This window comes from Xanthomonas hyacinthi (genome assembly GCF_009769165.1).
Lineage (GTDB): Bacteria > Pseudomonadota > Gammaproteobacteria > Xanthomonadales > Xanthomonadaceae > Xanthomonas_A > Xanthomonas_A hyacinthi.
This window is the reverse complement of sequence record NZ_CP043476.1, coordinates 567475-1483103: the sequence shown is the minus strand read 5'-3', so window position 1 is coordinate 1483103 and position 915629 is coordinate 567475. Positions and strand designations below refer to the sequence as shown.

796 protein-coding genes, 8 tRNA genes, 25 pseudogenes, 1 CRISPR repeat array, 3 riboswitches and 1 other annotated feature (2 of these 834 only partly in view) are annotated in these 915629 nt (G+C 68.5%); of the genes and pseudogenes, 438 read left to right on the top strand and 391 right to left on the bottom strand.

Going from position 1 to position 915629, the window contains the following annotated elements:
• The 3 genes from queF to FZ025_RS06705 all read left to right on the top strand — a co-directional run.
• On the top strand, positions 1–53 hold the final stretch of the coding sequence (gene queF / locus FZ025_RS06715) for an NADPH-dependent 7-cyano-7-deazaguanine reductase QueF (protein ID WP_046981354.1). Its footprint begins 766 nt before the window's first position; 53 of the gene's 819 nt are visible here — the last part of the coding sequence; its start codon lies off the left edge, out of view; it ends in the stop codon at positions 51–53.
• A gap of 105 nt (positions 54–158) precedes the next feature.
• The gene (locus tag FZ025_RS06710) at positions 159–452 is read left to right on the top strand and encodes a LysM peptidoglycan-binding domain-containing protein (protein WP_046981353.1); all 294 of its coding nucleotides are present in this window, start codon (positions 159–161) and stop codon (positions 450–452) included.
• A gap of 58 nt (positions 453–510) precedes the next feature.
• Positions 511–1029, top strand: coding sequence for a hypothetical protein (locus FZ025_RS06705; protein ID WP_046981352.1), 519 nt, complete (start codon positions 511–513; stop codon positions 1027–1029).
• 256 nt (positions 1030–1285) lie between these two features.
• Positions 1286–3668: a CRISPR direct-repeat array (repeat unit 31 nt; unit sequence GTTTCAATCCACGCGCCCGTGAGGACGCGAC).
• Positions 3669–3858: 190 nt separating this feature from the next.
• Here FZ025_RS06705 and cas2 read toward each other — a convergent pair.
• From cas2 to FZ025_RS06670, 7 genes are all read right to left on the bottom strand, one after another.
• The gene (cas2, locus tag FZ025_RS06700) at positions 3859–4149 is read right to left on the bottom strand and encodes a CRISPR-associated endonuclease Cas2 (RefSeq protein ID WP_046977470.1); all 291 of its coding nucleotides are present in this window, start codon (positions 4147–4149) and stop codon (positions 3859–3861) included.
• Positions 4150–4164: 15 nt separating this feature from the next.
• Positions 4165–5199, bottom strand: a complete 1035-nt coding sequence (gene cas1c / locus FZ025_RS06695; protein ID WP_046977471.1) for a type I-C CRISPR-associated endonuclease Cas1c — start codon at positions 5197–5199, stop codon at positions 4165–4167.
• Positions 5200–5201: 2 nt separating this feature from the next.
• Complete coding sequence (cas4, locus tag FZ025_RS06690; protein ID WP_046977472.1) at positions 5202–5834, bottom strand: CRISPR-associated protein Cas4; 633 nt, start codon at positions 5832–5834, stop codon at positions 5202–5204.
• A gap of 21 nt (positions 5835–5855) precedes the next feature.
• On the bottom strand, positions 5856–6722 hold the full coding sequence (gene cas7c / locus FZ025_RS06685; RefSeq protein ID WP_046977473.1) for a type I-C CRISPR-associated protein Cas7/Csd2: 867 nt from the start codon (positions 6720–6722) through the stop codon (positions 5856–5858).
• Complete coding sequence (gene cas8c / locus FZ025_RS06680) at positions 6719–8551, bottom strand: type I-C CRISPR-associated protein Cas8c/Csd1 (RefSeq protein ID WP_046977474.1); 1833 nt, start codon at positions 8549–8551, stop codon at positions 6719–6721. Before cas8c ends, cas7c begins: the two co-directional genes overlap by 4 nt.
• Positions 8548–9222 (bottom strand): type I-C CRISPR-associated protein Cas5c, encoded by a 675-nt coding sequence (gene cas5c, locus FZ025_RS06675; RefSeq protein ID WP_046977475.1) that lies wholly within the window; start codon positions 9220–9222, stop codon positions 8548–8550. Before cas5c ends, cas8c begins: the two co-directional genes overlap by 4 nt.
• 372 nt (positions 9223–9594) lie before the next feature.
• A complete protein-coding gene (locus FZ025_RS06670) occupies positions 9595–11889 on the bottom strand; it encodes a CRISPR-associated helicase/endonuclease Cas3 (RefSeq protein ID WP_046977476.1) in 2295 nt (764 codons plus the stop codon).
• A 649-nt stretch (positions 11890–12538) separates the two neighbouring features.
• Here FZ025_RS06670 and FZ025_RS06665 point away from each other — a divergent pair.
• Entirely contained in the window at positions 12539–14773 is a 2235-nt protein-coding gene (locus tag FZ025_RS06665; protein WP_046977477.1) for an NADP-dependent isocitrate dehydrogenase, read from the top strand.
• Between the two features lie 234 nt (positions 14774–15007).
• On the opposite strand, the gene FZ025_RS06660 is transcribed toward FZ025_RS06665, so the two are convergent.
• Positions 15008–15220, bottom strand: coding sequence for a hypothetical protein (locus FZ025_RS06660; RefSeq protein WP_046977478.1), 213 nt, complete (start codon positions 15218–15220; stop codon positions 15008–15010).
• A gap of 95 nt (positions 15221–15315) precedes the next feature.
• Between FZ025_RS06660 and FZ025_RS06655 the strand changes: the two genes are divergently transcribed.
• The 3 genes from FZ025_RS06655 to FZ025_RS06645 all read left to right on the top strand — a co-directional run bounded on the left by FZ025_RS06655 (position 15316) and on the right by FZ025_RS06645 (position 18966).
• Positions 15316–16248: a LysR substrate-binding domain-containing protein gene (locus FZ025_RS06655; RefSeq protein WP_046977479.1), complete on the top strand. Its 933-nt coding sequence runs from the start codon at positions 15316–15318 to the stop codon at positions 16246–16248.
• 9 nt (positions 16249–16257) lie between these two features.
• Positions 16258–18000, top strand: a complete 1743-nt coding sequence (gene aceK / locus FZ025_RS06650; RefSeq protein ID WP_046977480.1) for a bifunctional isocitrate dehydrogenase kinase/phosphatase — start codon at positions 16258–16260, stop codon at positions 17998–18000.
• A gap of 72 nt (positions 18001–18072) precedes the next feature.
• On the top strand, positions 18073–18966 hold the full coding sequence (locus FZ025_RS06645; protein WP_046977481.1) for an energy transducer TonB: 894 nt from the start codon (positions 18073–18075) through the stop codon (positions 18964–18966).
• An 89-nt stretch (positions 18967–19055) separates the two neighbouring features.
• Here FZ025_RS06645 and rho read toward each other — a convergent pair whose 3' ends face one another.
• Together rho and trxA are read right to left on the bottom strand one after the other, a co-directional pair.
• Positions 19056–20870: a transcription termination factor Rho gene (gene rho, locus FZ025_RS06640; protein WP_046977482.1), complete on the bottom strand. Its 1815-nt coding sequence runs from the start codon at positions 20868–20870 to the stop codon at positions 19056–19058.
• Positions 20871–21110: 240 nt separating this feature from the next.
• Positions 21111–21452, bottom strand: a complete 342-nt coding sequence (trxA, locus tag FZ025_RS06635; protein ID WP_046977483.1) for a thioredoxin TrxA — start codon at positions 21450–21452, stop codon at positions 21111–21113.
• Between the two features lie 202 nt (positions 21453–21654).
• On the opposite strand from trxA, the gene rhlB reads away from it, so the two are divergent.
• From rhlB to rpoH, 6 genes are all read left to right on the top strand, one after another.
• Positions 21655–23430 carry an ATP-dependent RNA helicase RhlB gene (gene rhlB, locus FZ025_RS06630; protein ID WP_104558551.1) on the top strand — a complete coding sequence of 592 codons (1776 nt, stop codon included), beginning with the start codon at positions 21655–21657 and terminating at the stop codon, positions 23428–23430.
• A 70-nt stretch (positions 23431–23500) separates the two neighbouring features.
• Positions 23501–24187 (top strand): cell division ATP-binding protein FtsE, encoded by a 687-nt coding sequence (ftsE, locus tag FZ025_RS06625; RefSeq protein ID WP_046980543.1) that lies wholly within the window; start codon positions 23501–23503, stop codon positions 24185–24187.
• Entirely contained in the window at positions 24184–25131 is a 948-nt protein-coding gene (gene ftsX / locus FZ025_RS06620) for a permease-like cell division protein FtsX (protein WP_046980544.1), read from the top strand. Before ftsE ends, ftsX begins: the two co-directional genes overlap by 4 nt.
• 7 nt (positions 25132–25138) lie before the next feature.
• Positions 25139–25981, top strand: a complete 843-nt coding sequence (locus FZ025_RS06615; protein ID WP_046980545.1) for a response regulator — start codon at positions 25139–25141, stop codon at positions 25979–25981.
• 22 nt (positions 25982–26003) lie between these two features.
• Positions 26004–26732 (top strand): uracil-DNA glycosylase, encoded by a 729-nt coding sequence (ung, locus tag FZ025_RS06610; protein ID WP_046980546.1) that lies wholly within the window; start codon positions 26004–26006, stop codon positions 26730–26732.
• A 221-nt stretch (positions 26733–26953) separates the two neighbouring features.
• Positions 26954–27832 (top strand): RNA polymerase sigma factor RpoH, encoded by an 879-nt coding sequence (gene rpoH, locus FZ025_RS06605; protein ID WP_046980547.1) that lies wholly within the window; start codon positions 26954–26956, stop codon positions 27830–27832.
• A gap of 89 nt (positions 27833–27921) precedes the next feature.
• Here rpoH and FZ025_RS06600 read toward each other — a convergent pair whose 3' ends face one another.
• The gene (locus FZ025_RS06600; protein ID WP_046980548.1) at positions 27922–28380 is read right to left on the bottom strand and encodes a hypothetical protein; all 459 of its coding nucleotides are present in this window, start codon (positions 28378–28380) and stop codon (positions 27922–27924) included.
• 230 nt (positions 28381–28610) lie between these two features.
• On the opposite strand from FZ025_RS06600, the gene FZ025_RS06595 reads away from it, so the two are divergent.
• On the top strand, positions 28611–28823 hold the full coding sequence (locus FZ025_RS06595; RefSeq protein WP_046980549.1) for a hypothetical protein: 213 nt from the start codon (positions 28611–28613) through the stop codon (positions 28821–28823).
• Between the two features lie 22 nt (positions 28824–28845).
• Positions 28846–29451, top strand: a complete 606-nt coding sequence (locus FZ025_RS06590) for a helix-turn-helix domain-containing protein (protein ID WP_046980550.1) — start codon at positions 28846–28848, stop codon at positions 29449–29451.
• Positions 29452–29465: 14 nt separating this feature from the next.
• Here the strand turns inward: FZ025_RS06590 and FZ025_RS06585 are convergent, their stop codons facing one another.
• Positions 29466–30083, bottom strand: a complete 618-nt coding sequence (locus tag FZ025_RS06585) for a trimeric intracellular cation channel family protein (RefSeq protein ID WP_046980554.1) — start codon at positions 30081–30083, stop codon at positions 29466–29468.
• Positions 30084–30138: 55 nt separating this feature from the next.
• Positions 30139–31446: an NAD(P)/FAD-dependent oxidoreductase gene (locus tag FZ025_RS06580; RefSeq protein WP_046980551.1), complete on the bottom strand. Its 1308-nt coding sequence runs from the start codon at positions 31444–31446 to the stop codon at positions 30139–30141.
• Between the two features lie 254 nt (positions 31447–31700).
• On the opposite strand from FZ025_RS06580, the gene FZ025_RS06575 reads away from it, so the two are divergent.
• Positions 31701–32141, top strand: a complete 441-nt coding sequence (locus tag FZ025_RS06575; protein WP_104558539.1) for a hypothetical protein — start codon at positions 31701–31703, stop codon at positions 32139–32141.
• On the opposite strand, the gene FZ025_RS06570 is transcribed toward FZ025_RS06575, so the two are convergent.
• Positions 32075–34264 carry a primosomal protein N' gene (locus FZ025_RS06570; protein WP_104558540.1) on the bottom strand — a complete coding sequence of 730 codons (2190 nt, stop codon included), beginning with the start codon at positions 34262–34264 and terminating at the stop codon, positions 32075–32077. The genes FZ025_RS06575 and FZ025_RS06570 overlap by 67 nt on opposite strands.
• Before the next feature lie 463 nt (positions 34265–34727).
• Here FZ025_RS06570 and FZ025_RS06565 point away from each other — a divergent pair, with 463 nt between their 5' ends.
• The 3 genes from FZ025_RS06565 (at position 34728) to sppA (ending at position 39644) form a co-directional block, all read left to right on the top strand.
• Positions 34728–36155 carry a hypothetical protein gene (locus FZ025_RS06565; protein ID WP_244292470.1) on the top strand — a complete coding sequence of 476 codons (1428 nt, stop codon included), beginning with the start codon at positions 34728–34730 and terminating at the stop codon, positions 36153–36155.
• Positions 36156–36293: 138 nt separating this feature from the next.
• Positions 36294–37661 carry an MATE family efflux transporter gene (locus FZ025_RS06555; protein WP_046978255.1) on the top strand — a complete coding sequence of 456 codons (1368 nt, stop codon included), beginning with the start codon at positions 36294–36296 and terminating at the stop codon, positions 37659–37661.
• 84 nt (positions 37662–37745) lie between these two features.
• Positions 37746–39644 carry a signal peptide peptidase SppA gene (gene sppA, locus FZ025_RS06550; protein WP_046978256.1) on the top strand — a complete coding sequence of 633 codons (1899 nt, stop codon included), beginning with the start codon at positions 37746–37748 and terminating at the stop codon, positions 39642–39644.
• 76 nt (positions 39645–39720) lie between these two features.
• Here the strand turns inward: sppA and FZ025_RS06545 are convergent, their stop codons facing one another.
• The gene (locus FZ025_RS06545; protein WP_046978257.1) at positions 39721–39948 is read right to left on the bottom strand and encodes a hypothetical protein; all 228 of its coding nucleotides are present in this window, start codon (positions 39946–39948) and stop codon (positions 39721–39723) included.
• Between the two features lie 63 nt (positions 39949–40011).
• Between FZ025_RS06545 and FZ025_RS06540 the strand changes: the two genes are divergently transcribed.
• Positions 40012–40785, top strand: a complete 774-nt coding sequence (locus FZ025_RS06540) for an SDR family oxidoreductase (RefSeq protein ID WP_046978258.1) — start codon at positions 40012–40014, stop codon at positions 40783–40785.
• A gap of 76 nt (positions 40786–40861) precedes the next feature.
• Here FZ025_RS06540 and FZ025_RS06535 read toward each other — a convergent pair whose 3' ends face one another.
• The 9 genes from FZ025_RS06535 to FZ025_RS06495 form a co-directional block, all read right to left on the bottom strand.
• Positions 40862–41488: a hypothetical protein gene (locus FZ025_RS06535; protein WP_046978259.1), complete on the bottom strand. Its 627-nt coding sequence runs from the start codon at positions 41486–41488 to the stop codon at positions 40862–40864.
• Positions 41488–42213: a DUF4124 domain-containing protein gene (locus tag FZ025_RS06530; RefSeq protein ID WP_104558541.1), complete on the bottom strand. Its 726-nt coding sequence runs from the start codon at positions 42211–42213 to the stop codon at positions 41488–41490. The genes FZ025_RS06535 and FZ025_RS06530 overlap by 1 nt, the downstream gene beginning before the upstream one ends.
• 65 nt (positions 42214–42278) lie before the next feature.
• Positions 42279–42839, bottom strand: a complete 561-nt coding sequence (tsaC, locus tag FZ025_RS06525; protein WP_104558555.1) for an L-threonylcarbamoyladenylate synthase type 1 TsaC — start codon at positions 42837–42839, stop codon at positions 42279–42281.
• A gap of 90 nt (positions 42840–42929) precedes the next feature.
• Positions 42930–45416 (bottom strand): DNA topoisomerase I, encoded by a 2487-nt coding sequence (locus FZ025_RS06520; protein WP_104558542.1) that lies wholly within the window; start codon positions 45414–45416, stop codon positions 42930–42932.
• A 273-nt stretch (positions 45417–45689) separates the two neighbouring features.
• Positions 45690–46640 (bottom strand): RDD family protein, encoded by a 951-nt coding sequence (locus tag FZ025_RS06515; protein ID WP_104558543.1) that lies wholly within the window; start codon positions 46638–46640, stop codon positions 45690–45692.
• Positions 46641–46680: 40 nt separating this feature from the next.
• On the bottom strand, positions 46681–47373 hold the full coding sequence (locus FZ025_RS06510; protein ID WP_208803785.1) for a pilin: 693 nt from the start codon (positions 47371–47373) through the stop codon (positions 46681–46683).
• A 40-nt stretch (positions 47374–47413) separates the two neighbouring features.
• Positions 47414–47887, bottom strand: coding sequence for a DUF494 family protein (locus tag FZ025_RS06505; protein ID WP_003470396.1), 474 nt, complete (start codon positions 47885–47887; stop codon positions 47414–47416).
• A 42-nt stretch (positions 47888–47929) separates the two neighbouring features.
• Entirely contained in the window at positions 47930–49090 is a 1161-nt protein-coding gene (gene dprA / locus FZ025_RS06500) for a DNA-processing protein DprA (RefSeq protein WP_046979001.1), read from the bottom strand.
• Between the two features lie 111 nt (positions 49091–49201).
• Positions 49202–50338 carry a LysM peptidoglycan-binding domain-containing protein gene (locus FZ025_RS06495; protein WP_046979000.1) on the bottom strand — a complete coding sequence of 379 codons (1137 nt, stop codon included), beginning with the start codon at positions 50336–50338 and terminating at the stop codon, positions 49202–49204.
• 135 nt (positions 50339–50473) lie between these two features.
• On the opposite strand from FZ025_RS06495, the gene def reads away from it, so the two are divergent.
• The 8 genes from def (at position 50474) to FZ025_RS06455 (ending at position 59517) form a co-directional block, all read left to right on the top strand.
• The gene (gene def / locus FZ025_RS06490; protein WP_046978999.1) at positions 50474–50986 is read left to right on the top strand and encodes a peptide deformylase; all 513 of its coding nucleotides are present in this window, start codon (positions 50474–50476) and stop codon (positions 50984–50986) included.
• Between the two features lie 109 nt (positions 50987–51095).
• Positions 51096–52019: a methionyl-tRNA formyltransferase gene (gene fmt / locus FZ025_RS06485; protein ID WP_046978998.1), complete on the top strand. Its 924-nt coding sequence runs from the start codon at positions 51096–51098 to the stop codon at positions 52017–52019.
• Positions 52020–52056: 37 nt separating this feature from the next.
• Positions 52057–53367: a 16S rRNA (cytosine(967)-C(5))-methyltransferase RsmB gene (gene rsmB / locus FZ025_RS06480; RefSeq protein WP_046979006.1), complete on the top strand. Its 1311-nt coding sequence runs from the start codon at positions 52057–52059 to the stop codon at positions 53365–53367.
• Between the two features lie 25 nt (positions 53368–53392).
• Complete coding sequence (locus FZ025_RS06475) at positions 53393–55108, top strand: ArnT family glycosyltransferase (protein ID WP_046978997.1); 1716 nt, start codon at positions 53393–53395, stop codon at positions 55106–55108.
• A 58-nt stretch (positions 55109–55166) separates the two neighbouring features.
• On the top strand, positions 55167–56204 hold the full coding sequence (locus tag FZ025_RS06470; RefSeq protein ID WP_046978996.1) for a glycosyltransferase: 1038 nt from the start codon (positions 55167–55169) through the stop codon (positions 56202–56204).
• Positions 56205–56257: 53 nt separating this feature from the next.
• Positions 56258–57562: an O-antigen ligase family protein gene (locus tag FZ025_RS06465; protein WP_046978995.1), complete on the top strand. Its 1305-nt coding sequence runs from the start codon at positions 56258–56260 to the stop codon at positions 57560–57562.
• Between the two features lie 84 nt (positions 57563–57646).
• Positions 57647–58480, top strand: a complete 834-nt coding sequence (locus tag FZ025_RS06460; RefSeq protein WP_046978994.1) for a glycosyltransferase family 2 protein — start codon at positions 57647–57649, stop codon at positions 58478–58480.
• The gene (locus tag FZ025_RS06455; protein ID WP_046978993.1) at positions 58480–59517 is read left to right on the top strand and encodes a CDP-glycerol glycerophosphotransferase family protein; all 1038 of its coding nucleotides are present in this window, start codon (positions 58480–58482) and stop codon (positions 59515–59517) included. The genes FZ025_RS06460 and FZ025_RS06455 overlap by 1 nt, the downstream gene beginning before the upstream one ends.
• A 76-nt stretch (positions 59518–59593) precedes the next feature.
• Here FZ025_RS06455 and FZ025_RS06450 read toward each other — a convergent pair whose 3' ends face one another.
• The gene (locus FZ025_RS06450; RefSeq protein ID WP_046978992.1) at positions 59594–60232 is read right to left on the bottom strand and encodes a TetR/AcrR family transcriptional regulator; all 639 of its coding nucleotides are present in this window, start codon (positions 60230–60232) and stop codon (positions 59594–59596) included.
• Positions 60233–60417: 185 nt separating this feature from the next.
• On the opposite strand from FZ025_RS06450, the gene FZ025_RS06445 reads away from it, so the two are divergent.
• The 5 genes from FZ025_RS06445 (at position 60418) to FZ025_RS06425 (ending at position 66136) form a co-directional block, all read left to right on the top strand.
• Positions 60418–61272 carry an SDR family NAD(P)-dependent oxidoreductase gene (locus tag FZ025_RS06445; protein ID WP_208803749.1) on the top strand — a complete coding sequence of 285 codons (855 nt, stop codon included), beginning with the start codon at positions 60418–60420 and terminating at the stop codon, positions 61270–61272.
• 31 nt (positions 61273–61303) lie between these two features.
• Positions 61304–62434: a DUF5938 domain-containing protein gene (locus tag FZ025_RS06440; RefSeq protein ID WP_046978990.1), complete on the top strand. Its 1131-nt coding sequence runs from the start codon at positions 61304–61306 to the stop codon at positions 62432–62434.
• An 18-nt stretch (positions 62435–62452) separates the two neighbouring features.
• Complete coding sequence (locus FZ025_RS06435) at positions 62453–63994, top strand: AMP-binding protein (protein ID WP_046978989.1); 1542 nt, start codon at positions 62453–62455, stop codon at positions 63992–63994.
• 73 nt (positions 63995–64067) lie between these two features.
• A complete protein-coding gene (locus FZ025_RS06430; RefSeq protein WP_046978988.1) occupies positions 64068–64943 on the top strand; it encodes a transporter in 876 nt (291 codons plus the stop codon).
• 11 nt (positions 64944–64954) lie between these two features.
• Positions 64955–66136: a lipid-transfer protein gene (locus tag FZ025_RS06425; RefSeq protein ID WP_046978987.1), complete on the top strand. Its 1182-nt coding sequence runs from the start codon at positions 64955–64957 to the stop codon at positions 66134–66136.
• Between the two features lie 107 nt (positions 66137–66243).
• Here FZ025_RS06425 and FZ025_RS06420 read toward each other — a convergent pair whose 3' ends face one another.
• The 3 genes from FZ025_RS06420 to ribA all read right to left on the bottom strand — a co-directional run bounded on the left by FZ025_RS06420 (position 66244) and on the right by ribA (position 69648).
• Positions 66244–67794, bottom strand: a complete 1551-nt coding sequence (locus FZ025_RS06420; RefSeq protein WP_244292469.1) for a PH domain-containing protein — start codon at positions 67792–67794, stop codon at positions 66244–66246.
• Positions 67791–68339 carry a PH domain-containing protein gene (locus tag FZ025_RS06415; RefSeq protein WP_104558546.1) on the bottom strand — a complete coding sequence of 183 codons (549 nt, stop codon included), beginning with the start codon at positions 68337–68339 and terminating at the stop codon, positions 67791–67793. Before FZ025_RS06415 ends, FZ025_RS06420 begins: the two co-directional genes overlap by 4 nt.
• A 184-nt stretch (positions 68340–68523) precedes the next feature.
• Positions 68524–69648, bottom strand: coding sequence for a GTP cyclohydrolase II RibA (gene ribA, locus FZ025_RS06410; protein WP_046978986.1), 1125 nt, complete (start codon positions 69646–69648; stop codon positions 68524–68526).
• 313 nt (positions 69649–69961) lie between these two features.
• Between ribA and FZ025_RS06405 the strand changes: the two genes are divergently transcribed.
• Positions 69962–70483, top strand: a complete 522-nt coding sequence (locus FZ025_RS06405) for a GNAT family N-acetyltransferase (RefSeq protein ID WP_046978985.1) — start codon at positions 69962–69964, stop codon at positions 70481–70483.
• 14 nt (positions 70484–70497) lie between these two features.
• Here FZ025_RS06405 and FZ025_RS06400 read toward each other — a convergent pair whose 3' ends face one another.
• On the bottom strand, positions 70498–71424 hold the full coding sequence (locus tag FZ025_RS06400; RefSeq protein ID WP_046978984.1) for a lauroyl acyltransferase: 927 nt from the start codon (positions 71422–71424) through the stop codon (positions 70498–70500).
• A 207-nt stretch (positions 71425–71631) separates the two neighbouring features.
• Between FZ025_RS06400 and dtd the strand changes: the two genes are divergently transcribed.
• Together dtd and rpoD are read left to right on the top strand one after the other, a co-directional pair.
• The gene (dtd, locus tag FZ025_RS06395; RefSeq protein WP_046978983.1) at positions 71632–72072 is read left to right on the top strand and encodes a D-aminoacyl-tRNA deacylase; all 441 of its coding nucleotides are present in this window, start codon (positions 71632–71634) and stop codon (positions 72070–72072) included.
• Between the two features lie 111 nt (positions 72073–72183).
• Positions 72184–74040 carry an RNA polymerase sigma factor RpoD gene (gene rpoD / locus FZ025_RS06390; RefSeq protein WP_046978982.1) on the top strand — a complete coding sequence of 619 codons (1857 nt, stop codon included), beginning with the start codon at positions 72184–72186 and terminating at the stop codon, positions 74038–74040.
• A 215-nt stretch (positions 74041–74255) separates the two neighbouring features.
• Here rpoD and FZ025_RS06385 read toward each other — a convergent pair whose 3' ends face one another.
• From FZ025_RS06385 to FZ025_RS06375, 3 genes are all read right to left on the bottom strand, one after another.
• The gene (locus tag FZ025_RS06385) at positions 74256–75542 is read right to left on the bottom strand and encodes an AGE family epimerase/isomerase (RefSeq protein ID WP_046978981.1); all 1287 of its coding nucleotides are present in this window, start codon (positions 75540–75542) and stop codon (positions 74256–74258) included.
• Positions 75543–75632: 90 nt separating this feature from the next.
• Positions 75633–76937, bottom strand: coding sequence for a sugar MFS transporter (locus tag FZ025_RS06380; protein ID WP_046978980.1), 1305 nt, complete (start codon positions 76935–76937; stop codon positions 75633–75635).
• A complete protein-coding gene (locus FZ025_RS06375) occupies positions 76934–77983 on the bottom strand; it encodes a LacI family DNA-binding transcriptional regulator (protein WP_046978979.1) in 1050 nt (349 codons plus the stop codon). Before FZ025_RS06375 ends, FZ025_RS06380 begins: the two co-directional genes overlap by 4 nt.
• Before the next feature lie 131 nt (positions 77984–78114).
• Here FZ025_RS06375 and FZ025_RS06370 point away from each other — a divergent pair, with 131 nt between their 5' ends.
• The 5 genes from FZ025_RS06370 (at position 78115) to FZ025_RS06350 (ending at position 90143) form a co-directional block, all read left to right on the top strand.
• Positions 78115–80469, top strand: coding sequence for a GH92 family glycosyl hydrolase (locus FZ025_RS06370; protein ID WP_046978978.1), 2355 nt, complete (start codon positions 78115–78117; stop codon positions 80467–80469).
• 508 nt (positions 80470–80977) lie between these two features.
• A complete protein-coding gene (locus FZ025_RS06365; protein ID WP_046978977.1) occupies positions 80978–84112 on the top strand; it encodes an alpha-1,4-glucan--maltose-1-phosphate maltosyltransferase in 3135 nt (1044 codons plus the stop codon).
• Positions 84109–87468 carry a maltose alpha-D-glucosyltransferase gene (gene treS / locus FZ025_RS06360; protein ID WP_046978976.1) on the top strand — a complete coding sequence of 1120 codons (3360 nt, stop codon included), beginning with the start codon at positions 84109–84111 and terminating at the stop codon, positions 87466–87468. The genes FZ025_RS06365 and treS overlap by 4 nt, the downstream gene beginning before the upstream one ends.
• On the top strand, positions 87465–89651 hold the full coding sequence (gene glgB, locus FZ025_RS06355; protein ID WP_104558547.1) for a 1,4-alpha-glucan branching protein GlgB: 2187 nt from the start codon (positions 87465–87467) through the stop codon (positions 89649–89651). Before treS ends, glgB begins: the two co-directional genes overlap by 4 nt.
• Before the next feature lie 416 nt (positions 89652–90067).
• Positions 90068–90143, top strand: a tRNA-Ile gene (locus tag FZ025_RS06350).
• 501 nt (positions 90144–90644) lie between these two features.
• On the opposite strand, the gene FZ025_RS06345 is transcribed toward FZ025_RS06350, so the two are convergent.
• A complete protein-coding gene (locus tag FZ025_RS06345) occupies positions 90645–91661 on the bottom strand; it encodes an IS30 family transposase (RefSeq protein WP_158185509.1) in 1017 nt (338 codons plus the stop codon).
• 633 nt (positions 91662–92294) lie between these two features.
• On the opposite strand from FZ025_RS06345, the gene FZ025_RS06340 reads away from it, so the two are divergent.
• The 4 genes from FZ025_RS06340 to FZ025_RS06325 all read left to right on the top strand — a co-directional run bounded on the left by FZ025_RS06340 (position 92295) and on the right by FZ025_RS06325 (position 95316).
• The gene (locus FZ025_RS06340) at positions 92295–93113 is read left to right on the top strand and encodes a hypothetical protein (RefSeq protein ID WP_046979824.1); all 819 of its coding nucleotides are present in this window, start codon (positions 92295–92297) and stop codon (positions 93111–93113) included.
• The gene (locus tag FZ025_RS22855; protein ID WP_104559059.1) at positions 93110–93967 is read left to right on the top strand and encodes a Fic family protein; all 858 of its coding nucleotides are present in this window, start codon (positions 93110–93112) and stop codon (positions 93965–93967) included. Before FZ025_RS06340 ends, FZ025_RS22855 begins: the two co-directional genes overlap by 4 nt.
• A gap of 304 nt (positions 93968–94271) precedes the next feature.
• A tRNA-Ile gene (locus FZ025_RS06330) sits at positions 94272–94347 on the top strand.
• Between the two features lie 192 nt (positions 94348–94539).
• Complete coding sequence (locus FZ025_RS06325; RefSeq protein ID WP_046979826.1) at positions 94540–95316, top strand: hypothetical protein; 777 nt, start codon at positions 94540–94542, stop codon at positions 95314–95316.
• Positions 95317–95432: 116 nt separating this feature from the next.
• Here the strand turns inward: FZ025_RS06325 and FZ025_RS06320 are convergent.
• A protein-coding gene (locus FZ025_RS06320) for an IS5 family transposase (protein ID WP_386269948.1) occupies positions 95433–96466 on the bottom strand; the annotation gives its coding sequence in 2 pieces (ribosomal slippage) (positions 95433–95504 and positions 95507–96466; 1032 coding nt in all).
• A gap of 800 nt (positions 96467–97266) precedes the next feature.
• Between FZ025_RS06320 and FZ025_RS06315 the strand changes: the two genes are divergently transcribed.
• The 6 genes from FZ025_RS06315 (at position 97267) to FZ025_RS06290 (ending at position 113690) form a co-directional block, all read left to right on the top strand.
• Positions 97267–103887 (top strand): DUF3320 domain-containing protein, encoded by a 6621-nt coding sequence (locus FZ025_RS06315; RefSeq protein ID WP_104558625.1) that lies wholly within the window; start codon positions 97267–97269, stop codon positions 103885–103887.
• 47 nt (positions 103888–103934) lie between these two features.
• Entirely contained in the window at positions 103935–106220 is a 2286-nt protein-coding gene (locus tag FZ025_RS06310; protein WP_046978550.1) for an AAA family ATPase, read from the top strand.
• 66 nt (positions 106221–106286) lie between these two features.
• Positions 106287–107594 (top strand): condensin subunit F, encoded by a 1308-nt coding sequence (locus FZ025_RS06305; protein ID WP_046978549.1) that lies wholly within the window; start codon positions 106287–106289, stop codon positions 107592–107594.
• Positions 107591–108271, top strand: coding sequence for a chromosome partition protein MukE (locus FZ025_RS06300; protein ID WP_046978548.1), 681 nt, complete (start codon positions 107591–107593; stop codon positions 108269–108271). The genes FZ025_RS06305 and FZ025_RS06300 overlap by 4 nt, the downstream gene beginning before the upstream one ends.
• Positions 108268–112689 (top strand): chromosome partition protein MukB, encoded by a 4422-nt coding sequence (gene mukB / locus FZ025_RS06295; RefSeq protein ID WP_046978547.1) that lies wholly within the window; start codon positions 108268–108270, stop codon positions 112687–112689. The genes FZ025_RS06300 and mukB overlap by 4 nt, the downstream gene beginning before the upstream one ends.
• A complete protein-coding gene (locus tag FZ025_RS06290) occupies positions 112689–113690 on the top strand; it encodes a Wadjet anti-phage system protein JetD domain-containing protein (protein ID WP_046978546.1) in 1002 nt (333 codons plus the stop codon). The genes mukB and FZ025_RS06290 overlap by 1 nt, the downstream gene beginning before the upstream one ends.
• Before the next feature lie 681 nt (positions 113691–114371).
• Here FZ025_RS06290 and FZ025_RS06285 read toward each other — a convergent pair.
• Positions 114372–114542 (bottom strand): hypothetical protein, encoded by a 171-nt coding sequence (locus FZ025_RS06285; RefSeq protein WP_244292468.1) that lies wholly within the window; start codon positions 114540–114542, stop codon positions 114372–114374.
• A gap of 207 nt (positions 114543–114749) precedes the next feature.
• On the opposite strand from FZ025_RS06285, the gene FZ025_RS06280 reads away from it, so the two are divergent.
• Both FZ025_RS06280 and FZ025_RS06275 read left to right on the top strand, forming a co-directional pair.
• Positions 114750–115670 carry an oxygenase MpaB family protein gene (locus FZ025_RS06280; protein WP_046978545.1) on the top strand — a complete coding sequence of 307 codons (921 nt, stop codon included), beginning with the start codon at positions 114750–114752 and terminating at the stop codon, positions 115668–115670.
• Positions 115671–115817: 147 nt separating this feature from the next.
• On the top strand, positions 115818–118835 hold the full coding sequence (locus FZ025_RS06275; protein ID WP_046978544.1) for a bifunctional diguanylate cyclase/phosphodiesterase: 3018 nt from the start codon (positions 115818–115820) through the stop codon (positions 118833–118835).
• Here FZ025_RS06275 and FZ025_RS06270 read toward each other — a convergent pair.
• The 9 genes from FZ025_RS06270 to FZ025_RS06230 form a co-directional block, all read right to left on the bottom strand.
• Positions 118825–119838 carry a Rieske 2Fe-2S domain-containing protein gene (locus FZ025_RS06270; RefSeq protein ID WP_104558627.1) on the bottom strand — a complete coding sequence of 338 codons (1014 nt, stop codon included), beginning with the start codon at positions 119836–119838 and terminating at the stop codon, positions 118825–118827. The two genes, FZ025_RS06275 and FZ025_RS06270, sit on opposite strands and share 11 nt — an antisense overlap.
• A 212-nt stretch (positions 119839–120050) precedes the next feature.
• On the bottom strand, positions 120051–121160 hold the full coding sequence (locus FZ025_RS06265; protein ID WP_046978543.1) for a hypothetical protein: 1110 nt from the start codon (positions 121158–121160) through the stop codon (positions 120051–120053).
• Positions 121157–122338: an ATP-grasp domain-containing protein gene (locus FZ025_RS06260; RefSeq protein WP_046978542.1), complete on the bottom strand. Its 1182-nt coding sequence runs from the start codon at positions 122336–122338 to the stop codon at positions 121157–121159. The genes FZ025_RS06265 and FZ025_RS06260 overlap by 4 nt, the downstream gene beginning before the upstream one ends.
• On the bottom strand, positions 122331–123179 hold the full coding sequence (locus tag FZ025_RS06255) for an MBL fold metallo-hydrolase (protein WP_104558648.1): 849 nt from the start codon (positions 123177–123179) through the stop codon (positions 122331–122333). Before FZ025_RS06255 ends, FZ025_RS06260 begins: the two co-directional genes overlap by 8 nt.
• A gap of 64 nt (positions 123180–123243) precedes the next feature.
• Positions 123244–124221 carry an NAD-dependent epimerase/dehydratase family protein gene (locus tag FZ025_RS06250; protein WP_046978540.1) on the bottom strand — a complete coding sequence of 326 codons (978 nt, stop codon included), beginning with the start codon at positions 124219–124221 and terminating at the stop codon, positions 123244–123246.
• A gap of 1 nt (position 124222) precedes the next feature.
• Positions 124223–125239 carry a 3-oxoacyl-[acyl-carrier-protein] synthase III C-terminal domain-containing protein gene (locus FZ025_RS06245; protein ID WP_046978539.1) on the bottom strand — a complete coding sequence of 339 codons (1017 nt, stop codon included), beginning with the start codon at positions 125237–125239 and terminating at the stop codon, positions 124223–124225.
• Positions 125240–125300: 61 nt separating this feature from the next.
• On the bottom strand, positions 125301–126002 hold the full coding sequence (locus tag FZ025_RS06240; RefSeq protein WP_046978554.1) for a glycosyltransferase: 702 nt from the start codon (positions 126000–126002) through the stop codon (positions 125301–125303).
• Positions 126003–126080: 78 nt separating this feature from the next.
• Positions 126081–127076: an aldo/keto reductase gene (locus FZ025_RS06235; protein ID WP_046978538.1), complete on the bottom strand. Its 996-nt coding sequence runs from the start codon at positions 127074–127076 to the stop codon at positions 126081–126083.
• 245 nt (positions 127077–127321) lie between these two features.
• Positions 127322–128404, bottom strand: coding sequence for an aldo/keto reductase (locus tag FZ025_RS06230; protein WP_104558629.1), 1083 nt, complete (start codon positions 128402–128404; stop codon positions 127322–127324).
• Positions 128405–128513: 109 nt separating this feature from the next.
• On the opposite strand from FZ025_RS06230, the gene FZ025_RS06225 reads away from it, so the two are divergent.
• Both FZ025_RS06225 and FZ025_RS06220 read left to right on the top strand, forming a co-directional pair.
• The gene (locus tag FZ025_RS06225; RefSeq protein ID WP_046978537.1) at positions 128514–129413 is read left to right on the top strand and encodes a LysR family transcriptional regulator; all 900 of its coding nucleotides are present in this window, start codon (positions 128514–128516) and stop codon (positions 129411–129413) included.
• 38 nt (positions 129414–129451) lie between these two features.
• A complete protein-coding gene (locus tag FZ025_RS06220) occupies positions 129452–129787 on the top strand; it encodes a DUF2834 domain-containing protein (RefSeq protein ID WP_046978536.1) in 336 nt (111 codons plus the stop codon).
• Between the two features lie 103 nt (positions 129788–129890).
• Here the strand turns inward: FZ025_RS06220 and FZ025_RS06215 are convergent, their stop codons facing one another.
• Both FZ025_RS06215 and FZ025_RS06210 read right to left on the bottom strand, forming a co-directional pair.
• On the bottom strand, positions 129891–130460 hold the full coding sequence (locus FZ025_RS06215; RefSeq protein ID WP_046978535.1) for a flavodoxin family protein: 570 nt from the start codon (positions 130458–130460) through the stop codon (positions 129891–129893).
• 143 nt (positions 130461–130603) lie between these two features.
• Positions 130604–131509 (bottom strand): LysR family transcriptional regulator, encoded by a 906-nt coding sequence (locus tag FZ025_RS06210; RefSeq protein WP_046978534.1) that lies wholly within the window; start codon positions 131507–131509, stop codon positions 130604–130606.
• 150 nt (positions 131510–131659) lie between these two features.
• On the opposite strand from FZ025_RS06210, the gene FZ025_RS06205 reads away from it, so the two are divergent.
• From FZ025_RS06205 to FZ025_RS06195, 3 genes are all read left to right on the top strand, one after another.
• Positions 131660–132466 carry a DODA-type extradiol aromatic ring-opening family dioxygenase gene (locus tag FZ025_RS06205; protein ID WP_046978533.1) on the top strand — a complete coding sequence of 269 codons (807 nt, stop codon included), beginning with the start codon at positions 131660–131662 and terminating at the stop codon, positions 132464–132466.
• 108 nt (positions 132467–132574) lie between these two features.
• Positions 132575–133819 (top strand): putative DNA modification/repair radical SAM protein, encoded by a 1245-nt coding sequence (locus FZ025_RS06200; protein ID WP_104558630.1) that lies wholly within the window; start codon positions 132575–132577, stop codon positions 133817–133819.
• 488 nt (positions 133820–134307) lie between these two features.
• On the top strand, positions 134308–135753 hold the full coding sequence (locus FZ025_RS06195) for a UdgX family uracil-DNA binding protein (protein WP_104558631.1): 1446 nt from the start codon (positions 134308–134310) through the stop codon (positions 135751–135753).
• A gap of 39 nt (positions 135754–135792) precedes the next feature.
• Here the strand turns inward: FZ025_RS06195 and FZ025_RS06190 are convergent, their stop codons facing one another.
• The gene (locus tag FZ025_RS06190; RefSeq protein WP_046978318.1) at positions 135793–136461 is read right to left on the bottom strand and encodes a class I SAM-dependent methyltransferase; all 669 of its coding nucleotides are present in this window, start codon (positions 136459–136461) and stop codon (positions 135793–135795) included.
• A gap of 280 nt (positions 136462–136741) precedes the next feature.
• Between FZ025_RS06190 and FZ025_RS06185 the strand changes: the two genes are divergently transcribed.
• The 3 genes from FZ025_RS06185 to FZ025_RS06175 all read left to right on the top strand — a co-directional run bounded on the left by FZ025_RS06185 (position 136742) and on the right by FZ025_RS06175 (position 140365).
• Positions 136742–138379 (top strand): Na+/H+ antiporter, encoded by a 1638-nt coding sequence (locus FZ025_RS06185; RefSeq protein WP_046978319.1) that lies wholly within the window; start codon positions 136742–136744, stop codon positions 138377–138379.
• Positions 138380–138659: 280 nt separating this feature from the next.
• A complete protein-coding gene (locus FZ025_RS06180; protein WP_046978320.1) occupies positions 138660–139607 on the top strand; it encodes an ABC transporter ATP-binding protein in 948 nt (315 codons plus the stop codon).
• Positions 139604–140365: an ABC transporter permease gene (locus tag FZ025_RS06175; RefSeq protein ID WP_046978321.1), complete on the top strand. Its 762-nt coding sequence runs from the start codon at positions 139604–139606 to the stop codon at positions 140363–140365. The genes FZ025_RS06180 and FZ025_RS06175 overlap by 4 nt, the downstream gene beginning before the upstream one ends.
• A gap of 63 nt (positions 140366–140428) precedes the next feature.
• Here FZ025_RS06175 and FZ025_RS06170 read toward each other — a convergent pair whose 3' ends face one another.
• Positions 140429–140674 carry a DUF3297 family protein gene (locus FZ025_RS06170; protein ID WP_046978322.1) on the bottom strand — a complete coding sequence of 82 codons (246 nt, stop codon included), beginning with the start codon at positions 140672–140674 and terminating at the stop codon, positions 140429–140431.
• A gap of 145 nt (positions 140675–140819) precedes the next feature.
• Between FZ025_RS06170 and FZ025_RS06165 the strand changes: the two genes are divergently transcribed.
• Positions 140820–141365, top strand: a complete 546-nt coding sequence (locus FZ025_RS06165) for a DUF6630 family protein (RefSeq protein ID WP_046978323.1) — start codon at positions 140820–140822, stop codon at positions 141363–141365.
• Between the two features lie 57 nt (positions 141366–141422).
• Here the strand turns inward: FZ025_RS06165 and FZ025_RS06160 are convergent, their stop codons facing one another.
• Positions 141423–143513 (bottom strand): protease pro-enzyme activation domain-containing protein, encoded by a 2091-nt coding sequence (locus FZ025_RS06160; RefSeq protein ID WP_046978324.1) that lies wholly within the window; start codon positions 143511–143513, stop codon positions 141423–141425.
• A gap of 247 nt (positions 143514–143760) precedes the next feature.
• On the opposite strand from FZ025_RS06160, the pseudogene FZ025_RS06155 reads away from it, so the two are divergent.
• Positions 143761–143919: pseudogene (locus tag FZ025_RS06155) on the top strand (IS5/IS1182 family transposase); the annotation flags it as partial.
• A gap of 80 nt (positions 143920–143999) precedes the next feature.
• On the opposite strand, the gene FZ025_RS06150 reads toward FZ025_RS06155, so the two are convergent.
• From FZ025_RS06150 to msrB, 6 genes are all read right to left on the bottom strand, one after another.
• Entirely contained in the window at positions 144000–144401 is a 402-nt protein-coding gene (locus FZ025_RS06150; protein ID WP_104558632.1) for a hypothetical protein, read from the bottom strand.
• A 228-nt stretch (positions 144402–144629) separates the two neighbouring features.
• Positions 144630–144914: a DUF4031 domain-containing protein gene (locus FZ025_RS06145; protein WP_046978325.1), complete on the bottom strand. Its 285-nt coding sequence runs from the start codon at positions 144912–144914 to the stop codon at positions 144630–144632.
• Positions 144915–144923: 9 nt separating this feature from the next.
• Positions 144924–145457, bottom strand: coding sequence for a hypothetical protein (locus FZ025_RS06140; protein ID WP_046978367.1), 534 nt, complete (start codon positions 145455–145457; stop codon positions 144924–144926).
• A 220-nt stretch (positions 145458–145677) separates the two neighbouring features.
• On the bottom strand, positions 145678–146889 hold the full coding sequence (gene motB, locus FZ025_RS06135) for a flagellar motor protein MotB (RefSeq protein WP_046978326.1): 1212 nt from the start codon (positions 146887–146889) through the stop codon (positions 145678–145680).
• Between the two features lie 10 nt (positions 146890–146899).
• The gene (gene motA, locus FZ025_RS06130; RefSeq protein WP_046978327.1) at positions 146900–147754 is read right to left on the bottom strand and encodes a flagellar motor stator protein MotA; all 855 of its coding nucleotides are present in this window, start codon (positions 147752–147754) and stop codon (positions 146900–146902) included.
• A 314-nt stretch (positions 147755–148068) separates the two neighbouring features.
• Complete coding sequence (gene msrB / locus FZ025_RS06125) at positions 148069–148533, bottom strand: peptide-methionine (R)-S-oxide reductase MsrB (protein ID WP_046978328.1); 465 nt, start codon at positions 148531–148533, stop codon at positions 148069–148071.
• A gap of 154 nt (positions 148534–148687) precedes the next feature.
• On the opposite strand from msrB, the gene FZ025_RS06120 reads away from it, so the two are divergent.
• Both FZ025_RS06120 and FZ025_RS06115 read left to right on the top strand, forming a co-directional pair.
• Positions 148688–149071, top strand: coding sequence for a hypothetical protein (locus FZ025_RS06120; RefSeq protein WP_244292467.1), 384 nt, complete (start codon positions 148688–148690; stop codon positions 149069–149071).
• A gap of 198 nt (positions 149072–149269) precedes the next feature.
• Complete coding sequence (locus tag FZ025_RS06115; RefSeq protein WP_046978330.1) at positions 149270–149647, top strand: baeRF12 domain-containing protein; 378 nt, start codon at positions 149270–149272, stop codon at positions 149645–149647.
• 104 nt (positions 149648–149751) lie between these two features.
• Here FZ025_RS06115 and FZ025_RS06110 read toward each other — a convergent pair.
• Positions 149752–149921: pseudogene (locus tag FZ025_RS06110) on the bottom strand (Lrp/AsnC family transcriptional regulator); the annotation flags it as partial.
• 148 nt (positions 149922–150069) lie between these two features.
• Here FZ025_RS06110 and FZ025_RS06105 point away from each other — a divergent pair.
• Together FZ025_RS06105 and alr are read left to right on the top strand one after the other, a co-directional pair.
• Positions 150070–151377, top strand: coding sequence for a D-amino acid dehydrogenase (locus tag FZ025_RS06105; protein ID WP_046978331.1), 1308 nt, complete (start codon positions 150070–150072; stop codon positions 151375–151377).
• Positions 151356–152429: an alanine racemase gene (gene alr, locus FZ025_RS06100; RefSeq protein WP_104558635.1), complete on the top strand. Its 1074-nt coding sequence runs from the start codon at positions 151356–151358 to the stop codon at positions 152427–152429. The genes FZ025_RS06105 and alr overlap by 22 nt, the downstream gene beginning before the upstream one ends.
• A 354-nt stretch (positions 152430–152783) precedes the next feature.
• Here alr and FZ025_RS06095 read toward each other — a convergent pair whose 3' ends face one another.
• Together FZ025_RS06095 and FZ025_RS22850 are read right to left on the bottom strand one after the other, a co-directional pair.
• Complete coding sequence (locus tag FZ025_RS06095; RefSeq protein ID WP_046978332.1) at positions 152784–153353, bottom strand: DUF3016 domain-containing protein; 570 nt, start codon at positions 153351–153353, stop codon at positions 152784–152786.
• Between the two features lie 146 nt (positions 153354–153499).
• Positions 153500–153742 (bottom strand): hypothetical protein, encoded by a 243-nt coding sequence (locus FZ025_RS22850; protein ID WP_046978333.1) that lies wholly within the window; start codon positions 153740–153742, stop codon positions 153500–153502.
• A 291-nt stretch (positions 153743–154033) separates the two neighbouring features.
• On the opposite strand from FZ025_RS22850, the gene FZ025_RS06085 reads away from it, so the two are divergent.
• The 3 genes from FZ025_RS06085 to FZ025_RS06075 all read left to right on the top strand — a co-directional run bounded on the left by FZ025_RS06085 (position 154034) and on the right by FZ025_RS06075 (position 157835).
• Positions 154034–156037 carry a PAS domain-containing hybrid sensor histidine kinase/response regulator gene (locus tag FZ025_RS06085; protein ID WP_046978334.1) on the top strand — a complete coding sequence of 668 codons (2004 nt, stop codon included), beginning with the start codon at positions 154034–154036 and terminating at the stop codon, positions 156035–156037.
• Positions 156038–156103: 66 nt separating this feature from the next.
• Positions 156104–156394 (top strand): DUF3247 family protein, encoded by a 291-nt coding sequence (locus FZ025_RS06080; protein ID WP_046978335.1) that lies wholly within the window; start codon positions 156104–156106, stop codon positions 156392–156394.
• A gap of 106 nt (positions 156395–156500) precedes the next feature.
• Complete coding sequence (locus FZ025_RS06075) at positions 156501–157835, top strand: PQQ-dependent sugar dehydrogenase (protein WP_046978336.1); 1335 nt, start codon at positions 156501–156503, stop codon at positions 157833–157835.
• A 249-nt stretch (positions 157836–158084) separates the two neighbouring features.
• Here the strand turns inward: FZ025_RS06075 and FZ025_RS06070 are convergent, their stop codons facing one another.
• Positions 158085–158348: a hypothetical protein gene (locus tag FZ025_RS06070; protein WP_046978337.1), complete on the bottom strand. Its 264-nt coding sequence runs from the start codon at positions 158346–158348 to the stop codon at positions 158085–158087.
• Between the two features lie 143 nt (positions 158349–158491).
• On the opposite strand from FZ025_RS06070, the gene FZ025_RS06065 reads away from it, so the two are divergent.
• Both FZ025_RS06065 and FZ025_RS06060 read left to right on the top strand, forming a co-directional pair.
• Complete coding sequence (locus tag FZ025_RS06065) at positions 158492–159565, top strand: class I SAM-dependent methyltransferase (protein WP_046978338.1); 1074 nt, start codon at positions 158492–158494, stop codon at positions 159563–159565.
• On the top strand, positions 159562–160278 hold the full coding sequence (locus FZ025_RS06060; RefSeq protein WP_046978339.1) for a 16S rRNA pseudouridine(516) synthase: 717 nt from the start codon (positions 159562–159564) through the stop codon (positions 160276–160278). Before FZ025_RS06065 ends, FZ025_RS06060 begins: the two co-directional genes overlap by 4 nt.
• A 72-nt stretch (positions 160279–160350) precedes the next feature.
• On the opposite strand, the gene FZ025_RS06055 is transcribed toward FZ025_RS06060, so the two are convergent.
• The gene (locus FZ025_RS06055; protein ID WP_046978340.1) at positions 160351–160911 is read right to left on the bottom strand and encodes a DUF1415 domain-containing protein; all 561 of its coding nucleotides are present in this window, start codon (positions 160909–160911) and stop codon (positions 160351–160353) included.
• A 69-nt stretch (positions 160912–160980) separates the two neighbouring features.
• Complete coding sequence (locus tag FZ025_RS06050) at positions 160981–161463, bottom strand: YajQ family cyclic di-GMP-binding protein (protein ID WP_046978341.1); 483 nt, start codon at positions 161461–161463, stop codon at positions 160981–160983.
• Between the two features lie 107 nt (positions 161464–161570).
• Between FZ025_RS06050 and FZ025_RS06045 the strand changes: the two genes are divergently transcribed.
• From FZ025_RS06045 to FZ025_RS06025, 5 genes are all read left to right on the top strand, one after another.
• Complete coding sequence (locus tag FZ025_RS06045; RefSeq protein ID WP_046978342.1) at positions 161571–162467, top strand: DMT family transporter; 897 nt, start codon at positions 161571–161573, stop codon at positions 162465–162467.
• Between the two features lie 99 nt (positions 162468–162566).
• Complete coding sequence (locus FZ025_RS06040) at positions 162567–163574, top strand: methionine ABC transporter ATP-binding protein (RefSeq protein ID WP_046978343.1); 1008 nt, start codon at positions 162567–162569, stop codon at positions 163572–163574.
• The gene (locus FZ025_RS06035; RefSeq protein ID WP_046978344.1) at positions 163571–164266 is read left to right on the top strand and encodes a methionine ABC transporter permease; all 696 of its coding nucleotides are present in this window, start codon (positions 163571–163573) and stop codon (positions 164264–164266) included. Before FZ025_RS06040 ends, FZ025_RS06035 begins: the two co-directional genes overlap by 4 nt.
• 132 nt (positions 164267–164398) lie before the next feature.
• Complete coding sequence (locus tag FZ025_RS06030; RefSeq protein WP_046978345.1) at positions 164399–165205, top strand: MetQ/NlpA family ABC transporter substrate-binding protein; 807 nt, start codon at positions 164399–164401, stop codon at positions 165203–165205.
• A 13-nt stretch (positions 165206–165218) separates the two neighbouring features.
• Positions 165219–165782 carry a CcdC protein domain-containing protein gene (locus FZ025_RS06025; RefSeq protein WP_046978346.1) on the top strand — a complete coding sequence of 188 codons (564 nt, stop codon included), beginning with the start codon at positions 165219–165221 and terminating at the stop codon, positions 165780–165782.
• Positions 165783–165866: 84 nt separating this feature from the next.
• Here FZ025_RS06025 and FZ025_RS06020 read toward each other — a convergent pair whose 3' ends face one another.
• On the bottom strand, positions 165867–166499 hold the full coding sequence (locus FZ025_RS06020; protein WP_046978347.1) for an OmpW/AlkL family protein: 633 nt from the start codon (positions 166497–166499) through the stop codon (positions 165867–165869).
• 188 nt (positions 166500–166687) lie between these two features.
• Between FZ025_RS06020 and FZ025_RS06015 the strand changes: the two genes are divergently transcribed.
• On the top strand, positions 166688–167224 hold the full coding sequence (locus FZ025_RS06015) for a DNA-deoxyinosine glycosylase (RefSeq protein ID WP_046978368.1): 537 nt from the start codon (positions 166688–166690) through the stop codon (positions 167222–167224).
• 6 nt (positions 167225–167230) lie between these two features.
• Here the strand turns inward: FZ025_RS06015 and FZ025_RS06010 are convergent, their stop codons facing one another.
• A complete protein-coding gene (locus FZ025_RS06010; protein WP_046978348.1) occupies positions 167231–167989 on the bottom strand; it encodes a hypothetical protein in 759 nt (252 codons plus the stop codon).
• Between the two features lie 246 nt (positions 167990–168235).
• Between FZ025_RS06010 and aceF the strand changes: the two genes are divergently transcribed.
• Positions 168236–169993 (top strand): dihydrolipoyllysine-residue acetyltransferase, encoded by a 1758-nt coding sequence (gene aceF / locus FZ025_RS06005; RefSeq protein ID WP_046978349.1) that lies wholly within the window; start codon positions 168236–168238, stop codon positions 169991–169993.
• Between the two features lie 131 nt (positions 169994–170124).
• The gene (gene lpdA, locus FZ025_RS06000) at positions 170125–171945 is read left to right on the top strand and encodes a dihydrolipoyl dehydrogenase (protein ID WP_046978350.1); all 1821 of its coding nucleotides are present in this window, start codon (positions 170125–170127) and stop codon (positions 171943–171945) included.
• Positions 171946–172148: 203 nt separating this feature from the next.
• Here lpdA and FZ025_RS05995 read toward each other — a convergent pair whose 3' ends face one another.
• Complete coding sequence (locus FZ025_RS05995; protein ID WP_046978351.1) at positions 172149–172976, bottom strand: hypothetical protein; 828 nt, start codon at positions 172974–172976, stop codon at positions 172149–172151.
• A 454-nt stretch (positions 172977–173430) separates the two neighbouring features.
• On the opposite strand from FZ025_RS05995, the gene FZ025_RS05990 reads away from it, so the two are divergent.
• The 10 genes from FZ025_RS05990 (at position 173431) to FZ025_RS05945 (ending at position 181813) form a co-directional block, all read left to right on the top strand.
• The gene (locus FZ025_RS05990; protein WP_104558638.1) at positions 173431–173796 is read left to right on the top strand and encodes an ATP synthase subunit I; all 366 of its coding nucleotides are present in this window, start codon (positions 173431–173433) and stop codon (positions 173794–173796) included.
• 27 nt (positions 173797–173823) lie between these two features.
• Positions 173824–174618: a F0F1 ATP synthase subunit A gene (atpB, locus tag FZ025_RS05985; RefSeq protein WP_046978352.1), complete on the top strand. Its 795-nt coding sequence runs from the start codon at positions 173824–173826 to the stop codon at positions 174616–174618.
• A gap of 76 nt (positions 174619–174694) precedes the next feature.
• The gene (atpE, locus tag FZ025_RS05980; protein ID WP_046978353.1) at positions 174695–174994 is read left to right on the top strand and encodes a F0F1 ATP synthase subunit C; all 300 of its coding nucleotides are present in this window, start codon (positions 174695–174697) and stop codon (positions 174992–174994) included.
• A 117-nt stretch (positions 174995–175111) separates the two neighbouring features.
• The gene (locus tag FZ025_RS05975) at positions 175112–175582 is read left to right on the top strand and encodes a F0F1 ATP synthase subunit B (RefSeq protein WP_046978354.1); all 471 of its coding nucleotides are present in this window, start codon (positions 175112–175114) and stop codon (positions 175580–175582) included.
• A gap of 1 nt (position 175583) precedes the next feature.
• Entirely contained in the window at positions 175584–176111 is a 528-nt protein-coding gene (locus tag FZ025_RS05970; protein ID WP_046978355.1) for a F0F1 ATP synthase subunit delta, read from the top strand.
• A 147-nt stretch (positions 176112–176258) separates the two neighbouring features.
• On the top strand, positions 176259–177806 hold the full coding sequence (gene atpA, locus FZ025_RS05965) for a F0F1 ATP synthase subunit alpha (RefSeq protein WP_046978370.1): 1548 nt from the start codon (positions 176259–176261) through the stop codon (positions 177804–177806).
• 117 nt (positions 177807–177923) lie between these two features.
• Complete coding sequence (atpG, locus tag FZ025_RS05960) at positions 177924–178787, top strand: F0F1 ATP synthase subunit gamma (RefSeq protein WP_046978356.1); 864 nt, start codon at positions 177924–177926, stop codon at positions 178785–178787.
• 122 nt (positions 178788–178909) lie between these two features.
• Positions 178910–180316, top strand: coding sequence for a F0F1 ATP synthase subunit beta (gene atpD, locus FZ025_RS05955; protein ID WP_046978357.1), 1407 nt, complete (start codon positions 178910–178912; stop codon positions 180314–180316).
• A 174-nt stretch (positions 180317–180490) separates the two neighbouring features.
• Positions 180491–180913 carry a F0F1 ATP synthase subunit epsilon gene (locus FZ025_RS05950; RefSeq protein ID WP_046978358.1) on the top strand — a complete coding sequence of 141 codons (423 nt, stop codon included), beginning with the start codon at positions 180491–180493 and terminating at the stop codon, positions 180911–180913.
• Positions 180914–181240: 327 nt separating this feature from the next.
• Positions 181241–181813, top strand: coding sequence for a chorismate mutase (locus FZ025_RS05945; RefSeq protein WP_046978359.1), 573 nt, complete (start codon positions 181241–181243; stop codon positions 181811–181813).
• 202 nt (positions 181814–182015) lie between these two features.
• Here FZ025_RS05945 and FZ025_RS05940 read toward each other — a convergent pair whose 3' ends face one another.
• Entirely contained in the window at positions 182016–182399 is a 384-nt protein-coding gene (locus FZ025_RS05940; protein WP_046978360.1) for a GtrA family protein, read from the bottom strand.
• 142 nt (positions 182400–182541) lie between these two features.
• On the opposite strand from FZ025_RS05940, the gene glmU reads away from it, so the two are divergent.
• Both glmU and FZ025_RS05930 read left to right on the top strand, forming a co-directional pair.
• Entirely contained in the window at positions 182542–183906 is a 1365-nt protein-coding gene (gene glmU, locus FZ025_RS05935; RefSeq protein WP_046978361.1) for a bifunctional UDP-N-acetylglucosamine diphosphorylase/glucosamine-1-phosphate N-acetyltransferase GlmU, read from the top strand.
• Between the two features lie 119 nt (positions 183907–184025).
• The gene (locus tag FZ025_RS05930; protein WP_104558639.1) at positions 184026–184985 is read left to right on the top strand and encodes a right-handed parallel beta-helix repeat-containing protein; all 960 of its coding nucleotides are present in this window, start codon (positions 184026–184028) and stop codon (positions 184983–184985) included.
• Positions 184986–185142: 157 nt separating this feature from the next.
• On the opposite strand, the gene FZ025_RS05925 is transcribed toward FZ025_RS05930, so the two are convergent.
• The 9 genes from FZ025_RS05925 to FZ025_RS05885 form a co-directional block, all read right to left on the bottom strand.
• Positions 185143–186495: a sensor histidine kinase gene (locus tag FZ025_RS05925; protein WP_046978363.1), complete on the bottom strand. Its 1353-nt coding sequence runs from the start codon at positions 186493–186495 to the stop codon at positions 185143–185145.
• Positions 186492–187829: a sigma-54-dependent transcriptional regulator gene (locus FZ025_RS05920; RefSeq protein ID WP_046978371.1), complete on the bottom strand. Its 1338-nt coding sequence runs from the start codon at positions 187827–187829 to the stop codon at positions 186492–186494. The genes FZ025_RS05925 and FZ025_RS05920 overlap by 4 nt, the downstream gene beginning before the upstream one ends.
• 157 nt (positions 187830–187986) lie before the next feature.
• Positions 187987–189159, bottom strand: coding sequence for an ABC transporter permease (locus tag FZ025_RS05915; protein ID WP_046978364.1), 1173 nt, complete (start codon positions 189157–189159; stop codon positions 187987–187989).
• Between the two features lie 18 nt (positions 189160–189177).
• Positions 189178–190404, bottom strand: a complete 1227-nt coding sequence (locus FZ025_RS05910) for an ABC transporter permease (RefSeq protein WP_104558641.1) — start codon at positions 190402–190404, stop codon at positions 189178–189180.
• A 38-nt stretch (positions 190405–190442) separates the two neighbouring features.
• On the bottom strand, positions 190443–191750 hold the full coding sequence (locus FZ025_RS05905; RefSeq protein WP_046978681.1) for an ABC transporter permease: 1308 nt from the start codon (positions 191748–191750) through the stop codon (positions 190443–190445).
• A gap of 49 nt (positions 191751–191799) precedes the next feature.
• The gene (locus FZ025_RS05900; protein ID WP_046978682.1) at positions 191800–193026 is read right to left on the bottom strand and encodes an ABC transporter permease; all 1227 of its coding nucleotides are present in this window, start codon (positions 193024–193026) and stop codon (positions 191800–191802) included.
• 63 nt (positions 193027–193089) lie between these two features.
• A complete protein-coding gene (locus FZ025_RS05895) occupies positions 193090–194388 on the bottom strand; it encodes an ABC transporter permease (protein ID WP_046978683.1) in 1299 nt (432 codons plus the stop codon).
• Between the two features lie 83 nt (positions 194389–194471).
• A complete protein-coding gene (locus FZ025_RS05890; RefSeq protein WP_046978684.1) occupies positions 194472–195194 on the bottom strand; it encodes an ABC transporter ATP-binding protein in 723 nt (240 codons plus the stop codon).
• Between the two features lie 159 nt (positions 195195–195353).
• Positions 195354–196625, bottom strand: coding sequence for an efflux RND transporter periplasmic adaptor subunit (locus tag FZ025_RS05885; protein WP_046978685.1), 1272 nt, complete (start codon positions 196623–196625; stop codon positions 195354–195356).
• Between the two features lie 300 nt (positions 196626–196925).
• Between FZ025_RS05885 and glmS the strand changes: the two genes are divergently transcribed.
• The 6 genes from glmS (at position 196926) to FZ025_RS05855 (ending at position 205184) form a co-directional block, all read left to right on the top strand.
• Entirely contained in the window at positions 196926–198758 is a 1833-nt protein-coding gene (gene glmS, locus FZ025_RS05880) for a glutamine--fructose-6-phosphate transaminase (isomerizing) (RefSeq protein WP_046978686.1), read from the top strand.
• A 462-nt stretch (positions 198759–199220) separates the two neighbouring features.
• The gene (locus FZ025_RS05875; protein WP_046978687.1) at positions 199221–199652 is read left to right on the top strand and encodes a hypothetical protein; all 432 of its coding nucleotides are present in this window, start codon (positions 199221–199223) and stop codon (positions 199650–199652) included.
• A 4-nt stretch (positions 199653–199656) separates the two neighbouring features.
• Positions 199657–201612, top strand: coding sequence for a Z1 domain-containing protein (locus tag FZ025_RS05870; protein WP_046978688.1), 1956 nt, complete (start codon positions 199657–199659; stop codon positions 201610–201612).
• A 12-nt stretch (positions 201613–201624) separates the two neighbouring features.
• Positions 201625–203457, top strand: a complete 1833-nt coding sequence (locus tag FZ025_RS05865) for an ATP-binding protein (RefSeq protein WP_046978689.1) — start codon at positions 201625–201627, stop codon at positions 203455–203457.
• A gap of 59 nt (positions 203458–203516) precedes the next feature.
• Entirely contained in the window at positions 203517–204569 is a 1053-nt protein-coding gene (locus FZ025_RS05860; RefSeq protein WP_046978690.1) for a DNA cytosine methyltransferase, read from the top strand.
• Between the two features lie 141 nt (positions 204570–204710).
• A complete protein-coding gene (locus FZ025_RS05855) occupies positions 204711–205184 on the top strand; it encodes a hypothetical protein (RefSeq protein ID WP_046978691.1) in 474 nt (157 codons plus the stop codon).
• Positions 205185–205383: 199 nt separating this feature from the next.
• Here the strand turns inward: FZ025_RS05855 and FZ025_RS05850 are convergent, their stop codons facing one another.
• The 3 genes from FZ025_RS05850 to FZ025_RS05840 all read right to left on the bottom strand — a co-directional run bounded on the left by FZ025_RS05850 (position 205384) and on the right by FZ025_RS05840 (position 208782).
• On the bottom strand, positions 205384–206406 hold the full coding sequence (locus tag FZ025_RS05850; RefSeq protein ID WP_046978692.1) for a copper resistance protein B: 1023 nt from the start codon (positions 206404–206406) through the stop codon (positions 205384–205386).
• Positions 206403–208244: a copper resistance system multicopper oxidase gene (locus tag FZ025_RS05845; RefSeq protein WP_046978693.1), complete on the bottom strand. Its 1842-nt coding sequence runs from the start codon at positions 208242–208244 to the stop codon at positions 206403–206405. Before FZ025_RS05845 ends, FZ025_RS05850 begins: the two co-directional genes overlap by 4 nt.
• Positions 208245–208350: 106 nt before the next feature.
• A complete protein-coding gene (locus FZ025_RS05840; RefSeq protein ID WP_046978694.1) occupies positions 208351–208782 on the bottom strand; it encodes a CopL family metal-binding regulatory protein in 432 nt (143 codons plus the stop codon).
• Positions 208783–209027: 245 nt separating this feature from the next.
• On the opposite strand from FZ025_RS05840, the gene FZ025_RS05835 reads away from it, so the two are divergent.
• The 6 genes from FZ025_RS05835 to FZ025_RS05810 all read left to right on the top strand — a co-directional run bounded on the left by FZ025_RS05835 (position 209028) and on the right by FZ025_RS05810 (position 216572).
• Positions 209028–209471, top strand: a complete 444-nt coding sequence (locus FZ025_RS05835; RefSeq protein WP_046978695.1) for a heavy metal-responsive transcriptional regulator — start codon at positions 209028–209030, stop codon at positions 209469–209471.
• Positions 209468–211921 (top strand): heavy metal translocating P-type ATPase, encoded by a 2454-nt coding sequence (locus tag FZ025_RS05830; protein ID WP_386269643.1) that lies wholly within the window; start codon positions 209468–209470, stop codon positions 211919–211921. Before FZ025_RS05835 ends, FZ025_RS05830 begins: the two co-directional genes overlap by 4 nt.
• Before the next feature lie 41 nt (positions 211922–211962).
• Positions 211963–212175 carry a heavy-metal-associated domain-containing protein gene (locus FZ025_RS05825; RefSeq protein WP_046978696.1) on the top strand — a complete coding sequence of 71 codons (213 nt, stop codon included), beginning with the start codon at positions 211963–211965 and terminating at the stop codon, positions 212173–212175.
• A gap of 122 nt (positions 212176–212297) precedes the next feature.
• Complete coding sequence (locus FZ025_RS05820; RefSeq protein ID WP_046978711.1) at positions 212298–213401, top strand: PLP-dependent cysteine synthase family protein; 1104 nt, start codon at positions 212298–212300, stop codon at positions 213399–213401.
• A 61-nt stretch (positions 213402–213462) separates the two neighbouring features.
• Complete coding sequence (locus tag FZ025_RS05815; RefSeq protein ID WP_046978697.1) at positions 213463–215487, top strand: M3 family metallopeptidase; 2025 nt, start codon at positions 213463–213465, stop codon at positions 215485–215487.
• A 233-nt stretch (positions 215488–215720) separates the two neighbouring features.
• The gene (locus FZ025_RS05810; protein WP_244292466.1) at positions 215721–216572 is read left to right on the top strand and encodes an SH3 domain-containing protein; all 852 of its coding nucleotides are present in this window, start codon (positions 215721–215723) and stop codon (positions 216570–216572) included.
• A gap of 54 nt (positions 216573–216626) precedes the next feature.
• Here FZ025_RS05810 and fabB read toward each other — a convergent pair whose 3' ends face one another.
• Together fabB and fabA are read right to left on the bottom strand one after the other, a co-directional pair.
• Positions 216627–217835: a beta-ketoacyl-ACP synthase I gene (fabB, locus tag FZ025_RS05805; protein ID WP_046978699.1), complete on the bottom strand. Its 1209-nt coding sequence runs from the start codon at positions 217833–217835 to the stop codon at positions 216627–216629.
• Positions 217835–218350 (bottom strand): 3-hydroxyacyl-[acyl-carrier-protein] dehydratase FabA, encoded by a 516-nt coding sequence (gene fabA / locus FZ025_RS05800; RefSeq protein ID WP_003473191.1) that lies wholly within the window; start codon positions 218348–218350, stop codon positions 217835–217837. The genes fabB and fabA overlap by 1 nt, the downstream gene beginning before the upstream one ends.
• A gap of 207 nt (positions 218351–218557) precedes the next feature.
• Between fabA and dinB the strand changes: the two genes are divergently transcribed.
• Positions 218558–219619: a DNA polymerase IV gene (gene dinB / locus FZ025_RS05795; RefSeq protein WP_046978700.1), complete on the top strand. Its 1062-nt coding sequence runs from the start codon at positions 218558–218560 to the stop codon at positions 219617–219619.
• 52 nt (positions 219620–219671) lie between these two features.
• On the opposite strand, the gene FZ025_RS05790 is transcribed toward dinB, so the two are convergent.
• A complete protein-coding gene (locus FZ025_RS05790) occupies positions 219672–220616 on the bottom strand; it encodes an MBL fold metallo-hydrolase (RefSeq protein ID WP_046978701.1) in 945 nt (314 codons plus the stop codon).
• A gap of 145 nt (positions 220617–220761) precedes the next feature.
• On the bottom strand, positions 220762–221397 hold the full coding sequence (locus tag FZ025_RS05785) for an NAD(P)-dependent oxidoreductase (RefSeq protein WP_046978702.1): 636 nt from the start codon (positions 221395–221397) through the stop codon (positions 220762–220764).
• 103 nt (positions 221398–221500) lie between these two features.
• Between FZ025_RS05785 and FZ025_RS05780 the strand changes: the two genes are divergently transcribed.
• Positions 221501–222403 carry a LysR family transcriptional regulator gene (locus FZ025_RS05780; protein ID WP_046978703.1) on the top strand — a complete coding sequence of 301 codons (903 nt, stop codon included), beginning with the start codon at positions 221501–221503 and terminating at the stop codon, positions 222401–222403.
• 45 nt (positions 222404–222448) lie between these two features.
• Positions 222449–223102 (top strand): phosphoglycolate phosphatase, encoded by a 654-nt coding sequence (gene gph, locus FZ025_RS05775; protein ID WP_046978704.1) that lies wholly within the window; start codon positions 222449–222451, stop codon positions 223100–223102.
• Positions 223103–223252: 150 nt separating this feature from the next.
• Here the strand turns inward: gph and FZ025_RS05770 are convergent, their stop codons facing one another.
• From FZ025_RS05770 to FZ025_RS05760, 3 genes are read right to left on the bottom strand one after another with little or no spacing between them, the layout of a single operon-like run.
• Positions 223253–224092 (bottom strand): MBL fold metallo-hydrolase, encoded by an 840-nt coding sequence (locus FZ025_RS05770; protein ID WP_046978705.1) that lies wholly within the window; start codon positions 224090–224092, stop codon positions 223253–223255.
• Positions 224093–224113: 21 nt separating this feature from the next.
• Positions 224114–224440: a hypothetical protein gene (locus FZ025_RS05765; RefSeq protein ID WP_046978706.1), complete on the bottom strand. Its 327-nt coding sequence runs from the start codon at positions 224438–224440 to the stop codon at positions 224114–224116.
• Between the two features lie 8 nt (positions 224441–224448).
• Positions 224449–224994 (bottom strand): hypothetical protein, encoded by a 546-nt coding sequence (locus FZ025_RS05760; protein ID WP_046978707.1) that lies wholly within the window; start codon positions 224992–224994, stop codon positions 224449–224451.
• 140 nt (positions 224995–225134) lie between these two features.
• On the opposite strand from FZ025_RS05760, the gene FZ025_RS05755 reads away from it, so the two are divergent.
• Positions 225135–226034 carry a LysR substrate-binding domain-containing protein gene (locus tag FZ025_RS05755; RefSeq protein WP_046978708.1) on the top strand — a complete coding sequence of 300 codons (900 nt, stop codon included), beginning with the start codon at positions 225135–225137 and terminating at the stop codon, positions 226032–226034.
• 16 nt (positions 226035–226050) lie between these two features.
• Positions 226051–226185 (top strand): hypothetical protein, encoded by a 135-nt coding sequence (locus tag FZ025_RS22675; RefSeq protein WP_280117178.1) that lies wholly within the window; start codon positions 226051–226053, stop codon positions 226183–226185.
• A gap of 106 nt (positions 226186–226291) precedes the next feature.
• On the opposite strand, the gene btuB is transcribed toward FZ025_RS22675, so the two are convergent.
• From btuB to FZ025_RS05740, 3 genes are all read right to left on the bottom strand, one after another.
• Positions 226292–228163, bottom strand: a complete 1872-nt coding sequence (btuB, locus tag FZ025_RS05750; RefSeq protein ID WP_104558644.1) for a TonB-dependent vitamin B12 receptor — start codon at positions 228161–228163, stop codon at positions 226292–226294.
• A gap of 110 nt (positions 228164–228273) precedes the next feature.
• Positions 228274–228491, bottom strand: a riboswitch (cobalamin riboswitch).
• Between the two features lie 26 nt (positions 228492–228517).
• The gene (locus FZ025_RS05745) at positions 228518–228961 is read right to left on the bottom strand and encodes a TfoX/Sxy family protein (RefSeq protein ID WP_046981292.1); all 444 of its coding nucleotides are present in this window, start codon (positions 228959–228961) and stop codon (positions 228518–228520) included.
• Positions 228962–228968: 7 nt separating this feature from the next.
• Positions 228969–229451 carry a GAF domain-containing protein gene (locus FZ025_RS05740; protein ID WP_046981291.1) on the bottom strand — a complete coding sequence of 161 codons (483 nt, stop codon included), beginning with the start codon at positions 229449–229451 and terminating at the stop codon, positions 228969–228971.
• Positions 229452–229555: 104 nt separating this feature from the next.
• On the opposite strand from FZ025_RS05740, the gene bioD reads away from it, so the two are divergent.
• Entirely contained in the window at positions 229556–230242 is a 687-nt protein-coding gene (bioD, locus tag FZ025_RS05735; protein ID WP_104558645.1) for a dethiobiotin synthase, read from the top strand.
• Positions 230243–230490: 248 nt separating this feature from the next.
• Here the strand turns inward: bioD and FZ025_RS05730 are convergent, their stop codons facing one another.
• Genes FZ025_RS05730 through FZ025_RS22845 form a run of 3 tightly spaced genes read right to left on the bottom strand, consistent with a single transcriptional unit; the run spans position 230491 to position 234100 of the window.
• Positions 230491–231396, bottom strand: coding sequence for a LysR family transcriptional regulator (locus FZ025_RS05730; protein WP_046979413.1), 906 nt, complete (start codon positions 231394–231396; stop codon positions 230491–230493).
• Between the two features lie 56 nt (positions 231397–231452).
• Positions 231453–232034 (bottom strand): DUF924 family protein, encoded by a 582-nt coding sequence (locus FZ025_RS05725; RefSeq protein ID WP_208803748.1) that lies wholly within the window; start codon positions 232032–232034, stop codon positions 231453–231455.
• Entirely contained in the window at positions 231983–234100 is a 2118-nt protein-coding gene (locus FZ025_RS22845) for an SDR family oxidoreductase (RefSeq protein WP_425478436.1), read from the bottom strand. The genes FZ025_RS05725 and FZ025_RS22845 overlap by 52 nt, the downstream gene beginning before the upstream one ends.
• A 121-nt stretch (positions 234101–234221) precedes the next feature.
• On the opposite strand from FZ025_RS22845, the gene FZ025_RS05700 reads away from it, so the two are divergent.
• Both FZ025_RS05700 and FZ025_RS05695 read left to right on the top strand, forming a co-directional pair.
• Positions 234222–235184: an SDR family NAD(P)-dependent oxidoreductase gene (locus FZ025_RS05700; protein WP_046979417.1), complete on the top strand. Its 963-nt coding sequence runs from the start codon at positions 234222–234224 to the stop codon at positions 235182–235184.
• A 33-nt stretch (positions 235185–235217) separates the two neighbouring features.
• A complete protein-coding gene (locus FZ025_RS05695; protein WP_046979418.1) occupies positions 235218–235412 on the top strand; it encodes a DUF3363 domain-containing protein in 195 nt (64 codons plus the stop codon).
• Positions 235413–235471: 59 nt separating this feature from the next.
• Here the strand turns inward: FZ025_RS05695 and FZ025_RS05690 are convergent, their stop codons facing one another.
• Positions 235472–236347, bottom strand: coding sequence for a helix-turn-helix transcriptional regulator (locus FZ025_RS05690; protein ID WP_104558646.1), 876 nt, complete (start codon positions 236345–236347; stop codon positions 235472–235474).
• Between the two features lie 27 nt (positions 236348–236374).
• Between FZ025_RS05690 and FZ025_RS05685 the strand changes: the two genes are divergently transcribed.
• From FZ025_RS05685 to FZ025_RS05675, 3 genes and pseudogenes are all read left to right on the top strand, one after another.
• Positions 236375–237304, top strand: coding sequence for an SDR family NAD(P)-dependent oxidoreductase (locus FZ025_RS05685; protein WP_208803747.1), 930 nt, complete (start codon positions 236375–236377; stop codon positions 237302–237304).
• Positions 237305–237377: 73 nt separating this feature from the next.
• Positions 237378–238094, top strand: coding sequence for an SDR family oxidoreductase (locus FZ025_RS05680; RefSeq protein WP_046979420.1), 717 nt, complete (start codon positions 237378–237380; stop codon positions 238092–238094).
• Between the two features lie 144 nt (positions 238095–238238).
• Positions 238239–238395: pseudogene (locus FZ025_RS05675) on the top strand (IS30 family transposase); the annotation flags it as partial.
• Here the strand turns inward: FZ025_RS05675 and FZ025_RS05670 are convergent.
• Together FZ025_RS05670 and FZ025_RS05665 are read right to left on the bottom strand one after the other, a co-directional pair.
• Positions 238386–238877: an LLM class flavin-dependent oxidoreductase gene (locus FZ025_RS05670; RefSeq protein WP_208803746.1), complete on the bottom strand. Its 492-nt coding sequence runs from the start codon at positions 238875–238877 to the stop codon at positions 238386–238388. The pseudogene FZ025_RS05675 and the gene FZ025_RS05670 sit on opposite strands and share 10 nt — an antisense overlap.
• On the bottom strand, positions 238874–240022 hold the full coding sequence (locus tag FZ025_RS05665; protein ID WP_046979421.1) for an MFS transporter: 1149 nt from the start codon (positions 240020–240022) through the stop codon (positions 238874–238876). The genes FZ025_RS05670 and FZ025_RS05665 overlap by 4 nt, the downstream gene beginning before the upstream one ends.
• 143 nt (positions 240023–240165) lie before the next feature.
• On the opposite strand from FZ025_RS05665, the gene FZ025_RS05660 reads away from it, so the two are divergent.
• On the top strand, positions 240166–241098 hold the full coding sequence (locus FZ025_RS05660; protein WP_046979422.1) for a LysR family transcriptional regulator: 933 nt from the start codon (positions 240166–240168) through the stop codon (positions 241096–241098).
• A gap of 169 nt (positions 241099–241267) precedes the next feature.
• Here FZ025_RS05660 and FZ025_RS22670 read toward each other — a convergent pair.
• The 6 genes and pseudogenes from FZ025_RS22670 to FZ025_RS05630 form a co-directional block, all read right to left on the bottom strand.
• A pseudogene (locus FZ025_RS22670) lies at positions 241268–241671 on the bottom strand (LysR family transcriptional regulator); the annotation flags it as partial.
• Positions 241672–241783: 112 nt separating this feature from the next.
• Positions 241784–242968 carry an MFS transporter gene (locus FZ025_RS05650; protein ID WP_046979427.1) on the bottom strand — a complete coding sequence of 395 codons (1185 nt, stop codon included), beginning with the start codon at positions 242966–242968 and terminating at the stop codon, positions 241784–241786.
• 188 nt (positions 242969–243156) lie between these two features.
• Complete coding sequence (locus FZ025_RS05645; RefSeq protein ID WP_146093560.1) at positions 243157–243378, bottom strand: hypothetical protein; 222 nt, start codon at positions 243376–243378, stop codon at positions 243157–243159.
• Positions 243379–243948: 570 nt separating this feature from the next.
• Positions 243949–244782, bottom strand: a pseudogene (locus FZ025_RS05640) (LysR family transcriptional regulator); the annotation flags it as partial.
• A gap of 68 nt (positions 244783–244850) precedes the next feature.
• Positions 244851–245336 carry a DUF3363 domain-containing protein gene (locus FZ025_RS22840; protein WP_386269944.1) on the bottom strand — a complete coding sequence of 162 codons (486 nt, stop codon included), beginning with the start codon at positions 245334–245336 and terminating at the stop codon, positions 244851–244853.
• Positions 245337–245532: 196 nt separating this feature from the next.
• Positions 245533–246033 (bottom strand): annotated as a pseudogene (locus FZ025_RS05630) (DUF2285 domain-containing protein); the annotation flags it as partial.
• 43 nt (positions 246034–246076) lie between these two features.
• Here FZ025_RS05630 and FZ025_RS05625 point away from each other — a divergent pair.
• Positions 246077–247110 (top strand): IS5 family transposase gene (locus tag FZ025_RS05625; RefSeq protein ID WP_386269942.1). Its coding sequence is split into 2 segments (ribosomal slippage): positions 246077–247042 and positions 247045–247110, totalling 1032 coding nucleotides; the frame shifts between segments, so codons are not numbered across the junction.
• 266 nt (positions 247111–247376) lie between these two features.
• Here FZ025_RS05625 and FZ025_RS05620 read toward each other — a convergent pair.
• Both FZ025_RS05620 and queD read right to left on the bottom strand, forming a co-directional pair.
• The gene (locus tag FZ025_RS05620; RefSeq protein ID WP_046979294.1) at positions 247377–247748 is read right to left on the bottom strand and encodes a phasin family protein; all 372 of its coding nucleotides are present in this window, start codon (positions 247746–247748) and stop codon (positions 247377–247379) included.
• A 287-nt stretch (positions 247749–248035) separates the two neighbouring features.
• Positions 248036–248398, bottom strand: coding sequence for a 6-carboxytetrahydropterin synthase QueD (gene queD / locus FZ025_RS05615; RefSeq protein WP_046979296.1), 363 nt, complete (start codon positions 248396–248398; stop codon positions 248036–248038).
• 160 nt (positions 248399–248558) lie between these two features.
• Between queD and FZ025_RS05610 the strand changes: the two genes are divergently transcribed.
• Together FZ025_RS05610 and FZ025_RS05605 are read left to right on the top strand one after the other, a co-directional pair.
• Complete coding sequence (locus tag FZ025_RS05610; RefSeq protein ID WP_046979293.1) at positions 248559–251195, top strand: TonB-dependent receptor plug domain-containing protein; 2637 nt, start codon at positions 248559–248561, stop codon at positions 251193–251195.
• Positions 251196–251227: 32 nt separating this feature from the next.
• A complete protein-coding gene (locus tag FZ025_RS05605) occupies positions 251228–253501 on the top strand; it encodes a transferrin receptor-like dimerization domain-containing protein (RefSeq protein WP_046979292.1) in 2274 nt (757 codons plus the stop codon).
• 268 nt (positions 253502–253769) lie between these two features.
• Here FZ025_RS05605 and FZ025_RS05600 read toward each other — a convergent pair whose 3' ends face one another.
• Complete coding sequence (locus FZ025_RS05600; protein WP_046979291.1) at positions 253770–255137, bottom strand: DEAD/DEAH box helicase; 1368 nt, start codon at positions 255135–255137, stop codon at positions 253770–253772.
• Positions 255138–255514: 377 nt separating this feature from the next.
• On the opposite strand from FZ025_RS05600, the gene FZ025_RS05595 reads away from it, so the two are divergent.
• The gene (locus FZ025_RS05595; RefSeq protein WP_046979290.1) at positions 255515–256504 is read left to right on the top strand and encodes a fumarylacetoacetate hydrolase family protein; all 990 of its coding nucleotides are present in this window, start codon (positions 255515–255517) and stop codon (positions 256502–256504) included.
• 89 nt (positions 256505–256593) lie between these two features.
• The gene (gene maiA / locus FZ025_RS05590; RefSeq protein WP_046979289.1) at positions 256594–257253 is read left to right on the top strand and encodes a maleylacetoacetate isomerase; all 660 of its coding nucleotides are present in this window, start codon (positions 256594–256596) and stop codon (positions 257251–257253) included.
• Positions 257254–257397: 144 nt separating this feature from the next.
• Here maiA and FZ025_RS05585 read toward each other — a convergent pair whose 3' ends face one another.
• A complete protein-coding gene (locus FZ025_RS05585) occupies positions 257398–258543 on the bottom strand; it encodes a PilT/PilU family type 4a pilus ATPase (protein WP_046979288.1) in 1146 nt (381 codons plus the stop codon).
• Positions 258544–258642: 99 nt separating this feature from the next.
• Here FZ025_RS05585 and FZ025_RS05580 point away from each other — a divergent pair, with 99 nt between their 5' ends.
• The 13 genes from FZ025_RS05580 to FZ025_RS05520 all read left to right on the top strand — a co-directional run bounded on the left by FZ025_RS05580 (position 258643) and on the right by FZ025_RS05520 (position 274750).
• Complete coding sequence (locus FZ025_RS05580) at positions 258643–259035, top strand: DUF4398 domain-containing protein (RefSeq protein ID WP_046979287.1); 393 nt, start codon at positions 258643–258645, stop codon at positions 259033–259035.
• Positions 259032–259928, top strand: coding sequence for an OmpA family protein (locus tag FZ025_RS05575; RefSeq protein WP_046979286.1), 897 nt, complete (start codon positions 259032–259034; stop codon positions 259926–259928). Before FZ025_RS05580 ends, FZ025_RS05575 begins: the two co-directional genes overlap by 4 nt.
• A 337-nt stretch (positions 259929–260265) precedes the next feature.
• The gene (locus tag FZ025_RS05570; protein ID WP_046979285.1) at positions 260266–260490 is read left to right on the top strand and encodes an HP1242/YdcH family protein; all 225 of its coding nucleotides are present in this window, start codon (positions 260266–260268) and stop codon (positions 260488–260490) included.
• Positions 260491–260690: 200 nt separating this feature from the next.
• Positions 260691–262061 (top strand): pyridoxal-phosphate dependent enzyme, encoded by a 1371-nt coding sequence (locus FZ025_RS05565; RefSeq protein WP_046979295.1) that lies wholly within the window; start codon positions 260691–260693, stop codon positions 262059–262061.
• A gap of 81 nt (positions 262062–262142) precedes the next feature.
• Positions 262143–263342 carry a cystathionine gamma-synthase gene (locus FZ025_RS05560; protein WP_104557816.1) on the top strand — a complete coding sequence of 400 codons (1200 nt, stop codon included), beginning with the start codon at positions 262143–262145 and terminating at the stop codon, positions 263340–263342.
• Positions 263339–264712: a glycosyltransferase family 4 protein gene (locus FZ025_RS05555; protein ID WP_046981517.1), complete on the top strand. Its 1374-nt coding sequence runs from the start codon at positions 263339–263341 to the stop codon at positions 264710–264712. The genes FZ025_RS05560 and FZ025_RS05555 overlap by 4 nt, the downstream gene beginning before the upstream one ends.
• A 109-nt stretch (positions 264713–264821) precedes the next feature.
• Positions 264822–265607, top strand: coding sequence for an ABC transporter permease (locus FZ025_RS05550; RefSeq protein ID WP_046981518.1), 786 nt, complete (start codon positions 264822–264824; stop codon positions 265605–265607).
• Entirely contained in the window at positions 265604–266890 is a 1287-nt protein-coding gene (locus FZ025_RS05545; RefSeq protein ID WP_046981519.1) for an ABC transporter ATP-binding protein, read from the top strand. Before FZ025_RS05550 ends, FZ025_RS05545 begins: the two co-directional genes overlap by 4 nt.
• Positions 266891–266929: 39 nt before the next feature.
• Complete coding sequence (locus FZ025_RS05540; RefSeq protein WP_046981520.1) at positions 266930–269347, top strand: methyltransferase domain-containing protein; 2418 nt, start codon at positions 266930–266932, stop codon at positions 269345–269347.
• A gap of 48 nt (positions 269348–269395) precedes the next feature.
• The gene (locus tag FZ025_RS05535) at positions 269396–270463 is read left to right on the top strand and encodes a glycosyltransferase family 4 protein (protein ID WP_208803743.1); all 1068 of its coding nucleotides are present in this window, start codon (positions 269396–269398) and stop codon (positions 270461–270463) included.
• Between the two features lie 20 nt (positions 270464–270483).
• Positions 270484–272235, top strand: coding sequence for a glycosyltransferase family protein (locus FZ025_RS05530; RefSeq protein ID WP_104557812.1), 1752 nt, complete (start codon positions 270484–270486; stop codon positions 272233–272235).
• A gap of 552 nt (positions 272236–272787) precedes the next feature.
• Positions 272788–273822 carry a GDP-mannose 4,6-dehydratase gene (gmd, locus tag FZ025_RS05525; protein ID WP_046980124.1) on the top strand — a complete coding sequence of 345 codons (1035 nt, stop codon included), beginning with the start codon at positions 272788–272790 and terminating at the stop codon, positions 273820–273822.
• Complete coding sequence (locus FZ025_RS05520; RefSeq protein WP_046980123.1) at positions 273800–274750, top strand: NAD-dependent epimerase/dehydratase family protein; 951 nt, start codon at positions 273800–273802, stop codon at positions 274748–274750. Before gmd ends, FZ025_RS05520 begins: the two co-directional genes overlap by 23 nt.
• A gap of 157 nt (positions 274751–274907) precedes the next feature.
• Here FZ025_RS05520 and FZ025_RS05515 read toward each other — a convergent pair whose 3' ends face one another.
• The 7 genes from FZ025_RS05515 to FZ025_RS05485 form a co-directional block, all read right to left on the bottom strand.
• Complete coding sequence (locus FZ025_RS05515) at positions 274908–276935, bottom strand: hypothetical protein (protein ID WP_046980122.1); 2028 nt, start codon at positions 276933–276935, stop codon at positions 274908–274910.
• Positions 276936–278255, bottom strand: coding sequence for an NAD(P)/FAD-dependent oxidoreductase (locus tag FZ025_RS05510; RefSeq protein ID WP_046980121.1), 1320 nt, complete (start codon positions 278253–278255; stop codon positions 276936–276938).
• On the bottom strand, positions 278252–278674 hold the full coding sequence (locus FZ025_RS05505) for a GtrA family protein (RefSeq protein ID WP_046980120.1): 423 nt from the start codon (positions 278672–278674) through the stop codon (positions 278252–278254). The genes FZ025_RS05510 and FZ025_RS05505 overlap by 4 nt, the downstream gene beginning before the upstream one ends.
• Positions 278671–279648, bottom strand: coding sequence for a glycosyltransferase family 2 protein (locus FZ025_RS05500; protein ID WP_244292465.1), 978 nt, complete (start codon positions 279646–279648; stop codon positions 278671–278673). Before FZ025_RS05500 ends, FZ025_RS05505 begins: the two co-directional genes overlap by 4 nt.
• Positions 279626–280327 (bottom strand): NAD-dependent epimerase/dehydratase family protein, encoded by a 702-nt coding sequence (locus tag FZ025_RS05495; RefSeq protein WP_046980119.1) that lies wholly within the window; start codon positions 280325–280327, stop codon positions 279626–279628. Before FZ025_RS05495 ends, FZ025_RS05500 begins: the two co-directional genes overlap by 23 nt.
• Before the next feature lie 166 nt (positions 280328–280493).
• Positions 280494–281444: an electron transfer flavoprotein subunit alpha/FixB family protein gene (locus FZ025_RS05490; protein ID WP_046980118.1), complete on the bottom strand. Its 951-nt coding sequence runs from the start codon at positions 281442–281444 to the stop codon at positions 280494–280496.
• Between the two features lie 107 nt (positions 281445–281551).
• Positions 281552–282298, bottom strand: a complete 747-nt coding sequence (locus FZ025_RS05485) for an electron transfer flavoprotein subunit beta/FixA family protein (RefSeq protein ID WP_046980117.1) — start codon at positions 282296–282298, stop codon at positions 281552–281554.
• Between the two features lie 233 nt (positions 282299–282531).
• Between FZ025_RS05485 and rfbB the strand changes: the two genes are divergently transcribed.
• Genes rfbB through rfbD form a run of 4 tightly spaced genes read left to right on the top strand, consistent with a single transcriptional unit; the run spans position 282532 to position 285962 of the window.
• Complete coding sequence (rfbB, locus tag FZ025_RS05480) at positions 282532–283587, top strand: dTDP-glucose 4,6-dehydratase (protein ID WP_046980116.1); 1056 nt, start codon at positions 282532–282534, stop codon at positions 283585–283587.
• 16 nt (positions 283588–283603) lie between these two features.
• Positions 283604–284491, top strand: coding sequence for a glucose-1-phosphate thymidylyltransferase RfbA (rfbA, locus tag FZ025_RS05475; protein ID WP_046980115.1), 888 nt, complete (start codon positions 283604–283606; stop codon positions 284489–284491).
• On the top strand, positions 284488–285045 hold the full coding sequence (gene rfbC / locus FZ025_RS05470; protein ID WP_046980114.1) for a dTDP-4-dehydrorhamnose 3,5-epimerase: 558 nt from the start codon (positions 284488–284490) through the stop codon (positions 285043–285045). The genes rfbA and rfbC overlap by 4 nt, the downstream gene beginning before the upstream one ends.
• On the top strand, positions 285042–285962 hold the full coding sequence (gene rfbD, locus FZ025_RS05465; protein ID WP_046980113.1) for a dTDP-4-dehydrorhamnose reductase: 921 nt from the start codon (positions 285042–285044) through the stop codon (positions 285960–285962). The genes rfbC and rfbD overlap by 4 nt, the downstream gene beginning before the upstream one ends.
• 75 nt (positions 285963–286037) lie before the next feature.
• Here the strand turns inward: rfbD and FZ025_RS05460 are convergent, their stop codons facing one another.
• Both FZ025_RS05460 and FZ025_RS05455 read right to left on the bottom strand, forming a co-directional pair.
• On the bottom strand, positions 286038–287441 hold the full coding sequence (locus FZ025_RS05460) for a mannose-1-phosphate guanylyltransferase/mannose-6-phosphate isomerase (protein ID WP_046980112.1): 1404 nt from the start codon (positions 287439–287441) through the stop codon (positions 286038–286040).
• A gap of 55 nt (positions 287442–287496) precedes the next feature.
• Positions 287497–288843: a phosphohexomutase domain-containing protein gene (locus FZ025_RS05455; protein ID WP_104557810.1), complete on the bottom strand. Its 1347-nt coding sequence runs from the start codon at positions 288841–288843 to the stop codon at positions 287497–287499.
• Between the two features lie 138 nt (positions 288844–288981).
• Between FZ025_RS05455 and FZ025_RS05450 the strand changes: the two genes are divergently transcribed.
• The 3 genes from FZ025_RS05450 (at position 288982) to FZ025_RS05440 (ending at position 291020) form a co-directional block, all read left to right on the top strand.
• Positions 288982–289725 (top strand): CoA transferase subunit A, encoded by a 744-nt coding sequence (locus tag FZ025_RS05450; RefSeq protein ID WP_104557808.1) that lies wholly within the window; start codon positions 288982–288984, stop codon positions 289723–289725.
• Position 289726: 1 nt separating this feature from the next.
• Positions 289727–290380, top strand: a complete 654-nt coding sequence (locus FZ025_RS05445; protein WP_046979215.1) for a CoA transferase subunit B — start codon at positions 289727–289729, stop codon at positions 290378–290380.
• Positions 290381–290480: 100 nt separating this feature from the next.
• A complete protein-coding gene (locus tag FZ025_RS05440; RefSeq protein ID WP_146093498.1) occupies positions 290481–291020 on the top strand; it encodes a hypothetical protein in 540 nt (179 codons plus the stop codon).
• A 236-nt stretch (positions 291021–291256) separates the two neighbouring features.
• On the opposite strand, the gene FZ025_RS05435 is transcribed toward FZ025_RS05440, so the two are convergent.
• Both FZ025_RS05435 and FZ025_RS05430 read right to left on the bottom strand, forming a co-directional pair.
• A complete protein-coding gene (locus tag FZ025_RS05435; protein WP_046979213.1) occupies positions 291257–294088 on the bottom strand; it encodes a rhamnan synthesis F family protein in 2832 nt (943 codons plus the stop codon).
• A gap of 70 nt (positions 294089–294158) precedes the next feature.
• Positions 294159–295802 (bottom strand): electron transfer flavoprotein-ubiquinone oxidoreductase, encoded by a 1644-nt coding sequence (locus tag FZ025_RS05430; RefSeq protein WP_046979212.1) that lies wholly within the window; start codon positions 295800–295802, stop codon positions 294159–294161.
• Positions 295803–295915: 113 nt separating this feature from the next.
• Here FZ025_RS05430 and FZ025_RS05425 point away from each other — a divergent pair, with 113 nt between their 5' ends.
• Positions 295916–296497, top strand: a complete 582-nt coding sequence (locus tag FZ025_RS05425) for an alpha-ketoglutarate-dependent dioxygenase AlkB family protein (protein ID WP_046979211.1) — start codon at positions 295916–295918, stop codon at positions 296495–296497.
• A 307-nt stretch (positions 296498–296804) separates the two neighbouring features.
• Here FZ025_RS05425 and FZ025_RS05420 read toward each other — a convergent pair whose 3' ends face one another.
• The 4 genes from FZ025_RS05420 to FZ025_RS05405 all read right to left on the bottom strand — a co-directional run bounded on the left by FZ025_RS05420 (position 296805) and on the right by FZ025_RS05405 (position 300415).
• Positions 296805–297473 carry an ABC-type transport auxiliary lipoprotein family protein gene (locus tag FZ025_RS05420; RefSeq protein ID WP_046979210.1) on the bottom strand — a complete coding sequence of 223 codons (669 nt, stop codon included), beginning with the start codon at positions 297471–297473 and terminating at the stop codon, positions 296805–296807.
• Positions 297470–298396 (bottom strand): MlaD family protein, encoded by a 927-nt coding sequence (locus tag FZ025_RS05415; RefSeq protein ID WP_046979209.1) that lies wholly within the window; start codon positions 298394–298396, stop codon positions 297470–297472. Before FZ025_RS05415 ends, FZ025_RS05420 begins: the two co-directional genes overlap by 4 nt.
• Positions 298397–298399: 3 nt before the next feature.
• Positions 298400–299221, bottom strand: coding sequence for an ABC transporter ATP-binding protein (locus FZ025_RS05410; protein ID WP_046979208.1), 822 nt, complete (start codon positions 299219–299221; stop codon positions 298400–298402).
• 81 nt (positions 299222–299302) lie between these two features.
• Positions 299303–300415 carry an ABC transporter permease gene (locus tag FZ025_RS05405; RefSeq protein WP_046979217.1) on the bottom strand — a complete coding sequence of 371 codons (1113 nt, stop codon included), beginning with the start codon at positions 300413–300415 and terminating at the stop codon, positions 299303–299305.
• A gap of 99 nt (positions 300416–300514) precedes the next feature.
• Between FZ025_RS05405 and FZ025_RS05400 the strand changes: the two genes are divergently transcribed.
• Complete coding sequence (locus tag FZ025_RS05400) at positions 300515–301774, top strand: threonine/serine exporter family protein (RefSeq protein ID WP_104557806.1); 1260 nt, start codon at positions 300515–300517, stop codon at positions 301772–301774.
• Positions 301775–301861: 87 nt separating this feature from the next.
• On the opposite strand, the gene FZ025_RS05395 is transcribed toward FZ025_RS05400, so the two are convergent.
• From FZ025_RS05395 to FZ025_RS05385, 3 genes are all read right to left on the bottom strand, one after another.
• Positions 301862–302335 (bottom strand): H-NS histone family protein, encoded by a 474-nt coding sequence (locus FZ025_RS05395; protein WP_104557804.1) that lies wholly within the window; start codon positions 302333–302335, stop codon positions 301862–301864.
• Positions 302336–302615: 280 nt separating this feature from the next.
• Positions 302616–304310: a proline--tRNA ligase gene (locus FZ025_RS05390; protein WP_046981689.1), complete on the bottom strand. Its 1695-nt coding sequence runs from the start codon at positions 304308–304310 to the stop codon at positions 302616–302618.
• 100 nt (positions 304311–304410) lie between these two features.
• Complete coding sequence (locus tag FZ025_RS05385; protein WP_046981688.1) at positions 304411–304803, bottom strand: DUF4124 domain-containing protein; 393 nt, start codon at positions 304801–304803, stop codon at positions 304411–304413.
• 80 nt (positions 304804–304883) lie between these two features.
• On the opposite strand from FZ025_RS05385, the gene pssA reads away from it, so the two are divergent.
• The 4 genes from pssA (at position 304884) to FZ025_RS05365 (ending at position 308246) form a co-directional block, all read left to right on the top strand.
• Positions 304884–305660, top strand: a complete 777-nt coding sequence (gene pssA, locus FZ025_RS05380) for a CDP-diacylglycerol--serine O-phosphatidyltransferase (RefSeq protein WP_104557802.1) — start codon at positions 304884–304886, stop codon at positions 305658–305660.
• Between the two features lie 8 nt (positions 305661–305668).
• Entirely contained in the window at positions 305669–306178 is a 510-nt protein-coding gene (locus FZ025_RS05375; RefSeq protein WP_104557859.1) for a hypothetical protein, read from the top strand.
• Between the two features lie 74 nt (positions 306179–306252).
• Positions 306253–306666: a ribosomal protein S18-alanine N-acetyltransferase gene (gene rimI / locus FZ025_RS05370; protein WP_425509708.1), complete on the top strand. Its 414-nt coding sequence runs from the start codon at positions 306253–306255 to the stop codon at positions 306664–306666.
• 425 nt (positions 306667–307091) lie between these two features.
• Positions 307092–308246 carry a pectate lyase family protein gene (locus FZ025_RS05365; protein ID WP_046978128.1) on the top strand — a complete coding sequence of 385 codons (1155 nt, stop codon included), beginning with the start codon at positions 307092–307094 and terminating at the stop codon, positions 308244–308246.
• 199 nt (positions 308247–308445) lie between these two features.
• On the opposite strand, the gene FZ025_RS05360 is transcribed toward FZ025_RS05365, so the two are convergent.
• The 5 genes from FZ025_RS05360 to FZ025_RS05340 all read right to left on the bottom strand — a co-directional run bounded on the left by FZ025_RS05360 (position 308446) and on the right by FZ025_RS05340 (position 315426).
• Positions 308446–311442, bottom strand: a complete 2997-nt coding sequence (locus FZ025_RS05360) for a valine--tRNA ligase (protein ID WP_046978127.1) — start codon at positions 311440–311442, stop codon at positions 308446–308448.
• A gap of 67 nt (positions 311443–311509) precedes the next feature.
• On the bottom strand, positions 311510–312160 hold the full coding sequence (locus FZ025_RS05355; RefSeq protein WP_046978126.1) for a DUF4276 family protein: 651 nt from the start codon (positions 312158–312160) through the stop codon (positions 311510–311512).
• A 2-nt stretch (positions 312161–312162) separates the two neighbouring features.
• Positions 312163–313395 (bottom strand): AAA family ATPase, encoded by a 1233-nt coding sequence (locus tag FZ025_RS05350; protein ID WP_046978125.1) that lies wholly within the window; start codon positions 313393–313395, stop codon positions 312163–312165.
• Between the two features lie 9 nt (positions 313396–313404).
• A complete protein-coding gene (locus FZ025_RS05345) occupies positions 313405–313830 on the bottom strand; it encodes a DNA polymerase III subunit chi (RefSeq protein WP_046978124.1) in 426 nt (141 codons plus the stop codon).
• A 114-nt stretch (positions 313831–313944) separates the two neighbouring features.
• A complete protein-coding gene (locus FZ025_RS05340; protein WP_046978123.1) occupies positions 313945–315426 on the bottom strand; it encodes a leucyl aminopeptidase in 1482 nt (493 codons plus the stop codon).
• A gap of 108 nt (positions 315427–315534) precedes the next feature.
• Here FZ025_RS05340 and lptF point away from each other — a divergent pair, with 108 nt between their 5' ends.
• Both lptF and lptG read left to right on the top strand, forming a co-directional pair.
• Positions 315535–316620 (top strand): LPS export ABC transporter permease LptF, encoded by a 1086-nt coding sequence (lptF, locus tag FZ025_RS05335; RefSeq protein ID WP_046978122.1) that lies wholly within the window; start codon positions 315535–315537, stop codon positions 316618–316620.
• Positions 316617–317723 carry an LPS export ABC transporter permease LptG gene (lptG, locus tag FZ025_RS05330; protein WP_046978121.1) on the top strand — a complete coding sequence of 369 codons (1107 nt, stop codon included), beginning with the start codon at positions 316617–316619 and terminating at the stop codon, positions 317721–317723. Before lptF ends, lptG begins: the two co-directional genes overlap by 4 nt.
• A gap of 19 nt (positions 317724–317742) precedes the next feature.
• On the opposite strand, the gene FZ025_RS05325 is transcribed toward lptG, so the two are convergent.
• The gene (locus FZ025_RS05325) at positions 317743–318219 is read right to left on the bottom strand and encodes an RDD family protein (protein WP_046978120.1); all 477 of its coding nucleotides are present in this window, start codon (positions 318217–318219) and stop codon (positions 317743–317745) included.
• Between the two features lie 158 nt (positions 318220–318377).
• Between FZ025_RS05325 and xerD the strand changes: the two genes are divergently transcribed.
• From xerD to FZ025_RS05245, 17 genes and pseudogenes are all read left to right on the top strand, one after another.
• Positions 318378–319352 carry a site-specific tyrosine recombinase XerD gene (xerD, locus tag FZ025_RS05320; protein ID WP_046978119.1) on the top strand — a complete coding sequence of 325 codons (975 nt, stop codon included), beginning with the start codon at positions 318378–318380 and terminating at the stop codon, positions 319350–319352.
• Positions 319353–319461: 109 nt separating this feature from the next.
• Positions 319462–320268 carry a DsbC family protein gene (locus FZ025_RS05315; protein WP_104557800.1) on the top strand — a complete coding sequence of 269 codons (807 nt, stop codon included), beginning with the start codon at positions 319462–319464 and terminating at the stop codon, positions 320266–320268.
• 212 nt (positions 320269–320480) lie between these two features.
• Positions 320481–324533 (top strand): phosphoribosylformylglycinamidine synthase, encoded by a 4053-nt coding sequence (gene purL, locus FZ025_RS05310; RefSeq protein ID WP_046978117.1) that lies wholly within the window; start codon positions 320481–320483, stop codon positions 324531–324533.
• A gap of 448 nt (positions 324534–324981) precedes the next feature.
• A complete protein-coding gene (locus FZ025_RS22835) occupies positions 324982–325191 on the top strand; it encodes a hypothetical protein (RefSeq protein WP_425478384.1) in 210 nt (69 codons plus the stop codon).
• Between the two features lie 42 nt (positions 325192–325233).
• Positions 325234–326966: pseudogene (locus FZ025_RS05305) on the top strand (S8 family peptidase).
• A 356-nt stretch (positions 326967–327322) separates the two neighbouring features.
• On the top strand, positions 327323–329053 hold the full coding sequence (gene gspE / locus FZ025_RS05300; protein WP_046978115.1) for a type II secretion system ATPase GspE: 1731 nt from the start codon (positions 327323–327325) through the stop codon (positions 329051–329053).
• A gap of 115 nt (positions 329054–329168) precedes the next feature.
• Positions 329169–330383: a type II secretion system protein XpsF gene (xpsF, locus tag FZ025_RS05295; RefSeq protein ID WP_046978114.1), complete on the top strand. Its 1215-nt coding sequence runs from the start codon at positions 329169–329171 to the stop codon at positions 330381–330383.
• Between the two features lie 499 nt (positions 330384–330882).
• Positions 330883–331317, top strand: coding sequence for a type II secretion system major pseudopilin GspG (gene gspG, locus FZ025_RS05290; RefSeq protein WP_046978113.1), 435 nt, complete (start codon positions 330883–330885; stop codon positions 331315–331317).
• Between the two features lie 91 nt (positions 331318–331408).
• Entirely contained in the window at positions 331409–331858 is a 450-nt protein-coding gene (xpsH, locus tag FZ025_RS05285; protein WP_104557857.1) for a type II secretion system protein XpsH, read from the top strand.
• Positions 331855–332271, top strand: a complete 417-nt coding sequence (xpsI, locus tag FZ025_RS05280) for a type II secretion system protein XpsI (RefSeq protein ID WP_046978112.1) — start codon at positions 331855–331857, stop codon at positions 332269–332271. Before xpsH ends, xpsI begins: the two co-directional genes overlap by 4 nt.
• On the top strand, positions 332268–332918 hold the full coding sequence (locus FZ025_RS05275; RefSeq protein WP_046978111.1) for a type II secretion system protein J: 651 nt from the start codon (positions 332268–332270) through the stop codon (positions 332916–332918). Before xpsI ends, FZ025_RS05275 begins: the two co-directional genes overlap by 4 nt.
• Positions 332915–333775, top strand: a complete 861-nt coding sequence (locus FZ025_RS05270) for a type II secretion system minor pseudopilin (protein WP_046978110.1) — start codon at positions 332915–332917, stop codon at positions 333773–333775. Before FZ025_RS05275 ends, FZ025_RS05270 begins: the two co-directional genes overlap by 4 nt.
• Positions 333772–334896: a PilN domain-containing protein gene (locus FZ025_RS05265; RefSeq protein ID WP_046978109.1), complete on the top strand. Its 1125-nt coding sequence runs from the start codon at positions 333772–333774 to the stop codon at positions 334894–334896. Before FZ025_RS05270 ends, FZ025_RS05265 begins: the two co-directional genes overlap by 4 nt.
• A pseudogene (gene gspM, locus FZ025_RS05260) lies at positions 334877–335515 on the top strand (type II secretion system protein GspM); the annotation flags it as partial. The gene FZ025_RS05265 and the pseudogene gspM, both read left to right, overlap by 20 nt.
• 124 nt (positions 335516–335639) lie before the next feature.
• Positions 335640–336419: a type II secretion system protein XpsN gene (gene xpsN / locus FZ025_RS05255; RefSeq protein ID WP_046978107.1), complete on the top strand. Its 780-nt coding sequence runs from the start codon at positions 335640–335642 to the stop codon at positions 336417–336419.
• A gap of 11 nt (positions 336420–336430) precedes the next feature.
• Positions 336431–338719 (top strand): type II secretion system secretin GspD, encoded by a 2289-nt coding sequence (gspD, locus tag FZ025_RS05250; protein WP_104557798.1) that lies wholly within the window; start codon positions 336431–336433, stop codon positions 338717–338719.
• A gap of 6 nt (positions 338720–338725) precedes the next feature.
• Entirely contained in the window at positions 338726–339559 is an 834-nt protein-coding gene (locus FZ025_RS05245) for a glycosyltransferase (RefSeq protein WP_046978105.1), read from the top strand.
• Positions 339560–339807: 248 nt separating this feature from the next.
• On the opposite strand, the gene FZ025_RS05240 is transcribed toward FZ025_RS05245, so the two are convergent.
• The 6 genes from FZ025_RS05240 to FZ025_RS05215 form a co-directional block, all read right to left on the bottom strand.
• On the bottom strand, positions 339808–340545 hold the full coding sequence (locus FZ025_RS05240) for a UTRA domain-containing protein (protein ID WP_046978104.1): 738 nt from the start codon (positions 340543–340545) through the stop codon (positions 339808–339810).
• Between the two features lie 115 nt (positions 340546–340660).
• The gene (gene pnuC / locus FZ025_RS05235) at positions 340661–341236 is read right to left on the bottom strand and encodes a nicotinamide riboside transporter PnuC (protein WP_046978103.1); all 576 of its coding nucleotides are present in this window, start codon (positions 341234–341236) and stop codon (positions 340661–340663) included.
• A gap of 204 nt (positions 341237–341440) precedes the next feature.
• A complete protein-coding gene (locus FZ025_RS05230) occupies positions 341441–343606 on the bottom strand; it encodes a TonB-dependent siderophore receptor (protein ID WP_046978102.1) in 2166 nt (721 codons plus the stop codon).
• Positions 343607–343700: 94 nt separating this feature from the next.
• The gene (locus FZ025_RS05225) at positions 343701–344684 is read right to left on the bottom strand and encodes a sulfurtransferase (protein WP_104557796.1); all 984 of its coding nucleotides are present in this window, start codon (positions 344682–344684) and stop codon (positions 343701–343703) included.
• Positions 344681–345832: a phosphotransferase enzyme family protein gene (locus tag FZ025_RS05220; RefSeq protein WP_046978101.1), complete on the bottom strand. Its 1152-nt coding sequence runs from the start codon at positions 345830–345832 to the stop codon at positions 344681–344683. Before FZ025_RS05220 ends, FZ025_RS05225 begins: the two co-directional genes overlap by 4 nt.
• Positions 345829–346749, bottom strand: coding sequence for an ABC transporter substrate-binding protein (locus FZ025_RS05215; protein ID WP_046978100.1), 921 nt, complete (start codon positions 346747–346749; stop codon positions 345829–345831). The genes FZ025_RS05220 and FZ025_RS05215 overlap by 4 nt, the downstream gene beginning before the upstream one ends.
• A 379-nt stretch (positions 346750–347128) precedes the next feature.
• Between FZ025_RS05215 and FZ025_RS05210 the strand changes: the two genes are divergently transcribed.
• The 14 genes and pseudogenes from FZ025_RS05210 to FZ025_RS05145 all read left to right on the top strand — a co-directional run bounded on the left by FZ025_RS05210 (position 347129) and on the right by FZ025_RS05145 (position 368338).
• On the top strand, positions 347129–347974 hold the full coding sequence (locus tag FZ025_RS05210; RefSeq protein ID WP_046978099.1) for a glycosyltransferase family 2 protein: 846 nt from the start codon (positions 347129–347131) through the stop codon (positions 347972–347974).
• A 171-nt stretch (positions 347975–348145) separates the two neighbouring features.
• Positions 348146–349144: a hypothetical protein gene (locus FZ025_RS05205; RefSeq protein ID WP_046978098.1), complete on the top strand. Its 999-nt coding sequence runs from the start codon at positions 348146–348148 to the stop codon at positions 349142–349144.
• Positions 349145–349194: 50 nt separating this feature from the next.
• Positions 349195–351084: a glycosyltransferase family 2 protein gene (locus FZ025_RS05200; RefSeq protein WP_244292516.1), complete on the top strand. Its 1890-nt coding sequence runs from the start codon at positions 349195–349197 to the stop codon at positions 351082–351084.
• Positions 351032–352546 (top strand): hypothetical protein, encoded by a 1515-nt coding sequence (locus FZ025_RS05195; protein WP_104557794.1) that lies wholly within the window; start codon positions 351032–351034, stop codon positions 352544–352546. The genes FZ025_RS05200 and FZ025_RS05195 overlap by 53 nt, the downstream gene beginning before the upstream one ends.
• Entirely contained in the window at positions 352528–353517 is a 990-nt protein-coding gene (locus FZ025_RS05190; RefSeq protein ID WP_104557792.1) for a glycoside hydrolase family 113, read from the top strand. The genes FZ025_RS05195 and FZ025_RS05190 overlap by 19 nt, the downstream gene beginning before the upstream one ends.
• Before the next feature lie 137 nt (positions 353518–353654).
• On the top strand, positions 353655–354836 hold the full coding sequence (gene pncB / locus FZ025_RS05185) for a nicotinate phosphoribosyltransferase (protein WP_104557790.1): 1182 nt from the start codon (positions 353655–353657) through the stop codon (positions 354834–354836).
• Positions 354837–355057: 221 nt separating this feature from the next.
• Positions 355058–355516: a cellulose biosynthesis protein BcsD gene (gene bcsD, locus FZ025_RS05180; RefSeq protein ID WP_104557788.1), complete on the top strand. Its 459-nt coding sequence runs from the start codon at positions 355058–355060 to the stop codon at positions 355514–355516.
• A 49-nt stretch (positions 355517–355565) separates the two neighbouring features.
• Positions 355566–356018: a hypothetical protein gene (locus tag FZ025_RS05175; protein ID WP_104557786.1), complete on the top strand. Its 453-nt coding sequence runs from the start codon at positions 355566–355568 to the stop codon at positions 356016–356018.
• 97 nt (positions 356019–356115) lie between these two features.
• Complete coding sequence (gene bcsA / locus FZ025_RS05170) at positions 356116–358269, top strand: UDP-forming cellulose synthase catalytic subunit (protein WP_104557784.1); 2154 nt, start codon at positions 356116–356118, stop codon at positions 358267–358269.
• Between the two features lie 47 nt (positions 358270–358316).
• Positions 358317–360602 carry a cellulose biosynthesis cyclic di-GMP-binding regulatory protein BcsB gene (bcsB, locus tag FZ025_RS05165; protein WP_104557782.1) on the top strand — a complete coding sequence of 762 codons (2286 nt, stop codon included), beginning with the start codon at positions 358317–358319 and terminating at the stop codon, positions 360600–360602.
• Entirely contained in the window at positions 360599–361756 is a 1158-nt protein-coding gene (bcsZ, locus tag FZ025_RS05160) for a cellulose synthase complex periplasmic endoglucanase BcsZ (protein ID WP_104557780.1), read from the top strand. Before bcsB ends, bcsZ begins: the two co-directional genes overlap by 4 nt.
• The gene (locus tag FZ025_RS05155; RefSeq protein ID WP_104557778.1) at positions 361744–366285 is read left to right on the top strand and encodes a cellulose biosynthesis protein BcsC; all 4542 of its coding nucleotides are present in this window, start codon (positions 361744–361746) and stop codon (positions 366283–366285) included. Before bcsZ ends, FZ025_RS05155 begins: the two co-directional genes overlap by 13 nt.
• A gap of 175 nt (positions 366286–366460) precedes the next feature.
• Positions 366461–366976, top strand: a complete 516-nt coding sequence (locus FZ025_RS05150; protein WP_104557776.1) for a peptide deformylase — start codon at positions 366461–366463, stop codon at positions 366974–366976.
• 368 nt (positions 366977–367344) lie between these two features.
• Positions 367345–368338: pseudogene (locus FZ025_RS05145) on the top strand (metal-dependent hydrolase).
• Between the two features lie 230 nt (positions 368339–368568).
• Here the strand turns inward: FZ025_RS05145 and dusB are convergent.
• The 3 genes from dusB to FZ025_RS05130 form a co-directional block, all read right to left on the bottom strand.
• On the bottom strand, positions 368569–369567 hold the full coding sequence (dusB, locus tag FZ025_RS05140) for a tRNA dihydrouridine synthase DusB (protein WP_104557774.1): 999 nt from the start codon (positions 369565–369567) through the stop codon (positions 368569–368571).
• A 158-nt stretch (positions 369568–369725) separates the two neighbouring features.
• A complete protein-coding gene (locus tag FZ025_RS05135; protein ID WP_104557772.1) occupies positions 369726–370679 on the bottom strand; it encodes a ribokinase in 954 nt (317 codons plus the stop codon).
• A gap of 47 nt (positions 370680–370726) precedes the next feature.
• Complete coding sequence (locus FZ025_RS05130) at positions 370727–372025, bottom strand: NupC/NupG family nucleoside CNT transporter (protein WP_104557770.1); 1299 nt, start codon at positions 372023–372025, stop codon at positions 370727–370729.
• A gap of 201 nt (positions 372026–372226) precedes the next feature.
• On the opposite strand from FZ025_RS05130, the gene FZ025_RS05125 reads away from it, so the two are divergent.
• The 5 genes from FZ025_RS05125 (at position 372227) to FZ025_RS05105 (ending at position 377565) form a co-directional block, all read left to right on the top strand.
• A complete protein-coding gene (locus tag FZ025_RS05125; protein WP_104557768.1) occupies positions 372227–373198 on the top strand; it encodes an aldo/keto reductase in 972 nt (323 codons plus the stop codon).
• Positions 373199–373387: 189 nt separating this feature from the next.
• Complete coding sequence (gene hemP / locus FZ025_RS05120; protein WP_009577197.1) at positions 373388–373588, top strand: hemin uptake protein HemP; 201 nt, start codon at positions 373388–373390, stop codon at positions 373586–373588.
• Positions 373589–373760: 172 nt separating this feature from the next.
• Positions 373761–375986: a TonB-dependent hemoglobin/transferrin/lactoferrin family receptor gene (locus FZ025_RS05115; protein ID WP_104557766.1), complete on the top strand. Its 2226-nt coding sequence runs from the start codon at positions 373761–373763 to the stop codon at positions 375984–375986.
• Between the two features lie 6 nt (positions 375987–375992).
• Entirely contained in the window at positions 375993–376589 is a 597-nt protein-coding gene (locus tag FZ025_RS05110; protein ID WP_104557763.1) for a ChuX/HutX family heme-like substrate-binding protein, read from the top strand.
• Between the two features lie 46 nt (positions 376590–376635).
• Positions 376636–377565 carry a DUF6607 family protein gene (locus FZ025_RS05105; RefSeq protein ID WP_104557761.1) on the top strand — a complete coding sequence of 310 codons (930 nt, stop codon included), beginning with the start codon at positions 376636–376638 and terminating at the stop codon, positions 377563–377565.
• A 98-nt stretch (positions 377566–377663) separates the two neighbouring features.
• Here the strand turns inward: FZ025_RS05105 and FZ025_RS05100 are convergent, their stop codons facing one another.
• The 7 genes from FZ025_RS05100 to FZ025_RS05070 form a co-directional block, all read right to left on the bottom strand.
• Entirely contained in the window at positions 377664–378053 is a 390-nt protein-coding gene (locus FZ025_RS05100) for a GIY-YIG nuclease family protein (RefSeq protein ID WP_104557759.1), read from the bottom strand.
• A gap of 197 nt (positions 378054–378250) precedes the next feature.
• A complete protein-coding gene (locus tag FZ025_RS05095; protein WP_104557757.1) occupies positions 378251–379120 on the bottom strand; it encodes an ABC transporter permease in 870 nt (289 codons plus the stop codon).
• Positions 379117–379998 carry an ABC transporter ATP-binding protein gene (locus FZ025_RS05090; RefSeq protein WP_104557755.1) on the bottom strand — a complete coding sequence of 294 codons (882 nt, stop codon included), beginning with the start codon at positions 379996–379998 and terminating at the stop codon, positions 379117–379119. Before FZ025_RS05090 ends, FZ025_RS05095 begins: the two co-directional genes overlap by 4 nt.
• A 1-nt stretch (position 379999) precedes the next feature.
• Positions 380000–381007, bottom strand: coding sequence for an ABC transporter substrate-binding protein (locus FZ025_RS05085; RefSeq protein ID WP_167523893.1), 1008 nt, complete (start codon positions 381005–381007; stop codon positions 380000–380002).
• A 118-nt stretch (positions 381008–381125) separates the two neighbouring features.
• Entirely contained in the window at positions 381126–382022 is an 897-nt protein-coding gene (locus tag FZ025_RS05080; protein ID WP_104557750.1) for a TauD/TfdA dioxygenase family protein, read from the bottom strand.
• Positions 382023–382293: 271 nt separating this feature from the next.
• Positions 382294–384783 (bottom strand): ABC transporter permease, encoded by a 2490-nt coding sequence (locus FZ025_RS05075; RefSeq protein ID WP_104557747.1) that lies wholly within the window; start codon positions 384781–384783, stop codon positions 382294–382296.
• On the bottom strand, positions 384780–385382 hold the full coding sequence (locus tag FZ025_RS05070; RefSeq protein ID WP_104557744.1) for an ABC transporter ATP-binding protein: 603 nt from the start codon (positions 385380–385382) through the stop codon (positions 384780–384782). Before FZ025_RS05070 ends, FZ025_RS05075 begins: the two co-directional genes overlap by 4 nt.
• A 125-nt stretch (positions 385383–385507) precedes the next feature.
• Between FZ025_RS05070 and FZ025_RS05065 the strand changes: the two genes are divergently transcribed.
• From FZ025_RS05065 to FZ025_RS05055, 3 genes are all read left to right on the top strand, one after another.
• Positions 385508–386173, top strand: coding sequence for an arylesterase (locus FZ025_RS05065; protein ID WP_104557742.1), 666 nt, complete (start codon positions 385508–385510; stop codon positions 386171–386173).
• Positions 386174–386265: 92 nt separating this feature from the next.
• Entirely contained in the window at positions 386266–386979 is a 714-nt protein-coding gene (locus FZ025_RS05060; RefSeq protein ID WP_003481607.1) for a response regulator transcription factor, read from the top strand.
• A 111-nt stretch (positions 386980–387090) separates the two neighbouring features.
• On the top strand, positions 387091–388371 hold the full coding sequence (locus FZ025_RS05055) for a sensor histidine kinase (protein ID WP_104557740.1): 1281 nt from the start codon (positions 387091–387093) through the stop codon (positions 388369–388371).
• 45 nt (positions 388372–388416) lie between these two features.
• Here the strand turns inward: FZ025_RS05055 and FZ025_RS05050 are convergent, their stop codons facing one another.
• Positions 388417–389124 (bottom strand): SGNH/GDSL hydrolase family protein, encoded by a 708-nt coding sequence (locus FZ025_RS05050; RefSeq protein ID WP_104557738.1) that lies wholly within the window; start codon positions 389122–389124, stop codon positions 388417–388419.
• A 202-nt stretch (positions 389125–389326) separates the two neighbouring features.
• Between FZ025_RS05050 and FZ025_RS05045 the strand changes: the two genes are divergently transcribed.
• The 8 genes from FZ025_RS05045 to FZ025_RS05010 all read left to right on the top strand — a co-directional run bounded on the left by FZ025_RS05045 (position 389327) and on the right by FZ025_RS05010 (position 395249).
• Positions 389327–389707, top strand: a complete 381-nt coding sequence (locus FZ025_RS05045) for a diacylglycerol kinase (protein ID WP_104557735.1) — start codon at positions 389327–389329, stop codon at positions 389705–389707.
• Positions 389708–389747: 40 nt separating this feature from the next.
• The gene (locus FZ025_RS05040) at positions 389748–390497 is read left to right on the top strand and encodes a TerC family protein (protein WP_104557733.1); all 750 of its coding nucleotides are present in this window, start codon (positions 389748–389750) and stop codon (positions 390495–390497) included.
• 76 nt (positions 390498–390573) lie between these two features.
• Complete coding sequence (locus tag FZ025_RS05035; RefSeq protein WP_104557730.1) at positions 390574–391203, top strand: LemA family protein; 630 nt, start codon at positions 390574–390576, stop codon at positions 391201–391203.
• A gap of 95 nt (positions 391204–391298) precedes the next feature.
• The gene (locus tag FZ025_RS05030) at positions 391299–392240 is read left to right on the top strand and encodes a TPM domain-containing protein (RefSeq protein ID WP_104557728.1); all 942 of its coding nucleotides are present in this window, start codon (positions 391299–391301) and stop codon (positions 392238–392240) included.
• A complete protein-coding gene (locus tag FZ025_RS05025) occupies positions 392240–392731 on the top strand; it encodes a TPM domain-containing protein (RefSeq protein ID WP_104557725.1) in 492 nt (163 codons plus the stop codon). Before FZ025_RS05030 ends, FZ025_RS05025 begins: the two co-directional genes overlap by 1 nt.
• Before the next feature lie 246 nt (positions 392732–392977).
• Entirely contained in the window at positions 392978–393859 is an 882-nt protein-coding gene (gene lgt / locus FZ025_RS05020; RefSeq protein ID WP_046981097.1) for a prolipoprotein diacylglyceryl transferase, read from the top strand.
• Complete coding sequence (locus FZ025_RS05015) at positions 393856–394650, top strand: thymidylate synthase (protein ID WP_046981100.1); 795 nt, start codon at positions 393856–393858, stop codon at positions 394648–394650. The genes lgt and FZ025_RS05015 overlap by 4 nt, the downstream gene beginning before the upstream one ends.
• Positions 394651–394748: 98 nt before the next feature.
• Positions 394749–395249, top strand: coding sequence for a dihydrofolate reductase (locus FZ025_RS05010; protein WP_046981101.1), 501 nt, complete (start codon positions 394749–394751; stop codon positions 395247–395249).
• A gap of 159 nt (positions 395250–395408) precedes the next feature.
• Here the strand turns inward: FZ025_RS05010 and FZ025_RS05005 are convergent, their stop codons facing one another.
• The 9 genes from FZ025_RS05005 to FZ025_RS04965 all read right to left on the bottom strand — a co-directional run bounded on the left by FZ025_RS05005 (position 395409) and on the right by FZ025_RS04965 (position 404672).
• A complete protein-coding gene (locus tag FZ025_RS05005; RefSeq protein WP_046981098.1) occupies positions 395409–396335 on the bottom strand; it encodes a symmetrical bis(5'-nucleosyl)-tetraphosphatase in 927 nt (308 codons plus the stop codon).
• Positions 396336–396345: 10 nt separating this feature from the next.
• Positions 396346–396729: a Co2+/Mg2+ efflux protein ApaG gene (apaG, locus tag FZ025_RS05000; RefSeq protein WP_104557723.1), complete on the bottom strand. Its 384-nt coding sequence runs from the start codon at positions 396727–396729 to the stop codon at positions 396346–396348.
• Positions 396730–396921: 192 nt separating this feature from the next.
• Positions 396922–397716 carry a 16S rRNA (adenine(1518)-N(6)/adenine(1519)-N(6))-dimethyltransferase RsmA gene (gene rsmA, locus FZ025_RS04995; protein WP_104557721.1) on the bottom strand — a complete coding sequence of 265 codons (795 nt, stop codon included), beginning with the start codon at positions 397714–397716 and terminating at the stop codon, positions 396922–396924.
• A gap of 43 nt (positions 397717–397759) precedes the next feature.
• Positions 397760–398737: a 4-hydroxythreonine-4-phosphate dehydrogenase PdxA gene (gene pdxA, locus FZ025_RS04990; protein ID WP_046979916.1), complete on the bottom strand. Its 978-nt coding sequence runs from the start codon at positions 398735–398737 to the stop codon at positions 397760–397762.
• A gap of 4 nt (positions 398738–398741) precedes the next feature.
• Positions 398742–400121 carry a peptidylprolyl isomerase gene (locus FZ025_RS04985; protein ID WP_046979915.1) on the bottom strand — a complete coding sequence of 460 codons (1380 nt, stop codon included), beginning with the start codon at positions 400119–400121 and terminating at the stop codon, positions 398742–398744.
• Positions 400118–402463 (bottom strand): LPS-assembly protein LptD, encoded by a 2346-nt coding sequence (lptD, locus tag FZ025_RS04980; protein ID WP_104557719.1) that lies wholly within the window; start codon positions 402461–402463, stop codon positions 400118–400120. Before lptD ends, FZ025_RS04985 begins: the two co-directional genes overlap by 4 nt.
• A 109-nt stretch (positions 402464–402572) precedes the next feature.
• Positions 402573–403478 (bottom strand): histone deacetylase family protein, encoded by a 906-nt coding sequence (locus FZ025_RS04975; protein WP_046979913.1) that lies wholly within the window; start codon positions 403476–403478, stop codon positions 402573–402575.
• Between the two features lie 34 nt (positions 403479–403512).
• Positions 403513–404067, bottom strand: a complete 555-nt coding sequence (locus FZ025_RS04970) for a cob(I)yrinic acid a,c-diamide adenosyltransferase (protein ID WP_046979912.1) — start codon at positions 404065–404067, stop codon at positions 403513–403515.
• A 20-nt stretch (positions 404068–404087) separates the two neighbouring features.
• Complete coding sequence (locus FZ025_RS04965) at positions 404088–404672, bottom strand: hypothetical protein (RefSeq protein WP_046979911.1); 585 nt, start codon at positions 404670–404672, stop codon at positions 404088–404090.
• A gap of 164 nt (positions 404673–404836) precedes the next feature.
• On the opposite strand from FZ025_RS04965, the gene ubiH reads away from it, so the two are divergent.
• A complete protein-coding gene (gene ubiH / locus FZ025_RS04960; protein WP_046979910.1) occupies positions 404837–406051 on the top strand; it encodes a 2-octaprenyl-6-methoxyphenyl hydroxylase in 1215 nt (404 codons plus the stop codon).
• Entirely contained in the window at positions 406048–407226 is a 1179-nt protein-coding gene (locus tag FZ025_RS04955; protein ID WP_046979909.1) for a UbiH/UbiF family hydroxylase, read from the top strand. The genes ubiH and FZ025_RS04955 overlap by 4 nt, the downstream gene beginning before the upstream one ends.
• Before the next feature lie 97 nt (positions 407227–407323).
• On the opposite strand, the gene FZ025_RS04950 is transcribed toward FZ025_RS04955, so the two are convergent.
• From FZ025_RS04950 to FZ025_RS22225, 3 genes and pseudogenes are all read right to left on the bottom strand, one after another.
• On the bottom strand, positions 407324–407728 hold the full coding sequence (locus FZ025_RS04950; protein WP_046979908.1) for an EF-hand domain-containing protein: 405 nt from the start codon (positions 407726–407728) through the stop codon (positions 407324–407326).
• A gap of 48 nt (positions 407729–407776) precedes the next feature.
• Positions 407777–408499: a hypothetical protein gene (locus tag FZ025_RS04945; RefSeq protein ID WP_046979907.1), complete on the bottom strand. Its 723-nt coding sequence runs from the start codon at positions 408497–408499 to the stop codon at positions 407777–407779.
• Between the two features lie 99 nt (positions 408500–408598).
• Positions 408599–408706: pseudogene (locus FZ025_RS22225) on the bottom strand (SMP-30/gluconolactonase/LRE family protein); the annotation flags it as partial.
• A 357-nt stretch (positions 408707–409063) separates the two neighbouring features.
• On the opposite strand from FZ025_RS22225, the gene FZ025_RS04935 reads away from it, so the two are divergent.
• Positions 409064–410179, top strand: coding sequence for a Gfo/Idh/MocA family protein (locus tag FZ025_RS04935; RefSeq protein WP_046979906.1), 1116 nt, complete (start codon positions 409064–409066; stop codon positions 410177–410179).
• Positions 410180–410399: 220 nt separating this feature from the next.
• On the opposite strand, the gene rlmM is transcribed toward FZ025_RS04935, so the two are convergent.
• From rlmM to FZ025_RS04905, 6 genes are all read right to left on the bottom strand, one after another.
• A complete protein-coding gene (gene rlmM / locus FZ025_RS04930; protein WP_104557853.1) occupies positions 410400–411440 on the bottom strand; it encodes a 23S rRNA (cytidine(2498)-2'-O)-methyltransferase RlmM in 1041 nt (346 codons plus the stop codon).
• 34 nt (positions 411441–411474) lie between these two features.
• Positions 411475–412035 (bottom strand): nucleoside deaminase, encoded by a 561-nt coding sequence (locus FZ025_RS04925; protein ID WP_046979904.1) that lies wholly within the window; start codon positions 412033–412035, stop codon positions 411475–411477.
• Positions 412035–412406 (bottom strand): hypothetical protein, encoded by a 372-nt coding sequence (locus FZ025_RS04920; RefSeq protein ID WP_046979903.1) that lies wholly within the window; start codon positions 412404–412406, stop codon positions 412035–412037. Before FZ025_RS04920 ends, FZ025_RS04925 begins: the two co-directional genes overlap by 1 nt.
• A 267-nt stretch (positions 412407–412673) precedes the next feature.
• Positions 412674–413630 (bottom strand): DMT family transporter, encoded by a 957-nt coding sequence (locus FZ025_RS04915; RefSeq protein WP_046979902.1) that lies wholly within the window; start codon positions 413628–413630, stop codon positions 412674–412676.
• Between the two features lie 71 nt (positions 413631–413701).
• The gene (locus tag FZ025_RS04910; protein ID WP_046979901.1) at positions 413702–414442 is read right to left on the bottom strand and encodes a helix-turn-helix transcriptional regulator; all 741 of its coding nucleotides are present in this window, start codon (positions 414440–414442) and stop codon (positions 413702–413704) included.
• Between the two features lie 93 nt (positions 414443–414535).
• Entirely contained in the window at positions 414536–416290 is a 1755-nt protein-coding gene (locus FZ025_RS04905) for a glutamine--tRNA ligase/YqeY domain fusion protein (protein ID WP_046979900.1), read from the bottom strand.
• A 100-nt stretch (positions 416291–416390) separates the two neighbouring features.
• On the opposite strand from FZ025_RS04905, the pseudogene FZ025_RS04900 reads away from it, so the two are divergent.
• From FZ025_RS04900 to msrA, 3 genes and pseudogenes are all read left to right on the top strand, one after another.
• Positions 416391–416693: pseudogene (locus FZ025_RS04900) on the top strand (glutathione S-transferase); the annotation flags it as partial.
• An 18-nt stretch (positions 416694–416711) separates the two neighbouring features.
• Positions 416712–416939 carry a putative signal transducing protein gene (locus FZ025_RS04895; RefSeq protein WP_017915895.1) on the top strand — a complete coding sequence of 76 codons (228 nt, stop codon included), beginning with the start codon at positions 416712–416714 and terminating at the stop codon, positions 416937–416939.
• 188 nt (positions 416940–417127) lie between these two features.
• Entirely contained in the window at positions 417128–417778 is a 651-nt protein-coding gene (msrA, locus tag FZ025_RS04890; RefSeq protein ID WP_104557717.1) for a peptide-methionine (S)-S-oxide reductase MsrA, read from the top strand.
• Between the two features lie 37 nt (positions 417779–417815).
• Here the strand turns inward: msrA and FZ025_RS04885 are convergent.
• The 8 genes and pseudogenes from FZ025_RS04885 to ahpC form a co-directional block, all read right to left on the bottom strand.
• A pseudogene (locus FZ025_RS04885) lies at positions 417816–418044 on the bottom strand (type 1 glutamine amidotransferase family protein); the annotation flags it as partial.
• A gap of 73 nt (positions 418045–418117) precedes the next feature.
• Positions 418118–419302 (bottom strand): pyridoxal phosphate-dependent aminotransferase, encoded by a 1185-nt coding sequence (locus FZ025_RS04880; RefSeq protein WP_104557706.1) that lies wholly within the window; start codon positions 419300–419302, stop codon positions 418118–418120.
• Positions 419302–421974 (bottom strand): TonB-dependent receptor plug domain-containing protein, encoded by a 2673-nt coding sequence (locus tag FZ025_RS04875; RefSeq protein WP_046980253.1) that lies wholly within the window; start codon positions 421972–421974, stop codon positions 419302–419304. Before FZ025_RS04875 ends, FZ025_RS04880 begins: the two co-directional genes overlap by 1 nt.
• 1018 nt (positions 421975–422992) lie before the next feature.
• Positions 422993–423961 carry a transaldolase gene (locus FZ025_RS04865; protein ID WP_046980254.1) on the bottom strand — a complete coding sequence of 323 codons (969 nt, stop codon included), beginning with the start codon at positions 423959–423961 and terminating at the stop codon, positions 422993–422995.
• Positions 423962–424006: 45 nt separating this feature from the next.
• Positions 424007–424267 carry a GreA/GreB family elongation factor gene (locus tag FZ025_RS04860; protein WP_046980255.1) on the bottom strand — a complete coding sequence of 87 codons (261 nt, stop codon included), beginning with the start codon at positions 424265–424267 and terminating at the stop codon, positions 424007–424009.
• 131 nt (positions 424268–424398) lie between these two features.
• On the bottom strand, positions 424399–425355 hold the full coding sequence (locus FZ025_RS04855; protein ID WP_046980256.1) for a LysR substrate-binding domain-containing protein: 957 nt from the start codon (positions 425353–425355) through the stop codon (positions 424399–424401).
• 81 nt (positions 425356–425436) lie between these two features.
• Positions 425437–427026: an alkyl hydroperoxide reductase subunit F gene (ahpF, locus tag FZ025_RS04850; RefSeq protein WP_046980257.1), complete on the bottom strand. Its 1590-nt coding sequence runs from the start codon at positions 427024–427026 to the stop codon at positions 425437–425439.
• A gap of 199 nt (positions 427027–427225) precedes the next feature.
• Positions 427226–427789 (bottom strand): alkyl hydroperoxide reductase subunit C, encoded by a 564-nt coding sequence (gene ahpC, locus FZ025_RS04845; protein ID WP_046980258.1) that lies wholly within the window; start codon positions 427787–427789, stop codon positions 427226–427228.
• 216 nt (positions 427790–428005) lie between these two features.
• Here ahpC and prmC point away from each other — a divergent pair, with 216 nt between their 5' ends.
• Both prmC and pip read left to right on the top strand, forming a co-directional pair.
• Positions 428006–428839, top strand: coding sequence for a peptide chain release factor N(5)-glutamine methyltransferase (prmC, locus tag FZ025_RS04840; protein WP_046980259.1), 834 nt, complete (start codon positions 428006–428008; stop codon positions 428837–428839).
• Between the two features lie 109 nt (positions 428840–428948).
• Positions 428949–429890, top strand: a complete 942-nt coding sequence (pip, locus tag FZ025_RS04835) for a prolyl aminopeptidase (RefSeq protein ID WP_046980260.1) — start codon at positions 428949–428951, stop codon at positions 429888–429890.
• Positions 429891–430044: 154 nt separating this feature from the next.
• Here pip and FZ025_RS04830 read toward each other — a convergent pair whose 3' ends face one another.
• From FZ025_RS04830 to FZ025_RS04805, 6 genes are all read right to left on the bottom strand, one after another.
• A complete protein-coding gene (locus FZ025_RS04830) occupies positions 430045–430701 on the bottom strand; it encodes a hypothetical protein (RefSeq protein ID WP_046980261.1) in 657 nt (218 codons plus the stop codon).
• Between the two features lie 324 nt (positions 430702–431025).
• Entirely contained in the window at positions 431026–431919 is an 894-nt protein-coding gene (locus FZ025_RS04825; protein WP_046980262.1) for a transglutaminase-like domain-containing protein, read from the bottom strand.
• Positions 431920–431993: 74 nt separating this feature from the next.
• Complete coding sequence (locus FZ025_RS04820) at positions 431994–432794, bottom strand: N-formylglutamate amidohydrolase (protein ID WP_046980263.1); 801 nt, start codon at positions 432792–432794, stop codon at positions 431994–431996.
• Positions 432787–433338, bottom strand: coding sequence for an NUDIX hydrolase (locus tag FZ025_RS04815; RefSeq protein WP_046980264.1), 552 nt, complete (start codon positions 433336–433338; stop codon positions 432787–432789). The genes FZ025_RS04820 and FZ025_RS04815 overlap by 8 nt, the downstream gene beginning before the upstream one ends.
• Positions 433339–433465: 127 nt before the next feature.
• Positions 433466–434383 (bottom strand): 5'-3' exonuclease, encoded by a 918-nt coding sequence (locus tag FZ025_RS04810; protein WP_046980265.1) that lies wholly within the window; start codon positions 434381–434383, stop codon positions 433466–433468.
• A complete protein-coding gene (locus FZ025_RS04805; protein WP_046980266.1) occupies positions 434380–434955 on the bottom strand; it encodes a nitroreductase family protein in 576 nt (191 codons plus the stop codon). Before FZ025_RS04805 ends, FZ025_RS04810 begins: the two co-directional genes overlap by 4 nt.
• Before the next feature lie 155 nt (positions 434956–435110).
• On the opposite strand from FZ025_RS04805, the gene FZ025_RS04800 reads away from it, so the two are divergent.
• The 4 genes and pseudogenes from FZ025_RS04800 to FZ025_RS04785 form a co-directional block, all read left to right on the top strand.
• Entirely contained in the window at positions 435111–437351 is a 2241-nt protein-coding gene (locus FZ025_RS04800; protein ID WP_046980267.1) for a DUF1631 family protein, read from the top strand.
• Positions 437352–437576: 225 nt separating this feature from the next.
• Complete coding sequence (locus tag FZ025_RS04795) at positions 437577–439901, top strand: DUF1631 domain-containing protein (RefSeq protein ID WP_046980268.1); 2325 nt, start codon at positions 437577–437579, stop codon at positions 439899–439901.
• A gap of 208 nt (positions 439902–440109) precedes the next feature.
• Positions 440110–441189, top strand: coding sequence for an NAD(P) transhydrogenase subunit alpha (locus FZ025_RS04790; protein WP_046980269.1), 1080 nt, complete (start codon positions 440110–440112; stop codon positions 441187–441189).
• 63 nt (positions 441190–441252) lie between these two features.
• Positions 441253–441971 (top strand): annotated as a pseudogene (locus FZ025_RS04785) (transposase); the annotation flags it as partial.
• Positions 441972–442036: 65 nt separating this feature from the next.
• On the opposite strand, the gene azu reads toward FZ025_RS04785, so the two are convergent.
• From azu to FZ025_RS04745, 8 genes are all read right to left on the bottom strand, one after another.
• On the bottom strand, positions 442037–442483 hold the full coding sequence (gene azu / locus FZ025_RS04780) for an azurin (RefSeq protein ID WP_046980271.1): 447 nt from the start codon (positions 442481–442483) through the stop codon (positions 442037–442039).
• 76 nt (positions 442484–442559) lie between these two features.
• Positions 442560–443528 (bottom strand): SphA family protein, encoded by a 969-nt coding sequence (locus FZ025_RS04775; protein WP_046980272.1) that lies wholly within the window; start codon positions 443526–443528, stop codon positions 442560–442562.
• Between the two features lie 304 nt (positions 443529–443832).
• Entirely contained in the window at positions 443833–444681 is an 849-nt protein-coding gene (locus tag FZ025_RS04770) for an SDR family oxidoreductase (RefSeq protein ID WP_053057301.1), read from the bottom strand.
• A gap of 13 nt (positions 444682–444694) precedes the next feature.
• Positions 444695–446437, bottom strand: a complete 1743-nt coding sequence (locus FZ025_RS04765; protein ID WP_046980273.1) for a CocE/NonD family hydrolase — start codon at positions 446435–446437, stop codon at positions 444695–444697.
• Positions 446438–446642: 205 nt separating this feature from the next.
• Positions 446643–447932 (bottom strand): MFS transporter, encoded by a 1290-nt coding sequence (locus tag FZ025_RS04760; protein ID WP_104557700.1) that lies wholly within the window; start codon positions 447930–447932, stop codon positions 446643–446645.
• Between the two features lie 45 nt (positions 447933–447977).
• The gene (locus FZ025_RS04755) at positions 447978–448472 is read right to left on the bottom strand and encodes a c-type cytochrome (RefSeq protein WP_208803741.1); all 495 of its coding nucleotides are present in this window, start codon (positions 448470–448472) and stop codon (positions 447978–447980) included.
• The gene (locus FZ025_RS04750; RefSeq protein ID WP_046980275.1) at positions 448469–450085 is read right to left on the bottom strand and encodes an FAD-binding oxidoreductase; all 1617 of its coding nucleotides are present in this window, start codon (positions 450083–450085) and stop codon (positions 448469–448471) included. Before FZ025_RS04750 ends, FZ025_RS04755 begins: the two co-directional genes overlap by 4 nt.
• Positions 450082–450702, bottom strand: coding sequence for a hypothetical protein (locus FZ025_RS04745; RefSeq protein WP_104557698.1), 621 nt, complete (start codon positions 450700–450702; stop codon positions 450082–450084). The genes FZ025_RS04750 and FZ025_RS04745 overlap by 4 nt, the downstream gene beginning before the upstream one ends.
• A 313-nt stretch (positions 450703–451015) precedes the next feature.
• Here FZ025_RS04745 and FZ025_RS04740 point away from each other — a divergent pair, with 313 nt between their 5' ends.
• Both FZ025_RS04740 and FZ025_RS04735 read left to right on the top strand, forming a co-directional pair.
• Positions 451016–451672 (top strand): TetR/AcrR family transcriptional regulator, encoded by a 657-nt coding sequence (locus FZ025_RS04740; RefSeq protein ID WP_053057302.1) that lies wholly within the window; start codon positions 451016–451018, stop codon positions 451670–451672.
• Positions 451673–451680: 8 nt separating this feature from the next.
• Positions 451681–451848, top strand: a complete 168-nt coding sequence (locus FZ025_RS04735; protein ID WP_158185530.1) for a hypothetical protein — start codon at positions 451681–451683, stop codon at positions 451846–451848.
• A gap of 258 nt (positions 451849–452106) precedes the next feature.
• Here FZ025_RS04735 and FZ025_RS04730 read toward each other — a convergent pair whose 3' ends face one another.
• A complete protein-coding gene (locus FZ025_RS04730) occupies positions 452107–453087 on the bottom strand; it encodes a helix-turn-helix domain-containing protein (RefSeq protein WP_104557849.1) in 981 nt (326 codons plus the stop codon).
• A 102-nt stretch (positions 453088–453189) separates the two neighbouring features.
• On the opposite strand from FZ025_RS04730, the gene pobA reads away from it, so the two are divergent.
• The 11 genes from pobA (at position 453190) to FZ025_RS04675 (ending at position 465825) form a co-directional block, all read left to right on the top strand.
• The gene (gene pobA, locus FZ025_RS04725) at positions 453190–454416 is read left to right on the top strand and encodes a 4-hydroxybenzoate 3-monooxygenase (protein ID WP_046980277.1); all 1227 of its coding nucleotides are present in this window, start codon (positions 453190–453192) and stop codon (positions 454414–454416) included.
• Positions 454413–455084 (top strand): 3-oxoacid CoA-transferase subunit A, encoded by a 672-nt coding sequence (locus FZ025_RS04720; RefSeq protein ID WP_046980278.1) that lies wholly within the window; start codon positions 454413–454415, stop codon positions 455082–455084. Before pobA ends, FZ025_RS04720 begins: the two co-directional genes overlap by 4 nt.
• On the top strand, positions 455081–455728 hold the full coding sequence (locus FZ025_RS04715) for a 3-oxoacid CoA-transferase subunit B (RefSeq protein WP_046980279.1): 648 nt from the start codon (positions 455081–455083) through the stop codon (positions 455726–455728). Before FZ025_RS04720 ends, FZ025_RS04715 begins: the two co-directional genes overlap by 4 nt.
• The gene (gene pcaF, locus FZ025_RS04710) at positions 455725–456933 is read left to right on the top strand and encodes a 3-oxoadipyl-CoA thiolase (RefSeq protein WP_046980280.1); all 1209 of its coding nucleotides are present in this window, start codon (positions 455725–455727) and stop codon (positions 456931–456933) included. Before FZ025_RS04715 ends, pcaF begins: the two co-directional genes overlap by 4 nt.
• 133 nt (positions 456934–457066) lie before the next feature.
• Complete coding sequence (gene pcaH / locus FZ025_RS04705) at positions 457067–457783, top strand: protocatechuate 3,4-dioxygenase subunit beta (RefSeq protein ID WP_046980281.1); 717 nt, start codon at positions 457067–457069, stop codon at positions 457781–457783.
• Between the two features lie 4 nt (positions 457784–457787).
• Complete coding sequence (pcaG, locus tag FZ025_RS04700; RefSeq protein ID WP_046980282.1) at positions 457788–458351, top strand: protocatechuate 3,4-dioxygenase subunit alpha; 564 nt, start codon at positions 457788–457790, stop codon at positions 458349–458351.
• A 200-nt stretch (positions 458352–458551) separates the two neighbouring features.
• Complete coding sequence (locus tag FZ025_RS04695) at positions 458552–459895, top strand: 3-carboxy-cis,cis-muconate cycloisomerase (protein WP_046980283.1); 1344 nt, start codon at positions 458552–458554, stop codon at positions 459893–459895.
• Positions 459896–459925: 30 nt separating this feature from the next.
• Entirely contained in the window at positions 459926–460708 is a 783-nt protein-coding gene (pcaD, locus tag FZ025_RS04690) for a 3-oxoadipate enol-lactonase (protein WP_046980284.1), read from the top strand.
• Positions 460709–460799: 91 nt separating this feature from the next.
• On the top strand, positions 460800–461189 hold the full coding sequence (gene pcaC / locus FZ025_RS04685; RefSeq protein WP_046980285.1) for a 4-carboxymuconolactone decarboxylase: 390 nt from the start codon (positions 460800–460802) through the stop codon (positions 461187–461189).
• Positions 461190–461647: 458 nt separating this feature from the next.
• Positions 461648–463120 (top strand): sensor domain-containing diguanylate cyclase, encoded by a 1473-nt coding sequence (locus FZ025_RS04680; RefSeq protein ID WP_046980286.1) that lies wholly within the window; start codon positions 461648–461650, stop codon positions 463118–463120.
• Positions 463121–463737: 617 nt separating this feature from the next.
• Positions 463738–465825 carry a phosphocholine-specific phospholipase C gene (locus FZ025_RS04675; RefSeq protein WP_104557692.1) on the top strand — a complete coding sequence of 696 codons (2088 nt, stop codon included), beginning with the start codon at positions 463738–463740 and terminating at the stop codon, positions 465823–465825.
• A 219-nt stretch (positions 465826–466044) separates the two neighbouring features.
• Here the strand turns inward: FZ025_RS04675 and FZ025_RS04670 are convergent, their stop codons facing one another.
• Positions 466045–468342 (bottom strand): TonB-dependent receptor family protein, encoded by a 2298-nt coding sequence (locus tag FZ025_RS04670; protein WP_046978030.1) that lies wholly within the window; start codon positions 468340–468342, stop codon positions 466045–466047.
• A 285-nt stretch (positions 468343–468627) separates the two neighbouring features.
• Between FZ025_RS04670 and rimK the strand changes: the two genes are divergently transcribed.
• From rimK to FZ025_RS04650, 4 genes are all read left to right on the top strand, one after another.
• The gene (gene rimK / locus FZ025_RS04665; protein WP_046978031.1) at positions 468628–469521 is read left to right on the top strand and encodes a 30S ribosomal protein S6--L-glutamate ligase; all 894 of its coding nucleotides are present in this window, start codon (positions 468628–468630) and stop codon (positions 469519–469521) included.
• A gap of 273 nt (positions 469522–469794) precedes the next feature.
• The gene (locus FZ025_RS22220) at positions 469795–470244 is read left to right on the top strand and encodes a hypothetical protein (RefSeq protein WP_244292462.1); all 450 of its coding nucleotides are present in this window, start codon (positions 469795–469797) and stop codon (positions 470242–470244) included.
• Positions 470245–470258: 14 nt separating this feature from the next.
• Positions 470259–470936, top strand: a complete 678-nt coding sequence (locus FZ025_RS04655; RefSeq protein WP_046978044.1) for a response regulator transcription factor — start codon at positions 470259–470261, stop codon at positions 470934–470936.
• Complete coding sequence (locus FZ025_RS04650) at positions 470929–472269, top strand: sensor histidine kinase (protein ID WP_046978033.1); 1341 nt, start codon at positions 470929–470931, stop codon at positions 472267–472269. The genes FZ025_RS04655 and FZ025_RS04650 overlap by 8 nt, the downstream gene beginning before the upstream one ends.
• 270 nt (positions 472270–472539) lie before the next feature.
• Here FZ025_RS04650 and coaE read toward each other — a convergent pair whose 3' ends face one another.
• The 3 genes from coaE to FZ025_RS04635 are packed head-to-tail and all read right to left on the bottom strand — an operon-like array spanning position 472540 to position 475303.
• Positions 472540–473160, bottom strand: a complete 621-nt coding sequence (gene coaE / locus FZ025_RS04645) for a dephospho-CoA kinase (RefSeq protein ID WP_046978034.1) — start codon at positions 473158–473160, stop codon at positions 472540–472542.
• 13 nt (positions 473161–473173) lie between these two features.
• The gene (locus tag FZ025_RS04640) at positions 473174–474037 is read right to left on the bottom strand and encodes a prepilin peptidase (RefSeq protein WP_046978035.1); all 864 of its coding nucleotides are present in this window, start codon (positions 474035–474037) and stop codon (positions 473174–473176) included.
• A gap of 6 nt (positions 474038–474043) precedes the next feature.
• Positions 474044–475303, bottom strand: a complete 1260-nt coding sequence (locus FZ025_RS04635) for a type II secretion system F family protein (RefSeq protein ID WP_046978036.1) — start codon at positions 475301–475303, stop codon at positions 474044–474046.
• A gap of 386 nt (positions 475304–475689) precedes the next feature.
• On the opposite strand from FZ025_RS04635, the gene FZ025_RS04630 reads away from it, so the two are divergent.
• Positions 475690–476127: a pilin gene (locus tag FZ025_RS04630; protein WP_046978037.1), complete on the top strand. Its 438-nt coding sequence runs from the start codon at positions 475690–475692 to the stop codon at positions 476125–476127.
• A gap of 399 nt (positions 476128–476526) precedes the next feature.
• On the opposite strand, the gene FZ025_RS04625 is transcribed toward FZ025_RS04630, so the two are convergent.
• From FZ025_RS04625 to FZ025_RS04615, 3 genes are all read right to left on the bottom strand, one after another.
• Positions 476527–477222, bottom strand: a complete 696-nt coding sequence (locus FZ025_RS04625) for a transposase (protein ID WP_104557689.1) — start codon at positions 477220–477222, stop codon at positions 476527–476529.
• Between the two features lie 135 nt (positions 477223–477357).
• On the bottom strand, positions 477358–477729 hold the full coding sequence (locus tag FZ025_RS04620) for a HepT-like ribonuclease domain-containing protein (RefSeq protein WP_046978039.1): 372 nt from the start codon (positions 477727–477729) through the stop codon (positions 477358–477360).
• Positions 477726–478016 (bottom strand): nucleotidyltransferase family protein, encoded by a 291-nt coding sequence (locus FZ025_RS04615; RefSeq protein ID WP_046978040.1) that lies wholly within the window; start codon positions 478014–478016, stop codon positions 477726–477728. Before FZ025_RS04615 ends, FZ025_RS04620 begins: the two co-directional genes overlap by 4 nt.
• Before the next feature lie 207 nt (positions 478017–478223).
• On the opposite strand from FZ025_RS04615, the gene pilB reads away from it, so the two are divergent.
• A complete protein-coding gene (gene pilB, locus FZ025_RS04610) occupies positions 478224–479960 on the top strand; it encodes a type IV-A pilus assembly ATPase PilB (RefSeq protein ID WP_046978045.1) in 1737 nt (578 codons plus the stop codon).
• Between the two features lie 27 nt (positions 479961–479987).
• Here pilB and FZ025_RS04605 read toward each other — a convergent pair whose 3' ends face one another.
• The 4 genes from FZ025_RS04605 to FZ025_RS04590 form a co-directional block, all read right to left on the bottom strand.
• Positions 479988–480281 (bottom strand): addiction module antidote protein, encoded by a 294-nt coding sequence (locus tag FZ025_RS04605; protein ID WP_046978041.1) that lies wholly within the window; start codon positions 480279–480281, stop codon positions 479988–479990.
• Between the two features lie 2 nt (positions 480282–480283).
• Positions 480284–480580: a type II toxin-antitoxin system RelE/ParE family toxin gene (locus tag FZ025_RS04600; RefSeq protein ID WP_046978042.1), complete on the bottom strand. Its 297-nt coding sequence runs from the start codon at positions 480578–480580 to the stop codon at positions 480284–480286.
• Positions 480581–480752: 172 nt separating this feature from the next.
• Positions 480753–482141, bottom strand: a complete 1389-nt coding sequence (locus tag FZ025_RS04595) for a sigma-54-dependent transcriptional regulator (protein ID WP_104557687.1) — start codon at positions 482139–482141, stop codon at positions 480753–480755.
• Positions 482142–482216: 75 nt separating this feature from the next.
• On the bottom strand, positions 482217–483830 hold the full coding sequence (locus tag FZ025_RS04590) for a sensor histidine kinase (RefSeq protein ID WP_104557685.1): 1614 nt from the start codon (positions 483828–483830) through the stop codon (positions 482217–482219).
• Between the two features lie 243 nt (positions 483831–484073).
• On the opposite strand from FZ025_RS04590, the gene sucC reads away from it, so the two are divergent.
• The 4 genes from sucC to FZ025_RS04570 all read left to right on the top strand — a co-directional run bounded on the left by sucC (position 484074) and on the right by FZ025_RS04570 (position 490756).
• Complete coding sequence (sucC, locus tag FZ025_RS04585; RefSeq protein ID WP_046978047.1) at positions 484074–485237, top strand: ADP-forming succinate--CoA ligase subunit beta; 1164 nt, start codon at positions 484074–484076, stop codon at positions 485235–485237.
• Between the two features lie 173 nt (positions 485238–485410).
• Complete coding sequence (gene sucD / locus FZ025_RS04580; RefSeq protein ID WP_104557683.1) at positions 485411–486283, top strand: succinate--CoA ligase subunit alpha; 873 nt, start codon at positions 485411–485413, stop codon at positions 486281–486283.
• Positions 486284–486746: 463 nt separating this feature from the next.
• Positions 486747–488822, top strand: a complete 2076-nt coding sequence (locus FZ025_RS04575) for a pyrroloquinoline quinone-dependent dehydrogenase (protein WP_244292461.1) — start codon at positions 486747–486749, stop codon at positions 488820–488822.
• A 296-nt stretch (positions 488823–489118) separates the two neighbouring features.
• Entirely contained in the window at positions 489119–490756 is a 1638-nt protein-coding gene (locus tag FZ025_RS04570) for an NAD+ synthase (RefSeq protein WP_046978192.1), read from the top strand.
• 60 nt (positions 490757–490816) lie between these two features.
• On the opposite strand, the gene egtD is transcribed toward FZ025_RS04570, so the two are convergent.
• Together egtD and egtB are read right to left on the bottom strand one after the other, a co-directional pair.
• Positions 490817–491848, bottom strand: coding sequence for an L-histidine N(alpha)-methyltransferase (gene egtD / locus FZ025_RS04565; RefSeq protein WP_046978191.1), 1032 nt, complete (start codon positions 491846–491848; stop codon positions 490817–490819).
• Positions 491845–493134 carry an ergothioneine biosynthesis protein EgtB gene (egtB, locus tag FZ025_RS04560; RefSeq protein WP_046978190.1) on the bottom strand — a complete coding sequence of 430 codons (1290 nt, stop codon included), beginning with the start codon at positions 493132–493134 and terminating at the stop codon, positions 491845–491847. The genes egtD and egtB overlap by 4 nt, the downstream gene beginning before the upstream one ends.
• Before the next feature lie 253 nt (positions 493135–493387).
• Here egtB and FZ025_RS04555 point away from each other — a divergent pair, with 253 nt between their 5' ends.
• On the top strand, positions 493388–494512 hold the full coding sequence (locus tag FZ025_RS04555; protein ID WP_208803739.1) for an acyl-CoA dehydrogenase family protein: 1125 nt from the start codon (positions 493388–493390) through the stop codon (positions 494510–494512).
• A gap of 438 nt (positions 494513–494950) precedes the next feature.
• A complete protein-coding gene (locus FZ025_RS04550) occupies positions 494951–496114 on the top strand; it encodes an aminotransferase class V-fold PLP-dependent enzyme (RefSeq protein ID WP_104557679.1) in 1164 nt (387 codons plus the stop codon).
• A gap of 186 nt (positions 496115–496300) precedes the next feature.
• On the opposite strand, the gene FZ025_RS04545 is transcribed toward FZ025_RS04550, so the two are convergent.
• The 3 genes from FZ025_RS04545 to FZ025_RS04535 form a co-directional block, all read right to left on the bottom strand.
• On the bottom strand, positions 496301–497722 hold the full coding sequence (locus FZ025_RS04545; protein ID WP_046978196.1) for an ABC transporter permease/substrate-binding protein: 1422 nt from the start codon (positions 497720–497722) through the stop codon (positions 496301–496303).
• 74 nt (positions 497723–497796) lie between these two features.
• Complete coding sequence (locus tag FZ025_RS04540; protein ID WP_104557677.1) at positions 497797–498534, bottom strand: ATP-binding cassette domain-containing protein; 738 nt, start codon at positions 498532–498534, stop codon at positions 497797–497799.
• Between the two features lie 219 nt (positions 498535–498753).
• Positions 498754–499632, bottom strand: coding sequence for an outer membrane protein assembly factor BamD (locus FZ025_RS04535; RefSeq protein ID WP_046978186.1), 879 nt, complete (start codon positions 499630–499632; stop codon positions 498754–498756).
• Between the two features lie 115 nt (positions 499633–499747).
• On the opposite strand from FZ025_RS04535, the gene rluD reads away from it, so the two are divergent.
• A complete protein-coding gene (gene rluD, locus FZ025_RS04530; protein WP_167523869.1) occupies positions 499748–500755 on the top strand; it encodes a 23S rRNA pseudouridine(1911/1915/1917) synthase RluD in 1008 nt (335 codons plus the stop codon).
• 214 nt (positions 500756–500969) lie between these two features.
• A complete protein-coding gene (gene pgeF / locus FZ025_RS04525) occupies positions 500970–501743 on the top strand; it encodes a peptidoglycan editing factor PgeF (protein ID WP_046979339.1) in 774 nt (257 codons plus the stop codon).
• Here the strand turns inward: pgeF and FZ025_RS04520 are convergent.
• From FZ025_RS04520 to FZ025_RS04475, 10 genes and pseudogenes are all read right to left on the bottom strand, one after another.
• Positions 501686–502075, bottom strand: coding sequence for a hypothetical protein (locus tag FZ025_RS04520; RefSeq protein ID WP_046979336.1), 390 nt, complete (start codon positions 502073–502075; stop codon positions 501686–501688). The two genes, pgeF and FZ025_RS04520, sit on opposite strands and share 58 nt — an antisense overlap.
• A gap of 532 nt (positions 502076–502607) precedes the next feature.
• The gene (locus FZ025_RS04515) at positions 502608–504509 is read right to left on the bottom strand and encodes a methyl-accepting chemotaxis protein (protein WP_386269560.1); all 1902 of its coding nucleotides are present in this window, start codon (positions 504507–504509) and stop codon (positions 502608–502610) included.
• A 237-nt stretch (positions 504510–504746) separates the two neighbouring features.
• On the bottom strand, positions 504747–507176 hold the full coding sequence (locus tag FZ025_RS04510) for a membrane-bound PQQ-dependent dehydrogenase, glucose/quinate/shikimate family (RefSeq protein ID WP_208803782.1): 2430 nt from the start codon (positions 507174–507176) through the stop codon (positions 504747–504749).
• Between the two features lie 343 nt (positions 507177–507519).
• Complete coding sequence (otsA, locus tag FZ025_RS04505; protein ID WP_104557673.1) at positions 507520–508887, bottom strand: alpha,alpha-trehalose-phosphate synthase (UDP-forming); 1368 nt, start codon at positions 508885–508887, stop codon at positions 507520–507522.
• On the bottom strand, positions 508884–510665 hold the full coding sequence (locus FZ025_RS04500; protein ID WP_046979144.1) for a glycoside hydrolase family 15 protein: 1782 nt from the start codon (positions 510663–510665) through the stop codon (positions 508884–508886). Before FZ025_RS04500 ends, otsA begins: the two co-directional genes overlap by 4 nt.
• A gap of 67 nt (positions 510666–510732) precedes the next feature.
• Entirely contained in the window at positions 510733–511485 is a 753-nt protein-coding gene (gene otsB / locus FZ025_RS04495) for a trehalose-phosphatase (RefSeq protein ID WP_046979143.1), read from the bottom strand.
• Positions 511486–511665: 180 nt separating this feature from the next.
• Positions 511666–511910 (bottom strand): annotated as a pseudogene (locus FZ025_RS22830) (transposase); the annotation flags it as partial.
• Positions 511911–512049: 139 nt separating this feature from the next.
• Entirely contained in the window at positions 512050–512706 is a 657-nt protein-coding gene (locus FZ025_RS04485) for a hypothetical protein (protein ID WP_046979142.1), read from the bottom strand.
• A gap of 64 nt (positions 512707–512770) precedes the next feature.
• Complete coding sequence (locus FZ025_RS04480; protein WP_158185528.1) at positions 512771–512923, bottom strand: hypothetical protein; 153 nt, start codon at positions 512921–512923, stop codon at positions 512771–512773.
• 41 nt (positions 512924–512964) lie between these two features.
• Positions 512965–513273 carry a hypothetical protein gene (locus FZ025_RS04475; protein WP_244292459.1) on the bottom strand — a complete coding sequence of 103 codons (309 nt, stop codon included), beginning with the start codon at positions 513271–513273 and terminating at the stop codon, positions 512965–512967.
• Positions 513274–513500: 227 nt separating this feature from the next.
• On the opposite strand from FZ025_RS04475, the pseudogene FZ025_RS04470 reads away from it, so the two are divergent.
• The 3 genes and pseudogenes from FZ025_RS04470 to FZ025_RS04460 all read left to right on the top strand — a co-directional run.
• Positions 513501–513638 (top strand): annotated as a pseudogene (locus FZ025_RS04470) (alpha-ketoglutarate-dependent dioxygenase AlkB); the annotation flags it as partial.
• 66 nt (positions 513639–513704) lie between these two features.
• Positions 513705–514355: an HD domain-containing protein gene (locus FZ025_RS04465; protein ID WP_046979139.1), complete on the top strand. Its 651-nt coding sequence runs from the start codon at positions 513705–513707 to the stop codon at positions 514353–514355.
• 192 nt (positions 514356–514547) lie between these two features.
• Positions 514548–516239: an FAD-dependent oxidoreductase gene (locus FZ025_RS04460; RefSeq protein ID WP_104557843.1), complete on the top strand. Its 1692-nt coding sequence runs from the start codon at positions 514548–514550 to the stop codon at positions 516237–516239.
• Positions 516240–516335: 96 nt separating this feature from the next.
• Here the strand turns inward: FZ025_RS04460 and FZ025_RS04455 are convergent, their stop codons facing one another.
• Positions 516336–518618 (bottom strand): glycoside hydrolase family 3 N-terminal domain-containing protein, encoded by a 2283-nt coding sequence (locus tag FZ025_RS04455; RefSeq protein ID WP_104557841.1) that lies wholly within the window; start codon positions 518616–518618, stop codon positions 516336–516338.
• 233 nt (positions 518619–518851) lie between these two features.
• Here FZ025_RS04455 and FZ025_RS22210 point away from each other — a divergent pair.
• Positions 518852–519001 (top strand): annotated as a pseudogene (locus FZ025_RS22210) (DUF763 domain-containing protein); the annotation flags it as partial.
• A gap of 94 nt (positions 519002–519095) precedes the next feature.
• A complete protein-coding gene (locus FZ025_RS04450) occupies positions 519096–519605 on the top strand; it encodes a DUF6496 domain-containing protein (RefSeq protein WP_158185527.1) in 510 nt (169 codons plus the stop codon).
• Between the two features lie 92 nt (positions 519606–519697).
• On the opposite strand, the gene FZ025_RS04445 is transcribed toward FZ025_RS04450, so the two are convergent.
• The 6 genes from FZ025_RS04445 to FZ025_RS04420 all read right to left on the bottom strand — a co-directional run bounded on the left by FZ025_RS04445 (position 519698) and on the right by FZ025_RS04420 (position 527479).
• On the bottom strand, positions 519698–520048 hold the full coding sequence (locus FZ025_RS04445; protein WP_104557669.1) for a nucleotide pyrophosphohydrolase: 351 nt from the start codon (positions 520046–520048) through the stop codon (positions 519698–519700).
• A 248-nt stretch (positions 520049–520296) separates the two neighbouring features.
• Entirely contained in the window at positions 520297–521505 is a 1209-nt protein-coding gene (locus FZ025_RS04440; protein WP_104557667.1) for a GDSL-type esterase/lipase family protein, read from the bottom strand.
• A 23-nt stretch (positions 521506–521528) separates the two neighbouring features.
• Complete coding sequence (locus FZ025_RS04435) at positions 521529–522281, bottom strand: SDR family NAD(P)-dependent oxidoreductase (protein WP_046979550.1); 753 nt, start codon at positions 522279–522281, stop codon at positions 521529–521531.
• 40 nt (positions 522282–522321) lie between these two features.
• Positions 522322–523641 (bottom strand): MFS transporter, encoded by a 1320-nt coding sequence (locus FZ025_RS04430; RefSeq protein WP_046979549.1) that lies wholly within the window; start codon positions 523639–523641, stop codon positions 522322–522324.
• A complete protein-coding gene (locus FZ025_RS04425) occupies positions 523638–525878 on the bottom strand; it encodes an oligoalginate lyase (RefSeq protein WP_046979548.1) in 2241 nt (746 codons plus the stop codon). The genes FZ025_RS04430 and FZ025_RS04425 overlap by 4 nt, the downstream gene beginning before the upstream one ends.
• A complete protein-coding gene (locus FZ025_RS04420) occupies positions 525875–527479 on the bottom strand; it encodes a polysaccharide lyase 6 family protein (RefSeq protein WP_104557839.1) in 1605 nt (534 codons plus the stop codon). Before FZ025_RS04420 ends, FZ025_RS04425 begins: the two co-directional genes overlap by 4 nt.
• A 281-nt stretch (positions 527480–527760) precedes the next feature.
• On the opposite strand from FZ025_RS04420, the gene FZ025_RS04415 reads away from it, so the two are divergent.
• From FZ025_RS04415 to FZ025_RS04395, 5 genes are all read left to right on the top strand, one after another.
• On the top strand, positions 527761–530688 hold the full coding sequence (locus FZ025_RS04415) for a TonB-dependent receptor (RefSeq protein ID WP_104557665.1): 2928 nt from the start codon (positions 527761–527763) through the stop codon (positions 530686–530688).
• Between the two features lie 104 nt (positions 530689–530792).
• The gene (locus tag FZ025_RS04410) at positions 530793–531536 is read left to right on the top strand and encodes a FadR/GntR family transcriptional regulator (RefSeq protein WP_046979547.1); all 744 of its coding nucleotides are present in this window, start codon (positions 530793–530795) and stop codon (positions 531534–531536) included.
• Between the two features lie 448 nt (positions 531537–531984).
• Complete coding sequence (locus FZ025_RS04405) at positions 531985–540699, top strand: glycoside hydrolase family 94 protein (protein ID WP_244292458.1); 8715 nt, start codon at positions 531985–531987, stop codon at positions 540697–540699.
• Positions 540696–540920, top strand: a complete 225-nt coding sequence (locus FZ025_RS04400; protein ID WP_244292457.1) for a hypothetical protein — start codon at positions 540696–540698, stop codon at positions 540918–540920. Before FZ025_RS04405 ends, FZ025_RS04400 begins: the two co-directional genes overlap by 4 nt.
• A gap of 118 nt (positions 540921–541038) precedes the next feature.
• The gene (locus tag FZ025_RS04395; RefSeq protein WP_046980011.1) at positions 541039–542202 is read left to right on the top strand and encodes a zinc-dependent alcohol dehydrogenase; all 1164 of its coding nucleotides are present in this window, start codon (positions 541039–541041) and stop codon (positions 542200–542202) included.
• A 693-nt stretch (positions 542203–542895) separates the two neighbouring features.
• On the opposite strand, the gene FZ025_RS04390 is transcribed toward FZ025_RS04395, so the two are convergent.
• A complete protein-coding gene (locus tag FZ025_RS04390) occupies positions 542896–544998 on the bottom strand; it encodes a catalase (RefSeq protein ID WP_046980010.1) in 2103 nt (700 codons plus the stop codon).
• A gap of 482 nt (positions 544999–545480) precedes the next feature.
• On the opposite strand from FZ025_RS04390, the gene FZ025_RS22205 reads away from it, so the two are divergent.
• A complete protein-coding gene (locus FZ025_RS22205; RefSeq protein ID WP_104557663.1) occupies positions 545481–546956 on the top strand; it encodes a GGDEF domain-containing protein in 1476 nt (491 codons plus the stop codon).
• A 134-nt stretch (positions 546957–547090) separates the two neighbouring features.
• Here FZ025_RS22205 and gcvP read toward each other — a convergent pair whose 3' ends face one another.
• Positions 547091–549982, bottom strand: a complete 2892-nt coding sequence (gene gcvP, locus FZ025_RS04380; protein ID WP_046978637.1) for an aminomethyl-transferring glycine dehydrogenase — start codon at positions 549980–549982, stop codon at positions 547091–547093.
• Positions 549983–550083: 101 nt separating this feature from the next.
• Positions 550084–550191, bottom strand: a riboswitch (glycine riboswitch).
• A gap of 331 nt (positions 550192–550522) precedes the next feature.
• Between gcvP and FZ025_RS04375 the strand changes: the two genes are divergently transcribed.
• The 3 genes from FZ025_RS04375 to FZ025_RS04365 are packed head-to-tail and all read left to right on the top strand — an operon-like array spanning position 550523 to position 552774.
• Entirely contained in the window at positions 550523–551773 is a 1251-nt protein-coding gene (locus FZ025_RS04375; protein WP_046978636.1) for a multidrug effflux MFS transporter, read from the top strand.
• Between the two features lie 52 nt (positions 551774–551825).
• Positions 551826–552239, top strand: a complete 414-nt coding sequence (locus tag FZ025_RS04370) for a hypothetical protein (protein WP_046978635.1) — start codon at positions 551826–551828, stop codon at positions 552237–552239.
• Positions 552240–552243: 4 nt separating this feature from the next.
• Complete coding sequence (locus tag FZ025_RS04365; RefSeq protein ID WP_046978634.1) at positions 552244–552774, top strand: GNAT family N-acetyltransferase; 531 nt, start codon at positions 552244–552246, stop codon at positions 552772–552774.
• A 30-nt stretch (positions 552775–552804) separates the two neighbouring features.
• Here FZ025_RS04365 and FZ025_RS04360 read toward each other — a convergent pair whose 3' ends face one another.
• The 3 genes from FZ025_RS04360 to FZ025_RS04350 form a co-directional block, all read right to left on the bottom strand.
• Positions 552805–554808, bottom strand: a complete 2004-nt coding sequence (locus FZ025_RS04360; protein ID WP_046978633.1) for a M2 family metallopeptidase — start codon at positions 554806–554808, stop codon at positions 552805–552807.
• Positions 554809–554944: 136 nt separating this feature from the next.
• Positions 554945–556597 (bottom strand): phosphoethanolamine transferase, encoded by a 1653-nt coding sequence (locus tag FZ025_RS04355; RefSeq protein WP_046978632.1) that lies wholly within the window; start codon positions 556595–556597, stop codon positions 554945–554947.
• On the bottom strand, positions 556594–557370 hold the full coding sequence (locus FZ025_RS04350) for a phosphatase PAP2 family protein (RefSeq protein ID WP_104557835.1): 777 nt from the start codon (positions 557368–557370) through the stop codon (positions 556594–556596). Before FZ025_RS04350 ends, FZ025_RS04355 begins: the two co-directional genes overlap by 4 nt.
• 242 nt (positions 557371–557612) lie before the next feature.
• Between FZ025_RS04350 and FZ025_RS04345 the strand changes: the two genes are divergently transcribed.
• Entirely contained in the window at positions 557613–558314 is a 702-nt protein-coding gene (locus FZ025_RS04345) for a response regulator transcription factor (protein WP_104557661.1), read from the top strand.
• Positions 558304–559596 (top strand): sensor histidine kinase, encoded by a 1293-nt coding sequence (locus FZ025_RS04340; RefSeq protein WP_046980981.1) that lies wholly within the window; start codon positions 558304–558306, stop codon positions 559594–559596. The genes FZ025_RS04345 and FZ025_RS04340 overlap by 11 nt, the downstream gene beginning before the upstream one ends.
• Before the next feature lie 161 nt (positions 559597–559757).
• Here the strand turns inward: FZ025_RS04340 and FZ025_RS04335 are convergent, their stop codons facing one another.
• The 5 genes from FZ025_RS04335 to FZ025_RS04315 form a co-directional block, all read right to left on the bottom strand.
• Complete coding sequence (locus tag FZ025_RS04335; protein ID WP_046980982.1) at positions 559758–560249, bottom strand: hypothetical protein; 492 nt, start codon at positions 560247–560249, stop codon at positions 559758–559760.
• A gap of 256 nt (positions 560250–560505) precedes the next feature.
• Positions 560506–560763 (bottom strand): cell division topological specificity factor MinE, encoded by a 258-nt coding sequence (gene minE, locus FZ025_RS04330; protein ID WP_009608870.1) that lies wholly within the window; start codon positions 560761–560763, stop codon positions 560506–560508.
• Between the two features lie 2 nt (positions 560764–560765).
• Positions 560766–561575, bottom strand: a complete 810-nt coding sequence (gene minD / locus FZ025_RS04325) for a septum site-determining protein MinD (protein ID WP_046980983.1) — start codon at positions 561573–561575, stop codon at positions 560766–560768.
• A gap of 37 nt (positions 561576–561612) precedes the next feature.
• Positions 561613–562371 (bottom strand): septum site-determining protein MinC, encoded by a 759-nt coding sequence (minC, locus tag FZ025_RS04320; RefSeq protein ID WP_104557659.1) that lies wholly within the window; start codon positions 562369–562371, stop codon positions 561613–561615.
• A 2-nt stretch (positions 562372–562373) separates the two neighbouring features.
• The gene (locus tag FZ025_RS04315) at positions 562374–562967 is read right to left on the bottom strand and encodes a GNAT family N-acetyltransferase (protein ID WP_046980818.1); all 594 of its coding nucleotides are present in this window, start codon (positions 562965–562967) and stop codon (positions 562374–562376) included.
• A 139-nt stretch (positions 562968–563106) separates the two neighbouring features.
• On the opposite strand from FZ025_RS04315, the gene FZ025_RS04310 reads away from it, so the two are divergent.
• The 5 genes from FZ025_RS04310 (at position 563107) to FZ025_RS04290 (ending at position 567719) form a co-directional block, all read left to right on the top strand.
• Positions 563107–564297 carry a sensor histidine kinase gene (locus FZ025_RS04310; RefSeq protein ID WP_046980819.1) on the top strand — a complete coding sequence of 397 codons (1191 nt, stop codon included), beginning with the start codon at positions 563107–563109 and terminating at the stop codon, positions 564295–564297.
• Positions 564297–564938, top strand: coding sequence for a response regulator (locus FZ025_RS04305; RefSeq protein ID WP_003465620.1), 642 nt, complete (start codon positions 564297–564299; stop codon positions 564936–564938). The genes FZ025_RS04310 and FZ025_RS04305 overlap by 1 nt, the downstream gene beginning before the upstream one ends.
• Before the next feature lie 465 nt (positions 564939–565403).
• Positions 565404–566573 carry a polyketide cyclase gene (locus FZ025_RS04300; protein ID WP_046980820.1) on the top strand — a complete coding sequence of 390 codons (1170 nt, stop codon included), beginning with the start codon at positions 565404–565406 and terminating at the stop codon, positions 566571–566573.
• A 98-nt stretch (positions 566574–566671) separates the two neighbouring features.
• Positions 566672–567043 carry a DUF423 domain-containing protein gene (locus FZ025_RS04295; protein ID WP_046980821.1) on the top strand — a complete coding sequence of 124 codons (372 nt, stop codon included), beginning with the start codon at positions 566672–566674 and terminating at the stop codon, positions 567041–567043.
• Between the two features lies 1 nt (position 567044).
• Entirely contained in the window at positions 567045–567719 is a 675-nt protein-coding gene (locus FZ025_RS04290; RefSeq protein ID WP_046980822.1) for a DNA-3-methyladenine glycosylase family protein, read from the top strand.
• On the opposite strand, the gene FZ025_RS22200 is transcribed toward FZ025_RS04290, so the two are convergent.
• The 9 genes from FZ025_RS22200 to FZ025_RS04245 all read right to left on the bottom strand — a co-directional run bounded on the left by FZ025_RS22200 (position 567653) and on the right by FZ025_RS04245 (position 574150).
• Positions 567653–568198, bottom strand: a complete 546-nt coding sequence (locus FZ025_RS22200) for a hypothetical protein (protein ID WP_244292456.1) — start codon at positions 568196–568198, stop codon at positions 567653–567655. The genes FZ025_RS04290 and FZ025_RS22200 overlap by 67 nt on opposite strands.
• Positions 568195–569001 carry a M15 family metallopeptidase gene (locus FZ025_RS04280; protein WP_046980823.1) on the bottom strand — a complete coding sequence of 269 codons (807 nt, stop codon included), beginning with the start codon at positions 568999–569001 and terminating at the stop codon, positions 568195–568197. The genes FZ025_RS22200 and FZ025_RS04280 overlap by 4 nt, the downstream gene beginning before the upstream one ends.
• Positions 569002–569016: 15 nt before the next feature.
• Positions 569017–569574 carry a PH domain-containing protein gene (locus FZ025_RS04275; RefSeq protein WP_053057340.1) on the bottom strand — a complete coding sequence of 186 codons (558 nt, stop codon included), beginning with the start codon at positions 569572–569574 and terminating at the stop codon, positions 569017–569019.
• Between the two features lie 5 nt (positions 569575–569579).
• Entirely contained in the window at positions 569580–570881 is a 1302-nt protein-coding gene (locus tag FZ025_RS04270) for an alpha/beta hydrolase (RefSeq protein ID WP_046980825.1), read from the bottom strand.
• A gap of 1 nt (position 570882) precedes the next feature.
• Complete coding sequence (locus FZ025_RS04265) at positions 570883–571059, bottom strand: DUF4177 domain-containing protein (protein ID WP_146093497.1); 177 nt, start codon at positions 571057–571059, stop codon at positions 570883–570885.
• Complete coding sequence (locus FZ025_RS04260) at positions 571056–571235, bottom strand: type II toxin-antitoxin system antitoxin (protein WP_046980826.1); 180 nt, start codon at positions 571233–571235, stop codon at positions 571056–571058. The genes FZ025_RS04265 and FZ025_RS04260 overlap by 4 nt, the downstream gene beginning before the upstream one ends.
• 58 nt (positions 571236–571293) lie before the next feature.
• Positions 571294–572178: an SPFH domain-containing protein gene (locus FZ025_RS04255; protein WP_046980827.1), complete on the bottom strand. Its 885-nt coding sequence runs from the start codon at positions 572176–572178 to the stop codon at positions 571294–571296.
• A 204-nt stretch (positions 572179–572382) separates the two neighbouring features.
• Positions 572383–573009, bottom strand: a complete 627-nt coding sequence (locus FZ025_RS04250) for a DapH/DapD/GlmU-related protein (protein WP_046980828.1) — start codon at positions 573007–573009, stop codon at positions 572383–572385.
• Positions 572999–574150, bottom strand: coding sequence for an aromatic ring-hydroxylating oxygenase subunit alpha (locus FZ025_RS04245; RefSeq protein ID WP_046980829.1), 1152 nt, complete (start codon positions 574148–574150; stop codon positions 572999–573001). Before FZ025_RS04245 ends, FZ025_RS04250 begins: the two co-directional genes overlap by 11 nt.
• 196 nt (positions 574151–574346) lie before the next feature.
• Here FZ025_RS04245 and purT point away from each other — a divergent pair, with 196 nt between their 5' ends.
• The gene (gene purT, locus FZ025_RS04240) at positions 574347–575534 is read left to right on the top strand and encodes a formate-dependent phosphoribosylglycinamide formyltransferase (RefSeq protein ID WP_046980830.1); all 1188 of its coding nucleotides are present in this window, start codon (positions 574347–574349) and stop codon (positions 575532–575534) included.
• A 99-nt stretch (positions 575535–575633) separates the two neighbouring features.
• Here the strand turns inward: purT and FZ025_RS04235 are convergent.
• The 8 genes and pseudogenes from FZ025_RS04235 to FZ025_RS04200 all read right to left on the bottom strand — a co-directional run.
• A pseudogene (locus tag FZ025_RS04235) lies at positions 575634–575785 on the bottom strand (thioredoxin domain-containing protein); the annotation flags it as partial.
• Positions 575786–575863: 78 nt separating this feature from the next.
• A complete protein-coding gene (locus tag FZ025_RS04230; RefSeq protein ID WP_046980831.1) occupies positions 575864–576325 on the bottom strand; it encodes a cell wall hydrolase in 462 nt (153 codons plus the stop codon).
• A 762-nt stretch (positions 576326–577087) separates the two neighbouring features.
• Positions 577088–578428, bottom strand: coding sequence for an MFS transporter (locus FZ025_RS04225; RefSeq protein ID WP_046980842.1), 1341 nt, complete (start codon positions 578426–578428; stop codon positions 577088–577090).
• Between the two features lie 232 nt (positions 578429–578660).
• Entirely contained in the window at positions 578661–580706 is a 2046-nt protein-coding gene (locus FZ025_RS04220; RefSeq protein WP_046980843.1) for an NADPH-dependent 2,4-dienoyl-CoA reductase, read from the bottom strand.
• Between the two features lie 241 nt (positions 580707–580947).
• Positions 580948–581973: a zinc-binding alcohol dehydrogenase family protein gene (locus tag FZ025_RS04215; protein WP_046980833.1), complete on the bottom strand. Its 1026-nt coding sequence runs from the start codon at positions 581971–581973 to the stop codon at positions 580948–580950.
• Between the two features lie 49 nt (positions 581974–582022).
• Entirely contained in the window at positions 582023–583057 is a 1035-nt protein-coding gene (locus FZ025_RS04210; protein WP_046980834.1) for an aldo/keto reductase, read from the bottom strand.
• Positions 583058–583097: 40 nt separating this feature from the next.
• On the bottom strand, positions 583098–584372 hold the full coding sequence (locus tag FZ025_RS04205; RefSeq protein WP_053057341.1) for an SGNH/GDSL hydrolase family protein: 1275 nt from the start codon (positions 584370–584372) through the stop codon (positions 583098–583100).
• Positions 584369–585610, bottom strand: a complete 1242-nt coding sequence (locus tag FZ025_RS04200) for an MFS transporter (RefSeq protein WP_046980836.1) — start codon at positions 585608–585610, stop codon at positions 584369–584371. The genes FZ025_RS04205 and FZ025_RS04200 overlap by 4 nt, the downstream gene beginning before the upstream one ends.
• A 96-nt stretch (positions 585611–585706) precedes the next feature.
• Here FZ025_RS04200 and FZ025_RS04195 point away from each other — a divergent pair, with 96 nt between their 5' ends.
• From FZ025_RS04195 to FZ025_RS04180, 4 genes are all read left to right on the top strand, one after another.
• Positions 585707–586618, top strand: coding sequence for a LysR family transcriptional regulator (locus tag FZ025_RS04195; protein ID WP_046980837.1), 912 nt, complete (start codon positions 585707–585709; stop codon positions 586616–586618).
• Between the two features lie 264 nt (positions 586619–586882).
• The gene (locus FZ025_RS04190) at positions 586883–587989 is read left to right on the top strand and encodes an OmpA family protein (protein WP_046980838.1); all 1107 of its coding nucleotides are present in this window, start codon (positions 586883–586885) and stop codon (positions 587987–587989) included.
• 279 nt (positions 587990–588268) lie between these two features.
• A complete protein-coding gene (locus tag FZ025_RS04185; protein ID WP_046980839.1) occupies positions 588269–588772 on the top strand; it encodes a hypothetical protein in 504 nt (167 codons plus the stop codon).
• A 46-nt stretch (positions 588773–588818) separates the two neighbouring features.
• Complete coding sequence (locus FZ025_RS04180; RefSeq protein ID WP_104557657.1) at positions 588819–589652, top strand: pseudouridine synthase; 834 nt, start codon at positions 588819–588821, stop codon at positions 589650–589652.
• Between the two features lie 360 nt (positions 589653–590012).
• Here FZ025_RS04180 and kbl read toward each other — a convergent pair whose 3' ends face one another.
• Positions 590013–591212 carry a glycine C-acetyltransferase gene (kbl, locus tag FZ025_RS04175; RefSeq protein ID WP_104557655.1) on the bottom strand — a complete coding sequence of 400 codons (1200 nt, stop codon included), beginning with the start codon at positions 591210–591212 and terminating at the stop codon, positions 590013–590015.
• Positions 591213–591410: 198 nt separating this feature from the next.
• Here kbl and FZ025_RS04170 point away from each other — a divergent pair, with 198 nt between their 5' ends.
• From FZ025_RS04170 to FZ025_RS04150, 5 genes are all read left to right on the top strand, one after another.
• The gene (locus tag FZ025_RS04170; RefSeq protein ID WP_046981086.1) at positions 591411–592439 is read left to right on the top strand and encodes a sulfate ABC transporter substrate-binding protein; all 1029 of its coding nucleotides are present in this window, start codon (positions 591411–591413) and stop codon (positions 592437–592439) included.
• A 4-nt stretch (positions 592440–592443) separates the two neighbouring features.
• Positions 592444–593304, top strand: coding sequence for a sulfate ABC transporter permease subunit CysT (gene cysT, locus FZ025_RS04165; RefSeq protein ID WP_046981087.1), 861 nt, complete (start codon positions 592444–592446; stop codon positions 593302–593304).
• A gap of 1 nt (position 593305) precedes the next feature.
• The gene (gene cysW, locus FZ025_RS04160) at positions 593306–594268 is read left to right on the top strand and encodes a sulfate ABC transporter permease subunit CysW (protein WP_046981088.1); all 963 of its coding nucleotides are present in this window, start codon (positions 593306–593308) and stop codon (positions 594266–594268) included.
• Positions 594269–594275: 7 nt separating this feature from the next.
• Complete coding sequence (locus tag FZ025_RS04155; RefSeq protein WP_046981089.1) at positions 594276–595322, top strand: sulfate/molybdate ABC transporter ATP-binding protein; 1047 nt, start codon at positions 594276–594278, stop codon at positions 595320–595322.
• A 375-nt stretch (positions 595323–595697) separates the two neighbouring features.
• Entirely contained in the window at positions 595698–596405 is a 708-nt protein-coding gene (locus tag FZ025_RS04150) for a TorF family putative porin (RefSeq protein WP_046981090.1), read from the top strand.
• A 134-nt stretch (positions 596406–596539) separates the two neighbouring features.
• Here FZ025_RS04150 and tdh read toward each other — a convergent pair whose 3' ends face one another.
• Positions 596540–597571: an L-threonine 3-dehydrogenase gene (gene tdh / locus FZ025_RS04145; RefSeq protein WP_046981091.1), complete on the bottom strand. Its 1032-nt coding sequence runs from the start codon at positions 597569–597571 to the stop codon at positions 596540–596542.
• Positions 597572–597732: 161 nt separating this feature from the next.
• Between tdh and FZ025_RS04140 the strand changes: the two genes are divergently transcribed.
• The 8 genes from FZ025_RS04140 (at position 597733) to FZ025_RS04105 (ending at position 607316) form a co-directional block, all read left to right on the top strand.
• Positions 597733–599886, top strand: a complete 2154-nt coding sequence (locus tag FZ025_RS04140) for a S46 family peptidase (RefSeq protein ID WP_046981092.1) — start codon at positions 597733–597735, stop codon at positions 599884–599886.
• Between the two features lie 189 nt (positions 599887–600075).
• Positions 600076–600720: a histidine phosphatase family protein gene (locus FZ025_RS04135; RefSeq protein ID WP_046981093.1), complete on the top strand. Its 645-nt coding sequence runs from the start codon at positions 600076–600078 to the stop codon at positions 600718–600720.
• Positions 600721–601084: 364 nt separating this feature from the next.
• Positions 601085–602344, top strand: a complete 1260-nt coding sequence (folC, locus tag FZ025_RS04130; RefSeq protein ID WP_046981094.1) for a bifunctional tetrahydrofolate synthase/dihydrofolate synthase — start codon at positions 601085–601087, stop codon at positions 602342–602344.
• Positions 602345–602413: 69 nt separating this feature from the next.
• Positions 602414–603469 (top strand): SPOR domain-containing protein, encoded by a 1056-nt coding sequence (locus FZ025_RS04125; RefSeq protein ID WP_104557651.1) that lies wholly within the window; start codon positions 602414–602416, stop codon positions 603467–603469.
• A 94-nt stretch (positions 603470–603563) separates the two neighbouring features.
• A complete protein-coding gene (locus tag FZ025_RS04120; protein WP_046979370.1) occupies positions 603564–604316 on the top strand; it encodes a CvpA family protein in 753 nt (250 codons plus the stop codon).
• A gap of 28 nt (positions 604317–604344) precedes the next feature.
• Positions 604345–605811, top strand: a complete 1467-nt coding sequence (gene purF, locus FZ025_RS04115) for an amidophosphoribosyltransferase (protein ID WP_046979355.1) — start codon at positions 604345–604347, stop codon at positions 605809–605811.
• Between the two features lie 22 nt (positions 605812–605833).
• On the top strand, positions 605834–606655 hold the full coding sequence (locus FZ025_RS04110) for a ferritin-like domain-containing protein (RefSeq protein WP_046979356.1): 822 nt from the start codon (positions 605834–605836) through the stop codon (positions 606653–606655).
• 154 nt (positions 606656–606809) lie between these two features.
• Positions 606810–607316 (top strand): hypothetical protein, encoded by a 507-nt coding sequence (locus FZ025_RS04105; protein ID WP_053057239.1) that lies wholly within the window; start codon positions 606810–606812, stop codon positions 607314–607316.
• A gap of 40 nt (positions 607317–607356) precedes the next feature.
• Here FZ025_RS04105 and lpxH read toward each other — a convergent pair whose 3' ends face one another.
• From lpxH to FZ025_RS04065, 8 genes are all read right to left on the bottom strand, one after another.
• Positions 607357–608094 (bottom strand): UDP-2,3-diacylglucosamine diphosphatase, encoded by a 738-nt coding sequence (gene lpxH / locus FZ025_RS04100; RefSeq protein ID WP_046979357.1) that lies wholly within the window; start codon positions 608092–608094, stop codon positions 607357–607359.
• Between the two features lie 100 nt (positions 608095–608194).
• Positions 608195–608719: a phosphatase PAP2 family protein gene (locus tag FZ025_RS04095; protein WP_046979358.1), complete on the bottom strand. Its 525-nt coding sequence runs from the start codon at positions 608717–608719 to the stop codon at positions 608195–608197.
• Positions 608703–609836 carry a glycosyltransferase family 4 protein gene (locus FZ025_RS04090; RefSeq protein WP_046979359.1) on the bottom strand — a complete coding sequence of 378 codons (1134 nt, stop codon included), beginning with the start codon at positions 609834–609836 and terminating at the stop codon, positions 608703–608705. The genes FZ025_RS04095 and FZ025_RS04090 overlap by 17 nt, the downstream gene beginning before the upstream one ends.
• 194 nt (positions 609837–610030) lie before the next feature.
• Positions 610031–611554 carry an exopolyphosphatase gene (gene ppx / locus FZ025_RS04085; protein WP_046979372.1) on the bottom strand — a complete coding sequence of 508 codons (1524 nt, stop codon included), beginning with the start codon at positions 611552–611554 and terminating at the stop codon, positions 610031–610033.
• Positions 611555–611613: 59 nt separating this feature from the next.
• The gene (ppk1, locus tag FZ025_RS04080) at positions 611614–613710 is read right to left on the bottom strand and encodes a polyphosphate kinase 1 (protein WP_046979360.1); all 2097 of its coding nucleotides are present in this window, start codon (positions 613708–613710) and stop codon (positions 611614–611616) included.
• An 11-nt stretch (positions 613711–613721) separates the two neighbouring features.
• Positions 613722–615047, bottom strand: coding sequence for a phosphate regulon sensor histidine kinase PhoR (phoR, locus tag FZ025_RS04075; protein WP_046979361.1), 1326 nt, complete (start codon positions 615045–615047; stop codon positions 613722–613724).
• A gap of 65 nt (positions 615048–615112) precedes the next feature.
• The gene (phoB, locus tag FZ025_RS04070) at positions 615113–615802 is read right to left on the bottom strand and encodes a phosphate regulon transcriptional regulator PhoB (RefSeq protein ID WP_003468516.1); all 690 of its coding nucleotides are present in this window, start codon (positions 615800–615802) and stop codon (positions 615113–615115) included.
• Between the two features lie 83 nt (positions 615803–615885).
• Positions 615886–617535, bottom strand: a complete 1650-nt coding sequence (locus FZ025_RS04065) for a M48 family metalloprotease (RefSeq protein ID WP_046979362.1) — start codon at positions 617533–617535, stop codon at positions 615886–615888.
• Between the two features lie 152 nt (positions 617536–617687).
• Between FZ025_RS04065 and grxC the strand changes: the two genes are divergently transcribed.
• The 3 genes from grxC to FZ025_RS04050 all read left to right on the top strand — a co-directional run bounded on the left by grxC (position 617688) and on the right by FZ025_RS04050 (position 619586).
• Positions 617688–617999, top strand: coding sequence for a glutaredoxin 3 (gene grxC, locus FZ025_RS04060; protein WP_046979363.1), 312 nt, complete (start codon positions 617688–617690; stop codon positions 617997–617999).
• Positions 617996–618400, top strand: a complete 405-nt coding sequence (locus FZ025_RS04055) for a carboxymuconolactone decarboxylase family protein (RefSeq protein WP_046979364.1) — start codon at positions 617996–617998, stop codon at positions 618398–618400. Before grxC ends, FZ025_RS04055 begins: the two co-directional genes overlap by 4 nt.
• A 178-nt stretch (positions 618401–618578) precedes the next feature.
• Entirely contained in the window at positions 618579–619586 is a 1008-nt protein-coding gene (locus tag FZ025_RS04050; RefSeq protein ID WP_046979365.1) for an isocitrate dehydrogenase, read from the top strand.
• Positions 619587–619792: 206 nt separating this feature from the next.
• Here FZ025_RS04050 and ybaK read toward each other — a convergent pair whose 3' ends face one another.
• The 4 genes from ybaK to wrbA form a co-directional block, all read right to left on the bottom strand.
• Entirely contained in the window at positions 619793–620266 is a 474-nt protein-coding gene (ybaK, locus tag FZ025_RS04045) for a Cys-tRNA(Pro) deacylase (protein ID WP_046979366.1), read from the bottom strand.
• 6 nt (positions 620267–620272) lie between these two features.
• Positions 620273–620758 (bottom strand): asparaginase domain-containing protein, encoded by a 486-nt coding sequence (locus FZ025_RS04040; RefSeq protein WP_046979367.1) that lies wholly within the window; start codon positions 620756–620758, stop codon positions 620273–620275.
• A 79-nt stretch (positions 620759–620837) separates the two neighbouring features.
• Positions 620838–621206: a DUF2069 domain-containing protein gene (locus tag FZ025_RS04035; protein WP_046979368.1), complete on the bottom strand. Its 369-nt coding sequence runs from the start codon at positions 621204–621206 to the stop codon at positions 620838–620840.
• Positions 621203–621799 (bottom strand): NAD(P)H:quinone oxidoreductase, encoded by a 597-nt coding sequence (wrbA, locus tag FZ025_RS04030; RefSeq protein ID WP_046979373.1) that lies wholly within the window; start codon positions 621797–621799, stop codon positions 621203–621205. Before wrbA ends, FZ025_RS04035 begins: the two co-directional genes overlap by 4 nt.
• Before the next feature lie 80 nt (positions 621800–621879).
• Here wrbA and FZ025_RS04025 point away from each other — a divergent pair, with 80 nt between their 5' ends.
• The 3 genes from FZ025_RS04025 to FZ025_RS04015 are packed head-to-tail and all read left to right on the top strand — an operon-like array spanning position 621880 to position 624052.
• Entirely contained in the window at positions 621880–623154 is a 1275-nt protein-coding gene (locus FZ025_RS04025) for a YihY family inner membrane protein (protein WP_046979369.1), read from the top strand.
• The gene (locus tag FZ025_RS04020; protein ID WP_386269543.1) at positions 623151–623786 is read left to right on the top strand and encodes a TlpA family protein disulfide reductase; all 636 of its coding nucleotides are present in this window, start codon (positions 623151–623153) and stop codon (positions 623784–623786) included. Before FZ025_RS04025 ends, FZ025_RS04020 begins: the two co-directional genes overlap by 4 nt.
• Positions 623786–624052 (top strand): acylphosphatase, encoded by a 267-nt coding sequence (locus tag FZ025_RS04015; protein WP_046980477.1) that lies wholly within the window; start codon positions 623786–623788, stop codon positions 624050–624052. Before FZ025_RS04020 ends, FZ025_RS04015 begins: the two co-directional genes overlap by 1 nt.
• 240 nt (positions 624053–624292) lie before the next feature.
• Here FZ025_RS04015 and ppk2 read toward each other — a convergent pair whose 3' ends face one another.
• The 7 genes from ppk2 to hemA all read right to left on the bottom strand — a co-directional run bounded on the left by ppk2 (position 624293) and on the right by hemA (position 630960).
• The gene (ppk2, locus tag FZ025_RS04010; protein ID WP_046980478.1) at positions 624293–625069 is read right to left on the bottom strand and encodes a polyphosphate kinase 2; all 777 of its coding nucleotides are present in this window, start codon (positions 625067–625069) and stop codon (positions 624293–624295) included.
• Positions 625066–625404 carry a helix-turn-helix domain-containing protein gene (locus FZ025_RS04005; protein ID WP_046980479.1) on the bottom strand — a complete coding sequence of 113 codons (339 nt, stop codon included), beginning with the start codon at positions 625402–625404 and terminating at the stop codon, positions 625066–625068. Before FZ025_RS04005 ends, ppk2 begins: the two co-directional genes overlap by 4 nt.
• A 13-nt stretch (positions 625405–625417) precedes the next feature.
• Complete coding sequence (gene moaB, locus FZ025_RS04000) at positions 625418–625936, bottom strand: molybdenum cofactor biosynthesis protein B (protein ID WP_046980480.1); 519 nt, start codon at positions 625934–625936, stop codon at positions 625418–625420.
• Between the two features lie 164 nt (positions 625937–626100).
• Positions 626101–626727, bottom strand: coding sequence for an antibiotic biosynthesis monooxygenase (locus FZ025_RS03995; RefSeq protein ID WP_146093496.1), 627 nt, complete (start codon positions 626725–626727; stop codon positions 626101–626103).
• 121 nt (positions 626728–626848) lie between these two features.
• Complete coding sequence (locus tag FZ025_RS03990; protein WP_046980481.1) at positions 626849–628558, bottom strand: O-linked N-acetylglucosamine transferase, SPINDLY family protein; 1710 nt, start codon at positions 628556–628558, stop codon at positions 626849–626851.
• Positions 628559–628613: 55 nt separating this feature from the next.
• Positions 628614–629699 (bottom strand): peptide chain release factor 1, encoded by a 1086-nt coding sequence (gene prfA, locus FZ025_RS03985; protein ID WP_046980482.1) that lies wholly within the window; start codon positions 629697–629699, stop codon positions 628614–628616.
• On the bottom strand, positions 629677–630960 hold the full coding sequence (gene hemA, locus FZ025_RS03980; protein ID WP_046980483.1) for a glutamyl-tRNA reductase: 1284 nt from the start codon (positions 630958–630960) through the stop codon (positions 629677–629679). The genes prfA and hemA overlap by 23 nt, the downstream gene beginning before the upstream one ends.
• 66 nt (positions 630961–631026) lie before the next feature.
• On the opposite strand from hemA, the gene FZ025_RS03975 reads away from it, so the two are divergent.
• From FZ025_RS03975 to FZ025_RS03710, 53 genes are all read left to right on the top strand, one after another.
• The gene (locus FZ025_RS03975) at positions 631027–632724 is read left to right on the top strand and encodes a tetratricopeptide repeat protein (RefSeq protein ID WP_046980484.1); all 1698 of its coding nucleotides are present in this window, start codon (positions 631027–631029) and stop codon (positions 632722–632724) included.
• Positions 632721–633374 carry a lipoprotein insertase outer membrane protein LolB gene (lolB, locus tag FZ025_RS03970; protein ID WP_046980485.1) on the top strand — a complete coding sequence of 218 codons (654 nt, stop codon included), beginning with the start codon at positions 632721–632723 and terminating at the stop codon, positions 633372–633374. The genes FZ025_RS03975 and lolB overlap by 4 nt, the downstream gene beginning before the upstream one ends.
• Complete coding sequence (ispE, locus tag FZ025_RS03965) at positions 633371–634234, top strand: 4-(cytidine 5'-diphospho)-2-C-methyl-D-erythritol kinase (protein WP_104557649.1); 864 nt, start codon at positions 633371–633373, stop codon at positions 634232–634234. Before lolB ends, ispE begins: the two co-directional genes overlap by 4 nt.
• A gap of 14 nt (positions 634235–634248) precedes the next feature.
• Positions 634249–634325, top strand: a tRNA-Gln gene (locus FZ025_RS03960).
• A gap of 190 nt (positions 634326–634515) precedes the next feature.
• Complete coding sequence (locus FZ025_RS03955) at positions 634516–635475, top strand: ribose-phosphate diphosphokinase (protein WP_046980487.1); 960 nt, start codon at positions 634516–634518, stop codon at positions 635473–635475.
• Positions 635476–635645: 170 nt separating this feature from the next.
• Positions 635646–636293 carry a 50S ribosomal protein L25/general stress protein Ctc gene (locus FZ025_RS03950; RefSeq protein ID WP_046980488.1) on the top strand — a complete coding sequence of 216 codons (648 nt, stop codon included), beginning with the start codon at positions 635646–635648 and terminating at the stop codon, positions 636291–636293.
• A gap of 54 nt (positions 636294–636347) precedes the next feature.
• Entirely contained in the window at positions 636348–636929 is a 582-nt protein-coding gene (gene pth / locus FZ025_RS03945) for an aminoacyl-tRNA hydrolase (RefSeq protein WP_046980489.1), read from the top strand.
• Between the two features lie 80 nt (positions 636930–637009).
• Positions 637010–638101, top strand: coding sequence for a redox-regulated ATPase YchF (gene ychF / locus FZ025_RS03940; RefSeq protein ID WP_046980490.1), 1092 nt, complete (start codon positions 637010–637012; stop codon positions 638099–638101).
• A 168-nt stretch (positions 638102–638269) separates the two neighbouring features.
• A tRNA-Tyr gene (locus tag FZ025_RS03935) sits at positions 638270–638355 on the top strand.
• A 31-nt stretch (positions 638356–638386) separates the two neighbouring features.
• Positions 638387–638460 (top strand) — tRNA-Gly (locus FZ025_RS03930).
• 30 nt (positions 638461–638490) lie between these two features.
• Positions 638491–638566 (top strand) — tRNA-Thr (locus tag FZ025_RS03925).
• Between the two features lie 45 nt (positions 638567–638611).
• Positions 638612–639802, top strand: coding sequence for an elongation factor Tu (tuf, locus tag FZ025_RS03920; RefSeq protein ID WP_104557641.1), 1191 nt, complete (start codon positions 638612–638614; stop codon positions 639800–639802).
• Between the two features lie 134 nt (positions 639803–639936).
• Positions 639937–640012: transfer RNA gene (locus FZ025_RS03915), tRNA-Trp, on the top strand.
• 50 nt (positions 640013–640062) lie between these two features.
• Positions 640063–640476 carry a preprotein translocase subunit SecE gene (secE, locus tag FZ025_RS03910; protein WP_046979767.1) on the top strand — a complete coding sequence of 138 codons (414 nt, stop codon included), beginning with the start codon at positions 640063–640065 and terminating at the stop codon, positions 640474–640476.
• Between the two features lie 13 nt (positions 640477–640489).
• Positions 640490–641047: a transcription termination/antitermination protein NusG gene (gene nusG / locus FZ025_RS03905; RefSeq protein WP_046979766.1), complete on the top strand. Its 558-nt coding sequence runs from the start codon at positions 640490–640492 to the stop codon at positions 641045–641047.
• 200 nt (positions 641048–641247) lie between these two features.
• Positions 641248–641676: a 50S ribosomal protein L11 gene (gene rplK, locus FZ025_RS03900; RefSeq protein ID WP_046979765.1), complete on the top strand. Its 429-nt coding sequence runs from the start codon at positions 641248–641250 to the stop codon at positions 641674–641676.
• A 3-nt stretch (positions 641677–641679) separates the two neighbouring features.
• Positions 641680–642378, top strand: a complete 699-nt coding sequence (rplA, locus tag FZ025_RS03895; protein ID WP_046979764.1) for a 50S ribosomal protein L1 — start codon at positions 641680–641682, stop codon at positions 642376–642378.
• Between the two features lie 485 nt (positions 642379–642863).
• Positions 642864–643403, top strand: coding sequence for a 50S ribosomal protein L10 (gene rplJ / locus FZ025_RS03885; protein WP_046979763.1), 540 nt, complete (start codon positions 642864–642866; stop codon positions 643401–643403).
• Between the two features lie 63 nt (positions 643404–643466).
• Positions 643467–643838, top strand: coding sequence for a 50S ribosomal protein L7/L12 (gene rplL, locus FZ025_RS03880; protein ID WP_046979762.1), 372 nt, complete (start codon positions 643467–643469; stop codon positions 643836–643838).
• Between the two features lie 297 nt (positions 643839–644135).
• Positions 644136–648287 (top strand): DNA-directed RNA polymerase subunit beta, encoded by a 4152-nt coding sequence (gene rpoB / locus FZ025_RS03875; protein WP_104557647.1) that lies wholly within the window; start codon positions 644136–644138, stop codon positions 648285–648287.
• Positions 648288–648376: 89 nt separating this feature from the next.
• The gene (gene rpoC, locus FZ025_RS03870) at positions 648377–652594 is read left to right on the top strand and encodes a DNA-directed RNA polymerase subunit beta' (RefSeq protein ID WP_046979760.1); all 4218 of its coding nucleotides are present in this window, start codon (positions 648377–648379) and stop codon (positions 652592–652594) included.
• Between the two features lie 220 nt (positions 652595–652814).
• Positions 652815–653189 carry a 30S ribosomal protein S12 gene (rpsL, locus tag FZ025_RS03865; RefSeq protein ID WP_003469157.1) on the top strand — a complete coding sequence of 125 codons (375 nt, stop codon included), beginning with the start codon at positions 652815–652817 and terminating at the stop codon, positions 653187–653189.
• 11 nt (positions 653190–653200) lie between these two features.
• Entirely contained in the window at positions 653201–653668 is a 468-nt protein-coding gene (rpsG, locus tag FZ025_RS03860) for a 30S ribosomal protein S7 (protein WP_104557645.1), read from the top strand.
• Between the two features lie 140 nt (positions 653669–653808).
• The gene (gene fusA / locus FZ025_RS03855) at positions 653809–655899 is read left to right on the top strand and encodes an elongation factor G (protein ID WP_104557643.1); all 2091 of its coding nucleotides are present in this window, start codon (positions 653809–653811) and stop codon (positions 655897–655899) included.
• Positions 655900–655990: 91 nt separating this feature from the next.
• Complete coding sequence (tuf, locus tag FZ025_RS03850) at positions 655991–657181, top strand: elongation factor Tu (RefSeq protein ID WP_104557641.1); 1191 nt, start codon at positions 655991–655993, stop codon at positions 657179–657181.
• A 502-nt stretch (positions 657182–657683) separates the two neighbouring features.
• Positions 657684–658019, top strand: coding sequence for a 30S ribosomal protein S10 (gene rpsJ / locus FZ025_RS03845; RefSeq protein WP_003470680.1), 336 nt, complete (start codon positions 657684–657686; stop codon positions 658017–658019).
• An 11-nt stretch (positions 658020–658030) separates the two neighbouring features.
• The gene (rplC, locus tag FZ025_RS03840) at positions 658031–658681 is read left to right on the top strand and encodes a 50S ribosomal protein L3 (RefSeq protein WP_046979794.1); all 651 of its coding nucleotides are present in this window, start codon (positions 658031–658033) and stop codon (positions 658679–658681) included.
• A gap of 12 nt (positions 658682–658693) precedes the next feature.
• A complete protein-coding gene (rplD, locus tag FZ025_RS03835; RefSeq protein ID WP_046979793.1) occupies positions 658694–659299 on the top strand; it encodes a 50S ribosomal protein L4 in 606 nt (201 codons plus the stop codon).
• On the top strand, positions 659296–659595 hold the full coding sequence (gene rplW, locus FZ025_RS03830; RefSeq protein WP_046979792.1) for a 50S ribosomal protein L23: 300 nt from the start codon (positions 659296–659298) through the stop codon (positions 659593–659595). The genes rplD and rplW overlap by 4 nt, the downstream gene beginning before the upstream one ends.
• A gap of 10 nt (positions 659596–659605) precedes the next feature.
• Positions 659606–660433, top strand: coding sequence for a 50S ribosomal protein L2 (rplB, locus tag FZ025_RS03825; RefSeq protein WP_046979791.1), 828 nt, complete (start codon positions 659606–659608; stop codon positions 660431–660433).
• A 6-nt stretch (positions 660434–660439) separates the two neighbouring features.
• Complete coding sequence (gene rpsS, locus FZ025_RS03820; protein ID WP_003470666.1) at positions 660440–660709, top strand: 30S ribosomal protein S19; 270 nt, start codon at positions 660440–660442, stop codon at positions 660707–660709.
• Between the two features lie 12 nt (positions 660710–660721).
• Positions 660722–661057 carry a 50S ribosomal protein L22 gene (gene rplV, locus FZ025_RS03815; protein ID WP_003470663.1) on the top strand — a complete coding sequence of 112 codons (336 nt, stop codon included), beginning with the start codon at positions 660722–660724 and terminating at the stop codon, positions 661055–661057.
• Positions 661058–661074: 17 nt separating this feature from the next.
• Complete coding sequence (gene rpsC, locus FZ025_RS03810; protein WP_046979790.1) at positions 661075–661809, top strand: 30S ribosomal protein S3; 735 nt, start codon at positions 661075–661077, stop codon at positions 661807–661809.
• 5 nt (positions 661810–661814) lie between these two features.
• On the top strand, positions 661815–662228 hold the full coding sequence (rplP, locus tag FZ025_RS03805) for a 50S ribosomal protein L16 (protein WP_003470657.1): 414 nt from the start codon (positions 661815–661817) through the stop codon (positions 662226–662228).
• Positions 662228–662413 (top strand): 50S ribosomal protein L29, encoded by a 186-nt coding sequence (gene rpmC / locus FZ025_RS03800; protein WP_039007513.1) that lies wholly within the window; start codon positions 662228–662230, stop codon positions 662411–662413. The genes rplP and rpmC overlap by 1 nt, the downstream gene beginning before the upstream one ends.
• Before the next feature lie 11 nt (positions 662414–662424).
• Positions 662425–662694 (top strand): 30S ribosomal protein S17, encoded by a 270-nt coding sequence (gene rpsQ, locus FZ025_RS03795; protein WP_046979797.1) that lies wholly within the window; start codon positions 662425–662427, stop codon positions 662692–662694.
• Between the two features lie 14 nt (positions 662695–662708).
• Positions 662709–663077: a 50S ribosomal protein L14 gene (gene rplN, locus FZ025_RS03790; RefSeq protein ID WP_003486699.1), complete on the top strand. Its 369-nt coding sequence runs from the start codon at positions 662709–662711 to the stop codon at positions 663075–663077.
• Between the two features lie 15 nt (positions 663078–663092).
• Entirely contained in the window at positions 663093–663410 is a 318-nt protein-coding gene (rplX, locus tag FZ025_RS03785) for a 50S ribosomal protein L24 (RefSeq protein ID WP_009607346.1), read from the top strand.
• Between the two features lie 11 nt (positions 663411–663421).
• Positions 663422–663964 (top strand): 50S ribosomal protein L5, encoded by a 543-nt coding sequence (gene rplE / locus FZ025_RS03780; protein ID WP_046979789.1) that lies wholly within the window; start codon positions 663422–663424, stop codon positions 663962–663964.
• A gap of 10 nt (positions 663965–663974) precedes the next feature.
• Positions 663975–664280, top strand: coding sequence for a 30S ribosomal protein S14 (rpsN, locus tag FZ025_RS03775; protein ID WP_046979788.1), 306 nt, complete (start codon positions 663975–663977; stop codon positions 664278–664280).
• 266 nt (positions 664281–664546) lie between these two features.
• Positions 664547–664945, top strand: a complete 399-nt coding sequence (rpsH, locus tag FZ025_RS03770; RefSeq protein ID WP_003470646.1) for a 30S ribosomal protein S8 — start codon at positions 664547–664549, stop codon at positions 664943–664945.
• Positions 664946–664961: 16 nt separating this feature from the next.
• On the top strand, positions 664962–665489 hold the full coding sequence (gene rplF, locus FZ025_RS03765; RefSeq protein WP_046979787.1) for a 50S ribosomal protein L6: 528 nt from the start codon (positions 664962–664964) through the stop codon (positions 665487–665489).
• Between the two features lie 100 nt (positions 665490–665589).
• Positions 665590–665949 carry a 50S ribosomal protein L18 gene (gene rplR, locus FZ025_RS03760; RefSeq protein WP_046979786.1) on the top strand — a complete coding sequence of 120 codons (360 nt, stop codon included), beginning with the start codon at positions 665590–665592 and terminating at the stop codon, positions 665947–665949.
• Positions 665950–666106: 157 nt separating this feature from the next.
• Positions 666107–666652 (top strand): 30S ribosomal protein S5, encoded by a 546-nt coding sequence (rpsE, locus tag FZ025_RS03755; RefSeq protein ID WP_104557639.1) that lies wholly within the window; start codon positions 666107–666109, stop codon positions 666650–666652.
• Positions 666645–666836, top strand: coding sequence for a 50S ribosomal protein L30 (gene rpmD / locus FZ025_RS03750; RefSeq protein WP_046979785.1), 192 nt, complete (start codon positions 666645–666647; stop codon positions 666834–666836). Before rpsE ends, rpmD begins: the two co-directional genes overlap by 8 nt.
• Before the next feature lie 6 nt (positions 666837–666842).
• On the top strand, positions 666843–667286 hold the full coding sequence (rplO, locus tag FZ025_RS03745) for a 50S ribosomal protein L15 (protein ID WP_104557637.1): 444 nt from the start codon (positions 666843–666845) through the stop codon (positions 667284–667286).
• A gap of 7 nt (positions 667287–667293) precedes the next feature.
• On the top strand, positions 667294–668664 hold the full coding sequence (gene secY, locus FZ025_RS03740) for a preprotein translocase subunit SecY (protein WP_046979783.1): 1371 nt from the start codon (positions 667294–667296) through the stop codon (positions 668662–668664).
• A 340-nt stretch (positions 668665–669004) separates the two neighbouring features.
• Positions 669005–669361 (top strand): 30S ribosomal protein S13, encoded by a 357-nt coding sequence (gene rpsM, locus FZ025_RS03735; RefSeq protein ID WP_003470634.1) that lies wholly within the window; start codon positions 669005–669007, stop codon positions 669359–669361.
• Between the two features lie 9 nt (positions 669362–669370).
• Positions 669371–669763, top strand: a complete 393-nt coding sequence (gene rpsK / locus FZ025_RS03730; protein ID WP_046979782.1) for a 30S ribosomal protein S11 — start codon at positions 669371–669373, stop codon at positions 669761–669763.
• A 14-nt stretch (positions 669764–669777) separates the two neighbouring features.
• A complete protein-coding gene (gene rpsD / locus FZ025_RS03725) occupies positions 669778–670407 on the top strand; it encodes a 30S ribosomal protein S4 (RefSeq protein ID WP_010340454.1) in 630 nt (209 codons plus the stop codon).
• 50 nt (positions 670408–670457) lie between these two features.
• Positions 670458–671456 carry a DNA-directed RNA polymerase subunit alpha gene (locus tag FZ025_RS03720; protein ID WP_046979781.1) on the top strand — a complete coding sequence of 333 codons (999 nt, stop codon included), beginning with the start codon at positions 670458–670460 and terminating at the stop codon, positions 671454–671456.
• Between the two features lie 294 nt (positions 671457–671750).
• Positions 671751–672137: a 50S ribosomal protein L17 gene (rplQ, locus tag FZ025_RS03715; RefSeq protein WP_003470628.1), complete on the top strand. Its 387-nt coding sequence runs from the start codon at positions 671751–671753 to the stop codon at positions 672135–672137.
• A 181-nt stretch (positions 672138–672318) separates the two neighbouring features.
• Positions 672319–672831, top strand: coding sequence for a disulfide bond formation protein B (locus tag FZ025_RS03710; protein ID WP_046979780.1), 513 nt, complete (start codon positions 672319–672321; stop codon positions 672829–672831).
• Positions 672832–673202: 371 nt separating this feature from the next.
• Here FZ025_RS03710 and FZ025_RS03705 read toward each other — a convergent pair whose 3' ends face one another.
• Positions 673203–675323, bottom strand: a complete 2121-nt coding sequence (locus FZ025_RS03705) for a TonB-dependent receptor (protein WP_046979779.1) — start codon at positions 675321–675323, stop codon at positions 673203–673205.
• A gap of 227 nt (positions 675324–675550) precedes the next feature.
• On the opposite strand from FZ025_RS03705, the gene FZ025_RS03700 reads away from it, so the two are divergent.
• Together FZ025_RS03700 and FZ025_RS03695 are read left to right on the top strand one after the other, a co-directional pair.
• Positions 675551–676948: a class II 3-deoxy-7-phosphoheptulonate synthase gene (locus FZ025_RS03700; RefSeq protein WP_046979778.1), complete on the top strand. Its 1398-nt coding sequence runs from the start codon at positions 675551–675553 to the stop codon at positions 676946–676948.
• Between the two features lie 148 nt (positions 676949–677096).
• A complete protein-coding gene (locus FZ025_RS03695; protein WP_046979777.1) occupies positions 677097–678272 on the top strand; it encodes a mechanosensitive ion channel family protein in 1176 nt (391 codons plus the stop codon).
• A 141-nt stretch (positions 678273–678413) separates the two neighbouring features.
• Here the strand turns inward: FZ025_RS03695 and FZ025_RS03690 are convergent, their stop codons facing one another.
• From FZ025_RS03690 to typA, 3 genes are all read right to left on the bottom strand, one after another.
• Positions 678414–678659 carry an amidase family protein gene (locus FZ025_RS03690; RefSeq protein ID WP_208803738.1) on the bottom strand — a complete coding sequence of 82 codons (246 nt, stop codon included), beginning with the start codon at positions 678657–678659 and terminating at the stop codon, positions 678414–678416.
• A 300-nt stretch (positions 678660–678959) separates the two neighbouring features.
• Complete coding sequence (locus FZ025_RS03685) at positions 678960–679442, bottom strand: DUF2127 domain-containing protein (RefSeq protein ID WP_046979776.1); 483 nt, start codon at positions 679440–679442, stop codon at positions 678960–678962.
• A 13-nt stretch (positions 679443–679455) separates the two neighbouring features.
• Positions 679456–681285 (bottom strand): translational GTPase TypA, encoded by a 1830-nt coding sequence (gene typA, locus FZ025_RS03680; protein ID WP_046979775.1) that lies wholly within the window; start codon positions 681283–681285, stop codon positions 679456–679458.
• 199 nt (positions 681286–681484) lie between these two features.
• On the opposite strand from typA, the gene FZ025_RS03675 reads away from it, so the two are divergent.
• From FZ025_RS03675 to FZ025_RS03660, 4 genes are all read left to right on the top strand, one after another.
• On the top strand, positions 681485–681979 hold the full coding sequence (locus tag FZ025_RS03675; protein ID WP_046979774.1) for a peptidylprolyl isomerase: 495 nt from the start codon (positions 681485–681487) through the stop codon (positions 681977–681979).
• 90 nt (positions 681980–682069) lie between these two features.
• Entirely contained in the window at positions 682070–682444 is a 375-nt protein-coding gene (locus FZ025_RS03670; protein WP_046979773.1) for a glutaredoxin family protein, read from the top strand.
• 35 nt (positions 682445–682479) lie between these two features.
• Positions 682480–683466 (top strand): malate dehydrogenase, encoded by a 987-nt coding sequence (locus FZ025_RS03665; protein ID WP_046979772.1) that lies wholly within the window; start codon positions 682480–682482, stop codon positions 683464–683466.
• A gap of 331 nt (positions 683467–683797) precedes the next feature.
• On the top strand, positions 683798–686305 hold the full coding sequence (locus FZ025_RS03660; RefSeq protein WP_046979771.1) for a S9 family peptidase: 2508 nt from the start codon (positions 683798–683800) through the stop codon (positions 686303–686305).
• 338 nt (positions 686306–686643) lie between these two features.
• Here FZ025_RS03660 and FZ025_RS03655 read toward each other — a convergent pair whose 3' ends face one another.
• Positions 686644–687210 (bottom strand): Dps family protein, encoded by a 567-nt coding sequence (locus FZ025_RS03655; protein WP_046979770.1) that lies wholly within the window; start codon positions 687208–687210, stop codon positions 686644–686646.
• Between the two features lie 94 nt (positions 687211–687304).
• Here FZ025_RS03655 and hrpA point away from each other — a divergent pair, with 94 nt between their 5' ends.
• Positions 687305–691480: an ATP-dependent RNA helicase HrpA gene (hrpA, locus tag FZ025_RS03650; RefSeq protein ID WP_104557633.1), complete on the top strand. Its 4176-nt coding sequence runs from the start codon at positions 687305–687307 to the stop codon at positions 691478–691480.
• 208 nt (positions 691481–691688) lie between these two features.
• On the opposite strand, the pseudogene FZ025_RS22665 reads toward hrpA, so the two are convergent.
• Both FZ025_RS22665 and FZ025_RS03640 read right to left on the bottom strand, forming a co-directional pair.
• Positions 691689–693447 (bottom strand): annotated as a pseudogene (locus FZ025_RS22665) (chloride channel protein).
• 39 nt (positions 693448–693486) lie between these two features.
• Positions 693487–693999: a hypothetical protein gene (locus tag FZ025_RS03640; protein ID WP_046979270.1), complete on the bottom strand. Its 513-nt coding sequence runs from the start codon at positions 693997–693999 to the stop codon at positions 693487–693489.
• A gap of 279 nt (positions 694000–694278) precedes the next feature.
• Between FZ025_RS03640 and FZ025_RS03635 the strand changes: the two genes are divergently transcribed.
• From FZ025_RS03635 to FZ025_RS03625, 3 genes are all read left to right on the top strand, one after another.
• Entirely contained in the window at positions 694279–695334 is a 1056-nt protein-coding gene (locus FZ025_RS03635; RefSeq protein WP_046979269.1) for a sensor histidine kinase, read from the top strand.
• Positions 695331–696071, top strand: coding sequence for a LytR/AlgR family response regulator transcription factor (locus FZ025_RS03630; protein WP_046979268.1), 741 nt, complete (start codon positions 695331–695333; stop codon positions 696069–696071). The genes FZ025_RS03635 and FZ025_RS03630 overlap by 4 nt, the downstream gene beginning before the upstream one ends.
• 102 nt (positions 696072–696173) lie before the next feature.
• Complete coding sequence (locus tag FZ025_RS03625) at positions 696174–697307, top strand: acyltransferase family protein (RefSeq protein WP_046979267.1); 1134 nt, start codon at positions 696174–696176, stop codon at positions 697305–697307.
• A 192-nt stretch (positions 697308–697499) separates the two neighbouring features.
• Here FZ025_RS03625 and pqqE read toward each other — a convergent pair whose 3' ends face one another.
• The 6 genes from pqqE to xopV form a co-directional block, all read right to left on the bottom strand.
• Entirely contained in the window at positions 697500–698621 is a 1122-nt protein-coding gene (gene pqqE, locus FZ025_RS03620; protein ID WP_046979266.1) for a pyrroloquinoline quinone biosynthesis protein PqqE, read from the bottom strand.
• A complete protein-coding gene (gene pqqD / locus FZ025_RS03615; RefSeq protein WP_046979265.1) occupies positions 698618–698896 on the bottom strand; it encodes a pyrroloquinoline quinone biosynthesis peptide chaperone PqqD in 279 nt (92 codons plus the stop codon). The genes pqqE and pqqD overlap by 4 nt, the downstream gene beginning before the upstream one ends.
• Positions 698893–699639, bottom strand: coding sequence for a pyrroloquinoline-quinone synthase PqqC (gene pqqC, locus FZ025_RS03610; RefSeq protein WP_046979264.1), 747 nt, complete (start codon positions 699637–699639; stop codon positions 698893–698895). Before pqqC ends, pqqD begins: the two co-directional genes overlap by 4 nt.
• A 25-nt stretch (positions 699640–699664) precedes the next feature.
• The gene (gene pqqB / locus FZ025_RS03605; RefSeq protein WP_046979263.1) at positions 699665–700564 is read right to left on the bottom strand and encodes a pyrroloquinoline quinone biosynthesis protein PqqB; all 900 of its coding nucleotides are present in this window, start codon (positions 700562–700564) and stop codon (positions 699665–699667) included.
• 63 nt (positions 700565–700627) lie between these two features.
• On the bottom strand, positions 700628–700708 hold the full coding sequence (pqqA, locus tag FZ025_RS03600; protein ID WP_046979280.1) for a pyrroloquinoline quinone precursor peptide PqqA: 81 nt from the start codon (positions 700706–700708) through the stop codon (positions 700628–700630).
• Between the two features lie 293 nt (positions 700709–701001).
• Positions 701002–702042, bottom strand: coding sequence for a XopV/AopV family type III secretion system effector (gene xopV, locus FZ025_RS03595; protein ID WP_244292455.1), 1041 nt, complete (start codon positions 702040–702042; stop codon positions 701002–701004).
• Positions 702043–702285: 243 nt separating this feature from the next.
• On the opposite strand from xopV, the gene FZ025_RS03590 reads away from it, so the two are divergent.
• Positions 702286–704442, top strand: coding sequence for a RelA/SpoT family protein (locus tag FZ025_RS03590; protein WP_104557629.1), 2157 nt, complete (start codon positions 702286–702288; stop codon positions 704440–704442).
• 180 nt (positions 704443–704622) lie between these two features.
• Positions 704623–706035 carry a hypothetical protein gene (locus FZ025_RS03585; protein ID WP_104557827.1) on the top strand — a complete coding sequence of 471 codons (1413 nt, stop codon included), beginning with the start codon at positions 704623–704625 and terminating at the stop codon, positions 706033–706035.
• Between the two features lie 375 nt (positions 706036–706410).
• On the opposite strand, the gene FZ025_RS03580 is transcribed toward FZ025_RS03585, so the two are convergent.
• A complete protein-coding gene (locus FZ025_RS03580; protein ID WP_046977276.1) occupies positions 706411–708507 on the bottom strand; it encodes a glycosyltransferase in 2097 nt (698 codons plus the stop codon).
• A 93-nt stretch (positions 708508–708600) separates the two neighbouring features.
• Here FZ025_RS03580 and mrcB point away from each other — a divergent pair, with 93 nt between their 5' ends.
• Together mrcB and FZ025_RS03570 are read left to right on the top strand one after the other, a co-directional pair.
• Positions 708601–711039: a penicillin-binding protein 1B gene (gene mrcB / locus FZ025_RS03575; RefSeq protein ID WP_046977277.1), complete on the top strand. Its 2439-nt coding sequence runs from the start codon at positions 708601–708603 to the stop codon at positions 711037–711039.
• Between the two features lie 17 nt (positions 711040–711056).
• Positions 711057–711581 (top strand): tetratricopeptide repeat protein, encoded by a 525-nt coding sequence (locus FZ025_RS03570; RefSeq protein ID WP_046977278.1) that lies wholly within the window; start codon positions 711057–711059, stop codon positions 711579–711581.
• Between the two features lie 453 nt (positions 711582–712034).
• Here FZ025_RS03570 and FZ025_RS03565 read toward each other — a convergent pair whose 3' ends face one another.
• On the bottom strand, positions 712035–713423 hold the full coding sequence (locus FZ025_RS03565; RefSeq protein WP_046977279.1) for a serine hydrolase domain-containing protein: 1389 nt from the start codon (positions 713421–713423) through the stop codon (positions 712035–712037).
• A 79-nt stretch (positions 713424–713502) separates the two neighbouring features.
• Here FZ025_RS03565 and FZ025_RS03560 point away from each other — a divergent pair, with 79 nt between their 5' ends.
• Positions 713503–713682: a hypothetical protein gene (locus FZ025_RS03560; RefSeq protein WP_046977280.1), complete on the top strand. Its 180-nt coding sequence runs from the start codon at positions 713503–713505 to the stop codon at positions 713680–713682.
• Between the two features lie 189 nt (positions 713683–713871).
• Here the strand turns inward: FZ025_RS03560 and FZ025_RS03555 are convergent, their stop codons facing one another.
• A complete protein-coding gene (locus tag FZ025_RS03555) occupies positions 713872–715470 on the bottom strand; it encodes a GMC family oxidoreductase (protein WP_046977281.1) in 1599 nt (532 codons plus the stop codon).
• Between the two features lie 87 nt (positions 715471–715557).
• Between FZ025_RS03555 and FZ025_RS03550 the strand changes: the two genes are divergently transcribed.
• Together FZ025_RS03550 and FZ025_RS03545 are read left to right on the top strand one after the other, a co-directional pair.
• Positions 715558–716958 carry an NTP/NDP exchange transporter gene (locus tag FZ025_RS03550; protein WP_208803737.1) on the top strand — a complete coding sequence of 467 codons (1401 nt, stop codon included), beginning with the start codon at positions 715558–715560 and terminating at the stop codon, positions 716956–716958.
• 85 nt (positions 716959–717043) lie between these two features.
• Positions 717044–717397: a DUF1304 domain-containing protein gene (locus tag FZ025_RS03545; protein ID WP_046977294.1), complete on the top strand. Its 354-nt coding sequence runs from the start codon at positions 717044–717046 to the stop codon at positions 717395–717397.
• A gap of 328 nt (positions 717398–717725) precedes the next feature.
• Here the strand turns inward: FZ025_RS03545 and FZ025_RS03540 are convergent, their stop codons facing one another.
• Positions 717726–720206: an acyl-CoA dehydrogenase gene (locus tag FZ025_RS03540; protein ID WP_046977282.1), complete on the bottom strand. Its 2481-nt coding sequence runs from the start codon at positions 720204–720206 to the stop codon at positions 717726–717728.
• Complete coding sequence (locus FZ025_RS03535; protein WP_046977283.1) at positions 720203–721126, bottom strand: alpha/beta fold hydrolase; 924 nt, start codon at positions 721124–721126, stop codon at positions 720203–720205. Before FZ025_RS03535 ends, FZ025_RS03540 begins: the two co-directional genes overlap by 4 nt.
• A 139-nt stretch (positions 721127–721265) precedes the next feature.
• On the opposite strand from FZ025_RS03535, the gene FZ025_RS03530 reads away from it, so the two are divergent.
• A complete protein-coding gene (locus tag FZ025_RS03530) occupies positions 721266–721877 on the top strand; it encodes a TetR/AcrR family transcriptional regulator (protein WP_046977284.1) in 612 nt (203 codons plus the stop codon).
• Positions 721878–722039: 162 nt separating this feature from the next.
• Here FZ025_RS03530 and FZ025_RS03525 read toward each other — a convergent pair whose 3' ends face one another.
• The 4 genes from FZ025_RS03525 to hslO form a co-directional block, all read right to left on the bottom strand.
• Entirely contained in the window at positions 722040–722915 is an 876-nt protein-coding gene (locus FZ025_RS03525; protein ID WP_146093494.1) for a hypothetical protein, read from the bottom strand.
• A 253-nt stretch (positions 722916–723168) separates the two neighbouring features.
• Entirely contained in the window at positions 723169–726048 is a 2880-nt protein-coding gene (locus FZ025_RS03520; protein ID WP_046977285.1) for a TonB-dependent receptor plug domain-containing protein, read from the bottom strand.
• A gap of 239 nt (positions 726049–726287) precedes the next feature.
• Positions 726288–727148, bottom strand: coding sequence for an XOO1806 family protein (locus tag FZ025_RS03515; protein ID WP_046977286.1), 861 nt, complete (start codon positions 727146–727148; stop codon positions 726288–726290).
• Positions 727149–727265: 117 nt separating this feature from the next.
• The gene (gene hslO, locus FZ025_RS03510; protein WP_046977287.1) at positions 727266–728180 is read right to left on the bottom strand and encodes an Hsp33 family molecular chaperone HslO; all 915 of its coding nucleotides are present in this window, start codon (positions 728178–728180) and stop codon (positions 727266–727268) included.
• A 64-nt stretch (positions 728181–728244) separates the two neighbouring features.
• Between hslO and mtgA the strand changes: the two genes are divergently transcribed.
• The 3 genes from mtgA to FZ025_RS03495 are packed head-to-tail and all read left to right on the top strand — an operon-like array spanning position 728245 to position 730438.
• Complete coding sequence (gene mtgA, locus FZ025_RS03505) at positions 728245–728988, top strand: monofunctional biosynthetic peptidoglycan transglycosylase (RefSeq protein ID WP_046977288.1); 744 nt, start codon at positions 728245–728247, stop codon at positions 728986–728988.
• A gap of 39 nt (positions 728989–729027) precedes the next feature.
• On the top strand, positions 729028–730050 hold the full coding sequence (locus FZ025_RS03500; protein ID WP_104557626.1) for a glycosyltransferase family 2 protein: 1023 nt from the start codon (positions 729028–729030) through the stop codon (positions 730048–730050).
• Positions 730010–730438 (top strand): CBS domain-containing protein, encoded by a 429-nt coding sequence (locus FZ025_RS03495; protein WP_046977290.1) that lies wholly within the window; start codon positions 730010–730012, stop codon positions 730436–730438. Before FZ025_RS03500 ends, FZ025_RS03495 begins: the two co-directional genes overlap by 41 nt.
• A gap of 116 nt (positions 730439–730554) precedes the next feature.
• Here FZ025_RS03495 and FZ025_RS03490 read toward each other — a convergent pair whose 3' ends face one another.
• The 4 genes from FZ025_RS03490 to FZ025_RS03475 all read right to left on the bottom strand — a co-directional run bounded on the left by FZ025_RS03490 (position 730555) and on the right by FZ025_RS03475 (position 736038).
• On the bottom strand, positions 730555–732534 hold the full coding sequence (locus tag FZ025_RS03490; RefSeq protein ID WP_046977291.1) for an AsmA family protein: 1980 nt from the start codon (positions 732532–732534) through the stop codon (positions 730555–730557).
• Positions 732535–732596: 62 nt separating this feature from the next.
• A complete protein-coding gene (trhA, locus tag FZ025_RS03485) occupies positions 732597–733241 on the bottom strand; it encodes a PAQR family membrane homeostasis protein TrhA (RefSeq protein ID WP_046977292.1) in 645 nt (214 codons plus the stop codon).
• Between the two features lie 126 nt (positions 733242–733367).
• Complete coding sequence (locus FZ025_RS03480; RefSeq protein ID WP_046977295.1) at positions 733368–734972, bottom strand: peptide chain release factor 3; 1605 nt, start codon at positions 734970–734972, stop codon at positions 733368–733370.
• Between the two features lie 46 nt (positions 734973–735018).
• Positions 735019–736038 carry a peptidoglycan DD-metalloendopeptidase family protein gene (locus tag FZ025_RS03475; RefSeq protein ID WP_167523868.1) on the bottom strand — a complete coding sequence of 340 codons (1020 nt, stop codon included), beginning with the start codon at positions 736036–736038 and terminating at the stop codon, positions 735019–735021.
• A gap of 134 nt (positions 736039–736172) precedes the next feature.
• A riboswitch (SAM riboswitch) is annotated at positions 736173–736291 on the top strand.
• A 10-nt stretch (positions 736292–736301) separates the two neighbouring features.
• On the opposite strand from FZ025_RS03475, the gene metX reads away from it, so the two are divergent.
• From metX to FZ025_RS03460, 3 genes are read left to right on the top strand one after another with little or no spacing between them, the layout of a single operon-like run.
• Positions 736302–737411, top strand: a complete 1110-nt coding sequence (gene metX / locus FZ025_RS03470; protein ID WP_208803736.1) for a homoserine O-succinyltransferase MetX — start codon at positions 736302–736304, stop codon at positions 737409–737411.
• Positions 737408–738625 (top strand): O-succinylhomoserine (thiol)-lyase, encoded by a 1218-nt coding sequence (locus FZ025_RS03465; RefSeq protein ID WP_104557624.1) that lies wholly within the window; start codon positions 737408–737410, stop codon positions 738623–738625. The genes metX and FZ025_RS03465 overlap by 4 nt, the downstream gene beginning before the upstream one ends.
• Positions 738626–738645: 20 nt before the next feature.
• Complete coding sequence (locus FZ025_RS03460) at positions 738646–739710, top strand: homoserine dehydrogenase family protein (protein WP_104557820.1); 1065 nt, start codon at positions 738646–738648, stop codon at positions 739708–739710.
• Positions 739711–739740: 30 nt separating this feature from the next.
• Here FZ025_RS03460 and FZ025_RS03455 read toward each other — a convergent pair whose 3' ends face one another.
• The 3 genes from FZ025_RS03455 to FZ025_RS03445 all read right to left on the bottom strand — a co-directional run bounded on the left by FZ025_RS03455 (position 739741) and on the right by FZ025_RS03445 (position 745566).
• Positions 739741–740751 carry an alpha/beta fold hydrolase gene (locus tag FZ025_RS03455; protein ID WP_104557622.1) on the bottom strand — a complete coding sequence of 337 codons (1011 nt, stop codon included), beginning with the start codon at positions 740749–740751 and terminating at the stop codon, positions 739741–739743.
• Between the two features lie 69 nt (positions 740752–740820).
• Positions 740821–743814 (bottom strand): ligand-binding sensor domain-containing diguanylate cyclase, encoded by a 2994-nt coding sequence (locus FZ025_RS03450; RefSeq protein ID WP_244292453.1) that lies wholly within the window; start codon positions 743812–743814, stop codon positions 740821–740823.
• Between the two features lie 369 nt (positions 743815–744183).
• The gene (locus FZ025_RS03445; RefSeq protein ID WP_046977328.1) at positions 744184–745566 is read right to left on the bottom strand and encodes an L-serine ammonia-lyase; all 1383 of its coding nucleotides are present in this window, start codon (positions 745564–745566) and stop codon (positions 744184–744186) included.
• A 91-nt stretch (positions 745567–745657) separates the two neighbouring features.
• On the opposite strand from FZ025_RS03445, the gene FZ025_RS03440 reads away from it, so the two are divergent.
• Positions 745658–745888 (top strand): glutaredoxin family protein, encoded by a 231-nt coding sequence (locus FZ025_RS03440; protein WP_046977329.1) that lies wholly within the window; start codon positions 745658–745660, stop codon positions 745886–745888.
• Between the two features lie 99 nt (positions 745889–745987).
• Here FZ025_RS03440 and xopG read toward each other — a convergent pair whose 3' ends face one another.
• Entirely contained in the window at positions 745988–746449 is a 462-nt protein-coding gene (xopG, locus tag FZ025_RS21965) for a XopG/HopH/AvrPtoH family type III secretion system effector (RefSeq protein WP_280117177.1), read from the bottom strand.
• 55 nt (positions 746450–746504) lie between these two features.
• Between xopG and FZ025_RS22660 the strand changes: the two genes are divergently transcribed.
• On the top strand, positions 746505–746633 hold the full coding sequence (locus FZ025_RS22660; protein WP_280117176.1) for a hypothetical protein: 129 nt from the start codon (positions 746505–746507) through the stop codon (positions 746631–746633).
• Positions 746634–747098: 465 nt separating this feature from the next.
• Here the strand turns inward: FZ025_RS22660 and FZ025_RS03430 are convergent, their stop codons facing one another.
• Genes FZ025_RS03430 through FZ025_RS03420 form a run of 3 tightly spaced genes read right to left on the bottom strand, consistent with a single transcriptional unit; the run spans position 747099 to position 748914 of the window.
• Positions 747099–747665 carry a YceI family protein gene (locus FZ025_RS03430; protein WP_046977330.1) on the bottom strand — a complete coding sequence of 189 codons (567 nt, stop codon included), beginning with the start codon at positions 747663–747665 and terminating at the stop codon, positions 747099–747101.
• Between the two features lie 11 nt (positions 747666–747676).
• Positions 747677–748243 (bottom strand): cytochrome b, encoded by a 567-nt coding sequence (locus tag FZ025_RS03425; protein WP_046977331.1) that lies wholly within the window; start codon positions 748241–748243, stop codon positions 747677–747679.
• Positions 748240–748914, bottom strand: coding sequence for a YceI family protein (locus FZ025_RS03420; RefSeq protein WP_104557620.1), 675 nt, complete (start codon positions 748912–748914; stop codon positions 748240–748242). Before FZ025_RS03420 ends, FZ025_RS03425 begins: the two co-directional genes overlap by 4 nt.
• A 238-nt stretch (positions 748915–749152) precedes the next feature.
• On the opposite strand from FZ025_RS03420, the gene FZ025_RS03415 reads away from it, so the two are divergent.
• Together FZ025_RS03415 and FZ025_RS03410 are read left to right on the top strand one after the other, a co-directional pair.
• The gene (locus FZ025_RS03415) at positions 749153–752761 is read left to right on the top strand and encodes a hybrid sensor histidine kinase/response regulator (protein WP_104557618.1); all 3609 of its coding nucleotides are present in this window, start codon (positions 749153–749155) and stop codon (positions 752759–752761) included.
• A gap of 188 nt (positions 752762–752949) precedes the next feature.
• Positions 752950–756465 (top strand): hybrid sensor histidine kinase/response regulator, encoded by a 3516-nt coding sequence (locus FZ025_RS03410; protein ID WP_104557616.1) that lies wholly within the window; start codon positions 752950–752952, stop codon positions 756463–756465.
• A gap of 127 nt (positions 756466–756592) precedes the next feature.
• Here the strand turns inward: FZ025_RS03410 and mdtD are convergent, their stop codons facing one another.
• From mdtD to FZ025_RS03385, 5 genes are all read right to left on the bottom strand, one after another.
• Positions 756593–758023, bottom strand: coding sequence for a multidrug transporter subunit MdtD (gene mdtD, locus FZ025_RS03405; RefSeq protein ID WP_046980709.1), 1431 nt, complete (start codon positions 758021–758023; stop codon positions 756593–756595).
• A gap of 593 nt (positions 758024–758616) precedes the next feature.
• Positions 758617–759687 (bottom strand): uroporphyrinogen decarboxylase, encoded by a 1071-nt coding sequence (hemE, locus tag FZ025_RS03400; RefSeq protein ID WP_046980710.1) that lies wholly within the window; start codon positions 759685–759687, stop codon positions 758617–758619.
• A gap of 8 nt (positions 759688–759695) precedes the next feature.
• Positions 759696–759950: a WGR domain-containing protein gene (locus FZ025_RS03395; RefSeq protein ID WP_046980711.1), complete on the bottom strand. Its 255-nt coding sequence runs from the start codon at positions 759948–759950 to the stop codon at positions 759696–759698.
• 132 nt (positions 759951–760082) lie between these two features.
• Positions 760083–761210: a 3-dehydroquinate synthase gene (gene aroB / locus FZ025_RS03390; protein WP_046980712.1), complete on the bottom strand. Its 1128-nt coding sequence runs from the start codon at positions 761208–761210 to the stop codon at positions 760083–760085.
• Entirely contained in the window at positions 761207–761749 is a 543-nt protein-coding gene (locus FZ025_RS03385) for a shikimate kinase (RefSeq protein WP_046980713.1), read from the bottom strand. The genes aroB and FZ025_RS03385 overlap by 4 nt, the downstream gene beginning before the upstream one ends.
• Positions 761750–761885: 136 nt before the next feature.
• On the opposite strand from FZ025_RS03385, the gene pdxH reads away from it, so the two are divergent.
• The 10 genes from pdxH (at position 761886) to FZ025_RS03335 (ending at position 769123) form a co-directional block, all read left to right on the top strand.
• Positions 761886–762485: a pyridoxamine 5'-phosphate oxidase gene (gene pdxH, locus FZ025_RS03380; protein WP_046980714.1), complete on the top strand. Its 600-nt coding sequence runs from the start codon at positions 761886–761888 to the stop codon at positions 762483–762485.
• Positions 762482–762934 (top strand): aminoglycoside 6'-N-acetyltransferase, encoded by a 453-nt coding sequence (aac(6'), locus tag FZ025_RS03375; protein ID WP_046980715.1) that lies wholly within the window; start codon positions 762482–762484, stop codon positions 762932–762934. The genes pdxH and aac(6') overlap by 4 nt, the downstream gene beginning before the upstream one ends.
• A gap of 1 nt (position 762935) precedes the next feature.
• Positions 762936–763724, top strand: coding sequence for an ABC transporter substrate-binding protein (locus FZ025_RS03370; protein WP_046980716.1), 789 nt, complete (start codon positions 762936–762938; stop codon positions 763722–763724).
• Positions 763725–763888: 164 nt separating this feature from the next.
• The gene (locus FZ025_RS03365; RefSeq protein ID WP_046980717.1) at positions 763889–764305 is read left to right on the top strand and encodes a YjfI family protein; all 417 of its coding nucleotides are present in this window, start codon (positions 763889–763891) and stop codon (positions 764303–764305) included.
• 10 nt (positions 764306–764315) lie between these two features.
• Positions 764316–765107, top strand: a complete 792-nt coding sequence (locus FZ025_RS03360; protein ID WP_046980718.1) for a PspA/IM30 family protein — start codon at positions 764316–764318, stop codon at positions 765105–765107.
• 91 nt (positions 765108–765198) lie between these two features.
• A complete protein-coding gene (locus tag FZ025_RS03355) occupies positions 765199–766233 on the top strand; it encodes a potassium channel family protein (protein ID WP_244292452.1) in 1035 nt (344 codons plus the stop codon).
• Positions 766230–766901 carry a YjfK family protein gene (locus tag FZ025_RS03350; RefSeq protein ID WP_046980719.1) on the top strand — a complete coding sequence of 224 codons (672 nt, stop codon included), beginning with the start codon at positions 766230–766232 and terminating at the stop codon, positions 766899–766901. Before FZ025_RS03355 ends, FZ025_RS03350 begins: the two co-directional genes overlap by 4 nt.
• A 67-nt stretch (positions 766902–766968) precedes the next feature.
• Positions 766969–767373, top strand: a complete 405-nt coding sequence (locus tag FZ025_RS03345; RefSeq protein WP_046980720.1) for a DUF350 domain-containing protein — start codon at positions 766969–766971, stop codon at positions 767371–767373.
• A gap of 12 nt (positions 767374–767385) precedes the next feature.
• Positions 767386–767955 carry a DUF1190 domain-containing protein gene (locus FZ025_RS03340; protein ID WP_046980721.1) on the top strand — a complete coding sequence of 190 codons (570 nt, stop codon included), beginning with the start codon at positions 767386–767388 and terminating at the stop codon, positions 767953–767955.
• Between the two features lies 1 nt (position 767956).
• Positions 767957–769123, top strand: coding sequence for a glutathionylspermidine synthase family protein (locus FZ025_RS03335; protein ID WP_046980722.1), 1167 nt, complete (start codon positions 767957–767959; stop codon positions 769121–769123).
• A gap of 154 nt (positions 769124–769277) precedes the next feature.
• Here the strand turns inward: FZ025_RS03335 and FZ025_RS03330 are convergent, their stop codons facing one another.
• Positions 769278–770696 (bottom strand): MFS transporter, encoded by a 1419-nt coding sequence (locus FZ025_RS03330; RefSeq protein WP_425478380.1) that lies wholly within the window; start codon positions 770694–770696, stop codon positions 769278–769280.
• A 101-nt stretch (positions 770697–770797) separates the two neighbouring features.
• Here FZ025_RS03330 and soxR point away from each other — a divergent pair, with 101 nt between their 5' ends.
• Entirely contained in the window at positions 770798–771235 is a 438-nt protein-coding gene (gene soxR / locus FZ025_RS03325; protein ID WP_104557614.1) for a redox-sensitive transcriptional activator SoxR, read from the top strand.
• A 79-nt stretch (positions 771236–771314) separates the two neighbouring features.
• Here soxR and FZ025_RS03320 read toward each other — a convergent pair whose 3' ends face one another.
• From FZ025_RS03320 to FZ025_RS03310, 3 genes are read right to left on the bottom strand one after another with little or no spacing between them, the layout of a single operon-like run.
• A complete protein-coding gene (locus FZ025_RS03320) occupies positions 771315–771770 on the bottom strand; it encodes a DUF4426 domain-containing protein (protein ID WP_104557612.1) in 456 nt (151 codons plus the stop codon).
• Positions 771771–771783: 13 nt separating this feature from the next.
• Positions 771784–772635, bottom strand: a complete 852-nt coding sequence (gene proC / locus FZ025_RS03315; protein WP_104557610.1) for a pyrroline-5-carboxylate reductase — start codon at positions 772633–772635, stop codon at positions 771784–771786.
• Between the two features lie 51 nt (positions 772636–772686).
• Complete coding sequence (locus FZ025_RS03310; protein ID WP_104557608.1) at positions 772687–773385, bottom strand: YggS family pyridoxal phosphate-dependent enzyme; 699 nt, start codon at positions 773383–773385, stop codon at positions 772687–772689.
• A gap of 88 nt (positions 773386–773473) precedes the next feature.
• On the opposite strand from FZ025_RS03310, the gene FZ025_RS03305 reads away from it, so the two are divergent.
• The 5 genes and pseudogenes from FZ025_RS03305 to FZ025_RS03285 all read left to right on the top strand — a co-directional run.
• Positions 773474–774511, top strand: a complete 1038-nt coding sequence (locus tag FZ025_RS03305) for a type IV pilus twitching motility protein PilT (protein ID WP_104557606.1) — start codon at positions 773474–773476, stop codon at positions 774509–774511.
• A gap of 123 nt (positions 774512–774634) precedes the next feature.
• Entirely contained in the window at positions 774635–775765 is a 1131-nt protein-coding gene (locus tag FZ025_RS03300) for a PilT/PilU family type 4a pilus ATPase (RefSeq protein WP_104557604.1), read from the top strand.
• A gap of 63 nt (positions 775766–775828) precedes the next feature.
• Positions 775829–776638, top strand: coding sequence for an RHS repeat domain-containing protein (locus FZ025_RS03295; RefSeq protein ID WP_244292451.1), 810 nt, complete (start codon positions 775829–775831; stop codon positions 776636–776638).
• Between the two features lie 9 nt (positions 776639–776647).
• The gene (locus tag FZ025_RS03290) at positions 776648–776953 is read left to right on the top strand and encodes a hypothetical protein (RefSeq protein ID WP_158185526.1); all 306 of its coding nucleotides are present in this window, start codon (positions 776648–776650) and stop codon (positions 776951–776953) included.
• Positions 776954–777128: 175 nt separating this feature from the next.
• Positions 777129–777389 (top strand): annotated as a pseudogene (locus FZ025_RS03285) (type IV pili twitching motility protein PilT); the annotation flags it as partial.
• A 145-nt stretch (positions 777390–777534) separates the two neighbouring features.
• Here the strand turns inward: FZ025_RS03285 and FZ025_RS03280 are convergent.
• Positions 777535–778499 (bottom strand): annotated as a pseudogene (locus FZ025_RS03280) (IS1595 family transposase).
• A 1237-nt stretch (positions 778500–779736) separates the two neighbouring features.
• Here FZ025_RS03280 and FZ025_RS03270 point away from each other — a divergent pair.
• Both FZ025_RS03270 and FZ025_RS03265 read left to right on the top strand, forming a co-directional pair.
• Positions 779737–780663: an RHS repeat domain-containing protein gene (locus tag FZ025_RS03270; protein WP_104559070.1), complete on the top strand. Its 927-nt coding sequence runs from the start codon at positions 779737–779739 to the stop codon at positions 780661–780663.
• Entirely contained in the window at positions 780660–781169 is a 510-nt protein-coding gene (locus tag FZ025_RS03265; RefSeq protein ID WP_146093664.1) for a hypothetical protein, read from the top strand. The genes FZ025_RS03270 and FZ025_RS03265 overlap by 4 nt, the downstream gene beginning before the upstream one ends.
• A 368-nt stretch (positions 781170–781537) precedes the next feature.
• On the opposite strand, the gene FZ025_RS03260 is transcribed toward FZ025_RS03265, so the two are convergent.
• The 3 genes from FZ025_RS03260 to FZ025_RS03250 are packed head-to-tail and all read right to left on the bottom strand — an operon-like array spanning position 781538 to position 782492.
• On the bottom strand, positions 781538–781804 hold the full coding sequence (locus FZ025_RS03260; RefSeq protein ID WP_244292568.1) for a DUF6037 family protein: 267 nt from the start codon (positions 781802–781804) through the stop codon (positions 781538–781540).
• Positions 781765–782079, bottom strand: coding sequence for a hypothetical protein (locus FZ025_RS03255; protein ID WP_104559069.1), 315 nt, complete (start codon positions 782077–782079; stop codon positions 781765–781767). Before FZ025_RS03255 ends, FZ025_RS03260 begins: the two co-directional genes overlap by 40 nt.
• A gap of 50 nt (positions 782080–782129) precedes the next feature.
• Complete coding sequence (locus FZ025_RS03250) at positions 782130–782492, bottom strand: helix-turn-helix domain-containing protein (RefSeq protein WP_208803732.1); 363 nt, start codon at positions 782490–782492, stop codon at positions 782130–782132.
• Positions 782493–782647: 155 nt separating this feature from the next.
• Here FZ025_RS03250 and FZ025_RS03245 point away from each other — a divergent pair, with 155 nt between their 5' ends.
• Complete coding sequence (locus tag FZ025_RS03245) at positions 782648–782869, top strand: hypothetical protein (protein WP_158185524.1); 222 nt, start codon at positions 782648–782650, stop codon at positions 782867–782869.
• A 13-nt stretch (positions 782870–782882) separates the two neighbouring features.
• Positions 782883–783080: a type II toxin-antitoxin system RelE/ParE family toxin gene (locus FZ025_RS03240; RefSeq protein WP_158185523.1), complete on the top strand. Its 198-nt coding sequence runs from the start codon at positions 782883–782885 to the stop codon at positions 783078–783080.
• 406 nt (positions 783081–783486) lie between these two features.
• Here the strand turns inward: FZ025_RS03240 and FZ025_RS03235 are convergent, their stop codons facing one another.
• The 6 genes and pseudogenes from FZ025_RS03235 to FZ025_RS03210 form a co-directional block, all read right to left on the bottom strand.
• A complete protein-coding gene (locus tag FZ025_RS03235) occupies positions 783487–784449 on the bottom strand; it encodes an IS1595 family transposase (protein WP_158185522.1) in 963 nt (320 codons plus the stop codon).
• Between the two features lie 92 nt (positions 784450–784541).
• Positions 784542–785066, bottom strand: a pseudogene (locus FZ025_RS03230) (LysR family transcriptional regulator); the annotation flags it as partial.
• A 62-nt stretch (positions 785067–785128) separates the two neighbouring features.
• Entirely contained in the window at positions 785129–785854 is a 726-nt protein-coding gene (locus tag FZ025_RS03225) for a siderophore-interacting protein (protein WP_046980526.1), read from the bottom strand.
• Between the two features lie 11 nt (positions 785855–785865).
• On the bottom strand, positions 785866–787386 hold the full coding sequence (locus FZ025_RS03220; protein ID WP_046980527.1) for a DHA2 family efflux MFS transporter permease subunit: 1521 nt from the start codon (positions 787384–787386) through the stop codon (positions 785866–785868).
• A gap of 2 nt (positions 787387–787388) precedes the next feature.
• Complete coding sequence (locus FZ025_RS03215; protein ID WP_046980528.1) at positions 787389–788543, bottom strand: HlyD/EmrA/EmrK family protein; 1155 nt, start codon at positions 788541–788543, stop codon at positions 787389–787391.
• A 1-nt stretch (position 788544) separates the two neighbouring features.
• On the bottom strand, positions 788545–790023 hold the full coding sequence (locus tag FZ025_RS03210; RefSeq protein WP_046980529.1) for an efflux transporter outer membrane subunit: 1479 nt from the start codon (positions 790021–790023) through the stop codon (positions 788545–788547).
• Positions 790024–790135: 112 nt separating this feature from the next.
• Between FZ025_RS03210 and FZ025_RS03205 the strand changes: the two genes are divergently transcribed.
• Positions 790136–791032 carry a LysR family transcriptional regulator gene (locus FZ025_RS03205; RefSeq protein WP_046980530.1) on the top strand — a complete coding sequence of 299 codons (897 nt, stop codon included), beginning with the start codon at positions 790136–790138 and terminating at the stop codon, positions 791030–791032.
• A 9-nt stretch (positions 791033–791041) separates the two neighbouring features.
• On the opposite strand, the gene FZ025_RS03200 is transcribed toward FZ025_RS03205, so the two are convergent.
• The 8 genes and pseudogenes from FZ025_RS03200 to FZ025_RS03165 all read right to left on the bottom strand — a co-directional run bounded on the left by FZ025_RS03200 (position 791042) and on the right by FZ025_RS03165 (position 797697).
• Entirely contained in the window at positions 791042–793000 is a 1959-nt protein-coding gene (locus FZ025_RS03200; RefSeq protein ID WP_046980531.1) for a relaxase/mobilization nuclease and DUF3363 domain-containing protein, read from the bottom strand.
• A 436-nt stretch (positions 793001–793436) separates the two neighbouring features.
• Positions 793437–794024: a S26 family signal peptidase gene (locus FZ025_RS03195; protein ID WP_046980532.1), complete on the bottom strand. Its 588-nt coding sequence runs from the start codon at positions 794022–794024 to the stop codon at positions 793437–793439.
• Entirely contained in the window at positions 794021–794554 is a 534-nt protein-coding gene (locus FZ025_RS03190) for a DUF2840 domain-containing protein (protein WP_046980533.1), read from the bottom strand. The genes FZ025_RS03195 and FZ025_RS03190 overlap by 4 nt, the downstream gene beginning before the upstream one ends.
• Positions 794551–794802 (bottom strand): hypothetical protein, encoded by a 252-nt coding sequence (locus FZ025_RS03185; protein WP_046980536.1) that lies wholly within the window; start codon positions 794800–794802, stop codon positions 794551–794553. Before FZ025_RS03185 ends, FZ025_RS03190 begins: the two co-directional genes overlap by 4 nt.
• Positions 794799–795437, bottom strand: a complete 639-nt coding sequence (parA, locus tag FZ025_RS03180) for a ParA family partition ATPase (RefSeq protein ID WP_046980537.1) — start codon at positions 795435–795437, stop codon at positions 794799–794801. Before parA ends, FZ025_RS03185 begins: the two co-directional genes overlap by 4 nt.
• A 223-nt stretch (positions 795438–795660) precedes the next feature.
• Positions 795661–796527 (bottom strand): replication initiator protein A, encoded by an 867-nt coding sequence (locus FZ025_RS03175; RefSeq protein WP_046980534.1) that lies wholly within the window; start codon positions 796525–796527, stop codon positions 795661–795663.
• 14 nt (positions 796528–796541) lie between these two features.
• The gene (locus tag FZ025_RS03170; protein WP_208803730.1) at positions 796542–796823 is read right to left on the bottom strand and encodes a helix-turn-helix domain-containing protein; all 282 of its coding nucleotides are present in this window, start codon (positions 796821–796823) and stop codon (positions 796542–796544) included.
• A gap of 125 nt (positions 796824–796948) precedes the next feature.
• Positions 796949–797697: pseudogene (locus tag FZ025_RS03165) on the bottom strand (DUF7011 domain-containing protein).
• A gap of 483 nt (positions 797698–798180) precedes the next feature.
• Between FZ025_RS03165 and FZ025_RS03160 the strand changes: the two are divergent.
• Entirely contained in the window at positions 798181–798576 is a 396-nt protein-coding gene (locus tag FZ025_RS03160; protein WP_053057181.1) for a hypothetical protein, read from the top strand.
• A gap of 352 nt (positions 798577–798928) precedes the next feature.
• On the opposite strand, the gene FZ025_RS03155 is transcribed toward FZ025_RS03160, so the two are convergent.
• On the bottom strand, positions 798929–799468 hold the full coding sequence (locus FZ025_RS03155; RefSeq protein ID WP_046978414.1) for a DNA-3-methyladenine glycosylase I: 540 nt from the start codon (positions 799466–799468) through the stop codon (positions 798929–798931).
• A 15-nt stretch (positions 799469–799483) separates the two neighbouring features.
• Positions 799484–801289 (bottom strand): DUF4153 domain-containing protein, encoded by a 1806-nt coding sequence (locus tag FZ025_RS03150; RefSeq protein WP_046978415.1) that lies wholly within the window; start codon positions 801287–801289, stop codon positions 799484–799486.
• A gap of 106 nt (positions 801290–801395) precedes the next feature.
• Here FZ025_RS03150 and FZ025_RS03145 point away from each other — a divergent pair, with 106 nt between their 5' ends.
• From FZ025_RS03145 to FZ025_RS03130, 4 genes are all read left to right on the top strand, one after another.
• Positions 801396–801962, top strand: coding sequence for a YqgE/AlgH family protein (locus FZ025_RS03145; RefSeq protein ID WP_046978416.1), 567 nt, complete (start codon positions 801396–801398; stop codon positions 801960–801962).
• The gene (gene ruvX / locus FZ025_RS03140; protein ID WP_244292450.1) at positions 801955–802458 is read left to right on the top strand and encodes a Holliday junction resolvase RuvX; all 504 of its coding nucleotides are present in this window, start codon (positions 801955–801957) and stop codon (positions 802456–802458) included. The genes FZ025_RS03145 and ruvX overlap by 8 nt, the downstream gene beginning before the upstream one ends.
• A 19-nt stretch (positions 802459–802477) precedes the next feature.
• Entirely contained in the window at positions 802478–803425 is a 948-nt protein-coding gene (locus tag FZ025_RS03135) for an aspartate carbamoyltransferase catalytic subunit (protein WP_046978417.1), read from the top strand.
• Between the two features lie 132 nt (positions 803426–803557).
• Entirely contained in the window at positions 803558–803716 is a 159-nt protein-coding gene (locus FZ025_RS03130) for a hypothetical protein (protein WP_158185521.1), read from the top strand.
• A gap of 77 nt (positions 803717–803793) precedes the next feature.
• Here the strand turns inward: FZ025_RS03130 and FZ025_RS03125 are convergent, their stop codons facing one another.
• A complete protein-coding gene (locus tag FZ025_RS03125; RefSeq protein ID WP_146093639.1) occupies positions 803794–804579 on the bottom strand; it encodes a hypothetical protein in 786 nt (261 codons plus the stop codon).
• A gap of 32 nt (positions 804580–804611) precedes the next feature.
• On the opposite strand from FZ025_RS03125, the gene FZ025_RS03120 reads away from it, so the two are divergent.
• Positions 804612–805628: an IS30 family transposase gene (locus FZ025_RS03120; protein WP_158185520.1), complete on the top strand. Its 1017-nt coding sequence runs from the start codon at positions 804612–804614 to the stop codon at positions 805626–805628.
• Here FZ025_RS03120 and FZ025_RS03115 read toward each other — a convergent pair.
• From FZ025_RS03115 to FZ025_RS03095, 5 genes are all read right to left on the bottom strand, one after another.
• Entirely contained in the window at positions 805600–806751 is a 1152-nt protein-coding gene (locus tag FZ025_RS03115; protein ID WP_104559052.1) for a UvrD-helicase domain-containing protein, read from the bottom strand. The genes FZ025_RS03120 and FZ025_RS03115 overlap by 29 nt on opposite strands.
• Positions 806748–807302 (bottom strand): hypothetical protein, encoded by a 555-nt coding sequence (locus FZ025_RS03110; protein WP_146093655.1) that lies wholly within the window; start codon positions 807300–807302, stop codon positions 806748–806750. The genes FZ025_RS03115 and FZ025_RS03110 overlap by 4 nt, the downstream gene beginning before the upstream one ends.
• Positions 807303–807377: 75 nt before the next feature.
• Positions 807378–808591, bottom strand: a protein-coding gene (locus tag FZ025_RS03105) for an IS3 family transposase (protein ID WP_104559053.1) whose coding sequence is annotated in 2 segments (ribosomal slippage) — positions 807378–808306 and positions 808306–808591 — 1215 coding nt in all. Because the reading frame shifts where the segments join, the coding sequence is not laid out codon by codon here.
• Positions 808200–808316, bottom strand: a sequence feature (AL1L pseudoknot). Its footprint overlaps the gene before it by 117 nt.
• A 314-nt stretch (positions 808592–808905) precedes the next feature.
• Positions 808906–809994, bottom strand: a complete 1089-nt coding sequence (xopJ, locus tag FZ025_RS03100) for a YopJ family type III secretion system effector XopJ (RefSeq protein WP_104559054.1) — start codon at positions 809992–809994, stop codon at positions 808906–808908.
• A 236-nt stretch (positions 809995–810230) separates the two neighbouring features.
• Positions 810231–811378 (bottom strand): IS3 family transposase gene (locus FZ025_RS03095; RefSeq protein ID WP_208803729.1). Its coding sequence is split into 2 segments (ribosomal slippage): positions 810231–811102 and positions 811102–811378, totalling 1149 coding nucleotides; the frame shifts between segments, so codons are not numbered across the junction.
• A gap of 247 nt (positions 811379–811625) precedes the next feature.
• On the opposite strand from FZ025_RS03095, the gene FZ025_RS03090 reads away from it, so the two are divergent.
• The 4 genes from FZ025_RS03090 (at position 811626) to FZ025_RS03075 (ending at position 819697) form a co-directional block, all read left to right on the top strand.
• Entirely contained in the window at positions 811626–813635 is a 2010-nt protein-coding gene (locus FZ025_RS03090; RefSeq protein WP_046977439.1) for a M1 family metallopeptidase, read from the top strand.
• Positions 813636–814225: 590 nt separating this feature from the next.
• Complete coding sequence (locus FZ025_RS03085) at positions 814226–815290, top strand: pectate lyase family protein (RefSeq protein WP_046977440.1); 1065 nt, start codon at positions 814226–814228, stop codon at positions 815288–815290.
• Positions 815291–815791: 501 nt separating this feature from the next.
• Positions 815792–818029, top strand: a complete 2238-nt coding sequence (locus FZ025_RS03080) for a methyl-accepting chemotaxis protein (protein WP_046977442.1) — start codon at positions 815792–815794, stop codon at positions 818027–818029.
• 285 nt (positions 818030–818314) lie between these two features.
• Entirely contained in the window at positions 818315–819697 is a 1383-nt protein-coding gene (locus FZ025_RS03075) for an amino acid permease (RefSeq protein WP_046977443.1), read from the top strand.
• Between the two features lie 37 nt (positions 819698–819734).
• On the opposite strand, the gene FZ025_RS03070 is transcribed toward FZ025_RS03075, so the two are convergent.
• The 16 genes from FZ025_RS03070 to FZ025_RS02995 form a co-directional block, all read right to left on the bottom strand.
• The gene (locus tag FZ025_RS03070; RefSeq protein ID WP_046977444.1) at positions 819735–821003 is read right to left on the bottom strand and encodes an arsenic transporter; all 1269 of its coding nucleotides are present in this window, start codon (positions 821001–821003) and stop codon (positions 819735–819737) included.
• A gap of 699 nt (positions 821004–821702) precedes the next feature.
• A complete protein-coding gene (locus tag FZ025_RS03065) occupies positions 821703–822536 on the bottom strand; it encodes a carboxylesterase family protein (RefSeq protein ID WP_046977446.1) in 834 nt (277 codons plus the stop codon).
• A 246-nt stretch (positions 822537–822782) separates the two neighbouring features.
• On the bottom strand, positions 822783–824141 hold the full coding sequence (gene mgtE / locus FZ025_RS03060; protein WP_046977447.1) for a magnesium transporter: 1359 nt from the start codon (positions 824139–824141) through the stop codon (positions 822783–822785).
• A 312-nt stretch (positions 824142–824453) separates the two neighbouring features.
• Positions 824454–826163 carry a phosphoenolpyruvate--protein phosphotransferase gene (gene ptsP, locus FZ025_RS03055; RefSeq protein WP_046977468.1) on the bottom strand — a complete coding sequence of 570 codons (1710 nt, stop codon included), beginning with the start codon at positions 826161–826163 and terminating at the stop codon, positions 824454–824456.
• A 55-nt stretch (positions 826164–826218) separates the two neighbouring features.
• The gene (locus tag FZ025_RS03050; RefSeq protein ID WP_009591660.1) at positions 826219–826488 is read right to left on the bottom strand and encodes an HPr family phosphocarrier protein; all 270 of its coding nucleotides are present in this window, start codon (positions 826486–826488) and stop codon (positions 826219–826221) included.
• Entirely contained in the window at positions 826481–826873 is a 393-nt protein-coding gene (locus FZ025_RS03045; RefSeq protein WP_046977448.1) for a PTS sugar transporter subunit IIA, read from the bottom strand. Before FZ025_RS03045 ends, FZ025_RS03050 begins: the two co-directional genes overlap by 8 nt.
• 59 nt (positions 826874–826932) lie before the next feature.
• Entirely contained in the window at positions 826933–827781 is an 849-nt protein-coding gene (rapZ, locus tag FZ025_RS03040; protein ID WP_104558970.1) for an RNase adapter RapZ, read from the bottom strand.
• 26 nt (positions 827782–827807) lie between these two features.
• Complete coding sequence (gene hprK, locus FZ025_RS03035; RefSeq protein ID WP_046977450.1) at positions 827808–828758, bottom strand: HPr(Ser) kinase/phosphatase; 951 nt, start codon at positions 828756–828758, stop codon at positions 827808–827810.
• Complete coding sequence (locus tag FZ025_RS03030; RefSeq protein WP_046977451.1) at positions 828755–829210, bottom strand: PTS sugar transporter subunit IIA; 456 nt, start codon at positions 829208–829210, stop codon at positions 828755–828757. Before FZ025_RS03030 ends, hprK begins: the two co-directional genes overlap by 4 nt.
• 39 nt (positions 829211–829249) lie before the next feature.
• Positions 829250–829567: a ribosome hibernation-promoting factor, HPF/YfiA family gene (gene hpf / locus FZ025_RS03025; protein WP_046977452.1), complete on the bottom strand. Its 318-nt coding sequence runs from the start codon at positions 829565–829567 to the stop codon at positions 829250–829252.
• Positions 829568–829622: 55 nt separating this feature from the next.
• Complete coding sequence (locus tag FZ025_RS03020) at positions 829623–831071, bottom strand: RNA polymerase factor sigma-54 (protein ID WP_104558964.1); 1449 nt, start codon at positions 831069–831071, stop codon at positions 829623–829625.
• Positions 831072–831114: 43 nt separating this feature from the next.
• Entirely contained in the window at positions 831115–831834 is a 720-nt protein-coding gene (gene lptB, locus FZ025_RS03015; RefSeq protein WP_046977454.1) for an LPS export ABC transporter ATP-binding protein, read from the bottom strand.
• Positions 831834–832421, bottom strand: coding sequence for a lipopolysaccharide transport periplasmic protein LptA (gene lptA / locus FZ025_RS03010; RefSeq protein ID WP_046977455.1), 588 nt, complete (start codon positions 832419–832421; stop codon positions 831834–831836). The genes lptB and lptA overlap by 1 nt, the downstream gene beginning before the upstream one ends.
• Positions 832399–832965: an LPS export ABC transporter periplasmic protein LptC gene (lptC, locus tag FZ025_RS03005; protein ID WP_046977456.1), complete on the bottom strand. Its 567-nt coding sequence runs from the start codon at positions 832963–832965 to the stop codon at positions 832399–832401. Before lptC ends, lptA begins: the two co-directional genes overlap by 23 nt.
• Positions 832962–833510 carry a KdsC family phosphatase gene (locus tag FZ025_RS03000; protein WP_046977457.1) on the bottom strand — a complete coding sequence of 183 codons (549 nt, stop codon included), beginning with the start codon at positions 833508–833510 and terminating at the stop codon, positions 832962–832964. Before FZ025_RS03000 ends, lptC begins: the two co-directional genes overlap by 4 nt.
• 90 nt (positions 833511–833600) lie before the next feature.
• Positions 833601–834602 carry a KpsF/GutQ family sugar-phosphate isomerase gene (locus tag FZ025_RS02995; protein WP_046977458.1) on the bottom strand — a complete coding sequence of 334 codons (1002 nt, stop codon included), beginning with the start codon at positions 834600–834602 and terminating at the stop codon, positions 833601–833603.
• A 52-nt stretch (positions 834603–834654) separates the two neighbouring features.
• Here FZ025_RS02995 and FZ025_RS02990 point away from each other — a divergent pair, with 52 nt between their 5' ends.
• From FZ025_RS02990 to FZ025_RS02980, 3 genes are read left to right on the top strand one after another with little or no spacing between them, the layout of a single operon-like run.
• Positions 834655–834885: a BolA family protein gene (locus FZ025_RS02990; protein ID WP_046977459.1), complete on the top strand. Its 231-nt coding sequence runs from the start codon at positions 834655–834657 to the stop codon at positions 834883–834885.
• 46 nt (positions 834886–834931) lie between these two features.
• Positions 834932–836206 carry a UDP-N-acetylglucosamine 1-carboxyvinyltransferase gene (gene murA / locus FZ025_RS02985; RefSeq protein ID WP_046977460.1) on the top strand — a complete coding sequence of 425 codons (1275 nt, stop codon included), beginning with the start codon at positions 834932–834934 and terminating at the stop codon, positions 836204–836206.
• Positions 836203–836532: a hypothetical protein gene (locus FZ025_RS02980; RefSeq protein ID WP_046977461.1), complete on the top strand. Its 330-nt coding sequence runs from the start codon at positions 836203–836205 to the stop codon at positions 836530–836532. Before murA ends, FZ025_RS02980 begins: the two co-directional genes overlap by 4 nt.
• 142 nt (positions 836533–836674) lie before the next feature.
• Here FZ025_RS02980 and FZ025_RS02975 read toward each other — a convergent pair whose 3' ends face one another.
• From FZ025_RS02975 to purM, 6 genes are all read right to left on the bottom strand, one after another.
• Positions 836675–837358, bottom strand: a complete 684-nt coding sequence (locus FZ025_RS02975) for a DUF3108 domain-containing protein (RefSeq protein ID WP_046977462.1) — start codon at positions 837356–837358, stop codon at positions 836675–836677.
• A gap of 2 nt (positions 837359–837360) precedes the next feature.
• Positions 837361–838188, bottom strand: coding sequence for a DUF3108 domain-containing protein (locus tag FZ025_RS02970; protein WP_046977463.1), 828 nt, complete (start codon positions 838186–838188; stop codon positions 837361–837363).
• A gap of 67 nt (positions 838189–838255) precedes the next feature.
• Complete coding sequence (purN, locus tag FZ025_RS02965) at positions 838256–838909, bottom strand: phosphoribosylglycinamide formyltransferase (RefSeq protein ID WP_046977464.1); 654 nt, start codon at positions 838907–838909, stop codon at positions 838256–838258.
• Positions 838906–839211 carry a hypothetical protein gene (locus tag FZ025_RS02960; protein WP_046977465.1) on the bottom strand — a complete coding sequence of 102 codons (306 nt, stop codon included), beginning with the start codon at positions 839209–839211 and terminating at the stop codon, positions 838906–838908. The genes purN and FZ025_RS02960 overlap by 4 nt, the downstream gene beginning before the upstream one ends.
• Positions 839212–839221: 10 nt before the next feature.
• The gene (locus FZ025_RS02955) at positions 839222–839845 is read right to left on the bottom strand and encodes a DUF2238 domain-containing protein (protein ID WP_104558965.1); all 624 of its coding nucleotides are present in this window, start codon (positions 839843–839845) and stop codon (positions 839222–839224) included.
• Between the two features lie 5 nt (positions 839846–839850).
• Positions 839851–840876: a phosphoribosylformylglycinamidine cyclo-ligase gene (purM, locus tag FZ025_RS02950; protein ID WP_208803778.1), complete on the bottom strand. Its 1026-nt coding sequence runs from the start codon at positions 840874–840876 to the stop codon at positions 839851–839853.
• Positions 840877–841004: 128 nt separating this feature from the next.
• On the opposite strand from purM, the gene FZ025_RS02945 reads away from it, so the two are divergent.
• The 3 genes from FZ025_RS02945 to hda are packed head-to-tail and all read left to right on the top strand — an operon-like array spanning position 841005 to position 844017.
• Entirely contained in the window at positions 841005–842123 is a 1119-nt protein-coding gene (locus FZ025_RS02945) for a DUF2066 domain-containing protein (protein ID WP_167523866.1), read from the top strand.
• Entirely contained in the window at positions 842120–843289 is a 1170-nt protein-coding gene (locus FZ025_RS02940) for an AI-2E family transporter (protein WP_046981991.1), read from the top strand. Before FZ025_RS02945 ends, FZ025_RS02940 begins: the two co-directional genes overlap by 4 nt.
• Positions 843286–844017 (top strand): DnaA regulatory inactivator Hda, encoded by a 732-nt coding sequence (hda, locus tag FZ025_RS02935; protein ID WP_104558968.1) that lies wholly within the window; start codon positions 843286–843288, stop codon positions 844015–844017. Before FZ025_RS02940 ends, hda begins: the two co-directional genes overlap by 4 nt.
• A 94-nt stretch (positions 844018–844111) precedes the next feature.
• On the opposite strand, the gene murU is transcribed toward hda, so the two are convergent.
• The 4 genes from murU to FZ025_RS02915 form a co-directional block, all read right to left on the bottom strand.
• Positions 844112–844837 (bottom strand): N-acetylmuramate alpha-1-phosphate uridylyltransferase MurU, encoded by a 726-nt coding sequence (gene murU / locus FZ025_RS02930; RefSeq protein ID WP_046979271.1) that lies wholly within the window; start codon positions 844835–844837, stop codon positions 844112–844114.
• The gene (locus FZ025_RS02925) at positions 844834–845862 is read right to left on the bottom strand and encodes an aminoglycoside phosphotransferase family protein (RefSeq protein ID WP_046979272.1); all 1029 of its coding nucleotides are present in this window, start codon (positions 845860–845862) and stop codon (positions 844834–844836) included. Before FZ025_RS02925 ends, murU begins: the two co-directional genes overlap by 4 nt.
• A 72-nt stretch (positions 845863–845934) precedes the next feature.
• A complete protein-coding gene (locus FZ025_RS02920) occupies positions 845935–846204 on the bottom strand; it encodes a GlsB/YeaQ/YmgE family stress response membrane protein (protein ID WP_046979273.1) in 270 nt (89 codons plus the stop codon).
• 195 nt (positions 846205–846399) lie between these two features.
• Positions 846400–847890 (bottom strand): M20 family metallopeptidase, encoded by a 1491-nt coding sequence (locus FZ025_RS02915; RefSeq protein ID WP_046979274.1) that lies wholly within the window; start codon positions 847888–847890, stop codon positions 846400–846402.
• Between the two features lie 132 nt (positions 847891–848022).
• Between FZ025_RS02915 and FZ025_RS02910 the strand changes: the two genes are divergently transcribed.
• From FZ025_RS02910 to xopAW, 4 genes are all read left to right on the top strand, one after another.
• A complete protein-coding gene (locus FZ025_RS02910) occupies positions 848023–848430 on the top strand; it encodes a ComEA family DNA-binding protein (protein WP_208803728.1) in 408 nt (135 codons plus the stop codon).
• A gap of 443 nt (positions 848431–848873) precedes the next feature.
• Positions 848874–849470 (top strand): HutD/Ves family protein, encoded by a 597-nt coding sequence (locus FZ025_RS02905; protein WP_046979281.1) that lies wholly within the window; start codon positions 848874–848876, stop codon positions 849468–849470.
• Between the two features lie 79 nt (positions 849471–849549).
• Positions 849550–850302: a response regulator transcription factor gene (locus tag FZ025_RS02900; protein ID WP_244292448.1), complete on the top strand. Its 753-nt coding sequence runs from the start codon at positions 849550–849552 to the stop codon at positions 850300–850302.
• Between the two features lie 360 nt (positions 850303–850662).
• Complete coding sequence (xopAW, locus tag FZ025_RS02895; protein ID WP_046979276.1) at positions 850663–851349, top strand: EF-hand domain-containing protein; 687 nt, start codon at positions 850663–850665, stop codon at positions 851347–851349.
• Positions 851350–851556: 207 nt separating this feature from the next.
• Here xopAW and FZ025_RS02890 read toward each other — a convergent pair whose 3' ends face one another.
• Positions 851557–852306 (bottom strand): phosphotransferase, encoded by a 750-nt coding sequence (locus tag FZ025_RS02890; RefSeq protein ID WP_046979277.1) that lies wholly within the window; start codon positions 852304–852306, stop codon positions 851557–851559.
• The gene (locus tag FZ025_RS02885; RefSeq protein WP_046979278.1) at positions 852275–852646 is read right to left on the bottom strand and encodes a protein kinase family protein; all 372 of its coding nucleotides are present in this window, start codon (positions 852644–852646) and stop codon (positions 852275–852277) included. The genes FZ025_RS02890 and FZ025_RS02885 overlap by 32 nt, the downstream gene beginning before the upstream one ends.
• Before the next feature lie 415 nt (positions 852647–853061).
• On the opposite strand from FZ025_RS02885, the pseudogene FZ025_RS02880 reads away from it, so the two are divergent.
• A pseudogene (locus FZ025_RS02880) lies at positions 853062–853816 on the top strand (IS5 family transposase).
• Between the two features lie 43 nt (positions 853817–853859).
• Here the strand turns inward: FZ025_RS02880 and FZ025_RS02875 are convergent.
• The 14 genes from FZ025_RS02875 to FZ025_RS02810 form a co-directional block, all read right to left on the bottom strand.
• Positions 853860–855491 carry a sulfite reductase subunit alpha gene (locus FZ025_RS02875; RefSeq protein ID WP_046981000.1) on the bottom strand — a complete coding sequence of 544 codons (1632 nt, stop codon included), beginning with the start codon at positions 855489–855491 and terminating at the stop codon, positions 853860–853862.
• Positions 855488–856495 carry an FAD:protein FMN transferase gene (locus FZ025_RS02870; protein ID WP_208803727.1) on the bottom strand — a complete coding sequence of 336 codons (1008 nt, stop codon included), beginning with the start codon at positions 856493–856495 and terminating at the stop codon, positions 855488–855490. Before FZ025_RS02870 ends, FZ025_RS02875 begins: the two co-directional genes overlap by 4 nt.
• 43 nt (positions 856496–856538) lie before the next feature.
• Positions 856539–857345, bottom strand: coding sequence for a DUF4198 domain-containing protein (locus FZ025_RS02865; RefSeq protein ID WP_046980999.1), 807 nt, complete (start codon positions 857343–857345; stop codon positions 856539–856541).
• 44 nt (positions 857346–857389) lie between these two features.
• Positions 857390–857905 carry a DUF2271 domain-containing protein gene (locus FZ025_RS02860; RefSeq protein ID WP_046980998.1) on the bottom strand — a complete coding sequence of 172 codons (516 nt, stop codon included), beginning with the start codon at positions 857903–857905 and terminating at the stop codon, positions 857390–857392.
• A gap of 34 nt (positions 857906–857939) precedes the next feature.
• Entirely contained in the window at positions 857940–858581 is a 642-nt protein-coding gene (locus FZ025_RS02855) for a PepSY-associated TM helix domain-containing protein (RefSeq protein WP_046980997.1), read from the bottom strand.
• Positions 858582–858735: 154 nt separating this feature from the next.
• The gene (locus tag FZ025_RS02850; RefSeq protein WP_046980996.1) at positions 858736–859428 is read right to left on the bottom strand and encodes a Fe2+-dependent dioxygenase; all 693 of its coding nucleotides are present in this window, start codon (positions 859426–859428) and stop codon (positions 858736–858738) included.
• Positions 859429–859497: 69 nt separating this feature from the next.
• Positions 859498–861816, bottom strand: coding sequence for a catecholate siderophore receptor Fiu (locus FZ025_RS02845; protein ID WP_104558925.1), 2319 nt, complete (start codon positions 861814–861816; stop codon positions 859498–859500).
• Positions 861817–862091: 275 nt separating this feature from the next.
• The gene (locus FZ025_RS02840) at positions 862092–862448 is read right to left on the bottom strand and encodes a non-heme iron oxygenase ferredoxin subunit (RefSeq protein WP_046979085.1); all 357 of its coding nucleotides are present in this window, start codon (positions 862446–862448) and stop codon (positions 862092–862094) included.
• Positions 862445–862981 carry a GNAT family N-acetyltransferase gene (locus FZ025_RS02835; RefSeq protein WP_046979086.1) on the bottom strand — a complete coding sequence of 179 codons (537 nt, stop codon included), beginning with the start codon at positions 862979–862981 and terminating at the stop codon, positions 862445–862447. The genes FZ025_RS02840 and FZ025_RS02835 overlap by 4 nt, the downstream gene beginning before the upstream one ends.
• A gap of 169 nt (positions 862982–863150) precedes the next feature.
• Positions 863151–864407, bottom strand: coding sequence for a cysteine desulfurase (locus FZ025_RS02830; protein ID WP_046979087.1), 1257 nt, complete (start codon positions 864405–864407; stop codon positions 863151–863153).
• Complete coding sequence (sufD, locus tag FZ025_RS02825) at positions 864404–865666, bottom strand: Fe-S cluster assembly protein SufD (protein WP_046979088.1); 1263 nt, start codon at positions 865664–865666, stop codon at positions 864404–864406. Before sufD ends, FZ025_RS02830 begins: the two co-directional genes overlap by 4 nt.
• Positions 865663–866430 carry a Fe-S cluster assembly ATPase SufC gene (gene sufC / locus FZ025_RS02820; protein ID WP_104558924.1) on the bottom strand — a complete coding sequence of 256 codons (768 nt, stop codon included), beginning with the start codon at positions 866428–866430 and terminating at the stop codon, positions 865663–865665. The genes sufD and sufC overlap by 4 nt, the downstream gene beginning before the upstream one ends.
• 167 nt (positions 866431–866597) lie before the next feature.
• Positions 866598–868040, bottom strand: coding sequence for a Fe-S cluster assembly protein SufB (sufB, locus tag FZ025_RS02815; RefSeq protein ID WP_046979089.1), 1443 nt, complete (start codon positions 868038–868040; stop codon positions 866598–866600).
• Between the two features lie 15 nt (positions 868041–868055).
• On the bottom strand, positions 868056–868514 hold the full coding sequence (locus tag FZ025_RS02810) for an SUF system Fe-S cluster assembly regulator (RefSeq protein WP_046979090.1): 459 nt from the start codon (positions 868512–868514) through the stop codon (positions 868056–868058).
• Between the two features lie 181 nt (positions 868515–868695).
• Here FZ025_RS02810 and FZ025_RS02805 point away from each other — a divergent pair, with 181 nt between their 5' ends.
• The 3 genes from FZ025_RS02805 to FZ025_RS02795 all read left to right on the top strand — a co-directional run bounded on the left by FZ025_RS02805 (position 868696) and on the right by FZ025_RS02795 (position 870707).
• Positions 868696–869163, top strand: coding sequence for an SET domain-containing protein (locus FZ025_RS02805; RefSeq protein WP_046979091.1), 468 nt, complete (start codon positions 868696–868698; stop codon positions 869161–869163).
• A 546-nt stretch (positions 869164–869709) separates the two neighbouring features.
• Positions 869710–870423, top strand: coding sequence for a XopAF/AvrXv3 family type III secretion system effector (gene xopAF / locus FZ025_RS02800; RefSeq protein ID WP_244292447.1), 714 nt, complete (start codon positions 869710–869712; stop codon positions 870421–870423).
• A 35-nt stretch (positions 870424–870458) separates the two neighbouring features.
• On the top strand, positions 870459–870707 hold the full coding sequence (locus FZ025_RS02795) for a hypothetical protein (RefSeq protein ID WP_053057225.1): 249 nt from the start codon (positions 870459–870461) through the stop codon (positions 870705–870707).
• A gap of 114 nt (positions 870708–870821) precedes the next feature.
• Here the strand turns inward: FZ025_RS02795 and FZ025_RS02790 are convergent, their stop codons facing one another.
• From FZ025_RS02790 to FZ025_RS02775, 4 genes are all read right to left on the bottom strand, one after another.
• Complete coding sequence (locus FZ025_RS02790; RefSeq protein WP_046979092.1) at positions 870822–871418, bottom strand: DUF1439 domain-containing protein; 597 nt, start codon at positions 871416–871418, stop codon at positions 870822–870824.
• Between the two features lie 115 nt (positions 871419–871533).
• Positions 871534–871833: a DUF3861 family protein gene (locus FZ025_RS02785; protein WP_046979098.1), complete on the bottom strand. Its 300-nt coding sequence runs from the start codon at positions 871831–871833 to the stop codon at positions 871534–871536.
• 147 nt (positions 871834–871980) lie between these two features.
• Positions 871981–872676, bottom strand: a complete 696-nt coding sequence (locus tag FZ025_RS02780; RefSeq protein WP_046979093.1) for a tellurite resistance TerB family protein — start codon at positions 872674–872676, stop codon at positions 871981–871983.
• Between the two features lie 151 nt (positions 872677–872827).
• Complete coding sequence (locus FZ025_RS02775; protein ID WP_046979094.1) at positions 872828–873226, bottom strand: HU family DNA-binding protein; 399 nt, start codon at positions 873224–873226, stop codon at positions 872828–872830.
• Positions 873227–873583: 357 nt separating this feature from the next.
• Between FZ025_RS02775 and FZ025_RS02770 the strand changes: the two genes are divergently transcribed.
• Together FZ025_RS02770 and FZ025_RS02765 are read left to right on the top strand one after the other, a co-directional pair.
• Positions 873584–874015, top strand: a complete 432-nt coding sequence (locus FZ025_RS02770; protein ID WP_046979095.1) for an OsmC family protein — start codon at positions 873584–873586, stop codon at positions 874013–874015.
• Positions 874016–874254: 239 nt separating this feature from the next.
• Positions 874255–874872: a glycine zipper 2TM domain-containing protein gene (locus tag FZ025_RS02765; protein ID WP_104558923.1), complete on the top strand. Its 618-nt coding sequence runs from the start codon at positions 874255–874257 to the stop codon at positions 874870–874872.
• Positions 874873–874997: 125 nt separating this feature from the next.
• On the opposite strand, the gene FZ025_RS02760 is transcribed toward FZ025_RS02765, so the two are convergent.
• On the bottom strand, positions 874998–875876 hold the full coding sequence (locus FZ025_RS02760) for a PhzF family phenazine biosynthesis protein (protein ID WP_046979099.1): 879 nt from the start codon (positions 875874–875876) through the stop codon (positions 874998–875000).
• Between the two features lie 175 nt (positions 875877–876051).
• Between FZ025_RS02760 and FZ025_RS02755 the strand changes: the two genes are divergently transcribed.
• From FZ025_RS02755 to FZ025_RS02740, 4 genes are all read left to right on the top strand, one after another.
• On the top strand, positions 876052–878661 hold the full coding sequence (locus FZ025_RS02755) for a bifunctional aspartate kinase/diaminopimelate decarboxylase (protein ID WP_104558922.1): 2610 nt from the start codon (positions 876052–876054) through the stop codon (positions 878659–878661).
• A gap of 87 nt (positions 878662–878748) precedes the next feature.
• Positions 878749–880119: a UDP-N-acetyl-alpha-D-muramoyl-L-alanyl-L-glutamate epimerase gene (murL, locus tag FZ025_RS02750; RefSeq protein WP_104558921.1), complete on the top strand. Its 1371-nt coding sequence runs from the start codon at positions 878749–878751 to the stop codon at positions 880117–880119.
• Positions 880100–881533 (top strand): UDP-N-acetylmuramoyl-L-alanine--D-glutamate ligase, encoded by a 1434-nt coding sequence (gene murD, locus FZ025_RS02745; protein ID WP_104558920.1) that lies wholly within the window; start codon positions 880100–880102, stop codon positions 881531–881533. The genes murL and murD overlap by 20 nt, the downstream gene beginning before the upstream one ends.
• An 88-nt stretch (positions 881534–881621) precedes the next feature.
• The gene (locus FZ025_RS02740) at positions 881622–882419 is read left to right on the top strand and encodes a dienelactone hydrolase family protein (protein ID WP_046979153.1); all 798 of its coding nucleotides are present in this window, start codon (positions 881622–881624) and stop codon (positions 882417–882419) included.
• Between the two features lie 110 nt (positions 882420–882529).
• On the opposite strand, the gene FZ025_RS02735 is transcribed toward FZ025_RS02740, so the two are convergent.
• Positions 882530–883528: a polyprenyl synthetase family protein gene (locus FZ025_RS02735; RefSeq protein ID WP_046979154.1), complete on the bottom strand. Its 999-nt coding sequence runs from the start codon at positions 883526–883528 to the stop codon at positions 882530–882532.
• Positions 883529–883719: 191 nt separating this feature from the next.
• Here FZ025_RS02735 and FZ025_RS02730 point away from each other — a divergent pair, with 191 nt between their 5' ends.
• Both FZ025_RS02730 and FZ025_RS22655 read left to right on the top strand, forming a co-directional pair.
• Positions 883720–884235 (top strand): single-stranded DNA-binding protein, encoded by a 516-nt coding sequence (locus tag FZ025_RS02730; RefSeq protein ID WP_046979155.1) that lies wholly within the window; start codon positions 883720–883722, stop codon positions 884233–884235.
• A 320-nt stretch (positions 884236–884555) separates the two neighbouring features.
• Entirely contained in the window at positions 884556–884681 is a 126-nt protein-coding gene (locus FZ025_RS22655; RefSeq protein ID WP_280117175.1) for a hypothetical protein, read from the top strand.
• Between the two features lie 255 nt (positions 884682–884936).
• On the opposite strand, the gene FZ025_RS02725 is transcribed toward FZ025_RS22655, so the two are convergent.
• Together FZ025_RS02725 and FZ025_RS02720 are read right to left on the bottom strand one after the other, a co-directional pair.
• Complete coding sequence (locus FZ025_RS02725; RefSeq protein ID WP_046979156.1) at positions 884937–885605, bottom strand: TetR/AcrR family transcriptional regulator; 669 nt, start codon at positions 885603–885605, stop codon at positions 884937–884939.
• Between the two features lie 460 nt (positions 885606–886065).
• Positions 886066–886227, bottom strand: a pseudogene (locus tag FZ025_RS02720) (rhomboid family intramembrane serine protease); the annotation flags it as partial.
• A gap of 136 nt (positions 886228–886363) precedes the next feature.
• Between FZ025_RS02720 and greB the strand changes: the two are divergent.
• Together greB and FZ025_RS02710 are read left to right on the top strand one after the other, a co-directional pair.
• On the top strand, positions 886364–886870 hold the full coding sequence (gene greB / locus FZ025_RS02715; protein WP_046979158.1) for a transcription elongation factor GreB: 507 nt from the start codon (positions 886364–886366) through the stop codon (positions 886868–886870).
• Positions 886871–887047: 177 nt separating this feature from the next.
• Positions 887048–887191: pseudogene (locus FZ025_RS02710) on the top strand (GDP-mannose pyrophosphatase); the annotation flags it as partial.
• Between the two features lie 195 nt (positions 887192–887386).
• Here the strand turns inward: FZ025_RS02710 and FZ025_RS02705 are convergent.
• Positions 887387–888892 (bottom strand): helicase HerA-like domain-containing protein, encoded by a 1506-nt coding sequence (locus FZ025_RS02705; protein WP_046979159.1) that lies wholly within the window; start codon positions 888890–888892, stop codon positions 887387–887389.
• A gap of 197 nt (positions 888893–889089) precedes the next feature.
• Between FZ025_RS02705 and FZ025_RS02700 the strand changes: the two genes are divergently transcribed.
• Complete coding sequence (locus FZ025_RS02700) at positions 889090–890688, top strand: transglycosylase SLT domain-containing protein (protein WP_046979160.1); 1599 nt, start codon at positions 889090–889092, stop codon at positions 890686–890688.
• Positions 890689–890764: 76 nt separating this feature from the next.
• Here FZ025_RS02700 and xopAG read toward each other — a convergent pair whose 3' ends face one another.
• The 3 genes from xopAG to FZ025_RS02685 all read right to left on the bottom strand — a co-directional run bounded on the left by xopAG (position 890765) and on the right by FZ025_RS02685 (position 894105).
• The gene (xopAG, locus tag FZ025_RS22180) at positions 890765–892282 is read right to left on the bottom strand and encodes a XopAG/AvrGf1 family type III secretion system effector (protein WP_046979167.1); all 1518 of its coding nucleotides are present in this window, start codon (positions 892280–892282) and stop codon (positions 890765–890767) included.
• A 330-nt stretch (positions 892283–892612) separates the two neighbouring features.
• The gene (gene asd, locus FZ025_RS02690; RefSeq protein WP_046979161.1) at positions 892613–893461 is read right to left on the bottom strand and encodes an archaetidylserine decarboxylase; all 849 of its coding nucleotides are present in this window, start codon (positions 893459–893461) and stop codon (positions 892613–892615) included.
• On the bottom strand, positions 893458–894105 hold the full coding sequence (locus FZ025_RS02685) for an SCO family protein (RefSeq protein ID WP_046979162.1): 648 nt from the start codon (positions 894103–894105) through the stop codon (positions 893458–893460). Before FZ025_RS02685 ends, asd begins: the two co-directional genes overlap by 4 nt.
• Before the next feature lie 79 nt (positions 894106–894184).
• Here FZ025_RS02685 and prmB point away from each other — a divergent pair, with 79 nt between their 5' ends.
• From prmB to FZ025_RS02665, 4 genes are all read left to right on the top strand, one after another.
• Positions 894185–895111: a 50S ribosomal protein L3 N(5)-glutamine methyltransferase gene (gene prmB, locus FZ025_RS02680; protein ID WP_046979163.1), complete on the top strand. Its 927-nt coding sequence runs from the start codon at positions 894185–894187 to the stop codon at positions 895109–895111.
• Positions 895112–895121: 10 nt separating this feature from the next.
• Positions 895122–896225, top strand: a complete 1104-nt coding sequence (gene aroC, locus FZ025_RS02675) for a chorismate synthase (RefSeq protein ID WP_046979164.1) — start codon at positions 895122–895124, stop codon at positions 896223–896225.
• Positions 896218–897258 (top strand): 2-hydroxyacid dehydrogenase, encoded by a 1041-nt coding sequence (locus FZ025_RS02670; RefSeq protein WP_046979165.1) that lies wholly within the window; start codon positions 896218–896220, stop codon positions 897256–897258. The genes aroC and FZ025_RS02670 overlap by 8 nt, the downstream gene beginning before the upstream one ends.
• Positions 897259–897358: 100 nt before the next feature.
• Complete coding sequence (locus FZ025_RS02665; RefSeq protein WP_046979166.1) at positions 897359–898384, top strand: aspartate-semialdehyde dehydrogenase; 1026 nt, start codon at positions 897359–897361, stop codon at positions 898382–898384.
• 96 nt (positions 898385–898480) lie between these two features.
• Here the strand turns inward: FZ025_RS02665 and FZ025_RS02660 are convergent.
• Positions 898481–899622 (bottom strand): IS3 family transposase gene (locus tag FZ025_RS02660; protein ID WP_208803672.1). Its coding sequence is split into 2 segments (ribosomal slippage): positions 898481–899352 and positions 899352–899622, totalling 1143 coding nucleotides; the frame shifts between segments, so codons are not numbered across the junction.
• Positions 899623–899901: 279 nt separating this feature from the next.
• On the opposite strand from FZ025_RS02660, the gene FZ025_RS02655 reads away from it, so the two are divergent.
• From FZ025_RS02655 to FZ025_RS02640, 4 genes are all read left to right on the top strand, one after another.
• Positions 899902–901887, top strand: coding sequence for a type IV pilus assembly protein FimV (locus FZ025_RS02655; protein ID WP_104558673.1), 1986 nt, complete (start codon positions 899902–899904; stop codon positions 901885–901887).
• 62 nt (positions 901888–901949) lie between these two features.
• A complete protein-coding gene (locus tag FZ025_RS02650) occupies positions 901950–902180 on the top strand; it encodes a hypothetical protein (protein ID WP_046981608.1) in 231 nt (76 codons plus the stop codon).
• Between the two features lie 6 nt (positions 902181–902186).
• Complete coding sequence (truA, locus tag FZ025_RS02645; protein ID WP_046981607.1) at positions 902187–902960, top strand: tRNA pseudouridine(38-40) synthase TruA; 774 nt, start codon at positions 902187–902189, stop codon at positions 902958–902960.
• Positions 902957–903619 carry a phosphoribosylanthranilate isomerase gene (locus FZ025_RS02640; RefSeq protein WP_104558672.1) on the top strand — a complete coding sequence of 221 codons (663 nt, stop codon included), beginning with the start codon at positions 902957–902959 and terminating at the stop codon, positions 903617–903619. Before truA ends, FZ025_RS02640 begins: the two co-directional genes overlap by 4 nt.
• Positions 903620–904049: 430 nt before the next feature.
• Here FZ025_RS02640 and FZ025_RS02635 read toward each other — a convergent pair whose 3' ends face one another.
• Positions 904050–904940 carry a LysR family transcriptional regulator gene (locus FZ025_RS02635; RefSeq protein ID WP_046981605.1) on the bottom strand — a complete coding sequence of 297 codons (891 nt, stop codon included), beginning with the start codon at positions 904938–904940 and terminating at the stop codon, positions 904050–904052.
• Between the two features lie 95 nt (positions 904941–905035).
• Here FZ025_RS02635 and trpB point away from each other — a divergent pair, with 95 nt between their 5' ends.
• The 6 genes from trpB (at position 905036) to FZ025_RS02605 (ending at position 910846) form a co-directional block, all read left to right on the top strand.
• Positions 905036–906253 (top strand): tryptophan synthase subunit beta, encoded by a 1218-nt coding sequence (gene trpB / locus FZ025_RS02630; RefSeq protein WP_046981604.1) that lies wholly within the window; start codon positions 905036–905038, stop codon positions 906251–906253.
• On the top strand, positions 906250–906405 hold the full coding sequence (locus FZ025_RS02625) for a hypothetical protein (RefSeq protein WP_158185517.1): 156 nt from the start codon (positions 906250–906252) through the stop codon (positions 906403–906405). The genes trpB and FZ025_RS02625 overlap by 4 nt, the downstream gene beginning before the upstream one ends.
• Entirely contained in the window at positions 906402–907217 is an 816-nt protein-coding gene (gene trpA / locus FZ025_RS02620) for a tryptophan synthase subunit alpha (protein WP_046981603.1), read from the top strand. Before FZ025_RS02625 ends, trpA begins: the two co-directional genes overlap by 4 nt.
• 164 nt (positions 907218–907381) lie before the next feature.
• Complete coding sequence (accD, locus tag FZ025_RS02615; RefSeq protein ID WP_046981602.1) at positions 907382–908272, top strand: acetyl-CoA carboxylase, carboxyltransferase subunit beta; 891 nt, start codon at positions 907382–907384, stop codon at positions 908270–908272.
• 142 nt (positions 908273–908414) lie between these two features.
• Entirely contained in the window at positions 908415–909764 is a 1350-nt protein-coding gene (glmM, locus tag FZ025_RS02610) for a phosphoglucosamine mutase (RefSeq protein ID WP_046981601.1), read from the top strand.
• Between the two features lie 113 nt (positions 909765–909877).
• Entirely contained in the window at positions 909878–910846 is a 969-nt protein-coding gene (locus FZ025_RS02605) for an isopenicillin N synthase family dioxygenase (protein ID WP_046981600.1), read from the top strand.
• A gap of 116 nt (positions 910847–910962) precedes the next feature.
• Here FZ025_RS02605 and FZ025_RS02600 read toward each other — a convergent pair whose 3' ends face one another.
• Positions 910963–911763 carry an SDR family NAD(P)-dependent oxidoreductase gene (locus FZ025_RS02600; RefSeq protein WP_104558671.1) on the bottom strand — a complete coding sequence of 267 codons (801 nt, stop codon included), beginning with the start codon at positions 911761–911763 and terminating at the stop codon, positions 910963–910965.
• 182 nt (positions 911764–911945) lie between these two features.
• On the opposite strand from FZ025_RS02600, the gene tpiA reads away from it, so the two are divergent.
• The 7 genes from tpiA to FZ025_RS02565 form a co-directional block, all read left to right on the top strand.
• Entirely contained in the window at positions 911946–912698 is a 753-nt protein-coding gene (gene tpiA, locus FZ025_RS02595) for a triose-phosphate isomerase (protein ID WP_104558670.1), read from the top strand.
• Between the two features lie 65 nt (positions 912699–912763).
• On the top strand, positions 912764–913198 hold the full coding sequence (secG, locus tag FZ025_RS02590; RefSeq protein ID WP_046980148.1) for a preprotein translocase subunit SecG: 435 nt from the start codon (positions 912764–912766) through the stop codon (positions 913196–913198).
• A 48-nt stretch (positions 913199–913246) separates the two neighbouring features.
• Positions 913247–913331 (top strand) — tRNA-Leu (locus FZ025_RS02585).
• Between the two features lie 107 nt (positions 913332–913438).
• Positions 913439–913795 (top strand): NADH-quinone oxidoreductase subunit A, encoded by a 357-nt coding sequence (locus FZ025_RS02580; RefSeq protein ID WP_046980149.1) that lies wholly within the window; start codon positions 913439–913441, stop codon positions 913793–913795.
• On the top strand, positions 913786–914340 hold the full coding sequence (locus FZ025_RS02575; RefSeq protein ID WP_003467428.1) for a NuoB/complex I 20 kDa subunit family protein: 555 nt from the start codon (positions 913786–913788) through the stop codon (positions 914338–914340). The genes FZ025_RS02580 and FZ025_RS02575 overlap by 10 nt, the downstream gene beginning before the upstream one ends.
• 34 nt (positions 914341–914374) lie before the next feature.
• Positions 914375–915124, top strand: a complete 750-nt coding sequence (locus FZ025_RS02570) for an NADH-quinone oxidoreductase subunit C (protein WP_104558669.1) — start codon at positions 914375–914377, stop codon at positions 915122–915124.
• Positions 915121–915629 carry the beginning of an NADH-quinone oxidoreductase subunit D gene (locus FZ025_RS02565; protein WP_046980151.1) on the top strand. The gene runs 799 nt beyond the window's last position, so 509 of the gene's 1308 nt are visible here — the first part of the coding sequence; its start codon is at positions 915121–915123; its stop codon lies beyond the right edge, outside the window. Before FZ025_RS02570 ends, FZ025_RS02565 begins: the two co-directional genes overlap by 4 nt.

The following is a 915629-nucleotide window of genomic DNA, read 5'->3' as shown; positions in this document are numbered from 1 at the left end:
CCACGCCCGACGTGGCCGAGCCGATCGCCTTCCACCGCGATCCGCGTCAGTAGCGCGCCGGCTGAATCGGATCGGCGCCGTTCACGGCTGCGCGATCCGCTGTTAACACATCCTGTGCAACCGTGGCCGCATCCCATCCACGCACGGAGCCACATGCGATGAACAGCGACAAGCGCGCCGATTTCTCGGCAGTCACCGCCAAGGTGGACACCACGGCGGAGGTCGCACCGAAGGCGGACTTCTCCGCAGTGCAGGCGCACGTGGACAGCACCGCCGAACAGGTGGAGCAGGTCTACGTGGTCAAGCCGGGCGATTCGCTGTCCAAGATCGCCAAGCTGCACTACGGCGACGGCAACGCCTGGACCCGCATCTTCGAAGCCAACCGCGACGTGCTCGACGACCCGGACAAGATCTATCCGGGGCAGACGCTGAAACTGCCTGCCCGCGCCTGACGCGCGCCGCGCCGAAAGACGTGCGCGATCCATCATTCCATCCAAGGAGCACCATCTCATGAAGATCCATTCGAAGACATTGACCGCGCCGCTGCTGCTGGCCCTGGCCGGCACGCTGGCGCTGGCCGGTTGCAAGAAGCAGGAGCAGAACCAGAACGCCACCCCGGATCCGACCTCGTCGGCACCGACCGAAGCGCTGCCGGGACCGGCGGATGCCGCCCACACCGCGCCCGCCGCGGCCATTGCCGGCACGGTGACGGTCGCCTCGGTGACCGTGGGCAACACCGCCGGCGCGGACAAGACGGTGGCGCCGCTGACCACGCTGGCCAGCAAGGACAGCATCATCGTCTCGGTGAAGACCGAGGGTTCCTCCACCAACACCCGTGTCGGCGTCAAGCTGCTGTTCCAGGACGGCCAGACCGCTGGCGAGCAGAGTGCGACGCTGACCACCGCCGGTGCGGAAACCACCAACATTTCCTTCACCAACGCCAAGGGCTGGCCGGCCGGCAAGTACAAGGCCGAGGTCACCGTGAACGGCCAGCCGGCCGGAACGCCGCAGGAATTCGAGGTCAAGTGAGGCCTCTCGCGCATCGCTGAGCGATGCCGCAGACACGGATCGCGCCAGCCGTCTCTCTCCCGGCTGGCGCGGCACGCTGGGCGCAGCCGCGAGGCTGCGCTTTTTTTGTGGGCAAATACAATGTGTTTCAATCCCCGTGCTGTGGTGGGGCGGCGAGTTTGCCCGCGACGGGATCACCTGCCTGCAGATGTGTCTTCAATCCGCGGGTCCTTGAGGACGCGATGTCCGCCGCTGTGCTGCGCAACAAGGTCAACCCGTTTCAATCCACGCGCCCGTGAGGACGCGACTGAACGCTAATGCGCAGACTGTAACCGGCAGCATGTTTCAATCCACGCGCCCGTGAGGACGCGACTTGGGGAGGCTGGCAGAGAAAGCCTGCCTCCTTGTTTCAATCCACGCGCCCGTGAGGACGCGACCCGGCAGGCCACTTTCGACCAGCGCGACCAATACCAGTTTCAATCCACGCGCCCGTGAGGACGCGACAGTAACCCATAACCCCCTCCTGCACGCCGAAAAAGTTTCAATCCACGCGCCCGTGAGGACGCGACGAGACCGCGGCCGGGCCGATGGGCGGCATGCTGAAGTTTCAATCCACGCGCCCGTGAGGACGCGACCAGAGGTTTCCGAGAAGCGCTCTCCTGCAGGAGGTTTCAATCCACGCGCCCGTGAGGACGCGACGATCACGAGTACGACGCCGCAAGGATCAATTACCGGTTTCAATCCACGCGCCCGTGAGGACGCGACCAGCCAGTGCAGCAGCCGCTCACGAATCGTCAGGTTTCAATCCACGCGCCCGTGAGGACGCGACGCTCAGGGCGCACGGATCCTCAACATGTCCTTCGGGTTTCAATCCACGCGCCCGTGAGGACGCGACCCTGGTGCGCCGAGAGGATCGCGTCGCCATGGATGTTTCAATCCACGCGCCCGTGAGGACGCGACACCCATGGCTTGGCGGGGCATCGCTTGCGTACGACGTTTCAATCCACGCGCCCGTGAGGACGCGACGTCGGCCAGCTCGTTCAGCCCGTGCTCGATCCAGTTTCAATCCACGCGCCCGTGAGGACGCGACGCGGAATGCCGAATTGATCCCAGCATCCTCAAGCAGTTTCAATCCACGCGCCCGTGAGGACGCGACCTTGGGCGGCTGCTGCTGGGCGACGTTCTTGGCGCGTTTCAATCCACGCGCCCGTGAGGACGCGACCTGGCCGTGTGCCAGGCCTGAATCGCTGAAACCGTTTCAATCCACGCGCCCGTGAGGACGCGACGCGGCGGGACTACTGATTGGGGCCAGGGGCAGTTGTTTCAATCCACGCGCCCGTGAGGACGCGACCCCAGGGGCGGCGGAAAACTGGACGCGGGTCCATAGTTTCAATCCACGCGCCCGTGAGGACGCGACTCTTGGCGACGTGCTTGCGCTGGTGCATAGCCACCGTTTCAATCCACGCGCCCGTGAGGACGCGACCATCTTCGACGAGCCGGTGAACAGCCAGCTTGGGTTTCAATCCACGCGCCCGTGAGGACGCGACACACCTGGGCACCGAGACGGAACGCGCCGGTCAAGTTTCAATCCACGCGCCCGTGAGGACGCGACCCCGACAGCCATCACCCATGCGTTGTGGATCATCAGGTTTCAATCCACGCGCCCGTGAGGACGCGACGCTCGTAGGTGTCGCCGACTTTCAGGCCATCAACGTTTCAATCCACGCGCCCGTGAGGACGCGACACAGGCGTAGGAACCGTTCGATCAGACCCACGGGGTTTCAATCCACGCGCCCGTGAGGACGCGACGGGACCGCTGTCTTGTCGCAACACCGAGTGCCTTGTTTCAATCCACGCGCCCGTGAGGACGCGACCTGCTCGGTGGACAGGTGATTGTTCATCGCAAGTTGTTTCAATCCACGCGCCCGTGAGGACGCGACACTTCCCCAGGCAACTGGGCACTGCCGCTGCGTTGGTTTCAATCCACGCGCCCGTGAGGACGCGACCCACCAGGGCGATGCGAGAACCTACGACCTGCAGTTTCAATCCACGCGCCCGTGAGGACGCGACGAGGCGCTGCGCGCCTACGGCAAGCAATACAACGAGTTTCAATCCACGCGCCCGTGAGGACGCGACCACACGGCCGGCGACGCCGCCAAGTTCTTCCGCAAGTTTCAATCCACGCGCCCGTGAGGACGCGACGCTTGCCCGGCCGTCAGCGGGATAATGCAGCTTGCGTTTCAATCCACGCGCCCGTGAGGACGCGACCCTCAGCCAGCTCCGCAAACTCCGTGCTGGCCTCGTTTCAATCCACGCGCCCGTGAGGACGCGACTCACGCAAGCCGGATGACCCATCTTTCAGCAGCGGTTTCAATCCACGCGCCCGTGAGGACGCGACTCGGGTCGGTAGTGCCGTCGCTAAACGCGATGTTGTTTCAATCCACGCGCCCGTGAGGACGCGACGATTCCACTCAGGGTAGTCCGAGCAGTAGCTAACGTTTCAATCCACGCGCCCGTGAGGACGCGACAATCCAGACGCAGGCATCCATGGGCAACCACCCCGGTTTCAATCCACGCGCCCGTGAGGACGCGACCTTCAGCCTCTCGCCTGGCCGGATCTCGCGTTCATGTTTCAATCCACGCGCCCGTGAGGACGCGACCCCCCTGAGCATAAGCGCTGATGGGCATTGGGAAAAAGTCCGCACTTGTGCGGAACCTTAAGAGGCACAATCGAATTCAGTTGCCGCCTACTTGCAGTTAGCGGGTGCTCTGAAATATTTTTCTTTTTAATCAATGGTTTGTGGAATTCCGCGAACCTGCCGGGCTTTTCCCGGTCGCTTGCGGTTCGCGTCAGAAGATCAGCGGGCCTTTGAGATCCAGGCTGGGCTTGGCGCCGACGTGCTCTACACGGGCTTCCCATTTCGCACCGAGCTGATAGAAGCGAAGACTGTCGACGGCGGGATCGATCAGGTCGCATAGGCGCTGCCGCAATGCGGCCCATTGCGCAGGTTCGACTTCGATTTCGAAGACCGAGAATTGCACGCGTTGGCCGAGATCGCGGCAGGCTTTGGCAACTTTGCGCAGTCGCTTTTCACCGCCGGGGGAACTCGTGCTGACATCGTAGCTGACCAGAACCATCATGGCGCGGCGGCCTTTTCATTTCCAGAAAAAGGGGGGATAGCCATCCAGGTCGCTGCGCAGGTGGCGGGCCAGCAGCTGGGCCTGGACGAAGGGCAGCAAGCCGATATCCACCTTCTCGCCGAGGAAGGCGTGCTGGAGTTGTTCGCGCTTGCGTTCCTGGTAGGCCACCAGAACGATCTTGCGGGCATCGTCCTTCAGCAGGACGGCGCCGTTGTCGAAGATCTGGAAGTCGCGTTCGTTCAACTGGCGGCGATTGATCAGCGACAACGCCAGGCGCTCGCCGAGCAATGGCCTGAATTCCTCGGCCAAGTCCAGGGCGAGGCTTGGCCGTCCGGGACGGTCGCGGTGCAGGAAGCCGACTGCCGGGTCCAGGCCGACTGTTTCCAGGGCGGAACGGCAATCGTGGGTGAGCAGGGTATAGAGGAAGGAGAGCAGGGCATTGAACGCGTCGCGCGGGGGACGGCGGTTGCGGCCGCCGAAGCGCAGCACCGGTGCGTCGGCACGTACGAGTTGGTCGAACACGCCGAAATAGGATTGGGCGGCCTCGCCTTCCAGGCCGCGCAACACGTCCACGCTGGTCTCGCTGAGGATGCGTTGCGGGATGCGTTTGAGCCGCTTGAGCGCGTGCTGAAAGGCGGTAACGTCGGTGAGTCGGTCGCCGTGGTCGCGCCAGCCGCGGGCCAGTACCGCGCGCTGGTTGTGGATCTTTCCCGCCAGCAGGTTGCGGACGACGGCGGCGCAGCGCGCAGGGTCGTCGCTGCGGCGGTACTGTTCGCGCCGCAACATCACGTTACCGGAAACCGGGCCTTCGACGCGTGCGAGGAAGCGGCCCTGCGGCGTCAGGTAGCAGATGCTGATGCCTTGTTCGGAACAAAAGCCCAGCAGCTGCGGCGATACCGCGACCCGGCCGATGCAGACCAGGCTTTCCAGCATGTGCACGGGCAGCCGGGCGCGTTCCTGGCGCTCGACCTCCATCACGATGTTGGCCCCGTCCTTGCGCAGCCAGGCGCCGTCCGTGGTGGCGTAGAGGGTGTTGAGTTGACGCCGCATTGTCACTGCTCCTCGGTTTCGAGCTGCTGGCGCAGCCAACTTTCGACGCTGCCGCGGCCGAGCAGTCGCGGCTGGCATAGGTCGATCAGGGAACAGGCATCGCAGCGTCGCGCGTCGTAGCTCGCACTCGGCGTGGTGCCGGAAGACAGCATTGCGCGGGTTTCGGTAATGGTGCGCAGGGTCAGTTCGCGCAGCGCCTGGTCGAAGACGACATCCTTGCGCCGCCGCGTCTGCCCGTAGAAGAGGGCGCCGGCGGCGACGGGATGGCCCAGCATGTGCTCAAGGCACAAGGCCTGTGCGCACAGCTGCACCTCGTCGGCCCGGTGCGACTTCGGCCGGCCGCGTTTGTATTCCACCGGGTAGGCGAATTCGCTGGCGCCGTCGCGATGGAATTCGACCACATCGGCCTTGCCGGTGATACCCAGTTCCAGCGCCAGCAGCGGCATTGCCGTGACCGTGCGCGCACCGCGCCTGCGCTCGCTCTGCGGCGCATCGGCGCGCTGGTGCAATAGCCGGCCCTCGGCGGTCTGCCGGTTTTCCGCCCATTGCCGCTCCACATGGATCAGCGCGCACTGGCGCGGGCAATACAGGTAGTGTTGGAGGGCGGAGAGCGGGATCAGATCGTCGTCGTCCATGGTTCCCGCTCTCCGCGACGGTCAGAACAGTTCAGTGACGGTGACGCCGGTCGGCAGGTCGCGATCGATCAGAACCCGATAATCGGAGAAGCCGCGTGCCGGCCCGTTGTCGGCACTCTCGACGCGTTCGACCTTGACCTTGTCGAACAGCACATGTGCCGGTGCGTTGCCCATCGGGTGTTCGTGTTCGAACACGATCAGCTTGCGCGCGGCCATCTCGCCGCGCGCGGCGGAGCGGTCGTGCTCGAACAGGTTGGTCAGCGCGCGCCATAGCAGTTGCAGATCGTCCTCGGAGAAACCGGTGCGTTCCGCCAGTTTGGCCGAGACGAAGCCGTGGGCGCGATACAGGCCGTAAGGCAGGATGTGCTTGCGCCCCATGGTGCGCTCCTTCTCAAGATCCTTTTCGTTGGTCACCGCCACGCGGGTGATCGACACCTCCAGCGGCAGTACCGGCTCGACCGAACTGGCGAAGGCCAGCTGCACCGGGCCGCGCACCTGGCCGGTATTGACCTCGGTGGTCATGACCGCGCCGAAGGTGCGCACGTCGAAGAAGTTCTTGCACATCCAGGCGGTCAGTTCGCGCGCCTTGGCCTCGTCTTTGGGTAGTTTCTTGGCTTCGTGCTCGATGCCGAGCGCGGCGTAGGCCTGCTTGTGCTGGTTGTTCAGCACCGACTTCTCCTGCATGTAGATCGCGTAGCCCGGCGCGCTCTCCTTCTCCAGCGCGATGTAGTTGCGGATCTTGCGCTTGAGCGCCACGTCGGTGACCAGGCCGCGGTTGGTTTCCGGATCCAGGCGTGGCAGGTTGCCGGCGTCGGGGTCGCCGTTGGGGTTGCCGTTGGTCACGTCGAACAGGTAGACGAACTCGTAGCGGTGGGCGATGGCGCTCATGCGTTATCTCCTTCGGAAGCGGTGTCGGGGGCGTCCTTGCCGTCGTTGCGGACGAAGCGCGCCTGGGTCTGGTGGTAGTAGCCGATCGCGAAACGGCCTTGCTCTTCGATGGGTAAAGTGCGGGGGAAACTGTTGGGAAGCGCGTCGATGATCTGGCCGATCTCCTTTTCCAGGTTCACCGCCAGGCCGGCCTTGTCCTTGCGCAGCTTGCCGAAGTGGTTTTGCGCGCTGCGCAGCAGGACCGGGAAGATGCTGGCCGGGGTCGCCGAGGCGGCGCCGTAGTAGCGATCGCGGATGGTGGCGTTGACCTGGCCGCCGAGTGCGGCGCGTTGCAGGTTTTCCAGCGATGAGAACAGTCGGCCCAGCAGGTAGCCGGGGTCGGTATTGGCAGTATCGAGACTCACGGGGGGTTCTCCCAGGGTGGATGACAGTCCTTGTTGCGTATCCAAACGCGCCTCGCGCACCAGTACGGCCCGGCACAACGCCACACGCAGCGGGTTGACCTGCCCGTCGGCGCGGAAGCGCATGACGATGGCGCCCAACAGGCTGCGCGGATAGCGCGTGCCGGCGAGGATCGCCCGCGTCAGCTCACCGGCCAGCAGCGGCGAGACGTCCTCCGCCTTGGGCTTGCCGTGCTCTCCGTACACCGGGGCGGTCTGCAGGGCGAGGAACTGCGGCGTTGGCGGGCGCTTCCAGGCCGGTGGTTGCAGTGCGAGGTCGTGGTAGTGGTCGGCCAAGCGTCGAGCGAAGCCGGCCAGCGTCTGCGTTTCCCAGAAGCGGATCGACAGGCGCGAAGCGTTCGGAGCCAGGCCGAGCACGAAGATGCGCGCCTCGTCGGCATCCACTTCACGCAAGGGGCGAGCCTGTCGCACCTGCTCCAGTGCGAGCTGCAGGCGCTGGGTGGCCTGGCCGTCGGCGATCCGAGGATCTTCGGCTTCGCCGCCGTGCAGGAAATCGGCGATCAGGTCCTCGGCGCCCTCGGCCTGCGCGCTGGTCTTCGCCTGCGCCCAGAACACCACCGTGGAGTCGCCGATTTGCAGCCGCTGCCGATTGTGCGGATCGCGCCGCAGCAGGTGGTTGAGCGCGGTGGTGTAGGCGAAGGCGGCCTGCTCGGAGACCGGGGCGTTGGCGCCCTGGCTCTTGCCGTAGGAGGTGAACGCATCGAGATTGAACGAGACGATCGATGCGCCGGAACTCTGTGCGCCGTTCACGCCCTTGATCGCCGGGTGCAGCCGCGCCAGCGGCGCGCGCTCGCCGCTGACCAGGCAGGTGCCGGATACGCTGTCGGCCCCCTGGCCTTGTTGCCGCTCCCAGGCGGCGCGCGCGGCGGCGCGCTGGTGCAGATAGCCGGTGTCGCCATCCAGGCGGAACACCACGTTGGCATCCAACAGTGCCTCGCTGTGCCGGGCGAAGTGCGGGTGCTCTGCGAATTGCGCGGGCGACCAGCTGTCGAGGAATGCCAGCAGTGCGCGCAGACCAGGATCGTCGCTGCCGTCCAGCGCGTGCTGGTGCAGTACCTGGAACGCCGCATGCTCTTGCTCGCTGCGCTTGCTGCTGGCGCTGACCCCGAGCGCGTAGCTGGTCTTGTCCCACAGGAAGTTGGACGTGACCGCTACGGTGCGCTTTTCTGGCTGCGGTACGCTCAATGCCTTGGCGATCCGCTTCTTGCCGTCGTAGTGGTGTTCGTCCTCCACGGCCACGACGTTGCCGTCGGCGGCCAGCACGATTGCGTAGCCGATCTTCTCCTGGCTATAGCCGGGCGCGGCGATGCCCGATGCGGGATCGTCCAGCAGCCGCTGGTAGTAGTCGGCGAGGGCGGACAGGATCATGCGCGTACCTCGCCATCGCCCGGTGGCGGCACCTCGACCCGGCCATCGCGCATGCGCGCGCGGAAGAAGTGCGGTGTCATGCCGTCGGCGAAGTCGATGTCGTGCAGTATCCAGCCCAGGTCGCGTTCGCCGGCCAGCGCGGGGTCGGTGGCCGGCAAGGCAGCGTCGTCTTCGATCAGTGCAAAGCTGGCCGGGAACTCGCGCGTGCCCAGGCACGGCGCCTGGAAGCACTGCCCGCGCCGCGCGCGCCGGTTGAAGATGTCCAGGTGCTTGCCGACGTTGTCATCGGAGCCGGCCTTGTCGGTCAGCTCGAAGTGCGCGGTGATCACGTAACCCACCTCACGCAGGATGGTGGCAGCACGCTGTTGCCGGTCCTCTTCGACGTAGCTGACCAGCATATCGGTGCGCCCTGCCTTGATCGCCTTGCTCACGCTGGCCGCCGACAGTTTGCTGCCGACCTCGTTGCGGCGGATCGATTCGAAGCGGATCGGCTTGAGTACCTGGATCCCGTCCACCACCCAGCGGATTGCCGGCTTCCAGTGGATGGCTTCCAGGATGCCGCGCGCCGCCGATGGTGTGATGATGTCGTACGAGACCCGCTCTACTTTCATCTCCGGGCGCGTGAACAGTGCCCGCTCGCCCCAGACATGGAGCCTGACGCCGTAATTCATCCTTGTTCCCCCGGCCCGCAAGGGCGGGCTTTCACGGAATGCCCCTCTCCAACGGAGAGGGGGCGTTTTCACTCCAGTCGCACTACATTAGTTTCAATCCACGCTCTCAGAACATTTTTATCAATAGTTGTTCCTAGCCACGGTGATCCAGCTACCAGAGCAGTGAGAACGACAATTGCCCAAGGCCAGATCGCAGGTTTCTCGCTGCCTTTTATGTCTAATCTCAAGCTGACCGGGTAATTTGATTCGGCTTCTTCCTGTTGCGATCTAGACATGGTTGGCAGCATGCTCAGCGTGTTGGGCCAGTTCAGTTCAGCCTAATCTGGATTCTAATGAGTTGCAACTGGCGATTTTTTAACTTTTGGATGGCGCCTACCAGACGTTCTTTTCTGTATCGAGGAACTGAGGATTTTCCCAATGCAGCCCGAACCGCGCGTCGTACAGCCGCGGGTTGACCAACCGCATGAACTGCTCACCGTAGCGCGCCTGTGCGACCGCGGCGATGGCATGGGCCTGCCACAGTGCCTGGTAGGTCTGCTCGGGCACCTGCACCAGCCAAGGTTGCAGGCGGCGGGCGGCGCCGGCCACGCCCACCTGCTCGGCGTGTTCGAGTTGGCGCAGGATATCGGCAACCTCGGGCACCTCCTCGTCGCGACCCGGCGCGTAGGGCACGATCAGCGGCCGCATCGTGGTGTTGATCAGCTTGAACTTGCGCGCCAGCGTGTCCAGTGGCAGGGCGTCGATGCCGGCGTCGCGCAGCAGTCCGAGCAGGTCCTCGCGGTCGAGCCGGCCATCGCCCAGGCGGCGATAGAGTCCCGCGAAGTATTCGGCGACCGCATCCATTGCCAGCAGGTTCTCACGGTGGGCGCGCTCGACCCCACGGAAGACCTCGGCGAACAGTTCCAGTTCCTTCGGCGGCGCCCAATCCCGGTTTGCAGGCGCAAACACCAGCACTTCGCTGGCGTCCAGCTGCCGCCGGCCTTCGCGGTTGCAGCGCCCGGCCGCCTGGGCGATGGAATCCAGGCCGGCCTCGGCGCGCAGCACGGCAGGGAAGTCCACGTCCACCCCGGCCTCGATCAGGCTGGTGGCGACCAGCCGGCATGGCCGGCCCGCCTTCAGGTCTTCGCGCAGTTCGGCCAACACCGTGCTGCGGTGGCGTGCGTGCATCAGCGTGGTCAGGTGGCGCGCGCCGGGTTGATCGGCGATCGCGTCGAACAGGTGGCGGGCGTGGCGGCGGTTGTTGACGATGCACAGCACCTGCTCGCGCCGGTGCAGGTGGTCGGCCAGCGCGTCGTCGTCGAGCGTGCCGACGTGGCGCACGTGGACACGTTGCAGCCGTGCATACAGTGCCGGTGGATCGTCCACCAGTTCCTGCACGTGTTCCAGGCCGCCCTTGAAGCCCTGGTCCAGGCGCAGCGCCGGTTGGGTGGCGGTGCACAGCACCGGACTGACCCGGTAGTTGCGCGCCAGTTCGTCCAGCAGCGCCACGCAGGGGCGCAGCAGTGCATGCGGAAGCGTCTGCGCCTCGTCCAGGACCACCACGCTGCCGGCGATGTTGTGCAGCTTGCGGCAGCGCGCAGGTCGGTCGGCGAACAGGCTCTCGAAGAACTGCACCGCGGTGGTGACGACGATCGGCGCGTCCCAATTTTCCATCGCCAGCCTGCGTTTGGAGATCGCCTCCGGCGCGGACTGCGGATCGTCGAAGAAGGCGCTATGGTGCTCCAGTACCACGTCGTCGCGGTCCTGCACGCCCAGCGCATGCCGGAACACCTGCACGGTCTGTTCGACGATGCTGGTGAACGGAATTACGTAAATCACCCGGCGCAGTCCCTGGCGTTGGGCATGGGCGATGGCGTGGTCCAGCGCGAACGCCAGGGAGGCCAAGGTCTTGCCGCCGCCGGTGGGCACGGTGAGCGAGAACAGGCCGGGACGCATGCCGGCCTTCGCGCGGACCTGGTGCAGGATCTGCGCGCGCAGCGGGTTGATGCCGCCCTCGCGGGGAAAGCCGGCCAAGTGCGCGTCCAGGCGTTCGCGCAACTGTGCCAGCGTAGGCCGCGTGCCGGCTTCTTCCGCGCGCGATGGACGGCCTTCCACGCGTCGATAGAAGTCGTCGGTGTCGGTGAAATCCGCATCGACCAGGCACGAGAACACCATCCTGGCGAGCAGGGATAGCTGGAAGGGACGGCGTTCCAGCCGCGTATGGCCGATGAAACCATCCGGCAATGTCAGCTTGGCCGGCAGAGCCAGCTCGCGTTCCCAGTCCGGCAGCAGGGGCGGCAGTTCGCGCTCACGGTAGTCGTCGGACAAGCGCTCGTACAGCGAGGGGCGCGACTGCGCCTGGTGCCCGGGTCGTCCGTCGGCCAGCCCGGTGTGATGGCCGGCGATGCCGTAGGCGATCAGGGTACCGGCGTTGCCATAGCGCTCGCGGGCAATCCGTGCCCCCCAACTTGCGTGGTCCACGCGTGTCGGATCGCCGTCCAAACGCGCCTGGAACTTCTGCGTGTACTTGCCCAGGTCGTGCAGGCGGCCCGCCACCTGGGCCAAGCTCTGGCCGCCGAAGGGTGCTGCGTGCTCGGCGGCGCGCGCGCCGACCTGGACGAGGTGAGCGGCCAGCGGTTGCCAGTCGCCGCGGTCCCGTTGCTTGGCAGAGTGTGCGTAGAACTCCATCCTTGTCCCCTGTCCATCATCGTACCGGCACCGTGCCGGTGGCGCCGCAGGCAAGCATATACCTGGCTGTTCTGCCCGGGTTGGACCGTTGTGCCCGGGTTGGACCGTTGCATGGCGACCGCGCTGCCGCACCAAGGCAGCGCGCGTTGAGCAGCGCGAGGGTCGATCTGCCATCGCGGTTGATGGACCACCAATGATTCCGTTGTTTGCGCGTCGTGCATGGATCCTGCCGACGAAAACATACTCGGCCGTATTGGCGCGGTTGCGTCCGACCAGAAGCCATTCAGCACGGCATGCGTACCACTCTGTCGAGGTGATTCCATACGCATGCGCATGGAAGGTGCGCCGCCTTGCACCACAGGCGATGGCGGAATTTGTCCTGCGAGCCAACGCACGCCATCGCCGCCGCGCCGCGTGCGGTACAAGAAGCGCACGCGCTGCTCCGGCGTCGGTGGTCTCCACCGTTCCATGCAACCGCCTTTCTCCGGCGCGCAGAAAACGCGACAATCGGTGGCCGTCATGCCATCGCCGTCGCTGGGTTTTCCTTCGCCAAAAGCGCTGCCGTGCGCACACCGTCCGCGCCGTGCCATCGGCAGCCTTTCCCGCGGCAGCGCGTCCTTCCCGAATCGCAAGAGAGCCCACGTCACTCATGTCGAATACGCCCAAGATCCTGTACACGCTCACCGACGAAGCCCCGTACCTGGCGACGCAGTCGCTGTTGCCGATCGTCGCCGCCTTCGCCGGCACCGCCGGCATCGCGGTGGAAACCCGCGACATCTCGCTGGCCGGCCGCTTGATCTCGCAGTTCCCCGAATACCTGCGCGAGGATCAGCGCATCGCCGACGACCTGGCCGAGCTGGGCCAGCTGGCGACCACGCCGGAAGCCAACATCATCAAGCTGCCCAACATCAGCGCCTCGGTGCCGCAGCTCAAGGCCGCGATCAAGGAACTGCAGCAGCAGGGCTACGCACTGCCGGACTACCTGGACGAGCCGAAGGACGACACGCAGAAGGAGGCCAAGGCGCGCTACGACCGGGTCAAGGGCAGTGCGGTCAATCCGGTGCTGCGCGAGGGCAATTCCGATCGCCGCGCGCCGCTGTCGGTGAAGAACTACGCGCGCAAGCACCCGCACCGCATGGGCGCGTGGAGCGCCGACTCCACCTCGCACGTGGCGCATATGCAGGACGGCGATTTCTACGGCAGCGAGCGCTCGGTGCTGATCGCGCAGGCCGGCAGCGTCAGGATCGAACTGGTCGGCAAGGACGGCGCGGTCACCGTGCTGAAGGAAAAGACCGCGGTGCAGGCCGGCGAGATCATTGACGCGGCAGTGATGAGCAAGCGCGCGCTGGCCAGCTTCGTGCAGGCGCAGATCGCCGATGCCAAGCAGCAGGGCGTGCTGTTCTCGCTGCACCTGAAGGCGACGATGATGAAGGTCTCCGACCCGATCATGTTCGGCGTGGTGGTCGGCGCGTTCTACCAGGAGGTGCTGGACAAGCACGCCGAGGCGCTGAAGCAGGTTGGCTTCGATCCGAACAACGGCATCGGCGACCTGTACACGCGCATCGCCACGCTGCCGGACGCGCAGCGCGCGCAGATCCAGGCCGATCTGCAGGCGGTGTACGCGCAGCGCCCGGCGCTGGCGATGGTCAATTCCGACAAGGGCATCACCAACCTGCACGTGCCCAGCGACGTGATCGTCGATGCGTCGATGCCGGCGATGATCCGCGACTCGGGCAAGATGTGGAATGCCGACGGCACGCTGCAGGACACCAAGGCGCTGATCCCGGACCGCTGCTACGCCGGCCTGTACCAGGCGGTGATCGAGGACTGCAAGCGGCATGGCGCGTTCGATCCGGCGTCGATGGGCAGCGTGCCCAACGTCGGCCTGATGGCGCAGAAGGCCGAGGAATACGGCTCGCACGACAAGACCTTCCAGATCGCCGCCGACGGTGTGGTGCGGGTCAGCGACGCTGGCGGCACGCTGCTGCTCGAGCATGCGGTCGAAGCCGGCGACATCTGGCGCATGTGCCAGGTCAAGGACGCGCCGATCCAGGACTGGGTCAAGCTGGCGGTCAGCCGCGCGCGCCTGAGCGCCACCCCGGCGGTGTTCTGGCTGGATCCGCAGCGCGCACACGATGCGCTGATGATCCAGAAGGTGGAGCGCTACCTGCAGGACCACGACCTGAGCGGCCTGGACATCCGCATCCTGCCGCCGGTGGAGGCGACCGCGTTCTCGCTGCAGCGCATCCGCAAGGGCGAGGACACCATCTCGGTCACCGGCAACGTGCTGCGCGACTATCTCACCGACCTGTTCCCGATCATGGAGCTGGGCACCAGCGCCAAGATGCTGTCGGTGGTGCCGCTGATGGCCGGCGGCGGCCTGTTCGAGACCGGCGCCGGCGGTTCGGCGCCCAAGCACGTGCAGCAGTTCGTCGAGGAGAACTACCTGCGCTGGGATTCGCTGGGCGAGTTCCTGGCCCTGGCCGCCTCGCTGGAGCACCTGGGCCAGCGCCACCACAACGCAACGATCGGCGTGCTGGCGAAGACCCTGGACCAGGCCAACGGCCAGTTCCTGGACAACGACAAGTCGCCCTCGCGCAAGGTCGGCGAACTCGACAACCGCGGCAGCCATTTCTACCTGGCCCTGTACTGGGCGCAGGCGCTGGCCGCGCAGGACGAGGACGCGGCGCTGCAGGCGCGCTTCGCACCGCTGGCCAGGCAGTTGGCGCAGCACGAGGCCGCCATCGTCGCCGAACTCAATGGCGTGCAGGGCAAGCCGGTCGACATCCAGGGCTACTACCGCCCGAACCTGGCCCTGGTCGGCCAGGCGATGCGGCCGAGCGCCACGTTCAACGCCGCGCTGCAGACGCTGTCGGCGCAGTAGTTCACTGCCGCTGCTCTACGAACCCGGCCGACGCACGCGCGTCGGCCGGGTTTTTTTGCGGCTGTACCGCTACGCCTGCCGCGGCGAACGCGAGCGCTGGCCAGCGCCATTGCGATGGGGCGGCGTCGGCTGCGCGTTGCCGATCGGTAGCGGCGGCGCAGGTGCTGCGCCTTCGCAGCACAGCACACAGCGATCGCTGGGGTGCGTGGCCGTTGTCCCGATACCACCGGCGCGTCAGCGGAATGGCGACAGCGCGGTCATCCTGCGGCGCAGCAGCGCATACTCGCGATTCTTCTCTTCTGTCGCCTGCGCGTCGGCCGCCGCGACGCGCGTCGCGGTATCGGGCGCTGGGGGTGTCGGTGCCTTGGGCGTGGTGGCCAGCGCGCGCGCCAGCGCCAGGTCGGCGATATGCCCTTGGTGGAACAACAGATCGCTGTAGATGCCCATCGTCGTGCTCCTGACTTGAGTGGAATCGACGATAGGCGCAAGCTGAGGCCAGAAAAAGCGACCATTCTGCAAGACAGACTTGAAGAGGATTCAACATGGCGCGACCACCACTGCACGCGCTGCAAGGTTTCGTCAGCGTCGCCAGGCTCGGCAATCTGTCGCGCGCAGCGATCGCGATGCACCTCACCGTCAGCGCGCTGAGCCATCAGATGCGCACGCTGGAACAGCGCCTGGGCTACCGGCTGCTCGACCGGCACGCGCGCGGGGTGACGCTGACCGCGGACGGGCGGCGCCTGCTCGAGCGCATCGGCCCGCACCTGGATGCGATCGGCGAGGCGCTGCAGCCGTTCGCCGCGCGCCGCGACAACGTGCTGACGATCAGCCTGACCCCGTCGATGGCATCGGCCTGGCTGGTGCCGCGCCTGGGCGATTTCCTGGCGCGACATCCGCAGATCGAGATCAATCTGCTGTCCGACCAGCGCCTGGTCGATTTCGAGCGCCAGCCGCAGATCGATGCGGCGCTGCGGATCGGCAGCGGACAGTGGCCCGGGGTTGTCGCCGAGGCCTTGTTCGACGAATGGCTGGTGCCGATGGCCAGCCCGGCGCTGATCGCACGGATGGGCACGCGCAAGCGCACCGCGCTGGCGCAGTGGCCCTTGCTCGGCGATCCGGACGGCGAGTGGGAGCGCTGGTTCGCAGCTATCGGCGAAACCCCGCCAGCGCGCTATGTGGCGGTGTTCGACGACTCCGAATCGCACCATCGCGCGGCCCTGGACGGCGTCGGCGTGGCGCTGGGCCGCATCACCCGGGCGCGCCTGCTGATCGACTCCGGCCAGCTGGTGCCGCTGTCGCCGCATCTGCTGAAGACGGCGTGGTCGCATTACTTGGTGTATCCGCCGCGCTCGGCCGCGCATGGCGGCTTCCTGGCGTTCCGCGACTGGCTGCGCATGCAGGCCGCCGAGCACCTAAGGCGCATGCAGGAAATGGCCACCCAGGCCGCGCCCAAGCGCCGCCGCGCCCGCGGGTAGACTGCGGCCATGACCGACCCGCCCGCTCCGCCCGCATCCGCCGAACCCTGCGCCGACGCCGTGGCGCGCAGCATCCGCGATGCGTTCGAGGACTATCACGCGCGCTTCGCGCAGATCAGTCGCCGCGCCCGCCGCCGTTTCGAGACCCGCGACTGGAACGCCGCGCGCAACGACGCGGTCGAGCGCATCGCGCTGTACGACCAGTGCATCGGCGAGTGCATGCTGCGCCTGCGCACGCTGCTGCGTGGGCAGACCCACGACCGCACGCTGTGGGCGCAGGTGCGCGACAGCTTCGCCGCGCAACTGCACGGGCTGATCGACCAGGAGCTGTACAAGACCTTCTACAACACGCTGACCCGGCGCTTCTTCCGCACCCAGGGCGTGGATACGCGGATCGAGTTCGTGGCGCTGGACATCGAACCGACCGATGCGATCACCCATCCGGTGGCGCGGCACAACTATGCGGTCTCCGAGATGCGGCCGGTGGACGCCTTCGTACGCGTGCTCGGCGACTATCCATTCGAGGTGCCGTACGCGCACCGCACGCGCTGCGCCGCGGCCATCGCGGTGCGCCTGCAGGACGACCTGGCGCACTGGGGCGAGCAGCCGGTGCGCGGCATCGAGCTGCTGGAAACGGTGTTCTACCGCGAGCGCCGCGCCTACCTGGTCGGCCGCGTGTTCGGCGAACACCGCTTCTCGCCCTGCGTGATCGCGCTGGTCAACGATGCCGACGGCCTGCGCGCCGAGGCGGTGCTGACCCGGCGCAACGACGTGGCGCAGCTGTTTGGCATCTCGCGCAGCTATTTCCAGGCCGATCTGGCCACCGTCGGCGATGCGGTGGTATTCCTGCGCAGCCTGCTGTCGCACAAGCCGATCGACGAGCTGTACACGATGCTCGGCCGCGCCAAGCAGGGCAAGACCGAGCGCTTCCGCACCTTCTTCCGCCACTTTCAGGCGCAGCCCGACGAGCAGCTGGTGCACGCCGAGGGCACGCCGGGCATGGTCATGGCGGTGTTCACCCTGCCCGGCTATCCGCTGGTGTTCAAGCTGATCCGCGACCGCTTCGCCTATCCGAAGACGATGAGCCGCGAGCAGGTCGAGGACAAGTACGCGCTGGTGTTCAACCTGGACCGGGTCGGCCGCCTGCTCGACGCGCAGCCGTATCGTTCGCTGCGCTTTCCGCGCGCGCGCTTCGCTCCGGCGCTGCTCGCCGAACTGCTGCAAGGCTGCGCGCGCAGCCTGCGCGAGGACGGCGAGGACCTGATCTTCGAGCTGTGCTACGTGCAGCGGCGGCTGCGCCCGCTGAACCTGTACCTGCGCGAGCAGACCGCCGAGGCGGCGCGCGAGGCGGCGCTGGACTATGCGCAGGCGATCAAGGACATGGCGCGCAACAACATCTTCCCCGGCGACATGCTGCTGAAGAACTTCGGCGTGTCGCGGCAGGGGCGCGCGGTGTTCTACGACTACGACGAGCTGTGCCTGGTCACCGACTGCAGCTTCCGCGACTGGCCGCAGCCGCGCAACGACGAGGAAGCCATGTCCGCCGAACCCTGGTTCCATGTCGCCGCGCGCGACGTGTTCCCGGAGCGCTTCGCGCTGTTCATGGGCCTGCCCGCCGCCTCGCTGGAGGCGGTCAGGCGTGCCCATGGCGAACTGTTCGACCCGCAGTGGTGGCGCGAGCTGCAGGCGCGACTGCGCCAGGACGATTATCCGGACGCGCCGCCGTACCCGGAATCGCTGCGCCTGGCTTGACTTGCCGGCCTGACTTGCATGCGTAAGCCGGCTGCGCTGTAATCGGCGCTTCATCCATGCAAGGACAGCGCGATGCATCGCAAATCGGGATTATCGACGTGGCGTTGGGGCGGTCTGCTGCTGGCGCTGCTGGCGGCCACCGGATTCGCTGCCGGCACCGGGCCAGGCGCGGTGCGCAAGCAGGTCGAGAGCAGTCTGCTGGTGACCGGCAAGATCGACATCGAGGCCGACGGCGCGGTCTCGGCGCTGGCGATCGATCGGCAAGACAGGCTGCCCGAGGGCGTGATCGGCTTCGTGCGCGATTCGGTGAAACAGTGGACATTCGAGCCGGCGCTGCGCGACGGCAAGCCGGTGCCGGCGCGCGCGCCGATGACGCTGCGTATCGTGGCCAAGCGCCAGCAGGGCGACAGCTATCAGGTGGAGATCCGCCATGCCAGCTTCGCCGCCTACGACCCCAAGGATCCGCGCGCGGTGACCTCGCTGAAGATGGCGCCGCCGGCGTATCCGGAAGCGGTGTACCGCCTGGGCGCCTCCGGCTCGGCGTACCTGGTGCTCAAGGTGGCGCGCGACGGCAGCGTCGCCGATGCCGCGGTCGAGCAGGTCAACCTGCGCATCGTCGGCTCGGAGAGCGAGATGAAGAAGCTGCGCGAGATCTTCGCCAGGAGCGCGTTGGCGGCGGCGCGCAAGTGGACGTTCCGCCCGCCGACCGAAGGCAAGGACGTGTCGGCGCCGTACTGGGCGGTGCGCGTCCCGGTCGACTATTCGCTTCGCGACCAGCCCAACGAAGACATGGACAGCAGCTACGGGCACTGGATCAGCTACGTCCCCGGCCCGCGCGCGCGTGCGCCATGGGACACCGGCAAGGATGCGTCGGGTTTCTCGCCCGACACGCTGTCGGCCGGCGGCGTGTACATGGTCGACAACAACGGCCCGCGCCTGCTGACGCCGCTGCAGCAGGGCGGCTGAGCGCGGCCAGCGCGTTGCGATTTGCGCTGCAAACAAAAACGCCCCGCGGATGCGGGGCGTTTTCTTGTTCGGCTTGCCGCTGCGTCGACTCAGCGCTTCATCGAACCGAAGAACTCGTCGTTGGACTTGGTGTTCTTCATCTTGTCCAGCAGGAACTCCATCGCCGCGATCTCGTCCATCGGATGCAGCAGCTTGCGCAGGATCCAGATCTTCTGCAGCAGCTCCGGCTCGATCAGCAGGTCTTCGCGACGGGTGCCGGAGCGGTTGATGTCGATCGCCGGGTACACGCGCTTCTCGGCGATACGGCGGTTCAGGTGCACTTCGCTGTTGCCGGTGCCCTTGAACTCCTCGTAGATCACCTCGTCCATCTTGCTGCCGGTCTCGACCAGCGCGGTGGCGATGATGGTCAGCGAGCCGCCTTCTTCGACGTTGCGGGCCGCGCCGAAGAAACGCTTCGGGCGGTGCAGCGCGTTGGCATCGACACCGCCGCTGAGCACCTTGCCGGAGGACGGCACCACGTTGTTGTAGGCGCGGGCCAGGCGGGTGATCGAGTCGAGCAGGATCACCACGTCCTTCTTGTGTTCGACCAGGCGTTTGGCGCGCTCGATCACCATCTCGGCGACCTGCACGTGGCGCGCGGCCGGCTCGTCGAAGGTGGAGGAGATGACCTCGCCGCGCACGGTGCGCTGCATCTCGGTCACTTCTTCCGGCCGCTCGTCGATCAGCAGCACGATCATGTGCACGTCGGGATGGTTGGTGGTGATCGCCGTGGCCACCTGCTGCATCAGCATGGTCTTGCCGGCCTTGGGCGGGGACACGATCAGCGCGCGCTGGCCCTTGCCCTGCGGTGCCATCAGGTCGAGGATGCGCCCGGAGATGTCTTCCGAGGAGCCGTTGCCGCGTTCCAGGGTGAAGCGCCTGCGCGGGAACAGCGCGGTCAGGTTCTCGAACAGCACCTTGTTCTTGCTCGCTTCCAGCGGCTCGCCGTTGATCGTGTCGACGATCGACAGCGCGAAGTAGCGTTCGCCGTCCTTCGGGAAGCGGATGCGGCCGGACAGGTGGTCGCCGGTGCGCAGGTTGAAGCGGCGGATCTGGCTCGGCGAGATGTAGGTGTCGTCGGGGCCGGCCAGGTAGCTGGCCTCGGCCGCGCGCAGGAAGCCGAAGCCATCCGGCAGGATTTCCAGCACGCCGTCGGCGGCGACGCCTTCGCCATGGCGGGTCAGCACCTTCAGCAGCGCGAAGATCACGTCCTGCTTGCGCGCGCGGGCCACGCCGTCTTGAATGTTGAGTTGCTCGGCGATGTCCAGCAGCTTCTGCGCCGGCATCCGCTTCAGATCGCTCAGCGAGTAGATCGGGAAGCCTTCCGGCACGTTGGCGTGCGGGCGCGGCACGAACACTTCGTTGGCGCCGTTGTCGTTGGGCAGGCCGTTGTCCGGGAAGCGGCCGCCACCGCCACCGCTGCCGCCGCTGCCGCTGCCGCTGCCGCCGTTGCCGCGATCGCGGCGATTGCGGAAGCGGTCGCGGCGATTGCCCTGCTGGTTGTTCTGGTTCTGCGGATTCTGGTTGTTGAAGCGCGGGTTGCCGCCTTCGCGCGGCTCGCCGCCGTCGTTCTGGTTGCCGCCGCCCTGGCCCTGGGCATCGCCGCCGGAGGCGGGAGCGGACTGGGACTGGGGCGGCGGCTGCAACGGGGCCTGCGCGCGTTCCTGCCGTTCCTGCTGCGGCGCGGCGCGGGGCGCTTCGGCCTGGGCCGGCGCCGGGTTCAGCGGCAGGTTCGGCTGCGCCGGTGCGCCGTGCTCGGCGCCGCCTTCAGCGCCGGCAACGGGCTTGCTGACACGCGGCTTGCGCGCGCGCTTCTCGGCGGGGGCATCGACGCTCCCGGATTCGGTGATGGTGTGATCGGACAAGTGGTGATTCCTCGCTATGAGTGCGAGCGCCCAGCGTGGGGGCAAACGGGTTGGGAAGGGGTCTAGAAGAGAATCTTCCAGAGGGGGTGCGGTGCGCGAATGCCACCGGATGCGCCGACACTATCATCGCCGCGCAACCACGGCAAGCAGGCGTTACCGGGCGATTCAGCCGGCCGGCAGCGATGCCGCGGGCCGCTACCATACGGCCGCTCCGATCCGGAGCGGCCAGCGACAACGGACTCAGGCCGCCGCGCCGCCCAGGGTCTTGTCGATCATCTGGGTCAGCTGGCCCTTGCCGACCGCGCCGATCTGGGTGGCCTGGACCTGGCCGTCCTTGAACAGCAGCAGCATCGGGATCGAGCGCACGTGGTACTTGATCGCGGTGGCGCGGTTCTCGTCCACGTTGACCTTGGCCACCTTGAGTTTGCCGTCGTAGGTGTCGGCCAGATCATCCAGCACCGGAGCGATCATCTTGCACGGGCCGCACCATTCCGCCCAGAAGTCCACCAGGACCGGTTCGCCGGACTGCAGCACCGCGGTATCGAAATCGGCGTCGCCGACATGTAGGACCTTATCGTTCACTTGGGGTATCTCCTGGGCCAATGCGACCGGCCGGACCGGGTGGCCGCCGCATTGCGCTAAACTGGGGCATTGCGCGGCGAAATCAAGGGATTCCCCCTGTCGCGCGACCCGGTAATGGAAGTAGCCAGTGTGCGACGCTGCCGGGGCCGATGCAAGCCGCGACCTTACGCTTCGGGCGGGGTGGCCTGACGAAGATGGAATGATGAGCGACAAACCGCTGACCGATGTGACTTTTTCCGCGTTCGAGCTGCAACCGGCGCTGCTGGCCGGACTCGAAGGCGCCGGCTTCACCCGCTGCACGCCGATCCAGGCGCTGACCCTGCCGGTGGCCCTGCCGGGCCGCGACGTGGCCGGCCAGGCCCAGACCGGCACCGGCAAGACCCTGGCGTTCCTGGTGACGGTGATGAACCGTCTGCTCAGCCGCCCGGCGCTGGCCGACCGCAAGCCCGAGGATCCGCGCGCGCTGATCCTGGCCCCGACCCGCGAACTGGCGATCCAGATCCACAAGGACGCGGTCAAGTTCGGCGCCGACCTGGGCCTGCGCTTCGCGCTGGTCTACGGCGGCGTGGACTACGACAAGCAGCGCGAGCTGCTGCAGCAGGGTGTGGATGTGATCATCGCCACCCCGGGCCGGCTGATCGACTACGTCAAGCAGCACAAGGTGGTGTCGCTGCACGCCTGCGAGATCTGCGTACTCGACGAAGCCGACCGCATGTTCGACCTGGGCTTCATCAAGGACATCCGCTTCCTGCTGCGGCGCATGCCCGAGCGCGGCACCCGGCAGACCCTGCTGTTCTCGGCCACGCTCAGCCACCGCGTGCTGGAGCTGGCCTACGAGCACATGAACGAGCCGGAAAAGCTTGTGGTCGAGACCGAGACCATCACCGCCGCGCGCGTGCGCCAGCGCATCTACTTCCCCTCCGACGAGGAGAAGCTGACCCTGCTGCTGGGCCTGCTGTCGCGCAGCGAGGGCGCGCGCACCATGGTGTTCGTCAACACCAAGGCCTTCGTCGAGCGCGTGGCGCGTTCGCTGGAGCGCCACGGCTACCGGGTCGGCGTGCTGTCCGGCGACGTGCCGCAGAAGAAGCGCGAGACCCTGCTCAACCGCTTCCAGAAGGGCCAGCTGGAGATCCTGGTCGCCACCGACGTGGCCGCGCGCGGCCTGCACATCGACGGCGTCAAGTACGTCTACAACTACGACCTGCCGTTCGACGCCGAGGACTACGTGCACCGCATCGGCCGCACTGCGCGGCTGGGCGAGGAAGGCGACGCGATCAGCTTCGCCTGCGAGCGCTATGCGATGAGCCTGCCGGACATCGAGGCCTACATCGAACAGAAGATCCCGGTCGAGCCGGTCACCGCCGAACTGCTGGTGGCGCTGCCGCGCACCCCGCGCGCGGCGGTCGAGGGCGAGACCGCCGAGGTCGATGCGGATGCCGACGAAAGCATCGGCGACATCTTCCGCGAGGCGCGTGCGCAGCGCGAGGCCGACGAGCAGCGGCGCGGCGGCGGCAGCAGCCGCGGCAAGCCCGGCGCTGGCCGCAGCGGCCCTGCCGGTGCCGGCGGCCGCGGCGAAGCGCGCAGTGCCGACGGCAAGCCGCGGCGCCCGCGGACGCCGCGCCCGGCCGAGGCCGAGGCAGTGCCGGACGCCGTCGCGGAAGCGGCTGCCGTCGTCGCCACCGAAGCCGTGGCAGCGGTCGCGGCGGCCACGCCCAGGCCGGCCCGCGCGGCCGCCGAAGACGCGCCTGCGGTGGATGGCGCGCGCACGCCGCGCAAGCGCCGGCGTCGTCGCGGCGGCCGGCCGCTGGAAGGTGCCGAGGGTGCGGCCGCAGGCGCGACCAGCAACGCGCCGGCCAAGCCGGTGCAGGTCAGGGCTGCGCGCCAGGGCGAGCGTGCCGCGGCGCCGGCCGCCGCAGCGAACGATTCGTTCCTGACCCGCCTCGGCCGCAAGCTGCGTTCGCTGGTCTCCGGCTCCTGAACCGGCACTCCACCGTGCGCGGCGCGCGCACTGTGGACGAAAACCCGGGCCGCTCCGGCATAATCGCCGGATGAGCGTCCTGCGGTTCGACAATGTCAGCAAACAGTACACCGGTGGCCACGAGGCGCTGGTGGATGTCAGCTTCCAGGTGGAGGAGGGCGAGATGCTGTTCGTCACCGGCCATTCCGGGGCGGGCAAGAGCACCTTGCTCAAGTTGATCCACCTCAGCGAGCGTCCCTCGCGCGGTGCGGTGCTGTTCGGCGAGCGCAACCTGCTGAAGGTACGCGGACGCCGCGTGCCGCTGCACCGGCGCGAGGTCGGCGCCGTGTACCAGGACCACCGCCTGCTGATGGACCGCAGCATCGCCGAGAACGTGGCGCTGCCGCTGATCCTGCGCGGCACCCGCCGCGCCGAGATCGGCAAGCGCGTGCGTTCGGTGCTGGAGCGGATGGGCCTGGGCCATCGCGAGAAGGCGCTGCCGTCGCAGCTGTCGGCCGGCGAGCAGCAACGCGTCGGCATCGCCCGGGCGATGGTCGGCGAACCGCGCCTGCTGGTCGCCGACGAGCCGACCGGCAACCTCGATCCGACCCTGGCCGCCGAGATCATGCAACTGTTCGCCGAATTGCCGGCGCGCGGCACCAGCGTGCTGGTGGTCAGCCACGACCTGGCGCTGCTCAAGCAGATGCGCAAGCGCGTGCTGATCCTGGACCACGGCCGCCTGGCCGACGACATCTCCCCGCAGGACCTGGCCGAATGAGCGCACGCAATGCCGCCGGCAGCGCCGCGCCCTCGCGCCTGGGGGTGTGGTGGGACCACCACCTGCACAGCATCGTCTACAGCCTCGGCCGGGCCATGCGCAAGCCGTGGGCGACGCTGCTGACGATGGCGGTGATGGCCCTGGCCCTGGCGTTGCCGCTGGGGCTGTCGATCGCGCTGGACAACCTCAAGCATTTCGCCGGCAGCGTGCAGCAGTCGCGCGACATCAATGTGTTCCTGAAGACCGACATCGATGCCGCCGCGGCCAACGCGCTGGCGACGACCCTGCGCGGCCGTGCCGACGTCGCCGCGGTGGCGCTGCGCACGCCCGAGCAGGGCATGGCCGAGCTGCGCGACAGCGCCGGGCTCGGCGAGGCGCTGGACGCGCTCGACGACAATCCATTGCCGACGCTGCTGATCGTCACCCCGGCCGCGGCCGACGACGCGCAGCTGGCCGCCGCGCTGAGCGCGCTGCCGCAGGCCGACCTGGTCCAGCACGACGCGCTGTGGCGCAAGCGCCTGGACGGCTGGCTGCGCTTCGGCGAGCGCCTGGTGCAGGTGCTGTCGGTGCTGCTCGGGGCCGGTGCGGCGCTGGTGGTCGGCAATACGGTGCGCCTGGACATCCAGTCGCGGCGCGAGGAAATCGGCGTGCTGCAATTGCTCGGCGCCAGCGACGGCTTCATCCGCCGTCCGTTCCTGTACCTGGGCGCCTGGTACGGCTTCGGTGCCGGGGTGCTGGCGCTGGGCCTGATCGCCGCCTCCGGGCTGGCGCTGGGGCCGCCGCTGGCGGAACTGGCCGACAGCTACGGCAGCCGTTTCGCGCTGCACGGGCTGGACGCGCTGCACGCGGCGCTGGTGCTGCTCGGCACCCTGCTGCTGGGCTGGCTCGGCGCCTGGCTGGTGACCGGCCACTTCCTGCGCCAGACGCGTCCGACCGATACCTGAGGCGCGCATGTCCCGGCACGAGCTCAAGCACCTGATCAGCGACGCCCCGCGGGTGATGGTCGTGGATGGCTCCAAGCTGGTGCGCAAGCTGATCGCCGATGTGCTGCACCGCGAACTGCCGGACGTGGAGGTGGTCGGCTGTGCCAGCATCGCCGAGGCGCGCGCGGCGCTGGAGGCCGGTCCGGTGCACCTGGTCACCACCTCGCTGGCGCTGCCCGACGGCGATGGGCTGGCCCTGGCGCGCAGCGTGCGCGAGGCGGCCGGCCAAGCCTACGTGCCGGTGATCGTGGTCTCCGGCGACGCGCAGCAGCATCTGGTCGAACGCCGCTTCACCGAATACGTCACCGACTACTTCGACAAGGCGCTGGGCCACGCGGCGCTGGCGACCTTCATCCGCGGCTACGTGCAGCCGCAGCCGGTGGCCGGCGCCACCATCCTCTATGTCGAGGACAGCCGCGTGGTGGCCGAGGCGACCAAGCGCATGCTCGAGCGCCAGGAACTGCACGTGGTGCACGTGCTGACCGCCGAGGACGCGTTCGCGCTGCTCACCGCCGAATCGCTGGGCCGCACCACCCGCCGCATCGACCTGGTGCTGACCGACGTCACCCTGAAGGGCGAACTCAACGGACGCGACGTGGTGCAGCGCATCCGCATCGACTTCGCCTACGGCAAGCGGCGCATGCCGGTGCTGGTGATGACCGGCGACAGCAATCCGCACAACCAGTCCGAGCTGCTGCGCGCCGGCGCCAACGACCTGGTGCAAAAGCCGATCGAGGAGCGCCTGCTGGTCACCAAGGTGCTGTTCCAGCTGCGCCTGGCCAAGCTCAACGATACCGCCGTGACCTTCTGACCGACCGATCCGCCGAACCTGCATGAGCAACGAAGACGACACCCGGATACAGCTGGAACCCTCGTGGAAGGCGCAGGTCGGCGACTGGCTGCTGCGCCCGGAGATGCGCGAACTGGCTGCGTTCCTGCGCCAGCGCAAGGCCGCCGGCGCACGCATCTTCCCGCCCGGGCGGCAGATCTTCGCCGCGTTCGAGGCGACCCCGTTCGAGCAGGTCGAAGTGGTGATCCTCGGCCAGGATCCGTACCACGGCTACGGCCAGGCGCATGGGCTGTGCTTCTCGGTGCTGCCCGGGGTGCCGGTGCCGCCGTCGCTGCTGAACATCTACAAGGAGATCGAGGAGGACCTGGGCATCCGCCGTCCCGACCACGGCTGCCTGCTGCCGTGGGCGCAGCGTGGCGTGCTGCTGCTCAACGCGGTGCTGACGGTCGAGGAAGGCCGCGCCGGCGCGCACCAGGGCAAGGGCTGGGAGGGCTTCACCGACCATGTCGTGGAGACCCTCAACCGCGAGCGCGAAGGCCTGGTGTTCCTGCTGTGGGGCAGCTATGCCCAGGCCAAGGGCAAGGTCATCGACACCCGCCGCCACCGTGTGCTGAAGGCGCCGCATCCCTCGCCGCTGTCGGCGCACCGCGGCTTCCTGGGCTGCAAGCATTTCTCCGCGGCCAACGAGTACCTGCGTCGCCGCGGCGCCGCGCCGATCGACTGGAGCCTGCCGCCGCGCGCGGCGTTGGAAGCGGCGGCGGGCGGCGGCTGAACGGTGGTTCGACGGCAGCGCCCGGGGGGGGCGCCGCGTGTACGCAAATTTCGCGGCCCCGATGCTAGGTTTGGCCTTGGTAACCGGTTACGCCTGCCTTCCCCAGCGTTCCAGTGGCCTCCATCACAGTCCGTTTCCTGATTCGAATGGCCCATAAACGGAACGCAGGAACTTTTTACTGTACCCAGCAGTCTAGTTAGCTGACTGCTAAGATGAGTCCTATGAGCCAGACCATACCTGCCACCGCGCTGGTGGCCAACAACCTCCCGATCCCCAGTCCGCTCGGTTCGCTGGATGCCTATATCGGCGCCGTGCACCAGATCCCGGTGCTGACGTCCGAAGAGGAACACGCGCTGGCGGTGCGCTACCGCGACCAGGAAGACCTGGATGCGGCGCGCGAGCTGGTCCATTCGCATCTGCGCTTCGTGGTCCATGTGGCCCGCGGCTACAACGGCTACGGCCTGCCGCTGGGCGACCTGATCCAGGAAGGCAACATCGGCCTGATGAAGGCGGTCAAGCGCTTCGACCCGGAAATGGGCGTGCGCCTGGTCAGCTTCGCGGTGCACTGGATCCGTGCCGAGATGCACGAGTACATCCTGAAGAACTGGCGCATCGTCAAGGTCGCCACGACCAAGGCGCAGCGCAAGCTGTTCTTCAACCTGCGCAAGTCCAAGACCCGCCTGGGCTGGATGAACGCGGCGGAAGTGACCGCGGTCGCCAAGGACCTGAACGTGTCCGAGCGCGAGGTGCTGGAGATGGAGTCGCGCCTGTCCGGCCGCGACATCGGCTTCGATGCGCCGTCCGCCGACGACGACGATCACGCGCCGCCGTCGCCGGCCGCCTATCTGATGGCCGCCGAGGAAGATCCCTCGCAGGCCTACGAGCGCGCCGACAGCGAGGACAACCAGCTGCAGCTGCTGCGCGAGGGTCTGGCCGAGCTCGATGCGCGTTCGCGCGACATCATCAAGCGCCGCTGGCTGGATGCCGACAGCAAGATCACGCTGCAGGAGCTGGCCGACGAGTACGGCGTGTCCGCCGAGCGCATCCGCCAGATCGAGGCCAACGCGCTGAAGAAGATGAAGGCGTTGTTCGTGGCCTAATGCCGGTCCTCCGCCAGGTCCGTACGACCGGATCCGCGGAGACAAAAAAACGGCCCGAGAGGGCCGTTTTTGTTGTGGGCTACGCAGTCTCAGTGCATGCAGACCATCATCGGCATGTTGCCGCACATCATGGTCATCGGCATGCCGCAACCCATCATGCGGTCCATGCTCTCACAGCACATCTTGAGCATGTCCATGCTCATCATGCCGGTCGGCATCATCATGCAGACCATGCCCTGCGACTCCATCGTGCAGGTCATCTCCGGCATCATCGGCATGCCGCAGCAGGCCATCATCGGCATGTTGCCGCACATCATGCCGCACGGAGTGCCGCTGGCCATCATCGACATCATCATGTCGCAGCAGTCCTTCAGCATCTCCATCGAACAGCCTTCGGCGGGCTTCATCACGCACATCATCCCGTCGGCGGTCATGGAGCAATCCATGTGACACATCATCGGCATCATGGTCGCCATCGGCATGGCGGACATGCCCGGCATGGTCATGTTGTTCATCGGCATCGACATCATGTTCATTGCGGTGTTCATGGCAGGCTCCAGTCGGGATGAGGAAGGGGTTGATCGCAATTGGCAATGTCATCATGACAAGAAGTCATCAACATTTCAACAGTATGATTTTAAAAGGAAAATATTCGTTATCCTGAACGGATATCCGTTTTATTGGACGTGGTTATATGGCTATGTCGAGAGGTTGTTTCCCTGCCGGCGCGCGCGGCAGCAGATTGACGGCCACCTTCGGCTACACGTCTGTTACCCGCATGAGCACCCACACCACCGCGAACCTCTACGACGTTGGGGATTACCGCCGCCGCAAGGCGCTGCGCGATTGCGGGCAGGGCAGCCGGCGCCGCGAGTTCTTGTGGGTGCATCCGGCGAGCGGCGCGGCGCAGGTGGCGGTGTTCCGCCCGGCGCAGCCGACCGCTGCGGCAGTCCTGCTGCGCAGCGCGCGCACCGCGGGGCGCCACGGCTGACTGCGGAAATCGAGGGATTGCCATGGTGGCGGTCGATGACGGCAGTCCCGCCGACCCGGCCGACCTCGGCGCGCTGGTCGCCCAGCGCCTGGCGACATTGCGCCGGCAACGGCAGCTGTCGCTGGAGGTGCTGGCCAAGGCCTCCGGGGTCAGCCGCGCGATGCTCTGGCAGATCGAGCAGGGCCGCAGCGCCCCGACGCTGAAGCTGCTGGTGCGGATCGCCGCTTCGCTGGACGTGCCGCTCATCGAGCTGCTGCACGGCGCACGGGCGCAGCAGGCCACGGTGCTACGCGCCTGCGATGCCAAGCAACTGGTCTCGGCCGACGGCGGCTATGTATCGCGCGCGCTGTTCCCGTTCATCGGCGCGCATGCGGTGGAGTTCTACGAGATCCGCCTGCTGCCTGGCGCGATCGAGCGCGCCGGTGCGCATGCGGCCGGCACCGTGGAGAACCTGGTGGTCAACGCCGGCAGCGTGGAAATCGAGGTCGGCGAACAGACCCATGCGCTGGAGGTTGGCGACGCGATCCATTTCCGTGCCGATCAGGCCCACGCGTACCGCAATCCCGGCGACGCGCCGGCAGTGCTGTATCTGGTGATGAGCTATGCCGGCGAACTCAACTATGGTTGAAGCGCCGGACCGGGTCATGGCTCCGGCGGGCGCGCCACCGGCAGATGCCAGCCGTAGCGGATCGCCATGAAGCGCAGGCCGAAGCACAGCGTGGCGCCGATCGCCAGTCCCCACGCCTGCGGCAGGTGCAGCGCATGCGCCGCGGCGACCACGCCGCCGCCGAGCAAGGCCGCCACCGCGTACAGCTCGGCCTGCAGCACCACCGGCGTGCGCGCCACCAGCAGGTCGCGGACGATGCCGCCGCCGATGCCGCTGAGCATGCCGAGCAGGGTCGCGCTGAGCGGACCCAGGCCGAACGCCAGCGCCTTGCTGGTGCCGTACACCGCGAACAGCGCCAGGCCGAGCGCGTCGAAGATCTGCACCGGGTTGCGCAGGCGCTCCACCGTGTTGTGGCTGTAGAAGGTCAGCAGCCCGGCCAGGCAGGCGACGCCGAGATAGCGCGCATCGCCGAGCGCGGCCGGCGGGATGGCGCCGATCAGCACGTCGCGGGCGATGCCGCCGGACACCGCGGGCGTGCACGACAGCACCAGCACGCCGAACAGGTCCAGGCGGTGGCGCACGCCGACGGTGGTGCCGCTGATCGCGAACACGAAGGTGCCGAGCAGGTCGAGCAGGAACAGGAAGGTCGCCAAGACAGCGCTGCGCAGCGCCAAAGGGCGGCTAGGATCGCAGCCCGGTCGCGGGGTGTCACGCGGCCGGCGGCGGCTCCGGCGCGGCCGACTCGGGCGTCGCAGCGCGCGTGTCGTCGCCGAGGATGATCCGCGCCGCGCGCTGGTAGCTCCAGTACGCCCAGGCCCAGTTGAGCAGCACCACCAGGCGGTTGCGGAAGCCGATCAGGAAGAACACGTGCGCGGCCAGCCAGAACCACCAGGCCAGCAGCCCCGACAGCTGCAGGCGGCCCAGATGCACGATCGCGGCCATGCGCCCGATGGTCGCCAGGTTGCCGTAGTCGGCGTAGCGGAACGGCGCGTCGCCGCGTTCGCCGCGCAGCCGCTTCGCCAGATTCTCGGCGACGTGCCGGCCCATCTGCTTGGCCGCCGGCGCCACCCCGGGCACCGGCTTGCCGTCGGCCTGCTGCAGGGCGGCCAGGTCGCCGGCCACGAACACCTGCGGATGCCCGGGCACGCTCAGGTCCGGCTGTACCTGCACGCGTCCGCTGCGGTCCAGCGGCACGTCCAGGGTCCGCGCCAGCGGCGAGGCGGCCACGCCGGCGGCCCAGACCACGGTGCGCGCGGGCACGAAGGTGCTGCCCAGCCGATAGCCGCTGCCATCGATGGCGGCGACCGGCACCCCGGTCAGCACTTCCACGCCGAGCTTTTCCAGTTGTTTCTGCGCCTTGGCCGAGAGCCGTTCCGGGAACGAGGCCAGCACGCGCGGGCCGGCTTCGATCAGCCGCACCTTGGCCTGCGCCGGGTCGATGCGGCGGAATTCGTGCTTGAGCGTATGCCGCGCGATCTCGGCCAGGGTGCCGGCCAGTTCCACCCCGGTCGGGCCGCCGCCGACGATGGCGAAGCTGAGCCAGGCCGCGCGCGCGGCGGGGTCGCTCTCGGCTTCGGCGCGCTCGAACGCCAGCAGCAGGTGGCGGCGCAGGTGCAGCGCGTCGTCCAGGGTCTTCAGCCCGGGCGCGTGCCTGGCCCATTCGTCGTGGCCGAAATAGGCATGGGTGGCGCCGGTGGCGACCAGCAGGTAGTCGTAGTCCAGCGTCGCGCCGCCGGCCAACTGCACCTGCCGCGCCTGCTTGTCCACGCGCATCACGTCGCCCAGATGCACTTCCACGTTGTCCTGCTTGCGCAGGATCTGCCGCAGCGGCGCGGCGATGTCCGGCGACGACAGTCCGGCGGTGGCGACCTGGTACAGCAGCGGTTGGAACAGGTGATGGTTGCGACGGTCGATCAGGGTGATGCGCAGCGGCGCCTTGGCCAGCGCGCGCGTGGCCCACAGCCCGGCGAAACCGCCGCCGACCACGATCAGGTGCGGCACGGGCGCGCTAGCCATGCAGGACTCCAGGTGGATGCAAAGGCGAAATGGACGCCGCCGCCGCGACGATCGCGGCCGCGGCACGCAGGCCGCGATCAAGGTGCCGCGCGGGACCTGTGGGCTGGAACGGCATGCCGCTATATTAGGGCCTGTTACCGCTATCGGGCTAGGCCACGCCGCGCTTGGGCGCGCACGCGACGGCGGCATCGCGCGGTCGCTTATCGACATCGGCGCCCTCGCGCTTCCTTGCCCCGTACGCGCCCAAGCACGGCGTGGCGGCGTCGGCACTGGCGCGCAAGGGCGCGTTCGAACTGCGCGAGGCGCTGCATGGTTTGCCGGTGCAACTGCCGTTGCCGCCGGGCGCGCAGCAGACACCGCAGTTCTGGAGCGGCTTGGACGTGCGCCGGGTCGGGTCGATGGCCGCGGGCGTGCAGGCGGCCGCGGTGGTGGGGTTGCCGGCCTGGGTCGAGCCGCCACCGCGTGGCCTGCTGCTGGCCTTGGCGCTGGGCAGGCCGGCGATCGCCAGCGCCGCCTGCGGCCTTGGCCACGGCGACGGCGCGTGGCGCTGTGTGGATGCCGGCGACGCGGCTGCGTTGCGCTCAGCTGGTGGAAGCGCTGGCCACGCCGGGCTGAGAACGCACTCGGCTCAGTACAGATCCTGCGGATCCACATCCAGCGACCAGCGCACCCGCCGCGCCTGCGGCAGTGCATAGATCGCCGGCACCGCCGCGTCCAGCACCGCATGCAGCGCGCGCCGCGTCGGCGCCGACAACAGCAACTGGGTGCGCTGGAAACCGGCGCGGCGCGGCATCGGCGCCGGCATCGGCCCGAAGCGTTGCACCTCGGCCTGCTCCGGCAGCAGCACACGCACCGCGCTGAGGAAGGCATTGGCGTGTTCGACCTGCTTGGCTTCGGCGCGCAGCAGCGCCAGATACGCGAATGGCGGGAAGCCGGCCGCCTCGCGCTGCGCCAGTTCGGCGGCGGCGAAGGCGTGGTAGCCGCCATGCACCAGGGTCTCCAGCAGCGCATGGCCGGGATGGTGGGTCTGCAGCCAGACCTCGCCCGGACGCGCGGCGCGGCCGGCGCGCCCGGCGACCTGGATCAGCTGCTGCGCCAGTTTCTCGCTGGCGCGGAAGTCGGCCGAGAACAGGCCTTCGTCGATGCCGACCACCACCACCCGGGTCAGCTGCGGCAGGTCGTGGCCCTTGGCCAGGATCTGCGTGCCGACCAGGATCCCGGGCTGCGTGCCGAGCGTGGCCAGCTGCGTCTCCAGCGCGTCGCGGCGCTGGGTGGTGCCGCGGTCGATGCGCAGCACCGGCACCTCGGGGAAGGCCTGCAGCAGGCGCTCTTCCAGGCGCTCGGTGCCGATGCCCTGCGGCTGCAGCGCCAGGCTGCCGCAGTCCGGGCAGGCCAGCGGCGCCGGCTGGCGCGCGCCGCAATGGTGGCATTGCAGGCGCCTGCCGCCGGCATGCACGGTCATCGGCGTGGCGTGCAGCGGGGTGCTGCAGCGCTGGCACGGCGCGGTCCAGCCGCAGTCGTGGCACAGCAGCACCGGCGCGTAGCCGCGGCGGTTCTTGAACACCAGCACCTGGCCGCCGTCGGCCAGCGCGCTGCCGATGCCGGCCAGCACCTCCGGCGACAGGCCGTCCTGCAGCGGGCGCTTGCGCACGTCGAGCACGCGCACCGTGGGCGCGCGCGCGTCGCCGGCGCGGCGGGTCAGGCGCAGGTGCGCGTAGCGGCCGGCGGCGGCGTTGTGCAGGCTTTCCAGCGACGGCGTGGCGCTGCCCAGCAGCACCGGCACGTCCAGCGCCTTGCCGCGCACCAGGGCGAAATCGCGGGCGTGGTAGCGGATCCCGTCCTGCTGCTTGTAGCTGCCGTCGTGCTCTTCGTCGACCACGATCAGCCCGGCCTGCGGCAGCGGCACGAACACTGCCGAACGGGTGCCGACCAGCACCCGCGCCTCGCCGCGCCAGGCCGCGGCCCAGACCCACGCGCGTTCGTTGTCGGTGAGTCCGGAATGCAGCGCGTGCACCGGCACGCCCAGGCGCGCGCGGAACCGCGCCAGGGTCTGCGGGGTCAGGCCGATCTCCGGCACCAGCACCAGCGCCTGGCGGCCGCGCGCCAGGCACGCGGCGATGGCCTGCAGGTAGACCTCGGTCTTGCCGCTGCCGGTGACCCCGTCGAGCAGCAACGGGGCGAAGCCGGGCGCGGCGACGACCACGTCGATCGCGGCCTGCTGTTCGTCGTTCGGGGTGGGGCCGGGCTGTGGCTGCGGCGCGGCGCTGCCGACCGGGACCGCGATGCGTTCGGCGTAGTCGCGCTTGGCCAGGCTGCGCGCGGCGCTGCGCCAGTCGTCCATGGCCTGGTCGAGCCGGTCTTCGTCCACGGCGCCGTCCGCCAGCAGCGCGGCGAAGCGGTGCGGGCGGGTGCCGGGGCGGGCGCGGTGGCTGGCGCCGGCCTCGGTCAGGCGCCAGGCCCAGGCGTGGGTGTCGGGCAGCGCCTCGCCGCGGCGCAGGGTCACCGGCAGCGCGGTCGCCAGCACCTCGCCCAGCGGCGCATGGCTGTAGCGCGCCAGCCAGTGCAGCGAGTCGGCCAGCTCGCCATGCAGCAGCGGGACCGGGTCCAGCCACGCCAGCGCCGCGCGCAGACCCTCGCTGTCCTCGACCTGGCCGAGCGCGGCGACCACCCCGCTCAGTTCGCGGTTGCCGAACGGCACCCGCAGGCGGCGGCCGATGTCGCCGGCGACGGCGGCGTCGCCGGGTGGCGGCAGGTAGTCGAACAGCTGCGGCAGCGGCAGCGGCAGGGCGACGCGGAGGGTGGCGGCAAGGGGGGGCATCCGCATTAGTCTAGCGGTCGCCGCAACGGGTCCAGTGGCCGGCCGGTCGGCACTCGGCGGCTGCGCGAGTTGCGCGCGATAGCTGCTCCAAAACTGATAAACGCGTCGTAAATAGCTGCCCCGCTTGGAGAATCGAATTTATCCACACCTGCTGTGGATAAAGCTGTGCATGAAAGGCATGCTCCACGCCGTGAAGATGGATTCACAAGCTTCTGCCACAACTTGGACAAAAAAGCGCCACTCCAATAAATTCATTGAATAACAGTAACTTAGCCGTGAAACATGGCTGCAACATGATTTTGCGGGGCTTGACAGGAGGCATCGGCGGGGCCTTCCTCGGGTTGTGCACAACCCGCCGCCGCGATCCGCCCCGCTGGCGCCTGAAGCAGCCGATCGGCGCGTCGTTGTCAAGCGCGCGGCGCGGCGGCCGCCTCGCTATCATCGCGCCGATGATGGAGTTCCGATGACCGCCGCGCCCCCCTCCGACGGCGCGGTCGCAGCGCCCGCCCTGGCCGCCTTCCTGCGCGGCATCGAACGCCGTGCCGCGGTGCTGGCCGAGTTGCAGAGCGGCAGCGTCGAGCGCGGCGCGCCGGCGCTGGCCGCGGCGATGCGCGCGTTCCGCAGCCATGCCGCGACCCTGCCGATGGCCGACTGGCCGCTGCGCTTCTGGAAACTGCTCGGCGCGGTGCCGTCGCTGCGCCAGGTCGCGACCACGGCCGGCAGCGGCTGGCCCGCGCCGTTGGCGCACCTGGGCGAGGTGACGGCCGCCGACCGCCTGGCGCTGCTGCTGCGGATCGTGGCCGGGCTGGACGAGCCGACCGCGGCGCAGGTGTTGCACCAATCCACCCAGGACTACCAGCAGGCGCTGGCGCGGGCCTGCCCGCGCGATGCCGGCGGGCGTCCCGATGCGGCCGGCTGGCGCGCCCTGGCCGACGCCGCGCAGCAGCATCTGCGCGAGCTGCCGCCGGCGCGGCTGCAGGCGCTGGCGCAATTGCGCGATGCGGCGCTCGCCGGTGCGGCGCCTGCGCTCGCGCCGGCGGCGGTGCGTCCGCGCCGGCGCGGCGGCGGGCGCGGCCTGACCCGGCCACGGTTGTCGGCAGCGGTGGCGGTGCTGGTGGTGCTGGCCCTGCTCGGAACGCTGTGGTGGGGCAGGATGCCGTCGCGGCCGGCGACGGCGGGCGCTGGTTCGGGTCTGGCGCTGGGCGATACCGGGCCGGTGCAGGTGGAGGAACTGCCGGCCGAGGAGTCGGATGCGCCTACGGCGCCGCCGCTGCCGGCCGCCGCGCCGGCGCCGTTGCCGGAGCCGGCGGTCTACGACCTGGACTTCTTCGCGTGGTACGCGGCGGGCGCGCCGCCGGCACGGATCGAGCGCAGCGCCGCGAGCGCGGAGGAGGCCGCCGAAGCCGCGGCGGCGGCGCCGGCCGGCGGTGTCGCAACCGCGCCGGCAGCGTCCGCCACAGGCGACGCGCCGCCGGCGCTGACCCCGGCGCAGTTGCGCGAGCGCCAGTCCGCCTGGGATGCGCTGGACGCCGCGGTGCAGGCGCGCCTGCGCCAGGTGGCCAGCGCCTTCGCCGGCTTGCCGACGGAGCAGCAGCACACGCTGCGCGCGCAATTCGCCGCGCTGGATGCGCTGGAACGCCATGGCTGGTTGCTGGGTCCGGAACTGGGCAGCGAATACTGGGCGCTGCAGCCGCTGTTCGGCTACGTGCCCGACGCGCAGCGTGCGGCGCTGCTGGGCCTGCTGCGCACGCTGCCGGCCGAACAGCGCCAGCACCTGGCGTTGTTGTCGCAGCGCACCCCACCGCAGGAGCGCGCGGCGCTGCGCGGCGAGTTGCTGGCGCAGGGTGCGGACACGCGCGCGGCCTGGCTGCGCCAGCGCGCCACGCGCTGAGCGCCCAGCATCCGTCGCTTGCTCTCCGAGTCCCGAGTCCCGAAAAAGCCCCTGCACAGGGTAAACTGCCGCCCCTCCGCCACCCGGCGCCGGCGCCTCCCGCGCGGCCGCAGTCGGCGGGATCGCCAGAGTCTTGCAATGTCTTCGTCCTCCACCCCGGCCACGGTCCGGGGCTGCGAACTGCGCAGCACCGCGCAGCTCGCCCTGCCGCTGGTCCTGGGGCACATCTCTGCCGGCCTGATCAGCTTCGTCGACAACGTGATCGCCGGGCACCACGGCACCCGCACGCTGGCCTCGGTGACGGTCGGCACCGCGCTGCTGTGGCTGCCGATGATGATTCCGATCGGCACCCTGATCGCGTTGACCGCGTCGGTGTCGCAGCTCGACGGCGGCAAGCGCCATGCGCAGATCGGGCCGATGTTCCGCCAGGCGCTGTGGCTGTCGCTGGGCCTGGGCGCGCTGATGTTCGCGTTCCTGAGCGTGATGCCGATGGTGCTGCCGCAACTGGGCATCGCCGCAGAGATCGTGCCCGGCGCGCGCGATTTCCTGCATGCGATCCGCTGGGGCGTGCCGGCGATGGTGCTGTACTTCTGCATGCGCTATCTCAGCGAGGGCATGCACTGGACGCTGCCGACCATGCTGCTCGGCTTCGGCGGGCTGCTGGTGCTGGCGCCGCTGGGCTACGTGCTGACCTTCGGCCTGCTCGGGCTGCGCGCGCGCGGCGCCGGCGGGCTGGGCATGGCCTCGGCGATCATGATGTGGCTGCAGGCGCTGTGTTTCGCCATCTACCTGGCGCGCTCCAGGCGCTTCGCGCCGCTGCGCCTGTTCGCGACCTTCGAGGCGCCGGACCTGCGCGCGATCGGCGGGCTGCTGAAGACCGGGCTGCCGATCGGCATCACCATCCTGATGGAGGGCGGGCTGTTCATCGTCACCGCGCTGCTGATCGCGCGGCTGGGCGAAGTGCCGGCGGCCGCGCACCAGATCGCGATCAACGTGGCGCAGCTGTGCTTCATGGTGCCGATGGGCGTGGCCGAGGCGACCACGGTGCGGGTCGGGCGCGCCGCCGGCGCCGGCGATGCGGTCGGCGTGCGCGGCGCGGCCTGGGCCGGCTATACGATCGTGCTCGGCACCCAGGCGCTGTCGGCGCTGGTGCTGCTGTTCGGCCACGACGCCATCGTCGGCGTCTATACCCGCGACATCGCGGTGGCCGGGCTGGCCTCCACGCTGCTGCTGTACGCGGCCGCGTTCCAGTTCCCGGACGGGGTGCAGGTGCTGTCGGCCGGCGCGCTGCGCGGGCTCAAGGACACCCGCGTGCCGATGCTGCTCGCCCTGTGCGCCTACTGGGGCCTGGGCATGCCGCTGGGCGCCGGGCTCGGCCTGTGGCTGGGCTGGGGGCCGCAGGGCATGTGGATCGGGCTGATCCTGGGCCTGACCGCGGCGGCGGTGATGATGGCCGCGCGCTTCCGGCTCAGCAGCGGGCGCCTGCTCGCCGCCGCGGCTGCCTGACCCCCTGACTTCAGGCGCATGTGTGGCGCCGGCACAGCCGGTATGCTGCACGCGCGCAAGACGCCTTCCTTTCGGAGTTTTTCCATGAACCAACCCGTGCGTCGCAGCCCCATCGCCAGCTTCTTCGTTGGCCTATGGGATGTGATGAACTTTACCCGCCGGCTGATCCTGAACCTGGTGTTCTTCGGCTTCCTGCTGCTGCTCCTGTTGGCGCTCGTGTTCGCGATGGCGCGCGGCGACGGCGCCAAGACGCTGCGCGACCGCACCACCCTGCTGATCGCGCCGGAAGGCACCCTGGTCGAGCAGTTCAGCGCCGATCCGGTCAGCCGCGCGCTGACCAAGGCGATGGGCGACAAGGGCGCCGAGGAGATCCAGTTGCGCGATCTGCTGCGCGCGCTGGAAGCGGCCAAGACCGATGCGAAGATCGAGCGCGTGGCGCTGCGCCTGGACAAGCTGCAGCCCAGCGGCTTCGCCTCGATGCGCGAAGTGGTCGCGGCGCTGCAGGACCTGCGCGCCTCCGGCAAGCAGGTCGTGGCCTACAGCGACAGCCTGAGCCAGGCGCAGTACCTGCTGGCCGCGCAGGCCAACGAGGTCTACCTGGATCCGATGGGTTCGGTAGTGCTGGAAGGCCTGGGCCGCTACCGCCAGTACTTCCGCGAGGGTCTGCAGGACAAGCTCGGCGTGGACGTGCACCTGTTCAAGGTCGGCGAGTTCAAGTCCGCGGCCGAGCCGTACGTGCTCGATGCGGCCTCGCCGGCGTCCAAGGAAGCCGACCTGTTCTGGATGAACGACGTGTGGCAGCGCTACGTGGCCGACATCGCCAGGGCGCGCAAGCTGGCGCCGGAGCAGATCGCCGCCGGCATCGACACGATGCCCGAAGGCATCGCCGCGGCCGGCGGCGACATGGCCAAGTTCGCGCTGCAGCAGAAGCTGGTGGACGGCCTGAAGACCCGTGAGGAGGTCGAGCAATTGCTGACCAAGCGCGGCGTCGCCGACGACGATGCCGACAGCGGCTTCCGCAGCGTCGATCTGGATGCCTATCTGCAGCAGCTGGATCTGCGCCGTTCGCCGGTGGATTCGCGGCCGCAGGTGGCGGTGGTGGTCGCCGCGGGCGAGATCAGCGGCGGCGAGCAGCCGGCCGGGCGCATCGGCGGCGAATCGACCGCGGCGCTGCTGCGCGAGGCGCGCGACGACGAGGCGGTCAAGGCGGTGGTGCTGCGCGTGGATTCGCCGGGCGGCGAAGTATTCGCCTCCGAGCAGATCCGCCGCGAGGTGGTGGCGCTGAAGGCGGCCGGCAAGCCGGTGGTGGTGTCGATGGGCGATCTGGCCGCGTCCGGCGGTTACTGGATCAGCATGAACGCCGATCGCATCTACGCCGATCCGTCGACGATCACCGGCTCGATCGGCATCTTCGGCATGATCCCCAACCTGACCCGTAGCCTGGACAAGATCGGCGTGCATACCGACGGCGTCGGCACCACCCGTTTCGCCGGGGCGTTCGACGTCACCCGGCCGATGGATCCGGTGGTGGGGCAGGTGATCCAGTCGGTGATCAACAAGGGCTATGCCGACTTCACCGGCAAGGTCGCGCAGGCGCGCAACAAGCCGGTCGAGGCGATCGACCGGGTCGCGCGCGGCCGCGTGTGGAGCGGTGCGCAGGCCAAGGAACGCGGTCTGGTGGACGCGTTCGGCGGCTTCAAGGACGCGGTGGCCGATGCCGCCGCGCGGGCCAAGCTGGGCGATCGCGACAAATACCGCGTGCGCTACATCGAGAAGCCGGCCACGCCGTTCGCGCAGTTCGTCAACGGTTTCGCCGGCAGCCGCATGGGCGCGTGGATGCTGGGCGATTCGGCGCTGGCGCATGCCGTGCTGGCGCGCAGCATGCCGGAGCTGGACACCCAGTTGCGCTTCGTGCAGGACGCCACCGACAAGCGCCCCGGCGCCCCGGTCAAGGCGCTGGCCTACTGCTTCTGCGGCTTCTGATGCAGGCGTGAGGCGCGCCCGCCATCCGGCGCGCGCCGCTGCAAGCAAGGAACGCCGCCGGCCGACGCCGGCGTTTTTATTGCCCGGTGGCGGCGACGATCGCCGCGTTCTGCGCGGCCACGGCCTGCTCGGAGCTCGCTTGCGCCTGCTTGGCGCGGTCCAGCGGCTGCGCGATCGCCGCGCGCAGCGCGCCGGCCTGGGGTTCGGGTGGTTTGTCCGCCGGTTTCGGCGGTGCCGGCTTGCACGCGGCCAGCGCGGCCAGCAGCGAGAGTGCCAACGTCAGCAAGCGCAATGAACCGTGCATAGGGGCGACCTCGTTGAGCGTGAGCGTTATCCTACGCCCACCCCGGTGCAGACAGGCAAGGCGATGCAGCAACGTTGGCGGCTGGACGGACAGAGCGCATTGATCACCGGCGCCAGCGCCGGCATCGGCCTGGCGATCGCGCGCGAACTGCTCGGTTTCGGCGCCGAGCTGCTGCTGGTGGCGCGCGACCTCGATGCGCTGGAGGCGGCGCGCGACGAGCTGGCCGATGCCTATCCCGAGCGCCGCATCCTGGCGCTGGCCGCCGACGTGGCCGACGACGAGGACCGGCGCGAGATCCTGGACTGGGTCGAGGACCACGCCGACGGCCTGCACCTGCTGATCAACAACGCCGGCGGCAACCTCAGCAAGGCCGCGGTGGACTACACCGAGGACGAGTGGCGCGGCATCTTCGAGACCAACCTGTTCTCCGCGTTCGAACTGTCGCGCTACGCGCATCCGCTGCTGGCGCAGCATGCGGCGTCGGCGATCGTCAACGTCGGCAGCGTGTCCGGGCTGACCCACGTGCGCAGCGGCGCGCCGTACGGCATGACCAAGGCCGCGCTGCACCAGCTGACCCGCAACCTGGCCGCCGAATGGGCCGAGGACGGGATCCGGGTCAATGCGGTGGCGCCGTGGTACATCCGTACCCGCCGCACTTCGGGGCCGCTGTCGGATCCGGACTACTACGAGCAGGTGATCGAGCGCACGCCGATGCGGCGGATCGGCGAGCCGGAGGAAGTGGCGGCCGCGGTCGGCTTCCTGTGCCTGCCGGCGGCCAGCTACATCACCGGCGAATGCATCGCGGTGGACGGCGGATTTCTGCGCTACGGGTTTTAGGTCCTGCCGCCATATTGTGGGGGCGACTGAAGTCCCACAATATTTCGCGCACGGTAACAACCAGGCCGAAACCGTCCTAGTCCGGCGCGCCGCAGCTGCTCGCCTCGAGCAGCTGCTGGCGACGCAGGAATTCCTGCCGCAATTGCTCCGCGTGCTCGGGCACGGCGAAGCGCCAGTGCGTCTCGGCTTCGGCCACATGGCTCTTCCAGGCCTCGCAGATGCCGGCCTCGGGCAGCGCCTCGCAGCGGTCGCGCAGCACTTCGCAGGCGCTGCCGCCGGCCTTGTCGGGGCTGCCGTCCAGGCCGGTGGTGCGCAAGGGAACGCAGCGCGGCGCGGGCTCGGCGACTTCGCCGACGTAGCGTTGCTGCGCGTAGGTGGTGCAGGCGTATAGCGCGGGCGGCGGCAGGCGCGGCGCGGTCTGCGCCGGTGCTGTCGGCGGATCGGGCGGGGCGGCGACGGGTGCCGGTGCGGGTGCCGGCGGTGCGGGCGCGGCTGGGGCCGCTGGCGCGACACCCGGCGCTTGCGCGGGCGCGCGGCCGACGCCCTGCATGATCTTCTTCTGCTGGCGCATGCCCTTGGGGCACGGCTGGTTCTGCACGGTCAGGTTGTCGTGCGCATCGGTGCAGCGATAGAACACCACTTGCTCTGCCTGCGCGGCGCCGGCGCAGGCCAGCAGCGCCGCAAGGCAGGCGCTGCGGCGCATCAGCTACCGCCGCAGTCGCGGTCGATGCGCGCGTCGATGCCGCGCTGCTCGGTTTCCAGCGCGCGGCGCTCGCTCTGCAGCGCGCTGTTGTAGCGGCGGATCAGTTCCCAGCGGCGGTCGCCCAGGCGCGCGCACACTTCCTGCGCCGGCAGGGCGTTGCAGGTGTCGCGGAGCAGCGTGCTGCCGGCCGGCAGCACCACGCCGGCGCCGGGATACACCGGCGGCGGGCGCGGGCGGCTGCCTGCATCACCGCCATGGCCGCGGCGATGGCCGTCGCCGTCGCCGCCGGCATAGCCGATGGTCCACAGCGGCACCCAGCGCGGATTGCCTTCGTTGTCGTCGCTGGTATAGCGCTGGCCCTCGCTGGTGACGCATTCGTACATCGGCTGCGGCGGCTGCACGCTGACGATGCGGATCTCGCGCTGCGGCAGCGGCGCCGGCGCTGCGGCGGCGCGTGCCGGATCGGTGCTGAGCGTGGTGGTCGGGCGCGCCGGCGGATCGCGCGGGCGCTGCATGTCCAGCACCTGTTGCTGGCGTGCGTTCTCGCAGGGCGCGTTCTGCAGGCTGACCGCGCCGGCGCTGCCGACGCAGCGGTAGATGCGCACCGAACCCTGCGCGCCATCGCTGTGCGTGGTCTGCGTGGTCTGCGTGCTCTGCGCGCACGCGGCGCCGGCCAACGGCAGCAGCGCACACAGGAGCAGGGCAGGGCGGACGAGAGCGGGCATGCGCGCATCTTGCGCGCCTTCGCCGGCCAGGGAAAGCCGGGACCGGGCGGGGATCGGCAACCCGCTCAGGCGCGCAGGATCTCGCCGCTGACGGCGTCGCGGATCGGGGTGGGCTGGGCCAGGCCGCCGGTCTGGCCAGCGACCACGCCATCGAGTGCAGCCAGTAGCTGCGGGTCCAGGTCGGCGCGCTGCCGCGCCGGCGGCTCGCCGCCACGATTGGCGCTGGTCGAGACCAATGCCCCGCCCCAGGCGCGGCACAGGGCCGCCACCTGCGGATGCGCGCTGATCCGCACCGCGATGCCGCGGTGCGCGCCGGTGATCCAGGGCGGCGCCTGCGCCGCGGCCGGCAGCACCCAGGTATGCGCCCCGGGCCAGCTGGCCAGTACCGCGGCCAGGCGCGCCGGCGGCAGCGCCGCCACGTCCAGCAGCGGGCGCAACGGTTCCAGTTCGGCGGCGACCACGATCAGGCCTTTCTCCAGCGGCCGCTGCTTGATCCGCAGCAGCCGGGTCACCGCCGCCTGGTCGTGCGGATCGCAGCCTAGGCCCCAGACCGCTTCGGTGGGATAGGCGATGACCCCGCCTTGCTGCAGGACGGCGACGGCTTGGCTGAGCGACAGATCGGTCATGCGCGCATGATGCGGCAGGTCATCGCGGCGGAGCAACGCTGGCGGGCGGCAAGGGCGTTCGCTACTGCGCCCGCCCTTGCCGCCCGCAGGTCAAGCGCGCCTGGCGGCGGCCTTCTCGACTACTTTCTTGACCGCTTTCTTCACGGTCTTCTTCGCCGCCTTCTTGACCGCCTTCTTCGCCGCGGGCTTGGCCGGGGCGTCGGCCGCGGCCTTCTTGGCTGCGCTCTTCTTCGGCGCCGCTTCCTTCTTGGCCGCGGCCTTCTTCGCGCCGAAGCCGCGCCGTGCCGGCTTGCCGGTCTCTTCCAGCAGCTTCTGCACTTCTTCCAGGGTCAGCGTGGCCGGCTCGCGGTCCTTGGGGATCTTGCCGTTGAGCTTGCCGTCGCTGATGTACGGGCCGAAGCGGCCGTTGAGCACCTGGATGTCGCTGCCGGCGAATTCCTTGATGATGCGGTTGCGCGCGATCTCTTCCTTCTCTTCGATCAGGAACACCGCGCGCGCCAGGTCGATGGTGTACGGGTCGTCTTCCTTCTTCAGCGAGGCATAGACGCTGCCGCGCTTGGCGAACGGGCCGAAGCGGCCGATGCCGACGCTGACCTCCTCGCCCTTGTCCTCGCCCAAGGCGCGCGGCATCAGGAACAGCTCCAGCGCGTCTTCCAGGGTGATGGTGTGCATGCTCTGGCCCGGCCGCAGCGAGGCGAACTTGGGCTTGTCCTCGGCGTCCTCGGCGGTGCTGCCGATCGCCGCGTACGGTCCGAACCGGCCCAGCCGCACGCTGACCGGCTTGCCGGTCTTGGGGTCGGTGCCGAGTTCGCGCGCGCCGGTGGCTTCGGAGCGGTCCACCGATTCCTTCTTCTCCTCGACCAGTTCCTTGAACGGACCCCAGAACTTCTCCATCAGCGGCCGCCATTCCTCTTCGCCGCGCGACACCGCGTCCAGCTCGTCCTCGAGCTTGGCGGTGAAGTCGTAGTCGACGTAGCGGGTGAAGTGGCCGGACAGGAATTTGCTGACCGCGCGGCCCACGTCCGACGGACGGAAGCGGCGCGCGTCCAGTTCCACGTACTTGCGGAACAGCAGGGTCTGGATGATCGAGGCGTAGGTCGACGGACGGCCGATGCCGTATTCCTCGAGCGTCTTGACCAGCAAGGCTTCCGAAAAGCGCGGCGGCGGCTCGGTGAAATGCTGGTCGGTATGGATGCGGTCGAGCGGGATGCGGTCGCCGGGCTTCATCGGCGGCAGCTTGCGGCCCTCGTCCTCGTCCTCGGCGGCCTTCTGGTCCTTGCCTTCCTCGTACACGGCCAAAAAACCCGGGTCGATCACCGTGGTGCCGCTGGCGCGGAAGCTGTGCTCGTTGCCGGCGGCCAGTTCCACGGTGACGGTGTTCATCGTCGCCGGCACCATCTGGCAGGCCACGGCGCGCTTCCAGATCAGCTCGTACAGGCGGCGGCCGTCCTCGTCCAGGTACTTGGCCATCTGCGCCGGGGTACGCAGCGCGCTGGTCGGGCGGATCGCTTCGTGCGCTTCCTGCGCGTTCTTGGACTTGGTCTGGTACATGTTCGACTTGTCCGGCAGCGCGCCGGTGCCGAAGTCGCGCGCGATCAGGTCGCGGATCTCGGCCAGCGCGTCCTGCGACAGGTTCACCGAGTCGGTACGCATGTAGCTGATCAGGCCGACCGTGCCTTCCTCGCCCAGGGTCACGCCCTCGTACAGCTTCTGCGCCACGCGCATGGTGCGGCTGGTGGTGAAGCCGAGCTTGCGCGAGGCCTCCTGCTGCAGCGTGGAGGTGGTGAACGGCGGCGCCGGGCGGCGCTTGCGCTCCTTGCTGGCCACGTCGGTAACGTGCAGCGCGCCCTGCGCGGCCTTCTGCAGGCGCATCCGCGCCGCTTCGGCGGTGTCGCCATCGGTGATGGTGAACTGTTCGAACTTCTGCCCGTCGAGCTTGACCAGCTTGGCCGCGAACGGCTGCGAGGGATGCAGGCAGTCGGCGCCGATGCTCCAGTATTCGCGGGCGACGAAGGCTTCGATCTCCTCCTCGCGCTCGACGATCATGCGCAGCGCCGGTGACTGCACGCGGCCGGCGGACAGGCCGCGCTGCACCTTGCGCCACAGCACCGGCGACAGGTTGAAGCCGACCAGGTAGTCCAGCGCGCGCCGCGCCTGCTGCGCATCGACCAGGTCCACGGCGATCTGGCGCGGGTTGGCCATCGCCTCCTTGATCGCGCGCGGGGTGATTTCGGTGAACACCACCCGGTGCAGCGGCTTGTCCTTGAGCAGCCCGCGCTCCTTCAGGATCTCGGCGATGTGCCAGCTGATCGCTTCGCCCTCGCGGTCCGGGTCGGTCGCCAGATAGATGTCCTCGGCGATCTTGGCGGCCTTGGCGATGGCCTCGACGTGCTTCTCGTTCTTCTCGATCAGCGCGTAGCGCATCGCGAAGCCGTCGTCCGGATCCACCGCGCCCTCCTTCGGGATCAGGTCGCGCACGTGCCCATACGAGGCCAGGACGTGGAAGTCCTTGCCGAGGTATTTGTTGATCGTCTTGGCCTTGGCGGGCGATTCGACGATGAGCAGGTGCTTGGACATGGCGGACTGGGCTTCGATGGGCGGGGCGGGCGCCCTGGGGGCGGTAGGGTGGCGCAATTGCTCCGGTTAGTGAAGCGTTGCGGTGTTCAGAGAGGCCGACGCCCGGGGGCAGGGACCCCGGGCGTTCAGCTGCGTCTCTTTTTTATTAGTGGTCATGTCCGGCGGCGACTGTCAAGCGCCCCCACCCCGCGATGCCGGAAACCGCGCAAGCTCACGAAGCGCTACCGACCCCCGTTCTTCAGGTCCCGGGTCCCCGGTCCCGAGGCCCGGCCGTCAGTGCCAATTTCCACTAGCCGCCACGCCGATCAGCAGCAGCAGCACCAGCAGCACCCCGATCATCAGCACGCCGAACAGCGACAGGATCACCACGGTGACCGTGCCCAGCTTGCGCTGCTGCCACTCCGGGTGGTCGGTATAGGCCCACTTGTCCACCACCAGGGTGTCGCAGAGCATGTCGTGCAGGGCCTGCTTGCGCTCGGTGAAGGCGGCCATCAGGAAGCCGATGAAGATGGTCAGGCTGCTCAGCAGGAAGCCGAAGTAGCGGCCGATGCCGCGGCCGACGCTGATCCGGCTGCCATCGGGACGCACCACCTTGATGCCGACCGCCATCTTGCCCAGCGTGGCCTGCCTGGTCGAGGCGTGGAACAGGCCGAAGTACAGCGCCGACATCGTCAGCGGCACCAGGTACACCAGCACCAGCAGAACGATGCCGCCAGGGGTGCTGAAATCGGGGCTACCGCTGCCCAGGCTGCTGAAGCCCAAGAAGCCCGCAAAGACCACGATCTGGATCGTCTGTGAGATGACGCCGACCAGCATGCCGTCGATCAGGTAGGCGGCGGCGCGCTTCCAGAAGCCGGCCTGCACCACCTCGCCGTCAGCCACGAGGCGCGGTTCCTCGCCGAGCGTGGCGGTGGGCGCGGCATAAGGCGAATGCGCCGCGGCATCGGCGTCCGGCACGGTCCAGGCCGCCGGCAATGCCTGCGCGGCGCGCACGGACGGCGCGGACGGCGCCTCGACGGCGGCGTCCGGCGTGATCGCCGCCGGCACCTGGGCCAGACCCAGTTCGTCGACGAAATCGGCCAGCGGATGCCATTCGCTGAGGCCGTCGCGCCAGACCAGCGTGGTCAGGCCCACCTCGCCGCGCTGGAAGCGCTGCTGCAGTTGCTCGGCCGGCATCGGTCCATGGCGCTGCTGCGCGGCGTCGGCGTAGTACCACTCACTCATTCCTGTTCCCCAGGGTTGCGGTCGAAACATCCGTTGCCGCTCAGCCGCCGCGGCAATGCGCGGGCAGGTAGCGGTCGTCCAGCTCGGAACTGCAGTTCCAGGCCGAAGACCGCTCATCGTAGTCCAGCCACAGCGCCTTGCCATCCAGCCTGGCCTTGCCGGGCGCGTGCAGCGTGGCTTCCAGGCCGCAGTGGCCGTTGTCGAAACGGCCGATGCGCACCTGCGCGACGAATTCGCTGGCGTAGCTTTGCGCGGTGCCGAAGCCGGCGTCGCCGTTCACCGGGCAGCGCCCCTGCTGCGCGGCGAAGCTGGCGATCTGCGCCTGCAGCGGCGCCACGCTGCCGATCGCCAGCGCGGCCTTGGCGTGCAGCGTGTAGTCCTGATAGGCAGGGACGGCAATGGCGGCGAGGATGCCGGCCACCGCCAGCAGCGCCACGCCCATCGCCACTGCGACGAGCGCACCGATGCCGCAGCCGGACAGGCCATTGCGTGGAGCCGCGGCGGGCACGTTCGGGACAGCGCTCGCCGCTGGCGGCAGCGGGGGCGGCGCCGACGTCGCCGGCAGACCCAGTTCGTCGGCGAGCGCGTGCAGCGGCCGCCACTCCGGCAGGCCTTCGCGCCAGACCAGGGTGGCGCGGTCCAGGAGGCCGTCGCGCAGCCGCTCCAGCAGCACCGCGGTGCTCAGCGGGCCGTGCCGGTCGCGGGCGGCGTCGACGTAGTGCCAGGCACTCAGGGCCGGTTCCTCGTGCATCCGTGCATGCCCCGTCAGCGCCTCAGTGCACCGGCTCCGGCTCGTCGACGAACATCTGCGTTTCCATCCACGCGTAGGCCGCCTCGGCCCCGGGCTGGTTGAACAGCACCATCAGCACCACCCATTTCAGGTCGTCCAGGTCCAGTTCGTCCTGGTCCAGCGCCATCGCCCGGTCCAGCACCAGCTCGCGCTGATCGCTGTCGAGGATGCCGTGCTGTTCCAGGAACAGCAGGAAACCGCGGCATTCCACGTCGAGCTTGTCCAGCTCCGGGCCGTGGTAGATGCGGATCGGGCCGTCGATGCGCGGCTGCGGCACGGCCGGCCGCTGGTCGGCCAGGGCATCGAGCCAATCGAACGCTTTGCTGATTTCGGTGGGGCTGAAGCCAGCCTGGATCAGGCCATTCTGGAGGGAGTCGCGATCGCGGACCGGGTCCGCGTCCTCGCTGAAATAATGTTCGAACAGGTACAGCAGGACATCCAGAATGCTCTCTTTCATTGCCCTCGGCCTGCATCGCTAGACGCTGTGGAGGTGAAGAAACTAGGGTTTGCGGGTGTAACGACCTTGTTCGATCGCCACGTAGCCATCCAGTTCCATGACCAGCAGCATGGAGGACGCCGCCGCGGCCGTCAATCCGGTGCGCGCGATCACTGAATCCATACAGGTGGGGTCGTGGCCCAGCGCCTGCCACAAGCGCTGGTAGTCGGGATCGGGGAAGGCCGGCGTGGCGCCGGGGTCGTCGGCGATCCCTTCAGTGGGGGCGCGCAGGCGTCCGCGCAAGGCGTCGGCCAGTTCCGCGGCCAGCGGCGCGACCCCGGCCAGGACCTCCTCGGCGCTCTCCACCAGCCCGGCGCCGTCGCGGATCAGGCGGTGGCAGCCGCGCGCCAGCGGGTTGTGGATCGAACCGGGCAACGCGAACACCTCGCGTCCGGCCTCGGCGGCCAGGCGCGCGGTGATCAGCGCGCCGGAGCGCGCGGCGGCCTCGATCACCAGGGTGGCCAGCGCCAGCCCGGCGATGATCCGGTTGCGCGCCGGGAAGTGGCTGGGCCGCGCCGGGGTGCCGGGCGGATGCTCGCTGACCACCGCGCCGCGCGCGGCGATGCGTTCGCGCAGGGCGGCATGCTGGCGCGGGTAGGCCAGGTCCGCGCCGGTGCCGACCACCGCCACGGTGAGTCCGTCCTGGCGCGACAGCGCCGCCGCATGCGCGGCGGCATCGACGCCGGTGGCCATGCCGCTGGTCACCGCGAATCCGGCCGCGGCCAGCGCCAGGGCGAAGCGCTGCGCATTGTCGCGGCCGCCGGCGCTGGGCGCGCGGCTGCCGACCACGGCCACCGCCGGATGCCATAGCGCCGCCGGGTCGCCTTCCAGGTACAGCGCCAGCGGTGGGTTGGGGCTGCGCAGCAGCAGCGCCGGGTAGTCGGGGTCGTGGCAGCCGAGCAGGTGCCGGCGCGGCTGCGCCAGCCAGGCCAGCGCGGCGTCCACGGCGGCGCGGTCGGGCCGCCGCAGCGCCGCGATCTGCGCTGGATCCAGTCCCGCGGCGCGCCAGGCGGCGGCGCCGGCGGCCAATGCGGCGGCGGGGCTGCCGCAGTGTTCGAGCAGGCGCCGGCGCGGGGCGCTGGCGCCGCCGGCCAGGGACAGGGTCAACAGCGCCGGATCGGCGCAGGCAGGGGCGCAGTGGGTGTGGCCGGGCAAGGCGGACATCGGTCTGGGGCCTATTCCAATCGGGTTAACAGGCCCAGGCTAGGCCGCAAACGCAGACGACGCCCTCGGGCGCCGTCTGCGGCGGATGTAGGACTTGCCCGCGTGCGCAGGTCAGCGTGCGTCCGGGTGCTTCACCTCGTAGCCGATCCGGGTCGGCTTGATGCCGTCCATCACCAGCGCGTAGCTGACCTTGTCGAAGGTGCGGAACACCATCGCGTGCGCGGCGTATTCGTCGGGCAGGGCCACCGTGCCGCGGCCGCCGGTGAAGCCGTCGTCGGCGCGCGAGGTGTTCGGACGCTGCACGCGGTCGTTGACCCGGGTGCCATGGCGCCACAGCGAGACCACGGTGCCGTTGTCGATGCCTTCGCGGCTGCCGCCGGAGATCGCGATCACGTCGTGCGGGCCGGCGGCGCTGAACGCGTCGGCCACCGCCAGCACCCGCAGCCCGGCGTCGAGCGCCTGCGCCGCGGGCGGATGCGGGATGAACTGCAGGTCGTAGGGCTGCGCTTCGACCGCGATCAGGCGGTCGCCGGCGCGCACTTCGCGGGCGCTGTCCTGCAGCAGCAGGGTGGTGGCCTGGCTGCCGTCGGCGGAGACGCGGGTGACGGTACCGATATTGACCTGGGCCAGTTCGTAGCCCAGCGTCTCGCGGCGCTTGTTGTCCGGCGCCACGAAGGTCTGCCACAGGTTGCCGGTGCCCGGGGTGCTGCGGCCCTCGGCGTTCAGGTCGTCGCTGAGCCTGGGCAGTTCGTAGCGCACGGTCGGGCGCACCACGGCGTAGCGCTGCCCGGCCTGCGGCGCGCTCAGCCCGGTCGCGTAGACCAGCTGGCCGACGGTGGCGCGCAGCCGGTTGTCCTCGACGCCGACCACGTAGGGCAGGCCGTCGATGCTGTCGGCCACGCGCAGGTTCTTCAGGAACGGTTCGACGTCGGACAGCGCGATCGCGTCGATCGGCGCGTCCTGGCGCGGGCCGGGCTTGACCGCGGCGCGGGCCACCCGGTCCAGGTAGGCCAGGCTGAGCACGTCGCCGGGGTAGATCAGATGCGGGTTCTGCACCTGCGGGTTGGCCTGCCAGATTTCCGGCCACAGCCACGGCTTGCCGAGGAAGCGCCCGGCGATGTCCCACAGCGTGTCGCCCTTGCGCACCACGTAGGTGTCAGGGTGTTCGGCAGCCATGCTCGCGCAAGCGGCATAGGTCGCCACGGTCAGCATCGCCACGGCGACGACCGTACGGAGTCGATTGAACATGAGTGCGGAGCCTGATTCCCCAACAGGTCCGCGCACTATAGTCCAGAACCCGGGGCGCGGCGCAAGCGCCGGCGAGAACGGGGTAGAATTGTCCGGTCTTGCCGAATTTTCCGGCGCCCCCATCTGGGTACCGCTATGGCCCTGCTTCCCATCCTCGAATTCCCCGATCCCCGCCTGCGCACCAAGGCGGTGCAGGTCGATCCTGCCGACGTCGCCACCCCGGCGTTCCAGCGCCTGCTCGACGACATGTTCGAGACCATGTACGAGGCCCCCGGCATCGGCCTGGCCGCGAGCCAGGTGGACGTGCACCAGCGCTTCATGGTCATCGACGTCAGCGAAGAGAAGAACACCCCGCAGGTGTTCATCAACCCGCATATCGTGCAGCGCGACGGCGAGCAGGTGTACCAGGAGGGCTGCCTGTCGGTGCCCGGCATCTATGCCGACGTGACCCGCGCCGACGCCATCGCCGTGCGCTACCTGGACCGCCACGGCCAGCCGCAGGAATTGTCCGCCGACGGCGTGCTGGCGGTGTGCGTGCAGCACGAGATGGACCATCTGGACGGCAAGCTGTTCGTCGACTACCTCTCCCCGCTCAAGCGCGAGATGGTGCGCAAGAAGCTGGCCAAGGCGCGCAAGCACGTGGCTTGAAGCCGGGAACCGGGAATGGGGAAACGGGAATCGTAAGCGCGGTGCCCGTGCCATTTCCGGGTCCGCGCTTTGCCCATTCCCGTTTCCCCATTCCCGGTTCCCAGCCTCCATGAAAATCGTCTTCGCCGGTACGCCGGACTTCGCCGTGCCGTCGTTGCGCGCGGCCGCGCAGCGCCATGAAGTGGTTGCGGTCTATACCCAGCCGGACCGGCCCGCCGGGCGCGGCCGCGGGCTGACCCCGTCGCCGGTGAAGCTGGAGGCGATCGCGCGCGGCATTCCGGTGCTGCAGCCGGACACGCTGCGTTCGCCCGAGGCGCTGCAGACCCTGCGCGCGCTGCAGCCGGACCTGATGGTGGTGGTGGCCTACGGCCTGATCCTGCCCAAGGCGGTGCTGGCGATCCCGACCCATGGCTGCTGGAACGTGCACGCCTCGCTGCTGCCGCGCTGGCGCGGCGCCGCGCCGATCCAGCGCGCGATCGAGGCCGGCGACAGCGAAACCGGCGTGTGCCTGATGCAGATGGAAGCGGGCCTGGACACCGGTCCGGTGCTGCTGTCGCAGCGCACCCCGATCGGCGACAGCGAGACCGGCGGGCAGCTGCACGACCGGCTGGCCGCGCTCGGCGCGCAGGTGCTGGCCGACGGCCTGGGCCTGCTGCGCGCCGGCATCCGTCCGGTGCCGCAGCCGCAGCCGGACGCCGGCGTCACCTACGCGCACAAGCTGGACAAGGCGCAGGCGCGGCTGGACTGGCAGCAGCCGGCGGCGCAGCTGGCGCTGCGGGTGCGCGCGTTCAATCCGTGGCCGATCACCGAAGCGGTGCTGGCCGGCGAGCGCGTGCGCATCCACGGCGCGGTGGCGCTGGAACTGGCGCATGCGCAGCCGCCGGGCACGGTGCTGGCCGCCTCCAGGCAGGGCATCGACATCGCCTGCGGCCAGGGCGCGTTGCGCCTGCGCGTGCTGCAGCGCGAAGGCGGCAAGGCGATCACCGCCGCCGACTACCTCAACGCCCGGCGCGATCTGCCGGTGCTGGCCTGAACCGGCGCGATCGCGCATGACCGAGACGCCTGCCGCGATGCCTGCCGCCGCCATGCCGCCGGGCGTGGCTCCGCGCGTGGTTGCCGCGCGGGTGCTGAGCGCGGTGATCGACCGCGGCCGTTCGCTGAAGGCGGAACTGGCCACCGCGTTGCCGGCGCTGCCCGATCCGCGCGACCGCGCCCTGGTCGAGGCGATCTGCTTCGCCGTGCTGCGCCGGCGCCCGGCCTACGAGGCCGCGCTGCGGTTGTGGCTGCAGAAGCAGCTGCCGCAGCGCGACGCCGAACTGCGCATGCTGCTGATGGCCGGCTTCGCCCAGCTCGACGCGCTCGGCCTGGCGCCGCACGCGGCGCTGTCGGCGACGGTGGAGGCGGCGCGGGCGCTGGACCGGCCGCGCCAGGCCGGCATGGTCAACGCCCTGCTGCGCCGCGCGCTGCGCGACGGGCTACCGGCGGTGGCCGCCGATGCCGGCTGGCCGCTGTGGCTGCGCGACGCGCTGCACGCCGACTGGCCGCAACAGGCCGAGGCGATCTTCGCCGCCAGCCAGCAGGCGGCGCCGCTGTGGCTGCGGGTGAACCGCCAGCGCAGCACGCGCGACGCCTATCTGCAGCAGCTGGCCGAGGCCGGCATCGCCGCGCAGGCGGTGCCGGACCTGGCCGAGGCGATCCGCCTGGCCGAGTCGGTGGCGATGAGCGCCTTGCCCGGCTTCGCCGAGGGCTGGGTGTCGGTGCAGGACGGCGCGGCGCAGCAGGTCGCCGACGTGCTGGCGCCGGCGCCGGGCGCACGCGTGCTGGATGCCTGCGCCGCGCCCGGCGGCAAGTCCGCGCACCTGCTCGAGCGCGACCCGACGCTGCGCCTGACCGCGCTGGACGTGGACGCGCGGCGCCTGGCGCGGGTGCGCGAGACCTTCGAACGCACCGGCGCTGGCGCGCAGGCGCAACTGCAGGTCGCCGATGCGGCGCAGCCGGACGCGTGGTGGGACGGCGAGGCATTCGATGCGGTGCTGCTGGACGCGCCGTGCTCGGCCACCGGCATCGTGCGCCGCCAGCCCGACGTGCTGCTGCACCGGCGGCGCGAGGACGTGGTCGCGCTGCAGGCGCTGCAGGCGCGGCTGCTGGACGCCGGCTGGCAGGTGCTGCGGCCGGGCGGGGTGCTGGTCTACGCCACCTGTTCGCTGCTCAAGGACGAGAACGCGCGCCAGCTGCAGGCGTTCCTGGCGCGGACCGCCGATGCGGTGGCTGAGGATCCCGGCGCCGCCTGTGGGCACGCGTCCGGCGGCGGTCGCCAGCGCCTGCCGGGCGAGCAGGATCGCGACGGGTTCTTCTATGCGCGGCTGCGCAAGACGGCGTGAAGCGGCCCCGGTATCATCGCGTCCCATGTTGAAGACCCGCGCGTCCCGAGAATTCTGGTTGCTGGCCCTGCTTGCGCTGCTGGTGCTCGGCGCCGGCCTCGGCCTGCGTGATCCGCACCCGGCCGACGAGCCGCGTTTCGCGCTGGTCGCCAAGCAGATGGTGGACAGCGGCAACTGGCTGTTCCCGCACCGCGGCACCGAGCTGTATGCGGACAAGCCGCCGATGCTGATGTGGTTGCAGGCATCGTTCTACGAAGTGTTCGGCAACTGGCGGGTGGCGTTCCTGCTGCCGTCGCTGCTGGCCGGGCTGGGCACGCTGGCCTGCGTCTACGACCTGGGCCGGCGGCTGTGGACGCGCCGGGTCGGCATGTATGCGGCGTATGCGCTGCTGTTCGCGTTCCACTTCACCTACCAGGCGAAGAAGGCGCAGATCGATCCGCTGGTGGTGTTCTACATCACCCTGGCCAACTACGGCCTGTTGCGCCACGTGCTGCGCGGACCCGACTGGCGGATGTGGGCGCTGGGCTGGTTCGCCGCCGGCCTGGGCACGATCACCAAGGGCGTGGGCGCGCTGGCGCTGTTGCTGCTGCTGCCGGCCGCGGCGGCGTCGCTGGCGCAGTGGCGCGGGGTCAAGGTCGGCGTGCGCAATCCGCGCTTCTGGCTGGGGCCGCTGGCCTTCCTGGCCGCGGTGTCGATCTGGCTGGTGCCGATGGTGAGTACCGCGCTGTCGGCGCAGCAGCCGGAGTACCGCGCCTACCTCGACGACATCCTGTTCCGGCAGACCGCCGGGCGCTACGCCAGGTCCTGGGACCATCCGCACGGGCCGCTGTATTTCTTCGGGGTGATGCCGAGCATGTGGCTGCCGCTGCTGCTGGCCCTGCCGTGGGCGATCCCGGCCTGGGCGCGGCGCCTGCGCCGGCGCGATCCGCGCTACCTGCTGCCGCTGGCGTGGTGGGCGCTGATCCTGCTGTTCTTCTCGATTCCCACCGGCAAGCGCGACGTCTACATCCTGCCGGCGCTGCCGATGCTGTGCCTGGCAATGGCGCCGCTGATCCCGGGGCTGCTGCGCAAGACCGGGGTCAGGCGGCTGTTGCTGGCGTTCACCGTGGCGCTGACCGTGGCGCTGGGCGGGGTCGGCGCGGCGATCCTGGCCGGGCATGGCTTGCGCGCGCAGATGATGGAGCAGCGCGGCGTCGATCTGCCGACCGTGCAGGCGCTGGCCTGGATCCTGCTGGCGATCGGCCTGTGGGGCGTGGCCAGCCTGGCGCTGTTCACGCGGCGGCGCCCGGAGCTGGCGATGGTGTCCACGCTGAGCATGCTGTGGGTGCTGATCGGGCTGCTGGTGTATCCGCTGATCAACATGTCCAGCTCCGCACGCGGGGTGATGCAGGCGGCCGGCCGCCGCATCGGACCGGACGCGGAACTGGGCCTGGTAGCCTGGAAGGAGCAGAACCTGCTGATGGCCGACCGCGCCGCGACCACCTTCGGCTTCGTGGTGCCGTGGGACGAGCAGCTGCGCCGCGGCGTGGCCTGGCAGGCGCAGGCGCCGCAGCGGCGCTGGCTGCTGGTGCAGGAGGCGGCGATGCTCGGCTGCATCGATCGCCGCGCCAGCACCCTGGCCGGCGTGTCCAACCGCCGCAACTGGTGGCTGGTGCCGGCAGCCGCCGTGCATGGCCAATGCATGGTCACCAGCGGCGACCGCGAACGCCTGCGCGAGCAGGACAAGGACCGTTTCGAGTGAGCCGCGCCCGCGCCCGCTTCGCTCGCAACGCTGGCGCCGTGCGCGCAGGAGGGCGTGCGTGCCGATGCGCCTGATCCGGCTGATCAGCCGCGACAACGGCGGCGGCCTGAGCCGCGACCTGCAAGTGGTCGCCGAGGCGCTGCGCAGCAGCGGCCGTTACCGGGTGGAGGTGCTCGGCTTCGGCACGATGCGCTTCGCCAACCACCTGCGCGAACTGCGCCTGGCCCTGCGCAGCCTGCTGCGCGGCCGCGCCGATCTGCAGATCTTCCTGGAACGGGTGTATCCGCGCTGCCTGGGCGCCGGCCGGTGCAATGCCCTGGTTCCCAATCCGGAATGGTTCCGCCGCAAGTGGCTGCGCTGGCTGCCGCGTTTCCAGCGGGTGCTATGCAAGACCTGGCAGGCCGAGCGGCGCTTTGCCGCGCTGGGTCCGGCGACTGCGTTCATCGGCTTCTGCAGCAACGATTGCTATCGCCCGGAGGTGCCGCGCGAGCGCGTCTGCCTGCACGTGGCCGGGCGCAGCTCGGCCAAGGGCACCGCGGTGCTGCTGCAGACCTGGGCGCGGCATCCGGAATGGCCGCGGCTGACGGTGGTGCAGAGCACGAAGAAGTCGCGCCCGATCGAGGCCGAGAACATCGACTACCTGACCGGCTATCTGGACCAGCGCGAGCTGCGCCGGCTGCAGAACGCGCACCGCTTCCACCTGTGCCCGTCCGAGGTCGAGGGCTTCGGCCACTACATCATGGAGGCGCTGAGCGTCGGCGCGGTGGTGATCGCCACCGACGGCGCGCCGATGAACGAACTGGTGAGCGCCGAGCGCGGCGTGCTGATCGCGCCGGTCGGCCAGCGCGAGGACAACTTCGGCGTGCGCTACCGGATCGACGCGGCCGGCATCGAGCGGGCGATGGCGCAGGCGCTGGCGCTGGCGCCGATGCAATGCGATGCGCTGGGCACCGCGGCGCGCGCGTTCTTCGAGTCGCGCCAGCACGAGTTCGGCGAGCGCCTGCAGGCGGTGGTGGCCGATCTGCTCGGCGATGCGCCGCCGCCGGCCACGTTGGCGCCGGCCGCGACCGGCCGCGTGCAGGTCAGGTCGGGTTAGGGGTCGCACTTGGATCATCGCCCCCCATCGTCTTTTCGTCCGTTTTCCACGCGATGACCGAAGAAGCCACCCCGCCCCGCGCCGCAGCGCCGCTGGCCGCGTTCCCGTCCCATCGCCATTGCTTGGCGGAGTGGGGCGCCGCGCTGGGCCTGCTGTGCCTGCCGGCGCTGGTGGTCGGCATCCCGGGCGGGCTGCTGCCGTTCGGTCTGCTGCTGTTGGCGACCAGCCTGCTGGCGCTGGACCGCATGCGCCGCGCGGCGGCCGGGCTGCAGCCATCGCTGCGCTGGCTGTGGGTGCTGGCGCTGCTGGTGATCGGGCTGTCGCTGTTCTCGTTGCTGTACTTCGGCCAGGCGTTAAAGGACATCGACAACCGCACCCGGTTCCTGGTGCTGCCCTGGACCGCGTTGTGGGTCTACGCACTGCGTCCGCCACGGCAGCTGCTGTGGTGGGGCGCGTTGCTGGGCATCTTCGCCACCGTGGCGCTGGCGATCGTGCAGGTGCTGCAGGGCCAGCCGCGTGCCGAGGGCTGGACCAACGCGATCGTGCTCGCCGACGTGGTGCTGGTGCTGATGGTGGTGGCGGTGTTCTGCCGGCCGCACGGGCGTTGGCCATGGACCATCGTCGCGATCGTCGCTGGCTGCGCGACCATCCTGCTCAGCGGCAGCCGTGGCGTGTGGCTGGGCATGCTGTTGCTGCTGGTGGTCACTGCGCTGTGCGTGCGCTGGCGCAGCGGTCGCGTGCGGCTGGTGATCCTGGGCGTGCTCGCCGCGCTGGCGGCGACCCTGGTGCTGAGCGTGCCGGCGCTGACCCGGCAGACGCGCCTGGCCGAACTGCATCACGACGTGCAGCGCTACGAGCGCGGCGACAGCGATTCCTCGGCCGGTGCGCGCATCGAGCGCCTGCAGGTGGCGGCGGCGACCTTCGTCGAGCATCCGCTGGTCGGGGTCGGCGTGGGCCGCTTCGACAATGCGATGCTGCGCCTGCCGGATTGCCGCAGCAAGACCTGGGTGGAGCGTTGCCACCTGGGCCATGCGCACAACGACCTGGCCGAATGGAGTGCGACCCAGGGCCTGCCCGGCACGCTGCTGATCGTGCTGGTCTACGGCGTGCCGCTGTGGCTGCTGCTGCGCCTGTACCGGCGCCGCCCGCGTCCCGAATTCCATGGCCCGGCCGCGACCGGGATCATGGTGGTGGCCGCCTACATCCTGTGCGGCATGACCCAGTCGATGTTCGCGCACCAGGTCACCACCGGTTTCTACGTGTCCCTGGTCGGCGTGCTGATCGGGCTGGCGGCCTGCGACGCCGAAGCGCCGCGGCCGCGCGCCGACGCCGCTGAAGGCGCTGGCGGAAGCCGGTAGACTGCCGATCCCGCACCGCCGACCGGCGCGGCGCCGTCCGCGCCGCGACCGCAGGCTGCACCGCTGTCCCGGAGACCGAGCGCCATGGCCGACGCCGCTGCGACCACCTTGCCGCTCAGCCTGGTGGTGATGACCTACAACGAAGCCGGCAACATCGCGCGCTGCCTGGACAGCGTGCCGTTCGCCGCCGACAAGCTGGTGGTGGACTGCGGCAGCAGCGACGCCACCGCGGCGATCGCCCGCGCGCATGGCGCGCGCGTGGTCGAGCAGGCCTGGCTCGGCTTCGGCGCGCAGCGCAATTTCGCCTCCACCCAGGCCGCGCACGACTGGATCCTGGTGCTGGACGCGGACGAATTCCTGTCCGACGCGCTGCGCGCCGAATGCCTGGCGCGGCTGCCGCAGCTGCTGGCCGAGGACCGGTTGGACGCGGTGTGGCTGCGCCGCAGCACCTGGTACATGGGCGCGCCGATGCGCTGGTACCGGCCGATGGTCGGCGAGCGCCTGGCGCGGCTGTACCACCGCGGGCGGGCGCGCTGGAGCGATGCGCGGGTGCACGAATCGCTGCGCTTCGACGGCGCCAGCGCCGAGTTCGCGCCGCCGTTCAACCACCTGCACAACCCGACCCTGGTGCACAAGCAGCTCAAGGTGCTGCGCTACGCCGAACTGAAGGCGCTCGGCTGGCGCGACACGCGCAAGCCGGTGCGGATGTGGCAAAGCCCGTTCGTGTTCGCCGGCGCCTTCCTCAAGGACTACCTGCTGCGCCTGGCGATGTTCGACGGCTGGCGCGGCTTCGTGGTGGCGCAGACCGCGGCCAGCTACGCGCTGTACAAGCGCATGCGCTATTACGAAATGCAGTACAACCCGGCCTCGGTGGAGCAGGCGCGGGCGCAGCTGCAACGGCACGATCTGGAGCACTGATGAGCAAGCACTATCTGCTGTACGGGTCCGAACGCTACGCGCTGGCGATCCTGCGCCCGCTGCAGGCGGCGATCCGCGCGCGCGGCGACGCGGCGGCGTGGTTCTTCGACGGCCCCGGCGCCGCCGATCTGAGCGCCGACGAGCGCCATCTGGCCACGGTCGAGGAGGTGCTGGCGTGGGATCCGTATGCGGTGATCACCTCCAGCAATGCGGTGCCGCATTTCTTCCCCGGGGTGAAGGTCGAGACCTTCCACGGCTTCGACGCCGGCAAGCCGCGGCACATCTACGTGCGCGGCTTCTTCGACCTGTACTGCACCACCGGCCCGCGCGACACCGCCGCGTTCGGCGCGCTGGCGCGCAGGCTCGGCCACTTCGCGGTGAAGGAAACCGGCTTTCCCAAGATCGACCCGTTCATGCGCGAGATCGGCGCCGCGCTGGCGCCGGTGCGGCAGCCGCCGGTGATCCTGTACCACTCCACGTTCTCGCCGTCGTGGAGCGCGGCCGGCATCCTCCACGACGAGGTCGCGCGGCTGTCGCGCAGCGGCGAGTGGCGCTGGATCGTGACCTTCCATCCGAAGATGGATCCGGACCTGGTCGCACGCTACCGCGCGCTGCAGAACGACTACCTGCACTTGGCCGACAACGACAACATCCTGGAGCTGTTCCCGCAGGTGGACCTGATGTGCTCGGACACCTCCTCGGCGCTCAACGAGTTCCTGCTCACCTACAAGCCGGTGGTGACGTTCAAGAACCGGCGCCCGGGTCCGCAGCTGATCGACATCGACGATCCGGCGCAGTTCGAGCCGGCGATCCGCCGCGCGCTGGCGCGGCCGCCGCAACTGATGGCGGCGATCCGCGACTTCGCCGACGGCCTGCATCCCTACCGCGACGGCCAGTCCAGCGAACGCGTGCTGCGCGCGATCGACGCCTTCGTCGCCGAGGGTGCGCGCAATCCCCGGCGCAAGCCGTGGAATTTCTGGCGCAAGCTGAAGATCCGCCGGCGCATCGGCTATTGGGGCCGCGGCGCGCGCGGGTGAGGCTGCGCCGCAGCGCGAGGCGTGACCGCATGCGGCGGCCGCGACGGTGTGGGGCGCCGCGCCGCGCGCTTGAAAGTCAGGCGGATCGCACCAGCAGCAGCGGCATCGCCTCCTGCACTTGCCGTCGCAGGTCCGTTGCCGCTGCGGTGTCGCCGTTGACATGGCGCAGAAGCGCGCGCTGGAACAGCCCGTCGAGCAGCGCGTAAGCGGCCTCTGGCGCCACCGCCAGTTCGTGCCGAACCATCTGCGCATAACGCGAGACCACGCGCCAGACCATGTCTTGCAGCAGCAGGTCGATCTCGATCACGTCGGCGCGCAGGAATTGCTCAAACAATGCCTGCGAGCGCAGGTCGTACCACAGGCTGTGCACCGGGGCGTCGTTGCGCAGGGTTTCGCTCAGGCGCTTCAGGAAGCCGGCGACCAGTTCCTCGGCGTTGCCGGCGTGCGCAATCACATCGTCGTAGCGCGTGGCGCAGCGGGTTTTGTACGCGCGGATGCTGCAGCTGATCAGATCGAGCTTGTCGGTGAAGTAATAGTGCAGCACCCCGTGGCTGTACTCCGAGTTCTGCGCAATCTCGCGCAGGCTGGTGCGCGCATAGCCGAGGTCGGCCAGGGTCTGCAGGGTGGCTTGGGCCAGTTCGCCGCGGCGCTGGGCGAACTTGTCCGCCGGCGGCTTGGCGGTGGAGCGGTGTGCGCCCGGTTTCGACGCGGCCACCTCGGAAGTGGACGGCTTGGAGACGGGTTTGCTCCGCGGGCGGGATTGGGGCGGCACGTCGGTTCTCGCTGCTGCGGGGCTGCCCGATCTTGCCATTGCGCAGCGCAGCGTGACAATCGTCCAGAGATAACTTTACATACGTCAAGATTTTTCTTGACGAGTGTCAAGATCGCTCGGCGGCGGCATTGCGTTCCGGGCGCGCATCGCGGGCTGGGTCATCACACCGACGGGAGAGCGATATGGGCGAGCGGAATTTGGCGGGACGCAAGGCACTGGTGACGGGCGGCGCGCGTGGCATCGGGGCATCCATCGCCGCGGCGCTGGTCGCCGCGGGCGCTTCGGTGATGATCGCGGACATTCTCGAAGATCTCGGCCGGCAGACCGCGGCCGAACTGAGCAGGCAAGGGCGGGCCGGCTTCGTCCGCCTGGACGTGGTCGATGACGCGCAGTGGCAAAGCGCCGTCGCGGCGACCATCGCCGAATTCGGTGGTTTCGACCTGTTGGTCAACAACGCCGGCATCGAGATCACCGCGCTGGTCATCGACCTCGACGCGGCCGATCTGCGCCGCATGTGCGAAGTCAATATCGTCGGCGTCGCCCTCGGCATGAAGCACGCTTTCCGCGCGATGCGTCCCGGTGCCGCCGCCGGGCAGGGCGGCAGCGTGGTCAACATCGCTTCGGTCGCAGCGACCATCGCGTTCCCGGCCATCGCCGGCTACTCAAGCACCAAATCGGCTGTGGACCGGATGACCCGGGTCGCGGCGATGGAGGCTGGAAAACTCGGCTACGGGGTACGGGTGAACTGCCTGTACCCCGGCCTGATTCCAACCGAGATGGGCATGAAGCTGGCGAACGACATCGTCGTCAACGGCCTGGCCGTCGACGTGGGCGGGGCGGTGGCCAGCGTGATCGAGCAGACCCCGCTGGGCCGCTTGGCCGAGGTCGGCGACGTTGCCGATGCCGTGGTGTTCCTGTCCTCGCCGCAGGCGCGCTTCATCACTGGCGCCGGCCTGCCGGTCGACGGCGGCATGGGCATGTGAGCGCGCCTGCGATCTTCCAGGGAGAAAACCGATGAACGATAAGCGACCCGTCGTGGTTTACGGCGCCTCCGGCTATACCGGCAGGTTGATCTGCGAATACCTGCGCGAGTACGGCATCGGCTTCATCGCCGCCGGGCGCAGCCGCGACAAGCTCGATGCGGCGATGCAGGCCAACGTGCCGGGCATCGAGACCGCCGACTACGAAATCGTCGCGGTCGAACACACCGCCGCTGCGCTGACCGAGCTGTTCCGCGGCGCGCGTGTGGTGCTCAACACGGTCGGGCCGTTCAGCCGCTTCGGCAATGACGTGGTGGCCGCCTGCCTCGCCGCTGGCTGCCACTATGCCGACACGACTGGCGAGCAGGACTGGTTGATCCACCTCGACGAAACCTGGGGCCGGCGTTTCGGCGACGCCGGTCTGCTGTTGTCGCCGGGCATCGCCCACATGTACACCACCGGCGAGATCGCCGCACAGCTTTGCCTGGAAACGCCGGGGCTGGACACACTCGACATCGCGGTGTTCTGGGGCGGCAGCCCGACCGTCGCCTCGACTCAGACCATCCTGGTCAATGCGGCGATGTCCAAGGCCTATTACCTGCAGCAGAACCGCTACGTGGAGTGGGAGCCGGACGCCGGCCTCTCTCCATTGTCGATCCCCGGTCAGCACGAGGCCGCGCTGGCGCTGCCGTGGGGCGGCACCTCGCATCCGGTCTGGTTCAGGCGCGATCCGCGGGTCGCGAACGTACGCGCACTGGGCGGCGTGTTCAGCAAGGCGTTGATGCAGGGCGTGCCGAAGATCGTCGCCGCGGCGCTTGACGCGACCAAGGACCTGCCGCCCGAGCAGCGCTACGCGGTGCTGGCGCAGACTGCGGCCGGGGTGATGAACAGCATGCCGCCGCGCGAAAACCCACGCCTGAACAAGTCGGTCGATTCGGTCCATGCCTCCGGGCCGCTGGGGCGCGCGCATTGCGTGATCTTCGGCAATTGCAACTATCGGCAGACCGGTCTGCTGCAGGCTTTCGCCGCCGCGTGGCTGCTGCAACAGCCGCCCCGGCGTGCCGGCTTCGCCTCGGCCTGCCAGGCGTTCGGCCATCGCGAACTGCTCGGCGCATTGCGCAGCTTCGGTCTGGTGCAGGCGCCGGTGCTGAGCGTGCACGATTGACCGACAGGAGGCGTTGCGATGCGGCTGATCGACTATCTCGACAAGGGCGCCTCGCTCGGCGCTCAGGCGGCGTGCCTGAGCATGGACGGCGCCGACCTGAGCTATGCCCAGGTACAGGCCTGGAGCTACCGCGTCGCGCGCGCGCTGGCGCGCAGCGGGGTAGCGCCCGGCGACAAGGTGGCGATCCTGTCGGGCAACCATGCCATCGCCTTCGCCTGCGTATTCGGCGTTTCCCGGGCCGGCGCGGTGTGGTGCCCGATCAATCCGCGCAACGAGGCATCCGAGAATCGCGCGGTGCTCGACGATTTCGACTGCGCGCTGCTGATCTTCCATAGCGCCTATGCGGCGATGGTCCAGCAGATGTTGCCGGGCTTGCCGAAATTGCGCGCGACGGTGTGCCTGGACACCGAGTTGCCTTTCGCGATCTCGCTTGAGGCATGGCTGCAAGATCTGCAGGACACGTTCTTCCAGCGAGACCCGGCGGACGCGGTGGTCATGCTGCCAGGGACCGGCGGCACCACCGGAACGCCCAAGGGGGTGATGCTGACCGGGGGCAACCTGGAGGCGATGACCGCGCAGGTCTTGCTCGCCTATCCGTTTCGCGGCCGTCCGACCTTCCTGGCGCTGGCGCCGCTGACCCATTCGGCCGGTGTCTTCAGCCTGCCGATCCTGGCGCTGGGCGGGCGCATCGTGGTCATGGCGGGCAGCGACTACGGCCAATTCCTTGTCGCGATCGTCCGCTATCGCGTCACCCATACCTTGTTGCCGCCGACCGCGATCTACATGCTGCTCGAACACCCGCAGCTCGACGCGACCGACTTGAGTTCGCTGCAATGCTTCTGGTACGGCGCCGCGCCGATCTCCCCGGAACGGCTGGCCGAGGCGCTGCGGCGGATCGGCCCGATGGCGCAGTTCTTCGGCCAGACCGAGGCGCCCATGGTGATCGCGACCATGGCTCCGGCCGATCACTACGCCGCCGACGGGTCCATCGCCAGCGCGCGCCTGGCCTCGGCCGGGCGGCCGGGCGCACTGCTGCAGGTGGCGATCATGAACCCCGACGGCGATCTCCTGGCCGCGGGCGAGCGCGGTGAAATCGTCGTGCGCGGCTCGCTGGTCATGGCCGGCTACTACAAAAATCCGCAAGCCACCGCCGAGGCTTCGCTCCACGGCTGGCATCGCACCGGCGACATCGGCTACCTCGACCGCGACGGCTTCCTGTACGTGGTCGACCGGGCCAAGGACATGGTCATCACCGGCGGCTTCAACGTCTATTCGATCGAGGTCGAGCAGGCGCTGCAGGCGCATCCGGCGGTGCAGGACTGCGCCGTGATCGGCCTGCCGGATCCCAAATGGGGCGAGCGCATCGTCGCCGCGGTCGAACTACGCCATGGCGCCAGCGCCGACGCCGACGCGCTCATCGCGTTCGTCAAGCAACGGCTGGGCGGGGTCAAGGCGCCCAAACAGATCGAATTGTGGCCGAGTTTGCCGCGCTCGAAGGTCGGCAAAATCGTCAAGCCGGAGATCCGCGCCGCCTTGCTGGCCAAACAAGCCGCGTCCTGAACGCCATCGCCTTCACGGGCCAGGTTGCCCGCTGGCGCACATCCATCACTGCAGTCGGATCGGGAGAGTTCACATGTCAAGCAAGCGTTGCATCGCCGTCGCATTCGCAATCGCCGGGTCGTTCGCAGGCAACGCCGCCGCGCTCGACATCGTGCCGGCCGACTACACCGTGCTGCCCAAGGGCGCGAACTTGGGCCTTGTCTATCTACAACACGCCCACAGCGACGAATTCCGGCTCGACGGCGCAGGCAAGGTGCCGCGTTCGAGTCTGGACACCAACCTCGGCATCCTGCGCGTCCTGCATTACAGCCAGATCGGCGCCATGCCGGTGGCGTATCAGGCATTCCTGCCGTTCGGCAGCCTCGACAATTTCAAGGTCGGCGGTGCCCGCACCGACAGCAACGGCGGTGTCGGCGATCTGACCCTGGGCTTCACCATGTTCTTCGCCGCCCCGGCCGATCCGGGCAAAGGTACGACAGTCGGATTGACCGGTTACGTGGTGCTGCCGACCGCCGAGTACGACCTGGACAAGTCGGGAATCGGTTCGGGTACCTATAGTTTCATGCCGCAGCTGGGCGTGATCCATGGCTTCGGCAACGGCTGGTTTTTCGATGGTGCGCTGGACGTGTCCTGGCAGAAGGACCACAGGCAGCGCGGCGTGGAAGTCGCGGTCGATCCCGCCTGGCAGGCCCAGGCCTATCTGCGCAGGCAGTTGACGGCCGCCACCTCGGTCTCGTTCGGCTACTCCGGTATGTTCGGCGGCAAGCGCTACATCGGCGATGTGTATGCCATGCAGAAAACCCGCGGCGACACGATCAAGATCTTCGCCAGCCACATGTTCACGCCGACCTTCCAGATCAACGGCATGCTCGGCGCCCAGTTCGACGTCGAAGGCGGATTCAAGCAACGGCTCGTCGCCCAGGTCCGCTTCATGAAGCTCTTTTTCTGAGGAACGCCTGCATGCACCAGCGTGTCCAGGTCGCCGGCGTCGGCATGACCCGTTTTTCCAAGCCCGGCACCAGTCCCGAATACCATGTCATGGCGGCCGAAGCCGCTCGCTTGGCGCTGGCCGACGCCGGTCTGGACTATGCGCAGGTCCAGCAGGTTCATGCCGGCTACGTCTACGGCGATTCGACCTGTGGCCAGCGCGCGGTGTATGGCTTGGGACTCAGCGGCATCCCGGTGATCAACGTCAACAACAACTGCTGCACTGGTTCGACCGCGCTGTGGCTGGCGCGGCAGGCCGTCGCATCCGGCGCGGCCGAGTGTGCGATGGCGCTGGGCTTCGAGAAGATGGCGCCAGGCGCGCTCGGCAGTGTCTTCGGCGACCGCGAATCGCCGCTGTCGCGGCACCAGGCGGTACTGGAGATGTCGCAGGGGGACGACAGTGCCGCCCCGTTGGCGGCGCGCCTGTTCGGCGCCGCCGCGCGCGAGTATCGGCAGACCTACGGAATCGGTGCGGACACCTTCGGTCGCATCGCGGTCAAGGCGCGCGCGCACGCTGCGCACAACCCTTATGCGCTGTTCGCTCAGCCGCTGACCCTGGAGCAGGTGCTGGCTTCAGCGTCGGTCTACGATCCGCTGACCCGCTACCAATGCTGTCCGCCGACGTGCGGCGCGGCCTGCGCGATCCTGTGTTCCGGCGCGTTTGCTCGCCGCCACGGCATCGCCGGCGCGGTGGGCATCGCCGCGCAGGCGCTGACCAGCGATCGTGAAGACAGCTTCGGCGGGTCGATGCTCGACCTGGTCGGTTACGGCATGTCGCAGCACGCCGCACTTCAGGTCTACGAGGCCGCCGGTATCGGCCCGCGGGACGTGGACGTCGTCGAACTGCACGATTGCTTCACCGCCAACGAGCTGATCAGCTACGAAGCGCTGGGGCTGTGCGCGCCGGGCGAGGCCGAGCGCTTCATCCTCGATGGCGACAACACCTACGGCGGCCGCGTCGTCACCAATCCTTCGGGCGGGTTGCTGTCGAAAGGCCATCCGCTCGGCGCGACCGGGCTGGCGCAGTGTGCCGAACTGGTCTGGCAGTTGCGTGGACACGCCGGACGCCGCCAGGTGGCCGGTGCGCGCGTTGGATTGCAGCACAACATCGGACTCGGAGGCGCCTGCGTGGTGACCATGTATCAACTGGATTGAGGGCGGACTCGGGTTTTCATGACAGGGCGAAGCCTCGAAGCGGCGACCGCGCCTGGCGGCCATGACAGGGTTGCGGCCGCTATCGCATAGCGTGGCTCGATCTTCGGTCATGCGCTGCGCCATGAGGGACCGGCCGCGGGTTTGCCGGAACCGACGCGGCCTCCGCGGGCATGGATGACATGACGCAGCTGCCGATACACCGCCCGCGCCTCGCCTTCCGGCAGCCGCCGCACCCGCAACGGCGGCTCGCCGTGACGGGCGCCGGCGGTATCCAGCCACAGCGTGGCGGTGCCGCAGCAGCGGTCCAGCGGCGAGCGGGTCAGCTGCAGCGCCTGCAGCTTGTCGATTTCCGCCAGCCGCCACCAGCGTCGCCACCAGCCGCCGCGTACCGCCACGTAGCGCGCGTCCAGCGCATACGCCATGCGCTGCGCCTGGCGCCAGGCCTTGAACGCCGACCACGGCAGCCACAGCAGCGACAGCGCGGCCCAGGCGCCGAACCCGCGCCACAGCCCGGCGCAGGCCAGCGGCACCAGGCACAGCGCCGGCAGGCATAGCCGCCACCAGCCGCGCATGGCGATCGCATGCCAGTGCGCCGGCGGCCAGGCGATCTGCGGCAGTAGCCGATGCAGCAGTGCATCGGCCGCTGCCGGGGTGGCCAGCGGCGCCAATTCCTTCAGCGCGCGGCCCTGCTCGCCGTGCCCATCGATCACCGCGGTGTCGATGTGCAGGCTGCGCCGCCGCAGCAGGCGTTGCAGCACGCCCTCGTGCAGGGTCCAGGCCTGGATCCGGCGCCGCGCCACGCTGCTGCGCAGCCGCGTCAGCAGGCCGCGCTCCACGGTCAGCCGGCGCTCGCTCTCGCTGAGCCGGAAGCCGTGATACTGCAGCAGCGCCAGCGCCATCGACAGCGCGCGCATGATCAGCAGCAGCGTGACCAGCAGCAGCGTCGCGGTGACGGCGCCGGCCATCCAGCCCAGGTGCAGATTGCTGGCGTAGCCGAACAGCTGCTGTCCGTAGCGTTCGATCGCGTTGGAGACCATGCGCTCGGGGAACAGGTGATAGGTGGCGCCGAACGCGGTCGCCACCACCACCATGCCGCGGTTGGAGATCAGTCCCTGGCGCAGCACCTCCGCGGTCGGCAGCGCCAGCAGCACGTCGCTGGCCGCGGCGGCGTCCGCGCAGGCTGCCGCGGCGTCCCGCGCGCGATGGCGGATCTGCCGCTCCAGCGCCAGCGCCTGGTCCAGCCGCAGCACCCGCATCTGCGCTTCCGGCCTGGTTCCGCCGGCCGATTCCAGCCGCACTTCGGCCACGCCGAACAGCCGATGCAGCAGCGACTGGTGCACGGCCACGTTGTGGATGCGCGCGAACGGGATCTCGCGCAGGCTGCGTTGCAGCCAGCCGCTGCGGATGCTCAGGCTGTCGCGGCCGATGCGGTACTGGTAGGTGAGGTAGCGCAGCAGCGACACCGCGATCAGCGCGCTGCCCGCCAGCAGCAGCATCAGCTGGTCGATATGGTGGTTGCGGTCGTCGCGCCCGCCGAACACCGCCAGCGCCAGCAGTGGCAGCAGGAAATGCTTGAGGTGCTGCAGCAGCACGAACAGCCACGACCACGGGTGCAGGCGCCGGACCGCAGTGTCCTCGGCGTCCACGGCGGCGCTCACAGCGCGTCGTCGTCGTGGTCGAGCTGGTGCGCCAGGCGTTCGCGCAGGCGCTCGGCGTCGGCCTGGTCCAGGCCGGGCACCGCCACCGCGTTGTGCCGGGTGCCCGCGGTGTGCACCACCAGGGTCGCCAGGCGCGCGGCGCGCTCCAGCGGGCCGCGGCGCAGGTCCAGGTGCTGCACGCGCGAAATCGGCACGTGCACCTCGCTCTGCCACAGCCGCCCGCGGCGCAGGTCCAGGCCCTGCGCGTCCAGCCGCCAGCGGATCCGGCGATGGCGCACGAAGCCGATGCAGGCGCCGAACAGCGCGCCGAGCGCCGCGGCGCCGGCACTGATGAGCAAGGTCTGGCGGCTGTGCAGGGAGAGACCGAAGATCGCCGCGCCGATCAGCCCGCTGAGGCCCAGCATGCAGCCGCCGCCGAGCGCGGCCAGCCAGGCGCCGCGCAGCGGCAGCGGTTGCCAGCCGTCCGCGGCCGCGGCCGCGATGGCGGCCTGCGGGTCGGCGCCAAGCGCGGTGGCGGAGGGATCCAGGGGCGGCGGTGCGGTCACGGCGGGCTCTCGAAGCGATGGGCGGGCACTGCGCACGCGCGCCGCGAGGGCCTCGATCGTAACGCGGGCGGCGCCCGGCGTGCTCCGCGAGCGGGTGCGAGGTGTCTGGAGGCTCCATCCCCAGCGCGCCCTGTCGTTCGGCGTGCGCCGCTGCCGTCGTTGCAGGTGCTTGCGCCGTCGCGGCTCAGCGCGCGGCGTGGATCAGCGCGTCCACATCCAGCGCATGACCGGCGCGGGCGGCCTTGGTGCGCAGGTAGCCCTCGTTCTCGGCGGTGATCGCGCCGGTGATCGGGATGCGCTCGACCACGTCGATGCCGGCCGCGCGCAGGCGCTCGGCCTTGGAGGGATTGTTGGTCAGCAGGCGCACGCGCTGGATGCCGAGTCCGCGCAGCATCGCCACCGCGCTGCCGTAGCGGCGCTCGTCGGCGCCGAAGCCCAGCTGCGCGTCGGCGTCGATGGTGTCCAGCCCGTCGTGCTGGTAGCCGTAGGCGCGCATCTTGGTGGCGATGCCGGTGCCGCGGCCTTCCTGGTCCAGGTACAGCAGCACGCCGCCGCCGAGTTCCCCGAGCTTGGCCAGGCCATGCCGCAACTGGTCGCCGCAGTCGCACTTGAGCGAGCCGAACAGGTCGCCGGTGAGGCAGGAGGAGTGCACCCGCACCGGCATCGGCGCGGACAGGTCGGGCTGGCCGATCACGATCGCGACCTGGTCGCGCTGCGCCACGCCGCCGCGGAACACCACGAATTCGCTGCTGCCCAGCTCGCGCAGCGGCACCTGGGTGCGGGTCACCAGTTCGTAGTCGCCGGACGAGGCCAGCGCGCAGCCGTGTTCCAGGTCCTGCAACTGCAGCCACTGGCAGCCCTGGAAGGCGCTGGCGTCGGTGCCCAGGTCCGCCGCCACCATCGCCGGCAGCAGCAGGCCCAGGCGCGCGATCTCCACCGCGCCGGCATCCAGCGCGTCGCCTGGCAGCCAGTGCGCCGGCAGCGTGCCGTCGCGCAGGTAGGCCAGCGCCGCCAGCGCATCGTAGGACTGGTCGGCGAGGGCGATGCGCGCGCCCTGCGGCGCGGCCAGGCCCAGCACCTGCGCGCGGGTCGGGGTGAGAAACAGGTAATGCCGCTGCGCCGCCGCCTGCGCGAAGCTCAGGTAGGACTGCGCGGTGCTGCTGTCCAGCGCCAGCACCGCGCGCGCCTGGCCGTGGCGGTCCTCGACGACCACCGGGCGGCCGGCCCGCAGCTCCGAGGCCGCGCGCTCGCTGCGGATCGCGGCGGGATCGCCGAAGGCGTGCACGGAGGTGGGGGCGGGGCTGGTCATGCACGACTCCAAATGGGGATCTGCGGCGCTGCTTCAAGGCGGGTCGGCGCCGGCGCACCCGGCTCGCGCCGCGCGTGGGCGGGCGCGGCAGCGGTTGCGGGGGGGGGCATTGTCGCGTGGTTTGGCCGCGCCGCCAGTATCCGCGCGATGGAACGCACTGTGCGCCGTTCGGCATGCATCGCATGCAACCGCCCGCGCCCGCGCGCTCACCCACCCGGTTGCGGCCGCCCTGATCCGGCAAGCGCGGCGCCGGGGATGTTCAACCGCGACCGATTCATTTTTACTATGCCGATCCCGTTTCCAGGACCTGCGCATGCACCTCGTCGAATGCACCGAACACCGCCATGCCGGCGCGATCCTGGAGATCTTCAACGAGGCCATCGTCCATTCCACCGCCCTCTACGACTACCGGCCGCGCCCGCCGGAGAGCATGGTCGGCTGGTTCGCGGCCAAGCGCGCCGGCGGCTTCCCGGTGATCGGGGTCGAGGACGCGGCCGGCAGCCTGCTCGGCTTCGCCAGCTACGGCACCTTCCGCGCCTGGCCGGCGTTCAAGTACAGCGTCGAGCATTCGGTCTACGTGCACCGCGACCACCGCGGCAAGGGCCTGGGGCGGCGCTTGCTGCTGGGGCTGGTCGAAGTGGCGCAGGAACGCGGCGTGCACGTGCTGGTGGGCGGCATCGACGCCAGCAACGCCGGCAGCATCGCGCTGCACCAGCAGTTGGGCTTCGTGCATGCCGGCACCGTGCGCGAGGCCGGTTTCAAGTTCGGGCGCTGGCTGGACCTGGCCTTCTACCAGCGCATCCTCGCCGGCCCGGCGCAGCCGCACGACGATTAGGGCGGTGCGGCGGGTCAGTGCGGATGCCTGTGCGTGGCGTAGGGGTTGGCTTCGGCCGGATCCGGGCGCAGCGTGTAGCGCTTGTAGGTCCATTGGTATTGCGCCGGATCGCGGCGCGCTACCCGCTCCACGCCTTCGTTCAGCGCGGTCGCGGCGCGCAGGGGGTCCGGGTCGGCGATCGCTTCCGGCGCCGGCTGCACCTGCAGCGCGAATTCCAGGTCGTTGCCGACCCGCTCGCACCACGCGAACAGCACGATCGCGCCGGTGCGTTCGGCCAGCCGGTTGAGCAGGGTCATGGTCAGCGCCGGCACGCCGAAGAACGGCGCGAACACGCCGTCGCCGGCCTTGGGTTGCTGGTCGGGGAGGATGCCGACCGCGCCGCCGTCCCTGAGCACCTTGAACAGCTGCCGCACCGCCGGGCCTTCGGCGCGCACCTGGCGCACCTTGTCGCCGCTGCGCACCCGTTGCAGGAAGGCGTCGCCGACCGCGGAGGCCGGCGCGCGGTAGACGATGGCGATGTCCCCGCGCGAGGCCAGCCACTGGTTGAGCAGCTCCCAGTTGCCGAAGTGCGGCGCGGCCACGATCACTCCGCGGCCCGAGGCCAGCGCGGCGTCGTACAGCGCCTGGCCGTGGCGCTGGCGCAGCCGCGCCAGGTTCTGCGCCGGCGGCCGGGTCCACAGCACCAGGGTCTCGAACGCCTGCCGCGCGGTGGAGCGCAGCACGTCGCGGTGCAGCGCGATGCGCTCGCTGGGCAGCAGCTGCGGGTAGGCCAGTTCCAGGTTGCGGCGGGTGACCCGGCTCTCGCGCGCGTCCAGGCGCAGCCACAGCCAGGCCAGGCCGTCGGCCAGGCGCCGCAGCCACGGCCAGGGCAGGCGCGCCACGGCGGCGGCGCAGCGGTACAGAACGGTGGCGAGGGGTGTTGCGAGGGGTGCGGATTTCATCGCCCCAGTTTATCCGCTGCGCCGACCGCGCCAGGCCGAGCGCGTCCGCACGGCCCGATCGGCATCGCGGATCGGCCCGCGTGCGCGCCGGCCCGGCTTCCGCCAGGCGCTGCGATTCGGCCATGATCCCGGCGGGATGACAGCGCCGCGCCGAAACCGGATGCTCCCGAATCCCGAATCCCGAATCCCGAATCCCGAATCCCGCCCATGCTCTCCCTGATCCAGCGCGTCACCCAGGCCGAAGTCCGCGTCGACGACGCGGTGGTCGGCCGCATCGGCCCCGGCTTGCTGGCCTTGGTCGCGGTGGAGCCGGGCGACGACGAGGCCAGGTTCCAGCGCATGGCCGAGCGCCTGCTCGGTTACCGCGTGTTCGCCGACGCCAGCGGACGCATGAACCGCGCGCTGCGCGACACCGGCGGCGGCCTGCTGCTGGTCAGCCAGTTCACCCTGGCCGCGGACACCGGCTCGGGCATGCGCCCCGGCTTCACCACCGCGGCGGCGCCGGCCGAGGCTGAACGCGGCTTCAACCGCTTGCTGGAAATCTGCCGCGCGCGGCACCCGCCGGGGGTGGAAAGCGGGCGCTTCGGTGCCCATATGGTCGTCAGCCTGGTCAACGACGGCCCGGTCACCTTCCTGCTTCGGCCCTAGGCCGGGGCGCTCCTGGCGGAGCGATTCAGCTCCTTGTCCGGCAAGCGGCGGTCCGGGCTGTTATAATGCTAGGTCCACTCATTCATCTACCTGCCGGTGGCGCGAGCACTCATGGCCAACGAACGTCCTGCCCAGCAATCCGACATCAAGCTACTGATCAGCAAGGGCCTGGAACAGGGCTATCTGACCTACGCCGAAGTCAATGACCATCTGCCCGACGACCTGGTCGATCCGGAGCAGATCGAAGACATCATCAGCATGATCAACGGCATGGGCATCGATGTCCATGAAGTCGCCCCCGACGCCGAGACCCTGCTGCTCAACGACGGCAACACCGGCAACCGCGAAGTCGACGACACCGCGGCCGAAGAGGCCGCCGCGGCGCTGACCGCGCTCGACACCGAAGGTGGCCGCACCACCGACCCGGTGCGCATGTACATGCGCGAGATGGGCACGGTCGAGCTGCTGACCCGCGAAGGCGAAATCGCCATCGCCAAGCGCATCGAGGAAGGCCTCAGCCAGGTCCAGGCCGCGCTGGGCGCGTTCCCGCTGGCGGTGCAGACCCTGCTCGAGGACTACGAACAGCACAAGGAAGGCAAGAAGCGCCTGGCCGAGATCGTGGTCGGCTTCAACGACCTGATCGAGGAAGAGCCGGCGCCGGTCGTGGTCGCCAGCGACGAGGACAGCGCCGCCGATGCCAGCGACGACGACGACGAGGAAGTCGAGGCGGCCGAGGAAGAGGCCGGCCCGACCGGTCCGGATCCGGCCGAGGTCGCGCGGCGCATGGACGCGCTGGCCACCGAATACGCCAAGTTCAAGAAGGCGCACGCCAAGAACGGCGCCGAGCACAAGCTGGTCACCAAGCTGCGCACCGACATCGCCGAGGTGTTCGTCACCTTGAAGCTGCCACTGCCGCTGACCGACGTGCTGGTGCGCAAGCTGCGCGACACCATGGCCCAGGTCAAGGACCACGAGCGCCGCGTGCTGCACCTGGCCACCCACGTGGCGCGGATGCCGCGCAAGGACTTCATCCGTTCCTGGGAAGGCAACCAGACCAACGTGGCCTGGGTCGACGATGCACTGAAGCGCAAGCAGAAGTGGTCCTCGGCGCTGCGCGACGTCAAGGACCAGATCGTCGCCGAGCAGGAAGCCACCGTGGCGGTGGAGCAGGCGACCTACCTGAGCCTGACCGAGCTGAAGGAAATCAGCCGGGCGATGGCCTACGGCGAAGCCAAGGCGCGCAAGGCCAAGAAGGAAATGGTCGAGGCCAACCTGCGCCTGGTGATCTCCATCGCCAAGAAGTACACCAACCGCGGCCTGCAGTTCCTGGACCTGATCCAGGAAGGCAACATCGGCCTGATGAAGGCGGTGGACAAGTTCGAATACCGCCGCGGCTACAAGTTCTCCACGTATGCGACCTGGTGGATCCGCCAGGCCATCACCCGTTCGATCGCCGATCAGGCGCGCACCATCCGCATCCCGGTGCACATGATCGAGACGATCAACAAGTTGAACCGCATTTCCCGGCAGATGCTCCAGCAATACGGCCGCGAGGCCACGCCGGAGGAGCTGGCCAAGGAAATGGACATGCCGGAGGACAAGATCCGCAAGGTGATGAAGATCGCCAAGGAGCCGATCTCGATGGAAACCCCGATCGGCGACGACGAGGATTCGCATCTGGGCGACTTCATCGAGGACACCAACGTGGAGTCCCCGATCGAGAACACCACCAACATCAACCTGTCCGAGACCGTGCGCGACGTGCTCGCCGGGCTGACCCCGCGCGAGGCCAAGGTGCTGCGCATGCGCTTCGGCATCGACATGAACACCGACCACACCCTCGAGGAAGTCGGCAAGCAGTTCGACGTCACCCGCGAGCGCATCCGCCAGATAGAGGCCAAGGCGCTGCGCAAGCTGCGTCATCCCAGCCGCTCCGAGCAGCTGCGCAGCTTCCTCGACATCGACTGATCGAGCGCGGTTCGCGGCAACGGAAAAGCCCCGCCATGTGCGGGGCTTTTTTGTGGGCGATGGCGTGGGGGGGGTGCGGTGCGAGCAATGGCGGTCGATGTTGCGCGGCGCAGTCAGCCAACCCTTGTGGGAGCGACTTCAGTCGCGACGGGCGTTCCTGGCAGAGCCTCGTCGCGACTGAAGTCGCTCCCACAGTGCATCTCAGCTTGTCAGCGTTACGCGAATGCCTGGCTGCTGCGCATCACCGCCAGCACATCGTGGCAGGCGCCCATGGTGTGGTAGTCGGTCTTGCCGGCCGGGCTCTTCGCGTCGCTGTAGCTGCGATTGTCGCGGCCGAGGATGCGGAACCAGGCGCCGTAGCGGTGGTCGACCAGGTGCTCCCACGAATACGCCCACAGCGTGTCGTAGGTGGCGCGATAGCGCGCATCGCCGCTCGCGGCCAGCAGCCGCGCGGCCGCGGCGATCGCTTCGGCCTGCACCCAGAAATACTTGTCGTCGTCGCAGAAGTAGGTCGGGTGTCGCGCCACGTCGGGCACGCCGACTTCCGGCGCGGCCTCGGTGCCCGAGGCGAAGCCATAGACGATGCCGCCGTGCTGCGCGTCCCAGCCGTGCGCCAGCGCGGTGTCGAACAGGTGCCGCGCGGTCGGCAGCAGCCACTGCGGCGCCGCGCCATCGGCGGCCTGCAGATGCCCGTGCAGCAGCACCAGCAGCTTCGACCATTCCACCTGGTGGCCGGGCTGGAAGCCCCATGGCCGGAACAGGTGCTTGGGATTGTCGCGGTTGTAGTCCCAGTCCACCTGCCAGTTCGCGTCGTAGTGCTCCCACACCAGGCCGCCGGCCAGCGCCGCTTGGCGGCGGGTGATGTGGTCGGCGAGCAGCAGCGCGCGCTGCAGGTAGCGCGGCGCGGCGCTGGCCTCGTAGGCGGCGATCAGCGCCTCGCACAGGTGCATGTTGGCGTTCTGTCCGCGGTAGCTGGAGAACACCCATTCCGGCGTGGCCTCGTCGCGATACAGGCCGGCGGCGGCGTCCCAGTAGCGGGTTTCCAGCAGCTGCCAGGTCTCGTCCATCCACGCGTCGGTGTCCAGGCCGGCCTTCTTCGCGGTGGCATAGGCCAGCAGCACGAAGGCGGCGCCGTAGGCGTGCTGGGTGCGGTCCTCGGCGACGCCGTCGCGCAGGGTCCACACGTAGCCACCGCTGGCGGCATCGCGGTGCACTTCGCGCAGATAGCGCAGGCCGTGGCGCGCGGCGTCCAGGTACTCGGCGGCCCGCGGCGAATCGGCGAACTCGGTGGCCGCCATCGCGTAGTTGAAGACGAAGCGGGTGCTGCTGACCAGGTGGCGGTGGCCGGCGTCGTAGACGCTGCCGTCGTCGCGGAAGTAGTGGAAGAAGCCGCCGGCCGGATCGATCGCGCGCGGATGGTAGAAGGCCATGGTGTCGGCGATATGCGCGCGCAGCACGGCGGCATCGGCGAAGTCGGGCAGGGGCGTGGCAGGCAGGTTCATGCGGTCGCTGGGAGCCAGGTGGGTGGGGGAAGGGGAGGAACGGCCAGGCACGGGCGCGGCGGCAGCGCGCCGCCGCGCCCGTGCCGCGGATCAATGCATCGCGCGCGCCGCCGGCGTGGCGCCCGGCGCCTCGGCCGGCAGGTTGGCCGACAGCCGCGAGCCGCGCAGGCCGTACCAGAGGATGTAGGCGTAGCACAGTAGCGGGATCACGAAAGCGTGCTGGATGCCGACCACATCGGCCAGCGCGCCCTGCACCAGCGGCACGATCGCGCCGCCGACGATGCCCATGATCAGCAGGCTCGAGGCCTTGCTGGTTAGCGGCCCGAGGCGTTCGATGGCCACGGTGAAGATGGTCGGGAACATGATCGAGTTGAACAGGCCGATCGCGATCACGCTCCACATCGCCACGTGGCCGCTGCTGATCATGGTCACGATCAGCAGCAGCGAGGCGACGCCGGCGAAGGCGGCCAGCAGCTTGCGCGCCGGAATCACCTGCAGCAGCGCGGCGCCGGCGAAGCGGCCGATCATCGCGCCCAACCAGTAAAGCGACAAATAGCCGCTGGCTTTCGATTCTGTGAGCGCGCCGATACCGGGTTCGGCAATGTAGTTGATCAGAAAACTACCGATTGAAACCTCTGCCCCAACATACATGAAGATGCCAAGCACGCCCCAGCGGAGATGCGGATGGCGTAGCGAGTCCATAAAGCCATGTTCGGATTCGGTCGCCGTGTCGCCGGACTCTCGCAGCGAAGGAATACGCATGACGACCACGAATAGCGCCAGCAACAGCAGCCCGCCGGCGAGCATCAGATACGGAATTTCCACCGATCGCGCCTGTTCTATCCGATAGACGGACAATTGCTGCGGATTCATTGCCGTCAGCTGGTCCGCACCGAGCACCACGCCGGCCAGGATCAGCGGGCCGATCAGCCAGGGGAACGTGGTGGTGCCCAGCGAGTTCAGCGCCTGCGCGAAGTTCAGCCGGCTCGGCGCCTTGCCCGGTTCGCCGATCAGGCTGATGTACGGGTTGGCCGCCACCTGCAGCAAGGTGATGCCGCTGGCCAGCACGAACAGCGCGGTCAAAAACAGCGGGTACGACGGCAGCCGCGCGGCCGGATAGAACATCGCCGCGCCGATCGCCGCGACCACCAGGCCGATGACGATGCTGGCCTTGTAGCCGACCCGCGCCACCACCGCGCCGGCCGGCAGCGACATCAGGAAGTACGCGCCGAAGAAGGTGAACTGGATCAGCATCGACTGCGCGTAGTTCATCTGGAACACGGCTTTCAGGTGCGGGATCAGCACATCGTTGAGGCTGGTCAGGCCGCCCCAGGTGAAGAAGATCATGCTGACCACCGCGATGGCGGCAGTGTTGGACAGCGGACGACGGCTCATGCAGCGACTCCGGGAACGGACGATAGGGCGACCCGGCTGCTGGCGCGCAGGCACAGCCGGGCCGGGGCGATGGTAAGCGCAGGCAGTGTCTGTTGCCGGCGCAACGCGTCTAGCACCAGCTGCGCGGCCTGCATGCCGCGTTCGCGCGGGGCGACGGCGACGGTGGACAGCGGCGGGGTGGCGACCGCGGCTTCGGCGATGTCGTCGAAGCCGATCAGCGCGTAGTCGCGGCCGGCGTGGCGGCCGCGTTCGGCCAGGCCGCTGGCCAGGCCCAGCGCGACCACGTCGTTGTAGCAGACCAGCGCGGTCGGCAGCGGGTCGCGCGCGCACAGCGCGCCGGCCTGGCGCGCGGCGTCCAGCCGGGTCGGCGTGCATTCGATCAGCCAGGCCGGGTCGGCGGCGATGCCGGCGGCGGCGAGCGCGTCGCGGTAGCCGGCGCGGCGTTCGGCGCAGGAGCTGGACTGGCGGTGGCCGCCGAAGAACGCGATCGCGCGGTGGCCCAGCGCCAGCAGGTGCTCGGTGGCCAGGCGCGCGCCGCGGCGGTTGTCCAGCGCCAGCAGCGGCCAGCCGCCGTCCAGCGCGCGGTTGAACAGCAGCACCGGCAACCGCGCGCCGAGCAACTGGCGCAGCCGCGTCGCGTCGGTGTTCCCGGTGGGCGACAGGATCAGCGCCGCCGGCTGGTGTTCGATCAGCGAGGCCAGCACGCTGTGCTGGCGCTCCGGCGATTCGCCGGTACTGCCCATCAGCATCACGTAGCCGGCCGCGGCCAGCGCCGCGTCCACGCCGCCGGCGAATTCGGCGAAGAACGGATTGGCCAGGTCGTTGACCACCAGCGCCACCGCATTGGAGGCGCGCCCGCGCAGGCTGGCCGCGCCGCGGTGGTAGACGTAGCCCTGCCGCGCGATCTCCGCCGCCACCCGTGCGCGCGTGTCCGCATGCACCAGCGGGCTGTTGCGCAGCACCAGCGACACGGTCGCCCGCGACACGCCGCAGGCGGCGGCAATGTCGGACACGGTGACGCGTTTGTCGGCGGGGGACGACGGCACGACGATTAGACCGGTTCAAAAGGCCGCCCATCCTGCGCCGTCGTGATCCGCTGCGCATTTTGCAGTGCAGCAAAATGCATGGCGGCTTTGTGGTATCCGTTCGTTGGACCGATTCGACCCGGGGAGACGCCATGCACAACACCTGGACCAGGCGCGCGGCCGCCGCGCTGCTGCTGGCCGCCGTGTGGCCGGCCGCGCACGCCGCCACCCAGCAGGCTGCAGCCAGTCCCGGCGAGCGCGCGGTCGCCGCGGTCGATCCGTTCATCGGCACCGGCGGCGAAGGCCATACCTATCCCGGCGCCACCGTGCCGTTCGGCATGGTCCAGCTGAGCCCGGACACGCGCATCCAGCCGCGCAAGGACGCCTACGGCTGGGCCGCCGGCTACCGCTACGACGACCGCAGCCTGGTCGGCTTCTCGCATACGCACTTCTCCGGCAGCGGCCATTCCGACCTGGGCGACGTGCTGCTGATGCCGATCAGCGGCGCGGTGCGGCTGCAGCGCGGCGATCCGGACATGCCCGGCAGCGGCTACAGCGCGCGCTTCCGCCACGCCGACGAGCGCGCCGAACCCGGCTACTACGCGGTGACCCTGGACGACTACAAGGTGCGCGCCGAACTCACCGCCAGCGCGCGCGCCGGCGTGCATCGCTACACCTTCCCCAGGGGCCAGCCGGCGCACGTGCTGCTGGACCTGCGCACCAGCCTGTACGACTACCCGGGCAAGATCAGCTGGTCGCGGCTGCGCGTGCGCGCCGACGGCACCGTCACCGGCTTCCGCGAGACGCGCGGCTGGGCGCCGGGCCGGCAGCTGTATTTCGCGCTGCGCTTCTCGCAGCCGCTGCGCGGCCACGCCTTGCACAACACCGAGCAGGACATCCCCTACAAGGGCTTCCCGCCACCGGGCGACACCGATCCGGCGCAACGCGCGCAGATCGAAGGCCGCCAGCTGGTGGCCAGCTTCGACTTCGGCGCGGCCGTGCGCGAGCCGCTGCTGGTGAAGCTGTCGATCTCGCCGGTCAGCGAGGACAGCGCCATCGCCAACCTCGACGCCGAGGTGCCGGGCTGGGACTTCGACGGCGTGCGCCGCGCCGCCCGCGCGCAATGGGCGCAGGCGCTGGGCGCGATCGAAGTGGACGCACCGCTGCAACAGCGCACCCAGTTCTATACCGCGCTGTACCACAGCCTGCTCGGCCCCACGCTGTTCATGGACAGCGACGGCCGCTACCGCGGCCCGGACAACGCGGTGCACCAGGCGCAAGGTTTCACCAACTATTCGACGTTCTCGCTGTGGGACACCTACCGCGCGCTGCATCCGCTGCTGACCCTGGTGCAGCCGCCGCAGCGCACCAACGACATCGTCAACTCGTTGCTCGCGCATCGCCGCGACAGCCCGTACGGGGTGCTGCCGGTGTGGTCGTTCCAGGGCCTGGAGACCTGGTGCATGATCGGCTACCACGCGGTGCCGGTGATCGCCGACGCCTACATGAAGGGCATTCGCGGCTACGACACCAACGCCGCGCTCGAGGCGATGGTGGCCAGTGCCGACTACGGTCCCTACGACGGCATCGCCCAGTACCGCGAACTGGGCTATGTGCCGATCGACGAGGAAGCCGAGGCCGCATCCAAGACGCTGGAGTACGCGTTCGACGACTGGACCATCGCGCGCATGGCGCAGGCGATGGGCCGCACCGAGGTCGCCAGCGCATTCGGCAAGCGCGCCGGCAACTGGCGCCACGCCTTCGACGCCAGCACCGGCTTCATGCGCGCGCGCAAGCGCGACGGCCGTTTCCGCGAGCCGTTCGATCCCAGCGCCAGCGGCTACGGCAGCGACTACACCGAAGGCAACGCCTGGCAGTACTCGTGGTACGTGCCGCAGGACGTGGCCGGCCTGGCCCGCGCGCACGGCGGCGTGGACACGCTGCTGGCGCGGCTGGATCAGGTGTTCGAGGCCAAGGTCGATCCCAAGGTGTTCGAGCACATGGAGGACATCACCGGGCTGATCGGCTGGTACGCGCACGGCAACGAACCCAGCCACCACGTCGCCTATCTGTACGCGTATGCCGGGCAGCCCTGGCGTACCCAGGCGCGGCTGCAGCAGATCATGCGCAGCCAGTACGCGGCGCGTCCCGACGGCCTGGCCGGCAACGACGACCTGGGGCAGATGTCGGCGTGGTACGTGTTCACCGCGCTGGGTTTCTATCCGGTGGCGCCGGCCAGCAACCAGTACATCATCGGCCGCCCGTTCCTGCCGCACGCCACCCTGGCGCTGCCCAACGGCAAGCGCTTCAGCATCGTCGCCGAGGGCCTGGACGAGGCGCATCCCTACATCGGCCGCGTCACCCTCAACGGCCGCCCGCTGGAGCGCGTCTTCCTGCGCCACGAGGAAATCATGGCTGGCGGCGAACTGCGCTTCACCCTGCAGGCCGAACCGAACACCGCCTGGGCCGCGGGCGGGGCTGCGCGCGCCTATTCGATGAGCGAATAAGCCAGCGTCGTAGCGTCGTCGTGGCATGTTGCCGCGACGACGATAGCCGCACCGGTGCGGCCGCTGGCATCGCCTCCGGCATTTCGCTGCCGGCGAAGAGGCCTGCCTGCGGATGCAAGCCGTCGCAAGCGCGTGAACGGACGATGACGTTAAAGCGTCGGCGGCGCTTTGGTGCGGCACGTAGTTCTTCGCCAACGCCCATGCCGCGTTGCTGCGTCGGCGTTGTGGCGACCGCTCGGCCGACCTCCGCCGCCAACCGATGTATGCGCGCATTTAATGCCATGAACACATTTCATTGGCATCGGCTGTGGTCTTGTGGCGCTGTCGCATCGCCTCGAGCGCCATGGGCGCCCCGGCGCCGAATCAGATTGCGGAGGCTGATGCGGATGCGGCACAGCGTGCAGGCGCATTCCGTCTCCGTCTTGTGCGACGGTCGATCCGCGCTGCCGACGGCGATCGGCGCGGTCCGGATCGTGCACTCCCCATTGACGCCGAACGGGATATCCGAATGCATGTCTGCCTGCTGTCCCCCTTGACCAGCCACGATGCGGTCGCGCTGGAGGCGGCCATGGCCGCCGCGCAGGCCAACGGCTGCGACCATGTGCTGCTGCCCAATCCGTTCGCGCAGGATCCGCAGGGGCGGCTGGCGGATCCCGCTGCCGACGATGCCGCCGACGACACGCAATTGCGGCAATGGCTGGCGCTGGCGCAGCAGCACGGCCTGAAGCTGCTGATCGATCTGCGCATCGACGAGATCGGCGGCGGCAGCCGCCTGCTGCAGGAACATCCGCACTGGTTTCGCGCGCGCAGCTCGGCGCTGCCGGATCCGCGCACGCAGCGCGGCACGCCGGAGATCGCGCAGGGCCGCTTCGCCTACGCCGAAGAGGGTGCGGGCCTGGCGCACTGGTGGAGCGTGCGTCTGCGCGACTGGCTGCGCAGCGGCCTGGCCGGCTTCCGCGTGCTGCAGCCGCAGCGCGTGCCGGCCACGTTGTGGCGCAGCCTGATCGCCAATGTACAAGCGCAGATGCCTGCGGCGACATTCCTGGCCTGGACCCCTGGCCTGGGCCTGGAGGCCTTGCGCGGACTGCACGGCGCCGGCTTCGATGCGGCGTTCTCGTCGCTGGCCTGGTGGGACGGACGCGGCAGCTGGTTCTTCGACGAGGACGTGGCGCTGCGCAGCCTGGCGCGTCGCGTGGTCGCTACCATCGATCCCGACGCGCCTTCGGATGCGCCACCGCCGCTGCAGCGCACGCAGCGCGTGCGGCTGGCTGCTGCGTTCGGCGATGCCTGGGTCATTGCTCAACCCACCGCAGTGCCGGTGCCGGCCGACACCGATGTCGACGAAGTGCCGACCATCCCGGTCGATGCCGCACACGCCCTGCGCCTGCGCCCGCTGCTGCGCGACGGCGCGCTGACCGCGGTGGCCGTGGAACCGCTCGGCGCCGCGCCCTGGCTGGTGCTGCTCAACAGCGACCGCGACCACCTGCTGCCGGTGCCGGGCTCGGCGCTGCTGCGCCTGCTCGGCGACAGCGAATCCCTGCTCAGCGACCAGGGCGAGCCGATCCAGGGCGATCAGGGCGGCACCCTGGAAGCCGGCGAAGTACGGATCTACCGCAGCGTGCCGGCGCGTTCGGTGCTGGCCGCGGCGCGTGTACGCACGCCGGCCGAGGTCGCCGCCGGCGCGGCGCGGGTCTGCATCGAAGCGGTGACGCCATCGGTCGACGACGGCCGCTTCCCGGTCAAGCGCAGCGTCGGCGACCGCATCTGCGTGGAGGCCGATGCGTTCTGCGACGGCCACGACCGCATCGCGGTGGCGCTGCTGTGGCGGGCCGCCGACGCACGCACCTGGTCTAGCGCGCCGATGCGCGCGCTGGGCAACGATCGCTGGCGCGGCGAATTCCCGTTGGAGCGGCTGGGCCGCTACGAGTTCCGCATCGAGGCCTGGCGCGACGTGTTCGCCACCACCCACGCCGACCTGGAAAAGAAGCGCGCCGCCGGCACCCTGCTGCCGGTGGACGTGCAGGAAGCACTGGCCCAGGTCGAGGCGGCGCGCGCGCGCAGCCGCGGCGCGCTGGCCGCACGGCTGAAGGCGATCGTGGCGCGCATTACCCGCAGCGATGATCCTGCAGCACGTGCGGAAGTCCTGCTCGAACCGGGCACCGCCGAGGCCATGGCACGCGCCGACGACAAGCCGTTCCGCACCGAATACCCGATGACCTTCCGCGTCGAGGCCGAGCGCCGCGGCGCGCATTTTTCCAGCTGGTACGAACTGTTTCCGCGTTCGCAGAGCGGCGACCTCGCGCGCCACGGCAGCTTCGACGACGTCATCGCGCGCCTGCCGCATATCCGTGCGATGGGCTTCGACGTGCTGTACATGCCGCCGATCCATCCGATCGGCGAGAAGAACCGCAAGGGCCGCAACAACGCCGTCACCGCGCAACCCGGCGAACCCGGCAGCCCGTACGCGATCGGCTCGGCCGAGGGTGGGCACACCGAGGTGCATGCCGAACTCGGCGGGCTGGACGGCTTCCGCCGGCTGCGCGCCGCCGCCGCCGCGCAGGGCCTGGAACTGGCGCTGGATTTCGCGATCCAGTGCGCGCCGGACCACCCGTGGCTGCGCGAGCACCCGGACTGGTTCACCTGGCGCGCCGATGGCTCGATCCCGTACGCGGAGAATCCGCCGAAGAAATACCAGGACATCGTCAACGTCGATTTCTACGCCAGCGGCGCGGTGCCGGAGCTATGGAACGCGCTGCGCGACGCGGTGCTGTTCTGGGTCAACGAAGGCGTGCACCTGTTCCGCGTCGACAACCCGCACACCAAGCCGTTCCCGTTCTGGGAATGGCTGATCGCCGAAGTGCGCGGCCGCCATCCGCAGGTGGTGTTCCTGTCCGAAGCCTTCACCCGGCCCAAGCCGATGTACCGGCTGGCCAAGGTCGGCTTCTCGCAGTCCTACACCTACTTCACCTGGCGCCAGCACAAGGCCGAACTGCAGGCCTACATCGAAGAACTCAACGCCGGCATTCCGCGCGAATGCTTCCGCCCGCATTTCTTCGTCAACACGCCGGACATCAACCCGGTGTTCCTGCAGCAAAGCGGCCGCGGCGGTCATCTGATCCGCGCCGCACTGGCGACCACGCTGTCCGGCCTGTGGGGCATGTACCAGGGCTTCGAACTGTGCGAGGCCACGCCGCTGGCGCCGGGCAAGGAGGAATACCTGGATTCGGAGAAGTACCAGCTACGCGTGTGGCCCGAGCGCGCGCCCGGCGACATCGTCGACGAGATCACCCGCCTGAACCTGCTGCGGCGCCAGCACCCGGAGTTGCAGTCGCACCTAGGCACGCGCTTCTACCTGGCGCACAACGCGCAGGTGCTGTATTTCGGCAAGTTCCTCGACGAAGCGCACCTGGCGCGCAGCCGCAGCCTGGTGCTGGTGGCGATCAGCCTGGACCCGCACGTCGCGCAGGAGGCGCAGATCGAAGTGCCGCTGTGGGAGCTGGGCCTGCCCGACCACGCCAGCGTCGCCGTGCACGACCTGTGGGACGGCCACGCCTTCGCCTGGCACGGCAAGCAGCACACCATTCGCCTCGATCCCTCGCGGCCGTTTTCCCTATGGCGTCTCCGCGCCGGAGCCACTTCATGAATGCTGCAGTTCCATTGTCCGCCGACAGCCAGGCAAGCCCGCTGGTGCGCGACGCGCTCTGGTACAAGGACGCGATCATCTACCAGGTGCACGTCAAGTCGTTCTTCGATTCCAACGACGACGGCATCGGCGATTTCCCCGGCCTGATCTCCAAGCTCGACTACATCGCCGACCTGGGCGTGGACACCATCTGGCTGCTGCCGTTCTATCCCAGCCCGCGCCGCGACGACGGCTACGACATCGCCGAATACATGGCGGTGCACCCGGACTACGGCAGCATCGCCGACTTCGAACGGCTGGTGGCGCAGGCGCATGCGCGCGGCATCCGCGTGGTCACCGAACTGGTGATCAACCACACCTCCGACCAGCACGCCTGGTTCCAGCGCGCGCGCAATGCGCCGGCCGGTTCGCCGGAGCGCGATTTCTACGTGTGGTCCGACAGCGACCAGGACTACGCCGGCACCCGCATCATCTTCTGCGACACCGAGAACTCCAACTGGACCTGGGACCCGGTCGCCGGGCAGTACTTCTGGCACCGTTTCTACTCGCACCAGCCGGACCTGAACTTCGACAACCCGGCGGTGCTGGAAGCAGTGCTGGAAGTGATGCGCTTCTGGCTGGACCTGGGCGTGGACGGGCTGCGCCTGGACGCGGTGCCGTACCTGATCGAGCGCTCCGGCACCTCCAACGAGAACCTGCCCGAGACCCACGCCATCCTGCGCCGCATCCGCGCCACGCTGGACGCCGAATATCCCGACCGCATGCTGCTGGCCGAGGCCAACATGTGGCCGGAAGACACCCAGCAGTATTTCGGCGAGAATGCCGACGAATGCCACATGGCGTTCCACTTCCCGCTGATGCCGCGCATGTACATGGCCATCGCGCGCGAGGACCGTTTCCCGATCACCGACATCATGCGCCAGACCCCGGAAATTCCGGAGAGCTGCCAGTGGGCGATCTTCCTGCGCAATCACGACGAGCTGACCCTGGAGATGGTCACCGATTCGGAGCGCGACTACCTGTGGCAGACCTACGCCGCCGACCGCCGCGCGCGCATCAACCTGGGGATTCGCCGGCGCCTGGCGCCGCTGCTGGAGCGCGACCGCCGCCGCATCGAGTTGATGACCTCCTTGCTGCTGAGCATGCCTGGCACGCCGGTGCTGTACTACGGCGACGAGATCGGCATGGGCGACAACATCCACCTCGGCGATCGCGACGGCGTGCGTACGCCGATGCAGTGGTCGATCGACCGCAACGGCGGCTTCTCGCGCGCCGACCCGGCCGCGCTGGTGCTGCCGCCGATCATGGATCCGCTGTACGGCTTCCAGGCGGTCAACGTCGAGGCGCAGCAGCGCGACCAGCATTCGCTGCTGACCTGGACCCGGCGCATCCTGTCGGTGCGCAAGCGCTACCGCGCGTTCGGTCGTGGTCAGCTGCGCTTCCTGTATCCGGGCAACCGCCGCCTGCTCGCCTACCTGCGCTGCCACGAGGACGAGACCGTGCTGTGCGTGGCCAACCTGTCGCACACGCTGCAGGCGGTGGAACTGGACCTGTCCGAGTTCGAAGGCCGGGTGCCGGTGGACATCATCGGCGGCGGCAGCTTCCCGCCGATCGGGCGCCTGACCTACCTGCTCACCGTGCCGGCGTTCGGCTTCTACGCGTTCCAGCTGGTCGGCAACGCCACCCTGCCGGACTGGCACGTGCCCGCGCCGATGCCGCTGCCCGACTACCAGACCCTGGTGCTGCGCGGCGCGGCCGATGCCGACGCGCTGCTGCCGCACCTGGACACGCTGGAGCGCGACATCCTGCCGGCGTGGCTGTCCACGCGGCGCTGGTTCGCGGCCAAGGACCGCGCGCTGCGCGGCGTGCGCATCGCCCGGCGCACGCCGCTGCCCGGCAGCGACGGGCTGACCCTGCTGGAGATCGAAGCGGAGCTGGAGCACGGCCAATACGAGCGCTACATGCTGCCGCTGGGCATCGTCTGGGACCGCGAACAGCCCAGCGTGCTGGCCGAACAGCTGGCGCTGGCGCGGGTGCGGCATGGTCGCGAAGTCGGCTACCTCACCGACGGCTTCGCGTTGCGCTCGCTGACCCGCACCACGCTGGCTGCGTTGCGCGACGGCGCGGTGCTGGCGATCGACGGCGAGTCGCACGCCGGTGCCGATGCCGCGCCCGAACAGATCCGTTTCTGCGCCATCCCGGCGCTGGCCGCGGTCGAGATCGCCGACGATGCCGAGATCCGCTGGCTGTCGGCCGAGCAGAGCAACAGCTCGCTGATCGTCGGCGACAAGGCCGTATTCAAGCTGCTGCGCCGCGTCTCCGCCGGTGCTAATCCCGAGATCGAACTCGGCGCGCGCCTCACCGCGATCGGCTACGCCAACGCCGCGCCGTTGTTCGGCCACGTCACCCGGGTCGATGCGCAGGGCGGCGAGACCACGCTGGCGCTGCTGCAGGGCTTCGTGCGCAACCAGGGCGATGCCTGGCGCTGGACCCTGGACCACCTGGCGCGCGGCGCCGAGGAATACGCCGCCGCGCAGGACGAGGCCGCACGCCACGAGAGCGTGGCCGGCTACGACGCCTTCGCCGCCGTGGTCGGGCGGCGTCTGGCCGAACTGCACGACGCGCTGGCGCAGCCCACCGACGCCGCCGGGTTCGCGCCGCAGCCGGTGGACGCCGTGGTGGCGCGGCAGGTGGTCGCCGGCGTCGAGCAGCAGGTGCAGGCGATGTGGGACACGTTGTCCGCGCATCGCGACGGCAGCGAGGATGGCGCCGAGCGCGTGGCGGTGGACGCCTTGCTCGCGCAGCGCCCGCGCCTGGACGCCTGGCTGCGGCAGGCGCCGGCCTTGCTCGACGGCGCGCTGCTGACCCGCGTGCACGGCGATTTCCACCTCGGCCAGATCCTGGTCGCGTTCGACGACGTGGTGCTGATCGATTTCGAAGGCGAGCCGGCCAAGTCGCTGGAAGAACGCCGCGCCAAGTCCAGCCCGCTGCACGACGTGGCCGGCTTCCTGCGCTCGCTGGACTACGCCAGCGAAGTCTCCGCCCGCGGCGAAGAGGGCACCGCGGCGCGCGCCGGGGTCGGCCTGGACACCGCGCTGGACGCCTTCCTGTCCGCATTCCGCAGCCGCGCCAGCGCCACCTTCCTGGCCGCCTACCGCCAGGTGCTCGACGCCAGCCCGCACCCGTGGGTGGCGCCGGCCGCTTTCGAAACCACCACCGTGTTGTTCCTGACCGAGAAGGCCAGCTATGAAATTCGCTACGAGGCCGCCAATCGTCCGGCCTGGATCATGGTGCCGATACAGGGACTGCTGCGCATACTCGAGCGCTTTCCCGCGCCCGAGGAGGCGATGCGATGAGTGATGCCGGCCACACCTGGGACGAGGCGACGCTGCGCGCGTTCGCCAACGCCCGCCACGGCGATCCGTTCGCCGTGCTCGGTGCGCACCGCATCGGCGACGCGCGTGTGCTGCGCAGCCATCTGCCCGGCGCCGAGGCGGTCACCGCGGTGCTCGACGACGGCCGCGAGCTGCCGCTGCAGGAAGGCCCCAGCCCCGGCTTCTTCGCCGCCACGCTGCCCGACGACGGCTGCTACCGGCTGCGCATCCGCTGGCCCGGCGGCGAGCAGGACACCGAGGACGCCTACGCCTTCGGCCCGCAGCTCAGCGATTTCGACCTGCACCTGATTGCCGAAGGCCACCACTTGCAGCTGGCCGACGCGCTGGGCGCCAACGTGGTCGAAGTCGATGGCGTGCGCGGCACCCGCTTCGCGGTGTGGGCGCCCAACGCTACCCGTGTGGCGGTGATCGGCGACTTCAACAGCTGGGATGCGCGCCGCCACCCGATGCGCCTGCGCCACCAGGCCGGCGTGTGGGAGCTGTTCGTGCCCGGCGTCGCCGCCGGAGCGCACTACAAATACGCGCTGCGCGGCCCGCGCGGCGAAGACCTGCCGGCCAAGGCCGACCCGGTCGCGCGCCGCGCCGAACTGGCGCCCGGCACCGCCTCGATTGTGGCCGATCCCACCCCGTTCCAGTGGCGCGACGACGCCTGGATGGCGGCGCGCGCGCGCCGCCACAGCCCCGGCGCGCCGCTGAGCGTGTACGAGATCCACGCCGGCTCGTGGATGCGCGCCGACGACGGCAGCATGCTCGACTGGGACGCGCTGGCCGAGCGCCTGATTCCCTACGTCGCCGACATGGGCTTCACCCATATCGAACTGATGCCGGTCACCGAACATCCGTTCGGCGGCTCCTGGGGCTACCAGCCGCTGGGCCTGTTCGCGCCGACCGCGCGCTTCGGCTCGCCCGACGGCTTCGCCCGCTTCGTCGACCGCTGCCACCGCGAGGACATCGGCGTCATCGTCGACTGGGTGCCGGCGCATTTCCCCACCGACGCGCACGGCCTGGCCCATTTCGACGGCACCTCGCTGTACGAACACGCCGACCCGCGCGAAGGCTTCCACCGCGACTGGAACACGCTCATCTACAACCACGGCCGGCGCGAAGTCTCCGGCTTCCTGATCGCCAGCGCCCTGGAATTCCTGCAGCGCTACCACGTCGACGGCCTGCGCGTGGATGCCGTCGCCTCCATGCTGTATCGCGACTACAGCCGCGATGCCGGCGAGTGGGTGCCCAACATCCACGGCGGCCGCGAGAACTACGAGACCATCGCCTTCCTGCGCCGGCTCAACCAGATCGTCGCCGAACACGCGCCGGGCGCCATCACCATCGCCGAAGAATCCACCGCCTGGCCCGGCGTCACCGCCGACTTGGCGCATGGCGGCCTGGGCTTCAATTACAAATGGAACATGGGCTGGATGCACGACAGCCTGCACTACATCGAACTGGACCCCATCTACCGCCGTTACCACCACGGCGAACTGACCTTCAGCATGGTCTACGCGTATTCCGAGCGTTTCATGCTGCCGATCTCGCACGACGAAGTAGTGCACGGCAAACGCTCCCTGCTCGGGCGCATGCCCGGCGACGACTGGCAGCGCTTCGCCAACCTGCGCGCCTACCTCGGCTACATGTACACCCACCCCGGGCGCAAGTTGCTGTTCATGGGCTGCGAAATCGCCCAGCCCACCGAGTGGAACCACGACGCCGCGCTGCCTTGGCACCTGCTCGACGACCCACGCCACCGCGGCATCCAGCGCCTGGTCCGCGACCTCAACCGCCTGTACGCCGAACACCCCGCGCTGCACGCCCGCGACGACGACCCCGACGGCTTCGCCTGGGTCATCGGCGACGACGCCGGCAACAGCCTGTTCGCCTACGTGCGTACAGCCCAGGGCAGCGACGCCCCACTGCTGGTGGTGGCCAACCTCACCCCGCTGCTGCACCACGGCTACCGCATCGGCGTCCCGCGCGGCGGCCGCTGGCGCGAACTGCTGAACTCCGACGCGGAGATTTACGGCGGCAGCAACGTCGGCAACGGCGGCAGCGTGCGCACCGACAACGTCGGCGCCCACGGCTACCCGACCTCGCTGGCGCTGACCGTGCCGCCGCTGGGGGTGCTGGTGTTGGGGTTGGAGGATTGAGGGGAGGGCGCTTGCGCGCTTAGCGACGTCGCGTGCGCGGCCAGCGGCGCCGCCGTATCGGCCGTCGACACGGTTGCCGATGCGCGCCGACGTTCTGCCGTCGGGCGATAGGGGAAATAGCCGACTTCGGCCGTTGTGGGAGGGGCTTCAGCCCCGACGCGCGGTCCCGGCCCATTGCCCGGGCTGAAGCCCGCCCACACACGGGAGACCAGGGATCATAGCAATAGCAATCGGGCGATTCGCTACCTCCTTAGCCACGGCGCATGCGAGCCAGCAGTGCGCGCATCGACAGCCCCAAGAAGACACAACCCACCGCGGACGCTAAACTCACGCCCGCCTCGGCGCCTTCCTCTGCATGCACGCCAGAGGCGCCAAGCCGGCGGCCGACGCATCGCCCGCCCGCTCCGGACGCTTCCGGGCCTATAGCTCAACGGTTAGAGCAGAGGACTCATAATCCTTTGGTTCCAGGTTCGAATCCTGGTGGGCCCACCAGACGCATCCTGGCCCTGTTTCTTGGATCTTGCGTCTACAGCGTTGCCTCGGGGCACTTCCGATCTTCGGCATGCGCGGTTTCCTTTTACGTGGGGTTTCGCAGGCGGCTAGGAGCGCGTGCTGGCGCCGGAGCGTTACTGGAAATGCGGTAGACGATCGATTGCGGGGCGGGAAAAGCCGTGCACAAAGACCGCATGCGTGGCAGGGCCACAACTGCGCGCGACATAGCTGGCTTCCAAAAAAAGCTGTCGCCACCAAGAATACTCTTTCACTCATATTTAACATTTATCAGATAAATTCTAAGCAGACGGTCAAACCGTCGGGGAGCTTGACTATTACGTCTGTTCGCGGCGTCGCCGCGAGCACGCCGTTATTTCAACTGGAAGGAACCACGCAATGAAGAGAGGGAACGTTCTTGGCCTAGTCATAGGCACCATCCTTGTGGCTGGAACCACAGCGGCGACTTTGGCTTACGCGGGGGGGGGGGGGTGGAGGGCGGTCTCAAGAATCAAGTGCAACACGTGATTTGAAGGCGAGGATTTCCTTCTCCATGGCCGCTGCCGGCGTGGCCCAGCCTAATGTCTGGCGAGGACGCCCATTCATCAGCTTGGCGACGTGATTGAGGTACTCCTGGCTCGCTTGCGACAAGTCCACGCCCTTGGGCAGGAACTGGCGCAGCAGGCCATTGGTGTTCTCGTTGCTGCCCCGCTGCCACGGCGCATACGGATCGGCGAACCACACGTCGATGTTCAACCGTCGCATCAGCTCCTCGTAACAGGTCAGTTCCGTTCCGCGGTCGTAGGTCAGGCTCTCGCGCAGGAAGGCCGGCAGCTTCTTCATCTGGCGAGTGAAGCCTTCCAGCGCGGCGTCCGCGGTGCAGCCATCCATCCTGCACAGCACCACGAAGCGTGTCTTGCGCTCGACCAGCGTGCCCACGCAGGACCGGTTGAACGCGCCCTTGATCAGGTCGCCCTCCCAATGCCCCGGCAGCAGGCGCTGTTCCACCGCTTCGGGCCGATGCACGATGCGCAGCTCCTCCGGTACCCAGGTGCGCGCCGCTGCTGTGGTGCGCCTGCGGCCTCGCGTGGGCTTGCTCTGGCGCAATGCATCGACCAGGGCCTGCTTCAGGCCGCCGCGCGGATGCGCGTAGATGGCCGCGTAGATCGTCTCGTGACTGACCCGCTGGCTGGCGTCGTCTGGATGCATGTCCCGCAGTGTGGCCGCGATCTGCTGCGGCGACCAGCGATCGAACACAAGACGGTCGTGGACGAACTCGAACAGCACCGCGCCCGCGATCAGCCTGCGTGCTCGTACGCTGCGCGATCGCCGCGATCGATACACCAGGGCTGCCGCATGCGCCGAGTACACGCCGCTGTCCAGACGCCGGATCTCGCGGCTCAGCGTCGATGCGCTACGCCCCAGGCGGCGACCGATCCCACGAAGACTCGTTCCCCGATCGCGTTCGACCTGAAGCACCGCGCGTTCCTCACTACTCAGATGACTGTACTGTCTTCCCATCGCAACACCCTACGCTCTGTGAGGTGTTGCACTTGGAAGTTGAGTCTGCCGTGTACGCCCACTAATTGCTATGTCTGGGAGTCCGCCCCGCCCGGCTGGGGAAGTGGCGGAAGCGGCTCCGGCAGCTATGACAACACCCAAACGTATGGGCAACCGGACCCGCAAGCTGTGTGCGAAGACCTCACCGCCAACCCAGAACCGAACTGCAATGTAAATAGTCCGCCGCCCTTGATTCAGAACGGATGTGGAACGTCTTCTCTAGACGTACCGGACTTTCTCGTTTCGTTCACGAATTCAGTGAGTGCGGCATCGTATGGCGGAATCTTTACAGCGGCTTGCAACAAGCACGATGTTTGCTATGGAACATCGTGGCAGACCAAAGCATGGTGCGACGCTGATCTTAAGAACGATATGATCGCCGGCGCTAAGGCTGCTATCCCAGCAAGTGTCTATCCGCTCTTCCAAGCTGATGTGGAGGGGCAAGCGAATGCATACTCGGCTGGTCTGCAGTGGGGGGCCATTGACACATTCGTCTCAGGACCTGTCTGGGCAAATGCACAGGTTGAAGCTCGATGCCGGACATGGTCGGACGCTATGAAGTACTACTGTCACTAAATGGAAAGGAATTCGCTCATGAGGCATAAGGCAGTTGCACTCGGCGCCTTGGTTTTCGCGCTAATTGCTGGAGTAGCGGCATATAGTTACAAGAAGGGTGCTCCCGAATCCTCGGAAGTTGCCGCAGATGGTGCGCCCCGACAATTGGGAGAGTACACAGCTGCAGAGAAGGAGCTCCGACGACTGGCAACGAAGAAGCAGTCATCCGCACCAAAGGAAGTCGCGGTCGGCGACATTCTTGCGGGAGACACCAGGATGGTGGCCTTGTCCGCGGACGAGCGGGCTTGGCTGGAAAGCCACCAATTCCTAACCAAAGAGGAAATAGAGGCGGCGAAGGCTATTCCGGATGAGATGCTCAAAACATCTCGCACAGACGCACGGTCGCAAACTCTGTGGGGATTGCGACTACTGGACCGAGGCGAAACGACTTCCGCCGCCTCAGTTCTGGAAAATGCAGCTTCGCATGGCTCCATTTATGCGTATGAGGAGGCAGCTGTCGCACAGCTCAAGCAGCAGATTCAGAACAACAAAGGCGATGTGGATCAGAGCACCCAGAATGCATTTCGCGCACGTATGGAGGTAGCGAAGATCATGGGAGATCACCGGGCGGATGCGCTGTTCTCTGAGTATTTCCCGAATTATGATAGCCAAGCAAATGCGCAGGCTGTCCAGATTCAGACGACAGAGTTTTTGCGCCAACTGGGAGCCAATACGCAGGCCCAGGGAACAGCATCCGCAGGTCCCGATCCGCGACCTAATGCTGATCTCTGGGCGAACCTGCAAAAGCTGCAGGCGACAGGAGGATCCGCAGACGTGATCTCTGTATACGGACCATGATGCTAGACAGGGAAATTCCACAGTTCTCAGCAAGCACCGAATGGGTTCAGTCAGCATTCGCCGACCTCGGTGAACTTGCCTGGGAGGGGCAATGTCCCTCATTCAATGGCGCCGCACCCGCATGGGTCGCGGCGCTTTTGATGCATGGCAGCACGACAAGCCTGCCGGACTACCTAGCGAATCACCGGAAGCTACTAGAACAGTTTGAGGGTTTCCGCAGCTTGAAGCGGGGTTTGTGGTCACTGCGAAGTGCGGGGACGCTGGACACGTGCGTTGTTAGGGCCCAATCGTTAACGGCGTACAAGGCAAAAATTCGCACTACGACAAATCGGGTTCTAACGCCAAACGCATATAGTAGAGATTATTTGCCCCCGAATCCGGTATCGGCCCGAGAAGCGTGTCGACAAATTTTTCGACTACGTGCTGCGTGGACTGCGAAAGCGGAACGCAACAATGCGCTCGCTCTTTCAACCTACATAACGCTACTAACAGTTCATCCTTTCGAAGATGGGAATGGACGCACGTGTAGGATGTTGCTTGCGGCCGACGCGATGGGGGGCGACAGATGCGATCCTATTAGCGCTTTAGCCGGCTTGCTTCTTAAGGGCCAGCAATCTATGCCGTTTCACCTCTCTGCGAGGTGTGCGAGAGCCGGTGACTTCCACATGCTCGCAGAATGTCACCGTTCCGCCATGACGTTTGCCAGTGCTAACTTGACTCCAATTCTTCTCGCGCTGGATAGTGTGCCCAGCGATAACTATGATAAACAGAGTTACTGGGCGGAGCGGCTATTCATGGGCATAACCGAGGGGCTCCATCAAGGAAATTCGGGATTGGGGACGATCTCATTGTGATGCAATGGAGGATTGAGGGGAGGGCGCTTGCGCTTGCCCCGCTGGCGGATCCCCAATGACCGCATCGGCTGTCGATGCGGTCGTTGCCACCACGCCAACGAGCCCTGACACGGGCGAGCATCAGGCGCGGCACCGGTCAGGAACGCGCCGCTGCGGCCGATCAGTCGGTGTGCATCGACACCCCCGGGAAGACACGGCGCCGCCGCGGACGTTAAACTCACGCCCGCCTCGGCGCCTCCTCTGCATGCACGCTAGAGGCGCCAAGCCGGCGGCCGGCGCATCGCCGCCCGTTCCGGACGCTTCCGGGCCTATAGCTCAACGGTTAGAGCAGAGGACTCATAATCCTTTGGTTCCAGGTTCGAATCCTGGTGGGCCCACCAATAAATTCAATGACTTGCATTCATCTAGAGCCCTTGGCTTCATCTAGAGCCCTTGGCGTTGCCTGCGTTCTCCTGTTGGTGCCCGTTCGGTGCCCGTTTGCCTATGCCGGCCTCAACAGCTACACCGCACCTGCATCTGTCTGCGCGCGCGGTCTCGCAGCCTGCGATTGCCAGGCGCTACAATCCAAGGTTATGAAGCCACGTGACACTCTTCGCTTCGCCCTGAGCGACCGCATCGACGATGCGCCGGTCGGGCCGTCGCACGTCCCGCTGGCATTGCTGGGTGAGTTCCAGAAGGATGTCACCGAGTTCCTTAAGGGTGCTGGCAAGGAGGTCGATCCGAGCCAAACCATCGTTTCAATCGAAGAAGGCTCTCTTGCCCTGGTCGCCAATGGCCTGCTGGCAGCTGTCGGCCTATGGGCAGACGTGGCTCAATTGCAGAATCCCGCCACGCTGGGTCTGATCGACCCCAAGCGGGCCGCCGTGGTTGAGCGCTGGCAGAGGGCCGCCCGCAAGAACCCCCATCGCCGTTATTTACTGGCAGACGAGGGCAATGCGGTCACCGTTCTTGTTAACTCCCAAACCGGGTTCCGCAATCAGATTGAAGCGGCCTGGGTGCCTGTCGAAAAGTACCTGACCGGTTTGGTGACCGACTTGGGTGGAGCTACCAAAGCCAACGTCCACCTGAAGCTGGCTGATGGCCGCGCGCTCACCATCGTTGCCGATCAGCAGTTACTCGCCAACGAAGAAAGAAACCGCCTCTACAAGCCAGCCACTTTGCTGGTGCGGGCTGAGGAAGAGGAAAGCCTCAAGTCCGGCGAACTTCGCAACCTCAGCCTAGTGGCATTTCAGCCGGAGAATTCCGGATGGGACGAAGCAGCATTCGCTAAGCTGGTGCAGAAAGGTACGCAAGCGTGGAAGGACGTGCCGGATGACTGGCTGGAAGAATTGCGGAGCAATCAGGGATGAAGGCATCGGCGTTGTTGGACACGAGTTTCCTGATTACCTTGGGAATGCCTGATCTACCAGCCGTAGCCGAGGTTCCCCTGCTCGCAACACGGAGGCAGGGCAACATCTCGCAGGTTTTACATCCAATCGCCCGCGTTTTGTCCCGCATCCCGCCTTTGGGCGATCTGCGGGCGCACCCCTCCTATGCCACCGACAGCAATGTCCTGCGCGCCCTCCACAGATTGACCAACGCGAACAGCGTCGTCACCTGCGCCGCGTTCTTGGCCAGGCCCTTGTAGCGCACCTTGACGTAGCCGAACTGCCGCTTGAGTACCCCAAACGGATGTTCCACCGCCGCCCGGATCGAAGCCTTGGCCCGTTCCAGTTCCTCGGTGATTGCGCGCATCCCCGGGTGCGCGATCGCCTTCACCTTGCTGCGCTTCTCTGCAACCCAGAAGGTGCGTCCGTCGGCCGGCGCATACGTCGCCGCCCCCGCATAGCCCGCGTCGGCGAACACATGCTGCTCCTGGCCATGCAGCAGATGCGCCGTCTGGGTCACGTCGGCCACGTTGGCCGCCGTGCTCACCACGTGGTGCACCAGTCCCGTGCGCTGGTCCACCCCGATGTGCGCCTTCATTCCGAAGTACCACTGCTTGCCTTTCCGGGTCTGGTGCATCTGCCCATCGCGCGAGCGCGCCTTGTTCTTCGTCGACGGCGCCGCGGCGATGATCGTTGCGTCCACCATCGTCCCCGACGACAGCCGCAGGCCGTGCTCGCGCAAGTGAGCATTGACCGCTGCAAACAGCTGTTCGGCCAATCCGTGCTTCTCCAGCAGATGCCGGAACTTGCACACCGTCGTCTCGTCCGGCGCCGCTTCGCGCCCCAGGTCGATCCCCACGAACCGCCGCATCGCCGGCACGTCGTACAGCGCCTCTTCCACCGCCGGATCGCTCAGCGCATACCACTGCTGCAGAAAATGGATCCGCAGCATCCGCTCCAGCCCCACCGGCGGACGGCCGCCGCTCGCTCGCACCTTCGGATAGAACGGCGCGATGCACGCGCACAGCGGCGCCCACGGCACCACCTGATCCATCTGCGACAGGAACACGTCGCGCCGCGTCGGCTTGCGGTGCACATCGAAGCTGGCATCGTGCTGCAGCGACAGGGTCATCTGGGTTCGAGACATGGCAATCACCGCGGGAGGGGGGGCTGATGACTTGGATCATCAGCAGAATCAGAGGTTCCTTAGTACTGGAAGGTCTTGATCCCCAGGCCGAGCCGCCAACGAGGATGGCTAGCTTGCGAGCCAGGCTTTCTTGTTCTGGGAGGTGCGCCGAGCAACTGTCTACGGCTGCCGGGGGCTCGAATAGTCGATGATCGACGTAGGTGCCACGGAATGCTCGAATGATTGGCTTGAAGAAAGGCTTTTCTGGCCTCTGCGCGGGGAAATTACGTGGGTCTGCTGGGAAGTCCCATGAGAGCGCCAGACCCAGTCCGTTGCCTTCCGCTCCGCTGCCGAACTCCCGATGGAACCGCTTGAATGCGCTCGCGTGCTGCCTCGGCGATAGTTCTCGGCAATGAGCAGGGCCTGCGCGTGGCCTGCGCGCATCCGGCTTCGATCTGTCCGCCCTGCGGCGCGTAGCGCACCGCGTTGTCGATCAGGTTGCGGGTCAGTGCCGACAGCGCCGCTCCGTCGCCGAACAGCATGACCGGGTGTCACGCCGCCGCCGTTGCTGGCTGCGCCGAGCCGTCCACAGGTGCGCGTCGTCGTCCACCTGCAAAGCGACCACGTCGTCTATCGTCAACCGCTGCTGTGGTGGCGGCGCCGTGCGGGACCAGGCCGGCTCAGAGATGGTCGCCAGCTCGGCTGGAGGTAGCATTGGGAGCTGGATTCGGCGTTACTATGAGCCAAGAAATATTGGGGTGCGGTCGATCTGATCCGGGTGGGTCGCAGACAAGCAGGGGGGGGCCATGGATGAAATGCAACCGGACGGGCAGAGCGCTCTGGCCGAGCCGCGAATCGATGCGACCTTAGTCGCCAAGCTGAATCTGGCCGACTTCCAGAACGCGGTCCCCGTGGTTCGGGAGCTGTGTCTCGTTAACGACACCGATCAGACATTCGATAACGTGGAACTGGTCCTTACCTCGGACCCGGCTTTTCTCAAGCCAAAGCGCTGGCGCATTGATGCGCTTGCAGCCGGTTCCCGCTATCCGATCCGCGATCTGGACCTGGCGCTGGACGGTGGCATGTTGGCGCGGCTGACCGAATCGGAGTTGGCCACGGTCTCGCTGGCGATTCACTGCACGGCAAGGGAGGATTCCTCCCAGGAACTGGCCCGACGCGAGTTCCGCCTGGAACTCTTGCCACGTAACCAATGGGGTGGGCTTTCCCATCTCCCGGATCTGGTGGCCGCTTTCGTTCAGCCCAACGAACCAGCCGTGGAACGTTTGCTCAAGCAGGCGGCAGAGATTCTGCGCCAGAACGGCAGGAACTCGGCGCTCGATGGTTACTCCGGAGGCGTCAAGCGCGCTTGGGAGCTGGCTTCGGCTATCTGGGGTGCGGTGGCTGGTATGGGTCTGGACTATGCGCTGCCGCCCGCCAGCTTCGAGCAGTCCGGGCAGAAGGTGCGTGGTCCGAGCCAGATCGCCGAATCGGGACTGGCAACCTGCTTCGACCTGGCCTTGCTGTTCTGTGCTGCGCTGGAGCAGGCTGGGCTGAACCCTTTGCTGATCTTCACCGAGGGCCACGCCTTCGCTGGGTTCTGGCTTAAGCCGGAGGAGTTCTCGACCACCGTGGTCGACGACATCACAGCATTGCGCAAGCGGCTCAAGCTCAGGGAGCTGGTGTTGTTCGAGACCACCTTGATCACCCAGCGCCCAGCTGTGCCCTTCAGCTATGCCGCTGAACGCGGCGCGCACCAGGTGAGCGAGACTGAGGACGCCGTATTCCGCCTGGCGGTGGACATCCGCCGCGCCCGCCTGCAACGGATCAAGCCACTGGCCAGTGCGGATGCTGTCGCACGCGCCCCTGCTGAGGAGCAGATCTCACCTGCCAAGCCAACCTTGCCGGTCTTCGAGGAAGCCCCGGCATTGTCGGATGATGAGCGAGATGGCGACCTGGAAGCTCCTCTGCTGGATCCTATAGATCGGCTGGCGCGCTGGCAGCGCAAACTGCTCGATCTCTCGTTGCGCAACAACTTGCTCAACTTCAAGGGCGGCAAGAAGTCACTGAAGCTGGATGCCCCGGATCCGGGAGCGCTGGAGGACTTGTTGTCCAGCGGGCAGCCGCTGAAGCTGTCGCCGCGGCCCGACCTGATGGACGGCGCCGATCCACGCAACCAAGCGATCTATGAGGCTCGTGAGCGCGAAGACGTGCGGCGGTCCCATGCGCTGGATGCGCTCAGACGCCGCGAAGTATTCGTCAGCGTGCCAGAGGCGGAACTGGAGTCCCGTCTCGTGGAGCTGTTCCGCGGCGCGCGCAATACGCTGCAGGAAGGCGGTGCCAATACGTTGTACCTTGCCTTGGGCTTTCTGTCCTGGACGCGTGACGATCGCGCCGAGCAACGTTACCGGGCGCCGCTGATTCTGGTGCCGGTCAGCCTGCAGCGCAAGAGCGCACGTTCCGGCTTTATGCTGACCCTGCACGATGACGAGCCGCGCTTCAATCCGACTCTGATTGAGATGCTGCGCCAGGATTTCCAACTCGGCCTGGGTGTGGCTGAAGGCGAACTGCCGCGCGATGAGGCAGGCCTGGATATCGGGGCGGTCTGGAAAGCGGTCGGTTACGCCATTAAGGACATCAAGGGCTGGGAGGTCAACGAGGACGTGGTGTTGTCCATGTTCTCCTTCGCCAAGTACCTGATGTGGAAGGATCTGGCGGAGCGTAGCGAGCAATTGCGACAGAACCCAGTGGTGCGGCATTTGCTCGATACCCCACGCGAGGCCTATCCCTCGGGCACGCCGTTTCCCGACGTGCGCCAGCTCGACCAACGTTTCGACCCGCGTCAGGTGTTCTGCCCGCTGCCGGCGGACTCTTCGCAACTTTCGGCGGTGCTCGCCGCTTCGCAGGGCAAGGACTTCGTGCTGATCGGGCCCCCAGGCACCGGCAAGAGCCAGACCATCGCCAACCTGATCGCCCAGTCGTTGGCTGAAGGGCGCCGGGTGCTGTTCGTCTCCGAGAAAATCGCGGCGCTGGACGTAGTCTACCGGCGCCTACGCGAGATCGGCCTGGGCGAGTTCTGCCTGGAACTGCACTCGAGCAAGGCACGCAAGCTCGATGTGCTGGCGCAATTGCAGTCAGCCTGGGAAAGCAGCGGCCTGGCGGATGCGCAGCAGTGGCATGCCGAAGCGGAAAAGCTCCAGCGCCTGCGCGATGAACTCAATATCTACGTCGAGCGCCTGCACCAGCTCCACGGCAACGGGTTGAGCCTGTTCGCCGCTATCGGCCAGGTCAGTGCCGGCCAGGAGGTGACCGCGCTGCGGCTGGCCTGGCCTTCGCCCAGCCAGCATGATCGGGTCGCCATGGATCGACTGCGCAGCCTTGCCGACCGGCTGGAGGTCAATGCCCAGGTCATTGGTCATGCCGCCTTGGTCAGCCATCCGCTGGTCATGGTGGGTCAAGGCGGCTGGTCGCCGTCCTGGCAGCAGCAACTGGTCGCGGCCGCGCGCGAAGTGTTGCCCGCCGCACAGATAGCGATCGACACAGCACAGGCCTTCGTCCAAGCGAGTGGATTGCCTGCCACCCCCTCGACCCAGGAGGCCTGCCAGGCCCTGGCGTTGCTTGCTGAGTGTCTGCCCCGCGCGGCCGGGCACGATTGGCGTTTCATTCTGCGCCCCGATGCCAGGCGCCTGGTTCAGCGTGTGCAGGAAGGCGCTACCTTGGTGCGCCGGCACGCCGAGTTGAATGCACAGTTATCCCCGCCTTGGCCGACGTCGATCGTCAGCGCCTGCGAGCGGGGCCTGACCGCGCTGGCCGAGCGCCAAGCGACGTACGCACGGCTGGGCGAGCCTTGGCCGGTGCGCACCATTTTGCTGCTCAACCAGGGCCTGGAGCTACTGGCTCAACTCGTACAACGTCAGGCCAGCTTGTCGGTGCCTTATGACGAGGCCATCGAGCGCCTGGACGTGGCGCAACTGCAAGTGGATTGGGAACTGGCCGAACAAACGTTCTGGCCCAGATCCTGGCTGGGCAAGCGCAAGGTCAAGGCGCAACTGGTCAGCGCCGTCAGCGGCGTCATAGCGCCCAACGTCGGCAACGACTTGCAGCAATGGAACGCTATTCGAGCGCTTCGCCGTCAAGTACAAGCGCTTAGCTTTGGCAAGGAAACTGCAGACGTCTGGAAAGGGTTGCAGACACAAACGGAGGCTGTCCGCACTGCCTTGCGCTGGCAAACGGCACTGACCGCCCTGCGCGACGACCAGCCCTGGGAGGATGCGGGTTTTGACCTGATCGAAGAGGGTCATTGCGGCAATGCCTTGCGGGCAGATTTGCAAAATGCGCGGCGCCTGCGTCAGTTGGATCAGGAGATCGCCGCCCTGGCGTCGCTGGAGCAGCCCACCGAGCGGCTGTGGACGGGACAGGCCACCCGCATCGATGGGCTGCGCGCCGCCTTGGAGTTCCTGGCGGATCGGCGCGCCCATCTGCAGCAGGGCGCATTGCAGGCCGAGCACGTGCAGGTGGCGGAAAACGCCTGCGGCGCCACGTTGGCCAACGACTGGCATTTTCTGCAGCAACGTGCCGAGGTCGAGGAGGCACTGGACGCGCTGGACGACTTGAGGGAAGCCAGCGCCGGGCTGTGGCAGGGGCTGGGCACGCGGCTGGACGACGCAGCGCAAGCCTGCCAATTGCACGCCGCCGTCGCTGCCGCCGTCGCCCGCCTGGCCGCCACGCCCGAGCAGATCGGCGCATACAAGGCGACGCTGCATACCCTGCTGGGCGATGCCAATGCGTTGCTGGAGCCGGGCGGCCAGATCGTCGGCGCCGGTTCGCGCTATATCGAGGCCTGGCAGCAACTGCAACCACGGCGGCGGGCGTTGGCGACTGTCGGGCAGTTCGCCGAAACGGCGCAGGCCGAATTGCATGCCTCGCCGCTGCCGCAGTTGATCGAGCGCTGCGAAGCCATCGTCCGCGCCGAGCATGGCTTGCGCAACTGGTGCGCCTGGCGCCAGGTGCGCGAACAAGCATTCGCACTGGGTCTAGGCCCCCTGGTGCTCGGCATGGAACAGGGGCATGTGGCGCCCGGCCAGGCGCGACGCGCCTTGGAGGCCAACTACGCGCGCTGGTGGCTCAATGCCGCGGTAGACGAAGAGCCCGTGATCCGCGGCTTCGTCAGCGCCGAGCACGAGCAGCGCATCCGCGACTTCCGCGAGTTGGACGAACGCTTCACCGGCCTGACCCGCGACTGGCTGCGCGCCCGGCTGTGCGCTGACATGCCGGCCCAGGAGAACGTCAGCCGCAACTCCGAATGGGGCGTGTTGCGCCACGAGATGAGCAAGAAGCGCGCACACCTGCCACTGCGCGAGTTAATGCTGCGCATCCCCCAGGCGCTGACCAAGCTCACCCCCTGTCTTTTGATGAGCCCGCTATCGATCGCCCAATACCTGGATGCCGGCGCCAACGCCTTCGATCTGGTGATCTTCGACGAAGCCTCGCAGATTCCGGTGTGGGACGCGATCGGTGCCATTGCCCGTGGTCGCCAGGTGGTGATGGTTGGCGATCCCAAGCAATTGCCGCCGACTGCCTTCTTCGACCGTGCCGAATCGGATCTGGACGACGAGGATGTCGAGGCCGACCTGGAAAGCATCCTCGATGAATGCATCGGCGCCAACCTGCCGGTCCGCCATCTCAATTGGCATTACCGCAGCCGCCACGAAAGCCTGATCGCCTTTTCCAACCACAACTACTACGACGGCAAGCTGGTTACTTTCCCTTCGCCGGTCACCGACGATCATGCGGTCAGCCTGCAGCAGATCGCCGGAACTTACGAGAAAGGCGGCTCGCGTACCAATCCTGCAGAAGCGAAAGCGCTGGTGGCCGACGTGGTGGCGCGCCTGACGTCACCGGGCTTCCGCGAAAGCGGTCTGACCATCGGCGTGGTCACCTTCAATGCCGAGCAGCAGAAACTGATCGAGGATCTGCTCGATGACGCACGGCGCAAGGATCCGCGATTGGAACCTTGGTTCGCCGAGAGCGAGCTGGAGCCGGTGTTCGTCAAGAACCTGGAAAGCGTCCAGGGCGACGAACGCGACATCATCTATTTCTCCATCACCTATGGAGCGGATGCGTCTGGCCAACTGGCGATGAACTTCGGGCCGCTCAACCGCCAGGGCGGCGAGCGCCGGCTCAATGTCGCCATCACCCGGGCGCGCCACGAACTGCGCGTGTTCGCCAGCCTCAGGACTGAGCAGATGGATATGGCCCGCACCCAGGCTATAGGCGTGCGCGACCTCAAGCACTTCCTCGAATTCGCCGAGCGTGGCGCGCGCGCCTTGGTCGAGGCTAGTCCCGGCAGCCTGGGTGGTTTCGACAGTCCCTTCGAGCAGGCCGTGGCCGCTGCCCTGGTCCAGCGCGGCTGGCGGGTGCAGACCCAGGTTGGTGCCTCGTCGTTCCGCATCGACCTTGGCGTGATCGATCCCGATGCGCCCGGCCGCTACCTGGCCGGTGTCGAGTGCGATGGCGCCACCTATCACCGCAGTGCGACCGCCCGCGACCGCGACAAGTTGCGCGAGCAGGTGCTGCGTGGATTGGGCTGGAAGGTGGTACGCGTTTGGTCTACCGACTGGTGGATCGACCCAGCCAGCACGCTGGACAAACTCGATGCTCGCCTGCAGACCCTGCTAGTCGAGACACGCGGCCAGCGCGAGGCACAGGCCCAGCGCGAAGCGCAAGCTCGTCAGATCGCAGAGGCGGCGATCGCCCGGGCGATGGCTATTGCGGCAGACGGTGCCGGTACAGCAACGCCCATTGTTGCCCAGCCCGATACGCAAATCGCGATTGCCGCCCCACCTCCGGTAGCCGCAGAAGATATCTACACCCGCCAGGCGCCGGCTGCCCCTCATCCTCAGACGCAACCGCTGCCGGCATCGTTGGCGGCATCTTTCCTGATCACCGATCCGGCCGCGACGGTAGCGGGTATCGATGCGGACGCGTTTTTTGACGACGACTATGTGCCTACCCTATCGGCCGTGATTGCCCACGTGGTCGAACGCGAAGGCCCGGTACTCGATGGCGTACTGACGCGGCGCATAGCCCGCGCGCACGGCTGGCTGCGCACCGGTTCGCGTATTCGCGACCGCGTGCTGCAACTGGCGCAGGCCAACTACAGCACCACGCAAGAGGACGTGGGCGTGTTCTATTGGCCAGCTCACCTCGATCCAGCCATACCGCCCGCCTTTCGGCGGCCTGGCGACGAAAACAGCGTGCGACCGGCGGACGAGATCAGCCTGCCTGAACTGTCGGCCTTGGCCCGCGAGGTGACGGACCGTGGCGAGCAGGGGGAGGGAGCGTTCTACGCCATGGCCCGCGAACTGGGGCTGCAGCAGTTGCGCGCGGCCAGCCGGGCGCGTCTGGAGAAGGCGTTGCAATTCCTGTAGTGCGGGCCGATCAGAGATCGGCAGCGATCCTCGGAGGAGAGAGGCGAATGATCGAATCGATGCAGATAGCGGGGGTAGCCTCGTATGGACAGGAGGCCCAAGCGCTCGATGGGCTGACGAAGTTCAATTTCCTCTACGGCGCCAACGGCTGTGGCAAAACCACGATCTCCCGGGTGATTGCAGACCCCGCCGGCTATCCCGGCTGCCACATCGGCTGGAAGAACGGTACTCCCCTGCAGGTCATGGTCTACAACCGTGACTTCGTTGCACGTAATTTCGGCCCTTCCGTAGAACTCAAGGGCATCTTCACCCTTGGTGCAAAGAACGTCGACAATATTGCCAAGATCGTGGCACTTAAGCAGGAATCCGATAGTTACAGTGGACGCATCGCCAATCTGAAGGAGACTTTGGAGGGGCTGGATGGCCAGGGAGGTAAGCGTAAAGAACTTGCCGATCTCGAGACCCAATTTCAGGAGGCTTGCTGGGCCCAGAAAAGAAAGTACGACAGTGAATTCGCCCTGGCATTCCAGGGCGTGCGCAACAATGCCGAGAACTTCAAAGCCCGTGTGCTGCTAGAGCATGCCGGAAATTCAGCGGCATTGGTTCCATTGGCCGATCTCCATGAGAAGGCCAAGACTATTTTTGGCCCTTCACCTGCACCGGAGTCCCTCGTCGTATCCCCGTCGTTCGATGCCCTTTTGTTCCACGAATCGAATCCAATCCTGAGCAAGCGCGTTCTTGGTCGGGAAGATGTCGATATCGCGGCAATGATCAAGGCGTTGGGCAATAGCGACTGGGTGCGACAGGGGCGCGCCTACTTCGATGAAGCAGCGAGCATCTGCCCCTTCTGCCAGCAGACCACTGAAGCCTCCTTTGCGGCCAGCCTGGAGGCCTATTTTGATGGCACGTTCCTGGCCGCTAGCCATGCCATCGACGATCTGGCCAAGGCCTATGCCGCCTCGGCCGACTACCTCCTGGCGCAATTGTCCGCAACCCTCGATGCGCCTTGCCGATTCCTCGATGCAGAACTACTGAGGACAGAAGTGGCCCTGCTGGCTTCCCGGATCGCCCTCAATCGCCAGCATCTGGCCGACAAGCAACGCGAGCCAAGTCAACTCGTTGCACTGGAGCCCTTGGCCGACACGCTGGAGAGAATCTCCCAGGCGCTTGTGGCGGCCAACGAGCAGATCGAGGCACACAACGCTACGGTGGCCAATCTGGGCAAGGAGAAGCGGCAGTTGGCAAACCAGGTATGGAAACACATCATCGCTGTCGAGTTGGCTACCGCCTTGCAAGACTATTCGACGAGGAAGCAGGGGTTGACAGGCGCGATCATGGCCTTGACCGGCAAGATCGAGGTGGCGGAGATAGACCGGCGGCAGAAGCAGAAGGAGATTGCCGAGTTGGAGCGCGCGACCACCAGCGTCCAACCGACCATCGATGCGATTAACGCATTGCTGGCCTCGTTCGGCTTCCATGGCTTCTCCCTGGGCAAGGCAGACAGCGGCACCGCCTATGTGCTGCGGCGGCCCGATGGCGTGGACGCGAAGGAAACCTTGAGCGAAGGAGAACGCACCTTCGTCACCTTCCTCTACTTCTATCATCTGCTCAAAGGCAGCGATTCGGAAAGCGGCGTGACGACCGACCGGGTTGTGGTCTTCGACGATCCGGTTTCGAGCCTGGACAGCGACATCCTATTCATCGTCAGTAGCCTGATCAAGGCGCTATTTGATGAGGTGCGCCAAGGGATCGGTCACATCAAACAGGTCTTCGTGCTGACCCACAACGTCTACTTCCACAAGGAAGTGACCTTCAACCCTCGGCGCACCGACAGAACCGCCATGCGTAGCGAGGAAACCTTCTGGGTTGTCCGCAAATCCCACCACGCTTCCAGAATAGAAGCCCATACGAACAACCCGATCGTCACCTCATATGAGTTGCTGTGGGCGGAGGTGCGGCGGGGCGACCGATCTAATCTTTCGATCCAGAACACCCTCCGGCGTATTCTCGAGAACTACTTCAAGATCCTCGGCGGAACCGATACCGACGACATCTGCAACCTGTTCGAGGGAAGCGAAAAGGTCATCTGCCGATCGCTTTTTTCATGGGTCAATGATGGCTCCCATTTTTCGCACGACGACCTGTATGTCGCGGTCGACGATGCCATGGTGGAGAGCTACTTGCGGATCTTCAAGGCGATCTTCGTCAAGTCCAGGCATCTGGCACACTACAAAATGATGATGCGCGAAGCATACTCGGATGAACCTGAGATCGCACCGAATGCCATGGAGCGATTGGAGCAGGCTAATGCCGCTGCGGTTATCCATGCTTGAAGGTTATGCATCCGGAATGAAGCCGCTGCAGGATTGCGGTGTGACAAGGGGTTTGATTCAGCGCGCATGACAGTAGCCGACCCCAATCGCCTTATTGCCTCGCTGGTGCGGGACCAGGTCAATCTAGACCTGAAGACGGCAGACATTTGCTTTCTCGCGGGCCTCTACCTGAGGGCGGACAAGGCTGGGCTGGCGTCATTCGAGGAGGATTTGCTGGTCGACCTGTTCGAGCAAGTCTGCGATGTCGTCGAACCCGCTGCCGAGAACCCGCGCAAGCGCGCGACCCATGCCATCCAGCGCCTGCGTGAGCAGCGCATGCTGGCCCGGGTCGATGGCGCCGGTATCGTGAGGGCGGGCGAGTACGCGCTGACGCGACTTGCCGCTGCGGTGATCGAGTATTTTCTGACAGACGAGGCGCTGACGAGGGAGAGCCTCAGCTTGTTGACAGGTATCTTGCGTGCGCAACTCGCCGACGTGCTGGCGACAGCCAGGAAGGCCCAGGATGACGAGGATTGGCACCGGCACGTGGTTGCGCCCTTGAGGATCACGGTGGGCGATCTGGTGGCAGGCATCGAACGCCGGCAGCGCGGGCTCGATGCTCAGCAAGAAGAAGTCCAGGCGGAGATCGCCAGCCTGTTATCCACCGACTGGTTCAGTGCAGTCGATCGATGCCAGGCCTTGCTTGACGCAACGACCCGCACATTGCGCGAACTCAATGAGATCCTGCTGCGCGATGCGCACCATTTCGTCGCATTGCTACAGGACATCCAGGCACTGGCCATGTCGGCGCAACGTGCCGAGCCCGAGGAGGCAGCACAGCGGGTCATCGAACATGTCGACCGGATCGCAGCCTGGGGCAGCGCGCGCCAGAAGGCATGGTCCGAGTACTACCAATACGTGCATCGTTACCTACGCGACGTGGTCAGGCTGGATCCTGATCGGGCGCTGAGCCAACGCTTGCGCGACCAGATAGTGGGCTGGCAGAACAAGCCTTTCCATCTGGTGGTTGCGCATGCGGGGTCCATCTGCCTGCTGCGCCCGCTCGAAGCACGCGTCGAGCGTCCAGCGGTGGCCAGGCCAAGGACGGATCGCGAGGCCGAGCCGGCCTGGGTGGAGGCCGAGAATGCGCTGGCGGATATCGAGGTGCTGGTGAACCTTGCACTCGAGGAGGGCATCGATTCCCTGGCGGGGGTGACTTTGCGAGTAATCGCCACGTTGACCGAAGACAGCCATTACGTGACTGTGGGGCGGGTCGCCGACGCGGTAGCGCGGTTCGCCCGCCTGCGTTCGAGCCGCGAACGGCCATGGCGCGCGGTAGACGAACGGCTTGAGATCGAGGATTGGAACGTTCAGGGCCAGAGGAAAGCGCAATGAGTGATGCCGGATTCGCTTCCCTGGATTTGGTGATTGCCGACGAACGCTTTCCTGAGGTGGATCTTATGCTGCGCCACGGACGCCATATCGGTCGTGATGACGGCAGTCTCTATGATTATCTAGTCGACGCGCAGGCGTTGCTCGAGACTTTCTACCGGCGATTCGGCGGCGAACTGATCCAGCGCAGTGATGGCTATTTCTATTTGCTGCCCAACGGCGATCGACTAGGGCGTCGCCAGTTGTCCGTCGGCGAAATGCTCGTTGGGCAGGTGCTGGCGCTGTTGTATCTCGATCCCGCATCCTTGCAGCACGGCGGCATGACAACGCGGGAAGCGTTGTTGCAGCGACTGTCCGGCTTGCTGGGCACCGATGCGCTGGTACGCACGTTGACTCCGCGTAGGCGGAAGTATGACGAACGCATCGCCGCGGAGACCGTGCGTGGCAAGGTGGACGAGGCTCTGCGCAAACTGGCCGATCTAGGCTTCGTCGATGTCGTGGATGTTTCCCGGCTGCGTCTACGGCCAGCATTGATGCGCTTTGCTGAGCCGGTTCGCGGACTCACCGATCCTGGCGACGCACTGGAGCGGCTGGTTGCGCACGGCGAGGTGTTGCTGGGCGATGCTCCAGACGTGGATGATGATGGCGGTGACGCGGAAGGGGAGGAGATGTCGTCATGAGCCGAACGCTTGCCGAGGCACTGGTCCTGGTCAACTGGAAAGGCGTCTTCTACGAACGCTACCTGCTCGACCGGCACGTCACTGCGCTGGAGGGTAGCAACGGTGCCGGCAAGACCACGGTGATGATTGCCGCCTACGTTGCCCTGCTTCCCGACATGTCTCGCCTGCGCTTCACCAATCTCGGCGAGACCGGGGCGACCGGCGGCGACAAGGGCATTTGGGGCCGTCTCGGTGATCCTGGACGCCCCTCCTATGCAGTGATCGACTTTGTCCTTGCCGGCGCACAACGATTGGTTGCGGGGGTGCACCTGGAGCGCAAGGGCGAGCCTTCCGTGGAGCCAATCTCGTTCATCGTCTGGAATCTCGACCCTGCGGTTCGTCTGCAGGATCTGTTGCTGGTCGCGCAGGGCGGTGTCGAGTCTGTACCGGAGTTGCAGGAACTGCGCGACAACGCAGCGCGGCTTGGCGGACGACTACAGTCGTTCCCGTCGGCGCGGGAGTACTTCGCCGCGCTGTTCGACCAGGGCGTGATGCCCCTGCGCCTCGGTACAGACGAGGAGCGCAATAAGTTCAACGAAATGCTGCGAACCAGCATGACCGGCGGTATCTCGCGGGTACTCACTTCGGAGTTGCGCTCGTTTCTGCTCAGGGAGCAAAGCGGTCTCGCCGACACCTTGCAGAGAATGCGGACGAATCTGGACGCCTGCCGGCGCACGCGGGTGGAAGTGCAGGAGTCGCGCCGTCTGGAGCAGGAGATCGGCAGTGTCTTCGAAGCGGGCCAGGCTATGTTCGCCGCGGCCTTCCTCGCGACGCGCGAACGCGCCGACGAGTTGGCGCGCCGGATGGTCGAGGCGCAAAGCGCACGTGATCATGCCTTCCAGGCACAAGAGGCTGCGCGCGAAGTGCTCGGCGAGATCCTGGCCGAGCTGAATGCGCTCGATACTCGCAAGGGCGAACTCGACCGTGTGCTCGAATCCGCGCGCATTTGGTGCGCCAAAATGAAAGATGCTTTGGCGGCGTTGAGTACCCTGCAACAGTGTGTCACCCGGCTCGCGGAGACCGAGAGCGAAGCGCAGGAAGCGGGTAGGCTGCAAAGCGAGGCTGAGACACTGCGCACGCGTAATCGCGAGGAACTCAAGCGTGCCCGGGAGGACTACATGCGTGCCGCCAAGGGACTCGCCGATCTGCAGCAGGGCATCGAGGAGCTGCATCGCCGCGCCGCTGCCTATCGCCAGGCCACCCGACGGCTGCGGCAAGCCGAGGCGAATGTACAGGCTGCACCCTTGCTACCCGCGCAGTTCGCCGACCATCTTGCTTCGGCACGTGACACACTCGAGCGCATTGATCGGGAGCGTCGGGAGGCCAGGACACGCCTGTCCGACGCGCTGGAGCACCGTGCGCGCCATGAGCAGCTCCTGGCGGCTTTGCGACGGCTCGTGGGACGGGATGTCGAGGTCATCGCTGCGCACGATGTGGCCACTGAAGCATTGAATCATCATCGGCAACTGAGCGTATTGGCCGAGCAGCTTCCTGGTATTGAGCGCGAACTGGCCGAAGCGCAGCAGCTGCAGGTCCGGCAGGCCCGGGTGCGCGCACAGGCAAGCGAGGTGGGTGTGGTTCTGAACCAGGCTCCTGCTACGCAGGTCGTCGATGCTTTGCTGATCGGCACTGAAGCCGAACGGTCAGCACACGAGCAGGCGCAACGCACGGCCAATCACGAAGTGGCCGAGCTACGGCGCCGGCGCGAAGACCTCCAGAAACAGCTTCGGCACTTACTGGCACGGGAGCCGCAATGGTGCACGCTAGCACAATGCGCCATCCGCCTGTCCGAGCACCTCGGTACCCGGGTGAAGGATCGGAACAGCCTAGATGCAGCCCGGCCCCTCTTGAGCGAACAGCACGCCGAGACGGGCCGGGCCGAACAGCAGGCACGGCAAGCACAGGAGCGGCTGATCCAGGAGGCGCGCGAGCTGCTGGCGGCTGGTGGTCCATTTTCGCCCGCGTTGTTGCAGCTCAAGGATCGGCTCGGTGCCGAATTGCTGGCCGGCAGTTACGAAGAAGTGGCGATCGAGGAGGCGGCGGTGCTGGAAGCCCGACTTGGCGCCCTGGCGCAGGCGCTGGTCGTCGACGATCCCACTGTGGCAACCCGCATCGCTATTGACCGGCCAGAGGAATTGACTGACGTGCTACTGGTGTCTCGTGATGCCGACCTCTATCGTCTGGCAGAAGCCTCCGGCAGTACGATGGCAGGCGAAGGTGATCTCGTCGTCCAGGAAGGTATCGCCCTGCGCGTGTCCCGTATCCCCGCCAAGCCGCGCCTAGGGCGGCGTGCGCGGGAGAAGCGCGCGGCTGACCTGCAGGCGCAGGCCGAGGAGAGAACCCTTGAACTGAACGCGGCGAGGAATGTGCGCCGCACGCTGGAACGGCTGCTGGCGGATGGCGATGCGCTGCTTGCCGGACTGGAGGTGTGGCTGGCAGGCGATCCTGCGGACGCCATCATCGAGGCGCAGCAGGCGATCGCCTTGACCGACGAACAGATCGAACAGCAGCGCGAAACGGCAGATCGCCATGCTGCAGAGGCACAGGCGCTGCAGCCACGTATTGGCAGGCTGCGTTCGTTGCTGGGCGAGGCGATGCTGCTCGATCCGCCTGACCATGCCGAGCGGGTGCAGACACTTAGCGAAAGAGCGTCGCAGGCAGGCGAGGCCAGGAACTGGATCGCCGCCAACCAGGAGCGTGCCCTTCGTGTGGAGCGTGGGCTTGGCGACTTGCGCCAGCTTCCGCTGTCGGACATGGACATGGAAGACCTGAAGCGCCACACGGATGCCCTGGAGAAACAACGTCAGCAGCTTGATGCTGGAGTCGAAGCACTCGAATACCTGTGCGACAACGCTGAAGCGCTGGCTTGGGAGGAAGCGCCACGCCGGCTCGAAGACTCGCAGGAACTGGTTCCGGCGCTGCAAGCGCAACTGAGCGAGGCCGAAACGTTACAGCAAGATATCGAGAACAAGGTCGCCCAGGCGGAAGCCCAGTATGACCGAGCGCACACGCGCTTTCTTGCTATACAGAGCCAGTACGCCAACGCAAAACATGGACATGAATCCGCTGCTGAATATTTCAATGCCCTAGGAATACCCGCTCCTACCGAGGAGGCCCTTTCGTCAGCTATTGCCGAGGTCGAGCGGCTGGAACAGGAACTGCATACCCATTGGGCACGACGCGATGAATTGTTGACTGCTAAAGGCAACCAGGAACATGGCTTGCAGAGCGCCCAGCAGGATCTGCAATTGGCTGACGACAAACTTGCCGCCGAACGCCGCGAGGCGGAGCCGGCACGTAAGCGCTGGGACGACCTGCTCGGCTGGGCGATGCGCGATGGCCTGGTAGGCGAGTTGCTGACCAAAACCCCTGAAGGATTTGCCGACATCCGCGGCCACATCAATTTTGTCCAGGAGGCCAAGATACGCCGAGTCGTCCTGCTGGAGCGCTTGGGCAGTGCGCGCGGCGGGGAGACCTTGCTCGCCGAATTGCAGTTGCTGCGCGATACGTCCGATGCCGCCTTCGCTGATGCCATCTTGGAACTCTGGTTGGCCGTGCGCGACTGGCTGCGCCGTCGCCTGCCGGCCCAAGTGGCCGAGGTCGATGACCCGCGCGAAGCGCTTGTCCGGCTGCGCGACCAGTTATCCGACCTCGAAGAGCGTCTCACCCGTCAGGAAAGCGACCTGCGCGGAACCAGCGAAGATGTGGCGCGCGGCATCGATGTGCAGATCCGCAAGGCGCGTGGTCAGGTCACCCGCTTGACCAACAACTTGGAGAAGGTCAGCTTCGGCAACATCAAGAACATCCGTGTGCGCCTGCAGCCAGTCGAACGCATGGAGCAGATCCTGCGCGCTCTGCGTGAAGGCGCGGCCCAGGAGCTGCTGTTTCAAACGGACATGCCGATCGAGGAGGCACTCGACGAGATCTTTCGCCGCTACGGCGGAGGTCGCTCCGCAGGGCAACGCCTGCTCGACTATCGGGAATACGTGCATTTGCAAGTGGAGGTCCGCCGCAAGTCAGGCGCCGACTGGGAGATCGCCAACCCAACACGCTTGTCGACCGGTGAGGCAATCGGCGTCGGCGCCGCGTTGATGATGGTGATTCTCACCGAATGGGAGCGCGACGCGACCTTGTTGCGCGGCAAGCGAGTCCATGGTTCGCTGCGTTTCCTGTTCCTGGACGAGGCCAACCGCCTGTCTACGGACAATCTCGGCGTCCTGTTCGACCTGTGCCAGACACTGGATCTGCAGTTGATGATAGCGGCCCCCGAAGTGGCACGAGCCGGAGGCAATACAACCTATCACCTGGTGCGTCAGGTGACGCCCGAAGGGCACGAGGAAGTCCAGGTGTTCGGCCGTCGTACCCGGAGCGCAGGCTGATGTGGCAGACACCGCAGCAGCGCATCGCTCTGCTCGAACTGCTGATGCAGGGGACGCTCAAGCGGCGCGCCTCACAGGCGAAGGCATATGACACTCTAGCCGAGCTCTCCTGGAACCGCGCGACTGGTCGGCGCGACCAGATCGCTCTGGTCGAGGCCTATCGCGCCGAACTCGTTGCGCTGTTGGAACGGGTATGGCCGGACTGGAAGGACGAGCTGGCGGCACTGACGGCGGGTGGATTTGCTCCCACGCCCGACGGTTGGGCTCGCCTGGAAGATGCGCGCCGCGCAGGACGACTTCCAGTGCTGCCGGAACGCCTCAATCGCCGGACGGCGGCCGCACTCACCGCACCACACTCCAAAGCGGCAGTGACACCGCGCCGGCAAGCCCCGCTGGCCAGCACCGAACAGACGCATGACGGCCTGTTGCGTTTGCGACCACCGCGTGGACTCGTGGCACAGACCACGCAGGGCATCCTGGATCTATGGACACTTGCCAGTTCGCTCGGTGAAGCGCCGATTCCGGAGCGGGCCTTCCTCGATGGCCTCACCCTGGAAGGCCCTCTGCGAGCAGTATTGTTGGTTGAAAACCAAGGCGCCTGGCGTGATATGCCGGCACTGGATGGATGGCTCATCGCCCATGTTCCGGGTTGGGATACAAGCACCGTCGTGCATTTGCTCGCCCAGGTAAAACCCGAGGTTCCTCTCGTTCACTTCGGTGATCTGGACCCGAACGGCGTGCGCATTTTCCTAAAGCTGCGGGAGCGGCGGTCGGACCTGCACTGGTTCGTTCCCCCGTTCTGGTCCGAGTGCGTTGCTCCCAGGAAGGTGAAACAACCATGGTCTGCTACGCTAGATCTGCGCGATGCGCCCAAACTGGTGCGCGATCTGGTGCGAGATGGTCTTTGGTTGGAGCAGGAGCCGTTGGTTGTTGATAGTAGGCTGATAAATGCTCTGGAAGCCGTCGTCGAGAACAGTCCCCATCGCTTTACTCTGGTCTAGAAGGTCAGTTAGCTATTTTTCCAGTTTCTCGCCATTTTAGAGTGGCGCTTACCCTTAAAAGCGAAATTCCATTCGGCGTGGTCCATAGTGTACGTGGATGTCATCGTCGCTCCGGCGCGCCTGCCTATCGTGGCTGGTGGTACGAGCAGGGGCCGTTGGCGGACGTTGAGTAGAGAAGTATCTGCAGGATCAGGTACACACTTGCTGCAGAATGGCGCTCGTTTCTCTGTTTGCGGTAAGCCTGTCGAGGCCATCGTGATATTCCAGAATGCGCCTGGGTGGCTGTCCATTTCGATGTGGAAGCCTATGGGAGCCGACGGCTCTGGCAAAGACGGCCGTGTGGGTACATGAACCGACACGTCGTGTCTCGCATTCAGTGCTCTCCTTGTCCCACAGGAGGCTGGCCAAGAGCGCCCAGTCGATAGCGAACCCAGGAGCCATGGTCCATGGTTGGGACATCGATTCCACTTGGGCATGCTTGACTTCCAGAGTTGGCCAAAGAAGCCCAGCTAAGTAGGTCAAGAAGTGAGTCAAATTGTGAGTCGTTATAACTAATTTTTATTTATAAGTATATAAATTACAATGGCTTACGGAGAAATTGCGGTTGTTGGTGGGACACCAGGCGCTTGGACGCGAGTCGAAGCACCTGTTTTATGTCCTTGGGAAAATTGTTGAGAAAATTCAGCGCCGTTGCGGCGGTTTCACGACCGGCAATTCGTGGTCGTAACCATCGGTCGTCGACGAAGAGACGTGTCCCGCCGCATCTTGCGTATCGCCTCGACTGCCCTCGGTGCCGGTAACGCGGCGATGCTTCAAACCGTGCAGTGACAAGCGCTCATCAAGCTTGATCACGCCATCGCGTCTTCCCGACCCAGATCCGTCGCCCAGCGCTGATCAGGCCGCTCGGCCCGGGACAGCGTCGCCTCAATGCGCGGGCGCTGCCTGGGGTCGCTTTCGAACCTGCCAGCCTTTCAGCTGGAAGATCCGCTGGACAAAAGCCCCGGCTTGCCGGGGGATACTTCCCCCGATAGCGTTAACAGGCCCTAATCAGGTGGTGCGATGACTGTCATGCTGCGTACGCTCACCGCCCCTGCCGCCGCCCGCATCCGCCGCTGGGTGCTGGGCGTGTTCCCGCGCGGGCAGGGCGGCATCGACTACGACCAGCCGCTAGGCGATGCCGGCCTGTTCGGCCCCGACAGCGTCACCTGGCGCGTCCATGCCGAGTTCCCCGGCATGCTCTCCGGCGGGTTGTGCGCGTTGCTGCTGCAGACCCTGCATCCGTTGGCGCTGGCCGGCGTCTACGACCATTCCAATTTCCGCCAGGACCTGGTCGGGCGCCTGCGCCGCACCACCCAGTTCGTTGCCGCCACCAGCTATGCGCCGCTGGCCGAGGCGCAGCGCCAGATCCAGCGGGTGCGCGCCATCCACGCGCGGATCCGCGGCCACACGCCCGACGGCCGCGCCTACGCCGCCGCCGATCCGGCGCTGCTGACCTGGGTCCATGTCACCGAGGCGTATGGCTTCCTGCAGGGCTATCGCCGCTACTGCCGCGCGGTGCCGGCGGCCATCGCCGATCGCTACTACGCCGAGGGCCGGCGCGTGGCCGAGGCGCTCGGCGCGCAGGCGGTGCCGGCCAGCGAGCGCGAGGTGCTGGCCTACTTCGCACAGGTGCGCCCGCAATTGCGTGTGGATGCGCGCTCGCGCGAGGTGCTCGCGGTCCTGGCCGGGTTGCGCCTGCCGGTGCCGGCGGCGGGCCTGTCGCGCGAGCTGTTCCTCGGCGCCGGCGCGGCGCTGCTGCCACCCTGGGCGAGCGCGATGCTTGGGCGCGGGCGCCTGCAAGGCGCCCAGGCCGCGGCCGCGGCGCGGGTGCTGCAGGGACTGGCGCCGCTGTTTCGCATCGCGCTCAATGACGGTATCGCGCAGCGCGCCTGCCGCCGGGTCGGCATCGCCCCGCAGCGCCTGGCGCAGTGGCCCGATTGAGCAGGCCGCCGGCAGCTGCCGGCGCGCGGGGCCGGGCGCCGCCGCGCCGGCAAAGCTGAACGGTAGGGGCGCTGCGCCGTACGGCGTGCGCCGCGGCGCCGCCATCCGGTCAAGATCGCCGCGCCCGTGCCGCTCTATGCAGGACCCATGCAGCGCCGTTTCTCCGCCGCCGACAAGAGCTACGACGTCCGCTTCAGGCAGCGCCTGCGGCGCGCGTTGCGCGCGCCGTTGCGCGCGATCCTGGTCTGGGGCCTGGCCCTGGCGCTGCTGCTGGCCTGCGGGCTGGCCTATGTACTGGTGCAGGACCGCGGCAACCGCCTGGCCGCCGCGCAGCGGCAGAGCCTGGCGCTGGCGACCGGCGCCGACCGCCTGCTGCAGCTGGAACTGGACACCCTCAGCCAGGCGCTGCGCGGCGAAGGCGTGGCCGCGCAAGCGCTGCTGGCCGACGCGCCGAGGCGCGCGCCGGAACTGATCCCGCAACTGATCGAGGCGTCGCTGCGCGGGGTGTTGCGGCGCCATCCGCAGCTGCACGACGTCGCGCTGCTGGATGCGCAGGGCCGGCGCCGGTTCGGTGGGCCGGGCGATCCGGGCCTGCGCGAATGGGCGCTGGGCTCGCGCCGCAGTGGCGACGGCGTGTTCGTCGGCCCGTGCCGACGCCTGGCCGATGGGGAAGCCGTGGTGCCGCTTGCGCTGCCGCTGGCGTCGGGCGACTGGGTGGTGGCGAATTGGCGGGTCGCGGCGCTGCAACGCATCGTCGGCGGGGTCGATGCCGGGCGCGATGGGGTGGTCGCGCTGACCGATACGCATGGCCTGCTGCTTGCGGCCAGCAGCGCCGCCGCCGGCGCCACCGGTACCCGCGTGCCGCTGCCGTTGGGCCTAGTGCGCGGATTGCCGCAAGGCAGCGCGCTGGGCATGCAGCAGGCGGTGTTCGGCCAGCAGGCGCGCATGCTGGCGGTCAGCGGCGGGCGCGACTATCCCGTGCTGGTGGTCGCCGGGCTGGCGGTGCGCGAGGCGCTGGCGCCGTGGCGCTGGTTCGCCGCCGCGGCGTTGCTGGTCTATCTGCTGTATCTGGTGGGGTTCGCCTACCTGCTGAGCAGCCTGCGCCGCGCCGAGGACCGCCAGCGGCAACTGCTGGAGCGCTTGCGCCGCGGCGACGAGGAGCTGCGCCTGGCGCACGCGATGGGCGGCATCGGCACCTGGCGGGTCGAGGCCGACCGGCGCCACCTGCTGCTGGCCGAGCAGACCGGCGCCCTGTTCGGGGCGCGGCAGCTGCGCATGAGCCTGCCCGCGTTCCTGGCCCGGGTGCATGACGACGATCGTGCGCGGATCGAGCAGTTGTACGACGCGGCGCTGCATGGCAACGGCGAGTACAACGTGGTGTACCGCATGCACTTGCCCGATGGCGGCCTGCGCTGGCTGGCCGCGCGTGGTGCGCGGGTGCAAGGCCGCGACGGGCTGTGCATGACCGGTGCGGTGCAGGACGTCAGCGAACGGATCGAGGTGCAGGCGCGGCTGCTCGACGCCGAGCGTCGGTTCCGGCTGATGTTCGAACGCAACCCGCTGCCGTTCTGGCTGTTCGCGGTGGACAGCCTGCGCTTCCTGGAGGTGAACCAGGCGGCGATCCGCCAGTACGGCTACAGCCGCGACGAATTCCTGGGCATGACCCTGCTCGAACTGCGCCCGCCCAGCGAGGCCGAACGGTTGTTGCAGAACGTGCGCAAGCCGCGCGACGGCTTCGACGCGCCGAGCGTGTGGACCCACCGGCGCAAGGACGGCAGCCTGCTGTCGGTGCGGATCCACAGCGCGGACGTGGACTTCGGCGGCGTGCCGGCGCGCCTGATCCTGGCCGAGGACGTCAGCCAGCGCATGGCCGACGAGCGCGAACTGGCGTTCCGCGCCAGCCACGACGTCGCCACCGGTCTGCTCAATCCGCGCGCCCTGGCCGAGGCGCTGGATGCGCGCCAGCAGGCGGGCGGCTATGCGGTGGCCTATGTGCAGCTGCGCGGGCTGGCGCTGATCGGCGACACCCTGGGCCACGCCGCCGGCGATGCGGTGCGCTGCGCGGTGGCGGCGCGGCTGCGCGGGCTGGGGGAACGGTTCGGCCTGACCGCGCACCAGCCGTCGCAGGACTTCGTGCTGGCGGTGCTGGATCCGCAGCAGCTGCCGCAGGCGCTGCAGGCGCTGCTCGAGGCGGTGTCCGCACCGGTCCAGGGCGGCGCCTTCACCCAGCAGCTGCAGGCGCACATCGGCGTGGCGCGCTGCCCGGACGATGCCGCGGGCGCCGAGGAGACCATCGGCAGCGCCGCGCAGGCCGCGCATGCGGCGCAGGCCGAGGGGCGCAGCGTGGCCCGCTTCGAGCGCAGCATGTCCGCGCGCATCGGCGAACGCCTGCGCCTGGCCGGGCGCCTCCATCAGGCGATCGCGCGGCAGGAGTTCGAGCTGCATTTCCAGCCGATCCTGCGTGCCGACAGTGGTGCGCCGCGCCTGCTCGAGGCGCTGATCCGCTGGCCGCAGGCCGACGGCAGCTGCATCGCCCCGGACCAGTTCATCCAGCTGTGCGAGGACACCGGGCTGATCCTGCCGCTCGGCCGCTGGGTGCTGCAGGCCGCCGCGCAGGCGCGGCGCCAGCTGGCGCTGCACGGCTGGGCCGACCTGCCGGTGGCGGTGAACGTGTCGGCGCTGCAGTTCTTCGACGGCGACCTGGTCGCGGACCTGGTGCAGGCCTGCGCCGCGGCCGGCCTGGCCGCCGACGGCCTGCACCTGGAGCTGACCGAGAGCAGCCTGATGCGGCAGCCGCAGCAGGCGCTGGAGGTGCTGCGGCAGCTGCGTGCGCTGGGCGTGAGCGTGGCGCTGGACGACGTCGGCACCGGCTTCTCCAGCATGGCCTACCTGCGCGACCTGCCGTTGGACACGCTGAAGATCGACCGCAGCTTCGTCGCCGACGTGCATCGCGACGCGCGCAACGCCTCGATCTGCGAGGCCTTGCTGACGCTCGGCCGCAGCCTGGGCCTGGAAGTGGTCGCCGAAGGCGTGGAGAGCGAGGAACAACTGCAGTGGCTGCGCGCGCATGGCTGCGACCTGGTGCAGGGCTATCTGCTGGGACGGCCGGCACCGTTGCCGCAGGCGATCGCTGCGCTGGGCAGGCGCGATCCGGTCACAGCATGAGCTCGATGCCGTGCTGCGCACCGGGGGCAGGCAGCGGTTCGCCGTCCCAGTAGCGGCGCAGCGGTTCGCGCACCAGGTCCAGCGCGGTGGAGGCGCCGCGCACGCCGGGAAAGCGCTGCAGGTTGCGCGCCTGCAGTGCGAGCATGCGCCGGTCCTGCTCGCCGATCTGGCGCAGCAGCGGCCACACCAGCCAGCGCACCGCCCACGCCGGCGCCCAGCGCCCGTCCACGTGCAGGCTGGCGAACACCTCGGTGCTGTGCGGGCCGACCGGGGTGAAGTGCAGGCTGATCCGCACGCGGCCGCCGCGGGCGTAGCGGTATTCGATCTGCGCAGTGCCGGGCGCGGCGAAATGCGCGCGTTCCAGCGTGCGCGGCGATTCGAACAATCGGTACAGCCAGCCGCTCTGCGCGGCGGCGCCGGCATAGTCGACGTGGAAGCCGTCGGCGGTGGTGTGCCGGCAGGCGCGCATCGGCGTGCGCTCGCCGCCGCGGCGCACCAGGCCTGGATGCAGCAGGTGGGTGTGCAGCGGATCGAGGAAGTTCTCCAGCGCATCGACCACGTGCGCGTCCCAGCGCGTGCGCCACAGGAAGCGCCGCGCTGGCGGCTGCAAGGCCTGCACCAGCGGTGCGGGCTGCGCGTCGCCGGCGGGGTCCGGGCGCAGCCAGATCAGCCCGTCGTGTTCGCGCGCGGCGAATGCGCGCACCCGCACCGCCGGCGGCGTCTGCCCGGGCGGCAGGCCGGGAATCTCGCGCAGCGCGCCGTCGCGGTCGAAGCGCCAGCCGTGGTACGGGCAGGCCAGTCCATCGCCAGTGGCGCGGCCGGCCGACAGCGGCGCGTGCCGGTGCGGGCAGCGGTCTTCCAGCGCCAGCAGGCTGCCGTCGGCGCAACGCGCGATCGCCGCATGCCGGTCCATCACCGTCACCGCCAGCGGCCGCTGGCGCAGCGCGTCGGCGCGGGCCACGGCGAACCAGTGCCGGTACAGCGAGGGATGCCAGTCGTTCATGGCCGCTAGCGTCGCACGCGCGGCACGCCGGTGTCCGGATGCACGCGCGCGATGCGCAGCGGCTCAGCCATGGTTGCCCCCTTGCGGTGCCTGCGCGTGTCCGGATGCACGCGCGCGATGCGCAGCGGGCCGCGCCAGCGAACGCGGGCAATGCGCTACGCGACGATCGTTCCGGTCGCTCGGTTGCGTCCGCGCGTGCGGCCCGCTGCTTTTCATAGCCGATAGCGGCGCATCAGCGGCACGCCGATGCGTTCGGTCAGCGCGCCGAGCGCGGCGATCGGCTGGCGCCGGCGCAACGGCAGGTGGCGCGCGTCCACCGCGCTGTATTCGATCACCGGGGTGCCGCCGCGCTGGCGCTTGAAGCTGGCCGCGCCGGCGCTCTGGTTGAGCCGGCGGCCGTGGCGCAGCGCATGTTCGAAGCCGCAGGCGGTGAGCGTGCGGTACAGCGCCAGCCGCTGCGGTTGCTGCAGGTCGTAGCCGACGATCGGCGCGGTCAGCGTCTGCCCCACGCCGAACAGGCCGGTGATGCAGACCAGCGCGCCGCCCGCGTCGCGAAAGCCGTCGAAGTGCAGCAGTCCGGCGCGGTGCCAGGCGCGCAGGAACCCGGCGCGGTAGGCCGGATTGCAGCGCGAGTATTTGTCCAGGTACAGCTGCGCGTACAGCGCGGCGATGCGCGGGTAGTCGGCCTCGCCGATGGCGGCGTTGCCGCAGCGCTGCAGGTCGGTGCGCGCGGTCAGCTTGAGGTCGCGGGCCAGGTCGCGGTGCTGCAGCAGCGCCGGCCAGTCGTCGTACAGATACACCTGGCGGCTGCCGATCAGGGTGAAGCCCTGCGCCTGCAGCGCATCCAGCCACTGCGGCGTGTCCACCCGGTTGAGCGAGCGGAACCACAGCGCATGCTGCGGCCAGCGCGCGCGTGCCGCGTCCAGCAGCGCGCCCAGGCCCTCGCGCGGCAGCGGCGGATACAGGTTGGTGGACAGCAGCCAGTTGTTGAGGGTGACCGCGCGGTCGATCCGTGCCCAGTCCAGCCACGCGCCGATGCCGCCGCACAGCCCGCGCAGCGGTGCGGCCAGTGCGCGCGGCAGCAGGCGCACGGCCTCCTCGGCGGCGTAGTCGGCATAGGTGGTGCGCGGCGAGCACACCCAGGCGTTGCCCGCACGCTCCTCGCTCACCGTGACCGGCATCGACAGCGTGCCGGCCTGCAGCATCTCGATGCGCGCGTACAGGTTGCCGGCCACGCGCTGCGCATCGCCGCCGGCATGCAGTTCGGCGAAACGCTGCGCCTGCACGGCGTAGTCGGTGCAGGCCTCGGCGGCGCCGTTCATGGCGGCGGCAGGGCCTCGCCGTCCCATTCGGTATCGCGGGTGGATGCCTCGCGCATCGTGCAGCGCTGGGCCAGCGCCAGCCGCGCATGGCTGCCCAGGTCGCGCAGCGCGCCGGCCAGCGGGCGCCGATCGCCGCGCGGGGCGAGCACGTCGTCGGCGCGGGCGTAGTCGTCGCGCCACTGGCGGAGCCGGCCATGACGCAGCGCCGCCGGCAGCGCGACGCCGAGCATCAGCGGGCCGAGCATCGCCGCGCGCGTCGGCGCCGGGCGCACGATCGCGATCGGATCGCGGCGGCTGCCGTCCAGTGCCGCGACCAGCGGATCGGCCGCGGCGAACAGGTGCAGGCCGCTGGTCGCACGCGGATTGCATTCGATCACGCTGTAGCGGCCCTGCGCCGACACGATCCAGTCGAAGGAGAGTTGTCCGCTGAAACCGAGCTTGCCGACCAGCTGCGCGGTGAAGCGCTCGATCTGCGGCGCCGGCGCGGCGTCGAAGTAATAGCTGGAGCTGCGCTGCAAGCGGTAGCGCGGCCGGTACACCGCATGCGCCAGCAGCACGCCGTCGCGCGCCACCGCGTACGAGCAGCGTTCCTCGCCGGCGCAATAGTGCTGCGCGACCCAGTCGCCTTGTTCGGACAATGGCGGCGCGCTGGCGGGCAGGCCGTGCGGATGCACGCGCACGTGCACGCCGAAGCGCGAGTATTCCGGCTTCAGCACCAGCGGCGCGCTGCCGGCCCAGTCGCGCGCCTGCGCCAGGCTGCGCACCTGCGCGCTGTCCGGCACGTCCACGTCGGCATCGATGGCGCGTGCCAATTGCAGGAATTGCCATTTGCTGTGCAGCGCGCGCAGCGTGTCGAAGGCGTCCACCAGCACGTCCAACTGCGCCGGCAGCGCCTGCCGGTAGCGGGCCAGGTAGAACACGTCCTCGCAGGTCGGCAGCAGCAGCGCGATGCGCTCGCGTGCGACCAGCGCGTTGAGGTCGGCGATGTAGGCGGCCGGGGCGTAGCGCGCCGAGGCGATGCGATGGCTGGCGCTGGCCGCGCGCGACCAGCCGGAGATGCGGCAGGCCACGCTGTCGGCCAGGTGCACGCGCCAGCCCTGCGCGGCGAAGCGGCGCGTCAGGTCCAGCGCCACCGGCGCGCGTGCGCCGGTGATCAGCACCGCTGGCGCGCTAGCCATCGGCGATCGCGGCGGCGGCGGGTCGCCATTGCCGGCAATGCGAGGGCACCATGCGCAGCGCCGGTTCGGCCAGGCGCAGCGCATGCAGCCGCGCCAGCGTGTCGCGGTAGACGCGGTGCTCGCCGAGCAGGTGGGTGACCAAGGCCGGCGGCGGCGTGCCGTCGGCGATCGCGGCGCTGGACCAGGCCGCATCGGCGACCAGGAACACCGGCCCGTGCGTGTCTTCGAACCACAGCCCGTAGTGGCCGGGTGCGTGCCCGGGCAGCGGCACCAGCAGCACGCTGCCGTCGCCGAACAGGTCGCGCAGCGTGCCGAAACCGCGCAGCGTCGCGGGCGCCGCGCATGCCGGCAATGCCTCGAACCAGTGCATGCGCGCGCGCGCGCCGCGCAGCAGCGCCGGCAGGAAGCCTTCGCGCAGCGCCGCCAGCCGCCCGCGCCGTTGCAGATCGTCCCAGGCCTGCTGCGCGCAGGCGATGCGCGCCTGCGCGAAATCGGCCACGCCGCCGACGTGGTCGCCATGGAAGTGCGACAGCACGATCCAGTCGATCGCTGCCGCGGCGATGCCGTCGCGGGCCAATTGTTCGCGCAACGACTGGCCCGGCGCCAGGTGCACCGGCGTCAGCACGCGGTACAGGCGCTCGGGAAAGTGCGCGGTGGCGGCGAGGAAGTGCTGCGAGTAGCCGGTATCGAACAGCAGGTTGCCGTGCACCGGGTGCTGCAGCAGCGTCGCCAGCGCCGGGAATTGGCAGGGCGCCAGCGCCGCGCCGCGGCGCGTGGCGCGTTCGGGATGGGTGCAGTGGCCGGCTTCGTACAGCCGCCAGCGCAGCGTCGGTGCGCTCATGCGCGGGTCCGCCTGCGCGGGTGCGCTGCGGCATTCGTCCGGCACAGACGTGGCTGCGTCCGGATCATGTACGCCCCAGGGCCGCGATCCCGGCCTCGGTGGACAGCAGCGGCGCGTAGCCGAGTTCGCGCCGCGCGCGACCGATGTCCAGCGTCTGCGAATAGCCGAGCACGCCGATGCCGTAGCGGCTCAGCCGCGGCTCCGGTTGCCCTTGCCGGCGCAAGGCGATCTGTTCGCCGAGCGTGGCCAGCGCCAGGGCCAGGCGGCGTGGCACCGGCAGCAGGCGCACGCGCAGCTGCAGCACCGCGAACAATTCGGTGAGCAGGTCGCGCACCGCGATCGGCGTGCCGTTGCTGATGTTGTAGGCGCGGCCATCGCCGAGGTGCTCGGCGCGCAGCGCGGCCAGCGCCGCGGCCACCGCGTTCTCCACGCAGCACACGTCGATCATCGCGCGTCCGCCGTGCACCAGCGGGAACCAGCCGCGCTGCGCCACCGCCAGCAGCCGCGGCACGATCGCGTTGTCGCCGTGGCCGAACACCGCGCGCGGGCGCAGCACCAGCGCCGGCAGCCCGGCCGCGGCGGCGGCGCGCACCGTTTCCTCCGCTTCCCACTTGGTCTGCGGATAGCCGCCGATCCAGCGCGCCGGCGGGGTGAAGTCCTCGCGCACCTGGTACTGGTCGGCGTAGCGGAAATAGATGCTCGGCGAACTGAAGTGCACGAAGCGGCGCACCTGCGCGCGCTGCGCGGCGGCGAGCAGGCGCGCGGTGGCGACCACGTTGGCCTGGCGGAACACTTCGGCGCTGGCCCACGGCGCGGACAGCGCGGCGCAGTGGATCACCGCGTCGCAGCCGTGCAGCAGCAGCGCTAGATCGTCGCGGCACAGATCGGCGCGGACCACGTCGATGCGCGGGTCGCCGGCGAAGGCGGCCAGCGCGGCGGCATTGCGGCCGCTGGCGCGGACCTGCGCGCCGTCGGTGGCGAGGGCGCGGACGATGTGCGCGCCGATGAAGCCGGAGGCGCCGGTGACCAGGATGCGCGCCATGTCAGTACCGCAGCACCGCGCCGCCGAACGCCAGCCCGGCGCCGGAACCGACCAGGCCGATCAGGTCGCCGCGCACGATGCGGCCGCCGGCGATGGCCTGGTGCAGGGCGCTGGGGATCGACGCCGCCATCTGGTTGCCGCGTGCACCGATCACGTCGACCAGCGTGTCCGGCGCCAGCCGCAGCGCGACCTGCAGATGCCGCAGCGCCTTGGCGCTGGCCTGGTGCGGCACGATCCGCTGCAGTTGCGCCAGCTCCACGCCGGCCTTGTGCAGCAGCCGTTGCAGGAAGCCCGGCAACTTCGCCGCGGCGAGCCGATAGGTGGCGCGGCCGTTCATTTCGAACAACGAACCGGCGCGCAGCGCCTCGACGCCATGCTCCAGGCGCAGGCGGGTGCCGCCGGCGCGGACCCGGCAATGCGCGATGCCTTCGGAATAGGTTTCCAGGTGCGCGGCCAGCAGTTGCGAACCGCTGTCGCCGTTGTCCGCACCGAGCACCACCGCCGCGGCGCCGTCGCCGAACAGCGGCGCGGTGTCCACGTCGTCCCAGTTCAGCCCGACGCTGGCGATCTCGCTGGACACGATCAGCACGCGTCGGTAGCGGCCGGCGGCGATCGCGCAGGCGGCCAGATCCAGTGCGGCGATGAAGCTCAGGCAGGTGGCGTTGATGTCGAACGCCGGCAGCCCGCTGCCCTGCAGGCCGAGGCGGGCGTGCAGCAAGGCGGCGCTGCACGGGATCGCCTGCTCCATCACGCTGCAGGCGCAGATCACGCAATCCACATCGTGCGGCTGCAGCTGCGCCGCCGCCAGCGCCGCGCGCGCGGCGCGTTCGCCCATCAGCGAGGCCGGTTCGTCGGCGCCGGCGTAGTGGCGCATGCCGACCCCGGCGTGACGCAGGGTCCAGCCGGCGGGCTTGCCCCAGCGCCGGTCGAAGCTGTCCGAGGCCACCTGCCGCGTCGGCAGATAGTCGCCCGTGCCGAGGATGCGCACCGCGATGGGCCTGCTGGGGTCGACGGTCATTGCGAAAGCTCGCGCAAGGGGGGCGCAGCGTACTGCCAGCGGATCGGCGCCGGCAACCGCGTCACCGCCCGCGGCGCTGCCCGTACCAGAAGCCGAGCGCATCGCGCGAGCGCAGCATGCCGCGGCCGCGGCGCAGCAACTGCAGCAGCAGGCCCAGGTGCTCGCGCTTGCTGAAGCTGCGCAGCTTGCGGTCGGAGGTGTGCACCGGCTCGCGCAGGATCACGAAGCGCCCGCGCCGGGCCAGCGCGCGGCTCAACGCCACGTCCTCGCCGGCGTAGTAGCGCTCGTCGAAGCCGCCGGCGGCGGCGAATGCGCTGCGCGTGCAGAACAGGAAGCAGCCCGGGGCGATGCCGGTGCGGCGCAACAGCCAGCCGAACAGGGCTTGCGCCGCGCGTTCGTGCCAGGCGATCTCGCCGAGCAGCTGCACCTGCGCGCCGCCGCCGACCGCGCCGGTGTGTAGCGCGCGCAATGCCGCCGCCAGCAACGGCGTATTGACCCGGGTGTCGGCATCGACGAACAGCAGGTAGCGGCCGCGGCTGGCGGCGGCGCCGGCATTGCGGGTGGCGGCGATATGCCGCAACTGCACCTCCAGCACCTGCGCGCCGTGGCGTTGCGCGATCTGTGCGGTGGCGTCGCCGCAGGCATCGGCGACCACCAGGGTTTCGAAATCCAGATGCAGCGCCTGCGCGGCGATGTGCAGCGACGCCAGGGTGTCGCCGATCAGGGCGGCTTCGTCGTGGGCGGGAACGATGAACGAGATCACGCCCCGCATCATGCGACGCCGGTGCGGCACGGGCAAATCCGCCCGCGCCGCGCCGGCGATCGCGCAGCGCAGCTCAGCTCAGCGCTGCAGCGACGCCATCATCGCCGGCGGGTAGCGGCTGCCGGCGGCCGCGTCGGCCGGGAAGATCGCCTCGATCTGCGCGCGTTCGGCCGCGCTCAGCGTCACCTGCAGCGCGCCCAGGTTCTCTTCCAGATAGGCCAGGCGCTTGGTGCCCGGGATCGGCACCAGGTCCTCGCCCTGCGCCAGCACCCAGGCCAGCGCCAGCTGCCCGGGGGTCACGCCCTTGGCCCGGGCCAGCGCGCGCACCTGTTCCACCAGCTGCAGGTTGCGGGCGAAGTTCTCGCCCTGGAAGCGCGGCGAATGGCGGCGGTAGTCGTCGGCCTCGAAGTCCTCCGGCGAGCGGATCGCACCGGTCAGGAAGCCGCGGCCCAGCGGCGAATACGGCACGAAGCCGATGCCCAGCTCGCGCACCGTGGCGAACGCGCCGTTGCTCTCCGGGTCGCGCGACCACAGCGAGTACTCGCTCTGCAGCGCGGTGATCGGGTGCACCGCATGCGCGCGGCGGATGGTGCCGGCGGCGGCTTCGGACAGGCCCAGGAAGCGCACCTTGCCCTGTTCCACCAGCCGCGCCATCGCGCCGACGGTGTCCTCGATCGGCACGTTCGGGTCCACCCGGTGCTGGTAGTACAGGTCGATGTGGTCCACACCCAGCCGCTGCAGGCTGGCCTCGCAGGCGGATTGCACGTAGTCGGGGCGGCCGTCGATGCCGCGCGCGGCCGGATCGTTCGGGTCCAGCGTGATGCCGAACTTGGTGGCCAGGAACGCCTGGTCGCGGCGCCCGGCCAGGGCCTTGCCGACCAGCACTTCGTTGGTATGCGGGCCGTACATGTCGGCGCTGTCGATCAGGGTGACGCCGTGGTCCAGCGCGGCATGGATCACCGCGATCGCGGCCGCGTCGTCGCTGCGGCCGCCGTAGAACGCGCTCATGCCCATGCAGCCGAGGCCGAGGGCGGACACGCGGGGGCCGTTGCGGCCGAGGGTGCGGGTTTGCATCGGGAAGCTCCTGTCGGGAAGTGGGAAGTGGGAAGCGACGTAGAAGAAAAAATGCGGCGCGGACGCTGTCGTCGCGGGGCACGCAGGATGCGAGCGCAGCGCGGCGCGGCGTTATCGCGATCGCGCAGGATCCTTGTCCGATCCTGCAAACGCGCCGCGCCGCGCTGCGTGCAGGCGCCGAGCATGCCACGGCGGGCATTTGCGCAAAGTCGGCGCCGTGTTCGAGCGCATGCCGGTGGCACGGTTCAGAGCGCCGGCGTACGCGGCTGCAGGCGGGTGCCGCCGGACACCAGTTGCCGCGGCATCGGCAGGCGCATGAACGCGTGCGGGAACGGATGCGCGACCGCGCTGACTGCGTCCAGCCGCTGCAGCTGCGGCGCATCCAGCTGCAATTCCAGCGCGCCGAGGTTGTCGTCCAGCTGCGCCAGGGTGCGCGCGCCGACGATCGGGATCGCGCCGCCGCCGGGCCGCTGCAGCAGCCAGGCCAGCGCCACCTGCGCCGGCGAACGGCCGATCTCCGCGGCGACCTGCTTGACTGCGTCGGCGATGTCCAGTGCGCGCTCGGTCAGCATCTCGTGCGCATGCGCGGTATCGCCGCGCTCGGCGCTGGCCTGCCCGTCTGCGGCGCGGCGCTGCACCGCGGCCAGGTCCTGGCGGCCGTACTTGCCGGTGAGGATGCCCATGGTCAGCGGCGACCAGGCCAGCACGCCCAGGCCCAGCGCCTCGGCCATCGGCACCAGTTCGGCTTCGACCGTGCGCTGCGCCAGGCTGTATTCGATCTGCAGCGCCACCAGCGGCGACCAGCCGCGCAGGTCGGCCAGGGTCTGCATCCGCGCCACCTGCCAGGCCGGCGTGTCGGAGATGCCGGCGTAGACGATCTTGCCGGCGCGGACCAGGTCGTCGAAGCCGCGCATCACTTCCTCCACCGGCGTGGTGTCGTCCCAGATGTGCAGGTACAGCAGGTCCAGGTAGTCGGTGCGCAGCCGCTTCAGGCTGGCCTCCACCGACTGCAGCAGGTTCTTGCGGTGGTTGCCGCCGCCGTTGGGATCGCCGGGGAAGGGGTTGAGCGTGTACTTGCTGGCGATCACCAGGCGCTCGCGGCGGCCTGCGGCGAACTTGCCGAGCAGGGTTTCGGAACTGCCGTTGGTGTAGATGTTGGCGGTGTCGATGAAATTGCCGCCGCGCTCGACATAGCGCGCGAACAGGCGCTCGGCTTCGGCGGCGTCGGCGCCCCAGCCCCAGTCGTTGCCGAAGGTCATCGTGCCCAGCGCGATGGGACTGACGCGCAGGCCGGAGCGGCCGAGCAGGCGGTAGTGGGCTAGCGACATGGGCAGCTTCCTGGCAAGCGGATCGGGGCCGCGGGAACGGCAGGATGCGCCGCCCGGCCAGGCGGATAAACTGGCATAGTCTGCATCTTCCTTGAAGTTGAGCTTCATAATGGCCGCCAGTCCCCTGCCTGCCGTGGTCGCCTTCGCCCGCGTCGCCCACCACGCCAGCTTCACCCGCGCCGCCGACGAACTCGGCGTCTCGGCCTCGGCCTTGTCGCAGACGGTGCGTGCGCTGGAAGCGCAGCTGGGCGTGCGCCTGCTGCACCGGACCACGCGCCGGGTGGCGCTGAGCGAACATGGCGCGCGCTTCCTGGAACGGGTGAAACCCGGCCTGGCGCAGATCGAGGCGGCGTTCCTGGACCTGGACACGGTGCGCGAGCACCCGGCCGGGCGCCTGCGCATCACCTTGCCGCGGGTGGTCGCCGACCAGCTGGTGATGCCGTGGCTGCCGTCGTTCCTGGCGCGCTATCCGCAGATCGAAGTGGAGCTGTGCGTGGACCCGGCCTTGGTGGACGTGGTCGCCGCGGGCTTCGATGCCGGCATCCGCCTGGGCGAACGCCTGGCCCGCGACATGATCGCGGTGCCGCTGGGGCCGATGCAGCGCCAGGTGATCGTCGCCGCGCCGGCCTATTTCCGGCGCCATCCGCCGCCGCAGACGCCGGCCGACCTGGTCGGACACGACTGCATCGTGCATCGCCTGAGCAATGGCCGGCGCATGGCCTGGGAGTTCACCCGCGCCGGCCGCGATTTCGAGGTGGAGGCGACCGGCACCCTGGTGTTCAACGACAGCGGCCTGACCCATGCCGCCGCGCTGGCGGGGCTGGGCCTGGCGCAGGGATTCGAATCGATCGTCGCCGCCGACGTCGCCGCCGGCCGCCTGGTGCGCGTGCTCGACGACTGGCAGCAACCCTTCGCCGGCTTCCATCTCTACTATCCGGCGCGCGAACACCTGGCACCGAAACTGCGCGTGTTCATCGACCATCTGCGTGCGGCGAATGCGCCGGCGTGAGGTTAAGCTCGCGCTGACTCGTTGCAGGAGCCAGCGCGATGCGTAGCCTTTACCTGGGATTGTGCGTTGTCGGAACGGTGGTGCCGCTTGCAGCTTTCTGGCCTTGGCTGCAGCACTACGGACTCGACCTGCCTTTGTTGCTGCGTCAGATCGTGGCCTCGCCGCCGTCGCTGTTCGCCTGGTGCGACGTGCTGATCGCGGCCATGGCGGTGATCGCGCTGGTCCTGGTCGAGGGTCGGCGCCTGGGCATGCGCAGGCGCTGGCTACCGATCGTGGCGCTGCTGATGGTCGGCGTGTCGCTGGCGCTGCCCATGTTCCTGTGGATGCGCGAGCGGCAGTTGCTGGCGGGCCGCAACACCGACAACGGCACGTGACCGAGACGGCATGGCCGTGCACCAAGGCATGCGTTGCTGGCGACGATCCGCTGCCAGGGCGTCGCGTCGCCACCGTGGCGGTGGGGCGACGCAGTCGCGCGGCTCAGCCCTTCAGCCTGGCCGCATAGTCGGCCACGCGCTTGCCGAGCAGCCTGGCGGCTTCCAGGTCGCCGGCGCGCGGTGCTTCCTCCGGCGAGGCGTCCGACGGCGAGACCGCCAGCGCGCCGCCGGAGCCGGCGGTCCAGTTGGTGTCAGCCGGGCCGTGCGCCTTGGTGTTGGCCGGCAGCAGGCCGGTGCCGACCCAGACCTGGCCGTGCTGCTGCGACAGGGTCCAGAAGTATTCGATGGTGGAGAACTTGTCGCCGTTGAGCGAGGCCGAATTGGTGAAGCCGGCGGCGATCTTGTCCTTCCAGGCCTGCGAGAACCACTGCTTGGAACTGGCGTCGGCGAACTTCTTGAACTGCCAGGCCGGGCCGCCCATGTAGGTCGGGCTGCCGTAGACGATCGCATCGGCGTGGCCGAGCGCTTCCCAGGCGGCGTCGGGCAGGTTGCCGTCCTCATCGATGCGATACAGCGTGGCCTCGCCGACGCTGGCGGCGCCGGCGTGCACGGCCTCGGCCTGTTTGACCGTATGGCCGTAGCCGCTGAAATAGACGATCGCGATCTTGCTCATGGGCGAACTCCTGAGAGGAAGGGGAGGGGGCGAAGCGCTGGCATTGTGCGCATGCGCCGCCGCTGCGATCAGCGCCACGCGCGGGATGTTGTGTCCGACCGGTGTCTGCGCCACGCCGGCCACACGCGAGTCAGGGCGCCGCGTCAGGGCGCGGCGGCGTGCATCTCGCGCTCGATGCCCACTTCGACCAGATAGTCGATGAAGCTGCGCACCTTCGGCGCCAGGTGGCTGCGGCTGGCATAGACCGCATACACGCCGATCGGGGCGAGCTGGTGGTCGCGTAGCACCCGCTGCAGGCGCCCGTCCTCCAGCGCCTGCTGCGCGATGAAGTCCGGCTGCAGGACGATGCCCATGCCGGCGATGGCGGCTTCGCGCAGCACGTCGCCGCTGTTGGCGCGCAGCCCGCCTTGCACGCGCACCCGGGTTTCGCCGTCGGGGCCATGCAGGGCGATCTCGTCCAGCGGCAGGTAGCTGTAGCTCAGGAATTCGTGGCCGGCGATGTCGGCGGCCAGGCGCGGCGTGCCGGCGCGCTGCAGATAGGCCGGCGCGGCGTACAGAGAGGCCTGCACTTCGCCGAGCTTGCGTGCGATCAGGGTCGAGGTGACCTGGCGGGTGATGCGGATCGCCATGTCGTAGCCTTCCTCGACGATGTCCACGATGCGATCGGACAGCGACAGGTCCAGCGCCACCTGCGGATAGCGCGCCCGGTAGCCGGCCAGGCGCGGGCCCAGCCGGGCGATGCCGAAGCTGAAGGGCGCGTTGATGCGCAGGGTGCCGGACGGGGTCAGCGCCTGCTCGCCGACCGCCGCCTCCATGTCGTCGAACTCGGCCAGCAGCACCTGGCAGCGCTGGTAGTAGGCGGTGCCGACGCTGCTCGGGCTGACCCGGCGGGTGGTGCGGTTGAGCAGGCGCAGGCCCAGCCGCTTCTCCAGCCAGGCCACCTGCCGGGTGACGCTGGCGGTGGACATGCCCAGCGCATCGGCGGCGGCGTTGAAGCCGTTGCGGTCGACCACGGTGACGAACACGCGCATCGCGTCCAGCGTATCCATTGTTGCCGTTCCTGAAATAGATATCCGGTCGCAGGGTAATTTATCTGCCTCTGCGCCGGGAATACGCTGTGTTCCTGCTGCGATGGCGGCGCCGGCCGCGGCCACATCCGCTCGCCGGACGCAGCGCCTCGTCCTCCTGGAGAACCCGTCATGTCCCGTCTGCCCTCGCTGTACATCTCGCATGGCTCGCCGATGACCGCGCTGCATCCGGGCCTGGTCGGCGTGCGCCTGGCCGAGCTGGCGGCGGCGCTGCCGCGGCCGCGCGCGATCGTGGTGGCGTCGGCGCACTGGCTGGCGCGGCGGCCGCTGGTCGGCGCCGCGGCGCAGCCGCAGACCATCCACGACTTCGGCGGTTTCCCGCGCGAGCTGCACGAGATGCAGTACCCGGCGCCGGGCGCGCCGGCGCTGGCGCGCGAGGTCGCCGAACGGCTCGAGCGCGCCGGCCTGCAGCCCCACGTGGACGAGCGCCGCGGCCTGGACCATGGCGTGTGGGTGCCGTTGTCGCTGCTGTACCCGCAGGCCGACATCCCGGTGATTCCGCTGTCGATCCAGCCGGAACTGGGCCCGGCGCACCAGCTGGCGATGGGCCGCGCGCTGGCGCCGCTGCGCGACGACGGCGTGCTGCTGATCGGCTCGGGCAGCATCACCCACAACCTGCACGACGTCGGCCGCTATGCCGACGGCAAGGACGCGCCGTACGTGCGCCCGTTCATCGACTGGGTGGAGCAGGCCTTGCTGCGCGAGGACCTGCCGGCCCTGCTCGACTACCGCCGCCAGGCGCCGTTCGCCGCGCGCGCGCATCCGACCGACGAGCACTGGCTGCCGATCTACTTCGCGATGGGCGCGGCCGGCGAGGGCGAGCTGGGCGCGCAGCGCATCGATGCCGGCATCGCCGCCGGGTTGCTGGCGATGGACCTGTACCGGTTCGACGGCGCGGCGCAGCGCGCTGCGGCCTGAGCCCGACCGTCGCAGCGCGCCGGCGCGTGCCTGAGCGGTTCATCGCAGTGAAGGCGAAGACGCATTGCCGTCTCACAGACTGAGACGGCAAGCGCGCATCGTCCGCGGGTGAATACCCTCGAAAAGCTCGCCGTGCTCGCCGACGCGGCCAAATACGACGCCTCCTGCGCTTCCAGCGGCACGGGCCAGCGCCATTCGCTGCGCAGCGGCGGCATCGGCAGCACCGAGGGCATGGGCATCTGCCATGCGTACACGCCCGACGGCCGCTGCGTGTCGCTGCTGAAGATCCTGCTGACCAACTTCTGCGTGTTCGATTGCGCGTACTGCGTCAACCGCGTCTCCAGCAACGTGCGCCGCGCGCGCTTCGCCCCGGCCGAGGTGGTCAAGCTGACCCTGGACTTCTACAAGCGCAACTACGTCGAGGGCCTGTTCCTGTCCAGCGGCATCATCCGCAACAGCGACTACACGATGGAGCAATTGGTGGAAGTGGCGCGGCAGCTGCGCGAGGAGCACCGCTTCGCCGGCTATATCCATCTCAAGACCATCCCCGATGCTTCGCCGGAACTGCTGGCCGCGGCCGGCCGCTACGCCGACCGGCTCAGCATCAATGTCGAGCTGCCGACCGAGCGCGGCCTGGCGCAGCTGGCGCCGGAAAAGAGCGTCGGCGGCATCCGCGCGGCGATGGGCGAGCTGCGCTGGCGCATCGAGGAAAGCAAGGCGGCGCGCAAGGCCGAGCGCAAGCTTGGCGCCACGCCGCCGCGTTTCGCGCCGGCCGGGCAGAGCACGCAGATGATCGTCGGCGCGGATGCGGCCGATGACCGTGCGATCCTGCACACCAGCCACAATCTCTACGGTAATTATCGGCTGCGGCGGGTCTATTACTCCGCGTTCAGTCCGATCCCCGATGCCTCGTCGACATTGCCGCTGCAGGCGCCGCCGCTGCAGCGCGAGCATCGCCTGTACCAGGCCGATTGGCTGCTGCGTTTCTACGATTTCTCGGTGGAGGAGATCGCGCCGGAGGCGGCCAGCGGGATGCTGGATCTGGATGTGGATCCGAAGCTGGCCTGGGCATTGCGGCATCCGGAGCGGTTTCCGGTGGATCTGAATACGGCGGCGCGCGAGCTGTTGTTGCGGGTGCCGGGCCTGGGCACGCGCAATGTGGAGCGGTTGCTGTTGTCGCGGCGGCATGCGCGGTTGCGGGTCGGGGATCTGGCGCGGTTGCGGATGCCGATGAAGAAGGTGCTGCCGTTCGTGAGTGTGCTCGATCATCATCCGCGGCGGCGCCTGGACGATCCGCAGCGGCTGCGGGCGCAGTTGGCGCCGGCGCCGCGGCAGGGTGGGTTGTTTGATTGACTTGGTGGGGTGGGGTTGTGGGGGCTGGGTTGTTGCGCTGGCGGCTGCAACTGCAACTGCGGAGGCAGAGGCATTAGCTGAAGCAAGATCAAGATCAAGATCAAGAGCTTTCGCGCCGGTCGGCGCGAGTCACTTTTGTCTTGGCAAAAGTAACCAAAACCGCTCCCGCCCGACACGAGCCGGTGCGATACAGCCGCACCGGTGCCCTGCGCTCCTCGGCACGAGCGGCACGGCGCCCAAACTCGCTTCGCTCAAACAAGGGCGCCTCTTCGGCCGCTCGCGCCTGCGGTGCTCGGCTCGCTTTAAGGCGGGAAGTTTCAAAAGCAAAATCAACGGCAACGGCAACAGCAATAGCAATAGCAATAGCAACAGCAATAGCAACAGCAATAGCAATAGCAACAGCAACAGCAACAGCTGTGGCCGTGGTGATGGTGGTGGCGCTGATGTCTGTCGCTTTGGTGCTGGTGGGGTGATGCGGGGATTGGATCGTGTTTCGGGCTGAGGTGGTGCCGGGGTGGGGGCTGGAGGCGTGGCGGGCGGCGGCGCGGGCGGCGTGGTGTGCGCAGGTGGCGCCGGCGTCGCTGCTCTGGGAGGGGGATGCGCAGGGCGGGTTGCTGATCGGGACCGAGGTGGCCGCGTTGCCGGCGACGGTGGCGGCGCCGCGGGTGTCGGCGGAGTTCCTGGCCTTGGCCGGGGCGGTGCTGTGCCATCGCGATTCGCAGCGGCATGCGTTGCTGTATCGGTTGTTGTGGCGGATCGCCTCGGGCGAGCGTGCGCTGTTGCAGCGGGTCACCGATGCCGATGTGCATCGGGCGCAGCAGTGGGCGCAGGCGGTGCGCCGCGATAGCCACAAGATGAAGGCGTTCGTGCGCTTTCGCGAGGTGCCCGGCGAGGACGAGGCGTTCGTCGCCTGGTTCGAGCCGGAGCATCGCATCGTCGATCGCATCGCGCCGTTCTTCGCGCGCCGCTTCGCCGGCATGCGCTGGGCGATCCTGACCCCGTACCGCAGCGTGCGCTGGGACGGTGCGGCGCTGCAGTTCGGCGCCGGCGCGCAGCGCGCCGATGCGCCGGCCGACGATGCGCAGGACGCGCTGTGGCGCATCTACTACGCCAACACCTTCAATCCGGCGCGGCTCAATCCAGGCATGATGCGCCAGGAAATGCCGCAGAAGTATTGGAAGAACCTGCCGGAGACGCAGTTGCTGCCGGGCCTGATCCGCGATGCCGGGCAGCGCGTGCGTGCGATGGCCGAGCGTGCGCCGGCGCCGGTACGCCGGCGCATTCCCGCGCCGCTGCCGGTCGCGGTCGATGCCGATGGCAGCCTCGATGCGCTGCGCGCCGCCGCGCGCGAGTGCCGCCGCTGTGCGCTGTGGCAGCCGGCCACGCAGGCCGTGTTCGGCGAGGGGCCGCACGATGCGGCGGTGATGGTGGTGGGCGAGCAGCCCGGCGACGAGGAGGACCTGAGCGGGCGGCCGTTCGTCGGCCCGGCCGGGCGCCTGTTCGATCGCGCGCTGGTCGAGCTCGGCATCGCCCGCGCCGGGCTGTACGTGACCAACGCGGTCAAGCACTTCCGCTTCGAGCAGCGCGGCAAGGCGCGGCTGCACCGCACTCCCGACCGTGCGCAGGTCGAGGCCTGCCGCTTCTGGCTGGCCGGCGAACTGGCGCGAGTGCGGCCGCGCATCGTGCTGTGCCTGGGCGCCACCGCAGCGCGCGCGGTGCTGGGCAACGGCTTTGCGCTGATGGCGCAGCGCGGGCAGTGGCAGACGCTGGCCGACGGCACCCGCGCGCTGGCCAGCGTGCATCCGTCGTGGGTGCTGCGCCAGCGCGGCGGCGAGGCGGGCGAGGCGGCCTATCGCGGGTTCGTGGACGACCTGCGCGCGCTGGCGCAGGCGGGCGAAACGCCGCGCGTCGCGGATGCGCAACAGGACCGCTGATCGTGGCGATGCGTCACGCGGCGCCTGGGTGCCGCCGGCTCACAGGCGCTGCAGCACGTAGCTGTTCTCGAACCCATGCGCGCAGCCCAGCACATGGAAGTCGTTGAAGTAGCCGGCGGCCCTGAGCAGGTCGACCGCGGGGCCGACTTCCGGCGAGGATTGGTGGTCGCCGTAGTCGTCGAACACCACGAACCCGCCGGTGACCACGCTGGGCGCATACAGCAGGAAATCCAGCAGCACGTTGCGCCCGGTGTGGCCGCCGTCGATATGCAGCAATGCCACTTCCGGTTTCATGTTGTAGAAGTGCTGGGCGCAGAACTCCGAGTAGCCGCGGATGAACTGCGCATTGGGCAGCAGCAGCTGGCGATAGTGGTTGAATTCCTCGAACTGGTTCGGCAAGGCGAACGGATCCAGGCCGATCACCCGGCGCTGGCGGTTGCTGACCTCGTTCATCAGCACCAGCGACTTGCCCTTCCACACGCCGATCTCCACCAGGTCGCCGGGGATTCCCTCGAGCAGCAGGCACAGATACCCCAGCAGCCGCACGTGATCGTGGAACGACAGTTCGCGCCGCGGCATCGCCTGTTCGGCCGGCAGGCTCGCCTGGGCCTGCTCGAAATGCGCGCCGATCAGGTTCCAGACCTGCGTGATGTTGTCGCTCACCGCCTGGCCGTCGATGAAACGGTTGAGTTCTTGAATGCTGAGCATGGAGTCTCCGACGGCGGCGGTACGCTGGGTTTAGGGCCTGTCCCGATAGCGCTAACCGGCCCCACTGCGCGCAGATCGGTTCGATGGTAGCGCGTGCCGCGGTGCGGTGCCGCGGAGCGCAGGCTGCGCCGCCACGGCGGCGCAGCCTGCGCTGTTCCACGCCGTCGCATAAATGCCGCGCGCGTCCGCCACTGGACATCGCGCCTGCGGTGCGCTTTGCTTGCCGCTTCCCCCATTCATGGTGCGGTGCCGGCGGCGCGGCGCCGCCGTCCGGACGAGCATGCATTCGATCGAAGTGGTGTTGGCGATGTTGCTGGCGGTGGTGGCCAGCGGCTACCTGGTCCGCGTGCTGCCGTTCTCGCTGCCGTTGCCGCTGGTGCAGATCGGCCTGGGCGCGGTCATCGCCGGGGTGTTCAAGAAGGGCTACACGCTGGAGCCGGAGCTGTTCTTCCTGCTGTTCCTGCCGCCGCTGCTGTTCCTGGACGGCTGGCGCATCCCCAAGCAGGGCCTGTTCCGCGACAAGGGCGCGATCCTGGAACTGGCGCTGGGCCTGGTGGTGTTCACCGTGGTCGGCGCCGGCTTCCTGATCCACTGGATGATCCCGGCGATGCCGCTGGCGGTGGCGTTCGCGCTGGCCGCGGTGGTGTCGCCGACCGATCCGATCGCGGTGTCCTCGATCGCCGCGCGGGCGCCGATCCCGAAGCGGCTGATGCACATCCTGGAGGGCGAATCGCTGCTCAACGATGCGTCCGGCCTGGTCTGCTTCCAGTTCGCGGTAGCCGCGGCGATGACCGGCACGTTCTCGCTGGCCGACGCCTCGCTGACCTTCCTGTGGGTGGCGCTGGTCGGCGTGGCCGCTGGCGTCGGCGTGACCCTGGGCGCGAGCCTGGCGCAGCGCTGGATCTGGCGCCAGGTCGGCGAGGAGCCCGGCGCAGCGATCCTGGTCAACCTGCTGCTGCCGTTCGCCGCCTACCTGCTGGCCGAGGCGATCAACGCCTCCGGCATCCTTGCCGCGGTCGCCGCCGGCATCAGCATGAGCTACGTGGAACTGAGCGGCCGCGCCCCGGGCAGCATGCGCGTGCAGCGCTCGGCGGTGTGGGACATGGTCCAGTTCACCCTCAACGGCATCATGTTCGTGCTGCTCGGCGAGCAGCTGCCGGGGATCGTGCAGGGCGCGGTGCACAACATCGACGAGGCCGGGCACCTCAATCCGTGGTGGCTGCTGGGCTACGCGCTGGCGATCTACGCCGGCCTGCTGCTGCTGCGTTTCATGTGGGTATGGCTGTCGCTGCGCTGGAATCTGCTCAAGGCGCGGCGCCGCGGCGAGGCCCAGCCCAGCCCGCCGTGGCGGATCATCGTGGCCACCTCGCTGGCCGGCGTGCGCGGCGCGATCACCCTGGCCGGCGTGCTGACCCTGCCGTTGCTGCTGCCCAATGGCGCCGCGTTCCCGGCGCGCGACCTGGTGATCTTCCTGGCCAGCGCGGTGATCGTGACCTCGCTGCTGGTCGCCAGCGTGGCGCTGCCGCGGCTGCTGCGCGGCCTGGAACTGCCGGAGGAGCCCAGCGACCGCCTGGAGGAGGACCTGGCGCGGCGCGAATCCTCGCGCGCGGCGCTGGCGGCGGTGGAGAAACTGCGGCAGCGGCTGGTCCACGACAGCGAGCACGCCGACCTCTACAACGAGGCGGCGATCCGGGTCAGCGCCCTGTACCAGCGCCACCTCGACCATGGCGAGGCGATGGAGAGCGATCCGGAAGAGGCGCGGCGGCTGGACGACGTGCTGCACCAGCTGCGCCACGCCGGCCTGCAGGCCGAACGCCAGGAGCTGTTCAGGCTGACCCGCCAGCGCAGGATCTCCGACGAGATCGCGCGCCGCCTGATCCGCAATCTGGATCTGCTGGAGGCGCGGCGGAAGAATTGAAAGCTGGGAATGGGGAATAGGGAATGGGGAATAGGGGCGCGCGCTGTAGGTTGGTTCGGCTGGCGGACGCTTTAGCTTGCCATGCTCGTGACGATGCGGCTGCTAGGCTCTCTCGATTCTCGATTCTCGATTCTCGATTCTCGATTCCCGGCCCAACCACCACTATCCCGTACGCGGGAGACTGCTTCCGCCGATCGGGGTTTATCGGAGCGTAGCGGACCTCTACCCTGTCGGACGTTCGTCGCGGGGGCCGGTCCGGTCCGCCGCGCAAGGAGTTCCCGTGTCCCCGATCATCTCCATCCAGCAGCTCACCAAGACCTATGCCGGCGGCTTCCAGGCGCTGAAAGGCATCGACCTGGACATCCAGCGCGGCGAGATCTTCGCCCTGCTCGGTCCCAACGGCGCCGGCAAGACCACGCTGATCAGCGTGGTCTGCGGCCTGGTCAATCCCAGCAGCGGGCGGGTGCTGGCCGACGGCCACGACATCGTGCGCGACTACCGCGCCGCGCGCGCCAGGATCGGACTGGTGCCGCAGGAACTGGCCACCGACGCGTTCGAGACGGTAGGGGCGACGGTGCGCTTCAGCCGCGGCCTGTTCGGCAAGCCGAAGCATCCGGTCTACCTGGAGCAGGTGCTGCGCGAACTGTCGCTGTGGGACAAGCGCGACAGCAAGATCTCCACGCTGTCCGGCGGCATGAAGCGGCGCGTGCTGATCGCCAAGGCGCTGGCGCACGAGCCGAGCATCCTGTTCCTGGACGAACCCACCGCCGGCGTGGACGTGGAGCTGCGCCACGACATGTGGCAGATGGTGCGGCGCCTGCGCGAGCAGGGCACCACCATCATCCTGACCACGCACTACATCGAGGAAGCCGAGGACATGGCCGACCGGGTCGGGGTGATCAACCGCGGCGAGCTGGTGCTGGTGGAAGACAAGCGCACGCTGATGCGCAAGCTGGGCAAGAAGCAGCTGGCGCTGACCTTGCAGGCGCCGCTGCCGGCATTGCCCGCGGCGCTGGCCGCGCAGCCGCTGGAGCTGTCCGCCGATGGCGCCACGCTGACCTATACCTACGACGTGCAGGCCGAGCAGACCGGCATCGGCAGCCTGCTGCGGCAACTGGAGGAACACGGCGTGGAGATCAAGGACCTGCATTCCAGCGAAAGCTCGCTGGAGGAGATCTTCGTCAACCTGGTGCGCCCGGCGTCTGCCGGCGCGCAGGCGCGCGCATGAACCTGCACGCGATCGCCGCGATCTACCGTTTCGAGATGGCGCGCACCTTCCGCACCCTGACCCAGTCGATCGCCTCGCCGGTGCTGTCGACCTCGCTGTACTTCGTGGTGTTCGGCGCGGCGATCGGCTCGCGCATGGGCGCCATCGACGGGATCGGCTACGGCGCCTACATCATCCCCGGGCTGGTGATGCTGTCGCTGCTCAACGAGAGCATCTCCAACGCCTCGTTCGGCATCTACATGCCGCGCTGGGCCGGCACCATCTACGAGGTGCTGTCGGCGCCGGTGGCGTGGTGGGAAGTGGTGATCGGCTATGTCGGCGCGGCGGCGAGCAAGTCGGTGCTGCTGGGCCTGCTGATCCTGCTCACCGCGCGCGCGTTCGTGCCGTACGAGATCGCGCATCCGCTGTGGATGTTCGGCTTCCTGGTGCTGACCGCGCTGACCTTCAGCCTGTTCGGCTTCATCATCGGCATCTGGGCCGACGGTTTCGAGAAGCTGCAGGTGATCCCGCTGATGGTGGTCACCCCGCTGACCTTCCTCGGCGGCAGCTTCTACTCGATCGGCATGCTGCCGCCGCTGTGGCAGAAGATCAGCCTGTTCAACCCGGTGGTGTACCTGGTCAGCGGCTTCCGCTGGGCGTTCTTCGGCAAGGCCGACGTGCACATCGCGGTCAGCGCGAGCATGACCGGGGTGTTCCTGGCGCTGTGCCTGACCGTGGTCTGGGCGATCTTCCGCAGCGGCTACCGGCTCAAGTCCTGAGCCGGCGGCCGCGGGCGGCGCATGCCGTGGCGCGAATCGCCGAGCGCCGGCAGTGCGCCGCGCTCAGCCGGTTTTTTCCAGAAAGTACGCCTCGACCTGGCCGTTGATCTTCATCGTCATCGGATTGCCGCGGCGGTCGCGCGCCTTGCCAACCTGCACGCGGATCCAGCCTTCGCTGGCCGAATACTCCTCCACGTTGTCGCGCTCCACGCCGTTGAAGCGGATGCCGACCCCGCGCGCCAGCGCCGCGGCATCGTGGAACGGACTCTGCGGGCTGATCGCCAGGTGATCGGGAGGGGTATCGCTCATCGTGGTGGGCTCGCTTGGCGGCGGGTGGCGCCGTCTTCCGGGGGCGAAGGATAAACGCCTGCGGCGCCGCTGCCGAGTTTCGCCGCGCTTCCGTCGCCGCGCGCGGCGCGTCACACTGCGCGTCCCGCAGCACCGATCCGCCGCCATGCCCGACAACAGCGCCGACTACGACGACCCCGACGACCTCAGCGGCGACGCCGACGCCGACGATCCGGATACCCAGCAGGAGCTGATCTGGAACCTGCTGCTGCTGATCAATCCCGGCGACGAGGAGACCGCGCTGCGCCAGTTCAACGCCTACCGCGAGGTGGCGGGCGAGGGCGACAGCGACGGCGACGGCTGGCTGTGGACGCTGAAGGACGCCATCGACTGGAGCTCCGGCTTCTACGTGGACGGCCGCGACGCCGAAGCGCTGGTCGGCGCGATCGACGAACTGGCCGCGCGCTGGAACCTGCGCATCGACTGGGGCGGCGACCTCGACGACGAGGACTTCCTCGGCGCCCACGACATGGCCTCGCTGCTGGGCGTGGCCTACGACCGCCTGCGCGAGTACGGCTACAGCATCTGGTGCTGGGACACCGGCGGCGACGACCGCGCCGGCTGGATGGCGCTCAGCCGCGACGACGAGGACATGCAGCGGCTGGCGGCGATCCTGGGCATCGAACTGCGCCCGGGCAGCGATCCGTTCTAGGCGCCGCGTGCGCCGTGCCGGTCCGGGCCGCGCACGGCCCGGACGGCGGCCTGGGCGCTAGCCCTTCTTCGCGGTCTTGACGATCACCGGCGAACTCAGCTTCGCCCCGCCCTTGTTCAGTGCGATGACCAGGAACGCGTAGTAGGTGTTCGGCTTGAGGTCCTTGAACGTGTAGCGCGTGCCGCGGGTGAGCGCGTAGCCACTCACCGCGCCGCTGGCGTAGTCTTCCGCGATCAGCTCGTATCCGGTCGCGTTGTCCGCTGCGCTCCATTCCAGCGTGCTCGTCGTCGTGGTCGGGCTGGCGTGCACGCCGCGCGCCTGGTTCGGCGGTGGCGTGCTGCTGTCGTGCACAGTGAGCAGCGAGTCGATCAGCAGCGAGGAAGACAGCATCGAACCCAGCCCGGTCACGTTATCGTAGCCCTGGCCGGCAGAGAAGCCGGCGACGCCGCCGAACAGGTTGGCGTTGCCATTGCTGCCCTTGAGCACGTCTTTGGTATCGAGTGAGACGGCACCGTCGATATAGCCGTAAAGGAACGGATTGGCGAAGCCGATCCGCCCCAGTCCCGCGTACTGGTGCGCCTGGTCGGCAATGGACATGAAACTGGCCCAGATCGGCGATGAGACGCTGGTGCCGCCTAGGTTGATCCAGCCGCCGTCCAGTTCGGAATAGACTGCGACCGGCGTGCTGGGGCTGGCCACGGCGGCCACGTCCGGGAAATTGCGTTGCGTGGACGAGCCGTGGTTGGGCGCAGCGATTGACGTCTGCTTGCCCTGGGCGTCGGCGATCAGCTGGTAGTCCGGGATCGGCCAGTAGGCACTGATGCCACCGCCTGTGGCGCCTTCGCCCTTGCCGAGCAGGTTCCAGGTTTCTTCGTTCAGGTAGCTGCCGTTCTGCCGGGTGAACAGCGCGGTGCCGCCGACCGAGGTGACCAGCGGCTGGGTGCCCGGATCCTCGCCGTGCAGGCCGCTGCCGGTGCGTCCGTAGGCGCCCTCGTCGCCGGAACTGACATACACCCCCTGGCCTTGCGCGACCATCTGCGTCAGCACCTGACCCTCCGCGGCGAGCGCCGCATTGCCCAGGATTTCCTCGTCCATCCCGTAGGAAATGCTCACCGTCTGCGCGGTATTGTCGTCGGCGATGGCGCCCAGCGCCGCCAGCAGCGCCACCGGATACGGATCGTCGCCTTCTTCGTAGACCTGGATCTGCTGCAACTGCGGATTCACCGCGATGGCCATGTCGATGTCCAGCGCCGCCTCGTGAGCGACGCCTGTATTGTTGACCGCACCGGCATAGCCGTTGACGTTGCGGACCTTCACCGGCACGTTCGGCAGTCCGAACTTCTTCACGTAGGTGGCGATATCGCTGCTCAGGAAGCCGCCTTGTTCGAACAGCGCAAGGGTCTCCTGCTTGCCCGGTGCCAATTGCGCGGGAATGGCATAGGCCGTGCGGATGTCCTGCGGACTCAGGCCGCCGTTGGGGCCGTGGCCGGCGGACTCTGTGGCCGCATGCGCATTGCCGCTGGCGTGATCGTCGGCCATCGCCGCAGGCCTCGCCGGCGCGCGGATGGCCAGCGGCGCGAAGCGGATGGCGTCGTTGAGTCCGACGATGCCGCCGACGTGGCTGGCGATCTCACGGGGCAATTGCGGTTGCCGATCGGCCGAAAAGAAGGTCTTGCCGTCGCTGGCCTGGTAGCGGCCGAAGTTCACCCCGAGATGGTGGGCGAAGGTGCTGGCGGGCGCCTTCAAGGTGATCAGCGAGCCGGCGCCGCCGATGCTCTTGACCTGCATTCCATGCGCCTGGGCGAAGGCCGTGACCGCGTCGATGTCGCTCTGCCGCGTGCCGAAGCGCGCCGCGAATTCGCTCGGGGTCAGGTAGTGCCCATAGAGCGGATCGCCCGGTCGCGAGACGTGCATCGCGTAGTCGTAGGCACCGGCACCGTCCTTCAACGGCAGGGTCATCACCACACTGATCGGCGCACTGGCCGTCAGCGCGCCGAGTTGCTTGGCGCTCTGCAGCTGTGCGGGGAGGTGGGCGATCTCGGGCGTCGCGGTCTGGCCGCTTTGCGCGGCGCTGATCGCAGGCGTGGACAGCGCGGCCAGGCAGGCCAGGTGCAGGGGCAGGCGGCGAAACAGCGAGGCATCTTTCATGCAGGGGGACCTTCGATAGGGAGCTGCGAAACGACCACACCGGAACGACATGCACAGGCACGCCGCAACGCTGGCGTGCCAGGGTGCGAAACGATCAAAAAATGCGCAATTCAAACAGAGCGAGCCTCGGCAGAGGCTCGCTCGAAGCATAGCGCTGTCGTTGGATGGTCTGTAGACAAATGCGGACAAGATTGAGCGCGGCTAAGAAAAGCCTTTGAGCGGGTCTGTTGAGCCACCACTGTGCGCTGTGCACACCTTCAAGGGCATGCCCAAACGGTGGGTCGAGTGCAGTTTTACGCGGCTGCAGAAGAACCTACTGCTGTGGAAGAACTGAAAACGCAACCTCAACACCAGCTTGCAGTTCATCGCCATAGGCTTCTTGGCACTACTGCTCAGAAGGTCGTAAACAGGCCCCAAGGGGTGCATAGACGTTGTACATGGCCGGGCCGAAAAATTCTTCGGCCCGGCTGTATTGCATTGAGAGCATTATCCCTTGTAGCCCTTGTTATCTTTGATTTCTTTGTAGGCAGCGTAAAGTTTATGATCTTTCTTTGTTTCTTTCTTGATGTCGCTGGGAAGGCCATTAGGATGACTCTTCCAGAGGCTATACGCGTTCTGGCTAATTTGGGTGTCCTCTTGCACGCTAATGTGTGCCTGCCGGCCAGCATCATATCCAGGTACCTCATGAGTGGTATTCTCATCCGAAAAGCGTGCGTTGAATGTGCTTCCGGCAGTGCGGCGGCTAGCGTTCATGCGCTGCAGCGATGGGAATCCTGAGGATTGGGCTGGGCTTGGCGATTGATTGTGTGGCGGCGGTGAGCTTTCCGGGTTGTTTGTTTGGTTGGGGTAATAGCTGCTGCTTGATGCGCCACGAATTGGACTAGTCATGAAAAAACTCCAAGATCAGACATGTATTGCTATGCGCGAGCCGGGAAAGCCTAGCGTAAGGCCAGTGCGTCGCCGCAACGCGAATGATCCGCCTAATCAGTTTCTGGGGATTCTTGCGGAAAGAATCTTGTGCGCAAAAAACGAAGGCTTCCCGGTACCTGATTACCCGTCAGGGGTATCCCTGATCCGGAGGGGGGCGTGGCGGCGCCTATCCAGGTCCCAAGCCGTTCAATCGGCCTCGCCGCGCGCCTGTGCGCGGGCCTGGCGGATCAGTGCCTTCATCAGCGCGCGATCGGTGTGCCGCGACACCGGCAGCGCGCCCAGCCGGATCGCTTGGTCGCGCAAGGCGGCGGACACGTCGTAGTGCGCGCCGCTGAGCTTGTTCTGGAAGGCGCGGCGGGGAATGCCCAGCCGCGCCGCCATCGCATGCAGTTCGTCCAGCGTATCGGCGAGCAGGTGTCCCCAGCGCTGGCCGCGCCAGGGATGCACCGCATCGTCGATGTAGACCGCCATCGCGTCCGCTCAGGCTGGCGTGCGCTTGCCGTCGGCGTCCGCTTCGGCGTCGGCCGCAGGCCTCGCCGCGTCGCTTCCCGCCGTGTCCGCTGCTGCATCGGCATCGGCAGCATCGTCGCCGGCATCGGCGACGCCGTCTTCTTCTTCGGCCGCGTCGTCATCGCCCTCGGCGAACTCGGCGACCAGCGCGTCCAGATACTCGGCCGCGGTCTTGCCCTCGTCGGCGGCAAGGTCGTCGATCATCTGCTGCAACTGGGTCGAGTAGTCCAGGGTGATGGTGGTGCCTTCCTGTTCCTGCACGCTGGCCAGATGCTTGAGCATCGCCAGCATCGGTACCGGGTTGTCGGCGTTGCCCATGGTCTGGCCGCCGACCGACAGCAGCCATTCGCTGCCCTGCAGGCCGATCGCGGCCAACACCCGGCCGCTGTCGTCCTGCAGCACGGCGTGGTTGGCGATGGGCTGCTCGCGGCCCAATCGGGCGAAGCCGCGCTTGGGCTGCTGCTTCTTGCGCTTGTCGCGCCTGGCTTTGGATTGCTTGGACACGTTCGTCTCGCTCGCGGAGTGACCGCCATTGTAAGCGGGTCGGGCGGGCATGACCTTCGGCGGCAGGGCGAACTCGGCAAGCGACAGGCGATGCTGGCGCGGCGCCAGCGGGTCGCCAACGCGGCGTTGCAGCGCGACATCGAACGCATTGCCCGCCAGGCGATCGCGCAGGGCGTGGCGCAACCGCGCCGACAAGACAACGCGCCGAGAGGAAAAAGCGTTAGCGCCGCGCCGGGCTTTCGGCGGCGGCCGTTACCGGGGCCGGCGCTGGCGCTGGCGCAGTGCTGCTGCGCGGCTTGCCGCCGGGGACGCTGTTGACCGCGCGGATCGCTGCGCGGGCGGCGTCGGCGGCGACCTCCGGCGAGGTGGTGTGCGGCGGCGCGATCGTCACCGTTGCCGGGCTGGCGGTGCTTGCCGCCGGGGCAGCGGCAGGCGTTGCCGGGGCCGGGAGCGTCGCCGCTGCGGGCAACGGCGTCGGCGCGGCGGTCGCTGCCGCGCTCAGGTCCGGCAGCTTGGTGTCGGCATCGCTCTGCGGCTTGCCCAGCGCCACCGCATGCTCGCTGCCGGCCAGCGCCGCGTCCTCGGCGTCCTTGGTCATCACCACAATGCTGATGCGGCGGTTGATCGGGTTGTCCGGGTTCTGCCTGTCGAACAGGATCGAGGAGGACAGGCCGACCACGCGCGAGACCTTGTCCTCGCTCATGCCGCCTGTCACCAGCTCGCGCCGCGCCGCATTGGCGCGGTCCGCGCTCAGCTCCCAGTTGCTGTAGCCGCTCTTGCCGCTGTATTGGGTGACGTCGGTGTGGCCGCTGATGCTGATGCGGTTGGGCACTTCGTTGATGAAGCCGGACAGCTCGCGCAGGATGTCGCGGGTGTAGGGCTTGAGCACCGCGCTGCCGATGTCGAACATCGGCCGGTTCTCCTTGTCCACGATCTGGATGCGCAGGCCGTCCGGGGTCAGGTCCAGCAGCAGCTGGTCCTTGAACGGCTCCAGCGCCTGGCTCTTGTCGATCGCTTCCTTCAGATCCCGCATCAGCGTTTCCAGGCGCTGCTTTTCCTTCTCGCGCTGCGCCGTCTTGCTTTCCGTGTCGCCGTTCAGGCTCTTGCTGCCGAACGGATCCTTGTTGTCGCCGCGCTGCATGTCCGCCGTGCCGCCGAGCTTGATCATCGAGGTGCTGGCGCCGCCGGGGCCGGCCATGCCGGGACTCGGCGCCGGGCTCTTGCCTTGCAGCGGGCTGGGATTGCGGAAGTATTCGGAAATCGCCACGCGCTGTTCCTTGGTGGTCGCCGCGACCAGCCACAGCACCAGGAAGAAGGCCATCATCGCGGTCACGAAGTCGGCGAAGGCCACCTTCCAGGCGCCGCCATGATGGCCGCCGCCCTGGACCTTCTTGACCCGGCGGATGACGACGGTGGCTTTGGTCTCGGGCATGACGGCGGCGCTACTTGATCGTCTTCAGGTGCGTCTCGAAGTCCGAGAAGCTCGGCCGCACGTTGCTCGGCAGGGTCTTGCGCGCGAATTCCAGCGCGATCTTCGGGTTGTAGCCGCGCAGACAGGCCAGCAGCGCGGTCTTCACCGATTCGAAGATGCGGCTGTCCTGCTCGGCGCGCGCTTCCATCGCCGCCGCCAGCGGCGCGACGAAGCCGTAGGCCAGCAGGATGCCGAGGAAGGTGCCGACCAGCGCGGCGCCGACGTGTTTGCCGATCTCCTCGATCGGGCCGCCGATCGAGCCCATGGTGATGACGATGCCCAGCACCGCGGCGACGATGCCGAAGCCGGGCAGGCCATCGGAGACCTTGCTCAACGCGTGCGCCGGCGCCATCGCCTCGTGGTGATGCTTTTCCAGCTCCAGCTCCAGCAGCGGCTCCAGCTCGTGCGGCTCGATGTTGCTGCCGATCATCAGGCGCAGGCAGTCGGTGATGAAGTCGAGCAGATGGTGGTCGGCCAGCACCTTCGGATAGTTGCCGAAGATCGCGCTCTCGGCCGGCTTTTCGACATGGTCTTCCAGGGCCATGAAGCCATCGCGCCGCGCCTTGTTCAACAGCTCGTAGAGCAGGGTCAGCGTGGCCCGGTAGTCGTCGGACTTGTACTTGGGACCCTTGAACGCGCCGAGGATGTCGACGAAGGTCGCCTTGACGATCTTGGCGGGGGTGCTGACCAGGAACGCGCCCAGCGCCGCGCCGCCGATGATCATCAATTCGTAGGGCTGCCACAGCGCGCCAAGCTTGCCGTGCGACAGCACATAGCCGCCGACGACACTGATGATGACGATGAGGAAGCCGACAATGATGAGCATGGCGGAAGCAGCCTGCGAGCCGTAAGCGGGGATACTTCCATTTCGGCCCGGCCGCGGCTTTCTGAAGTCGGCGATGCCGCGGCGTCTGCGTGAAGATGCGCGTGAAGATGCCTGTGAGACGTCGCTGGCGGCGCGCGCCGGCGTGCGCCGCGGCAGCCCGCTCCACGCTTGCGCTGGCGCGCACTCGAACGCAGTGAACTGCCGCAGCGGAGGCGGCGGCGACGCGCAGCGACGGCTGCATTCGCTATTGCGTGCCGCATCGGGTCCGCGCTGCGGCGCGCTGTTCTCGAGGACGATTGCAGGCGCCGCGCCGCTCAGGCCGGTGCGCTGTCGCCGCCGCCGCGGCGCAACGGGTTGGGCAGCGCCTGGCCCTGCTCGGTGAACTGCAGCGATACCGAGTTCAGGCAATGCCGCTCGCCGCTGGGCGGCGGGCCATCCGCGAACACGTGGCCGAGGTGGCTGTCGCAGCGCGCGCAGACGATCTCGGTGCGGATCATGCCGTGGCTGGCGTCGCGGATCTCGCGCACGTGGGCCGGATGGTAGGGCGCGAAGAAGCTGGGCCAGCCGGTGCCCGAATCGAACTTGGCGCTGGAGCGGAACAGCGGCAGTCCGCACAGCCGGCAGGTGTAGACGCCTTCCAGCTTGTTGTCCAGGAAGACGCCGCAAAACGGCGCTTCGGTGCCGTGCTGCAGCAGTACCCGGCGCGCTTCGCCGTCGAGTCCGGCGATCAGCCGCTCGCGTTCGGCAGACGTGGGCGGCGTGAGGTCGAATCGGCTCATGGCGGGGCCTGCGGCGCGGTAAGGATGCGCACAAGATGAGGGCGCCGCCGCGGCGATCAAGCCACGTGCGCGGCGGCATCGACGTGGCGGTCCGGTTGCGCTAGCGTTGGCGCGTCGACCACGGTGCTACGGAGCGGTTGTGCATCCATCCCTCATGCGCATGGCCGCCATCGCGCTGCTGGCGCCAGCGCTGGCGACGGCGCAGAGCCTGAATCCGGCACCGGCGTCGCCGACCGCCACCCGGCAAGCGACCACGCTGGAATCGGCGCCGGCGCCCAAGGCCGCGCCGCTGCCTTCCAGCCTGGACGATCGGCCGCAGTCGTCGCAGTCGTCTGCGCACACGCCGGCCAAGGCCAAGCCGTCGCCCGCCAACGGTGCCAATGCCGCAACCGACTGGCGCCCGGTCAAGCTGTACGACCGCCGCGGCCGGCTCATTCCCGGTGCGGTGCAGGTCGGCCCCAACCGCGTGCTGGACACGCGCCGCGGCCGCTACCACAGGACCGTGCCCAGCGGCGACGGCCAGCGCATCAATGATTAGTCCTCCATTGCCGCGTAGGCCGCGCCGGGCCTGCCAGGCGCAACCCGCAGGGCTTTTGGGGGCCGTAGATCGGGCGCCGACGGCCGCAGCGTGAAAGCGGGCCAACGCTCCGTGGCCGCGATCCTCACGAACCGCTTCCTAGACTGGCCCGACACAGGCGCTCCCGTCGCCTGCGCCGTATCTTCGCTAGGAGAACCGATGAGCAAGCTTCCCGACAACACCCTGGTGGTCGTCGCCGATCGCGTCAGCGCACGCCTGTTCCGCACCAATCTGGCCGGCCAGACCTCGCTGCTGGAGCAGACCGAAGTGCTGACTCCCACGCCGATCGAAGGCGTCGAGGATGGCGATCGGCCGATGACCATGGACGAGGCCGGCTTCGTCCGCCAGCTGGCCGAGCGCCTGTACCAGAGCGCGTTGCGCAGCGACTTCGAGCACCTGGTGCTGGTCGCCGACCCGCAGACCCTGGGCCAGCTGCGGCCGCTGCTGCACAAGGAGGTGCAGAAGCGGGTGGTGTCGGAACTGGCCAAGAACCACGCGCGCACCTCGCGCGACGAGCTGGAAAAGCTGCTGGCCTAAGCGCCGCTGTCGCCGCTGCCGCAGGCAGCGCGCCTGCGGCAGCGCGTCGTCGCCAGCGCAGGTGGGCCGACGCATCGCGCGCGGCCGCGTTCAGTCGGCGATCGGCCGGTGATGGCGCCGTCGCGTTCCAGCCGGCGCACCCGCTCGGTGCACGGGGTGGTCGACAGGCCGAGCCGCTCGCCGAGTTCGGTGAAGGAAATGCACCCTTCCTGCCGCAGGATGCGCAGAGGATCCTGCGGTCGATCTTGTCCAGTTCGCGGGGACGTGCGGCGATGGCGCAGGTCTCGGTGGGCTGGAGCAGGGGATTGACCTGTCCGGTGTTCGAAAGTCAGGGGAAAATTCTGGATTGCGCTGCATATACTGCGCTTAAACCCATCCGTGGCGCCATTCAGCCAGGGATTCGATCCGACAGAGGTGAGCGCATGCGGGTTCTGGTTCTCGGCAGCGGTGTGATCGGCACGGCCACGGCGTGGTATCTGGCGCGCAGCGGCTGCGAGGTGACGGTGGTCGATCGCCAGCCCGCGGCCGGGCTGGAGACCAGCTATGCCAACGCCGGCCAGGTGTCGCCGGGCTACGCCTCGCCGTGGGCGGCGCCCGGGGTGCCGCTGAAGGCGTTGAAATGGCTGTTCCAGCGCCACGCGCCGCTGGCCATCACCCCGACCGGCGACATCCGCCAGTACCTGTGGCTGGCGCAGATGCTGCGCAATTGCACCGCCGAACGCTACGCGATCAACAAGGCGCGCATGGTGCGGCTGTCCGAATACAGCCGCGACTGCCTGGACCAGCTGCGCGCCGACACCGGCATCGCATACGAAGGCCGCCAGCTCGGCACCACCCAGCTGTTCCGCACCCAGGCGCAGCTGGACGGCGCGGCCAAGGACATCGAGGTGCTGCGCGAATACGGCGTGCCCTACGAACTGCTCGACCGCGCCGGCATCGCCCGCATCGAGCCGGCACTGGCCAGCGCCCCGGCCCCCCTGGTCGGCGCGCTGCGCCTGCCCAACGACCAGACCGGCGACTGCCGCCTGTTCACCCAGCGCCTGGCCGCGCTGGCCGCCGCGGCCGGCGTGCAGTTCCGCTATGGCGAGACCATCGACGGCCTGCACGCCGATGGCGACCGCCTCGACGGCGCGCGCATCGGCGGCCAAGTCGAGCGCGCCGACCGCTACGTGGTCGCCCTGGGCAGTTATTCTCCGCAGCTGCTTGCGCCGCTGGGCATCCGCCTGCCGGTGTATCCGTTGAAGGGCTATTCGCTGACGTTGCCGATCCGCGACGCGGCGCTGGCCCCGATGTCCACGATCCTCGACGAAACCTACAAAGTGGCGATCACCCGCTTCGACCAGCGCATCCGCGTCGGCGGCATGGCTGAACTGGCCGGCTTCGACCTGTCGCTGCCGGCGCGGCGCCGCGCCACCCTGGAAAACGTAGTGAACGACCTGTACCCGCGCGGCGGCGACCTGGCCCGCGCCGCATTCTGGACCGGGCTGCGCCCGGCCACCCCCGACGGCACCCCGGTGGTCGGCGCCACCGGCTACCGCAACCTGTTCCTCAACACCGGCCACGGCACGCTCGGCTGGACCATGGCCTGCGGTTCCGGCCGCTACCTGGCCGACCTGATCGCCTCGCGGCAGCCGCAGATCAGCGGCGAGGGCCTGGACATCTTCCGTTATTCGAGCGGCGCCCCGGCGCCCGTCGCCGAGGCAAGTTCGTGCGCCCAGCCCGTGCGTTGATCGATCTCCAGGCGCTGCGCCACAACTACCGCCTGGCCCGGCAACTGGGCGGCGGCAAGGCGCTGGCGGTGGTCAAGGCCGATGCCTACGGGCACGGCGCGGTGGCCTGCGCGCGCGCGCTGGAAGCGGAGGCCGACGGCTTCGCGGTGGCCTGCATCGAGGAGGCGCTGGAACTGCGCCAGGCCGGCATCGCCGCGCCGATCCTGCTGCTGGAAGGCTTCTTCGACGCCGACGAACTGGCGCTGATCGCCGCGCACGGCTTGTGGTGCGCGGTGGCCTCGCCGTGGCAGGTGGAGGCGATCGCCGCCTACGCCGCGCCGCAGCCGCTGTGCCTGTGGCTGAAGCTGGACAGCGGCATGCACCGGCTGGGCCTGGCGCCGGACGAATTCCGCGCCGCGCACGCGCGGCTGAGCGCGCTGCCGCAGGTCGAGCGGCTGGTGCTGATGAGCCATTTCGCGCGCGCCGACGAACTGGACAGCGCGCGCACCCTGGAGCAGGCCGAGGTGTTCCGCCAGGCCAGCGCCGGCCTGGCCGGGGAGACCAGTCTGTGCAATTCGCCGGGGCTGCTGGGCTGGCCGCAGCTGCACAGCGACTGGGGCCGCCCCGGGCTGATGCTGTACGGCGCCGACCCGTTCGCCGCCGGCGCCGCGCTGCCGGGCGAGCTGCGCCCGGTGATGACCCTGCAGTCCAAGGTCATCGCGGTGCGCGAACTGGCCGCCGGCGAGCCGGTCGGCTACGGCGCGCGCTTCGTCGCGCCGCGGCCGACCCGGGTCGGCGTGGTGGCGATCGGCTACGCCGACGGCTATCCGCAGTTCGCGCCGAACGGCACCCCGGTGCTGATCGACGGCGCGCCCGGCGCGCTGATCGGGCGGGTCTCGATGGACATGCTGACCGTGGACCTGACCGAGCATCCGCAGGCCGGACGCGGCAGCGAGGTGCAGCTGTGGGGCGCGCAGCCGCGCATCGACATCCTGGCCGCGCGCTGCGGCTCCAGCGCCTATCGCCTGCTGTGCGGACTCAAGCGCGCGCCGCGGCAGTACCGGGGCGGCTGAGCGCCGCATGCGTCTGCGGCGGCGGCTATGGTGGCCTCGGGCCATCGGCCGTGAGCGCCAGCCGGGAGCGCGTGGTCTCCAGCAGCGATCGCAGCAAGCGAAGCGCTGGCCGCACCGGACCTGGCTGCAGTCGGGACTGAAGTCCCTCCCACAAGGGGACGCACCTCGCGTCGCCTGGCGCCTTCTGCTCTTTTGTAGAGCGGCTTCAGCCGCGACGAACGAAGCCGCGGTGCTACCGGCTGCGGATACCGTCGGGGCTAAGGCCCCTCCTGCAGTGCACCCAGCCAGCCGGCCGCAAGTCCCTGGAGGAGCGGCTTCAGCCGCGACGAACGGGTGCCCGCAGGCACGCCAACCTCAGCGCTCGGCCACCGCCGCCTGGTCGCGGAACTGGCGGCGCAGCCAGTCGTCGAGCAGCCGCTTCTCGTAGCGCAGCGGATCGGTGTTCAGGCCGATCGAGCTGTTCATCAGGTAGCTGCTGTCGAGCAGCTTGCGCGCGCCCTGCTCCAGCACCTGTCCGTCGGCGGCGTACAGGGTGAAGTTCAAGCTGATGCGCGGCGGGTAGATGTCGCGCATGACCCGCACGTCGTTCCATTGCGGGCCGTGCCAGGGCTCGTAGTCGCCGGCGCGCCTGATGTCGGTCAGCTCGACCTGCAGCCGCCGGCCGGGCGCCAGCTGCTTGCCGGCGCGCTGCTGCAGGTAGTCGGCCAGTTGCCGCACCCAGTCGCCGCGCTGCGCTTCCCAGCGGTTGCGGCTGTAGCGCAGTTCGCTGAAGGCGGCGGGGTCGGTCCAGCGCACCTGCACCGGGCTGTCGCCCTCGGTGCTGCGCACGGCCTGCGGATCGGTGACGTTGCGGGTCGCGGCGGAGGCGCCGCCCGCCAGCAGGCAGGCCAGGGCCAGCGCCGTCCAGGCATATCGGATCTTCATCGCGGATCTCCACGGAAACGGCCCGGCCAGTGTGTGCCTGCGCGGGCGCCGCCGCAATCGCGCCGCCGCTGCGTGCGGCGACCGTTCTTCGCCGGTTCATGGGCGCGGCCATGCGACACGCGGTTCACGCTGCCTCGCCGCGTGCTTCACGGCGCCCGCGCGACCATCCGTGGCAACGCAAGCAATTCGGGGATCGCATGAAGATGCTGCTGTTCCACCAGGCCCACGCCGCGTCGCAGGCGCGCCTGCAGTTCCTCGACTGGGCCAGGCCGCATGGACACAGCCCGGCGAGCGGCGCGGCCAGCTTCGTCGACCAGCCGGCGGACCTGGACGCGGCGGCGCGTCACCTGCGGCTGAACCCGGGCGAGGACGTGCGCCAGGAACGGCATGGCGGCAGGAGGCCGAACGCTGGCTGGAGGAACAGGTCCCAAGGAACAGGCCCTAAATGGGGGAAGTCCTCGCCGGGATCGCGCTGGCGCTGCTGGGATCGTACTGGTCGGCGCCTGCTTCTGGCGACCTGCCGCCGCCGCGCGGCCGGTCCGGCTTGACGGCGGCGGAGCGGCTTAACAAGATGCGGGGTCCGTCGCGCCAGCCGGTCCTGGGCATCCGTCATCACGCCGTGGGCGCGGAGTGCGGCGTCGCATCCGCCGTCGCAGGCCGTTTCCAGAGCAAACTCCCTCATGCATGTCAGCACCGAATCTTCCTCCACGTCGCGCACGCAGGCATCGGACCTGCACTACCGCGAGATCTTCGACAAGATCGACTCCGGTTTCTGCGTGGTGCAGGTGCTGTTCGACGAGGCGCGGCGCGCGGTCGACTACGTGTTCCTGGAGGTCAATCCGGCGTTCGAGCGCGAGACCGGCATGCACGAGGTGATCGGCCGGCGCATGCGCGAGTTGTCGCCGACCCTCGAGGAGCACTGGTTCCGCGTGTACGGCGAGGTGGCGCTGAGCGGACGCTCGGCCAAGTTCGAGAACTCCGCGTCCGCGTTGGGCCGCTGGTGGGCGGTGGATGCGTTCCGCATCGGTGCGCCGGACCGGCACCTGGTCGCCGTGCAGTTCCTCGACATCACCGAGCGCAAGCGCGTGGAGCGCGACCTGGCCGAGAGCGAGGCGCGCTTCAGCGCGCTCGCCGAGGGCCTGCCGATGCCGGTCTGGGTGCTGGACGCCAGCGGCCAGCTGCGTTTCACCAATACCGCCTACGCCGAATTCTTCGGTATCGACCTGCAGGCCGACGACGTGTGGCCGGGCTGGGGCGACGTGTTGCATCCGGAGGATGCCGGCGTGTTCGCCTTCGAGCTGCGCAGCGCGCTGGACGAGCAGCGCAACCTGCGTGCGCTGGTGCGCGCACGCCGCCACGACGGCGAATGGCGCTGGATCGAGATGACCGCGGTGCCGCGCTATTCGGCCGAGGGCGAGTTCATCGGCCTGGCCGGCAGCAGCCCGGACGTCACCGAGCGCCGCGACATCGAACTGGCCCGCGAGCAGCTGCTGGAATCGGAGCGCAGCGCGCGCAACGCGGCCGAGAGCATGGCGCGGCTGAAGGACGAATTCCTGGCCACGCTGTCGCACGAGCTGCGCACGCCGCTGACCACGATCCTCGGCTGGAGCGACCTGCTGCTGCAGCGGCTGCCGCCGGGCGATCCGAGCAGCAAGGGGCTGTCGGTGATCGCCAGCAGCGCGCGTGCGCAGCAGCGGCTGATCTCGGACATGCTCGACCTGAGCAGCATGCTGCTGGGCAAGGTGCAGCTGGAAGTGGAGGCGCTGGACCTGACCGAACAGGTGCGCGAAGCGCTGCGCGCGCAGGAGCCGGTGGCCGAGGGCAAGGACCAGGCGCTGACCCTGCGCGAGCCGGCGCAGCCGTGCCTGGTGCTGGGCGACGCCACGCGCCTGCAGCAGGTGTTCTGGAACCTGTTGTCCAACGCGATCAAGTTCACCCCGGCGCATGGCCGCATCGAGCTGGCGATCGATGTCGATGCCGACGGCGAACACGCCACGGTGGCGGTGCGCGATTCCGGCGACGGCATTGCGCCGGAGTTCCTGCCGCACCTGTTCGGCCGCTTCCGCCAGGCCGACGGCACCACCACCCGGCTGCATGGCGGCCTCGGCCTGGGCCTGGCGATCGTGCAGCAGCTGGTGGAGATGCATGGCGGCCAGGTCAGCGCGGCCAGCGATGGTCGCGGCTGCGGCGCGGTGTTCAGCGTGCGCCTGCCGCTGCACCGCGACCAGCCGGGCAGGCGGCCGCTGCGCGAGGTGCGCGCGTTCGCGATGGCCGAGCAGGTGGTGGAAGCATATGCGCTGAAGGGCATGCGCCTGCTGGCGGTGGAAGACCAGCCGGACATGCTCGACTACCTGCGGCGGCTGCTCGAGGAGCAGGGCGCGGACGTGGTCGCCGCCGGTTCCGCCAGCGAGGCGCTGGCGCTGCTCGACGGCGGCGGCCACAGCCGCTTCGACGTGATGGTCACCGACATCGGCATGCCGGGCATGGATGGCTATGGCCTGATCCGCACGATCCGCGACAACATGGGCCTGCAGGCGGCCGAGCTGCCGGCAGTGGCGGTGACCGCGCTGGCGCGCGCCGACGATCGCCAGCGCGCGCTGCAGTCCGGTTTCCAGGAGCATCTGGCCAAGCCGTACAGCGTGGCGCAGCTGGTGTCCGCGGTGCGTTTCGCGCGCCGGGAGTAGCGGCGCTTCCCGGGGTTTTCACGCCATTGCCGTTACGTTGCGCAGGTCCCTTGGCAGGAGCTGCGTATGACCAAGTACGCCGATGCAGTGCATACCGATCCCGACGCCATCGCCGCGCTGCAGGCATGGCTGCCGCACTTGCCGGAGCTGGCGCAGGTGTCGCTGCTGCTGGACGACGGCAGCCGGGTCAGCGGCACGGTCTCGATCCGGCCCACCTTGCAGACGTTTCGCGATCGCCAGGAGCGCGAGGGCATCAACGGCAGGGTACGGCTGGACGATCTGCTGCAGCCCGCGCAGCAGCACTACATCTGGCTGGATCGGATCCGCGAGGTCCAGCCGTTGCTGCCGACCGGGTGACGCGGCGTGCCTGCGCATCGCTGCATTTGACATCTATTTCACGTTTGCCGAGCGCGTGCTGTGCATCATCGGTGGTCCTGTCGTCACCATGGAGAGCCGAGCAGCGATGATGCAACTTCCCTCGTCCCCTGCCCGTTGGGCACTGTGTTTCCTGTCCGCTGCCGCGTTGAGTGCCTGTGGCGATACCGCCAGGCATTCCATCGAGGACGGGATGGGGCCCGATCCGGTGCTGCCCGACCCGGTCAAGCGCATGATCCCCACGGTCAAGGTCGCCGAGGTCAAGCGCTGGGCCGAAGGCGCCGCGCCGGTGCCGGCCGCCGGCCTGGCGGTGCAGGCCTTCGCCCGCGACCTGGACCATCCGCGCTGGCTGTACGTGCTGCCCAACGGCGACGTGCTGGTGGCCGAGACCGCCGCGCCGCCGGCGCCGGAAAAGGAAAGCAGCGGCCTGCGCGACAAGATCCAGGGTGCGATGATGGCCAAGGCCGGCTCGACCGTGCCCAGCGCCAACCGCATCACCTTGCTGCGCGACGCCGATGGCGACGGCGTGGCCGAGGTACGCACGCAATTCCTCAAGGGCCTGTATTCGCCGTTCGGCATCGCCCTGGTCGGCGACCGCCTGTACGTCGCCAATGCCGATGCGCTGGTCAGTTTCCCGTACAAGGCCGGCGATACCCAGATCAGCGCCGCGCCGCGCTTCGTCGCCAACCTGCCCGGCGGCATCAACCATCACTGGACCAAGAGTCTTGTGGCCAGCCGCGACGGCAACAAGCTCTACGTCGGCGTCGGTTCCAACAGCAACGTCGCCGAAAACGGCATGGACGCCGAACTCAACCGGGCCGCGATCCTGGAAGTGGACGCGCACAGCGGCGCCACCCGGGTGTTCGCCAGCGGCCTGCGCAACCCGGTGGGCCTGGCCTGGCAGCCGGGCGCCGACACGCTGTGGGTGGTGGTCAACGAGCGCGACGAGATCGGCAGCGATCTGGTGCCCGATTACCTGACCTCGGTGCGCGAAGGCGGTTTCTACGGCTGGCCGTACAGCTACTACGGCCAGCACGTGGACGAACGCGTGCAGCCGCAGAACGCGGAGATGGTGGCCAGTGCGATCAAGCCCGATTACGCGCTGGGCGCGCATACCGCCTCGCTGGGGCTGAGCTTCTACGAAGGCGCGCTGCTGCCGCAGGCGTACCGCGGCGGCGCCTTCATCGGCCAGCACGGCTCCTGGAACCGCGATCCGCCGTCCGGCTACAAGGTGATCTATGTGCCCTTCGCCAACGGCAAGCCCAGCGGCAAGGCGCAGGACGTGCTGACCGGCTTCCTCGACGCCGAAGGCAAGGCCCAGGGCCGCCCGGTCGGCGTGGCGGTGGACAAGCCTGGCGCGCTGCTGGTGGCCGACGATGTCGGCAACGTGATCTGGCGGGTGACGCCGAAGGCCGGGCCGTAGCCGGGATTAGCCGGGAGTGGTTCGCTGCGCCCGGCTCTTATGCGGCCGGGCGGCGGTATCAGTGGAAGGTGGAAGATCGCTATCGGGATCGAAAGGAAGGAATGTGGGAGCGACGTCAGTCGCGACGGGCTCTATCGATAAAGCCCGTCGCGACTGACGTCGCTCCCACAGGTGTTTTTGCATCTGGATCGAAAGGGCCAATTCAGGCGGAGAGCCGCGGTAACCGATCCGAAGACCCCCCGCCTCCGCTTAATGCTCCACCGGCGCCGGCTCCACGCCGAAGCGGCGCGCATAGCCGCGCTCGCTGACCACGCGTTCCACCTCGGTGTCGCCGAGTTCGGGCGCCGCATAGACCGCATATACCACGCTGCCGTCGCCGCGTTCGCCGCGCTGGTGCAGGCGATAGCGCGGGCGTCCGGTACCGGTGTTCTCCGGATAGTGCAGCGGCGGTTGGTGGCCTTCCAGATCCACTTCGCTGTTGTCGACGACGCCACCGATGAACACTGCGCGCATATGCCACTCCATCCGTCCGGGTTGACCTGCAGCCTAGGCGCGGCGATGTTGCCATTGCATCAATGATGCGTTCACTTGGCGCAAAACCGGGCCGGCGCCGGGCTGCCGGTAGAATGCGCGTTCCCTGTCCGAACCCGATCCCGATGCCGGCTCTGCAAGACGCTCCCCTCGACACCCTGTTCCTGCCCTTCGCCCAGGGCGCGCTGCGCTGGCCGGCCGGCAAGGTGCTGTTCCTGCGCGCCCGCGACGGCTGGGCGCTGCGCCAGCACGCGCAGCCGGCGCAACTGGTCTGCGAGCAGGGCTACCGCCCATTCGCCGCCGCCCTGCAGCAGGGCGGCTGGCAGGTCCGCGCCGAGGATGCCGACGACCACGACGATACCGGCGGCTATGCGCTGGTGCTGGTGCTGCCGCCGCGCCAGCGCGACGAGGCGCGGGCGCTGCTGGCGCGCGCGCTGGCGCTGGCCGCACCGGGCGGGGTGGTGGTGGCCTGCCAGTCCAACAACGAAGGCGCCCGCTCCGGCGAGGACGACCTGCAGCAGCTGGCCGGCCTGGGCGGCAAGCTGACCAAGCACCACTGCCGCGTGTACTGGACCGCGCCGCTGCATGGCGGCCACGACGCCGCGCTGCAGCGGCGCTGGGCGATATTGGACGCGCCGCAGCCGATCCTGGACGGGCGCTTCCGCAGCCGGCCCGGCGTGTTCGCCTGGGACCGCATCGATCCGGCCTCGGCGCTGCTGGCCGAGCACCTGCCGGCCGACCTGGCCGGCCGCGGTGCCGATCTCGGCGCCGGCTACGGCTATCTGTCGGCGGAACTGCTGGCGCGTTGCCCGAGCATCGCCGCGCTGGATCTGTTCGAGGCCGACGCGCGCGCGCTGGCGCTGGCGCGGCTGAACCTGGCGCAGGCGCCGGCCGCGGTGGCGATGGGCTACCACTGGCACGACGTGACCGCGGGGCTGCCGGCGCAGTACGACGTCATCGTCAGCAATCCGCCGTTCCACGCGCCCGGGCGGATGGAGCGCCCGGACATCGGCCGCCGCTTCATCGCCGTCGCCGCACAGGCGCTCAAGCCCGGCGGCAAGCTGTATCTGGTCGCCAACCGGCATCTGCCCTACGAGGCGGTGCTCGACGCCAGCTTCGGCGACACCTCGGTGCTCGCCAGCCGCGACGGCTTCAAGCTGATCCTGGCGGTACGCGCGCGCGCCACGGTGCGCCGGTGAAGCTGGTCAAGCACCTGGCCAACCTGGGCTATGGCAGCCGCAAGCAGGTCACCCTGATGTTCCGCGAAGGCCGCATCACCGACGCCGACGGCGAGGTGCTGTACGCCGACGACCAGCTCGCGCATGCGGCGATCCGGGTCGATGGCGAGGCGCTGGACCCGGCGCCGGGGCTGATCCTGGCGCTGCACAAGCCGGTCGGCTACACCTGTTCGACCAGGGACCCGGGCCGCATCGTCTACGACCTGCTGCCGCCGCGCTTCCGCCTGCGTTCGCCGCTGCTGTCCACGGTCGGGCGGCTGGACCGCGACAGCAGCGGCCTGCTGCTGCTGACCGACGACGGCGCGCTGCTGCATCGCATCGTCTCGCCGAAAGCGCAGCTGGCCAAGGTCTATGAAGCGACCCTGGCCGAGGACCTGCGCGGCGACGAGGCGGCGCAGTTCGCCAGCGGCACGCTGCTGCTGGACGGCGAGACCACGCCGCTGCTGCCGGTGCAGCTGGAGGTGCTGGGTCCGCGCCAGGCGCGCCTCACCCTGTACGAAGGCCGCTACCACCAGGCGCGGCGCATGTTCGCCGCGGTCGGCAACCACGTGGCGACCTTGCACCGCAGCCGCATCGGCGGCTTCGCCCTGGACGAGACCTTGCCGGCCGGGCAGTGGCGTGCGCTGGAGGCGGCGGATCTGGGGCGGGTGTTTGGGGCCGAGATTCGGCATTAGGGATTGGAGATTGGTAAAAGCGCGGTCAGCGCGCTTTGGCGATCCTTGCCGTTACCAATCACGAATCCCCAATCACGAATCCCGGCTCTCGAACAGCTTCTTCCATCCGTCCAGCCCCAGCGTCTCCAACGTCTGCAGATTGCGCTCCACGATCACGTCCGCGTCCGGGAACGCGGCCACGGCGCGTTCGACGCTGTCCTCGCGCAGCAGGTGCAAGGTGGGGAAGGGCGCGCGGTTGGTGTAGTTGCCGATGTCGTCCGGCGCGGTGCCGGCAAACTGGTAGTGCGGATGGAAGCTGGCCACCTGCAGGATGCCGTGCAGGTCCAGCGCGTCCACCGCCGCGTCGGCGTTGTCGAGGAAATCGTTGTAGTCCAGGAAATCGCCGAGTACCTGCGGATGCACGATCAAGGTGGTGTCGATCTGCTCGGCCGGGGTGTCGCGCAGCAACAGCAGTTCCTCGCTCAACTCCTCCAGCAAGGCCTCGGGCGTGGTCGCGTCGCTGCGCACGTAGCGGATCTGCCGCTTGACGTGCACGGCCTTGGCGAACGGGCACAGGTTCAGGCCGATCACCGCGCGTTCCAGCCATTGCCGGGTCGCGGCGATCGGATCGGCGTTCGGGTCCAGGTCGTTCAAGGCGGTTCCAGTGGGCGAGGGCGGATGCCGATCGGGCGAAGCAGACGGCGGGCGTGCCACCGCGCCGGCTCAGTCGCGGAAATTCTCGAACTGCAGCGGCAGCTCGAAATCGCTCTTCTTCAACAGCGCCATCACGTCCTGCAGGTCGTCGCGCTTCTTGCCGCTGATGCGCAGCTTGTCGCCGTTGATCTGCGCTTCCACCTTGAGCTTGGCGTCCTTGATCGCCGCGACGATCTTCTTGGCCAGCTTCTGCTCGATGCCCTGCTTGACCGTGACCTTCTGCCGCGCGCCGGCCAGGTTGGTCTCCACGTCGCCGAATTCCAGGCAGCGCACGTCGATGCCGCGCGCGATCAGCCGCGCGCGCAGGATGTCGGTCATCTGCTTGACCTGGAAGTCGCTCGGCGCGGCCTGGTTGATGACCTGGTCGTCGAGCTCGAAGCGGGCCTCCACGCCCTTGAAATCGAAGCGGGTCGACAGCTCGCGGTTCGCCTGGTCGATGGCATTGGTCAGTTCGTGCTTGTCGATTTCGGAGACGACATCGAAGGAAGGCATGGCAGTTCCTCGGGAAAGACCGCATATCCTACCGATCCGGACGCAACGCCGCTGCCGGCGCGGTTGCGCTGCTGGGCGGCGCCGCCGATCGCCACGATAATCCGCCGATGCCCACGTCCCGTTCCAACGCCGCGGCCGCCGCCTGGATGGTCGCGGCGGTCGCCTGCTTCGCGCTGATGGATGCGGCGATGAAGCTGCTGACCGCGCACTATCCGGCGCTGCAGGTGGCCACGCTGCGCGGCGGCGCCTCGCTGCCGTTCGTGCTGCTGTGGGTGCTGGCCAGTGCCGGCCCGCGTTCGATCCTGCCGGTGCGCTGGGGCCTGCATCTGCTGCGCGGCGTGCTCGGCATCGCCATGATCGGCTGCTTCGCCGGGGCGCTGCGCAGCCTGCCGCTGTCCACCGCCTACACGATCTACTTCGTCGCGCCGCTGCTGGTGGCGGCGCTGTCGGTGCCATTGCTGGGCGAACGGGTCGGCCCGCGGCGCTGGGCCGCGATCGGCATCGGCCTGGTCGGCGTGCTGGTGGTGCTGCGCCCGGGCGTGGGCGGCTTCGTCTCGCTGCCGGGGTTGATGGTGCTGCTGGCCGCAGCCGCCTACGCGGTCGCGGCGGTGCTGGTCAGCCTGCTGGCGCGCACCGACACGCCGCAGTCGCTGGTGGTCTGGTTCCTGCTGATCATGGCGCTGGGCGCCGGCGCGCTGGCGCTGCCGGCCTGGAGCCCGCTGCGCCTGGCCGATGCCGGCTGGATCGCCACGCTCGGCGTGGCCGGCGCGCTGGGTCAGGTGGCCCTGACCCAGGCGTTCCGCCGCGGCGACGCCTCGCTGATCGCGCCGCTGGAGTACAGCGGCCTGATCTGGGTGATCCCGTGGGACTGGCTGCTGTGGCGCAAGCTGCCCGACGCCTGGACCTGGCTGGGCGCGGCGATCATCGTCGCCAGCGGCCTGTACCTGCTGCATCGCGAGCGGGTCCGCGCCAGCGTGCGGCCGCCGCCGCAGGTGCACCCGTAGCCGGTGCCGCTGCCGATGCAAGCGTTAGAATCGAATGGAATAACGCGCGCAACCCTGGCCTGCTAGGCTTTGCGCCCCCTTCGCTGCCGGCCCCGCGCGGTGATCCAGTTCGAGCACCTGCACAAGTCCTACCCCGTTGCCGGCCAATCGGTCGTGGCCTTGCATCCGCTCGACCTGGAAATCCGCGCCGGCGAGGTGTTCGGCATCATCGGCCATTCCGGTGCCGGCAAGTCCACGCTGATCCGGCTGATCAACCGGCTCGAGGAGCCCAGCGGCGGGCGCCTGCTGATCGACGGCGAGGACGTCACCGCGCTGGACCGCGCCGGGCTGCGCACGCTGCGCCGGCGCATCGGCATGATCTTCCAGCACTTCAACCTGCTGTCCTCGCGCAGCGTGGCCGACAACGTCGCCTTCCCACTGCAACTGGCCGGCACCGCGCGTGCGCAGATCCAGGCGCGGGTGGCCGAGCTGCTGGCCCGGGTCGGCCTGGCCGAGCACGCCAGCAAGTATCCGGCGCAGCTGTCCGGCGGGCAGAAGCAGCGCGTCGGCATCGCCCGCGCGCTGGCCACCGGGCCGCAGATCCTGCTGTGCGACGAGGCCACCAGCGCGCTGGATCCGCAGACCACCGCCTCGGTGCTGAGCCTGCTGGCGCAGATCAACCGCGAGCTGGGCCTGACCATCGTGCTGATCACCCACGAGATGGAGGTGATCCGGCGCGTCTGCGACCGCGTGGCGGTGCTCGACGCCGGGCATCTGGTCGAAAGCGGGCCGGTCACCGAAGTATTCCTGCATCCGCGCCATCCGACCACGCGCCGCTTCGTGTCCGAGGCCGAACACGTGGACGATGGCGAGCTGCATCGCGACTTCGCCGCGGTGGCCGGGCGCATCCTGCGCCTGACCTTCCTCGGCGGCGACACCTACGCGCCGCTGCTCGGGCGCATCGCGCGCGAGACCGCGGTGGACTACAACATCCTGTCCGGGCGCATCGACCGGATCAAGGACACCCCGTACGGCCAGCTGACCGTGGCCCTGGTCGGCGGCGACCTGGACGCGGCGCAGGCCGGGTTCGTCGCCGCCGGCGTGCATGTCGAGGAACTGCGCCGATGATCCCGTTCGCCACCGCCGCCAGCGGCTTCTTCCGCAATCTCGACGCCGGCAAATGGGCCGAGATCGGCCGTGCCACGCTGGACACGCTGCTGATGCTCGGCGGCTCGCTGCCGCTGACCCTGCTGATCGGCCTGCCGCTGGGCGTGCTGCTGTTCCTGAGCGGGCCGCGCCAGACCCACCAGCGGCCGCTGCTGTACGCCACGCTGGCGCTGGCGATCAACGTGCTGCGCTCGGTGCCCTTCATCATCCTGATGATTGCGATGATCCCGCTGACGCTGTGGGCGATGGGCACTTCGCTGGGCGTGCGCGGCGCGATCCTGCCGCTGGTGGTGGGCGCGGCGCCGTTCTACGCGCGGCTGGTGGAGACGGCGCTGCGCGAAGTGGACCGCGGCGTGGTCGAGGCCAGCCTGGCGATGGGCGCGACCACCTGGCAGCTGGTGACGCGGGTGCTGCTGCCCGAGGCGCGGCCGGGGCTGATCGCCGGCGCCACGGTGACCACCATCGCGCTGATCGGCTTCACCGCGATGGGCGGCGCGATCGGTTCCGGCGGCCTCGGCGACCTGGCCTACCGCGACGGCTACCAGCGCTCGCACGCCGACGTGGCGCTGATCACGGTGGTGGTGCTGCTGTTGCTGGTGCAGGGGCTGCAGATGCTCGGCGATCGGCTGGTCGCGCATTACAGCCGGCGTTGAGCGCGCGTTGCCCCGTATCGCGCTTCTACAAAAAGCCACCTATGCCTTTCGCCGCACGCAGCGGCCGGGTCTGCTAGCTTGCTTGCATGGCGGCTTGGCCGCTCTTCTTCCCCATGTTTTCGGATTCCTGCCATGACCAAACCCCCGCTTCGTCTGCTGCTCGGCGCCGCCGTGCTGGCCCTGGCCGCCTGCGGCAAGACCTCCGCGCCCGGCGCCGACAATGCAACGCTCAGCGTCGCCGCCACCGCGGTGCCGCACGCGGAAATCCTGGAGGTGGTCAAGCCGCTGCTGGCCAAGCAGGGCGTGACCCTGGACGTGCGCGTGTTCAACGACTACGTGCAGCCCAACGACCAGGTGGTGCAGAAGCAGATCGACGTGAACTACTTCCAGACCGAGCCGTACCTGGACGCCTACAACCGCGATCGCAAGAGCGACCTGGTCACCGTGATCGGCGTGCACATCGAGCCGTTCGGCGCCTATTCGCGCCGCTTCAAGTCGCTGGCCGAACTGCCGCAGGGCGCCGACGTGGTGATCCCCAACGATCCCAGCAACAACAGCCGCGCGCTGATCCTGCTCGACAAGGCCGGGGTCATCAAGCTCAAGGACCCGGGCAACGCGCTGTCGACCCAGCGCGATATCGTCGCCAACCCCAAGCAGCTGAAGTTCCGCGAACTGGATTCGGCGATGCTGCCGCGGGTGCTGGACCAGGTCGACCTGGCGCTGATCAACACCAACTACGCGCTCGACGCCGGACTCAATCCCGCCCGCGACGCGCTGGCGATCGAGAGCAAGGACTCGCCGTACGTGAACTTCCTGGTCGCGCGCCCCGACAACAAGGACGACCCGCGCGTGCAGAAGCTGGCCAAGGCGCTGACCAGCCCCGAGGTCAAGGCGTTCATCGAGCGCAAGTACCAGGGCGCGGTGCTGCCGGCGTTCTGAGCCGGGCGCACGCATGCCACTGCTGCTGGCCATTCCCCTGGCGATCGTGATCGCGCTGGCGGTGACCGCGGTGCTGTTGCCGCTGGCGCTGCTGCAGCGCTTCCGCTACGGCACTTCGCGGCGCCAGGCGCGGGCGTGGCTGGCCAGCGTGCAGTTCTGGTCGGCGCTGGTGTCCAGCGTGCTGTTGCTGGGCTTCGCGTCGGTCGCATCGCACTGGTGGCCGGACGCGGCGCTCTATGCCTGCGTCGGCTGGGCGGCAGGCCTGGCGCTGGGCGCGCTGGGCATCTGCCTGAGCCGGTTCGAACCGTTGCCGCAGGGCCTGTACTACACGCCGAACCTGTGGCTGGTGCTGGCCTTGGCGCTGCTGGTGGTGGCGCGCATCGGCGCCGGCCTGGTGCAGGGCTGGCGCAGCATGGGCGAGGGCGCGGCATGGCCGGCGCAGGGCTGGATGAGCCATGCCAGCCTGCTCGCGGCGGCGGCGTTGCTGCTCGGCTATGCGTGCGCGTATGCGTGGCTGCTGCGGCGTCGCGTGCGCCGCTTCGATCGCTACCGCGGCTACGATCGTTCGCCGCGCTGAGCGGCGCGCGATCGGAGACGGCGCGGAAGGCAAAAAACAAACGGGCCCGAAGGCCCGTTTGCAGATGACGCGGAGCAGGCGTGCTTAGAAGCGCGCGCCGACGCCGAAGCTGACCAGCCACGGATCCAGCTTCAGGTCCTGGCCGGTGCCGTTGCCGGCGACCTGCACTTCCGGACGCGAATGCATGTAGCGCGCATCGGCGCGGGCGAACCAGGTGGAGTTGATGTTCATGTCCACGCCGACGGTGCCGATCGCACCCTTGGCGGTGTCCAGGCCGACGTGCTGGCCGCTGGCCGACAGGCCGTCGATCTTTTCGTTGCTGAAGTTGGACTGGTAGTAACCGACGCCGACGAACGGACGGAACACGTTGTCCGCCTGGCCGAAGTGGTACTGGCCGCTCAGCGCGATCGGCTGCTGCTCGACGCTGCCGACCTTGCCCACGCCGCTGGCGCTGACGCGGTGGTTGAACTTGTCGGCCGCGCCCCACAGCTCCACCGCCCAGTTGTCGTTGATCAGCCAGCTGGCGCTGATGGTCGGCGCCGGGCCGCCGTCGACGTCGAGGCCGTTGGCCGGCTTGGAATGAGGGTCGAGCAGGGTGGCGCTGCCGACGACGGCAAAGCGCTTGCCGGATGCGGTGTCGCCGTCCTGCGCAAATGCGGCAGGCGCGAACGCAAGGGCGGAAACGACAGCCAGGCTCAGGATTTGAATGGACCGCATGGGAATCTCCTCAATCTTTTTTTTGTGGGGCCACAGGAGTGGGCGCGCACACCGTATCGATGAGAAGATGAATCGACGCCGACCCCGGCCAAGCGGATGCAGGCGTTGTTCAGACACCCGCCTCCGGTGCTTGAAATAACGAGGTTTTAAGACTTGGCGACATTCACCCACATGCGCGCGACGTGACGATGCAGGACGTGTTGCAGGGCTTGCCTGCGCAGATTCGCGACGATTGCCGGGTGCTGCTTCTCGGCTCGATGCCCGGTGCGATGTCGCTGCAGCACGCGCGCTACTACGCGCATCCGCGCAACCGCCTGTGGCCGCTGCTTGGCGCGCTGTGCGGCTTCGATCCGCAGTTGGACTATGCGGCGCGGCTGCAGGCCATGCAGGCCTGCGGCGTGGGCCTGTGGGACGTGATCGGCCAGTGCCGGCGCAGCGGCAGCCTGGACACGGCGATCGTGCGCGGCAGCGAAGTGCCCAATCCCTTGCCCGCGCGCATTGCGCAGTTGCCGCAGCTGCGCGCGATCGCCTGCAACGGCGCCGCGGCGGCGCAGGCGTTCGCGCGTTTCGTGCAGCCGCAGCTGGCGTCGCGCGCGGCGCCGCTGGCGGTGCTGGCGCTGCCGTCGACCAGTCCGGCCAATGCCGCCTTCTCGCTGGCGCGGCTGCAGCAGGCGTGGGCGCCGCTGCAGGGCTGGCTCACGCCGTCGTCGGCAGCGCCGACCTAGCGCGTGTCACTGCAGCGCGCGCGGCGACGGCGCACGCAGCCGCAGCCACAGCGTCTGCACCAGCAGCACCGCGGCCAGCGCCAGCGCCACCCAGGCCGCGCTGCGCGCACCGTCCAGGCCGCTGCCGGCCTGCTTGACGTAGACCGCGACCAGCGCCCACAGCGCCGCCGCGACGTAGGCCAGGTTGCCGCGCATCGCCCGGTTCAGACCCAGCAGCAGCGCCGCGGCCAGCGCGAACAGCAGCAGGCTCCACGGCAGCATGTGCTCGGTGGACAGCCAGCGGTAGGCGACGATCACCTGCGCGGTGTTGAGGAAGGCGGCCAGCGACAGCCATCCGGCGTGCAGCGACAGCGGCAACCAGGCCCACAGCGCCTGCCAGGGTTCGGCGTGTGGATCGCGCGACAGGCGCAGCGCGGCCAGCGCCAGGCAGGCCAGCGCGGCCCAGATCACCGCCAGCGCCAGCAGGAAGTGCTGCTGCGAGAACACCGGCATCCACAGCGCGGTGAGGCCGAAGCCCAGCGCCGCCGGCAGCCGCACCTGCGCCAGTGCGCCGTGGCGACGGCGCCGCGGCGACAGCTGCCACAGGCCGAAGCCCAGGTCGAGCAGGAAGATCACCCCCCAGATCGCGAAGGCGTAGCCGGCGGCGACGATCAGGGTCGGGTAGCGGTCGGAGATCGCGCCATTGGTCGGGCCGAACGCGCCGCGTTGCGAGAACCAGGCGACCAGCGGCATCGCCAACGACATCAACAGCACGAACGCGCGCATGGCGGCACTCCGATCGAGGTGCGGCGCATCCTAGGCGCCCGCCCGTGAAGGCGGTGCGCTGCGCCGACCCGGCGCTGGCGCCTGGACAATGCGCAGGCGTACGGTCCGCCGCGAACGCCGCAGGCAGGCGCTTGTCGGCGCCGCGGCGCGCTCGCCGCAGGTTTTTTTGCCCGGCAGAGGTTGGCGCTGCGGCTGCGGGCCGCCACAATAGAGGTTTCCCCCTCATTAGTTGCCGGAGTTGCCCGTATGGCCGAAATCAAGGAAGCACTTGTCCCCGATATCGGTGACTACAGCGACGTCCCGGTAATCGAAGTGCTGGTGGCGGTTGGCGACACGGTGAAGAAGGACCAGAGCCTGGTCACCCTGGAGTCGGACAAGGCGACGATGGAAGTGCCGTCGCCGTTCGCCGGCGTGGTCAAGGCGTTGAAGGTCAAGGTCGGCGACAGCCTGTCCGAAGGCAAGGTCGTGGCCTTGATCGAAGTGGCCGAGGACGGCGCCAGCGCCGCCGCGCCGGCAGCGGCAGCGGCCAAGGCCACGCCAGCGCCGGCCAAGCAGGAGTCGGCCCAGCCGGCGCCGGCCGCGCAGCAGGCGAGCAAACCGGCCGCGGACGGCGCCGCCATCGTCGAGGCGCGCGTGCCGGATATCGGCGACTACAGCGACGTGCCGGTGATCGAGGTGCTGGTCGCGGTCGGCGACAGCGTGGCCAAGGACCAGAGCCTGGTGACCCTGGAATCGGATAAGGCGACGATGGAAGTGCCTTCGTCGGTGGCCGGCGTGATCAAGGAACTGAAGGTCAAGGTCGGCGACAGCCTGTCCGAGGGCAAGGTCGTGGCGCTGATCGAGGTGGCCGGCGCCAGCGCCGATGCGCCGTCGTCGGGCGCGGTGCAACTCAGCGCCGAGACCGGCGGCGGGGCGCAGCCGGTGCCGGCCTCGGCCGCACCGGACAAACTCGCGCAGCGCGAGATCGCGCAGGTGCAGGGTTCGGCCCCGGCCAAGGCCGCCGCGTCCGCCGGCACTCCGAGCAGCCCGCCGGTGGAGTTCAACGCCGACAGCGTGCTGCCGCAGAAGGTGCCCTACGCCAGCCCGGCGGTGCGATTGTTCGCGCGCGAACTGGGCGTGGACCTGTTCCAGGTCAGCGGTACCGAGCACGGCGGGCGCATCACCAAGGACGACGTGCAGCGCTACGTCAAGGCTGCGTTGGCCGGCGGCGTGCCGGCCGCGGCTGGCGCAGCGACGGCCGGCGGCAACGGCCTGAACCTGCTGCCGTGGCCGAAGGTGGACTTCGCCAAGTTCGGCGAGGTCGAGGTCAAGCCGCTGTCGCGGATCAAGAAGATCTCCGGCGCCAACCTGGCGCGCAACTGGGCGATGATCCCGCACGTCACCCAGTTCGAGCAGGCCGACATCACCGACCTGGAAGCGCTGCGCGTGGCGCTGAACAAGGAAAACGAGGGCGGGCCCGGTAAGGGCAGCGGCATCAAGCTGACCATGCTCGCCTTCCTGCTCAAGGCCAGCGCCGCGGCGCTGAAGCAGTTCCCCGACTTCAACGCCTCGCTGGATGCGGCCGGCGAGAACCTGACCCTGAAGAAGTACTTCCACATCGGTTTCGCCGCCGACACCCCGAACGGGCTGGTGGTGCCGGTGATCCGCGACGTGGACAAGAAGGGCGTGGTCGAGCTGGCGCGCGAAAGCGGCGAGCTGGCCAAGAAGGCGCGCGACGGCAAGCTCGGCCCGGCCGAGATGAGCGGCGGCTGCTTCTCGATCAGTTCGCTCGGCGGCATCGGCGGCACCGCGTTCACGCCGATCGTCAATGCGCCGGAAGTGGCGATCCTGGGTGTGTCCAAGTCGGCGATCCAGCCGGTCTGGAACGGCAAGGAATTCGCGCCGAAGCTGCTGCTGCCGCTGTCGCTGAGCTACGACCACCGGGTCATCGACGGCGCCGCGGCGGCGCGCTTCACCACCTACCTGAGCCAGGTGCTGGCGGACATGCGCCGCGTGCTGCTGTAAGTCCTGTCGCAACGGCGCCGCGCCCGGCGCGGCCCGTGTTTCCCCCACCTGCGTGCGCCGCATCCTTCGCGGCGGCGCCGTAGAACTGCAATCGCCCGCCGGCGCGCCGGCCGGGCCACAGGAGAAGCTGCATGGCGGTCATTGAGGTCAAGGTCCCGGATATCGGCGACTACAGCGAGGTTCCGGTCATCGAAGTGCTGGTCGCCGTCGGCGACACGGTGAAGAAGGACCAGGGCCTGCTGACCCTGGAATCGGACAAGGCCACGCTGGAAGTGCCGTCGGCGGCGGCCGGCGTGATCAAGGAGCTGAAGGTCAAGCTCGGCGACACCCTGTCCGAGGGCGCGGTGATCGCGCTGCTGGAGACCGAGGACGCCGGCGCCGCGCCGGCCGCCGCGCCCGCGGCGGCCAAGGCCGACGCGCCGGCCAGCAAGCCGCCGGTGGCGCCCTCGCACCGCGCCCCGGCCGAGCCGCCGGCGCGCAAGCCGGCGCTGGCCAGCGGCAAGCCGGCCGACATCGAATGCAAGATGGTGGTGCTCGGCGCCGGCCCCGGCGGCTACACCGCCGCATTCCGCGCCGCCGACCTGGGCCTGGACACGGTGCTGATCGAGCGCTACGCCAGCCTCGGCGGGGTCTGCCTCAACGTCGGCTGCATCCCGTCCAAGGCGCTGCTGCACGCGGCCGCGGTGATCGACGAGGTCGCCCATGCCGGCGATTTCGGCGTGACCTTCAGCGCGCCCAAGATCGCCCTGGACAAGCTGCGCGCGTACAAGGACAACGTGGTCGGCAAGCTCACCGGCGGCCTGGCCAGCATGGCCAGGCAGCGCAAGGTGCGCACCGTCACCGGCGTGGCCAGCTTCGTGTCGCCCAGCGAGCTGCAGATCGTCGGCGCCGACGGCAAGACCCAGCTGCTGCGCTTCGAGCAGTGCATCATCGCCGCCGGCTCGCAGGCGGTGAAGCTGCCCAACTTCCCGTGGGACGACAAGCGGGTGATGGACTCCACCGACGCGCTGGAGCTGCAGGAGATCCCCAAGACCCTGCTGGTGGTCGGCGGCGGCATCATCGGCCTGGAAATGGCCACCGTGTACAGCGCGCTGGGCAGCAAGGTCACCGTGGTCGAGTTCATGGACCAGCTGATGCCGGGCGCCGACCAGGACCTGGTCAAGCCGCTGGCCGACCGCCTGAAGAAGCAGGGCGTGGAGGTCTACCTGAAGACCAAGGCCACCGCGGTCAAGGCCGACAAGAAGGGCATCACCGTGTCCTTCGAGGCCGCGGCCGAGGGCGAGACGTCGGCGCTGGGCGCGACCAGCTACGACCGCGTGCTGGTCGCGGTGGGCCGCTCGCCGAACGGCAAGAAGATCGGTGCGGAGAAGGCCGGCGTCAACGTCACCGAGCGCGGCTTCATCCCGGTCGATCGGCAGATGCGCAGCAACGTGCCGCACATCTTCGCCATCGGCGACATCGTCGGCAACCCGATGCTGGCGCACAAGGCCACCCACGAGGGCAAGCTGGCGGCCGAAGTGGCCGCAGGCGAGGGCATCCCTGGTAAAGGCCGGGAATGGGTGGCGCGGGTGATCCCGTCGGTGGCCTACACCAACCCGGAAATCGCCTGGGTCGGCGTCACCGAGACCGAGGCCAAGGCCAAGGGCCTGAAGGTCGGCGTGGCCAAGTTCCCGTGGGCGGCCAGCGGCCGCGCCATCGGCATCGGCCGCACCGAGGGCTTCACCAAGCTGATCTTCGACGAGCAGACGCACCGCATCGTCGGCGGCGCCATCGTCGGCGTGCATGCCGGCGACCTGCTGGCCGAGATCGGCCTGGCGATCGAGATGGGCGCCGAGGCCGAGGACATCGGCCACACCATCCATGCGCATCCGACCCTGAGCGAGTCGGTCGGCATGGCCGCCGAGGTCTACGACGGCACCATCACCGATCTATACCTCCCGAAAAAGAAATAAGCGAGCGCAGCGTCGGTCCGCAAAGCCCCGGCGCAGGCCGGGGCTTTGCGTTCATGCGCCGCGATGCGTGGCCGGCGCACGATGTGGACACCTGCAAATTCAACCGGCGCAACGACAGAACCCCGCAGCGCTGCCGGGTTCTGCATGAAACTGCTCGCGAGTCCCGAGTCCCGAGTCCCGATGGAACCCGAGTCCCGTTGGGATCAGAACGCGAAGGTCACGCCGGCCACCGGGCCCTTGAACTCCTGCTTCAGGCCGACGGTGGTCAGCGAGGCCGTATTGGAGTCGGTCTTGCGGTCCACATCCAGCTTGAACCAGTCGTAGCCGGCGAAGATGCCGAAATTCCTGGTGAAGCGGTATTCGGCGATGGCATTGGCGCGGCTCAGGTCGCCGTCGTACTTGTCGAAGTTGCCCCACTTGGTGTTGAGGTACTGGCCCTGCACGCTGAACAGCCAGTGCTCGTTGGGCTGCGCGGTGAAGCGCAGGCCGACCACCGGCGCGGCGCCGTCCTCGCTTTCGTCGATGAAGGTCCCCGAATACAGGTCGCCCAGATCGGCGTAGGCATTGGTCTGGACCTTGGCCCATTCGGCGCCGATCTGCAGGCCCAGGCTGAACTGCGGGGTGTCGATCACCGCGTAGTCGTACACCAGGCTGGCGACCTGGTACTTCAGTTCGCCCTTGATGAAGCTGCCGGCCGGCACGACGACCCCGCCGTAGCTGACGGCATCGCCCAGTTCCGCGCGGCGATCCTTGTCGTACTTGAAGTAGTCGAAGATCAGGCGCTGGCGGGTGCTGATGCGGAACATGCCGTCCACGCGCGGCTCCCATTCCTTGCCGCCGAAGTCGAAGTCCTGCGAGCCGGAGATCTGGCTGCCGGCGATGGTGGTGTTGCCGCGCAAGGTGTTGTCGTTGTCCACGTTCATCGCGCCGAGGCGGATGGTGAAGCGGTCGTCGCCGTCTTCGGCGTGCGCGGGGAGGGCGTAGGCGGCGGCGAGCGCGCACGGCAACGCAAGAGCGAGCAAATGTTTCATGGGGGGCCAAGCTCCGTCATCTGGGGATGGATGCGCCGATGGCGAACGCCACCGCGTGCGGCAACTATCCGTAAAGCGATGTCCACCATCCGTGAAGGTATGGAGTGCGTGATGGCGGCGTTGGTCGCAGAAGTGGCCGGCAAAAAAGCGCAAAAAAGAAGAGTCCCGGTCGCCCGGGACTCCATGGGGCTGCGCTGCAGATCGACGAGGATGGGCGCAGTCCGTGCAAGCTTCGACCGCAGAGCGGGCGGAAAGTTCCCACGCAAATCCCTGCTGCGATGCATCAATCCAGGCCGCGGCGCGGGTCTGCGACGTGCTATCGTTGGCGGCTTGGCTCGATCCGGGGAGGGTCGCAACCTTTGGCGGTTGTCTCGTAAATTGTCCCATTGCTATACTCCCGCGGCTCGACGGACGCGAAGACGTCCTCACCCCACCACCAACTGCAGGATTTTCTGTGCTGAACTCCGTTGATGCGGGTCGGCGGCTGATGCTGCGCGCAGCGATTTACCCGCTGGTGGCGGTGGCCGTGGTCTCCCTGGCCTTCTTGCTGCTGGGGCCGAAGTACGCCATGGGCGCCGCCGCAACCGGGCTGGCGACGGTGGCGGGGGGATGGCTGGCGGCACGCACCGCGTTGAGCGGCGGCGTGCAGGCGGCAGGGGCGGCGATGGCGCGGTTGATCGTGGCCATGGTGCTGAAGTGGGTGTTGGTGTTCGCGGTACTGGCGCTGGGCTTTGCCTGGTGGCGGCTGCCTCCTCTGGCCCTGTTGGCGGGTATCGCCGTCGGGCTGATGTTCCAGGTTCTGGCTCTGGCCAGACGTTGATCCAATCACGATAAAGGCTCAGGACTCATGGCGGGCGAGGAAGCAACCCCTACCTCCTACATCCAGCACCACCTGCAGAACCTCACCTTCCAGGTGCAGGAAGGCGGGTTCTGGCAGGTGCACGTGGACACGCTGGTCATGTCGGTGCTGTCCGGCCTGCTGATGGTGGTCGGCTTCTGGATGGCCACGCGCAAGGCCACCGCCGGCGTGCCGGGCAAGTGGCAGGCGTTCGTGGAGATCCTGCTGGAGTTCGTCGACCGCCAGGTCAAGGACACCTACCACGGCACCAGCAAGCTGGTCACCCCGATCGCGATCACCCTGTTCTTCTGGATCCTGATGATGAACCTCATCAAGATGGTCCCGGCGGACTTCATCGCCAAGCCGCTCGAAATGGCCGGCGTGCACTACTGGAAGCCGGTGCCCACCGCCGACGTCAATGCCACCCTGGGCATGTCGATCAGCGTGTTCTTCCTGATGATCTTCTTCTCGCTGCGCTCCAAGGGCGTGGGCGGGATGACCAAGGAATTCCTGACCGCCCCGTTCGGCAAGTGGATGCTGCCGTTCAACCTGATCCTCAATATCGTCGAGTGGGTGAGCAAGCCGATCTCCCTGGCGATGCGACTGTTCGGCAACATGTTCGGCGGCGAGATCGTGTTCCTGCTGATCTGGGTGCTGGGCGGTGCCGGCATCGTCGGCGCGCTGGCCGGCGGCGCGTTCGGCTTCGGCTGGATGCTGTTCCACCTGCTGGTGATCCCGCTGCAGGCTTTCATCTTCATGATGCTGTCCATCGTGTATCTGAGCCTGGCGGAAGACAGCCACTGACGTTTCTGCTTCATGCGTTTCTGCAACCCTTCGTTCGATTCACCATCCTCAAGCAACTTTGTTCTCGGAGAAAACCATGTACTTCGCCGTCCTGACCAACCTCGCCCAAGTCCAGAGCTCCACCGTCCTCGCCGTCGGCATCATGATCGGCCTGGCCGCGCTGGGCGCCGGCCTCGGTCTGGCCATCATGGCCGGCAAGTTCCTGGAGTCGGCCGCGCGCCAGCCGGAACTGATCCCGGTGCTGCAGGTGCGCATGTTCATCACCGCCGGCCTGATCGACGCCGCGTTCATCATCAGCGTCGCGGTCGGCCTGTTGTTCGCGTTCGCCAACCCGATGATCGGCGAGTTCGTGTCGCGCCTGCCGCAGGGCGGCTGATCCAGTCGCACCGGCGGACGGCCGCGGCGATGCGGCCGCCCCGCTGCGGATGAAGGTTCGGACGCGCCCGCCGCAATGGCGGCGCGTCCACCCCGTCACTTTGGCTGAGCGTACCCAATGAATATCGGTCTCACCCTCTTTGCCCAGGCGCTGGCGTTTGCCGGTCTGATCTGGATCGTCGCGACCAAGATCTGGCCGCCGCTGATGCAGGCCATCGAAGCGCGCCAACAGAAGATCGCCGAAGGCCTCGCCGCCGCCGATCGCAGCCAGAAGGATCTGGCGCAGGCGCAGGAAAAGGTCAACGAAGTGCTGAAGGACGCACGCGTCAAGGCCAACGAGATCATCGACCAGGCCCACGCGCGCGCCAACCAGATCGTCGAGGCGGCCAAGCACGAGGCGATCGCCGAGGCCAGCCGGCAGAAGGACCTGGCCCAGGCCGAGATCGACGCTGCGGCCAACCGTGCGCGCGAAGAGCTGCGTCGCCAGGTGTCGCTGCTGGCGGTGAGCGGTGCGGAAAAGCTGCTCAAGCGCGAAATCGACGCCAACGCCCACAAGGCGCTGCTCGACGCGCTGGCGGCGGAGATCTGAGATGAGCCAGGCCCTCACACTGGCGCGTCCGTATGCCCGCGCCGCGTTCGCCGCGGCCAGCGATGCCGGCAAGCTCGCGCCGTGGTCGCAGGCGCTGGCGTTCTCCGCCCAGGTCGCGGCCGATCCGCGCGTGGCCGCGTTGCTGCACAACCCGCAGCTGCAGCGCGAGCAGGCAGTGGCGCTGCTGGCGCCGCAGGTGGCCGACGAGCAGTACGCGCGCTTCCTGAGCCTGCTGGCCGAAGGGCAGCGGCTGCCGCTGCTGCCCGAGATCGCCGGGCTGTACGATCAGCTGCGTGCCGAGGCCGAATGCGTGGTCAAGGCCAACGTGACCTCGGCCACCCGGCTCAGCGAGGCGGAAGTGGCCTCGTTGAAGGTGGCGTTGAAGCAGCGCTTCGGCCGCGAGGTCGAGATCACCACGGCGGTGGACGCTTCGCTGATCGGCGGCGCGGTGATCGACGCCGGCGACGTGGTCATCGACGGTTCGCTGAAAGGCAAGCTGTCGCGCCTGCACTCCGCACTGGCCCACTAAGAAGCGGGAATGGCGAATAGAGAAGCGAGAACCCGGCCCGGCGGCGACGCCACCTGCGATTCCCGATTCCCCATTCCCGATTCTCAAAGAAGCTAACCAAACGTCGCCATCCGCCTTCGTGCGGTGGACGATCCGAAGGAAACCAAGATGGCAACCACGCTCAACCCCTCCGAAATCAGCGAACTGATCAAGAACCGCATCGAGCAGGTCACGCTGACCGCGGAGTCGCGCAACGAAGGCACGGTCACCAGCGTGTCCGACGGCATCGTGCGCATCTTCGGCCTGGCCGACGTGATGCAGGGCGAAATGATCGAACTGCCGAACGAGACCTACGCCCTGGCGCTGAACCTGGAGCGCGACTCGGTCGGCGCCGTGGTGCTCGGCGACTACGAGAACCTGCGCGAAGGCGACGTGGCCAAGACCACCGGCCGCATCCTGGAAGTGCCGGTGGGCAAGGAACTGCTCGGCCGCGTGGTCAACGCGCTGGGCGAGCCGATCGACGGCAAGGGCCCGCTGGGTACCACGCAGACCGCGCCGGTGGAGCGCGTGGCGCCGGGCGTGATCTGGCGCAAGTCGGTCGACCAGCCGGTGCAGACCGGCTACAAGTCGGTCGATGCGATGATCCCGATCGGCCGCGGCCAGCGCGAGCTGGTCATCGGCGACCGCCAGACCGGCAAGACCGCGCTGGCGATCGATGCGGTGATCAACCAGAAGGCCACCGGCATCAAGTGCGTGTACGTGGCGATCGGGCAGAAGGCCTCGACCGTGGCCAACATCGTGCGCAAGCTGGAAGAGAACGGCGCGCTGGCGCACACCATCGTGGTCGCCGCGACCGCCTCCGAATCGGCGGCGATGCAGTACATCAGCGCCTACGCCGGCTGCACCATGGGCGAGTACTTCATGGACCGCGGCGAAGACGCGCTGATCGTGTACGACGATCTGTCCAAGCAGGCCGTGGCCTACCGCCAGATCTCGTTGCTGCTGAAGCGCCCGCCGGGCCGCGAAGCGTATCCGGGCGACGTGTTCTACCTGCACAGCCGCCTGCTGGAGCGCGCCGCGCGCGTGTCCGAGGACTACGTGGAGAAGTTCACCGACGGCGCGGTCAAGGGCAAGACCGGCTCGCTGACCGCGCTGCCGATCATCGAGACCCAGGCCGGCGACGTGTCCGCGTTCGTGCCGACCAACGTGATCTCGATCACCGACGGCCAGATCTTCCTGGAAACCGACCTGTTCAACGCCGGCATCCGCCCGGCGGTGAACGCCGGCATCTCGGTGTCGCGCGTCGGCGGCGCCGCGCAGACCAAGATCATCAAGAAGCTCTCCGGCGGCATCCGCATCTCGCTGGCGCAGTACCGCGAGCTGGCGGCGTTCGCGCAGTTCGCCTCGGACCTGGACGAAGCCACCCGCAAGCAGCTCGAGCGCGGCCAGCGCGTCACCGAGCTGATGAAGCAGAAACAGTACCTGCCGATGTCCATCGCCAACCAGGCGCTGTCGATCTACGCGGTCAACGAAGGCTTCCTGGACGACGTGCCGGTCAACAAGATCGGCGCGTTCGAGGAAGGCCTGCACGCGCACTTCGCCAACACCGCCGGCGAGCTGATCGCCAAGGTCGACGACAGCGGCGACTGGAACGGCGAGATCGAAGCGGCGTTCAAGAAGGGCATCGGCGAGTTCAAGACCACGGGCAGCTGGTAATCCAGCTGCAGGGAATCGGGAATCGAGAATAGGGAATCGTAGGAGCGGGATCCGGGCTTTGCCCATTCCCGATTCTCCATTCCCCATTCCCACGAAGCGAGCAAAGCGAGCGAGAGCATGGCAGGCGGACGCGAAATCAAAACCAAGATCAAGAGCGTGCAGAACACCCGCAAGGTGACGCGCGCGCTCGAGATGGTCTCGGCCTCCAAGATCCGCAAGGCGCAGGATCGGATGAAGACCTCGCGTCCGTACGCGCAGGCGATGAAGCAGGTGATCGGGCATCTGGCGCAGGCCAGCACCGACTACACGCATCCGTTCCTGGTGCAGCGCGATGCGGTCAAGCGCGTCGGCTACATCGTGATCTCCTCCGATCGCGGCCTGGCCGGCGGCCTCAACAACAACCTGTTCCGCAAGATGCTGGGCGAAGTGCGCCAGTGGCAGGACCAGGGCGCCGGCATCGACGTGGTCACCATCGGCCAGAAGGCCTCGGTGTTCTTTCGCCGGCTCAAGGTCGACATGGTCGGCAGCGTCAGCCATCTCGGCGACGTGCCGCAGCTGCAGCAGCTGATCGGCGTGATCAAGGTGATGCTGGATGCGTTCACCGAGGGCAAGATCGACCGCGTCTACCTGGTCTACAACCGCTTCGTGAACACGATGGCGCAGAAGGCCAGCTTCGACCAGCTGCTGCCGCTGCCGCCGGCGGAGAACCAGGTCGCGCACCACGACTGGGACTACCTGTACGAACCCGATGCCGCGAGCGTGCTGGAGCACGTGATGACGCGCTACATCGAATCGCTGGTGTACCAGGCGGTGCTGGAGAACGTCGCGTCCGAGCATGCCGCGCGCATGGTCGCGATGAAGGCCGCCAGCGACAACGCCAACAAACTGATCAGCACCTTGCAGCTGATCTACAACAAGGCGCGGCAGGCGGCGATCACCCAGGAAATTTCCGAGATCGTCGGCGGCGCGGCCGCTGTGTAGCCGGGAATGGGGAATGGAGAAACGGGAATGGTCGAAGCAGTCGCATTTGATCCTCCCATTCCCGATTCCCCGTTCCCCATTCCCGACACCAGTTTCGAATAGACATTAGTGGAGTTATCCAAATGAGTCAGGGCAAGATCGTTCAGATCATCGGCGCGGTCGTCGACGTCGAATTCGCGCGTGCCGATGTGCCGAAGATTTACGACGCACTGAAGGTCGAAGGCACCGCCATCACGCTGGAAGTGCAGCAGCAGCTGGGCGACGGCATCGTGCGCACCATCGCGCTCGGCTCCACCGACGGCCTCAAGCGCAACCTGGTGGCAACCAATACCGGCCGTGCGATCTCGGTGCCGGTCGGTCCGGGCACGCTGGGCCGGATCATGGACGTGCTGGGCCGCCCGATCGACGAGGCCGGCGAGGTGCAGGCCACCGACCATTGGGAAATCCACCGCGCCGCGCCGAGCTACGAAGACCAGTCCTCGGCCACCGAGCTGCTGGAAACCGGCATCAAGGTCATCGACCTGATGTGCCCGATCTCCAGGGGCGGCAAGGTCGGCCTGTTCGGCGGCGCCGGCGTCGGCAAGACCGTCAACATGATGGAACTGATCAACAACATCGCCAAGGCGCACTCGGGCCTGTCGGTGTTCGCCGGTGTGGGCGAGCGTACCCGCGAGGGCAACGACTTCTACCACGAGATGAAGGACTCCAACGTCCTGGACAAGGTGGCGATGGTGTACGGCCAGATGAACGAGCCGCCGGGCAACCGCCTGCGCGTGGCACTGACCGGCCTGACCATGGCCGAGTACTTCCGCGACGAGAAGGACGAAAACGGCAAGGGCAAGGACGTGCTGCTGTTCGTCGACAACATCTACCGCTACACGCTGGCCGGTACCGAAGTGTCGGCGCTGCTGGGGCGCATGCCGTCGGCGGTGGGCTACCAGCCGACCCTGGCCGAGGAAATGGGCGTGCTGCAGGAGCGCATCACCTCGACCAAGACCGGCTCGATCACCTCGATCCAGGCCGTGTACGTGCCTGCGGACGACTACACCGACCCGTCGCCGGCGACCACCTTCGCCCACCTCGATTCGACCGTGGCGCTGTCGCGCAGCATCGCCTCGCTGGGTATCTATCCGGCGGTGGATCCGCTGGACTCGACCTCGCGCATGATGGATCCGAACGTGATCGGGCACGAGCACTACGACACCGCCCGCCGCGTGCAGATGACCCTGCAGAAGTACAAGGAACTGAAGGACATCATCGCGATCCTGGGCATGGACGAACTGTCCGAAGAGGACAAACAGTCGGTGTCGCGCGCGCGCAAGATCGAGCGCTTCTTCAGCCAACCGTTCCACGTGGCCGAAGTGTTCACTGGCTCGCCGGGCAAGTACGTGTCGCTGAAGGACACCATCCGCAGCTTCAAGGGCATCGTCGACGGCGAATACGACCACCTGCCGGAGCAGGCGTTCTACATGGTCGGCAGCATCGAAGAGGCGGTCGAGAAGGCCAGGAAGATGGCCGAGAAGGCCTGATCTGGATCCCGGCCGCGTTGCGGCCGGCATCCGGGAATGGGGAATCGGGAATCGAGAATCGTAAAGGCGGGACACGTGGCATCCGAGGCATCGCGTAGTGGTTAAGAGAAGGCAACTCGCTTCTCCCATTCCCGATTCCCGATTCCCGATTCCCGCCTCACCCAGTGAGGCACCATGAGCACCATCCGTTGCGACATCGTCAGCGCCGAGCACGAGATCTACCACGGTGAAGCGACCCTGGTGGTCGCCACCGGCGAGTTGGGCGAGCTGGGCATCGCGCCCAAGCACGCGCCGCTGATCACCCGGCTCAAGCCCGGCAAGGTGGTGGTCACCACCGCCAGCGGCGAGCAGCTGGATTTCGCCATTTCCGGCGGCATCCTGGAGGTGCAGCCGCAGGTGGTGACGATCCTGGCCGACACCGCGATCCGCGCGCAGGACATCGACGAAGCCTCGGTGCGCAAGGCCAAGGACGAAGCCGAGCGCATGCTCGCCCACCGTGGCGAAGGCATCGACGTGGCCGCGGCGCAGGCCAAGCTGGCGGAAGTCGCCGCGCAGCTGCAGGCGCTGGAGCGCCTGCGCAAGAACCTCAAGCACTGAGCCAAACCGCGCGCCGCCCGGCGGCCGCCCGAGCGCGACGAAAACGCCGGCGATTGCCGGCGTTTTCGTTGGTGAGATGCGCCGGGTGCGGGGCGTGCCCGGCCGTTTCGCAGCGGCGGCAACGCATGCGCGGCATCGCACGCGCCGCCGGCGCCGCGCGCAACTGAGTGACGCGGCGCACGGCGCTGGCTTTATCGCCGCTGACTCGATTGCGCGCGCGCGTCGCAACCGCGGCGTGCTGCAACGAAATCGTCCAACGGCTTCGGCAAGATGGCGGGCCGATCTGCACCTCCTTTCCCCACGCAGACGGTTTTCAGGAGAGACACGATGACCGCTTCCGTTGCTGCCACACTCCCGCGCGTGCTGAGCGCGCTGCTGGCCGGTACCGCCATGCTGGGCTGCGCGATGCCCGCGCGCAGCGCCACGCCGCTCGAACCGCTGCTCGACCGCATCGTCGAACGCAACGCGATCGGCGACCAGGTCGCGCTGAGCAAATGGGACAGCGGCAAGCCGGTGCTGGACGCCACGCGCGAGGCCGCGGTGCTGGCCGGCGTGCGCGCGCAGGCGCCGGCGCACGGCGTGGATGCGGACGACGCGGCGCGCTTCTTCGGCATGCAGATCGAGTCCAACAAGCTGGTGCAATACCAGCTGCTGGCGCGCTGGCGGCTGCGCGGCCGTGCCCCCGACCAGCCGCGTCCGGACCTGACCGCGCTGCGCGCGCGCCTGGACCAGTTGCAGGGCGAGATGCTGGACGCCCTGCAGGCCAGCGCCGCGGCCCGGCAGGCGCCGGATTGCCCGGCGGCGACCGCGCGTGCGGCCGAGGCCTATGCGCTGCGTTGGCAGCTGGACCAGGTCCATCGCACCGCGCTGGTGCGCAGCCTGGGCGATTTCTGCCGCTGAGCGGGGCGGGCGCCGTCGCATGCGGTCGCACGCGACGGCGCCATCGACGGCGCGTAGGCCAGGTGGGCCGGTGCGCGTGGGCTGCCTTCATGTGGTGGGAGCGCCTTCAGTCGCGACGGGCTCTCCCGGTAAAGCCCGTCGCGACTGAAGGCGCTCCCACAAGTGTCCAGCGCGCTGCGTGCCGCGCCTGCTGCGCCCGCCCCTAGCGGTACACCACGTGCCGGCCCAGGAAGAACGACAGCACCGCCAGCAGGCCTTCGACCACCGGTTTGGCCAGCCAGGCCAGGCGCAGGCCCAGCGCGTCCACGCACAGCGCCACCAGCCAGGTGCTGAGCAGGGTCAGCACGATCCACAGCGCCATGAAGCGGCCGAAGCGCTGCCAGCCCAGGCGCGCGGCGTCGCCGCTGGCGAAGGTGATGCGGCCGTTGAGCCAGAAGCCGAGCAGGGCGCCGCACACGCGGCCGAGCACGTTGGCCGGGATCGGCGGCATGCCGGCGGCGGTCGCCGCGACGAACACGCTCCAGTCGATCAGCAGTTGCAGCAATCCGATCACGACGAATTGACCGCTCTGGCGCAGCAGACTCATGCAAGCCCCGGGTTGGGATCAAGCGCGCATGCTAGCGTCTGCCGCGCAGATGTAAATGCCGCGCGGCGCGATGGCGCCGGCATTGCGGCACGCAGACGCGGCTGCCTCTAAAATCCTGGTCTCCCCGCAATGGAACCTGCCCATGAGCCTGCCCCTGCACGTCGTGATCCTCGCCGCCGGCGCGGGCAAGCGGATGAAGTCGGCCAAGCCCAAGGTGCTGCAACCGCTCGCCGGCCGGCCGATGCTGGCGCACGTGATCGAAACCGCGCGCCAGCTGCAGCCGGCGGCGATCCATGTGGTCTACGGCCATGGCGGCGACGCGGTACGCGCGGCCTTCGGCGAGCAGCCGGATCTGCTGTGGGCCGAGCAGGCGCAGCAGCTGGGCACCGGGCATGCGCTGCAGCAGGCGATGGCCGCGGTGCCGGACGCGGCCACGGTGCTGGTGCTGTACGGCGACGTGCCGCTGATCCGCGCCGACACCCTGCTGCGCCTGCTGCATTCGCCGGGGCGGCTGGCGGTGCTGGTGGCCGAGCCCGGGGATCCCAGCGGCTACGGCCGCATCGTGCGCGACGCGGCGGGCAAGGTCGCCGCGATCGTGGAGCACAAGGAGGCCGACGACGAGCAGCGCCGCATCCGCATCGTCAACACCGGCATCGTCACCGCCGAATCCACCGCGCTCAAGCGCTGGCTGGCGCAGCTGCGCAGCGACAACGCGCAGGGCGAGTACTACCTCACCGACGTGTTCGCCGCCGCCGCCGCCGAGTTCACCCCGGCGGAGATGGTGCTGGTGGCCGATCCGATCGAGGCCGAAGGCGCCAACGACCCGTGGCAGCTGGCGCAGCTGGAGCGCGCCTGGCAGCTGCGCGCGGCGCGTGCGCTGTGCGCGCAGGGCGCGCACCTGCTGGATCCGAACCGGCTGGACCAGCGCGGCCGCGTGCGCGTGGGCCGCGATGTGCGCATCGACGTGAACGTGGTGCTGGAAGGCGAGGTGGAACTGGGCGACGGGGTCAGCATCGGCCCGTTCGTGCGGCTCAAGGACGTGGTCCTGGGGCCGGGCACCGAAGTGCGTGCGCACTGCGACCTGGAAGGGGTGGTCACCGAAGGCGCGGTGCAGATCGGTCCGTTCGCGCGGCTGCGGCCGGGCACGGTGCTGGCCGACGGCGTGCACATCGGCAACTTCGTCGAGACCAAGAAGGCGGTGCTCGGCGTCGGCAGCAAGGCCAACCATCTGAGCTATCTGGGCGATGCGCTGATCGGCAGCGGGGTCAACATCGGCGCCGGCACCATCACCTGCAACTACGACGGCGTGAACAAGTCGCAGACCACGATCGGCGACGACGTCTTCGTCGGTTCCAACAGCGCGCTGGTGGCGCCGGTGACGATCGGGACCGGGGCGACCATCGGCGCCGGTTCGGTGATCACGCGCGATGCGCCGGCCGGGCAGCTCACCGTGGCGCGGGCGCGGCAGAGCACGCACGCAGGCTGGAAGCGGCCGACGAAGAAATAGCGGGTCGCGCGTCCGCCGGCAGCGTGACAGGCATCGCACCCGCAGGGGCGGTGCCGCGCTAAGGTGGCGCGGCTGGCCAGGCACGGCGCCAGCGTCGCAACGGTCCACGGAGGTGTTCGATGCTGCTACGACGCAGGCGGTGGTGGGGGCTGGCGCTGCTGCTGGCCACGGCGGGCGCCGTGCATGCGCAGACCTTTCACCTGTACCTGGCGCCCGACGGCGACGACGCTGCGGCCGGGACCAGTGCCGCGACCGCGCTGCAGACCCTGGCCGCAGCGCAGCAGCGCCTGCAGGCGCAGGCGCCGACCACCGAAGTGGAGATCGTGGTCGCGGCCGGCACCTACCTGGGCCAGTCGGTGCGCTGGACGTTCCGCAACGGCGCGCCGCTGCGCATCGCCGCCGCCGCCGGCGCCGCCACGATGCCGCACTTCGACGGGCGCGGCGGCGGCACCTGGTTCACCCTGCGCGGCGGCGGCAACCAGCGCACCCAGCTGCAGGTGGTCGGCCTGGAGGTCAGCGACTACTGGATGGCGATGGATCTGGGCAGCAGCAATGCGGCCGCCGACGGCAATGCCGGCAACGCGATCCGCGGCATGCGCTTCAGCCGCATCGGCGGCATCCACGGCCAGGGCGATCCGGCGTACTCGTATGCGGCGATCCGGCTGCAGAACTCGCGCGACAACGCGATCGCCGACAACCAGTTCAGCGCGATCGAGAACAGCACGGAAACCTCCGGCTACATCCATGCGCTGTACCTGGCGCGGCATTCGAGCGGCAATACGGTCGAAGGCAACAGTTTCACCGACGTCAACGGCGACGCGGTGCGCACCCGCGATGCGTCCGACGACACCGAGCTGCGCGGCAACCATTTCGTGCGCGCCGGCAAGTACGCCGCGTTCTCCGACTGGTTCGATCCGGAGCAGGGCGAATGCCCGTCGCAGGGCGGGCGCTTCATCGACAACACGGTCGGCGCCGGCTATTACGGTGCGATTCCGGCCACCGCCACGACCGGGGCCGACGATGCCTGCGGCGCGCTGGCCACGCCGCGCATCGTCGAGAGTGGGACGATGCGCGAGTGAAGCTGGGTACTGCAGCGGCGCATCTTTGGTGTTCGGCGCGGTGAGGGAATTTGTCGGAGCGACTTCAGTCGCGACGGGGCTTGCCGGTAACGCCTGTCGCGACTGAAGTCGCTCCCACAGTGGCACCATCAAGTGGCATCGTCTGGACCGAAATGCGCTAGCCCGCCAACGTCAGCGGCAGCTGCACCGCCACGCACAGCCCGCCTTCGTCGCGGTTCTGCAGCGACAGGCGGCCGCCGTGCGCCTCGACGATCTCGCGGGTCAGCGCCAGGCCCAGGCCGGTGCCGTTGCGCTTGGTCGAATAGAACGGCATCAGCGCGTTGTGCAGCACCGCCTCGTTCATGCCGCTGCCGCGGTCCAGCACCTCGATGCGCAGCCATTCGGAGCGGGTGGAGACGCGGATGCGCACGCTGTCGGCCGGCGCCAGGCCCTCGGGGCTGGATTCGTGCGCGTTCTTGACCAGGTTGAGCAGCGCCTGCTGCAACTGTGCCGGATCGACCCGGCTGTGCAGGTCGGGCGCTTCCAGTTCCAGCGCGAACGGGATCTGCTGCTGCAGCCCGCCCAGGAACTGCGCCCAGTGCACGGTCTGCAATTGCGGCTGCGGCAATTTGGCGAAGCGCGCGTAGCCGCGGATGAAGCCTTCCAGGTGCCGTGCGCGCTCCTCGATGGTGCCGAAGACTTCTTCCAGCCGCTCCACCTTCTGCCGCCGCACCAGCTCGGCGCCGGAATGCGCCAGCGAGGCGATCGGCGCCAGCGAGTTGTTCAATTCGTGGCTGATGACCCGGATCACCTTCTTCCAGGTATGCACTTCCTGGCGGCGCAGTTCGGCGGTGAGCAGGCGGAGCAGCAGCAGTTCGTGCGGGCGGCCGTTGAGGCGGAAGCGGCGCCGCGACAGATGGTAGACCTGCTCCTCTTCCGGATCCTCGTCGTCGTCGATGGTGAACAGGCTGTCGCCACCGCGCGCCACCGCCTCGCGCAGCGCCGGCGGCATGCCCAGCAGCAGGTCGTCCAGGCGCTGGCCTTCCAGTTTCCAGCCGCCGTGCAGCAGTTTGCGCGCGGCCAGGTTGGAGAACACCACGCGGCGCAGGCCGTCGCCGCCGTTGGAGGTGAGTAGCATCGCCACCGGCGTGTTCTGCACCATGGTGTCGAGCATCAGTTCGCGCTGCGCCAGGCCCTGGCGCTGTTCGCGCAGGATCTCGCCGAGCTGCCGGTGCGCGGCGACCATTTCGCCCAGCTCGTCGTCGCCGCGCCAGTGCACGCCGAAGTTGTACTCGCCGTCGCGGTAGCTGCTGACGGTGCCGGCCAGGGCGCGGAACAGCGAGCGCATCGGCGCGGTGGCCAGGCGCAGCGTCCACCACATCAGCGCCAGCAGCAGCAGCGCCGACAGCGTTACCACTTCCCAGCCGCGGTCCATCCAGTACGCCAGCAGCCACGGCATCGCCGCGGCCAGCGCCAGCACCGGCAGCAGGCGCAGGAACAGGCCGACGGTGAAGGAGCGGCGCAGTTTCATTCGCGCGGGATGCCGTAGCGGTCCATGCGCCGGTACAGCGCCTGCCGGCTCATGCCCAGTTCGGCCGCGGCCTGGGCGATGACGCCGTTGGCGCGGCCGAGCACCGCGACGATGCGCTCGCGGTCCGGTTCGGCACCGGCGGCGGGGCGCGGCGCTGCCGGCTTGGGCAGGTTGAGGTCGGCGGCCTCGATCAGGCGGCCGCCGGCCAGCAGTTCGGCGCGCTGGATCACGTTGCGCAGCTCGCGCACGTTGCCGGGCCAGGCATGCCGCTGCAGCGCCTGCGCGGCGCCGGCCGACAGCGGCTTGGCGCCGGACAGGAAGTGCTCGGCCAGCGGCAGGATGTCGCCGGGGCGGTCGGCCAGCGCCGGCAGCGACAGCTCCACCGCGTTGAGCCGGTAGTACAGATCCTCGCGGAACGCGCCGTCGCGGATCATCGTGGCCAGATCGGCATTGGTGGCACTGATCACCCGCACCTTGACCTGGCGCTCGCGGTTGGAGCCGAGCCGTTCGAAGCGGCCGGTCTCCAGCACGCGCAGCAGTTTCATCTGCCCGGCCAGCGACAGGTTGCCGATCTCGTCCAGGAACAAGGTACCGCCGTCGGCCGCCTCGAACTTGCCTTCGCGGACCTTGTTGGCGCCGGTATAGGCGCCGGCCTCGGCGCCGAACAATTCGGCTTCGATCAGCTCGGCCGGAATCGCGCCGCAGTTCAGGGCCACGAACGGGCCCTGCCGCATCGGCGAATTGGCCTGGACGATCTCGGCGATCTTCTCCTTGCCGCTGCCGTTGGGGCCGGTGATCAGCACCGGCAGTTCCGAGCGCGCGACCTGGCAGGCCAGGGCGATGGCGCGCTCGCTGGCCGGGTCGGCGAACACCGCGCCGCGCAGCTCGTAGCGCTGCGCCAGTTGCTGGCGATGGCGGCGTTCGCCGTCGCGGCGCCGTTCCAGTTCGCGCCGTGCCTCGGACAGTTCCAGCAGGTTGTTGACCGTGGTCAGCAGCTTGTGGTCGTCCCAGGGCTTGGCCAGGTAGTCGGCGGCGCCGGCCTTGACCAGCTCCACCGCGCTGCTGAGCTGGGTCCAGGCGGTCAGCAGGATCACCGGCAGGTCCGGATGGCGCGCGCGGATCGCATCGAACAGGGCCACGCCTTCCTCGCCGGAGGTGGTGTCGGCGGTGAAGTTCATGTCCTGCAGCACCAGATCGATGTCGCCGTCGGCCAGGCGTTGCAGTCCGGCGTGCGGACTGTCCGCATGCACCGTGTCGATGTCGTGCAGGGAGAACAGCACTTCCAGCGCGGTGGCGACGGCGGGGTTGTCGTCGATGATCAGGATGCAGGGCATCGGGAACCTTGGCGGATGGCCTGGACGGAACGGGCGAACGGAGAACGCGTCGGCATCATCGCAGTCGCGGCGCGGCTTGTCGTGTGCGCCAGCGGCCGCCGACGTGCGGCCGATACCGTCGCCGGTGCGCGCGAGATGGCGGCCACGCGCATGCGCATCACCGGTACGCCGCAGGCGACAGCCGCGCGGCGCGTTCGGCCGGTCCGCGCATCGCCAGCCAGCCGGCACCCAGCAACAGCACTGCGATGACCAGCGGATACAGCGGCGGTGGCGACAGCGCCGGAGCATCCAGCAAGGCGCGCCGCAACAGTGCTGTGGCGACCGCGCCGATGGCGATGCCCAGGCCGCACAGCAACAGATTTTCGCGGCGCAGCTGCCAGCGGATCTGCGCCGCGCGCGCACCCAGCGCGCGACGCAGCGCGATCTGCCGGTAGCGCTGGCGCACCATCGCCTCGCTGATGGCGTAGACCGCCGCGGTGGTGGCGAACAGCCACAGCGCCATCCCTGCAACAAGCGACGCCAGCCGATGGCGATGCGTGCGCAGTTGCTGCACGCGCAGTTCGCCGGCGCTGCTCAGATCGTGCAGCCGCCCCGGCGCGATGCGTTGCGCATCCGCCGCCAGGCGCGCGCGGACCTGCATCGGATCGCCGCGCGCGACCCGCAGCACATAGAGCGTGTTGCCCTCATCCTGCAAGCGCAGCGCGAGGATGGCGGCGTCCTCGTCGCCAGCGCCTGGCGCGCGCAGCCGCTCGACGATGCCGACCACCCGCGCCGGCGGTCGGTCGCCCAGATACACCGCCTGTCCCACTGCGTCGTGCCCAGGGAACAGCCGCGCCGCCAGCGACCGGGTCAGGATCGCCCGCTGCGCGAGGTCCACCGCGGTGGGCGATGTGAGGTCGCGATACTCGTCGCGGGCGAAGTCGCGGCCGCGCCGCAGGCGCAGGCCCAGTGCCGCCAGCAGTCCGGGACCGCCGAGGTAGGTGCTCGCGCGGAACTGTCCGCCGGCGCCGTCGGCGCGGGGTCCCATCAGCGCGCTCCACTGCTCGGGTCCGAACGGCAGTTGATTGACCGCGGCGACGTGCAGGACGCCGGGCAGCGCACGCAAGGCCGCCGCCTCGCGCTGCGCCGCCGCGGCGGACACGCGGCCGCTGAGCCGCAGCGTCAGCAGATGCGCGTCGTCATCGATGCCGCTGGAGGCGTGCATGCGCGCATGCGCCTGGCTGGCCAGCGTGCCCATGGCGAGCAGCACGGGATAGCCGAGCGCCATCTGCAGCACGATCAGCGTCGCCAGCAGCGCGTGCCTGCGCAGCGAGATCAGCAATCGATCCACGTGCCGAGTCCGTCCGCTTTACGCACTGCGCGTGGCCACCGCTGGCGGCACCGCCGCGGCGCGTCGCGCCGGCGCGAGCACCGCGAGCTGGCCGAGCAGCCACAGCACCACCGCGCCGGCCGGCAGGTACCACGGCGGCAGCCGCGGCAGCTCGTAGGCGTTCATCAGCCACAGACTGGCGGTGTAGGCCAGCAGCATGCCGAGCACGATGCCGGTGCTGGCGAGAAGGAAATTCTCGGTCTGGAAATGCAGCAGGATCTGCCGGCAGGTGGCGCCGAGCGCACGGCGGATGCCGATCTGCTTGGTCCGCTGCTGCACCCAGAAACTGGTCAGGCCGACGATGCCCAGCGCGGTGATCATCAGCAAGGCCACGCAGACCCCGACCAGCAGCCAGGCCATGGACTGGTCGTTGCGATAGTAGGCCGCGCGCGCCTCCTGCAGGGTCTTGCTGTCCTTGTTCTGGACCATGCGTTTGGGCCCGTGTGCCAACAGCGCGGTTCGCGCCTGCTGCAGCACGGCCTCGCGTTGCGCCGGGTCGTTCACCCGCAGTAGATAGGTCCCATTGGTGTAGGGCATGTTCACTGGAAACAGCAGCGCGGACTCGTAGTCGGCTGCCGTGCCGAAGTCGCGCGGCTGCACCAGGCGTTGCACGATGCCGACGATGCGGTGCTCGCCGAACACATGGATGGTGCGGCCCAGCGCGGTGCCGTCCGGGAACAGGCGCTGCGCCAGCGCCTGGCTCAGGATCACCGCCGGCAGCGTACCGGTGTCGTTGGGATCCTGCAGCCGCGCGTAGTCGAGGAACTCGTCGGGGTGGAATCGGCGTCCGGCGACCAGGGTCAGTCCCAGCGTGTCCAGCAACTGCATGTCGCCGAAGTAGTTGGTGGCGCGCAGGGTGCTGCGCTGCTGGTCGGAGCGGAGCGAGATGCCGCTGGAACTGACCGAGCTGCCGAACAGCGGTTGGTTGACCACGCTGGCATTGCGCACCCCGGGGATCCGGCGCAGGGCGTCCAGGTCCTCGCGGGTCAGTGCGGCACTGTTGTCGTTCCTGGCCACGCTGCGGATGCGCACTTGCACGATCTGCTGTTCGACCGCCCCAGTGGGGCGCTGCATGCGTTCCAGGCGCAGGTGGATCAGGAACAGCGCGTTGCATACCACGGCGCAGCTGAAGGCGATCTCCAGCACGATGAGCAGTGCGGCGATCTTGTGCTTGCGCAGGCTGGAGAGGATGGGGTGGATGTGCACGGCTGATGGTCCTGAAGGGGATGCAGGCGAGCGGCGCGTCATTGCGACTTGAGTTGCAGCGCGGTCTGCACGCGCATCGCCTGCCACGCCGGCAGCGCGCCGGCCAGCAGGCTGCTGACCAGGGCCAGGGCCAGGGCGAGCGTGCCCAGCAGCATGCTGCCGTCCATCTGCGCCAGCGCGGCATAGTCGGCCGGCTGCCGCCGCACCAGCCACAGGCCGATCCAGGCGAACAGCAGGCCGATCGCGCCGCCCGCCGCACCGATCATCCCGGCCTCGACCAGGTGCTGGGCGAAGATCGCCCAACGCGACGCGCCCAGCGCGCGGCGTACGCCGATCTCGCCGCCATGGCGCATGAACTTGGCCAACATCAGGCCGACGGTGTTGAGCAGGCAGATGCCCAGGAACACCAGCGCCAGCCACAGTTGCAGGCGCACGTCGGCAGGCACCGCATGATTCCTGTCCAGCCACGTCATCACGTCGCTCAGGCGGCTGTCGGCCGAATGGTTGAAACGCCCTGCATCGTGCTGCTGGCGCGCGTAGCCATCGAGGTAGTCGCGGTAGGCGGCGCGCTTGCCTGCATCGCCCAGTTCGACCCAGTACTGGATCCACACGCAGGGCGCGTTCTCGCCGTTCGGGCCGTCCGGACTGTCGCCCCAGCAATCCATCGTGCCTCTGCTGCCGAGTTCCAGATCGCGCGAGGTCGAGAACGGAATGAACACGTCCTCGCTGTCGGCATAGGTCTCGTTGGTCATGTCGTAGAAACGCGGGTTCATGCTCCAGTCGTCGGTCACCCCGACGATGCGCAGCACCGTGTCGCCGATCTGCAGGTCTTTGCCGACGCTGTCGATGTCGCCGAACACCTGCTCGTTCAGATGTCGCGAGATCACCGCGATCCGTGCACGCCGGCCATCGTCCTCGGCGGTCCAGGCATGGCCGTAGCGCATCGGCACGGCGAACATCGGGAAGAAATCGGCGCTGGTGTAGCGTGCCTCCACCGAGAACGGGGTCTGCTGCGCGCGTGCCGGCACCACGGTGACGCCGCCGGCGGACATCATCGCCTGGCGGTCGCCGCGCTTGTCGCGCAACAGCGCCTCGGCATCGCGGCGGGTCAGCTGCAGCGGCTCCTCGCCGGCCGGTTCGTACTTCTCGTCCGGATACACGTTCATTTCCACGTAGAACAGCTGCGCGCTCTTGCCCGGGATCGGATCGGCGGCGAGCACATGGAACACGGTCAGCGTGGTCATCGAGGCGCCGATGCCGACCGCGATGGCGAGCACCATCAATGCGGTCAGCAGCCGGTTGCGGCCGAAGCTGTGCAACGCCAGTTTGCAGTAGTAGCCGAACATCGGGAGTCCTGGGAAAAAGGGCCGGCATGACGCCGGCCAAGGGGACGCTTCAAGCGCTGCGCGTGGCCACCGCCGGCGGCACCGCCGCGGCGCGGCGCGCCGGCGCGAACACCGCGATCTGGCCGAGCAGCCACAGGCTGAGCGCGCCGACCGGCAGGTAGTACAGCGGCAGCCGCGGCAGTTCGTACTTGCCCATCAGCCACCGGTTGATCGCATACGCCAGCAGCATGCCGAGCACGATGCCGGTGCTGGCCAGCAGGAAGTTCTCGGTCTGGAAATAGCGCAGGATCTGCCCGCGGGTGGCGCCGAGCGCGCGGCGGATGCCGATCTGCCTGGTGCGCTGCTGCACCCAGAAGCTGGCCAGGCCGACGATGCCCAGCGCGGTCACGATCAGCAGCGCGATGCACACCGCGCCGAGCAGCCACACCATCGCGCGATCGCCCTGGAAGTAGGCCTCGCGGATTTCGGCGTAGGTCTGCTGTTTCAGCACCAGCCGGCTGTTGTCCACCTTCATCAGTGCCGCGACCGCAGAGGCCAGCACTTCCTGGCGCCGCGCCGGATCGGTAACCCGCAGCACGTACAGGCCGTCGGTGTAGCTCAGGCGCAGCGGCAGCAGCATCGCGTAGTCGATCTCGGCCAGGCCGCTGCTCGCGGTCGGCCGCGCCAGCGTCTCGACGATGCCGACCACGCGTGCGGCCACCGGCCCGGTATAGACGGTCTTGCCCAGGGCGTTCTGCCCGGGGAACATCTTTTCCGCGGTGGCGCGATTGAGAATGATGGCGGTGCCTTTTTTCTGCACTTCCTTGTCGGTTTGCGCGGTTTCCAGATCCAGGTATTCGTCGGGCGTGAAGTCGCGCCCGGCTGCCAGCCGCAGGCCCAGGGTCTGCAGCGTGCCTTCTTCGGCCATGTACTGCGCCGCATTGAGGGTGGGCCGCTCCTGGTCCGGGGTCAGCGACAGGCTGGTGTTCCAGGAGTAGTGCACGAACGGCACCTGGTTGAGCACGGTCGCGTTGCGCACGCCCGGCACCGCACGCAACGCGGCCAGGTCCTCGCGGGTGCGGGCGGCGGCATTGACCTGCTGGCCGATGCCGCCCAGCGAGATCGTCACCAGTTCCTGTTCGGCGATGCCGCTGGCCCGGTGCAGGGTCTCGATGCGGTTGCCGATCAGGAACAGCGCGTTGCACACGATCGCGCACGCCAGCGCGATCTCGAGCACGATCAGCGCGGCGGCGGTCTTGTGCCGGCGCAGGGTGGAAAGGATGGGGTGGATGTCCATGGCGGTAACCTTTGAGGGACCTTCGTTGGCGGTCTGCCTGCCGCGTCGCGGCAGGCGTCGTGGTCAGGAGGATTTGAGCTGCAACGCCGGCGCGACCTGGATCGCGCGCCAGGACGGCAGCAGGCCGGCCAGCAGGCTGGCGACCAGGGCCAGTACGAAGGTCAGTGCCAGCATCGTCGGATCCAGATGGGCCAGCTTGGCGTAGCCGGTGGGCTGCTGGCGAACCGCCCACAGCCCGAGGACGGCCAGGCCGAGACCGGCGATGCCGCCGGCCAGGCCGATGGTGCCGGCTTCCACCAGGCACTGCGCGAAGATCGCGCGGCGCGAGGCGCCCAGCGCGCGGCGCACGCCGATCTCCCCGCTGCGGCGCAGGAACTTGGCCAGCAGCAGGCCGACGGTGTTGAGCAGGCACACCAGCAGGAAGCCCATCGCCAGCCACAGCTGCAGGCGCACGTCGCCCGGCACCACTTCGTTGTGGTCCAGCCACTGCATCACGTTGCGCAGGCGTACGTTGTTCGGACGCTGGAAGCGGCCGGCGGCGCGCTGCTGATTGGAGTAGTTCTCGAGGTAGGCCTTGTACTCGGCGACCTGCGCCGGACTCTCCAGTTCCGCCCAATACTGGACCCAGGTGCAGGGGGCATTGAGCGAGGTCGGATCGCCGTTGCTGTCGCCGGAGCAGTTCATGTTGCCGTTGCGGTCCATCTTCAGGTCCATCGCCACCGAGAACGGCAGGTAGGCCTGCTCGTCCGAGCCGTAGGTGTTGGTGAGGTCGTAGAAGCGCGGATTGGGTTCCCAGGTGTCGAGCACGCCGACGATGCGGAAGGTGTTCTGGTCCATGCGCAGTTCGCGGCCGACGCTGTCGGCGCCGTCGTACAGCTTTTCGTTGAGCTTCTTGCTGATGACCGCCACGCGCTCGTGGCGCTCGTCTTCCGTCCCGGTCCAGCCGTGGCCGTACAGGAACGGCGTGTCGAACATCGGGAAGAAGTCCGCCGAGGTGAAACGCACTTCCGACTTGAACGGTTTCAGCCCGCTCTTGAGCGGTTCCACCGCCACCGATCCGCCGCTCATCAGCGCCTGCCGCTTGGCCCGCTTCTCGCGCAGCAGCGTCTCGGCGTCGTAGCGCGTGTTCTGGAAATCCGGTTCCTCGCCGGGTTGGAAGCCGGCCTTCGGCTGCGCATCCACCTGCACGTAGAACAGTCGGTCGCTCTTGTGCGGGATCGGATCGCCGGAGAGCACGTAGAACACGGTCAGCGTGGTCATGCTGGCGCCGATGCCCAGCGCGATGGCCAGCACCATCAGCGCGGTGAGGACCTTGTTGCGGCGGAAGCTGCGCAAGGCGAGGCGAAAGTAATAGCCGAACATGAGGTGGCTCCGGGGCGGGCGCTGCAGGTGGCGACAATGGGTGGGATGGCGATGGCGCGCAGCGCCGGGCCGGTTGCGTTCGCTCAGCGCGCGCCGTTGGGGCTGGCGCCGATCGCGGCGTGCGCCAGCACCGGTTCGCGCTGCAGGTCGGTGGCCTGGCCATCGACGATGTGCACGTTGCGCTGCGCGCGCGCGGCCAGTTCCGGATCGTGGGTGACCATGACGATGGTCGAGCCCTGCGCGTTGATCTCTTCCAGCAGTTCCATCACCCCGCGCGCCATCTGCGAGTCCAGGTTGCCGGTCGGTTCGTCGGCCAGCAGCAGGCGCGGGCTGCCGGCCAGCGCACGCGCGATCGCCGCGCGCTGTTGCTGGCCGCCGGAGAGCTCGGACGGGTAGTGCTTCATCCGCGAGCCCAGCCCGACCCGGCCCAGCGCGTCTTCGATGCGCTGCTTGCGCTCGGCCGCAGCCATGCCGCGGTAGCGCAGCGGCACGTCGACGTTGTCGAACAGGTTGAGATCGGGGATCAGGTTGAAGCTCTGGAAGATGAAACCGATCTTCTGGTTGCGCATGCGCGAGCGCGCGTCGTCGTTGAGGTGGCTGACGTCCTGGCCGTCGAGCAGGTACTGGCCGCTGGTGAAGGTCTCCAGCAGGCCGGCGATGTTGAGGAAGGTGGTCTTGCCGGAGCCGGACGGCCCGGTGACGGCGACGAACTCGCCCTCGCGCACATGCAGATCCAGCGAGCGCAACGCGTGCGTCTCGACCTGTTCGGTGCGGAAGACCTTGGAGACGGAGCGCATTTCGAACATGACGTATTCCTTCGAGTGGTGGTTGACTGCAGCCGGCGAGCCGGTGCGATGGTTGCGACTAAGGGTCAGGAGTCGGCATGGGAATCGGAATTCGAAAGGATGAAGCGGCACCTGCCTTGCTTTTCCCAATCCCCATTCCCGATTCCCCAATCCCGGCTTCTAATGCACCGTCACCTGCGGCGCCTCGCCGAACAGGTCGCTGCCGGAGACCACGACGCGGTCGTCCGGCTGCAGGCCCGAACGCACTTCGACTTCGCCGAGGCTGGTGACGCCCAGCTCCACCGGGCGGCGGATCGCCGAGTGGCCGTCCATCACGTAGGCGTAGCGGCCGCCGGATTGTTCGACGAACGGGCCGCGCTCGACCTTGAGCACGTTCTTGCGCGTATCCAGCAACACCCGCGCGCTCATGCGCTGGCTCTGGCGCAGGCCGGGCGGCTGCTTGTCGGTGAAGCGGATGCGCGCGTTGACCTCGCCGTTGACCACTTCCGGCGACACCGCCGAGATCGCGCCGGCGAATGGTTCGCCGGCGCCGCTGGTCAGCTGCGCCGGCATGCCGATCGCCAGGTCGCGGGCGAAGCTCTCCGGCACCTTGATCTCCAGCTCGAACTTGGACAGGTCGACCACGCTCAGCACCGGTGCGTTGGCGGCGACGTTGGTGTGCTGCGACACCTGCACCTGGCCGACCTGGCCGTCGAACGGCGAGCGCAGGGTGAGTAGGTCCACCTGGCGCTTCACCTCGGTGACCACCGCGCGCTGGCGCTCGGCGAGCAGGCGCTTGTTGCGCGCGTCCAGGCCGGCGCCCTGGGTCTGCAGGCCGGAATCCTTCTGCGCATGGCTCATCGCGATGTCGGCCTTCTTCAGCGCATCCTGCGCCTTGGCCAATTCCACCGCCGGCACCGCGCCGCCGTCGTAGCCGCGCTGGTAGCGCTCCAGGTCGCGGCTGGCCGCCTGCCGCTCGATCTGCGCCTGGTCGACCAGCTTGCTGGCGTTGGCCCGTGCCAGCACCGCGTCCAGGTCGGCGCGGCCGGCCTCCGCTTCCTGGCCGGCCAACGTGGCCTCTTCCTGGGCGAGCTTGCTGCGCAGTTCGGGGCTGTCGATCTCGGCCAGTTCCTGGCCTTGCTTGACCACGTCGCCGGCGACCACTTTCAGGCTCACGGTGCCGCCGGAAATCGCGTACAGGGTGGGGCTGTTGGCGGCGATCAGGCGCCCGTCGGCGGAGATGTCGCGGACCAGGTCGCCGCGGCTGACCGTGGCGATGCGCACGCGCTGCGCATCGAACGAGCGGCTACCGGCGATCCAGCCGCGCGCGGCGAAGGCGATGCCGAGCAGCACCGCCAGCGCGATCAGTGCGGGCCAGAACCAGCGGCGCCAGGCGGCGGCGGAGCGGGGGCGGGCGAGAACCTGGTCCTGGGCGGAAGTGTCGCGGATCATCGGTCGGGTCGGCGCAGTGGAGAATGAACGAATCCAAAGCACACTGCATGCCAATCGCAAGTGGTTGAAAGCGCTGCAGTTATTTTCGGGCGGACGGCTGTCCGCGTGTCCGCGGACACGTTCGCGGACACTGTGTCCGGCAGCGGTCGGCGGCGGCACGCCGGCTCGGTGGAGAGGGGCAAGGCTAGCCGGCGGGCCGCGCTTCGGTGCGCGCTGACCTGCTCAAGTCGCGCCGGCAGGCCCTATAGGACATTCAGCGGACAAAGCTAGAATGGCGATCTTTCGGTGCAGGGTGCGGCTATGTGCGGGATCGTCGGTGCGATAGCGGAGCGGGACGTGGTGCCGGTGCTGATCGAAGGCCTGAAGCGTCTGGAGTACCGCGGCTACGACTCCTCCGGCATCGCCGTGGTCGCCGGCGACCACGTGCGCCGGGTGCGCCGCACCGGGCGTGTGGCGGAGATGGAAAGCGCGGCGCTGGCCGAGGACCTGCACGCCACGCTGGGCATCGGGCACACCCGTTGGGCCACCCATGGCGGCGTCACCGAGGCCAACGCGCATCCGCACGTCAGCCACGGCGACCTGGCGCTGGTGCACAACGGCATCATCGAGAACCACGAGCAGCAGCGCGAGCGGCTGCGCGCGCTGGGCTACGTGTTCGAGTCGCAGACCGACACCGAAGTCATCGCGCACCTGATCCACCACCACGCCGCGCAGGGCCTGTCGCTGCTGGCGGCGCTGCAGGCCGCGGTGAAGGAACTGACCGGCGCCTATGCGCTGGCCGCGGTCAGCAAGTCGCGCCCGGACGTGCTGGTCTGCGCGCGCATGGGCTGCCCGCTGCTGATCGGCCTGGGCGAGGGCGAGAACTTCATCGCCTCCGACGTGTCGGCGGTGATCCAGGCCACGCGCCGGGTGATCTTCCTGGAAGAAGGCGACACCGCCGAGCTGAGCCGCAGCGGCGTGCAGGTGTACGACGCCGAGGACCGGCCGGTGCAGCGCGAGGTGCACGTGTCGGAGGTGTCGCTGGCCTCGCTGGAACTGGGCCCGTACCGCCACTTCATGCAGAAGGAGATCCACGAGCAGCCGCGCGCGCTGGCCGACACGCTGGAGGCGCTGTTCGACGCCGGCGGCTTCGACACCGCGCTGTTCGACCGCAACGCCGACGCGCTGCTGGCCGACATCGCCGGCGTGCAGATCCTCGCCTGCGGCACCAGCTACTACGCCGGGCTGACCGCGCGCTACTGGATCGAAGCGATCGCCGGCCTGCCGTGCAGCGTGGAGATCGCCAGCGAATACCGCTACCGCGCCGCCTACGCCAATCCGCGCCAGCTGATCGTCACCATCTCCCAGTCCGGCGAGACCCTGGACACGATGGAGGCGCTGAAATACGCCAAGTCGCTGGGCCATGCCAAGACCTTGTCGATCTGCAACGTGCCCGAAAGCGCGATCCCGCGCGCCAGCGCGCTGGTGCTGTACACGCGCGCCGGCGCCGAGATCGGCGTGGCCTCGACCAAGGCCTTCACCACCCAGCTGGCGGCGCTGTTCCAGCTCAGCTGCGTGCTGGCCAAGCTGCGCGGGCGGCTGAGCGCCGCGCAGGAAGCCGAGTACCTGCAACAGCTGCGCTACCTGCCGGGCAGCGTGCAGCACGCGCTGAACCTGGAGCCGCAGATCGCGGTATGGGCCGAGCGCTTCGCCGACAAGCACAACGCGCTGTTCCTGGGCCGCGGCCTGCACTATCCGATCGCGCTGGAAGGCGCGCTCAAGCTCAAGGAAATCACCTACATCCACGCCGAAGGCTATCCGGCCGGCGAACTCAAGCATGGCCCGCTGGCGCTGGTCGACGCGACCATGCCGGTGGTGGTGATCGCGCCCAACGACGCGCTGCTGGAGAAGGTGAAATCCAACATGCAGGAAGTGCGCGCACGCGGCGGCGAGCTGTTCGTGTTCGCCGACCAGGACAGCCGCTTCAGCGAATCCGACGGCGTGCACGTGATCCGCACCCCGCGCAACGCCGGCCTGCTGAGCCCGGTGGTGCACACCATCCCGGTGCAGTTGCTCGCGTATCACACCGCGCTGGCGCGCGGCACCGACGTGGACAAGCCGCGCAACCTGGCCAAGTCGGTGACGGTGGAGTAGCAGCACGGCGGCGCGTGATGGGAACAAATAAGGCCGGTTGGGTAGCAGTAGGCCATCGCGACACGGCTGACATCCTGCGGCTCTCTGTCCACAACATACCTTCGAGATTTCGATTGCGCTGCCAACAATCCATTGTCCCGCGCTGGCCTGCAGCCTAAGTGAAATGGAAGCTATCGATTTTTCGGAGTTGGCGATAGTCAGCGTGCTGGCGGTTCGGACGTCGTGGTTGCATGTCTACATAATTGCTGCCTGGATTCAGGGGTTTTGCCATTGACGCCCCCTAGGTTGAACACTATGCCGCCTGCGGCAAGATATTGAATCCACACACTTTCTAATGGATGTAAGAGGCGAAATAGGGTAAGGTGTGGTACTGGACTGGCGCACATGGTGCGCCCGGCTGGTGAACTGGGGTGCTTGGCTGAAGCTCTATGTAGTTCGATCATCCTCGTTTAAGCGGTGCGTATGGGAATCCAGAAGCAAGAGTTCTATGAGGGTGCGGCTCTTTACCAGGTAATCCGCGGTTCGAGCGGATTGACCAGTATCAGCCGCTCACCGCCGCTCTTTGTTTTGGACGGCAGACTTCAAGTGCATTTGAAGTATTCGACGGCGAAACGCAGCCCCTGGGGATTTACCTTTATGCCCGACGAACAATTGCTCTTGAGGCAGCGGGCGCAGGAAATGCCCCTAGTCATCGGACTCATCTGTGGTGCTGACGGGGTGGCGGCGCTACCCTATGAAGCCTACGCGCGCGTAGCGCAAGTGAAAAGTGCGGCACTCCACATCTCTTGCAGGCGCAGCCACCGCCAGCATTTTGAAATCGGCGGTCCAGACGGAGTATTACCCAACAAGGTGGCTCCGTCGGACTGGGTCAAACTGCTCGACGAACGGGAGTGATGACATGCAGGGCGGGCATACTGAAGAGATACTAAACTTGTTGCATCAGCAAGTTGGTAGTGCTGAAGAGGTGGCTGATATTGCCACCACGGCAAGTGAGGTCATGGGCAAGTGGGTCAAGCCTCTCACTGGCGGCAATGAGCAGACTAATGGCCTGATCTACGGCTTGGTGCAAAGCGGTAAGACCGGAGTGCTAGCCGTCACTGGTGCCATGGGCGCTGATGAAGGGTACCGTACGCTGATCGTACTCACCTCGGATATTGACCCGTTGTACGAGCAAACTCGCGGCCGCATTCAGGAGGCCTTCCCTGGGATGGATATCCTTGGCAAGGTGGATCTGCGTGATCCGAGCACCTTTCTACAACGCCTCAAGCGCAGCACTTGCGCCATCGTGGTCACAAAGAATGGCAGCATCCTCAAGAATCTCATTGAGAACCTAAAAGGGGGCAATGTCCGCGGTCTTGCTTGCCTCATAATTGACGACGAGGCAGATCAGGCAAGCCTGAACACAAGGGCTCGAAAGAACGACGGTTCCCAGAGCAAGATCAATCTTCAAATTGAAGAGCTTAGAAGCTTCTTTCACAGGAACACGTATCTGCAAGTTACGGCAACGCCTGGAGCGCTTTTTCTGCAGCAGGGGGAGAACGCCTTTCGCCCGAAGTTCACGGTGCTCAGCCATCCAGGGAAGGACTATGTTGGCGGAGAGGACTTTTTTGCCGCGGGCGTCGATGATCTGGTCCGCGAGTTCTCACTGACTGACTTGATGACATTGTCAGCTGGGATGCAGCCGACGCCAGGCACGCAGATTCCGTCATCCCTCCTGGCCGCGCTGGACACTTTCATGATCGGAGCCACCTACAAGCGTGAGGTGCAACCCGACCAGAAATGTGCATTCCTGTGCCACGTCAGCACGCGGACGGACGACCACAAGCATATCGTTGAACTGCTGCGGAAGTACAAATCCGATCTTGCTTCGGGTCTAGAGGCACAGAGTGAAAAGTTGATTTCTCGCCTCCGCGCTGCGTTCGATGATCTCGCAAGCACACACAGGGGGCTTGCAAAGGCTAACTTTGATCGTCTGCTGAGCCGGATCAAGTTCTTGTCGGCTGGAATCTACGTAAAGCTGGTAAACGGTGAGACCGATGAGGATGTTGCGCTCCACGCCCCTTATAACCTCTTTGTCGGCGGCAACAAGCTTGGCCGCGGGGTGACCATCAAAAACTTGTTGGTGAGCTATTACGGCCGGCATCCAAAGACACCACAGGCGGACACCGTGCTTCAGCATGCCCGCATGTACGGATACCGTCGAAAGGACATCGGTCTGCTAAGGCTATGGCTACCTCCTGAGCTCCATGCGGTGTTCAGTGCAATCAACGAGATGGAGCGCAGTCTGCGCAAGCTGATTGCGGATAGTCCGGACGAAGAGTTCCGCGGGGTCTATTTGGAGAACGGGCTTCAAGCCACCAGGCGCAACGTTCTCGTGCCCGGCGCGATAGGCGTTTATACCGGTGGTGGCACATACAACCCTGCACAGATCCTTCGAGACGATGCATCTGCCAAAAACACGGCTAAGCTGGACAAGCTGTTGTCTGATGTCGGTGACAAAGAGTACGTCGAATTTTCCATTGAAGACCTGCGGCAGCTTGTTAAGCTCACGGCGCCGGATACTTCGCAGTCCGAGCACGTGTGGGATCCATTTGCGATCGCGGAAGGACTGAGGCAGTGCGCGGAGATCCTGAATCAAGAAGCCGGGTACGCGTACGTTGACCGGGATCGTGACCTAAGGGAGTGCCGCCGTGAGACTCAAGGTGTGCTGTCTGGCGGAGAGGCGGGCACGGTCCCAAGCGATCGAATTACAATCTTCATGATGCGCACGAAAGCTTTCGGCAAGCACCAAGCAGCTTGGTGGCCGCAGATTCGTTTTCCGGCCGGCCGTTATGCGCTGGCGTTTGCCATTTGAGGTGGTGAGTCAATGACGTTGAAGTTGAGCGACGAGGTGGTTAGCCTTGAGCAGAGCCGTGGTAAGTACCAAGAATTTTTCCCCGGCTACATCACCCACATTCGGTTCCCCCGCTTCAAAAATATCGCGGATGGAACCCGTATTGACTTCACTTTCCCAGTCACGGCTCTAGTTGGGGTCAACGGGTCTGGAAAGACCTCGGTTTTGAACGCTCTGTACGGCGCGCCCGCGGGTCGATCCACCGGTCAATATTGGTTTAGCACGAAGGTTGACCCTATCGAAGAAGGCGAAGGTAGCCCAAGCCGTTTCATATACGGGCATCGCAATGTCACGCTCAAAGATGTCGTCGAGACGCGTAAGGCGAGAGTGCGGAAGTCTCGAAATGGACTGCCCGACCCCAACTATTGGGAGCCCACTAAGGAGAGTGTCGGTGACGAAATGGTCGAGCCTCAATTAAAGGCGAACAAGACCTACAGTGGCCGGTCTAAGGATCGTTGGAATCCGGTTTCACGCAAGGTTCTTTACATCAACTTTCGAAAAGAGCTGAGTGCGTTTGACAAGTACTTCTACTTTGGCAAGGCGCCCGTGCCTCATGCGCCGCCGGCAAAAGGGGCGAAGGTGTCACCGCTTCGGATATCTAGCAAGATGGACCAGGTGCGACACGATGCCGATTTGCTTGCTCGCGTTATCGATGCCGAGAACACTTCATATACCTATCGCAACCAAAAGGTGGCTACCGAAAACCGACTTCTGGATAAGAGCGAGCTTGAAATGGTCAGCTATGTCCTGGGTCGAGAGTACGTGGAGGCTCGGTGGATTCGACATAGGCTCTTCAAAGGTGACGGTGGTCTCAGCGTCGTTTTCCGGACAAAGCACGGGCGCTACTCTGAGGCGTTTGCCGGGAGCGGCGAGGTCGCGGTAACCAGCTGCGTGGTGCAGGTGCTTGGGGCTGACAAAGGTACGCTCGTCCTGCTGGACGAGCCGGAGGTCTCGCTACACCCTGGGGCGCAGGAACGCCTGCTGGCGTTCCTTTTGAAGATGGCCCGAACCAGACAACTCCAAGTTGTCTTTTCGACCCACTCGCCCCATCTTGTGACTGCGTTGCCGAATGATGCGATAAAGGCCTTCCATCAACTTGACGACGGTCGCTTTGTTGTCTTGCAGGCAACCCACCCGTACGCAGCATTCCGACGGCTTGGGGCATTGGGAGGCGGTGAGGTGAGGGTTCTCGTGGAAGACCAGCTAGCCAAATCAGTCGTTAAGCAGGCACTGCTGTCGCTCGCTGACCAAGCTCAAGCAGCGATCTTTAAGGTGGAGTATCTGAGCGGCGGTGCCGAGGCGATCTTGAAGTACCAAGTGCCAGTGCTCATGGCAGCGCCTGGTCATACGCTGGTGCTGCTCGATGGCGACAAGAAGCGGTTGGATGAGTTTGTTGATCCTGCCACTATCGCGGTGGCCGATGATGGCACCCTTGGTGCAAGAATCTTAGAGGCCGTAGGTGTGGAGCCTGCCTTCACCGTGGACGGTGGAGTTGCTGGTGGCAATACAGTTCAGCGGGTTGCAGTTCAGCGCAGCTATCTAGCGTGGCTGAGACAAAATGTTCGCTTCATTCCGACGCTGTGCCCAGAGGCATTGGTACTCATCGCTGCAGGAAAAAGTGACCCTGCTGCTACCACAGCGCAACACTATAAAGAACGATTGCGTACCTTGACTGTCGAGTTGTACGGCCCAGATGCAACCAACGAACGCACCGACATGCATGGAGAAACGCTGCTCGCCGACAATCGTGCTACGTCCGCCGAGTTGGTCCAACTTGCGCAGATACTCGTCAAGCACCTTCCGTAGGCCCCGGCCTGTAGTTGGTCGATATCTTTTAATCCAAAAGAACCAATGGTCTTGTACAAATGACTCGCCCTAATAAAATCAAAGAACAGAAGCTGTACGCCGTTGATCTTTTCAGCGGATGCGGTGGACTGAGCCTTGGACTCAAAGAGGCGGGATTCACGGTCGCTGCTGCCGTCGAGGTCGAGCGCAAGGCGCAGGAAACCTATCGCCTCAACCACCCAGAAGTTCGGCTCTACCCTGAGGACATTCGCAAATTAGATCCTGCGCAAATCCTTGCGAACTCGGGCTTAGCCGTTGGAGACTTGGATTTGCTGGCGGGTTGCCCCCCTTGTCAAGGCTTCTCTCGGCTTCGTACAAAAAACAAGATGGCGTCGGTGAATGATGACCGCAACGACCTTGTTGAGGACTTCCTTCGCTTCATTGAAATCATGGAGCCGAAGACTGTGATGCTGGAAAACGTTCCAGCGCTAGCGAAGGATGCTCGATTCTTTGGCATGCGATGCAAGCTACACACGCTTGGCTACGAGACAGTTGTTCACGTTCTGGACGCTGCAGACTACTCAGTACCTCAGCGACGCAAGAGGCTCATTATGCTTGCATCCAGGGTTCATTTCCCCGCTGTCGCAGAGAAAGCGAAGAAGCGCCTCACGGTTAGGCAGGCCCTCAAGGGCATAGTTGAACCGGGTCAGGGACGCGACAAACTTCATGGCCTGGGAGAGAGTCGATCGCAGAAGGTACGGGATCTCATCGCGCTGATACCCAAAGATGGCGGTAGCCGCAGCGACCTGCCGGTCCAATACCAATTGGATTGCCACAAGCGAAGTGACGGCTTCAGTGATGTCTACGGGCGCCTGGCTTGGGATGATGTTTCTCCTACTATTACTAGCGGTTGCCATAATCCTTCAAAAGGTCGGTTCCTGCACCCGGGGCAGAATAGAACCATCACTCTGCGAGAGGCCGCAGTTCTGCAAGGTTTCCCGCGGTCGTACAAGTTCGATGTCGCGCATGGCAAGGAGTCAATTGCGCTGATGATTGGGAATGCCCTGCCGCCGCCGTTCATCACGGCTCACGCCAATGCCCTCCGAACAGGGCTCCTAGGCGCCCGACCCTAGACGCTTGCTGCGCAGGCATTCTTTGCTGTCATCACGCAAGCGGGGACGCCACGGTTGGCAGCCTTGGCCGGCGGCTGCCAACGCAATGGCCCAGGTTATGCATAAGCTCCTGGCGAGGGTTCCCACCACGCAGGAGGACGCATGTACGAGTCTTTCAGACAGGGGGCGCCGGCCGAACTGTGGCAGGCGCTGGTGCACGAGGCAGGGCAGCGGCTGGGCCGGCCGCTGGACGAGTCGCGCGAGAGCTATCTGGTGTTCGTGTTGCTGCGCTACCAGGCCGATGGACACTTGTTGTCGCGCACCCAGGCGCTCGCCTGGCTGCATGCACAGGAGCAGGTCGGGCGCGCGCGCGCCGATGCGTTGCGCGAGGTCGGCGACGGCTGTCTGCTGATCGCCGGCCTGTTTCCCGGCGTGGCCGCGCGGCGCCGGGTCAGTGTGGATTACTTCATCGATCTGGGTCGCGGTGCCTATTACGAAGTGGCCGAGACTCGCGCCAGCGATGCGGGGTTGTTCGGGCAGCTGGCGCGCAGCTACCAGGAATTGGTGCGCACGCTGGGTGCGCTGCGTCCGCCGCGCGACTGGCGGATCGGTGAGGATGGTTCGCTGCGTGCTTGAGCGGCCGGGACCCGCGCGAGTGAGCGGTTGCTAGACGCCGTGGTGGCGCACGATGCGCGTCGAGCCAGTACGGCTGGCGAAGCAGTGTAGGAGCGGCTTCAGCCGCGACAGGATCCATCGGTAACCTGTCGCGGCTGCAGCCGCTCCTACAAGGGCCATTGCCGTTCAAATGGACGGGAAAGAATCCTCCCGCGGCCGCTCAAAACCAGACGCGTACGCCGGCGACGACACGCGTCTCGCGCGCGGCTTCTCCCGCGTCGCGCCGATAGTCCGAGGTCGCACCAAACGCGCGCTCGTGGACCACGCCCAGATACGGCGCGAAGCGGCGGCTGATCTCGTAGCGCAGGCGCAGGCCGGCCTCGAGCGTGGACAGGCCGCTGCCGACGCCGTGCGCACGGTCGTCGGCGAACGCCGCATCCGCTTGCAGCCGCGGCTGCAGGATCCAGCGGTTGCTCAGCAGCACCTCGTATTCGCCCTGCACGCGTGCGCTGGCCTTGCCGCCTGCGCCGACGTACAGCGTGGCCGCGACCTCGAACTTGTACGGCGCCATGCCCTGCACGCCGAACGCGGCCGAGGTGCGCGCATCGCCCGGGGCGACGTCCTGCTTCACGCCGACCAGCAGGTCCCACCACGGCGAGACCGCATGGCCGTACAGCGCCTCCAGGTCCGCCGCTTCGGTGCGGCCGCCACTGCGCTCGCCTTCGCTGCGCAGCCACAGCCGGTCGATGTCGCCGCCGTACCAGGCGCTGGCTTCCCAGGCCTGGCCGCTGCCGTGGTCGGCATCCCAGCCCTCCAGCCGGTCGAACAGCAGGTAGCCGGTGCGCGACGGTGCATGCAGCATCGTGTGCGTACGCAGGACCGGGAATGCGGCGGCGCGGTCGGCGTCGGTGAGCGGCGGGATTGGCTCGCGCGGCAATGCGGCCGCGGTGGCGCAGGTGCACGCAGCCGCGGCGCCAGCGCGCGCGCGGCGCGCTTGTGCTTTTCCGGGTCCCCGGTTCCCGGTCCCTGGTCCCGATTGCCCAGTTTCCGGCTGCATCCCGTCGTCGGGCGGCGGACACACGCAGGCCGCAGGTGCGGATGTAGATACCGGTGCGGCTGCTGCTGCGATGTCGGCATCGGCAGTTCCAGGCGCATGCACATGCTGCGCACGTGCGGCACCATGCGCGAGCAACAGCGCCAGACCGATGGCCTGCGCCAGCGTGGCGAGCGGCGCGGCGTTCATGCGTCCACCCGCACTTCGCGCATCATGCCGCCGTCCATGTGGTACAGCAGATGGCAGTGGTAGGCCCAGCGGCCGAGCGCGTCGGCGCGCACGCGGTAGCTGCGGCGCGTGCCCGGCGGCATGTCCACGGTGTGCTTGCGTAGCTGGAACCGGCCTGCGGCGTCCTCCACGTCGCTCCACATGCCGTGCAGGTGGATCGGGTGCTGCATCATCGTGTCGTTGACCAGCACGATGCGCAGGCGCTCGCCGTAGTTGAGCCGCAGCGGTTCGGCGCTGGCGAACGGGATGCCGTCGAAGGACCAGGCGAACTTCTCCATGTTGCCGGTCAGGTGCAGTTCGATCTCGCGCCCGGGGTCGCGGCCGTCGGGGTCGTCGAACAGGCTGTGCAGGTCGGCGTAGCTCAGCACCCGGCGGCCGTTGCCGCGCAGGCCGATGCCGGGATCGTCCAGCTTCGGCGCAGTCGCGGAGGACTGCATGTCCACCAGCGGATTGCCGCGTTCGCTGCGCGGATGCCTGGGCGCCACGCCGGCGTCGCCAGGCGCATGCCTGCTGTGGTCCATCGTGCCGTGGTCCATCGCGGCATGGTCCATGCCGGCCATGCCCATGCTGGCGCCGCAACCGCCTTCCATGCCCTTCATCGCGGTCGCGCCGCCGCCGTGGTCCATGCCGGCGTGCCCGCCCATGGCGTGGCCCATGTCCTGCATGCGCAGCAACGGGCGCGGATCGTTTGCCGGGACCGGCGCCTGCAGTCCCTGGCGCACGGCCAGGGTGCCGCGCGCGTAGCCGGTGCGGCCCATGTCCTGGGCGAACACGGTGTAGGCATCCTGGCCGTTGGGTTCGACCAGCACGTCGTAGGTCTCGGCCGCGGCAATGCGCAGTTCGTCCACGCTCACCGGGTGCACGTATTGCCCGTCGGCGGCGACCACGGTCATCTTCAGCCCGGGAATGCGCAGGTCGAAGTAGGTCATGCTGGAGGCGTTGATCAGGCGCAGCAGCAGCCTCTCGCCGGGACGGAATTCGCCGGTCCAGTTGCCGCCGGGGGCGACGCCGTTGAGCAGGTAGGTGTAGGTGTTGGCGTTGACGTCGGACAGGTCGCTCGGCGTCATCCGCATGCGTCCCCACATGCCGCGGTCGGCGAGGGTGGCGCGCAAGCCGTCTGCGCGCGCGTCGCGCAGGAAATCGCCGACGGTGCGCTGGTAGGTGTTGTCGTAGGACGGCATCTGCTTCAGCCGCCGGAACAGCGCCGCCGGGTCCAGGTCGGTCCAGTCGGACAGCAGCAACACGTGTTCGCGGTCGTAGTGGTAGGGCGGCGGCTGCAGCGGATCGATCACGATGGCGCCGTACAGGCCGGCCTGTTCCTGGTGCAGCGAGTGGCTGTGGTACCAGTAGGTGCCCGACTGGCGCAGGGTGAAACGGTAGCGGTAGCTCTCGCCGGGATGGATGCCGTCGAAACTCATGCCGGGCACGCCGTCCATGTTGGCCGGCAGCAGGATGCCGTGCCAGTGCACGGAGGTCTGGGTGTGCCCGGGCAGGTGGTTGGCGACGCGTACTTCGACGCTGTCGCCTTCGCGCCAGCGCAGGATCGGCGCGGGCACGCTGCCGTTGACGGTGATGGCCGGGCGCTCGCGCCCGGTGAAGTTGACCAGTGCGCCGCCGATGCTGAGGTCGAAATCGGTGCCGTGCAACTGATACGGCACGGCGCCACTGCGCGCCAGCGCCGCGGCCTGGGCTTGCCGCAGCGACAGGCCGCCGAGGCCGGCGGCGGCGCCCAGCGCCAGTCCGGTGACGAAACGGCGCCGCGACGGCAGCGCCGGCAGGCCGGAGGAAGGTGATTTCATGAGCGAACCTCGATGCGATGCGCGACCGCGTGGGCGGTGTGCGCAAGGAGCGGCGGCGCGCACGGCGCGGCCGCAGTGGCGCCGCCCGCGGGCGGCGGCGTCGCGCTCAGGCGCTGGGAGGTCGTTCCAGCCGCGGCAAGCCGGGCGCGCCGCGACCGGCCTGGCGGCCGCTGGGGAACGGGCGCTGCACGGCGACCGGCAACGCCAGCGGCAGCGCGATCAGTGCCGGCAGCGGCTGCGCATGCGGGCATTGGCAGCCGGCGGCGGCGCCGCAACAACCGTGCTTGCCGGCCTGCTTGGGGCAATGGCCGTCGTCATGCTCCGCAGCGGGCGGTGCGGCCTCATGGTGGTGGCACGGCATCGCCGCGGCAGCGACGCGCGTGGCAGCCGCATGCCTGGCGGCGTGGTGCCGGGAGATGCCATCGTCGGTGCGCTGTGGCGCCTCGGCCATGCCCGGCATCGCCATGGCCGTGCCGGCGCCATTGAGCAGCAGGCTCAGGCACAGCAGCAGGCGGGTCAGCAGGGCGAAGATCGGCACGGAAGACGGAACGGCGCGAGGGGATGCACAGAGAATACTGGAGTGGTCGCTGCGGGCAAGCGCCTGAGTCGCGTGGCGATTCGCCATCGGCGCAGCCTGGAGCCGGCTCCAGGGCGAGCGTGCATGCCCCGCAAATGCTTGCCGGGCAAGGGTGTCGCGCCAACGTGAGCGGCCAATGAACAATGCGCGCACAACCGCGACAATGGCTTGACCCTGGACCGGCATCCAGGGAGTAGCTTGCACATATGAACCCGGTCGCCACTCCGCCCCGCTTCACCATCGGCGCGCTCGCGCGCCAGGCCGAGGTCGCCATCGACACGGTCCGCTACTACGAGCGCCAGGGCCTGCTGCCGGCGCCGCCGCGGCGCGCGTCCGGCTATCGCGACTACGATGCCGCCGCAGTGGAGCGGGTGCGCTTCATCCGCCGCGCCAAGGAGCTGGGATTTTCACTGGAGGAGATCGGCGATCTGCTCGCCTTGCAGGACGATCGCCAGCATGGCGTGGAGGGCATCAAGCAGCGCGCGAGCAAGCGCCTGCACGAGATGGACCGGCGCATCGCGCAACTGACCGAGATGCGCGATGCGCTGGCCGTGCTGGTCGCGGAATGCCCGGGCAGCGGCGAACCGGCGTGCTGCCCGATCCTCGGCGATATCCGCGGCGACACGGTGCCAGGCAAGCCGCAGCCGTGAACGCGACGGCTGCCACCACCGCCACAGTGAGCCTGCCGGTGCAGGGCATGAGCTGCGCGTCCTGCGCCGTCGGCCTGGAACAGGCGCTCAAGCAGTTGCCCGGGGTCGACGCCCAGGCCAATTACGCTGCCGCGCGCGTGCGCCTGGACTACGACCCGCAGCAGGTGGATGCGCAGACGCTGCTGCAGCGCATCGGCCAGGCCGGGTACACGGTGCCGGCGCAGGCGCTGACGCTGGACCTCAGCGGCATGAGCTGCGCCTCCTGCGCGTCCGCGATCGAAACGGTGCTGGCGAACACGCCCGGGGTGATCGCCGGCAGCGTCAACCTGGCCTCGGCCAGGGCGCGTGTGGAGTACGTGCCGGAACTGGTCGCACCGGCCGATATCGTCGCGCGGATCGGCCGCGCCGGCTTCGGCGCCAGCGTCGTGCGCGAGTTGGACCAGACCCAGCTGCAAGCGCGCGAACGCGCCGAGCGCCGCGCCTGGCACCGCGAGCTGGGCCGGTTCGCCGCGGCGGTGCTGCTGACCCTGCCGTTGTTCGTGCAGATGTTCGGCATGCTGGACATCTCCGCCATCGAGCATGCGCTCGGCGGCCAGCACGCCGAGCCGTTGCCGCGCTGGCTGCAGCTGCTGCTGGCCACGCCGGTGCAGTTCTGGCTCGGCGCGCGCTTCTACCGGGCCGGGTTCAGGGCCTTGCGCAACGGCCGCGCCAACATGGACGTGCTGGTCGCGCTCGGCACCAGCATGGCCTACCTGTACAGCGCCGCGGTCACCGTGTTCGGCCTGGCCGGGCAGCATGTGTATTTCGAGGCCAGCGCCTCGATCGTCACCCTGATCCTGCTCGGGCGCCTGCTCGAGGCGCGTGCCAGGCGCAGGACCTCGTCGGCGATCCGCGCGCTGCTCGACCTCAAGCCCAAGACCGCCAGGGTGGAGCGCGACGGCGCGATCGTGGAAATCGATGCCGCCGAGCTGATCGTCGGCGATGTGTTCGTGGTCGCCGCCGGCGCGCGCGTGCCGGTGGACGGCGAGGTGCTCGACGGCCGTTCCAGCGTGGACGAGGCGATGCTGTCGGGCGAGGCGATGCCGGTGGCCAAGGAGCCGGGCAGCCGCCTGTTCGCCGCCACCGTGAACCAGTTCGGCATGTTGCGCGCGCGCGCCACCGGGGTCGGCGCCGACACGCTGCTGGCGCAGATCGTGCGCATGGTCGATGCGGCGCAGGGCTCCAAGGCACCGATCCAGCATCTGGTCGATCGCATCGCCGCGGTGTTCGTGCCGGCGGTGATCGCGATCGCCGCGCTCACCCTGGCCGCGACCTGGTGGCTGAGCGGCAGTTTCGCCACCGCGCTGGTGCATGCGGTGGCGGTGCTGGTGATCGCCTGCCCGTGCGCGCTGGGCCTGGCCACGCCGACCGCGATCATGGTCGGCACCGGCGTGGGCGCCAGGGCCGGCATCCTGATCCGCAACGCCGAGGTGCTGGAGCGCGCGCGCGCGCTGACCACGCTGGTGCTGGACAAGACCGGCACCCTGACCGAGGGCAGGCCGCAGGTGACCGCGGTGGACGTGGCGCCGGGCGACGACGCGAGCGCATTGCTGCGCCTGGTCGCCGCGCTGGAGACCGGCTCGGCGCATCCGCTGGCGCAGGCGATCGTGCGCCGTGTCGCCGATGCCGGGGTGCGTGCGCCGACCCCGCGGCCCGTGCTGGAGGCGGTCGAGACGCTGCCCGGCAAGGGCGTGCGCGGCCGCGTGGATGGCTGCGACGTGGCGCTTGGGTCATTGGCGTGGATGCACGCGCTGAGCGTGCAGCCGCCGGATGCCGCATTGCTGCAGCGCGCCGAGGCCGCGCAGGCGCAGGGCCAGAGCGTGGTCGGCGTCGCGCTGGACGGCCGGCTGGCCGGCTACATCGCCATCGCCGATCCGCTGCGCGAGGGTGCCATCGACGCGGTCGCCCGGCTCAAGGCGCGCGGCATCGAAGTGGCGATGCTGAGCGGCGACAACCGCCATGTCGCGCAGGCCGTCGCCGCGCAGGTCGGCATCGCGCGCGTGCTGGCCGAGGTGCTGCCGCAGCACAAGGCCGAGGAGGTGCGGCGCCTGCAGGCCGAACCCGGCGCGCACGTCGGCATGGTCGGCGACGGCATCAACGATGCGCCGGCGCTGGCCGCGGCCGACGTCAGCTTCGCGATCGGCGCCGGTTCGGACATCGCCGTGGAAGCGGCCGACGTGGTGCTGGTGCATGGCGACCTGGACGGCGTGGCCACCGCCATCGACCTGTCCGCGGCGACCTTGCGCAAGATCCGCCAGAACCTGTTCTTCGCCTTTTTCTACAACGTGCTCGGCATCCCGCTGGCCGCGTTCGGCCTGCTCAATCCGGTGCTCGCCGGCGCGGCGATGGCGCTGAGTTCGGTCTCGGTGCTGGCCAATTCCCTGCTGCTGAACCGCTGGCGGCCGCGCTGAGCGCGGTGCCGGGCAACTCCACTCCAACGAGGACACCAGCAATGCGCCATCTCCAACTCACGGTCCAGGGCATGACCTGCGGCGGCTGCTCCGCGCGGTTGCAGCGGGTGCTGCAAGCCTGCGCCGGGGTCGCCGCGGCGCAGGTCGTGCTGGACGGCGGGCGCGTGGACGTGGAGTACGACGACGCCCGCATCGATGCGGCGGCGATCGAGCGCGCCATCGTCGAGGCCGGCTTCGGCGTGGTGCCACGCTGAGCGGTACCCGTCGCCAGCGCCGCCGGCAGGTGAACGGCGCTGCCCATCGCCGTTCTGGCGCAGCCCCGGGGCGCGGGGCAGGCGTGTATCGTGGACGCGATTTTTCCGTCCTGCGCACCGTCATGACCCCTCGCGATTGGGTGGCCAACGCCATCCAGAAGATCGACGCCGATTTCAACCGCTCGGCCGACACCCACCTGATTCCGCTGGAGCTGCCCGGTTTCCCCGGCATCGACCTGTACTTCAAGGACGAGTCCAGCCATCCCACCGGCAGCCTCAAGCACCGCCTGGCGCGCTCGCTGTTCCTGTACGCGCTGGTCAACGGCTGGCTGCGCGAGGGGCGCCCGGTGATCGAGGCTTCGAGCGGCTCCACTGCGGTGTCCGAAGCCTATTTCGCGCGCCTGCTGGGATTGCCGTTCATCGCGGTGATGCCGGCCACGACTTCGCCCGAGAAGATCGCCGCGATCGAGTTCCAGGGCGGGCGCTGCCACCTGGTCGAGCGCGCCTGCGACCTGCACGCCGATTCGGTGCAGCTGGCGCGCGAGAGCGGCGGCCACTTCATGGACCAGTTCCTGTACGCCGAGCGCGCCACCGACTGGCGCGCCAACAACAACATCGCCGAGTCGATCTTCCGGCAGATGCAGGAAGAGCCGCATCCGGTGCCGGAATGGATCGTGTGCAGCCCCGGCACCGGCGGCACCGCCGCCACGCTGGGCCGCTACGTGCGCTACCGCCGCCACGACACCCGCATCCTGTGCGCGGATCCGGAGGTGTCGGTGTTCTTCGAAGGCTATTGCGAAGCGCTGGCCGGGCGCGATTACGCCGGCCTGGCAAGCACCGGCGGTTCGCGGATCGAGGGCATCGGCCGGCCGCGGGTGGAATCGAGCTTCATTCCCAGTTGCGTCGATGCGATGGTCAAGGTGCCGGATGCGCTGAGCCTGGCGGCGATGCGCTACGTCACTGCGCGCCTGGGCCGGCGCGTGGGCGGCTCCACCGGCACCAACTTCGTCGGCGTGCTGCAGGCGGCGACGCGGATGCGCGCGCACGGCCGCAGCGGTTCCATCGTCACCATCCTGTGCGACAGCGGCGAGCGCTACGGGCACAGTTACTACCGGCCGGACTGGTACCGCGAGCACGGCATCGACGTGGCGCCGGCCGACGCGCAGCTGGCCGCGGCGGTGGCCGGCGCCGGGCTGCCGCCGCTGGCTTGTGCCGCGCTGGCCTGACCGCCATATCCCGACCATGGCCGGCGCCGCCGGCCCTTCCCCCGCTACCGAGACTGCCGCGATGACCAACCCCCTGCTCGATTTTTCCGGCCTGCCGCGCTTTGATGCGATCCAGCCCGAGCACATCGGCCCGGCGATCGACGCGCTGCTGGCCGAAGCCGAAGCCGCGGTCGCGCATGCCGAGCAGGTCGCGCCGGTGAGCTGGGACAGCTTCGTGGCGCCGCTGGACGATGCCACCGAGCGCCTGTGGCGCGCCTGGGGCCAGGTCAACCACCTGCAGGGTGTGGTCAACACGCCGGCGCTGCGCGAGGCCTACAACGCCAACCTGCCCAAGCTGACGCGCTTCTCCAGCGCGCTGGGGCAGAACCTGGCGCTGTTCGCGCAGTACCGCGCGCTGGCCGCCGCGCCCGAGGCTGCCAGTTACGATGCCGCGCGGCGCAAGGTGCTGGACAACGCGCTGCGCGACTTCCGCCTGGGCGGCGCCGAACTCGGCGATGCCGACAAGCAGCGCTTCGCCGCGATCCAGGAAGAGCTGTCGGCGCTGTCGGCGAAGTTTTCGCAGAACGTGCTCGACGCCACCGATGCGTGGTCGCTGCCGATCGACGACCCGGCGCGCCTGGCCGGCCTGCCCGACGACGTGGTCGCCGCGGCGCGCGCGGCCGCGGAGAAGGACGGCCAGGCCGGCTGCAAGCTGACCCTGCAGATGCCGTGCTACCTGCCGGTGCAGATGTACGCCGACGACCGCGCGCTGCGCGAGACGCTGTACCGCGCCAACGCGATCCGCGCCTCGGAATTCGGCGACCCGGCGCTGGACAACAGCGCGGCGATCGAGCGCATCCTGGCGCTGCGCGGCGAACTGGCCGGCCTGCTCGGTTTCGCCAGTTACGCCGAGTATTCGCTGGCGACCAAGATGGCGCAGAACCCCGACGAGGTGCTGGGTTTCCTGCGCGACCTGGCCGCGCGCGCCAAGCCCTACGCGCAGCGCGACCGCGCCGAACTGGAAGCCTACGCCCGCGAGCATCTGGGCCTGGACGAACTGCAGGCCTGGGATATCGCCTACGCCAGCGAAAAGCTCAAGCAGGCGCGCTACAGCTTCTCCGAGCAGGACGTGAAGCTGTATTTCACCGAGCCGAAGGTGCTGGATGGGCTGTTCGGCGTCATCAACGACCTGTACGGTCTGCAGGTGCACGCCGACAGCGCGCCGGTGTGGCATCCGGACGTGCGTTTGTTCCGCGTCAGCGATGCGCGCGGCCGCCTGGTCGGGCAGTTCTACCTCGACCTGTACGCGCGCGAGGGCAAGCGCGGCGGCGCCTGGATGGACGACTGCCGCAACCGCCGCGACCGCGCCGACGGCGTGCAGACGCCGCTGGTCTACCTGGTGTGCAACTTCGGCCGCGGCGGCGACGGCAAGCCGGCCACCTTCACCCACAACGAAGTCACCACCGTGTTCCACGAGATGGGCCACGGCCTGCACCAGTTGCTGACCCAGGTCGGCGAACTCGGCGTGGCCGGCATCAACGGCGTGGAATGGGACGCGGTGGAGCTGCCCAGCCAGTTCATGGAGAACTTCTGCTGGGAATGGCCGCGGCTGCAGGCGATGACCGCGCACGTGGACAGCGGGCAGCCGCTGCCGCGCACGCTGTTCGACAAGATGCTGGCGGCGAAGAACTACCAGAGCGGCATGTTCACCGTGCGCCAGCTGGAATTCGCGCTGTTCGACATGCAGCTGCATCACGCCTTCGACGCCGCCGGCGACAGCATGCTGCAGCTGCTCGAGCGCGTGCGCGACGAGGTCGCGGTGAACCGGCCGCCGGCTTGGAACCGCTTCCCGCACCAGTTCAGCCACATCTTCGCCGGCGGCTACGGCGCCGGCTACTACAGCTACAAGTGGGCCGAGGTGCTCAGCGCCGACGCGTACGCCGCGTTCGAGGAAGCGCCGGACCAGCTAGCCGCCACCGGCGCGCGTTTCCTGCAGGAAATCCTGGCGCGCGGCGGCAGCCGCCCGGCGCTGGAGAACTTCACCGCGTTCCGCGGTCGCGCGCCGGAACTGGACGCCTTGCTGCGGCACAGCGGCATGGCCGGCTGATCGCACGCCGCCGCGCCGCAGCCGATGCGGCGCGGCGCGGCGGCGGGTGGGCCGAATGCGGCAGTGCATGCGCCTGTCCATGCTGCACTGCAAGCCGACCCCGCGCTGAAGCGCGCCGCATCGCCCCCCGCAGCATTGCGCATGCGCGTGCTGGAACACTGCCGAAGCAAACCGCTCGCACGAGCCCAGGGAAGAAACGCCGGCCACGGGACCGGCGGCACAGGAGGTTGGGCATGAAACGAGGCATGTGGATGGCGCCGCTACTGCTGGCGGCCGCCGCACCAGTGATGGCGCAGAGCAGTAGCGGGTTCGCCCGCAGCGGCGCCAATCTGCGCGCAGGCCCGGCCAGCGAATATCCGCGGGTCTCCACGGTCGTGGGCGGCGACAGCCTCACCGTCTACGGGTGTGTCAACGACTTTTCGTGGTGCGACGTGCGCTGGCGCGCGGCGCGCGGATGGCTGCCGGCCGGCGTGGTCGAGTTCGACACGCGCGACGGTGCCGTCGCGCCGGTCATCGGGTTCGCCGTCGATCCCTATTGGGACGCGGACTACCGTGGGCGGCCCTGGGCGCGCGACCGCGCACGCTGGCGGCAGCAAGCGCAGGCATCGCCATCTGTGCCGGCGCCGGTGCCCGAGGCGCTCAAGCGCCAGCTGATCCCGCCACGCATCGCCGAGACCCGCGCCTACCAGCCGGCGCAGCCTGCGGTGGAGGCACCGGTGCAGTCGCAATGGGTGCCGCCGGGCGAGCGCATGTACCAGGCGCCGCCGCCGGATGCGCTCAACCCCAAGCGCAACAAGGAGCTGGCCGAGCAGCAGCGGCGCGACGAAGAGGATCGCCGTTGGCGCGAGTCCGTGCACCAGTCGACCGAGTCTTCTCAATCTTCGTCTTCCGCCTCGCCGTGGTGGCCGCCGAAGCCGGAGACGGTGGCGCAGGCGTCGCAGCACACGCCGCCACCGCCACCGCCACCGAAGCCGGCTTCGCCACCGCCAGCGCCGCCGCCATCCGCGCCGCCGCCGCCGAAGAAAGAACGGACGAAGGAGGAGGGCGAGAAAAAGCGCCGCGACGACAGGCAACTGCAACGCTGACGTTGCCGGTGGTCAGCGGCAGGACGCCCCTGCCGCTGCGGTGCGCAGGCTCGCTCAGCGCTTGCCGAACACCAGCGCGGCATTGGTGCCGCCGAAGCCGAAGCTGTTCGACATCACCGTGCGCAAGGTGGCATCGCGGCTCTCGCGCACGATCGGGAAGCCCTCGGCGCGCGGGTCCAGCGCGTCGATATTGGCCGAGCCGGCGATGAAGCCGTCGCGCATCATCAGCAGGCAGTAGATCGCCTCGTGCACGCTGGCCGCGCCCAGCGAATGCCCGGACAGCGCCTTGGTCGAGGACAGCGGCGGCACCGCGTCGCCGAACACTTCGCGTACCGCGCCCAGCTCGGTGACGTCGCCCAGCGGCGTCGAGGTGCCGTGGGTGTTGAGGTAGTCGATCGGCGCGTCCACGCCCTGCATCGCCATCTGCATGCAGCGCACCGCGCCTTCGCCGGATGGCGCGACCATGTCGGCGCCGTCGGAGGTCACGCCGTAGCCGAGCAGCTCGGCATGGATGCGCGCGCCGCGCGCCACTGCGCGCTCGTAGTCTTCCAGCACCAGCATGCCGCCGCCGCCGGCGATGACGAAGCCGTCGCGCTCGGCGTCGTACGGACGCGAGGCCACCGCCGGGCGATCGTTGAAGCCGCTGGACAGCGCGCCCATCGCATCGAACATCAGGCTCATGGTCCAGTCCAGTTCCTCGCCGCCGCCGGCGAACATCACGTCCTGCTGGCCGTGGCGGATCAGCTCCGCGGCCGCGCCGATGCAATGCGCCGAAGTCGCGCAGGCGGCCGACAGCGAATAGCTGACGCCCTTGATCTTGAACGCGGTGGCCAGGCTGGCCGACACCGCCGAACACATCGTGCGCGGCACCATGTACGGGCCGACCTTGCGCACGCCGCGGTTGCGCAGCAGGTCCGCCGCTTCCACCTGCCAGTGGCTGGAACCGCCGCCGGAACCGGCGATCAGACCGGTGCGCACGTCGCTGACCACGGCCTCGTCCAGGCCCGCATCGGCGATCGCATCGCGCAACGCCAGATATGCGTACGCGGACGCATCGCCCATGAAGCGCTTGAGCTTGCGATCGATCAAGGCCTCCAGATCCAGCTGCACGTCGCCGCCGACCTGGCTGCGCAAGCCGTGTTCGGCCGCCTCGGGGTTGGCGCGGATGCCGGCACGGCTGTCGCGCAGCGCGCGCGACACCGTGTCCAGATCGTTGCCCAGGCACGAGGTGATGCCCATGCCGGTAATCGCGACGCGGCGCATCAGAACGCCTCCGTCGAGGTGAACAGGCCCACGCGCAGATCCTTGGCGGTGTAGATCTCGCGGCCGTCCACCGACATGCGCCCGTCGGCCACCGCCATCACCAGCTTGCGGTTGATGACCCGGCTGATGTCCAGTTCGTAGACCACCTGTTTCGCGGTCGGCAGCACCTGCCCGCTGAACTTCACTTCGCCCACGCCCAGCGCGCGGCCGCGGCCGGGCGCGCCGATCCAGGTCAGGAAGAACCCGGTCAATTGCCACAGCGCATCCAGGCCCAGGCAGCCCGGCATCACCGGATCGTCGATGAAATGGCAGCCGAAGAACCACAGGTCCGGGCGCACGTCGAGTTCGGCGCGGACCACGCCCTTGCCGTGCGTGCCGCCGTTGTCGTCGATGTGGGTGATGCGGTCGAACATCAGCATCGGATCGTTGGGCAGGCGTGCGGCCTCGGCGCCGAACAGTTCGCCGCGCGCGCTGGCGAGAAGATGTTCGCGTGAATACGAAGTGAGGCGGCTCATGAGCGAATTTTCCCTAGCGAGACAGTCGAGGCGCGCAAGCGTGCACGACGCCCGCGCTTTCAATCAAACGTTTTATCCGTACGCACGCGTAGCGTAGGCGGCGCTGCAGTCGCTGGCCGTGAGCGGGGTCAAGGCATGCGTTCGCGGCGCATGCGCAGGCCTGGCTTATCATGCCGCTACCGTTCGCTGGCGTAGGGTGCAGGGCCGATGCGCAAGATCATTCACGTCGACATGGATGCGTTCTACGCGTCCGTGGAGCAGCGTGACGATCCCGCATTGCGCGGCAAGCCGGTGGTGGTGGCCTGGCGCGGCATGCGCTCGGTGGTGTGCGCCGCGTCCTACGAGGCGCGCGTGTTCGGCATCCGCTCGGCGATGCCGGCGTTGCGCGCCGAGCGGCTGTGTCCGGACGCGATCTTCGTGGCGCCGGATTTCGCGCGTTACAAAGCCGTGTCGCGGCAGGTGCGCGAGATCTTCCAGCGCCACACCGATCTGATCGAGCCGCTGTCGCTGGACGAGGCCTATCTCGATGTCACCGCGCCCAAGGGCGAGCTGGCCACCGCCACCGAGATCGCGCAGACCATCCGCGCGCAGATCCGCGAGGAAACTTCATTGACCGCGTCGGCCGGCATCGCGCCGAACAAGTTCCTGGCCAAGATCGCCTCGGACTGGCGCAAGCCCGATGGCCAGTTCGTGATCCGCCCGCACCAGGTGGAGGCGTTCCTGACCCCGCTGCCGGTCAGCAAGGTGCACGGCGTGGGCAAGGTGATGCAGGCCAAGCTGGCGGCGTTGGGCATCGTCAGCGTCGGCGACCTGCGCACGCACGGCGAAGCGGAACTGGAAGCGCACTTCGGCAGCTTCGGGCTGCGCCTGTATCAGCGCGCGCGCGGCATCGACGAGCGTCCGGTGGAATCGGACCAACAGGTGCAGTCGATTTCCTCGGAAGATACGTTCGCCGAAGACCTGGCGCTGGACGCGCTGGAACCGGCGATCCGGCAACTGGCGGAAAAGACCTGGAGCGCGACCCGCCGCACCGAGCGCGTCGCGCGCACCGTGGTGTTGAAGCTGAAGACCGCGCAGTTCCGCCTCCTGACCCGCAGCTTCACGCCCGAGCAACCGCCGCAATCGCTGCAGGCGCTGATCGACATCGCGCTGGCCTTGCGCCAGCGCGTCGATTTGCCCGCATCCACCCGTTACCGCCTGGTCGGCGTGGGCCTTGCCGGCTTCCACGAACCCGAGCCGGTGCAGACCCAGGGGCGGCTGTTCTGTTGAGCGGCACGCCGGCGCGGGCGGTGCTGTACGCCGCCGCGCGCCGGCAGTTCGCTCAGGGCCAGCGCATCTCGCCCTTGGCCACCTGGGCGCTGAGTTGCAGCGCATCCACGCCGCCCAGCTGCGGATAACGCTGCTGCATCGCCGCGACCAGCGCGGCCGCATCCTTGGCCTTGGCGGTTTCCTCGTCGAAGGCGCGGATGTAGTCGGCGGTGAAGCGCACCGCGGCCAGGTCCTGCGCCGCGCCCGGCACGAAGTGTCCGGGAATCACCCGCTGCGGCTGCAGCGCCTGGATCCGCTGCAGCGTCGCCAGCCACTGCGCATGCGACGCCGGGGTCTGCGTATCGGCCATCCACACGTGTTCGCCGGCCACGACCGGAATCCCGCCGAGCACGGTCTTGATGGAAGGAATCCACACGAACGTGCGGTCCGGGGTCGCGCCGTCCAGGCCGACGATCCGCAGTTCGCGGCCTTCCAGCAGCAGGCGGTCGCCGCGCAGCGGCTGCGGCAGCACGATGCGTTGCGGTGCATCGGCGCCGAGCTTCGGCGCCCATACCTGCAGCTTCTGCGTCTGGGTCTGGCGGATATGCGCCACCGTCGCCGGGCTGGCCAGCAGCTTGGCCTGCGGAAACGCCTGGGTGAGCACGTCCAGGCCGAAGTAGTAGTCCGGATCGCCATGGCTGATGTAGATCGTGGTCAGGCGCTTGCAGGAGGCGCGGATCTGCGCGACCAGGGCGCGCGCATCGGCCGCGGCGAATTGCGCGTCGACCAGCACCGCATCCTTGGAGCCGCTGACCAGCACCGAGGCGACGCCGAAGATCGCATGCGCGTCGGGATGGTAGACCTGCACCTGCAGTGGCGCGGCGGCCGGCTGCGTCGCAGTGTCAGCGTGGTGGGCCTGGACTGGAGCGCCGGTGGCGGCGTGCGCCGCGGCGGCGCCGGCGATGCCGAGCGCAAGGATCAGCGCCGCGCCGAGGCGCGGCAACGCAAAGGAAGGCATGCGGAACTCCGTCGGGGAAGGCGACGCCCTGCATCGGCATGGCGTGCGCGCCGCGCGCCGCGACCGTGTGCGGTCGCGATGCGGGGTTGGCGGCTGGCGCGAGGCGCCATCGGCATGCCTGCGGCAGCGCCGATGGCGCCGCTGCTCAGTACGCGGCGGTGGCAATCTGGCGCAGGTACTGCGGGCGCTCGATCTCGTCGACGAAGGCGCTGGCGTAGTCGGCATAGCTGATCGCGCTATGGCCCTGCGCATCGCGAAGCAGCGCGGTGGCCTGGGTGCGCACGCCGCCGCGTTTGGCCCCGGGGCCGATTTCCGCCGCCGGCGCGTAGAAGGTCCAGTCCAGGTCGGCAGCGGCCTGGAAGCGCTGCAGGGCGGCACGGTGCGCCAGCGCATGGGGCTTGTAGGCATCGGGGAAGTTCGGCGTGTCCACCAGTTGCACGCCCGGCGCCACTTCCAGGCTGCCGGCGCCGCCGACCACCAGCAGGCGCTGCACGCCAGCGTCGCGCGCGACCTCGATCAACGCCTGGGCGACGGCCGGAATGGTGTCGGCGGCCGCCGCACCGGGACCGTAGGCGCTGGCCAGCACGTCGTGGCCGCGCACCGCGGCGGCGAGGGCGGCGCGGTCGTCCAGCGACACGAGCACGATGCTGGCGCCGTCCAGTTCCGGCGGCAGCGGCTGCGCGCGGCGGACCAGGGCGGTGAGCGCATGGCCGCGGCGCAGGGCTTCCTGGGCGATCTGGCGGCCGACATTGCCGGTGGCGCCGAACAGGGCGATGTGCATCGAGGTTCTCCGGGGAGGGTGGACGGGATGCGCACAGTCTAGTCCTGGCCATTGGCGCGATAAACAGCGTATAAGTCGCCAATTTGTTGCATGGAACGAGTGAATGGACCGTCTGACCGCGATTGCGGTGTTCGTCGAGGTCGCCGAGCGCGGCAGTCTCACCGCCGCGGCCGAGGCGCTGGACCTGTCGCGGGCGATGGTCTCGCGCCATCTGGCCGAACTGGAGCGCTGGCTGGGCGCGCGCCTGCTGCACCGGACCACGCGGCGGGTGACCCTGACCGGCGCCGGCGCGACCGCGCTGGTGCGGTTCCGGCCGATGCTGGCGATCGGCGCCTCGCTGCGCGAGGAACTGGCCAGCGACGACCCGGAGCCGCACGGACAGCTGCGCGTCACCGCCTCGGCCTCGTTCGGGCAGGCGCATCTGGCTGCGGCCGCCGCCGAGTTCGTCGCCCGCCATCCGCAGGCGCGGGTGGACATGCTGCTGGCCGACCGCACGGTCAACCTGGTCGAGGAGCGCATCGACCTGGCGGTGCGCATTTCCCATCGCGTCGACCCCGGGCTGATCGCGCGGCGCTTGAGCGTCTGCCGCTCGGTGTTGTGCGCGGCGCCGGCCTATCTGCAGCGGCACGGCGCGCCGCCGACCGCCGCCGACCTGGCCGCGCACAACTGCCTGGGCCATCACTACGTGGGCAAGCACGAATGGCCGCTGCGCTACCGCGGCGAACGGGTGTCGGTGCCGGTGAGCGGCAACTTCACCGCCAACGAGGCCACCGTGCTGCTGGAGGCGGTGCGCGCCAGCGCCGGCATCGCCATGCTGCCGACCTACCAGGCCGCGGCGCTGCTGCGCAGCGGCGAATTGCAACGCGTGTTGCCCGACCACGAACTGGACACGATGGACATCTTCGGCGTGTACGCATCGCGCCGGCAGCAGCCGACGATCGTGCGCGTGTTCCTGGATTTCCTGGTCGCGCGCTTCGGCGAAGTGCCGTACTGGGATCGCGACTGAGCGTGGCGCCTACAATGCAGGCCGCGTTTCGCGCCGAGGACTGAAATGACGTTTCCGTATGCGGTGGTGGTATTCGATCTGGACGGTACGCTGGTGGACAGCGGCGCCGATATCGCCGAGGCGCTCAACCGCACGCTCGCCGAGTTCGGCCTGGCGCGCGTGCCCGAGGTCACCGTGCTCGGCTGGATCGGCGAAGGCGTGCGCAAGCTGGTCGAAGCCGCGTGGCGGCATGCGCACGACGCCACCCCGATCGACACGGTGATGCCGACCTTCATGCGCCACTACGAGGCCTGCCTGCTGCGCAGCCCGCGCCTGTACCCGGGCGTGGCCGAGGCGCTGGCGCAGTTGCGCGCGCGCGGCGTGACCCTGGCGCTGTGCACCAACAAGCCCTCGGCGTTCGTGCTGCCGCTGCTGCGCCATCTCGGCGTGGCCGATGCGTTCGCCGCGGCGCTCGGCGGCGACAGCCTGCCCGAGCGCAAGCCCAGCCCGCTGCCGCTGCTGCACCTGGCGCAGCAGTTCGCGCAGCCGCCGGCGCGTTGCCTGATGGTCGGCGATTCCGGCACCGACCTGCAGGCCGCGCACGCCGCCGGCATGCCGGCCGCATTGGTGCGCTACGGCTATCCGCGCGACCTGGACCTGGCCACCGCGGACGTGGTGCTGCTGATGGACGACATGCGCGAGCTGCTGGCGCTGGGGTGACGCGGGTCGCCAATTGCGCTTGGTCGACCATTTTTCGCCGCCTGCAATGCAACCGCAGCGGCTTCGCCGCGTCGGGGCGTGGCCGGCAGTCGTCGACTCGGCCATCACTGATTTGCCGTGACCGCCCGGTCCACGCAGAAGACGCCATCCTCATGCCTCATAGGTCATCGCATAGGCCGCGTTCGTTCGCTCGATGCGCGCGAAGCCGAGTTCGCCCAAGTGCATGCCGGCGATCAGGAGCCGCTCCGCGCTGACCAGGTCCAACAGCCGCGACCGTGTCGCGGCCGCAAGCACCGGGTCTTGATCGAAGACGATCGCCACCTCCGGGTGCGGCACCTGGATCTGCGGGAAATGCACGATGTCTCCCCAGACCAGCAGGCTGCGATCGCCGGCGTCGAGACGATAGCTCGTGTGTCCGGCCGTGTGCCCTGGCAGCGGCATGGCGGCGATGCCGGGGAACACCTCGCCTGCATCGAAGGTGCGCAGCCTGTCGCGATAGCCGTCGAAGACCTGGCGCGCGAACTGGAAATTGCCGCGGGCGCGCGCGGCAGCGCGGCTCATGTTGCCGTCGTCCTGCCAGAACGCGACCTCCCGCTGCTGCACGACGAGTTCGGCGTTCGGAAAGGCGACGTCTCCCGAGGCATCGATCAGTCCTCCCACATGGTCGGGATGGGCGTGGGTCAGCAGGATCGCGTCGATCTGTGTGGGGCGCAGGCCTGCCAGCGACAGGTTGCCCAGCAGCCGGCCACCCCACTGCTTGAAGCCGCCGGCACCGGCATCGATCAGGATCGTGCGGTCGCGGCCTCGTACCAGGTAGCAGTTGATATGGACTGCGCAAGCGTCCTCCACCTGCGCATCGCTCTGCATCTGCAGGGCGTCGGCCGGCGCCATGTGCAAGAGCGCGTCCGGGCCGACGCCGAGATAACCGTCGCTGATGGCGGTGATGGTGAAATCGCCGATCCGCTGGCTCGGGAAAACGTCCTTCGTCATCGCATTTCTCCGGATCGCCGATCAGTTGCGTGCATGAATGCATTGCGCCGCGTAGCCGAAACAACGGATGCGGGCCTCGAAGCCGGTCGCTTGCCGGATGGCGTCGTCGAGTCGTTCCATGAACTGCGCCATTGTTGTCGGCGTACGCGCTGCGGCGAGCCGGTAGCGGACCTCCGCGAAGATCGGCCGGCCGTGACCATGCAGGGCCGGGACGTAGATGACATGCACGTTCTCCAGAGCGGCGAGAAGCAGGCCTGTGCACAGTTCGGTGCATTGCTCGGTCAGGTCCGAGAGCGCTGTGTCCGGCGGCATCGTGTGCGCCGGTAGGAAGAGGGTGACGTTCGGCATCGGCGGTCCTAGCGCGCCACGTCGGAGGCGCTGCCGTGGCCGCTGGTCAATTGCGCGGTCATCGGCTCGTAGACGTGCACGTCCTCCTGCAGCCGATCCATCGCAGGCAGCCTGGTGCGGTCGAGCGTCGCCAGCCAGCGGCGTTCCGGAAATTTCTCCAGTTCCGTCGCGTGCATGGCGCATGTCTTCAGGCCCAGCGCGCTCAGCGGCTCGGGGCCGGTGGCACTCGACAACAGAACTTGGTTGCTGCCCACGGCGGGTGCCCGATCGAGGCCGTCGTAGAGGTTGCGGTGCCAGTCGACGATGTGCTGTTGCCAGCGTGCGAAGTTGCCGCCGCCCTTCCGGCGATAGTCCTCGCCGGTCAGGACGTGCAGGCCATCGATCGCGTGCACTGCCAGATAGGTGGGGTAGCCGCGGCGCAAGGCCTTGAAGCGTTGCGAACTGTGGAAGCCCTGCACCGAGATGAGCGCCGGCAGCTTGTCCAGGCTGTAGAAGTCGTTCCATTCCGCTTCGCTGGCGGGATCGGCGAAGCTGCATTCCACCGTGTAGATCATTGCGTCGGCCTTGCCTTTCGTTGATGTAGTTTCATGGTAGGCCGGTGTTTTCGGCAGAAAAATCGATAGTTGATCACGCTTCAGTGACTCAATGTCATGGTGGGCGGGTCGGATGTCGTACCACTGCCTTGGAGCCGTACATGCGCCGCAAGATTCCCAGCCACTCCGCGCTCATGGCATTCGAGGCGGCCGCCCGGCATGCCAGCTTCGCGCGTGCGGCCGAGGAACTGGCCTTGACCGAAGGCGCGATCAGCCGCCAGATCGGCCGGCTGGAAGGGTTCCTGGGCGTCACCTTGTTCGCCCGGATCGGCAATCGGGTCAGGCTCTTGCCGAACGGCGAGCGCTATGCGGCACAGGTGCGCGAGACGCTCGACCGGCTGGAACGCGACAGCCAGTACCTGATGGGCCAGCGCAGCGACGGGGCCAGCCTGGACATCGCCGTCCTCCCGACCTTCGCCACGCGCTGGCTCATTCCCCGCCTGAAAAAATTCCAGACACGGCACCCGAATATCACCGTGCATCTGGCCGAGCGCATGCAGCCGTTCGTCCTGGCCGGCAGCGGTTTCGATGCGGCCATCCATTTCGAGCACCCGGCCTGGACGGGGATGCGCACGCATCGCTTGTTGCAGGAGCTGCTGGTGCCGGTCTGCCATCCGCAACTGCTCGCTGGGAAAGACGCCGCGACGGCGCTGGATGCGTTGCCGCGCCTGCATCGCCGCCAGAACCCGGACGCCTGGCAGCGCTATGCGCAGGAAACCGGGATCGGGCTGACCCATCCGGCGATCGGCGCCCGCTACGATCTCCACGCCATGTCGATCGAGGCGGCGCTGGCCGGCCTCGGTGTCGCGCTGGTACCACGCCTGTATGTCGCGGCCGAGCTGGCCGCTGGCCGGCTCGTTGCGCCGTGGCCCGACGGCACGTCGATCTCCAAGACCTTCTGTCTTGTCCTGCCGGAGCCGATCCGGTTGAACGATGCGCCGATCCAGGCGCTGGCGGACTGGCTCATCGAGGAAGCGCGGGCGTCGTCTCCCATGCCCTGATGGCGGTGTCTGCGCCATGCCGTGCCGCCAGTCGCCGCTGCCATCGGCGATGCCGTGGCCGATCCACCCTGCATGGCGCCGCAACGCAGGCGAAGCCTACGGCGCGGCGGCGGTCGCGACGGGTGTCGCCAGCGACGCCGATGGCACCTGATCGTCGAACCCGAGGGCGCGCGCGACATGCCGCACTTGCGCGCGGATGCCTGCGATGAATGCATGTGCAGCGGGCCGCGCCGCATGGCGCAGCCCGCTGCGGGGGCTCAGCGCGCCGCCGGCGCGTAGCGCAGGGTCAGCGCGTACTCGCGGCCCGGCTGGTTGTACCAGCTGATGGTCTGGTAGTCGCGATCGAACACGTTGCTGGCCTTGGCCTGCAGCGTCCAGTCCGCCGTGAACGCGTATTCCACGCGCAGGTCCACGGTGCCGTAGCCGGCCAGGCGCAGGCTGTTGGCCGCGTCGTCGTAGCGGTGGCCGCTGCCGAAGGCGGTGACGCCGAGCTTGACCGGGCCGAAGCCGCGGTCCACGTCCAGCCGCGCGGTGTCCTGCGCGCGTCGCGCCAGCCAGTTGTCGCGGTTGGCGCCGTCGCTGCGGTTGCGCGGATCGGTGTGGCTGAGTTGCGCCGACAGTTCCCAGCCGGCCAGCGTCGCGTAGCCGGTCAGCTCGGCGCCGCGGATCCGCGCTTCGTCCACGTTGACCGGCAGGAAGCTGGCGGCATCGTAGGAGATCAGGTCGTCGACCCGGGTCTCGTAGACGTTGAACGTCCAGTTCCAGCTGTCGGCGTACTGCGCCACGCCCAGGTTGCCGCTCTTGGACTTCTCCGGCTTCAGTTGCGGATTGCCGGCGAACGGGTAGTACAGGTCGTTGAAGGTCGGCGCCTTGAAGCCGGTGCCGAGGCTGGCGGTGAGCTTGAAGCCGCCGTCCAGCGCCAGGCCCCAGCCCAGGCTGCCGGTGGTGTGCTGGCCGAACTGCTCGTTGTCGTCGCTGCGCACGCTGGCCTGCACCTGCTGCGCGCCGAAGCGGCCCTGGTACTCGGCGAACACGCCGGTGTTGTCGCGCTGGTCGACGTCGTAGGCGGTGCTGCCGGTGACTTCCTCGCGCTGCCAGTCGGCGCCGGCGCTGAGTAGCTGGCCTTCTGCCAGGCCGAAGTCGCCCTGCAGCGAGGCGCTGTCGCGGCGGCTGTCGAAGGTGCTGACGAAGCTGCGGGTGCTGCTGCCGGGCGCGTGGTAGTAGCTGTCGGCCTGGTCGGTGTTGCGGCCGAGCTGCGCGGCCAGGTGCACGCGCGCGGACGGGGTCCAGTCGAGCTTGCCGCCGAACACCTGCTGGGTGTTGTCGGCCTCGTTGCCGGCGAACAGCGCATCGCCGTCGTACTCGTTGCGGCTGTCGATGTTCAGCGCCTGGCCTTCGATGCGCAGGCTGTCGCTCAGCGCATAGCCGCCGCGCGCGCTGAGCGAGGTGTTGCGGTAGCCGTCGCGGTCCGGCTGGTCGACATAGCAGCCGGCGAACAGGCTGGCCGAGCCGTTGCAGGCGTTGATGCCGTCGGTCTTCTGGTAGCCGCCCTGCACCGACAGCCAGCCGCGTTCGCCGCGGTTGCTGAAGCCGGCGCTGGCCTCGCGCAGGCCGTGGCTGCCGGCGCCCAGGCTCAGGTTCTGCTGCAGGCCCTGGCCGCCGCGGCGGGTGAAGATCTGGATCACGCCGCCGATCGCATCGGAGCCGTACAGGCTCGAGCGCGGGCCGCGCACGATCTCGATGCGCTCGATCTGGCTCAGCGGCAGGTCCTGGAACGCGGCCAGGCCGGCGCTGGCCGAGCCGATGCGCACGCCGTCCACCAGCACCAGCACGTGGTCCGATTCGCTGCCGCGCAGGCTCAGCGTGGTCAGCTTGCCCAGCCCGCCCTGGTTGGACACGCCGATGCCGGCGCGGCCCTGCAGCAGCTGCGCCAGCGACGTCGCCTGGCTGCGCTCGATCTCGGCGCGGTCGATCACCTGCGCCGGGACCACGCTGTCCTCCACCGAGATCTGGGTGCGGGTGGCGGTGACCAGGACCTGGTCCAGGTCGGTGGCGGCATCGGCGGCGAGCGCCAGCGAGGGCAGGGACAGGGCGGACGCGATCGCGACCGAAAGCAGGCGGGACGACATGGGGCAACTCCGGCGCGCGGGCGCGCTGTGACGGCGGTGGAGTCGCGAACGGAAGGTGCAGGCGGACGGCGTCGGACGCGGCGCGGCACGCCGCGACGCCCTCCGCATCGCAACCAGTGGACTGCAAGGCCGGTCTCCGGGCTGGCGATCTGGGAGTCGGCACTCCCGGCTGCGACGCCTTCCCATGCCCAAGGCACAGTGGCGCAAGTCGTCAGCGCGGATCGCTTACCGTTGCGGGGGCAGCGCCGGCCTTGTCGCAAGACGCACCGGCTTCCCGTTTCAACCTGCAGGCCGGAGCCGGCAGGTCACCTTGAAGCGGCGCGATTGTACGCGATCGCCGCTGTTGCGCGCGGATCAGTCGTCGTCGCGCTCGCTGGCGTGGCCGTCGGCGTCGCGTTCGTGGTCGTGCTCGGCGTCGTGCGCATGGCCGCCGGAGGCGTCGTGCGCGTCCTCGGCATAGGGCGTGTCGCTGCGGTCGCCGTCGCGGTCGAAATGGGTGGTGGCCACCGGTCCGGCCACCGGCAGGCCGCGCTGCGCCGGCAGCTGCGCCGTTGCGGCTTCCAGTTCGCCGAGCAGTTGCGTGCGCCGCGCCTCGGGCAGTTCCTGCCAGTGGCAGCCGGTCAGCGCCCCTTCCAGCGAATACAGCAGGTTGAGGCTGGGCTTGAAGCCGGCGCGCTTGACCTTCAGGAACGCGGCCACCGCACCGGCCGCAGCCAGATCCTCCTGCGTGCGCAGGCCGACCTGACGCAGCCAGGCCGCGCTCTTGGGACCGATGTTGCGCAGTCTCTCGGTGCTCATCGCCGGCTCATCGCAGCGCGTCGACGAAGACCAGGGCGATCGCCTCCAGGCCGTGCTGGTCGTCGGCGTCGAAGCGCGCCAGGTCCGGGCTGTCCAGATCGAACACGCCGATCAGCTCGCCGTCGCGCAGCAGCGGCACCACCAGCTCCGAGCGCGAGGCCGCATCGCAGGCGATATGCCCGGGAAAGGCCTCCACGTCGTCGATGCGCTGGGTCTGGCCAGTGCTGGCGGCGGCGCCGCATACGCCCTTGTGCAGCGGGATGCGCACGCACGCGGGCAGGCCCTGGAACGGCCCGACCACCAGCTCCTTGCCGTCGTACAGGTAGAAGCCGACCCAGTTCAACCGCGGCAGCGCGTGGTACACCAGCGCCGCCAGGTTGGCGGCATTGGCGATGCGGTCGGGTTCGCCGCTGACCAGGGCGCGGGCCTGGGCGAGCAGCTGGGCGTACTGTTCCGGCCTGCTGCCGGTGAGCGTAGAGGAAGCGAACATCGCGCGAGTCTAGCAGCGGCCGATGGCGGCCTGTGCGCCGGCGCCCGGCCCCGGCTATCCTGCGCGCCCGCGCCGCATGCGCCGACCTCGAGGATCCTGCCACGATGCGCTTCCCCGCTTTCTACGTCACCGGCACCGATACCGGCATCGGCAAGACCGTGGCCAGCACCGCGCTGCTGCATGCGCTGCGCGCGCGCGGCCAGGCGGCGGTGGGCATGAAGCCGGTCGCCAGCGGCTGCGAGCGCAGCACGGACGGCTGGCGCAACGAGGATGCATTGGCGCTGCAGGCGGCCAGCGCGCCGCGCCCGGACTACGCCGACCTCAATCCCTATGCCTTGCCGCTGCCGCTGGCGCCGGAACTGGCCGCGGCCGCGGCCGGCGTGCGCGTGGAGCTGGGACCGATCGCGGATGCCTTCGCGCGGCTGCGTGCGCAAGCCGATGTGGTGGTGGTGGAAGGCGTCGGCGGCTGGGCGGCGCCGCTGTCGGCGACGCTGGACCAGGCCGATCTGGCGCGCGCGCTGGCGCTGCCGGTGCTGCTGGTGGTCGGGCTGCGCCTGGGCTGCCTCAACCATGCCCGGCTCAGCGCCGCGGCGATCGCCGCCGATGGCCTGCGCTGCATCGGCTGGATCGGCAACGAGATCGATCCGGTGATGCAGCGCATCGACGCCAATATGCAGATGCTGCAGGAGCGCTTGCCGATGCCGTGCTGGGGGCGGCTGCCATACCGGCCGCATCCGGATCCGGCGGCACTGGCGGCAGCGTTGCAGCCGTGGCCGGAGCCAGCAGGCTAACGCCGCCACCGCGCGGCAAGGGGCATCGCGCTGGCGCTGGCAGCGCGTTTTCGACCCAGGGGACAGCGCGTGTGGGAACGAATCCGGGTGGCCGCGCGGCATCGCTCGCGACAGGCTTGATCGGTAGGATTTATCGCGGTTGAGGCGGCGGTTGAGGCGGCGGTGGAGCGGTATCGGTTCCGCGCATGAGCCACTGCCGGGCGCGCCGCATCGGACGTGCGCGCTCGGCATTCGGCGAATGCCGGGCATCAGGTTTCAATATGCACTCGTATCAGCTCCTCGAACCATTCCACGAACACCCCCAGCCGACGCGATCTCTGGTGCCTATGCGGATACAGCAGCGACACCTGCATGGGGGCAGCGCGGAACTCGGGCATGACCTCCACCAGTTCGCCTCTGTCGAGCAGGTGCTGGACATCGAAGCGTGGAATCTGGATCAATCCCGTCCCCGACACGCAGCAGGCAATGTAGCTTTCGGCGTTGTTGACGATCACTCGACTGGGTACGGCCAGCAGCCGTTCGTTGCCCGATACGAGGCAGTCCCAGGGCAGTTCCCGTCCCGTGGAGGGCGAGGCGTATCCCACCGACCAGTGTCCCCGGGTCAGGTCGTCCGGTCTGGCGGGCACGCCGTGCTCCTGCAGGTAGCCCGGGCTGGCGCAGTTGATCAGCGCGAGATGGCCCAGGGGGCGAGCGATCAGGCTGCTGTCGTGCAGTGCGCCGATCCGCACGGCGCAGTCAACGCCTTCGTGCACCAGATCGATCGCGCGGTCGGTCGACCCCAATGCCAATTGGAGGCGGGGATAGCGCCGCAAGAACCCCGGAAGGGCGGGGGCGATCAGCCGGCGGGCGATACGGCTGGGCACGTCCACATTGAGTCGCCCTGAAATCTTGCGCTGGCCGGCGTGAAACAGCTGATCGATATCTTCTGCATCGGCGAGAAGCAGGCGCACCCGCTCCAGCAACCGTGCGCCATCGGCAGTCAGCCGCACCTGACGCGTGGTTCGGTGCAGCAGACGCGTGCTCATGGCCGATTCGAGTTGCTGCACGGCAGCGGACACCGATGCGCGCGGCAGCTCCAGCGCATGGGCGGCCTTGATGAAACTGCCCATCTCGGCCACTTGAACGAAGACGCGGTACTGATCGAGTTTGTCCATTCATCCTTTCCACATAGCCTGCTCCAACGCGCCATCCAGCCCACCGGGACACCGCCTCAGCCGGCAACGCCAGCGTTGTCGAGGAAGGCGGGTTCCTTATCCGTGGTCCGATGTCCCAGCATAACGTTGCGATGCGGGAAGCGGCCGAACCAGCGGATGATGTCCCGCTGCCTCTCGGCATGGGAGAGCCAGGGCCGTCCGGGTCTGGCGTTCAGCACGACCGATCGGTTTTTGCTCGACGGCATCCTCCGAATGGGCAAAGGAAAGGGCAGGCAAGAAAACAGCCTCAAGTCGACATCGACCTCTGCCATATGCCCCGCCGATTCTGCCTTTCGGGCACGGTGCCGGGCCACGGGGTCCGTTGCGGACACGCGAGCCGTGCCGCGAAAGGCATTGCGCGGGAATTGGTCGAGCAGAATCCGCAACGCCAGAGCGCCCTCGGGCGTGGCCGCCCATTCGTCACGTTCGCGCCGTGCCGGCGAAAGCTGGTTGCAGACTCCGGCCCGGCAACAATTCGCTTGATCCGCCGCTGGCGCCAGGCGGGCGCCGATCCGCTCGCGGCGGCGGCAGCGGTGGTCCTTGGGGCTTATTTGGTGGTGTATCCACCATTGATGAGGATGGTCTGGCCGGTGATCCACCAGCCGTCGCTCACCAGGTGGCGAATGAAGGGCACCACATCCTCGATGTCGGTCAGGCCGGTCTTGCTGAACGGCGAAAGCGCCGCGGCCGTCTTGTGGTAGGCCACTGCATCGGCCCCCTCGGCCGGATAGAAGAACGGCGTGTCCATCGGGCCTGGGCCGACCGCCGTCACCGAGATACCGCGCGCACCGAATTCCTTGGAGGCCGCGCGGGTGTAGTGCTCCACCGGCGCCTTGGTACCGGCATAGGCGGCATAGAACGGAGTGAATGCCCCTAGCAGCGACGTGACCACCGTGCAGATCCTGCCGTTGTCGTTCAGGGTTTTGCCGGCTTCCTTGAGGAAGAAGAACGCGGTCTTGGAGTTGACCGCCGTCATCTCGTCGTACTCGGCCTCGCTGATCTCGGCCATCGGCTTCTTGAGCACCTTGCCCACGGTGTTGATGGCGATGTCCGGCTTGCCAAGCGCGGCGATGGCGTCGGCGAACAACTTCTCGACGGCACCAGCCGTTGTCAGGTCGGCCTGGATCGCCACGGCCTGCGCCCCTGCTGCCTTGACCGCGGCCACGGTCGCCTCAGCGTCGGCCTTGCTGCTGGCGCTGTTGTAGTGAATCGCCACCGCCTTGGCGCCTTGCTGCGCCAGGTCGCGGGCGATCAACCCGCCGAGGTTCTTGGCACCGCCGGCGATGAGGACGACTTTGCCTTTGATGGAATGTTCTGCCATGGAAAATCTCCTTCGGTGGATTGACTGGAACGTCAGTCTAGGCAGCAATACATCGGAGATCAGCCAGGCGAACCTGGATGGATTATCCATAAAATCGATCCAATCGAAGCGAAGCGGTCCGCGTGAATCTACGACGAATCCAGCGTTTTCGTACCTGCTGTCTTGTCCCGTTCGAATCCTCGCTCTCCGGCCATGAACGCCTCCAGCGTGTGCCGGATCAGCGTCGTCGCATCGACCGCTTCGCCATAGGTGCGATGGAAATCGAGCAGCCATCCGGGCGCCGTCATATGCGCCGGATGAAGTCGCGTGTGCGGCAGACGGTGCTGGTCCAGGGAACAGGCGGCGTGTGGTTGTCCGGTCTGCAATCTGCGCAAGCGCTGGGCGCGCGCGCGATCGCGACCTCCCGCGGCATCTACTACTGCGCGCGGATGGCAGCGTACATTTGCCGGTATTCGCGCGGTGCGGTGCGCATTTCATGATGCGCTTGAATGCGCTGCTGAACGCGCTGTCGGAGTCGTAGCCCAGCTTTTGAGCGATGGACGAAACCGTCGCGTGGCTGCTTCGCAGCGCCCGCGTCGCCAGTTGCATCCGCCAATGCAGCACGTACTCCAGGGGGGCGAGTCCCGCCTTCCGCTTGAACCTCAAGGCCAACGTCGAACGGGACACGTTCGCGATTTCGGCCAGGTCTTCAAGCGTCCAGCGCCGCGCCGGGGCAGCATGGATGGCCTGGACGACGGCACCGATGCGCGGGTCGGACAGGGCGAGAAGCCAGCTCGGCGTGCTGCTGCTTTCTTCCTGAGCCAGGTAAAGCCGCAAGACCTGAACCAGCATGATGTGGCCAAGATGCTGGACCACCAGCGCACTGCCTGGGCACGGATGAGCGAGTTCGTGTGCCAGCTGCTGCAAGGCCCAGTGCAGCACGGATGCTTGACCCGAACCGTTCCTGACGACCGCGATGGGAGGCAATCCATCGAACAGAAGAGCGGCTTCCTCGCCGAAGGCAAAGCGGCCACCGATCAGCAAGAACGCATCGGCGCTGCCGTGGTGGGCGATGCCATTGATCGCATCGCGATAGACCGTCTCGGCCGCCACAGCAGGCGACGCAAGGTCGCTGCCCAACGAAAAGGCCAGTCTGTGCGACAGCAAGAAGCAGTCGCCTGCCTGGAGCTGAATCGGTTGTTCCACGCCTTCAACGGTCAACCAGCAATTGCCCTCGACGATGGCATTGAACTTGATGCCGTCCGGCGGCGGGAAGTCGATGGCCCATGCGCCGCCCGCCTTCAACCCTGCGAAGAAGGAGCTTTGGGTGTTCAGCAGGGAGAGGACCTCGGAAAGTGGGTCCATGAAGAAATAGGACGATCTCGACAGAGATGCGGATCATATTGCATTCAACGTCTGATATCGGCGATGAACAATGGATGTCTCGACCTTCTACGGTTCTCGAACTCACGCCCAGGATGCGCCCATGACCACTGAACAGACTCCCATTCGCTCCGGCTTCGGCGCCACCACCACGGCGGCAGACGTGCTCAGGGGACACGACCTCTCCAAGGTCGCCGCCCTTGTCACCGGTGGCCATTCAGGGCTGGGTCTGGAAACGACAAAGGCATTGGCGGGCGCTGGCGCGCGTGTCATCGTCGCGGCACGGGATGTCGAGATGGCGCGCATCAAGGCCAGCGGCCTGGCCAATGTCGAGGTCGAACAGCTGGATCTTGCCGATCTGGTCAGTGTGCGCGACTGCGCCCAACGCCTGGTGGCCATGGGCAGGCACATCGATATTCTGATCGGCAGCGCCGGCATCATGGCTTGCCCGGAAACCCGTGTGGGTCCGGGTTGGGAAGCACAGTTCGCCACCAACCACCTTGGCCACTATGCACTCGTGAACCTGCTCTGGCCTGTGCTTCAGGGCGGTGCCAGGGTGGTGGCCGTTTCGTCGGCAGGCCATCACCAGTCGGGCATCCGCTGGGACGACGTGCAATTCACCCAGGCCTACGACAAGTGGCTGGCCTACGGGCAGTCGAAGACGGCCAATGCACTGTTCGCCGTTCACCTGGATCGGATGGGACGCAATGCGGGCGTGCGTGCCTTCTCACTTCACCCCGGCAAGATCTTCACGCCCCTCCAGCGCCATCTTGCCCAGGATGAAATGGTTGCGGCTGGTTGGCTCGACGCCGATGGAAAGCCTGCCGATCCCACATTCAAGACCACTCAGCAGGGGGCCGCAACGCAGGTGTGGGCCGCCACTTCCCCACGATTGGAAGGCATGGGCGGACTGTATTGCGAGGATTGCGACATTGCCGTCCTGGATGACAGCGAGCCGTCGTCGTTTGTTGGCGTGCGGTCCCACGCCGTTGATCTGCGGCAGGCGGCACAGCTCTGGGCGCTGTCGGCCAGGCTCACCGGCATCGATGCTTTTGTGGGGAAGTAAGCGCAAGCAGCGTCCGATGACGATGCCCAGCGCGTGGCCGGCATCTGCCGGCGCGGCGTCATGCTCACCGGCGGGCGCTATGCCATGCGCGATGACGGCAAGGAATTCAGCCTGGTGCGGTGGAGGCCGGTAATCGCGCAGCAACTGGGGCAGCGGCTCGCCGCGACGGTGCGCAGTGGCGGGATGTCTTGGGAAATCGGAAGGCAGCGTGGCCATTCGATCGGCTGACTGCCATCGGCCAATGCGAGGGAAGCGGACAGAGATGCGCGGATTCGGCGCGCATTGGCTCAACCCTTCGCTTTTTTCCCTCGCCCGACTGCTGTCTGAAGCAAGCCTTCCAGTTTCATGGCCGTCTTATCCTCATCGAGTGGCGTGTACACGATCAGTTTCATGTCTGGCTGATCGGAAATGGTCAGGCTGGTGTATTCGAATGACATGCGACCGCCCACGAGATGCTCGATACGCTTGTGTCCGCTGAAAGGACGCAGCACGTCGTGCCGGGGCCACCAGTCCCGAAACTCGGCGCTGGCTTTCATCAGCGTGGCGATCAACCGCTCGAAATCGCGATCGCCGGCATGGCGGGCACTGTCGGCGCGAAACATGGCCAGCGACGTCGGTGCGAGGTTGTCCCAATCGACCAGCAAACGGCGGTGCGCGGCGTTGGCAAAGACGAGATGCATGATGTTGCGTTCGTCGCCCTGGAGCTTTCCGTAGTCGCCAAACAGCACCTCGGCCGCGCGATTCCAGGCGAGCACGTCCCAGCGACGGCCCAGCACATAGGCAGGTTGACCCGTCAGGCTCTGCACCATGCGCCGTAACGGCTCTTCGACCTGTTCCGGCCCGGTCAGGGCGGCCTCCGGTGGGGGGCGATTATTCAGGGCGAAAAGATGGCGCCGTTCGGCGGGATCGAGCTTGAGCGCATCGGCCAGCGCCGACAGCACTTCAACCGAGGGATGCACGTCGCGCCCCTGTTCAAGCCAGCTGTACCAGGTGGTCCCGACGCCAGCGAGCAATGCAACCTCTTCGCGCCGCAGCCCCGGGGTACGGCGGCGGAACCCTTCAGCCAACCCGACATTGGCAGGCGTCAGCTTTTCGCGGCGGGAACGCAGAAAGGCTCCGAACTCGCGGCGACGAATTTCAAGGCGGGTTGGAAGATCACTCATGCATCGCATCATAGCAGTACCAATACCATGATAGATCCAGAACTGTTTGCCATGGCGGAGCACGGGAACAATGCCATCAACGACGAATTTTTCAGGAGGGATTGCAGCATGGAGTTTAAAGAAAAGACGATATTGATAACGGGATCGACCGATGGCGTCGGGCGCCGGGTGGCGCAACGACTGGCCAATTCCGGTGCGACCCTCTTGATCCACGGCCGCGACCGCGCGCGGGCCGACAGCCTGCTGACGGAGATACGCAATTCAGGTGGCAGCGGGACCTTCTATCCCGCCGATTTTTCTTCGCTATCCGAGGTGCGTGCACTGGCCGCGGCCATTCAACGCGACCATGGCCGGCTCGACGTGCTCATCAACAATGCCGGCATTGGTGTGGGCAGTTCCGGTTCGCCGCGACAGCTGAGTCGCGATGGCTACGAGTTGCGCTTCGCCGTGAACTATCTTTCCGGCTTCCTGCTGACCCGTCTTCTTCTGCCGCTTCTGCAAAAGGGCCATCCCGCCAGAATCGCCAACGTCGCATCGGTTGGCCAGCAGTCCATCGACTTCGCCGACATCATGCTGACCCAAGGCTATAGCGGAGCTCGCGCCTACTGCCAGAGCAAGCTCGCGCAGGTCATGTTCGCTTTTGATCTTGCCCGCGAACTGGAGGGATCAGGCGTTGCGGTGAACAGCCTGCATCCGGCGACCTACATGGAGACCGCCATGGTGCGCAAAGACGGTGTTTCACCGATCAGCACCATCGATGAAGGGGCCGATGCCATCCTCCGTCTTGCGGTGTCCGCAGAGACGGAAGGAATGCGCGGTCTCTACTTCGACGGACTCCGGACACGGCGCGCCAACGCACAAGCCTATGACGACGATGCGCGTGAGCGCCTGCGGTCGATCAGTCTGGAACTCGTCGGCTTGCCGACAGCCCGTCCAGGCACATCAAACGGCGCGTGACGATGGCAGTCACGCACCGGCCTGCTTCCGGCACATACGCGCTCGTCTCTTAACCGGCAGATAAGGAAAAACCATGTCACTCGAACACATCGTCATTGTCGGCGGATCGTCCGGCATCGGCTTTGCTACCGCCCGCCAGCTTCTTGCGCTCGGCCACAAAGTCACGATCACAGGTCGCAACGAACAGCAATTGGCGGTGGCGAAGGATCGATTGAGCGGGGACCTTGCCGCACTCGTTCTCGATGCCGCTGACACAGCACGCCTGCCCGGCGCCTTCGCACGAATCGGTGCATTCGACCATCTCGTGCTGGCGCTTGGCAGCGGCAAGGGCGCGGGACCATTCGCATCTGTCAGCCTCGCCGAGGTGCGGCAGGGTTTCGAGGAAAAGGTCTTTCCACACTTTGCTACGGCGCAAGCTGCGCTCCCCACGCTGCGCAAGGATGGCAGCATCACCTTCATCTCGGCGGTGACGGCGCAAGCGGCCATGCCGGGGACGGCTGGGATCGGCGCTGCCAATGCCGCGGTCGCCGCACTGGTCCCCATCCTCGCGGCTGAACTGCGTCCTCTGCGGGTCAATGGCGTCTCTCCCGGCGTGATCGACACGCCCTGGTGGGATTTCCTGACGGACGAACAAAAGACTTCCCTCTTTGCGGACTACGCCGCCAAGACGCCCGCTGGGCGTGTTGGTCAGCCGCAAGATGTTGCGCAGGCCATCACTTTCCTCATCGCCAACAGCTTTATCGATGGACACGTCATCACGTGCGATGGAGGCTTGCGCTTGTGCGGCTAACGCATGCGGACCAGGTGCCAGAGGAACCGGAAGATGGCGGGTGCAATCGGGCAGCGAATCTTCCTTGTGGCTCCACCCTGTCAGAACGATACCGCCTTCAAGCGCTGTACGACACCGGCATGTCGCGGCGCGCCATCGCCGAACGTGCCACGACAGACCGACTTCAGCGCGATTGCCAACGCGCACCTGCGATGGATCGCGCAGCGCCTCTACGATCGGCCACGCAAGATATTCGGATTCAAGACGCCCCCTCGAAGTCTTCTCCGAGGAACTCATCAACAGCGTTGCGAATCAGAGTTGAATCCGGGGAAACTCCACAGGGCGATCTCCGGTAGCGACACCAAGAATCAAGCGGCCGTTGGCCAGAACATCCACTGATGCGGCAGCCTTGGCGACCAGAAGGGGATGACGCAGCGGTAACACGATCGCAGCGGTTCCTGATGCTGCGTTGCGGGTGACTGCGGCCAAAAATCCAAAATTGACGAAGGGATCGTAGACCGAGCCGGCGTCGCCGAACCGGTGTGGATCAAATATCGGCACGTCGCGCATCCAGATGGCAGAGAACCCTGACGTATCCATCTGGCGCACGAGTTCCTCCTGCCGACTCAAATCCGGCACACCACGCGGGCGGTTGGAGACCTGGCGGCGCTGCTCACCATCCGCAGACCAGTCGTTGTCCAGCGGCAACGCGATGCCGACCGTCATTCCGCCAGAAACCCGGATCGGATCCAGGGCGGACGAGTTTTCCTCTTTTAGTGCACATATTATATTTTCGCCAGTCATTTGCGTGATTTTGCCCGACGATCCAGCAGGCCGCTCCACAGCGTGAGTAACAAGGCCACCGCCACCAGCAGCGCGCTGACCCATGGCGTCGCCTCCAATCCCAATGGGGAATCGACCACGCGCGCGCCGATGAAGGCGGCGAGTGCGATCCCCAGGTTGGCGGCAGCGATGTTCAAGGCGGAGGACACGTCCACACCATCCGGGCGGTATTTCTGCGCGAGCTGGACGACGTACAGGTGCAACCCGGGAACATTGGCAAAGCAGAGCCCGCCAAGGAATGCCAGTGTCACCAGGGTTCCCCATTGGGAATGGGCCGTGAAGCTGAACACCAGCAGCCCCAAGGCCTGCAACGTGAACATGATGACCAGCATCGGCACGGGATTTCGGTTGGCGACACGCCCACCGATCACGTTGCCGGCGGCGACCGAGATCCCATAGAGAAACAGAATCTGGCCGATGCTGCTGGACTGGAAGCCACTGACCTGTTCCAACAGTGGTGCCAGGTAAGGGAAGGCCACGAACGTGCCGCCGTAACCAAACAGATTCATGGAAAAGGCAATCAGCAGGCGTCCGCTGCCAAGGACCTTGACTTGGTCGGACAAGCGGCCGGGACGGTCGACGTCGATGGACCTGGGCAACAGCGTGGCGATCCCAATGAACGACAGCAGTCCCAATCCAGCGACCATCCAGAATGTCGCACGCCATCCCCATTGCTGCCCGACAAGAGTACCGATGGGCGCTCCCGTCGCAATGGCGATCGTGAGCCCCGAGAACACCATGGCGATGGCCGTGGCCCTGCGGTCACTCGGTACCAGACTTGCCGCGATGGTGGCACCTATGGCGAAGAAAACGCCATGGGCGAACGCGGTCACCACCCGCGCGGTTAACAGCAACGCGTAGGTCGTGCTGAACGCCGCAATCACATTGCCAATGGTGAATAACGCCATCAGCGCCAGCAGGAGCAACTTGTGTGGCACGCGCCCCGTCAGCGCGGTTAGCACTGGCGCGCCAATCGTGGCACCGAGCGCGTACAGGCTCACCACGAAGCCCGCCATCGGCGTTCCGATACCCATGTCGCGCGCAATGTTGGGCAGGATGTCGACAGCGACGAACTCCGTGGTGCCGATGCCGTAGGCGCTGATCATCAACGCCCATAGGGCTGGGTTATGAGAACGAATTTGCACGCCTCTCTCCAAGCAACAAAACACAGGGACATCACTTTAGAAAAAATTCAGAATTTGGAATAGAATTCATGTGTCATAGGACTTTGGAAAAATATTCAAAAGCCATGCACCAATTCAATCGTTCCACCGAGATGGCGATCTTTGTTCAAGTCGTCGAGTCGTCAGGGCTGTCCTCGGCGGCCAGGCGGTTGGACATGACACCTTCGGCCATCAGTAAGCTCATCAACCGATTGGAAGCCAGACTCGGCGTCCGCTTGCTCAATCGGACGACGCGCAAACTGCAACTCACGCCTGAAGGTTCGGTCTTCTACGACCGTTGTTTGCGCATCCTGGAGGACATCGCCTCGGCTGAACTCGAAGCCACGCTTGGAGCGCAACCGCGTGGTCGGGTACGGGTCAATTCACACGTCCCTTTCGGCAAGCATTACCTGATGCCGCTGATATCCGTCTTCCTCAAGCGCTACCCGGAAATTGCGCTCGACGTGGTTCTTTGCGACCAGGTCGTGGATTTGCTGGACGACCGGGCCGACGTGGCGATTCGCACGGGGCCATTGAACGACTCCCGATTGGTCATGCGTCGGTTGGGCAGCAGCCGGATGGTTGTGGTCGCCGCTCCGGACTATCTCGAACAGGAGGGTATTCCGCAGACTCCTGACGATCTCGTGCGGTACAACCAGCTCGGTTTCGGCTTCACCCGCCATCTCAAAGCCTGGCCGTTCAAGGGTGACCACGCGCCTCAACTGCTCCCTCCCTCCGGCAACCTGCTGCTGGGAGATGGTGAGACCATGCGCAAGGCCGCAATTGCTGGGCTCGGCCTGGCTCGGATGGCACTCTTCCATGTGCATAAGGATATTGAAGCCGGGCGGCTCGTTCCGCTATTAGAGGACTACAACCCCGGGGATGAGGAAGAACTACATGCCGTCTTCATCGGCCCGGGCAAGCAGGTTCCCGCTCGAATGCGGGTGTTTCTCGACTTCCTCACGGAGCACTGCCATCTCGGCGAGGGTCGTGGTCAGCCCAGCGCCTGGACGAGCTGACGGCCGTGGTGGAGCATCACACCACGGCGCGCAGCACCCCACCGTCCACCCTTACGGCCGAGCCAGTGCTCGCCGACGCCTGTTGCGAGGACAGATTATCTGGCTCTCCACACACCGGCGATCACGATGCCGAACACCATGGCGATCTGCCCGAACAGCACGCCCCGACCTTGATCTGCTGCGCCAGCGGAACCTCATCGAAGTGGATGGCGATTTCAGGGTCTTGCTGTCGACACCGCGCCATCAACGTGGGAAGGCGCGCCGCTGTGATGCCATCGGACAGGACGATGTGGAGCTGCTCTTGGTAACCGGTTGCTGCCGCCTCGACACTGGCGCGAGCTTGCTCAAGCAAGAGAAAAAAAAATATGGGCACATGCTCCAAAGAATCTTGCCAGATCGAGTCAATCGGGTGCTTCGTGTGGTGCGTGCAAACAGCGGTGAACCCAAGTGTTCTTCCAACTCCTTGATCGAGCGCGACAGCGGCGACTGGTCGATGTGCAGCCGCTCGGCTGCGCGCGCAAAATGGAGGTCTCCAGCCACAGCCAGAAAGCACCGAAGATGGCGTAATGCCATAGAGCCCTCATGCATTCCGCCTGAGCTGAAGAACTGATGATAATGCTAGCCATATACCTCACATGGCTAATCGCCGAGAGATAAAGCAGTTACTACAGCATATAAAATATTGCTACCTGAAGCCGTGGCTAGAGGACTCCCATACTGTCACGAGCGCAATCAAGAGGAGGGGGACGACAGCAAATGGAAGCGCACGCGGGCCATAGGCCAGAAGCAGACCTCCCGCGATGCCACCTCCGCTTATCGAAAGGTTCCATGCCACCACCGTCATAGCTTGAGCCACGTCGATGTCAGATCCTGACGTATGCGCTGTCGCCGTCTGAAAAAGCGTAGCGGAGCCTCCGTACCCTAACCCCCATACGGCAACCGCCGAATAAATAATCAACCGATTCTCGATGCCCAATACCAGGGCCAACGCTGCCACGATAAATAAGGCGACACTAATAAGCATAAGGCGCCGAAGATGTCTGTCAATGTTGCTTCCAACAATCGCAATGCCAATCAAGGAGGTTATGCCAAATATAAGCAATACTCTACTTAACTCGCCTCCCAGGCCTGACGGAACCACAAAAGGGCCTATATAAGTATATAGAATATTGTGGGCAAGAATGAAAACGGTCAATGTCAGCAGGATCGCCTTCATTCCAGGCAAAGCGAACACGCGCCCCAATGTCAGCTTGGTTCGAACGTCTTGCCCAGGCAAATCCGGCATGTTCCAGCGTATCCAAACAATCAGCAAAACGCTGGCGACGGACATCACCACGAAGACAGTTCGCCAATCCAGAATTTCGCCGAGAAACGTACTGGCAGGTAGTCCGAGGGAAAGGGCAAGAGGCGTTCCCACCATCGCGATGGCAATCGCACGACCCTTAAGGTCGTCTGGCACCAAACGGGCCGCATAGCCTCCCACGATACTCCATAGAAGACCGGAGCTCATACCAGCGAGAAAACGTACAAATAGTGTAAACCAATAGTTACTCGACCATGCGGTAGCTAGATTTATAACTGCGAAGCCTGCAATCGTGAGTATAAGCAGCGGGCGCCGATTCCAGCCGCGTGTTGCTACACTTAATGGTATGGCCGCAATAAGGGAGCCGATGGCATAGGCAGTAACCAACTGCCCAGTCATTGCTTCCGAGATTTTGAGATCAGCGCTAATCCGCAGAAGTAAGCCTGCTGGTAATGTCTCCGTTAGGATCGTTATAAAAGTGGAGGCCGCGAGAGCCAGGAGCGCGAATACGGGCAGGCGTCGTGACTCATTAAATAAATGCGAGTTGTTTGATTTGTTGCTTTGCATTGAGAGCACCGAGTTGAGCATAAGGCGAGTTGAGCATTAAAAGATAAGTCGTCTTCCAGATGCCAGCTTTCGACGATAAGTCCACCAGTCGGTCTGTATATATCCATGGCTGTGTAGTCCATTGGCTGCCTTCTCCTTGAACTGACTTGAAAGTACCAGTGAACTCTCCGGTAAACTTGATTGGAATCTCAAAGAAAATGCTGTTGCTGTGCGCACGGCCGGTTCCTCTTCTCTCCGCACTTAGCATTGCAGATATTTTTTTCGCTGACGACTCGTTTATTTTGCAAGTATCGAGCGAACAGGATCATCGTATGCATATCAAGGATGGTACGATCGAGGTCGAAGAATGCCGCCTTGCGCCCTTCTGGGCCGATTGGCGGAAGAGTTGGATTACGAGTCACATCTGACATGTTCATTCCTGACTTTTTGATCATCGACTGGCATATCCAATAACTACCCTCGCAAGATTCTTGCTTTTTCAGATGGCTGTTTCCGACAAGATCAAGCGATTTTGACAAATCCACTCTAAGAGAAAATGAAGCTAGAATTCAAGGATGTTCATACTAGGCGAGAGGTTCAATCTAATAAACAGCCATTAAAGAAACCGTGCGTTAACTGATAGGAAATGTTGCGTCCAAGAGCGCTGGCCCCTTCAGTTGCTCAGGAATGGAAGGCTGGACGCCGTCACGTGCTGAGAATCGGTGCCTAGTGGCTCTCGTCACAGTCCCCGACGGACTTGTGCCGCTGGACCAAGAGCGCCGAGCAGTTCGTCTGGCTATGCTCGGGCGTGGAGTGTGGTTTGGCAGCGTTCGTCCATCTCGCCATCGCCGTATGAGCCATGTGAGTAGAGGAGGCGTAAGCGTGGCATGGTGCGCGCCATGGATCTGTCCGCACTCGATGGCGCCGACGCTCCGCGCATTGGCGGGCCAAGCATGATTTAGAGTCAAATCAGTCCGACAGCCCGGGTGCCATTAATATCCTCAAGCTGACCGGGGTAACCCGATGTTGCTTAATCTTGCGGCCATAAAATCGATGAATGTACGAATTTTTGGCGCTAAAAAATTTCGATTTTTGTAAACGACGTAAAGAGTTCGAGAGAACGACGCACTATTATCAATGGCTAATTCTAGTCTTCCCGACTGTAACTCGCGGGTTGCCAACCAATGCGGCACATAGGCCATTCCGAAACCAGCCCAGGCTAGCTGTAGCATCAACGTAGTATCATTAGTCCGAAGCAGCCGACCGGCACCTAGGTTATCTGCCTCCTGATCTTTACGCACTTCGAGACCTTCTACTTCGGTGAGAACGGGCAAGATAAGGTTGTGCGAATTCAAGTCCTGCGTTGAGGTGGGGCGCCCGGTCTTGGCGAAGTAGTCGGGTGATCCAACGAGTATGAAGTTTATGTTCGCAAGTGGCCGAACTATTAATGAAGGGGATGGTTTATCGGTGACGCGAAGTGCAAGGTCGTAGCGTCCAGTCACCAAGTCCAGCCTCTGATTGTCCAGCATAAGTTCAACATCGACCTTTGGGTAAGTTTCCTGATAATCCATGAGCAGGCGGGCAAACTCGGGATTGGAGAACCATTGAGGAGCGGTGACACGCAGAGTTCCACTGGCTGTGCCATTGTGGTGCCCTAGTATTGCTTCGGCTTCCTCCAGGATATCCAGAGCCTCACGGCAGCTCTTGTAGTACAGTCTCCCTGAATCAGTCAGACTAATGCTGCGGCTCGTTCGATTAAGAAGCCTTGTTCGCTGGGTTGCTTCCAGATGTGCAATATGCTTGCTTACCATTGCTGTTGATATGCCGATTCGCTTTGCCGCACCGTTGAAGGAATTCATTTCCACGACTTCGCGGAAAACTTTAAGGCTTCTGAATGTGTCCATTACGCTTGCTCCATTGCGATTGCTTGAGGCCATATCTGGACTGGATTCCAGGGATGTGCGGGAGTTATCCGTAATTTGTGTATAACGTGCAACAGCTGCGATAGTCGTGTTTTTCGGCCAATTAGGCATTTTAAAGCCATTGGAAACATCCGTTCGGCGGACGGGAACACCGCCAGCTTGCACGGTTGTATGGCTCGCTGCATGGTGCGGATGATGTCTGATGTCGCCACGCTCGCCCAGGGCGCGCAAGTTTTCTCGGCATCCACATGGACGGCCCAGGTGCCGGGCTGCGTCTCGTCGGCCAAACCCAGGCGCTGCAAGCGTTGCAGGCGGCCGATCAGCGGCAGGCGCTGGCGTTGCAGCCGCGGTTCGTTGAAGCGTTCGATCTGCCCCGGCCATCTTCGCCGGCCTCGCGTTGCAGCGTGCGGTCGAGGCTCGTCCGCAGCGACAGCAGCGGCGGCAGGCCGCAAGGGAGCAGGTCGCATGGGATGTACCTTCATCAAGCCCGGCCGCACCACGCGGCCGGATGGAGGCAGTCTCAAGAAAGCAAGGCTTCTTGCTCAGGGACGATGTGCAGGGGACGCGAAACATCCCCCCCCAGCGCAACGCGCATGGCGGAAGCTGCGCCAGGCGGCGGTAGCCGCTGCTGCGCATCAGTGCATCGCCACGGCGCACCAGCCGTCGCACGCGGGCACGCAGGGCGCTATCGGCGTACCAGTCGGCCGCGACCACACCGGCGCCGAACAGCCCTTCAGCCACTTCGCGCAAGGACGCACCCGCCAGGGTGCCGTCGAGCGCCTGGAGCGTGTTCAACTCCAGCAGTGCAGACGGTGGCGGGCGCGGCCGGGCCGTCGCCACAGGCACGGCATCGCCAGCGGCGGCCCGCTTGCCCAGCTCGGCCGCCAGTGCCTGGTAGCGGACGCAAGGTGCGGCGCAGGCGCGGATGGCATAGGCGTAAGCCTGCCATCGCTCAGGCGGATGCCAGCGCGAAGCGCAGGCACCCGCCTGGCCAGCACCAGGTGCTTGCCATCGTGGAACAGCTGCTTCTTGTCCAGGAATGCGCCAGAACGCGAAGGCCAACGTATCGGGTGGCGGGTCGGTATCCGGGTAGAGCCGAACCACGGCGTCGGTATCGGGGAACTCGCCTAAGGAACCTCTGATTTTGCTGATGGTCCAAGTCATCAGCTCCCCCCTCCCCCCGGTGATTGCCATGTCTCGAACCCAGATGACCCTGTCGCTGCAGCACGATGCCAGCTTCGATGTGCACCGCAAGCCGACGCGGCGCGACGTGTTCCTGTCGCAGATGGATCAGGTGGTGCCGTGGGCGCCGCTGTGCGCGTGCATCGCGCCGTTCTATCCGAAGGTAGGAGCGAGCGGCGGCCGTCCGCCGGTGGGGCTGGAGCGGATGCTGCGGATCCATTTTCTGCAGCAGTGGTATGCGCTGAGCGATCCGGCGGTGGAAGAGGCGCTGTACGACGTGCCGGCGATGCGGCGGTTCGTGGGGATCGACCTGGGGCGCGAAGCGGCGCCGGACGAGACGACAGTATGCAAGTTCCGGCATCTGCTGGAGAAGCACGGATTGGCCGAACAGCTGTTTGCAGCGATCAATGCTCACTTGCGCGAGCACGGCCTGCGGCTGTCGTCGGGGACGATGGTGGACGCAACGATCATCGCCGCGGCGCCGTCGACGAAGAACAAGGCGCGCTCGCGCGATGGGCAGATGCACCAGACCCGGAAAGGCAAGCAGTGGTACTTCGGAATGAAGGCGCACATCGGGGTGGACCAGCGCACGGGACTGGTGCACCACGTGGTGAGCACGGCGGCCAACGTGGCCGACGTGACCCAGACGGCGCATCTGCTGCATGGCCAGGAGCAGCATGTGTTCGCCGACGCGGGCTATGCGGGGGCGGCGACGTATGCGCCGGCCGACGGACGCACCTTCTGGGTTGCAGAGAAGCGCAGCAAGGTGAAGGCGATCGCGCACCCGGGGATGCGCGCAATCACCGAGGAACTGGAACGGGCCAAGGCTTCGATCCGGGCGGCGGTGGAACATCCGTTCGGGGTACTCAAGCGGCAGTTTGGCTACGTCAAGGTGCGCTACAAGGGCCTGGCCAAGAACGCGGCGCAGGTGACGACGCTGTTCGCGTTGGTCAATCTGTGGAGGGCGCGCAGGACATTGCTGCCGGTGGCATAGGAGGGGTGCGCCTGCGGACCGCCCAAAGGCGGGGTGCGGGACAAAACGCGGGCGATTGGATGTAAAACCTACGAGATGTTGCCCTGCCTCCGTGTTGCGAGCAGGGGAACCTCGGCTACGGCTGGTAGATCAGGCATTCCCTAAGCCATCGATAAACCTGCTGTATCTGGCTGTGGCGTAGTCCGGCGAATTTCGGTGCTGGAGTCATCGTGAATAAAAAAGGCCCGGTAGAGGGAGGGATCTACCGGGCCTGGGCTGCACGGGGGGAGGGACCCGCGCGTACCACTGGTCAGTCGTGCGGCTGTGCCGCAGCGGACGTATTTGGTCTTGCTTATTTGGTCTTGGCTTTAGGTGCGGCCTGGTCGGTGGCCGCCTCGAACTGGCTCTTGGCGAGCTGGCCGATGGCTTCGGAGGTCTTCAGGCCCAGGCCGAACACTTCCTGGTTGGCCGTGGCCAGCCGCTCGAAGTTGTCGCGGGCAATCTGCAGGCCCTTCGGCCACAGCGACTGCACGCTGCCGAGGTCGCGCGCTTCGGTGAGCTCGCCGAGGAAGCCGGTGGTCGCGGCGACGTTCTTCTCGAAGGTCTTCAGCTGCACGCCGAACACGCTCTCGGCGCTTTCCAGCGCCAGGCGGTTGGCGCGCGAGGCGACGGTGGCGAACTGCTGGGTGTAGCTGCCGAATTGATCGTTGAACTGAGCGGACATCATGCAACTCCAAGGGAATGCCGATTGCTGTTGCAGTGCAACATACGCGCATTCTGCTGCAATGCAACATTATTTTCTGAAGTCGCTCAGGCTCCGTTCAAACTGGCTTTCGGATCAATAGGTTGGAGTCGAGCTGCTTAGCTCTGCGCCGGCCTGCGGACGCACCCGGCAGGTGCCGGGTGCGCTGACGCCGGCACCTCGGAACGGGAGCCGGCCACCCGGAATCCGTCAGGAGCCGTCATGCCGCCCTTGCGAATCCCCGATCCCGACTCTCGAACCCCCCTGCTTCAGGCGCCCGGGCCGCGATAGCGGCAGCCGGAGGTGCAGGTTTCGTGCACCACGATCTCGCTCAGCGGCGGCAATGCCGGCTTGAGCCGCTCCCAGATCCACACCGCCAGGCGCTCGCTGGTCGGGTTCTCCAGTCCCTCGATGTCGTTGAGGTAGTGGTGGTCGAGTTGGTCGTAGATCGGGCGGAACGCGGCCTTGATGTCGCCGAAGTCCATGACCCAGCCGGTCTGCGCGCCGGGTTCGCCGCTGACGTGCAGCTCGACCCGGAACGAATGCCCATGCAGCCGCGCGCACTTGTGGCCGGGCGGGACGTTGGGCAGGCGGTGCGCCGCCTCGAGGGTGAAGACTTTGAAGATAACCATGCGCGGCATTGTAAAGGCAGCCAAGGCGGGCGCCGGCGCACTCGAATTTCGGTTCGGTGTCGGTGGACGTCACGCAACGCCATATTCGTATGCCGTTATGTAATTTTCGTTAATCCGGCGACGATGGCTCACTGGTGCGCCCCGGTCCACGGAAGTCCATGTGAAGCCGTACACGCCCCACCTGCGCGCGTTGAGCCTTGCGAGCGTCCTGCTCGTCCCCGTCGCCGCTGCCCAGTCGCGCGGCGACGACAGCGGAAAGACCCTGGCGACGGTCAGCGTGACCGGCTCCAACATCAAACGCAGCGACAGCGAAGGCCCCAACCCGGTGCAGGTGATCGGCCGCCAGCAGCTGGAGCAGTCCGGCAAGCTCACCGTCGCCGACGCGTTGCGTTCGATCTCCGCCAACACCGGCAACGCCAGCAACGAGACCACCAACAACGGCTGGGCCTCCGGCTCGGCCGGCATCGGCCTGCGCGGCCTGTCGCAGAAGAACACGCTGGTGCTGCTCAATGGCCGGCGCCTGGCCAACTACGGTTTTCCGGCCAACGGCCTGGGCGATACCTTCGTCAACCTCAACGCCTTGCCGTTGGTGGCGGTGGAGCGCATCGAAGTGCTGAAGGACGGCGCGTCCGCGGTGTACGGGTCGGATGCGGTCGCCGGGGTGGTCAACATCATCACCCGGCAGGATTTCCAGGGCGCCGAACTCGGCCTCAGCGGCGGCACCGCCGACCAGGGCGGGCTGGATACCCAGCGCGCCAAGTTCATCGGCGGCATCGGCGATCTGGACCACGACGGCTACAACATCCTGTTCAGTGTCGACGCCTACAACCGCGACCGGCTGGACCAGGACCAGCGCGCGCTGACCCGCTCGGGCATCTATACCGACCTGCCGGGCGGGCGCTGGAACGGCTGGTCGGCCAAGGGCGCACGCTATCTGGTCGGTGGCCGCTCGGTGCCCATGCTCGATGCCCAGGGCCAGTGCCCTGAGGGCACGCTGCTGACCGCCAGCGCGCCGATCGACGGGCTGGCCGGCGATACCTGCGCGTTCAACCAGGCGCCCTACACCACGCTGATTCCCTCGGCCAAGCGCTACCAGGCCTACAGCAACGCCAGGTTCCGGCTTGGCGACACGCTCGAAGCGTTCGGCGAGGCGCTCTACAGCGAGGTCAAGGGCGTGTCGATCTTCGGTTCCAGCCCGTACTTCACGCTGGAAGGCGGCCGCTTCGCGTTGAACGCCAGCACCGGGCTGGCCGAGCCGGTCTCCAACCTGCTGCCGGCCTCCAGCCCATACAACCCCTACGGCGTGGCGGTGCCGATCGAATACACGTTCTTCGACCTCGGCGAGTCGATCAAGACCAATCGCTCGCAGTCCTACCGCTTCCTCGGCGGCGTGCGTGGATCCAGCGTGCGCTGGGAGTGGGAAGCGGCCGCATTCGCCGCGCGCAGCAGCGAGCACGAGAGCGTGTCCGGCGGTTTCGCCAATCGCTGGAGCCTGGCCCAGGCCTTGGCCGACGGCAGCTACGACCTGTTCGATCCGGCGGCCACGCCGCAGTCGGTGATCGATGCGATCAACCTGAGCACGCTGCGTCCGGCGCAATCGACCCTGCGCGGCGTCGATGCCAAGCTGTCCGGCACCCTGTTCGAGCTGCCGGCCGGCAGCGTCGGCTTCGCTGCCGGCGCCGAGTGGCGGCAGGAGCAACTGGTCTCGCGCAATCCATGGCAGATCGACGCCGGCCTGCAGATCCGCCCGGCGATCGCCGAGGTGGATGGCAAGCGCGAGGTGTCAGCGCTGTATGCCGAGGTCAATGTGCCGCTGCTGCAATCGCTGCAGTTGCAGCTGGCCGGGCGCGGCGATCACTACAGCGACTTCGGCGACGCGTTCTCGCCCAAGGCCAGCCTGCGCTGGCAGCCGCTCGATGCGCTGCTGCTGCGCGCGGCGGCCTCGCGCGGCTTCCGCGCGCCGTCGCTGTCGGAGAACGCGGCCAGCACCAACATTTCCTACGGTTCGGTGGTGGATCCCTACGATCCTGACGTGCCCGGTTCGCGGCAGAATCCGACGTTCTTCACCGTCGGCAACACCGACCTGGATCCAGAGCGCACGCACAGCTACAACCTCGGCGCGGTGCTGTCGCCATGGGCCGACAGCAGCCTCAGCGTGGACTGGTACAAGATCGAGCTGGAGCACCTGATCGGTACCGGCAACACCACGACCCTGGTGCAGAACAACGCTCCGGCCGATGTGGTGCGCGATGCGCGCGGCAAGCTGGTCGCGGTCTACAACCGCTACCAGAACCTCAGCGAGCTGAGCACCTCGGGCATCGACGTGGAACTGCGCCAGCGCTGGCGCAGCGCCGCGTTGGGCGAAGTCGGCCTGAGCAGCGCCTACACCCATGTGCGCGACTACCGCCGGCCGACGGTGGTGGGCGGGCCGCTCGAAGACTATGCCGGCAGCAATCTCGGCCCGTCGCTGCCGCGCAACAAGGCGACCACCACCCTGGACTGGTCGCTGGGCGATGTCGCCGCGGCGCTGACCTGGTACTACACCGGCGGCTACGCGCAGAAGGCCAGTGCCGCCGCCAGTGCGGTGCAGTCGCGGGTGGACCACTACGACCAGTTCGATCTGTACCTGGGCTACCGCGGCATCGACGCGCTCACGCTGTACGCCAAGATCGAGAACCTGGCCGACGCAAAGCCGCCGTACGACGCGTCCTTCCCCGGCATCCGCGCGCCCTACGATTTCACCCAGTACGACCTGCGCGGCCGCTATTTCACCGCCGGTTTCGACTACCGTTTCTGAGCCCGCCCATGCCACGTCCAAGGAGTGTCTTCATGTCGCAACGCCGCCGCAGTGCCGGGCTGGTCCTGATCCTCGCCGCTTCCTCCGCGCTCGCGCAGCCGGCACCGCTACCCGGCTACGACGCCGCCGCCGCCGCGGCGCAGCGCGTGCTGGAGGCGCGCTTCGATGCCGGGCTGCAGGACGCGGATTACCGCGGCTGGCTCAAGCAATGGTCCTCGCGTCCCAACCAGGTCGGCGCGCCGCACAACCTGGAAAACGCCCGCGATCTGCAGGCGCGGCTACGCAGCTACGGCTGGGACGCGCAGATCGAGCAGTACCAGGTGCTGTGGCCGTCGCCGCAGGCCGCGGCGCTGGAATTGCTGGGCGCGCAGCCGTACGTGGCCCGGCTGAAGGAGCCGCCGCTGCCCGGCGACAGCACCTCCACGCAGACCCGGGACGTGCTGCCGCCGTACGTGATCTACGGCGGCAACGGTGACGTCACGGCCGACCTGGTCTACGTCAACTACGGCATCGCCGAGGACTACGAGGCGTTGGCGCGCAATGGCGTGGACGTGCGCGGCAAGATCGTCATCGCCCGCTACGGCAAGGGCTGGCGCGGGCTCAAGCCGCGCCTGGCGCAGGAGCACGGCGCGATCGGCGCGATCATCTATTCCGATCCGCGCGACGACGGGTATTTCCAGGATCTGCCGTATCCGGACGGCCCGGCGCGCAACCAGTGGAGCGTGCAGCGCGGCTCGGTCGCCAACTTCGCGCTCTATCCCGGCGATCCGCTGACCCCGGGCGTGGGCGCGACCGCCGCCGCCAAGCGCCTGCCGATCGAGCAGGCGCGCAGTGTGCTGAAGATCCCGACCCTGCCGATCAGCTGGGGCGATGCGCAACCGCTGCTGGCGGCGCTGCGTGGCCCGGTGGCGCCGGAGGACTGGCGCGGCGCGTTGCCGATCACCTATCGCATCGGCGGCGACGGCGCGGCGCGCGTTCACTTGAAGGTCCAGGCCGAGTGGGGCAGCAAGACCCTGTACAACGTCATCGCCACGTTGCGCGGCAGCGAGTACCCCGATCAATGGGTGGTGCGCGGCAACCATCGCGACGGCTGGGTGTTCGGCGCCGCCGATCCGCTGTCCGGCACCGCCGCGTTGTTGGCCGAGGCGAAGGCGATCGGCGAACTCGCGCGGCAGGGCCAGCGGCCCAAGCGCACCCTGGTCTACGCCAGCTGGGATGGCGAGGAGGCCGGCTTGCTCGGCTCCACCGAATGGGCCGAGCAGCACGCCGACGAACTGCAGCGCAAGGCAGTGCTGTACGTGAACACCGACGGCAACGGCCGCGGTTTCCTCAATGCCGGCGGCAGCCATGCGCTGCAGCGGCTGGTCAATGGCGTGGCCGGCGACCTGCGCGATCCGGACAGCGGGGTCAGCGTGCTCGAGCGGCAGCGTGCCCGCGCGCGCCTGGACGCGCTGGCGCCCAGCGCCAAGCCGGCGCAGAAGGACATCGCCAGGCAAGCGGCGGCGGGCGCCGACCTGCCGCTCAAGGCGCTGGGGTCGGGCAGCGACTACAGCCCGTTCCTGCAGCATCTGGGCCTGGCCACGCTGGACCTGGGCTATGGCGGGCAGGGCGGCGGCAACGGCGTCTACCACTCCCTCTACGATTCCTACGACTACTTCGCACGTTTCATCGATCCCGAGTTCCACTACCTGCCGCTGCTGTCGCAGACGGTCGGCCGCACCGTGCTGAGGGTGGCCAATGCGCCGGTGCTGCCGCAGCGCTTCGGTGACTTCGCCGACGCCGTGGCCGGCTATGCGAAGGAAGTGAAACAGCAGGTCGACAACGACCGCGAGGCCGCGCAGACCCAGGCCGCGCTGTTGCGCGACGGCGCGTATCGCGCCGCCGACAATCCGAACCGTCCGTTGCAGCCGCCGCAGCCCAAGCAGGCGGTGCCGCCGATCGACTTCGCCGCGCTGGACCAGGCGATCGCCCGCCTGCAATCCAGCAGCCTGCGCTACGACGCGGCGCTGGCCGCGCGCAGCGCCGCGCTCGACGCCTCGGTGCGGCGGCAACTCAATGCCTCGTTGCAGCAGATCGACCAACGCCTGTTGGCCGACGAAGGGCTACCGGGCCGTCCCTGGTACCGCAACCTGATCTACGCGCCGGGGCTGGCGACCGGCTACGAGGTCAAGACCCTGCCCGGCATTCGCGAGGCGCTGGAGGACCGGCGCTGGGACGACCTGCGCAGCTACATCGCGCGCACCGCGGCGGTGCTGGATGCCTACCGCGCGCAGATCGACCGCAATACCGCGCTGATCGAAGGCTAGCTGGCGCGATGCCCGCCCATGGCAGTTCGGCGCGGCCGCCAGCGACGTCGAGCTTGGCGGGCGACGTCCGCCGCTGACGGCGCTGCGCACGCGTAGTCCGCGTGGCGGCGCGCGGCAAGATCGCGCAAGATAAAATCCCGCAAAACAAAAAGGAGCGCATTTCGCGCTCCTTTTTGCCTGGGTCGTCGATGCTCAGGCCTGCGGCCGAGCGGTGGCGACCCTGCGAGTTGCTGTGCAGTGCGATCCGCGCAAGGCGGATCGCACCGGCTCAGCGCGCGGCGCTGGGCTGGCGGTTGCCGCCGTTGCCCTGGCGACGCTCCTGGCCCTGGCGACGCCCGCCGTTGGGCTGGCTGCCGCCCGGCTTCTTCGGGCCGGCATGCGCATGCGACGGCGCATCGCCGTGCGGACGCCGCGCATGGGTGCTCTTGCGCGGCGGACGCTGGCCGCCCGGACGCTCGTCGGCCGGATTGTTGTTGCCCCAGCGGATCGGCGTGGACGGCTCGAAGCCCGGCACGTCGCGGATGTCCATGTCGCGCTTGAGCATGCGCGCGATCGCGCGCAGCAGCTTGGCCTCGTCCTGCGCCACCAGCGACACCGCCTCGCCCTGCGAGCCGTTGCGGCCGGTACGGCCGATGCGGTGCACGTAGTCCTCGGCGACCATCGGCAGGTCGTAGTTGATGACCTTCGGCAGCTGGTCGATGTCGATGCCGCGCGCGGCGATGTCGGTCGCCACCAGCACGGTGATGCGGCCGGCCTTGAAGTCGCTCAGCGCGCGCAGGCGCTGGCCCTGGCTCTTGTTGCCGTGGATCGCGGCGGTCTTCAGCCCGGACTTGTCCAGGAACATGGTCAGCTTGTCGGCGCCGTGCTTGGTGCGCGCGAACACCAGGGTCTGCATGCGCGAATCGGCGGCCAGCAGGTGCAGCAGCAGCTCGCGCTTGCGCGCGCCATCGACCGGGTGCACGCGGTGGGTGATGGTGTCGGCGACGGTGTTGCTCGGCGTGGCCTGGATTTCCTGCGGGTTGTGCATGAACTCGCGGGCCAGCTGCTTGATGCCTTCCTCGAAGGTCGCCGAGAACAGCAGGGTCTGCCGGTTCTGCTTGGGCAGCTTTGCGAGGATGCGCTTGATCGAGGGCAAAAAGCCCATGTCGAGCATGCGGTCGGCCTCGTCCAGCACCAGGATCTCGATGCCCGACAGGTCCACGCTGCGGCGCTCGAGGTGATCGAGCAGGCGGCCCGGGCAGGCGATCAGCAGGTCCACGCCGCGACGCAGCGCGTCGAGCTGGTTGCCCATGCCGACGCCGCCGTAGATGGTGGTGCTGGGGATGCGCAGGTACTTGCTGTAGCCGCGCAGGCTGTCGTGCACCTGGGTGGCCAGTTCGCGGGTCGGGGTCAGGATCAGCGCGCGCGGCTTGCGCGCGCCATTGCCGACCGGCTGCGGCGAGGTGCCCAGGTGCTGCAGCAGCGGCAGGCCGAACGCGGCGGTCTTGCCGGTGCCGGTCTGCGCGCCGGCCATCAGGTCGTGGCCCTGCAGCGCCAGCGGGATCGCCTGCAACTGGATCGGGGTGGGGGTTTCATAGCCCTGCTCGGCCAACGCGCGCAGCAGGAAGGGCGCCAGGCCCAAGGATTCGAATGACATCGAGGAAAGCTCCGGATAACGCGCCGTCGCCGGGACGTGCCCGGCGTGCAGACGCAAGTGAAGGTGAGGCTCGGAGCGTTCCCGTGAACCGCGCTGCGAGAGGTGTGGATCAACCCGGAGCACACATCGCCCGGGTTTGTCGGCACCACGAAAGGCGTCGGGCGGGGCGGGCGAGCGGATCATCACGATCCTGGCCTCGCCGGCGATCCCTAAGGGAAACGGACGGCCGCATGCAGACCTCGTCAGTCTACGCTGAATTGGCGCGTTGCACAAAAGCCGAAGCGAGCCATCCGACAGCCGGCAGTTCAGTTTCAGTTGCAACCAATATCCGGTCTGGCCGTACAATCGCCCGCTCGGCTCCCCAGCACTGGACGGACATGAAGCTAGGTTCCCTGAAGGAAGGCGGCCGCGACGGCACCCTGATCGTCGTCTCCCGCGATCTGACCCGCGCGGTGCGCGCCACCGGCATCGCCGCGACCCTGCAGCGCGCGCTGGAGGACTGGAGCAATCTGGCGCCGCGCCTGAACGCGCTGTCCGAGTCGCTCAACGACGGCAGCGCCGACGGCCAGTTCGACCTGGACATCGCCGCGCTGGCGGCGCCGTTGCCGCGCGCCTACGAATTCCTCGACGGCAGCGCCTACCTGCCGCACGTGGAGCGGGTGCGCCGCGCGCGCGGCGCCGAAGTGCCGGAGAGCTTCTACACCGATCCGCTGATGTACCAGGCGGTCAGCGCCGGCTTCTACGGCCCGCGCGATGCGGTCAAGGTGGTCAGCGAGGACTACGGCATCGACCTGGAAGCGGAGATCGTGGTGGTCACCGACGACGTGCCGATGGCGGTAAGCGCCGCGCAGGCCGCCGCGCACATCCAGCTGGTCGGGCTGGTCAACGACGTGTCGCTGCGCAACCTGATCCCGGCCGAACTGGCCAAGGGCTTCGGCTTCGTGCAGTCCAAGCCGCGCTCGGCGCTGTCGCCGGTGTTCGTCACCCCCGACGAACTGGGCGACGCCTGGCGCGACAACAAGCTGCACCTGCCGCTGCGGACCCACATCAACGGTGCCTGGTTCGGCGCGCCGGAAGCCGGCGAGGACATGCAGTTCGACTTCGCCCAACTGGTCGCGCACGCGGCCAGGACGCGGCCGCTGGCGGCCGGCGCGGTGATCGGTTCGGGCACCATCGCCAACCAGGACACCACGCGCGGCGCGTCGTGCTTCGCCGAACTGCGCGTGGTGGAGACGCTGCGCGACGGTCAGCCGAGCACGCCGTTCATGAAGTTCGGCGACGTGGTGCAGATCGAGATGCTGGACCGTGACGGAATGAGCATCTTCGGCGCGATCGAGCAGCGCATCGAGCCGGCCTCCCGGCCCTGACCCGGCCAGCGGCGGCGCGCAGGCGACCGGCGGCGCCGCTGCGGCGGTGTCCACCGGTATCTTGAGCGTCCGAGCGGGGGAGAGAAAGCGTGCAAGAGGCGTTGCAGCTGTACACCTACTGGCGTTCCAGTGCCGCCTATCGCGTGCGCATCGGCCTCAATTTGAAGGGGCTGGCCTACCAGGCGCTGCCGGTGCACCTGCTGCGCGACGGCGGCCAGCAGCATTCGCCGGAATACGCGCGGCTCAATCCGCAGGAGCTGGTGCCGACCCTGTGCCACGACGGCCAGCCGATCCGCCAGTCGCTGGCGATCCTGGAATACCTGGACGAGCGCTGGCCGGAGCCGCCGCTGCTGCCCGACGCGGCGATCGACCGCGCCCGCGTGCGCGGACTCGCGCAGCTGATCGCCTGCGACGTGCATCCGCTCAACAACCTGCGCGTGACCCAATTCTTCGAGCACGTGTGGAGCGTGCCGCAGTCCGAGCGCGAGGAATGGATGCTGCACTGGATCGTGCTGGGATTCGATGCGCTGGAGCAGTTGCTCGCCGAATCGCCTGATACCGGCAGCTACTGCCACGGCGAGCAGCCGGGCATGGCCGATTGCTGCCTGGTGCCGCAGGTGTTCAACGCGCGCCGCTTCGGCGTGGACATGCAGGCGTATCCGACCCTGGCGCGGATCGAGCGGGCCTGCCTGGCGCTGCCTGTGTTCGACGCGGCGCGCCCGGAGCAGCAGCCGGACGCGCAGGGCTGAGACCTCGCTTGAGGAGCGGCTCCGGGTGGCCTCGGGCCATCAGCCGCGACAGGCTCCCCGGTAAAGCGTCGCGGCTGATGGCCCGAGGCCACGTAAAGCCGCACCTTGTACCTACAGCTTGTATCTACAGGAAGCGTAGCGGTTTCAAACGAAGCCGTGGGTGATCCGCGGCGAGCTGGCGCCGCTGCCGCCGGCGTCGTAGTCGGCATAAGGGTCGTGTTCGCCGCTGGAGCCTTCGGACAGGCGGAACTTCAGCGCCAGGCCGTCGCGCGAGTCGGCCGCGCGCAGCGCTTCCTCCTGCTCGATCTGGCCCTGCTTGACCATCCGGAACAGGCACTGGTCGAAGGTTTCCATGCCTTCCTCCAGCGATTCCTCCATCGCCTGCTTGATCTCGTGCACCTGGCCGCGGCGCAGCAGGTCGCGGATCATCGGCGTGTTCAGCAGCACCTCGGTGGCCGGGCGACGGCGCTCGTTCTTGTCCTTGACCAGGCGCTGCGAGACCACCGCGCGCAGGTTCAGCGCCAGGTTCATCAGCACGTTCTTGTGCGCGCTTTCCGGGAAGAAGTTGAGGATGCGCTCGATGGTCTGGTCGGCGTTGTTGGAGTGCAGCGTGGCCAGGCACAGGTGGCCGGTCTCGGCGAAGGCGATCGCCGCCTCCATCGTCTCCGCGTCCAGGATCTCGCCGATCAGGATCACGTCCGGCGCCTCGCGCATCGCGTTCTTCAGCGCGTTGTGGAAGGCGTGGGTGTCCAGGCCGACCTCGCGCTGGTTGACGATCGACATCTTGTGCTTGTGCAGGTATTCGATCGGGTCCTCGATGGTGAGGATGTGCCCGGTGGTGGTGCTGTTGCGGTGGTCGATCATCGACGCCAGCGAGGTGGACTTGCCCGAACCGGTGGAGCCGACCACCAGCACCAGCCCGCGCGGGGTCATGATCACGTCCTTCAGCACCTGCGGCAGGTGCAGCTCCTCGATGCTGGGGATCTTGCTGCGGATCGCGCGGATCACCATGCCGACCTCGCCGCGCTGCTTGAACACGTTGACCCGGAAGCGGCCGGCGTCCTGCAGCGCGATGGCCATGTTCAGCTCCAGCTCGCGCTCGAACTGCGGCACCTGGCCTTCGTCCATCAGCGAATAGGCGATCTTCTTGACCATGCCCGGCGGCAGGCCGGTGGCGCCGAGCGGGTACAGCTTGCCTTCGATCTTGATATAGACCGGTGCTCCCGTGGTCAGGAACATGTCCGAGGCGTTCTTTTCGGTCATCAGCTTCAGGAAGTAGCCGATATCCATGCGCAATGGTTCCCCAACGATCCGCGGCCGCCCGTTGCAAGCGCGCCACAGGCTTCCGACAATGGCCGCGCTCGACGTCTCCGCCTACGGCCCCCCTTGATGAAAACTAGCTTCGCACAAATCCGTTGCCCGCAGTACGTGATGGCGTGCGCATTGGCGCTGTTTGCCGCGCCCGCGGCCTTTGCCCAGGTCGCCCCACCGGAACTGCAGACCGCGCAGCAGGCGGTGCAGCGCGCGATCCAGGCCGACGCCGACCAGTACGCCCCTGACCTGATCGCCAACGCCCGCCAGGGCCTGGAGCAGGCGCAGCAGGCGGCGCTGGACCGCCGCCAACGCAAGACCGCGCCGCAGCTGGCGCTGCGCGTGGCGGCCGATGCCGACCTGGCGCGGGCGCGCAGCGAGGAGGCGGTGGCCAACGCGCAACTGCAGCAGCGCAAGGCCGAGGTGGCCGAGCTGCAGCGCAGCTTGAACACCGGGGAGGGCCGTCCATGAGCCGCCGCCTGGGCATGGCCGGCGGCCTGGCCGCGCTGCTGTTGCTGGCCGCGCCGCTGGCCGCGTTCGCCGCCGAGGATCCGGAGCTGGCGGTGCTGAACCAGCGCCTGGTCGCGCTGCAGGCCGATCCGCTGAGCGCCGACGTGGCCGCCTACGAGCGGCTGCAGGCGCAGCAGGCGGTCGCCGCGTTCGCCGCGGCCAAGCGCAAGGAACAGGACGATGCGCGCTATCTCGCCGAGCGCCGCGTCGAGATCGCCGAGACCGCCGCGCGCGCCGCACTGGCGCGGCGCCAGGTCGATCAACTGGAGCGCACCCGCAGCGACCTGCTGGTCGAAGCCAGCCGCCGCGAGGCCGCACGCGCGCGCCAGGAAGCCGAGCGGCTGCGGGTGCAGGCGCAGATCCAGGCCGAGGAGGCCGAGAGCCTGCGCCAGGCCGCCGAGGCCGAGCAGCTGGCGCGGCAGGATGCCGAGCAGGCGCTGACCAACGTGGCCGGGCAGCAGACCGCCAAGCTCAGCGCCGCGCAGCAGAAGTCGGCCAAGCTGGCCCGCGAGGAGGCCGAGCTGGTCGCCGGGGCCAAGCTGCCGGCGTCGCGCTTCGAACCGCGCGGGGAGGTCTTCACCGTCGCCGGCGGCGCCTTCGCCGCGGGCAAGGCGGCGCTGTCGGCCGATGGCGCCGGCCAGGCCAAGGCGCTGGCGCAGTATCTGCAGATCGGCGCCAAGGGCCGGGTGCGGATCGAGGCCTACGACGCCGATGCCGGCATGGCGCAGAAGCGCGCCGACGCGCTGCGCGATGCGCTGGTCGCTGGCGGCGTCGCGGCGAGCCGGTTGCAGGCGGTCGGCAAGAAGGCGCCGGCGACCAAGGCGCGTGCCGCTGAGGTGGTGATCGCGCCCTGAGCGGCGCTGGCCGTTGCGGGTCCTGCAGCCCGTTTAACGCGGTTTTTCTCTGGGCCTGAGCGGCAAGCAACTGAATGCGGAAAAGCCGGCGGGCGTCTCTTGCCGGATCCGGTGGGGAGGCGTAGGGTCGATGTTCCAGGCGGCACACCGTCGCCTGGTTCCACGGAGACGCCGGGCCGATGAAGCAGTGGCACGCACCGCAGCGGGACGTTCCAAGGGCAGCAGGCCCGGGCGTTGCGGTGGAGTGGTTGGCGGCCCGCGCGACTCCGCTCCCAGGCAACGCCCCGCGCCGTTCCGGCCGGGGCGTTCTTGTTTCCAGCTGTAGGAGGCTATTCCTATGTTCGAAGGGCAACCGCAGACCGAAATCGACGCGTTGATCAAGTCCGATCCCGAGTTCAAGCAGCTCTACCAACGCCACAAGACCCTGGACAAGAAGTGTATGGACGCCGAACTCGGCGTGCTGCCGATCGACGATCTCACCCTGTCGCAGATGAAGCGGGAAAAGCTCGCGGCCAAGGAAAAGCTGTTGCGGCTCTACGGCGAGCAGCAAAAGCCCCACTGATCCCTCACTCCCACGACCAGTTCACTTGTCGCGGGCGGTGGCCGGCCTCCTCGTCGGCCTGCCACCGTCCGCGTCATCTCCTCCCGAAGCCGCGATCGCGGCTTTTTTCGTGCCGGTCCCGCGCTTTGTCTGACATTCCGGCGCATACCGCGGATAATCACCGGTCCAGCCGCTATGACGGCGCGATGCATCCGGACGCGATGGCCATTCACTCTTCCGTACTCGACCTGATCGGCGACACTCCCATCGTCAAGGCCAGCAAGCTCGACACCGGCGTGTGCGAGCTGTACCTGAAGCTGGAAAGCGCCAATCCCGGCGGCTCGATCAAGGACCGCATCGGCCTGTCGATGATCGAGGCGGCCGAGCGCCGCGGCGAACTGGCGCCCGGCGCGGTGCTGGTCGAAGGCACCGCCGGCAACACCGGCATCGGCCTGGCCCTGGTCGCCCAGCAGAAGGGCTACAAGTTGATCCTGGTGGTGCCGGACAAGATGAGCCGGGAGAAGATCTTCAACCTCAAGGCGATGGGCGCCGACGTGGTGCTGACCCGCTCGGACGTGGCCAAGGGCCATCCCGAGTACTACCAGGACCTGGCCGCGCGCCTCGCCGCCGAGACGCCCGGGGCCTACTTCGTCAACCAGTTCGGCAACCCCGACAACCCGGCCGCGCACGAGTTCGGCACCGGCCCGGAGATCCTGCGGCAGATGGACGGCAAGCTGGACGCGATCGTGTTCGGCTGCGGCAGCTCCGGCACCATGACCGGCCTGTCGCGCGCGTTCGCCACCGCCTCGCCGCACACCGAACTGGTGCTGGCCGACCCGGTTGGCTCGATCCTGACCGAGTACATCGAGCACGGCACGGTCAGCGAGAAGTCCGGCAGCTGGCTGGTGGAGGGCATCGGCGAGGACTTCCTGCCCGCCATCTCCGATTTCTCGCGGGTCAAGACCGCCTATTCGATCAGCGACGCGGAAAGCTTCCACACCGCGCGCGAACTGCTGGCCAAGGAGGGCATCCTCGGCGGTTCCTCGACCGGTACCCTGCTGGCCGCCGCGCTCAAGTACTGTCGCGCGCAGACCGAGCCCAAGCGGGTGCTGGTGTTCGTCTGCGATACCGGCAACAAGTACCTGTCGAAGATGTACAACGACTACTGGATGCTGGACAACGGTTTCCTGGAACGCCCGCAGCACGGCGATCTGCGCGACCTGATCCTGCGTCCGTACAGCCAGCGCGATACCGTGGTGGTCGGCCCCAACGATCTGCTCACCACCGCCTACCAGCGCATGAAGCTGTACGACGTGTCGCAGCTGCCGGTGATGGATGGCGACCAACTGGCCGGCATCGTCGACGAAAGCGACGTCTTATTGCACGTGTATGGCGACGAGGCGCGGTTCCGCGACCCGGTTTCCACGGCCATGGTCAGCAAGCTCGACCGGCTCGACGTCAAATCGCCGATCGAGGCGCTGCTGCCGGTGTTCGACCGCGGCCAGGTCGCCATCGTCATGAACGAGGGCGCCTTCCTCGGCCTGATCACCCGCATCGACCTGCTCAACTACCTGCGCCGCCGCGTGCAGTGACGCTCCCGCGCGAACGGCCCCGCTGCATGGGGCCGTTCAGACCGCGCTGCTAGAATCACGCCCCTTCTCCGGGAACCCCTCATGACGGACAACGCCTCCACCCCCAATGGCGACGGCCCTGCGCTGTCGCTGGCGACCCTGGCGATCCATGGCGGCCAGCATCCGGACCCGTCCACGGGCGCGGTGATGCCGCCGATCTATGCGACCTCCACCTACGCCCAGTCCAGCCCCGGCGAACACCAGGGCTTCGAGTACTCGCGCACCCACAACCCGACCCGCTTCGCCTACGAGCGCTGCGTCGCCGCGCTGGAAGGCGGCACCCGCGGCTTCGCGTTCGCCTCCGGCATGGCCGCGACCTCCACGGTGATGGAACTGCTGGACAGCGGCAGCCACGTGGTGGCGATGGACGACCTGTACGGTGGCAGCTACCGCCTGTTCGAGCGCGTGCGCCGGCGCACCGCCGCCCTGGAGTTCAGCTTCGTCGACCTGACCGATCCGGCCGCGTTCGCAGCGGCGATCGGGCCGAAGACCAGGATGGTGTGGATCGAGACCCCCACCAACCCGATGCTGAAGATCGTCGACATTGCCGCGATCGCGGCGATCGCGCGCAAGCACGGCCTGTTGGTGGTGGTGGACAACACCTTCGCTTCGCCGATGCTGCAGCGCCCGCTGGAACTGGGCGCGGACATCGTCGTGCATTCGGCCACCAAGTACCTCAACGGCCACTCGGACATGGTCGGCGGCATCGCCGTGGTCGGCGCCAATGCCGAACTGGCCGAGCAGCTGGCGTTCCTGCAGAACTCGGTGGGCGGCGTGCAGGGGCCGTTCGACAGCTTCCTGGCGCTGCGCGGGCTCAAGACCCTGCCGCTGCGCATGCGCGCGCACTGCGCCAATGCGCTGCAGCTGGCGCAATGGCTGGACACCCATCCGGCGATCGACAAGGTGATCTACCCCGGCCTGGCCTCGCATCCGCAGCATGCTTTGGCGCAGCGGCAGATGTCCGGCTTCGGCGGCATCGTCTCGATCGTGCTCAAGGGCGGCTTCGACGCGGCCAGGCGCTTCTGCGAACGCACCGAACTGTTCACCCTGGCCGAATCGCTGGGCGGCGTGGAAAGCCTGGTCAACCATCCTGCGGTCATGACCCATGCCTCGGTCCCGGTCCAGCGGCGCGCCCAGCTCGGCATCAGCGATGCGCTGGTGCGGTTGAGCGTTGGGGTGGAGGATGTGGGGGATTTGCAGGTGGATTTGCAGCGGGCGTTCAAGACGAAGCCGGTGACATGACGGCTTCCCAACGACCTTCGGGCATTTTGACCTCGCTGCGGACTGGATTGTTTGGTCTGCGCCTGCAAGCGTGGATTCGCCGACAGCCTCGCCTGAAACAGGTGTATCGGTTTTTCCCGCAGGCAGTTCGCGATCGTGTGACTGCCGCGCTTTCCGCGCGAGCAACCATGCACACGCGTTTCCAGCGGACAGCCGCCTGGGAGCAGACGCCCACCAGCGCGACTTCCTGGCGGAGACGTAACTGGGAACCCTCTGCCGCGCGAGTGCCGGGTGTCAACATCATTGGTTATATCCGAGGGGAATTCGGGCTGGCCGAGAGCGCCAGGATGTATGCGCGTGCCCTGATTAACGCAGGCATCCCGGTGGCGCTGCACGATCTTGATCTGGGGCTGCCGCATTCGTGGCAGGACCACAGCATGGACGAGTTCATCGACGAGCGCCTGCCTCATCGCGTCAGCATCGTTTTCGTCAATCCGGATTATCTCGACGCTGCCTTCGACCGGGTCGGGCGCGCGCGCATGGAGGGCCACTACGTGATCGCGTGCTGGTTCTGGGAGCTGGAAGTGGTTCCAGCCAGCTGGCTCAAGGCGATCGACATGGTGGACGAGATCATGGTCGCTTCGCAGTTCCTGGAGGATGCTTTTCGCCAGGTTACCGGCAAGCCCATCATGCGGGTGCCGCCACCTCTGTCGGAGTGGCGGGATAGTGGCCTGCAGCGCTCGGATTTCGGATTGGAATCTCACAGGTTCGTATTTCTGTGCACGTTCGATTTCCACTCGTTCATGGCACGGAAAAACCCCCATGCGGTGGTGCGCTCCTTCAAGGCGGCCTTTCCTTCCGATCGTGGCGACGTATGCCTGCTGGTGAAGTCGAGCAATGGCCACATGTATCCGGATGGGATGCGGGACCTGCTCGCCTCGGCGGCTGGCGATCCTCGTATTCTGGTGCGTGATGAGGTGATCGACCGGGCGCATGTGCACGCCTTGCAGCGCTGCTGCGATGCTTATGTCTCGCTGCATCGTGCCGAGGGTTTTGGGTTGGGTCTGGCAGAATGCATGGCGCTGGGCAAGCCGGTGATCGCCACCGCCTGGTCGGGCAACATGGAATTCATGACGGCTGGGAATTCCTGCCTCGTCGACTACGAACTGGTGCCGGTGGACGGACAATACCCGGATTCGAGCCGAGCGCGTTGGGCCGAGGCCAGCACAGCCAGCGCAGCGGAGGCGATGCGTTGGCTCGCTGACAATCCGGCGCGTGCTCGCGCGCTCGGCGAGGTAGCGAGTACGGAGGTTCGCGATCAGCTCTCGCCCGACCGGGCGGCGCAGCGCCTGTTGGCAAGATTGGTTGAGCTGGAGCCGGTGCCGGATTGAATTCGCAAGACATTACGTGGAGTCGCCCCGCGGCGCCAGTCGCGTTGCGTGGAGTGGGCCTGACCTTGCACCGCGTCGACAAAAATATGCAGAGGTGGCAGTGTTGGGCATGATCAGATCCATATGGGCTTATCGATATTTCATTCTTTCATCGATCAAGAATGATCTACGGTTGCGTTTTGTCCGAAGCAAGTTGGGGGCCCTGTGGATGATCATTCATCCGCTCATGCAGGTGGTGATCTTCGCCACGATTCTGTCGGAAGTGTTGTCGGCGAAGCTTCCCGGTGTCAGTAACAAATACGGTTACGCTCTCTACCTCATGGCGGGGACGCTGTTCTGGAGCATGTTTGCCGAGACCATCGGAAGATGCGTCTCGCTGTTCGTGGAGAACGGCAACCTCATGAAGAAGCAGGCATTCCCGCGCATCTGTCTGCCCCTCGTGGCCGGTGGCACTGTATTTGTGAACAATTTGCTATTGTTCGTCGCCATCCTTCTCGTGTTCGCGGCGCTGGGGCACTCCCCGGGGCCTCTGGTCGCATGGTTGCCGCTGCTGATGCTGCTCACGTTGGGATTTGCGATGTCGGTGGGCTTGCTGCTGGGCGTCTTCAACGTTTTTGTGCGCGATATCGGGCAGGTCGTGCCGGTCGTGCTCCAGGCTTTGTTCTGGCTGACGCCGGTCGTCTACAGCATCAACATCCTTCCCGAACAGGTGCAGAATCTGTTCAAGCTCAATCCCCTGTTTCACCTCGTGACCGCTTACCAGGGAGTGCTCCTGTACGACCGTCCCCCCGTCTGGACGGACTTGTGGCCCCTGATCGCGGCCACGTTGGTGCTCGGTGCCGCTTCGCTCGTCGTCTTCCGTCGTGCAAGTGCGGAAATGGTGGACGCGCTGTGAGCGCTGTACTGATGATCGAAGGTCTGGGCAAGTCGTATCGCGTATGGGGCAGCGAGTGGCTGCGTGCCGCAAGCTGGTTCGGCATGAAGGTCCGGCCGCGCGAAGAGCATTGGGTGCTGCGGAATGTCGGATTTTCCATAGCTCCCGGCGAGTCGATCGGGATCATGGGGCGCAATGGCGCGGGAAAGAGCACTCTGCTCAAGTTGATCACCGGTACTTCCCAGCCCACCGAAGGTCGAATCGTCCGGCGCGGACGCATCGCCGCCATTCTCGAACTCGGCATGGGCTTCAACCCAGAATTGAGTGGGCGCGACAATGCACGGCATTCCGCGGGCCTCATGGGTTACACGCTGGACCGGATCGAGGCCGTCCTTCCCGAGATCCAAGAGTTCGCCGAAATCGGCGAGTACTTCGATGAGCCTGTCCGTACCTATTCGAGTGGCATGCAAGTCCGGGTCGCCTTCGCGGTCGCTACGGCGTTTCGTCCCGACATCCTGATCGTCGACGAGGCGCTGTCGGTCGGGGATGCCTATTTCCAGGCAAAATGCTTCAAGCGCATCCAATTCTTCAAGGATCAAGGTACGACCCTTATTCTCGTCAGTCACTCGGTGGGCGATATCGTAAAGCACTGCGACCGGGCTATCTTGATCAAGGATGGCGGCGTACATGCGGATGGGCCCGCCCGCGAAGTATCCAACCTGTATCTGGACGAGCTATTCGGCAAGAAGAGCGCTTCGCTGAACGCGGATGCAAAGGGCGTGTCATCCAGCATGGGGAGCGGAAGCGAGGATGTCTTCCACGCTCGTCCCTACTACAACGTCAACGAACATCGTTGGGGCCAGGGCGGCGCCCGCATCGTAGATTACATGGTCGTCAGTGACGGACAAGAGTTTCCGTCGCGCGTGGAAAGTGGCGCCAGAACGGAGTTCTACGTCAAGATTGCCTTCGATGGCGATTTCGAAAGCGTCATTCCGGGATTCCTGGTGAAGACGCTGGAAGGTCTGTTCCTGTACGGAACGAATTCGTTTCTCCTGAGCGAGGGAAGGGCGGGCATCGCGGCCAAGGCGGGCGAGGTGATCGTCTGCAAATTCAGCATGCCGCTTGATCTCAATGAAGCGAACTACCTCGTATCGTTCGGCGTGTCGAGTGGCGATCCGTTGGCGGAGTTGACGCCCCTCGATCGTCGATACGATGCCGTCTTGCTGGACGTTGCGCGAGGCATGCAGTTCTGGGGGATGATGGACTTGAAGGCCGATTTCGAGGTCGTGGATGCATTTCTATAGCCTCCTGGACGCCACCATGAACAAAGAGAATGACGAGTCATGAACGAGTCACAGAACATCGCCGGGCTTGTGGCCGCGCTGCCAGAGAAATATCAGCCGATCTACGCGCATCCAGAACTTTCAGAGGGCAGTTCGCGCGGTTGCGAGGATCGGCTCTTGCTGATCCGCGAGTGCGCGCGTCGGCTCCAGTCGGTGCTGGGGCGCTCCATTCGGGTATTGGACCTGGGGTGCGCACAGGGCTTTTTTTCGTTGAGCTTGGCTGCGGACGGTCATGGCGTGCGCGGAGTGGATTTCCTCGATCGTAATGTGGCCGTGTGCCAGGGGCTGGCTCGGGAACACCCGGAGTTCGATGCGGTATTCGAGCACGCCACGATCGAGGAGGTGGTTGAGCGGTTGGGCGCTGGCGAGTACGACCTGGTGCTTGGCTTGAGTGTGTTCCATCATCTGGTGCATGCCCAGGGCGTGGCACGGGTGAATGAGCTGTGTCGAAAGTTGGCGGACGTCACCTGCGCCGCCATCTTCGAAATGGCGCTTCGGGAGGAGCCGCTCTACTGGGCTGCCTCTTTGCCTCAGGATCCCGCTGAGCTATTGGCCAGCTTCGGGTTCGTTCGGCTGCTCTCGCGACAGGCGACGCACCTGTCGACGGTTTCGCGGCCGCTGTACTACGCCAGCAACAGGTTCTGGTATGTAGGAGATGCCTTGGGGGAATTCGAGACATGGTCGGCTGATTCGCATGCCTATGCCCGCGGGACACACAAGGCCAGTAGGCGCTACTACTTCGGCAAGGACGTGTTCGTAAAGAAGATGACGCTGGGCTTAGGGGGCAGGGCGGAAATCAACTTGCAGGAATTCAACAACGAGGTCGGATTTCTACAGAATCCGCCGCACTCCTATCCAGCTCCCAGATTGATTAATGCGCTCAACGACTCGTCGGATCTGTGGCTTGTCAGGGAGAAGACGGAAGGGCGGCTGTTGTCCGAGCTTATCGACGATGGATCGCCTTACAGTGCCGACCGCGTTATATCGGAGTTGCTGGAGCAGCTGGTCATCCTGGAAAGGGCGGGTCTTTACCATAACGATGTGCGTTGCTGGAACGTGCTAGTTTCCGAAGATGGGCGTGCCGTCCTGATCGATTACGGAGCGATCTCCGACGCGCCCGAGGACTGTTCCTGGCTTGGTGATCTTTTGCTGTCTTTCCTGATCACGGTCAAGGAAATCGTGGACCGTCGTATCGTGCCGTCAACTCCTGGTCGCGAACCCGCTCTCGATTTCATGACTCTTCCGGATCGCTATCGAAACGCCTGCATACGCCTGTTCGGTCAGAATCAACGGGGCTGGACATTCGCCGAGCTCCAGGTTTGCTTGTCGGAGTCGAGTCCAGCATCCATGGCCGCTCCGGAATGGGCCGGCATTTACACGCGTCTGCAACGCGCGTTGCTCAGTTACAACTCGCGCCTTGGTTTGCTGCAGACGCAGAGCGAACACGACCGGATCGAGTTGGTTACGCGGGCGGCTTCGTTGGACGAGATCCGTAGAAAGGCGCAGGAAAGCCAGGAGCAGGTCTCTGCGCTGCAGTTCGAGCTTGAGATGGCCAACACCCGGTATCGCGATCTCGAGGAGCGCAGTCGACGGCTGGTAGAGTGGTCGCGGGAGCTGGAGTCCCGCGTGTACGAGACGCAGGAGAGCAACGCAGGTCTATCCGCGCGGATTGAGGAGCTTGGAAGCCAGGAAAAGGTCGCTGCGATGCAGCTGGAGCTTGAGATGGCCAACACCCGCCATCGCGATCTCGAGGAGAGCGGTCGGCGATTGGCAGAATTGTCTCGAGCGCTGGAGTTCCGTGCGTACAAGTCGCAAGAGAGCAATGTAAGTCTGTCCGCGCGGATTGTGGAACTTGAAATGGATCTGGAGGAACACCAACGTGCGCGCGAGTTGGCCGAACTGCTTGCTGCAGATGTGGAACGTCTGACGGCGGAGCGCGATGCGCTGCAGGTGGCGGCGTCTGGTGGGCGGCTTCTGAAGGATCAGCACGAGGCGTCCATACGAGATCTCCAGGCGAAGATCGCATCGCACCTGCAAAGGGCCGAACGGTCGGAGACCTCGCGCAGCCATGACAGGCGGCGGCTGGAGGAGTTGCATGTGAATCTTTCGCAGCGGGTCCACACCGTCGAGTCGGCCCGCAATCGCATTCGTGAGCTTGAGTTTGCCGTCGAAGCCCTCGAGCGGCAGGTTGCAAGCATTCACGACAGTCGTTCATGGCGCGTCACCGCGCCCTTGAGGTGGTTCTCCACGGCCGTGCTCGGGCGCCCTAGAGCGGCCCTTGTTCGGTCGCGCCCGATCGGGGCAAGAGGAGATGCCGCCGTTGCGGATGCGGGGCTGCCCACCCCGGCCGACGCGGCCTTAGAGAAGAGGCTGGCCGCACTTGATCAGCTTGGCAGTCGGATCAGGAAGTCGCGGTGACGATTTGCGAAGAATAATTGCAGTGGTAAGGACATCATCGAAGAGGGAATGATCTTGAAGAGAGTCGTCGTGCTTGGCGCGCAAGTGCCGTTCGTTCGGGGAGGCGCCGAGCTCCTCAATGAGGAGTTGGTCCGGCAGATCAATCTGTGGGGAAAGGGGCGCAGCGTCGTCGCAGAGCTGGTGCAGCTGCCTTACAAGTGGTATCCGGAATCCGAGATCCTGTCCTCGATGCTGTCGTGGCGGTTGCTTGATCTGAATGAAAGCAACGGGCAGAAGATCGACCTGTGCATCTGCACGAAGTTTCCGACTTATGCCGCCGCGCATTCGAACAAGGCGCTGTGGCTCGTGCATCAGCACCGGGTCCTCTATGACCTGGAACGGACGCGCTTCGACATTCCCCACCTCACCGCCAGGGACATGGCGCTGCGTGATGCCGTCCGCGCCTCGGATAAAGAACTGTTGGCGGAGATCGATCCGCGCTACACGATCTCCCAGACCGTTACCGACCGTCTGCAGCAGTATTGCGGGCTGGCGTCCAACGTGCTGTATCCCCCCTCCAAGCTCGCTCCGTTCATCCAGCCGGGCGATTATGGAAACTACGTGCTGTGCATCGGTCGACTCGAGTCGATGAAGAGGCCCGATCTGCTGATACGTGCGGTACAGCACGTGCCTCATGCGAGGGTCGTCATCGCAGGCACCGGTGCGGGCGAGTATGCGCGATCTCTGGCGCCGCTTGTGCATCAGCTGGGCGTTGAGGATCGGGTGGAACTCGCGGGTTTCGTCGAGGATGAGAAGCTGCTTGAGTTGATATCCAACTGTCGTGCGGTCTTCTACTCTCCCGTCGACGAGGACTACGGTTTCGCGACTTTGGAAAGCTTCGCGGCACACAAGCCCGTGATCACTGTCGACGACAGCGGCGAAGTCGGCCGAATCGTCCAGTCGACCGGTAGCGGCTGGGTGACAAGCCCTACGCCGGAGGCGATCGCCGAGAGCCTGATTGCGTGCTATTCCAAACAACCGGCAGAACTTAGGGAGCTGGCAGACGCAGGGCATCAGCTCAGCACAACCATCACATGGGACCGGGTGATACGTAATCTCTTGGAGACCCGGCTTTGAGCATGCCGTTTCGAGTTGCGATGGTTGGACCGCAACCTCCCGAGCGTTCGGGGATTGCGGAGTATACGGCCGGCCTCGTGGAAATGCTCCGCGATCGTGGGCTGCACGTTGATCCGGTGACGCAGACGGACATGAAGCGTAGAGGGGTGTCGCACGTGCTAGGCACGCTGCGCTCTGCGGATGCCGTGGTTTACCAGATGGGCAATCATCCTGGGTTCCATGGCTGGATGCTTCCGCTCATGGCCGTGGTACCAGGCATCGTGCACCTGCACGATCTGGTGTTGCATCACATGACTGCGGGCGTGCTGGACAAGGAGGGGCGCCTGACCAACGGGGACTATGTCGAGTTGCTGGCGAAGTGGCAATCACCGGACCAGGTCAGGTCCGCGGCCCTTGCGCTGCGCAGCGGATTTCCGATTTGGAACCGTGATGAGGTCGTGCACTATCCGCTACATGAGGTAGTCACGAAGTTCGCCACCGAAGTGATAGTGCATTCCCACTACACGGCGAACAGGATCGCCGAGGTCTTCCCCTGGCTGCCGGTAAAGGTCGTACCCCAACTGTATCCGGTGGTGGCGCCGCATCGCGTCCGGGGGCGATTGAAGACCATCGCGCTCATGGGGGGGGGGCAGGGGAACCGTCGTTTCGACTGGATTGCCAGCGCACTTTCGTCGATCGATACCGGCCTGGAAGAGCCCCTCATCGTGGAGATCGCGGGTGAAGTGGATCCGGCTGTTTTGGTTCATTTGCAGGCAATTCAGGCGCTGGACAATGTTCGACTGATCAATCATGGCCATGTCGATGACGAGCAGTTCTGGAAGGTGTTCGAACGTGCCGATCTGATGATCGCCTTGCGGCAACCGACGATGGGAGAAGCGTCGGCTGTGGTGTGCAAGGCCTTGCAGGCTGGACTGCCAGTCATCGTGTCGGATCACGGTTGGTACGCCGAACTCCCTCCCTGTGTCAAGAAGGTATTGCCCGACACGGAGTGCCCAGGGTCGCTGGCGGACCTGCTGCTGCACATGGTGCGTGATTCGCAGTTTTTTTCCGACTGGGCGGAAGAGTGCGTGGACCAGGCGGGACACCCCGCACTGGATCCCTTTCCCGCGACCGAAACGTACGCCGAGATGCTGCGGAGCCATTGTGTCTTTTCCGATTTCCGCGACCGCGTGGCGCATGCCATTTCGAGTATGAAGGTGGACGTCGAGTCCCCGCTATGCAGCGAATTGCATAGGATCGACGTTCGCGCCACGCTGCGCGGCGATCGGTGGGTCGACCGGGCGCTGGCCGCCCTGGCGGACCAGGAGCTGGACTCGCACGCTCGGATCATGGGCGACGCGGCGCGGCCATATCCCTATGGCGAGGCGCTGCCGGAGAGCGCCTTTCAGGGCAGCGCAGTTGTTGTGGAGCACGATGTGGGCGTGGTCGAACCTTCCAGCAGGATCTGTTTGCGGGTGGAATTGATCAATGATAGTCAGTTTGCTTGGTTGAGTCCGAGGGATCATTCGGTCAGGCCGTTCGGGATTTATCTCGGGCACTTCTGGATCTCTTCCGATCCGACAACGCAGCCAACTGAGCAGCCACGACACTTCATCGAGGAGACGGTTGCCCCTTCTTTCTCGGGTATCCAGGAAATCACTGTGCGCGCGCCGGATTTTCCCGGCGACTACCACCTTGAGATCGACCTTGTTCAAGAGTCGGTCTGTTGGTTCAAGAACAGGGGGTTTGCAGCGGCGCGGCTCTTCGTGAGGGTCCGGGCAGCCGAGGCATGATCGTGCGTATCAGCGTATCAGCGTATCAGCGTATTTCGGGTTTCCGGTCGTGAAGGAAGCTTCCGACCGCAAACCGTTTGCGGGTACTATGGTCTCGGCCCTGGCTTGGCCGCTGCGCCGGGCTTCGGTTCACCCGATGCTGATCCCTCGCGCGCAGGACGACAGCCCCGACGTTGCCAATTCAGGAAGCTGCTGGTATGACGAACACCTGCTGCCGAGCACTGCTGGCGCCGGGTGGGTCAATTGGCCAGTCTTGGCCCCAGGCGGCGCGTTGGTACGATTCGGGCGTCCGTGGCCAATGCAGGCAAGTTTGGAATCGATTCGACAGCCAGCTCCCATCGCTCTTGGCGTTTTGTCGATGGTTTCAGTGTGGACTTGAGGCAGGACTTCGGGTTGGCACGTCTGCCGACGGTTATCAAGGCAGAACGTGGCATGTAGCGAAAATGACATCCCACTCGCCACGCACTGGCTGGCAGGATCCAAAGAATTCCGGCTTCGCGTCGACTCGCGAGAGACCGGAAACAGCCCTTTAAAATAGTAGAGAATGTGTTGATGAAAACTGCATTGATTACCGGAATCTCAGGACAGGATGGTGCTTACCTGGCGCAGCTGCTTCTGGACAAGGGATACCGTGTATTTGGTACTTACCGCCGCACAAGTTCTGTGAATTTCTGGCGGATCGAGGAACTTGGCATCGCGGGGCATCCCAATCTGGGTCTGATCGAATACGATCTGACCGATCTCGGGTCGAGCATCCGGATGCTGGAAAGCACGGGAGCTACCGAAGTCTACAACCTCGCGGCCCAGAGCTTCGTGGGGGTTTCGTTCGACCAGCCGACAACCACCGCCCAGATCACCGGTATCGGTGCGGTCCACGTCCTCGAAGCGATCAGGCAGGTCAACAAGGACGTGCGCTTTTACCAGGCATCGACTTCCGAGATGTTCGGCAAAGTGCAGGCCGTGCCCCAGATCGAAAGCACGCCGTTCTACCCGCGCAGCCCCTATGGCGTAGCCAAGCTGTATGCGCACTGGATGACCGTCAACTACCGGGAGAGCTATGGCATCTTCGGATCGAGCGGCATCCTCTTCAATCACGAGAGTCCTTTGCGTGGGCGCGAGTTCGTGACGCGCAAGATCACCGACTCGGTGGCGAAGATCAAGCTCGGTTTGCTGGACTGCCTGGAGCTGGGAAACCTCGACGCGAAGCGCGACTGGGGATTTGCCCGCGAGTACGTCGAGGGCATGTGGCGGATGCTGCAGGCTGGTGAGCCGGACACCTTTGTTCTTGCTACCAATCGGACCGAGACTGTGCGTGATTTCGTGCGGATGGCTTTCAAGGGCGCCGGGATCGACGTCGAGTTCCGCAACAGCGACTTGGACGAGATCGCGGTGGATGTAGACACCGGCAAGACGGTGATGCGAATCAATCCGAAGTTCCATCGCCCTGCAGAGGTGGAGCTGCTCATCGGCAATCCGGAAAAGGCCGAGCGCGTGCTGGGCTGGCGTCCTGAGACGAATCTGGAGGAACTCTGCCAGATGATGGTGAATGCGGATCTTAAAAGGAATGAACGTGGTGCTTCCTTCTGACCTGGCGGGAAAGCGGATTCTGGTCACGGGTGCGTCCGGATTCACCGGGCGCTATGTAACCGCCGAACTGAAGCGCCAGGGATGCGAGGTGGTGGGGCTTGGCGGTGCGGACCACTCCGTGCCCCAATGGGCACGCGGGCTGGCCCCGGCCGACAGGCACTACCACGCCGACCTGCGCGATCGTGTCGCTCTGCGTGAGGCGCTGGAGGCGAGTCGCCCCGACATCATCGTCCATTTGGCGGCGCTTGCCTTCGTGGGGCACGGCAGCGCGGACGACTTCTACAACGTCAACCTGATGGGGACGCGACACCTCCTGGAGGCCGTCGACGCCGCTGCGCTTTCCCCGGTGCGCCTGCTGATCGCCAGTAGCGCCAACGTCTATGGAAATTCTTCAGCTGGCCGACTGGACGAGTCCATCAGCCCTGCGCCAGCCAACGACTACGCCATCAGCAAACTGGCCATGGAACATGTGGTCCGGCTCTGGCAGGGACGCCTGCCCCTGATCGTGGTCAGGCCGTTCAATTACACGGGCAGGGGGCAGGCGGACAACTTCCTGATTCCGAAGATCGTTTCGCACTTCGCGAGGCGCGAATCGCGCATCGAGTTGGGCAATCTCGATGTATCGCGGGATTTCGGCGATGTCAGGGCGGTGGCCTCCGCCTATCGGCAATTGCTCGAATCGGATGATGCGGTAGGCCGCACCATCAATGTGTGCTCCGGTACTGCCTATTCACTCCAGGAAGTGATCGATCTGTGCGCGCAGATCGCAGGGCACACTCTGGACGTCGCCGTGAACCCTGCGTTCGTCAGGACGAACGAGGTGAAGGTGCTCTGCGGCGACAATGGGCTGCTTCAAGTACTCACCGCCGGCACCTGGTCTTGTCCGCCCTTGCGGCAGACGCTCGAATGGATGCTCGAGACGGGTTGATCGGGCGTCAGTCGTTCGCGCCAGCACGGCGCACGAGGCCATCCAGGGCACTGTGCCCCGGGGAACCGGGGCGCAGCGACGATCTTTGGTGAAGTGCTGCCCAATAAGCGACCGGCACGCGCACCGGAGAGATGCGCGACCGAGGCCGAGACCGCAGTTAGCGCGTGCTCGGCGACAATTGTAGGGAGATTAGATAGATCCCCAGCACTCGGTTGTCCAAAGACATGCCGAGCTGAGCGGGCGAAGCGGGATGGTCATAATGAAGTTCGACCTGCACCTCGGCGCCCGCTGGCAGTTCCGGCAATGCAATCTTGATCTGTTGAGGCTGTGGCGCCGACGCCGTCAGGGTCGTCTGCTGCCATGCTCCGCCATTGACGCGCGCGCCGATCGCCATGGACTGGCGTTTTGGCGCCCACAGGCCGTTGACCTGAAGAAGCAGCCGACTGCCTTCCGTCGTAGCCTCTTCCATTCGCAGCCGCAGACTCGAATCGTCACCCAGCGACCAGACCCCTGAGGGCTCATCGGCCGACCAGCCCTCGCTGAGGTAGGGGCGTAAACCAGCGACACTGATGGAGCGCGCTGCCGGAAAGATAGGTGCCTTCGGTAGGGCTTGGCGGTCAATGCTGAAATACTGGGGCGAGGTCGGCCGCTCCTTGAAGTTCGAGGCAATCAATGCGGCGCCGCTCTCCGGAGTCAGTGCGCATGCCCCGGTCGGATAGACCGTCAACGTGCTTGATTCCTGGCCGGGCATGAAGAGAGCCTTGCGGCACCTGGGTCCCACCACCAGCGCAGGAAGCGTCGGGCGCAGTTCTCCAATGCCCGAATTGCGTTCGTAGAAGACTTCCTCGGTCGGGCTCCAGAGCCAGGGGACGTAGCCATAGATGAGCGAGGCCGCTCGACTGGGAGTGAGGTAGGACTCGATCTTCGCCGGCCACGCAAGGCGCATGCCGAGGACCACCGCGAGCACGGCGATCGCCCATGTCGCGCGTCCCAGCCAGCGGCTCCATTGCGACTGCTTCAGAGGTCCGAGCAGGGCGATGAGCGGATAGAAGAGGCAGATGTACCACAGTCCATAGCGGGCAGGACCGAAAGTGCCGCCGGAGTTGACGTTGGTCGTGGCCGCTTGCGCGGTCATCGCAGCCAAGGCATAGATGGCCACGAAGCCCGCTGCGATCGGCGTCGGGCGCGGGAAGCGCTTGGCGATCACCCCGTGGAGGCCCACGGCCAGGATGACGAGACCCAGGGGCCAGTTCGGGATGAGTCCGATGTCCGGGTCGAAAATGTATCGTAGGGACGAAAGGATATGGAGGTCGGAGACCTGCGCCCCGCCATTGATCAGCTGTGGGGTAAAGCTGCCGAATCGCGCGAAGTAATAGAACGGATGCAGCAAGGCGACCATCGGGGCCAGCGTCAGTGCCACGACCTCGAGTAGCGACATTCTGGTCTCGCGCGACGTCGCATGCGCGAACAAGGCGATCGTGCAGGCGACAAACGCCGGAACCACGAAGCTGATGTTCTGGGTGGTAACGACTGCGAGCAAGAGGCCGGCATACGCCCAGCGCTGCCGCAGCGCGCAAGCCAGTGCTGCGGTGCTGAGCGCCGCCGTGAAAAGTTCGGTGTGGACCTTGTTGCAATACCAGAGGGCCGGTGACGCAAAGAGGATGGCCGCCGCCGCCAGAGTCCCTCGCCACCCGTGCAGATGGGCGCACAAGAGCAACAGACCCGCGACCAGCACAGCATGAAGCAGCATGAAGTGCGCATGCGACTCGTGACTGAGGCCGATCAACTCGCCGGCTCGACCGATCGCGGCCGCGGCTACCGGATAGAACCAGAAATGATTGAAATCCGTTCCGCCGTTGGAAGTCAGGCGCTGATAGAACGCCTGCAAATCGGCAGCCGGCTGCATCCCGCGGATCTGTCCCGACTCCCGCAGCTGCTCGTAGGCAGCCCACGTCTCCGCCTGGACATACGGCCGATGCTCAATGCTGATGGCCATTTCCATCGCATAGTATTCGGAGCCGTCGCCCGTTCTGTCCTTCGGGAAACTGCAGAGGATCGGATACAGCACCACGACAATAAGCAGCCCCGCGCAAAGATACAGCGCCGCGATGGAGATGCGTCGCTGGTTCGCGGAGGGGTTGCGGCGCTTATCGTCCGTGCCCTGGACAATGTACTCGGTGGCCATTTATCGCGAATCCGATGCCAGGATGTCCGTGGCGAGGTTCCTGCCTTCGCGGACCGCGTAGTTCGTGCCCCGATCCTCTGGATAGACCTGGGCCATGCTGGTCAGGTACACGTTGCGAAGCGGGGTCTCGCGGCCCGGCACCAACGTGGAGTAGTGCTTCTCTGCGATCGGCTGCGCGTATTCGGCCCGCCATACGTGTACGTCCTGGATCCAGCTCCGATCGAAGGCCGGGAACATCTTCTGCAGATGCGGCAGCGAGAAGTCAACGAGTTCCTGGTCCGTCATCGTATACATGGGATGGCTGGTGGGCAGGTACTTGGAGAGATACACGATGTGGCGGCCACCGTAGGAGCTGGCCGGTTCGAAGTTCGTGTGCTCAATCACGCCGACGTATGGAAAGCCAGGGTCGTTCACGTTCAGCCAATAGGTTTCCGACAGACTGCGATCAAGCGACAACACCATGCAGACATTGGCCAGGTAGCGGATACGCCGCAGCGAGTGGAGAAATGCGTCGTCGACCGTGCCCTGCAGGAGATCGGCGGAGATCGGGAAAGCCGTGGACAGCACCACGTTGTCGGCATGGATGTCTCCGTCCGCGAGTCGAACGCCGCTTGCGACTCCATTGCGGGCGATCACCGAGGTAGCCCCCGTGCCCAGCCTGATTTCTCCGCCAAGCCGGACGATCGCTTCGCCCAGCTTCTCGGCCAGGGCCGCGAAGCCGCCTCGGTAGTATGCGAGCACTTCATCGCCTGAACTACTGCGGCTACCGCCGCGTAGAACCAGCTTCTTCCAGAACCAGACTGCGGAAACGTCATCCGCGACGTCGCCGAACTTGCCGACCAGCAGCGGATCCCAGACGACGTTGTACGCGTTCTCTCCGCACAGATCGAGCAGCCACTCCTTGGCACTGAGATTCTCCAGCTTCTTCCAATCCTTGACGGAGCGGGCACGCAGTACGGCGATGCCGAGCCGGATGCGATCGATGAACGGCAGGGCATTGAATCGCAGCAGGTCCATCGGCGTGCTAAGGCGGAAGAACTGGTCGGCGAAGTACATGCCGGTTCGAGTGGGGCGCAGCACGATGTTGTCGTTGGCGCCCAGTTCCTCGATCAGCTTGAAGATTTCGACGTCGTTGTTGAACCAGTGGTGGTAGAACTTCTCCAGGACCTGGTCGCCCACCTTGAAGCCGCCGGCCAGGCCGCCGAGTTCCTGGTCGCGTTCGACGACAACTACTTTCCGGCCCTGCTTGGCGAGTTCATAGGCAACAGACAGGCCGGCGAAACCGCCACCGATGATCACAGTATGGAATTGGTTGCTCATTTGCTTGAGATGCTCGTAGGTGCCCGGAACGTGATGGCCCGGTTGAGAGAGAATTGAAGAACTAGGACCACAGCCAATGTCGCAAGCTTTGCCCAAAGCGGACCCCAGCCGAGGATAGAGACCAGTACCCACAGCAGGGCGCTAGAAACGAGGTAGCCGATCAGCGCCGTCCCGAGGAAGAGGCCAAGCCGCTGCAGGGTGCGGTCGTATGTCTGGAAGGTGAAGTGGCGATTGAGGGTGAAGCTGGCCAGGGTGCCGGCGATATAGCCTGCTGCGTTCGCGATCTGGTAGTTGGTGTCCAGCCAGATGAGCACGGTATAGAGACACAGGTCCAGGCACACGCCGGTGCCGCCGCAGATCGCGTAAAGCAGGAATTGCCGGATGCGTGGATCTTCCAGCGCCGCGCGGAATGGTTTCATGGTGTAGTCGATTCGCCGGGGGACGGGATGTTGGCGGTTGATTCGATCACCACCTGTGGCGTGGCATTGACATGGCGCAAGGCACGGCCGAGATACTCGCCGATCACGCCGAGCGCCAGCAGCTGGATGCCGCCGACGATGAGCGTGCAGACCATCAAGGAAGCCCAGCCGACCGGCATGGCGTTGAAGATGAAGCGCTGGATGATGAACAGGAGCGCCAACAGGAAGCCCAGCATGGACACCGCGATCCCGGTCAGCGACGCCAGGCGCAGCGGAAATACCGAAAAGCTCGTGGCCATCTTCAGCCACAGCGAGACCGATTTGCGCAGGCTATAGCCAGACTGGCCGTCGGCGCGTGCGTGGTGGTCGATCTTGATGCTGGTGATGCTCGCCGTGTTTGCCAGGATCAGCCCGTCCAGATAGACGTTGGGCCCTGTGAACTTGATGAGCTCGTCGCGAATGCCCGATACCATTGCGCGGAACGGGGACAGATACAGCCCGGGGGCCTTGCCAAGCAGGTAGACGGCCATGCGGTCGTTGAACGCGCTTCCAGCTTTCTTCCACAGCGCATGTTGTTTGGCGTGGAAGCTCGCGTAACAGACATCGTAGCCCTCGGCGAGGGCCGCCAGCAGTTGGGGGATATCTTCCGGATTGTGCTGCAGGTCGTCGTCCATGGTCACGATCTGCCGTCCACGCGCTACGCGCAAGCCGGCCATGATGGCGTTGTGCTGGCCGGCGTTCTTTCGCAGATTGACCACCTTCCACCAACTGCGCGCGCGCGCCAGCTCGAGGAGCACTTCCCGCGAACGGTCGGGACTGCAGTCGTTGACCAAGATGACCTCGAACGAATCGCCAAACATCGCAGGCAGCGTCTGGCCAAGCTTTTCTGCGAGCGTCGGCAGGATGGATTCGCTCCGATAGACCGGAATGACGACGGACAGCACGCAGGTATCAGCGGACATCGTGGTGGCCATAATATTTCTGTAGAAGGCGCCAGGTGTAACCTGGACTCACGTCGATGCCAAGCGTTGGGGCCATCTTGACCATCAGAGCGGCGTCGGGCCGCGCACCACCCTTGCGTTCGACGATCTCGCGCCGTGCGGTCAGGCCCATGATGGACTCCATCGCATCCACCAGCTCGGGCATCGTGATCACTTCCGGCGGGGCAAGCGTCGCCAGCACTTGCCGGAGCCCACTGCTTCTGAGGAGGGACATGGTGATCGCCGCGACGTGCTCAACATCGATCAGGCAGCGGACGGCGCCCGACCACATGGGAATTGGTTCGCCACTGCGCAAGCGGTTGGCAAGGAAATTGGTTAGGGTGTGCGGGTTGCCCGTGAGTCCCACAACTTGTGGCAAACGTAGGACCAGGTAGTCGCCACCGCGTTCGATGACCTTCTGCTCCATGCGCACCTTGTGGCGTCCATAGTGCCCATTGCCGCGGTCGGGGTCTTCGATGCTGCAGGTGCTGAAATAGACGAACATACCGGTTGCTGCGGCCAGGTGTTCCTCCAGCAGCGCCTGTTCGCGCGCATACGCGGAAGGGTCGGTCTCGTTGGAATTCGAAACGCCTGACGCGAACAGCGTGGTTTCCAATGCCTCGATGGCATGGGCATCGAAAGCTGATGCGAGCAGTCCTCTGCCGACGATCATAGGCTGGCTGGGTCCTCTGGAGCGGGGGGCGCGGGCATGGCGCTGCATCTCAGTGCACGTCACCCATGCCAGATGCGAGATTGAATAGAGTACGCAAGTTTATGGCAAATGCAGCTGCGGTGATTGCCCGTGGAGGGAATCCTCCCTCTGGCAGCGCGGGCACGTCCTAGCCTGCTTCCTTCTCAAGCTCCGGCAGGATCGTGAAAAGGTCTCCGACCAGGCCGATGTCTGCGATTTCGAAGATGGGTGCGTCTGCGTCCTTGTTGATGGCCACGATCGTGCCGGCGTCCTTGATGCCAGTCAGGTGCTGGATCGCACCGCTGATGCCGATGGCCACGTACAACTCGGGTGCGATGATCTTGCCGGTCTGGCCGACCTGGAGTTCATTCGGCACGTATCCGGCGTCGACCGCGGCGCGCGAGGCGCCGACCGCAGCGCCTAGCTTGTCGGCCAGCTTGTAGATGATCTGGAAGTTCTCCTGCGAGCCGACGCCGCGGCCCCCTGACACTACGCGCTTGGCGCTCTGCAGGTCGGGACGGTCGTTCCGGCCAGCGGCCAGACCAATGAAGCGGGTATGTGTTGGTAGGTTGACATCGATGCTCGCAGCCTCGATTGCCGCACTGCCGCCGCTCTTCGCAGCCTCCGGCCATGAGGCGCTGCGCACGGTCGCGACGACCACCTGATCTGTCGGTGCTTTCACGGTGATGATCGCATTGCCGGCGTAGATGGGCCGTTTGAAGGTGTGGCTGTCCTCGACGGCCATCAGATCCGAGACCTGGTTGACGCCGAGCAGTGCAGCAACCACCGGCATCAGATCCTTGCCGAATGTGGTCGAGGGGCCGAACACATGGCTGTAGCCGTTGGTTCGGGTCAGTGCTGCAATCTGGGGGCCGAGTACCTGAGCGAGTGCCTGGGCATTGGCCGGGTTGGCGACCGTAAGCACCCGTGCGATGCCGTCGATCTGCGCAGCCTGGGCTGCGACCGACGCCGGATCGGCAGCTAACACGACGATGTCGATGGTCTGTGGCGACAATGCCTGCGCAGCGCCGACTGCCTTGGTGGTGGCCGCATTGAGCTGGCCGTTGAGGTGCTCGGCAATGACGAGAACAGTGGACATGATGGGAGATTCCTGGATTTGTCTATCCCCGCGCAGCGGGAACTCGGTGACTTCAATGGAAAGCCTCAGGCCTCGCCCGCTTCCCTGAATGGGGCGGGCGAGTTGGCTTACAGCAGTCCCTTTTGCTTCAGGGCTGCGACCAGTTCGGCGGCGTCCTTGACCATCACGCCGCGGCTGCGTTTCGCCGGCGATGCGTAGTGGGTAGTCTGCAGGCTGTCGTGTGCGTCGACGCCGAGATCGGCGAACGGCACGCTCTGCAGTGGCTTGGACTTGGCTTTCATGATGTCGGGCAACTTGATGAAACGCGGCTCGTTCAGGCGCAGATCGGTGGTGACCACGGCCGGTAGCTCGACTTCCAGGGTCTCCAGTCCCGCATCCACCTCGCGAGTCACGGTTGCCTTCCCATCGGCGATCTCCAACTTGCCGGCGAAGGTAGCCTGGGGGCGGCCCCACAAGGTCGCCAGCATCTGCCCGGTCTGGTTCGCATCGTCATCGATGGCCTGCTTGCCGAGGATCACTAGGTCGGGTTGCTCCTTCTCCACCAGCTTCAGCAGGGTGCGGGCCGCGGTCAAGGGCTGGATGGCGACGTCGGTGACCACGTGGATGGCACGGTTGGCGCCCATCGCCAGCCCGTTGCGCAGATGCGCCTGGGCGTCTGCGGGTGCGATCGTGACGACCACGACCTCGCTGACGATGCCCTTGTCGCGCAGGCGCAGCGCCTCCTCCAGCGCGATCTCATCGAAAGGATTGGGCGATAGTTTGACGCCGTCGGTCACCACGCCGGAGCCGTCCGGCTTGACCTGGATGCGGACGTTGTAGTCCACCACTCGCTTGTAGGCGACGAGGATCTTCATCGAGGAATGGTCCTTCAGAATGCGGAATGGCCCGGTCGCAGCTGAGCCTGCCGGGGAGGGGGGCAATTCTAACCCGGCTTGCATATTCGTGCGATTGCGTATGGTTTCTGCGGCAGCCACGGAGCAATCTGTCACCGCGGCTGAATAGATGCATTTGGCTGGCGGGCGATACCCGCTATGCTTGTAGACCATAGACCGCGCTGTGCACGTGAAAACTTATTCAGGAGACGTCAGTGGCAACTTGGCTGGTAACCGGCGGAGCCGGCTTCATCGGTGGCAACTTTGTCCTTGAGGCTGTGGCCCAGGGTGTCCGTGTGGTCAATCTCGATGCGCTGACCTATGCCGGCAACCTCAATACCTTGGCAGCGTTGCAGGACAACCCGGATCACATCTTTGTCCAGGGGGACATCGGGGATCGCGCCTCGGTGGGGCGTTTGCTTGCCGAGCACCGGCCCGATGCCGTGCTGAACTTCGCCGCAGAGAGCCACGTCGACCGCTCCATCGACGGGCCCGGCGCCTTCATCCAGACCAACGTGGTCGGTACCTTGGGCCTGCTCGAGGCTGTTCGCGACTATTGGAAGGCGCTGCCTGCTGAGAAGCGCGACACCTTCCGTTTCCTGCATGTTTCAACCGACGAGGTCTACGGCGCCCTGGGTGAAACCGGCAAATTCACCGAGACCACAGCCTATGCACCGAATTCGCCGTACTCCGCGTCCAAGGCGGCGTCGGACCATCTGGTGCGCGCCTTTCATCACACCTATGGGCTGCCCGTGCTGACCACCAATTGCTCCAATAATTACGGCCCATACCACTTCCCCGAAAAGCTCATTCCCCTCGTCATCGCGAAGGCGCTCTCTGGCGAGCCGCTGCCCGTTTACGGCGATGGCAAGCAGGTGCGCGACTGGCTGTTCGTTAGCGACCACTGCCAGGCCATCCGTACCGTGCTGGCGAAGGGCCGCTCGGGCGAAACCTACAATATCGGCGGAAATGCCGAGCGTCAGAACATCGAAGTGGTGCGCACCATCTGCGCGCTGCTCGATGAACGCCATCCCCGCCAGGACGGCCGACCGCGGTCCAGCCAGATAACCCATGTCGCCGACCGTCCTGGCCACGATCGCCGTTACGCGATCGACGCTTCCAAGATCAAGAGCGAGCTCGGTTGGGAGCCGAAGCGTACCTTCGAGCAGGGCATCGCATTTACCGTGGATTGGTACCTGGACAACCAGGCCTGGGTGCGCGGCGTGCTCGATGGCAGCTATCGCCTTGAGCGCATCGGTACGATGGCCTGATCACGGAGCGAGCGACATGAGCAAGCGCAAGGGCATTATTCTCGCCGGAGGTTCCGGAACCCGGCTGTATCCGATCACCCAAGGCATCAGCAAGCAGCTGCTGCCGGTGTACGACAAGCCAATGATCTACTACCCGCTCAGCGTGTTGATGCTGGCGGGCATTCGCGATGTGCTGATCATCAATACCCCGCACGAGCAGGCGTTGTTCCAGAACCTTCTGGGCGATGGCGCGCAGTGGGGCATGAACATCCGGTACGCGGTCCAGCAGAATCCGGACGGCTTGGCGCAGGCCTACCTGATCGGCCGCGACTTCGTGGGCGGGCAGCCGAGCTGCCTGGTTCTAGGCGACAACATCTTCCACGGCCACGGCCTGACCGAGACCTTGCGCCGTGCCGATGAGCGCAGGCATGGGGCCACTGTCTTCGGATACTGGGTGAACGATCCCGAGCGCTATGGCGTGGCCGAGTTCGACGCCGGTGGCAAGGTCATCGATATCGAAGAGAAGCCGGCTCGGCCGCGCTCCAACTATGCGGTCACGGGGCTTTATTTCTACGACGGCCGCGCCGTGGACTACGCCGCGGTTCTGAAGCCTTCTCCCCGCGGCGAGCTGGAGATCACGGACCTCAACCGCTGTTACCTGGAGGACGGATCCCTGCACCTCGAGGCGCTGGGCCGCGGTTATGCCTGGCTGGACACGGGTACGCACCAGTCGCTGCATGAGGCCGCCAATTTCATCGAGACCATTCAGGCGCGGCAGGGCTTGCAAGTGTGCTGCCCGGAAGAGATCGCCTTTGGCAACGGCTGGATCGGTCGCGAAGACCTCGAGCGGCTCGCGGCGCCATTGTCCAAGAATGCCTACGGTCGATATCTCCACGAACTGGCGCGGCGAGGTAAGGTGTTTTGAAGGTGATCGAGACCGCGTTGCCGGGATGTCTGGTCATTGAGCCGGTCGTCCACTCCGACGCGCGCGGGTTCTTCTTCGAGTCCTGGAATGCCGAGCCCTTCGCTGCGAAGGGGCTGCCCACGAGGTTTGTGCAAAGCAACTTTTCCTCATCGGCCCGCAGGGTGCTGCGCGGTCTGCATTACCAGTGGCCCCGCCCGCAGGGCAAGCTCGTCAGCGTGCTCGAAGGCGAAGTCTACGACGTGGCCGTGGACATCCGGCGCGGTTCTCCCCATTTCGGGCGGTGGACCGCGGCCGTGCTGAGTGGCGAGAACCGCCGCCAGCTCTGGATTCCCGAGGGCTTCGCCCACGGGTTCGCTGTTTTGTCGGAGCGTGCGGTCTTCCATTACTTGTGCACCGATGTGTACTTGAAGGAGGCGGATGCCGCTATCCGCTGGAATGATGACTTGATTGCCGTGGACTGGCCGATTGGCGAGCCGGTGCTGTCGGACAAGGACCGGGCCGCCCCGTTGTTCGGGGATGTGCCGCGAGATCGCCTGCCCGACTACACGCCATGACGGTGCTGGTATTCGGGGGGAACGGGCAAGTGGGGCAGGAATTGCGCCGCGCGCTCGGCGCGCTTGGGCCGGTCGTGGCGACGACGCGGACGGGTCGCCTTGCAGATGGCAGTACGTGCGCGAGGGCGGATTTCGCGCAGCAACAGGACCTCGTCGCCTTGCTTGAGCATTTGCGTCCGGCATGGGTGGTGAACGCGGCCGCCTATACCGCTGTGGATCGTGCAGAACAGGAACCAGAGGCTGCATTCTTGGCCAATGCGGAGGCTCCAGGCGTCATCGCGCACTGGTGTGCCGCGCACGGCGTTCCGCTCGTGCATTACTCGACCGACTATGTTTTCGATGGAGAAGGCGGCCGGCCGTATTTGGAGGATGCGCCGACTAGGCCACTGAGCGTCTACGGTGCGAGCAAGCTGGCGGGTGAACGTGCCATTCGTGAGGCCGGAGGCCGCCATCTGATTTTCCGGACCGCGTGGGTGCACGCCGCGCATGGGAACAATTTCCTTCGCACCATGCTGCGCGTTGGCGCCAATGGCGGTCAGTTGAGAGTCGTGGCCGATCAGGTCGGAACGCCGACGGCGGCCGCGCTGATTGCCGACCTCACAGCCCAGGTCATCGGTTCGGATGACGGACAGCGAACCGGGGTCTGGCACATGACTGCGGCCGGTGAGACCACCTGGCATGGGTTCGCCGAAGAGATATTCCGCCAGGCTGCGGCCATGGGGTTGATCCAGCAGGCGCCCTCGGTCGCCGCCATCGCCACGGCCGACTATCCTGCCCTGGCGCGACGGCCGATGTATTCGTGTCTGGATACAAGCAAGCTGCGCCGGGATTTCGGAATCCGGCCGCCCTCCTGGCAGGAGGGGGCGAGGCACGTATTGTCCGAACTCTCAGCCGTCCATCGAGCGGACTGCCGCTGATCGCCGCCCATCATGCAGGCGGCGACGGAACTCCGTCGCCGCTTCCTGCTTCTTGGTGCAGGTATGGCGCAGGTATCAGGTGCGCCCGTAAGTGTCCTCGAAGCGCACGATGTCGTCCTCGCCCAGATAGCTGCCGGACTGCACCTCGATCAGTTCCAGCGGCAGCTTGCCCGGGTTCTTCAGGCGATGGGTCACGCCCAGCGGGATGTAGGTGCTCTGGTTCTCGGTGAGCAGCAGCACTTCCTCGCCACGGGTGACCTCGGCGGTGCCGCTGACCACGGTCCAGTGCTCGGCGCGGTGGTGGTGCATCTGCAGGCTCAGCGTGGCGCCGGGCTTGACCGTTATGCGCTTGACCTGGAAGCGCTGGCCGTTGTCGATCGAATCGTAGGCGCCCCACGGGCGATACACCTTGCGATGCCAGGTGGCCTCGGAACGGCCGCTGGCCTTGATCCTGGCCACGATCTCCTTGACCTCCTGGATGCGCCCGCGGTGCCCGACCAGGACCGCATCGTCGGTCTCCACCACCACCACGTCCTGCAGCCCGACCATCGCGATCAGCCGCGAACCGTAGGCGTAGGTGTTGTGGCAATCGATCTCGATCACGTCGCCGTGGTGCGCATTGCCCTGCGCGTCCTGCGGCGAGACGTCCAGCAAGGCGGACCAGGACCCCACATCGTTCCAGTGCGCGTCCAGCGGCACCACCACCGCATCGGCGGTCTTTTCCATCACCGCGTAGTCGATCGAGTCCGACGGGCTGGCGGCAAAGGCGTCCTTGTCCAGGCGGGTGAAGTCGGCATCGCGGGTGGCCGCGTTCCACGCCCTGGTGCAGGCGTCGGCGATCGCCGGCTGGAAGCGGCGCAATTCCTCCAGGTAGCGCGAGGCGCGGAACAGGAACATGCCGCTGTTCCAGTAGTACTCGCCCGAGGCCAGATAACCCTGTGCAGTGGCCAGGTCCGGCTTCTCGACGAAGCGCTCGACCGCGCTGGCGCCGGTGCCGGCGCCGGCCTTGATGTAGCCGTAGCCGGTTTCCGGCGCGGTCGGCTTGATCCCGAAGGTGACCAGCTTGCCTTGCTCGGCCGCCGCCGCGGCAACCTGCACCGCGGCCTGGAACGCCGCTTCGTCGCGGATCACGTGATCGGAGGGCAATACCAGCAGCAGCGGATCGGCGCCGTTGCGGGTGGCTTCCAGCGCCGCCACGGCGATGGCCGGGGCGGTATTGCGGCCCTTGGGTTCGAGCAGGATCGATTGCGGCTTCACGCCGATCTGCTGCAATTGCTCGGCGGCCACGAAGCGGTGCTCCTCGTTGGCGACCACGATCGGCGCATGCCCGGCCACATGCGCCGCACGCAGCCAGGTGGCCTGCAGCATGCTGTGCTCGCCGACCAGCGGCAGGAACTGCTTCGGATAGGACTCGCGCGACAGCGGCCAGAGCCGGGTGCCGGAACCGCCGGACAGGATGATGGGAAGGACGTCGCTCATGGGCGGGGGAACTCCAGAGATGCGTTGCAGGGGAAGGTAGGGGGCGTGAAGCCGATCATGCGTTCAACAGAGCGGAGATTTCAGTGGTGCGCGTTTCCAGCAGTGCCGCATCGCCACGCGTTTCCACGTTCAGGCGCAGCAGCGGTTCGGTATTGGAGCTGCGCAGGTTGAAGCGCCATTGTTCGAATTCGGCGCTGACCCCGTCGGTGTAGTCCAGCGCCGGCGACTGCGCGGCGTAGTGCTCCATCACCCGCGCCACCGCGGCCTTGGCATCGGCGACCTTGAAGTTGATCTCGCCGCTGCACGGGAACTTCTGCATGCGCGCCTCGACCAGGTCGGCCAGCGAGCGGCCCGATTGCGACACCAGCTCGGCGATCAACAGCCACGGGATCATGCCCGAGTCGGCGTAGGCGAACTCGCGGAAATAGTGGTGCGCGCTCATCTCGCCGCCGTACACCGCGTTTTCGCTGCGCATCTTCTCCTTGATGAAGGCGTGGCCGCTCTTGCACAGCACCGGCACGCCGCCGGCATCCTCGACCATCTCGATCGTGTTCCAGGTCAGGCGCGGGTCGTGCACCACCTTGCCGCCCGGCTGCTTGGCCAGGATCGCCTGCGCCAGCAGGCCGACCAGGTAATAGCCTTCGATGAAGCGGCCGTTCTCGTCGAAGAAGAAGCAGCGGTCGAAGTCGCCGTCCCAGGCGATGCCGAAGTCCGCGCCGTGTTCCTGCACCGCCTTGGCGCTGGCTTCGCGGTTCTCGGGCAGCAGCGGGTTCGGGATGCCGTTGGGGAAATGGCCGTCCGGCTCGTGGAACACGCGCACGAAGTCGAACGGCAGGTGCGGCGCCAGCAGGTCGACGATGGCGCCGGCGCCGCCGTTGCCGGCGTTGACCACCAGCTTCAGCGGCTTGAGCGTGGCGCTGTCGACGTAGCTGAGCAGGTGCTGGATGTAGGCGGACTTGTCCGCGCGGCTGTGCTCGGCCGCGGTCGGGGCGGCGGCGGGCGCGGTATCGGCGGCCACGGTGTCGCGGATCGCGAACAGGCCGGTGTCGGAGCTGATCGGGCGCGCATTCTCGCGCACCAGCTTCATGCCGTTATAGTCCATCGGGTTGTGGCTGGCGGTGACCATCACCCCGCCGGCCGCCTGCAGGTGATCGGTCTGGAAATACACTTCCTCGGTGCCGCACAGGCCGATGTCGATGACCTCGCGGCCGCTGGCGCGCAGGCCGGCGGACAGCGCGTCCTGCAGCCCCTGGCTGGCCAGGCGGACGTCGTGGCCCACCACCACCGGTCCGTTCTCCAGCTGCCCCGCCAACGCCACGCCGATGCGGCGGGCCAGGTCCTCATTCAGTTCGTCGGGAACGCGACCGCGGATGTCGTAGGCCTTGAATGCGGGAAGCGGCATAGGGGAGGGTCCTTGCGGGGGAGGGAACTTGGAGTGTAACGTTCCAGCCCTTAATCGGTCATTGCGGCAGTGCGCAGCAGGCCGCGGCCGGCGACCGGCTAAACTACGTGTCTACCTTCACGATGCGGAGCTGGCGACATGGGCGACACCTCTACCTCTACCCGGGCGACCGGACGGCGCGGCAAGCTTTTCCCCGACGCGGCCACGGCGCTGGCCGACGTGGTGGGCAACGGCCAGACCCTGGCGGTCGGCGGCTTCGGCCTGTGCGGCATCCCCGAGGCCTTGATCGCCGCGCTGCGCGACAGTGCGGCGACCGGCCTCACCGTGATCTCCAACAATGCCGGCGTCGACGGCTTCGGCCTGGGCCAGCTGCTGGCGACCCGGCAGATCCGCAAGATGATCTCGTCCTACGTCGGCGAGAACAAGGAGTTCGAGCGCCAGTACCTGGCCGGCGAGCTGGAGCTGGAGTTCAATCCGCAGGGCACCCTGGCCGAACGGCTGCGCGCCGGCGGCGCGGGCATTCCCGCGTTCTTCACCGCCACCGGCTACGGCACCGTCGTCGCCGAGGGCAAGGAGACGCGCGCGTTCGACGGCAAGCACTACGTGCTGGAGACCGCGCTGCAGGCCGACCTGGCCCTGGTCAAGGCCTGGAAGGCCGACGCCGCCGGCAACCTGGTGTTCCGCAAGACCGCGCGCAACTTCAACCCGGCCTGCGCGATGGCCGGCAAGGTCTGCATCGCCGAGGTCGAGCAACTCGTCGAAACCGGCAGCATCGATCCGGACCAGGTGCATCTGCCCGGCATCTACGTCGACCGCATCGTGCACAACCCGCATCCCGAAAAACGCATCGAACAGCGCACCCTGCGCCAGAAGGACGCCTGACATGGCCTGGACCCGCGACGAAATGGCGCAGCGCGCCGCCCGCGAACTCACCGACGGCGCCTATGTGAACCTGGGCATCGGCCTGCCGACCCTGGTCGCCAACCACATTCCCGAGGGCGTGGACGTGTGGCTGCAGTCGGAGAACGGCCTGCTCGGCATCGGCCCGTTCCCGAGCGAGGACGAGGTCGATGCCGACCTGATCAACGCCGGCAAGCAGACCGTCACCGCACGCGCCGGCGCCAGCTATTTCGGCAGCCACGATTCCTTCGCGATGATCCGCGGCGGCCATATCGACCTGGCGATCCTCGGCGCGATGCAGGTCAGCGCGCGCGGCGACCTGGCCAACTGGATGGTGCCGGGCAAGATGGTCAAGGGCATGGGCGGGGCGATGGATCTGGTCGCCGGGGTCAAGCGCGTGGTGGTGCTGATGGAGCACGTGGCCAAGGACGGCAGCCACAAGATCCTGCACGACTGCGACCTGCCATTGACCGGGGTGGGCGTGGTCGACCGCATCATCACCGACCTGGCGGTGTTCGACGTCGCTGCCGATGGACTGTGGTTAACGGCGCTCGCAGAGGGTGTAGATGAACCGGAAGTGCGTGCAAAAACGCAAGCTGGCTACAGTATTCGGGGGCAGAATATTCCCGCGTATTAGCGCGATGTATGATGCGCGAGCGGCTTGCGGGGCAGTAGCTGCGCGCGGCTCCCCTCAATTTTTGACGTCTGCAGAAACTTCCCCCTATCAGAGGTGCCTGATGAAATCCCGATATGTTTTCTTGACCGCAACAGCAGTGATGATGGCGGTGGCGGGTTGCAACAAAGGCCCCGATCAGGCGGCGCCTGCACCGGCGCAGACTTCTCCCCGCGATGCGGCGGCACCGGCACCGGCCGCATCTCCGCAGGCGCCTGTCAACAAGCTGACGGCCGATCAGGTCAGCATCAAGTTGACGCTCGAGTCCGAGCCGAAGATAAACGCGGCCACCGGGTTCGTCGAGTTTACGGTCAAGGTGGAAAACAACGGGAAAGTCGCGCTTTCCGGAGCCAGTAATCCGCCGGTCAATCTTGGCGTGCAGATCGAAGCTCCGGATGGCAGTGCCGAGGTTCGTGATTTCTCGCGCACCGCCTTGCCCGAAATCGCCCCCGGCGCTGCAGCGTCGGTTGCTGTGCAGATTCCGGCCGATTCCCGCATCGATGGCCGCAAGCTGAAGGTGGACCTGGTCCAGGAGTCGGTCAGCTGGTTTTCGGGCTTTGGCCAGCCCACGCTCGAAGTCGGTCCGGTTCACCTCAAGAAGTAAGCACGCAGATGCCACGGCCATCGCCGCACCGCGCTATGCACTAAAGAAGGCGCTTCGGCGCCTTCTTTTTATTATCTCGTACGCTGAGATAGGATCGAAGCGGCATCCGCTCGGCCGATGGGCGGCCGCACACCGCGCTGTCGATGTACGGGTAGCGCAAGCACAAGAATTGCGGCCTTTTGCGGCGCTGAGTCCGGAATTCCCGTGCGCCAGCCGCTTCTCTGCGCGGATGTGACTCAGATGCTCACGGCCACCCGTCCGCGGCCTGTGAAAGCATCGCTGACGGCCAGGCCGCGCGCCCAGTCGCCGGCCTGCCAACGGCCTTCGCCCAGGCAGCGCAATGGCGTCTGGATCAGCGTACGGTCGAACATGAACTGCCAGGTCTCGTTTCCGCCGACCGCACACAGGTCGGCGACGAAATCGAGCGCACCTTGCTGGACCGCAGCGACCATGGCGAAGTGCGCAGGATCGAGCTCGGTGTCGGCGAAGACCGGTTCGATGCTGCCGTCGTCGCGCTGCGTGAAATGCGAGAACTGGCCATCCGGCGCGGTCAAGAAGGTTTCCAGCAGCAGGTCGTGTTGCAGGATCGGCGAGGTTTCCGCATCCGTGTTGCGCCCATCGAAATAGCAGGCCTCGGCCCAGCCATTGTCCTCGGCCTGGGCGATGCCGGCGTTCACCGCGAAGTAGCCCCCGCCCAGCACGGTCCCCGTCAACCTGCCCAACTGCGCCTGGATGGTGCCCGCGTAGCCCAGGTCCGCGACCATGGCCGGCGCATCGGCGACCATATCGCGCCAATAGCGCAAATAGCCCTCGCGTTCTGCGGCGGCGACTTCCAGCAGTGCCGGCATCGCCGGTGCCAGTTTCTGCAACACCGCGGCGCGCATCTCCGGCAGCAGCACCATGCTGCGCATCTCTGCGGCGCCAAGCTGCGCTGCGATTGCGGTTGTCGCCGGTGTGCCGAGCCGTGCCTGTAGCAGTTCGTGCAGGTTGCCGGTGTAGGTGCTGCCGAGCAGCGCATCCAGGTCGGTGGCCTCGCGCAGCGTCGGCACGCCGGTGCCGCGGCGCGAGGCCAGTACATAGCTGCCGCGCAACGCGGCCAGCGGCGGACATGCCGCCTGCAGCTGCGCAAACGCTTTTTGCAAGAGATAGCCTTCGCGGCTCAGGAACAGGACCTGGCCGACGCCGCGCGATAGCGCCAGGCGCGCCAGCCAGAGCAGGTAATCCGCGACCAAGGGGCCGAGCACCAGATAGCCGAGCGATGTCGGCGATGCCAGGTGCAGCCGGTCGCCGAACTGCTCCGGCCGGGTATCGGCGAGATCCGCCAGGTGGCGACTGAGCAGGCCGAGCCACAACTGGTCTTGCCAGGTGCTGTGCGCTCCTGCTGCGGGTCGCAACGGACGTAGCGCCGGGACCACGTCGAGCAATGCCGATGGCCGCAGCACGTGCACCGACGTGAGATAGCCGTGCGTCTGCGGGCGCTGGATATCGGACTGCTCGTTGTCGCCGACGTGCAGCCAATGCCGCTCCGCGACGCCTTCGCGTGCCGGCAACCGTTCCCAGGCCTGGCCGTCGTCCTTGCGCCAGCCGGTTTCGCACGACACATACCAGGCGCGCGGCAACGCATGCACGGCGGATGGCAAGACCCGCTGTAGATCCGCGCTATTGAGGTACATGTCCGACACGGCGACCAGGCGCCGTCCGCTGGCGGCGAGCGCATTGGCCGCGGCGACCAGCGCCCGGCGCGGCTGCAGCAGGCGCGCTTCGGTCTCCAGTTCGAGCTTCTGCAATGCGCTCAGGGGAAGGTCTTGCGCCTCCGCGAGCTGGGCCATCGCGGCGTAGATGGCGTCCAGGTCGACATCGCGCCCGGCTGCCGTGCGCGCGCGCGCCTCGGCACGCTCGCGCAAACTGGCGAATCCGGCGACGCCAAGCGTTGCGGCGGCCAGATGGGCAAGATAGGCGCGCGCGCCGGCCGGGGTCAGGAAGGGGCGCGTCACCAGCGTGTCGAACACGTCCAGCGACACCACGTCTGCATCGATCGCCGACAGGGTCAGGCGCGTAGCCAGCGGCATCTGGAAGGCCTGCATCCAGTTGCGGCCGCCCTCCGTGCTCAACGCGAGGTTTCCATCCGCTGGCAGGATGCCCGCCAGCAGCCCTTGCTGGCGCACGACCGCCACGAACATCCGCTCCAGGGCGTGCTGCAAGGTGCCGTCGATCTGGCCGCGCTCTTCCGGGAAATCCTGCAGGCTCAGTCCCAGTGCGTAGAGCGGCCGCAATGCCTCGACGCGCACCCAGAACATCGAGCCGGCCGGGAAATCGATGTAGGCGGCCGCATCGATGCTGACACCAAGACGTTGGCCCAGTTCGCGGCAGGCCTGCAGATTGCTCAGCCAGGTGTGCGCCCACAGCGGTACGCCGCCGAAGCTTTCCGGATAGACGATTCCCAGTCTCGGCTCGGCCTGGAACATGCCCAGGATCCAGCCGAGACGCTGTGTCGAGCCGAACAAGGACGTGGTCAGGTAATTGCGCCAATCCTGGCGTTCGCTGCCGGTGTACAGCGACTTCTTGGTATGCCAATGCGCCACGACGTCGAGCGCCAGGACGTCCTCCCGGAACGTCACGATCAACGGCGCCAGGTCGCGGCCACGGTTGGCGACCGTGCGCACGTGCACCGCCTGCAGGTGCGGCAGCGACGACAGGCGGTGTCGCGCAGCGGCCTGCGCGGCGTCGTCCATGACCGATACCATCAGCACGTACGGCACCGGCATGGCCGCCAGCGCCTGGGCCAATTCATCCAGGAGGTCGGGGTAGAACACGTGGGCCATCACGCCCACGCGCAGTTGCACGCGTTCGACCGGAGTCGGCGCGGGGAAGACGACATCCGATGGCGGTGGCGCCGATACCTGCGCGTGCCCGGCATGCCGCAGGCGCCGCAGAAAACCGGACAGGCCCAGCGCACGCAGCACCTTCCAGCCGCGGTCGGCGACCGCGAGCACGCCGTGCCAACCGCCGCCGTGGCGCTCGACAGCCGCCCGCACGGCAAGGTTGGCCTTGCGCCACGTTGCGCTCATCGCGGCGTCGCGCGGCGACGGGCCCTGCCGCGGCGCAGGACGTACAGCGTGTCGGAAGCGCGCAAGCGGCTCACAGGTTCTGGTAGTTCGGGCCGGAGCCGCCTTCCGGCGTGACCCAGGCGATGATCTCGTAGGGGTCCTTGATGTCGCAGGTCTTGCAGTGCACGCAGTTGGCGGCGTTGATCTGCAGGCGCCTGCCGGCCGCGTCGTCGACGATCTCGTAGACCGCGGCCGGGCAGAAGCGGGTGCAGGGGTTGTCGTATTCCTCGGTGCAGCGGGTCACGCAGATCTGCGGATCCAGCACCTGCAGGTGCACGGGCTGGTCCTCGTCGTGTTCGGTGGCGGCGAAGTACACGCCCTGCAGGCGGTCGCGCGGTGCCAGGTCGCGCTGCACGTAGTCGCGCCTGGGCTGTTCGTGTTCGCCCAGCCGGTCCAGCGACGACCAGTCGGCGGTCACCTTCAGCGTCCACGGCGAGGCGCCCTTGACCAGGGTCTCCCAGGCTGCGTTGAGCATGCCGAACCACAGGCCCTTCTTGAACCCGGGCTTGATGTTGCGCACCTGGCGCAGTTCGGCCATGACTTCCGAGCCGCGCAGCCGCGCGTCGAAGCCGGCCGGGTCCAGCGCCTTGCCGGCGGCCAGGTGTTCGGCGGCGAGCATGCCGCTGCGGATCGCCTGGTGGGTGCCCTTGATCTTGGGTACGTTGAGCAGGCCGGCGCTGTCGCCGATCAGTAGCGCGCCGGGCATCTCCACCTTCGGCAGCGATTGCCAGCCGCCGCTGGCGATGGCGCGGGCGCCCGCCGACAGGATGCTGCCGCCTTCCAGCAGCGGCTTCATCAGCGGGTGGTTCTTCCACTGCTGGAACGCCTCCCACGGCCGGTACTCGGGGTCGTGGTAGTCCAGGCCGCTGACGTAGCCCAGCGCCACCTGGTTGTTCTCCAGGTGGTACAGGAAGCTGCCGGCATAGGTGGCGTTGTCGGCCGGCCAGCCCAGGGTATGCACGATCCTGCCGGGCACCACGCGGCCTTCCGGCAGCTGCCACAGTTCCTTGATGCCGATCGAATAGGCCTGCGGGTCGCTGTCGGCGTCCAGCGCGAAGCGCTTGACCAGGCGCTTGGTCAGGTGCCCGCGCGCGCCTTCGGCCAGCACCGTGACCTTGGCGCGGATGTCGATGCCGGCGGTGTAGCCGGGCTTGTGCGCCCCGTCCTTGGCCACGCCCATGTCGCCGATGCGCACGCCGAGCACCGTGCCGTCGTCGGCGTGCAGGGTCTCGGCGGCGGCGAAGCCGGGATAGATCTCCACGCCCAGTGCTTCGGCCTGCGGCGCCAGCCACGCGCACAACGCGCCGAGGCTGACGATGAAGTTGCCGTGGTTGCGCATGCCCGGCGGCACGATCGGGAACTTGCGCCCGCCGTCCTTGCTCAGGTGCCAGAACTCGTCCTCGCCGGCGGGCACGCAGATCGGCGGCGGGGTGTCGCGCCAGCCGGGCAGCAGCGCGTCCAGCGGCGCCGGCTCGATCACCGCGCCGGACAGGATCTGCGCACCGACCGTGCTGGCCTTCTCGATCACGCAGACCGAGATGTCCGGGTTGAGCTGCTTGAGCCGGATCGCGAACGCCAGCCCGGCCGGACCCGCGCCGACGGTGACCACGTCGTATTCCATGACGTCGCGTTGCACTGGCTCCGGCGCGCTGGCGCCGCCCTCCGATCCCGTCATCTGCTCCGCTCCCGTTGGCTCGATCTGGCTGGCTGCATTTTCAGGCTTTGTGCGTGACGGGGCAAATTCCGCACGCTGGCGTATGGTGCCGGCAGGCATGCTAGCGTGGCGCGATGCAACTCGATCTGCCCGGCGCCGACGTCCGCTGGCTGCCCGGCTGGCTCGCCCCGGCCGAGGCGGCGGCGCTGTTGGCGCACTTGCTGGCCGGGGTGGCCTGGGAGGTTCACCGCATCCGCCTGTTCGGACGGATGGTCGATTCGCCGCGGCTGAGCTGCTGGATCGGCGATGCGCAGGCGAGCTACCGCTATTCCGGCGCCCGTTTCGCGCCGCATCCGTGGCCGTCGGCGCTGCGGCCGCTGCGCGCGCGGCTGGCGGCGGAAACCGGGGTCGCGTTCAACAGCGTGCTGGCCAACCGCTACCGCGACGGCCGCGACGCGATGGGCTGGCACAGCGACGATGAAAAGGAATTGGGCGCGCGTCCGCTGATCGCCTCGCTGAGCCTGGGCGCCACGCGCCGCTTCGTGCTGCGCCATCGCAGCGAGCCGGCGTTGCGCCAGGCGCTGCAACTGAGCGCCGGTGGCTTACTGTTGATGGGCGGGGAGACCCAGCGCCTGTACCGGCATGCCTTGCCGCGGACTGCCAGGCCGGTCGGCGAGCGGATCAACCTGACGTTTCGGAAAATCGCTGCGCGTTAGCGGCCACAGATTCCCTTCTCCCATCGGGACCATGGCCCCCTTTTTGGGGGAAGGTGCCCCGCAGGGGCGGATGAGGGTACGTGCGAAGCCTCGTGCACCCAAACTCCGCGAGTCGCTTCGCGCCGTACCCTCACCCCAACCCCTCTCCCGACGGGAGAGGGGCTAGACGGTCCCTTCTCCCGTCGGGAGAAGGTGCCCCGCAGGGGCGGATGAGGGTACGGGCGCAGCCTGGTGCACCCAAATCTCCGAGACGCTTCGCGCCGTACCCTCACCCCAACCCCTCTCCCGGGGGGAGAGGGGCTTCGAGTCAGCGTCGCGGGGGCGGTGCGACCTTCGGCACCGGCGCCAGCGCCGTGGCCGCGTCGGCCTGGCCCTGCTGCAGGGTCCAGCCGACCACATCGCCGGTCACCTGCGACAGCGCCTGCGCGAAGGCGTCGGCCACCTGCGCCTGGGCGGTGCTGGCGGCCGGTTGCGCGGCGAGGAAGGTGCGCGCGGCGACCACGCGCTGGTCGGGGGTGTACAGCAGCTTGGCGTTGAGTTCGATCGTGGCCGAGGGCACCTCGCGGCCGGCGTAGTCGGATTCGAAGCGGCGCAGGTCCAGCACCAGCTTGTAGTCGGCGCGGATGCCGGTGCCGAGCCGGGCCACGCCGGGGATGCGCCCGGAATCCTCGAACGCGCGCAGTAGCGTGTCTTCGAGCATGTCGGTGGCCGGCTGCGCCCAGCTGACGCCGCTGTAGATCTGCAGTTCGCCCGGGGTGGGGCGCACCGCGATGCGCGGGCTGTCGACCACGCGCGCGGCGCTGGGCTTGGCGATCGCCAGCTGCCAGGTCACCTGCGGCCAGGACGGGTCCGGCGCCACGCGCACGTCGGGCGCGTAGATCGTCACCGGCTGCTTGCTGCCGCCGGTCAGCGCGGAGCAGCCGGCGAGCAGCAGGGCCGGGACGGCAAGCAGCAGAAGGGCGCGCATCGGCTTCATTTGGGTTCGAACTCCTTCGGGGCGTCGCGGCCGAGCAGGTAGCGCGCGGGGTTGTTGTCCAGGCGGTCGCTGACCCGGCGCAGGTCGCGGATCAGCCCGCGCAGTTCGGTCAGGGTCGGGCCGAGCTGGCCCAGGCCGTCGTTGGCGAAGCTGTTGATCGCCGCGCGGTTCTCGCCCAGGATCTTGTCGGCGTTGCCGGACGCCGAATCGAGCTTGCTCAGCGTGGTTTCCAGCTTGTCCAGGATCGGCGGCAGCTGCTGCACCAGGTTCTGGTCCAGGCGCTGGATGGTGCCGTTGGTGGTCTTCAGGGTCACGTCGAGATTGCGCGCGGCATCGCGCGCGCTGAGGATCAGCGACTGCATGCCCTCGTCGCGGTTGGCCAGCGAGCCGCTGATCGTCTCCAGGTTGTGCAGGGTGGCGGTGATGCTGGCCACGTTGCGGTCGCTGAGCACTTGGTCCAGGCGCTCGACGATGCGGTTGGCGGTATCGGTGATGTTCTGCAGCGCCGACGGCGTGGTCTGGATGACCGGCGCATCGCTGGTGTCGATCGAGGTCAGCGCCGGCGCCTCCGGGGTGCCGCCGGAGAGCTGGATGATCGACGGCCCGGTCAGGCTGCTGATCCCCAGCTTGGCGCGGGTGTCGCTCTTGATCGGCGTGGTCGAGTTCAGCCGCACCCGTGCCACCACTTGGCGCGGATCGTTCGGCGCCAGGGTCAGTTCGGTGATCGTGCCGACCGCGATGCCGTTGTATTGCACCGGGCTGCCCACCGACAGGCCGGTGACCGCTTCACGGAACACCACCCGGTATTCCTGCCAGGTGCGGTCCGAGGAGTACTTGGCCGCCCACAGCCCGAACAGCAGCAGGGCCAGCCCGGCGACGATGGTGAAGGCGCCGATCAGGACGTAGTTGGCTTTGGTTTCCATGGCTCAGTGGGTCTCGCTCCAGGCGGTTTTGGCGGCGCGCGCCGCGCGCGCGCGCGGGCCATGGAAATAATCCTGGATCCAGGGGTGGTCGACCTGCTCGATCTGCGCCAGCGGCGCGGTGGCGATGACCTTGCGGTCGGCCAGCACCGCCACGCGGTCGCAGATAGCGTACAAGGTGTCCAGGTCGTGGGTGATGAGGAACACGGTCAGCCCCAGCGCTTCCTGCAGGGTGCGGATCAGGCGGTCGAAGGCGGCCGCGCCGATCGGGTCCAGCCCGGCGGTGGGTTCGTCCAGGAACAGCAGCGGCGGGTCCAGCGCCAGCGCGCGCGCCAGCCCGGCGCGCTTGCGCATGCCGCCGGACAGCTGCGAGGGCAGCTTGTTGAGCGCATCGGCCGGCAGTCCGGCCAGTTTCACCTTCAGCAGCGCCAGTTCGTAATGCCAGCTGTCGGGCAGTTCGCCGAAGTGCTCCTTCAGCGGCACCTGCACGTTCTCGCCCACGCTCAGCGAGGAGAACAGCGCGCCGTCCTGGAACAGCACCCCGGTATTGCGCTCCACGTGCAGGCGGTCTTCGCGGCGCCTGGAGTCGGTGTCCACGCCGAGCACGCGGATGTGGCCGGCGTCGGGATCGCGCAGGCCGAGGATGCTGCGCATCAGCACCGACTTGCCGGTGCCCGAGCCGCCGACCACGCCGAGGATCTCGCCGCGGCGCACGTCCAGGTCCAGGTCTTCGTGCACGGTCTGGGTGCCGAAGCGGTTGAGCAGGCCGCGCACCGAGATGGCCAGTTCTTCTTCGGGATTCGGGATTGGGGATTCGGGATTGGTCAAAGCGTGCACTCCCGGCCAGAGGCCGCAATGCCGTTGGCTCTACCCATTCCCGATTCCCGATTCCCGATTCCCAGCCTCACATCACCACCCCACGTTCATGAACCACAGCGCGGCGATCGCGTCGATGATGATCACCAGCGAGATCGTCTGCACCACGCTGGAGGTGGTGCGCTCGCCGACCGATTGCGCGGTGCCTTCCACGCGCAGGCCTTCCAGGCAGCCGATCAGGCCGATCACGATCGCGAAGATCGGCGCCTTCGACAGGCCCACCAGCATGTGCCGCAGCTGGATGGTGTCGTGCATGCGCGCCAGGTACATCTGCGGCGGGATGCCCAGGTCGAAGGCGCCGACGGTGACGCCGCCGGCCAGGCCGGCGATCATCGCCACGAAGGTCAGCAGCGGCAGCATCACCAGCAGCGCCACCAGCCGCGGGATCACCAGCAGATCCATCGGGTCCAGGCCCAGGGTCTGGATCGCGTCGACCTCTTCGCGCGCCTTCATCGCGCCGATCTGCGCGGTGAACGCGCTGGCGGTGCGCCCGGCCAGCACGATCGCGGTCAGCAGCACCGCGAATTCGCGCAGGAAGGCGATGCTGACCAGCTCCACCACGTAGATCTCGGCGCCGAAGTCGCGCAGGATGGTCGAGCCGAGGAACGCGATCACCGCGCCGACCAGGTAGGACAGCAGGGCGACCAGCGGCACCGCGTCCAGCCCGACCTGTTCCATGTGGTGCACGGTGGAGGTCAGGCGGAAACGCCGCGGTTCGTGCACCAGGCGCAGCACCTTGACCAGGGTCTCGCCGAGGAAGCCGACCAGCGCGACGATCTCCTTGCCGTTGCGGTGCACCGCGTAGCCCAGCCGCTCCAGCGCCGCGGCGAAGCCGTAGTCGCGCTTGCGCTTGGGGCGGTCGTCGGCGACGTCCTCGATGGTGCTGACCAGCGCCTGGTGGTCGCGGCGGAAGTTCAGCGCCTCGTGGGCGATGCCGTTGCGGGTGGCGTAGCGCATCAGCTGCAGCACGCCGGCCGAATCCAGCTGGCCGATGCCGCTGGCGTCGATGCCGCTGGTGCCGGCCGGCAATGCGCGCAGCACGTCCGACGACGCCAGCGCGGTGGCCAGGGTCCAACTGCCGGACAGCCGCACCCGCGAGGGGTCTCGGTCGTCCTGGCTGAGTGTTGGCGGTTGCGGTTCGATCATGGGGCGTCCGGAGCGCGAGCATACCTGTTTCGCCTGCAGCGCAATGTCGTCGTGCGCCACAGGGTGGCTGTGCGCGGGGTTGGCGCCATACTAGCCGACATGCAAGCCGCGCCCATCGCCAACCCTTCCGCCGCCGCCACCTATGCGCAACGGATCGCCTTCGTCTCCGAGATCGCCGGCCGCCTGCACACCTACGGCACCACCGCGCAGCGCCTGGAGGCGGCGGTGGTGGCGCTGTCGCAACAGCTGGACCTGGACTGCGAGCCCTGGTCCAACCCGACCGGGCTGATCCTCAGCTTCAGCGATCCGACCAAGGCGATCGGCTCCAGCGACATCACCCGCGTGGTGCGGCTGGCGCCGGGCGACAACGATCTGCACAAGCTCAGCGTCGCCGACAGCATCGCCGAGGCGGTCGCCAGCGGCCGCATGAGCGTGGCCCAGGGCCATACCGCGCTGCGCCAGCTGGACCGCCCGCCCGGGCGGCGCTGGAAGGCGATGCAGGTGCTCGGCTTCGGCCTGGCCGCGATGGGCGTGGCCGGACTGTGGCGGCTGCCGTGGCTGGACATCGCCACCGCCACCGCGATCGGCCTGCTGATCGGTGCGTTGACCCAGCTCACCGACAAGCGTGCGGCGGCCAAGGAGGCCAACGAGGCGCTGGCAGCGCTGCTGGCCGGCGTCGTCGCCGCACTGGTGGCGACCTTCGTGGCGCCGCTGAACCTCAATTCGGTGATCATCGCCTCGCTGGTGGTGCTGCTGCCGGGAATGGCGCTGACCAATGCGGTCAACGAACTGACCAGCCAGCATTGGGTGTCCGGCACGGCGCGCTTCGCCGGTGCGGTCACCACCATCCTCAAGCTCACCGTGGGCGCGGCGATCGCGGTGACCCTGGCGCAGCTGCTGGGCCTGCAGCCGCTGGTGCACGCGTCGCGGCCGCAGGCGGTGTGGGTGGAATGGGCCTCGCTGCTGGTGGCGGCGTATGCGTTCGCGCTGCTGTTCAAGGCCAACGGCCGCGATTATCCCTGGGTGATGGCGGCCTCGGTGGCCGGCTACGCGATCGCGCGCTTCGCCGGCGAGGCCTGGGGCAGCCCGGTCGGCATCTTCCTGTCGGCGATGTCGCTGACCGCGGCCGGCAATCTGTTCGGCCGGCTGGGGCAACGGCCGGGCGCGCTGATCCGGCTGCCCGGCATCATCATGCTGGTGCCCGGCAGCGCCAGCCTGCGCGGGCTGCTCACGCTGGTGCAGCAGCACGACGTGCCCGGCGGGCAGTCGGCGCTGCTGGCGGTGACCAATATCGTGATGGCGCTGGTGGCCGGCCTGCTGTTCGGCAACCTGCTGGTGCCGGCGCGGAAGAATCTATAGCCGTAGCGTCCCCGCGGCAGGCATAAAAAACGCCGGCTTGCGCCGGCGTTTCTCGGATAATCGGCCGTTCCCGGATCGGTTCCCGGATCAGTTTTTCGGGGCGGCGGACTTGCCGGCTTTCTTGGCGACCCTGGCGACTTTCTTCACCGCCTTCTTCGCGGTCTTCTTGGCCGGACCCGCCGGCTTGGCCGGACCCGCGATCAGGAAGTCGTCGGCCTTCTTGCCCTTGGCCACCTGCTCGGCCAGCCAGCGCGGCTGCTTGCCGCGACCGGTCCAGGTCTGCGTCGTATCGGCCGGATTGCGGTATTTCGGCGGCACCTTGCCCAGCTTGCGGCCCGGCTTCGGACCCGGCTTGCCGGCGGCCTTGCGGCCGCGCTCGGCCGGAGCGGGGCCATCGAAGACTTCGTCGATGCTGTAACCGTGGGACCTGGCCAGGCGTGCCAGCTGGGTGCGGACCTTGGCGATGGGCGTGCGCTTGGCGACGATGGTCTGTTGCTTCTTGGCCGTCTTGATAAGAGCGCCCAACTGCTTGGCCGACAGGCCACTGAGATCGATGGTCATCTTTACTCCGGAAAATGGACGATGGGCATACAGCCATTCCCTGGCTAGGGCGGAATCATAATATCGCTTTATCGGATTGACAAACATTCCGGTTATTTCGATCGCTGGCCGCCGCTGGATCGGCGTGGCTCACACTTATACGCGCCGAATTCAGATTGTCAAATCAAGGCGCCGTTACGGCACCGATTCGACCGGGATATTGTCACAGGAAATGTCGAGGCCGCGTCGTCGCGACGGCCATGCAAGGAAAAAGGCCGGGATATATTCCCGGCCTTCCCGATTAACCCTGCAGGCGCGCCAGCACTGCGGCGCGGTCCAGGTTCTGCGCCTCGCCGCCGCTGCGCGCGCGGTATTCGAAGGTGCCGGCCGTCAGCCCACGCTCGGACACCACCACCCGGTGCGGAATCCCGATCAACTCGATATCCGCGAACATCGCGCCGGCACGCAGGCCGCGATCGTCGAGCACCGCGTCCAGGCCGGCCTGCTGCAGTTCGGCCAGCAGCGCCTCGCCGGCCGCGTCGATCGCCGGGTCGCGCTTGGGATTGATCACGCAGATCGCCACCGGCCATGGCGCCATCGGCGGCGGCCAGCGGATGCCGGCCTCGTCGTGGTTCTGCTCGATCGCCGCGGCGACGATGCGCGAGATGCCGATGCCGTAGCAGCCCATCGCCATCGCCACGGTCTTGCCGTTCTCGTCCAGCACGGTGGCGTCCAGCGCCTGCGCATACTGGCGCCCGAGCTGGAACACGTGGCCGACTTCGATGCCGCGCGCCAGGCGGATTTCGCCGCCGTCGTGGGCGCGCTCGCCCTCGACCACGTTGCGCAGGTCGGCCACGGCGTCCGGCTCGGGCAGGTCGCGGCCCCAGTTGACCCCGGCCAGATGGAAGCCGGCCGCGTTGGCGCCGACCACGAAATCGGCCATCGCCGCCACGTCGCGGTCGGCGACCACGCGGATCGGCTGGCGCGGGTGCAGCGGGCCGAGGAAGCCCGGTTCGCTGCCGAGGTGGGCGCGGATCTCGGCCTCGTTGGCCATGCGGTAGCCGGCCAGGCCGGCGACCTTGCCCAGCTTGATCTCGTTCACCGCGTGGTCGCCGCGCACCAGCGCCAGCACGAAGGCCTCGCCGGCCATCACCGCGACCGACTTGACCGTGCGCTGCAGCGCGATGCCGAGCAGTTGCGCCACCGCGTCGCAGGTCTTCTGGGTGGGCGTGGCGACCTTGCGCAGCGCCTCTTGCGCTGCCGGACGCGGCGCCGGATCGGCGGCGACCGCGGCCTCGACGTTGGCCGCGTAGTCCGAGCCGGTGGAGAACGCCAGCGAATCCTCGCCGGACTCGGCCAGCACGTGGAATTCCTGCGAGGCGTCGCCGCCGATGTCGCCGGAATCGGCCTGCACCGCGCGGAACTGCAGGCCCAGGCGGGTGAAGATACGGCCGTAGGCGGCCTTCATGTTCGCGTACTCGCGCGCCAGGTCCTCGTCGCTGACATGGAACGAGTAGGCGTCCTTCATCAGGAACTCGCGCGCGCGCATCACCCCGAAGCGCGGGCGGATCTCGTCGCGGAACTTGGTCTGGATCTGGTAGAAATTGACCGGCAGCTGCTTGTAGCTGCTCAGCTCCTGGCGCGCGAAGTCGGCGGCGGCCTCTTCGGCGGTGGGGCTGTAGCAGTAGTCCTGCTCCTTGCGGTCCTGCATCCGCAGCATCAGGCCGCCGAACTTCTTCCAGCGCCCGGTGGCCTCCCACAGCTCGCGCGGCTGGATGGTCGGGAACAGCACTTCCACCGCGCCGGCGCGGTTCATTTCCTCGCGCACCACCGCTTCCACCTTGCGCAGCACGCGCAGGCCCAGCGGCGACCAGGTGTACAGGCCGGAGGCGAGCTTGCGGATCATGCCGGCGCGCAGCATCAGCCGGTGGCTGACCAGCTCGGCATCGGCCGGCGTTTCCTTGGTGGTGTGCAGGTGGAACTGGGAAAGGCGCATCGAGGGGCTTCGTTGACGGCGGGCGCCCATTTTGCCAGTCATTGCCGGCGCTGCGGGAATGCAGGGCGGCCCGCGCCGCCTCGGCGCCGGCCGTGCGCACTCACTCCGCGGCGGCGGGTTGCGCGCAATAGGCCTTGATCGCGGCCTCGGCCAGGGCCTTCTGCGCGCCGCGCTGGACCTCGTCCAGCTCCACGTCCGGCTTGCCGTCGCCGTCGCGGTCGCGCATCACCTTGCCCGGCTTGGCGAGGATGTCCAGGTTCTTGCGCGCGCTCAGGCAGTTGCCGTTCTCCGCCGGCGCGGCGGCTTCGGTGGCCTCGGCCGGGGCGCCGCCGTGGCCGTCGACCCGCCGCGCCTGGTACTTGCCGCCCGGCGGCGGGCTTTGCGAATAGTGGGTGACGCCCTGCGCATCCTTCCATTGGTACAGGGTGGCGGCGCCGGCCACGCCGCTGGCGGCGAGCAGGCACAGGCAGCAAAGCCGGGTCAGGGCGCGCATCACGTTCTCCAGGGGCACGGGGGCGAGCGCCGATTGCAGCACCGGCCGTCGGACCTGGCAAGTCGATTAAACTGCCGCACATGGACCCATCCCGACCGCCTCCCCGTTCGCGCACCATCTATCTGCTGCCGAACCTGTTCACCACCGCCGGCCTGTTCTCCGGCTTCTACGCCATCATCGCCGCTGCCAACGGCCAGTTCGTGCACGCCAGCGTGGCGGTGTTCGTCGCCGCGCTGATGGACGGGCTGGACGGGCGCGTGGCGCGGCTGACCGGCACCAGCAGCGAATTCGGCGTGCAGTACGACTCGCTGGCCGATCTGGTCAGCTTCGGCATGGCCCCGGCGCTGGTGATGTACCACTGGTCGCTGTCGGCGCTGAAGTTCGATGGCAGCGTGATGGGCCGGGTCGGCTGGTCGGTGGCGTTCCTGTATGCGGCCTGCGCCGCGCTGCGCCTGGCCCGCTTCAACACCCAGGTCGGCACCGTCGACAAGCGCTGGTTCGTCGGCCTGGCCAGCCCGGCCGCAGCGGGATTGATGATGGCCTTCGTGTGGGCGTTCGCCGACGGCAATCTCGGCTGGGATGGCGAGCAGCTGCGCTACGTGGCGCTGGGCCTGACCGTGGCCGCGGCGCTGCTGATGGTCAGCCGGATCCGTTTCTGGAGCTTCAAGGGCGGTGCCGCGAAAGGCCCGCGCGCCGACCGGGTGCCGTTCCTGATGCTGGTATTGGCGCCGGTGGTGATCGCGGTGCTGGTCATCGACCTGTCGCGCGCGCTGCTGGCGATCGGGGTGCTGTACGCCTTGTCCGGTCCCTGCTACTGGCTGTGGCGGCGCTGGCGCAAGCTGCCGGACGCGACGTGAGCGAGGCGATGGCCAGCACGGCAGCCAGCGCTGCGCCGCTGTGGTCGGCCGAGCAGCACGGCTGGCTGCAGGCGTTGGGCTATACGCTGTATGTCGGGGCCGATGCCGATGTCGGCGCCGTGGTCGCGCAGGCGGCGCAGGCGGAGGTGGGCGCTGCCCCTGCCGCCGATGCGGCTGCGCCGGCGCTGCTGTCTGAGCATGCAGCGCCGGCGTCTGCGCCGCGCGCCGCAGCGCCCACGCCGGCGCAGCCGTCGCCGCGCGGGCGGGCGCCGGCCGCGCCCGCGGCCTATCCCGAGCCGCACCGCACCGCGCCGGCGCCGGCCGCGCGCCGCGCCGGGCTGCGCTTGCCCGACCGGCTGCAGATCGCACTGCTGCGCGCCTGCGCATGCAACCCGAACGATCCGGCCACGCAGGCGTTGATGGCGACCTGGCCGCTGGCCGAGCTGCGCGGCAACGCCGCCGCCAAGCGCGCGCTGTGGCCGCAGCTGCGCGCGCTGCGCAAGCAGGCGCCGCGGTGAGCGCGCTGGGTTCGGCGTCCTCGCCGGCGGCGGCGACGCTGCGCAGCTTGCGCGAAACCGACCTCGATACGGTGATGGAGATCGAGCACCGCGCCTATCCGTTCCCGTGGACGCGCGGCATCTTCCGCGACTGCCTGCAGGCCGGCTATCCGGGCTGGGTGCTGCAGGAGCAGGGCCGGATCGTCGGCTACGGCGTGATCAGCGTCGCCGCCGAGGAGGCGCACATCCTCAACGTCTGCGTCGCGCCGGAACGGCAGTCGCGCGGCTACGGCCGCCTGCTGTTGCGCGCGCTGATCAAGTACGGCGCCGACCTGGGCGCGCGCCGCGTGTTCCTGGAAGTGCGCCCGTCCAATCCCGGCGCGATCGCGCTGTACCACAGCGAAGGCTTCAACGAGATCGGCCGCCGCCCGCGCTACTACCCGGCGGCGAACGGTCGCGAGGACGCGCTGGTGATGGCGATCGAGCTGTTCTTCGAAGGCATGTCGTAGCGGGCGCAGCCGTCCTGCTGCTGGCGCCGTGCCGGCATGGCGGCATGCCAGCCGCTCCGATCGCAGCCTGGCGCTGGCTTTTTTCCGCAGGTTTCTGGAGTGCATTGCGCGTTTGCGCAATGTCGCGACTTGTCGTCGGGACAGCATTGTTGTCCCGCAGCGGAAGCCGGCGAATAAGGCCTGCCGCGCGCAGGTTTTGCTGGATGCCTTCCCCATATCGCAGCGCCGAATACGCGCGCGGCGCATTTGCCTCTTCCCAAGCCGAACCCACTCCCTACAGTGCGCGCCTCTTCGGCGCTGCGTCCTTCAACGGCATGACGCGCAGTTGTCCGAAGGGACAGCGAATGCGCTCGGGTCACGCGCTCTCCGCGATGCGGAACGCGCCGCGAGCGCGACGACTCCACTCATGCTCACGAGGTCCCAGGATGAAGACACAGTCCCTCATCGCACCGTTCCCGTGCACGCCGGTCCGCGCGCTCGCGTTCGTACTCTGTTTCGCAGGCGCGGCCGGCAGCGCCCATGCCGATGCCAGCCTGGAGGTCGCCACTACCGGTTGGGCGATGCAGAACGGCGGCACCAAGGGCGGTTCCAGGGCTGCGGCCGCCAACGTCTACAGCGTCAGCACCGCCGCGCAGCTGAAGGCCGCGCTGACGGCCAGCGTCGGCAGCAACGGCCGCATCATCAAGATCAACGGCATCGTCGATGTCAGCGAAGGCAAGGCCTATACCACCACCGCGGACATGGAGAGCCGCGCGCGCCTGGACATTCCCACCAAGACCACGCTGATCGGGGCCGGTTCCAATGCGCAGATCCGCGAGGCCTACCTGTACGTCAAGGCCAACGACGTGATCATCCGCAACCTCACCATCGAGAACCCGTGGGATCCGCAGCCGGTGTGGGATCCGGACGACGGCAGCGACGGCAACTGGAATGCCGAGTACGACGGGCTGACCATCGAAGGCGCCAGCAACGTGTGGGTGGACCACGTCACCTTCACCGACGGGCGCCGCACCGACGACCAGAACGGCACCGCCAACGGCCGCCCCAAGCAGCACCACGACGGCGCGCTGGACGTGAAGAAGGGCGCCAACTACGTGACCATCTCGTACTCGGCGTTCAAGTCGCACGAGAAGAACAACCTGATCGGCTCCAGCGACAGCGCCTCCGGCACCGACAGCGGCAAGCTGAAGGTGACCATCCACAACACCCTGTTCGAGAACATTTCCGGGCGCGCGCCGCGGGTGCGCTTCGGCCAGGTGCATCTGTACAACAACTACCACGTCGGCAGCGCCAGCCACGCGGTGTACCCGTTCTCGCACGCGCACGGCGTCGGCAAGGAGTCGAAGATCTTCTCCGAGAACAACGCCTTCGACATCAGCGGGGTCAGCAGCTGCGACAAGATCGCCGCCAACTACGGCGGCAGCGTGTACCGCGATTTCGGCTCGCTGCTCAACGGCAAGGCGCTGACCTGCTCGTGGAACAACAGCATCGGCTGGACGCCGCCGTACACCTATGCGCTGCTGCCGACGAACAAGGTGGCGAGCGACGTCAAGGCCAAGGCGGGTGCCGGCAAGCTCTGAGGGATGTGTGCCGCCGCCAGATTCCGGGCGGCGGCATGCAGGACATTGTGGGAGCGACTTCAGTCGCGACGGGCACTACCGATAAAGCCCGTCGCGACTGAAGTCGCTCCCACAACTTGCCGGCCATCGAGAACAAAACGCGCCTGCCGACGCACATCGCCACCCGGTGCGGATACCGGCAGCGGCAGGTGCCAGAACCCTACAGCTTGGCGCGCTGCTCGCGCAGGCCGGCCAGCTGCGTGGTCCAGTCGGCCAGGCGCGCGCGCTCCTGCTCGACCACCGCCGCCGGGGCGTTCTGCACGAAGGTGGCGTTGCCGAGCTTGCCGGTGCACTTGCCGATCTCCGCGTCCACGCGCTTGATCTCCTTGTCCAGGCGGCTGCGCTCGGCGTCCAGGTCGACCAGGCCCTGCAGCGGCACCAGCAGCCGCAGCTCGCCGACGATCGCCGCCGCGGCCGGCGGTGCGTCCTGCGCTGCGTCCAGCCACTGGATCGCCTCCAGCCGCAGCAGGAACGTCAGCTGCGAGGCGAAGCGCTGCACCCGTGCGCGGTCCTCGGCGTGCCCGCCCTGCAGCAGCAGCGGCACCCGCTTGGACGGCGGCACGTTGAGTTCGCTGCGCACCCGGCGCAGCGCCGAGACCATCGCCTTGAGCCACTCGATGTCGGCTTCGGCGCCGGCATAGGCGGCCACGTCCAGCGCGCCGGCAAGCGGATACGGCTGCAGCGAGATGGTCGGCGCGGCGATGCCCAGGCGCGGTGCCACCTGCTGCCACAGTTCCTCGGTGACGAACGGGGTCAGCGGGTGCAGCAGGCGCAGCAGCGTCTCCAGCACCTGCAGCAGGGTGTGGCGGGTGCTGTCGGCGGCCGCGGCATCGTCGCCGTTCAACGCAGGCTTGGCCAGCTCCAGGAACCAATCGCAGAATTCGTTCCAGGCGAACTCGTACAGGCACTGCGCCAGCAGGTCGAAGCGGTAGGCGGCGTAGTGCGCCTGCGCCTCGGCGGCGACCTTGTCCAGCCGCACCAAAATCCACTTCTCGGCATCGGTGACCGGCGCGTGCTTGCCCGGGTCCAGATGCAAAGCGGTGTCCGCATGGTTCGCCATCTGGGCGCGTGGCGACGCGTTCGTCGCTGTCGCAGCCCCGGGATCCTCGGGGCGCGTGTTCATCAGCACGAAGCGGCTGGCATTCCACAGCTTGTTGCAGAAGTTCTTGTAGCCCTCGGCGCGGCCCAGGTCGAACTTGATGTCGCGGCCGTGGCCGGCCAGCGCGGCGATGGTGAAGCGCAGCGCGTCGGCGCCGTGGGCGATGATGCCCTCGGGGAATTCCTTGCGCGTGGCCTTCTCGATCTTCTCGGCCATGCGCGGCTGCATCAGCCCGCTGGTGCGCTTGGCGACCAGGTCCTCGATGCCGATGCCGTCGATGATGTCCAGCGGGTCGAGCACGTTGCCCTTGGACTTGGACATCTTCTGCCCGTCCTTGTCGCGGATCAGGCCGGTGATGTACACGTCGTGGAACGGCACCTGGCCGGTGAAGCTGTCGGTGGCCATGATCATCCGCGCCACCCAGAAGAAGATGATGTCGAAGCCGGTGACCAGCACGCTCGACGGCAGGTAGCGCGCGAAGCCGCGCTCGGCCATCGCCTGCGGATCCGGCCAGCCCATCGTCGAGAACGGCCACAGCTGCGAGGAGAACCAGGTCTCCAGCACGTCGCTGTCCTGGTGCAGGGCGATCTCGGCGCCGAGGCCGTTCTTCGCGCGCGCCTGCGCCTCGTCGCGGCCGACGTAGCAATTGCCGGCGTCGTCGAACCACGCCGGAATGCGATGGCCCCACCACAGCTGGCGGCTGATGCACCAGTCCTGGATGTTTTCCATCCAGTGGCGATAGGTGTTGATCCAGTTCGGCGGCACGAACTTGACCTGGCCCGACTCGACCAGCTCCAGGCCGCGTTTGGCCAGCGCGTCCATCTTCACGAACCACTGGTCGGTGAGGTAGGGCTCGATCACCTGGCCGGTGCGGTCGCCGCGCGGCACCTGCAGCTTGTGCGGCTTGGTCTCGACCAATCGACCTTCGTCTTCTAGATCGGCTAGGATAAGTTTGCGAGCCTCGTACCGGTCAAGGTTCCAATATTTTTCAGGAATTCCGATATCGAAAGGTAGAGCATCGCGCTCCCGAGTCAGAATCGGATCGCGGGGATTTTCAGTATTGCGCCGCTCACGATAGCTAGATATCCCGATAATCTTCGCGTCTGGTGTGAGGATGTTGATCATCGGCAGCCCATGCCGCACGCCAACCTGGTAATCATTGAAATCGTGCGCCGGCGTCACCTTGACCACGCCGGTGCCGAACGCGCGGTCCACGTAGTCGTCGCCGATCACCGGCACCTGGCGGCCGGTCAGTGGCAGCGTCACCGTCCTGCCGATCAGGTGCGCGTAGCGCGCATCTTCCGGGTGCACCATCACCGCGGTGTCGCCGAGCAGGGTTTCCGGGCGCGTGGTGGCCACTACCAGATAGTCGCGGGTCTCGCGCAGGGTCTCGTTGCCGTCGGCATCATGCTCGACGTGTTCGTAGCTGGCGCCGTCTTCGAGCGTGTAGGCGATCGACCACAGGAAGCCGTCTTCCTCGACGTTCTCCACTTCCAGGTCGGAGATCGCGGTCTTCAGCACCGGGTCCCAGTTGACCAGGCGCTGGCCGCGGTAGATCAGGCCCTGCTCGTGCCAGCGCACGAACGCCTCGACCACCGCCGCCGACGGCTGCGGGTCCATGGTGAAGGTGCTGCGCGACCAGTCGCTGGAGGTGCCCAGGCGACGCATCTGCCGCTCGATGATGTCGCCCGACTGCGCCTTCCATTCCCACACCTTGGCGATGAAGCCCTCGCGCCCCAGCGAGTCGCGGGTCTCGCCCTTGCCTGCCAGCGCCAGGTTGCGCGACACCACCATCTCGGTGGCGATGCCGGCGTGGTCGCTGCCGACCTGCCACAGCGTGTCGAAGCCGCGCATGCGGTGGTAGCGCACCAGCGCGTCCATCAGCGTCTGCTGGAAGGCGTGGCCCATGTGCAGGGTGCCGGTCACGTTGGGCGGCGGCAGCAGCACCGTGTACGCCTCGCCCTGCCCGGACGGCTTGAAGTAGCCGGCCGCTTCCCACTGGGCGTACAGGCGCGATTCGAAGGAGGTGGGGTCGTAGCTGGGGGCGAGTTGGGTCATGGCGGAACCGGGAAATGAATGCGAAGAAATAAGTGCGCGTAGGAATGTAATGTTGGCTTCTGCGTCGCTAGTTGACTTGCGCCAACTTCCGTATTCCATCCCGGAACTTGCGGAAGCTTGGAGATTGATTGCGTTCCACGTCCATCCTTGGGCCGATCTGGCTGGCCCATGCATGTTTGACCTCACCGGGCAACGGCCACCCTGCTTTGCGGATCGCGATCGAACCGCCAGGGTGGATGGCATCCGCCAACAGTTCCCAGGTGCCGCAGATGCTGTCTTGCTGGTAGTTGGCAAGAATGTCTTTCCGCGCTTTTGGATAGGCGGCAAGAAGCGCCTGCCTGTCGCCTAGTAGCCAGGCTTCCATTTCCTCGATTGCCAGACGAAACAGCGTGTTGGGCTTTGCATGGCAGCGCGCCAGAACGTCCTTCAGTTCCTTCAGGAACGCGCTGCAGTCACGTTGGTCGGTGTCCACGACGACGACGACCGCATCGATGCCTGGCGTATTGCCGTAGCCATTTAGCACTCCGGGCAATTGGTTCAGCAGTGCTCGCTTTGCGGGGTCCGATGCGGTTGAAAGACCGCGGGGGATCCGGCCAATGGTCTTGTAGTCGATAATGCGCCAGGTGTGCGGCTGCCCATGTTGGCCGATGACCCGAGGCAGGAGAATTTCGATCAGCTTCGCTCCGGAACTGTCCTCCACCAAGACTTCGATGTGCATGCTTATTTCGTGTCCAGATAGTCGCTGTACCACAGGCCGCCCAACGGCAATCCCTCATCCACCAGGTTGCGCACCAGTTCTATGTCCGAAGCACGACGAATGTTCGAGAAACCGTCGCTGCTCTTTTCGAGGATCCACACTTCCGTTGGGGACAGCGCGTCCACGAAATAGGGTTGGTGCGTGGTGACGAAAATCTGGGGCGCGTTCTTCTTCCCGGTCGCATGGTTGCGCAGTTCGTGTGCGAGCGCGTCGAGCAGACGGTGGTACAGCCCGTTTTCGGGTTCCTCGATGCAGATGAATGGCGGTGGGTCGGGATCTTCCATCAGCAGCAGGTAGGCGAAGATCTTCAATGTGCCATCGGACATCTGGCCTGCATAGAATGGATCGGCGAATGCGCCATCGTTGAACTGCAACAGTACTCGCTTGTCTTCTGTCACTGTCGTGCTGATGCTGTGCACGCCAGGAATCTTGGTGGCGATACGGTCCAGGATCGACTGGAAGCGCTCCTTGTGCTCGCGCTCCATGTACTGCACGACATTGCCGAGGTTCTCGCCATGGATGTCGAGATGCCGTTGCGGTCCGGCCGTTGGAATCGAGCGGGCGGCATCCGGATGAAAGTACGACAGGTACCAGCCCTTCAGGAAGTCACGGAAGCGCTTGATGCGCGGGTGTTCTTTCAGCGTTCCGAGCGTGGCGATGCCCAATTGCCGCAGATCGGTCAGTTCGACGTCTTCCTGTGCGCGGTCTTCCTCGCCACTGGCGGTTTCCACTGCCTCTTCGCCTGCCCAGACCTTGCCGACGCCATGGTGCAGGCGTAGGAACGGATAGGGCCTACCGCGCTTCTGTCCCTTGCGGCGCTGTTTAAGGACCTCGGACTCCACGAACGGCCGGCCGCTGCTGTCCAGATTGATGGCCAACTCGTATGTGATGGGGCGTTCGCCCTTCGCCTCGCGATAGTAGATCTCGAACCGAATGGGTTCTTCGATCCCTTGTGAACGCATCCGCTCAAAACCGCCACGTTGTTTGGCGTCGCATGCCGACTCCACGTTGGTGGATAAACAATCGGCGACAAAGCCAAAAGCATCGAACAGGGTGCTTTTACCCGCGCCGTTCTTGCCAATGACAACTGTGAAGGGCGTCAACGGATCGCTTTGCTGCTCGGTGGAGAGCCTTCCTAGCGTAATGTCACGCAGTGCCCGGTAGTTGCGAACACGGAACCCTTCGATCAGCGCCATTGCATTGCCTCACATGTCGTATTTGCTGAGTTCGAAGCCCAGCGCCTTGTACTGCTTCCAGCGCTCGCGCAGCGGCGCGCGCGCGGCCGGGTCGGCCGGCACCACTTCCAGCACGCGCTCGCAGGCGCCGAGGTAGGCGTCGTCGCGCAGGTTGATGACCAGCGCGCGCGCCGGCGCCTCCACCCCGGGCGGGGCGATCAGCACCTGCGCCTCTTCCTCGTCGACATCGGCGCCGGCGATCTGGTGCGGGATGTAGGCGTCGTCGTCGAACGCCCACAACAGTTCGTCCAGTTCCTCGGCCTGCGTCTGGTCGCGCGCCAGCACCAGCGTCCACAGGTTGGCGTCGTTGGCCTTGCGCGCCAGCTCGCAGACCAGCCGCAGCGGTTCGGTGAGGAAGCGCGGCTTGGCGATCAGGTAGAAATCGGCGCGCATCAGAAGAGCGGGGAACGGGGAATAGGGAATAGGGAATGGGAACAGCCGGCGGCGGCGAGTGCGCCGTGCGCGGTTGGGTCAGACAGAGCGCTTTTCACGATTCCCGATTCCCCATTCTCAATTCCCGACCGCAACGCGGTCCAGCAACCACTGGCTCAACAACCCCACCGGGCGCCCGGTGGCCATGCCGCGCTTGCCTTCGTCGCTGGCCACGCCGGCGATGTCCAGGTGCGCCCAGCGCTGGCCCTCGGTGAAGCGCGACAGGAAGCAGCCGGCGGTGATGGCGCCGGCCCAGCGGCCGCCGATGTTGTAGACGTCGGCGAAGCTGGAATCGAGCAGGCCCTGGTATTCGTCCCACAGCGGCAGGCGCCAGGCGCGGTCGAACACGTGCTCGCCGGCGGCCAGCAGTTCGTTGGCCAGGTCGTCGTGCTTGCTCATCAGGCCGGCGGTCTGGTGGCCGAGGGCGACCATGCAGGCGCCGGTGAGGGTGGCCACGTCGATCAGCGCCTCGGGGTTGAAGCGTTCGGCGTAGGTCAGCGCGTCGCACAGGATCAGGCGGCCTTCGGCGTCGGTGTTGCCGACCTCGATGGTCTTGCCGGACATGCTGGTGATCACGTCGGAGGGGCGGTAGGCGTCGCCGTCGATCGCGTTCTCCACCGCCGGCACCACCACCACCAGGTTCAGCGGCAGGCGCGCGCTGGCGGTGGCGACGAAGGTGCCGATGACGTTGGCGCCGCCGCACATGTCGTACTTCATCTCCTCGATGCCGCCCTGGGTCTTCAGGTTGACGCCGCCGGTATCGAAGGTGATGCCCTTGCCGACCAGCACATAGGGCTTGGCGTCGCCGCCGCCGTTCCACTTCAGCACCAGCAGCCGCGGGCGGTTGGCCGAGCCGCGCGCCACCGCCAGCAGCGAACCCATGCCCAGCTCCTGCATCTGGGTCTCGTCGAGGATCTCGGCCGCGGCGCCGTCGATGCCATGGGCGAACGCCGCCGCGGTCTCGGCCAGGTAGGCCGGGGTGCACAGGTTCGGCGGCAGGTTGCCGAGCTCGCGGGCGAAGGTCACGCCGGCGGCGATGGCCTGGCCCTGGGCCAGCGCGGTGACGTCTTCGCCAAGCACGGCCAGGCTGGCCAGGCCGCTGTCGTCGGGCTTCTTCTTGCCCAGGGTGGCGGTGTAGCGGTAGCAGGTGTGGTCGCTGGCGATCACCGCCTGGCGGATCGCCCAGGCCCGGTCGCGGCCCTTGACCTCCAGTTCGGACAGGGTGAATAGCGCGGTGGCCGCCGGCCCGCTCTTCAGCGCGCGCGCCGCGTCGCCGACCGCCTTCAGGTACTGCGGCACGCCGAACTTGGCGGCCTCGCCCAGGCCGACCACGAGCACGCGCGGCGCGCTCACCCCCGGCAGGTCGTGCAGCAGCGCGCTGGCGCCGGTCTTGCCGCTGAGGTCGCCGCGGCCGGCCAGGGCCGTCAGGCGTCCGCCGCTGGCCGTATCCAGGGCCTGGGCGGCGGGCGACAGGCGCTTGTCGGCGAACACGCCGACGACGATGCAATCGAACGCCGCAGTAGCCGGGGCGTCGTGGTTCAGGGTGAATTCCAGGGCCATTGATCAGATTCCGTTGGCAAATCCGTACAATCGCGGGCTGTTTACGTCCAGCCGGGTTAGGCTGGCTCCGCCGCGAACGAATCCGAGAGTTTAAATCAACCCACCCCCATGCCGAAGCTCGATCGATACCTGCTGCGCGATTTCATCCAGAGCTTCCTGGCCACCCTCATCGTCCTGCTGGTGGTCAGCGTCGGCGGCGTGCTGGTCGACATCCTGGGCAACATCGCCGATGGCCGCATCCCGGCCAAGTTGCTGTTCTCCCAGTTGGGCCTGCAGTTCGTGGTGTACCTGCCGCTGATCCTGCCGCTGGCGCTGATGCTGGGCCTGCTGCTGGCGCTGGCGCGGCTGTACCGCGACTCGGAGATGGCGGTGATCGCCGCCATCGGCGTCGGCCCGCGGCGCCTGCTGCGGCCGATCCTGATGCTGGTGGTGCCGGTGGTGGCCCTGGTCGGGCTGTGCTCGCTGTGGCTGGGCCCCTGGGCCGACCGCACCGCCGACCGGCTGATCGACGAGGCCAACCGCAGCCTGCTGATGGCCGGGCTGGAGGCCGGGCGCTTCACCCCGCTGTCCGACGGCGGCATCGTCTACATCAGCACCCTGTCCGGCGACGGTACCAAGCTGGGCAAGGTGTTCATGCAGCGGCAGAAGGACGGCCGCCTGGACGTGGTCACCGCGCAGCGCGGCGCGATGTTCTTCGAGGGCAAGGCCGACCGCTACCTGCGCCTGGAGGATGGCTACCGCGTGGAGGGCCCGCTGGCCGGCGACGGCATGGACTACCGGCTGATGCGCTACGCCAGCAACGACGTGGCCCTGCCCGACCGCAGCGAGGCGCGCAAGGACGACGATCCGGAGCTGCTGCCCACCGCCAAGCTGATCGGCGACCCGCGCCCGCAGGCCAATGCGCAGCTGCACGCGCGCATCGCGCCGCCGCTGCTGGCGCTGGCCTTCGCCCTGCTGACCCTGCCGCTGTCGCGCAGTTCGCCGCGGCAGCAGCGCTACGGCCGGATCATGCTGGCGTTCCTGGCCTACCTGGTCGGCACCAACCTGATGTTCATCGGCACCCAGTGGCTGAGCACCGACAAGCTGCCGCGCGCGCTGGGCCTGTGGTGGCTGACCGTGCCGCTGCTGGTGCTGGCGGTGTGGACCTATCTGCGCGACGGCCACCTGTCGCGGCCGCGGAGGCAGACGGCATGAGGCTGCGTCCGCACCTGCACGACGTCTACGTCGGCCGCGCCGTGCTCGGCACCGTCCTGCTGACCTGGGCGGTCCTGCTCGGGCTCGACGTGATCATGGCCTTGTCCAACGAATTCAAGGACATCGGCAAGGGCAGCTACAGCCTCGGCCACGCCGTGGCGTTTGTCGCCTACACCGTGCCGCGGCGCGCCTACACCCTGTTCCCGACCGGCGCCGTGATCGGCGTGCTGATGGGCCTGGGGCAGCTGGCGGCGACCTCCGAACTGACCGCGCTGCGCGCGCTGGGCCTGTCGCGGCCGCGGCTGAGCGTGGCCGCGGCGGCGACGATGTTGCTGCTGACCGTGGCGATGGTGTTCAGCGGCGAGACCCTGGCGCCGTGGGCGCAGAACCAGGCCGACACGATCAAGGCCAACGCCAAGTACAACGGCAACATGAGCATGGCCCGCTATTCCGGGGTGTGGGCGCGCGAGGGCGACACCTTCCTCAACGCGCAGGCCGGCGAGGAACACCTGGAAGGCAACGGCGGCACCTGGCTGGAGTTGCGCGACGTGCGCCTGTACACGCTGGACCAGGACGGCCGCCTGGCCTCGCTGACCCACGCCACCACCGCCGAGCACCGCAACAGCAGCTGGACGCTGAAACAGGTGTACCGCGACAGCTTCGCCGAGCGCGCGGTGCAGCGCGAGACCTTCGACAGCCTGCCATGGGCCTCGCGGCTGGACGCCGCCGCGCTGGCCTCGGGCCTGGCCAAGCCGCGCAACCTGTCCGCGCACGATCTGCACACCAGCATCGAGTACCGGCGCCGCAACGGCCTGGACGCGCGCGACTACGAGGACCAGTACTGGAGCCGCTGGTTCTATCCGGTCAACGTGCTGGCGCTGTGCTTCGCCGCCATTCCGTTCGCGTTCGGCGCGCTGCGCAGCGGCGGCATGGGCAAGCGCCTGTTCCTGGGCATCCTGTTCGCGCTGGTGTTCTGGCTGCTGCAGCTGTTCTTCGGACGCATGGCCGGCGCGCTCAAGTTCGACTACCGCATCGCCTACGCCCTGCCGCCGCTGGTGATGCTGACCGTGTCGTGGCTGCTGTTCCGCAAACGCAGCAGTTGAGCGCGCCGATGGGGAGTGGTCAGGGCTTGTGCTTCGGAAGTCGAACCAACCGAGTGCCGCTGGCGCGGTCGTGCCACGTCAACCGTTCGCGATCGAACAGCGCCCACCAGAACCCCAGTCCGCCCAGCAGCAGCGACAGCGTGCCGACCAGGTAGCGCCGCCACAGCGCGCCCCAACTCGGCGTGCCGCCATCGGCGCCGTGCAGGCGCAGCCGCCACGGGCGCATGCCCAGGGTCTGGCCGCCGCGGCGCCAGCTCAGCGTGGCGTACAGTCCGGCGGCCAGCCAGCAGCACAGCCACAACAGCCATTGCAAGGCGCTGAACGGAGCGATGTTCTCGCGCGGCGCGTGGCCTTCGAGGGTGTAGCCCAGGGTGAACAGCGCGGAGATCGCGAACCACAGCGCCAGCACCGGCCAGGCATCGTAGAACAGCGCCAGCAGCCGCCACGGCAGCAGTGCGCGCGGGCGGGAAGCGGTGGCGGTGGACGCGGCGGTCATCGCCACAGCTTAGCGGCAGCGCCACCGGCGCGTCACCGACCTGCGCCGCGGTCGTCTTGCGCCGCAGCGCGCAAAGGCCAGGCTTTTGCCGAATCCCGCGCGCTCTTCGGCGGCCGCAGGCTGGCCATCCCGAGTCCCGAGTCCCGTAAGCTTCCCCCATGCCCGACCTCCGCACCCCCGCCGAACGCCGCCAGCAGGCGCAACGGCTCGCCCCGCTGCGCGATGCCGATGCCGCCGCGATCCAGCAGTTCCTGGACACGGCCTGGGCCGAGCAGGGCCTGGCGCGGCAAAGCCTCGACAGCTACCGGCGCGACCTGGAAGGCTTCGCGCGCTGGCGCGACGGTGCCGGCGGCGGCCTGCCCGGGGCCGATCGCCAGGCCCTGTTCGACTACCTGGCCTGGCGCACCCGGCTGGGCTATTCGCAGCGCAGCAACGCGCGCTGGCTGTCGTCGCTGCGCGCGTTCTTCGCCTTGCGCCTGCGCCGTGGCGAGCGCAGCGACGACCCGACCGCGCTGCTGGACCCGCCGAAGCTGCCGCGTTCCCTGCCCAAGGCGCTGGCCGAGAGCCAGATCGACGCACTGCTGGCGACGCCGGACGACACCGCTCCCACCGGCCTGCGCGACCGCGCCATGCTCGAGCTGATGTACGCCGCCGGGCTGCGCGTCAGCGAACTGGTGAACCTGCCGGCGAACGCGGTGAACCTGCGCCAGGGCGTGCTGCGGGTCACCGGCAAGGGCAGCAAGGAGCGCCTGGTGCCGCTGGGCGAGGAATCGCAGCACTGGCTGCAGCGCTACCTGGACACGGCGCGGCCGGCGCTGGCGGCGGGGCAGGCGGTGCCGGCCAGCGACGGCACCGTGCCGATGTTCATCGATGCGGCGCGGCACCCGCTGAGCCGGCAGCAGTTCTGGGGCCTGGTCAAGCGCTATGCGGCGCTGGCCGGCATCGACCCGGCCTCGGTCAGCCCGCACGGCCTGCGCCACAGCTTCGCCACCCACCTGCTCAACCGCGGCGCCGACCTGCGCGCGCTGCAGATGCTGCTCGGCCACAGCTCGCTGTCCACCACCCAGATCTACACCCTGGTGGCGCGCGAGCACCTGCAGAAGCTGCACAGCAAGCACCATCCGCGCGGCTGAGGCGCGCGGCCGGCGCGCGCGCCGGCAGCAGCCCGCTCAGCCTGTCTACATGGAGCGGAGCAGGGGGTATGCGACAATCCAGCCGGTTCGCAGCCCTCATGGATAGCCAATGCTCCGTCTTGCTCTTTTTGCGCTGCTGGGCGCCACGTCCCTTTCCGCCTGCGCGCAGCCGGCTTCGCCCACCGGCGCCGCCGCCGCCCCGGCCAAGCCGGCCGCCGCGCCTGCCGGTGCCCCGGGCGAGCAGCGCGTGCGTGCGGCGCTGCTGCAGCTGGATCCGAACTTCAAGCCCGACTTCATCGGCGCCGCGCCGTTCCCGGGCTTCCGCGAAGTGGTGGTCGGCGGGCAGGTGCTGTACGTGTCCGACGACGGCCGCTACCTGTTCCAGGCGCAGCCGTTCGACATCCAGGAAAGGCAGTTCGCCTCCAGCGAGGGCCTGCTGAGCTACCGCCGCAAGCTGCTCGAGTCGGCGCCGCGCACCGAGCGCATCGTGTTCGCCCCGGCCAACCCGAAGTACACCATCAGCGTGTTCACCGACATCGAATGCGGCTACTGCCGCAAGCTGCACAGCGAGATCGCCGAGCTCAACAAGCAGGGCATCGCGGTGGAGTACCTGGCGTTCCCGCGCATGGGCCTGGGCAGCCAGGACTACAAGGACATGGTCGCGGTGTGGTGCGCGGCCGACAAGAAGAAGGCGCTGACCGAGGCCAAGGCCAGCGGCAAGGTGCCGGGCGCGGCCAGCTGCAAGAACCCGGTGACCATGCAGTACACCCTGGGCCAGCGCCTGGGCGTCAACGGCACCCCGGCGATCTTCGCCGCGGACGGCACCCAGCTCGGCGGCTACCTGCCGCCGGCGCAGCTGCGCGAGGCGCTGGACAAGCGTGCGGCCGAGGCGGGTCGGGCGGGCGGTGGTCGCTGAAAGGCCGGGAATGGGGAATAGGGAATCGGGACTCGGAAAAGCGCGTCCCGGGCAGGTGATCCGCTGACGGAGACGGTCCGTCTTGCGGGCGTTAGTTACTGATCGGATTGGAATTTTTCCGGTCGCCGGAAACTGCTTTTGCGAGTCCCGAGTCCCCGGTACCGAGTCCCGGCTACACTACGCAGCCCGTTACCTCACACGGTTCCCCGGACATGATCGTCCTCGAGGGCGCTTTCGCCCTTTCGCCGTTCCGCCGCGCTCGGCTCGAAACCCGCCTGCAATCCGTCGTTCCCGGTCTGCGCATCGCCGGCGCCTGGCACGTGTATTTCATCGACAGCGCCGCCGACGGCGCGGTGGATACCGCCGCCGCGCAGCGCATCCTGCAGGCGCCGGCCGCGCCGGCCGTGGCCGCGGTGGGCACCTGCTCGCGCTACGTGGTGCCGCGGCTGGGCACCCGTTCGCCGTGGTCGAGCAAGGCCACCGAACTGGTGCGCGGCGCCGGCCTGGCGATCCGCCGCGTGGAGCGCGGCACCCGCCTGGACCTGGCCGGCTGGCCGCAAGACGCCATCCAGCAGGCCGCGCTGGCCAAGCTGCTGCACGACCCGATGACCCAGTCGTTGCTGGACGGCGCGGAACAGGCGCAGGCGCTGTTCCAGGCGCTGGCGCGCGGCGACGTGGAGCGCATCGCGCTGGACCAGCTGGACGCGGCCAACGCGCGGCTGGGCCTGGCCCTGGCCCAGGACGAGATCGACTACCTGCGCCAGCGCTTCGGCGAACTCGGCCGCGATCCGGCCGACGTCGAGCTGATGATGTTCGCGCAGGCCAACTCCGAGCACTGCCGGCACAAGATCTTCAACGCCAGCTGGAGCATCGACGGCAAGGAGCAGGAACGCTCGCTGTTCCGGATGATCAAGCACACCCACCAGCAGACCCCGCAGCACACGCTCAGCGCGTACAGCGACAATGCGGCGGTGGTGGAGGGGCATCCGGCCGCGCGCTACCGCCCGGACCCGGCCAGCGGCGAGTACCGCAGCGAGGCGGTGACGCCGTCGGCGTTCTGCATCAAGGTCGAGACCCACAACCACCCGACCGCGATCGCGCCGTTCCCGGGCGCCTCCACCGGCGCCGGCGGCGAGATCCGCGACGAGGGCGCCACCGGCCGCGGCGGCAAGCCCAAGGCCGGCCTGACCGGCTTCAGCGTCTCGCACCTGCGCATCCCCACGCTGCCGCAGCCTTGGGAAGCCGAGCGCCCGTTGAACCCGCGCATGGCCCCGGCGCTGGAGATCATGCTCGAGGCCCCGCTCGGCGCCGCCGCGTTCAACAACGAATTCGGCCGGCCCAACCTGCTCGGCTACTTCCGCAGCTTCGAACTGCCGGAGACGCAGGAGCTGACCCGCGCCTACGACAAGCCGATCATGCTCGCCGGCGGCCTCGGCGCGATCGATCGCATCCAGGTCGAGAAGATCCGCCTGCAGCCGGGCGATGCGGTGATCGTGCTCGGCGGCCCGGCGATGCTGATCGGCCTGGGCGGCGGCGCGGCCAGTTCGGTGGCCTCCGGCGACAGCGCCGAGGACCTGGATTTCGCCAGCGTGCAGCGCGACAACCCGGAGATGGAGCGGCGCGTGCAGGAGGTCATCGACCGCTGCGTGGCGCTGGGCGCGGACAACCCGATCCGCTGGTTCCACGACGTCGGCGCCGGCGGCCTGTCCAACGCCATTCCCGAACTGCTGCACGACTCCGGCGTGGGCGGCCTCATCGATCTGGACCGCGTGCCCAGCGACGACCCGTCGCTGTCGCCGCTGCAGCTGTGGTGCAACGAATCGCAGGAGCGCTACGTGCTCGGCGTGCCGCAGGCGCGCCTGGCCGAATTCGCCGCGATCTGCGAACGCGAGCGCTGCCCGTTCGCCGCGGTCGGCGTGGCCACCGCCGAGGAACGACTCGTCGTGGGCTATGGCGTCTTCGGCGCCGGGAATGGAGAACCGGGAATCGGGAATGGTGAACAGCCAGCCGAACCCGCTTCTCCCCATTCCCCATTCCCGATTCCCCATTCCCAGCACCCGATCGACCTACCCATGGACGTGCTCTTCGGCAAGCCGCCGAAGATGCACCGCGCTGCGCGGCAGCCGCCGGCGCCGCGCTGGCCGGAGCTGGACACCGACACGCTGGACCTGCGCGACGCCGGGTTGCGCGTGCTGGCGCATCCGACGGTGGCGGCGAAGAGTTTCCTGGTCACGATCGGCGACCGCAGCGTCGGCGGGCTGACCGCGCGCGAGCAGATGATCGGTCCGTGGCAGCTGCCGCTGGCCGATTGCGCGATCACCCTGGCCGGGTTCGATACCCACGCCGGCGAAGCGTTGGCGATCGGCGAGCGCACCCCGCTGGCGCTGCTCGATGCCGCCGCCGCGGCGCGCATGGCGGTCGGCGAGGCGATCACCAACCTGTGCGCGGCGCCGGTCGAGGCGCTGGCCCAGGTCAAGCTGTCGGCGAACTGGATGGCCGCGGCCAACCACGCCGGCGAGGACGCGCGGCTGTACGCCGCGGTCAAGGCGGTGGGCATGGAGCTGTGCCCGCAGCTGGACCTGAGCATTCCGGTCGGCAAGGATTCGTTGTCGATGCAGGCGCAGTGGAATGTGGCCGGGAATCGGGAATCGGGAATCGGGAATGGGGAAGAGCGTGACGCTTCCGCGACCGGTGCCGTCGCTTCTCCGATTCCCGATTCCCCATTCTCCAGTCCCGGCGCAACGCACAAAAGCGTTTCCCCCGTCTCCCTGATCGTCTCCGCGTTCGCGCCGGTCGCCGATGCGCGTGCGCAGCTGACGCCGTTGCTGGCGCGCGAGGCAGAGAGCGAGCTGTGGCTGATCGGGCTGGGCGGCGGCAAGCAGCGCCTGGGCGGTTCGGTGCTGGCGCAGGTGCATGCCGAGGGCGGCTTGCCGGCGTTCGGCGGCGCGGTGCCGGACCTGGACGATGCGCAGCGGCTGCGCGCGTTCTTCGAACTGATCCGCGATGCGCGCGCGGCCGGGCTGTTGCTGGCCTACCACGACCGCAGCGACGGCGGCGCCTTCGCCACCCTGTGCGAGATGGCGTTCGCCTCGCGCCGGGGCCTGGAGATCAATCTCGACGCCTGGGGCGACGATCCGTTCCGCAGCCTGTTCAACGAGGAACTGGGCGCGGTGGTGCAGGTCGCCAACGAGGACCGCGCCGCGTTCGCCGACCTGATCGAGCGGCACGCGCTGACCGAGTGCGCGCAGCGCATCGCCCGCCCCAGCACCGCCGCGGTGGTGCGCGTGGGGCTGGCCGGCAAGACCCTGGTCGAATGGCGCTGGGAGGAGCTGTTCGACGCGTGGTGGTCGGCGAGCCATGCCATGCAGAAGCTGCGCGACAACCCCGACAGCGCCGACGAGGAGCGCGCGGTGGCGCGCGATTTCGCCGCGCCGGGCTTGAAGCCGAAGCTGGCCTTCGACCCGGCCGAGGATGTGGCCGCGGCGTTCGTCGCCAGCGGCCAGCGGCCGAAGGTGGCGATCCTGCGCGAGCAGGGCGTCAATGGCCAGATCGAGATGGCCAATGCGTTCGAGCGCGCCGGCTTCCGCGCCTTCGACGTGCACATGAGCGACCTGATCGCCGGCCGCGTGGACCTGGCCGGCTTCGTTGGCCTGGCCGCCTGCGGCGGCTTCAGCTACGGCGACGTGCTCGGCGCCGGCCGCGGCTGGGCCACCTCGATCCTGGAGCGGCCCGCGCTGCGCGATGCGTTCGCGGCGTTCTTCGCGCGTCCCGACACTTTCGCGCTGGGCGTGTGCAACGGCTGCCAGATGCTCAGCCAGCTCAAGGACATCATCCCCGGCGCCGAGCATTGGCCGCGCTTCCTGCGCAACCGCAGCGAGCAGTTCGAGGCGCGCACCAGCCTGCTGGAAGTGGTGGAATCGCCGTCGATCTTCCTGCGCGGCATGGCCGGTTCGCGCATCCCGGTGGCGGTGGCGCACGGCGAAGGCCGCGCCGAGTTCGACAACGCCGTGGACCAGGCCGCCGCGCGCGTGGCGTTGCGCTTCGTCGACGGCAACGGCGAGGTCGCGCAGCGCTATCCGCTGAACCCGAACGGCTCGCCCGACGGCATCACCGGCCTGACCAGCGACGACGGCCGGGTGACGATCCTGATGCCGCATCCCGAGCGCACCCCGCGCTCGCTCAACCTCAGCTGGCATCCCGCGGGCTGGGCGGACGATGCACCGTGGCTGCGCATGTTCCGCAACGCGCGGGTGTGGGTGGGCTGAGCGCCCGCATGACGCGTCCGCCGCTGGCGGGCGTGGCTGCATGCTGCAAGCGAGCACGCCCAGCGCCGACCCGGCATAAGGTCCGCTGCGGTGCGCGCCCTGCGCGCCGCGTCGGGCCGACGCCCTGATCCGTGCCCTTGTGGGCGACTTCAGTCGCGACGGAGCGAGCCGGGAGCCGCAGCGGCATCGATGCGCTCAAATCCGCGAGCCGCTTCGCGCCGCACCCTCACCCCAACCCCTCTCCCGATGGGAGAGGGGCTAAAGCGCGGCGCGGCTGCTCTGTCGTGGTCAAGTTTTGGTGGACACGGAGATAGGGGATTTCAGGTGGTGGCTTTCTCGTAGTCGGCAGGCGATCGATAGCCCCGGCTTCGGCTGGTGAGCCATCGCGGACGGCGGCGCGTGCCGCCGTCCGCCCATGCAATGGCCTGAGGGGGCAGACCGAAGGACCTTGGCTGGGCCGGCCAACGGATTCGGGAAAAAGGAGCTTTTTTACGGCCGCAACTGTCGCCTGATCCACGAAAACTTTGAAGAGGACGTCAACGTGATCGACAAGCAAAATCTTCGTATCGATGCCATCGCCGCCGCCATGCTGATGATGTCGCTGAGGGGGCCAAGCGCGTTCGCGGCCGGTGCCGCGTCGCCGCTGCCGGTCGAGTAGCCGGTCAAGGCCGCACCGGCCAACGCGCAGACTTCCAGCCGCATCGTGGTGCGCTACAACCCCGGCACTCCTGCAGCCAGCGACCGCTCGGCCAAGCTGTCGGCGGTGCAATCGGCAGTGACCCGCGCCAGCCTCGGGGGGGCAACCCGATCGCGCGCGCCGCGGCCGCCAGCGCACGTGCCGAATACGTGCGCAGCCTGGGCGTGGGCGCCGACCTGATCCGCCTGTCGGGCAAGCTGAGCAAGGCCGACGTGGACAAGGTGGTGGTGGAAATCGCCGCCGACCCGGCGGTCGAATACGCGCAGGTGGACGTCAAGCTGCAGCGCGCCGAGCTGCCCAAGGCGGTGCTGGAGCAGCCGCAGCTGGTGCCCAACGACCCGCTGTACGCGCAGTACCAGTGGCACCTGAGCAGCGCCACCGGCGGCATCAACGCGCCGGCCGCGTGGGACCTGTCCAAGGGCGACGGCGTGGTCGTGGCGGTGCTGGATACCGGCATCCTGCCGAACCATCCGGACGTGGCGGTGAACCTGCTGCAGGGCTACGACTTCATCTCCGATGCGGAGACCTCGCGGCGTGCGAGCGACGCGCGCGTGCCCGGCGCGCTGGACTACGGCGACTGGGTCGAGAACGACAACGAATGCTATGCGGGGTCGCTGGCCGAGGAGAGTTCCTGGCATGGCAGCCATGTCGCCGGCACCGTCGCCGAGGCCACCAACAACGGCGTCGGCATGGCCGGCGTCGCGCCGAACGCCACGGTGCTGCCGGTGCGCGTGCTCGGCAAGTGCGGCGGCTACCTGTCCGACATCGCCGATGCGATCACCTGGGCCTCCGGCGGCACCGTCGCCGGCGTGCCGGCCAACGCCAATCCGGCCGAGGTCATCAACATGAGCCTGGGCGGCAGCGGGACCTGCGACACGCGGTACCAGGACGCGATCAACGGCGCGGTCGCGCGCGGCACCAGCGTGGTGGTGGCGGCCGGCAACAGCGCCGGCAACGCGGCCAACTTCCGTCCGTCCAGCTGCGCCAACGTGATCGCGGTCGGCGCGACGCGCATCACCGGCGGCATCGCCTACTACTCCAACTATGGCGCGGCGGTGGACCTGTCCGCTCCGGGCGGCGGCGGCAGCGTCGACGGCAACCCGGGCGGCTACGTCTGGCAGAACGGCTATACCGGCGCGACCACGCCGACCTCGGGCAGCTATACCTACATGGGCATGGGCGGCACCTCGATGGCCTCGCCGCACGTGGCGGCAGTGGCGGCCCTGGTGCAGAGCGCGGTGATTGCCGCCGGCAACGCGCCGCTGACCCCCGCGGCGCTGGAAACCCTGCTCAAGCAGACCGCGCGTCCGTTCCCGGTGTCGATCCCGACCAGCACCCCGATCGGCAGCGGCATCGTCGATGCCAAGGCGGCGCTGGACAAGGCGCTGCAAGTGCCGTGCGATCCGCAGACCGAAGAGTGCGCGCCGCCGGCGACCGCGCTGACCAACAAGGTGGCGGTGGCCGGCCTGACCGGTGCGGCCGGCAACGAGGCGCTGTACAGCTTCGAGGCCAAGGCCGGCGCGGTGCTGAGCTTCCTCAGCTACGGCGGCAGCGGCAACGTGTCGTTGTACGTGAGCTTCGACAAGGAACCCAGCAGCACCAGCTACGACGCCAGGTCGGCCCGTCCGGGCAACAACGAGGCGGTGCGCTTCACCGCGCCGCGGGCCGGCATCTACTACGTCAAGCTGGTCGGCGCGTCGAGCTACAGCGGCGTCAGCCTGGTCGCGCGCCAGTAAGCGTGCGCTGGACGGTGCCGGCAACGGCGCCGGAGGAACCCAGGAAACCCGGCTTCGGCCGGGTTTCCTGGGTTCCGGCACTGGAAAAGCCGTGAGCGCGCCAGGCGCTGCCGCTGCCGGCATGGCGGCCGGCGCGCCAGCGTGCGCCGCCGTCGGTTGCGCTTGTGCGCTGCAGCGCCGCTGGCGCGCTCGCCATGCACACGGCGCCGCAGTGCGCGATGCGCCGCGCCGCGTGTGTCATGCCAATGACGCGCGCAGCGCTGGCCGTCGTAGACAGTCGCGCCGCCCGGTGCGGCGCGGGCGGGCGGCAGGTCGCGCCGAACTGCTAAAGTCGCCGCACGCTCTGGAGGGATTGTGTGAACGCGCTTGTGAAGGACACTGCTGCCGCTGTCGATACGCCCGAGGCGCGCATCGTCGATGCGTTGCTGGCCAAGGGCCGGCTCAAGGAGGGCGACCTGCTGCGCGCACGCCAGCTGCAGCGCGAATCCGGCGGCGGCCTGCTGTCGCTGCTGGCGCGGCTGGGGCTGGTCTCCGAACGCGACCATGCCGAGGTCAGCGCCGAAGTGCTGGGCCTGCCGCTGCTCGATGCCAAGCAATTGCCGGCCGCCGCGCCGGAGAACCTGCCCGAGGCGCAGCCGCTGTCGCTGCGTTTCCTCAAGCAGTTCCACGTGTGCCCACTGGGCGAGCGCGACGGCGCGCTGGAACTGTGGATGTCCGATCCGCACGAGGCCTATGCCGCCGACGCGGTGCGCCTGGCCACCGGTTTCCGGGTGCTGCCGCGGGTCGGCCTGCGCTCGGAGATCGACGACCTGATCGAGCGCTGGTTCGGCCAGGGCCGCAGCGCGATGGGCGCGATCGTGGAAACCGCCGACGGCGACAGCACGGCCGCCGACGACATCGAGCACCTGCGCGACCTGGCCTCGGAAGCGCCGGTGATCCGGCTGGTGAACCTGGTGATCCAGCGCGCGGTGGAACTGCGCGCCTCGGACATCCACATCGAGCCGTTCGAGAACCGGCTGAAGGTGCGCTACCGGGTCGATGGCGTGCTGATCGACGGCGAAAGCCCGCCGGTCAACCTGACCGCGGCGGTGATCAGCCGGGTCAAGATCATGGCCAAGCTCAACATCGCCGAGCGCCGCCTGCCGCAGGACGGGCGCATCATGCTGCGCGTGCAGGGCAAGGAACTGGACCTGCGCGTGAGCACCGTGCCCACCGCGCACGGCGAGAGCGTGGTGATGCGCCTGCTCGACCGCGAGACGGTGGTGTTCGACTTCCACCGGCTCGGCTTCACCGACGCGTTCCTGCCGCAGTTCCGCAAGGTGCTGGAGCAGCCGCACGGCATCCTGCTGGTCACCGGCCCCACCGGCTCGGGCAAGACCACCACGCTGTACACCGCGCTGAGCCAGCTCAATACCGCCGACGTCAAGATCATCACCGTCGAGGATCCGGTCGAATACCAGATCGAGGGCATCAACCAGATCCAGGCCAAGCCGCAGATCGGGCTGGATTTCTCGCACGCGCTGCGCAGCATCGTGCGCCAGGACCCGGACATCATCATGATCGGCGAAATGCGCGACCTGGAAACCGCGCGCATCGCGATCCAGTCGGCGCTGACCGGCCACCTGGTGCTGTCCACGCTGCACACCAACAACGCCGCCGGCGGCATCACCCGCCTGCTCGACATGGGCGTGGAGGACTACCTGCTGACCTCCACCATCAACGGCATCCTGGCGCAGCGCCTGGTGCGGCGGCTGGAGCCGACCCATGCCGAGCGCTATCCGGCCTCGCCGGAGGAGATCGAGAAGTTCGAACTGCGCCGGCTGCAGCCCGAGGGCGAGATCTGCCTGTACCGCCCGCGGCCCTCGGCGATCGCGCCGACCGGCTACCTCGGCCGCACCACGATCATGGAATTCCTGGTGATGAACGATGCGCTGCGCCGCGCGGTGATGCGCCACGCCGGCATGGGCGAGATCGAACAGCTGGCGCGCGAGGCCGGCATGCGCACGATGTACGAGGACGGCCTGGGCAAGGCGCTCAGCGGCCAGACCACGATCGAGGAAGTGCTGCGCGTGGCGGAGGAAAGCTGATGCGCGCGGCACCCAGCGCGAAAGCGCCTGGCGCCATAGCTCTGCGACGGTCGCGCCAGCACGCGCGGAGCCTGCTTTCCGATTCCCCATTCCCCATTCCCCATTCCCAGCCCTAATGCCCCTGTACCGCTACAAAGCGCTCAATCCGCACGGCGAGATCCTGGAGGGCCAGATGGAGGCCGCCAGCGACGCCGAGGTGGTGCTGCGCCTGCAGGAGCAGGGGCATATGCCGATGCAGGCCAGGCTCGCGGCGCAGGGCGGCGGCACCTCGCTGCGCGGCCTGTTCCGGCCCAAGCCGTTCGACGGCGCGGCGCTGGTGCAGTTCACCCAGCAGCTGGCGACCCTGCTCGGCGCCGGCCAGCCGCTGGACCGCGCGCTGTCGATCCTGCTCGAACTGCCCGAGGACGAGCGCTCCAAGCGCACCGTCGGCGACATCCGCGACGCGGTGCGCGGCGGCGCGCCGCTGTCCGCCGCATTGGAGCGGCAGCACGGCCTGTTCTCGCGCCTGTACATCAACATGGTCCGCGCCGGCGAGGCCGGCGGCAGCCTGCACGACACGCTGCAGCGCCTGGCCGAGTACCTGGAGCGCAGCCGCGAACTGAAGGGGCGGGTGATCAACGCGCTGATCTATCCGGCGATCCTGGTCAGCGTGGTCGGCTGCGCGCTGCTGTTCCTGCTCGGCTACGTGGTGCCGCAGTTCGCGCTGATGTACGAGAGCCTGGACGTGGCCCTGCCGTGGTTCACCGAGGCGGTGCTGGGCGTGGGCCTGTTCGTGCGCGACTGGTGGATCGCGCTGCTGGTGGTGCCCGGGCTGGGGCTGCTGGCGGTGGACCGCAAGCGCCGCGATCCGGTGTTCCGCGCCGCGTTCGACGCCTGGCTGCTCAAGCAGCGCTTCATCGGCGTGCTGATCGCGCGGCTGGAAACCGCACGCCTGACCCGCACCCTGGGCACCCTGCTGCGCAACGGCGTGCCGCTGCTGTCCGCGCTGGGCATCTCGCGCAACGTGCTGTCGAACCTGGCGCTGACCGCCGACGTCGGCGCCGCCGCCGACGACGTCAAGAACGGCTATGGCCTGTCGGCGTCGCTGTCCAAGGGCAAGCGCTTCCCGCGCCTGGCGCTGCAGATGATCCAGGTCGGCGAGGAATCCGGCGCATTGGACACGATGCTGCTGAAGACCGCCGACACCTTCGAGCAGGAAACCGCGCAGGCGATCGACCGCCTGCTCGCCGCGCTGGTGCCGCTGATCACCCTGGTCCTGGCCTCGGTGGTCGGCCTGGTGATCATCTCCGTCCTCGTCCCCCTGTACGACCTCACCAATGCGATTGGGTGAGGCGCCACGCTCATGCGCCATGGCGCATATGGCGCCGAACGCGCGGCCACGGACGGCCGGGCTGGCGGTTCCGGCGCCCGTGGTGTCGCGCCAGGGATGGCAGCGTGGACCCGTTGCGCAGCGGATTGTGGAAACGAAGGAGGCCATGCGTTTGCGAACCACAGGTTCGCGCATGGCCGAACGCCCGGCCATGGATGGCCGGGCCGGTCTGTCAGGGCGCGGCGATGTCGCGCCATGGACGGCAGCGGCATGCCGGCAGCATGCGCGCGCCGCGCCAGGGATGGCGGCGTGAACCTGTGGCGCCGCGGACGGTCGAAGCGATGGCGGCGGCCGTCCCCGCAGCATGCGCGCACCACGTCACGCGGCAAGCGCGGCATGCGTCCATCGATGCCGAACTCCCGTTGCCGCGCATGAAGCGCAGCTGCACGACCCGCACGCAGCGGCGACGTTCGTCACCGCGTTCGGCTACATAGGCTCTCCACCGCAAGGATCCGATGCAATGCGAAATATCCGCTCCCTGACCCGTTCCCCCTCCGCCGCGCGCCAATCGGGCATGAGCCTGCTGGAAATCATCATCGTCATTGTGCTGATCGGCGCGGTGCTGACCCTGGTCGGCAGCCGCGTGCTCGGCGGCGCCGATCGCGGCAAGGCCAATCTGGCCAAGTCGCAGATCCAGACCATGGCCGGCAAGATCGACAACTACCAGCTGGACACCGGCAAGCTGCCGTCCAAGCTCGACGACCTGGTCGCCGCGCCGGGCGGCGTCAGCGGCTGGCTCGGCCCGTACGCCAAGGCCACCGAGCTGAACGATCCGTGGGGCCATCCGATCGAGTACAAGGTGCCCGGCGACGGCAAGCCGTTCGACCTGATCAGCCTGGGCAAGGACGGCCAGCCCGGCGGCAGCAGCTACGACGCCGACATCAAGTACGAGTGATCCCGGCGCCGTGATCCACGCCCCTGCCGGCGGTATCCAGCGCGGTGTCCAGCGCAGTGCGCACGCGTGCGCACCGCTGGCGCGTGCGCGCATGCGCGGCGTGTCGCTGCTGGAGATGCTGCTGGTGGTGGGGCTGATCGCGATCGCCGCGATGCTGGCCGCCTCGGTGCTGACCGGCGGCATCGACGGCATGCGCCTGCGCTCGGCGGCCAAGGAGATCGCCGCGCAGCTGCGCTACACGCGGGCGCAGGCGATCGCCAGCGGCCAGCCGCAGCGCTTCCTGATCGATCCGCAGGCGCACCGCTGGCAGGCGCCGAACGGCCGCCACGGCGAGATCCCGCCATCGCTGGCGATCCGCTTCAGCGGCGCGCGCGAGGCGCAGCGGCGCCAGGACGAAGGCGCGATCCAGTTCTTCGAGGACGGCGCCGCCACCGGCGGGCGCATCGAGCTGCAGGCGCGCAAGGCCAGCTGGCGCATCGACGTGGCCTGGCTGACCGGCGAGGTCAAGGTCGGGCGTCCGCCGCAGCAGGCCGGGCCATGAAGGCGCAGCGCGGCTACACGCTGATCGAGGTGATCGTGGCGTTCGCGCTGCTGGCGCTGGCGCTGACCCTGCTGCTGGGTTCGCTGTCCGGCGCCGCGCGCCAGGTCCAGCGTGCCGACCAGCTCAGCCGCGCCACGTTGTACGCGCAATCGCTGCTGGCCGCGCAGGATGTGGAGCAGCCGCTGCGGCCCGGCCGCGAACAAGGCAGCTTCGAGCAGGGCCATTACCGCTGGACCCTGGACGTGGCGCCGTACGTGGATGCGCGGCGGCCGCCGGACACGACCATGACGCCGGGCGCGCCGACCCTGCTGCAGCTGAGCCTGCAGGTGCGCTGGGGCGAGGCGCCGGCGCAGGCGCTGCAGTGGAAGACGCTGCGCCTGGTCAGCGCGCAGAGCAGCGCGGTGTCGCAGTGAGCCGCGCACCGCGCCGCGCCGCCACGCGCGGCTTCACCCTGATCGAAGTGCTGCTGGCCACGGTGCTGCTGGTCGGCGGACTGACCCTGGCCTTCGCCACGCTGCGCTCGGCCACCGCGATCAGCGGCCGCGGCGAGAGCATCGCCGGGCGCAGCGAGCGCATGCGCGCGGTCGAGGGTTTCCTGCGCCGGCGCCTCAGCGGCGCGCAAGCGCTGGCGCTGGAGATCGACAGCCGCACCCTGCAGCCGGTGCGCTTCGTCGGCGAACCGCAGCGCATGCTGTTCGTCGCCGATCTTCCCGACTACCTGGGCCGCGGCGGCCCCTACGTGCACGACCTCAGCGTCAGCGGCGCCGGCGGCCAGCAGCGCCTGGCGATCGCGCTGCTGCAGGTGCAGGCCGGCAAGCAGATCGCCGAGGCCAAGCCGCGCGCGCCCGAGCCGCTGGCCGAGGGCCTGCGCCAGGTGCGCTTCCGCTACCGTGGCATCGACCCGGAACGCGGCAGCATCGGCCCCTGGCAGGAACGCTGGGAGCGCACCGACCAGCTGCCGCTGCTGGTGTCGATCGAACTGAGCAGCGACGACGGCATGCTGTGGCCGCCGCTGGTGGTGGCCTTGCGCCAGGCCGGCGGCGCGGAGGCGCGGCAATGAGCGCGGCGCCGGGGCAGGCGCGCGGCGCGGCGCTGGTGCTGGTGCTGTGGCTGATCGCGCTGCTGACCGCGCTGATCGGCGCGTTCGCGCTGACCGCGCGCACCGAGGGCCTGCAGGGCAAGGTGCTGGGCGACGGCGCGGCGGCGCAGGAACGCGCCCGCGCCGGGCTGGAGTACGCGCTGACCCGGCTCGCCGGCACGCCGACACAGCCGGGCTGGCGCGCCGACGGGCGCCGCTACCGCTGGCAGTACGAAGACGCCACGATCGACCTGCGGATCACCGACGAGAGCGGCAAGCTCGATCTGAACCTGGCCGACGCGCCGCTGCTGGCGGCGCTGGTGCGCGCGGTCGGCGGCGATCCGCAGCGCGCCGAGCGCATCGCCGCGGCGATCGCGGACTGGCGCGACCCGGACACTCTCAGCCAACCCAATGGCGGCGCCGAGGACCCGGACTACGCCGCCGCCGGGCTGCCGTACGGGGCCAAGGATGCGCCGTTCGAGAGCCTGGCCGAACTGCAACTGGTGCTGGGCATGGATGCGGATCTGTACGCCAAGCTGCTGCCGAACCTGACTCTGTACAGCGGGATTTCGCGCCCGGCGCCGGATTTCGCGCCGGCGCCGGTGCTGACCGCGCTTGGCCTGGATGCGCAGCAGGTGCTGGCGCAGCGCGAGCGCAACGACCCGACCCCGGCCGCGACGATGGGCGGGGGGGGCGGCACCTACAGCATCGAAAGCCGCGCGCAATTGGCCGCCGGGCGCGCGGCGGTGCTGCGCGCCGTGGTGTGCCCAGGCTCGTCGGCGCTACCGGGCACCGCCTACACTGTGCTGCGATGGGAAGAAGGATCGACCGTTCGATGACTGCGTGGCGGGACACGATGGACAGGCTCGGCGTGCGCATGACGCCCGGCGCCGGCGGCGTGCTGGTCTGGTGGCAGCGTTCGCTGATGGCGTGGCTGCCGCCGCGCTGGCAGCTGCAGCTGGGCTGGTCGCAGGCGCGGCTGCTGCTGTGGCGCGACGGCGAACAGCTGTACGTCGCGCGCCAGATCGATGCCGAACTGGGCACGCCGCTGGCGTTGCCGTGGCCGCTGCTGCCGAGCGACCTGGAGGCCGTGCTCGGCCCGCGCCTGGCCGCATTGCCGCGGGTCTGGCTGCTGCCGGCGCAGGCCGCGCTGCAACGCACGCTGCGCCTGCCGGCCGCGGCCGCCGAACACCTGCGCGACGTGGTCCGGTTCGAGATCGACCGGCAGACGCCGTTCCAGGCCGACCAGGTGGTCTATGACGTGCGCCTCGGCGCGCGCCGCGAGGATGCGCAACTCGACGCCGAACTGGTGGTGGCGCCGCGCCGCGTGCTGGAGGAACTGCACGCCAGCGCCGGTGCGCTGCGCCCGACCCTGGCCGGGGTCGATGTCGCCGCGGCCGACGGCGCGCCGCTGGGCGTCAACCTGCTGCCGCCGGAGCAGCGCCATCGCCGCGCCGACCCGATGCGGCGCTGGAACGCGATCCTCGCCGCGACCGCGCTGCTGGCGCTGTGCGCCGCCGGCTGGCAGCTGCTGGACAACCGCCGCGACGCGCTCGCGCAGTTGCGCGCGCAAGTGGACAGCGGCGCGCAGCGCGCGCGCGGCGTGGCCGCGCAGCGCCAGCAACTGGTCGATCTGGTCGAAGGCGCGGCCTTCTTCGACCAACTGCGCGCCGAGCGGCCGACCGCGCTGGAAATTTGGAACGAGCTGAGCAAGCGTCTGCCCGAGGGCACCTACCTGGAGAAATTCTCGGTCGAGGGCAACCAGTTGCAACTGATCGGACTCAGCAGCGAGGCGTCCTCGCTGGTCGGGCGGCTGGAGGGCTCGCCGCTGTGGCGCACGCCGTCGCTGACCGGCGTGCTGCAGGCCGATCCGGGCAGCCACCGCGACCGCTTCACCCTGACCGCCGAACTGGCCGGGACCAAGCGCAAGGAGGCCGCCAATGCCGGTGCAGGTCGATAAGCGCGACCGCTGGCTGGCGCTGGGCCTGCTGCTGGCGGCGCTGGCGCTGGCCTATCTGCTGCTGGTGCATCCGTGGTGGACGCTGCCGATGCGCGAGGTCGAGGTGCAGATCCAGGAATTGCGCCAGCGCGAACTGCGCGTGCGCATGCAGTTGCAGCAGGCGCCACAGGTGGCGCAGGGGCTGCAGCAGGCGCAACGCGAGCTGGCCGCGCGCCCGGGCTTCCTGCGCGAGACCTCGGCCGAGCTGGCCTCGGCCGGGCTGGTGCAGCGCCTGGAAAGCGCGGTGGCCACCGCCAGCCCCGGCAACCGCAGCTGCGCGATCAGCAACCGTTCGCCGCTGGCCGCCGACAACCGCCGCGACCGCTTCACCCGCGTTGCGGTGCAGGTACGGCTGCGCTGCGGCACCCCGGAACTGGCGGCGGTGCTGCATGCGCTGGAAAGCGGCACTCCGGCGCTGTTCGTGGACAACCTCAACGTGATGGCGCAGCGCTACCAGCTGTCGCCGGGGGAGAGCGGCAACGGCCTGGACGTGGCCTTCGAACTGGCCGGCTATCTGCGCCCGAACGCGATGCCGGCGCCGCCCGCGGCAGCGGGCATCGCCTCAGGCATGCCGCCGCCCGGCGCGCCGGCGATGGACGCCGGCACGCCCGCCGGATCCGGGCCGAGCGAGCCGGGCGCTGCGCAAACGCCGCCGGCCATGCCGCCGGATGCGGCGCCGGCGCCGCAGCAAGTGGAGGGCGCGCATGCGAATTGAAGCGATCGGGCTGCGCACCGTGTGGCTGGCGACACTGGCGCTGTGGGGGCTGCTGATCTGGGCGCTGGGCCTGGCCGGCCTCGGCCAGCGCATCGTGCCGCTGCCCGACGATCCGGCCATGACCCAGCGCCTGCCGAGCTTGCCGGCGGCCTCCGGGCAGCGCCTCGGCAATTACGCGCGCTATGCCGAGATCGCCGCGCGTCCGGTGTTCGCCGAAGACCGCCTGCCGCATCCGTTCTTGCTCAGTGCCGACAACGGCCAGGCCGCCGCGCCGAGCGTGCGCCTGACCGGGGTGCTGCTCACCGACAGCTTCAAGATGGCCACGCTGACCACCGAGCACGGCGAATCGCTGCGCCTGCAGGAAGGCCGCGACCCGGTCAAGGGCTGGCGGCTGCTGTCGCTGCAACCGCGCCGTGCGGTGGTCAGCGGCAGCAGCGGCACCCAGACCCTGGAGCTGCAGGTGTTCGACGGCAAGGGCGGGCAGCCGCCGACCGCGCTCGGCCAGGGCGCGCGGCCGCCGGGCATGCCGCCGTTGCCGGGGTCGCCGCCGCCACCGGCCGCGCCTGCGGTCAACACCGCGGCCACGACCGCCGCCGCGCCGCAGGCGGGCGCGAACGGAACAACCGCAACGCCGGCGCCGAGCGCAGCGGCGGCCGCGCCGGCGCCCTCCTCGGAACAGTTGCAGGCCATCCGCGAACGCATCGAAGCCCGCCGCCGGCAGTTGCAGCAGCAGCGCCAGAACGGCACCACCCCCGGCCAGAACCCTTGAAGAGTGATCGCATGACGCCGCGCTTGTTTTCCCTGTTCCTCGCGATCGGCCTGGTGGCCGGCTGCGCCACCACGCCTTCGCCGGACGTCCGCCGCGGCGCCGCGATCGACCCCCACGTCGGCGCCGCCGGCAGCACCAGCAGCACGGCCGGCGGGCCGGCCGGCGCGGCCGATCCCAACGCCGTGCCGGACCGCGTCGCCCCGGTGATCCGCCGCGGCAGCGGCACCATGATCAACTCCAGTGCCGCCGCCGCGCCGGCGCCGTCGCTGGCCAACGCCAGCAGCGGCAGCGCCACCTTCAACTTCGAAGGCGAGTCGGTGCACGCGGTGGTCAAGGCGATCCTCGGCGACATGCTCGGGCAGAACTACGTGATCGCGCCGGGCGTGCAGGGCACGGTGACCCTGGCCACGCCCAAGCCGGTGTCGCCGGCGCAGGCGCTGAACCTGCTGGAGATGGTGCTGGGCTGGAACAACGCGCGCATGGTCTACAGCGGCGGCCGCTACAACATCGTGCCCGCCGACCAGGCGCTGGCCGGCACGGTGGCGCCGAGCACCGCCTCGCCGGCCAGCGCGCGCGGCTTCGAGGTGCGGGTGGTGCCGCTGAAATTCATCTCCGCCAGCGAGATGAAGAAGGTGCTGGAACCGTACGCGCGGCCGAACGCGATCGTCGGCATCGACGGCGCGCGCAACCTCATCACCCTCGGCGGCACCCGCGCGGAACTGGAGAACTACCTGCGCACGGTGCAGATCTTCGACGTGGACTGGCTGTCGGGCATGTCGGTGGGCGTGTTCCCGATCCAGTCGGGCAAGGCCGAGCAGGTCGCCGCCGATCTGGAGAAGGTGTTCGGCGAGAACAGCAAGACCCCCAGCGCCGGCATGTTCCGCTTCATGCCGCTGGAGAACGCCAACGCGGTGCTGGTGATCACCCCGCAGGCGCGCTACCTGGACCAGATCCAGGAATGGCTGGATCGCATCGACAGCGCCGGCGGCGGCAGCCGGTTATTCTCCTACGAGCTGAAGTACATCAAGGCCAAGGACCTGGCCGACCGCCTGGCCGAAGTGTTCGGCGCCGGCGGCAGCCGCGGCGATTCCAATGTCTCGCTGATGCCGGGCATGCAGCTGAGCCAGATGAGCGGCGGCCTCAACGGCAGCAGCGACGGCAGCCTGGGCGGCAGCAGCCTCAACGGCAGCAGCGACAGCCTGTCCTCGAGCAGCGGCAGTTCCTCCTCCGGCAGCAGCGGCGGCCTGGGCAACGGCAGCCTGCAGCTGTCGCCGCGCACTGCCGGCAATGGCAGCGTGACCCTGGAAGTGCAGGGCGACAAGGTCGGCGTGTCGGCGGTGGAGGAGACCAACACCTTGCTGGTGCGCGCCACGCCGCAGTCGTGGCGCTCGATCCGCGACGTGGTCGAGAAGCTCGACGTGATGCCGATGCAGGTGCACATCGAGGCGCAGGTGGCCGAGGTCAGCCTGACCGGCGACCTGCAGTACGGCGTGAACTGGTTCTTCGAGAATTCGGTCAACGCCTCCGCCGACAGCACGGTGAGCAACAGCACCGGGCTCGGCGCCGGCGCCGGCCTGCCCAGCGCCGCCGGGCGCAACATCTGGGGCGACATCGCCGGCAAGGTCGGCAGCAGCGGCCTGGGCTGGACCTTCCTCGGCAAGAACGCCGCGGCGGTGATCAGCGCGCTGGACAAGGTCACCAACCTCAAGCTGCTGCAGACCCCGTCGGTGTTCGTGCGCAACAACGCCGAGGCCACGCTCAACGTCGGCACGCGCATCCCGATCAATTCGACCTCGATCAACACCGGCCTGGGCACCGACACCAGCTATTCGTCGGTGCAGTACATCGACACCGGCGTGATCCTGAAGGTGCGCCCGCGGGTGACCAAGGACGGCATGGTGTTCCTGGACATCGTGCAGGAAGTCAGCACGCCCGGTTCGCGGCCGGCGGCGTGCACCTCGGGTACCTCCACCGTGACCAACAGCTCGGCCTGCAACGTGGACATCAACACGCGCCGGGTCAAGACCGAGGCGGCGGTGCAGAGCGGCGACACCATCATGCTCGCCGGCCTGATCAACGACAGCACCAGCGACGGCAGCGCCGGCGTGCCGCTGCTGAGCAAGCTGCCGGTGGTCGGCGCGCTGTTCGGGCAGAAGACGCAGCAGAAGACCCGCAACGAAGTGATCGTGCTGCTGACCCCGACGATCGTGCGCAACCCGCAGGAAGCGCGCAATCTCACCGACGAGTACGGGCAGAAGTTCAAGGCGATGCAGCCGCTGCCGGCATCGGGCAAGAAGTAGGCGCAGGTGACCCTGCCCGTCGTGCTGCTGCCGGTCGGTGTCGACGACGCGGCGCTGGACGCATGCCTGGGCGCGCTGGAGGCGCACACCCCGGCCGGCACCCGCGTGTGGCTGGCCGACGACGCGCAGGCCGGCCCGCGCGGCCAGCGCGTGGTCGAGGCCTGGCTGGCGCGCACCCGCCTGCAGGCCGACTACACCCGGCGCCCGCGCATGCTCGGCGAGGTCGCGCACCTGGACGAAATGCTGCGCGCCTGCGCCGCTGCCGACGTGGTGGTGCTGGCCGCCGATGCGCAGCCGCTGCCCGGCTGGCTGCAGCAGTTGAGCGCGTGCCTGGCGCGCGATGCGGCCATCGCCAGCGCCACGCCGTGGAGCAACGCCGGCGAAGCCTGCGCCTGGCCGCGGCTGGGCGAGATCAATCCCGTGCCCGAGGATGGCGAGCGCCTGGCGCGCGCCTGCGCGGCGCTGCCGCCGGAGCATCCGGAACTGCCCTCGGCGGTGTGCCACGCGGTGGCCCTGCGCGGCGCGGCGCGGCAGCGCGCCGGCGGCCTGGATGCGAGCAGCTACGGTTCCTGGTACGCGGCGCTGATCGACCTGTCGCTGCGCATGGCCGAACTCGGCTGGCGCAACGTGCTGTGCGAGACCGCCTACGTGGCGCGCAGCGGCGAGGGCCGCGCCGCCGACGGCGACATGGACGCGTTGGCCACGCGCTGGCCAGCCTGGCACGCGCGCCTGGCCGGCTTCCTGATGCACGATCCGCTGCGCGCGCGCCGCGAAGAGCTGCAACGCCTGTACGCCGAGCTGCCGCCGCCGGACCCGCAGCGCGCGCTGTTCGACGCCTAGCGCGCTTTCGACGCGGGTATTTGCAATCGGCCAATCGGCGGAGTGTTGTCAGTCGGCGGAGTGTTGTGGGAGCGACTTCAGTCGCGACGGGCTTTACCGGGAGAGCCCGTCGCGACTGAAGTCGCTCCCACAAGTCGCAGAGGGTGCGCTGCCCCTGCGTGAGATTGAGGGATGGTCCTTGGCCGCATCCGCGGCGCCTCGCCGGTCTGCATTGGCGCGTTGCACTGCCAATGTTGTGCAGGCCGGCCTCACTCAGGCGGCGCCTGCACCTGCACCGTCACTTCCAGCGCGTCGTGGCGCCATGACTCGATATCGAATTCCACCGCGCGGCCATCGGCGGCATAGCTGACCCGCTGCAGCCGGAAGCACGGCGTGCCGGCGGTGGACTGCAGCAGCGCGGCCTGCTCGGCGCCGAGCGTGGCCGGATACATCGACAGCCGGCTGCGCGCCTGGCGCAGCCCGAGCCGCTGCCCGAGCACGGCGCTGAGCGAGCCGGCCAGATCGTGCTCGAGCAGGGTCGGCGCCCACGCGGCCAGGATCGCATTGGTCTCCAGCAGCACCGCGCGGCGGCCGATCCAGCGCCGCCGCTGCAGCACGAACAGCTCGGCCTCGGCGTCGTCCAGTTCCAGCTGCCGCGCCAGCACGGGGCCGGCCGGCTGGCGTCGCGCGCCGAGTAGTTCGGTGCGTGGTGTGCCGCCCTGCGCGGCCACGTACTGCATGAAGCCGGCGATGCTGGTGGGGTCGTGGCGCACGCGCGGCGCGCTGACGAACCAGCCGCGCCGGTTCTCGCGGTAGATGTGGCCCTCCGATTCCAGTTGCTGCAGCGCCTCGCGCAAGGTGATGCGGGTGCAGCCGAACAGCGCGGCCAGCTCGCGCTCCACCGGCAGGCGCTGGTCCGCGGCCCACTCGCCGCCGGCGATGCGCGCCAGCAGCGCATCGACGATGCGCTGGCCGAAGCCGGCGGCTGGATTCAACGGCGTGGGCATGGGGTCTCCGTCGCGGTGCGGCAGAGGCTAACGTGCCGGTGCCGGTGGTGCACGCGGCGCGGTGCTGGCAGCGGCTGCGCCGGGCTGTCGCCGCAATGACGCACGCCGCTGCGGCTCATGGCGCCGCAGCGGCTGCGCTGCGCTGCTCCGCCTGCCACAGCCGCAGGCCGTAGATCGCCAGCAGCACGAAGCCGGCGTACAGCGCCGCGGTCGGATACAGCCCCTTGTAGACGAAGACGCCGACGTAGAGGCTGTCGAGCGCGATCCACAGGCCCCAGTTGGCGATGCGCTTGCGCGCCGCCCAGAAGCTGGCGACCAGGCTGAAGGCGGACAGCGCCGCGTCCAGCCACGGCAGCGCGGCGTCGGTGTGGCGATGCATCAGCCAGCCCAGCAGCGCCGCGCCGGCGGCGCCGGCCAGCAGCGACAGCGCGCCTTCGCGCCGTGGCAGCGGGCCAACCCGGACCTTGCCATGCTCCAGCCGACCCTGGCTCCAGCGCCACCAGCCGTAGCCCTGCAGGAATACGTAGACGCCCTGCAGCAACATGTCCGAGTACAGCTTCCACTGGTAGAACAGCCACGCATAGAGCAGCACCGCGACCACGTTGAGCGGCCAGCACCAGCGCACCCGGCGCGCGGTCAGCCACACGCCGAGCACGTTGACCAGCACGGCGAGGAGTTCGAGGAGGGACATTGTTGGAAGGCCGGGATTGGGGATTGGGGATTGAAGATGTTCCGCGAGCGCGAAGCAATGCGCTCGTTTGTGGGAGCGGCTACAGCCGCGACAGGCTTTCCAGGGACGTCCCGTCGCGGCCAAAGCCGCTGCTACGACAGTGACGCTCCGTGTCCCGCTCCCGGCCTTGACGAATCCCCAATCCCGATTCCCCAATCCCGGCCCTCAGAAATCGAACTGCAGCGCCAGCCGCGCGGTGCGCGGCGCGCCCAGGAACAGGTAGTCGTCGCCGAGGTATTCGCCGACGTCGCGCCAGTAGCGCTTGTCGGCCAGGTTGTCCACGCTCAGCCGCAGCGTGGTCGGCACCGTGCCCAGCCGCGTCGCGTAGCGCGCGCCCAGGTTGTAGACGGTATAGCCGCCGACGGCGACGTGGCCGCTGCGGTCGGCGTACTTGGCGCCGCTGTACTGCGCGCCGCCCAGCAGCGCCAGGCCGCTCGCCCCGGGCACGTCCCAGCTGGCCTGGGCGCTGGCGCGCAGCCTGGGCACGTTCAAGGCCTGGTGGTCTTCGTAGGCCGGCGTGCCGGTGTCCTCGGCGCGCGCGCGGATGCCGGCGACGCTGGCCTGCAGATGCAGTCGTTCGCCGATCGCGCCGTCGGCCGACAGCTCGATGCCGCGGTTGTGCAGGCGGCCCTGCTGCAGGTACAGGAAGCTGCCGTCGGCCTGCGGCTGCGCGTACTGATAGGCCTGGCGCATGTCGAACACGGCCGCGCCCAGGGCCAGGCCGGCGCGTTCGTATTTCAGGCCGGCCTCGGTCTGGTAGGCCGTGGTCGGGGCGAGGATCGCATCGGCATTGCTGGCGAACCACGACGCGGTACCGCCCGGCGCCAGGCCCTTGGCGAAGCTGGCGTACAGCGACAGCGCCTGCTGCGGCTTGAACAGCAGCGCCGCCTGCGGCAGCAGTTCCGAGCGGCGGGTGCGCCGGGTCAGCGCGCCGTCGCGGTCCCAGGTGCGCTCGTCGTAGCGCACCTGGCGCGCGCCCAGCAGCAGCTGCCAGGCCGCGCCGATGCCGATGCGGTCGCTGGCCAGCAGCGATTGCTGGGTGCTGTCCAGGCGCCGCCGCTTGGGGCCGAGGTCGGCGTCGGCCTGCGCCAGCAGCGGCGGATCGGCAGCGATGTTGCCGCTGCCGATCCATTCGTTGATCGAGCCATGCTGGTCGATGGTCCGGTGCAGGTAGTCCAGGCCGGCGTTGAGCTGGTGCTGCAGCGGGCCGGTGGCGAAGCTGCCCGACACGCTCGCCTGCAACTGGTCGTTGCGGCGCGTGTCGTCGGGGCTGCGGTAGTCGTAGATGTCGTAGTCGCCTTCGCGGCTGAAATAGTTGGGGACCGCGTCGCCGGCGCAGCTGGCCGCGCCATAGCAGCCCCAGGCGAAGCTGGAATAGTCGTCGATCACCGCGCGGCTGTGCGCCGCTGCCAGCTGCGCGCGCCAGACGTCGTTGAAGCGGTATTGATAGCGCAGCTGCGCATTGAGCGCGTCGATGCCGACCGGCCTGGACCAGGGCTGGTAGGCCAGCAGCCGGTGCACCGACACGGCGCCGGGCACGCGCTCGCCGCCGAGCAACTGGTAGCCCGGCACCGAGCGCTGCTGGCGGTCCTGGTATTCCACGTCCAGCTGCAGCGTCGATTGCGGATCGATGTTCCAGTCCGCGGCCAGCGACAGGAAATTGCGGTGGCCGTCGGCATGCTCGACGTAGCTGCGCATGTCCTCGTGCGCGGCGTTGACGCGCAGGCCGAACTGGCGGTCGCGGCCGAACCAGTCGCCCAGGTCCACGGCGGCGTAGCGGCCGCCGTCGTCGTCCGTGCCGAGCACCAGCGCGCGCACCTGCTGCGGGCGCTTGGTCGTGTAGTCGATCACGCCGGCCGGCTCGGCGAGGCCGGATTGCAGGCCGGACAGGCCCTTGAGCACCTGCACCTGTTCCTTGTTCTCCAGCGCCACGTTCTGCTCGCCGGTGACGGTCAGGCCGTTGATCCGGTAGCTGTTGGCGGCGTTGAGCGAATAGCCGCGCACCACGAAGTTCTCGTAGTAGCCGATCGGCGCGTAGCTGTCGCCGACCGAGGCGTCGGCGCGCAGCACTTCGCTGAGCACGCGCACCTGGCGGTCGTCCAGCTGCGTACGGTCGATCACCGCGATCGCGGCGGGCGTGTCCAGCAGCGCGGCGTCGCCGTAACCGCCCAGCGCGGAACGGTGGCGCGGCTGCTCGCCCTGCACGTTGACCGCATCCAGTTCGACCGGCGTCTGCGTGGCGCTGGTGGCGTCGACGTCGTCTGCGGCCAGCGCCAGCGCCAGCGCGAGCGCCAGTGCGAGCGGCGCGGGAGAGGGGGAAAGGTGTGCCATGCGTAACCTCAAACGGATGCAAGGAGGGGGGCGCGGCGGCGCAGCGCGCGGCCGCGGCAGCGCCTGCGACGCGCGATGCGTTGCGAGCGAGAGGTCATCGGCGCGGCTCCGCCGCGTCTGTGGGCGAGCCGTCCGTCGCGCGCGGCATCGCCGCGCCGGCATCGGCATCGGACGCGCGTTCGCTCGCGCTGGAGACATTCGCCAGCGCCACCAGCGGCAGCGCCGGATCGGCCGCCCATTCCTGCAGCGAGCCGTCGTAGACCGCCACTGCGGTCTCGCCGAGCAGGCTCAGCGCCAACCCCACGGCGGCGGCGCTGATGCCGCCGCCGCAATACAGCAGCAGCGGCCGCGCTGCGGCCTGCAGCGGCGCCAGGATCCTCGCAAGCTGCGCCGGCGGCAGGTAATGGCCGGCGGCGTCGAACAGCGCGCGTGCCGGCAGGTTGCGGCTGCCGGGGATATGCCCGCGGCGGGCGTAGCGGCTCGGCGCGCGGCCCGCGAACAGCGGCGCCGACAGCGCGCAGACCAGGGTTCCTGCTGCGTCCCCGGCCAGCACCGCCTCGATATACCGCCGATCCACCCACGCCGCCGGCCGCGGCGCGGCCGTGAGCATTGCCGATGCCGATGCCGATGCCGGCGTTGCGGGCTCGCCGCTGGCGCTGGGCAGGCCGGCGCCACGCCAGGCGCGCCAGCCGCCATCCAGCACCTGCGCGTCGATGCCGACACTGCGCAACATCCACCACAGCCGCGCGGCCCAGAAGCCGTCGCTGCGGTCGTAGAGCACCGGCAGGCAGCCGTCGCCGATGCCCAGCCGCTGCAGTGCCGCGAGCAGCGCCGCACGCTCCGGCAGCGCGAAGCCGAAGCCGGCCTGCGGATCGCTCAGTGCGTGCAGCAGGTCGGCATGCCGCGCACCCGGGATGTGCGCCTGGCGCCAGCCGTCGGCGCCGCTGGCCGGGCGGTAGTCGCCGTCGAAGCGCGGTGCCGGCAGTTCGACGCTGGCGTCGAACAGGCGCAGCCGCGGCGCGTCCAGCTGTGCGGCCAGGGTGGCGACGTCGATCAGCGGCGTGGCGGGAGCGCTCATCGCCACGCCGCCGCGCGCCGCTGCAGGTGTTGCAGCAGGCGCTGGCCCTCCTCGCCGCCGAACCAGTCGGCGTGGCCGAGCAGGTAGCGCCGGTAGGCGATGTCCGCATTCGCGTCCGAGCCGGTGATGCCGGCGAAGTACTCGATCTCGCTCAGCGCGAAATCGGCATGCACCAGCGGCAGCAGCGCCGCCAGCACGCGCAGCTGCGCAGGGTCCAGCGGCAGTAGTGCGGCGTAGCCGCGCAGCAGTGCGTCGAGCTGGTCGAGCTCGGCGACGGCGCGGCCGCCGTCGTCCAGGTGCAGCCATGGCACCAGGTTGCGTTCGATCGCGGTGGCCAGGTCGTACAGCGCGAAGTTGCGGTCGGCCAGGCCGAAGTCGAACACCGCGCTGACCGCGCTGGCATCGCCCTGGCCGCGCCACAGCAGATTGGAGGCGTGCCAGTCGCCGTGCGTCCACAGCGCCGGCGGCGGCGAACGCAGCAGCGGCCAGGCCTGCGCGTGCCAGGGCAGCAGGTGCGTGCGCAGATCGGCGCGCCAGTCGCGGCGCTGCAGCCAGGCGGCCAGTGCCGGCCGCCGTGCGAGATCGCGTTGCAGCGCCGGCAGCGGCTGCGGCTGGCCGAACAGGCGCAGGTTGGCGACCAGCAGCGTGGTGCTGCGCGGTGCGGCGGCATAGCCGCTGGCGGCGCGGTGCAGGCCGGCCAGTGCGCGCCCGGCGGCATAGGCGTGGGCAGTGCCGGCGAACGCGGTCCACGACGCCGCCTCACGATAGGCGTCCTCGCCCTCGGCGGCGCGCTGCACCTCGTAGGTCCAGTCGCCCAATTGCACTGCGGTGGCGCCCTCGGCGGTATGCAGCAGCAGCGGCACCGGCGCGCCGCGTGCGCGCAGGTGGGCGATGAAGCGATGCTCCTCGCCCAGCGTGCGCACGTCGCGCAGGCGGCGGTGATGGCGCTTGACGAACAGCGCGCCGGCGCCGGTCTCGACCTCGGCCGCCGCGGAGAACGGGCGCGGGCTGTGCCAGCGCAACGCGTGGATCGCGTCGGGCAGCGCGAAGCGCCGCAGCAGCGTGTCCACCTCGTCGGCGCGCAGCGGCGGCCAGTCGGGCGCCGCGGTGGCCGCGCTCATGCTGTGCATCTGGTGCTGCGCGCTCATGCCGCGGCCCCGGCCAGGAAGCGCGGGTCGGCGGCGCCGCGCCAGGCCTCGGCGTCGGCCAGCACGCCATGCTGCGCCAGCCAGTACGCATAGCCCTGCAGCAGCGGCTGGCGCATCTGTCCCCAGCGCCCGGCGTGCAGCCAGGTCGGCGCGATCGCGTGCAGCGAGGCGGACAGCAGGCTGCGCGGGAAATACGGGGTGGCGCGCTCGTAGGCGTCGAGCGCGTCCAGCGGCGCGGCCGCCGCGGCCAGGAACCCGCGCGCGGTGGCGGCGAGGAACGCGCGCACCTGCTGCGCCTGCGTGGCCAGGGTGCGTTCATGCGCGCCGAGCAGATAGCTGTGGTAGGCGGGCGCGCCGAGCGCGGCGACCGGCCAGGTCACGCGCCGCGCGGCATCGATGCGGCTGTCCATCAGCGCTTCCCAGGCCCAGTAGCCGCCGAAGCTGGCATCGGCGACGCCGGCGGCCAGGTCTTCCGGCCGCAGTTCGCGGGTGCCGGCATCCACGATCGTCAGCGCATCCGGATCGCCGCCGTCGTGCGCGACCAGGTGCCGCACCATCGCCAGCCCGCGCGGCGTCGGGTTCATCGCCAGCCGGCGTCCGCCCAGGTCGCGCGGGCGGCCGATGCCCAGGCCGGTCAGGGTCTGGATCGCCTCGAGCCCGCACTGGTTGATCGCCGCGATCGCGCGCAGCGGCTGCCCGCCGGCGCGGCGCACCAGCAGGCGGTTGCTGGGGAACACCGCGAAGTCGCAGTCGCCGCGCAGCAGGTGCGCCAGGCCGTCGCCGTGCCAGGGATCGGGCAATTGCAGCACCAGCTCCAGGCCGCAGTCGCGGTACCAGCCGCGTTCGCGCGCCAGGTAGAAGCCGGCCGAGTTCGGCCACGGGTGGAAGTATTCGAGCATGACGCGCAGCGGGCGCATGGCGGCGGGGACTGCCGGCGGGAGCGGGAAGCGCATACTTGCCCCGCGATCTGGTCTAGACCAATGATCTGCGGTGCTATGGATACGTCCGATGGATATATCGGCTGAATGGGTGCCGCCGCCGGGCCGTCGGCACGCGCGCAGGCCGGAGCGGCGTGCGCGGTTTCTGAGTCGTGGCGGCAGCGTTGGACAGGAACGAGCGCTGGCCGGCATCTGCACTGTGCAAGGGGAAAAAGACGCGGAGATCTCCGCAGCTCCGTGGACGGCGGCCTGCTGCCAGGCGGGCTGCGCGTCGACGCGCGAGGATTATGCGCGGCAATGCGGGTGCCCGCCACGCCCGCCGCGTGTCGGCGCCGCCGCGTTGCGGGATAATCGGCGCATGAGCGAACAGCAGATGGCCGCGGTGGTAGTGACCTACGAGAGCGGCAGCACCATCGATGCCTGCCTGCAGCGGCTGCGCGCGGCGGCCGACGTCGCCCAGATCCGCGTGGTCGACAATGCCTCGCGCGACGCCACCCTGGCGATCGTGCAGCGCCACGCGTTGGAGGATCCGCGCGTGCGCTTCATCGCCAATCCCGACAACCCCGGCTTCGCCAGCGCCTGCAACCAGGGCGCGGCGGCCAGCGACGCGCCGTGGCTGGCGTTCGTCAATCCGGACCTGATGGTCGAGGCCGACACGCTGGCGCTGCTGCGCGCGCAGGTGGCCGCGCTCGGCGACGCGCTGCTCGGCGTGGAGCAGGTCGACGAGCACGGCCGCGCCGACGCTGCGGTGCGCCGCCGCGATCCGGATTTCGCGGCGATGCTGCGGCGGCCGCTGGCCGGTGCGCGGCTGGCGCTGGCGGCCGATCCGGCGCAGCCGCTGCAGCGCGTGGACGCGATCTCCGGCGCGCTGATGCTGCTGCCGCGCGCGTTGTTCGCGCGCATCGGCGGCTGGGACGCCGGCTACCGCCTGCATGCCGAGGACCTGGACCTGTGCCGCCGCGCGCGCCAGGCCGGGGCCACGGTGGCGGTACTCAACAGCCTGCGCGTGCTGCATGTGCGCGGCGTTTCCAGCCGCAAGCGGCCCTGGTTCGTGGAATGGCACAAGCATCGCGGGCTGTGGCGCTATTTCCGCAAGTTCGAGGCGCCGAGGCGCGCCGCGCCGGTGCGTGCGGCGGTGTGGGCGGCGATCTGGCTGCATGCCGGGGTGACCTTCGCCCGCTTGTGCTGGCGCCGTCCTGGCTGAACGCAGCACCAGACTGGTGCGAGCGTAGCGGCAGTCCGTATGCGGGATGACAAATTCTTTTATCGCGTGATGTGAATCACGCGGGAAAGGTGCTACGTTCCTGTCGCGATTCCGCTACGGGATCGTTTCCTGCCCCCTGTTCCAGGGGCCGCCCACCAGGAAACAATAGCGATGAACCAGTCGTACGGCGAGTGCCCGCACTCGTGCTCGCGCGCATGCGCGGCACCCGCTTCCATGGCAAGCAACGGTTGCGCGCGGCACCGCTCGGGCCGGCGCGCACGCGCGCTGTCGCGATCGGCGCTGGGCCTGGCGGCACTGGCACTGGCACTGGCCGCGGGGCCGTGTTTCGCCGGTGCCTGGGTGCAGGACGAAGGCGCCGCGCTGGTGATCCTCAAGGCCAGCCATAGCGACGGCGGCGCGGTCTACAACAGCCACAGCCAGAGCCGGAATTTCCCCGATGCCGGGCGCAGCCGCCAGGACCAGCTGAACCTGTACGCCGAATACGCGCTGAGCGCCGACCTGACCCTGGTCGGCAACTTCTATTTCAGCAAGGCCGATTACCGCAACGACGCCAGCTACGGCGACCGGCACGCGACCGGCTGGGCCGACCAGGAAGTGGGGCTGCGCTACCGCCTGGATCCGGACGGCCGCGATGGCCCGTGGCAGGGCGCGGCGCAGGTGCTGGCGCTGATTCCCGGCTACGGCCGGCAGGATTGGCGCGACGTGGCCAACGACCGCGACCATCCGGCGCTGGGGCAGGGTGACTACGGCGCCGAACTGCGCTACAGCGTCGGCCGCGGCTATCGGGCCGGCAGCCTCGACGGCTACGTGGACCTCGGCGCGGCGGTGCGCCTGCGCGGCGGCGACGCCGCCGACGAGGCGCGCCTGGACATCAGCAGCGGCCTGGCATTGGCGCCGCGCTGGATGCTGATCGGCGAACTCAACGTGATCCAGGGCCTGGGCAACGGCAACGGCCCCAACCCGGTCTACGCGCCCGGCGACAGCACTCCGATCCGCGGCAACAACTACGACCTGACCAAGCTGCAGGCCTCGCTGCTGCACACGCTGCCCGGCGGCACCCAGTTGCAGCTCGGCTACCAGCAGCCGCTGGCCGGGCGCAACACCGGCGGCGCCGGCGGCCCGTTCGTCGCCGCCTGGTGGCGGTTCTGACGGTGACCGCAGTGAATGATTCCGTGGTCGACGGCAGCACCGGCGAGGCGATCGTCCTGCTCGGCAGCGTGCCCGAGCCGCGCGGCTGGCAGACCCCGATCGGCACCGCGCTGGTCGAGGCCGGGGTCATCGACGCGGCGCAGCTGCAGGATGCGCTGGCGCTGCAGGCGCGCTGGCGTTCGCGCCTGGGCGATGTGGTGCTGGCGCAGCGCGGGGTCACCGCACTGCGTTTCTATACCGTGCTGTCGGCGCATTTCGGGCTGAACTTCGTCAACCTGTTGCAGCAGCCGATCGACTCGGCGCTGTTCGAACCGCAGCGGCTGGCCGACTACGCGCAGCGGCTGGTGCTGCCGTGGCGGCAGGAAGAGGGCCGGCTGGTGCTGGCGGTGGCCGATCCCGGCCCGGAGACCTTCGCCTGGGCGCGCAATCTGTACGGTGAGGACGTGCGCTTCGTCGGCACCTCCAAGTTCGACATCGTCTGGGGCCTGCAGCAGCAGGCCGATGCGCAGCTCACCCACGATGCGCTGAACCTGCTCGCCGAGCATGCGCCGGAGCATTCGGCCAAGCAGGTGATCACCCGCAGGCAGGTGGTGTTCCTGTGGGCGCTGGTGCTGCTGCTGAGCCTGGTCCTGGTGCTGTGGCCGGTGCCGAGCCTGATCACGATCAACACGGTGATCGGGGTGGGGTTCCTGGCCACCTTCTGCCTGAAGTTCGTGCTGGCCTGGCGCGGCGCGCACCGCCGCATCGACATCAAGGTCAGCGACGAGGAGGTCGCCGCGCTCGGCGACGAGGACCTGCCGGTGTATACGGTGCTGGTGCCGATGTACAAGGAGCCGGACGTGCTGCCGATCCTGGCCAACGCCTTGCGCCGGCTCGACTACCCGACCTCCAAGCTGGACGTGAAGCTGGTGCTGGAGGCCGACGATATCGAGACCATCGAGGCGGCCAAGGCGCTGGGCCTGGAGGCGTTCTTCGAGATCATCCGGGTGCCGCCGTCGCAGCCCAAGACCAAGCCGAAGGCGTGCAACTACGCGCTGCAGTTCGCGCGCGGGCAGATGCTGACCATCTACGACGCCGAGGACAAGCCGGAGCCGGATCAGCTCAAGCGCGCGGTCGCCGCGTTCCGCAAGTCGCCGGCCGACGTGGCCTGCATCCAGGCGCGGCTGAACTACTACAACGCCGACGAGAACTGGCTCACGCGCATGTTCACGCTGGAATACACGCTGTGGTTCGACTTCTACCTGCCGGCGCTGGAAACGCTGCGCATCCCGATTCCGCTGGGCGGCACCTCCAACCATTTCCGCCTGGACATCCTGCGCAAGGTCCGCGCCTGGGACCCGTACAACGTCACCGAGGACGCCGACCTGGGCGTGCGCCTGACCCAGCAGGGCTACCGGGTCAGCGTGGTCAACTCGACCACGTTCGAGGAGGCCAACGTCAGCATTCCCAACTGGATCCGGCAGCGCTCGCGCTGGCTCAAGGGCTATATGCAGACCTGGCTGGTGCATATGCGCGATCCGCTGCAGCTGTACCGCTCGGTCGGCTTCCGTGGCTTCTGGGGCTTCCAGCTGTTCGTCGGCGGGACCTTCTTCACCGCGCTGGCCGCGCCGCTGATGTGGTTGAGCTACGGCCTGTGGCTGGTGGCCGGATCGAGGTTCTTCGATCCGTTCTTCCCGCCCGCGCTGCTGTACCTGAGCCTGCTCAACCTGCTGCTCGGCAACGGCTTCCTGATCTACATGACCTTGTTGGCGGCGTTCAAGCGCGACTACTTCCGGCTGGCGCCGTACGCGCTGACCGTGCCGCTGTACTGGCTGCTGCAATCGGTCGCCGCCTACAAGGGCCTGTGGCAGCTCATCCACAATCCGTTCTACTGGGAAAAGACCACCCATGGCATCAGCAAGCACATGGCCGAAGAGCGCCGCGCCGCACTCGACGACTGAGACGCCGCGGCGCCCGCGCGGCGTGGCGGTGTTCGTGGCCACCGCCGCAGTGCTGGCGCTGCTGTGCCAGCGGTTGCTCGCGCACGGCTACATGAGCGACGACGCGATGGCGCAGTACGCCAAGCTGCTGCTGTTGCGCGACGCGGCCGGCTTCCGCACCGAATATCTCGGCTTCCTGTATGCGCAGGCCTCGCTGTACCTGGGCCTGCTGATCGGCGGCGTGCCGGGGCTGTCCACGCCGTTGCTGCCGTACCTGGTGGATGTGCTCGCCGGCGCGGCGATGGTGACCCTGCTGTGGCGCGACATCGCCGCGGACCTGGGCCGCGCCTGGGCCTGGAGCCTGTGCGCGGCGCTGCTGCTGCAGCCGTTCTTCCTGTGGCCGACGCTGTCGGGCAACAACCAGGGCGTGGGCCTGCTGCTGTTCTACTTGACCTGCCGCGCGCTGCGCCATTTCCGCGGCGACCCGGAAGCCTTCGCCTACCTGCGCCTGGCGCTGGGCCTGTGCCTGCTGTTCTTCGTCGACGAGCGCGCCTTCTTCCTGGCCGTGGCGATGGCGCCGTGGCTGGGCCTGATCGCGCCGCAGGGCATGCTGCGGCGCGCGCCGCTGTCGTTCTACCTGGTCTGCTACCTGCCGTTCCTGTTCGCGGTCGCGACCTGGATGTACCTGAACTACCTGTTCTTCGGCGATGCGCTGCTGTTCGTGCGCGACCAGCATTCGGCGTTCCGCGGCAGCTACGCGCAGGCGGCGCTGCAGCCGTGGCTGCAGCAGGCGATGGCGCGGCCGTGGTGGCCGCCGCTGTGGCTGGCGCTGGCCGGCCTGGTCACCACGCCGCTGCTGTTGCTGGCGCGGCACACGCGCCTGCGCAGCACCTGGCGCTGCGTGCTGGTCGCGGCCTGCACCGTGATCGGCGCTGGCACGCTGGCCGCCTGGGCGCGTTTCAGCGCGCAGCCGCTGGATTTCCTGGCGCTGATGGTGGTGCCGGCGGCATTGGTGCTCGGCGACCTGCGCCGCGCGCTGCGCTGGCTGGCGCTGGGCTTGCTGCTGCTCGGCGCCGCCGTCAGCGCCTGGGTCATCGCGCAGACTGCCGCGTCGACCACCCGCGATTGGGCGGCGGCGCTGTACGCGCCGGTGGTGCCGCGGCACCCGGACGAAGCGCGGCTGGGTGCCTGGCTGGCCGAGGCGCGGCTGCCGACCCTGCTCGACGATCGCGCCGGCTACGCGGTGATCGCGGCGCGCGGCGATGCGCAAGGCCTGATCCTGCCGTTCGACCCGCGCTTCAAGCGCGCCCTGGACGACCCGGGGCAGATGCCGGCGCAGGTGGTGGTGGCCGACCCGGCCAGTCAGGCCGGCGCCCTGGACAGCGTCAACCGGCGCCTGCCGCAGCTGTGGCAACAGGGCTTGCCGGGCTACAGTCTGGTTTACCGACAAGGGGCCTACCGGGTATGGCGTCGATTGCCGTGAGGGTGTTGGCCGGCATGTTGTTAGCGCTGAGCGCGGGCGGCTGCGGCGCGGCGCCGCCGGCGCCGGCGCCGTGGATGGGCGCCAACGTCAAGGTGTCGGCGCAGGCGCCGTGGGGCAGCGCCGCGGCGCAGCGCTCGCTGCAGCAGCTGGCCGACGCCGGTGCCGAGCGCGCGCTGCTGGTCGCCTTCGTCTGGCAGGCCACGCCGCAGTCCGACGATCCGGTGCTGGGCAGCGACAGCAGTCCCGAGCAGGTGCGTGCCGGCCTGCGGCAGATGCGCGCGGCCGGCCTGCAGCCGGTGCTGAAGGTGCATCTGTGGATCCCGGGGCATTGGGCCGGCGATGCCGCACCGGCCGATCGCCAGGCCTGGTTCGCGGCCTACCGGCGCGTGCTGCTGCAACTGGCGCAGGTCGCCGTCGACGAGCAGGCCGGGGCGTTGATCGTCGGCACCGAATTGCGCGGCCTGCAGGACGCGCCGCAGTGGCCGGCGCTGGTGGCGGCGGTGCGCCAGGTCTATCGCGGCCCGCTCGGCTATGTGGCCGACGGCCTGGAGCAGGCCGAGCGCTTCGGCTACTGGGACCGCTTCGATTTCGTCGGCACCAGCCTGTATCCGGCCTTGGCGTCGGTGCCGGCGCAGCGGCTGGCGCAGATGCGCGCGGCGGCCGCACGGGTGCAGGCGCTGGGCACGCGCAGCGGGCGCCCGGTGTGGGTGGCGGAATTGGGGCTGCGCTCGGCGCGCGGCAGCCTGGCCGCGCCATGGGAGAGTCCCGAGCAACGCAATGCCGCGGTGGACACCGCGCTGCAGGCGCAGGTGCTGCAGGACTGGCGCCGCGTGCTCGGCGAGCAGCGCATCGCCGGCATCGCGCTCTGGTGCTGGTACACCGATCCGGACGCCGGCGGCGCGCACGACAGCGATTTCACCGTGCAGCACAAGCCGGCGCAGGCGGTGCTGGCGCGGCGCCCCGCGCCCTGACGCATCCTGTGTAGGAGCAGTTTCAAGCGCGACGGGCTTCGCCGGGAAACGCCGTCGCGGCTGATGGCCCGAGGCCACCCGGAGCTCCTACACGGGAAAGGCGGGAGCCGGCAACACGGTGGGCGCATAATCGCGCGATGATCATCGATTCGCTGCTCGACACCGACCTCTACAAGTTCACGATGATGCAGGCGGTGCTGCACCAGCATCCCGGCGCGCAGGTGGAATACCGCTTCAAGTGCCGTACCCCGGGCATCGACCTGGCGCAATTCCTGGAGCAGATCTCGGCCGAGATCGATGCGCTGTGCACGCTGCGCTTCCGCGCCGAGGAACTGGACTACCTGCGCGGCCTGCGCTTCATCAAGCCGGACTTCGCCGATTTCCTGGCGCTGTTCCATCTGGACCGCAAGTACCTGCAGCTGCAGGCCTCGGCCACGGTGCCGGGCGAGATCGAACTGAGCATCCGCGGGCCGTGGCTGCACACCATCCTGTTCGAGGTGCCGCTGCTGGCGATCGTCAACGAGGTCTGGTTCCGCAATACCGGCGGCGACGACCATGCCGAGGGCCTGCGCCGGCTGCAGGCCAAGATCGCGCTGCTGCGCGACAGCAGCGGCTACGGTGCGTGCGCGATCGCCGACTACGGCACCCGCCGCCGCTATTCGCGGGCCTGGCACGGCGAGCTGTTGCCGGTGCTGCAGCAGACCCTGGGCGCGCAGTTCGTCGGCACCAGCAACGTGTATTTCGCCTGCCGCTACGGGCTGACCCCGCTGGGCACGATGGCCCACGAGTACCTGCAGGCGTTCCAGGCGCTGGGCCCGCGGCTGCGCGATTCGCAGGCCGCGGCGCTGCAGTCGTGGGCGCGCGAATACCGCGGCGACCTCGGCATCGCGCTGTCCGACGTGGTCGGGCTGGATGCCTTCCTGCGCGACTTCGACCTGTACTTCTGCAAGCTGTTCGACGGCATGCGCCACGACTCCGGCGACCCGTTCGAATGGGGCGAGCGCGTGCTGGCGCACCTGCAGCGGCAGCGGGTGGACCCGCGCAGCAAGATCCTGGTGTTCAGCGACGGCCTGGACATCGACAAGGTGATGCGGCTGTACGCGCATTTTCACGGCCGCTGCATGCTCGCCTTCGGCGTCGGCACGCACCTGACCAACGACCTGGGGCCGACGCCGCTGCAGATCGTGATCAAGATGGTCCGCTGCAATGGCCAGCCGGTGGCCAAGCTCAGCGACTCGCCGGGCAAGAACCTGTGCGACGACCCGGCCTATCTGGCCTATCTGCGGCACGTCTTCGACGTGGCGGCCGATCCTCGATAATGGGACGTGCGCCTGCCACGCCCCGGCCGCTTGCGACGAAAATGGCGGCCGTCGTGCGCCGCCGCAGAGGGACTTTGCTGTGGCGCAACAGTGCGCTACCATTTGCGGCAAAGTGAGAACTGTGTCGCATTAATGGCGGTCCCGCCGTATTGGCACTGTGCTTGCTAAGTACCTTGCATCCAGTATCCGCCGTGCCAATTTCCCGTCAGAGGCATCACCCGATGAGCTCTCCCGAGCTACACACGCATTTCCGCACCCAGGCCTGTTCGCGGCAGTGGCGCGGCTTCCTGCGCGCGTTGGCTCAGGAGTTCGCGGCAGAACTGGCGGCGGAGGACATGGCGTTGCTGATGGCGCGGATCGGCCGCCGTTTCGCCAGCGAGCATCCGATCGGGGTCTGCGCGACGCTGGACGAGGTGCAGGCCGGGGTCAACCGGGTCTGGGACCGGATGGAGTGGGGGTATGCGCGTTTCGAGGAGCAGGCCGACCGGGTCGACCTGCACCACGTCGGCTCGCCGTTGCAGATCGCCCTGGCCGGGGAGACGGCCGGAGCGGATGGGTTCCTGGAAGGGGTGTACCACGCCTGGTTCGAACAGGCCGGCATGTTGGCGGGTCTGGGGATCCGCGCGGTGCCGGCCGTCGAGGAGGACGTCCGTCGTTTCGTATTGTGCCGGGTCGCCTGAACGGGCCACCCGATTCCACCGGCTACACAATCATCTTAGGGGGTGATCGATGTCCAACAAGACCGACCATGCGGGCGCCGATGCGGCCGATGACATTTCCAGCCTGTTCGCCAAGCTCGGCAGCCAGGGCGCCAGCGCGTACCAGGATTTTTCCGGGGCGCGGCTGAGCGCGCCGGAACCTGCGGCCGCCGCACCGCCTGCTGTCGCACCGCTGCCGCCTGCCGCGGCGTTGGCGTCGGCGGCATCGGCTCCGACGCTGTCGGTGGTACGTGCGCCGGCCGAACCCAAGCTGGGGGTGGGGGTGGCGCCGCCCGCGGCCCGCCCGGTCGCTGCCGAGCCGGCTCCGGCGCCGCTCGCCAGGCCCGCGGCGGCGGAGCCGGCGTTGCCGGCGTCGGCCGGCACGGCCACGCCGCTGACCGGGTTGTTCCAGCGCCTGCTCGACAGCGGCCGCGATCGCGCAGCGGCGCCCGATAGCCCGCTCAAGCGCTTCCAGAACCGCTGAGCCGTGCGCGGCCGCTGGCGCCGCGCCTCGTCGTCCTGTTGCCGCGCGGAGGGGAAACCGCGCGCCGGCTTCTCCCCCCTTTCGTTAGGAATCGCTGATGAGCGCTGCGTCCGCATCGCGTACCGGTCAACCCATGCACACATTGGCCACCTGGTCGCTGTGGGCGCTGGGCGCCTTGTTGTTGGTGTTCGTGGTCGCCATTCCGATGGACGTGCCGCAGCAGCTGCTGTTCTCGCTGGTGGTGTTCGCCGCGGCGATGCTGCTGCGCCGCAGCGGCAGCCGGCTCGCCGTGCTGGTGATGATGGCGCTGTCGCTGGCGATGTCCTCGCGCTACATCTGGTGGCGCATCACCCAGACCATGGGGGTGGGCAGCGTGGTCGATCTCAGCCTCGGCCTGTGCCTGCTGCTGGCCGAGGTGTATGCCTTCACGATCCTGGTGCTGGGCTATTTCCAGGTGCTGTGGCCGCTGAACCGGCGCCCGGTGCCGTTGCCCGCCGACCAGCGCCAATGGCCGACGGTGGACCTGTTCATTCCCACCTACAACGAGCCGCTGTCGGTGGTGCGCTCCACCATCCTGGCCGCCAGCGTGATGGACTGGCCGGCGGACAAGCTCAACATCTATCTGCTCGACGACGGCCGCCGCGACGAGTTCCGCGCGTTCTGCGTGCAGGCCGGCATCCACTACGTCACCCGCACCAACAACTTCCACGCCAAGGCCGGCAACATCAACGCCGCGTTGAAGAAGTCCAGCGGCGAGTACGTGGCGATCTTCGACTGCGACCACATCCCGACCCGCTCGTTCCTGCAGGTGGCGATGGGCTGGTTCCTGCGCGACCGCATGCTGGCGGTGGTGCAGATGCCGCACTACTTCTTCTCCGCCGATCCGTTCGAGCGCAACCTCGGCAACCACGGCAAGGTGCCCAACGAGGGCGAACTGTTCTACGGCCTGCTGCAGGACGGCAACGACCAGTGGGACGCCACCTTCTTCTGCGGCTCGTGCGCGGTGATCAAGCGCAAGCCGCTGGAGGAAGTGGGCGGGGTGGCGGTGGAAACCGTCACCGAGGATGCGCACACCGCGCTGAAGCTGCACCGGCACGGCTACCGCAGCGCTTATCTGACCGTGCCGCAGGCCGCCGGCCTGGCCACCGAGAGCCTGTCCGGCCACGTCGCCCAGCGCATCCGCTGGGCGCGCGGCATGGCGCAGATCGCGCGCCTGGACAACCCGCTGCTCGGCAAGGGCCTGCGTCTGTCGCAGCGACTGTGCTACGCCAACGCGATGCTGCACTTCTTCTACGGGCTGCCGCGCATCATCTACCTGACCGCGCCGCTGGCCTACCTGTTCTTCGGCGCGCACGTGATCCACGCCTCGGCGCTGATGATCCTGGCCTACGCGCTGCCGCACATCCTGCAGGCCAACCTGACCAACCTGCGCACCCAGGGCAAGTTCCGCCATCTGCTGTGGAACGAGGTCTACGAGACCACGCTGGCCTGGTACATCCTGCGTCCGACCCTGGTGGCGCTGTTCAATCCCAAGCTCGGCACGTTCAACGTCACCCCCAAGGGCGGCCTGGTCACGCGCAGCTATTTCGACCGGCAGATCGCCAAGCCCTATCTGTTCCTGCTGGTGCTGAACCTGGCCGGCCTGGCCGCCGGGGTACTGCGCCTGATCTACGTGGATGCCACCGGCGAAGCGCAGACGATCTGGTTCAACCTGGTCTGGACCGTCTACAACGTGCTGCTGCTCGGCGCCACCATCGCCACCGCCAGCGAGATGCGCCAGGTGCGCCGTTCGCACCGGGTGCCGCTGGACATCCCGGCCACGCTGTACCTGCCGGACGGCCAGGAGATCGCCTGCCGCAGCGTCAACTTCTCCACCGGCGGCATGGCGCTGCGCCTGATCGAGGCGGTGCCGGTGGAACCGGATGCGCTGGTGGAGGTGGCGCTGTCGCACCGCAACGTCGAAAAGCGCCTGCCGGCGATCGTGCGCCACGACCGCGACGGGCACATCAGCGTGCAGTTCCGCGCCATGTCGATCGAGCAGGAGCGCTGGCTGGTCGCCTGCACCTTCGCCCGCGCCGACATCTGGGTGTCGCAGTGGGGCCGCCACGACCGCGACAAGTTCTGGAAATCGCTGGGCCAGGTGTTCGCGGCGAGCATGCGCGGCTTCAAGCGCCTGGGCCAGCACATCGGCGACAGCGTACGTAGCGGCTTCCGTCCGGCGCGTCCGGCCGGCGAGGAATCCGCGCCGTGAGCCGCGTCTTTTCTGTTTTTCTTCCCTCTTTCTTCCGGTTGCCCTCGATGCGCCTACCTGCCTTGGCTGCGTGCTGCCTCACCATCCTGTCCGGCCTGGCGCTGGCGCAGGAGCCCGCGCTTCCCGCCGCCCCGGCGGCGCCGGCCGCAACCGGCACTGCCGCCGCGCCGACGCTGGGCGTGCAGGAGCGGTCGGCGACGCTGAAGCAGCTGGGCATGGACTACGAGATCACCCTGCGCGGCATCCAGGGCAGCGCCGGGGTGGCGTTCAGCGCGCGCACCGACGAGGTGGTCGAGGCGGCGACGCTGCACCTGAGCTACAGCTACTCGCCGGCGCTGCTGCCGGAACTGTCGCACCTGAAGGTCACCGTCAACGGCGTCACCGTGGCGACCCTGCCGGTGAGCCGCGAGAACGCCGGCAAGCTGCAGCAAAGCGACGTGCCGATCGATCCGCGCCTGGTCGGCGACTACAACCAGCTCAACCTGCAGCTGATCGGGCACTACACCCGCGAGTGCGAGGACCCCGACCACACCAGCCTGTGGGCGAACATCGACCCGGCCACGCGGCTGTCGCTGCGCACCACGCCGCTGGTGCTGGCCAACGACCTGGCGCTGCTGCCGGTGCCGTTCTACGACAAGCGCGACACGCGCCGGCTGGAACTGCCGTTCGTGTTCCCGCAGCGTCCGGACCTGGCCACGCTGCGCAGCGCCGGCATCGTGTCCTCGTGGTTCGGCGCGCAGGCCGGCTACCGCGGCGCGCTGTTCAACGTCTCCATCGGCGACGTGCCGGCGACCGGCAACGCGGTGCTGTTCGCCACCGCGAACACGCTGCCGGCCGAACTGGCCACCGCGCAGAACGGCCTGGGCGAGATCGCCGGCCCGACCCTGGCGGTAGTGTCCAACCCGCGCGATCCGGCCGGCAAGCTGCTGCTGGTGCTCGGCCGCAACGACGCCGACCTGCAGCAGGCCGCCACCGCGCTGGCGCTGGGCACGCCGTTCAACGGCGCCGTGGCCAGGATCGGCGAACTCACGCAGGCGCAGCCGCGCAAGCCCTACGACGCGCCGAACTGGATCTCCAGCGACGCCCCGGTGCGCTTCGCCGACCTGGTCGCGCAGACCTCGCAGCTCAATGTCAGCGGCTACCATCCGGACCTGATCCGGGTCGGCCTGCAGCTGCCGCCGGACCTGTTCGTGTGGCAGCGCGACGGCATCCCGGTCAACCTGCGCTACCGCTACACGGTGCCGGACGTGCGCAACAAGTCCGCGCTCAACGTCAGCATCAACGATGCCTTCGTCACCACCCTGCCGCTGAGCGGGCGCCCCTACGCCGAATCGCTGCCGCTGCAGTGGTGGCACGACCTCAAGGCCAAGGGCGCGATGCCGGTGGAGCAGAAGCTGCTGCTGCCGACCGGTCCGTTCTCGGCCAACAGCCAGCTGCGCTTCCACTTCTTCTTCGACCGCCCGCAGGCCGGTGAATGCAAGAACACCTTCCCCGACGTGTCCGGCGCGATCGACGCCGACTCGAGCGTGGACCTGCGTTCGTTCCACCACTACATGGCGATGCCGAACCTGGCCGCGTTCGGCAATGCCGGCTATCCGTTCACGCGCCTGGCCGACCTGTCCGAATCCACCATCGTGGTGCCGGACGAGGCCAGCGACCAGGACGTGTCCAACCTGCTGACCCTGCTCGGCAAGCTCGGCGCGTCCACCGGCTACCCGGCGCTGCGCGCGACCCTGATCCATGCCGGCGAAGTGGACCAGCACGCCGACAGCGACCTGCTGGTGTTCGGCTCCTCGCGCTCGCAGCCGCTGTTCCAGCGCTGGAGCGAGCATCTGCCGATCGGCGACGGCGCCAGCGGCCGGCGCTTCTCGATGAGCGACTGGGTGCTGGACAAGCTGCCCGGCTTCCTGTCCTTCGACGCGCGCCGCACCGATCTGCCGACCACCGCCGAAGTGGCGGTGAAGCCGGCCCCGGGCGACGTGGTGCTGATGGGCTTCGAGTCGCCGCTCAAGCCCGGGCGCAGCGTGGTCGCGCTGCTGGCCGAGGACCCGGCCAGCGTCGGCCAGTTGTTCGACGCCTGGTTCGAGCCGGCCACGCTGAAGGATTTCCAGGGCAGCGTGGTGTTGCTGCAGCAGGGCAAGATCCGCAGCCTGGCCGGCAACCAGGCCTATTACGTCGGCCACCTGCCGCTGCCGACCTGGGCGCGCTGGTACTTCGCGCAGCATCCGCTGCTGCTCGGCCTGGCGGTGGTGGTGCTGAGCCTGCTGCTGGCGCTGGCCGCACGCGTGGTGCTGCGCCGGCATTCGGCGCAACGGTTGCGGGAAGGGCAATGACCGCGCACGCGCGCCAGCGCCGCCGCGTGCTCGGCGGCGTGCTCGCCGCGGGCGCGGCGGCGCTGCTGCCGGCAACGCCGGCCGCGGCGGCGGCCTGTGCGCCATGGCGTGAGTGGAGCGGCTTCGTCGCCAAGCACATCGACGCCAACGGACGGGTGATCGATTTCAGCAACCCCGATCAGCGCAGCACCTCCGAAGGCCAGTCCTACGCGCTGTTCTTCGCGCTGGTGGCCAACGACCAGGTGCTGTTCGACCGGCTGCTCGGCTGGACCCGGCATAACCTCAGCGGCGGCCGTCCGCAACAGGTGCTGCCGGCCTGGCTGTGGGGCCGCGCCGGCGACGGCAGCTGGCGCGTGCTCGACGACAACACCGCCAGCGACGCCGACCTGTGGATCGCCTATGCGCTGCTGGAGGCCGGGCGGCTGTGGAAGCGGCCCGGCTACACCCAGGCCGGCATGCAGATGCTGGCGCTGGTAAGGCGCCACGAACTGGCCGAGCTGCCCGGCTTCAGCGCCATGCTGTTGCCGGCAATGAAGGGCTTCGCCAAGCCGCCGCGCTGGACGCTCAACCCCAGCTACCTGCCGATCCAGTTGCTGCGCCGTTTCGCCGCCGCCAATCCGAAAGGGCCGTGGGCCGGGCTGGCGCAGCGCAGCGCACGCCTGCTGCGCGACAGCGCGCCGGTCGGTTTCGCCCCGGACTGGATCGGCTGGGACGGCCGCGCGTTCGCGGTCGATCCGGGCAAGGGCGCGCTGGGCAGCTACGACGCGGTCCGCGTGTACCTGTGGGCCGGCATGCTCGATGCCGGCGAGCCGCTGCGCAAGGCGCTGCTCGAGGACCTGTCCGGTCCGCTGCAACAGCTGCAGGCGCAGGGCCATTTCAGCGAGAAGGTGGACACGCGCCTGGGCGTCGGCAGCGGCACCGCGCCGCCCGGCTTCGCCGCCGCGCTGCTGCCGTACCTGAGCGCGCTGCGCCAGCCGCTGCTGCTGAAGGCGCAGGCGCAACAGATTCCCGCGCCCGGCGATGCCGCCGCGGCGAAACTTCCCTATTACGATCGGGTGCTGGTCCTGTTCGGGCGCGGCTGGCTCGATAACCGCTATCGCTTTTCCGCAGACGGCCTGCTGCAGCCCGCCTGGAGAACCCAATGTTCCGCATGAAACTCAAGCCTCTCTGCCTGGCCGGCATGATCGACCTGTGCCTGCTCGCCGGCACCGCGCACGCGCAGACCGGCAACGCCACCCAGCAACTGGTCGGCCAGGGCAACTACTGGCACGACCAGGGCCGCGACGACCTGGCCGCCGATACTTGGCGCAAGCTGCTGCGGGTCGACCCGAACCAGCCCGATGCGCTGCTCGGCCTGGCCCAGATCGACCTGGCGCAAGGCCGCCAGAGCGAGGCGCGCAAGCGCCTGCAGCAGTTGCAGAAGACGCATCCGCAGGCGCCGCAGACGCAGCGCCTGAGCCAGGCGATCGGCGGCAGCGGCGACAGCGTCAACCTGCGCAACGCGCGCCGCGCCGCCTCGGCCGGACGCTACGTGGAAGCGGTGCGCGAGTACCAGGCGCTGTTCGACGGCAAGGCGCCGCCGGACCACCTGGCGCTGGAGTACTACCAGGCCCTGGCCGGCACCCCGCAGGGCTGGGACGGCGCCCGCGATGGCCTGCGCCGCCTGGCCGCCGCGCAGCCCAACAACAGCGCCGTCGCGCTGGCGCTGGCGCAGGTGCTGACCTACCGCGAACCGTCGCGGCGCGAAGGCATCGCCCAGCTCGGCGCGATGAGCAAGCGCCCCGATGTCGGCGGCCCGGCCCGCGCCGCCTGGCGCCAGGCGCTGCTGTGGCTCAATGCCGGCAGCGCCGACGCGCCGCTGTACCAGGCGTTCCTGGCGGCCAATCCGAACGATGCCGAGGTTGCCGCCAAGGCCACCAAGCTGGGCGAGCAGCGTGCCGCGCAGGCCGGCGATCCGGCCGGCGAACAGCTCGGCGAGGCGTTCAAGGCGCTCAACGCGGGCAATCTCGCGGTGGCCGAGCAGCGCTTCACCCAGGTGCTGCGCGCGCGTCCGCGCGATGCCGACGCGCTCGGCGGCCTGGGCTCGGTGCGCCTGCGCCAGCAGCGCTTCGGCGAGGCGCAGGAACTGCTGCGCCCGGCCGCGGCCGGCAACGGCAAATGGCGTTCGGCGCTGGACAGCGCGCGCTACTGGCTGCAACTGCAGCAGGCGCAGGCCGCGCGCGGCCGCGGCGACAGCGACGAGGCGCTGCGGCTGACCCAGCAAGCGCTGAAACTGCAGCCCAACGAAGCCACCGGCTACGTGCTGCTCGGCGACCTGCAGGCGGCCAGCGATGCGGCCGCGGCCGAACGCAGCTATCGCCAGGCGTTGGCGCTGGGCGCCGACAATGCCGGCGCGCTGCAGGGCCTGATCGGCCTGTACAGCCGCCAGGGCCGTGCCGACGAGGCCAGCGCATTGTTCGCCAGGCTCAGCCCGGCGCAGCGCGAGAAGGCCGGCGGCGAAGCCACGCTGCGCTCCAACGTGCAGCGCGCCCGCGCCAAGCAGGCGCTGGAGGCCGGCGACACGGTGTCCGCGCAGGGCGAACTGGAAGCGGCGATGGTCGAGCGTCCGGCCGATCCGTGGGTGCGGCTGGACCTGGCGCGGCTGTACCAGCAGGCCGGGCGCCCGGACCAGGCGCGCAGCGTGATGGACGGCCTGCTCGCGGTGCACGGCGACATGCCCGAGGCGCTGTACGCCAGTGCGCTGCTGGCGCAGGACCGCGGCGACTGGGCCGGCGCCTACGCCAGCCTGGAACGCATCCCCAGCGCGGCGCGGAGCGCGGAAATGAGTGCGCTGCGCAACACCGCCTGGGTCGAGCAGCAGGCTGCGCAGGCGCGGCTGCTGCAACAGCAGGGCCGCGCCGGCGAGGCGCAGCTGCTGCTGGCGCGCACCGAGGCCGCGCTCGGCGGCGCGCTGGAACAACCGGCGCTGCTGGCGTCGATGGCCGGCGCCTACGCCGACATCGGCAGCAACCAGCGCGCGCTGACCCTGGCGCAGCGCCTGGTCGCGCAGAACCCGAACACCGAGGCGCGGCTGCAGTACGCCAGCGTGCTGCTGCGCGCGCAGCAGGACGCCGAACTGGCGGCGACGCTGCGCCAGTTGCGCGACACCGACATGAACGCCGAGCAGCAGCGCCGCTACCAGGCGCTGCGCAGCGGCTACACACTGCGTCAGGTGGATGCGCTGCGCGAACTGGGCAACCTGGAAGCGGCCTACGACGCGCTGGCGCCGCTGCTGGCGCAGCAGAACCAGGATCCCAAGGCGGTGGCGGCGCTGGCGCGGCTGTACGCCGGCGCCGGCGACCAGCGCCAGGCGCTGGTGCTGTACCAGCAGCAGCTGCAGCAATCGCCCGACGACCTGGACACGCTGATCGCCGCGGCCAACACCGCCGCCGCGCTGCGCGACCTCGGCAGCGCCGAGGACTACCTGCAGCGCGCACTGGCGAAAGCGCCGGAGTCGCCGGCGGTGTTGAGCGCCGCCGGCCGCGTGTACCGCAGCGCCGGCAAGAGCCGCAAGGCCGAAAGCTATTTCCGCGCCGCGCTGGCGGCGCAGGCGCGCGAGGCCGGCCAGCACGACAACGGCCTGCCGGCCGCCAACGGTCCGGCGTCCTTCGCCGGCGCCGGGCGCCCGCTGAACCCGTTCGCCGGCATGAGCGGACGCATGCCGCGTAGTCCGGCGGTGGTCTCCGACAGCCTCGGCGGCGGCTATCCGGCGCCGGCCTATGCCGCGGCCGGCCAGGTTCCGCTCCCGGCGATGCCGGGCGCGGCCGGTGCGGGCCCATTCCCGGCGATGCCGGCCGCCGCCGGCGCGACCTACGCCAGCGGCGGCGACGACCTGCCGCCGCCGGCCAGCGCCAGCGCTGCCGGCGGTGTGCAGTTGGCGGCGCTACCGGTGCCGGGCCAGCGCGCGCCGGCAGCTGCCAGCGTGGCCCCGTCCTACTATCCCGACGACCGTGTCGCCACCACCGGCAGCGCGCGCCAGGCGCAGGCGCTGGCCAATCCGGCGCGCAGCGGCAGCGTGCTCGACGAACTGCGCGAAGTGCAGTCGGAGAACAGCGACAGCCTGGCCGCCGGCGCCACCTACCGTGCGCGCGACGGCGAGGCCGGACTGGGCAAGTTGAACGACCTGGAAGTGCCGCTGCACGGCGAATTCGCGGTCGGCGAAGGCAAGCTCAGCGTCGACGTCACCCCGACCCTGCTCGACGCCGGCACGCTCGACACCGCCTATTCCACCGCCAGCCGCTTCGGCGCCGGCCCGAGCGCGGCGATGGGCGATGCGCTGGCCGCCGATCGCACCCCGATCGACGATCTGGTCGGCAGCGACCTGTACCAGCTGCTGCTCACCGAGGGCGACAGCAACGCCACCCGCAACGCACTGCGCACCTATGCGGTGAACACCGGCCTGTACAACGAGCTGTACAACGACACCGACGCCAGCTTGACCAACGCGCAGCGCGAGGCCGCGGCCCTGCAGGCGCTGTATGCCGAGCCGCTGTCGGCGTTCCTGCTCGGCAACATCGCCGCGGACGTGTCGATCAGCACCCTGGCCAGCGCCATCCTCGGCGACGCCTCGCGCAGCGCCGACCTCAGCGCGGCCGACATCGCCCGCTTCCAGGCGCTGGCCGCCAACAGCACCGCGGCCAGCCTGACCCCGGCCGGCTTCAGCCAGGCGCTGTACACGATGGCCGCCAATGGGTCGGCCTCGCGGCGCATGGACCAGGACGCCAGCGGCGTCGGCGTGGCGGTGAAATACAAGCACGGCGGCTTCGCGGCCGACCTCGGCAGCACCCCGATCGGCTTCCCCGAACAGCGCATCGTCGGCGGCGTCGGCTACCGCGGCCAGATCGGCGAGAACCTGACCTACTCGGGCCAGGCGTTCCGGCGCGCGGTCAGCGACAGCCTGCTGTCCTTCGCCGGCGTCGACGACGGCCGCGCCGGGCTGCGCTGGGGCGGCGTGACCAGCAACGGCGTGCGCCTGTCGGCCACGCTCGACAACGGCCTGCTCGGCGGCTACGCCAACCTGACCGCCGATCGCCTGGTCGGCCACAACGTCGCCGACAACGACCACCGCCAGGTGGACCTGGGCGTGTACGTGCACGCGCTGGAAACCGAGAACCAGTCGCTGACCGCCGGCCTCAACCTGACCGCGATGCAGTACGACAAGAACCTGAGCGGCTACACCTACGGCCAGGGCGGCTACTTCAGCCCGCAGGATTATGTCGACCTCGGTTTCCCGGTGCACTGGAGCGGGCGTTCGTCCGGGCGCAAGGTCAACTGGAGCGTGGACGCCAGCGTCGGCGTGCAGCATTTCCGCAGCGACGACAGCAACTACTTCCCGACCAGCGCGCAGATGCAGCAGGACGCCTACGACGCGGCATCGCTGGCCGCGCTGCTGGGCCTGGTGGACACCTACACTGCGCCGGTCTATGCCGGGCAGAGCAAGACCGGCGTGTCCTACAACCTCGCCGGCGCGGCCGAGTGGCAGCTGGCCCCGCAGCTGTTCCTGGGCGGGCGGCTGATCTTCAACAACGCCCGCGACTACAACCAGTTCAGCACCAACCTCTACGTGCGCTTCGTGCTCGACCGGCTCGGCGCCGGCCTCGGCCGTCGCCCGCAGGTGCTGGCCTCGCCGTTCATGGGCGAGTAGGGCAGGGGATAGTTGGGGCGCTTGCGGTTGCCGGGCTGGGTGCACTGTGGGAGGGGCTTCAGCCCCGACGCCCTCCGCAGCCGGAACGCTTGCCGTCGCACCAACGCCCGGCAACGCTGCAGGCGCGCGCCGCTCGGCGGATAATCGGGGCGGCATTCGGCCACAGGAGCAGGGCATGATCCGCGACATCATCCGCATGGGCGACCCGCGCCTGCTGCGCCTTGCGCAGCCGGTCGGCAACTTCGGTAGCGCGCAGCTGCACGCCTTGGTCGCCGACATGTTCGAGACCATGGACGCCGCGCGCGGCGTCGGCCTGGCCGCGCCGCAGATCGCGGTGGACCTGCAGCTGATGGTGTTCGGCTTCGACAGCAATGCGCGCTATCCCGAGGCGCCGGCGGTACCGCGCACCGCGCTGGCCAACGTGCAGTTCGAGCCGTTGTCCGACGAACTGGAGGACGGCTGGGAAGGCTGCCTGTCCATTCCCGGACTGCGCGCGGTGATTCCGCGCTACCGGCACATCCGCTACCGCGGCCTGGACCCGGACGGCAGCGCGGTGGTGTGCGAGGCCGAGGGCTTCCATGCGCGGGTGGTGCAGCACGAGCACGACCACCTGATCGGGCGGCTGTACCCGTCGCGGATCCGCGACTTCGGCAAGTTCGGCTTCGAGGACGTGCTGTCCTACGCGCTGTAGCGCCGAAGGCCGCGCGGTTCTCGCCGTATCTGCGCGACCGGTTTCCGCCAGGCGCTGCCGCTCCTTGCGGGAGCGAGTTCAGTCGCGACAAGCGAAGCGCCAGGGCTTGCCGGGCGGGGATGCAGTCGGGACTGAACTCGCTCCCGCAAAAGCCGGCATGCCGGACTCGCAGTGAGCGCCCCTTGTGGGAGCGACTTCAGTCGCGACGAACGCAGCGATGAACTTGCCGAGCCTGGACGTTGTCGGGACTGGGGTCCTTCTACAAAAAAGGCATGCCATGACGTCGTCGCGCGACCTCCGGCGCAACCTTGCCCGGTCGCCAAGCCCGCGCACATGGCGGCAACGTCCACGCCTGCTGGCATCGGCCGATGGATTCCCTCACCCAGAGCGTGCTCGGTGCCGCCGTCGCCGCTGCCATTGCGCCCGCGCAACATCGCCGCGCCGCCCTGCTCGCCGGCGCGGCGCTCGGCACCGTGCCCGACCTCGACTCGCTGCTCCTGCTGCCGCTGCTCGGCTGGCTGCTCTGGTGGCTGTACCGGCGCTTCGGCCATGGCCGCGCGGCCGCGGCGCCGCGGCGCTGGTTCTGGGCGATGCAGCTGGCCTTGATCACGCATCCGCTGCTCGATGCGTTCACCGTCTACGGCACCCAACTGTGGTGGCCGCTGCGGCCGCCGCCGGCGATGTGGTCCAGCGTGTTCATCATCGATCCGGGCTACACGCTGTGGCTGCTCCTGGCCTGCGCCATCGCCTGGTGGGCGCGCGCGCGGCGCAGCAGGCGCTGCTGGCCGGGCTGCTCCTGAGCAGCGCCTACCTGGGCTGGTCGCTGCCAAGCAGCTGGTCGATCGCCAGGTCGACCGCGCGCTGGCGGCGATGGGCCTGCAGCACGCGCCGTGCTTCTCGGTGCCGATGCCATTCAACACGCTGTTGTGGCGGGTAGTGGCGATGACGCCCAGCGGCTACGTGATCGGCGAGCGCTCGCTGGTCGCCGACCGCGGGCCGATGCGCTTCCAGGGCCATCCCTCCAACACCCCGGCGCTGGGCGACGTGCGCGCGCTGCCGGCGGTGCAGCGGCTGGCCTGGTTCAACCGCGGCTTCATGCGCGCCCAGGTCAAGGATGGCGAACTGGTCCGCAGCGACCTGCGCATGGGCCTGGAGCCGGACTACAACTTCAACTTCGCGGTGGCCCGGCAGCACGGCGCCGGCTGGCAGGCGATCGAACCGCGCCAGCGGCAGGCCGCCTATCGCGCACCGGTGGCGCGCGGGCAGATCGGCGCGGCGCTGGCGCGGATGTGGCGGCGGATCTGGACCGAGCCTGCAGCGGTCGCGCCGATCGGCGCGCCGACGCAGTCCGGACTGCCCTGAGCGGATCTGGGAATCGCCGCACTCCCTCGGTCCGCGTGCGGATGCTGCCACGTCCGCCAGGGGAGCACGCGCCGGTGCCGTCGATCTGGTCGAAGGCATGAAGGCACGAAGGCATGAAGCAGAGCAGGCGCGCTTGTTGCAGCGGCCGCACTTGCGGGCTATCGGAGACGCCGCACAGTTGGTGCAGGGACGCGCTGCGAACGCATCGCGTGGTCCTGGGCCCGCAACGTTCAGGCCGCGGCGGGCAAGGCCGGCGCCAGGCCGGCGATCAGCGCATCGAAGTAGTCGGCGGTCAGCGCCAGCTGCGCGGTTGCGCTCTCGGCGCGGTTGACCACGGCGCGGAACGCCGCGTTCTCGGGCCGGTCCTTGGCGTACCAGCCCAGGTGCTTGCGCGCGATGCGCACGCCCTGCGCTTCGCCGTAGAAATCGTGCAGCGCCTGCAGGTGGCCGAGCAGGGTGTCGCGCACCAACTGCAGCGATGGCGCCGGCAGCAGTTCGCCGGTCGCCAGGTAGTGCGCGATCTCGCCGAAGATCCACGGCCGGCCCTGCGCGGCGCGGCCGATCATCACCGCATCGGCGCCGGTCGCGGCCAGTACCTGCGCGGCCTTGTGCGGCGAATCGATGTCGCCATTGGCGATCACCGGGATGCGCAGCGCGGCCTTGATCTGCGCGATCGTGGCGTATTCGGCCTGGCCGTTGTACTGCTGATCGCGGGTGCGGCCGTGCACGGCCAGCGCGGCGATGCCGCAGTCCTCGGCGATGCGCGCGATGGCCGGGCCGTTGCGGTGGTCGCCGTCCCAGCCGGTGCGGATCTTCAGCGTCACCGGCACCGGCGAGGCGTTCACCACCGCGCTGAGGATGCGCGCCACCAGCGCCTCGTCGCGCATCAGCGCCGAGCCGGCCCAGGCGTTGCACACCTTCTTCGCCGGGCAGCCCATGTTGATGTCGATCAGCTGCGCGCCGTGGTCGGCGTTGTAGCGCGCGGCCTCGGCCAGCTGCTGCGGCTCGGTGCCGGCGATCTGCACGCTGACCGGGTCCGGTTCGCCGGCGTGGTCCATGCGCTGCAGCGATTTGCGGGTCTGCCACAAGCGCGGGTCGGAAAGGGTCATCTCCGACACCGCCAGGCCGGCGCCGAGGCGCTTGCACAGCAGCCGGAACGGCTTGTCGGTGACCCCGGCCATCGGCGCCAGGATCACCTTCGGTTCGATCGTGTAGGGGCCGATGCGCATGCGGCCATTGTCGCCGCCGCCGCGGCCGCTGCCAAACGCGTGCGGTTCAGCGGATCGACGAGTACAACTGGAAGCCGTCGGCGCTGCCGTCCAGGGTCGGCAGCACGACGTAGGCTGTGGCGCGAACCGCTGTGGGCCGTTTGCTCAAGGCGAACGGCTCAGCCGGCCTCCGGCACCAGCCGCGGCATCGACGCCGCCGCGCCTTCGGCCTCGGTCGAACGCGCCGCGTAGTGGTTGGCGAAGCGCACGTGGGTGGCGAAGCCGGCGTTCGGCGATTGCGCCAGCGAGGCCACCAGCGCGCCGTTGAACGCATCGCCGGCGCCGGTGGTGTCCACGGTCTGCGCGGCCTCCGCGCCGATGCGGTAATACGGCTGCGCATCGCCGCGCTGGCGATCTTCGGGGTGCGAGATGAACGCGCCCACCGCGCCCAGCGTCACCACCACGGTGCCGCCCGGCAGCAGCTTGCGGCACAGCGCGTGCAGGCTGCCGCCATCGGTGGCGGCGACGTCGTCGGCATCCACGCGCTCGCCGACGTGGCGCGTCAGCAGCGCGGCGAACTCGGTTTCGTTCGGGGTCAGCACGTCGGCCAGCTTGAGCAGGCCGATGCTGGTCTGCGCATTGGCCGGCGCGGCGTTGAGCACGGTGGTCAGGCCGGTCTCGCGCGCCAGCGCCAGGGTCGCCTCGATGGTCTCGATCGGCGATTCCAGCTGCGCCAGCAGCACCCGCGCCGACCCCAGCAGCGCGCGCTGCGCCTGCACGAAGCCCAGGCTCAGCGCGGCATTGGCGCCGGCGCCGATGACGATGGTGTTGCGGCCGTGGCCATCGACGTAGATGCCGCCGGTGCCGGTCGGCTCGGTGCTGGCCTCGGCGGCCAGGTCGATGCCGTCCTGCGCCGCCAGCGCGCGCGCCATCGCGCCGCCGGGGTCGTCGCCGAGCGCGCACACGAAGGTGGTGCGGGCGCCGGCGCGCGCGGCCGCCACCGCCTGGTTGAAGCCCTTGCCGCCGGGGCCGGTGCTGTAGCGGCCGGCGATGGTCGCGCCCGGGGCGGGCAGGGTTTCGCAGCGCCAGACGTGGTCGACATTGAACGAACCGACGACGATGACTGAACTCATAGGCATGTGCTGCTTCTCAACGGGTACTGGGGGAAAGGGGGGCTGCATCAGCTGAAGTGCGACAGCACGCCGGCGATGGTGGCGGTCATGAAGGTGGCGATCGAGCCGCCCAGCACCGCGCGCAGGCCGAACCGCGCCAGGTCCTGGCGCCGCTCCGGGGCCAGCCCGCCGATGCCACCGATCTGGATCGCGATCGAGCTGAAGTTGGCGAAGCCGCACAGCGCGTAGGTGGCGATCAGCCGGCCTTCCTCGCTCAGTCGCATGCCGGGAATCTGGCCCTTGACGATTTTCGACAGCTCGCTGTAGGCGACGAATTCGTTGAGCACGACCTTCTGCCCGATCAGCGCGCCGACCGTGGTCGCATCCGCCCACGGCGTGCCGATCACCCAGGCGATCGGCGCCAGCAGGTAGCCGAAGAGGGTGGACAGGTTGGTCGGGCGGCCGATCGCCGCGGCCAGGCCGGTGGCGTCGCCGAGCCAGGTCAGCGGCGCGTTGACCAGCGCGATCAGCGCGATGAAGGCCAGCAGCATCGCGCCGATGTTCAGCGCCAGGCGCAGGCCGTCGCCGGCGCCGGCGGCGGCCGCGTCGATGATGTTGCTGGTGGTCTTCTCCACGTCCATCTTGACCGTGCCGCGGGTCAGCGGGGTGCCGGTCTCCGGGATCAGCAGCTTGGCCACCACCAGCGTCGCCGGCGCGGCCATGATGCTCGCCGCCAACAGATGCTTGGCGTAGAACGCCTGCTGCTCCGGATCGCTGCCGCCGAGCATGCCCACGTAGGCGGCCAGCACGCCGCCGGCGATGTGCGCCATGCCGCCGATCATCATCGTCAGCAGCTCGGATTCGGTCATCTTCGGGATGTACGGGCGCACCGTCAGCGGCGCCTCGGTCTGGCCGATGAACACGCTGGCGCAGACGCTGGTGGTCTCCGCGCCGGACACGCGCATCACCTTGGTGATGGCCCAGGCCATCACCCGCACCACCGCCTGCATCACCCCCAGGTGGTAGAGCACGCCCATCAGCGCCGAGAAGAAGATGATCGTCGGCAGCACCTGGAAGGCGAAGATGAAGCCGTAGGTCTTGGTGTCCATCAGGCTGCCGAAGATGAAGCTGGAGCCTTCGTTGACGAAGCTCAGCACCTTCACGAACAGCTGTCCCAGCCAGTCGAAGACCTGGCGTCCGCCGGGCACCAGCAGCACCAGCGAGGCGAAGCCGATCTGCAGGATCAGGCCGGTCGCGACCAGCTGCCAATCGACCGCACGCTTGTTGTTCGAGAACAGCCAGGTGATCCCGATCAACACCGCCAACCCGAACAGGCCGAAGCCGATCCTCCCCAAACCCTCGACCATCTGCTTCCCCTGGATCGCCGGACCAAAGAGAGGGAGCGTAGTGCAGGGGGTGACGGGCGGCAAGGTAAACCCCGTTCAGCGCCGGAAATCGGTTGCCGATCAAGGCAGTGCGCGGATTGCGGGCGCGTGCCGGTCGCCTCGCTACACTGTGCGGCCGCCCGCCGGCCACGTTCGCCGGCTCGCACCGCAGGAGGAATTCGCATGCACTACCGTCGCCTTGGCGCCACCGGCTTGCAGCTGTCGGCGCTGTCGTTCGGCGCCTGGATCAACTTCGGCGGACAGATCGGCCGCGACGAAGCGCGCAACCTGATCGCCGCCGCCTGGGACCACGGGGTCAACTTCTTCGACAACGCCGAGGTCTACGCGCAGGGCCGCGCCGAGCAGGTGATGGGCGATGTGATCGCCGATCTGCGGCTGCCGCGCGATGGCTATTGCGTGTCCAGCAAGGTCTACTTCGGCGCGGTCGACGCACCGCGCCCGACCCAGCGCGGGCTGTCGCGCAAGCACGTCACCGACGCCTGCCATGCCGCGCTGAAGCGGCTACGGGTGGACTACCTGGACCTGTACTACTGCCATCGTCCCGACGCCGACACGCCGGTGGAGGAAACCGTACGCGCGATGGACGCGCTGGTCCGGCAGGGCAAGGTGTTGTACTGGGGCACCTCCGAGTGGCCGGCCGAACGCATCCGCGAAGCGGCGCAGGTGGCGCAGGCGCTCGGCCTGCAGGGGCCGTCGATGGAGCAGCCGCAGTACAACCTGCTGCACCGCCAGCGCGTGGAGCAGGAATACGCGCCGCTGTACGCCGAACTCGGCCTCGGCACCACGATCTGGTCGCCGCTGGCCTCGGGCCTGCTGACCGGCAAGTACAACGACGGCATCGATCCGGCCTCGCGCCTGGGCCAGGCCGGCAACGCCTGGCTGCACGACGAGGTGATCGGGCCGCCGGCGCAGCGCCGCGTGGAGCGTGCGCGCCGCTTCACCGCGCTGGCCGCCGCGCAGGGCGTGGCGCCGGCGGCGCTGGCGATCGCCTGGTGCCTGCGCAATCCGCAGGTGTCCACGGTGATCCTCGGCGCCAGCCGCGTCGCCCAGTTGCTGCAGAACTTCGACGCGCTGCAACTGGCCGCGCGCGAAGATCCGGCGTGGTGGGCGCAGGTCGAGGCGGCGGTGGCCTGAGTCGGCGCCGTCTTCGGCGCGAAGGCAGGTGGGCACGGTTCGCGAGAGCCGTGCGAATGGTTGATTCGTCGGGGCTGTCGAAATTCGATTTCCTATTCGCAGCTTGAATCGCCGCAAACGAGAACGGCTCTTGCTTAATTATTGAGAATCATTATCATCCATATCGACCCCTGTGTACGGAGCCCGACCATGACCGCTCAACCCGTCCTGTTGCGTCACCCCGAAACCCTGAGCCTGCGCGAGCGTGCGCTGCCGCGCGCGGTCCCGGTCGAAGAGACGATCAGCAGCGAAGCGCTGCTGAAGGGGCGCCGCGAAGTGCTGATCCAGCATGGCGATCGCGTGTATCGCCTGCGCCATACCAGCAACGACAAGCTGATCCTGACCAAGTAAGCCGGCCGGCCGCGCAGCGCGCGGCCAGGCCACCCGCTCGACACTGCCGCCACCTGGCCGGACCCGATGGGTCCGCCGCGGCCGCCCGCAGTCGCGACCGTTTCTCTCCTCGGCCCTTGCGCCGGCTCGCGCCGGCGTGGCCGGGACTTTTCGCGACCCACCGATGACTTCCATGATCCGTACCGCTCCGCTCACCGGCGCGCTGTGGCTGGCCCTGGCCGCCTGCGCGCATGCCGCACCCGTCGCCGCCACCGATGCCGTTGATGCCGTCGATGCAGCCAGTTCCGCCACGCCGCGCGATTTCGACCGCCTGCAGGTCACCGCCACGCGCACCCAGCGCGCCATCGTCGACGTCCCCAGCAGCGTCGATGTGATCGACCGCGAGCAGATGGACCAGGAGCTGGTCTACGACCTGAAGGACCTGCTGCGCTACACCCCCGGCGTCTCGGTCACCGGCAACAGCGGCCGCTTCAGCGGTATCGGCGGCATCCGCATCCGCGGCCTGGACGGCAACCGCGTGCTGATGCTGACCGACGGCATCCCGGTCGCGGACACCTTCAGCTTCGGCAGCTATCTCAACGCCAACCGCAACTTCGTCGACATGGAAACGCTGAAGCGGGTCGAGATCGTGCGCGGCCCGGCCAGCGCGCTGTACGGCTCGGATGCGCTCGGCGGCGTGGTCGCCTACGTGACCAAGGATCCGGCCGACTACCTGGCGCCGGGCAAGAACAGCTATGTGGGCCTGAAGTTCGGCGACGAGAGCGAATGGGACGGCCTGTTCGCCGGCGCGCTGGTCGCGTTCGGCGGCGAGCGCTGGAGCGGCATGGCCGCGGTCAGCCACCGCCAGGGCCAGGAAAGCGAGACCCAGGGCGACAACCGCAGCACCGGCGCGGCGCGCACCGCGCCCAATCCGCTCAGCAGCGACGGGCGCAGCCTGCTCAGCAAGCTGGTGTACGCGCCGAGCGCGCACCAGCGCTTCAAGCTGACCGTGGAAGGCAACGAGGACTACTCCAGCATCGATGCGCTGAGCAACGTCACCTCCAGCATCCTGTCGCAGCGCGGACGCGATCATCAGACCCGCGCCCGCGTGTCGCTGACCCACGAAATCGACCAGCTCGACACGCTGCTCGCCGACGACCTGCAGTGGCAGCTGTACCGGCAGGACAGCGAGAGCCTGCAACGCACCGACGAGCGCCGCAGCAACAACACCCTGCGGCACATGGAACACGACTTCGACCAGCGCCTGTACGGGCTGCAGGCGAATCTGCACAAGCACGTGGACCAGGGCCGCGTGGTCCACGATTTCAGCTACGGCATCGACCTGTCGTGGAGCGACACCCACGAAAAGCGCGATGGCTACGCGCAGAACCTGACGACCGGCGCGATCAGCAAGACGGTGGGCGTGGAGACGTTCCCGGTGCGCGATTTCCCGGTCACCGAGACCACCAAGGCCGGCGCCTACCTGCAGGACGAGATGCGCCTGGCCGACGGCCGCTTCAGCCTGATCCCGGGCGTGCGCGTGGACTACTACCGGCTGTCGCCGCAGGTCGATGCGATCTTCGCCGCCGACAACCCCGGCGTGGCCGCGGAGAAGGTCACCGACAGCAAGGTCTCGCCCAAGCTCGGCGCGATCTGGCGCATCGACAACGCCTGGTCGCTGTACGCCAATTACGCGCACGGCTTCCGCGCGCCGCCGTACAACGACGTCAACATCGGCTTCACCAACCTGCAGTTCGGCTACACCGCCATCGCCAATCCGGACCTGAAGCCGGAGACCAGCAAGGGCGCCGAGTTGGGCCTGCGCTATACCGCCGCGGCCGGGTATGTCGGGCTGAGCGGCTACTACAACGACTACCGCGACTTCATCGAGTCCTACAGCTTCGTCGGCTACAACGCCGACGGCCTGATGCTGTACCAGTCGCGCAACGTCGATCACGTGGTGATCAAGGGCGTGGAGGCCAAGGCCGGCGTCGATTTCGGCGCGCTGGACGCGCGCTGGGCCGGCTGGTCGCTGCATTCCAGCGCCGCCTATGCGCGCGGCGACAACAAGACCGACGCCGCGCCGCTGAACTCGATCGACCCGCTGCGCGGCGTGCTCGGCCTGGCCTACGAGCGCGACCGCTGGGGCGCGCAACTGGTCGGCAGCTTCGTGGCGAAGAAGAAGCGCCCGGCGCTGGCGACGTACTACACGCCGGCCGGCTACGCGACGCTGGACCTGCTCGCGCACTGGAACTTCACCCCCGGCGCCAAGCTCAACGTCGGCGTGTTCAACCTGGCCGATCGCCGCTACATCGACTGGAACAATCTGCCCAGCGCGACCCTGGCCAGCAGCGCGGTGCTCGACCGCTATACCGGCGCCGGGCGCAACGTCTCGGTCAGCCTGGCGCTGGACTGGTAGCGGCACATGCGCAGGGCGTCGCCAGCGAGCATCGATGCGACCCGGAGTGCGGCATCCGCGCCGCTGCCGCGTCCGGCGCAGCTGGCGGCGCTGGGCACCGTGCTGTGCCTGTACCGCGCGCAGCTGGGCACGGAACTGATGGGCTGGAACCATGCGCTGCGCGTCGGCGCGCAACTGGGCGTGGACAGCGACGGCTTGCTCGAGAGCCTGTGCTTCTATGATCGCCAGGAGCGCTGCTGCTGGCGTCTGTACCTGCTGCCGGACAGCGATTTCGTCGCCTGGGACGCGTTGCTGTCGGCGCTGCCCGCGGTCCATGGCGGCAGCGCCGATGCCGGTGTCGCCGAACGCCTGTGGCGACGCGTGGCCGGCCGCCTGAGCGGCGACAGCTGGCGCGCGCGGGCGCTGCGCCTGCACGCCAGCGACGGCGAACTGGCGGCCAGCGTCGCCAGCGTGTCGCCGCTGGGCGCCAGCATCGCGCGGCGCATCGCGCGGCTGGAAGCGGCCGAGGGCGAAGTGCTGGTCGACGACTGCTGCTGCGCCCGCGCCGGCCTGCCGGCCCCGCGCCACGATCCGCAACGGCCGTGGCCGCTGCTGCGCCTGTAGGGCGCGTTTCTCCTTTCTTCCTCAGCTATCGCGACCGACCACGACGATGAAATCACCGCTTCTGCTGCTCCTGCTCGCCGCTACCGGCCTGGCCCAAGCCCAGGACGCCGATCCGCAACGCGACCGCACCAGCATCCTGGCGATGCAAGGCGAGTACATGGTGGATTTCGCCTTCGACGAGACCGTGCTGCTCAAGCCCGGTTACGAGCGCGCGCCGGCAATGCGCAGCGGCGCCAACGAAGTGGTGATCGTGGTCGAGGACAGCCCGCGCAAGGTGGTGCTGCAGCATCTGCTGGTCGACACCAAGAGCGGCCACGTGACCAAGCACTGGCGCCAGGACTGGAGCTACGAGGCGCCGCAGCGCTTCGAATTCAGCGCCGACCAGACCTGGCAGGTGCGCCCGCTGGACGCGGCCGCGACCCGCGGCGCCTGGACCCAATGCGTGTACGAAGTCAGCGACGCGCCGCGCTACTGCGGCACCGGCCGCTGGGACTACGCCGACGGCCACCCGACCTGGACCAGCGACCTGAGCTGGCGGCCGCTGCCGCGCCGCGAATACACCAGGCGCAGCGACTACAACGCGCTGGCGGTGATCAACCGGCACACGCTGACCCCGGCCGGCTGGACCCACGAGCAGTTCAACACCAAGCTGCTGCGCAAGCCCGACGGCAGCCAGCAGCCGATCGCGCGCGAATTCGGCTTCAACGACTACGTCAAGACCGGCGAGGTCGACTTCACCCCGGCCTACGCCTACTGGAAGGCCACGCAAGGCTATTGGGCCAAGGTGCGCGCGCACTGGGACGGCTTCCTCGGCAAGCCGCCGGGCGTGCACCTGAAGACCAAGCTCGACGGCATGGCGATGATCATGCCGCTGTTCGAGCAGGCCGAGGCGGTGCAGCAGGGCAAGCCGGTGGCCGATGCCAGGATCGCCGCGGTGTTCGCGCAGTGGGTGGAGCCGGCGCCGGCCGAGCGTTGAACGCCGCTGCCGGCGCAGCGCCAGGGTGGGAAGGCGGCCGGGACTGGCGCCTTCCCTTTTTTGGTTGCGCAGCGCGCGCATTGCGCGGCGGCGAGGGCCTACAGGTCGGTCACCAGGTGATAGCTTAAGCCCTTGTGCTCGGGCAGGGTGACGATCAGCGGGAAGCCGACCGACAACCCGCTCAGGTCCAGCCACTGCGGGTTGCGCGACTCGATCAGGCCACGCTGCCAGCAGTGACTGAGCCGGGAGATCTCCGCGGCCCGCAGCAACGCGGCCACTTCGTTCTCGCACTCCTCGTACCACACCGCCAGGATTGCGACCGGGTCTTCGCGTTGCCCGCGCACGTTGTGGCGCTCGCGCAGGGTTCTGCCCAGTCCGTCCAGCGCCTGCGGGGTCGGTGCGGTGGCGATGTAGTACGGGCCGCTGCGGGTCTCGGCCAGGATGCAGGCCAGGTACGGCACGCCGTTGCGGGCGGGCGTCGCGCTCACCGGGTCGTCGTGTTGTGCGGTGGGCGTGTGGCTTGCCGGCATGGTCCTCGTGCTCGCCGCTGCTGACCGGGCGCGGGCCGACCTGCGCACGACGGTGCGCCAGCGGCAGTCGCGGCGATGCTGGGCGAAGCCGAGGCCGGCAGTCAACAAGCGCCGCGCGCGCCCGCACGGAGCGGGCCGGCGCGCCTCGCCGCTGCTCAGCGCTGCATGCCCCAGCGGCGCACGGTGAGCCGCTCCAGCACGCGGAAGCCGGCGCCTTCCACCAGCAGGCCGAGCAGGATCACCATGGCCAGCCCGGCGAACACGCGGTCGGTGTACAGCTCGTTGCGGTTCTGGAAGATGTACCAGCCCAGGCCGCCCTGGCCGGAGGTGGCGCCGAACACCAGCTCGGCGGCGATCAGCGTGCGCCAGGCGAAGGCCCAGGCGATCTTCAGCCCGGACAGGATCGCCGGCAGCGCGGCCGGCATCAGGATCGCGACGACGTAGCGCAGCCCGCGCAACCCATAGTTGCGCCCGGCCATGCGCAATGTCTCCGGCACGCCCTGGAAGCCGGCGTAGGTGTTCAGCGCCAGCGGCCACAGCACCGCGTGCACCAGCACGAACACCAGGCTGCCGTTGCCCAGGCCGAACCACAGCAGGGCCAGCGGCAGCAGTGCGATCGCCGGCAGTGGATTGAACATCGCGGTCAGCGTGCCGAGCAGGTCGCGGCCGATCCGGGTCGAGACCGCCAGCGCGGTCAGGCCGAACGCCAGCACCACGCCAAGCGCATAGCCTTGCGCGAGCATGCGCAGCGAGGCGCCGACGCGGCCCGGCAACTCGCCCGACCATAGCCCGTCAGCGAATGCGCGCGCGGTCTGCACGAAACCCGGCAGCAGCAGGTCGTCATCGAGCAGGTACGCTGCCAGTTCCCACAGCGCGGCCAGCGCCAGCAGGATCAGCGCCTGGCGCAGCCAGTCCGGCAGCCGCCGGCGCCGCGCCGCGACCGCCGCCGCGGCCGCGACATAGGGCGCGACGCTGCGTTCGTACTCGGCGCGGATCGGCGGCCGCAACGGCGCGGTGGCGCTCATGGCGCGACCTCGCGCAATGGCGCGCGCCGGCGCAACGGCGCCACGTTGCTGGCGGCCGTCGCAACATCTGCGTCTGCGTCAGCTTCGCTGCCGGTGTCGCCGGGCGGATCGAACAGCAGCCGGTGGATGCGCTGCGCGGCGTGCCGGAACGGCGTGCTGCCGACGCTGGCGGGACCGAAGCCATGGCTGTTGAGTTCGGCGCGGACCTGGCCCGGATGCGCCGACAACAGCACGATGCGGTTGCCGACCAGCATGGCCTCGTCGATCGAATGGGTCACGAACAGCAGGGTGAAGCGCGCCTCGTCCCACAGCTCCAGCAACTGCTCCTGCATGCGCTGGCGGGTCAGCGCGTCGAGTGCGGCGAACGGTTCGTCCATCAGCAGCACGCGCGGCTGCATGGCCAGCGCCCGCGCGATCGCCACGCGCTGCTTCATGCCGCCGGACAAGGTGTGCGGATAGGTGTCGGCGAACGCGGACAGGCCGACCTTGTGCAAGTAGTGCTCGGCGCGCTCGGCCGCTTCGCGCCGGCCCAGCTTGCGTGCCGCGCGCAGGCCGAAGGCGACGTTCTGGCGCACCGTCTTCCACGGCGCCAGCTGGTCGAATTCCTGGAACACCACCACTCGGTCCGGTCCCGGCGCGCGCAGCGTCTGTCCGTCCAGGCGGATCTGTCCTTCGCAGGGCGCGACGAAGCCGGCGATGGCCTTGAGCAGGGTCGACTTGCCGCAGCCCGACGGGCCGAGCAGCACCAGGCGATCGCCGGCGTACACGTCGAAGCTGACCTGGTGGGTGGCGCGCACCACGCGTTGCCCCGTGGCGTACTCCAGGCTGACCCGCTCGACCTGCAACAGCGGCGCCGGCGCCAGTGCGAATGCGCTCATCTCAGCTGCCTCCGGCGACTTGCGCGCTGTCGAAGAAATAGTCCTTGACCGCGCCGGGCGCCTGCTTGATCGCGCCGATCCGGTACAGGAACTGGCCGAGCTTGAGCGTGTTCTGCGGCGCGGTCTTGAACTGCACCTTCGGGTCCTTGAGGATGCGCAGCACCAGCGCGCGATCGATCTTGCCGCCGTTGGCGCGCACGAACAGGTCCGCCGCCTGTTCCGGCTGGCGCTGCACGAAGCTGGCCGCCTCGGCCAGCGCGGCGACGAAGGCCTGGTAGGTCTTGGGGTTGTCGCGGCGGAACGTCTCGGTGGCATACAGCACCGTGGCCGAGGTGGGGCCGCCCTCGATCGTGTACGAGTCGAGCACGATGTGCGCCTTCGGATTGCGCGCCAGCTCCTGCTCCTGGAACGGCGGGCTTGCGAAATGCGCGGTGATCTCGGTGCCGCCGCGGATGATCGCCGCAGTCGCGTCGGGATGCGGCAACGCCACCTGCTGCGCATCCAGCCGGTTGTAGGCCTTCTCGCCCCAGCGCTGCGCCGAGGCGTGCTGCAGCAGCCGCGACTGCACCGACACGCCGACCGCCGGCACCGCGATGCGGTCGCGCGGGCCGAAATCGTCCAGGGTCTTGATCCGCGGATCGTTGCTGATCAGGTAGTAGGGAAAGTTGCCCAGCGAGGCCACGCCGCGCACGTTCTGGCGGCCGCGGGTGCGGTCCCACAGCGTGAACAGCGGGCCGACCCCGGCGCCGGCCACGTCGATCGAACCGGACAGCAGCGCATCGTTGACGGCCGCGCCGCCGGACAGTTGCACGGTCTCGACCGCGATGTCGATGCCGGCGGCCTTGCCGTGCTTCTCGATCAGCTTCTGCTGCTGGGCCACGTCCAGCAGCAGGTAGACGATGCCGTATTGCTTGGCGATGCGCAGCCGGCCTTCGGCATGCGCCGGGGTGCCGTGCAGCAGGGCGATGGCCAACAGTGCGGCGGCAAGCCACAACGGCTGCCGCGACATGGCGGCGGACGGCGCTGTGGCCAGGAAAGCAGGTGAATCGAAAGCGGTCATGCGTCGCTCCGTTGCGGGGAAGGGCTACGTTGCGCGGCAGCGTCGTGTGCGGTGCGCTGGCGTCGGCCTAGAACGGCACGTCGCCTTCGATGGTGGTGCGGTGCAGGCGCCGGCGCAGATGGTCCGGGGTGCCGCCGGCCAGGTGGGTGACCGCGCGGTTGTCCCAGAACACCATGTCGTGCGCCTGCCAGCGATGCCGGTAGACCAGCGGATCGGTGCTGCTGTGCGCGAACAGCGCCTGCAGCAGTGCATCGCTTTCGTCCTGCGGCAGGCCGACGATGCCGGTGGTGAAATGCTCGCTGACGAACAGCGCGCGGCGCCCGGTTTCCGGATGGGTGCGCACGATCGGATGGCGCACCGGCGCCACCTCGTCGATCTGCGCCTGGGTCAGCGGCGGGCGCCACGGATTGCGCGCGCGCAGTTCCTCGTACTTGGCCAGGTAGCTGTGCTCGGCCAGGCGCCCGTCGACCGCGCGCTGCAGGTCAGGCGGCAGCGTGTCCCAGGCCAGGTGCTGGTTGGCGAACAAGGTGTCGCCACCCTCGGCCGGCAACTCCTGCGCCAGCAGCATCGAACCCAGGCTCGGGGTCGGCTTGTACGACAGGTCCGAGTGCCAGTAGTGCCCGGCGTCGCCCAGCCCGATCGGCTGGCCGTGCTCCTTGATGTTGGACACCACCAGTACTTCCGGCTGCTCGCGCAGCTGGAACTGGCGCAGCACGTGGATCTGCAGCGGGCCGAAGCGGCGGCTGAAGGCGACCTGCTGCGCCGGGGTGATGCGCTGATCGCGGAACACCAGCACGTGGTAGTGCAGGTGCGCGCGATGCAGCAGCGCGAACGTGGCCGCGTCCAGCGGCTGCGCCAGGTCCAGACCCAGCACCTGCGCGCCCAGCGGCGCGGCGAACGGTTCGATGCGGACTGCCGGTGCCGCGGCAGGAGCGGGCCGTGTTGCGGTGGATGCGCGCGCCATCGTCTGACCTCCGTCTGCGAAAGAGGCGATGCCGCGCGTCCCGCGCGCGGCGTCGATCCACTGTAGGCAGCGCCAGGCGCGCGCTGAAGCAACCATTCGGATGGTGCTTATACGCAACCGGCATATGCCGCTTGCGCGGGATTCGGGATTGGGAATTCGTAGTGCACCGCCGATCTCTATCGGCGGTGCGCATCGCTGCCGACGGCCGCGAGCACGCGTTAACCGACGCCTGCGTCCTCGCCACGCGCACGCGTGCCGGGCCGCGCTGCGCTCAGTTCTCGCGCAGCGCCAGCGCCGGCGGCGTACGCAGGATGCGGCGCGTGCCCGACCAGCCGGCCAGCAGGCTCAGCAGCACGCCGCCGACCCCGCCCAGCAGCAGCGCCGGCCACGGCGGCGCCAGCGCCAGGTCGAACGCCTGCTTGGCCACGACCACGCCGATCCCCGCCGCCGCGCCGACCGCCAGGATCGCCGCGAGCAGGCCGAGCGCGCCGAATTCCACCAGCACCGCGCCGCGCAGCTGGCCGCGGCGCGCGCCCAGCGTGCGCAGCACCGCGCTGTCGTAGCGGCGCTCGCCGGCGGTGGCCTGCAGCGCCGCCAGCACCACCAGCACGCCGGCCAGCAGGCTGAAGCCCATCACCAGCTGCACCGCCTGCGCCACCTGGTCGATCACTTCGCGCACCCGCCCCAGGATCGCGTCGATGTCCAGCAGCGACACGTTCGGATAGGTGCGGCTGAGCCCGCTCAGCTGCGCCGCCGAACCGCGCGGCAGGTGGAACGCGGAGATCAGGTTGTAGGGCGCGTCCTGCACCGCGCCGGCGTTGAGCAGCAGGAAGAAATTGACCCGGAACGAATCCCAGTCGGCCTTGCGCATGCTGGTGACGGTGAAGCTGCGCTGCTGCTCGCCGAGCAGCAGGGTGATGCGGTCGCCGAGCTTGAGTCCGTAGCGCTGCGCCCAGGCTTCCTCCACCGAGGCCTCCGCCGCGGTGCTGTCGGTGGCCCAGAAGCGCCCGGACAGCAAGCGGTTGGCGGCCGGGAATGCGTGTCGCCAGGAGAAGTTGATCGGCCGGTCGATGCCGTCGCCATCGCCGTTGTCTTCCGGCCCCTGGTCCTGGCGCTGCGGCGGCTTGCCGTTGATCGCCACCAGCTTGCCGGTGCTGAACGGCTCCACCGCCGCGTCGGTGACGCCCAGCCCACGCAGCGTGCCGAGCACGTGCTCGGCCTGGTCGGGCTGGATGTTCATCAGGAAGTAGTTCGGCGTGTCCGCCGGCAGCCGCTCGCGCCACTGGCCGAGCAGGCCCGGGCCGATCACCGCCAGCAGCAGCAGGGCGCACAGCGACAGCGACAGCCCGACCAGCTGCACCACGCTCAGCGCGCGGCGCCGGGTCAGCGCGGCCAGGCCCAGCTTCCACGGCCCGCGCAGGCGCGACTGCAGCCGCCGCAGCAGGGCCAGCAGCAGGCCGCCGACTGCCGCGGCGAGCGCGGCCAGCAGGGTCAGCCCGCCCAGCACCCAGGCCGCGAGCACGCCGTCGCCGGTGGCGTACACCGCCAGCACCACGGTGGCGACCAGCGCGGCGGCGTAGACCAGCAGCGAGGTCGGCGGCAGCGCGGCGAAGCTGCGGTTGAGCACGCGCATCGGCGGCACGTTGCGTAGCCGCAGCAGCGGCGGCAGGCCGAAACCGAGCAGCAGCAACAGGCCGATGCCGGCGCCGGCCAGCGCCGGGGTCGCCTGCGGCAGCGGCAGCCGGTTCGGGATCAGGCTGCCCAGCGCCTCGACCAGGCCGATCTGCGCCAGCATGCCCAGGCCCACGCCGAGCGCGCAGGCCGGGATCGCCAGCAGCAGCAACTGCAGCGCCAGCGCGCCGAGGATGTCGCGCTGGCGCGCGCCCAGGCAGCGCAGCACGGCGACCGTATCGATGCGGCGCAGCGCGAAGCGGTTGGCCGCCAGCGCGGTGGCGACGCCGGCCAGCAGCACCGCCAGCAGCGCGGTCAGCGCCAGGAAGCGGCCGGCGCGGTCGAAGGCGCCGCGCACGCCGCGCTGGGTGTCCTCGATGCCGACCAGGCGGAACGCCTTGGCGCGTGGCGCCAGCCACTCGCGCAATGCGGCGATCTCGCCCGGCGCGCCGGCGAACATCAGCCGGTACGAGGCGCGGCTGCCGGGGCCGAGCAGGCCGGCGGCATCGACGTCGGCGCGGTTGACCAGCAGCGGCGGCGACAGCTGCATCAGTTCGCCGGACGCATCCGGCTCGGCACGCAGCACCCGGGTCACGCGCAGCGTGCCGGCGCCGAATTCCAGGTCGTCGCCGAGCTTCAGGCCCAGCGCTTCGAGCAGGCGCGGATCGGCGTAGGCCTGGCCGCGCGGCGGCGGACCGGCGCGCTCGCTGCCGGCGCCAGCGGCGTCGCGCGCGACCAGCAATTCGCCGCGCAACGGATAGCCGGCGGCGACCGCCTTGATGTTGGCCATCTGGCTGGCATCGCCATGGAACAGCACGCTGGGGAAACTGACCAGGCGCGTGTGGCGCAGGCCGCGCCGCTGCGCCTCCTCGGCGAACGCGGCGGGGATGTCCTGGCGCCCGGTCACGCCGAGGTCGCCGCCGATCACCTCGGCGGCGCTGCCGGTCAGCGCCAGGGTGACCCGATCGACCAGGGTGCCGACCGCGGTCATCACCGCCACGCCCAGCACCAGCGCGGCGAACACGGTCAGCAGGTCGCCGGCGAACAGCTCGCGGCGCAGCGCGCGCGCGGCGTGGCGCAACACGTTCATGCGTCGGCCACCGCGTCGGCCTGGCGCAGGCGCCCGCGGTCGAGCCGGTAGCGGTGTTCGCAGCGCTGCGCCAGGCGCAGATCGTGGGTGACCAGCACCAGGGTGGTGTCGCTGCCGGCGTTAAGCGCGAACAGCAGGTCGCTGATCTGCTGGCCGGTGGCCTGGTCCAGGCTGCCGGTGGGTTCGTCGGCGAACAGGATCCGCGGCCGCGCCACGAACGCGCGCGCCAGCGCCACGCGCTGCTGCTCGCCGCCGGACAGCTGCCGCGGGTAGTGCCGCGCACGGGCTGTCAGGCCGACCGCCTCCAGCACCTCGCGCACCCGCGCCGGGTCCTCGCGCCCGGCCAGTTCCAGCGGCAGTGCGATGTTTTCGGCGGCGGTCAGCGACGGCAGCAGGTGGAAGCTCTGGAACACGAAACCGACTTCGCGCGCACGCAGCGCGGCGCGCGCCTCCTCGTCCAGCGCGTTGAGCGACTGCCCGGCGAGCACGATCTCGCCGCGCGTGGGCAGGTCCAGGCCGGCGAGCAGGCCGAGCAGGGTGGTCTTGCCGGAACCGGAGGCGCCGACGATGGCGACGCTGTCGCCTTCACCGATGGTCAATCCGACCTTGTCGAGAATGTGGACCGTACCCTCCGGTCCGCTGACGGATTTGCCGACATCGCGTACGTCGATCGCGATGCCGGTGCGGGGAGTGGGGGCCAGATTGTCGATGAGGAAATCTCCGGATGCGTGGCAACGATACGAAAGGAACGCCGGCCTGGACGCGCAGCGCCTGGCTCTGGGCCTGTCTGGCATGGTGTCTGCTGCTGCCCGCCATCGCCTGTGCCAAAGGTGCGGCGGGGCCGGTGCTGGTGGTCGGCGACAGCCTCAGCGCCGCGCACAACATCCCGCTCCAGTCCGGCTGGGTGGCGCTGCTGGAGCGCCGCCTGCAGCAACAGATGCGGGCGCCGCCGGCGGTCGTCAATGCCAGCATCAGCGGCGAGACCTCCTCCGGCGCGCTGACCCGGCTGCCGGCGCTGCTGCTCAAGCACCGGCCGGCGGTGGTGGTGATCGAACTCGGCGGCAACGATGCGCTGCGCGGGCTGACCCCGGCGGAGCTGCGCGGCAATCTGGAGAAGATGATCGTGCTCAGCCGTGACGCCGGCGCCAAGGTGCTGCTGCTCGGCATCGACGTGCCGCCGAACTACGGGCCGGCGTACCGGCAGCGGCTGCGCGCGGTCTACGCGGACCTGGCCAGGCAGTACCAGACCGGGCTGCTGCCGTTCCTGCTGGAGGGCGTGGCGCTGAATCCGGCGCTGATGCAGGACGACGGCCTGCATCCCACCGCCGCCGGCCAGCCGACGCTGCTGGACAATGTGTGGCCCAAGCTCAAGCCCTTGATCGGCGGGTGATTTTTGCGCCGGTCAGGCACCTGAGGCGTTCTTCACGCGGTCACCACCGGGCTTCCGGCATGTTTCACAAAGCTGAAGACTGAGGAAGCTCTATGCGTCAGACCAAGGAAACCTCCGGACTCGTTCTGGTCGTCGAGGACAACCGCAACATCTCCGAAATGATCGGCGAATACCTGGAAGGTCGCGGATTCGAAGTGGATTACGCCTGCGATGGCCTGGACGGCTATCGCCTGGCGGCGGAGAACAGCTACGACGTGGTGGTGCTGGACCTGATGCTGCCGCGCCTGGACGGCATCGAAGTGTGCCGCCGTTTGCGCAACGACGCGCGCAAGTCCACGCCGGTGCTGATGCTGACCGCGCGCGACACGCTCGACGACAAGCTCACCGGCCTGGGTTTCGGCGCCGACGACTACCTGACCAAGCCGTTCGCGATCCAGGAACTGGAAGCGCGGCTGCGCGCGCTGATCCGCCGCGAGCGCCGCCAGGTGGGTTCGGAAGTGCTGAAGGTGGCCGACCTGGTGCTGGATCCGGTGAGCATGCGTGCGACCCGTGCCGGCACCGAACTGCAGCTGTCGCCGATCGGCCTGCGCCTGCTGACCATCCTGATGCGCGAATCGCCGCGGGTGGTCACCCGCCAGGAGATCGAGCGCGAGATCTGGGGCAACGGCCTGCCGGACTCGGACACGCTGCGCAGCCATCTGTACAACCTGCGCAAGATCATCGACAAGCCGTTCGACCGGCCGTTGCTGCACACCGTGCAGAGCGCCGGCTACCGCATCGCCGACATCGCCCAGCCGATGAGCTGAGCGGTAGTACTCGCGAGCGTTGCGCGGCAGGCCCCGGCAACGGGGCCTGCTTGCACGGCGGATTCACGATTCGCCCTCTTATAATCGCGGCGACGTCACACGGAAGCTGTAATGCCGTACGGTTTGCCGCGCAAAATCCGCCTTGCCCTGATCGCCCGGATCCTGTTCGCTGGCTGCATCGTCGGGTTGGGCAGCTATCTGGTGGTGGCGGTGGTGCAGCACTCGCTGGTGGGGTCGGTGATGCGCCAGGAAGCGGCGCACTACTGGCGCCTGTACGCGCAGTCGCCGGCGCAGCCGCCGCCCAACAGCCACACCTTGCGTGGTTATCTGGTACCGGCCGGGCAATCGGATGCGGCGCTGCCGGCGCAGCTGCGCGGCCTCGATCCCGGCCTGCACGAGAACCGCCCCGGCGGCGAGATGGTGCTGGTCGACGAGACCAAGGCCGGGCGCCTGTATCTGGTGTTCCTGCGCGCGCAGGCGCAGCGCCTGGCGTTCTGGTTCGGCATCGTGCCGGCGCTGCTGACCCTGATCGCGGTGGCGGTGGTGGGATGGCTGACCCACCGCGCCTCGCGGCGCCGGCTGTCGCCGCTGAACTGGCTGGCGCGGCGCGTCTCGCAATGGGACCCGCGGCATCCGTCCACCGCCGACCTGGCGCCGGAAAACCTGCCGGCCGACGTGCAGGGTGAATCGCGGCAACTGGCCGCCGCGCTGCATGCGCTGGCCTTGCGCGTCACCGACCATGTCTCGCGCGAGCGCAACTTCACCCGCGACGCCAGCCATGAACTGCGCACGCCGCTGACCGTGATCCGCGTCGCCAGCGACATCGCGATGACCGATCCGGACCTGCCGCCGCGGCTGGGCCGCAGCCTGCAGCGCATCCAGCGCGCCGGCCGCGACATGGAGGCGGTGATCGACGCGTTCCTGATCCTGGCGCGCGAAGCGGACGTGGTGCCGCAGAGCGAGACCTTCGAGGTCGCCGACGTGGTCGAGCACGAGGCCGAGAATGCGCGCGAACTGCTGGCCGGCAAGCCGGTGACGCTGCGCGTCAGCGTGCTGGCGGCCACGCAGTTGCATGCGCCGCCGCGGGTGCTGCACGTGGTGGTCAGCAATCTGCTGCGCAACGCCTGCAGCTATACCGATGCCGGCAGCATCGTGGTCGAGATCGGCAGCGACCGGATCAGCATCCGCGATACCGGCATCGGCATGTCCCACGAAGCGCTGCAGCGCGCGTTCGAGCCGTTCTTCCGCGCCGAACCTGACCGCCCGCAGGGCACCGGATTGGGCCTGTCGATCGTGCGCCGGCTGTGCGAGCGCTTCGGCTGGCGGATCGGGCTGGAAAGCGCCGAAGGCGGCGGCACTACCGCTACCGTGCGCTTCGATCCGGTCAAGTGAGCGGCCGGAGCGCCTGAATCGGCGGCGTCGGCGCGCGCGGCGCGCTCAGCGCTGCAGATACGGGCGCACGATGTCGCGCCACAGCGCATAGCCGGCGGCGTTCATATGCAGATGGTCCGCGCCGAACAGTTCGCCGCGCGGTTGCCCGTCGGCGCCGAGCATCGGCGTGTATACGTCGATGAAGTCCACCTGCTTCAGCCCCGCGGCGGCCTTGCGGATCAGCGCGTTGGCTGCGGCCACCTGCGGCAGCAGCGCCGCGCGCGCCGGGCTGGGCTTGATCGAGAGGTAGGCGATGCGGGTGCCGGGCAGGTCGCGGCGCACCCGCGCCACGAAGGCCAGGAAATCGTCGCGCAGCTGCTGTGGGCTGCGGCCGCTGTTGAGGTCGTTGTCGCCGGCGTAGAACACCACCAGGCGCGGCCGGTACGGCACCACGATGCGGTCGGCATACCAGGTGCTGTCGCGGATCTCCGAGCCGCCGAAGCCGCGGTTGAGCGTGTCCACACCGGGGAAGTCGCTGGCCAGCGACTGCCAGAAGCGGATCGAGGAACTGCCGACGAACAGCACGCCGCCGGGCTTCGGCGGATGCGCGGCGTCGGCCTGGGCGAAGCGTTGCATGTCTGCTTCCCAGGCCGGACTGGAGACCTGTTCGGGGATCTTCGGCACGGCCGCCGGGGTGAGCGCCAGGGCCGAATGCAGGCCCAGCACGAACAGGCCGGTGGCGAGCAGCGCGGTGCGCAGCGGCGAACGGGACATGGAGTACCTCCTAACTACGACGCAGCGGCGATGGTGCCGCAGGCGCTGCGCCGCAGGCAAATCCGCCGCCGGCGGCGGCCCGGCCCAGCGGCGAGCGGGGGCTTGTGGCAAAATTGGCGCCTAGCCCGCTTCGCCATTGCCCATGACCGTTCCCTTCCGGCCGTTGCCGTCGCGTCTCCGTTCCGCAGGCCGGGCCTGATCCATGGCCGACCAATTCGGGCACCTGCCGCGCGGGCCGCGGCGGATGCTGATGGCGCTGCGCTGGTCCTGGCAGGGGCTGCGCGCCGCCTGGCTGCACGAGTCCTCGTTCCGGCTGGAAGCGTGCCTGTTCGTGGTGCTGGCGCCGTTGGCGCTGTGGCTGGGGCAGGGGCCGGTGCAGCAGGCGCTGATGATCGGCTCGCTGCTGCTGGTGCTGGCGGTGGAACTGCTCAATTCCGCGATCGAGGCGCTGATCGAGCGCTACGGCCCGGAGCACCACGAACTGGCCGGCCGCGCCAAGGACATGGGCTCGGCCGCGGTGCTGCTGATGCTGGCCAATGTGCTGCTGTGCTGGGGCCTGATCCTGCTGCCGCGCCTGCGGTGACGTCCACCTGTCTTTTTTACCGTTAAAGGATTCGACCCCCATGGCTTTCGAGTTTCTCGCCGATCCCAACACCTGGCTGACGCTGCTGACGCTGAGCGCGTTGGAAATCGTGCTGGGCATCGACAACCTGGTGTTCATTTCCATCGCGGTGGGCAAGCTGCCGGAGGCGCAGCGCCCGGCCGCGCGCAAGTTCGGCATCGCGGTGGCGTGCCTGACCCGCATCGCGCTGCTGGTGTCGCTGGCGTTCCTGGCGCGGATGCAGGGCGAGCTGTTCAGCGTCGCCGGCATGGGCATCTCGGTGCGCGACCTGGTGCTGATCGTCGGCGGCGCGTTCCTGCTGGTGAAGGGCACGATGGAGATCCGCGAAATGATCACCGGCGGCGAAGACGCCGATCCGACCACCAGCAAGGCCTCGGGCGTGTTCTGGATGGTGATCGCGCAGATCGCGGTGATCGACATCGTGTTCTCGCTGGACTCGGTGATCACCGCGGTCGGCATGGCCCAGCACATCCCGGTGATGGTGGCGGCGGTGCTGCTGGCGGTGGCGGCGATGCTGCTGGCGGCCAACCCGCTGGGCCGCTTCATCGACGCCAACCCGACGGTGAAGATGCTGGCGCTGGCGTTCATCCTGATGATCGGCGTGGTGCTGATCCTGGACGGCGTGGACGTGCACGTGCCCAAGCCCTACGTCTACGCGGCGATGGGCTTCTCGGTGCTGGTGGAATGGCTGAACCTGCTGATGCGCCGCCGCGCCGCCGCCCATCACGTGCCCGGCGCCGGCCAGTGGTGAACGGCTGATGCCGTCCGCGGCTGCGTTTTTAGCGGGGGCGTGGCAAGCTGCACCCTGTCTTCCACAGGAGCGCGCCATGCGCCTGTTGTCCCGCTCGTTGTTGCTCGCCGCCGTGGCGGTGCTGTTGTCCGGTTGCGGCTACAACGCGATCCAGCAGAAGGACGAGGCGGTCAAGGCCGGCTGGTCCGAGGTGCTGAACCAGTACAAGCGCCGCGCCGACCTGATCCCGAACCTGGTCAACACGGTCAAGGGCTATGCCGACCAGGAGCGGCAGGTGCTGACCGACGTGACCAATGCGCGCGCGCGGGTCGGCCAGGTCCAGGTCAACGCCGACGATGCGGCCTCGCTGCAGCAGTTCCAGCAGGCGCAGGGCGCGCTGTCCGGCGCGCTGTCGCGGCTGCTGGTGGTCACCGAGAACTATCCCGACCTCAAGTCCGACCAGTCGTTCCGCGACCTGCAGGCGCAGCTGGAAGGCACCGAGAACCGCATCACCGTGGCCCGCGGCCGCTACATCCAGGCGGTGCAGGACTACAACACCTACATCCGCTCGTTCCCGCAGGTGATCACCTCGAAGATCTTCGGCTACAAGGAAAAGCCGAACTTCTCCGTGGCCAACGAGGCGCAGATCTCCGAGGCGCCGGCGGTGAATTTCGGCGGCCAGCCGGCGCCGCCCAAGCCGCAGCCGGCGCCGCAGCCGGCGCAGTAAGCGCAGCGCGTCACGCGGCGGCGCCGGCGATGTTACCGCCGCTGCGCTTTCTTCCCTTCGATGCCGCCGCGCGATTGCGCCGGCAGGAGTCTGCAATGCGCGATGCGACCACCCGCCAGCGCCCTGCGCGCCGCGGCCGGCGTGCCTGGATCGGAACGCTGCTGCTGGCGCTGGTGCCGCTGCTGGCCTGGGCGCAGGCCGCCGGCGAGGCGCCGATCCCGCCGCTGGACACGCCGGTGGTCGACACCACCGGCACCTTGCAGCCGACCCAGCGCCTGCAGCTGGAGCAGCAGGCGCTGCAGCTGCAGCAGCGCAAGGGCAGCCAGCTGCAGGTGCTGGTGGTCGCCAGCACCGCGCCGGAGACGATCGAGCAATACACCCAGCGGGTGTTCGACAAGTGGCAGATCGGCCGCAAGGGTGTGGACGACGGCGTGCTGCTGGTGGTGGCCAAGGACGACCGGCGCGTGCGCATCCAGCCCGGCTATGGCCTGGAAGGCGCGATTCCCGATGCCACCGCCAACCGCATCATCCAGGAGTACCTGGTGCCGCGGTTCCGCGCCGGCGACTACAGCGGCGGCATCGCCGAGGCCACCGCGATGCTGGTCAAGCTGATCGACGGCGAACAGCTGCCGGCGCCGGTGAGCGCGCACGCGTCCGAGGCGCGTTCCGGCGGCAGGCTGCCGCTCGGCTTCTTCGGCGGCCTGTTCGCCGCCTTCGTCGCGCAACTGCTGTTCGCACGCGCGCCGCGGCCGCTGCGCGGCGCGCTGGCGGCGCTCGCCGGCGGCGGCGTGGGCCTGCTGCTGAGCCTGTCGCTGTTCGTCGCTGCGCTGACCGGCGCCATCGGGCTGGTGCTGGGGCTGCTGTCGGGCACCTCGCCGGGCCGCTCGGTCGGCGGTGGCGGTGGTTGGGGCGGCGGCGGCTTCGGGGGCGGCTTCGGCGGCTTCGGTGGTGGCGGCGGCGGTGGTTTCGGCGGCGGCGGCGGCTGGGGCGGTGGCGGCGGCAGTTCGGGAGGCGGTGGCGCCTCGGGGAGTTGGTGATGCGGCTGTTTCGTCATCTGTTCGCGCCGGCGGCGCGCAGCCTGTTCCCGAATGCCAGCCTGGAGCGCATCGGCGCGACGATCGCCGACGGCGAACGGCTGCATCGCGGCCAGGTGATGTTCGCGGTCGAAGCGGCGCTGGCGCCGGCGGCGCTGCTGCGCGGCGTGGCGCCGCGCACGCGCGCCGAGCAGGCCTTCGCGCAGTTGCGCAGCTGGGACACCGAGGCCAACAACGGCGTGCTGATCTACCTGCTGCTGGCCGACCACCGCATCGAGATCGTGGCCGACCGTGGCCTGCACGGGCGCGTGGATGCGGAGCAATGGCGCCAGGTCTGCGCGCTGATCGAACGCGACATGCGCGCCGGCCAGCCCGAGCAGGCGGTGATCGCCGGAGTGGTGGCGGTGTCGGCACTGTTGGCCGCGCATTTTCCGGCGCAGCCGGGTCAGGCCGAGCGCGACGAATTGCCGAACATGCCGCAGCTGCTGGATTGAGCGCCGCCTGAGGTCGCCGCGACCGCGGCAGCAGCCGGCGCCGATGGCAGACGCTCGCGCCTGCCGGCAGATGAAGCGTAGCGCTGGCCGCGTCGGTCGCAACCGCGGCTTCTGCCGGCGCCGATGGCAGACGCTTGCGCCTGCCGGCAGATGAAGCCTGGCGCCGTCCGCGTCGAGCGGGACCACAGCAGTGGCCGGCGCCAGTGGCAGAATAGGCGACCTTCGCCCTCCGGCCGATGTTCCCGCATGACCTATCTCCACCAGATCGACCCCATCGCCTTCTCGCTCGGCCCGGTGAAGGTGCACTGGTATGGGCTGATGTACCTGGCCGCCTTCGCCTCGGCGTGGTGGCTGGGGCGGCTGCGCATCCGCGCCGGCCGCCTGCCCGGCGTGGACATGGAGGGATTCTCCGACCTGCTGTTCTACGCGATGCTCGGCGTGGTGCTCGGCGGGCGCATCGGCTACATGCTGTTCTACGCGCTGGGCGATTTCCTCGCCAACCCGCTGCTGATCTTCAAGGTCTGGGACGGCGGCATGAGCTTCCATGGCGGCCTGATCGGCGTGCTGGTGGCCGCAGCCTGGTGGTCGCGCAAGTCGCGCCTGCATTTCTTCGACACCATGGATTTCGTCGCGCCGCTGGTGCCGCTGGGCCTGGGCTTCGGCCGCGTCGGCAATTTCGTCGGCGGCGAGCTGTGGGGCAAGTTCACCAATGCCGGCTGGGGCGTGATCTTCCCGCGCACGCCGGAGTTGCAGGACTGGCCGCTGGCGCAGATCCAGGCGCAGTACGCCAGCGGTGCGCTGGACAAGTTCGCGCGGCATCCCTCGCAGCTGTACGAGGCGGTGCTGGAAGGCCTGGCGATGTTCGCGCTGCTGTGGGCGTTCTCGCTGCGGCCGCGCCGGCGCTATGCGGTGTCCGGCCTGTTCGCGCTGCTGTACGGCGTGTTCCGCTTCGCGGTGGAATTCGTGCGTGTGCCGGATGCGCCGATCGGCTATCTGGCGTTCCATTGGCTGACCATGGGCCAGATCCTGAGCACGCCGCTGATCCTGCTCGGCCTGTTCCTGCTGTGGCGCTCGCGCCGCGCGCCGGTGCTGCAGCCGGCGCCGGTGGTGGCGGGGAACAAGCCATGAAGGCCTACCTGGACCTGCTGCGCCACGTGCTCGAGCACGGTGCGGAGAAATCCGATCGCACCGGCACCGGCACGCGCAGCGTGTTCGGCTGGCAGATGCGTTTCGACCTCAACGCCGGTTTCCCGCTGCTGACCACCAAGAAGCTGCACCTGCGCTCGATCGTGCACGAGCTGCTGTGGTTCCTGAAGGGCGAGACCAACATCGCCTACCTCAAGCACAACAAGGTCGGCATCTGGGACGAATGGGCCGACGCGCAGGGCGAGCTCGGCCCGGTGTACGGCAAGCAGTGGCGGCGCTGGACCGGCGCGGATGGCCGCGAGATCGACCAGATGCAATGGCTGGTGGACGAGATCAAGCGCAATCCGGATTCGCGGCGCTTGCTGATCAGCGCCTGGAACGTGGCGGAATTGCCGCAGATGGCGCTGATGCCGTGCCACAGCCTGTTCCAGTTCTACGTGGTCGACGCCAAGCTCAGCTGCCAGCTGTACCAGCGCAGCGGCGACATCTTCCTCGGCGTGCCGTTCAACATCGCCAGCTACGCGCTGCTGACCCACATGGTGGCGCAGGCCACCGGGCTGGGCGTGGGCGATTTCGTGCACACGCTGGGCGATGCGCACCTGTATTCGAACCACGTCGCGCAGGCGCGCGAACAGCTGGCGCGCACGCCGCGGCCGTTGCCGACGCTGCGCCTGAATCCCGCGGTCAGCGACCTGTTCGCGTTCACCTACGACGACATCGCGATCGAGGGCTACGCGCCGCATCCGGCGATCAAGGCGCCGGTGGCGGTGTGAGCGGCGGGGAGTCGGGAATGGGGAATCGGGAATCGGGAAAGGCGGCGGCGGCGGGGACGGATGTGGATGCATCCCAGGTCTCGGTTCGCGAGCCGAGGCTGACCCTGATCGCCGCGCTCGATCGCGGCAACGCCATCGGCCGCGACAACGACCTGCCGTGGCGCTTGCCAGACGATCTGAAGCGCTTCAAGGCGCTGACCCTGGGCAAGCCGGTGCTGATGGGGCGCAAGACCGCGCAGGCGCTGGGCCGCGCGCTGCCGGGCCGCCTGAACCTGGTGATGACCCGCTCGGGGCAGGTGCCGTTCGACGGCATGCAGGCGGTCGCTTCGCTGCAGGCGGCGATCGAGGCGGCCCAGGCCAGCGGCGCCGAAGAGCTGTCGGTGATCGGCGGCGGCGACATCTTCGCGCTGGCCTTGCCGCACGCCGAGATGCTGTATCTGACCCATGTGGACACCCTGGTCGAGCGCGCCGATGCGCATTTTCCGGCGTTCGATCCGGCGCAGTGGGAGGTCGTGGCGCGGCAGGCGCACGCGGCCGATGCCAAGCATGCGCTGGCGTTCGAATTCGTCGATTACCGGCGCAAGCGTAGCGCGCCGTAGCGCATTCGCGCCGGCGGCGCGGCGTGTTGTAGGAGCGGCTTCAACCGCGACCGGACTTCACCGATAAAGCCCGGTCGCGGCTGAGGCCGCTCCTACAAGTGGCGGCCTCTGGATCGGAAGTGCCTGGCAGTCATGCGCATTGCCTGCCGCCAGCCATCGTCATTCCTGATCGGGCGGCGGCGACGCAGCCGCACCAGCGCCAGCACCGCGTCCGGGGCCGGAGCGACGCCGCGGCGGCCGCCCGCGCGGCACCGGTGGCGGCCCTTCGATCGGGCGCCCCGGCACCTGCACCACCTGCAGGTCTTCGCTGTCCAGCCGCAGCGCGGTGAGCTTGCCGCCCCAGACCGCGCCGGTGTCGATCGCATGCACGCCCTGGGTGATGGTCAGGCCCAGCGTGGACCAGTGGCCGCAGACGATCTTCAGGTCGCGCTCGGCGCGGCCAGGCACTTCGAACCACGGATACAGGCCCTGCGCCTGGGTGCCCGGCGCGCCCTTCTCCTCGATCGCGATGCGTCCGCGCGGGGTGCAATAGCGGGCGCGGGTGAACAGGTTGATGATCGCGCGCGCGCGGTCGTAGCCGGTCAGCGCCGGCGACCAGGCCGGGCGGTCGCCGTACATGTTGCGGAACAGCTTGCGGTAGCCGCTGCCGTGCAACTGCTGCTCGACCTCGCGCGCATGCTTCTCGGCTAGGGTGGTGGTCCACTTCGGCGCCAGCCCGGCATGGATCATCATCCAGCCCAGTTCGCGGTCGGCATGCAGCAGTTTCTGCATGCGCAGCCAGGTCAGCAGCTCGTCGCGGTCCTCGGCCAGCACGATGCGCTGCAGGTCCGGATTGACCTTGCGCTGCTCGTCCGGGCTGCGTTCGCCGATCGCCAGCAGCGACAGGTCGTGGTTGCCCAGCACCACCACGCTGTGCGCGCGCAGCGCGTGCACCAGGCGCAGGGTTTCCAGCGACTGCCCGCCGCGGTTGACCAGGTCGCCGCAGAACCACAGCCGGTCCACCGCCGGGTCGAAGCGGATCTTCTCCAGCAGCCGCTGGGTGATGTCGTAGCAACCCTGCAGGTCGCCGATGGCCCACACGCTCATGCGGGCGCCATCAGTGCAGGGTCCGCGGCACGGCCAGCACGAACGGGGCGACCGGCGCGACGAAGTGGGTGCCGTCATCGGCTTCCATGTCGTAGTGGCCGCGCATCGTGCCGTGCTCGGTTTCCAGCATCAGCCCGGAGGTGTAGCGGAAGTCCTCGCCAGGACGCAGCCGCGGCTGTTCGCCGACCACGCCGTCGCCGTCCACGCGCTCCACGCGGCCGTTGCCGTCGGTGATTTCCCAGTGCCGGGCGATCAGCCGCGCGGCGACGCGGCCGCGGTTGTGGATGCGGATGGTGTAGGCGAACGCGTAGCGTCCGTCCTCCGGCGCCGATTGGTCGTCGAGGAACCGGGGCGACACTTCGACCTCGATCCGATAGGGGGCGTCATCGTTCATGCCCCACAGTGTAAGCAAAGCCGGCGCAGGAATGGACTGCGAGCTGTCTACACGCGCGCACTGCAGGCAGCGCGTGCTGCGGCCGCTGCGCGGGTGCGGTGCTGTCGCCGGCCGCGCCGTGCGTGTCCACGGCGTCGGCGCGCGCCTGGCGCGGGCCGATGCGGATCGCGCTGCGACGCGCGGACCCGGGACTCAGGCCTGCGCCACGTTGGCCAGGCGCACGAAATCGGCGACCTCCAGCTGCTCGGCGCGGGCATCCGGGCGTACTCCGGCGGCCTCGAACTGGGCCGCATCGCAGACCCCGCCCAGCGCATTGCGCAAGGTCTTGCGGCGTTGCCCGAAGGCCGCGCGGACCACGTCGGCGAAGCGCCGCCGATCGGCGATGCCGATGTCCTGCGGCGCATGCGGCACCAGCCGCACCACCGCCGAATCCACTTTCGGCGGCGGCCGGAACGCGCCCGGCGGCACCACGAACAGCGCGGTCACCGCGCAGTACGCCTGCAGCATCACGCTGAGCCGGCCGTAGACCTTGCTGCCCGGCCCCGCGGCCATGCGGTCGACCACTTCCTTCTGCAGCATGAAGTGCATGTCGGCGATCGCCGCGGCATGGTCCAGCGCATGGAACAGGATCGGCGAGGAGATGTTGTAGGGCAGGTTGCCGACCAGGCGGATACGGCCGGCCCCGGCCAGTTCGGCGAAATCCACCGACAGCACGTCGCGGTTGAGAATGGTCAGTTCGCCGACGCCGGCCGCCGCGGCGGTCAGCGGCGCGATCAGGTCGCGGTCGAATTCGATCACGGTCAGGCGGCCATGGCGGCGCAGCAGCGGGAAGGTGATCGCGCCCTGGCCGGGGCCGATCTCGACCAGTAGCTCGTCGGGCTTGGGATCGACCGCACGCACGATGCTGTCGATGTAATGGCGGTCGCTGAGGAAGTGCTGGCCGAGCGATTTCTTGGCCGGGGCGCTGAAGCCGGAATAGAACGTCATCGGTGCATCTTAGCGGGCTGGGGCCGGGAAGGCGCGCGCTGTCCTATGCAAGCGCCCTGCGCGCGGCCAGCTGCGCGCATTGCGCGACCGCGGCGAACAGACTGGACGGGTCGGCGCTGCCGCGCCCGGCCAGCTCCAGCGCGGTGCCGTGGTCGACCGCCACGCGCGGGTAGGGCAAGCCCAGGGTCAGGTTCACCGCCTGCTCGAAGCCGCTGTACTTGAGTACCGGCAGGCCTTGGTCGTGGTACATCGCCAGCACCGTATCGAAGCCGGCCAGTTTCTGCGGCAGGAAGGCGGTGTCGGCCGGCAGCGGGCCGACCAGGCGCATGCCTTCGCCGCGCAAGGCGTTCAGCACCGGCGCCATCACCTCGATTTCCTCGCGGCCCAGGTGGCCGTCTTCGCCGGCGTGCGGATTCAGTCCGAGCACTGCGATGACCGGCTCGGCAATGCCGAATTCGCTGCGCAGCGCGGCGTGGACGATGCGCAGGCAGCGTTCCAGCAACGCGGGCGTCAGTGCGTCGGCAACCGCGCGCAACGGCAGGTGGGTGGTGGCCAGGGCCACGCGCACGATGTCGTTGGCCAGCATCATCACTACTTCGCGCCCGGCGTGGCGGGCGAGCAGTTCGGTGGTGCCGGTGTAGGCGATGCCGCCGTCGTTGATCGCGGCCTTGTGCACCGGGCCGGTGACCAGACCGGCCAGTTCGCCGCGCAGACAGGCGTCGGCGGCCTGGGTCAGCGCGCCGATCACGGCGGCGGCATTGGCCGGTTCGGTATGGCCGAAACGGCTGGGCACGGCATTGCCGACCGCGCGCAGGCGCAGGTCGCCAGGCGCCAATGCGGGGGCGGATTCGGGCAGCAGCTGCAGCGGCAGTGACAGCGCCGCGGCCGCGGCGCGCAAGGTGTCGGGATCGGCGAAGGCCAGCAGTTGGCAGTCGCGGCGCGGCTGTTGCGCCAGCCGCACGCACAGTTCCGGGCCGATCCCGGCCGGCTCGCCCGGCACCAGCGCGAGCGAGGGCAGCACGGCTTTACGGCTTGGTGGCGGCCGCCGCCGGGGTTGCCGCCGGCGCGGTGGCGTCGGCAGCAGGCGCGGCGGCGTTTTCGGCGCCGCCGACGCGCAGGTTCACATAGGCTTCGCCACGCATTTCCTGCAGGAAGCGGTTGTACTCCTCCTCCAGCTTGCGGCGGCCGATGGTCTCGCGGACCTGCGCGCGCTGGCTGTCGCTGGTCACGTCGGTCTGGCGCGTGGCCACGCGCTGCACGATGTGCCAGCCGGCCTCGGTGCGGAACGGCGGCGAGATCTGGTTGTCGCTCAGGCCTTCGATCTGGTGGCCGAAGTCCGGGCCGAACGCGTCGGCCGGGAACCAGCCCAGATCGCCGCCCTGGCCACGGCTGTTGGCGTCGTCGGAGGACTCCTTGGCCACGGCCTGGAAGTCGGCGCCGCCGGCGATGCGCGCGCGCAGGGTCTCGATCTTGGCCTTGGCGGCGGCGTCCGGCTGCGCCTCGTTGACGCGGATCAGGATGTGGCGGGCGTGGTACTCGGTGACCGTCTTCTTTTCCGGATTGGCCGAGGCATCGCGGATCTCGACCAGCTTCAGCAGCTGGAAGCCGCTGGGGCCGCGCAGCGGGCCGGCGACCTGGCCCGGCTTCATGTCGCGGATCAGCTGCGCGAAGGCGTTCGGGATCTCGTCCAGGCTGCGCCAGCCGAGGTCGCCGCCTTCCAGTGCGTTGGGGCTGTCGGAATAGCGCACCGCGGCGGCGCTGAAATCGATCTCGCCCTTGTCGATCAGGCTCTTGACCCCGTCGATCTTGCCCTGCCCGGTCTTGATCTGGTCGGCGGTGGCGCCTTCCGGCAGGCCGACCAGGATGTGCGCCAGGTGGTACTGGGCGCCGGTGGTGGCCTGCTGCGCCAGCGCCGCGTCCACTTCGCTCTCGCTGACGTTGATGCGGCTCTGCGCGAAGCTCTGGCGCAGGCGCTGCACGGTGATCTCGTCGCGCACCGAATTGCGGAAGTCGTCGAACGCCATGCCGTCGGCGGCGAGCTTCTTGCGCAGGCCGTCCACGTCGGTGCCGTTCTGCTGGGCGATGCTGCCGATGGCACGGTTCAGTTCGTCGTCGCCGACGCGGATACCGGTGCTGTTGGCGCGCGCCACCTGCAGCTTGACCAGCACCAGGCGCTCGAGCACCTGGCGTTGCAGCACGTTGTCCGGCGGCAGCTGCGCTTCGCGGCCGGCATACTGCGCCTTCACGTTGCGAACGGCACGATCCAGTTCGCTCTGCAGGACGACATCCTCGTCGACGACCGCGGCGATGCGGTCCAGCGGTTGGGTTTGTTGCGCGGCGGCCGGAGCGGACACGCCGGCGATCGCCAGCAAGGTGGCGAGGAAAGCGGAGAGGGTATTGGTCATGGAATCAGGTTCGGATCGTAAGCGTCCGGATCGGTCGTGGTGTTGCTGGGCGGGACCAAATACAGGTCGTCGCGGTTGTAGCCGAGAATAGCACGGCGCAGAACGCGGTCCGTGTCCTGGCCAAGCGAGGAGAGTCCCTTCAGCACGAACTCGACCTGCAGCGCGGTGTCCAGATCGCCTTCGCGGTTGCGCACGTAGCGCCGCGCCAATGCGCGCACGGCCAGGCAGCAGCTGTCCCACTGCACGCCGGCGATGATTTCCAGCGGCTTCTTGTCTTCCAGCGAATAGTAGTGGCGGCCGACCAGGCTCCAGGTGGGGTTGATCGGGTACAGCACCGACACGTCAGTCTGCTCCAGCAGGTCGCGGCGGAAGCGGTAGCTGACGTTGATGATGCCGTCGCCCGGCAGCAGATAGCGGGTGCGGAAGCTGGCCAGGTCCTTGCGCCGGTACTTGGGATCCCACTGGTAGGTGGCGCCCATCGTCCAGCGGTCGTTGATCATGTAGTTGGCGTCGGCGACCCACGCCGACTTGCCCTGCTCGATGGTGGTGTCGCTATCGGGCAGGCTGACCCTGGAGTCGTTGAAGTACAGGATCTGGCCGAGGCTGACCGACAGCTTTTCCTTGCCGTCGTCCTGGCGCAGCAGGCGCGAACTCAGCGCCATGGTCAGCTGGTTGGCGTCGTTCTGGCGATCGGCGCCGGTATAGCGCGAATCGCGGAACAGCTGGCCCCAGCTGAAGGTGAATTCGCGCGTATCGAAGATCGGCAGATCGTCCTGGTTGCGGTACGGCGTGTACAGGTAGAACAGCCGCGGCTCCAGGGTCTGCAGATAGTGGGTGTCGCCGAACTTGATGTCGCGGTCGAAGTACACGCCGGCATCGACGGTGGCGATCGGCAGGCTGCGCGAGGGCGAGGTGTCGCCGCCCAGCGTCGCCGCCAGGTCCTTGTCCAGCTGGTAGGCGGTGTAGCGCCAGGCCACGGTCGGCTTGAGGAACCAGGCGGCGCCGGCCAGCGGCATCGAGATGTAGGGCTTGAGATCCAGGCGGGTGCCGCCGGGTTTTTCGGTGGTTGCGCCGGTGCGCTTGTACAGCGCGTCCTTGGCGTGGATGTCGTCGTGCACGAAGCGCACCGCTTCGCTGTAGAGGCCGGCCTCGAAGTAGTTGCCGAAGGACTGGTCCCAGTTGAAGAAGACGCGCGGCTGGCGGTCGTACGGCAGCGCGTCCTCGGTCAGGGTGTAGTCGGTCAGCTGCCAGCGATCGGCCATCAATCCGGCGGTCCAGGTCTCGCCGGTGCCGTAGACGCCGATCGTGCTCTGCAGGTTGGACGTCGCGTTGCCGAGCAGGCGGTTGGAGAAGTCCTCGGTGTAGCGCTCGTCGCTGACCCAGGCGATGGAGGCGCGCGCCTGCCAGTGCGAATCGAGGTTGTGGTAGCCCTGGTATTCGAACTTGCCGCGGTCCTTGTCGCGCAACTGGTCGTCGGGCAGGTACGTGGCCTGAATCTCGCCCTTGCCGCCGTCGTACAGATAGCGGAACTCGCTGCCGAACATGAAGCCGCGCGAGCTCATGTAGCGCGGATACAGGGTGGCGTCGTAGTTCGGCGCCAGGTTCAGGTAGTACGGCTGCATGTAGTCGAAGCCGTTGCGCCCGGAGAAGCCGATCGCCGGGAACAGGAAGCCGCTGCTGCGGCGATCGTCGATCGGGAACTTGAACCACGGTGCGTACAGGATCGGCACGTTGTAGATCTTCAGGATCGCATTGCGCGCGGTACCGAAGCCCTCGTCGTTGTCGACGTCGATCTCCGGGGCATGCAGCTCCCACACCCGCTGCGAGGGATCGCAGGTGGTGTAGGTGGAGCGGTGCATCTGCCCCAGCGCGCCCTGCAGATCGACCGCGTCGGCCTTGCCGTTGCCGCGGCGCTCGATCAACTGGTAGCGGATGTTGGTGATCTTGTGGGTGTCGGTGTCCTGGTTGCCTTCGGCGCGGTCGGCGACCATGCGGATCGACGAATCCTGGTAGCGCACGTGGCCTTCGGCGATGTAGTTGCCGGTTTCCGTATCCACGTGCAGGCTGTCCGCGCCCATGAACTGGTCGCCGCGCTTGAGCGCCACATTGCCGTCGTAGTTCGGCAGGGTGGGCGTGCCAGATAGCCGGTCGCCTTCGATCTCGGTCGGCTGCTGGTCGCGGATCGCGGCCATTTTCGGGTCGACTCTGGGCGCATCGTCGAACTTGGGCAGCACGTCCGGGGTCGGACACAGGCCCCAGTTGGGCGGCTTCTCGGCCGCCATCGCCGGCAGGCAGAAAGCGATACTGAACGGAAGGGGTAGCAGGCGGAGGGCTCGGCGCACGCGCGTCAGGTATCGGGCTAAAACGACCGCTAGCTTGCCCGATCCCATGCATGGGGGCAATGAAGGCCTCCCCCGGGCAGGGGACGGGGTTCATCCGCCCGGGCCGGCCTCAGCGCAGCGCGTCGACGTGGGCGACGCTGCATTCGCGCAGCGCCTGCAGGTCGTAGCCGCCCTCCAGCAGCGACACCACGCGGCCGCGCGCATGCCGTTGCGCCAGCGCGCGCAGCTCGGCGGTGAGCCAGGCGAAGTCCTCGGTTTCCAGCATCAGGTCGGCCAGCGGGTCGCGCATATGCGCATCGAAGCCGGCCGAGATCAGCAGCAGTTGCGGCTTGAACGCGTCCAGCAGCGGCAGCATCTGGTCGGCCCAGGTATTGCGGAAGCGGAAGCCGCCGCTGCCCGGCGGCAGCAGCGCGTTGTGCAGGTTGCCGACGCCGCGGTCGTGGATCCCGCCGGAGTGCGGGAACAGCCCGGACTGGTGCGTGCTGAGGTAGTGCACGCGCGGATCGCGCTCGAAGATCGCCTGGGTGCCGTTGCCGTGATGCACATCGAAATCGACGATGGCGATGCGTTCCAGGCCGTGCGTGTCGCGCGCGTGGGCGGCGGCCACGGCGACGTTGTTGAACAGGCAAAAGCCCATCGCGGTGGCGGCGGTGGCGTGGTGGCCGGGCGGGCGCACCGCGCAGAAGGCGGTATCGGTCGCGCCGCGCATCACCGCGTCCACCGCGGCCAGCCCGGCGCCGGCGGCACGCAGTGCGGCGGCGCGCGAGCCGGGCGAGATCACCGTGTCCACGTCGAGCATGCGCTTGCCGTCGATGTCGGCCAGGACGCTGTCGATCAGCTCGCGCGCGTGGACCCGGGCCAGGTCGCCGAGCTTGGCCAGCGGCGCCTCGCGCCATTCCAGGTCGGGAAAGGCCTCGCGCAGCGCCGCGGTGACCGCCTGCAGCCGCTCCGGCCGCTCCGGATGCTCCGGCCCCGGGTCATGGCCCAGGCAGGCGGGATGGGTGTAGATCAGCATGCTGGCCGTCCGCTGCGCGCGCCGCCGTCGCCGCTCAGGCCTGGCGGCGGTCGTGGCGCCACAGCACCTCGCCCTGGCCATCGGCCCGGGCCAGCACCCGCGCCAGCACGAACAGCAGGTCGGACAGGCGGTTGAGGTAGCGCAGCGCCTGCGGCCGCACCGTGTCCTGGCGCGACAGCGCCACCGTCTCGCGCTCGGCGCGGCGCACGATGGTGCGCGCCAGGTGGCAGCGCGCCGCGGCCTCGCCGCCGGCCGGCAGGATGAAGTCCTGCAGGGCGGGCAGGGTGTCGTTGTAGCGGTCCAGGTGCTGCTCGAGCGCGTCGATGTCGGCGTCGTGGATCGCGGCGTGGCCGGGAATGCACAGCTCGCCGCCGAGGTCGAACAACTGGTGCTGGATCGCGGTCAGCAGGTGGCGTACGTCGTCGGCCAGCGGACTGGCCAGGACCACGCCGATCGCCGAGTTGGCCTCGTCGACGGTGCCGTAGGCGGCCACCCGCGCCGAATCCTTGCCGACCCGGTTGCCGTCGCCCAGGCCGGTGCTGCCGTCGTCGCCGGTGCGGGTATAGATCTTGGAGAGACGATTGCCCATCGCCGGCTGCCAGCTCCGGCTCAGTGGCCGGTCGGCTGGCCGCGCTGGCCCAGCCGCGCCAGCTGCTCGACGCCGACCTGGATCGCCGCGGCCAGCGCGGTGTACAGCGCCGCGCTGCCCAGGTACGGCAGCAGCCAGTCGCTGTAGTTCTGCCACCAGCCGGCGACGCTCGGATTGGGCACGCTGCGGCTGACCCAGTAGAAGCTGCCCTGCGCGATCAGGTGGCACACCGCCACCGCCACCAGCAGGCTGGCCGCGGCCAGGCCCAGCGCGCGCCAGCCGGCGCCGCGGTAGCGCCGCGCCAGCCAGCTGCCGCCCGCCCACAGCGCGAAGTAGGCCGGGATCAGGCACCAGTACGCCGGCGACACGCAGTAGTGCTGCCAGAAGCTCAGGCCCTGGCCGCGGATCACCAGATAGTCGACCAGCACCGCCAGCGCCATCAGCAACGGGAACGCCCAGCGGGTCCAGCCGTGCAGGTAGAAGCCGCCAATGAAGAACACCGCCCAGGAGGCGTCCGGGATCGCGCCGAAGTGGTTGATGCGGGTCGCGGCCAGCAGCGCGGCCAGCAGCAGCAGGGCGGGGAGGCGGTGGCTGGAAGGCGTCATGGCGGGCGGGCACCGGTACGGAGATCGCCGATTCTACTGGAAGCGGGCCGCAGCGGAGTGTGCCGGTCCGGCCCAGGCGCGCGCCGGCGCAGGCCGCGCGGCCGACGGCGCGGACCCTGCAGCCCGCTCACCGACGATTCGGGCGCCGGTCGTATCATGGCCGGATGAGCAAACGACATGACGTAGTGATCGTCGGCGGCGGCCTGGTCGGCGCCAGCCTGGCCATCGCGCTGGACCGCCTGGGCGTGGACGTGGGCCTGGTCGAGGCCGCGCCGCCGGGCGCGCTGCCGCCGGTGTTCGACCAGCGCAATCTCAGCTTCGCCGCGGCCACGGTCAACGCGCTGGGCGCGCTCGGGGTGATGCAGCGGCTGCGTACGCCGACCGGTCCGATCCGGCGCATCCACGTCAGCCGCGAAGGCGATTTCGGCCGGGTGCGGCTGGACGCGGCCGACTATGGGCGTGAGGCGTTCGGGCAAGTCGTCGTGGCGCGCGATTTCGGCGAGGCGCTGCAAGCGCGGCTGGCCGAAGCGTCCCACGTCAGCCGCTACCGGCCGGCGCAGTTCCTGGCGTTGGAGGCCGGCGAGGACGCTGCGCTGCGCTCGGTGCGCATCGCCCAGGACGGCGCGACCGAGGTGCTGCAGGCGCGGCTGCTGGTCGGCGCCGACGGCAGCGCCAGCGCGGTGCGCGGCGCGCTGGGCATCGCCGCCGACCGCCACGATTTCCGCCAGACCCTGTTCGTGGCGCGGGTGCGCGGCAGCCGCCAGCCCGACGGCACCGCCTACGAGCGTTTCCGCGACGATGGCCCGACCGCGCTGCTGCCGCGCGGCGACCGCCACTACGGCGCGATCCATGCGGTCGCCGCCGAGGCCGCCGAGGCGGTGGCCGCGCTCGACGAGGCCGCCTGGCTGCAGCGCCTGCAGGACGCGCTGGGCTGGCGCGTCGGCCGCCTGCTGGGCAGCGGCGAGCGCAGCGCCTACCCGATCGTGCAGGTGCTGGCCGGGCGCCTGACCGACGCGCGCGCGGTGCTGCTCGGCAACGCCGCGCAGACCCTGCACCCGCTGGGTGCGCAGGGCTTCAACCTCGGCCTGCGCGATGCGCTGACCCTGGCCGAACTGATCGAGCGCGACCGCGCCGATCCGGGCGCGCCGGCGCTGCTGCAGCACTATGCGCAGCGCCGCGAACAGGACCGGCAACGCACCGTGACCTTCTCCGGCGGGCTGGCGCGGTTGACCGCCAACCCGGCGCCGCTGCTGCGCCCGCTGCGCAGCCTGGGTTTGCTGGCGGCGGCGCAGGCCGCGCCGCTGCAGTCGTTCCTGGTCGGCGGCGCGATGGGCTTCCGCGGCGACGTGCCGCAGCTGTGCCGGGAGGCGAGGGCATGAGCCGGCGCGGGGTGCTGGACGTGGTGGTGGTCGGCGGTGGCGTGGTCGGCGCCGCCTGCGCGCTGGCGCTGGCCGCCGAAGGCCTGGCGGTGGCCCTGGTCGAGGGCCGCGAGCCGCCGCGCTGGTCGCTGGCCGAGCCGGACCTGCGCGTGTATGCGTTCGCCCCGGACAACGCCGCGCTGCTGCAGGCGCTGGGCGTGTGGCCGCAGGTGCTGGCGCGGCGCGCGCAGGCCTACCGGCGCATGCGCGTGTGGGATGCCGGTGGTGGTGGCGAGCTGGACTTCGATGCCGATGCCTTGGGCCGCGATCAACTGGGCTGGATCGTCGAGCATGCGTTGCTGGTCGAGCAGCTGTGGGCGGCGCTGCCGGCGGCCGGGGTGCAACTGCACTGTCCGGCGCGGGTCGAGGCGGTGGAGATGGCGGAGGAGCGCGTGCGCCTGCGCCTGGACGACGGCAGCCGGCTCGACGCGCGCCTGGCGATCGCCGCCGACGGCGCCGATTCCACGCTGCGCGGCCTGGTCGGGCTGGACGCGCCGGCGCACGACTACGGCCAGCGCGGCGTGGTCGCCTTCGTGCACACCGACGTGCCGCACCAGGACACCGCCTGGCAGCGCTTCCTGCCTGGCGGGCCGCTGGCCTTCCTGCCGTTCGCCGACGGCCGCAGTTCGATCGTGTGGACGCTGCCCGAGGCCGACGCGGCGCGGGTGCTGGCGCTGGACGCTGCCGCATTCGGCGCCGAACTGACCCAGGCCTTCGGCGCGCGGCTGGGTGCGGTGCGCGCGCTGTCGCCGCGAATCGGTTTCCCGCTGCGCCGGCAACTGGTGGAGGACTACCACCGCGGCCGCCTGCTGCTGCTGGGCGATGCCGCGCACGTGGTGCATCCGCTGGCCGGGCAGGGCGTCAACCTCGGCCTGCGCGACGTCGCCGCGCTGGCCGCGCAGGTCCGCCAGGCGCAGGCGCGGCGGGTCGACTGGTCGGCGCCGCACCGGCTGGCGCGCTGGGCGCGCGGCCGCCGCAGCGACAACACCGTGGCCGCCTACGGCTTCGATGCGATCAACCGGCTGTTCTCCAACGACGACATGCACCTGACCCTGCTGCGCGGCCCGCTGCTGGGCCTGGCCGGCAGGCTGCCGCTGCTGCTGCATGGGTTCTGGAAGCGCGCGTCGGGGGGATAGCGATAGCGCCGATGCTGCCCCGCGCGGGTCGGGGCTGTGGCTTCGCTGGTCGCGGCTGAAGTCGCTCCCACAGGGGCTTGCGCCGGTCGCGACGGCGTTACTTGAGCCAGCCGGCCAGCTGCTCGCGGCTCAGGCGCCCGCCGCGTTGCGTGTCCAGGGCGTCGAATTCGTCGGCCAGCGCCGGGTTGGCCTGCGCTTCGCTGCGGCTGAGGTAGCCGTCGTGGTCGCTGTCCAGCGCGTCGAAGTCGATGCGGTAGTTGCCGGCGACGCGGTCGGGCTGGACCGTGCGCACGGTGACCGGCGCCTGGCCATGCGCGACCTCGAGTCGCACCTGGTGGGTCACCTCGCCGCTGCTCAGCGGCTGCGCCAGCACCACGCTCGCTGGTACGTCGCGCAATGGCTCGGTGATCGCGCTCGAAGTCGCGGTGAGGTTCTGTGCGGCGGCCGCGCCGATGGCGGCGGCGAGCAGGCCGGTGGCGAGGAGCGACAAACGGCAGTGCATGGACACAACGGACTCCGATGGTTCGAGCGAATGAGGGGCGATGCAGGCTCAGCCGGGGATGAACGGGAACGCCAGTTTCAGCAATCCCTTCAGCCCGCCCTCGGCGCTGCTGGCGATGGCCTTGGCGCCGAGGCTGTTGAGCGCGCGGCGCACATCCTCCCAGCCTAGCCTGCCCAGGTCCTTCGTCAACAGGTCCGCCACTTCCTCGGCGGTCGGGCTGAGCTTCTCCAGTGCGCGCAGCACCTTCTCCGGCTCCGGTTGCAGATAGTTCCAGCGCTCGGCGATCTTCAGCAGCGTGTCGAAGCGCACCGCCACCACGTCGCGGTTGCGTTCGTACACCGGCATCGCGCCGACATCGACGATGGCCTGTTCGAAACGCTGCTGGTCGTCCGGATGCGCGATGCGGATGGCCAGGAAGCCTTCCTTCTTGCTGCGTTCGCTGACGTGCTTGGTGCCCGCGCGCAGGTTGTCCTCGGTGAGCACGCTCGCCACGATCCGCTGCAAGGCCGCATCGCCGTCTTCGGGCACCAGCGCGCGCCAGCGCGCATAGCCGTCGCGGCGCAGGCCCTTCACCTTGGCCGGGGTCACCCGCAGGCGCAGCGCCACCGCGTTGTTGGAGTCGCTGCGCGAGATCGCGCCATCGCGTTCCAGCAGCACGAAGATCAGCAACTCCAGATCGCGCTTGGTCAGCGACTGGAAGCCCTGCAACAGGGTCAGGCGCAGGAATTCGTCGGCGAAGCCGGCCGGGTCTTTCAGTTCGATCGGCTGCATGTGCGCGGCCCTCCAGTCAGTGCAGGCAGGATGCCCGACGCCGATTGCGCGGACTGAGACGGCGATGCGATGCGCATCCCGGTGGCATTGTATGGACGAACGTCCGTGTTCGCGCCCGGGCCGATCGCCGCGGAAGGTCTCGATCGCGCCGCGGTCCTGCAGCGCCACGTAGACGTCGCGTCCGTCCTTGCCGCCGAAGGCGGCATTGTCGTTGCGCTGGAACGCGCCGCGCCGCGTGGCCTAGACCGCGATGCGCTTGTTGTGCGGTGCGATTCGTGCGGTGCAGTGCGATGCGCAGGATGCGATGGTTGCCGTAGTCGGCCACGGACATGCGCCCGGCGCGGTCGAAGCGGATGCCGCGACCGCTGTGCAGGCGGGCAGCAACGCAGCGCCGGTAGCGGCAAGGAACGGAACGGCAGGCGAAGGGACATGCAACGACCCGAAGCGATGCAGGGCCGGGCAGTGTGCCAGACGTGCCGGCGCGGCCGGGATGGCGCTCACAACGGCGGGCGCTGGATACGTTAAGGTTCGGGCGGTCCGTGTCCGGCCGCCAGGGAGCTGCGCATGTCGCCGTCTTCGCCGAATCGCCGCCGTGTGCTGCTCGCCGGGTTGTCCGCGGCGGGCGCAGGCCTGTTGGGATCGCCGCGGTGGGCCGCCCCGCGCGGCAAGCCGAAGAAACCGCTGGGGGTGGCGCTGGTCGGGCTGGGCAGCTACGCCAGCGAACGCCTGGCACCGGGCCTGGCGCTGGCCAGGCACTGCCGGCTGGCCGGCATCGTCACCGGCTCGCCGCACAAGATTCCGCCGTGGCAGGCGCGCTACCGCATTCCCGATCGCAACGTCTACAGCTACGACGCCCTGGAGCGCATCGCCGACAACCCGGACATCGACGTGGTCTACGTGGTCACGCCGACCCATCTGCATGCGCCGCTGAGCCTGCGCGCGGCCGCCGCCGGCAAGCACGTGTGGTGCGAGAAGCCGATGGCGATGCATGCCGACGAGGCGCAATCGATGATCGCCGCGTGCGCGCGCAACAAGCTGCGGCTGAGCATCGGCTACCGCATGCAGCACGAGCCGAACACGCGGCGGATCATCGCCCTGGCCGGCGAGCGCCCGTTCGGCGCGCTGCGCACGGTGCGCGCCGAGGCCGGCTACAACGGCTATGGCGACACCGATCCGGCGCAGCGGCCGTGGCGGCTGCGCGCGCAGTTCGGCGGCGGCGCGATGTACGACATGGGCGTGTATCCGCTCAATGCGGCGCGCTACACGGTCGGCGCCGAGCCGCTGGCGGTCAGCGCCACCCGCAGCACCGACCGGCCGGCGCTGTTCGACGAGGTCGACGAGCACATGCAGTTCAAGCTGGAATTCCCGCACGAGGTGCTCGCCGACTGCGCCACCAGCTTCGGCCGCAACATGAATCGGCTGCGCGCCGAATGCGAGCGCGGCTGGTACGAACTGGCGCCGTTTCAGAGCTACGACGGCATCCGCGGCAGCGCCAGCGATGGGCGCGTGTTCGACGCGAAGGTGCGCCACCAGCAGGCGCTGCAGATGGACGAGGACGCGCTGGCGATCCTCGACGGCACGCCGCTGCGCGCGCCGGGCGAGGAAGGCCTGCGCGACATGCGGGTGATCGACGCGATCTACCGTTCCGCGCGCGAGGGCGGCAAGCGGATCGTGCTGTAGCGGGTGTGCGTGGTTCCGTGCCAAGGGATGGCGAAGGCCAGCGCGGGTTGCTCTTTTGTGGGAGCGACTTCAGTCGCGACAGGCATTACCGGTAAAGCCCGTCGCGACTGAAGTCGCTCCCACAACACTGCGCCAGCTGGAAGCATCCGAACTGGAATACTCCTAGAAGCCCCGGTGTGCGCTTCGCATCGAAGCTGTATCGCGCGACTTGCGCAGTGCCTCAGGCCGACATCGCCAGCACGGTGATCTCTTCGCGGTCGTGGTACAGCTGCTTGGCGCGGATCTGCAACGGCCGCTCGGCGCGTTCGGCGAACAGGTCCAGGCATAGCTGGGTCTCGTCCCAGCGCTTCTTCATCGGCAGCTTGAGGTTGAAGATCGCATGCCGGCACCAGCCTTCGCGGAACCAGGTGCCCATGCGCTCGGCGACGCGGCGCGGTTGCTCGACCATGTCGCAGACCATCCAGTCCAGCGCCTGCGGCGGCTTCCAGTGGAAACCGTCGGCGCGCAGGTGATCGACCAGGCCGCTGTCGAGCACGTGCTGGCGCAGCGGGCCGTTGTCGACGCTGGTCACGTACAGGTGCTGGCGGGTCAGCACCCAGGTCCAGCCGCCGGGCGCGGCGCCGAGGTCGGCCGCGCGCATGCCGGGCTTGAGCAGCGCCTCGCGTTCCTCCGGCGCCAGCAGTGCCAGCAGCGCTTCTTCCAGTTTCAGTGCCGAGCGCGAGGGTGCCTCCGACAGCAGCTTCAGGCGCGGGATGCCCAGCGGCCACGGCGCGCTGTCGTCGCTGTCGGCGACGGCCAGCAAGGCGTGGGTGCCGGTGAGGAAGCACACGTGCAGGCGCGGCAGCTTCGGCTGCGGTTTGTCGCTGAGCAGGCCGGCCTTGCGCAGCGCCGGACGCAGCGCGTTGCCGAAACTGCGCGCCAGCCCGGACAGCTGCTTGCCTTCGTCCGAATCCGGGTGCTCCACCCACAGATCGCCGAAGCGGCCTTGTCCGGCCAGCGCCTGCAGCATCGGTGCGATCCGATCGCTGGGATCCAGCTCGCGCAGTTCGGCCAACAGGCGCAGTTTCTGCCGCGCGAAGATCAGCCCGCGCCACGGCAGCGCGCGCGGCGGCAAGGCGGTTTCGCAGAGCAGCAGCGCGTAGCCGCTGTTGCGTTCGGTGCGCGCGTAGGCCGGCAGGTCGGCGCGCGCGGCGCGGTCGTTCAGTTCGGCCGCCAGCTCGGGTTCGAAGCCTTGCCGGCAATAGCACAGCAGGCCGTTCAGGGAGGACATGCGGTAAGCGCCTTCGCCGGTGGCGTCAGTAGCGGGGGCTGTCGAGTTCGCCGTAGCGGCGCAGCACCGCGCAGGCGGCATCGCGGTGCAGGCCGCGCACCACCTCGATGCCGCGGCGTTCGAGTTCGCCGATCCAGTCCGCCGGCAACGGGCCTTCGTCGAACGCGGTCAGCGCCATCACGTCCGCGGCGCTGGCGCCGATCAGCAGGCGGTCGATGCCGGCCCAGATGGTGGCGCCGTAGCACTGGCAGCACGGCTGCGCCGAGGTCGCCAGGGTCACCGGCGCCAGCACCGCGTTCAGCCGCGGCGTCTGCAGGCGCTGCTGCGCGAGCATGTAGGCCATGTTCTCGGCGTGCGCCAGCGAGGTGGTCTGCGGCACCACCCGGTTCACCCCGACCGAGATGATGCGGTGGTCCGGGCCGAACACCGCCGCGCCGAACGGGCCGCCGCTGCCGGCGTCCACGTTCAGCCGCGACAGTTCCACCGCCAGCGCCACCTTGTCGGCATCGCCGGGATAGACCGCCTGCGGATCGACCGCGTCGTGGATCCAGGCGGGCAGGGTGAGATGGACTTGCGCGTAGAGCATCAGCGGACGGGTTCGGCAGGCTGCGGGCCGCGCAGTGTATCGACTGGCGCGCCCTTGGCGCTGCACCGTCCGCTCACGCATTGGCAGCCGCCGATCGCGCGCGCGCCGCACACGCTCATGCGGCCGCTGGCCTGGCATTGCGCCATCACGCCTTGCGGATCGGTGGGGCTGCCGCGGTTGACGCAGGCCGGCATCGCGCCGCAGCAGTTGCCGACGTTCTTGACCGTGCAATCGGCATCGCTGCGGCAATGGGTATCCACCTTCACCGGCAAGCCGGACGTGGCGCCTTCGCTACGTGCGCATGGACCGAAGAAGAGAATGCCGGCGAACAGGCACAGGCAACATAACAACAGCGCGGAACGACTGAACATGGCCACTCACCGTGCAAGACAGTGTGGCCATGGTAGCAGCGCGCATGGCCGCCGGTCCGGTCAGCGGTGGCTGACGGCGATCGTATTCGCGCTTTCTCGCTCGACCTGGATCACGGTGCCGTCGATCGCCCGATGCAGCGCCTGGCGGATGCCGATCCGGCCCCGCACGACATTGACCTGCAGCGGCGCCAGCGCCGCATCGTCGTAGAGGCTGCCGCAGCCGGTGGCATGCGCCAGTTGCTGCGCAGTTTCGTCAGGCGGCGCGGCCTAACCCAATGTTGCATCGGCCTTGCGCACCTGCGGTGGAGCGTGCAGCCAGGCGCACCACAGCACGCCGCCGAGCAGGCAGGCGATCGCCAAGGCTTGCGGCGGCGTGGGCCAGCGCGCCTCCCACAGGAAGCCGTACAGCAGCGCGAACACGGTCTCGAACACGATCATCTGCCCGACCAGGGTCAGCGGCAGCAGCCGGCTGGCGCGGTTCCAGCAGGCGTTGCCGATCACCGAGGCGAACACCGCCAGCACCGTCGCCATGCCCCAGAACCGCGCCCAGTCCGCGGCTGCGTGCGCGCTGCGCTCGAAGGCGAACGCCGGCACCGCCAGGGTCAGCGCCAGCGCGCCGGTGACCACGCCGGTGAGCAGCGACCAGTCGCGTCCGGAGATGTCGGGCCGGTGCGTGAGCCAGCGCGCATTCTTGATCGAATACGCCGCCCAGCACGCCAGTGCGCCCAGCGCGCAGGCTAGCCCCGTTGCACGCGTGCCGACGCTGGTCTGCGCATGCGGCGCGGCGCCCAGGGTCTGCGCCGCCACCAGCGCCACCCCGAGCACGCACAGCGCGCACGGTGCGGCCAGCCGGCGCAGCCGCATCGCCCCGGCCGCGCGCGAACCGAGCACGGTGACCACCGCCGGCAGCAGGCCGATGATCAACGCGGTGGCCGCGCCGCCGGCCCATTGCACCGCGCTGCCCAGCAACACGTAATAGACGATGTTGCCGAGCAGGCTCAGCCGCAGCAGCGCCCACCATTCCGGCGCCCCGAGCGCGCCGGTGGCGGCGCGCCAGCGCGGCGCGAGCAGCAGCGCGGCGACCGTGCCGTAGGCCAGGTAGCGCGACACCGACAGCTGCAGCGGCGAGAACCCGGCGAGCAACTGCGGCGCCAGGAACACCAGGCCCCACAACGCGCCCGCGGCGATGCCGCTGCCCACTCCCGCCCACAAACGCTCGCGCATGCCGTGTCCCGTTTCTTCAGTTGCGTAGTGCGTCAGCATGGCCTGCGCGCGCTGCCGCGGCTTGTCCCAGGCTACTGTTCCGGCGGCACGGCCGGGGCGCGATGGTGCCGGCGATAGGCGGCGGGGGTGTGCCCGGTCGCGCGGCGCAGCGCGCGGGTCAGCGCGCTCTGGTCGGCATAGCCGCTGTCCAGCGCCAACTGCGCGATCGGCCGTTCGCCGTGCGCCAGTTGCCGGCGTACCCAGTCCAGCCGCCGCGCCGACAGCCAGTCCTGCGGCGTGCGTCCCAGCGCCTCGCGGAACAGGGCATGCAGGCGGCTCACGCTCAGGTGCGCCGTCGCGGCCATGCGTTGCACCGGCCATGCCTGTCCGCGGGCGGATTCGATGCGCCGGCACAGCAGCTGCAGCCGCGCCCAGGAGCGGCGCTGCGCCTGCAGCTGTTGCAGCGCCAGCGCGGCGCAGGCATCGGCGCTGGCGTGCGCCGTCTGCGGCTGATCGAGCGCGGCCAGCCGGCGTTGCAGCTCCGGCGGCAGGTCGATGAACGGATGGCGCTGCAGCCGTTCCAGGGCGGCAGCGTCGAACGCGCTGCTGGCGCAGTCGACGACCAGGAAGCGGTTGGCGCCGGCCGCCGACTGCGCGTGCCGTGTGTGCGGTGCAACGACCGCGGCACGGAACGCGTCCAGGCGGCCGCCGCGTCCGCCCACCTCGATTTCCAGTTCGCCACGCAGCGGCAGCACGATCTGCACGTGCGCGTGCTGGTGGGCATCGCCGTCGCGGCCGTAGCTGCGCAGGCTCAGGGTGGGGGCGGGCGACATGGGCGCTACGCTAGCGCGGCTGCGGTACGCAGGGAAGCGCGGCGCCACCGGCCGCTACCGGGAAACGGTCGGCGCGGCGCGCGTGCGCTACCGTCAGGCCGTGCCCTGGCCGCCGCTCCAGGTGTCGCGCAGGGTCACGCTGCGGTTGAACACCGGCCTGCTTGCGCTGTGGTCATAGCGGTCGGCGACGAAGTAGCCGCTGCGCTCGAACTGGAACGCCTGCTCCGGCGCGGCCTGCGCGGCGGCCGGCTCGACGTAGCCGCGCACGCTGCGCTTGGAGGCCGGGTTGAGGTGGTCGCGGTAGGTCTTGCCGTCGGATTCGTCGTCGGGCTTCTGCACCGAGAACAGGCGGTCGTACAGGCGGATTTCCGCCTCCAGCGCATGCACGGCGCTGACCCAGTGGATGGTGCCCTTGATCTTGCGGTTGGCGCCTTCCATGCCCGGGCGCGATTCCGGATCCAGCCAGCCGCGCAGCGCGACGATCTCGCCGGCGGCGTTCTTGACCACCTCGTCGACGCGGGCGATGCCCGCGCCGCGCAGGCGCACTTCGCCGCCCGGCACCAGCCGCTTCCAGCCCTTGGGCGGGACCTCGGCGAAATCCTCGCGCTCGATCCACAGCTCGCGCGAGAACGGCACTTCGCGCTGACCAAAGCTCTCGTCCTTGGGATGGTTGGAGAAGCGCAGCGTCTCGCTGTGGCCTTCCGGAAGATTGGTCAGCACCAGCTTGAGCGGCTCGATCACCGCCATGCGCCGTGGCGCGGCGGCGTCCAGATCCTCGCGCAGGCAGCCTTCCAGCACCGAGAAGTCGATCACCGAGTTCTGCTTGCTGATGCCGACCCGGTCCACCAGCAGGCGCAGCGCCGCCGGCGTGTAGCCGCGCCGGCGCAGGCCCTGCAGCGTGTACATGCGCGGGTCGTCCCAGCCATCGACCAGCTGTTCGGCCACCAGCTGGGTCAGCTTGCGCTTGCTCATCACCGTGTAGTTGATGTTCAGGCGCGAGAACTCGATCTGCCGCGGCTTGGCCGCCTCGCGCGGCAGGCCCTGGTCCAGCAGCGGCTGCAGCAGCTCGGGATGGCCGGCCAGGTCGACCTTGTCCACGCACCAGTCGTACAGCGGGCGGTGGTCCTCGAACTCCAGCGTGCACAGCGAGTGGGTGATGCCTTCGATCGCATCGCCTAGCGCGTGCGCCAAGTCGTACATCGGGTAGATCGGCCAGGCATTGCCGGTGTTCTGGTGCTCGACCTGCTTGATCCGGTACAGCGCCGGGTCGCGCAGGTTGATGTTGCCGCTGGCCATGTCGATCCTGGCGCGCAGGGTGCGCGCGCCGTCCGGGAATTCGCCGGCGCGCATGCGCCGGAACAGGTCCAGGTTCTCTTCCACGCTGCGCTCGCGGTACGGCGAATTGCGGCCCGGCTCGGTCAGCGTGCCGCGGTATTCGCGCACCTGCTCGGCGCTCAGGTCGCAGACGAAGGCGTGGCCGTCGGCGATCAGTTTTTCCGCGGCCAGGTAGTACACCTCGAAGTAGTCCGAGGCGTGGCGCAGTTCGGCCCAGTCGAAGCCCAGCCAGCGCACGTCGTCCTGGATCGCGGCGACGAACTCGGGGTCTTCCTTGGCCGGATTGGTGTCGTCGAAGCGCAGGTTGCAGCGCCCGGCGAACTCGGCGGCGATGCCGAAATCCAGGCAGATCGCCTTGGCGTGGCCGATGTGCAGGTAGCCGTTGGGCTCGGGCGGGAAGCGGGTGCGCACGGCCGCGTGCTTGCCGCTGGCCAGGTCCTCGCGGACGATCTGGCGGATGAAGTCTTTCTTCTCGGCCGGGGCGGTGGCGTCGGTGGCGGGGGTCTCGGACATGCGCGCTTCAGCAGATTAAGTAAAGCGCAAGTTTAGCCGAGCTGGCCGCCGACCGCCCCGCCGCGTACGCTGCGGGTCGGTCCATGCGCGAGATTCCGTCATGCCGCTTCCCCGTCTGGTCATCGGCGACAAGAACCTGTCTTCGTGGTCGCTGCGGCCGTGGCGGCTGCTGCGGCACTTCGAGGTGCTGTTCGAGGAAGGGCCGCTGCCGCTGGACACGCCCGAGTTCGCCGCGCGCATCGGCGCCTATTCGCCGACCGGGCGGGTGCCGGCGCTGTGGCACGGCGCGCTGCAACGCCGGGATTCGCTGGCGATCTGCGACTACGCCAACGCGCGCTGGCTGGGCGGCCGCGGCTGGCCGGCCGCGCGGGGTGCGCGCGCGCAGGCGCGCGCGGTCGCGGCGCGCGGCTGAGGGCGGGCCATGCAGATCGCCTACCGCGCCCAGCACCTGATCGACGCGCACCTGGCCAAGCACGCGCTGGAGGATGCCGGCATCACCGCGTTCGTGTTCGGCGAGGCGCTGCTCGGCGGTGCCGGCGAACTGCCGTTCGGGGTGGTGCAGGTGTGCGTGGCCGACGAACTGCTGGAGAAGGCGCAGGAGGTGCTGATGGCGCTGGGCCTGGGCGGGCAGGTGACGCGGGCGATGTAGCCGGGGGCCGGGATTCGGGACTCGAAGAGCGTCGGGTCGCTGTGTGGAAGCACCACCGGCTCGAGCCTCTCACGATCTTTGCACTCGCGGCGCCCACGAGTCCCCAGTCCCGGCCCCACCACACCTTGAAACCCACCCCCACCAGCGCCATCCAGGAGGCATCCCTTTCGATGCCAGGAGTCCGCGCCATGTTGGGAATCGGTGCCTTCAAGCAGCGCCTGCCGCGCCCGGGCGAAAGCCTGCCCGGCCGCAGCGAGCCGCTGCCGCTGCACAATCGCCATTACCTCAACGGCCACCCGCTGCGCGACGCGTTCGCCGGCCTGCAGCAGGTGCAGTTCGGCCTGGGCTGCTTCTGGGGCGCCGAGCGCACGTTCTGGTCGCTGCCGGGCGTGTTCAGCACCGCGGTCGGCTATGCCGGCGGGCAGACCCCCAACGCCAGCTACCGGGAAGTGTGCTCGGGCCAGACCGGCCACACCGAGGCGGTGCTGGTGGTGTTCGACCCGCAGGCGGTCACGTTCGAGCGCCTGCTGCAGACCTTCTGGGAAAGCCACGACCCGACCCAGGGCATGCGCCAGGGCAACGACAGCGGCACCCAGTACCGCTCGGCGATCTACTGCAGCACGCAGGTGCAGTACGACGCGGCCATCGCCAGCCGCGACGCCTACCAGCAGCGCCTGCGCGCGGCCGGCTATGGCGAGATCACCACCGAGATCCGCTTCCCGGCGCCGCCGTTCTATTACGCCGAGGACGAGCACCAGCAATACCTGGCCAAGAACCCGGGCGGCTACTGCGGATTGGGCGGCACCGGGGTCAGCTGCGCGCTGGGGCTGGAGGCCTGAGCCGGCGCCGCCGCGCCCACGCGCTGCGCGCGCGGCCTCACACGAACTCGGCAGCGAACATCCGCCGCATCTGCGCGATCCGTTCTTCGCGCTGCGGATGCAGCTGGCGCAGGCATTCCACCGCGTAGCTGACCGGGCTGGTGCCGGGCGCGGCGATCGGCCCGTCCGCGCGCACCACCTTCTGCTCGCGATGATGCGTGGTGCTCGCGATGATGCGCGCTGCCGGCATAGGCGCCCAGGTGCTCGCGCAGGAACGCCTCGGAATTGCCAACCCGGACATGGCCCGGATGGTGTGTCCGCAATCGATCACGGCGTGGGCGGCGGCGCGGTGGATGGCGGTCAGGCGCTTACGCCGCCCAGTTCCGCCAACACGGCGCGCAGCGCCTGTTGCGCGCGCTGGTTTTCCTGCGGCGTCCCGATGCTGATCCGCAGCCAGGTGTCGTATGGGGCGAAGGCACGGGCGATGCGCACTCCGTTCCGCAACAGCGCGGCGGCCACCCGCGCATGCGGATGGCCGCTGTCGAAGAACACGAAATTGCCGGTGGCCTCGGTCGAACGCAGTTTCAGTTGGCGCAGCGCCAGTTGCCAGCGTTGCCTTTCCACCCCGACGCTGGCACGCACCCGCGCGATGTGCGCCGGATCGGCCAGCGCCGCGCTGGCCGCGGCCAGCGACAGCTGGTTCTGTGCATGCGCGGCGCCGACATCGCGCTGGCGCAGCGCATCGGCGAGCGCTGGCGGGGCCAGCGCGTAGCCGACCTGCAGGCCGGCCAGCGCATGGATCTTGCCCAGGGTGCGGAACACCGCCACGTTCTGGCCCTGGCGCAGCAGCCGCACCGCGCTCAGCGACGCGGCATCGTCGCGGTAGTCCAGATAAGCTTCATCGACGATCGCCAGCGTGCGCGCCTGCGCCGCGCTGACGAAGCGGTCGAACTCGCCGCCGCGGCTGAGCGTGCCGGACGGGTTGTGCGGGTTGACCACGAACAGGGCGCGGGTGTCGCCGCCGATGGCCGCCAGCAGCGCGGGCAGGTCGTTCTCCAGCGCGGCATTGAGCGGCACCTCGACGGCGCGCCCGCCGAACGGTCTGGCCGCATCGACCAGTGCGCCATAGCCAGGCACCGAATACACGAAACTGCCCGCTCCCTGGCTCAGCGCCAGATGCTGCCCAAGCGCCTGGAGCACTTCGCCCACGATCACCTGCTCCGGCGCCACGCCTTCCAGTGTGGCGATCTGCCGCTGCAGTGCCTGCAACTGGTCGGCGCTCACGTAACGCGGCGCTGAGCCCATTGCGCGGGTGATCGCCGGGGCGACCCGTGGCGAGGGGCCGTAGCTGCTTTCGTTGAGGTCCAGGCGCAGCGGCGATGCCGCTGCGCCGATCGGGTTGGCCGCCGTCGCCGTGCCTGCGCGGGCGGCGGGCAGCGCAGGCAGCAGTGCCGCCCCGGCGGCGCCGGCGATGCCGGCACGCAACCAGCGGCGGCGATCGGGGTCGCCCGGCGTGGCGGTGGGACTGTCGGTTGCGATCTTCATCAGAAACGGGTCTCCAGGCGCACGTAGTAGTAGGTTCCGCTCCAGCCGAACGGCGACAGCTCGCTGTATGGGAACACCCCGAAGGTATCGGCTCCGGAGACCTGTGGCGTGCTGGCGATATTGCGGGTGGGATAGGTGTTGAACAAGTTGTTGGCGCCGAGCACCACGGTCAATGCATCGCTGGCGCGGAACGCGATGTCCAGGTCGGTGACCCAGCGCGCCTCCAGCTTCTGGATCACGTCGAAGTTGCCGGCGCTGCCGGCCTCGGTCGGCAGGGTGCGGAAACGTGTCGAGCCCTGCGCGAACGCGGCGACGTTGGCCGCGCTCTGGTTGGTGGCGGCCACGCCTTCGATCTCGCCGTAGCGGTGGGTGCCGAGGTTGCAGCTCCAACGGCCGACATCCCAGCGCAGCGCCGCGATCAGGTTGTCGCGCGGTTGGCCCTTTTCGACGCGGGTGCGTTCGGTGATGTCGAACTGCGGGGTGCGCACGCCCAGCAGGATGAGTTGCGCTGGCGTCGCTGCGACGCGGGTCAATTCGGTCTTGTTGCGGTTGTAGCCGAGCGTGGCGGTCAGGTGGTCGGCATCGCCCAGTTCCCAGCGGTAGCGCGCCGAGGCGTCCACGCCGGTGGTGCGGGTGTCGGCGGCGTTGCTGAAGTAGCGCACGCTGGTGACGCCAGGCGAGCCGAGCGCGGCCAGGTAGTCGCGGATCGTACTGGAGCCGGCCGCATCGACGTAGTTGCTGGACAGGAAGATGCGCTCGTCGATGTCGATCCGGTACGCGTCCAGCGAGGCGCTCAGGCCGCCGATGCCCCAGGTCAGCCCCGCGGTGAGGTTGCTGGCCTTTTCCGGTCGCAGCGGGCGTGCGCCCAGTGCCCGCGCCTGCACGGAATCGACCGGCGCAGTGCGCACCAGCACGTACTCGGGTAACTGGGTCTGCGCGTTGTTGAGGGTGCGGCTGCTGGTCGAACTGAAGTGCTGCTGGGCCAGCGCCGGTGCGTGGAAGCCGGTGCTGGCCGCCGCGCGCAGCGCCAGCCCGCCGTTCAGCTGGTAGCGCAGCGCCAGCTTGCCGTTGGTGGTGCTGCCGAAGTCGCTGTAGTCCTCCCAGCGCCCGGCGAGCGACAGCAACAGGCGTTCGCTCAGGTCGGTCTCGGTTTCGACATAAGCGGCGACGTTGTGACGATGATGGTTGCCCGCATCGCCGGGCTGGATGCCGGCGAAGCCCTGCGAGCCGATCGTCGGCACCGTGCCGGCCGCCGGGCCATCGAGCACGCGGTACGGTCCCCACGCATACGAGGCCGGTTCGCCGGCGGAGATGGAGTAGGTATCGCGGCGAAATTCCGCGCCCAGCGCCAGTTGCAGCGGCGCATGCCAGCCGAGTTCCAGGCTGTGGCGTGCGTCCAGGTTGGTGGTCCACTGCGAGGCGGCCTGCGCGCCGTTGTAGAACGCGGTCGGGCTGTCCGCGCCAAGGGTGGCGTTGAGCGTGTTGTGGGTGCGGTAGACCAACTTGTTGCGGCCATAGACGCTGCTCAGGTCCCACTGCCAGTCGCCGGCACGACCCTTCAGCCCTGCGCCGAGCGAGGCGTTGGTGCTGCGCGTGTCCACCCATGGCAGGAAACCATCCGGGTAGATCGCACGCACATTCTCGGCCTGGCCGGCGCGGCGCAGCGAGGCGTTGGAGCTGCCTTCGCTGACCCCGTAGCCGCCAAACGCATAGGTCTCCAGTGCGTCGCCCCACGGCAGCGGCTTGCGCAGGTTGCCGAACACGGTCTTGTCCACGGTGTCGGCCGAGTCGGCGAAACGCCACAGCGCGCCGCGGTCGATCGTGGCTTCACGTGGATCGGCCACGGCCCCCGCCGCCGCACCGCCGATCGGGGCCAGGCCGATGCCCGAACCGTAGCTGCTGGATGGCGCCACCGGCGCGCCGTTGCGGCCGATCCCGAAGTACTGCTGGCGGGTATCGGGCAAGCCGCGGTCGGCGGCCTTGCGCTTGCGATAGTCCAGGGTCAGGTGCAGGCCACCCGCATCGGCCAGGGCCACTCCGGTATCCAGTGCAGCGGTGCTGGTGTCGCCGCCGCCATCGCGGGTGCTGCCATGGCTGACCCGACCCTCGAAGCCGGCGTCCTCGCGCAGCACGATGTTGATGACCCCGGCGATCGCGTCGGAGCCGTACTGCGCCGATGCGCCGTCGCGCAGCACCTCGATGCGTGCGATCGCGCTGACCGGTATCGCATTGAGGTCGGTGGAGACCGCGCCCTTGCCGACGGTGCCGCCGCTGTTGACCCAGGCGCTGGGGTGGCGACGCTTGCCATTGACCAGCACCAGGGTCTGGTCCGGCGACAGCCCGCGCAGCGTGGCCGAGCGGATATGGGTGTTGCCGTCCGGCGTGGTCGGGTGCGGGAAGTTGAACGATGGCAGCAGCGATTGCAGGATCTGGCTGAGGTCGGTGTAGCCGCTGCGACGGAGGTCTTCGGCGCCGAACACGTCGATCGGCACCGGCGATTCGAGCACGGTACGGGCCTGGGTCCGACTGCCGATCACGCTGACCTGATCGAGCCGGGTGATCGCCGCATCGGCGGCGCTGGATTGGGCATGGACGGAGGCGGCGACGGGCAGGCTGGCGAAGACGGCAACGCACAGGGACCGACGCCGCGTTGCGATGGCGCGATGACTCATGGCAGGTCCTGCGAAGGTGGGGCGCTCGCGCCCGGAAAGTTGATGGCAGGTGGCGGTCCGGCGTCGGCGACGAGTCGCCGCGACAGGCTGGGCGCAGACATGGCGTCGATCCCCTGGCGATACTGCGCCCCCATCTTGCGAATCCGTTGCGGGGCGTCAATGCGCCGCCTGGGCGCAGGTGCGGCGTGCTGCCGCATCTGGCGCCGGGTGTCACGATAAGTCCATGATTTCGTTCGCGTCGTCTGCACGCGGCCAGCGCGTGCCAGAACCACGCGGCATCACTACATAGCGATCGGTGTGGTGGCCACGAGCGCGGCGACCTGCGTATCGCGCTGGAACCGGCCTGCTGCACCAGACCGCGTGCGCGCCGGTTGCACAGGGAGGTGTTGTCGCGCACCGGCAGCGCACCGGTGTTCACGCAGTCTTGCCCTTGCGCGGTGGACATCACCGCCGCAAAGCGCGATTGCAACGCTACGCTGAACGCGCGCTGGATTTCTGCCGCGCTGGCAAAGCCGGCCTGGTTGCGATACGGCAGCGCGCCGGAAGCATCGTGCAGGAACTCGACCTCCGACCTCCGCGCTGTTGTGCAATGCGTGGTTGACGGGGGAGGCATCGCAGTTGTGGGTCATGTAGCCGACCACCGTGAGCGTGCCGATCCAGCGCGCCTGCAGCCACTGCGCCGGGTCGGTCTCCGGAGACGCGCTGGGCAGGGGCTTGCGCAGGGAGTGGTCGCGCGGGCGCGATGCGCAAGAGCGCCCGCCCCGCGCCATGGTCAACGCCGTGCGCGAGGCCGATGCGCGCGGGGCGACGGTTGCGCAACGCATGCTGGAAACCACGCGCCAGCTGGTGGACGCCGTCGCGCAACTGGCCGGCTTCGGCAGTGCGGTGTCGCTGCGCCAGCATTTCAGCCGGGCGTATCGCACCGTGCCCAGCGCCTTCCGGGCGTTGTTTGCGCAGGTTCGAACAAGAAGAGCGGCGTCGCCGCCGCTCACGGTTCGTGCCCGTGCGGCGGCAATGGCTACACCGCCAGCGTCTGCCGGATCGTGGCGCGCAGCGCCTGCAGGTCCTTGGCGAAGGTGTCGATGCCGCTGGCCAGCTTCTCGGTCGCCATCGGATCGGCGGCCAGGTCGGCGGCGAACTGCTTGGCATCGATCGGTGCGATCTGCGCGCCGTCGGCCTGGCCGGGCGAGAGCTTGCGCGGCAGCTCGCCACGGTCGGCATCGAGTTTTTCCAGCAGCTCCGGCGAGATGGTCAGGCGGTCGCAGCCGGCCAGCGCCTCGATCTGCGCGGTGGAGCGGAACGAGGCGCCCATCACCACCGTCTGCGAACCGCGGCGCTTGAACTCGGCATACACGTCGCGCACGAACTGCACGCCCGGGTCTGCGTCGATGCTGGCCGGGGTCTGCCCGTTGGCCACGTACCAGTCCAGGATGCGGCCGACGAACGGCGAGATCAGGAACACGGCGGCCTCGGCGCAGGCCAGCGCCTGGGTGCGGTTGAAGATCAGCGTCAGATTGCAGTCGATGCCGTCGCGCTGCAGCTGGCGCGCGGCTTCGACGCCTTCCCAGGTCGCGGCGACCTTGATCAGGATCTTGTCCTTGGGCACGCCGCGCTCGGCGTACATGGCGATGAACTTGTGCGCCTTGGCGATGGTGGCGGCAGTGTCGTGGGCCAGGTCGGCGTCCACTTCGGTGGACACGCGCCCGGGCACCAGCGCGCTGAGCTTGCTGCCCACACCGATGGTCAGGCGGTCGGCGATCTCCTCGACCAGGGTGGCGTGGTCGCCATCCTGGCCGCGTGCCCAGGCCAGCGCCTCGTCGATCAGCTCGGCGTAGACCGGCAGGTCCAGGGCTTTCTTCACCAGGGTCGGATTGGTGGTGCAATCGACCGGCTTGAGCCGCTTGATCGCATCGTAGTCGCCGGTATCGGCCACGACCACGGACAACTCGCGCAGCTGAGCCAGTTTGGAAGGAGCGGAAGACGTCATCGATAGTTCTCGGAACGAATGAAGTGGAGGATAGACCTGCGCACGTTAACGCGTTGCGCGCGCGGCGGCGTCTGCGGCCTGCACCGCGAGCACGCGCAGGCGCAGCGCGCGGCTACCGGGGGCCTGCCAGTCGACCGACTGGCCCACGGCCAGGCCGAGCAGGGCGCGGCCGAGTTCTGCGCCCAGCGCGAGCGCGGCCGGGTGCTGCTGCAATGCGGGAGACTCGAGCAAGGCCTGGAGACGGGCCAGCTCGTGGCTGGACACAAGCAACGACGGCGGCAGGCCGCTGCGGTGTTGCGAAGACATGGGAACGCTCCGGTAGCGGCACAAGACGAGGGCGGCACCATGCCGCCCCCGGCCCATTGGGCAAGCAAGCCGGCGCCGATGCGATGCCGCGGCGGCGGGCGTGGCCGCCACTCGCCGCTCGCGGATCAGGATCAGGCAGCGGCCTTGCTGGTCGCCGGCGGCGCGGCGCGCGCCTGCGGCGGCAGCACGAACAGTTCCGCGGGCAGCGCCTTGAACAGCTGCGCCAGGTGTTCCAGGAACGCGCTCATCGCCGAGCTGCGCCGCCACAGCATCGCGATGCGCCGGCTCGGCCCGCAGGCCTGGTCGAAGTCGAGCAGGCGGATGTTGGACGGGTTCGCCACCGGCGGCTGCACCGCCAGCAGCGGCAGCAGGGTCACGCCGACGTTGGCGGCGACCATCTGCCGCAGCGTCTCCAGGCTGGTGGCCTGGAATTCGGCCTTTTCCAGCGCGCCGGACAGGTGGCACACGTCCAGCGCCTGTTCGCGCAGGCAATGCCCGTCCTCGAGCAGCAGCAGGCGCTGCTCGTGCAGTTCGCTCAGCTGCAGCGGCTCGCCGCGTTGCGCCAGCGGATGCTGCTCGGGCACCGCCAGCACGAACGGTTCCTCGAACAGGAATTCGGCGTGCAGCTGGTCGTCGTGCAGCGGCAGTGCGAGCAGCGCCGCATCCAGCCGGCCTTCGCGCAGGCGGCTCAGCAGCACGTCGCTCTTTTCCTCGATCAGCAGCAGTTCCAGCTGCGGGAAGCGCGCGCGAATGCCCGGAATCACGTGCGGCAGCAGGTACGGACCCAGCGTCGGGAAGATGCCCAGGCGCACCGTGCCCGCTTCCGGGTCCTGGCTGCGCCGCGCCGCTTCCTTCATCTGCTCGATCTCGGCGACGATGCCGCGCGCGCGGCTGGCTGCCTCGCGCCCGGCCGGGGTCAGCATGACCTTGCGCGGCGCGCGCTCGACCAGCGGCACGCCCAGTTCGTCCTCCAGCTTCTTGATCTGCGTGGACAGCGTTGGCTGGCTGACGAAACAGGCCGCGGCGGCACGCCCGAAATGCTTGTGATCGGCCAGCGCCACCAGGTATTTCAGATCACGCAGGTTCATCGGCAGGTTCCTTGGCGGTGCGGGCTGTGCTCGGAAACAGCATAGGCCCCGCGCCGGGTCGCGGCGGGGGTAGTCGCGCAATCAGGCCGCTTCGGCGACCGCGCTGTCGACCGGCGCGCTGCTGCGGATCAGGTGGTCGAACGCGCTCAGCGCCGCCTTGGAGCCTTCGCCCATGGCGATGACGATCTGCTTGTACGGCACCGTGGTCGCATCGCCGGCGGCGAACACGCCGGGCAGCGAGGTCTGGCCGCGGTCGTCGACGACGATCTCGCCGCGCGGCGACAGCGCCACCGTGCCCTGCAGCCACTCGGTGTTGGGCAGCAGGCCGATCTGCACGAAGATGCCTTCCAGCGCCACGCGGTGGCTGTCGCCGCCGACGCGGTCCTTGTAGACCAGGCCGGTGACCTTGTGTCCGTCGCCGCTGACCTCGGTGCTCTGCGCGTTGACGATGATGTCCACGTTGCCCAGGCTGCGCAGCTTGCGCTGCAGGACTTCGTCGGCGCGCAGCTTGGCGTCGAACTCGAGCAGGGTGACGTGGCTGACGATGCCGGCCAGGTCGATCGCCGCTTCCACGCCGGAATTGCCGCCGCCGATCACCGCCACGCGCTTGCCCTTGAACAGCGGGCCGTCACAATGTGGGCAATAGGCCACGCCCTTGTTGCGGTACTGGTCCTCGCCGGGCACGTTCATCTGCCGCCAGCGCGCGCCGGTGGACAGGATCACGCTACGGCTCTTCAGCGACGCGCCGTTGCCCAGCCTGATCTCGACCAGGCCGTCGGTGCCGGCCGGAATCAGCTGCTCGGCGCGCTGCAGGTTCATGATGTCCACGTCGTACTGGCGCACGTGCTGCTCCAGCGCCGCGGCCATCTTCGGGCCTTCGGTCTCCTGCACCGAAATGAAGTTCTCGATCGCCATGGTGTCCAGCACCTGGCCGCCGAAGCGCTCGGCGGCCACGCCGGTGCGGATGCCCTTGCGCGCGGCATAGATCGCCGCCGCCGCGCCGGCCGGGCCGCCGCCGATCACCAGCACGTCGAACGGCGCCTTGGCCGCGATGGCCGCGGCATCGCGCTTGCCCGCGCCGGTATCGAGCTTGGCCACGATCTGCTCCAGGCTCATGCGGCCCTGGTCGAACACTGCGCCGTTGAGGTACACGGTGGGCACCGACATGATCTGCCGCGCCTCCACCTCGTCCTGGAACAGCGCGCCGTCGATCGCCACGTGCTTGATGTTCGGGTTCAGCACCGCGGCCAGGTTCAGCGCCTGCACCACGTCCGGGCAGTTCTGGCAGGACAGCGAGAAATAGGTTTCGAACACGTACTCGCCGGGCAGGTTGCGCACCTGCTCGATGACCTCGGCGGTGGCCTTGGACGGGTGCCCGCCGACCTGCAGCAGCGCCAGCACCAGCGAGGTGAACTCGTGGCCCAGCGGCAGCCCGGCGAAGCGCAGGTGGATGGCGTGGCCGGGGCTGCCCAGCGCGAACGACGGGGTGCGCTCGGCGCTGTCGCGGTGCACGTCCAGGCTGATCTGGTCCGACAGCAGCACCAGGTCTTCGAGCAGATCGAGCATCTCGCGCGACTTGGCGCCGTCGTCCACCGACGCGGTGATGTGGATGGGCCGAACGACCCGCTCCAGGTAAGCCTTCAACTGGGTTTTCAGATCGGCATCCAACATGGCGGACTCCTGACGATGGGCAAAGCGAGGGGAAGGCGTTGCTGCCGCAGGGGCAGACCGCCGTAAGAATTGGGAGGAGGGGTGAACCGCAGCCGGCGCGCGCAGCCGGCGGCTGGCGTGAGGCGGGCGAAGCGACCGCGACGCGGGCTGCGGTTCACCCCCACCCCCGCCGAAGCGGCGGAGATGGGAGTGGGGCGGCTTAGATCTTGCCGACCAGGTCCAGCGACGGCTTCAGGGTCTTTTCGCCTTCCTTCCACTTGGCCGGGCACACTTCGCCCGGATGCGCGGCGACGAACTGCGCGGCCTTGAGCTTGCGCAGGGTCTCGGTGACGTCGCGGGCGATCGCGTTGTCGTGGATTTCCAGCGTCTTGATCACGCCTTCCGGGTTGATCACGAAGGTGCCGCGCAGGGCCAGGCCTTCCTCGTCGATGTGCACGCCGAACGCGCGGGTCAGCTGGTGGGTCGGGTCGCCGACCAGCGCGAACTGCGCCTTGCCGACGGCCGGCGAGGTCTCGTGCCACACCTTGTGCGAGAAATGGGTGTCGGTGGTGACGACGTAGACCTCGGCGCCGATCTTCTGGAACTCGGCGTAGTTGTCGGCGGCGTCTTCCACTTCGGTGGGGCAGTTGAAGGTGAAGGCGGCCGGCATGAAGATCAGCACCGACCACTTGCCCTTCAGGTCCGCGTCGCTGACCTCAATGAATTCGCCGCTCTTGTAAGCGTTGGCCTTGAACGGCTGGACCTGGGTGTTGATCAAAGACATGGGGGTTTCCTCAGTGGTTGCGAAGGGGACGGGGGATGCAACGAGGCTCATCATAGGAGGGCTCGATAGATATCTCAAATCGATTGATGGAATTGAGTAGATAGATTCTGTCTATCGCTATTCAAGCCTGGCTCTTTGCTGCACTGCGCTGCGCGCGCACCGTTTCTTGGTACTACCACGTTGGCTTTTCCGCCCCGCTGCGGCATCGTGACGCCGATGAATGCCCCCACCCCCGAGTCCCTGCTGCGCGCGGCCTGCGCGCAGATCGACCGCGCCGATGCCGAAGCCTTGCTGATCCACGCCCTGCAGCGCGATCGCGCCTGGCTGTTCGCGCACGCCCGCGATCCATTGCCGGCGCCGGCGACGCAGCGCTTCGGCGAGCTGCTGGCGCGGCGCGCGCAAGGCGAGCCGGTGGCCTATCTGTCCGGCCGCCGCGGTTTCTGGACCCTGGACCTGGCGGTCGGCCCGGCCACGCTGATCCCGCGCGCGGACACCGAGCGCCTGGTGGAACTGGCATTGGAGCGGCTGGACACGGCGCCGGGCCGCCGCGTCGCCGATCTCGGCACTGGCAGTGGCGCGATCGCGCTGGCGCTGGCCAGCGAGCGGCCGCAGGCGCAGGTGCTGGCCACCGACCTGAGCGAAGCGGCGCTGGCGGTGGCGCAGGCCAATGCGCGCACGCATCGCCTGCACAACGTCGGCTTCGCCCACGGCTCCTGGCTCGCGCCGCTGGGCGGACAGCGCTTCGACCTGATCGCCAGCAACCCGCCCTATATCGCTGCCAACGACCCGCATCTGGCGCAAGGCGACCTGCGCTACGAACCGGCCAGCGCGCTGGTCTCCGGCACCGACGGGCTGGACGCCATCCGGGCGATCGTCGCCGGCGCATCGGCGCATTTGCTGCCGGGCGGCTGGCTGCTGCTGGAGCACGGCTGGGAGCAGGGCGCGGCGGTGTGTGCGCTGCTGGCTGAAGCCGGTTTCGAAGCGGTGGCGACCCACCAGGATCTGGAAGCGCGCGAGCGGGTCACGCTGGGGCGCTGGGCGGCCGCTTGAAGCGATCGCAGGCGGATGCCGCGCGGGCGCTGGGCCGCGGAACAGCGCCAGCGAACCCGGCAGGGCCGCGCCTTCCCCGCTAAAATCGGGGTTTTCCGCAGGAGCCGCCATGCGCACGCTATATCCCGAGATCGATCCGTTCGACAGCGGCACGCTGCCGGTGGACGCGCGCCATACGCTGTATTACGAACAGTGCGGCAACCCGCAGGGCAAGCCGGTGGTGCTGCTGCACGGCGGGCCGGGCGGCGGCTGCAATGCCAAGATGCGCCGCTTCCACGATCCGGCCAGGTACCGCATCGTGCTGTTCGACCAGCGCGGCGCCGGCCGCTCCACGCCGCATGCGGACCTGGTCGACAACACCACCTGGGATCTGGTGGCCGACATCGAGAAACTGCGCGAAACGCTCGGCATCGCGCGCTGGCAGGTGTTCGGCGGCAGCTGGGGCTCGACCCTGGCGCTGGCCTACGCGCAGACCCATCCGCAGCGCGTCACCGCACTGGTGCTGCGCGGCATCTTCATGCTGCGCCGCTGGGAACTGGAGTGGTTCTACCAGGAAGGCGCCAGCCGGCTGTTCCCGGATGCCTGGGAACACTACATCGCCGCGATTCCGCCGGTGGAGCGCGCCGACCTGATCTCCGCGTTCCATCGCCGCCTCACCAGCGACGACCAGGCCACGCGCCTGGCCGCGGCGCGCGCGTGGAGCGTGTGGGAAGGCGCCACCAGCTTCCTGCACGTGGATGCGGATTTCGTCGACGGCCACGAGGACGCGCAGTTCGCGCTGGCGTTCGCGCGCATCGAGAACCACTATTTCGTCAACGGTGGCTTCTTCGAGGTGGAAGACCAGTTGCTGCGCGACGCGGGCAAGCTCGCCGATATCCCCGGCGCGATCGTGCAGGGCCGCTACGACGTGATCTGCCCGCTGCAGAGCGCCTGGGAGCTGCACAAGGCCTGGCCGAAGGCGACGCTGCAGATCACCCCGAGCGCCGGCCATTCCGCGTTCGAGGCGGAAAACATCGACGCCCTGGTGCGCGCGACCGACGCCTTCGCCTGACCTGGGCATGGCGTGCGCCGCCGGTCGCCGCGCACGGCATGCGCGGCGGACGCCCATGCACGCACCGCCGGCCTCGCGCGGGCGGCATTGCGACAGACCGGGAGCATCGGCTCCGCCATTCGCGACGCGGGCATTGCGGGCGCCGTCGCGCGGCTCAGCGCTTGCGGTTTGCGGCGTTCCCGCGGTGGTACACGCGCTCGACCTCGAATACCCCGCCGCGCTGCGATTCGGCATGGCCCTCGGCGCGGATGTGCACCCGCAGGCTGTCCGGATCCTGCGCATCGGCGACATAGCGGTAGGACACGCGGATGCCGTTGCTGGTGCTGATCTCCACCACCATGCCGTCGGCGTTGTCGTGCAGCAGCGCCTGCACGCCGGGTGCGATCTGCACGGGCGCGCCGGACAGCGGCAGCATTACCACCTCGCTGCTGTCGCGGCGCCCGAACACCACCGATTCGCGGGTGCGGTAGAGCAGCAGCGTGTCGCTCAACGGCGCGGCGAAGTCCATCTCCGGCCGCAGCATCTGCAGCGGGCTGCTGGCGCGGCGTGTGCCGGGGCCGCCTGGACCGCCAGGATCGTCATGGCCTCCACCCGGACCCTCGCCGCCAGGCGGTGGTCCGCCGCCTGCCGCGCGTCGCGGCGCCGCGCGTTCGGCGGCTTTCTCGGCCTGCTTGGCGGCTTTCCTGTTGGCTTTGGCGTCGGCCTGCCATTGCGTCGGCGGATCGGTGGCCACTTGTTGCGCGAATGCCGGGACCTGCAGCAGCAGCACCAGCAGCAGAAGAGGTGGACAGCGACGGCGGGCGGGTAGCAAGGCGAGCCTCCAGCAAGCGATGAGACGCGCGATGCTACGTCGCGCCGTTTGCGCGCGCTTGCCGGGGCATGTCGCGGCCAGCCACGCGGTGTGCCGCTTCCTTCTCCTGCGGGACCATGTCCCCCCTTTTTGGGGGAAGCTGCCCCGAAGGGGCGGATGAAGGGACGGACGAAGTCCTGGGAGTTCGCTGCAGTCGGGACTGAAGTCCCTCCCACAAAACACCGGGCCGTCCATCGCCTGGCCCGATGTCCCTGCAGGGGGATCTGGGTGGCTTCGCCCTAGACTCCCGCTGCCGCAAGCGCCCGCATCCGCAGCGAAACCGCGCTAGAGATAAAGCCCTTCGGTGTGCAGCGCGGCGGCCCCGGTGCCGGCGCCGTTGGCTGCGGCGGCAGGACGCGGATCCAGCCGCGCCTGGTCGGTCTCGTCGGTCCACACCACGAACGATTCCAGCGTGTTGTAGCCGAAGGTATTGCTGATCGCCACGTCGGCGGCGTCGCGACCGCGGGCGATCAGCACCCGGCCGATGCGCGGCAGGTTGTGGCGCGCGTCGAAGGTGTACCACTGGCCGTCCAGGAATGCCTCGAACCAGCCGGAGAAATCCATCGGTGCCGCCGAGGCGGGCACGCCGATGTCGCCCAGGTAGCCGGTGCAATAGCGTGCCGGGATGTTCATGCAGCGGCACAGCGCGATCGCCGAGTGGGCGAAGTCGCGGCACACGCCGCGGCCTTCCTGCAGCGCCTGCGCGGCGCTCTTGGTCGGGCGCGCGTGCACGTAGCCGAATTCGATCTGCGCATGCACGTAGTCGCAGATCGCCTGCACCCGCGCCCAGCCGGTCGGCGCGCTGCCGAACAGATCCCAGGCCATGCCGCTGAGCAGGTCGGTCTCGCAGTAGCGGCTGCCGAGCAGGTACATCAAGGTGTGCTCCGGCAGCTCCTGCACTGGCGTCTGCGGCGCGTCGTAGCGGTATTGGTCGGGCAGGCCGCTGTCGCGCACCACCGCGTCGGCGCGCAGGGTCAGCGCGCCGGCCGGGGCCAGCATGCGTGTGCAGCTGTTGCCGTACTGGTCGCGATAGCCGCGCAACGGCACCGCCGGCTCGGTCTGCAGCGCGGTGGCCACGACGATGTCGGTGCGGCGGCTGTCGTGGATGTCGAGCATCGCCAGCACCGGGGTCGGTTGCAGGAAACGGTAGCGGATCTCGTAGCCGAGGCGGATGAGCATGGGAGTGGGTCCGGTGCGTGAAGCTGAGGGGGTCCAGACGCGGACAGCATGCACCGAGAGTGCGCAGCGCGCGCTCAGCCCGGCGTGAAGGTAGCTTGCAACCGATTCAGCATGCAGAGCAAGCGCTGCGCCCACTGCCGCTGCCCGGCCGGGTCGGCGATCAGGTCCTGGCGGATCTCCAGTTCCACATGCGCCAGGCCGCGCGCCTCGGCGTGCACCGGGATCGCGTAGTCGGTGGCATCGCTGACCGAATACGGCTGGTTGTCGCCGACCACCAGTCCCGGCTCGGCGCGCAGTTCGGCCAGCAGCGCGTGGGCAAAGCGCGTGTCGCGCTGGTACAGCACGCCGGCGTGCCAGGGCCGGGCCACCCCCGCCATCGCCGGGGTGAAGCTGTGCATCGCGATCAGGATGGTGGCGATGCCCGCGTCGCGGCGCCGGTCCAGTTCTGCGGCGATGCGCGCGTGGTAGGGCGAGAAGATCGCCTCGGCGCGCGCCGCGCGCGCGGCGGCGTCCAGGCCCTGGTTGCCCGGCACCGCGGTGCCGTCGCTGGCCTCGGCGATCGAACCCGGCGCCGCCAGCGGCCGGTTGCAGTCGATCACCAGCCGCGAATAGGTCTGCACGATCGCCAACGCATCCAGCGCCTGCGCCAGCGCGCGGGTCACCCCGGCGATGCCGATGTCCCAGCCGATGTGCCGGTCCAGTTCGTGCTGCGGCAGGCCGAGGCCGGCCAGCGCCTGCGGCACCTGCTGCCCGGCGTGGTCGGCGATCAGCAGATAGGGCGAGCGGCCCTGCGCCTGGTACACGCGATAGGGCGGCGGATCGCCGGCGCCGAGCAGGGGCGGGCTGGCGTCCGCGCGTGCCGTCGGCTCAGCCACGCGGGGTGCCGTCCAACTGGTGCTCGATCATCCACAGCCCGGCCCACAGCTTGGCGTCCAGCGCGTAGCCCTCGCCCATCTTCTGCACCAGCCAGGCCGCGGCGCAGGTGCGCGGCACCGCGTGCACGGTGATGTCCTCGCTGGCGTCGCCGCCGCCGTCGCCGACCTTGCGCAGGCCGCTGGCACGGACGAAGGCGACCTTCTCGTTGCTGGCGCCGGAGGAGGTCGGGCCGATCATCAGCACTTCGGCGTGGTCGGCGGTCCAGCCGGTCTCTTCCTCCAGTTCGCGCACCGCCGACACCTCGATCGATTCGCCCGCGTCGATGTCGCCGACCAGCCCGGCCGGCATCTCGATGGTGCGCGCCTGCAGCGGCACGCGGAACTGCTCGACGAACAGCACGTCGTCGTCCGGGGTTACCGCCACGATGATCGCGGCCAGGCCGCCGGCGTGCACGCGTTCGGAATACTCCCAGGTCCCGCGCACCACCATGCGCTGGTATTTGCCTTCGTAGACGATGCGGGGCGGAGAATCGTGGCGGGTCATGGGCGGCGTTCGCTCGGTTCGGAAGTAGGGTGAAGCGGCCGCGACAGCGCGCGGCCGGGCTGTGCCGCAGTGTAGTGGCATTGGTGTCGCGGCGATGCGCGCGCGGCGCCGTGCGGTGATGCCGTGCTCAGCCGAGCGGACTGTCCAGCCCCGCCCGCAGCAGCCGGCGCCGGGTCAGCGGGCCGAAGCGCAGCGCTTCGCACAGGCCGTGCAGCATGTCGGCGTCGGCTTGGCCGCGGGCGAAGCCGGGCGCGGCCGAATGCAGCGGCGCATCCAGCGCGATCGTGGCCAGCTGCCGCCACAGCAGCGCCTGTTCGCGCTGTTCGCGCAGGCGCACGGCCATCTGCGCGGCGCCGCGCAGGCGCAGGAACGCGACCTCGTCGATCCGCGCCAGCAGCGTGTCCAGGTCGCCGAAATGCGCCAGCATGATCGCCGCGGACTTGGCGCCGATGCCGGCGACGCCGGGAATGTTGTCGATCGCATCGCCGGTCAGCGCCAGGTAGTCGGCGATCTGGTGCGCATGCACGCCGTGCCGCGCCTTGACCCCGGCTGCGCCCCAGCGCTGGCCGCGGGCGTAGTCCCACTGCTCGTCGAATTCGAGCAGCAGCTGCGACAGGTCCTTGTCGGCGGACACGATCACGCCGTGGAAGCCGGCGCCGCGCACGCTGTGCAGCGCGCTGCCGATCAGGTCGTCGGCCTCGTAGTCGTGGTGCGCCAGCACGCCCAGGCCGAGCGCCGCGCACAGCGCCTTGCAGTGCGCGAACTGGCGCCGCAGCGCGTCCGGGGCCGGCGCACGGTTGGCCTTGTAGGCCGGATACAGGCGATTGCGGAAGCAGCTGTCCAGCGCTTCGTCGAAGGCGATGACGATGTGCTGCGGGCGCTCGCGTTCGAGCAGGTCGAGCAGGAAGCGGGCGAAGCCGTGCACCGCGTTGGTCGGCCAGCCCTGCGCATCCTGGAACTCGTCGGGGATCGAGTGCCAGGCGCGGAACACGTACAGGCTGGCATCGACCAGGTACAGCGGTCGCGTCGGCGTCGCCGCGTTCACGGGGTCCAGTCGCTGAGCAGCTGCTGCGGATCGGGACGCTCGCGCTCCGGCACCTGCAGGCGCGGCGTGCCGATATGGATGAAGCCGGCGATGCGCTCGTTCTCGGCCAGGCCCAACCGCGCCGCCACCGCGGCGTCGTAGGCCATCCAGGCGGTCAGCCACTGCGCGCCGAAGCCATAGGCCTGCGCCGCCTGCAGCAGCGCGAAGCAGACCGAGCCGGCGCTCAGCCATTGTTCGATCTCCGGCACTTTCTCCTCGTGCTGCAGCCGCGCGATCACCGCGATTGCCAGCGGCGCATGCGCGAAGCGCTCGCGATCCTTCTCCACCGCGGCGGGCGGCGCGTCCGGGTCGCGCTGCAGCGTGCGCTCGGCCAGGAACGCGCCCAGCGCCAGGCGCGCCTGGCCGGCGATGCGCAGGAACCGGAACGGCACCAGTTTGCCGTGGTCGGGCACGCGCACCGCCGAGCGCAGCATCGCCAGCAGGGTCGCGTGGTCGGGTCCGGGCTCGCCCAATTGCTTGGACGGCACCGAGCGGCGCTCATCCAGCGCTTGCAGCGAGTGAAGTGTGCGCATAGTCTCGATTCCGTGGGGCGGGTGCCGGATTATAGTCGCGCGCCCGACAGCGGCAGCGGATGCCGCGGTTACACGGAGAGTCAAGTTCCATCCTCGATCTGCCGCTAACTTCCGAATTGACGTCGGTCTTACTTGCGCGTGCGTATCACACTGCCATGACAATCGCCGAATATGCCGAGGAGCCGCTGCCCAGCCGCAATTCGGACCTGCTCGACCAGGTCCGGGACGTGGTGTCGGTGCCGCTTGCCGAAGCGTTCGGTGAGGTGCTGGAGGTGCTCGCCGACGCGCTGTTCCGCATGGCCGAGCGGGCGGGGTCGGCACAGAACGATTATCTCGAGGCGATCCAGTTGCTGCGGCAGCAGCGCGAGCCGATCGCCGCGCGCTTCCGCGGCCACCTGGCGCAGGCCTGGCAGGCGTTGGAGGCGGCCCGCCCGCTGTCGGTGGAGCGCACCCTGGCGCGCGCGCGCGGCGACCTGAGCCTGGTCTCCGAGCAGGAACTGGACGTGCGCCTGGCGGTGCGCAACCTGGCCGGCGCGATCCAGCACCGCTGGCGCCCGGAACTGATGCGGCTCAACCGCTTCCTCGGCTTCATCGCCGGCGGCCAGCGCATCGATGCCGACAACAACCCGTTCGGCCCCGAGCACGTCGGTGCCGCGGTCTATGCTGCGCTGCACGGCCTGGTGCTGGCGCCGCAGGTGCAGTTGGCGATCGTCAAGATCTGCGAGCAGGAACTGCAGGAACGGGTCGGCGAGCTGTACGGCCGGCTGGAACGGCGCCTGGACGAGGTCGCGCTGGCGCGTTCGCTGCCGGTCGGGCGCACGCGCCGCCGCGCCATCCCGCGCAACGGCGCCGGCGACGACGACCCGGCGCCGGACTGGATCAGCCGCTTCTTCCAGACCTGGAATGCCGCCGCGCCGCTGTCGGCCGCGCAGCGCCGCGCCGCATGCGCACTGGACGCGCATGCGCGCGACGACCATGACGTGTTGCCGCCGGCGTTGCGCGCCTTGCTGCACGAGGCGCAGCCGGCAGCGGCGGAGGCGGCCGCCGACACGCGCCGCAGTCTGTCGCCGCGCGAACTGCTGTCGATTCTGTCGCTGCTGCAGACCACGCCGCTGGCCGGCTTCGCCGCGATCGGCGAACACGCCGAAGCGCTGGCGCAGGGGCTGCGCCGGCAGGTGGTGGCGATCGGCGCGTCGCTGGGGCTGGATCCGGCCGCCACCCGCCTGGATCCGGCCGATGCGGACACGCTGGAGCTGGTCGGGCTGCTGTTCGAGGTCATGCTCGACGAATGCGTGCTGCAGCCGGCGCAACGCGAACTGCTCGGGCAGATGCTGGTGCCGCTGGCCAAGGTGGCACTGATCGACAGCCGCCTGTTCGTGCGCGACGGGCATCCGGCGCGGCGCCTGCTCAACCTGCTCGCCGATGCCTGCGACGGCAACGCCGGCGACAGCGCGATCGAGCAGGTGCTGCTGGCGCAGGCGCAGGACGTGGTGGAGCGGGTGCTGCGCGATTTCGACGAACACCTGGCGGTGTTCCTGGCCCTGGAAGCGGAATTTGGCAGCGCCTACGAGCAGTACCGGCGCCGGGTGCAGATCGCCGAGCGCCGCGCGGCCGAGCTGCAGCGCGCCGAGGAGCGCCGCGACAAGGCGCGGCGCCTGGCCGCGCAGGCCGTGCACGAACGCCTGCAGCGCGGCGCGGACGGCACGGCGTCGCCGGCGCCGATCGAGACCTTCCTGCGCCAGCCCTGGTGCCAGTACCTGCAACAGTCGGCGCTGCGCGACGACGGCCATGGCGCGGCGGTAAGCGCGGCGCTGGCGCTCGGCGACGCGGTGCTGGCGCAATGCCGTCAGGCGCAGACCGGCGGTGGCGTGCCGGCCGGCGGCTGGCTGCAGCCGCAGCGCGCCGAGCTGCTGCGGCTGTGGACCAGCGTCGGCCTGGATGCGGCCGCCGCCGAGGCCGCCTGGCTGGGCCTGCACGCGGCCCTGGACGATCTGGCGCATGCGCGCCCGGTGCAGACCGTGGCGCCCGCACCGGTGGCCGTCGCGCCCGAGGCGCCGGCGGCCGAGGCGGTGCCGGCGCTGCCGGAGCCGGCGCAGGCGAGCGATTTCGACCATGTCACCGCCGAGTATTTCCGCACCCTGGCAATGGGCACCTGGCTGGATTTCGTCGATCGCGAAGGGCGCGTGCAACCGGGCAAGCTGTCCTGGGTCAGCCCGATCTCGTCGCGGCTGATGTTCGTCAACCGCCGCGGCGGCCGCTTGTGCGTCGCCTCGCCGGAAGCACTGGCGATGATGGTGCAACTGGATCGCTTGCGCCTGCATCGCGACGACGATGCGTTCTACAGCGCGATGCAGGGCGCGGTGGACCGGCTGGAGCGGGTCGCGGTCGCGGCCTGAACCATACGGCGCCAGGTGCGGGTTCGCACCGCGGCGCAGCCTACGTTACGCAAGGACCGCCTAGGATGAGGCATGAGGTCACACTCCGGAGCTTGAAATGCGAGGTACATCACAGTTGACGTTCAGGTCCCTTGCCTACCATGCAGAGGCGGAAACAGGGGCTGTGTCCGTTCGACTTCCTTCTACTCTTTCCCTTGCGCTGCTCCCGGCGCGGAGCCTTCGCGCATGAGTGTCAGCCCCAGCTCGCCGCACGCACATCCCGCGCGCGACCCGCATCTGCTGATGCAGGCGCGCGACGGCATGCTGCCGGTGCTGGGGCAGGCGTTCGCCGCCGCACTGGCGCATTTCGACGACGTGCTGTTCGACCGCGCCGAAAGCGCCGGCGCCTCGCAGTTGCTGTTCCTGGACGGCATGCGCGAGCTGCGCCGCCGCCGCGACGAGATCGCGGCGCGCTTCCGTGCGCAGCTGGACCAGGCCTGGCAGGCGCTGGACGCCGGCACGCCGCTGTCGGCCGAAGTGGCGCTGGCCGGCTACGGCCAGGGCCTGAGCCTGGTCTCCGAAAGCGAACTGGAATCGCGGCTGGCGGTGCGCAACCTGGCCAGCGTGCTGCTGCGCGAATGGAAGCCGGTGCTCAATCGCATCGACCGCCGCCTGGGCTGGATCGCTGGCGGCCTGGAACTGGACGCCGACACCAATCCGGTCGGCCCCGAGCACATCGGCGTCGCGGTGCATGCCGCGTTCTCCACCAGCGACCTGGCCCCGGAAGTGCGGCTGGTGCTGATCAAGCTGTGCGAGCGCGATCTCACCGCCGGCATCGGCAAGCTCTACCAGGAGCTGGACGACAGTCTGGCGCGGGCCGGGGTGATGCCGGAGATCTCGCGGCCACGACCGCCGCCGCGGCGTGCGCCGGCACCGGAAGAACGCCAGGCACGCGCTGAGCATCATGCCGGTTTCGGCGAGGACGGCGGCGTTGCCGGCGGGGCGGGCGAGTCCGACGAGCACTACACGCCGGCCTGGGCCAGCCGCTTCGTCGACCGCTGGGCCGAGAGCCGCGGTCGCCTGCAGTCCGCCGAGGGCTACGCCGAGGCCGGCGCCAACCTGCCCGGCGGCAGCCAGGGCGTGTTGCTGGAGGCGCTGCACGAACTGCTGCAGCAGACCCGCAGCGTGCGCGAGAGCGCCACCTCCGCGGCGAGCGCCGCGGTCGGCCAGCAGCGCTCGTTGAGCCAGCGCGAGATGATCTCGGTGCTGTCGCTGCTGCAGGCCACGCCCAGCGCCACGCTGCGTGCGGCGATCGGCGACGACGGCGAATCGCTGGCACAGCGGCTGAAGAGCGAGGTGCTGTCCAATGCCACCCAGTTCGGCGTGGATCCGGCGCATGCGCGGCTGGATCCGGTCGACGAGGACGCGATCGACCTGGTCGGCATGCTGTTCGACGTGATGCTCGACGAGCGCGACCTGGAGGGGCGCTCGCGCGAGCTGATCGGGCGCCTGGTGGTGCCGTTCGTCAAGGTCGCGCTGCTGGACCGGCGCATGTTCGTGCAGAAGACCCACCCGGCGCGGCGCCTGCTCAACTCGCTGGCCGAGGCCTGCGAAGGCAATAACGGCGAAAGCCCGGCCGAGCGCGTGCTGATGGGCAAGGTCGAGGAGATCATCGAGCGGCTGGTCGCCGAGTTCAACGAGAACCTGGCGATCTTCCTGACCCTGGAAGAGGAATTCCGCGATTTCCTGGCCCAGCACCGGCGCCGCATCGAGATCGCCGAGCGCCGCGCCGCCGAGACCCAGCGCGGCCAGGAAAAGCTGGAACTGGCCCGGCAGCGCGCCGAGGCCGAGCTGCAGGTGCGGCTGCAGGGCGTGCAGCTGCCGCAGGCGCTGGACGACTTCCTGCGCCTGCCGTGGCAGCACCATCTGACCATGGCGGTGCTGCGCGAGGGCGAGGACGGCGCTGGCGTGTGCGATGCGCTGGCGCTGGCCGACGGCCTGCTCGAGGAAGCGGCCGAGGCGCGGCGGCACATCGTCGGCAAGCCCTGGCTGCAGGCCTGGCAGGGGCCGCTGAACAAGGTCTTCGCCAGCGTCGGCCTGCATGCCGAGGCGGCCGCCGCGGCGATCAACGTGCTGCACGACACGCTGCAGGCGGTCGCCGAACTGCGCCCGGAACTGGAACGCCCGCTGCCGCAACTGCCGCAGGTGGCGCTGCCGCAGCCGCCGGCGCAGGAGGCGCAGCCGGTGGAGGTCACCGCGGCGGAGACGGTCGAGGACTACGACAACGCCGACGCCGACCGCTTCCGCGCGATGCCGATCGGCACCTGGCTGGATTTCATCGACCGCGACGGCAAGGTCCAGACCGGCAAGCTGTCGTGGGTGAGCCCGATCTCGGCGCGGCTGCTGTTCGTCAACCGCCGCGGCGTACGCTTCTGCGTGGCCTCGCCGGAAGAACTGGCGGTGATGGTGCGGCTGGGCCGGCTGCGCAGCCACATCAACGACGGCGCCTTCGACAGCGCGATGCAGGGCGTCATCGACCGGCTCGATCCGCACAACGCGACCTTGCACTAGGCGCGTCATCGATTTCCGAGCAGGTCGCGTTGGGTCTGTCAGGTGGGAGTCGCGACGGCATTACCGAGAACGCCTGTCGCGAGTGAAGTCGCACACAAGTGGCTTCCTGCATCGGCAGCGCGACCGGCCAGGACGACCGGCGCTGCCATCGCCGCGCGGACCCTGTAGCATCGGCGACGACTACGGCGGGTAACGGATGGGGAATCGCATGGCAGTGCAGGTGCTGGTGGTAAAGGAAACGGCGCACGGCGAACGCCGCGTGGCGGCAACGCCGGAGACGGTGAAGAAGCTGGTCGCGCTCGGCGCGCAGGTGCATGTCGAACCCGGTGCCGGCGTCGCGGCCGGCTTCGTCGATGCGGCCTATCTCGCGGCCGGCGCGCAACTCGCCGATGCCGCGACCCCGGCGCAGGCCGATCTGGTGCTGTGCGTGCAGCCGTTGCCGGTCGCCGCGCTGAGCCAGCTCAAGCCCGCCGCGGGCGTGGTCGGCATCCTGCAGCCGCAGGCCGATCCGGCGCGCGCCGAGGCGATGCAGGCGCGGCAGTTGCTCGCCTTCCCGCTGGAGCGGCTGCCGCGCACCACCCGCGCCCAGGCGATGGACGTGCTCAGCTCGCAGGCCGGCATGGCCGGCTACAAGGCCACCCTGATCGCCGCGCAGCTGGCGCCGCGCTTCTTCCCGATGCTGACCACCGCCGCCGGCACCATCCGCCCGTCCAAGGTGCTGATCGTCGGCGCCGGAGTGGCTGGCCTGCAGGCCATCGCCACCGCCAAGCGCCTGGGCGCGCAGGTCGAGGGCTTCGACGTGCGCCCGGAGACGCGCGAGCAGATCGAATCGCTGGGCGGCAAGTTCCTCGACCTGGGGGTCAGCGCCACGGGCGAGGGCGGCTATGCGCGGCAGCTGACCGACGAGGAGCGCGCTGAGCAGCAGCGGCGCCTGGCCGAGCACCTGAAAGGCATCGACGTGGTGGTGTGCACCGCCGCGGTGCCCGGGCGGCCGGCGCCGAAGATCCTCAGCGCGGCGATGGTCGAGGGCATGAAGCCGGGCAGCGTGGTGGTGGACCTGGCCGCCGAGACCGGCGGCAACTGCGAACTGACCCGCCCCGGCGAGACCATCGAGCACGCCGGCGTGGTCGTCGCCGGCCCGCTCGACCTGGCCAGCATGGGCGCCGTGCACGCCAGCGAGATGTACGCGCGCAACGTCTACAACTTCGTCGCGCTGTTCCTGAAGGACGGTGCAATCGGCTACGACTGGGACGACGAGCTGCTGGCCAAGACGCGCTGGAACGGCTGAGCGGTGTCGTCGGCCGCGCGCCCCGGCTTTCCCGCAGGCTCCTTCGTTTGAGAAGAGGGCGCCATGACGAGGACGTCCCCGAAGTTCACCCCCGAGGTCATCGAGCGTGCGGTGCGCCTGGTGTTCGAGGCCAAGGATCAGTACCCGTCGCAGTGGGCGGCGAGCGCATCCATCGCCGGCAAGATCGGCTGTAGCAGCGAACGCTGCGGCGCTGGGTCCGCCAAGATGCGTGTGACCGCGGCGTACGCGCCGGAGCGACGACGGATGAGCAGCAGCGCATCAAGGAAATCGCACGCGAGGTGCGCGAGCTGCGCCGCACCAACCCGATCCTGACGCTGGCCAGCGCGTATTTCGCCCAGGTGGAGCGCGGCCGCCACGGCAGGCGGCGCGGCCGAACCCGTTGTGGGTCGGCGACTTCCCCTATGTCAGCACCTGGCAGGGCGTCGTGTCCGGCGCCTTCGTCATCGACGTGTCCGCGCGCCGCATCGTCGGCTGGCGCGTGAGCCGTTCGATGAAGGCCGACGTCGTGCTCGATGCGCCGGAGCAGGCGCTGTACGCCCGCGCCGGGCAGCGGGAGGGCGCGCTACTCCATCGCTCCGACCGCGGCAGCCAGCCTGCATGTCTCGATCCGTTACCGCGAGCGCCTGGCCGAAGCCGGCATCGAACCCTCCGTCGGCAGCGTCGGCGATGCTTACGACAACGCCTTGGCCGAAATCATCAACGGGTTGTACAAGGCCGAACTGATCCACCGGCGTGCGCGATGGGAAACCCACGCAGCCCTGGCATAGGGAAGGTTATTCGCCATCGTGTCCTGGCGGCCGATTCGACCGCCACCTTAATCAAACTCCTACTTCAGGTCCACGCTGCCTTTCATCATGCTGAAATGGCCTGGGAACGAGCAGAAGAAGCCGTATTTTTCGCCCGGGGAAAGTTTCGAGACGGGAAATGTCACCGAATCCGACTCTTTCGGGCCGATGATTTTGGTATGGGCGATGATGCGCGCGTCGCCATCTTTCAGGTAATTCTTGCCAAGACCAGCGCCCGTGCCGTCGGTGGCGATCGACTGTATGTCGGCCTCTTTACTCAGCACCCAGTTATGACCCATGACGTTCCGCGGCAATTTGCCGGAGTGGGTGAGGGTGACAGTGAAGGTCTTGCAGGCCTTTGGGATATCGATGTGCTTGGTATTGAAGGACATCTGGTCATTGGAGTCGACAGTAGCCTTGCATTCCGCCGCCATCGATGTATTGAATGCCATAAAAAGTACGGAAGCGGCAATGAGATTACGAATCATGTTTATTGTCCTGCTAATAATTTTATTTGAATGGAGTTTGGGTGAGGCCAACGCGTTGGCCTCGGTACCGTGAAGCTCAGAACAATTTCGTACCTATTCTAAGAATGAGAATGTTGGAGGAAGCGATGTTCTCGCCGCCAGCAGCGAAATACCCTTTCAGCGTGACGTTCCATGGGCGGCCCCTCGCCATATAGTCATAAGATACCACTGGCCCCAGTTGCAGTAGCCGGCCCCGATTGCCGCCATTGGGTACCTTCACTCCTGCGTTCTCGTCGTCTTCGATCTGAACATAGCCGGTGCCGGTGACCCCGAACTGCCACTGCCTGACACGTTGGCTGACCGAGAAATCGGCGCTGACCAGATCCCCACTCTGGTAGTTGGTATCGTCGTTGCGGCTGTAGTGGTTGTAGAACATGCGCACGCTGAACTCGGTGGCGTCCCCAAGCGTTTCACCGAAGATGCTGGGACTGGTATAGGTAAGTGCGACATTCGGTGCCGTGTCATAGACATTGCTGCCGTTGTTGACCGCTTTGGAGGATTTGTAGACGCCATTCGGAAAACTCACGCCCAGCCCGAACAGCACCTGCAGGCCATACGGAATATGCGGATCGCGTTGCGCCTCGGGTCCCTTGCTCGGGAAAAGACGCGACCACACCAGCAGGTCCGCATACGTATCGCCCATGCCTCTCGAACAGGTTTCTCGACCCGACTTGAGGCCAAAGCAGGTCTTGCCGCCGGAGACGAAGACGCTTGAGGCAAGGGATCCGCCGAATACTTCAACGGGGTAGACGGCCAGAAGTCCGCCACCGCCAACCATGAAGTCGCCGGTGGCAGCGTAGTCTTGGTCCGACCCTAGAAACTCCTTGAATCGGCCTCTGATACCCACGCCGGCCGCATAGAGCCCAGGCGGGGGCAGCCAGGCCTGCCGAATGTCGGTGCCGCCGATCGGCCCGGCAGCTTTGATGCCTTCGCCAGCCCACGCGGCGCATGGAAACAAGGCTTGCGCCATGGTCAGCGAGAAAGCGAGTCGTTTGAATGTGTTCATGGTGTTCCTCCCCCAGTTGGAATCGATGGCTCGTCCACACACCAGCCGCTTGCGCTAGCGCTTCTATTGTCTTGATCGTCCTTCTGCCATCGGCCGAATAGCAGCACGGTGGCAGTGGCAACGATCGCTGCGACGATTCAGAGCTAAAGGCTCGTCGCAGCGCTGCGCTGATGCGCGGCAGGCACGATGTACATACAACGGTGTTGCTGCGTTGGGGGGCGCAGCATCGGGATGACCCGATGCTGCGGAACTGCGCTGCGTGGCGTGCGCCCGATGGCTACGGACGCACACCGTGCCTGGTTGCCTAGGCGCGGGTCTCTGTCCGGCCGCTGGCGTTGATGGAGATAGAGGCGGCGATCCCCTCCAGGATCTCGGCGTGGCGCCTTTCTTGCTCTTCCCTCGACAGCTCGGGATGCGTGAAGATGTGGCGCACACCGGCTTGCGCACCGGCCAAGATGATTTCCGCTGCGCGGTCGGGGGAAAGTCCCTGCGTCGTGTCGAGACCGGAGACGCCTTGGGATTTGACGCCGCCATCCGGGCGCAACCTGGCCGCATTGGAGCCGATGTTGGTGTCGATCAGCCCGGGGTAGACCACCGAGACGCCGATCGGAGCATCGCCGATATCGTCCCGCATGCTCTGGGCCATCATGCTGACAGCCGATTTGGTCGCTGCGTAGAAACCGATGTGCCAGCCCGGAGCGGCGATGAGCGCTGCGACCGATGCGGTGCAGACGATGTGCCCTGGCTTGCCGTGAGCGAGCATCGACGGGAGCAGCGAGCGCACCGTGTAGAAGGCGCCCAGCGAATTTACGCCGAACACCCACTGAATCTCCTTCGGCGTCGCCTTGGTGAAGGGCACGCCGGCGAAGCCGACGCCGGCGTTGGCGCAGACGAAATGGATCTCGCCATGGGCGGCGAGCGCCTCGGTCGAAGCACGCTCGACCTGGTCCCATTGCGACACGTCGGTCACATGGGTGGTGACCTTCGGCGCGCCCGCGGCGAGCGCCAGGTGCTCGCTCTCTGCGAGTCCCTCCTTCGAAACATCGACCAGCGCCAGCGCGGCGCCACGCCTGGCATAGGCAAGAGCGAGTCCGCGACCGATGCCGCTTCCCGCTCCGGTGATGTATGCGACCTTACCTTGATAATCAGTCATGCTCGACTCCAATTCAGCTGCGATGCGGGGAAAAGGCAGCGCCAAGCTGATCCGCGGTGCCAAGCACGCGGAATTCGAGCACTGCTCCTGTTTCGGATCCCAATTCCAGCACATGGATGCCGGACGGGACGGTCTCGACGAGCCAGGGATCGACCCCGGCGCCGCCATTGGCGGTAAACTCGGGATAGTCGCTGCCGAACACGTGCAGCAGCAGGCGGTGTCCCGTTTTCAGAACGTAGGCGGTATGGGTGAGATCGACGGAGAACGGCAGGAGACCTCGGCTCACTGCCGCGTCGTCATCGATCCGCTCGGTGGGATCGAGATCAAGACGGACCTGGCCGCGCAGGATGAGATGCGCCTTGCCATCGGGGCCGAGATCGAGCAAACGCGCGAAGACATCGACGCTGTCGAGCGTCGAGGCGACGCGTCCGCTCAGGGTGACCTGCCCCGCGAGCGTGACGTCCGTCGCTACCGAAGCGCCGACGAAGCTCAGGATGTCGGCGCGCTCGCCGAGCGGCGCCATGTCCGGCCAAACCATGAGCAATGCCTTGGCGGCAGGTCCAGCAGGCGGACCGCCAGTCGAAACCGACGGCACGAGATCACCGCCATCGTGCGTCCAGCGCGCGAGCGTTCGGGACGGCGGAAACTCCTGCAGTGTCCCTTTCCCGGCGGCCGTCGCGTGCGGGTACAGCCGCACCGGTTGGCTGGGTGCCGGTGGCCAGGCGGTAGCCGTCTGCCAGTCGCCGTGGCAGATCTCGTAGGAAACCGGAGCGACGCCTTCGCCAAAGCCTTTGAGGTGCTTGTTGAAGAACGGCAGATAGGGGTCGACGATCCGGCGAAGCCGCCTGTGGCGCGCCTTCTGATTCTGCTCGAGACTGTGATTGTCCTCCGGCCCGAATGGCGCCTGGTCGAGGCTGTAACCTTCGTGATCGATTGCCTCGAGGCGCAGGAACACCTTCCCGGCCCAGGAAGGCGCGCGCGCGAGAGTGTTGACGTCGCGCCACGTCCAGTGCGAGGCGAAGTCGTAATAGCCGATAGTGAAGAGGGTCGGGATCGGGTTCGCGATCAGCGTCGCGGGCTTCAGCGGGCGATCCAGGAAGGTCTTCTCGAACGAAGCCCTGAAATCGGCGGAGTCCTTGCCGAGCTCCTTGAAGAGATCGTCGAACAGATGAACCCAGGGCCTGGTCCAGTTCAGATCGGAAAAATAGAGATGATCGTCGAGATAGGCCGCGCCGTAATACCAGCGGTTGACCACATGTTCGACATCCCGCGATCCGTCGCGGTGCGTCAGCGGCATGCCGAGATGCGAACCGGTCATCCGCGGTGTGATGCACTTGAGGGCCGGATGTGCCGAACTCAAGGCGGCAAGCTGGGTGAAGCCGAAGTAGGACGTTCCCCACATGCCGACAGAACCATTGCTCCAGGGTTGCCTGGTTATCCACTCGATCGTGTCGTAGCCGTCCTCGGCCTCATGGATCATGAACTCCGGGGTACCACCCGAGCCGAATTTGCCACGAACATCCTGGATCAGCACGACGTAGCCGTGGGCTGCGAAGGTCCGCGCGATTTCCGGATAGGTCCAGCTCTTGCCCGCCTTGTCGTAGGGCGTCCGGATCAGGATCGTCGGCGATGGAAGGTTCGGCTCGGCGTCGGCCGCATAAAGATCGGCCGCCAGCTCGATCCCGTCGCGCATTCGCACTTTGACCAGTTGCGCGTCTGCCGGCGTGGGCGCTGCATCGATTCGAAGGTACTGCATACGGGGACCTTGTGTGTTGGGGGCTGGAAAGCGTACAAGCCGGTCATGAGCGCTGTCGTTGCAACGCCAGTCGGTGTCGTGTGCCCGACTGAGCGTCTGCCGGCTACGGTCTCCACGACGGGTGACGGATCTGTCCGCAGGCGCTAGACAATCGGCTAGCCTTGGCGCAGGCGCTTCGCTTCATCGTGGGCGGAAGCTTGCTTCCCTATCGTCGGGCGGTGGCTTTGCCGTTTGGGCTAGACGCGTCGCTGTTGAGCAATCCCGACAGATTCAGGATGAGAATCGGTACGATCATGCACAGGATCGCCACGAGGCTCGGTCCGAACTGCGCGGTGTTCGCATATACGGCGAACATCAGTGGCGGACCGACAAGCAAGCCCAGACTGTTCAACTGATTGATGACGGCATTGGTTTGGCCGAGCGCAACCGGGCTTTCTGTGACCATGGGCGTGGGCGCCAGCGTCACCAGCGCGCTGCCGGCGCATCCGCACAACAGCAGAACTGCGAGATAGGACGCCGAATTGGCATGCAGACCGAGGGCCGGGACGAAGACGAGCACGCCGGCCGGGATGCTGAGTGCGATCGAAAGCAGGCCGATCCTGCTGCCACGCACGCCGCGACTCAGCAGGATGCTGGCCAGCAGGTTGCCGGATATTCCGATGATCTGGCCGATCGAGCTGATGCCTGCGGCTGTGCCAATCGAGAGCGCATAGGTTTGCGTCAGGTAGGTCGGCAGCAGCGCAGTGCTGCCCAGCTGCACGATGCTGAGTATGGCGATAACCATGCCCAGCCAGATCGGCGGCATGCGGCGATACGCGGAAAGCACGCCGTTGGCGGCATGAGCGTTGTCTTGCCCCGCAACCGCCTTGGGGAAGAACACGCAACCCGCCAGAGCGATCGCCATGATCACGGCGTGGCTCCAGAACACGCTTCGCCACCCCAGCGCCACGATCTGTGCCGATAGTGCCGCAGACACGCCAATGCCGAGCGGAATGCAGGCGATGAACAGCGCCGCGGCGCCGGAGCGACGCGCGCCGTCGTTGGTTTTCATCAACAGCGTCATGGCCGAATTCACGATCAGGAAAAAGGCCAGGCCTTCGATGATGCGCCCCAGCATGAGCAGCACGAAGCTCGTGGCCGTTGCGCCGACCGAAGAGCCGATGACCTCGAAGACGATGCCGGCGGCCAGCATCGCCTTGTCGCCGAAACGAACGCCGACCCGCCCGGCAAACGGCGCGACCAGGATGCCCACGGCCATGACGATCGAGATCAGCCATGAGGACTGCGAGGGGCTTGTGCCAAGATCCGCATCGATCGATCCGATGAGCGGTATGGCCTTGCCCACGGCGGCGGCGGCTAGGCCGGCGTAGAGGCAGATGAGTATGTTCGAACTCCGGCTTCCGGCACGCATGCTCAGGCTCCTCCTCGGTTCGATGGCGGTCGTTGTGCGCGGGCGGACGGTCCGCGGCGCGTGCTGTTGCGATGGGATGCTCATCTATGCGTTCCTGCGGGCGGGAGGTGCCGACGTCGTTCTGTCGCGCTACTTGTTGTTGCGGGTGAGATAGGCCGACAGTGCCTGCAGATCCTCATCGCTCACCTCTGTTTTGCGGAACGCCGGCATCAGCGATATGCCGTTGCGCACGAAATAGGCGATGACTTCCGGGGGCAAGTCGGTGCGTTCTTCGAGCAACGCCGGGACCGCGCCTTTGCTGCGGGCATAGAGCGCCTCGGTGCCGGGCTTGCGCGGGTTGATCTGGCCGCTGAAGAAGTCGCGGCCACCGTCTCCGCGGCCATGGCAGGCCGCGCAGTTGTATTGGAAGACGTCGTAGCCGCGCTGCACCAGCGCCGAACCGCTGGGGCGAGGCATCGGCGCGTTCGGGTCCGCTTGCGTGGCGGCATGGTCGGGCGGGGTGGTGGCGGTGGCGGTGGCCGCGGCCGGTGGTTGGCTGGTCTGAGCGCATGCGCTGGCAAGCGTCAGCGTGGCAAGAATGGTAGCCAGGGCGGCCATGCGGCCTCCCAACTCGTGGAGGCTCATTGGCGGTTCCCCCTGAAGCGCTTGGGCCAGATGCCGCAGCGGCCGGGCGCGAAGATCCCGTTCGGATCGACGGCGTCCTTCATCGTCTCGACAAACTTGCGCAACGCATGGTCGTTGAAGGAATAGACGTCGGAGACGACGTCATGGAACATCGGCGGCGCCCGGTACTCGCCATAGCCTGCATCCGCTGCGGCCCTGATGTAGTGCTCGAAGAGTTGCCGGGAGCGCTTGTTGAGTTCCGGGTCGCTCTTCGAGATCGGCAGAAAATTGATCAGGATGAACGTGTAGGGCATCCAGGGACAGGGTGGACTGAAGGGCGAAAACACCGGCTGTGCACCGACTTTCCGGGATGCTTCGGCGAAGACCTTGTGCGCCTCGAACAGGGCTTCGCCGGTCTTGGGGACGACCGAGGCGAACCACAAATGGCCATCGGGTGGAATCGGATTGTGCTCGCTGCGGCCGGTGAAGATATCGAGGTTGGGAATGCCGAGCGCCACCTTGTGCGGGAAGCCACGGCGTTCCCTGTCGGCCATCGGGAAGCTGACGTCGTAGAGGATCTCGGCCTTGGAGCCGGGAATCTTGCTGGTAATCTGCCGCGCGGCGACATTCCAGGCCGCCTGCACGACTTCTTTCGGACCGTAAAACGGCAGCTCGACGTGCCAGTAGTGCAGGTTCCGGTCGGACGCGAGTTTGTTGAGGTCGGCATCCGTGACGTTCGGATCGTTTGCGATTTTCGCGACCGCGGGATCCGCGAAACTGATGGGCAGCAGCGGGCTGCTATAGAACGGAGCGCCGAGCCCGTTCATATGTTCGAGTACGTTGACCATGTCGACGAGCGGGATCAGGTCCTGCCGGCGCGGCACGGTGATGGTGCCGGCGAGGAAATGCTCAGGCTCCGGCATCAGGCGGAAGCCCATCTTGGTCACGATGCCGAAATTGCCCTGGCCGAACAGGCCATCGACCCACGGTCCGAAGCCGTAGCGGAATTCACCCCAGGTCTTGGAGTTCGGCAGCGCGCCCATGCCGGTGCGCATGATCTCGCCGTTCGGCAGGACAACTTCCATGCCCGAATGGCTGCCGAAATGATCGCGGTAGTGGCCAAGCGTATAGCCGACGCCGTGATCGAGCGCGTTGCCGACCAGGCTGCCCCAGCCCGGATCGGGGCAGTCGATCATCACCTTGAGATTGCGCTCGCGGATATATTGATAGAGATCGAAATACGAGACCCCCGGTTCGACGATCGCGAAATGCCGGCGATCATCGACCTCGATGATCTTGTTCATCCGCTTCAGATCGACCACGACCGTACCGGTCATGTTCGGAGCCGAGCCGCCATAGCCGAGGTTCTTGCCGGTCGAGATCGGGTAGAGCGGAATCTTGTATTGATTGGCGATCTGGACGATCTGCTGGACTTGTTCGGCGGTCGCCGGCGCCAGGGCGGCCGAGGGCAGGCGCTCGTCGGGCTCGCCCCACGCCGGGGAATAGGCGTCGCGGTAGAGCAGGACGTCGCTTTCTTCGCGATAGACCCATTCTGGTCCAAGCACGGACGCAAACTTGTCCAGGGCGGTGGCGAACGCGGTAGCGCTCACCTGGGGTGGAAGCGGTAGCGTCATGAGAATGATCCGAATGACTGAGCCCACGGCGTGGGGCGATCGACAGGCACGATGGCCCATGAGACAAGCGTGTCGCGTTCCCGTGCATTCGCGCCGGGACCGTCGAGGAACGATGAGGCTACGGGCTGGGCCTGCCGGGCACACGCAATTGCAAGTTGGGCCGAACGCGTCGGCCAGTCATCGCCCGCAAGCAGCGCATCTGCCGCCGCCACGAGGGGCGGCGCGGCATGGATCTCATGGCGGCAGACGCCCGCGACGGACGCATGCCGGGTCATCAGCACGATCTTGTTGATTCTGGGATCCCCCAACTGCGCAAGGCAGAACAGCGCGCTGTGGGTCGTCATGCCGGCGATCGCGAAGCCTTTGCCCGGTGCGGCGCGTTCGATGTTGTCGACCCAGAAGTCGTTGAGATCGGCCTTGAACGAATGGACGCGCTCGCCGAGACGCGCGGCGGCCGCTCCAAATGCCAGGCACTGGTGGAAACGTGCATCGACGAGCACGCTGTGGAAGCGGCGTCGGTTCGCCTGCGACTCGGCGATGATCATAGGGACCGACCCGATGATCGCCGCCGTGCTCGTCGCGAGTACACCTTGGATGAATGCTCTACGGGTCGCCATGGTGCGGATCCTTCTCTAGCGAACGAACTTGCGGCTCGCGCGGTGGATTCGGTTGGTCTTTTTTGAGGAGGTCGGAACTGTACGTACGTACGACAATGCAAGCGCACCATAAAGTTGCGGAAGCGCTTCGTCAATGGGTTTTTTGGCGTTCGTCAAACTTTTTTCGTGGTGCAGTGCAGCACTTGCGGGCGCTGGGACTACCTCGTTCTGAAGGCGTCTGACCGATTGCCGCTGATCGATTGTTTACGAAGCGGACGGTATCGTGACGCCTGTGAAATGATCGTTGGCTCAGGCCGACGGAGAAGGAGCCGAGTTGACCAACGTCAAGGTAAAACGAGATTACGTCAAGGTAAAGCGAGATGCCGCCACATCCAGGGCGCTCATCCTGGATGCGGCTGAACGGCTGTTCGCCGAGAATGGGTTCGATGGTGTGCCGATGCGCACCATCAGCAGCGGCGCCGGTATCGGGCTGGGCTTGCTCACTTACCATTTCCCGGCCAAGGAGGCATTGCTCGAGGCCGTCATCGCACGTCGTGCGGGCTCGCTGAAGGACGCGCAGTTCGCCGCCTTCGCGCGGCTTTCCCCGAGCGATACGCTGGAGGACGTCATGGACGCCTTCACCCGCCCGATCCTTGAACTGATGAGCAGCGGCGATCCAGGTTGGCGCGCCTACGGCCAGCTCATCGCGGTGCTGGAGCAGCAAAGGCGCTGGATGCCGCTATTGCAGGCCTATTTCCGCGATATCGGCTTTGCGGCGATGGAGCGTATTTCGATTGCGGAGCCGCGGCTCGACAAGGCCGCTGGGCTAAGGGCTTTCAGCTGCTTCATCTCGGTCATCATGGGGGCGTTTGCGATCAACGGTGGGCTTGACATCATTTCGGACGGCAGGATGGCCAGCGAGGACCTGCGCGCCGCCTATCCGACGATGATGCGCTTCGTCGTCGGCGGATTTCGCGCCCTGACCGACTAGCCGGACGCATGCCCACGTTGTTGCATCGTGGGATCAGCGGCTTGCAGCCGACCATGCCGCGCGCGCATGGCGCAGTCTTCGAGGCGACGAAACAAAAAAGGACTAACGACCATGCGCGCAGCGGCGCATTGCAGAAAGTGCTGCGCGAATCGCCTGGCGGTATGCGCGCTGCGTGAGGCGGTGTTGTTGCGTGCGGTAGACGCGCTCCTTGTCGGACGCGGCCCGACCTTGATCGATGTGGCGCGGGCATGGCCGGGCGCTGAGCGTGCTGCCGCCCGCTGAAGACATTCGACCGCGTGCTTGCAACGGACAGTTGCATTGCCAGCGTGAGCGCATCGCCGCTGACATGGCACGGTGGTTGCAACGCGGGCAGCAGCCGGTGATCGTGGTCGACGGGTCCGATCTGAAGGCCGATTGTCGCTGTGGGGGATGCCTCAGTCGCTGTCCGCGTTTTCGCCAAGGTCAACGGTTGATTCGCCGGCTGCTGTCGATCGACGCTGCGTCGGGGCGGCCTTGCCGGTTGCCGCGCGGCGCCGGAATGCATTGGGTGAGCAGCCTGCGTTGCGAGCAAAGTAACGACTGAAGTAGGCCGGGTCGTCGAAGCCGAGCAACGTGGCCACTTGCTGCACGGTGAGGGTCGTATAGACTAGGCTGCGCTGGGCTTCGAGGATGATCCGGCGCTGGATCAACTGCAGCGGCGGCGCGCCGGCTTCCTGCCGGCACAGCGCGCCGAGATGGCTCGGGCTGAGCTGGAGCTGGTCTGCATAGCGCTGCAGCGGCCAGTGCTCACGGTAGTGACGGTCCACCAGCGCCAGGAACGCCCGCACTTGCGTGGCGCTCCGCGCGGGGCCGGCCCCGCGCGGCAGCGTGGCCTTGTGCAGCGCGCGCCGCGCAGCCCACACCAGAGCCTGGCCGGCCAGCGCGGACAGCATCGGTACGCGCCCGTCGCGATGGTGCGCGTGCTCGGCGGCGATCCCGGCGAAGCAGGCATCGAGCATGGCACGATCGCGTCCGACCTCCAAACACGCTGGACGCGCCAGTACCTGCGCCATCTGCGGCCATTGCACGAGCCAGGCTTGCAGCAGCGATGCGGACAGGGTGACGATATGGCCGCGGATGCGGCGATGGAAATCGAAGCCGTGCACGTACAGCGGAGGCATCCACACCAGCGTGGCGTGGTTCACGCGCTGGCTGTGCCCGTCGATATGGATGCCGGCGGGACCGGCCTGCACGTACAGTAGCTGCGACAGATCGTGGTGTCGGTGCGGATGGATGCGCCAGCCGTGCAGGCGGCTGCGCGCCGGAATCGATTCCCAGTGCAACGTGTCCTCTACCGCGCTACCGTCAACTTCGCCATACAGGCCGAACGCGGGCACGGACAGCACGGGCGGCATTGGGCGGTCGGAGGCGGGCATCGTCGGAAAATGCAGCAAATCCTTGGGTTTGTCCATTGGAATGCCGGGTCTTTGGAGGAAGACTGGTAAAAAGTACAGAAACCACATGTTCGGGAGGACATTATGAGAACCACGGTTGCCATCATCGGCGCCGGGCCGGCGGGGCTGTTGCTCGGCCAACTGCTGCTGCGCCAAGGCATCGACAACATCGTCGTCGAGCGCCGTTCGCCCCAGTACGTGCTCACGCGCATTCGCGCCGGGGTACTCGAGCAGGGCACGGTCGAGCTGTTGTCCACCGCGGGTGCCGATGCGGGGGTTCGCCGTGACGGCATCGTGCACCATGGTTTCGAATTGGTGCTGGACGGTCGCCGCGAGCGCATCGACCTAGGCGGTCACGACGGCGCACGCGCCGTCACGATCTACGGGCAGACGGAGGTCACCCGCGATTTGATGCGGGCGCGCGCCGAAGCCGGTGGTGTTACCCTCTATGAATCGGAGAATGTAACCCTGCATGGGATCGACGGCAGCCAGCCATGGCTGGAGTTCGAGCATGGCGGTGCGCCTGGGCGGCTGGAGTGCGACTACGTGATCGGCTGCGACGGCTCCCACGGCATCAGTCGCGCCTCGATCCCGGCAGGCGTGTTGCGCGAGTACGAACGCATCTATCCGTTCGGCTGGCTCGGTGTGCTCGCCGATACTCCGCCGGTCAACGAGGAGCTGATCTACGCTCGCAATGCACGCGGCTTCGCGCTGTGCTCGATGCGTTCGCAGGTACGCACCCGCTACTACGTCCAGGTCGCGGCCGGTGAACGCATCGAGGATTGGTCCGATGACCGGTTCTGGGACGAGCTGCGCGCACGCCTGCCGGCCGAGGTGGCCGCGCGCCTGGTGACCGGCCCGTCACTTGAGAAAAGCATCGCGCCTCTGCGTAGTTACGTTGCCGAGCCGATGCAGTACGGCCGGCTGTTCCTGGCCGGCGATGCCGCGCACATCGTGCCACCGACCGGGGCCAAGGGCCTGAATCTGGCCGCTGGCGACGTCGGGCTGCTGGCTATGCTGTTCGCACAGGCGCGGCGGGAGGGCAGCGATGCACCCTTGCATCGCTATTCGGAACTGGCTCTGCGTCGGGTATGGAAGGCGGTGCGCTTTTCGTGGTGGATGACCACCATGCTGCACACGTTTCCCGGCGAGGACGCCTTTGACCGGCGCCTGCACGAGGCGGAGCTGGATTACCTATTGGCCAGTCCCGGCGGGCGCGCGACGATCGCCGAGAACTATGCTGGCTTGCCGGTCGAAGGTGTGGAGGCGTCTGCGATATCGCACGCGCCCCGCCAGCGGGTGCAGCCATGATCGACAAGACCGTCGTCTCGCTCGAGGCGGCCGTGGCCGGTATTCACGACGGCGCCACGGTGATGATCGGCGGCTTCGGCAGCGCCGGCATGCCCGACCAACTGATCGACGCGCTGATCGTGCAGGGCGCGCAGGAACTCACCATCGTCAACAATAACGCCGGCAACGGCGAAACCGGCCTGGCCGCGCTGATCAAGCGCAAGCGCGTGCGCAAGATCGTCTGCTCGTTCCCGCGCCAGGCCGACTCGCAGCATTTCGATGCGGCCTACCGCGCCGGCGAGATCGAGCTGGAGCTGGTGCCGCAGGGCAACCTGGCCGCGCGCATCCATGCCGCCGGCAACGGCCTGGGCGCGATCTTCACCCCGACCGGCTACGGCACCGAACTGGCCAAGGGCAAGGAGACGCGCGAGATCGATGGCCGGCACTATGTGCTCGAATACCCGATCCGCGCCGACTTCGCACTGATCAAGGCGCATCGGGGCGACCGCTGGGGCAACCTGGTGTACCGCAAGACCGCACGCAACTTCGGCCCGCTGATGGCGATGGCCGCCGACTGCACGATCGCGCAGGTCGGCGAGGTGGTGGCGCTGGGCGAACTGGATCCGGAAGCGGTGGTCACCCCGGGCATCTTCGTGCAACGCGTGGTCGCCGCCGGAGAGAGCGCATGAACCGCCTGAGCCGCGAACAGATCGCCGCGCGCGTGGCGCGCGACATCGTCGAGGGTGCCTACGTCAACCTCGGCATCGGCTTGCCGACCCTGGTCGCCAACTTCCTGCCGGCCGACAAGGAGATCTTCCTGCATTCGGAGAACGGCGTGCTCGGCATGGGCCCGGCGCCAGCGCCCGGCGAGGAGGACCCCGACCTGATCAACGCCGGCAAACAGCCGGTGACGCTGCTGACCGGCGGCTGCTACTTCCACCATGCCGACTCGTTCGCGATGATGCGCAGCGGCCGGCTCGACGTGTGTGTGCTCGGCGCGTTCCAGGTCTCGGTGCATGGCGACCTGGCCAACTGGAGCACCGGCGCGCCCGACGCGATCCCCGCGGTCGGCGGCGCGATGGACCTGGCGATCGGCGCCAAGGACGTGTTCGTGATGATGGACCTGCTGACCAAAAGTGGCGACAGCAAGCTGGTCGCCGAATGCGACTACCCGCTGACCGGCCTGCGCTGCGTCTCGCGCGTCTACACCGACCTGGGCGTGTTCGCGCTCGGCAAGGACGGCGCCTCGGTCATCGAGCTGATCGACGGCGTGTCGCTGGACGAGCTGCAACGCCTGACCGGACTGCAACTGGCGATGGAGACGGCGCAATGACCGATGTGTTCATCATCGACGGCATCCGCACCCCGATCGGCCGCTACGGCGGCGCGTTGGCCGGCGTGCGTGCCGACGACCTCGGCGCGCTGCCGATCAAGGCGCTGCTGGCGCGGCATCCGCAACTGGACCCGGCGCTGCTCGAGGACGTCTATCTGGGCTGCGCCAACCAGGCCGGCGAGGACAATCGCAACGTCGCGCGCATGAGCCTGCTGCTGGCCGGGCTGCCGTTCGGCGTGCCCGGCAGCACCATCAACCGCCTGTGCGGTTCCGGGCTGGACGCGGTCGGCACCGTCGCGCGCGGTATCCGCGCCGGCGAGCTGGGACTGGCGATCGCCGGCGGCGTGGAGTCGATGTCGCGGGCGCCCTATGTGATGGGCAAGGCGGCCACGCCGTTCGTGCGCGAGCAGCGCCTCGAGGACACCACGATGGGCTGGCGCTTCGTCAATCCCGAGATGAAACGCTTGTATGGCGTGGAGTCGATGGGCGAGACCGCCGAGAACGTCGCCGCGCGCTACGGCGTGTCGCGCGAGGACCAGGATGCGTTCGCGCTGCGCAGCCAGCAGCGCACCGCCGCCGCGCAGCGGTGCGGCTTCTTCGACGGCGAGATCGTGCCGGTGACGGTGCCCGGCGGCAAGCGCGGCGAGACCATCGAGGTCGCGCGCGACGAGCATCCGCGCGCGGACACCACGGCGGAGGCGCTGGCCAGGCTCAAGCCGATCTTCCGCCAGCCGGGCACGGTCACCGCCGGCAACGCCTCGGGCATCAACGACGGCGCCGCCGCATTGCTGCTGGCCTCGGCCGCGCAGGTGCAGGCGCTGGGCCTGAGCCCGCGTGCGCGCGTGCTCGGCTTCGCCGCGGCCGGCGTGGAGCCGGCCTACATGGGTATCGGTCCGGTGCCGGCCACACGCAAGCTGATGGCGCGGCTCGGCGTGAAGATCGAGGACTTCGATGCGATCGAACTCAACGAGGCCTTTGCCGCGCAAGGGCTGGCCTGCCTGCGCGAACTCGGCCTGGCCGACGATGCCGCGCACGTCAACGCCAACGGCGGCGCGATCGCGCTCGGCCATCCGCTGGGCATGAGCGGCGCGCGGCTGGCGCTGACCCTGCTGCGCCAGCTGGAGGCCGGCGGCGGCCGTCGCGGCCTGGCGACCATGTGCATCGGCGTCGGCCAGGGTGTGGCGCTGGCGATCGAGCGGGTCTGAGCGAATACTACTGTAGGGGCGGCTTCGGCCGCGAGTGTGGCGGGCAGCGCCCTCGCGGCCGCGGACGTTCCTGCCAAGCGCAGGCAACCGCAGACGAAACAGGCTCCCGTGCGGAGCCACCGGGAGAAGCAAGATGAGCGATTCCACCAACCAGGCACTGCTCGGCTATCGCAAGCCGTATCCGGGCACGCAGCCGCCGTACATTCATCCAGCCTACGCCTCGACCGTGCGCCGCGGCCCCAGCCGCGACCCGATCGCGATCCCGGCGACGCTGTCGGAAGTCACCGGTCCGACGTTGGACCGCATCACCCTGGGCGCGCATGCCGCCGACCTCACCGCCGGTTTTTCCGGCGAACCGCTGGGCGAGCGCATCATCGTCTCCGGCCGCGTGCTCGACGAGAACGGCCAGCCGGTGCGCGACAGCGTGGTCGAGGTGTGGCAGTGCAACGCCGCCGGGCGCTACCTGCACCAGGGCGACCAGCACGACGCGCCGCTGGACCCCAACTTCACCGGCACCGGCCAGGTGCTGACCGATGCGCACGGCCGCTACCGTTTCAAGACCATCAAGCCCGGCGCCTACCCGTGGCGCAACCATTACAACGCCTGGCGTCCGGCGCACATCCACTTCTCGCTGCACGGCGGGGGCATCGGCCAGCGCCTGGTCACGCAGATGTACTTCCCCGGCGACCCGCTGCTGGCCTTCGACCCGATCTTCAACTGCGTGGACGACGCCAAGGCCAAGGCGCGGATGGTGTCAGCGTTCGACTGGGAGAACGCGATGAACGAATACGCGTTGGCCTACCGCTTCGACATCGTGCTGCGCGGCCGCAAGCAGACCGTCTGGGAGTGACATCATGAGTTTTCAGGCAACCCCTTCGCAAACCGTCGGCCCGTACTACCGCCTGGGCCTGGAGTCGCTGTACCGCACCGAGATCGCACCGGCCGCGGCGCGCGGCGCGCGCGTGCAGGTGAGCGGCACGGTGTTCGATGGCGCCGGCGTGCCGGTCGCCGATGCGGTGCTGGAGATCTGGCAGGCCGACGCCGCCGGCATCTACGCGCATCGCGACGATCCGCGCCACGACGATCACGATCCGGCCTTCCACGGTTGGGGCCGCGTGCCGACCGACGCGCATGGCCGTTTCTCCTTCACCACCATCAAGCCTGGTGTGGTGGCCGGTCCCAAAGGCGCGCCGCAGGCGCCGCATCTCGTGGTGCTGGTGTTCATGCGCGGGCTGCTGCGCGCCGCGTCCACGCGGCTGTACTTCGCCGACGCCGCCGGCAACGGCGAGGACCCGATCCTGGCGCTGGTGCCGCCGCAACGGCGCGACACGCTGCTGGCCCAGCGCACCGCGCCGGGACACTACGCCTGGGACGTGCGCATGCAGGGCGAGCAGGAGACGGTGTTCTTCAGCTATTGAGCGCTGGCGGTCGTGTGGGAGCGACTTCAGTCGCGACGGGCTCTACCGGTAAGGCCCGTCGCGACTGAAGTCGCTCCCACATGCGGCCGCGGCAGCCGGGCGATGTCCCCCGTTCGGCGCTATCCACCGCATCCCGTCATCGCGTTGGCGCTACCCTTGGCCGGCCCGATGCGCCGGCACGACCCGCAGAGACGTCACCCATGAGTTCCAGCCTTTCCCTGCTCAGCCCCCTGTTCGGCGACCCCGACATCGATGCGCTGTTCGACGACGCCGCGCGCGTGCAGGGCATGCTCGATGTCGAGGCCGCGCTGGCGCAGGCCGAGGCGCGCTGCGGGGTGATCCCGGAGGCGGCGGTCGCGCCGATCCAGGCCGCCTGCCAGGCGCGGCAGTACGACCTGGGCGCGCTCGGCCAGGCCACCGCGCTGGCCGGCAACCCGGCCATCCCGCTGGTCAAGGCATTGACCGCGCGGGTCGAGGCGGCCGACGTGGACGCCGCGCGCTGGGTGCATTGGGGCGCCACCAGCCAGGACGTGATCGACAGCGGCAGCGTGCTGCAGCTGCGCGCCGCGCTGGACGTGCTGCAGCCGAAGCTGGCCGCGCTGTGCGATGCCTTGCGCGCGCTCGCCCAGCGCGAACGCGATACCGGCCTGCCCGGGCGTACCTTGCTGCAGCAGGCGGTGCCGGTGACCTTCGGACTCAAGGCGGCCGGCTGGCTGGATGCGCTGCAACGCGCGCAGCGCCGGCTGCAGGCGCTGCGCGAGGACGCGCTGGTGCTGCAGTTCGGCGGCGCCGCCGGTACCCTGGCCTCGTTGCAGACGCAGGGCCTGGACGTGGCGCAGGCGCTGGCGCAGGCGTTGCGGCTGCCGCTGCCGGCGCTGCCCTGGCATGCCGCGCGCGACCGCATCGTCGAGGTCGGCAGCGCGTTCGCGCTGCTGGCCGGGACCCTGGGCAAGATCGCCACCGACATCGTGCTGCTGATGCAGTCGGAAGTGGCCGAGGCCTTCGAACCGGCCGCGGCCGGCAAGGGCGGCTCCTCGGCGATGCCGCACAAGCGCAACCCGGTGGGCTGCGTGGCCGCCATCGCCGCGGCCACGCGCGTGCCCGGCCTGGTGTCCACGCTGTACGCGGCGCTGCCGCAGCCGCACGAACGCGCCGCCGGGCAGTGGCATGCGGAGTGGGAGACCGTGCCGGAGATCGTGCGCCTGAGCGCCGGTAGCCTGGCGCAGATGCGCAGCGTGATCGACGGCCTGGAGCTGGACCGCGCGCGCATGCGCACGCACCTGGACAGCCACGGCGGCCTGCTCTACGCCGAGGCGGTGTCGGTCGCGCTTGCTGCGACCCTGGGCAAGGCGGCCGCGCACGCATTGGTGGAGGAATCGGCCCGCCACGCGCTGCAGCAGGGGCTGCACCTGCGCGAGGTGCTGGCTGCCGACGCGCGGGTGAGCGCGGTGCTGGACGGCGACCGGCTGCGAGCCTTGTTCGCCGCCGACAGCTGGCGCGGCATGGCCGATGCCTGGATCGATCGCGTGCTCGCCAACGGTTGAGCCTGTTTCCCTGAATCCCGCGGAGCCGCCATGCCTTTCCTCGACCTGCCCAGCCATCGCCTGCACTACCGTCTCGACGGCAGCGAAGGCAAGCCGTGGCTGACCTTCTGCAACTCGCTCGGCACCGACCTGCACATGTGGGACGCGCAGATCGACGCGCTGGCGCCGCACTTCCGCCTGCTGCGCTACGACCGCCGCGGGCATGGCGCGTCCGGCGTGCCGGCCGGCGCGTACCGCGTGGACGACCTCGGCGGCGACGTGCTGGCGTTGTGGGATGCGCTGCGGATCGAACGCAGCCATTTCTGCGGGCTGTCCATCGGTGGCCTGACCGGGCAGTGGCTGGGCCTGCACGCCGGCGCGCGGCTGCAGCGGCTGGTGGTCAGTGCGACCGCGCAGAAGATCGGTAGCGAGGACAGCTGGCGCGCGCGCATCGCGCAGGTGCAGGCCGAGGGCCTGGCCGCGCTGGCGGCGGCCACGCGCGAGCGCTGGTTCACCGCGGCCTTCGCCGCGCTGCATCCGCAGCGGCTGGACAGCATCATCGCCAGCTTCCTCGCCACCTCGCCCGAAGGCTACGCGGCATGCTGCCACGCCGTGGCCACCGCCGATTTCCGCGACCGGCTCGGTGCGCTGGCGGTGCCGCTGCTGGCGATCGCCGGCGACGACGATCCGGTGTGCCCGCCGCAGGACCTGCGCGCCATCGCCGAGGCGGTACAGCACGGCCGCTACGCGCAGGTACCTGGCCGCCATATCTGCAACGTGGAGTCTGCGCCGGCATTCAACCAACACTTGCGCGAGTTTCTCCAGCATCCCTAGAACGGCGCCTGCGCCGCTGCGCAGGCTGCCGGGAACGCCGCATTCGGGCGATCCGGCGCCGCATCCTCCCCATCTCACAACGGAACCCCCCATGGACGAGAAACAACGCTACGACGCCGGACTGCAGGTCCGCAAAGCCGTGCTCGGCGAGGCGCACGTGGAGCGCTCGCTGGCCGCGCGCACCGATTTCACCAGCGAGTTCCAGGAGTTCATCACCCGCACCGCCTGGGGCACGGTGTGGACCCGCGACGGCCTGCCGCGGCACACGCGCTCGCTGCTGACCCTGGCGATGATGGTCGCGCTCGGCCACGACGAGGAATTCAAGCTGCACGTGCGCGCCGCGCGCAACAACGGCGTGACTGCGGACGAGATCAAGGAAGTGCTGCTGCAGGCGGCGATCTACTGCGGCGTACCGGCGGCCAACCACGCCTTCGCACTGGCTGGACCGATCCTGGAAGAGCAGTCTGCCGACACGCCCTAGTAGCGAAGGCGACGTAGCCGCGAGTCCACCCGGCGGCGCCAACAGGTATTCGCTGGCGCTGATCGTGCGCAAGGTGCCGCAATCGCCGCGCCTACCATCACATCATCTGCAGCCGCTGGCCGCTGCCGCCTCGCGCACTGCCGCCTGGCGTAGCACGGTGCCGTACGGCCAATTACCGACGGCCTGGCGCGCGAGCCTAGGTTCCAGGCTTGCGAACGGTGCGCCGGCGAGCCGATGACAGGGCTGTCGAGGCGGTGCTCCACGACCTGACCGTACCGGCCAGCCCGGTACCGGCGATCACCATGGCCAGATGCCTGGACGCGCCGCGGACGTTCCGATCTTTGCAGCCGCAGGGCATGCCCGGCTTCCTGATGAATGCGCGACAGGGTCAGGGCCGGCCGGGTTGGGGCACATAGATTGCATATCTGGCCTGATCGAGCTGCAGAGCGGAGGCGGGCATGTCAAAAGGCACAACACAGCGGAGGAACCTGGTCCAGCGAGTGGCGCTGAACGTGTTTATCACGGCAGCGTGGGCGATGCTGGCCGCATCGGAGTATTCCTCGCTTCGCGACGCCAGGAGCGCAACGTTGCGAACCGCGCAGGCTAGCTCGCTGAATCTGGCCAGTTCGCTCGCCCAGCACACCAGCGACTCGCTCGTCATTGCCGACGCCGTGCTCTCGGGAGTCGTTGCCCGGGTCGAGACCGGAGCGGGTCGCAAACCGAAAACGTTGCACGAGGTCCTGGTGGACGCGGCCAATCTCTCGGACCGACTGCACACCGTCGCGGTCTGCGATGCGAGCGGGCAATGGGTGAATTCCTCCCCGCCAAGAGGTTCTCAGCGCGGCAACAATGCCGATCAAGCCCATTTCGAGCACCACAAAAAGTACAGCGACGGCCTAGCATTCATAGGCCGCCCGAGCCATTCCGACGGTTCCTGGACCATAACGTTGAGCCGGCGCGTCGACAACGCCGACGGCTCCTTCGGCGGCGTTGCGCTGGCCAGCATCCGGCTCGAGTATTTGCAAGATCTCGGTAACACGTTCGATGTCGGACGTAGCGGCTCGATCGCCATCATCTACGACGATGGCGATGTCGTGCCCTTCCGCCTCGGCGACCAATACCTGAAAGGCGCCAGCATCGCCGGCAGCCAGATCCACCGCACGATGCGGGAGCTGCACCGAGGCTGGGCCATCTACCGTTCGCCCATCGACGGGGAGGAATGGGTTGCCGGATTCGCCCCGGTCCGGCCATTTCCAATGTCGCTCTTGGTCAGCATGCCCTCCAACGAAGTACTGGCGTCATGGCGGAAAATGGCCCTGCAGCGCTCGCTTATCACCATTGCCGGATGCGCGCTGTTCGTGGGCCTGGGCATCTGGCTGCACCTGCAGCTGCGACGAGTCCACACGAGCGAAGCCAAGCTGAGCACCGAGGCGTGGATCGACCCGCTCATCGGCATCTACAACCGACGAGGCTTCGACTACAAGCTGCAGCGCGCGCTGCAACAGAGGCAGGTCACCCATTCTCCGGTCTCGCTGCTGATGATCGACGTCGACCATTTCAAGCTCTACAACGACACCTATGGACACGTGAATGGCGATGCCTGCCTGCGCCAAGTGGGACAGGCCATGGCCTCCTGCGCCTTGCGGCTGAACGACGTGGCCGCCAGGTACGGCGGCGAGGAATTCGCCATCATCCTGCCGTTCACCGATGAGAAGGGCGCGGAGCGGGTGGCCCAGCAGGTTCGCTCGGCCGTGCGCGAACTGGCGCTGCCGCACGCATCCAGCCCGACCGATGCGCGGGTGACCGTGAGCATCGGTATCGCCTGCGCGGACATGGGAAATCAGCAATGGACGGTGACGGACCTGGTCGATAAGGCGGACGCCGCGCTCTACCGGGCCAAGCAGGCGGGCAGAGACCGGGCTTGCACATGAGCCCGGATGTTCAGCCCCGGGCCGTGGCGGCGCAGCAGACCGGTGGCGACAACCATGGGGCAACGGTGCCATCGGCGCTGGCCATGCGCTCGCGCTTGCGCTCGAATGCCGAGCGTAAGCGCACGGCGCTTCTTCGCGAATTGGCCGGCGAGCACGGCGCAATGCAGTCGCACCAAGGGTACGCCAACTGCTGGTAATCGCGGACCGAGCGCCGGAAGCGACGGCCTGCATCGCTACCGAGTGGGCATTCCCTGGCGTGACCTGCCCTCATCCGGCGCTACGCGCCACCTTCTCCCGATGGGAGAAGGGAACAGCCGCGGCGTGCCTTCGCCCCTCTTCCTCCGGGAGAGGGGTTGGGGTGAGGGTCCGGGGCGAAGCGCCTCGCGGAGTTTGGGTGCGCGAGGCTACGCTCGCACCCCGACGTTTTCCCCGAGGTACGGGAGCGGGGCGTGCGGCCGGTGCTGGAACATCAGGGCGAGCACGGCGTGCAGTGGGCGGCCATCGGTGCGGTCGCGCGCATGCGCCAGCGCTTGCGCCTCGCCTTGTCAACGCCGCTTCATCGGCGCCATCTACGCTGAGCGATTAGTGAGCCCAGGCTCGTCGCCGGTAGTCCCTCCGTGGTCGAACACAGTCGTCGCCGTTTCCTCGCCCGTGCGTCCCTGGCCCTCGGCGCCGGGGCGGTCATGCCGCTGCTGCCCGGGGCGATCCGCAGTGCGCTGGCGGTGCCGCCGGCGCGGGTCACCGGCACCGTGCAGGACGTGCAGCACGTGGTGATCCTGATGCAGGAGAACCGCTCGTTCGACCACTACTTCGGCTGCCTGCGCGGCGTGCGCGGCTTCGGCGACCCGCGGCCGCTGCGCCTGCCCGGCGGCCGCCCGGTCTGGTACCAGCCCGAAGCCGGTGCCGGCGATCGCCACGTGCTGCCGTTCCGCCTCAACAGCCAGACCAGCAGCGCGCAGTGGATGCAGGACCTCAACCACGACTGGAAGGGCTCGCACGAAATCTGGAAGCACCACGACGCCTGGATCGCGCAGAAGAGCGCGATGAGCATGGGCCACTTCCAGCGCGAGGACCTGCCGTTCTACTACGCGCTGGCCGACGCCTTCACCATTTGCGACGGCTACCACGCCTCGCTGTTCGGCCCGACCAATCCCAACCGCATGTACATGTTCACCGGCACCAGCGGCCTGAGCGTCGGCAACGACGGCGAGCAGGCGGTGAACAACCGCGACGATGGCAACTGGACCGCCGACATGGCGCGCGACAACGCGAAGTTTCCCGGCTACGCGTGGACCACCTATTCCGAGCGCCTGCAGCAGGCCGGCGTCAGTTGGCAGGTGTACCAGGAATTCGACAACTACGGTGACAACAGCCATCCGTACTTCGCCAATTTCCGCAATCTCGACCGCGCCTCTCCCTTGTACCGGCGCGGCCGCGCGATCGTGCCGGGTTCCACCGCCGACAACGCCAAGGCCTCGCGCGGCGAGCATCTGGTCGCCGCCTTCGAGCGCGACGTGCGCAGCGGCAGCTTGCCGCAGGTGTCGTGGATCGTGGCGCCGTACCTGCTCAGCGAGCACCCCGAGGCCACCCCGGCCTACGGCGAATCGCTGAGCGCACGCCTGCTGGAGGTGCTGGCGGCCTCGCCGGGGGTGTGGTCCAAGACCGTGTTGCTGATCAACTACGACGAGAACGACGGCTTCTTCGACCACGTGCCGCCGGCGCTGCCGGCGACCGATCCGGCCATGGGTGCCAGCAATGTCGATGTGCGCGGCGAGGACTACCACGGCGTCCCGGTCGGGCTCGGTCCGCGCGTGCCGATGCTGGTGGTGTCGCCGTGGAGCCGCGGCGGCTGGGTCGATTCGCAGGTGTTCGACCACACCTCGGTGCTCCGGTTCCTGGAGCGCCGCTTCGGCGTCGCCGAACCCAACATCAGCCCATGGCGCCGCGCGATCGCCGGCGACCTGACCTCGGCGCTGGATTTCGCCGGGCACGACGACGCCCGCGTCGCCTTGCCGGACACGCGCGACTTCATCGCCCGCGTCGACGCGACCGCGGCCTTGCCGGCGCCGCAGCGGCCCGCGCAGCAGGCCTTGCCGGCGCAGGAGCCGGGCCAGCGCCCGGCGCGCGCGCTGCCTTACGATTTCGACGTGCGCTTGCAGACGGGGCCGCAGCAACCGACGTTGCGGATGCTCAACCGCAGCACCGTCGGCGTCGCGCTGAACGCCTATGCCGATGGCGGCAGCGCCGGGCCGTGGTTCTACACGCTGGCGGCGGGCAGCGAATTGCACGATGCGCGCGCCTGGCGCGGCGCTGCGGCCGATCCCGGCTACGCGTTGCGCGTGCATGGCCCCAACGGTTTCCTGCGCGAGTTCCATGGCGATGGCGTGGTCGACGTGGGGCTGCAGGCCGATGCCGACTACGACGCGGCCAGCCAATGCCTGCTGCTGGAGCTGCGCAATGCCGGTGCGCAGGCATGCCGGCTGCGCATTCGCGATGGCTATCGCGGCGGGGCGGAGCAGATGCATGCGCTGGCCGCCGGCGAGCGCAAGTTGCTGCGCTTTGACTTGCAGACGCAGTACCACTGGTACGACCTTGAAATTGCGAGCGAGGCGATGCCGCAGTGGCGGCGGCGCCTGGCCGGGCATGTCGAGACCGGCCGTCCAAGCATGAGCGATCCGGCGATCGGCCGCGCTGTCGCCGGTTAGCTGTCGGTTTATTCAATAAATGTGGCATCCAGGCCGTGTGTCGCGGCTTCAGCCGCGACCGATGTCGCTGTCGGCGCGACCTCCAACGGCACCACGCACAATCGGAAAAGCCGCCAGATGGCGGCTTCATTCGTACGGTTTTTTCACCGCTCAAACGCAAGGCGCCGCCGCTGCTTTCGCAAACGACGGCGCCATCGCCTTCCCTGGCGCTGCGTCAATTCAGAACTTGCCGCTGAAGGTGACGAAGAACTGCCGCGGCGCGCCGGCCATCAGCGTCTGGTTGTAGCCGTTCGGATCGGAGACCACATAGCCGTTGGTGCCGACGGTGGCGAAGTAGCGCTTGTCGAACAGGTTGGTCACGTTCGCGCTCAGGCCCAGGTTCTGGAACATGCCGACTTCGCCGAAGTCGTAGCCCGCGCTCAGGTCGAAGCGCCAGTAGCTCGGCACCGACGAGTCGTTGAGGTAGCTGATGTAGCGGCGGCCGGTGTACTTGCCGTCCAGCGCGGCGTGCCAGCCGGCGTTCTCATAGGCCAGGCTACTGGAGAACATCCACTCCGGGATGCCGACCACGCGCTTGCCGGACGTGGCCACCACGCCGCCGTTGAGGTAGTCGTCCTGGTAGGTGGAGTCGTCGTAGGACAGCGAGTTGAGCCAGCGCAGCTGCGCGATCGGGCGCCACATCACCGCCAGATCGGCGCCCTGGCTGCGCACCGAGCCGACGTTGTTGAGCGTGGCCGAGCAGGTCTGGATTGCGCTGCACGGCGAGGTCACCAGCAGGCGGTCGTCGAAGGTGGTGTGGTACAGCGCCAGCGAGGCCTCGATGCCGTCGCCGCGCACGCGATAACCCAGTTCGTAGGTCTGCGCGGTCTCCGGCTCCAGCGAGTGCTTGATCGCGTCGAACGCCGCCTGCGATTCCTGGAACGGGGTGAAGCCGAAGCCGGCCATGTTCTTGTTGTAGGACGCGTAGATTTCCTGGTGCGCGTCGAGCTTGTAGTTCACGCCCAGCTGCGGCAGCAGATCCGAATCGGCCTTGATCTCGCCGGCCGCGTTGGAGGTGGTCGGTACCAGCGACTGCGCGGTGGTGTCCACCTGCAGCTTCTTGGCGCCGAAGTTCACGGTCAGGCGTTCGTCGAGCAGGCGCAGCGTGTCCTGCGCATAGAACATGCGCGTGTCGGTGTCGTAGTGCTGGTCGAACTGGCGCGCGAACAAGGTGCCGGACTTGTTGAAGTAGTGCAGATCGGTGAACGGGCCATCGAGCAGGAAGTAGTTGCGCTCCTGCACGGTCTTGGCGTTCTGGTACCAGCCGCCGATCTCGATCTCGTTGCCGGCGACGGTGAAGTTCAGCGACGCGGTGATGCCATGCCGGTTGAGGCGGTAGTCGGTGGTGCGCATCGACAGCGGCACCGTGGCCGAGGACGCCACGTACGGCGTGGTCCATTGGCCTTCGCCGTTGTTGTCGTGGTAGTAGCCGGTCAGGTTCAGCGTGGCCGTGCCGCCGAGGTTGAACGCGCCGCTGAGCGCGGCCAGGTTGTCGTCGCGCAGGCCGGCGCCGGAGTAGTAGGAGGCATCGGCCTTGCCGTAGTCGGCGGGCAGGCCGTTCAAGGAGGCCGGGTAGCTGCCGTTGCCGTTGAGCGCGTTGGCGATCTGCACCGCGCTGTTCCAGTCCGGCATCAGGTAATCCCAGTCCCAGCCCAGCGCTTTCTGCGAGGTCAGCGACAGGTCCATGATGTCGTATTCCTTGCGCTTGGAGCTGTCCAGGAACAGGCTGACCCGGTTGCCGTCGCCCCACTGGTACAGCGCCTTGACGTTGGCCTGGTTGTACTCGTTGTTGCCGTAGCCTTTCCACTTGTCCGTCTCGCCGTGCACCAGCGAGGTGTACATCGAGAAGCCGTCGATGTCGCCGGTGTCGCCGCGCAGGTAGGTGCGGCGGGTGGAATCGGAACCGAAGGTCTGGCTGAAGCGGATGCCCGGCGTGGCGTCCGGATCGTCGGAGTAGTAGCGCACGGTGCCGCCGAGGTTGCTGCTCGAGGCGGTGCCCAGCGCGCCGGCGCCCTGTGACAGCTCCACCGAGCCGACGTTCTCGGAGATGATCGCGCGGGTCACCTGCAGGCCGTCGCTGACGCCGTAGCTCATGGTGCCCAGCGGCACGCCGTCCAGGGTGAAGCCGAGGCGGCTCTGGTCGAAGCCGTGCAGGCTGATCGCGGTCGACCATTCGTACGCGCCCCACGCATCGGCCGACTGGAACTGCACGCCGGGCAGCTTGTCCAGCACCTTCAGCGCGCTGGTGCCGGGCGCGGCGGTGCCGATGTCCTCGCGGGTGATGCGCTGCACCTGGCGGGTGGTGCCGGTGGACACCACGGTGATCGCATCGAGCATGGTCGCGTCGCCGCTGCCGGCGGTGGACGTGGCAGCGGCGTCGGCCGGCGCGGTCTCGGCCAGCGCGGCGAAGGCCGGCAGCGCGGACGCGACGGCGAGCACCAGCGCATGCAGGCGCAAGGATCGGGAGGTGGGGGTCATCGGAATTCACCAGGATAAAATGGGGGGAGGCGTCGGGACCTGCCGCGTGGTGGGTGACAGCCAGCACACGGCCCAGGCGGCCCGCTCGCCACCATGCAACGGTTTTGTGAACGTTTCGGGGCGGTTGCGTGTCGGCTGTGGGACAGCGTGTCGGCAGATGCCGGCGGCCGAACGCGCATGCCGGGGCCGGCCCCCGCTGCCGCCGCGTTCGCGCGCGAGGCGCCAGTCCCGCAGCGCCGACGGCGCAACGTATGATGCCGAGCCAGCCACCGCCGTCGCGCCTCGATGAAGCTCGCCATCCTGTCCCGCAACACCAAGCTGTATTCGACGCGGCGCCTGGTCGAGGCCGGCCGCGAGCGCGGGCATACGGTGCGCGTGCTCGACCCGCTGCGCTGCTACATGCGCATCGCGGCCGGGGCTTTCACCATGCATTACAAGGGCAAGCCGATCACCGGCTACGACGCGGTGATCCCGCGCATCGGCAATTCCGTCACCCGCTACGGCACCGCGGTGCTGCGCCAGCTGGAGATGATGGGCGTGCGCACGCCCAACCCGTCCGATGCGATCCTGCGCGCCCGCGACAAGCTGCGCGCGCACCAGTTGCTGGCGGCCAAGGGCATCGACATGCCGATGACCGTGTTCGGCGACAACCCCGACGACACCGGCGATCTGCTGTCGATGCTGGGCCCGCCGCCGCATGTGGTGAAGTTGAACGAAGGCACCCAGGGCACCGGCGTGATCCTCACCGAGAAGACCAGCGCCTCGCGCGGCGTGGTCGAGGCGTTGCGCGGGCTGTACGCCAATTTCCTGGTGCAGGAGTTCATCGGCGAGGCCGAGGGTGCCGACCTGCGCTGCTTCGTGGTCGGCAACCAGGTGGTCGCGGCGATGCGCCGGCAGGCGCCGGAAGGGGACTTCCGCTCCAACCTGCATGTCGGCGGCAGCGCGCAGTTGGCGGTGGCCAGCCGCGGCGAGCAGGAGGTGGCGGTGCGCTCGGCCAAAGCCCTGGGCCTGGGCGTGGCAGGGGTCGACCTGATCCGCTCGCGGCGCGGCCCGCTGGTGCTGGAAGTCAACTCCACCCCCGGCCTGGAAGGGATCGAGGCGGTTTGCGGGCTGGATATCGCCGGCAAGGTCATCGAGCACCTCGAAGCCAGTCTGATTCGAAAGAAATCAGTGACTTAGAGCGATGTTCGGCCCTCCGTTCTGGCTTAACACGGGTTTAATTCCCCCCTGCGTATGCTTCGTCGGACCGCAGCTCTGCCCTCCTCAGCAGGAACGGTAATCGGGATATATCTTTCGGCCCAAGCGGCGTCGCCGCTTGGGCCTTTTTGTTTTGCAGGTCGGCGGCTGCGCCCATGCACGGAAACCCCACGGCGCGCAGCTTGCGGCCCCGTTCGCGGGGCGGCTACATTGTGATTCACGCCACCAATCGCGTAGTGGGCAGGGACGAAGAAGGTGATCGGTTCGATGCCGGGGATGGCGCTGGCGCGCAGCGCGGCGGCGGCGCCGAAAGGTGAGGCGCCCATAAACGTGAAGAAATCGTTCGCACAGCAACTCGTTACAATTCGCCAGCAGTTGGATGATGGCAAGACCTGTTCCGAACGCAGTGCAGAAAATCGCAACGAGGTGGAAGCCGCGCTGTCGCGCATGGCGATGGTGCTCAACGCCCACCCCGATGTGGACACGCTGCGCGAGGAAGACAAGGTCGTGTTGTTCAACGATCAGGAAACGGTCAACACGCTGCTGTCCAAGGCGTCGTCGGACAGCCGGCTGATCTGCAGGCGCGAAGCGGTCATCGGATCGTTGCGCACCACGACGCAATGCAAAACCGTGGCGGAACGCCGCCGCGACAACGAGGATGCGCAGGAATTGATGCGGCGCAATCCAACTGGCAAGTACGACTGACGGGGTAAATGTTGGTGCGAATTCTAGTGATCGAAGACAACAGCGATATCGCTGCCAACCTGGGCGACTACCTCGAGGACCGCGGGCACACGGTGGATTTCGCCGCCGATGGCGTCACCGGCCTGCACCTGGCGGTAGTGCACGAATTCGATGCCATCGTGCTCGACCTCAACCTGCCGGGCATGGACGGCATCGAAGTGTGCCGCAAGCTGCGCAACGAAGCGCGCAAGCAGACCCCGGTGCTGATGCTCACCGCGCGCGACTCGCTGGACAACAAGCTGGCAGGCTTCGATTCCGGCGCCGACGACTACCTGATCAAGCCGTTCGCGCTGCAGGAAGTGGAAGTGCGGCTCAACGCGCTGTCGCGCCGCGGCAAGGGCGTGCACACCCGCGTGCTGGAGACCGGCGACCTGGAATACAACCTGGACACGCTGGAAGTGCGGCGCCAGGGCAAGCTGCTGCAGCTCAACCCGACTGCGCTGAAGATCCTGCAGGCGTTGATGGAAGCCTCGCCTGCGGTGGTGACCCGGCAGGAACTGGAAACCCGCGTCTGGGGCGAAGAGCTGCCGGATTCGGACTCGCTGCGCGTGCACATCCACGGCCTGCGCGCGGTGGTCGACAAGCCGTTCGAGGTGCCAATGATCCAGACCCGCCACGGCATCGGCTACCGCATCGCCGCGCCCGATGCCTGAAGCTGGAGAGTTGCCGCGGGCGGTGCGGCGGCGCGGACGCTACCGCCGCCGCCTGCGCAGCCGCATCATTCTGTCCTTCGTGCTGTTGGGCTTCGGCCTGACCGCACTGTTCGCGTTCGCCACGAATTGGGCGCGCGCGCGCGTGGAGAACCAGCTCGTCGAAGTGGTGATGAACCGCAACATCGACGAATACTCGCGCCGATATTTTTCCGAGCCGTCGAAGAATCCCGATCTGCAGGTGCAGCAGATGGTCGGGCGGGTGGTCAAGCGCGACGGCTTTGAGGCGCTCAAGCGCGAGGAGCCGGATTGGTACAGCTTCTCCGACGGCATCCACAACATGTTCGGGCGCGACGAGTCAGGCAAGCAGTTCTCCTACAAGCTCGCGGTACGCAAGACGCCGGACGTGTGGTTCTTCCTCGCCTACGACATGACCCAGACCATGCAGGGAGAGGTGCAACTCAATCGCACCCTGATCCTGTCGGTGCTGGTGTTCAGCGCGTTGTCGCTGGTGATCGGTTGGTGGTCGGCGTCGCGGGTGATGCGCCCGGTCTCCGATCTGGCCGCGCGGCTGCGCGCCTACCGCGGCAGCAGCGATCCCAAGCCGCTGGCGCCGCATTTCCCCGACGACGAAGTCGGGCAGCTGGCCGAAGCGCTGGACGACTATTCGGGCCGGCTCACCGAGGTGGTGCAGCGCGACCGCGAATTCAACGCCGACGTCAGCCACGAGCTGCGCACGCCGCTGGCGGTGATCCGCGGCGCCACCGAACTGCTGCTGACCCGTCCCAATCTCGACGACAAGGTGTTGCAGCGCCTGCAGCGCATCCAGCGCGCCGAACAACAATGCAGCGACCTGATCGGCTCGCTGCTGCTGCTGTCGCGCAACGAGCGCGGGCAGGGCAACAGCAACGTGGCCAAGGTCGCCGAGCAACTGATCGAATCGCACCGCGCGCAGCTCGGCGGCAAGCCGCTGCAACTGCTGCTGGAGGGCGAGCGCAACCTGACCATCGACGCGCCGGAGTCGGCGCTGTCGGTGGCGCTGGGCAACCTGATCGGCAACGCGGTCAAGTACACCCAGGAAGGCCAGGTGGTGGTGCGGGTGCTGAGCGATGCGGTGCAGGTGATCGACTCCGGCCCCGGCCTCAGCGCGGAAGACGCCGCCAAGCTGTTCCAGCGCGGCTACCGCGGCACCCACGCCGGACACTCGCAGGGCGGCGGCATCGGCCTGTCGATCGTCAGCCGCCTGTGCGATCTGTACGGCTGGCAGGTCAACGTGCGCCCGGGCGCGCCCAAGGGCGTGGTGGCGACGCTGTGGTTCAGGCCGGCGAGGGGCTGAGGTTCGCTTCGCAGGACCAGCCCGCGGCGCGGCGTGCTGGGGGGCTTGCTGCCGCCGCACTTGGTGCAGATACAACGAAGGACTCCGATTGGCCTTGGGTCATCAGCTCCGACGTTGTCCGAAGTCGTCTGGTACACCGCTTCGCTCGTCGCGACTGATGGCCCGAGGCCACCCGGAGTCGCTCCCACAAGGGCTCGCGGTCATCTGGCTGGGTGCACTGTGGGAGGGGCTTCAGCCCCGAGGCTCGCAAGGTCTGCCGATCGAAACGGCCTAAGCGGTCTTCGCCGCCGCCAATGCACGGTACTGCCGATCCAGCGCATCCGCCGCGTCCTGCAGCCGCCCGGCATCGCCGTCATTGACCACGACATCGTCGGCGATGGCCAGCCGTGCCGCGCGCGTGGCCTGCGCCGCGATCATCCGCTGCGCCAGCTCGGCGGTGATGCCGTCGCGCTGCATCAGGCGCGCATGTTGCGTCGCCTCGGGCGCATCGACCACCACGATCCGGTCCAGCCAGGGATACGCGGTGCGCGCGCCGACTTCGGTCAACAGCGGGATCGCCGCCACGGCATAGGGGCTGGCGGCCTCGCGGCACGCCTGCTGCATCAGCGTACGAATCGCCGGGTGCGTGATCGCTTCCAGGTCGCGGCGCGCCACTGGATCTTCGAAGATGCGCTGGCGCAGCGCGGCGCGATCGAGGCTGCCATCCTCGCGCAGGATCTGCGGGCCGAAACGGGCCACGATCTGCGTCAGTGCCGGATGCCCGGGCGCGACCACCGCGCGCGCGGCCACGTCGGCATCGGCCACGACGATGCCCTTGGCCTCGAAGCGGCGGCTCAGTTCGCTCTTGCCGGAGGCCACGCCGCCGGTCAGGCCGACGATGAAATCGCTCACGGTGCGGCTCCGCTCAGCGCAGCCCGGACCAGCGCATGTAGGTATCGATGATTTCCGTGCCCCAGAAGAACACGATCCAGCCGGCGATGGCCAGATACGGGCCGAACGGAATGGGCGTGGCCCGGTCGCGGCCCTTGGCCGCCAGCCAGATCGAGCCGAGCACCGCGCCGACCAGCGAGGAGATCAGGATGGTCGGCAGGATGCCTTTCAGCCCGCACCAGGCGCCGATGGCCGCCAGCAGCTTGAAGTCGCCATGGCCCATGCCTTCCTTGCCGGTGATCTGCTTGAACAGCCACCACACCGACCACAGCGACACATAGCCGACCGCCGCGCCGAGCAGCGCCGGCTTGGCCGGCATGTACAGATTGTCCATGCTGCCGACCAGGCCCAGCCACATCAGCGGCAAGGTCAGCTGATCCGGCAACAGGCGAGTGCGCAGGTCGATCCCCGACATCGCGACCAGGAAACAACTGAACACGATCGCGCCGAACCCCTGCCAACCGAAGCCGAAGCGCCAGACGCTGGCGACCACCAGCAGGCTGGTCAGCATCTCGACTAGCGGGTACTGAATCGAGATCGGTGCATGGCAATGCCGGCACTTGCCGCGCAGCGCCAACCAACTGAACAGCGGGATGTTCTCGTACCAGGACAGCTTGTGCTTGCAGTGCGGGCAGTGCGACGGCTCGACCACGATCCCGGGCGGCGGCGGATCGTAGATGTCCGGCAGCTCCAGGATCTCGCGCGAGTCGCGCTTCCACTGCCACTCCATGCGCTTGGGCAGGCGCAGGATCACCACGTTGAGGAAACTGCCTACCAGCAAGCCCAGCCCCGCCGCGGCGGGAAAGCCGAGGCCGGGGTGTTGATCGAGAAATGCCATTAATGCTTATCCAACGACGGAGGCCAGCTTGAAGATGGGCAGGTACATGCCGACGACCATGCCGCCGACGATGGTACCAATGAACACCATGATCAGCGGCTCGAGCAGGCTGCTCAACGCATCCACCGCATTGTTCACTTCCTGCTCGAAGTACTCGGCCACCTTGAACAGCATCGCATCCAGCGCACCGGCCTCTTCGCCGATGGCGGTCATCTGGATGACCATGTGCGGAAACAGGTTGGCCTGCTTCATCGCCATGTTGACCGGATAACCCACTGATACGTCATCGCGCATGCGTAGCACGGCTTTTTCGTACACACTGTTGCCGGTGGCGCCGGCAACGATGTCCAGGGCCTCTACCAACGGGACGCCCGCACGGAAGGTCACGCCCAGCGTCCGCGAAAAGCGCGCAATGGCGCTGTTGTGCATGATCTGGCCGATGATCGGTACCTTCAGGACCAACCGGTCCATGCCGTGCTGCATCGAGGGCGAGCGCTTGTAGGCGAAGATGAAGCCGCCAATCGTGCCAATCAGCAGGATCAGCAGGATCCACCAATAAGACACCATGAAGCGCGAGGCGGCCACGATCATCTGGGTAAACGCAGGCAACTCGGCGCCAAAGCCTTTGAATACATCCTCGAATTGCGGCACCACCCACACCAGCAGGATCGAACTGACCAGCAACGCGACCGCCATGACCATGGCCGGGTAGAACAAGGCTTTCTTGATCTTGCCCTTTAGCGCTTCGATGTTCTCCTTGTAGTTCGCTACCGTCTCCAGGACGGTTTCGAGCACGCCGGCGCCTTCGCCGGCCTTGACCAGATTGCGGTAGAGCTCGTCGAACTGGACCGGGTGCTTGCTGATCGCCTCATAAAGCGACGAGCCGCCCTCAATGTCGGTACGGACCTGATCCACCATCTTTTTCATGCGGGGGTTCTTATGCCCGCTGGCGATGATCTCCAGCGATCCCACGATGGGAACGCCCGACTTCATCATGGTCGCCATCTGGCGGCTGAAAAAGGCGATGTCCTTGGTGCTGATCTTGCTGCCGGCGGCGCCGAACAGGGGTTTGGGCTTGGGTTTGACCACCGACGGTGTGATGCCCTGGCGGCGGAGCTCGGCACGCAGCAGGTTGGCGTTCTTGGCGGCCTGCTCGCCCTTCATCTTGACGCCGCGCTTGTCCGTCCCCTCCCAGACGAACGGCACCTGCTGGCTGGTATTGCGCGCCACGGGCTCTTTGGGTACTGCGCTACGAGTTGCGGACATCAGGTGTGCTCCCCGTCCAGCCATCCCCAGGCGGACATACCAGCATGGTATCGGTTTCCGCGGCGTCTGGCACCCGCGGTCAACGGCCAGGGAGCGCGTCAGGGCGAGCAACGCCAGAAATCTGTCGAGGTGACGTTTAGCGTCACTTTGTGACCTATTCTGATAGTGGGGCTATCTCATCGCAAATCGCTTTCTCCCTTGTGCCTGACCTCGATGCAATGAGGCATCATGTGCTTCGGGGGAGCAAAGGGTGCGCGTGGGGAAGTTGGCACGCAGCCTGCTTGTATCACCCGCACGTGGCGCTCTGCCGCGCGGCGCTCGAGGGGTAGCAAGCTCCGCGGGCCGAGTGTCTGCCAACTTACACACCATCTCTAGGGGATTCACCAATGAAGAAGCAACAGGGCTTTACCCTGATCGAACTGATGATCGTGATTGCGATCATTGCCATTCTGGCCGCCATTGCACTGCCGATGTACCAGGATTATGTTGCCAAGTCACAGGTTTCGGCAGGCCTGGCCGAAATTACCCCTGGAAAGGTGCAGGCTGAAACCCGTATCGCTGAGGGTAAGGCGGTTACAACGACTCAGGCCGATGTTGGTCTGCAGGCCAGCACGAGTCGTTGTGGTATAGCCGTAAGCGTTGATCCGAGTGGCGCGGCTACGCTGACTTGTACGCTTAAGGGTAATGCTCAGATCAATGGTCAGACCATTCAATGGACGCGTGCGGCCGATACTGCCAATGGCACCACTGGTGTTTGGACCTGTACTACTGCTGTAGTGGAGAAGTTGCGTCCTGCAACTTGTGGTGCTGCAGCTACTAATTAATTGGTAGTGGTTGATGCAAAGGCCCGCCGCTGGCGGGTTTTTGTATTCTTGGAATAAGATTTTATAAAAAATGAAATAACGGGGCTAGAGGAAATATCCGTTTGAACTTTCCGTTCATGTAGCCGCCGCAAGCCCTCTTCTCTGCGAAAGGACGCTCTCAGCGACCGAGCGTTGCATCTCCATCGCGGACGCGCAGAGAGTCGCCTGACGTTCAAAGCCGCTGCGTCGCAACCAGATGCAGCAGAGCGAATAAAGGGTCCGGAAGCGAATAAAGGGTCGGGGAATAAAGGGGTCAGAGGAAATATTCGTTTGAATTTCCGATATAAAGGTTCCCGGTAAAGTGACGCAAAGGGTCCTGACGCAGAGGGTCCGGAGGAAATATCCGTTTGAACTTTCTGTTCAAGCAGGTTCCGACTTTCTCGGTCGCCCTGGCGGCCGGAGGTGCACCGGGCGATTCAGCGTTCGTGCTGCCATGGCTTGAAAGCGTGGATGGCCGAGGGCGCGTTCTTGTTGAAGATGAAGGCGAATGGCTTGCACCTCGTCATCAGCGATGCCTTGATACAGCCATTCGCGATAAGTGGCAGCTCGACGTGCCGGGTCGGCATCGAGCGCAAGATAGGAGGAGTGTGGCGAAAGGGCTGGGTCGGTCACAAGCCCAAGGCTGACACGCGTGCTGGACCAGCGGTAGTCCTCTGCCAAGGCAGTCATGGCGGCGCGCACGGGATTGAGTTCGATGTAGCGCTGGACCATCAACAGATAGCGCTCGGATTCGACGAGGCATGACCTGAAACGTCCTTCCCACAAGGTGCCGGTACGTCGGTGCTTGCGATTGAATGCCGGAACGTAGCGCTGCCCCACTTCGCGCATCGCGGCCGATAGCCGCCCAGGTGCCGGCGGCGTCAGCAGTAGATGCACATGGTTGGTCATTAGCGCATAGGCATGCAGGGCGATGTCATGTGCCTTCAACGCATCATCAAGGAGCGCGCGATAGCGCGCGTGGTCATCCTCGTCCAGGAACACTGCGCCGCGATTGACGCCACGCTGGGTGATGTGTAAGGGAAAGCCAGGTAGTTCGAGTCGGGGGCGACGCGGCATGGCAGAAGCTACAGACGGGGATGGCACATCGTGTGCCAAGGTCCTGCCTATGTCGTATAGGAGTTTGTCGCACGACCATGTCGAGAAACGCCGGCGATTTCAAACGGATATTTCCTCTGGCCCCTTTTGGGAGAGTCAGTCGGCATTGTCCGGTAACGCACTCCGGCAGGCTGCGATTCGCTGGCCCAGTATCGGCAGGTCGTGTCGGATGGTCTTCAGGACCACTTCGTAATCCACATGCTGGTAGCCGTGCGTCACGAAGTTGCGCATTTCGTAAGCCTGCACAAGCTGCAGCTCTGGGTGCGCGTTGGCGAAGTCCGGAAAGCGTTGCAGGATGTGCTTGCTGGCTTCGCCGATGATCTCGAAATTGCGTACCACGGCATCCTGCACCAGATCGCTGGCGAGGAAGTCGTCGTCCTGCATGTCTTTGACGTATTTCTCGATCCGCGCTACGGCATTGAGAATATCGCCAAGGTAGTGGCGAAGTCGGCGTTCCGGGTGCTTCATACGGGAACCGCTTGCGCAACGACCTCGGCACGAAAGCCTTCCGGCAGGGACTTCGGGGTCATTACATCGACCTGCACGCCAAGCAGCTGCAACAATTCGTGCCGGATCGCACCGATGTCGAACAGGCTGGTTTCCGGCGTCGGGTCGATCAGCAGATCCAGATCGCTGTCTTCGCTGTCCTGGCCATGCGCCACCGACCCGAACACGCGCGGATTGCCGGCATTGTGGGCGGCCACGATGCGACGAATCGCTTCTCGATGGGTTTCCAATGCCAAGGACGGTTTCATGGTAAAGCCTCGTTCGCTGCCGCTGGGTCAGAATAACCGAAGTAGGCGGAATTTCGACCGGCTGTAGTGTAGTCAGTCTTGGTCGTCGTCTTCATGGTTGCCGAGCGCGTATCGAACGTTGGACCTGCCTCCCGAGGTTGCCGTTCCCGCGGGACGTGCGGGAACGACCGATGCGTTATTCTTGCCCAGGTAGCCTAGGGGGCCATGATGAACGCTCTGACATCCGCCAATCTCGTCGGCATCACCGGCATCGCGCGCCGCCTGGTCCAGGATGGCGCCTTGGAAGAGACGGTCGCGCGGACCGCGATGGCGCATGCCGCCGAGGCCAAGATCCCGCTGCCGCAGTGGTTCTCCGAGAAGAAGCTGGTCACCGCGGCGCAGCTGGCGGCCGCCAATGCGGTCGAGTTCGGCATGCCGCTGCTGGACGTGTCGGTGTTCGATGCCAACCAGAGCGCGATCAAGCTGGTCAGCGAGGAGTTGCTGCAGAAGCATCAGGTGTTGCCGCTGTTCAAGCGCGGTAACCGGCTGTTTGTGGGGGTCAGCAATCCGACCCAGACCCGGGCGCTGGACGACATCAAGTTCCATACCAATCTGACGGTCGAGCCGATCCTGGTCGACGAGGACCAGATCCGGCGCACGTTGGAGCAGTGGCAGGCGAGCAACGATGCGATCGGCAACAGCCTGGGCGGCGACGACGAAGGCATGGACAACCTCGAGGTCGGTGCCGGCGACGAGGACATGGGCGGCGGCGGCGATACCGGCGTCGATGCCAAGGGCGACGATACGCCGGTGGTCAAGTTCGTGAACAAGATGCTGGTCGATGCGATCCGCCGCGGCGCTTCGGACATCCATTTCGAGCCGTACGAGGACGATTACCGGGTGCGCCTGCGCATCGACGGCCTGCTCAAGAGCGTGGCCAAGGCGCCGATCAAGCTCAATCAGCGCATCGCCGCGCGGCTGAAGGTGATGTCGCAGCTGGACATCGCCGAGAAGCGCGTGCCGCAGGATGGGCGCATCAAGCTCAACCTGTCCAAGAGCAAGCAGATCGACTTCCGCGTCAGCACGCTGCCGACGCTGTTCGGCGAGAAGATCGTGCTGCGTATCCTCGACGGCAGTGCGGCCAGGCTGGGCATCGACAAGCTCGGCTACGAGCCGGAGCAGCAAAAGCTCTTTCTGGATGCGATCCACAAGCCCTACGGCATGGTGCTGGTGACCGGCCCGACCGGTTCGGGCAAGACGGTGTCGCTGTACACCGCGCTGGGCATCCTCAACGACGATACCCGCAACATCTCCACCGCCGAAGATCCGGTGGAAATCCGCCTGCCCGGGGTCAACCAGGTGCAGCAGAACAACAAGCGCGGCATGACGTTCGCCGTGGCGCTGCGCTCGTTCCTGCGCCAGGATCCGGACATCATCATGGTTGGCGAAATCCGCGACCTGGAGACGGCGGAGATCGCGATCAAGGCGGCGCAGACCGGCCACATGGTGCTGTCCACGCTGCATACCAACGATGCGCCGCAGACCATCGCGCGTCTGATGAACATGGGCATCGCGCCGTACAACATCACCAGTTCGGTGACCTTGGTGATCGCGCAGCGCCTGGCGCGGCGGCTGTGCAACAACTGCAAGCGCCCGACCCAGCTACCGAACAATGCGCTGTTGGCGGAGGGATTCAGCGAGGCCGAGGTCGCCGCCGGCATCCAGTTGTACGAGGCGGTGGGCTGCGACGAGTGCACCGAGGGCTACAAGGGCCGCACCGGCATCTATCAGGTGATGCCGATGAACGACGAGATCGCGGCCATCGTATTGCAGGGCGGCAATGCGATGGACATCGCCGATGCGGCGCAGAAGATCGGGGTCAAGGACTTGCGCCAGTCGGCGCTGATCAAGGCGCGCGCCGGCATCACCAGCCTGGCCGAGATCAATCGCGTGACCAAGGATTGATGGGGCTGGAATCCGGCATGTCGTCGCTCAATGCGTGATGGCGGCCTTGGCCGTCAGCTCGATCCCGAGTGCCTTCATCACGGCCAGGGTGGTGCGCAGCGTCGGATTTCCGTCCTCGCTGAAGGAGCGGTAGAGCTGCTCCCGGGAAAGGCCGGTTTGCCGCGCGATCTGGGTCATGCCCTTGGCACGGGCGACGATGCCGAGTGCATGGGCGATGAAGCCGGGGTCGTTGGTCGCAAAGGCGCCCGCCATGAAATCGGCAATCGCCTGGTCGGAGTTCAGATCCTCCGCCGGATCGTAGGTGGTCAGGTTTTCGGTCATGGTCATTCGCTCCATTCATCGGCAAGGCGTTTGGCGGTCTTGATGTCCTTCGCTTGCGTGCTTTTGTCGCCGCCGCAGAGCAGGACGACGATCGTGTTGCCGCGCCGCTGGAAATACACCCGATATCCGGGGCCGTAGTGGATACGCAGCTCGCTGATGCCTTGCCCAACCGGTTCCGTATCGCCGGCATGACCATAGGCAAGTCGGGTCAAGCGCAAGGCAATCGCGGTGCGAGCGCGCTCGTCCTTCAGCTTCGTGCGCCACTTGCGGAACGTCTCGGTCTGCTTGAGTTCGATCACTGCTCGAGTGTAGTCTAAAAAGCACACTGCTGCCAGGCATCACCAGCCTGGCCGAGATCAATCGCATTACCAAGGACCGAAAGCCGAGAATGGGGAATCGGGACTGGGGAATGGGAGAAGCGCAGGCAGGCTTTTCCGATTCTCCATTCCCCATTCTCCATTCCCGGCTTCTCTACTCCATCCCCAACTTCTTGAGCTTGTAGCGCAGCGCGCGGAAGGTGATGCCGAGCTGCGCCGCGGTGCGGGTCTTGTTCCAGCGGTTCTCTTCCAGCGCCTTCTGGATCGCGGCGCGTTCGAGCTGCTCGATGTAGGTGGGCAGGGCGGAGGAGGTGGGGTCGATGTCGACCACGCCGGGCGGCAGCGCGGGGGCGGCTTCGGCCGCGGCGCGGGCGCTGTTGCCGGGCTGCGGCAGGTGCAGGTCGGCGGCGCTGATCTGGTCGTCTTCGGCCATCGCCAGGGCGCGCTCGAGGATGTTCTCCAGTTCGCGCACGTTGCCGGGGAAGGCGTAGCGGTTCAGCGCGTCCAATGCCGATGGCGACAATAGCGGGGTGACCCGGCCATGGCTCTTGGCCAGCCGCGCCAGGATCGCCGCGGCCAGTTGCGGCAGGTCGCCGCCGCGCTCGCGCAGCGGCGGCACGCGCAGTTCGATCACGTTGATGCGGTAGTACAGGTCGTGGCGGAAGCGGCCGTCGGCGACCAGGTCGGCCAGGTCCTTGTGCGTGGCCGACAGGATGCGCACGTCGGTCGGCACTTCGCTCGCGGCGCCGACCGGGCGCACCGATTTCTCCTGGATCGCGCGCAGCAGCTTGACCTGCATCGGCAGCGGCAGCTCGGCGACTTCGTCCAGGAACAGGGTGCCGCCGTGCGCGGCCTGGAACAGGCCGGCCTGGTCGGCATGCGCGCCGGTGAAGCTGCCCTTCTTGTGGCCGAAGAACTCGCTTTCCATCAGTTCGGCCGGGATCGCGCCGCAGTTGACCGGCACGAACGGCCCGGCCGCGCGCGCGCCCTGTTCGTGGATGGTGCGCGCGACCAGCTCCTTGCCGACGCCGGACTCGCCGAGGATGTAGACCGGCGCCTGGCTGCGCGCGACCTTGGCGATGGTGGCGCGCAGCACGTCCATCGCCGCCGAGGCGCCGAGCAGGCGGCTGGCCTGTTCCGGCGGCGCCGCCGGCGGTGCGGCGCGCTCGCTGTTGTTGAGTTCCAGCGCGTGCCTGACCAGGCCGCGCAGCACGTGGATGTCCACCGGCTTGCTGACGAAGTCGAAGGCGCCGGCCTTCAGCGCTTCCACCGCCAGGTCCACGCTGCCGAAGGCGGTGATCATCGCCACCGGCGTGCGCGGGTAGTGGCGGGCGATCTCGCTGACCAGCTCGATGCCGTTGCCGTCGGGCAGGCGCATGTCGGTGATGCACAGGTCGTAGGGGTTGCTGGCCAGCAGTTCGCGGGCCTCGGCGAGGTTGGCGGCAGTGCTGATGCGCAGCCCCATCCTGCCCAGGGTCAGCACCAGCAGTTCGCGGATGTCGCGCTCGTCGTCGACGACCAGGGCGCTTCGGGTTTCGTTCATGTGCGGAAAAGATAGCCCAGGTGGGGGAGGGTGGCGCCAAATTATCGACGCGGCAGGGTCGGGGCGGCGGCGGTCTCAAGCCGAGAGCATGGTGTGCGGGCCGGGCAGGACCACCCGGAAGCAGGCGCCGCCAGCGGGCACCGGCACGTATTCCAGCCGCGCCTGGTTGGCCCGGCACAGCTCGCGGGCGATGTACAGGCCCAGTCCGGTGCCGTGCTCGGAGGTGGTGAAGAACGGGCGGAACAGCTGCGCGGCCACTGCCTCGGGAATGCCGGGGCCGCGGTCCATCACGTCGACGATGGCGTTGCGCTCCTGCACCGCCACGCGCAGCCGCACCCGCGCCGGTTCCTCCATCACCCGGCCGTACTTGAGCGCGTTGTGCACCAGCGCGCTGAGGATCTGGTGCAGGTGCTTGGGATCGACCAGCGCGTGCACCGGCTGCGGCGCGCCGATGGCCTCCAGGCTGTCGGTCTCGATCGACAGGGTCTGCTGGTATTCCAGCACGAAGCGGCGCACGAACACGCCCAGGTCCAGGTTCTCCGGATTGGAGCGCTCGCGCCGCGCCAGCCCCAGCACGCTCTCGACGATGCCGTTGGTGCGCTGGCATTGCATGTGGATGATCTGCAGCAGGCGGCGGTCGGCATCGCCGATCGCCGGCGACTCCTCGAGCAGCTGCGAGGCGTAGCTGATCGCGGCCAGCGGGTTGCGGATCTCGTGCGCCAGGCTGGCCGAGAAGCGGCCCAGCGCCGACAGGGTTAGCGACTCGGCGCGCCGCGACACCACGGTCGCATCGTCCAGGAACACCAGGGTCAGGTCCTCTTCCATCAGCAACCGGGCAAAGCGCGGCTGCACCTCCGGCTGGTCCGGCGACAGCTGCAGCGGCGTCTCTTCCTGGTTCCAGCCGTTGCGCCAGCGCTGCAGCCGCCGGCCCAGTTCCGGTGCGGCGCTGAGCAGCTCCAGGCGGCCGCTGGCGCTGTTGCCGTCGGCGTCGCCGAGCAGCGCCGAGGCCGCCTCGTTGGCCAGGGTGACGCGGTTCTGCGCATTCACCACCAACACCCCGGTGCGCATGCGGCGGATGATCAGCTCGTTGATTTCGTAGAGATTCGCCACTTCGGCGCCGCGCCGCTCGGCCAGCGTCTGGCTGCTGCGCGCGCGTTGCCCGATCTGATAGCAGATGTAGGCGACCGCCAGGTAGCTGGTGGCGAACATCGCCAGTTCGGCCAGGCTGCGGGTGCTCTCGCCGCCGTCCAGCGAGGTCCACAGGTATTCCAGCAGCGTCGCCGCGGCCGCGGTCAGGGCGACGCCGAAGCCGTAGCGCAGCGGCAGCAGCATCGCCGCGGCGGCGACGTTGAACAGCAGCATCATCGCGATGCCGGCGCTGGCCGCCGGCAGCGCGTGCGCGGCCAGGGTGGCCGCGGCGATGTCCGCGGCCGCGCTGAAGAACACGATCGGGGTCAGGTGGCGTTCGTTGCGGCCCCACAGCAGCAGCAGCAGCGCCACCAGCAGGTAGGCGCCGGCCAGCCCGACCGCCAGTTGCGGGAAGCGCGGTGCGCCGACCAGCACGCTCAACGGGCTGAACACCAGCGCCGCGATCAGCCCGGCCACCAGCACCCGGTACAGCGCGAAGAAATACAGCTCGCGGCGGGGGATGGACTCGATGCGGTCGATGAGCGAGGCGCTTGTGGGCAAGCCGGACTCCAGCCAGGCGGCAGACGGCGCGAGTATAGGCGCCGGGTCGGCGAATGCGATGGCGGGTGCGCGATCGGGGGGCGCTGGCAGCGGTCCGGCGGCGCCGTTTCGCGGGCGCCGAACCGGCGCTTTTGCGCCGCTGCCCCGGGTCGGCGACAATGTGCGCCCCGTCCACATCGTCGCGGCCGCCAGCTCAGGGCCGGATCGCTGCGGAACGGTCGTTCCTCTTCCCCACGGTGACGCATGAATTTCCACGAATACCAGGCGAAACAACTGTTTGCCGACTACGGCATCCCGGTCCCGGCCGGACGCGTCGCGTCCACGCCCGAAGACGCCGTCGAAGCGGCCAATGCCCTGGGCAATGGCCCCTGGATGGTCAAGGCTCAGATCCATGCGGGCGGCCGCGGCAAGGCCGGCGGCGTGAAGTTCTGCAAGACCACCGACGACGTCAAGGCCGCTGCGGCCAAGATGCTCGGCACCTCGATGGAAACCTACCAGTCCGCCGGCGTGGCCCTGCCGATCGGCCTGGTGCTGGTCACCGAGGCCGGCGAGATCGCCAAGGAACTGTACCTGTCGGTGCTGGTGGACCGCGGCACCCAGTCGATCACCTATATCGCCTCGTCGGAAGGCGGCGTGGACATCGAGCAGGTCGCCGCCGAGACCCCCGAGAAGATCCAGACCCTCAACGTCGACTTCGTCGAAGGCCTGCAGCCCTACCAGGCGCGCGAGATCGGCTTCAAGCTCGGCCTGACCGCCAAGCAGGCCAACCAGCTGGCCAAGATCATGGGCGGCCTGTACACCCTGTTCAACGAAAAGGACCTGGCGCTGGTCGAACTGAACCCGCTGGCGATCCTGGACAGCGGCGACCTGTACGCGCTCGACGGCAAGGTCAACTCCGACGACAACGCCACCTTCCGCCACAAGGATCTGGCCGCCATGCGCGACAAGACCCAGGAAGACGAGGCCGAAGTGCGCGCCAGCGAGTACGACCTGAACTACGTGACCATGGACGGCAACATCGGCTGCATGGTCAACGGCGCCGGTCTGGCCATGGCCACCATGGACGTGATCGCGCTCAACGGCGGTGCGCCGGCCAACTTCCTGGATGTCGGCGGCGGCGCCACCAAGGAGCGCGTGACCGAGGCGTTCAAGCTGATCCTGTCCTCGGACAAGGTCAAGGCGATCTTCGTCAACATCTTCGGCGGCATCGTCCGCTGCGACATGATCGCCGAGGGCATCATCGCCGCGGTCAAGGAAGTGGACGTCAAGGTGCCGGTGGTGGTGCGTCTGGAAGGCACCAACGTCGAAGCGGGCAAGAAGCTGCTGGCCGAATCCGGCCTGGCCATCACCCCGGCCGACGACATCAACGATGGCGCCAAGAAGGCCGTCGCGGCTGTCGCTGCCTGACGCATTCCTGGTTCGGGACGAAGCCATCTTGCCCCCTTGAGTCAAGGGGGCGGCAGCGCCGCGCAGCGGCGTTGCGGGGGTTGTGGAAGTACGCCTGAGCGGCGTTTCGCATCGCGAAATGCCGCGTCGTTCCGAAGCCGACCAAATAGCAGAACTCTCAAGGACTCAAACGAATGTCTGTTTTGATCAACAAGAATACGAAGGTCATCGTGCAGGGCTTCACCGGCCAGCAGGGCACTTTCCACGCGACCCAGATGGTCGAGTACGGCACCCGCGTGGTCGGCGGCGTGACCCCGGGCAAGGGCGGCACCACCCACATCAACCTGCCGGTGTTCAACACCGTGCGCGAAGCGGTCGACGCCACCGGCGCCGATGCGTCGGTGATCTACGTGCCGCCGCCGTTCGCGGCCGACGCGATCCTGGAAGCGGCCGCGGCCGGCATCAAGGTCATCGTCTGCATCACCGAAGGCATCCCGGTGCTGGACATGCTGCGGGTCAAGAACGTGCTGAAGTCGCACCCGGACGTGACCCTGATCGGGCCGAACTGCCCCGGCGTGATCACCCCGGACGAGTGCAAGATCGGCATCATGCCGGGCCACATCCACATGCCGGGCAAGATCGGCATCGTGTCGCGCTCGGGCACCCTGACCTATGAAGCGGTCAAGCAGACCACCGCGGCCGGCCTGGGCCAGTCCACCGTCATCGGCATCGGCGGCGACCCGATCAACGGCCTGAACTTCGTCGACTGCCTCAAGCTGTTCAACGCAGACCCGCAGACCCAGGGCATCATCATGGTCGGCGAGATCGGCGGCGACGCCGAGGAAGCCGGTGCCGAGTACATCAAGGCCCACGTCAAGAAGCCGGTCGTCGGCTTCATCGCCGGCGCCTCGGCCCCTCCGGGCAAGCGCATGGGCCACGCCGGTGCGATCGCTTCGGGCGGTTCGGGCACCGCTGCCGGCAAGTTCGCGGCGATGGAAGCCGCTGGCGTCAAGACCGTCCGTTCGCCGGGCGACCTGGGCGCGGCGATCGCTTCGCTGGTGAAGTAAGCGACACGGCGGTTGCGACATGCGGCGCTCAGGTGCCGCATGCCGGCGGCCGTTCGCTGGCGGCAATACCGGTCAGCGTCGAACTGGGCCTCGCGAAAGCGGGGCCTGGTTTTTTTGTGCCGGCGTTTTTCGGTGGCGCAGCGTTTGGCGGGGGGGCGCCACTGCTGTCAGTTGGGCAGGGGCTTCGCCCCCGTACCCTCACCCCACCCCTCTCTCCCACGGGACTTCCTTCGGTCGCCGGGGGGAGAGGGGCTTGAGGCTGCAGACATTTGCGAGTGGTGTGCGGCGGCTGCACTTGGCGGTATGTGTCCGCGCACCGGTCGTCCCTAAGGGACCGCCATTGGTCACTGCCGTGGCCGCCGCCGTCCCTTGGCCGCGGCGGGCGGATGGGCGCTACGCATACTTGCCGCTCCTTCAAGCGATGACAGGAGCGGCACCGGTGGGCAGCAGATGGCGGGCAGCGATGTGTGGTGCGGGACTGGCGTTCGGCGTCGGCGGGATCTGCGCGGCGGCGCCGGGCGACTGGTCCAGCTATGCCGGTGCGCCCGGCGGCGGCCAGCATTCGCCGCTGACCCAGATCACCCCGGACAACGTGGGACGGCTGCGCATCGCCTGGTCGTTCCGGACCGGCGAACTCGGCGCGGGCCTGCCGGATCCGGAACGGCGCCGCTTCGAAGCCAACCCGCTGGTGCTGGGCGGGCGCATGTATCTGGTCACCGGCACCGGCATCGCCTTCGCGCTGGATGCGGCCAGCGGCCGCGAACTGTGGTCGTTCGACGCCAAGGTGTCGCGCGGCAAGCACTACAGCGATCCGGCCTCGCGCGGGGTGAGTTTCTGGCGCGACGCGCAGGCCGCCGCAGGCGCGTGCCGCGAACGCATCGTGTTCGGCACCCTGGATGCGCGGCTGATCGCGCTGGACGCCGCCGACGGCCGGCCCTGCGCCGGGTTCGGCACGGCCGGCACGATCGACCTGCACGCCGGGATCGACGTGCACGACAGGCCCAGCGATGCCTGGGCCAACTATGCGGTGACCTCGCCGCCGGTGGTGGCCGGCGATGTGCTGGTGGTGGGCAGCTCGATCGGCGACAACCGCGGGCATGCGCTGGAGCAGGGCGTGGTGCGCGGCTACGACGCGCGCAGCGGCCGCGCGCTGTGGCGCTGGGATCCGGTGCCGCGCGATCCGGCCGCCGCGGCCGCGGCCGGCTGGCAGCCGGACCAGGCCGCCACGGTCGGCGGCGGCAACGCCTGGGCGCCGCTGGCGGTGGATCCGGCGCTGGGGCTGGTCTACGTACCGACCGGCTCGGCCAGTCCCGACTACTACGGCGGCGAACGGCTCGGCGACAACCGCGATGCGAATTCGCTGGTGGCGCTGGACCTGCACAGCGGCCGCCGGGTGTGGGCGCAGCAACTGGTGCATCACGATCTGTGGGACTACGACCTGGCCTCGCAGCCGGTGCTGGCGACGCTGCAGACCGCGCAGGGTCCGCGCGAGGCGGTGCTGCAGGCGACCAAGACCGGCTTCCTGTTCGCCTTCGACCGCCGCGACGGCAGCCCGGTGTTCCCGATCAGCGAAGTGCCGGTGCCGGCCTCCGATGTGCCTGGCGAGCGCATCTCGCCGACCCAGCCGATGCCCGAGCCGGCGCTGCGCCTGGCCCGGCATACGCCGCTGAGCGCGGCCGACGCCTGGGGGCCGACGCCGGGCGCGCGTCGCGAGTGCGCCGCGCTGATCGCCGGGTTGCGTTCGGAAGGCCTGTTCACCCCGCCCAGCGTGCGCGGCACGATCGCGCTGCCGGGCTGGGCCGGCGGCGTGAACTGGGGCGGCATCGCGGTGGACCCGCAGCGCCAGCTGGCGATCATGCCGGTGTCGGACCTGCCGATGCAGGTGGCGCTGATCCCGCGCGCGCAGTTCCGCGATAGCGACCACGCGCGCCATCCCGACCAGCAGTTCAACGACATGCAAGGCACGCCGTACTACATGCGCCGCGGCATGCTGGCCTCGTCCGGCGGCATTCCCTGCGTCAAGCCGGCGTGGGGGCGGCTGGTGGCGGTGGACCTGCGCACGCGCAAGATCGCCTGGGAACGCCCGCTCGGCACGCTGGAAGAGCGGCTGCCGTGGCTGCCGCTGGACGTGGGCACGCCGCTGCTCGGTGGCGCGGTGACCACCGCCAGCGGGTTGACCTTCATCGCTGCGGCCGCCGATTCGCGCTTGCGCGCGCTCGACAGCGCCAGCGGCAAGACCCTGTGGGACGTAAAGCTGCCGGCCGGCGGTCAGGCCACGCCGTCGGTCTATGCGGTGGACGGCAAGCAGTACGTGGTGATCGCCGCCGGCGGCCGCGAGGGCATGGGGACGATGGGCGATTACGTGGTGGCCTATACGCTCGACGGCGAGGGCAAGGAGGTGGTGTTCCAGCATGGCGTGGCCGCGCGCATGGCGACCCTGGGCGGCGTCGCGCTGGGGCTGCTCGCGGGCGTGGTGACGCTGTGGCGGCGCTGGCGCCGGCGGCGTCGTGCGCGGGCTGGCAGTCGCGGCAACGGCTGAGGCGATGCGCGACATGCCGTTGCTTGTGGGAGCGACTTCAGTCGCGACGCGCGGTCGGTCGGCGGCCGGCTTCGGAACCTGTCGGGACTGAAGTCCCTCCAGCGCATCCAGCCGGTGGGCGGCGCAGCGTGAGGTGGCTGAGCCGGGTCGCCGGCCGCGGTGCGGCGCTACACTGCGCTTTACCGTCGTGCGCATGTGCCGGCTCCGCTGCTGCTGCTGGCGCCGCGCGGTCGGCGCGGCCGCGCATCCGCGCGGCCGTGGCGCGTCTTCCCCCTCCCGCTTCTGCAAGGTTGTCCATGTCTTCTTCCCTTCGCATCGCCATGGCCCAGTTCGATTTTCCGGTCGGCGCCGTGGCCCGGAACACCGATCGCATCCTCGCGATGATCGACGAGGCGCGCGACGAGTACGGCGCCGACATCGTGCTGTTCCCGGAGCTGGCGGTCAGCGGCTATCCGCCGGAGGACCTGTTGCTGCGGCCCGGCTTCCTCGCCGATTGCGAACTGGCGGTGCAGCGCATCGCGGTGCGCGTGCACGGCATCGTCGCGGTGGTCGGCTGGCCGCAGAGCGCCGGCAGCGTGGTCTACAACGCGGCCAGCGTGCTGCGCGGCGGGCAGATCGAAACCACCTACCGCAAGCGCGAACTGCCCAACTACGCGGTGTTCGACGAGCGCCGCTATTTCGATGTCGATCCGGACGGCGGCAGTTGCGTGTTCGAGGTCAAGGGCACCCCGGTCGGCCTGGTGATCTGCGAGGACCTGTGGTTCCCCGAGCCGCTGGCCGATACCGCGCGCCACGGCGCCGAACTGGTGCTGGTGCCCAACGCCTCGCCGTTCGAGCGCGGCAAGCACGCGCAGCGCGACGCGCTGCTGGCCGAGCGTACCCGCGAGACCGGCGTGGCGCTGGCCTATCTCAACGTCGTCGGCGGCCAGGACGCGCTGGTGTTCGACGGCGCCTCGGTGGTCGCCGACGGCGACGGCAGCGTGCATCCGGCCGCGGCGGCGTTCACCGACCAATGGCTGGTGGTGGACTACGCGACGCAGACCCGTGCGTTCACCCCGTTGCGCTGGATCGACGACGGCGACGAGAGCATGGACGCGCTGGCCTGGCGCGCGGTGGTGCGCGGGCTGCGCGACTACTGCGGCAAGAACCGGTTTTCCAAGGTGTGGCTGGGCCTGTCCGGCGGCATCGATTCGGCGCTGGTGCTGGCGATGGCGGTGGACGCACTGGGCGCAGACAACGTCACCGCGGTGCGGCTGCCGTCGCGCTACACCGCCGAGATGTCCAACGACCTGGCGGCCGAGCAGTGCCACGCGCTGGGCGTGACGCTGGAGACGGTGGCGATCGAGCCGGCGTTCGAGGGCCTGCTGCAGGCGCTCGGTCCGTTGTTCGAGGGCACCCAGGCCGACGTGACCGAAGAAAACCTGCAGTCGCGCAGCCGCGGCGTGATCCTGATGGCGTTGGCCAACAAGTTCGGCGGGCTGCTGCTGACCACCGGCAACAAGAGCGAGTACGCGGTCGGCTACGCCACCATCTATGGCGACATGTGCGGCGGCTATGCGCCGCTGAAGGACCTGTACAAGACCGAGGTGTTCGGGCTGGCGAAATGGCGCAACACGGTCGGCGGCGCGCCGGTGATCCCGCCGGCGGTGATCGCGCGGCCGCCGTCGGCGGAGCTGCGCGCCAACCAGACCGACCAGGATTCGCTGCCGCCCTACGATGTGCTCGACGGCATCCTGTACCGCTACGTCGACCAGGAGGAATCGCGCGACGAGATCGTCGCCGCCGGCTACGCCGCGGAGGTGGTCGATCACGTGGTGCGGCTGGTGCGCATCACCGAATGGAAGCGGCATCAGGCCGCGCCGGGACCGAAGGTGTCGCGCCGCGCGTTCGGCCGCGAGCGGCGTTATCCGATCACCAATGGGTATCAGGCGTAGGCGCATGGTGCGCCGCGCCTGAGACGGTTGCGTTTCGGGATCTGCGGGATCCCGGCGCTGTCACGATAGCGGCGCGTGCTTTTCCGGGTCCCCGATCCCCGGTCCCGGGTCCCGACTCTGCAACAGCCGCAATCCAAACGCATCGCCCTGCGCGTTCCAGCCGTGGCTGACCCGCAGGCCGGCGGCCGCGGCCATCTCGCCGAAGCTCTGGTCGCTGTACTTGTGGCTGTATTCGACCTGCATCGCTTCGCCGGCGGCGAAGTCGAAGCGGTGTCCGGCCACGCGCACCTGCTGCGCGCGCTGGCTGACCAGGAAGGTCTCGATGCGCTGGCGTTCGCGCACATACTCCGCGCGGTGACGGAACTGTGCCAGGTCGAAATCGCTGCCGATCTCGCGGTTGAGGCGGCGCAGCAGGTTCACGGTGAACTCGGCGGTGATCCCGGCCGCATCGTTGTAGGCCGCTTCCAGCATTGCAGGGTCCTTGTCCAGATCGATGCCGATCAGCGCGCAGCCGTCGTGGCGCATGGTCTGGCGCATCGAGCGCAGCAGCTGGATGCCGTCGTCGCGGGTGAAGTTGCCGAGCGTGGAGCCGGGAAAGAACACCAGGGTGCGGCGCGCGCTGCGCTGCGGTGCCGGCAGCGCCACCGGGGTGGTGAAGTCGGCGCAGACCGGCAGCATCTGGATGCGCGGGAAGCGCTCGGCCAGGCGCGCGGTGCTGGACATCAGCATGTCGCGCGAGATCTCGATCGGGGTGTAGGCCACCGGCTCGCGCAGGCCTTCCAGCAGCAATTCGGTCTTGCGCCCGCTGCCGCTGCCCAGTTCCACCACGTGCGCGCCGCTGCCCACCGCCTGCGCGATCGACGGCATCCGCGCTTCCAGCAGATCCAGCTCGGTGCGGGTCAGGTAGTACTCGGGCTGGCGGGTGATCGCTTCGAACAGGCGCGAGCCTTCGGCGTCGTAGAAATACTTGGACGGCAGCTGCTTGGGACGGCGCGACAGGCCGGCGATCGCATCGGCGGCGATGTCGTCCGGCTGCGGGTGCAGGTCGGTGAGCGCGGCTTCGGTCAGGGCGCGGGCGGTCGCGGCATTCATGCGGGATCCTTGGCCAGGCGCACGCCGGCGAATTGCCAGCGCGCATCGGAGGGGAAAAAGTTGCGATAGCTGGCGCGGATATGGTCGTGCGGCGTGGCGCAGCTGCCGCCGCGCAACACCCACTGCGCGTTCATGAACTTGCCGTTGTATTCGCCCAGCGCGCCCGCCCACGGGCGGAAGCCGGGATAGGCCAGATAGGCGCTGCCGGTCCATTCCCAGACATCGCCGAACAACTGCTGCAGGCCGGCTTCGCCCTGCGCGGCCGAGTGCGGATGCAGCGCATCGGCCTCGACGAAGTTGCCGGCGATGGCCACGCCGGTGGCGGCCTGTTCCCATTCGGCCTCGGTCGGCAGCCGCGCGCCGGCCCAGCGCGCATAGGCGTCGGCCTCGAACAGGCTGAGATGGCAGACTGGCGCATGCGGATCGCGCTCGCGCCAGCCGCCCAGGGTGAACTCGCGCACGCCATCGGCATGCCAGTACAGCGGCCGCTGCCACGCCTCGGCGTTGCGCCGCGCCCAGCCGTCGCTGAGCCACAGGGCGACGTTGCGGTAGCCGCCGTCGGCGACGAATGCGGCGTATTCGGCGTTGCTCACCGGTCGGCTGGCCAACGCATGCGCCGGCACCAGCACGCGGTGCCGCGGCGATTCGTTGTCGTAGGCGAACGCCGCATGCGCCGGCCAGCCGGGGGCGCCGATCTCGCACAGTTGCTCGTCGCGCTGGATCCAGCGCAGCGCAGTGGCCGGCGCATGCACCGCGGCAAGATCGTGGCGATACGCCGGGGCCAGTGGATTGCTCCAGAACGCGTGCTTGATGTCGGTCAGCAGCAGCTCCTGGTGCTGCTGCTCGTGGTGCAGGCCCAGTTCCAGCACCTGCAGCGTCTGCGCCGACAGCGCGCCGGCCTGCAGCCGCGCCAGCACCCGTGCCTCGACCTCGCCGCGGTAGTCGCGCACCTGCGCCATGGACGGGCGCGACAGCACGCCGCGGCGCGGCCGCGCATGCATCGGGCCGACGCTCTGGTAGTAGCTGTTGAACAGATAGTCCCACTGCGGATCGACCGCGCGGTAGTCGTCGTCGGCGCCCAGCACGAAGCGTTCGAAGAACCAGGTGGTATGCGCCAGATGCCATTTCGCAGGACTGGCATCGTCCATGCTCTGCACCATCGCGTCTTCCTCGCTCAGCGGCGCGGCGAGCAGGCCGGTGCGCTGGCGCACGCTGCCGAACCGTGCCGCCAGCGGCATGGCGGACGCTGCGGGCGAGGGGGATGCCGCCGGAGAGGTCGCTTGCATCCGGCAAGCTTAGGGGAAGACCGTGAATATGCCGTCACGTGCGTCGAAGGATGACGCCAGCCTGTCGCGCGCGGCCGTCCCATTCTGTATGGACGGCATGGCGGCATGCGCTCCGACGCAATCAGCTTCGCGAAAGCGGTCACCGATTCGGCCGGCTGAACCGGTGAGGCGTGCCGATAGGCTAGGGCATCGCAGAAACGCGGCGACCATCGCGCGCACAATGGCCGCTCTTGCCAGCGATGTGAGGCCGCCTGTGCCACTGGACACCGCACTGGAGGCGTTGTTGCCGGAAATCCACGCGCGCCGCGCCGAGTTCGCCGCGCAGGCCTGCCTGTCGCAGGACATCGTGGAGAAGCTGCGTGGGGTGGGCGTGTACCGCGCGCTGGTGCCACGCAACATGGGCGGCGACGAGCTTGGCCCTGCGGATTTCTGCAAGCTGGTCGAACGCATCAGCCAGGCCGATGGGTCCACCGGTTGGGTCGCCAGTTTCGGGGTGTCGGTAAAATACCTGGCCGCGTTGCCGCTGGAAACCCTGCAGCGGATCTACGCCGACGGCCCGGACGTGGTGTTCGCCGGCGCGGTGTTCCCGCCGCAGGCCGCGCAGGCCAGGGGCGACGGCATCCACGTGGCCGGTCGCTGGAAGTTCGGCAGCGGCTGCACTGCGGCGTCGCTGGTGGGGGTGGGCATCACCTGGATACCCGACCCGGTACCGGGCCTGCCGCGCATGGCGGTGCTGCCGCGCGATCAGGTGCGCATCGAGCACAACTGGGACGTCATCGGCATGCAAGGCAGCGGCAGCCACGACGTGATCGTGGATGCCGCGGTAGTGCGGCCGGAGTGGACCTGCATCCGCGGTGGCGCGCCGGCCCTGGCGTCGCCGCTGTATCGCTACCCGTCGCTCGCCTTTGCCGCGCAGGTGCTGGCGGTGGTCGGCCTGGGCGTGGCGCGTGCGGCGCTGGACGAGATCACGGCCGCGGCCGATGGCCGCGTGTCGATCACCGGTGCGCCCAACCTGGCCGACCGCGCCTATGTGCAGATCGAATTGGCCAAGGCCGAAGCCCAGTTGCGTTTCGGCACGCGTCTTTTTTACGAATCCACCGAAAGCGTCTGGCAGGCGGTGCTGGCTGGCGAGGCGATCGACGCGCAGCAGGCCAAGCTGCTGCGCCTGGCCTCGACCAATGCCGCCCGCGCAGGCGCCGATGTGGCGCGCGCCGCCTTCACCTTGGCCGGCACGCCCGGCATCTTTCGCGCCGCGCCGATGCAGCGGTATCTGTACGATGCGCTGGTCGTGGCGCAGCACGCGCTGCTGGCCGAAGGCCACTGGCAGAGCGCGGGCCGTGTGCTGCTCGGCCAGTCCATGCCGCCCGGCTACCCCTGATGTCCGCCGCCCATCGAAAGCGGCGTGCGTCTGGCTGCGGTCACCGCTTATCCGATCCGTGCGGTGCGGTCGCCCAGGATTGCTTCGGCCTGCCAGGTAGCGCGATCGGCGTGCAGCGCGCGTTGGCCACGCTGCAGGCGCGTGCGGCAGCGCGCAGGCCCGGTCAACAACGTTCGGTAGCGCGCCTGACCCAGATCGAGATGAGTGCGGAGCCGGCGCGAAGGGTCGAGACAAGGCACGCGCCGCCGCACAGCGCCGACCAGCGATGAGGCTGGTCATGTACCTGTCCGCTTTTCCGCTGCAATTCCAGACCGCTCGCCGCACAGTCTCTATCATGGGCATGGGACACGATTGTGTCGTCAATGGCCGGCACCGCCGCAGGTGAACATGCCCACCGTTCCGCCCAGCACTTCCCTCATGGCGTGCAGTGCGCCGCCAATGGCTCCGTTCGACCTTGCCGAGGCACGGCACGGCTTCATCCTGCCCGCGGGGGTGCGCTATCTGGATACCGCCAGCAAGGGGCCACGCTTGGCCAGCGTACTCGCCGCCGGGCAGGCGGCGCTGGCCGCGTCGGTGGCGCCGTGGACGCTGTCCTTCGAGGCCTGGCGCGCACAGATCGAAAGCCTGCGCGGCCTGGCCGCGGCCACCGTGTTCGAAGGCGACGTGGATGGCGTGGCGATGGTGCCGTCGGCCGCCTACGGCCTGGCCAGCGCGGCGCGGCAACTGCCACTGGCGGCCGGCGAGGCGGTGTTGCTGCTCGACGGCCAGTTCCCGTCGAATCTGCTGCTGTGGCAGCAGCGCTGCGCCGAGACCGGCGCGCAGCTGGCGGTGGTGCGGCGCGGACCGCAGCAGGACTGGACCGAGGCGGTGCTGGCGAGGCTGGATGCGCAGCCGCGGGTGCGCATCGCAACCCTGCCCAATGCCTATTGGCGCGACGGCGCGCTGCTCGACCTGGACCGCATCGCCGCGCGCGTGCATGCGGCGGGCGCGGCGCTGGTGCTGGACCTGAGCCAGAGCCTGGGCGTGTTGCCGGCGCGGCTGGCGGCGTGGCGGCCGGACTTCGTGGTGTCGGTCGGGCACAAGTGGCTGCTCGGGCCGATGGGGCTGGCCTGGCTGTGGGCGGCGCCGCACTGGCGCGCGCATGGCGTGCCGATCGAGCACCACTGGCAGGCCCGCGACCCTGGCGCCGACTGGAACTTCCCGGCCGCGGCGCCGCCCCCGTTCCGCACCGGCGCACGCCGTTTCGATGCCGGCGGCGTGGCCGAGCCGCTGCGGCTGGCGATGGCCAGCGCGGCGCTGCAGCAATTGCAGCATTGGCAGCCGGCGCGGATCGCGGCGCGGCTGGGCGAACTCGGTGCGGCGTTCGAGGATGAGCTGCAGGCGCAAGGGGCAGGCGACTGGAGCGTGCCCGGGCATGCGCCGCACCTGAGCGCGCTGCGCCCGCCGGCGCCAGCCATGCAGGTCTTGCTGCCGTGGCTGCAGCGCGCGCAGGTGATCTGCACGCATCGCCATGGCGCGTTGCGCATCGCGCCGTATCTGCAGCTGACACCGGAGGCGATGCGCGGGCTGGCGCGCGAGATGGTCGCCGCGGCGCGCGGTTGAGCGCTGAGTTTGAAGCGCTCCCACAGGGATTTGCGGCGCGCCGGCTGGGTGCACTGTGGGAGGGACTTCAGTCCCGACGGGTTCCGGAGCCGATCGCTGGCCGGCGCCGCCGCGGTGCGATCGATGGGCTGAGCACACGATGTTTCCGCTGTCGCGCCGATGAGCAGCGCCCGGGACGCGCCGGCCTCAGTGCCGCGCCGCCAGGCGCAGGCCGCGTGGGGTCAGCCAGCGCTCCAGGCCCTCGAACAGCGCCTGCACCAGCAGCGCCAGCACCGCCGCCGGTATTGCGCCTTCCAGGATCAGGCCGATGTCGTCCAGGCGGATGCCGGTGAGGATCGGCTGGCCGTAGCCGCCGGCGCCGATCAGCGCGCCCAGCGTCGCGGTGCCGACGTTGATCACTGCCGCGGTCTTGATCCCGGCCAGGATGGTGCGCAACGCCAGCGGCAGCTCGATCCGCCACAGCCGCGTGCGCGGCGGCAGGCCGATCGCCGCGGCGGTCTCGCGCAGCTCGCGGGCGATGCCGGTCAGGCCGGCATGGGTGTTGCGCACGATCGGCAGCAGGCTGTACAGGAACAGCGCGGCGATCGCCGGCCTGGCGCCGATGCCGAACAGCGGGATCATGAACACGAACACCGCCAGCGACGGCAACGTCTGCAGCACCCCGGTCAGCGACAGCACGACCTGGCCCAGGCGCGGCCTGCGCGCGGCGAACACACCCAGCGGCAGCGCCACCAGCAGCGCCAGGCCCAGCGACAGGCCGACCAGCGCCAGGTGTTCGCGACTGCGCTGCAGCAGGCGCGTCAGCCTGGTGTCCTGCGCCGGTGCGGCGATGCCGAGCCAGTGCGCGGCCACCGCGCTTTCGGCGCGTTTGTCCAACTTCGCCTCGGCATTGAGCCGTTGCATCGTCGCCGCGTCGATGCGCCCGCCCAGGCCCTGCAGCGCCTGCACGAACTGCGGCGCGCGCTGCGCCAGGTCGCTGCGGTACAGGAACACCGCGGCATAGCGCGGGAAATAATGGCGGTCGTCCTGCAGCACCAGCAGGTCGTGCGCCGGGATCTCGGCATCGGTGCTGTACAGGTCGGTGAGGTCGATCGCGCCGCTGTCCAGCGCGCGGTAGGCCAGGTCGTGGTCCAACCCGGTCGGGGTCTGCGGCAGCCGGTAGGCCGCGCGCACGCCGGGCCAGCCGTCGGCGCGCGACACGAACTCGTTGCTGAGCCCGAGCTGCAGCGCCGGATGCGCGGCCAGGTCGGAGAGGCGGGCGATGCCCAGCGCCTGCGCGCGCTGCCGGCGCATGCCGAACGCATAGGTGTTGTCGAAGCCCAGCGGCGCGCTCATCGCCAGGCCTCGCTGCGCCAATGCGCGGCGCAATGCGGCATCGTCGGCATCGGGCAGTTGCAGCAGTTCCGTCGCCAGGGTGCCGGTGTATTCGGCATAGGCATCGATCGAGCCCTGCTGCAGCGCGCGCCACAGGATGCGGGTGCCGCCGAGCTGGCGCCGGTGCTCGACCTCCACCCCGGCCTGGCGCCCGGCGCCGGCGGCGATCTCGCCGAGCACCACCGCCTCGGTGAAGTTCTTCGAGCCGACCACCACCTTCGCCGGCGCCGCCATCGCCGTGCCGGCGAGCAGGGCGAACAACGCCGCGAGCGCGAGCAGCGCCGCCGCGCGGCGGCGCGCTGCGGCCCTCACCGCGCATCCTCCAGCGTGCGCTGCGCGTGCAGGAACTGGCCAACGAACGGCTCGGCCGGCGCATCCAGTAACTCACGCGCGCTGCCCTGCTGCACGATGCGCCCGCTGCGCATCAGCACCAGGGTATCGCCCAGGTAAGCGGCCTCGGCGACATCGTGGGTCACCAGCACCACGGTCTTGCCGAGCAGTGCGAACAGCTCGCGCATCTGCGTCTGCAGTTCGTGGCGCACGATTGGGTCGAGCGCGCCCAGCGGTTCGTCCAGCAGCAGCACCGGCGGGTCCAGCAGCAGCGCGCGGATCAGGCCGACGCGCTGGCGCTGGCCGCCGGACAGCTCGGCCGGATAGCGCGCCAGCAAGGCCTCGGGCAGGCGGCACAGCGCGGCCAGCTCGTGCAGCCGCGCGTCGATCCGCGGCTGCGCCCAGCCCAGGGTCTGCGCCAGCAAGGCGGCGTTGTCGCGCGCGCTCAGGTGCGGGAACAGCCCGCCTTCCTGGATCACATAGCCGATGCGGCGGCGCTGCGCCAGCAAGGTGGCGCGGCGCAGCGGCTCGCCCTGGAAGCGGACCTCGCCGGCGTCCGGCCATTCCAGCCCGAGCAGCATGCGCAGCACGCTGGACTTGCCGGCGCCGCTGGGACCGATCAGCGCGGTGCTGCGGCCCGCGGCGATGCGCAGATCGACCCGGTCCAGTGCGAGTGCCTCGCCGTAGCGGCGGGTGACCTGATGCAGTTCGAACATGCCATCAGCATAGCCGGGCCGCGCTGGTCGGCGCGCGAAGGCGTGGACGTGCTCGGTCGGCGAAGCCGGGTCAACGAGGCGAGGGCACGTCGGTGGCGGTGGTCGCGGGCCACGCACAGATTGCGCCTGGTCGAGCGGCATAGCGGCCGGCCGTTGCCTGCGTCGCCAAACGCAACAGGGGCCTTGCGGCCCCTGTCTGCTTGCCTCCTGCAGCGTGGCTCAGCGCGCCATCTGCGAATTGGACTGGCCGGTGGCGGCGGATTTCTCGCCGGCGAACGGATTGAGCTTGCGGATCATCCACGGGTACTTCGGCCAATGCCCGGTCAGCCACGGATGCTGGGGATCGTTGAGTTCCAGCACCCGGCGCGCGTCGTCGGCCAGCGGCTTGTTGCCCAGATGGGTATAGGCCTCGGCCAGCACCGCCACCGCATCGTACTGGTAGGCGCTCTGCGGGTAGGTTTCCAGCAGGTAGGTGGCGCGGCCGGCGGCCGCCACCCAGGCGTCGCGGCGCAGGTAGTACAGCGCGTTGTCCAGCTCGTGCTGGGCGAACACGTTGCGCAGCGCGATCATGCGCTGGCGCGCATCGGCGGCGTAGCGGCTGTTCGGATAGCGCTCGGCGACGATGTTGAAGTCGGCGTAGGCCTGCTGCGGCGTGGACAGGTCGCGGCGGCTCGGGTCCAGCGACCACACCCGGCGCAGGAACACCGTGTCGCGGTTGCCGTTGGACAGCCCGCGCAGATAGTACAGGTAGGCGATGTTGCGGTGGGTCGGGTAGGTGCGGATGAAGCGGTCGATGCTGGACACCGCGTCGTCGTGCTTGCCGGCCTTGTACTGGGCGTAGGCGGACTCGATCATCGCCTGCTCGGTGTACTGGCCGTACGGGTACTGCGCGATCAGGCGCTTGAAGCTGCCCTCGGCACCGGCCCAGTTGCCGGTCTGCATCTGCGTGTGCGCCTTCTGGTACAACTGCTCCACCGGCATCCCTTCCTCGGGATTCTTGTTCTTCTGGCGGTGGCAACCCGTCGCCACGACGACCATGACCAGCATCAAGGCGATGAAACGGACGTGCGCGGAGAGCGGGACGGAGCGTCGGATCATGGGTTCGGGCAGGACACGTCAGGAATACAAGGGGGCGATGATAGCCTAGTGGCCTGTCCGGCGACTGACTATGGCCGCCGCGACCCTCCCTTTCCGACCTGGCCGTCCCCTTTTCATGCCCAACACCCTCCCGGACTCCCCCGAGGACGCCGTCTCCGACGGCCCGCGCCAGGTGCGCGTGCCCGATCACGCCGCCGGCCGCCGCTTCGACGCGGTGCTGGCCGAACTGTTTCCCGCATTCTCGCGTTCGCGCCTGGCCGAATGGATCAAGTCCGGCGACGCGCTGCTGGACGGCGCCCGGGCGCGGCCGCGCGACGCCCTGCGCGGCGGCGAGATCGCCAGCCTGCACGTGGTGCTGGAGACCCAGACCCATGCGCTGCCGGAGGATATCCCGCTGGAGGTGCTGTACGAGGACGACCAGGTCATCGTGCTGAACAAGCCGGCCGGGCTGGTCGTGCACCCGGGCGCCGGCAACCCCGGCGGCACCCTGGTCAACGCCTTGCTGTACCGCGATCCGTCGCTGGCGGCGCTGCCGCGCGCCGGCATCGTGCACCGCCTGGACAAGGACACCAGCGGCGCGATGGTGGTGGCGCGGACCCTGCCGGCGCACACCTCGCTGGTGGCGCAGCTGGCGGCGCGCGACGTGCATCGCCAGTACCTGGCGGTGGTGGCCGGGCCGCTGGTCTCCGGCGGCACCGCCAATGCGCCGATCGACCGCCACCCGCGCGACCGCCTGCGCATGGCGGTGCGCGAGGACGGCCGCGACGCGGTCACCCATTACCGGCTGCGCGAGCGGTTCCGCGCGCATACCGCGCTGGAATGCCGCCTGGAGACTGGGCGCACCCACCAGATCCGCGTGCACATGGCGCATCTGAAGCACCCGATCATCGGCGACCCGCTGTACGGCGGCGCGCTGAAGCTGCCCAAGGGCGCCACCGAGGCGTTGATCGCCGAACTGCGCGGCTTCAAGCGCCAGGCGCTGCATGCCGAGACGCTGGAGTTCAAGCACCCGACCAGCGGCGAACCGGTGCGCGCCAGCGCGGCGGTGCCGGCGGACCTGCAGCGCCTGCTCGCGGTGCTGCGCGAGGACACGCGCCTGGCTGCCGAGCAGGCGCGGCGCTGAGCATGGCGATGCCGGGTCGGGACGGGACGCGCGCAGGCGGGGCTGGCGCCTCGGTGCCGGCGCCGGCATTGCGCGCGCGCTGTCTGCCTGGATGCGAAGCCGCCCGCGCGGCCGGCGCAGCGCGGCCGGCCGCCGCCGGGAGCACGGCGCTGCGTCCGGTGGCACCGTTCGCCTGCGCGGCCGCCGCAGGATCGCCGCGGCGGGCCGCACGCGCATGACCGACTTCGCCCTGCTCGCCGACTGGCCGGCGCCGCCGCGGGTGCATGCGCTGACCACGCTGCGGCATGGCGCAGGCGCGTCGCTGCCGCCGTTCGACCGCTTCAACCTGGGCAATCGCAGCGCCGCCGACGGCGACGATGCGGCCATGGTGCAGCGCAACCGCGACGAGCTGGCCGCGCGGCTGGCGCTGCCCTCGCCGCCGCACTGGCTGCGCCAGGTGCACGGCACGCAGGCGCTGCGCTTCGACCGTCCGCCCGTCGTGGCCGGCGTCGACGCCGAGCCGGTCGCCGACGCGGCGGTCGCCTCGACCCCTGGCGTGGTGCTGGCGATCCTCACCGCCGACTGCCTGCCGGTGGTGTTCGCCGCCCGCGACGGCAGCGAAGTCGGCGCCGCGCATGCCGGCTGGCAGGGCCTGGCCGGCGGCGTGCTGGAGGCCACCGTGGCCGCGCTGCGCACCGCGCCGGCGCAATTGCAGGCCTGGCTGGGGCCGGCCGCCGGGCCGCAGGCGTACGAGATCGGCGCGAACGTGCGCGATGCCTTCCTCGGCCACGATCCGGCTGCGGCCAGCGCCTTCGCCGCCACCCGTCCCGGGCACTGGCGGGTGGACCTGTACGCGCTGGCGCGGCAGCGCCTGACCGCGGCCGGGATCGATCCTGCGCACGTCCACGGCGGCGGGCTGTGCACCATCTCCGATGCGCCGCGCTTCTTTTCCTACCGCCGCGACCGCCGCTGCGGGCGCATGGCGACGCTGGCGTGGATCGGGCGCTGAGCCCGCCGCCGTTCGCGCAGCTGCTCGGCGACGGCTTCGCGCAGCTGCCGCCGGCGCCGCGTGCGCTGCATTCGGTGGCGCGGCGGCAGCGCCATGCGGGCCGCGCCGCCGTGCGCGTGGCTGGTGCGGCGGCCGGCGGCGGCCGCGAGCCTGGAGATCAGCGTCGACTTCGTCGTCGATGGAAACGGCGAGCGCTGGCTGCGCCGCTTCGGCGCGCGCCCGATGCCGTCGCGGCTGTGGCTGCAGGACGGACCGCTGCGCGAGCGCCTGGGCGCGGTCGAGTTCGCATTCGCGTTGCGCGTGGAGGCGGGGACGATCGTCTGGCGCGCCATGCGCGCGTGGGCGTTCGGGGCGCGGCCGCTGCCGCGGCGCGGGCTGGCCGGCGTGCACTGCCGCGAAAGCGAGCGCGACGGCCGCTACGCGATGCCGGCTACCGACTCATTGCGCGCAACCGCTATCGCTGGTTCGGCAGCTCGGCGCCGTGCTTCCTGCCGGACCCGGCGCAGCGTTCGCGGTTTCTGGAGTAGCGCGTCGCGAGGTGCGCGCGGCGGGAGGAGCGGCGCCGCTGCAAGAGCGGTTGGCGTGGCGGGCGAACTCCCTTGGCGCAGTCGGAGGCGTCGGCTGATGGCCCGCGGCCGCGCAGCGCCATTCCTGCAAACCGCCGAACTTCCGCAAGATGCGGACGCCGGGTTGCCGATTCGGGCAGTGCATTTGCAACCCGCATGTTTGCTCAGTCGAGCGTTGGCAGCGACTGCGAATGGCCTTGGGCCGTCGGTCGCGACTGGCTCTATCGCCTGTCGCCGCGGAGTGCCGAGCTCCCCGGGTCGTTCCACGTGTGTTGTCTGCCGGCCAGAGGAAGACGCCCTAGCTGCTCGCGCTGCGCAGCAGCGGGGTGACGTTGCCGCCGCCGGCATGCGCCGCGCGGGCGGGCTCGATGCGGAACACCGCCACCGCCGTGGCCAGGCCGCCGGCCTGTTCTTCCAGGCTGCGCGCCGCGGCGGTCGCTTCCTCGACCAGCGCGGCGTTGCGCTGGGTCACTTCGTCCAGCTGCATCACCGTGCGGTTGACCTGCTCGATGCCGCTGGACTGTTCGGTGCTGGCGCCGCTGATCTCGCCCATCAGGTCGGTGACGCGCTTTACCGAGGTCACGATCTCGCCCATCGTGGTGCCGGCCTGGTTCACCAGCGCCGAACCCTGGGTCACCTTCTGCGTGGAATCCTCGATCAGCGTCTTGATCTCCTTGGCCGCGTCGGCCGAACGCCGCGCCAGCGAACGCACTTCCGCGGCGACCACGGCGAAGCCGCGGCCCTGCTCGCCGGCGCGCGCGGCCTCGACCGCGGCGTTGAGCGCCAGGATGTTGGTCTGGAAGGCGATGCCGTCGATGACCCCGATGATCTCGCCGATGCGCCGCGAGGAGGCGCTGATCGCGCTCATCGTGGCGACCACCTCGTCCATCACCTTGCCGCCGGACTGGGCGATCTCGCCGGTGCTGTGCACCAGGCCGTTAGCCTGCTGCGCGTTGTCGGCGTTGTGCTTCACCGCCGAGGTCAGTTCCTCCATCGCGCTGGCGGTCTCTTCCAGGCTCGCCGCCTGCTGCTCGGTGCGGTCGGACAGGTCGGTGTTGCCGGCGGCGATCTCCATCGAGGCGCGACGGATCGCCTCGACCGCGCCCTGGATGCCGACGATGATCTCGGTCAGCTTGGCCACGGTGCGGTTGGTGTCCTCGTGCAGTTGCGCGAACACGCCCTGCGCGTCGCCGGCGATGCGGTGGGTGAGATCGCCTTCGGCCAGCGCGGTCAGCGCGCTGGCCAGCGCCGCCAGGTTGCTCTCCACCGAATCGCAGATGCGGTTGACGCCTTCGGCCAGCGCCTTGAGCACGCCGCCCATCGCCGCAGTGTCGAGGCGGCGGCTGAAATCGCCGTGTGCGGCGGCCTCGATCACCGTGGTCAGCGCCTGCTCGGCTTCGACCTGCGCGGTCACCTCTTCCCACTGCGCGATGGTGCCGAGGCGCACGCCGTCGGCGCCGGCGATCGGGCTGTAGACGAAGTCGATCTGGCGGCCGAAGAACGGCGCGCGCACGCGCTTGGAACCGGTCAGCGCGCGCATGCGCTCGATCGCCGCCTGGCTGTCCGGATAGATGTCGCCGATGCTGCCGCCGACGAACTGCTCGGCGCGGAATTCGGGGCGGAAGCGCTGCACGTCCGGCTCGATCGCGCGCAGCATCTGCAGCAGCTTGCGGTTGGCGAAGTGCACGCGGCCGTCGTCGTCGGCGATGCGGACCATGGTGTCCAGGTCGTCCAGCGCCTGGAGTACGAAGCGGCCGCGGCGCAGTTCGGCCTCGGTCTCGGCCTGGCGCGCGGCCAGCCGCGCCTGCGCGGTGTGCAGCGCACGCAGCAGCGTGGCGTCCGCGCCATGGCCGGCGGGGTCGAGGCGTTGCTCGCAGCGGCCTTCGCCCAGCGCCTGCAGCGCCTGCACGACGCGTGGCGATGGCGCCGGCGCGAGCCGCAGGCCGGCCCAGTACAGCGCCGCCACCAGCAGCGCCGCGGCGATCAGCGCCGGCGTCAGCCGCGCCAGGGCCGGGCCGTTCGGCCCGAGCTGGCGGCCGACGTGCAACGCGTACAGCGCCATCGCCAGCAGGCCCAGCGCGTAGGCCAGTGCGAGCAGCGCCGCACGCGGGTGCAGGCGGGCGCTGCCGGTCGGGCGAAGGGATGGGGCGTCTGGCGAGGTCATGGCGGCTACCGGCTGGGAAGCGTCGGCGCAGTCCATTCGCGTCGACGGATGCTTCGTGAATGTGCTTCTCAGTATCGGCTGGCAGGTCCGCGGACTTGACCGTGGCGGCGACCGTTCGTCGGAAACGTGGCACCTGAATAGGCGCGATAGGTCGCTGCAAACCTTCTCTTTTGTGCCGCAGTGCGGCACGTCGCCCGCGCCGCTGCCCCCGGCAAAAACAAAACCGGCCGTCTTGCGACGGTCGGTCGGGTCGAACGCAGGCGGCGGCGAGCGTTATTTCGCCGCGGCGGCGTCCGGCAGCGCCCAGGCGATGACGCTGTCGCCGGGTTTGGTTTCCATGCGGTCGTGGCCGCCGATCGCGGCGACGATGTACTGCCTGCCGTTCACCGTATAGCTCAGCGGCGCGGCCTGCGGGCCGGCCGGGACCCGCACTTCCCACAGCAGCTTGCCGGTCCGGGTGTCGTAGCCGCGCAGGAAGTTGTCCAGCGCCGCGCCGATGAAGGTGACGCCGCCGGCGGTGGCCAGCGAGCCGCTGTTGTTCGGCGTGCCCAGCTCGAACTTCATCTTCGACGGGATGCCCATCGGGCCCTGGTCGTAGCCGGTGCCCAGCGGGCGCCGCCAGATCACCTGCTGGGTGCGCAGGTCCACGCCGGAGATATAGCCCCACGGCGGCGCGATGCACGGCGTGTTCAGCGGCGACATCCACGGCTCCTTGCGCGCGCCGTAGGCCAGCCCTTCCTGCGCCATGTAGCCGGGCGTCCTGCTCTTGCCGTTGAACACCGAGACCACGCCCAGCTTGTCCATCTCCGCGCGCGGGTAGACGTGCTCGGTGTACGGCAGGCGGTTGCTGTTCATCACCATGATGCCGCGCTGCAGGTCCACCGATACGCCGCCCCAGTTGATGCCGCCGTGGTTGCCGGTGAACGCCAGCGAGCCGCCCAGGCTGGGCGGGGTGAACATGCCCTGGTAGCGCAGCTGCTTGAACTGGATGCGGCAGGCCAGCTGGTCGAACGGGGTGATGCCCCAGGCGTCGGATTCGACGAGGGTCTCGTAGCCCTTGCCCGGCGCGCCGACGGTGTTGGGCATGCCCGGCGACACCGGCTGGGTCTTGGCGGTCCAGTCGCCGTGGTCGGTGCCCTGCGGCACCGGCAGTTGCTGCACCGGCATGATCGGCGTGCCGGTCTCGCGGTCGAGCACGAACACCTGGCCGGACTTGGTGGCCTGGATCACCGCCGGGCGCGTGCCGCCGCCGGGGACCGGGAAATCGACCAGGTTCGGCTGCGGGCCGATGTCGTAGTCCCACAGGTCGTGGTTGACGGTGCGGAAGTGCCAGCGCTCCTTGCCGGTGGCCGCATCCACCGCGACCAGCGAGGCGGTGTATTGCTCTTCCTGCGCGGTGCGGCCCTTGCCGAAGAAATCGCCGGAGGCGTTGCCGGTGGGCAGGTAGACCAGGCCCAGTTCGTCGTCGGCGGCCATCAGCGACCACACGTTCGGGGTCGAGCGGGTATAGGTCTGGCCGGCCGGCGGCGCGGCGGTGATCGCCGGGTTGCCCAGGTCCCAGGCCCAGCGCAGCTGGCCGCTGATCGCGTCGAAGGCGCGCACCACGCCGGACGGCGCATCGCGTTCCTGGCCGTCGCGGACCTGGCCGGTGGGCTGGATCACCACGCCGCGCATCACCACCGGCGGCGAGGTCGGGCCGACGAAGCCGGGCTTGGTGTTGCCGGTGTCGGTGTTCAGATCGACGTAGCCGTGGTCGCCGAAGCTCTCGCACAGCTTGCCGGTGGCGGCGTCGAGCGCGCCGAGGCGGCCATCGACCATCGGCCAGAAGATGCGCTTGGCGCATTCGGCGACCGCGGTGGTGGCCTGGAAATAGGACACGCCGCGGCAGGTGGTGGCGGCGACGCCGGCCATCGCCTTGGGGTTGGTCTTCGGGTCGAAGCGCCAGCGCTCCTTGCCGGTGGTGGCCTCGACCGCGATCACCTGCTGCGTGGGCGTGCAGATGTAGACCAGGTCGCCGACCTTCAGCGGCGTGTTCTGGAACGCATAGCCGAGCTTGGAGCCGGCGGGCTTGAGGTCGCCGGTATGGAATTCCCAGGCGATCTTCAGGTCCTTGACGTTGTCCGGGGTGATCTGCGCGCCGGGACTGTAGTGGTTGGACAGGTTGGAGCCGGCATAGGCGGTCCAGTTGCCGGCGTCGTGGTTGGCGGCGACGTTGCCGTCGGGGCTGTGCACCGTGGCGCGGCTGAACGCGGCCTGCGGCCGCTGCGCGGCCAACGCGGGGTCGGCCAGTTCGATGCTGCGCGGGAACAGCAGCGGCCCGAACACCAGCAGCGCGCCGAGCACCGGCAGCACGCCGGCGACCAGCGCGTAGCCCAGGCCGGACAGCGGCGCCAGGCGCCGGCGCGCCACTTTCCAGAACGGCAACAGCAGCAGGCCCAGCACCGAGAGCATCGCCAGGCGCGGGATCAGCGCCCAGCCGTCCAGGCCGACTTCGGCCAGCGCCCAGGCGATGGTTGCGGCCAGGGTCAGGCCGAACAGCCACAGCCCGGCGCGGCGGCCGCGCGCCAGCAGCGCACCGGACACGGCCAGGGCCAGGCCGGCGAGCAGGTAGTACCAGGAGCCGCCGACGGCGACGAGTTGCCCGCCCAGCGCGGCCAGGGCGGCGCCGATCAGGGCGATGACCACGGCATAGGCGACGAACAGCCAGTTGCCGGGTCCGTGTTGCGGGGAAAGAACGGTCATGGAGAGGGTCTGCAAAAGATCCGGCGGCGCCGCGCTGGCGCAGAGGGATCGTGGAGGGGGATTGGGCACTGGTTCGGCTGCAGCGGCGGCGGCCTGGCGCACAACGATCGCGCCGCGCTGCCCTCCCAGGAGGGCGATGCGCGGCGTCTGCCGGCGATTTTAAGACAATGCATGTGCGCCGTCCGTGACCGCGCGGAAACCTGCGAGCTGCGAGCCGCGAGCCGACCGCCGTGGCGGATAGGCGATGGCGGTTGTGCGCCGGCGCTTCGGCCGGCAGTGCGAAGACGCGGTGCGCCTGCGTCGATCAGCGCCGCTCCAGCGCCTGCAGGTAGCGCTGCCGCCAGACGCCGATGTCGTTCTTGCGCAGGTGTTCCATCATCGTCTGCCAGCGCTCGATGCGCCTGGCCTTGGGCAGCGAGGCGGCGGTGGCGATCGCATCGGCGACGCCGTCCAGGTCGTGCGGATTGACCAGCAGCGCCTCCTTCAGCTCGTCGGCGGCGCCGGCCAGCAGCGACAGCACCAGCACGCCGGGATTCTGCGGGTCCTGCGCGGCCACGTATTCCTTGGCCACCAGGTTCATGCCGTCGCGCAGCGGCGTCACCAGGCCGACCTGGGCGGCGCGGTAGAAGCCGGTCAGGGTGGCGTGGGTGAAGTTGCGGTTGACGTAGCGCAGCGGCGTCCAGTCCGGCTCGGCATGGCCGCCGTTGATGTGCCCGGCGATCTGTTCGAGCTGGTTGCGCAGCTGCTTGTATTCGGCGACGTCGCCGCGCGAGACCGGCGCGATCTGCAGATAGGTGAGGCTGCCGCGCTGGTCCGGATGCCGCTCCAGGTAGCGCTCGAAGCCGAGGAAGCGTTCGGGCAGGCCCTTGGAGTAGTCCAGCCGGTCCACGCCGATCGCCAGCTGGCGCTCGCGCAGGCTGCTGCGCAGGTCGCGCACCGCCGGCTTGGACACCGCCGCGCGCGCCTGCTGCGCGATCAGTTCGGTGTCGATGCCGATCGGGAATTTCTCGGCGCGGAAGCGGCGCCCGCCGGGCGCTTCCAGCACGCCGTCCTTGATCACCTTGCCGCCGCCGAACAGGCGCACGTAGGCCTGGAAGCGGTCCACGTCGCGCTGGGTCTGGAAGCCGACCAGGTCGTAGGCGTAGAAGCCGGAGAACAGCCGCGCATGGTCGGGCAGGGCCTGGATCAGGTCGGCCGAGGGGAACGGCACGTGCAGGAAGAAGCCGATGCGGCAGCCGATGCCGCGCTCGCGCAACAACGAGGCCAGCGGGATCAGGTGGTAGTCGTGGATCCATACCGTGTCGTCTTCGCGCAGCAGCGGCGCCAGCTTTTCGGCGAACATCGCGTTGACCCGGCGGTAGCCCTCGCGGGTGGCGCGGTCGTAGTCGACCAGGTCCAGGCGGAAATGCAGCAGCGGCCACAGCGTGCGGTTGGCGAAGCCGTTGTAGTAGGCGTCCAGGTCGGCGCGGTTGAGGTCCATGGTGACGAAACGGATGTCGCCCTGGGTCTGTTCGTGCAGCGCGCCGCTGTCGCCGCGCACGGTCTTGCCGCTCCAGCCGAACCACACTCCGCCGCGTTCCTTCAACGCGGCGAGCAGGCCCACCGCCAGGCCGCCGGCGCGGTTCTCGCCGGGCAAGGCCACGCGGTTGGATACCACCACCAATCTGCTCATGACGCCTCCTGCCAGCTGCGCGACAATCGCATCGCGGCGATGATCAGGCCGACGTGCGAATAGGTTTGCGGGAAATTGCCCCAGGCTTCGCCGCCGTCGAAGGCCAGATCCTCCGACAGCAGGCCCAGGTGGTTGCGGCGCGCCAGGATGCGCTCGAACAGCTCGCGCGCCTCGTCCTTGCGCCCGATCGCGGCGAGCGCGTCGATGTACCAGAACGTGCAGATGGTGAAGCTGGTCTCCGGCGCGCCGAAATCGTCCGGCGCCACGTAGCGATACAGCGCGTCGCCGTGCTTGAGGTCGCGGCCGATCGCCTCGACCGTGGCGACGAAGCGCGCATCGTCCGGGGCGATGAAGCCGATGTCGGCCAGCAACAGCAGCGAGGCGTCCAGGCGATGGCCGTTGAAGGTGTCGGTGAAGTGGCCGCGCTCGGCGCTCCAGGATTCGGCCAGCACCCGCGCGTGGATGGTGTCGGCGCGTTCGCGCCAGTAGGCCTCGCGTGCGTCCAGTCCCAGCCGCGCGGCGATCTTGGCCAAGCGGTCGCAGGCCGCCCAGCACATCGCGCTGGTGTAGGTGTGCACCTCGGCGCGGCCGCGGAATTCCCACAGCCCGGCATCGGGCACGGCGTGCAGCGCGAATGCGCGCTCGCCCAGCGGCTCCAGGCGCAGGAAGGTGTCCGCATCGCCGGGGTCCTTCAGGCGCAGGTCGAAGAACAGCTGCGTGGACGCCAGCACCACGCTGCCGTACACGTCGTGCTGTTTCTGGATCCAGGCCAGGTTGCCGCGCCGCACCGGACCCATGCCGCGGTAGCCGGCCAGCGACGGCACTTCGTGCTCTTCCAGCGCCGCCTCGAAGCCGATGCCGTACAGCGGCTGCAGGCTGCCGTCGGTGGTGGCGATGTTGAAGATGTAGCCGAGGAACTGCTCCATGGTGCGGGTGGCGCCGAGCCGGTTCAGCGCGCGCACCACGAAGGCGGCGTCGCGCAGCCAGCAATAGCGGTAGTCCCAGTTGCGCGGGGTGTCCGGCGCTTCGGGGATGGAGGTGGTCATCGCCGCGATGATCGCGCCGCTGTCCTCGTACTGGCACAGCTTCAGGGTGATCGCGCTGCGGATCACCGCGTCCTGCCAGTCCAGCGGCACCGACAGGTAGCGCACCCATTCGCGCCAGTATTCCTCGGTGCGTTCCTGCGCTTCCTGGATGTAGCCGGTCAGCGAACGGGTCAGCGATTCGTCCACGCCGAGCATCAGGTTGACCGGGTGGCTGAGCACGAACGGCAGCTCGTCGCGGATGAAGCGCACCGGCACGTCGGTGGTCAGGCGCAGGGTGAAATCCGGCAGCAGCCAGCGCACGTGGTTGCTGCCCCAGGTGCTTTCCGGCTGGCGCGCGCCCCAGTCGGCCAGCGGCCGCGCCAGCACCCGGATGCGCGGATTGCCGGCCAGTGGCCGCACCTGGCGGATGATGCTGACCGGCCGGTAGAAGCGGCCGTGGTTGCGCCAGCGCGGCGCGAAGTCGATCACTTCCACCGCGCCGCCGTGCGCGTCGCGCAGCACGGTGCGCAGGATCGCGGTGTTGGCCAGGTAGTGCTGCTCGCTGTCGACGAAATCCTCCAGCGCGATGCTGAAATCGCCGCCGGCGTGATCGCGCGGCGACAGCAGCGCGCAGAACGCCGGGTCGCCGTCGAAGGCCGGCAGGCAGCTCCACACCACACGCGCCTGCTTGTCGACCAGCGCGCCGAAACTGCCGTTGCCGATCACGCCGAGATCGAGATTGGGGGAACTCATGGAGGAAGCAGTCCTTGTGCGCTGTCGGGGAGGGTGCGGAGCAGGGCGCTGCCGCTGGGCGCCGCACTCATGCGGCGTTGTCGCGCAACCAGGCGTGTACGCCGTGTGGATCGGGCAAGGCGAAGGTCGCCGCGCTGTTCGCGCGCGCACCGACCAGCACGCTCCAGCCGCCGTGGCGATTGGCCGCGGCGAAGCCGAATTCGTCGGTGAGGTCGTCGCCGACGAAGACCGGGCGGCGGCCCTGGAACGGCGGCTGCAGCAGCATCGTGGTCAGCGCCACGCCCTTGTCGCTGCCTTCGGGCACGAACTCGACCACGTGGTCGCCGGGCTGCAGGCGGTAGCCGGGCAGCGCCTCGATCTGTTCCTCGGCGAAAGCGATGACATGCGGACCGGCCTCCGGCGCGGCGCGCCAGTGCAGCGCCAGGCTGGCGCCCTTGTCTTCGACCAATACGCCTGGGTGTGCCTGGCGCAGGTGCGCGGCGCGCTGGTGCAAGCCATGCAGCCACTGCGAGGTATCGGCCGGCATCGCCGCGCGGGCGTTGATGTCGCTGCGCAGTTCGTGGCCGTGCAGGCCGGCGGCGGGCAGCCGCAAGGGCGCGAACAGCGCGTCCAGCTGCGCCAGCGGCCGGCCGCTGACCAGGGCCAGCGCGCCGTGCAGGCGCGCGCTGATGCGCGCGATCGCTTCGCGCACCTCGGGCAGCAGGTGCACGCCGTCGGGGCGATCGGCGAATTCGATGAGGGTGCCGTCCACGTCCAGGAACAATGCGCAGGCATCGTCCAGGCGCGGCGGCGGCGGTCGGAGGGGGAGCGCATCTGCCATCCGGCCATGGTGGCCCAGGCGGCGTTAGCGCGAGGTGGATTGGCAGGCGTCGGGATCGGGGAGTGGGGTTGGCGGCCTGCGGCCGTGGCGAGGCGCCTGGGGATTGGCGAGAGCCAACGCGTGGAGCAACTGTCGCCGGACCTGAAGCACGCGGCGGCGCGCCGCCGCGCCGAACTCCAGGAGCTGGATGAACTGCGAGCCGGGATTGAGCAAGCGGGTATCGAGCTTGCGCTCGCAGTGCTTGCATCACCCTCGGTTCTTCTCCAGCCACGCAAAGCTGCGTTCGACGATCCAACGTTCGCGCATGATCTTGAAGGTATGCAGCTCACGGCGCTCGGCAATCCGCACTGCGACCTGCTTGCCCATAGCGCTCTCGCACGCCTTCGGCGAACGGTTCTTCCGGTATGGCCGCAATCGCACAATACGCGATCGCACAACTGCGCATCCTGCGGATCGCTTCGCGTCGCATCCCTGCGGCAGGAGCCGCATGCGCTAGTTCCGCACGAACGGATCTGTGCGGGGGGCGGCAGGTAACTGCCGTCCCTGCCGCGACCGAACGGCTTCCTATCCAGGCAAGCCTTCGACATTGCCATGGATCTGCTGCTGGACAGGGCGTTCGGGGCGGTCCTGGCGGGTGAAGGCACTGGCCAGTGCGCAGGCGCATTGCCGGTCCTGCGTGGGCCGCGCGCAGTAGCGCAGCGCCTCGGTGCGCTCGCGCGACAGCATGCGGTTGCCGATGCCGGGTTGCAGTCGGCCGGGGAAGCCAGCCACCGGCAGGTCCATCAGTTCGCCGAAAGTGCGGTAGGCGGCGTTGCTGTTGACGGTCTCGCCGAACACCTTGAAGCCGTAGTTGGGGTAGTCCAGGTCTTGCGCGTTGAGTTCCGGCACGGCGCTGACCGCGCTGTTCCAGCGCGCCAGGATCCGGTCCTTGCCGCCGCTGGCGACGGTGCGCGATGGCTGGCCGTCGCGGATGTAGCTGGTGTGGTCGGGCTTGGCGCCGATGGCGCTGGCGTAGCCGGCGTCGTGCGGGTAGTGCCAGGCGCGCAGCGCGTGCCTGCGCGCGTCGGTGCCGATCGGAATCGGGGCGCCGGTGTCCCGGTCCGTGGCCAGGCCGTGCAGTTCGGCCAGCGCGTTGCCGTGCGCGTCGCGCAGCACCCAGTAGGCGTGGCCGGCGACACCGGCAATGCCGAGCGATCTTGCTTGGATCGAATAGTCGCGCAATGGCGCTTCTTTCCGTGTGCTTGAGAGTAAGTAAGTAAGTATCCCCGGCTTTGCCGGGGGCGACTTACCCCTGCACGGTGAAGGCGAGGACGACGGCCGTCCACCACTGCCGGGCGGCCGTGTGAATCGCCGGCGGCTGGTCCTGCTCGCCGAGCGCACGGATTCTTTCCGGCATCCACACGCTGCAGGCGATGAACGCGTCTTCGCGCCGCTGCATGCGGCGGCAGCGATGCAGCCGTGCGCCGTCGTCGAAGTCGGCTAGCGCCGCGCGCGCCGCCAGGCGAGCAACGCGACTGTCGCCAAGGCGGCAACCGTGCCGATCGCCGCCACCCGGGTCGCCAACTGCGTGCGCCGCGCGCGTCGGCGCAGGTCGCTATCGGCGCTGCCTGCGGACAATGGCGACCGGAACACATTGCTTCGGGCGATTGGTGCGCCGTGTGCGCGCAGCGCTTCGGCTGGCGCCTGGGCACCGCTGCCGGAGGCTTCGGTATTCGCGCCATCGGCGCCGTGGGTCGTCGTCATTCCGGCCGTGCTCATGCCTGCCGTCGTGCTGCGCGCTGCTGTCATGCGTGCGTATCGCCTGTGCTGTGGGGAGGGGCATGCGCATGCTCCCAAGCGGAACGTTAACGCTGCGCGGGCGAAAAGTAAGAATTCCCGGTTGCGGGCTGCGATGGTTCGCCGCGTCGCAGCCGCTGATCCGTTCAGAAGCTGGGATGGCGTCTTCTCTGCCGCGTCCCCCTCTTTCGCCCATGGACCTGTGTGCCCAGCCCGACGACGCGCCGCACTGCCTCGGCGTGGAACTGGCGCCGGGCAGCCTGCTGGCGATGAGCCATGCCTCGCAGCTCACCCACGAACACGGCATCCCCAAGACCAGCAGGCCGGTGGCGCCGCGGATGAGCGTGGTATTCCGGGTGCGGCCGCGGCCGGGCTGAACCGACCGCGGCGCCAAGGCGTGCGGATTCCGCGATAATGCGGTTCCATCCCGTCAGGAAGGCCGCATGACCGCTCTCACCGAACGCTACGCGCGCGCCGTGGACTACGCCCGCGTCGCCCATGCCGGGCAGTTCCGCAAGGGCGGTACGGTGCCGTATTTCAGCCACGTGCTGGGCGTGTCGACGCTGGTGCTGGAGGCCGGCGGCGATGAGGACCAGGCGATCGCCGCGTTGCTGCACGACGTGATCGAGGACTGCGGCGCCGGCCACGAGGCGGTGATTCGCGCGCAGTTCGGCGATCCGGTGGCGGCGATCGTGATGGGCTGCACCGACGCCAGCGCCGAGCGCAAGGCGGCGCAGGACGACGTGCCGGCCAGGCGCCGCGACTGGCGCATCCGCAAGCAGGCCTATCTGGCGCACCTGAGCGAGGCGCCGGCCGCGGTGCTGCTGGTGTCGGCCTGCGACAAGCTGTACAACGCGCGCAGCATCGTTGCGGACCTGGAAGACCCGGAGGTCGGCGCCGAGGTATTCGAGCGCTTCACTGTCGGCCGCGAGGGCACCTTGTGGTACTACGCCGCGTTGCATGCGGTATTCGCCGAGCGCGGCGTGGCGGTGCTGCGTGCGTTGACGGCGGCGGTGATGCGGATGCATGCATTGGCGGGCGAGGCGTTCGCCGCGGACGATGCAGGCAGGCTTGCGCTGCCGTCGTTGACGTAGTCGCCCGACGCCGACAGGCGCAGCCTCGTGCGCTTGGATCAGCGAGTCGCTTTCGCGGCATACCCTCACCCCAACCCCTCTCCCGGCGGGAGAGGGGGTTTAGGTCAACATCCTCCCAGAATGGGTGATTGCCCGCGGCGTCCACGCATCGCATGCTGCGCGCATTGCCGCCCGCTGCCCACAAGGATGCCGATGAGCCTGGCCGATACCCGTCGCCATCAGATGTTCCCGGTGCTCGAGCCGGCGCAGGTGGAGACCGCGCGCCGCTTCGCCAGCGGTGCGCCGCGGACCTTCGCGCCGGGCGAGGAGGTGTTCGCCGTCGGCGACCATCCGGCGCCGGTGTGGCTGCTGCTGCAGGGCACGATCGCGGTGGTGCGCCGCGATGGGTTGGGCCACGAGAAACCGGTCGCCGAGCACGGCGCCGGGCAGTTCAGCGGCGAGGTCAGCCAGCTGGCCGGCCGCGCGTCGCTGGCCGGCGGCCGCGCCGGGTCCGCAGGCTGCGTCGCGCTGCCGTTCGATGCGGCGCATCTGCGCTCGCTGATGATCAGTTCGGCCGATGTCGGCGAGATCGTGATGCGCGCCTTGATCCTGCGCCGGGTCGGGTTGATCGAAGGCGATACCGCCGGTTCGGTGCTGATCGGCGAACCGGGCGAGGCGCGGCTGACCCGGCTGCAGGGCTTCCTGACCCGCAACGGCTATCCCAACACCTTCCTGGATGCGGCCAACGACGGCGAGGGCCGCGCGCTGGTCGAGCGCCTGGGCATCCAGCACGACGAACTGCCGCTGATGGTCTGCCCCAGCGGCGCCGTGCTGCGCCGCCCCAGCGATGCCGAGGCCGCGCATTGCCTGGGCATGATCCCGGAGCTGGATCCGCACAAGCGCTACGACCTGGCCATCGTCGGCGCCGGTCCAGCCGGCCTGGCGACCGCGGTGTATGCCGCCTCCGAAGGGCTGTCGGTGCTGGTGCTGGACCAGCGCGCGATCGGCGGCCAGGCCGGTGCGTCGGCGCGGATCGAGAACTATCTGGGCTTTCCCACCGGCATCTCCGGCCAGGCGCTGGCCGGGCGCGCCTACAACCAGGCGCTGAAGTTCGGCGCCGAGCTGGCGTTGCCGCTGGAAGTGGCGCAGCTGCACTGCGACGCAGCCAGCACCGAGGAGTGCGCCGCGGCGCCGCTGCAACTGCAGATGCGCGACGGCCTGCGCGTGCAGGCGCACACCGTGGTGATCGCCTCGGGCGCGCGCTACCGGCGCCCGGACATCGCCAATCTGGCCGCGTTCGAAGGCAACGGCGTGTCGTACTGGGCCTCGCCGGTGGAGGCGCGGCTGTGCGAGGGCGAGGAGGTGGCGCTGGTCGGTGGCGGCAATTCCGCGGGCCAGGCGGTGGTGTTTTTGGCGCCGAAGGTGAAGCGCCTGCACCTGATCGTGCGCGGCGCCGGGCTGGAGGCGTCGATGTCGCGCTACCTGATCGAGCGCATCGCCGCGTTGCCGAACGTGGAGCTGCATACCGGCACCGACGTGGTGTCGCTGCAGGGCGATGCCGCGCAGCGCCTGGCCAGCGCGGAGTTGCGCGACCGCGCCAGCGGCGCCACCCATCGCTGCGCTCTGCATCACCTGTTCCTGTTCGTCGGCGCCGATCCCAACAGCGCCTGGGTGGACGGCTGCGTGCGGCTGGATGGCGCCGGCTTCGTCGTCACCGGCGTCGAGGCGGCACCGGGCCGGGTGCCGGCGTTGCCGCTGGAGACCGACTGGCCGGGTGTGTTCGCGATCGGCGACGTGCGCGCCGGCTCGGTCAAACGCGTGGCTGCGGCGGTCGGCGAAGGCGCCGCGGTGGTCGCGCAGATCCACCAGTTCCTGGCGCGGCGCCGTGCGCCCGCCGCACAATGATTCGTCTGCCGCGGACGGCTCACTCAAGCGCATCGCATCGCCATGCAATGGCTGCCGACATGCGCAACCGGCGGCGGCCGACGCGTCGTGGTCGGCTCAGCCCACCAATGCGAAGCTGGCCGATATGCCGGCGGCCTCGGCCGACGGCGCCACCCATACATCGAACACGCCCGGCTCCACCGTCGGCTGCAGCGCCTGGCCGACGAACAATAGATCCTCGCGGCGCAGCACGAACTCCACGCCGACGCTGGCGCCGGCCGCCACCGCGACCTTGCGGAAATCCTTCAGCTCGCGCACCGGGCGGGTGACGCTGGCGCTGCGGTCGCGCACGTACAGCTGCACCACTTCCTCCGCATCGCGCGCGCCGCGATTGTGGATGCGCGCGCTGATCCGCAGCGTGCCGCCGGCGGCGAGCCGTGCATCGCTCAGCGCCAGTTCGCCGTATTCGATGCGGCCGTAGGTCAGGCCGTGGCCGAACGGGAACAGTGCGGCGTTGGGCGCGGTACGGTAGTGGGTCTTGAACGGCTGCAGCGCGTCCGGGCGCGGGTCGGGACGGCCGCTGGGCTTGTGCGCGTAGCTGTACGGCACTTGCCCGGCGTCGTGCGGGAAACTCACCGGCAGGCGCCCGGACGGGCCGTGCGTGCCGAACAGGATGTCGGCCAGCGCCGCGCCGGAGGCCGAACCCAGGAACCAGCTCACCAGGATCGCCGGCGCCTCCAGCACGGCGCCGTCGAGCACCAGCGCGCGGCCGTTGCTGAGCACCACCACCACCGGCGTGCCGGTCGCCGCCACCGCGGCCAGCAACGATTGCTGCGCCGATGGAATGACGATCTCGGTGCGCGACTGCGCTTCGCCGGAATAGCGCAGCGGCTCGCCGATCGCCAGCACCGCCACATCGGCGCTGGCCGCCGCGGCGACCGCGGCCTGCACGCCGCCGGGTAGGCTGTGTTCGAACGCGCAGCCTTCCACCACCTGCAGCGCGGTGCGGTCGGCCAGTTGCGCGCGCAGCGCGGTGGCCAGGTCGTTGCCGCTGTCGTCGCCGCCGAACAGCGTCCACGGCCCGGCGCTGTCCACCCAGTTGGCGGCCATCGGCCCGATCAGCGCGATGCGCTGGCCGCGGCGCTTGAGCGGCAGCAGCGCGCCGTCGTTCTTCAGCAGCACCACCGACTTGCGCGCCGCCTCGCGCGCCAGCGCCAGCGTCTCCGGGCGCCGCTGCCGCGCCTGCGCGCGCTCGGGCACGATGCGCAGGAACGGGTCGTCGAACAGGCCCAGCGCGGCCTTGAACTGCAGCACGCGGCGCACCGCGGCGTCGAGCTGCGCCATCGTCACCGCGCCATCGTCGACCAGGCCCGGCAGGTGCTGCAGGTACAGCCCGCTCTGCATGCTGATGTCCACCCCGGCCAGGAACGCCAGCCGCGCCGCGTCGCGCGCATCGCGGGCGAAGCCGTGCGCGATCAGTTCCTGGTCGCCGGTGTAGTCGGACACCACCAGCCCGCGGTAGTCCCATTCGCCGCGCAGCACCTCGCGCAGCAGCCAGGTGTTGGCGGTGGCGGGAATGCCGGCGATCTCGTTGAACGCGGCCATCGTGGTCACCGCGCCGGCATCGAACGCGGCCTGGAACGGCGGGAAGTACACCTCGCGCAGGGTGCGTTCGGAGATATCGACCGTGTTGTAGTCCAGGCCGGCCTCGGCCGCGCCGTAGGCGGCGAAATGCTTGGGGCAGGCGGCCAGCGCATCGGCGTGGCCGATGCCGTCGCCCTGGAAGCCGCGCACCCGCGCCTGCGCGAAGCGGCGGCCGAGCAGCACGTCCTCGCCGCTGCCTTCCACGCCGCGGCCCCAGCGCGCATCGCGGGCGATATCGACCATCGGCGCGAAGGTCCAGTCGATGCCGACCGCGCTGGCTTCCAGCGCCGCCGCACGCGCGGTGCGCTGCGCCAGCTCCGGTTCGAAGCTGGCGGCCTCGGCCAGCGGCACCGGGAACACGGTGGTGAAGCCGTGGATCACGTCGGCGGCGAACAGCAGCGGGATCTGCAGCCGGCTCTGCAGCGCGGCCTGCTGCAACTGCTGGTGCCAGCGCACGTTGGAGCCGTTGAAGATGCCGGTCAGGCGCCCGGCGCGCGCCGCGGCCAGCTGGCCCTCGGCGGTGGGGCGTACGTTGACCGGATTGGCCGCGGCGGCGGCATCGGTCTGCTGCGCCGAGCCGGACAGGGTCAGCTGCCCGGCCTTCTCTTCCACCGTCATGCGCGCGATCAGCGCATCGATAAAGGCCGGCGTCTTCGCCGCACCGCGCGGCAGCGCGAAGCCCATCGGCACCTGCGACAGCAATGCGAGCGAACCGGCGCCGAGCAACAGCCCGCGCCGCGTGGTGTGTAGCGACATCTGCATTCCCCCAGTGATCCAACGGGAACCTTACCGGATCGGGGCAGGCGCGCTTGCTGCGGTGCGGGAGGCTGGTTCTGCTCCACCGGTCCATCGCAGCGTGTGTTGTCCTTGCACGCACCCTGACCGCGTCGTCGCCTTAGGCGCGTGTAGCCGCAGCCGCGGCGGTCCGGGTTTTTGTGGGAGGGGCTTCAGCCCCGACTGCATGCGGTGTGGGAAGGAGTCACGACTTCCTGAAGACTGCGGTGGCGCAGGCCAAGTTGGGCCGCGAGGAAACACGCGATGCGATCCGCCGCCTGGATGCGCAGGCGCGATTGCTGGAGCCGCACGCGCGCGGGCCGTCGGTCGAGGCGTTCATCGCCGAAGAGCGCCGCGGCGCGCACTGGACGTCGGCTTCGCACGGCGTATGCCGGTGCTTTACTTTCCGCTTGCTACACCTGCCGCGATGGCCGTTGTGGCCGGTTGCAGGGCAACCTCATGCCAACGCAAGCCACCGCTGCCCATGCCAGGCGCGACAAGCGCGCGGGCAAGGCGGGCAGCACCCAGGCCGGCGAATTCGTCCGCGAGGAGATCGAGCGGGTGCGCGCGGGCAAGACCGAGGTGAAATCGACCAGGCAGGCGATCGCGATCGGCCTGTCCAGGGCGCGCCGCGCCGGGGTCAAGACCGGCGCGGCGAAGACCGCGTCCAAGGCGACCAAGCAGAAGGTCGCCAAGGAAGAACGCAGGGGTGCCGGCAAGGCCAGGCCGGCGCCGACGCGTTCGCGCGGCGCCAGGAAGGCGCTCACGACGGCGAGCAAGGGCAAGAGCGCCACGCAGACGGTCGGCAAGCAGGCGTTGTCGGCGCAGGCCAAGCGAGCGGCCAGCAAGCGCACTGCGTCCAGCCGTTCGGCCGCGGCGAAGAAGGCTGCGCAGACCAAGGCGCCGGCCGTGCGCAAGGCCGCGGCCAGGAAGGCGGCCGGCGCCAAGCGCGCGTCCAGGAAAGCCTAAGGGCTAAGGGTTGAGTCCGCGGATCGCGCAGGCCGGCGGCCGCAGCGATGGCCGGCGGCCGCGCATCGCCATGGATCGGCGCGGGCGGGCGTTCAAAGCTCGGTGTATTTGGTGATGCGCCCCCTGGCGCGCTCGACCGGGTACTTGTTCGCGTTCACCTGCATCTTCTGCCGCGCGGCCTCGATCGGGTCGATGCCCAGCTTGTCGCACAGCTGCAGCAGGTACAGCAGCACGTCGGCCACTTCGCTGCCGACCTGGGCCTTCTTGTCGTCCGACAGCTGCCGGCTCTGTTCGTCGGTGAGCCATTGAAAATGCTCGAGCAGTTCCGACGCCTCGACCGACAGCGCCGCGGCCAGGTTGCGCGGGGTATGGAACTGGCCCCAATCGCGTGCGTCGGCGAACGCGCGCTGGGCGGCTTGCAGGTCGTGGAGGCTGTCGGGCATGGGGTGGGTTCGCGGGCGGGAAACCGCATGGTAATGCAGCGCCGGATCCGGTCGCCGTGCCCTGCGGCGACGGCGCAACCTCAGCTACCGGTTCCCTGCGTCCATCGGTCGCGACGGGCGTTAGCGGTAATGCCCGTCGCGACTGATGGCCCGAGGCCACCCGGAGTCACAGCGCCGCGGATCGCGGATGGAAAAAGCGCTGGCGAACTTGCGCCGGTCGCGGCAGCGGCGCCGCCGGCTTCGCGCCGTCAGCGCGGTTTGCAGCCGAACAGCGACAGGTCGATGGCGTTGGCCATGCGCGCATAGCCTGCGCCGTCGGGATGCAGGTGGTCGCGGGTGATGGCGGGCGGTAGCGATTCGGGGTTGTCGGGCATGCGCAGGATCGCGTCGAAGTCGATCGCCGCGGCGAACGTCCTGCCATCGCGAATGAAGCCGTTCAAGGCCTGGCGGGTCGCGGCCGACACCGGTTCGTAGCGTTCCGATGCGCCGAACGGGGTCAGCGTGGCGCCGATGCCGGCAATGCCGTGCTGGCGCAGGCGTTCGACCACCTGCCGGTAGCCCAGCTGCATGTCCGCGGCCGTGCGCCCGGGCGCGAACGCCGGCGGCCCGCTGTGGCGGATGTCGTTGATGCCTTCGAACAGCACCACGTGGGTGACGCCGGGCAGCGCCAGCACATCGCGGTCCAGGCGCGCCAGCGCGCTGGGGCTGCGGCCGGCGTCGAGCAGCTTGTTGCCGCTGATGCCGGCGTTGAGCACCACCACCTGGCCCGGGCAGGCCTGCTCCAGGCGCTTGCCCAGCAGCGCCGGCCAGTCGCCATTGCTGCCGCGGCCGGCGGTGGCGCCTTCGGTGATCGAATCGCCCAGCGCCACCACCACCCTTGGCGATGCGGTGGTCTGCGCATACACCGCCGACACCACGTTCTGCCGGTAGCTCAGCGCGGTGGCCTCGCTCACCTCGACATTGCCCTCGGCCACGCGCAGCGCGGTGCGGCGCACCGCCGGCCGCGTGGCATCGGGGAAGTACAGGGTCAGCGCGACCTCGGCCAATGCCGGCGCGCGCAGCGCCACCGGGTCGCTGAGCAGGACGCCGCCGGGCGGCAGCACGATCTCGCCGCGGCCGTCGAACAGCACCGGCTGCGCCGGCGGGGTTGCACCGGCCAGGCGCACCGACGCTGCGCCGATCTTCAGCGGCGCGGTGCCCAGTTCGTTGCTGATGCGGAAGCGCAAGGCCTGCGCGGCCGTGCCCAGGCGCATGTCCTGGCGCACGCTCTGCCGCTCGAACTGCAGCGAGCTGCCGGCCGGACCGTCGAGCCGGTCCGGCGTGGGCGAGGCGATCCAGGCCGGCAGCCAATGCGCGGTCTGCTGCGCCGCCGCCGGTGCGGCCAGGCACAATCCGAGCGCGGCGGCCGCCGCGACTTTCCACAACAACTGCCGCAAGCGCGGGGATCGCAAGAACATTAAGCGTGGCTCCTACGCAGTGATCAGGAAAAATACACGCCGCCGTTGACGTCGAGGTTGGCGCCGTTGATGAAGCTGGCCGCATCCGAGGCCAGGTACAGCGCCGCATCGGCGGCTTCCTCGGCGCGGCCTTCGCGGCGCAGCGGGGTGGCGTTGGCGACGAAGGCGCGCACTTCCGGCTTGGTGAAGTCGTCGTGGAAGCGGGTCGCGATCATGCCGCAGCACAGTGCGTTGACGCGGATGCCGCGCGCGCCCAGTTCCTTGGCCATGGCCCGCGAGAAGGTCATCACCGCGGCCTTGGCGGTGGCGTAGATCGCCGCGCCGGGACCGCCGCCGTCGCGGCCGGCCAGCGAGGCGAAATTGACGATCGCCGCGCCCGCCTGCATGTGCGGGGCCACCGCCTGCGTGGTCAGGTACACCGACTTCAGGTTGAGGTCCATGACCTGGTGGAAGAAGGCTTCGTCGATGTCGGCCAGCGGCTTGCGCGCGAGCATGCCGCCGGCGACGTTGACCAGGATGTCGATGCGCGCGCCGAACGCCTGCTGCGTCGCCGCGACCAACCCGGCCACGGCCTGCGCGTTGGCGGCATCGGCGCAGTGCGCGATGGCCTGGCCGCCGGCGGCCTGGATCTGGCGCAGGGTTTCTTCGGCGCTGGCCGCGTCGTTGGCGTAGTTGATGCACACCTTGGCGCCGGCCGCGGCCAGCTTCAGCGAAACCTCGCGGCCGATGTCGCGGCCGCCGCCGGTGACGATGGCCACCTTGTCGTTGAATTGCATGATGCGATGAGTCCTTGCGGTGTGGGGGATGGGAAGGCGATCAGCCGCGCGTGGCGGGATCGTCGAGTTTTTCGATGCGGCCGGTCACCAGCCACAGCGCGGCCAACGAGGCCGGCACCAGCGCGGCGACCAGGATGAACATCGGTGCGTAGGAGTGGGCGGTCATCACCGGCACCAGCCAGGTGGTGATCAGGGTGCCGGCGACCGCGGCCATGCCGCCGATGCCGGCCAGCGAGCCGACCGACTTGCCGTCGAACAGGTCGCCGGGCAGAGTCTGGATGTTGCCGATCGCGATCTGGAAACCGAACAGCACCGCGGCGATGGTCAGCACCGCGATGGTCGGATCGGCGGCCAGCACCGCGCCGAGCAGCGCAGGTGCCATGATCGCCCCGCCCAGGGTGATGGTCCATTTGCGCGCGCGGTCCACGCTGCAGCCGGCCGCGATCAAGCGCCCGGACAGCCAGCCGCCGGACAGGCTGCCGAGCATCGCGCCGACGAACGGCACCCAGGCGAACGCGCCGATCTGCTTGATGTCGAAATGGAAGGTCTCGGCCAGGTAGATCGGCAGCCACGACACGAACAGCCACCAGATCGGGTCGATGAAGAAGCGCGCCAGCACGATGCCCCAGCTCTGCCGGTACGACATGATCTGGCGCAGGCTCGGCAGGTAGGCGGGCTTGGCCGATGCGCCGGCGTCGGCCGGCGCGTCCAGGATCAGCGCGCGTTCGGCGGCATCCACCCACGGGTGCTTGTCGGGGCCGGCGCGGTAGATCACCAGCCACGGCAGCAGCCACGCGAAGCCGAGCGCGCCGACCAGCACGAAGCTGCCTTTCCAGCCCAGCCACAGGAACAGCAGCGCGATCAGCGGCGCCGACACGATCGCGCCGATCGAGGCGCCGGCGTTGAAGATGCCTTGCGCCAGCGCGCGCTCGCGCGCAGGGAACCACTCGGCGTTGGCCTTCACCGCGCCCGGCCAGGCGCCGGCCTCGCTGATGCCGAGCATCGCCCGCACGACGCTGAAGGAGACGATCGAATGGGTCAGCGCATGCAGCGCGATCGAGACCGACCACACCGCGATCGACAGCGCGAAGCCCATGCGCGTGCCGATGATGTCGAACAGGCGCCCGAACACGAACTGGCCGGCCGCGTAGAACAGCATGAAGATCGTCACCAGCAGCGCATAGTCTTCCTTGGTCGCGCCGATGTCCTGCGAGATCGCCGGCCACATCACCGCCAGTGCGTTGCGGTCGATGTAGTTGATCACCGTGGCCACCGCGATCAGGCCGACGATCATCCAGCGCACCGCGCTGCGCTTGGTTGGCTTGCCCGGCCTGGCGGCGGCGGAGGCGGGCGTGCTCATTTGCCGCCCGCGGCGCGGTCCAAGCGCGCATAGCCGCCGCGCCAGGCATAGCGCTGGCCCTGCGCCTGCACGCTGTGCTCGCGCTCGGTGGCGGCATCGTCGGCCACCGCCAGCGCCAGGGTCTTGCCCGAGGCCAGGGTCAGCACGATCACCTCGGCATCGTCGCCGCGCACGCGGGCGATGTCGCGGATGCGGCTGTCGGCGCCGTGCACGTATTCGGCGCTGCCGTTGTATTCGCCGTGCGGCTCCAGCACGCCGAAGAAGCTGACATCGGCCTGGCCGTCCACGCGCTGCAGCAGCATCGGTTCGCGGCGCAGGTTGAAGTCCGGATCGTTGGCGCCGCTCTCGGCCAGGATCGCGCGCGACGGCGCGCTGCTGCCGAAGCGATAGCTGTAGAAGCGCCCGTCCAGCAGCCAGCTCAGGCTGCGCGGGGCCGGCGACGGTTCGCTGCTCGCGTCCACCCACAGGTGCTGGTAGCCGTTGGCCTTGCCCAGCACCGGGCGCTCGGCCAGCGCACGCTTGGCGTCGAAGCCGACCTGCATGATGTGGCCGTTGAAATGCAGCGGCAGGTCGTAGCGCGCCGGCTTGGCGCCGTGCACGCGCAGCAGGTCGATCACGATCGGCAGGCCCAGCTCCGGATGGGTCAGCAGCGCCTGGGTGCGGGTGAAGCTGACGCCCTCGTAGGCATGGTCCATGCGCGCGGACACGATCTGGGTGTCGTCGTCGTGGGCGAACAGCAGCGGCGTCGGCGCATGGTCCTCGCCCACGCGCCAGTCGCCGTCGAAGTGGCTGCGCTCGTTCACCACCAGCGTGTTGTGCGCCACCGTGGTCTTGGCCCAGCTGCTGTTCTCCGGCAGGTAGATGCCGCCGGACTTGGCTTCCACGTTGAGGAAGCGCGCCGCGCCGTAGTCGCTGACCACGCGCTGGCCATTGTCGTAGAACAGCCAGTTCAACTTGTCGAAGTGGCCGTGGCCCATGCCCTGCGAGGTGTTCTTCATCACCAGGGTCTGGCCGTCCTCGCCGCCGGCGCGCAGGATCGCCAGCGCGCCGTGCGTGCCGTTGGCGCCGTCGCGCAGCAGCGTGGAGCGGAACGCGAACGGCTTGGCCTGGTCCTGCGCCAGCGCCGCGGCCACGCCCAGGCCCTCGGGGGTGAGCAGCACGCGCTGCTGGCGTTGCGCGATCGACAGCAGCCGCGCGTCGTGGCTCTGCGCATAGGCGATGCCGAGCCCGGCGACCAGTTCCTCGGTGTCCAGGCCCTTGTCCAGGATCGCGTCGTTGAGCGGGAAGAAGTAGCCGGCGTAGCTGCTCTGCACCAATGTATCGACCGCCTTCAGCAGCACCCCGTCGCGGCGCTGGAAGATCTGCTGCTGCGGCTGGTTGCGTTCGATCGCATTGGCGAACAGCACGAACGGCGCCAGCGCGTAGCGCTGGTAGTAGGGGCCTTCGGCGTAGTAGCCGTCGGGCGAGAACAACTGGTCGATCTGGGTGAGGAAGCCGGCGCTGCCGTCCTGCCTGCTGCCACGCAGCGCCTTGTCCACCAGCGTCCGATCGCGCAGCACGTAGCCGGTCATGCCGACCGCGGCCACCGCCCAGGTGGCGTGGTTGTGGATCTTGTCGAAGTTGTCGGCGCTTTCGTCGCACAGGAAGCGCGCCATGCGCCGGAACACCTGCGCGTCGATGGTGCTGCGTTCGGCGGGACTGAGGCTGTCGCGGATCGCGTCGTAGCCCTGCGCGGCGTAGACCAGCCACACCGAGTCGTTGAGCGATTGCCAGAACAGCCGGCCCGGCACCTGGCCGCGCCCGGCCGGATGCGCGCCCAGGGTCGGATACAGCCTGGCGTAGGCCAGCAGCAGGTCGCGTGCGTAGTCGGCGTAGGCGCGCTCGCCGCTGAGCCGGTACAGCGCGCCGGCGGCCTGGATCGCCTGGTAGTTGCGCTTGTGCTGCTCGTGGCTGGCGCCGCCGCCGGGGTCCTTCGGCAGCGGCACGTCGATGCCCGCCTGCATGGCCTTGCGCAGGCTGGCTTCGGCGCGTGCCTGTTCGCGCGCGAACAGCGGGTAGCGCGCGCCATCGCTGGCCATCTGCCGCCATTCTGCCGCGCTGATCAGCACCGGCGCGGCGTCGCTGGCAGCGCTGACGCTGGCCGGCGCGGCGGCGGGCTTGGCGGCAGGCGCGGCCCAGGCGGCGGGCGCGCTGGCGGCGACGGCCAGCACCAGCAGCAGGCGAGTGGATCGGGTCATCGCAATGGCTCCGCGCCGGCAGTGGCCGGCAAGGCCGGGGTGCCGCGGAATTGGTTGCGGGTGGCGATGCGCTCGGCCAGGGTGCCCTTGCCCGGCGCGATCGCGTCGAAGCCGCGGTTGCCGGCGAGGCCGTGGATGCGGCTGTGCTCGACGATCAACGCGTAGTTGGCGGCATTGGAACCGGGCGCGGTGCGGATCACCGCATCGCCCACGGCGTCCGGCGCGGCGCCGCCGTCGATCTGCGGCAGCGTCTCCTTGGCGTACCAGGCCACGCCGACGTCCTCGCGCGGAATGTAGCTCAGCGCCGGATCGGCGCCGATGCCGCCGGCATCCGCGGCGACCAGCAGGCCGCTCGTCGCGCGCGTCATCGTCAGCGTGCGGCCGGCGCCGCCGCCGGGCAGCCGCGGCGAGGCGGCCGGACTCTGCAGGTTGCCGGCGAAGGCGATGCCGGACAGGTCGCCGAGCACGCGCACCGGGTCGCGTTCGGCGACGATCAGGTTCTCGGCGAAATCGCTGTCGATCGGCGCGGCAGTGCGCTCGTCGTCCTTGCCGGCGCCGAAGAACAGCTGCTTGCTGGCGACGAAGCTGTTGTGCTCGATCAACGCCTGCTGCACCTGCACGTAGCGATTGGCCGGCGAATCGGGCACGCCGTACATGATGCTCAGCGCCGAGGAATAGCCGTCGCCGGCCAGCCCTTCCAGGTAGTTGTTGCGCACCGTCTGCCTGCGGTTGATGACGCGGATGCCGCCGGTGCCGTCCTTGCCGTCGCCGAAGAACACGTTGTCCTCGACCAGGTTGCCGTCGCCGTGGCGCAGCACCAAGGCGCCGCGCGAGCGTTTGAACACGTTGCCGCGGTAGGTGTTGCCGCCGGACTTGTTGGAGACCACCTCCACCTCGCCGTCGCAGCCTTCGAACCAGTTGTTCTCGACCAGCGAGTTGGAATCGGAGCTGGCGTCGTTGCTGGTGCCGATGCGCAGGGTCTCGCCGCCGTTGGCGCCCAGGTTCGGGCGCGGGCCGAACCAGTTGTGGTCGATGCGGTGGCGGTTGTCCAGGCCCTGCACCGCATCGCGGACCACCACCATGGTCGGGCCGGCGTTGTTCTTGCCGACCAGCTGGTTGTGGTCGAAACGGTTGTGGCTGTCGTACATGGCCACCCAGTTGTCCGAGCGGCTGCGCTCGGGCTGGTTGAAGCGGTCGACCACGACCCGGGTGATGCGGCTGTGGCGCGCACGCTCCTTGCTGGAAACGCGATAGGACAGCACCGCCTCGGTCGGGCTGTAGCCGTCGCGGAACACCAGGTCGCTGACCACCAGGTAGGCGCCGGCCATGCGCAGATTGGACTGGCCGGTGATGAATACCTGGCCGGGGGTCTGCGCGCTCAGCCGGATCGGCTGCGCGGCGGTGCCGGTGCCGGCGAACACGATCTGGAAGTCGCGCCACTCGCCGTTGGCCAGGATCACGTGGTCGCCAGGTTGCAGGGCGCCGGTGGCGGCGCGGTACTCGGCCGGGGTGGCGACGAGGATGTCGGCGGCATCGGCCTGGCCGGCGGCGAGCGCGAGGAACAGCAGGGCGAAGCGGTTGCACGCGGCGTTCGATGCCATGGTCTGCCTCCTCTCGATGCGTGCCGTGGCGGCGCCGCCGTGGGCCGGATGGTAGCAGAGGTCGAACACTCGTCAACCAGATTTGCATACCAAAAATCATTTATCTGGAAAGGTAATTTGGCGCGGAATCCGTGCTGCAAGCGCACATAAAATTAGATCAATCGTACGTACCAATTGGCCTGGACGGATATTTCTACCAATTTATTGACATTGGTCATGGACGAGTAAAGGCTCCGCTCCCAAGTCGTAGCCCTTACGGCGTTCACTCGGGAGGAGAGACCATGCGGCACCCCTATGCGGCCCCGTCCGCCAGACGCGCCGGCGCGCGCACATTGCGCAGCGCCCTGGCCTGCGCCATCGCGGCCTCGTTGACCAGCGGCGTGGCCTGGGCGCAGGACGCGCCGACCGCTGCGGCCGAGACCGCCACGGCGCCGGCACCGACCAGCGGGGCGACGACGCTGGACCAGGTGCAGGTCACCGGCATCCGTGGCTCGATCCAGTCCTCGATCAACAAGAAGCGCGACGACACAGTGATCTCCGACGTGCTCTCGGCCGAGGACATCGGCGACCTGCCGGCGCCGTCGCTGGCCGATGCGATCGAGACGCTGACCGGCGCCGCCTCCACCCGCGACAAGACCGGCGCCTCGGAGATCTCCATCCGCGGCCTGGGCGCGTTCCTCAGCAGCACCCAGTTCAACGGCCGCGAGATCACCAACGGCAGCGGCGACCGCTCGGTGAACTTCAACATGTTCCCGGCCGAACTGATCAACACCGTGGCCATCTACAAGACCCAGCGCGCGGACCTGATCGAAGGCGGCGTCGCCGGCACCATCGGCCTGGAGACGCTGAAGCCGCTGGACTACGGCAAGCGCGCGCTCCAGCTCGACGCGCGCGGCAGCTGGGCCGAGTACGACAACAAATATCGCGACAAGGACGGCATCGGCTGGCGCGGCACCGCCAGCTACATCGACCAGTTCGAATTCGCCAACGGCGGCAAGCTCGGCGTATCGATCGGCCTGCAGGCGCTGGACGGCACCGATCCGGAAGAGAGCATGACCAGCGGCTCGACCTGGTACGCCTGCGACGGCACCCAGAACGTGCGCAACGCCAACTGCGCCGAGGTCGGCGCCAACGCCATCGCCAACGGCGCGCCGTACTACCTGGTGCCGAGCAGCCGCATCTACCGGCTCAAGCAGGAGCGCAACGACCGCCAGTCCGAGTTCGCCGCGGTGCAGTGGAAGCCCAACGACGTGCTCGAGGTCAATGTCGATTACGAACACACCGACCGCAACTGGCACGAAAAACGTTCCGACCTGAGCCTGTCCAACACCCGCCGCGGCATCGTCGATCGGCAGGTCGACGACAACGGCGTGCTGCGCAGCTATTCCGGCAACACTTCGATCGACTCCACCTCGACCCTGTACGACCGCAACGAGGAATACACCGGCGGCGGCCTCAACATCGTGCTGCGCCCGAGCGTGGCCTGGGAGATCGCCACCGACCTGTCCTACTCGCACACCGTGCGCGAGGACACCCAGCGCATGACCCGGCTGCGCGCCAACGCCCGCGACGTCAACAACGCAGTGGTGCCGGGGATCAGCAGCGGCGCCACCGGCTACGTCAACTACGACTGGGACAACCGCGGCGACGTGCCGAGCATCGCGCTCGATCCGGCGTTCGACGTCAACGACTGGGACGCCTACACCGGCGCGGCGCGGATCACCTCCGAAGAGGAAAAGAACGATCACCGCATCCGTGCCGGCCGCTTCGACGTCAGCTACCTGCCCGAGGACGGCCTGCTGACCAAGCTCAGCTTCGGCCTGCGCGCCAGCCAGGCCGACTACAGCTACTTCGACAACACCATCACCACCGACATCGCCTCCAGCGGCGCCGGGCGCGCGCAGATCGTCGCCGCCAACCAGGCCTGCCGCGCGGCGTTCCCGCAGGACGACTTCCTCGACGACGCCAGCGGCAACACCATCTCCAGCTGGGCCTATTTCGATCCGAGCTGCCTATACGAAGCGTTCCGCGGCAGCAGCGCCACCGGCGTGGACCCGAACTACATGGATCCGAACAACGTCGATGTGGTGGAGAAGACCAAGGCGCTGTTCCTGATGGCCGACTTCCGCAGCGAACTGTTCGGGCTGCCGGTGTCGGGCAATATGGGCGTGCGCTGGGTCAAGACCGACGTGCGCTCGCAAGGCGTGCGCGCCGACCTGGAGCTGATCGACAACGGCGCCGGCACCTTGCGCCTGCAGCCGACCGGTACCTATCAGACCCTGGTCGACAAGGCCGGCAACGACAAGCTGCTGCCCAGCGCCAATGCCTCCTTCGAGCTGCGCGACAACCTGCTGCTGCGCCTGGCCGGCTACCGCGCGATGTCGCGTCCGGACATCGCCGCATTGGGTTCGGGCCGCAACGTCAACCTCACCGGCACCGAGAACTTCACCAGCCTGGAGGAAGCGCTGGCCGGCATCACCGCCACCGGCAATCCCGAGGCCAAGCCGCTGATGTCCTGGAACGGCGACGTGTCGCTGGAGTGGTATCCGAACGAGGACAGCATGCTGGCCGGCGCGGTGTACTGGAAGCAGTTCAACGGCGGCACCGAGACCGGGCTGTTCGACGAGACCTTCGTGGTCGATGGACAGAGCGTGACCGTGGCGGTGCCGCGGCAGGTGACCACCGACAAGAAGAGCACGCTGACCGGCTTCGAGCTCAGCGCCGCGCACCGCTTCTCCTACCTGCCCAAGCCGCTGGACGGGCTCGGTTTCAAGCTCAGCTACAACTACGCCGACACCGACTACGAGACCCAGGATCCGCGCCTGGGCGAGCAGGTGGATGCGGTCACCGGCACGGTGATTCCGGCGATCGTGAGCCCGGCCGGGCTCAGCGGCTTCTCGCGGCATGTGCTGTCCGGCTCGCTGTACTGGGAACTGGGCCGCTTCGACATGCAGGCGATCGGCAAGTACCGCTCCAAGTACTACCAGGACTTCACCGGCAACACCGCGCAGCAGAACCGCTACTACGACGACAACACCAGCGTGGATTTCCGCGCCCGCTACCGGGTCACCAAGCAGCTGTCGCTGTCGCTGGAACTGATGAATCTGACCAACGAACCGCGCGTCGCATCCCAGCCTGTCTACGGCAACTTCCGCGAGTACGTGAGCTACGGGCGGCGCGCATATTTCGGTGTACGATACAAGTTCTGAACGCAGCGGCGCGGCTCCCGGGTCGCGCCGTTTTTCGAGCCGCAGCAGGCGCCGGCGCGTCGTCCCGGCGCCGCTGTGGAATTCACCGACGGGTCCATGCTCGAATGTCCGAAAGCCGCCTCTACCAATCCATCGCCGCAAAGATCCTGACGCTGATCGAATCGGGAGAATTCCCGACCGGTTCGCGGCTGCCGGGCGAGCGCGATCTGGCCGAGCGGTTCGGGGTCAGCCGGGTGACCATCCGCGAGGCCGAGATCGCGCTGGAAGCGCAGGGCTGGATCGCGATCAAGACCGGCTCGGGCGTGTACGTGCGGCCGCGCCCGATCGATGCGCAGGGCGCGCTGCCCGACGTCACCGCCTTCGACCTGACCGCCGCGCGCACGGTGATCGAGGCCGAAGCCGCGGCGCTGGCCGCCGGCCGGCTGACAGACGCCGACATCGAGGAACTGCAGACCCTGGTGACGGCGATGTCCGATCCGGCCACCACCGAGGAAATGGCCGGCGAATACGACCGCCGTTTCCATCTGAGCATCGCGCGCCTGTCCGGCAACCCGGTGGTGGAATACTGCATCCACCTGATCTGGCGCATGCGCAACGAACTGCCGCGGGTGCGCCAGGTGTATGCGCACGTCTGCCACCAGCACGATGCGACCCGCACCGACGAGCACGCCGCGATCCTGGAGGCGTTGAAGACGCGCGATCCGGCCGCCTCGCGCAACGCGATGCGCAATCACTTCCAGCGCCTGTTCGAGTCGATGCTGGAAGCCACCGAGAGCCAGGCCCTGGCCGAGATCCGCCGCCGCACCCAGCAGGACCGCGAGCGCTTCCTGGCCACCACGCGGATCTGAGCCGGTCGTCGCTGCTGGCGTAACGCCTCCGTTGTCGGCGCTGCGGCGTCATGCGCGTACGCGGTGCGCGCGCGACGTACCGTCGCCGCCGCCATTGGCCATCGTCGGGGCGTGTTGGCCTAGCTTTGCGGCATCTGCCTTCTGCGCAATCGCACCGCAATCGCAGCACATTGCGCCGAGCGGCGGCGACGCATGCATCGGCACCTGAACGTCATCGGCGCGCCGCGCGTCGACCGCAGCGTCAACCGCAGCGCGGCTGTGTCTCGCGCAGCGACGCCAGCACGATCGGCAGCGGCGCGCAGCGCGCTGCTCGCATTCACGCCCGGCGCTGCCCGCGACTGCTAAGTCTGGAGCCATGCGGGCTCTGTGGCCCCTCTGGATCATCATGGCGTCCCCCTGGCGTGCGTTGCGTAAACGGCTGCTTCCTTATCGGCGTGGCCTCTCCGGCATGCGCGCGCGATTCCTGCGGCATGGCCGCGCGCGGCCGCTGGCCGAAGAGCCGCTGCGCGCGCAGCTGCTCAGCGCCGAACAGATGGCCGCGCACGGCGCAGCGCTGGCGCGGACCCATCGGGTGCGCGGCGGGCGCAGCGCCGAGGTGTTGCTGGCGCGGCTGAAACAGAACGAGGACGTGCTGCGCGACGCCCTGGCGATGCTCGCGGCGATGGTCCGCGACGACATCCGCGTCACCCCGGCCGGCGAGTGGCTGCTGGACAACTTCTACCTGGTCGAAGAGCAGATCCTGATCGCGCGGCGGCATCTGCCGGCCGGCTACAGCCGCCAGCTGCCGGCGCTGGCGCAGGGGGCGTCGGCAGGATTGCCGCGGGTCTACGCGTTGTCGATGGATGCGATCGCCCACGGCGACGGGCGCATCGATGCCGACACCGCCAGCCGCTTCATCGCCGCCTACCAGACGGTGACGCCGCTGAAGCTGGGCGAGCTGTGGGCGATTCCGATCATGCTGCGCCTGGGCCTGCTGGAAAACCTGCGCCGGGTCGCGGCGCGGGTGATGCGCGACGGCATCGACCACCGCCTGGCCAGCGACTGGGCCGAACGGCTCAACAGCACCGCCGTGCAGGATCCCAAGAGCGTGGTGCTGGTGGTCGCGGACATGGCGCGCTCGCAGCCGCCGCTGTCCGGCGCATTCGTGGCCGAACTGGTGCGCGGGCTGCACGGGCGCGGCGGGGTGCTGGCGATGCCGGTGACCTGGGTCGAGCAGTGGCTGGCCGACGGCGGCCAGCGCATCGACGACATGGTGCATGCGGAAAGCCAGCAGCAGGCCGCCGACCAGGTCTCGATCAGCAACAGCATCGCCAGCCTGCGCTTGCTGGCGACGATGGATTGGCGCGATTTCGTCGAGGAGCTGAGCGTGGTCGAAGCGCATCTGCGCCGCGACCCGCACGGCACCTACGCGCAGATGGACTTCCAGACCCGCGACAGCTACCGGCACAGCGTCGAGCTGCTGGCGCGGCGCAGCGGCGCCAGCGAGGAGGCGGTGGCCGCGTGCGTGCTGCAGCTGGCGCAGGCGGCGGCCGTGGACGACCGGCGCCATGTCGGCTACTACCTGGTCGACGACGGCCAGCGCGACCTGCCGGCGGCGATCGCCGCGCTGCCGCGTGCGCGCCGCCGGCCCTACGTGGCGCGGCGCACGTTGCCGCTGCCCGTCTATCTGCTGCCGATCGCGGCGATCGCCGCATTCGGCAGCTGGACCCTGCTCGAGCAGCTGCATGCGCTGGCCGCGGTGCCGGCATGGCTGTGGGCGACGACCGCGCTGCTCGGCGCACTGGTGTTCAGCGAACTGGGCGTGGCGCTGGTCAACTGGGCGGCGACGCTGCTGGTGGCGCCGCGCACGCTGCCGCGGATGGATTTTTCCAAGGGCATGCCGGCCGGCGCACGCACCCTGGTGGTGGTGCCAAGCCTGCTCAGCGACGCAGCCACGATCGACGAACTGGCCGAGGCGCTGGAAGTGCGGTTCCTGGCCAACCGCGATGCGCAGCTGCATTTCGCGCTGCTGACCGATTTCCTGGATGCCGCGCAGGCGACGCTGCCCGGCGACGCGGCGCTGCTCGCGCATGCGGCGCAGCACATCGTGCGCCTCAACCAGCGCTACGCGCCGGAAAGCGACGACCGCTTCCTGCTGCTGCATCGCCCGCGCCTGTGGAGCGCCGGCGAACGCGCCTGGATCGGCCACGAGCGCAAGCGCGGCAAGCTGGCGGCGCTGAACCGGCTGTTGCGCGGCGGCGCGGCCGATGCCGATTTCAGCGCGGTGATCGGCGCGACCGCGCTGCTGGCGCAGGTGCGTTACGTGATCACCCTGGACGCGGACACGCGGCTGCCGCGCGACGCGGCGCGCGAGTTCGTCGCGACCCTGGCGCACCCGCTGAACCGCGCGCGCATCGATCCGGCGCTGGGCCGGGTGACCCGCGGCTACGGCATCCTGCAGCCGAGCGTGGGCAGCAGCATGAGCGGCCATCGCATCACCCGCTATGCGCGCCTGTTCGGCAGCGAGCCGGGCATCGACCCGTATACGCGCACCGTGTCCGACGTGTACCAGGACCTGTTCGGCGAAGGCTCGTTCGTCGGCAAGGGCATCTACGACGTGGATGCGTTCGAGCAGGCGCTCGACGGCCGCCTGCCCGACAACCGCATCCTCAGCCACGACCTGCTGGAAGGCTGCTACGCGCGCGCCGGCCTGGTCAGCGACGTGCGCCTGTTCGAGGACTATCCGGCGCGCTACGCGGCCGACGTGAAGCGCCGCGCGCGCTGGATCCGCGGCGACTGGCAGCTGCTGCCGTGGCTGCTGCCGTGGGTGCCGGATGCCACCGGCCGCTACCGGCGCAATCCGCTGTCCACGTTGTCGCGCGGCAAGCTGCTGGACAACCTGCGCCGCAGCCTGGTGCCGCTCGCCGCCACCGCGCTGCTGGCGACCGGCTGGCTGTGGCTGCCGCGGCCGATGGCGTGGACCGCGTGGCTGCTGGGCCTGTTCGTGCTGCCGATCGTGGTGCCGGCGCTGCACGACCTGGTTGCCAAGCCGTCGGACATGGGCTGGCGCATGCACCTGGGCACGCTGGCCAAGGCGGTGGCGACGCAGCTGCAGCGCGCGCTGGTGGCGCTGGCCTGCCTGCCGTACGAGGCCGGCTACGCCGCGCTGGCGATCGCGCGCACGCTGTGGCGCGTGCTGCTCAGCCGGCGCCACTTGCTGCAATGGCATGCGTCCAGCGATGTGGCGCGCAGCCTCGGCCGCGGCAATGCGGCCGAGCTGGGCGGGATGGCACCGGCGGCGCTGTGCGCGCTGGCGCTGCTGCTCTTGCTGGCCTGGCGGCAGCCGCATGCGCTGTGGGTCGCCGCGCCGATCCTGGCGCTGTGGATCGCCGCGCCGGTGCTGATGGCGTGGCTGGGGCATGCCGCCGCGCCGCGTCGCGCGCAGCTGGCGCCGCCGCAGCGCGCCTTCCTCGGCCGGCTGTCGCGCCGTACCTGGGCGTTCTTCGAAGTGCACATGCGCGCGCAGGACCATTGGCTGCCGCCGGACAACGTGCAGGAACATCCGCAGCTGGTGGTGGCGCGGCGCACCTCGCCGACCAACATCGGCCTGGCCCTGCTCGGCAACCTGGCCGCCTACGACCTGGGCTACCTGCAGCCGGGCGGGGTGCTCGAGCGCACCCGGCTGACCCTGGCGACGATGGAGACGCTGCCGCGCCACCGCGGCCATTTCTACAACTGGTACGACACCGAGACCCTGCTGCCGCTGCCGCCGGCCTACCTGTCGACGGTGGACAGCGGCAACCTGGCCGGGCATCTGCTGACCCTGCGCCAGGGCCTGCTGGCGCTGTGCGATGCGCCGTTGCTGGCTGCGGCCAGCTTCGACGGCCTGGCCGACACGCTTGGCGTGCTGCGCGAGGCCGCAGCTGCCGACCCTGTCGTGGCTACCGCGCTGCAGCCGGCGCTGCATGACTTCGAGCTGCGCCTGGACGTGCTGCGCGCGGTCCCGCCGCACACGCTGGCGCAAACCTGGCGGGTGCTGTGCGCGCTGGCTGCGCAGGCGGCGGCAATCGCCGAACTGTGGCCGCCGCCGCTGCCCACGGCCGAGCAATCCGCCGATGCGCTGGCGCCGCACTGGCCGCAGGTCTTGCTGGACGCGTGCAGCGCCGCGCAGCAGGAACTGCGCGAGTTCGCGCCATGGGCGACGGCGGCCGACCAGCCCGACGCCGCGTCGATGTCCGCCGCCACCGAAACGCCGCTGTCGACCTTGCGTGAGCTGGCGGCGCAGACCCGCAGCGCCGAGGCGGCCGAGCGCGCGCGCGCGCGCATCCATCAGCTCGAGCGCCTGGCGCACATCGCCGGGCAGCTGTCGCTGATGGAATACGGCTTCCTCTACGACCCGGCGCGGCGCCTGCTGGCGATCGGCTACAACGTCGACGAGCGGCGCCTGGACCAGGGCTATTACGACCTGCTGGCGTCGGAGGCGCGGCTGTGCAGCTTCGTCGCCATCGCCCAGGGCCAGCTGCCGCAGGAAAGCTGGTTCGCGCTCGGGCGCCAGCTCACCGAGGTCGATGGCGAGGCGACGCTGCTGTCGTGGAGCGGCTCGATGTTCGAGTACCTGATGCCGCAGCTGGTGATGCCCAGCTATGCCGACACCTTGCTCGACCAGACCGCGGTGCATGCGGTCAACGCGCAGATCGCGCACGGTGCGCGGCATGCGCTGCCGTGGGGCGTGTCCGAGTCCGGCTACAACGCGGTCGATGCGCGGATGAACTACCAGTACCGCGCGTTCGGCGTGCCCGGGCTGGGCCTCAAGCGCGGGCTTGGCGACGATCTGGTGATCGCGCCGTACGCCAGCATGATGGCGCTGATGGTGGCCCCGGAAGCGGCCTGCAGCAATCTGCAGCGGCTGGCCGCGGCCGGCTTCGGCGGCCGCTTCGGCCTGCACGAGGCGATCGACTACACCCCCAGCCGGGTACCGCCGGGCCAGGAGCATGCGCTGATCCGCTCGTACATGGCGCATCACCAGGGCATGGGCCTGCTGGCGCTGGATCACCTGCTGCGCGAGCAGCCGATGCAGAAGCGCTTCGCCGCCGATGCCGAATTCCAGGCCACCTTGCTGTTGCTGCAGGAACGGATTCCGCGCGTGGGCGTATTCCATCCGCTGGAAGCGGACGGCGCCGCGCAGCGCAATGCCCAGGACGCGCGCGAGGGCGAGACCCAGCTGCGCGTGTTCCGCGATCCCAGCGCGCTGCGGCCGGCGGTGCAGCTGCTCTCCAACGGCCGCTACCACGGCCTGCTGACCAGCGCCGGCGGCGGCTACAGCCGCATGCGCGACATGGCCATCACCCGCTGGCGCGAGGACGGCACCCGCGACCACTGGGGCAGCTTCTGCTACCTGCGCGACGTGGACAGCGGCGACTACTGGTCGGCCGCCTACCAGCCCACCGCGGTGGCGGTGGAGCACTACGAGGCGATCTTCTCCGATGCCAAGGCCGAGTTCCGCGGTCGCAAGCGCGGCTTCGACACGCACCTGGAAGTGGCGATCTCCGCCGAGGACGACATCGAACTGCGCCGGCTGCGGGTCAGCAACCGCTCGCGGCAGCCGCGCACCATCGAGATCACCACCTATGCCGAAGTGGTGCTGGCGCCGGCCATCGCCGACGAGCTGCATCCGGCCTTCAGCAACCTGTTCGTGCAGACCGAGATCGCCCGCGACACGCAGGCGCTGCTGTGCACGCGGCGCACCCGCGCGCACGACGAGGTGGCGCCGTGGATGTTCCATCTGGTGGCGGTGCACGATGCCCACATCGGCGCGATTTCCTACGAGACCGACCGCGCACGCTTTCTCGGCCGCGGCAATACGGCGCGCAGCCCGCGCGCGCTGCGCGAGGACGCGGTACTGTCCGACACGGCCGGCTCGGTGCTCGACCCGGTGGTCGCGATCCGCTGCCGGATCGTGCTGGCGCCGGAGCAGACCGCGATGATCGACATGGTCTACGGCGTCGGCGGCGACCGCGCCGCCTGCACGGCGCTGATCGACAAGTACCGCGACCGGCGCCTGGCCGACCGCGTGTTCGATCTGGCCTGGACCCACAGCCAGGTGGTGCGCCGCCAGATCAACGCCTCGCAGGCCGATGCGCAGCTGTACGAGCGACTGGCCGGGCTGATGGTGTACGTGCATCCGGCGCTGCGCGCCGACAGCGAACTGCTGTTGCAGAACCGGCGCGGCCAGTCCGGGCTGTGGGGCCATGCGATCTCCGGCGACCTGCCGATCGCGCTGCTGCAGATCGGCGATGCCGACAACATCGAGCTGGTGCGGCAGATGGTGCAGGCGCACGCGTACTGGCGGCTCAAGGGCCTGCATGCGGACCTGGTGATCTGGAACGAGAGCCAGAGCGGCTACCGGCAGCAGCTGCAGGAGCAGATTCTGGGCATGATCGCGGCCGATCCGGACGCCAGCGTGCTGGAACGCCCCGGCGGCATCTTCGTGCGCCCGGTGCAGAACATCTCGCAGGAAGACCGCATCCTGCTGCAGGTGGTGGCGCGGGTCATCGTCAGCGACCAGCGCGGCACCCTGGCCGCGCAGATCGGCCGGCACCTGCCGCCGCCGCGCGGCGTGCCCGAACTGGTGCCGCTGCCGGCCGCCGCGCTGGCCGAGGCGCAGGCGCAGGCGCAGGCGCCGGCGCCGCCCGCGGCCGCGGCCGACATCCACGCGGATCCGTGGCCGTTCGCGCCGGCGCAGGCCGAGGTGCTGTTCGACAACGGCACCGGCGCCTTCGCCGCCGACGGCCGCGAATACCTGATCGCGCTGCGCGAGGGCGCGCCGACCCCGGCGCCGTGGTCCAACGTGCTGGCCAATGCGCAACTGGGCACGGTGCTCAGCGAGAGCGCCGCCGGCTATACCTGGTTCGAGAACGCGCACGAGTTCCGCCTGTCGCCGTGGCACAACGATCCGGTCGCCGATGCCTGCGGCGAGGCATTCTACCTGCGCGACGAGGACAGCGGCCGGGTCTGGTCGCCGCAGCCGCTGCCACGCCGCGGCGAAGGCGACTACCGCACCCGCCACGGTTTCGGCTACAGCGTCTACGAGCACGTGCACGACGGCATCGCCAGCGAACTGTGGGTGTACGTGGCGCTGCACGAGGCGGTGAAGTTCTCGGTGCTCAAGCTGCGCAACCTGTCCGGGCGCAGCCGGCGCCTGTCGGCGACCGGCTACGTGGAATGGGTGCTGGGCGATCTGCGGGTGAAGTCGCAGATGCACGTGGTCAGCGCGCAGGACGGCGCGCAGGGCGCGCTGCTGGCGTGCAATCCGTACAACGCCGAATTCTCCGCGCGCACCGCGTTCTTCGACGTGGATGCGGCCGTGCGCAGCTGCACAGGCGACCGCAGCGAGTTCCTCGGCCGCAACGGCGACATGGCCGACCCGCAGGCGCTGCGCCGCGAACGCCTGTCCGGGCGCCTCGGCGCCGGGCTGGATCCGTGCGCGGCGATCCAGGTGCCGCTGAGCCTGGCCGCCGGCGCCGAGTGCGAGACCGTGTTCCGGCTCGGCGCCGGCAAGGACCACGCCGCCGCGCTGGAGCTGGCGCGGCGCATGCGCGGCGGCGATGCCGCGCACGACGCGCTGGACGCGGTGCGCATCCATTGGCGGCAGCTGCTCGGCGGGCTGCAGGTGCACACTCCCGATCCCAGCGTGGACCTGCTGGTCAACGGCTGGCTGCCGTACCAGACCCTGGCCTGCCGCTACCTGGCGCGCAGCGGCTATTACCAGTCCGGCGGCGCGTTCGGCTTCCGCGACCAGCTGCAGGACATGATGGCGCTGGTCCATGCCACCCCGGCGCTGGCGCGCGAGCATCTGCTGGCCAGTGCCGCGCACCAGTTCCCGCAGGGCGACGTGCTGCATTGGTGGCACCCGCCGCAGGACCGCGGCGTGCGCACGCGCTGCGCGGACGACTACCTGTGGCTGCCGCTGGCGGCGTGCCGCTACCTGCAGGTCACCGGCGACCGCGGCGTGCTCGACGAAGACGTGCGCTACATCGAAGGCCGTGCCGTCGGCGCCGACGAGGAGTCGTACTACGACCTGCCGTCACCGTCGCCGCAGCGTGCGCCGCTGTACGCGCACTGCGTGCAGGCGCTGCGCCGCGGCATGGCGCTGCTCGGCGAACGCGGCCTGCCGCTGATCGGCACCGGCGACTGGAACGACGGCATGAACCGGGTGGGCGAGGGCGGCAAGGGCGAGAGCGTGTGGCTGGGCTTCTTCCTGTTCCATGTGCTGCAGCAGTTCGCGGCGCTGGCGCGCGGCCGCGACGACGCCGCTTTCGCCGACGAGTGCGATGCGGCGGGGCATGCGCTGCGCGGCAATCTCGAGGCGCATGCCTGGGATGGCGGCTGGTACCGGCGCGCGTGGTTCGACGACGGCACCGCGCTGGGTTCGGCGCAAAACGAAGAATGTCGCATCGACTCGATCTCGCAGAGTTGGTCGGTGCTGTCCGGCGCGGCCGAACCGGCGCGCGCGCAGCAGGCGATGGCCGCGCTGGACCAGCATCTGGTCAAGCGCGACGCCGGCCTGATCCAGCTGCTGGAGCCGCCGTTCGACCGCATCGCGCACGATCCCGGCTACATCCGCGGCTACGTGCCGGGCGTGCGCGAGAACGGCGGGCAATACACGCATGCGGCGGTGTGGGCGGCGATGGCCTTCGCCCACCTCGGCGACGGCGAACGCGCCTGGGAACTGGCGCGGATGATCAACCCGATCCAGCACAGCCTGGATGCGGCGGCCAGCGAGCGCTACAAGGTCGAACCCTACGTGCTCGCCGCCGACGTCTACGGCGTGGCGCCGCACGTGGGCCGCGGCGGCTGGACCTGGTACACCGGCTCGGCCGGCTGGATGTACCGGCTGCTGGTCGAATCGCTGCTCGGCCTGCAGCGCGAAGGCGACAGCCTGCAGCTGCGGCCATGCCTGCCGGCCGACTGGGAGCGCTGCGAACTGCAGTACCGCCACGGCAGCAGTACGTATCACATCGAACTGCTGCAGGGCGCCGCCGATCGCGCGCACGCCGACGCCGATGCGGCCGACGGCAGCGGCCTGTTCGTGGATGGCGTGCGCCAGCACGACGCGCGCATCGCGCTGGCCGACGACGGCCAGGTGCATCGCGTGCAATGGCGGCAGCCGCGCGCGCCGGCATGAACACGCAGGCGCAGACCCAGGCGGCGCTGGCCAATTTGGCGGCGATGCTGCCGCAATGGACCGCGCATCTGCGCCATCCCGCCGAATTCTGGCCGCAGTTCAGCGTGCTCGCGCAGGAAGTGCTGGATGCCGCGGATCCGTGCGATCGCGCGCAGGCGCGCCAGGCGCTGGCGGCGATGCTCGCCAAACATTCGATCGACGCGCGCATGCTGCCTCCCTGAATGCCGCACTGAACCGATCTGCGCTGCGCCGCCACGCCAGGCTCACGGCATGGTCACCCGGGTTGCACGTTGCCCGCGGCCACACTGCGGCAGACGTTGTCGCAAGAGGAACATCCCGATGCAAGCCCTCACCTATCACGGCACCAGAGACGTGCGCGTGGAAACCGTTCCCGATCCGGTCCTGATCGATGCCGACGACATCGTGCTGCGGGTCACCGCCACCGCGATCTGCGGCTCCGACCTGCACCTGTACCGCGGCAAGATTCCCGAACTGCACAGCGGCGACGTGCTCGGCCACGAGTTCATGGGCGTGGTCGAAGAGGTCGGCCCCGGCGTGACCCGGGTGAAGCAAGGCGACCGCGTGGTGATCCCGTTCGTGATCGCCTGCGGCGAGTGCTTCCACTGTCGCTTGACCGAGTACGCCGCCTGCGAGACCACCAATACCGGCAAGGGCGCTGCACTCAACCAGAAAGGCATCCGTCCGCCGGCGGCGCTGTTCGGCTACAGCCACCTGTACGGCGGCGTGGCCGGCGGCCAGGCCGAATACGTACGCGTGCCCAAGGCCAACGTCGGCCCGCTGGTGGTGCCGGACGCGCTGCACGACGAGCAGGTGCTGTTCCTGTCCGACATCCTGCCCACCGGCTACCAGGCCGCGCGCAACGCCGACGTCGGCCAGGGCAGCACGGTGGCGATCTTCGGCGCCGGGCCGGTCGGGCTGATGACCGCGGCGTGCTGCCGCATGCTCGGCGCGGAGCGCATCTTCATGGTCGATCGTTATCCGTACCGGCTGGATTTCGCGCAGAAAACCTACGGCGCGATCCCGCTCAATTTCGAGCAGGTCGACGATCCGGCCGACATCATCGTCGGCCAGACCGACGGCCGCGGCGTGGACGCGAGCATCGATGCGGTCGGCTTCGAGGCCAAGGGCAGCAGCGTGGAAACGGTGATGGCCACGCTGAAGCTGGAAGGCAGCAGCGGCACCGCGCTGCGCCAGTGCATCGCCGCCACGCGCCGCGGCGGCACGGTCAGCGTGCCCGGCGTGTATGCCGGCTTCATCCACGGCTTCCTGTTCGGCGACGCCTTCGACAAGGGGCTGACCTTCAGGATGGGCCAGACCCACGTGCAGCGCTTCCTGCCGGAGCTGCTGCGGCACATCGGCGAAGGCCGGCTCAAGCCGAACGAGATCATCACCCATCGCCTGCGCCTGGCGCAGGCCGCCGACGGCTACGCGATCTTCGACAGGAAGGAACAGGACTGCCGCAAGGTGATCCTGACGCCGTAACTGGCGCGCCGCCGCACCCTCATCGGCGCTGCGCGCCACCTGCCCGCGAAGGGGCTGTAAGCCCCTCTCCCCTCGGGAGAGGGGTTGGGGTGAGGGTAGGGCGCGAAGCGTCTCGCCGAGTTGGGCGCACGAGGCTGCGCCCGCACCCCCCCGACCCGCCGCCATGTCCGTCTCATGACGGCGCCGACCCAGCGGCCTGCGCAGGAGGCGAGCGACGCCAGGGCAATGCGCATTCAGCCATGCACGCGGAACCGCGCGCGCAGCGGACATGCCTCGGGATAAGTTTTGTCCCGGGTTTGTTGCGGGACAGCAGCGGACCCGGATGCGGATCCGCGTTTGTCAAGAGGTGTCAAGTGCATTTGCTTATGTTTCAACCAGTTGGGCTACGGCGGCTGCGGTGCCACCGGCACCGACGTTGTCCACACGGGGTGTGGATGACTTCTGCATAAGGGTGTGGATAAGCCTGTCGCGGCCGCATGCCACAAGACTGTCAAGAGACGTGGCGAAAAATTAGGCAGGGCGATGTTCGGCGTCCGCATCCGCCCCGGCACGGGCGGCGACTCGCCGGCCGGCGGGACCCGGCAGCCCCCGCCGGGCCCCCGTGCCGCGACCTGGCGCCGCCGCCGTCGCAAACGAAAACCGCGCCATGCGGGCGCATGGTGCGGTCGGGCAGGCATGCCGCGCGGCGCAGGCTCAGGCAAGCATGCGCAGCTTCGGTTCGCGGTCCCACTGGCGGGTCTTGGCCGCCGCGATGAAGCCCTTGCCGTTGCCGGCATCGAGCACGCCGGCGTCCTTGACCACATTGCCGGCCTTCAGCAGCGGCTGCGCCCCGGCATCGGCGGCGATCGCCTTCAGATGCGCGAAGGCGTTGCCGACGAAATCGACCGCCGCCGCCTCCCTGCTCAGCTGCTTGCCGGCCGCGGCCGACAGCACCACCGCCACCGCGTCGAACACGAACGACGGGGTGCCGGCCAGCTGCCCGTCCGCGGCCAGCTTCTTGCCGTCGCTGAGCGTGGCCCCGCCCAGCTTCGGCGCCACGATCTTGACCGTGGCGCCGGCGTCGCGCGCGGCCTTCTGCAGGGCCTTCACCGTCGCCGCGTCGGACCCGTCGTGGACCAGGATGCCGATCGCGCGCCCCTGCAAGGTGTGCTTCATCTTGCCGATCAGTTGCAGCGCCGGCGACGGCGGCAGGTCCTGCGGCGGCAGCGCGGCCGGCGGCGCCGGCGGCAACGCCTCCAGGCCCAGGCCGTCGGCCACGCGCTGCGCCAGCGCCGGATCGATGTGGCGCAGGTGCCCGACCACCGCCGCACGCACATGCGCGGTCTCCACCTTGGACAGTTCGAACACCAGCGCCGAGGCGAGATGCGCCTGCTCCGGCTTGCTCTGGCTGCGGAAGAACATGCGTGCCTGGCTGTAGTGGTCGGCGAAGCTCGCCGCGCGCACGCGGCCCTTGCCGCCATCCTCGCTCGGCGTGGCGTGGCTGGGGAAGCCGCGCGCGCGCTCGCGCGGAGTGTCGTCCTGCAGCGAGCTGGGCTCGTAGGCGACGCGGCCCCTGGGCACGCCCATCTGCATGTGCCCGTCGCGCTGCAGGTTGGCGAACGGGCACTTCGGCGCGTTGATCGGGATCTGGTGGAAGTTCGGCCCGCCCAGGCGGCTGAGCTGGGTGTCCAGGTAGGAGAACAGGCGGCCCTGCAGCAGCGGATCGTTGGAGAAGTCGATGCCGGGCGCGATGTTGGCCGGGCAATACGCCACCTGCTCGGTCTCGGCGAAGAAGTTGTCCGGCCAGCGGTCCAGCACCATGCGCCCGACCATCTGCAGCGGCACCAGTTCCTCCGGGATCAGCTTGGTCGAATCCAGATGGTCGAACGGGAATTTGTCGGCCTCTTCTTCGGTGAACAGCTGCACGCCCAGCTCCCATTCCGGGAAATCGCCTTGCTGGATCGCCTCGAACAGATCGCGGCGATGGAAATCCGGATCGGCGCCGGCCAGCTTCACCGCCTCGTCCCAGACCGTGGACTGCAGGCCGAGCTTGGGCCGCCAGTGGAACTTGACGAAGGTGCTGTTGCCGTTGCCGTCGAGCAGGCGGAAGCTGTGGATGCCGAAGCCTTCGATCATGCGCAGCGAGCGCGGAATGGTGCGGTCGCTCATCGCCCACATGATCATGTGCAGCGATTCGGGGGTCAGCGAGATGAAGTCCCAGAACGTGTCGTGCGCGCTGGCCGCCTGCGGGAAGCCGCGGTCCGGCTCCATCTTCACCGCGTGGATCAGGTCCGGGAACTTGATCGCGTCCTGGATGAAGAACACCGGGATGTTGTTGCCGACCAGGTCCCAGTTGCCCTCCTTGGTATAGAACTTGACCGCGAAGCCGCGCACGTCGCGCGGCGTGTCCACCGAGCCGGCGCCGCCGGCCACGGTGGAGAAGCGGGTGAACACCGGCGTCTTCACCCCGACCTCGGTGAGGATCCTGGCGGTGGTGTACTTGGCCAGCGAGGCGGTCAGTTCGAAATAGCCGTGCGCGGCGCTGCCGCGCGCGTGCACGATGCGCTCGGGGATGCGTTCGTGGTCGAAGTGGGTGATCTTCTCGCGCAGGATGAAATCTTCCAGGAGCGTCGGTCCGCGCGGGGTGGCGCGCAGCGAGTTCTGGTTGTCGGCGATCGGGATGCCCTGGTTGGTGGTCAGCGGCGGATGCGTGCCGCCGGCGTGCTGGTGCAGTTCGTCGCCGCGACCGCGCTGGTCGGCGACGGCGCTGGTGTCGACGGGCGTGCTGGATTTGCTGGGCTTGCGAGGGCTGGCCATGGATGAGCGCTCCGGGGGATGAGGCGGATACGGCAGAAGGGATTCGCGCTGCGAACGGCGGCAGGATGCGCGCTTGGAGAGGGGTGTGAGGCGTCCGGCCGATGCTGTGCCGGCCGGCGTGAACGGTCCGTGCAACCTGTCCGAGCATGGCGTGAGGACGGCGTTGCGGCGGGCGCTGCAGATCGCACAAAGCGGGAAGGCGCGCGCGGCGCGCGTTCGCTGTGTCCGCGCGCTGCTTGCCGCTGATAGTCGCAGCCAGCCGGCCTCCGCCGCGAACCGCGGTCGTGCCTGCTGCGGCTGGCGTCGGCAACGCCGCCGCAGCGCCGCCACGCGCAGGCATTGCCGCTAAGCTGGGGCTACAGGACGGCGCCGCGGGGCCGATAGTGCGTTGCGCATCGATCCTTCGCAGGGGCTGCGAGCGTGGGGAGCGCGCAGCGGCAGCGGCCGATGCGGTGCGGCGTGGCGTGCGACGGAGACCGAACGTGTTCTTGCCTATCGTGGTCATCGGATTGGTGATCGCCCATGCGCTGGTCGCACAGGCGGGCGGCACCGGTACGCCTGCGGCGCAATGGTGCGGCCTGGCGGTGCAGGCCGTGGCGGTGCTGGCGGTGCTGCGCCGGTTGCGGCGTGCGCCGGCGGTGGACCGGATGCCGTGGCGGCTGCTGGCGTACGCGGTCGGCGCGCAGATGCTGTGGACCGACTGCAACCTGCTGGCGCTGCTGTTGCCGCAGCACGGCCCGCTGCTGCTGCAGCTGGGGGTGATGTTTTCCGGCTCGTCGATGATTCCGGCGCTGTTCCTGATCGCGCGCTCGTTCAACCGGCCGCAGCCGCGGCTGGTGGTGGCGCTGGATGCGCTGCTGGCGCTGGTCGGCGCCGGCCTGCTGTTTCTGCTGATCGACCTGGCGCTGTCGTCCAGCAACGGTTTTTCCGAACCCGACGTCAACCTGATCATCAATCACGCCGACGCGATGGGCCTGCTGCTCGCGTCGATGGCCACGCTGCGCCTGCTCGGCGCCGGCGGCTGCAGCCGCCGCCACTTCTATCTCAGCGCCAGCGCCTATCTGTGGGTCAACGCTGCGGTGGCGGCGCTGTACAACCGCATCGAACTGGGTGGGCTGCCATGGTGGGGCGGGTTGCTGATCGATCTGCCCAGCGCGGCGTTGGTGCTGGTGGCGTCGCTGCCGCGCGGCCGCTGGCTGCGCTGCGCGCGGCCAAGCCTGCGCGGCGCCGAGCTGATCGCCGCGTTCGCGCCGATCGCGTTCTCGCTGGCGGTGCTGTTACTGGCGATCAGCGTGTCGCGGGTGAGCTTCTTCTGGGGCATGGCCGCGGCCACCGCGGCGGTGGTGGTGTACGGGGTGCACGTGGCGTTGCTGCACAGCGAGCACTTGGAAATCCAGCGGCTGAGCCGCCTGGGCACGCGCCGCCTGCAGCAGCAGGTGGCGCGCGATCCGTTGACCGGCATCGCCAACCGGGTCGGCCTGGCGGCGCGGCTGCGCGCCCTGGACGGCGGCCTGGACTGTTCGCTGCTGATGATCGACATCGATTTCTTCAAGCAGTTCAACGACAGCCACGGCCATGTGCGCGGCGACGCCTGCCTGGTGGAGGTGGCCACCGCGCTGGCCGAGGCCTTGCCCGCGCAGACCGCCACGGTGGCGCGCTACGGCGGCGAGGAATTCGCGGTGGTGCTGCCGGACACCGTGGCCGACGCCGCATACGCGATCGCGCAGCGCCTGCTGGCGGCCATCGAACAGCGGCAGATCCCGCACCCGGCCAGCCCGCTGGGCGTGGTCACGGTCAGCATCGGCATCGCCACCCACCCGGCCAGCGCCGAGGCGGCGATCGATCTGCTGCACCACGCCGACGCCGCGCTGTACCGCGCCAAGCGCAATGGCCGCAATTGCTGCGCGCATGCGCTGGATGCGGCGGCGGATGCGCAGGGCGTCGCTGCGCCGGGTTGAGGGCGCGCGGCCGGGCGCGGCGCGTGCCGCGTTCGCGCCGGCATCGCCATGGCGCAGCGCCGGCCCGCAAAAAAAACGCCAGACCCGGCGTGCGGGGCTGGCGTGGCGATGTGCGGCGGACGCAAACGGCGGGCTTACGCCACCACGTCGTCCTTGTACGCCTCCACCGGGATGCACGCGCACATCACGTGCTTGTCGCCGTAGACGTTGTCCACCCGCGCCACCGGCGGCCAGTACTTCTGCTGCCGCAGCGTCGCCAGCGGGAACGCGGCCAGCTCGCGCGGGTAGGCATGCGTCCACTCGCCGGCGGTGACCTGCGCGGCGGTGTGCGGGGCATGCTTGAGCGGGTTGTCCGCGCGGTCCAGGCGGCCGTCCTCGATCGCGGCGATCTCCTCGCGGATCTGGATCATCGCATCGATGAAGCGGTCCAGCTCGTGCAGCGATTCGCTTTCGGTCGGCTCCACCATCAGCGTGCCGGCGACCGGGAAGCTCAGCGTCGGGGCGTGGAAGCCGAAGTCGATCAGGCGCTTGGCCACGTCCTCGGCGCCGATGCCGGTGCTCTTCTCCAGCGGGCGCACGTCCAGGATGCACTCGTGCGCGACCAGGCCGTTGCGGCCGGTGTACAGCGTCCTGTAGTGCGGAGCCAGGCGCCTGGCGATGTAGTTGGCGTTGAGCAGCGCGACCTGGGTGGCCTTGCGCAGGCCGGCGCTGCCCATCATGGTGATGTACATCCAGCTGATCGGCAGGATCGAGGCACTGCCGAAGCTGGCCGCGCTGACCATGCCGACGTCGCCTTCGCCGCCCAGCGTCTTCGGCAGGTACGGGGCGAGATGCGACTTCACCGCGCACGGGCCGACGCCCGGGCCGCCGCCGCCATGCGGGATGCAGAAGGTCTTGTGCAGGTTCAGGTGCGACACGTCCGAGCCCCACTTGCCGGGCTTGGCCACGCCGACCAGCGCGTTCATGTTGGCGCCGTCGGTATAGACCTGGCCGCCATGCGCATGCACGATCTCGCAGATCGCCACCACGTCTTCCTCGAACACGCCGTGGGTGGACGGGTAGGTGATCATCAGCGCGGCCAGGCGCTCGGAGTATTTCTCCGCCTGGGCGCGGATGTCGTCGACGTCGACATTGCCGTTGGCATCGCACTTGGTGACCACGACCTTCATGCCGCACATCTGTGCCGAGGCCGGGTTGGTGCCGTGGGCGGACTCGGGGATCAGGCAGATGTCGCGGTGCGCCTGGCCGCGCGCGCGGTGGTAGGCGCGGATCGCCAGCAGGCCGGCGTACTCGCCCTGCGCGCCGGAGTTGGGCTGCAGGCTGACCGCGTCGTAGCCGGTGCATTCGACCAGCATCGCTTCCAGTTCGCCGATCAGCTGCGCATAGCCGGTGGATTGCTCGGCCGGCGCCAGCGGATGGATCGCGCCGAACTGCGGCCAGGTCACCGGGATCATCTCGGCGGTGGCGTTGAGCTTCATCGTGCAGCTGCCCAGCGGGATCATGGTGCGATCCATCGCCAGGTCCTTGTCGGCCAGCGCGCGCATGTAGCGCAGCAGTTCGTGCTCGCTGTGGTGGGTGTTGAACACCGGGTGCTGCAGGAACGCGCTGCGGCGCTTGAGGTCTTGCGGCAATGCGTCGGCAGTGGCCGCATCGAGCGCATCGACATCGGCGCTCGCGCCGAACAGCTGCGCCAGCGCGACCACGTCGGCGCGTGTGCTGGTCTCGTCCAGGCTGATGCCCACCGCCTCGCTGTCGATCGCGCGCAGGTTGATGCCGGCCGCGCGCGCCTTGGCGTGGATCGCCTCGGCGTCGATCGCCTTGACGTGCAGGGTGTCGAAGAAGCGCTCGCCGACGCTGACGCCGGCATTGCGCAGCGCCGCAGCCAGGATCGCGGCCAGGCGATGGGTGCGCCGGGCGATGCGGGTCAGGCCGTCGGGACCGTGGTAGACCGCGTACATGGACGCCATCACCGCCAGCAGCACCTGCGCGGTGCAGATGTTGGAGGTGGCCTTCTCGCGGCGGATGTGCTGCTCGCGGGTCTGCAGGGTCAGGCGGTAGGCGGGGTTGCCGGCGGCATCGATCGACACGCCGATCAGGCGCCCCGGCATCGAGCGCTTGTAGGCGTCGCGGCAGGCCATGAACGCCGCATGCGGGCCGCCGAAGCCGAACGGCACGCCGAAGCGCTGCGAGTTGCCGACCACGATGTCCGCGCCCCATTCGCCGGGCGCGGCGATCAGGGTCAGCGCGAGCAGGTCGGTGGCGACCGCGACCAGGCCGCCTTGCGCGTGCACGGCTTCGGCCAGCGCCTTGTGGTCGCCGAGCGTGCCGATCGACAGCTGGCCGACGCTGTCCGGATACTGCAGCAGCACGCCGAAGCACTCGGCCTGCAGCGCTTCCTCCGGCGTGCCCACGCGCAGCACGATGCCCAGCGGCTCGGCGCGGGTGCGCAGCAGTTCCAGAGTCTGCGGATGCACCGCGTCGTGCACGAAGAAGGTGTCGGACCTGGCCTTGGCCGAGCGCTTGGCCAGGGTCATCGCCTCGGCCGCGGCGGTGGCTTCGTCCAGCAGCGAGGCGTTGGCGATCTCCATGCCGGTCAGGTCCGCGCACATGGTCTGGAAGTTGATCAGCGCTTCCATGCGGCCCTGCGAGATCTCCGCCTGGTATGGCGTATAGGCGGTGTACCAGGCCGGGTTCTCGAGGATGTTGCGCAGGATCACCTTCGGCGTGTGGGTGCCGTAGTAGCCCTGGCCGATGAAGCTGCGCAGCACCTGGTTCTTGTCGGCGATGGCGCCGATCTTGGCCAGTGCCTCCTCTTCGGTGATCGCCTCGGGCAGCGCCAGCGGCTGCGGCGACTTGTCCGTGCCTGTTTTAATCAGGCCCGGCACGATGGCGTCGGTCAGCGCCTCCAGCGAGTCGTGGCCGACGGCATGCAGCATGTGCGCGATCTCGGCGTCGTTCGGGCCGATGTGGCGCTCGACGAAGGCCGAGTGGTGTTCGAGGTCGCGCAGCGAGGGGGTCTTAGACATGGCGGTCGTCCGGCAGAGGAGGGCACGAAGGGCGGGTGACGCGCGGACGCCGCCGGCGGCCGCAGTGGCGGACACGACCGACGGGAAGCCGCGGGTCTTCCCAGTGCCCCTCTGTCCTTTTGCCTGAGAGTTTGGAAGCGGTGGCGGGATGCGCTGCGCTTCGTGCCCCTTCGGCGCCGGGTTGGACCGGTCTCTCCAGAGTCTTGGTGCGGGTGGTATCGGGCCTGAGCGATTACGGGCGTTTGCGCCTTCGGCAGCGGGTCGCCCCGCTTCTCCCACCATGCTGCCCGGCGATTATAGCGTGGCCGGTGGCGCTCACGGCGCCGCGCGGGGTATGTCGGGCGGGGCCTGGCGCGGCTGAACATGGAGGCCGGCGTCCCGACCGCGGCGTGACTGGGCGGCGCGGCGCTTAACGCGGCATCGGCCAGGGGGTATCATGGCGGCCTTCCCTCTTTCCATCGTTGCGTCCCTTGCGCACGGTGTCGTCGCGCGTTCGCCCGCTGCCGGGCTGCGTGCGGCCGGCCTTCCAGGATCCTGCGCATGACGCTCCCGACCATCCCGATCCGCCGCCTGGCACTGCTGCTGGCCGGGCTGGCGATGTTCGGCCCGTTCTCGATCGACACCATCTTCCCGGCGTTCCCGCAGCTGGCGCAGCGCCTGCGCGCCGATCCGGTGGCGATCCAGCAGACGGTCAGCGTATACCTGCTGGCCTACGCGCTGATGGGCCTGGCGCACGGGCCGCTGTCCGACGCCTGGGGCCGCAGGCGGGTGATCGTCGGCGGGCTGGTGGTGTTCGTGCTGGCCTCGGCCGGCTGCGCGCTGTCGCGCGATCTGGGCACGCTGCTGGCGTTCCGCGCGCTGCAGGGGGTTTCCGCAGGCATGGGCATGATCGTCGGCCGCGCAGTGATCCGCGACCTGTACCAGGGCCACGACGCGCAGCGGCTGATGAGCCAGGTGTCGATGATCTTCGGCATCGCCCCGGCGATCGCGCCGATCATCGGCGGCTGGATCCTGGCCACCGGCGCCGGCTGGCCGATGATCTTCTGGTTCCTGGTCGGGTTCTCGCTGCTGTTGCTGGTGGCCACGCTGCGCTGGATGCCGGAGACGCATCCGCTGCAGGCGCGCACGCCGCTGGCGCCGCGCACGCTGCTGCGCGACTACATCGCCATCGCGTTCAACGCGCGCTTCCAGCGCCTGGCCGCCGCCGCCGCGTTCAACTTCGCCGGCGTGTTCCTGTACATCGCCTCGGCGCCGGTGTTCATCATCGACCTGCTGCACCGGACCGAGCGCGATTTCGCCTGGCTGTTCATTCCGACCATCGGCGGCATGACCCTGGGCTCGTTCCTGTCCGGGCGCATGGCCGGGCGCATCGGGTCGATGCGGCAGGTGCGCATCGGCTTCATCTGCTGCGGCGTGTCGATGGTCGGCAACATCGGCTATACCGCGATCGCAGCGCAGATCGCGCTACCGTGGGCGGTGCTGCCGATCTTCGTGGCCGGCCTGGGCATGGCGCTGATCTTCCCGGTCCTGGCGCTGGCGGTGCTGGACATGTACCCGCGCCAGCGCGGTCTGGCCTCGTCGCTGCAGGCCTTCACCCAACTGATGCTCAACACCGTGGTGGCCGGGGTGCTGTCGCCGCTGCTCAGCGGCCGGCCGATGCATCTGGCGCTGGGTTCGGGCGCGTTCTTCCTGATCGGCTGGGGCTTCTGGCGCTGGGAGCGGCGCAGCGGCAGACGCCTGCCGCGGCAGGGCACGCAGGTGCCGCAGCTGGAGCCGGCCGATCTGGTGTGACGCCGATGCCGCGGTTGGGCTATCGTCGTCGGGTCACCGTTGAGGAAACCGCATGTCCATCCAGTCCAAGCAGCGCCGCGACGTGCGCAAGAAGCTTGCCGAACGCCTGCGCCACCGCAGCGAGGCCGCCGCCGCTGCGGCCACCGCGATCGAACCGCACGCGGAGCTGCGCGATCAGCAGCGCATGCTGCTGGCCGGCATCGTGCGCCGCGACGGCGAGTGGGTATTGGGCATGGACGGGCGCATCGCCGGACACAGCGAGAGCGCCGCGCAGGTGCTGTCGCTGATCATGCAGGCGGCGGAGCTGCACGAGCGTGCCGGCACGCCGGTGCGGCTGGTGTATTCGGATGCGCTGAAGGACGCCGCGCAGGCCGATGCGCAGGCGCAGGGGCTGAGCTTCGACGAGTTCAAGGACCGCCACGCGCAGGCCATGCAGCGCGGCGCCAGCACGGCGCTGCCGGGCTGAGGGCATGGGCCAGAGCGCGAGCCAGGCCGCCGATGCCGCCGTGTCGCTGGCGCGGGTGCGGCGCCGCGATGGGCTCGCCCTGATCCAGGCGCACCGCGCCAGCACCGCGCTGCATCATCCGTGGGCGTATCCGTTCACCGACGTGCCCGGCTTCAACGCCTGGCACGCGCAGACCCTGGATGGCAGCAACGTCGCGCTGCTGGCGCGCGCGCGCGACAGCGGCGAGGTCGCCGGCCTGTTCACCTTCAGCCAGGTGGTCGGCGGCTGCTTCCAGAGCGCCTACCTGGGCTACCACGCGATGGCCGGCTGCGAAGGCCGCGGGCTGATGACCCACGCGTTGCGGCTGTGCGTGGCCTACGCGTTCTCCGAACTGGGCCTGCATCGCGTGGAGGCCAATATCCAACCGGACAACACGCGCTCGCTGGCGCTGGTGCAGCGCGCCGGCTTCCGCCGCGAAGGCTATTCGCCACGCTATCTACGCATCGGCGGGGTGTGGCGCGACCACGAGCGCTGGGCGCGGCTGGCCGACGAGTGAGTCGGTGGCCAGGCCGCCGCGCCGCGGCGCTTACTGCGGCTTCGGCGCCGGGGTGGGGGGCGCGGCTGCCGCCGTTTCCTGCACCGCCTTGGGCGCCTCCCAGCCGCACATCTGCCCCTGGTTCTGCTGCTTGAGCCACTCCTGCATCGGTGCGAAGTATTCCAGCAGCGGGGCGGCGTCGAGCGTGTCGTTGCCGGTCAGCTCCTTCAGCGTGAGCTGCCACGGCTGGCTGCTGCCACGCTGCAGCATCGACCAGAATTTCTGCCCGGCCTCCTTGTTGCCGTAGAACGTGCATTCGTACAGCGGGCCCTTGTAGCCGGCGGCGTCGCACAGGCCCTTGTAGAACTGGAATTGCAGGATGTGCGACAGGAAATAGCGTGTGTACGGCGTGTTGCCGGGCACGTGGTACTTGGCGCCGGGATCGAAGAAGTCTTCGCCGCGCGGCGTGGGTGGGGCCACGCCCTGGTACTTGGCCTTCAGTTCCCACCAGGCCTGGTTGTAGTGCTCCGGCGCGATCGAGCCGTCGAACACGCCCCAGCGCCAGCGGTCGATCATCAGCCCGAACGGCAGGAACGCGACCTTGCTCAGCGCCATGCGCATCTGCGCGTTGATCAGCGCCTCGCGGCTGAGCTGCGGCGCTTCGACCAGGCCGATCGAATGCAGGTACTGCGGGGTCATCGCCAGCACGATGGTGTCGCCGATCGCCTCGTGGAAGCCGTCGTTGGCGCCGCCCTGGAACAGCGGCGGCAGCGGATTGTAGGCAAGGTCGTAATAGACGTGGCCGAGCTCGTGGTAGATGGTGGTGAAGTTTTCCTCGTTCGGCTCGATGCACATCTTGGTGCGCACGTCGCCGGCCATGTCCATGTCCCAGGCGCTGGCGTGGCAGACCACGTTGCGCTCCAGCGGCTTGATGAACTGGCTGCGCGCCCAGTAGCTGTCGGGCAGTTTGGGCATCGCCAGCGAGGTGTAGAAATCCTGCGCGCGCTCGGTCATCTGCTTGGCGCTCTGCAGCTGCGCGTCGCGCTGGGCCATGAACCGCGCCTCCGGCGAGGAATCATTATTGCGCCGCGCCAGCGCCGCGCCGAGGTTGCTCTGGTACTGCTTTTCCAGCGCGTCGGTGATGTCCAGGCTGCCGGCGCCGGGGTAGGGCTGCAGCAGATCCCACAGGTTGCTCCAGTCCTGCTGCCACATGTTGCCGAGCAGGTGCGCCGGCAGCAGGCCGCCGGCGACCTCGCCCTTGTCCTTGCCGTATTCGGCGTCGAGCTTGCCGCGGGTGTAGCAGTGCAGTTGCGCGTACAGCGGCTTGACCTGGCTCCACAGCCGGTCGGTTTCGGCGGCGATCTGCGCCGGCGGCATGTCGTAGCCGCTGCGCCACATCGCGCCGGTGTCGGCATAGCCCATCGCGCGCGCGCCTTCGTTGACCAGTTCGACGAAGCGCTGGTAGTCCTGGCGCAGCGGCTGCGCGGTGCCGTGCCAGCCCTGCCATGCATCGCGCTGTTGGTCGTAGTCGCGGCTGCGGCGCAGCACGTCCTCCAGTTCGCCCAGCTGCCGGCAGCGGCGCGCATCGCCCTCGCCGGTGCAGTAGGCGGCCGCGCCGTAGGCGCCTTCCATCTTCGAGGCCAGCGTGGCCAGTTCGGCCAGCTTGGCCGTGTCGCGCGGCGCCGGCATCGCGGTCATCAGCTTCAGCAGCTGCAGCGCACGCGCGCTGTCGGCGGACATCGGCTTGCCCTCGTAGCGCCTGGCCTGCGCGATCCAGCCGTTGAGCGTGGTCAGCCAGCGCTCGTTGGCCTTGGCCACCAGCCGTTCCGAGTCGCCGTTGATGTAGGTGATCGACAGCCATTGCGCCGAGGTCAGCTCCGGCAGCAGCGCGCGGTATTGCTCGTTGATGCGGGCGACGAACTGGTCGGCGCTCTCGCCGGGCGCAGCCGGCGCCGGCGCGGTGCCGGTCTCGGTGGTCGCTTCCTTGCGGCACGCGGACAGCGCAAGCATGCTCGCGCCGATGCACAGCGCAAGCAGCAGAGGGCGGTGGTTCACGGCGAATCCTTCGATGGCGAATGCGACGAGGCTAGTGGTCCGCCCCGCCCGCCGCAAGGGCCGCCCACGCCGCGGCACCGGCGCGCCGGTGCCGGGTCTCGACCCGTTCTTCAGTCCGACCGAGATTTCCGTGCGGCTAGGCGCTGCATTGCGCGAACAGGTCGCGCTTGCGGTCGTAGACCCCGGTCTTGACCTGCATCAGCCCCAGCACCGACGGGAACAGGTTGTCCTGGTCGGCGTACTGGCGCGAACGCGCACGCACGCAGGCCAGGTCCAGGCCGCGATCGCTGGCGAAGCCCGGCGAGAACCACATCACCATCGGCACGTGGGTCTGCTCCTGCGGGGCGATCGCATACGGCACGCCGTGCAGGTACAGGCCTTTCTCGCCCAGCGATTCGCCATGGTCGGACAGGTAGATCATCGCGGTGTCGTAGTCGGGCATCGCTTCCAGCGTGGACACGGTGCGCGCCAGCAGCTGGTCGGTGTACAGCAGCGAGTTGTCGTAGGCATTGGCGATCAGGTCGCGCTCGCAGTTGCCCAGGTCGGCGGTATCGCAGGTCGGGGTGAAGCGGCGGAAGCCGGCCGGATAGCGCTCGAAATAGCTGGGGCCGTGGCTGCCGAGCTGGTGCAGCACGACCACGCGGTCGCCGGGCTTGGCACGCACCTGCGTGGCCAGGTCCTGCAGCAGGATCTCGTCCATGCAGCGCCCGTCCTTGCACAGCTGCGGGTCCTTGGCCTCGTCCAGGCGCTGGATCGGCAGACCGTCGCACACGCCCTTGCAGCCGGACTGGTTGTCGCGCCACAGCGTGGCGATGCCGGCGTGTTCGAGCACGTGCAGCAGCGACTGATGCTTGCGGATGTTGCCTTCGTTGTAGTCGTGGCGGCCGAACGGGGAGAACATGCACGGCACCGAGACCTCGGTGCTGGTGCCGCACGAATGCATGTCGGGGAAGTTGATCACGTCCAGCTGCGCCAGCTGCGGCGTGGTCTGGCGGACGTAGCCGTTCAAGCCCCAGTTCTGCGCGCGCGCGGTCTCGCCCAGCACCACCACCAGCAGGCGCGGCTTGCTGCCGCGCGCGCGCGCGGTGGCGATCGCGTCGTGTTCCAGCGGCAGCTTCGGCGCCTTGTGCGTGGGGCTGTCGGACTTGAGGGTCTGCCGCAGCGCGACGATGTAGTTGATCGGCGTGGCCAGGTAGCGGATTTCGCGGTGGTTGCGCATCATCGCCGACAGGTCCTGGAACGACAGCATCGCGCCGGCGCCGCCCAGCGCCAGCATCGCCAGCAGGAAGCCGGCGCGGATCGCCAGCGCCTTGCCCGGCGGGCGCCGCACCAGGCGCAGCCGCCACAGCGCCAGGATCGGCAGCGCGGCGTAGCACAGCAGCGGCGCGATCAGCGCCGGGGTCATCAGTTCGCGCGATTCCTTGTGGTCGGTGGCCAGCACGTTGCGCAGCATGTCCGCGTCCAGGTAGACGCTGTAGCTGTTCATGTAGTGCGCGGCGAACGCGGTGGTGACCAGCAGCAGGGCCAGCAGCGGCTTGGCCACGCCGCGCCACAGCAGCAGCCCCAGCAGCAGCCCGTGTACCGACAGCAGCAGCAGGAACAGCGACAGGCCCAGCTTCAGGTCGCCCGGATGGCCGCTCATCGCGCTGCGCCAGAACATGCCGTTGCAGACCAGGGCGAAGAACGCGCTGGCCGCCAGCGCCAGCGCTTCGTTGCTGAGCAGCGGGCGGTAGCGCCACCAGTCGGTCCTGGAATGGTGGGCGCCGGGATGCGGCAGCGAAACGCTCATGCGCGGCTTTCCTTCACGACAGGCAAGGGCACATGCATGGACCGGGCCGAAATCTGCGGCCGCCACAGCAAGCCGCGGTACAGGCCCAGGGCCACGCCCCAGCTCAGGGACAGCGTCCACAGATCGTGGGACAGGAAGTGCGCGCCGCGCAGCTGCTGGCCGAGGCCGAACAGCAGCCCGGCGCCGAGCCCGACCGCCAGCGCCGGCCAGCGCCAGGATGGCTTCAGCGCCAGCGCGACGAAGTACAGTGCGACCCAGGCATAGCCGGCGCTGGAATGCCCGGCCGGGAAGCATGCGGCATGCGGCATGCCGGCCGGACGCGCTTCGAACAGGCCGATGTAGGGCAGCTGGCCGCCATAACGGCTCAGGTCCCACGGGCAGTCCATATGGGTCAGCGACTTCAGCAGCGACACCACGCCGGTGCTCAATGCCACCGCCAGCGCCAGATACAGCAGCGGCAGCCGGTAGCGCTGGCCGTCGGCGCGGCGCCAGGCCCACGCCGCCAGGGCGGCCGTCGCCACCCAGGCCACGGTGCTGAGCAGCTTGCCGTCGTGGTGGATCAGGCTGCGGGTCAGCGCCGCGTTCTTCAGCGCCCAGTGGCCGCCTTCCCAGCGGTACAGCAGGTCGGCGAACCAGAAGTCCCCGCCCAGGCCCATCAGCACGGTGCTGGCCAGCAGCGCGGCGGCCAGCGGCAGCCACAGATGCCGGCGATAGAAGGCCGACGGCGCGGGCAGGAAGGAGGCGGCAGGCAGGGGCAGGGACGGGCTGTGCATGGATGCGGGCGGGCTGGAGGTGCGGACGGTGGCGAGTGTCATGGTGTTGCGCTGCGTGTCGGAGTCTGGTCGGATTGGGCCGCCGCAGACGCGGCGCTTCAGCCCAGGTTGCCGTCGCGGTATTCGGGTTCCGTCCAGGTTTCATCGAGATTCGATCAAGACGCAGCGTTCCGACCGCGTTCCGACGCGCATCCGCTAGCATGGCGTCACCCCCCCGTTGTCCCGGAATGCGAGCGAGTGCCATGCGGCTGTTGGTGATAGAGGACAACCGGAACCTGGTCGCGAACCTGTTCGACTACTTCGAGGTGCGCGGCCACACCCTGGACGCGGCGCCGGACGGCGTCACCGGCCTGCACCTGGCCACCACCCAGCACTACGACGCGGTGATCCTGGACTGGATGCTGCCGCGCCTGGACGGCCCGCAGGTGCTGCGCGCGATGCGCGAGCAGCACCACGCCGAGGTGCCGGTGATCATGCTCACCGCGCGCGATGAGCTGCCGGACAAGATCGCCGGTTTCCGCGCCGGCGCCGACGACTACCTGACCAAGCCGTTCGCGCTGCCGGAGCTGGAAGTGCGGCTGGAGGCGCTGCTGCTGCGCGCCAACGGCCGCGGCCGCAGCAAGCTGCTGCGCGTGGGCGACCTGCAACTGGACCTGGGCACGCTGGAGGCGACCCGCGGCGGCCGCACCCTGCACCTGTATCCGGCCTGCCGCAAACTGCTGGAAGTGCTGATGCAGGCCAGCCCGGCCGCGGTCACCCGCGACCGCCTGGAGCAGGCGCTGTGGGGCGACGAGCCGCCGGACGGCGACATGCTGCGCTCGCACATCTACGACCTGCGGCGCAGCGTGGACGGCCCGTTCGCGACCAAGCTGATCCACACCCTGCCACGCATCGGCTACCGGCTCGCAGTGGTGGACCCGCACGAGCAAGAGCATGCCGCGTAGGACCGGGCTGCGGCAGCGCATCACCCTGTGGCTGGTCGGCTATGCGGCGCTGCTGTCGCTGGCGGTGTTCGTGCATGGCTACATCGTCAACGACCAGGCCGAACAGCTGACCTGGCGTTCGCTGCTGAGTTCGGAACTGGAACATTTCCTGGCGCGCAGCGCGGTCGATCCGGACTACCGCTGGATCGACACCCGCACCGTGAGCCTGTACGGCGACGAAGGCGGCGAGCCGCTGCCGCCGGCGGTGGCGGCGCTGGCGCCGGGCCTGCACGACGACGTGCCGCTGGAAGGCCGCGACAAGGTGGTGCTGGTGCAGGACGTGCGCGGCCACCGCCTGGCGCTGGCGCTGGACATCACCGAGCTGCAGAAGCACGAGGAGAACCTGGCGCTGTGGATGCTGCTGTCCAACGTGATCGCGGTGCTGCTGCTCGGCGCGCTGGTGGCCTGGGGCCTGGGCCGCGTGGTGCAGCCGCTCACCGACATGGCGCAGCGCATCGGCAGCCTGCGCCCGGACCGGCCCGGGCAGCGCATCGAAGTGCATCCGCGCGCCAGCGCCGAACAGGTGGTGATCGCCGATGCGTTGAACGACTACCTGCTGCGCAACGACCTGTTCGTCCAGCGCGAGCGCGCCTTCATCGACAGCGCCAGCCACGAGCTGCGCACGCCGGTGGCGGTGATCGGCGGCGCCGCCGACCTGGCGCTGGAGCAGTCCGACATCCCGCCCAGCGCGCGCAACCAGCTGCTGCGCATCCGCCGCACCGCCAGCGGCGTCGGCCAATTGATCTCGCTGCTGCTGGTGCTGGCCAAGGATCCGGCGCGGCTGGCGCGCGGCAGCGACCTGGTACGGCTGGACCAGTTGCTGCCGGACATCGTCGAGGACCATCGCCACCTGTGCGCCGACAAGCGCCTGCAACTGGTGCTGGCGCCGTTGCCGCCGTGCGAGGTGCTGGCGCCGCTGGCGATCGTGCAGGCGGCGATCGGCAACCTGCTGCGCAACGCGATCGAGAACAGCGACCAGGGCCGGATCCAGATCGCGATGCTGGCGCCGGGCGTGGTGTGCATCGACGATCCTGGCCACGGCATGACCCCGGAGGAAATCAGCGCGATCTACATGCGCATGGCCCGCGGCGGCGGCCGCGAGGGCAGCGGCATCGGCCTGGACCTGATCGCGCGCCTGTGCGAGCACCTCGGCTGGGCCTTGCATCTCGACTCGCTTGCGGGCCAGGGCACGCGGGCGACGCTGGACCTGAGTCCGGCATTGAAGGACGGCGGCGCGGCGTAGGGCGTTGCAGCGACGGTGCTGCTGACGGTGCTGCTTCAGCCCCGACAGCATCCGAAGTCTGGGAGCTGCGCGCTCCGCCCGTCGCGACGGAAGTCGCTCCACAAGGGGCTCGCGACGAGCGTGCTGGGTGCACTGTAGGAAGCAAAGCCTCGGCAACTCCCCTATTGCGGCAATAGTCCACGTTGCAGCAGCCAGGCGCGCGCGTCCTCGGCGTCCTGTTCGAACCAGGCGCGGGTGGAACCCAGCCGGTACGTATAGCCCCACGCATCCATGTCGGCCATCAGCCGCGCGCTGCCGACGCCGGGCAGCGCGTCGGCCAGCACGATCTGCAGGTAGCAGGTGGCGTCCTCTTCCTCGACCGAGTCGGTGGCATCGGTATGCACCAGCGCACGTCGTTCCGGCGGCAGCACGAGCAGGTGGCAGGCCTCGTGCAGCAGTGAGTGCACCGGCGTGTCGTCGCGCACGTACACGTCGCTGGCGATCACCCCGGCTTCCGGTTCGCCCCAGTAGCTGCCGGGAATCGCGGCGCCGTCGGCGACCCGGTGCAGGCACAGGCCATGCCGGGCCAGCAGCGCGCGCGGCGCGTCCAGGCCGATGGCGCCGACGGTCAGCACCTGGGTGGCGGAAGCGGGGCGGGAGTGGTCGGTCTGCATCGGGAGGTCGGGAAGAAAAGCGGCGCGTGACGCAATCGGCAAGGTATTGGCGGCGGTTGGACAGGCCGACAGCTCGACTACCGTGCCGCCCAAGCTCGTGCGTTCGGTGAGCGCAGCTGAGGTTGTGCACGCACCATGGCGCATTGCAGGCGCCGCAGTGCATCTTCGTCGGGACGTTACGTCGAACACACCACCGAACAATGCGGCACAGGCTGCGCGCCACGGTCGCTATCTACGACCGTAGCGCGCTGCCCACTCAGGGCGTCGGCCCTTCCGGCAATGCCACCGAGATATCGAGCACGTCGTGTTCGCCGTCCTTGACCAGGTCCACCTTGACCGCGTCGGCGTCGATGTTGACGTACTTCTTGATCACTTCCAGCAGTTCGCGCTGCAGCAGCGGCAGGTAATCCGGGCCGCCGCGGTGGTTGCGTTCCTGCGCGATGATGATCTGCAGGCGGTTCTTGGCGGTCTCGGCGGTGTTCTTCTTGGCCTTGAGGAAGTCGAATAGTCCCATGCTCACCCTCCGAACAACTTGGTGAAGAAGCCCTTCTTTTCCACGGAGATGAAGCGCATCGGGCGCTCTTCGCCCATGATCCGGGCCACCGCGTCGTCGTAGGCCTGGCCGGCCGGGGACTCGCCGTCCAGGATCACCGGCTCGCCCTTGTTGGAGGCGTTGAGCACGTCGCCGGATTCGGGGATCACGCCGATCGCCTTCAGCCCCAGCACTTCCTCCACGTCGGTGATGCTGAGCATCTCGCCGCCTTCCACCCGGCCCGGGCTGTAGCGGGTCAGCAGCAGGAACGCCGGCACGCTCTGGCCTTCCTCGGCCTTGCGGGTCTTGGAGTCGAGCAGGCCGATGATGCGGTCCGAATCGCGCACCGAAGAGACTTCCGGGTTGACCACGACCACCGCGCGGTCGGCGAAGTACATCGCCAGGAACGCGCCCTTCTCGATGCCGGCCGGCGAATCGCAGACGATGTATTCGAAGCCCTCGGCGGCCAGGTCCTTGAGCACCTTCTCCACGCCGTCCTGGGTCAGCGCGTCCTTGTCGCGGGTCTGCGAGGCGGCCAGCACGTACAGGTTGTCGAAGCGCTTGTCCTTGATCAGCGACTGCTTGAGCGTGGCCTCGCCGTGCACCACGTTGACGAAGTCGTACACCACCCGGCGCTCGCAGCCCATGATCAGGTCGAGGTTGCGCAGGCCCACGTCGAAGTCGATCACGGCGACCTTCTTGCCGCGCCGCGCCAGCCCGCAGGCCAGGCTCGCGCTGGTGGTGGTCTTGCCGACGCCGCCCTTGCCGGAGGTGACTACGATAATTTCAGCCAAAGGAATGTCTCCTGATACGTTCGGTGGTTGGGCCGCGTCAGTCTTGCGCGGCGATCTTGATCTGGTCCTGCTCCAGCCAGACCTGCACGGCCTTGCCACGCAGTTCCTTGGGAATATCGTCCAGCACCTTGTAGTGGCCGGCGATGGCGACCAGTTCGGCGTGGAAGTCGCGGCAGAAGATCCGCGCCTCGGTGTTGCCCTGCGCGCCGGCCAGCGCGCGTCCGCGCAGGCTGCCGTAGATGTGGATGCTGCCGTCGGAGATCACCTCGGCGCCGGCGCCGACCGTGGCCACCACGGTCAGGTCGCAGTTCTCCGCGTACAGCTGCTGGCCCGAGCGCACCGCGGTCTTCTGCATGCGGCCCGGTTGCGGGCGCGCCGCAGGGGCGGGCGGCGGCGGGGGCGGGGGCGGCGAGACCGGGGCGGGCGCGGCGGCGGGGGCGCCGCCGTCGATGCGTTCGTACTGGGCGCGGAACTTGGCCAGCAACGGCAGGCCCAGCGCTTCGGACAGCTGCTCGATCTCGCGGGTGCCGTAGGCCAGCGCCACCGGCAGCACGCCAGCCTCGCGCAGGCCTTGCAGCAGCGCGCGCGCGGTGGCGGTGTCCGGCGCCTGCGCCAGGCCGCCGAAATCGATGATCACCGCGGCGCGGCCGAACAGCTTGGGCGCGCGCTGCACGCGTTCGCGCATTTCCTGGGTCAGCCTTGCCACGTCCAGGGTGCGGATGCGCAGGTTGGCGATGCCGACCTGGCCGATCTTCAGTTCGCCTGCCTGCTCGAAATCCAGATTCACCGAGGACACGCTCAGGTTCCGGTCGGGCGCTGGGCCCGCTGCAGGCGGCGCGCATGGCCGACCCAGGGCAGGTCGGGCAACTGCTCGCCGTAGGTCTCGCGGACCCAGGCGTAACTGCACAAATCCTTCAACAGCATGCTGGCACGCACCTCCACCTCGTTCATCGTGTTCTGACCCACTTCGCGGAAACCGAAGCTGCCATGGAACAGCAGCGCCGCGTCCGCGCCGTGATCCAGGAAAACCTCGCAGGCCAGCTGCGGGTAGCGCAGTTCGGCATAGCTCTGCACGTCGGCATAGAACGCGCGGCCGACGCCGCCGCCGCGGCGGCGGCTGGCCACCACGATGCGGTCGATATAGAAGAACGCCGGATAGCGCTCGCGAAACCAGGCGAAATTGCTGCTGTCGTGCTCGCTGCCGCCGCCGAAACCGACCAGGAAGCCGGCCAGGTTGCCGTCGCGCTCGGCGACGCGGAAGTATTCTGCGGTCTCGTAGAAGCGGTGCAGCTTGGCCGAATCCAGCGGCAGGATCGCCAGTCCGGCGTTGTTGTTCAGGGCCAGGACCGAATCGAGCTCGTGCTCGCGCACGTCGCGGATGACGATCGACATTGGGACTCCGTTGCTGATGCGCACACGGCCAGATGCGGACCGCCAGCCGGATTATCGCACGCGGGGCGCGGGGCGGCGAGCCGCGCATGCATGACTTCCGTGGGAGTGCAATGCGCGCCGTTCATCCTAAGATGCGTGCATGTTGGAGTCTCTCAGTCATGCCCGCGTCCTGCGCTATGCCGGCCTGTTCACCTGGGCCGTCATCTGCATGCCGCTGTTGTACCTGTACTGGGAACCGGTCGAGGAATCGAGCCGCATGCCCAGCGGCGAGGTGTGGCTGCTGCTGGCCAGCTACCTCGGCTTCGGCCTGGGCTACTTCCTGCTGACCCGGCGCCTGCACAGCGGCGACGGCGCGCGCTGGTACGGCCGCGGCATGCTGGTGTTGCTGACCGTGTGCGCGCTGGCGGTCGGCTATCTGCACCGCTCCGGGCTGGGCAGCATCCTGATGATGGTGGCGGCCGGGGTCATTCCCTGGCTGTTGCCGGTGCGCGCCGGCGTGGCCTGGCTGCTGCTGAGCCAGCTGGCGGTGCTGCCGGTGTACCTGGCGATGGGCTTCCCGGTGTTCGAGGCGCTGATGCAGTCGCTGCTGTACGGCGGCTTCTCCATGTTCATCTTCGTCACCAGCCTGGTCGCGCGGCAGCAGGTCCAGGCGCGCGAGGAGCAGCGCCAGCTCAATGCCGAACTGCGCGCCACCCGCGCGCTGCTGGCCGAAAGCGCCCGGATCAACGAGCGCACCCGCATCTCGCGCGAGCTGCACGACCTGCTCGGCCACCACCTGACCGCGCTGAGCCTGAACCTGGAAGTGGCCGGGCACATCACCGAAGGGCGCGCGCAGGAGCATGTGCACCAGGCGCATACCCTGGCCAAGCTGCTGCTCACCGACGTGCGCGAAGCGGTCAGCCAGCTGCGCGACAGCGGCGCGATCGACCTGGCCGCGGCCTTGCGACCGCTGGCCGAACGGGTGCCGGCGCTGCAGATCCACCTGCAGGTGGACGAGCCGCTGACCGTCGAGGACCCGGAGCGCGCGCATGTCCTGCTGCGCTGCACCCAGGAAATCATCACCAACACGGTGCGCCACGCGCAGGCCGACAACCTGTGGATCCAGGTGCGCCGCGACGGCCCGCTGGTGGTGATCCAGGCCCACGACGACGGCCGCGGCTGCGAGACCCTGCTGCCCGGCAACGGCCTGCGCGGCATGCGCGAGCGGCTGAGCCAGTATGGTGGCAGCCTGGAGATCGATGCGCCGCAGGGGACGGGCTTCCGCCTGCGCGCCGCGGTCCCGAGCGCGGCCGCGTTGCTGCCGCCCGCCGTTCCACGAGGAGTGCTGTGATGATCCGTGTCTGCCTGGTCGACGACCAAACCCTGGTGCGGCAGGGGATCCGCTCGCTGCTGGCGTTGGACGGCGGGATCGAGGTGATCGCCGAGGCCAACGACGGCCGCCAGGCGGTGGAGCTGATCCCGCAGGTGAAGCCGGACGTGGTGCTGATGGACATGCGCATGCCGGCGATGTCCGGGCTGGAGGCGCTGCAGATGCTCTCGCGCAACGGCACGCTGCCGCCGACCATCATCCTGACCACCTTCGACGACGACCAGCTGGTGCTGGCCGGGCTCAAGGCCGGCGCCAAGGGCTATCTGCTCAAGGACGTGTCGCTGGAACAGCTGGTCGGGGCGATCCGCGCGGTGGCCGCTGGCGGCTCGCTGGTGCAGCCGGCGGTGACCCAGCGCCTGCTGTCGGGCCTGGAGCACATGCGCAACGACTTCGTCAGCCTGGACCGGCCCGACCCGCTGACCGACCGCGAGACCGAGATCCTGCGGCTGATGGCCAGCGGCTTCTCCAACAAGGAGATCGCCAACTCGCTGGGCGTGGCCGAGGGCACGATCAAGAACCACGTGTCCAACATCCTGTCGAAACTGGGCGTACGCGACCGTACCCGCGCGGTGCTGAAGGCGTTCGAGCTGCAGTTGGTGTGACACGGGCGGGAGGCTCGGTCCGCGCTCGCCGGGAGTTCCCGTCCGCGCGCGCCGGCGGCGCGCCAGCCCTTTGTGGGAGCGACTTCAGTCGCGACAAACGAAGCGGCAGGCCTGCCGAACCCGCAGACGTCCTGGGTCGATGCTCCACCGCGGCCGTGGTTCGGACGCAGTGGTCTGCCGCCTGGCCCGGCTGCAGTCCCCGCGCGCAGCCGCAAACGCCTCGCCGGGTCTGGCTTGCCTGCGGCCGCACGGCGCCGCTGCATGCCTGTCCGCCACGGCCCGGACGACAATGGGCTGGTCGCCCGCACGGCGGCGCGGCGGCGCTTTGCACGGCGCGTTCGCGGGGTTTTCGCCACTATGCCGAATTCCGCGTCGCCCTCTGCTGACCACGAGCCGCGAAGCCTGCTAGGATGGGCGCTTCGCTTCATCAACCCGGCCGTGGGATCGGCCCCGGAGACCTCCTGAATGACCCGTATTATCGAATTCCTGATCGCACTGGGGATCGTGGTTGGCCTGTTCGTCATCGTTGGCCTGGTGCTGCCTTCGGAACGTCACATGTCCGAGAGCGTCGAAACCAATCGGCGCATGACCATCGTCTATGACACGGTGAACAGCCTGCGTCGGTTCAAGGACTGGAACCCTCTGGTGCTGCGCGATCCGCGTATCCAGCTGAAGCTTTCCGGTCCCGAAGCCGGCGTCGGCGCCCGCCTCGACTACGCCTCCAACGAGGGCTACATCGGCAAGGGCAGCTGGACCATCACCTCGACCGAGAAGAACAAGCAGGTCGTCATCGGCATCGAAGACGAGAGCCGGGGCAGCGACAAGACCACGTCGTTCAAGCTCGAGCCGACCGGCAAGAGCGGCCGCAACGTCAAGATCACCCAGGACTACACGGTCAGGTACGGCTGGGACCTGTTCGGCCGCTACGCCGGCCTGTACGTGAGCCGCCATGTCGGCGACGACATCAAGCTGGGCCTGTCGCGGCTGAGCAACGTGCTGGCCACCGTGCCGAACGTCGACTACCGCGCCGAGGAAACCCCGTTGACGGACCTGAAGGTGGTCGACGTTCCTGCCGAGGATCTGCTGGTGGTCAACGCCGGCAACATCGACCGCGACAACGACTCCATCAAGAAGTCCATCAAGGACAACCAGGAGTGGATCAAGCGGGTGATGGACGCCAACGGCCTGGAAGCGGCCGGTCCGGTGCGCATCGTCACCACCGACTTCGGTTCCGACAAGTACGCCTTCGATGTGTCCCAGCCGGTGCGCAAGCGTGCCGGTGGCGCGCCGAAGCCGGATGCGGCGGCCAAGCCGGGAGAGAAGAAGGACGCCGCGGCCGCGCCTGCGGCTCCGGTCGTCGATGCGACCCCGGTCGCCGCCAGCGGCGAGGCGCTGAAGCCGACCATCCCGCAGGGCGCGCCGGTCACCTACCTGCGTACCGCGGCGCACCGCTCCGCGTTCGCCAGCTACACCGGGCACATGGCGGGCCTGGATGCGGCACGCAATGCGGTTCGCGCCTGGGCCGCCACCAGCGGCTACGACGTGACCGACCGTCCGTACGAAGCCTGGAAGGGCGGGGTGGACAAGTCGTTCACGCCGGACGGCACGTACGACATCTACTGGGCGATCAAGTAAGCCGTCGCCTGCATGGATGAGCGACCACGAAACGCGCCGCTGCTTGCGGCGCGTTTCGTTTATGGGGGCCGGAACGCCGGCCGCAACGGAGCATCGTCATGCTGAATTTCGATCGACGTTCGCGCAAACGGTCCTGGCTGGCCTGTGCCGGCGGCCTGCTGGCCGCTGCCGCGATCGGCCTGTCCGCGTATGCCTCGCACGGCGTCAGCGAGCCGCTGGCGCAGTCGCATCTGCAGACCGCCGCGCTGTACGCCTTCGGCCACGGGCTGGCGCTGGCGGCACTGGCCCGCAGCAGCGAACGCCTGCTCGCGCGCGCCGGGCTGGCCCTGCTGCTGCTCGGCACGCTGCTGTTCGCCGGCAGCCTGGCCGGCAACGCGCTGGTGCAATGGCCGACGCGGCTGGCCCCGGTCGGCGGCACCACGCTGATGCTGGGCTGGGTGCTGTACGCGCTGGATGCGCTGAGGCGTTGAGATGCCCCGCTACCCGCGTGGATTCGACACCCAGGCCGCCTACGACCACCTGAGCCGGCGCGACCGCAAGCTCGGCGCGTGGATGCGCCGGATCGGCCCGATCGCGGCACAGCCGGGCTGGTCCAGGCGCTTCGATCCGGTCGATGCGCTGGCCCGCGCGATCCTGTTCCAGCAACTCAGCGGCAAGGCCGCCGCGACCATCGTCGGCCGCGTCGAGGTGGCGATCGGCAGTACCCGCCTGCATGCCGACACGCTGGCGCGGATCGACGATCCCGGCCTGCGCGGCTGCGGCGTGTCCGCCAACAAGGCGCTGGCGCTGCGCGATCTGGCGCTGCGCGAGGCGGCCGGCGAGATTCCCGGCCTGCGGCAGATGGCGACGATGCACCAGGACGCGATCGTCGAAGCGCTGCTGCCGATCCGCGGCATCGGCCGCTGGACGGTGCAGATGATGCTGCTGTTCCGCCTGGGCCGCCCCGACCTGTTGCCGGTGGACGACCTGGGCGTGCGCAAGGGCGCGCAGCGCGTGGACGCGCTGGAACTGCCGCCGACCCCGAAGGATCTGCTGGCCCGCGGCGAGCGCTGGGGCCCGTATCGCAGCTATGCCAGCTTCTACCTGTGGCGCATCGCCGACGCGGCGCTGCCGACCAAGGCGCCTACGCCGCGCTCGCAGGAGTAGAACGGCCTACCCAGCGGCAGTTCCGAGGCGGCCCAGATCAGGTTCTGTTCGCGCGCATAGTCCTGCCCGCGCGGCACCAGCCGGCGCGTGTCGGTGGGCGCGGCATCGCTGCGCAGCCAGGTCGCCGCCAGCGGGCGGTCGAAGCGCGGCGGCATCAGGTCGGCGTTGTGCAGCACCGCGCGTGGGTCGGCGGCGATGCGTTCGGTGAAGAATGCCGGATAGTCCGCCAGCGCCACACGCTGCGGGCCGTGGCGGCTGTCGGTCTCGGTCCACTTTTTTCCGAAACGCGCGACCGCGGCTTCGTCGGCGACGTGGACCGTGGCCGCGAAAGTCTTGTCGTGCGCGCGCTCGGTGCTGTCGGGCAGCGGCGTGCCCTGGCGATCATGCCACTGTACGCAGGCCGCAAACGGCAGGGCCAGCAAGCCCAGGGCACAACACGCCGGGTTGCCGCGCAACACGCTTGGTACGCGATGCCTCATGCCGGCGCTCCGGCGTGCCAGCGCCAATGCCAGGGCTCGTAGACGATGCCGTGCGGATTGCCGCGTGGATAGCTCATCCGGTAGCCGAAGTCGGCGGCATGCGCGCGCAGCCAGGCGAAGGCCGCGGTGCGTTCGAAGCTCTCCTCGGCCGGCGCTTCGCCGGGCGTGCCGATGTCCAGCGCGTCGCCGCTGTGGTGTTCGCTGTAGCCGGGCGCGGCATTGACCTGCAGGATCTGCTGCAGGCTCTGCCCGCGCGCGAACTTGCGCGCGAAGATGCCCAGTTGGTAGGCGTGGCTGCGGTAGCCGGAGATCGCCTCCAGCACCACGCCGTCGCGTGCGGCGGCGCGCTGCAGCGCCGGCCAGGCGCGCGCGGCGCCGGCGCTCAGCCACAGGGGGCGCCGGTAGCGGTCGCGGCCGGCGGCGCGCAGCGTGGCGGGTTCGGCCTGCAAAGGCAGCCCGGTGCTGCGCGCGTAGTCCTCCGCGTCCAGGCCGAGGTGGGCCAGGCGTTCGTGCAAGGCGTGCAGCGGCAGCAGCGCGGCGGTGTCGGCTTGCCCGCGGACGGGCAGGGCGTCGAGACGGTCCAGCGCCGCGTCGATGCCCGGTTCGTGCATCAGCCGCGGTACCAGCGCGTGCATGCCGTGCGTGGCGGCGACGGCGAGGTAGCGGCCGTCGCACTTGCGCCGCAGCAGCCAGGTCGCCTGCGCGAGCAGCCGCGCATCGGCGTTGCTGCGCGCGCGCAGCAGCGCGGCCGGCAGCAATTCGATGCACTCGGTATTGAGCAGCAGGGCGGGGGCAGGGCGCATCCGCACAGGGTAGGGCTAAGCGCCGCGCGCGGCCAGCTGCCGCAGGTCCTGCAGCAACTGCCGCGGCTGTTCGGGACTCAGCAGCAGCCAGCGTCCGTCGCGCAACGGCAGCGCCAGCACGCGGCTGGCATCGGTGAGCAGGCAGAACGCGCGGTTGCCGTTGCGCATGCGGAAATGGCCGGATTTGAAGCCGGGCAGCGCGTAGGCGAGGGTCTTGCGGGTCGGCGCGTACTCGCCGTGCTCGGCGAGGTCCAGCACGCGTGCATGCGCCAGGTCGAGTGCGGCGATGTCGGTGCGCGAGGCGAACATGCTGGAGCGGACCAGCAGCGTGCGTCCTTGCAGGCGGATGCCGCGCCGCAGGTAGAGCAGGCTCAGCACCGTGCCGGTCGCTGGCAGCAGCGCCAGGGTGGCCCAGTGCAGGCGATGGCCGCGGTCCGGACTGGACAGGCCCACCGTGGCGACCAGACCGGCGGCGAGCAGCAGCGGCAGCCACAGGCCGAGCAGCGGCAGGCGCCCGGGCGCGGCGACGCGGTAGTCGCGGGAGATCGGTGCGGCGCGGGAATGGCTGTGCATGGCGGTCATTGTTGTGCGCGGATTTGCTGTGCGCGGATCCACTGCGCGGTATCGGCGATCAGCTGCGGGTCGACATGCCCGGGTTGCGCGTACTCGGCCGGCCCGGGCGCGCCGCTGCCGGCGATGCCGAGGTGGTTGAGTTGCGCATAGCGGTGCAGGGTCGCGCGCGGGTCGCCGCCCAGCGCCTGCTGCCAGCGCTGCCAGTCCGGCGCGGTGACCTGGAAGTCGCGCTCGCCCTGCAGCCACAGCACCGGCTGGCGCAGGGCGAGGACGTCGGCCACCGGATCCACCTTGTCGAACGCACGCCAGTACGCGGCCGGCATGTCCTGCGGCGAATCGGTGCGCGCCACCGCACCGTCGCCGCGGACCTTGGCCACGCGCCGCTCGATCTCGGCCAGGCGTGCCTTGCCCTCCGCGGACGGCGTGCCTTGCAGGCCGAGCAGATAGCGGTTCTGGTCGAGCAGCAGGTCCAGCAGCGCGCGCGCCGGTGCCGCCCACAGGACGATGCCGGCGGTCTTGCCGGACATGCGCGCGATGCGCGCGGCGAGCATGCCGCCCTGGCTGTGGCCCATCACGAAGATGCGCTTGCGGTCGATGCCCGGCGTGCGCGCCAGCGCCGCGACCGCGGCGACCGCATCGTCGGTGGTTTCGTCGTCCATGGTGAAGGACGCGTCCCCGGCGAAGCTCTTCGGCAGCGCGTAGCTGCGCTTGTCGTAACGCAGCACCGCGATGCCCTGCGCGGCGAGGCCACGCGCGACATCGAGGAACGGCAGATTCGGGCCGATGGTCTCGTCGCGGTCGAGCGGGCCTGAGCCCTGCACCAGTACCACGGCCGGGAACGGTCCCTTGCTGGCCGGCAATGCCAGGGTGCCGGGCAGCGGACCGACCGCGAACGTCTGTTCGGCGAAGCCGGCATCGGCGGCGGGCGGCGGTGGGGCCGCCGGGGTCAGCAGCAGGCCGGCGATCCTGCCTTCGGCGTTCACCGAGACATGCAACAGCATCGCCCCGCGTTCGAACTGCAGGCGTTGCTCGATCAGGCTGAGCCCTTGCTGCTGGCGTTCGCTGGCCGTGCCGCGCTGCTGCAACGCGCCCATCTGTGCGGACACCCTGTGCCAGGCCTCGGCCAGTTTCTCGGCCGGCACCGCTTGGGCCATCGCCGGGGTGAACTCGGCTTCGACCGCGGCGAGGTCGCCGGCCTGCAGGCGGTCCAGCAGCGTGTCGGCGGCCTGTTGCGGCGTGGCCGCCAGCGCGCAGGAGCACGCCAGCAGCAACGGCAGCGCGAGGCGCAACGAGCAGCGGCGGCGCATGTCAGAGTTCCCGCTTGAACATCAGCAGCGGCTTGGTGCCCGGCAGGGTGAGGACGTTGATCAGTTCCCAGCCGAGCTTGCCTTGCTTGCTCAGTTCGGCCTGCAGTTCTTCCATTTTCAGGCCCATCAGTAGATTGGTCTTGGTTTCGAGGGTGAGGTATTCCCAGCGCTTGCTCATGCTTCCGGTTCCTTGTCGTCCCGCGGCTTGGGCAGCCGCCCGGCCTTGCGCAACGCGTCGCGCAACACGTATTCGATCTGCGCGTTGAGGCTGCGCAGCTCGTCGTCGGCCCAGCGCTGCACCGCCGCCAGCACGTCGGCGTTGATGCGCAGCGGATAGGCCTTCTTTTCGCTCATGCGGGGTTCCTTGACGCCCGCGCGGCCGCCGCCGCGCGGCAATGGCGGGGCTGGCGCATCAGTACAGCGAACCGGCGTTGACGATCGGTTGCGCGCCACGGTCCGAGCACAGCACGGTCAGCAGATTGCTGACCATGTGCGCCTTGCGTTCCTCGTCCAGTTGCACGGTGCCGTTCTTCTCCAGCTCGGCCAGCGCCATCTCGACCATGCCCACCGCACCGGCGACGATGCGCGTACGCGCGGCGATCACCGCATTGGCCTGCTGCCGCTGCAGCATCGCCTGGGCGATTTCCGGCGCGTAGGCGAGATGGCTGATGCGCGCTTCGATCACGTCCACGCCGGCCTGGGTCAGCCGTTCGTCGAGGTGGCGCTTGAGCTGCTCGCTGATCTCGGTGGGATGGCTGCGCAGCGAGATCTGGCCGTCCTCGTGCTGGTCGTAGGAATAGCTGGTGGCCATCGCGCGCAGCGCCGATTCGGACTGGATGTGCACGAAGCTCTCGTAGTCGTCGACGTTGTAAACGGCCTCGGACGCATCGATCACCTGCCACACGATCACCGCGGCGATCTCGATCGGGCTGCCGTCCAGTTCGTTGACCTTGAGCCGGCCGCTCTCGAAGTTGCGCACCCGCTGGCTGACCTTCTTCTTCGAATAGAAGGGGTTGTTCCAGCGCAGCCCGTTGTCCTTGACCGTGCCCACGTACTTGCCGAACAGGCTCAGCACCGCGGCCTGGTTCGGCTGCACCGTGTACAGGCCGCACAGGCTGAACAGGGCGACGGCGCCGAGCGGCAGCGACAGCGGCACCAGCGGCAGCGAGCTCGGCCCGCCGCTGACCGGATCCTTGATGACGCCGACCACGAACAGCCACAGCGCCAGGGCGGACAGCGCCAGGACGCCGAGCAGGAGCGGAATGCCGGGCAGCGAGCGAAGCGTGCGTTCTTTCATGACGGTCTCCCCAGGTGTGTGGCGAAAAGATATCACTTTGATATCTGTTTGCAATAGGGGTGCATGCCGCTCGTACGCGGCGGTGGCCCTGGCCCGCTGCCGTGGCGGCCGCTTTCGTCCAGGCACGCTCATGCCCCGCGGAACGGGCAGCGGGGTGGAGGAGGCAGCGGGGCGTGCGCGACGGAAAGCTGGGGCGAGCAGCCGTCAACCGTTGAGGATGACCACCGGCGTGCCGAGCGTGGCCAGGTGATGAGTACCGACGGCGATGTCGCTGCGGTAGCAACCGGGCACCTCGACGGTGCAGCGTTTGCCGACGCGGACGCCTGCGGCGATATCGACGTGCCCACCCAGCGTCGCATGGCTGCCGATCGAGGCTTCCGCACCGATGAACACGCCGGCCTCGACCCAGGCGGACGCGCCGATCTTCACGCCGTATTCCAGCCGTGCGGCCGTCCCGATCCAGGCGTTGTAGGCGATGTCGCAATGCGCAGCGACGATCGCTCCGGCACCGACCATGCAGTTCTCGCCGATCCTGGCGCCGGACGCGACCAGCGCGCCACGGCAGATCAGCGGCGGCATCTTCACCCCGCGCGATTTCAGCTCGCCCATCAGTTCGAGGCGGCGGAAATTAAGGAATTGCGGACCCCAGGCGACGAAGGCGGTCGTGTCGGCGTCGGCCAGCGCAGGCAGCGCGCCCAGGTTGAAGCGGTAGTCCTGGTCCTGGCCGATATCCACCGGGTGCAGCACGCTGTCCGGCGCCACCTCGGCCCAGGCCGCGAGCGCCCACTGCAGCAGCGCCCCGGAGCCGATCAGGTATTTCTCAGAGGGCATGCCGACCCTCCATGACATCCATGTACCAGCGCTCGACCTGCATGTTGGCGTGCTCGTAGTCGCCCAGCACCGCGCGCGGCGCGCCGGAATGCAGGCCCGATTGCACGCTTTCCATGATCTCGATGTCCTCGCGCAACACCTTCTCGGCGCCCTGCAGGTGCGCCAGCAGCACCGCATCGGAGGTCGCGTAGCGTTGTTTCTTGCGTGCGGTGACGTAGTAGACGGTGAGGTCGGTGCGTTGCGCGGACACCGGCTGGTGGTGCTCGATGATGAAGGAGTAGCCGCCCGAGCCCGAGGCGATGTGCAGATTGGGATACAGCAACCAGTTCAGGTACCAGTCGTCGGTGCCGAAGCGCTCGACCTTGTCGTGCCAGGCGTAGTGCGGCAGCGACAGCAAGGGTTGGTCCAGTCCGCCGCCGCTGAAACCGCGCAGCCGGGCCAGGTGTTCGGTCTGCGAGGCGCTGCCTTGCGCGTGGTAACGGTGCGCATCGGCGATGCTGGCCGAGTCCATCTGCACCTGGAACTTCACCTGCCGGGACAGCGTGCGCGGATGCACGAAGCGCGGGTGCAGCGCGTCGCGCAGGTTCTCGTAGGCCAGCTTCCAGTTGAAGTTCGTCTCGAAGGTGGCGACCAGCACCTCGCTGTCGAAGTGTTCGGACGCGGTCCGCAGCATGTCCAGCGCCGGCAGCGAAAACTGCGCCTCGATCGGCACCGGATCTGCGGAAAGATTCACGAACACTAGATTGCCGATGCAGGCCACGGCATGGCGTTTGAGCCGCAGGCATGCGCGTTGCTGCGGCGGCAGGCGGTAGGCATCGTCATGGAACGGGATGTTGTCGACGCCACCGTCGGCGTCGTAGCGCCAGCCGTGATAGCTGCACAGCAGCGGCCGCACGCCCTGCGGCTGTTGCTGCAGCGGGTTCTGCCGATGCAGGCACAGGTTGTGGAACGCACGCAGTTCGCCGTGGAAGTTCTGCACCACCAGGTCCACCCCGCACACCGAGCGCCGCACGAAGGCGTTGTGCTTGTCCAGTAGCATGCGCGGGGCGACGAACTGCCACAGCGGCTGCATCAGGCGCTCGCGCTCGCGGGCGAACCATGCCTCGTCGATGTAGGCTTCGGCCGGCATCAAGGATTGCATGGGCGGCTTTCGTCGGCGTGTCCGCGCCTGCACTCGATAGTGCATTTTTTCATGGTGGCGTCCCGGGGATGTGCGAAGAAGATAGCATCCCGATATCCGCCTGCGAGTGGGCGCCGGGAGGGGCTGCGAGCACCAGCCGGCCGCGCCCGGTCGTTAGAATGGCGCGCTCACTACTCTTCGCGCAGGCACCGCCGCCATGACCACTCTGGGAACCCCGCTGTCCGCTTCCGCCACCCGCGTGCTGCTGCTGGGCTCGGGCGAACTGGGCAAGGAAGTGGCGATCGAACTGCAGCGCTTCGGCGTGGAGGTGATCGCCGCCGACCGCTACGCCGATGCGCCGGCGATGCAGGTGGCGCACCGTTCGCACGTGCTGGACATGCTCGATGCGATGGCGCTGCGCGAGCTGATCGCGCGCGAGCAGCCGCACCTGATCGTGCCGGAGATCGAGGCGATCCATACCGAGACGCTGGTGGCGCTGGAGCGCGAGCACGGCCGGCGGGTGATCCCGACCGCGCGCGCGGCGCGGTTGACCATGGACCGCGAGGGCATCCGCCGCCTGGCCGCGGAGACGCTGGGCCTGCCGACCTCGCCGTACCGTTTCGTGGATACGCCCGAGGAATACCGCGCCGCGATCGCCGCGGTCGGCCTGCCGTGCGTGGTCAAGCCGGTGATGTCGTCCTCGGGCAAGGGCCAGAGCACGCTGCGCAGCGAAGCCGACATCGATGCGGCCTGGGAATACGCGCAGACCGGCGGCCGCGCCGGCGCCGGCCGCTGCATCGTCGAAGGCTTCATCGACTTCGACTACGAGATCACCCTGCTGACCGTGCGCCATGCCGCCGGCACGTCCTTCTGCGATCCGATCGGGCACTGGCAGAAGGACGGCGACTACCGCGAGAGCTGGCAGCCGCAGCCGATGTCGGCGCTGGCGCTGCAGCGTGCGCAGCAGATCGCGCGCGCGGTCACCGACGATCTCGGCGGCTGGGGCCTGTTCGGCGTGGAACTGTTCGTCAACGGCGACGCGGTGTGGTTCAGCGAAGTGTCGCCGCGGCCGCACGACACCGGCCTGGTCACCCTGGTGTCGCAGGAACTGAGCGAGTTCGCGCTGCATGCGCGCGCGATCCTGGGGCTGCCGATCCCGGTCATTCGGCAGAGCGGGCCGTCGGCTTCGTGCGCGCTGCTGGCGCACGGCGAAGGCGTACCCCTGTTCGGCAACGTCGCCGCCGCGCTGCAGGCCCCGGACACCGCGCTGCGCCTGTTCGGCAAGCCCGGCGTGCACGGCCACCGCCGCGTCGGGGTGACCCTGGCGCGCGCCGCGAACATCGACGAAGCCCGCCAGACCGCGCGCGCCGCGGCCGCCGCGTTGCGCATCGAATTGCAGGCATGATTGCATCGAGCAGTTGGAGGATCGCCGAGTTCCGGGTCAGCACCTGGGGCGTGTCATCCATTCCCGAGTAGGCCGGGTTGGATCTGGCAGGCCGTCAGCCGGCGCCGCGCCGGCGGGATTGAGTGCGAGATACGCCGGTGCCTTCATCGATGCGGCGTCGAGCACTTCCAGTTCGAACGGCAGTTCCGCCCAGAGCGCAGCGCGATGTGGTCGGCCAGCGAACAGGCGCCGGGCTTGGCATCCAGTTTCATTGCGGCACTCCGCACCAACACAGGGCCGGGAAGCGTTCCCGGCGCTGCGCGCGGTTGGCGATAGCGCGGCGTCTTCGCTCAGGACGCGTTGCGCGGCCGCAGCTTCTGCACGCGGTAGAACGTGTGGTCGCCGATCGTCGCCACCTGGTAGGCGTTGCGCCAGCTCGGATTGGCGATCGCATGCGCGGCGAAATGGCTGGCGCCGGGCACGATCTCCTTGCGCTGGCCCTGCGGCAGCGCCCAGTTGCGCTCGGCGGCGAAGGCGACGTCGACCGCATCGGCCCATGCGTCGTCGTTCTTCAGTTCGGTGCCGGGTTTCACCAGCCCGGGCGCGAACTGCTTGCGCGCGGTGACCACCTGGCACATCGAGTTGCCCCACAGGCCGCTGTCCAGGCGCCGCAGCGCCACTTCGGCGACCGCCTGCTGGCCGCGCAGCGTCTGGTCGCGCGCTTCCAGGTAGACGGTGGTGCTCAAACACAGCGAATCGGCGGCGGGTTGCGGCAACAACTGCGACAGCCAGAGTATCCAGGCCAGTTTCATATGACTCCTTGCTCCGTATGGGCCGTCATCGGGGCTGCGCCGGGCGGCGCGGCAAGGCGATGCGGCTTGGCGTCATGGGGAGGCGGCCTGTCACGGGCCGCCCGGGTGCCGGCGCAATCTGGAGGCCGGCGGATCCACCAGGATGGGCGGATTGGAAGTGGCGCGCACAATAGGCGCCGCTTCCCCAATCGCAACTGAACCCCGGTTGTTGACAGGGTTCACGCTATCTGTGGTGGATTGCAGCGCCAGTCCAATGCTGTGTGGCGCGCCAATGCGCAAATGGCGCGCGTCGTGCACGCATTGCGTTCTGCTTCGCGGCGATGCGCGACAGGTGTTGAGTGCGTCGCGAAACGAGGAGGACTCGGCGAACCGGGCACCCGACAGCGAGGCGCAGATCCGCATTGGCGGCGCTGCAGTCTGCCTGCGCGGTTGCGGCGCGCAGCGCGCACAGGTTCGCCAATGCACAAATCCGGCTTCGACACACGGTGCCATGTCGGAGAACCGCAGAAACTTGGTAATTCAGCGGCGCCGCGATCGCTTTGCGTCGTGCGCGTCGCGGCTATCGCAGCCGCTGCGGAGTGCGCCTAGCGTTGCCGCGCCGATGGCTGCTCGGCGCGAATCATGCGCGTTGCGCACATGCGCAGCACGGATGCCGTGCGCGGCATGCAATGCGCGCTGCGCGATGCAGTGATCGACAGCCGCATCGGTGCGCACTGCGGATCGCGCGCAGCATCGACGGCGCGATCATCTCGAATACGGCGCTCACGCCGCTGCAGCGAGCCTTCTTCGCCTGAGCGGCCGCTGCGCGCACAGCAGCGCCAGCAGCAGGCACAGCGCGCCGCAGGCCAGCGGACCGGCGGCCATTGCCCAGCGCAGCAGCAGGCAATGGCCGTCGCGGTAGTCCACTGCGCTCAGCAGCAGTCCGATCACGGCAATGCCGGCGGCCAGCGCCACCTGCGCGCTGGCAACCAGGGCGGCGAAGCACAGCGCGTGCTGGGCGACCGCGCGCTTGGCGGTCAACTGCGCATGCCAGGCCCAGACCAACTGGCCGGCGCTGCCGCCGATCGCGCCGATGCCGGCGGCGGCCAGCAGGCTCAGCAGCGGCAGCGCCGGCAGCGCCAGCGCGAACAGCGGCGCGCTCAGCAGCAGCGCCATGCCGAGCCAGGCCAGCCGCTGCTGCGGCGTATGCCGCCGGCTCAGCCGCGCCGCCAGTGGTTGCACCAGCACCGAACCCAACGCATAGGCCGCCAACACCGCGCTGCCCCAGCCCGGCGACAGCAGGCCGTAGGCGGCCACGTACGGCGCCAGTTTGGTGAAGGCGGGCAGGGTCAGCGAAACCGCAGCGATCGACAGCAGCGGCTGCCACGGGATCGCGCGCCAGCACGGCGCCGGTTCGGTGCGCACAGGCGCGTCGGGAGTGGCGACCGGGTGCGCCGCCACGCCACGCTGCAGCACGTGCCGCAGGCGCCACGCGCACAGCACCGCCACTGCGGCCAGCAGCGTGCTGGCCTGCAAGGCGAAGGCCGCGCCGCCGGCACCGCGCGCCAGCACCGCGCCGACCACGCCGCTGACCAGCAGAGCGGCGATGCCGCTGCCGGCCAGGCGCAACGCGCTGGCGCCGTCGTGGCCGCGCCAGGGCCAGCGCACCAGGCTCAGCAAGGTGTTCTGGGCCAGGTCGCAGATCGCGTAGGCGATGCGGAACTGCAGGCTGACCACCAGCACGTACCCCAGCCGCAGCGAGGGTGGCAGCAGCGGTGCGGCGAACACCAGCAGCAGCGCCAGCGCCGCGGCGCTCAGGCCCAGCCATTGCAGGCGCGCGCTGCCGGCCGCATCGCGCAGGTGCCGACGCAAGCGCCAGCCGGCGCCGAGGCCGATCGCCGCACTGGCCAGCAGGCCCAGCGCCAACACCAGCCCGGCCGCCGCCGCACCCAGTCCGGCGTGCTCGGTCAGCGAATAGATCAGTAGCAGTTCGCCAGCGTACCACAGCAGGCTTTTGCCGAAATGCGCCAGTGCGTAGGCCTGCAGGCCGGCCATGGGCAACGGCAGCGCCGCCAGCGGCGAAGCGCGGTCGAGCGGGGCGGGCCGGGACGAGGACGGACGCATCGCGTCGATATACCTGAGCAAGGCGACAAAGCGGAGAAAATTTGCCGTCGCACTCCGCAGGTGGGCGCAACGCCCCTCTCCCCTCGGGAGCGGGGTTGGGGTGAGGGCACGGCGCGAAGCGCCTCGTTGTATTCGGGTACGCCAGGCTGCGCCCGCACCCTCATCCGGCCCTGCGGGCCACCTTCTCCCGAGTGGGAGCAGGGTGTGGTCTAGGCTTGGTTGCAGCGTTCGGTCAGAGCATGGCGGCCAGGCGGCTGCCCTGGGCGATGGCGCGTTTGGCATCCAGCTCCGCGGCGCCGTCGGCGCCGCCGATCAGGTGCACCTTGCGGCCGGCCGCCTGCAACGCGTCGTGCAAGTCGCGGCGCGGCTCCTGGCCGGCGCAGACCACCACGCTGCCGACCGGCAGCAGCTGTTCGGCGCCGTCCACGCGGATACGCAGGCCGGCGTCGTCCATGCCCAGGTACTCGACCCCGCCGAGCAGGGTCACGCCCTTGGCCTTCAGCGTGGCGCGGTGGATCCAGCCGGTGGTCTTGCCCAGGCGCGCGCCGGGACGGCCGGCACTGCGCTGCAACAGCCACACCTTGCGCGCCGGCGCTTCCGGCTGCGGCTTGCGCAATGCGCCGCGCGCCTCGAACTGCGGATCCACGCCCCATTCGGCCATCCACCGTGCCGGGTCCAGCGCGGTCGATGCGCCGGCGTGGACCAGGAACTCGCCGACATCGAAACCGATGCCGCCGGCGCCGATGATCGCGACCTTGTCCGCCGCCTGCACCCGGCCCTGCAGCACATCGAGATAACCGACCACGTTGCGATGATCGGCGCCGGGGAAATCCACCGCGCGCGGCACGATGCCGGTGGCCAGCACCACGTCGTCGAAACCGGCCAGCTGCGCCGCATCGGCGGTGGTGTGCAGGCGCACGTCCACACCGGTGGCGTCGAGCCGGTGGCGGAAATAGCGCAGCGTCTCGTGGAATTCCTCTTTCCCTGGAATGCGCTTGGCCACGTTGAACTGGCCGCCGATTTCCGCGGCGCTGTCGAACAGGGTCACGCGGTGGCCGCGCTCGGCGGCCACCGTGGCGCAGGCCAGTCCGGCCGGGCCGGCGCCGACCACGGCGATGCGCTTGGGCGCCGCGGTGGGCAGGTAGTTCAGTTCGGTCTCCGCGGCCGCGCGCGGATTGACCAGGCAGCTGGCGGTCTTGTTCTCGAACACGTGGTCCAGGCAGGCCTGATTGCAGGCGATGCAGGTGTTGATCGCCTGCGCCTGGCCGCGCCGCGCCTTGTTCGGCCATTGCGGATCGGCCAGCAGCGGCCGCGCCAGCGACACCATGTCGGCGCCGCCGCCGGCCAGGATGCGTTCTGCCACGTCGGGCATGTTGATGCGGTTGGTCGCGATCAGCGGTACCCGCACATGCGGCTTGAGCTTGGCGGTGACCCCGGCGAAGGCGGCGCGCGGCACCGAGGTGGCGATGGTCGGCACGCGCGCCTCGTGCCAGCCGATGCCGGAGTTGATCAGCGTCGCGCCGGCGGCCTCGATCGCCTGCGCCTGCGCCACGATTTCCGGCCAGTCGCTGCCGTCCTCGACCAGATCCACCAGCGACAGCCGGTAGATGATGATGAAGTCCGGCCCGCAGGCCGCGCGGATCTGGCGCACGATCTCCACCGCGAAGCGCATGCGCCTGCTCGCATCGCCGCCCCAGGCATCGTCGCGGCGATTGCTGCGCGGGGCCACGAACTCATTGATCAGATAGCCTTCCGAGCCCATCACTTCCACGCCGTCGTAGCCGGCCTCGCGCGCCAGCCGCGCGGCGCGCGCATAGGCGCCGATCTGGCGCTCGACCCCGCGTGCGGACAGCGCGCGCGGGGTGAACGGATTGATCGGCGCCTTCAGCTTCGACGGCGCCACCGACAGCGGGTGGTAGGCATAGCGCCCGGCATGCAGCAGCTGCAGGCAGATCTTGGCGGCGTGCGCATGCACCGCGCGGGTCAGCTGCCGGTGCGGGCGCACTTCCCACGGCCACGACAGCTTGCCGCCGAACGGTTTCAGCCAGCCGACCACGTTCGGCGCGAAGCCGCCGGTGACGATCAGCCCGGCGCCACCGGCGGCGCGTTCGGCGAAATACGCGGCCAGCTTGGGGAAGTCGCGCGCGCGATCCTCCAGGCCGGTGTGCATCGAGCCCATCAGCACCCGGTTGCGCAACTGGGTGAAGCCCAGGTCGAGCGGGGCGAACAGGTGCGGATAGGCGGCGGATGGATCGGGCTGGCCGGAGGCGGGCGACATGGCTTGGATACGCTTGCGTATGGATGGGCGCAGGGTGCCGCGAAACCCGCGCCACGGCAAGAGGCGCGTTCGTGGGTTGCATCCGTGACGGTGCAATCGGTCCGTCGGTGCGGGCTGCTCCTCTGCCGGCCTAAAGCTGTGGGAGCGACTTCAGTCGCGACGGGCTTTTTCGGTAATGCCCCGTCGCGACTGAAGTCGCTCCCACAGATGACATCGCTGCGGATCGAATTGCGTTAGCCGCTCAGCCCCAGCCAACCAGCGCCAGCTTGCCGATGCTGCCGCCCGATTCCAGCCGCCGGTGCGCCTGCCGCAGGTTGGCCGCGTCGATCGGCGCCAGCGTCTCGGTCAGCGTGGTGCGCAGCTCGCCGGCGTCGACCAGGCTGGCGGTGCGCGCCAGGATCCGGTGCTGCTCGATCATGTCGGCGGTCTTGAAGCGCGCCCGCGCGAACATCATTTCCCAGTGGATGCCGATGCACTTGGCCTTGTACGGATCGCCGATGCGCAGCGCGCCGGCCGGCTCCACGATCAGGCCGACATGGCCTTGCGGCGCGACCAGTTCGCCCAGCACGTCCCAGTAGCGGTCGGTGTCGGCCAGGTTCAGCGCCGCGTCCACCTGGTCGATGCCCAGCGCCTGCAGCTGCGGCGCCAGCGGCTGGCGATGGTCGATCACCTGCTGCGCGCCCAACTGCAGGCACCAGTCGCGGGTCTGCGCGCGCGAGGCGGTGGCGATGACCTGGAAGCCGGCATGCCGCGCCAGCTGGATCGCGATCGAACCGACCCCGCCGGCGCCGCCGATCACCAGCAGGCGGCGGCCGCGGTTGCGCTCGTCGTCGAAGTCGAACGGCATGCGCTGGAACAGCAGTTCCCACGCGGTCAGCGTGGTCAGCGGCAGCGCCGCGGCCTGCGCGAAATCCAGCGTCGCCGGTTTGCGCGCGACGATGCGCGCGTCGACCAGCTGGTACTGCGCGTTGCTGCCGGCGCGGGTGATGTCGCCGGCGTAGTAGACCTCGTCGCCCGGCTCGAAGCCCTCGACCTCGGCGCCGACCGCCTCGACCACGCCGGCGGCGTCGTAGCCCAGCACCTTGGGCTGCGCTTCCACCTGCGGCTTGGGCGCGCGCACCTTGGTATCGACCGGATTGACCGATACCGCCTCCACCCGCACCAGCAGGTCGACGCCGGTGGGGGCGGGCGGCTTGGGCAGGTCTGTATCGAACAGCGACTGCGGATCGTCGATCGGCAGGTAGTGGGTCAGGGCGACGGCTTTCATGATGTCTCCAGCAGTGGGGAAGCGGGTGTCGCAGTGGGTTGCGCGCGGCTCAGACCGGGCGCGGATTGCGCTCGGCGAAGCCGCGCTGGTGCCAGTACGGATACGGCGGCACCACCGCGCTGGCCGCGTCCAGGCGCTGCACCTGCGCCGCGTCGAGGTTCCAGCCGACCGCGCCCAGGTTCTGCCGCAACTGTTCCTCGTTGCGCGCGCCGATGATGACGCTGCTCACCGTGGGCCGCTGCAGCAGCCAGTTCAGCGCGATCTGCGGCACGCTCTTGCCGGTCTCGGCGGCGATCGCCTCGAGCGCGTCGACGACCCGGTACAGGCGTTCGTCCTCCACCGGCGGGCCGGCCTCGGTGACCTTCTTGTCGTGCAGGCGGCTGCTGTCCGGCAGCGGCTGGCCGCGGCGGACCTTGCCGGTCAGCCGGCCCCAGCCCAGCGGGCTCCACACCACCGCGCCGACGCCCTGGTCCAGCCCCAGCGGCATCAGTTCTTCCTCGTAGTCGCGGCCGATCAGCGAGTAGTAGGTCTGATTGGCGACGTAGCGCGACCAGCCATGGCGGTCGGCCACCGCCAGCGACTTCATCAGGTGCCAGCCGGAGAAATTGGACACGCCCAGATAGCGGATCTTGCCGGCACGGACCAGGTCGTCGAGCGTGGACAGGGTTTCTTCCACCGGCGTCTTCGCGTCGAAGCCGTGCAACTGGAACAGGTCGATGTAGTCGGTGTCCAGGCGCTTGAGCGCCGCATCGACCGCGCGCAGCAGGTGGAAGCGCGAGGAGCCGACGCTGTTCGGATCGTCGGGGTCGAAGCGGAAGGTGGCCTTGGTCGAGATCAGCACCTGTTCGCGGCGGCCCTTGATCGCCGCGCCCAGCACCGATTCGGCGGCGCCGCCGGAATAGACGTCGGCGCTGTCGAACAGGTTGACCCCGGCCTCCAGGCAGATGTCGATCAGGCGCCGCGCCTGGTCCACGTCCGAATTGCCCCAGGCAGAGAAGAATGCGTTCGAGCCGGCGAAGGTGCCGGTGCCGAAGCTGAGCACGGGGACCTTGAAGCCGGAGGCGCCGAGATGCCGGTATTCCATGGTGAAGATTCCTTTGTGGGGGAAGATAGGAGGAGCTGACTCAGCGCGGCGCAGCGGCGGCCGCGCGCGCATGGCGGGTGTCGCCGAGCACGCGCGCGGCGGCCTCGGCCATGGCGGCATAGCCGGCATCGCCGGGGTGCAGGTGATCGCCGGAATCGAACGCGGGCAGCATGCGGGTGGGGTGCGCGGGGTCGCGGAGCAGGGCGTCGAAATCGATCATCGCATCGAAACCGTTGCCATCGCGTATCCACGCATTGACCTGCTGGCGCACGCGCTCCTTGTCTACGCTGTAGTAACCGCGGATCGGCGTGTCCGGCAGCGCGCCCTCGAACGGGGTCAGCGTGGCGCCGATCACGCGCAGACCGCGCGCCTGCGCGCGCTGCAGCAGTTGCCGGTAGCCGGCGATCAGTTCCTGCGCGGAGACCGGCGCATCGTCCGGCGCGAACGGCGTGGCGTACCAACTGATGTCGTTGATGCCGATCAGCAGCACCAGCGTGCGCACGCCGGGTTGCGCCAGCACGTCGCGATCCAGCCGCGCCAGCGCATTGCTGCCCATGCGGTCGCGCAGCACGCGGCCGCCGGAGATGCCGGCGTTGAGCACCGCCACGCGCCGTGTCGCCAGCCGCGTGGCCAACTGGTCCGGCCAGCGCCGGTCGCTGCCCGGGGTGGACGCGGCGCCGTCGGTGATGGAATCGCCGAGCGCCACCACCGCGCCGGCGGCGTCGGCGCGGCGCACCTGGATGCCGCTGACGAACAGCCGCACCGGTAGTGCCGTGGCATCGTCCAGCGCCGCATCCGCGGTGCGCTCGCCTGAGGCCAGCCAGGCGCTCTGCAGGCCTTCCCAATGGAAGGTGGACGGCGCGGTCGGCTGCGGCAGGTACAGGCTGACGCTGAGCCTGGCCAGGTCCGGCACGGTCAGTGCGACCGGATCGCTGAGCACCGGTGCGCCGGGCGGGATGGTCACCGCGCGCTGTCCGCCGAAGCGCAGCTCGCGGTCCGAGCCGGGCACGATCGCCGCGCCGTCGCCGGCCAGCGCCAGGTGCGCGGCGCCGATCTGCAGCGGCGCGCGGCCGTAGGCGTTGGACAGTTCCACCCGCACCGACTCGCCGCCCAGGCTGATCCGCGCCACCTGGCGCACGGTCTGCCGCCACAGGTTGAACGGGGTCTGGGTCGGGAACGGGAAGTCGGCGGCCCACAGCGGCTGCGGACTGGCCTGCCAGGTCGCGATCCAGTCGCGCTCGGCGGCCCCGGCCGGCGCCGCCAGCGCCCCCAGCAAGGTGCCGACCACTGCAGCCTGGCGCAGGCGCCGGCTCATGCCGCACCGCCCGCGGCGCATGCCGCCGCCGGTGCATCTTTTTCGAGTGAGGGCGACAGCCTCAGCGCCAGCAGGGCCACCGCCAGGCCGGCGGCGGTGACCAGTGCCGCCGCCCACGGCAGCTGCGCCAGGCTGCCGCCATGGCCGATCACCAGGCCGCCGAGCCACGCGCCCAGCGCATTGCCGAGGTTGAACGCGCCGATGTTCAGGCTCGACGCCAGGTGCCGGCCGGCGTCGCCGGCCTTGCCCAGCACCCACAACTGCAGCGGCGCCACCGTGGCGAACGCGGCCACGCCGAGCAGGCCGGTGAACAGCACCATCGCCGGCGCCGAGCGCAGCGCCAAGGCCAGCGCCGCCAGCACCAGCGCCAGCAGGCCGAGGGTCAGCGGCAGCGCCCGCCGCGGATGGCGGTCGGCCAGGCGTCCGCCGAGCACGTTGCCGGCGATCATGCCGACGCCGAACACCAGCAACAACGGCGACACCGCGCCCTCGGCCAGGCCGGTGACCCGGGTCAGCAGCGGTTGGATGTAGGTGTAGACGGTGAACACGCCGGCATAGCCGAGCACGGTCGTCGCCAACCCCAGCAGCACCGGCGCGCGGCCGACCGCACGCAGTTCGGCGCGCAGCGGCGGCGCCAGCGCGGCGTCGTCGCCGGCCGGGACCAGCGTGGCGATCACCGCGGTGGCGAGCAGGCCGATCGCGGCCACCGCCCAGAACGTCGCGCGCCAGCCGAACTGCAGGCCCAGCCAGGCGCCGGCCGGCACCCCGAGTAAGGTGGCGACGGTGAGTCCGGTGAACATGGTGGCGATCGCCGAGGCCTTGCGCTGCGGCGCCACCAGGCCGGTGGCGACCACCGCGCCGACGCCGAAGAAGGTGCCGTGCGCCAGCGAGGTGACCACCCGCGCCGCCATCAGCGTGGCGTAGTCCGGCGCCAGCGCGCAGGCCAGGTTGCCGGCGGTGAACACCAGCATCAGCGCCACCAGCACGCGCTTGCGCGGCCAGCGCCGGCTGGCCACGGTCAGCAGCGGCGCGCCGACGAACACGCCCAGCGCATAGCCGGAGATCAGCAGCCCGGCGGCCGGGACGCTGACCTGCAGGTCGGCCGCGACCTGCAGCAGCAGGCCCATGATCACGAACTCGGTGGTGCCGATGCCGAATGCACCGGCGGTCAGCGCGAACAAGGCGATCGGCAGCCGTGGTGGCGCGGCGGCTGGCGGATGCGCGGGAAACGAGACCATGACGGCTCCGGAAGGCGGGGTGGAGCACAGCCTAGGCCCGTGCTTTATCAGCAGAAACTGGCAAAATATTGAGTGACTTTCAATGGAATCGACAAAATGGACCGGATCGGCGATATCGCGTTGTTCCTGCGCGTGCTCGACCAGGGGTCGATCAGTGCCGCGGCGCGCAGCCTGGAGCTGTCGGTGGCGGTCGCCAGCCAGCGCCTGCAGCGGCTCGAGCGCGACCTCGGCGTGCGCCTGCTGCACCGGACCACGCGGCGCCTGCATCCCACGCCCGAAGGCCTGCAGCTGGCCGAACAGGGGCGCGCGCTGGTCGAGGACCTGGAGTCGCTGGCCGGCGGCCTGCGCGAGGCCGGCCGCACCGCCGCCGGCACCTTGCGGGCGACCATGTCGGCCTCGTTCGGGTGCCAGTACGTGTCGCCGCTGCTGCCGCAGTTCATGGCCCTGCATCCGCAGGTGCGGCTGAGCGTGCACCTGAGCGACAACGTGGTGGATCTGGTCAGCGAAGGCTTCGACCTGGCGATCCGGATCGGCGCGCTGCGCGATTCCAGCCTGGTGGCGCGGCGCCTGGCCGGCAACCGCCGCGTGCTGTGCGCGTCTCCAGACTACCTGCGCCGCCACGGCGAACCGGCGCGCGCGGCGGACCTGGCGGCGCACGCCTGCCTGCTGCTGACCGGTGCCGAAGGCCGCCAGGACACCTGGCGCCTGCTCGGCGCCGAGGGCGAAGTCGCGGTCAGAGTGAGCGGTCCGCTGGAGTCCAACTTCGGCGAGGTACTGCGCGACGCGGCGCTGAACGGCCAGGGCATCGCCCTGCATTCGGTCTGGCACGTGGCCGAGGACCTGCGCCACGGGCGCCTGCGCCAGGTCCTGCCGCAGTACGCGCTTGCCGAAACCGGCATCTACGCGGTGATGCCGCAGCGCCGGCTGGTGCCGCCGCGGGTGCGCGCCTTCGTCGAGTTCATGCAGGTTCAGCTTGCCGATCCACCGCCCTGGGAGCGTCTGCGCTGAGATCGCCGGCACGCTGTCGACAAGCGCGGACGGCCCCGCAGCAACGCATTGCATCATTTCATGAAGCTGTATACGGTGTATCCACGACCGCTGAGGGTCTGGTCGTGGGTTTCACATGTTACGTGCCTGTTAACGCCGTCTTCACCATGCCGAGCATAATGTGCGCGGCGATGGCGTGCGGAACGGCCGTCTGGATGTGACGAGACATCTGTACTGAACCATGCCCTATCGGTTTCTATATCCCCGAAACAAGGAGCTGTATTAATGAACAAGAAAATTCTCACCGCCGCGTTGCTGGGCGGTCTGGCCGTCGCCCAGGCAGCGTCCGCACAGGAATTCGACGACCGCTGGTACCTGACCGGTTCGGCCGGCTTCAACTTCCAGAACAACGATCGCGGCACCAATGACGCCCCGTTCGTGACCCTGGGCCTGGGCAAGTTCGTCAGCCCGAACTGGTCGATCGACGGTGAACTGAACTATCAGAACCCGAACTTCGACGCTAACGAGGACCTGAACTGGAGCCAGTACGGCATCTCGTTCGACCTGCGCCGCCACTTCATCCAGGAAGGCCGCGGCTGGAACCCGTACCTGCTGTTCGGTCTGGGCTACCAGCGCTCGGAAGAAGAGTTCGACACCGGCGGCGCCGTGTCCCCGGGCCAGCGCAAGGACGGCAACTTCGCCGCCAAGGCCGGCGTCGGCCTGCAGACCACCTTCGACAAGCGCGTTGCCGTGCGTGCCGAAGTGGCCTACCGCGCCGACTTCGACGACCAGAGCGTCAACCCGGCCCGTGCTGGCGATGACAAAGACTGGTTCGGCGACGTGCTGGCTTCGGTCGGCGTCGTGATCCCGCTCGGCCCGCCGCCGGCGGCACCGGTTGCCGCTCCGGCCCCGACCGCTGCCCCGAGCTGCGCGGACCTGGACGACGACGGCGACGGCGTCAACAACTGCGACGACAAGTGCCCGACCTCCCAGCCTGGCCAGACCATCGGTCCGGACGGTTGCCCGGTGCCGGTCTCGCTCGACCTGAAGGGCGTCAACTTCGACTTCAACAAGTCGACCCTGCGTCCGGACGCGGTCGCGATCCTGAGCGAGGCCACCGAGATCCTGAAGCGTTACCCCGACCTGAAGGTCGAGGTTGCCGGTCACACCGACTCGAAGGGTACCGACGCCTACAACCAGAAGCTGTCGGAGCGTCGTGCCACCACGGTGTATGACTACCTGACCAAGAACGGCGTGGACGCTTCGCGTCTGGTCGGTCCGATCGGTTACGGCGAGAGCCGCCCGATTGCGCCGAACACCAACCCGGATGGTTCGGACAACCCGGAAGGCCGTGCGAAGAACCGCCGTACCGAGCTGAACGTCCAGAACTGATCGGACGCTTCATGTTTCAAGCAAAGCCCGGCCTCGCGCCGGGCTTTGCTTTTGTGCGTCCGGTAAGCGCGCCCATGTCCCTGTGGGAGGGACTTCAGTCGCGACGGGGCATCACTGGTAAAGCCCGTCGCGACTGAAGTCGCTCCCACAGGGATGCGAGCCAGCTGAACTTTTTCAGCCTCCCCAATTATTTAGCGCATGCAGTGCCGGTATCGGTTGAAACTGCGCCCGGCCCTGCCTACACTCGCTGCGTCGTCTCGCCTGAATGGAAAAAAACCGATGCTGCGTATCGTTACGGCCGGCCTGCTTGGTCTTGCCCTGATTCCTGCCGCTCATGCCGCACCGGATTGCTCCGGCGACGCGCTGCCCAAGCCGCTGCCGCTGCCGGCCACGGTCGGTGCGCCGATCGCCTCGGAGCTGTACACACGCAACCTGCCGCTGGGCATGCCCAGCGGCGTGCTGGCGCAGTCCTACAGCAGCGACCAGTCGCTGGACCGGGTGCTGCTGCGCCTGCGCGCCGAAGGCTGCCAGAGCCTGGCCAACGCGATGCCGGCCGGCGGCGTGGTGAAGCCGAACGATCCGGCCGCCTACAAGCCGACCACCGCATTCGACAACACCCCGTGGCGCTTCGACATGAGCCAGAATGGCAAGCGCATGACCGCCGAGGAGTTCGACGCGTGGATGAAGGCGCGCGGCGTGCGCGTGGTCAAGGCGCGTCCGGCGCCGGCGGCGGTGCCTGCCGCGTCGGTGCCCAACGCGGCGAAGCCGGTCGACGCCCAGTAAGCGCCGCGCGCGGTCGCCGACCGCGCCTGCACCCGAAGCGCAAGCGGTGAAGCCTCCGCGTCCCCGTCGCCCCGCATCGCGCACGTCGGCGCCAGCGGCCAGCGCCCCGCAATCGCCGCGCGCCGCCGCGTCCGGCGAGGTCCGCCACGGCCTGGCGCGCACCCTGTCCAAGCTCGGCCTGTGCTCGCGCACCGAGGCCGCGCGCTGGATCGCCGCCGGCCGCGTCGCGGTCGATGGCCGCACCGTCACCGATCCCGAATTTCCGATCCTGCGCGGCCGCCACCGGCTGGCGCTCGATGGCGTGGCGCTGGCCGCGACGCAGCGCCTGTACCTGATGCTCAACAAGCCGCGCGGCCTGGTCACCACCGCGCAGGACGAGCGCGGCCGCGACACCGTCTACCGCTGTTTCGACGGTGCCGGATTGCCCTGGCTGGCCCCGGTCGGGCGATTGGACAAGGCCAGCGAGGGCTTGCTGCTGTTCTGCAACGATCCGCAATGGGCGGCGCGGGTCGCCGACCCGGCCAGCGGCCCGGACAAGACCTATCACGTGCAGGTCGATGCGCTGCCCGACGCGGCGCTGCTGGCGCGCATGTGCGCCGGTGTCGTCGCCGATGGCGAGCCGCTGCGGGCCAGGCAGGCGCGGCTGCTGCGCCAGGGCGACAAGCACGCCTGGCTGGAAGTGGTGCTGGACGAGGGCCGCAACCGGCAGATCCGGCGCCTGCTCGGCGAACTCGGCCTGGGCGTGCTGCGCCTGGTGCGGGTGGCGATCGGCGGGCTGGCGCTGGGCGAACTGGGCAAGGGCGCCTGGCGCGAGCTCAGTGTGGCGGAGGTGGAGGGGTTGGGTGGTCGGGACTCGGGACCGGGGACTCGGGACGCGTAAAAGCGCTGGCTCGGCCCTGTGAAGGTGGCGCGCTGTTCATGCCGATCTCAGAGGAAAATTCTTAAAAAACATCTTGACAAAGAAACGAGGCAAAAGATCCTGCCTTGGAGTCCCGAGTCCCGAGTCCCGAGTCCCGAGTCCCGAGTCCCGAGTCCCGAGTCCCGAGTCCCGAGTCCCGAGTCCCGAGTCCCGAGTCCCGAGTCCCGAGTCCCGAGTCCCGAGTCCCGAGTCCCGAGTCCCGAGTCCCGAGTCCCGAGTCCCGAGTCCCGAGTCCCGAGTCCCGAGTCCCGAGTCCCGAGTCCCGAGTCCCGAGTCCCGAGTCCCGAGTCCCGAGTCCCGAGTCCCGAGTCCCGAGTCCCGTTACTCAATCACTCCCAACTCGCGGCCGATGCGAACGAACGCATCGATCGCCTGGTCCAACTGCGCGCGGGTATGCGCGGCGCTGATCTGGGTGCGGATCCGCGCCTGGCCCTTGGGCACCACCGGGAAGAAGAAGCCGATCGCGTAGATGCCTTCCTCCAGCAGCCGCTCGGCGAAGCGCTGCGCCAGCGGCGCGTCGTACAGCATCACCGGGCAGATCGGGTGGGTGCCGGGCTTGATGTCGAAGCCGGCCGCGGCCATGCGCTCGCGGAAGTGGCGGGTGTTCTCGACCAGCTGCGCGCGCAATGCGTCGGCCGCGTCCAGCATCGCGAACGCCTTGATCCCGGCGGCGACCACGTGCGGCGGCAGCGAGTTGGAGAACAGGTAGGGGCGCGAGCGCTGGCGCAGCAGTTCGATCACCTCGCGCCGGCCGGTGGTGAAGCCTCCCAGCGCACCGCCCATCGCCTTGCCCAGGGTGCCGGTGAAGATGTCGATCTGGTCCATCACGCCCTTGACCTCGGCCGAGCCGCGGCCGCTGGCGCCGAGGAAGCCGGTGGCATGGCATTCGTCGATGTGCACCAGCGCGCCGTACTTGCGTGCCAGCGCGGTGATCTGGTCGAGCGGGGCGATGAAGCCGTCCATCGAGAACACGCCGTCGCTGCTGATCAGCTTGGTCTTGCAGCCGGCCGCGTCGGCCGCCTGCAGCTGCGCTTCCAGGTCGGCCATGTCGCAATTGGCGTAGCGGAAGCGCTTGGCCTTGCACAGGCGCACGCCGTCGATGATCGAGGCGTGGTTGAGCGCATCGGAGATGATCGCATCGGTTTCGCCGAGCAGCGGTTCGAACAGGCCGCCGTTGGCGTCGAAGCAGGCGGCGTAGAGGATGCTGTCCTCGGTGCTGAAGAACGCGGCGATGCGCGCTTCCAGCTGCTTGTGCAGGTCCTGGGTGCCGCAGATGAAGCGCACCGAGGCCATGCCGAAGCCGTGGCTGTCCAGCGCGTCCTTGGCCGCGGCGATCAGCGCCGGGTGGTCGGCCAGGCCCAGGTAGTTGTTGGCGCAGAAGTTCAGTACGCGGCGGCCGTCGGCCAGCACGATCTCGGCCGCCTGCGGGCCGACGATGATGCGTTCGGCCTTGAACAGCCCCTGCGCGCGGATCGCGTCCAGTTCGTCGGCGTAGCGCTGGGTGAGGCGGGAATCGGTCATGACGGGCACGCGCAGGCGGAAGAAGCGAAGATTTTAACGCGGCCTGTGCGAAGGTCGGCGGGCGTCATGCATAAATGGCATAAGCATCGGCGGCGAAGTCATTTCACCGGACGAATGCGGCTGCGCAGCATGGCGCATTGGCCGTGGTTGCATGGCCGGTCCGCCCGTGCCCCCCGACCCTCTTCCGGAGATCCGCCCATGCCCAGCCTCCTGCCGCGCCGATTCAGTCCGCTGCTCGTGCTCGTGCTCGCGCTGTGCGCGTTCGCCGGCACCGCCGCCGCGCGCGACGTGCAGCTGCTCAACGTGTCCTACGATCCCACGCGCGAGCTGTACCGCGACTACAACACCGCCTTCGCCAAGCATTGGGAGCAGACCCACGGCGGCGACAAGGTCACCGTGGAGACCTCGCACGGCGGCTCGGGCAAGCAGGCGCGCTCGGTCATCGACGGGGTCGAGGCCGACGTGGTGACGCTGGCGCTGGCCTACGACGTGGACGCGATCGCCGACAAGGGCAAGCTGATCGATCCGGGCTGGGCCAGGCGCCTGCCCGACAACAGCGCGCCGTACACCTCCACCATCGTGTTCCTGGTGCGCAAGGGCAACCCGAAACAGATCAAGGACTGGCCGGACCTGCTGCGCACCGGCGTGTCGGTGATCACCCCGAACCCGAAGACCTCCGGCGGTGCGCGCTGGAACTACCTGGCCGCCTGGGCCTATGCCGACCGCATCTTCAAGGGCGACCGCGAGCGCATCCTCGGCTACATGCGCGCGCTGTTCCGCAACGTGCCGGTGTTGGACACCGGCGCGCGCGGCGCCACCACCACCTTCGTCCAGCGCGGCATCGGCGACGTGCTGCTGGCCTGGGAGAACGAGGCGTTCCTGGCGCAGGAGGAACTGGGCAAGGACAAGTTCGAGATCGTGGTGCCGAAGCTGTCGATCCTGGCCGAGCCGTCGGTGGCGGTGGTCGACAAGAACGTGGACAAGCACGGCACCCGCGACGTCGCCGAGGAATACCTGAAGTATCTGTATTCGCCGGAAGGGCAGAAGATCGCGGCCAAGCATTATTACCGGCCGCGCCACCCGGAGTACGCCGATCGCGCCGACATCGCGCGCCTGCCGAAGGTGCAACTGGTCACCATCGACCAGCAGTTCGGCTCCTGGGCCAAGGCGCAGGCCGAGCACTTCAACGACGGTGGCCTGTTCGACCAGATCCAGGCGAGCAAGTGACGCAATGGGCGTGAATGCCGCCGCGGTCGCGCGCGCTCCGTCGCGGCGCAGGGTGATCCCCGGGTTCGGTCTGAGCCTGGGCATCACCCTGACGTGGCTGGGACTGGTGGTGCTGATCCCGCTGCTGGGCGTGGTGCTCAAGACCAGCGGCCTGGGCTGGCATGGCGTGTGGCAGGTGTGGAGCGAGCCGCGGGTGCTGTCGGCACTGCGGGTCAGCTTCGGCACCGCATTCGCCGCCGCCGCGTTCAACGCGGTGATGGGCACCTGGGTGGCCTGGGTGTTCGTGCGCTACCGCTTTCCCGGCAAGCGCCTGTTCGACGCGATGATCGACCTGCCGTTCGCACTGCCGACCGCGGTGGCCGGCATCGCGCTGACCGCGCTGTACGGCGGCAACGGCTGGGTCGGCCGCTGGCTGGAACCGTTGGGGCTGAAGATCGCCTACACCCAGCTCGGCATCGTGGTGGCGCTGGTGTTCGTCGGCCTGCCGTTCGTGGTACGGATCGTGCAGCCGGTGCTGGCCGAGGCCGAACGCGAACTGGAAGAGGCCGCCGCCACGCTCGGCGCCGGCCGCTGGCAGATCGTCCGCCGAGTGGTGCTGCCGGCGCTGTGGCCGGCGGTGCTGACCGGGTTCGCGCTGGCCTTCGCGCGCGGCATCGGCGAATACGGCTCGGTGATCTTCATCGCCGGCAACCTGCCCAACGCGACCGAGATCGCGCCGCTGCTGATCACCATCCGCCTGGAAGAATTCGACTACGCCGGCGCCACCGCGATCGCCGCGGCGATGCTGCTGCTGTCGTTGCTGATGCTGCTGGTGGTCAACGGCGTGCAGGCGCGCTTCGCGCGGCGCGGCCTGGCGGCGCACTGAGATGAACGATACCGTGTCCAGCTTGAACCTGCCGTTTCCGGAGAATGCGTTGAGCGCGTCGCCGCCTGCCGTCCGCCGCCGCGCCGCGTCGGTCACCACCGAGCCGTGGTGGGTGCAGGCGCTGCTGATCCTCGGTGCGTTGGGCTTCCTGCTGTCGTTCCTGTTCCTGCCGCTGCTGCTGGTGTTCGTCGAGGCGCTGCGCGGCGGTATCGGCGTGTTCTGGCGGGCGATCTTCGATCCCGACGCGCTCGCGGCGATCCGCCTGACCCTGCTGGTGACCGCGCTCGTGGTGCCGCTGAATCTGGTGTTCGGGGTGGCCGCGGCGTGGGCGGTGAGCAAGCACCGCTTTCCGGGCAAGCGCCTGCTGGTGAGTCTGATCGACCTGCCGTTCTCGGTATCGCCGGTGGTCGCCGGCCTGGTCTTCATCCTGATCTTCGGCCGCAGCGGCTGGGCCTGGCCGCTGATCGACGAGGGCTGGCGGCTGCACTTGCCGGTGGTCGGCGAGGTGCTGCTGCAATTGCCGCGGATCGTGTTCGCGCTGCCCGGCATCGTGCTGGCGACGACCTTCGTCACCTTCCCGTTCATCGCCCGCGAGCTGATGCCGCTGATGGAGCAGCAGGGCAGCGACGAGGAACTGGCGGCGCTGAGCCTGGGCGCCAGCGGCTGGCAGATGTTCTGGCGGGTGACCCTGCCCAATATCCGCTGGGGCCTGCTGTACGGCGTGCTGCTGTGCAGTGCGCGGGCGATGGGCGAGTTCGGCGCGGTGTCGGTGGTGTCCGGGCACATCCGCGGGCGTACCAACACGCTGCCGCTGCACGTGGAGATCCTCTACAACGAATACGCCTACAGCGCCGCGTTCGCCTGCGCCAGCCTGCTGGCGCTGACCGCGCTGCTGACCCTGGCGCTGAAATCCTATCTGGAATGGCGCCACGGCGAATCGCTGGCCGCCAATCACCGACACTGAGGTTGCGATGACCATCCGCGTACAGCACCTGGGCAAGCGTTTCGACGATTTCGCCGCGCTCGACGACGTCAGCCTGGACATCCGCCAGGGCGAACTGCTGGCGCTGCTGGGGCCGTCCGGCTCGGGCAAGACCACGCTGCTGCGGGTGATCGCCGGGCTGGAGCATGCCGACGCCGGACGCGTGCTGATCGACGGCGAGGATGCGACCGGGCTGCCGGTGCAGTCGCGCCGGGTCGGCTTCGTGTTCCAGCACTACGCGTTGTTCCGGCACATGACGGTGCGCGACAACATCGCCTTCGGCCTGCGCGTGCGCCGCGGCGACGCGCGTCTGGCCGAGTCGGCGATCCGCGCGCGGGTGACCGAACTGCTCGCGCTGGTGCAGCTCGACGGGCTGGAGGCGCGCTATCCGACCCAGCTGTCCGGCGGCCAGCGCCAGCGCGTGGCGCTGGCGCGTGCGCTGGCGATCGAGCCGCGCGTGCTGCTGCTGGACGAACCGTTCGGCGCGCTCGACGCGCAGGTGCGGCGCGATCTGCGGCGCTGGCTGCGCGAGCTGCACGACCGCACCGGGCTGACCACGGTGTTCGTCACCCACGACCAGGAAGAGGCGCTGGAGCTGGCCGACCGCGTGGCGATCCTCAACCGCGGGCGCATCGAGCAGCTCGGCAGTCCGGCCGACGTCTACGACCGCCCGGTGTCGCCGTTCGTGTACGGCTTCGTCGGCGCGGTCAACCGGCTGCCGGCGCAGCTGCACGACGGCCAGCTGCAGGTCGCCGGGCTGGCGCTGCCGGCGCCGGATACGCCGCTGTCCAGCGGCCCGGTCGACCTGTACGTGCGCCCGGAAGATCTGGCACCCAGCGACAGCGGCTGGGCGGCGACGGTGCTGTCCTCGCAGCGCAGCGGCTCGCGCCTGCGCCTGCGCGCGCAGCTGGCGCATGGCCAGGACGAAGTGGAAGTGGAGCTGCCGGCGGGCGAGGGCGCGGCGCGCTATGCGCCCGGCCAGGCGCTGCAGCTGAGCGCGCGCCGTTTCGGCCTGTTCGCGCAGCAGCGCGGGTAGCGGTATTCGGGGATACAACGCGCAGCGGCGATGCAGCGTTTTCGACCGCAGTCTTCGCAGTCGGCGGCATTGCTGTGGGAGCGACTTCAGTCGCGACGGGCCTTCCCGGTAACGCCCGTCGCGACTGACAGTTGACTCCCACAAGTTTTTCTGCCGGTAGCAAATGAAAAGCACGCCAGGCCCTGGACGCTGGGCTGGCCGCGGGCGCATTGCGTAGACAAGGCCTGACCCGAAGCGCACAGTCGCAAGGCCTGCAATGACTTGGTTTGTCTTGAAAGTATTGCACTGCAAGAAAAAACCGGTTAAAAAAGTGTGAAGCCAGTGCGGGGCAAGGCGCTGGAACCACCCCTACGACAAACCACAGGAGAATTACCGGTGAACAAGATCAAGCTTGGTGTCGCCCTGGCCGTGGCGCTGGCCGCCTCCCCGCTGAGCGCGTTGGCCCAGGACGAGGCGCCTGCCTCGCCGTTTACCGGCTCCTACGGCGTGGTCAGCGACTACGTGTTCCGCGGCGTGTCGCAGACCCAGGAAGACCCGGCATTCCAGGCCGGCGTCACCTATACCTCGCCGTTCGGCCTGTACGTCGGTACCTGGGGTTCCAACGTCGATTTCGGCGCTGGCGACCCGGATTGGGAAGTGGACGGCTTCATCGGCTACAACGTCGATTTCTCCGAGAACTGGAACTTCGACGTGATGGTCAACCGCTACGGCTATCCCGGCGCCGGCGGTTCCAACTACAACGAACTGATCACCAAGACCAAGTTCCTGAAGACCTACGCGCTGACCGTCGCCTACACCGACGACGTCTACGGCCTGGACGAGGACAGCTTCTACTACGCGCTGGACGGGAACTGGACGCTGCCGTACGAGTTCAGCATCGGCGCGCACGTCGGCCGCACCACTTATGCCAGCGCGCTGGCCCAGTACCAGGACTACACCGACTACAGCGTCAGCGTCGGCAAGATGATCGGTCCGCTGGCGCTGAGCGTGGGCTATTACGACACCGACGACAAGGGCAACCAGAACTTCAGCGAGAAGCTGGCCGACCACCGCGTCGCGGTCTCGGCCACGATCGCGTTCTGATCCGGGCAACACCGTCGCCAACGAAGAAGGGCGCCTTGGCGCCCTTCTTTTTGGTGCGATTTTGTGCGATCGCCAGGCCGATGACGCATGCCCCGGCGGTGCAGCGGGCGGCCGCGCCGCCGCCGCGCCGGGCCTCACCAGCTCAGCACCACCTTGCCGGCCTTGCCTTCTTCCATCAGGTCGAAACCCTTCTGGAACTCGTCGATGGTCAGTTGGTGGGTCAGCACCTTGCCGAGCGGGAAGCCGGACAGCACCAGCTGGGTCATCTTGTACCAGGTCTCGTACATCTTGCGGCCGTAGATGCCCTGCACGGTCAGGCCCTTGAAGATGATCTTGTCCCAGTCGCAGCCGGCGCCGCGCGGCATGATGCCGAGCATGGCGATCTTGCCGCCGTGGTACATGCCGTCGAGCATGTCGTTGAACGCGCGCGGGTTGCCGCTCATTTCCAGGCCCACGTCGAAGCCTTCCATGTGCAGGTCGGCCATCACCTCCTTCAGCGAGGTGTTGGCGACGTTGACCACGCGCGTGGCGCCCATGTCGGCGGCGAGCTTGAGGCGGAAGTCGTTGACGTCGGTGACCACCACGTTGCGCGCGCCGATGTGCTTGCAGATGCCGGCGGCGATGATGCCGATCGGGCCGGCGCCGGTGATCAGCACGTCCTCGCCGATCACGTCGAATTCCAGCGCGCAGTGCGCAGCGTTGCCGTACGGGTCGAAGAACGCGGCCAGCTCGGACGGGATCTGGTCCGGGATCGGCCACAGGTTGGAGGCCGGCATCACCATGTATTCGGCGAAGGCGCCGTTGACGTTGACGCCGATGCCGACCGTGTTCGGGCACAGGTGCGGGCGCCCGCCGCGGCAGTTGCGGCAGTGCCCGCAGACGATGTGGCCTTCGGCCGAGACGCGCTGGCCGACCTGGTAGCCGCCGACCGCCGAGCCGAGCTCGGCGATGCGGCCGACGAACTCGTGGCCGATGGTCAGCCCGGGCTTGATCGTGCGCTGGCTCCACTCGTCCCACAGATAGATGTGCAGGTCGGTGCCGCAGATCGCGGTCTTCTCCAGCTTGATCAGCACTTCGTTGGGGCCGGGCACCGGCACCGGCACCTGTTCCAGCCAGATGCCCTTGGCCGCGTCGCGCTTGACCAGCGCCTTCATTGTTTGCGCCATGGCGGTGCAAGACTCGGGTTGAGAGGGCGCGAAGTATAAGCCGGCCACGAATGCGGCCATGTTGCGGCGCGTGCGGGGTGCCATTGGTCACGGTCGTGGCGTCGGTTGCATTCGTTACAATCTAACGTCTGTCTCACGTTAGTCGCGAAGGAATCCATTCGATGCGCTCGAATCTGTTGGCTGTCGCCGTTGTCGCCACCCTGGCCGGTACCCCGATCGCCCATGCCGGCGAAGGCATGTGGGTGCCGCAGCAATTGCCGGATATCGCCGGCCCGCTGCAGCAGGCCGGGCTGAAGCTGTCGCCGCAGCAACTGGCCGACCTGACCGGCGATCCGATGGGCGCGGTGGTGTCGCTGGGCGGCTGCACCGCCAGCTTCGTCTCCCCGCAAGGCCTGGTGGTGACCAACCATCACTGCGCCTACGGCGCGATCCAGCTCAACTCCACGCCGCAGAAGAATCTGATCCGCGACGGCTTCAGCGCGGCCAGCAATGGCGCCGAGCTCAGCGCCGGGCCGAACGCGCGCATCTACGTGCTCGACCGCATCAGCGATGTCACCGAGCAGGCCAAGACGGCGATGGCCGCCGCCGGCGGCGATGCGCTCAAGCGCACGCAGGCGCTGGAGGCCTTCGACAAGGCCCAGGTCGCGGCCTGCGAAGCCGAGGCCGGCTACCGCTGCGAGCTGTACAGCTTCGCCGGCGGCAATACCTACCGGCTGTTCCGCACCCTGGAGATCCGCGACGTGCGCCTGGCGTACGCGCCGCCGTCGGGCATCGGCAAGTTCGGCGGTGATGTCGACAACTGGATGTGGCCGCGCCACACCGGCGATTTCTCGTTCTACCGCGCCTATGTCGGCAAGGACGGCAAGCCGGCGGCCTACGCCAGGGACAATGTGCCGTACCAGCCCAAACATTTCCTGAAGTTCGCCGACCAGCCTCTGGGCGCCGGCGACTTCGTGATGGTGGCCGGCTATCCGGGCCGTACCAACCGCTATGCGCTGGCCTCGGAATTCGACGCCACCGCCAGCTGGGCCTATCCCACCGCCGCGCGCCAGTACCGCGACCTGATCGCGCTGGTGGAGCAGGCCGGCAAGCAGGACCCGGACATCCAGGTGAAGTACGCGGCGACGATGGCCAGCTGGAACAACGTCGCCAAGAACTACGAAGGGCAGCTGGAAGGCTTCAAGCGCATCGACGCGGCCGCGCAGAAGCAGGCCGAGGAACGCGCGGTGCTGGCCTGGCTGAAGCGCCGGGGCCGCGACGGCCGTGCCGCGCTGCAGGCGCATGCGCAGCTGCTGGCGCTGGACGAGCAGGCCAAGGCCAGCCGCGACCGCGACCTGATCCTGCGCCAGCTGCGCCGCACCGGCGTGCTCGGCAGTGCGCTGTCGCTGTACCGCGTGTCGATCGAACGCGCCAAGCCCGACGCCGAGCGCGAGTCCGGCTACCAGGAGCGCGACCTGCCGGAGATCGAGGGCGCGCAGAAGCAGATGGAGCGCCGCTACGTCGCCGCGATGGACAGCCAGCTGCAGCGCTACTGGTTCGACCAATACCTGCAGCTGCCGAAGGCGCAGCGCCTGCCCGCCCTGGACCAATGGCTGGCCGGCGCCGATGCGCAGGCCGCCGCGGCGCGCCTGGCCGGCACCCGCCTGGGCAGCACCGAGGAGCGCTTGAAGTGGCTGCATGCCGATCGTGCCGCGTTCGAGTCCAGCGACGACCCGGCGCTGCGCTATGCGGTGGCGCTGATGCCGGCGCTGCTGCAGATCGAGCGCGAGGAAAAGCGCCGCAAAGGCGAGGAACTGCTGGCGCGTCCGCGCTACCTGCAGGCCTTGGCCGACTACAAGAAGAGCCAGGGCGAGTCGGTGTATCCGGATGCCAACTCCTCGTTGCGCATCACCTTCGGCAACGTCAAGGGCTACACGCCCAAGGACGGCGTGGCCTACACCCCGTTCACCACGCTGGAAGGCGTGCTGGCCAAGGACACCGGCGCCGATCCGTTCGATTCGCCGAAGGCCCTGCTCGACGCAGCCAAGGCCAGGCGCTACGGCGGGCTGGAGGACAAGCGGCTGGGTTCGGTGCCGGTCGATTTCCTGTCCGACCTGGACATCACCGGCGGCAACTCCGGCTCGCCGGTGCTCGATGCGCAGGGCAAGCTGGTCGGGCTGGCGTTCGACGGCAACTGGGAATCGGTGAGTTCCAACTGGGTGTTCGACCCGGCCATGACCCGGATGATCGCGGTCGATGCGCGTTACCTGCACTGGATCATGCAGGAAGTGGCGCCGGCGCCGCGGCTGCTGAAGGAACTGAACCTGGCGCAGTAACCGCACCGGGCACGGTGGCGGCCTGCGCCACCGCCGCGCAGCCTGCCCGGCATTGAACGCGCGGCGCGGCGCGGCGCGGCGGCGCCGCAGCGGGATGCGGTTCGGGGGTTTCCGGCAACGGAGCAGGTATCATGCCGCTCCGTTTCGTTCGCGAGACGGCAACCTCTCCCCCCAACGGAATTCCACCGCATGCGCATCCTGCTCGCTCGTCATGGCGAAACCCCGTGGAACGCCGAAGGCCGCTACCAGGGCCAGATCGACATCGCGTTGTCGCCGGTTGGCGAGGCGCAGGCACAGGCGCTCGGCGCGCGCCTGCGCGAGGTGCCGCTGACCCGCGCGGTGGCCTCGCCGCTGTCGCGCGCGCAGAGCACCGCCCGCTACGCGCTTGGCGCGGAGCGCGAAGCGATGCTGCTGACCGATCCCGACTTGCAGGAGATCGCCCACGGCGAATGGGAAGGGCTGCTCGCCAGCGAGATCAACGACAAGGATCCGGCGCGGCTGCGCGCCTGGCGCGAGGAGCCGGACACGGTGCTGATGCCGGGCGGCGAATCGCTGCGCCAGGTGCTGGACCGTTCCTGGCGCGGCCTGACCCGCGCCGCCGAGGGTCTGGGCGAGGACGACACCTTGCTGGTGGTGGCGCACGATGCGGTCAACCGGGTGATCCTGTGCCGGGTGCTGGGCCTGCCGATCGCCAAGCTGTGGAGCTTCCGCCAGGCGCCGACCACGCTGAACCTGCTCGAAGGCCCGGACGTGGAGCATCTGGAAGTGGTGCGGCTGAACGACTGCGCGCACCACACCCCGTTCTTCGGCGAGGCCAAGCACCGGGCGCTGTAGGGCTCTGTTCCAAGTTTTCGCATCATGGCTCGCTGGCGCGACGCAAAAACATGAGCAAATGCTTTCGCGCTTGGCGCGAGTCACTTTTCTTTGCTTGTGCAAAGAAAAGTGACCAAAAGAAAGCACACCCGGGCGGCACGCCCTCCGCGCTGCGCGCTCCGGGTGCGCAAGCCGACCGGACATTTTTCGGCGGCACATCCATGTGCCGTCGAAAAACGGCGCGCGTCGTGCGCGCCGCCCCTTCGGGGTTTTCGTCCGATCGGCTTGCCGTGCCTCACGGGGCCCGCAACAGCCAAAGCAAATGCAAAGCACAACCCCGGCGATTCAAGCGCTGTCGGCGCATCAGTCGAGTCCAGTCGAACGTATGAAAACCCTCCCCGAATGGCTCGCCTACATCGAGCAGCAGCACCCGCAGGACATCGCGATGGGCCTGGAGCGCGTGCGCGCGGTGGCCGCGCGCATGGGTCTGACCCGGCCGGCGAAGAAAGTCATCACCGTCGGCGGTACCAACGGCAAGGGTTCGACCGTGGCCTTCGTCGAGGCGATCGCGCGCGCCGGCGGCTGGACGGTAGGCAGCTACACCTCGCCGCACCTGCTGCGCTACAACGAGCGCGTCCGCATCGGCGGCGAAGAAGCCAGCGACGCGCAGCTGGTGGCCGGCTTCGCGGCGGTGGAGGCTGCGCGCGGCGACACCCCGCTGACCTATTTCGAATACGGCACGCTGGCCGCGCTGTGGCTGTTCCAGCAGGCGGAACTGGACCTGGCGGTGCTGGAAGTGGGCCTGGGTGGTCGCCTGGATGCGGTCAACCTGGTCGACGCCGACGTGGCGGTGATCACCTCCGTCGACATCGATCACACCGACTGGCTGGGCGCGGACCGCGAGGCGATCGGCGCGGAGAAGGCCGGCATCGCGCGGCCGTGGAAGCCGTTGGTGCTGGGCGAGATCGATCCGCCGTCGAGCGTGCTGCGCCGCGCCTACGCGATCGGCGCCAACGCGATCCGCGCCGGCAGCGATTTCTTCCATGAGCCGCTCGATGCCGAACAGTGGCGCTGGCGCGACGTCGGCACCGAGCTGGAACTGCCGTGGCCGCAGCTGCGCGCGCCGGTGCAGCGCGCCAACGCCGCGACCGCCATCGCCGCGTTGCGCGCGCTGCGCAAGACCTTGCCGCGCACCGCTTATGCCGAAGGCATCGCCACCGCGCGGTTGCGTGGGCGGCTGCAGCCGTTCGCGCGCGACGGCGTCGAGGTGCTGGTCGACGTCGGCCACAACCCGCAGGCCGCGCGCGAGCTGGCTGCGGCGCTGCAGGCGCAGCCCTGCGCCGGCGCCAGCCGCGCGGTATTCGCTGCGCTGGCCGACAAGGACGTGGCCGGCGTGGTGCAGGCGCTGGCCGGGCAGATCGATGCCTGGCATCTGGCCGGGCTGGCCGGCACGCGCGGCCAGAGCGGCGCGCAGTTGCAGGCGCGCCTGGCCGGTACCGATGCGGCCGCAGGCATGGTCGCCGACAGCGTGGCGCAGGCGCTGCAGCAGGCCCTGGCGCAGGCGCGGCCGGGCGACCGGGTGCTGGTGTTCGGCTCGTTCCTCACCGCCGCCGCCGCCTTGCACTGGCTGCATTCAGCCGGCTGACCCCGCCCGCCGCCGGCCCGACCTTATAATCGCTGCGGCACTCCGCCATGCCGCCCCCTCAAGCTTTCCGTGGATACCGTCCTGAAACAGCGACTGATTGGCGCCCTTGTCCTGGTGGCGCTCGCCGTGATCTTCCTGCCGATGCTGGTCAAGGGCCCCGCGCCCGACAGCGGCGTCGCCAATGTTCCGCTGAAGGCGCCGGACGCGCCGGCCGACGGCCAGTTCCAGACCCGCGAATTGCCGCTGGTGACGCCGGGCGACGCGCCCAGCGGCGGCGCGGTGGGCATGGCCAGCGCGCCGGCCGCGGCGCCGGCGCCGGTGCAGGACAACCCCGACGCCGCCGATCTGGCCGCGCCGGCCGCGGCCGGCAGCGCCGCGCAGGCGTTGCCGCCGACCGTGGCCGCCGGCAACTACGCGGTCAATTTCGGCGCCTACTCCACCTCGGCCGACGCCGATGCGGTGATCGCGCGGCTCAAGCAGGCGCAACTGCCCGGCTTCCGCGAGGCGGCCACGATCGGCGGGCGCCAGGCCTGGCGCGTGCGCATCGGCCCGTATGCCGATCGCGCCCAGGCCGAGTCGGTGCGCCTGCAGGCGGTCAAGGTGCGCAACGACGTCAATGCGCAGGTGGTGACCCTGGACGCGCCGAGCATGTCCGCGGTGGCCGCCGCCGCGGCGCCGGCCAGGACCGAGACCTTGCCGCCGGCGCCAGCCAAGCCGGTGGCCGCCGCCAAGCCGCCGGTCGCAGCGGCGCCCAAGCCTGAACAGGCCAAGCCAGCGCCGGCCAAGCCAGCGCCTGCCAAGTCCGAACCGGCCAAACCGGCGGCGACGCCGGCCCCGGTGGCCGCGGCCAAGCCGGCGCCGAGCGTGCCGAGCGTGCCGGCCGCGGCCGGCACCGGCTTCGCCGTGCAGTTGGGCGCCTTTGCCAAGGCCGAGGATGCCAACGCGTTGCGCGACAAGGTCCGCGCCGCCGGGTTCAGCGCCTTCGTCGAACAGGTGCGCACCGACAAGGGTGCCTTGAACCGGGTGCGGGTCGGCCCGGTCGCCAATCGCGCCGATGCCGAGCAGCTGCGCGCGCAGGTCGCATCCAAGGTCGGCATCAGCGGTATGGTACGTCCACACCCTTGAACCGGGCCTCGGCCCGCGGAGTCGCAAACATGTACCAGGGAAGGGAACCGCGATGCGCTGCCGCCATGGCGCGGTGCCGCCGCAGGAGGCGTGCATGATCGATCTGGTGCTGCTGGCGGTGATCCTGGTCTCGGCGCTGCTCGGCGCGCTGCGCGGTTTCGTCGGCATCGTGGTCGGCACGCTGTCGTGGCTGCTGTCCGGCTGGGCCACCTTCCAGTTCGGCGGCGACGCAGGCCGCTGGCTGGCCGACGGCGCCCGGCCGAGCATGACCTACTACCTGGGCGGCTACGCGCTGACCTTCGTGGCGACGATGGCGGTGGTCGGCATCACCGGCATGGCGATCCGCAGCGCGGTGCGCGCCACCGCGCTGTCCGCCACCGACCGCGCGCTCGGCTTCGGCCTGGGCACGCTGCGCGGCGGCTTCTTCGCCGCGGTGCTGGTGCTGCTGATGAGCTTCACCCCGCTGACCCGCGAACCGGCCTGGCGCCAGTCGGTGGTGCTGCCGGTGCTCAGCCCCGGCGTGCACTGGATGCGCGCGCAGCTGCCGGACTGGCGCATGCCGCAGATGCCGCAACTGGACCTGCAGCAGATGAACCTGCAGCAGATGGATTTGGGCAAGTTGCCCGCGGCAGGCGATAATGCCGCCCTGGGCAATGCCCTGTCGGCCAGCGGCCTGCAGGAGGTGATGTCCAAGGTCTTGGGGCGTCCGGGGACCCAATCCGCGCAGCCCGGTGGCGATCCGACGCAGGTCCTGCCTGCGAACATCGATCCGGCGCAGGCGCGTCCGGCAGCAAACGACCCGGCACGGGTCGAATCCAACGGCCAGGCACGGCCACCTTCCCAATAGCGGCGCAGTCGCCGCGGAGAGCGTTCACATGTGTGGCATCGTCGGAATCGTCGGCAACCAGAATGTCGCAGCGCAACTGTACGACGGCCTGGCCGTGCTGCAGCACCGCGGGCAGGACGCCGCAGGCATCGCCACCGCCGACGGGACCCGCCTGCGCGTGCAGAAGGCCAATGGCCTGGTCCGCGACGTCTTCGACGAGAAGCGCATGGCGGTGCTGGAAGGCCGGGTCGGCATCGCCCATTGCCGCTATCCCACCGCCGGCTCGGAGGGCATGGACGAGGCGCAGCCGTTCTACGTCAATTCGCCCTACGGCATCGCGCTGGCGCACAACGGCAACCTGATCAACACCGAGGCGCTGCGCCAGCAGGTGTTCGAGGCCGACCGCCGCAACATCAACACCGATTCGGACAGCGAAGTGCTGCTGAACGTGTTCGCCTACGAGCTGGACGCGCAGCGCATGCTGACCCCGGAAGCGGCGATCCGCGCGGTGGCCGGCGTGCACCGCCGCTGCAAGGGCGGCTATGCGGTGGTCAGCGTGGTGCTGGGCCTGGGCCTGGTCGCGTTCCGCGACCCGCACGGCATCCGTCCGCTGGTGCTGGGCAAGCGCGAGAGCGCCGAAGGCGACGAATACATCGTCGCCTCCGAGTCCTCGGCGCTGGACATTCTCGGCTTCACCCGCCTGCGCGACGTGCGCCCGGGCGAGGCGCTGGTGATCACCGGCCGCGGCGAGCTGTTCTCCGAGGTCTGCGCCTCGCCCACCGACCATACCCCGTGCATCTTCGAGTACGTGTACTTCGCGCGCCCGGACTCGATGATCGACAACGTCTCGGTGCACAAGGCGCGCATGCGCATGGGCATGAAGCTGGGCGAGAAGATCCTGCGCCTGCGCCCGGACCACGACATCGACACCATCATCCCGATCCCGGACACCTCGCGCGACGCCGCGCTGGAGATGTCCAACGTGCTCGGGGTGAAGTACCGCGAGGGCTTCGTCAAGAATCGCTACGTCGGCCGCACCTTCATCATGCCGGGGCAGGTCGAGCGGGTGAAGTCGGTGCGCCGCAAGCTCAATCCGATCCACCTGGAATTCCGCAACCGCGTGGTGCTGCTGGTCGACGATTCGATCGTGCGCGGCACCACCAGCCGGCAGATCGTGCAGATGGCGCGCGAGGCCGGCGCGCGCAAGGTCTACCTGGCCAGCGCCGCGCCGCCGGTGCGCTACCCGAACATCTACGGCATCGACATGCCGGCTGCCGAGGAACTGATCGCGCACGGCCGCAGCGAGCAGGAGATCCAGGAATTCCTCGGCTGCGACTGGCTGATCTACCAGGACCTGGAAGACCTGGAAACCGCGGTACGCGAGGGCAACCCGGAACTGAAGACCTTCGATTCCTCGTGCTTCAACGGCGAATACACCACCGGCATCGAGCCGGGCTACTTCGAGCGCATCCTGCAGCTGCGTTCGGACGAAGCGAAGAAGAAGCGCCGCGCCTGACGCGGCCTTGCGTGGAGCACGCATGCACGACGCGCACGCCGGTGGGGATCTGCTGCACGCGGCACGCCGCTGCCTGGCCGCCAGCGCGCCGGAGGACAAGGTTGCACTGACCCGGCGCTACGCCGCCGCGTTCGCCGCCGGCGCGCTGCGCGTGCCGGCGGCTGCCGGCGAGCCCGAGCCGATCCGCATGCCGGGGCGTCCGCCGCGGCCGCTGTTGGTGCATCCGCGCGAATTGCCGCGGCGCGGCCTGGGCAGCGCCGAAGGCCGCGCCGCCTTCATCCATGCGATCGCGCACATCGAACTCAACGCGATCGACCTGGCCTGGGACGCGGTGTACCGCTTTCGCGGGCTGCCCGAGGCGTTCTACGCCGACTGGGTGGCGGTGGCCGCCGACGAAGCGCGCCATTTCACGCTGCTGCGCGACCGGCTGCGCGCGCTGGGCCACGACTATGGCGATTTCGCCGCGCACAACGGATTGTGGGAAATGTGCGAGAAGACCGCGCACGACGGCCTGGCGCGCATGGCGCTGGTGCCGCGCGTGCTGGAGGCGCGCGGCCTGGACGTGACCCCGGGCATGATCGTCAAGCTGCGCGCGCTCGGCGACCACGCCACCGTCGAAATTCTGGAACTGATCCTGCGCGAGGAAGTGGCGCACGTCGCCGCCGGCTCGCGCTGGTACCGTTGGTATTGCGCGCGTGCCGGGATCGAGCCGCGCGCCCGGTTCGCCGAGCTGCTGCGCGACTACGCCGGCGGCTATCTGCACGGCCCGTTCAACCTGCCGGCGCGGCTGCTGGCCGGCTTCGACGAGGACGAGCTGCTCGCCTTGCAGCGCCAGGCCGGCTGAGGCGCGGCGGCGCCGCTGCGCGTGCGCCGGGAGGGCGCTTGCCGATCCGCAGGCCGGCCGGACGCCATGGCGTCCGGCTTCGGCTATGCTGCGCTGCGCGGCGACGTCTCCGGCATGGCCGGGCGTGCACCGCTCACTACTCCTGGAATCGGCGATGGTGTTGAAGAGCATGGGCGTGCCAGCCGCCTTGGCGCTGGCGCTGTTGAGCATGGGCTGCGGTCCGGCGGCCGATCCACCGACCGCGCCGCAGACGCCGGCGACCGCGGCGGCACCGGCACCCGCACCGGCACCGGCACCCGCCGCAGACGATGCGCCGCTGGCGGCATTCGACGAGCGCCGCGCGCTGGACATGCTGGAGGCGCGCCTGGCGGCCGACCACGTCTATGCCGACGCGCAGTGCCTGCAATACGCCGCCGAAACCGATGCCGAATCCGCCGCCGACGCCGCAGCGGCGCTGCCGGTGGCCACCGCATCCGCCGCGATCGAGTTCGCGGTGCGCGAGAAGCATGGCGACGGCTGTCCGGGCGATCCGCAGACCGCGCCGGTCAGGGACCGCTACCGGGTCGAACGCTCCGGCGCGATCCTGTGGTACGACGCGGCCGAGGGCGGCTTCGTCGGCTATGCGCAGCGTGCGCGCGACAGCGCCGGCGGCATGCTGTAACGGCCGCGGGTTCTGCGCGCGCGTTTCTCGCCGCTGCCGATCACAGCTGCTGCAGCCGGCTGCCCTGCGCATCCACGCGCAGCACCGACCCTTGCGCGTACCAGTCGCCGAGCACGATGCGGGTGCAGCTGCGGCCGTTCACGTCCAGCGTGTGCACGGCGGGGCGGTGGGTATGGCCATGGATCATCCGCGCCACGCCGTAGCGCGCGAAGCTGGCCACGACCTCGTCCGGCGCCACGTCGGTGACGGTTTCGAACTGCGCCGTGTCGCCCTGCTTCATTTCCGCCTGGCGCGCCTGGCTGGCGGCGCGCGCCTGCTGCGCATAGGCGATGCGCGCGGCCAGCGGCTGCGCCAGGAACTGCTGCTGGAACGCCGGGTCGCGGGTTTGCGCGCGGAACGCCTGGTAGGCGGTGTCGTCGGTGCACAGCAGGTCGCCGTGCAGCAGCAGCGTCGGCTCGGCGTACAGGTCGATCACGCACGGATCGGGCAGCAGGCGCATGCCGGCGCGGCGCGCGTAGTCGGCGCCGAGCAGGAAGTCGCGGTTGCCGTGCATGAACAACACCGGCACGCCGGCATCGCCAAGCGCATGCAATTGGAGCGCTACCGCATCGGCCGCCGCGGACGGCGTGTCGTCGCCGATCCAGGCCTCGAACAGGTCGCCGAGGATGTACAGCGCCTCGGCCTGGCGCGCTGCGCCGCGCAGGAAGTCCAGAAACAGTTCGGTGATCGCCGGCCGGGCCGGATCCAGGTGCAGGTCGGAGATGAACAGCGTCGTCATTGCCGCATTGTAATGGAGCCGGAAATGGAGAATGGGGAATCGGGAATGGAAAAGGCGCCGGCTCTTCCCATTCCCTATTCCCGGTTCTCCATTCCCAGTCTCAAACCACCCACAGCGACACCCCGGCCAGCAGTGCGCCGATCGCGGTGGCGGCGAGCACGTCGCTGGGGTAATGCAGGCCCAGCACCACCCGCGACAGCGCCACGCAGGCGATGAAGGGAATCAGCAATGGCGCCAGCCAGGGGTAGTAGGCCAGCGCGACGATGCCGAACGACACCGCATGCAAGGTGTGCCCGGACGGGAAGCTGAACTCGTCCAGCGGCGCCACCCAGGCGCGGATGCGCAGGTCGGCCGCGTACGGGCGCGGGCGCCGGGTCCAGCGCTTGAGGCCCTTGTACAGGCTCAGCGCGACCACGCCGGTGGCGGCCATGTGCGCGGAGGCGAACACGCCGTCCATGCCGTCGCAGACCACCAGCAAGGTCATCAGCGCGTACCAGAACACGCCGTCGCCGAGCCGGCTGATCAGCGCGAAGCAGCGCCGCACCGAACGCCGCCGGCACCAGTGGTTGGCGCGCCGGCACCAACGCGCTTCGTGCCCGCGCAGGATCTCAAGCCGCGTCGACATGGGTCCTCCTGCTGCAAGCCAGTTCGCCGAGAAGCGCGTCGAAATCGGCCACCACCCGTTCCGGGCGCAGCTGCTGCATCGCCGCGCAGGCGGCCTGGCCAAGCTGCCGGCGCAGGGCGTCGTCGCCGGCCAGGCGCACTGCCGCGGCGACGAAGCTTTCGTCGTCGGCCACCGCCGCGCCGTTGACGCCGTCGCGCAGGTATTCGCGCGCCGCGCCGTAGTCGAAGGCGACCGTGGCCACGCCGCTGGCCATCGCTTCCAGGGTCACGTTGCCGAAGGTCTCGCTGCGGCTGGGGAACAGGAACAGGTCGCCGCTGGCGAAGTGCCGCGCCAGCGCGTCGCCGCGTTGCACGCCGCAGAAGAGGAAGTCGGGGTTTTCCTGCGCCAGGCGCGCGCGCATCGGGCCGTCGCCGACCCAGACGAAGCGCGCGTCCGGCCGCACCTGCTGCAGTTGCCGGAACGCGCGCACCGCCAGCGGCAGGTTCTTTTCCGAAGCGATGCGGCCGACGTACAGGGCCGCGCAGCCATCCGCCTCCAGGCCCCATTCGCGGCGCAGCTGCGCATCGCGGCGCTGCGGTTCGAACTGGCGGTTGTCCACCGCGCGCGCCAGCAGGCGCACGCGCTCGAAGCCTTGCCCGGCGAGGAAGCCCAGCAGTTCGCGGGTCGGCACCAGGGTCGCGGCGGCCTGGTTGTGGAAGCGCCGCATCCAGCGCAGCGCGGTCGACTGCAGCCAGGCGGCGCCGTACTGGGGCAGGTATTCGTCGAAGCGGGTGTGGAAGCCGGTGGCGATCGGGATGCCCAGGCGCCGCGCGCTGCGCAGCGCCGACCAGCCGAGCGGGCCTTCGGTGGCGATGTAGACCGCGTCCGGCGGCGTGGCCTGCCACAGCCGGGCCAGGCGCCGCGGCGCGGGCAGGCCGAACTTCAGGCCGGGGTAGCGCGGCAGCGCCGCACCGCGCACCAGGCGCGCATCGGCATCGTGTCCGTCGCCGACCTGGCGCGGGCGCACCACGTCGACCTGATGGCCGAGCGCACGCAATCCCAGTTCCAGCCCCTGCACGGTCAGTGCGACGCCGTTGACCTCAGGGGGGTACGTCTCGGTGACGATCGCGTAGCGCATGCTTCAGGCTCCGGTTTGCCAAAGCTTGGCGCGAGGCGGTGAAGCGAACATGTCCGGCGCATGTAGGAATGATGACGCCGATCGCGGGCGTTTAGCCGCGCTTTCATCGCCGGCCCCGGGTGAGGGCAATACGGCTCGCAACAAGCGCGGTGACAGCCCCGCTTTTGCGATTCCCTATTCCCGATTTCCAGCCTTCAAGCCACAAACGGCCGGAAATTGATGCCCAGCCCGGCCATGCCCTCGACTTCGCCGATCAGGTCGGCGCGCTGCAGCGGCCGCGATTCGATCCATGGCTGCGACAGGATCAGGTGCAGGTCGTCGCCGCTGGCCCTCAGCTCCAGCGACGGGATCGGCTCGGATTCGTGCGCGCGGTGCAGCAGCACCGCCAGCCGCAGCAGCGCGGCCTTGCGCCTGGCGCTGAGCAGCACGCGGTCGGGCAGGGCGTCGAACGCGGTCTTGGGCACGTTGCGGCGATGGGTACGCACCAGCGTCGCCAGCACCTGCTGTTCCTGCCGCGAGAAGCCGGCGATGTCGGAATGCTCGAGCACGTAGGCGCCGTGCACGTGGTACTGGCTGTGCGCGATGACCTGGCCGAGTTCGTGCAGGCGCGCGGCCCAGCCGAGCATGCGCCCGTCGTCGGCATCCAGCGCCCAATCGGTGGCGACCTGCTCGAACAGCGCCATCGCGGTGGCTTCCACGCGCGCGGCCTGCGCCGCGTCGATGCCGTAGCGCTGGGTCAGCGCGGCGATCGCGGTGGCGCGCGGATCGTTCTCGCCGCCGCGGCCGAGCATGTCGTACAGGATGCCTTCGCGCATGGCTGCCTTGCTCACCATCAGGCGCTGCAGGCCCAGCGCCTGGAACGCGGCTTCCAGCACCAGCACGCCGCCGGCGATGATCGGCCGGCGGTCGGCGGACAGGCCGGGCAAATCGATGTCCTCGATGCGCTTGGCCAGCAGCAGGCGTTCGCGCAGCTGCGGCAGCGCCTCGGCGGTGATCGTGCCCTTGGTCAGCTTCATCGCCGCGCAGATCTCGCCGATCGCCTTGTGCGTGCCCGACGAACCCAGCGCCTCGTCCCAGCCCAGCGCGCGGTACAGCCCGGCGAACTGCTGGAATTCGGCACCGATCTCGGTCAGCGCGTCCTTCCATTTCTTCTTCGACAGCTTGCCGCCGGGGAAGAAGCGCCGCGTGCTGGCGATGCAGCCGGCCTGCAGGCTTTCGCGTTCCAGGGTCTGGAAGCCGCGGCCGATGATGAATTCGGTGGAGCCGCCGCCGATGTCGATCACCAGCCGGCGCTGGTCCGGCTTGGGCGGCTGCGCATGCGCCACGCCCAGGTAGATCAGGCGTGCTTCCTCGCGGCCGCTGACCACTTCGATCGGATGGCCGAGCGCGGTTTCGCCGGGGATCAGGAACGCCTGCGGCGAGCGCAGCTGGCGCACGGTGTTGGTGGCCAGCGCGCGCACGTGCAGCGACGGCACGTCGCGGATGCGCTGGCCGAAGCGCGCCAGGCATTCCAGCGCGCGCTGCCGCGCGTCCGCCGACAGCCCGCCCTTGTTGTCCAGGCCGTCGGCCATGCGCACGGTCTCGCGCAGGCGGTCCACCACCCGCAGCTGCCCGAGCTGATAGCGCGCCACGACCATATGGAAACTGTTGGAACCCAGGTCGATGGCGGCCAGCAGGTCGCCATCGCGCAACGGCGTGTACGGGGAGATGGGAGGCATGGGCGGGATGGTAGCCGATGCACGGCCGATGCCGTCCATCGGCGCGCGGGCGGCGTGGCTCAGAGTCCGTCGAGCAGGGTCAGCTGCGCCGAATGCAGCGGCTGGTCCTGGCCCGGCGCCAGCTTGCGGTAGTTGCCGCTGGCATCCAGCTCCCACGCATTGGCATTGTCGGCCAGATAGTTCTGCAACACCTCGCGATGGATGCGCTTGACCAGCTCCGGATCCAGGATCGGGAAACAGGTCTCCACGCGCCGCAGCAGATTGCGCTCCAGCCAGTCGGCGCTGGCGCAGAACAGTTCCGGCGCGCCGTCGTTGCCGAACCAGTAGATGCGGCTGTGCTCGAGGAAGCGACCGACGATCGAACGCACCCGGATGTTGTCCGACACGCCCTGCACGCCGGGGCGCAGCGTGCACGCGCCGCGCACGATCAGGTCGATCTTGACCCCGGCCTGCGAGGCCGCGTACAGCGCGCGGATCACCTGCGGCTCGTTGAGCGCGTTCATCTTGGCGATGATGCGGCCCGGGCGCCCGGCCAGGGCCAGCTTGGTCTCGCGCTCGATCCGGTGCAGCACCCCCGGGTGCAGGGTGAACGGCGATTGCAGCAGGCGCTTGAGGCGGATCTTCGGCGCCAGCCCGGACAGCTGCTGGAACAGCAGGTGCACGTCGTTGCAGATGTCCGCATCGGCGGTGATCAGGCTCAGGTCGGTGTAGGCGCGCGCGGTACCGCTGTGATAGTTGCCGGTGCCCAGGTGCACGTAGCGGCGCAGCTTGCGGCCTTCGCGGCGCACGATCAGCAGCATCTTGGCGTGGGTCTTGTAGCCGACCACGCCGTACACCACCTGCACGCCGGCTTCCTGCAGGCGATCGGCCAGGCCCAGGTTGGCTTCCTCGTCGAAGCGCGCGCGCAGCTCGACCACCACGGTCACGTCCTTGCCGTTGCGCGCGGCCAGCACCAGCGCATCGACGATGCCCGAGTCCTTGCCGGTGCGGTACAGGGTCTGCTTGATCGCCAGCACCTGCGGGTCCACCGCGGCCTGCTTGATCAGGTCCAGCACCGCGGTGAACGCGTCGAACGGATGGTGCAGCAGCACGTCGCCGGCCGCGACGATCTCGAAGATGCCTTCGCTGTCGCGCAGTGTGCGCGGATTCATCGGCGGATACTTCAGCTCCGGGCGCTGCACCAGGTCGTAGACCTGGTCGACCCGGCTCAGATTGACCGGGCCGTTGATGCGGTAGACCGCGTTTTCCGGCAATTCGAAGTTCTGCAGCAGCGTGCGCATGATCGACTTCGGGCAGTCCTCGGCGATCTCCAGCCGCACCGCCGGCCGGTAGCCGCGGTTGACCAGCTCGTCGCGCAGCGCCAGCGCCAGGTTCTCCACTTCCTCCTCGTCCACCACCAGCTCGGAATTGCGGGTCACGCGGAACTGGTAGGAGCCCATCACCTCCATGCCCGGGAACAGTTCGTCGACGAAGGTGGACAGCACCGAGGACAGGAACACGAAGCTCTGGCCGCCTTCGGACAGGCTTTCCGGCAGCTGGATGATGCGCGGCAGCGAACGCGGCGCGCGCACGATCGCCAGGTGGCCGACGCGGCCGAACGCGTCGGTGCCCTTCAGCACCACCACGATGTTCAGCGACTTGTTGAGGATCTTCGGGAACGGATGCGCCGGGTCCAGGCCCAGCGGCGACAGCACCGGCATGATCTCGTTGCGGAAGTAGGCGCGCAGCCAGCGCTTCTGCCGCGCGTTCCAGCTGTTGCGGCCGAGCACGCCGATGCCGGCGTCCTTCAGTGCCGGCCGCAGCACTTCGTTCCAGCAGCGGTACTGGTGGTCGACCAGCTGCGCGGCGCGGTCGTGGATGGAGTTGAGGATCGCGCTCGAGCTCAGCCCGTCCGGCGCCGGCGGCAGGCCGAACTCCAGCGCATGGCGCACGGTGGCGGCGCGGATCTCGAAGAACTCGTCGAGGTTGGTGCAGGAGATGCACAGGAAGCGCAGCCGCTCCAGCAGCGGCACGCTCGGATCCTGCGCCTGCGCCAGCACGCGGAAGTTGAAATCCAGTTGCGACAGTTCGCGGTTGAGGTACAGCGACGGGTCGCGCAGCGGGTCGCTGGGAACGTCCGGTGGTGGCGTGGGCGGCAGGGCGGCGGCGCGGGGCATGGCGGTACTCGTTAGGCGGAGATCAGGGTGGCATGGTCGCGCCGCGGATGCACGCGGCCGGCACCGAAGTGGCAGGAGAACGTGCTGCCCTTGCCGACTTCGCTTTCGATGTCCAGCCGCGCCTGGTGCAGGCCCAGCACATGCTTGACGATCGACAGTCCCAGCCCGGTGCCGCCGCTCTCGCGCGAACGGCTGCTGGAGACGCGGTAGAAGCGTTCGGTGATGCGCGGCAGGTGGTGCGAGGGGATGCCGTAGCCGCTGTCGCGCACCGACAGCACCGCGCCGTCGCCTTCGCGGGCGAAGACGATGCTGACCGAGCCGCCGGCAGGGGTGTAGCGCACTGCGTTGGTGACCAGGTTGGAGAAGGCGCTGTGCAATTCCTTGTTGGACCCGACCAGGTCCAGATCGGCCTCGTCGTGCACCTCGATGCGGTGCCGGCCCTGGCTATGCGCCTCGGCCTCGCGGCGCAGCGTGGCCAGCATCGGCGCCATCGCGATGCTCTCCTCGTTGGCGTGTTCCTGCGATTCCAGCCGCGACAGGGTCAGCAGGTCTTCGACCAGCTGGGTCATGCGCTGCGACTGCTTGCGCATCTCGGCGATCATCGGCCCGGAATCGGGGAAATCCTCCGGATCGAGCATGTCCAGGTAGCCGTGCACCACGGTCAGAGGCGTGCGCAGTTCGTGCGAGACGTTGGCGACGAAATCGCGGCGCACCTGCTCCAGCTGCAGCAGCTTGCTGACGTCGCGCGCGACCAGCAGCCAGTAGTTGTCGGAGTAGGGAATCAGGCGCAGGTTCAGGCGCAGCCGGTCGTCGATCGGCGAGGGCGTGTCCAGCATCGGCTCGGCGTTGCGGCCGCCGGCCAGCCAGTGCGCCAGCGGCATCGGCTGCAGGCGCTGCACCACCGGCACGTTCAGGTCGCCGGGATGGCGCAGGCCGAGCAGGGTGCCGGCGGCTTCGTTGAACCACTGGATGCGCTGGCTGTTGCGGTCCACCACCACCACCGCGTCGGGCAGCGCGGCGGCGGCGGCGCGGTAGGCGCGCAGCATGTCCAGCAGGCGCCGCTTGCGCGTGCGCATTTCCGCCTGGCTGCGGTACAGTAGCCGGTCCAGCTCATTCCATACGCCGGTGCCGGCCGGCGGTTCCCAGCGCTGGCGTGCGGTCAGCCGGCGCAGCACGCGGCGCAGACGCCAGTAGTGCCAGCCCATCACCGCCAGCGAAGCCAGGGTCAACGTCATCCACACGTGACCGCCGACCCAGCCGACCAGCACCGCCAGCAGCAGCAGCGCGGCCAGGGTGCCGAGGGTCTTGAACCAGGCGGAACGGATGTGGCGGGGCATCGGGAGCGCGCTCTGTCGCAATGGCATCGTGTCCTTCCGCCGTTTATAGCAGGCGAAGGCGACAGTCAGATGGAGGAGGAGAAGCGGTAGCCGGAGCCGCGCACCGTCTGCACCATGTTCTCCACCGCGAACGGCTCCAGGGTCTTGCGCAGCCGGCGGATGTGCACGTCGATGGTGCGCTCCTCGACGTAGACGCTGCCGCCCCACACGTGGTCGAGCAGCTGCGCGCGGCTGTAGACGCGCTCGGGATGGGTCATGAAGAAATGCAGCAGGCGGTATTCGGTGGGGCCGATCGGCACCGGCGCGTCGCCGGCGAACACGCGGTGCGCGGCGCCGTCGATACGCAGGCTGCCGACCGAGACGCTGCCGTCCTCGTCGTCGTCGCGGGTCCGCCGCATCACCGCGCGGATCCGCGCCAGCAGCTCGCGGGCCGAGAACGGCTTGACCACGTAGTCGTCGACGCCGGCTTCCAGGCCGCCGACCCGGTCGTTCTCTTCGCCGCGCGCGGTGAGCATGATGATCGGCACCTCGCGGGTCATCGCATCCTTGCGCCAGCGCCGCGCCAGCTCCAGGCCGCTGGTGCCGGGCAGCATCCAGTCCAGCAGGATCAGGTCGGGGACGCGGTCGGCGATGGAGGTCTGCGCTTCCCGCGCGTCGCCGGCATGGACCGGTTCGAAGTCGCCCTTGCGCAGGGCGAACGCCACCATGTCGCGGATGGCGGGTTCGTCGTCGACGATCAGGATGCGTTTCTGCACGACGGCACCGTTGGGACTGGGAGGAGAGGTCGCCAGTAGACTACGGTTTTATTACTATTCGATGACCGCCGCCATACTGCGTTTCAGCGCTGTTTCACGTCCGGATCCTGCACGCCCTGGCGACGCAGCTCCAATACCGTGGGGGTGATCGCGGCGATACGCGCGTCGATGCGCGCGCGCGCCACGTAATCGAGGTCGTCGCGCTTCTTCAGATTGTTCAGCTGGATCAGCGCCTGCTCGGGGCGTCCGTTCAGATAGGCGGCCTCGGCATAGGCCTCGCCGGCGCGGTTGCCGTCCCCGGCCAGCTCGCAGGCGCGGGCGAAGCTGCGCTGGAACACCGGATCGTCGGCGGCCGCGCCCAGCAGCGGACGCAGCACCGCCTGCGCGCGCTGCCCGGCCGCACGGCCGCCTTGCTCGTTCAGCGCGGTGGCATAGGTCAGCGCCACCGCGCGGTTGCTCGGCAGGCGCTTGAGCAGCGCATCGAAGCGCTGGTTGGCCTGCTGGCTGCGGCCGTTGCGCGATTCGGCCTCGGCCACCGCCAGGCCCAGCCACCAGCTGTCCGGGTGCCCCTGCAGCAGGTCCTCCAGGGTCTGCATACCCTCCTGCGGGCTGCCGCCGCCGCGCAGCCGGGCCAGCGCCAGGCCATAGCGCTGGGCGTCGCTGAGGCCCTGCTTGCTGCCCTGGCGCAGGCCCTCGTACTCGCGCACCGCATCGGCCGGGGTATTGGCGCTGAGCACGCGCAGGCGCTCGCGGGCCCACGCGAACTGGCCGCTGGCGCCGCGCGCATAGGTGTCGAACGGCAGTTGCAGGCGCCCGGGCAGCAACGGGTTGCTGGGCGCGCCCAGCGGCTGGCTCAGCGACACGTCGTTGGGATCGACCCGCTCCTGCAGGGTGCCGCCGGGCACGCTGGTGGTCAGCACCACGGTGTTCTTCTTCATCTGTTCGGCGCGCTGCCGCGCCTCGCTGATGCGGGTGGTGGTGACCGGGTGGGTCATCAGGTAGTCGGGGGTGCTGTAGCCGCCCTGGTTGCCGCGCATCGCCAGCGACATGCGCTCGAAGAAGCCGGCCATCGCGTCCACGTCGTAGCCGCTGCGGGCCAGGGTGCGGATGCCCAGGCGGTCGGCTTCCGATTCGTTGGAGCGGGTGTAGTCGATCTGGCGCTGCTGCATCAGTCCCAGGCCGCTGGCGATCGCCGCCTGGGTGGCGTCGCCGCTGGAGCGGCCGCCGGCCTGCTGCGCGGCGACCACCGCGGCGAGCATGCCGAGCAGGATCGGCACCTGGTCGCGCTGCGCCCGCTCCACCCCGCGCAGCACGTGCTGCTGGGTGATGTGCGCGATCTCGTGCGACAGCACCGCGGCGACTTCGTCCTCGCGTTCGGCGGTCAGCACCAGCCCGGCGTTGACCGCGACGTAGCCGCCCAGCGTGGCGAAGGCATTGATCTGGCGGTCGCGCAGCATGAAGAACGTGTACTTCTGCTGCGGCTGGTCGCTGTTGGCGCCGAGCCGGGTGCCCATGGTCTGCAGCCAGTCGTCGATCAGCGGATCTTCGAGCACGTAGTCGTAGTTGCGCAGCTCGGCCAGCATCATCTTGCCGTACTCGGCCTGGCGCGCCGGGGTCAGCAGCTCGCCGGCCGAGGAGCCGATGTCCGGCAGCTTGTTCTCCTGCGCCGGCGCCGGCGCGACCGCGACGGCGGCAGCCAGGGTGATCGCGAAGGCAAGCGGCAACGGGCGCAAGTGAGGCTCCAGGGCAAGGCGGGGGGCCGCGGCGGCGGGTGAATCCAGGGTGATTGAATCAGGCTGATCCGCAGTGTTGCGGCAGCGGACTCGAAAATCCAGCTGGCCGCTACCATAGTGGCTTGGACCCCTTTTCCCGCCCGGAGTTTCCCGTGGACACCCAACAAGCCGACAACGGCCAGGCCGGCGGCCCGCCGATCACCCTGTACTCCACCGCGATCTGCCCGTATTGCGTGGCCGCCAAGAACTTCCTGAAGAGCAAGGGTCGCAGCTGGACCGAGGTGCGCATCGACCTGGATCCGGCCGAACGCGGGAAGATGGTGGCGCTGGCGCGCCGCACCAGCGTGCCGCAGATCTTCGTCGGCGACACCCATGTCGGCGGCTACGACGACATGATGGCGCTGCACCGCGCCGGCAAGCTGCAGCCACTGCTCGACGGCCAGGCCCCGGCGTCCCAGGCATGAGCGCTGCGGGCGAGGGCGGCGAGGGCCAGGATCGGCTGCGCGAATTCACCGAGTTCCGCCAGCGCATGAACCAGCGCATCCTGGCCGAGCCGAACCAGGTGGTGCGGCGTTTCTTCGCGCTCGACACCCAGACCTACCAGGCCGGCGCGCTGGACGTGAAGACCAAGGAGCTGCTTGGCCTGGTCGCCTCGCTGGTGCTGCGCTGCGACGACTGCATCAGCTACCACGTGGCCCAGTGCAAGCAGGCCGGCGTGGCGCGCGACGCATTCTTCGAAACCTTCTCGGTGGGCCTGGTGGTGGGCGGTTCGATCGTGATCCCGCACCTGCGCCGGGCGGTGGATTTCCTCGACAAGCTCGAGCAAGGGGCGGCCGCCGCGCCGTCGGAGCATGCGCACGGCTGAGTGGTCCCGGGCGCGGACGCCGGCACGCCGCCTGCGGGCGGCGTGCTGCGTTTTGCACCGGCCGCGGTTTGGGAGCCTTCACCGGCTTCGGGCATAATTACCGGTGACATCTCCTTGCGCCTGCAGCCCGGGCTTCCGGTCGGCGCTCCTCCTCTGTATGTACGGAAACCGCACTTCTATGACGCAGACAATCACGGTCATCCGTGGCGACGGCATCGGCCCCGAGATCATGGACGCCACGCTGTTCGTGCTCGACGCGCTGAACGCCGGCCTCACCTACGAATACGCCGACGCCGGCCTGGTCGCACTGGAAAAGCACGGCGATCTGTTGCCGGCCGCCACCCTGGATTCGATCCGCAAGAACAGGATCGCGCTGAAGAGTCCGCTGACCACGCCGGTGGGCGAGGGCTTCAGCTCGATCAACGTGGCCATGCGCCGCCAGTTCGACCTGTACGCCAACGTGCGTCCGGCCAAGTCGTTCCCGAACACCAAGTCGCGCTTCGGCGCCGGCGTGGACCTGATCACCGTGCGCGAGAACACCGAAGGCGCCTACCTGAGCGAAGGCCAGGAAGTGTCGGCCGACGGCGAGACCGCGGTGTCGATGGCCAAGGTGACCCGCAAGGGCTCCGAGCGCATCGTCCGCTACGCCTTCGACCTGGCACGGGCGACCGGCCGCAAGAAGGTCACCGCGGTGCACAAGGCCAACATCATCAAGTCCACCTCGGGCCTGTTCCTGAAAGTGGCGCGCGACGTGGCGGCGCACTACCCGGAGATCGAGTTCCAGGAAATGATCGTGGACAACGCCTGCATGCAGCTGGTGATGCGTCCGGAGCAGTTCGACATCATCGTCACCACCAACCTGTTCGGCGACATCCTGTCGGACCTGTGCGCCGGCCTGGTCGGCGGCCTGGGCCTGGCCCCGGGCGCCAACATCGGCGTCGACGCGGCGATCTTCGAGGCCGTGCACGGCTCGGCCCCGGACATCGCCGGGCAGGGCAAGGCCAACCCGTGCGCGCTGCTGCTGGGCGCGGCGCAGCTGCTGGACCACGTCGGCCAGCCGCAGAACGCCGAGCGCCTGCGCAGCGCCATCGTCGCCACCCTGGAAGCCAAGGACGGGCTGACCCCGGACCTGGGCGGCAGCGGCAACACCATGGGCTTCGCCAAGGCCATCGCCAGCCGCCTGTAATTCAGCGCGGAGAAAACAAAAAAGGCGCCGCGCGGCGCCTTTTTTTCTGCCATTGCCCGCTGCGATCCGCGCCTGAGGATGGCGGGGATGCACTGGCGTGGAAGCGCGACTCCCTGCGGTGACGCCGCTGCGCGCGATCGGTGCCGCCGCCGGCCGGGTTTTGCGGCGCCACCGCGCCGCCAGCGCGCGCCGCTGCGGCGGATGCCTCACTCGCACAGATCGCAGGCGCGCGCCTGCAGCACCTCCAGCACCCGCTCGGCGTCGATTTCCAGCAGCAGTCCGCGCTGCCCGGCGTTGAACCACAGGCTGCCCGGGGCGAGCGCCGACTGCTCGATCAGCACCGGCACCGGCCGCTGCTGGCCCAGCGGACTGATGCCGCCGACCTTGTAGCCGCTGCGGCGCTCGGCCTCGGCCACCTCCATCATCCGTGCCGATTTGCCGGCCGCGGCCGCGGCCAGTTTCTTCAGCTGCACGCGGCGATCGGAGGGCACCACCACGCACACCGCGCGGCTGTCGACCCAGACCATCAGGCTCTTCAGCACCCGCGCTGGCGGCAGGCCGAGCGCCTGCGCCGCCTGCAGGCCCTTGGCGCCGGCCTCGGCTTTGTAGTCGTAGGGATGCAGGCGATAGGCGACGCCGGCCGCGTCCAATGCCCGGGTCGCGCGGGTGGCCTTGGACATGGCGGTTCAGACGGGTTCGAAGCGGTTCGCGGCCACGTTCTTGCGCACCTTCTGCGGATCCCAGATCTGCCCGTTCATGGCGATGTAGACCCCGGCCGGCAGCGACTGCACCGCGCCAACCGCGCAGCCGATGTTGAATTCCGCGTCGGAGCCGCGGAAGCGCGCCGGGTTCAGCGCGCCGGTGATCACGATGGTCTTGTCGGCGATGCTCTGCAGCACCTTGCCGGTCTGCACCATCGAGTCGGTGCCGTGGGTGAGCAGCACGTGGCGCGCGGACTGCGCGGCGACGGTGGCGCGGATCAGCTCGCGGTCGGCGTCGGTGATGTGCAGCGAGTCCTTGCGGATGATCGGGATCACCGTGAAGCGGAAGGTCACGCCCAGTTCCTTGAGGATCTGGCCGATCTGCGGATCGCCGATCTGGTAGTCGGACTTGTCGTCGAAGTAGATCTTGTCGATCGTGCCGCCGGTGGTGACGATCAGGAGTTCTTCCATTGCCGGTTCCTAGAGCATGACGGGGCGCGGCCGCGGTCGCGCAAGGCCGCCATGATACCGGCAGGCCGGCGGCGGTCGCTCAGGGCGTGTCGCCGCCGGGCGGTTTGGCGCCGCGCTTGCGGGCGAAACGCGCGCGCAGTCCCGGTGCGCTGGACAGCCCGATCGCCAGCAACGCCAGCAGCAGTTCGGCCCAGGCGCAGGCGCGTTGCGGCGGATGGCTCCAGGCGGCCATCACCCCATGGCTGAACCAGAACAGCCCGAACACGCCGGCCCAGAAGCGCGCCACCGCCGAGCCGCGCAACACGCCGATCGCCAGCAGCAGCGGCGGCAGCGCGAACACCAGCAGCGCGGCGAGGCGATGGCGGTCGTCGTGGAACCAGGCCGCGTACAACAGCGCCAGCACCAGCAGCGTGGCTGCCAGCGCGTCACGCAGGCGGGCGGTGCTCATGGCGCCGCCAGGCGTTGCGCGATGCTTGCCAGGCGCCGGCCCAGCGCGCGCGCCAGCTGCGCTTCTTCCTCGCTGGGCTGCGGGTCGTCGTCGGCGCCGGCGACGTGGCTGGCGCCGTACGGGGTGCCGCCGCTGCGCGTGCTGCTGAGCAGCGGTTCGGTGTAGGGAATGCCGACGATCACGCAGCCGTGGTGCAGCAGCGGCAGATGCATCGACAGCAGCGTGGCTTCCTGGCCGCCGTGCAGCGAGGCGGTGGAGGTGAATACCGCCGCCGGCTTGCCGGCCAGGGTGGCGCTGGCCCATTCGGCGCCGAGGCCGTCGATGAAGTGCTTGACCGGCGCGGCCATGTTGCCGAACCGGGTGGGGCTGCCCAGGGCCAGGCCGACGCAGTCGCGCAGGTCGCTGGCGTCCACGTACGGCGCGCCGCTGTCGGGCACCGGCGGCGCGCTGGCCTGGGTGACCGCGGCCACCGCCGGCACCGTGCGCAGGCGCGCGGCTATGCCGGGCACTTCGCCGACGCCGCGCGCGATCTGCCGCGCCAGGCGCGCCACCGAACCGCCACGGCTGTAGTACAGGACCAGGATCTCGGCCATGCGGCCCTCGCTTGCTTGCACCAGAACGGCGGCCAGTATCGGCGATGCCGGCATCCGTGCGCATCGGGTACCCTTGCCCGATGCAGCCTTTGGACACGGTCAATCTCTGGACGGAGCGGGTGCGCGACCGCGCGCGGATGCGCAGCTTCGCCGGCTTCCTGTGGCGGCGCTTCCTCGACGACCGCCTGTTCCAGGCCGCCGCCTCGCTGGCCTACACCACGATCTTCGCGTTGGTGCCGCTGGCGATGGTGGTGTTCGGCGTGCTCTCGGCGTTTCCGGTGTTCGACCGCTGGAGCGACCAGCTCAGCGACTACATCTTCTCCAACTTCGTGCCGGCCGCGGCGCGTTCGGTGGAAGCCTATCTGCGCCAGTTCTCGGCCAGCGCCGGGCAGCTGACCAGCGCCGGCACGATCGCGTTGATGGTGTCGCTGTTGATCACCTTGAACAGCGTCGAGCAGACCTTCAACCGGATCTGGCGGGTGGTCTCGGCGCGGCCGCGGCTGACCCGCTTCCTGGTGTACTGGACGGTGCTGACCCTGGGCGCGCTGCTGGCCGCGGCGTCGCTGGCGGCGTCGGCGCGGTTCTTCGCGCTGCCGCTGTTCCGCACCAGCGAAGGCCGGCTGCTGGCGCAGATGGCGCTGGGCCTGGCGCCGGTGCTGATCGAATTCGTCTGCATCACGCTGGTGTACCGGGTGGTGCCGCACCACACGGTCAAGCTGCGCCACGCGGTGCCCGGCGCGCTGCTGGCGGTGGCGCTGCTGGAATTGGTGAAGTGGGGGCTGAGCCTGTACCTGGGCAGCTTCCAGTCCTACCAGCGCATCTACGGCACGGTCGCGTTCGTGCCGATCTTCCTGCTGTGGACCTACCTGAGCTGGATCGGGATCCTGCTCGGCGCCTCGCTGGCGTCCTCGATCGCCGCCTTCCGCTATCAGCCGGCGTCGATGCGGCTGCCGGCCGGCTACGAGATCTATGCCTTGCTGCGCCTGCTCGGGCGCTTCGCGCAGGCGCGCAGGGACGGCCACGGCCTGCACGAGGACCGGATCCTGCAGCTGGAGCCGATGCTGACCGATTCGCTGGTGCAGGAACTGCTGTGCGAACTGGAGCGCAGCTGCCTGCTCAGCCGTGCCGAGCATGGCGAATGGCTGCTGGCGCGCGACCTGGCCGACGTGCCGCTGACCGAACTCTACGAAAACTGCCAGCTGCGCATCCCGATCGCCGAAGCCTACCTGCCGTGCCGCGACGACGCGCTGGGGCAGGCGGCATGGCGCACGCTGGACGAATTGCGCATGCCGCTGTGCGACGTGCTGAAACGTCGCGTCGGCGACCTTTACACCGATATCGGAGACCTCGCATGACCTTGCGCATCCTGTTCCCATTGTTCGCCGTTGCCGCGCTGCTGGCGGGCTGCGATCGGCATCCTTCGCCCGCCGCCGGCACCGCGCCGGGCGCGTCGGCGCCTGCGGCTCCCGCCGCCCCGGCGGCACCTGCCGCGCCCGCTGCGCCGACCGCGCCCGCCGCTGGCGAAGGACCGAACGTGGTGCAGGAAACCCGGCCGCAGCCGACGCTGAAGGTGAAGGCGGTGGACGGCAGCGACTACGACCTGGCCGCGCATCGCGGGCAATGGGTGGTGGTGAATTTCTGGGCCACCTGGTGCGCGCCGTGCCTGAAGGAAATGCCGGAGCTGTCGGCATTGCACGTGATGCGCGACAACATCGAAGTGGTGGGCCTGGCCTACGAGGACATCGAGCCGGCGGAGATGCAGGCGTTCCTGAAGGAACACCCGGTGGCCTACCCGGTGGCGATCCTCGATACCTACGCGCCGCCGGCCGATTTCGCCACCCCGCGCGGGTTGCCGATGACCTATCTGATCGCCCCGGACGGCAAGGTCGCCAAGCAGTTCCTGGGCCCGGTCAATGCGCACGACATCGAGGCGGCGATCGCCGCGGCGGGCGGCAAGGTCGCCGGCCAGGCGAAGGCCGCGGGCTGATGGCGGCGGCGCGTTTCCTGGTCTGCGGCCGGGTGCAGGGCGTGTATTTCCGCGCCGCCACCCGCGAACGCGCGCTGGCGCTGGGGCTGGATGGGCAGGCGCTGAATCTGGCCGACGGCCGCGTCGACGTCGTCGCCGCCGGCGAGACCGCGGCGCTGGAGGCGCTGGCCGAGTGGCTGCAACACGGCCCGCCGACGGCGCGGGTCGAGCGCGTATTGCGCCAGTCATGGCCGGAGCCGGTGGCGGCGGGTTTCGCGATCGGGTGACATCCCGGAAACCTTGGCTGCTCGCTGTGGGAGGGACTTCAGTCCCGACGAGGCCTTGCCGGTAGCGCGTCGGGACTGAAGTCCCTCCCACAACCGCATGCCGCTGCAGAAGCAGTTTCAATCCGGCCGCGTCTTTGCGGAAACGTCCGGTCGCGGCTGAAGCCGCTTACAGAAAACCATTGCACCGTCAGTTGCGGACCGCATCATCGAGTCCGGAGTCCCCAATCCCCAATCCCGGCCTCACCCCAGATACGGCGGCAACGGCTGCAACAGGCCGAACTTCTCCTTGCGCGGCTTGTGCCGCAGCGGCGGCAGTTCCAGCTCCGGCTCCTGCAGCGGCGCCTCGGGCAATTGGTCGAGCAGGTGCCGGACCAGGGTCAGGCGGCCGCGTTTCTGGTCGTTGAAGTCGACCAGCGTCCACGGCGCGTGTTCGCGGTGGGTGGCGTCCAGCATCGCTTCGCGGGCGCGGGTGTAGTCGGCGTACTGGGCGCGCGACTGCAGGTCCACCGGCGACAGCTTCCAGCCTTTCAGCGGATCGTGCAGGCGCTCGGCGAAACGCTTCTCCTGCTGGTCCTGGTCCACGCACAGCCAGTACTTGAACAGGCGGATGCCGTCGGCGACCAGCAATTGCTCGAACAGCGGCGCCTGGCGCAGGAAGGCGTGGTATTGCGCATCGTCGCAGTAGCCCATGACCCGTTCCACGCCGGCGCGGTTGTACCAGCTGCGGTCCATCAGCACGATCTCGCCGGCGGCCGGCAGGTGCGCGACGTGGCGCTGGAAATACCACTGCGTGCTTTCGCGGTCGGTCGGCTTGGGCAGCGCCACCACCCGGCACTGGCGCGGGTTGAGGTGTTCGGCGATGGCCTGGATCGCGCCGCCCTTGCCGGCGGTATCGCGGCCCTCGAACAGCACCAGCACGCGTTCGCCGCTGTGCTGCAGCGCTTGCGCCAGCGCCACCAGTTCCAGTTGCAGCGGTTGCATCAATGCCTGGTACTGCTTGCGTTTGAGCTTGCTCATTTGCTGCGTCTGGTGCGGGTGCCGGCCATGCTGCGTGCCACTTCCAGCAGCGCGCCCTGCTGGCGGCTGTCGAGGGCGCGGTAGGCCTGCAGCAGATCGTGTTCGCCGCGGGTGCGGGCCGGGTCGAGCTGGCTGGCCAGTTCGCCGAGCAGCGCCCCGGCGGGGACGCCGAAGGCGCGCGCCAGCGCATTGAGCTGGTCGCGGCCGGGCATCTTTTCGCCGGCCAGCCAGGCCTTGACCGTGGCCGCGCCGGCGCGCGGGATGGCGGCGGCGATGTCCGCCGCGGTCATGCCGCTGGCCTTGGCCAGCAGGCGCAGGGTGGTATCCAGGGGCATGCGCGGTTCCAGGTCATTCCTTCAGGCGTGGGCGCAGCGTGGCCAGATTGCACGGCCGGGTGCGCGCGTCGAGCTGCGCGGCGACGATCTTTTCCCAGGCGGTGCGGCAGGCCGAGGTCGAGCCGGGCAGGCAGAACACGAAGGTGGCGTTGGCCAGGCCGGCGAAGGCGCGCGACTGCAGCGAGGAGGTACCGATCTCCTCGAAGCTGATCGCACGAAACAACTCGCCGAAACCGGGCATCTGCTTGTCCAGCAGCGGCAGCAGCGCTTCGGGGGTGGAGTCGCGGCCGGTGAAGCCGGTGCCGCCGGTGACCAGGATGCCGTCGACCTGCGGGTCGGCGATCCACGCCGACACCACCGCGCGCATCCGGTAGCGGTCGTCGGGCAGCAGCGCGCGCGCGTACAGCTGGTGGCCGGCCGCGCCGAGCACCGCCACCAGGTAGTCGCCGGAGCTGTCCTCGGCCAGGCGGCGCGTGTCCGACACGGTCAGCACGCACAGGTTCAATGCAATGAAATCGGCTTTGGCGCTCATGCCGGCAGCCTAGCGGCTCGCCCGGCCGGCGTACAGCCTGCCGCTGCGAATCGGTGCGGGCGGTACAGCAATGCAAATGCGATGGCGTGTTGGCAACGAGCGCAGATCGACTGCGGCACGCCTTGCCGCGCAGACGTGAACCGGCGCGCGATGGCGACGCCGGTTCAGGTGCGTCCGTGCGCCGGCTGCGCCGGCGCGCCGGGCCGGGCCAGCGCGCGCGGCCGGTAATGGGCCACGCTGGCTTCCGGATGGGACGCCAACGGCAGGCGCTCGGGGTCGCGCTGCAGGGCGCGACGCTGCGCGTCGGCACTGCTCCATTCGGCATAGTCGAGCAGGCCGCGACCGTCGGCGGACAGGTGCAGGTGCGAGGCGATCAGGCCGCGCAGCGCGTGCGCGCCATCCTGCAGCGCGGCGAAGGCGGCGTTGGCGTAGTGCTGCGCTTGCGCCGCGTCGCGGGTCGGCAGCCAGGTCACCACCACGCAGCCGGGCAGGCACTGCGGATCGGACACCCCGCTGCGGATGCGCCGGTAGCGCTGCAGGGTCAGTCGCGGCGCCGGCGCGCGCGGACGCAGGCTGCGGCCGAGCTGCGCGGTGGCGTCGCCGCCGCATTGCGCGTACAGCAGGTCCGGCGCTGCGCCCAGCGATTCCAGCCAGGCCAGGGCATGCAGGTCGCCGCCGGGGATGTCGCGCAAGCGCGCAAGCAGCGTCGCGCAGACCGGCGCCGAGGCGTGGGCGACAAGCACGCTGCGCGCATGCGGGGAGGTGAGATCGGGCGACAGGCGTGACGGCATCGGAGGCGTGCGCTAGCGGAAAGCGCGCAGTGTCGAACCTCGACCATGCTTGAGGTCAAGCGCGCGTGCGCTCCGTTGCGCTGCGTGTCGTGGTCGGCGCCGCGGGCTGGCGCTGCGCGCCCTACTGCGGCCCGCTCCAGCCATGCCGGCGCGCGGTGTCGCGCAACAGCGCGGCGAAGTCCGCAGCGAAGCCGCGCATGTCGAACAGGCCGGCGCTGGCGCGGCGCTGCTGCAGGGTGTCGCGCAGGGCGCGCAACGCGGCCGGGTCGCGGCCCAGCTGCACGGCCCTGGCGACGAAGGCGGTGTCGTCGGCGACGTTCATCTCGTCCATGCCCAGATGGTGGTTGAGGCTGCCGGCCACGCGCGCGGCGAAGGTCGCGCCGGGGCAGGTCAGCAGCGGGCAACCGGCCCACAATGCATCGGAGGCGGTGGTGTGCGCGTTGTACGGATGCGTGTCCAGGAACAGGTCGGCATGCCGGTAGCGGGCCAGGTAGTCGGCATGCGCCAGCTTGGGCATGAAGCGCAGCCGCGCCGGATCCAGCTCGGCACGGCGCGCGGCGTCGCGCAGCCGCGCATCGGCCTGGCCGGGGCCGGACAGCAGCCACAGCACGCTGTCCGGGACCTGGCGCAGCACCGCCAGCATCCGCGTCATGCTGCGCGGGGTCAGCTTGTAGCTGTTGTTGAAGCAGCAAAATACGGTGCCGTGTTCGGGCAGCCCGCAGTCGCGGCGCGATGGCGGCGCCTCGATGCGGCGGCTGTCGTCCGAGGGCTGGAACGCGCGCGGCAGGCGCAGCACGCGCTCGCTGTACTGGCTGGCCAGCGCCTCGGGTAGCGCGAACGCATCGCCGATGACGTAGTCGATCCATGGCGCGCCGGACGTGCCCGGGTAGGCCAGCCAGTTGATCTGCAGCGGTGCCGGGCGCAGCGCCAGCACTTCCGGCGCGCCGCCGCCGCCCCAGCCGCGCAGATCGAACAGCAGGTCGATGCCGGCGTCGCGGATGCGTTGCGCGATCGCCCGGTGCGGCTGTCCGGCGACGTCGTGCCAGGCGTGCGCAGCGGTTTGCAGGCGCGCGCGGATCGCGCTGCCGTCGTCGCGGTTCAACGCGAACAGCTGCAGCTGCAGGTCGGCCTGCGCGCGCAGCCGTTCGCACAAGGCCACGATCAGCAGCCCGGTGGGATGCGCGCCGAAGCCGTTGGACAGCAAGCCGATCTGCAATGGGCCGGCGCGGCGCAGCGGCGTCGCCGGCAACGGCGCCAGCGTGCGCGCCAATGCAAGCGCACGGTTGCGCGCGCACTGCAGTTGTTCGGCGGCAGTGGCGTCCTCGTTGAGGAAGGCGAACGGTTCGATCGCCGGATGGCCCTGGCGCACCGCGCCGCGGACCTGCTGCGACAGCGCGTCCAGCGCGCGCCAGTCGCATAGCTTGCGCCGCCAGTTCAGCAGGTGCGCGGCGATCGACGGTTCCTGCGGCAGCAGCGCATGCGCGTGCGCATAGGCGTGCGCGGCGGCTTCGGCCTCGCCGTTGTCCTCCAGCGCATGGCCCAGCCACAGGGCGATGCCCGGATGCTGCGGCGCGTGCTGCAGCGCCTGGCGCAACGCCGCGGCGGCCTCGGCGTGGCGGCCCTGGGTCCAGCGCACCCGGCCCAGCCGCGCCAGCGCTTCGGGATGCGCCGGGCGCAGTTGCAGCGCGTGCACCGCGGCCTGCTCGCCGGCGGCGAGCGCACCGGCGCCGAGTTCGGCGTCGGCCAGCATCACCCAGGCGATGAAATCCTGCGGGTCGCGGCGCACCGCGTCCTGCAAGCGCCGCAATTCGTCCGTCGCCGCGCCGTTCACGTGCGGGCGGCGGCAGCGGCCGGCGCGTGCGCATCGGCGCGGCGCACGTACACGTTCATGGGCTCTCGCTCAGCCGCGCCAGTTCGTCCACCTGGTGTTCGTGGCTCAGGCGCTGGATCAGCGCATCGAGATCGCCTTCGATCACGTTCGGCAGGTCGTACAGGGTCAGGCCTTCGACCCGGTGGTCGGTGATGCGGCCCTGCGGGAAGCTGTAGGTGCGGATGCGCTGGCTGCGGTCGCCGCTGCCGACCTGCAGCTTGCGGTCCTGCGCTTCGGCGGCCGCCTGCTTGCTGCGCTCGGCGTCGAGCAGTTGCGCCTTCAGCCGCTTCATCGCCTTGTCGCGGTTGGCGTGCTGGCTGCGCTCGGTCTGGCATTCGACCACCACCCCGCTCGGCACGTGGGTGATGCGGATCGCCGATTCGGTCTTGTTGACGTGCTGGCCGCCGGCACCGGAGGAGCGGAACGTGTCCACCTTCAGGTCGGCCGGGTTGATCGCGATCTCTTCCACGTCGTCGGCCTCGGGGATGATCGCCACCGTCGCCGCCGAGGTGTGGATGCGGCCCTGCGACTCGGTCGCCGGCACCCGCTGCACGCGATGCGTGCCGGATTCGAATTTGAGTTTGGAGTAGGCGCCGCGGCCGACGATGCGCGCCACGATCTCCTTGTAGCCGCCGTGTTCGCCGGGGCTGTCCGACTCCACTTCCACCTTCCAGCCCTGGCGCTCGGCGTAGCGCGCGTACATGCGGAACAGGTCGCCAGCGAAGATCGCCGCCTCGTCGCCGCCGCTGCCGGCGCGCACTTCCAGGAACAGGTTGCCGTCGTCGCGCGGATCGCGCGGCACCAGCAGTAGCGCCAGCTGTGCGTCCAGCGCGAGCAGGCGCGCCTGCGCGGCGGCGATTTCCTCTTCGGCCAGCTCGCGCAGCTCCGGATCGGCGCGCATCGCTTCGGCGGCGGCCAGGTCGGCCTTGGCCGCGGCCGCGTCGGCCAGCGCGGCGGCGACCGGCTCCAGCTGCGCGAATTCGCGCGAGTAGTCGCGGAAGCGCACGTTGTCGCTCACTACCTCGGGATCGGACAGCAGGCGTTCGAGTTCTTCGCGACGCTCGGCCAGCGCCTCCAGCTTACGGCGCAGGGTCGGTGTCATCGGTCTTCGGAATGGGATGGAGATAGCCCGGCTTTTCCGGGAACAGGCGCTCGGCGGCGCGGGCCAGCTCGGCATCGCCGCTCAGCGCCGCCTCGCGCAGCGCCGCGGTGGGCGGATGCAGCAGACGGTTGGTCAGGGTGTTGGCGAGGAATTCCAGCACCTCGTCGGCCGGCTTGCCGTTGGCCAGCTGCTGCCGCGCCTTGGCCAGTACCTCGTCGCGGGTGCTGTCGCCGTGCGCGCGCAGGCGCTTGAGCGGGGCCTGGCGGGTGCTGGCCTGCAGCGTCTCGATGTAGCGCAGCACCTGCAGGTCGATGATCGCCTCGGCGGCCGCGGCCGCTTCGCGGCGGCCGCGGCGATTGTCCTCGACCGCGCGTTCCAGGTCGTCCACGGTGTACAGATAGGCATCGGCCAGCTCGGCCACGCCGGCTTCGATGTCGCGCGGTACGGCCAGGTCGAACAGCAGCATCGGCTTGTGCTTGCGCGCGCGCAGCGCCTGCTCGACCTGCGCCCGGGTCACCACCGGCTCGCGTGCGGCGGTGGCCGAAAACACCACGTCGGCCTCCTGCAGATGCCGCCCCAGCTCGCTCAGCGGCAGCGCCACGCCGCCATGGCGGCTGGCCAGTTCCTGGGCGTGGGTGAGGGTGCGGTTGGCGATCAGCAGGCGCCGCACGCGGCCTTCGCTGAGGTGCTTGGCGGCCAGTTCGATGGTCTCGCCGGCGCCGACCAGCAGCACCGTCGATTCGCTGAGCCGGGCGAAGGAGTTCTGCGCCAGGCGCACCGCGGTGGAGGCCACCGACACCGGATTGGCGCCGACCCGGGTATCGGTGCGCGCGCGCTTGGCCACCGAGAAGGTCTGCTGGAACAGCCGGTCCAGGCGGTTGCCCATCGCCCCGTGTTCGCGCGCCAGCGCCCAGGCGTCCTTGACCTGGCCGAGGATCTGCGGCTCGCCCAGCACCATCGAGTCCAGCCCGGTGGCGACGCGGAACAGATGCCGCACCGCATCGGCGTCCTGGTGCTGGTACAGGTAGCCGTGCAGGCCGGCCGCGTGCGAATCGAGCCAGTCGGCCAGGCTCTGCGCGTCGTCGGCGATCGCGTACAGCTCGGTGCGGTTGCAGGTGGACAGCAAGGCGGCCTCGGCGACGTTGGGCAATGCGCGCAGCGAATGCAGCGCGCGCGGCAGCGCGTCGCCGGCGAACGCCACCCGTTCGCGCAGGTCGACCGGCGCGGTCTGGTGGTTCAATCCGAGCACCCACAACGTCATCTGTTCAGTTGCTTGCGATAAGCTGCTGGCCATTCAGGGCCCCATTTTACGGCCCGGTTGCCCCCGATGCCCGCATTGATTCGCATCCGTATCGTTCTATTGCTGTCCGCGCTCGCCGCGCTGCCCGCCACCGGCGCCGCGGCGGCCATGCCGACGACCACCGCCAAGCTGCCGCCGAGCGCCGCGCCGGCCTCGCTGACGCCGGTGCTGGCCGGCGAATTCGCGCTGCAGGCCGGGCAGCTGATCGATGCCTCGCACTGGTACCTGGAGGCGGCGAACGACGCTCCCGGCGATGCCGGCCTGGCCGAGCGCGCGACCCGTATCGCGATGCTGGCCAACGACAACGCGGCCGCGACGCAGGCCCTGGCGCTGTGGCGCCAGCGTGCGCCGGAGTCGCTGCCGATGCGCAGTGCCGAGGCCTCGCTGGCGCTGCGCAACGGCAACCTGCGCCAGGCGCGCGGCCTGCTGCTGGCGCTGCTGCGCGACAAGGACCCGCGCGGCTGGCGCTATGCGCTGGTGGCGCTGGTCAGCGGCAACCGCGATCCGGAGGTGGCGGCGAAGGTGCTGGACCAGTTGCTCGACGCCAACGCCATCCCCGACCAGCTCGAGGCCTGGCAGGAGTTCGGGCGCCTGGCGCTGCGCCTGGAGCAGCCGCAGCTGGCCGAGCGCATCGTCGACCAGCTGGTCAAGCGTTTCCCGGAAGAGCCGCGGGTCGCCCTGCTGCACGCCACCCAGCTGCAACAGGCCGGCAAGACCGAGCAGGCGCGTGCGCTGCTGCAGGGCGTGGAGCCGAAAGCGCCGCGCGACCCCGAGCTACGTGGTGCGCTGGCCTACGCCTACGACGCGATCGGCGATACCGCCGCGGCGGCGCGGGTGCTGGCGCTCGGGCCGCAGGACACCCAGAACTACGGCCTGCGCGCCTCGATGCTGGCCAAGCTGCAGGACAATGCGGCGCTGAGCGCGCTGTACGAGGAATTGCGCAAGGGCGCGGCGCAGCCGGATCCGGAGCGGCGCCTGCTGCTCGGCAAGATCGCCGAGTTCCTGAAGCGTTACCAGGAAGCGGTGACCTGGTACCGCGGCGTGCCGGGCGGCCCGCGGCGTAACGAAGCGCGGCTGCGCGCCGCCGGCGCGCTGTACGAGTTCGGGCAGAAGGAGGCCGCCTTCAGCGAGGCGCGCGCGCTGCAGGACGATGCCGAGGCCGACGACGCCGCGCGCCGCGACGCCTACGTGCTGGAGGCGGAATTGCGCCAGCGCAGCGGCGACGACGACGGCGAGCTGCAGGTGTTCGAGCGCGGCCTGGCCGCCTATCCGGACGACAACGCGCTGCTCTACGCGCGCGGCCTGGCCTGGGAGCGGCGCGACCGCATCGATCGCGCCGAGGCCGACCTGCGCAAGATCCTGGTCACCGAGCCGGAGAACGTGGCCGCGCTCAACGCGCTCGGCTACACCCTGGCCGATCGCACCCACCGCTATCGCGAGGCCTTGCAGCTGATCGACCGCGCACGCACCGCCGATCCGGACAACGCCGCGATCATCGACAGCTACGGCTGGGTGCTGTACCGGCTGGGCAAGACCCAGGAAGCGCTGGTGCAGCTGCGCCGCGCCTGGACCCTGTTCAAGGATCCGGAGATCGCCGCGCACATCGGCCAGATGCTGTGGGAGCAGGGCAAGCGCGAGGAGGCCAACAAGTACTTCGACGAGGCGCGCAAGCTCGATCCGAAGAATCGCGCGTTGCAGCGGGCGATGGACCAGGTCGCGCCGTGAGGCCGGCGTTGCGCGCGGCATGGGCGCTGACGGCGCTGCTGGCGCTGGCCGGCTGTACCTCGCTGGCGCCGCGGCAGGCGCCGCCGGCTGCGGCCGCGCCGCGCGGCGCGGCGGCGCGGCAGGCCGACGCCGCGCGCACGGCATGGCTGGACGCGCATCCGCAGTGGACGTTCCAGGGCCGGGTGGCGATCACCAAGGGCCGCAATGGCGGCAGCGGGCGCATCGATTGGACGCAGCAGCAGCGGCAGTACCAGGTCGAACTCAGCGCGCCGGTGACCCGCCAGAGCTGGCGCCTGAGCGGCGACAGCCAGCGCGGCGGCGGCCGTTTGGAGGGATTGGAAGGCGGTCCGCGCGCGGGCGCGGACGCGCAGCACGTGCTGCGCGAGGCCACCGGTTGGGAGATTCCGGTCAATCTGCTGCCGGATTGGGTGCGCGGGCAGGTCGCGGTGGACGCCGGCGCACCCGAGCAGGTCGGCTACGACGCCGAAGGGCGTTTGCAGACGCTGCGGCAGATGGGCTGGGAGATCCAGTTCCAGGAGTGGTACCCGCCCAGCGACGGTCGCCCGGCCCTGCCGCGGCGCATCGAGGCGCGCAACGGCGACGCCAAGGTGCGGCTGCTGCTGGACCAGTGGGACTTCGCCGCGCCATGAGCGCGGCGGGGAAGGAGGGCTGGTCGGCCTGGCCGGCCCCGGCGAAGCTGAACCTGTTTCTGCAGATCACCGGCCGCCGCGCCGACGGCTACCACGAGTTGCAGACCGTGTTCCGCCTGCTCGATTGGGGCGATACGGTGCATCTGCGGCTGCGCGGCGATGGCGTGGTGGCGCGGCGCGGCGCCTCCGCGCCTGGCGTCGCGGAGGCCGACGACCTGTTGGTGCGCGCCGCGCGGCTGCTGCAAAAAGAGGCCAAGATCGCCCAAGGTGTCGATATCCGCATCGAAAAGCGCATTCCGACGGGCGGCGGTTTCGGCGGCGGATCGTCCGACGCGGCGACTGCGCTGGTCGCGCTGAATGCGTTGTGGCGCGCCGGATTGGACGAGGACGCGCTGGCTGCCCTGGGCCTGGCGCTGGGCGCGGACGTGCCGGTGTTCGTGCGCGGACGCGATGCCTGGGCCGAAGGCGTGGGCGAGCGGCTGACCCCGCTGCCGCTGCCGCCGGCCTGCTATGTGCTGGCCGATCCGGCGGTTCACGTGCCCACCGCGGCGCTGTTCCAGGCCCCGGATTTGACGCGGGATGCCGCGCCCGCGAAAATGGCGGACTTCGTTTCAGGTTTCCTGCTCGGCAATGCGTTCGAGCCGGTGCTGCTCCGCCGCGAACCGGCCATCCAGGCCACGTTCCAGGCGCTCGCGCAGATCGGCACGCCGCGCCTGACCGGGTCGGGGAGCGGGTGTTTCGTCGAGTTCGCCGATCGCGCTGCCGCCGTGCGCGCGCTGGCGGCCTTGCCGGACGGGTTGCGCGCCTGGGTGGCTGGCGGCGTGACCCGCTCGCCGCTGCTCGACGCGCTGGAGGCATAGCAACAGTTTCATGCAGGGGCGTCGCCAAGAGGCCCAAGGCACCAGGTTTTGATCCTGGCATTCGTAGGTTCGAATCCTACCGCCCCTGCCATATATGCGAGTCCCTCGCAACAGCCCGCACATCCGTGTGCGGGGATTCAACGGGGCGAGTCCCTCGCAACAGCCCGTACATCCGTGTGCGGGGATTCAACAGGTAGGAGCGTCGCTCCTCCTGGGTTCTTCCGGTTCCATGCTGTTTCTTCGTTGCACGTTCTTCGCCGCCGCCGCCCGAGACACTCCTCATGCAAGATCAACGCAACCTGCTGGTGTTCTCCGGCAACGCCAACAAGCTGCTTGCCAAGAGCATCTGCAAGGAACTGGGCGTGCGTCCGGGCAAGGCGATGGTGTCGCGCTTCTCCGATGGCGAAGTGCAGGTGGAGATCGAGGAGAACGTGCGCCGGCAGGAAGTGTTCGTGATCCAGCCGACCTGCGCGCCCAGCGCGGAGAACCTGATGGAGCTGCTGGTGCTGATCGACGCGCTCAAGCGCGCCAGCGCCGCTAGCGTCACCGCGGTGGTGCCGTACTTCGGCTATTCGCGGCAGGATCGGCGCATGCGCTCCTCGCGCGTGCCGATCACCGCCAAGGTCGCGGCGAAGATGTTCACCGCGGTCAACGCCGACCGCGTGCTCACCGTGGACCTGCACGCCGACCAGATCCAGGGCTTCTTCGATATCCCGGTCGACAACGTCTACGCCTCGCCGCTGCTGCTGGCCGACATCTGGCGCGCCTACGGCACCGACAACCTGATCGTGGTGTCGCCGGACGTGGGCGGCGTGGTCCGCGCCCGCGCCGTGGCCAAGCGCCTGGACGACGCCGACCTGGCGATCATCGACAAGCGCCGCCCGCGCGCCAACGTGTCCACGGTGATGAACATCATCGGCGATGTCGAAGGCAAGACCTGCGTGCTGGTCGACGACATCGTCGATACCGCCGGCACCCTGTGCGCCGCCGCGGCCGCGCTGAAGGCGCAGGGCGCGCTGAAGGTGGCCGCGTACTGCACGCATCCGGTGCTGTCCGGTCCGGCGGTCAGCAACATCGGCAATTCGCAGCTCGACGAGCTGGTCGTCACCGACACCATCCCGCTGTCGGACGCCGCGCGCGGCTGCAGCAAGATCCGCCAGCTCAGCGTCGCCGAGCTGCTGGCCGAAACCATCCGCCGCATCGCCTTCGGCGAGTCGGTAAGTTCGTTGTACGTCGATTAAGGCTGGGAATGGGGAATCGGGAATAGGGAATCGCGAGCGCGCATCCGGCGTTTGATTTTTCCATTCTCCATTCCCGATTCCCCACTCCCGGCTTCACAGACTCTTCTGGTCGCGGAAGAGTCCTCAAAACCGCCGCGAGGCGGTTCATTCAACCAAGGTAGTAAACGCAAATGGCAACCACACATGAAATCAAGGTTCAGCGCCGCGAGGTCGAGGGTAAGGGTGCGAGCCGCCGCCTCCGTCGCGACGGCCTGATCCCCGCCATCGTCTACGGTGGCGAACTGAAGCCGGTCAACATCGAGCTCAACCACAACGAAGTCTGGCTCGCCAGCCAGAACGACTGGTTCTACTCGTCGATCCTCAGCCTGAGCCTGAACGGCGACATCCAGAAGGTGCTGCTGCGCGATATGCAGCGCCACCCGTTCAAGCAGCTGATCATGCACATCGACTTCCAGCGCGTGAACGACAACGAGGCGCTGCACGCCTCGGTGCCGCTGCACTTCCTCAACGAGGAAACCTCGCCGGCCGGCAAGTCGGCCGAAGTCGTCGTCACCCACGAGCTGAACGAGATCCAGGTCGTGTGCCTGCCGAAGGATCTGCCGGAGTTCGTCGAAGTCGACCTGTCCGCGCTGTCGGTCGGCGACGTGATCCACCTGTCCGACCTGAAGCTGCCGGCCGGCGTCGAGCTGCCGGAACTGAAGCTGGGCAAGGAGCACGACGTGGCGGTGGTCATCGCCAAGCACGGCCGTGTCGAGGCCGAGCCGGAAGCGGTCGAGGCCCCGGCCGCCGTCGAGCCGGCGAAGAAGGACGGCAAGTAATCGCCTGCGCAGCGCCCGGACCTCGCGGTCCGGGCGCTGCGGCGATGCTGCGGCATGACTGGTCTGCGTCTGATCGTCGGTCTGGGCAATCCCGGAGCCGAACACGCGAACACCCGGCATAACGCCGGGTTTCGTTTTGTCGAACACCTGGCCGAGCGGGCCGGCGCGCGCTGGAGCGTGGACGCCAAGCTGTTCGGCGAAACCGCCAAGGTCGAGGTGGCCGGACAGGCGGTGTGGCTGCTGAAGCCGGCCACCTTCATGAATCTCAGCGGAAAATCGGTGACCGCCGCGTTGCGCTACTGGAAGATCGAACCGGCGCAGGCGCTGCTGGCGCACGACGAACTGGATCTGGCGCCGGGCACGGCGCGGCTCAAGTTCGACGGCGGCCATGGCGGGCAGAACGGCTTGCGCGACACCATCCGCCTGCTCGGGCATGCCGGCTTCCACCGGCTGCGCATCGGCATCGGCCATCCCGGGCACAAGGACAGGGTCGTGCCCTGGGTGCTGGGGCGTGCCGGCAAGGACGAGCAGATCCTGATCGACCGCGCCATCGACGACGCCATCGCGGTGCTGCCGCTGGCGGTGCAGGGCGATTTCAACGAGGCGATGAAGCGCTTGCATACGCAAGGGAAGTAGGGAATGGGGAATGGGGAATGGAAAGGTGGCTATGCTTTTCCGATTCCCTATTCCCGATTCTCCATTCCCGGATTACAAACATGGGCATCAAATGCGGCATCGTCGGCCTGCCCAACGTCGGCAAGTCGACCCTGTTCAATGCGCTGACCAAGGCGGGCATCGCGGCGGCCAACTTCCCGTTCTGCACCATCGAGCCGAATGTCGGCGTGGTGCCGGTGCCGGATCCGCGGCTGGGCGAGCTGGCCAGGATCATCAATCCGCAGAAGGTCGTGCCGACCGCGGTCGAGTTCGTCGACATCGCCGGCCTGGTCGCCGGCGCGGCCAGCGGCGAGGGCCTGGGCAACAAGTTCCTGGCGCACATCCGCGAGGTCGATGCGATCACCCACGTGGTGCGTTGCTTCGAGAACGGCGACATCATCCACGTCAACAACAAGGTCGATCCGATCTCGGACATCGAGACCATCGATACCGAGCTGGCGCTGGCCGATCTGGACAGCGTCGAGAAGGCGCTGAACCGCGCCGAGCGCAGCGCCAAGGGCGGCGACAGGGACGCGGCCGCGCGCAAGCCGGTGCTGGCCAAGCTGCAGGCCGCGCTGGCCGACGGCAAGGCCGGGCGCAGCGCGGGCCTGGACGAGGAGGAGAAGGCGCTGGTGCGCGATCTGTTCCTGCTCACGCTCAAGCCGGTGATGTACATCGCCAACGTGCTCGAGGACGGATTCGAGAACAACCCGCACCTGGACGCGGTGCGCGCGCGCGCCGCCACCGAGGGCGCCGAAGTGGTGCCGGTGTCGGCGGCGATCGAGGAAGAGCTGTCGCAGCTGGACGACGCCGACCGCGACACCTTCCTGGCCGACCTGGGCCTGGCCGAGCCGGGCTTGAACCGGGTGATTCGTGCGGCGTATGCGCTGCTCGGGCTGCAGACCTATTTCACCGCCGGCGTCAAGGAAGTGCGCGCGTGGACGGTGAAGGCCGGCTCGACCGCGCCGCAGGCCGCCGCGGTGATCCACACCGACTTCGAGAAGGGCTTCATCCGCGCCGAAACCATCGCCTACGACGACTTCATCAAGTACAAGGGTGAAGCCGGCGCGCGCGAGGCCGGGCGGCTGCGCCTGGAGGGCAAGGAATACCGCGTGCAGGAAGGCGACGTGCTGCATTTCCGCTTCAACGTCTGACCCGCCTGCGTGCGCCTGCGCCCGCTGCCGGGCGCGGCGCGCGCGGCGCGCGTTTCCTGCGACATCGCGTCAGAATACTGTTGACAAGGCAGGGATGTCAGGGAAGAATAGCGGGCTGTTTCACCCCGGTCTGATTTCGGCTTTGCGGCCTGGTCTGGGCGGGTAGCTGGAGGGATACCCAAGCGGCCAACGGGGGCAGACTGTAAATCTGCTGGCTTACGCCTTCGGTGGTTCGAATCCACCTCCCTCCACCAGTTTTTTGTTGTGGCAGTGCGGCATCCCGTAGCGGGAGTAGTTCAACGGTAGAACCTCAGCCTTCCAAGCTGATGGTGCGGGTTCGATTCCCGTCTCCCGCTCCATTGAACGCGCTTGTGTCACAATGGAACAACGCTCACGTAGCTCAGTCGGTAGAGCACCTCCTTGGTAAGGAGGAGGTCGAAGGTTCGATTCCTTTCGTGAGCACCATATTCAGTCTCCAAATCTTTCTACGATCACCGAGAACAAGCAGCCATGGCCAAGGGTAAGTTCGAGCGCACCAAGCCGCACGTCAACGTCGGCACCATCGGTCACGTCGACCACGGCAAGACCACGCTGACCGCGGCGCTGACCAAGATTGGCGCAGAGCGCTTCGGCGGCGAATTCAAGGCCTATGACGCGATCGACGCGGCGCCGGAAGAGAAGGCGCGCGGCATCACGATCTCGACCGCGCACGTGGAATACGAATCGGCGAAGCGTCACTACGCGCACGTGGATTGCCCGGGCCATGCGGACTACGTGAAGAACATGATCACCGGCGCGGCGCAGATGGACGGCGCGATCCTGGTGTGCTCGGCCGCGGACGGCCCGATGCCGCAGACCCGCGAGCACATCCTGCTGTCGCGCCAGGTCGGCGTGCCGCACATCGTGGTGTTCCTGAACAAGGCCGACATGGTCGACGACGCCGAGCTGCTCGAGCTGGTCGAGATGGAAGTGCGCGAGCTGCTGAGCAAGTACGACTTCCCGGGCGACGACACCCCGATCATCCACGGTTCGGCGCGTCTGGCGCTGGAAGGCGACCAGAGCGAGATCGGCGTGCCGTCGATCCTGAAGCTGGTGGAAGCGCTGGATACGTTCATCCCCGAGCCGCAGCGCGACGTGGACAAGCCGTTCCTGATGCCGGTGGAAGACGTGTTCTCGATCTCCGGCCGCGGCACCGTGGTGACCGGGCGTATCGAGCGCGGCGTGATCAAGGTGGGTGACGAAATCGAAATCGTCGGCATCCGCGCCACGCAGAAGACCACGGTCACCGGCGTGGAAATGTTCCGCAAGCTGCTGGACCAGGGCCAGGCGGGCGACAACGCCGGTCTGCTGCTGCGCGGCACCAAGCGCGACGACGTGGAGCGCGGCCAGGTGCTGTGCAAGCCGGGTTCGATCAAGCCGCACACCGAGTTCGAAGCCGAAGTGTACGTGCTGTCGAAGGACGAGGGCGGCCGTCACACGCCGTTCTTCAAGGGCTACCGCCCGCAGTTCTACTTCCGCACCACCGACATCACCGGCGCGTGCGAGCTGCCGGAAGGCGTGGAGATGGTGATGCCGGGCGACAACGTGAAGATGGTGGTCACGCTGATCAACCCGGTGGCGATGGACGAAGGCCTGCGTTTCGCGATCCGCGAGGGCGGCCGCACCGTCGGCGCCGGCGTGGTGGCCAAAATCATCAAGTAATGCCCGCTGCGGCGACTTCGCTCGCCGCAGTTCGACGATGTGCAGGCGGCTTCGGCCGTCGGGTTCAGCGAAGGGCGGGCCGGAACCTTCGGTCCGCCTTCGCCGTCTAAGGGAAGTGCAGTCGTTCTTACTACACGCCAGTAGCTCAATTGGCAGAGCAGCGGTCTCCAAAACCGCAGGTTGGGGGTTCGAGTCCCTCCTGGCGTGCCAATCTGCCGCACCCTATCCAGTGACCTTGGTCGCATAGCCGCAAGAGTCGGATGAACAGCAAGATCGAACATTCCAAAGGCACCACCGCTTCCTCCGGTGGCGATATCGTCAAGTACGTCATCGCTGCATTGCTGGTGGTTGCGGGCCTGTTTGTCTGGTTCTGGTTCGGCGAACCGAGTCGTGCGACGCAGCTGGGGGGCTGGTCCGGTCCGTTGCGTGGGCTGGCGGTCATCGCCGGCCTGGTCGCGGGCGCTGCGGTGTTCCTGCTGACCGCCAAGGGGCGCGAAGCCCGCGAGTTCGTGTCCGAGTCCCGGTTCGAGCTGCGCAAGGTGGTCTGGCCGACCCGTCAGGAAGCGATCCGCACCACCTGGGTCGTGATCGTGGTGGTGATCATTCTGAGTCTGCTGCTGGGTGGCTTCGATTTCCTGATCCAGAAGCTGATGCAGTGGTTCGTGAGTCGTTGAGGAGAGTGCAGCAGTGAAGCGTTGGTATGTCGTTCACGCCTATTCAGGCTTCGAGAAGTCCGTGGCCCAAACGCTGCGCGACCGCATTGTGCGTGACGAGATGCAGGAGCGCTTCGGCGACGTGCTGGTGCCGACCGAGGAAGTGATCGAGATGCGCTCCGGCCAGAAGCGCCGTTCCGAGCGCAAGTTCTTCCCGGGCTACGTGCTGGTGCAGATCGAGACCCACGAAGAAGCCGGCATCCCGCGCATCGACAACGAAAGCTGGCATCTGGTCAAGGAAACCCCGAAGGTGATGGGCTTCATCGGCGGCACCGCCGACCGTCCGCTGCCGATCCGCGACGAAGAGGCCGATGCGATCCTGCAGCGCGTTCAGGATGGCGTGGAAAAGCCGCGTCCGAAGGTGCTGTTCGAGCCGGGCCAGATGGTCCGCGTCACCGACGGCCCGTTCAACGACTTCAACGGCGTGGTCGAGGAAGTCAACTACGAGAAGAGCCGCCTGCGCGTGGCGGTGCTGATCTTCGGCCGCTCCACCCCGGTGGAGCTGGAATTCGGCCAGGTCGAGAAGGCCTGAGCCCGCGCCGGCGCGGCTGCGCCGGACGCCAAAATCTCTGCTATACTGCGCGGCTCGCTGTCCAGGCTAGTCGCCTGGCAGGTCCGGAAGCCGCCGCGAGGCGGCTTTCTGCGCACTTCAAACGTGATGGCGGGACACGTGATTTTCCCGTCGCGATGGGGAGCCTGCGGTTTGGGCGCTAGCACCCGGAGACCACTGAAATGGCAAAGAAAGTCGTCGGTTACATCAAGCTGCAGGTGAAGGCCGGTCAGGCCAACCCCTCGCCGCCGGTCGGTCCTGCGCTGGGTCAGCGCGGCCTGAACATCATGGAATTCTGCAAGGCGTTCAATGCCGCCACGCAGAAGCTGGAGCCGGGCCTGCCCACTCCGGTCATCATCACGGCCTATTCGGACCGTACCTTCACCTTCATCACCAAGAGCACCCCGGCCAGCGTGCTGCTGAAGAAGGCGGCCGGCGTCACCTCCGGCTCCAAGCGCCCGAACACCGAGAAGGTGGGCAAGGTCACCCGCAAGCAGCTCGAAGACATCGCCAAGGCGAAGGAAGCCGACCTGACTGCAGCCGAGCTGGAAGCGGCGGTGCGTACGATTGCGGGTTCCGCCCGCAGCATGGGCCTGACGGTGGAGGGTTAAGCGATGGCACAGACCAAGCGACAGAAAGCGATCCGTGCTGCGGTGCAGCCGGGCAAGGCGTATTCGATCGACGAAGCGCTGAAGATCATCAAGTCCACCAGCAAGGCCAAGTTCGTCGAAGCCGTCGACGTGGCCGTGCGCCTGGGCGTGGATGCCAAGAAGTCCGACCAGCAGGTGCGCGGTTCCACCGTGCTGCCGGCCGGTACCGGCAAGAGCGTGCGCGTGGCCGTGTTCGCCCCGGCCGGTGCCAAGGCTGACGAGGCCCTGGCCGCGGGCGCCGAAGCCGTCGGCATGGACGACCTGGCCGAGAAGATGCAGGCCGGCGACCTCAACTACGACGTGGTCATCGCCACCCCGGACGCGATGCGCGTCGTCGGCAAGCTGGGTACGCTGCTGGGCCCGCGCGGCCTGATGCCGAACCCGAAGGTCGGCACCGTGTCGGCCAATCCGGCCGAAGCGGTGAAGAACGCCAAGTCGGGTCAGGTGCGCTACCGCACCGACAAGGCCGGCATCATCCACTGCACCATCGGCAAGGCCAGCTTCGAAGACGACGCGCTGAAGAACAATCTGCAGGCGCTGCTGCTGGACCTGGTCAAGGCCAAGCCGGCGACCTCGAAGGGCACCTACCTGCAGAAGATCTCGGTGAGCTCGACCATGGGGCCGGGCGTCACCGTCGATCAGGCTTCGCTGTCCCTGAAGTAATCGCGACACGGCGCCGCCTCGCCAGAGGCGGCGCCGGTTCCACCCTTTTGAAGGCGTCGCCGAGGGGCAACCCGGAGCGAAGCCGTCAAAGACCGCAGGCGCGGTCGGCGCATACCGGCGACGGGCACGGAAGCTCGATATGGCAAGGAGTCGCCGTCGGTACAGCGGGATCGCTTAATCCAGTCCCCGCGGGGACGGGCCGGCGTAGATGGTGCCGCCTTTCTGGAGTTTTTCTGGTTCAGGCCAGCTCGGGGTTTCCCGGGCGCGCTCACTCCAGGTCTGGAACGGCCACCAACTGGGATGCCACTCGGCGTCCCCGGCATCCAGGATGGAGGCCGCCCAGGACCGCAAGCGGCAGGAGCCGTGAGCGGAGTTTGTTTGAAGCAGGGATTCGGGATTCGGGATTGGGGATTGGCAAGAGCGCATCACGGCTCCTGCGACTCCCGAACCATCGGCCTCGAACCCGGCTTTAACGGAGGAGTGCAATGGCTCTCAATCTGTCCCAGAAGCAAGAAGTCGTCGCCGAACTGGCGGACGTTGCCGCGAAGGCTCACTCCTTGGTTGCTGCCGAGTACGCCGGCATCACGGTCGCCCAGCTGACCGCGATGCGCAAGAAGGCGCGCGAAACCGGTGTGTACTTGCGTGTTGTCAAGAACACCCTGGCCGCGCGTGCCGTTGCCGGTACCGAATACGAGTGCGTCCAGGACGCGCTGGTCGGTCCGCTGCTGTATGCGTTCTCGACGGAAGAACCCGGCGCTGCCGGTCGTCTGATCAAGGAATTCGCCAAGGGTAACGACAAGCTGCAGGCCAAGGTCGTGTCTGTGGGTGGCCAGCTGTATCCGGCCGCTCATCTCGAGGTGCTGGCATCGCTGCCGACCCGCGAGCAGGCGCTGGCCATGCTGGCACGGGTCCTCGCCGAGCCGGCGAGCATGTTCGCCCGCGCGGTCAAGGCCGTGGGCGACAAGCTCGGTGGTGGCGAAGAAGCCCCCGCCGCAGTGGAAGAAGCCCCGGCCGAAACGGCTTAAGTTCGCGACACCTGAAACGGTTCACTAGAACCTCATCCAGAAAAAATTCCAAAGGTAATCACAATGTCCCTGTCTAACGAACAGATCGTCGACGCAATCGCCGAAAAGTCCCTCATGGAAGTGATGGAGCTGGTCAAGGCCATCGAAGAGAAGTTTGGCGTCTCCGCCGCCGCCCCGGTCGCCGCTGCCGGTCCGGCCGCCGCTGCCGCCCCGGTCGAAGAGCAGACCGAGTTCAACGTCATCCTGAAGGCTATCGGCGAGAAGAAGGTCGAAGTCATCAAGGCCGTGCGCGCCATCACCGGCCTGGGCCTGAAGGAAGCGAAGGACCTGGTCGAAGGTGCTCCGCAGACCGTCAAGGAAGCCGTGTCGAAGGAAGATTCCGAGAAGTTCAAGAAGGATCTCGAGGCCGCCGGCGCGACCGTCGAAATCAAGTAATCGGCATCTTGCATCGCCAGCGTGTCAGGTGATGCATCGAAGGCTGGGGACGCGAGTCCCCGGCCTTTGGCCGTTTCAGGCGGGAATCGGGAATAGGGAATGGAGAATCGGAAAAGCCGCGGTGCGTGCTCTCCCGATTCCCGTGTCTCCATTCCCGATTCCCAGCCTTACCGAGTTGGTAGTTGGAAGTAGCAAGAGAAGGCGTGCTGGTGCCGGCAATACCAGCGACTTCCAACTGACAATTTATGTTCACTCAGGGCCGCGGACGCGCGGCCCGCACAGCCAAGGTGATACCTCATGACGTCTTATTCGTTCACCGAAAAGAAGCGTATCCGCAAGGATTTCGGCAAGCAGCGCTCGATCCTCGAAGTGCCGTTCCTGCTGGCGATCCAGGTGGATTCCTACCGCGAGTTCCTGCAGGAGAACACCGACCCGAACAAGCGTTCGGACCACGGCCTGCACGCGGCCCTGAAATCGGTGTTCCCGATCTCCAGCTACAGCGGCAACGCGGCCCTGGAGTACGTCGGCTACAAGCTGGGCGACCCGGTGTTCGACGAGCGCGAATGCCGCCAGCGCGGCATGAGCTACGGCGCCCCGCTGCGGGTGACCGTGCGCCTGGTGATCTACGACCGCGAGTCCTCGACCAAGGCCATCAAGTACGTGAAGGAGCAGGAGGTCTACCTCGGCGAGATCCCGCTGATGACCGAGAACGGCACCTTCATCGTCAACGGCACCGAGCGCCTCATCGTCTCGCAGCTGCACCGTTCGCCGGGCGTGTTTTGCGACAGCGACCGCGGCAAGACCCACAGCTCGGGCAAGCTGCTGTACAGCGCCCGCATCATCCCGTATCGCGGCTCCTGGCTGGACTTCGAGTTCGACCCGAAGGACGCGCTGTTCACCCGTATCGACCGCCGCCGCAAGCTGCCGGTGTCGATCCTGCTGCGCGCGCTCGGCTACTCGAACGAAGAGATGCTGGCCGAGTTCTTCGAGATCAACACCTTCCACATCGACCCCAAGGAAGGCGTGCAGCTGGAGCTGGTGCCCGAGCGGCTGCGCGGCGAGACGCTGAACTTCGACCTGGCCGATGGCGACAAGGTCATCGTCGAGGCCGGCAAGCGCATCACCGCGCGCCACGTCAAGCAGCTCGAAGCCGCCGATATCGCCGCGCTGGCCGTGCCCGACGAATACCTGGTCGGCCGCATCCTGTCGCACGACGTGGTCGATGCCGCGACCGGCGAACTGCTGGCCAGCGCCAACGACGAGATCAGCGAAGACCAGCTGACCGCGTTCCGCAAGGCTGGTGTCGACGCCGTGGGCACGCTGTGGGTCAATGACCTGGATCGCGGCCCGTACCTGTCCAACACCCTGCGCATCGATCCGACCAAGACCCAGCTCGAAGCGCTGGTCGAGATCTATCGGATGATGCGTCCGGGCGAGCCGCCGACCAAGGACGCGGCGCAGAACCTGTTCCACAACCTGTTCTTCACCTTCGAGCGCTACGACCTGTCCACGGTCGGCCGCATGAAGTTCAACCGCCGTATCGGCCGCAAGGAAGTCATCGGCGAGTCGGTGCTGTACGACAAGAAGTACTTCGGCGAACGCAACGACGAGGAGTCCAGGCGCCTGGTCGCCGAGCACGCCGACAGCTCCGATATCCTCGACGTGATCAAGATACTGACCGAGATCCGCAACGGCCGCGGCGTGGTCGACGACATCGATCACCTGGGCAACCGCCGCGTGCGTTCGGTCGGCGAAATGGCCGAGAACGTGTTCCGCGTGGGCCTGGTCCGCGTCGAGCGCGCGGTCAAGGAGCGCCTGTCGATGGCCGAGTCCGAAGGCCTGACCCCGCAGGAGCTGATCAACGCCAAGCCGGTGGCTGCGGCGATCAAGGAGTTCTTCGGCTCCTCGCAGCTGTCGCAGTTCATGGACCAGAACAACCCGTTGTCGGAAGTGACGCACAAGCGCCGCGTCTCCGCGCTCGGCCCGGGCGGCCTGACCCGCGAACGCGCCGGCTTCGAAGTGCGCGACGTGCATCCGACCCACTACGGCCGCGTCTGCACCATCGAGACCCCGGAAGGCCCGAACATCGGCCTGATCAACTCGCTGGCGGTGTACGCCCGCACCAACCAGTACGGCTTCCTGGAGACGCCGTACCGCAAGGTCGTGGACGGCCAGATCACCGACGACGTCGAGTACCTGTCGGCGATCGAGGAGAACGAGTACGTGATCGCGCAGGCCAACGCGCTGCACGATGCCAAGAGCCGCCTGACCGAGCAGTTCGTGCCGTGCCGCTACCAGGGCGAGTCGCTGCTGAAGCCGCCGGGCGAAGTGCACTTCATGGACGTGTCGCCGATGCAGACCGTGTCCATCGCCGCGGCGCTGGTGCCGTTCCTGGAGCACGACGACGCCAACCGCGCGCTGATGGGCGCGAACATGCAGCGCCAGGCCGTGCCGACGCTGCGTGCGCAGAAGCCGCTGGTCGGCACCGGCATCGAGCGCGCCGTGGCGCGCGACTCGGGCGTGACCGTGAACGCCAAGCGCGGCGGCGTGATCGAGCAGATCGACGCGGCGCGCATCGTGGTCAAGGTCAACGAGGAAGAGATCGGCGGCGGCACCGATGCCGGCGTGGACATCTACAACCTGATCAAGTACACGCGCTCCAACCAGAACACCTGCATCAACCAGCGTCCGCTGGTCAATGTGGGCGACGTGATCGCGCGCGGCGACGTGCTGGCCGACGGCCCCTCGACCGACATCGGCGAGCTGGCCCTGGGCCAGAACATGCTGATCGCGTTCATGCCGTGGAACGGCTACAACTTCGAAGACTCCATCCTGCTCTCCGAGCGCGTGGTGGAAGAGGATCGCTACACCACGATCCACATCGAAGAGCTGACCTGCGTGGCGCGCGACACCAAGCTGGGGCCGGAGGAAATCTCCGCCGACATCCCCAACGTGTCCGAGCAGGCGCTGAACCGCCTGGACGAGTCGGGCGTGGTGTACATCGGCGCCGAAGTGCGCGCCGGCGACATCATGGTCGGCAAGGTCACGCCGAAGGGCGAGAGCCAGCTGACCCCGGAAGAGAAGCTGCTGCGCGCGATCTTCGGCGAGAAGGCCTCCGACGTGAAGGACAGCTCGCTGCGCGTGCCGCCGGGCATGGACGGCACCGTCATCGACGTGCAGGTGTTCACCCGCGACGGCATCGAGAAGGACAAGCGTGCCCGCCAGATCGAGGAAAACGAGATCAAGCGGGTCAAGAAGGACTTCGACGACCAGTTCCGCATCCTGGAAAGCGCGATCTATGCGCGTCTGCGCGCGCAGCTGATCGGCAAGGTCGCCAACGGCGGTCCGAACCTGAAGAAGGGCGATACCATCAGCGACGCCTACCTGGACGGGCTGAAGAAGTCCGACTGGTTCGCGCTGCGGATGAAGGACGAGGAGCCGTCGGATGCGATCGAGCGCGCGCAGAAGCAGATCCAGGCGCACGAGAAGGAATTCGAGCGTCGCTTCGCCGACAAGCGCGGCAAGATCACCGCCGGCGACGACCTCGCCCCGGGCGTGCTGAAGATGGTCAAGGTGTTCCTGGCGGTGAAGCGCCGCATCCAGCCCGGCGACAAGATGGCCGGCCGCCACGGCAACAAGGGTGTCGTGTCGATGATCCAGCCGATCGAGGACATGCCGTACATGGCCAACGGCGAGACCGTGGACATCGTGCTGAACCCGCTGGGCGTGCCATCGCGCATGAACATCGGCCAGGTGCTGGAAGTGCATCTGGGCTGGGCCGCCAAGGGCCTGGGTCGCAAGATCCAGAACATGCTCGAGGCGCAGACCAAGGTCGCCGACCTGCGCAAGTTCCTGACCCAGATCTACAACCACGACCAGAAGCTGGGCGAGGACCGTGTGGACCTGGATCAGTTCAGCGACGCGGAGCTGCTGCGCCTGGCCGGCAACCTGACCGACGGCGTGCCGATGGCCACCCCGGTGTTCGACGGCGCCACCGAGGCGGAGATCAAGCACATGCTCGAACTCGCCGACCTGCCGATCAGCGGCCAGACCCAGCTGTACGACGGCCGCACCGGCGAGGCGTTCGATCGCCACACCACGGTCGGCTACATGCACATGCTGAAGCTGAACCACCTGGTCGACGACAAGATGCACGCGCGCTCCACCGGTCCGTACTCGCTCGTCACCCAGCAGCCGCTGGGTGGCAAGGCGCAGTTCGGCGGCCAGCGCTTCGGCGAAATGGAAGTCTGGGCGCTGGAAGCCTACGGCGCGGCCTACACCCTGCAGGAAATGCTGACGGTGAAGTCCGACGACGTGCAGGGCCGCAACCAGATGTACAAGAACATCGTCGACGGCGAGCACGAGATGGTCGCCGGCATGCCGGAATCCTTCAACGTGCTGGTGAAGGAAATCCGCTCGCTGGCCATCAACATGGAACTGGAAGACTGATCGCGCAGGCGCGGGTGCCCAACGGCATCCGCGCCGCCGCAGCGCTCTGACAGCCCATCGACACGTATTCCTCCTTTCGGAGAAACACCATGAAAGACCTGCTCAACCTCTTCAACCAGCAGCGCCAGACGCTGGACTTCGACGCGATCAAGATTGCGTTGGCCTCGCCGGACCTGATCCGTTCGTGGTCCTTCGGCGAAGTGAAGAAGCCGGAAACGATCAACTACCGGACCTTCAAGCCCGAGCGCGACGGCCTGTTCTGCGCCGCGATCTTCGGTCCGATCAAGGACTACGAGTGCCTGTGCGGCAAGTACAAGCGCATGAAGCACCGTGGCGTGGTCTGCGAGAAGTGCGGCACCGAAGTGACCCTGGCCAAGGTGCGCCGCGAGCGCATGGGCCATATCGACCTGGCCTCGCCGGTCGCGCACATCTGGTTCCTGAAGTCGCTGCCCTCGCGCATCGGCCTGATGCTGGACATGACCCTGCGCGACATCGAGCGCGTGCTGTACTTCGAAGCCTACGTGGTGACCGAGCCGGGCCTGACCGCCCTGGAGCGCCGCCAGCTGCTGACCGAAGAGCAGTTCCTGACCGCGCGCCAGGAGCACGGCGACGACTTCGATGCCGCGATGGGCGCCGAGGCGGTGTACGAGCTGCTGCGCACGATCGACCTGCAGTCGGAAATGACCCGCCTGCGCGAGGAAATCGCCAGCACCGGTTCGGAAACCAAGCTCAAGCGCCTGACCAAGCGCATCAAGCTGGTCGAAGCCTTCCTCGAGTCGGGCAACCGTCCGGAGTGGATGGTGATGACCGTGCTGCCGGTGCTGCCGCCGGACCTGCGTCCGCTGGTGCCGCTGGACGGCGGCCGCTTCGCGACCTCCGATCTGAACGACCTGTACCGCCGCGTCATCAACCGCAACAACCGCCTGCGCCGCCTGCTCGAACTCAATGCGCCGGACATCATCGTGCGCAACGAAAAGCGCATGCTGCAGGAATCGGTGGATGCGCTGCTGGACAACGGCCGCCGCGGCCGCGCCATCACCGGCACCAACAAGCGCCCGCTGAAGTCGCTGGCCGACATGATCAAGGGCAAGCAGGGCCGGTTCCGCCAGAACCTGCTCGGCAAGCGCGTGGACTACTCCGGCCGTTCGGTCATCGTGGTCGGCCCGACCCTGCGTCTGCACGAGTGCGGCCTGCCGAAGAAGATGGCGCTGGAGCTGTTCAAGCCGTTCGTGTTCGCCAAGCTGCAGCGTCGCGGCCTGGCCACCACCATCAAGGCTGCCAAGAAGCTGGTCGAGCGCGAAGAAGCCGAAGTCTGGGACATCCTGGAAGAGGTCATCCGCGAGCATCCGGTGCTGCTGAACCGTGCGCCGACCCTGCACCGTCTGGGCATCCAGGCGTTCGAGCCGGTGCTGATCGAAGGCAAGGCGATCCAGCTGCATCCGCTGGTGTGTACCGCGTTCAACGCCGACTTCGACGGCGACCAGATGGCCGTGCACGTGCCGCTGTCGCTGGAAGCGCAGCTGGAAGCGCGCGCGCTGATGATGTCCACCAACAACATCCTGTCGCCGGCCAACGGCGAGCCGATCATCGTGCCGTCGCAGGACGTGGTGCTGGGCCTGTACTACATGAGCCGCGCCCTGGAGAACAAGAAGGGCGAGGGCATGGTGTTCGCCAACATCGCCGAAGTGAAGCGCGCCTACGACAACCGTGCGGTCGAGCTGCACGCCAAGGTCAAGGTCCGCATCACCGAGACGGTGATCGACGAGGACGGCAGCCGCAGCAAGAAGACCTCGATCGTGGACACCACGATCGGGCGTGCGCTGCTGGCCGAAATCCTGCCGGAAGGCCTGCCGTTCGCGCTGGCCAACACCGAGCTGACCAAGAAGAACATCAGCCGCCTGATCAACTCCAGCTACCGCCAGCTGGGTCTGAAGGACAGCGTCGTGTTCGCCGACAAGCTGATGTATACCGGCTTCGCCTACGCGACCCGCGCCGGCGTGTCGATCGGCATCGACGACATGCTGATCCCGGACGAGAAGAAGGGCATCCTGACCGAGGCCGAGGCCGAAGTGCTGGAAATCCAGGAGCAGTACCAGTCCGGCCTGGTCACCGCCGGCGAGCGCTACAACAAGGTCGTGGACATCTGGTCGCGCACCAACGAGCGCGTCGCCAAGGCGATGATGGACACCATCGGCACCGAGAAGGTCACCAATGCCAAGGGCGAGATCATCGACCAGAAGTCGATGAACTCGCTGTACATCATGGCCGACTCCGGCGCGCGTGGTAGCCAGGCGCAGATCCGTCAGCTGGCCGGCATGCGCGGCCTGATGGCGCGTCCGGACGGCTCGATCATCGAGACCCCGATCAAGGCCAACTTCCGCGAAGGCCTGAACGTGCAGGAGTACTTCAACTCCACCCACGGCGCGCGCAAGGGTCTGGCCGATACCGCGCTGAAGACCGCCAACTCCGGCTACCTGACCCGCCGCCTGGTCGACGTGGCGCAGGACGTGGTCATCACCGAGCCCGATTGCGGCACCACCGAAGGCCTGACCATGACCCCGATCGTGGAAGGCGGCGACGTGGTCGAGCCGTTGCGCGACCGCGTGCTCGGCCGCGTGGTGGCCGAGGACGTGTTCCTGCCGGGCAACGACGAGGATCCGATCGTCACCCGCAACACGCTGCTCGACGAGCAGTGGGTGGCCAAGCTGGAAGAGGCCGGCGTGCAGACGCTGAAGGTGCGCTCCACGATCACCTGCGCCTCCTCGTTCGGCGTGTGCGCCCGCTGCTACGGCCGGGACCTGGCGCGCGGCCACCTGGTCAACATCGGCGAAGCGGTCGGCGTCATCGCCGCGCAGTCGATCGGCGAGCCGGGTACCCAGCTGACCATGCGGACCTTCCACATCGGCGGCGCGGCGTCGCGTGCGGCGGCGGTGGACAACATCACGGTCAAGACCACCGGTTCGATCAAGTTCAACAACCTCAAGTCGGTCGAGCACGCCAACGGTTCGCTGGTGGCGGTGTCGCGTTCGGGCGAACTGTCGGTGCTCGACGGCCATGGCCGCGAGCGCGAGCGCTACAAGCTGGCCTACGGCGCCACGATCACCGCGAAGGACGGCGACGCGGTCAAGGCCGGCCAGTCGGTCGCCAACTGGGATCCGCATAACCACCCGATCGTGTCGGAAGTGGCCGGTTTCATCCGCTTCATCGACTTCATCGACGGCGTCACCGTCATCGAGAAGACCGACGAGCTGACCGGCCTGGCCTCGCGCGAGATCACCGATCCCAAGCGCCGCGGCACCCAGGCCAAGGAGCTGCGCCCGATCGTGCGCATCGTCGACGGCAAGGGCAACGACCTGACCATCCCGGGCACCGATCTGCCGGCGCAGTACCTGCTGCCGCCGCGCTCGATCGTCAACCTGCAGGACGGTGCGGCGGTGGGCGTGGGCGATGTGGTCGCCAAGATCCCGCAGGAAGCGTCCAAGACTCGCGACATCACCGGCGGTCTGCCGCGCGTGGCCGACCTGTTCGAAGCGCGCAAGCCGAAGGATCCGGCGATCCTGGCCGAGCGTTCGGGCATCATCAGCTTCGGCAAGGACACCAAGGGCAAGCAGCGCCTGATCATCAAGGACACCGATGGTTCGGAACACGAAGAGCTGATCCCCAAGTATCGCCAGATCATCGTGTTCGAAGGCGAGCACGTGGCCAAGGGCGAGACCGTGGTCGACGGCGAGCCGAGCCCGCAGGACATCCTGCGCCTGCTCGGCGTGGAGCCGCTGGCCGCCTACCTGGTCAAGGAAATCCAGGACGTGTACCGCCTGCAGGGCGTGAAGATCAACGACAAGCACATCGAGGTCATCACCCGGCAGATGCTGCGCAAGGTCGAGATCACCGACCAGGGCAACAGCAAGTTCCTCAACGGCGAGCAGGCCGAGCGCCAGCGCGTCATCGAGGAAAACGCCCGCCTGGGCAACCGCAACGAGCTGCCGGCCAAGTACGACCCGGTGCTGCTGGGCATCACCAAGGCCTCGCTGGCCACCGAGTCGTTCATCTCCGCGGCCTCGTTCCAGGAGACCACCCGCGTCCTCACCGAGGCGGCGGTCCGCGGCACCAGCGATACGCTGCGCGGCCTGAAGGAAAACGTGATCGTCGGCCGCCTGATCCCGGCCGGCACCGGCCTGGCCTACCACAGCCTGCGCCGGCGCAACTCCAGCGGCCTGACCGAGTCGGAGATGCAGACCCTGTCCGGCGGCAACGCCGAGCCGGCGGTCGAAACGCCCGCACCGGCGGCTGCCAGCAGCGAAGAGTGAGCCTGATCGGCCCGTGCGCGGGGCCGGTCGTTGCAAGCGAAAGGGGGCGCAACGGATGCGCCCCGTGTTCCGGCCCGGGATGGGCAGCAAGTTAAGTTTTCGTTGAGTTGACGGGGCTTTGACTTGGCCGCTATACTTTCCTGTCTCGGCAGGCCGTCCTTCGGCCTGCCTTCGTTTTCACGCATCCAGGCCGCACGGCCTCAATCAGAAGAATCCACTGATGGCGACGATCAACCAGCTGGTCCGCAAGCCGCGGCAGGCGACCACCTACAAGAGCGCCTCTCCGGCGCTGGACAAGTGCCCGCAGCGCCGTGGCGTCTGCACGCGCGTGTACACCACCACCCCGAAGAAGCCGAACTCGGCCCTGCGTAAGGTCGCCAAGGTGCGCCTGACGAACCAGGAAGAGGTCATCAGCTACATCGGCGGCGAAGGCCACAACCTGCAGGAGCACTCCGTGGTCCTGATCCGCGGCGGTCGCGTCAAGGATCTGCCGGGCGTGCGCTACCACACCGTGCGCGGTTCGCTCGATGCCGCCGGCGTCGCCAAGCGTCGCCAGGGTCGTTCCAAGTACGGCGCCAAGCGTCCGAAGAGCTAAGGGAAAGCACAATGTCTCGTAAAGGTTCTACTCCGCAGCGTATCGTCCTGCGGGATCCCAAGCACGCCAGCGAAACCATCGCCCGTTTCATCAACATGGTGATGCTGAGCGGCAAGAAGTCGGTCGCCGAAAAGATCGTCTATGGCGCAATGGACGTCATCGGCGAGAAAAATCCGAATGCGGTCGAGCTGGTGCAGAAGGCGCTGGACAACGTCGCTCCGGCGGTCGAAGTCAAGTCGCGCCGCGTCGGCGGTGCCACCTACCAGGTGCCGGTCGAGGTGCGTTCCTCCCGTCGCATGGCGCTGGCCATGCGCTGGCTGATCGACTCGGCGCGCAAGCGTGGCGAGAACTCGATGCCGCGCAAGCTCGCGGCCGAACTGGTCGACGCCTCGGAAAACCGTGGTGGCGCCATCAAGAAGCGCGAAGAAACCCACCGCATGGCGGAAGCGAACAAGGCGTTCGCGCACTACCGCTGGTGACCTTCCGGGCCTTGGAAACCAGGCCCGTCAGCACGATCTCTACGTGCTGCTAGCTGCGCCGCCGAGCGCCGCACAAATCCGAAGGCCGCCGCAAGGCGGCGTTCGGCCATCCGCAATCCAAGAATTCTGAGAGGCTCCCTGTGGCCCGCAACACTCCCATCGAGCGTTACCGCAACTTCGGCATCATGGCCCACATCGATGCCGGCAAGACCACCACCTCCGAACGCATCCTGTTCTACACCGGCGTCAGCCACAAGATCGGCGAGGTGCATGACGGTGCCGCGACGATGGACTGGATGGAGCAGGAGCAGGAGCGTGGCATCACCATCACCTCCGCCGCGACCACCGCGTTCTGGAGCGGCATGGACAAGTCGCTGCCGCAGCACCGCTTCAACATCATCGACACCCCCGGGCACGTCGACTTCACCATCGAAGTCGAGCGTTCGCTGCGCGTGCTCGACGGCGCGGTGTTCGTGCTGTGCGCGGTCGGCGGCGTGCAGCCGCAGTCCGAGACGGTGTGGCGCCAGGCCAACAAGTACGCGGTGCCGCGTCTTGCCTTCGTCAACAAGATGGACCGCACCGGCGCCAACTTCGACAAGGTGGTCGAGCAGCTGAAGTCGCGCCTGGGCGCCTACCCGGTGCCGATGCAGGTGCCGATCGGCGCCGAAGACGGCTTCGAGGGCGTGGTCGACCTGATCAAGATGAAGGCGGTCCATTGGGATACCGCCTCGCAGGGCACCGTGTTCGAGTACCGCGAGATCCCCGCGCACCTGGCCGACAAGGCCGTCGAGGCGCGTGCGTTCATGGTCGAGGCCGCGGCCGAAGCCAACGAAGAGCTGATGGACAAGTACCTCAACGAGGGCGACCTGTCCGAAGCGGAGATCGTCGGTGGTCTGCGCGAGCGCACCCTGAAGGTGGAAGTGGTGCCGGTGTACTGCGGCACCGCGTTCAAGAACAAGGGCGTGCAGGCGATGCTCGACGGCGTGATCCAGCTGCTGCCGTCGCCCAATGACCGTCCGCCGGTCAAGGGCATCGACGAGGACGACAAGGAAGACAGCCGTCCGGCCACCGACACCGCGCCGTTCTCGGCGCTGGCGTTCAAGATCATGACCGACCCGTTCGTGGGTTCGCTGACCTTCTTCCGCGTCTACTCTGGCACGTTGAACTCCGGCGACCAGGTGTACAACCCGGTCAAGTCGCGCAAGGAGCGGGTGGGCCGCATCCTGCAGATGCACTCCAACAATCGCGAAGAGATCAAGGAAGTGCGCGCGGGCGACATCGCCGCGGCGGTGGGCCTGAAGGACGTCACCACCGGCGATACGCTGTGCGCGCAGGACCACATCATCATCCTGGAGCGCATGGTGTTCCCGGAGCCGGTGATCTCGATGGCGGTGGAGCCGAAGACCAAGTCGGACCAGGAAAAGATGGGCGTCGCGCTGAGCCGCCTGGCCCAGGAAGATCCCTCGTTCCGCGTCAACACCGACGAAGAATCCGGCCAGACCATCATCCGCGGCATGGGCGAGTTGCACCTGGAAATCATGGTCGACCGCATGAAGCGCGAGTTCAACGTCGAAGCCAATGTCGGCAAGCCGCAGGTGGCCTACCGCGAGACCATCCGCAAGGCGGTCAAGCAGGAAGGCAAGTTCGTGCGCCAGTCCGGCGGCAAGGGCCAGTACGGCCATGTCGTGCTCGAGATCGAGCCGCAGGAGCGTGGCCTGGGCTACACCTTCGAGAACGCGATCGTCGGCGGCGTGGTGCCGAAGGAATACATCCCGGCGGTGGACAAGGGCATCCAGGAAGCGGTGGCCAACGGCGTGATGGCCGGCTACCCGATCGTGGACATCAAGGTGCGCCTGATCGACGGTTCGTACCACGACGTCGACTCCTCGGAAATGGCGTTCAAGATCGCCGGCTCGATGGGCTTCAAGGAAGGCTTCAACAAGGCCAGCCCGGTGCTGCTGGAGCCGATCATGAAGGTCGAAGTGGTGACCCCGGAAGATTATCTGGGCGACGTGATGGGCGACGTCAGCCGCCGTCGCGGCATCCTGCAGGGCCAGGACGACAGTCCGTCCGGCAAGGTGATCAACGCGATGGTGCCGCTGGGCGAGATGTTCGGCTACGCCACCACGCTGCGCTCGATGTCGCAGGGGCGCGCCACGTTCTCGATGGAGTTCGACCATTACGCTGAAGCGCCGACCAACATCGCCGAGTCGGTCATCAAGAAGAGCTGAGATCAGAGCGGCGGGATTCGGGACGCGGGCATCGCCAGTCCCGCAGCCCGGTCCCTTGTCCCCCATTACGAATTAGAAGGTAAAAAACATCATGGCAAAAGGTAAGTTCGAGCGCACCAAGCCGCACGTCAACGTCGGCACCATCGGTCACGTCGACCACGGCAAGACCACGCTGACCGCGGCGCTGACCAAGATTGGCGCAGAGCGCTTCGGCGGCGAATTCAAGGCCTATGACGCGATCGACGCGGCGCCGGAGGAGAAGGCGCGCGGCATCACGATCTCGACCGCGCACGTGGAATACGAATCGGCGAAGCGTCACTACGCGCACGTGGATTGCCCGGGCCATGCGGACTACGTGAAGAACATGATCACCGGCGCGGCGCAGATGGATGGCGCGATCCTGGTGTGCTCGGCCGCCGACGGCCCGATGCCGCAGACCCGCGAGCACATCCTGCTGTCGCGCCAGGTCGGCGTGCCGCACATCGTGGTGTTCCTGAACAAGGCCGACATGGTCGACGACGCCGAGCTGCTCGAGCTGGTCGAGATGGAAGTGCGCGAGCTGCTGAGCAAGTACGACTTCCCGGGCGACGACACCCCGATCATCCACGGTTCGGCGCGTCTGGCGCTGGAAGGCGACCAGAGCGAGATCGGCGTGCCGTCGATCCTGAAGCTGGTCGAGGCGCTGGATACGTTCATCCCCGAGCCGCAGCGCGACGTCGACAAGCCGTTCCTGATGCCGGTGGAAGACGTGTTCTCGATCTCCGGCCGTGGCACCGTGGTGACCGGCCGTATCGAGCGCGGCGTGATCAAGGTGGGCGACGAAATCGAAATCGTCGGCATCCGCGCCACGCAGAAGACCACGGTCACCGGCGTGGAAATGTTCCGCAAGCTGCTGGACCAGGGCCAGGCGGGCGACAACGCCGGTCTGCTGCTGCGCGGCACCAAGCGCGACGACGTGGAGCGCGGCCAGGTGCTGTGCAAGCCGGGTTCGATCAAGCCGCACACCGAGTTCGAAGCCGAGGTGTACGTGTTGTCGAAGGACGAGGGCGGCCGTCACACCCCGTTCTTCAAGGGCTACCGTCCGCAGTTCTACTTCCGCACCACCGACATCACTGGCGCGTGCGAGCTGCCGGAAGGGGTGGAGATGGTGATGCCGGGCGACAACGTGAAGATGGTGGTCACGCTGATCAACCCGGTGGCGATGGACGAAGGCCTGCGTTTCGCGATCCGCGAGGGTGGCCGCACCGTCGGCGCCGGCGTGGTGGCCAAGATCATCAAGTAATGCCCGCATGTGTCGGCGGCCCTCCGGGGCCGTCCGGCCGGTGGCGACCGCGGCTTCGGCTGGCGGTTCAGCGAAGGGTCGGCGCAAGCCGGCCCTTCGTCGTTTCGGGGACGGGTCGTTTGAGGGGAGGGTGGACAACGCAAAATTCTTGCCGCGGCATGTTGCGGGCAGGTGAAACAGCCGCTATAATGCGCGGCTCGGCGTTCCTGGGTAGGGCGCCGGATACACCGCGAAAAGAGAGGCAGGACGCCCCTCGTGTTCGCCAGACCGGGAAGGTCGCGCTGCATGGAGCATTCGACGGCCTCGCGCTGTTGACGTTAGCTTTATCTGCGCATTATACTTTTCCGTCTGGGCAGGCCGGGTGACTGGTCTGCCTCAGTTTTTGGGCGGAGGAATGGCCCTCGCCAGCTGGATGCTCGGCGGTATTCGACATCAGGAAATAATCGGGGCAGGTATCCCAGAGGCCTTGCCCGTCGCTCTTTTAACGAAGGAACCCACCGCCATGGCGGAGCAAAAGACCGGTCAGAAAGCGGATCAGAAGATCCGGATTCGGCTGAAGGCGTTCGATCATCGTCTGATCGACCGTTCGGCCAGCGAGATCGTTGAGACGGCCAAGCGGACCGGCGCGCAAGTGCGCGGCCCGATCCCGCTGCCGACCAAGATCGAACGCTACACCATTCTCGTTTCTCCGCACGTCGACAAGGACGCGCGCGACCAGTACGAGACCCGCACGCACAAGCGCGTGCTCGACATCATCGGCCCTAACGACAAGACCGTGGACGCGCTGATGAAGCTCGAGCTCGCGGCGGGCGTCGATGTCCAGATCAAGTTGACCTGAGGACTACGACCATGACGAAGAAGTATTCGTTGGGCTTCGTGGGCCGCAAGGCCGGCATGAGCCGCGTCTTCACCGAAGACGGCCGCTCCATTCCGGTGACCCTGATCGAAGCGACCCCGAACCGCATCACCCAGCTCAAGACCGTCGAGAGCGACGGCTACAGCGCCGTGCAGATCACCGTGGGCGCCCGTCGTGCCGCGCTGGTCAACAAGCCCGCCTCCGGCCACTACGCCAAGGCCAAGGTCGAGGCCGGCCGCGGCCTGTGGGAGTTCCGCGTCGAAGACGCGCAGCTGGGCGATTACGCCATCGGCGGCGAGATCAAGGCGGACATCTTCGAGGTCGGCCAGAAGGTCGACGTCCAGGGCGTCACCAAGGGCAAGGGTTTCCAGGGCACCATCAAGCGGTACAACTTCCGCATGGGCGATGCCACCCACGGTAACTCGTTGTCGCATCGCGCGCCGGGTTCGCTGGGTCAGCGCCAGACCCCGGGTCGCGTTTTCCCGGGCAAGAAGATGTCCGGCCACATGGGCGCGGTGCAGCAGAGCACGCAGAATCTGGAAGTGGTCAAGGTCGACGTCGAGCGTGGCCTCATCGCCATTCGCGGCGCGGTGCCTGGCGCTGCCGGTGGCGATGTGATCGTGCGTCCGGCTAGCAAGGCATAAGGAGAGATGACGATGGAACTCGTTATCACGGGTAGCAACAACAAGGTCGCGGTCTCCGACGCCGTGTTCGGTCGCGATTTCAGCGAGGATCTGGTCCACCAGGTCGTCGTCGCCTATCGCAACGCCGGCCGCGCCGGCACCAAGGCGCAGAAGACGCGTTCGGAAGTCAACGGCACCACCAAGAAGTCGAAGAAGCAGAAGGGCGGTGGCGCTCGCCACGGCGCGCTGACCGCTCCGATCTTCGTCGGCGGCGGCGTGACCTTCGCGGCCAAGCCGCGCAGCTTCGAACAGAAGGTGAACCGCAAGATGTATCGCGCCGCGATCTGCGCGATTCTTTCGGAGCTCAACCGCCAGGGTCGCCTGATGGTCGTCGAGGCGTTCGACGTCGAGGCCAGCAAGACCAAGGATCTGATCGAGAAGCTGAAGGGTCTGGACGTGGGCAAGCGTCCGCTGATCGTGACCGAAGAGGCGTCCGAGCATCTGTACCTGTCCGCCCGCAACCTTCCCTACGTGGAAGTGCGCGACGTGCAGGGCCTGGATCCGGTGTCGCTGGTCGGGGCCGATACGGTCGTGATCACCGCCGATGCGGTCAAGAAGGTCGAGGAGTGGCTGGCATGAGCAGCAACGAAAAAATCTTCAGCGTGCTGCGTGCCCCGCGTGTCTCCGAAAAGACCGCGCGTCTGCAGGAACTCTCCAATCAGTACGTCTTCGAGATCTCGAGCGAAGCCACCAAGGCCGATGTCAAGGCCGCGGTCGAGCAGCTGTTCGACGTCAAGGTCGAGTCGGTCAACGTGTTGAACGTCAAGGGCAAGAACAAGTCCTTCCGTTCGCGCAGCGGTCGTCGCGGCGATTGGCGCAAGGCGTACGTGCGTCTGGCCGCAGGCCAGTCCATCGACGTAACGGCCAAGGCCTGAGGTCCATCCCATGCCATTGATGAAATTCAAACCCACTTCTCCCGGCCGTCGTTCGGCCGTGCGCGTGGTCACGCCCGATCTGCACAAGGGCGCGCCGCATGCCGCACTGCTGGAGCCGCAGAGCAAGTCCGGTGGTCGTAACCACCACGGCCGCATCACCACCCGTCACGTCGGCGGTGGCCACAAGCAGCATTACCGCCTGATCGACTTCAAGCGCAACAAGGAAGGCATTCCGGCGCGCGTGGAGCGGATCGAATACGATCCGAACCGCACCGCCCATATCGCCCTGCTGTGCTATGCCGACGGCGAGCGCCGCTACATCATCGCGCCGAAGGGTCTGAAGGCCGGCGACCAGGTGATCGCGGGTTCGGACGCGCCGATCAAGACCGGCAACACGCTGCCGCTGCGCAACATCCCGGTCGGTACGACGGTGCACGGCATCGAGCTGAAGCCCGGCAAGGGCGCGCAGATCGCGCGCGCTGCCGGCGCCGCGGTGCAGCTGGTCGCGCGTGAGGGCATCTACGCCACCCTGCGTCTTCGCTCCGGCGAAATGCGCAAGGTGCCGGTCGAGTGCCGCGCCACCATCGGCGAAGTCGGCAACGACGAGCACAACCTCGAGAAGCTCGGCAAGGCGGGCGCCAAGCGCTGGCGCGGCGTGCGTCCGACCGTTCGCGGTGCGGCCATGAACCCCGTCGATCACCCGCACGGTGGTGGTGAGGCGAAGGCCGGTCAGGGTAATCCGCATCCGGTCACCCCGTGGGGTGTGCCGACCAAGGGTTACAAGACGCGCCATAACAAGCGCACCGAACAATTCATCGTCCGCGATCGTAGGGGCTAATCGACCATGGCACGTTCACTCAAGAAAGGCCCGTTCGTCGATCACCACCTCGTCAAGAAGGTGGAGGCCGCGGCCGGCAGCAAGCGTCCGATCAAGACCTGGTCGCGTCGCTCGATGATCCTGCCGGAGATGGTGGGTTTCACCATCGCCGTGCACAACGGCAAGAACCACGTTCCGGTGCTGGTCAACGAGAACATGGTCGGCCACAAGCTCGGCGAATTTGCCGTCACCCGGACCTTCAAGGGTCACGGTGGCGACAAGAAGTCGAGCCGGTAAGGAGAGATGACGATGGAAGCGAAAGCAATCCTGCGCACTGCGCGCATCTCCCCGCAGAAGGCCCGCCTGGTCGCCGACCAGGTGCGCGGTCTTTCCGCCGAGCGGGCGGTCAACCTGCTGAAGTTCTCGGATAAGAAGGCTGCCCACCTGATCAAGAAGGTGGTGGAGTCGGCGATCGCCAATGCCGAGAACAACCAGGGCGCGGATGTCGACGAGCTGAAGGTCAAGACCATCATGGTTGATGAAGGTCCGACCCTGAAGCGTTTCATGGCGCGGGCGAAAGGCCGCGGTACCCGCATCCTCAAGCGCACCAGCCACATCACTGTGGTTGTGGGCGCCGCCAAGTAAGCGGAAAGGAAAAGACGATGGGTCATAAAGTTCATCCGATTGGAATCCGCCTGGGTGTCTCCAAGGACTGGAATTCCAAGTGGTACGCCGGCAAGGCCGAGTTCGCCGGTTATCTGGCAGCCGACCTCAAGGTCCGCGAAATGCTGCGCAAGAAGTTGGCGCAGGCGGGCATCAGCAAGATCCTGATCGAGCGTCCGGCCAAGACCGCGCGCGTGACGATCCACACCGCCCGCCCGGGCGTGGTGATCGGCAAGCGCGGTGAGGACATCGAGAAGCTGCGCAAGGAAGTGAGCGAGATGATGGGCGTCCCCGCCCACATCAACGTCACCGAAGTGCGCAAGCCGGAGCTGGATGCGCAGCTGGTCGCCGAGTCGATCGCGCAGCAGCTGGAGCGTCGCATCATGTTCCGCCGCGCGATGAAGCGCTCGGTCGGCAACGCGATGCGCCTGGGTGCCCTGGGCATCAAGGTCAACGTCGCCGGTCGCTTGAACGGTGCGGAAATCGCCCGTTCCGAGTGGTACCGCGAGGGCCGCGTGCCGCTGCATACGCTGCGTGCCGACATCGACTATGGCTTCGCCGAAGCCAAGACGACCTACGGCATCATCGGCATCAAGGTGTGGATCTACAAGGGCGAGATCTTCGATTTCTCCCAGGTTGGCCAGGAAAAGCAGGACGATTCCCCGCGCAACGATCGTAACGATCGCGGCGACCGCGGTGACCGTCCGTCGCGTCCGGCTCGTGAAGCGAGGTAACGGCAATGTTGCAACCCAAGCGAACCAAATACCGCAAGATGCACAAGGGCCGTAACGACGGCCTGGCATGGAGTGGCAACGCCGTCAGCTTCGGCGAGTACGGGCTGAAGGCCACCGCGCACGGTCAGCTGACCGCGCGCCAGATCGAAGCGGCGCGCCGTTCGATCAGCCGCTACGTCAAGCGCGGCGGCAAGATGTGGATCCGCGTGTTCCCGGACAAGCCGATCACCAAGAAGCCGATCGAAGTGCGAATGGGCTCCGGCAAGGGCAACGTCGAGTACTGGGTCGCCCAGATCCAGCCCGGCCGCATGATCTATGAAATCGAAGGCGTCGGCGAAGATGTCGCGCGCGAGGCGTTCCGCCTGGCCGCTGCCAAGCTTTCGGTGACCACCACCTTCGTGACCCGGACGGTACGCTGATGGACATCAAACAACTCCGCGAGAAGTCGGCTGACGATTTGAAGGCCCATCTGACCGATCTGCGCAAGGAGCAGTTCGCCCTGCGCATGCAGCAGGTCACCGGGCAGCTGCCGAAGACCCACGAAACCCGCCGGGTGCGCCGCGAGATTGCTCGCGTGAAGTACCTGATCGGCAGCACGAAGTAAGGATGGCCGCCATGAGCGACACTAACGAAAGCAAGACGCTGCGCACGGTCGAAGGCCGCGTCGTCAGCAACAAGATGGACAAGACCGTCACCGTGCTGGTGGAGCGTCAGGTCAAGCATGCGTTGTACGGCAAGTACATCAAGCGCTCGACCAAGCTCCACGCCCACGACGCCGACAACGCCTGCAACGAAGGCGATGTGGTGCGCGTGACCGAGATTGCGCCGCTGTCCAAGACCAAGAACTGGCGGGTGGTGGAAATCGTCACCCGTTCGGCCGAATAAGGGAGATCTGAATCATGATCCAGATGCAGAGCTACCTCGACGTCGCCGACAACTCCGGTGCCAAGGAAGTGATGTGCATCAAGGTGCTAGGCGGCTCCAAGCGCCGCTACGCGCACATTGGCGACATCATCAAGGTCACCGTCAAGGACGCGATCCCGCGCGGCAAGGTCAAGAAGGGCGAAGTCTACGATGCCGTCGTGGTGCGTACCCGCAAGGGTGTGCGTCGTCCCGACGGTTCGCTGATCCGCTTCGACGGCAACGCTGCGGTGTTGCTCAACAACAAGCAGGAGCCGATCGGCACGCGCATCTTCGGGCCTGTTACCCGCGAGCTGCGTTCCGAGAAGTTCATGAAGATCGTCTCGCTCGCTCCTGAAGTGCTGTGAGCGGAGGACATACACATGGCTAACCGTATCAAGAAGGGCGACCAGGTCGTCGTCACTACCGGCAAGGACAAGGGCAAGCAGGGCGAAATCGTCCGCGTCGACGGCGATCGGGTGATCGTCTCCAACGCGAACATCGTCAAGCGCCACACCAAGCCGAACCCGCAGGCAGGCGTTGCCGGCGGCGTGGTCGAGCGTGAAGCGTCGATCCATATCTCCAACGTGGCGATCGTCAACCCGGCAACGGGCAAGGGCGAGCGCGTTGGCTTCAAGGTGCTGGAGGATGGACGCAAACTGCGTGTGTTCCGCTCCAGCGGTGAGGCGCTCGACGCCTGAGGAATGACACAATGAATTCCCGTCTCGAAAAGATCTACAAGGAAGAAGTGGTACCGGCTTTGATGAAGAAGTTCGGTTACACCAATCCGATGCAAGTGCCGAAGCTGGTCAAGGTCACCCTGAACATGGGCGTGGGCGAGGCGGCGACGAACAAGAAGATCCTGGAAAACGCCGTGGCCGACATGGGCAAGGTCTCCGGCCAGAAGCCGGTCGTCACCAAGTCGCGTATCTCGGTGGCCTCGTTCAAGATCCGCGATGGCTGGCCGATCGGCTGCAAGACCACGTTGCGTCGCGCCAAGATGTACGAGTTCCTGGACCGCCTGATCAACATCTCGCTGCCGCGCGTGCGCGACTTCCGTGGTGTGTCCGGTCGTTCGTTCGACGGTCGCGGCAACTTCAACATGGGCGTGAAGGAGCAGATCATCTTCCCGGAAATCGACTTCGACGCCGTCGATGCGATCCGCGGCATGGACATCGCCATCACCACCACCGCCAAGACCGACGCCGAAGCCAAGGCGCTGCTCGAAGCGTTCAAGTTCCCGTTCCGTAATTAAGGGTTAGACAATGGCAAAGACCTCCATGGTCAACCGCGATATCAAGCGGAAGAAGCTGGCGAAGAAGTTCGCCGACAAGCGCGACGCGCTGAAGAAGATCATCGCCGCCGACAGCTCGTCCTACGACGAGAAAGCCGACGCGGTGGTCAAGCTGCAGAAGCTGCCGCGCGATTCCTCGCCGAGCCGCCAGCGCACCCGTTGCGAACTGTCCGGCCGTCCGCGCGGCGTCTACCGCAAGTTCGGCCTCGGCCGCAACATGCTGCGCAAGGCGACGATGAACGGCGACGTGCCGGGCCTGCGCAAGGCCAGCTGGTAACACCCGGCGGTCCCGGCTCCGTTCGCGGAGCCGGGGGCAGGGCGGTCGCGCGCCAGCCTGCGGTTCAGTCAACGAGTCCGACGCAAGTCGGACTTTTTGTCGTATAATCCCGCTCCTTGCCTGCACCTGGCAGGGCGGGTTTGTCGCAAACAAAGGCCCTGGCCTGCTCCAGGACGCTGCACGCTGCATATCACCGCTTCATTCCACAGCTTCACATCACAAGATTTTCGCGAAAGCGGATATCGGTGCACTCAAAGGTAGACACCATGAGCATGACTGATCCCATCGCCGACCTGCTGGTCCGCATCAAGAATGCGGCCGCGGTTGGCAAGCCGACGGTGAAAATGCCGTCCTCCAAGATCAAGGTAGCGATCGCAGAAGTGCTGAAGGCCGAAGGCTATATCGGCGACCTGCGCGTCAACCCGATCGAGAACAACAAGTCCGAGCTGGAAATCGTGCTGAAGTACTTCGAGGGCCGTCCGGTCATCGATACGCTCAAGCGCGTGTCCCGTTCGGGTCTGCGTCAGTACCGCGGTAAGGCCGAACTGCCGAAGGTTCTCGGCGGCCTGGGCGTTGCCATCATTTCCACGTCCAAGGGCATCATGACCGATGCGCAGGCCCGTCAGGCCGGCGTCGGTGGCGAAGTCCTGTGCTTCGTGGCCTAAGGGAAGGAGTACTCAAATGTCCCGCGTAGCCAAGAAGCCGATTTCCCTCCCGAAGGGCGTCGAACTGAATGTCCAGTCCGAGCTGGTGAGCGTCAAGGGCCCGAAGGGCACCCTGTCGCTGATCAAGCCGGCTGGCGTCGAAATCAAGCAGGAAAACGGTGTGGCCACGCTGTCGGCGAACGACCCGTCGCAGATCGCCATCACCGGCACCGTCCGCGCGATCCTGGCGAACATGGTGCAGGGCGTGTCCGAAGGCTTCGAGCGCAAGCTCGAGCTGGTCGGCGTCGGCTACCGTGCCACGATGCAGGGCAAGGACCTGAGCCTGGCGCTCGGCTTCTCGCACCCGGTCGTGTTCAAGGCGCCGGAAGGCATCACCCTGGCCACCCCGACTCAGACCGAGATCGTGGTGCAGGGCGCCGACAAGCAGCGCGTCGGCGAAGTCGCCGCCAAGATCCGCGGTTTCCGTCCGCCGGAGCCCTACAAGGGCAAGGGTGTGAAGTACGCCGGTGAAGCCATCATTCGCAAGGAAGCCAAGAAGGCCTAATGCAGGCGCGTGCGGATCCTTCCGCGGGAGCCCGGCCATCCATGGCCGGACTCTTCAATGCAAAAGCCTGTTCTCCTTCAGCTTCCGTAGGACACATATCATGACCATCAACAAGAACATCGCCCGCCTGCGCCGCGCCAAGTCGACCCGTGCGCACATCCGCGAACTCGGCGTCGCCCGCCTGACGGTGCTGCGCACCGGCCAGCACCTGTACGCGCAGGTCTTCACCGCCGACGGCTCCAAGGTGATCGCTGCGGCGAACACCTTGCAGGCCGACGTCAAGGACGGCCTGAAGAGCGGCAAGAACAGCGAGGCGGCCGTCAAGGTCGGCAAGCTGATCGCCGAGCGCGCCAAGGCCGCGGGCATCGAGAAGGTCGCCTTCGACCGCTCGGGCTACCGCTACCACGGCCGCATCAAGGCGCTGGCCGACGCCGCGCGCGAAGGCGGCCTGCAGTTCTGATCCTTGCGGGTGCGGCGTCCACGCCGCGCCCGACCTGCCGATGCGGGCCGCATCGGACCTTGGCGCGCCTTATGTGCGCGTCCGGTGAACACGGTTCCAGTCAACAACTACAAGCGGCATGCAAGCCGTAAATCTTTCAACTACCAAGGAATACACAATGGCTGAAGAACAGCGTGCACCGCGGGGTCGTGATCGCGACCGCAACCGCGAAGAGAAAGTCGACGACGGCATGATCGAAAAGCTGGTCGCGGTCAACCGCGTCAGCAAGACGGTCAAGGGCGGTCGCCAGTTCACCTTCACCGCGCTGACCGTGGTCGGCGACGGCAACGGCAAGATCGGTTTCGGTTACGGCAAGGCGCGTGAAGTGCCGGTCGCGATCCAGAAGTCGATGGAGTACGCGCGCAAGGGCATGCTCAACATCGACCTGAACAACGGCACCCTGTGGCACCCGGTGAAGTCCGGCCACGGCGCGGCGCGCGTGTTCATGATGCCCGCCTCGGAAGGTACCGGCGTCATCGCCGGCGGCGCGATGCGCGCCGTGCTGGAAGCGGTCGGGGTCAAGAACGTGCTGGCCAAGGCCGTCGGTTCGCGCAACCCGATCAACCTGGTGCGCGCCACCCTGCGCGGGCTGGAAGACATGCAGTCGCCGTCGCGTATCGCGGCCAAGCGCGGCAAGAAGGTGGAGGAACTCAACCATGGTTAATGAGTCCAACAAGACGGTGAAGGTGCGCCTGGTGCGCGGCCTGCGTGGTACCCAGTCGCGTCACCGCCTGTCGGTGCGTGCGCTGGGCCTGAACAAGCTCAACGATGTGCGTGAATTGAAGGACAGCCCGCAGGTACGCGGCCTGATCAACAAGGTTCACTACCTCGTCCAGGTTGAGGAATAAGCGACCATGACTATGCAACTCAATGATCTGAAGCCGGCCCCCGGCGCGCGTACCGAGCGCACCCGCGTCGGTCGCGGCATCGGTTCGGGCCTGGGCAAGACCTGCGGCCGCGGCCACAAGGGTTCGTTCGCGCGCAAGGGCGGCGGCAAGATCAAGGCCGGCTTCGAAGGCGGCCAGACCCCCATGCAGCGTCGTCTGCCGAAGATCGGCTTCCGTTCCAAGATCGCCAAGGACACCGCCGAAGTGCTGTCCTACCAGCTCGACAACCTGCCGGAAGGCGAGATCGATTTCGCCGCGCTGCGCGCTGCGAAGCTGGTTCCGAGCACCGCGAAGAAGGCCAAGGTCGTGCTCAAGGGCGAGCTGAGCAAGAAGTTCGTGCTCAAGGGCATCGCCGCGACCGCCGGTGCCAAGGCGGCAATCGAAGCTGCCGGCGGCAGCGTGCAGGAGTAACACGCAGATGGCGCAGGGTGGCATGGGTAACCTCGGCGGCGGGCTTGGCAAGTTCACGGAACTGCGCCAGCGCCTGTTGTTCGTTCTCGGCGCATTGATCGTCTACCGCATCGGCTGCTACGTGCCGGTGCCGGGCGTCAATCCCGAAGCCATGCTTGCGCTGATGCAGGCGCAGGGCGGCGGCATCGTGGACATGTTCAACATGTTCTCGGGCGGCGCCCTGCACCGTTTCAGCATTTTCGCGCTGAACGTGATGCCGTACATCTCGGCATCGATCGTGATCCAGTTGGCCACGCACATCTTCCCGTCGCTGAAGGCGATGCAGAAGGAAGGCGAATCCGGCCGACGCAAGATCACCCAGTATTCGCGCATCGGCGCGGTGCTGCTGGCGGTGGTGCAAGGCGGCAGTATCGCGCTGGCGCTGCAGAACCAGACCGCACCGGGCGGCGCACCGGTGGTGTACGCGCCGGGCATGGGCTTCGTGCTCACCGCGGTGATCGCGCTGACCGCCGGCACCATCTTCCTGATGTGGGTCGGCGAGCAGGTCACCGAGCGCGGCATCGGCAACGGCGTGTCGCTGATCATCTTCGCCGGCATCGTCGCCGGCCTGCCGGCCGCGTCGATCCAGACCGTGGAAGCCTACCGCGACGGCAACATGAGCTTCATCTCGCTGTTGCTGATCGTGCTGACCATCCTCGCCTTCACCCTGTTCGTGGTGTTCGTCGAGCGCGGGCAACGGCGGATCACGGTGAACTATGCGCGGCGCCAGGGCGGCCGCAACGCGTACATGAACCAGACCTCGTTCCTGCCGCTGAAGCTGAACATGGCCGGCGTGATTCCGCCGATCTTTGCCTCGAGCATCCTCGCCTTCCCGGCGACGCTGTCGATGTGGTCGGGCCAGGCCGCCTCCAACAGCACCTTCGGCAGCTGGCTGCAGCGCATCGCCAATGCGCTGGGCCCGGGCGAGCCGGTGCACATGATCGTGTTCGCCGCGCTGATCATCGGTTTCGCGTTCTTCTATACCGCGCTGGTGTTCAACTCGCAGGAAACCGCGGACAACCTGAAGAAGTCCGGCGCGCTGATCCCGGGTATCCGTCCGGGCAAGGCCACCGCCGACTACGTCGACGGCGTGCTGACCCGGTTGACCGCCGCCGGCTCGCTGTACCTGGTGATCGTGTGCCTGCTGCCGGAAATCATGCGCGCGCAGCTCGGCACCTCGTTCCATTTCGGCGGCACCTCGCTGCTGATCGCGGTCGTGGTGGTGATGGACTTCATCGCGCAGATCCAGGCGCACCTGATGTCGCACCAGTACGAAAGCCTGTTGAAGAAGGCCAACCTCAAGGGTGGCTCGCGCGGCGGCGGTTTCGCCCGCGGTTGATTGCTATAATTTGACTTCCTTCGGTGAAGGCGCCCCCGGTTCCCGGGCGCAGTCTTCCCACTTGAAGGGCGGCCCATGCAGCGGTCTCGTGCGTGGGTGCGACGTGGTGGTCCTGCGCTGGAGTAGCGCGGGCGGCCGAGGTGGATCCTCACCCTGGCCAACGACGTCCGGCGCCGGAGCATGGGCACACTCCCCATGCCGGGCCTGCGGAACCGAAAGGTTCCACGGGCTTCCATGTAACCCGAGACCTTGCTAGACTTACAAGTTCACTTTTTGATCCATCCTGCCGGATGGCGCCATAGTGCGCCGTCGGGCCATCACTCAGTTGGAGAACCGCGTCATGGCGCGTATTGCAGGCGTCAACCTGCCAGCCCAGAAGCACGTCTGGGTCGGGTTGCAAAGCATTTTCGGCATCGGCCGTACCCGTTCGAAGAAAGTCTGCGAAGCCGCAGGCGTGACCTCGAGCACCAAGATCCGTGACCTGTCCGAACCGGAAATCGAGCGCCTGCGCCTCGAAGTCGGCAAGTACATCGTCGAAGGCGACCTGCGTCGCGAAGTGGGCATTGCCATCAAGCGGCTGATGGACCTGGGCTGCTACCGCGGCCTGCGTCATCGTCGTGGCCTGCCGCTGCGTGGTCAGCGCACCCGCACCAACGCCCGCACCCGCAAGGGCCCGCGCAAGGCGATCAGGAAGTAAGGGACAGACATGGCTAAGCCCACAGCAGCAAAGACCAAGAAGAAGATCAAGCGCGTCGTCACCGACGGCGTCGCCCACGTCCACGCTTCGTTCAACAACACCATCGTGACCATCACCGACCGCCAGGGCAATGCATTGTCCTGGGCGACCTCCGGTGGCGCCGGTTTCCGCGGTTCGCGCAAGTCCACGCCGTTCGCGGCGCAGGTTGCCGCCGAGAAGGCCGGGCGCGCCGCGCTCGACTACGGCGTGAAGTCGCTGGAAGTGCGCATCAAGGGCCCGGGTCCGGGTCGCGAGTCCGCCGTCCGTTCGTTGAACAACGTCGGATACAAGATCACCAACATCATCGACGTGACGCCTATCCCGCACAACGGGTGCCGTCCGCCGAAGAAGCGTCGCGTCTAAAGGAGCGATAAGAAATGGCTCGTTATATCGGTCCTACCTGTAAGCTCGCGCGCCGTGAAGGCGCCGATCTTTCCCTCAAGAGCCCGGCGCGTGCGCTGGACTCCAAGTGCAAGCTGGAGCAGAAGCCCGGCCAGCACGGCGCGACCGCCCGCAAGGGCAAGCTGTCCGACTACGCCACCCAGCTGCGCGAAAAGCAGAAGGTCAAGCGTATCTACGGTCTGCTGGAGCGTCAGTTCCGCAACTACTACAAGAAGGCCTCGACCAAGAAGGGCAACACCGGCGAGAACCTGCTGCAGCTGCTGGAAACCCGCCTGGACAACGTGGTCTACCGCATGGGCTTCGCCGTCACCCGTCCGGCCGCGCGCCAGCTGGTGTCGCACCGTGGCGTGCTGGTCAACGGCAAGTCGGTGAACCTGGCCTCGTACCAGGTCAAGGCCGGCGACGCGATCGCCCTGTCGGAAAAGGCGCAGAAGCAGCTTCGCGTGCAGGAAGCGCTGACCGTTGCCGAAACGCACGACCTGAACCCGTCCTGGGTCGAGGTCGATTCGAAGAAGTTCAGCGGCATCTTCAAGGCCGTGCCGGATCGTGCGGACCTGCCTGCCGACATCAACGAAGCGCTGATCGTCGAGTTGTATTCGAAGTAATCACATTGGAGAGCCTCCGGTAACGGAGGTTCGTCAGGAGAACCCGCAACATGACGGTTACCGCCAACCAGGTTCTGCGCCCCCGTGGGCCGCAGATCGAACGCCTTACCGACAACCGCGCCAAGGTCGTAATCGAGCCCTTGGAGCGCGGCTATGGGCATACGCTGGGCAATGCCCTGCGCCGCGTGCTGTTGTCCTCGATTCCCGGCTTCGCGATCACCGAAGTCGAGATCGACGGCGTGCTGCACGAGTACACCACGGTCGAAGGGCTGCAGGAGGACGTGCTGGATGTCCTGCTCAACCTCAAGGACGTGGCCATCCGCATGCACACCGGCGACAGCGCCACGCTGTCGCTGTCCAAGCAGGGCCCGGGGACGGTCACTGCCGCCGACATCAAGACCGACCACAACGTCGAGATCCTCAACAACGACCACGTGATCTGCCACCTGACCAAGGATATGGCGATCAACATGCGTCTGAAGATCGAGCGTGGCTTCGGCTACCAGCCGGCCGCCGCGCGTCGCCGCCCGGACGAGGAAACCCGCACCATCGGTCGCCTGATCCTGGATGCGTCGTTCTCGCCGGTGCGTCGCGTCGCCTACGCGGTCGAATCCGCGCGCGTCGAGCAGCGCACCGACCTGGACAAGCTGGTCCTGGACATCGAGACCAACGGCACCATCGATGCCGAGGAAGCCGTGCGCACCGCCGCCGACATCCTCAGCGATCAGCTGTCGGTGTTCGGCGACTTCACCCATCGCGACCGTGGCGCGGCCAAGCCGGCCAGCAACGGCGTGGATCCGGTGCTGCTGCGTCCGATCGACGATCTGGAACTGACCGTGCGTTCGGCCAACTGCCTGAAGGCCGAGAGCATCTACTACATCGGCGATCTGATCCAGAAGACCGAAGTGGAGCTGCTCAAGACCCCGAACCTCGGCAAGAAGTCGCTGACCGAGATCAAGGAAGTGCTGGCCCAGCGCGGCCTGTCGCTCGGCATGAAGCTGGAGAACTGGCCGCCGGCCGGCGTCGCCCAGCACGGCATGCTCGGCTAAGCAGCCGCACCTGGCCGATGCCGCACCGGCATCGGCCATGGACGGACGCATGTCCGGTCATGGATGGCCGGGCAGGGCTCTGCGCAGCCCAGGCAATACCGCCAGGGATGGAAGCAGGGGCGCCTTCGAGGCGCCTCGCGCCGCATCAGTTGCACCACTACGCCGACGGGTCTTCAAGCCCGCGGCGTTGTCCGGTCAGGGACGGCCGGCTCGGACCATCCGCAGTCCATTGTTCAACGCCAGGATGGCGACAGCGATCTCCAGCAGTTTCAACTTTCCATAGGAACCAAGACCATGCGTCACCAGAAATCCGGCCGCAAGTTCAACCGCACCAGCGCCCATCGCCAGGCGATGTTCTCCAACATGGCGGCCTCGCTGTTCAAGCACGAACTGATCAAGACCACCTTGCCGAAGGCCAAGGAACTGCGTCGCGTCGCCGAGCCGCTGATCACCATCGCCAAGGTCGATGGCGTCGCCAATCGCCGTCTGGCCTTCTCGCGCCTGCGCGACAAGGAAGCGGTGGGCAAGCTGTTCGTCGAGCTGGGCCCGCGCTACCAGTCGCGTCCGGGCGGCTACCTGCGCATCCTGAAGTGCGGCTTCCGCGCCGGCGACAACGCGCCGATGGCGTACGTCGAGCTGGTCGATCGCCCGACCGCGATCGCCGAGGAAGTGGCCGAGTAGATCCGGCCCGCACCGCGTCGGCAAGAAGCCCGGCATGTCCGGGCTTTCTTGCGTCTGGGCGGCGGCTCCGCGACGTGCGGGCGGACGCCGCGGCGCGCGCCGCACGTGTCGACGGACGGCACATGGTGGCGAGGCGGGCGATGGCGGATAATGCGCGCATCGTTCATGTGAGCCCGACCCGATGAACCCGTTACGCTGGAGTTTCCGCGCGCAGTTCCTGTTCGGTTTTCTGATCTGCGCCGCGCTGCTGGGCTATGCGATCTACGTGCAGCTGCAGCTGGGCATCGAGCCCTGCCCGCTGTGCGTCTTCCAGCGCATCGCGTTCGCCGCGCTGGGCCTGCTGTTCCTGCTCGGCGCCTTGCACGGCCAGGCGCGCAGCGGCGGGCGCAAGGTCCATGGCGTGCTGGCGTTCCTCGCCGCGGCCATCGGCGCCGGCATCTCCAGCAAGCACGTGTGGGTGCAGCTGTTTCCCGATCCGATGGCCTCCTGCGGGCCGCCGCTGGGCTTCCTGCGCGAGACGCTGGGGCCGTTCGAGGTGCTACGCCGGGTGCTGACCGGGACCGGCGACTGCGGCAACATCGACTGGCGCTTCCTCGGCCTGTCGATGCCGATGTGGTGCCTGATCTGCTTCGTGCTGCTGGCGCTGTTCGCGCTGTATGCCGGCTTCAAGAGCAGGCGGCGGTCGCTGCACTGATAGCGGCCGGAGGCCGCGCTGGTGCCGCGACGCGGTAAAGGCGCGTGTTCGACTGCGGCCCTCTTGGTCGTTGGCAGCGCTGTCTGCCGCCAGCGGAGCTGGGCCGGGACGACGAAACCTGTGGGAGCGACTTCAGTCGCGACAGGCGTTACCGATAAGGCCCGTCGCGACTGAAGTCGCTCCCACAACACCTCGTGGGCTGCGAATTCATGGGGTGTGAATATCCAGCGGATTTCGGCTTGGCAAGCCGTCGCGCCTGGTTTCGGAGCTTGAACTCGCTTTCGCCTGCAAGCGACAGCTGTGCAGTACCTCTCTTCTCCCCGCATCCAGGCCGGCCCGTTCCACGGGCGCGGCCTGCTCCCGCACCTGCCTCAGAAATCCTGCTGCAGGCTCAGGTACACGCCGCGGCGCGGTGCCCATTGCGGCGCGAACACGCCGATGCCGCCGCCGTCGCGCAGCTGGTAGCTGCGATCGAGCACGTTGAGCACCGCCAGTTGCGCGTGCAGCGGATGCGCGCTGAGCGCGAAGTCGTGGCCGGCGCTCAGGTTCAGCTGGAAGTACGACGGCAGCTCGGCGCCGTTGGGCACGGTGTCGGTGTCGGTGCGCAATCCGCTGCCGAACAGGTAGTTGGCGCCGATCCGGCTGGCGTCGTCGATCGCGTAGCTGATGCCGCCGGACGAGGTGAACTTCTGGTCATGGTCGAGGTGGATCCAGTTGTCGTAGGCATAGGCCAGCGCGTCCGGATCGAAGTTGTACAGGCTGGTCATGACCCGCTTGCCCATCGCCTTGCTGTAGGCGACGTTGAAGTAGGCGGTGACCGGTCCGTTGCTGTAGTCGGCGCTGAATTCCGCGCCGCGGATGCGGCCGTAGCGGTAGTTGAAGGTGGAATACACGTAGGCGGCGCCGAACTGGCCTTCGTCCTGCAGGCGGTCGGCCTTGCGGTAGTAGGTGTCCAGGCCCAGGGTCAGGTGCTCGTTGACCACCTGCGAGATGCCCAGGTCGTAGTAGTCGCTGCGCTCGCTCAGCGGCGTGGTCGCGCCGCCGGCGGTGGACTGCTGGTTGGTGGTGCCGTCGTACAGGGCGATGTCGCTGGTGGAGATCAGTTCGCTGGCCGGCGGGGTGAAGTAGCGCGCGTAGCCGGCGTGCACGGTGGTGTCGGCGCTGGCCTGCCAGACCACGCCCAGGCGCGGGCTGAGCTGGCCTTCGGTGGTGCCGAACGCCTTGTAGCGGTCGCCGCGCACGCCGTAGTTCACGGTCCAGTCCTCGCCGATCTTCCACTCGTCCTGCAGATACAGCGCATAGGTGCTGGCGTGGAAACGGCTGGCGTCGGGAATGAAGATCGGCGCATTGCTGGTCTGATTGCCGTCGGCATCGGCCGGGAACACATAGGAATTGTTGCTGGCCACGGCATGTTCGAAGTTGCCGTACACGCCGTAGCGCAGCGTGTGCGCGTCGCCGAGCGGGGTGGAGAAGTCGGCCTGCACGGTGTTGGCGCGGTTGCTGCGGTCCACCTGCGAGGCGACGCCGTTGAAGATCAGATCGCCGGCGACGTCGGGCGAGAACGCGACGCTGCTGTAGCGCTGCCCGGCCGACAGCTGGTAGCTGGTGGCGCCGAGCGAGCCCTGCAGCACTAGCGTGCCGAAGCGGGTGTTCTCGCGCTGGTTCTCGTCGAGCCTGGACGAATCGAAGTCGGTGGTGCCCAGGTAGTCGAACGCGGGCGTTTGCCCGGGATTGTTCGGGATCTGGAAGCGGTTGTTGGCGTAGCCGACCAGCAGGCTGAGCCGGGTGTTCTCGTCGATCAGGTAGCTGAGGTCGGCGAAGCCCTTGCTCTGGTGCGACTTGTCGTGCTCGGGCGTGCGGCTGTCGACCGGATTCTCCAGGCCGTTCTTGTTCTGCGCGTAGTCGCCGCTGACGAACCAGCTCCAGCGGCCGCTGCTGCCCCACCAGGAGGCGTTCGGATTGAGCGTGCCGTAGGAGCCGCCGGTGATGCCGACGCTGCCGCCGTTGCCCAGTTCCACGCCGCTCTTGGTGGTGATGTCCACCACCGCCGCGGTGCGGTCGCCGAACTGCGCCGGCAGCGCGCCGTCGAGCAGCTTGATGCTCTTGATCGTGCGCGGGTCCAGGCTCTGGCCGAAGCCGGAGATGGACTCGGGGATCAGCACGCCGTTGATGCGGTACTGCAGATTGGCGTGGTCGCCGCGCACGTGGATGCCGCTGTAGGAGTCCTGGACCACGCCCGGTGCCTGCAGCAGCACCTGGTTGAGCGGGGTGGAGGCGCCCAGCGGTAGCCGTTCGATGTCCGCGGCGGTGATCGCGTATTGGCTGCTGCCGATATCCGGCGACAGCGCGTTGCGCGCGGCTTCCAGCTTGGCGGTGACGGTGACCGCGTCCAGGTCGGTGGTGCGCTCGGGGTCGGTATCGGCGGCGAGCGCGAGGCCAGGGGCGGCCAGCAGGACAAGGGCGATGGCGGCGGAGAGGGGGCGAGGTGTCATGGCGTGGGCGAGACCTGGAATAAAAAAAAAGGGAGTGGATTTGTTATGTCATAACATTCTACTTTCGCGGCAACATTAGCGTAGGCCGGAAGTCATGCCTGGCATGCGCGCTTTGCCTTCCGTTCATGTCCCGGCGCGCGATGGCCACGGTTTGGCCACCACGCGACACGGCGCTTTGCGTCGCGGCCTGGCTCTGCCAACATCGCAGGCTGCCAAGGAGTCCTTTCATGAACCTGTCCGTCCCCGCCGTCGCGCCCGAATCCGTTCCGCCGTCCTGGGCGCCCGCCAGCTGGCGCGGCAAGCCCGCGCTGCAGATGCCGGTGTATCCGGACGCGCAGGCGCTGGAGACGACGCTGGACGAATTGCGCCAGCTGCCGCCGCTGGTCACCTCGTGGGAGATTTTCGCGCTGAAGAAGCAGCTGGCCGAGGCGCAGGAAGGCAAGCGTTTCCTGCTGCAGGGCGGCGATTGCGCGGAGAATTTCAGCGATTGCGAGTCGGGTACCATCTCCAACCGACTCAAGGTGCTGCTGCAGATGAGCCTGGTGCTGGTGCACGGACTGCGCCTGCCGGTGGTGCGGGTCGGGCGCTACGCCGGCCAATATGCCAAGCCGCGCTCGGCCGACACCGAGACCCGCGACGGCGTGATCCTGCCCAGCTACCGCGGCGACGTGGTCAACGGCCCGGAGTTCACCGTGCAGGCGCGCGCGCCCGATCCGCGGCGCATGATCACCGCGCACTCGCGTTCGGCGATGACGATGAACTTCGTGCGCGCGCTGATCGACGGCGGTTTCGCCGACCTGCACCATCCCGAGTACTGGAACCTGAGCTGGGTCGGCTACTCGCCACTGGCCGAGGACTACCAGAAGATGGTCGCCTCGATCGGCGACGCGGTGCGCTTCATGGAGACCCTGTCCGGGGCGCAGTTGTACAACCTCAACCGGATCGACTTCTACACCTCGCACGAAGCGCTGCTGCTGCCGTACGAGGAAGCGCTGAGCCGCGAGGTGCCGCGGCAGTGGGGCTGGTTCAACCTCAGTACGCACTATCCGTGGATCGGCATGCGCACCGCAGCGCTGGACGGCGCGCACGTGGAGTACTTCCGCGGCATCCGCAATCCGATCGCGGTCAAGGTCGGGCCGTCGGCGCAGCCGGACCAGTTGCTGCGCCTGATCGACGTGCTCAACCCCGAGGACGAACCGGGCCGGCTGACCTTCATCCATCGCATGGGCGCGGCGCAGATCGCGCAGAAACTGCCGCCGCTGCTGGACGCGGTGAAGCGCGACGGCCGCCGCGTGCTGTGGGTGTGCGATGCGATGCACGGCAATACCGAGAGCACCAGCAACGGCTACAAGACACGGCGCTACGACAACGTGCTGGGCGAGGTGGAGCACTCTTTCGACATCCATGCCGCGGCCGGCACGCGCCTGGGCGGCGTGCATCTGGAACTGACCGGCGAAGACGTCACCGAATGCACCGGCGGCGCACGCGAACTGACCGAGTGCGACCTGGAGCGTGCGTACCGTTCCAGCGTGGATCCGCGCCTGAACTACGAGCAGTCGCTGGAGATCGCGCTGGCGATCGTGCGCAAGCAGAACGGGCGCAGCGTGCCGCTGACCACGGACTGAGGCCGCGCAGGCAGCCGGGTGCGATCGCTAGCACGCCGTCGCGGGCATCTTGCAATGACGCCGCGCCGGCGTACCGCGCCGCTCGACATCGCGCTCATGCCTGCTTTGCCACACTGCCGCCACGCCTCCCCCCTTCAAGGAGCGCATCTTGAACCCGGACCTCGACTGGATCCCGTGGCGCGTTTACACGCTGCCGATCGGCGCTGCGGTAGTGCTCGGTTTCCTCGCCTGGTGGCTGCTGCTGCGGATCGCGCAGCGCATGCGCGGGCGCGACTACCGGCGCGCGCGTATCGTCGGCGTGCTCAGCGTGCCGATGGCGTTCCTGCTGCCGATGCTGATGCTCAGCTTCGCGCTGGAATCCACGCCGCTGGACGAGCGCGCGCTGACCGACCTGCAGCATCTGCTGCACATCGGCATGATCGCCTGCGTGACCTGGCTGCTGGTGCGCGGCGCCGCCGCGCTGGAAGCGGCGATCCTGCGCAGCTATCCGATCGAAGTGGCCGACAATCTGACCGCGCGCCGCATCCAGACCCAGACCCGGGTGCTGGCACGCGTGGCGATGGGCACGATCGTCCTGCTCGGCACCTCGGTGGTGCTGCTGACCTTCCCGGCGGTCCGCCAGATCGGCACCACGCTGCTGGCATCGGCCGGCATCATCGGCCTGGTCGCCGGTATCGCCGCCAAGCCGGTGTTCGGCAACCTGATCGCGGGCTTGCAGATCGCCTTGACCCAGCCGATCCGGCTCGACGACGTGGTCATCGTCGAAGGCGAGTGGGGCCGCATCGAGGAGATCGGCAGTTCCTACGTGGTGGTGCGCATCTGGGACGAGCGGCGCATGGTGGTGCCGTTGACCTGGTTCATCGAGAACCCGTTCCAGAACTGGACGCGCAGCAGCGCCGATCTGCTCGGCACCGCGTTCCTGTGGCTGGACTACCGCACGCCGCTGCCGCAGCTGCGTGCCGAGCTGGAGCGGATCTGCAAGAGCGAGCCGCTGTGGGATGGCCGCGTCTGCGTGACCCAGGTGACCGAGACCAGCGAAAGCACGATCCAGGTGCGCCTGCTGGTCAGTGCGCGCAACTCCGGCGATGCGTTCGACCTGCGCTGCATCGTGCGCGAACGGACGATCGATTTTCTGACCCGCGAACATCCGTATGCCTTGCCGCGGATGCGTGCGGAGATTGCGTCGGAAGCATCGCCGCCGTTGCGCCCGGCGCCGGCGGCGTCGCTCGACTCGGCCGCGATGCGTTCGCCCGGCGCCGAGGATGGCGCGCCGGCGGCGACAGCGGCGTCCGATTTGGCCGAGCCGAAGCCCGGCACGGCATAGCCTGGTGCTTTGCTGTGGTGTATGCGCGTCTTCGCAGCCGTCTGTATCGCGCATGCGTTGTTGCGGTGGTGCATGGCCTACGGCATGTTTCTCTCATCCGCTTGCATGCGATGAAACCTTCAGGAGCGGCTTCTTCGCCAACTATTTTGCCAGCGCCAGCGCCAGCGCCACGCAGGCGGCATCCATGACATGACGGTTTCCGGCATCTGCCGGTGAGCCATAGGAGGTTGGCAGTGTCGTGGTGTCGGATAAATCCTTCAGCGCAATTGGAATGCCGTGCAGCAAGTCTTTGCGGGGGGAGTCGGTTCTTTTCGATGCCTTCGAAAGCCCGCGACGCCGCCGCATTTCCAGTCCGGGCCTTCGCTGAAATCCACGTGTAACGCTCACGCTTCTTACCCCTACTGCCGAGCTAAAAAATCCGTTTCGAAGGACGCGTGCATCACAAAATGGACTTTCAATGCTCTAGCCTCAGTTTTCCAGATTCTTAGAGTGAAGGCGATTACCTTTCAGAGTGGAAATCCAGCGCGAGCCTCTGTGCTCAAATAGCGAAGAAGCCTGTGCAAACGCTTCTTATGGCACGCAATGATACTCACGCGCATCGGCAGGTTCCCGGGGAGTCGTTCTCCGGGAGGCAGCGCAGCGCTATGGGGATTGGCAAACCGCTGTGGACGCAAGGGGCGCAAGCACTCAGACCGCAGGACGCCGCCGGCGCCGGACCAGGTCGCGGGCCAGGATGCCGACCACGGCGAGATTGATCGCCAGCACCGCCCAGGACGCCCAGCCGGGATGGCGCACGATCGCGTAGATGTCGAACGGCAGGTAGAGGGCGGCGGAAATGCAGCCCAGCATCGACGCCCAGGCCTTTGCGCGCCACAGGCCCCAGGCTTCGACGATGTGCAGCACGCCGTAGGCGAGCATGCCGGCGGCGGCCAGGTGCACCGCGCCGGGATTGATCATGGTGAGCAGCGACGGCAGCGCGCCGTGCTCCGGGTCCAGGCTGAAGCGCACGATCAGCCGGCCCACCGCCGCACGCAGCGGCAGCGGGCCCATCAGTTCCAGGCCCGTGGCCGCGAGCACCGCCAGCAGGCCTTTGCCGGCCTCCAGCAGTGCGATCAGGTGCAGGCCTGGATGCGCATGCGGATCCGGGTTGTACGCCTTCTTGCTGGCCACGGGAACTCGGCGATCAGCCGCCGCGACCGGCGCGCTTGCGATCGCTTTCGGTCAGGAACTTCTTGCGCAGACGGATTTCCTTCGGGGTGACTTCGACCAGCTCATCGTCCTCGATGAAGTCCAGCGCCTGTTCCAGCGTGTACTTGATCGCCGGGGTCAGCTTGATCGCATCGTCCTTGCCCGACGCGCGCATGTTGGTCAGCGGCTTGGTCTTGATCGCGTTGACGGTCAGATCGTTGTCCTTGGAGTGGATCCCGATCAGCTGGCCTTCGTACACGTTGTCGCCTTCAGCGGCGAACAGGCGGCCGCGCTCTTCTAGCGGCCCCAGCGAGTAGGCGGGGGTGGCGCCGGCGGCGTTGGCGATCATCACGCCGTTCTGGCGCTTGGCGATGGCGCCCTGTTCCTTCGGGCCGTAATGGTCGAACACGTGGAACAGCAGGCCCGAGCCCTGGGTCAGGGTGCGGAACTCGTTCTGGAAGCCGATCAGGCCACGCGCCGGGATCATGTAGTCCAGGCGCACGCGGCCCTTGCCGTCCGGCTCCATGTTCTTCAGCTGGCCCTTGCGGATGCCCAGCTTCTCCATCACGCCGCCCTGGTGCTGCTCTTCGATGTCCACCACCAGCTGCTCGACCGGCTCCATCAGCTTGCCGTCGATTTCCTTGACGATGACTTCCGGACGCGACACCGCCAGCTCGAAGCCCTCGCGGCGCATGTTCTCGATCAGCACCGACAGGTGCAGCTCGCCGCGGCCGGAGACCAGGAACTTGTCCGGGTCGGAGCCTTCCTCGACCTTCAGCGCGACGTTGTGCAGCGTCTCGCGCTCCAGGCGCTCGCGGATCTGGCGGCTGGTGATGAACTTGCCGCCGCTGTGTTCCTTGCTGCCGGCGAACGGCGAGTTGTTGACCTGGAAGGTCATCGAGATGGTCGGCTCGTCCACGGTCAGCGCCGGCAGCGCTTCCGGGGTGTCCAGCGCGCAGATGGTGTCGGAGATGCTCATGTCGGCGAGGCCGGAGATGGCGACGATGTCGCCGGCCTCGGCCTCTTCCACTTCCACCCGCTCCAGGCCCATGAAGCCCAGTACCTGCAGGATCTTGCCCTGGCGCTTCTTGCCTTCGCGGTCGACGATGCTGACCGGCATGTTCTTCTTGACCTTGCCGCGCTGGATCCGGCCGATGCCGATCAGGCCGACGAAGTTGTTGTAGTCCAGCTGGCTGATGCGCATCTGGAACGGACCGTCCGGGTCCACCTGCGGCGGCGCCACGTGCTTCATGATCGCTTCGTACAGCGGGGTCATGTCGCCTTCGCGGGCGCTGTCGTCCAGGCTCGCGTAGCCGTGCAGCGCCGAGGCGTAGACGATCGGGAAGTCGAGCTGCTCGTTGGTCGCGCCGAGCTTGTCGAACAGGTCGAACACCTGGTCGATCACCCAGTCCGGACGCGCGCCCGGGCGGTCGATCTTGTTGACCACCACGATCGGCTTGAAGCCCATCGCGAATGCCTTCTGGGTCACGAAGCGGGTCTGCGGCATCGGCCCGTCCATCGCATCGACCAGGATCAGCACCGAGTCCACCATCGACAGCACGCGCTCCACCTCGCCGCCGAAGTCGGCGTGTCCGGGGGTGTCGACGATGTTGATGCGGTTGCCCTGCCAGGTGATGGCCGTGTTCTTGGCCAGGATCGTGATGCCACGTTCCTTTTCCTGATCGTTGCTGTCCATCACGCGCTCGGCCAGCACCGTGCGCTCGGAGAGGGTGCCGGACTGCTTCAGCAGGCAGTCGACGAGGGTGGTCTTGCCATGATCGACGTGGGCGACGATGGCGATATTGCGAAGATTTTCGATGGACATGCGAAAGGGGCCAACCGGCGCCAGAAAGGAAGGAGAGTAAGCCGCCTATCATACCTGCATCCCGGCGCGCCTGCCGGTTCAGGATTCGGCGGCCGGCGGCAGGGCCGTTCAGTCCCGGGAGCGGGGGCCTGAAGCGGGCGAAACAGGCCGCCGTGTATCCTATGCGCCCCAAATGACGCCCCCGTTTCCAAGGAATCCCATGTCCCTGATCGCCCATTTCGACACCGCCCGCGGCCCGATCACGATCGAGCTGTATCCCGACAAGGCGCCGCTGACCGTGGCCAACTTCGTGAACCTGGCCAAGCGCGGCTTCTACGACGGGCTGAGCTTCCACCGCGTGATCGCCGACTTCATGATCCAGGGCGGCTGCCCGGAAGGCTCCGGCCGCGGCGGCCCGGGCTACCGTTTCGAGGACGAGACCAGCAACGGCGTGCGCCACGAGCGCGGCGTGCTGTCGATGGCCAATGCCGGTCCCAGCACCAACGGCAGCCAGTTCTTCATCACCCACACCGCCACCCCGTGGCTGGACGGCAAGCACACCGTGTTCGGCAAGGTGACCGAGGGCCTGGACGTGGTCGACAGCGTCGCCCAGGGCGATGCGATCAACGGGATCACCATCGAAGGCGACGCCGATGCGGTGCTGGCGGCCAAGGCCGACCGCGTCGCCGAGTGGAACCGCCTGCTCAGCGCCTGAGTGCCGCCGCGACCGGTCGCCCAGGTCGGTCGCCGCTGGCCTGCGTGCTAACATTTCCCGGTTGACTGCCGCGCCCCAATCTCGATGACGATGCGTCCCCTTCTGTTGTGCATGCTGCTGCTCGGGATCGGCGGCGGCGTGCACGCGTGGTGGCGCAGTTCGGCGCCGGCAGCGGCGCCGGCAACGCTGGCCGCCGGCGATCCGCGGCTACTCACCGGCGAGGACGGCATCGTGATGCTGGCCGCCGACTGGTGCGGCTACTGCCGCCGGCAACAGGCCGATTTCGAACGTGCCCAGGTCCGCTACCGCGTGCTCGACGTGGAGCAGGAGGAAGGCCGTCTGGCCGCCGCCGCACTGGGCCGCGAAGGCGTGCCGACCACCGTGATCGGCCAGCATGTGATCGACGGCTACGACACTGCCGCCCTGGATGCGCATCTGCAGCCGCTGGGCTACCGCGTCTACTGACCCACCCTATCCCTTTTTTAGCAGAGGAACCCCCCATGAAGACACCCGTACGTGTTGCTGTGACCGGCGCTGCCGGCCAGATCGGCTATGCCCTGCTGTTCCGGATCGCCTCCGGCGAGATGCTGGGCAAGGACCAGCCGGTGATCCTGCAGCTGCTCGAGCTGCCGATGGAGAAAGCCCAGGCCGCGCTGAAGGGCGTGATGATGGAGCTGGAAGACTGCGCGTTCCCGCTGCTGGCCGGCATGGTCGGCAGCGACGACGCCGAAGTGGCGTTCAAGGACGCCGACGTCGCCCTGCTGGTCGGCGCGCGTCCGCGCGGCCCGGGCATGGAGCGCAAGGACCTGCTGCTGGAGAACGCCAAGATCTTCACCGCGCAGGGCGCGGCGCTGAACAAGGTCGCCAGCCGCAACGTCAAGGTGCTGGTGGTCGGCAACCCGGCCAACACCAACGCCTACATCGCGATGAAGTCGGCGCCGGAGCTGAACCCGAAGAACTTCACCGCGATGCTGCGCCTGGACCACAACCGCGCGCTGAGCCAGCTCTCGCTCAAGCTCGGCAAGCCGGTCGGCGGCATCGAGAAGCTGGTGGTGTGGGGCAACCACAGCCCGACCATGTATCCGGACTACCGTTTCGCCACTGCCGACGGCGCCTCCATCGCCGATGCGATCAACGACCAGGACTGGAACGCCGGCAGCTTCATCCCGACCGTGGGCAAGCGCGGCGCGGCGATCATCGAAGCGCGCGGCTCGTCCTCGGCCGCCTCGGCCGCCAACGCCGCCATCGACCACGTGCGCGACTGGGTGCTGGGCAGCAACGGCAAGTGGGTGACCATGGGCGTGCCATCCGACGGCTCCTACGGCATTCCGGAAGGCGTGATATTCGGCTTCGCGGTGACCACCGCCAACGGCGAGTACACCCTGGTGAAGGACCTGCCGATCGACGACTTCAGCCGCAAGTACATCGACAAGACCCTGGCCGAGCTGGAAGAAGAGCGCAGCGGCGTGGCGCACCTGCTGGGCTGATCGCACGCGCGATCGCGTCACCGGACGCCGGGCTCTGCCCGGCGTTCTGCGTTGTGCCGGCCGGAACCTGCGGGCCACCTTCGGAGAAGAAGGGAGCAGCCGTCGTGCATAGCCCCTCTTGGGGTGAGGGTACGGCGCGAAGCGTCCCGCTGAGTTGGGTGCACGAGGCTGTGCCCGGACCCTCATCCGGCCCTGCGGGCCACCTTCCCCCGAAAAGGGGGCCATGGTCCCGATGGGAGAAGGGAACAGCTGCGGTGTGTTTGGTGGCGTGACTGGAGAAGCTAGTACGGTGTGCTACGTTTCCGCAGCCATTCGCCAAGGGATAATTTCTATGGTCATGCTGTACCGGTGGGTCTTGTCGCTAGCGCTCGCCAGCGCCTTGCCGTTCGCCGCTTCGGCCGCGGAAAGCGGCTACCGGCAGCCGCCCGAGCCGCTGCTGGGGGTGATGCGCGCGCCGCTGAATCCGTCGCCGCGGCTGGATCCCACCGGCAAGACCCTGCTGCTGGTGCAGCGCACCCAGTATCCGCCGATCGCGCGCGTTGCCGAGCCGTACCTGAAGCTGGCCGGGGTGCGCGTGGAGCCGCGCAGCCACAGCCGCCACGACATGTCCAACGGCTACGGCATCCGCGCCTGCCTGGAAGGCTTCAGCCTGGTCGATGTGGCCAGCGGCAGGCAGAGCGCGGTGACCCTGCCGGCCGGCGCCTGTCCGGCGCTGCCGGTGTGGTCGCCGGACGGGCGCCGTTTCGCCTTCAACAACACCGCCGCCGACCGCGTCGAACTGTGGCTGGGCGATGTGGCCACCGGCGATGTGCGCCGCATCGACGGCGTGCAGCTCAACCCGGTGCTGGGCGGCGAGATCCAGTGGCTGGGCGGCAGCGACACGCTGCTGCTGAAGACCGTGCCGCAGGACCTGGGCGTGGCGCCGCGCAAGGCGGCGGTGCCGCCCGGCCCGGAGGTCAAGGAAACCATCCAGGGCAAGGGCGAGAGCAGCACCTACGAGGCGCGCGACACGCTGTCCAGCCCCGAGGACGAGGCGCTGTTCACCTATTACGCCACCTCGCAGCTGCTCACCGTCGATGCCGCCAGCGGCAAGCAGGGCAAGGTCGGCGCGCCGGCGGTCTATACCGCGGTCGATGGCGCGCCCGACGGCCGCCATGTGCGCGTGGAGCGGCTCAAGCGGCCGTATTCCTACGTCACCACCTATGCGCGGTTCGCCCACGATGTGGCGGTGCTGGACCTGGCCAATGGCCGCGAGCGCGTGCTGGCCAAGCTGCCGGTGGCCGACCGGGTGCCGGTGCAGGGCGTGCCGACCGGCCCGCGCGCGTACGCCTGGCGGGCCAACCAGCCGGCCACGCTGGTCTGGGCCGAGGCGCTGGACGGCGGCGACTGGAAGGCCGCCGTGCCCGCGCGCGACAAATTGCTGACTCTGGCGGCGCCGTTCACCGCCAAGCCGCGCGAGCTGGCGCGGGTGACCCAGCGCTACGCCGGCCTGTCCTGGTTCGCCCAGGGCGGCCAGGCGCTGCTGGACGAATACGACGAGAACCGGCACTGGCGGCGCACCACGCTGCTCGACGCCGACCGCCCCGGCACGCCCGGGCGGGTGCTGTTCGACCTGTCCACCGACGATCTGTACGCCGATCCCGGCACCCCGGAACTGCGCGTGCTGGGCAACGGCGAAGCGGTGCTGCACGAGGACCGCGGCGCGCTGTTCCTGAGCGGGCAGGGCGCCACGCCGGCCGGCGACCGCGCGTTCCTGGACCGCTACGCACTGGCCAGCGGCAAGACCGAGCGCCTGTTCCGCAGCGAGGCCAGCGTCGACGAGGTGTTCGCCGGGTTCGCCGGCGACGACACCACCCGGCTGCTGACCTGGCGGCAGTCGCCGACCGATCCGCCGAACGTGTACCTGCGCGCGCTGGGCCAGGCGCAGCCCGCTGCGGCGGCGGGCGAAGCGGTCTACGCATCGAGCGTCGCGCCGGTCACCCGCTTTCCCGATCCCACGCCGCTGGTACGGCAGATCAAGAAGCGCCTGGTGACCTACACGCGCAAGGACGGGGTGGAGCTGTCGTTCACCCTGTACACGCCGCCAGGCTACAAGGAAGGCACGCGGGTGCCGGCGATCCTGTACGCCTATCCGCTGGACTACGCCGACCCGTCCAAGGCCGGCCAGGTCAGCGGCGCCAACGAGCGCGATTTCACCCGCCTGAGCTCCTACCAGCTGTTGCTACTGGCCGGCTACGCGATCATCGACGACACCGCGTTCCCGATCGTCGGCGATCCCAGGACCGCCTACGACACCTATCTGCAGCAACTGGTGGACAACGCCACCGCCGCGGTGGACAAGGCGGTGGAGCTGGGCGTGGTCGACCGGCAGCGGATCGGCGTCACCGGCCACAGCCACGGCGCGCTGATGGCGGCCAACCTGCTGGCGCATACCGACCTGTTCCGCGCCGGCGTGGCGACGAGCGGCAGCTACAACAAGACCCTGACCCCGTTCGGCTTCCAGAACGAGCGACGCTCGTTCTGGGCCGCGCCGGAGGTCTACGCGCAGGCCTCGGCGTTCTTCCACGCCGACAAGATCGACGAACCGCTGTTGATCGTGCACGGCATGGACGACGCCAACCCCGGCACCGAAACCACCCAGGCACCGCGGCTGTTCCAGGCGATCCGCGGCAACGGCGGCACCGCGCGGCTGGTACTGCTGCCGTTCGAACCGCACTGGTATAGCGCGCGCGAGTCCAACGAGGACGTGGTGGCGGAGATGCTGGAGTGGTTCGATCGCTACGTGAAGAATGCGCAGCCGCGCGCGGCTGCGGCGAAGGCGACAGCGCAGAAGCAGTAGGTAGTCCACGGGCGGCGGCGCAGGCGGGCGCGGCCGCTGCGCCGCCGCCTGCGCCGTTCGACCAAGGTCGGAACGACGCCGCGCCGCGCAGGACCATGCTCGGTTTCATGCCGCTATGGGGAATTGGATTCCAAACCGGTCTGCCACTCAAAACCGGGGGGACGTCGCATTTCGCGATCCCACAGCTGCAGCAGCATGAAGCTCACCGCCGCACAACCCCCTTGAGGCAAGGGCGCGCGCCGACAGGCGCGGGTTGTGGCAGGCGAGTGAGCAGGGGCCCAAGGTTTCGCCATCGGCGAAACTTTGGGTAAGCCCGCCAGGGGGCGAAGCCCCAGGGCTTACTGCAGCAGCGACCGCAGCATCCACGCGTACTTCTCGTGGGTCTGCAGGCGCTGGGTCAGCATGTCCACCGACGGGTCGTCGCCGGCGGCGTCGGCGGTCTTGAGCGCCTTGCGCGCGGTGCGGCACAGCGCCTCGTTGCCGACCACCAGCTGGCGCACCATCTCGCGCCAGTCGGCGCTGTCGCTCAGGCCCGGCTCTTCCGGGATCGAGGTCAGCGCGGCGTATTCCTTGTACGACCCCGGCGCGTTGAAGCCCAGCGCGCGGATGCGCTCGGCGACGTCGTCCAGCGCCGCCCACTGCTCGGTGTACTGGGTCTCGAACATCAGATGCAGCGAGTTGAACATCGACCCGGTCACGTTCCAGTGGAAGTTGTGGGTCTTCAGGTACAGGGTGAACGCGTCGGCCATGAAGTGCGACAGGCCGTCGGCGATCTTCTTGCGGTCGCCGCCACCGATCCCGATATCGATGTTGGGCGCGGACGGCGCCAGCGCCGCCAGCGGCGTGGTGGACGCCGCCTGCTTGGCGGGGCTCTTGGTCTTGCCGGGGGTCTTGCTCTTGGCCATCAGGGAATCCTCTTGAGGGGTTGGGAACGATATGGCGTCACAATAGACAGACTAAAGCATGCGCTGTTATTCAAAGTTCAACGGCATCCGATTGATGAACGCTATCGAGAAACACTTGGGCGTGCGCCTGCGCGAGCGCCGCGACGCGATCGACGCGGCGCTGACCCGCGACCGCGGCCGCCTGTTCGGCCTATGGTCGCGCTGGCAGGCCGCGCCCGGCAATCCCGCATTGGAGGCAGCGTTCGAGCAGGCGCTGGGGCAATCGCAGGCGCGCTGCCAGGCGCGCGCGGCGGCGCAGCCGGCGATCACCCTGGACGAGCAGCTGCCGATCGCGCGCGAGGCCGAGCGCATCGTGGCGCTGATCCGCGCGCACCAGGTGGTGGTCATCGCCGGCGAGACCGGCTCGGGCAAGACCACGCAGCTGCCGAAGCTGTGCCTGGCCGCCGGCCGCGGCGCCGCCGGCATGATCGGCTGCACCCAGCCGCGGCGCATCGCCGCGCGCGCGGTGGCCGCGCGCGTAGCCGAGGAGCTGCGCACGCCGGTGGGCGGGGCGGTCGGCTTCCAGGTGCGCTTCAACGACCGGGTCGGCGAGGAGACCCGGATCAAGTTCATGACCGACGGCATCCTGCTGGCGGAGATCGCCAGCGACCGCTGGCTGTCCAGCTACGACACGATCATCGTCGACGAGGCGCACGAGCGCAGCCTGAACATCGATTTCCTGCTCGGCTACCTCAAGCAGCTGCTGCGCAAGCGCCCGGAGCTGAAGGTGATCGTGACCTCGGCGACGATCGACACCGCGCGCTTCGCCGAGCATTTCGACGGCGCGCCGGTGATCAGCGTCGAGGGCCGCACCTATCCGGTGGAGGTGCGCTACCGGCCGCTGGAAGAGCCGGGATTGGAGAGTAGGGATTCGGAAGCCCGGAATGCCGAACGCTCACGGCCATCCGCCGTTACGAATCCCGAATCCCGAATCCCGAATCCCGGCCTCACCGTCAACGATGCGATCGTGGCCGCGGTGGACGAGATCACCCGGCTGGATGCGCGCGGCGACGTGCTGCTGTTCCTGCCCGGCGAACGCGAGATCCGCGATGCGCACCAGGCGCTGGAGCGGCGCAAGTACCGCGAGACCGAAGTGCTGCCGCTGTACGCGCGGCTGTCCAACAGCGACCAGGACCGGGTGTTCAATCCCGGCCCGCGGCGGCGCCTGGTGCTGGCCACCAACGTCGCCGAGACCTCGCTGACGGTGCCGCGGATCCGCTACGTGGTCGATCCCGGCTATGCGCGGGTCAAGCGCTACAGCCCGCGGCAGAAGCTGGACCGGCTGCACATCGAGCCGATCTCGCAGGCCAGCGCCAACCAGCGCAAGGGCCGCTGCGGGCGCGTGGCCGAAGGCATCTGCTACCGGCTGTACGCCGAGGCCGATTTCCAGGCGCGGCCGGAATTCACCGATCCGGAGATCCGCCGCTCCAGCCTGGCCGGGGTGATCCTGCGCATGCTGCAGCTGGGGCTGGGGCGAATCGAGGATTTCCCGTTCCTGGAACCGCCGGATGAGCGCGCGGTCGCCGACGGCTGGCAGCAACTGGTGGAACTGGGCGCGGTCGGCGAGCCCGATCGCCACGGGGTGCGCAAGCTCACCGAGATCGGCCGCCAGATGGCGCGGCTGCCGGTGGACGTGAAGCTGGCGCGGATGCTGGTGGCCGCGCAGCAGCACGGCTGCCTGCGGCCGATGCTGGTGATCGCCGCGTTCCTGGGCATCCAGGACCCGCGCGAGCGCCCGCCGGAAGCGCGCGAGGCGGCCGACAACGCGCACGCCAGGTTCGCCGATGCGCGCTCGGAATTCGTCGGCATCCTGCGCCTGTGGGACGGCTATCGGCAGGCGCACGAGGAGCTGACCCAGTCCAAGCTGCGCGATTGGTGCGGGCGCCATTTCCTCGGCTTCCTGCGCATGCGCGAGTGGCGCGAACTGCATCGCCAGCTGCACCTGCTGTGCGAGGAACTGGGCTGGAGCGAGGAGCCGGCGGCGGCCTCGCTGCTGCCGCTGCTGGCCGGCGCCGCGTCGCCGCCGCCGGCCCGCGATGCCCAGACCAGCGCGCGCGCCACGCGCGGGCAGCTGCATCGCGCGGCGCGGCTGGCGCGCGAAGGGCGCAGCGAGCCTGCCGTAGTGCCGTCGGTCGATCCCAGGCCCGCGTCGCCCGCCAACGAAACCGACGACGCGCCACGTGCGAGCGAGCGCGAACGCGCCGCCGCCTACCAGGCGCTGCATCGCGCGCTGCTCGCCGGCCTGCCGACCCAGGTCGGCCATCGCACCGAGAAGGGCGATTTCCTGGCGCCGCGGCAGCGCCGCTTCCTGCTGTTCCCCGGCTCCACGCTTGCCCGCAAGCCGCCGCCGTGGGTGCTGCCGGCCACGCTGCTGGACACGCAGAAGGTGTGGGGCATGACCAACGCCGCGGTCGAGCCGGACTGGGTCATCGCCGAGCTGCCGCACCTGCTGGCGCGCAAGCATTTCGACCCGCATTGGTCGCGCGCGCAGGGGCAGGTGCTGGCGTCGGAGCAGATCAGCCTGTTCGGGCTGGTGCTGGCGCCGAAGAAGCCGGTGCATTACGGCCGCATCGACCCGCCCGGCGCGCACGAACTGTTCGTGCGCCAGGGCCTGGTGCCGGGCGAGATCAACACCCGCGCCAGCGTCGTCGCCGACAACCAGAAAGTGCTGGCGCAGGCGCACGAGGAAGAAGCCAAGCTGCGTCGCGCCGGCATCGTCGCCGACGAGGACTGGCAGGCGCGCTGGTACCTGGACCGGATCCCCGGCGAGATCCACTCGGCCGCCGGCCTGGACGCGTGGTGGAAGGCGCTGCCGCCGGAGCAGCGGCGCGCGCTGCACTGGTCGCTGACCGATCTGCTGCCGGGCGAAGGCAGCGAGGCCGATCGCTATCCGAAGTATTTCGCGCTGGGCGACGCGCGGCTGGCGCTGCACTACACATTCGAACCCGGTGCGGCCGACGACGGGGTGACCCTGGAGGTGCCGCTGCACCTGCTCAACGCGCTGGACGCGGCGCGGCTGTCGTGGCTGGCGCCGGGCTTCGTCGCCGACAAGGCCGCGGCGCTGATCCGCAGCCTGCCCAAGGCGCTGCGGCGCAACTACGTGCCGGCGCCGGACTTCGCCCGCGCGTTTTACGAGGCGTTCCCGCAACCGAGCGCAGACGACATCCGCGGCGAGCTGGCGCGCTTCCTGCAACGTGCCACCGGCGCGGCGCTGAGCGTGCTGGACTTCGACGACGGCGCGCTGGAGCCGCACCTGCGCATGCATCTGCGGTTGCGCGACGATGCCGGCAAGGTGCTGGCCGAATCGCGCGATCTGGGGGCGCTGCGCGCGCGCTTCGGTGATCGCGCGGGGCAGGCGTTCGCCGCGCGCGCCGGGCGCGAGATGGCCGCGGCCGGGCTGCGCGAGTTCCCGTCCGCGCCGATCCCGCTGCAGGTGCCTGGCGAAGCCGGGGTGCCGGCGTATCCGGCGTTGGTGGACGAGAGCGAGGCCGCGGCGTTGCGCATCTTCGCCGACCGCGCGCAGGCCGAGGCGGCGCATCCGCGCGGCGTGCGCCGGTTGCTGGAAATCGCGCTGGCCGACAAGGTCAAGCAGGCGCGCAAGCAGCTGCCGGTGTCGCCGAAGACCGGGCTGCTGTATGCGGCGATCGAGTCGCAGGAGCGGCTGTGCGGCGACCTGGTGGACGCGGCGTTGAACGCGCTGCTCGAGCAGGGCCTGGACGCGATCCGTGACCCGGGCGGCTTCGCCCAGCGCCGCGATGCGGTCGGCAAGCAACTGTTCGGCGAGGCGATGGAGCGATTGAAGCTGGCCGAGGCGATCATGGGCGCGGCGGCGGAACTGAAGCCGCAGCTGGAATCGCCATTGATGGGCTGGGCCAGCGGCAACCTCGACGACCTGCGCGCGCAGCTGGCGGCGCTGGTGCATCCGGGCTTCCTGCGCGAAACGCCGGCGACGGCGCTGGCGCAGTTCCCGCGCTACCTGCGCGCGATGATTCTGCGCGCCGAACGCGCCAAGCGCGATCCGGCGCGCGACCAGGCGCGGATGCTGGAACTCAAACCCTTCGTCGATGCCTTGGCGGACGCCGCCGCGGCCGGGCGCAGCGCCGATCCGCAGTGGCAGGCGCTGCGCTGGGACCTGGAGGAATTGCGCGTGTCGCTGTTCGCGCAGGAGCTGGGCGCCAAGCCCGGGATCTCGGCGAAGAAGCTGGCGCAGCGGGTGGCTGGAGTGCGGTGATTCGGGATGACCAGCCATTCGGCTGTGGAAAAGCGGGGATTGGGGATTCGTAGAAGCGCAAAGCGCGCGATCAGACATGCGTAGTCGCTTTTACGAATCCCGAATCACGATTCCCCGCTTTTCCACAGCCGAATGGCTGGTCATCCCTGCCCATCAGACATCCGTAGTCGCTTCTACGAATCCCCAATCCCCAATCCCGGCCCCTCACTCAATCGTCGACCCGCTCGCCCATCAGTTCGCGCTGGCGCTTGTCCAGCTCCTCGGCGTAGCGCTTGCGCACGAAGCTTTCGGTCAGCACGCCGAGCACCTTGCCGTGTTCGTCGACCACCGCCAGTTCGTCGCTCTGGGTCAGGTCGAACTGGCGCATCGCGGTGACCACGTCGGTCTCGGCGCGCAGCGCCACGTCGCGGTTGCCGGCGTAGGCGACGATCGCCGCGCCGGCATCGACGCCGTCGGCATAGGCCGCGGCCAGCGTCACCAGCCCGGCGTAGTGGCCGTGTGCGTCCTCCAGCACCACGCGCACGCCCGAGCCGAGCGGGAAACGGCGGCGGAATTCGGCCACCGAGGTGGTGGCGGCGAGCGGGTGCACGTCCTGGCGCATCATCCGGCCGGCGCTCAGGTGCTTGACCCAGCCCACGTCGCGCGCGCTCTTGATGGTCTCGCCGCGCAGGTGCAGGCGCCAGGTCGAGAACGAATAGCCGAACACCTGGCGCACGATGGTGTTGGCCACCAGCACCGCCACCATCACCGCGCTGGCCAGCACGAAATCGTGGGTGCCCTCGAGCACCAGCATCGCCATCGTCATCGGCGCGCCGACCACCGCCGCGGCCAGCGCGGCCATGCCGGCCAGCGAGGCGGCGGTGCCGTCGACCAGGGCCATGCCGCTGCCCAGGTTCAACAGCCCGGCGAACAGGCCGCCGACCAGCGAACCCATGAACAGCGAGGCGAAGAACAGGCCGCCGCGGAAGCCGAAGCCCAGCGAGATGCCGGAGGCCAGGCACTTGAGCAGCAACAGCACGCCCAGCCATTGCAGCGAGGTGGGGCTGGTCAGGTCCAGGTGCAGCGCGCCGTGCCCGGAGGAGAGCACCTGCGGGGTGATCAGCGCCAGCGGGATCAGCATCAGGCCGCCGGCCACCGGCCACCGGCCGCGCCCAGCGCGGCAGCGGGCTGCGGTTGACCGCCTGCTCGATCGCCGCGACCAGGCGCATCACCGCCACCGCCAGCAGCGCGCAGATCGCGCCGAGCAACGCATACAGCAGGTAGTCACGCGCCTCCAGCGCGGACGCCGCCGAGGCCGGCAACAGATACGGCTGCACGCCGGCGGCCTGGGCCACGAACACCGCGCCCAGCGAGGCCACCGCCACTGGCGCCAGCGCCGACGGCGAGTAGGCGCCGATCACGATCTCGAACGCATAGAACGCGCCGGCCAGCGGCGCGCCGAACGCGGCGGCGATGGCCGCGCCGGCGCCGGCGCCGACCAGGGTGCGGATGTCGGCGCGGCGCAGGCGCAGGATCCGCCCCAGGTGCGAGCCGCTGCCCGCGCCCATCTGCGTGTACGCCGCCTCCAGCCCGACCGAAGCGCCGCAGCCGTTGGACAGCAGAGTCTGCGCGGACACGATCAGGTTGTCGCGCATCGACATGCGCCCGCCGTACAGCGCATTGGCTTCGACCGCATCGATCAGCTGGCGCTTGCGCGCGCGCGCGGCCATGCCGAGCAGGCCGACCAGCAGCCCGCCCAACGGCAGCACCAGCAACTGGCCCAGGCTCAGTTCGGGCATCGCGCTGAGCCGGGCATCGACGTCCAGGCCGTACAGCCAGGCCTGCGCGCCGTGCGCCAGGCCGCTCTGCAGCAGGGTCAGCAGGCCGGCGAGCAGGCCGACCAGCAGGGCCAGCGCGATGAACCAGACATCGCTGGCGCGGAAGCGCCGGCGCAGCGCGTCGGCGAGGCTGTGCGAGGCATCGGCCAGGCCCAGCCGCCGGTGCTGGCGCACGTTCACGGCACGCGCCTATTTGATACGGCGGACTTTTGCGCGGGTGTTGTAATTGTCGATCTGCAGGTACCACACGCCCATGATGCCTGGGGTGATCTTCACCTTGGGCGCGCTGCGGTGCACGCTGCTCAGGCTGGCGGACTCGGTCTGCTCCCATTCCTGGCCGTTGGCCAGCACGTAGCGGCGGCCCTTGGAGAAGCCGGTGAACTCGCCGACCAGGGTGCTCTCGATCGGCTCCTGGCTGCCGAAGTCGAAGAAGCCGCGGTTCTTCACGATCACTTCCTGGCGGCCTTCTTCCTTGGCCTTCTGCAGCGCCACCGCGGTCTCGTTGGCGACCTTGCCCTGCAGCCAGTCGTTCAGCGCGGCCAGTTCCTGCGGCGACAGCTTGTCCAGCCCGGCGGCCTTGAACTGCTGCGCCGACATCTGCGTCTGCAAATCGCCGGCCACGGCGCGCTGCGCGGCGGCGGGAGCGGCGGCCACGGCGAGCACCGCGCACAGGACCAGGGGAGTGAGGCGCGCAAGCAGCATGGCGGGATCCGGGCAGTGGAGTGCGGCGTAGTGTAGTCGCAAGCGCGCCGCGTCTGGCGCCCGCGGCGGCCGCTCGGCCCAGCCCCGGGTCCGGTCGCTTAGCCAAATGCCGGTCGATGGGGTGCTACGGAGCTTGTCCCCGCTATCGGCCCTTTCGCCCCGTGTATGTCCCGCTTGCCCCGCAGGCCACGCCCGCCCGGAATGCCGTGGGTACACTTGCCCATCATGAACCCGCCATCTCGTCCGCCACGGGCAGGCGCCCTCGCTGCCAGCGGCGCGATGTCCACTCCGAAAGCGCTGATCGTGTTGTGGGTGGCGTTCTGGCTGCTCATGATCGGCGTTTCCGTGCAGGAGCGCCTGAGTAATCCGCAGACCCACTGGTGGGAAGGGGTGCTGTCGGAGGGAAGTTCCGCGTTGGTCGCGACCGGCTGGATCTGGCTTGCCGTCCGCGTGCGCGGACGTCATGCGGCTTATCTGGACCAGCCCCTGATCTGGTTCGGCAGCTACCTGCGCTGGTTGCCGGTGATCGCCGTCACCTTCATCGTGGCGGTGTATGCGCTACGGCACGGGATCTATGCCGCAATGGGCCTCACCTACGAGCACCCGGGCTGGCGCTACCTGTTCGTGTACGAGACCACCAAGCTGAGCGTCTTTGTGGGCCTATGGCTGGGGATTCTGTTCGGGCTCGAGTCCCATGACCAGTGGCAACTGCAGCGGAATCGCCTGCTGCAAACGCAGAAGGCGCTGGCCGAGGCGCAGCTGGCGCAGCTTCAGGGGCAGCTGCGGCCGCATTTCCTGTTCAACGCGCTCAACACCGTCTCGTCCGTGATGCACAGCGACGTGGAACGCGCCGACCGCCTGCTGGCGGCACTCGGCGACCTGCTGCGCACCAGCCTTGGCACCATCGAGAACGAGATGACGCCGCTGTCCGCGGAACTGCGCACACTCGAGCGATATGCGGACATCATGCGCGAGCGGTTCCGGGATCGGGTGACGCTGACATGGCAGGTGGACCCCGCACTGCTCGACGCCAGTGTCCCTGCGCTCCTGCTGCAGCCCTTGCTGGAGAATGCGTTCAAACATGCCGTCGAGCCCACGTTGGTGCCCATCGCCATCGCGGTCAGTGCGCGACACGCAGGCGGCTCGCTGGAGATCGTGGTGCACAATTCCTGCTCCACCCTGCCTGCGCCGGGGAGGCAGGACGGGGTGGGATTGCGCAACTGCCGGGAGCGCCTGGGCATCATCTACGGCGATGCCGCCTCCTTGATTGTCCGTAACGAGGGCGACGGCGTTGCCGCGCGCGTCTCGATCCCGCTGGCGGAGGCCACGCGATGATCCGCGCCGTGATCGCCGACGACGAAGCCCCCGCGCGCGAAAAGCTCGAGCGCTGGTTGGCGGAGCAGCCCGGCATCGCGGTGGTCGGATCGGCCGAGGACGGATTGTCCGCGGCCCTGTGCATCAAGCAGCAGCGCCCGCACGTGGCCTTTCTCGACATCCAGATGCCGACGCTGTCTGGGCTGCAGGTCGCGGCGCAGCTCGAGCCGTCGAGCGCGCCGCTGATCGTGTTCGTGACCGCCTTCGATGCGCATGCCGTGAAGGCGTTCGACCTCAATGCGATCGACTACCTGCTCAAGCCTTACGACCGCGACCGGCTCGCGCTGACCGTGCAGCGCGTGCGCGAGCGGCTCAGCGCACACGAGTCCGGTGCCGCGGCGGTGGCGATGGGACGCGCGCGCACTCCTGCATGCGAGCGCCTGCTCGTGCCCGATGGCGAGCGGCTACAGCTGATCGATGCGGCCTCGATCGAATGGCTGGAAGCAGACGGCAACTACGTGCATGTGCATACCGCCGCGCGCACCTACCTGATGCGCAGGACGCTGCAGGATCTGCTGGCGCAGCTGGGCGAACAGCGCTTCGTCCGCATCCACCGGTCGGCCGCGGCGAACCTCGCCTGCATTGGATCGCTGACGCCGCTGTTCAAGGGCGACTACGACCTCCATCTCCGCAACGGCCGCACCCTGCGGCTCAGCCGGCGCTATCGCGACGCCTTGTTCGCTCGCATGGGCGGGTAGCGTCCGCCTCGCCCCGGCGGGTCTCCTTTCACCCCAAATCCGCTGCGGGCCGGCTGCCGTTCGCTCAGGCTCCACGGTATCGCGGAGACAGGGGCCCAATCGATGCTTGCCACCACACACCCGCAGGAGCGCTACGACTTCCTGGACTGGTTGCGCGTGATCGCCATTTTCGTGCTGTTCTTCTTCCATACCGGGATGATCTTCGTCGGCTGGGGCTGGCATATCGTCAACAGCCAGACCATTCCGTCGCTGCAATGGCCGATGGATATCGCCCACCGCTTGCGCATGCCGTTGCTGTTCGTCATCGCAGGGGCCGGCATGTGGTTCGCGCTGCAGCGGCGCAGTACCGGGCAGTTCCTGCAGGAACGGACGAAGAAACTGCTTTTGCCGCTGATCGTCGGCATGTTCCTGGTCGTGCCGCCGCAGATCTACTACGAGCGGCTGCTGCATGGGCAATGGAGCGGAAGCTATCTGGATTTCTACCTGACACGCGTTCTGCAATTGAAATTCTACCCGGCCGGGGATTTCGGCTGGCACCACCTGTGGTTCATCCTGTACCTCTACGCGTACGTACTGTTGCTGCTTCCCGCGATGCTGTGGTGGAGGCGGGCCGCAACGCAAATTGCGCCAGGAACGTGGCTTTTCCTGCTGGGAATTCCGCTCGGCATCAACGAAGCTTTTCTGAAGCTGCGGTTCCCGGAGACGCACAATTTCGTCAGCGATTGGTACATCTTCGGCCACTACCTGCTGCTGACGGCATATGGATACTTCATGGCATCCATGCCCGGTGTCTGGAAGTGGCTCTCCGATGTCCGCAGGTGGTCGCTCGTCCTGGGGCTGGCGGCGTTCTTCTTGCTGATCTCGCTGTTCAGTCTGGGGGTCATCGAGCACGACTCCCTGATCGATCAGGTTGGCGCCAATGTCTTCACCTGGCTATGGATGATGGTGTTTCTCGGTTACGGCTACCGCTATCTCTCGCGGACGAACCGGGTGCTTGCCTGGGCGAAAGACGCCAGCTATCCCTTTTACATCCTGCACCAGACGATCATTGTCGTGATCGGCTACTACGTCATCCAGTGTTCGTGGGGGCCATGGATCAAATACTTCGTCATCCTGCTCCTCAGCATGGCCGCGTGCCTTGGGCTCTACGAAGGATGCCTGCGCAGGTTTGCAGGGCTGCGTCTTGTTTTCGGGATGAGGGAGAAGCCTCCGCGCTCCGGTCGTCTTTTGAAATGACGGTTGCTTTTTGCTGCCTGTACTTTTCCATCGTGGCTGCCGACGCCGAAGAAGCCGTGGTTCTTCAACATGGAAGCCAGGCGCGCAATGGACGTGGCGGCAATCCGGGCAGCGGAATGCGCCGCAATGTAGTCGCAAGTCGTGGATGCGCAAGGCCTGGGGGATCGCCGCTGGCGACGCCGCCTCGACAGCTCAGTCGTCGGCGGCCGCGGCTGTGGCCGGCGCGCGCGCCGGCCGCCGATACACGAACGCCGGTGCGGCGGCGGCCGCTTCGCGTTGCGCCAGCGCCTGCAGTTCAGCGTGCGCCGGGGCGCGTTCGCACACCGGGTCCAGCGTGGCCGCGTCGCCGCTCAGCGCCAGCGCCTGGCAGCGGCAGCCGCCCCAGTCGATCTCGCGTTTCGGGCAGCCCTGGCACACCTGCGGCATCCACGCGGTGCCGCGGTAGCGGGCGAACGCTTCGCCGTCGCGCCAGATCGCCGCCAGTGGCCGCTCGCGCAGGTTTTCGAACACCATGTCCGGCAGGGTTTCGGCGGCGTGGCAGGGCAGCACGTCGCCGCGCGGGGAGATGTTGACGAAGCGCTGGCCCCAGCCGCCCATGCACGCCTTGGGCCGGTGCGCGTAGTAGTCGGGGGTGACGAAATCGATGGCCAGGCGCTCGCGCAGCCGTTCGCGCGCCGCGGTCACCGCGACCACCGTGGCGTCGATCTGCGCGCGGCTGGGCATCAGCGCGGCGCGGTTGCGCAGGCCCCAGCCGTAGTACTGGGTATGCGCCACTTCCAGGCGCTCGGCGCCCAGTTCCAGTGCCAGTTCGATCATCGCCGGCACCCGTTCGGCGTTGTGGCGGTGGATCACCGCGTTGATCGTCAGCGGCAGCTGCAGCGCGCGCACCGCGGCGGCGAACTCACGCTTTTTTGCAAGGCTGCCGCGGTAGCCGGCGATGCGGTCGGCGCCGGCGGCGTCGGCGTCCTGCACGCTCAGTTGCACGTGTTCCAGCCCGGCGGCGGCCAGTTGCGCCAGCATCGGCGCGCCGCCGGCCACGCCGGAGGTGATCAGATTGCTGTACAGGCCCAACCCGCGCGCATGCGCGACCAGCTCGGGCAGGTCCTTGCGCAGCATCGGCTCGCCGCCGGAAAAATGCGCCTGCAGCACGCCCATCGCCGCGGCCTGGTCCAGCGCCGAACGCCAGCCGGCGGTGTCCATCTCCTCGCGCAGGCCGGCCAGGGCGATCGGGTTGGAGCAGTACGGGCAGGCCAGCGGGCAGCGGTGGGTCAGCTCGAGCAGCAGCGACAGCGGCGGCGGCACGTCGGCGTTCATGCGCGCAGCAGGCGCTTGTCGTGCAACTGCGCGGCCAGTTCGAGCACGTCGCGCTCGACCTCGGACGGGTCGGCCTCGAACTGCGCGGCCAGTTCCGCGGCGATCGCCGCCAGCGAGCGCACGCCGTCGCAGCGCGACACGATCGCATGCGCGATCGCGTCCAGTTCGATCACCCGTTCCGGCGCCAGCAGCACCCATTGCGCGCGGGTGCGGTCGTGCTGCAGGCGCACGCCGGCCGCCAGGCGCGGGCAGCTGTCGGGCGCCGCGGCGCTCATGCCGCCGCCTGCGCCGGTGCGGCGACGAACGCCTCCGGCCAGGCCACGCCGGGTTGCACGTAGGCGAAGTGCAGCGCATCGAGCTGCGACCACAGCACGCCGCACTTGAAGCGCAGCGCGTCCTGCACCAGTTGCTGCTTTTCCGCCGTGTCGGCGTGGCGCTTGACGTAGTCCAGGGCGAAGTCCGAATCGCGCGGCGCCTCGTGCAGGCGGTGCTCGAAATACGCCAGCGCCTCGCGCGAGACGAAAGCGTAGTGCTGCAGCATGCCGGCCACGCGGCGGCCGATGATGCCGGGCGCGAACAGTTCGGTCAGCGACGAGGCGATCGCTTCCAGCAGGCTCTTCTCGCGCACGAAGTGCAGGTAGGCCTGCACCGCGAAGCGGGTGCCGGGCAGCAGCGCGCGGCCGGACTGCACCAGTTCGCGGTCCAGGCCCAGCGCGTCGGTCAGGTGCAGCCAGCGCGCGATGCCGCCTTCGCCGTCGGCGCTGCCGTCGTGGTCGACGATGCGCTGGCGCCAGATCCGGCGCAGCGCCGGATCGTCCATCCGCGCCAGGATCGCCGCGTCCTTCAGCGGGATGCAGCGCTGGTATTCGTAGCGGTTCAGCGCCCAGGCCTGGACCTGGCCGCGCTCGAGCCGGCCGCTGTGCAGCAGCGCGTGGAACGGATGCTGATCGTGGTACAGGCGCGCGCCGATCGCACGCAGTGCCGCTTCCAGCTGCTCGGGACTCAGCAATGCGCTCACGGGCGGATGCTCACAGGCGGATGTTTCACAGCGTGATGTCCATGCCGTCGTGGGCGACGTCCCAGCCGTGCGCGGCCACCGCTGCGCGTTCGGCCGAACCGGCGTTGAGGATCGGGTTGGTGGTGTTGATGTGGATGAAGACCTTGCGTGTCACGTCCAGGTCGGCGAACCCGCGCAGGGTGCCGGCCTCGCCGTCGATGCTGAGGTGGCCCATGCGCTGGCCGGTCTTGGCGCTGACCCCGAGCCGCACCAGTTCGTCGTCGCGCCACAGGGTGCCGTCGAAGAACACCAGTTCGGCGCCGCGCAGGCGCGCACGCAAGGCGTCGGTCAGCGCCGCGCAGCCGGGGATGTAGTGGATGCGATGGCGGCCGTCGTCGATGGTCAGGCCCAGGGTCTCTTCATCGGAACCGGCCAGGTCGCCGCTGTGGCGGCTCTCCATGAACAGCGGCACCTTGCCCGGCACCGCGAACGGGGTCACCTGCAGGCCGAGCAGCGCCAGCGGCGTGTCCAGGGCGAAGCCATGGCGTTGCACGTAGGCCGGGTGCAGCGCGTCGAACACCGGGTTCTGCGCCAGCAGGTCGAGCACGCGTCCGCTGGCATACAGGTCGAAGCGTTGGCTTTCGCGCATCGACAGCAGGCCGGCGATATGGTCGATCTCGCCGCTGGTCAGCAGCACCGCTGCGATCGGGGAATGGCGCAGGTCGCGTTGCGGCCACAGCGCCGGGGTCGCCAGCAGCTGCTGGCGGAAATCGGGCGAGGCGTTGATCAGCAGCCAGCGCTGGTTGTCGGCACTGACCGCGATACTGGCCTGGGTGCGACGCTGGGCACCCGCAAGCTGTTGCCACGCCCGCAGGCTCGCGGGCGTATGGCAGTTCCATTGCGGGTGCCCCCCGCCGGCCGCCGATCCCAATACGATGAGGTGCATCCGGTCTCCGCCTACGACGCCTGGCCGGTCACGCATCGTCTCGGCAACGCGGCTGACACGCGATCAAAGCTCGCCGGAGGCGTAGCAGTTGATTTCCGCACCGACGCAGATTTCGCGGATCACAGGCTTGTTCCATGTCTTCATCGCCATACCTCTTGGAAGGGTTCGAACAGCTCACCAGCGACGCTCTACATTCGCCGCAACGACGAGTGCGCGTCGCGAGCAGAATAGGCAGGGACTTGACGGCTGTTGTGAAGTTTCAGTGAAACAGTTGGCAAATGTAAGTCCGATCACACTGCGCTAAAGGTGCGTCGGACGCAGGCGCGCTGCCATTGGCGGGCGATGGCCGGCCAATGGCGGCAAAGCGGACGGACGACGCCCGGCGTGCAGGGTGGCCGCTTCCGGTCCGTCAGGCAGCCTCCGCGGCATCAGGAACATCAGGAACACGCGTCGGCCGAGGACGGCGCGGTCGCCGAATGGGCGGTGGCGTCTGCGCGGTGGGTTTTGTTGGACAGCGCGATCGGGGTTTTCTGCATCCACGCGGTTTCCACCTCCAAGCCCAGTTCCCCGAAAAGCGCCGCGACATTGGCCAGCTGCGATGTGGTGCGGTCCGCGTATTCGCTGAACCGGCCAGAGTCGTTGTCGATGCAGAGCTTCTTGTCCTCATCGTAGTACAGCGTGCCGCAGATCCTGGATTCGGGGAGGATGCGGTTGCTTTCCCATGGGGTGTTCCATTGCTGGCCGCCGACCAGGGTGACATGCCCCTGTGCGAACGGCTGCGCCCGCTTGCGTACCTGCTTGTTCTTCATGTCGCCGGTGAGTTCGTGATTCGGATGGGACTCGCCGATGATCAGGCTGCCGTTTCCGGTAATGTTCCACTTGTATTCAACCCGCCGCTCGCGCAGCGCGTCCAGGTTCAGGCACTGCGCCAGCCTCGCGCCTGGAACGTGGGGCTGCATTTTCTCGATCTGTTCCTGGGTACGGATGGCGACCGGCAGCTCGGCGATCTTCTGCAGCTCTTCCGCACTCAGTTGCAACCGCTCAGCCGCCGCCCGGGCGGCGGCAGTGGCGGTTGCCGCACCGGCGCGCTTGCGCAAAGGCTGTGCGGTGGCGACCACGATCCGGGTCGGATTGATCTTGACCCGCCCCAGGCCCTCGCCGAGATTCTCGACTTCCTGTGGTTGGATCGGCGTTTTCTTGACCAGGCCGCCGGCTTCTTTCTGGATCTTGCCGCGGGCAGGCTGGCAGCTGCCGAACAGCGTATCCAGCCGTGCGCTGGGCAGCGGCGCGCCGAGCGCCATGGCCGGGAGCGAACGTGTGCGGCGTAGCGACGCTGCTTTCGGCAGCGGCGAGAAGGCGGCGTCCACGACGGATCCGGAGCTGGCGTCCGCTTGCCGGATGCCGCCGCCGCCGTGGCTGCCGGCCCGCGCGGGTTCCGAATGCGATTGTCTGAGGGGGCTGTCGGTGTTGATTTTCATGGCGTCGTTCGACCGAAAGGCGGTGCATGAGCCTAGGACGAGGCGCTGCGCGATCGAGCGGCAGAGACGAAATGTCATCGGCGCAGGCGAAAACGTGGCGGCTTGCGCCGCGCCGCGCGGCGCAAGCCGGCAGCGCGCGCGCCTGGCCCGGAATCCTGGGGGGCGCTGCTCGGGCCGGGGCGATTGTGACGCGCAGCGCAAGCGGGTTAGTGTATCGGCATCCCTCATCGCGACCCTCGCTCCTTGACTCTCTTCGCTCATCACGGCCTGGAGGCGCTGCTGCAGCGTCCGGCTGCCGCAGCGCTGGCGCCCGCGCTGCGCGAGGCGTTGCTGCAGGCCTGGCATGCGCAGCCGGAACCGGCCGCGCGCGCGCCGTGGCCGGTGCTGGCCGATACGCTGGACGCGCTGGCGCTGCTGTCTGCCGACGAAGCGGCGCTGCTGGCCGCGTTGCTGTTCGACCTGCCGGGGTTGCGCGCGCAGCTGGCGCAGTTGCCGGTCGCGCCGCCGGCACGCGCGCAGGCGGTCGGTGGCCTGCTCGATGGACAGGACGCGGCCGACCAGGTCTGGGCGCTGCACGCCGGGCGCGAGGCCGGGCGCAACAGCGAGGGCCTGCGCCGGCTGCTGCTGTCGATCGTGCAGGATCTGCGCGTGGTGCCGATCCTGTTGGCGCGGCAACTGGCGAAGATGCGCGTGGCCGACAAGCTGCCCGAGGCGCAGCGCCGCGCGCTGGCGCAGCTGACCCGCGACATCCACGCGCCGCTGGCCAACCGCCTGGGCATCTGGCAGTTGAAGTGGGAACTGGAGGACCTGGCGTTCCGCCACCTGGAGCCGGACACCTACCGGCGCATCGCGCGCGAGGTGGACGAGAGCCGGGTGGCGCGCGAGCGCTACATCGAGGCGGTCAAGAAGATCCTGTCCAAGGCGCTGGGCGAGCAGGGCCTGCATGCGGAGATCAGCGGCCGGCCCAAGCACATCTACAGCATCTGGCGGAAGATGCAGAAGAAGCGGCTGGCCTTCGACCAGCTGTACGACCTGCGCGCGGTGCGGGTGATGGTCGACGACGTCGCCGCCTGCTATGCCGCGCTGGGCGTGGTGCACGCGCTGTGGGCGCCGGTGCCCAGCGAGTTCGACGACTACATCGCGCGGCCCAAGGCCAACGACTACCGCTCGCTGCACACCGCCGTGGTCGGCCCGGAAGGGCGCACGATCGAGGTGCAGATCCGCACCCACGAGATGCACGCGCAGGCCGAACTGGGCGTGGCCGCGCACTGGAAATACAAGGAAGGCGGCAAGGGCGCGGAGAAGGCGTTCGACCGCAAGATCACCTGGATGCGGCAGCTGCTGGAACAGTCGCAGGACGGCGAGCAGGGCGGGCTGGCCGGCGCGCTCGATGCCGAGCTGGTCGAGGACCGGGTCTATGCGCTGACCCCGATGGGTGAGGTGATCGATCTGCCGCAGGGCGCCACGCCGCTGGATTTCGCCTACCACGTGCACACCATGGTCGGGCACCGCTGCCGCGGCGCCAAGGTCAACAACCGCATCGTGCCGCTGACCCACAAGCTGCGCAGCGGCGACCGCGTCGAGATCCTGACCGGCAAGGAGGCCGCGCCGCGCCGCGACTGGCTGCTGCCGGCCAACGGCTACCTGGCCAGCGGCCGCTCGCGCGACAAGGTGCGTGCCTGGTTCCACAAGCTCGATCGTGTGCGCAACGTGCAGGCCGGCAAGGACCTGCTCGAACGCGAACTCAAGCGCCTGGGCCTGCAGCACGCCGACCTGCTGCCGGCGGCGAAGAAGTTCCATGCCGACGGCATCGAGGAGCTGTACATCCAGGTCGCGCTCGGCGACGTCGGCCCCAGCCAGGTCGGCCGCGCCCTGCACGAGGCCGAGCGCGCCGTGGCGCAGCCGGCCGCGCCGGCGCCGCCGCGGCCGAGCGCACGCCGCAGCGGATTGACCAAGTCCAAGTTCACCGTGCAGGGCGTGGGCAATCTGCTGGTGCAGCTGGCACGCTGCTGCCAGCCGGTCGCCGGCGAGCCGATCGCCGGCTACCTGACCCGCACCCGCGGCGTCACCGTGCACCGCATCGACTGCGCCGTCTTCGCCCGGCTCGCCGCCGGCAATCCGCAACGGGTGCTGCCGGTGGAGTGGGGCCAGGCCGGCGGCGGCTACGAGGTCGACGTGCTGGTGCGGGCGATGGACCGGCGCTGGCTGCTCAAGGACATCACCAACCTGATCGCGCAGGAGGATGCCCACGTGCTGGAGATCAACAGCGACAACGTGCGCGACAGCGGCCGCACCCAGCTGCGGCTGCGCTTGAAGGTCGGCGACTACGGCCAGCTGTCGACCCTGCTCGGCAAGCTCGACGCGCTGCCCGGCGTGGATGAGGCGCGGCGCCTGGGTTGAACGCCGGCCGCGCGGGCCGGGCGCATGCATGGTCTTGCCAGGCACGCGCGCTAAGCTTGTGCGGTGAGCACGCCGCCAGATCAGGTCAGGGACGAACCCCGGCGCCCGCCGCGGCCGGTGCCGCTGTGGCGCGATCGCCGGGTCTGGCGCTGGGCGCTGGCGGCCTTGCTGCTGGCGGCGATGGCGCTGGTGATGTTCCGCCGCCCGCTGGCCGATCTGCTGTGGCCGGAGACGCGCATCCAGCAACTGCTCGACCAGGGCAACGCCGCGTTGCGCGCCGGCCGCCTCAGCGCCGCCGACGGCAGCGGCGCGCGCGAGCGCTTCGAGGCGGCGCTGGCGCTGGACGGCGACCGCCTGCAGGCGCGCGCCGGACTCGCCGCGACCGGCCGCGCCGCGCTCGGCCAGGCGCGTGCGGCGCTGGCCGTCGGGCGCTATGCGCAGGTGCGCTCGGCGCTGGCGCTGGCGCGCGCGCTGCAGGTGCCGCGCGCCGAGGCCGACCGCATCGACGCCGTCTTGCGCCAGCGCGAGGCCGCGCATGCCGGCCTCGACCAACTGCTGCAACGGGCGGCGCAGGCGCGCCGCGAGGGCCGCCTGGATGGCGCGCCCAACGCGGCCTTGCCGCTGTACCGGCAGGTGCTGGAGTTCGCTCCGGAACGCACCGAAGCGCTGGAAGGCCGCGAGGATGCGCTGTCGGAACTGCTGCAGCGCGCGCAGGCGGCGCTGGCGCGCGGTGAGGTGGCGGCCGCCGCAGCACTGGTGGACAGCGCCCGCGCCTATGACCCCGGGCACGTCGAGCTGCCGGCGGCGCAGGCCGCGCTCAATCGCGCGCTGCAAGCCTTGCAGCGCGAGGCCGAGTCGGCCCTGCGCCGGCAGCGGCTGGACGCGGCGGCGCGCGCCTTCGCCAAGCTGCGCGCCGCCGCTCCCGATGCCGCCGGGGCGCGCGACGGCGCCGAACGCGTGGCCGCGGCGTACGCGGCGCAGGCCACGCGCGCGGCCGCCGATTTCCGTTTCGCCGAGGCTGAGCGTGCGCTGCAGAAGGGGCAGGCGGTGGCGCCCGACAACCGTGCGTTGGCCGACGCGCGGCAGGCGCTGTCGCGGGCGCGGCAGCGCCAGGCCACGCTGCATTCGCAGCTGTCGCCGGCCGAGCGCGAGCGGCGCCTGCAGGCCTTGCTGGCGGCCTTGCAGGCGGCCGAAGCGCGTGGCGACTGGCTGACCCCGCCCGGCGCCAGCGCCTACGACACCCTGCTCGCGGCGCAGGTGCTGGCGCCGCGCGATGCGCGCGTGCGCAGCGCCGAGCAGCGCGTGCTGGCGGCGCTGCGGCGCTGCTTCGACGATGAATTGCGCGGCAACCGGGTGCTGGCGGCGAGCGCGTGCTACGACGCCTGGCGCGCGCTGGCGCCGGGCGGCAACGGCGTGGCCGCGGCGCGCCGGCGTCTGGCGCAGCGCTGGCTCGCGGTCGGCGACGAGCGCCTGAGCGCCGGCGATGCCGACTTCGCGCGGCAGGCGCTGAGCCGCGCTCGCGCGATCGATCCGGCCACGCCGGAGCTGGCGGCGTTCGCGCGCCGCTTGCGCAGCCTGTCGCCTGGGCGTTGAGCGGCGTTGCGCGGGGACCTCGATTCCTGCAGGAGGGCCGTCTGGGCCTTGGGATTGGTTCCTATGGCTGTCGAAGCGCGTTGTTTCGCAGCTGTGTGTGGCGGTCGATGGCCCGAGGCCACCCGGAACCGCTCCTGCCGGGGCTGGTTGGTGCATTGCAGGCTCAGCCTGGACCGCGTCCGAAGCCGCGGCAGTTCCAAACTCCCGCGTCGCGGCTGAAGTCGCTCCTACAGGGGGCTGCGGCAGGCGTGCTGGGTGCACTGTGGGAGGGGCTTCAGCCCCGACGCGATACGGTTGAGCGGCGGCCGGTCATTCTGGCCGCTCCGAGCCTCTCCCTATGCGCTGGCCGGCAGAGACCGACAGCTGCGCAGAGCCCTAGTCCAGAAACACCTGGCGCACCGTGGCGCGCGCTGCGTCCAGCGAGAAGTGCGTGGCGATGTTGCGCAGGCCGTTGCCGGCCAGCGTGTTCCACAGCGCCTCGTCGGTGTACAGCTGCGCCAGCGCGGCGACGAACTGCGGCGCGGTCTCGGCGATCAGCACGTCCTCGCCGTGGCGCAGGTGCATGCCTTCCACCGCGCACGGTGTGGCCACCACCGGCTGGCCATGCGCCATGCTCAGGTTGACCTTGCCCTTGACCCCGGCGCCGAAGCGCAGCGGCGCCACCGCGATGCGGATGTCGTCCATGTAGGTGCCGATGTCCGGCACGTAGCCGAGCAATTCCACCCCGGGCGTGGCCGCACCGAGACGGCGGATCTCGTCGGGCAGGTCGGCGCCGATGCAGTGGAAGCGCAGCTGCGGCAGCAGCGCGCGCAGCGGCGCGAACACCTCCTGCAGGAACCAGCGCACCGCATCCGCGTTGGGCGCATGGCGGAAGCCGCCGACGAACACCAGGTCGCGACGCTGCGCCCACGGCAGGCCCGGTCCGGCAACCTCGTGCAAATTGGAAATCAGCGCGGTGCGCACCTGCGGCGCCTCGCGCTGCAGCTGTCCGCGCTCGACCCCGCTGACCAGCACGGTGACATCGACCTGGGCCATCACCTCCAGCTCGCGCGCGCGGGTGCGCTCGGCCTCGCGCAGCAGCCGCGCGTCACCGGCCAGCTCGGCGCCGCGGCGTTCGCGCAAGTAGTGCAGGTCCACGGTATCGAACAGCCGCCGCGCCTGCGGCGCGAAGCGGCGCAACAGCGGCAGGCAGGCGTGGGCGACGTGGTGGCGCACCAGCAGCACCGCATGGAAGCGCGCGCCGTGCTGCTGCAGGAACCAGCTCAGGTTCTTCAGGTACGGCGCATACCACACCTCCACGCCGAGCCGCTGCAGCGCCTCGCTGTGGCGGCTGGCGTGCGCGCGGCCGCTGGGCACCAACACCACGTGCGCGCCTTCCTGCAGCAGCAGGCGGATCAGGTTGAGCTGGCGCAGCGAGGCCGAGTCGCGATCCGGCTGCGGCAGCGCCTCGTCGAGGATCAGCACCTGGCGCTGATGGCGGTGCAGCCGTGCCGGGGTCGGCACGGTGCCGGGCGGCAACTGCTGCGCCAGCACATCGGCCCATTTGGCCGCGAACACGCCGCGGTTGCGCACCTGATAGGCCTTGATGCCGCTGCCGGTATCGGTGCCGTTGCTGGTGCCCTCGTCGTGCACCACCTGGCTCGCCGGCTGCAGCAGGGTGCGCAGTCCGGCCTTGCGCACGGCGAAGGCGAGGTCGGTGTCTTCGTAGTAGGCCGGCAGGTAGCGCGTGTCGAAACCGCCCAGCGCCAGGAAGCGTTCGCGCTCGATCGCCAGCGCCGCGCCGGCGCCGTAGTCGATGTCGCGCAGGTAGGCGTAGCGCGGGTCCTCCGGCGATTCGAAGCGGCCGTAGCTCCAGGCGCTGCCGTCGGCGAAGACCACGCCGCCGGCTTCCTGCAGGCGCCCGTCCGGGTACAGCAGTTGCGCGGTGACCAGGCCGGCCTGCGGCACCTGCGCGAAGGTGTCCAGCAGCGCATCCAGCCAGCCCGGCTGCGGCACCGTGTCGTTGTTGAGGAACACCAGGTAGCGGCCGCGCGCGCGCGCCGCGCCGTCGTTGCAGGTGGCGATGAAGCCGCCGTTGCGCGCCCGCACGTGGTAGTGCAGGCCGTGGATCTGCGGCAGCCACTGCACGGTCTCGTCGCTGCTGCCGTCGTCGATCACCAGGATTTCGCAGGCCGCCGCCGGCGGGTGCGCGGCCAACGCACGCAGGCAGGCGAGGGTATGCGCGACATGGTTGTAGACCGGGATCACGATGCTGGCCAGCGGCGCGTCGCTGGCCGGCACGGCGAAGGCGGCGAACGGCTGCGGCGCGACCGCGAACAGCGTGCGCCGCGGCGGCGGCAACGGCTGCGCATGCACCCGCAGCCGTTGCCAGGTGCTGCGCCAGCCGCGCGAGCGCAGGCTGGCCAGGCCGCGCCGCAGCAGGCCGGCAAAACGGTTCAGGGCGTAGCGCAGGTTCGCCCAGGACATCGACATCCGTTGCAACTCCAGCTTAAACAAATGGGACCCCGCGCCGCGCTGCCTGCTGGCCTGCGCTAGACTCGCCGGAATTTACATTCTCGCATCCCCGTGCCACGACGCTACGACGACGATACCGACGATCAGGACACCGACGATCTCGACAGCGGCGCCTCGCCCTGGCGCCGGCGCCTGCTCACCTGGGGCCTGGCCGCGACCGCGCTGGGCCTGGGCTTCCTGATCCCGTACACGGTCTATCTGAACAAGCAGGTGACGCAGCGCTTCGGCGAGCTGCGCTGGCAGATTCCGACCCGGGTCTACGCCCGCCCGCTGGCGCTGGCGGCGGACACGGCGATGGACGCGCAGACGCTGAAGACCGAGCTGGACGCGGCCAGCTACCGCGAGGACGCCGGCGCGCAGCGCCCCGGCAGCTACCAGCAGGACGGCAGCCGCTTCGTCATCGCCAGCCGCGGCTACATCGACGTGGATGGCCGGGTCGCGCCCCGGCGCGTGGAAGTGAGCCTGTCCGGCGGCCGCGTGGCGGCGTTGCGCGATGCGCAGACACGCAAGTCGCTGACTGTCGCGCGGCTGGATCCGGCGCGCATCGCCACCTTGTACGGGCAAAAGCAGGAAGAGCGGCGGCTGGTGCGGGTGGACGAAGTGCCCGAGCTGCTGGTCACCGGCCTGCAGGCGGTGGAAGACCGCGACTTCAACTACCACCACGGCATCGACCTCAGCGGCATGCTGCGCGCGGCGTGGGTGATGGTGCGCTCCGGCGGCAAGAGCCGGCAGGGCGCCAGCACCCTGACCCAGCAGCTGGCGCGCAGCGGCCTGCTCGGCATCGGCAAGGAACAGACGCTCACCCGCAAGTTCAACGAGATCCTTTACGCGCTGATCATGGAAGCGCGCTACGACAAGCGCACCATCCTGGAGGCCTATCTGAACCAGGTGTACCTCGGCCAGCGCGGCAGCCAGGCGATCCACGGCGTGGCCTCGGGCGCGGAATTCTGGTTCGGGCGCGAACTGGATGCGCTGCCGCCGGAACAGGTGGCGCTGCTGATCGGCCTGGTCAAGGGGCCGTCCTACTACGACCCGCGGCGCTTCCCCGAGCGCGCGCTGGACCGGCGCAACTTCGTGCTCGGCAAGCTGCGCGAGAGCGAGTTGATCGACGAACCCACCTACCGCCAGGCGCTGGCCGCGCCGTTGGGGGTGCCGGCCAGTCCGGGCCTGGTCGCGGCCAACCGCTTCCCGGCCTACGTGGACCTGGTGCGCCGCCAGCTGGCGCGCGACTACCCGGAAAGCGCGCTGCAGGGCGCCGGGCTGAGCGTGCTGACCGGCATGTCGCCGTCGGCGCAGGCCTATGCCGAAGGCGCGGTGACGCGCACCCTCACCGCGCTGGGAACCAACAAGAAGCGGCCGCCGCTGCAGGCCGGGCTGGTGCTGACCGACACCCACAACGGCGACGTGCTGGCGGTGGTTGGCAGCCGCGACGTGTCGCAGCCCGGCTTCAATCGCGCGATCGAGGCGCAGCGCCAGGTCGGTTCGCTGCTCAAGCCGTTCGTGTACCTGCTGGCGCTGGCGCAGCCGGACCACTACTCGCTGGCCAGCTGGGTCGACGATGCGCCGGTGACGGTGCAGCTCAGCCGCGGCAAGCGCTGGACCCCGGGCAATGCCGACAACCGCAGCCACGGCACGGTGCGCCTGGTCGATGCGCTGGCGCATTCGTACAACCAGGCCACGGTGCGGATCGGCATGCAGGTCGGGCCGGAGCGGGTGGCGCAGCTGATCAAGGTGCTGGCCGGGCTCGAGGCCGAGAACAATCCGTCGCTGATCCTGGGCGCGACCGACCAGAGTCCGTACGCGATGACCCAGCTGTACCAGTTCCTCGCCTCCGGCGGCGAGATCCAGCCGCTGCATGCGGTGCGCGGTGTGCTCGATCCGCAGGGCAAGCTGCTCAAGCGCTACGACAAGGCCCCGGCGCCGGCGCAGGCAGGCGATTCGGTCGCCGCCAACCTGGTCGGACTGGCGCTGCAGCAGGTGGTCAGCAACGGCACCGCGCGGCAGCTGCTCGGCGACGGCCTGGGCAAGCTGTCCCCGGCTGGCAAGACCGGCACCAGCAACGATGGCGTGGACAGCTGGTACGCCGGCTACACCGGCGATCATCTGGCGGTGATCTGGATCGGCAACGACCAGAACAAGCAGACCGGCCTGTACGGCGCCACCGGCGCGATGCGGGTGTGGTCGGGCATCTTCGCGCGGCTGCCGAGTTCGCCGCTGAAGGTGCAGGGCAAGGGCATCGACTGGCAGTGGATGGACCCGGCCGGCAGCAACAGCACCGACGCCAGCTGTCCCGGCGCGCGCCAGTTCCCGTTCGTGGTCGGCTTCGCCCCGGCGTATGCGCCGTGCGCGCCGCCGCAGGCGCTGCCCGAGCAGGCGCAGTCCGCCGATGGCGAAGAGAGCCATGGCGGCGGCTGGCGCAGCTGGTTCGGCCTGGACAAGAAGAAAGAAACGCCGCCTGCCGACGCGGCGTCCACCCCTCCGGCGCAATGATCCACGGAATGCCTGCCATGACCCGATACACCCCCACCGTTGCCATCGCCGCGCTCAGCCTGCTGCTGGCCTCCTGCGTCAGCGCGCCGCCGCCCCCGCCGCCGCGGCCGGTGGACACCACCACCCCGGCGCAGCGGCTGGCGGCGATCGAGGCCAGCGGCGGCGCCGACGACACCGAACTGAGCGTGCAGCCGCTGCGCGATCCGCAGGTCGAGGACCTGCGCGACAGCGCCAAGCGCAAGCGCGCGGCCGGCGACCTGGCCGGCGCGGCGGCGGCGCTGGACCAGGCCCTGCAACTGGTGCCGGAAGACCCGGCGCTGCTGCAGGACCGCGCCGAAGTGGCCTTGCTGCTGAAGGACGATGCGCAGGCCGAGGCCTTCGCCAGGCGCGCCATCGACCTGGGCTCGCAGACCGGCCCGCTGTGCCGGCGGCACTGGGCCACGATCGAGCAGTCGCGGCTGGCGCGCGGGCAGAAGGAGAACGCGGCGTCCGCGCATGCGCAGATCGAGCGCTGTACGGTGCCGGGGGTGAAGCGGTATTGAGGCCGCGGCGCGGGACGGCAGGATGCTGTCCCGGGGCAAATCGCTGTCGAGCGATTTGAGGGAAAAAGCGCCTTTCCCGTAGGAAAAGCGGCTTTTTTATCGGCGGCCTGTTGCCGTCGCCGCGGCAGGCTGTTCGCCATGGCGCCGATGTGCCGCCTGCATGGTGGCCAATACCCGAACCGGCGGCGTCGCTGCCATGGCACGCTGTCGGCGCCTTGCGTGCCCGATCGATCCGGATCCCTGGACCTGCGATGCGGGCATCGGCCAAGCCGCCCGATCACGCCGAGCGGCCGCGTCGTTGCGACAGGCAAAGTGCCTGCCGACGCTGTGCATCCCCCGGCGCTGGCGCAGCGCGGCGCTTCGGTGCCCGCGCCGGTCATCGTGCAGCGCGCAGCGCAGACAGCGGAAAGGCGGCTTGCGCCGCCTTCCGCGAATTGCTGCAGGCTGGCAGCGTCAGTGCGGCGAGGCGACCGACTTGGACGCGGAGGCGCCCTTCTTGTCCTTCGGGTCCGCACGCTCGGCCATCATGTTGTCGCTGCCGAAGTCGGTGTCCACGTCCAGCCAGCGCTGCGCCGGCAGGCCGATCGCACGGTCGAGGATGGTCGGCAGCAGGCCGGAGGGCAGGCCGCTCTCGCCGTTCCACAGGATCGCCACGCCCAGGTCGCGCTCCGGCACCAGCGCGACCAGGCCGCGATAGCCCTGCACCGCACCGGCATGGAAGACGACCTGGTGGCCCGAGTAATCGAAGATGCGCCAGCCCAGCGCGTAGCTGGCCGAGTTGACCCGCTCGCGGCGCCAGCCCGAGCGCATCTCGCCGGGCGTGGTGATCAGCGGCGCATGCAGGGTCGCCAGCAGCGGCGCCGGCAGCACGTCCGGCCGGTGCCCGGTCTGCGCGATCAGCCACTGCGCCATGTCGCTGATGCTGGCGTTGACGCCGGCGGCCGGGGCCAGCCGGTAGTAGGTGGGCTTGGGCATCAGCGACACCCAGCCGTTGCGGCTGCGCACGTGCGGGCGCGCCCAACGCGGGCTGGCCTGGATCCCGGCCAGGCCCATGCTGGCATCGTTCATGCCCAGCGGCTTGAAGATGCGGCGCTCCACCGACTGCTCGTAGAAGCTGCCGGAGGCGGCGAACACCACGTCGCCGATCAGGCTGAAGGCCACGTTCTGGTACGCATAGCACTCGCCGGGCGCGCACTTGAGCGGGGCGTAGGCGAGCTTGTGGCTGAGCGTGTAGTAGTCGGTGTTGGACTCGACGTCGCGGTCGTAGGCGTTGTAGGTCAGGCCGACGCGATGGCTGAGCAGGTCGGCCACGTTCAACTGGCGCGTGGCGACCGGGTCGCTGAGCTGGAAGCCGGGCACGTAGTCGGTGACCTTGCTGTCCCAGCGCAGGGTGCCGTCGTTGACCAGCAGGCCGGCCATGGTGCCGGCGAAGGCCTTGGACAGCGAGGCCAGGCGGAACACGGTGTGCGCATCGACCGGCTCGGGGCGGTTGACGTCGGTGACACCGTAGCCGCGCGCGCTGATCACCTGGCCGTTGTGCACGATCGCCACCGCCAGGCCGGGCACGCGCTCGCCGTAGGTGAGCTGCTCGGCCATCGCTTCCAGGCTGGCGACATCGAAGTCCCGGGCCAGCGGCAGCACCTTGCTGTCCGGCAGCGCGGCGCGGTACGGCAGCGGCTGGGTCGGCGAGGTGTAGCGCGTGGCCTCGGTGTAGATCGGCGGCGGCAGCGGTTGCGAGGGCGCCGGCGTCTGCGCGGTGGAGGACATCGCAAAGGGCAGCAATGCCCCGAGCAACCCGGTTGCCACCGGTCGAAGGAGCCGCTGCCTGCTGTTCTGTTTCATCGCGCGTGTGGCCTGTGAGGTGCTGCCGAAACCGATTCTAGCGCCGCTTTTCGCCATTGCACAAACCGGGAGAAGATGAATGAGCATCGTCTTGATCCTGCAGGTGATTTTGCCGGGCCGACAATGCCGGTATAAGGCGCTGTCCGCGCGGCGCTGCCGCGATGGCGCGGCGCGTGCGCAAACCCATGCAACAAACCCATGCAACCGGTGTGCCGACGCCGACGCCGACGCCGGCGCGGTCGCCGCCGGCCTGGCCTGACCCGATGCCTACGCAGTACCGCGTCGCGCCGCGGCGGGCCATGCCCCGCAGGTGCCTATGGGGTTCCGCTCCGGGCCGTCAGCGTGGCTGTGCGACCGCGCTGGGCGTGTGCGTGGCTGGGCAGGGCGCGGCGCTGGCAGGCGCGCGCGCGTTGAGGGCAGGGGGCCTGCCCGTTGCGCCGGCGGCGCCTCAGCCGGCGCGCAGCACGCTGTGGCCGCGGATCAGGTCGGCGGCGCGCTCGGCGATCATCAGCGTCGGGCCGTTGGTGTTGCCGCTGACCAGGCGCGGCATCACCGACGCATCGATCACGCGCAGTCCGTCCAGCCCGCGCAGGCGCAGCTGCGGATCGACCACCGCCTGCGCGTCGCTGCCCATCCGGCAGGTGCCGATCGGGTGGTAGATGGTCTCGGCCTTGGCGCGGATGTAGGCGATCAGGCCGGCTTCGTCCAGGTCCTCGCGTACCGGCAGCAGCGCCGCGCCGCGCCAGGGAGCGAACGCCGGCTGCTGCAGGATGCGCCGCGCCAGGCGTGCGCATTCCACCAGCATGCGCAGATCGAAGCCGTCCGGATCGCTGAGATAGTTCGCCTGGATCCGTGCCGGCGTACGCGGGTCGGCGTCGTTGAGCGACAGGCGGCCGCGGCTGCGCGGCTGCAGGTGGCAGGCGTGCAGGGTGAAGCCGTCGCCGGGCAGCCGGTTGCGGCCGTGGTCGTCGAGCATCGCCGGCACGAAATGCAGCTGGATGTCGGCGCGCGCGTCCGGCGCCTGCGGCGAGCGGATGAAACCGCCGGCCTCGGCGATGTTGCTGCTGCCGGCGCCGCGGTGGCCGCGCAGGAAATAGTCGACGGCGATCTTCAGCTGGTTGCGGCGGTCGTAGCTGATGCCCGGGCGGGTGCGGTACAGCGTGCACACGTCCAGATGGTCCTGCAGGTTGGCGCCGACCTGTGGCTGATCCAGGCGCACGGTAATGCCGTGGCGCTGCAGTTCGTCGGCCGGGCCGATGCCCGAGAGCATCAGCAGCTGCGGCGAGTTCACCGCGCCGGCGCTGAGCAGCACCTCGCGCGCGGCCCGCGCCTGCACTTCGGCGCCGCGCTGCGCGTAGGCCACGCCGACCACGCGCTCGCCTTCGAGCAGCAGGCGCAGCACCAGCGCGTCGGTGATCACCTGCAGGTTGGCGCGCGCCTGCGCCGGCGCCAGGTAGGCGACCGCCGCCGAGCAGCGCGCGCCGTCCTTCTGGGTGACCTGGTACAGGCCCACGCCTTGTTGCTGCGGGCCGTTGAAATCGCGGTTGTGGGCGAAGCCGGCCTGCTCTCCGGCAGCGATGAACACGTCCGAGAGCGGGTTGTGGTAACGCAGATCGGACACGTGCAGCGGCCCGTCGCCGCCGTGCAGCGCATCGCCGCCGCGGCTGTTGCGTTCGCTGCGGCGGAAATAGGGCAGCACGCCGCGCCAGTCCCAGCCCTCGGCGCCGGCGGCGGCCCAGTCGTCGTAGTCGGCGGGCACGCCGCGCACGTAGCACATCGCGTTGATCGAACTGGAGCCGCCCAGCACCTTGCCGCGCGGCCACCACAGGCGCCGATCGTTCAAGGCCGGCTCCGGCGCGGTGAGGTAGTTCCAGTTGATGCGGCGGTTGCCGGCCAGCCGCGCCAGTCCCGCCGGCATGTGGATGAAGGGATTGCGGTCGCGCGGCCCGGCCTCGATCAGCAGTACCTTGCAGTCGCGATCCTCGCTGAGCCGATTGGCCAATACGCAGCCTGCCGAGCCTGCGCCGATGATGATGTAGTCGTACACCCGCCGCTCCCCTCTTTCGTGGCGCCGACGCTAGACGCCGCGGATAGAGCATATGCTCGGCGCGCGCTGCGGCGTGCAGATGCCGCGATGAGCGCGGGACTGCGCGCGGCGGCGGCGCTGGCGATGTTGCAGTGCATCGGCTACCGTGCGCGCAACCACCCGGCGAACGGCAGGCCGATGCAAGCGGAAAACAAGCGCGTCCAGACCGGCGAGCTGCGCGCGGTGCTGCTGTCCTTCGTCTATTTCTTCTGCGTGCTGGCGGCGTACTACGTGATCCGGCCGGTGCGCGAACAGCTGTCCGCGGCGGTCGGCTCGACCCAGCTGCCCTGGTTCTACATGGCGATCTTCGTCGCCACGCTGCTGCTGACCCCGCTGTTCGCGTGGATGGCGGCGCGCTGGCCGCGGCGGATCGTGGTGCCGGCGGTGTACGTGTTCTTCGCGCTGTGCCTGCTCGGCTTCGTGCCGCTGTTCAGCGGCCAGGGCGGACTCAGTCCGCGCGTGCTGGGCATCGTGTTCTTCGTCTGGGTCAGCGTGTTCAACCTGTTCGTGGTGTCGGTGTTCTGGAGCTTCATGGCCGACATCTGGAGCAGCGAACAGGCGCGGCGGCTGTTCCCGCTGATCGGCCTGGGCGGCACCGCCGGCGCGGTGGCCGGGCCGCTGCTGACCCGCGGGCTGGTCGGGGTGATCGGCGTGGCGCCGCTGCTGCTGGTGTCGGCGGCGCTGCTCGGCGTGGCGCTGGTCTGCGTGATCCTGCTCGGGCGCTGGGCGCGGGTGCATGGCGCGCGCCGCCACGATGCCGGCCACGAGGCGGCGGTCGGCGGCGGCATGTTCGACGGCCTCAAGCAGATCCTGGCCAATCCGTTCATGCGCGGCATGGCGCTGCTGATGCTGCTGGGCGATTGCATCGGCACGGCCGGCTATGCGCTGATGACCGATTACTCCGGCGCCACCTTCCACAACGCGGTCGAGCGCACCCAGTTCGCCGCCAACATCGATACGCTGACCAATGTGCTGCAGGTCGCCGTGCAGCTCAGCGTGACCCGCTGGCTGCTGATGAAGAAGGGCGCCGGCGCGGTGATCGCGCTGTGGGCGCTGATCAGCGTGGCCACGCTGCTGGCCACCGCGTTGTCGCCGGATCCCTACGCGCTGGCGGTGTGGGTCGTGCCGTGGGTGGTGCTGCCGGTGGTGATCACCCGGTCGCTGACCTACGGCATGGTCGGCCCGGCGCGCGAATCGCTGTACACGCGGGTGCCGCGGCAGCTGCGCTACCAGGGCAAGAATGCGGTGGATACGGCGGTGTGGCGTGCCGGCGACGTGGCCGTGACCTCGGCGATGAACGGCCTGCGCGCGCTGGGCATGGGCGTGCCCGGTTTCGCCGCGCTGGCGGCGCTGGCGGCGACGCTTTCCGGCGTCATCGGCTGGCGCCTGGCGCGTGCGGTCGAAAGCGCTGCGCCTGCGGCAGCGACGGAGGCAGCGCCGACGCGCTGAGCCTGCGCGCAGGCCGCGCAGCCTCGGTGCCGGCCACTGCGGCAACCGTTATGCTGCGCATTCTGTTTTGCCGATGGACGCGCGCATGACCCTGCTGGCCTCGAGCCTGGTATGCCTGGTGGCGTTGCTGCACGTCTACATCCTGGTGCTGGAGATGTTCCTGTGGACGCGGCCGCTGGGCATGAAGGCGTTTCGCAACACGCCGGACAAGGCGCAGCTGACCAAGGTGCTGGCGGCCAACCAGGGCCTGTACAACGGCTTCCTCGCCGCCGGCCTGGGCTGGGGCGTGGCGGCGCAGCGCGTCGACCTGATGCTGTTCTTCCCGGGCTGCGTGGTGGTGGCCGGGCTGTACGGCGCGTGGAGCGTCAGCCGCCGGATCCTGTTCGTGCAGGCAGTGCCGGCGGCGCTGGCGATCGCGGCGGTGCTGCTGGCCTATTGAACGCCACGGCTGCGGCGTCGTGCCGCATGCGACCGCTGGGGTTGCACCGGTGCGCGTGGGCGACGGCACCCGAATGGCGATGCGAGCAACTGCATGGTCCGGGATCGCGCTGAATCCGGATTTCCGCGCTGACCGCGGCCGCGATCGCAATGTCCTTCGCCCATGTCCGGGATGCCCGGCGCGCACCGTTGCGACCACATCGACCGGCGCAACCACCGCAGGCGGCGCATGGCATGTCCCGCAAACCACGACGGCGGACCGACGTCCGCCGTCGTGGTGAGTGTGCTGCCGGCGTGGATGGTGCCGGTGTGGAGCAGGCCGGCCTGGATCAGGCCGCCTCGCGCGAATGGTCGTTGCCGCTCGCGGCACGCTGGTAGTAGCTGGCCGAGCGCAGTTCGTCGGCGTCGAAGTCGTCCACGCTGATCGTGTCCATGGTGATCTCGCGCAGTTCCTCCAGCTGGCGGCGCTCGTCGGCCGAGAGCACGCCTTCGCGCACCGCCTCGTCCAGCTGCGAGGCGAAGTCCAGCGCCTCGATGCCCTTGCTCTTGAGCGCCTTCAGGAACTTGCGCTCGACCGGCTCGGCCAGCACCGCCTTGGTCAGGTAGCTGGCGATGCGGCCGCCCGGGTTGTTCTCGCACGGAGTCAGGAACACGCCCTGGCCGAGGCGGTCGCGGGCTTCGTTCGGGGTCATCAGCAGTGCCGCGACGCGGTGGCCCAGGCGGTCGCCCGGGGCTTCGGCGCGGCGGCCCCACGGGAAGATCAGCGCCCACATCAGCCAGCCCACCGGACGGATCGGGAAGTTGCGCAGCGCCGCCGACAGCGCCAGTTCGATCTTGTGCACGCTGTCGTGGAACGCCCACGCCAGCAGCGGCTGGTCGGTCGCCGGCGCGCCGTCGTCGTGGTAGCGCTTGAGCATCGCGCTGGTCATGTAGATGTGGCTCAGCACGTCGCCCAGGCGCCCGGACAGCGATTCCTTGAACTTGAGCTTGCCGCCGAGCATCAGCATCGACACGTCGGCCATCAATGCCAGGTTCGCCGAGTAGCGGTCCAGCTTGCGGAAGAAGCGGCGGGTGTAGGCGTCGCCAGGCGCGGCGCCGATGCGCGCGGCGGTCAGGCCGAACCACAGCGAGCGCACTGCGTTGGAGATCGCAAAGCCGATGTGGCCGAACAGGTTGCGGTCGAACTCGTCGACGCCGGCCTTGCGGTCCGGATTGCCGGCGGCCTTCATTTCCTTCATCACCCACGGATGGCACAGGATCGCGCCCTGGCCGAAGATCAGCAGGCTGCGGGTCATGATGTTGGCGCCTTCCACGGTGATTGCGATCGGCGCCGCCTGCCAGCTGCGGCCGGCGAAATTGCGCGGGCCGAGGATGATGCCCTTGCCGCCGACCACGTCCATCACGTCGCTGATGACTTCGCGGCTCATCGAGGTGCAGTGGTACTTGGCGATCGCCGACGGCACCGACGGCACGTCGCCGCGGTCCACCGCCGCGGCGGTGGCCTGCGACAGCGCGCTGATCGCATAGGCCTTGCCGCCGATCCGCGCCAGCGCCTCTTCCACGCCCTCGAAGCGGCCGACCGACAGGCCGAACTGCTTGCGGATGCGCGCGTAGGCGCCGGTGACGATGGCGCCGTACTTGGCGCCGCCGCTGGCGGTGGAAGGCAGGGTGATCGAGCGGCCCACGGCCAGGCACTCGTTGAGCATGTTCCAGCCCTTGCCGACCATGTCCACGCCGCCGATCAGCTGGCTGAGCGGGATGAACACCTCGCGGCCGTGGATCGGGCCGTTCTGGAACGGCGAGTTCAGCGGGAAGTGGCGGCGGCCGATTTCAACGCCTGGGGTCTCGCGCGGCAGCAGCGCCAGGGTGATGCCGATGTCCTTGGTGTCGCCGATCAGCCCGTCCGGGTCGTACATGCGGAACGCCAGGCCGACCAGCGTCGCCACCGGCGCCAGGGTGATGTAGCGCTTGTCGAAGGTCAGCTTGACGCCGAGCACGTTGGCGCCGTTCCACTCGCCCTTGCAGACGATGCCGTAGTCGGGGATCGAGGTCGCGTCGGAGCCGGCGAACGGGCCGGTCAGGCCGAAGCACGGCACTTCCTGGCCCACCGCCAGGCGCGGCAGGTAGTAGTCCTTCTGCTCCTTGGAGCCGTAGTGCAGCAGCAGTTCGCCCGGGCCCAGCGAGTTCGGCACGCCGACGGTGGAGCTGACCACGCTCGACACCGAGGCGATCTTCTGGATCACCTTGTGGTGGGCCAGCGCGGAGAAGCCCAGGCCGCCGTATTCCTTCGGAATGATCATGCCGAAGAACTTGTGCTTCTTGACGAAGCTCCACAGCTCCGGCGGCAGGTCGGCGTGGACGTGGGTGATTTCCCAGTCGTTGGTCATCCGGCACAGCTCTTCCACCGGGCCGTCGAGGAAGGCCTGCTCCTCGGCGGTCAGCTGCGGCTTCGGGTAGTCGAGCAGCTTCTGCCAGTCCGGGTCGCCGGTGAACAGCTCGCCTTCGAAACCGACCGAACCGGTTTCCAGCGCGATCCGCTCTGTCTGCGACAGCGGCGGCAGCACCTTGCGGAATACCTTCAGCATTGGCGCGGTGAGCAGCGGCTTGCGCACGAACGGCAGCAGCAGCGGCACCGCGACCAGCGCCAGCAGCACCGCGGCGACGATGCTGGCGGTGTGGCTGGCGCCGAACAGCCGGCACGCGACCAGCAGCGTGGCGCTCAGCGCGGCCCAGACGGCGAGCCGCATGCGGTGATAGGCGGCGAAGGCGCCTGCCAGCAACAACACAAGGAAGGGGGCGACGATGCTCATGGGCTTGCTCCGGGGACGTGCTCGGTGACGGCGGACGGTGCGCCGGCGCTAGCCGGTGGCAGTGCGTCCAGATAGTGCAACACAGTGGCGGTAAATGCGCCGTTGTCGTCGCCGGCCAGCATATGCGTGGCATCGGGCAGCTGCGCGTGCTGCGCATGCGGCACCAGCGACAGGAACTCGGATATCGTCTGCGGCGTGACCAGGTCGCTGCGCCCGCCGCTGATCAGCAGCAGCGGGCAGCGCACGTTGCGCGCGGCCTGGGCGATGGTGTCCTGGTGCTGTTCGCTGTCGCGCGCCAGCTCCTCGACCAGGCGCGGATCCCAGTGCCAGTACCAGCGCCGGTCGTCGTGCTGGCGCAGCACGCTGCGCAAGGCACCGGCGGATTTGCGCGAGCGCTGCGGCAGATAGGCGGCGATGGCATCGCCGGCGTCGTCCAGGCTGGCGAAGCCGTGCGGATGCGCGGTCATGAAGGCGAGGATGCGTTCGACCCCGGCCGGCTGCCAGCGCGGGGTGATGTCGACCAGCACCATCGCGCGGAACAGGCTCGGCCAGCGCGCCTCGGCCATCAGCCCGAACAGCCCGCCCATCGAGGCGGCCACCAGCACCGGCGCCGGCGCCATCTCGCCGGCGACCACGATCAGGTCGTCGGTGAATTGTTCGCCGCGGTACGCCAGGCCGGCAGGATTGCGCGCGGAGTCGCCATGCCCGCGCGCGTCGTAGGCGACGCTGCGGTAGCCATGCGCCTGCAACGCCGCGGCGCTGGCCAGCCACGCATGCCGGGTCTGCCCGAAGCCATGCGCGAACAGCACGCTGCCCGCCTCGCCGGAGGCCATGACGGTCGCCGCCAGCCGCATATCGTCCGCGCCGGCGAGCAGGGCGGAGGCAGCAGCAGTCGGCATGCTGGAAGGAGAGGAAACCATACGAGCTAGTATGGAGGAGTCGTCAGTGATGTCAATACGATGCAGTATGGAAACGAAAAGCCAATGCTGCCGGGCATTTGCGTGCGATTCATGGGGGGCACATACTGCAATCGACTGCCCCGTATGGTTAAATCGACGGATGAACAATGCTTCCGTGTCTTCCCCCGACGATGCCGCCGCTCCGAGCGGTGGCCGCAACAACCGGCTCAGCGCCGAGGATTGGGCGCAGGCCGCGCTGGACCTGATCGCCGAGCAAGGCGTCAACGCGGTGGCGGTGGAACCGTTGGCGCGGCGCCTGGGCGTGACCAAGGGCAGCTTCTACTGGCATTTCCCCTCGCGCGACGCCTTGCTGCAGGCCGCGCTGGAGCGCTGGGAACTGGTCGAGCAGCAACAGGTGTTCGGCAGCCTGGAGGAAGTGCCGGATCCGCGCACCCGCTTGCGCGCGCTGTTCCAGCTGGTCGCGCACGAGGTCAAACCGCACATCATCTACAGCGAGTTGCTGAAGGCGCTGGACCATCCGGCGGTGCGCCCGGTCATCGACCGCGTCTCGCAGCGGCGCATGGAGTACCTGATCGCCTCGTTCCGCCAGGCCGGCCTCAGCCGCACCGATGCCCAGCACCGCGCCCGGCTGGCCTATGCCGCCTACGTCGGGTTCCTGCAGCTGTCGCTGCAGCTGCACCAGCCCAAGCAGGCGCGCGAGGAATTCGAGGCTTATGTCGAGCACGTCATCGTGACCCTGATTCCTGGGTGATTAACTGAGTAGATGAGAATATCTATAATATTCTATTATATGTGTACGGATGTACATCGCAATTTTAGATGCGTCGGCCATTGGAATTCTTGAGAGTTGGTAGGGCGGAAAATTAATTGGGCGGACCTCACATCGAGGCCCGCCCTGCCGGCCACCTAGTCTTTACTGAGTGACTACCGTGCAGACGCGCTGTTCGCCTGCCGTCACGCATGCAATGCGGGTGACATGGCCGCTACCTGACCATTGCATCGTTGCTCCCAAACTTCCCATGTAACTAGCCAGCGAGTTGAGGTCGTCTCCCCCTGCGTCCGTCCACTCTCCTTGGACCTGATCAATTTTGTCCGGGACTAATTGACCAGCCGGCGTACGTGCACTTCCTTCGATGTAATGGCCAGTGGCGCTGTCAAGTGTTATATTGAAATCAACGGAGCTGCCATCAGTCATTACTAAGCGAAATATTAAGTTGACCTGCTGTTTGAGGCCTAGTGGCGAAGCCGCGACAGCCATTAGATCAGCGATAGCTGTTGCGAGGTTCGTTCCCACGACAGTGGAATATACACTGTTGCTTGCAATAGCAGAGGACAACATTGCGCGGAGGTTTTGATCGGATAGAAAATTTGTTGCGGTCTTGTCCTGCGCGGAAGGCACATCAACAATTCCGACAGGTACATTTATGATGGGGCGTAGTGTGTACCTCCCGATTACGAAGACTTTGTGCGCGCGGTCCAGTTCAGTAATTGCTGCGGAGGTTGTGCTTACTTTGACCGGGGGTTGTGATCCTGCCTGTATCGTGACGCGGCCAGCTCCCGCTTTTAGTGGGTCTGTTCCTGCGTCCTGTTTTGGAACTTTCCAGGTCTGAATAGTGTTGTCTAAAAGATTGTAAATATTGTGAGTGCCTTGCCCGTGAACCAATGCTTGTTCCCTGAAGTCGTCATCGACTACGCATGTGTCACAGCGGATGTTGGCGGCATCTGATTTGGATGGCGCGGAGTAAAGAGCAAATAATAAAATCGTCATTCCGAAAGAAAGTTTAAGCACAGCTGTTCTCCCTATTTAATTTCCATCTATTAAAAATATCTCAAGTGCGATTTCTTTTTTTAGACTTGCATCTAGGATTTTCGAATATCAGAAATCCCCTACAAAAAATAAGGCGTCTCCTGACACATCTCCTTTGCATACATCTCAATCCCGGGCCCATAGCTCAATCCATTACAGGCCTGGGCCCGCCCAAAAAAACAACGGCCCCTTGCGGGGCCGTTGCTTCAGACGATCAGATCGCGATCAACAGCGATCAGAACTTCTGGGTGTACTGCATGAACAGGTAACGGTCGTAATCCAGCATCGGATCGATCGACGACGAGCTGTTGTTGGTCAGCGAGTACGTGATCGGCGGCTGCTTGTTCCAGACGTTGCGGGCACCCAAGGTGACCGAGCCATTCCACGGGGCTGCCCAGCTGACCGAGACGTCCTGGTAGCTGATCGACCCCTTCTTGTTGGCCCCTACGCCGCCGCCCCAGCCGCCGTTGGCGGTCTGGTAGTTCGGTTCGTTGCACTCGTCCGCGTCGTAGCAGAAGTCGCGGTAGCCGCCGTAATAGCGCAGGTTCCAGTTGGCCGACAGGTCGCCCTTCGCCCAATTCACACCCAGCGTGGCGCGTACGCGCGGGTAGTTCCAGTAACCTGCGTAGTCGTCCCAAGGGGCGCTGTTGTCGCTCTGCTGGCGGAACGCAACCAGGTAGTTGCTGTCCAGGCGGAGCGAGAACTGGCCCGCGGCGAATTCCGGCAGGCGGTAGTTCACGACGAAGTTGTAGCCTTGGGTTTCCAGCGCACCCAGGTTGGTGTTGCCGCGGCTCAGGGTGACGATCTGACCGCTGGTGGCGTCACGAGTGTAGTTGCAGAACGAGGTCACTCCGTTGTAGCACTGGTTCAGCACATAGGTCGCACTGACTGCAGTGATTACATTGGAGATACTGATCTTGTACCAGTCAAGCGAGAAGTCCAGGCCCTGGATCCAGCGCGGGCTGAATACCAAGCCGACGGTACGGGTCTTGCTGTATTCCGGTTCCAGATTGGCATTGCCGACGCCGGCCTGGAACGGGGCGTTGCCCTGGGTTTCACGCGCGGTCACCGGCACGCCTGCGTTGTCGGTCTGGCGGAAGGTCGGTGCGAGGCCTTCGCTGGTGCAACGTGCTGCTGCGATCGGGTTGGACAGCTGGCCGAAGCGGGCATCGCACGGATCGGTCAGGTAGTCGAAGGACTGCGAACCGCCACCGAAGGTGTCGTCCAGAGTAGGGGCACGGAAGCCCTTGCCGTAGGTGGCACGGACCAACAGGTCCTCAACCGGCTTCCAGGTCAGGCTGAACTTGCTGTTGGTGGTGTCGCCGAAACGATCGTAGTCGGAATAGCGGCTGGCTACGTCGAACGACAGTTCCTTGGCGAGCGGCAGATCTTTCAGCAATGGGATCATCAGCTCCAGGTAGACTTCGTCGGTCTTGTACTTGCCCGTCGTCGCGCCAGCGGCCAGGTCGGTGGTGTAACCGGCGCTGGACAGCTGGTCCGGGTAGTCGTAGCCGGAGACTTCACGGTGCTCGACACCGGCCGCAAAGGCGAATTCGCCGGCGTTGCCCGGCATGTCGAACAGGCCGCCGGTGATGTTGGCGAAGTACTGCTTGCTCACGCTCTGTTGGGTGGCCTGGCCAAGAGTGTTGATGTACTTTAGCGCGTCGGAAGTGGAGGCCGACGGACCGCCGAGGACGTTCCACGGAATGCACTGCCCGGCCGACAGGCTGGTGCCCAGCGGGATGGGGTTGGCTGCAGTACCGCACTGCACCACGCCCTGGCTGTTCAAGAACGACGGACCCAAGGCCTTCTCAAGCGCCAGCAGGTTGATGTTGCCGGTGCCGATCTGGGTGACGTCGAACTTGTTGTAGTTGATTCCGGCGTCCCAGTTCCAGCCGTGCGTGCCGACTTCGAACGCGCCTTCCAGCGCGGCGTCGAAGTGATAGCTCTTCACGTTGTTCTGCGAAACGCGCGGGATTTCGATCGTGCGGCGGAACCAGGAGGTGATATCTTGACCAACCGGGTTGTAGTAGCTCTCGCCGCTGATTGCAACCGGGTAGGTCGGTTGCGCCGTTGCGCTCAGCGGATAGCCGGCGACCTGGCGCTCGGAATTGCGCTCGGAGTACATCGCCGTCGACTTGAAGGTGACGTAGTCGTTGATCTCGAAGCTGCCGGTCGTGAAGATCGACTTCGTTTCGGTTTCCTGCGCCAGCATCATCTGCTGAGTGGCGTTGAAGCGGTCGTCGGTCCTCACGCCATTATGGTAGTTGGCGAGGTCGCGCGAATCAGCGCCGATGCCGTTGCCATCCCAGGTCCCGGTGTGGTTCAGGACGTAGGTGCTGCCGCCGAAATTGAAGCGGCCCCACGGGCCGGTCGCGCTAAGTGCATCCCGCGGGTGGTTCGGGCCATAGGTGGTGCGGGTCAACGCACGATCCTTCGCCCACACCGGATCCTCCTTGGAGTAGCTGGCGCCGAAGACGATCGAGGAGCGTTCGCCGCTGGCGCCGAGGGTGAAGGAGTAGGCCTCCTTCTGACCGTCGCCGCGGCTGTTCTGACCGATCAGGGCCGAGACTTCGGCGCCTTCGAAGTTCTTGCGCAGTATGATGTTCACCACGCCGGCGATGGCGTCGGAGCCGTAGATCGCCGAGGCGCCGTCCTTCAGCACTTCGATGCGTTCGATCAGGGCGGCCGGGATGGTCGACATGTCGGTGAAGCCGGCCAGGCTCGAGGTCCAGCGCTTGCCGTTCACCAGCACCAAGGTGCGCTGTTCGCCCAGGTTGTACAGGTTGACGTACTGGCCGCCCTGTTCTGGGTTGGAGGTCAGCACGGCAGCTTTGCTGAAGGTCTGGGTGCCGGAAACGGTCAGGTTCTGCAGAATGTCGCCGACGCTGACCAACCCCGATTTCTTGATTTCCTCGGAGGACACCGTGAAGATCGGCTGGGCGGTTTCAACGTCGACCGAACGGATACGCGAACCGGTCACTTCGATGCGATCAAGGTTGGTCGGGCTTGTGCTTCCTGCATCCTGAGCAAACGCAGCGCCCGTCGCGCCGCTGGCGCTCACCACAAGCGCGAGCACAACGGCATCGCGCAGTTTGTTGGTCTTGCAATTCATTAGCTCTCTCTCCGAATGAGATCTGGGGTTGACCCATGGTGTGCCTGCCGGTGGAGTCGAAAGAGCGACGCCAAGACCTTCAGGGTGACCCGATGGTATCCCGCCTTGAGCAAGAATTAAAGTAGCGTTAACAAATTGATGGAATGGAGTGAATGCGGGTCTTCGGATACCTCGCATTCATCACAAAAAAGCGCCCTGTTGGGCGCCTGCTTTTTTGAAACCTGCGGGAGAACAGGGGCTTACAGGTCCTGCTCGTAGCGCACGTAGGGGATGGTGCCTTCCTCGGTGCTGATGTTGTTCGGGGCGAAGGGGTTCTTGCCGCGGGTGATCACGTTCTCGGCGCCGACGGTCAGCTGGCCGCTCCACGGGGTGCGCCAGGTCAGGCCCACGCCGAGGCCGGACCACTTGCCGGGCTGGCCCGGCGCGTCGACCACGCGGCCGATCACGTTGGCGCTGAAAGCGCCATAGCCGCCGCCGATGCTCAGGCTCTTGCTGTCCCACTGGTTGACTAGGGCTTCCGAGGCATCGGCGATCGGGACCAGGCGCGCACGCGCATAGGTGCCGCCGATCGAGACGAAGCCTTCGCGGCCGATGTTCTGCTGCGCGAACACGGTCAGGTCGTTCTGCTCCATGCGCAGCGATGGGGTCTTGTTGGGTCCTGCCAGCCACGCCGGCATGTTCTCGCGGCCGGTCCCCGCCGACAGCGACAGGCGCCCGCCGGGACGGTTGAAGGTGGTGGTCGCGGCGACGTGGTGGCCGACATCGCCGTCGTCGTCGCCGAGGCTGGCGAGCATGCAATGGCTGGCCAGCCCGCTGATGCTGCTGCCGCTGGCGCTGTTGCACAGCAGGCCGAGCGAGTCGCCGGAAGACAGGCCGAAGGCGGCGTCGAGCGAATTGCGGCCGAAGCGCCAGCGTGCGCCGACCGCCTGTTCGCCGGTCGGTTCCAGGTACAGCAAGGCCTCGACCTTGCCGCTGCCCTTGTTCCAGATCGGCAGCACGGTACGGTCGTGGCTGCCGGCGGGCTTGCTCTGCGCATGCGCGCCCGTGCTCGCCGCAAGGGCGATCAGCAGGGCAAGTGGCAGGCGCAATAGGTCTCGCATCGGCAGTCTATGACTCTCGGGCAGGAACTAAAGTTCCCGCCGGGCAGGGGGGGCGATGCTAGTGGGTTTATGTTTCTTTAACAAGTCGGACTCCCCGGCCCTAATGCGCATTCCCGACTATTGCAAGCGCTCCGATGGCGCCGGTTCAGCCGGTGTTGCCGCGAACAATACGCCGAATTCCGTCAAGGGGAAGTCATAGTGCCGGCCGCAGAACTCGCAGCGTATCTCAACCTGGCCGGTTGCCTCGGCGGCGGCGCGGGCTTCTTCCTCGCCCAGCGAGCGCAACATGGCCGCCACCCGCTCGCGCGAGCAGGAGCAGCCGAAGCGCAGCGGCTTGGTGCCCAGCAGTTCCGGCGCTTCCTCGTGGAACAGCCGGTGCAGCAGGGTTGCCGCCGGCAGGGCCAGCAATTCGGCTTCGCTCACGGTCTCGAACAAGGCTCCGGCGCGGTTCCAGCCGTCCTCGTCGCCGCTGTCGCCGGGCAGCTTCTGCAGCAACAGGCCGGCCGCCTGGTGGCCGTCGGCGGCCAGGATCAGGCGCGTCGGCAGCTGTTCGGACTGGCGGAAATAGTCTTCGAAGGCTTCGCCCAGTTCGGCCGCCGACAGCGTCACCAGGCTCTGGTAGCGCTGCGGTTCGCGCGGGTCCAGGCCGGGATTTTCGATGGTGATCGCCAGCAGTGCGCCGGCGCCGAGCGCACGCAGATCGCGCGGGGCGTCGCTGCCCTCGGTCAGCTGGACGATGCCGCGCAGGGTGCCGGCCGCGGTGCATTCGGCGAACAGGGTGCGCAGCGCGCCCTGGCTGCGCAACTGCACCGACAGGCGCCCGTCGACCTTGGTGTGGCCGGTGAACAGGGCCGCGGCCACGCAGGCCTCGCCCAGCAACTCGGTCGCCGCGGCGGGATAGCTGGCTGGCGCGAGGATGTCGCGCCAGGCCGCCTGCAGGCGCACGTGCACGCCGCGCACGCCGGCGCCGGGCAGCAGGAAGCGGGTCAGGTGATCGTGGTCGGAAGAACTCATCGCGGCCTCGCTGCGCATGGGAAGATGGCGACCGCAGGATAGTGGGTCATCTCGAGTGGACAACGTCGAAGAAGGCATAGCAATGGGGGCGACGCGGGGCGTTGCAAGTGGCGCGGCCGTGCCGCGGTCGCCGCGCGGCCGTTGGCTGCGCTGGTTGCTGGCGGCGCCGCTGCTGTTCGCGCTGGCGAGCACGTCGCAGGTGATCGCGCTGCGCTTCGTCGACCCGCCGTTCTCGGCGATGATGCTTGCGCGCCAACTCGGCGCCTGGGGCGAGGGCGATTGGTCGTTCCGCGTCGCCTACGACTGGCGCGACACTGCGCAGATCGCGCCGAGCCTGCCGATTTCGCTGGTGGCCGCCGAGGACCAGCGCTTCCCCAGCCACCACGGCTTCGATCTGGATGCGATCGAGAAGGCGCGCGACCACAATGCGCGCGGCGGCCGCCTGCGCGGCGCCAGCACGATCAGCCAGCAGGTGGCCAAGAACCTGTTCCTGTGGCAGGGCCGCAGCTGGCTGCGCAAGGGGCTGGAGGCGTGGTACACGGTGCTGATCGAGGCGCTGTGGTCGAAGCAGCGGATCCTGGAGGTGTATGCCAACGTCGCCGAGTTCGGTGACGGGGTCTACGGCGCGCAGGCGGCGGCGCGCAGCTTCTGGGGCAAGGATGCGGCGCAGCTGAGTCCGGCGCAGAGCGCGCTGCTGGCGGCGGTGCTGCCGGCGCCGCAGCGCTACGCCGCCGCGCGCCCGGGGCCGTATGTGCAGCGCCGCGCCAACTGGATCCAGCGGCAGACGCGGCAGCTGGGCGGGCCGGCGTATCTGCAGGCGCCGTAGCCGCTGGTGAACCCGCGATCGGCTCCGTACCATCGGTCCATGGAATCCGAGCGCCTGACCGTCGTCGTCACCGCCTTCAACGAGGCGCAGACCCTGCCGCTGCTGCATCCGCGCATCCTCGCCGCGCTCGATGGCGTGGACGGCCTGGAGGGGCGGGTGCTGTATGTGGACGACGGCAGCCGCGACGCGACCTGGGAGGCGATCCTGGCGCTGGCCGCGGCCGATCCGCGGGTCGGCGCGCTGCGCCTGTCGCGCAATTTCGGCAAGGAGCTGGCGCTGACCGCGGGCCTGGATTTCGTCGAGCACGGCGCGGCGATGCTGCTGGACGCGGACGGCCAGGATCCGCCGGAGCTGATCGCGCAGTTCGTCGCGCACTGGCGCGCCGGCTACGACGACATCTACGGCACCCGCATCGCGCGCGACGGCGAGGGCTGGCTCAAGCGCGGCACCGCGTCGCTGTTCTACCGGCTGATCGGGCGCCTGTCGAAGACCCCGATTCCGGCCGACACCGGCGATTTCCGCCTGCTGTCGCCGCGCGCGCTGACGGCGCTGGCGCAGTTGCGCGAGCGCCATCGGTTCATGAAGGGGCTGTTCGGCTGGGTCGGGTTCCGCCAGCTGGCGTTGCCGTACCGGCGTGCGCCGCGCCTGGCCGGGCGCAGCAAGTTCGGCCTGTGGCGGCTTTGGAACTTCGCGCTGGAAGGCATCACCAGTTTTTCCACCGCGCCGCTGCGGGTGGCGACCTATCTGGGCCTGGCGACCGCGGTGGGCGCGTTCCTGTTCGGAACCTGGATTGTGATCAAGGCGGCGCTGTGGGGCGATCCGGTCGCCGGCTGGCCGACGATGATGGCGGTGATCCTGTTCCTGGGCGGCGCGCAGCTGATCGCGTTGGGCCTGATCGGCGAATACCTGGGCCGCCTGTACGAGGAATCCAAGCGGCGGCCGCTATATTTGGTCGACACCTGGCACGCACCGGGCGGAGGAGTATCCTCGGCCGTGCGATCCAGCGAACCGGGAGGCAGCGATGCGTACGGTACGACAGTTGTTGGGCGACAAGGGCGGTGAGATCCACGCGGTGACGCCGGATGCGGCGGTGGTCGATGCGCTGCGGCTGATGGCCGACAAGGGCATCGGCGCGGTCCTGGTGATGCAGGACGGGCGCCTGGCCGGCATCCTTTCCGAGCGCGACTACGCGCGCAAGGTGGTGCTGCAGGACCGGTCTTCGGCGAGCACGCCGGTGCGCGACATCATGAGCGCGAAGGTGTACACGGTCGATCCGGCGCAGAGCGTGCAGCAATGCATGGAGCTGATGACCGGGCAGCGCATCCGCCATCTGCCGGTGGTGCAGGCCGGCGCGGTGATCGGGGTGATCTCGATCGGCGACCTGGTCAAGGCGGTGATCGAGGAACAGCGGCAGGAACTGGATCAGCTGCAGCGCTATATCACTAGCTGACGCGGGATTGGGGATTGGGGATTCGGAAAGTCAAAAGCACGTCGGCCTGCTTCTGCTTTTACGAATCCCCAATCCCGGCTTTTCACAGCCGAATGGCTGGTCATCCCCAATCCCGGCTACTTGGCATAATGCCCGCCGCAATCGGCGTCCTTGCCCGGGCCGGTTTCCAGCGTGGCCAGCAAGGCCGCCGGCGGGGCGATGCTGCCCAGCGCCAGGGCGATCGCGCCGCGCATGCCCAGTGCCGTGACGTCGGGGCGGAAGGTCGGATCCTTGAAGGTGCCGCCGACGCGCAGCGGCGAACGCAGCGACAGGATGCTGCGATCCTTCGGCCGCGCCTTCAGCAGCAGGTCCAGTGTCTCGTCGCCCAGGTCGATGTTGCCGCTGCCGACGATCAATGTGTCGGTGCTGTCGAAGGCCAGCGCGCGCGCGTCCATCACTCCATTCCTGACCGCGAAATCGCCGAACGCGCAGCGCACCGGAATCTCGCGGTCCTTGGTGATCAGGAACTTCAGCGATTCGGCGATATCCAGCCCGGCCAGCTCCATGATCAGGTTGCTGATGTGGCCCTTGCCCATGCCGATGGCGATGCTGCCATCGGCGCTGCCGAGCATCTGCGCGATCGAGTTGCCGGTGCCGGCGAGCGCGATCTCGCCGCCGATCGCGCCGGAGGCTTCCTTGGCCAGTTGCCCGTCCGGGAACAGCTTGCCCAGCTGCATGCCGCGCAGCGAGATCTGCGCGCGTGTGGCGATGGTCGGCTTGCGCGCATCCATGCGGATGTCCGAGCGGATGTTGCCGCCGGCCACGCCGAAGTCGAGCGGCTGCAGCAGCAGCACGCCGTCGTTGAGCTTCAGGTGCGCGTCCATGTCGTCCAGCGGCAGTTTCTGCGCGTTGATCCGCTGCGCCTTCCAGCGCACGTCGGCGTCCATTGCGCGCAGCTTGCCGAGGTCGTACGGCGTGGCCGGCAGCACCTTGGCGTCGGCGGCGAGCTTGGCCGCCTGCGCCTTCTGTTCGGCGTTGGCGGTCTCGCCGGCGCCGGTGCGTGGCGGCGCGCCGACGAAGCCGGCCAGGTCGTCGAAGTCCAGGCGCCGCGAGCGCAGGTCGGCGCGCAGGAACGGGCGCTGCCCGGCGGTGTCGATCTGCACGCTGCCGGCCAGGTCGCTGTCGCCGGCGCGGCCGTTGAAGTCTTCATAGCGCCAGACGTCTCCATTGCGCTTGAGCCGGCCGTCCAGTTGGTAGGGCGGGGTGGAGGGAATGGCGATGCCGAGCAGCGGATACAGGTGTTGCATGTCGGTGCCGGCCAGGCTCAGCTGCAGGTCGAACACGCGCAACTGGAACGGATTGGTCAGCGTGCCGCGCATATGCGCGCGGGTGCTGCCGGCGCTGCCGCGCAGGTCGATCTTGAACGGATGGTCGCTTTCGCTCAGTTCCAGCGGCGAGGCGGTGCTGCCCTTGAGCGTGAACGGGTTGCCGCGCCAACGGCCATCGCCGGCGACCGCGATCGGCGGTGCGGCATCGCCGCGGCGGCGCTGCGCGGTCAGGCTGTCGACGCTGACGTCGATGTCGGTGCGGCCGGGGAGGTCCTGGAACTTCAAGCGGCCTTGCTGCACCAGCAACCGGCCCAGGGTCGCCTGCATGCCGCCGTCGCTGCTGCCGAAGCTCCAGTTGCCGGCTTGCCCGTTCGGCCCGGTCTCGAGCAGCAGCTGCGGCTGGGTCAGGCGGATCTCGGGAATGCGCAGCTTGCCGCGCAGCAACGGCCACAGTGCGAGGTCGATCTCGGCACGTTGCGCGCTGGCCATCTGCGGCTGTTTCGACCAGTCCGCATTGGCGAAGCGCAGGCCGTCGCCGCGGATGGTGGTGGTGCCGCCGAGGGCGACGTCGAGGTTGCCGTCGATGTGGAATTCGCGGCCGGTGTTGGCCTGCACCGCGCGTTCCACCGGACCTTTGAACCAGTTCCAGTCGAATACCAGGATGACGATCAGCAGCACCAGCAGCAGTGCGCCGAGTACCAACGGCCAACGCCGCAAGCGGCCGTCGGGGCGGCGCCAGGGCCAGGAGCGGCGCCGGCCACGCGATGCAGAAGTGGGCTCGCGATCCATCCGGCCATACTAGGCGGCGCACGTGCACGGGGTGCGAAAGGCGCACGCCGCGCGAGGCTTGCTTAGAGCACTTGCGCGGTCACCGCGACGAAGTGGCAGACGCTGCCGGCGAGCACGAACAGGTGCCAGATCGCATGGAAGTAGCGCACCGTGTCGCGCTGGTAGAAGCAGGTGCCCAGCGTATAGAACAGGCCGCCGGCCAGCAGCCAGCACAGGGTGCGCACATCGACCGAGTGCAGCAGCGGCTCGATCGCGACCACGATCAGCCAGCCCATCGCCAGGTACAGGATGGTCGACAGCAGCCGGAAGCGGCCGGTGAAGAACAGCTTGAAGATCACCCCGGCCAGGGCGATGGTCCAGATCGCCGCGAACAGGCCCCAGCCCCAGGGGCCGCGCAGGCCGATCAGGGTGAACGGGGTGTAGGTGCCGGCGATCAGCACATAGATCGCGCAATGGTCCAGCACCTGCAGCCGTGCCTTGGCGCCGGGATGCGAGATGGCGTGATACAGCGTGGAGGCGGTGTACAGCAGCAGCAAGGCGACCCCGAACACGATCGCGCCGGCCAGCTGCCAGCCGTCGCCGTGGATCGCGGCCAGGGTGATCAGTACCGAACTGCCGGCCAGTGCGGCGATCGCGCCCAGGCCATGGGTCAGGGCGCTGGCGAGTTCGTCGCGCCAGTCCGTAGAAGGCGGCGCGTCGGTGTGCATGGGCGAGGACCGCGGGTCTGCTTGCATGGCCCGAAACGGTACCGCAATTGCGCGCGGTTCGCCTCCGTTGCGATGCAGCAATTGGCGCGCGGTTCACGCCCGCGCTTGCCGCTTCGGTCCGTCGCCTCAATCCAGCGCGACGCTGTGCGCGTGCTCGCGGGTCGCGGCGAAGCGCACGTCCGGCGCGCGTTCCTGCGCCAGCTGCAGGTTGACCCGGGTCGGCGCCAGATAGACCAGTTCGCCGGCGCCGTCGATGCCGAGGTTCATCGCGTTCTTCTCGCGGAATTCCTCCAGCTTCCTGGCGTTGTCGCAATGCACCCAGCGCGCGGTGACCACGCCGACCGGCTCGAAGCTGGCATCCACCCCGTACTCGTCCTTGAGCCGATAGGCGACCACCTCGAACTGCAGCACGCCGACCGCGCCGAGGATCAGGTCGTTGCTCATCAGCGGGCGGAAGAACTGGGTGGCGCCTTCCTCGGACAGCTGCGCCAGGCCCTTCTGCAGCTGCTTGAGCTTGAGCGGGTCGCGCAGCCGCGCGCGGCGGAACAGTTCCGGGGCGAAGTTGGGAATGCCGGTGAACGACAGCGCCTCGCCCTCGGTGAAGGTGTCGCCGATGGAGATGGTGCCGTGGTTGTGGATGCCGATGACGTCGCCGGGGTAGGCCTCGGCGGCGATCTCGCGGTCGCTGGCCATGAAGGTCAGCGCGTTGGCCAGCTTGGTGTCCTTGCCGGTGCGCACGTGCAGGGTCTTCATGCCGGCGCTGAAGCGGCCCGAGCAGATACGCATGAACGCGACCCGGTCGCGGTGCTGCGGGTCCATGTTGGCCTGGATCTTGAACACGAAGCCGGTCAGCTTCTCTTCGGTCGCCTGTACCTCGCGGCCGGTGGTGGCGTGCGGCTGCGGCGGCGGCGCGTGCTCGGCGAAGAAGTCCAGCAGCGGCTGCACGCCGAAGTTGTTGACGCCGGAGCCGAAGAACACCGGGGTCTGCTTGCCGGCGCGGTAGGCGTCCCGGTCGAATGGATGGCTGGCGCCCTGCACCAGTTCCAGTTCCTCGCGCAGTTCGGCCAGCATCTGCGCGCCGATCCGCGCGGCCAGGCCGGGCGCGTCCAGCGACGGGAAGATGGTCGAGTCCTGGCGGGTGAAGTTGCGGCCCTGTTCGTACAGATGCACTTCGCCGCTGATCAGGTGCACCACGCCCTTCAGGCGCTGGCCCATGCCGATCGGCCAGGTCACCGGCGCGCACTGGATGCCGAGCACGGTCTCCACTTCGTCGAGCAGGTCGATCGGCTCCTTGCCTTCGCGGTCGAGCTTGTTGATGAAGGTCATGATCGGCGTGTCGCGCAGCCGGCACACTTCCATCAGCTTGATGGTGCGTTCTTCCACGCCTTTGGCCACGTCGATCACCATCAGCGCCGAGTCCACCGCGGTCAGCACGCGGTAGGTGTCCTCGCCGAAGTCGGCGTGGCCGGGGGTGTCGAGCAGGTTGATGATCCTGCCTTCGTACGGGAACTGCATCACCGACGAGGTCACCGAGATGCCGCGCTCCTTTTCCAGCGCCATCCAGTCGGAGGTCGCATGGCGCGCGGCCTTGCGGCCCTTGACCGAGCCGGCCATCTGGATCGCGCCGCCGAACAGCAGCAGCTTTTCGGTCAGCGTGGTCTTGCCGGCGTCGGGGTGGGAAATGATGGCGAAGGTGCGGCGGCGCGCAGCTTCCTGGGCAACATCGGACATGGCAACGGCGCCCACTGGGCGATCACGGCTACAGGGAAGGGCGGAATTATAGCGCCGCGGCGCCGGCCACGGGTTGCGCGGCGTCCGTGGCGTCCTCGCCGCGCGGCAGCTTGAGCTCGCCGCGCGCGCCGGCCATGCGGAACGGGATCGACTCCAGGCGCATGCCGCGGTTGACCTGCACCGCGAAATGCAGGTGCGGCGCGCTGCTCAGGCCGGTGTTGCCGGACAGTGCCAGGCGTTCGCCGGCGGCGATGCGCTGGCCCGGACGTACCGCCACGCCCTGCGGCGCCAGGTGCGCGTACAGCGCCATGCTGCCGTCGGCGTGCACGATGCGCACGAAGTTGGCGCGGCCGCCGAAGGTTTCGCGGTCCAGCCCGGCCGCGGCGAAGCCCGCTTCCACCTGCATCACCGTGCCGGCGCGCGCGGCCAGCACCGGGGTGCCTTCGGCCAGGGCGAAATCCAGCGCGTAGTAGTTCTGCGCGTCGTGGTGGCTGAAGTGGCCGCCCACGCCCTGGTCCACGCGCACCGGCGCCGCGGCGAACGGCAGTCGGTACAGCGCGTCCTGCGGCTTGGCGGCCGGGTCGCCGGGCACGGCCTCCAGGACCAGGTCGAACGGGCTGGCGTAGCGCGGGTCGCTGGGGTATAGCCGCGACAGCAGCGCACTGCCGCGGGCGGGCAGCACCGCGCGTAGCGGCAGTGCCGGGACTGCGGCGAGATTGTCGGCGCGGCGGGAGCGCAGTTGCACCTGCAGCGGCCCGTCCAGGCGGTTGTCGGCCCAGGCCTGCTGGCGCGGGGCCTGGCCGTCCAGGCGCAGCTGTGCCAGCGACAGCTCGGCGCTCGCTGGCGGCGGCGGTTCGACCTCCGCATCGCGCTGCGGATCGGCGGCGTGGTCGCCGTAGTGGGCGATGCCGTTGGCGTCCCGCCACGCATACAGCGTGCCGGACGCGCCGGAGACGGGCGCCAGTGCCGACCCGCACACGGCCAGCAGCAGCCAGCGCGGCGCAGCGCGCAACCGGGTGGTGGCGGCGTCGCGGACAGCGGCGGGGGCCGGGCACTGGCCGGGCATCGGGGCTCCTGGCGGCGGCGTGGGGGGAGTGCCGTGGCGGTGCGCAGTATGCGGCAGCCGCGGTTGCGGCTTCTTATATCGCTCCATCCGAATAAAGAGATTTGACAACGCCGGAAAACGCTGGCATCGTGACCGCACCATCGAGACCGGCGGAGGGACAGGCCCTTTGATGCCGGGGCAGCCAGCGGACGCGCAAGCGACCGTGTCGGTGCCAAATCCTGCGGGGACCACCGCGTCCACCGAAAGATGGTTCGATTCGTGCCTTGCGCACGTCGAACGCGAGCTCCGCGAAGCTCGATGGCCGTTCCTCCCCGGATACCGCCATGAGTCTCGTGAATACGCCCAATCGCCCCCTTGCTGTGAATGCCTCGCTCGACCGCTATGCCGCCGCCGTCGCGCCGGCCGCCGACGGCGTGCTCGCGATGCGCGGCGAAGTGGCGGTGGCGCTGCCGCTGCGCCACGCCGGCGTGCAGCTGCTGCGCCTGCGCTACGAACTGAGCGGCCCGGCCGATGCCCCGGTGGTGTTCGTCGCCGGCGGCATTTCCGCGCATCGCCATCTCGCCGCCAACGCGAGCTTCCCCGAGAAAGGCTGGGCCGAAGGCCTGGTCGGGCCGGGCCGGGCGCTGGATCCGGGCCAGCGGCGCCTGCTCGGGTTCGACTTCGTCGGTGCCGACGGCAGCCTGGACGTGCCGATCGACAGCGCCGACCAGGCCGATGCGATCGCCGCGCTGCTGGATGCGCTGGGCATCGCCCAACTGCACGGATTCGTCGGCTATTCCTATGGCGCGCTGATCGGCCTGCAGCTGGCGGTGCGGCATCCGCAGCGCTTGCACAAGCTGGTCGCGGTCAGCGGTGCGCACCGCGCGCATCCGTATGCCGCGGCGTGGCGCGCGCTGCAGCGCCGCGCGGTGGCGCTGGGCCAGCTGCAGTGCGCCGAGAGCCACGGGCTGTCGCTGGCGCGGCAGTTCGCGATGCTCAGCTACCGCACTCCGGAAGAGTTCGGCGAGCGCTTCGATGCACCGCCGGAAGTGATCAACGGCCGCGTGCGCGTCGCTGCCGAGGACTACCTGGATGCGGCCGGCGCGCAGTACGTGGCGCGCACCCAGGTCAATGCCTACCTGCGCCTGTCCGAATCCATCGACCTGCACCGCATCGATCCGGCCGCCGTCGCCGTGCCCACCGTGGTGGTCGCGGTGGAAGGCGACCGCCTGGTGCCGCTGGCCGACCTGGTCACCCTGGTCGAAGGGCTGGGGCCGCGCGGCAGCCTGCGCGTGCTGCGCTCGCCGTACGGCCACGACGCCTTCCTGAAAGAAACCAACCGCATCGACGCGATCCTCGCCACCGCCCTTCGCCCCACCGGAGCTACCGCATGAGCACTGCCCACGACAACGATCTGCCCTGTAGCGCCGCCACCGCCGCGGTGCGCGCCGGCATCGACCGCGACACCGCCTACGGCGCAGTGACCCCGCCGATCGTGCTGTCGTCGAATTTCAGCTTCGACGGCTTCGGCAACAAGCGCCAGTACGACTACACCCGCAGCGGCAATCCGACCCGCGACCTGCTCGGCGAAGCGCTGGCGGAGCTGGAAGGCGGCGCCGGCGGCGTCATCACCGCCACCGGCATGGGCGCGATCAACCTGGTGCTGAACGCGCTGCTGCAGCCGGGCGACAAGCTGGTGGTGCCGCACGACGCGTACGGCGGCAGCTGGCGCCTGTTCAACGCGCTGGCCCAGAAGGGCCATTTCGAGCTGATCACCGCCGACCTGACCGACCCGCGCTCGCTGGCCGAGGCGCTGGCGCAGTCGCCGCAGCTGGTGCTGATCGAGACCCCGTCCAATCCGCTGCTGCGCATCACCGACCTGCGCTTCGTCATCGACGCCGCGCACAAGGCCGGCGCGCTGGCGGTGGTCGACAACACCTTCCTGTCGCCGGCGCTGCAAAAGCCCATTGCCTTCGGCGCCGATCTGGTGATCCATTCCACCACCAAGTACGTCAACGGCCACAGCGATGTGGTCGGCGGCGCGGTGATCGCCGCCACCGCCGACCTGCACCAGCAGCTGGTGTGGTGGGCCAACGCGCTGGGCCTGACCGGTTCGCCGTTCGATGCGTTCCTGACCCTGCGCGGGCTGCGCACGCTGGATGCGCGCCTGCGCGTGCACCAGGAAAATGCGCAGGCGGTGGTGGCGCTGCTCGACGGGCATGCCGCGGTCAACCAGGTCTACTACCCGGGCCTGGCCACGCATCCGGGGCATGCGGTGGCGGCGCGGCAGCAGACCGGCTTCGGCGCGATGATCAGCTTCGAGCTGGCCGGCGGCGAGGCCGAGGTGCGCGCCTTCGTCGATGGCCTGCGCTATTTCACCCTGGCCGAGTCGCTGGGCGGGGTCGAGAGCCTGGTCGCGCATCCGGCGTCGATGACGCATGCGGCGATGACCGCCGAAGCGCGCGCCAACGCCGGCATCGGCGACGGCCTGCTGCGCCTGTCGGTGGGCATCGAATCCAGCGCGGACCTGATCGCCGACCTGCAGGCGGGTCTGCTGCGTGCGCAGCAGGCCGGCGAGGCGGTGGCGCGCAAACGGGTGGACGCGTGAGCGGCAGCGTCGCCCAGGCAATACCGTCGGCGCAGGCGCGGGCGCCCGAGGCGCTGGCGCCGCGGCTGGGCCTGCTCGGCACCGGCACGGTAGGCCGCGCCTTCGTCGCGCGCTACCAGGTGCTGCAGCAGCGCCGCCCGGGCTTGCCGGCGTTCGCCTGGCTGGCCAATTCGCGGATCCTGCAGGAGTGCGGGCAAGCGCCGGCGCAGGCGCTGGCCGTGGCCAACGCCGCCGCGCGCGGCAATCATGGCGCCGCGCCGCAGCCCGCCGACCTGCGCGGCGGCGACATCGTGGTCGATGCCACCGCCAGCGAGGCGGTGGCGCAGCGGCATGCCGGGTGGCTGGCGCGCGGGGTGCACGTGGTCACCGCCAACAAGCTCGGGCAGGGCGCGGCGCTGGCGCGTGCCGAGCAGATCCATGCCGCGCGGCATGCCGCCGGCACGCATTACGGCGACGGCGCCACGGTCGGCGCCGGCCTGCCGTTGCTGAGCAGCCTGCGCGCGCTGGCCGCCGGCGGCGACCATATCCATGCGGTGGAAGGCGTGCTGTCCGGCTCGCTGGCGTGGCTGCTGCATCGCTACGACGGCAGCCGCGCGTTTTCCGACTGCGTGCGCGAGGCGGCGGCGGCCGGCTATACCGAACCGGATCCGCGCGAGGACCTGTCCGGTGAGGACGTGCGCCGCAAGCTGCTGATCCTGGCGCGCGCCGCCGGACTGCCGCTGCGCGCCGAGCAGGTGCAGGTCGAGTCGCTGCTGCCGGCGGCGCTGGCCGCGGCGGCGGCGCAGGACGTGGATGCCGCGCTGTCGGCGCTGGATGCGCCGCTGGCGGCGCGCCTGGCGCAGGCGCGTGCGAACGGCGCCTGCCTGCGTTTCGTCGGCCGTTTCGATGCGCACGGCGCGTCGGTGGGACTGCGCGAACTGCCGCTGGCGCATCCGCTGGCCAGCGGCGCCGGCACCGACAACCGCGTTGCCATCCACAGCGACCGCTACCTGCAGCAGCCGCTGCTGATCCAGGGGCCGGGCGCCGGCGCCGAGGTGACCGCGGCGGCCCTGCTCGACGACGTGCTGCGCATCGCGGTGCGCTGACGCGCCAGTACGCCGGCAGTCGCCGCGCCGTTAGCGCGCGGCCAGCGCCTGCAGCAGCGCGGCGTTGAAGCGCTGCGGCGCTTCGACCTGCGGCGCGTGGCCCAGGTCGGCGAACTCGACCAGCGTGGCGCCGGGAATCGCCGCCGCCGCGCGCTTGCCCAACGCCGGATAGTCGCCCAGGGTCTTGGCCAGCGCCGGCGGCGCCAGGTCCTTGCCGATCGCGGTGCGGTCGCGCTGGCCGATGAACAGCGTGGTCGGCACCTGGATCTGCGCGAACCGCTGCAGCACCGGCTGGTTGAACACCATGTCCGAGGTCAGCGCCTGGTTCCAGGCCACCTGCGCGTGGCCGGGGCCGGCGTACAGCCCGGCCTGCATCGTCACCCAGCGGTCGTACTCGGGTTTCCATTGCCCGCCGTAGTAGACGCTCTGCTGGTACTGCCTGATCGAGGCGGCATCGGTCTTGAGTTCCTTCGCGTACCAGGCATCGACGCTGCGCCACGGCACACCGGCGGCCTTCCAGTCCTCCAGCCCGATCGGGTTGACCAGCAGCAGCTGGCTCACGTCCTGCGGATACTGCAGGGCGTAGTGCGCGGCGAGCATGCCGCCCATCGAGTGGCCGACGAACACCGCCCGGGTCACCCCGGCGTGTTGCAGTAGCGCATGGGTGTTGGCCGCCAGCTGCGCGAAGGAGAACTGGTAGGCCTGCGGCTTGCTCGACTTGCAGAAGCCGATCTGGTCCGGCGCGATCACCCGGTAGCCTGCGGCGAGGAGCGCGGCGATCGCCGACTCCCAGGTCGCCGCGCAGAAGTTCTTGCCGTGCAGCAGCACGACGGTGCGGCCGTTGGGCGTGCCGCTCGGCGCCACGTCCAGGTAGGCCATCTGCAAGGACTGCCGCTGCGAGACGAAGTCGTAGCGGGCGAGCGGAGCCGGATAGTCGAAGCCTTCCAGCTGCGCGCCGTAGCGCGGCGCGGGGGTGGCGGCGTGGCTGGGCGGCGGCAGGAGCGCGGCGGCGAGCGCGGCGAGAAGCGGGAGTCGGCGCATGCGGGCTGGAGGACGTGCGGGGATGCCGCGACTCTAGCCCGGGCCATGCACGGGCGGCGTCAACGCGGCTCAGCAGCGCGAATGCACCAGGCTCAGGCAGGCATGGCGCTGCATGCGTTCGGCCGACTCGTGCAGCGCCGCCAGCACCTGCTCGGCCTGCGTGCCGAGCACCGGCCGGTACGCGGCCCAGCCGTTGCGGCCCCTGGCCTTGGCCTGGTACAGCGCGCGGTCGGCGAGGACCAGCAACTGTTCCCAGCCCAGGTGGCTGTCGGGATCGTGCACGAACGGGAATTCGGCCAGGCCGATCGAGCAGGTGATCTGGCTGTGGCGGCCGTGCTCGAGCGCGAAGCTGTGCGCGGCGATCGCCCGGCACAGGCGTTCGGCGGCCACGGGCAGGTTCTCGCGCGGCGCCGAGCGCAGCACCAGCAGGAATTCCTCGCCGCCCCAGCGCACCACGTAGTCGCTTTCGCGGGTCAGCCTGACCAGCAGCTGCGCCATCTGCTGCAGCACCGCGTCGCCGGTGTGGTGGCCGCCGCTGTCGTTGATCGACTTGAAATGGTCGATGTCGATCAGCGCGAACAGCATGCCCGAGGACAGGATGTCCAGGTCGTTGGCGGCCATGCGCCGGTACAGCGCGATGTCGCTGGGGATGTGCAGCGACAGGTAGCGGCGATTGCGCAGCTGGGTCAGGTCGTCGGTGAAGCTGGCTTCCTGCAGGCGCTGGTTGGCCGCCTGCAGCGCCTCGGTGCGCTGGCGCACCTGCCGCTCCAGCGTCTGGCGCTGGCGCTGGTTGACCACGCGCGCGATGCCGATGCAGAGCAGCGCCAGGAGCAGCACGCCCAGCCCCAGCAGCAGCTTGTAGTACAGCGTCTCCTGGAAGCGCAGCCGGATCCGCAGCGGCAGCCGCGCCGGCGCCAGCGCCCAGACGCCGGCGTTGTTGCTGCCGGTGACCTCGAACACGTAGTCGCCGCCGGGCAGGTTGGTATAGCTGGCCACGCGCTGGCGGATGTCGTCGAGGCTGCGCCATTGGGTGTCGTAGCCGACCAGGCGATAGCGCAGTTCCACGTTCTCCGGCGCCTGGAACGAGGCCGCGGTGAACTCGAAATCCAGGTCGCGCGCCTGCGCCGGCAGCGGCGTGTCGCGCAGCGCCTGCGGCGCCATCCAGCGGCCCTGCGCGCGGATCCGCTCCACCACCGGCTGCGGCGCGACCGGGTTCTTGACGATGCCGGCGGTGTCCATGGTCACCACGCCGTCGCGGCTGGGCAGCCACAGCGTGCCGCTGTCGATGAAGCCCTTGCCGTTGCCGGCGCCGTTGCAGCACAGGCCCTGCACGCCGCCGTGGCGCTGGCCGCGCTCGTTGAGCAGCAGTTCGGCGTGCAGCGGCGTGCTCGGCACCTCGATGCGCTTGAGCAGGCTCGCCAGCGGCATCCGGTACACGCCGCGCAGGCCGGCCACCCACAGGCTGCCGTGGCCGTCGTCGGTGATGAAGAACGCCGCGTTCGCCGGCAGTCCGGCGTGTTCGTCGAACATGGTCCAGCGCTTGCCATCGAACACCCACAGTTGTTCCGACAGCGTGCCCACCAGCCACTGTCCGCCGGGCAGTTCGTGTATGGCGGTGATGTCGGCGCCGGCCAGCGCCGAGCCGGCCGCGGCGAGCGGCAGCAGGCGCTCGCCGCGCAGTTCATACAGGCCGGCCTGGGAGCCGATCAGCAGGCGCCCGGCGCGGGTTTCGTGGATCAGGCGGATGCGCGGGTCGCGTAGGCCCTCGCTGCTGCCGTAGCGATGCAGGCGGTTGCCGTCGCTGCGGAACAGGCCGTCGCTGCTGGCGAACCACAGCCGCTGCGCGCGATCGCGGACGATGCCGCTGACCTGCAGTTCGCGCAGCGGCGCCAGCAGCGGCGGCAGCGTGGCGCGCCCGTCGCGGTACAGCACGGCGCCGCGACGGGTGCCGATCCACAGCTGGCCGGGTTCGGCGAGCAGGGTGTAGGGAACGTCGGTGGGCAGTTGTGCGCGGCGCAGCACCTGCCGGTAGCGGCCATCGCGCAGCCGCGCCAGGCCGTTGCCGGTGCCGACCCACAGCGCGCCGTCGGGATCGCGCGCCAGCGTCCACACCAGCGGGTCGGACAAGCCTTCGTCGCTGCTGTAGCGGCGCGTCCAGCCGTTCCACAGGCGGGTCGCGCCATTCCAGCGGCTGCCCAGCCACAGGTTGCGCTCGCGATCCTCGAAGATCGCGCTGGCGCCCGCGTCCGGCTCGCGTTCGGCGTATTGCTCGACGATGCCGCCGTCGCGCACGCGCAGCAGGTAGTCGGGCAGGCCCACCCACAGATTGCCGTCGCTGTCCTGGTACAGCGCCTCCACCGCGCGTCGGGTCAACGCCGGGTCGCCCGGCAGGCGCTGCCAGCGGCCGTCGCGGCGGAACAGCAGGCCGTCGCGGCTGCCGGCCCACAGGCGTCCCTGTGCGTCCAGCAACTGCCGCACCGGCGCCGCGCGCGCGTCCGCCGGCAACGGCAGCGGCTCGCCGTCGCCGTCGCCATCGGCGAAGCGCAGTACCGCGCCGCGCGTGCCGACCCACAGCTCGCCGCCGCGCGGCAGCAGCGCGTAGGCGCCGTGGGCGATGCGATGGCGCAGGCGCAGGCTGTCGCCGACCACGGCATACACGCCATCCTGCGCCGCGACCAGCACCGTGCCCTGCGCATCGACCGCGATCGCTTCGATGTTCAGCAGCGGCGCTTGCGGATCCTGCGGCAGCAGGTTGCTGAAGCGGCCGTCGCGATAGCGCGCCAGCCCGCGGTAGGTGCCGATCCACAGGTCGCCGCCGGGATCCACGCGCAAGGCCTTGATCAACGTGCCGGGCAGGTTGGCCGGCGCTTTTTCGCCGAAGGTGGTCATGCGCACGCCGTCGAAGCGCGCCAGCCCGCCCATCGTGCCGATCCACAGATAACCCTGCCGGTCCTGCGCGAAGGCCTGCACGCTCAGCTGCGGCAGCCCTTGTTCCAGGCTCCAGCGCTGGCGTTCGTACTGGTTGAACTGCTTGTCCGGCTGCAAGGCGGCCGCGCTCGGCACGAGCGAGATCCACGCTCCGAGCAGCGTGGCCAGCTTTAACGCACGGGTGCACCAGGAAGCGGGGTGGGGCTGCAAGGACATTCCAATGCCGGCTCGGTGTCGGCGTATCGTCGAAGTCGCTATCGGCACCGGCGCGCCGATCTTTATCCGCACCGCAACAAACGCCTGCGCGGCGGTGGCCATTGCGGCGGCCGCAGCGGCGCGCTTCATCCCGGCGGATTCGCCCTGCGCGGCGCCGCTGTGCGCGTGCGGTACCGCGCCATCGCCCGGGTGCGGGCCGCTGCGCCGCTGCGCGCGCCTGCCTGCCGCGTGCGCGCGCGCAGCAGCGGCGCGATCCGTCCGGGCGCAGGACACGCCCGGCGCGTCAGCTCAGCACTCGATCACGTTCACCGCCAGCCCGCCGCGGCTGGTTTCCTTGTACTTGTCCTGCATGTCGCGGCCGGTGTCGCGCATGGTCCGGATCACCTTGTCCAGCGAGACCTTGTGCTTGCCGTCGCCGCGCATGGCCATGCGGCTGGCGTTGATCGCCTTCACCGCGCCCATCGCGTTGCGCTCGATGCACGGGATCTGCACCAGCCCGCCGATCGGATCGCAGGTCAGGCCGAGGTTGTGTTCCATGCCGATCTCGGCGGCGTTCTCGATCTGCCCCGGCTTGCCGCCGAGCGCGGCGACCAGGCCGCCGGCGGCCATCGAGCAGGCCACGCCGACCTCCCCCTGGCAGCCGACTTCGGCGCCGGAGATGGAGGCGTTTTCCTTGTACAGGATGCCGATCGCCGCGGCGGTCAGCAGGAAGTCGAAGATGCGCTGCTCGTCGCTGCCCGGGCAGAAACGGTCGAAGTAGTGCAGCACCGCCGGAACGATCCCGGCCGCGCCGTTGGTCGGCGCGGTGACCACGCGGCCGCCGGCGGCGTTCTCTTCGTTGACCGCCAGCGCGTACAGGTTGACCCAGTCCAGCGTGGTCAGCGGGTCGCGCATCGCCGCTTCCGGCGTGGACGACAGTTCGCGGTACAGCGCCGGCGCACGCCGCGCCACGTGCAGACCGCCGGGCAGCGTGCCTTCCTCGCGGATGCCGCGCGCCACGCAGGCCTGCATCGCGTTCCACAGTTCGCGCAGGCCGGCGCGGATCGCGTCCTCGCTGCGCCAGCACTTCTCGTTCTCGAACATCAGTGCGGCGATGCTCAGGCCGCTGCGCGCGGCCTGCGCCAGCAGCTCGTCGCCGCTCTTGAACGGGTAGGGCAGCGGCGTTTCGTCGGCGACGATGCGGTCCTCGGCGGCGTCGTCCTGGTTGACCACGAAGCCGCCGCCGACCGAGTAGTAATCGCGCGTGGCGATCACCTCCTCGTCGGCGGCGTAGGCGGTGAAGCGCATGCCGTTGCTGTGGTACGGCAGCTTCTGGCGCTTGTTCAGCACCAGGTCGCGCTTCTCGTCGAAGGCGATGCTGTGCTGGCCCATCAGGTTGATGCGCTTGCTGCTGCGGATGCGCTCCAGGGTGCTCGGAATGATGTCCGGGTCGATCAGGTTCGGGCGCTGGCCTTCCAGGCCCAGCAGCACCGCCTTGTCGGTGCCGTGGCCGCGCCCGGTCAGCGCCAGCGAGCCGAACACCTCGGCGCGGATCCGCACCACCTCGCCGAGCCGGCCCGGATCCAGCAGCCAGCGCTGCACGAAGCGCTCGGCCGCACGCATCGGCCCCACGGTATGCGAGGAACTCGGCCCGATGCCGATCTTGAACAGGTCGAAGGTGCTGACAGCCATACGTGCCGGAGAGGTGGAAGGCCAAAGACCGTCTATTCTATGTCCCCGGTCCGCTGCCGATGCCCGCAGCGCAGCATTGGAGCCGCCGCGGATGTCCCTGACCCTGTACCAGCGCGACGATTGCCACCTGTGCGACCAGGCGCTGCTGGTCCTGGCGCAGGCGCGCCTGGGCGATCTCGACAGCGTATTCATCGATGGCGACCCGGTACTGGAAGCGCGCTACGGGGAGCGGGTGCCGGTGCTGCGCGACGCTGGCGGACGCGAGCTGGCGTGGCCGTTCGATACCTGCCTGGTCGCACGTTGGTTGCGGCTGGAGGTTTGAGCTGCCCAAGGTAGAGCGGGCGAGACGCAATACGCCGCCGTCATACCCGCCTGGTGCAGGTCGATCCGGGTGCCGGTGCCTGCGATTGACGTCTGAGCGCTATGCGCTCCTGTAGCCGGAGGCATCGTAGCTGACGCGCTTGGGCAGGCCGTGTTCGGCCCGGACAGAATTCTCGGAGGGTTCGCCTGTCTTTGAATATTTGTACTTTCCTAGGCCCACGGCGCGTAGCTCTTCTTTCCCCGAGGCGGTATCGGGGTCGCAGGGATCATCGGAACAGCCTTTCCAGGTTCCAGCCATCATGTGTTTTGCGTGCACCAGTTCATGCGCCAGCAAGCTGACTTTGTCCCTATGGCTGGCAGTCGGGCCAGTCGGATCGCCATCTTCGTCCAATCCCATGCTCGTCTGGTGGGCGCTCCATGACACGACAACGCTCGACCCTTCATTGGGGCCACCCGCTGTCTTCAGGGCATAAAGCTGTGCAGCTGTTTCCCGGATATCGCAGAAGCGAGTCACGCCGGGATGCGCCTCCAGCTGATGCCGTGAAAGGACCGGTTCCGCCATGGGGCCCTGCGGGGGATGGCGTCATCTCGCGAATCGTGACCTTGTGCCTTCGTTGATGGCTGAGCCGTTGCAGTTGATCGAGCAGTCTGTTGCCGGTGTTTCTGGAGTTCAAATGGCAAAGATGCACATCGACTTCGGCATTGAATCGTTGTTGGTCGCGACTGTTGTCCGACTTGCTGTGTGAGTAGATGCCCGGATAGCGTGTCTGGATTGGCATGGAAGTGGCTTGGTGCAGAGATGGGAATTTCTGCGCGGATGCGCGGATAGATGATCGCGCTGTAGGCATCCGAGGCTGCGGTCGTGGCGCGCGTCGCTGTTCACGGATGCGAAGCAAGCGCGCTCAGGCAGCGGGGGGAGGGGGCAAGCGATGCGCTGCCGTTTACAGCGCCGCCCTGAGACGTTGGCGCGCTTGAACGCGGGCATGATCGTTCGGCATCCGGATTGCGGGGCATGCCAGCCGGTAAATGGGTCTGCGCCTGTCGAGAAGCCCTGGCAGGGCGCTGCAGTCAGTGTGCCGCAGAGCCTCCGCGCGGTTCGATGGCGAGGAGCGCCCGCCGCCGCCGTTCGCTTGGCCGGTCCAAAAAAAGCGGCGGACCCGACGAGGGAATCCGCCGCCCAGTGGCCGCGTGCCGCTGCGGCCTGTGGCGAATCACTTCGCCTTGAACACGACCTTGGTGCTGATCGCGGTTTCGTTGGGGATGGTCTTGGTGTCGGCCCAGTCGCCGCCGCCAACGCCGAAGTCCAGGCGCTTGACGATGGCCTTGCCGGCCAGCACCGGCTGCGCGCCCGGGGTCCAGGTGAAGGTCAGGGTCACCGGCCGGGACACCCCGCGCAGTTCCAGGGTGCCGTCGGCGGCGTACTGGTTGTTGCCGAGCGAACGGAACTTGTCGGCGCGGTAGTGGGCGGTGGCGAACTTGGCCACGTTGAAGAAGTCCGGCCCCTGCAAGGTGGAGTCGCGGTCGGCATTGCCGCTCTTGGTGCCGGCCAGCGGGATCGCCACGTCGAGCTTGGCGCTGGCCAGGTTGGCCGGGTCGAAGCTGAGCCTGGTGTCGAAGCCGGGGAACTGGCCGGTGAACACTTCGCCGTCGTACTTGCTGGCGAACACCAGGCTCGAGCCCGGCGCCTGCAGGTAATCGGCGGCGAACGCGGGGGCGGCGGCGAGCATCGCCACCAGGCTGGCGGCAACGGCGGCGGGGGAGGCGAAACGGGACGACATGATGGAACTCCTCAGGACTTGGGGGTCAGCCAGCCGCGCGGCAACATCCGCGCCAGGGTGGCATCGCGTTGCAACAGGTGGTGGTAGAAGGCGGCGCCGGCATGCGCCAGCACCACCGCGATCAGGATCCAGAAGCCCCATGCGTGCAGCGCATGCGACAGGTCGCGCAGCTGCGCATCGGGCGCGCTGAGCTTGGGCACGGCGACCAGGCCGAACCAGCGGAACGGGCGCAGGCCGCTGCTGGAGTCGTACAGCCAGCCGGACAGCGGCATGGCGAAGATCAGCACGTACAGCAGCACGTGGGTGGCGCTGGCGATGCGTTCCTGCCAGCCCGGCGTGCCCGGCACCGGTTTGGGCGCGCCGGCATACAGGCGCCAGCCCAGCCGCGCGATCACCAGCGCCAGCACGGTCAGGCCGAGCGACTTGTGCGCGGTGTAGACCCAGAAGTATCTGGGCGTCTTCGGCAGCTCGCCCATGCTCAGGCCGACCACGCCCAGCAACAGGATCAGGGCGGCGATCAGCCAATGCAGGGTCTGGCTGACGCCGCCCCAACGCTCGGCGGTGTTCTTGGCGGTCATGGCGTGGATTCCTGGCTGCGGCTGGGCGAGGTGGTGGGGGCGTCGGGATCGGCGTCGGGTGCGGGCGTGGCCGGTTGCGCCTGGTCGGCGTCGGCGCGGCCCTCGCGGGTGGCCTCGGCCTCGATGCGCAGCTCGACCGCGGCGCCGATCACCGACGGCCAGGCGGCGATGCCGAAGTCGGCGCGCTGCAGCGTGGCGGTGGCGGAAAAGCCCACGGTGCGGCGGAATGGCGGCAGCGGATGCCGCTTCAGCGCGTTGAGGGTCACCTCCAGCGCGATCTCGCGGCTGACCCCGTGCAGGGTCAGCGTGCCGAACACCTTGGCGTGGGTGGCGTCGATCGGTTCGATCCGGGTGGAGACGAAGTGCGCCTCGGGGTAGCGCTCGCCGTCGACCAGGTTGCGCGCCAGCGCGGCGCGGTTCCACTTGGCGTCGCCCAGGTCCAGCCGCTGCAGCGGCACCCGCGCGTCCAGCCGCGCGCTGCGCCAGTCGTCCGGATCGAACAGCAGGCTGCCGCTGCTGCCGGACACGGTGCCCAGCGCCTTGGAGAAGCCGGCGTGCTCGATCGCGAACAGCACGCGGGTGTGCACCGGGTCCAGCGCGTACTGCGCCGGGGCCGCCAGCGCGGCGGTCGGCAGGGTCAGCAGCAGGGCGAGCAGGCAGCGCTGGAGCATGGGTGGGCCAGGCAGGAGGAGTAGGCGGGATTCTAGGCGCAGTCCGCGGCGCTTGCGCCAGCACGTCGCGCAATGGTTCGTTGCGTCGCGCGGCGGGTGGGATTTTGCCGCCCCCCACGGTATAAGAACGCTGCCGCATCGAGGCGGCACGGAGCGGCCGCGCTGTTTGCGGCCGGCCCCGGCAGTGCGCCGGTGTTCATCCGCCGCCGATCGTTCACTGCCGCTGGAGCCGCTGTCGATGCAAATCCCGTGTCCTCGACGCCTGCGCCGCGGCTGGCTGCTCGCCTGGCTGCTGGTGCTGGCCGGCTGCTGCGTCAGCGCGCTGGCCGCGGTGCCGGAACTGCCGCGGTTCCGCGTGCTGGACGCCGAGCACGGGCTGCCGTCCAGCCAGATCTCGCGGCTGGGCCTGGACCGCGACGGCTACCTGTGGATCGCCAGCGGCGACGGCCTGGCCCGCTACGACGGGCGCGAATTCCGCATCTGGCGCCACGCTCCGGACGATCCGCAGTCCTTGCGCTGCAACTACGTGCAGGAATTGCACATCGATGCGCGCAACCGGGTGTGGGTCGCCTGCGAAGGCGGCGGCCTGAGCGTGCTCGATGCCGGGCGCCGCGGCTTCCGCCATTTCAACATGGCCACGCAACCGGCGATGCGCAGCGACGATGTGTTCGCGATCGCCAGCCGTGGCGACGAGATCGTGTTCGGTACCTATGCCGGCGGCCTGTATCGGCTGCCGGCGGACGGACGCGTGCAGCGCATCCAGGCCGGCGACGGCGAGGTCGATGCGATGCTCGACAGCGCGGTGGTGGGCCTGGCGTTCGACCCGTCCGGGGTGCTGTGGATCGGCACCATCAAGGGCCTGGTGCGCTACGACGGCACCCGCGCCAGCGCCTACCGGCTACCCGGCAGCGATGGCACGCAGCAGCGCTTGTCGGCGCTGATCGCGCTGTCCGACGGGGTGTGGGTCAGCGCCAACAGGGACTTGTACCGGCTCGGACGCGACGGGCGCTGGCAGCGCGCCGATTGGACCGGCGCACTGCAGCGCGGGGTGCTGTGCATGGCCGAGGACGGCAGCGGCGGCTACTGGCTCGGCAACGGCCAGGGGCTGTGGCACAAGCCGGCCGACGGCGCCTTGCGCCGCGTTGGCGAAGGCGAAGCGGCGGTGTCCGGCGCCAACGTGGTGGTGAGCATGCTGCGCGACAAGGAAGGCGGGCTGTGGGTGTCGTTGCCGACCCGCGGCCTGGGCTACCTGCGTCCGGACTGGCGGCGGCTGGCGGTGCTCGGGCCGGCGCACGGCCTGGTGCCGGACCTGTACGCGGGCCTGGCGCCGGCCCGCGATGGCGGGGCATGGCTGGCCGGGACCGGCGGCAACGTGTATCGGCTGCAACCGTCCAGCGGCGAGCTGAGCAAACCGGCATGGACCTCCGGCCTGCCCGACATACGCTTGCTGTCGGTGCTGCAGGACGCCGCCGGCATGCTGTGGCTGGGCAGCAGCGTCACGCTGTTGCGCGGTCCGGCCGGCGGTGGCGCGCTGCAGGGCTGGAGCCACCGGTCGGCGCGCGACCCCACCCCTGAAATCGGTGGCAGCGCCTGGTTGCGCGCGCGCGCCGACGGCACCTTGTGGGTGGCCGTCCCCGGCTTCGGCGTGCAGGTGCGCGCGCTCGCCGACGGCCACGTGCTGGACAACATCCACGGTCCGCAGCGCGGCCTGGCCGCCGCCGCCGATATCGCCGCGTTCGCTCTGGCGCCGGACGGCACGCCGTGGCTGGCCGCCGAGCGCCTGCATTACTGGGACGCCGCCGCCGGGCAGTTCCGCGCGCCGCCGGAATTCGCCGGCGAACGGGTGCAGTCGTTCGCCTTCGCCGATGCGCAGACCCTGTGGCTGCATCGCCTGTCCGGGCTGGAGCTGTGGCGTCGCGAGGGCGGGCATTGGCGGCCGCTGCACCGCTATGCGGCGGCCGAGGGCGTGCCGGCGACCGAATCGCAGGGGCTGGTCGTCGACCAGCAGGGACGCGCCTGGTTGGGCATGCGCCGCGGCCTGTTCCGGATCGATCCGCGGCACGTGCCGGCGGTGCGCGCGTTCGGCGCGCGCGACGGCCTGAGCAGCCAGGAAGTGGTCAAGCGCGGGCTGCTGATGGCCGCCGACGGGGTGCTGCTGGCGGCCACCGCCGACGGCAGCGTGGCCTTGCTGGACACGCGGCTGCCGGACCCGCCGTCGGTGCCGCTGGCGCTGAGCGTGGAGAGCGTGCAGGTGCGCCGCGGCGAGCGCCTGCTGGCGCTGCCGGTGAGCGGCGGCTTCGCCCTGCAGCCGGACGACCGCGACCTGCGCGTGGTGGCGCGGCTGCTCTCGTTCGTCGATCCGGAGGGGATCGGCTACCGCTTCCGCCTGTCCGGCTACGACCGCACCTGGGTCGCGGTCGGCGCCGCCGGCGAGCGCACGCTGCCGCAGCTGCCGGCCGGCGCGCACGTGCTCGAGGTGCAGGCGCGCACTCGCAACGGCGCCTGGTCGCCGACCCTGCGGCTGCCGTTCCGGGTGTATCCGCCGTGGTGGCGCAGCGTCTGGGGCATCGCCGGGCTGCTCGCCGCCGCCGCGCTGCTGCTGCTGGTGTCGTTGCGCGCCTACCGCCGCCGCCTGCGCCGCCAGCATGCCTGGCAACTGGCGCTGCACAAGCAGGAAGTGGCCGAGCAGGCGTCGCTGGCCAAGACCCGCTTCCTGGCCACGCTCGGGCACGAGGTGCGCACGCCGATGACCGGCGTGCTCGGCATGAGCGAACTGTTGCTGGCCACGCCGCTGGATCCCAGGCAGCGCGGCTATACCGAATCGATCCGCCGCGCCGGCACGCATCTGCTGCACCTGGTCAACGACGCGCTGGACCTGGCGCGGATCGAGGCCGGACGCCTGCAGCTGGATCTGCAGCCGTTCGCGCTGCAGGCGTTGATCGCCGACGTGGTGCACCTGATGGCGCCGCTGGCGCAGGCGCGCGGGCTGCGCTTCGAATGCCACGACACCTTGCCGGGCGCGGTGACCGTCGACGGCGACGCGGTGCGGGTGCGGCAGATCCTGCTCAATCTGGTCGGCAACGCGATCAAGTTCACCGCCAGCGGCGCGGTGACGCTGCACGTGGCGCCGCTGCACAGCGGGCATGGGCTGTGCGTGGAGGTCGCCGACACCGGCCCGGGCATCAGCGCCGAGCAGCAGGCGCGGCTGTTCCAGCGCTTCGAGCAGGGCGACGGCCCGCGCACCGCCGCCCGCTACGGCGGCAGCGGGCTGGGCCTGGCGATCAGCCAGGAACTGGCGATGGCGATGGGCGGGCGCATCCAGGTGGACAGCCGGCTCGGGCATGGCGCGCGCTTCCGGGTGACGCTGCCGCTGCGCTGGCAGGCGCGGCCTGCCGAGGCGCTGACGGTGGTGCCGCTGCCGCTGCCGGCGCGGGTACAGGCGCCGCTGCGGATCCTGCTGGTCGAGGACGAACCCACCGTGGCCCAGGTGATGGCCGAATTGCTGCGCAGCCGCGGCCACCACGTGGTCTGCGCCGCGCACGGCCTGGAGGCGCTGACCGAGGTGAGCCAGGGCACTTTCGACCTGGGCCTGCTCGACCTGGACCTGCCGGCGCTCGACGGCCTGGCGCTGGCGCGGCAACTGCGCGTGCTCGGCTACGGCTTTGCGCTGATCGCGGTCACCGCGCGCTCCGACGGCGAGGCCGAGGCCGCGGCCAAGACGGCCGGTTTCGCCGGCTTCGTGCGTAAGCCGGTCACTGGCGACATGCTGGCTGAAGCGATTCGGGGGGTGATGGATTCAGGACTAGAGGATCGGGACTCGGGACTGGGGACTCGGGACTCGGAATAGCGCGTCGTCCTGCCGGACGGCGCAGTGGATTCGCAGGCAACGCATGCGACGCTTCGAGTCCCGAGTCCCGAGTCCCGAGTCCACCACCCGTCGGTTGCCAGCGGCGGCGCTTATCGCCGACGATGGCGGCGGGCATCGGGGGCACGAAGTCCATGCACAGGGGGACGAGGATGCGGTCGAGACGGATCTTGGGATGGCTGCTGCTGCTGTGGTCAGCGGCGGCCGTCGCGGCGGTGCCGCCGACGCCGCAGCCGCGCCAGCTGACCGTGGCCGACGGGTTGCCGTCGAACAGCATCAATGGCTTCGCCGAAGACCAGCTCGGCTACCTGTGGCTGGCCAGCAGCGACGGCCTGGCGCGCTTCGACGGGCGTGGCTACCGCATCTGGCGGATCGAGGACGGGCTGCGCGACAACAAGATCTGGACCGTGCATGTCGATGCGCAGAACCGGGTCTGGTTCGGTACCCAGAATGCCGGCATGGGCATGCTCTCGGCGGACCGGCGCACGTTCCGCTACTACGACCGCAGCACCTATCCGCAGATCGGCGGCGCCACGGTCTGGGCGATCGCCTCCACGCCCGACGGCAGCATCTGGTTCGGCACCGCCAACGGTGGCCTGGACCGGCTGCAGGCGGACGCCACGCTGAGCCGCTACATGCCGAGGCCGGGCGACGAGCGCAGCCTGCCGTCGCCGACGGTGACCTTCCTGGCGACCACCTCCGACGGCACCCTGTGGGTGGGCACGCGCGGCGGCCTGGCGCGCTGGACCGGGCACGACTTCGAGCGGCTGCCGGCCTCGGCGCTGCCGCGGCCGGAGGTGCAGGGACTGACCCCCGAGCGCGACGGCACGCTGTGGGTGGCCAGCCAGGGTGGCGCGCGCCTGCTGCGCGCCGACGGCAGCGCGGTGCTGCCGTACTGGCACAACCTGCCGAGCGAGAGCGTGCTGGGCATGCTGGTCCACGACCGTCACGGCAATCGCTGGTTCGACACCCTGGACGGCCTGGGCCGCGAGAGCGAAGCCGGGCAGATCCGCAACGTGCCGCTGTACAGCAACTCCACGCACGGGCTGGTCAAGCCGAACTGGTCGCTGGCGTTCGAGGACCGCGAGGGCGACCTGTGGTTCGCCAGTTTCAACGCCGGGCTGTGGTACCTGCCGGCGAACTGGCGGCAGTTTTCGGTGCTGTCGTACCGGGTCGACGATCCGGATTCGATGGGCAATCCCTACGTCGTCGCAACCGCCCCCTCGCGCGATGGCGAGGTGTGGCTGGCGGGAACCCGCGGCGTGCTGGACAAGCTGGACCCGGCCACCGGCGCGGTGCGCCACCACATCCTGGCCATGTTCGGGCGCACCTGGCCGCGGGCGCTGGTCGAGGACGGCCAGGGCCGGGTCTGGGCGGCGGCGTTGGGCGCGCTGCTGCGCTACGACCCGGGCAGCGGCGAAGTGCGGCGTTGGGGCAAGCAGGATGGCGCCGACGCGCCGATGCCCGGCGAGGTCGATCGGGCGATGCTCAGCGGCGACGGACGCGTGTGGTTGTTCGGCGAGGTCGGCGGTGCGCAGGTGCGCGACCTGGATGGGCAGGTGCTGCGCACGATCGCCCCGGGCGCCGACGGGCTGCCGGCGGAGCTGACCGTGGACGATGCGCGGCCCGGCCCGCTGGGCCAGCCCTGGCTGCTCGGCCAGCATGGCGTGCTGGCCTGGGATGCGACCAGCGAGCGTTTCGCGCCGGTGCCGGGCGCGCCGGACCGGGCGCTGAGCGCCGTCACCATCACCGACGGCAATGTGGTGTGGCTGGCCAGCCTCGGCCGCCTGGAACGCTATCTGTGGGACGGCGCGCGCTTGAACCTGCTCGACCGCATCGACGCCGCGCAGGAGTTCCCGTCGCTGGCGCCGAACGGGCTGGTGGTCGATGCCAGCGGCGTGGCCTGGTTGAGCAGCGTGCGCGGCCTGATCCGGGTCGATCCGGCGAGCAAGGCGATCCGCTCCTACAGCGTGCGCGACGGCCTGCCCAACCAGGAGTTCCGCACCCAGACCCTGACCCAGGCGCGCAGCGGGCAGATCCTCGGCGGCACCCCGGACGGCGTGGTGCTGTTCGAGCCGTCGCAGATCGTGCCGTCGCGGCGGCAGCCGCCGCTGGTGATCGAGCGCATCGGCGTGCGCCGCGGCGAGCGCGCGCTGGATCTGCTGCATGCCGGCAGCATCGTGCTGCAGGAAGGCGACCGCGACCTGCATGTGGTCGCGCGCCTGCTGTCGTTCTCCGATACCGACGCCAACACCTACCGGTTCCGGCTCAGCGGCTACGACCCGGACTGGGTGGATGTCGGCGCCAGCGGCGAGCGCCTGTTCTCGCGCCTGCCGTCCGGCCACTACACCCTGGAGATGCAGGCGCGCACCGCCGACAAGGTGTGGTCGAAGGTCGCCACGCTGCGTTTCCAGGTGCTGCCGCCGTGGTGGCGCAGCCCCTGGGGCATGGCCGGGCTGGCCTTGCTGGCGCTGCTGGCGCTGTGGCTGGCCTCCTACCTGTACCGGCGCCGCCTGCGCCGGCGCAACGCCTGGCAACTGGCCCTGCACAAGCAGGAGCTGGCCGAGCAGGCCTCGCTGGCCAAGACCCGTTTCCTGGCCACGCTCGGGCACGAGGTGCGCACGCCGATGACCGGCGTGCTCGGCATGAGCGAACTGCTGCTGGCCACGCCGCTGGATCCCAGGCAGCGCGGCTATACCGACTCGATCCGCCGCGCCGGCGCGCACCTGCTGCGCCTGGTCAACGACGCGCTGGACCTGGCGCGGATCGAGGCCGGACGCCTGGAGCTGGACCGGCAGCCGTTCGACCTGGGCCAGCTGATCGCCGAACTGGAGGCGATGATGGCGCCGATGGCACACAACCGCGGCCTGGCGTTCGCGCTGGACAACGCGATGCCGGCCGCGGTGACCGCCAGCGGCGATGCGACGCGGGTGCGGCAGATCCTGCTGAACCTGCTCAACAATGCGATCAAGTTCACCGACCACGGCGGCGTGACCTTGCGCGTGGCGCCGCTGCACGCGCGCCAGGGCGTGCGTTTCGAGGTCGCCGACACCGGCCCGGGCATCAACGCCGAGCAGCAGGCGCGGCTGTTCCAGCGCTTCGAGCAGGCCGACGGCCCGCGCACCGCCGCCCGCTACGGCGGCAGCGGCCTGGGCCTGGCGATCTGCCAGGAACTGGCGGTGGCGATGGGCGGGCGCGTGGAGCTGCACAGCAAGCTCGGCGTCGGCACCCGCTTCATCGTCGACCTGCCGCTGCCGTGGATTGCGGAGCCGATGCATCCCGGCACGCACGGCGAGCGCGAGGCGCTGGCGGCGACGCGGCCGCTGCGCATCCTGCTGGTCGAGGACGACCCCACCGTCGCCGAGGTTGTCAGCGGCCTGCTCGGCGCGCGCGGGCACCACATCACCCATGCCGCGCATGCGCTGGCGGCGCTGACCGAAGCGGCCGGCAATACCTTCGACGTGGCCTTGCTGGACCTGGACCTGCCGGGCCTGGACGGCCTGGCCCTGGCCCGGCAGCTGCGCGCGTTCGGCTACGGGATGCCGCTGATCGCGGTCACCGCCCGCGCCGACGCCGAGGCCGAACCGCAAGCCCGCGCAGCCGGCTTCGACGGCTTCCTGCGCAAGCCGGTGACGGGAGACATGCTGGCCGAGGCGATCGAGGCAGTGCTCGAAGGCAGGGAATAGGGAATGGAGAAACGGGAATAGGGAAAAGCAGGGCGCCGCGAGCGTGTAGTGTCAGAGGCGAGGGATGCAGCTTTTGCTTTTCGATTCCCCATTCCCCATTCCCGATTCTCCATTCCCTGCCTCCCAGCTATTCAGCCACTTCCTCCACCTTGTGCGGATGCGGCCGGGTGTCGGGCAGCTGCCAGAAGATCAGGGTCGAGGTCAGGGTGATCGCGCCGACGCAGACGAAGGTCGCGTGCAGCGCGGCGGTGGCGCCGTGGCTGTCGCCGAGGTGGTCGTTGAACGCCGCCAGCAGGCTGCCCGCGGCCGCGGCGCCGAAGCCGGTGGCCAGCATCATCACCATCGACAGCAGGCTGTTGCCGGCGCTGGCCTGGTCGCGGTCCAGGTCGCGCAGCGTCACCGTGTTCATGACCGTGAACTGCAGCGAATTGACCGCACCGAACAGCGCCAGCTGCAGCAGCTGCCAACCCAGCGTCTGGCCGGCCTCGAACAGCACGAAGCTGGCCATCGCCAGGCCGACCAGCACCGTGTTGGCCATCAGCACCCGGCGATAGCCGTAGTTCTCCACCAGTTTCACCGCCGCACGCTTGGCCGCCATGCCGGCCAGCGCCACCGGGATCATCATCAGGCCCGCGCGCATCGGGCTCATGCCCAGGCCGACCTGCAGCAGCAGCGGGATCAGCAACGGCATGCTGCCGCTGCCCACGCGCGCGAACAAATTGCCGAGGATGCCGATGCGGAAGCTGGCCACCTTGAACAGGTGCAGCGGGAACAGTGCCGCCGGCGCGTTGGCCGCATGCAGCCAGTAGCCGATCAGCGCGGCCAGGCCGGCGATGGCCAGCAGCATCACGAACGCATGGCGCAGGCCCAGCTCGGAAATCCCGTCCAGCGCCAGCGACAGCGCGATCATGCCGAAGGCCAGCATCGCGTAGCCGATCAGGTCGAAGCGGGTGCGCTGCTCGCCGTGGAAATCGGGCATCACCTTCAGCGCCGCGATGAAGCCGATCGCGCCGATCGGCAGGTTGATCAGGAACACCCAGTGCCACGAGGCCACCTGCACCAGCCAGCCGCCGAGCGTCGGCCCGACCAGCGGCCCGATCAGCGCCGGGATCGCGATGAAGCTCATCGCGCTCAGGAACTGCTCGCGCGACACCGAGCGCATCACCGCCAGGCGCCCGACCGGCAGCAGCATCGCTCCGCCGATGCCTTGCAGCACCCGCGCGGCGACCAGGTAGGGCAGGCGCGGCGCCGCCGCGCACAGCAGCGAGCCGAGGGTGAACAGCACGATCGCGGCCAGGAAGGTGCGGCGCGTGCCGTAGCGGTCGGCGATCCAGCCCGAGGCGGGAATGAACATCGCCACCGCCAGCGCATAGCTGAACACCACCGACTGCATCTGCAGCGGGCTCTCGCCCAGGCTGCGCGCCATCGCCGGCAGTGCGGTGTTGACGATGGTCGCGTCCAGCATCTGCATGAAGATGGCCAGCGACACCAGCCACAGCAGCGGCCGGAAACTGCGGTAGTTCGGAACGGAGATCGGATCGGAAGAAGGCGCGGACATCGGCACGCACGGCGACGCGAGGGGCGTACAGGATCGCGCAGATCGCGTCGCGGTGTCGTGCAGCAGCGGGCGGTTGTGGCGCGCTGCGCACGCTGCGGCTTGGCCGCGATGGCGGATCGGGGCACATCGCGCGGCACGTTGTCTTCGCTTCTGTGGGGGACTTCAGTACCGAAGCCGTCCGCAGCCGTCGGGTCCACCGCCTCGCTCGTCGCGGCTGAAGCCGCTCCCACAGAGCTTGCGGCAAGCCGGCCGGGCGCGCTGTGGGAGGGGCTTCAGTCCCGACGGTGTCCGCAGTCGTCGGGCCCACCGCTTCGTTCGTCGCGGCTGAAGCCGCCCCTACAGGGACTTGCGGCAAGTCGGCCGGGTGCACTGTGGGAGGAGCTTCAGCCCCGACGCTGTCCGCAGTCGTCGGGCCCGCCGCCTCGCTCGTCGCGGCTGAAGCCGCACCCACAGGGACTTGCGGCAAGCCGGCCGGGTGCACTGTGGGAGGGGCTTCAGCCCCGACTGCAGGATGGCGGAAGCGCGTGTTGCGTCGCTCCGCGCATCCGATGGGCGCAAGGCGCCCATCGGTTACGACGGCTTGGTGTGCGGCGCTATGCCTGCGCGCGGCGGCTGTGCCGCTGCACCGCGGCGACCAGCGCGCCGACGTGCTCGGGCTGCATGTCCGGCGACAGCCCGTGGCCGAGGTTGAACACGTGGCCGTCCGCCGAGCCGTTGCCGTCGGCGTAGCTGCGCAGCACGCGCCGCACCTCGCGCTCGATCGCCTGCGGCGAGCCGTATAGCGTGGCCGGGTCCAGGTTGCCCTGCAGCGCGACGCGGCCGCCGCTGCGGCGCGCGGCCTCGGCCAGGTCGACGGTCCAGTCCACGCCCAGGCCTTCGGCGCCGGAGGCGGCCAGTTCCTCAAGATAAGGCGCGTTGCCCTTGCCGAACAGGATCAGCGGGGTGCGCTCGGCGCCGTCGCCGCGCGGCAGTTCGCGGGCGATGCGCTGCAGGTAGGGCAGCGAGAATTCGCGGTACATCGCCGGGCTGAGCACGCCGCCCCAGGTGTCGAACACCTGCAGCGCCTGCGCGCCGGCCGCGCGCTGCGCCGCCAGGTAGGCGATCACTGCGTCGGTGTTGACCGACAGCAGCTGGTGCAGCGCCGCCGGCTCGTTCAGGGCCAGCGCCTTGATCCGCGCGTAGTTGTCGCTGCCGCCGCCCTCGACCATGTAGCAGGCCAGCGTCCACGGGCTGCCGGAGAAGCCGATCAGCGGCACGCGGCCGTCCAGCTCGCGGCGGATCACCCGCACCGCGTCCATCACGTAGCGCAGCTCGGTCTCCATGTCCGGCACGCCGAGCCGGGCGATGGCCGCCGCATCGCGCACCGGGTGCTTGAACTTCGGGCCTTCGCCTTCGACGAAGTACAGCTCCAGGCCCATCGCATCGGGGATGGTGAGGATGTCGGAGAACAGGATCGCCGCGTCCAGCGGGAACCGCGCCAGCGGCTGCAGGGTCACTTCGCAGGCCAGATCCGGGGTCTTGGCCATGGCCAGGAAGCTGCCGGCGCGGGCGCGGGTGGCGCGGTACTCGGGCAGGTAGCGCCCGGCCTGGCGCATCAGCCACACGGGGGTCTGGTCCACGGGTTCGCGGCGCAGGGCGCGCAGCAGGCGGTCGTTCTTGAGCATGGGTTTCCTTAGCGCGGGGCGTCGGCGCCGCGAATGAACATGACCTGGAAGCCGCGCTTGAGTTGCGCATCGCGGGCTTTCTCGAAGGCGGCGTGGGCCTCGTCCTGCAGCAGGTATTGCTCGCGCTTGAGCTGCGCGCGGCCGCCGATCTGGCCGGTCTCGCGCAACAGCTCCCAGCCGCCGAACAGGTCCGGTTGCAGGGTCAGCTGGATGTAGCGGGGCGGCTCGTTGCCGCCGGGGCGTTGCTGGAGGAAGACGCGCATGCGGCCGATTGTACCGATCGCAGCTGGGCGGCGGCGTCGGTGCTGGCCGTGCGTTGGGGAACCGGGAGGGAAGGCGGCCTGGGCGGTGCCGCTGCGCCGGTCCCGCGGCGGCGCCGCATCGTGGCCGGCCCGCTACGCCGCGATGCCGCGAACCGCGGCATCCAGCAGCGCCAGCACCGCCGCCTCGTCCACCTCCGGCACCACCTCGGCGCGGCCGATGCCGCGCCACAGCACCAGCCGCAGGCGCCCGGCGAGGTTCTTCTTGTCCAGCCGCATCCGCGCCAGCAGCGCGGGCGGCGCCAGCCCGGCCGGCAGCGCGGTGGGCAGGCCGTAGTCGGCCAGCAGCGCGCGCAACCGCGCGCTGTCCTGCGCGCTGGCCATGCCCAGCTGCGCCGATAGTTCGGCGGCCAGCACCATGCCCACCGCCACCGCTTCGCCGTGGTTGAGGTTGGCGTTGCCGGGCGCGCCGTAGCCCTGTTCGGTCTCGATCGCGTGGCCGAAGGTGTGGCCGAGGTTGAGCAGGGCGCGCTCGCCCTTCTCCAGCGGGTCGCGGGCCACGATCTCGGCCTTGTGCTCGCAGCTACGCGCGATCGCCTGCGCCAGCGCGGCCGGCTCGGCGTCCAGCAGCGCGCGGCGTTCGGCGTGCAGCCATTCGAAGAACAGCGGGTCGCGGATCGCGCCGTACTTGATCACCTCGGCCAGGCCGGCGCGCAGCTCGCGCGGCGGCAGGCTGCGCAGCGTGGCGGTGTCGGCCAGCACCGCGCGCGGCGGATGGAATGCGCCGACCAGGTTCTTGCCCTGCGCGATGTCCACCGCGGTCTTGCCGCCGACCGAGGAGTCGACCATCGCCAGCAGCGTGGTCGGCAGCTGCACGCAATCCACCCCGCGCATCCAGCACGCGGCGGCGAAGCCGGCCAGGTCGCCGACCACGCCGCCGCCCAGCGCCAGCACGCAGGCATCGCGGGTGGCGCCGAGTTCGGCCAGCGCGGCGATCGCCGCGGCGAAGCTGTCCAGGGTCTTGGAGGCCTCGCCGGCGGGGATCACGCATTCGCCGATCGTCAGCGCCGGGCGCGCGGCCAGCAACGCGCTGCGCAGCTGCGCGGCATACAGCGGGGCGACATTGCTGTCGCTGAGCAGCAGCACGTGGCGGCCGCGCACGTGTGCGGCCAGGCGCGCGCCGTCGTCGAGCAGGCCGGGGCCGATGCGGATGGTGTAGGCCGGGTCGCCGTCGACCTCGACGGTGCGCAACGAAACATTCATGCAATGGGTTCCGGAAGCTTCCACGACGCGGCCAGGCGCACGACCAGCTGCGCAGTGGCTTCGGCGGGATTGAGGTGGTCGGTGTCCAGGATCAGGTCGGCGACTTCGCGGTAGAGCGGCTCGCGCACTGCGTGCAGCTCGTGCAGTGCCCGTTCGCGGTCGCTGCGCTGCAGCAGCGGGCGGCTGCGGTCGCGCTGCAGGCGCTGCAGCTGCGAGGCCACGCCGACCCGCAGGTACACCACGAAGCCGTGTTCGCGCATCTCGCGGCGGCTGTCGGCGTCGAGCACCGCGCCGCCGCCGGTGGAAATGAGATGGCCGGGGGTGCCGAGCACGCTTTCCAGCACGGTGCGTTCGTGCTCGCGGAAGCCGGCTTCGCCGGCATGCTCGAACAGCGAGGCGATGCTGGCGCCGGTACGTTCGACGATGGCCTGGTCGCTGTCGACGAAGACGAGGCTGAAGCGCTCGGCCAGGCGGCGGCCGATGACGCTCTTGCCGGCTCCCATCGGGCCGACCAGCACGAGATTGGGGGCGGGATTCATCCGCCGATGCTAGCAGACGCGCCGCGCGCGCAGGCCGGCCGCGGTGCCTGCGGGGTGGGCCGGGCGTGCCGCGCCGCGTGCGCCGCACCGTGCATGGCGCGACAATGGGGGATCGTCCGCCGAGTGCCTTGCCGCCATGCCCGATCTCTACGCCGAAGCCCTGTCCACGTTCGCCGACCTGTTCGCGCAGGCGCGCAGCAGCGACGAGGCCGAATACAACGCGATGGTCGTCGCCTCGGCCACGCTGGAGGCGCGCCCGTCCTCGCGGGTGGTGCTGCTGAAGTCCTACGACGCGCGCGGCTTCGTGTTCTACACCCACCTGGACAGCCAGAAGGGCCGCGAGCTGCAGGCCAATCCGCAGGCCTCGCTGCTGTTCCTGTGGCGGCGCATGCGCGAGGACGGCGTGCAGGTGCGCATCGACGGCGCAGTGCAGCTGGTCGCCGCGGCCGAGGCCGATGCCTACTTCGCCTCGCGCCCGCGCATGAGCCAGATCGGCGCGTGGGCGTCGGCGCAGTCGCGCCCCCTGCAGTCGCGCGAGGAGTTCGAGCAGCGCGTGGCCAAGGCCGAGGCCAGCTTCGAAGGCCGCGAGGTGCCGCGCCCGGACGGCTGGGGCGGGTTCCGCGTGGTGCCGCGCAGCGTCGAGTTCTGGTACGGCGGCAAGTACCGCCTGCACGAGCGCTGGCACTACGCCGCCGATGCCGCCGGGCACTGGTCCAAGCGGATGCTGTTCCCGTGACCGATGGCTTCTCGGTGCGCGCTGCCGCCGCTGCCGACCTGCGCGCCTGGGCGGCGCTGCGGGTGGCGCTGTGGCCGGACGAGAGCGATGCCTTCGGCGGCGTCGCCGAAGCGCTGCAACGCGAGGACGCGGCCAATTTCCTGGCCTTCGCCGGCGACGGCCAGGCGATCGGCTTCGCCGACGTCACCCTGCGCCAGGACTACGTCAACGGCACCGACAGTTCGCCGGTGGGCTTCCTGGAAGGCTGGTACGTGGCGCCGGAATGGCGCGGCCGCGGCGTCGGCCGCGCGTTGCTGCGCGAGGTGCAGGACTGGACCCGTGCGCAGGGCTGCAGCGAGCTGGCCTCCGATGCGCTGCTCGACGACGCCGCGGCGCAGGCCGCGCACCACGCCTGCGGCTTCGAGGAAACCGAGCGCGTGGTGTATTTCCGCATGCCGGTGGCGGACTGAGATGGGCCCGCAGCGCATCGTCTGCCTGACCGAGGAACCCACCGAGACGCTGTACGCGCTCGGCGAGCAGGCGCGCATCGTCGGCATCAGCGGCTTCACCGTGCGGCCTGCGCAGGCGCGCCGCGACAAGCCCAAGGTCAGCGCCTTCACCAGCGCCAGGATCGACGCGATCCTCGCGCTGCAGCCGGACCTGGCGATCGGCTTCTCCGACATCCAGGCCGAGATCGCCGCCGAGCTGGTGCGCAACGGGGTGGAGGTGTGGATCGCCAACCACCGCAGCGTCGACGGCATCCTCGACTACGTCCGCCGGCTCGGTGCGCTGGTCGGCGCCGGCGCGCGCGCGCAGGCCTATGCCGACGCACTGCAGCGCGGCTTGGCCGTGATCGCCGCGCAGGCGGCGGCGCTGCCGCGGCGGCCGCAGGTGTATTTCGAGGAATGGGACGAGCCGATCATCACCGGCATCCGCTGGGTCGCCGAGCTGGTGCGCATCGCCGGCGGCGACGACGTGTTCCCGGAGCTGTCGGCCGAACCGCTGGCCAAGGCGCGGATCCTGGCCAACGGCGACGAAGTGGTGCGGCGCGCGCCGGACATCATCCTCGGCTCGTGGTGCGGCAAGCGCTTCCGCCCCGAGCGCGTGGCCGCGCGGCCGGGCTGGGCGGCGATCCCGGCGGTGCGCGATGGCCAGCTGTTCGAGATCAAGTCGCCGCTGATCCTGCAGCCCGGCCCGGCCGCGCTGACCGACGGCGTGCGTGCGATCGCGGCGATCGTGCAGGCCTGGGCGCGGCGCTGACCCTGCGCGCATTCATCGGCGCGGCTACAGCAATGCAGATGCTTTAACGAATCCCAATCCCCAATCTCCGGCTCCCCGCCGCTGTCGAGCTTAACGCCCAATCTGTACCATAGCGCCTCGCGGCCCGCGCCGCCTCTGCCGAGTTCTAAGGACCAGGAGTCTGCATGTCCCCGTTGACCACCACCGCACTGTACGGCCTGCTGGCCGAGCGCTACCGCGATGCGCCGATCGAGATCGAGCTGTTCGAAGGCGCCGAGCCGGCGATCAACCTGACCCTGCACGACTACGGCGCCATGGAGATCCAGGTGGCCGCGTCCGGTTCGCAGATCTTCGTGTCCACGGTGCTGGCGCCGGCCGATCAGGTCGCCGACCGCCACGGCCTCAACGATGCGTGCCTGCGCCTGAACCCGCTCAACCCCCTGTCCAACCTCGGGCTGATCCAGCACGCGGGCAAGGACACCTACATCATCTTCGGCGAACTGTCGGCGTCCTCGTCGATCGACGAAGTCGACGAAGAAATCCAAGTGCTGGCGGCCAATACCCTGGACGCCGCCGAATCCCTGAAGCCGTTCTTTGCCTGAGGCGTTTCCCGTGAGCATATTCTCCAAACTGCTGACCCTGTTCCGCGGCACCGCCCATGAAGTGGGGCAGAAGGCCGTGGACGCCAACGCGTTGCGCATCCTCGACCAGGAAGTGCGCGACGCCGGTGCCGAACTGACCCGCTCGCGCGAAGAGCTGACCAAGCTGATGGCGCAGAGCAAGCTGACCCAGCAGAAGATCGACGCGCGCAACGCCAAGATGGCCGAGTACGTGCGCTACATCGAAGGCGCGCTGGCCAAGGGCGACGAGGCGCTGGCGCACGACGTGGCGGCCAAGCTGGCGGCGCTGGAGACCGAGGACAAGGCCGAGCAGACCACCAAGGGGCAGCTGGACCAGTCGATCGTGTCGCTGAAGGCGGCGATCCAGAAGGCCGAAGGCCAGCTGCGCGGCATGCGCCAGCAGATCGATACGGTCAAGGCCACCGATGCGGTGCAGCGCGCGCAGGCCACCATCGCCGCGCGCCACGCCGGCGCCAACAGCCGCATGGGTTCGGCGCTGGAATCGCTGGACCGGATCAAGGCGCGCCAGGCCGAATCGGCGGCGCGGATCGAATCGGCCGAGGAGCTGGAAAGCAGCACCGGCGACGGCGATCTGAACAAGCGCCTGGCCGCGGCCGGCCTGCTGTCCGGCGACGCCGACGCGGCCTCGGTGCTGGCGCGGTTCAAGAAGCCGCTGCAGCTGAGCGCGGACAGCGCGCCGGCCGCGCTGGCGCCGCCGACACCGGCCACCGGCACCCTCAGCGACGTGCACGAGGTCGGTGTGCGGCGCGACGCCGGCAGCTGACCCCACCCACGGCACAGGACGCGCCATGCTGCTGCTCGGTCGCTTCTTCCAGATAGTGCGGCGCCATGTGCGGTAGGTCAGCTGGGGTGCGGTGGTGCTGCTGTTCCTGGGCCACTGGCTGGCGACCTGGGGGCTGCTGGCGCTGGCCGGCGAGCACACGCTGGTCGGCCTGGACGCGTTCCCGTACTACTACATGACCACCGCCACCACGATCGGCTACGGCGACCTGTCGCCGGGCACGGTGGCCGGCCGCTACATCGTCGCGTTCTGGCAGATGCCCGGCTCGGTGGCGCTGTTCGCCACCATCCTGGCCAAGACCAGCGCATCGCTGATCACCTTCTGGAGGCGCCACCAAATGGGCAAGATGTCCTATGCGCATCTTCGCGGACATACGCTGCTGGTCGGTTGGCGCGGGCCCGAGTCGGTGCGCCTGGTCGAACTGCTGCTGTCCGACACCGCCACCGACGACGAAGGCCTGGTGCTGGTCGCCGAAGGGCTGGCGGAGAATCCGTTGCCGGACCATATGCGCTTCGTCGCGGTCGATTCGTACACCCTGGCCGACGGCTGCCAGCGCGCCGGCATCGCCGGCGCCGCGCGGGTGATCGTCAATCCGCCGTCCGACGACCAGACCCTGGCGGCGGTGTTCGGGGCGATGGCCAACCGCCCGCAGGCGCACGTGGTGGCGCATTTCGACTCGGCGCGCAGCGCCGAGCTGGTCCGCCGCCATTCTCCGCAGGTCGAATGCACGCGGCCGCTGAGCGCGGAGATCATCGCCCGCGCCGCGCAGGATCCGGGCAGCGCCGCGCTCACCGCGGACCTGCTGTCGGCCGGCAGCGGGCCGACCCAGTTCAGTCCGACCGTGCCGGCCGAATCGGCCGCGTTGCATTACGGCCGCGTCGGCGATGCGTTCCGGGCCCGCGGCGCGCTGCTGCCGGGGCATCGCGACGCCGCCGCGGTGCCGCGCCTGAATCCGGCGCCGGACAGCGTGCTCGCGCCGGGTACGATGCTGTACTACCTGGCTGAGCGGCGCGTGGACAGCGCCGCGATCGCCTGGGCCGACGCGGCGCTGCCGGCGCCAGCGCACGCCGCCGCCCCATCCACTGCCTATGCGGAGTCGCGCGCGTGAGCCTGCTCGGAAAACTGTTCGGCAGCAAGCCCGCCGCGGCGGCGTCGCCTGCGGGCAACGGCGAGATCGCGCACGCGCTGCCGCTGGGCCTGCGCATCGGCGGCCAGGTGCAGTTCGACACCACGATGTTCCGCGCCGCGCCGGGCGCGATGACCGCGGAACTGCCCGGCGGCTACCAGGGCATTCCCTGCTACGGCTACATCGACCTGGGCGACGGCTACGCGCTGCACCGTTTCTACGTCGACGACGACGCCTACATCCAGGTCAGCACCTGCGCCGGCGACATCGAGGCGATGAAGGGTTTCGTGTTCGTGGAGACGCTCAATCCGCCGACCAAGGACGCGTTCCAGCAGTTCGTGCTGCACAACGACCACCTGGGCGCGCCGAGCATCGAATACGCCGGCCGGCGCTGGTCGCGCAGCACCCAGTCCACCGAGCAGGGCGGGCGCATCCCCGCCATCGCCTACGACGAGACGCTGTACCGACACACGCCGCCGCGGCGCGACGGCGACCTGACCCACTACGCCATGCTGTACAGCCGCCCGGTGCCGGAACTGGACAAGGACGAGTTCCTGCTGGTCACCGGCGAGGATTCGGGCCCGAACGAGTTCTGCATCACCTATGCGGTCGGCGTGGACCTGAGCATCGCCGATCTGGACATCACCTGACCCGCCAGCGCTGCGCCGCACGGCGCGGCACCGGTTTCGCTTCCTTCGCCATTGCCGAGGTTTTCGCATGCATGCCATCACGCTCCACAGTTTCATCGCGTTCCTGTCCTACGTCGGCGTCGGCCTGGGCGTGCTGATCGCCGCGGTGGTGGTGGTCGCGCTGATCACCCCGCACCGCGACTTCACCCTGATCCGCAACGGCAACGCCGCCGCGGCGACCGCGATGAGCGGCACCCTGATCGGCGTCGCGCTGCCGCTGCATGCGGCGATCAGCTACTCGGTCAGCCTGCTCGACGCGCTGATCTGGGGCGCGGTGGCCGCCGCGATCCAGGTGGTCGCCTACCTGCTGGCGCGCCTGGTCACCGGCCGCATCTCGCATCAGATCACCGACAACGTCGTCGCCGCCGGCCTCTTTTCCGCGGGCGTTTCGATCGCCGTGGGCCTGATCAACGCCGCCGCGATCACGCCGTAAGGGAGCGCGCAGATGAAGCGATCCACCAATCTCAAACTGAGCCTGATGGCGGCGACCCTGTCGGTGCCGCTGATCGGGTGCGATTCCGGTCCGCCCACCGGCGAGGTGCTGGCCTCGCCGGACCAGTGCAGCGTACAGAAGGAAGTCAGCGTCGAGGAGTGCAAGGCCGCCTACCAGAAGGCGCAGCTCGAGCATCGGAAGGTCGCGCCGCGGTTCCAGGACCAGTCGCAGTGCAACCAGCAGTTCGGCAACTGCACGCCGTTCAACGACGAGCGCGGGCAGGTCAGCTGGATTCCGCCGATGGCCGGGTTCCTGATCGGCTACGCGCTGGGCAATGCGGGCGGCGGCTACGGCGGGCGCACGCTGATGGGCGCCGCGCCGCTGTACCGCGATTACCGCGATGGCGGCTACTACAAGTCCAACGGCGACCTGGCCGGTCGCGACACCGGCACGGTGAAGGGCAATGCCGGCCTGCCGCCGCCGCCGAGCCGCGCCATCACCGTGTCGCGCTCCGGTTTCGGCTCCAGCGCCGCGGCGCGCAGCTCGTTCGGCGGCGGTCGCAGCAGCGGCTTCGGCGGCTGACATGCGCCGCATCCGCATCGACGAACGCCCGGACTGGCGCACGCAGGCCGAGCAGCTCGGCTTCCATTTCCACACCATCGACGGCGCAGCCTACTGGGACGAAACCGCGTACTACGCCTTCGCGCTGCGCCAGGTCGAGGACGACATCGAGGCGCCAACCCAGGCACTGCACGACATGGCGATGCAGCTGGCCGGCGAGGTGGTCGAGTCCGAAGCGCTGCTGACCCGGTTGTGCATCCCCGCGCACTACTGGGACTGGGTGCGCGATTCGTGGCGCAACCGCGACGCGCATCTTTACGGACGCATGGACCTGGCCTACGCCGGCGATGGCCCGGCCAAGCTCTACGAACTGAACTACGACACACCCACCTCGCTGTACGAATCGGCGTACTTCCAGTGGCTGTGGCTGGAGCAGCAGATCGCCGCCGGCCGCTTGCCGGCCGCTGCGGACCAGTACAACCGCATCCAGGAATACCTGTGCGAGGCGCTGGCGACATTGGTACAGTCCGGGCGCCTGGTCACGCCGATGCATTTCTCGGCGGTGCGCGACTCGGTGGAGGACCGCGCCACCGTGCAGTACCTGCGCGACTGCGCGCACCAGGTGGGCATCGCCACCGAGGACGTGGCGATCGAGGACATCGGCATCAGCGCCGAAGGCTGGTTCACCGACGCCGAGGACCGGGTGATCCGCAGCATCTTCAAGCTGTATCCGCTGGAATTCATGATGCGCGAGGCGTTCGGCCCGCACCTGGTGTCGAACAAGATGCAGTTGCTGGAGCCGGCCTGGAAATCGGTGCTCAGCAACAAGGGCATCCTGCCGCTGCTGTGGCAGCGCCACCCTGGGCATCCGAACCTGCTGGAAGCGCATTTCGAGACGCCGGGCCAGGCGCTGGCGCCCGGCTGGGTGCGCAAGCCGCTGTTCTCGCGCGAAGGCGCGAACATCGACGTGCTGACCGCACAGGGCGAACTGATCCAGTCGCCCGGCCCGTATGCCGACGGGCCGGCGATCGTGCAGGCCTACCATCCGCTGCCGCAGTTCGACGGCAACTATCCGCTGGTGGGCAGCTGGGTGATCGCCGACCAGGCCGCCGGCATGGGTCTGCGCGAGGACGCCGGGGTCATCACCCGCGACACCTCGCGCTTCGTACCGCACGCGATCGTCGGTTAGCGGGTTTTCTCGTCTGCGGGGAACCGAAACATGCAGCCCTCCTGCAGGATCCAAATAGCCGGCAGAAAAGTGCGCTTGCGCGCCGTGGCAAGCTGCGATCGGATCGCGTCCGCACACACCTCCAGCGCGCCGACGCATGTAGCCTCGACGCTTCTCACTCCGGCCCGCGCGTGCGGCCCGCGATCGCCAGGCCGAGCAAGGCCAGCAGCGCGGCCACCGCGAAGGTGGACAGATACGCGGCGACCAGCGATTGCGCCAGCAGCGCCGCGAACAGCGAGCCGCCGACCGCCAGCGTGGTCGCCACCGCGATCGCCTCGCTCAACTGCAGCGCCGAACTGTTCGCGCCCTGCTGCGCCGGCGGCGACAGGGTCAGGGTCAGCACCGACAGGGTCGGATAGATCAGGCCCATGCCCAGGCCGGTGGCGGCCCAGCCGAGCATCGCCAGCGGCGCCGGCACGCTGGGCAGCAAGGCCAGTGCGGTGCCGGCGATGCCCAGCAGCATCAGCGCGCTGCCGTTGCGCAGCCGGCGCAGGCGCGCGCCGCGCTGGCCGTAGTGGCCCTGGTACCAGGAGCCGGCGAACCAGCCCAGCGCACCGATGCTCAATGCGATCCCGGCCCAGGTCGGCGACAGGCCGCGTTCGCGCGACAGCAGCAACGGCAGGAACGCTTCGCAGCCGAAGAACGCCGACGCCGCCACGCCGCGCAAGGCGATCACGCTGGGCAGGCCGCGCGCGCCGCGCAAGGTGCCGTCCGGCAACAGCCGCCACGCGCACAGCAGCAGCACGCCCAGTGCCGGCACTACGCCGGCCAGCAGCCACAGTCCGCGCTGCTGCCCGGCCAGGTACAGCAGGCAGATGCCGGCCGCCGCCCCTGCCGACCACAGGATCGGCGCGGCGCTGCGCGCCGGCGCCGCGGCCAGCGCGGGCAGGCGCCGCAACGCCGGCCGCAACAGCAGCGCGGCCGGCAGCGCCAGCAGCGGCACCGCCAGGAACACCCAGCGCCAGCCGACATGCTCGACGATCAGGCCGCTGATGCCGGGGCCGATCAGCGACGGCACCACCCAGCCGGCCGAGAACGCGGCGAAGATGCGCGGGCGCAGCGCCTCCGGGTAGAGCCGCGCGACCAGCACGTACAGCGCCACCGAGATCGCGCCCGCGCCCAAGCCCTGCACCAGGCGCCCGGCGAGCAGCATCGGCATGCCGCCGGCGAACCCGGCCAGCAGCAGCCCGCAGACGAAACAGGCCAGCCCGGCCCACAGCGGCAGCGCCGGGCCGCGCGCATCGCTGCAACGCCCGGCCACGGTCATGCCGATCACGCTGGTCGCCAGGGTGCCGCCGAACGCCAGCGCGTACAGGCGCAGGCCGTCCAGTTCGCGCGCCACGGTCGGCATCGCCGCGGCCACCGCCAGCGCCTCGAACGCGATCAGCGAGACCAGCGCGACCATGCCCAGCGTGGTCGCGCGATAGCGCGGCGAAAGGACCGAATCGGCAGTGGCGGTAGCGGTGCGGGCGGCTGCCATCGCCGGCAGCATGCCGTTGCGGCGGTTGCCGGCGGGTGAAGCGTGATGGCTCATCGGTGCAACCTCATGGCAGGCATGTGCGCGCCATGGCGCGGTGTTGCGCGGCAGGCGATGGACGCGCAGCATGCAACCTCAACCGGACTCGAGGTCAAGCGATGCATGCGGAACTGAGCGTGGGGCAGGTCGCCGAACGCAGCGGCGTGGCGGTTTCGGCGCTGCACTTCTACGAGAAGAAGGGCCTGATCCACAGTCTGCGCACCGCCGGCAACCAGCGCCGCTATGCGCGCGACGTGCTGCGCCGGCTGGCGGTGATCCGCGTCGCGCAGCGCGTCGGCGTGCCGCTGGAGAGCATCAAGGCCGCCTTCGCGCAGCTGCCCGATGCGCGCACGCCCACGCGCGCGGAGTGGGCGCGGATGTCGGCGGCCTGGCGCCAGGAACTGGACGCGCGCATCGGGCAGCTGACCCAGTTGCGCCACCAGCTCACCGACTGCATCGGCTGCGGCTGCCTGTCGCTGCGCCGCTGCCGCTTGAGCAATCCTGCCGATGCACTGGGCGCGCACGGCGATGGGCCGCAGCGCTGGACAGCGCCCTGAGCGGCAGGCGTGTGCGCGGCAGGAAGACGCGCAGGGACGCTCCTACAGGGGGCGGCGGCAAGCCGGAAACGACGCCGCGCTAGAACGTGCGGGCGAAGCGCAGCGTGCCCGCGCCGTCGGCGCCGCGCACGTCCACCTGGAAATTCAGCTGGTCGTGCGCGCTGATGCGCACCGTGCCGACATAGTCGGTATAGGCGTCGGTGACCGCGTCGCGCAAGACGATGGGCTGCCGGCGGCCGCTCAGGTCGGCCGCGACGGCGCTGACCTGGCCGCTGGCCGGGAGTTCTTCGCCGTCCTGCACGCGGCGTAGCGCGATCACCACCAACGCGGTCTCGGCGTCGCGCGCGATGCCGTAGCGGCGCGCGGCGGCATCGCTTATCGCCAGCGTCGGCAGCGCGTTGTAGTGCACGCGCAGCGCGCCGAAGTCGGCCTGCACCGCTGCGGGCGCCATCGGTGCGGCCGGGCTTGGCGTTTCCTGCGCCGAGCACGCGGCCAGGGCGAAGCAGAGCAGTACGGCAACGGGCAGGCGGCGCATCGGCGGCTCCGGGTCAGTCGTTGGCGGCGGACAGTGCGCGGCCGCGCGCGGCGGCGGCGGCGATGGCGGTGGCGGTCAGTGCTTCGAAGCCGCCGGCCTGGAAGGTCTCGATCGCGGCCTGGGTGGTGCCGTTGGGCGAGGTCACCCGCCGCCGCAGCTCGCTCGGCGCCTCGCCGGATTCGGTGAGCATGCGCGCCGCGCCGAGCACGGTCTGCAGCACCAGCGTGCGCGCCGCGGCGGCCGGCAGGCCTTGCGCGACGCCCGCCGCTTCCATCGCTTCGGCGAGCAGGAACACATACGCCGGGCCGCTGCCGGAGACCGCGGTGACCGCATCGATCAGCGCCTCGTCCGCGACCCACACGGTGACCCCGGCGGCGGCCAGCAGCTGTTCGGCCTGGCGCTTGTGCGCGGCGCTGGTCTGCGCGTTGGCGAACAGGCCGGTGACCCCGGCGCCGAGCAACGCCGGCGTGTTCGGCATCGCCCGCACCACCGCCTGCGCGCCGCCCAGCCAGCGGTCCAGCTGGCGCGCGGTGATGCCGGCGGCGATGGACAGCAGCAGCGGCCGCTGCGCCTGGGCCAGCGCGCTCAGTTCGCCGCACACGCTGCGCAGCACCTGCGGCTTGACCGCGAACACCCACAGCGGCGCGCCGTCGGCCGCCTCGGCCGCCGCGGCGACGGCATGCACGCCGTAGTCCTCGATCAGCGTCTCGCGCAGTGCCGGCACCGGCTCGGCGACGCGGATCGTGTCCGCTGCGATGCCCTGGCGGACCAGTCCGGCGATCAGGCTGCGTGCCATGTTGCCGCCGCCGATGAAGGCGATGGACTCGGGACTCGGGGCTCGGGACGCGGGACTCGGGGAGGTCATGGCAGCTGGCGGTTGCGAGGGATGGGAAACGAAAGATAGCAACTGCGCGCGCTATGGACGCCCGACGCCCGCTTTTACCGAGTCCCGAGTCCCGAACAACGCCGTGCCCACCCGCACCATCGTCGCGCCCGCGGCGATGGCGTCGGCGAAATCACCGCTCATGCCCATCGACAGCGTATCGGCCTGCGGATGCGCGGCGTGCAGCCGCTCGAACAGCGTGCGCATGCGCGCGAAGGCGGCGCCGCGGCGCTCCGCTTCGGGCCATGGCGCGGGAATGGCCATCAGCCCGCGCAGCGCCAATGCCGGTTGCGCGGCGATGGCCGCGGCCAGCGCATCCACCTCGGCGGGGGCGCAGCCGTGCTTGCTGGCCTCGTCGTCGATGTTGACCTGGATCAGCACATTCAGCGGCGGCCGCGATGCGGGGCGGTACTTGGCCAGGGCGGCGACCAGCTTGGTCCGGTCCAGCGTCTGCACCCAGTCGAACAGCTGCGCTGCCTGCTCGGCCTTGTTCGACTGCAGGTGGCCGATCAGATGCCATTCCAGGTCCAGCGCTGACAGCTCGGCGATCTTGCCCGCCGCCTCCTGCACGTAGTTCTCGCCGAACGCGCGTTGTCCCTGCGCGGCCAGCGCCGCGATCGCCGCGGCCGGCTGGGTCTTGCACACGGCCAGCAGGCACGCCGGCGGGCGCTGCGCGCAGGCCGCGGCGCGGTCCATGTCCAGGCGGATCTGCTGCAGGGGAGAGAGGGGCATGGGCGGCGCTTCTGGCAACGGGGAAGGGCGCTATACTGCCGCCCGGGGAATCATCCTTCCAGTCGCAGCCCAGGGGGAAAAGCAGCGTATGGATATCGCTGAACTATTGGCGTTCTCGGTCAAGAACAAGGCCTCCGACCTGCACCTGTCCGCCGGCCTGCCGCCGATGATCCGGGTCGATGGCGACGTGCGCCGCATCAACATCCCGGCGCTGGACCACAAGCAGGTGCATGCGCTGGTGTACGACATCATGTCGGACAAGCAGCGTCGCGACTACGAAGAGTTCCTCGAAGTCGACTTCTCCTTCGAAATTCCCAGCCTGGCGCGCTTCCGCGTCAACGCATTCAACCAGAACCGCGGCGCCGGTGCGGTGTTCCGCACCATTCCGTCCGAAGTGCTGACCCTGGAAGACCTCGGCTGCCCGCCGATCTTCCGCCAGCTGATCGACCAGCCGCAGGGCCTGATCCTGGTCACCGGGCCGACCGGCTCGGGCAAGTCGACCACGCTCGCCGGCATGATCGACTACATCAACAAGAACGAATACGGCCACATCCTCACCGTCGAGGATCCGATCGAGTTCGTGCACACCTCGCAGAAGTGCCTGATCAACCAGCGCGAAGTGCACCGCGACACGCACGGCTTCAACGAGGCGCTGCGCTCGGCGCTGCGCGAAGACCCGGACATCATCCTGGTCGGCGAGTTGCGCGACCTGGAAACCATCCGCCTGGCGCTGACCGCCGCGGAAACCGGCCACCTGGTATTCGGCACCCTGCACACCAGCTCGGCGGCCAAGACCATCGACCGCATCATCGACGTGTTCCCGGCCGGCGAGAAGCCGATGGTGCGCTCGATGCTGTCCGAATCGCTGCGCGCGGTGATCTCGCAGGCGCTGCTGAAGAAGGTCGGCGGCGGCCGCACCGCTGCGTGGGAGATCATGGTCGGCACCCCGGCGATCCGCAACCTGATCCGCGAGGACAAGGTGGCGCAGATGTACTCGGCGATCCAGACCGGCCAGCAGAACGGCATGCAGACCCTGGACCAGCACCTGCAGGACCTGGTCAAGCGCAGCCTGATCACCCGCAACCAGGCGCGCGAGTACGCCAAGGACAAGCGTGTGTTCGAGTAGCCGGGAATCGGGAGTGGGGAATCGGGAATGGGGAAAAGCAGCCTCGTCCCTTCCGCTCCCGGAAACCCGCTGTTGCGATTCCCGATTCTCCATTCCCGATTCCCGGCTCCGAAGGAGCACGCCATGAGCACCATCGACTTCACCTCGTTCCTGAAACTGATGGCGCACCAGAAGGCGTCGGATCTGTTCATCACCTCGGGCATGCCGCCGGCGATCAAGGTGCACGGCAAGATCGCCCCGATCACGCAGACGCCGCTGACCGCGCAGCAGAGCCGCGACCTGGTGCTGAACGTGATGACCCCGGCGCAGCGCGAGGAGTTCGAGAAGACCCACGAGTGCAACTTCGCCATCGGCGTGGCCGGGGTCGGGCGCTTCCGCGTCAGCTGCTTCTACCAGCGCAACCAGGTCGGCATGGTGCTGCGCCGGATCGAGACGCGCATTCCCAGCGTCGATGAGCTGAACCTGCCGCCGGTGATCAAGACCCTGGCGATGACCAAGCGCGGCATCATCCTCTTCGTCGGCGCCACCGGCACCGGCAAGTCGACCTCGCTGGCGGCGATGATCGGCTACCGCAACCAGAATTCCACCGGCCACATCATCACCATCGAGGATCCGATCGAATTCGTGCACAAGCACGAGGGCTGCATCATCACCCAGCGCGAGGTCGGCATCGACACCGACAGCTGGGAGAACGCGCTGAAGAACACCCTGCGCCAGGCGCCGGACGTGATCATGATCGGCGAGGTGCGTACCCGCGAAGGCATGGACCACGCGATCTCCTTTGCCGAAACCGGCCACCTGGTGCTGTGCACCCTGCACGCCAACAACGCCAACCAGGCGATGGACCGCGTCATCAACTTCTTCCCCGAGGACCGCCGCAGCCAGCTGCTGATGGACCTGTCGCTGAACCTGCGCGGCGTGGTCGCGCAGCAGCTGATCCCGACCCCCGACGGCAAGGGCCGGCGCGTGGCGATGGAGATCATGCTCGGCACTCCGCTGGTGCAGGACTACATCCGCGAGGGCGAGATCCACAAGCTCAAGGACGTGATGAAGGAGTCCACCAACCTGGGCATGAAGACCTTCGACCAGAGCCTGTTCGAGCTGTACCAGGCCGGCGAGATCAGCTACGAGGACGCGCTGCGCCACGCCGACTCGCAGAACGAAGTGCGCCTGCGCATCAAGCTCGCCCAGGGCGGCGACGCCAAGACCCTGGCGCAGGGCATGGACGGGGTGGAAATCGCGGAGGTGCGCTGAGCGCTCACTATTGGCGGCAAAACGTACTACAAAAAGACACGGCGCATTATGGATAGGTTGTGTATGAAAATCTTTTTATGCCTTGGGTTGCTACTTCTAAGTAGCTTGGTTGAGGCGCAAACCGTCAAATACATCCACACCGATGCCTTGGGTTCGATAGTGGCGGTCACCGATGCGAATGCCAATATCATCGAGCGTCGTGAATACGAACCTTATGGAGCACAGTCGAGTCCTGTTGTTCAGGATGGACCTGGTTATACAGGGCATGTGCAGGATGCGGCGACTGGGCTGACGTACATGCAGCAGCGTTATTACGATTCAAGTATAGAGAGATTTTTGTCGGTTGATCCTGTGCTAGCTGACGGTAACACGGGTGGCAACTTCAATCGATACAGATACGCCGCAAACAATCCCTATCGATTTACCGATCCAGATGGCCGGCAGGAAATGGCTGCTGAAAGATTTGGTGATTCGTACGGAAGTTGGACGCCTGATGAGCGAGTGCCATTTGAGGCTGTTGCTGTGCCAGCAACTGCAGCATTGGTGGCGATAACTCCTTTGGTTGGGCCCGAATTGGCATTGGGGCTTCGTGTTATTACGCGAAATGTGGTTGAGCAGCCTAAACTGACAGGCGACCAAGCGAAAAACCTTGCCAGGTTCGAGAAGAAATTTTCGAAAGAAAATAGGAATGTCGAAGTGTCACACAGTAAAGATGGTACAGTTACCTTTAAGAATGAGGTTCCCGGCAGGGTGGCTGGGTCAAAAGCTGTGTACGAGAAGACTGTCGATAGCTCAGGAAAAACTACAGCAGCTACGAAAACCACTTATGATCCAAAAGGGTATAGTATTCATGTGAAAGATAAGCTTAAGTAGATGAGTGCAATGAATTTTTCTATTGACAAGTTACGCTCTGATATCTTGGCTGCTAATGAGGGAGGGGGAGGGATTTTTGTAGTCACGCATGCTGCAGTTGTAGAAATTTTGGATGCATTTCTTAGTGGTGTTATCGGCGCAAATGAAGTTGCGGAATGGGCCGAGTTCTTGGATGCCAATGAAGATGTCGAGTTTGAATCTGATGAATTTCTGCCGAATATTATTTTTGAACTGTCGAGTCCTGAGATTAACTATTACCAAAATGCGGCGCGCGCAGCTGAAATAATTAATATATTAAAAATAAATAGTGGGTAACTTCACTTTCTCTTTCGAAGAGCTGGTTATTTTAATTTTAACTTGGGAGATGTCTGATTAACCCATGCATCGCCGCCTTGCAGCTCAGTAAAATCAATAGGTTAAGTGTCGCGCAAGTGGGTTGATTCAGACAATCCTTAGTGCTTGGGCGAATTCAATTCTGGTTTGCAACAGTGTTCTGGTGCAGGACTACATCCGCGAAGGCGAGATCCGCAGGCTCAAGGACGCGATGAAGGAGTCCACCAACCTGGGCATGAAGACCTTCGACCAGAGCCTGTTCGAGCTGTACCAGGCCGGCGAGATCAGCTACGAGGACGCGCTGCGCCACGCCGACTCGCAGAACGAAGTGCGCCTGCGCATCAAGCTCGCCCAGGGCGGCGACGCCAAGACCCTGGCGCAGGGCATGGACGGGGTGGAAATCGCGGAGGTGCGCTGAGCGCTCACTATTGGCGGCAAAACGTACTACAAAAAGACACGGCGCATTATGGATAGGTTGTGTATGAAAATCTTTTTATGCCTTGGGTTGCTACTTCTAAGTAGCTTGGTTGAGGCGCAAACCGTCACCTGATTAGCCCTGACCCTCAGCCATGAAAATTGCTTGCCGCGCGCAGAACCGTCTCTGGGCAAGGCTTGCAGCGCATCATGGCGGTGGCAAGTCGCGGCAGCATCTGGCGCAAGCGGAATCGGCGATTGAAGCGGTAGGCGGCTTCGGCCAGATAGCGCCTTGCGTAGTTGCCTTGCGCGATGGCGTGATACACGCCGCTGATGGCGCGTTTGAGGTTGCCCAGCACCACGTTGACCCAGCGCGCGCCAGGCGTTTCGGTGGCCGCACGCCCTCCGCCGGTGTCCAGCGTCGTGTGCGCGTGCCCGGCCTCTTCCAGGCGGCGAAAGCAGGCCAGCCCATCGCGGTGTAGACCTCGCACTCCGGCGCCAGGCGACGCGCGGTCCAGTCGCACAGCGATGCGTTATCGAAACTGCGCACCGGCTCGATGACCGCAACGCTCGGCGCAGCGAAGGTCGCATCGGTCTGCACGGCAATCAGGAACGGCTGTTTGTTCTCCGATCCGCGTCCGGCCTTGCCACCGTTGCGCTCGCCGCCCAGGTACGCATCGTCGATCTGCACGAACCCGCTGAGTGTGCGCGGGGCTTCGCGCTCGGCCATGGCCTGCATGATCTTGTGCTTCATCCGCCAGGCGGTCTTGTAGTTGACGCCCAAATGGCGCATCAACTCCAACGCCGCCAAATTGGTCTTTGTCGCTGTCAACAGATGCAAGGCCAGCATCCACGTGCGCAGTGGCAGCTTGGTCCCTTCGAACATCGTACCGGCCATCAACGTGGTCTGATGGCGGCAGGCGCAGCACTGGTGGTAGATCGCCACGCTGTGCTTGAAACGCGACCGGGCCCTTCCTGCACAGGACGGGCAACGGAAACCCTGCGGCCACCGCCACTTGTACAAGGCGCGATGGCACTTGGCCTCGGTGCCGTAGCATGCGATGAACTCGGACATCGACAATCCAGGCTGGAACTGCACGGCGTTGATGCTCATCGCGCCACCTCGTCGGCTTCAGGTGGCGCCAGCCTCCCAGCACGGCGCAGATCCTGCGACTATCGGCTGAGGGTCAGGGCTAATCAGGAACCGCCGTGCATCGTGTTTGGGTATCATGCCTTCGAGCATGGGAGTGGATGACCTGCTGGTCCTCGGGCGACATGCGCAACGGTGAATGCTGATGTCGGCGAGTAGCCCGTTTTTGAAGACTTTATCGAGCGAGGTGCGATATGCGCTGGACTGCTCCGCTACATCCATACTCAATCCGACCCATCATGGATGCGGTTTCAATACTGAGCGTTCACGTTGAACAAGATTGACCGGGAAACTGGACCCGCGGTCGAGTCGCTGCATCATTTGTCCGATTCTTCCAGCCTTCGGCGGCGCGGCGAGCAAGTGCATGTGGTTGCTCATCAGTACATGCGCGTGCAGTTCGCAGTCGGTGGCATGCAGGTAGCGGGGGAATCCAGCAAACCAGCAGACACTCCGGGAAATAATTACTGCTCCGACAAATGTCAATCAGTGTGCAAAAGGTATGACGGCTGGAAATGGAGGCCGCTGATGAAAGCAATTCCGTGGAAAATTTTCTTATGTATTTCGGTGGCGTTTATGGCGGCATGCGCGCCAACGTCATCTCAGTCTGCGCCGGCCTCAGCGCCGCCGTCCAGGTGCGAAATTAAATTCGCCGTGTGGTGCATTGCGGAAGGGGCATACAAAATATCTCGTGTGCTGGCGTCCGATGGAGTACATGACAGAATTTGGACACTTACTGGTAGGTTTCAAACTGACTCGAAGTTGGTTATTTTCGAGCCAAACGGGTGTAATGCGGGACACGCTGATAAAGCTGTTCTTCTTGGAGTGGAGAAGGCGTTCCCTTGGCAAGGTCAGCAATGGAATCGGATCAGTGTACGGTTGAAGCGGGATGCTACTTGTGATCTCCGAGTACTGGTGCCGGCTGCTACCAATGACCCTATGGAGTGGGGTTACTCAAGTGGGCTGCCTCTGATCCGAACTTGCACAAAGAAAGAATGCCCGGCGCAGAACTTGGGTGATCTAAAGACACAGATTGCAAACTAGGCATCAAAGGGACCAGGCATCAAAGGGGCCAGACATCAAAGGGGCCAGGGCATCAAAGGGGCCAGAGGAAATATCCACTTCAACCGCATATTTCCTCCGGCCCCTTTTTTTGCCGGCCCCTTTTTTGAAATCAATCATTCAAAAAGTGTAAGGACGAGTCATGTTGAGAATTCGGGTGGTTAAGGCAGCGCTGCGCGTCACCGCCGCAGCGGCCATTTCATTGCTCGTCGTGTTCAGCGCCTCGGCGCAGACGGTTCGGTATGTCCATACGGATGGGCTGGGTTCTGTGGTACTGGTGACGGACAAGGACCGGAATATTATCGAGCGCAGCGAGTACGAGCCGTATGGGAGTTTGCTTAATCGCCCGTTGACGGATGGGCCTGGTTATACGGGGCATGTCATGGATGCGGCGACGGGGTTGGCATATATGCAGCAGCGCTATTACGATCCGTTAGGGGTGTTCCTTTCAGTTGACCCCGTTACGGCTTATCAGCAGCCGATCACGAACTTCTGCCGGTACTGCTACGCAAGGAATAGTCCGTACAAGTTCACTGATCCGGATGGGCGCGACGCTGTTTGGAAACAAGATAAAAATGGCAACGTGACGCTAGCGATTCCAGTCCATTTTAGTGGTTCTGCCGTAACGGCTCAGGTTACATCCGCTATCGAGTCAAGAGTTGAGTGGCTCAACATCGATAATGCCAAGTACAAAGTCGACGTAGTAATTTCAGGCACTTCGGTAGGTGCCGGTATGAATCGTATGGATTTGAGTCCGGGGCTGGACCAGAAAAATTTCGGAGATGTAGGTGAGGGGACCGAATATCTTGGCGGAAATGACGCTCATATCGATTCCAGCAAAGCATCGTTTGTCGATGCGGCCGCGCACGACATTTTGCATTTTTCCGGAATTAGAGATGGATACGAAGACAGCGCGGTGGGGAAAGACGGATCTCGCGGGGCTCCGACACTGAAACCGGGTTATGATAATAAAAATATTATGGCTGCGCGACGTGGCACTGAACTCAAAGCAAGCAACATAGATGAGGCGAAACAGAATCGGTCCACAAAGAAGGAGATTGAGAGATGAAGGTTGAGGTTGTCATCGCTTCCATATCGATTTTCCTCGCGGTTGGCTGTGCTGCTTCACAGGTGCTTGGTACCGTGGAAGACCAGCCCAATTATTGTGTGAGATCTGCATGCTTGAGCTTGGATGTATCTTCTATTCAGGAGGTTGGGACTACTTCATCTTTATCTCCGGTGCGCGAAGTTGTGGCTGTCAAATTAGAAGATGGTGGATCGTTTTCAATGGAGTTCGAGCAAACTGATCAATCATATTGTGAAAATAAAGGGACGTCGCCCGCAGAGTTGACTGATAAGCATGCAGTGTGGAAAGGATGCCTTCCTCGACCAGCTGGTGTCATCGAACCCGTGGTCTCATTTGTTCTAACATATTCTCACGGAGCTTCGGATGCGCAATTGCTGCATATTCCGGTTAGTGCAATCTGGCCTGTCGAGCGCTCTCCGAGCGTAACCCCAGATGGCACCTATGCTTTGCGTCTCGGGAAAATTGTCTTGGTTAAGCGCCCCAACTAAGTTGGCGTAACTACGATAGGGGATGTGCGAGCGGCAGGTGGTGACGTAGTCTCAACTGGGGAGCGATAGTCGTGTCACACCGGTTCGATATTTACGTTAGCTATTCGCAAATTTCAGTATTCACGCTGGAATAAAAGGGACGGAGGAAATTAATCCGATATCATGATGTCCACAGCTGCCGACGCTGAACGAGCGCCAGACCCGGGGCATGACCTACGATGCTCGCGGCGGAGCTGTGGCGTGGGCCTCATTACAGGAACGCATCGCGAGCGTCGATGTGCGCAGCGTCGGCGAGGTCGCTGGCGCCCCGCTGAGATCGATGATAATGACCTGCGGGTCGCATTGGTAGTAGCGACCCCAAGTTGCTTCTACCGATCCAACGGCGCGACGAACGCCCGCGCCTTGCTGGGATCGGCCGTCCAGCGCGAACTCTGGTTGGTGCGCTGGCAGATGTCGCGGATGCGCTGCCCGAAGCAACGCTTGGTCTTGTCGAGGTTGGCGTCGCTGACGCGGTTGGGCGGCGTGAGGTTGTTGTCCAGCCAGCCCAGGAAATACGGCTTGTCGGCTTCGTCGAGGTGTGCGCCGTAGGTGCGGGTCACGTCGGCGAGTGTCGGTCGGCGGTAGTCGGACGGAATGGCCGCATCGATCTCTTGCAGGAAGCCGCCGGCCGGAACGGGACGAAGCTGCCCGCACCCCGGTCGAACAGTTGCGCCAGCGGCTTGTAGTCGTCGCCGAAGTCCGCGCTCACGAAGTAGCCGGCATGCACCTGCAACACGAGGGCAACGTCCGGGTGGCCGATGGCGGCGAGCACGAACTCGTAGGGCTGGATATCGACCAGGAACAGGCAATCGAAGTCGATGCGGTTGTGGGTGATCTTGAAATGCGCCCGCTCGTCGCGGTTGCCGCGCATGGCGGTGTGCAGCCGACGCAATCCCTGCATCTGCACGCGGGCGGATGGCGTTACCCGCGAGCGGCCTGCGCGAGCAGCGAATCGAGCACTTCGCTGACCATTTTTTGCTTGGCACGCGGCAGGCGGCTGACCAGTTCCAGTTGCTGCTGAATCCTCGGAGCCGGCCCGCGCTTGCCGGTGGCTGCCGGTTGCCCGATCAGGGCTTCGACCGACGTGCCCAGCAATGCCGCCAGACGCGGCAGATGCGAAATCGGCACGCGGCGGTTGCCGCTCTCGTAGGCGGTGATGGTCTGCTGGGAGACGCCGAGTTGTTCGGCCAGTTGTACCTGGGTGATGCGTTGCGCCTTGCGCAGCGTGTGGATGCGCGTGCCGAGTTCGATGAAGAAAGCGCGTTCGTCGTCGCTGATGGCCACGGTTGCCGGGGTGATCGGGTGGAGATGGGTCATACCGTATCCAGTGGTTCGCTATTGGAGTTAAAAATACTACTAAAACGGATATTCTTGTGTCGAATTGTTCTGCTTGACAGGTTTTTGGCCAGGAGCCCGAAATGCCGCGACCGTCCCCGACCGTGAACCCGCCCGCCCCGGCGCTGTCGCCATCGTTGTCGCCGGCCCTCCCTGCCAGCGGTTCTCTGAAAGTGGCCGGCGAGGACGACGTGCGCTTCCAGCGCGGCCCGCGCAGCTACCGGGTGCGCGGGCTGGCGCGTTGCCTGTCGGCGGAATCCTTGAAGGTGACGCTGCGGCTGTCGGCCGGCGACCACCTGGACCTGGACACGCTCGGCCGCCCGTAAGGTGGCGGCGTGGTTGCTGCTGCGATCGCGGCAGTTGGGCGAGCCGCCGTTGCTGGGGCGGCGGTTGCCGGAGTATCCGGGCGAGGACCTGCGGGAGTTGCTGGAACGCCCGTGGCGGATCATCTACCGGGTCACGCCGGAGGTCATCGAGATCGTGACGGTGCGGCACTACCGGCAGTTGCTGCCGGACAACCCCGACCAGTTGGTCTGATCACCGAAATCCTGTTGCCCTGAACCCCTATCCCGATCTTCGGGAGGAATAGCCGTGCCCGAAGGGAAAACAGCTAGTGCAGGATAGGGTTGCTGGTAGCGCGATTTAACGATGGCGCGGCTTAACGGCTGCGCCGTTCAAGCCGACGCCGAATCGCCCCATCAAACAGGGTCGTGATCGGACAGGAAGAACGCGTCGGTCAGCGCCCTGCTGCGCAGCGCGCTGGGCGTCATCTGTCCGGGGGTAAGTCGGCCTGGCGGCCGCCTTAACATAACGCTGCGTTACGCAAACCGCCGGGCTGTCACGGCGCTTGCGATGCTGCAATGGGCCGTGGCGTGTCCGCAGGCAAGCGCCGCGCCAGCCCGGCGCTTCGCGTAACAAGCGTTCACCTGATTAGCCCTGACCCTCAGCCATGAAAATTGCTCGCTGCACGCAGAACCGGCTCTGCACAAGGCTTGCAGCGCATCATGGCGGTGGCAAGTCGCGGCAGCATCTGGCGCAAGCGGAATCGGCGATTGAAGCGGTAGGCGGCTTCGGCCAGATAGCGCCTTGCGTAGTTGCCTTGCGCGATGGCGTGATACACGCCGCTGATGGCGCGTTTGAGGTTGCCCAGCACCACGTTGACCCAGCGCGCGCCAGGCGTTTCGGTAGCCGCACGCCCTCCGCCGGTGTCCAGCGTCGTGTGCGCGTGCCCGGCCTCTTCCAGGCGGCGAAAGCAGGCCAGCCCATCGGTGTAGACCTCGCACTCCGGCGCCAGGCGACGCGCGGTCCAGTCGCACAGCGATGCGTTATCGAAACTGCGCACCGGCTCGATGACCGCAACGCTCGGCGCAGCGAAGGTCGCATCGGTCTGTACGGCTATCAGGAACGGCTGTTTGTTCTCCGATCCGCGTCCGGCCTTGCCACCGTTGCGCTCGCCGCCCAGGTACGCATCGTCGATCTGCACGAACCCGCTGAGTGTGCGCGGGGCTTCGCGCTCGGCCATGGCCTGCATGATCTTGTGCTTCATCCGCCAGGCGGTCTTGTAGTTGACGCCAAAATGGCGCATCAACTCCAACGCCGCCAAATTGGTCTTTGTCGCTGTCAACAGATGCAAGGCCAGCATCCATGTGCGCAGCGGCGGCTTGGTCCCTTCGAACATCGTACCGGCCATCAACGTGGTCTGATGGCGGCAGGCGCGGCACTGGTAGTAGATCGCCACGCTGCGCTTGAAACGCGACCGGGCCCTTCCTGCACAGGACGGGCAACGGAAACCCTGCGGCCACCGCCACTTGTACAAGGCGCGATAGCACTTGGCCTGGGTGCCGTAGCATGCGATGAACTCGGACATCGACAATCCAGGCTGGAACTGCACGGCGTTGATGCTCATCGCGCCACCTCGTCGGCTTCAGGTGGCGCCAGCCTCCACCCAGCACGGCGCAGATCCTGCGACTACTGGCTGAGGGTCAGGGCTAATCAGGACAGAGGATGTCGAGCGGGCACCGCCACCATCAGCGGATCGTCCCAGACGGCTTCGGCGATGATGCCGTCGCCGACCTCATCCGATCGAGCAAAGCCCACGTCGTACAGGTCGTCGTGCAGCCCTTTGATCTGCTGCGCTAGCGGAACCTCGAAGAGACGTATTTCGATTTCGGGTTCTTCTTCACGGCACAATGCTAGGAAAGTCGAGAAGCGCGACGGTGGAATGCCATCCGACAGCGCGACCCGCAACTGGCTATGGAAGCCATTGGCGGCAGCCTTCACGCTGTCGCGGGCCTGCTGCAAGGCTGTGAAGACGCGCGGAACATGCTCCAGAAACAGCTCTCCTGCGCGAGTCAAGCGGGTGCTCCGCGTGGTCCGCACAAAGAGCTGGGCGCCCAGGTCTTCTTCCAGTTCCTTGATCGCCCGCGACAGCGGCGACTGCTCGATGTGCAATCGTTCGGCGGCGCGGGCGAAGTGGAGTTCTTCGGCGACGGCCAAGAAACAGCGCAGATGACGAAGCTCCATCGATCATCTCTTCGACGATCGCCAAACCGTCGATACCGATTCTTGGTAGACGACTCGCCCGATCATTTGTCGCGGTAGTCCGAACTACCAAGCCGCCAATAGCCTTTTGCGTCGATTGATGCTTTGGGGATGCCTCTATCGACAAGCAGATGCGTCCGCATGGCGCGAACCATGAATGCCTCACCGGCCAGAAATATCTGGCACGCTTTCGGCAGGATTGCCTGCTGCACAGCCAGTTCCAGACTCCCGGTCGTCCCTGGAAAGGCCGCACCGGAATGTACCCATTGAATGGTGCACTCTGCTTGGCAGACCAAAGCCTGCTCCTCGGCAGCATCTGCAACCTCAATGAAGGCGAGCGCATGCGCATGAGCGGCAAGCTGCTCGACGATCCCAGATATGGCCGGCAAAGCGGTGGCATCGCCGATCAGAACATGCTCGTGTCGTCCGGGATCGACCCAATAACCTGGCCTCGGCCCGGCAAGCTGGAGCGAATCTCCTTCGCGGACGTGAGCAATCCACCACGCAGTTGGCCCCTGGTCTCCGTGCAGTGCGAAATCGAAGGCCATCCAGCCTTCTTCGGCGTTGTAAGCACGTATGGTGTAGGCGCGGCCCTGGGGCTTGATATTCGACGGCATGGGGAAGAACAGCTTCATCCACATGGCCGGATGATCAACACGCATGGCTTTGAGACCATCGCCCGCGACAGTGATGCGCCGCATGCGCGGCGTAATGTCCTCGATGCCGATGACACGGGCGTCGTGCAACGTGCGAGATTTGAGTGAGAGCATAGCTACCGTCCTCACGCCCTACGCGGCGCATGGGCGAACCAGATGATCGCGAGCGCGGCGAGAAAGGCGAAACTGGAGAAAAAGAAGAAATCGTTGAGCGCGAGCATGTGCGCTTGCACGTCTTGCGCTCGTGCAATGACGCCCCATGCTTGGTCGTCCGTAAGTCCAGACGAGCGCAAAGTGGTGACGGCCGCTGCCGAATGTTCGTCGAGCGGACTCAGCCGTTCAACGAGATGCGTGCTATGGAAGCGTGAGCGGTTGTCCCAGAAGGTCTGCGCGAGGCTCGCGATTAGGCTGCCAGACATCATGCGGATAGCAGTCTGAAGACCAGATACCGAAGCGAGCTTTTCCGTTGGCAAGCCCGCGAGCGAGAGACTGACCACTGGCGTCAGGAAGAAGCCAATGCCGATGCCCTGCGCAAGATGGGATAGTGCGATCGTGCCGGCGTCGATTGTCGTCGCCGTACCCGATCGCCACCATGCGACCGCGGCCCAAGCGAGAAACGCGATGCTGGCATAAACGCGCGCATCTCCCTTCGCCACCCAGCGACCGAGGAATGGTGCGAGCAAGATGCCGAACAGCCCCATCGGCGCGGTGACGAGGCCTGCCCATGTCGAACTGTAGCCAAGGTTTGTTTGAAGCCAGAGCGGTATCAGCACCAACGACGCGAAATAGAGTCCGAACCCTGCCGCGACCGCGATCGTGCCCACTGTGAAATTGCGATGTGCGAACAGGCGCAGATCGATGATCGGATGGGCTTCACCCAGCTCCCAGATCACCAGTGTGACAAGGCTGACGACGGCAAGGATCGCTGTGGTGCAGATGAAGGGCGACGCGAACCAGTCGAGCGTCCTCCCGCGATCCAGTGTGATCTGCAAACAGCCAATCCCCAGCGCCAGGAGTGAGAGGCCGCGCAGGTCCACCGGTAGCCGTATCGACGGCGTATCGCGTCCTTTGAGCAGCATCGCGGTTGAGGCGACAACGAACAGGCCGACGGGCGCATTGACGAGAAATATCCACGGCCAGCTATAGCTGTCGGTGATCCAGCCGCCGAGCAGTGGCCCGGCGACCGGCCCGGCCATGTTGGTCATCGCCCACATGGCAACCGCGAAGGTGCGCTTCTCCGGCGGAAATACCGCGACTAGCAGCGCCTGGCTCAACGGTACGATCGGTCCCGACACCGCCCCTTGAAGCACGCGGAACAGCAGCAGCGAGTCGAACGACCAAGCGAGGCCACACAACACCGACGCGAGCGTGAACGCCGCCACCGCGCCAATGAACAGTCGTACCTGCCCGAACCGGCGGCCCAGCCAGCCGGTCAACGGGATGCAGATGGCGTTGGCGATGGCGAAGGAGGTGATCGTCCATTCGCCTTCCTCAGATCCGACGCCGAGATTCCCGGAAATGGTCGGCACCGAGACATTGGCGATGGTGATATCCACCACGGCCATGAATGAAGCGAGACCGAGCGTGATTGCCGCCAGCACGAGCTTCCCTCCGTGCAGCGATGCAATGGGTTGTTTGGTACCCATGGTTAACCACCGATGCTCGCGGCAATGATGCGGGCCACAATCGCGTCGGCGTCGCGCTGTTGCTCGGAATAGAGGGCGACTTCTTCGGATTGCGGCGCGGCGGGCCGTGTATTGCTGTCGCAGTGGCTGGCATCGACCGCCACCTTCGCGGACAAGCCGATGCGCAGGGGGCTTCGTGCCAGTTCTGCTGGATCGAGCCGGATGCGCACCGGAACACGCTGCACGACCTTGATCCAATTGCCGGTTGCGTTCTGCGCCGGGAGCAGCGCGAAGGATGCGCCGCTACCCGCTTCGATGTCCGAAACCCGGCCGTGATAGATGACGTGGCGGCCATAAATGTCAGCCGTAACGGTGGCTGGTTGACCAGGGCAGATGCCATCGAGTTGAACTTCCTTAAAATTCGCGTCGATCCACAAACCGTCAAGCGGTACCACTGCCATCAGCCGGTCTCCGGGCGCGACGCGGCGGCCGAGCTGCACGCTGCGCTGCGCGACCATCCCGCTGACCGGCGCGACGACGCGGGTGCGGGCAAGAGCGAGGGCTGCTGCTCGTACTCGTTCTGCCGCTGCCTGTACCTCAGGATGCGACGCCAACGTCACACCACTCGTCTGAGCAAACGCTTGGGCGCGGGCTTCACGCGCTGCGGCAAGATTAGCCTCGGCGCTGCGCACGGCATCGCGGGCGTGCCGGACATCCTCGTCGGTTACAGCTCCGGTGCCGGCGATAGCCTGCCGCTGCTGAAAATCTGCACGAGTCTTGTCAAGGTTGGCCTGTGCCACACTGATCTCGGCGCCGAACCGTGCATCGCTTGCAAACAAACCGCGCACGTTGCGCACTGCGCGAGCGAGATTGGCTTCGGCGGCGGCAAGTTCCACACGCGCATCGGTTGTGTCTATCTCAACCAGCGGCGTGCCTGCGATCACGCGGTCGGCATTGTCGGCGGCGATGTGGATGACTGTGCCCGCCACCTGCGGAGTCACCGTGACGACATGACCATTCACATAGGCGTCATCGGTTGAGCGGCTATTGCCATCCGATAGCCATGAATAAGCAGCCCAGCCCAAAGCGGCCATACCGATGCCACAGCCGAGGAAAAGGAGGCGCTTGCGGCGGACGGCCGTCGGATCGACGGTGCGAGAAGAAGACGTGTCTGTCATTTCAATTGTCCTGATGAATCAAATGTCCTGATGAATCGGAGGAAGTAGGCGCCCAAGCCCCGCCGAGAGCGTCGATAAGCGCCACTTGAGTGATGGCGACGCGGCTGTCGGACTCGGCTGCCCGGCGTTCGGCCAGCAGAAGTGCCGTTTCGTTCGAGAGCCGATCCATCGCGCCGGAAAGACCCTGGCGCTCGCGAAGCCGCTGGAGATCGAGGATGCGCAGCCAGTGCGCAACGGCGGCGCGTGCCTCGCTTTGACGCGTGCGCTCGGTCGACACGCTGGCAATGCCGTCAGCGACTTCCTGCAAGGCGCGGGTCAGCGTGTTGTTGTATTCGGCGACGGCAGCGTCATAGGCGGCAGCCTTCCCGCGCAGATTGGCACGGAGCCGCCCCCCGTCAAAGATCGGCAGCGTCACTGTGGGCCCCGCGCCGGTAGCGGTGCTTCCTGCGCGCAGCAGATGGTCGAGACCAAGGCTTTGCACACCGGCGAAGGCAACAAGGTTCACATCGGGATAGAACGCGGCACGGGCCACACCTATGTCATGGGCGGCGGCCTCGACTGAAACGCGTGCGGCCGCCACGTCCGGGCGAGCGCCCAACAGGTTCGCGGGGATGGCTGACAAAGGCTTGGGGTCTTCGAGAGCCTTGAGTGAAGGGCGAGCCAGCCCGTCGGCGAAGGTCGGATCGCGCCCAAGCAGCGCAGCGATTTGATGGCGGCGTAACGCGATCTCGCCATCCAGCCTTGCGATCTCATCTCGCGTGAACGTGATCGCCTCGCGCGCCTGTGTCGTCTCAATGCTGGTGGCAAGCCCCGCGCGTTCGCGCGTCGCCAGTAGATCGACGATCCCTTGCCGCCGCGCGAGGCCAGCAATCGCAACGTCGCGCAACCGGTAGGCGGCATCAAGGTGCACGTAGGCATCCACCAGCGCCGTGCGCAAGAGAAGGATGGCTTCCTCGGTCTCGGCGCTCGCGACATCTGCGCGGGCGGATGCGGCCGCTTGCGCCTCCCGCCGTTTGCCCCAGAAATCGAGGGCGTAACTTGCGTTGACCGCCAGGGCACCGTCGCTACTCCAACTACCTGCGTAGGGCGCGGGATAGGTGGAGTGATCGGGAAAATGTTCGCCTGTCGCTTCGCCGGATGCATCGACTCGGGGAGCGCGATCGGCACCTGCCTCTTCCAAGCTGGCGGATGCGCGGCGCAAACGTGCGGCGGCCGGTTCGATCGACGGCGCCCTCAGGGCGTCAGAGGCAAGCAGCCGATCGAGTTGGGGATCGCCCCAAGACGTCCACCATTCAGTGCCAACAGCCACATGGCCTTGTAATGCAGCACCCGCGATGTCTCGCCCAGGCGAGAGACTGGCAGGGTCCAGAGCGATTGCTTCGGGCTGAATCGAATGGCTTCCCGCCGCACAGGCTGAAAGGAAGACTACGGTGGCGCAGGCGAGCAAGATCGCTTGATGCCGGGGAAGCAGTTCACGCATAGGTCGGGTCCGGATAAGTCGTCCCGGGAACGATATGCGGGGATAGCCGATTCCGTAAATGATCGATATGATCAATTATGTTTTCGTTTTTTGAAATCCGGAATTGTGCGCCATGCCTGCTGCCGACCTCAATCTACTTGCCGTGCTCGATGTTCTGCTTGAGGAGCGCAGCGTCACACGTGCTGCAGAGCGGCTGAACATCAGCGCGCCGTCGGTGAGCAGGATGTTGGGGCGCCTGCGGCATGTGACGGGCGATCCGCTACTGATCCGCGCGGGCCGTGATCTGGTTCCCACCGCCAGAGCACTGGAACTGCACAGAGAGGTGCATCGGGTCGTCGAAGACGCCGGCGCACTATTGCGGCCGGTTACTCTCAATCTTGCGACGCTTGAGCGTCGCTTCAGCGTCCGTGCCAATGATGGATTCGTCGGCACCTTTGCTGGCCTACTCCTCGCTCGTCTTCGTTCGTTGGCGCCCAAGGTCGAACTGCGCTTCGCCCCGGAGGGTGAAAGCGACGATGCTGGTCTGCGAGAGGGCCGTATCGATCTCGATATCGGGGCCCTGCGCGAGATGGGGCCGGAGGTCCGAATTCAGACCATCTTGAGGGATCATTTCGTTGGCATGGTGCGTTTGGAGCACCCCATCTTCGACAGCGAAATCACGCCCGAGCACTTCTGTCGCTACGACCAACTCAGTATTTCGCGCCGGGGCCGCACACACGGCCCGGTAGACGACGCGCTAGCTGACCTCGATCTGAAAAGGCGCGTGGTGCTGGTGGTTCCGTCCCCGCAAACAGCCTTGGCTGCGCTATTTGAAAGTGATTTGATCGTTCCCGTCCCCAATCACGTTCGCCGCGCAGCGGAGGCGATGGGCGTCAAGGTTCGTGCTTTTGAGCTACCGTTCCAATTGAAACCCGTCGTGATCGGCCAAGCATGGCATCCGCGATTCGACAAAGACGCTGGCCATCAGTTCCTGCGTCGAGCAGTTCGGGAAATGTGTGAGGCGTGGTGATGGTAAGCATCAAATTCCCATGCCGTGCCGCCTACCGACTTCCCAAGACACACTGAGACTGTTTATGGTCGCGCTGAGTCGCTGCCCCAGTCTCTGCTCGATCACCGGCTTCCACGGCACTAGGCTGAAACCCTTGCCGTCGTCCAACATGGCATAGCGCCCACTGGCGAGCATGACGCTGCGCCAGTAAACGCCAGACACACGCTGCCCGTCGGCCAGCGGCCGATGCTCCAGGCCGGTTTCGGTCGCTATGTCCTGTGCGACCTTCGCCAGCTCGCGTGCGCGCAGCGTTCCCAGCAGGTTGCGCGCGAGGACGACGCGCCGCCCGCGATGCTCGGCCAGCCCCTGTTCGGCCAGGAAGTCGGAGCGCTGGCGCAGCGCATCCTTCACCTCGGCACCAAAGCCCAGCTCGCCCAGCCCCTTGCCGCCACCGATCAATTGCTGGTCGAGCCAGGTGGGGCCGATCACGCGCGCTTGGCGCTCGATTGGTAGGTGCGATTTCAGTTCCACCGCTACGCCGCCGCCAAGCCGTTGCGCGTCGTACTGGCGGCCCCGCTCGGCCAGGTCGTCAGGCACGCGCCAGACGCCTTCGGCCTCGCGCTCTACGATGCCGGCGCGGCGCAGGGCTTCGAGCCGGCGCACCTGCGCGGCCACCACCTCGCGCGGGTCGCGGTTGGGCGTGGCCTGACCTTGGGCGACGGCCAGGTGATGATCGGTGCGGTATAGGCCATCGACGGCGAGCGCGGCGATGTTGCGGTCGGCGGCGCGCACGTCGACCGCGCCTTTCACCTCCACCACAGCGTCGGTTGGATACTGCTCCAGCTCCGACCGCGGCGGCAGCGCGACGTAGTGCGCCTTGCCGTCCGTGCCATCGACGATCAGATAGCCCTTGTCGTACAGCTCGTCCGCCAGCCCCTTGCCGGCGACGCGACCGACAATGGCGCGGCCATCCTCGCCGGGCTGGAACACGGCCAGTTCGCGCTGCCTGCCGCTCATGGCGCGTTGCATGGTGCGGATGATGTCGCCGCGCTCACCCATCGCCCGCAGGATCGGTTCGGCCCCGGCGTGGACGGCCCACGCACCGGGCTGCTGCTCGGTCGCCAGGCCCATGCGCTGCAAGCGTTGCAGGCGGCCGATCAGCACCTGCCGCTGGCGCTGCAGCCGGGGTTCGGTGAAGCGTTCGACGCGCACCAAGCCGTCGTCGCCGGCCTCGCGCTGCAAGCTGCGATCCAGCCCCGTCCACCGTTCTTGTTCGACTTCGCGCAGCATGGCGCGCTGCATCTCCAGCTCGGTGCGCGGCCCCAGCCATTCGGTCGCCAGTTCCGATGCCCGCCGGCGCATCCCTTCGGCGATGTAGTCGCGGGAAATGATGAGGTCTTTGCCGGCGTCGTCCTTGCCGCGCAGGACGACGTGCGTATGCGGGCTATCGGTGTTCCAGTGATCGACCGCGACCCACTCCAGCCGGGTTCCCAGGTCGGCTTCCATGCGTGCCATCAGGTGCCGGGTGTAGGTGCGCAGGTCGTCGAGCTGTTCGGCGTCTTCCGGCGAGACGATGAACCGAAACTGGTGCCGGTCGTCGGCACTGCGTTCCTTGAACGCTTCAAGGTCGGCATCGTCGGTCGTCGAACCGTAGGCCCGCCCTGCCCCGCCTTGACGATCGACGCCTTCGCGCTCGATGTAGCGCAGGTGCGCAGCGGTCGAGCGCGGCCCGGCCTGCGCCAGATTGACCAGTCTTGCCTTGATCGTGACGCGCCGGGCATTCGCCCCAAGTCCTCGGCCTGCGAAACGCGCCGCGACATGGCCGCGGCCCAGCCGGGAACCGGGTCGCTGGCCGACCTTGCCCGCCGCCTTGACGAGCTTGGCGCCGGCCTTGTTGGCCTGGCGCAGCACCTTGTTGACGAAGGCGTCGCCGCGCTGCTTGGGCGCACCAGGTCGAACGCGAAAACGGTCGTCGTCGCGCTGGCTCATGGTGCGACTCCATCCAAGACCGGCGCAGTCCAGCGTGCGAAGCACGCGACTTCGCCGGTGTCGGCGCGGCGTTGCGCACCTTCGCGGCACGCTGCCGCCCCCTGGCGCGTGCCGCGCCACCCCCATGTGCAGACAAGGTTTCCAAGCGGCCATGTGCCGCGACCTTTTATCTTGCCTTCCGCCTTCGCCCTGCGCTGACGCTCCGGGCATCGGCGGCCCGGTGGCGCTGCGCTGCTCGCAGTCAGCGCGCCGGGGAACGCAGCCACGGCCGCCGGCCGGGTGCGTTCAAGGCAAGATGCCTGCACGGGGGAAAGCGTCGCCGGATGTTGCGCGACGTGCGGCGCAGATGCGCTCGCACGACATGCGCGACGACACGGCGACGGCCAGCAGGACGACACGCCGGATGGCACGATGAAGCGCAGCGAATCGGAGGCCATCATCGACGTGTCTCCAACCAGACCGGATGCGCAACACCGATCACGGTGGACGCAGCAACCGGGCCGAAGTAGCGACTGTCGAACGACGCCGGATTGGTCACGCTCAACAAGAACAGCTCACCCGGTTCGAGGCGGCGGCACTGCGGCCACGATGGCAGCGGACGGCCCATGCGGTCTGCGGCCAGCACGGCGGCCACCGGCACGCCGTCGATGCGCACGCTGCGACCGACGATGCACACCTCCTGCGGCGCGATCGCTCCGATGCGTTTGAGCAGCGGCACCCGCGTTGGCAGGTAACCGCGCTGCGCAGCCAGTGCGGCAGCTTTGGCCGGCAGCGGCACCAGCACGATGCTGCCCACGGACAACGGACGTGGCAGCGAGGCGGTGCGCGGATCGAACGGGTCAATGCGATACCAACCGACCGCCACGCTGTCGGACGGGTTGTAGGTCAGGCGCGGCAGCGGCGACACGAAGGACGCCCAGGCCAGCGCAGCGAAGCCGACGGCGGCCAGCGTCGCCACGGCGATGCGAGCGCGCCAGTGTGAGCGAGGACGCGGCGGGACGACAGGCGTGGAAACAGTCGTCATGGCAACGCTCTCCCGGCCAGCCAGGCGGCGTGCCGCTCGGCGGTGTACGCCGGCAGCGGCAAGCGCGCAGCGAGGCGGTTGCCAAGCATGCGCCAGTACGCGGGCGACACGTCGGCAGGCGCGATACCCAGCGCCTCGATGGCGTCGAGTTGCGCCAGCACGGCGCGCACGGCGGGTTCGCCTTCGGCGTGCAGCAGCAGGCGCGCGCCGGGGAGCACACCGGGAATGCGCTGCGCTTCGTCCAGCGGCGTGCAAGCCTGCATCACCATGAGCTGCCAGCGGATCGTGCCGTAGTCGTTGGCCTGCCAGCGGATGCGGCAGAACATCGCGCCCGGCAGGAACACCGCGACGCGCCGCCAGCGGTCAAGCCGGATGGTGCGCGCCGGCTCGCCGAAGCGCAGATAGAGGTCGATGCGCTGCTCGACGAAGGCGAGCGATACGCGCGTCAGCGGCGCGACGCCGGCCTGGCCGGTGAGCACCGCGAGCGACGGCGGCGGAGCAGCCGTGGCCTCCAGAGCGGATGCGTTCATGACGTTCTCTCCGGGAACTCGCGCTCCAGCAGCGCGCGCAGCAGTTCGGCGACGGTCACGCCCTGCGTGAACGCCGACACCTTGATGCGCGCCCGCATCGCGGGCGTGATGTCGAGGGTCAGGCGCGCGGTGTAGAGGTCGCCTTTCTGGATGCCGTCGGCGTCGCCCTGGCGAACCCACGCCTCGGCGTGCGGGTTCGCGGGCGGACGCGCGCCGATGGCGATGCGTTTGCCGTTCGCAGTTGTCATGTCGGCCACCGCAGCAGTTCATCGACCAGGGCGGTGATCTCTCGGGCGGCGGCGCCGTTGGGCTCCGTCTCACGTGCGATTTGGCCGGCGGCTACGCTGTCAGCAAACACGATGCGCTGATGCACTTCCGAGCGCAGCGCCGGCAGCGGCTGGTCGGCAAGCGCATGGCGCGCTTCGCGGCCGATGACGGTCGTACTGACGCGCCGGTTGATGACGAAGGCCGCGCGCAGCGCAGGCCGGAATACCTGCGCCTCGCGGACCAGCGCCACCATCTCGGCAGAAGCCCACAAGTCGTAGGGGCTGGGCTGCACAGGAATCAGCACGCGCTCGGCCGCCAGCAGCGCGGAGCGCGCCAGGGCGGCGATGCGCGGTGGGCCGTCGATGACAACGTGATCGCAGCGCCGCGCCAGCTCTGGCGCTTCCTGGTGCAGCGTCTCGCGGGCCAGGCCCACGGCGCTGAACAAGCGGAACAAGCCCTGCTGGTTTCTGCGCTGTGTCCAGTCCAGCGCCGAGCCTTGAGGGTCGGCGTCGAGCAGGATGACCGACTGCCCGCGCATAGCCAGCTCGCCGGCGACGTGCGTGGCGAGCGTGGTCTTGCCGACGCCGCCTTTCTGGTTGAGCAGCGCGACGATCATGGCGCGGCCCTCGCGATTGGAAAGCCGGCCGGAGCGTGCCGTTTCGTGGTTGTCCACCGAAACGGGGCGCTCTTACCAAGAGTTAGGTTTCTTGAGTTAGGAGAGTTAGAGGGCGCCGAAGCCCGCGCCGTTATTGGCTTTGCGGCGATTTCGCACGCCTGATAGCACGATAGGAACACGCCCGATAGCACGAGTCCCGGCACGCCTGATAGCACGAGGCCATTCACAGCTTGTCCCGCAGTTGTCCCCGTGCCGTGGAAGGCACAGGCCGGAATGTCAGCAGCTCCGCTCCGGTGCCGGGCATCCGCTCGATGCCGAGCACGTAGCCGGGCAGCGACTGCCGCGCGACCAGCGCGCGCAGGTCGCAGGCGAAGTCGTAGGGTTTCGCCGTGCTGCCCGACTTGCGGTGCAGGTGCCGGAAGTCGAATTGCCAGCCGCCCGGTTGCTTGCCGCCGTGCTTGCGCACCAGGCGGTACAGCCAGCGTTCGATGCCGCCGGTCAGCCGGAAATACGCCGGGTCGATGGTCAGCACCAGCGCGGCGTCGAGCACGCCGGCATAGAACCAGTCCGGCAGGATCAGCTCGATGCCCAGCGGCGTGCCGCGGGCGTCGGCCAACTCCTTCCACTCGTTGATCCACGAGAAGCGATGCAGACGCCGCCCGGTCGTTTCGCGGATGGAAGTCGCTACAGTCGTCGATTGCAGCCGGTCGAACGCAGCCTTGAGTCGCTGGTAGTCGCGCAGCGACACACCGCGCCCGATGAAGCGCAGGATTTCGTAGGGCGTGGCGTGCATCAGGCGCGAGGGCCGCAGGCCCGCGTCGCGCGCTTCCACGATCTGCGAGGCCGCCCATATCAGCACGTCCGCATCCCAAATCGTGGCGATGCCGTGCTCTTGCGTGCCCTCCACGCGGATCGTGACGTTCCCGCTGCGGAAGTCGATCGGCGCCTTGCGCCGCGATTTCGCCAGCGAGAAGAACGGAAAGGCCATCAAGTCCTGGCTGTCGCGCGGCGCTATGCCGTCGCCCGGCAGCGCGCGGAACAGGTCGAGCTGCTCCCGCTCCCGCGATGGGCTGGACGTGACGACGGCCACCGGCGAGCCACCGATCAGCGCGCACGGCTGTCGGCCGAGTGATGCTCGGCATATTCGGGGTCGGACGTGGCCTCGAAACTGCGCTGGTCGGCCCAGGCATCGAGGTCGGCCACCGCGTACATGACGCGGCGGCCGAACTTGCGGAACTTCGGCCCGCCGCCGATCACGCGCTGCTTTTCGAGCGTGCGCGGCGACAGCCGCAGATACTCGGCGGCTTCGTCGTTGGTGAGGTAGCGTTGGGGTTGTGCGGGCGTGGTGGCGGCAGCGGTAGCAGGCCGCAAGGGTGCGGGTCGCATCGAGTGAACCTCCATCGGTGAGAAGCGCCGGCGGCACCAGCGCAGCCGGATGGAGGCAGTCTCAAGATAGCGGTGCGTTGCGCAGAGGGTCGTTTTGCAGAGCAGGCAAAACGACCCTCTGCCGGTCAATCGAGCTGTGCAAGGCGGCGATAGCCGCCGCGCATCAGCGATCGACCGCGCCGCACGAGGCGGCGCACGCGCGAGCGCAGGCCGCCGTCGGCGTACCAGCCGGCGGCCACGGCCTCGGCGCCGAACAGCCCTGCGGCCGTTTCGCGCAAGGACGCGCCCGCCAGGGTCGCGTCGAGCGCCTGGAGAGTGTGCAGTTCCAGCAGCATGGCCGGCGTGGGCCGGGAGCGGGCCACCGCCGCAGGCGTGGCCCCGGCGGCCACGGCCAGCTTGTCCAGTTCGGCCACCATCGTGCGGTAGCGGCCGCAGCGCACGCGCGGACGGCATAGAGGTAGGCCATGCCATCGGCCAGGCCCGGCGCCAGTGCGAGCCGCACGCAGCAGCCGGCCCAGCGTGCCACCAGCACCAAGCGCTTGCCGTCGTGGATCAGATGCTTGTGGCCCGGGATGCGCCAGAACTCGAAGGCGTCGACATGGGGTGGGGGGTCGGCGTCCGGGTAGAGCTGGAGCACGGCGTCATAGTCGGGGAACCAAGCTGGATGCGCGTCGCGCGCGTCCAGCGCCGGGTCTTCAAGCAGGCGCAACCCCCAGCCATGCGCCGCTTCCGGCCGGTGGCGCCGGCGCAGCCAGTCGCGCCGGTAGTCGGGATGTCGGCGCAGGTACTCCCAGGCCAGCGCGAGGCCGTCGAGGTGCAGCACGTAGAGATACGCGGCGGTGGGATACCAGGATTCGGCGTTTCGATCAGCCATGACGCGACCTCCTGTTGGACAGGAACGTCGCTATGGGCGTCGAAGACAGGAGCTACGGCGTTATCCGCAAATCGTTATCAAGGCGGGCTAAGCTAGGCAGTAGTCAAGACCGATTGGCTCCGAAATCTTGCAGAGGGTCGTCCGAATGCGACGGCCGCGCATTCCGGAAATTGGGGCGCGGGCACTGACACCGTGCCGCAGCCCGCGACACACGACATGGACGGGGTGGAAATCGCGGAGGTGCGCTGAGCCTCGCCAAAATGCCATGGCCCCCTTCTCCCTTCGGGACCATGGCCCCCTTTTCGGGGGAAGGGTGCCCCGAAGGGGCGGATGAGGGTACGGGCGACAGCCTCGTGCATCCAAGCCCCGCAGGACACTTCGCGCCGTACCCTCACCCCAACCCCTCTCCCGGTGGGAGAGGGGCTAAGGCACCCCGCATGCACCCACGTAGCCCCTACGCCGCAGCCGACGCCGCGCTGCCGGATGGCCGCCCCGGCCGATCAGCTGGCGACGCTGTTCGCGCCGTCGGGCGTCAAACTGGCCCTGCTGTGCGCGACCACCTTCGGCGGGTATGCGCTGTACTGGTTCTACCGCAACTGGCGGGCGATCCGCCTGATCTCCGGGCGCCGCGGCATCTCGCCGGTGTGGCGCTCGCTGTTCTCGCTGATCTGGATCTTCGCCTGCTTCCGCGCGCTGGACCGAGTGGCCGGCCCACATCGCCAGGGCGTGCTGGGCTGGGGCTGGGGTTGGCCGGCCCTGGCCGATGTCGGATTGAGCCTGCGGTGGGTGTCGCGGTCCCCGCTGGCGCTGCTGGGCTTGTGCGCGTGGCTGCCGCTGCTGATGTTCAACCACCGCTCCGGGCGCTGCATGGGCGTGTGAGCCGCACTCCGCCGTGCCTGCGGTGCGGCGCGCATCGGTCTGCGGCGAACGCCGTCGGCGGATGTCGATGCCGCGGGGCAGGCGCTTGCGGACCATCTGCTCGGCGCGGGAGCGGCGGCGCTGACGACCTACCAGGATCGCGTGTTCGCGCGCTTCACCGAGCATCTGCGCGTGCGCAGCGCGCGCGGCGCTGGCCGCGGTCGCCGTTCTGGCAGGCGCGGATGGCGGGATGAGGGAACTGCATCCGCAACAGTGGATGCGTTGCTGTTCAATGGCGGTGGAACGCCATCATCGGGGTCGAAAATGCGCCACCGGATGGAGCCACGTTATCGATGTGCCTGGAGCGGAAGGTTCACGCGCCGCGCATCCACGCCGGACCGAGCCGCGCGATGCGCGCGAACGCCGGGCAGTCGGCGCGGTGCGCGCCGCGCAGGTAGCCCAGGCTCATCAGGAACTCGCCGGTGATCTCGCCGCCGGTGAAACGGAAAGTGCGCTTGAACAGCTTGATCCAGTCGGCCTTGTCGCGGGGATGGTGCGCGTCCAGCCACGCGGCAAAGCCGCCGTGCGATGCGCGCAGGCCCTGGATCGCCTGCGCGTTGTGGATCGCCGCCTGCACCTTGAGCCGGTTGCGGACGATGCCGGGATCGGCGAGCAGGCGCAGCACCTCGGTCTCGCCGTAGGCGGCGACCGTGTCCACATCGAACCCGGCGTAGGCGGCACGGAAGCCGGCGCGCTTCTTCAGCATCAGTTCCCAGCTCAATCCAGCCTGGTTGATCTCCAGCACCAGCCGCTCGAACAGCTCGGGTTCGGCGCGCTGCGGGACGCCGTATTCGTCGTCGTGGTAGGGGCCGTGCAAGGCGTGGCCGGGGGCGATGTCGCAATAGGTGCTCATGCTGGGCGGACTCCGTCAGTCGTCCTGGTCGTTGTGGTCGGGGGAGATTTCGGCGCGCTGCGCATCCGGCAAGCTCAGGTCCGGCCAGCGTCGTGGCGCCAGTTCCAGCTTGCCGGCGCGCAGCGCGTCGAACGGCGCATCGGCGCGATCGGGGGAACTGGGCGAGAAGTGCACCCGCGCCACGTCCTGCCAGCGGTCCAGGTGGCGTGCATGGATGCGGCATTCCATGCCGTAGCTGCCGGTGTCGTTGCACAGCAGCGCCTCGCCGCTGCCGTCGCCGTCCAGGTCGCGCAGCAGCAGCACGCAGCGGTCCTCGCGCTGGCGGCAGCCGCCGTCGTGCAGCGTGCCGGCGAGCAGCGCCTGCCACCAGCCGTCGCCGGGATCGGCGCTGCCGGCGGCGAGCGGGATGTGCTGGCGCAGTTCGACCGCAGCGGCGATGCGCTCATGCGTGCGCTTCTCGCCGCTGTCGTCGCCGTCGCCCCAGCGCTGGGTGCGTTGCAGGCTGCGCTGCAGCCGTTCCCGCTGCGTCGGGTCCTCGGCGAAACCGGGCGCATCGCGCAGCGCCTGCACCGCCCGGTAGCCGCGGCGGCCGCTGTCGAAGCGCAGGTAGTACAGATCCACATCCGCGGCCGCGGTGCGGCCGTCGGCGAAGCGCTGCAGCTGGCTGCCGACGACGATGCGGTACGGGTCCAGCAGCGGCGAAGCGCTGGCCAGCGCCAGCGCGATCACCACCCAGGATATGGCCCGGTTGACCGGCGCCAGCGGCCGCAGCCAGCGCCCGTCCGGGCGCAGCGCCGCCCATGCATAGCCGAACGCGTAGCCGCAGGCGACCACCGCCACCAGCGCGCCGTTGAAGCGCTCCGCGCTCCAGCCGTACTGGTCGATGCGCAGCCACAGCGCATACAGCGCCAGCAGCGCGTACAGCGGCAGGCTCAGCAGGCCGGCGTCGATCAGGCGGCGCAGCCATTGCGGATAGGGCACGGTGGCGGCGCCGTCCTGGTACACGGCATTGACGAACAGCACCAGCGCGGCCACCAGCGCGATCAGGATCTTGGCTGCGGCGCGGGTCTCCCATAGCGGCTGCAGCCCGGTGAACGGCAGGCTCAGCGCGAACAGCACCGCCACGAACGCCAGCAGCGGCAGCAGTCCGGTGCAGATCGCGAACAGGATCTGCCGCATCACCTGCACTGCGCGCTGCTGGGTGCGGCCGATCAGCAGGCCCAGGCCGAACATGGTGCCGGTGGCGAGGTAGACGAAGGCGGTCTGGCGGAACAGCTCGCGGAAGAAATCCAGCTTCACCAGCGCGAACAGCGCGCCCCACAGCCACAGCACCAGCCAGCAGATGCCGACGAACAGCCCGGCCAGCGCCAGGGTCAGCGCGTTCTGCCAGGCATGCTCGAATAGCTCGCAGTACGGCGCCTGCCACTGGCCGTGCTGCAGCCGGCACTGCAGCCACGGCAGCAGCACGACCATGCCCAGCGCGATGGCCAGGCCGAACGGCGCCAGCACTTCCGAACTGCGCAGCCCCGGCGCGCCGGTGGCGCTCCACGCCGCCCAGGCCGACAGCGCCGCCACCAGCAACGCCAGCGCGATCGCGTGCTGCCACAGGCGCAGATCGTTCAGGCGCCGCACCGACAGCAGGGTCAGCGTCGGCACGGTCAGTACCAGGGTGTACCAGCACACCCGGCCGCCCAGCGCCGCGAACGGCCACAGGCCGGCGTCGGCGCCACGCTGGGCCAGGTACAGCAGCGCGCCCTGCAGCAGCGCCACCAGGACGATGAAGGCGCGGGTCTGGCGCGGCAGATCGGGGGCGGTTTCCATACGGGACAGCATCCTTGGCGGCGCGGCAGCGCGCGATCAGGCCGATTATGGCAGCCCGCTCCGGCCCGGCGCAGCGCCGGCCCGGGAGGGACGATAGAATGAGGCCATGTCCGCTTTGCCTACCCCTCTGGCCAACCAACTGCTGATCGCGCTGCCGGCGCTGTCCGATCCCAATTTCGCGCGCGGCGTGGCCCTGATCTGCCAGCACGACGCCAACGGCGCGATGGGCGTGCTGGTCAACCGCGCCTCCGAATACACGCTGGGCGAAGTGCTGGCGCAGATGGGCATCGAGACCAGCGACGAGACCCTGCGCGAGCAGGTGGTGCTCAGCGGCGGGCCGGTGCATCCGGAACGCGGTTTCGTGATCCACGACGGCGTGCGCCCCTGGGATTCGAGTCTGGCGTTCGGCGACGGCCTGTTCCTGACCACCTCGCGCGACGTGCTCGAGGCGATGGCGCGCGGCGACGGCCCGCGCAATGCGGTGGTGGCGCTGGGCTGCGCCGGCTGGGGCGCCGGCCAGCTCGAATACGAGCTGGGCGAGAACAGCTGGCTGACCGCGCCGGCCGATGCCGAACTGCTGTTCGAGCTGCCGCTGGAGCGGCGCTGGCAGACCGCCGCCGGCCGCATCGGCGTGGACCTGTTCCGCCTCACCGACTACAGCGGGCATGCCTGAGCCCGGCGCACCCGCTTCCGCGCCCGGCGCGGCCGTGCCCGATCAGATCCGCCGCGACGGCACCGTGCTCGGCTTCGACGTCGGCAACCGGCGCATCGGCGTGGCGGTGGGCAGCAGCTTCGGCAGCGGCGCGCGCGCCCTGGCCGTGGTCGACGTGCATGCGCAGGGGCCGGACTGGCCGGCGCTGGACCGCCTGCATGCCGAATGGCGCCCGCATGGGCTGGTGGTCGGCGATCCGCTGACCCTGGAGGGCGCCGACCAACCCAACCGCAAGCGCGCGCATGCCTTCGCCCGCGAACTCGGCGCGCGCTACCGGCTGCCGGTGGTGCTGGTCGACGAGCGTTCCAGCTCGGTGGAGGCGGCCACACGCTTCGCCGGGGACCGCGCCGCCGGGCGCAAGCGCCGCCGCGACGCCGCCGCGCTGGACGCGGTCGCCGCCGCGGTGATCATCGAGCGCTGGCTGGCCGCGCCCGACGACGCCACCCCCATTTCCTGATTCCCTGCCCGGACCCGCCATGACTGACCCGCAACTCGATTCGAACGGGCGCCTGCGCCACCTGCTGACCCTGGAAGGCCTGCCGCGCGCGACCTTGCTGCAACTGCTGGACCGCGCCGGGCAGATCCGCGACGCTGCGGTGGGCCGGGTCGGCAAGCGCAGCGTGCTGGCCGGCACCGCGGTGTGCACGCTGTTCTTCGAACCGTCCACGCGCACCCGCAGCTCGTTCCAGCTGGCCGCGCAGCGGCTCGGCGCGGACGTGCTGAACTTCGATGCCTCGACCTCGTCCACGCGCAAGGGCGAGACCGCGCGCGACACGCTGAAGAACCTGGAAGCGATGGGCGTGCGCGGCTTCGTCGTGCGCCATCCCGAGGACGGCGCGGTCGAGCGCCTGGCCGAAGCGGCCGGCGAGGGCACCGCGCTGATCAACGCCGGCGACGGCCGCAGCGCGCATCCCACCCAGGGCCTGCTCGACATGCTGACCCTGCGCCACGCCAAGGGCGGCGACTTCTCCAGGCTCAAGCTGGTCATCGTCGGCGACGTCAAGCACTCGCGCGTGGCGCGCTCGGACCTGCACGCGCTGCGCACGCTGGGCGCCGGCGAAGTGCGCGTGTGCGGCCCGCAGGCGCTGCTGCCCGACGACGACACCTTGGACGGCTGCGTGGTCGGCGAGGATTTCGACGCCATGCTCGACGGCGTGGACGCGGTGATGATGCTGCGCCTGCAGCGCGAGCGCATGGAAGAAGGCCTGGTGACCTCGCTGGAGGGCTACCACGCGCACTACGGCCTCACCGCCGAACGCCTGCGCCGCGCCGCGCCGGGCGCGGTGGTGCTGCATCCGGGGCCGATCAACCGCGGCGTGGAGATCACCGACGAAGTGGCCGACGGTCCGCAGTCGTGCGTGCTGCGCCAGGTCGCCAACGGCGTGGCGGTGCGCATGGCGGTGCTGGAGACGTTGTTGGGGTGAGCGCGGATGCGCGACCGACCCTAGTGTGAGAGCTACTTCAGTCGCGACTGGAGTAGCTCTCACAGCGTGTGTGCACATTGATTCAATTTAGCTATATTGCGTTTGCGCCACTGAGGCGCGAGGAGCTAAGCAATGAAGCGAGAGGAAGCACTGGAAGCCGCCGTCAAACTTGCTGCGGCATTGCTGCATTCGGATGCCTATGGTCCTCGGGGAAATCTCGATGATGATTCTGAATTGGCTGTGGGCCTGTTTGCACGGGTCTTCAGTAAGCTCCAAGAAGCTAATGTCTAAGTCTTAGACGGATGTTAGCCCCGGCCAACTCCTGTTGGCCGGAACACCACTCTTTCAGAAGTGCTTCTAACAGGCATTCAGCTGGCACTAGTAGATGCTAGGCCCCCTTGGATATGCGTGACCACCTCATTGTCACAGAACCACGCGTTGTCTAGCATGAACTTCCTGACCCGCATAACGTCTTCCGTATAAGCTACCAGTGCTAGGCTTTTCGTAGCGCGACTGGCTGTTACGTAAAAAAGCCGTCTGGTTGCCTCCAGGGTCTTTCCTTCCGTCTTTCGCCCAAATAGGTCTTCGTATTTGAACATGAAGCCTCGCGCTTCTTGGTCATCCATGATCACCATGACGCGTTCGAACTCCAATCCCTTCACCCCTTGGTGGGTGTCGAAGCGTGCCTTTCGAGAAAGATAGGCAGCCAGGGGGCTGATTTGTGAGAATGGAGTGGCGAGCAGCTCTGCAATGCGTTTCTGACGTTCACTGTCATCGCTATCCTCTTCTTCGCCAGGAGGCTGTTGGACAGAGAGAACTTCATCAGAGGTGATCGCCCAAGCCAAAAGGCGCTCAGGAATTTCGAGCAAACGCTGATCGGAAACACGCACGAGAACTTGCTGCAGCGAAGGGTCTCGACCATCCGCCCAAAGACCGACTAGTTCGTCCACGGCAGACTGGGCATTTCTGAGGTTCGAATGACCTGGAGAGCCCTTTAGCTTCTCCGTCGCCAACAAGGGTGAGAACGACTTCAGCAGCCGCATCACGGCGAATCTATCGCCGCGCTGTTGCGCATCCACCAGTGGCAAAACTTGGTCCGTGAAAAACGTGGCCAAAGGTTGGGTGCCATTTAGCAGGGCAGACTCAACTTCCAAGTGCAACACCTCACAGAGCGTAGGGTGTTGCGATGGGAAGACAGTACAGTCATCTGAGTAGTGAGGAACGCGCGGTGCTTCAGGTCGAACGCGATCGGGGAACGAGTCTTCGTGGGATCGGTCGCCGCCTGGGGCGTAGCGCATCGACGCTGAGCCGCGAGATCCGGCGTCTGGACAGCGGCGTGTACTCGGCGCATGCGGCAGCCCTGGTGTATCGATCGCGGCGATCGCGCAGCGTACGAGCACGCAGGCTGATCGCGGGCGCGGTGCTGTTCGAGTTCGTCCACGACCGTCTTGTGTTCGATCGCTGGTCGCCGCAGCAGATCGCGGCCACACTGCGGGACATGCATCCAGACGACGCCAGCCAGCGGGTCAGTCACGAGACGATCTACGCGGCCATCTACGCGCATCCGCGCGGCGGCCTGAAGCAGGCCCTGGTCGATGCATTGCGCCAGAGCAAGCCCACGCGAGGCCGCAGGCGCACCACAGCAGCGGCGCGCACCTGGGTACCGGAGGAGCTGCGCATCGTGCATCGGCCCGAAGCGGTGGAACAGCGCCTGCTGCCGGGGCATTGGGAGGGCGACCTGATCAAGGGCGCGTTCAACCGGTCCTGCGTGGGCACGCTGGTCGAGCGCAAGACACGCTTCGTGGTGCTGTGCAGGATGGATGGCTGCACCGCGGACGCCGCGCTGGAAGGCTTCACTCGCCAGATGAAGAAGCTGCCGGCCTTCCTGCGCGAGAGCCTGACCTACGACCGCGGAACGGAACTGACCTGTTACGAGGAGCTGATGCGAGGGTTGAACATCGACGTGTGGTTCGCCGATCCGTATGCGCCGTGGCAGCGGGGCAGCAACGAGAACACCAATGGCCTGCTGCGCCAGTTCCTGCCCAAGGGCGTGGACTTGTCGCAAGCGAGCCAGGAGTACCTCAATCACGTCGCCAAGCTGATGAATGGGCGTCCTCGCCAGACATTAGGCTGGGCCACGCCGGCAGCGGCCATGGAGAAGGAAATCCTCGCCTTCAAATCACGTGTTGCACTTGATTCTTGAGACCGCCCAGGCTCGTTGAGTCAATTTCATACAACGCAACGAACACTTCCAAGCATCCCAGTCTAGCGGCTGCCATTCTGTGTTCAAGGGTCAGCGTTTTAACCGCGTCGCGTCGCCGCCAGTTCGCATCTTCTGTCAAATCAGCCATCAGTTCCGCAATCCGTTCTTCTACCTCAGGCTTGTCTTCGGCGGTAGAAGGAACAATGAAGAGCCGAATCATGCCCTCGCTTGCATCCGTTCTCGCTCGTTGTTGATGAGGGTCGACTGGGGCTCGGACCTTATTCAAGAGAGTTACCACTCGCTTTGGGCAGCGGTGGTTCATCTGCTTTCCGGGCGTGGCCCAAGTGGCTGGAAGATTGCTTCCGAGTCCCTCCTTACCATCAGCGTAAATCTGCTGCATCGTGTCACCAATCAAGCCCAGCGAGAATGATCCGGCCTGCTGAGCTTCCACTTCAAAGAGTGCGTCGACCAGATGCTTATTCGTGTCTTGGCTTTCATCAACAAGAAGAATGGGGTAGCGGCCAACAAAGATGCTTTGCATGCGAGGCTTGGACTGTAGGAAGTGAGCAGTAATGCGGATTACTTCGGCATGGTTCAGTGCATCACGTGTTCGATTGTTCCCAGTCGGGCTGTAGATAAAGCGCTTTATCCCGGGGAGGGACTCTAGTCGCTTGGTGTTCGTTACAATTCTCAGCTTGCGGTCATTTGAAGCCTTTCCAGCGCGACCCTTGGCTTCTTTCTCATGCAGGTCAACAAGGTCTTCAGAGATCTTTATTTTTAGCCATTCTCGTATGTCTTGGTTAAGACCTTCGATCAGTGACCAAGCAAAGCTGTGAATTGTGCGGACGTCGAAAAGTGCGTCAAACTGTATCCTTTTCTTTATCTCATCGGATGCCGCATTGGTGAAGGTGATCACGCCAACTCGCTTGCCTTGGCGGCGCAGCTGCTCACCCCAATTGGCTTGGACATGCTCCAATGCAGCCACCAGCGAGCGCGTTTTTCCGGATCCAGCCCCAGCGAAAAGGAAGAAGCTTCTTGGACTCGCCGGATCGAGACATTGGGCAATCAGAGCGTCGGCAGGCTGATCGATATCGTTCTCGTCAGAGTGTTGAGCGTGCTTCACGGCTTCACCCCACTCGGTGCCGGTGCCGCATCGTCGGGAGAGGTTGGGGCAAGTAGCAGCTTGCCAGCAACATCGTCTTCTTTACGCTTGAGCTGAGCAATCAGCCATAGAAGACCCTTGTCGATGTAGTCTGGGAGGACAACTTCGTCCAGATCGCTGCTCTCCAAGAGGGTCATGGAGAACTCTGCCTTATCCCCGGTCTTCAAGTCCGCCTGGATGCTGCTGGAGAGTTCTGCGACGTCTTTCGAACTCATAATCGACTCCCGGATCTTTTTGGCCAAGCCCCCGCCCTGTAACGATTTGAAGAACTCAATGTTCTGATATACGAGCGCGTCCTCGAACGTGTTTGCAATGGCTTCGGCACCCTTACTTCCGCCAAAGTCAATCTTGACAGGCTGCTGGTAGGCGACCCGGAAGCCGAATCCACTGGAATGCGCTTCGGTGAGAAATTTCTCCGGCATGTCTAGCAATACGTCAATGGACTCTTCCTTTGGAGCCAAAGTTTTTATCGTTTGATTTCGCGACAACTGCCCTAATGATCGTGCCGGCACGGCTTTGGTCCCGTCGGCAGCCTTTGCGTCCTTTTCTGAACCGCCCCGGGAAGTCGAGAGGCTGTTTGGTTTGAGTCACGCCGCTTTGGCGTAACCGGCTTGTTGTCGATAGTAAGCCTCTTCGGCTTCCGCTGGCGGGATGTTCCCGATCGACCCCAGCAATCGCTTGTGGTTGTACCAGTCCACCCAATCCAGTGTGGCCAGTTCGACATCCTGGCGATTGCGCCATGAGCGCCGATGGATTACCTCGGCCTTGTACAACCCGTTGATCGTCTCAGCCAGCGCGTTGTCGTAGCTGTCGCCGACGCTGCCCACCGACGGCTCGATTCCAGCTTCGGCCAGCCGTTCGGTATAGCGGATGGACACGTACTGCACACCACGGTCAGAGTGGTGGATCAGTCCGCCTTCAGCAGGCCGCCGCGCATGCAGCGCCTGCTCCAGTGCATCCAGCACGAAGTCCGTGTGCGCCGTCGCCGACACCTTCCAGCCCACGATGCGCCGCGCGTACACATCGATCACGAAGGCCACGTAGACGAATCCTGTCCACGTCCAGACATAGGTGAAGTCGCTCACCCACAGCACATTCGGCGAGGGCGCCTTGAATTGACGGTTCACCTTGTCCAGCGGGCATGGTCGTTTGTCGCTGATCGTGGTTTTGACCACTTTCCCGCGCACCACGCCATGCAGGCCAAGCTCGTTCATCAGCCGCTCCACCGTGCAGCGAGCCACCCGGTATCCTTCGCGCTGGAGTTGTCGCCAGACCTTGCGCACGCCGTACACCTGCCGGTTCTCTTCCCACACCCGCCGGATCTGCGAACGCAGCGCCCGGTCCTTCCACCAGCGGGTCGGACGTAGATCCACGTCCGCTTCCTGCGCCGCGTGGCGGTAGTACGTCGACGGAGCGATCTGCAGCACCTTGCAGATCGGCTCGACCCCATAGACGTCACGATGTTCGCCCACGAACCCCGTCAGGGCTTGAAGCGGCGGTCGAGCTCCGCCTGGGCGAAATACGCGCTGGCCTTGCGCAGGATCTCGTTGGCCTGCCGCAGCTCGCGGTTCTCGCGCAACAACGCCTTCAACTGCGCGCGCTCATCCGTACTCAAGCCTGACCGTTCGCCTGCATCGCGCTCGACCTGGCGCACCCAGTTGCACAGCGTCTGCGCCGAACAACCAATCTTCCCGGCAATCGACTCGATTGCTGCCCATTGCGAGCCGTACTCCCCCTGGTGCTCCCGCACCAGACGAACCGCCCGCTCACGTACTTCTGGTGAATACTTCGTCTTGCTCATGGCTCCATTCTCTCAAGAGTTGGAGCCTCCCGAAATCCCGGGGCGATTCAATTCGCCCCGTCGCCCGGAAAAATTCTAATTATTCAATCAGTTAGATCTGCGGCGAATTCTTGTCGTCAATCAGCGTCGTCACGCGTTGGGCGGTCGAGGGGGAAATGCTCTGCACCCACGAGGTGAACTAACAGCCTCGCCGACCAGGACCACGATGCCGTGAGCGAAGATGAGGGCCGGCAGGGATTCGTGAAAAATCTTTTGCTTACAGCGATTTAGCTCACATTTTGCTGTTTTTTGCACGAATCCCTGCCGATCTTCCTCTAGGGGCCAGGATCGCTTTCGATGGCTTCTCGAATCTTTCGGATGCGAGAAGCCTCTATAGACATACTGTAAGGTCGCGCGTCACGCTTGATACCGAACGCGCGGACTCGCTCGTGAAGCGTTTCGGCAGCACCGTAGCGATTGGTGCTTACATCCGTTCCCGCGATGTCTGGCTGCTTTTCCAGTACTCTATCGATTGAGGCGCGGGACTCGGCATGCTTGTAAAAGATGGCCGGTAGAATTTCCACTCCCTGAATATATTCCATGCCATTGATGTGCTCCGCCCTATCTCCATCGGCGAAGCACTGGCCGTAGTCATGCAGCCGCTGGTGTAGGTCATCAAAGAAGTTGGACTTATGAAAGGCATGCAAGGTGAAGTCCAAGCAAAACTGCTGGCATCCTATCTTGGATTTTTGTGCAGCCACGTCGATTATCGCCATTGAAGCCGAATCGCCAAACTCATCGTTTAGGTCCGAAATAAATTCTTGGTATCCATTCAAAATTAATGGCTCGTTGTTCTTGCCCCGCTTGAGCGCCTGCGCTGTCTCCATGACAAGCAACGACTTGCGACCGTCATCGTGTGTCCGGACGTCGATGGCGATTCGGTGCGAGCCCTTCGAGTCCAGAATTGAGATTGAGCGCCAGCTGGGCTCATGGGTAGCTGCCAGCGTTGCCCTGAATTCCGCTGGCGATTTTGCATATCCCAAATTTAGTCCGGGATACTTGGCGTTATATGTCCTGACCAGGATCGCCAAGTTTTTTGCATCGAGATTACTTATCTCACGAGTCGGCTGGCTGTGAGTGACAGTGGCCAGTACCCTTTGTGCGTAGTGCGCCAATTCAGGATTGATGTTCGGACGCTCCAGCGCCTCAGACAACGCCTGAGCCTTTTTTCCGGCGCGCGGGGGTAGGTTCAAAAATTCAGCTCGCAGGGGAGGTGCAGAGCGCGAGGTGCCAGGTGCATCTTCTCCAGACGCCGGGGCGGCGGGGACGTTCTCAGTCTGCGTGAATCTGGTGTGCTCTGTAGCGTGGGCTGCATAATGCTCAGGTGACCCTGCCACGCTCGGCTTTGAAGCGCATAGACCCATGTCGATCTCCTACAGTGACTGTAGAAGCGAGTTTAGCGAGAAGCGCTCCGATCCGCTTCACCTCACCGAAGGCATGTTTGGGAAGACGAAGGCATTGACGCGGAGGATGACCGAGCGTTCCCAAAACGGCTGATCACCTGCTTGCCGGCATTGCACCGGCTGAGATGGCCTGTTCGGGTTCGCCAACGGGGTGCGGTGTCGTGGTCAAGTTTTGGTGGACACGGAGATAGGGGATTTCAGGTGGTGGCTTTCTCGTAGTCGGCAGGCGATCGATAGCCGAGGGTGGAGTGCAGCCGGTGGGTGTTGTAGAAGGCGACGATGTAATGGGCGATGTCGGCAACGGCCTCGGCGGGGTTGGCGTAGCGGCGCTGCCAGACCCGCTCCATTTTCAGGTTCAGGAAGAACCGCTCCATCACCGCGTTGTCCCAGCAGTTGCCCCGGCGGCTCATGCTGGCGAGCAGACCGTGGCGTGCCAGTAGGTCGCGGTGGGCCTGGCTGGCGTATTGGCTGCCGCGGTCGGTATGCACGATCAGCCCCGGCTTGGGCTGGCGCAGGGCGATGGCCATCTGCAAGGCGGTGCAGACCAGCTCGGCAGGCATGTTCGGGGCCATCGCCCAGCCGACCACCTTGCGTGAGTACAGGTCCAGCACCGCGGCCAGGTACAGCCAGCCGCGCTCGGTGCGGATGTAGGTGATGTCGGCCACCCAGGCCTGGTCGGGGGCTTCCGGGTTGAAGCGCCGATCCAGAAGGTTGTCGGCCACCGGCATCTCGTGCCGGCTGTCGGTGGTATGGACGAACTTGCGCTTCCAGCGCGCCTTCAGCCCCTGCTGCTTCATCAGGCGGCGGACCCGATAGCGACCGGCGGGCAGGCCCTGGGCCTTCAGGGCAGCGCACAGCCGGCGGCTGCCGTAGTTGCCGCCGCTAGCCTGGAAGGCCGATTGCAAGGGCGCCGTGAGGGCGCAGGCCCTCGGCGCTGACCGCCGCCGAGCGGCATACACCCCAGAACGGCTCACGCCCACAAGCCGGCACAACCGGGTGGTGTCGGCCTTCTCCTGCCACTGATGGATCATCTGCTGGATCACTTCAGTTCCCGGGCGAAGAAGGCCGATGCTTTTTTTAGGATCGACACATCCTCGCCTAGCCGCTGGTTCTCACGCTCCAGTTGGCGGATGCGTTGCTGCTCGGGGGTCAGCGGCTTGCCTTGGCCGGGCTGGCCGGCTTGTTCGGCGTCGTACTGGGACAACCACCGGCGCACCGCGCTATCGACCAGGTCCAGGTCGCGGCACACCTGGCCCACACTCAGGCCTTGGTCTTGGATCATCTGCACCACCTGTAGCTTGAAGGCGGTGTCGAAAGTTCTACGGCTACGGCTACGGGGCGTCATGTCGTTCAAAGTCCTCGTTGGAGATGATCATCCCCTATCGAGGTGTCCACGAGAATTAGACCAGGACACGGGTCACCGCTGGCTTCTTGTGCAGCTAGTGCTTCCGCAACACCTAGACCCGGTCTCGCGGATCGGTGCGGTGGCCCGTGATGAGGGCAAACTTCGGCGATGCGGGTTGCCCACCGGCACATCCACGCCACGCCGTTTCGGCCTACCATCGGCGGCGATCCTCCCCACGGACGCCCACATGATCCACACCCTGCGCCGCGCCGGCTTCGCCGCGGCTTGCGCCTCGCTTCTCGTCGTCGCCCAGGCCAACGCCGCTGCGCCGACTACCACCGCGCCCGCTGCGGCCAGCGGCTACGACCCACTGGCCCTGTTCGCGCCACTGCAATTGCCGCAGCCGGCCAGCGCCTACCGCAGCGGCGGCGGCGTGCCCGGGCCGCTGTACTGGCAGAACCGCGCCGACTACGACCTGCATGCGACCATCGATCCGGCCACGCGCACGCTCAGCGGCCAGGAAACCATCACCTACAGCAACCGCAGCCCGGACACGCTGGACGTGCTGTGGCTGCAGCTGGACCAGAACATCTACCGCGCCGACGCGCGCGCCCGCGGCGTGCGCCCGGCGCGCGAGGAGCGTCCGCCGGCGCCGTCCAGCGACGGCTACCGCATCGCCAAGGTGGAAGTGGAGCAGGGCGGCAAGCGCGTGCCGGCCAGGTTTCTGGTGGACGACACGCGCATGCGCGTGGACCTGCCGCAGCCGCTGGCCGGCGCCGGCAAGGCGCTGACGCTGCATATCGACTACGCCTACACGGTGCCCGGCACCTGGGGCGGGCGCACCGCGGTCACCCCGACCGGCGACGGCGACATCTACGAGATCGCGCAGTGGTATCCGCGCATGGCGGTGTACGACGACCAGCGCGGCTGGGACACGCAGCCCTACCTCGGCGCGGAGTTCTACCTGGAATACGGCGACTTCGACTACGCGGTGACGGTGCCGTGGAACTACCTGGTCGCCGGGTCCGGCGAACTGGTCAACCCGGCGCAGGTGCTGACCGCCACGCAGCGCCAGCGCCTGGCCCAGGCCGCGGCCAGCGACCGCACCGTGGCGATCCGCAGCGCCGCCGAAATCGGCGATCCGGCCAGCCGGCCCACCGCCAGCGGCACCCAGACCTGGCGCTTCCATATGGCGCATACCCGCGACGTCGCCTTCGCCGCCTCGCCGGCGTTCGTCTGGGACGCCGCGCGCATCAACCTGCCCGACGGCAAGCACGCGCTGGCGATGTCGGTGTATCCGCGCGAAGGCGTCGGCGCCGACAAGTGGGACCGCTCCACCGAGTTCGTCAAGGCGTCGATCGAGCATTTCTCGCAGTGGTATCCGTATCCGTGGCCGGCGGCGGTGAACCTCGGCGGCCACGGCGCCGGCATGGAATATCCGGGCATCGTCTTCGACGACATGCACGACGGCGGCAAGGACCTGTTCTGGATCACCGCGCACGAACTGGGCCACGGCTGGTTCCCGATGATCGTCGGCTCCAACGAACGCCGCTACGCGTTCATGGACGAAGGCTTCAACACCTTCATCGACGTCTACGCCTCCGATGCGGTCAACCACGGCGAATTCGCGCCCAAGCGCGACAGCGAGTACGCGCCGAAGGGCGGCAATCCGGTCGACGAGATCCTGCCGCTGCTGGCCGATGCGCAGGCGCCGACCCTGCTCGACCGCGCCGACGCCACCAGCGAGACCTACCGGCATCCGCTGACCTACTTCAAGGGCGCGCTGGGCCTGGTGCTGCTGCGCGAACAGATTCTCGGCCCGGCGCGCTTCGACCCGGCGTTCCGCAAGTACATCGCCAGCTGGGCGTACAAGCATCCGACCCCGTCGGATTTCTTCCGGCTGATGGAAAGCGAGTCCGGCGAAGACCTGGCGTGGTGGTGGCGCGGCTGGTACCTCAACAACTGGCAGCTGGACATGGGCGTGCGCGCGGCCAGCTATGTCGAGCACGACCCGGCCAAGGGCCTGCTGGTGACCTTGCAGAGCAGGCAGAAGCTGGTGATGCCGGCGACCTTGCGCATCGACTTCGCCGACGGCAGCCACCTCGACCAGCGCGTGCCGGTGGAGACCTGGATCCAGCAGACCCAGCCGCAGATCCGCGTGCCGAGCACACAGAAGGTGCTGCATGTGATCCTGGACCCGGACCACCGCCTGCCCGATGCCGACCGCAGCGACAACCAGGTCGATGCAGTGAGCTGAGCCGCGCACGATCGGCGGCGCGTGGCGGCGCCGCGCCGCGTGCGCATGCGTGCGATGCACGGGGAAGGATCTTGCCGGCCATGGCCGGCGCCGTGGCGACCACTGTTTCGTCCAATGCCGCCGTGCCTGTGCCGATCGCCAGGCGCGCGCCGCGGCCGCACGCGGCGGCCGGCATTGCCTGCGCCGTCCCCATGCTGCAAGCGCAACATCGTCTGCAGGCGCAGCACGGGCGCAATGCCGCGCGATTGTCCCTGCCATGCTGCCGCCGCGCGCCGCATGCATCGCCGCGCGCCGCGCCGATGACGGCGCTGCACCGGTCTGCGCCGTTTTCCGGCGCGCTGCCGACGCCTGCGCCTGCGCGCCATCGGCGCCTGTCTTCGGCTGTCGTTGTCTGTCTCCCTGTGTCCGTTCGTGTCTGTTTCGCATGTCTTGCGGATCGATCGTCGGTGCGGATCTAGCTTCCCGATTCGAGCGATTGCGCCGGCCCTGCGCCAGGCGAAGACTGCGCCTGGCCCCCACGCCCCGTGCCATCGCCCATCGCATTTCGCGCAGGGCGCCCGGCGCTTGTCGCTGCAAGATGGGAGAGTCTGATGAACATCCAGCCGCTCAAGGGCGTGCTCGCGCTTGCCCTGGTTTTCTGCGTATCGCCGGCCGTCGCCGGCCCGGTCGGCTACGGTGCCGCCGCCACCGGCGGCGGCACCGCGACTGCGATCAACGTCGCCACGATGGAGGCGATGCAGACCACGATCGACAACTATTCCGGCAGCGGCGGCCTGGTGCTGGACTACACCGGCCAATTCGACTTCGCCAGCATCGGCAACGTCTGCGCGCAGTGGCAATTGCCGGCCAAGACGGTGCAGATCAAGAACAAGCGCAACATCACCATCGAGGGCGGCAACGGCTCGTCGGCGAACTTCGGCCTGTGGGTGGTGGGCAATGCGCACAACATCGTCATCCGCAACATGACCATCGGCCTGCTGCCTGGCGGCGAGGACGCCGACTCGATCTCGCTGGAGGGCAATTCCAGCGGCGAGCCGTCCACTATCTGGGTCGATCACAACACCGTGTTCGCCTCGCTGGCCAAGTGCTCCGGCGCCGGCGACGCCTCCTTCGACGGCGGCATCGACATCAAGAAGGGCGTCCACCACGTCACCGTGTCGTACAACTACGTGCACGACTACCAGAAGGTCGCGCTCAACGGCTACAGCGACAACGACAGCAAGAACGCCGCCGCGCGCACCACCTATCACCACAACCGCTTCGAGAACGTGGAATCGCGGCTGCCGCTGCAACGCCGCGGGCTGAGCCACATCTACAACAACTACTTCAACAACGTGCTCACCTCCGGCATCAACGTGCGCATGGGCGGGGTGGCGCTGATCGAGGCCAACTACTTCGAGAACGCGAACAACCCGGTGACCTCGCGCGACAGCAGCGCGATCGGCTACTGGGATCTGATCGACAACTACGTCGGCGGCGGCATTACCTGGAGCGTGCCGGACAGCACCAGCAAGCCCTACGCCAACGCCACCGCCTGGATCTCGTCGAAGGCGTTCCCGCAGCCGCTGGGCTATCTGTACACCGCGATCCCGGCCGCGCAGGTCAAGGCCAAGGTCATCGCCACCGCCGGAGCGGGAACCAACCTGGCCGAGTAGGCCGTGCGGCCGCCCCGGCGCGAGCCGGGGTGGCGCCCCGGCCGTCCTTGCGCGTGCGCACCGCGCATGCGAGGCGAGCGGCGCGTGTACTGACGCGCGCTGCATCGCCTGGTCGGTTTGCGTCCGGGTCCGAGCGGCATGCGGGTCGCAACGACCCGCCGCTGCGTACGGCGCTATCGTCCCGTCGCGCTTGCCAGGCGTATTTCACGTGGATTTCATCGATCCGGGCGCGTCGCGGCCGCGTCGCCGGCCCGCCTCCACGCGCCGCTCACGTGTGTGATGACGTTCAATAAAATATGCGCAATTGCGCATCAAGAATCCGCGCTGGCGGCCGTTACATCGCCCAAGCATCGGCGCTGGCGTCGTGCGCAGCGGGCCGCGCGCTTGAAACATTCGGCCTGCCGCCGACCGGCCTTCGCGGCCTGTTGCATTTCGTGCCCGGTTCCGCATCGGTCCAGACCGTGGCGCACTTTCATCCCATTCCCCCTAGCAGGCACCTCCATGATCGAATTCCTTCAGCGCTACAACGTCGGCACGCGGCTCTCCGCGGCGTTCGGCGTGCTCATTCTGCTTTCCTGCGGACTCGTCGTCGCCGGGTTGGTGACCCTGGCCCAGGCGCGCGAACGGATGGACACCATCGTCAAGCGCAATATGACCATCCTCGACTACACGGGCGAGATGGGGAAGGCGAGTTTGATCATCGCGGTCAACCTGCGCAACATCGTCCTGCCGACCACGCAAGAGGAAAACATCCAGTTCGCCAAGGTCGTCGAGCAGCAGCGCCAGTTCTACGACGAAATCCACGACAAGCTCTACAGGATCCCGGTCTCCGACAGCACCGGCGCGCAGATGCGCAGCCAGATCGATCTCGGCTACCAGCAGGCGCGAGCCGCCAACCGGCAGGTGCTGGATCTGGGCATGAACTACAAGCCCGACGAGGCGCTCGAGGTGCTGATGAAGCAGGCCGGACCGGCCACCCAGAAGTGGCAGGAGGCGATCAACGCATATGCGGAGCGCCAGCGCCGGCGCGGTGCGGCGGCCTATGCCACTGCCAATGCGGCAATGGACCGTGGCCGCGCCCTGCTGATCGCCGGCGGCGTCGCGGTGATCCTGGTCAGCAGCCTGCTGGCATGGCTGATCACCCGCAGCCTGACCTTGCCGCTGAGCCGCGCCACGCGCGCTGCCGAGGCGATCGCGCGAGGCAACCTGGACAACGACGTGCAGACCCGGGCCAAGGACGAGACCGGCCGCCTGCTGAGCGCGATGCACGGCATGCAGCAGCAACTGCGCAGCCTGATCGCCGCGCAGCTGGACATGGCCAAGCGCCACGACGCGGGCCAGATCAGCTATCGCATCGATGCGGCCGCCTTCCCCGGCGACTACGGCCGCATGGCCACGGAAACCAATGCGCTGGTCGGCTCGCATATCGAAGTCAAGCTGAAGCTCGCGCAGATCATGGGCCGCTACGCGATCGGCGACCTCAGTCAGGACATGGACCGTCTGCCCGGCGAAAAAGCGGTGCTGACCCAGACCATGGACGAAGTGAAGGCCAATCTGGCGGCGATGAACGGCCAGATCAGGCAGCTGGCGCAGTCCGCCGCCAACGGCGACTTCAGCGCCCGCGGCGATGCCGACCGCTTCCAGTTCGACTTCCGGGTCATGGTCGAGAGCCTCAACCAGCTGATGACCACCGCCGACGGCAATCTGCACTCCTTGTCGACATTGCTGCAGTCCATCGCCGCCGGCGACCTGACCGCACGCATGCACGGCGAGTTCCGCGGCGTGTTCGCGCAGATGCGCGACGACGCCAACGCCACGGCCGAGCAGCTGGCCGAGATCGTCGGCCGGATCAAGCACTCGGCGGTGTCGATCAACGCGGCGGCCAGCGAGATCGCGACCGGCAACGACGACCTGTCGCGGCGCACCGAACAGCAGGCCGCGAGCCTGGAGGAAACCGCCGCCTCGATGGAGGAACTGACCTCCACCGTCAAGCAGAACGCCGAGCATGCGCGCCAGGCCAGCCAGCTCGCGGCCGGTGCCGCGTCGGTGGCGTCGGAAGGCGGCGACGTGGTCGGCCAGGTGGTGACCACGATGAGCGGCATCGAGGCGTCTTCGAAGAAGATCGCCGACATCATCAGCGTCATCGACGGCATCGCCTTCCAGACCAATATCCTGGCCTTGAATGCGGCGGTGGAAGCGGCGCGCGCCGGCGAGCAGGGCCGCGGCTTCGCCGTCGTCGCCTCGGAAGTGCGCACCCTGGCGCAGCGTTCGGCCAGTGCGGCCAAGGAGATCAAGGAACTGATCGACGACTCGGTCGGCCGCGTCGCCGCAGGCTCGGCGCTGGTCGGCCAGGCCGGCAAGACCATGCACGAGATCGTGTCCTCGGTGCAGCGCGTCACCGACATCATGGGCGAGATCTCCGCCGCCTCGCAGGAGCAGTACGCCGGCATCGAGCAGGTCAACCAGACCGTGACCCAGATGGACGAGAGCACCCAGCAGAATGCGGCCCTGGTGGAAGAGGCCAGCGCCGCGGCGCGGTCGATGGAGCAGCAGGCGACCGAACTTTCGCAGGCGGTGGCGCTGTTCAAGCTGGAAGAGCGTGCAGCGCCAGTGCGCCCGTCGCTCGTCGCGGCGGCCGCGACGCCGAAGCATGCCGCCCGTCCGGCCGCCGTGCCGGCCGCGACGCGTCGCCTGCGCTCCGTCGCGCTGGCGACCGACAAGGACTGGCAGGAGTTCTGAGCGGCGAGTCCCCGTGCCGGCCGCGACGGATGTCGGGTGTGCAAGCTTCGGGCGCGCGACAGCGGCCTGGCAGATTGGACGGGGCGGTCCAGCCACCGGATCGGGCGCTGCGCCACGCGCTTGGTGCCGATGCGGCGATGCGTCCCGCCGCCGATCGGCGGGATCGCCGGCTGGCGGCCGGCCACACCCGGCACGCCCTGCGCAGGATCGGATGGCGCGCCCAGGCGAGCACGGCGCCGTCGCGACGCGGTATCGTGTCGCGATTCCTGCCAATCGACCAGCCCGATGCCGCATCCGTCCATGCCTCCCGGTCCCGCCGCCACGTCTACCGCGCCTGCCTTGCGCCATGCGCTGAAGCCGCGGCAACTGATCATGATGGGACTGGGCAGCGCGATCGGCGCCGGCCTGTTCCTGGGTTCCGGCGTGGGCGTGCACGCGGCGGGGCCGGCGGTGCTGATCTCCTATCTGGTCGCCGGCGCGCTGGTGATCATCGTGATGAACGCGCTGGGCGAGATGGCCGCGGCCAAGCCGGCCAGCGGCGCGTTCTCGGTGTATGCGGCCGATGCGATGGGCGCCACCGCCGGGGCGACGGTGGGGTGGTTGTGGTGGCTGCAGCTGGTGATCGTGATCGCCGCCGAGGCGGTGGGCGCGGCCGGGCTGCTGGCCACGGTCTGGCCGGCGTTGCCGGTGCCGCTGGTCGCGGTGGTGTTCATGGCCGCCTTCACCGCGATCAACCTGCTGGGCGTGCGCAATTTCGGCGAGTTCGAATTCTGGTTCGCGATCCTCAAGGTGGTGGCGATCGGCGCCTTCATCCTGGTCGGCGTGGCGCTGCTGGCCGGCTGGCTGCCGAACGTGGCCGCGCCGGGGTGGTCCAACGTCACCGGCAACGGCGGTTTCGCGCCCAAGGGCATCACCGGCATCGGCGCGGCGCTGCTGGTGGTGGTGTTCGCCTTCGGCGGCACCGAGATCGTGGCGGTGGCGGCGGCCGAGACCGCCGACCCGGAGCGCAGCATCGCGCGCGCAATCCGCACCGTGGCCTGGCGCATCCTGGTGTTCTACATCGGCTCGCTGAGCGTGATCATCGCGGTGGTGCCGTGGCAGAGCGAGGCGCTGAGTTCGCCGTTCGCCGCGGTGCTGCAGGCGGCCAGGATCCCCGGCGCCGCCACCGGCATCACCCTGATCGCGGTGATCGCGCTGCTGTCGGCGCTCAACGCCAATCTGTACGGCGCTTCGCGGATGATCTTCTCGCTGGCGCAGCGCGGCGAGGCGCCGCGCGCGCTGGCCTTCACCAGCGCGCAGCAGGTGCCGCTGCCGGCGGTGCTGGCGAGCGTGCTGTTCGGCTTCGTCGCCGCGGTGCTGGAACTGCTGTATCCGAATCGGGTGCTGCCGGCGCTGCTGAACATCGTCGGCGCGACCTGCCTGCTGGTGTGGACGATCTCGCTGCTGTCGCAGCTGATCCTGCGTGCGCGCGCCGACCGCGCCGGCACCCGGCTGCCGTTCCGCATGCGCGGCTATCCGCTGCTGACCGTGCTGGCGCTGGCGATCCTGGCGCTGATCTTCGGCCTGCTGGTGGCCTCGGCCGATACCCGCGTGCAGTTCCTGTCGATGGCCGCGCTGACCGCGGCGATCGCGCTGATCAGCGGCGTGGCGCGGCGGCTGCGCAGGTAGGGTAGGGCGCCGCGCTCCTACAGAGAAGCCGGGCCGCTCAACCCAGCAGCAAGCGCGCGCCCAGCGCGCCCAGCAGCGCCGGCGGCATCACCAGCGCGCCGACTTTCAGGAAGCGCCAGAAACCCACGTCCTCGCCTTCGCGGCGGATCGCGCTCAGCCACAGGATGGTGGCCAGCGAGCCGGTGATCGACAGGTTCGGCCCCAGGTCCACGCCGATCAGCAAGGCATCGACCACCAGTTGCGGCGGATGCGCCTGGGCGATGGTGGTGCTGGCGATCAATCCGGCCGGCAGGTTGTTCATCAAATTGGAGGCGAACGCCAGCAGCGTGCCGGCCGCGCCGGCGCTGGCCAGCGGCGACTGCGCCGCGGAGTCGGACAGCGCCTGCGCGAGCCAGGCGATGACCCCGGTGCGCGCCAGCGCCGCGACCAGCACGAACAGCCCGGCCACCAGCGGCAGCACCGCCCACGACACCGCCCGGGCCAGCGGCAGTGGCGATTGCCGGCCGCCGATGCACACCGCGGCCAGCGTGGCCAGGCCGGCCAGGCAGGTGGGCAGACCCAGCTCCCGGCCCAGCGCGGAGACGCCGACCAGCAGCGCCGCGGTGGCGAGGATGCCGGCCAGCGCGACCGCGCCGCCGCGGCTCAGCGGCACCGTGTCCACGCGTTCGGCGCAGCGCCCGGTCAGGTCCTTGCGCTCGGCCCAGTACAGCATGCCGAAGGTCACGCCGATCGCCAGCAGCGACGGCAGCGCGAACGCGGCCATCCACGCGCCCAGCGTCGGCATCGTGCCGCCGTACAGCACCAGGTTGGCGGGATTGGAGATCGGCAGTACGAAGCTGGCGGCGTTGGCGATCAGCGCGCAGGCGAACAGCAGCGGCAGCGGCTTGGCCCCGGCCTTGCGCGCGGCCGCGTACACCGCCGGGGTCAGCACCACCGCGGTGGCGTCGTTGGACAGGAACGCGGTGACCACGATGCCGACCCCGAACACCAGCGCGAACAGGCGCCGCGGCGAGCCCTTGGCCAGGTTCACTGCATGCATCGCCACCCAGTCGAACAGGCCTTCGGCGCGCGCGGTTTCCGACAGCAGCAGCATTCCGATCAGGAACAGGTAGACGTCGTAGCCCTTCAGCACCGCGTGCCAGGCTTCGGCGCCGGGCATCAGGCCGAGGACCATCAACAGCACCGCGCCGCCTACCGCCCACAGCGCCTCGGGCAGCTTGAACGGCCGCGCGATCACCCCGGCGGTGGCCAGTGCGCAGACGCTCCAGGTGGCGAGATTCGCCGCGTGTCCGCTCAGCATGCGCATGCCGCCGCTGCAGCGGGGCAGGGCGTGTGCACGCTGTATCGGTGACGGCTGATCGGGGCGGTGGTGCGGTCCGTGACGTACGCGTGGGGAGGGACGGGCATGGCGGCGATCGGCGCGTGCGTCGGCGGGACAGAGGGGCCGGCAAGGATAGCAAGCCGGTCGCTGTCGGCTTGGACTGTGGCGTGCTCGTTCAGCGGGGAGGGGGTGGTGAAGCCGGGACCGGGGACCAGGAACCCGGGACAGCGGCAGCAAGGGCAGTCGATGCGTCGTGACGGCACATCGCATGCGATGCTCGATCCGGCATGCTCCTGCCGGTCCCTGGTCCCCGGTCCCCGGTCCCCGGTCCCGACCCGGCGCTACGCGTCGGCTGCGGCGAGGCCGGCGGCGCTCGCGTCCAGGCGTTGCAGCCGCGCGAGGACGTCGGCGTGTGCGAAGGCGGGGTCGGTTGCCATGGGCGGCGCGGGAAGGAGCGCGCGCGGACTGTCCGCGGTTCTTGCCGCGCGCGTGGATGCCGCGCCGCCGCGCGTGCGCGCAGCGGCCGGCCACTGTCGCCGGCCTGTGTTCGCCTGGCTTGGTGTCGGCAGGGCCAGGCGCATTGGCGGTCCGGACGCTGCCATCTGTGGAGCGGCTTCGGTCGCGACTGAAGCCGCTCCTGCAGGTTGTAAAGCGCTGAAAAACGCGCCGGTCCGCAATGCCGGCTCAGCTGCCGCCGGCCGCCGTTTCCGGCGCCGCGTCGGCCGTGTCGGCGCCGCGCTTCTGCGCGAACAGCCATTGCCACATCTCCGGATCGCGGTAGGTGGCGTCCCAGGCGTTGTGGTTGCCTTCGGGGTATTCGGTGTAGCGCACGTCGGCATCCAGGTTCTTGAAGGCGCGATAGATCTTGCGGTCGTCGTGCGGCAGCACCACGTCGTCCTCGGCGCCGTGGAACATCCACACCGGGATCTGCTGCAGGCGTTCGGCCAGCGCCGTGTAGGGGTCGGGCAGCTCCGCCACCGGGGTCACCACCAGGTATTCGCGGTCCTCGTGCGGGGACAGGATCGCGCCGCACACCGGTACCAGCGCGGCGAAGCGCTGCGGCTGCTGCAGCGCGATTTCCCAGGTGCCGTAGCCGCCCATCGACATGCCGGTCAGATAGGTGCGCTGCGGATCGCCGCCGAATTCCGCGCTGGCCGCGTCCAGCGCCTGCAGCGCCATCGTCGCGTTGACCCCGTTCCATTCCTGATCGTCCGGCACCTGCGGCATCACCACCAGCGCCGGGAAGTCGCCCAGGTGGCGGCGCAGGTACGGACCCACGCCGGCATCGGCCTGCTGCTTGCCGTCGCTGCCGCGCTCGCCGGAGCCGTGCAGGAACAGCACCACCGGCAGCGGCCCCTGGCGCTGCGGCGGCGCCGGCACGAACACCTGGTAGCGGTACAGGCGGCCGTCCACGGTCAGCTGGCGGGACACGAAATGGCCGCTGGCCGGGTCGCTGGGCAGGCTGCTGCAACCGACCATCGACAGGCACAGCAGCATCAGCAACGAACGCATCGACATGGGCGGCCCTCGGCGGTAGGAACCAGTATCGGCCTCCCGGGGTCTGCGCGACAGAGCAGCGTGCGCCGCAAGCGGGTGCCGGACATGCGCCAGTCAGGCGTTGCGCAAGCGCCGTCCTGCCTGCCCGGGCGACTCGGCGCCGTGCTCGCGCGGGCGTGCGCCAGGCAGGCGCTGGAAAGCCGATACATGTGCGCGCCAGTGCGATGCAGCGGCCCACTCGGCAAGGCGGACGACACCCGCCTGGCGCTACAGCAGCACCAGCGTGGCCAGGCCGAGGAAGCTGAGGAAGCCCATCACGTCGGTCAGGGTGGTCAGGATCACCCCGCCGGCCAGCGCCGGATCGAAGCCCAGGCGCTTGAGCGTCAGCGGCACCAGCACGCCGCCGAGCGCGGCGGTGAGCAGGTTGATGGTCAGCGCCGAGCCGATCACCAGCGACAGCAGCGGCTGCTTGAACCAGGCCAGCACGATCAGGCCCAGACCGATGCCCAGCGCCAGGCCGTTGATCAGCGCCACCGCCAGTTCCTTGCGCAGCAGCACGGCGAAGTTGGAGGCGCCGATCTGGCCCAGCGCCAGGCCGCGCACCATCAGCGCCAGCACCTGGGTGCCGGCGTTGCCGCCCATGCCGGCCACGATCGGCATCAGCGCGGCCAGCGCCACCAGCCTGGAGATGGTGCCCTCGAACTGGCTGACCACGCTGGAGGCGATGAACGCGGTGCCGAGGTTGATGGTCAGCCACAGCAGGCGGCGCCGGAACGCGCGCCGCACCGGGCTGAACATGTCCTCGTCCTCGTCCAGGCCGGCGGCGCTCATCGCCTGGTGTTCGGCCTGGTCGCGGATGATGTCGACCACGTCGTCGATGGTGATGCGGCCGAGCAGGATGTTGTTGTCGTCCACCACCGGCGCGGAGATCCAGTCGTGGTCGGAGAACTGCCGGGCGACCTCGTCGGCGCCTTCGCCCACGTCGATGGCCGGCTGCTCGTCGTCGATCAGTCGGTTGATCGGGGTGGAATCCTCGTGGGTGACCAGCGCGGCCAGCGACACCCGGCCCAGGTACTGATGACGGCGGCTGACCACGAACAGGTGATCGGTGTGGTCCGGCAGTTCGCCGCGCAGGCGCAGGTAGCGCAGCACCACGTCGACGTTGACGTCGGCGCGCACGGTGACCACGTCCGGGTTCATCAGGCGCCCGGCGCTGTCCTCGGGATAGGACAGCACCTGCTCCAGGCGCTCGCGGTTCTCGCGGTCCATCGACTTGAGCACTTCGTCGATGACCGTGTCGGGCAGATCCTCGACCAGATTGGCCAGGTCGTCGATGTCCAGGTCTTCGACCGCGGCGATGATCTCGTCCGGGTCCATGTCCGCGAGCAGGCTTTCGCGCACTTCCTCGCCGACGTGCAGCAGCACTTCGCCGTCGTCTTCCGGATCCACCAGGCCCCACACCACCACGCGCTTGCCGGGCGGCAGCGACTCGAGCAGGTTGCCGATCTCGGCCGGTGCCAGCGTATTGACCAGCCGCCGTACCGGGCCCAGGCGCCCGCTGTCCAGCGCATCGGACAGCAAACGCAGCTGCCGCGCGGTCTTGTCGTGGCGGACGGCATCGGCCATGCGCTGCTCCTGAAAGGGGAAGGCCGCGCGCCGAAGGCTCGCGGTCGGTCAGATGTTCATCGCGACATTATCGCTTGCATGTTGCGGGAAGCACAGCGGGCGGGGATTGGGGATTGGGAGTTTGCGCGAGCGCGCGACTTGCGTGGGCTTTTCTGTGGGAGGGGCTGCAGGGGCTTTGCGGTTTCTGCTGAGAGGGTTGGCGATTTTTTCATCAAGCCGCTTGGCCGCGGATACCGCGGCCCGCATTCTGCAATCCCGGCTTTTCCACAGCCGAACGGCTGGTCATCCCCAATCCCCAATCCCGGCTCCCAATCAACCGGCCAACCAGCGCTCGATCCCCTTGCGATCGCGCGCCTGCAGCAGCCTGGCGCCGCGCAGGCGCAGCGCCTGCAGGTCGGTGTCGCGGATCACCCGGCGCACTTCCAGCATCGTCGCCGGGTGCAGGCTGAACTCGCGCAGGCCCAGCGCCAGCAGGATCGGCGTCAGTGCCGGATCGCCGGCGATTTCGCCGCACACCGCCACCGGCCTGGCGTGGGCCTGGCCGGTGGCGATGACCTGCGCGATCAGGCGCAGCACCGCCGGGTGCAGCGGCGAATACAGTTCGCCCAGCGCTTCGTTGTTGCGATCGGCGGCGAGCAGGTATTGCACCAGGTCGTTGGTGCCGATCGACAGGAAGTCGATGGCGTCGATGAAGGTGTCCAGCGCGATCGCCGCGGCCGGCACCTCGATCATCGCGCCGAGCTGCACCTGCTCGGCGATGACGTGGCCTTCGCGGCGCAGCTGCGCGGCGCTGCGCTTGAGATGCCGGCGCATCGCCATGATCTCCTCGCGCGTGCTGATCATCGGCACCAGCACGCGCACCGGGCCGTAGCCGGACGCGCGCAGGATCGCGCGCAGCTGCGTGTCCGAGACCTTGGGCCTGGCCAGCGACAGGCGCACGCCGCGCAGGCCCAACGCCGGGTTCTGCTCGTTGCCGATGGTCAGGCCGGTGCGGTCGGCCTTGTCCGCGCCCAGGTCCAGGGTGCGGATCGTCACCGGCCGCCCGCTCATGCCGAGTACCGCGTCGCGGTAGGTGCGGAACTGTTCTTCTTCGTCGGGCAGCGCGTCGCGCTGCAGGAACAGGAATTCGGTGCGGTACAGGCCCAGGCCGTCGGCGCCGAGCGCATGCGCGCGGGCCACGTCGTCGCGCGACTCGGCATTGGCCAGCAGCACGATATCGACCCCGTCCAGGGTGCGGCTGGGCTTGCAGCGCAGCTTGCCGAGGCCGCGCTGCAGCCTGGCCTGGTCGCGCACGCGGGTGCGGTAGTCGCGCAGGTCCTCGGGCGTGGGTTCGACCATCACCGCGCCCTGCACGCCGTCCACGATCAGCACGTCGCCGTCGTTGATCTTCTGCAGCGCATCGGCGACGCCGACCACCAGCGGCAGGTGCAGGCTGCGCGCCAGGATCGCGCTGTGCGACAGCGCGCTGCCGGCGCTGGTGACGATGCCGACCACGCCCTGCGCCTGCAGCTGCGCCAGTTCCGACGGCGCCACGTTCTCGCACACCAGGATCTCGCCGGCCAGGCCGGCGCTGTCGGGCTGGCGCTTCTGCAGGAACGCGTGGATGCGCCCGATCACATGGTCCAGATCGTCCATGCGGCTTTTCAGGTAGGCGTCTTCCATGGCGTTGAACACGGTCGCCAGGCGGTCGCGCTGCAGGCGCAGGGCGTAGTCGGCGCTGTAGCGGCCGGTGCGGATCAGTTCGTCCAGGCCGTGCAGCAGTTCCGGGTCGTCGAGCAGCAGCGCGTGCAGGTCGAGGAACTCGCCGACCTCCTTGGCCAGGGCGCCGTGCAGGCGTTGGCGCAGGCCGTGCATTTCCTCGCGCGCGGCGTTCACCGCCAGGTGCAGGCGTTCCAGTTCTGCGGGAATCTGCGCAGCGCCGATGCGCTGCTCGGCCACCTCCAGCGCATGCGGCAGGCGCACCCGCGCGCGGCCCAGCGCGTTGCCGCGCGAGGCGCCATGGCCGGCGATGCGCAGGCTCACCGCGCGCACCCGCGGCGGCGCGGCGGCGTCGCGTGCGGCGGCTGGCGCCGCATGCTCAGCTGTCCTCGTCGAAGCGCCGCTCGAACAGGCCGACCACGGCCTCCAGCGCGTCGGCTTCGTCGGCGCCGTCCACCCGCACCGTCACCGGCGTGCCTTGCGCGGCGGCCAGCAGCATCACCCCCATGATGCTCTTGGCGTTGACCTCGCGGCCCTTCGCCGCCAGCGTGGCGTTGCAGCGGAACGAGGACAGGGTCTGCACCAGCTTGGCGGTCGCGCGTGCATGCAGGCCCAGGCGGTTGGATACGATGAGTTCGCGTTCAAGCATCGTCGATCACCACTCCGTTGCGCGAGCCAGCGGCTGCGATCCCGGGCAGCTGGTCCAGCCCCTGCTCGGGGTAGTTCATGATCCGCAGCAGCATCGGCAGGCTCAGCGCGGACACGCGCCGCACCGGGGTGCCGAGCCGCGCGAGTTTCGCCGCCAGGTTGCTCGGGCTGGCGCCGTACAGGTCGGTGACCACCAGCACGCCGTCGCCGCCGTCGACCCGCCGCAACGCCGCCGACGCCTGCGGCAGCAGCGCGTGCAGATCGGCATCCAGCGGCACGTCGAACGCTTCGGTCTTCAGCGGCAATTGCCGCAACAATCCAGAGGCCACGCGCAACAGCGACGCGCCCACATCGGGATGAGTAATCAGGAGAATGCCACAGGCCATGGGCGAACGTTAACAGGTCGGGCAGGGCGCAGGGAATGGCTGGTCATCCCGGCCTTCGATCAATCCTGCTCCCGATGGAACGTCGCCACTTCCGGCCAGCCCTGTTCGCGCGCGTGCCGGGCCAGGCGTTCGGCCAGGTACACCGAGCGGTGCTTGCCGCCGGTGCAGCCGAAGGCGATGGTGACGTAGCTGCGCGTGTCGTTGCGCAGCCGCGGCAGCCAGGTGTCGAGGAAGCCGACGATCTGCGCGGTGTACTGCTGCACGTCCGGTTGCGCGTCCAGGTAATCGCGCACGCCGCTGTCGCGGCCGGTCAGCGAGCGCAGCTCCGGATCCCAGTGCGGATTGGGCAGCACCCGCGCGTCGAACACGAAATCGGCTTCGGCCGGCACCCCGCGCCTGTAGGCGAAGGACTCGAACAGCAGCGACAGGCTGTTCTCGTGGGTCAGCGCGAACTCGGTGGTCACCCGCCGGCGCAGCTGGTGCACGTTGAGCGCGCTGGTGTCGATCACCGCGTCGGCCTCGCGCCGCAGCGGTTCGGTGAGCGCGCGTTCGCGCTCGATCGCCTCGGGCAGCGACAGGCCCAGGTGCGACAGCGGGTGCCGGCGGCGGGTGTCGGCGTAACGCTTGATCAGCGCTTCGTCGGTGGCGTCGAAGAACAGCAGCCGCGCGTCCAGGCCGAACTGCGCCACCGCCTCGCGCCAGCGCGACAGCTGGGCCAGGTCGCTGTGGCGGCTGCGCACGTCGATGCCCACCGCCAGCTTGCCGGGGCCGACGTCGTCGCGCACCAGGCTCTTGACGAAGGCCGGCAGCAGTTCCACCGGCAGGTTGTCGACGCAGTAGTAGTCCAGGTCCTCGAAGGTCTTCAGCGCCACCGATTTGCCGGAGCCGGACAGGCCGCTGACGATCACCAGGGTGGAGGTGTTCGCCACCGCGCTCACGGGTTGCGCCGCTCGAGCAGGTTGCTGTGGCGGGCGATGAACATCGCCGCCGGATCGATGCCCTTGGTGCGCAGGATGTGCAGGCGCGTGGCGGCTTCGGTCAGCACCGCCAGGTTGCGCCCGGGCATCACCGGCAGGGTGATCAGCGGCACGTCCAGGTCGAGCACGTGGCGGGTGCCGGAATCGCCGGTCAGGCGCTCGTAGCCATGCGGGGTGGGTTCGGTCATGGGCCGGGTCAGGTGCACGATCAGGCGAAGATACTTGTTCTTCTTTACAGCGGTGTCGCCGAACATGTCGCGCACGTTGAGCACGCCCAGGCCGCGCACTTCCAGCAGGTCCTGCAGCAGTTCCGGGCAGGTGCCGTCGAGCACGTCGGGAGCGATCTGGGTGAATTCCGGGGCGTCGTCGGCGACCAGCCGATGGCCGCGGCTGAGCAGTTCCAGCGCCAGCTCGCTCTTGCCGGAGCCGGCCTCGCCGGTGATCAGCACGCCGATCGAATAGATCTCCATGAACACCCCGTGCAGGATCACCCGCGGCGCCAGCGTGCGCGCCAGGTGATAGGAGAGGTGGTTGAGCAGTTCGTGGCCGCGCTTGGGCGAGCCCCACAGCGGCGTGTCGGATTCGTCGGCGGCCGCGCGCAGGTCTTCCGGGCACGACTGGTTCTTGGTGATCACCATTGCCAGCGGCCGCACCTGCACGATCTTTTCGATGGTCTCCCAGCGCTGGCGCGCGTCCAGCGAATCCAGCCAGGCCAGTTCCTCGGTGCCGAGGATCTGGACCTTGTTCGGGTAGATCGTATTGAGATAGCCGGCCAGCGACGGGCGCCGCGACACCGCATTGCCGGCTTCCAGCTCGCGGTGTTCGCCCTTCTGTCCGGCCAGCCAGCGCAGGCCGAGCCGGTCGCGCTGCTGGTCGAACAGTTCGCGCGCGGTGATGCTGGTGTTCATGCGGCGCTGGCCTGCGGCGCGCCGCCGAGCAGGTCGTGCAGCGCGGCGGCGTCGGGCGCGTGGCGCAGCGCCTCGCGGAAGCCCTCGTCGGAGAACTGTTCGGCCAGTTCCGACAGCAGCATCAGGTGTTGGTGGGTGTAGTGCGCCGGCACGGCCATCGCGAAGATCAGGTCGACCTGGGCGCCGCGGCCGTCGAAGTCGATCGGCTGCTCCAGCCGCAGCAGGGCGCCGCGCGGTGCGTCGAGATGCGGGGCGCGGCCGTGCGGGATGGCGATGCCATGGCCGATGGCGGTGCTGCCGAGCTGCTCGCGCTCGCGCAGGCTGGCCAGGAGTTCGTCGGCACCGGCCTGCGGGCAGGCCAGCAGGCCGGCGGCGATGCGCAGCAGGGTGTCGCGATCGGCGGCCGGCAGCACCTGGGTGCGGACGGCCGCTAACAGCTCGGTCAGAGGCATGGATCGGTCAACGGCATGGCGGAAGCAACGTGTGCAGGATCACACGATATTGTCGCGCACCTCGGCGGCGTGGTGGTCCTGTTTCTTTTCCTTGTGCTTGATGATCAGCCGGTCGAGCTTGTCGGCGAGCAGGTCGATCGCCGCGTACATGGTCTGCGCGCTGGCATCGGCATGCAGGGTGCGGCCGGGAACGTTGACGGTGGCCTCGACGTGATGCTCGGGCTTGCGCAGCGCCAGCTGGGCGCGGACCTCGATGGTTTCCTCGTAATGCCGCTTCAGCCGCTGCAGCTTGGTCTCCACGTACTCGCGCAAGGCGGGGGTGACTTCGATCTGCTGGCCGTAGGTCTCGATACGCATCGGATACTCCTTGGTTCGGGATTCACCTATGAACCATTGCCGCTGCCGCCGCCGCTCAACCGATGCGGACGCGTTCGTGGGAAGCGGAAATGTTCATGGCCTCACGATACTTCGCAACCGTGCGCCGCGCCACCGGCACGCCGGCGCTTTTCAGCAGCTCGGCCAGTTTGGCGTCAGAAAGCGGCTTGCGCGGGTTCTCGGCCTCGATCAGGCGCCGCAGCATCGCCTGAATGGCGGTGCTGGAGGCTTCGCCGCCGCTGTCGGTATCGATGCCCGAGGCGAAGAAGGCGCGCAGCGGGATGGTGCCGCGCGGGGTGCGCACGTACTTGCGGGCGATGGCGCGGGAGATGGTGCTCTCGTGCAGGCCCAGTTCGCCGGCGATCTCGCGCAGGGTCAGCGGGCGCAGCGCCTGCGCGCCGAACTCGAGGAAGCCGGCCTGCTGGCGCAGCAGGCAGCGGGTCACCTTGAGCAGGGTCTCGCCGCGCGCTTCCAGGCTTTTCAGCAGCCAGCGCGCTTCCTGCAGCTGGCCGCGCAGGTAGCCGGCGTCGCTCTCGCCGCACTGGCGGATCAGCCGCTCGTAGCCGCGGTGGATGGTGACCTTGGGCCGCGCGTGCCCGGCCAGCGCCGCGTGCCAGACGCCGCGCTGGCGCCAGACCACGCAATCGGGCACCACGTAGGTGTCGGCGCTGAGTTCGCCGACCTGCTTGCCCGGGCGCGGGTCCAGCGAGCGCAGCAGATTGACCGCGGTCTCCACCGCCGAGGCCGGGCGCTTGAGGGCGTGGGCGATGCCGGCGATGCCGCTGCGCGGCAGTTTCTCCAGCGGGCCATTGGCAATCGTGCGCGCCAGCTCCAGCCCGGGCGTGTCCGCGGGCAGCACGTCCAGCTGCAGGTTCAGGCATTCGCCCAGGGTGCGCGCGGCGATGCCGACCGGGTCGAAGCGCTGGATCTGGTGCAGCACGGTGAGGATTTCCTCTTCCTCGGCGGCGATGTCCGGCTGCAGCGTCTCGGCGATCGTGGCCAGCGGTTCGCGCAGGTAGCCGTCGTCGTCGAGCGCGTCGATCAGCGCCGCGCCGATGCTGCGGTCGCGCGGCGACAGGTGCGACAGGTGCAGCTGCCACAGCAGGTGGTCGATCAGCGTATCGGGTTCGGCGACGCGCTCGGCGGCGCTGCCCATGTCGTCGTCGTCGTCGAAGGAACCGCCGCTGCCGCTGCTCCAGGCCGGCTCGGCGTCGGACCAGTCGTCGCCGTCGTGCTGCGGCACGTTGTCCAGCGTATCGCCGGCCGGCGGCGCGAGCTCGGCCTCGTCTTCGGCGCTGCCGGCGCCGGCGACATCCAACGTGGGCGCGGCGTCTTCGGCCCATTCCAGCAGCGGATTGCTCTCCACCGCCTCGGCGATCTCCGCTTCCAGCTCGGCGCTGGACATCTGCAACAGCTTGATCGCCTGCCGCAACTGCGGCGTCATGACCAGATGCTGTCCCAGCGATGTCTGCAGCCGTGCTTTCATGCCTGTGCTGAACGGAAAAGGGCGTGGCGCAACGCCCGCGCGGTCACAGCCTGAAGGTTTCCCCGAGGTAGACGCGGCGCACGTCGCTGTTGGCCAGCAGCGCTTCCGGCGCCCCCTGCGCCAGCACGCTGCCTTCGTTGAGGATATACGCCCGGTCGCAGATTCCCAAGGTTTCGCGCACGTTGTGGTCGGTGATGAGCACGCCGATGCCGCGTTGCTTGAGGTGGGTGACGATGCGCTGGATCTCGCCGACCGAGATCGGATCGACACCGGCGAAGGGTTCGTCGAGCAGCATCAGCCGCGGCTTGGCGGCCAGCGCGCGGGCGATCTCGCAACGGCGGCGCTCGCCGCCGGACAGGCTGGCGCCGAGCTGCTCGGCGACGTGGCCGATCTGCAGTTCGTCCAGCAGCGAGGACAGTTCGCGCTCGCGGCCGGCGTCGTCCAGGTCCTCGCGCAGTTCCAGCACCAGGCGGATGTTGTCGGCCACGCTGAGCTTGCGGAACACCGACGGTTCCTGCGGCAGGTAGCCCACGCCGAGCTTGGCGCGCTTGTACATCGGCAGCGCGGTGATGTCGTTGCCGTCGAGCACGATGCGCCCGGCATCGGCCTCGACCAGGCCGACGATCATGTAGAAGCAGGTGGTCTTGCCGGCGCCGTTGGGGCCGAGCAGGCCGACCACTTCGCCCGCCGCCAGGGTCAGCGCGAATTCGCGCACGACCTCGCGCTGCTTGTAGCGCTTGCGCAGGCCTTCGGCGAGCAGCATCACTGGCCTCCCTGCTTGGCCGGGGTGGTGGGCTTGGCCGGCGTCGCGGCCGGCTTGGCGGCCGGCTTGGCGCCGGCGGCCGGGGCCGCGGCGGGCGCGGCGTTCTTCGGCTGGATCACCGTGTGCACGCGGGTGCCGTCGCCGCCGCCCTGCATGTCGCCGGTCTTGGTGTTGTAGACCATGCGCTGGCCGGCGTTGGTGCCCTTGGGCGAGGTCATGCGGTAGTTGCCGGTCAACACCACGGTGTCGGTGCCGACCTTGTAGTCGATGTTGTCGGCCACGGCGTCCATCGGCGAGCCGTCGTCCATTTGCTGCTTCAGCGTGGCCTGCTTGCCGGTCAGCACGACGCGGTCGATGTCGCCATCCTTGCGGAACAGGTCGGCGGTGTCGGCGTGGATTTCGAGCGTGCCCTGGATGATGACGACATTGCCCGTGTAGCGGATCTTGCCATTGTCGTCGAGCATGTTGCCGCTCTGGCTGGCGGAGGTGATGTCCATCGGCTGATTGCGATCGGTCGACTTGGCCATCGCCACGGCGGGCAGCAGCAGGGCGAGCAGCGCGAGCTTAGCGGGCAGCGTTGGGTTCATAGCGGGTCTTGACCTGTGAAAGGAGCTTGTACTGCCGGGTCTTCAAGTCGGCTTCGAAGCCGACACCGGACTGCATCATACCGGGCCGGGTCATGCTGACCGGTTCGGCGGTGCGCGCGGTACTGGTCTGCGGGAAGACGTCCAGGCTCTGGCTGCGGAAGGTGGTGGGCGGGATGCTGGGGACCTTGGGGCTGTCGCCGGCGACGTCGCCGCGCAGGCGCAGTTCGTTGCCGTCGGCGCTGACCCAGCCGGTCTTGCTGCGCATTTCCCAGTGCTGGCCATTGGCGTCGGGCAGCAGGAACAGCGGGGTCTCGATCGCCATGGTCTGGTCGGCGCGGCTGCGTTCCATCTGCGGCGCGCGCAGGGTCATCGACTCCTTGCCCTGCTTGTCCAGCGCCACGATCTGGAAGTCGTGCGCGATGTAGTCCGAGCGCGCTTCGTCGTCCGTCGTCGGCACCCGCTTGCTGCGCTGGTGCCAGGCCGACCAGCCGCTGACCACGGCCGCGACCAGCAGCAGGCCGCCGAGAACGGTGCGCCAGTTCATGCGCCATGCTCCTGCAGCAGGGAGGGGACGTGGCCTTGCGCGGCCAGCAGCAGGTCGCACAGTTCGCGCGCGGCGCCTTCGCCGCCGCGGGCGCGGGTCAGCCAGTGCACGCGCTCGGCGGTCCACGGGTGCGCATTGGCCGGGGCTACCGCCAGGCCGACCACGCGCAGCGGCGCCAGATCCGGCAGGTCGTCGCCCATGAAGCACACCTGGTCCAGGCTCAGCCCGCGTTCGTCGCATAGCGCCTGCACCCCGGCGCGCTTGTCCTTGACCCCGATCTGCACCAGCAGGCCCAGTTCCTGGCCGCGCTTTTCCGCGGCCAGGCTGGGCCGCGCGGTGATCAGCGCCACGGCGATGCCGTGCCGGCGCAGCTGCACCAGGCCCTGGCCGTCGAGCACGTTGAACGCCTTGCTCTCGTTGCCGTCGCGGTCGTAGTACAGGCGGCCGTCGGTCAGCGTGCCGTCCACGTCGAAGCACGCCAGGCGGATCCGCGCGGCACGGTCGATCAGGTCGGCGGGGAGGTCGGCCAGCGGGGAATAGGGCATGATTCGCTATATCGGGGCGGGAAGGCCGGCTTTCCAGCGGCCAGGGCCAGCGGCGCGGGGCGCCGGCAGGCGGTGAACAAGTTCAGGCTGTTAGACCACTCTGGCGCGCAACAGGTCGTGAATGTTGAGCGCGCCGACCGCGCGGCCGGCGCCATCGACCACGATCAAGCCGGTGATCTTATGGGTTTCCATCAGCCGCGCGGCCTCGGCGGCGAGCTGGTCGGCGCCGATCGTGCGCGGCTGCCGGGTCATCACGTCGGCGATGCGGGTCTGGCGCACGTCCAGTGCGCTGTCCAGGGTGCGGCGCAGGTCGCCGTCGGTGAACAGGCCGAGCAGGCGGCCGTCGCCGTCGACCACGGCGGTCATGCCCAGGCGCTTGCGGCTCATCTCCACCAGCGCCTCGCTGAGGCTGGCATCCTCGCGCACCCGCGGCAGTTCGTCGCCGCCGTGCATCACGTCGGTGATGTGCAGCAGCAGGCGCCGGCCGAGGCTGCCGGCCGGGTGCGAGCGGGCGAAGTCGTCGGCGGTGAAGCCGCGCGCGTCCAGCAGCGCCACCGCCAGCGCATCGCCCAGCGCCAGCGAGGCGGTGGTGCTGGAGGTCGGCGCCAGGTCCAGCGGGCAGGCCTCGGCGGGGACGCTGACGTCCAGGTGCAGGTCGGCCTCGCGCGCCAGCGTGGACTGGGCGCGGCCGGTCATCGCGATCACCGCGTTGCCCTGGCGCTTGAGCACCGGCAGCAGCATCAGGATTTCGTCGGACTCGCCAGAATAGGACAGCGCCAGGACCACGTCGGCATCGGTGATCATGCCCAGGTCGCCGTGCCCGGCCTCGCCCGGATGCACGTAGAACGCCGGGGTGCCGGTGGAGGCGAGGGTGGCGGCGATCTTGCGCGCCACGTGCCCGGACTTGCCCATGCCGGTGGCGACCACGCGCCCGTGCGAGGCCAGGATCAGCCGGCAGGCGGCGGCGAACGCGGCGCCGATGCGCGCGCCGACCGCGCCCAGCGCGGCCTGCTCGATCTCGACCACGCGGCGGCCGCTGGCGACCAGGCTGGCGTCGTCGATCGCGTCGGGGGACAGGGGCGATACAGCCATGCGGATGCCGGTCGGAGGGTAGAATGGCCGATCATTTTATTAGGAAAGCCCGTTGGACGCCGAAACCATCCGTAAACTGATCGAGGCCGGCCTGCCTGGCGCGCGCGTGCAGGTGCAGGGCGACGACGGCGTGCACTTCGAGGCCACCGTGGTCAGCGCGGCCTTCGCCGGCAAGCTGCCGCTGGCCCGCCACCGCATGGTGTACGCGACGCTGGGCGAGCTGATGGGCGGGGCGATCCATGCGCTGGCGCTGACCACGCAGACCCCCGACCAGGCTGGCTGAGCCGTCCACGCGTTCGGCTCCTTCTTTTTCGAATCCCCCGAGACCCATGGCCAAAATCGTAGTGACCGGCGGCAACGCGCTGCACGGTGAAGTGAACATTTCCGGCGCCAAGAACGCGGTGCTGCCGATCCTGTGCGCGACCCTGCTGGCCGATGCGCCGGTGGAGATCACCAACGTGCCGCAGCTGCACGACGTGATCACCACGGTGAAGCTGCTCGGCGAACTGGGCGCCGAAGTCACCATCGACGAAGGCACCCTGGCGCGCGGCAGCGCGATCACCGTCGATCCGCGCAAGGTCGACCAGCACGTCGCGCCGTACGAACTGGTGCGCACCATGCGCGCCTCGATCCTGGTGCTGGGCCCGCTGCTGGCCAAGTTCGGCGCCGCGGAAGTGTCGCTGCCCGGCGGCTGCGCGATCGGCTCGCGGCCGGTGGACCAGCACATCAAGGGCCTGCAGGCGCTGGGCGCGGAGATCAGCGTCGAGAACGGCTACATCAAGGCCACCAGCAACGGCCGGCTCAAGGGCGGCCGCTACGTGTTCGACATGGTCAGCGTCACCGGCACCGAGAACGTGCTGATGGCCGCGACCCTGGCCGACGGCACCACGGTGCTGGAGAACGCGGCGATGGAGCCGGAAGTCGCCGACCTGGCCGACTGCCTGATCGCGCTCGGCGCCAGGATCGAAGGCGCCGGCACCTCGCGCATCGTGGTGCAGGGCGTGGCGCGCCTGTCCGGCGGCCGCCACGCGGTGCTGCCCGACCGCATCGAGACCGGCACCTTCCTGGTCGCCGCGGCGATGACCGGCGGCAGCGTCACCGTGCGCCGCGCGCGTGCCGACACGCTCGACGCGGTGCTCGACAAGCTGAGCGAGGCCGGCGCCAGCATCGAGACCGGCCCGGACTGGATCCGCCTGGACATGCACGACAAGCGCCCGCGCGCGGTCAGCCTGACCACCGCGCCGTACCCGGCGTTCCCCACCGACATGCAGGCGCAATTCATGGCGCTCAACTGCGTGGCCGACGGCGTCGGCGTGATCAACGAGACGATCTTCGAGAACCGCTTCATGCACGTCAACGAACTGCTGCGCCTGGGCGCGGACATCCAGGTCGAAGGCCACACCGCGATCGTGCGCGGCAGCGAGCGGCTCAGCGGCGCGCCGGTGATGGCCACCGACCTGCGCGCCTCGGCCTCGCTGATCCTGGCCGGGCTGGTCGCCGACGGCGATACCAGCATCGACCGCATCTACCACCTGGACCGTGGCTACGAGAACATCGAGGAGAAGCTGGGGGCGCTGGGCGCGTCGATCCGGCGCATCGCATGATCCTCAGCGGCCGCTTCAGCCGCCGGCGCAAGGTGCTGCTGGCGGTGGTGATCCTGGTGCTGGCCTGGGTCGGCTACGCCTGGCATGCCGGCATCGCCATCACCCAGGGCGTCGAACAGCGCGACATGGACTGGAACGGCGACGGCCAGGTCAGCCGCAGCGAGATCGCGCAGGCGTTCTACGCGGTCGGCGTGACCCGCACCCAGGACGGCCCGCGCCAATGCAGCACCTTCTACTGGCGCAACAGCGGCGCGCAGATCCGCGTGGACTGCCGCACCACGTTCGCGCCGGCGGCGCAGGACAAGGCGGGCGCCGGGAAGAAGTAGCGTCCCGCCGCGCCGCCATCGGCGGCAACAGGCGGCGGCGACCGCCGCACCGGCGTGCTGGCGTGCGGCGCTGCCGGAGAGGGAATGAAAAAGGCGGGCCGCCAGGCCCGCCTTTTTCCGTATGCGACTGGACGCGCGCGTGTCAGTGCAGCGTCTTGATGGTCAGGTCCAGCGCGTCCTGGCCGTTCTCGCGCTGCAGGATGCGCACCGGCACCGGCATGTCCGGCACGATCCAGGCGATGATCTCCTTGGCGCCGTCGCTGCGGCTGACCTTGGTCGCCTGCTCGCGCTTGCCGTTGACGCTGATGGCTTCCTTGCCGGCCACGTGGTAGGTCATCGGCTTGGCGCGGCCCTCGTCGACCATGCGGTAGCTGGGGGTCTTGCCGGCGTTGACGTCGCGCGCGATCGCCAGATTGATCAGCAGCGCATCCATGTCGCCCGGCTGCAGCTTCACCGGGCCGCGGCGGTCGGGCTTGACGTCGCCGGCCCAGGTCGCCTGCGCGGTGTTCCAGTCGTAATTGGCGGTCACCGCCTTCTTCCTGATCAGGAACAGCGAGCGGTCGTCGCTGCTGAGCGGACGCAGTTGCCCGCCTTTCTCCTCGAACACGGTGCTCTGGCTCAGGTCGGCGACCTGGTTCTTGATCGACAGGCTGTAGCGCCAGCGGTTGCCGCCTTCGCTGGCCAGGGTCATCAAGCCGTTGGCCTGCATGCCCATGTAGCTGGCCTGGTAGTCGGCCTTGAACGGCTCCAGCGCCAGGGCGGGCAGGCTGGCCATGGCCAGCAGGGCGGCGGCGAGGGCGGACCGCGGGCGGGCGATGCGTGTCATGGTCAGACTCCTTGGTATTCGGTCAGGCGCAGGTCGATGCGGTCTTCGCCGTCTTCGCGCTGCAGGATGCGCACCGGCGTCGGCACACCGTTGGCGATCCACAGGATGGTCTCATTCTTGCCGCCATTGGTGCGCGACACGCGCAGCGCGTCGTAGCTGATATCGCCGATCTGCACCGTCTCGGTCTGCTCGGCGGCGTGGTAGATGTGCTCGCGCACCCGGCCGACGTCGACGAAGCGGTAGCTCATGGTCTTGCCCGGCTGCGCGTCGCGCATGATCGACAGGTTGATCAGCAGCGCGCTCTGGTCGCCGGGCTGCAGCGGGATCGGCTGCTGGCGGTCCTTCTTCAGGTCGCCGTCCCAGCGCGCCACGCCCTGGCCCCAGTCGTAGACGCCGGTGACCTTCTTGCCGAAAAAGATCGCCTTCTTCACCGTGCTCTGGCTCTGCGGCACGTAGCGCCCGTCCTGGGTGCGGAACACCGTGCTCTGCTCGAGGTTGAGGCCGAGGATGCTGGCGAAGCCGCTGCGGCCCTGCACGCCCAGGTCCACGCGCCACTCGTCGCCACCGCTGTGGCTGACCTGCATGCGCGCATCGCCGGCCTGCTTGCCCTTGTACAGCGCCTGGTAGGTGGCCACGAATGGCTGCAGCGGCGGCGGCGTCCAGGGTTCGGCCTGCAGCCCCGGCGCGGCGGCCGGAACGGGCGCGGTCGGCGCTGCCGGCGCGGATGTCGCCGGCGCCGGCGCGCGCTGCGCGAGCGCGCCGACGGCCGGCGCCAGCAGGCCGAGACTGGCCACGGCGAGAACAGCGAACTGACGCGGGAGGGACTTCATGGGATCGGCTGCGAGGGAGGGGAGTTGAGCGCGAAGCTGCCGCAGCGGAATGAAGGCTGCGGCGTATTCAGGGAATCAGCATGCCCTGGCAATCTAGGCGCAGCGGACTAAACCGGCACTGACCGTCGAGCCAGACGCTGCCGTCCCGTTCAGCCAGGCGTCCAGCCGCGGCCAGCTGCAGCACCGCGCACAGCAACTGGTGCTCGCGCGGCAGCAGGCGCTGCGCCAGATCCTCCGCGCGGTCGCCGGCCTGCACCGGCACCCGCACCTGCGCGATCACCGCGCCGGCATCCAGTTCCGGCACCACGAAGTGCACGCTGGCGCCGTGTTCGGCGTCGCCGGCCGCCAGCGCCAGCGCATGCGTGTGCAGGCCGCGGTACTTGGGCAGCAGCGAGGGGTGGATGTTGAGCAGGCGGCCGGCGAAGCGCTGCACGAAGCCGGCGCCGAGGATGCGCATGTAGCCGGCGCAGACGATCCAGTCCGGCTGCACGGCGGCGACCGCGTCGCCCAGCGCCTGGTCGAAGCCGGCGCGGTCGGGGAAGCGGTTCGGCGCCGCCGCCCAGCGCTGCGCCGGCGCCACCCTGGCCAGCGCCGGTGCCTGCGCGCGGTCGCTGAACACGCCGACCAGCTGCGCGTCCAGCGCGCCGGCGGCGATCGCATCGAGCAGCGCCTGCAGGTTGGAGCCGCGGCCGGAAACCAGCACCGCCAGGCGGATCGTCATCGGCGCGGGTCCTGGAGCAGGGCGGCGCTGGCCGGGCGCTGCAACACCAGCAGGGTCCACCCCCCCAGCGCCGTGCCCGGCGGGAAGCCGAGGCAGGGCAGCGTCGCGGCGGCCTTGCACAGCCTCAGCTGGCGGCGCCGGCGCAGCGCCAACGCGGCGGCCACGTTCGCCAGCAGCAACACCAGGCCTTGCCGCCACGCCATCACCGCATACGGGGTCGCCAGGGTGCGGACATCCGATTCGGCGCGCAGGGACGCCATGCGATCCAGGTCCGGCGCGGGCAGGGGTGGGGGCAGCGACATCGTGCGGTCTCTAGCGCGGCGGTGGGAGGGGATGGCTGGCGCGGCGCCACGGCCAGGCGCTCGCGCAGCCCAGCGTGGCCAGCAGCATGTCCATGTGCGCGTCCCACGGATCGCCCTGCTGGCCGTTGTAGGACTCGGCCTGCTCGGGCGACAGCAGCAGCGCGATCAGCCATTCGAGCCATTCGTAGAGCAGGCTGGCGCACATGATCGCCATCGTCGCCAGCGCGAACGCCTGCCGCGCCGTCAGCGCCGGCCAACGCTGCCGCGCGTGCTCGCGCAGTGCCGGCGCCAAGCACAGCCCGAACAGCAGGTGGATCAGGCGGTCGGTGTGGTTGCGCTGCCAGCCGAACGCGGCATTCGGCGACCAGCCGATCGCCGTGCGCAGCCACTGGTCGTAGGGCACGTTGGAATACAGCCAGTGCGCGGCGATGTTGTGCACGCTGATGAACGCGCAGATCGCGGCGAAGTGCGCGCCGCGCAGCGGCCAGCGGCGGTCGTGCCAGACCAGCCAGGCGATGCCCAGCACCGCCAGCGAGCTGTGCAGTGCCTGTTCCGCGGGCCACAACGGATGCACCCAGCTGGCGGCGAACACCGCCAGGGTCAGCGCCAGCCAGGCGCGCTTGGCCGCCGCCATGCGGCTCAGCCGATGTGCACGCGTTCGCCGGCGCCGGCCGCCGCCACCGCGCCGATCTGCCAATGCGCCAGGCCCAGTGTGTCCAGGCTGCGCTGCAGCGCGGCGACCTGGTCGGGCGCGGCCACCAGCACGAAGCCGATGCCGCAGTTGAAGGTGCGCCACATCTCGCTGTCGGCGACCGCGCCTTCGCGCTGCAGCCACTCGAACACCGGCGGCAGGGTCCAGGCGCTGGCGCGGATGTCCAGGCCCAGGCCGTCGGGGATCACGCGGATGATGTTCTCGGTCAGGCCGCCGCCGGTGATGTGCGCCATCGCGTGGATGCCGTCGGCGTGCTCGCCGCGCAGCAGCGACAGGATCGGCCTGACGTACAGCGCGGTCGGCGCCATCAGCGCATCGGCCAGGCTGGTGCCGCCGAGCTGCAGCTCGGCCGGGCGCCCGGCGCGGTCGTAGATGCGGCGGATCAGCGAATAGCCGTTGGAATGCGGACCGGAGGAGGCGATGCCGATCAGCACGTCGCCCTGGCGCACCTTGGCGCCGTCGAGCAGCTGCGACTTCTCCACCGCGCCGACGGTGAAGCCGGCCAGGTCGTACTCGCCCGGCGGATACATGTCGGGCATTTCCGCGGTCTCGCCGCCGATCAGCGCGCAGCCGGCCAGTTCGCAGCCGCGGGCGATGCCGCCGACCACCGCCACGGTGGTCTCCACGTCGAGCTTGCCGGTGGCGAAGTAGTCCAGGAAGAACAGCGGCTCGGCGCCCTGCACCAGCACGTCGTTGACGCACATGCCGACCAGGTCGATGCCGATGCTGTCGTGCCGGCCCAGCTGTTGCGCCAGCTTCAGCTTGGTGCCGACGCCGTCGGTGCCGGACACCAGCACCGGCTCGCGGTACTTGCCGGACAGGTCGAACAGCGCGCCGAAACCGCCCAGCCCGCCCATCACCTCGGGGCGGAAGCTGCGCTTGACCAAGGGTTTGATGCGTTCGACCACGGCATTGCCGGCATCGATGTCGACGCCGGCGTCGCGGTAGGTCAACGGGGCGGCGGCGGGGGTCTGGGAAGTGGTCACGGGCGGCGGCGGCGGCGGAAAGACGGCGATTTTAACAGGCCACGTTGGCGCTACGGCCGCATTCGGGCAACAATTCGCCCCGGATACGCCGAGCAATGGAACCTTCGATGCGCCGCAGCCTTGCCTTACTCCTGTCTTTCGCGCTGTGCCTGCCTGCCGCGGCCGCCCTGGCCCAGGCCGATCTGCGCACCGAAGGCGACGTCGCCGGCGCGCAGAGTCCCTACGATGCCGAGGTGCCGGTCAACAGCCAGAGCGAGGCCGACCGCAACGGCGCGGTGGCGCGCGCGCTGGGCGTGGTGCTCGGCAAGATCTCCGGCGACCGCGCGGTGATGTCGCGCCCGGGGGTGACCCAGGCGCTGCGCAACGCCAAGAACTTCGTCGACAGCTACGACTACCGGCAGGACCAGGGCACCTCGCCGAGCGGTGCGCCGACCTTCCGCACCACCTTGATCGCGCGTTTCCGGCAGAGCGACGTCGACGGCCTGGCTGCGGCGCTGGGCCTGCCGCTGTGGCCGCAGCCGCGGCCCAAGCCGGTGCTGTGGCTGGCGATCGACGACGGCAGCGGCCCGCGCCTGGTCGGCGTGCAGCAGTCCAATGCCGCGCGCAGCGTGCTGGACCGGGCGATCGAGCGCGGCTACCGGCTCGGCCTGCCCACCGGCAGCGCCGCCGAGCAGGCGCTGGTCGGCGCGATCTGGCGCCAGGACACCGCCGCGGTAGCCAGCGCCTCGTCGCGCTACAGCCCGCCGATGCAGCTGATCGGCAAGCTGTACCGCGGCAAGTCCGGCGGCTGGACCGCCGACTGGGTGTTCGTCGACAGCGGCAAGGCGTTGTCCAGCTGGTCGGTCAGCGACGCCGATGCGCGCCGGGCCATGGCCGCCGGCGCCGACGGCGCCGCCGATGCGCTGGTCAAGCGCTACGCCAAGGCCGCCAGCACCGGCCCGGCCGGCGTGTACCGGGTGCTGATCAGCGGCATCAGCAGCGCCGACGACTACCTGCGCGCGTCCGCGGCGCTGCAGAACACCTCGGTGGTGCGGCGCATCGTGCCGATCCAGGCCAGCGGCGACCGCCTGGAACTGGACCTGGATCTGCTCAGCGGCGTGTCCGGACTGAACCGCATGCTCGGCGCCGACAGTCCGCTGCAGCCGGTGACGCTGCCGGTCGAGGGCGGCCCGATCCTCCTCAATACCGAGCGCACGGAGTACCGGCTCAAATGATGCTGTCCCCCGAAGCGGAAATCGCCCAGTTCCTGCGCCGCCTGAAATGGGCGGCGGTGATCCTGGGCGTGCTGTGGGTGATGGCGCTGCTGGCGCCGATTCTGACCCCGTTCGTGCTGGCGCTGCTGCTGGGCTGGCTCGGCGATCCGCTGGTCGATCGCCTGGAGCGCGCCGGCCGTTCGCGCAACATGGCGGTGACCCTGGTGTTCGTGCTGATGCTGTTGCTGCTGGTGCTGGCGCTGCTGATCCTGGTGCCGATGCTGGAGCGGCAGATCGTCACCTTCATCGACGTACTGCCGCAGGCGCGCGACTGGTTCACCGGCACCGCGATCCCGTGGGCCGAGCAGAAGACCGGGCTGCAGCTGATGGCCTGGCTGGATCCGGAACGGCTGATCGAATGGATCCGTGGCCACTGGCAGCAGGCCGGCGGCGTCGCCGCGACCTTCTTCGGCTACCTGTCGCGTTCGGGTTTCGCGATGGTCACCTGGGTGGTGAACCTGGTGCTGCTGCCGATCCTGACCTTCTACTTCCTGCGCGACTGGGACATCCTGGTCGAGCGCGTGGCCGCGACCATCCCGCGCAACCACGTCGCCACCGTCGGCCGCCTGGCGCGGCAGTCCAACGAGGTGCTGGGCGCGTTCATCCGCGGCCAGTTCCTGGTGATGCTGGCGCTGGGCGTGATCTACGCCGGCGGGCTGAGCCTGGTCGGGCTCAATCTCGGCCTGCTGATCGGCATCATCGCCGGCCTGATCAGCTTCATCCCGTACCTGGGCGCGACCACCGGCATCCTGCTCGCGGTGCTGGCCGCCCTGGTCCAGGCCAAGGGCTTCGACCTGCAACTGATGATCCTGGTCGGCGTGGTGTTCACCGTCGGCCAGCTGCTGGAAAGCTACGTGCTGACCCCGCGCATCGTCGGCGACAAGATCGGCCTGCACCCGGTGGCGGTGATCTTCGCGGTGATGGCCGGCGGCCAGTTGTTCGGCTTCCTCGGCATGCTGCTGGCGCTGCCGGTGGCGGCGGTGGCCAACGTGCTGCTGCACTACCTGCACGAACAGTACCGGCAGAGCGAGCTGTATGCCGGCGACAAGTCGGCGATCCTGCTCGACGGCAGCGCCGAGCGGGCGCCGTTGATCGAACTGCCGCCGCGTGGCCCCGAGCAGCCGTGAGCGTGCCGCAGCTGCCGTTGGCGTTGCGCTATCCGCCGGAACAGCGCTTCGACCGCTATGTCGGCGCGCCGGCCGGGCTGCTGGCGCAATTGCAGGCCGTCGCCGACGGCCGCGACGTGGACTGGATCTATCTGTCCGGCACCGCCGGCACCGGCAAGACCCACCTGGCGCTGGCGCTGTGCGCGGCGGCCGAGCAGGCCGGGCGCCGCGCCGCCTACCTGCCGCTGCAGGCCGCGGCCGGGCGCCTGCGCGATGCGCTGGAAGCGCTGGAAGGGCGCGACCAGGTTGCGCTGGACGGATTGGAAGCCATCGCCGGGCAGCGCGAGGACGAAGTGGCGCTGTTCGATTTCCACAACCGTGCGCGCAGCGCCGGGGTGACCCTGCTGTACACCGCGCAGGCGATGCCCGACGGGCTGGCGCTGACCCTGCCCGACCTGCGCTCGCGGTTGGCGCAATGCACGCGCATCGCGCTGTCGCCGCTGGACGATGCCGGCCGCGCCGCAGTGCTGCGCGAGCGCGCGCAACGCCGCGGCCTGGTGCTGGAGGACGCGGCGCTCGACTGGCTGCTGACCCATGCCGGCCGCGACCTGGCCGGCCTGGTCGCGCTGCTGGAACGGCTGGACCGCGCATCGCTGGCGGCGCAGCGGCGGGTCACGGTGCCGTTTTTGCGGCGGGTGTTGGAGGGGCCGGGATTGGGGATTGGGGATTCGGGATTCGGCAAAAGCTGAGTTCCCGCGACTTCACGCCCAGCGCGCGAGGCGGACGATCGAATCCTGTTCGGGAAAGCCTGCCGCCAGCCGCTGCATGCGGGCGCCGGCGTGCTCAGCTTTTCCCGATTCCCGATTTCCGATTCCCGATTCCCAACTCCAGTTCAGCCAGCCGCTGCGGCGTGCCGACGTCGGTCCAGCGGCCGCGATGGTGCAGGCCATGGATGCGGCCGGCCGCCATGTGCGCACGCAGGATCGGCGGCAGCGCGAAGCGCGGCGGCGTGGCGTGTTCTGCAACGGGCGTGGCGAACGCCGCCTGCCAGTCGCGCAGCAGTTCCGGGCGATAGATGCCGATGCCGGCGTAGGTCAGCAGCGGCGCGCCATCGCTGCGCAGCGTGGCGTCGGCATGCAGCGCGAAATCGCCGTGCGCCGCATAGGCCGGCGGATCGACCAGCACCAGCTGCGCCAGCCCGGCCGGCTCCGGCGCCAGATGCGCGAAATCGAAATCGGTCCAGATGTCGCCGTTGACCAGCAGGAATGGCGCCGGCCCGAGCAGCGGCAACGCGTGCAGCATGCCGCCGCCGGTCTCCAGCGGCGTGGCGCCTTCGTAGGAATAGGCGATGCGCAACCCGAACGCGCTGCCGTCGCCGAGTGCCTGCGGGAACTGCTCGGCCAGCCACGCGGTGTTGATCACCACCTCGCGCACGCCCAGCGCGGCGAGCTTGCGCAGGTGCCACACGATCAGCGGCGTGCCGCCCACCGCCAGCAGCGGCTTGGGCGTGCGTTCGGTCAGCGGGCGCATGCGCTCGCCGACGCCGGCGGCGAAGATCAGCGCCTTCATGCGCCGGCTGCCGCGCGCTGCGCCAGCGCCGGCTTGATCCGCGCCTGCAGCAGCTGCGCCAGCGGTTGCAGCTCCGGGTGCCGCGGCAACACTTCGTCGAGGTAGCCGATGAAGCGCGGCACGTTGTCCAAATACCAGGCCTTGCCGTCGCGGTAGTTCAGCCGCGCGAAGATGCCCAGGTTCTTCAGGTGCCGCTGCACCCCCATCCAGTCCGCGTCGCGCAGGAACTGCGCCCGCGGCGGCAGCGTGATCCCGGCCTGCAGCGCGCGCGCGTGGTAGCGCGCCAGCCACGCATCGACCCGCGCCAGCGGCCAGTTCACGGTGGTGTCCTTGAACAGGCTGACCGGATCGTAGGCGACCGGGCCGAGCACGCAGTCCTGGAAGTCCAGCACCGCCGGTCCATCGGCCACCGGCATCAGGTTGCGCGGCATGAAGTCGCGGTGCACCAGCACCCGCGGCTGCGCCAGCGCGTTGACCATCAGCTGGCGTTGCACCGCGTGCAGCGCCTCGCGTTCGGCGGCGTCCAGGCGCAGCTGCAGATGGCGCTGCAGGAACCATTCCTCGAACAACCCGGCGTCGCGCTGCAGCAGCGCCTCGCCGAACACGCCCAGCTCCGGCGGCGGCGCGATCGCCTGCAGCCGCAGCAGCTGCCCGAGCGCGGCGTCGAACTGCGCATCGGCCGAGGCGTCGTCCAGGGTCTGCGCCAGGGTCGGGCCGCCCAGGTCTTCCAGCAGCAGCAAGCCGGCCTCCGCGTCCTGCGCCAGGATCGTCGGCACGCGCACGCCGCCTCGCTGCAGCAGTGCGTGCATGCGCAGCCACGGGCGCACGTCCTCCAGGCCCGGCGGCGAATCCATCAGCACGCGGCTGGCGCCTGCGCCGTGGCTGCGCCAATAGCTGCGCCAGCCAGCATCGATCGACGCGCGCTGCAGCGTCGCCTGCGCGTCGCCCAGCGCAACGCGCGCCCACTGCAGACGCTGCGCAGCGCGCAAGTCTTGGGCATCAGGAAGAACGGTGCTGGAACTCATCGGCACGCCGCGGCGGACATTGGCCGCACAGCGTAAACGTGCGGCGCCGGCATGGCGAGTCGCGAACGGGACTCAGCGCCTGCCGAGGAACAGCCGCAGCAGCGCGAGCAGGGCGATGGCGCCGAGCAGTGCACCGAGGAAGCCGGCCGGCTCGCCGCGGCTGTACCAGCCCATGTAGTGGCCGAACCAGCCCGCCACCAGCGCGCCGGCGATGCCGAGCAGCACGGTGAACAGGCAGCCGGAGCGGCCGCCGCCCGGACCCAGGAAACGCGCCAGCAGGCCGACCACGAATCCGACCAGGATGACGTACAGCCAGCCGTCGCTGCCGAACAGGTTGTGCATGGAGGCGTACCGGAACGTGGAAGGGAAGCGGATCGTGCCAGATTCGGCCGCGATGCGGCGTGCAGAAAGTGGCGGCCGGCGACGGCCTTAAGCGGCTGTGCAGGCACAGCTTGCGCACGCGCCGCCTACTGCCCGAATCCCGCCGCGCACCGAGTCGGAGCGCGGCGGCCGCCGTCGCCAACGGCCGCCGCAGGCTCAGCAGCAGCCGTGCCCGCCGTGCTGCTCGCCGCCGGCCACCGCGGCGCTGCCGGTGGTTGCGCCGCGCACGCTGGCCGCATGGTGCGCGGCAATCACCTTCGACACGCAGGCGGTGACCCGCTTGCCCATCGGGATATGCAGGAACTCGTTGGGCCCGTGCGCGTTGGAATGCGGGCCGAGCACGCCGGTGATCATGAACTGGGCGTCGGGGAACTTCTCGCCGAGCATGCCCATGAACGGGATCGAGCCGCCTTCGCCCATGTACATCGCCGGCTTGCCGAACGCGGCCTGCGAGGCGGCCTCGATCGCATCGGTCAGCCACGGCGACTGCGCCGGCGCATTCCAGCCCGAGGACGATTTCTCCAGCGCCAGCGCCACCTGCGCGCCATACGGCGGATCGCGCAGCAGCACGTCCTTCAGCAGCTCGCCGGCGCGCTTGCCGTCCAGCGTCGGCGGCAGGCGCAGCGACAGCTTCACCGCGGTCTGCGGGCGCAGCACGTTGCCGGCCGCGGCCAGCGGCGGCAGGCCGTCGGCGCCGGTCACCGACAGCGCCGGGCGCCAGGTGCGGTTGAGCACCAACTCGGTCAGATCCTCGTGCATCGGGGTCATCCCCGGCAGGAACGGGAACTTGCCGTAGACCGCGTCGCCGAGCACCGCGGCGACCTCGCGCGCCTGCGCCAGGCGTTCGTCCGGAATCTCCGCATACAGGTCCTCGACCTTGATCTTGCCGGTGGCCTCGTCCTCCAGCCGCGACAGCAGCGCGCGCAGTACGCGGAAGCTGGACGGCACCACGCCCGACGCATCGCCCGAATGCACGCCTTCGCTGAGCACCTTGACGCTGAAGTTGCCGCCGGCCAGGCCGCGCAGCGAGGTGGTGCACCACAGCTGCTCGTAGTTGCCGCAGCCCGAATCCAGGCACACCACCAGCGACGGCTTGCCGATGCGCTCGGCCAGGTGGTCGACGTAGGCGGGCAGGTCGTAGCTGCCCGATTCCTCGCAGGCCTCGATCAGCACCACGCAGCGCGCGTGCGCGATGCCCTGGTCGTGCAGCGCCAGGATCGCGGCCAGCGAGCCGAACAGCGCGTAGCCGTCGTCGGCGCCGCCGCGGCCGTACAGGCGCTCGCCCTTGAGCACCGGCGTCCACGGGCCCAGGTCGTCGTCCCAGCCGGTCATTTCCGGCTGCTTGTCCAGGTGCCCGTACAGCAGCACCGTGTCCGCGCCGGTCTCCGCGCCGGTGGCCGGCACTTCCAGATAGATCAGCGGCGTGCGTCCTTCCAACTGCACCACCTCGACCTGCAGGCCGGGGATCGCCTGCGCGCGCGCCCAGCGCGCCATCAGCTTCACCGCAGCGTCCATGTAGCCGTGGGCGGCCCAATCGGCATCGAACATCGGCGACTTGTTGGGGATGCGGATGTAATCGACCAGTTGCGGGACGATGTCGTCGTCCCACTTCTCGCTCAAGAAACGGTCGATCTTGGCGCTGTCCATCGGGAACTCCGGCATATGTCGCAAAAATGATGGCGTCCATTCTACGCCGCGGCGCCCGTGTAGGGTTTTTCCTACACGTTGACGCGCCGTTTACCTGCTGTTTGGAAAGGGCGTTGGCGATAGGCTGTACCCATGTGGCGAGGGATGCTTTCGACACCGGCAGGAGAGGCCGGTGAAGTCCCCATCCAAGTCACAAGGAGTGTTGCCATGCAGTCTTTTATCGTGGTCCTGAAGTCTCTGGTCCTGGCCTTGCTGCTGACCGGTTCCGCGCTCGCCGCGGACAAGGTCAACATCAACTCCGCTGGCGCAGCGGAAATCGACCGGGTGTTGCTGAACGTGGGTGCCTCCAAGGCACAGGCGATCGTCGACTACCGACAGGCACACGGGCCCTTCAAAAGCGTCGAGGACCTGGCGCTGGTGAAGGGAATCGGACTCAAGACGGTCGAACGGAACCACGACCGGATCGAAGTGGGAGCCACGAAGGCGACCACGCCGACGGCAGCCAGGACGGCAGCCGCCAAGCCGGTGGAAAGGCGTTAAACGGATTTAAGCGTTAAACGGATTTAAAGCATTAAAGGGATTGAAAGGAAAATGATACGGCTGGCGCAGGACGCGCGGTCGCGACCTCACTGAGCAGGATGCCCAGGGGGAGGCAAGAAGCCGACATGGACGTACATCGTCGCCCGGTGTTGCACAATGACGTGCAGCCGGGCGACGTTTTTTATGGGCGATGGTTTTTGTTGGTTGGCCCCTGCCGGATACTCCCACCGATCTCGCTTGCCATCGCTGCTTGCGGCGCGAAGCGGTGTCGTGGCGCCGGACAGCCGATGGCCAGTGGCGATCCGCGCAAGGCGTCCGGGTGGCGCTCCTTCGGCACCGATCGCGCCCACGCGCCGCCGAGCGGATAGTTAACGCCCGCCAGAGTCGGTGTGTCCGGCTCCGGCCACCCGATCGTGCAGAATGCGCCGATGGACTGGTGCAACATGCCTTCGCGGGTGATCCCCGCCAACGACTACCGCCGCGAGCGCTGGCGCAACGGACTGGGCTGGACCCGGGAGATCCTGCGCCTGCTGCAGCCCGGCAGCGACGACTGGCTGCTGCGCCTGTCGATCGCCGAGATCGCGCAGGACGCGGCCTTTTCCAGCTTCCCCGGCATCGACCGGGAACTGGTGCTGCTGCGCGGCGCCGGCCTGCGCCTGCGCTTCGACGACGGCGCGGTGCATCTGCTGGAGCCGCCCTATGCGCGGCTGCGCTTCGCCGGCGAGCGACCGCTGCGCGGCGAACTGCTCGACGGCCCCACCCACGACTTCAACCTGATGTGGCACCGCGATCGCCTGCGTACCCAACTGCTGCACCGGCCGCTGGTCGGGCCGATGCTGTTCTTCGCCGAGCCGGGAATCGGTTGGGTCGTTCATCTTCTGGCAGGGCAGGCGCGGTTCGATACGGACTGCGGATTGCCGCCGCTGGCCGCCGGCGACAGTGCCTGGTTGAACGCCAACGCCAGGCAGCGCTTCGCTTTGAGCGGTGGTGGCGAGTTGCTGGCGATCCGCATCGAACCGTTGCCGACGCCCGCCGACTGAGCCGCCGGCAGCGCGCGCGCGGCGCTTGCAGCGTTGCCGCCGACCGCGTCCAATGCGCGAACGCGGCTATCCCGGAGCCGTGGACCGGAACGAACAGGTGGCCTCGGACAACAGCAGGTGGTTGGCGAAAGTGGTGGTGGTGGACGACGACGCAGCCTTGCGCGACCGGATTCGCGATTATCTGGCGCTTTTCAACTTGCAGGCGCGCGATGCCGAAAACGGCGCGCAGCTGTATGCGCAGCTGGCGGCCGATCACTATGACGCGGTGCTGCTCAATGCCGGCCTCAGCGGCGGCGAAGGGCTGAACCTGTGCCGGCAGCTGCGCGACCGCGGCGGCATCGCGATCGTGATGATGGCCGACCAGGCCGAGCCGGTGGATCGCGTGATCGGTCTGGACCTGGGCGCGGACGACTACCTGACCCGGCCGCTGGACTTGCGCGAGCTGGTGGCGCGGCTCAACGCGGTGCTGCGGCGTACCCGTGTGGCGCCGGCGCCAGCGTCGCCGCAGGACGGGGCATGGCAGGTCGATGCCTATCGGCACCAGGCGGTGGCCCCGGATGGCCGCGCGATCCCGTTGTCGCCCGGCGAACTGCGGCTGATGGCGGTGTTCCTCGAGCAACCCGGCAACGTGCTCAGCCGCGAGGACCTGCGGGCGGCGATCGGCGACAGCGACGGCAGCGTTCCCCAGGGCGGTCGCGGCATCGACCTGCAGGTCTCGCGGCTGCGGCAGAAGCTGGGCGACGACCCGCTGGTGCCGCAATGGATCCGCACCGTACGTGGCAAGGGCTATCTGTTCGAGCCGCATCGGCTGGGGATGCCCGCCGCACGTTGATCCGCCGCACGCGGCCGGCGTCGCCGGGGTGGCGGCCTAGCCGGCCCTGCGGGGTGTCGCGCCAGCTGCCGTCGGCGCCTGCCGTGGCTGGCCTATGCGGCCGCTGCTGCGACGGCTCCGCCGGTTCCGGGCATGCGCGCGACACGCATCCAGCAAGCGCGGCGACGCCCCGCTCCGCAACGGGTCGGCCGGCCCTGGCAGGGCGATATGCATGGCATGTTTCAGTGTCGATACAAAGCCGATATCCTGCTGACAAATTCTGCATCGACACTGCCTGCGTCGGGTTGCCGCGTCGGCACAGCCATGACCGCAGCGACGGCTGCATTCCACGACTGCACTTCGTGACCACAGGGGGTCAGCATGATCAGCAGCATCAGCAGTGGCGGTTCGGCCTATGCCGCCAGCCGCACCGGTACCGCCGGCGGGGCGCTCACGCAGACGGCCCAGGCCGAACAGCAGAATCCGCTCCAGCAATTGTTCAAGAGCATCGACGGCGACAGCGACGGCAGCCTCAGCGGTTCCGAGCTGAGTGCGGCGTTGAAGTCCAGCGACAGCGACAGCGACAGCAGTTCGAGCATCGATATCGACGCCCTGCTTGGCCTGCTCGATCAGGACGGCGGCGGCACCGTCAGCGAACGCGAGTTCGCCCAAGCCTTGCCGCCGCCGCGTGCTGATGGCGGCGACAAGGTGGATGCCGAGTCGCTGCTCGGCAGTCTGGACACCGATGGCGACGGCACCATCAGCAGCGAGGAGCTGAGCGCGGCCAGCCAGGGCAGCGACAGCAGCGATCTGTTCGCCACGCTCGACAGCGATCAGGATGGGGGGATCAGCCTGCAGGAGCTGAAGGACGGCATGCGCCCGATGGGTCCGTCGCCGCGGGGCGCCGAGGGCAGCGACGCCGCCAGCGCCGGTTCGGGTTCCAGTTCCAGCAGCGACAGCAGCAGCGCGCAGGATGCCTATGCCTTGCTGGCCCAACTGGCGTCGAACCAATACCGCAGCTTCGCCAGCGGCGTCAGCGCGTCGACCTCGTTCTCCGTCGCCGCCTGACCGCGACGGTCCGCCCAATGCGGCGGACCGTTCGCCCGCCGATGGCACGCGGCGCGTGCGCCTCGCCAGGGACAACGCGGCCTAAGGGTCGTCTGTGCAATGCCGTGCACTATCGACGCGCTCGGTGCGCGTGTCGGCGGTGTAGGCCTGCGCATGGCGGCATGGACTCACAAGCCTGCGCTATAGGCCTGACTGCGCGCCCGTACTTCACGCAAACCGGAGCGCAGCGCATTGGTGGCATGCGGTCGCTTCCACGCGTCCGCTAAGACTGGTCGTGTTCGGCTTGCGCGCCGTTCGCCGCACGGCCCATGTCGCCGGCCGGCTGCGCTGGCAGCGTGCCCCGCCACTCGCAGCGCCGGCGATCGACCGCGCCATCGCGCTCCATGCGATTTCACCTGCTGCCTCGACTCGCACAGGAAATATCTGCAAGGCGATCTGTTCCCATGTTGCACGAGGACCGTCGATGGGGACCTGCTGCATGCAAAAGCCGAGGTCGGAATCGGGCCGGATCAACGCGGTGGCCATGAGCTTGAGCTGCCGCCGCAGGGTCGGCGCATCGCACACGTCGAGCAAGCCGCAGGCGTCGAGCAGTGCCTTCACCAAGAGCGGGTTGCTTTGCGCCATGAAGATCGGCGGCGTCAGCGCCTCGAACAGGTCGTTGTTGCCGACGATCGCATCGCCGAAATCGATCAGGCCGCTCAGGGTCCAATGCCCTTGCGCGTTGCGCGCCAGCAGATTCCACGGGTGGATGTCCATGTGGATCAGGCGTGGCTGCGCCGGCGGCGAAAAATCGCCTGCCGCCGCGAGGTGGGGCAGGGCTTGCTCTGCGAGATGGGCGGGCATCGCATTGCGCCGGTGCCGCGCAGTGCAGTCGGCAATGAACGTGTCGATGTAGTGCCGCCAATCCACCCGGATCGCGATGGCGTCATCGAACGCGACGCCGTGCAGCTCGCGCATCAGCTCCCCCAACCTGCCGCATGATCGACTGCTTCTGGCCTATCTCCAGCGACGGCCAGAGGCCGGCCAGCGAGGTGCCGTGCAGACGGCTGGAAATCACGAAGGCCCAATTGTCGACGACTCCGCCGCCAATGAAGCGGGGCGTCTCCAGCGATAATTTGCCGTGCAACAACGGTGCGACGATGCGTTCTTTTTCGCCTTGCCGGCGCCAATTGGGTGGCGCCAACTTGACGATCACCTCGCCACCAAGCTGGAACAAGGCATTGGCACCCTCCGGGAGCCGCGTCCACTGATCGCCAGGCAATCGGAACGTCTGTCGAAGCTGGTTCAGCACCGGCATCCAGCACTCAATGGCGCGCGCTCGATGAGCTCGCAAGACTGGGCAATGCTGCGGTGTTGCGGCAAACAGTCGATGGAGATCTTCATTGATGTTTCGGGGCGAGGTACTTGTTGGCAAGCGATCATCCGGCGGCGCGCGTATGCCGTCCGCACGATCGCGCACCCCGGACCGCACTGGGCTGGCAGCGAAGATGCGCGGTGTCGGTTGATGCGCCAATGCCGCCGAGCGCTGGCCGGTGCCGCCGCACATCGACCAAGGGAGCGTGCGGGTCGATGCAGTCCACTCGGCAAGTGGCCAAAGGCCATTGCCGCGTGCGCGTTGCATACGCCGACGGCGGCATCGCAGGCTAGGGATTGTCATCAATTGTTCGGATAGGCGATGCTTGTTGCCCCTTTCTTTCCTGCACACCCCTGCAATGGCACGCCGCTACGCCCTGCGAGACGATCAGTGGGATCGCATCCGTGACCTGCTCCCCGGCCGAGCCGGCCATGTGGGTGTGACCGCCAAGGACAACCGGCTGTTTGTCGAAGCCGTGCTCTACCGCTACCGAGCCGGCATCCCCTGGCGGGATCTGCCTGAGCGCTTCGGCGACTTCCGCGTGATCCACCTGCGGCATAGCCGCTGGAGCCGGTCCGGCGTCTGGCAACGCGTGTTCCACGCCCTGTCAGAGGAGGCGGACAATGAGTACGCGATGATCGACAGCACCATCGTCCGGGCGCATCAGCACAGCGCCGGGGCAAAAGGGGGGCGCCGCAGGCCATCGGACGCAGCCGAGGCGGGCTAAGCAGCAAGATCCACGCCGTGGTCGATGCACTGGGCAATCCGGTGGCGTTTCATCTGACCGCAGGCCAGGCGTCGGATCTGGAAGGTGCAGATGCGTTGCTGTCGCAACTGTCGGTCGGCGCCCTGCTCGCTGACCGCGCCTACGATGCCAGGGCACGTGTCATCGAGCCGATGCAGCGGCAGGGGACGCAGATTGTCATCCCCTCCCATCCAACGCGCAAAGTGCAGCGCGACTACGACCGGGTGCTGTACAAGGATCGACACCTGATCGAGAACTTCTTTGCCAAACTCAAGCAGTACCGGGCCATTGCCACCCGATACGACAAGACCGCCGGCAACTTCCTCGGCGCGATTTACTGGATCGCCTCTGTCATCCTGCTTAATTGATGACACGCCCTAGGCGCCGCGACCGTCGCTGCGCAGGGCGCTTTCAGTACACGTCGCGCCGGTAGCGGCCTTCCAGCAGCAGGGTTTCCTTGCCCAGCCGTCCCAGCACTTCCTCCAGCGCCGCATCCACGCCCGGGGCCATGCCGCGCAGGCTGCCGCACACGTAGATCGCCGCGCCTTGCGCGACCCAGTCGCGCAGGTCCGGCGCGGCCGCGCGCAGGGCGTCCTGCACATAGCGGTGCGCGCCGGCGTCGCGCGAGAACACCGCATCCAGCCGCTGCAGCGCGCCGTGCGCCAGCCAGGTGCGCAGTTCCTCGCCGTAGTGGTCGTCGTGCGCGGCATGGCGTTCGCCGTACAGCAGCCAGGTGCGGGTCGCGCCGGCGTCGATGCGCGCACGCAGGTGCGCGCGCAGTCCGGCGATGCCGGTGCCGTTGCCGATCAGGATCAGCGGCCGCGCCGGATCGGCTGGCGGGTGGAAGTTCGGATTCGGGCGCAGCCGCAGGGCGATCTCGGCACCGATCGGCGCTTCATCGCATAGCCAGCCGCTGCCCAGCCCGGGCGTGCCGTCCGCATGCAGCGCGCGGCGCAGCAGCAGGCGCAGCGCGCCGTCGCTGGGCATCGAGGCGATCGAGTATTCGCGGTGCGGCAGCGGCTGCAGGCGCGCGGCCAGCGCTGCAGGCGCGGTGCCGGCGGCCTGTTCCGGCTCCGGCAGGTGGCTGCGCGCCAGCAACGCGGCCAGCGTCGTCGGCGCCTGGCCGGGGCGCTGCAGCGTCGCCGTGCCGTCCAGGCCGCTTGCCTGCAGCCAGGCCTGCACCACGGCATCGCCATGGCACGGACCGATCTCGGCCAGGTCGCCGGCCTGCCACGCAGGCAGTGCGCCGTCGGCAGGCAGCAGCGCCAGTTCGAACACCGCGCCGCCGACGCTGCCGGGATTGCACAGGCGCCGCTGCTGCAACTGCCAGCGCTGGTAGGCCGGCGGACTCCAGTCTGGTTGCTCGCTGCCGCCGGCGAGTTGGCCGAGCAATTGCTGCCAGTGACGCAATGCGGCGTCGTCGGCGTTGTCCACGTCGATGCGGTCGAACAGCGGATGCGCGCCGTGCTGGCGCAGCCAGGCATCGAGCTGGCGGCCGAACGCGCAGAAGTGGTCGTAGCGGCGATCGCCCAGCGCCAGCAGCGCGTAGCGCAGCTGCGGCAAGGCCTGCGACTGCGCCATCGTCTTGCGCAGGAACGGCAGCGCGTGGTCGGGCGGATCGCCTTCGCCGCTGGTGCTGACCACGAACAGCGCCTGCGTCGCGCCGGCCAGCTCGGCCGCGGTGACGTTCTGCAAGGGCAATACGCGCACCGGCTGGCCCGCCGCGCGCAATGCCGCGGCACTGCGCAGCGCCAGTTGCTGGGCGAAGCCGGTCTGGCTGGCCCAGGCCAGCAGCAGCGGCGCTTCGTCCTGCTTGCCCGCGCGCGGCGCGCCGCGGCGGCCGCGCCACCACAGCCAAAGGCAGGCTGCCGCGTAGGCGGCCGTTGCCAGCGCCGCGTAGAGAATGCGCTGCTGCGATGGCGCGCCGTTCCACCATGGCTGCGGATGCAGCCGCAGCAGCGCATAGCCGATCGCGCCCAGCAGCGCGAACGTCGCCACGTGCCCGACGGCATTCCAGTTGCGTTGCGACCGCAGCCGGGTCATGCGTCGAGCAGCGCGGCGAAGGCGCTGCTGAGCCGCTCCTGCACGCGTTCGCCATCGCGCAGCAGGAAGCGCGCCGCCAGCCGTTCGCGTTCGGCGCAGGCCAGGCCGGCGTCGGCGCCGAGCACGCTCAGCGCGGTGGCCCAGGCATCGGCCCGCATCGCATCGGCGGCGACCACGCTGACCGCCGCCAGCGATGCCGCGATCGGCGTGCCGCTGCGCGGATCCAGGGTATGGCTGTAGCGTTGGCCGTCCTGTTCGAAGCGGTGCCAGCGATCGCCCGAAGTGGCGACCGCGCGGCCGTCCAGCGCCAGCACCCGCGGCGGCGTCGCCGCCTGTGCGTCCTCGTCCGGCGCCGATTCCACCAGCACCCGCCACGGCTGCCCATCGGGCTTGCGGCCATAGCCGTAGAGTTCGCCGCCGACCTCGACCAGTGCGCTGGCCACGCCCTGCGCCTGCAGTGCGCGCACCGCCAGATCCACGCCGTAGCCCTTGGCGATCGCCGAAAGATCCAGGCGCAGGCCGCCGGGCTGGCGCAACGTGGCGCCGTTGTCGTCCAGTACGAGTTGCCGCCAATCGCCAGCGGCGCGCGCCTGGCGCAACGCCTCCGCATCGGGCACGCGCTGGCTGCCGGCGTCGGCGCCGAAACCCCACAGGCCCAGCACCGCGCCGATGGTGGGATCGAACGCGCCGTCGCTGCGTCGCGCGATGTCCAGCGCGCAGCGCAGCACCTCGGCGAACGCCGCGGGCAGCGCATGCACGCTGCCGGCCGCGGCGCGGTTGTAGCGGCCGATGTCCGAGTCCGCTTCCCAGGTGCTCATCTGCGCGACCACCTGGTCGAGCTGTGCCTGGATCGCGGCGTGCAGCGGATGCAGGTCGCGGCGGCGGCGCAGCACCAGCTTCGCGCTCCAGGTCGTGCCCATGCTGCGACCGCCGAGCGTGGCGATCTCGGTCTCGGCATCGACATCGACATCGACATCGGCCTGGGGCGCGAGCGGCGCGTTCATGCCGCCAGGTGCCGCCATGCGCAGGGCGGATGTGCTGTCGCCGTCACTGCGGCAGCACTTCCAGCGTCGCCACGTAGCTGAGCCGGCGCTGCTTGGCCTGCGGCAGCGAAGTCTTGGCGTCCTCGCTGGTGGTTTCCAGCCAGTACATGCCCGCTTCCGGCCAGGTCACGCTGAAGCTGCCCTGCGCGTCGGTGGTGAGCTTCAGTTCGTCCTGCGCGTTGCGGTAGCGGGTGCCGCCGCGCACGATCTCCACGTCCAGCCCGGGCGCCGGCTTGCCGTCGATGTGCAGCTTGAAGGTGGCCTTCTCGCCGGCGAACAGGTCGTTGGGATGGGTCACCGGCACCAGTTCCAGGCCGCGGCCGCTGGGCTTGAGCGCGGTCTGGTTGGGTGCGCCGTTGGTGACGAAGGTTTCCACCCGGCCCAGCGACTGCGACACCTGCAGGTCCTTCGCATCCTTCGGCACTTCGCTGGCGAAGCTGGCGGCGTTGCCGCGCCAGCGCTTGCGCTGGCCGTTCTCGTTCCAGTTCGCGAACAGGCCGTCGTTGACCAGGGCCAGGCGGTAGGTACCGGTCTGCACCAGCTCCACGTCGAATACGCTGCGGTACTTGCCGGTGGCCGGGTTCTGGGGCTGCACGGCGCTGCCGTCGGGCGCGGTGATGACCAGGGTGTCCAGGCGCAGCGGCACGTGGTTGAAATAGAACAGGTCGTTGGACACCGCCGCATCGACGGTGATCCACGGCTTCTCGCCGGCGAGCACGGTCTGCGAGGGTTGCAGCCAGGCCTTGTGGGCGAAGGCGGAGAACGGCAGGACCGCGGCGATGGCCAGCGCCAGTACGAGGGAACGCTTCATGGGATTGCTCCTTGCGAGGAAAGAGGGGGGCGGCGGGATCAGGATCAGGGCTTGGCGGTCAGGCGCAGCGCACCCAGTTCGCTGCTGCCTTGTGCGCTGCCGGTTTCGCCAGCCTTGGCTGGCCAGGCGAACGGAATCTTCAGCAGTTCGCGGCCGCCGACTTCGCGCGCGGCCTCGACCACCAGCGTGTACTGGCCCGGCGCCAGGCCCTTGAGCTGCTGCGCGTCGGTGAACGCCAGCGCGTGCCTGCCGGCCGGGCGGGTCGGGCCGCTGACCCCGTCCACCGGCATCTGCAGCGTGCGCCCGCTGCGCCGCCACCACTGGCGCAGGTCCGGCAGCCACTTGGTGCCGTGGCCTTCGGCGGTGTCCTTGGACTGGTACCAGACCGCCAGGTTGCGCGCGACCTGCTGGTCGGCGCCTTCCACCCAGATCGCGACGTAGGGGCGGTGGTATTCGGCGACGTTGAGCTTGGGAATCTCCACGTCCAGTTCCAGCGTGGCCGCGTAGGCGGGCAGGGTCGTCAGCAGGCCGCTCAGGGCGATGGTCAGGGTGACGCGCATGCGAGGCTCCAGGTGGTGAAAGAGGTGGGTCGGGTCAGTGGATCAGCAGCAGTGCGATCAGCAGCGGAATCAGCAGGCCCAGCCCGACCAGCGGCCAGGTCATGCGCCGCTGCCGCGCATGCAGTTGCAGCAGGAACAGGCCGGTGATGCAGAACACCAGGCAGGCCACCGCGAACAGGTCGATGAACCAGCCCCAGGCCGGGCCGGCATTGCGGCCCTTGTGCAGGTCGTTGAAATAGGAGATCCAGCCGCGCTCGGTGCGTTCGTATTCGACCGCGCCGCTGCCGCGGTCGATGCTCAGCCAGGCGTCGCTGCCGGGGCCGGGCAGCGCCAGGTACACCTCGTCGGCCGACCACTCGGCCGGTTGCCGGCCCAGGCTCAGCGCCAGTTCGCGCTCCAGCCAGGCCGCCACCGGCCTCGGCAGCGGCGCGTCGCCATCGGCCTGGCCGCCGAGCCGCTGCAGCAGCGCCGCCGGCAGCTGCGTCGTGCGGTTGAGCACCTGCGGCTTGGCCTCGATGCGCGCGGCGTGGTTGAGGGTGAGCCCGGTGGCGGCGAACAGCAGCATGCCGATCAGGCACAGCGCCGAGCTGATCCAGTGCCACTGGTGCAGCGTGCGCAGCCAGAAGCCGCGGCGCTGCTGCGCTGTGGCCAGATCGGGGGAGGAGGAGTCGGACAACGCGGCAGTCGAATAGGCGGGGCGAAATGCATTCTACATAGATGAGAACTAGTCGCAATTGCGGCAAGGCTGCTGCCGCGTGCGTGACCGGGGGAAATACCGGGGTCGCAACGTCAACGCAGCGGCGCCGCCCGGGTTGACCGTCCGCTGCGGCTCAGGTCTCGGACCAGTCGCGCAACAGGTTGTGGTAGACGTTGCTCAGCCGCAGCAGCGCCGTGGCGTCGGCCTGGGCCGCGGTCAGCGCCTGGATCGAGGTATCCAGCTCGAACAGCAGTTGCCGCCGGCCGGCATCGCGCACCAGGCTCTGCACCCAGAAGAACGCGGCCAGGCGCGCGCCGCGGGTCACCGGCAGCACGCGATGCAGGCTGCTGGACGGATACAGGATCAGGTCGCCGGCCGGCAGTTTCACTTCGTGCTCGCCGTAGGTGTCGCTGATCACCAGTTCGCCGCCGTCGTACTCCTCCGGCGCGGCCAGGAACAAGGTGCAGGACAGATCGGTGCGCAGGGTCAGCGCCGGCTGCGTGGCGCTGGCGGCCTGGGTCATCACCGCGCCGTCGACGTGGAAACCGTACTCGCCGCCGCCCTCGTAGCGGTTGAAGCGCGGCGGGATCGTGTGCAGCGGCAGCGCGGCGGCGAAATACAGCGGGCTGCGCGCGAGCGCGTTGAGGACCGCCTGGCCGAGTTCGTGCTTCAGCGGCGAGGCATCGGGCAGTTGCAGGTTGCGCTTGACCTGCGCGCCCTGCGCGCCGACCGTCTCGCGGCCGTCGGTCCAGTCGGCGCCGTCGAGCGCCTGGCGGAAGCGCGCGACTTCGTCGGCGCTGAGGATGTCGGGGATGTGCAGCAGCATGGGGCGCTCCGGCAGCGGGCGCCTTCCGCGTGGAAGGCGCCCGCCGCGCGTGGATGGGCGAGGCTGCGGTCAGAACTTGATTTCGGCGCTCAGCATCGCCGAACGCGGCGCGCCGGGCGTGTAGCGGAAGCCGCTCTTGTTGATGGCCGCGACGTAGTCCTTGTCGAACACGTTGTATACGTTCAGGCGCAGATCGAAGTGGTCGTTGATCGGATAGGTCAGCACTGCGTCCCAGACGGTATACGACTTCACCAGGGTCGGCGTGCCCACCGCGCCATCGGTGCCGCGCTTCATCTCGCCGGAGTAGCGGGCGCCGCCGCCGACGGTCAGGCCGAACGGCAGCGTGTAGGTGGTCCATGCGGTGAACGCGCTGTCCGGCGTGTAGGCCAGATCCTGGCTGCCGTCCTGCGACACCTTGGCGCCTTGCTTCACCTGCGCGTCCAGCTTGGTGTAGCCGGCGGAGATGGACCAGTTGTCGCTGAGCTTGCCGACCGCCGAGAGCTCCACGCCCTGCACCTGCTTCTCGCCGGTCTGGTAGTACAGCCCGTCGCTGCCCTGCGCGATCTCGTTGGTCACGTCGGTGCGGAACAGCGCCATGGTCACCAGCAGGCCGTCGTCCAGGAAGTTCCATTTGGTGCCCACTTCGGCGGTCTTGGCCTTCTGTGGATCGAACGTGGGATTGTTGGCGTTGTTGGCCGAGGCGCTGAGTTCCAGCGTACTGCCGCCGGGAGGCTGCTGCGAGATCGCGTAGTTGGCGTACAGGCTGATGTTGTCGGCCGCCTTGTAGACCGCGCCGAGCTTCCAGCTGAACAGCGTATCGGAGACGTCCGTGTCCACACCCACCGCGGTGGTGCAGGGCACGGCGGTGGAGGTGGCGGTGGTGCAGGTCAGGCTCTTGAAGTCGGTCTTGTAGCGGTCCACGCGCACGCCGGCGGTGACCAGGAAGTCGTCGCCGAACTTCAGCGTGTCGAAGGCGTAGGCCGAGAACGTGGTGGTGGTGCCCTTGCTGTGCGCGCCGTTGCGCGCGGTGACCAGCGGCGTGGTATTCCAGTCCGGGTCGTAGACGTTGGCCGGGTTGGCGGCCAGCCAGGTGGCGCGGTTGACGATGTTGTGGCCCCAGCTGAGCAATTCCTCGCGCGCGGCTTCCACGCCGGTGCTGAGGTTGTGCTGCACCGCGCCGGTGGCGAAGTCCACGCGCAGGTTCAGCTGGTCGGTGGCGATGGTGTACTGCTGGTCCTTGAAGGTGGGCAGGCTGCGCGCCACGGTCCAGGTCGAGGTGTCGGCCGGGTTCGGCGTGCGCAGGTTGGCGGTGTTGGGCATGAACGCGAACAGCAGGTAGTCCTGCTCGTTGCGGCCCCAGCGCGCGGTGTTGGTCAGCTTGACCGCGTCGGAGAAGTCGTGCTCGAAGCGGAAGGTCGCCATCTTCGCGGTCACGTCGTCGTGGTCATAGCGGGTGCCGTAGAAGTTCTCGCTGTCCACGCGCGGGGCCGTGGACAGCCACGGGCGCGCGGGATCGGGGGACGTGTAGCCGGGCAGGCCGATGCTCGGCACGCCGCCGTCGGGCAGGTTTTCCTGCTTCACGTACAACAGGTCGAGGTAATAGCGGGTGTCGCTGCCGAGGCCGAACGCCAGCGACGAGGCCAGGCCCCAGCGCTTGTTGTTGACATGGTCGCGGCCGAGCGCATCGCTGTCCTGACCCATCACGTTCAACCGCAGCGCGCTGCTGGCGCCCAGCGCCCGGTTCCAGTCCGCGGTGACGCGGCGCTGGTTGTCGCTGCCGCCGGACAGCGTGCCGCTGACCGCATCGGTCAGGTTCGCCTGCTTGGTCACCAGGTTGATCGCGCCGGTCGGCGCGCTGCGGCCGTTGTCGGTGCCGGCAGGACCCTTCTCCACCTCGATCTGCTCAATGTTGAAGATATCGCGCGAGATCGAACCCAGATCGCGCACGCCGTCGACGAAGATGCTGCTGGAGCTGTCGAAGCCGCGCATGTAGATCGCATCGCCGGTGGTGGTGCTGCCGTTCTCGCCGACGTAGAAGGTGCCCACGCCCGGGCTGTTGCGCAGCGCCTCGGTGAGCGTGGTGGCGCCCTGTTCGTTGAACAGCTCCTTGCTGATGATGTTGAGCGTCTGCGGGGTATCGATCAGTGGCTGGGTGAACTTCGGCGAGGCCGGCGCCTCCACCAGGTAGCGCTTGGCGCGCTGGACTTCCACGTCGACCTTGTCGAGGGTCGTCGGCTGCTCGGCGGCAGTGGCGGCATCGGCGGTATCGGCGGCGAGCGCGGGGGAAGAAAGCAGGCTCAGGCCGCTCAGCAATGCGGCGGCGGTGAGGGTCTGCGCGGAAATCTGCCGGGAAACGGCGTGCTTGCGGCTCTTGATCGTGGGGGTCATTGACGGTTCGGCTATGCAGGAATGGGAGGTCGCACGCAGCGCACGCAGCCAACTCCTTGAGGGAGGCGGGCGCACACGGATGGCGGATGGCGGCCAGATGGGCTGGCTGCCTCTGGCCGCTTGAGCCGCGGTCATTGCCGCTATTTGCGCGCAAATGCGAATTATTTGCAATACCTTTTACTGCATTGCGTGCCATGCCGGCACGGCTGTAGGCCGGTTTCGCTGGGTTCGAAGAAGCCTTGGGTGCCCAGCGGATCCTAAAAAGCCGTTAAAATTCAGTCGTTTGCAGAAATTGCGGATTCGCCGCGGTCGTCGCGGGTCCACAGCCCACCGTGTTCGGACTTCACCGGAAACTTGGGCACCGGGCTGTAGGCGGGGGCGCACAGCGGGCGGCCGTCGCGGACGTCGAAGCGGGCGCCATGCAGCACGCACTCGATGCTGCCGACGGCGGCATCGAAGCTGCCGGGGGACAGCTCGTAGTCTTCATGGCTGCAGCGGTCCTCCAGCGCGTAGAAGGCGCCGTCGAGGTTGAACACCACGATCGGGGTGGCGGTGATCTCGTCCCACACCGTGGCCGTCTCGCCCGGCAGCAGCGCGCCGTCGGCGCAGACGAAGGTCCAGGTCTCGCTCATGCGGCGGCGCCCAGCGGCTTCTCCAGCAGCTCGAAGCGCAGGTCGTCGCGCCTGGGCGCGCCGAAGCGCGCGTCGCCGTAGGGGAAGGGCTTCTTGATCCCGGTGCGGCGGTAGCCGCGGCGCTCGTAGAACGCGATCAGTTCCTCGCGCAGGTCGATCACGGTCATCCGCATCACCGGCAGCCGCCATTCCTGCCAGGCGATGCGTTCGGCCTCGGCCAGCACGGTCTTGCCCAGGCCGCCGCCCTGCGCCTGCGGCTGCACCGAGAACATGCCGAAATAGCCGGCGCCGTCGTCGTCGGCGATGTGCGCGCAGGCGATCAGGTCGCCGTCGCGCTCGGCCAGCAGCACCAGGCTGCGCGGGCGCAGGATGTCGGCACGCAGCACCTGGCGATCGATGCGGTTGCCGTCGAGCAGGTCGGCTTCGGTGGTCCAGCCGACGCGGCTGCTGTCGCCGCGATAGGCCGAGGTGACCAGGGCGGCAATGGCGTCGATGTCGGCGACGGTGGCGGTGCGGAAGGTGAGGGTGTGCATGGGCCGATTTTAGGCTGTGTGGCCGGGAATGGGGAATGGAGAATCGGGATGCGTGCGCCGATGGCGAGGAGGGCATCTCCAGAGCCACGTTCGCTGGGCACGGCCAGCGCGCGGAGCGCTTTTGCCGATTCCCGATTCCCCACTCCCGACTCCCGGCTCCCGGCTCACCTCAGCCCAACAACTTCCGCACCTTCAGCAACGCCGCCACGAAGCGCTCGATCTCGGCATGCGTGTTGTAGAACGCCAGCGAGGCGCGGCAGGTGGCGGCGACGCCGTAGAACTGCAGCAGCGGATGCGCGCAGTGCTGACCGGAACGGATCGCGACGCCGCCTTCCAGGTCGAGCAGGGTGGCCAGGTCGTGGGCATGCGCGCCTTCGACCAGGAACGACACCACCGCGGCCTTGCCCGGCGCGGTGCCGAAGATGCGCAGGCCGTCGATCTTGTGCAGTTCCTCGGTGAAGTGCGCCAGCAGTTCGGCCTCGCGCGCTTCCACATGCTCAAGCCCCAGTGCGGTCAGGTAGTCCACCGCCGCGCCCAGGCCGACGAAGCCGGCGATGTTCGGGGTGCCGGCCTCGAACTTGTGCGGCGGATCGTTGAACACGGTGCCGTCGAAGCTGACTTCCTTGATCATCTCGCCGCCGCCGATGAACGGCGGCATCGCCTGCAGGTGCTCGCGCCGCGCCCACAGCGCGCCGGTGCCGGTGGGGCCGCACATCTTGTGCCCGGTGATGGCGTAGAAGTCGCAGCCGATCGCGGCCACGTCGAGTTTGCGGTGCGGCGCGGCCTGCGAGCCGTCGATGACGCTGACGATGCCGCGCTTGCGCGCCTCGCGGCAGATCTCGCGCACCGGGTTGACCGTGCCCAGCACGTTGGAGACGTGGGTCAGCGCCAGCAGCTTCACGTCCGCGGTCATCGCCTTGCGCAGCGCGTCCAGGTCCAGCGCGCCGTCTTCGGTGATCTCGGCGACCTTGATGGTGGCGCCGGTGCGCTGCGCGACCAGTTGCCACGGCACGATGTTGGCGTGGTGCTCCATCCGCGACACCAGGATGCTGTCGCCGGCCTTGAGCCGCGGCAGCGCCCACGAGTAGGCCACCAGGTTGATCGCGAAGGTGGTGCCGCTGCACAGCACCAGTTCGTCGGCACGCACGTTGAGGAAGCGCGCCAGCTTGGCGCGCGCGCCTTCGTAGGCGTCGGTGGCCTCGGTGCCGAGCGCGTGCACCGCGCGGCTGACGTTGGCGTTGTAGCGCCGGTAGAACTCGTCCAGCGCCGCGATCACCTGCAGCGGCTTCTGCCCGGTGTTGGCGTTGTCGAAATAGATCAGCGGCTTGCCGTGCACCTGCCGCATCAGCAGCGGGAAGTCGCTGCGGACCTTGTCCCAGTCCGGTGCCTGGTCCGGCGCCGCGGTGTGCGGGGCCACGCTGCTCATGCCACGCCCGCCGCGGCCAGCGCCTGGTCCAGGTGCGCGACCAGGAACTCGGCCAGCGCCGCATCCAGCACGCGCAACGGTTCGCGGCAGAATGCGGCGGTCAGCAGCCGCTGCGCGCGTTCGCGCGGCAGCCCGCGCGAGCGCAGGTAGAACAGCGCATTGGCGTCGAGCTGGCCGACGGTGGCGCCGTGCGCGGCCTTGACCTCGTCGGCATCGATCACCAGCACCGGCTGGGTGTCGATCTCGGCGTCGGCGGACAGCAGCAGGTTCTTGTTCGACAGGTTGGCATCGCTGCCATCGGCGCCCTGGCGGATGTGGATGCCGCCATGGAACACCACCCGGCTGCGCGCCGCGGCCACGCCGCGCCACAGCAGCTCGCAGGCGGTGTCGCGGGCGATGTGCTCGATGCCGAGGCGGGTGTCGATCTGGCGGCGGCCGTTGCCGAGCAGCACGCCGTTGCCGACCAGCCGCGCGTTGTCGCCTTCCAGGCGCACGTTGAACTCGTGCCGCGACAGCGCGCCGCCCAGCTCCAGGTCGATGCGCCGGTACTGCGCGTCGCGCGCCAGCACCGCATCGGTGCGCAGCAGCGCGGTGACGCCGGGCGCGTCCGCCTGCACCCGCGCGTGCGCCAGCTGCGCGCCGGCGGCCAGATGCACGTGCGCCAGGGTGTTGCTCAGGTGCGCGGTGTCGCCGAGGTGCAGGTGGTGTTCGACCAGCGACAGCGATGCGTCCTGGCGCAGTTCGATCAGGTGGCGGTGGTGCCAGGCATGGTCGCTGGCGCCGGCGCTGGACACGAACACCAGGTGCAGCGGCAGCGCGACCTGCACGCCGGCGTCCACCCGCAGCACGCTGCCTTCGTCGGCCAGCGCGGCGTTGAGCTGGGCGAAGACTTCGTCGCTGCGCTCGAAGCGGCGGCCGAGGAAGCGCATCGCATCGTCGCCGCTGCGCAGGATGCTGGACAGGCGCTGCAGCTCGACGCCGGCCGGCAGCCCGGCCAGGTCGGACAGCGCATCACTGCCGCGGCCGTTGACGAACACCAGCCGCGGCGCGGGAATGCCGGCGACGATGGCCGCATCCACGGCCGGCGCCGCGGCCGGTGCCGGGCTGAAGCTGCGCCGCTCCAGCGCACGCAGCGAGGTGTACTTCCACGCTTCGCTGCGCGGGCCGGGCAGGCCGTCGCGCAGCGCCTGTTCCAGCGGTGCGCGGCGCGCGCCGTCGCCATGGAAGGCGGCGGCCAGGGAGTCGAGCAGGGCGCTCATCGGACCGTCGCCTCCGGCGCCACACGGTCCTTCAACCATGCGTAGCCGTGCGCTTCCAGTTCCAGCGCCAGTTCCGGGCCGCCGCTCTGCACGATGCGGCCGTCGGCCAGCACGTGCACCACGTCCGGCTTGATGTAGTCGAGCAGGCGCTGGTAGTGGGTGATGACCAGGAACGCGCGCTCGGCCGAGCGCAGCGCGTTGACGCCTTCGGCGACGGTCTTCAGCGCGTCGATGTCCAGGCCGCTGTCGGTTTCGTCGAGGATCGCCAGCTTCGGCTCCAGCACCGCCAGCTGGAAGATCTCGTTGCGCTTCTTCTCGCCGCCGGAGAAACCTTCGTTGACGCCGCGGTGCAGCAGTTCGTCCTTCAGGTGCAGCACGGCGAGCTTCTGCCGCACCAGCTTCAGGAACTGCATCGAATCCAGTTCGTCCTGCCCGCGCGCCTTGCGCTGCGCGTTGAGCGCGGCGCGCAGGAAATAGGTGTTGTTGACCCCGGGGATTTCCACCGGGTACTGGAAGGCCAGGAACAGGCCGGCGGCGGCGCGTTCCTCCGGTTCCAGCTCGAGCAGGTCGCGGTCTTCGAAGCGCACGCTGCCCTGGGTCACCTCGTAGCCGTCGCGGCCGGCGAGGATGTTGCCCAGCGTGGACTTGCCGGCGCCGTTGGGGCCCATGATGGCGTGCACCTGGCCGGGCTGCACCTGCAGCGACAGGCCCTTGAGGATGTCCTTGCCGGCGACGGAAGCGTGGAGGTTTTGGATGTTGAGCATGGAGATGGGTCCGTCAGAGTTCTTGTATAGCCCCTCTCCCACCGGGAGAGGGGTTGGGGTGAGGGTGCGGGGCGAAGCCTCTCGTGGATTTTGGTGCGCGAGGCTTCGCCCGTACCCTCATCCGGCGCTTCGCGCCACCTTCTCCCGACGGGAGAAGGATGCAGGGGTCAGCCGACCGAGCCTTCCAGGCTGACTTCCAGCAGCTTCTTGGCTTCCACCGCGAACTCCATCGGCAGTTCACGGAACACCTGCTTGCAGAAGCCGTCGACGATCATCGACACCGCGTTTTCCTGGTCGATGCCGCGGGCGCGGCAGTAGAACAGCTGGTCGTCGCTGATCTTGGAGGTGGTGGCCTCGTGCTCGACCGTGGCGGTGGGGTGCTTGACCTCGATGTACGGGAAGGTGTGCGCGCCGCACTGCTTGCCGATCAGCAGCGAATCGCACTGGGTGTAGTTGCGCGCGCCCTCGGCGCTGCGCTCCACCTTGACCAGGCCGCGGTAGGTGTTCTGGCCGCGGCCGGCGCTGATGCCCTTGCTGACGATCTTGCTCTTGGTGCGCTTGCCGATGTGGATCATCTTGGTGCCGGTGTCGGCCTGCTGGCGATGATGGGTCAGCGCCACCGAGTGGAACTCGCCGACCGAGTCGTCGCCGAGCAGCACGCACGAGGGGTACTTCCAGGTGATCGCCGAGCCGGTCTCGACCTGGGTCCAGGCGATCTTGCTGCGCGCGCCGCGGCACTCGCCGCGCTTGGTCACGAAGTTGTAGATGCCGCCGACGCCGTTCTCGTCGCCCGGGTACCAGTTCTGCACGGTCGAATACTTGATCTGCGCGTCTTCCAGCACGACCAGCTCGACCACCGCCGCATGCAGCTGGTTCTCGTCGCGCATCGGCGCGGTGCAGCCTTCCAGGTAGGACACGTAGGCCTGCTCCTCGCACACGATCAAGGTGCGTTCGAACTGGCCGGTATGGCCGGCATTGATCCGGAAATAGGTGCTCAGTTCCATCGGGCAGCGCACGCCCCTGGGAATGAACACGAAGCTGCCGTCGGAGAACACCGCCGAATTGAGCGCGGCGAAGTAGTTGTCGCCGACCGGTACCACGCTGCCCAGGTACTGTTTGACGATCTCCGGATGCTCCTTGATCGCCTCGGACATCGAGCAGAAGATCACGCCCTTCTCGGCCAGTTCCTTGCGGAAGGTGGTGCCGACCGAGACCGAGTCGAACACCGCGTCCACGGCGACGCCGGCCAGCTTGGCGCGTTCGTGCAGCGGCACGCCGAGCTTGTCGTAGGTGTCCAGCAGTTCCTTGGGCACATCGTCCAGCGAGGCGTACTTGGGACCCTTCGGCGCGGAGTAGTAGCTCAGCGCCTGGAAATCGATCGGCGCGATGTTGAGCTTGGCCCAGTGCGGCATCGGCATTTTCAGCCAGTGCCGGTAGGCGGCCAGGCGCCACTCGGTCATCCACTCCGGCTCGTCTTTTTTGACGGACAGGGCGCGCACGACGTCTTCGTTCAAGCCGGGCAGGAACGCATCGGATTCGATGTCGGTGATGAAGCCGGCGTCGTAGCGACGTCCCAGCCGTTCCAGGATTTCAGCGTTTTCGGTGGCCATGGGGCTGCCTACAGGTCAGGTGGTTGCGAAACGCACGGCGATCGCACGCCGTCTGGTTTCGCCGGAAGAGGAAAGCGGGTGCAGCATCTGCGCCAGGGTCACGCCGCGCAGCGCATCGGCGACCACGTCGTTGATCAGCCGCCAGTTGGAGCGCACGCCGCATTTTTGCGCGATGCTGCACTGGCCTTCCTGGTGGCTGCACTCGGTGATCGCCAGCGGGCCTTCCATCGCCTCGACGATCTGGATCAGGGTGATGGCGTCGGCCGGGCGCGCCAGCCGATAGCCGCCGTGCACGCCGCGCAGGCCTTCGACCAGCCCGGCCTGGGCCAGCGGCTTGAGCAGCTTGCTGACGGTCGGCGGCTCCAGCCCGGACTGCTCGGCCAGTTCGGTCGCGCTCAGCACCTCGCCGGGACGCGCGGCAAGCACGGTCAGCACGACGGTGGCGTAATCAGTCAGCTTGGTGACGCGGAGCATGGGGCAACGGCCGGATTTCAATGCGGACCGAAATTGTACGCTTTTGCGGCGCCGGCGTCCAAGCCGTGCGTACGTTTTTGCCTATCGCCGCGATCAGCGGCGCCGGCGGCAACCGCCGCCAGGGCTTGGGATCGCCGCCGATGTGCGCCAGAATCAGCGCTTTCCCGTTCCGGATTGCCGCATGCCCCGCAAGATCGCCGCCCGCAAGTCCCGCATCCATGGCAATGGCGTGTTCGCCGTGCTGCCGCTCAAGAAAGGCGAGCGGGTCATCGAGTACAAGGGCCGCCGCCGCACCCATGCCGAAGTTGACCGCGACGAGGCCGGCGCCGTCGAGACCGGCCACACCTTCCTGTTCACCCTCAGCGACGACTACGTGATCGACGCCAACTACGAGGGTAACGATGCGCGCTGGATCAATCACAGCTGCGCGCCGAACTGCGAGGCGGTGATCATCGAGGCCGAGGGCGGCGACCGGCGCCAGGACAAGGTGGTGATCGAGGCGCTGCGCGCCATCAAGCCGGGCGAGGAACTGACCTACAACTACGGCATCACCCTGGGCGAGCGGCATACGCCGCGGCTGAAGAAGATCTGGGAATGCCGCTGCGGCTCGAAGAACTGCACCGGGACCATGCTGCAGCCCAAGCGCTGAGCGCGCGCCTGCACGTGGCCTAATTGGCTGCGCGCAGCGACGGCTGGCGACTGAGCGAGGTCCGGGCCTGCCGCATGTGCGATCTCAGCATCGGCCGGCATGGGCGATGCTGGAAACCGCGGCAGATCAGACCAGACACCCGCGGCAGTGCGCAGGCGCAAACGGAGGCATCGCCCACGCAGCGGCGAATACACTGCGCGATCGCGCAGCCGGCGATGTGCCCAACGGCGTTGCTTCACCAAGCGGCCAACACCGCGCTGGCTGCAAATGCACATGCCCGGCGAACCTCTCTGCGTATCGGGTGCCGATGCAGGCGCCTTCGCGAAAATGTACGAGAGTTCCGGATCCCCCAGCGCTGCCGCGAGCGGGGCAATAGGGTTGTCGACCCTCAACCTTTCAACGGGAGTGGTCATGTATAGAACAAGCTTTGCGCGAGGCTCCAGTGGCGGCGGCAGTAGAAACGCTGCGGGCCATGCAGGTCGTTCGAATGCTTCGGATTCCCGGGGCCAATCGTCGGCGCCGGCGAGTCAAGGAGCTCTGCAGGAATTGAACAGTCGTCCTCCGAAACTTTCTCATCATCGTTTGTCATCCGACGACGACCTCGTGATGGTGCCGGTAAACGTCTACCAGGCGGCGCGGAGTCATCCGAAAAACGCCATCAAAGACCGATTCTGGTCGGCTTATCCCATGATGGACGTTGCCGACGCCGATGCGTCACCTCCCCCCCGCAGCTTCGATATCCACGAGCGGACTACTGTGAAAGTGGCCGGCTTCAATTATCAAGTACGCAACGACGCAACGACGAGGCACCTGTACAGCACCGGGACGAGCCGGCCCGATAGGCTTGTTGTCACAGATAACATGGCGGCGTGTATCGCAATCGCCTGTGCGGCAGAAAGAATCAATCCAGGCAGCGGGAAGCGCTTGCCCGGGGCGAAGGTCCGCGTGTTTCATATCCTGCCGTTTGGCCGCCAGGACCTGGCACCGGACCAAGTATTGCAGTCCATTGCGCATTATGTGAAGGAAACGAAGGAGCAGGGCTTGACACTCCGCGTTGCCATGCACGGAGGGGATAAGACAAACCCATCGTCGGTAGACACGGCGAAGGAGCTGCGCGAGTTGTTTCTGGAACAAGGAATTCCTCTGGAATTCGATGAAACCTGTGAAAACCGCGACAATGTGGGGAAGACGCCGCTCGGCGCGGTCATCGAGAACGACCATTCAGTGCGATTTGTAACCCACCTGCGCCGATCTTCGTAACCCACCTGCGCCAATCATCGCGTGCCTATGGAGGCATGAGCGGTCGGCGCTGGCCGGCAAGCCGGTCGCGGCGATCTGCCGCGGCCCTGGCCTGGCTGCTGGCTGACGGCGGCCTGGTGCGCGAGACGCAGGTGATCGCGTGGCCGCAGGTGACGACCGATCCGAGCAATGCGGCGGCCGTTGCCAGGACGCGGACGTGGCGGTGGATGGCAATCCGATCGCCAGCCGCAAGCCGGGCGACATGCCTTGCATTGGCCGCGGTGGTGGCGAAGGCGCTGGCCTGAAATCGGCGGGAATCCCGCAATGCGGAGCTGCGGCTTCCGCGCCGCTGCGCTTTATGCTGCTGCCTCGAACCGCAACGGCTGCACGGCCAGGCTGCGCACCGGCAGCGCGGGTTCTCAGTGCCCCGACACCGCACCGGCCGGTAGCAGCTGGCCGATGTCCTGGTTGAAATGCACCACCAGTTTGCCGTTCTCCACCGCCGCCGATTCGATCTGCACGTTGCCCATCACCGCGGCCAGCGCCGGATCCAGCTTGTAGATCGGCTCCTTGCGTGCGTAGTCGTCCAGCCAGACGTTGAGCAGTTCGCGGGTGTTGGCATCGAGCCTGCCGCCGCTGGTGGCCGGGTGGAAGCCGTCGATGGTCGGCGACTGCAGGTGGAAACCGCGGGTCTGCTGCTCGTAGCGCAGCCCGCTGGTCAGCAGCACCGTGCCCAGCGCGGTCGGCGCGCCGCCGCCGGCGGCCATGCTGAGGTCGAACTGCATCTTCAGCCGATCGCCCGGCGGCAGCGACAGCTTGGGATCGCGGATGGTCATCTTCACCAGGCCGCCGAGCGCCTTGTGCGTCTGCGGGAAACTGCCATCCAGGTACTGCTGCACGTCGGCGGCGCCGACGCTGACCTGCTGGCCCTGGATCATCGGTTCGGCCTGCAGTTGCGCAGCGGCGGCGACAGTGAGCAGCGCGATAGCGCGCAAGGTCGGCAGGCGAAGCTTCATGGGCTGTGGGGCCTTGGCGGAGTCAGGGGTCCAACATAACCGCAGCGGGTGAATGCGCGATTAGCGGAAGAGGGGTGGAGGAGGAGGCAGTCCGACGTGTCAGGGACCGATCGCGTCACCCGGCTGTCGGCGCCAGCCGCGCCAGGATCGCATCCAGCGTTGGACGCAACGGTGCCAGCAATACCTGCGCCTGGCTGTCGCTGCGCTCGCTGAGTCCGCGCAACAGTTGTGTGCCGATGGTCAGCGCGGCACGCTCGTCGCCGTGCAGGCCGGGATGGCGCTGCGCCGCTTCGAGCAGGCGCATCCAGTCCTGCCGGCAGCGGGCCTCGAATTCGATGGTGCAGCGGCCTTGGCATTGCAGCCCGTCGGCCTCGATCGGGGTGACGGTGATGCGGTAGCGTTGGGAGGCGGTCATGAGCGTGCGCATGGCAGGTGGGGCACCCCAAGATAGGCCCGCTCTGCCGCTATCACGATAGGGATGGCCGCGACGCTCTGTTCCGTTCAGCGCGCGGCGCGCAGCGCAGTCGCCGGGCAGGCGAGGGCGGCGCTGCCGACATCGCACTCAGTGCGCTTGCGCTGCGGCTTGCCGCTGCAGGTGCTGCTTCAAGCCGTCGTCGATGCCGAGCTGGCGTGCCAGTTCGTCCAGGTAGCTGCGTTCCATGCAACTCTGCGCGTCGGCGGCGAGCAGGCTGGCCAGGTACATCTCCGAGGCGATTTCGCGGGTGGTCGCGGCCTGCGCCACTTCGGCCGGGTCCAGTGGCTTCTCCAGTTCCGCGTGCAGCCAGCGCTGCACGTCCGCGTCGCCGTCGAGGCGGGTGAACTGGCCTTCGATCAGCTCGCGTTCGCGGCTATCGATGTGGCCGTCGGCCTTGGCCGCGGCGATCAGCGCGCGCAGGATCGCCTGGCTGTGCTGTTCCACGTCCAGCGGCGGCAGCCGATCCAGGGTCTGCGGTTCCGGCGCGGCCGCACCGAGCTGCTGGCGCTTGTAGTCGCCGTAGGCGCGGTAGGCCAGCACCCCGAGCGCGGCCAGGCTGCCGTAGCTGGCCAGCTTGCGCGTGGTGCGGTTCTTGCCCAGCAGCAGGCCGAGCGTGCCGCCGCTCAGGAGGCCCTTGCCGAAGTCGGCGTTGAGCATGCCGCCGAGGCCGCCGCTCTTGCTGGCGGTGCCGGCGGAGGCGGACGTGCCGGTCTTGGCCATGGCCTGGCCGGCGGCGCCCTGCGCCGATTGCAGCAGTTGGTCGAGAAAGCCCTGCAGCTTCATGCACGCATTCCTGTCGAATTGAAGCACCGGTATAGCGGGCGCCGCCTTAGCGGCCTGTCAATCCGGGTGCGGGCGGCGGCGAACGCGTAAAAAAAACGAGACGGCGCGGGCCGTCTCGTCGGGTGTGCTTGCCTGGATCAGGCGACGCTGCTCAGAGCGCGGCGTCCTTGAGCTTCTTCAGCGGGCGCACCTTCAGCTTGGTGGTGGCCGGCTTGGCGGCGAACCACTGCTCTTCCTTGGTGAACGGGTTGATGCCCTTGCGCTTCGGCTTGGCCGGCACGCTGACGGCGGTGATCTTGAGCAGGCCCGGCAGGGTGAACGAACCGGCGCCCTTCTTGCTGACCGAGCCGGCCACGGTGTGCTCGAGCGAGGCCATCACCGCGCGCACGTCCTTGGCGACGACGCCGCTGGCTTCGACGATGTGGGCGACCAGCGCCGACTTGCTCAGCGCTTCCTTGATCGGCTTGGCGGCGGCCGGCTTGGCGGCGGTCTTGGTGGCTACTTTCTTCGCTGCCTTTTTCGGGGCAGCCTTTTTCGCGGTCTTTGCCATGATGTCCTGATTCCGTAAACGATGGGTGGTTGGGTCGCGCCGACCCCGTCGGCATGGCGAAATGTAGGGCATGTGCTACGCCGCGCCAATAGGCAAAGCGCAAAAAAGACGCTGAAAAAGCCTCGTGCAGCGTTTTTTTGCGCCGCAAGGGCGGATTTGGACCGGGGAAACGGCAGCGCGCTGCCGCCGGTCCTGCTTGAAGCGGGCAGGCCAGGCTGCGCTCGGGCGCTGCCGCGACGCCGCCGGCGCCGTGCGCACAGACAGCGGCGCACGCCGGCGGCAGCGCCCGCTGCGCCGCACAAGGCCGTAACGCGCGCTGCTCTATCGTGCCTGCCTCATTCACCACGGGAGTACCGCATGGGCATTTCGCGTCACGCCACCGCGCATTGGGAAGGCGATCTGAAGAGCGGCAAGGGCCAGCTGAGCACGCCGCAGAGCGGGCTGCTGGAGAACACCCGCTATGCGTTCAGCAGCCGCTTCGGCGACGAGAAGGGCACCAATCCGGAAGAACTGATCGCCGCCGCGCATGCCGGCTGCTTCACCATGGCGCTGTCGGCCAGGCTCAGCGAGGCGGGCTTCCCGCCGACCGCGCTGGACACCCGCGCCGAGGTCGATCTGTCGATGGAAGGCGGTCCGCAGGTGTCGCAGATCCGGCTCAAGGTCAAGGCCGTGGTCCCGAACATCGAGGCCGCGCAGTTCCGCGCGCTGGCCGACGATGCCAAGCAGAACTGCCCGGTGTCCAAGGCGCTGAGCGCGGTGCCGATCAGCCTGGAGGCGGAACTGGGCTGAGCGCCCGGCCTGGCGCGCGCCGCCAGGCTGCCGCTTCCAAACGGCATCGGGCCGCGCCTGCGCGACGGGCAGGCGCGGCTTCTTCGCGCGATGCGATGGGAGCGGTTCGGGTTCGCCCGCATCCGGCAACAGCTGTCGCCGCGCTAAACAGGCGCCGCCGAGCGGTCCCGATTCAGTCTTGTTTCACCGGCGCGGACCGAGCATGCGGTTGCGCGATCCACGCGCCTGGAATCTTCGCCATGAACAAGCTCTCGACCCGTGTTCTGACCGCTGCGCTCGCCGTGGGCGTGGTCGGCTCCGCCGCTGCGCAGGACTATGGCCGCTACGACGATTATCGCGACCGTGGCTATCCGGGCAGCGGCAGCTACGAGTACGCCCGCGTGGTCCGCGCCGACCCGATCCTGGTGCATGTGCGCGGCCCGCGCGAGACCACCGAGCGCTGCTACGAACGTCCGGCCTCCGGCGGGTATGTGGAGAACGGCTACGGCGGCGGCTACTACAACGACGGCTATCGCGGCACCGACGGCGGGCGCAGCGCAGCCACCGTGGTCGGCGGCATCGCCGGCGCGCTGCTGGGCAGCCGCGTCGGCGGCGGCAGCGGCCGCTTCGTCGGCACCGCGGTCGGCACCATGGTCGGCGGCCTGGCCGGGCGTTCGATCTACGACAGCAACGCGCGGACCACGGTGCAGACCGGCTCGGTCAGCGTCTGCGAACCGGTCGCCTACCGCAACGACAGCTACGACCGGGTGGACGGCTACGACGTGACTTACGAATACGGCGGCCGCTACTACCACACCCGCAGCGCGCAGCCCCCGGGCGACCGCATCCGGGTCCGTGTGGACGTGCTGCCCGACTGATCGGCACCGACGCCTCGCATGAGGCGTCCGCGACAGCCGGCCGCGTCGCCATGACGGCCGCGGCCGGCCAATGACCGCCAAGGGCGCCTGCCTCCGCCGATACGGACAGGCGCTTCCTCTTCAACTCAGCGCCAGTCGATGGATCCGTCGATCACCGTCTGCACCTGGCCGCCGGACCAGACCTCGCCGGCGTTGTCCACGCTCAGGGTCAGCAAGGCATCGTGGCCGACCTCGCGGCCCTGGCTGACCACGTAGCGGCCGTCGCGGCCGGGCAGGACGGCGCGATGGTCCAGCCACGCCGCGAGGACCGCGTTGGCAGCGCCCGACGCCGCGTCCTCGAAGCGGCGGCCGTTGCCGACGAACGCGCGCACCGCGAGGTCGTAGGTCTGGCCGCTGGCCCGTGCGTAGGCGAACACGCCCATGCTGGCGCTGCTTTCGGCCAGCGCGGCGATGGCGTCCCAGTCCGGCGCCAGGCCGCGCAGCGCGGCCTCGTCGGCGATCTCGAGCAGCCACCAGCAGCGGCCGCCGTCCATGCGCACCGGCGGCTGCGCGCCCAGCGGCCAGCCGGCCAATGCGGCGGCCAGGCGCGGATCGGCGGCGTCGGCGATCTCGGCCACCTGCGCGCGCGGGGTGCGGACGGCGATGCTGCGCACGCCGCCGTCCACCTCCACCCGCAACGGCAGCAGCCCGGCAATGCCTTCCTGCACCAGCACGCCGTCGCTGGGCACGGCGATGCCGGCCTGCAGCACCGCGTGCGCGGTGCCGACGCTGGGATGGCCGGCGAACGGCACCTCCTTGTGCGGACTGAACATGCGGATGCCGTAGCTGGCGCCGGGCTGGGTGGCTGGGAATACGAAGGTGGTCTCCGGCAGCCGCGTCCAGCGCGCGATCGCCTGCATGGCGGCCGCGTCCAGGCCCTGCGCATCCAGCACCACCGCCAGCGGATTGCCGGCACCGGGGCGCGGGGAGAACACATCCAGTTGCAGGAAACGGCGCGTGGTCATGGCGGGGCACTTGAAGGCGGGGGCGCGCAGCTTAGCAATCGAGGCGCGTGCGCGATGCGGGGCCGGCGCATGGCGGGCGTTGCCGGCAAGCGCCAGGAGCGCTGCGCTTGGCATAGAATCGCAGGTTCCGCCCGGCGTTCCGGGCCTCTTTCCCTCCACCAGACCCCACAACGAAATGTCCTCTTCCCCCCACGTCGATCGCTGGATCGTCCTCAAGTTCGGCGGCACCTCGGTGTCGCGTCGTCATCGCTGGGACACGATCGGGACGCTGGCGAAAAAACGCGCGGAGGAAACCGGCGCGCGGGTGCTGGTGGTGGTGTCGGCGCTGTCGGGGGTGACCAACGAGCTGACCGCGATCGCCGACGGCAGCGCCGACAGCGCGCAGCGCGTGGCCGCGCTGGAGCAGCGCCACCGCGACTTCCTGGGCGAGCTGGAGCTGGATGCGGAACGCGTGCTCGGCGAACGCCTGGCGGCGCTGCGCGGGTTGCTGGACGATGCGCGCGCGGCCAGCCGCACGCTGGACTGGCAGGCCGAGGTGCTGGGCCAGGGCGAGTTGCTGTCCTCGACGCTGGGCGCGGCCTATCTGCGCGCCAGCGGCCTGGATTTCGGCTGGATGGACGCGCGCCAGTGGCTGGATGCGTTGCCGCCGCAGCCAAACCAGAGCGAGTGGTCCAAGCGCCTGTCGGTGTCGTGCCAGTGGCAATCCGACACCGCCTGGCGCGAGCGCTTCGTCGCCCAGCCGGCGCGGATGCTGATCACCCAGGGCTTCATTTCGCGGCACCAGGACGGCGGCACCGCGATCCTCGGCCGCGGCGGTTCGGACACCTCGGCGGCGTACTTCGGCGCGCTGCTCGGCGCCAGCCGCGTGGAGATCTGGACCGACGTGCCGGGCATGTTCAGCGCCAATCCGCGCGAAGTGCCGGATGCGCGCCTGCTGACCCGGCTGGATTATTACGAAGCGCAGGAAATCGCCACCACCGGCGCCAAGGTGCTGCACCCGCGCTCGATCAAGCCGTGCCGCGACGGCGGCGTGCCGATGGCGATCCTGGACACCGAGCGCCCCGAACTGCCCGGCACCAGCATCGACGGCAATGCGCGCACCGTGCCCGGAGTCAAGGCGATCAGCCGCCGCAACGGCATCGTGCTGGTGTCGATGGAAGGCATCGGCATGTGGCAGCAGGTCGGCTTCCTGGCCGACGTGTTCGCGCGCTTCGCCAAGCACGGCCTGTCGGTGGATCTGATCGGTTCGGCCGAGACCAACGTCACCGTGTCGCTGGATCCCAGCGAGAACCTGGTCAACACCGACGTGCTGGCGGCGCTGTCGGCCGACCTGGCGGAGATCTGCCGGGTCAAGATCATCGTGCCGTGCGCGGCGATCACCCTGGTCGGGCGCGGCATGCGCTCGCTGCTGCACAAGCTCTCGGACGTGTGGGCCACGTTCGGCAAGGAGCGCGTGCACATGATCTCGCAGTCGTCCAACGATCTGAACCTGACCTTCGTCATCGACGAGGCCGATGCCGACGGCCTGTTGCCGATCCTGCACGCCGAGCTGATCGACAGCGGCGCGATGCCGGTGGAGGAGACCGAGGTGTTCGGCCCGCGCTGGCGCGAGATCACCGGCAGCGTGCGCGCGCGGCCCACGCCGTGGTGGCATGCCGAGCGCGAGCACCTGCTGCGCCTGGCCGACGCCGGCACGCCGCGCTATGTCTACCATCTGCCGACGCTGCGCGAGCGCGCCCGCGCGCTCAAGGCGATCGCGCCGATCGACCAGCGCTACTACGCGATCAAGGCCAATTCGCATCCGGCGATCCTGGAGGCATTGGTCGCCGAAGACTTCGGCCTGGAATGCGTGTCGCACGGCGAACTGCGCCGGGTGTTCGACACCTTGCCGGAGCTGTCGCCGCGGCGCGTGCTGTTCACCCCCAGCTTCGCGCCGAATGCCGAGTACGAAGCCGCGTTCGCGCTGGGCGTGACCGTCACCGTCGACAACGTCGAGCTGCTGCAGCGCTGGCCGGAACTGTTCCGCGGCCGCAGCCTGTGGCTGCGCATCGACCTGGGCCATGGCGACGGCCACCACGAGAAGGTCAACACCGGCGGCAAGGCCTCCAAGTTCGGGCTGTCGGCGACGCGGGTGGACGAATTCGCCGAGGCCGCGCGTGCGCTGGACATCCGCATCGTCGGGTTGCATGCGCACCTGGGCAGTGGCGTGGAGACCGCGCAGCACTGGCGGCGCATGTGCGACGAACTGGCCGGCTTCGCGCGCCGCATCGGCAGCGTGGAAGTCATCGACATCGGCGGCGGCCTGCCGATTCCGTACAGCGCCGACGACGAGCCGTTCGATCTGGATGCCTGGGCGCAGGGCCTGGCCGAGGCCAAGGCGGTGCACCCGGCGTTCCGCCTGGCGATCGAACCGGGCCGTTACCTGGTCGCCGAATGCGGCGTGCTGCTGACCCGCGCCACCCAGGTGGTCGAGAAGGACGGCATCCGCCGCGTTGGCCTGGATGCGGGCATGAACGCGCTGGTGCGCCCGGCGCTGTACGACGCCTGGCACGACGTGGCCAACCTGAGCCGCCTGGATCGCGAGGCCGATGCGGTGTTCGACGTGGTCGGGCCGATCTGCGAATCCAGCGACGTGTTCGGCAAGCGCCGCCGCCTGCCCGCCGCCACCGCGGCCGACGACGTGATGCTGATCGCCGATGCCGGCGCCTACGGCTATGCGATGGCCAGCACCTACAACCAGCGCGAACTGCCGCGGGAGGACGTGATCGATGCGCCTGCCGCCTGAGACCCGCCCTCTTGCGCCGCCGCGCGCACCGCGACCGGTTCGCCGCGCTTCGGCGCGAATGCCGCTGCGCCCGCTTCCGGATATGCCATGACCGCTTTCGACAAACAGCAGATCACCACCTTCCGCTTCGTGCGTTGCGCGTTCGCCGCCGACAGCGGCGTCGCGCGCCTGGTCTATGCCTTCGACCAGGGCCCGGAGCTGGTGGAGACGATCACCGTGCCCGGCGCGCCGTTCGTGCTGGATGCGGCGCGCGCGCAGGCGCTGCAGCACGCGCTGCGCCTGCTGCACCTGATCGCCGGGGTCAGCTATTACAAGGCCGCGGTGCCGCCGCAGATCGCCATCGACGACTATGCGATCGACGCCGAGACCGCCGCGCTGCTGGACAGCGTGTACCTGCACGGGCTGGGCGAGTTCGCCTACCGCAACGGCCTGGACCTGCGCGAGCGGATCCGCTTTCCGGCGACCGCGGCCAACGAGCAGGGTGCTGCGGCGCTGGGCCTGCGTGCGCACGCGCTGGTCGCGATCGGCGGCGGCAAGGATTCGCTGGTCAGCATCGAGGCCTTGCGCGCGGCCGGGGTGGAGCAGACCGTGGCCTGGATCGGCGGCTCGCAGCTGATCCGCGCCTGCGCCGAGCGCACCGCGCTGCCGAGCTTGAACATCGGCCGCGCGCTGGCGCCGGAGCTGTTCGAACTGAACCGGCAGGGCGCGTGGAACGGGCATATCCCGGTGACCGCGGTGAACTCGGCGATCCTGGTGTTCGCCGCGCTGCTGCACGACGCCGGCCAGGTGGTGTTCTCCAACGAGCATTCGGCCAGTTACGGCAGCCAGATCATCGCCGCTGACGGCAGCGGCACCGCCGAGGTCAACCACCAGTGGTCCAAGGGCTGGGCGTTCGAGCAGGCGTTCGGCGCGCACGTGCAGCGCTACGTGGCCGCGGACCTGCGCTACTACTCGCTGCTGCGCCCGCTGTCGGAACTGGCGGTGGCGCGGCAGTTCGCCAAGAACGATCATTACGACGCGCATTTCTCCAGCTGCAACCGCAATTTCCACATCCTCGGCGAGCGCCCGGCACACCGCTGGTGCGGGGTGTGCCCGAAATGCCATTTCGTGTTCCTGGCGCTGGCCCCGTTCATGCCGAAGACGCGGCTGGTGCGGATCTTCGGCCGCAACCTGCTCGACGACGCGGCGCAGGCGCCGGGCTTCGATGCGCTGCTGGAATTCCAGGACCACAAGCCGTTCGAATGCGTCGGCGAGGGCCGCGAATCGCGTGCGGCGATGGCCACGCTGGCCGCGCGCGCGGAATGGAAGGAAGACGCGCTGGTGGCGCGTTTCATCCGCGAGATCCAGCCGCAGCTGGAGGCCGGCGACCTGCGCGTGGAACCGCTACTGGCGCTGGACACGCAGCACCGCATTCCGGCCGAGCTGTGGGAACGCGTGCGTGCGAATTTCGCAGCTTGAGGGGTTGCGCGTGGCGCTATGGGGTTGGGGCCGCGAGGGGCGGGCGGCGTATCGCGCGTTGCGCGATCGGGAATGGGGAATCGGGAATGGGGAATCGGCTGCGCCGCTGCCGCTGACCGTGTTCTGTTCGGTTGAAGAAGCGGCTTCGCTCGCCGCGCTCGACGATCCTGCGCTGCGCGTGGAGACCGAGGCCAGCGCCGAGCGCCTGGCCGCGTTCGACGTGGTCGTCAAGTCGCCGGGAATCAGTCCGTATCGGCCCGAGGCGCAGGCCGCCGCGGCGGCCGGCACGCGCTTTCTCGGCGGCACCGCGCTGTGGTTCGCCGAGCGGGCGGGCGCCGATGGCGTGGTGGCGGGCAGCGTCTGCATCACCGGCACCAAGGGCAAGAGCACCAGCACCGCGTTGCTGGCGCATCTGCTGCGCGCCGGCGGCCATCGCACCGGCCTGGTCGGCAATATCGGCCTGCCGCTGCTGGAAGTGCTGGCGCCGCCGCAGCCGCCGGACTACTGGGCGATCGAATTGTCCAGCTACCAGACCGGCGAGGTGGCGCGCAGTGGCGCGCGGCCGCAGTTGGCGCTGGTGCTGAACCTGTTCCCGGAACATCTGGATTGGCATGGCAGCCAGGCGCGCTACGTCGAGGACAAGCTGGCGCTGGTGACCCGGGCGCGGCCGCGCAGCGCCCTGCTCAACGCCGCCGATCCGCAGCTGGCGGCGCTGGCGCTGCCCGACAGCGAGGTGCGCTGGTTCAATCGCGAAGACGGCTGGCACATGCGCGGCGATGTGGTGCATCGCGGCGAGGTGGCGGTGTTCGACAGCGCGCAGGTGCCGCTGCCGGGCCGGCACAACCGCGGCAACCTGTGCGCGGTGCTGGCGGCGATCGAGGCGCTGGGCCTGGACGCGGCGGCGCTGGCGCCGGCCGCGGCGCAGTTCCGGCCGCTGCCGAACCGGCTGCAGACGCTGGGCGTGCGCGACGGCGTGGCCTACGTCAACGATTCGATCAGCACCACGCCGCACGCCACGCTGGCGGCGCTGGAGTGCTTCCGCGGGCGCCGCATCGCGCTGCTGGTCGGCGGCCACGACCGCGGCCTGGACTGGCAGGACTTCGCCGCGGCGATGCGCCACGGCGCGCCGCTGGAGATCGTCACCATGGCCGGCAACGGCCCCCGCATCCACGCGCTGCTGGCGCCGCTGGCCGCGGCCGGCGGCTTCGGCCTGCACGCCGCCGCGGACCTGCCGGCGGCGGTGGCATTGGCGCGTGCGGCGCTGGGCGAGGGCGGCGGCGTGGTGCTGCTGTCGCCGGGCGCGCCCAGCTTCGGCGCCTACCGCGACTACGTGGCGCGCGGCCGTCATTTCGCCGAACTGGCCGGGTTCGACCCGGAGGCGATCAGCGCGATCCCGGGGCTGGGCATCGCCTGAGCTATTTGCTCGCGCATTGGGTTGGCGCGCACGCCGCCTGGCCGGCGCTGCGCTTAGACTGCCGGCTGGTTCCGATGGGAGAGACGCGATGCGCACTCGTTCGATGCGGTGGATCGGCGTGCTGGGCCTGGCCTTGGCGCTGCCGTTGCCGGCGCTGGCCGCGATGCAGGCCAAGCCGGTGGAATGGAAGGTCGGCAAGGACAGTTTCAGCGGCGTGCTGGTCTACGACGATGAAGACCACGACAAGCGCCCGGGCCTGGTGATGGTGCCGAACTGGCGCGGGGTCAACGCCTCGGCGATCGACAAAGCCAAGCAGCTCGCCGGCGACGATTACGTGGTGCTGTTGGCCGACGTCTACGGCAAGGGCAAGCGCCCGGCCAACGATACCGAGGCCGGGCAGTTCGCCGGTGCGCTGAAGAAGGATCCGCCGACGCTGCGCGCGCGTGCATTGAAGGCGGTCGAAGTGCTGAAGGCGCAGGCCGGCAAGGCGCCGCTGGACGCCTCGCGGATCGGCGCGGTCGGCTTCTGCTTCGGCGGCAGCACCGTGCTGGAACTGGTCCGCGCCGGCGCGCCGTTGGCCGGCGTGGTCAGCCTGCACGGCGGCCTGGCCACGCCGGCGCCGGCCGCTGCCGGCAGCGCGAAGACGCCGCTGCTGGTGCTCAACGGCGCCGACGACAAGAGCGTGAGCCGCGAGGACATCGCCGCCTTCGAGCAGGAAATGAACGGCGCCGGCGCCGACTGGCAGTTCGTCAACTTCAGCGGCGCGGTGCATTGCTTCGCCGAGGCCGATGCCAACAGCCCGCCGGGCTGCCAGTACAATCCGCGCGCGGCCAAGCGTGCCTATCGCATGCTGCACGATTTCTTCGAGGAGCGGTTTGGTGAGTAGCCGGGATTGGGGATTCGGGATGGGGGATTCGTAAAAGCGCGACCCAGCCGCTTCTGCGAATCCCTCATCGCCACTCCCCAATCCCGTCCGGCGCGCGAACGCGCGCCGGATCAATGCTTGCGCTCGACCGCGTAGCGGGCCAGCCCGCGCAGCGCGGCCACCGCCTCGGTTTCCGGCAGGCCGTCCAGCGCGCGTTCGGCGGCGGCGGCGTATTCGGCCGCGCGGCGGCGGCTGTAGTCCAGTCCGCCGCTGGCCTGGATCGCCGCCAGCACTTCCGGCATCGCTTCGGCATCGCCTTGTTCGACGATGTGGCGCAGGCGCTGGCGGGTGGCGGCGTCGGCATGCGCCAGCGCGTGGATCAGCGGCAGCGTGGCCTTGCCTTCGGCCAGGTCGTCGCCCAGGTTCTTGCCCAGGTCGGCGGCATCGGCGGTGTAGTCGAGCACGTCGTCGGCGATCTGGAACGCGTAGCCCAGGTGCATGCCGTAGTCGTACAGGCGCTGCTGCACGTCTTCGGAAGCGCCCGAGGCCATCGCCCCGAGCCGGGTGCCGGCGGCGAACAGCACCGCGGTCTTGCGCTCGATCACGCGCAGGTAGGCGGCCTCGTCGGTATCCGGGTTGTGCACATGCAGCAGCTGCAGTACCTCGCCTTCGGCGATGCGGTTGGTGGTGTCGGCGAGCAGCCGCATCACCGCCATGCTGTCCAGCTCGACCATCAGCTGGAAGCTGCGCGAGTACAGGAAATCGCCGACCAGCACGCTGGGCGCGTTGCCCCACAGCGCATTGGCGGTGCTGCGGCCGCGGCGCAGGTCCGATTCGTCGACCACGTCGTCGTGCAGCAGGGTCGAGGTATGGATGAACTCGACGATCACCGCCAACTGGTGGTGCACCGGCCCGCCGCCGGCGCAGGCGCGTCCGGCCAGCATCACCAGCATCGGCCGCAGGCGCTTGCCGCCGGCGGAGACGATGTGCTCGGCGATCTGGTTGATCAGCACCACGTCCGAGGCCAGGCGGCGGCGGATCAGGGCATCGGCGGCGCTCATGTCGGGCGCGGCCAGCGCCTGGATCTGAGGCAGCCCCAGGGCGGGGCGGAGGTCTTCGGCGAGGCTCATGCGGTCGGACTAGGGAGAATGCAGGGATTATAGGCCCCCCGGTGCGGGCAAGTCCTACGCCTGAACCGGGACCGGGCTGATATCCGCCGCCAGCCCGGTATAATTCACTGTCTGCGCCCGTTCCCGAGCGGGCGCGCCTCTCCGACATGCCCGCGCCCGAGCGGGTTCACCACCCCGAACGGAAGAATCCCATGGCCCGCGGCATCAACAAAGTCATCCTCGTCGGCAACCTCGGCAACGACCCCGACACCAAGTACACCCAGGCCGGCATGGCGATCACCCGCATCAGCCTGGCCACCACCAGCGTGCGCAAGGACAAGGACGGCAACCAGCAGGAGCGCACCGAATGGCACCGCGTGGTGTTCTTCGGCAAGCTCGGCGAGATCGCCGGCGAGTACCTGCGCAAGGGCAGCTCGGTCTACGTCGAAGGCTCGATCCGCTACGACAAGTACACCGGCCAGGACGGCGTGGAGAAGTACTCCACCGACATCGTCGCCGATGAGATGCAGATGCTCGGCGGCCGCGAAGGCGGCGGCGGCGGCGGTGCCGGCATGGGCGGCGATCGCCCGCAGCGTGCGGCCGCACCGCGCCAGGAACGCCCGAACCAGGGCGGCGGCGGGCAGGACTACGCGCCGCGCCGCCAGCAGCCGGCGCCGCCGCAGTCCGCGCCGATGGACGATTTCGCGGACGACGATATCCCGTTCTAATTCCTGGCTGGTCAAAATTGTAAATAAAACCCAGGTAAATATTTGTATTTGCTTGGGTTTTTCTGTTTACAGCGGTCATTGCGCCCTTTCGCTATTCTCGGGGCTATCTTCTACTTGTAGAGGAGGACGTAAACGATGACCCCGGCATATCGCATCAAGCAAGTGATGCAGCAGGTGATGCAAGCAGGTGATGTTTGGGTCCGGTGAGCGCTTTCCAGTGCTCCTGAATCGGCACGGCTGTCCGCTCTTCCAGCCCACTGTACTTTGTACTGACGCAGATCCGCGGCCGGAATCTGTCGAGCAACACGATTAGCATTGTGTTGCGCGCGATCATCGTTCTCGAGCTCTTTAACCGGCGGCTCATGGAACCGCTCGGCCACATTCCGCCGGCAGAAGCCGAAGCAGCCTACTATTCACAAATCCAGGGCCTCGCCATCGCGGCGTGACTCACACCAACGAGCCTCCGACAAAGCCGGGGCGGTTCAACCCAGGCAGTGGCCGGTCATTGCACGCCATCCTGTGTGCGGTCCGGGCGCCAGGGCGTGTCATCCATCCCCAAGCAGATCGCGCCACGCTTGCGCGTGCATGGGGTAAACAAGGAAGGCAACGGGAACACCGCGCCGCCGGCGGCCAGTCGCGCCCTGTGCGATTCTCGCTGCTGCGCACTGCAGCGTCCGCTACGGAGCAAGCCGCGTCTGCGCTCAGGCGCGCACCGCAGGGTTGCCGGCCGCGCACGAAGCCGTGCTGGCCGCCTGCCGCGGTGCGGCGCCGAGCAGGAACAGCTCGACCGCGCGTTCCACCATCTTGCGCACGAGCGATGGCGCCAGCGGCGGCGGATCGCGCTGGTAGATGCGTACGTCCACTTCGGCGGTGAGCAGCGCCAGGAAATGCAGGGCGGCGATGGTCGGATCGGTCTTGCGCAGTTCGCCGCGCGCCATCGCCGCTTCCAGCACCCTGGCCACCGCCACCACCGATTCGCTGGGACCGGCCTGGTAGAACAGCTGCCCGACCTCGGAGCGGCCGGCTTCGGCCACCACCATGCGGTAGACCGCGATGGCGACCGCATCGTTGGTCACCACCTGCAGCATGCATTCGCCGAAGTGCAGCAGCATCGCGTGCAGATCGGTCTGGCCGGCGAGGGGCGTTTGCAAGCGCCGGATCGCGTCGGACAGATGCGCGGTCGCGGCGGCGCGGACCACCGCGCTGAACAGTTCTTCCTTGGACGCGAAATAGCCGTACAGGGTGGCCTTGGAGCCGCCCAGCCGTTTCGCCAGTTCGTTCATCGAGGCGCGCTCGTAGCCCAGTTCCTGGAACAGTCGCGTCGCTGCCTCGACGATGGCCTCGCGTCGGGCTTCGGTTCGAACCTTCATTGCACCTCCTAAAGTGAACCAGACTGTACATTTTTATTGGCAGGAGGGGAGTCTGGCTAGAATAATAAACCGTACGGTTCGGTTTTATTGATGGTGCCAGATGCACTACGCCGCAGTCATGCCGCCGCACGGTCCGCGCGATAACCGCGCCTGCCGTTCCACCGCGCCATGCGGTCTGCTTTCCGCTCCGTTTTGCTCGATCGGACATCCATCCCATGCAACCGCATCGACCCGCTCCGCCACGTCTCCCGCACCGTCTGCGCCCTGGATTGCAGGCGCTATCGCAGGCCCTGAACTCCGCCCGCACGCCAAACCACACATGGAGACAGGGGAGAAGGATGCGCGGCACGCGCATTGCCGGCGTTGCGCGCGACCCGGTAGCGCGCCTGCGCCACGTCGAAGCGGCGGCTGCTCGGCGGCGAGTTTGGTCGAGCAGGAACGCGGCCTCGCTGTTCTCCAGCCGCCGCTCCCAGATCACGCAGAACGCGCCCATCGGCGCGGCGATGGCGCCGGACGCGCCCAGCCCGCCAGCGGCCTCGCCCCAGCGCCACCACCGGCTGACCGCGCTCGCCCCGAACCCGCCCAGCAGATAGACCAGCAGGAACTGCCAGCGGCCGATCGCGCTTGCGCAACGGCAGGATCAGCATCGGACAACGTCCGTGTGGATGGCCGCGCCTGCTTCGGCCGTCGTCCGCGGGTGCGCAAGCCGGACGTACGCGCTAGCATCGCCACCCCGTTCCACCGCAGTGCCGACCCCGATGAGCCGCTGGCGCCCCCCTGCCGAGAAAAGCACCGCCCTGATCACCGCCGAAGGCCACGCCCGGCTCAAGGCCGAACTGGACGAGCTGTGGCGCGTGCGCAGACCGGAGGTGGTCAAGGCGCTGGCCGCCGCCGCGGCCGAGGGCGACCGTTCGGAAAACGCCGAGTACACCTACCGCAAGAAGCAGCTGGGCGAGATCGATCGCCGCGTGCGCTACCTGAGCAAGCGCCTGGAAGCGCTGCGCGTGGTGGATACCGCACCGTCCGATCCGCAGGCGGTGTTCTTCGGCGCCGTGGTCGAGCTGGAGGATGCCGACAGCGGCGCGCTGCTGCGCTACCGCATCGTCGGCCCGGACGAGACCGATGCCGGCCGCGGCTGGATCAGCATCGATTCGCCGCTGGCGCGGGCGCTGCTGAAGAAGCGCATCGACGACGCCGTCGAGGCGCAGCTGCCCGGCGGCCTCCACAGCTTCGTAGTGGTGTCGGTGGACTACGCGGCGCGCTGAGCGCCTCGCCGTCCGCGCAACGACGCGCCGGTGCGGCCGGCGGCTTCGCGCACGGCACCCGCAGATCCAACCCACGCGGCTGCACCGTGCCCGCCGGCAGCGCCTCGCCGAACATGAAGCGCGCCAGCCGCTGCTGCTTGCGCGACAAGGCCGGCGCGGGCGGCGCGGTCGAGGGCGGGGTCGCCGGGCGAGGGCGAGGAGATCGAGGTGCCGGAGCGGCCGTTCGACGCCGCGCTGGCGATGATCGCGTCCGGCGAGATCGCCGATGGCAAGACGATCATGCTGCTGCAGTACGCCAAGCTGCATGGGGTGCTGGCGTAGTACGTTTCCTATCGGCTCTTTACATATTTTGGGGTGGCTCCGGGTGGCCTCGGGCCATCAGTTGCGACGGGCATCCTCGGTAAAGCCCGTCGCGACTGAAGTCGCTCCCACAGGTGGCATGTCGCGATCTGAAATGCACTGGCCGTGTCCGCAAGGCGCGCGTATCGCCCGCAGCGCCTTTGCCATCCGCCACGCTCAGCGCTTGCCGCCGAAGATGCTGCCGAAGATGCCGCGCACGATCTGCTGGCCGATGCGGTTGCCGACGGTGCGCGAGGTCTGCTTGGCCATCGCCTCGAGCATGCCCTGGCGGCGCTTGGTGCCGAACACCGCGTCCTTGACCGCCTGGCCGAAGCCGCTGTCCTGCGCGTCGTCCTGTTCGCGGGTGCGCGCCGCCGGTGCCGAAGTCTGCTCGGCCACCTGCTCGACCCGGCGCGCCAGCATCTCCGCCGCCGAGTCGCGGTTGACCGCGGTGTCGTAGCGGCTGCCGACCACGCTGGCGGCCCGCACCTGCGCGCGCTCGGCGTCGGAGATCGCGCCCATCCGGCAGCGCGGCGGCGCGATCAGGGTCTGCTGCACCGGCGACGGCACGCCCTTGTCCTGCAGCGTGGACACCAGTGCCTCGCCGGTGCCGAGCTGGGAGATGGCCTTGGCCACGTCCAGCTTGGGATTGGCGACGAAGGTCTCGGCGGCGGTGCGCACCGCCTTCTGGTCGCGCGGGGTGTAGGCGCGCAGCGCGTGCTGCACGCGGTTGCCGAGCTGGCCGAGGATGTTGTCCGGCACGTCGTCGGGGAACTGCGAGCAGAAGTACACGCCCACGCCCTTGGAGCGGATCAGCCGCACCACCTGCTCGATGCGCTGCACCAGCGCCGGCGGCGCGTCGTCGAACAGCAGGTGCGCCTCGTCGAACACGAACACCAGCTTGGGCTTGTCCAGGTCGCCCACTTCCGGCAGCCGCCCGAACAGTTCCGACAGCAGCCACAGCAGGAAGGTCGAGTACAGGCGCGGCTTGAGCACCAGCTGCGCGGCGGCGAGGATGCCGATCACGCCGCGGCCGTCGCTGCCGACCCGCATCAGCTCGGCCAGGTCCAGCGCCGGCTCGCCGAAGAAGCCTTCGCCGCCGTCCTGCGCCAGGCGCAGCAGCGCGCGCTGGATCGCCGCCACCGACGGCGCGCTGACCAGGCCGTATTCGGTGGAGACGTCCTTGCGCTGCTCCACCACCAGCGCCAGCAGTGCGCGCAGATCGTCCAGGTCGAGCAGCAGCAGGCCGCGGTCGTCGGCCAGCTTGAACACGATGTCGAGCACGCCGGCCTGGGTGTCGTTGAGCTCCAGGATCCGCGCCAGCAGGGTCGGCCCCATCTCGCTGACGGTGGTGCGCACCGGGTGCCCGAGCTGGCCGTACAGGTCCCAGAACACCACCGGGTTGGCGGCCGGGGCGTAGTCGGCCACGCCGATGTCCTTGGCGCGCTGCAGCACTTTCTCGCTGCCGTCGCCGGCCACCGCCAGGCCGGCCACGTCGCCCTTCACGTCGGCCATGAACACCGGCACGCCGATCCGCGAGAAACCTTCGGCCAGGGTCATCAGGGTCACGGTCTTGCCGGTGCCGGTGGCCCCGGCGACCAGCCCGTGGCGATTGCCCAGGCGCGGCTGCAGCAGCACCGCGATGTCGTCGGTCACGCCTTTGCCCAGCAGGATCGGGTCCATGAACAGCTCCGCGGTGAGGTGCGCGGATTCTAGGCGTTCGCGCCGGCGCCCGCTCGCCGCGCGGGCGCCACGGGCGGGGTTTGCCCGGCCGCAGCGATGAACGAATGCCCCGCTGGCGCGGTGCCGGCGCTTGCCCGACCTTGCCGCGATGTGACAGCGGCGGCTACCCTGCGGCCTTTCCGTCGTCGCGTCCCCTCATGCCCCTTTCGTTCCGTCTCCCCCATGGATGGCCCGCCGTGGCTGCCCTGGCGCTGGCTTGCGCCGCGCCTGCCGCCCACGCCCAGCGCTTCTCCGCGCGCGACAAGGCTGCCATCGCCGTCCTCGACCAGCGCCTGGCGGCGGCCGAGAAGCGCTACAACGACGCGATGGTGCTGGTCGGCAACAGCGACCCCAAGGGCACCCAGGAAAGCGATGCGGCGCTGGAGGACATCGAGGACGTGGTCGACGCCTGCGTCAAGCAGCGCGGCTGCCAGGTCGGCACCTATCTGGGCGCGTACAAGCGCCTGCTCAAGGCCAAGGCCGACGTGCAGGGCGCGGCCACCGATGCCGATGCGAGCGACGATGGCGCCGCACCGCTGCAGGCCGACCCCGACCACATCAGTCCCTTGGCCGCCAACGTGCCGGAAGCCGCGCGCGCGGCCAGCCTGCTCAACGACCAGCGGCATGCCTTCGACGCGATGGTCGAATACAACCCGGCGGTGCAGGCCGGCATCCGCCGCTGGCTCACCGACATGCGCCCGTCGCTGATGAACAGCTACGAGAACTACCAGAACCTGCGCGCGATCATGTGGCCGGAATGGGAGAAGCGCGGGCTGCCGGAAGCGCTGCTGTTCGGCATCATCGCCAAGGAATCCAACGGCCGCGTGCACGCCAATTCGCGGGTCGGCGCCGCCGGGCTGATGCAGTTCATGCCGGCCACCGGGCGCCGCTTCGGGCTGGGCCCGGACGGTACCGGCTTCGATACCCGCTACGATGCGCGCAGCGCCGCCGAGGCCAGCGCGGTGTACATCAACGAGCGCATGGCCGAACTCAACCGCAGCATCGAACTGTCGCTGGCCGGCTACAACGGCGGCGAGGGCCGCGCCGCGCGCGTGTACAACCAGATGCAGGGGCGCAGCTTCTGGGACGCGGCGGTGTACAACCAGTTCCCGGCCGAGACCAAGGACTACGTGCCGATGGTGATCGCCGCGGCGTGGATCTTCCTGCACCCGCAGCAGTACGGCGTGGCGTTCCCGAAGATCAGCGCGCAGCCGGCCACGCTGCGCCTGGCCAAGTCGACCACGATCTACGAACTGACCATCTGCCTGGGCAGCGACGGCACCCGCGACGGCTACATGCGCGCGCTGCGCAACCTCAACCCGCGCTACGAACCCGATGGCTGGATTCCGGCCGGGGTCACCATCAACGCCACCGCCAAGATCGTCGGCCTGTACAGCCGCTATTGCGTGAGCGGCCCGCGCGCGGACCTGGCGCGCGCGCTGATCACCGCCGACGTCAATGCGGCGATCCGCAGCACGACGCCGGTGGTGGCCGATCCCACCGGCAACGTGGCGGTGGGCGACGTCTCGCCGGTGGCCGGGGTGCCGACCACCATCGCCAGCGGACGCCCGGCGCCGGCCAGGCCCAAGCCCAGGCAGGCGCGCAGCTACCGCGTGGCCAAGGGCGACACGCTGGGTCGCATCGCCGACCGCTACAGCTGCGATGCCAAGCAATTGGCCAAGGCCAACAGCCTGCGCGCGCCGGGGTATGCCTTGAAGCCGGGGCAGTCGCTGAAACTGCAAGGCTGCGACAAGTAAGGCCGACGCGTGCCGTTGTTGCTCGCGCCGGCGGCGAGCGCCGCCACTGCAACGCGGCCGGCAACGCGCCGGCGCGCTAGGCCTGGATCCGGCGCAGCTGCTTGCCGCCGTAGAACGCCTGTGCGGCATCGCGGCACACCTGCGCGTGGAATTCATCGGCGTCCTCGACCGTATAGCCGGCGCCGACGAAGCATCCGTGCGCGGTTTCCCGGAGCGTGTGCCTGACGCTGCCCGCGTTGTCCCATACCGCATTGAGGCAGGCCACGATGGTTTTCACCTCGTCCATGGACAGGCGCTGCTCGCCACTCATCAATCTGGCGTGGTTGAGATAGGCGGCCACGTTCAAGCCGGTGAACGAACTGCCCCATCCCGAGCAGTCTTCGAAGCCGCTGCCGGTGTCGTTGAGCTTGAAATGGGCGAACGGAACGCCGGCCAGGTCCTCGCTCTGTTTCAGGTCGTCGATGGCGGCGGCGTCCCGCTTCAGGATCCTCTCCTGCCACAGCATGTCGGCGCGGTGCAGGATCGGTCCCAGCACGCCGCGATTGCGATTGGCGATGCCTTTGGCCAGATCGCCGGGCTGGGAGGGGCGGTCGTCCTCGATCTTGTCGGCCTCGGTCTTGGAGACCAGGCCATGCGCGTACAGGGTGGCGAGGATGACCTTTTCCGAATCGCCCCAGTTCTCCGGCGCGGCATAGACCCGCCGGAAGGTCAGCAATGCCTGGCCGGCGGCGAACTGGGCGGCGGGATCGAGCGTGTCGGCGCGTTGCAGCGCCGCCTGCAGCGACTCCATCGCCTGGCGTGGACTCAGCGCGTGCGTGCCGGACGTGGCCCGATTGAGGTGGTTGGCGCCGCGGTTGACGGCGGGGCTGGTGATCGAGCGCGACACATAGCCCATGGAGCCGCTGGCCTCGTTGCGCACGCCCGACAGCGAGTAACCGTTCTTCCTGTCGTATTTCTCGCTTTGCCTCAGGTCCCATTCGCGTGGCCGCTGGGTGACGCCGTAGCGTTCCAGGGCATCGGTACGTACCCGGCTGCCGATCACGCAGTCCAGCGTCTTGCGCAGCGACTGCCTGGCTTGCGCGGTGTTCGCCGCTTGCGCCACGTGGACCTTGGTCGCCGCGCGAAAGTCGAGCATGGACGCGAACTGGTTCTCGCCGCACAGCCGGGGCGCCCGGGGGCGTTGCGCTTGGTCGCCGCGCAGGCGTTGTTCCGGACTGCTGCCGATGTAGCAGTCGTGATAATGCTGCGCCTGCTCGGCCGCCCGCTCGAGCCGGGCGTCGCTGGTGAAACCCTGCTTGCCGTCGTGCAGGGCGGTGGTGGAAAGAAAGAATTCGTTGGCGGTCTTGTGGTAGAGGTAAGCGCCTGCGGCAACGCCAGCGGCGTATTTCGCCGCGCGCCGCGCCAGGTCGGACAGGGGGCTGTTGCGCTTGCCGGAGGCGTTGCCCTGCCGGTAGTTGCTTTGGGGCGCCTGCGCCAGTGCCGGGGCGTCGGCATGGCTGTGCGTGGCAAGGGTTTTTTCCAGCTGTACTGGCGCATCCTGCGCATTGCGCGCCAGCGTGTCCAGCGCATTGGCCTGGCTTCGGAGTATCCGCATGGTCGTCATCTCGATGTGGGGGATCGGTCGCGCCAGACAGGCCCGCCGGGCGCGAGCTGCAAGGCCGGAAATCCTCGCGCAGGCGTTGACCTGCGGTTCCGTTCGATGGCGTTGCATGCGCCAGGACCGAAGCGCCATCGCCAGCGGCACCGTATCCGAGCGGCACGCGCCGGCTGCGCGAGCGAAGCGAAGGCGCCGGCGTTTTCGCGAATGCGCGCGGCCCCGGGGCCGCGCACGCGTCGCGCCGATCGACGCAGGTGCTGCGCGCCGGCGCGCGAGGGCTTGCGGCGATCGGGTGATCGCCTGCGCGCAACGGCGCGGCGCCGCGTCTCAGCGTTCCCGCCGCCTGGCCAATGCCTGCCCAAGCCTGACCGGCGATTCCGCCGCCAGCGCCGGATCGAGCGTCGCCACGCCCGGCGGCAGCAGCACGATGACGGTGGAGCCGTAGTTGAAACGCGCCATCTCCGCGAACCGCTCCAGCACGATGCCCTTGCCGCGCCAGTCCTTGCGGGTGATGCGGTCGCCGTAGCGCGGGATTTCCACGCCGCTCCACACCGTCTCCACGCCGGACACCAGCAGCGCGCCGACCATCACCGAAGCCATCGGGCCGAACTCGGTGTCGAAATGGCAGACCAGGCGCTCGTTGCGCGCGAACAGCCGCGGCACGTTGCGTACCGCGTCCGGGCCGACGCTGAACAGCCGTCCCGGCACGTGCACGGTCTCGCGCAGAGTGCCGGTCCACGGCATGTGCACGCGGTGGTAGTCGCGCGGCGACAGGTACACGGTGGCGTACACGCCGTTGCCGAACGGTGCCGCAGCCGCGTCGTCGCCGAGCAGTTCGGCGGCGCTGAACGCCTGGCCCTTGGCCTGGAAGATGCGCCCGTCGCGGATCGGGCCGAGCTGGCTGATGCGGCCGTCGGCCGGCATCAGCAGCGCCTGCGGGTCGGGGTCGGCGATGCGCGCGCCGGGCTTCAGCGCGCGGGTGAAGAACGCATTGAAGGTCGGGTAGGCGCGCGGATCGGGCTCGGCGGCCTCGGCCAGGTCCACCCCGAAGCGGCGCACCACGGTGTCGATCAGCCATTGCTTCAGCCCCGGCCGCGACGAGTACGCCAGGCGCCGGGCAAGCGAGGACAGCAGCCGGTGCGGCAGCACGTAGGTCAGCGCGGTCGGCAGGCTCATGGCGCGGTCGTCTTGGTCAGCGCCTGCAGGTCGGCGGCGATCGCCGCCGGCTCGAACGGCGGCCGGATCAGCCCGGCCTGGCGGCCTTGCGGGTCGAGCACGGCGATCGCAGCGGAGTGGTCCATGCTGTAGTCGTTGGGATTTTCCTGAAAATGCTTGCCGGGCACCTTCTGGAACACGAAGCCCAGCGCGCTGGCGAAGCGTTCCAGCTCCGGCACGTCGGCGGTAGCGGCGAGGGTGTCCTTGTGGAAGCCGTGGGCGTAGGCGCCCAGCCGCGCCGGGGTGTCGCGCTCGGGATCGACCGAGACGAACAGCACCCGCGGGCGCAGCGTGTCCGGGATCGACACCCACTGCTGCTGCGCGCGGGCCAGGTCGGCCAGGGTGGTCGGGCACACGTCCGGGCAGGCGGTGAAGCCCAGGAACACCAGCGTCCAGTGGCCTTTCAGCTCGCCGGGGACCAGCGGCGTGCCGTCGGACTGGCGCAGATGGAAGTCGGGCAGGCTGCGCGGCTGCGGGTACAGGCGCACGCTGCGGGTCTCGGGCCATGCCGAAGCGCCGCCGCCGAAATACTTCTGGGCCAGCAGCAGGCCCAGGCCGGCGGCCAGCGCGACCACCAGGACGATGCCGAAGTTGCGGTTGAACATACTGATTTCCCTTGCAACGAACGCTCATGATAGCGGCCGGGCCTCTATAATCGGGGGCCGAATTGCCTTGCCTGTTGCCATGACTGCCGACGCGGCCGCCGAACTCCACACGATCATCGACCTGATCCGCTACGGCACCAGCCGTTTCAACGCCGCCGAACTGAGCTTCGGCCACAGCTACGACAACGCCCTGGACGAAGCCACGCAACTGGTGCTGCACGCGCTGCACCTGCCGCACGACCTCGGCCCGGCCTACGGCGGCGCGCGTCTCACCACGCCGGAAAAGGCGCAGGTGCTGGCGCTGTTCGAGCGCCGCATCGCCGAGCGCATCCCGGCCGCCTACCTGACCGGCGAAGCCTGGTTCGCCGGGCTCAGCTTCAAGAGCGACGCGCGCGCGCTGGTGCCGCGCTCGCCGATCGCCGAGCTGATCGAGGCCGGCTTCGAGCCGTGGCTGGCCGGGCGCGACGTCAGCCGCGCGCTGGACCTGTGCACCGGCTCGGGCTGCATCGCCATCGCGATGGGCCACTACAACCCGAACTGGCAGGTGGACGCGGTCGACATCAGCGACGACGCGCTGGCGCTGGCCGCGGAGAACAAGGCGCGGCTGCTGGCCGACAACGTCGAACTGGTCAAATCCGACCTGTTCGCCGGGCTGGGCGGGCGCCGCTACGAGCTGATCGTCAGCAACCCGCCCTACGTCACCCACGTCGAGACCGACGCGCTGCCGCCCGAATACGCGCACGAGCCGGAACTGGGCCTGCGCGCCGGCGACGATGGCCTGGACCTGGCGCTGAAGATCCTGCGCGACGCGCCGGCGCACCTGGCCGAGGACGGCCTGCTGATCTGCGAGGTCGGCGAATCCGAGCGCGCGCTGCTGCAGCTGCTGCCGGACGTGGATTTCGCCTGGGTCGAGTTCAAGGTCGGGCAGATGGGCATCTTCGCGGTGGAAGCCAGCGAGCTGGTCGCGCACCACGCGCGCATCGCCGACCTGGCCGCGGGCCGGTGAGCCGGCGGCCATGAGCGCGAACAGCTTCGGCACCCTGCTGACCGTCACCACCTTCGGCGAATCGCACGGGCCGGCGATCGGCTGCGTGATCGACGGCTGCCCGCCGGGGCTGGAGATCGACGCCGCCGAGTTCGCCCACGATCTGCAGCGCCGCGCCAGCGGCAAGAGCCGCCACACCTCGGCGCGACGCGAGGCCGACCAGATCGAGATCCTGTCCGGCGTCTACGAGGGCCGCACCACCGGCACCCCGATCGGTCTGCTGATCCGCAATACCGACCAGCGCAGCAAGGACTACACCGACATCGCCCGCCAGTTCCGTCCAGGCCATGCCGACTACAGCTACTGGCAGAAGTACGGCATCCGCGACCCGCGCGGCGGCGGCCGTTCCTCGGCGCGCGAGACCACCATGCGCGTGGCCGCCGGGGTGATCGCCAAGAAGTGGCTGGCGCAGCGCTACGGCGTGCGCGTGCGCGGCTACCTGTCCCAGCTCGGGCCGCTGCTGCCGCAGGGTTTCGCCTGGGAGGCAGTGGAGGACAACGCGTTCTTCTGGCCGCACGCGGCGCAGGTGCCGGAGCTGGAACGCTACATGGACGCGCTGCGCAAGTCCGGCGATTCGATCGGCGCGCGGGTCGCCGTGGTCGCCGACGGCGTGCCGCCGGGCTGGGGCGAGCCGATCTACGGCAAGCTCGACGGCGAACTGGCGGCGGCGCTGATGAGCATCAACGCGGTCAAGGGCGTGGAGATCGGCGATGGCTTCGCCGTGGTGACCCAGAAGGGCAGCGCGCATCGCGACCCGATCGCGCCGGACGGCTTCCAGTCCAACCACGCCGGCGGCGTGCTCGGCGGCATCGCCACCGGCCAGCCGATCATCGCCTCGCTGGCGTTCAAGCCCACCTCCAGCCTGCGCCTGCCCGGCGCCACGGTGGACGTGGACGGGCAGGCGGTGGACGTCATCACCACCGGCCGCCACGACCCCTGCGTCGGCATCCGCGCCACCCCGATCGCCGAGGCGATGATGGCGCTGGTGCTGATGGACCAGGCGCTGCGTCACCGCGCGCAGTGCGGCGACGTCGGCAGCGTCGCCCCGCGCATCCCCGGCGGTGGCGATGGCTGAGCCGCGGCCACGGGTGTGGGTCAGCCAGCCGCTGTTCGACGATGTCGTCGCACGGCTCGGTGCGCATTGCGCGCTGACCACCACCGCGGACGTGACCAAGTATTCGCAGCAAGACCTGGCCGCGGCGCTGGCGCCGCTGGACGGCGCGCTGGTGACCCTCAACGAGCGCATCGGCGCGGCCGAGATCGCCGCCGCGCCGCGGCTGCGCGCCATCGCCAACGTCGGCGTCGGCTACAACAACCTCGATCTGGACGCGCTCAGCGCCGCCGGCATCGTCGCCAGCAACACCCCCGACGTGCTCACCGAAACCACCGCCGACCTCGGCTTCGCGCTGCTGATGGCCGCGGCGCGGCGCATCACCGAGTCCGAGCGCTGGCTGCGCGAGGGCCAGTGGCGGCAGTGGTCGTTCCAGACCATGCTCGGCGCCGACGTGCACGGCAGCACCCTGGGCATCCTCGGCATGGGCCGCATCGGCCAGGCCATCGCGCGCCGCGCCGCTGGCTTCTCGATGCGCGTGCTGTACCACAACCGCAGCCGTTTGCCGGCCGCGGTCGAGCGCGCGCACCGCGCCGACTACGTCGGCTTCGACGAACTGCTGGCGCGTGCCGATCACCTGCTGCTGGTGCTGCCGTATTCGGCGCAGTCGCAGCACATCCTCGATGCCGCCGCGCTGGCGAAGATGCGGCCGGGTGCGACGCTGGTGAACATCGCCCGCGGCGGCCTGATCGACGAACTGGCGCTGGCCGACGCGCTCGCGCACGGGCGCCTGGCCGCGGCCGGGCTGGACGTGTACGAAGGCGAGCCGGCGGTGCGTCCGGAGCTGCTGGCGCTGCGCAACGTGGTGCTGACCCCGCACATCGGCAGCGCCAGCGCCGCGACCCGCCGTGCGATGGTGGCGCTGGCGGTGGACAACCTGCTCGCCGCGCTGGGCATCGGCGCCGACGCCGGGCGTCCGCCGAATGCATTGAACCTGGACGCGATCGCGGTGGGCGCTGGCAATGGCGCCGGCAGCATCGCGGGCAAAAAACGATAGGGAACCTCCGGCGACCCGAGCGGCGCGCTCGGGAGGTTCCCCGAATCCAGCTGGCAATGCGGCTGTTCCCCCTTTCTCCTACCGATCGAACCCATCTCCCATGAGCAACGAACCCCGTCGTTTCAACGTCGCCGTCGTCGGCGCCACCGGCGCTGTCGGCGAAACCATGCTGAACATCCTCGCCGCGCGCGATTTCCCCATCGCTACCCTGTACCCGCTGGCGTCCGAGCGCTCCGCCGGCGGCCAGGTCGAGTTCAAGGGCCAGAAGGTCACCGTGCTCGACCTGGCCAGCTTCGACCCCTCCGGCGTGGACATCGCGCTGTTTTCCGCCGGCGGCGGCATCTCCAGGGACTACGCGCCGAAGTTCGCCGCCGCCGGCGCGGTGGTGATCGACAACTCCTCCACGTTCCGCTACGACGACGACGTGCCGCTGGTGGTGTCGGAAGTGAACCCGGAAGCGCTGAAGCAGCGTCCGCGCGGCATCATCGCCAACCCCAACTGCTCGACCATGCAGATGCTGGTGGCGCTGGCGCCGCTGCACCGCGAGTACAACATCGAGCGCATCAACGTGGCCACCTACCAGTCGGTGTCCGGCGGCGGCCGTTCGGGCATGGAGGAATTGGGCAGGCAGACCGCGCAGTTGCTCGCGTTCCAGGACATCGAGCCGAAGAAGTTCCAGGTGCAGATCGCCTTCAACCTGATCCCGCACATCGACGACTTCCTCGAAAACGGCTTCACCAAGGAAGAAATGAAGCTGGTCTGGGAGACGCGCAAGATCCTCGGCGACGACAACATCCAGGTGAATCCGACCGCGGTGCGCGTGCCGGTGTTCTACGGCCACTCCGAAGCGGTGGCGATCGAGACCACGCGCAAGGTCAGCGCCGAGCAGGCGCGCGCGCTGCTGGCCGCGTCGCCGGGTGTGGAAGTGGTCGACGAGCGCAAGGCTGGCGGCTATCCGACCCCGGTCACCCACGCCTCCGGCACCGACGCGGTCTACGTCGGCCGCATCCGCGAGGACATCTCGCATCCGCGCGGCCTCAACCTGTGGATCGTCTCCGACAACATCCGCAAGGGCGCCGCGCTCAACGCGGTGCAGCTGGCCGAGCTGGTGGCGCAGGAAGGCTGAGCGGGAATTCCCCTCTCCCCACGGGAGAGGGGTAGGGGTGAGGGTACGGGGCGAAGTGTCGTGGTCAAGTTTTGGTGGACACGGAGATAGGGGATTTCAGGTGGTGGCTTTCTCGTAGTCGGCAGGCGATCGATAGCCGAGGGTGGAGTGCAGCCGGTGGGTGTTGTAGAAGGCGACGATGTAATGGGCGATGTCGGCAACGGCCTCGGCGGGGTTGGCGTAGCGGCGCTGCCAGACCCGCTCCATTTTCAGGTTCAGGAAGAACCGCTCCATCACCGCGTTGTCCCAGCAGTTGCCCCGGCGGCTCATGCTGGCGAGCAGACCGTGGCGTGCCAGTAGGTCGCGGTGGGCCTGGCTGGCGTATTGGCTTCCACGGTCGGTATGCACGATCAGCCCCGGCTTGGGCTGGCGCAGGGCGATGGCCATCTGCAAGGCGGTGCAGACCAGCTCGGCAGGCATGTTCGGGGCCATCGCCCAGCCGACCACCTTGCGTGAGTACAGGTCCAGCACCGCGGCCAGGTACAGCCAGCCGCGCTCGGTGCGGATGTAGGTGATGTCGGCCACCCAGGCCTGGTCGGGGGCTTCCGGGTTGAAGCGCCGATCCAGAAGGTTGTCGGCTACCGGCATCTCGTGCCGGCTGTCGGTGGTATGGACGAACTTGCGCTTCCAGCGCGCCTTCAGCCCCTGCTGCTTCATCAGGCGGCGGACCCGATAGCGACCGGCGGGCAGGCCCTGGGCCTTCAGGGCGGCGCACAGCCGGCGGCTGCCGTAGTTGCCGCCGCTAGCCTGGAAGGCCGATTGCAAGGGCGCCGTGAGGGCGCAGGCCCTCGGCGCTGACCGCCGCCGAGCGGCATACACCCCAGAACGGCTCACGCCCACAAGCCGGCACAACCGGGTGGTGTCGGCCTTCTCCTGCCACTGATGGATCATCTGCTGGATCACTTCAGTTCCCGGGCGAAGAAGGCCGATGCTTTTTTTAGGATCGACACATCCTCGCCTAGCCGCTGGTTCTCACGCTCCAGTTGGCGGATGCGTTGCTGCTCGGGGGTCAGCGGCCTGCCTTGTCCCGGCTGGCCAGCCTGCTCGGCCTCGGACTGGGACAACCACCGGCGCACCGCGCTATCGACCAGGTCCAGGTCGCGGCACACCTGGCCCACACTCAGGCCTTGGTCTTGGATCATCTGCACCACCTGTAGCTTGAAGGCGGTGTCGAAAGTTCTACGGCTACGGGGCGTCATGTCGTTCAAAGTCCTCGTTGGAGACGATCATCCCCTATCGAGGTGTCCACGAGAATTAGACCAGGACAAAGCCCTCGCGCTGCTCGATCGCAGGCGTGACCCGCACCCTCATCCGCCCCAGCAGACCACCTTCCCCTGAAAAGGGGGCCATGGTCCCGATGGGAGAAGGCGGGAAGGCGGCAGACTCCGTCGCATGGCCGCGTAGACGAACGCCACAATCCCAAAGGCAACGGCCATAACGGCTATATTGCACGCCATGACACCAAGGGCAGGGGTGTAATGCGCCTACAACCACGTATTTTCCATCGTCTTCGTCGCCATGCTGCGGCTGCGTCCGGCCTGCACCGCGGCTGGCGCGCGGCCTGCGCGCTGCTGCTGCTGGCCTGCAGCCAGGCCGCGCTGGCGCTGGGGCTGGGCGACATCCGCGTGCTGTCCAAGCCGGGCGAGCCGTTCCTGGCCGAGATCCCGGTGATCTCCAACGAACCGGGCGAGCTGGAGAGCGCGCGCGTGGCGCTGGCCTCGCCGGCGACCTTCGCCCGGGTCGGGCTGCAGCGCCCGGATGGCCTGGTCGGCGAGCTGCAGTTCCGTTTCGCGCAGACCAGCCAGGGCCGCGCGGTGATCCGCGTCAGCAGCCGGATGCCGGTGGAGGTGCCGTCGCTGAGCTTCCTGATCGAGGTCGATTGGGGCCAGGGCCGGCTGATCCGCGAATATTCGGCGTTGCTGGATGCGCCCAATACCGCTGCGGCGATCGATGCACCGGCGATCGATGCACCGGCCGCGGCGGTGCCGTCCGATCGCATCGCACGCAGCGAGCCGTTGCCGCCGGCGCCAGTCGCCAGCACGCCGACGCCATCGCCTGTGGCGCCGACCGCACCCGTCGCGCCGGCGCCGGTATCGGCGCCCGGCGATGCGCTGGCGCCGGTGCAGCGCGGGCAGACCCTGTCGCAGATCGCCAGGCAGCTGGCGCGCGGCAGCGGCCATTCGTTGGACCAGACCATGGTCGCGCTGTTGCGCGCCAATCCGGATGCGTTCATCCGCGGCAACGTCAACCTGCTCAAGCAGGGCGCGGTGCTGCGCACGCCGCGCCAGGAAGAGCTGGCCAGCATCGATGCCGCGGCGGCCACCGCCATCGTCCGCGAACAGGCCGCGCAATGGCGCCAGGCGCGCGCGCCGGTGCCGCAACCGGCGCAGGCGCAGCAGGCCGCTGCCGCGGCGCCGGCCGTCGCCAAGCCGGCAGCGGCGGCGACCGCCACTGCGGCATCGGGCGCACGCCTGGAAATCGCGCCGGCGGTGCCGGCGCAACGCAATAACGCAGGAGCCAAGTCCGGCACCGGTGCCGGCGACGAGGGAGACATGGTGGCGACTCAACAATTGCAGCAGGCGCGCGAAGACCTCGCGGCACGCGATGCCGAGGTCCAGGAACTGCGCTCGCGGGTCGAGCAGCTGGAACAGCTCAAGGCCCAGCAGCAGCAACTGATCGCGCTGAAGGACAGCGACCTGGCCGCGGCGCAGAAGCGCCTGGCGCAGGCCGGGCAGACCCAGGCCCCGGCGCAGCCGGCGGCGGCGTCCGGCGGCTGGCCGTTGTGGCTGTGGGGTGGGCTGGCGCTGCTGCTGCTGGGCCTCGGCGCGCTGCTGCTGGCGCGCCGGCGCAAGCCCTCGCCGTTGCCGCCGCTGCCGCGGCATGGCTACGACACGGCGGCGCTGGCCGCGGCGGTGCCGGTGGTCGCGCATCGCGACGTGGATGCGCCTGACCTGCCGCCGCTGGACGAACGCGCGCACGACGTGGCCGCAGACGAGACGTACGAAGAGCCGGCCTACCAGGACCAGGCGTTCGAGCGCGAGCTGGCCGGACATGCGCCGCGTCACGACGACGCCGACGACGTGCCGGCAGCGGAACATCCGCAGTTCGCGTTGCACCCCGATGCCGAGGCCGAGGTCGCGCCCGCGGCGCAGGCGCCGATCGATGCCGACGCGCCATGGCGGCAGCCGCCGCCGGTGCTGGCGCCGACCCCGGTCGCGCCAGCGGTTGCGGCACGCCACGAGCCGACCTGGCACCAGGACGCTGCGCCGTCTGCGGCCGCCGAACCGATCGCCGAACCGGCGCCCACCCATGCGCCGATCGGCCGCGAACGCCTGGAGTTGGCGGTGGCCTACATGGACCTGGGCGACAACGAAACCGCGCGGACCCTGCTGACCGAAGTGGCGGCCGGCGGCGATCCGGCGGCGCGCGCCGAAGCCTTGCAGTTGCTGGGACGCCTGAGCTGATGCGCGCGTGCGGCGTGCGGCGGGTGCGCCGTCGCCATCCTGCCTGGACAAGGCATGCGACGATGCGCGAGCACCTCCTCGGCGTTGCGGCGACGCACCGCCAGACCACGGGTGGTCTGGTATGCGACGCCAGCGTTGCGGCCCGGCAGGCACGCATGGCGGCCGCGCCGTTGCCGTGGACGCGCCTGCCCGCGGCCAGCGCCGTTCTGCCGCGCGTGGCGCCACAGACCCGCGCAGACCGCAGCGCAGCGGCGTGGCCGCTGTTGCCCGCGCTGCGCGTCGTGTCGGAGTAGGGCGCGATGCGTTACGCGTTGGGCGTGGAATACGACGGCAGCCAGTTCCAGGGCTGGCAGCAGCTCGGCGAATCCGGCGGGCCGAGCGTGCAGGCGGCGCTGCAGGCGGCGCTGTCGTCGGTGGCCGATACGCCGGTGAACGTGGTCTGCGCCGGGCGCACCGACGCCGGCGTGCACGGCGAATGCCAGGTCGTGCATTTCGATTGCGATGCGCCGCGCGCGCCGCGCGGCTGGATGCTCGGCGCCACCGCGCGGCTGCCGGCCTCGGTGTGCGTGCGCTGGTGCGTGCCGGCCGCGGACGACTTCCATGCGCGCTTCTCCGCGCGCGCGCGGCGCTACCGCTACCGCCTGCTCAACCGCCAGGTGCGCCCGGCGCTGTACCGGCAGACGCTGAGCTGGGAGCGGCGTCCGCTGCAGGCCGAGGCGATGCATGCTGCGGCGCAGGCGCTGCTGGGCGAGCAGGACTTCAGCGCGTTCCGCAGCATCCAGTGCCAGGCGCTGCATGCGCGGCGCGAGCTGCAGTCGATCGCGGTGACCCGGATCGGCGAGGTCGTCGAGGTCCAGGTCCAGGCCAATGCATTCCTTCATCACATGGTGCGCAATATCGTAGGCGCCTTGATCATGGTAGGAACGGGCGACAAGCCGATTCCCTGGATCGGCGAATTGCTCGCCGGGCGCGACCGTCGCGTCGCCGGCCCGACCGCGCCGCCGCAGGGATTGGTCTTCGTCGGTCCCCTCTACCCCGACATCTGGAAGCTACCGGCGGAGGTCACCCTATGAATCGCACCCTGTATCGCACCCGCATCAAGTTCTGCGGCATGACCCGCGCCGGCGATATCCGCCTGGCGGGCGAACTTGGGGTGGATTCGGTGGGATTCGTGTTCGCGCACGGCAGCCCGCGGCGGGTGGCGCCGGCCGAAGCCCGCGCGATGCGCCAGGCCGCCGCGCCGATGGTCGACGTGGTCGCGCTGTTCCGCGACAACCCCAAGGACGAGGTGCGCGAAGTGCTGCGCACGGTGCGTCCGACGTTACTGCAGTTCCATGGCGACGAGGACGACGGCTTCTGCCGCGGCTTCAACCTGCCGTACCTGAAAGCGGTGCCGATGGGCGGCGGCGACATCAATGCGCGCACGCTGCAGCTGCAGTACCCGAACGCGGCCGGCTTCCTGTTCGACAGCCACGCCCCGGGCGAGAGCGGCGGCTCCGGCAAGACCTTCGACTGGACGCGCCTGCCCACCGGCCTGCACCGGCCGTTCCTGCTCGCCGGCGGCATCACCTCCGACAACGTGTTCGACGCGATCGTGGCGACGCTGCCCTGGGGCGTGGACGTGTCCAGCGGCATCGAGAGCCAGCCCGGCATCAAGGACGGGCACAAGATGCGCACGTTCGTCGAGGAAGTGCGCCGCGCCGACTGCCACGAGTTGTCCAGCAACTGCTGAGCGGAGATTGCAGTCGATCTTGGCGCCGACAAGCGGTGCGTGAATCGGAGTGTTTTTCTCTTGGCAGTTCGTAGCAGTTCGTAGCAGTTCGCAAACTATGGCAGTGTCCTGTATCGGAATAGCCTGGCTGTCTGTCGGTGCCGTAGTTGGCGTCTTATGCCGCGCTGCAGGCAGTGAAGCACGGCCGTCGTGCTCGCTGCGTCGTGATCTTTGCTGGCGTGAGCACATAAGTCCTGTACGGCGGTATGTGCAAGTTTTCGCCTCTTCTTCAATGCATGTGCATGGTTCTTGATCACTAAAGCGGGCGGATGGCATCGCCGCCCGGCGGCGTCGATTGCATATGCGTTTCGGGTGCGTCGGGCGAAGTCGATGCGGTGCAGGTGGGTGCTGTGCCAGCGATGCGTTGGCACCACATGCAGGCTGCGTCGATTCAGCGCAATTGCCTGCGCAGCCACTGCGCCAGCGCGACGATGCGCTGATCTTCGCGTCCGCTTGGCGCACACAGCGCCCACTGCCCGCCGGTCTCGGCGAAGCCCCACGGTGCCAGCAGGCGGCCGCTGGCCAGGTCGTCGGCGACCAGCGGTTGCGGCGCGATCGCCACGCCGATGCCGGCCAGCGCGGCTTCGAGCAGGTAGTACAGGTGCTCGAAGCCGGTGCCGTAGCGCAGCGCGGCCGGGTCCACGCCATGCGCCTGCGCCCAGGCCGGCCACGCCTGCGGGCGCGAGGCGGTGTGCAGCAGCGGCTGTTGCAGCAGCGCCGAGGGCGGGCCGGCCACCAGCGCCTGTGCCTGCGGCAGGGCCGGGCTGAGCACCGGGCCGATCCGCTCCGGCGCCAGCACGTGCACCTGCCAGCCGTCCGGCCACGGCGCCTGGCCGAGCAGCAGCGCGGCGTCCAGGCCGTCCAGGTCGGCGCCGAACTCGCCCTCGTGCGCGGACAGGTGCAGGGTCAGTTCGGGCAGGTCGCGCTGCAGCGCCTGCAGCCGCGGAATCATCCAGCGCGCCAGGATGCTGCCCGGGCAGCCCAGCACCAGGGCGCTGGCGCGCGCCGGGCGGCGCAGTTCCGCCACCGCGTCCTGCAACTGGGCGAAGGCGCCGCCGGCCGCCTCGCGCAGCCGTTCGCCGGCCGCGGTCGGGCGGATGCCGCGGCCCTCGCGCTGCAGCAGCGCCAGCCCCAGTTCCTCTTCCAGCAGCCGGATCTGGCGGCTGACCGCGCCGTGGGTGACGTGCAGTTCGGCCGCCGCACCGCCGACGCTGCGCAGCCGCGCGGCGGCCTCGAACGCGCGCAAGGCGTTCAGCGAGGGCAGGCGGCGCAGGCTGGACATGTGAGATTTCCTGACGGATATGCGCAGACTTTATCGGTTTTTGTCGGGCGACGCGTGCGCTAAAGTGCAGGCCTGTCCTACTTGCCGTGATCGCCATGTCCTCCGTCCCCATCAGCGACTTCCACGCCTATCCCGACGCCAACGGCCACTTCGGCCGCTACGGCGGCCGCTTCGTCGCCGAGACCCTGATCGGGCCGCTGCAGGAGCTGGCCGCGGCCTACGACGCCGCGCGCCAGGACCCGGCCTTCATCGCCGAGTACGACAAGGACCTGAAGCACTACGTCGGCCGGCCCAGCCCGATCTACCACGCCGAGCGGCTCAGCCGCGAAGTCGGCGGCGCGCAGATCCTGCTCAAGCGCGAGGACCTGAACCACACCGGCGCGCACAAGATCAACAACACCATCGGCCAGGCGCTGCTGGCCAGCCGCATGGGCAAGACCCGCATCATCGCCGAGACCGGCGCCGGCCAGCACGGCGTGGCCAGCGCCACCGTGGCCGCGCGGCTGGGCCTGGAATGCGTGGTGTACATGGGCGCCACCGACATCGAACGGCAGAAGATCAACGTCTACCGGATGCAGCTGCTGGGCGCCAGGGTGGTGCCGGTGAGCTCCGGCTCGGCCACGCTCAAGGACGCGCTGAACGAGGCGATGCGCGACTGGGTGACCAACGTGCGCGACACCTTCTACATCATCGGCACCGTCGCCGGCCCGGATCCGTATCCGCGCATGGTGCGCGACTTCAACGCCATCGTCGGCCGCGAGGCGCGCGCGCAGATGCTCGAGGACTACGGCCGCCTGCCGGACGCGATCAGCGCCTGCGTCGGCGGCGGCAGCAACGCCATCGGCCTGTTCCACGCCTTCCTCAACGATCCGGGGGTGAAGATCTACGGCGCCGAAGCCGCCGGCGACGGCATCGCCACGGGCCGCCACGCCGCCTCCATCGCCGCCGGCCGCCCTGGCGTGCTGCACGGCAACCGCACCTACGTGATCTGCGACGACGATGGCCAGATCATCGAGACCCATTCGGTGTCCGCCGGCCTGGACTACCCGGGCGTCGGCCCCGAGCACGCGTTCCTGTCCGACAGCGGCCGCGCGGTCTACCAGGGCATCACCGACGACGAAGCGCTGGCCGCGTTCCACCTGCTGGCGCATGCCGAGGGCATCCTCGCCGCGCTGGAATCCAGCCATGCGGTGGCGCAGTCGATCAAGCTGGCGCGCGAGCTGCCCAGGGACGCGCTGGTGCTGTGCAACCTGTCCGGCCGCGGCGACAAGGACGTGCACACCATCGCCGCGCGCGAAGGGATGGTGCTGTGAGCGAACGTGGTGGCGACGGCAAAGATCTTTATCTGACTTGGCGCGACCCGCAACACGGGCTCGCGGTCCGCTACGAAACCGGAGAAGGCAACGTGACAGCGATGTACTGGGGAAGCTGGGACGCCGTGCAACTGGCGGAGGGCTGCGCATGAGCCGCGCCGCGAACCGCATCGCCGCACGTTTCGACGCGCTGCGCCAGGCCGGGCGCAAGGCGCTGATCCCGTTCGTCACCGCCGGCGATCCGTCGCTGCAGGCGACGGTGCCGGCAATGCATGCGCTGGTCGAGGCCGGCGCCGACGTGATCGAGCTCGGCGTGCCGTTCTCCGACCCGATGGCCGACGGTCCCACCATCCAGCGCAGCTCCGAGCGTGCGCTGGCGCGCGGCGCCGGCCTGGCCTACGTGCTGGAGACGGTCAGCGCGTTCCGCCGCGACGACGCGGCCACGCCGGTGGTGCTGATGGGCTACCTCAATCCGGTCGAGATCCACGGCACCGCGCGCTTCGCCGAGGAGGCGGTGGCGGCCGGCGTGGACGGCGTGCTGCTGGTCGACCTGCCGCCGGAAGAGTCGGCCGAAACCCTGGCGATCTTCGCTGCGGCCGGCCTGGACCTGATCGTGCTGGCCTCGCCGACCACCAGCGACGCCCGCATCGGCGTGTTGTGCGATGCGGCGCGCGGCTACCTGTACTACGTCAGCTTCGCTGGCGTCACCGGTGCCGACCACCTCGACACCCGCGCCGCCGGCGACCGCCTGCGCCAGCTGCGCGCGCGTTCGACCGTGCCGGTGGTGGCGGGCTTCGGGATCAAGGACGCCGCCAGCGCCAAGGCCATGGCGGTGGATGCCGACGGGGTGGTGGTCGGCAGCGCGCTGGTCGCGGCGCTGGCCGAGGCCGCGACCGTGCAGGCGGTGCGCGCGCGCGCGCTGGCCTTCCTGGCGCCGCTGCGGCAGGCGCTGGACCAGGCCTGAGGGCCCGTATCCGTCGGCGATTGAACCCCGGCACATTGCTGCAGTGCGGCGATGCGCTTGGCGCTGCGGCCGGTTCGGCCGCATTGCGGCGCGATTTCCGGCGGCGCGCTAGACTGTCGCCCCTTGGCGGCCTGGTGGGCCGCGCGACTGGATCGTCATTCCGCATGAGTTGGCTCAGCAAATTGATGCCCTCCGGCATCCGCACCGATAGCACGCCCAGCAAGAAGCGCAGCGTTCCCGAAGGCCTGTGGGAGAAATGTCCCAACTGCAGCGCCGTGCTGTACCGGCCGGAGCTGGAGGAGAACCTGGAGGTGTGCCCGAAGTGCGGCCACCACATGGCGATCCGCGCGCGCGCGCGGCTGGCGGCGCTGTTCGATCCGGATACCACGCCGACCGAGATCGGCGCGCGCCTGGGGCCGACCGACGCGCTGAAGTTCAAGGACCAGAAGAAATACAGCGAACGCATCAAGATCTCGCAGAAGAGCACCGGCGAGTACGACGCGCTGATCGCGATGCAGGGCCTGCTCAAGGCGCAGCCGCTGGTCGCCGCGGCATTCGATTTCGCCTTCATGGGCGGCTCGATGGGCTCGGTGGTCGGCGAGCGCTTCGCGCTGGCCGCGGAGACCGCGCTGCAGATCGGCGCGCCGTTCGTGTGCTTCTCCGCCAGCGGCGGCGCGCGCATGCAGGAAGGCCTGTTCTCGCTGATGCAGATGGCCAAGACCTCGGCCGCGCTCGGGCGCCTGCGCGAGGCCGGCCTGGCGTACGTGTCGGTGCTGACCCATCCGACCACCGGCGGCGTCTCGGCCAGCTTCGCCATGCTCGGCGACATCAACATCGCCGAGCCGCACGCGCTGATCGGCTTCGCCGGTCCGCGGGTGATCGAGCAGACCGTGCGCGAGACCCTGCCGGAAGGCTTCCAGCGTTCGGAGTTCCTGCTCGAGCACGGCGCCATCGACCAGATCTGCGACCGCCGCGAACTGCGCGACCGCCTGTCCGAACTGCTGGCGATGATGATGCGCCAGCCGGCCCCGGCGAAGACCGAGGTGGTGGCATGAAGGCCGGGAATCGGGAAATGGGAATCGGGAATCGTGGTCCCGTGCGCGTGATGCATTGCGCGGCAAGCACGCCTCGCGCGCGATCCCTGGACGTCTCCGGCTTTGCCCCATTCCCCATTCCCGATTCCCGATTCCCAGCCGTATGAGCACGCGCAAATACTTCGGCACCGACGGCATCCGCGGCCGGGTCGGGCAGGGCGCCATTTCTGCCGATTTCGTGATGCGCCTGGGCAATGCGCTGGGCCGCGTGCTCGGCGCCGGCGCCGCCGGCACTGCGCGGCCGACGGTGGTGATCGGCAAGGACACGCGCATCTCCGGCTACATGTTCGAATCGGCGCTGGAGGCCGGGCTGGTCGCCGCCGGGGCCGACGTGCAGCTGCTCGGGCCGATGCCGACCCCGGCGGTGGCGTTCCTGACCCGCACGCTCGGCGCCGACGCCGGCATCGTGATCAGCGCCTCGCACAATCCGCACTACGACAACGGCATCAAGTTCTTCTCCGCCGAAGGCGAGAAGCTCGACGACGCCACCGAGAGCGCGATCGAAGCGGCGCTCGACGCGCCGTTCGCCACGGTGGACTCCGAGCGCCTGGGCAAGGCGATGCGCGCGCGCGATGCGATCGGCCGCTACATCGAGTTCTGCAAGGCCAGCGTGCCGCGCGGCTTCGACCTGCGCGGGCTGAAAGTGGTGCTGGACTGCGCGCACGGCGCGACCTACCACATCGCGCCGCTGCTGTTCCGCGAACTGGGCGCCGAGGTGATCGCGATCGGCGCCGCGCCGGACGGGCTCAACATCAACGCCGGGGTCGGCTCGATGCATATCGACAACCTCGCCAGCAACGTGCGCCGCCATGGCGCGCAGCTGGGCATCGCCTTCGACGGCGACGGCGACCGCGTGCTGATGGCCGACGACCAGGGCAACCCGGTCGACGGCGACGACCTGCTGTACGTGCTGGCCTGCGGCTGGCAGGCCAGTGGCCGCCTGCGCGGGCCGGTGGTCGGCACGCTGATGACCAACTACGGACTGGAACAGGCCCTGGCCGCGCTGCAGTTGCCGTTCCTGCGGGTCAAGGTCGGCGACCGCTACGTGCACCAGGCGCTGGTCGAGCACGGCGGCGTGCTCGGCGGCGAGACCTCCGGGCACATGCTGTGCCTGGACCGCGCCACCACCGGCGACGCCATCGTCAGCGCGCTGCAGGTGCTGGAGGTGCTCAAGCGCTCGCGGCAGAGCCTGCGCCAGGCGCTGCAGGGCCTGCGCAAGGTGCCGCAGCAGACCGTCAACGTGCGTCTGCAGCAAGGCGCGCGCCCGGCCGAGGCGGCCAGCGTGCAGGCCGCCCTGGCCGCGGCGCAGGCGGCGGTGCAGGGCCGCGGGCGCGCGTTCCTGCGTCCGTCCGGCACCGAGCCGGTGCTGCGGGTCACGGTCGAGGCCGACGACGCCGCGCTGATGCAGGACACGTTGGAAAAACTCGCCGAGGCGGTCCGTGACGCGGCGTGAGTCGCTCGCCATCGGCATCGTGGTGGTCCTCGCCAAGGCGGCCACCTTCTACCTGCTGTACCGCCTGCTGATCTGATCGCGGTTTTTCTCCCTTCACCACTACGGTTCCCGCCATGACTGCGCGCATCCCGACCCTGGACATCACCCGCTTCAGCAATCCCGTCAGTGCGGGCGACCGCGACGCCTTCATCGCCGAACTGGGCGCGGCCTACCGCGAGTGGGGTTTCGCCGGCATCCGCAACCACGGCATCGCGCAGGCGCAGATCGACGCGGCCTACGGCGTGTTCAAGGCGTTCTTCGCGCTGCCCGAGGAGGTCAAGCGCAAATACCACGTGCCGGGCAGCGGCGGCGCGCGCGGCTATACCGCGTTCGGCGTGGAGACCGCCAAGGACTCCAAGCACTTCGACCTGAAGGAGTTCTGGCATATCGGCCGCGAGATCGCCGACGATTCCAAGTACCGCGGGGTGATGCCGCCGAACCTGTGGCCGAGCGAAGTGGCGGGCTTTCGCGAGCACGGCTACGGCCTGTACCAGGCGCTGGACCATCTCGGCGCGCGCGTGCTGGCGGCGCTGGCGCTGCATATCGGCCTGCCCGAGCACTACTTCGCCGACAAGACCGATGCGGGCAATTCGATCCTGCGCCCGATCCACTATCCGCCGATCGCCGCCGACGCCGCTTCAGACGAGCAACGCCCCAACGTGCGCGCCGGCGCGCACGAGGACATCAACCTGATCACCCTGCTGGTCGGCGCCAGCGCCGCCGGCCTGGAAGTGAAATCGAAGCAGGGCGAGTGGGTGCCGTTCACGTCCGACGCCGACACCATCGTGGTCAACATCGGCGACATGCTGCAGCGGCTGACCAACCACGTGTATCCCTCGACCACGCACCGCGTGGTCAACCCGCCGGGCGAGCAGGCGCGGCAGCCGCGCTACTCGGTGCCGTTCTTCCTGCACCCGAATCCGGATTTCGTCATCGACGTGCTGCCCTCGTGCGTCAGCGCCGACCACCCCAGCCGCTATCCCGAGCCGATCACCGCGCAAGGGTATCTGGAGGAGCGGTTGCGCGAGATAAAGTTGATTTGAGGCTGGGAATCGGGAATCGGGAATCGTAAAAGCGGGTTTCCGTGGCCGGCCTTGTTTCAGGTCTTCGGAACCCTGCGCGCTCTCCATTCCCGATTCCCGATGCCCCATTCCCGGCTTCAATCCAACGGCCTGATCCGCTGCGAGCCGCGCCGCATCACGCTCAGCAGCAGCGCGTTCGGCAGCAACGCGACCAGGGCCAACAGCGCGCGGTAGAACGCGCCCGGGACCACCCGCACATGGCCGCGCTCGGCGCCGTCGATGCCGGCGCGGGCCACTGCGGCGGTCTGCAGCCAGGCCCAGCGCGGCAGCTTGTCCATCTGCGCGCGGGTGCCGGTTACGTCGTGGAATTCGGACCAGGTGAAACCCGGGCACAGCGCGCAGACGTTCACGCCGCGGTCGGCGTTCTCCAGCGCCAGCGATTCGCTGAAGCGCAGCATGAAGCTCTTCGCCGCCGCGTACAGGGTCTGCCCGTCGGCGCCGGGCACCAGCGCGGCGAACGAGGCGACGTTGAGGATGCGGCCGTGGCCGCTGGCGCGCAGCGCCGGCAGCAGGCGCCAGCTCAGTTCGCAGACCGCGCCGATCATCACCTGCAGGAACGCGGCATGCGTGGCCCAGTCGCGGTCGGGAAAACGCCCCGGCACGCCGTAGCCGGCGTTGTTGACCAGGATCCGCACCGCCAGGCCGCGCCGTTCCAGTTCGGCCACCAGCGCGGCCGGCGCGGCCGGGTCGGCCAGGTCGGCGACCACGATCTGCACCGGCACCTGCGCGCGCAGTTCCTCGGCCAGTGCCTGCAGTAGCGCCTCGCGCCGCGCGCTGAGGATCAGCGGCACGCCGCGGCGGGCGTATTCGCGGGCGATCTCGCGGCCGATGCCGCTGGAGGCGCCGGTGATCAGGGCATGGCCGGAAATTTGGGGCATGGCGGTCTCGCAGGGGCGGCAGTGCGCGGGGCAGGGCAGGGGCAGGGGCGGCAAGGCAAGGCAAGGCGGGGCGGGGCGGGGCGGGGCGGGGCGGGGCAAGGCGGGGCAAGGCGGGGCGGCGGTGCCGGGTCCTCACCGCGCATCGGCTATCCTTTAGGCACTTTTCGCCGGAGAACGCGCCGATGCGACGCAAGATCGTAGCCGGAAACTGGAAGCTGCACGGCAACCGCCAGTTCGCCACCGCGCTGGTGCAGGAGGTGGCCGCGGGCCTGCCCGACGGCGTGGAGGTGGTGATCCTGCCGCCGCTGCCGTACCTGGGCGACCTGATCGAGGATTTCGAGGGCCATGCGCTGCGCTTCGGCGCGCAGGACGTGAGCAGCAACGAGAAGGGCGCCTACACCGGCGAGGTGTCGGCGGCGATGCTGGTCGATGTCGGCGCCCAGTACGGCCTGGTCGGGCATTCGGAGCGGCGCCAGTACCATGCCGAGAGCAGCGAGCTGGTCGCGCGCAAGTTCGCCGCGGCGCTGCATGCCGGGCTGATCCCGATCCTGTGCGTGGGCGAGACCCTGCAGCAGCGCGAGGCCGGACAGACTGAATCGGTCATCGCCGCGCAGCTGGCGCCGGTGCTGGCGCTGGTCGGCGCGCAGGGCTTCGCCAAGGCCGTGGCCGCCTACGAGCCGGTCTGGGCGATCGGCACAGGACGTACCGCCAGTCCGGCCCAGGCGCAGGCGGTGCACGCCTTCATCCGTGGCGAAGTCGCCGCCCACGATGCTAGAATTGCAGATGCGCTGCCGCTTCTGTATGGGGGCAGCGTCAAGCCCGACAACGCCGTCGAACTGTTCGCGCAGGCGGATGTCGATGGCGGGCTGGTCGGCGGCGCTTCGCTGGTCGCCGAGGACTTCCTGGCCATCGCGCGCGCGATGGCCGCCCGTTAACCGAACGGTCGCCGCACTGGCGGCCGCTCGCTACTTCAAGTCGTACTGTCTGGACGAATTTCGAAATGCTGATGGTCATCCTCAATGTGGTCTACGTGCTGGTGGCGATCGCGATGATCGCGCTGATCCTGATGCAGCGCGGTTCCGGCGCGGCGGCGGGTTCGGGGTTCGGCGCGGGCGCGTCCGGCACCGTGTTCGGATCGCGCGGCGCGTCCAACTTCCTGTCCAAGTCGACCAAGTGGCTGGCGGTGGTGTTCTTCGGCATCAGTCTGTTCATGGCCTGGTACGCCGGGCATAGCGCGCGCCCGGCGGCCGACGCCAACCTCGGCGTGATGTCGCAGGCCGCGGCCCCGGCGCCGGCCGCACCGGCCGGCGAGCTGCAGATCCCGCAGGCGCCGGCGTCGAGCGCGCCGGCCGCCGCACCCGCCGTTGCGCCGCCCGCGCAGCAGGCGCCGGAAAATGCACAACAAAAGTCGCCTACCCCATCGCAGAAAGACTGAAGACGGTTACAATATGGTGCGCGGCGGGATGCCGCGCGCGATACGCAAGCCCAGGTGGCGGAATTGGTAGACGCACTACCTTGAGGTGGTAGCGACTTAGGTCGTAGGGGTTCGAGTCCCCTCTTGGGCACCATTGGTTTGGCTACGGTTTCCAGGCAGGAACGTCATGTCCTTGCCGGAAGATCGTCTATCCCATGCCTGCGCGGCACGCGCGCGGGCACAGGCAAGAGAGAATTGCGAGTGCTGGCCGAATATTTGCCGACCCTGCTGTTTCTGATCGTGGCCACCGCAATCGGCGTCGCGCTGATGCTGGTGGGGCGGTTCCTCGGTCCCCGGCGTCCCGACGCGAAGAAGCTCTCGCCCTACGAGTGCGGCTTCGAGGCCTTCGAAGACGCGCGCATGAAGTTCGACGTGCGCTACTACCTGATCGCGATCCAGTTCATCGTCTTCGATCTGGAAATCGTCTTCATCGTGCCGTGGACGCAAGTGTTCATGGACCTGGGCGCCCGCTCCCTGGTCACCATGGGCCTGTTCGTCGGCATGCTGTTCCTCGGTTTTATCTACGTGTGGAAGAAGGGAGCGCTCGAATGGGAGTGATTCAGACCCTGGATCGGCTGATGACCAACCCGATCCCGGAAGGGCGGGTCGACGACATCCTGCGTCCCGAAGGCGAGAACCCGTTGCTCGAGAAGGGCTACGTGACCACCAGTGTCGATGCGCTGCTGAACTGGGCGCGCACCGGCTCGATGTGGCCGATGACCTTCGGCCTGGCCTGCTGCGCGGTGGAGATGATGCACGCTGGCGCCGCGCGCCTGGACCTGGACCGCTACGGCGTGGTGTTCCGCCCGTCGCCGCGCCAGTCCGACGTGATGATCGTTGCCGGCACCCTGGTCAACAAGATGGCCCCGGCGCTGCGCAAGGTCTACGACCAGATGCCCGACCCGAAGTGGGTGATCTCGATGGGCAGCTGCGCCAACGGCGGCGGCTACTACCATTACTCGTACTCGGTGGTGCGCGGCTGCGACCGCATCGTGCCGGTGGACATCTACGTCCCGGGCTGCCCGCCGACCGCCGAAGCGCTGGTCTACGGCATCTTGCAGCTGCAGAAGAAGATCTGGCGAACCCAGACCATCGCGCGCTGATCCCTCTTACTTCTTAAAAGCACGCCAAGCCCCCATGGCAGAGCAAGCATCTTCCTTTAGCGACCGACTCGGCGCCCGTTTTCCCGGCAGTCAGATGTTCGTGGTCCTCCCGCGTGGCGAAGTCACCCTGGAAGTGCCGGCCGACGCCTGGCACGCGACCTGTCTGGCGCTGCGCGACGAGTTCGGTTTCGAGCAATTGTCCGACCTGTGCGGGGTGGACTACCTGGGCTACGGCAGCGACGAGTGGGATACCGCCGATGTGTCGTCGCAGGGCTTCAGTCGCGGCGTCGAAGGCAAGGGCATGGGCCGTTTCGGCTGGGGCGAATTCCCCAGCGGCGAGGCCGCTGGCGAGATCCAGCCGCTGCCGGTGCCGCAGCAGCGCTACGCGGTGCTCGCGCAGCTGATCTCCTACCGCCACAACCAGCGCCTGCGCGTGCGTTGCTACGCGCCGAACGAAGACCTGCCGGTGGTGGCCTCGGTCACCGACATCTGGGCGGGCGCGAACTGGTTCGAGCGCGAGGCGTTCGACCTGTTCGGCGTGGTCTTCGCCGGCCACCCGGACCTGCGCCGCATCCTCACCGACTACGGCTTCGTCGGCCATCCGTTCCGCAAGGACTTCCCGCTGATCGGCAACGTCGAAGTGCGCTACGACGAAGCCAGGCAGCGCGTGATCTACGAGCCGGTGACCTCGGTCGAGCCGCGCGTCGGCGTGCCGCGCGTGATCCGCGACGATGCGCGCTACCAGACCGCCGCGGGCGAAGCACGCAAGGAGCCCGCCAAGTGAGCGAGTATCAGCAGGCGCACGCCGCCTTCGCCAGCAATCCTGCCGAAGCCAGGCAGGAGATCCGCAACTACACCATGAACTTCGGCCCGCAGCATCCGGCCGCGCATGGCGTGCTGCGCCTGATCCTGGAAATGGACGGCGAAACCGTGGTCCGCGCCGATCCGCATATCGGCCTGCTGCACCGCGGCACCGAGAAGCTGGCCGAGTCCAAGCCGTTCAACCATTCGATCGGCTACATGGACCGTCTCGACTACGTGTCGATGATGTGCAACGAGCACGCCTACGTGCGCGCGATCGAGACCCTGATGGGGATCGAGGCGCCGGAGCGCGCGCAGTACATCCGCACCATGTTCGACGAGATCACCCGCATCCTGAACCACCTGATGTGGGTCGGCTCCAACGGCCTGGACCTGGGCGCGATGGCGGTGATGCTGTACGCGTTTCGCGAGCGCGAAGAGCTGATGGACTGCTACGAGGCGGTTTCCGGCGCGCGCATGCACGCGAC

Coding starts and splice junctions, on each gene's coding strand:
- FZ025_RS03310 (WP_104557608.1), bottom strand. CDS start 773,385: ATGCCCCTCTCTCCCCTGCAGCAGATCCGCCTGGACATGGACCGCGCC.
- xpsH (WP_104557857.1), top strand. CDS start 331,409: ATGCGCGGCGTGTCGCTGCTGGAGATGCTGCTGGTGGTGGGGCTGATC.
- lptA (WP_046977455.1), bottom strand. CDS start 832,421: ATGAACCCAACGCTGCCCGCTAAGCTCGCGCTGCTCGCCCTGCTGCTG.
- purL (WP_046978117.1), top strand. CDS start 320,481: ATGATCGTCCTCGAGGGCGCTTTCGCCCTTTCGCCGTTCCGCCGCGCT.
- FZ025_RS05970 (WP_046978355.1), top strand. CDS start 175,584: ATGAGCCAGGCCCTCACACTGGCGCGTCCGTATGCCCGCGCCGCGTTC.
- FZ025_RS05015 (WP_046981100.1), top strand. CDS start 393,856: ATGAAGGCCTACCTGGACCTGCTGCGCCACGTGCTCGAGCACGGTGCG.
- FZ025_RS05845 (WP_046978693.1), bottom strand. CDS start 208,244: ATGAAATCACCTTCCTCCGGCCTGCCGGCGCTGCCGTCGCGGCGCCGT.
- pcaD (WP_046980284.1), top strand. CDS start 459,926: ATGCCTTTCCTCGACCTGCCCAGCCATCGCCTGCACTACCGTCTCGAC.
- dusB (WP_104557774.1), bottom strand. CDS start 369,567: ATGCGCATCGGCCCCTACACGATCGAACCGAAGGTGATCCTGGCGCCG.
- FZ025_RS06405 (WP_046978985.1), top strand. CDS start 69,962: ATGCACCTCGTCGAATGCACCGAACACCGCCATGCCGGCGCGATCCTG.
- FZ025_RS03075 (WP_046977443.1), top strand. CDS start 818,315: ATGCCGCATCCGTCCATGCCTCCCGGTCCCGCCGCCACGTCTACCGCG.
- FZ025_RS05035 (WP_104557730.1), top strand. CDS start 390,574: ATGCGCCTGTTGTCCCGCTCGTTGTTGCTCGCCGCCGTGGCGGTGCTG.
- FZ025_RS05230 (WP_046978102.1), bottom strand. CDS start 343,606: ATGGCACACCTTTCCCCCTCTCCCGCGCCGCTCGCACTGGCGCTCGCG.
- FZ025_RS04365 (WP_046978634.1), top strand. CDS start 552,244: ATGGGCCAGAGCGCGAGCCAGGCCGCCGATGCCGCCGTGTCGCTGGCG.
- FZ025_RS04355 (WP_046978632.1), bottom strand. CDS start 556,597: ATGAGCGTTTCGCTGCCGCATCCCGGCGCCCACCATTCCAGGACCGAC.
- FZ025_RS05780 (WP_046978703.1), top strand. CDS start 221,501: ATGGACCGTCTGACCGCGATTGCGGTGTTCGTCGAGGTCGCCGAGCGC.
- pqqE (WP_046979266.1), bottom strand. CDS start 698,621: ATGAACGCCGACGTGCCGCCGCCGCTGTCGCTGCTGCTCGAGCTGACC.
- FZ025_RS02960 (WP_046977465.1), bottom strand. CDS start 839,211: ATGTCGCTGCCCCCACCCCTGCCCGCGCCGGACCTGGATCGCATGGCG.
- FZ025_RS05905 (WP_046978681.1), bottom strand. CDS start 191,750: ATGTTCGGCTACTACTGCAAACTGGCGTTGCACAGCTTCGGCCGCAAC.
- FZ025_RS04105 (WP_053057239.1), top strand. CDS start 606,810: ATGGTGTTGAAGAGCATGGGCGTGCCAGCCGCCTTGGCGCTGGCGCTG.
- sucC (WP_046978047.1), top strand. CDS start 484,074: ATGAATTTCCACGAATACCAGGCGAAACAACTGTTTGCCGACTACGGC.
- FZ025_RS04855 (WP_046980256.1), bottom strand. CDS start 425,355: ATGAACCTGCGTGATCTGAAATACCTGGTGGCGCTGGCCGATCACAAG.
- FZ025_RS06365 (WP_046978977.1), top strand. CDS start 80,978: ATGCATGTCTGCCTGCTGTCCCCCTTGACCAGCCACGATGCGGTCGCG.
- FZ025_RS05385 (WP_046981688.1), bottom strand. CDS start 304,803: ATGCGCGCCCTGACCCGGCTTTGCTGCCTGTGCCTGCTCGCCGCCAGC.
- FZ025_RS05895 (WP_046978683.1), bottom strand. CDS start 194,388: ATGTTCGGCTATTACTTTCGCCTCGCCTTGCGCAGCTTCCGCCGCAAC.
- FZ025_RS02910 (WP_208803728.1), top strand. CDS start 848,023: ATGTGGCGAGGGATGCTTTCGACACCGGCAGGAGAGGCCGGTGAAGTC.
- rfbD (WP_046980113.1), top strand. CDS start 285,042: ATGACGGTGCTGGTATTCGGGGGGAACGGGCAAGTGGGGCAGGAATTG.
- FZ025_RS02685 (WP_046979162.1), bottom strand. CDS start 894,105: ATGTTCAACCGCAACTTCGGCATCGTCCTGGTGGTCGCGCTGGCCGCC.
- FZ025_RS05925 (WP_046978363.1), bottom strand. CDS start 186,495: ATGAAACTGCGCCGCTCCTTCACCGTCGGCCTGTTCCTGCGCCTGCTG.
- FZ025_RS03705 (WP_046979779.1), bottom strand. CDS start 675,323: ATGACACCTCGCCCCCTCTCCGCCGCCATCGCCCTTGTCCTGCTGGCC.
- FZ025_RS04460 (WP_104557843.1), top strand. CDS start 514,548: ATGAGCCTGGCCGATACCCGTCGCCATCAGATGTTCCCGGTGCTCGAG.
- FZ025_RS03045 (WP_046977448.1), bottom strand. CDS start 826,873: ATGGCCTGTGGCATTCTCCTGATTACTCATCCCGATGTGGGCGCGTCG.
- sufC (WP_104558924.1), bottom strand. CDS start 866,430: ATGCTCAACATCCAAAACCTCCACGCTTCCGTCGCCGGCAAGGACATC.
- FZ025_RS03330 (WP_425478380.1), bottom strand. CDS start 770,696: ATGAGCCATCACGCTTCACCCGCCGGCAACCGCCGCAACGGCATGCTG.
- typA (WP_046979775.1), bottom strand. CDS start 681,285: ATGTCCATCGAAAATCTTCGCAATATCGCCATCGTCGCCCACGTCGAT.
- FZ025_RS03085 (WP_046977440.1), top strand. CDS start 814,226: ATGAACATCCAGCCGCTCAAGGGCGTGCTCGCGCTTGCCCTGGTTTTC.
- rplL (WP_046979762.1), top strand. CDS start 643,467: ATGTCCCTGTCTAACGAACAGATCGTCGACGCAATCGCCGAAAAGTCC.
- FZ025_RS05515 (WP_046980122.1), bottom strand. CDS start 276,935: ATGGCCACCGAGTACATTGTCCAGGGCACGGACGATAAGCGCCGCAAC.
- FZ025_RS05440 (WP_146093498.1), top strand. CDS start 290,481: ATGAAATCCCGATATGTTTTCTTGACCGCAACAGCAGTGATGATGGCG.
- FZ025_RS06315 (WP_104558625.1), top strand. CDS start 97,267: ATGGATGAAATGCAACCGGACGGGCAGAGCGCTCTGGCCGAGCCGCGA.
- FZ025_RS05580 (WP_046979287.1), top strand. CDS start 258,643: ATGAAAACTAGCTTCGCACAAATCCGTTGCCCGCAGTACGTGATGGCG.
- mukB (WP_046978547.1), top strand. CDS start 108,268: ATGAGCCGAACGCTTGCCGAGGCACTGGTCCTGGTCAACTGGAAAGGC.
- FZ025_RS06705 (WP_046981352.1), top strand. CDS start 511: ATGAAGATCCATTCGAAGACATTGACCGCGCCGCTGCTGCTGGCCCTG.
- rplX (WP_009607346.1), top strand. CDS start 663,093: ATGGCTAACCGTATCAAGAAGGGCGACCAGGTCGTCGTCACTACCGGC.
- secE (WP_046979767.1), top strand. CDS start 640,063: ATGAACAGCAAGATCGAACATTCCAAAGGCACCACCGCTTCCTCCGGT.
- FZ025_RS04970 (WP_046979912.1), bottom strand. CDS start 404,067: ATGGGCAATCGTCTCTCCAAGATCTATACCCGCACCGGCGACGACGGC.
- FZ025_RS04270 (WP_046980825.1), bottom strand. CDS start 570,881: ATGCGCCGCCGCTGCTCGTTGCGCCTCGCGCTGCCGTTGCTGCTGGCG.
- aroB (WP_046980712.1), bottom strand. CDS start 761,210: ATGAATGTTTCGTTGCGCACCGTCGAGGTCGACGGCGACCCGGCCTAC.
- FZ025_RS03975 (WP_046980484.1), top strand. CDS start 631,027: ATGCCCGCATTGATTCGCATCCGTATCGTTCTATTGCTGTCCGCGCTC.
- pqqD (WP_046979265.1), bottom strand. CDS start 698,896: ATGAGCGCCGCGGCGCCCGACAGCTGCCCGCGCCTGGCGGCCGGCGTG.
- FZ025_RS05375 (WP_104557859.1), top strand. CDS start 305,669: ATGGCCAGCACGGCAGCCAGCGCTGCGCCGCTGTGGTCGGCCGAGCAG.
- FZ025_RS04765 (WP_046980273.1), bottom strand. CDS start 446,437: ATGCAGTACCTTCGAATCGATGCAGCGCCCACGCCGGCAGACGCGCAA.
- FZ025_RS02780 (WP_046979093.1), bottom strand. CDS start 872,676: ATGAAGCTGCAGGGCTTTCTCGACCAACTGCTGCAATCGGCGCAGGGC.
- FZ025_RS06435 (WP_046978989.1), top strand. CDS start 62,453: ATGCGGCTGATCGACTATCTCGACAAGGGCGCCTCGCTCGGCGCTCAG.
- FZ025_RS06345 (WP_158185509.1), bottom strand. CDS start 91,661: ATGGGAAGACAGTACAGTCATCTGAGTAGTGAGGAACGCGCGGTGCTT.
- murA (WP_046977460.1), top strand. CDS start 834,932: ATGGCCAAAATCGTAGTGACCGGCGGCAACGCGCTGCACGGTGAAGTG.
- FZ025_RS02835 (WP_046979086.1), bottom strand. CDS start 862,981: ATGCACACCCTCACCTTCCGCACCGCCACCGTCGCCGACATCGACGCC.
- FZ025_RS04425 (WP_046979548.1), bottom strand. CDS start 525,878: ATGACCCGATCCACTCGCCTGCTGCTGGTGCTGGCCGTCGCCGCCAGC.
- purF (WP_046979355.1), top strand. CDS start 604,345: ATGTGTGGCATCGTCGGAATCGTCGGCAACCAGAATGTCGCAGCGCAA.
- FZ025_RS05920 (WP_046978371.1), bottom strand. CDS start 187,829: ATGCCCTGCATCCTGATCATCGACGACAACCCCGCCGTCGCCACCGCG.
- FZ025_RS02845 (WP_104558925.1), bottom strand. CDS start 861,816: ATGACCCCCACGATCAAGAGCCGCAAGCACGCCGTTTCCCGGCAGATT.
- FZ025_RS03625 (WP_046979267.1), top strand. CDS start 696,174: ATGCTTGCCACCACACACCCGCAGGAGCGCTACGACTTCCTGGACTGG.
- FZ025_RS06530 (WP_104558541.1), bottom strand. CDS start 42,213: ATGCCCGCTCTCGTCCGCCCTGCCCTGCTCCTGTGTGCGCTGCTGCCG.
- rpoH (WP_046980547.1), top strand. CDS start 26,954: ATGAGCCAGACCATACCTGCCACCGCGCTGGTGGCCAACAACCTCCCG.
- FZ025_RS06115 (WP_046978330.1), top strand. CDS start 149,270: ATGAGCAAGCTTCCCGACAACACCCTGGTGGTCGTCGCCGATCGCGTC.
- FZ025_RS05950 (WP_046978358.1), top strand. CDS start 180,491: ATGAGCACCATCCGTTGCGACATCGTCAGCGCCGAGCACGAGATCTAC.
- FZ025_RS03540 (WP_046977282.1), bottom strand. CDS start 720,206: ATGAGCATCGTCGCCCCCTTCCTTGTGTTGTTGCTGGCAGGCGCCTTC.
- FZ025_RS05740 (WP_046981291.1), bottom strand. CDS start 229,451: ATGTTCGCTTCCTCTACGCTCACCGGCAGCAGGCCGGAACAGTACGCC.
- FZ025_RS03495 (WP_046977290.1), top strand. CDS start 730,010: ATGCGTACGGTACGACAGTTGTTGGGCGACAAGGGCGGTGAGATCCAC.
- FZ025_RS04445 (WP_104557669.1), bottom strand. CDS start 520,048: ATGCCCGACAGCCTCCACGACCTGCAAGCCGCCCAGCGCGCGTTCGCC.
- FZ025_RS04005 (WP_046980479.1), bottom strand. CDS start 625,404: ATGCCCCTGGATACCACCCTGCGCCTGCTGGCCAAGGCCAGCGGCATG.
- FZ025_RS03215 (WP_046980528.1), bottom strand. CDS start 788,543: ATGACAGACACGTCTTCTTCTCGCACCGTCGATCCGACGGCCGTCCGC.
- FZ025_RS06305 (WP_046978549.1), top strand. CDS start 106,287: ATGACAGTAGCCGACCCCAATCGCCTTATTGCCTCGCTGGTGCGGGAC.
- FZ025_RS02705 (WP_046979159.1), bottom strand. CDS start 888,892: ATGGACCCGATCCTGCTGGGCAAAGGCGTGACCGACGACATCGCGGTG.
- trpB (WP_046981604.1), top strand. CDS start 905,036: ATGTCCTCCGTCCCCATCAGCGACTTCCACGCCTATCCCGACGCCAAC.
- xpsN (WP_046978107.1), top strand. CDS start 335,640: ATGCGAATTGAAGCGATCGGGCTGCGCACCGTGTGGCTGGCGACACTG.
- FZ025_RS06425 (WP_046978987.1), top strand. CDS start 64,955: ATGCACCAGCGTGTCCAGGTCGCCGGCGTCGGCATGACCCGTTTTTCC.
- FZ025_RS05760 (WP_046978707.1), bottom strand. CDS start 224,994: ATGATCTACACGGTGGAATGCAGCTTCGCCGATCCCGCCAGCGAAGCG.
- FZ025_RS04570 (WP_046978192.1), top strand. CDS start 489,119: ATGTCTTCTTCCCTTCGCATCGCCATGGCCCAGTTCGATTTTCCGGTC.
- FZ025_RS05605 (WP_046979292.1), top strand. CDS start 251,228: ATGTCGCAACGCCGCCGCAGTGCCGGGCTGGTCCTGATCCTCGCCGCT.
- FZ025_RS06070 (WP_046978337.1), bottom strand. CDS start 158,348: ATGCGCGCAGTGTTCATCGGTGGCGTCGTCGACAACAGCGAAGTGGAT.
- FZ025_RS03235 (WP_158185522.1), bottom strand. CDS start 784,449: ATGAGCATCAACGCCGTGCAGTTCCAGCCTGGATTGTCGATGTCCGAG.
- FZ025_RS04015 (WP_046980477.1), top strand. CDS start 623,786: ATGGCGGCGGCGCGTTTCCTGGTCTGCGGCCGGGTGCAGGGCGTGTAT.
- FZ025_RS04245 (WP_046980829.1), bottom strand. CDS start 574,150: ATGCAATCCTTGATGCCGGCCGAAGCCTACATCGACGAGGCATGGTTC.
- minE (WP_009608870.1), bottom strand. CDS start 560,763: ATGGGACTATTCGACTTCCTCAAGGCCAAGAAGAACACCGCCGAGACC.
- FZ025_RS06455 (WP_046978993.1), top strand. CDS start 58,480: ATGAGCAAGCACTATCTGCTGTACGGGTCCGAACGCTACGCGCTGGCG.
- FZ025_RS05755 (WP_046978708.1), top strand. CDS start 225,135: ATGCGCCGCAAGATTCCCAGCCACTCCGCGCTCATGGCATTCGAGGCG.
- FZ025_RS03515 (WP_046977286.1), bottom strand. CDS start 727,148: ATGCGAGACCTATTGCGCCTGCCACTTGCCCTGCTGATCGCCCTTGCG.
- FZ025_RS05745 (WP_046981292.1), bottom strand. CDS start 228,961: ATGAGCACCGAGAGACTGCGCAACATCGGTCCCAAGAGCGCGGCCTGG.
- FZ025_RS02830 (WP_046979087.1), bottom strand. CDS start 864,407: ATGAGCAGCGTGGCCCCGCACACCGCGGCGCCGGACCAGGCACCGGAC.
- FZ025_RS03995 (WP_146093496.1), bottom strand. CDS start 626,727: ATGCCGTCACGCCTGTCGCCCGATCTCACCTCCCCGCATGCGCGCAGC.
- FZ025_RS04905 (WP_046979900.1), bottom strand. CDS start 416,290: ATGTCCGAGACCCCCGCCACCGACGCCACCGCCCCGGCCGAGAAGAAA.
- FZ025_RS05195 (WP_104557794.1), top strand. CDS start 351,032: ATGGCATCAGCAAGCACATGGCCGAAGAGCGCCGCGCCGCACTCGACG.
- rimK (WP_046978031.1), top strand. CDS start 468,628: ATGAAGCTCGCCATCCTGTCCCGCAACACCAAGCTGTATTCGACGCGG.
- cas2 (WP_046977470.1), bottom strand. CDS start 4,149: ATGATGGTTCTGGTCAGCTACGATGTCAGCACGAGTTCCCCCGGCGGT.
- FZ025_RS03545 (WP_046977294.1), top strand. CDS start 717,044: ATGACCCTGCTGGCCTCGAGCCTGGTATGCCTGGTGGCGTTGCTGCAC.
- FZ025_RS04340 (WP_046980981.1), top strand. CDS start 558,304: ATGCCGCGTAGGACCGGGCTGCGGCAGCGCATCACCCTGTGGCTGGTC.
- FZ025_RS03490 (WP_046977291.1), bottom strand. CDS start 732,534: ATGGATCGCGAGCCCACTTCTGCATCGCGTGGCCGGCGCCGCTCCTGG.
- FZ025_RS03465 (WP_104557624.1), top strand. CDS start 737,408: ATGAGCACTGCCCACGACAACGATCTGCCCTGTAGCGCCGCCACCGCC.
- murU (WP_046979271.1), bottom strand. CDS start 844,837: ATGAAGGCGCTGATCTTCGCCGCCGGCGTCGGCGAGCGCATGCGCCCG.
- FZ025_RS04860 (WP_046980255.1), bottom strand. CDS start 424,267: ATGTCTTCGCAACACCGCAGCGGCCTGCCGCCGTCGTTGCTTGTGTCC.
- FZ025_RS04050 (WP_046979365.1), top strand. CDS start 618,579: ATGACGCAGACAATCACGGTCATCCGTGGCGACGGCATCGGCCCCGAG.
- gspD (WP_104557798.1), top strand. CDS start 336,431: ATGACGCCGCGCTTGTTTTCCCTGTTCCTCGCGATCGGCCTGGTGGCC.
- FZ025_RS03560 (WP_046977280.1), top strand. CDS start 713,503: ATGAGCATCGTCTTGATCCTGCAGGTGATTTTGCCGGGCCGACAATGC.
- FZ025_RS03630 (WP_046979268.1), top strand. CDS start 695,331: ATGATCCGCGCCGTGATCGCCGACGACGAAGCCCCCGCGCGCGAAAAG.
- FZ025_RS03030 (WP_046977451.1), bottom strand. CDS start 829,210: ATGCCTCTGACCGAGCTGTTAGCGGCCGTCCGCACCCAGGTGCTGCCG.
- FZ025_RS02980 (WP_046977461.1), top strand. CDS start 836,203: ATGATCCTCAGCGGCCGCTTCAGCCGCCGGCGCAAGGTGCTGCTGGCG.
- FZ025_RS05155 (WP_104557778.1), top strand. CDS start 361,744: ATGTTCCGCATGAAACTCAAGCCTCTCTGCCTGGCCGGCATGATCGAC.
- FZ025_RS03710 (WP_046979780.1), top strand. CDS start 672,319: ATGAACCCGTTACGCTGGAGTTTCCGCGCGCAGTTCCTGTTCGGTTTT.
- xopAW (WP_046979276.1), top strand. CDS start 850,663: ATGATCAGCAGCATCAGCAGTGGCGGTTCGGCCTATGCCGCCAGCCGC.
- FZ025_RS02735 (WP_046979154.1), bottom strand. CDS start 883,528: ATGAGCCTCGCCGAAGACCTCCGCCCCGCCCTGGGGCTGCCTCAGATC.
- rpoB (WP_104557647.1), top strand. CDS start 644,136: ATGACGTCTTATTCGTTCACCGAAAAGAAGCGTATCCGCAAGGATTTC.
- FZ025_RS05060 (WP_003481607.1), top strand. CDS start 386,266: ATGCGTCAGACCAAGGAAACCTCCGGACTCGTTCTGGTCGTCGAGGAC.
- FZ025_RS03270 (WP_104559070.1), top strand. CDS start 779,737: ATGTTGAGAATTCGGGTGGTTAAGGCAGCGCTGCGCGTCACCGCCGCA.
- FZ025_RS04215 (WP_046980833.1), bottom strand. CDS start 581,973: ATGAAAGCCGTCGCCCTGACCCACTACCTGCCGATCGACGATCCGCAG.
- dtd (WP_046978983.1), top strand. CDS start 71,632: ATGCTCTCCCTGATCCAGCGCGTCACCCAGGCCGAAGTCCGCGTCGAC.
- rpoD (WP_046978982.1), top strand. CDS start 72,184: ATGGCCAACGAACGTCCTGCCCAGCAATCCGACATCAAGCTACTGATC.
- FZ025_RS05025 (WP_104557725.1), top strand. CDS start 392,240: ATGCGGCTGTTTCGTCATCTGTTCGCGCCGGCGGCGCGCAGCCTGTTC.
- FZ025_RS03475 (WP_167523868.1), bottom strand. CDS start 736,038: ATGCCCGGCCAGTGCCCGGCCCCCGCCGCTGTCCGCGACGCCGCCACC.
- FZ025_RS04420 (WP_104557839.1), bottom strand. CDS start 527,479: ATGGCATCGAACGCCGCGTGCAACCGCTTCGCCCTGCTGTTCCTCGCG.
- hemP (WP_009577197.1), top strand. CDS start 373,388: ATGACCGCTCAACCCGTCCTGTTGCGTCACCCCGAAACCCTGAGCCTG.
- FZ025_RS06015 (WP_046978368.1), top strand. CDS start 166,688: ATGCAGGACGTGTTGCAGGGCTTGCCTGCGCAGATTCGCGACGATTGC.
- FZ025_RS06310 (WP_046978550.1), top strand. CDS start 103,935: ATGATCGAATCGATGCAGATAGCGGGGGTAGCCTCGTATGGACAGGAG.
- FZ025_RS05325 (WP_046978120.1), bottom strand. CDS start 318,219: ATGACCGCCGCGTCCACCGCCACCGCTTCCCGCCCGCGCGCACTGCTG.
- tuf (WP_104557641.1), top strand. CDS start 638,612: ATGGCCAAGGGTAAGTTCGAGCGCACCAAGCCGCACGTCAACGTCGGC.
- FZ025_RS03020 (WP_104558964.1), bottom strand. CDS start 831,071: ATGAAAGCACGGCTGCAGACATCGCTGGGACAGCATCTGGTCATGACG.
- cysT (WP_046981087.1), top strand. CDS start 592,444: ATGGGCGTGAATGCCGCCGCGGTCGCGCGCGCTCCGTCGCGGCGCAGG.
- FZ025_RS06400 (WP_046978984.1), bottom strand. CDS start 71,424: ATGAAATCCGCACCCCTCGCAACACCCCTCGCCACCGTTCTGTACCGC.
- FZ025_RS05460 (WP_046980112.1), bottom strand. CDS start 287,441: ATGAGCGACGTCCTTCCCATCATCCTGTCCGGCGGTTCCGGCACCCGG.
- FZ025_RS04305 (WP_003465620.1), top strand. CDS start 564,297: ATGATCCGTGTCTGCCTGGTCGACGACCAAACCCTGGTGCGGCAGGGG.
- FZ025_RS06210 (WP_046978534.1), bottom strand. CDS start 131,509: ATGGATACGCTGGACGCGATGCGCGTGTTCGTCACCGTGGTCGACCGC.
- FZ025_RS05665 (WP_046979421.1), bottom strand. CDS start 240,022: ATGATCAGCGCCTACGGCATCGGCACCACGGAGTTCGTCGCTGTCGAC.
- FZ025_RS03305 (WP_104557606.1), top strand. CDS start 773,474: ATGGATATCGCTGAACTATTGGCGTTCTCGGTCAAGAACAAGGCCTCC.
- atpD (WP_046978357.1), top strand. CDS start 178,910: ATGAGTCAGGGCAAGATCGTTCAGATCATCGGCGCGGTCGTCGACGTC.
- trpA (WP_046981603.1), top strand. CDS start 906,402: ATGAGCCGCGCCGCGAACCGCATCGCCGCACGTTTCGACGCGCTGCGC.
- FZ025_RS04945 (WP_046979907.1), bottom strand. CDS start 408,499: ATGCAGCCGATCGAACTGAAAGACCCGGCCGGCTTCGCCGACGAATTC.
- FZ025_RS03225 (WP_046980526.1), bottom strand. CDS start 785,854: ATGCTCTCACTCAAATCTCGCACGTTGCACGACGCCCGTGTCATCGGC.
- folC (WP_046981094.1), top strand. CDS start 601,085: ATGAAAACCCTCCCCGAATGGCTCGCCTACATCGAGCAGCAGCACCCG.
- FZ025_RS04250 (WP_046980828.1), bottom strand. CDS start 573,009: ATGCCCTCTGAGAAATACCTGATCGGCTCCGGGGCGCTGCTGCAGTGG.
- FZ025_RS04140 (WP_046981092.1), top strand. CDS start 597,733: ATGCGCTCGAATCTGTTGGCTGTCGCCGTTGTCGCCACCCTGGCCGGT.
- FZ025_RS04625 (WP_104557689.1), bottom strand. CDS start 477,222: ATGCCGCGTCGCCCCCGACTCGAACTACCTGGCTTTCCCTTACACATC.
- FZ025_RS04475 (WP_244292459.1), bottom strand. CDS start 513,273: ATGACAGCAGCGCGCAGCACGACGGCAGGCATGAGCACGGCCGGAATG.
- FZ025_RS03520 (WP_046977285.1), bottom strand. CDS start 726,048: ATGAATTGCAAGACCAACAAACTGCGCGATGCCGTTGTGCTCGCGCTT.
- FZ025_RS04415 (WP_104557665.1), top strand. CDS start 527,761: ATGCGGCACCCCTATGCGGCCCCGTCCGCCAGACGCGCCGGCGCGCGC.
- gmd (WP_046980124.1), top strand. CDS start 272,788: ATGAAAACTGCATTGATTACCGGAATCTCAGGACAGGATGGTGCTTAC.
- FZ025_RS02840 (WP_046979085.1), bottom strand. CDS start 862,448: ATGAGCGAGACCTGGACCTTCGTCTGCGCCGACGGCGCGCTGCTGCCG.
- secY (WP_046979783.1), top strand. CDS start 667,294: ATGGCGCAGGGTGGCATGGGTAACCTCGGCGGCGGGCTTGGCAAGTTC.
- FZ025_RS06190 (WP_046978318.1), bottom strand. CDS start 136,461: ATGCTCAGCATTCAAGAACTCAACCGTTTCATCGACGGCCAGGCGGTG.
- def (WP_046978999.1), top strand. CDS start 50,474: ATGGCCCTGCTTCCCATCCTCGAATTCCCCGATCCCCGCCTGCGCACC.
- FZ025_RS03345 (WP_046980720.1), top strand. CDS start 766,969: ATGCATGCCATCACGCTCCACAGTTTCATCGCGTTCCTGTCCTACGTC.
- pgeF (WP_046979339.1), top strand. CDS start 500,970: ATGACCGACTTCGCCCTGCTCGCCGACTGGCCGGCGCCGCCGCGGGTG.
- FZ025_RS04865 (WP_046980254.1), bottom strand. CDS start 423,961: ATGACGTCTTCCGCTCCTTCCAAACTGGCTCAGCTGCGCGAGTTGTCC.
- FZ025_RS04210 (WP_046980834.1), bottom strand. CDS start 583,057: ATGGAATACCGGCATCTCGGCGCCTCCGGCTTCAAGGTCCCCGTGCTC.
- FZ025_RS04805 (WP_046980266.1), bottom strand. CDS start 434,955: ATGCGCACACTTCACTCGCTGCAAGCGCTGGATGAGCGCCGCTCGGTG.
- FZ025_RS05685 (WP_208803747.1), top strand. CDS start 236,375: ATGATAGATCCAGAACTGTTTGCCATGGCGGAGCACGGGAACAATGCC.
- FZ025_RS03155 (WP_046978414.1), bottom strand. CDS start 799,468: ATGAGCACCTATTGCGACATCGCCCCCGGCCACGCCTTGCACGGCCCC.
- FZ025_RS04540 (WP_104557677.1), bottom strand. CDS start 498,534: ATGTTCGAACTGCATCAGGTCACCCGCCGCTACGGCGAGGCACTCGCA.
- pssA (WP_104557802.1), top strand. CDS start 304,884: ATGGACCCATCCCGACCGCCTCCCCGTTCGCGCACCATCTATCTGCTG.
- FZ025_RS02920 (WP_046979273.1), bottom strand. CDS start 846,204: ATGCACAACCTGTTCGGCAGCGACGGCTGGCTGTACGTCATCCTGGTC.
- FZ025_RS06160 (WP_046978324.1), bottom strand. CDS start 143,513: ATGAAAGATGCCTCGCTGTTTCGCCGCCTGCCCCTGCACCTGGCCTGC.
- bcsZ (WP_104557780.1), top strand. CDS start 360,599: ATGACCGCGCACGCGCGCCAGCGCCGCCGCGTGCTCGGCGGCGTGCTC.
- FZ025_RS04375 (WP_046978636.1), top strand. CDS start 550,523: ATGACGCTCCCGACCATCCCGATCCGCCGCCTGGCACTGCTGCTGGCC.
- FZ025_RS05535 (WP_208803743.1), top strand. CDS start 269,396: ATGATCTTGAAGAGAGTCGTCGTGCTTGGCGCGCAAGTGCCGTTCGTT.
- FZ025_RS06440 (WP_046978990.1), top strand. CDS start 61,304: ATGAACGATAAGCGACCCGTCGTGGTTTACGGCGCCTCCGGCTATACC.
- FZ025_RS05700 (WP_046979417.1), top strand. CDS start 234,222: ATGACCACTGAACAGACTCCCATTCGCTCCGGCTTCGGCGCCACCACC.
- FZ025_RS03550 (WP_208803737.1), top strand. CDS start 715,558: ATGAGCGCGGGACTGCGCGCGGCGGCGGCGCTGGCGATGTTGCAGTGC.
- FZ025_RS02770 (WP_046979095.1), top strand. CDS start 873,584: ATGGGCATTTCGCGTCACGCCACCGCGCATTGGGAAGGCGATCTGAAG.
- FZ025_RS04295 (WP_046980821.1), top strand. CDS start 566,672: ATGCTGAATTTCGATCGACGTTCGCGCAAACGGTCCTGGCTGGCCTGT.
- FZ025_RS06145 (WP_046978325.1), bottom strand. CDS start 144,914: ATGGCGGTCTACATCGACGATGCGGTGCATCCCTGGCGCGGCCAGCGC.
- FZ025_RS06570 (WP_104558540.1), bottom strand. CDS start 34,264: ATGCCCCCCCTTGCCGCCACCCTCCGCGTCGCCCTGCCGCTGCCGCTG.
- FZ025_RS04795 (WP_046980268.1), top strand. CDS start 437,577: ATGAGTGTCAGCCCCAGCTCGCCGCACGCACATCCCGCGCGCGACCCG.
- FZ025_RS04275 (WP_053057340.1), bottom strand. CDS start 569,574: ATGCACAGCCATTCCCGCGCCGCACCGATCTCCCGCGACTACCGCGTC.
- rimI (WP_425509708.1), top strand. CDS start 306,253: ATGGAGATCGAGCACCGCGCCTATCCGTTCCCGTGGACGCGCGGCATC.
- FZ025_RS04170 (WP_046981086.1), top strand. CDS start 591,411: ATGCCCAGCCTCCTGCCGCGCCGATTCAGTCCGCTGCTCGTGCTCGTG.
- FZ025_RS06085 (WP_046978334.1), top strand. CDS start 154,034: ATGCATGTCAGCACCGAATCTTCCTCCACGTCGCGCACGCAGGCATCG.
- FZ025_RS04875 (WP_046980253.1), bottom strand. CDS start 421,974: ATGAGTCATCGCGCCATCGCAACGCGGCGTCGGTCCCTGTGCGTTGCC.
- FZ025_RS03665 (WP_046979772.1), top strand. CDS start 682,480: ATGAAGACACCCGTACGTGTTGCTGTGACCGGCGCTGCCGGCCAGATC.
- gph (WP_046978704.1), top strand. CDS start 222,449: ATGACGTTTCCGTATGCGGTGGTGGTATTCGATCTGGACGGTACGCTG.
- atpG (WP_046978356.1), top strand. CDS start 177,924: ATGGCAGGCGGACGCGAAATCAAAACCAAGATCAAGAGCGTGCAGAAC.
- FZ025_RS03265 (WP_146093664.1), top strand. CDS start 780,660: ATGAAGGTTGAGGTTGTCATCGCTTCCATATCGATTTTCCTCGCGGTT.
- FZ025_RS05595 (WP_046979290.1), top strand. CDS start 255,515: ATGAAGCTAGGTTCCCTGAAGGAAGGCGGCCGCGACGGCACCCTGATC.
- FZ025_RS02970 (WP_046977463.1), bottom strand. CDS start 838,188: ATGAAGTCCCTCCCGCGTCAGTTCGCTGTTCTCGCCGTGGCCAGTCTC.
- FZ025_RS22660 (WP_280117176.1), top strand. CDS start 746,505: ATGGCTGAGCCGTTGCAGTTGATCGAGCAGTCTGTTGCCGGTGTTTCT.
- FZ025_RS03655 (WP_046979770.1), bottom strand. CDS start 687,210: ATGGCCAAGAGCAAGACCCCCGGCAAGACCAAGAGCCCCGCCAAGCAG.
- bioD (WP_104558645.1), top strand. CDS start 229,556: ATGCGCTTCCCCGCTTTCTACGTCACCGGCACCGATACCGGCATCGGC.
- FZ025_RS04815 (WP_046980264.1), bottom strand. CDS start 433,338: ATGACCCGCCACGATTCTCCGCCCCGCATCGTCTACGAAGGCAAATAC.
- FZ025_RS02755 (WP_104558922.1), top strand. CDS start 876,052: ATGTCCTCTTCCCCCCACGTCGATCGCTGGATCGTCCTCAAGTTCGGC.
- FZ025_RS06220 (WP_046978536.1), top strand. CDS start 129,452: ATGCGTAGCCTTTACCTGGGATTGTGCGTTGTCGGAACGGTGGTGCCG.
- FZ025_RS05030 (WP_104557728.1), top strand. CDS start 391,299: ATGCGCGATGCGACCACCCGCCAGCGCCCTGCGCGCCGCGGCCGGCGT.
- FZ025_RS06385 (WP_046978981.1), bottom strand. CDS start 75,542: ATGAACCTGCCTGCCACGCCCCTGCCCGACTTCGCCGATGCCGCCGTG.
- FZ025_RS03455 (WP_104557622.1), bottom strand. CDS start 740,751: ATGCGCCGACTCCCGCTTCTCGCCGCGCTCGCCGCCGCGCTCCTGCCG.
- FZ025_RS03950 (WP_046980488.1), top strand. CDS start 635,646: ATGGCAACCACACATGAAATCAAGGTTCAGCGCCGCGAGGTCGAGGGT.
- FZ025_RS05085 (WP_167523893.1), bottom strand. CDS start 381,007: ATGTCGCGGCAGCCGTTGTGGCTTGCCGCCGCACTGTTGGCCATCGCC.
- FZ025_RS05425 (WP_046979211.1), top strand. CDS start 295,916: ATGCAACTCGATCTGCCCGGCGCCGACGTCCGCTGGCTGCCCGGCTGG.
- FZ025_RS03955 (WP_046980487.1), top strand. CDS start 634,516: ATGCAAGATCAACGCAACCTGCTGGTGTTCTCCGGCAACGCCAACAAG.
- FZ025_RS06275 (WP_046978544.1), top strand. CDS start 115,818: ATGCAGCGCCGTTTCTCCGCCGCCGACAAGAGCTACGACGTCCGCTTC.
- FZ025_RS05570 (WP_046979285.1), top strand. CDS start 260,266: ATGTTCGAAGGGCAACCGCAGACCGAAATCGACGCGTTGATCAAGTCC.
- FZ025_RS04200 (WP_046980836.1), bottom strand. CDS start 585,610: ATGGTCTCGTTTCCCGCGCATCCGCCAGCCGCCGCGCCACCACGGCTG.
- FZ025_RS06710 (WP_046981353.1), top strand. CDS start 159: ATGAACAGCGACAAGCGCGCCGATTTCTCGGCAGTCACCGCCAAGGTG.
- FZ025_RS04760 (WP_104557700.1), bottom strand. CDS start 447,932: ATGAGCATCCCATCGCAACAGCACGCGCCGCGGACCGTCCGCCCGCGC.
- FZ025_RS05220 (WP_046978101.1), bottom strand. CDS start 345,832: ATGAGCGCGCAGCACCAGATGCACAGCATGAGCGCGGCCACCGCGGCG.
- FZ025_RS05080 (WP_104557750.1), bottom strand. CDS start 382,022: ATGGCGCGCGCATCCACCGCAACACGGCCCGCTCCTGCCGCGGCACCG.
- FZ025_RS04205 (WP_053057341.1), bottom strand. CDS start 584,372: ATGAGCCGGCGCCTGCGCCAGGCTGCAGTGGTCGGCACCTTGCTGGGG.
- FZ025_RS22845 (WP_425478436.1), bottom strand. CDS start 234,100: ATGGACCCACTTTCCGAGGTCCTCTCCCTGCTGAACACCCAAAGCTCC.
- FZ025_RS03185 (WP_046980536.1), bottom strand. CDS start 794,802: ATGACAACTGCGAACGGCAAACGCATCGCCATCGGCGCGCGTCCGCCC.
- FZ025_RS03130 (WP_158185521.1), top strand. CDS start 803,558: ATGAAGCGAGAGGAAGCACTGGAAGCCGCCGTCAAACTTGCTGCGGCA.
- rpsE (WP_104557639.1), top strand. CDS start 666,107: ATGGCTGAAGAACAGCGTGCACCGCGGGGTCGTGATCGCGACCGCAAC.
- apaG (WP_104557723.1), bottom strand. CDS start 396,729: ATGAACGATGACGCCCCCTATCGGATCGAGGTCGAAGTGTCGCCCCGG.
- FZ025_RS05265 (WP_046978109.1), top strand. CDS start 333,772: ATGACTGCGTGGCGGGACACGATGGACAGGCTCGGCGTGCGCATGACG.
- FZ025_RS05730 (WP_046979413.1), bottom strand. CDS start 231,396: ATGGACAAACTCGATCAGTACCGCGTCTTCGTTCAAGTGGCCGAGATG.
- FZ025_RS06025 (WP_046978346.1), top strand. CDS start 165,219: ATGCCACTGCTGCTGGCCATTCCCCTGGCGATCGTGATCGCGCTGGCG.
- FZ025_RS06270 (WP_104558627.1), bottom strand. CDS start 119,838: ATGAACGACTGGCATCCCTCGCTGTACCGGCACTGGTTCGCCGTGGCC.
- FZ025_RS05930 (WP_104558639.1), top strand. CDS start 184,026: ATGCTGCTACGACGCAGGCGGTGGTGGGGGCTGGCGCTGCTGCTGGCC.
- FZ025_RS05785 (WP_046978702.1), bottom strand. CDS start 221,397: ATGCACATCGCCCTGTTCGGCGCCACCGGCAATGTCGGCCGCCAGATC.
- FZ025_RS06590 (WP_046980550.1), top strand. CDS start 28,846: ATGGTGGCGGTCGATGACGGCAGTCCCGCCGACCCGGCCGACCTCGGC.
- FZ025_RS02605 (WP_046981600.1), top strand. CDS start 909,878: ATGACTGCGCGCATCCCGACCCTGGACATCACCCGCTTCAGCAATCCC.
- FZ025_RS03135 (WP_046978417.1), top strand. CDS start 802,478: ATGACTGACCCGCAACTCGATTCGAACGGGCGCCTGCGCCACCTGCTG.
- FZ025_RS04040 (WP_046979367.1), bottom strand. CDS start 620,758: ATGGAAGAACTCCTGATCGTCACCACCGGCGGCACGATCGACAAGATC.
- FZ025_RS02570 (WP_104558669.1), top strand. CDS start 914,375: ATGGCAGAGCAAGCATCTTCCTTTAGCGACCGACTCGGCGCCCGTTTT.
- FZ025_RS05765 (WP_046978706.1), bottom strand. CDS start 224,440: ATGCCGAACGTCACCCTCTTCCTACCGGCGCACACGATGCCGCCGGAC.
- pobA (WP_046980277.1), top strand. CDS start 453,190: ATGAGAACCACGGTTGCCATCATCGGCGCCGGGCCGGCGGGGCTGTTG.
- FZ025_RS03000 (WP_046977457.1), bottom strand. CDS start 833,510: ATGCCCTATTCCCCGCTGGCCGACCTCCCCGCCGACCTGATCGACCGT.
- FZ025_RS05055 (WP_104557740.1), top strand. CDS start 387,091: ATGCCGTACGGTTTGCCGCGCAAAATCCGCCTTGCCCTGATCGCCCGG.
- FZ025_RS05095 (WP_104557757.1), bottom strand. CDS start 379,120: ATGAGCGCCACCGCGCCGTTGCGGCCGCCGATCCGCGCCGAGTACGAA.
- FZ025_RS04620 (WP_046978039.1), bottom strand. CDS start 477,729: ATGAAGCACCCGGAACGCCGACTTCGCCACTACCTTGGCGATATTCTC.
- FZ025_RS05530 (WP_104557812.1), top strand. CDS start 270,484: ATGGTTGGACCGCAACCTCCCGAGCGTTCGGGGATTGCGGAGTATACG.
- FZ025_RS06250 (WP_046978540.1), bottom strand. CDS start 124,221: ATGGCGCGCATCCTGGTCACCGGCGCCTCCGGCTTCATCGGCGCGCAC.
- FZ025_RS04790 (WP_046980269.1), top strand. CDS start 440,110: ATGGCAGTGCAGGTGCTGGTGGTAAAGGAAACGGCGCACGGCGAACGC.
- FZ025_RS04345 (WP_104557661.1), top strand. CDS start 557,613: ATGCGGCTGTTGGTGATAGAGGACAACCGGAACCTGGTCGCGAACCTG.
- pqqA (WP_046979280.1), bottom strand. CDS start 700,708: ATGAAGACATGGAACAAGCCTGTGATCCGCGAAATCTGCGTCGGTGCG.
- FZ025_RS02865 (WP_046980999.1), bottom strand. CDS start 857,345: ATGAAGCGTTCCCTCGTACTGGCGCTGGCCATCGCCGCGGTCCTGCCG.
- FZ025_RS05090 (WP_104557755.1), bottom strand. CDS start 379,998: ATGAGCGCATTCGCACTGGCGCCGGCGCCGCTGTTGCAGGTCGAGCGG.
- lpxH (WP_046979357.1), bottom strand. CDS start 608,094: ATGACGACGCTGTTCATCTCCGACCTGCACCTGGATCCGGCCCGGCCG.
- FZ025_RS06225 (WP_046978537.1), top strand. CDS start 128,514: ATGGCCGCCAGTCCCCTGCCTGCCGTGGTCGCCTTCGCCCGCGTCGCC.
- FZ025_RS04650 (WP_046978033.1), top strand. CDS start 470,929: ATGCCTGAAGCTGGAGAGTTGCCGCGGGCGGTGCGGCGGCGCGGACGC.
- sufD (WP_046979088.1), bottom strand. CDS start 865,666: ATGAGCGCCCTGCTCGACTCCCTGGCCGCCGCCTTCCATGGCGACGGC.
- FZ025_RS05175 (WP_104557786.1), top strand. CDS start 355,566: ATGTCCAACAAGACCGACCATGCGGGCGCCGATGCGGCCGATGACATT.
- rsmA (WP_104557721.1), bottom strand. CDS start 397,716: ATGACGTTCTATTCCGGCTTCAGCGCCCCGGCCAAGAAATCGCTCGGC.
- FZ025_RS03585 (WP_104557827.1), top strand. CDS start 704,623: ATGGCGCTGGTGATGTTCCGCCGCCCGCTGGCCGATCTGCTGTGGCCG.
- FZ025_RS05430 (WP_046979212.1), bottom strand. CDS start 295,802: ATGACGGGATCGGAGGGCGGCGCCAGCGCGCCGGAGCCAGTGCAACGC.
- FZ025_RS02670 (WP_046979165.1), top strand. CDS start 896,218: ATGGCTGAGCCGCGGCCACGGGTGTGGGTCAGCCAGCCGCTGTTCGAC.
- FZ025_RS03335 (WP_046980722.1), top strand. CDS start 767,957: ATGCGCCGCATCCGCATCGACGAACGCCCGGACTGGCGCACGCAGGCC.
- FZ025_RS02640 (WP_104558672.1), top strand. CDS start 902,957: ATGAATCGCACCCTGTATCGCACCCGCATCAAGTTCTGCGGCATGACC.
- FZ025_RS05240 (WP_046978104.1), bottom strand. CDS start 340,545: ATGCCCACGCCGTTGAATCCAGCCGCCGGCTTCGGCCAGCGCATCGTC.
- FZ025_RS05865 (WP_046978689.1), top strand. CDS start 201,625: ATGACGTTGAAGTTGAGCGACGAGGTGGTTAGCCTTGAGCAGAGCCGT.
- soxR (WP_104557614.1), top strand. CDS start 770,798: ATGCATGCGGAACTGAGCGTGGGGCAGGTCGCCGAACGCAGCGGCGTG.
- FZ025_RS06020 (WP_046978347.1), bottom strand. CDS start 166,499: ATGCGGTCCATTCAAATCCTGAGCCTGGCTGTCGTTTCCGCCCTTGCG.
- FZ025_RS03480 (WP_046977295.1), bottom strand. CDS start 734,972: ATGTCCGATGTTGCCCAGGAAGCTGCGCGCCGCCGCACCTTCGCCATC.
- FZ025_RS03320 (WP_104557612.1), bottom strand. CDS start 771,770: ATGCGCCGCCTGCCCGTTGCCGTACTGCTCTGCTTCGCCCTGGCCGCG.
- FZ025_RS02785 (WP_046979098.1), bottom strand. CDS start 871,833: ATGACCGCCTCCCAACGCTACCGCATCACCGTCACCCCGATCGAGGCC.
- xpsF (WP_046978114.1), top strand. CDS start 329,169: ATGCCCCTGTACCGCTACAAAGCGCTCAATCCGCACGGCGAGATCCTG.
- FZ025_RS03370 (WP_046980716.1), top strand. CDS start 762,936: ATGGGCCCGCAGCGCATCGTCTGCCTGACCGAGGAACCCACCGAGACG.
- purN (WP_046977464.1), bottom strand. CDS start 838,909: ATGACGATCCGCCTGGCGGTGCTGGTTTCCGGCCGCGGCTCCAACCTG.
- FZ025_RS05860 (WP_046978690.1), top strand. CDS start 203,517: ATGACTCGCCCTAATAAAATCAAAGAACAGAAGCTGTACGCCGTTGAT.
- pnuC (WP_046978103.1), bottom strand. CDS start 341,236: ATGTCCCTCCTCGAACTCCTCGCCGTGCTGGTCAACGTGCTCGGCGTG.
- FZ025_RS05355 (WP_046978126.1), bottom strand. CDS start 312,160: ATGCACATCGAAGTCTTGGTGGAGGACAGTTCCGGAGCGAAGCTGATC.
- FZ025_RS02760 (WP_046979099.1), bottom strand. CDS start 875,876: ATGACCACGCGCCGTTTCCTGCAACTGGATGTGTTCTCCCCGCGCCCC.
- FZ025_RS05340 (WP_046978123.1), bottom strand. CDS start 315,426: ATGGCCCTGGAATTCACCCTGAACCACGACGCCCCGGCTACTGCGGCG.
- motB (WP_046978326.1), bottom strand. CDS start 146,889: ATGCCCGAGACCAAAGCCACCGTCGTCATCCGCCGGGTCAAGAAGGTC.
- queD (WP_046979296.1), bottom strand. CDS start 248,398: ATGGTTATCTTCAAAGTCTTCACCCTCGAGGCGGCGCACCGCCTGCCC.
- FZ025_RS06520 (WP_104558542.1), bottom strand. CDS start 45,416: ATGTCCAAGCACCTGCTCATCGTCGAATCGCCCGCCAAGGCCAAGACG.
- FZ025_RS06665 (WP_046977477.1), top strand. CDS start 12,539: ATGTCGAATACGCCCAAGATCCTGTACACGCTCACCGACGAAGCCCCG.
- FZ025_RS02875 (WP_046981000.1), bottom strand. CDS start 855,491: ATGACCCGGCTGCGGTCGCAACGCAACTGGAATGCCGTCGGGCACGTG.
- FZ025_RS04575 (WP_244292461.1), top strand. CDS start 486,747: ATGTGTGGTGCGGGACTGGCGTTCGGCGTCGGCGGGATCTGCGCGGCG.
- prfA (WP_046980482.1), bottom strand. CDS start 629,699: ATGACACCGACCCTGCGCCGTAAGCTGGAGGCGCTGGCCGAGCGTCGC.
- FZ025_RS02790 (WP_046979092.1), bottom strand. CDS start 871,418: ATGAAGCTTCGCCTGCCGACCTTGCGCGCTATCGCGCTGCTCACTGTC.
- lptF (WP_046978122.1), top strand. CDS start 315,535: ATGCCGAAGCTCGATCGATACCTGCTGCGCGATTTCATCCAGAGCTTC.
- FZ025_RS05135 (WP_104557772.1), bottom strand. CDS start 370,679: ATGAGTTCAGTCATCGTCGTCGGTTCGTTCAATGTCGACCACGTCTGG.
- FZ025_RS04550 (WP_104557679.1), top strand. CDS start 494,951: ATGGCTCCGTTCGACCTTGCCGAGGCACGGCACGGCTTCATCCTGCCC.
- ubiH (WP_046979910.1), top strand. CDS start 404,837: ATGAGCAAACGACATGACGTAGTGATCGTCGGCGGCGGCCTGGTCGGC.
- atpA (WP_046978370.1), top strand. CDS start 176,259: ATGGCAACCACGCTCAACCCCTCCGAAATCAGCGAACTGATCAAGAAC.
- FZ025_RS05050 (WP_104557738.1), bottom strand. CDS start 389,124: ATGTCCCGTTCGCCGCTGCGCACCGCGCTGCTCGCCACCGGCCTGTTC.
- FZ025_RS04800 (WP_046980267.1), top strand. CDS start 435,111: ATGACAATCGCCGAATATGCCGAGGAGCCGCTGCCCAGCCGCAATTCG.
- FZ025_RS03065 (WP_046977446.1), bottom strand. CDS start 822,536: ATGTCGATGCGTTCGTTGCTGATGCTGCTGTGCCTGTCGATGGTCGGT.
- lgt (WP_046981097.1), top strand. CDS start 392,978: ATGACCTATCTCCACCAGATCGACCCCATCGCCTTCTCGCTCGGCCCG.
- FZ025_RS04595 (WP_104557687.1), bottom strand. CDS start 482,141: ATGAACGAAACCCGAAGCGCCCTGGTCGTCGACGACGAGCGCGACATC.
- tsaC (WP_104558555.1), bottom strand. CDS start 42,839: ATGACCGATCTGTCGCTCAGCCAAGCCGTCGCCGTCCTGCAGCAAGGC.
- glgB (WP_104558547.1), top strand. CDS start 87,465: ATGAGTGATGCCGGCCACACCTGGGACGAGGCGACGCTGCGCGCGTTC.
- FZ025_RS05815 (WP_046978697.1), top strand. CDS start 213,463: ATGACCAACCCCCTGCTCGATTTTTCCGGCCTGCCGCGCTTTGATGCG.
- ahpC (WP_046980258.1), bottom strand. CDS start 427,789: ATGTCTTTGATCAACACCCAGGTCCAGCCGTTCAAGGCCAACGCTTAC.
- FZ025_RS03385 (WP_046980713.1), bottom strand. CDS start 761,749: ATGAATCCCGCCCCCAATCTCGTGCTGGTCGGCCCGATGGGAGCCGGC.
- FZ025_RS04435 (WP_046979550.1), bottom strand. CDS start 522,281: ATGCAATTCAACGACAAGGTGGCCATCGTCACCGGCGGCGGCCGCGAC.
- FZ025_RS06215 (WP_046978535.1), bottom strand. CDS start 130,460: ATGAGCAAGATCGCGATCGTCTATTTCAGCGGCTACGGCCATACGGTC.
- rpmC (WP_039007513.1), top strand. CDS start 662,228: ATGGACATCAAACAACTCCGCGAGAAGTCGGCTGACGATTTGAAGGCC.
- atpB (WP_046978352.1), top strand. CDS start 173,824: ATGGCGGGCGAGGAAGCAACCCCTACCTCCTACATCCAGCACCACCTG.
- FZ025_RS05575 (WP_046979286.1), top strand. CDS start 259,032: ATGAGCCGCCGCCTGGGCATGGCCGGCGGCCTGGCCGCGCTGCTGTTG.
- cas8c (WP_046977474.1), bottom strand. CDS start 8,551: ATGATCCTGTCCGCCCTCGCCGACTACTACCAGCGGCTGCTGGACGAT.
- rsmB (WP_046979006.1), top strand. CDS start 52,057: ATGCCTGCCGCCGCCATGCCGCCGGGCGTGGCTCCGCGCGTGGTTGCC.
- pip (WP_046980260.1), top strand. CDS start 428,949: ATGCGCACGCTATATCCCGAGATCGATCCGTTCGACAGCGGCACGCTG.
- rplW (WP_046979792.1), top strand. CDS start 659,296: ATGAGCAGCAACGAAAAAATCTTCAGCGTGCTGCGTGCCCCGCGTGTC.
- cas7c (WP_046977473.1), bottom strand. CDS start 6,722: ATGAGCGCCATCGCCCACCGCTACGAGTTCGTCTACCTGTTCGACGTG.
- FZ025_RS05390 (WP_046981689.1), bottom strand. CDS start 304,310: ATGCGCCTTTCCCAGTTCCACCTGCACACCACCAAGGAAACGCCGGCC.
- FZ025_RS05945 (WP_046978359.1), top strand. CDS start 181,241: ATGACCGCTTCCGTTGCTGCCACACTCCCGCGCGTGCTGAGCGCGCTG.
- rpsJ (WP_003470680.1), top strand. CDS start 657,684: ATGGCGGAGCAAAAGACCGGTCAGAAAGCGGATCAGAAGATCCGGATT.
- tdh (WP_046981091.1), bottom strand. CDS start 597,571: ATGGCGCAAACAATGAAGGCGCTGGTCAAGCGCGACGCGGCCAAGGGC.
- FZ025_RS06030 (WP_046978345.1), top strand. CDS start 164,399: ATGACCAAACCCCCGCTTCGTCTGCTGCTCGGCGCCGCCGTGCTGGCC.
- FZ025_RS05510 (WP_046980121.1), bottom strand. CDS start 278,255: ATGAGCAACCAATTCCATACTGTGATCATCGGTGGCGGTTTCGCCGGC.
- pcaC (WP_046980285.1), top strand. CDS start 460,800: ATGGACGAGAAACAACGCTACGACGCCGGACTGCAGGTCCGCAAAGCC.
- mgtE (WP_046977447.1), bottom strand. CDS start 824,141: ATGGCCGATGCCGTCCGCCACGACAAGACCGCGCGGCAGCTGCGTTTG.
- FZ025_RS05270 (WP_046978110.1), top strand. CDS start 332,915: ATGAGCGCGGCGCCGGGGCAGGCGCGCGGCGCGGCGCTGGTGCTGGTG.
- FZ025_RS06430 (WP_046978988.1), top strand. CDS start 64,068: ATGTCAAGCAAGCGTTGCATCGCCGTCGCATTCGCAATCGCCGGGTCG.
- FZ025_RS06545 (WP_046978257.1), bottom strand. CDS start 39,948: ATGCACGGTTCATTGCGCTTGCTGACGTTGGCACTCTCGCTGCTGGCC.
- FZ025_RS03720 (WP_046979781.1), top strand. CDS start 670,458: ATGACGGTTACCGCCAACCAGGTTCTGCGCCCCCGTGGGCCGCAGATC.
- FZ025_RS04720 (WP_046980278.1), top strand. CDS start 454,413: ATGATCGACAAGACCGTCGTCTCGCTCGAGGCGGCCGTGGCCGGTATT.
- gspG (WP_046978113.1), top strand. CDS start 330,883: ATGCGAAATATCCGCTCCCTGACCCGTTCCCCCTCCGCCGCGCGCCAA.
- rplR (WP_046979786.1), top strand. CDS start 665,590: ATGACCATCAACAAGAACATCGCCCGCCTGCGCCGCGCCAAGTCGACC.
- FZ025_RS04225 (WP_046980842.1), bottom strand. CDS start 578,428: ATGCGTCCGTCCTCGTCCCGGCCCGCCCCGCTCGACCGCGCTTCGCCG.
- parA (WP_046980537.1), bottom strand. CDS start 795,437: ATGATCGTCGCGCTGCTCAACCAGAAAGGCGGCGTCGGCAAGACCACG.
- pqqB (WP_046979263.1), bottom strand. CDS start 700,564: ATGCACCTCATCGTATTGGGATCGGCGGCCGGCGGGGGGCACCCGCAA.
- FZ025_RS05875 (WP_046978687.1), top strand. CDS start 199,221: ATGGGAATCCAGAAGCAAGAGTTCTATGAGGGTGCGGCTCTTTACCAG.
- kbl (WP_104557655.1), bottom strand. CDS start 591,212: ATGACCGATTCCCGCCTCACCCAGCGCTACGCCGACGAACTGGACGCG.
- sucD (WP_104557683.1), top strand. CDS start 485,411: ATGTCTGTTTTGATCAACAAGAATACGAAGGTCATCGTGCAGGGCTTC.
- egtD (WP_046978191.1), bottom strand. CDS start 491,848: ATGAATGCCGCGACCGCCCGCGCCCTGACCGAAGCCGCGCTCACCGAC.
- rpsL (WP_003469157.1), top strand. CDS start 652,815: ATGGCGACGATCAACCAGCTGGTCCGCAAGCCGCGGCAGGCGACCACC.
- FZ025_RS02655 (WP_104558673.1), top strand. CDS start 899,902: ATGCGCCTACAACCACGTATTTTCCATCGTCTTCGTCGCCATGCTGCG.
- FZ025_RS03415 (WP_104557618.1), top strand. CDS start 749,153: ATGCAAATCCCGTGTCCTCGACGCCTGCGCCGCGGCTGGCTGCTCGCC.
- FZ025_RS05190 (WP_104557792.1), top strand. CDS start 352,528: ATGGCGTCGATTGCCGTGAGGGTGTTGGCCGGCATGTTGTTAGCGCTG.
- FZ025_RS06475 (WP_046978997.1), top strand. CDS start 53,393: ATGTTGAAGACCCGCGCGTCCCGAGAATTCTGGTTGCTGGCCCTGCTT.
- mtgA (WP_046977288.1), top strand. CDS start 728,245: ATGGGGGCGACGCGGGGCGTTGCAAGTGGCGCGGCCGTGCCGCGGTCG.
- FZ025_RS05620 (WP_046979294.1), bottom strand. CDS start 247,748: ATGTCCGCTCAGTTCAACGATCAATTCGGCAGCTACACCCAGCAGTTC.
- FZ025_RS04455 (WP_104557841.1), bottom strand. CDS start 518,618: ATGTCGCTACACACCACGCGGCGCGGGCTGTTGCTCGGCGCCGGTTCG.
- FZ025_RS02765 (WP_104558923.1), top strand. CDS start 874,255: ATGAACAAGCTCTCGACCCGTGTTCTGACCGCTGCGCTCGCCGTGGGC.
- FZ025_RS05455 (WP_104557810.1), bottom strand. CDS start 288,843: ATGCCGCTTCCCGCATTCAAGGCCTACGACATCCGCGGTCGCGTTCCC.
- FZ025_RS03420 (WP_104557620.1), bottom strand. CDS start 748,914: ATGCTCCAGCGCTGCCTGCTCGCCCTGCTGCTGACCCTGCCGACCGCC.
- FZ025_RS04955 (WP_046979909.1), top strand. CDS start 406,048: ATGAGCCGGCGCGGGGTGCTGGACGTGGTGGTGGTCGGCGGTGGCGTG.
- ychF (WP_046980490.1), top strand. CDS start 637,010: ATGGGCATCAAATGCGGCATCGTCGGCCTGCCCAACGTCGGCAAGTCG.
- FZ025_RS04265 (WP_146093497.1), bottom strand. CDS start 571,059: ATGAGCAAGCGCTGGGAATACCTCACCCTCGAAACCAAGACCAATCTA.
- FZ025_RS05850 (WP_046978692.1), bottom strand. CDS start 206,406: ATGAACGCCGCGCCGCTCGCCACGCTGGCGCAGGCCATCGGTCTGGCG.
- FZ025_RS04755 (WP_208803741.1), bottom strand. CDS start 448,472: ATGAGCCTCCACGAGTTGGGAGGCCGCATGGCCGCCCTGGCTACCATT.
- FZ025_RS06255 (WP_104558648.1), bottom strand. CDS start 123,179: ATGAGCGCACCGACGCTGCGCTGGCGGCTGTACGAAGCCGGCCACTGC.
- rpoC (WP_046979760.1), top strand. CDS start 648,377: ATGAAAGACCTGCTCAACCTCTTCAACCAGCAGCGCCAGACGCTGGAC.
- hemE (WP_046980710.1), bottom strand. CDS start 759,687: ATGCTCAAGAACGACCGCCTGCTGCGCGCCCTGCGCCGCGAACCCGTG.
- FZ025_RS05495 (WP_046980119.1), bottom strand. CDS start 280,327: ATGATCGTCGGCAGAGGACTGCTCGCATCAGCTTTCGATGCCCATGCC.
- FZ025_RS06535 (WP_046978259.1), bottom strand. CDS start 41,488: ATGCGCCGCAGCGCCTGCCTTGCGGCGCTGCTGGCCTGCGCCGGCGCC.
- FZ025_RS05450 (WP_104557808.1), top strand. CDS start 288,982: ATGGGCGACACCTCTACCTCTACCCGGGCGACCGGACGGCGCGGCAAG.
- FZ025_RS06340 (WP_046979824.1), top strand. CDS start 92,295: ATGAGGCATAAGGCAGTTGCACTCGGCGCCTTGGTTTTCGCGCTAATT.
- FZ025_RS22840 (WP_386269944.1), bottom strand. CDS start 245,336: ATGCGACCTGCTCCCTTGCGGCCTGCCGCCGCTGCTGTCGCTGCGGAC.
- FZ025_RS06170 (WP_046978322.1), bottom strand. CDS start 140,674: ATGAGCGATACCCCTCCCGATCACCTGGCGATCAGCCCGCAGAGTCCG.
- FZ025_RS06580 (WP_046980551.1), bottom strand. CDS start 31,446: ATGGCTAGCGCGCCCGTGCCGCACCTGATCGTGGTCGGCGGCGGTTTC.
- xopV (WP_244292455.1), bottom strand. CDS start 702,042: ATGAAAATCAACACCGACAGCCCCCTCAGACAATCGCATTCGGAACCC.
- FZ025_RS03570 (WP_046977278.1), top strand. CDS start 711,057: ATGACCCGATACACCCCCACCGTTGCCATCGCCGCGCTCAGCCTGCTG.
- rhlB (WP_104558551.1), top strand. CDS start 21,655: ATGAGCGACAAACCGCTGACCGATGTGACTTTTTCCGCGTTCGAGCTG.
- rplF (WP_046979787.1), top strand. CDS start 664,962: ATGTCCCGCGTAGCCAAGAAGCCGATTTCCCTCCCGAAGGGCGTCGAA.
- FZ025_RS04405 (WP_244292458.1), top strand. CDS start 531,985: ATGCGCGCGCGATTCCTGCGGCATGGCCGCGCGCGGCCGCTGGCCGAA.
- FZ025_RS04395 (WP_046980011.1), top strand. CDS start 541,039: ATGCAAGCCCTCACCTATCACGGCACCAGAGACGTGCGCGTGGAAACC.
- FZ025_RS05825 (WP_046978696.1), top strand. CDS start 211,963: ATGCGCCATCTCCAACTCACGGTCCAGGGCATGACCTGCGGCGGCTGC.
- FZ025_RS04480 (WP_158185528.1), bottom strand. CDS start 512,923: ATGCAGCGGCGCGAAGACGCGTTCATCGCCTGCAGCGTGTGGATGCCG.
- FZ025_RS02850 (WP_046980996.1), bottom strand. CDS start 859,428: ATGCTGCTGCACATCCCCGACATCCTCAGCGCCGACGAAGTCGCGCGC.
- FZ025_RS05565 (WP_046979295.1), top strand. CDS start 260,691: ATGGCCATTCACTCTTCCGTACTCGACCTGATCGGCGACACTCCCATC.
- otsB (WP_046979143.1), bottom strand. CDS start 511,485: ATGGCAGATGCGCTCCCCCTCCGACCGCCGCCGCCGCGCCTGGACGAT.
- FZ025_RS03565 (WP_046977279.1), bottom strand. CDS start 713,423: ATGAAACAGAACAGCAGGCAGCGGCTCCTTCGACCGGTGGCAACCGGG.
- FZ025_RS04630 (WP_046978037.1), top strand. CDS start 475,690: ATGAAGAAGCAACAGGGCTTTACCCTGATCGAACTGATGATCGTGATT.
- FZ025_RS02860 (WP_046980998.1), bottom strand. CDS start 857,905: ATGCGCGTCACCCTGACCATCGCCCTGAGCGGCCTGCTGACGACCCTG.
- rplA (WP_046979764.1), top strand. CDS start 641,680: ATGGCACAGACCAAGCGACAGAAAGCGATCCGTGCTGCGGTGCAGCCG.
- FZ025_RS06645 (WP_046977481.1), top strand. CDS start 18,073: ATGCATCGCAAATCGGGATTATCGACGTGGCGTTGGGGCGGTCTGCTG.
- FZ025_RS05975 (WP_046978354.1), top strand. CDS start 175,112: ATGAATATCGGTCTCACCCTCTTTGCCCAGGCGCTGGCGTTTGCCGGT.
- hslO (WP_046977287.1), bottom strand. CDS start 728,180: ATGCGCAGCGAGGCCGCGATGAGTTCTTCCGACCACGATCACCTGACC.
- bcsA (WP_104557784.1), top strand. CDS start 356,116: ATGAGCGCTGCGTCCGCATCGCGTACCGGTCAACCCATGCACACATTG.
- FZ025_RS04190 (WP_046980838.1), top strand. CDS start 586,883: ATGAACAAGAAAATTCTCACCGCCGCGTTGCTGGGCGGTCTGGCCGTC.
- FZ025_RS02955 (WP_104558965.1), bottom strand. CDS start 839,845: ATGGCGGCGGCCAAGCGCGCCTGGCTGGCGCTGACCCTGGCGGTGTTC.
- FZ025_RS05885 (WP_046978685.1), bottom strand. CDS start 196,625: ATGATCCGCGACACTTCCGCCCAGGACCAGGTTCTCGCCCGCCCCCGC.
- FZ025_RS04775 (WP_046980272.1), bottom strand. CDS start 443,528: ATGAACACATTCAAACGACTCGCTTTCTCGCTGACCATGGCGCAAGCC.
- FZ025_RS04430 (WP_046979549.1), bottom strand. CDS start 523,641: ATGAGCACGCCCGCCTCCGCCGCCGCCAGGCCGGGCAAGCCAACCAAG.
- treS (WP_046978976.1), top strand. CDS start 84,109: ATGAATGCTGCAGTTCCATTGTCCGCCGACAGCCAGGCAAGCCCGCTG.
- FZ025_RS03500 (WP_104557626.1), top strand. CDS start 729,028: ATGGAATCCGAGCGCCTGACCGTCGTCGTCACCGCCTTCAACGAGGCG.
- xerD (WP_046978119.1), top strand. CDS start 318,378: ATGCCCGACCTCCGCACCCCCGCCGAACGCCGCCAGCAGGCGCAACGG.
- sppA (WP_046978256.1), top strand. CDS start 37,746: ATGAACCAACCCGTGCGTCGCAGCCCCATCGCCAGCTTCTTCGTTGGC.
- FZ025_RS06260 (WP_046978542.1), bottom strand. CDS start 122,338: ATGGCTAGCGCGCCAGCGGTGCTGATCACCGGCGCACGCGCGCCGGTG.
- dinB (WP_046978700.1), top strand. CDS start 218,558: ATGCGCAAGATCATTCACGTCGACATGGATGCGTTCTACGCGTCCGTG.
- rpsH (WP_003470646.1), top strand. CDS start 664,547: ATGAGCATGACTGATCCCATCGCCGACCTGCTGGTCCGCATCAAGAAT.
- FZ025_RS03670 (WP_046979773.1), top strand. CDS start 682,070: ATGCGTCCCCTTCTGTTGTGCATGCTGCTGCTCGGGATCGGCGGCGGC.
- rplJ (WP_046979763.1), top strand. CDS start 642,864: ATGGCTCTCAATCTGTCCCAGAAGCAAGAAGTCGTCGCCGAACTGGCG.
- FZ025_RS02575 (WP_003467428.1), top strand. CDS start 913,786: ATGGGAGTGATTCAGACCCTGGATCGGCTGATGACCAACCCGATCCCG.
- FZ025_RS04520 (WP_046979336.1), bottom strand. CDS start 502,075: ATGGCGCGCCAGACGATCGTCCCCGCCTCCACGCGCAACGCGAATGCG.
- FZ025_RS06080 (WP_046978335.1), top strand. CDS start 156,104: ATGACCAAGTACGCCGATGCAGTGCATACCGATCCCGACGCCATCGCC.
- FZ025_RS05045 (WP_104557735.1), top strand. CDS start 389,327: ATGGCCGACCAATTCGGGCACCTGCCGCGCGGGCCGCGGCGGATGCTG.
- FZ025_RS05315 (WP_104557800.1), top strand. CDS start 319,462: ATGCTCCGTCTTGCTCTTTTTGCGCTGCTGGGCGCCACGTCCCTTTCC.
- pcaG (WP_046980282.1), top strand. CDS start 457,788: ATGAGTTTTCAGGCAACCCCTTCGCAAACCGTCGGCCCGTACTACCGC.
- FZ025_RS05560 (WP_104557816.1), top strand. CDS start 262,143: ATGACGGACAACGCCTCCACCCCCAATGGCGACGGCCCTGCGCTGTCG.
- dprA (WP_046979001.1), bottom strand. CDS start 49,090: ATGTCCGCCTTGCCCGGCCACACCCACTGCGCCCCTGCCTGCGCCGAT.
- rpsD (WP_010340454.1), top strand. CDS start 669,778: ATGGCTCGTTATATCGGTCCTACCTGTAAGCTCGCGCGCCGTGAAGGC.
- FZ025_RS03090 (WP_046977439.1), top strand. CDS start 811,626: ATGATCCACACCCTGCGCCGCGCCGGCTTCGCCGCGGCTTGCGCCTCG.
- FZ025_RS02700 (WP_046979160.1), top strand. CDS start 889,090: ATGCCCCTTTCGTTCCGTCTCCCCCATGGATGGCCCGCCGTGGCTGCC.
- FZ025_RS03340 (WP_046980721.1), top strand. CDS start 767,386: ATGAAGCGATCCACCAATCTCAAACTGAGCCTGATGGCGGCGACCCTG.
- FZ025_RS04400 (WP_244292457.1), top strand. CDS start 540,696: ATGAACACGCAGGCGCAGACCCAGGCGGCGCTGGCCAATTTGGCGGCG.
- FZ025_RS22850 (WP_046978333.1), bottom strand. CDS start 153,742: ATGCCGTTCCTGGCGCACGTCCTCGCCCGGGTTCAGCCGCAGGTGACG.
- FZ025_RS06555 (WP_046978255.1), top strand. CDS start 36,294: ATGTCTTCGTCCTCCACCCCGGCCACGGTCCGGGGCTGCGAACTGCGC.
- phoR (WP_046979361.1), bottom strand. CDS start 615,047: ATGCCCCGCCACATCCGTTCCGCCTGGTTCAAGACCCTCGGCACCCTG.
- rpsN (WP_046979788.1), top strand. CDS start 663,975: ATGGCAAAGACCTCCATGGTCAACCGCGATATCAAGCGGAAGAAGCTG.
- asd (WP_046979161.1), bottom strand. CDS start 893,461: ATGAGCCTGCCGACCGCGCTGACCTACGTGCTGCCGCACCGGCTGCTG.
- FZ025_RS05550 (WP_046981518.1), top strand. CDS start 264,822: ATGATCAGATCCATATGGGCTTATCGATATTTCATTCTTTCATCGATC.
- ftsX (WP_046980544.1), top strand. CDS start 24,184: ATGAGCGCACGCAATGCCGCCGGCAGCGCCGCGCCCTCGCGCCTGGGG.
- FZ025_RS06465 (WP_046978995.1), top strand. CDS start 56,258: ATGACCGAAGAAGCCACCCCGCCCCGCGCCGCAGCGCCGCTGGCCGCG.
- FZ025_RS04090 (WP_046979359.1), bottom strand. CDS start 609,836: ATGCGCTACGCGATCGTCACCGAGACGTACCCCCCTGAGGTCAACGGC.
- rfbA (WP_046980115.1), top strand. CDS start 283,604: ATGAGCAAGCGCAAGGGCATTATTCTCGCCGGAGGTTCCGGAACCCGG.
- FZ025_RS06045 (WP_046978342.1), top strand. CDS start 161,571: ATGCCCACGTCCCGTTCCAACGCCGCGGCCGCCGCCTGGATGGTCGCG.
- FZ025_RS05870 (WP_046978688.1), top strand. CDS start 199,657: ATGCAGGGCGGGCATACTGAAGAGATACTAAACTTGTTGCATCAGCAA.
- egtB (WP_046978190.1), bottom strand. CDS start 493,134: ATGCAAGCGACCTCTCCGGCGGCATCCCCCTCGCCCGCAGCGTCCGCC.
- FZ025_RS04390 (WP_046980010.1), bottom strand. CDS start 544,998: ATGGCCAGCCCTCGCAAGCCCAGCAAATCCAGCACGCCCGTCGACACC.
- FZ025_RS05075 (WP_104557747.1), bottom strand. CDS start 384,783: ATGAACGTGTTGCGCCACGCCGCGCGCGCGCTGCGCCGCGAGCTGTTC.
- FZ025_RS03675 (WP_046979774.1), top strand. CDS start 681,485: ATGTCCCTGATCGCCCATTTCGACACCGCCCGCGGCCCGATCACGATC.
- FZ025_RS06660 (WP_046977478.1), bottom strand. CDS start 15,220: ATGGGCATCTACAGCGATCTGTTGTTCCACCAAGGGCATATCGCCGAC.
- FZ025_RS02650 (WP_046981608.1), top strand. CDS start 901,950: ATGCGCGAGCACCTCCTCGGCGTTGCGGCGACGCACCGCCAGACCACG.
- ftsE (WP_046980543.1), top strand. CDS start 23,501: ATGAGCGTCCTGCGGTTCGACAATGTCAGCAAACAGTACACCGGTGGC.
- FZ025_RS05810 (WP_244292466.1), top strand. CDS start 215,721: ATGAAACGAGGCATGTGGATGGCGCCGCTACTGCTGGCGGCCGCCGCA.
- pdxH (WP_046980714.1), top strand. CDS start 761,886: ATGCCCGATCTCTACGCCGAAGCCCTGTCCACGTTCGCCGACCTGTTC.
- pth (WP_046980489.1), top strand. CDS start 636,348: ATGACTGGTCTGCGTCTGATCGTCGGTCTGGGCAATCCCGGAGCCGAA.
- FZ025_RS03170 (WP_208803730.1), bottom strand. CDS start 796,823: ATGCGACCCGCACCCTTGCGGCCTGCTACCGCTGCCGCCACCACGCCC.
- FZ025_RS04500 (WP_046979144.1), bottom strand. CDS start 510,665: ATGAGTTCCCCCAATCTCGATCTCGGCGTGATCGGCAACGGCAGTTTC.
- truA (WP_046981607.1), top strand. CDS start 902,187: ATGCGTTACGCGTTGGGCGTGGAATACGACGGCAGCCAGTTCCAGGGC.
- FZ025_RS06515 (WP_104558543.1), bottom strand. CDS start 46,640: ATGAGTGAGTGGTACTACGCCGACGCCGCGCAGCAGCGCCATGGACCG.
- FZ025_RS04120 (WP_046979370.1), top strand. CDS start 603,564: ATGATCGATCTGGTGCTGCTGGCGGTGATCCTGGTCTCGGCGCTGCTC.
- proC (WP_104557610.1), bottom strand. CDS start 772,635: ATGACCTCCCCGAGTCCCGCGTCCCGAGCCCCGAGTCCCGAGTCCATC.
- FZ025_RS03445 (WP_046977328.1), bottom strand. CDS start 745,566: ATGGCTGTCAGCACCTTCGACCTGTTCAAGATCGGCATCGGGCCGAGT.
- FZ025_RS04605 (WP_046978041.1), bottom strand. CDS start 480,281: ATGACCGAAAACCTGACCACCTACGATCCGGCGGAGGATCTGAACTCC.
- FZ025_RS03150 (WP_046978415.1), bottom strand. CDS start 801,289: ATGGAAACCGCCCCCGATCTGCCGCGCCAGACCCGCGCCTTCATCGTC.
- ppk2 (WP_046980478.1), bottom strand. CDS start 625,069: ATGAGCAAGCTCAAACGCAAGCAGTACCAGGCATTGATGCAACCGCTG.
- prmB (WP_046979163.1), top strand. CDS start 894,185: ATGACTGCCGACGCGGCCGCCGAACTCCACACGATCATCGACCTGATC.
- FZ025_RS06185 (WP_046978319.1), top strand. CDS start 136,742: ATGCATTCGATCGAAGTGGTGTTGGCGATGTTGCTGGCGGTGGTGGCC.
- FZ025_RS04370 (WP_046978635.1), top strand. CDS start 551,826: ATGTCCATCCAGTCCAAGCAGCGCCGCGACGTGCGCAAGAAGCTTGCC.
- FZ025_RS04770 (WP_053057301.1), bottom strand. CDS start 444,681: ATGACTGATTATCAAGGTAAGGTCGCATACATCACCGGAGCGGGAAGC.
- FZ025_RS03290 (WP_158185526.1), top strand. CDS start 776,648: ATGAATTTTTCTATTGACAAGTTACGCTCTGATATCTTGGCTGCTAAT.
- FZ025_RS03195 (WP_046980532.1), bottom strand. CDS start 794,024: ATGACGACTGTTTCCACGCCTGTCGTCCCGCCGCGTCCTCGCTCACAC.
- FZ025_RS02995 (WP_046977458.1), bottom strand. CDS start 834,602: ATGGCTGTATCGCCCCTGTCCCCCGACGCGATCGACGACGCCAGCCTG.
- FZ025_RS03530 (WP_046977284.1), top strand. CDS start 721,266: ATGAACAATGCTTCCGTGTCTTCCCCCGACGATGCCGCCGCTCCGAGC.
- rplD (WP_046979793.1), top strand. CDS start 658,694: ATGGAACTCGTTATCACGGGTAGCAACAACAAGGTCGCGGTCTCCGAC.
- FZ025_RS05040 (WP_104557733.1), top strand. CDS start 389,748: ATGGCTTTCGAGTTTCTCGCCGATCCCAACACCTGGCTGACGCTGCTG.
- FZ025_RS05115 (WP_104557766.1), top strand. CDS start 373,761: ATGATCCGTACCGCTCCGCTCACCGGCGCGCTGTGGCTGGCCCTGGCC.
- FZ025_RS05600 (WP_046979291.1), bottom strand. CDS start 255,137: ATGTCATTCGAATCCTTGGGCCTGGCGCCCTTCCTGCTGCGCGCGTTG.
- FZ025_RS04310 (WP_046980819.1), top strand. CDS start 563,107: ATGTTGGAGTCTCTCAGTCATGCCCGCGTCCTGCGCTATGCCGGCCTG.
- FZ025_RS06120 (WP_244292467.1), top strand. CDS start 148,688: ATGCGCATGGCCGCCATCGCGCTGCTGGCGCCAGCGCTGGCGACGGCG.
- FZ025_RS03255 (WP_104559069.1), bottom strand. CDS start 782,079: ATGCGCGGCAACCGCGACGAGCGGGCGCATTTCAAGATCACCCACAAC.
- FZ025_RS04925 (WP_046979904.1), bottom strand. CDS start 412,035: ATGCTCTACGCGCAAGTCCATCTCACCCTGCCCGCCTGGATCCACGAC.
- ppk1 (WP_046979360.1), bottom strand. CDS start 613,710: ATGCCCCGCGCCGCCGCCCTGCCGCCCACGCCACCACCGGACGTTCCC.
- FZ025_RS04965 (WP_046979911.1), bottom strand. CDS start 404,672: ATGACGCCTTCCAGCCACCGCCTCCCCGCCCTGCTGCTGCTGGCCGCG.
- lptG (WP_046978121.1), top strand. CDS start 316,617: ATGAGGCTGCGTCCGCACCTGCACGACGTCTACGTCGGCCGCGCCGTG.
- FZ025_RS04735 (WP_158185530.1), top strand. CDS start 451,681: ATGCCCACGTTGTTGCATCGTGGGATCAGCGGCTTGCAGCCGACCATG.
- gcvP (WP_046978637.1), bottom strand. CDS start 549,982: ATGTCTAAGACCCCCTCGCTGCGCGACCTCGAACACCACTCGGCCTTC.
- FZ025_RS05940 (WP_046978360.1), bottom strand. CDS start 182,399: ATGAGTCTGCTGCGCCAGAGCGGTCAATTCGTCGTGATCGGATTGCTG.
- ung (WP_046980546.1), top strand. CDS start 26,004: ATGAGCAACGAAGACGACACCCGGATACAGCTGGAACCCTCGTGGAAG.
- FZ025_RS04915 (WP_046979902.1), bottom strand. CDS start 413,630: ATGCGCGAGCGTTTGTGGGCGGGAGTGGGCAGCGGCATCGCCGCGGGC.
- FZ025_RS04020 (WP_386269543.1), top strand. CDS start 623,151: ATGACCTTGCGCATCCTGTTCCCATTGTTCGCCGTTGCCGCGCTGCTG.
- FZ025_RS05360 (WP_046978127.1), bottom strand. CDS start 311,442: ATGACCCAACTCGCCCCCAGCTACGACCCCACCTCCTTCGAATCGCGC.
- pncB (WP_104557790.1), top strand. CDS start 353,655: ATGATCATCGATTCGCTGCTCGACACCGACCTCTACAAGTTCACGATG.
- FZ025_RS05445 (WP_046979215.1), top strand. CDS start 289,727: ATGGCCTGGACCCGCGACGAAATGGCGCAGCGCGCCGCCCGCGAACTC.
- FZ025_RS02925 (WP_046979272.1), bottom strand. CDS start 845,862: ATGAGTTCCAGCACCGTTCTTCCTGATGCCCAAGACTTGCGCGCTGCG.
- FZ025_RS06370 (WP_046978978.1), top strand. CDS start 78,115: ATGCACAACACCTGGACCAGGCGCGCGGCCGCCGCGCTGCTGCTGGCC.
- secG (WP_046980148.1), top strand. CDS start 912,764: ATGCTGATGGTCATCCTCAATGTGGTCTACGTGCTGGTGGCGATCGCG.
- aceF (WP_046978349.1), top strand. CDS start 168,236: ATGGCCGAAATCAAGGAAGCACTTGTCCCCGATATCGGTGACTACAGC.
- fabA (WP_003473191.1), bottom strand. CDS start 218,350: ATGAGCCGCCTCACTTCGTATTCACGCGAACATCTTCTCGCCAGCGCG.
- FZ025_RS04895 (WP_017915895.1), top strand. CDS start 416,712: ATGCAGATCGCCTACCGCGCCCAGCACCTGATCGACGCGCACCTGGCC.
- FZ025_RS02810 (WP_046979090.1), bottom strand. CDS start 868,514: ATGCTCCGCGTCACCAAGCTGACTGATTACGCCACCGTCGTGCTGACC.
- FZ025_RS05395 (WP_104557804.1), bottom strand. CDS start 302,335: ATGACCATCGATCTCAGTGGCCTGTCGGCCAAGCAGTTGGGCGCTCTT.
- FZ025_RS04975 (WP_046979913.1), bottom strand. CDS start 403,478: ATGCTGATCTACACCCATCCCGCCTGCCTGGGCCATGACCCGGGGCCG.
- FZ025_RS05365 (WP_046978128.1), top strand. CDS start 307,092: ATGAAGACACAGTCCCTCATCGCACCGTTCCCGTGCACGCCGGTCCGC.
- FZ025_RS04025 (WP_046979369.1), top strand. CDS start 621,880: ATGCAGCCTTTGGACACGGTCAATCTCTGGACGGAGCGGGTGCGCGAC.
- FZ025_RS03430 (WP_046977330.1), bottom strand. CDS start 747,665: ATGTCGTCCCGTTTCGCCTCCCCCGCCGCCGTTGCCGCCAGCCTGGTG.
- FZ025_RS05855 (WP_046978691.1), top strand. CDS start 204,711: ATGTACGAGTCTTTCAGACAGGGGGCGCCGGCCGAACTGTGGCAGGCG.
- FZ025_RS02635 (WP_046981605.1), bottom strand. CDS start 904,940: ATGTCCAGCCTGCGCCGCCTGCCCTCGCTGAACGCCTTGCGCGCGTTC.
- xopJ (WP_104559054.1), bottom strand. CDS start 809,994: ATGGGTCTATGCGCTTCAAAGCCGAGCGTGGCAGGGTCACCTGAGCAT.
- FZ025_RS03200 (WP_046980531.1), bottom strand. CDS start 793,000: ATGAGCCAGCGCGACGACGACCGTTTTCGCGTTCGACCTGGTGCGCCC.
- rplB (WP_046979791.1), top strand. CDS start 659,606: ATGCCATTGATGAAATTCAAACCCACTTCTCCCGGCCGTCGTTCGGCC.
- FZ025_RS04545 (WP_046978196.1), bottom strand. CDS start 497,722: ATGGCGGCGCCGGCGAAGGTGGTGGTCGGCTCGAAGAACTTCACCGAG.
- rpsS (WP_003470666.1), top strand. CDS start 660,440: ATGGCACGTTCACTCAAGAAAGGCCCGTTCGTCGATCACCACCTCGTC.
- FZ025_RS02945 (WP_167523866.1), top strand. CDS start 841,005: ATGGAACCTTCGATGCGCCGCAGCCTTGCCTTACTCCTGTCTTTCGCG.
- FZ025_RS22200 (WP_244292456.1), bottom strand. CDS start 568,198: ATGAGGCATCGCGTACCAAGCGTGTTGCGCGGCAACCCGGCGTGTTGT.
- FZ025_RS05670 (WP_208803746.1), bottom strand. CDS start 238,877: ATGACTGGCGAAAATATAATATGTGCACTAAAAGAGGAAAACTCGTCC.
- lptB (WP_046977454.1), bottom strand. CDS start 831,834: ATGCTGCTCGCCGAAGGCCTGCGCAAGCGCTACAAGCAGCGCGAGGTC.
- FZ025_RS06175 (WP_046978321.1), top strand. CDS start 139,604: ATGAACCTGCACGCGATCGCCGCGATCTACCGTTTCGAGATGGCGCGC.
- FZ025_RS05105 (WP_104557761.1), top strand. CDS start 376,636: ATGAAATCACCGCTTCTGCTGCTCCTGCTCGCCGCTACCGGCCTGGCC.
- FZ025_RS06035 (WP_046978344.1), top strand. CDS start 163,571: ATGATCCCGTTCGCCACCGCCGCCAGCGGCTTCTTCCGCAATCTCGAC.
- FZ025_RS02890 (WP_046979277.1), bottom strand. CDS start 852,306: ATGCGCGAGCTGCACGGCGTCGCGTTCGATGACGCCATCGCGATCCGG.
- FZ025_RS03120 (WP_158185520.1), top strand. CDS start 804,612: ATGGGAAGACAGTACAGTCATCTGAGTAGTGAGGAACGCGCGGTGCTT.
- FZ025_RS04315 (WP_046980818.1), bottom strand. CDS start 562,967: ATGTCGATCGTCATCCGCGACGTGCGCGAGCACGAGCTCGATTCGGTC.
- FZ025_RS02885 (WP_046979278.1), bottom strand. CDS start 852,646: ATGCCGGTGCTGAACCAGCTTCGACAGACGTTCCGATTGCCTGGCGAT.
- FZ025_RS05490 (WP_046980118.1), bottom strand. CDS start 281,444: ATGTCCACTGTTCTCGTCATTGCCGAGCACCTCAACGGCCAGCTCAAT.
- FZ025_RS05225 (WP_104557796.1), bottom strand. CDS start 344,684: ATGAGCGCTCCCGCCACGCCGCTGATCGACGTCGCCACCCTGGCCGCA.
- FZ025_RS04300 (WP_046980820.1), top strand. CDS start 565,404: ATGACCCGTATTATCGAATTCCTGATCGCACTGGGGATCGTGGTTGGC.
- ppx (WP_046979372.1), bottom strand. CDS start 611,554: ATGCCTCCCATCTCCCCGTACACGCCGTTGCGCGATGGCGACCTGCTG.
- pcaF (WP_046980280.1), top strand. CDS start 455,725: ATGACCGATGTGTTCATCATCGACGGCATCCGCACCCCGATCGGCCGC.
- FZ025_RS03295 (WP_244292451.1), top strand. CDS start 775,829: ATGAAAATCTTTTTATGCCTTGGGTTGCTACTTCTAAGTAGCTTGGTT.
- FZ025_RS04055 (WP_046979364.1), top strand. CDS start 617,996: ATGAGCGCTGCGGGCGAGGGCGGCGAGGGCCAGGATCGGCTGCGCGAA.
- rpsC (WP_046979790.1), top strand. CDS start 661,075: ATGGGTCATAAAGTTCATCCGATTGGAATCCGCCTGGGTGTCTCCAAG.
- FZ025_RS22855 (WP_104559059.1), top strand. CDS start 93,110: ATGATGCTAGACAGGGAAATTCCACAGTTCTCAGCAAGCACCGAATGG.
- FZ025_RS02905 (WP_046979281.1), top strand. CDS start 848,874: ATGCCTTCGCGGGTGATCCCCGCCAACGACTACCGCCGCGAGCGCTGG.
- ahpF (WP_046980257.1), bottom strand. CDS start 427,026: ATGTTGGATGCCGATCTGAAAACCCAGTTGAAGGCTTACCTGGAGCGG.
- FZ025_RS03210 (WP_046980529.1), bottom strand. CDS start 790,023: ATGCGTGAACTGCTTCCCCGGCATCAAGCGATCTTGCTCGCCTGCGCC.
- rluD (WP_167523869.1), top strand. CDS start 499,748: ATGCCCAACACCCTCCCGGACTCCCCCGAGGACGCCGTCTCCGACGGC.
- FZ025_RS04035 (WP_046979368.1), bottom strand. CDS start 621,206: ATGAGCACCGCCCGCCTGCGTGACGCGCTGGCAGCCACGCTGCTGGTG.
- FZ025_RS04110 (WP_046979356.1), top strand. CDS start 605,834: ATGCACGACGCGCACGCCGGTGGGGATCTGCTGCACGCGGCACGCCGC.
- FZ025_RS03080 (WP_046977442.1), top strand. CDS start 815,792: ATGATCGAATTCCTTCAGCGCTACAACGTCGGCACGCGGCTCTCCGCG.
- FZ025_RS05215 (WP_046978100.1), bottom strand. CDS start 346,749: ATGCGCCCGCTGCGCGTCATGCTCGAATACTTCCACCCGTGGCCGAAC.
- FZ025_RS04750 (WP_046980275.1), bottom strand. CDS start 450,085: ATGACGCTACCGCTTCCACCCCAGGTGAGCGCTACCGCGTTCGCCACC.
- cysW (WP_046981088.1), top strand. CDS start 593,306: ATGAACGATACCGTGTCCAGCTTGAACCTGCCGTTTCCGGAGAATGCG.
- FZ025_RS03365 (WP_046980717.1), top strand. CDS start 763,889: ATGTCCCCGTTGACCACCACCGCACTGTACGGCCTGCTGGCCGAGCGC.
- FZ025_RS02730 (WP_046979155.1), top strand. CDS start 883,720: ATGGCCCGCGGCATCAACAAAGTCATCCTCGTCGGCAACCTCGGCAAC.
- accD (WP_046981602.1), top strand. CDS start 907,382: ATGAGTTGGCTCAGCAAATTGATGCCCTCCGGCATCCGCACCGATAGC.
- FZ025_RS04350 (WP_104557835.1), bottom strand. CDS start 557,370: ATGCACAGCCCGTCCCTGCCCCTGCCTGCCGCCTCCTTCCTGCCCGCG.
- FZ025_RS05065 (WP_104557742.1), top strand. CDS start 385,508: ATGCGTGGCAACGATACGAAAGGAACGCCGGCCTGGACGCGCAGCGCC.
- FZ025_RS04185 (WP_046980839.1), top strand. CDS start 588,269: ATGCTGCGTATCGTTACGGCCGGCCTGCTTGGTCTTGCCCTGATTCCT.
- FZ025_RS05555 (WP_046981517.1), top strand. CDS start 263,339: ATGACGGCTTCCCAACGACCTTCGGGCATTTTGACCTCGCTGCGGACT.
- FZ025_RS03635 (WP_046979269.1), top strand. CDS start 694,279: ATGTCCACTCCGAAAGCGCTGATCGTGTTGTGGGTGGCGTTCTGGCTG.
- FZ025_RS04825 (WP_046980262.1), bottom strand. CDS start 431,919: ATGCTCATCCGCCTCGGCTACGAGATCCGCTACCGTTTCCTGCAACCG.
- FZ025_RS04290 (WP_046980822.1), top strand. CDS start 567,045: ATGCCCCGCTACCCGCGTGGATTCGACACCCAGGCCGCCTACGACCAC.
- FZ025_RS02975 (WP_046977462.1), bottom strand. CDS start 837,358: ATGACACGCATCGCCCGCCCGCGGTCCGCCCTCGCCGCCGCCCTGCTG.
- xopG (WP_280117177.1), bottom strand. CDS start 746,449: ATGGCGGAACCGGTCCTTTCACGGCATCAGCTGGAGGCGCATCCCGGC.
- btuB (WP_104558644.1), bottom strand. CDS start 228,163: ATGTCGTCCCGCCTGCTTTCGGTCGCGATCGCGTCCGCCCTGTCCCTG.
- FZ025_RS04910 (WP_046979901.1), bottom strand. CDS start 414,442: ATGTCGCCCGCCCCCACCCTGAGCCTGCGCAGCTACGGCCGCGACGGC.
- lptC (WP_046977456.1), bottom strand. CDS start 832,965: ATGAACTGGCGCACCGTTCTCGGCGGCCTGCTGCTGGTCGCGGCCGTG.
- FZ025_RS05415 (WP_046979209.1), bottom strand. CDS start 298,396: ATGGAAACCAAAGCCAACTACGTCCTGATCGGCGCCTTCACCATCGTC.
- ybaK (WP_046979366.1), bottom strand. CDS start 620,266: ATGTCCAAGGCCACCCGCGCGACCCGGGCATTGGACGCGGCCGGCGTC.
- FZ025_RS05660 (WP_046979422.1), top strand. CDS start 240,166: ATGCACCAATTCAATCGTTCCACCGAGATGGCGATCTTTGTTCAAGTC.
- FZ025_RS05680 (WP_046979420.1), top strand. CDS start 237,378: ATGTCACTCGAACACATCGTCATTGTCGGCGGATCGTCCGGCATCGGC.
- FZ025_RS05585 (WP_046979288.1), bottom strand. CDS start 258,543: ATGGATATCGGCTACTTCCTGAAGCTGATGACCGAAAAGAACGCCTCG.
- FZ025_RS02870 (WP_208803727.1), bottom strand. CDS start 856,495: ATGAACGCGCCGCTCGCGCCCCAGGCCGATGTCGATGTCGATGTCGAT.
- msrA (WP_104557717.1), top strand. CDS start 417,128: ATGTTGGGAATCGGTGCCTTCAAGCAGCGCCTGCCGCGCCCGGGCGAA.
- FZ025_RS05405 (WP_046979217.1), bottom strand. CDS start 300,415: ATGATCGAACCGCAACCGCCAACACTCAGCCAGGACGACCGAGACCCC.
- cas4 (WP_046977472.1), bottom strand. CDS start 5,834: ATGGACGACGACGATCTGATCCCGCTCTCCGCCCTCCAACACTACCTG.
- FZ025_RS02600 (WP_104558671.1), bottom strand. CDS start 911,763: ATGCCCCAAATTTCCGGCCATGCCCTGATCACCGGCGCCTCCAGCGGC.
- FZ025_RS06075 (WP_046978336.1), top strand. CDS start 156,501: ATGATGCAACTTCCCTCGTCCCCTGCCCGTTGGGCACTGTGTTTCCTG.
- FZ025_RS06235 (WP_046978538.1), bottom strand. CDS start 127,076: ATGCAAACCCGCACCCTCGGCCGCAACGGCCCCCGCGTGTCCGCCCTC.
- glmM (WP_046981601.1), top strand. CDS start 908,415: ATGAGCACGCGCAAATACTTCGGCACCGACGGCATCCGCGGCCGGGTC.
- FZ025_RS03580 (WP_046977276.1), bottom strand. CDS start 708,507: ATGTCGATGTCCTGGGCGAACCTGCGCTACGCCCTGAACCGTTTTGCC.
- FZ025_RS05650 (WP_046979427.1), bottom strand. CDS start 242,968: ATGCAAAGCAACAAATCAAACAACTCGCATTTATTTAATGAGTCACGA.
- FZ025_RS06540 (WP_046978258.1), top strand. CDS start 40,012: ATGCAGCAACGTTGGCGGCTGGACGGACAGAGCGCATTGATCACCGGC.
- sufB (WP_046979089.1), bottom strand. CDS start 868,040: ATGGCCACCGAAAACGCTGAAATCCTGGAACGGCTGGGACGTCGCTAC.
- FZ025_RS06165 (WP_046978323.1), top strand. CDS start 140,820: ATGCCCGACAACAGCGCCGACTACGACGACCCCGACGACCTCAGCGGC.
- FZ025_RS02740 (WP_046979153.1), top strand. CDS start 881,622: ATGCGCACTCGTTCGATGCGGTGGATCGGCGTGCTGGGCCTGGCCTTG.
- purT (WP_046980830.1), top strand. CDS start 574,347: ATGACCACTCTGGGAACCCCGCTGTCCGCTTCCGCCACCCGCGTGCTG.
- FZ025_RS05110 (WP_104557763.1), top strand. CDS start 375,993: ATGCGCAGGGCGTCGCCAGCGAGCATCGATGCGACCCGGAGTGCGGCA.
- hprK (WP_046977450.1), bottom strand. CDS start 828,758: ATGAACACCAGCATCACCGCGCGCGAACTGTTCGACCAGCAGCGCGAC.
- hrpA (WP_104557633.1), top strand. CDS start 687,305: ATGAACGCTATCGAGAAACACTTGGGCGTGCGCCTGCGCGAGCGCCGC.
- FZ025_RS03660 (WP_046979771.1), top strand. CDS start 683,798: ATGGTCATGCTGTACCGGTGGGTCTTGTCGCTAGCGCTCGCCAGCGCC.
- aceK (WP_046977480.1), top strand. CDS start 16,258: ATGACCGACCCGCCCGCTCCGCCCGCATCCGCCGAACCCTGCGCCGAC.
- FZ025_RS04260 (WP_046980826.1), bottom strand. CDS start 571,235: ATGAGCGAAAAGAAGGCCTATCCGCTGCGCATCAACGCCGACGTGCTG.
- FZ025_RS05790 (WP_046978701.1), bottom strand. CDS start 220,616: ATGCCTTCCTTTGCGTTGCCGCGCCTCGGCGCGGCGCTGATCCTTGCG.
- FZ025_RS05125 (WP_104557768.1), top strand. CDS start 372,227: ATGCACTACCGTCGCCTTGGCGCCACCGGCTTGCAGCTGTCGGCGCTG.
- FZ025_RS04450 (WP_158185527.1), top strand. CDS start 519,096: ATGCCAACGCAAGCCACCGCTGCCCATGCCAGGCGCGACAAGCGCGCG.
- tuf (WP_104557641.1), top strand. CDS start 655,991: ATGGCAAAAGGTAAGTTCGAGCGCACCAAGCCGCACGTCAACGTCGGC.
- aroC (WP_046979164.1), top strand. CDS start 895,122: ATGAGCGCGAACAGCTTCGGCACCCTGCTGACCGTCACCACCTTCGGC.
- cas5c (WP_046977475.1), bottom strand. CDS start 9,222: ATGAATTACGGCGTCAGGCTCCATGTCTGGGGCGAGCGGGCACTGTTC.
- FZ025_RS04950 (WP_046979908.1), bottom strand. CDS start 407,728: ATGCACTGCCGTTTGTCGCTCCTCGCCACCGGCCTGCTCGCCGCCGCC.
- FZ025_RS02775 (WP_046979094.1), bottom strand. CDS start 873,226: ATGGCAAAGACCGCGAAAAAGGCTGCCCCGAAAAAGGCAGCGAAGAAA.
- FZ025_RS04335 (WP_046980982.1), bottom strand. CDS start 560,249: ATGCAGACCGACCACTCCCGCCCCGCTTCCGCCACCCAGGTGCTGACC.
- wrbA (WP_046979373.1), bottom strand. CDS start 621,799: ATGGCCGAGATCCTGGTCCTGTACTACAGCCGTGGCGGTTCGGTGGCG.
- rplE (WP_046979789.1), top strand. CDS start 663,422: ATGAATTCCCGTCTCGAAAAGATCTACAAGGAAGAAGTGGTACCGGCT.
- bcsD (WP_104557788.1), top strand. CDS start 355,058: ATGAGCTCTCCCGAGCTACACACGCATTTCCGCACCCAGGCCTGTTCG.
- FZ025_RS03300 (WP_104557604.1), top strand. CDS start 774,635: ATGAGCACCATCGACTTCACCTCGTTCCTGAAACTGATGGCGCACCAG.
- FZ025_RS06205 (WP_046978533.1), top strand. CDS start 131,660: ATGTCCCGTCTGCCCTCGCTGTACATCTCGCATGGCTCGCCGATGACC.
- ispE (WP_104557649.1), top strand. CDS start 633,371: ATGAGCGCGGCGGGGAAGGAGGGCTGGTCGGCCTGGCCGGCCCCGGCG.
- ribA (WP_046978986.1), bottom strand. CDS start 69,648: ATGACCAGCCCCGCCCCCACCTCCGTGCACGCCTTCGGCGATCCCGCC.
- FZ025_RS05485 (WP_046980117.1), bottom strand. CDS start 282,298: ATGAAGATCCTCGTCGCCTACAAGCGAGTGGTGGACTACAACGTCCGC.
- FZ025_RS03190 (WP_046980533.1), bottom strand. CDS start 794,554: ATGAACGCATCCGCTCTGGAGGCCACGGCTGCTCCGCCGCCGTCGCTC.
- FZ025_RS05130 (WP_104557770.1), bottom strand. CDS start 372,025: ATGGTCGAGGGTTTGGGGAGGATCGGCTTCGGCCTGTTCGGGTTGGCG.
- tpiA (WP_104558670.1), top strand. CDS start 911,946: ATGCGACGCAAGATCGTAGCCGGAAACTGGAAGCTGCACGGCAACCGC.
- FZ025_RS03640 (WP_046979270.1), bottom strand. CDS start 693,999: ATGCTGCTTGCGCGCCTCACTCCCCTGGTCCTGTGCGCGGTGCTCGCC.
- FZ025_RS05645 (WP_146093560.1), bottom strand. CDS start 243,378: ATGTCAGATGTGACTCGTAATCCAACTCTTCCGCCAATCGGCCCAGAA.
- rplK (WP_046979765.1), top strand. CDS start 641,248: ATGGCAAAGAAAGTCGTCGGTTACATCAAGCTGCAGGTGAAGGCCGGT.
- FZ025_RS02915 (WP_046979274.1), bottom strand. CDS start 847,890: ATGGACAGCGCCAAGATCGACCGTTTCTTGAGCGAGAAGTGGGACGAC.
- pilB (WP_046978045.1), top strand. CDS start 478,224: ATGAACGCTCTGACATCCGCCAATCTCGTCGGCATCACCGGCATCGCG.
- FZ025_RS05995 (WP_046978351.1), bottom strand. CDS start 172,976: ATGAAACATTTGCTCGCTCTTGCGTTGCCGTGCGCGCTCGCCGCCGCC.
- hemA (WP_046980483.1), bottom strand. CDS start 630,960: ATGACGTTGTGGGTGCTCGGATTGAACCACCAGACCGCGCCGGTCGAC.
- FZ025_RS04695 (WP_046980283.1), top strand. CDS start 458,552: ATGAGTTCCAGCCTTTCCCTGCTCAGCCCCCTGTTCGGCGACCCCGAC.
- FZ025_RS05835 (WP_046978695.1), top strand. CDS start 209,028: ATGAACCCGGTCGCCACTCCGCCCCGCTTCACCATCGGCGCGCTCGCG.
- FZ025_RS04155 (WP_046981089.1), top strand. CDS start 594,276: ATGACCATCCGCGTACAGCACCTGGGCAAGCGTTTCGACGATTTCGCC.
- fmt (WP_046978998.1), top strand. CDS start 51,096: ATGAAAATCGTCTTCGCCGGTACGCCGGACTTCGCCGTGCCGTCGTTG.
- FZ025_RS05435 (WP_046979213.1), bottom strand. CDS start 294,088: ATGAGCGCAACGTGGCGCAAGGCCAACCTTGCCGTGCGGGCGGCTGTC.
- rpsK (WP_046979782.1), top strand. CDS start 669,371: ATGGCTAAGCCCACAGCAGCAAAGACCAAGAAGAAGATCAAGCGCGTC.
- motA (WP_046978327.1), bottom strand. CDS start 147,754: ATGCTCATCATTGTCGGCTTCCTCATCGTCATCATCAGTGTCGTCGGC.
- FZ025_RS05505 (WP_046980120.1), bottom strand. CDS start 278,674: ATGAAACCATTCCGCGCGGCGCTGGAAGATCCACGCATCCGGCAATTC.
- FZ025_RS06600 (WP_046980548.1), bottom strand. CDS start 28,380: ATGAACACCGCAATGAACATGATGTCGATGCCGATGAACAACATGACC.
- msrB (WP_046978328.1), bottom strand. CDS start 148,533: ATGAGCCGATTCGACCTCACGCCGCCCACGTCTGCCGAACGCGAGCGG.
- FZ025_RS04680 (WP_046980286.1), top strand. CDS start 461,648: ATGTCAAAAGGCACAACACAGCGGAGGAACCTGGTCCAGCGAGTGGCG.
- FZ025_RS04670 (WP_046978030.1), bottom strand. CDS start 468,342: ATGACCCCCACCTCCCGATCCTTGCGCCTGCATGCGCTGGTGCTCGCC.
- FZ025_RS05350 (WP_046978125.1), bottom strand. CDS start 313,395: ATGGCGCTGATCGAAGGGTTCCGTGTTCGCAACTACCGGGCACTGCGT.
- fabB (WP_046978699.1), bottom strand. CDS start 217,835: ATGCGCCGCGTCGCGATTACCGGCATGGGCATCACCTCGTGCCTGGGC.
- FZ025_RS03070 (WP_046977444.1), bottom strand. CDS start 821,003: ATGCGCATGCTGAGCGGACACGCGGCGAATCTCGCCACCTGGAGCGTC.
- FZ025_RS03425 (WP_046977331.1), bottom strand. CDS start 748,243: ATGACCGCCAAGAACACCGCCGAGCGTTGGGGCGGCGTCAGCCAGACC.
- FZ025_RS06280 (WP_046978545.1), top strand. CDS start 114,750: ATGACTGTCATGCTGCGTACGCTCACCGCCCCTGCCGCCGCCCGCATC.
- rpmD (WP_046979785.1), top strand. CDS start 666,645: ATGGTTAATGAGTCCAACAAGACGGTGAAGGTGCGCCTGGTGCGCGGC.
- FZ025_RS06615 (WP_046980545.1), top strand. CDS start 25,139: ATGTCCCGGCACGAGCTCAAGCACCTGATCAGCGACGCCCCGCGGGTG.
- FZ025_RS04515 (WP_386269560.1), bottom strand. CDS start 504,509: ATGGACTGCGCCGACGCTTCCCAGCCGGTAGCCGCCATGACCTCGCCA.
- FZ025_RS06325 (WP_046979826.1), top strand. CDS start 94,540: ATGAAGCCACGTGACACTCTTCGCTTCGCCCTGAGCGACCGCATCGAC.
- FZ025_RS06065 (WP_046978338.1), top strand. CDS start 158,492: ATGCCGGCTCTGCAAGACGCTCCCCTCGACACCCTGTTCCTGCCCTTC.
- FZ025_RS05420 (WP_046979210.1), bottom strand. CDS start 297,473: ATGAAGCCGATGCGCGCCCTTCTGCTGCTTGCCGTCCCGGCCCTGCTG.
- FZ025_RS03395 (WP_046980711.1), bottom strand. CDS start 759,950: ATGCGCGTCTTCCTCCAGCAACGCCCCGGCGGCAACGAGCCGCCCCGC.
- atpE (WP_046978353.1), top strand. CDS start 174,695: ATGTACTTCGCCGTCCTGACCAACCTCGCCCAAGTCCAGAGCTCCACC.
- FZ025_RS04615 (WP_046978040.1), bottom strand. CDS start 478,016: ATGAAACCGTCCTTGGCATTGGAAACCCATCGAGAAGCGATTCGTCGC.
- FZ025_RS03220 (WP_046980527.1), bottom strand. CDS start 787,386: ATGGGTACCAAACAACCCATTGCATCGCTGCACGGAGGGAAGCTCGTG.
- xpsI (WP_046978112.1), top strand. CDS start 331,855: ATGAAGGCGCAGCGCGGCTACACGCTGATCGAGGTGATCGTGGCGTTC.
- FZ025_RS06095 (WP_046978332.1), bottom strand. CDS start 153,353: ATGAAGATCCGATATGCCTGGACGGCGCTGGCCCTGGCCTGCCTGCTG.
- FZ025_RS06655 (WP_046977479.1), top strand. CDS start 15,316: ATGGCGCGACCACCACTGCACGCGCTGCAAGGTTTCGTCAGCGTCGCC.
- rpsG (WP_104557645.1), top strand. CDS start 653,201: ATGTCTCGTAAAGGTTCTACTCCGCAGCGTATCGTCCTGCGGGATCCC.
- FZ025_RS04935 (WP_046979906.1), top strand. CDS start 409,064: ATGTCGCCGTCTTCGCCGAATCGCCGCCGTGTGCTGCTCGCCGGGTTG.
- FZ025_RS05500 (WP_244292465.1), bottom strand. CDS start 279,648: ATGGCCACCACGATGTCCGCTGATACCTGCGTGCTGTCCGTCGTCATT.
- FZ025_RS03440 (WP_046977329.1), top strand. CDS start 745,658: ATGTCCCTGACCCTGTACCAGCGCGACGATTGCCACCTGTGCGACCAG.
- FZ025_RS06010 (WP_046978348.1), bottom strand. CDS start 167,989: ATGCGCGCGTTCGTGCTGTTGATGTCGTTGGCGATGCCGCTGGTCGCC.
- FZ025_RS03160 (WP_053057181.1), top strand. CDS start 798,181: ATGGCCGCCCCGGCCGATCAGCTGGCGACGCTGTTCGCGCCGTCGGGC.
- rplN (WP_003486699.1), top strand. CDS start 662,709: ATGATCCAGATGCAGAGCTACCTCGACGTCGCCGACAACTCCGGTGCC.
- FZ025_RS04195 (WP_046980837.1), top strand. CDS start 585,707: ATGGACCGGATCGGCGATATCGCGTTGTTCCTGCGCGTGCTCGACCAG.
- FZ025_RS03700 (WP_046979778.1), top strand. CDS start 675,551: ATGAACCTGTCCGTCCCCGCCGTCGCGCCCGAATCCGTTCCGCCGTCC.
- FZ025_RS04410 (WP_046979547.1), top strand. CDS start 530,793: ATGTCCGAAAGCCGCCTCTACCAATCCATCGCCGCAAAGATCCTGACG.
- pcaH (WP_046980281.1), top strand. CDS start 457,067: ATGAGCGATTCCACCAACCAGGCACTGCTCGGCTATCGCAAGCCGTAT.
- rplO (WP_104557637.1), top strand. CDS start 666,843: ATGACTATGCAACTCAATGATCTGAAGCCGGCCCCCGGCGCGCGTACC.
- rplC (WP_046979794.1), top strand. CDS start 658,031: ATGACGAAGAAGTATTCGTTGGGCTTCGTGGGCCGCAAGGCCGGCATG.
- FZ025_RS06505 (WP_003470396.1), bottom strand. CDS start 47,887: ATGAAAGAGAGCATTCTGGATGTCCTGCTGTACCTGTTCGAACATTAT.
- FZ025_RS06300 (WP_046978548.1), top strand. CDS start 107,591: ATGAGTGATGCCGGATTCGCTTCCCTGGATTTGGTGATTGCCGACGAA.
- FZ025_RS04730 (WP_104557849.1), bottom strand. CDS start 453,087: ATGCCCGCCTCCGACCGCCCAATGCCGCCCGTGCTGTCCGTGCCCGCG.
- ruvX (WP_244292450.1), top strand. CDS start 801,955: ATGCCTGAGCCCGGCGCACCCGCTTCCGCGCCCGGCGCGGCCGTGCCC.
- cas1c (WP_046977471.1), bottom strand. CDS start 5,199: ATGCGGCGTCAACTCAACACCCTCTACGCCACCACGGACGGCGCCTGG.
- FZ025_RS05210 (WP_046978099.1), top strand. CDS start 347,129: ATGAGCGAACAGCAGATGGCCGCGGTGGTAGTGACCTACGAGAGCGGC.
- FZ025_RS04255 (WP_046980827.1), bottom strand. CDS start 572,178: ATGAAAGAACGCACGCTTCGCTCGCTGCCCGGCATTCCGCTCCTGCTC.
- FZ025_RS06460 (WP_046978994.1), top strand. CDS start 57,647: ATGGCCGACGCCGCTGCGACCACCTTGCCGCTCAGCCTGGTGGTGATG.
- FZ025_RS03205 (WP_046980530.1), top strand. CDS start 790,136: ATGCCTGCTGCCGACCTCAATCTACTTGCCGTGCTCGATGTTCTGCTT.
- FZ025_RS03050 (WP_009591660.1), bottom strand. CDS start 826,488: ATGCTTGAACGCGAACTCATCGTATCCAACCGCCTGGGCCTGCATGCA.
- FZ025_RS06245 (WP_046978539.1), bottom strand. CDS start 125,239: ATGACCGTCGACCCCAGCAGGCCCATCGCGGTGCGCATCCTCGGCACG.
- FZ025_RS05770 (WP_046978705.1), bottom strand. CDS start 224,092: ATGACGAAGGACGTTTTCCCGAGCCAGCGGATCGGCGATTTCACCATC.
- FZ025_RS04280 (WP_046980823.1), bottom strand. CDS start 569,001: ATGCGCCCTGCCCCCGCCCTGCTGCTCAATACCGAGTGCATCGAATTG.
- FZ025_RS03145 (WP_046978416.1), top strand. CDS start 801,396: ATGTCCGCTTTGCCTACCCCTCTGGCCAACCAACTGCTGATCGCGCTG.
- trhA (WP_046977292.1), bottom strand. CDS start 733,241: ATGCACACCGACGCGCCGCCTTCTACGGACTGGCGCGACGAACTCGCC.
- glmU (WP_046978361.1), top strand. CDS start 182,542: ATGAGCCTGCCCCTGCACGTCGTGATCCTCGCCGCCGGCGCGGGCAAG.
- rplV (WP_003470663.1), top strand. CDS start 660,722: ATGGAAGCGAAAGCAATCCTGCGCACTGCGCGCATCTCCCCGCAGAAG.
- FZ025_RS04220 (WP_046980843.1), bottom strand. CDS start 580,706: ATGTCGCCCGCCTCCGGCCAGCCCGATCCATCCGCCGCCTATCCGCAC.
- FZ025_RS04640 (WP_046978035.1), bottom strand. CDS start 474,037: ATGGCATTTCTCGATCAACACCCCGGCCTCGGCTTTCCCGCCGCGGCG.
- FZ025_RS04635 (WP_046978036.1), bottom strand. CDS start 475,303: ATGTCCGCAACTCGTAGCGCAGTACCCAAAGAGCCCGTGGCGCGCAAT.
- greB (WP_046979158.1), top strand. CDS start 886,364: ATGAGCCGCTGGCGCCCCCCTGCCGAGAAAAGCACCGCCCTGATCACC.
- FZ025_RS06150 (WP_104558632.1), bottom strand. CDS start 144,401: ATGACTAGTCCAATTCGTGGCGCATCAAGCAGCAGCTATTACCCCAAC.
- rplP (WP_003470657.1), top strand. CDS start 661,815: ATGTTGCAACCCAAGCGAACCAAATACCGCAAGATGCACAAGGGCCGT.
- FZ025_RS02940 (WP_046981991.1), top strand. CDS start 842,120: ATGATGCTGTCCCCCGAAGCGGAAATCGCCCAGTTCCTGCGCCGCCTG.
- FZ025_RS06230 (WP_104558629.1), bottom strand. CDS start 128,404: ATGTCGCTAGCCCACTACCGCCTGCTCGGCCGCTCCGGCCTGCGCGTC.
- FZ025_RS04095 (WP_046979358.1), bottom strand. CDS start 608,719: ATGTCGACGCGGCTTGAGATCCTGCGCGGGCACGAAGCGCGTTGGTGC.
- otsA (WP_104557673.1), bottom strand. CDS start 508,887: ATGAGCAGATTGGTGGTGGTATCCAACCGCGTGGCCTTGCCCGGCGAG.
- FZ025_RS05690 (WP_104558646.1), bottom strand. CDS start 236,347: ATGAGTGATCTTCCAACCCGCCTTGAAATTCGTCGCCGCGAGTTCGGA.
- FZ025_RS05520 (WP_046980123.1), top strand. CDS start 273,800: ATGAACGTGGTGCTTCCTTCTGACCTGGCGGGAAAGCGGATTCTGGTC.
- FZ025_RS04535 (WP_046978186.1), bottom strand. CDS start 499,632: ATGATCCGACGCTCCGTCCCGCTCTCCGCGCACGTCCGTTTCATCGCC.
- FZ025_RS03535 (WP_046977283.1), bottom strand. CDS start 721,126: ATGGTTTCCTCTCCTTCCAGCATGCCGACTGCTGCTGCCTCCGCCCTG.
- rplQ (WP_003470628.1), top strand. CDS start 671,751: ATGCGTCACCAGAAATCCGGCCGCAAGTTCAACCGCACCAGCGCCCAT.
- FZ025_RS04440 (WP_104557667.1), bottom strand. CDS start 521,505: ATGTTCTTGCGATCCCCGCGCTTGCGGCAGTTGTTGTGGAAAGTCGCG.
- FZ025_RS04880 (WP_104557706.1), bottom strand. CDS start 419,302: ATGAAGATCGCAACCGACAGTCCCACCGCCACGCCGGGCGACCCCGAT.
- FZ025_RS06050 (WP_046978341.1), bottom strand. CDS start 161,463: ATGCCTTCCTTCGATGTCGTCTCCGAAATCGACAAGCACGAACTGACC.
- glmS (WP_046978686.1), top strand. CDS start 196,926: ATGTGCGGGATCGTCGGTGCGATAGCGGAGCGGGACGTGGTGCCGGTG.
- FZ025_RS05150 (WP_104557776.1), top strand. CDS start 366,461: ATGATCCGCGACATCATCCGCATGGGCGACCCGCGCCTGCTGCGCCTT.
- FZ025_RS05400 (WP_104557806.1), top strand. CDS start 300,515: ATGCAAGCCGCGCCCATCGCCAACCCTTCCGCCGCCGCCACCTATGCG.
- FZ025_RS04745 (WP_104557698.1), bottom strand. CDS start 450,702: ATGGCGACCCGTAGAGCATTCATCCAAGGTGTACTCGCGACGAGCACG.
- moaB (WP_046980480.1), bottom strand. CDS start 625,936: ATGAGCGCCAAAGCCGATTTCATTGCATTGAACCTGTGCGTGCTGACC.
- azu (WP_046980271.1), bottom strand. CDS start 442,483: ATGATTCGTAATCTCATTGCCGCTTCCGTACTTTTTATGGCATTCAAT.
- xopAG (WP_046979167.1), bottom strand. CDS start 892,282: ATGCGGATACTCCGAAGCCAGGCCAATGCGCTGGACACGCTGGCGCGC.
- FZ025_RS02805 (WP_046979091.1), top strand. CDS start 868,696: ATGCCCCGCAAGATCGCCGCCCGCAAGTCCCGCATCCATGGCAATGGC.
- mdtD (WP_046980709.1), bottom strand. CDS start 758,023: ATGTCCGCGCCTTCTTCCGATCCGATCTCCGTTCCGAACTACCGCAGT.
- FZ025_RS06670 (WP_046977476.1), bottom strand. CDS start 11,889: ATGGAGTTCTACGCACACTCTGCCAAGCAACGGGACCGCGGCGACTGG.
- FZ025_RS02725 (WP_046979156.1), bottom strand. CDS start 885,605: ATGAAGGTTCGAACCGAAGCCCGACGCGAGGCCATCGTCGAGGCAGCG.
- bcsB (WP_104557782.1), top strand. CDS start 358,317: ATGCGCCTACCTGCCTTGGCTGCGTGCTGCCTCACCATCCTGTCCGGC.
- rpsM (WP_003470634.1), top strand. CDS start 669,005: ATGGCGCGTATTGCAGGCGTCAACCTGCCAGCCCAGAAGCACGTCTGG.
- FZ025_RS06290 (WP_046978546.1), top strand. CDS start 112,689: ATGTGGCAGACACCGCAGCAGCGCATCGCTCTGCTCGAACTGCTGATG.
- FZ025_RS05900 (WP_046978682.1), bottom strand. CDS start 193,026: ATGGACATCCACCCCATCCTTTCCACCCTGCGCCGGCACAAGACCGCC.
- FZ025_RS05890 (WP_046978684.1), bottom strand. CDS start 195,194: ATGTTCGAAATGCGCTCCGTCTCCAAGGTCTTCCGCACCGAACAGGTC.
- FZ025_RS05820 (WP_046978711.1), top strand. CDS start 212,298: ATGACCCCTCGCGATTGGGTGGCCAACGCCATCCAGAAGATCGACGCC.
- FZ025_RS06495 (WP_046979000.1), bottom strand. CDS start 50,338: ATGTTCAATCGACTCCGTACGGTCGTCGCCGTGGCGATGCTGACCGTG.
- FZ025_RS06105 (WP_046978331.1), top strand. CDS start 150,070: ATGCGGGTTCTGGTTCTCGGCAGCGGTGTGATCGGCACGGCCACGGCG.
- FZ025_RS05005 (WP_046981098.1), bottom strand. CDS start 396,335: ATGAGCGTGTGGGCCATCGGCGACCTGCAGGGTTGCTACGACATCACC.
- FZ025_RS02795 (WP_053057225.1), top strand. CDS start 870,459: ATGAGCGGTCGGCGCTGGCCGGCAAGCCGGTCGCGGCGATCTGCCGCG.
- FZ025_RS06595 (WP_046980549.1), top strand. CDS start 28,611: ATGAGCACCCACACCACCGCGAACCTCTACGACGTTGGGGATTACCGC.
- rpsQ (WP_046979797.1), top strand. CDS start 662,425: ATGAGCGACACTAACGAAAGCAAGACGCTGCGCACGGTCGAAGGCCGC.
- FZ025_RS06380 (WP_046978980.1), bottom strand. CDS start 76,937: ATGAGCCGTCGTCCGCTGTCCAACACTGCCGCCATCGCGGTGGTCAGC.
- FZ025_RS06565 (WP_244292470.1), top strand. CDS start 34,728: ATGACCGCCGCGCCCCCCTCCGACGGCGCGGTCGCAGCGCCCGCCCTG.
- FZ025_RS04985 (WP_046979915.1), bottom strand. CDS start 400,121: ATGACCAATACCCTCTCCGCTTTCCTCGCCACCTTGCTGGCGATCGCC.
- hpf (WP_046977452.1), bottom strand. CDS start 829,567: ATGCGTATCGAGACCTACGGCCAGCAGATCGAAGTCACCCCCGCCTTG.
- FZ025_RS05205 (WP_046978098.1), top strand. CDS start 348,146: ATGAACCAGTCGTACGGCGAGTGCCCGCACTCGTGCTCGCGCGCATGC.
- FZ025_RS04230 (WP_046980831.1), bottom strand. CDS start 576,325: ATGAAACTGGCCTGGATACTCTGGCTGTCGCAGTTGTTGCCGCAACCC.
- FZ025_RS04135 (WP_046981093.1), top strand. CDS start 600,076: ATGCGCATCCTGCTCGCTCGTCATGGCGAAACCCCGTGGAACGCCGAA.
- FZ025_RS05540 (WP_046981520.1), top strand. CDS start 266,930: ATGAACGAGTCACAGAACATCGCCGGGCTTGTGGCCGCGCTGCCAGAG.
- FZ025_RS02665 (WP_046979166.1), top strand. CDS start 897,359: ATGAGCAACGAACCCCGTCGTTTCAACGTCGCCGTCGTCGGCGCCACC.
- lpdA (WP_046978350.1), top strand. CDS start 170,125: ATGGCGGTCATTGAGGTCAAGGTCCCGGATATCGGCGACTACAGCGAG.
- FZ025_RS22675 (WP_280117178.1), top strand. CDS start 226,051: ATGCCGTGCCGCCAGTCGCCGCTGCCATCGGCGATGCCGTGGCCGATC.
- FZ025_RS04920 (WP_046979903.1), bottom strand. CDS start 412,406: ATGTTCAGTCGTTCCGCGCTGTTGTTATGTTGCCTGTGCCTGTTCGCC.
- murL (WP_104558921.1), top strand. CDS start 878,749: ATGACCGCTTTCGACAAACAGCAGATCACCACCTTCCGCTTCGTGCGT.
- FZ025_RS04715 (WP_046980279.1), top strand. CDS start 455,081: ATGAACCGCCTGAGCCGCGAACAGATCGCCGCGCGCGTGGCGCGCGAC.
- FZ025_RS04465 (WP_046979139.1), top strand. CDS start 513,705: ATGACCGCTCTCACCGAACGCTACGCGCGCGCCGTGGACTACGCCCGC.
- FZ025_RS06265 (WP_046978543.1), bottom strand. CDS start 121,160: ATGAACGGCGCCGCCGAGGCCTGCACCGACTACGCCGTGCAGGCGCAG.
- prmC (WP_046980259.1), top strand. CDS start 428,006: ATGAATGCCCCCACCCCCGAGTCCCTGCTGCGCGCGGCCTGCGCGCAG.